The organism is Actinoplanes derwentensis (genome assembly GCF_900104725.1).
In the GTDB taxonomy this organism is placed as follows: Bacteria; Actinomycetota; Actinomycetes; order Mycobacteriales; family Micromonosporaceae; genus Actinoplanes; species Actinoplanes derwentensis.
The window spans coordinates 7,968,831-8,881,040 of the sequence record NZ_LT629758.1; the positions used below are offsets into that span (position 1 = coordinate 7,968,831).

The following is a 912,210-nucleotide window of genomic DNA, read 5'->3' on the forward strand; positions in this document are numbered from 1 at the left end:
GAACATCGGCGACACCCCGATGGCCTTCTACAACTGCGTGGACGTCAACATCGGCGGCTCCGGCTCCGGCGGCTCGACCCCGACCACGCCGACCACCGCCCCCACGACCACCCCGCCGTCGACCGGTGCGCCCACCACGCCGCCGGCCACCACGCCCACCACGGCGCCGACGAAGACCGCCGCCCCCACCGCCACGTCCGGCGGCAGCGGGTCGGCTTGGGCGCCGGGCGTCACCTACAAGACCGGCGACAAGGTGACTTACGAGGGCGTCACCTACCAGTGCCGTCAGGGCCACAGCGCGATCCGAAGCTGGGAGCCCGGCATCTGGACGCTCGCCCTGTGGCTGCCGCTGTGAAGCGCCGGCTGATCTTTGCCGCCGCGGCTTTCCCGCTCCTGCTCGGAGCCTGCGGCACCGACGTAACCCCTGCCCCGACCCCGGCCGTCAGCGTCACGAACGTCTCCGAGATCACCGCAGGCGCAACGTACAACGACACCGACGTGATGTTCCTGCAGATGCTGATCGACAACCAGGAGCAGGGCCAGCAGATGGCCCGGATCGCGGCCGAGCGCGCCACCCGCCCCGAGATCGTCGCCTTGGCCGAGGCTGTGCAGGTCACCCAGGCCGACGAGCTCAAACTGATGAAGAGCTGGCTCGACGAGTGGAACCGCCCGACCGTCCTCGACAAACGGGTCAGCCTGCACGCCGACCACGGCGGCATGCCCAGCACCGGCGACGAGGAGATCGCCTCCTTGAAGACGATCAAAAAGGCCCAGTTCGAAACAGCCTTCCTGAACCTGTTCCTGGCCCACCAGCACAACGCGGTCGAATTCGCCCAGCTGGAGCTGGACAAGGGCACCAACACCCTGTCCAAGTCCTTCGCCGAACGGGTAAAGCAGTCCCGAACCGACCAGGTCCAGCAGATGCTCAAACTCCTCGCCGGCTGAAGTCCCTCCACGTGGAACAGGGCGGTCCATCACGGACCGCCCTGTTCTCGCCGTTCCCGTTCGACCTGCACTAGCGGATCTCCGGGAGCCTCCCGGCGGACATCGGCGTGGCCTTCATCCCGGCGAGCGCCTCCTCGCCCCGGCCCCGTTCCGGGCCGCCGGCGAGGACCAGCGTGCGGGCCCACTGATAGCGGCAGCCGGCCGCTCGCATCCGCTCCGCGACGGCGAGCATCCCGTCACGGTCGTTGTCGGCGAACGCGGCCGAGCGCTCGACGATGGCCCGGGCGATCGGATTGCCCGCGGTCGACCGCCGCGCCCGGTTCAGCCGTCCGACGGCCTCGGGGTGTCCGGCGAGCACGGCCGACTCGGCCCACAGCGCCGCGTACCAAGGCCGCCAGAGCGCGTTGTACCAGGAGCGGAGATCGTCCGGCGGGCTGGCGAACAGCGCCGCCGCCTCGCCGGGATGCCCACGGTGCAGTAACAGCAGCGCGTCGAAGAACTCGTCGTGGTGGACGTCGCACGGGGAGAGCGAATTCAGCGAGTGGCTCATCCCCAGCCAGGTGGCGCGGCTGGCGTCGTCGCCTCGCAGTCCGTGCACGGTGGCCGCGGCGTACGTGCCCCGGCTGAGGTTGCCCGCCCGTGGCCGTCCGGCCCGTTCCCAGTCGTCCCGGAACCGTCCGGCGAGCTCGAGGGTCTCGTCCCAGGCCCCGGCGAGGGCGGTGACGACCATCAGCCGGGAGTTGGCCAGATGGCGCTCCTCCCGGTGGAGAGGCAGGTCCCGGAGCCGCTCGGCGAGCCGGCGGGCTGACGTGAGGTCACCGGCGGCGATCGCGGTGTCGGTTGCCATGATGTACGCGTCCAGCACCTCGTAGGCGCCGGTGTCCGCCCGCACCGGCCGCGTCGCGAGAAGCTCGATGCGGTGCAGCGCCCAGTCCGCCGCCGTGCCGAGCTGATGGTTCGCCAGTTCCACGGACGTGAGCTGGTCGAGCGCGGAGCTCTCGCTCAGCGGGTCGCCGGCCTCGCGAGCACGGGCCAGGGCGCGATCGATCAGGTCAGTGTTCCCGGGGTCGAACGGCGACCCGGCGTGCGCCCGGGCGGCCAGCACCCGTGCGGTCGCGACCGGGTCGTCGTCGGCCAGCGTGGTGGCCTCGGCGATCAGCCGCTCGGCCTCGTCCGGCGGCGTCGGACCGCTGAGCAGCCCGGTGTTGCGATGAAGCATCTCGGCGATCAGGGCCAGGTCGTACGCGGCGCGCGGCCGGTCACCGGCGCGCCGGGCGGCGTCGGCGGCTGCCCGGTGCAGCCGGATCGCTTCGTTGCCGACGTGCGCGACCTTGGCCGCCTCGGCCGCGCTGCGCAGCGCGACCGCCGCCTGCTGATCGCCTGTTGCGAGGTGTGCGGCCTGTTCGTACCGTCGCTGGGCCTCGCCCGGCAGGCCGCGGGCGAAACACAGCTCGGCCAGGCGAACCGCCAGCCGGTACCCCGCGTCGCTGGGCTCCGCGCCGGCGATGGCCTGCGACAGCGCCGCGCGAAGTTCATCGGCGACCCGGTCGAACCGGGCCTCCCAGCTGGCGGTGTCCGGCAACTCGCCGAACGTGTCGGCCAGGACCAGGCACCACCGCAGGTGCCGGGCGTGCGCCTCGGCCAGTTCGCCCGCCTCGGTCAGGCGGTCGCCGCCGTACTGGCGAATCGTCTCTAGCGCCCGGTACCGGGTCTCGGTTGGATCGGGCGTGACCGTCAGCAGGCTCTGCTCGGTGAGTGTGGCCAGCGCCGCGGCGATCCCGTCCGGTTCGGCAGGTGGCCAGCCGGCCAGCAGCCCCGCGGCGTCCGGCGCGGTGAACGGCGTGGCGAAGACCGACACACGGCGCAACACCACCCGCTGAGCCTCGGACAGCAGGGCGTGGCTCCAGTCCACGGCCGAGGCCAGCGACCGGTGTCGGTGCTCGGCCGGCCGGCCGCCGGCCAGCAGCCGCATCCGGTCGGCCAGCCCGCCCTCGAGCCCGTCCAGCCCCAGCGCGGGAAGCCGCGCCGCCGCCAGCTCGATCGCCAGCGGCATCCCGTCGAGTCGGCGGCAGATCGCGGTGACCCGCTGCGCATCGGTGACCAGGCCGGCCCCGCCGCTGGCCTCGGCCCGGGCGCGGAAGAGTTCGGCCGCGTCGCCGTCCGACATCCCGGACACCGGGAAGACCCGTTCGTACGGGGTCAGCAGGCGGGCCCGGCCGACGGTCAGCACGCGCACCCGTGGGCAGCGCGTCAGTAACTGCTCGACCAGCGCCACTACGCCCTCGGTCAGATGCTCGCAGTTGTCCAGGACGAGCAGCGCCGCCCGCCCGCCCAGCCGTGCCACGACGGTGTCCGCAGCCGAGCGGCCAGCGTGCCCGCGTCCACCCAGTGCTTCTGCCACGGCCGCCGCGACCATCTCGGTGTCGGTAACCGGTACCAGATCGACGTACGTGACGCCGTCGGCGAGCCGGCCGGCCAGCTCAGCCGTGGCGGCCAGCGCCAGCCGGGTCTTGCCGATGCCGCCCGGCCCGACCGCGGTGACCTGACGATGCTCGTCGAGCGCGGCGATCAGCGCCGCCCGCTCGGCGGCCCGGCCGATCAGCGGGGTCAGCGCCAGCGGCAGCGCGTTGGCCAGTGGCGGCGGCGGGATGCCGGCACCGGCCAGGCCGGCCAGTGCGCGCCGGTCGATGGCGTCGGCCTTGCGTAGCAGCGAGGAGACGTGGCTCTCTACGGTGCGGATCGAGATGCCCAGGCGGGCGGCGATCTCCGCGTTGGTCAGGTGTGCGCCGACGCCGGCCAGGACCTCCGACTCTCGGGCGGAAACGCCCGCAATCCCCGTCACACCGTCGATTGTGCTCTATCTATCGACTAGGCGCGTGCGCGACGGGCCGGGCCGTGGCCGAAGCCAGGACCCGACCCTTCACCCGCCGATCAATAGAGGATCGTGCAGGTCGCGCAGTTGATGTTGACGGCTGGGCTGGTTCCCGACTGCATCGAGACGCCGGTGTCACGGCCGACGTTGCCGGCGTCGACGGTCCACAGGTCATTGGTGACGGCCGCGTTGAACGCGATCCCGAAGGTGCCGTCGGTCAGGCCGGTGACGACCGGGCTGGTGTTCGGGGCCACGCCGAGACCGGCAGCGACGTACCGGGAGTCGTACCCCGGATCCATCCGCCAGAGCATGCTGTCGCTGTTCCGCTTGTAGACGATCACGTAGCGCGAGCCGCCGGACTTGGCCGCGATACTCGGGCTGGTCCCCGGCGCCATCTTGATCCCGGTGTCGTGGCCGATGTCGTTCTCGTCGACGTACCAGAGGTTGCCGGTGCCGTAGGCCTGGAACGCGATCTCGAACTTGCCGCCGCCATCCGGCGAGGCCGCGACCAGCGGGCTGGTGCCGGGTGCCACGCCCAGACCGTTGGCCACGTAGGTCGGCGTGGAGCCCAGCCTCAGGCGATAGAGCGCGTTGTCCGAGCCCGTGTAGACGATCTGGATTCCATTCGACGTCGTGACGATCGACGGACTGGAGCCCGCGGCCATCTTGATCCCGGTGTCGTGGCCGGTGCTCTGGTTGCTGTACACGTACCAGAGGTTCCCGGTGCCGTAGGCCTGGAACGCGGTGACGACGTAGACGCCGTCGAGGGCCACGGCCGGGCGGGTGCCGACGGCCATGCCCAGTCCGTTGCCGAGCAACTTCGGCCCGGCCTCGGTGTTCCACTCCCACAGCGCGCCGTCGGTGTCCCGCTTGAACACGACGGTGCTGCCGTGGGAGACCTGCACACTCGCCGGGCTGCTGCCAGCCGCGACGGTCATGCCGGTGTCGTAGGGCACCTTGTCCGGCCCGAGGCGCCACAGGCGGTGCGTCGCGTTCTGGACGTAGTAGGAGTCGAAGACCGCGTCCGAGGCCGCGTGCGCCGGGCCCGTCACGACGGGGGCTAGGAGGACCCCCGCGCCGACCGCTCCGGCCATCGCGAGGCGTGCGAATGCTTTTCTCATGAGCGAAGCCTCGGACAGGCGGGCCCACCGGCACATCCGTGCCCGCTACGGGAACCCTCGGAGTCAGTGGTGACTACGGAGGCATCACCGCCGTTGACAGTGAGCCATAGCGACCGAGGCGCGGGGGTCGTCGCGGCACGGGTCCTCACGACCCGGATGAACGCAAAAGAAGACGGGATCCAAGCGAGATCATCGCGGTTCCCGCCGCCATCCCGACCAGAACAAGGATCATGCCGACGACCCACAGCCCCGAAGTGTCAGTCGAGGCAGCCGTGACGCTCCAGGCCGAGGTGAACGCCACAGTCATCGCAGCCGCCGCGGCAAGAGGCCGAGCACCCAGCCGAATCGCGAGGGCCAGGATCACGATCAGCGAAGCCCCACACCCGGCGACCTGCCAGGCCTCATAGGGTCCACTGCCGTCAGCCTGATATTCGTTATCCCAGCCCATCCAGCCGAACCAGCTCAAAGCCGAGAGAACCGCAACCGACAGCACACTCCTCATGCCTGGAGCGTACGACCCGGTCGCTCTCGCCCTCTTCCTGTTCTTCTCGCGCCGTCTGCGTTACGAGATGGCCGCAGCGAACTGTGCGTAGAGATCGCCTGACAGCGGAGTCTGCAGCCGCCAAGTCACTGCCATGGGCCGTTCGCCCTCGTGGCTGACGTAACTAGCCGGGCCGACAAACCAGAACGCGCGGTCTGTGGATCGAGCACGGACAAAGAGCAGGATCGACCGATTCATGGTGATGTGGTTCTGGTAGCGCCGTCCGGTTGGGCTGTTTTCTGTAGTGCCCGACTGGCTTTCCCAGTGGAACAGGTCTCGGCTGATCGCATAGTCGCGGTAGCGCGTTGTGGGCGAGAAGTCGCCGCTCGTCTTGTCCAGAGTGATGGCGAGGATGTCAGCCCCGATCTCCTTGGCGTCGTAGATTCCCTCTCGCCAAGGAGGCGTCTTCGCGTATGGCCCACCACCGATTGCCGCCATGATCTCAATTCGGGTGTATCGAGCGTGGATCTGCAACGAGATCCCGGGCAGCGCCTCTTGCTGAAGGTGGTCGGGGGCATCCCGAAGAACGTGTAGAAGCTCACCGAGCTCGGAACGGACCTGCGGGTGGGACCAGATCAGGCCCACGGCGGCTTCCTGGCTGTCCTCCTTCCCTAGGAGTTGAGAACCCAGCGACGCCGTGAGCATCCGAAGAAGCCGCCGGTTAGTACTGCTACGGCGGCTCGTAGCTTCCGAGCGTGCTGAGTCGTTTGCGGTAGTGGGCAGTTCGGGCGCGGTGGTTGCAACGTCGTCGGAAGTTCGACCAGGCCAAGGCATGCTTGGTGGTGTTCTTCGCGGTCAGGATCAGGACGGCGAGTAGGTGTCTGATCTCTTTGACGGTCAGTGGGATCAGGCCGTCCTGGCCGTGGTCGCCGGTGGTGCCCCCTTTTCGGCTTCGCGGGCGCGGGTGATGGTCAGGAACGCGGCGGCGGCCATGGACAGGGTGATGTGGGCGTACCAGGCGTCGTAGCGGCGGAACTGGTACTGGTCCATGCCGGCCTCGTTCTTCGCGATCTGGAACGATTCCTCGACCGCCCACCTCGCGCCCGCCGTGGCCACCAGCCTGCGCAGCCGGGTGCCGCGCGGGCCGAAGCACACGTAGTACGCCAGTTCGCCGCTGCTGATGCTGCGCCGGGCCAGCACCCAGCCACGCCGGCCATGCTCGAACTCGGTGCGGATCGGGACACTCGTCCAGTCGTAGACACGCGGGCCGTGGGCGCCGTCACCGCAGGACATCCGCCGCCAGGCCCCGGCCCGGACCTTGCCGATCAACGCGTCGACGCGGGTGGTGGTGTGCAGCCCGGACGCGACCTCATGATCCTTACGGGTGGCCAGCACATAGTGAATGTCCTGCTGTTCACACCATTCGCGCAGTGCCCGGTTCTGGCCGTACGCCTCGTCGCCGGTGAACCAGGCGAACGGCACCTTCGCGTCGACCGCACGTTCCAGCATGGACCTGGCCTGCTCGGGTTTGGTGGCGAACGGGACGTCGTCGCCGATGTGCGCACGCCGGCACCGGTCCCGGTCGTCGGTCCAGGACTTCGGCAGGTACAACTCCCGGTCGACGTGTGCCCGCCCATGCCGGGTGTGGTAGGTCAGGAACACCCCGAGCTGGCAGTTGTCGATCTTCCCGGTCGTTCCGGTGTACTGCCTTTGAACACCGGCCGATGATCTTCCCTTCTTGATGAAGCCGGTCTCGTCAGCGACCAGCACCCCGGCCTCATCGCCGATCGCCGCCACCAGCGCGGACCGCACCTCATCACGCAGCTTGTCCCGGTCCAGACACCGGCTGACCAGCAAACCCTGCATCTTGTCCGGCGTCGCGTCACCGGCATGCTCGGCCAGACTCCAGCCACTACGCCGCTCGATCGGCGCCATCAACCCCCGCAGATACTTCCACGCCTGCCACCGGACATCCGCCCGGCTGAACCAATGCGAAAACCCCAGGAAGAAATCCCAGAGGTCATCGTCCCAGCCGCCTACCTGTTCAGCCGTCACCACGCCCAGCAAACGATTCAGAACCACACGAAGTGGCGACCCGCCGTTGCAGTATTAGTTCCGGACAGCGCCTTCGGGTCTGGCTTCGCCTCAAGGAACTCGCGATACGAGTCAAGACGCTGGCGGTCGTCGAGGTGCTGGAGACGGCCAAGGGCTCGACGTAGCTCCCGCTCCTGGCTGCCGCTCTCGGCGACTGTCAGTCCAGCAGCCTTCCGAAGGTCAGACCAACACCGATTGTTGGCGTAGATGTCCCCAAGTTCCAGTCCTGTCTCGACGAGGTAGTCGGACAACGAAACGCTCGTACGAACCTGGCTAAGCGCTTCCAACTCTCGGACCCGCTCGGACCAGTAGCCGGGTACCGCGTCTCTGATGTTGCGCAGCACGATCTCGCGAGCCGTCTTCGTCAGTTCCATATGACAGCCGGCTGGCAGGAAGGGGAAGTCGCATTCAATCGCCCTCACTACCTCGGAACGGGTCCCACCGAGTAGGGCTCGATAGCGTTGATCGAAGCGAAACTCGCGGCGGTGGGTGCCGACAAAGTCGAGGACCGTGCAGACGGTTTTGCCCTTCTGTAGCCGAAGGCCGCGCCCTAGTTGCTGGAGGAACAGCGTGGGACTGTCGGTCGGTCGTAGGAAGAGCAACGTGTCGACGGCCGGCACGTCGACGCCCTCGTTGAAGAGGTCAACCGAGAAGACGACGTTGATATCGCCCTTGGCTAGCTGCTGAAGTGCGCTTTTGCGTTCGTTTTCGGGCGTGTCTCCCCAAACGGCTACCGCTTTGACGCCCAACTGTTGGAACTGCTCAGCCATGTACTGGGCATGTCCGATACTGACGCAGAAGCCAAGGCAGCGGATTTCGGAAATCTCGTCGACGTGCTGGACGAGCTGGTCGAGGACGAGTCGCATCCACCGTTCGTTACCGACATATGCCTCGGTCAGGCCAGCAGAGTCGTAGCCCTGCCCTCGGCGCCACGGGACCTCAGTCAGGTCGATCCCGTCGTGGATGCCGTAGTAGACGAAGGGTGCGAGTCGGTGCTGTTCGATGGCGTCCCAGAGCCGGAGCTCTGCAGCGATACGTCCATCGAACCACTCCAGGACGGAGAGCCCGTCAGCACGTTCTGGCGTTGCGGTCAGTCCAAGAAGCTCTTGAGGCTTCAATCGGTCCAGAATGGCCTGGTAGGAAGCGGCGCTAGCGTGGTGGAACTCATCGATGATGACTACGTCAAAATGATCCTCTGGCAGGTTCTTGGCGCCGTAGCTGTTGAGCGCTTGCACCGACGCGAAGACGTGTTCGTAGTCGGCGGGCCGCTTGCCGCCTACCCAAAACTCACCGAAGGACGGATCCCGGACGGCTTGCCTAAACGTTTCCATGCTCTGATCCAGGATTTCCCGGCGGTGAGCGATGAAGAGCAGACGTGCCCGAGGTAGTCGTTGCCGCAGGCGGGTGTAGTCGACCGCAGCCATGACGGTCTTGCCGGTGCCTGTTGCTGAAACGAGAAGGTTGTGGTGCCGGCCGTTCTGACGCGCGACCTCGATCAGTTCCAGGAGCCGCTCTTGAAACGGCTCGAGCCGGATCTCGAGGGGACTCAGCGTCGATCGGGTTCGCCCATCACGGTTGTTCGCCCTCGCGAGTTCCTCGCGGAACTCGTCCTCGAGGTAGGGGACAAAGTCGCCGCTCTGCCAGTACGACTCGAAAACAGCCGAAATTTTCACCATGACGTCCGGGTTGCGGGCCGCGGCAACCCGGACGTTCCACTCCATGCCGTCGATTTGTGCCGAATGTGTCAGGTTGGAGGACCCGACATAAGCCGTATTCAATCCTGATCTGCGATGAAACAGCCACGCTTTGGCATGCAGCCGAGCTGTCGTCACGTCATAGGAGACGCGTACATCCGCCCCTATCTCGGCAAGAAGATTAAGAGCTTCAGCCTCGGTCGAACCGGTGTAGGTCGTAGTCAGAACGCGAAGTGATTTTCCCGCGCCGCAGTGCTTCCGAAGTGCTGGCAGGAGACGGCGAAGGCCGCTGCGTCGGATGAATGCCATGACCACGTCGATCGAATCAGCTGAGTCGATCTCGCTGGGAATCTGGTGCCCGATCCGAGGTTCGCCGGGCGCGTTGCTCAAGAGGGTGGTGTCGATCAGCGGAGTCAGCGGCTGCTGCGGAAACCGGGCCGTACCACCCAGGTCGAAAGAGCCGATCGCCGCGAGCGCCCGCCCTGGCTCGGCGGGCTTCTCGACAGTGGAACCAGTGCCCGGTATGTGTTCGTGCAGGGTGTCGAGGAGTGCGTGAGCCACTCGAACGCCGACGTCTACCCGAAGCTTTTCCGGAACCGAGTCGAGAGCTCGCTCGATCTGGCGAGCCAGCAGCCGAGCAATTCGATCGGAGGCATCAGCCGGTCGTAGCTCCTGGATCTTGACAAGCTCAGGGTCAATCTCCAAGGTTCGAGCCGAGAGGGCTTCGGTCAAGATGTGGTCGTACAACCCAGCGATCAACTCATCAGACACCAAGTCAGTCTGCCTGTTCAGGGGGCGGGACCTGGCCGAGACGACCGCCCGCTGCTCTTTTGTTCAGCAGGGCGATCGGTGCCTGCCGGCTCTACAGGGCGTGGTGCGCTCGGTGGTAAGCCAGTTGAGCAGCATCGACAGGATGTCTCGGATGGCGACGAAGCTCGCCGACCGCTTGCCTATTCACGCTGGTACGCACGGTCCAGTCGGCGTCGATATAGATCGTGCCGGTGTCAAACATGACGTGGTGGTTGGGGCACAGGCAGAGGACATTGCTCATCACGTCGGGCCCATCGTGCGGCCTACCCAGGGCCCGGATGTGAGCCGCTTCGGCGTAAAGGCCGCCCGGGGTGTCGATGCGGAGGCCGCACGCCTGGCATTCGTAGTCGTGCAGTTTCTTGACCTGACGTGCAACAGCGGTACTTCGAACAAGTCGCTGGATAGTTGTCGACATACGATCTACGGCTGTCTGAGGGAGTTCGGCTTCGTCGTCTGAGGGGACGCTGGATTCGCCATGAGCGGTCAGATGAAAGCGCCACACACGAAAGCCGTCGCGGCCCGTGTCGTGCCAGAAATTCGTAACCCGAAAGAGGCCGTCGTAGCGTAGGCCATGAGCCGGTGAGTGCTGTCGATCGCCGCCCGATCCCCGGACAACTCGGACAAGATAGCCTTCCATCTGACTACGAGCCAGCCCGGCATTGCCGAGAGTGAGTTCCTGATGGGCAATCTGTTTGCCGGTATTAGGGTCTCGTCCGCCCTGTCCGGTGTAGATCAACTCGTCGCCGTCATCCTCGTCGTCGACATATCCGCCTGAGACGACGATAGATTCTGCGCCGTCCTGCCCACCGCAGATGCCAGCCTGTCGCGGTCGGTGAACCCCGGACTCGGCGAGGTCGACACGGTTAACAAATGTTGATCCGGATGGGTAGCCGACGATCTCTCCGTACGTGCGTTCAGGCATGGAAGGATCGAACCCGAAAGGGCTATAGTCTTATGCCTAGTCCTATCTGGAGTCGGCAATTGATGTAGGAAGCATTAGGAGATTGGCTAGGTGGAGAGGTGTTCGGTGGGGAAGCGTTCCGGAGATCTGGAAGCCTTGAGTGAATTGCTGCGCATCATCCGCCGGCGTGTCCCGGACGTGGTTGCAGCAACGTTTGAGACGAGCGATCAGGACTATGTCGGATTCGTCCTCACGGGGGTAGAGCTTCGAACCCAGGATGATGCGGTGCAGTTCGATCCCGAGGGCTTGGATGCGCTGGCCGAGGAGACATGGCCGTTGACCTCGGCGATCGGGTGGGACGGTGTCATGGGCGAAGACAAGTACGGCCACGCCAGGGTCAGTCTTGCGTCCGGCGAAGGCTCCTGGACGTAGTGCGACTCGCGGTTCGATAGCGTGAAAGAGCACGCTGCCTGCCACCATCGAGGGGAACACGTGGAGCTTCTGCACTCCGGCAAGGTTCGGGACGTCTATGCCGATGGGGATGACCTTGTGCTGGTCACCTCTGACCGGATCTCGATCTATGACGTCATCCTGCCTACGCCGATCCCGGACAAAGGGAAGATCCTCACCCAGCTGTCGCTCTGGTGGTTTGAGCAGCTCAGTGACGTCATCCCCAACCACGTCATCTCCGCCACCGACGTGCCGGACGAGTTCTCCGGGCGGGCCATCCGGTGTGAGCGGCTCGACATGGTCATGGTCGAGTGCATTGCCCGGGGCTACCTGGCCGGGTCGGGGCTCAAGGACTACGGGCGGGACGGGGCCGTCTCCGGGAATCCGCTGCCGCCGGGGCTGATCGAGGCCTCGCAGCTTCCGGAGCCGATCTTTACGCCCAGCACCAAGGAGCCTGTTGGCGGTGGGCATGATGAGCCGATCGACTTCGCGCAGACCGTCGAGCGGGTCGGCCCGGAGCTGGCTGAGGAGTTGCGGCGGGTGACGCTGGAGGTCTACCGGCGGGGGTCGGAGATCGCGGCTGCCAAGGGCATCATCATCGCCGACACCAAGATCGAGGTGGGGCACTCCAAGGACGGCACCCTCAAGCTGGGCGACGAGGTGCTCACCCCGGACTCGTCACGCTTCTGGGGGGCCGACGAGTGGAAGCCGGGCAGTGTTCCCCGCTACCTGGACAAGCAGTTCCTGCGGGACTGGTCGGGGCAGCTCGCCGACTGGGATCGGACTGACCCGGGGCCGGAGATTCCGGACGAGGTCGTCGAGGCGACCCGGAACCGGTACGTCGAGGTTTACGAGCGGCTCACCGGAGAGCGCTGGCGCTGACCGCGGAGCCGGCGGCCGGGTCAAAAACGGCAGGACGGCCAGAGGCGGCGGTACGGGTGGGAGCAGCAGTGGTGCGCGAAGTCATCCACTGCTGCCTCTTGCGGAGCAGGTGGCTGCCGTAGCCGCCGACCAGGACCGCCCCGATCAAGCCGGGCCAGCCGCCGAAGACTACGAGGATCGGTGCGATTGTCCACAGTGCTACCGCGACGATCGCCCAGCGCGGTGCGGGAGTGCTGAAGAGGCGCATGACGAGCGCGTACCCCGATCCGTACGGCAGAAAACAGCCCGGCGGGAATCCGCCGGGCTGTTTCATGAATGGTTCAGGCCCACTGGACGGTGGTCTTCGGGGACAGGCGGGGGAGGCGGTCGCGCCAGGCGGTTTCGCCGGGGTGGCCCAGGTTGACCACGGCAAGCGACTGGTACCGGCCGTCAGCGAAGAACTCGGCGTCCACCGCGGCCTTGTCGAAACCGGTCATCGGGCCGGCGACCAGGCCGACGGCTCGGGCCGCGATGATGAAATAGCCCATCTGCAGTGCGGCGCTGAACGTGCCGTTCGTGAGGCGCAGCGGCTCGTTCGACTCGTAGAAGTCCTTCAAGCCGGGGTTGTGCGGGAAGACCTCGGGTGCGAACTCGTGGAACTCCGTGTCGAGGGCCAGAACGGCGACCGCCGGCGCGCTCGCTGACTTGGCGCGGTTGCCTTCGGCCAGGTGCGGGATCAGGCGCTGCTTGCCTTCGGCGGTGCGGACGTAGAGGACTCGCAGCGGCTGGGTGTTCGCCGCGGTCGGCGGCCACTTGGCGAGGTTCCAGATTTCGGCGAGTTCCTCGTCGGTGACCGGCGTCGGGGCGAATGAGGAAGCGGTCCGGGCCTCGGTGAACAGCAGCGCACGGCCGGCAACAGACAGGCCCGCTTCAGAAAGAGTATCCACTTCTAAAAAGCTAGCGGCTCGCCGCCGGAAAGCCGAAGCCTTGGGCGGTGAAGTCGATCACCGGCCAGGAGGGAGGAGCGGAGGCGGCCAGAGGAGGCGCGGAGACGGTCGGAGATCAGCGAGGCGCGGTAAGCAGGAGGCGAGGAGGCGGCCGATGCCCAGCGCGGTGCGCCACAGGCGCGAGGTAAGGCGGGGAGATAATGAGAGGGCGCGAGGGGGCGGGGCTAGGCGGAGAGATGGTCCTCGGCCCACACGGCGATCTGGTCCAAGGCCGGCATCAAGGCCCGCCCCGCAGGCGCTAGCGCATAAGAGACCGAAACCGGCGGCCCATCCTCGACCGTGCGGACGATCAGCTCGGCTGCTACCAGGGAGGACAGGCGGTTCGACAGGACCGAGTCGCTGATGCCGTCGATGGCGCGGGAGAGATCGCGGAAACCGCTCGGCCCGTGATGGAGCTTGCCGAGGATTGCGGCGTTCCACCGGCGGCCGAGGAATTCGAAAGCCTTGGACAGGGCGGCGTCACGACGTGCGCACGAGTGGCTGTCCAGCACGGTCATGCAGTCGAATCTACCCGCACGTGGTCGATCAGCGGCTGACAGGCGGCGCAGCGCATGTGCTCGCCGCAGGTGGCGCACCAGTCGCTGGTGCGCCGTAGCCACCAACCCAAGCCGACACCGGCGACGAGACTGAGCATGCCGATGATGGCTGAGAAGGTGACCGCGCCGGTCATCGCCGTGGCATCCGGCGCATCAGTTTGACGGCGCGGTCGTCGAGAGCGTCGCTGTCGGCCCGTGACGTCACATAGGGGGCGGTGAAGGTGTCCACGCCCGTCCCCGAGTGCTGCACCTGCCGGTAAGTGACGGTGACCGCCCGGGGGGAGGAGGCCTCGATGACCCCGGCGCGCCAGCCGTCTCGGTAGACCCACACCGGGTCCGACGGCCGGTAGCTCTCCGCCGGTGCGACGTCGGCCGGATCGCGATGCGGCGGGGTCACGGTCGGCGTCGAAGCCATCAGATTCAGCATGGACAAGCTCCCAAGGTCTTGCGGACTTTGGCTAACGATCTATGGGCAACGAGCACAACCGGCTGAGCGGCCGAAGATTTCGGCACGCTGTGTTAGCGGTTGGTACGTGTCTGTCAGCTATCATGCTCGTCATCAAGTGCGTTCGCAAGGCCGGATGCACGTGCATCCGCAACGAACGGGCAGATTCGGAAGCGAGCGCCGCCGGATCGGAAGTGGCCGGCGGGCAGATCGACGGCTGGTTTCGCGGTTGACGATCTCCGCCTTAGGATGCGTAAGGCTGCGCCGAGCAGTCACACAGCGGCGACAAGGAGTCAGGTGAGCGCGGGTTCGCAGGAGGAGGCGCCGGGCGGCGGCCCCACCGTGCTGCGCATTCTGCTCGGCTCTCAGCTTCGTAAGCTGCGGGAGTCGAAAGGGATCACTCGGGAGGCGGCCGGTTACGAGATCCGCGCCTCCGGATCCAAGATCAGCCGGATCGAGCTCGGCCGCGTCAGCTTCAAGGAGCGCGACGTCACCGACCTCCTGACGATGTATGGAGTGAGCGACTCCGCCGAGCGCGACGCCTTGATCGGCCTCGCCCGTCAGGCCAACAGCCCGGGCTGGTGGCAGCACTTCGGCGACGTCCTTCCCAACTGGTTCCAGGCGTACCTGGGTCTCGAGGCGGCCGCCTCGCTGATCCGGACCTACGAGATCCAGTTCGTCCCGGGTCTGCTGCAGACCCCGGACTACGCACGCGCTGTCGTCATGCTCGGCCACGCCGGGGCCAGCTCGGACGAGATCACCCGCCGGGTCGACGTGCGCCTGCAACGCCAGCAGATCCTCACCCGCGCGGGCGGCCCGCAACTGTGGGCGGTCATCGACGAGGCGGTGCTGCGCCGGCCGATCGGCGGGGTGGACGTCATGCGGGCCCAGATCGAGGCGCTCATCGAGGCGTCCAAGCTGCCCAGCGTGCGCCTGCAGATCATCCCGTTCCAGACGGGCGGGCACGCCGCAGCCGGCGGGCCGTTCGCGATCCTGCGCTTTCCGGAGCCGGAGCTACCCGACGTCGTCTATGTCGAGCAGCTCACCAGTGCCATCTACCTGGACAAGCGCGAGGACGTCGACCATTACGCGATGGCGATGGAGCGCGTCTGCATCGACGCCGAGGCGCCGAACGACACCCACGAGATCCTCGGCAAGCTGCTCAACGAGGTCGGGAACCCGGGCTGATCAGGCCGGACCGGCCAGTCCAGCGCGAGAGATTCCCCAAACAAGCTTGCTGGGGTACGAGGAACAAGAGCTAGCTGCGGTACGCCGGAAAGCACTCGAGTGACCGGCCTTACCGTAACGCCCTCGACTGTCCACAACCCTCGGAGATTGTGGACAGTCGGCCACTGTGGAGAAACGGCCACCCGAACAGTGGCGCCTGATATGTGAGTGGTCCGGCCGTAGGGTCGGTACCCGGGCTTCGCGTGCCACGGGGTTGTTCCCCGTACCGCCGCCGAAGTCGCGTCGGGACGGGGTGACCGTGAGTGAAAGGCCGCACGGCCGGACCGGTTGTGCCTGAAAGTCAGGCGATGAGGTTGTCGAAGTCTCCGTCGCGGACGCCACCGAGGAACGCCTCGATCTCGGCCCGGTTGTAGATCAGTGCCGCACCCTCGGGATCCCGGGAGTTACGCACGGCGACGTCGCCGTTGGGCAGGACGGCGCATTCGACGCAGTTGCCGCTCGGGTTGCTCCGGCGGCTCTTCTGCCAGGTCACTCCCGGCAGTTCGCCGGCAGGCATGCCGTTGACCACGTAGGCCATTCCAAGCTCCCTAGATTTGCCCCGGATCGCCCATCGGTCCGGGATTGGTGGTGATCTCCGCGTGCCTAATCGGGCGGGGATGCAAATGCACGTGCATCTGGCCTTGCGTAGTCACGGGATTCTGAGCATGATAACGCACGTACTACTCACTTTGGGGGTCACTGAGGGTGACATCTTTAGGTGATGGGTCGGTCGCGGAGCGACAGTCTGCGGCCTCGACGCGAGGCTCCCTGGCGGGGGCGTCCTTAGCGAGAGGTGACGAGTATGTCGGTCCCGAACTTCGGCCCCGAGCGCCCCGAAACGGGTGGCCCCAACGCGGTCGAGAGTCCACGTTGGGGTAACTCACTGGTCTATCGTGACGAGCCCGACGAGGTGTTCGCGGCTTCCACCCGGGCCACCATGGTGAGTCACCGGTTCGGCGGAGTCAGGTATGCGTTGAGCCGGCCCGGCGGGACGACCGCCCGGAAGCCGCCTGCCGAGGAGGATGAGTCCGACGCGCGTGACTGAGGTCGTCCGTTGTCACAGCCGGCAGCGGCATGCCGCATTTCCCCAGCCCAGGGCCCCGCACTTGCGCGACAGTCGTCTGCGGCAGAGCGGTCCGGCCTGGCCGGTGTGCGAGTTCGACGAAGCGGACTACTGCTACGGCGTCGGCCCGATCCGCTTCCGTCTGGAGCGCGTCAACTGGTCGCAGCCCATCCCGCACGAGGGTGACACGTGGCTCGGCGTGCGCGGCGTGGTCGTCGACGGTTCCGGTCGAGAGGGCGCCGTCCGCGAGATGCTGGTCCGCGCGTCTCGGATCCCGGTCCCGCCCGCCATCCGGCGCCCCCGCATGAGGGTGTTGCGAAGCACCCCCGTCTGACACCGGGTGGGCGGCGCGGTCCCCCGTGCTGAGCCGCCCACCCGGCCCCCCAACGCTGCCAAGCCGCAGTAAGCCCCGCACCCTAAAGTTGGCACGCCAGGTCGACGGGACCGACGTGTGGTGAGTTGCGGTGCGCTCCGCGCCTCAAGTTGGCACGGTAAGGCCGTGGGACCGACGTGTGGTGAGTTGCGGTGCGCTCCGCGCCTCAAGTTGGCACGGTAAGGCCGTGGGACCGACGTGTGGTGAGCTGCGGTGCGCTCCGCGCCTTAGGTTGGCACGCCATGTCGGCGAGACCGACGTGTGGTGGTCTGCGGCGGGGGCGGGGCTAAGGCTTTCGGGCTACGCCGGACCAGTAGTAGGCCGCCTCTGGGTCTTCGACCTTGGTGTCCGGGCGCCACGCGGAGACCGGGGTGATGCCGGGTTCCAGGAGTTCCCAGTCGCCGAAGAAGCGGGTCACCGCCTCCCGGGTGCGGGCGACCAGTGTCATCCCGGCTCCGGTGGCGGCCTCGACGGCCGCGCCGACCTCGGTGGGGTTGAAATCCGCGGTCGGGTGGGTGATGGCCAGGCAACTGCCGGACGGTAGGGCGTCGCGCAGCTCGTCGACCAGCGACCACGGGTCGTCGGCGTCGGCGATCAGCATGAGGATGGCGATCAGGGTGAGCCCGACCGGCCGCTGGAGATCGAGGGTCTCGCGCAGTGCCGGGTGGGTCAGGATGCTGCGGGGGTTGCGGAGGTCGGCGGCGATGTACTCACTACGGCCGGCCGGGTTGCTGATCATCAGTGCGCGGGCGTGGACCAGCACGATCGGGTCGTTGTCCACATAGACCACACGGGCCGACGGCTCGTGCTGCTGGGCGATCTCGTGCAGGTTGGGCCGGGTGGGGATGCCGGTGCCGATGTCCAGGAACTGGTGGATCTTCTCTTTCTGCACCAGGTCGCGGGCGACGCGGTGGACGAACTTCCGGTTCTCCCCGGCCATGTAACGCATCCCGGGGATGGCCTGGATCATGGCTTCGCCGACGGCCCGGTCGACGGCGAAGTTGTCCTTGCCGCCGAGCCAGTAATCGTAGATGCGGGCGGAGTGTGGCACGTTGATGTTGACTCCGGGCGGTGCGACTTCAGTGGGTGTGGAAAAACCCTCTGCCACGACCGTCTCCTCGCGTTCGACCACACAGCCAACGACCCGGTCCAGATTAGCCGCAATGATTGACCGGCTTCACCCCCGGAGTGCGTTTTTCGGGCGGACGACTGTCACGCTGCCGAGGCGTAACCCCTGGAGGCGGCCGAGACGACACGATCGCGTCCGGCGTGCTTGGCGGCGTAAAGGTAACTGTCCGCAATGGACAGCAGGGTCGGCTGAGTGGCGCCGGAGACGTCGGAGCGTGCGGCGATACCGATACTCACGGTGACGGGTAGGCCGCGGGTGAGGTCGCGCCAGTCGTAGTCACGCACGCTGCGGCGGATGCCGTCGAGCAGCGCGGTGGCCCGGCCCGGTGTGGTGCCGGGGAGCACGATCAGGAACTCCTCCCCACCCATCCGGGCGGCGAAGCCGGCGGGGCAGGCGGTGGCCGCCCCCTCGGTGAGGAGACCGGCGACCCGGATCAGCACCTGGTCGCCGACGCTGTGCGAGAGCCGGTCGTTGACCTGTTTGAAGTGGTCCAGGTCGACGAGGGCGATGGTCAGCGCCGGGTCGGTCTCGATCAGGCCGGGCAGGATCTCGTCGACGAACCGGCGGTTGTGCAGGCCGGTGAGCGGGTCGCGGCGGGCCTGCTCGCGGAACCGCTCGGCCTCCTGCCGGGCCTCGACCGTCTCGAACATCGCCTGCCGGGTCCGGGTCCGCGCTTCGCGCTGGAGCGAATGCAGGTTCTGGTACGCCGTGAAGAAGGTCTTGTGCATGGCGAACGCCTCGGCGAACTCGCCCCGGGCGGCGTGCAGCTCGGACTGCTCCTGGTGCAGGCGGACCAGCATGTCCAGCAGGTGCCGGTCGACGCAGAGGTCCCGGCACTCGTCGAGGTTCTGCTGGGCCAGGTCGTGGGCTCCGCGCCCGCGCTGGGCCTGGGCGAGGGTGATCAGGTAGCCCGCCAGTGCATCGGCCCGATCGTGCTGGCCCTCGCTGTGCCGCTCGATGCAGAGCCGCATGGTGGCCTCGGCCTCGGCGTAGTTGCCGTTACCGACCTGGATGGAGCCGATGGTGTCCAGATAATCCGGTTCGAGGAGCACGTTCCACTCGGCGGCGAGGCGCTGGAGCCGGCCGGCCACCTCTTCGGCGCGCTCGGTCTCACCGGAGTCGAACTCGGCGAACGCCTGGTTGTTGAGCATGCAGAGCAGGGCCAGCGAATCGGACCCGACGGCCAGTTCCTCGGCCTGGGCGTAACGGATCCGGGCCGCGTCCATCGAGCCGGCTGCCCAGAAGGCGTCGGCGAGTTTGGTGCGGTGCCAGATGTGCATGTGATCGGTCGCGTCGTCGTCGAGCAGCTCGACCGAGAGCAGCGCATGCTCCAGGCCCTGCTCGGCGTCGCCGAGGTGCTGGTGGATGTAGGACCAGAGGACGTGCATCCGGGCCAGCAGGACCCGGGCGTCATTGGCCACCGCCCACTCGTGGACCTGCCAGATCTGCTCGGTGGCGGCGGCGATGTCACCGTCGCGCATCCGCATGTTGGCTTGGCAGAGCCGTGCTCGTGCGATCAGCAGCGGATCGCCCAGAGCCTGAGCGGCCTGCTCCAGCAGGATCGCCCGGGCCAGTTCGGCACGGGCGTCCCAGGAGCGCTGATCCTCGATGTCGAGCAGGGCAGCCGAGAGCGTGTCGGCGTCGATCGGCAACTCCATCAACCGCCTCCCTCTCCGAGTGCGTGCTTTCCCTCAGTGAGTCATCGGCACTCGGGTACCGATGTTGAGGGAAACTCACTCGGACTCCCGAGGTTAGCGCTGAGTGAGCGCTCAACCCCAGGGAGTGCGGAGTGACGTCCGACCTAGTCGACCGCGACCTTCGCCACTGAAGGATCGGAGGCCGGCGGCGTGAGGTCGACGGTCGACCGCAACTGCGTCGGCTTCATCGCGACCGCCGCGATCACACCGATCACCGCGACACCGGCCGAGATGAGGAAGATGTGCCCGGTGGCGTCGCCGTACGCGATCCGGACCACGTGCTGGATCGCCTCCGGCAGGGCGCTCAGGTTGAGGCTGCCGCTGCTGGAGGCGGCACTGGCCGGCACCCCCATCGCGGTGAGCTGCTCGGTCATTGAGGTGGCGACGCGCCGGGCGAGGACCGCGCCGAGCACCGAGACGCCGATCGTGCCGCCGAGCGACCGGAAGAACGCGATCGTGGCGCTGGCCGCGCCGATGTCCCGGAGCGAGACGGTGTTCTGCACGGCGAGGACCAGGTTCTGCATCGACATGCCGACGCCGACGCCGACGACGGCCATGCTCACGCCGATGTACCAGAGCGAGGTGTCGTGGTCGAGGAAGGAGAGCCCGGCGAACCCGGCGACCAGCAGGATCGTGCCGGCCACCACGTACGGCTTGATCTTTCCGCTCTTGGTGATCGCCCGGCCGGCCAGGGTCGAGGAGACCAGTACGCCGCCCATCATCGGGATCATCAGCAGGCCGGCCTGGGTCGGGCTGTAACCGCGGCCGATCTGGAAGTACTGCCCGAGGAAGACCGAGCCGCCGAACATCGCCATGCCGACCGCGAGGCTGCCGAGGATCGCGAGGGCGGTGGTGCGCTGCCGGACGATCGGCAGCGGGACGACCGGCTCGGCGACCCGCGACTCGACCCAGACGGCGAGGGCGAGCAGCACCAGGCCGCTGCCGACCATGGCGAACGTCTGCCAGGAGAGCCAGGTGAATGCGTCGTCCACGAAGGAGACCCAGATCAGGATGACGCTGACGCCGGCCGCGATCAGTGACGCGCCCAGGTAGTCGATCTTCACGTTGTCACGGCGCAGGACCGGCAGGTGCAGGGTCTTCTGCAGCACGAACAGGGCGATCACCGCGAACGGGGCGCCGATGAAGAAGCACCAGCGCCAGCCGAGCGCGTCGGTGTCGACGATGAGACCGCCGAGCAGCGGGCCGCCGACCGTGGCGAGAGCCATCACGCCACCTAGGTAACCGTTGTAGCGGCCGCGCTCCCGGGGCGGGATCATCGCGGCGATGGCGACCTGCACCAGCGCCTGCACACCACCCATGCCGAGGCCCTGGAAGGCGCGGGCGGCGATGAGCTGCTCGGTGTTCTGGGTGAAGCCGGCGATCAGCGAACCCAGGATGAAGATGATGATCGAGGCCTGGACCAGGATCTTCTTGCTGTAGAGGTCGGCCAGCTTGCCCCAGATCGGGGTGGACGCGGTGGCGGTCAGCAGGGTGGCGGTGACCACCCAGGTGTACTGAGTCTGGGTGCCGTCCAGGTCGCCGATGATCTTCGGCAGGGCGGTGGAGACGATCGTGGAGCTGGCCATCGCCACGAAGAGCACCAGCAGGAGGCCGGAGAGCGCCTCCATGATCTGGCGATGGGTCATCGGGCTGTCGTCAGCCCGATCGAGTACGGGTGCGCTCATCGGGCGACCTCTTCCTGAGTGATCACGTCGTGGGCCATGCGGCTCAGCGAGGTGGTGAGGGCGTCGATCTCCTCGGGTGTCCAGTCGCGCAGTGCCGCCGCGATCCGGGCCTCGTAGAAGGTCTGTGTCTGGTTGAGGAGGGCGTGACCGGATTCGGTCACGTGCAGGGTGCTGGCGCGGCCGTCGAACGGGTCGGCGGTGCGCTCGACGAGACCGTCCCGGACCAGGGCGGAGACTGCCCGGCTGATCGTCGACGGGTCGAGTGCGTGCTCGCTGGCCAGCTCTTTCATGTGACAGCCGGTCGACTCGCGGCGGCGGATCGCGACCAGGACGCCGATCGGCGCCGCCACCGGATGCCGTTGTTTGAGCAGGCGGACCGCTCGGATGGCGTCGTGCATCGCCTCCATCAGGCTCATGACCGCCTCCCTCGTAATGCTTGCTGCATACAACTATCTTCCTGAACTTGCCTGTTGTGCAAGTTTGCTCATTGGGAACTCAGTCACACGCCGGTAGGCTCAACTCATGAGTGCGGCGACCGAGCAGGGCCTTCGCGAGCGGAAAAAGGCGGCGACCCGTCAGGCCCTGCACGAGGCGGCGCTGCGCCTGGCCCTCGAGAACGGCCCGGACCAGGTCACCGTCGAGGCCGTGGCCGACGAGGCGGGCGTCTCCCGGCGGACCTTCTCCAACTACTTCGCCAATAAGGAGGAGGCGTTCTTCTACGGCGACCGGCGGCGGATGAGGCTCCTCGCCGACCTGGTGCGGGACCGTCCGGCCGACGAGCCGCCGTGGACGGCGCTGACCGAGGCGGCCCGGGAGTTCTACGCCCAGCGCGGTGACCTCGATCCGGAGTGGGTCGCCCGAGGCCGGCTGATGCGCCGCCACCCGGCACTGGCCGCGGCGCATGTGCAGACCTTCACCGCGACCGAGCACGAGCTGAGCGCCGAGGTCGCGGCCCGCCTCAAAGATCAAGACCGATTCGGCGTACGGGCGAAGCTGCTCGCCGCCACCTTCCTGGCCGTGCTCCGGACGTCACTGACGGTCTGGCTGGAGCATCCGTCCGAGATCCGGTTCTGGGATCTGGCCAGCTCAGCTCTGGCCGAAGCGGGGCAGGGCCTGAGCGGGCTGAGGTGAGAACGCGCGGCTTCCGTCGTACCCAAGCGGGGGTTAGAAGGTTTTTGTCCCTAGACCGCCGATGACGAGAGCCAGCTGGCGGCGCCAGGCCTGGGGGTCATTGGAGTGCTGGGCCACGCCGGCGTTCGCCATCATCAGCAGGGTGATGTCGTGGCGGGTGAAGTCGGGGCGTAGCCGGCCGGCCCGCTGGGCGCGGGTGCAGACGTCCAGGGCCCGCTGCCGGGCGGCACCACGCAGGGCGGCGATCCGTTCGTCGTCGTCGAAGGCCGAGGTGACGAGCAGTTCGGCGAGGCCGCGGTCGGTGGCCTGGAGTTCGCAGACCCGGGTGAGGTAGCCGACAAAACCGGCCCACGGATCGGAGTGTTCCAGGGCCTGGTCGGCGAGGTGCACGGCGGCGGTCAGATGACCGGCGAACACCGCGGCGATCAGATGCCGGCGGCTGGGGAAGCGGCGGTAGAGAGTGGCGTTGCCGACACCGGCCCGGCGGGCGATCTCGTCCAGGGAGGCGTCCAGACCCTGCTCGGCGAAGACCTCGCGTGCCGCGGTGAGCAGGGCCGCACGATTGCGGAGGGCGTCCGCACGCAGCCGGGTGGCCATGCGCCACAGGATACGACGTTCCAGCGGAATCACAGAGATCGAATGCTACGGTCCGCTGGATCGTCGCCAAACCGTGCAGGAGATGCGTTAATGCCGCAATACGAGATCGAGGTGCCAGCCGCGGACGGGGTGGCGGAGGCCTTCTTCGTCACGCCGGAGGGTCCGGGGCCGTTTCCGTCGGTGCTGATGTTCATGGATGCGTTCGGTCTGCGGCCCCGGCTCCGGGAGATGGCGGCACGGATCGCCGGTCACGGGTTCGCCGTCCTGGTGCCGAACCTGTTCTACCGCAGTGTCACCGGCCTGCTCGTCACGCCGGACGACCTGGCCGACGAGGAGAAGCGGGGCGCCGCGTTCGGCCGGATCATGCCGATGATGCAGGAGCTGACCGCGGACCGGATCACCGCGGACGCCGCCGCCTACCTGGACTTCCTGGCCGGGCGAGACGAGGTCACCGGCTCACCGGCCGGGATCGTGGGCTACTGCATGGGTGGCCGGAACGCGTTGATCGTGGCGTCGGCGCTGCCGAACCGGTTCGCGGCACTCGCGAGTTTCCACGCCGGGCAGGTGGTCACCGACGGACCGGACAGCCCGCACCTGGGCGCGCCGGCGATCACCGCCGAGGTCTATTTCGGACACGCCGACAACGATCCGTCGATGACGCCGGAGCAGATCGCCGCGCTGGAGGTGACTCTCGCGGAGTCCGGGGTCCAGTACACGTCCGAGCTCTACGAGGATGCCCCGCACGGCTTCACGATGACCGACACGGCGATGTACCACGAAGCCGGTGAGAAACGGCACTGGGAGGTGCTGATCCCGTTCTTCACCCGGACCCTCGGCTGAGGCCGGACCCTCAGCTGACGCAGAACTCGTTGCCCTCGGGGTCGGCCATGGTGAACCACGCCTGTGGCCCCTGACGGCCCTCCCAGAGGAAGGTGGCGCCGCGCGCGGTCAGCTTGTCGCGCTCGGCGCCCCGGTTCGCTTCGCCGGCCCGGATGTCGACGTGCACCCGGTTCTTCACCGTCTTGGCGGCCTCGTCGAACTGGAACAGCATCCGCCGGCCGTTGTCCGGGTGCACGATCGCGGCGCCGGTCCGCCACACCAGCTTCCCCCGATGGTGGGCGGTCTGGTCGTCGGTGGCGAAACCCTTGGCGACCATCTCCTTGATGAACGCCTCGTCCTGCGGTTCCACGTCCCAGCCCAGGGTCTCCGCCCACCAGTCGGCGAGCACGTGCGGGTCGGTGCAGTCCACGGTGACCTGGAAGTCGTATGCCATGAACCGCACGCTACCCACGATTGCGGACAGCAACCGGCCTAATTGGCGTACAGGCCTGGGAAGTAGCGGTCGACCGCTGTCACGTCGTACACATGCCGCACTTCGTTGATCCGATGGTTCTCGACCCCGAGGAACTCGACCAGGCGGGCCGTGCCGAACGGGCCCACCAGGTCGTAGATCAGCGCGGAACCGTCCACCGCGTCGGTCCGGGACACCACCGTGACGGTGTCGGTGAACGCGGCGATCCGGTGCAGGACCTGCAGCAACTCCTCGTCGTCGACCGGCGCGTCGAAGTTCCACTCGATCTCCACGTCCGGCGTGAGCAGCCGGCGCGCCCCGGTCAGGTCGTCGCTGGTCCACGACCTGACCCAGAACCCGACCACGTCCATCGGGTCGCTCATCAGCCGTTCAGCATCGATTCGGCGCTCACGAACGAGTAGCCGGCTTTGACGATGCCCGCGACCAGTTCCTTGAGGTAGTCGGTGCCCAGGTAGTGGTGGTAGAAGCAGCTGGCCACACCGTCGCGGACGACCAGGTTGCGCTCGGCGCTGGCGATCACGTCGGACGGCAGCCGTACCGGGTGCGTGTTGTAGGCCGTCGGCTCCACGTTGCCGATGTTCTCCGGGATCACTGCCGAACCGTAGACGTCGCGGACCGCGTACGGGAAGAACTGCCCGAACTGGCGGGTGTAGTCGTACTTGCCGCCGGTCAGCACACCCGGGAAGTAGAGGCCCCGGTCGTACCGCTTGCCGAAGAGGTTGTGCACCGCCTGGTAGTCGGCCGGGCTGGCTGCGTAGTGCGGGAACTCGAAGATTTTCGGCGAACCCAGCCCGGTGGCCAGGAACAGCGCGCCGGAGGTGATCATCCGGGAGGTGGCCCAGGCAATCGAGTCCTCCTTCACCGGGCCGTCGTAGATCACCCGATCGGCGTCGTCGACGTGCGCGGTGAAGAACTCGAAGTCGTTGCCGCTGGTGCCGTCGTACGGGTTGTTCACCGCGCCGTACTGGTGGGTGTAGCCATGCATCAGCAGCGTGCCGCCCTTGGCCTGCATGTACTTCAGCGCGGCCACCACCAGCGGCTTCTTCGCCAGCGTGTAGTCCTCGGCCACCCCGCTGTTGTTGACACCCTTCGGGTCCCGGTAACGGGGGTAGACGGCAACGCTGAACGGCACCTTCACCGACGACAGGTAGTCGGCGATCGCCCGCAGGTCGTCCGGGTCGGCGTCCGGGCCGACGTCCTCGATCCGGATCAGGGCCCGGTGCCGCTCGGCCGTGTTCGGGCCCAGCGCGTCGAAGAGCAGGTCCGCGAAGATCAGGTAACGGTCGTCGTGGGTGACGTAGGAGAACGGGATCTCGCTGACGTAGGTCAGGTTCCCGGACCGGACCGCCCAGGGCAGCGTGGTGCCGTCGGCCCGGGTCGCGACCGCCAGCGTGCTGACCTTCGCCGGGTCGGTGACCGACAGGTTCATCAGGCCGGACTTGTTGTCGTCGCTGCGGGTCAGGCCGCGGCCCTTGTAGGTGACCCCGGCGACGTCGGCGAAATCGTAGAGGCCGCTGGTGAAGCCGTACTTCGCGGCGAAGCCATCCACCTTGGAGAGCTGCCAGACGTTGTCCCGGACCCAGATCACCGGCTTGGTGGAGGCGATCACGTCGGCCAGGAAGGCGGCCGGCAGCGGCTCGTCGTAGGTCGAGCCCAGGTAGATCACGGCGGTGTAGTTCTTCAGGTCGCCGGACTTGTACCCGGCCACCGGCGCTGCCGTCCACGAGCCGAAGTGCGAGCTGAGGTTCGCGGTCTGGGTGGCGTAGACCTCGCCCAGCCAGCCGTAGTCGCCGGTGGTGTCGTAGAGGACGAGAGCTTTCGCCGTACCGCCACCGGGGGCTGCCTTGCCGGTCTTGGCCGTGGCGACCGCGACCGCGGCGTCCGCCTCCATCGCGTTGAAACCGACCGCGGCGACCGCGGCGGCGGCCGCACCTGCGGCGAGGACACTACGACGGGAGATGATCGAGGTACGCATCAGGCAACGGCTCCGGTGATGGCGGCGGACGGGGCGACGGGCATGGCCTCGGGGGGTGAGGCGAGACCCAGGAGGGCGGCGGTGGCCTGGGCGGTGCGCTGGGCGGCGAGACCATCGCCGTACGGGTTGCCGCCGGCCGTCATCGAGTCACGGAGCTCCCGGCTGTCGAGCAGCACTGACGCCTCCGCGACGATCAGCGCGGTGTCCGAGCCGACCAGCTTGGCGCAGCCCGCGTGCAACGACTCGACCCGCTCGGTCACGTCCCGCAGCACCAGCGCCGGCACCCCGAACGACGGTGCCTCCTCCTGGATGCCGCCCGAGTCGGTGAGCACCAGGTAGGCCTCGGAGAGCAGCCGGGACAGGTCCGGGTAGGGCAGCGGGTCGGTGACCGTCACCCGCTCGACCCCGGCCAGCGCGGCCTCCACCTGCTCGCGGACCGCCGGGTTCGGGTGGCTCGGCAGGATCACGTCGATGTCGTCGTACCGGGCGATCAGCTCCCGGACCGCGGTCAGGATCCGGTCCAGCGGCTCGCCCCACGACTCGCGGCGGTGCGCGGTGACCAGGACCAGGCGGTTCGTGCCGGCTGCCCGGGCGGCGGCCACGGCCGGGTTCTCGAACGGCAGCTTCCGGCCGGCCACCATCACCGTCGCGTCGACCACGGTGTTGCCGGTGATCAGCACGTCGCTCGCCGGGATCCGCTCGTCCAGCAGGTTCATCGCGGCCAGCGGCGTCGGCGCCAGGTGCAGGGCGGCGACCTGGGCGACCAGGCGGCGGTTGCCCTCTTCCGGGAACGGCGACTCCAGGTCGCCGGAGCGCAGACCGGCCTCCAGGTGCACGACCGGGATCCGGCGCCAGAACGCGGCCAGGGCCCCGGCCAGGCTGGTGGTGGTGTCACCCTGCACGATCACGGCGGCCGGGGTACGCACCGACCACAGCTCGTCCAGCTCCCGGATCATCGCGGTGAGCAGCTCGGCCTGGCCGCCGTCGGTCCGTTCGACCTGCAGGGTGATGTCCGGTACGAGACCGAACGCGGCGAGCGCCTGGGTGACCATCGTGGGGTGCTGGCCGCTGGCGAGCATGATCGGCTCCAGCAGCCCGGCCTCCCGCATGGCGAGGACGACGGGGGCGAGCTTGACGGCCTCGGGACGGGTACCGCCGACCAGGTGGACTTCACGACGAGACATGGGGGGAGCCTTTTCTCGAAAGGGGATTTCAGGCGGCGAGAGCGAGGGGTTCTTCGACGAGGCGCTCGGTCTTGGCCCAGGACTGGCGTCCGCTGGCCTGCCGGCCCAGAGCGCGGTAGGTGGCGGCGAGACCGAGGATCAGGAACGCCGGGTACGCCAGGGCGGCCATCAGCATTCGCGTCATGCCCTCGTCGCCGTGTTTACGCTGGTGGACCGCTGCCCAGAGCAGGCCGGGGAAGGTGGTGACCCCGAGCCACAGGCCGAAACTCACGGCCATCGCCTCCCAGGTCGGGATGAAGACCAGTGGGTGGCCGATCAGCAGGCCGCCGAAGCCGGCGATTCCGGTGCCGATCAGCAGCACCGTGACCATCGCGTTGGCCCACGGGGAGAGCAGGTAGTGCAGCATCTCGGCCAGAGCGATCCGGGCGACCCGCGGCGACGAGAAGAGCCGGCCGACGTACCGGGCGCACTGCATGTTGCCCTGCGCCCAGCGGGTGCGCTGCCGGGTGAGCCGGCGGATGTCGACGACGGCCTGCTGGGTCACCGAGGCCCGGGAGGTGTAGCGGATGCCGACCCCGTTCAGGTGCATGCGCAATCCCAGCTCCATGTCCTCGACCAGGCAGCTGGACCAGGGCGCGGCGCCCAGTGCCTGGAGAGTGGAGAGCCGGCTGAACTGGCCGTTGCCACCGAGGCCGACGGTGTCCAGAGCGTCACGCATGTTCTGGCAGGCGTCGACGATCGCGCCGAACTCCAGGTCCTGCACGGCACCGAGGAGACGGTTGCGGTTGCGGATGCGGACCTGCACCTGGGCCGCGCCGATGCGTTCGTCACGCATCAGACGGGAGATCTCGACCAGGATGTTCTCGCTGCCCTGGCCGTCGCCGTCGATGATGCCGGCGACCACCTTCTCCGGGGCCATGCCGGCCTGCTCGGTCAGCATCGAGATGTGCCGGTAGGCGGCGTTCAGCGCCTCACCCTTGCCCTGCCGGGCGGCCGGCAGTTCGCGGCGCAGGATGTGCAGACGGGGGTGGTCGATCGCGGCGAGCACCTCGGGGGTGCGGTCGTCCGAGCCGTCGTCGACGACCAGGACCCGGGACAGTGTTCCGGCCGGGCCGCGCAGCTTCAGTGCCGCGCCGACGGTGTTGGCGACGACGGCCTCTTCGTTCAGGGCCGGGACGATGATCCAGAAGTGCTCGGGGCGGCCGTTGCCACCGGCCACCGACCGGTTGACGGTCTTGGCGCGGTGCGTGCCGTGGTAGCGCAGTGCGAACCAGACCAGGACCACCGTGGTGATCGGCCAGGCGAGCAGCACCGCATAGCCGGCGACGGCGATCTGCCAGCTCTCCGACGCGCCCATCGGTACCTCCCCGTTTCACTCACTGTCCGTGTAATCCGTGGCTTTTCTCCCGGACGTATTAGGACATTAGGTAGCTACCGAGCGTGACTCAATAGCGGTGAGCGGAACGGAGACGGACTCCGGCCAAAAGGTCTAACCCAGACATCTCAGACGGGATATCAACAGGCGAAACGGGGCGCGTTCATGGGCAATTCCGGCAAAGCGGCGCCGTACCGCAATGGAGTCGACTGACCACTTAGAGTGACTTACGCGGGCGGCCAGTAACACTTACGGAGAGTGATCAGATGCTTACTAGGGGCCGTCGAGCAGGGTCGGGTCGCTGCGCAGCATCGCCGCCAGGCGACGGGCCGCCTGCTCGGTCTCCTCCGGGCGCTCCACCTTCAGCGGGATCGGCTCCTTCAGCGGCTCCAACAGCGGCGGCTCCGGATCGGGCTGCTGCTGGGTCTGCTGGGAGTACTCCGCGTATTCCGCGTACGGATGCGGGGGCTGTTGTGCCGCCGCGTACGGATGCGGGGAAGCCTGGGTCTGGGGTGGGACCTGCGGGGGCGGCGTCGGAGCGAACGGGTGCGGAGTGATGTTGCCGCGCTCGGCATAACCGGCGGCCTCATACCCGAACGGGGTCTCGTGCGCCCGCTGCTGCACATACGGCTGCTCGGCCGTCGTGGGCTCGGCGTAGTCGTAGTCGGTCGGGCCGAACCGGTCCTGATCGTCGTGACTGGCCCGGGGCATCTCCGCCGCGGGCGCCGGCTCCTCGGCCGGTTCCTCGACGTCGATCTCGAAGTCGGCGTGCCGCGAACCCTCAGCGGCCCGGGACGCGACCGTGTTGTCGGCGGTCACCTGCACCACGCCGTCGGCCATGGCGAAATGGAGCAGCACCGGATCACCGGTGCCCTCGACGCCGACCGTGACGCTCATCTGGGGATTGCGGGACACCACACCGGCGATCGCCTCGACCAGCTCCGTCACCGCCGGCGGAGTGCCACCACTCTCGCCGGTCGCGCGACGGCGCAGCTCATCCCGTCGGGCGAGCTTGTCGAGTGCGTCGTCCAATCCGCCTCGCACGTCACTGTCCTCTTTCCTGCACGGTCGCCCGGTATCCCAACTCTGCCCCTCCGCGGGCCGGTTTGGGAACCGCCCTGTTCCGCCTCCGGTGGGAAACCTTCACCGGGCGACCGGTCCAAACCCTACGACTTCGTGCGGATCGCCTTGTCGAGAGCCTGGTCCAGAACGACGAGCAGAGCGTCCCGCACCGAAGAACGGAATCGTGCATCGAAGGATATGACCGGGATGTCTTCGCGTACCGCGAGGGCCCACCGCACCTCCTCGACGCTGTAACTCATCTGGCCGTTGAACGTGTTGATGCCGACCACAAAAGGGAGACCGGCCCGCTCGAAGTAGTCGACCGCCGGATAACAGTCGTCTATTCGGTTGGTATCTACCACAACCAGGGCACCGAGTGCACCCCTGACGAGGTCGTCCCACATGAAGGCGAACCGGGTCTGGCCCGGCGTGCCGAAGATGTAGAGCTTGAGCGTCTGGTCGATGGTCAGGACGCCGAAGTCCATCGCCACGGTCGTACCGGTCTTCAGGGTTGCTTGACCGGGGTTGTCGATACCGACGGACTCCGAGGTCATCTCGGCCTCGGTGGTCAGCGGTGAGATCTCGGAGATGGCGCCGACGGTGGTCGTTTTGCCCACCCCGAAGCCACCGGCCACGATGATCTTTACCGGGACGGGTGCCTTCTTCGGCACAGCGCCGCCTGGTATGCGCGCGGTGCCGACGACACGGTTAGCTGATGGATCGAAGTCCACGGATCACTCGCATGATGGTCTCGGGGTCTGGTGTGTCGTTCTCCAGCACATGAACGTCGAGCTGACCGGAGGCCCGAAGGTCGCCGACCAGGATTCGCGTCACGCCCAGGTGCAGGCGGAGGCGTGCGGAGATCTCGGCTACCGAGATCGGGCTGTCCTCACAGATAGCCACGATCGCCCTGGTCTCCGGTGTGAGCCGGGACGCCGGCGCACCTGGCACCAGCGTCACCTGAGTCTCCATACCGATGTCGGGGTCTCCTCCATCGGTTCGCCCGGCCGTGATGACGAACGGGCGCAGCGTGTTGGTCGAGGCGTTGACCGGCGGCTGTTCCCCGGTGGGGGTGTAGCCGCCGGTCGGCTGCTGAGGACCGGATTGCAGGAACGGCCGGACTCCTGGGCGCGCCGGAGTTACCGGGTCGTCGGAGGCCGGGTAGGTCATTGCTGAACGGCGTTCTTCAGCTCGGCGATCAGGCGCGGGCTCAGCGCACCCCCGGCGCGGGAGGCGAAGAGCGTCATCTCGTACGCCAAGGTGCCGAGGTTCGCCGAGCGGTCCGCGATGACACCGAGGACGGAACCGGCGCTGATCGCGGTGACCAGCAGGTACCCGTCGGCCATGTCGATGATGACCCGGTTCAGGGCACCCAGCCGGTACCAGCTCGCCGCACCACCGGAGAGGCTGGTCAGGCCGGACACCACGGCCGCGAGGCGCTCGGCGTTGGGCCGGTCCTTGATCGCTGACATGGCCATCAGCAGACCGTCCGAGGAGACGGCGATGGCTTCGATCACTCCCGCGGTACCGGAGGTGAACGAGTCCAGCAGCCAGTTGAAGGTTTTGGCTTCAGCGCTGAGCTGGCTAGGTGCGGCGGAGTAAGGGGATGTCATCGCGGTTGTCCCTCGTGTTGTGGCTGACTTTCATTCAGCGCGAGTGCGACTCCGTACTCGAACTGATCCATGAGAGCTCGTACGGCCTCGGGATCCAGCGTCGTCGGGGCCGGCGGCTGGATCGGGGGGTGCTCGTCACGCGGAAGACTCGCTCCCGGCACACGACGGGTCAGCTGCGCCGAGCCGTTGGAGGCCGGAGGGGCCGGCGGTGCCGCCGGGACCGGAGCGGGCGTCTCGTTCCACGGCGCCGGTGCCGGCGTCTCGTTCCAGGAGGACGGTGCCGGGGTGCTGTTCCAGGACGACGGAGCCGGCGTGCTGTTCCACGACGACTGGCTGAGATCCGGGGCCGGCATCGAGACGCTGGTGTCGTTGGCGTCCCACTGCGCCTTGGTGACACCGGCCTCGAAGGCGTCGAACGCGGCACGCGCGGCCAGGGCGTCGTCCTGCGACTGCGGGGCGGCGAGCTGGTGCGGTCCGCTTTCGACCGGGAGCTGGTCGCCGGGAACCCGGCGCCGCAGCGGGTTGGGACTGCCGTTGCGCTCCGGCTCCGGTGCTGCCGGGGCCGCCGGGGCCGGGATGACCGGTACCACCGGGGACGGCAGCGCGGGCGCGGTGGCCTGCGACGGGATGTTCCAGGTCGGCTGAGCCGGGGGAAGCGCCGGAAGCGCGGCCGGGACCCGGCCGGCGATCGGGGTGCCCATGTCGACCTGCTGCGCCGGGTCCGGGTAACCACCGGCCGACGGGTAGGACGGCTCCTGGTAGGCCCGTCCCGGCGAGTACACCGGCTCGGCGTCGTAGATCGGCTGGCCCGCGTACGGGTCACCCGGGCCACTGCTCAGCGCGGGTGCGGCACCCGGTCCGAAGGCGTTCCAGGAGTTGCCGGACTCGACGATCTGGGTGGCCCGGCTCAGCACCACCGGGTCGAACGGCTGCTGGCTGCCCGGCACCGACCGGACCCCGGCACTGGTGATCGCGACCTCGGTGGTGTTGCTGCGCAGTGCGCCGGAGTACGCCGGGACCTGCTCGGGGGCCTGGATCTGCGGCACCGAGGGCGGCGCCGGGATCGTCGGCGCGCTGTTGGCCGGGAAGGTGGCCGGCGCCAGCGGGCTGAGGTTCTCGATCCGGGCGACCATGTGCGACGGGTTCAGGTCGATCCAGGCGGTCAGACCGCCGTCGGGCGTGTCGGTCAGGGTCACCTCGATGCCGTGCCGGCGAGCGAGCCGGCCGACCACGAAGAGACCGAGCACCTCGGTGGGCGCCAGGTCGAGGCGCTCACGACGGGTGAGCCGGGCGTTCTCCTCGGCCAGACGCTCCGGGGCCAGGCCCAGACCGCGGTCGATGATCGCCAGGCGGGCGCCGCCCCGCAGTTCGTCGGCGCTGACCGTGACGTTGGTGTGCGGCGGGGAGAACACCGTGGCGTTCTCCAGCAGCTCGGCCAGGAGCAGCGTCAGGTCGGCCAGGATGGCCGGGACCACGATGATGTCCTCGGGGATGTCCACCTCGACACGGGTGTAATCCTCGATCTCACCCAGGGCGAGACGAACCACGTCGGAGAGGGCCAGCGGGGCCATGTGCTCGTTCGCACCGGCACCACCGGAGAGCACGACCAGCGCGGACGCGTTCCGGCGCAGACGGCTGGACATGTGGTCCAGTCGGTACAGCTCGCGGAGGCGGTCGCTGTCGGTCTCGCGGCGTTCCAGCGAGTCGATCAGCGACAGCTGACGGCCGACCAGGTTCTGGGTACGCCGGCCGACGTGGCCGAACATCTGGGCGACGTTACGGCGGCCGAGCACCTGACGTTCCACCAGCCGGGCGGCGGTGGTCTGCACCCGGTCGAAGGCTCGGGCCAGGTCACCGATCTCGTCCTGGGCCTCGACGTCGACCGGGTCCAGTCGGATCGGGCGGACCTGGGCCTCGGCCTCGTCGTCGGCCACCCGCTCGAGTTCGGACTCGGCGGCGCGGGCGATGCGGTCGGCGGAGATCGTCAGGCGCCGCAGCGGCCGGGCGACCGCGCGGGCCATGAAGATCGACAGCGTGATCACCAGGATGAGCAGCAGGACCGCGCCGCCACCGAGGAGGACGGACTGCCGGATGGCGCTCTCCCGGTTGCTCGTCACCGTGGTACCCACGTCCTGGGCCACGCGCTTCTCGACGAAGCTACCGAGGACGGTCACTGACTGGAGCGACGGGAACAGTGTCTTGATCTGCAGGTCCCGCAGCGCCTGTGCCGGGTTCGTCTCCAGGGTCTGGCTGAACTTGGTGCCGACCCGGAAGTTGAACGCCTGCTGGGTGCTGATGTAGAGCTTGTACTGGGCGTCCGTGAAGTACACCCGGGACGTGGTGATCAGTGCCTCGATCTGGGCGAAGTCCGAGGTGAACTCGCTCAGCATCTGGTTGGCCAGCAGCGTGTTCCGCGGCCGGGTGACCACCGCTGCGGCCAGCCAGCAGGAGGCCTGGCTGATCAGGTCGTCGGAGCGCATGGCGCGTTCCAGCGCGTACACCTGCCGGCCGACGCCGGTGGTCAGGTCAGCGCCGACGGCCAGGCCGAGACCGGCGATCAGCGGGTCGATGGCACCGGTGAAGTCCTCGATCACGTCCTGCGCCTCGACGGCGTTGTTCAGCACGTTCTGCCGGGTGCTTTCGAGGCGGGCGGCGCCGGCGATGGCGCGGCGCAGATCCACCGGGGCGCTCTTGTCCTCGGCGAGGTGCGCCACCACGTCGGCGGCCTCCGCGCTCTGTGCCACCAGGGCCGGGCGCTCGACCAGGCCGAGCAGGTAGCCCACCGAGAGCAGCCGCTCCTCCTGGAGCTCGATCAGCGCCGAACTGACCTGGGTGGCCCGCTGGACGGTGTCCGAGATGGCTCCGGCGGTACGGGCCGCGTCGACACGCTCATAGATGACCGGGATGCTCAGACCGACAACACCGAGCAGGGGGACCAGGATAAGCAGGGCCAGTTTGCCCAGAATGCGGAACTTACCGAAGAGCACCGGAACGCTCCCGCCCAGCCGACCCGCTGCCGTAGTTGGAGGCGTCGCCGTAGCCGGGGACCTGGTCGTACGGGTTACCCGAGCCGCCGTACGTACCCGGGCTGGCCGGGCCGGACTGGCCGGGCTGGCCGTCGTGGTGCACCGAGATGTCACGGCCGCTGTCGCCGGCGCCGGACGAGCGACCGGCCGAAGCCGCGCCGCTGCGCGCCCAGAACGTGGCGAGCAGGATCAGGATGACGGTGACACCGAACAGCACCCAGGCCTCGGCCCGGCGGTAGGTCAGGCCGTCCGTCCGCTCGTCGAGCAGGGTCTGCATCTCGTTGAGCAGGACCGTGGTCAGCGCGCTCAGTGCGGTGCTCAGGGTGCTCTGCGCGGTCACCAGGGTGGACACGTCCGGCTCGCCACCGAAGTTGGCACCACGGTTGGCGGCCTCGACACCGCGACGGAACGAGTCGAGGTTGTTGACCGTGTTACCGGCGAGAGTGGCGCTGTCGGTCTCCTCGGCGGCGGCCTGCAGGTTGTCGGTCAGCTTGGCGACACCGGTCTGAACCGAGTCGACCTCGATGCCGAGCCGGACCTGAAGCGCGGGCTTCTGGGCCCGGGCGGCACCGGCGACCATGTTCGCCAGGTCGCTCATCCGGCTCACCGCGGTGACCGTCTCGGGCATGTTCACCGCGATGGTCTCCTGCAGGAACCAGATGTCGTTCTGCTGGTCCATGTTGAGCTTCGAGTTCTCGCGGACCTCGTTGTAGAGCCCCAGCGCGAGGTCGCCGACCTCGACGTGGGCCTCGAAGACCTGCTGCGAGTTGCCCGTGATGCCGGGTAGCTTGCCGATCTTGTCCTTGACACCGGCCCAGCGGTTCGTGGTGCCGAGCGCCCCGCCCAGGTCGGTGTCCGCTTTCTGCACACGGTCGACGGCCGAGGTGAGAGAGGCCGGCTCGGCCTTGACACCCTGCAGCGCCTGCGACTGCGAGTCGGCGAGCGCGCTGATCAGGGGGGCCAGTGCGACGAGGTACTGAACGCCCTGCTGCTTGAGCTCGGTGTCCTCACGCTGAGTCGAAACGTCCTCCAGGACACGCAGGAACAGGGCTGCGGTCGGCAGCACGACGAGAACCGTCAGCACTGCCGCGAGGGCGGAGCGTAAACGGGTTCGCCGGCTGTTCACCGAGACTGACATTGCTTTAGTCCTCCGCCATGCACACGCGATGGGCCAATGGGGGGCTACAGATAGTAGCCATGCGGGCGCACCGATCCGGGTCAATCTATCCGAGAAATCCTCAGAAAACCCCTTTCCAAGGGTCAGAGTTCGCTCGGCTGATCGGGGGATGCGCGACGCTGCGGACCTGACGGTTCGAATGCCCCTGGCTGGGGCTCCGGGCCTGAGGGGAACCAAGTGAGAGCGCCGCGAGAGATCGTATCCGTACCGTCCCGGAGACGTGAATATGAGTTCTACTTCGGATTTGTTACGTCTTGGCTGCGCCGTTTTTACGGAAAGTGCTCGATCGCTCGCGATGCGGTCAATTACCACTCCGAGTAATCGACCTATCACGCAAAAACGGGTCTCTCCGTCCCGATTTCGGTAAGGAGAGACCCGAATGACTCAAATCCTGGCCAGTGCCTTGCGCAGCGGGTCGAGACCCAGCGACCCCAGGTTCAAAGCGTCCCGGTGAAAGCTCTTGAGGTCGAAATCACTTCCTTTACGAAGCTTCGCCTCATCCCTGGCCTGCAGCCAGATCCGCTCGCCCACCTTGTACGACGGCGCCTGCCCCGGCCACCCGAGATAACGCTTCCACTCGAACCGGAGCACGTCCTCCTGAACCCGGGTGTGCGCTCGCAGGAACTCCCAGCCCAGCTCAGGCGTCCACCGCTCGCCGGGATGGAAGCCGAACGGATTGTCCCGCGGGATCTCCAGCTCCAGGTGCATCCCGATGTCGACGATGACCCGGGACGCCCGCAGCGCCTGGCTGTCCAGCATGCCGAGCCGGTCACCCGGGTCGGACAGGTAGCCGAGTTCCTCCATCAGGCGTTCGGCGTACAGCGCCCAGCCCTCGCCGTGCCCGGAGCACCAGCAGAGCAGCCGCTGCCAGCGGTTGAGCGTGTCGGCCCGCAGCAGCGCCTGGCTGACCTGGAGATGATGGCCGGGGACACCCTCGTGGTAGACGGTCGTCACCTCCCGCCAGGTGGAGAACATCTTCTGCTCCGCGGGCACCGCCCACCACATCCGCCCCGGCCGGGAGAAGTCCTCACTCGGCCCGGTGTAGTAGATGCCGCCGTCGCTGGTCGGCGTCAGACAGCACTCCAGTTTGCGGGCCGGCTCCTCGATGTCGAAGTGGGTGCCGTTCAGCTCGGTGATCGCCCGGTCGGACAGCTCCTGCATCCAGTCCCGGAAGGCCTCCTTGCCGCGGATGTTGCGGGCCGGATCGGCGTCGAGCAGGGTGACCGCCTGCTCCACCGAGGCCCCGGTGCCGGCGATCTCCGCGGACACCGCGCGCATCTCCCGCTCCAGGCGGTCCAACTCGGCGAAACCCCACTGGTACGTCTCGAGCTGGTCGATCTTGGCACCGAGGAAGTACTGGGAACAGAGTTCGTACCGCTCCTCGCCGGCTGCCTCCTTCGCCCGCCCGCGCGGGGCCAGCTCGTCGCGCAGGAAGGCGCCGAAGGCGGCGGTCGCCTCGGTCGCCGCCGCCGCGCCCCGCTCCAGCTCGGTGGCGAGCGCGCCGGACGCGCTGAGCCGGCGGGTGAGACCGTGGAAGAAGTCGTCCCGGGCCGGGTCGGTCCACGCGTCGCACTGCTCGGCCACCGCGATGAGCTGCGCCCGGGCACTGACCCGATCGCTGTCGGCACCCTCCAGCAGCGTGCGCCGGTACTGCTTCAGCGCGTCCGGGAAAGCCTGCAGCCGGGTAGCGATGTTGGCGACCGCCTCCTCACCCTCGACCGGCATCACGTCGAAGACCATGCGCATCTCGTGCAGACCACTGGTGATCACGTTGACGTCGGTGGCCGCGTAACCCGCGTCCTGCTGCGCCAGCTGGAGGCCCAGGCGCTCCAGCATCGCGTCCTTGGCGACGTCCTCCGACTCGTGCTCCGGGTCGGTCACGTCCAGTTCGTTGATGGTCCGCCGGGTCAGTTCGGACCTTGCCTGATAGCCCTCCGGAGAGAGGTCGTCCAGTCTGTCGTCGTAGCCGGTGATGCCGACAGCGGTCGCGCCCGTTGGGTTGAGCACGGCCCACTCGTCGACGTATCGGTTGGCAATTTCGTCGATTCGTCCCACTGTGCCGACCCTACGGAACTCGCCCGTGCGACGCAGTCCACTTAAGGAGGTGCTCCGCCGTCCAGGTGTTGATCACCCGCTCGGTGGGCACGCCGCACAGCGCGGCCCGCTCACAGCCGAAGCCGAGCCAGTCGAGCTGACCGGGGGCGTGCGCGTCGGTGTCGATACTGAACAGACAGCCGGCCTCGACCGCGACGGTCAGCATCCGCTTCGGCGGGTCCAGCCGGTCCGGGCGCGAATTGATCTCCACCGCCTTGTCGTGCTCCAGGCAGGCGGCGAGCACCTTCGCCAGATCGAAGTCACTGGGCGGCCGGGTCCGCGTCTTGGAGTGCGCGGCGTCCCCGGCCCCGGCCGCGGCCACCTTGCGTCCGGTCAGGTGACCGAGAACGTCCAGGTGCGGGTTCGCGATCGCGGTCACCATCCGCCGGGTCATCCGGGCCGAGTCGTCCCGCAGTCTGCTGTGCACCGAGCCGACCACCAGATCCAGCCGGGCCAGCAGCTCGTCCTCCTGATCGAGGCTGCCGTCGTCCAGGATGTCCACCTCGATACCGGTGAGAACGCGGAAACCGTCCGGTAGTGCCTCGTTGAGCCGGGCCACGTGGTCGAGCTGCCGGCGCAGCCGGTCGGCGGTCAGACCGCGGGCCACCGTGAGTCTCGGCGAGTGATCGGTCAGCACGAACCACTCGTGCCCCAGGTCCGCCGCGGCCAGCGCCATCTCCTCGATCGGCGAGCCACCGTCGGACCAGTCGGAGTGCACGTGACAGTCACCCCGCAGCGCCGCCCGTAGAGCGGCGGCCGCGGCCGGCAGGTCGGTGCCCTCGGTGCCGGTCAGTCGGCGCAGGTAGACCGGCTCCTCCCCGGCCAGTGACTCGGTCACACACCGGGCCGTCACCTCGCCCACCCCGGACAGTTTCGCCAGCGTGCCGGCCTCGGCGCGGGCGGTCAGCTCGTCGTGCGGCGTCTTCGCGACCACGGCGGCGGCCGACCGGAACGCGCGCACCCGATAGGTCGCCTCGTTCGCCCGCTCCAGCAGGAAGGCGATCCGCCGCAGGTCCGCCACCGGATCACGCGATGTCATACGGCCAGCGTAGGACCTCTGAAGAATCTTGCCCGGCGGATATCGAGATCGGTATCTTCCGACGGCTACATCCACGGGGGAGGAACCATGTCCACAGCGCTGCGCGCCGCCGTATCGGTGGCGATGCTCGTCGGCTTCTACGTACTCGGCCTGCTCCAACTGGCCGTCGTCGGCTTTCTGCTCTACGAGATCTGGACCCACCTGAGCGGCCTCGGCGCCGCCAAACTGAGCTGGGTGCTGCTCGTCGCGGTCGGTGCGGTGGTCACCGGCCTCTGGCGGGCGATCCGCTCCCGGCCGAGCGAGCCCGAGGGCCTGCTGATCAGCCCCGAGCAGGCGCCCGTCCTGTGGCAGACGGTCCGGGAGATGGCCACCGAGGCCGGCACCCGCGCGCCCGACGAGATCCGGCTCGTGCCCGAGGTGAACGCCGCGGTCAGCGAGGACACCACACTGCTCGGCCTGATCGGCGGCACCCGGCGGCTCTACCTGGGCATGCCGCTGCTGCAGACCTTCACCGTCGACCAGCTCCGCTCGGTCCTCGCCCACGAACTCGGCCACTACTCCGGCTCGCACACCCGGCTCTCCGCGGTCGCCTACCGGGGCCGGGCGGCCATGCACGAGACGCTCAGCCGGGTCGGCAAGTGGAACGTCTTCGGCTGGGTGTTCAAAGGCTACGGCCGTCTCTACCTGCTGGTCAGCAACGCCGTGACTCGACAGCAGGAATTCGAGGCCGACCAGGTCTCGGTACGGGTCGCCGGTCTCGACGCGGCGGTCAGCACGATGCGGGAACTGCCCGTCATCGACGCCGCCTGGGACTTCTACTTCGGACGGTACGTGGCCTACGGCTGGGAACACGGCTACGCGCCCGACGACATCTTCGGTGGCTTCGGACAGCTCTACGCCGCCCGTACCGAGGAATTGGCTCGTTTGCGTGACCAGGAGCCGGACACCGAGACCTCGCGCTGGGACACCCACCCGGCGATCGGCGAGCGCATCGCGGCGATGCGGGCGCTGCCTGCCGTCCAGCACGCGCCCGACCGCCGTCCCGCCGCGGCCCTGCTGCCCCAGCTCGACGGCACCGGCCTCGCCCTCCAGGCCGCGGTGGTGAACTTCGGTGACCGCGAGGTCCTGCCCTGGGCCGAGTTCACCGCCGCGTCGATCACCGCGGTCCAGCAGCGTCGCGCCGACCGGATCTTCCGTTCGGCCGGGCGGCGGCTCGGTGTCCAGGAAGCCGGCCTCGCCGAGATCTTCGACCTGGTCACCACCGGCAAACTGGGCGAACTGGCCGCCGAGTTCTTCCCGAACGCCACCCGCAAGGAGGCGGCCGTGGCCTTCGCCGACCCGATGGACGACCTGATCACCCTGGCCGCGGTGCGGTCCGGCGTGGCCACCTTCCAGCACTCCTGGTCGGCTCCGGCCCGGCTGGTCGACGCCGCCGGGGAACCTGTCGACTACGCCGAGATCGCCAAACTGGCGGTCGACCCGCAGACCGTCGAGGAGGCCCGGGAACGGCTCGCCGCGATCGGCGTCCACGTCGACGCGGCCCGGGTCGTCGAGTCCAAGGCCACCGCGAGCGGCGCCGACGTGCTCGGTGCGATGGCCAGTCTCAAGGTCGACGACCAGGACTCCGACCTCATCCTGCTGAACCGCGGCTTCGTCTTCGTGCCCGCCCCGAAGGGCAGCGGCGAGGGTGAGAAACGGCTCAAGGAGATGCTGTCCAACAACGACCCGGCGGTGCTGGCCGGCCTGTACCGGTTCGTGCCGTACGAGGAGGTCACCGACGCCAAGATCCTCAAGGCGGTGCCGATCAGCTTCGAGCTGACCCTGCACGACGGCACCAGCATCGCGGTCAAGGCCCGGTGGACCGGTGAGGAACTCGGCGACAGCCGGGACACTGTCGAGGCGGTACTGAAACGGATCAGCGAGCGGGCGGAGTAACGACAGTGCGGACGATCGACTGGGTCAACGAGGCCGTCGAGATCATCGACCAGACGGCCCTGCCGGGTGAGGAACGAGTGCTGCGGCTGCACACCGTGGGCGAGCTGATCGCGGCGATCCAGTCGCTCGCGGTCCGCGGAGCACCGGCGCTGGGTGTGGCCGGGGCCTTCGGAGTGGCCCTGGCCGCCCGGATCCACCTCGACGATCCGGCGGCCCTCAACCTCGCCGTCCAGCGGATCGAGACGGCCCGGCCGACCGCGGTCAACCTGGCCCGCGGCGCCCGCCGGGCCGCCGCGCTGCTCCCGCACGGGCCGGCGGCCGTGCTGGCCGAGGCCTGCGCCGTCCGGGACGAGGAGATCGCCGCCTCGGAGTCGATGGCCCGGCTCGGTGCCGACCTGGTCGCCGAACTGTGCGGGGCCCGGCCCCGGCTGCTCACCCACTGCAACACCGGCGCGCTGGCCGCGGTCACCGTCGGCACCGCCCTCGGCGTGGTCGGCGAACTGCACCGGCGCGGCCGGCTCGCCGCGGTGATCGCCAGCGAGACCCGGCCGCTGCTGCAGGGCGCCCGGCTCACCTCGTGGGAGCTGACCCGCTGGGGCATCGAGCACCGGGTCGCGGTCGACTCGGCCGGGCCGTTCCTGATGGCCCGTGGCGAGGTGGACGCGGTGATCCTCGGCGCCGACCGGATCTGCGCCAACGGCGACGTGATCAACAAGATCGGCACCTACTCGCACGCGCTCGGCGCGCGGCGGGCCGGAATCCCGTTCCTGGTGGTCGCGCCGGAGTCGACGGTCGACACGCACACCGCCACCGGCGCGGACGTGGAGATCGAGGACCGCGGTTCGGCCGAGGTCACCGCGTGGAGCGAGGCGGTGAACCCGGCCTTCGACGTCACCCCGTTCGACCTGGTCACCGCGATCGTCACGGACCGCCGGGTGATCCGCGTCGACCGGGGAGAGAAGCCTTAAGCCTTCTTCCAGGGCTTCATCCAGTCGGTCTCGGGCCAGCCCTCGGCGGCGGCCATCAGCGGGTACGCGGTGGCCCCGTCGACGGTCTCCCGGATCACGTCCGCGTGCCCGGTGTGCCGCGCCGTCTCCTGGATCAGGTGCAGCAGCACCCACCGCAGCGTCCAGAAGTCCTGGTCCTTCGGATTCCACGGCACCGAGTGGTCGATCGGCACCGGATGATCCAGATCGGCCAGCTCGCGGACGGTCTTCTCGGTGGCCGCGGCGACCCGGTCGTACATTACGAGGATGTCGTCCAGGGACTCGTCGTCGGCCATCCGGAAGTTGCGCTCGTACGCCCCGTAGTCGACCGGCTGCCGCTCACCCCGGACGGTCGTCAGCCAGCCCTCCTCGGTGGTGGCGCAGTGCTTGATCAGACCGGCGACGCTGAGTGGGCTGGCGCTCGGCGTCGCCCGCAACTGCTCCGGGGTGAGCCCGAACGCGGTCAGCTTGAGCACGTAACGCATCTGGGCGAGGTACGCGAGCAGACCGTCCTGCTCGTCGGTGACGGGGCGAACCTGACCGGGCATCTCTCGGCTCCTAACGTCGTGGTGTCGTCACCTGACGTTAGGAGCCATTGCGGTCATTTTCCGGCCGCATCGTGACAACCTCCCGATCGCGCACGGATGTCACCCATCCGCCGGCCCGGCCCAGTTCCAACAGAGCCCAGATCTCCGACATCTCGGTTTTGGGGCTGCCGGTCGTCGCGGGCCAGGCCCTTCGTGCCACCTCGCCGATCTTGAGCTGGGGCGTCAACGCCCGGATCGGATCGTCCGACTCCAGCGCCTCGGCCATCAGCTCCAGGTCACCGATGAGCCGCCGCAGCTCCCGGTGCACCGAACTCCAGTTGCCGCCGCACATCGCCGCGGTCAGCTCGGCACGGGTCGCGGCCACCCGGGTGCCGTCCCGGAACGATCCAGCCGCCAGCGCCCCGGCCAGCGGGTTCTCCTGGAGCTGCCCGGCCAGGACCGCCGCGAACAGGTGCGGCACGTGACTGATCTGGGCGACGGCGGCATCGTGCTCGGTCGCGGTCACCGGCACCACCCGCGCGCCCATCCCGGTGAACAACCGGGCCAGCAGCAGCCAGTCGTCCAAGGCGCTCTCGTGCGGCTCCAGGCACAACACCCAGGCGCAGCCGTCGAAGAGGGTCGCCTCGGACGCCGCGAACCCGGACGTCTCCCGGCCCGCCATCGGATGCCCGCCGACAAACCGGCGCCCCTCGAGAAGGTCCCGCACCGGACCCTTCACCGACGTCACATCGGTCACCAGGCCGTCATATCCGTCCAGGTCGGCGGCCACTTGCGGCAAGACCGGCAGCGGTACGGCCAGAACGGTCACGTCGCACCCCGCAGCCGCCTCCCGCACCGAATCGGCGATCGAGAACCCGGCCTCCCGAGCCGCCGACCGGGTGAGCGGGTCGGCGTCGTAGCCCACCACCTCGTGCCCGGCGGCAGCGAGCGCCCGCAGCAGCGAACCGCCGATCAGTCCCAGCCCGATGACCGCAATGTGCATGCGCCGAGACTAGGCCTTGCAGTCGCTTTTCTTCTCCCACGACTCGACGGCGGCGACCGGGCTCTTCTGGCCACCCTTACGCCAGGACGCGAGATAGCTGTACGGCCAGACGACTCCGCGCCGCACCTTCCAGTCGCCGGTCTCGGCGCACGGCGGGGAGATGCCGTAGTGCACGTGACAGACGTTGCTCGCGTTGCCGGTCCTACCGGTCAGGCCGAGCAGCTGACCGGCTTTCACCTTGGTCCCCGGCGTGATGCCGGACTGCACCTTGCTCAGGTGCGAGCCGTAGTAGCGCACCCCGTCGTCACCCCGGATCGCCACCGAGAGGCCGCCGTTGAACGGGCCGTCCGGATTGCCCTTGACGTAACGGTCCCGGAGGCTGACCTCCAGCACGGTCCCGCTGGTGGTGGCCACGAAACGCGACCCGCAGTCGACGAAGACATCGGTGCCCGGGTACTTCGAGTGGGTGTTGTGCCAGTCCACGTTCGAAGCGTCGACGGGGAAGACATATTTCACCTTCACCGCAGCCGGCTCACTCGGCTCGGGTTTCGCCGACGCCGGCACCGACGGGGCGGCGGGCGCGCTCGTGGCCGGGGCCGACGCCGTCTCGGGAGTCGCCGACTGCGCCGCCACCGGCTGCTCGGCCGGGTCCACGAACTGCGGTGTGGTGGCCGGCGAAGCCGACCCACCGGTCACTGACCCGCAGCCGGCCAGACAGACCGCCACAAGCGTCAAACCAGAGAGGGTACGGAGTAGAGGCACCGCGCCATCCTGGCAGAAGACCGGAAATAGTGCCGACCGGCGAGGGCTACGCTGTGGACAGGTGTGACGGAGGGAACCGAGGATGACCGACCGGCAAGTCTCCTGGCCGGTGGCTGAGCCACCGCCCCCGGGCTACCTTCCGCCGCGAGGGCTGCCGCACTCGCCGATGATGTTCAGCGGGCTCCCGCCCCGGCCGGTCTACCGGGAAGTGCACCCGGTCTCGGCCGGTCCCGTGGTGGCCGGGATCGCGGCCACCACGGCCTGGTTCGTGCTCTTCGGCAGCCTCGGCAACGACCTCGGGTCGTACGCCTGGTGGACGATCGGTGCCGCGATGGCCGCCTGGGCCGTCGCCGCGGTGCTGGCGGTGCTCGGCGACCGGGGAACGGCCGCCGGAGTGGCGGTGGCGAGCGGGTTCGGCCTGTCGCTGGCGCTGGCGCTGGTGGCCTACCGATGGACGGCGACACTCGACTGGCCGCTCTGGTGACCGCTCTCCAGCGGCCACTCGACGTACACCTGCGGTAGCCCTGAGCAGTGATTCTGCCGATGTGGCCATCGACTCTTGACGAACGTCTCGCGCTGTCGCACTCTCGGCTCCATGGCCCCCTCGCCACCACGGCTCGACCCCGATCGCAGCCGTCGCCGACTCGAGTTGCTGGCGGCACTCGCACAGGCGAAATCGACACGCGAATCGATGTTGTCGCCGCGGGTGCGGGGGCTTCGGCTCCGAGAGCTGATCGCTATACGCCGTCGCCCGGTCAACTGATTCAGGGCGTGGCTCCCTGCGCCCGCCGTCGCACCCGCTACCGTCAGGCGCTGAGTGTTTAGGATCGTGTTGGGGGAATCGTGTCGATTTTCGCTGCCGCCGTGGCCCGGGGCAAAAACGGCTGGACGGCGTCGGAGCTGGACCTTTCCGGCCTGGCTGACATCGACGAGGTGGTTGACTCGCTGAGAGATGCCGAGCCGGACGCCGAATTGTCGCTCCTGTTCGTCGAGAGCGACGACGAATACCTGGCGATCCTGCGGCTGGACGACGGTGAGGACCCGCGGGTCTTCGCCTCGGACTCGGCCTTCGCCGAGGAGTCGCGGGTCGGATCGGTACTGCTCGGCGAGGTGGAGACCCCGGCCCTGGAGCTGGACGACCTGGCCGAACAGGACGACTCGTCCGCGTCCGGGGCGGAGGACGAGGACGACACCCCGCCCGAGCCGGACGCCGACCCGATCGGGGACGCCGACCTGCTCGGTGACCTGGGGATCACCGCTAAACGGCTGCTCGCCCTCTGTGGCATGGAGGGGATGATGCCGGCCGACGTCACCGCGGAGATCTGTTCCAAGATCGGCTGCGGTGACGAGATGGAGGAGCTGCGCGAGGCGTGAGCCGGCGTCGGCAGCAGGAGGAGTGGATGCGGCGGGCTATCGCCGTCGCCTCCACCTCGTCCGAGGACGTTCCGGTCGGGGCGATCATTCTCGGTCCCGACGGCTCTGAACTGGCCGCCGCCGGCAACGAGCGGGAACTCACCGGCGACCCGACCGGACACGCTGAGGTATTGGCGATCCGGCGGGCCGCCGCGCGGGTGGGCGAGTGGCGGCTGGCGGGCTGCACCCTGGTGGTCACCCTGGAGCCGTGCACGATGTGCGCCGGGGCGCTGGTGCTGGCCCGTGTCTCGACGCTGGTCTTCGGCGCCTGGGAGCCCAAGACGGGCGCGGTCGGCTCCCTCTGGGACGTCGTCCGCGACTCGCGGCTCAACCACCGACCCGAGGTGTACGGCGGCATCCTCGAATCCGAGTGCGCTGCCCTGCTCCGCGACTTCTTCCGCTAGCCGCCGGCGTTCAGCGTGGTGAGTTGGGGCGCGATTCGCACCTCAAGTCACCACGCTGAACGCCGGGGTGAACCGCGGGTCGTCGCGCGGGTGGCTGCTACGGGTTGTGTGGTGACCTGGGGTGTGGAGCGAACCCCAAGTCACCACGCTGGTCGCCGCCTCCGGACCGGGGGCCGCCGCATTCGGCCCGGCGGTCGCCTCGTCGGCCGGGACCCGGCGCCTTCCTCGCGCGGTGGCCACGGGAGGTGTGGTGCGGCGAAGGGCCCCGGTGGCGTACCGGAACAGTGGTGTTGATCTGGCTCTTAGGCGATTGCCGTGTCGAGACCGATCTTGACCATGTTGGTGAAGCCCTTTTCGCGCTGGGCGGAGTCCATCGCCTCGCCGCGCTTGATGTGGTCGCTGACCGTCAGGATGGTCAGGGCCTTGGCGCCGTAGCGGGCGGCGATCGTGTAGATCGCGGCGGACTCCATCTCGACCGCGAGCACCCCGTAGTCGGCGAGCGAGTCGTAGAGGTCGGGGCGGTCGGTGTAGAAGCCGTCGGCGGCCAGCACCGAGCCGACCCGGATCGGGGTGCCCTGCGCCTCTGCCAGCTCGACCGCCTTGCGCAGCAGGCTGAAGTCGGCGACCGGTGCGTAGTCGACCAGGCCGTCGAAGCGGGTCCGGTTCATGTTGGAGTCGGTGGCCGAGCCGATCGCGGCGATCACGTCACCCAGGTTCAGGTCCAGGGCCAGAGCGCCGCAGGAACCGATTCTGATCACTGACTTGACGCCGTATTCGTTGATCAGTTCGTGGGTGTAGATGGAGGCCGACGGCATGCCCATGCCGGAGCCCTGCACCGAGACCCGCTGGCCCTTCCAGGTGCCGGTGAACCCGAGCATCCCGCGGACCTCGGTGTAACAGACCGCGTCCTCCAGGAACGTCTCTGCGATCCACTTCGCCCGCATCGGGTCACCGGGCAGCAGCACCCGTTCGGCGATGTCGCCCGGCTTGCCGCCGATGTGCACGCTCATCTCAATCCTCCGCATTCGTTGCTAGAGCGTCGATCTTGCCAGGTCAGCGGGCTGGCGCACGGTTATGGGTGACCCGACTTCGGAGCCGGTGAGGCGTCCGGTAACGTACGTACCGGTGGCGTGTCCGAGCGGCCTAAGGAGCACGCCTCGAAAGCGTGTGAGGGTTAACGCCCTCCGAGGGTTCAAATCCCTCCGCCACCGCCAAAAGAGAGCCCAGTCCTTGTGACTGGGCTCTCTGCTTTGTACTGCTTCTGTGATGCTTTTGCGCGCCGGGGACTTGTTACGCTCCGTCGCCAACAACGGGGTCGGCCGACCGTCTACATGGCGGCTCATCCGTTCGGGCGTTCTCCATGATCAGGTGCATGATGTGTAACGGTGGTGTTTCGTCGCACGTCAGGGCCGGGAAATACGCTCTGTAGTCGAGTGCGAACCGCCCAAATACATAGGGTGTCGCGCAAGTCACGCAGCCCAAAACTACCGGATCAGACAATGTGGTTCCGACCGGGCGGCGAGTAAGTTTCGCAGAATCGCCCTACGCAGGTTCGTCGATGTCTGTCCTAGATTTGTCATGTGAGAGTTGAGCATCACTGGTGGAATGGCGACGTCCGGCTCGCGCGCCGGGACGTCTACGTCCGCACCGACGGCGCGCAATGGGAGGTCGAGGCCCAGATGGGCGGCCCCGAAGGCAAGTCGAAGGTGCAGCAGTGTCCCGGCAAGGCATCAGCGATGATCCTGGCCGACGCGTGGCGTGGACCACGCTGGCGGTGGCGCGAGCTGTAAAGCCGCGCCAGGAGCCCCCCACTGGCTGCGTCCGCACATGCTTGACCGGTTTCAGCCAGCCTTCGAAACGGGTCGGACCTCAGGGGTCCGACCCGTTTTCTGACGCACGTGGTGTCCGATGTGTCGTGATGATTGCGATCTAGGCTGAATATCCAGCCAGTACGGGGGTAGGGAAGCCGATCATCATGCAAGCAGCAGTCACCGACCATCGTGCCGACGTGGCGGTCCTCCACCTCCAGGGTGAGCTGGACGCCGACACCGCAGGTCAGTTGCATGCCGTGCTCGCCGACCTGCTGGAGCGCCCGGTCCCCAGAATCGTGGTCGACCTGTCCAGCCTGAAATTCTGTGACTCGGTCGGCCTGAGCGCCTTCATCACCAGCAAAGAGGTGATCTCGGCCCGCGGCGGCTGGCTGAGCTTCGCCGGCGCCAACCAGTTCCTCGCCCAGCTGATGGAGAACGTCGGCCTGGGTCGATACTTCGCCATCTTCCCGGAAGTCGACGACGCGATAGCGGCCGCCCAGATTTGATGCCAAGATCCACGGGTGCTGAGACGCTGGGGGAGCGCCCTGCTGGGTGGCCTACTGATATTGACCCTGTTCCCGGGAGCGGCCCGAGCCGCTGACGACGACACCACGGCCTGTGTGGACATCTCCGATCAGGGGATCTCCGCCGGGCCACACCACGGCTCGATCGCGGCCGAAGGCGAACCGGACTGTCTTCGGCTGCCCAGCCCGGAAGGCGCCCGGATCCGGGTGCTCGTCTCCTACCCGAGCGCGCTGACCCCCGAGGTGACGTGGCAGGTCCACAACGCCGACGGAAGGATCGCCTGCGCGGCGTCCGGATGCACGCTCACCGGCCCCGGGCCGTACCGGGTACTCGTCGGTGGGGACCGGGCCGTCGCCGACTACGCGATCGCCGTGCAGCGGCTGGACCAGAACCCCACATGCGACACCCTGCCGCAGGGCCGGTTCGGTGACGTCGAGGGAGTGACCTTCGGACTCTCCGCCGACACCTTCGTCAGATGCTGGACAGTCCCGGCCGGCGCGCACGCCACCCGGGAGACACTCAGCTTCACCCGGCTCGGAACGGCCTGGGCCGGTGGAATCGCCCTCGCCGTGCACGACGCGGCCGGCGCACTCGTCTGCGGCAACACCGAGACCAGACTGAACTACCGCTACCAGGACGACATCTTCCACTGCCGGTTCACCGCCGGTGCGGCGTACACCGTGATCGCGGTGAGCAACCGGACCGACGGGCAGTACCGGATCAACCGGCGGGACGCCACCGGCGCCGGCTGCCAGGCCCCGGCCACCACCGGATTCGGCGGGCGCGCCTCGGCCGGAACCGTCGCCGCCACCGACGACATCCACTGCTACCGGTTCAGCGCCGCCGCCGGCGACCACTACTGGATCAACGTGCGCGGCGGACACGGCTGGGTCACCGACAGCACCGGCGCGATCGAGTGCAGCAGCCTGCCCTGCCGGGTCACCGGCCGGACCGGCTACCAGGTGCTGGCGACCGCTACCGCCGGCGCCACCCCGATCCGGGTCGACACCTGGAACCTCGGCACCGGATCCGGCGTCCCCGCCTCATGCGCCCGCCAGCTGAGCAGCGCCCCCGGCTTCGGTCCGATCGACGGCGAACTGACCGCCGACCGGACCGCGGTCTGCGTGGCACTGCCGAGCAGCTCCTACAGTTCGTTCCACGTGCGGCTCAGCGGCGACCCGGACGTCTTCCACCTGGCCGTCGCCGACTCCGGCACCGGCGTCGGCGAATGCATCGACTACACCACCGTCCGCGAATGCGGTCGCTGGGCCGACGACGCCGCCGAAACACTGCTGATCTTCACCCCCGCGACCGCCACCGACCGGCTCACCTTCCGGGCCGAGACCACGTGCAGCAGCGAACCGTGCTTCCCGGACCCGTACACCCTCAGCAGCCTGCTGTCCGCGGACGCCTCCAACCACGCCCCCGGGCCGATGTGGATCGTCGGCAAGTCACTCGACGTCACCGACCAGATCTCCCTCACCCGGGCCGGGCACACCACGGTTCCCGCCGTCGTCCGGCACCTGACCGCCGACCGCACCCAGCTCACCGTCGACGTCGACTTCACCCGCCTGGCCGCCGGAACCTGGAACGTCACCGGCACCTCCACCTTCCGGCCCGGACAGAGCACCCTCACCGGGGCGCTCACCGTCCACGGCCCCGCACCGACCGCCGGCACCCCGTCGATCAGCGGAACCGTGCGGGTGGGAGCCGTGGTGAAAGCGGCGACCGGCAAATGGGACCCGGTTCCCAGCTTCACCTACCAGTGGACCGCGAACGGGACAGCGATCAAGGGCGCGACCGGGGCTTCCTACTCCATCCCGGCGTCACTCCGCGGCAAACGGCTCGCCGTGCGAGTCACCGGGAAACACCCGCACTACGTCCAGGTCACCACGGCCTCAGTGACGGTCGGCTACGGCGTGGCCCCCAGAGCGACCACCCGGCCGAAGATCAAAGGCACGGCGCGAGCCGGGAAGACGGTAAAGGTCACGGCCGGCGTCTGGTCACCCAAGGCGACCAGCTATCGGTACGAGTGGCGAGTCGCGGGCAAACTGGTCGCCACCACGGCCTCGCTGAAGCTCAAGAAGACCTGGACCGGCAAGAAGCTGACCCTGACCGTGATCGCCAAGCGCACCGGCCATCTCGACGGCCGAGCCGCCGCCACCACGGTGAAGATCCGCAAGTGAAAAGGCGAGGGCCGGCCCCGATCGGGAGCCGGCCCTCGCCCGCACTGTTTTCAAACCAGACAATAGACCCGGCCGATCGACCACCGTCGCCCGGGACGTGCATAGCAAGAAGGCCGGACCCGCTGGGTCCGGCCTCACCTGTTCGTGCTGGCGGAGGATACGAGATTCGAACTCGTGAGGGGTTTCCCCCAACACGCTTTCCAAGCGTGCGCCCTAGGCCACTAGGCGAATCCTCCGAGAGCCAGAGTACAGACACCTTGAGCCGACTCGCCCGCGGGGAGGGGGTCCGCGTGTGGCCTGGCGTCATTAGGTAGTCTCTCACGTAGCCCCTCGTGTGGCGTCATCCTGTGAACCTCCCCAGGGCCGGAAGGCAGCAAGGATAAGCGGGCTCTGGCGGGTGCACGAGGGGTCCTTACTTTGTCCTCCGGACACGCACTGTCGGGGCACGTCGTTTGTTCTTGTCAGACCCTCGACGGAGAATGGCGCGGTCGTTCAGGAGGTGGCAGGAGTGGCACTCGCCCTCTATCGCAAGTACCGGCCGCGCACCTTCGCCGAGATCATCGGCCAAGAGCACGTGACCGAGCCGCTGTCGCAGGCGCTGCGCAGCGGGCGGCTCAACCATGCGTACCTGTTCTCCGGCCCACGTGGCTGCGGCAAGACCTCCAGCGCACGCATCCTGGCCCGCTCGCTCAACTGTGAGCAGGGCCCCACCCCCGATCCGTGCGGCGAGTGTCTGTCCTGTAAGTCGCTGGCCAACGACGGTGCCGGCTCGATCGACGTCATCGAGATCGACGCGGCCAGCCACGGTGGTGTCGACGATGCTCGTGAGTTGCGGGAGAAAGCGTTCTTCGCGCCCGCCAACAGCCGTTACAAGATCTATGTCATCGACGAGGCGCACATGGTCTCGTCGGCCGGTTTCAACGCGCTGCTCAAGCTCGTCGAGGAGCCGCCGGACTATGTGAAGTTCATCTTCGCCACCACCGAACCGGACAAGGTCCTCGGCACCATCCGGTCCCGCACCCATCACTACCCGTTCCGGCTCATCCCGCCGGCGGTTCTCCGGCCCTACCTGCAGAAACTCACTGAGGCCGAGGGCGTCACCGTCGAGCCGTCGGTCTTGCCGCTGGTCGTGCGGGCCGGTGGCGGCAGCGCCCGGGACTCGCTGTCGATCCTCGACCAGTTGATCGCCGGTTCCGGGCCGGCCGGAGTCACCTACTCGGGTGCGGTCGCCCTGCTCGGGGTCACCGACTCCGCCCTGATCGACGAGATGTGCGAGGCGATCGCCGCCGGCCAGGGCGCGGCTGCCTACGCCACCATCGACCGGGTCGCCGACGCCGGGCACGAGCCCCGCCGCTTCGCCTCCGACCTGCTCGAACGCTTCCGCGACTTGATCATCCTGCAGCAGGTTCCGGACGCCGTCGCCAAGGGCCTCATCGACGGCCCCGCCGACCAGCTCGAGGCGATGGCCGTGCAGGCCGCCTCGCTGGGCGCCGCCACCCTGTCCCGTTGCGCGGACATCCTGCACAACGGCCTGATCGAGATGCGTGGCACCACCGCCCCCCGCCTGCTGCTGGAACTGGTCACCGCCCGCATGCTGCTGCCCGGCGCGGACGCTTCGACATCGGCGCTGCTGCAGCGGTTGGAGCGTTTAGAGCAAGGCGTTGTCGTACGGGGGGAGCTCCCCGCCTCCACCCCCGCCCCGATCGACGCGCCCGGTGGTGCCGCACAGCCGCCGTTCGCCGGTGCTCCGTCCGGTGACCAGGCCGCCGCGTCCGACGGCGCCGCCCGTGGCGGGAAAGCGGCCGCGATGGCTGCCGCCCGTGCCGCACTGAGCCGACAGTCCGCTGGTCCGGCCCGCCCGGTCTCCCCGGCCCCCGCCGCTCCGGCCTCCCCGGCACCTGTCGCTGCGGCTCCCGCTGTCCCGGCTTCCGGTTCCGCCGGTCCGGCTTCCGGTTCTGGTGCGGGCTCGGCTGGACAGGCTTCCGGGTCGGCCAGGCACACGGACTCGGGAGCCACCGGTGCCGAGCCTGACTGGAACCAGGTCGCCGCCGGCCGGGAGTCGGCTCCGGCCGACGCCGGGTATGACGACGAACCACCCCCGTGGGACGAGGAACCGCCGGAGCCGGACGAGCCGATCCGCCGCGCCCCCGCGGGAGCGCGCCCTCCGGCCCGATCCAACGCCGCCGAGTCTGAATCATCGGCCAGCGACGCTCGACGGCCTGCCAGCAATGCCCCGCAGTCCGGGGGCGAGGCTCCCCAGCCTGCAGATGACGCAATGCGGCCGGACGACGACGCAACCCAGCCCGTGGGCGACGCGCCTGACTCTGAGGGCATCGCTTCGGCGGTTCGGACGGACGGTCGGCTGGAGCAGGTTCGGGCCGCCTGGCAGGCGCTCGGGCAGCACCAGTCCAAGGTCAAGGCGATGCAGGACTACGGCATCGGGGTCCGCGAGGTGGACGGCGAACTGATCGTGTTCGCCGCTCCGACTCAGGCCCTGGTGGACCGCTTCCTGAACTGGAAGGACGCCATCGCCGCCGAGTTCCGCAAATCCCCTGGTGGGAACTGGCGGATCCGTTGCGAGGTCGGCGGCATCGACGTGCCCTCGGCTCGTTCCGGCACGAGTTCCCGCACCGGCTCCGGCCAGGGGCAAGGCGGTGCCCACCCGGCGGCAGGCGGTGCTCACCAGGGGACAGCGGGTCCGCCCGGCCGGGCTGCTCCCGAGCGGAATGCCGCGGCCTCCTCCGCGGCTCCCGAGCGGAACACCGGTCGCACCGAATCCCGTCCGTCCCGGCCCGAGCCGGCCCCGGCCGCCGACGCCGACGACGAGTGGCCGGCACCATCCGGCGCCGCGGCACCAACCAGAAATGACGCCGGGACATCGACTCCGGCCGCAGGTCAGTCTGGCTCTGCGGGGTTGTCTGGCGCTGACGGTTCCGGGCGGTCGAATTCGGACGTGAGCCGGCCCGCATCTGCTCGCACTGGTGATTCCGGGCGGGTGGAAGCGCCTTCGGGTGACTCCGGGTGGCCTGAACCGGCCCGGCCTGGTGGATCGGGATCGGGTGCTGACGATTCGGCGGATAACGAGTGGCCGGAACCGGTCAAACCGGGCAGCGGTCTGGCCTCGGCGGGGGCGTCCGTCTCTGATGAGGATTCCGCGTGGCCGGAGCCTGTGCGGCCCGGTGGTGGGCTGTCCGGCGGATCGGCTTCCGGGAATGCCGAGCCACATGACGCTGGCGAGGGCAAACTGAGTGCTGGTTCCGGACCCGGCGATGCCTTAGGTAACGGCGATTCAGATGAAGCTGGAGTGGCTGGCGCGGCCGCGAGTGGTGCCGAACGTGGCGTGGACGCTGGTGTGGGTCACGGCGATGCGGCCGGTCATGCCGGTGCCGGGTTGGCTTCGGGCGGTGCGGGCGGCGGGGCGGCGTCTGGTGGCGTGAGTGGTGGGGCGGCGTCCGGTGGGGTCGCTGTTTCGGCTGCTCCTCGGGACGTGGTGGCTGCTGTGCCGCCGAGTGGTGGGAAGCCCGTTGCGGCTCGGTCGGCTGCGATGGAGGCGGCTCGGGCTGCTGCGCGGATGGGAACGGGGGCGGTCGGCCGTACCGCCGAAAGGGATGTCTCCAACGGCGCAGCCGTGGGGTCGGCCCCGGCCGGTGCTCGTGGTGGTGCTGCGGGCAAACCTGGTGGTGGGGCTGCTTTTGCTCAGGCTCGGGCGGCTGCGGCCGGTGGGGCTTCGACGTGGGCGGACGGGTCGCCGATCGGGGAGGCGCCCTACGACCCGGAGTATGACGGGCCACCGTCCGGCGAGGCGGCTCTGGAGGGTTTCGACCCGGGTGACGAGCCGTCGGACGAGGTCATCGACGAGAAGACCGCGCGGGCGAGCAGCGAAGAGCAGGTGATGCAGCTCCTCCGCGAGGCCTTCGGCGCGGAGAAGATCGGCGAGCTGTGACCGCCCGGCAGACGCACCGGGCGGCAGAGGCACCGCCCGGCAGAGGCGCAAGGCGGTGAAGACGCCGGGCAGAGTAGGGCGCCGGGCAGTAAGTCGGGCGCCGGGGGCGGAGACGTCGGCGGTGAGAGCTTTGCCATGCGGGGTGGGTGGAATTCGGGTGCTGGCGGGGTGTCCGGTGGCGTCTCGGCGGGCATGAAGTACGTGACGGTTACGCTGGCGGCGGTAACTTCGAACGCCGCCTCGTATCGAGGGTGGACAGCGAAATCCGATTAGTTGAGGAGCGGTGCCATGCGCCCCGGTGGACAGCCGAACATGCAGCAGATCATGAAGCAGGCGCAGAAGATGCAGCAGCAGGTCGCGCAGGCGCAGGCCGAGCTGGCTGAGGCCGAGTTGACGGGGACCGCCGGCAACGGCCTGGTGACCGCGGTGATCACCGGGCTGGGTGAGTTCAAGTCGGTGAAGATCGACCCGAAGGTGGTCGACCCGGAGGACCTGGAGACGCTGGAGGATCTGGTGCTCGCGGCGATCCACAATGCGGCTGAGGCGCAGCGGGAGCTGGCCGAGCAGAAGATGGGCCCGGCGACCGGCGGCTTCAACCTGCCGGGGTTCTGACCCCGTGTACGAAGGTGCCATCCAGGATTTGATCGATGAGCTGGGCCGTCTTCCGGGTGTGGGCCCGAAGTCGGCTCAGCGCATCGCTTTCCATGTGCTCTCCGCGGATCCGGCGGATGTGAACCGGCTGGCGGGCGCGCTGCGCAAGGTCAAGGAACTGGTGCGGTTCTGCACGACCTGTTTCAACGTGGCCGAGTCGGAGCAGTGCCGGATCTGCCGGGACACCCGCCGCACCAACGAGGTGTTGTGTGTGGTGGAGGAACCGAAGGACATCGTGGCGATCGAGCGCACCGGCGAGTTCCGGGGGCGCTATCACGTGCTCGGTGGTGCGATCAATCCGCTCGAGGGCATCGGCCCGGACAATCTGAAGATCCGTGAGTTGCTGCACCGGGTGGGGACGGGTGAGGTCCGGGAGCTGATTCTCGCCACCGATCCGAACACCGAGGGTGAGGCCACCGCGACGTATCTGGCACTGCTCATCAAGCCGATGGGTCTGACGGTGAGCCGTCTGGCCAGCGGCCTGCCGGTCGGCGGGGATCTGGAGTACGCGGACGAGATCACGCTGGGCCGGGCGTTCGAGGGACGGCGCGCCGTCTGACCGCTGGGGTGGTTGCGCTGCGAAGCAACCTCGTAACAACACGATTGGATTTCAACGGCTGCCCGGAAACTTCCAGGGCCGTTAATGTCCGTCGCATCGGTGGCACACTCCACCGCGTTGACCACCCCACAAGGCAGAGGTGAAGCATGCGTCCATCGAGGCGGAGAGCCGCTATCGCGGTTGCCGCAGTCGCGGTTCTGGCAGCCGCCGGCTGTGCCGAGAGCGAGCGTGGCGATTCTGGCGGCACGACCGTCAAGGACACGCTGGTTTTCGGTGTAGCCGGTGACCCGAAGGTGCTCGACCCGAGCTTCGCCAGTGACGGCGAGTCGCTGCGTGTCGCGCGTCAGATCTTCGAGACGCTGGTGCGACCGGAGGAGGGCGGCACCAAGGCGTCGCCCGGTCTCGCGGAGAGCTGGACCCCGGACGCGACCGGTACTACGTGGACGTTCAAGCTTCGGACCGGTGTGAAGTTCCACGACGGCACCGACTTCAACGCCGAGGCTGTCTGTGTCAACTTCAACCGGTGGTACAACTCGACCGGTCTGATGCAGAGCCCGGACGTCACGCCGTACTGGCAGGACGTGATGGGTGGTTTCGCGAAGAACGAGAGCGCCGAGCTGCCGGAGAGCCTCTTCAAGTCCTGCACCGCGAAGGACGCCGCCACTGTCGACCTGGCGTTCACCCGGGTCTCCAGCAAGGTGCCGTCGGCGCTGATGCTGCCGTCGTTCTCGATCCACAGCCCGGCTGCGCTCAAGCAGTACGACGCGTCGAACGTGAGCGGTTCCGCGGACGACATCAAGTACCCGGAGTACGCGACGGCGCACCCGGTCGGCACCGGCCCGTTCAAGTTCAAGAGCTGGGACCTGCCGAACAAGTCGCTGACGATCGAGCGCAACGACGACTACTACGGCGACAAGGCCAAGCTGAAGACGGTCATCTTCCGGACGATCTCCGACGAGAACGCCCGTAAGCAGGCGCTGCGCTCCGGCGACATCCAGGGTTACGACCTGGTCGGCCCGGCCGACGTGGAGCCGCTGAAGGGTGAGGGCTTCAACGTCCTGACCCGTCCGGCGTTCAACATCCTGTACCTGGCGATCAACCAGAAGGGCAACCCGGCGCTGGCCAAGCCCGAGGTGCGTCAGGCGATCTCGATGGCGATCAACAAGCAGGCGCTTGTCGACTCGAAGCTGCCGCCGGGCGCCAAGGCCGCGATCGAGTTCCTGCCGGACACGGTCGAGGGTTACAACCCGGACGTCAAGAAGTACGACTACAACGTCGAGGAAGCCAAGAAGCTGCTGGCCTCGGCCGGCGCCAGCAACCTGAAGCTGCGCTTCCACTACCCGACCGAGGTCACCCGGCCGTACATGCCGAACCCGAAGGACCTGTTCGAGCTGATCGCGGCCGATCTGAAGGCGGTGGGTATCGAGATCGAGGCCATTCCGCTGAAGTGGAGCCCGGACTACCTGAACGCGACCACCTCGGGTAGCGCGCACGACCTGCACTTCCTGGGCTGGACCGGCGACTACGGTGACGCGTACAACTTCATCGGCACCATGTTCGACCGGCAGAAGGACGAGTGGGGCTTCAACAACCCGGAGCTCTTCGCCCAGTTCAAGGACGCCGACAGCACCGCCGACCAGGCGGCGCGGGTGGAGAAGTACAAGGCTCTGAACGCCAAGATCGCGGAGTTCGCTCCCGGTGTGCCGATCTCGCACTCGCCGCCGGCGATCGTGTTCGGCAAGGGCCTGACCGGTATCACCCCGAGCCCGCTGACTGATGAGCGGTTTGTCGGGGCGACCTTCCAGTAAGCCGTAATCCGGCACCTTTCCTATTGCTCCACCAGCGGGCGGGCGTCATATCCTGACGCCCGCCCGCTGTCGACCTCTCACCTCACGAGGCGGCCTTGATTCGGTTCATCGTGCGACGACTGCTACAGCTGATACCGACGCTGTTCGGTTTGTCGATCCTTCTCTTCATCTGGCTGCGCCGCCTGCCCGGCGGCCCTGAGACCGCGATCCTCGGGGAGCGCGGCACCCCGGCGATGCGTGCACAGATCCGGGCGAACCTGGGCCTGGACGAGCCGATCCTGGTGCAGTACGGCCGGTTCATGCAGCGCATGCTCAAGCTCGACCTGGGCACCTCGATCTCGACGAAGCGCGAGGTCACGACGGAGTTCCTGGAGCGTTTCCCGGGCACTGTCGAGCTCACCATCACCGCGATGATCATCGCGATCGGTGTCGGTATCCCGCTGGGTTACCTGGCCGCCCGTAAGCGCGGCAGTCTGCTGGACAGCCTGTCGGTGGGTGGCTCGCTGATCGGCATCTGTGTGCCGGTCTTCTTCCTGGCGTACGTGCTGAAGTCGATCTTCTCGGAGAACCTGCACCTGTTCCCGTCCAGTGGACGGCAGGATCCGACGCTCGGCGCCACCCGCATCACGAACTTCTTCGTCCTGGACGGCTTGATGACCCGGGAATGGGATGCCGCGCTGGACGCCTTCTGGCATCTGATCCTGCCGGGCCTCGCACTGGCCAGCATTCCGCTGGCGATCATCGTCCGGATCACCCGGGCGAGTGTGCTGGAGGTCCTCAGCGAGGACTACGTTCGGACCGCTCAGTCGAAGGGCCTGACCGAGCGGACGATCCGCAGCCGGCATGTCCTGCGCAACGCGATGCTGCCGATCGTCACGGTGATCGGCCTGCTCACCGGTGGTCTGCTCTCCGGTGCGGTGCTGACCGAGACGGTGTTCGCGTTCAGCGGTATCGGTGCGTTCCTCTACGAGGCCATCGCCAACCGTGACTATCCGGTCCTGATGGGCTTCATCATGATCATTGCTGTCTTCTACGTCCTGGTGAATCTGCTGGTCGACCTCTCGTACAGCCTGATCGACCCGAGGGTGAGGGTCCGATGAGCACCAAGATCGACAAGATCGACCGCCTGGGCGAGCTGTCCGCGGCGAAACAGGACGAGCACGGCGTCAGCCTGTGGACCGAGGCGTTCCGGCGGGTGCGCCGCAGCCCGAGCGCGCTGGTCGGCGTCGGGATCCTCGTCGTCTTCGTCGTGGTGGCGATCGTCGGGCCGTGGCTGGTCCCGTACTCGCCGTCCGAGATGATGGGCCTCAACCAGGTCCGGCCCGGCTCGATCCCGGGCCCGTCGGCCGAACACTGGCTCGGCTACGACCACAACGGCCGCGACCAGTTCAGCCGGCTGGTGGTCGGTGCCCGTCAGACGCTGCTGGTCGGCATCATCTCCACGCTGATCGGTCTCACCGTGGGTGCGCTGATCGGCGGCATCGCCGGTGCCTCCGCCGGTCTCGGCGGCCGGATCGGCCGGGCTGTCGACTCGGTGCTGATGCGCATCGTCGACATGCTGCTCGCCCTGCCCAGCCTGCTGCTGGCGGTCAGCATCGCGGCGCTGCTCGGCGCGGGACTGACCACCGTGATGATCGCGGTCGGCGTGGTCTCGGTGCCGATCTTCGCCCGGCTGCTGCGCAGTGCGATGGTCGCGCAGGCCGGTAGCGACTACGTCCTCGCGGCCACCTCGCTGGGTGTCAAGCGCACCAAGATCGCGATCGCGCACATCCTGCCGAACTCGCTGGCCCCGGTGATCGTGCAGGCGACGTTGACCCTGGCCACCGCGATCATCGAGGCCGCGGCGCTGTCGTTCCTCGGTCTGGGCAACCCGGACTCGTCGACCCCGGAGTGGGGCATGATGCTCTCCGAAGCTCAGCAGTACCTGGACGTCCGGCCCGGCCTGGCGATCTTCCCGGCGCTGGGCATCATCATCACCGCGCTCGGTTTCACCCTTCTCGGTGAGGCGATGCGCGAGGCCCTCGACCCGAAACTGCGGAAGTGAGGCCGCGATGCCACTGCTAGACGTCAAGGATCTGTCCGTCACCTTCTCCCGGCGCGGTCAGCGCACCGTGCGGGCGGTCGACGGGGTGTCGTTCTCGGTCGAGGCCGGTGAGGTCGTCGGCCTGGTCGGCGAGTCCGGCTGCGGCAAGAGTGTCACCTCGCTGGCCCTGATGGGGCTGCTGCCGAAGCAACGCGGCGTGACCATCGGCGGTTCGGCGATGTTCGGCGACACCGACCTGCTCAAGACCGACGAGCGGTCGATGCGGGACATCCGGGGCCGGGACGTCGCGATGATCTTCCAGGATCCGCTGTCCTCGCTGAACCCGGTCGTGCCGATCGGTGTCCAGGTGACCGAGGTGCTCACCCGGCACCGCGGGCTGACCGGGGACAAGGCCCGCAACGAGGCCACCGACCTGCTGAACCGGGTCGGTATCCCGGACCCGACGCGGCGGCTCAAGGAGTACCCGCACCAGCTCTCCGGCGGCATGCGGCAGCGGGCGCTGATCGCGATGGCGGTCGCCTGCCAGCCGAAACTGCTGATCGCCGACGAGCCGACCACCGCGCTCGACGTGACGATCCAGGCGCAGATCCTGGAGCTGCTGCGCGGCCTGGTCCGTGATTCGGGAACCGCGCTCGTCATGATCACGCACGACCTCGGTGTGGTGGCCGGCATGTGCGACAAGGTCAACGTGCTCTACGCCGGCCGGGTCGTCGAGTCGGCCCGGCGCAAGCCGCTGTTCGCCGATCCGCGGCACCCGTACACCACGGGCCTGCTCGGCTCGGTTCCCCGCCTCGACTCCGGCAAGGGCGAGCGGTTGCACGCGATCCGCGGTTCGGTGCGCGACGTCCTGCCCTGGCCGGACGGGTGTGCCTTCGCGCCGCGCTGTGATCAGCGTATCGACGCCTGTGTCGGGGAGCCTCCGGCGCTGGTCGAGGACATGCACCGGCACGCGTACCGCTGTGTCAACCCCGAGTCGCGGACCGTGGAGGTGCCGTCGTGACCGAAACGCTGGTCGAGGTCGACGACCTCAAAGTGCATTTCCCGATCAAACGCGGGGTGTTCCTGGACCGGGTGGTCGGGCACGTCAAGGCGGTCGACGGGGTCGATCTCCGGATCTCCAAGGGCCAGACGTACGGCCTGGTCGGTGAATCGGGTTGTGGCAAGTCGACTCTGGGCCGGGCGTTGTTGCAGCTCACCCCGCCGACTGGTGGCCAGGTGCGCTTCGACGGCACCGAACTGACCACGCTGCCCGCCAACCAGCTGCGGTCGATGCGCCGTCGTATGCAGATGATCTTCCAGGACCCGATGTCCAGTCTCGACCCGCGTCAGAACGTCGAGTCGATCCTCACCGAGGGCCTGCAGGCGCACGGGCTGGGCGGCAACCGGACCGAACGCCGGAAGATCATCGCGAAGTCCCTGGACGCGGTCGGTCTGCCGCAGTGGGCGCTGTCCCGCTATCCGCACGAGTTCTCCGGCGGTCAGCGGCAGCGCATCGGCATCGCCCGGGCCGTGGTGCTCAACCCGGACCTGATCGTCGCCGACGAGCCGGTCTCCGCCCTGGACGTCTCCATCCAGGCGCAGGTCATCAACCTGCTGGAGGATCTGCAGAAGGAACTGGGCCTGACCTATCTGGTGATCGCCCACGACCTGGCGGTGGTCCGGCACATCTCCGACACGGTCGGCGTGATGTACCTGGGCGCGCTGGTCGAGGAGGCCCCCAGTGACGATCTGTATCGGACACCGCTGCACCCGTACACGCGGGCGCTGATGTCTGCGGTGCCGGTGCCCGACCCCGAGGTCGAGGACCGGCGCGAGCGCATCCTGCTCGCCGGGGACCTGCCGTCGCCGGCGAACCCGCCGACCGGCTGCCGGTTCCACACCCGCTGCCCGTGGGCGCAGCCGACCCGCTGCGGCACTGATCGTCCCGAACTGCGGATCATCGGGACCGGCAAGCACCGGGTGGCCTGCCACTTCGTCGAACAGATCGAGTCCGGGGAACTCCGGCCGCACGCGGTGAAGGCCGAGGTCATCGCGGACGGCGCCGGGGCGAAGGACGCACACGGTGCTCTGGAGACCGCTCTGGAGACGCCCGGCGGCGGTCCGGGGATCTAGCAGATCAAAAACGAGAGGCCGCTTTCCCGTACGAGGAAAGCGGCCTCTCGTGATCAGAAGTAGATGTTCTCGTCGAAGGCGGGCAGGGTGAACTGCTGGGAGTACTCGCTGTTCAACACGGTGTCCTGAGGGTCGGTGCCGGCCAGCGCGTTGTCGTTCCCGGCGCCGCCGTCCAGCAGGTCGACGCTCGCGTCGCTGCTCAGAGTCGGGTGCCCACTGGCCAGCGCGTCGTCGCCGGCCTCGCCGTAGATCCGGTCCGCCCCGTAGTTGCCGACCAGGACGTCGTTGCCGCCACCACCGCGGATGGCGTCGTCACCGGACCAGCCTTCGATCTGGTTGGCGCTGCCGTTGCCGGTGAGCACGTCGGCGAAGTCGGTGCCGATGATGTTCTCGATGTCCGCGCCGACGGTGTCCTTCTCGCCGCGCATCCCGTCGTCACCCTTGGCGCCGTCCAGGTCCACGGTGATCGCGCCCTTGTGACCGGAGTAGCTGACCGTGTCCACGCCGCTGCCGCCGAGGATGACATCGGCGCCGATGCCGCCTTCCATCCGGTCGTTGCCGGTGCCACCGTGGAGCCGGTCGTCGCCGGTGCTGTAGTCACGCAGCCAGTCGTCGCCGCCGTTGCCGACCAGCAGGTCGTCGCCGTTGAAGCCGACCAGCAGGTTGGGCCCGTCGTCACCGTAGATCTTGTCGTTGCCGTCGGTGCCGTAGAAGCTCTCGAGGCCGAGCAGGGTGTCGTGTTCGCCCTTGCGGCCGTCGTCGCGCTTGCCACGGTCGGAGTCGGCGGTGATGCCCCGCTTGCCGCCGTACTCGACGGTGTCGAATCCGGAGCCGCCGGACACCACGTCGGCGTCCGTGGCCTTACCCCGGTCGGCTTGGCCGAATCGGTCGCGGCCGGAGCCGCCGTACTCCTTGTCGTCGCCCTTGCCACCCTCCAGCCAGTCGCCGTCGGCGCCGCCGGAGAGCGAGTCGTTGCCGTCGCCGCCGTACAGCGCGTCGATGCCGCCGAGACCCCAGATCTTGTCCCGGCCGGTGCCGCCGTACAGCTTGTCGCGACCGGAACCGCCCCGGATCGTGTCGTTGCCACTGCCACCGAGCGCGGTCAGCGGGACGGCGGTCCTATTGGTGACCGAGTCGTTCCCGGAACCGAGTTCCACCCGGACCCGGGCGATCGGCTTCGGGTCGGTGCAGGTCACCTTGGTCTTGTCGCCCTTGACAGCGGTGCAGCCTTCGCCGGCCTTGACGGTGACCCGGTCGTCGATGGTGACCTTGTTGCCGGATTTGGTGATCACGATCTTGTTGGTCTTGCCGGATCCGGCTTCGACAACGATCACCGGGCCGAAGATGCCGAAGGTGATGGACGCCCGGCCGGTGGACGCGGCCTGGGCCGGCGCGGCGAGGGCCCCGGCCGCGGCGGTGCCGCTGAGCAGAACCACTCCGGCCCTGGTCAGCCATGTGGTGCGGGACAGTCGGCTCACAGGGTGATCTCGCAGTTCGTCACGCTGTCCTCGGCGTCGAAACCGCACTTGTCGCCTTTGACGTGGGCGCCGCCGTCGAGGACGTCGACCTCCTCGTCGGAGATACCGGCCGCCTGATTGTCACTGAGCAGCGTGTCGTCGCCACCGAGGCCGCGGAGGATGTCAGCACCCTCGCCGCCACCGTTGAGGACGTTGTTCGCGGCGTTGCCGGTGATCGTGTCGCGGCCGTAGCCACCGACGACGTTCTCCACGTCGGCGCCGACGGTGTCGTGCTCGCCCTTGACGCCGTCGTCGCCCTTCGAACCGTCCAGGTCGACGGTGACCGGCTCGTGGTAGCTCCCGTAGTAGGCGGTGTCGACGCCCGAGCCGCCGAGCAGCACGTCAGCGAAGAGGGTCTCGGTGTCGTGGTTGACACCCGGGTCGCCGACCAGCCGGTCGTTGCCCGCGCCGCCGATCAGGGAGTCGTTGCCGCCCTCGCCGTACAGCGTGTCGTTGCCGGCGAGACCGTAGAGCTTGTCGTTACCCGGGCCGCCCTGCAGGACGTTGGCGCCCTTGGTGCCGGTGAGCTTGTCGTTGCCGGAGCCACCGTAGAGGTTCTCGATGTCGGTGGCGATGGTGTCCTTCTCGCCGGCCTGGCCGTCGTCGGCTTTCCCGTCGGCGTCGGCGGTGACCGCCTTCTTGCGCTGGCCGTAGTCGACGGTGTCGATGCCGGCGCCGCCGTAGTAGCGGTCGGCGTAGACGTATCGCCCGGCCAGGAACCTGTCGTTGCCGGCTCCGCCGTGGATGACGTCCTTGCCGAGACCGTCCCAGAGGAAGTCGTCCCCGGCCCCGCCGTAGACCCGGTCCACGCCGGCGCCGTCGTAGAGCATGTCGCTGTCGGCGTTGCCGTAGAGCACGTCCTTGCCGCTGTCACCGGTCAGAGTGTCGCCGCCGGCTCCGCCGTAGAGCTTGTCGTTGCCCGCGCCGCCGGACAGGTAGTCACGGCCGGGGCCGCCGGTCAGGGTGTCGTTGCCGTTCACCCCGGCGACGTTGGAGGTGAGGGCGGTGCGGTTGACGAACACGTCGTCGCGGTCGCCCAGGTTGATGTGGAGCTGGGCCACCCCGGTGCAGGTGACCTTGGTCTTGTCGCCCTTGACCGGCGCGCAGCCGGCGCCGGCCTTCACCGCGACCCGGTCGTCGAAGACGACTTTGCCGCCGGACTGGCTGATCGAGACCCGGTTCACCTTGCCCTTGGCGGCCTTGAAGATCAGGCTTTCGCCGAGCACCGAGACGGTGGCGTCCGAGGCGGCCTGGGCGGGCGCGGCGAACATGCCGACCGCGGTGGTGGTGCCGAGCAGAGTCACGCCGACTCTGGTCAGCCAGGTTCTAGAAGTCATGGCAAACCCCCGTATGGATGAACTTCATGGGCTGTTCCGCGATCCTAGGTGGACAGCGCAACGTTTCGGTCCCGTCCTGTCGTACATAATTTTCAGGACCAGCGGATCTGGGGTGATCGATAGAATCGGACTCCGGCACGTGACCAGCGCGGGCCGTAAGCGCCCAGCCGCTCCCGGAACGACTCCCAGTCGTGCGTCTCGCGCGGCGACCAGCCCAGTTCGGCGATCGCCACCACGCGCGGAAACGCCAGGAACTCCAGGTCGGCGAGGTCACGCAGGGTCTCCGACCAGAGCGGGGCCTCAACCCCCAACACCCTTTCCGCCGGTACGTCGGTGAGCAGCCCCGCCGGGTCCCAGTCATACGAGTCCCGCACCTCGATGGCCCCGGCCCAATCCAGTCCGCCCGGAGTGAGCGGGTCGTACTCCATGTCCAGATAGGTCCGGTTGGCGGGGGAGAGCACCACCTTCGCGCCGGAAGCGGCCACCGCCGGGCTGTTGCGTTCACGGCCCCAGAACTGGATCACCGCCCCGTTCGCGGCGGCTGCCGGGGACTGGGCGATCTCGTGCCAGCCGAACGGGATCTTGCCGTGTCTGCGCACCAGCGGCAGCATCCGGCGCTGGAACGTCAGGTACGCGCCGTGCGGTGTCGACATCGCCTCGTCGCCACCGATGTGCAGGTAGGGCCCGGGTGTCATCTCGGCCAGTTCCCGGATCACGTCCTCGGCGAACCGGTAGGTGACGTCGGAGTCCGCACAGAGCGAGCTGTATCCGACCCGCATGTCGGTCCGGGGCCGCGGGGCGATCCCGTCGCAGGTGAGTTCGGGATAGGCGACCTGGGCCGCGTTCACGTGACCGGGCATGTCGATCTCGGGGACGATCGTGACGAACCGGTCGGCGGCGTACCGCACCAGCTCGCGGTACTCGTCCTTGGTCAGGAACCCGCCACCGGCGCCGCTGACCCCGGTGCCGGGCGCGCCACCGACCTCGGTCAGCCGCGGCCACGAGTCGATCTGGATACGCCAGCCTTGATCGTCACTCAGGTGCAGGTGCAAATAGTTGATCTTGAAGTGGCTGATCTGGTCGATGTAGGCGCGCACCTCGGCCGGCTCGTGGAAGTGCCGGGCCAGGTCCAGCATCGCGCCTCGGTAGGCGTACCGGGGAAAGTCGTTGATCTGCCCGCCCGGAAGAACCCACCGCGGGCCCTCCACCGGCAGCAGCTGACGCAGGGTCTGCACCCCGGCGAACAGTCCGGCCGGTCCGGTGGCGGCCAGTTCGACCCGCTCGGCGCCGATGTCCAGCCGGTAGCCCTCGTCCGGATGCCCCGGCTCCAGGACCAGGGCGATCGCCTGCTCGCCGGTCCCGGTCACCGGAAGGTCGAAGCCGGTGACCGGTCGCAGGACCTCGGCCAGTCGCCCGGCCACGGTGAGCGCCGCACCGGACGCGGTGATCACCGTGTCGGCGCCGATCCGGAAGTTCTCACCCGGCGCCGGAGTGGCGTCGGCGACGGCCGGAAGGACATCGGACAGCGCGATCGCGGTACGCCGGTGCGACGGCCCCGCCGAGGCCGTCGCGGTGACCAGTGGCAGTGCCACCACCAGCGCGACGGCCAGGCGGGCGAGTCGTCGCATCAGCGCTCGCAGTTCACCGCGAGATCCAGCGGGAACACTCGGCAGACGTCTCCGGTCGCGGTGTACTGGGAGCCGCCGTCCAGCAGGTCCGACTGGTCACCGGCGGTGTCCTGCCCGCTCAGGTCGTCGTCGCCGTCCTCACCGTAGAGGAGATCGGCGCCACCCAGACCGGCGATCACGTCGTCGCCGGCGCCGCCCCAGATCTGGTTGACCGAGTCGTTGCCGGTCAGCCGGTCGGCCTGGATGGTGCCGACGATGTTCTCCACGTCGGCGCCGACGGTGTCACCCTCGCCGGCCCGGCCGTCGTCACCGACCTCGCCGTCCAGGTCGACGGTCACCGGGGTGCGAACCCGGTTGGTGTAGACGACGGTGTCCACGCCGGGGCCGCCGCGCACCACGTCGGCCGCGATCGGATCGATCACCGTCGGGCCGTCGTCACCCGACTCGCTCTCGCCGATGTCGGGGTTCAGCAGGTCGTCGCCGCTACCACCGTCGAGCAGGTCCGTGCCGCCGTGACCCCGGAGTTCGTCGTCGCCACCGCCGCCGAAGAGGTGGTCCGCGCCGGAGTCGCCGGTGAGGAAGTTCGCCCGGCCGTCGCCGGTCAGGATGTCGTCGCCCAAGCCGCCGTGCAGGCCCTCCACGGTGGTGGTGATGGTGTCGCGCTCACCCTTCTCGCCGTCGTCGGCCTTGCCGTCCAGATCAGCGACGATCGGCTTCCGGCGCTCCCAGTAGACGACGGTGTCCCTGGTGCCCGACCCGCCGTCGATCAGGTCGCTGCCGGTGCCGCCGTCCATCCAGTCGTCGCCGCCGTTGCCGTAGAGCCGGTCCGCGGCGGAACCACCGTTGAGGGTGTCGTTGCCGGAACCGCCGTACAGCACGTCCCGGCCGGTGGCGCCGCCGTACAGATTGTCCACCCCGGTACCGCCGGACAGCACGTCGTTGCCGCTGTCGCCGATAAGGCTGTCGTTGCCGCCGTTACCCCAGATCCGGTCGTTGCCGGAACCGCCCCACAGCTCGTCCGTGCTGCTGCCACCGGCGATCGCGTCGTTGCCGGAACCGCCGTACACCCGGGTCCTCAGGGCGGTGCGGTTGGTGAAGGAGTCGTTGCCGTCGTACAGGTACACCTCGACCATCGAGTTCAGGTCGACGTGGGAGCAGCGGACCTTGGTGCTGTCGCCCTTGACCGCCTTGCAGCCTTTGCCGGCCTTCAGCCGGACCCGGTCGTCGAAGGTGACCGTGCTACCGGACCGGGTGACGACCAGCTTGTTCTTGGTCTTCGCCGCGGCGGTGAACCGGAGTGTGCCGATGCCGTTCGGTGCGCTCACCACACCGGTTGCGGCGGCCTGGGCCGGCGCGGTGATGACACCCGCGCCGAGCACACCGGTGAGCAGGATCAATCCGGAGCGAACCGCTCGGGACGTTGGTCTCATGTAGAGCCTCCCCGTGAACGGCGGATGAATTCCCGCCGACGCGGATACTAGACCGTCTCGACGTCCCGCGCGGTCCCGGTGATCAACCCTCCGGTCGATGGAGCAGCCCGACCGCGAGCGTGTGCACCGCGTCGAGGTCGGTGGGGTCGGCCAGTTTCACCCGGCCACCGGTCACCACGTACCACTCCTCGGCCTCTTTGTACTGCACCCGCACCACCGCCTCGCCGTCGGCGAACTCGGTGCGCAGGGTCAGTTCGCCGGTGACGACGCCGACCTCGTCGGTCATCACGCCACCCGGGCCGGGCACGATGTCGGTGGTCCGGCCCGGCACCTCGGCCGCCGGGGCGGTCTCGGGCGGCGGAGTGGTCTCGGGCGGCTGCTCCACATCTGTCATCAGCAGGTCCTCAGCATCTCCTCGAGCGCGGACTTCTCCTTCTCGGTGACCGTGAGTTTCCAGTAGCTCTTCACCTCAATCCAGTCCCCGGCGTATACGCACCAGGCGGACTGCGCCGGCGGCTTCCAGGTCGAGGGGTCCTGGTCACCCTTGGAACGGTTCGAGGCGGCCGAGACGGCGAAGAGCTGCGGTCGGTCCAGGTCGTTGGCGAAGTCGCCACGCTTGTCGTCATCCCACTTGGCGGCACCGGAACGCCAGGCGGCGGCCAGCGGCACCATGTGATCGATGTCGACCTTCGTCGGGGCGTCGATCACTTTCTCATCGTAGAAGCTGTTCCAGGTGCCCGCGACGACATTGCATCCGGAGAACTTGACCTGCTCTCCGTCGCGCTTCAGCACGGTGTCACGCACGTCGCAGTTCGACCCGGCGCTGCGCCAGTGCGGGAACTTCTCCCGGCTGTAGCCGGTCATCTTGCCCTCGGCGGCGATGGTCAGGGCGTCGAGCTTCGCCTGGGCGGCATCGGAATCGGTGCCGGAACCGGGCTTGCCGGTCGAGGTGCTCTCCGGCTGGAGGCCGGGCTCGGAGGAGGTGACCTCGCAACCGGCGGAGGTGATGAGTGTCAGCAGGGCGGTGGCGATGAGAACTGAGCTACGTGGGGGCACATAGCCCAGTCTCATACCGGATCTTGAGGAGCGCCAATCAGGCGGCGCGGTTGATCGCGCTAGTCACCGCTTTGATGGACGCGCTGACGATGTTCGCGTCGATACCGACACCCCAGAGCACCGCGTCGCCGACCTCGACCTCGACGTACGCCGCGGCCTGCGCGTCACCGCCGGAGGTCAGCGCGTGCTCGGTGTAGTCCAGCACCCGGGCCTTGATCCCCAGCGGAGCAACGGCCTGCGTGAACGCGTCGATCGGGCCGTTGCCGACACCGGTCAGCGAACGCCGCTCGGGGCCGAGCGCCACCTGCGCGTCGATCTCCACCTTGCCGTCCACAGTGGCCGTGCTGTAACCCGTCACCCGGATCGTCGGGTCGGCCTGGTGGTCGACCAGGTACTCGGCCGCGAAGTAGTCCCACATCTGCTGCGGGGAGACCTCGCCACCGTCGGTGTCGGTGTGCTGCTGCACCACACCGGAAAACTCGATCTGCAGCCGCCGCGGCAGGTCCAGCTTGTGCTCTTCCTTCATGATGTACGCCACGCCGCCCTTGCCCGACTGCGAGTTGACCCGGATGACCGCCTCGTAGGTGCGGCCCACATCCTTCGGGTCGATCGGCAGGTAGGGCACACCCCAGGTGAAGTCGTCGATCGCGGTGCCCGCGGCGTCGGCGTCGGCCTGCAGCGCCACGAAACCCTTCTTGATCGCGTCCTGGTGCGAGCCGGAGAACGCGGTGTAGACCAGGTCGCCCGCGTACGGGTGCCGCTCGTGCACCGGCAGCTGGTTGCAGTACTCGACGGTGCGCTTGACCTCGTCGACGTTCGAGAAGTCCACCTGCGGGTCGATGCCCTGGGAGAACAGGTTCAGCCCCAGCGTCACCAGGTCCACGTTGCCGGTGCGCTCGCCGTTGCCGAACAGGCAGCCCTCGATCCGGTCGGCTCCGGCCAGCAGGCCCAGCTCGGCGGCCGCGACCGCGGTGCCCCGGTCGTTGTGCGGGTGCAGGCTCAGGATGACGCTGTCCCGGCGGGGCAGGTTGCGGTGCATCCATTCGATCGAGTCGGCGTAGACGTTCGGCGTCGCCATCTCCACGGTGGCCGGCAGGTTGATGATCAGCGGGCGGTCCGGCGTCGGGTCGATCACGTCGATCACCGCCGTGCAGATCTCCAGCGCGTACTCCAGCTCGGTGCCGGTGTAGGACTCCGGCGAGTACTCGTAGAAGATCTCGGTGTCCGGGGTGTGGATCTCCGCATACTTCTGGCAGAGCCGCGCGCCGGTCGTCGCGATGTCGGTGATGCCGTCCTTGTCCAGGCCGAACACCACCCGCCGCTGCAGCGTCGAGGTCGAGTTGTAGAAGTGCACGATCGCGCGCTTGGCGCCACGGATCGACTCGAACGTCCGGTCGATCAGGTGCTCCCGGCACTGCACCAGCACCTGGATCGTGACGTCGTCCGGGATCAGGTCCTGCTCGATCAGCTGCCGGACGAAGTCGAAGTCGGTCTGGCTCGCCGCCGGGAAACCGACCTCGATCTCCTTGTAACCCATCTTCACCAGCAGCAGGAACATCCGCCGCTTGCGTTCGGGCGACATCGGGTCGATCAGGGCCTGATTACCGTCGCGCAGGTCGACCGCGCACCAGCGGGGAGCCGTCTCGGTCACCCGGGCGGGCCACTGCCGATCGGTCAGGTCGACGGCGAAGTGCTTCTGGAACGACTCGTACCGCTGGAAGGGCATGCCGCTGGCGCGCTGAGTGTCAAAAGATGAAGTGGACATGTGACTGCTCCAGTCAGGAGAAAGACGAGCAGGCGGCGTGCATCAACTCCGCGACGAGGTGCCGACCTGGAATGGGGCCTCGTCGCGGCAGCGAAGGAGAAGGTTCACGTGCCACATGTCGCCAGTCACGTTACGTCAAGCTTTTGTGATCGGCGAACAGATCGCCCGGATCGTGGGACACCGAACGGTCACGCGGACGGGACCACCCCGGTCGGCTGGGCCGTCATGCCCATCGGCTGGCCGGCCACTTCCGGGCCGGGCAGCTGCAGGGTCGCCGGGCCCTCGACCTGCCGGACCAGGGTCAGCGTGCCGAAGTCGACCCGGGCCGCGGTCAGCAGGCCGTCCGGGGCGTAGCAGTAGATGCCCACGTCGATCGGCGCGTCCAGCGAGGCGGTCACCGAGTCGACCGAGTAACAGGTGCCCTGGGCACCCTCCAGCGGCTGGACCGCGGAGACCGCGAGCGGCTGTTTCTGATCGGTGAGGACCTTCAGCCACTGCCGGAACAGGCGCTGGACCCGGGGGTCGTACTTGCGGGGCACCCGGTCGCCCTTCTCGGCCACCCGGACACACGTCGAGCTGACCGGCTGGGCCGGAGTGGAGAGTGTGCACTGGTAGACGCCGGCCGCCACCCGGATGACCGTGACACCGGCCGTGCCGCCGAGCGCGCCGCCCGGGATGTCGACCCGCCAGGTGCCGTCCGCGGCGACCGCGGCCACCACCTCGCGGGCCGGGCCGCTGCCGTCGGTGAGTGAGTAGAGGGCCGCGTACCGGCGGTCCATGGCGAGGGCGGCCAGGCCGGCCAGTTCGTCACGGGCGCCCGGTTCGGGGCCGGTGACCGGGGCGGGGGCGGACGAGGCGGGGGCGGCGTCCGGCGTGTCGCCGTCGCCACAGCCGGTCAGGCCGACCGCGAGCAGCACGACGGTCAGCGCGGAGGGAATGCGCATCGCGACATTCTCACCCCATATCCTGCCCAGCCCTCGGTACGGCGCATCGGCGACTGTCGGCGTGTCGCGCCGCCGTGGCCGGAATCTGGGATCACATGTCGAGGCCAGGGCCGGGCGAAGCTAGTGTGGTTCCGGTTGCCGAGTTCGGAGGAATGATTCGTCGTGGCACTTGTGGTGCAGAAGTACGGTGGCTCGTCCGTCGCGAACGCCGAGCGCATCAAGCGGGTGGCGGAGCGCATCGTGGCCGCCCGTAAGGCCGGTGACGACGTCGTGGTCGTCGTCTCGGCGATGGGGGACACCACCGACGAGCTGATGGACCTCGCCAATCAGGTCAGCCCGCTGCCGCCCGGCCGGGAGCTGGACATGCTGCTCACCTCGGGCGAGCGGATCTCGATGGCGCTGCTGGCCATGGCGATCCACAACCTGGGCTACGAGGCGCGGTCCTACACCGGTTCGCAGGCCGGCGTGCTGACCACTTCGGCGCACGGCAAGGCCCGCATCATCGACGTGACTCCCGGCCGCCTGCGGACCGCGCTGGACGAGGGCGCCATCGCCATCGTCGCCGGTTTTCAGGGCGTCTCGCAGGACACCAAGGACATCACCACGCTCGGCCGCGGTGGTTCGGACACCACGGCTGTCGCTCTGGCCGCGGCCCTGCACGCGGACGTCTGCGAGATCTACACCGACGTGGACGGCGTCTTCACCGCGGACCCGCGGATCGTGCCGGACGCCAAGCACATCAAGAAGATCACGTACGAGGAGATGCTCGACCTCGCGGCCGGCGGGGCGAAGGTGCTGATGTTGCGATGCGTGGAGTACGCGCGCCGTTTCAACGTGCCGATCCACGTACGCTCTTCGTACTCGAACAAAGAAGGCACGCTGGTTACCGGTTCGATGGAGGACCCTGACGTGGAGAACGCACTGATCACCGGGGTCGCGCACGAGCGCAGCGATGCCAAGATCACGATCGTCGGCGTGCCCGACGAGCCCGGCTCGGCCGGCCGCATCTTCGAGACGGTCGCCAAGGCCGAGATCAACATCGACATGATCGTGCAGAACGTGTCGACCGAGGGCACCGGCCGCACCGACATCTCGTTCACGCTGCCGAAGGCCGACGGCACGACCGCGATGACCGCGCTCGACAAGATCAAGGACCAGATCAAGTTCAAGGGCCTGCTCTTCGACGACCACATCGGCAAGGTCTCGCTGATCGGCGCCGGCATGCGCTCGCACCCGGGTGTCGCCGCGTCCTTCTTCGCCTGCATCGGTGAGGCCGGCGTGAACATCGAGATGATCTCCACCTCGGAGATCCGGGTCTCGGTCGTCTGCCGGGACACCGACCTCGACACCGCGGTCCGCGCGGTGCACGCCCAGTTCGAACTGGGTGGCTCCGAGGAGGCCGTCGTCTACGGCGGTACCGGCCGGTAATCCGCCCGATGGCGCAGCCCACGCTCGCCGTCGTCGGAGCGACCGGCTCCGTCGGTTCCGTCATGCTCGAACTGCTCTCGGCCCGGCGCAACCACTGGGGCGAGATCCGGCTCCTCGCCTCGGCCCGGTCCGTGGGCAAGTCGCTGACCTGTCGCGGTGAGCGTCTCGACGTGGCCGAGTTGACCGCTGAGGCGTTCGACGGCGTCGACGTCGCGATGTTCAACGTGCCGGACGCGGTCGCCGAGCACTGGGCACCGATCGCGGTCTCCCGTGGGGTGACCGTGGTGGACAACTCGGCGGCGTTCCGGATGCGCCCGGAAGTGCCGCTGGTCGTGCCCGAGGTCAACCGGGAGGCGGTCCGGTCCCGGCCGATCGGCATCGTCTCCAGCGCCAACTCCGCCACCGCGTCGATGATCGTCGCGGTGGCGCCGCTGCACGACGAGTTCGGGCTCCGTGAGCTGGTCCTGGCCTCCTACCAGTCGGCCTCCGGTGCCGGTCAGCTCGGTGTGGACACACTGCACGACCAGCTCACCAAGGTCGCCGGTGACCGTCTGCTCGGCTCTCGCACCGGCAACGTGCGCCAGGCCGTCGGCGACGATCTGGGCCCCTTCCCGGCCCCGCTGGCCCTCAACGTGGTGCCCTGGGCCGGAGATCTGGCGGACCTCGGCTGGTCCTCGGAGGAGATCGAGCTCCGCAACGAGTCGCGCAAGATCCTGGGCCTGCCGGCCCTGAAGGTCTCCGCCACCTGTGTACGGGTACCGGTGGTCACCGGCCACTCCATCGCCGTGCACGCGGTCTTCGCCTCCGAAGTGACCGCCGACGGCGCCCGTCAGGTGCTGCGCAACGCCCCGGGCGTGATCCTGGTCGACGATCCGGAGTCGGGCGAGTTCCCGATGCCGATCGACGCGGTCGGCACCGACCCGTCCTGGGTGGGCCGCATCCGCCGGGCGATGGACGATCCGCGGGCGCTGTCGCTCTTCATCACCGGCGACAACATGCGCAAGGGCGCGGCTCTCAACACGGTCCAGATCGCCGAGCTGATCGCCGCCGAGATCGCGAAACGCGCCTAGGCCGGACCGGACCGCGCTGGAGAGCACGGCCCGGCCGGTTCATCGAAAGGTCAGGCCGCGGCGTCGAGCTCGGCCCGGGTCAGCAGGGCGCGCAGGGTGATGCCCTCGGCGGCGAGCGCCTGGGAGCCGCCCTCCTGCCGGTCGATGACACAGAGCGCGTGGTCCACATGGGCACCCAGCTTGCGCAGGTCGTTGGTGGAGAGCACCACCTGGCCGCCGGAGGTGACCACGTCCTCCACGATCAGGACCCGGCGGCCGGCCACTTCGGCACCTTCGGCGAGGCGGGCGGTGCCGTACTGCTTGGCCTGCTTACGGACGAACGCGGTGGGCAGTTTCGCGTGCCGGGCCAGGGCGGTCACCACGGCGATGCCGCCCATCTCCAGGCCGGCGAGCACTTCGGTGCCCTCCGGGATGAGGACGGCGAGGCGCTCGGCGAGCTGGTCGAGCAGTACCGGGTCGGCCTCGAACTGGTATTTGTCGAAGTACTCGGTGGCGGTCCGGCCGGAGCGGAGGGTGAACTCGCCGGTGAGGCGGCTTACGCTGCGGACCTGGCGGGCGAGGTCGATGGAGTCAGTCACAAGGTCCCAGTTTGTCAGGCCGGAGAACGGGCCGCCGCTCACGGTCACCCGATGGCGTACTTGATCTCCTCCCCGAGGCAACGTATGCCTTTTTAGGGTAATTTTCGCCTAATTAGTGGCTTGCGCCCGGAAGGATAGATCTGTGACGCCCTTCGCGATGCTCTTCCTGCTCGCCCTCGCCGGCTCCTCCTGCTTCGCCCTCGGCCGGGCGATGGGCCGTGGCGACCGCTACGAACGCGGCTACCGCGAGGGCTTCCGCGACGGTGAGACCGGTTCCCTGGCCCGCGCCACCCGGCTCATGCAACTGTCGGAGCGGCCGTCCATCGCCCCCGCTGTCGAGTCGATGCTGGGCCCGTACGCGGTCCCGCAGCAGGTGGCACCCCGCACGGTCGGCCCCACGGTGAGCGGCGTCCCGGGATCCGTGCAGTTGGCCCTCTGAGCCGAGAAGTCCTCGGCCGGCCGGCTGGGGAGAAAGCTCTCCCGATCATCTTCGGGAGAGCTGCGCTGTAATCAGGCCCGAGAAACGCTGTAGCCAGACTCGAGAAACGCTGTAACAGGCCCGAGAAACAGATCAGGGCCGAATCCCCGTTTCCGGAGACCGGCCCTACTCTGCTGCAATGGTCGGGGTGGCGGGATTTGAACCCACGGCCTCTACGTCCCGAACGTAGCGCGCTACCAAACTGCGCCACACCCCGTCGCTGCGAGATAAATACTAGCGGGTCCCCCGCCACCCTCCACAACCGGTATCCCTAAAGAGTAAAACCGCAGGTCAACGCGGAATCAGGGTCAGCAGCGAGGCCTCCGGACGACAGGCGAAACGGATCGGGGCGGTGGGATGAGTGCCCAGTCCGGCGGAGACGTGCAGCCAGGCGTCCGAACCGGGCCAGCGGTGCAGACCCTTGGCCATCGAGGTGGGCAGGTCGCAGTTGGTGGTGAGCGCCCCGTAGAGCGGTACGCACACCTGGCCGCCATGGGTGTGACCGGCCAGCATCAGGGCGAACCCGTCGTCGGCCATCGGGCCGAGCACCCGGGAGGCGGGCGTGTGGGTGACACCGATGTGCAGGTCGGCACCGGCGCTGACCGGACCGGCCACGGACGGGTAGTCGTCGCGCTCGATGTGCGGGTCGTCGACACCGGCCAGCTCGATCGAGCGGCCCCCGGCCTTGATGGTGACGCGGGCGTTGTTCAGGTCGGCCCAGCCGGCGTCGGTGAAGGCCTCCCGTAGTTCCTCGGCGGGCAGGTCGACACCCTGCACGTACTCCCGGTCGGGCAGTAGGTATTGCAGTGGGTTCTTCCAGACCGGGCCGCGGTAGTCGTTGGAACCGAAGACGAACGCGCCGGGCACTGCCAGCAGCGGGTCGAGGGCACGCAGCACACCGGGCACCGCATCCGGGTCGGCCATGTTGTCGCCGGTCACCACGACCAGGTCGGGGTCGGCGCCGATGAGCGCGGCCACCCAGTCCTGCTTGCGCCGCTGGCCGGGCATCATGTGCAGGTCGCTCAGGTGCAGGATGCGCAGGGGCTCCGCGTCCGGTTCGAGGACCGGGACGTCGAAGCGCCGGAGGGTGAACATGTTGCGCTCGAGAAGGGCGGAATAGGCGAGCGTGGCGCCGCCGACAGCGGTCAGAGCGGCGGCGGCCGTAATAAAGGAGCGCTTACGCATGCCCGCAAGGGTAGTTTCTCCCACCATGGGAACGTTGAAAGACCGCCTGAACGATGACCTGCACACCGCGATGAAGTCCCGGGACGACCTGATCACCTCGACGCTGCGGATGGTGCTGTCCGCGGTGCGGACCGCCGAGGTCGCCGGCAAGCAGGCTCGGGAGCTCTCCGACGCGGAGGTGCTGGCGGTGTTGGCCAAGGAGACGAAGAAGCGCCGGGAGGCCGCGACCGCCTTCGCCGACGCGGGCCGGGCCGAGCAGGCGGCGAAGGAGACGGCCGAGGGCGAGATCCTCGACCGTTACCTGCCGAAGCAGCTCACCGACGCGGAGATCGCCGACGTGGTGACGCAGGCGCTGGCCGCCGGCGGCTTCAGTGGCAAGGGGCAGATGGGCCCGGCGATGAAGGCGGCCCAGGCCGCGGCGGCGGGCCGTGCGGACGGCGGCCGGGTCGCCGCCGAGGTGCGGCGTCAGCTGGCCTGAGAGCACCCCTGAACGACGAAACGGCCGGGAGAGTGACTCTCTCTCCCGGCCGTTTCGGTGTCCCGCGACTAGTTACGTCGTGGTGGGGTGCTGTTGTCCGGGCCGGGGCCGCCCGGCTCCTCGTCCTTCTTGCCGCTGCTGATCTCCAGAACGACCACGCCGTTCTTGATCGTGCGGCCGGACGGGTTGGTGCCGGCGACCGTTCCGACGGGGCAGTCGGAGGCGATCTCGGAGCCACGCGAGACCGAGAAGCCGGCGTCCTCCAGGCGGTTCGTGGCCGAGGAGACCGAGTCGCACGTCACGTCGGGGATCGAGCGCTGCTCGCCGTACGCGATCTTGGTGCTGCTCGGCTTCTTGAACTGGACCCGGTCCTTGCCCTCCATGTAGTTGGCGACCGTGTACTGCACCGCGGGGTTGATGACGTCGTGGTCCATCTGGTCCCGGTGCTCCGGGTAGTCCGGGTTGGCCATGTAACCGGCGACGACGATCTTCGTGGTGCCGACGATCAGCGAGGCGGTCTTGGACCCGTCGGTGGTGCCGGACTTGCCGAAGACCGGGTGCTTGACGATGCCCTTGGTCGGGCCGGCCGTGGCGCCGTTGCAGCTGCCCAGCTGGGCCGAGTCGCCGACCGGGCACCGGGCCGCGTCCAGGGCGGCGCGGGCCACGTCCTTGGTGGTGGCCTGGATGCAGTGCGGCTTGCCGATGTCGATCTTCTCGCCCTCCTGCGTGGTGATCTGCTCCACCGGGGTGGGCACGCAGTACTTGCCGTCGCCGGCCAGGGTCGCGTAAGCGTTCGCCATGTCCAGCGGGGTCGAGGCGGTGACGCCGAGGGAGAACGCGCCCCACTCCTTGACGCCGCCTTCCACGGTGGTCATCTCGGCGTCCTTCGGCTGGCGGAACTGGACGCCGAAGCGCTTGGCCACCGCGACGACCTTGTCCGTCCCGACCCTCTCCTGGAGCGGGATGAAGTACGTGTTGATCGACTTCGCGAAGGCCGACCACATCGTGTAGAGGCCCTCACCACCGCCGCCGGAGTTCTTCGGGCAGTAGTAACCACCACCGCAGGCCGCCGGTGAACTCGGTGAGATCCGATACCCGGACTTGTACTGCTTCTGCGCGGCGATCGGATAGGCGAGTGGGTACCCGGCTTCCAGTGCGGCGATGATCGGGAAGATCTTGAACACGGAGCCGGCCTGGTAACCGGTGATGTCGCCGCCACCGGTGAGCAGTGGGTTGGTCGTGTAGGGGTGGGTGCCCCGGATCTTCTTGGCGGCCTTCTTCGGGTCCGACGAGATCTCGTTCTTCGGGTTGTCCGGGTCGTCCAGCTTGTACTTGCGGTTCGTGGCGAGCAGCCGGACCTTGCCGGTGCCGGGCTCGATGCCGGCCAGCAGCAGCGCGTTCTGGCTGGAGTCGGACTGGCGGTCGGTGATCTGCTTGCGTGCACCGGACTGGCCCTTGATGTCCAGCGTGGTGACGATCCGGTAGCCACCGCTCTTCAGGCGGCGCTCCCGGTCGTACGTCGTCGCGCCGAACGCCTCCTGGCTCTTCCACCAGCGGTCGAAGTAGTCGCAGAAGAAGCCCCAGTGGTTCCGGGCGACCCAGGCGCAGCCCCGGCCGATCTGCTTGACCTTGGTCGGGATCTTTTCCTTCTTGGCCTTCTCGGCCTGATCCGCAGTGATCACGCCCATCGAGAGCATGGCCGGGATGATGTAGTTGTCGCGACGGTCGGTGATCTGCTCCAGACCACTCGGCACCGTCGGGTTGAAGCTGCTCGGAGCCTTCACCATGCCGGCCAGCATCGAGGCCTCGCCGATGGTCAGGTCCTTGGGCTTCTTGTTGAAGTAGACCTGGCTGGCCGCGAAGACGCCGTACGCCTGGTTGCCGAAGGGCGCGATGTTGAGGTAGCGCTCGAGAATCTGATCCTTGCCGATCTGCTTCTCGATCTGGAGCGCGTACTTCATCTCGTTGATCTTGCGCTTCGGGCTGTCCTCGGTCGCGGCGATGACCTCCTGCGGGTTCGTGGCCGAGTAGGCCAGCGACATCCGCACGTACTGCATGGTCAGCGTCGAGGCGCCCTGCTGTGCACCGCCCTGGTTGTTGCTGACGAACGCGCGGGCGACACCCTTGAGGTCGACACCGTTGTGTTCGCGGAACTTGCGGTCCTCGGCGGCCAGGATCGCGTTCTGCATGTGCGGCGAGATGTCTTTCAGCGGGACGTCACTACGGAACTCGTCGTAGAACACCGCGATCTGCGTCTTGCCGTCGGACGCATAGGCCCGTGTGATCTGTGGGGAACTGAACTCCTTGAGCTCACTGGGCAGATTCGCGAACGTCTTACCGCCCGCCTTGGCTGCCAGTCCGGTCATGGCTGCGGCTGGGAAGGCGGCGGCCGCCACGACGACGCCCGCCAGCAGGCCACAAACCAGTAGCGAGGTGGCGTTCGTGAAGATGTTGTGGTCGCGTCTGCGAAACCAGGAGGTCACCCGAGCAGGGTACGCGACGCGCGCACACGTATGCCCGCCGAGAAGGGCTCTCTCGCCCGTTGTGAGTGTGGCCTGTCACCCCTGATGGCGGAGCGATTTTCGGCTTCTGCACCAAAGATACCCCCGTTCGGCCGGTGTTCCTCGGGCGCTATGCCCGGAACTACCGGCCTATACGTATTTGAGGGACAACGTTGCGTAATCACCCAACTACAGAGCATGATGGTCCCGCGAGACACGGACGCCGGGACAGGCCTGGGGGAACAGGAAAGCCGCCGGCGTCAGGGGGTGACAGCAAGGGGGGACGTTTACCGTGGGGATGATCAGCGACTGGCCCAGTATGGCGGCGTGTCAGAGTGGCGACCCTGACGCGTTGTTCGTGCAGGGCGCCGAGCAGAACGTGGCAAAGAGGATCTGCCGCAGCTGCCCGGTCCGCTACGAGTGCCTCGCCGACGCCCTGGACAACCGCATCGAGTTCGGCGTCTGGGGAGGCATGACGGAACGGGAGAGGCGCGCACTTCTGCGCCGTCACCCGCATGTGGCGAGCTGGCGGAAGATGTTCGAGGCCGCACTGCGGGAGAAGGGCGCCGACAAGGTGCTCGTCTCCACCCGCTGATCAGGCACCGCCCGCCCATCAGGCGAGCAGTGCTCCGATCGTTCGCAGCCCGTCGACGTCATGGACGTCGGCGGGCTGTGCCGCGATCGAGGCGGCCGGCACCGCCGGGAAGGCTTCGGTGAAACCGGCCGCGACCGCGGTCTCCCGCTCGCCCAGCCGCAGCAGCGCCGCGTGGATCCGCAGCACCTCCGCGGTGACCTGCTGGTCACCCTCCTGCTCCAGCCGGTCCGCCGCCGCCTCGGCGTCCGCCGCGGACAACCCGGCCGACTCGGTGCTGTGCATCCGGTTGAGCACCAGCCCGCCGAGCGGCATTCGTTCGGCCACCAGCCGCTCCGCGAAATAGGCGGCCTCCCGGATCGCGTCCCGCTCGGGCGCGGCGACCAGCAGGAACGCGGTCTGCGGGTCCTGCAGGATCTGGTACGTCAGATCGGCGCGCTGCCGGAAGCCGCCGAACATCGAGTCCAGCGCCGCCACGAAGCCGGACAGATCGGTGAGCAACTGGGCGCCCAGCACCTTCTGCACGGTTTTCGAGAACAGCCCGAACGACGCGGTCACCAGGCTGAACACGCTCCGGCCGCCGGTCCGCGCGGGAGCCAGGAACATCCGCAGCATCCGGCCGTCGAGGAACCTGGACAGCCGGGCCGGCGCGTCCAGGAAGTCGAGCGCGGACCGGGACGGCGGAGTGTCGACCACGATCAGGTCCCACTCGCCGCCGGCCCGGAGCTGGCCCAGCTTCTCCATCGCCATGTACTCCTGCGTGCCCGAGAAGGTCGAGCTCATGGCCTGGTAGAACGGGTTGGCGAAGATCTCGGCGGCACGTTTCGGGGTGGTGTGCTGCTCGACCACCTCGTCGAAGGTGCGCTTCATGTCCAGCATCATGGCGTGCAACTCGCCGCCGCTGGCCTCCACGTCGATGCCTTTGACCTGGCGAGGAGTGTTGTCCAGCTCGGTCAGGCCCATCGACTGGGCCAGCCGCCGGGCCGGGTCGATGGTGAGCACGACCGTGCGACGCCCGTGCACCTCGGCGGCCCGCAGCCCGAGAGCCGCGGCCGTGGTCGTCTTGCCGACCCCACCCGCTCCGCAGCAGACCACGATGCGGATGGCCGGGTCGGCCAGGAGAGCGTCGATGTCGAGCCGGGGAGCTGTCACGTCAGCCACCATTTCAGGGTAGTGCGTCTTGATCGGACATTCCCTTCGATCAAGCTTGCATCAGCCGGACGGCGAGGTCACCGAGGCTCTCTCGGTCGACGCCGTCCGGCAACAGCGGCAGCTCGATCAGGGGGCGGCCCAGTTCGGCCAGTTCCACTCGCAGTGACTCCTCCAGCTCACGCCGGGTCAGATGCGCCTGCGCCTCGGCGGTCAGCTGGTTCACCGTCGCGGTGCCGGCGGGCAGCCCGGCGGCGGTCAGCCCCCGCTTGATCTCGGCCTTGGTGACCCGCCCACCGGCCAGCAATGGGGGCCGGGCGCCGTTCACCACGACTCGGCCGACCGGGATGTTCAGCCCGGACAGCTCGGTGATCGCGTCAAGCGTCTCCTGGACCGGCATCTCCTCCAGCAGCGTCACCACGTGCACGGCCGTCATCGGCGAGCGCAGCAGGGACGCCACCCCCTCGCTCTGCGTCTTGATCGGCCCGACCTTGACCAGCTTGCGGGTTTCCTCGGTGACGTTGAGGAACCGGCCCACCCGGCCGGTCGGCGGCGCGTCCAGCACCACCGCGTCGTAGACCCGGCGGCCGTCCTTCGAGCGGGTGGTGGCCTCTTTCACCTTGCCGGTGAGCAGCACGTCGCGCAGTCCCGGGGCGATCGTGGTGGCGAAGTCGATGGCCCCGACCTTGCGCAGCGCCCGCCCGGCCACGCCGAGCTTGTAGAACATGTCCAGGTACTCGAGGAGAGCCTCCTCGGGATCCACCGCCAGCGCGCGGACCTCACCGCCGCCGGTGGTGGTCACGACTCTCCGCTCGGCGTAGGGCAGTGGCTCCAGGCCGAACAACTGGGCGATGCCCTGCCGGCCCTCCACCTCGACGAGCAGGGTGCGCCGGCCCCCGGCCGCGAGACCGAGCGCCAAGGCGGCTGCCACGGTGCTCTTGCCGGTGCCGCCCTTGCCGGTCACCACGTGCAGCCGCTCCGGCCAGTTGCGGTGTTCGCCCATACGTTCCACGTTACGGGCACGCGTCAGCCGGAGACCTCGCACACCAGCCAGCCGGTCTTTCGGACGACCGTGAAACGTAGGTCCTGAGCGGCGGTTTTCTCGTCCGCGGTCGACATGATGACGCGTACATCGACTCGGGCGCGTTCTTCGTCACTGTCGGCCAGAGCCGGGTCGTCCCAGCGGAAGACCGGATCCTCATACCCGTCCGCGTACGCGGAGATCTGCTTCACCCGGGTGGCAAGTTTTCCCTCGTCCCGGGATTTGCTGCAGACCAGATCACGGGCGGCGGTGGCGTCCTGCTGGGTGTAGACCGCCGTCAGGAACCGGTTGACGGCGGTCGCCGGATCCGGTGAGCCAGGGCTGTCGGCGTCCCGGAGCAGGAAATATGCCGAGACGGCCCCGCCGCCGCAGAGCGCCAGGGTGGCGACCAGGGCCATCGACAGGAAGATCGTCGAGCGCCGCCGCGGCTCACCGGTCACCGGGGCCGGACCGCTGGACGGCGGCCCCATCCAGATCGGGTCCCCGGCCGGCGGGGCCTGCTGATAGGTCTCCGCGCGCCACGGCACGGCCGGTATCTGCTGGGTGGCCGACATCACCTCCGGCGGCACCACCGGATGCTCGGCGGTGTCGAAGTCGGCCGGCTGGCCACCGGCGGCCGGCGGCTGCATCTTCATGCGCAGCGCCTGGACATGCGGCGGTTCCGGCAGCCCGTCCGGGCCGTTCCATCCGTGGTGTGTCATGCCATCCTCCACTCAGTCGCCCTAAGTGTTGGTATGTGTGCGCTAAGTACACATTTCCCGCTCAGCCTAACCAACCTGCCACTCGTCCGGGTCCTAAGCTGTTGCGCGTATCCGACGTGAGGAGATCGTCAGCCATGCAGAAGTGGGAGTACGTGACCGTGCCCCTGCTGGTCCACGCGACCAAGCAGATCCTCGACAACTGGGGCGACGACGGCTGGGAGCTCGTCCAGGTCGTCCCGGGACCGAACGGCCCCGAGCAGCTTGTCGCCTACCTGAAGCGGCCGAAGGCGTGACAGCGCCCGCCGAGAAGCTCGCCGAGCTGGGCATCACCCTGCCCGCCGTGGTACCGCCGGTGGCGTCCTACCTGCCCGCCGTGCAGTCCGGCAACTACGTCTACGTCTCCGGTCAGCTGCCGTTCGTGGACGGCAAGCTGCCGCAGACCGGCAAGGTCGGCGCCGAGGTCACCGCCGAGGACGCGGCCGCTCAGGCCCGGACCTGCGCGATCAACGCGCTGGCCGCGATCGACGCCCTGGTCGGCCTCGACCGGGTCGTGAAGATCGTGAAGGTGACCGGGTTCGTCGCCTCGGCGCCCGGGTTCACCGGCCAGCCCGCGGTGATCAACGGCGCGTCCGATCTGTTCGCCGCGGTGCTGGGTGAGCAGGGACGGCACGCCCGCAGTGCGGTCGGTGTCGCTGAGCTGCCGCTGGGTGCTCCGGTCGAGGTCGAGGTCATCGCCGAAGTAGCGTGATCTTGCGGTGGTTCGGCAGTATTTGCTCACCGATGGTGACCGGATCGGACATCGTGTCTCGGTCAACGGTGCCGGCCCGACGTACGATTCGGGTCATGGGGGGTGCTGAGCCCGAGTCGGCTGAGGTCGACCGGCTACCGGGTTGGGTGACGTTGCTACTGGCGCCCAACCCGGGGCCGATGACGCTGGATGGCACCAACACGTGGCTGTTGCGGGCGCCCGGCTCGCCGCGGGCGACCGTGATCGACCCGGGGCCACTGGACGAGGGCCATCTGCGCCGGATCGCCGGCCACGATGGGATCGAGCGTATTTTGATCACCCACGGTCATCATGATCACGTCGAGGGTGCCGCCCGGCTGTCCGAGTTGCTCGGCGGCGTTCCGGTGCGGGCCGGCTCGCCGGTGCACTGCCTCGGGGATGAGCCGTTCGTTCCGGGGGAGTCCCTGGATGGGAACGGGTTGGAAATACGCGTGCTGGAGACTCCTGGTCACACCAGCGACTCGGTGTCCTTCGTCGTCGAGTGCGGAAACGAACGAGCCATGTTCACCGGTGACACCATGCTCGGCCGCGGGACCACGGTGGTGGCCCCGCCGGACGGCGATCTCGGGGACTACCTCCGCAGTCTGGAGTTGCTCAGCGCGTACCCGCAGATCGTGATGTTGCCCGGTCACGGACCGGCCCGCAGCGACACCGCCGAGCGTGCCCGGTTCTATCTGGGGCATCGCCGGCAACGGCTGGCGCAGGTGGCCACCGCGATGGCAGCCGGTGCCGAGACGCCCGCGGCGGTCGTCGACCTGGTCTACCCGGACCTCGACCCGGCGTTGCGGTTCGCCGCCGAATGGTCCGCGGCGGCCCAGATCGAATACCTGCGTCCGGAGAACAACCAGGAGAAGAAGCCGTGACCTGCCCGGTCTGCGGGACCGTCCCGGTCCCCGGCGCCCGTTTCTGCCACCACTGCGGTGCCGCCCTGCCGTCCGCGGCCCTGCTCCCGGCCGCCGAGCGGCGCATCGTCACAGTGCTCTTCGGTGACCTCTCCGACTTCACCTCGTTCTCCGAGGACCTCGACCCGGAACGGGTCGGCGCGGTCACCGACCGGGTGCTGGCGTCCCTGGCCGGAGCGGTGAAGACGTTCGGCGGGCACGTCGACAAACTGACCGGCGACGGCATCATGGCGGTCTTCGGCGCGCCGGTGGCCCACGAGGACGACGCCGAGCGAGCCGTCCGAGCCGCGCTGAGCATGCAGCGCGCGGTCCGCCGGGTGCTCGACGACGAGCGCGGCGGCGGCGCCCCGCTCGGGCTGCGGGTCGGGTTGAACACCGGCGAGGTGATCGCCGGTATGCAGGCCGGCATCGAATACACCGTCATCGGCGACACCGTGAACACCGCGGCCCGGCTGGCCGACGCCGCTGCCGTCGGGACGGTCTACGCCGGCGAGCGGACCAGCGGCGGCACCCGGCACGTGGCCTCCTGGCGGCAACTGCGCCCGCTGCGGCTCAAGGGCAAACGCGAGCCGGTGCCCGCCTACGAACTGCTCGGCCTGCACGATGCCCCCGGCACCCGCTCCGGCCTGGGCGACGAAGCGCCGTACGTGGGCCGGGAATCCGAACTGGGCCGGTTCTCCGGCCGGCTGGCCGAGGCGATCGACACCGGCACCCCGAAGATCCTGGTGATGACCGCGGAGGCGGGCATCGGCAAGTCCCGGTTCGCCGGCGAGGTCAAGCGCCTGGCCGCCGACTACTCCGGGCACGGCGCCCGGGTGCTGCGGGTGCGCTGCCGGGCCTTCGGCGAGCGCCGCCGTTACGCCCCGCTCGCCGACATCGTCCGCAAGGCCGCCGCCCTGCCCAAGGACGTCACCGTCTCGGTCGCCCGCACCGTCGTCGAGGAGCGCCTCCGCAAACTCGCCGGCCGGCTGAACGCCACCTTCGACAGCGACCGCCTCCTGGCCCTGCTCGGTTACAGCGACGCCCCGGACCGCGCGGTCGGCCCGGCCGCCCCCGCCGACCGGCCCGGCAGTGGCCGGCGCATCGACGCCGAAGCCATCGCCGAAGCCGTCGCCCAGCTGCTCAACGCGCTCGCCGCCGAGGAACCGCTGGTGGTGATCGTGGACGACCTGCACGACGCCACCGACACCACGCTCGACGCCATCGGGCGCACCCTCAGCCTGCTGGAGGGCCCGGTCGTCGCGCTGCTGCTCGGCCGGCCGGAACTGGTGCGCTCCGGGGCGATGAGCCGGCTCGCCGACGCCGAGGTGCACGCCCTGCCGCCGCTGCGCGGTGCCGACGCCTCCCGGCTGCTCACCTCGTACCTGCACGGCGGAAAACTGCCCCCGGCCGACAGCGACCGGCTGCTCGCCAACGCCCAGGGCAACCCGTTCTACCTGGCCGAGATGGTCACCCTGCTGCTGGAGCGGGGTGCGCTCACCCCGGCGGTCGGCGCCCACGCGGTCGGCCGGTGGCAGCTCGCCGCCGGTTCCCTCGGCAGCCGCCTGCTCTCCCGCGACCTGGCCGCCGTTCTGGCCGCCCGCATCGACGCGCTGTCGCCCGAGCCCCGCTCGGTGCTGCGGGACGCCTCAGTGGCCGGGACGACCGTGCCCAGCGGGGTGCTGGAGGCGCTTCAGGAACGCCGGGCGGCCGCCGACACCCGGGCCGGTGTGGTCGTCGTGGTCGAACTGGACCGCGCCGTCGACGAACTGCTGCAACGCCGGATGCTGCACCGCTCCCGGGGCGGTTTCCGGTTCACCACCCCGCTGATGCGGGAGGCCGCCTACGCCGGGATCGGCAAGGGCGACCTGGCCGAACGGCACGCCTACCTGGCCGGGTGGGCCGCGCCGGAGACGGTCGACCGGCCCGGGCACGACGGCGCGGTCCGGCTCAACCTGACCGACGGCGAGCGGGACGTGTTCGTCGCCATGCACGCCGAGACCGCGATCGAGCTGGCCGACGCGGTCCGCCTGCGACCGGACGCGGTGGCCCGCGAGGTGGCCCCGCTCGGCGTCTCGGCACTCGGCCGGATGGCCCGGCGCGCCCTGGCCGACATCGAGCCGGCCGCCGCCATCGAGTACGCCGACCGCGCTACCGCCCTGGCCAAGGGTGATCTGCCGCTGCCCGACCAACTCGTGCTGGCCCGCGCCCAGTTGCGTCTCGGCCGGGCCGACGAGGCGCTGGCCCTGGGCGAGAAGATCTCGGCCGGTTCCGCCGACGAGCCGGTGTGCCGGGCCGAGGCGCTGATCGTGGTGGGCCGGGCCCACGAGGCTCTCGGTGACTCCGGGCGGGCCGTCGCGGCCTGGCAGGAGGCCCTGGAGGTGGCCACCGAGGCGCAGTTGCTGCCGGAGCGGGCGAACGCGATGCGCCGCCTCGGCATGGCTGACTTCCTCAACGGCCGACTGAGCCAGGCGAGCAGCCGGTTCGCTGCTGCCTACCAGGTCACGCTCGCCGCCGGGGACCGGCACGGGCAGGCCTGGGCGCTGCAGAACCTGGCCTGGGTGACCACCACGCGCGGCGACTTCGCCGGTACCGACGCGGTGCTGGGCCGGGCCGCGCGGCTCTTCGCCGAGCTGGGCGATCCGGTCGGGCGGGCCTGGCTGCGCGGCACCACGGCGTTCGCCCGGCTGCTGGCCGGCCGGCTTCAGGAGGCGCGGCGGCTGGCCCGGCTCTTCCTGCCGTTCGGGGACCGGGTCGGTGAGGGCTGGGCGGTCGGCACGCTGCGGGTCGTCGAGGCCTACGCCGCCGCTGAGATGGGCGACCTCGGTGCGGCCGACGGGCAGGCGCGCCGGGCGTACGGCGAGTTCCTGAACGTCAACGACGACTGGGGCTGCGGCCTGGCCATGGTGGTGCGGGGTGCCACCGCCCGCGGGCTGAACGAGCCGGACCACGCGTACGACCTGCTCACCGACGCGCTGGCCTACGCCGATCGCACCGGGCATCCGCTGCTGCTCGGGATGGCCGGGACGCTGCGCGGGTTCGTCGCCCTGCAGCGCGGCGACCTGGAGACCGCGGAGGCTGACGCCCGCCGGGTGATGACCTCGGTCGAACCGCACAACCCGATGGCGCCGGCTCAGGTCGGCCCGCGGGTGCTGCTGGCCGAGGCCCGGATCCGGGCCGGTGACGCGGCGACCGCGATCGGGTTGCTCGCACCGATCGCCACCGAGAACGCGACGCCGTCGCTGCTGTTCTCGCGTCGGCACGTGCTGGCGTCGTACGCGTCGGCTCTTCTCGCCGACGGCCGGGTCGAGTCAGCGGTCGCGTGGATCGACCGGGCCGGTGCGGCACCGGCCGAGGACGTCCGCAGCAGCGTGATCTCGGCAATGGTCCGGGCCCGGGTGCTGGCCGCCGCGGACCGTTGCGAGGAGGCCTACGCGTCGGCTGAGGAAGCGATCCGACTGGCCTATTCGACCGAGCAGGCCAGCGAGCGAGCGTCCGCCGAAGAGCTGCGGGAGACCCTCTCGGCGACCGTCGTCGACGAAACTGTCGCGTACGCGTCTGACGTGCCCGGATGATCTTTCAAGCGGCTGGCGTATTTTCTATCTCGTGACGGAGACCCCGCCTGGTGCCCTGCCCGTTCCATACGTGCCGGGCATGTCCGGTTTGTCCGTTATGGCGCGTGGTGGTTATGCCACCGTGTATCGAGCGACGCAGGATTCGGTCGGCCGTGAGGTCGCCATCAAGGTCGAGAACCGCACCCTCGACAACGCCCGCGATCAAGCCCGGTTCCTGCGCGAGGCCCGCGCCGCCGGCCGCATGTCGTCGCACCCGCACGTCGTCGACCTGTTCGACGTCGGCGTGACGGTCGACCAGCATCCGTACCTGATCATGGAACTGTGTGACGGGTCATACCTGGACCGGATGCGCGTCTCCCCGCTCACCCCGGTCGAAGCCCGCGATGTCGGCATCAAGATCGCGGACGCGCTGGTGCACTCACACGCCAACGGCGTCCTGCACCGCGACGTCAAACCGGCCAACATCCTCTACTCCGAATTCAACGCCGCCGTCCTCGCCGACTTCGGCCTGGCCGTCCTCGGCGAGATGCGCGACTCCTCGGTCACCCTCGAAGTGCTGACCCCGGCCTACGCCCCGCCGGAGATGTTCCGCCACGACAGCCCGTCCGGCGCCGCCGACGTCTACGCCCTCTGCGCCAGCCTCTACGCGGTGATGAGCGGCCGCCCGCCCCGCTGGGACAGCAACCGCAGCCCCAGCATCCTGACCCTGATGGACCTGTTCAACCACCCGATCGCGGAACTCCCCGGTGTCCCCCGAGGTCTGACCGATGTGCTGCGCTACGGCATGAACAACGACCCCGGCGCCCGCCCCACCGCCGAACAACTCCGTGACCTGCTCAACAACCTGCACCTGGACCCGTCGACCCCGCAGCCCCCGCCGACGGTCTACCGCACCGTCCGCCCCAACCACGTGCCCCCACCACGACCACGCCCGATCCCGCCGAGCACGCCGACCCTGGACGAAACCCCCACAGTCCACAACAACCCGGACCGCAAGGGCTTCTTCCAGAAGTGGTTCCTGGGAAACTGACGATCAACACCCTTTTCTGGTACGGATCGTCGCCCTTCACTGAACGTGGCGGTCGCCGCGAGAGGGCGGCCCCTCACGACCGACGGCGCGGCCGCCGGGCGTGAGCGATCCCTTCCGATCGATCACTTCACCTTGATGGTGACCGTGGTGCTGTTCGCGGTGCCGTTGTAGGCGCCATCGGCCCGGTAGGCGGTGGTTGACCACCGGCTTCACCGTGGGCCGCCACACGCCCTTGGCGTCGGTCTTGACCGTGGCGACGCCGTACAGCCATTGTCGAATCCCCGGTCAGTCATCGATGACGGTGAGACGATAGCGGATCGACGTGAACGGCCCTATCGATGTTCCGAGGTCATTCCGGGTCGAGCACGGCCAATAGTTCCCCAGTGTCCACTTCGGCGCCCGGCTGGACCGGCACGGACGACACGACACCGGCCGCGGGGGCGTGGACCGGGTGTTCCAGCTTCATCGCCTCCAGGGTGAGCAGCAGTTCGCCGGCCCGGACCCGCTGGCCGGGGACCACCAGGACGCGGCGGACGGCCCCGGGCAACGGAGCGATCAGCGACGATTCGACGGCTTCGGGGGCCGGCAGCGGGAACCGGGAGATCTCGCGAAGGGTGACCGAACCTTCCGGACTGTCGACGTAGGAGACCTCGCCGACCCGGTGGACGTGGACGGCCAGGCGGATGCCCTGCACGTTGAGGACCACCCGGTCACTGTCGGCCTGGACCACGACCACGGGCGGGTGCTCGTCGTTCACCGGGGCGTGCCCGAGTCCGGCCAGGTCCAGTTCCTCGGGGTCGACGGCCCGGACCCACCAGCCGGCGAGTTCGCCGTGGCGGTTCATCCGGTAGCCGACCTCGACCGGGCCGGTCGGGCCGTCGTAGACCGCGTTCTGGGAGCCGGACGGCACGTTGCGCCAGCCGGACGGCAACGAGCTGAGCACGGGGGCGGCGGCGCGTCGGGCGGCGGCTCCGGCGAGAGCCGCGGCCAGGCAGGAGAGACGGACGGCGTCCACCGACGAGAGCAGCGGGGCGAAGACTTCGGGATGCCGATCGAGGAAACCGGTGTCGACCTCGCCGGCCCGGAAGGCATGGTGCCGCAGCACCCGGACCAGCAGGTCCCGGTTGGAGACGACACCGTGCAGGTGGGTACGGGCCAGCGCGGAGGCCAGCATCCGGGCGGCTTCCTGGCGGCTCGGTGCCCAGGCGACCAGTTTCGCCAGCATCGGGTCGTGGTGCATGCCGATCACCGAGCCGTCGGTGACTCCGGCGTCCAGGCGCAGACCGGGCTGAGGCAGCGGGCGGAACTGGCCGGCGATGTCGGGTACCGCGAACTTGTGCAGGGTTCCGGTGGCCGGCAGCCAGGCGTAGGCCGGGTCCTCGGCGCAGACCCGCACCTCGATGGCGTGACCGCGGATCGGCGGCGGGCCCGGCATCGGCACGCTGCCACCTTCGGCGACCAGCAGTTGGAGACGGACCAGGTCGTAGCCGGAGACACATTCGGTGACCGCGTGGTCGGCCTGCAGGGTCGGGGTCAGCTCCAGGAACCAGAAGTCGCCGTTCGGGTCGAGCAGGAACTCGACCGCACCGGCGCCGACGTAACCGAGGGCCCGGACCGCGACGATCGCCGCCCGGCACAGGTCCTCGCGCAGCGCCGGGTCGACCGCCGGTGACGGGGTCTCCTCGACGATCTTCTGGTAGCGGCGCTGCACCGAGCATTCCCGCTCCCCGAACGGCACCACCGCGCCCTGGGCGTCGGCCAGGATCGGGACTTCGATGTGCCGGACGTTGCCGACGTACGGTTCGCAGAAGACGTCCCCGCCGACCTCGCGCCGGGTGGAGGCGACTGCTTCGGCGAGTGTCCCGGCGTCCCGGACCACCCGGATGCCGTGGCCGCCGCTGCCGGTCGCCGGTTTGATCAGCACCGGGAAAGAGGGCACCAGATCCGGATCGGTCCAGGTCGGCAGGACCGGCACCTGCGCCTCGGCGACCAGCCGCTTCGTCTCGATCTTGGCGACCAGGGTACGCAGCGTGGCCGGCGGCGGGCCGACCCAGATCATCCCGGCGTCCACGACCGCCTGGGCGAACCCGGGGTCCTCGGCGAGCATCCCGGTGCCCGGGTGCACGGCGTTGGCTCCGGCCCGCTGGGCGGCCGCGATCAGCGCCCCGGTCTGCAGGTAGGTCGCCGACTGGGTGTTGCCGGGCAGATGAACCGCGTAGTCGGCCTCGATCACGTGCGGCGCGTCGGTGTCGACGTCGGAGTAGACGGCGACCGTCTCGATGCCGACCAGCCTGCATGTGGCGAAGACCCGGCGCGCGACCTCACCGCGGTCGGCCACCAGAAGTCGTCGGATCACTGGTCTACCTTTCAAGGTCGGAACACACCGACGTGGCCGGCGCCTTCCACGGCCGCGCTGTGCACGGCGGAGAGGCAGAGGCCGAGGACCGTACGGGTGTCGCGGGGATCGATGACACCGTCGTCGGCCGGCGTGGCACCGACAGCGGGCCAACTGAATCGGAAACGGGGCTCGTCGGTGCGTTCGCCGGTGGCGTCGCCGACCGTGAGAGCCAGGTGCGGCACGGTGGACCGGGCGATGGCATGTGCCATCGGGGCGTCATGCACGTCGTCCGCCGTACCGTTCAACGGCGCCCCCGTGTGGCGGAGGAAGAGCAGCGGCGTCGCCGTGGCGTTCGCCACGTGCAGAAAATGCACCACTTTCTGAGCTTCGACCACCGAACAGGAGCGGATCGGGGCGGCGAGCACGCCGATCGGATATCCGTGCAATTCGCCCCACCCGGCCACCAGTGCGGTGCCGTGGCCGGGCTTGAACTCGTCGAAGTCGCTGTCGTCGAGGATCCGGGCGAACACCTCGCGGGCGTCGAACCCGGCCGGATCGGTGGCGGCCAGGGTGAGCAGGCCCTCCGGGGTGTGCCGGGGTGGCCGGGGCCGGATGGTCCGGGGTGGCGGGCCGTGTTTGCGCCAGTTGAGCCGGCGCACACTTTGCCGGGCCAGCCGCAGACCGTCCCGCTCGTCTTCGGCCAGTTGATCGGCGGGCCCGTCCGGACCGGCCGGCACGACCGGGGTGGCCCGCACGTCGACGCTGGTGTGACCGTTTATCGGCTGCGGGTGGATCGTCAGCACCTTGGCATGACCACGGACCCGGATCGTGTAGTCGCAGAGCGCCGGCAGATAGGCCGCGTCCCCGGTGGCGGCCCCGAAGACCACGCAGATCGAGGGCACCCGCTCCGGAGGGAAGAGACCACCGGCCGCGCCCGGGTCACCCGCCGACTCGACCAGGCCGACCATCGGCAGCCGGTTCACCGAGGCGATCGTGGTGGCCCGCCGGATCTTCTCCACCGTGTACGGGTTGACCGCACCCTCGTTCACGGTCGGATCGTTCGCCACCACCACACATTCGACGCCTTCGACCACGCCGATGCCGGTGACCACACTCGCCCCGACCGGGTACTCCGAGCCGCGGGCCGCGACCGGGCACAGTTCCAGGAACGGGCTGTCCTGGTCGAGCAGCATCTCGATGCGCTCGCGGGGCAGCAGTTTGCCGCGCGCGTGATGCCGGGTCACGTTCTTCTCGCCGCCACCGGCCCGCGCCTCGTCGAGGGCGGACTCCAGATCGGCCAGGAGCTCCAGAGTCGTACTGCGCCCCTGAAGGTAGGCGGGGTCACGCGGGTCCAGCGTGGTGTCGAGCACGGTCATCTCGCCACACCCCTGCCTGCCTTCAATGCCGCGCCCTTCCCGTTCCTGCCGATGCCTCTCGGCCACCTCCGTAACGAGTGGCTAAGGGGATGCGACACGGACCGGTGTAACGGCACGACTCAGGGGCTGTCCGAAAGGACAGCCCCTGGAAAGCAGTGGTCAGACGCGGGCGCGGCGGGCCAGGCGCTCCGGGTCCAGGATGATCACGCTCTTGCCGTCGAGGCGCAGCCAGGCGCGTGAGGCGAAGTCGGCGAGCGCCTTGTTGACCGTCTCGCGGGAGGCGCCGACGAGCTGCGCCAGCTCCTCCTGAGTGAGGTCGTGCGTCACCCGAAGGACACCGCCGTCCCGGGTGCCGAACCGGCCCGCCATCTGCAGCAGGTTCTTCGCGACGCGACCGGGCACGTCGGTGAAGATCAGGTCGGCGAGTGCGTCGTTGGTGCGGCGCAGCCGGCGGGCGAGCACGCGGAGCAACTGCTCGGCGATCTCCGGCCGGTTGTTCAGCCACGGGCGCAGCGACGACTTCTTCAATCGGGCCAGCCGGCTGTCGGTCACCGCGGTCGCGGTGGCCGTGCGCGGACCCGGGTCGAACAGGGACAGCTCACCGAGCATGTCCGACGGCCCCATGATGGAGACGAGGTTCTGCCGACCGTCAGCGGCCCGGCGTCCGAGCTTGATCTTGCCGGACAGAACGATATACAGGCTGTCGCCGGCCTCGCCCTCGTTGAAGACCACGTCGCCCTTACGGACTTCGATCGTGTCCATCTCCTTGGCGAGCGCCTCTGCGGCTTCCGGGTCTACTCCCTGGAAGATTCCGCTGCGAGCCAGTACCTCATCCATCGCCGCACCTCCGAAAACGCGCAACGTCTGCGCTCGATCAGTCTAGGCGCACGCGGGCGGGAAACGGGCGGCCACCCCTTGATCCAGATACTGGACGGTAACAGGTTCGCCATGACAGCCGGTGACAATTCAGCGGTCCGGGCATATCAGGACGGGCCTTTCGTCTGTCGATTCCGCTTGCGTTCCGACGGTATCGTCCGCGTCGATGAATTCGCACCCCCCAGCCCATCGTACGAAACGTTCAGCACTCGGCGTCACGATTGCCGTTGCTGTCCTTATTGGCGCCGGTTTGGGGGGATGTTCCCTGGTTAGCCCGGGCGATGAGGCGCCGGTTTGGAACGCGCCGTCCGGATCGTCCCCCTCCGCCGCCGACGGCTCCGCGCCGACCGAGGAGTCCGCCGAGGTCGAATCGATCAGCCTCTCCGCCACCGGCGACATCATCATGGGCGACGCCCCGAACCGGTTGCCCGCCCGCGACGGCGACGGGTTCTTCGACTCGGTGGCGTCCAGCCTCACGGCCGATCTGGTGATGGGCAACCTCGAACAGCCGCTCACCGGCGACACCGGCACCTCCAAGTGCGGAACGCCGAAACGGCCAAACTGCTTCGCCTTCCGGTCGCCGCCGGCCTATGCCGGGCACCTGAAGGAGGCCGGGTTCCAGTTGCTCAACACGGCCAACAACCACTCCAAGGACTACGGCCCTCAGGGCTACGAGAACACCGTGACCGCTCTGGAGGGCGCCGGGCTCGAACACACCGGGGCCGAGGACCAGATCACCGTCGTGGACGTCAAGGGTGTCAAGGTGGCGGTGGTGGGCTTCTCGCCGTACGCCGGTGCCAACAACCTGAACGACCTGTCCGCCGCGGCCACCGTGATCAAGAAGGCCGCCGAACAGGCCGATCTCGTCGTGGTCCAGGTGCACATGGGTGCCGAGGGCTCGGACAAGACCCACGTGAAGGCCGGCAACGAGCTGTACTTCGGGGAGAACCGGGGCAACCCGATCAAGTTCAGCCGGACCGTCATCGACGCCGGTGCCGACCTGGTCGTCGGGCACGGGCCGCACGTGCTCCGGGGCATGGAGTTCTACCAGGGCAAACTGATCGCTTACAGCCTCGGCAACTTCGCCGGTGGCGGGCGCACCCTCTCTCGCGACGGTGTCCTGAAGTACTCCGGGGTACTGCACGTGTCGCTCACCAAGGACGGCTCGTTCACCGGCGGGAAGTTCGTCTCCACGTACCTCAACGATCTCGGTGTCCCCACCCTGGACAAGACGAATGAGCGCGGCCGGAAGATGGTCGCCGACCTGTCCGAGGCCGACTTCGACGCCACCGGTGCGGTGATCGGGGCGGACGGGAGCATCAAGGCCCCGGCGTGACCGACGTACTCTTTACCGGTGACCCGACCGAGCGCAGCGACTCTCGCACCGAAGCGCTTCGCGGGAGAGACGGTGCTGGGGCGCAAGCGCCGGGCCCGCAAGATGGCCCGCGAGCTCGCTGAGACACACCCCGACGCGCACTGCGAGCTGGATTTCACCGATCCGCTCGAGCTGGCCGTCGCGACGATCCTCTCGGCGCAGACCACCGACGTGCGGGTCAACCAGGTGACTCCGGAGCTGTTCCGGCGCTACCGGACCGCGGCCGACTACGCCGGTGCGGACCGGGCCGAGATGGAGACGATCCTCCGGCCGACCGGATTCTTCCGGGCCAAGACCAACTCGCTGATCGGGCTCGGTCAGGCCCTGCTGGAGCGGCACGACGGGCAGATCCCGCGCAAGCTCGACCAGTTGGTGAAACTGCCCGGCATCGGCCGGAAGACCGCGAACGTGGTGCTGGGCAACGCCTTCGGGGTTCCGGGCATCACCGTGGACACCCACTTCCGGCGGCTCACCAACCGGTTCGGGTGGGTCGACGAGCAGGACGAAGTGAAGATCGAGTTCCTGATCGCGGCCATGATCGAGAAACGCGACTGGACCATGCTGTCGCACCGGGTGATCTTCCATGGGCGTCGGGTCTGCCACTCGCGGACCCCCGCCTGCGGGGCTTGCACGCTGGCTGCCATGTGCCCGTCGTACGGGACCGGGCCCACCGAGGCTGCGCCTGCGGCGAAACTGCTCAAGGGTCCGCGGGCACGCGAGCTGGCGGTGGCCGCCGGGGTCGACCCCGATCTGGTCCCGGTCGCCGCGCTCTCGCTTCCGTCGTCCGACGTCGACCCGTCGTCCGGCGCTGGTTCGCTGTCCGGCGCCGAATTGTCTTCGTCTGGCGTCGCTGGCTCCTCTCCGGCTGATGATGCCGACCCGGCTCCGGAGCTGCTGTGATTCGACGGCTTGCGGCGCTGGCCGTGCTTGCGGCGCTGGCCGGCTGCACGGCCGCGGTCGAACCGGAGACACCGTCGCCGTTCGCCGCGTGTGACGGCCTGACCGGCGGCACCACCAAGTCCGAGATTCCGGATATTTCGCTGAGCTGCTTCACCGGCGGCGCCGAGGTGCGGCTGCGTGACCTCCCCACCCCCGCTGTGATCAACATCTGGGGTTCCTGGTGCGGCCCCTGTCGCGAGGAGCTTCCGGTCTTCCAAGGACTCGCCGACCGAGCCGACGGCCGGTTCACCGTGATCGGCGTCGACACCAAGGACAGCCGTACGGCCGGGGCCGAATTCGCCGCCGACAAGAGTGTCAGTTTTCCGACTCTCTTCGATCCGGAGATGACGTTCGCCAACAAGCTCGGGGCGACGATGCTGCCCGCCACCGTCTTCATCGATGCCGACGGGGGAATGTACGTGCATCGCGCGTCCATGGACGTCGATCAGTTGATCGAACAGGTGCGGAAACACATCGGCGTTACGGTGACCCGATGAGCCGGGGTGAGGTTCTACGGCGTCCCGACGACCTGCCTGACTGGTTCGAGCCGCTGCTCACCAGGGTCGGCGAGTGCCGGTCCGAGGACTTCACCGCCCTGCGCAAACCGGTCGGCTCCGGTGGCCGGGCCAGCGCGGTCCTGGTGCTGCTCGGCGAGGACTCCACCGGGCAGCCGGAGCTGCTGATCCTGCAGCGGGCCGCGACCATGCGAAACCACGCCGGCCAGGTGGCCTTCCCCGGCGGTGCCACCGACCCGGAGGACGCCGACGCCTCAGCCACCGCGCTGCGCGAGGCCAGCGAGGAAGTCGGGCTCGACCCGTCGTCGGCCGAGGTGCTGGCACTCCTGCCGGACATGTGGATCCCGGTCAGCGGCTTCGTCGTCACTCCGGTTCTGGCCTGGTGGCGCAAGCCGCACACGGTTTCCCCGTTGCAGGCGACCGAAGTCGCGCATGTCGACAGACTGCCGATCAGTGAACTGGCCGACCCGCAGAACCGTATCCGGGTGCGACATCTGAGCGGTTGGATCGGACCCGCGTTCCAGGTCCGGGGACTGCTCGTCTGGGGTTTCACGGCAGGGGTGATCGCGGCATTGCTGGACATGGCGGGTTGGTCGATCCCCTGGGACGCGGGCCGTGTCGTCGATCTGCCCGACGCCACCGCGCCCGTACCAGCCGCTCGTGGCGGTGCACCCGACGAGGTGGTGCCGTGAGCTGGCCCCCGACTTCTACGCTGAGTGAGTGCCCGTGGTCGATGTACTCCTGATCCTGCTCATGGTGCTGTTCGCGATCAGCGGATATCGCCAGGGCTTCGTCATCGGCGCGCTGTCGCTCGGTGGGTTCTTCAGCGGTGTGCTGATCGGCCTCCAGCTCGGCCCGCTGCTCGCCCGCCAGTTCGAGAACGGCACGGTACGGCTCGTCGTCGCGCTCGGTGTCATCCTCGTGCTCGCGGTGCTCGGGCAGACCCTGGCCGGGTGGCTCGGCACCAACCTGCGGCAGGTCATCGAGAGCCGGCCCCTGCAATACCTGGACGACGCCGGTGGCGCGCTCGTCTCGGTGATCGCCGTGCTGTTCGCGTCCTGGCTGGTGGCGGTGCCGTTCGGGTCGACGCCGTTCCCCGCGATCAACGCCGCGGTCCGGGACAGCGCCATCCTCGGTGGCGTCACCGAGCTGATCCCCGACGAGGTGCGCGCCCTCTCGTCCGGTCTGCGCGACACCATCGACACCAACGGTTTCCCCGACGTCTTCGGCGGTCTGGCCCGCACCCAGGCCCGCGAGGTCGCCGCCCCCGACCCGGCACTTGCCGGTTCGAAGGTGGTCAAGGACTCACGCAGCTCGGTCCTGAAGATCCTCGGCTCCGCCCCCAGCTGCTCCCGCCGTATCGAGGGCACCGGTTTCGTCTACGCCCGCGAGCGCGTGATGACCAACGCGCACGTGGTCGCCGGAACCCGCGAGGTGGTGGTGGAGAGCGGCGACCGTCAGCTGGAGGCCCGCGTCGTCGTCTACGACCCGAAGCGCGACCTGGCCGTCCTCTACGTGCCCGGCCTGCGCGCCCCGGTCATGGAGTTCGTCGCGAAACAGGCCGCGAGCGGCGCCAACGCGATCGTCCTCGGCTACCCGCAGGACGGCCCCTACGACGCCCAGTCCGCCCGCATCCGCGACATGAGCCGCATCACCGGCCCGGACATCTACGAGTCCGGTGACGTGACCCGCGAGATCTACACGATCAAGTCCCTGGTCCGCAGCGGCAACTCCGGCGGCCCCCTGATCGACCCGTCCGGCAACGTGATCGGCGTGATCTTCGCGGCCGCCGCCGACGACAAATACGTCGGCTTCGCCCTGACCGCCGACGAGGCCTCCGGAGTAGCCGCCACCGGCCGAGCCAACACCCGAACCGTCCGAACCGGCGAGTGCGCCTAACCCACCAGACCCAGGGCGTCCGAGCAAACTTCAAGACCGTTTCTGGTACGCACCACGGCCTCACAACCACAAGCCACCCCGCCCGTGGCACCACGAGAGGTCCGCGCGGCGCAGGGGCCGACGCCCGACCGCCGGGCGGAGGCGCCCCGCACCGGCTACCCCTCGCTCGGCGGCGCCAGCCCCGACCCGGCCTCGCCTGGTGAGTTCCCCGGCCCAGACGTGTGGTGACTTGGGGTGCGAATCGAACCCGAAGGCACCACACCGAAAAGGCACTCGCACCTCGACCCCGAAAGCTCCCGAACGCTCGCTCGTCAGCGCCGGCCCGACTGCGGTCCGGCAACGCCGCGCGTCGGCTACCCGTCGCCTTGGTAGCGCCAGGCTGCCCTCGTCTGGTCGCGCCGGCCGAGGAGACCCGGGGCGGGGTGGGCGGGGATCGGGGTGAGGGTCAGTTCGTGGTGGCGGCGAAACGGCGGATGGTGACCGCGGCTGCTATCGCGGACAGGGCCAGCAGCAGGATCGCGATCCAGCGGGCCACCGGCACACCGGATTCCGTGGTCGGCTGTTTGTCCGGTGCGGCCCAGCCGCCGACGTTGCCGCCGGGGACCTTCTCGGTGTCGTTCTCCGGCTTGACGGTCTCGTCCGGCGCGGCGGCCTGACCGGAGGCGGGCGCACTACCGAACCGGGCCACCCCGGCCGGCGGAGTGTTGTCGAGCGGATTGGCCGCGCTGTAGGGCACGTCGGCGGTGAGTGCCCCCACCGGATCGATCATGCCGAAACCGAACTCGGCGTCCCGGCCGGGCGCACCCCGGTCCTGAGCGGTTTTGATGATGCGGTTGACGACCTCACCGGCGGGCATGTCGGGCCAGCGGGACCTGATCAGGGCCGCGGTCGCCGACACCATCGGTGCGGCGAAGCTGGTGCCCTGGACCCGCCAGTACCCACCGGGGCGGGCACCGACCAGTTCGGTCGCCGGCGCGGTCACCACGGTCTCCTTGCCGCGGATCGAGCCGGTCCAGAGTTCCTCACCGTCGCGTTGCAGGCCACCGACCGCGATCACCCCGGGTTCGCGAGCCGGGTACCACACCCCGACCTTCGTGGTCTGCGTGGTGGACGTGCCGGTCGAGTTGCCGGTGCAGGCGACGACCACGACGTCCCGGGCGAACGCGTAGTCGATGGCGGCGGCCAGCGCGGGGCTGGAACCGCTGCCACCGAGGGACAGGTTCACCACCTTGGCACCGTTGTCGACCGCCCAGCGCACGCCCCTGGCGACGATCAGGGCGTCGTCGTAGCGGTTCTCCTCGTCGAGGACCCGCACCGGCAGGATCTTGGCTTTCGGGGCGATCCCGACGACACCGAGCGTGTCGTCGGCCCGGCCCGCGATGATCGCCGAGACCGAGGTGCCGTGGCCGACCGGGTCGCTCGTGCCGTTACCGCCCTTGTCGACCAGGTCGGTGCCGGGCAGCACCTGGCCCTCCAGATCGACGTGGTGGGCGTCCACACCCGAGTCGATGACCGCGACCGTGACACCGGTGCCGTCCGCGTAGCCCCACGCCCCGGGCAGGTTGAGCGCCCCCAACTGCCACTGGTCGTTGCGGACCGAGTCACCGGTGAGGCTGATCGGCGCGGTCAACGGCTGGGCGGACGCGGCCGAGGCCGGCACCCCGAAGGCGATCAGGCAGGTCAGGGTGGCCACCCCGAGCCGCTGCCCGGGCCGGGTCAGACCGCTGCCCGGAACACGGCTCGAACCGCTGCCCGGAACACGGCTCGAACCGCTGCCGGGAACACGGCTCGGAACACGGTGACTCAGCACCGGACACCGCCGACAGGCGCCGCCCATCGCGGCCTGCCCGGCCGAGCTTCGTTGCTCACACTGCTCACGGTCGGCGTCGCCCATTCTGAGTCGGTCGGTCGATCTGAGCCAGCCGGTCGATCTGAGACGAGTCAGTCGAGTCACATCGGCCAGTCACGTCAAATCGGTCAGTCGAGTCGGTCAGTCGATGGAGGGAGATTACTCCCCAACACCGGCGTGTCGCTGCGATCCTTCACGCCCAATCGCACCGGGTGTCTGTTCATTTTCCGGAATCCTGAAACGGTGGCTGATGGGCCAGCTGGATCAGGCGGGTGCCTTCACGCCGCGTGATCAGGCGGCCACGACCCGGTGGTAGCGGTATCGGTTTGATGTTTCCGATGAGCGCACCCTCCTCCGGTGAACCGGACATCACCAGACCGGGCATGGACAGCTCCCGCAGTTTCTGGATGACCGGCTCGAAGAGGGCCCGGCTCGCGCCACCGGACCGGCGGGTCAACACCAGGTGCAACCCGATGTCCCGGGCCTGGGCCAGGTAGTTGACCAGCGGCGTGAGCGGGTTCGTCGGCCCGGAGACGACCAGGTCGTAGTCGTCGACCAGCACGAACAGTTCCGGGCCGGTCCACCACGAGCGGTCCCGCAGTTGCCGGGCGGTGACGTCGGGCCCGGGCAGACGGCGCTCCATGTAGGCGGCCGCCGACTGGATCAGCTGAAGTGCGGGCTCGGCCTGCATGCCGTACCCGATCCGGTGTTCGGTCTGTGGAATGTCGATCAGACTGCGCCGGTAGTCGACCAGGATGATCCGGCACTCCTCCGGCTGGAACCGGTTGGTCAGCGTGGTGGCCACCGAGCGCAGGAACGACGACTTGCCGGACTCGGCGTCCCCGAAGAGCAGGAAGTGCGGGTCGCTGGCGAAGTCGATCTCGACCGGCTGCAGGTTCGCCTCGGCGATACCGATCGGGATACGCAGCCCACTGCCGCGCTCCGCGTTGAGCGCGGTGTAGGGCACCGACGGCGGCAGCAGCCGGACTCGCGGGGCCGGCTGGCCCTCCCACGCCGCGGCGATCGCCTTGACCAGGCCCGCGGTGTCGCCGAGCGAGCTGATCTCGGGCCGGACCGTGAGCAGGTGCAGACCCTTGGCCCGGTTGGTGGGATGCACGATCATGCCGCGGCCCGGTGCGTTCTCGGGCACGTCCTTCGCCGCCCGGTGGTTGATGACCGAGTCGGTCGGGTCGCCCAGCCGCAGCTCCAGCCGGGAGCCGAAGAGGTCCCGGACACCGGACCGGAAGTCCATCCAGCGGGAGGAGGCGGCCACCAGATGGATGCCGTACGACAGACCCCGGGTGGCCAGGTCGGTCAGGACCGGCTCCAGCTCGTCGAACTCCTTCCGGATCGTGCTCCACCCGTCGATCACCAGGAACACGTCACCGAACGGATCGTTGCCACCCGCGCGCCGGCTCCGGTACGACGCCATCGAGTCCACCCCGAGCTCGGCGAACCGGGCCTCCCGCTCGGCCAGCAGGGTGATCATCTCGCCGGCTGTCCGACGGATGCCCTCGGTATCCAGCCGGGAGAACACCCCGCCCACGTGCGGCAGGTCGCGCAGCGTGCCGAGCGATCCACCACCGAAGTCCATGCAGTAGATCTGCACCTCGGCCGGGGTGTGGGTGAGCGCCAGACCACAGATCAGCGTCCGCAGCGCCGTCGACTTGCCGCTCAGCGTGCCGCCGACCACCGCCACGTGCCCGGCCGCACCGGCCAGGTGCAGCCACATCACGTCCCGCAACTGCTCACGGGGCTTGTCGACGATCGCGATCGGCACCTGGAGCCGGTTGTGCACCGACGGGTTGGTGAAGGTCAGCCCTCGGCCCGCCATCACACCGACCGGGCCGAGCAACTCGTCCAGCGCGGACGAATCCTCCAGCGGCGGCAGCCACACCTGGTGAGCCGGCGGCCCCTGCCCGACGATCCGGTCCACCATCACGTCGGCGAGCTTCGGACCGTCCTCCTGTTTGGCCACCGGCTGCGGCTCGGGCGCGGCGGCCTGCACCGGCACATGCTGAGTGGACCAGGGCAGCACCCGAGGGCCGTGGTGCTGCACCCGCGTGCCGGACGGCCCGGACCGGCGGATCGACCCGCTCACGTACGCCGCCTTGAACCGGGTCAGCGGCTCGGTGCCGAACTTCAGATAGCCGTTACCGGGGGCCTTGGGCAGCTCGTACGCGTCCGGCACACCGAGGACCGCCCGCGATTCCAGGGCCGAGAACGTGCGCAGACCGATCCGGTACGACAGGTGGGTGTCCAGCCCGCGCAGCCGGCCGTCCTCCAGCCGCTGGCTGGCCAGCAGCAGGTGCACCCCGAGTGACCGCCCCAGCCGGCCGATCTGCAGGAAGATCTCGATGAAGTCCTGCTTCTCCTTCAGCATCTCGGTGAACTCGTCACAGACGATGAACAGCGTCGGCAGCGGCGCCAGTGGGGCACCACCGGCACGGGCGCGCTCGTAGTCGTACAAGCTGGCGTAGTTGCCCGCCTTGGAGAGCACCTCCTGGCGGCGGGCCATCTCGCCCTCCAGCGCGTCGGCCATCCGGTCCACCAGCGGCAGCGCGTGCTCCAGGTTGGTGACCACCGCGGCGGTGTGCGGCAACCGGTCCATCGCGGCGAAGGCCGCGCCACCCTTGAAGTCGATCAGGATGAAGTTCAGCACCTCGGACGAGTGCGTCGCCGCGAGCGCCAGCACCAGCGTCTTGAGCAGCTCCGACTTACCCGAACCGGTGGCGCCGATGAGCAGGCCGTGCGGGCCCATGCCGTCCTGCGCAGACTCCTTGATGTCCAGCTCGACCGGCATCCCGTCGCCGCTGACCCCGATCGGCACCCGCAGCATGTCCCGGGCCGGGCGGGCCGGCCAGCCGTTGGCGACGCTGAAACTCTCCGCGTCGGCGATGCCGATCAGCTCGGGCAGACCGGTCTCGGTCGCCGTCGACGAGCCGCCCGGATCGGCCGCGACCGCCAGCCGCAGCGGTGCCAGCCGCCGGGCCACCGCCTCGGCCCCGGCGACGGTCAGCCCGTCGGCCCGGCCCACCTCGCTGTCGTGATCCATCGTCCAGGTGCCGAGCACCCCGTCGGTGCGCACCTCCAGCACCAGCGCCGACCGGTCCAGCAGCCGAGGAGGCGCGGTGTCCAGGTCGAGCACGGTAAGACCGTCCAGCGCGTCGTCCAGCCGCGTGTTGGCCGGTTCCGCCCCGTCGATCACCACCAGCACGTGCGGGGTGCTGCCGGCGCTCTCACCGGGATGGAACCGGGGCCGGTTGCCCAGCACGTCCTCGAGCATCTCGGCCAGTTCCGGCTCGGCCCCCGCGACCAGCCGGACCGCGCCGAGCGCGTCGTTGCGTCCCGGGTGCCCGGCATGGGGCAGCCACTTGACCCACTCCCAGTGTGATCGGGCGTCCTGACCGGCACAGACCGCGATCACCAGATCGTCCGGCGCGTGGAAGACGGCGAGCTGCGTCAGCACCGCCCGGACCAGCGCCCGCGGGCCCTCCGCGCCCGGCGCGTCACCGCGCACATAGATCCGGGAGAAACCGCGCAGCGACATCGCCACCGGCAGATCCGGCACCACCGAATAGGCGTCCAGGAACCGGCGCAGCGCACCCGCGGTCATCGGCTCCAGCTCGTCCAGCGGACGGGTCACCGGCGGCATCAGCGGGGTGGCCAGCGTCTGCGGCCCGACACCCACCCGCACCACACCGAAGTCCGGGTCGCCGGCCCGGCGCTCCCAGACCCGGTGGCTGCCGACCGTCGACCAGAGCCGCTCCGGATCGGGATGGCGGTAGAGCAGCCCGACCCGCTGCAGCCGGGCCGTCTCCCGGACCCGTTTGCGCAGCGAGGCTAGATGCCGCAGGTACTCCCGGCGGGCGGACATCATCTCGGCCTTACGCGGCGCCCCCGAGGCACCGAACGAGGTCATCATCATGGCCAGCGAGGAGACCCCGAAAAGACCACCGATGACGTACGAATACGCGCCGCCCCGGCCCTGGCCCATCATCATCGCCATGGCCAGCGTGCCGCCCAGCATCGGCAGCGCCATCAGCCACTGCTTCCAGCCGCCGGCCACCTCCTCCGGGATCTCCGGCGGCGGCTCGACCACCAACTGCTCGGCCGGGATCTCGGGTGCCGGCCTGCGGGCCGCCCGCTTGACCACCACGGTGCCCATTCCGCCCCCTACGCTGTCCAGCTCAGCGACCCCGGCATTCTCGGGCCCGCACGACCGGGCTCATGCTAGGTAAAGTGCTGTCGATCCCGCAGCCTCGGGGCCCGCTGATGTGGATAAACCCGCGTTCGCAGGCTGTGGACAACCGGAAGGACTACCAGGTGAGCGTCGGTCTGGCCCGCGTCACGATCAGCGCGCCGCAACGTCGCGTCGACGTGGCCCTTCCCGAGCAGGTTCCGCTGGCCGAGTTGCTGCCGGAGGTGCTCCGCTACGCCGGTGAGGGACTCGCCGACGAAGGCGAGCGACACGGCGGCTGGGTGCTGCGGCGCGGCGACGGTGTGGTTCTCGCCACCGGCCAGGGCCTGCACCCACAGGGCGTGCGCGACGGCGAGGTCCTTCACCTGGTCCCGGCCGGCGAATCCTGGCCGGAGCTGGAGTACGACGACGTGGTCGAGGCCATCGCCGAGGGCGCGCGCCGCCGCGGCGGAGTCTGGACCCCTGCCTCCAGCCGCACCGCCTCACTGGCCGCCGCCGCCGTACCACTCGGCCTAGGTCTGCCAGCCCTGCTCGCGAGCAGCGCCAAAGGCAACTGGCCGGGCATCGCCGGGCTCGCCGTGGCGGTTCTGCTCGCCCTGATCGGGACGGTCGCGTCCCGGGCGTTCGGAGACGGCCGGGCCGGGGTGGCCCTCGGTGGTTATGCGCTGCCGTACGCGTTCGCCGGTGGAGCGACCCTGGTCACGTCGTACGACAAGGGTGGTGTGCTGTCTCCGGTGCCCTGGCTCGGTGGCCCGGAACTGCTCGCCGGCTCGGTCGCGATCCTCTTGATCTCCGCACTGGCCGGGGCGGGCGTGGCGGCCGGGGCCCGGTTCTTCACGGCCGGCGCGACGGTCGGCCTGCTGGGTGCGCTCACCGCCGCCACCGGGCTGTTCACCGACGCGGCCGGTGGTGCCGCCGTGCTGATCTCGGTGCTGATCTGCGGGATCGGGGTGCTGCCGCTGCTCGCGGTCCGGTTCGGGCGGACCCCGCTGCCGCCGGTCAGCCTGCCGCCCGGCACCGACGCGCCGTCGACCGTCGAGGATCCGTTCCGGCAGAGCACCGGTGACTCGGTGCGCCGTCTCCCGCAGCGGGCGGCGGTGTTCGCCGCGGTCACCCGTACCGATGAGCTTCTCGCCGGAATGCTCCTGGGACACGCCGTTCTAGCGGTCGGGGCCTTCGCGGTGCTCGCCACCGACGGTTCCTGGGCCTCCCGGGCCCTGCTCGGCGTCGGCGCGGCCTCGCTGCTGCTGCGCTCGCGTCTCTTCGTCTCCCGGCGGCATCGGGTTCCGGTGCTCACCGCCGGTCTGGCCGGCGGTGCCGCCCTCGGACTCGACCTTCTCACCGACGCCGGCAGCGCCCTTCCCGCGGTGATCGCCGGAGCGGTCGCGGTCGCTTTGATCACCGTCGCGGCCGGAGCGCAGTACGCCGACAAGCCCCCGTCGCCCTATCTCGGCCGGGCCGCCGACGTCGTGGACGCCCTGGTGGTCGTCTCGGTCATCCCGGTCGCCTGTGCCGTGATCGGCCTCTATGGAGCCGTCTCCGGCATCGGCTGACGGCTGCGTCTTCCACCGGCTGGTCCGACGGTGTTCGCCCGCCCGCCGGCTGGCCCGGTCGCGGTTCCTTGCCGGCTGCCGGTCGTCTTTGCCCGCTGACTGGCCCGGTCGTCTTTACCGGTCGGCTCGTCCGGTTGTGAAAAATGTCTCGCCTAATGCGAGCGACCGCACCCGTCGGGCCTTACGAGGCCCGCGGGTGCGGTCGTCAGCGGTCTTGCGGGAGCGAGCGGTCAGTGCTCTCCCTCGGCCTCGGCGGCCTCAGCGCGCTTGAAGGAGGCGCGGATCTCGGCTTCCGCCTCGATCCGGCCGACCCAGGTAGCGCCCTCGACCGACTTGCCCGGCTCCAGGTCCTTGTAGACCGTGAAGAAGTGCTGGATCTCCATCCGGTCGAACTCGCCCAGGTGGTGAATGTCGCGCAGGTGCTCCTGACGCGGGTCCTCGAACGGCACGCAGAGGACCTTGTCGTCGCGGCCCTTCTCGTCGCTCATCCGGAACATGCCGATCGCGCGGGCGCGGACCAGGCAACCAGGGAACGTCGGCTCCTGGATCAGCACCAGAGCGTCCAGCGGGTCGCCGTCCTGCCCCAGGGTGCCCTCGATGAAGCCGTAGTCCGCGGGATACTGTGTCGCGGTGAAGAGGGTCCGGTCCAGCCGGATACGTCCGGTCTTGTGGTCCACCTCGTACTTGTTGCGCTGCCCCTTGGGGATCTCAACCAAGACGTCGAAATCCATTATGCGCTCCCCTTTTGCTTGCCCGCTTGAGTAGTCCGGTTCGCTGGGCGGGAGCGAGGCGTGGAAGCAGGCCCGCAGGATCCGCGCGCAACGGTGTGCCGGATGTCGCTAGTCTCCCCTAAGTCTGACGCCACGGGCGAGGAGGGGCGTGTGACGAGGCAAGATTCACATGACGGTCCGGAAGAACACGGCGTGTCGGGTTCGCAACCCGGCCCTGTGGAGGGTAAGTGGGCGCCTGACCCACCGGCCTCACCTCCGGCATACCCTCATATTCCGGACAATAGCGAGCCGCCACCGTCTGACGCCGGGCCATCGGCCGGTCGTGCCACGGTTTCCCCACCAACGGGTGAGGAACGTCGCCCGTTCCCCTGGCAGCAGCCGGACCCTCGGTCAGCCGCCCCACCACCCGGCGCCCCGCAGCCATCCGCCGCTGCTCCCACGTCGCCCGGGAGTGCGAACGTCCCACCGGGCGCGAACCCGCAGGCCTCGGCGCCCGGGCAGTCGGCCGTGCCGCCCGGCCTGGCGCAGTCCTTGTCCGCCACGCCGGGCCAGGCCGCCGTTCCGTCCGCTGCGGCACGCTCGCTGGCATCCGCGACCGGCCAACCGACATCCCAGACGCCACCGAAACCCCAGAGGCCACAGACTGCAGCGGCATCACAGGCGTCATCGGAGTCTGGACCAGCGGCGTCGCCAGCTCTGACGGCGCGATCTGGGCAGCCTGGGCCGTTTGGGCAGCCCGCAGTGTCCGGGCAGGCCGGGTCGTCCGGGCGGCCTGCGGCGTCCGGACCGACGGCGTCATCCGGGCAGGCCGGATCATCCGCCGTGCCGTTGTCGCCGCAACCGGCACCGGCCGCGCCACCCAGCGACGCGCCGGTGAACGCTCCGCATCCCGGATCCTTGGGCCAGCAGCCCGGCCGGGCTGGAGCCTTCTCCGCTGGCGGTCAGCAGGCCGCTAGCGCTGATCTTCCGGCTGCGGGGCCCTCGTTCTCCGCGCCGAGCCGCCCGGCCACCGTGCAGTTCACCGGCGCTCAGCCCGGAGCGGGTCCGACTTCGGGTCCCACGCCACAGGATCTTGGGCGGGTGGGTTCGCCTGGGTCGGTTCCACGGGCGGGTTCGCCGGGGCCGGATTCACGGGCGGGTTCGCCTGGGTCGGATCCATGGAAGGGTTCGCCTGGTTCGGGTTCACGGGCTGGTTCGGATTCACCGGCGGCGTCTGCTGGAAACCCTGGCCAGGTCGCTGCTTCGCCGACTCCCGGAACGGGGTGGAACTCCGCTTCGTCGTCCGCCGGGCCGGAGACCTCACCGGCACCGGACTTCTCCGAGCCGACCTCTGCGCCTCAGGCCTCAGCGTTCGGGGCGGGGGCGGCGAATGCCTCGGGGCAGGTCATGCCGCAAGGCCCTGGTGCGTCGGCGGAGCAGCCCTCCCGGCCAGGGACGGATCAGGGCTTCGTGCCGTCGGCCGGTCAGGGTTCCACGTCCGCACCTGGTCAAGGTTCGGTATCCACACCTGGTCAGGGTTCTCCGCCTGCGGCTGGTCAGGGCTTCGTGCCTTTGGCTGGTCAAAGTGGTGTACCGGTGGTCGGGCAGGGGGCCGGGCGTGCTGCGGCGCGGGTTCCTGGGCAGGTTGCCGGTGGGCAAGGGGCTGGACGGGCCACGGGGGTGCAAGCTCCTGGGCCGGTGCCGAGAGGGCCGGTTTCAGTGCCTGGTCAGGTGTCCTTCCAGCCGGTTCCCGGGTTCGGGCAGGCAGAAGCTCAGGCTGTCTCGGGTGCTGGGCCTGGGCCTCGCGCTGGCACCGGGCCCGAGCTTGGCGCTGGCACTGGGACGGACGGGCAAGGGGCAGCGGTTCCGGAGCAGAAGGGGCCGCAGGCGTCTAATCAGGAACAGCCGGTGGGCGCACAACCGTTGCTAGCAGGGGCGAATGCTTCTGTGGAGGCTCATAACGCCCCAGCTAGCACCCAGTATTCTTCCCAGGCTCAGCAGCCTTCTGGGGCTCAGTCGGCTTCCCGGACGCAGGCTTCTGAGGGGCCGGCCTCTGGAACTCAGAACGTTTCCGGTGGGACGCAGAACGTGCCGTTCGGTGGTCAGCAACCCGGGCGGGCGAGTGGGTCGCAAAGCCCGGGGACGTCTGGCCGCGCGGTGATCCCGCCTGCGGAGACGCCGTGGTCCGGGTTTGGCCTGTCGGGGTCTGCCGTGCCGAACACCTCTCCATCGAACCCCTCCCAGCTGAGCCCTGCTGGGCCGAGCGCCGGAGGTCCGAGCGCTGGTGGGTCGGGTGCTGGCGGGCCGAGGGCTGGTGGGCCTGGTTCTGGAGGGGCGTCTGGTTCGGCCAGTCCGTTCGGTCTTGGTGGGCGTGCGAGTGATGGGTCGGGGGAAGGGTCTGCCGGAGGTTCGGGGCCGAACTATCCGCCGAGTGGGCCTGGGCCGGTAGCGGACTGGCCGGGCAATCAACCAGGTCAGGCCACCGTTCGGGGGGCTTGGGCGGCAGGGCCGCCTGATGTGACCGTGGTTGGTTCTGGCGTGGATCCGGGGCAGACCGCGAAGTTCGGGCACGTGGCCGACTCTGGGCAGACCGCGAAGTTCGGGCACGTTGCTGACTCGGGGCGGACCGCCAACTACGGGCAGGTTCCTGGTCCCGGGCAGGCCGCCGACTCGGGGCGGACCACGAACCTCGGGCAGGTTGCTGATCCGGGGCAGACCGCGATCCTTGGGATGGATCCGGACCGTACGGCCAACCTCGGCGCGGGCGGTTCTGGTGGTTCTGGTTCCGGTGGGAGCGGTTCTGGGGGACCTGGTACTGGTACCGGGTCTGGTGGCTCTGGTAGCGGTGGCGGGATCGGCTCGGCCAAGGTGGCCGGAAGCGCTGGGTCGGCGAATGTCGCCGGGATTTCCGAGGCGGCTAAGGCGGCCGGGAGCGCCGGTGTCGCCAAGGCAGCGGGGAGCGCCGGTGTCGCCAAGGCGGCCGGGAGCGCTGGGGCTGCTGGGGCGGTCGGGAGTTCGGGGGCGGCCAGGGTTTCGGGGGCCGGGTCGAGGGTTGGCGGGAAGACCGGAAGTGATCAGGGGCCGGCGGGCGGCACCTATGGCCGGGCCTCAGTGCCGTTGAGTACTGCTCGGGCGGCGGTTCCGGCTGCGTCTCCACCGCATACGCCCGGCGGGGGCGGGTCGGCCGGGACCAACGACGGCGCCGGGCCGGTGGGGGCGGGACCGCGGCGAAAACCCCGTACGAAATTGATTCTCTCGGTCTTGATGTTGTCGGCCTTGTTGGTCACCGGTCTTGTGGTGCGGCCGGGACCGGTCGGCGGATGGCTCGACGCGCTGGGTGGGGAGCCGGCCGTGACGCCGGCGCCGACCGTGACCACGCCGGAGCCTTCGCCGACGCCGGTTCTGGTGGCCGCCGCGGGGGAGGGCTCCGCGCCTGACCCGGCGACCGTCAAGGAGGTGCTGGATCCTCTGGTCGACGCGGGTGCGCTCGGGTCGACCGTGAACATCCAGGTGGTCGATGTGGCGACGGACACGCTTCTCTACGAGCGGAATTCGGACCAGAAGACCACCCCGGCCTCGACGACGAAGGTGCTGACCGCGGCGACCGTGCTGGCCGCGCGGGGGGCGGCGTATCGGCTGGAGACGCGGGTCGTCGCCGGTGCCGCGCCGGGTGAGGTGGTGATCATCGGTGGTGGTGACGCGACGATGGCTGTGGAGAAGGACGACAAGGACCTGTTCCCGGGGGCGGCTCGTCTGGACACGCTGGCCGCGCAGGTGAAGAAGGCGCTCGGTGGTACGAAACCGACGAAGGTGACGGTGGACACGTCGCTGTTCGAAGGGGCGGAGACGGCGCCCGGATGGGGGTCGTCGGATGTCTCGCCCGGTGGGCAGGTGGCCCGGATCCAGTCGCTGATGACAAACGCGGGGCGGATCCAGCCGGTGCACAACGAGTTCGGTGGTGACCCGCGGTACTCGGATCCGGCCCTGTCGGTGGGCCGGCTGTTCGCCGAGATGATCGGCGCCCCGGAGTCGTCGGTGAGGCGAGGGACGGCACCGGCCGACGTCGAGGTGTCCGCGTCGGCTTCCGCCAGTGCCGGTCCGTCGCTGGCGCCGGGTACCGAGTTGGGCAAGGTGCTGTCGCCGCCGCTGGTGCAGATCGTCGACTGGATGCTCGAGCACAGTGACAACGTGCTGGCCGAGGTGCTCGGGCGGCAGGTGGCGCTGGCCGCCGGGGAGGAGGCCAGTTTCGAGGGCGCCGCGAAGGCGATGGGCGACAAACTGACCGAGTTGGGTCTGCCGGCCGATCAGGCCAGCCTGAGCGACGCCAGCGGGCTCTCCAACCGCAACGGCATCACCCCGGACCTGCTGGTCCAGACGTTGAAGCTGGCTGCCGGGGGCACCCGCCCCGAGTTGGGCAACATCTTCAACGGGCTGCCGGTGGCCGGGTGGTCGGGGACGCTGGAGACGCGGTTCGCGACGCCGAGCGACAACGAGAGCGCGCAGGGCATCGTCCGGGCCAAGACCGGGTCGCTGAGCGGGGTGAACACGCTGGCGGGAGTGCTGGTCACCAAGGAACGGCAGATCCTCGCCTTCGCGATCATGGCGAAGGGCGGGGCGAACTCCGTCACCGCCCGGCAGGCGCTTGACAAGATCGCTGCCCGGTTGGTGGCCTGCGGCTGCTGAGGGGGTCTCCGGGGTTTCACCTGAGTGCGGTCTGGAACCGCGCGGGTACGGTGGGCTGCATGGCGCAGTTCGTTGACTGGGATCTGGCCGCCGCAACCGCGGGCGCGCTGGCCAAGACCGGGCCCGCGGTCTCCTATGAAGAGGCCACTCAGGTGGTGTCCGAGCTTCGGGCACTGACCGATGAGGCGGCCGGGCACGTCGCGGCTTATACGGGGTTGTCCTCGCGAGTCGAGGTGCCACCGGTGCGGGTGGTCGACCGGCGGGACTGGGCGAAGGTCAACCTCGCCGGTCTTCAGCGGGTCATCGGCCCGCTGGTGGCCCGGTTGTCCGAGGGTAAGGAGCCGGGGCCGCTGGCCGACGCGATCGGCTCCCGAGTGACCGGAGTGCAGGCGGGGACGGTCCTGGCGTATCTGTCGGGGCGTGTTCTCGGGCAGTACGAGGTGTTCTCCGGCGAGCCGGGTCAGCTGCTGCTGAACGCTCCGAACATCGTCGAGACCGAGCGCAAGATCGACGCTGATCCCCGTGATTTCCGTCTCTGGGTGTGCCTGCACGAGGTCACTCACCGCACCCAGTTCACCGCGGTCCCGTGGATGCGGGGCTACTTCCTCGGCGAGGTGCAGGCGTTCGTCGACGCCTCGCAGGGTGGTGAGCACATGCTGGAGCGGATGCGCCGGGGCGTGGCGACGCTCTCCGACGCGCTGAGCAACCCGGACAGCCGGGTCTCGGTGCTCGACGTCGTGCAGACCCCGGGGCAGAAAGCCGTGCTGGACCGCCTCACCGCCCTGATGACGCTGCTGGAGGGGCATGCCGAGTTCGTGATGGACGGCGTGGGGCCGGAGGTGATCCCTTCGGTCGAGTCGATCCGGGCCAAGTTCAACCGCCGCCGCGAGGGCGGCAACCCGCTGGAGAAGGCGATGCGCCGGGTGCTCGGCATCGAGGTCAAGATGCGGCAGTACGCGGAGGGCCGCAAGTTCGTCCACGGCGTGCACGAGCGAGTCGGCATGGACGGCTTCAACAAGATCTTCGAGTCGCCGTTGACTCTGCCTCGGATCGAGGAGCTGGGTGACCCGGACGCCTGGGTGACGCGGGTGCATCACTAACCATGGCCAGGATCCCGCCGCCGGTGGCGGCAGTGCGCATGGCGGTGCGCCGGGGTCTGGCCGATCTTCCCGAGGATGCCCTGGTTCTGGTGGCGTGTTCGGGTGGAGCCGATTCTCTGGCACTCGCCTCAGCGGCCCGGTTCGCCGGCCGCCGGACCGGCCTGGTCACCGTGGACCACGGCCTGCAGGAGGGCTCCGACCGGCGGGCCCGGTCGGTGGCCGCGTGGGCGCGGGACGCCGGGTTCGACCCGGTCCGCATCGAGACCGTCTCGGTCGCCGGGCTCTCCGGTGGCCCGGAGGCGGCGGCCCGCACCGCGCGATACGACGCTCTGACCGCGGCCGCCGCTGAGCTGGGCGCGGCTGCCGTGCTGCTCGGGCACACCCGCGACGACCAGGCCGAGACGGTGCTGCTGGCGCTGGCTCGCGGGGCCGGCCCGCGGGGCCTGTCCGGGATGCCGAGCCGGCGTGGGATCTTCCGCCGGCCGATGCTCGACGTGGCCCGCGCGGACACCCGCAAGGCCTGCGCCGCGCTGGGCCTGGCCCCGTGGGAGGACCCGCACAACACCGATCCGGCGTACGCCCGGTCCAGGGTCCGGGCCTCCGTCCTGCCCGTGCTGGTCGACGCGCTGGGAGCGGGTGTGCTGGGCAACCTGGCCCGGACCGCGGCCCTGGTGGCGGCGGACAACGCGGCGCTGGACGAGTTGTCCGCGGCGGCTCTGGTGTCGGCGCGTTCCGAAGAGGGCCTGTCGGTTCCGGTGCTGGCCGGGATGTCACCGGCGATCCGGGGCCGGGTGCTGCATCGGTGGGCGCGGGAGCTGGGGGCGGCGGGTGGGGCACTGGCCTACGGTCACGTGACCGCCCTGGACGCCCTGGTGACCGATTGGCACGGTCAGGGTGCGGTGCATCTGCCCGCCGGAATCGCTGTGGAACGCCGTTCGGATGACCTCGTTCGAGTGGTTCCGGGTCATATCAGTTGAGGTCTCCGGTTCGGAATCCGGCCCCGTTCGCCGATCGGTAACCTCCATGCGGCAGGCTAGGCCCATGGCTGATGGCACTTGGTATGACGCTGACATCGACCACGTGATCATCTCGGAGCAACAGATCCGGGACAAGATCGACGAGCTCGCTAAGCAGGTGTCCGCGGACCACACCGATGCCGAGGGCGGCATCCTGCTCGTCTGCGTGTTGAAGGGCGCGGTCATGTTCATGGCCGATTTCGCCCGCTCGCTGGCGGGTCAGGGCCCGTCGACCGAGATGGAGTTCATGGCCGTCTCGTCGTACGGGCAGGGCACCACCTCGTCGGGTGTGGTGCGCATCCTGAAGGACCTGGACCGCGACATCGCCGGCCGGCACGTGCTCGTGGTCGAGGACATCGTGGATTCCGGTCTGACCCTCTCGTGGCTGATGAAGTACCTCCAGTCGCGGCAGCCGGCCAGCATCGAGGTGGTGGCCCTGTTCCGTAAACCGGACGCGGTCAAGGTGCAGGTCCCGGTGAAGTACGTGGGCTTCGACATCCCGAACGAGTTCGTCGTCGGCTACGGCCTGGACTTCGCGGAGCGTTACCGAGAGCTGCCGTTCGTCGGTGTTCTCAAGCCCGAGGTGTACGCCCGTAGCTGAACCGCTTTCCCAGCGTGTTCACAGTAATGGTTCATTATGGGCGTTTTTGCACCTAAACCGCCCTGATTTCACGAGCCGTACACGTAGTTCGCCCTGCGGGCTCACGGGTTCGTAAACGGCACCCACGGTGTACCGTCGAGTGACCGATGGCGTGGTGTTACGAGCGCTGGAGGGGCTAGAGACCGGCAGCCGCCGGTCCTCGGCGGCCGCCGGTGGGCGGCTACGTTGAGGTGACCAGGACGCCGATCAGGAGGGTCCGGGCGCTTGGCGCCCGACAACAGTATGGAACGTACGCGTTTCTTCCGCCGCCCGGTGGTCTGGATCATTCTGGTGATCATCGGCGTAGTGGCGTTGAGCTCTGTCTTCACCAGTGGTCCGAGCTACCAGCGGGTGGACACGTCGGTCGCACTCGACCGTCTGAATCAGCCGGGCATCAAGAAGGTCGTCCAGAAGGACAAGGAACAGACGCTCGAGATCGATCTCGAGAAGTCTGAGGAGTTCGCCGGCAAACAGACCGACAAGATCGAGACCCAGTATCCGTACGAGCTGACCGACGAGGTCTGGGCTCAGGTGCTGCAGGCCAAGGCGCAGAACCGGATCTCCGGGAACGTCAACGCCACGGTCTCCGGCGACAACATCCTCGTCAGCATCTTGATCAACCTGCTACCGATCGCGATCCTCGTGATCCTGCTGCTGCTGTTCATGTCGCAGATGCAGGGTGGCGGCTCGCGGGTGCTCAACTTCGGCAAATCCAAAGCGAAGATGATCACCAAGGACACGCCGAAGACCACGTTCGCCGATGTGGCGGGCGCGGACGAGGCGGTCCAGGAGCTGCACGAGATCAAGGACTTCCTGCAGAACCCGGCGAAGTACCAGGCACTCGGCGCCAAGATCCCGAAGGGTGTGCTGCTCTTCGGCTCCCCCGGTACGGGTAAGACGCTGCTCGCCCGGGCCGTCGCCGGAGAAGCCGGAGTGCCGTTCTACTCGATCTCCGGCTCCGACTTCGTCGAGATGTTCGTCGGTGTCGGCGCCAGCCGGGTCCGCGACCTCTTCGAGCAGGCCAAGTCGAACGCCCCGGCGATCGTCTTCGTCGACGAGATCGACGCGGTCGGCCGGCACCGTGGTGCCGGCATGGGTGGCGGTCACGACGAGCGCGAGCAGACGCTCAACCAGCTGCTCGTCGAGATGGACGGCTTCGACACCAAGGGTGGCGTGATCCTGATCGCGGCCACCAACCGGCCGGACATCCTCGACCCGGCGTTGCTGCGCCCGGGCCGGTTCGACCGGCAGATCCCGGTGGACAACCCGGACATGGAGGGCCGCAAGGCGATCCTGCGGGTGCACGCCAAGGGCAAGCCGTTCACGCCGGACGTCGACCTCGACTCGGTGGCCCGCCGCACGCCCGGTTTCTCCGGTGCCGACCTGGCCAACGTGATCAACGAGTCCGCTCTGCTGACCGCTCGTAACGAGAAGCGGGCGATCTCCAACGAGTTCCTCGAAGAGGCGATCGACCGGGTCATCGCCGGACCCGAGCGCCGCACCCGGGCGATGAGCGACAAGGAAAAGAAGATCACCGCGTACCACGAGGGTGGACACGCGCTGGTCGCCTACGCTCTGCCGCACTCCGCCCCGGTGCACAAGGTGACGATCCTGCCGCGTGGCCGCTCGCTCGGTCACACGCTGGTCCTGCCGACCGAGGACAAGTACACCCAGACCCGCGCCGAGATGATCGACACCCTGGCGTACGCGCTGGGTGGCCGGGCCGCCGAGGAGCTCGTCTTCCACGAGCCCACCACCGGCGCCGGCAACGACATCGAGAAGGCCACCAACCTGGCCAAGGCGATGGTCACCCAGTACGGCATGAGCTCCAAGCTGGGCGCCGTGAAGTACGGCACCACCGGTGACGAGCCGTTCATGGGCCGCAGCATGGGTCATGAGAAGGCGTACTCGGACTCGGTCGCCGCCGACATCGACGGCGAGGTCCGGGCACTGATCGAGCTGGCGCACGACGAGGCCTGGGAGATCCTGGTCGAGTACCGCGACGTGCTCGACAGCATGGTCCTCGAGCTGATGGAGAAGGAGACCATCACTCAGGACGACATGAACCGGATCTGTGCCCGGGTGGCGAAGCGCCCGCCGATGTCGCCGTTCAACGGCTTCGGCAAGCGCCTCCCGTCCGAGGCCCCGCCGGTGCTCACCCCCGCTGAGCGCGACAAGCTCAAGGCTCAGGCCGAGGCGGACGGGCAGATCGCCGTCGGGAACAGCAGCTCCGAGAACAGCAACTGATCAACTTGCAGGACGAATTGGATTACCTCGCCGCCCGTCTGGTCGACGGCAAGCTCACCGGAACCCCGGTCGAGCAGGCCGTCGACCTCGGGCGGATCGAGAAAGCGGTCCGGGAGATCCTCATCGCCGTCGGTGAGGATCCGGACCGTGACGGGCTCCAGCGGACCCCGGCGCGGGTGGCCCGGGCCTACGCGGAACTCTTCGCCGGGCTGCGTGTCGACCCGGCGAGCGTGCTCACCACCACCTTCGAAGCGGACCACGAGGAACTCGTCCTGGTCCGCGACATCGAACTGCACAGCATGTGCGAGCACCACCTGCTGCCGTTCAAGGGCGTGGCGCACATCGGCTACATCCCCGGCACCGACGGGCGCATCACCGGCCTGTCGAAACTCGCCCGACTCGTCGAGGTCTTCGCTCGTCGCCCCCAGGTGCAGGAGCGGCTCACCTCGCAGATAGCCGATCTGCTGATGCAGCAGCTCGGGGCCCGGGGCGCCATCGTCGTCCTGGAGTGCGAGCACCTCTGCATGGAGATGCGCGGTATCCGCAAAGCCGGCGCCCGCACGGTCACCTCCGCGGTGCGCGGCGGATTCAAGACCGACGGCAAGGTCCGCGCCGAAGTGATGGCACTGATCAACGCCCGCTAGGTTCTGTCCGCGGTCGCGGACAGAACCTCAGATCATGCTGCGGAACTGGTTGGCCGAGTCCACGGCCGCGTGAGTGAGCTGAACCGCCTCGTCCAACCGGGTCCGCGCCTGCTCCAGATGCGCGATCGCGGCAGCCGCCGCCGGATGGAACGACCCCACCGCCGCCAGCCGCAGCCGGGTCAGCGCCTCGTCCAACTGGTCCGACACGGCTTGCGCCCCGGCCACGGCACGCTGGGCACCGTCCACCGACGCCGCGACACTCAGTTTGACCTCTTCGACGTTGGCCACTCGTACCCCCGTTAGTTGAAAAGTGCCTGCAGTCCGGTCCCCGCGCAGGTCAACAGCACCGGGGTGAGACACGCGACAACACCGAGCACCGGAGTCCGGTCCACCGGCACCCCGTCACCGCCGTAGACGAAACCGATCGTCGCCCAGCCCAGCCCGAACGCCAGCAACGGCATGCTCAGTCCGCACAACAGCATGTAGGTCGACGGCGAACCCGGCGGCGCCACCAGGAACAACAGCACCTGGACCAGCAGCACCACGGCGGCGAAGGGTCCGTACACCACCAGATTGCGCACCCATGGCCGGCCCGCACCGGACGGTCCCGGCCCGACGAACGCGTTGTCCGCGGCGTCCGCGGTGGCCCGAGCCTCCCGCAGCGCCGCCAGCACGGCCGGCGGCCCACCGGCCACCCGCTCCATCGCGGTGGCCTGCTCCGACGGTTGCGGCGAAAGATCATTTTCCGGTACGCGGAAATCACGCGCCAGCCTCGCCCGCTGCGGAGACAGCCGAGCCCGGACCGAAGTCAACTCCTGACGGGCGGCCTCGACGGTCGCCGCGTGCTCACCCGCCACCACACTCGCCGCCCGGCGGATCGCGTCCAGCTCCCCGGCCGCGGCGAGATAGTCCTCCCACGGGCTCGGCTCCGGTGGTCCCGGCTGCACCGGGACCAGCCCATGCTGTTCGGCCTGCTCGGTCACGACTCGTCACTCTCCGCCGGGTCTACGAAGGGGACCACGGTCACCGTGCGGTCGGCGTGGCGGTCGTGCAGCAGCGCCCGGTTGGCCCGGGGTTGCCAGTCCACCGGACGGCCCAGCATCAGCGACACGTCGGACTGCGGCACGTTCAGGAACAGCAGACCGGCCACGTCCTCCCGGCCCATGCTGCCGCCGGTCTCCTCACTGAACCGGCGCATCCCCCGCCACCAGGACAGCAGATGCGAACCACGGCTCGGCCCCTCCCGCAGAAGGTGCCGCAGCCCGCTCAGACTGCCCGGAGGCGCCGCGTCCATGCCGAACACCACCCGATAGCCGGGACGCTCCGGATCGAGCTCAGCGGCCAGCTCGGCAGCGCCGATCACCGCCACGTCCTGCCGCTGACCGATCTCGGCGGCCAGCGCGGCCGCCGGAGCGTCGCCCTCGGCCACCAGCGAGACGATGACGAACCGGGCCGACCGCGGCGGATGACAGGCCGCCAGACTCCGGGCCGCCGCGTCCAGCGCGCCCGCACCCGCCGTCTGCGAACCCAGGATCGCCAGATGCCGGCCCGGCGACGAATCCATCGGGAACGCCGCCGTGGACAGCGCCACATCGATCACCCGGCCCAGCATCGCCGCCGGACGCGCCACCCGGCCCGCCAGCGCCGCACGGAACGTCGGGTCGTCGGCCAGGTGCTGCTCGGCGTAACCGGCGAACACCTTCGGCGGCTGCGACTCCGGATCGCGGGCACCCCACAGCCGGTGCCGCAGGTCGCTCAACAGCCGCTTGTCGGTGTGCGGATCGGGGAACCGCACCACCCGCTCGTGCGCCCGGGTCGCACCCCGAGGCCCGCCCAGGCCACCGGCGGTGTTGATGACCGCGCTGCCCATCGGCAGGCCGGCCGCCGAGTCGTTCGTCGGCTCCAGCACGTCACCGCCGCCCGGCAGTGCGATCCGCACCGGGAACTGGCCGAAGATCGAATCGCGTTTCGCGTAGAGCGCCTCGACACCGAGCACTGTCTGACTCGCCAGGACCAGATGGATCCCGTACGACCGGCCCTTACGTGCCAGCGACTCCAGCAGCGCCACCGCCTCGGCCGCCATCGGGTCGTTCCCCGCCAGCAGCACCTGGAACTCGTCGATCACGCAGAGGACGCGGGGCATCGGACGCCCTCGGCCCTCCTCCGCGGCGACCGCCCGCAGATCGGCGAAACGCGAGACCCCAGCCCTTTTGTACGCCAGCGAACGGCGGCTCATCTCGGCGTCCAACTCACGCAGGACGGCCAAGCCGTACTCCCGGTCGGACTCGACACCGACGGCCCGCGCGTGCGGCAGCCACGTCCGGTCCCGCTGCGTCGGGACGAACTCGGCGAACGACACGCCCTCCTTGAAATCCAGCAGGTAGAGCGCCAGCTCGTCGGGGCTGTACCGCGCGCCCAGCCCGTAGAGCACGTTGATCAGGAACGCGGTCTTACCACCACCGGACCGGCCACCGACCATCCAATGCGGAGTCAAGTCGTTGAACCGCAGCACCAGCGGCACATCGCCGTGCTGCCCCACCACCGTCTCCACGCCGGCCGCCGCGTCCTGCGACCACAGCGCCTCGGACGGCTCCGGCAGCAGATCGGTAAGCGTCACCCGGGACGCCTCGACCGAATCGGCCGCCAGCTCCCGGCAGACCGCGTCGATCAGCCGGGCCGGCGGATCCTCGTCCAGGAACACCGGCGCGTTCAGCCACGACGTCGCAGGGCTCGAACCGAACGTGCCGCCCGGCGGGTCGCCGACGATCGCATAAGGGTTACGCACCGACACCGCCGTGGTCCGGGGCAGCGGCGCCTGTGTCGCCTCGGACGTCAGCGGAGGCGGCGGCCAGCCCGCGACGATCAGATGCAACCCGGAATCCGGCCCCTGCTGGGCCAGCGCGGCGATCCGCCGCAGCTCCTCGCCCTCGGTCATCTCCGGCAGGCCGGCGATCACCACGAGCAGGCTGCGGTCCCGCCGGGCCCGCCGGTTCGCCGGTGCGCCCGCCCGCACCGGGCGCAGCCATTTCTCCGCCTCGGTGAGCACGTCCCGCAGACCCTGTCGATCGGTTGCCGTCGGCGCCAACAGACCCGCGTCGGCCAGCTCCTCGAACGGGGCGAACACCGCACCACCGCCGATGCCGTCGACCGGTCGCACCAGCAGCGAACCCGGCGGCGAAGCAGCCATCAGCCGCAGCAACAGCGACCGCAACAGCCCGAACACCCGTGGATCGGAGGCCGCCGCGTCGATCGTCAGATGCCCGGTGCCGAGCAACGGCACCACAGCCGGGAACCGCACGTCGTCAAGCGGCTGCGCCAGCCCCACCCGGACGAACTGCGGCACCACCGCACCGCCCAGCGGCGCGACCGGGGACAACGCGTCCAGCGTCGAACCCAGCCAGCCCGGAACCAGTCGAGCCGCCGCCACCCGCAACCGGTCGGCGAGGCGATGCTGCTCGCGAGGGTCGGCAGCGGCTGGGGCGAACGCCTCCAGCGCGACAGCGGCAGCATCCGCCGTCGCCACCGCCTGCCGGTGCAGAGCAGCGGCCTGCCGGACCCGCAGAGTCGAATCCGCCACTGCCGTCACCCCCTTGTCCGCGCCTAAAACCTATCCCAGACCCGTCCGGTAGCCGCGTTGTGTCCCCGGTGCGACTTTCGTGCCGGACCCGGCCGCATCCGTCCAATCTCGACTCCGGCGAAAACAGAACGTGTTGATTTGAACTCGGAGCGTGTAACGGCGGTATTCGCAGACAAGCAACCGCGCGAGAGGAGACCGAGATGGGCGTCACCCGGGAGACGGACAGCGTCGACTGCATCGCCGCCACAGGTGAAGGCGCCGACGGGCTCGTCCGGATCGAACTCGACGGCGCGGGACAGCTCTGGGACGTCGTCCTCGACCCGCAGATCACCGAACTGTCCGTCGCCGAACTCCGCACCGCCCTCTTCGACGCGATCACCGAGGCCTCCGCGAACTTCGCGGCCTCCTCGTTTGCGGAGGAGTCCTCCTCCTTTGCGGAGGCGGTCGCGGACGCCACCGGTACGGCGGAACGGCGGTTCGCGGAGATCTCCGAGGCGCTGCACGGCATATCCCGGAGGCGGCGATGAACGTACGGCTGAAACTCGATCCGGAATCCGTCGCCGACTCCGGGCGCGCACTGGCCGGGGTGGCCCAGCGGATGGCCGACGACATCGCCGTCCTCGAAACGACCGTGCACGGCTCCGGCAACCCCTGGGGCTCGGACGAGAGCGGTGGCCTGTTCGCGGTGGCCTACCAGGAGATCCTCGGGCACGCACTCCAGGCACTCGGATCGTACGTCCAGGAAATGGGTGAAGCCGCACTCACGCTCACCGAGACCGCCCGGGCCGTCGCCGCCACCGACAACACCGCGGCATCCACCCTCGGGGGCCTTTCATGACCATCGAGCTGCCCTCGATTCTCACCGAACCCCTCGAATGGATCGGATTCGACTGGCCGCAAGCCGACGAGGACCGGCTCCTCGCCGACGGCCAGGCCTGGATCGAACACGGCACCCGCCTGCGCCGGCACGCAGCCGAAGCCGACGCCGCTGCCCGCCGCGTCTGGCAGGAGAACGAAGGCGCCAGCGTCGAAGCCTTCGAACGCTGGTGGAACGGCGACGACGGCCCCGGCCGCCACCTCGACGACGCCGCCACCGCAGTCGAACTGATCGGCGCCGGCCTGATCGCCATGGCCGGCGTGACCGTGGCCCTCAAGACGGCTTACATCGCCCAGCTGACCCTGCTCGCCTTCCAGGTCGGCCAGGCCCTCGCCACCGCCGTCCCCACCAGCGGCGCCACCCTGGCCGAAATCCCGATCTTCATCGGCGCCAGCCGCGTCGCCTGCCGCCAGATCCTGCACCGCGCCCTGCAGACCGTCGAAGGCGAGATCGCCCAGATCTTCAAACAGGCTGCCGAACTCCTCCGCACCGCCGGCACCAGAGCCGCCGCCCAGCACGCCGGCGACCTGGCCCGCCACTTCGGCCAGAACTCCGAATTCCACCGCCTGATGCGCGAAGTGGAGAAGGTCGACGTCCGAAGCCCCTTCGACGGCGCCAACTTCTACTCCGGTAAAGACGCCGCCGGAACGCCGATGCGCGTCTACGCCGAAAAGCACGCCGACGGCGTCACCCAGGTGACCCTGGAACAGACACCCGGCGGCTCCCGGTTCGACGACATGCTGCTCTTCGAGAACGGATCGGCGGTTCGCCGCGGGCAGGCGGTGGACATCTGGGCACGGCTCTCCGAACGGTATGCCGGGGACGCTCAAGGGGCGGTGACCGCGTGGTCACACAATCCGCGCGCCGACGGGATCTGGAACACGGTGGAGAAGCCGGCCTTGGAGCGGAACCCGTCAGTGACGAAGATAGATGTGATCGACCCCGCGGTGTGATGTCGGATGGAGACCGGAATGGGCGTTCACGAACTGGGCAGCCAGTCGGCGCGGACCGACACCGGGGCGGTGGTGCGCAGCGCCGGCCGGGAGACCCTGCGCATCGACTATCGCGGGCGCACCATGCCCGTCCCTGTTGACCAGGGGCTCGGAAGCCTCGGCGTCTACCTGCCTCGGGCGCCGCGCTGGGAGGACGGAGAACCGGTCGCTGTGGACGATCTTGCCGTGGTCCGGGAGGCGGTGGTCGAGGTCCTGCGGTTCTGGGGGTTCGACACCGAGTTCCTCGAACTGGACGGGTGAAGGCGTGGGTTTACTGTCGTACACATGCGACCCAGTGAGTCTGCCGCAGGGCATGAGGGTGAGCCCGTGACGACGCCCGAGCCGAGCGGCCCGGCGCCTCGCCGTGGACGTCTCCAGAATCGCCGTGTCCGTCTGGTTTTGGCCCTGGGCGGAGGCGTTCTGGCTCTGCTGTGTCTGGGCGGTGTCGGCTTGTTCGTATCGCTCTACGACAAGGCCACCGAGATCAAGCGCACCGAACCCGACGCTGTAGTCGACAGTTTTATCCGCGCCTATCTGGTCGACCGGGACGAGAACCAGGTGGCGCTGTACGCCTGCGAGCGTGGGGCCGACTTCACCGAGATCGCCGCGTTCCGTACCGACCTGATCGAACGAGAGGCCAAGTACTCCGTCACCATCAAGGTGACCTCTGGGCGGCTCTCGGTCTCGACCGCGGGCGACCAGGGAGCAGTTCAAGTGGACCTGACTCGGTCTATCGACGACAGTGAGCACCTTACCGACAGTTGGACTTTCCGTGTCGTCGATCAGGATGGCTGGCGAGTCTGCGGCGCGACCAAGAGCTAGACGAGTAAGTCCTAACCTGGGTCAGTGGTCGTAGGCGGTCAATGACCTGGTCACGGGTTGTCCGGTGGTGCGGTTGTGCCATATGGCGGCGGTCATGGCGAGCAGACGTTGGGCGACGCGGGCACCGACGCCTTCGATGCTGCGGCCGCCGTGCAGTTCGAGGTCGAGCTGGCCTTTCAAGGTGTCGTTGACCGACTCGATCAGCTGGCGTACGGGTTTGAGTAGGTGCTCGCCGGGTCGCGGGGTGCGGTTGCGGTAGGACGGCCGTAGCAACCGGGCGCCGCGTTCGGCGAGCCAGTGGTCGAGTTCGGCGGAGACGTATCCCTTATCCGCGATGATCAGCTGACCGGGCCGGGCGGCGAGCAGTTCGGGATCTTGTTCCAGGGCAGCGGCCAGGACCTGCCGTTCGTCTGCTTTCGCGTCGGCCAGTGACCAGGCGATCGGCAGGCCAGAGGGCGTGCAGATCAGGTGGAGCCGCAGGCCCCAGAAGAAGCGTGAGTGTGACGAGCAGTAGCCGTAGACGGCCCAGCCGGCCAGGTCGGAACGTTTCACGGTCGGCCGGGACCGGCCGCATTCGACAGGGGTGGAGTCGGTGACCCAGACGTCGTCGAACCACAGGTCGGTGTCCGCGGCGACCAGCCTGATCGCCTTCTTCAGCAGCGGCAACGCCGCCCGCAGCCGCTTGTTGTAGCCGGACTGGCCGGGCAGGTAGGGAAACGCGCCGGGGAGGTGCTGGGGAAGAAACCGCAGCCAGCGAGCTTCGGACCGGATCCCGAGCAGGGCTTGGGCGACGGCCATGGTGATCAGTGCGGCGTCGGACAGCTTCGGCGGCCGACCGGTCCGGCGGGGCTTGCCGAGCCAGTCGTCGATCTTCACGTAGAGTGCGGTGAGAAGGGCGTGGATGTCTGTCGTCACAAACAGATCATCGACACCCTTCACCTTTACCCCGGCCAACTACCGGACACGGCAGTTGACGCGCGTACAGCCTTTGCCCAGCTCATCCAATCGACGAGTTAGGACTTACTCGTCTAGACCTACTCGACCCAGATGAGGTGTGCTGGGACTTCGAGGGTTCTAGGGAGCTTGCCCGACCATCCCCATCGGTACCAGTCGAGCTCTTGGGCGACTCGCACGGTGACGGCGCCGTCGTCGCTGACGTAAGACTCGGTGACGGCTCGCAGATCACGGAGTTCCTCGCCATCGTTCAGGGCCTGCGTGACCCGGCGTCCGGTCAGTGAATCGGCGTCCACAGCCGACACAGGTGGCCGACGGGGCGGTTCATCGAGTGAGACCAACTGATTGACCTTCGCCCCGGGCACGCTGGTGCCAGCGAACCCGAGTTCCTCGACCCAGACCCGTTCGACCGGGACCAGTGCGGCGAACACCTCGGTCCGCTCCGCTTCGGCCCGGTACCACTCGCCCTCCGGCATCACTGGGATGTAGGTTCGGCTGCCCTGGATCACCTTCTCGTCGGCCCGGAGATCACCACGCCATCCGTATCCCGGAAGGCCGACGAGCACCCGGCGACCCCGCAGATCGCCGGCCATCATGGCGGGCGTGGGCACGATCGGGCGTGGTGATTCCAGCGCGCCCTCACGGCCGCTGCCGAACGGGTCCGGCATCATTCTTCGTTGCCCAACGGTGCGCCCTGTTGCTGCATGAACCGCACCGGATCGATCGCGCCGGAGCTGGATCGGTTGTTGTTCAGATGCACCTCGAAGTGCAGGTGCGGCCCGGAGGAGTTGCCGCTGCTGCCGATTCGGCCGAGGACGTCACCCGCGGCGACCTGCTGGTTCTCTCGCACGAAGGGCCGTTGCACCATGTGACAGTAACGCGTCATCACATCGCCCGCGTGGATGATCTCGACCATCCACCCGCAGCCCCCCTTGCCTGGGTAGCCATCCACATTGCATGTCTTTCGCCCGCGGAAGTCCTCATCGCACTTCACCAGCGACACCACACCACTGGCTACCGCGATGATCGGCCGGTACTTCTCCACGATCAGGTCCACGCCCTGGTGGGTAGGCCGTTCCGGGCTCCGGAACCCGGAGCCGACAGGTGCTTTCACCGGGTTCGTCCAGCCGGAGGCCGCGATTTGCCCGGCGCCGGCGCACTCCAAGCTGGCCGAGTCACCGACAGCCTGGGCCGCTCCGTCAGCCAGCGTGTTCACGATCTCGGTGGCCAGCGGCTCGTGCTTCGCGTAGGCGTCCGGGAACGCGCTGACCTGGACCTTCTGTGCGGCCCGGGTCAGCGACATGTTCTCCCAGCCCTCGATCGTCTTCAGTTTGTTGTAGAACTTCGTGCTCGCGTAGACCGGGTCCTGTACCTGCTTCGGAGTTCCCCAGCCGGTGCTGGGTCGCTGCTGGAAGAGACCGAGCGAGTCGTGGTCGTTTCGGGTACCGAGGTGTCCGAGATTGCTGAGCGCGGACTCCTGCATCGCGGTAGCCACGGCGATCACCCAGGCTCGCGGCGGCAACTCCAGGTCTGCGCCGACATTGATGATGGTCGCCGCGTTGCGGATCTGCTCCGCACCGTAGGGCCGGATCCGGGGCAGGTCGGAGTCCGGATCGACAACTCCGCCCTTGCCGCAGCCGAGCGAGGCGTTGAGGAGCCGGTTGTCGTCGTTGTTGAGCCCGTTGAGCAGGAGGACGGTGAGGCTGCCGCCGCAACACAGCAGCGCCAGTGTGACGACGAGAGCGACCAAGAGGACGACTTTGCGCGGCCGCCGCAGTGTCATGCCGGCTCCCAGTCGATGCCGTCGACCAGCCAGGCCCCGTCCGGAGCGACCAGGCGGAGGCCGAGCTTGCCGGTGTCCATCGTCACGGTCGCGTTCACCATCGTCTCGGTGACCGCGATCAGGGTGGGCCGGCCGATCACCCGCTCAGCCGGGACTCCGGCTGGGTCGACGTCACGTAGCTGTTCCGCAAGATTCCTGGTCGCGTTCGGATGGAGACGGGTGAGCCACTTCTTTGCGGTGACGTCCTCGTGTGCGGCCCAGGCCGATGCGAACGCATAGGCGACTGCCTCCGGTTGCGCCCGGCCCGGGCTGGTCCGCGGGGAAGGCGGGGGTTCGGGCGATACCACGCTGTCGTTGTCCGAGGGGTCGATGCTGATCACCGGGGCCGGGCTGTTGTTGCCCAGTGAAGTGGGTGCCGATCCGTCGGAGAAGAGCCGCCCGACCCCCACGATCGCCAGCACGATGACGGTGAGAACTATGGCGACACCCCATCGGGACCGGAAGATCCCGGTGAGGCCGCTCTCGATCAGTCGGGGCATTCGTCACCTCGTCTCGGAACGTGCCCGCGGGGTAGCCGGTTCCTCGCTCGTCGCCCGGGTCTCCGGGCGATAGATCGAATACGAGGTGGGCTTTTCCGTGACGTCGGGTTCAGACCAGTCCGAGTCTGCTCGCGCTCGGCGAGGAGTGCGCCTCGCTGGCGGCTTCTTGGAAGAAGGCGGCGGCGGGCTGTCGTCCCGGGTGACGGTCTCCTTGCCGTCGGGGCGTTTCGTCGTTCCGGTCGTGACGACCTCGGTGCGGTCGCCTCGCGAGGCAACCCCGTGTGACGGATCCTCCAGCCTTGCCTCAGGCCGAAGGTTGCGCTGCTCGAAGCTGTGGTTGCCCTTGCCGATGCCGTCTTTGCCGTTACGCCCGTCCCTGCCGTCGTTGCCCTCGGCCGAGTCCAGCTTGGCCGCCTCGCGGACGTCCCGGAAGAAGCCGCGGCGCCACGATCCGCCGGTCGCGATGTCCCTCGCCCCGTCCTTGCCGCCGAGTTGGGTGATGCGGCGGTACGGCCGGAGAAGCATCCAGCCCGCGACACCGCACAGCCCAACCAGAACCACTTGGAGCCAACCGGGCAAGCCGGAGGTATTCATGATCAGGTCGACGGCGAACAGGTAGATCGCGGCCCCGGTGCCGAAGATGGCGATGTTGAAGACGGCGGCGACCACAGCGTTACCGAGACGGCGGATGCCACCGCTGGCTGGCCGCAGGAGACCTATCGTTCCCAGAAGCGGAGCTGCGATTACGGCCCAACGGAAGATCAGGAACCCGAGCAGCACGAGGATCGAGGCGGTGATGTCGAACAACGCGTACATGAACGCGGCCAGCACGGCGATGAATCCGGAACCGATGCGATCCATGCCGTTTATGCCTTGGAGGTACTGGTAGGCCTCAAGGTCCTCGGTCTTGATCTGCGAGGCTACCCGGTGCCACTGGTCGTTCTTCGCTTTGAGGACGGCGTCGCGGGTTCCAGGGTTGGCGCGAAGCTTCTCGACTTCGTCCCATTGCAAAGAACGGGCGTCGTACAACGCTCGGCCATACTTCTGGGCCGTTTCGCTCTCTGCGGATCCGAGGAGCCCGCGAAGCCAGTTCCGGTACAGCATTGTGTCGGTGGCGGTATCACTTGCCCGAACGGCTGGAGGTCGCTGGTCTTTACAGGCATCGGCTCCGCCGAGCCGACACTCGTTCGGGTTCTGGTCTTGTGGGCGTGGCCCGACCGCGCTGTGCACAGCACTGAGGCCGGTGATCAAAGTCTGATCAGCGATGTTCGCCGATTTAACCGGCCAAGCCGCGATCGCAGTGACAGCGACCATCACAAGGAGCGCCCAGCCGACCGTTGTGGTGGCTGCCCCCATCTCGGCCTGACGAGACCGCCAGATCAGGTACACCCCGATCACCGCGAGTGTGATCGTGCCGAAGACAGTGAAGACCTTCTGGTAAACAGCATCCGTCGTCTGCTCGACGAGAGAATCGGCCCAGCCCCACAGACTCTGTGGTTCCCAGGCGCGTTCCCGGAGAGCGTTCGAGGCTCCGACGATCGCGGTAGCGATCATGAACTCGCCGTTGGCGACAGTCGTCTCGATCTTGAAGTCAGGGTCGATCAGAGTTGAAGCACAACCACTGTCCAGGTCATATGTCGTGTAGCTGTATCCGGCATAGCCGTATTTGCTGTAGATGCCCTTCGGCCCGTTTTGTGTGGAGGATTCGGGGCGTTCGGCGAACCATCCGGCAAGGCCGGAATCAGGTGCGCTCGGAGTCGGTGCGGTCAAACACTTGGTGGCCGAATCGAGGACCTCTGGTAACGCTTTGATACACCCAGCCATGTCCTGGCCCCACTCTTCCACGGAGCAGAGCTGACCGGGATCCGGCGCCGCGGAGGCTGGGGACGGTGTTGCGACGGCCCAGGCTATCGATGCGACGACCAGGACGAACAACGTTGTTAGGAACGCCAACCCCCGCCGCACCATCTCAGACCTCCAGGTCGGACGGCAGCGGCACCACCTGCTGTGGTGCCACGCCCGGTGTCGTATCCAGGTGTTCGAGCAAGCCTTCGACGTAGGACACGTCGACGCGTACTTTCTGGACCCGGCCGTCCACGTCTCGCATCACGAACTCGCGGAAGCCGAGTCGGTGCTGGGAGGCCGAGTCGACCTGGGAGAGGGACGCCAGCGTCGCCTCATACCCGTCGTGGACCGGGACCCGCAGCAGCCGTAGCGCTTCGGAGGCGATCTCCTGGTCTTCGGCGATGCGGCCGACGAAGACGGTGGAGACCAGGTTCTGCACGTCGAGGCCGAGGATGTCGCGTGGGTTCTGAGAGGCGACCAGGGCGGCCAGGTTCCATTTGCGGGAGTCGCGGGCCAGACGGACCAGGAAGGAACGGCCGGAGCGCCAGCCTTCCATGAAGTGGGCCTCGTCCAGGCCGACCATCTTGCGGGAGGACATCGAACCGCCGTAGCAGCGGCGGACCGCGAGCCGGTGGGCGGTGTGCAGCATCGGCAGGGCGAGGGATTCCTCGGCCGACCAGTACTCCCGTTCGATCTTGAGGTCGGGCAGTCGCAGCCCGGCCATGGTGATCACGGTGAGGGCCGAGTCGGCGCCGAGCAGGTGGGCCGGGGAGCGGCCGAAGAAGAGCATTGCCAGCGGCATCTCGGCGGTGTCGAGGAGCAGGTTGGCCAGCTCTTTGCCGTTGTCGTCGAGGCCCTGCAGGGTACGGACCACGTCGTCGAGCGTCGACGTCTCCTCCGCGGGCACCTGCCGGACGGCGTGCCGCAGCAGGGTCGCGGTGGACGCCTCCTTGGCGACCTGCGGTGGCACCAGCATCGAGCAGATGTCCTGCACGAGCATGCGGCGTTCGGCCCGTGCGTTGGAGATGGCGATCTCGTACTCCCGGTCGCCGGCGGGACCGGTCGGGAATTCGGAGCGCACCGGGGTCGGGATCAGCGAGTACGGCGCGAGTGTGCCCTGTTCCGAACCGGTCAGGTTGAGCACCCGCGAGTAGGGCCGCAGCTCGGGCATCTGGCACAGCCGGGCCAGTGGCCCGGACGGGTCGAGCAGGGTCACCTGGACGCCGCGGCGGGCGTTCAGATAGCCGAGCGCGCCCATCAGCGTCGACTTGCCACCGCCGGGCTCGGCCACGAACACGCCGAGTCCGGAGCGTTCCCGGACTTCCATCGGGAAGTGCAGGTCGAGGAAGACCGGGCGACGGCAGGTCCCGGCGGTCCGCCCGATCAGGTCGCCGCGCTTGTCGCCCACGTTGGACGCCGCCTGTGGCAGGGCCGCGGCGAGCAGCTTCACCGGCATCCGTCGTACGTAGCCGGTGTTGGCGATCGGCTCACCGGGGATGAACTCGCGGGCCAGCTGATCCTGGTTCTTCGGGTGCTGCAGCGAGATCCGCAGTTCGCGGGAGTAGAGCTGGATGAGCCGCCGGGCCCGTTCCAGACATTCCTCGCGGGTGGCGCCGCTGACCGCGAGCCGGTGCCAGCCGTGTGCCCGGGCCGAGTCGGTGGGCATGCCGGTGGTCATCTCGTCGCCGATCACCAGCGCGCGCTTGGCGAGGCGTTCCAGCTCGGGCGGGGCGTCGATGCCGTGCTCGGCGTAGTCGAGCTGCTGCGACCGGATCATTCGCAACCGGTGTTCGAGGTTCTTGAACGAGCCGTTGGCGCCGAGGATGTCGATCCGGGAGGAGAGTTCCATCGGCCAGGGGAGCCGCTCGTGGAAGTGCATCCACGGCTCGTGTTTCTCCGGGATCTCCAGTGGTTCCATCCGGCCGACGGAGAGGACGGCGACGTGCCGTTCCTCGCCGGTCATCCGGTTCACCAGCTTCACGGTCGAGCCGTACGGCGTGCGGTACCGCTCGACCGCCTCGGTGAGCGCGAGCAGGTCACCGGTCTCCCAGTGCCCGTTGGAGACGGGGGAGAGCAGTCCGGGCGGGGCCATGCCGAGCGCCACCGACCGGTAGAGCAGCCATTCCAGCTCCTGCGGGGTGACCCGCCGGCCGCGCATGCCGAACGCGTTGAGCACCTCGTCGAACTGCTCGACGGTCCGGCCCAGCTTGCGTCGCTCACCGTCGGAGGTGCCCTTGCCGAAGGTTCGCAGGATGCGCTCGGAGAGGGTGTCGCCGAGCGAGCGCCGGGCGAAGGTGACGCCCAGGAACGTCTGCCCCTCGGCGTGGTTGACCGACAGCAGGTGCCGCTGGGCCGCGACCAGATGGTCCGACCAGGAAGTGGATCCCTGCACGTCGGGCAGGGGCTTGGCGGTGAACGAGTCGACCGTTCGAGCCCACTCGTCGGCCGGGAACGGGCGAGTGGTCCGGCGCAGGTGCAGCCGGAACCCGGCGAGCCCGGCATACTGCTCGGAGATGGCGCTGAGCAGTGCCTCACGCTCCGCGTCGGGGCGGAACGCCCAGCGCACCTCGGGCAGGTAGTACCAGGCCGTCACGGTGCTCTGGGTGAACGTCAGGTGCCCGGCGATCTCGCTGATCGCCAGCTCGACGCTGGGGTCGCGGTCGTTGAACTTGAGCTTCTGCGGGCGCAGCGGAGCAGCCTTCTGCTCCTTCTGCTCCGCGCGCCGGGCCGGGGCCTTTTCCTTACGCCGGGCCGGGGCCTTCTCCGGTACGGGCACCGGCAGGGGCGCGAGGGCGGGCGCGGCGGCGAGCGGCGCGGGCGTGGCGTCCCACAGTGGGGCCGAGGCGGTCCGCCCGGCCTGTGGTGGCCAATCCTCGAAGTCGGTCCACTCGTCGTCGGGTGGTGGTGGCTCGCCCTCCAGCGGCAGGGTGTGCCCGTTCTCCTGGAAGTAGTCGGGTTCCGGACCGACCGGTGCCCGGGTGAAGGACGGGCGCTCCCAATCCCGGGCGAGGTCTGGCGCAGCCGGGACCGGAGCCGGAACCACGGCCGGAGGCGCGGGGTCCGGAGCCGGGAGAACACGGGAGACCGGTGCCGGGAGAGCAGCGGGAGCCGGTGCCGGGAGAGCAGCGGGATCCGGTGCCGGGGGAGCGGTCGGGAAAGGATCACTCGTCCGGGGTGGCGGCGCTCCACCGAAGAGATCAAGGAAGGGCGAGTCGATGTCCAGATCGCTGTCCATGCCGGAGGGGCGCGGGCGCACCGGCTGCGGCGCCTGGAACACACCGACTCCACCGTGGCTGGGCGCGGCGACGAGTTCTTCGGCCTCATCGAGCGAACCGGGCGGGGAGTAGTTGTCCGAACGCACACCGTTACTCTGCCTGTCCCGGTGCGAGGAGTCCGCCCGGGGATGCCCGTGCGGATAGGGTCCGGTCATGCGTGGACCTCGAACGCGCGGACGACCTGGTAACTGGTCATACCAACTCCTCCCGGACCCGGATGCGAGTGGCGACAAGTCTCGGATCGCGTTGCTCCACGGCGGGCTCGCGGGTGCGGCGCCAGTCGGTGAGCGCGGTGCGGATGACGACGCGGGCCGGGCGGTCCGGGTCGACATGGCGGAACACATACGACGTGGAGACCATGGCCAGGGAGATCTCCCAGGCCGGGAACGGGTCCACCTCGAGCGTCAGCAGGTAGTGGAAGAACATGAAGAGCGGCACCAGGACCACGAACATCCCGTACTGCGCGTACGGCAGATGGACGGGCAGGGTGTAGCCGGGCGGGCCGAGATAGACCAGGCGGGCCCGGTAGATGTCGTCGTCGGTCCGGAGCCGCATCTCAGTTGAAGATCAGGTCGATGATGTTTTCGCCGACGAAGAAGAGCGTGGCCGCGCCGGCGATGAACGCCAGGCCCACGATCGCGATCGCCGAACTGGTCAGCACCTTCGAGACCTCGCCGCGGCTGGCACGGCCGATGAAGATCACGCCGAGAACCGCGAGCAGGATCGGTGCGACGTTGGTGGCGAAGAACCCGACGATTCCGTCGGTGTTGATGGTGCCTGCTGGCTCCGCCGCCAGGATGACGAGCTCGGTGGCGATCATCGGTAAACCTCCCCGTGTCCGGTAAGGGGGTTACGGACACGCTGCAGTTGTGAAGCCGTACGGCAACGCCCATATGGTGCTACCTCTGACCCACCGCGTCGAGTGAGTCGTTCGGGCACTGCCATGCTCGTCTCTGCTCTCTTCGGTCACTTCATGATGCCCAGTTCCGAAGAGTACGGCTCGTACTTGCGAGCAACAAGCGCCCGTTTCGTTACCCAAGGTGAAGGAGTGCGTGAATCTCGGTCACGTGGCATCGTACACGTGTTCGAATCACCGCAGCCCCTACTCTTCACCTGTGTCCACTTCGCCGACAGAGTCGCAGCTCACAGGGGCTGAGCTGCTCCGCTCGGATCACCCGGTCGTGATGGGTGTCCTCAACGTCACGCCGGACTCCTTCTCTGACGGTGGTAGATACACCGACCTCGAAGCCGCGGTTCAGCATGGCGTCGCACTTTTTTCCGAAGGCGCGCACGTCATCGACGTCGGTGGTGAGTCCACCAGGCCCGGTTCCGGCCGGGTGGACGCCGAGACCGAGATCGCCCGCGTGGTTCCGGTGATCGAGCGCTTGTTCGCCCAGGGCGTACCGGTCAGCGTCGACACCACCCGGGCCGTGGTCGCGGAGGCGGCCCTCGCCGCCGGAGCCGCGGTGATCAACGATGTCTCCGGAGGCCTCGCCGACCCGGCCATGGCGTCGGTCGCGGCCGCCGCCGGCTGCCCCTGGATCCTGATGCACTGGCGCGGTCACTCCCGCGACATGCAGAAGCTCGCCACCTATCAGGACGTGGTCGCCGAAGTCCGGGACGAACTGCGGGCCCGCGCCGACGAGGCGATCGCGGCCGGCGTCGACCCGGCCATGATCGTCCTCGACCCGGGTCTCGGCTTCGCCAAGCTGCCCGAGCACAACTGGGCCCTCAGCGCCCACCTGGGTGCTCTCACCGGCCTCGGTTTCCCGGTGCTCTTCGCGGCCAGCCGCAAGACCTACCTGGGCCGGCTGCTCGCGGATTCCGGCGGTTCGCCGCGCCCGGTGGACGGCCGGGAGGCGGCCACCCTGGCCACATCCTTACTGGCAGTCGCCTCCGGCGCCTGGGGCGTCCGGGTCCACGACGTGCGAGCGACCGCCGACGCCCTCGCGGTCTGGCGAGCCACCGGCTCACCCCGATTGGCGGGTACGCCGTGACAGCCGCCCAGAAGCAGGACGACACCGGCCGAACAAAGCGGCACGGCAAAGCCGGACAGAAGCAGGACGAGGCCGGCCGGTGGCAGCGGGGCCCGGTCCGGCTGAACAGAGCAGCGCAGGCCGGCCGGGCTGAACAGCAGCAGCGGGGCCCGGTCCGGCTGACCAGCAGCAGCGACGGGGAGAAACGATGACCGGGCGGATCACGCTGAGCGGGCTGCGGGCCCGGGGTAACCACGGCGTCTACGACTTCGAGCGTGAGCAGGGCCAGGACTTCGTCGTCGACGTGACTCTGGAACTGGACCTGGGCCCGGCCGCCGCCAGTGACGACGTGGCCGACACCGTGCACTACGGCGAACTGGCCACCGCACTGGTCGGCGTACTGACCGGCGAGCCGGTGAACCTGCTGGAGCGTCTCGCCGACCGGCTGCTCGACGTCTGCCTGGCCGATCCGCGGGTGACGGCCGCCGAGGTGACCGTGCACAAGCCGCAGGCACCGATCCCGCACGAGTTCGCCGACGTGGCGGTCACCGTGCGCCGGAACGCCGGGGCCAAGGCGTGACCCGGGCGGTTCTCTCGCTCGGCGGCAACCTCGGTGACCGGCTGGCCAATCTGCGAGCCGCGGTGCGGGAACTGGGCCCGGGTGTCGTACAGGTCTCCGGGGTCTATGAGACGCCGCCCTGGGGAGACAGCGCCCAACCCGCGTACCTCAACGCCGTGGTCTTGATGGACGATCCCACCGCGACCGCGCGGGACTGGCTGACCCGCGCCCGAGCTTGCGAGACGGCCGGCGGGCGCGTCCGTGACCCGGAGCGCCGCTTCGGGCCGCGCACCCTGGACGTGGACGTCATAGCGGTCTGGGCGGACGGTGTACCGGTGATCGACGACGATCCGGAGCTGACGCTGCCGCACCCGCGCGCGCACCTGCGGGCGTTCGTGTTGTCGCCGTGGCACGCGATGTGCCCGGACGCCGAGTTGCCCGGTCACGGCCCGGTCGCGGCGCTGCTGGACACGCCCGGGGTGGCGGCCGACGTCGCCGGGGTGAGTCTTCGGCCGGAGCTGTCGTTAGAGTCGATGGAGTGAGCGTCAACCCCGAGCGCCAGACCGACCCCTCGCTGCGACCGACCAGTGCGTCGACGCTGGTGGTGGTCGCACTGGCAGCCGCCGCGACCGCCTGGCTGTTGATCTCCATGAGCGACCTCTTCTACCGGATCTCACCGTTGCCGTGGACCGGGGCGGGGGTGCTGGCGGTGCTCGCCATCGCCGAGGCCTATCTCGCGCAGAACACCAGCGCCCGGATTGCGCGCAAGCCCGGCTCGCTGCCAGTGCACGCGCTGTCGATCGCCCGGTTCGCCGCCCTGGCCAAGGCGTCCTCTCTGGTCGGTGCGCTCTCCGCGGGTTTCTCCGCCGGGCTGCTGCTGTGGCTGGCGCTGGAGCCGACCGACGAGGCCGCGTCCAGCGTGCCGGTCGCCGCCACGACTCTGGTCGCCGCGGTCGCGCTGATCGCCGCAGCGCTCTGGCTGGAGCGGTCCTGCCGGGTTCCGGACCGCCCCGACGACGAGAGCCCCGAAACGGGCCGGCGGTGAATCTGCATCTGTCGACGGTTGTCGAAGAGTCTTAGGCTCTGAACTGAGCACCTCTCGGATCCGTATGCTCTGCGGCGGGCGGCCAGAGCGCTCGTGGAGGCGTTAGGAGGCGCGGACCATGGCGTACGACGACACCACCTACCGCCGGTCCGGTAGCGAGCAGGCTGACACCGACCCTGCTGCCTATCGGCGCCGCGTGCAGTACGACGACACCACCGCTTCCACGCTCGACCAATCGCTGCGTGCCCCGGTCGGCCCGGCCGTCGAGGCGGACGGGCGCGACCGGCTCGGCATCCACCTCGGCTGGGAGGTCATGCTCCTGGTCGTCGCCGGTGTCATCGGCTTCCTGCTGTGGCGTGAGGACTCCGCCGCTCTGCAACGCCCGGCGCTCGACGCCCTGCTCGTCACCGGCGCCGCCATCGGATCGCTGACTCTCGCCGCCGGCCTGACCCTGCGAACCGGCGTGCCCAACCTGGCCATCGGCCCGATCGCGCTGGCCTCGGCGTTGCAGTACGCCGAGAACGGCGACAAGGGTGTGCTCCAGGCGCTCGTCCCGGCGCTGATCATCGCCGCGGCCGGTGGCCTGATCGTCGCCCTCGTGGTGGTCGTCCTGCACGTCCCCAGCTGGGCCGCGACGCTGGCCGCCGCGCTCGGCGTGATCGTCTACGTCCAGTTGCGCCCCGGCCCGGTCGCGGTGCAGGCCGACTGGGACCCGACCTCTCAGGCGTTCGTGTTGTTCGGCGCGTTCGCACTGCTCGCGGTACTGGGCGCGGCGATCGGCGCGCTCGGCCCAGTGCGCCGATTCGTCGGCCGGATGCGGCCGGTCGCCGACCCGGCCCGTCGCCGGGGTGCCGCCGCCGCGGTTCCGGCAGTGCTCGCGCTGGTTCTCTCGTCGCTCTTCGCCACCGGGGCCGGGGTGCTGATCGCCGCCCAGTCGCCCGGTCCGATCCAGCCGGCGACCGGCCTGGAGTGGACCGGGGTCGGCTTCGGCCTCGCCCTGCTCGCCGGCACCAGCGCCTACGGGCGGCGTGGCGGCATCTTCGGCACGCTCTTCGCGGTCACCGCGCTGACCCTCTTCTTGCGGTACGAGGAACTTCGCGACTTCGACATCGCCCTGTTCGCCATCGCGGCGAGCGTCTTCACCGCCGGTCTGGTGGTGACCCGGTTCGTCGAGTCGTACGGCGCCCCGTACACCCCCGGCACCGGCGAGGAGTGGAACGCCGCCCAGTCCGGTGGCACCGCCTGGTCACCGACCCTGCCGGAGACCTGGGACACGCCCGCCACCCCGGCACCCCGGAGCGAGCGCTGGGACGACGGCCCGTGGGGCACCGCCCGCTGATCTATGCTTTTCGCATGACTTCGCCCAGCTTCGCCGAACTGGACGCCCTTTCCACCGACGCGCTGCGCGAGCAGGCCTTCACCAAGGCCCGGGAGAAACGGGACGTCGCCTTCTTCTGGTCGGTGGTCAAGCACCTGCCGGACGCCGCCGACGCCGCCTCCCTGGACGGCGCGCTGAACTCGATCGGCCCGACCGTGGACGAGGCCGTCGCCCTGTGGCGTGAGTTCGAGGGCCACGATCTGGGCGAGCAGGAGCCGCTGCTCCGGGCCGCGTTCATCGATTATCTGAGCAGGTAGTGAGGATCATCGTTTGAAATTCGTACCCGGCTGGGAATTTGCTGGGTATGGCTCTCGGTAACCGATACAAGTCCGCACCGGGTGCGGGCACGCTTGCCGCACTGATACTCGTCCTGGTCTTCGGCAGTCCGTGGTACGCCGAATGGGCTCAGGAGAACACGAACCCCAACACGGCCGGTGGATGGTGGCTACGGCTGCTGTCCTGGCCGCGCTGGAGTTTCAACACCAACGAGTCGCTGCGTGACGTCGTCGTCGGCGACCTCAAAGCGATCCTGCTGGTCGTCCTGACCGCGCTCTTCCTCTATCTGCTGCCCGGCTCGCAACTGGCCCGAGCCCGCGGCACGATCAGCCAGTTCCTCGCCGGCTGGGCCGCATACATCTTCGCGGGCGCGTTCGCCGCCCTGCTGGCCACGCTCTTCTTCACCAATCCCTCGCTGCTCGGCGCTTTCAACGCGGCCGGATCCGGGGCCCAGTACGGCTTCTTCGTCGGCTGGATCGTCGGACTGGCCACCCTCGGCGGGTGGCGCGGCACCCGATAAGTGCTCCGCGGCACCCGATGGAGCGCCGCAACACCCCCCGATGAGGCACTACAGCGCCCCCCGTTGAGACGAAGGCCGGCCCGCTCCCCTGGGTCGGCCTTCGTCTTTACCAGGCACGAATGCGTTGTACCGCGATCGACTGTTTTGCCGGAGACATACTCTCGGTAACATCTGCGCCCATGCCGGAACGGGACACCCAAGCGGGACACAGCGCGCGGCTGTTGCGTGGCCTCGTGTGGGCGGGCGTAGTGCTCGCTCCCATCGCGGCCGCGATCGTGCTGATCGGCGGGAACTCGACCTCGGTCCGGTTCGCGGTCCTGCTGATAGCCGTGAGCGTGGTGCTGATCGGGGCCTCCGTGTTGATCCGTGCCGATCCGGTGCTGCTCCGGATGGACGTGGAGGACCGCGTCGCCGAAGAGGTCGAGTTGCTGCGCCGCGAGTTGCGGGCCGAATTCGCCAGTGCCGTGCCCGAGCCGGAGACGCCCCGGCCGCCGCTGCCGATGCGCAATCCGGGCCGGGCCCAGGTCGGCCCGCCGCCGCAACAACAGGTCTACGGCGGCGATCCGGGTTTCGCCGGGCAGCCGGACTTCCCGTCGCAGGGGATTCCGCAGCCGGACTTCCCCTCGCAGGGGATTCCGCAGCCGGACTTCCCGTCGCAGGGGATTCCGCAGCAGGAGTTCCCGCAGCAGCCCAACACGAGGTTCGTGACCCAGCCGCCGCCCCCGCCGCCGGCGGTCTACGGGGCGCAGCAGCCGGAGTTCGCCGAGGCCCAGGGCTACGACAACGCCCAGGGGTACGACGACAACCAGGGTTACGACAACGGCCAGGGTTATGACGACGGCCAGGGCTACGAGGACGCCGCGACCGGATACGGCTACGACGAATCCGGCTACGGCTACCAGGACCAGACCGGCGGGTACGACGAGCAGTCCGGTGGCTACGACGACGGCTACCAGGACGACGGCTACCAGCAGCAGATGCCGCAGCAGCCCAGCGGCGGACGGGCTTCGGTCCCGAGCATGTCCCAGCAGATCCCCCCGGTGCACGGAGCGGTCCACGGAACGGCCCCACGGCCGCCGCAGGGCCCGCCGGGACGTGCCGGCGCCCCGATCCCGATCCCGGCGGCAGCCGGACCGGCCGGCGTGGCCCGGGCTTCCGCCGGCGCCGTGATCCCGCCCGGCCCGGTGCCCCGCCCCACCGGCCCGGTGCCCCGCCCCCGAGCCGCCGCCTCAGTGCCGGGAGCCGTACCGCCGATGCCCGGCCCGAACGGCCCGAACGGCGGTCCTGGACCGACCGGTATGCCCGGACCCATTGGCGTCCCGGGACTGAACGGTATGGCGGGACCGAACGGCGTACCCGGTCCGATGGGAAGGCCCGGCCCCGGCGGACCCGGACCTCAGGGACGGCCCGTACCCAGCGGTGTTCCCGGCCCTCAGGGACGGCCCGGCCCGAACGGGATGATGGCGCCGAGGCCCGTCCATCCCGGACCCCAGTACGGCCGGCCAGAGGTCCCGGACGGCGATTTCGGGGCGGCCGACGGTTACGCCGGTGCGAACGAGCCGGACCAGAGCGGCTACACCGGCAACGACTACGGCGCGAACGAGTACCCGGCCGACGACTACGGCCCGAACGACTACGGCCCGAACGAGTACCAGGCCGACGAGTACAGCGCGGACGACTACAGCGCCGGCGACTACGACAAGCAGCCGAGCGAGAGCACCGCCCAGTACAAGGCCCGCCGGCACCGCCCGTCCGCGAACGACACCAATGTCGGTTCGCTTGCCGACTTCGCGAACATGCCCGGTTACGACAACGGCCAGAACAACTGGTGACCGGTTACTTGTCGATGTCTCCGACGACGAAGAACATCGACCCGAGGATGGCGATCAGGTCCGGAACCAGGCAGCCCGGGATCAGCGTGGCGAGTGCCTGCACGTTGGCGTACGACGCGGTCCGCATCTTGAGTCGCCACGGCGTCTTCTCGCCCCGGGAGACCAGGTAGTAGCCGTTGACCCCGAGCGGGTTCTCGGTCCAGGCGTAGGTGTGCCCCTCCGGCGCCTTGACCACCTTCGGTAGCCGCACGTTGACCGGCCCGCCGATGCGTTCCACCTGGTCGAGGCACTGGTCGACCAGGTCGAGGGAGACGGTGACCTGTTCCAGCAGCACCGAGAAACGGGCGTGGCAGTCGCCGGTGGTGCGGGTGACCACGGGCAGGTCGAGCTGGTCGTAGAAGAGGTAGGGCTCGTCCCGGCGTACGTCGAAGTCGAGTCCGCTGGCCCGGGCCACCGGTCCGGAGGCACCGTAACCGGCGGCGGCCTCGGCGCTCAGCACGCCGACGCCGACGGTCCGCGCCATGAAGATGTCGTTGCGGTGGATGATCGCGTCGATGTCCGGCATCCGTTTGCGGACCGCCGCGACCGCCTGCCGGGCCCGCCGGGTCCAGCCGGCCGGGATCTCCTCCTTCAGCCCGCCGACCCGGTTGAACATGTAGTGGATCCGGCCGCCGGAGACCTCCTCCATCACCGCCTGCAGCGTCTCGCGTTCGCGGAACGCGTAGAACATCGGCGTGATCGCACCGATCTCCAGCGGGTAGGAGCCGAGGAACATCAGGTGGTTGAGCACCCGGTTCAGCTCGGCCAGGGCCATCCGCAGCCAGGTGGCGCGCTCCGGCACCTCGATGCCCATCAGCCGTTCGACGGCCAGGACCACACCCAGCTCGTTGGAGAACGCCGACAGCCAGTCGTGCCGGTTCGCCAGCATGATGATCTGCCGGTAGTCGCGCACTTCGAACAGTTTCTCGGCGCCCCGGTGCATGTAACCGACGATCGGTTCGCACTCGACGACGCGTTCGCCGTCCAGTTTGAGCTTGAGTCGGAGCACCCCGTGCGTGGACGGGTGCTGCGGCCCGATGTTGAGCACCATGTCGGCCGTTTCCAGACCGGCGCCGGTGCCGACTGTCATCTCACGCAGGGCGTCCGTCACTCCAGCATCGTGCCACGTTCGCCGAGATCGACGTCGTGCCAGAGCCACCAGTGTCCGCCGAGTCCGGCCGGGTCGGTGAGTTCGGCGGCGGCCCCGGCCCTGGAGAGCCGGCGCAGGTAGCCGGCCGGGTCGGTGCGGGCGAGTCCCAGCGGCGGCCGGGCACCGTCCACACCGAGCGATCGCAGCGCCGCCCGCTGTCGGATCATCCGATGCGGAACGCCGGTCGCGGCCGCCGCCGAGTCCATCGCCACGTGCGCGGTTACGTCGCAGCTCCCGTCCGGCACCGGCCGCACCTGCCGCCCGGCCCGGAATCCGGTGAGCGTCCCGAACGCCGGCCGCTCCGCTTTCACGTGCCCGTAGTCGACGCAGAGCGCGACCCCACGCCGCACCGACGCGACCGCGTCCGCCCAGGCCCGATCCCGCGACGCCCCGACCTCGATCCGTCCCGACCCCGGCCACCACCGGCTCGTCCAGAACAGATCAGCCGGGTCGGCGAGCGCCCCGAGCGTCTCGGCACCTGTTGACCGGTCCACCAGCACTTTCCGCAGATGCCCGTGCTCATCGGTCTCCACCACGTCGAGCGGCACGTTGTCCAGCCATTCGGTGGCCACCAGCAGCCCGGTGACCTGGGCCGGGAGGTCCGGCCGCCAGCGCACCGCCGGATCCAGCCCGGCCGGCCGGGGCGCCACCTCGACCGCTGTCGCCCGAACCCGCTCGGCCAGCCCGGCCGGCAACTGGACCAGCAGCGCGGTGAGCAACTCGCCCCGCCCCGCCCCGACATCCACCAGGTCGAACACCGCCGGCTGCCCGAGCGCCCCGTCCACCCGCTCGACGAACCGCGCCAACGCCCCGGCGAACAACGGCGACGCGAGCACACTGGTCCGGAAATGATCAGCTGGCCGATCGCGCGTGAAAAACCCGTCATCGCCGTACAGCGCCGCCTGCATGGCCGACCGCCAACCTGAACCCATGATCCCCATTCTGGTACGCCACACGGCCGCACAGGCGCATCAGAAGCGCCCCGTGGTCGCCGCGCGAGGCGGGCGGGACACCGGGCCGACTCGCGGCCGCCGGGCCGAATGCGGTGGTGCGGTACTTCACACGCTGTTGTCACCGGCGTGTTAACGCGGCGCATACTGACGCTCGACCGGTACCCCACCACGAGGACTGGATCCACGTCATGAACTCTCTGACCGTCGGCGTCATCGGCGCCGGCCGGGTCGGTGCCGTGCTGGGCGCGGCACTGGACGCGGCCGGGCACCGGGTGACCGCCGTGGCCGCGGTCTCCACCGCCTCCCGCGAGCGCGCGGCCCGGCTGCTGCCCCACGCCGCCGTGCTCCCCGCGCACGAGGTGGCCCGCGCGGCCACCGACCTGCTCCTGCTCGCCGTGCCGGACGACCATCTGGCGACCGTGGTCGCGGGCCTGGACCGGACCGGGGCACTGCGACCCGGCCAGGTGGTGGCCCACACCTCGGGGGCTCACGGACTGGCCGTGCTGGGCGATGTGAACGGCATGGCCCTGCATCCCGCGATGACCTTCACCGGCGCGGACTCCGACCTGGCCCGGCTGCCCGGCATCGCCTGGGGCGTGACCGCACCGGACCGGGCCTTCGCCACCCGGCTCGTCGCCGACCTGGGCGGGGTACCGGAGTGGATCGCCGAGGAGTCCCGGCCGGTCTACCACGCGGCCCTGGCGCACGGCGCGAACCACCTGGTCACCCTGGTCAACGAGGCTGCCGACGTGCTGCGCGCGGCAGGTGTCGGCGAACCCGGCCGGGTGCTGGCCCCGCTGCTGACCGCGGCCCTCGACAACGCGCTGCGCCTCGGTGACGCCGCGCTGACCGGCCCGGTCTCCCGGGGCGACGCCGGCACCGTCGGCAAACACCTGGACCGGATGCCCGCCGAGGCGGTGCCGGCCTACCTGGCGATGGCCCGGCGTACCGCGGACCGGGCGATCGCGTCCGGCCGCCTGCGCCCGCAGGAAGCCACCGCCCTGCTGGACGTGCTGGCCGCCCGAGCCGAGACGAGGACCACCATATGACCGCTCTGGTGCACACCCGCGAGGATCTGGCCTCCGTGCTGGACGAGGCGGCCGGTGAGATCGCCGTCGTGATGACCATGGGTGCCCTGCACGAGGGGCACCGGCAGCTGATGCGGACCGCTCGGGAACGATCCGCGTTCGTGGTCGTGACGATCTTCGTGAACCCGCTGCAGTTCGGGCCGAACGAGGACTACGAGAAGTACCCGCGCACCCTCGACGACGATCTGGAGGCCTGCCGGGCCGAAGGGGTTCCGCTGGTGTTCGCGCCAGGCCGGGACGACGTCTACCCGCACGGGGCGCCGTCGATCACGATGAACCCGGGCCCGCTCGGCGAGATCCTGGAGGGCGCGGTCCGGCCCGGCCACTTCTCCGGGATGCTCACGGTGGTGGAGAAGCTGCTCCTGCTCACCCAGGCCGACGTGGCGTACTTCGGCGAGAAGGACTACCAGCAGTTGGCCCTGATCCAGCGGATGGCCCGTGATCTGGAGTTGCCGGTGGAGATCCGGGGCGTGCCGACCGTACGGGAACCGGATGGTCTTGCCCTGTCCAGCCGCAACCGTTTCCTCTCGCCGGACCAGCGACAGTCCGCGCTGGCGCTGTCCCGCGCTCTGCGTGAGGGCGCCGCGCACGGTGATCCCGAGTCGGTAGTGGCCGCGGCCCACAAGATCCTGGCGGACGAGCCGGGGGTACAGGTCGACTATCTGGCGCTGACCGGCACCGACCTGGGCCCGGCCCCGGAGCAGGGCCCGGCACGCCTGCTGGTGGCCGCGAAGGCCGGCACCACCCGTCTCATCGACAACATCGCGCTGACACTGCACAAGGAGGCCTGATGCTGCGAACCATGCTCAAGTCGAAGATCCACCGGGCCACCGTGACCCAGGCCGACCTGCACTACGTCGGCTCGGTCACGGTCGACCTGGACCTGCTGGACGCGGCCGATCTGATTCCCGGCGAGCTGGTGGCGATCGTCGACGTGACGAACGGCGCGCGCCTGGAGACCTACGTGATCCCGGGCGAGCGGGGCAGCGGCGTGATCGGCATCAACGGCGCGGCCGCGCATCTGGTGCACCCGGGCGACCTGGTGATCCTGATCTCCTACGGGCAGATGGCCGACGCCGAGGCCCGGTCCTACCAGCCGCGGATCGTGCACGTGGACGCGGCGAACCGGGTGATCGAACTCGGCGCCGATCCGGCCGCCGCGGTTGATGGAACGGCCGGCGATCCGGTCCGCGCCGCGCACGCCGTCTAGCTTTCCCGAATCGGGCTCCTGAACGGCTCTTATACCCATACAGTGGGCAAATCGGAAAGGGCTGCCAGGTGCTCGGGAGGCACGGTTCATGCGTTTGCGCCTGCGTGCCCGATGGGGGATCGCGATGGCCACCGCCGCGCTGCTGGCCGTTGCCGGCTGCGGCAACGGCAACGACGTGGACGGCGATCTGACCAACGACTGGACCGCGATGGCGCCCGCGACCGGTTTCGTGCCGGCCGCCGCCACCTGTCACCTCTCCAACTTCGCCGTCTTCGGCCCGCGCGCCACCTACGAAGAGGTGGACTGCGCCATCGCGCACCGCACCGAGACGGTCTTCGTCGGCGAGTACCCGGCACCGGTTTCGGAGGCCGTCGACCCGCCGACCGGGTCCTCCGCCGGGGCCCGCGCCGCCTACCAGATCTGCGACGACCGGACCACCCAGTACCTCGGTGGACTGTGGCGCAACGCCCGCCTCTGGATCGGTGTCACGCACCCGTCCCCGGCCGCGTGGGGCGGCGGCGCGCGCTGGTTCCGGTGCGAGGTGGTGGAGCTGGACTCGATCGAGGACGACGGGGCTCTGATCCAGCGGGCCGGCAGCCTCCGTGGCGTGCTCACCACCGCCGCGAGCACCCTCGCGCTGACCTGTTACGCCGTCCAGTTGGACACCGCCGGGGCGATCGCCGCGATGCCGCCCGCGGACTGCGCCACCAAACACAACGGCGAGTTCGTCGGGGTGTGGACCGCGCCCGCCAAGGCCGCCTACCCGAAGGGTGACACGGCCTGGGAGGAGTTCCACTCCGGATGCCGCAAGCTCACCGCGGAGTACGTCGGAGTCCCCGACGACGCCGACCTCCAGTACCGCACCGGGGTCGTCTCGCTCCCCGGCAACGCCGACGTCTGGGCCCAGGGCGACCACGGGGTGCGCTGTTATCTGTGGCTGGACAAGGCCGAGCTGATCGGCTCGCTCCGGGGCAAGGGGATCAAGGCCCTTCCGGTCCAGTACAAGTAACGATGACCACTGATAACGCCCCCGCCGTGACGTGTTCGTAGGGGCGGAGTGTACTGAAACACATGTCACCTCTCGCGGATCTCCCGGCGCTGCCCCGCCGGCTCGCCGCCGCCGAGCCAGGCTGGACCGAGACCACCGACGTCGTCGTGGTCGGTTCCGGCATCGCCGGCCTGACCGCGGCTCTCTACCTGCGCGAACAAGGCCTGCACGTCACCGTTGTCACCAAGGTCAACATCGACGACGGCTCGACCCGTTGGGCCCAGGGTGGCATCGCGGGAGTGCTCGACCCGCTGGACAGCCCGCAGGCCCACGCGTACGACACCGAGATCGCCGGAGTCGGCCTCTGCGACCCGGCCGCGGTGCGGGTCCTGGTCGAGGAGGGCCCGGCCCGGATCCGCGAGCTGATCCGCCGGGGCGCCGAGTTCGACCGCAACCCGGACGGCTCGCTGATGCTGACCCGTGAGGGGGGCCACCGCGCCGACCGGATCGTGCACGCCGGTGGCGACGCGACCGGCGCCGAGGTGCAGCGCGCCCTGCACGAGGCGGTCCGCCGCGACCCGTGGATCCGCCTGGTCGAGCACGCGCTCGTGCTGGACCTGCTACGCGCCGCCGACGGCCGGGCCTGCGGTATCACCCTGCACGTGCTCGGCGAGGGCTCCGAGGACGGGGTGGGCGCCGTGCTGGCCCGGGCCGTGGTGCTGGCCACCGGCGGGATGGGTCAGATCTTCTCGTCCACCACGAACCCGTCGGTCTCCACCGGCGACGGGGTGGCGCTCGCGCTGCGGGCCGGCGCCGAGGTGACCGACGTCGAGTTCGTCCAGTTCCACCCGACGTCGTTCGTCACCTCCAAGACCGACCGAGGCAGCACGGGAGTGGTCTTCTCCCGTTCTGGCTCGGGTTCTTCCTTGGTGGACCCCGTTCAGCGGCCGCTGATCTCCGAAGCGCTCCGCGGCGAGGGCGCCCACCTGGTCGACGAGGCCGGGGCCCGGTTCATGGTCGGGCAGCACGAGCTGGCCGAGCTGGCACCCCGCGACGTGGTCGCCAAGGGCATCTACCGGGTGCTGCGCTCCACCGGGGCCGACCACGTCTACCTGGACGCGCGGCACCTCGGCAAGGAGTTCCTGGAGGGCCGCTTCCCGACGATCATGGCGTCCACCCGGTCGGCCGGCGTCGACCCGGCCACCGACCTGATCCCGGTCGCGCCGGCCGCCCACTACGCCTCCGGCGGCGTCCGCACCGACCTGCACGGCCGGACCAGCATCGACGGTCTGTACGCCTGCGGTGAGGTCGCCTGCACCGGCGTGCACGGCGCCAACCGCCTGGCCAGCAACTCGCTGCTGGAAGGCCTGGTCTTCGCCCGCCGGATCGCCGACGACATCGCCCGCGAACTGCCCCCGCAGGCCGAACCGGCCCGGACCGCGGCGGCCCCGGCCTGGGTCGTCGACCCGGAGATCCGTGCCGAGCTGCAGCGCGTCATGACCCGGGGTGCCGGAGTGCTGCGGTCGGCCGACTCGCTCGCCACCGCGGCCAAGGAGCTGACCCGGCTGGCCGAGCAGCGCTCCCGCCCGAACAACGCGGCCTGGGAGGTCACCAACCTGCTCACCGTCGCGACCACGCTGGTGGCCTCGGCGCGCAGCCGCCGGGAGACACGGGGCTGCCATTGGCGGGAGGATCACCCGACGGCGGCCGACGAGTGGCGCGGCCACCTGCTGAACGCGATCGCCCCCAACGGTGCGCACACCCAGGACTTCCAGGAGATGACGTGAGCCTCACCCCCGGCGAACCCCAGCCCGGCTCCTCCGCCCCCGGCTCCTCCGCCCCCGGCGAATCACTGCCCGGCCTCGACGCCGGCACTTTCGCTCCCGGTGAGCCGCTGCCCGAGCCGGACGCCGAGGTGGCCGACATCGGGCTGGACCTCGGCGAGGTCCAGCGGATCGTGCTCACCGCGCTCGCCGAGGACCTGGGCGACCCGGCGCGCGACGTGACCAGCGAGGCCACCATCCCGGCGGAACAGACCGACACCGCCGAACTGGTGGCCCGCGCCGACGGTGTGGTGGCCGGCCTGCTGGTGGCGGCTCAGGTCTTCGCCGCGACGAGCGCCGGGGCGGCCTCGTTCGAGGCGGTGGCCGCCGACGGCGACCGGGTGCGCCGCGGTGACGTGCTCGCGGTGATCACCGGCTCGACCCGGGCCCTGCTCACCGCCGAGCGCACCGCGCTCAACCTGCTCTGCCGGATGTCCGGCGTCGCCACTCACACCCGCAAGTGGGCGGACCAGTTGGACGGCACCGGCGCCACCGTTCTGGACACCCGCAAGACCACACCCGGGCTGCGGGTGCTGGAGAAGTACGCGGTGCGGGCCGGTGGTGGCACCAACAAGCGGATGGGCCTCTACGACGTGGCCATGATCAAGGACAACCACAAGCTGGCCGCGGGCAGCATCACCGCGGCGTACGAGCTGGTCCGCTCGACCTTCCCGGAGGTGACCGTGCAGGTCGAGGTGACCACTCTCGCCGAGGCTCAGGAGGCGGTCAGGGCCGGTGCCGACTTCCTGCTCTGCGACAACATGACGCCGGAGCTGCTGACCGAAGTGGTGCGGGCGGTCGGCGGCCGGGTCGAACTGGAGGCGACCGGCAACCTCACCCTGGAGACGGCTGCCGCCTATGCCGCCACCGGTGTGGACTATCTGTCGGTCGGCGGGCTGACCCACTCGTCGCCGATCCTGGACATCGCGATGGACCTGCGTCCTCGATGAGCCTCGCCCCCACGTACACAATGAGGGTCTTGATTTCCGTCTTTTAGGGGCCTGGCGTGCTGCTCTGTATCGACATCGGTAACACCAACACCGTGCTGGCGACCTTCGACGGCGACAAGCTGGTGCACAACTGGCGGATCAAGACCGATGCCGCGTCGACCGCCGACGAGCTGGGCCTGAAGATCCGGGGCCTGCTCGCCGGCGACGCCGTGGAGATCACCGGGGTGGCCGCCTGCTCGACAGTCCCGGCCGCGCTGCGCAACCTGCGGACCATGCTGAAGCGCTACTACGACGCCGTGCCGAGCGTGATCGTCGAGCCGGGTGTGAAGACCGGTGTCCAGCTTGCCATCGACAACCCCAAGGAGGTGGGTGCCGACCGGGTGGTCAACACGCTTGCCGCGCACGCCCTCTACGGCGGGCCGTCGATCGTTGTCGACTTCGGCACCACCACCAACTTCGACCTGATCAGTGCGAAGGGTGAGTTCCTCGGCGGGGCGTTCGCGCCGGGCATCGAGATCTCCTTCGACGCGCTCGCCGCCCGCGCCGCCCAGCTGCGCAAGGTGGAGCCGACCAAGCCGCGTTCGGTGATCGGCAAGAACACCGTGGAGTGTCTGCAGGCCGGGCTCTACTTCGGTTTCGCCGGGCAGGTCGACCGGATCGTCGAGCGGATGGTCGAGGAGATCGGCCCGGTTCGCGCGGTGATCGCCACCGGCGGTCTGTCCTGGCTGGTGAAGGACGAATGCCGGACCCTGACCGCGCACGAGCCGATGATCACGCTGATCGGCCTGCGGATGGTATATGAGCGGAACGTCTGAGCCCGGCTGAGTAGGCTTTCCAGGTCCCAGCACCGAGAAGGAAGTCTTGCCGTGACCGAGCAGAACACGCCAGCGATCGACCCCGCCGAGGACCTTCCCGAGCAGATGCGGGTCCGCCGGTCGAAGCGGGACCGGTTGCTCGCCGAGGGTTTGCCGCCCTACCCGGTCGAGGTCCCGCGGACCGACGGGATCGCCGAGATCCGCGAGCGTTACGCGGACCTGCCCACCGACACCGGCTCCGGCGACAAGGTGTCGATCACCGGTCGGGTGATCTTCGTCCGCAATGGTGGCAAGCTCTGCTTCGCCACCCTGCGGTCCGGTGACGGCAGTGAGATCCAGGCGATGTTCTCGCTCGACAAGGTCGGGGAGAAGTCCCTGTCCGAGTGGAAGACCCTGACCGACCTCGGCGATCTGGTCTCGGTCACCGGCGAGGTGATTACCAGCCGCCGTGGCGAGCTCTCCGTTCTCGCCGATTCCTGGGCGATGAGCGCCAAGGCTCTGCGGCCCCTTCCGGTCGCGCACAAGCCGCTTTCCGAGGAGACCCGGGTCCGGCAGCGTTATGTCGATCTGATCGTCCGCCCGCAGGCCCGCGACGTCGTTCGGACCCGGGCGACCGTGGTGCGCAGCCTGCGTGAGTCGCTGTTCCGCCGGAATTATCTCGAGGTGGAAACGCCGATGCTGCAGTTGCTGCACGGCGGTGCCGCGGCCCGGCCGTTTGTGACGCACAGCAACGCACTGGATATGGATCTTTATCTGCGGATCGCGCCGGAACTGTTTTTGAAGCGAGCCGTGGTCGGAGGCATCGAGCGGGTCTTCGAGATCAACCGAAACTTCAGGAATGAGGGCATGGACTCCACGCACTCTCCGGAGTTCGCCATGCTCGAGGCGTATCAGGCGTATGCCGACTACAACGTGATGCAGGCCCAGGTGCGGGAGTGGATTCAGGAGGCCGCGTTCGCGGTCGCCGGATCGCATGTGGTCACCCACCAGGACGGCACCGAGCTCGATCTGGGCGGCGAGTGGGCCGAGATCACGCTCTTCGGGGCGATCTCCGACGCGCTCGGTGAAGAAGTGACCATCGACACCGATCTCGCCCAGCTGCAGGCGTACGCTGAGAAGGTCCAGCTCTCGGTCGACCCGAAGTGGAGTGCCGGCAAGCTGGCCGAGGAACTCTTCGAGCATCTGGTGACCGGCGATCTCCAGCAGCCGACCTTCGTCCGGGACTTCCCGGAGGAGACCGCGCCGCTCACCGCGTCGCACCGGAACACGCCCGGGCTCACCGAGAAGTGGGACCTCTACGTCGGCGGATTCGAACTCGCCACCGCCTATTCCGAGTTGGTCGATCCGGTGATCCAGCGCGAGCGTTTCCACGCTCAGTCGCTGCTCGCAGCGGGTGGCGACGCCGAGGCGATGCAGCTCGACGAGGATTTTCTGCGGGCCATGGAGTACGGAATGCCGCCCTCCGGTGGCATGGGAATGGGAATCGACCGGCTGTTGATGGCGCTCACCGGCCTGGGCATTCGGGAAACGATACTCTTCCCCTTGGTCCGCCCGGAGTAACGTCTGCCGAGAGTAACGGCTCTGCAATTATCTACCCCCGCCATTGACGGGTGATGCGCCCCTGGCGTTATTGTCTTCCCATTGCTGGGGAGAGAACCTGTGTTCGGGAGGATAACGGCGCGTGGCCAAGCAGATCATTCACAAGCTGGTCGATGACATCGATGGTGTCGACGCCGACGAGACCGTGAAGTTTGCGCTCGACGGCATTCAGTACGAGATCGACCTCTCGGAGAAGAACGCCGCTAAATTGCGGGAGGTCTTCGAGCCCTACCAGAAGGCCGGCACGAAGGTCGCCCGGGGCGGTGTCGTCGTCGGTGGTCGTGCGGCGCGCGGTCGCGGCGGCGCGACTGCCGACCGGGAGCAGAACAAGGCGATCCGGGAGTGGGCCAAGAAGGCCGGTAAGGACATCTCCGACCGGGGTCGTATCCCGCAGGAGATCGTGGACGAGTTCCACTCGAAGGGCCCCGGCCGGGGCTGACAACCCGGCACGACTCCACGGAGAGGGCGTGCCGACCGAGTCGGCTGCGAACAGCAGCCGTCCTGGTCGGTGCGCCCTCTCCGCGTTTGGCCACCCGGTCCGGCCTGTTCTCACTACGGTTATCCACAGGAGCGGACAGCGTTGTCCACAGGCTGTGGATCGGCAGGATTTCGCTGTACGCGTACACGTTCGGGTGGGGGAACAGCCGCTGAGCGTGCGAAGTTGGCTAAATCAACGTTGCGGATCGTTTCGAGGGGCAGCGAGGGCCCAGCGGAGAGCTTCAGCGGCGATAGAGTTACAGCACGGGCATCACCGATGCCCGTGCGCTGGCCCCGCCAGTTCAGTTGGCGCACGGCACGTGAGGAGCACGAGGGCATGTTCGAGCGGTTCACCGACCGAGCGCGACGGGTTGTCGTCCTGGCCCAAGAAGAGGCCCGGATGCTCAACCACAACTACATCGGGACAGAGCACATCCTGCTCGGCCTGATCCATGAGGGCGAGGGTGTCGCCGCCAAGGCTCTGGAGAGCCTGGGCATCTCCCTCGAGGGTGTCCGCCAGCAGGTCGAGGAGATCATCGGCCAGGGGCAGCAGGCACCGAGCGGGCACATCCCGTTCACGCCACGCGCCAAGAAGGTGCTGGAGCTGTCCCTGCGGGAGGCGCTTCAGCTCGGCCACAACTACATCGGCACCGAGCACATCCTGCTCGGCCTGATCCGCGAGGGCGAGGGCGTCGCCGCCCAGGTGCTGGTCAAGCTCGGCGCCGACCTCAACCGGGTCCGCCAGCAGGTCATCCAGCTGCTCTCCGGCTACCAGGGCAAGGAGCCGGCCGCCGCCGGCACCGCGACCGGCGAGGCCGCACCGTCCACGTCGCTCGTGCTGGACCAGTTCGGCCGCAACCTGACCCAGGCCGCCCGCGAGGGCAAGCTCGACCCGGTCATCGGCCGGGAGAAGGAAATCGAGCGGGTCATGCAGGTGCTGTCCCGGCGCACCAAGAACAACCCGGTGCTGATCGGCGAGCCCGGTGTCGGCAAGACCGCCGTGGTGGAGGGGCTGGCGCAGTCCATCATCAAGGGCGAGGTGCCCGAGACGCTGAAGGACAAGCAGCTCTACACCCTCGACCTGGGTGCTCTGGTCGCCGGTTCGCGTTACCGCGGTGACTTCGAGGAGCGCCTGAAGAAGGTGCTCAAGGAGATCCGCACCCGCGGCGACATCATCCTGTTCATCGACGAGATCCACACGCTCGTCGGTGCGGGTGCCGCCGAGGGCGCGATCGACGCCGCCTCGATCCTGAAGCCCATGCTCGCGCGTGGTGAGCTCCAGACCATCGGCGCGACCACTCTGGACGAGTACCGCAAGCACCTCGAGAAGGACGCCGCCCTCGAGCGCCGCTTCCAGCCGATCCAGGTCGGCGAGCCGTCCCTCGCGCACACCATCGAGATCCTCAAGGGCCTCCGCGACCGTTACGAGGCGCACCACCGGATCAGCATCACCGACGCCGCGCTGGTGGCGGCGGCGACGCTGGCCGACCGATACATCTCGGACCGCTTCCTGCCGGACAAGGCGATCGACCTGATCGACGAGGCCGGGGCACGGATGCGCATCCGCCGGATGACCGCGCCGCCGGACCTCCGTGACTTCGACGAGCGCATCGCGCAGGTGCGCCGCGACAAGGAGTCCGCGATCGACGCGCAGGACTTCGAGCGCGCCGCTCAGCTCCGTGACAAGGAGAAGACCCTGCTGGGCCAGAAGGCGCAGCGGGAGAAGGAGTGGAAGGCCGGCGACCTGGACGTGGTGTCCGAGGTCGACGACGAGCAGATCGCCGAGGTCCTGGGCAACTGGACCGGCATCCCGGTCTACAAGCTGACCGAGGAGGAGACCTCCCGCCTGCTGCGCATGGAGGACGAGCTGCACAAGCGCGTCATCGGCCAGGAGGACGCGGTCCAGGCCGTCTCCAAGGCGATCCGGCGGACCCGGGCCGGTCTGAAGGACCCGAAGCGCCCCAGCGGCTCGTTCATCTTCGCCGGCCCGTCCGGTGTCGGTAAGACCGAGCTGTCCAAGGCCCTCGCGGAGTTCCTGTTCGGTTCCGAGGACGCGCTGATCCAGCTCGACATGTCCGAGTTCCACGACCGCTACACGGTGTCCCGCCTGGTCGGTGCTCCTCCCGGTTACGTCGGTTACGACGAGGGTGGCCAGCTGACCGAGAAGGTCCGCCGCAAGCCGTTCTCCGTGGTCCTGTTCGACGAGATCGAGAAGGCCCACCCGGACGTCTTCAACACGCTGCTGCAGATCCTGGAAGACGGTCGCCTGACCGACGGCCAGGGCCGGATCGTGGACTTCAAGAACACGGTCATCATCCTCACGACCAACCTCGGCACACGTGACGTGGCCAAGGCCGTGTCGCTGGGCTTCCAGGCCTCCGAGGCCGAGGAGTCGTCGTACGAGCGGATGAAGATCAAGGTCAACGATGAGCTGAAGCAGCACTTCCGCCCCGAGTTCCTGAACCGTATCGACGACACGATCGTCTTCCACCAGCTGCGTGAGAAGGAGATCCTCCAGATCGTCGACATCTTCACCGCCCGCATCGAGGGGCAGCTGAAGAACAAGGACATGGGCCTGGAGCTGACCGACAACGCGAAGCGGTACCTGGCGGCCAAGGGCTTCGACCCGGTCCTCGGCGCCCGTCCGCTGCGCCGGACCATCCAGCGTGAGCTGGAGGACACCCTGTCCGAGCAGATCCTCTTCAACGAGCTGCGCCCCGGCCAGATCGTCGTCGTCGACTGCGAGGGCGACCCGGCGAAGTTCGAGAAGTCCAAGCTGGTCTTCAACGGCTCCGAAAAGGGCGCCGAGGTGCCCGACGCGGTGCCAGCCGACCTCGCGGTGCCGACCACCGAGGAGTAGGCAAGACCCTGACGAACAGCCCGGCCGCGTCTCGCGACCGGGCTGTTCGCATGGGGACTACCTTCCCGCCCCTCCACCCTCGGCTGTCACCCGCGCCCCGCGCCCGCCACACCCGCACGCCCGCCGCGCCCGCACCCTTGCGCCCGCCCACCACCTCCTTGCGTCTACGGCCCTGTGCCTAGTGCTCGCCGTCCTTGCACCCACCGCCTTGCGCTCGTGACCCTTGCGCCTCGCGATGCCGCGCCTGGCACCGCGCTCCGCGTCTCGTGCCGCTTGACTTTCCCTGCCCTGCTCGCCCTTCCCCCGGCCCTTACTCGTCACTCCCATTCGGCGGGGTCGTGGAAATGCGGTCGCGGGCAGCGGTCGGCAGGACTGATCATGTGGGCCATGCAGAGGCAGATCAGGGCCGTTTTCGATGACGAGACCGTCACCGTTTATCAGGCCTATTCGCCGGCCATTGCGGTGCCGGCGGCTCGGGCGGGGCGGTTCGTGCCGCCGTTCAAGCAGGACCGGATGACGTGGATCAAGCCGTCGTTCTTGTGGATGATGTACCGCTGCGGGTGGGCTACCAAAGAAGGCCAGGAGCACGTGCTCGCGGTGTCGATCACCCGGGTGGGGTTCGAGTGGGCGCTGGGCAATGCGGTTCTCAGCCACTACGAGCGTGGGGTTCACCCGGATCGGGTCACCTGGCAGCGGCAGCTCAAAAGGGCACCGGCTCGGGTGCAGTGGGATCCGGAGCGGGACCTGCGGCTGCGGGAGTTGCCCTACCGGTCGCTGCAGTTGGGGCTGGGCGGGGCGGCGGTGCCCCGCTACGTCGACGAGTGGATCACCGGGATCACCGACGTGACCGGACTGGTCCGGGAGATCCGCGGGCTTCTGGACGCAGATGACGAGGACGCCGCGAGCGCCCTGCTGCCGGTCGAGCGCCCCTATCCGCTGCCGGCGGAGATCGCCGCCCACCTCAGGGCCACCAGCGACTGACTCCGGGCCGCCGCAGGGCGACTTCCGAGCCACTTGCGGGGCCTGCCCGCATCAGAGAGCCGTGCGGAGTTAGAGCTGGGCCCGCCTCAGGGCCGTGTGACATTAGGGCCCTGAGGCGGCCCGGCCCGGCTTGCCCGGCCTGCTCTGCCCGGCTTGCCCGGCCTGCTCTGCCCGGCCTGCCCGGCCCGGCGGCAACGCGTGTTGTCGGGGCCGAGCGGGGCCGACCCGCGTCAGGGCTGTGTGGTGAGTTCGGGTGCGAATCGAACCCGAACTCACCACGCAGAAGGGCGTGCGCTGTGGGGGCGGGACCGCGGGCGGTGAGTGGCGCATTCGGCCCGGCGGGCGCGGGTCGGTCTTGGCCGTCGCCTGCCTTGCGGGGTGGGGGCGGGACCGTTGGGTGGGGCGTACTAGAAAAGGGTTTGGATCTCGCCCTTCGGCGCGTCGCCGGCCAGCACGAAATCGTCGGCGCCCAGGGTTTCGATCAGGCCGTCCTCGACCATGCCGGCTAGCGCGCGGGTCCGCTGTACCTCGTCCTGCCAGACCATGTCGAGGCGTTGGCGGGGGACCGGGCCGGTGGTGTGCCGCAGTACCTCCAGGAGCAGGCCGCGGACCTGCCGGTCGGTGCCCGCGTAGCGCTGCGGTTTGCGACTGGGGCCCTCGGGCAGCGGCTGGCCGGTGAGTCGCCACGCGCACACCTGGTGGAACGGGCAGTCGACGCATCGGGGGGAGCGGGCGGTGCAGACGATGGCGCCGAGTTCCATGAAGGCGATGCTGGCGCGGGCCGCGGTGGGCGCGTCCGGTGGCAGCAGGGCTTCCATGGCGACCAGGTCGGCGGTGGTGGTCGCCGGTCCCGCGTCGGGTTTGCCTTCGACGGCGCGGCAGACGACCCGCCGCACGTTGGTGTCGACGACCGGGTGCCGCTGGCCGTAGGCGAACGTCGCCACCGCCCGCCCGGTGTACGTCCCGACGCCCGGCAGCGCGAGCAGCTCGTCCAGGTCGGAGGGGACCCGGCCGCCGTGGCGTTCGACGATCGCGACCGCGCAGGCGTGCAGGCGCATCGCCCGGCGCGGGTATCCGAGCCGTCCCCACATCCGGATCGCCTCCGACGGCGGATCGTCGGCGAGCGCGGCCGGGACGGGCCAGCGGGTCATCCAGGAGCGCCAGGCGGGTTCGACGCGCACGACCGGGGTCTGTTGCAGCATCACCTCGCTGACCAGTACTCCCCAGGGGGTGGTGTCCGGCTGCCGCCAGGGCAGATCGCGGGCGTTTGCGGCGTACCACGTGATGGCTTCGTCGGCGAGAGTCATAGCCCGTTCACTGTAGGCGGGTGCGCGGATCCACTGACTAACGACCGGTGCGTGAGTTGGTGTCGCATAACCGGCGTGCCGTGCACATAGCGATGGGCATGCGGGTCTAACGTAAGCGCCATCATGCGTGCGACGGTTGGTCCCCTCCCTTCCGCTGTCTACTGGCGGCGGCGTCTGGTCGTGCTGGGCGCGGTGCTGCTCGGCGTCATCGTGCTGTTCGTCTCCTGTTCTGGCGGGGACGAATCGGAGCCGAAGAAGACGGCCGGTTACCCGACTCCGGCTGCCGGAAATCCGTCGGCGACGCCTTCCCTGGAGGAGAGCGCGCCCGGTGTCGGCCCCGCGTTGCCGGACCCGGCCGACATCAAGTCGGAGAAGCCCGACGAGGACGACGTGCTGCCCGGGCCCGCGTCTCCGGCCGTCACCTTCCCGGCCGACAACGGCACCGGTACTGGCACTGGCACCGGTACTGGCACCACGTGCGCGGACGCTGAGCTTCAGCTCACACCCGTGCCGGCTGACACGTCGCCGCTGCGGGGCGCTCCGACCGACATCCAGATCAGGATCAAGAACGTCGGCGGCCGCACCTGCACCCGGGACCTGGGTTCCAGCGCGCAGGAGCTCTACATCGAGCAGGGTGCGCAGAAGTTCTGGTCCTCCGACCAGTGCACCACCAACTCGGAGAACGAGGTCGTCAGCCTGGCTGCCGGGGCCGAGAAGTTCTTCAAGATCACTTGGAACGGCCGCTCGTCCACCCAGTGTGCCGACAACGCGCCGTCCGGGCCATCGTTGTCGACCGGGCCGTACGCACTGCGCGCCCGCCTGGACACCAAGGTCAGCGACCCGGTCGTGCTGACCGTCGTCGACTGAGTTGGTCGCGGCACTCGAGCTCCACCTGGACGTCGACACGACACGCCGGATCCGAACCCTCTGGCGTGCCCTCGACGCCGAAGGCATCCCGTCCCTCGGCTCCCTGCACCAGAAACACCGCCCGCACCTCTCGCTGGCCGCCGCCCACCGCATCGACCCGGAAGCGGTCGCCGCCGCCCTGGCCGGTTTCCCGGTCGGCCGAGGCCTGAGCGTGAGCTTCGACTTCGTCGGCCAGTTCGTCGGCCGGGTCCTGTGGCTGGGCGTGACGATGACCCCGGAGTTGCTCGATCACCACCGCGAGGTCCACGACCGCCTGGCCGCGGGCGGCGTCGAGATCTGGGAGCACTACCGCCCCGGCCGCTGGGTACCTCACTGCACGATCTCGCTACGCGTGCCCAACCCGGTGATGGCTCCCGCGATCCGCCGCTGCCTGGAGTACCTCCCGATCCGCGCCACGATCACCGGAGCCGCGGTCGCCGACCACGTCAACGACATAGATCAACCCCTCTGAATTCTGTACGCCCGTCAACAGCCCCGCCCCCACCCCGCAAGGCAGGCGCCCTTCCGGGCCGACCCGCGACCGCCGGGCCGAATGCGGTGGTGCCGGAAAAATCCCCCGCGGCCCGGCCGCCTGCCCCGCCCGGCCGCCGACGGCCCGCCCCGCCGCTCCTTCTCACCTCCGCCTCGAATGCGGTGGTGGCGGAAGTCAGAGGTGAGCCCGTTCGCCCTGCGGCCCGAACAGGGTGAGCAATTCCGCCGGCTGACTGTCCGCGCTGCCGATCCAGTGCGGCAGCCGGGTGTCGAACTCGGCGGCCTCACCCGGCCCCAACTCGAACTCCTGGTCCGCGAGCACAAAACGAACCCGCCCGTTGAGCACGTAGAACCACTCGTACCCCTCATGGGTCTGCGGCGCCAGAGCGGATGCCTGCCCCACCGGCGGATAGATCACCTTGTAGGCCTGCACACCACCGGGCCGACGGGTCAGCGGCACCACGGTCATCCCGGCCCGCCGAACCGGCCGCAGGTGAATGCGGGGGTCACCGGTCGGCGGCGCGGCCACCAGATCGTCGAGCGGCACCTCATGCGCCCGGGCCAGCGGCAGAAGCTGCTCCAGAGTCGGGCGCAGCTTCCCGTTCTCCAGCCGTGACAGGGTGCTCGCCGTCAGATTGGTCTCAGCCGCCAGTTCCGCCAGGGTGATGCCCCGAGCTTGCCGGAGCGCCCGTAGCCGAGACCCGACCCCGGCGAGAACATCCTCTTCCACACTGCCCATCAACTCATCATGCGGATCCGCAACTTTTCTTGCAAGACGGCGACGAGCGGGTTGATGCTGGCGCCATGGTCACCGAAGCCGAACAGTTCTGGGACGACCACTACCGCTCCCGCCGCACCTGGGGCGGCCGTCCCAATCCATTGCTGGCCGAGGTCGCCGCCCCGCTGACCCCCGGTTCCGCCCTGGACCTGGGCTGCGGCCCCGGCGGCGACACCATCTGGTTGGCCCAGCAAGGCTGGCAGGTAACCGCTGTAGACATTTCCAGAACCGCCATCGAGGGCATCCGTTCGCACGCCACTTCCCTCGGCCTCGGCGGCCGGGTGACGGCCGACCCGCACGACCTCGGCGAGAGCTTCCCGGCCGGGACGTTCGATCTGATCTCCGCGCAATACCTGCACACCCCGATCGACCTGGACCGCGGACGGCTGCTGCGGCAGGCCGCCCGATCGTTGCGTCCCGGCGGCCTGCTGCTGATCGTGGACCACGGTTCCATCGCTCCCTGGTCCTGGAACCAGGACCCGGACACCCACTTCCCGACCCCCACCGAGGTAGCCGCCGAGATCGCCCTGGACCCCACCGAATGGCCCGCACTTCGCGCCGACATGCCCCGCCGCCAGGCCACCGGCCCCGGCGGCCAGTCCGCCCTGGTCACCGACAACGTGCTGCTTATCCAACGCGCAGGCGCCCAGCCCTCAGCCCGCCGGGTAGCTGAGACCCAGTTGCCGGGTCGCCTGCATGGGGAGGCGCAGTCGTCGGGTCGACTGAACGAGGAGACGCAGCCCTCAGCCCGTCATCGGGGGATCGTGTGACTGCCGCCGCGCCGAATCGTCGTCGCCGAGCCAGGGACCTCGGCCCACCGTGGACCGGGGCTGGGGAGAAGTCCACCCTGCTGGGGGTACTCGACTATCTCCGTGGCTCGATCGCCGGCAAGGTCGCCGACGTGCCGGAACCACAGGTTCGCGCCAGCGGGGTGCCGTCCGGGACGAACCTGCTGGGACTGATCAAGCACCTGACATTTGTCGAACGGTTCTACTTCCTCGGTGAGCCGATCGAGAACCTGACCCGCACCATGAAACCCGGCCCGAACGAGTCCGTCGACGGCTTGCTCGACGCCTACCGGCAGACGAACGCAGCGGTCAACGAGGTCATCGAAGCGTGCGAGGACCTGACGGAACCCGCACCCCGAGTACCCGGCCGTGGACTGGGGCCGACGATGCGCTGGGCGCTGGTTCACATGATCGAGGAAACCGGCCGACATGCCGGCCACGCCGACATCCTGCGCGAACAGATCGACGGCTCAACCGGCCGCTGACCGCCGATCCCCTTCCCGGCCGGACCAAGGGGCCACACCAAGGCCGGACCACGGCACACCAAGGTCCGGACCGGACCGGGCCAAGTGGTCAGACCGCCCGGGACCAGACCGCACCGTCCCGATCCGAGACCACCAACTGGCCGGATCAGAACGGTCAAACCCGGTCAGGGTCGGGGCGGGCCTGGTCGGAAGAGCCGGGTGCGGGCGGGGCTCAGACGTACCGTTCCAGGATGGAGGCCTCGGCCAACCGGGACAGGCCCTCGCGGACTCCGCGGGCTCGGGCGTCGCCGACGCCCTCGACGGCCTGCAGGTCTTCGACGGTGGCGCCCAGCAGGCGCTGCAGGCTGCCGAAGTGGTCGACCAAGCGGTCGACGATCTGGGCCGGGAGCCGCGGGACCTTGGCGAGCAGCCGGAAGCCGCGTGGTGAGACGGCCGAGTCCAGCGAATCGGAGGCGCCGGGGTAGCCGATGGCCTTGGCGACCGCGACCAGGTCGATCATCTCGGTGGCGGTGAGCAGGTCGAGTTCGACCAGCGCCTCGTCGAGGGTGCGAGCCTTGCGGCCGGTCGGCAGGTAGTCGCGGATGACCAGGGTGCGGTCGGCGTCGACACCGGCCATCAGCTCGTCGAGCTGGAGGGCGAGCAAGCGGCCGTCGGTGCCGAGCTCCACCACGTAGCCGGAGATCTCGTCGGCGATCCGGCGCACCATCTCCAGTCGCTGGACCACGGCGACGGCGTCACGGACCGTAACCAGGTCTTCGATCTCCAAGGCGGAGAGGGTGCCGGACACTTCGTCGAGGCGGAGTTTGTAGCGCTCCAGGGTGGCGAGCGCCTGGTTGGCCCGGGACAGGATGGCGGCCGAGTCGTCGAGGACGTGCCGCTGCCCGTTCACATAGAGCCCGATGATGTGCATCGACTGGCTCACCGAGATCACCGGGAAGCCGGACTGTTTCGCCACCCGCTCGGCGGTGCGGTGCCGGGTACCGGACTCCTCGGACGGGATCGACGGGTCCGGCATCAGGTGCACGGCGGCCCGCACTATTCGGGTGCCGTCGCTGGACATGACCACCGCGCCGTCCATCTTGCACAGCTCACGCAGCCGGGTCGCGGAGAACTCCACATCGAGCGGGAACCCGCCGGTGCAGATGGTCTCCACGATCGGGTCGTAACCGAGCACGATCAGCGCGCCGGTGCGGCCGCGCAGGATGCGCTCCAGACCGTCGCGCAGCGCGGTGCCGGGGGCCATCAGAGCCAGATTGGCCCGGAGCGGTTCGTTCGCACCGCCTGTCAGGGCCGGTGTCATCGCGCGATGCCCCGCTCCGTTGACGCCGGGACGTGGCGGTGAACTGGTGGCGGGCTTGGAGGCATCGCGGTCGAGCGGCACCCGGACATTCTACGGACTGTCATCCACGCCAACGAGGTATGGCTCAATGAATGCTCCGTAGCGTGATGAATCGTGACTCAGCGTCGATCAACGTGAGCTGTGCTCGGCCGCGGCGCGGGCCGCACTCTGCAATGCCGACTGCAGGTTGCCGACCTCGACGACCTGCATGCCCTTGGGCGTGCCGTCCGAACCGTCCGGCCCACACCCGGTGGGCACCAGTGCGACCTTGAAACCGAGCCGTGCCGCTTCGGCGAGCCGCCGCCCGACCGCACCCACCCGGCGGATCTCCCCGGTCAGGCCGACCTCGCCGATCGCTACCAGATGCGGTGCCATCGCCAGGTCGAGGCCACCGGACGCGACCGCCAGAGCCATCGCCAGGTCGGCCGACGGCTCGGTCAGCCGGATGCCGCCCACAGTAGCCGCGAACACCTCACGGTTGTAGAGCTTGAGCTGTTTGGTACGCCGCTCCAGCACCGCCAGCACCATGGCGAGCCGCGCGTGGTCGAGCCCGGAGACGGTGCGCCGGGGTGATCCCTGCACCTCGGCCCCGATCAGCGCCTGCACCTCGGTGACCAGCGCCCGCCGGCCCTCCATCGCCACCGTGACGCAGGTGCCCGGCACCGGCTCCTGATAGCGGGTGAGGAACAACCCGGACGGGTCGGGCAGGCTGGTGATGCCGCCCTCGTGCATCTCGAAACAGCCCACCTCGTCGGCGGCGCCGAACCGGTTCTTCACCCCACGGACCAGGCGCAACGACGAATGCTTGTCACCCTCGAAGTGGAGCACCACGTCGACCAGGTGCTCCAGCACCCGGGGCCCGGCCACCTGACCGTCCTTGGTGACGTGGCCGACCAGCACGATGGCGATGCCCCGCTCCTTGGCGATCGCGACCAGGGCGGCGGTGACCGCGCGGACCTGGGTGACACCGCCGGGAACGCCCTCGGTGCCGGGCGCGGAGACGGTCTGCACCGAGTCGAGCACCAGCAGACCGGGCCGGACCGCGTCCAGGTGACCGATCACCGTCCCCAGATCGTTCTCCGAGGCCAGGAAGAGTTTCTCGTGCAGGGCGTCGAGTCGCTCGGCGCGCAGCCGCACCTGGCTGACCGACTCCTCACCACTGACCACCAGAGAGGGGGTGCCGGCGCCGACGGCCCACTGCTGGGCCACGTCGAGCAGCAGCGTGGACTTGCCCACACCGGGCTCACCGGCGAGCAGCACCACCGCGCCGGGCACCAGGCCGCCGCCGAGAACCCGGTCGAGCTCGCTGACACCGGTCGGGATGGCCCGGGCCGGGGCCACGCTGATCTGTGCGATCGGGCGGGCCGGCTCGGCCGGCATCCGGGAGCTGACCACCCGGCCGGAGACCGGAACGGTCACCGTGGACTCGATGATCGAGCCCCACTCGCCACAGTCCGGACAGCGCCCCAGCCACTTGGGCGGCTGATGGCCACAGGCGTCACAGACGTACGAGGCCCGGGGTGCCTTGGCGGTGGAACGGGAGGTGGTCACCCCGACAAGCTAGCTCGCGGGTACGACATACCCGTTCAGTGGCCGCCCTCGGCCTCTTCGATCTCGGCCGAGCCGCGCGGCGCGGGGGTCAGCGGGGAGGCGACCGGCGCCTCCACGTTCAGCTTGGCGTCGCCGTTGCTGAACTCGAAGACCAGGGCGACGGCCATGCCCGGCTTCAGTTCCTCCTGGAGACCGAGGATCTGGAGCTGGCTGGCGTCGGTCGGCCGGAACACCGCCGAACCCTGCGGACCGATCTTGATCTGGGCGGGCTGCACCGAGGTCGCCGGCTCCGCGGGCGGAGTGCTGGCCTCGGGCTCGGCGGACGCACCCGAGGAGGGCTCGCCCGATGCCGGGGTGCCGACCTGACCGGGTGTCGTGACGGTCGCGGTGCTCACGAAGCCGACCCGGGTGCCGGTGACGACCTGGGGCCGCTCCACCGGCTGCGGGCTGATCGTGACGGTGACCGCCTCGTTGCTCTGGTTGTAGAGGTTGACCTCGAGCGGAGCATCCTCCTGCGCGTGGTAGCCCTCGACCCCGTTGTACTCCACCTGCAGGTTGCGGATGAGCACGCTGCCGTTCTCGGACTGGGCGTTGACGCCGGCGATCGGCGTGTCCAGGATGGCGGTTTCGGCGACCTGACCGGCCGAGCATCCGCCCAGAGCAAGGGCAGCGACCGTGGCGGCACCCGCGACCAGTGTGGCGCGACGGGTTCCCAGCGAGCGCATCACGATCCTCCAAATAGAGACACCAAGGTGTTAGATCAGCGTAGTGGGCGCCGATCGGCCGCGTGCGGGGACCCATCCATCAGGCCTCGGAGATCACGTCACCCGGCCGCTGACGACCAGCAGGACCACGTCGATCAGGGCGACCACGATGACCGCCCGGAAGAGCGCGACCGGCCGGCCGGCGGTGCGCCGGGCGGCGTACCAGCCCACTGGAAGGACCAAGGCGGCGGCCGCGCCCGCCGCCAGACCCGGCCAGGACGGCGGCCCGGGCGGCCCGAGGACCAGGGTGACCGTCGCGCCCAGCAGGAGCACCGCCGCGGCCAGTTGGGATCCGGCGGAGCCGATCCGGTGTGGCAGCCCGCGCACCCCGGTGGCCGCGTCGTCGGCCAGGTCCGGCAGCACGTTGGCGAAGTGGGCGCCACCGCCGAGCAGTGCCCCGGCCAGAACCAGCCACACCGGTGGCGCCGGCCGACCGGGTAGCGCGAGCACTACGAAGGCGGGCAGGAGACCGAAACTGATCAGGTATGGCACGATCGAGAACGCGGTGTTCTTCAGCGGCCAGTCGTAGAGCAGTGCGGATCCGAGCGCCACCGAGATCGCCAGCGTGGCCGGGAGCCCCAGCGGCAGCGCGAACAGTGGCACGGCCAGCGCCGCGACCACCCCGGCCACCCCGACCGCCCGCGCCGAGATCGCGCCCGTAGTGATCGGCTTGTCCCGGCGGCCACTGGCCCGGTCCCGGTCGGCGTCCAGCCGGTCGTTGACCCAGCCGACCGCGAGCTGACTGGCCGCCACCGCCGCCGCGATCGCCGCGAGCCGCCATCCGCGATGGCCCACTCCCAGCGCGAGCAGGGTGATGGCGAGGGTGACGCCGCCGCCGGGTTCCGGATGTGACGATCTGAGCAGTGCGAGCACACGGGACATGTCTCGTAAGTGTGGCCGCCGCGGCGTTCCCGTGCCAGTCTCGATCGCATGCGATCGATGCCGCGCAACGATCCACGCCAATATGACGACCTCGCCGCCGAGTGGTGGCACCCGGCCGGGCGTTTTGCTCTTCTGCACTGGCTGGCCGCCGCCCGGGCCGCCCTGATCCCACCGGCCGGGGCACCCGGCCGGGTCCTGGTCGACGCCGGTTGCGGTGGCGGCCTGCTCGCCCCGCACGTGCGGGACAAGGGTTACCGGCACATCGGTGTCGATCTGCGCCGGTCCGGTCTGCGGCAGGCCGCACCACGGGGCGTGACCGCGGTGAACGGTGACGTGACCGCGTTGCCGCTGGCCGCCCGCAGTGCCGACGTGGTGGTGGCCGGCGAGATCCTGGAGCACGTCACCGACCTGCCCGCGACGGTGGCCGAACTGTGCCGGGTGCTGCGGCCCGGCGGTCTGGTGGTGCTCGACACGGTCAACGACACCGGGCTCAGCCGCCTGATCACGGTGACTCTGGCCGAGCGGTTCGGGATCGCCCCGCGGGGCCTGCACGATCCGGCGCTGTTCGTGTCACCGGTCCGCCTGGTCGCCGAGTTCGCCCGGTGCGGGGTGACGCTGACCGTGCGCGGGGTGCGCCCCAGTCTGCGCGGGCTGTTCCGCTGGCTGGTGCTGCGGCAGGCGGTGGACGGGCCACGGATCCGGCCGACCTTCTCCACCGCGGTGCTCTACCAGGGGACGGGCCGTCATGCTGGCTGAAGCGCGGCGGTTGGCTCCCCGTTTCGCGGCCCGGGCGGCGGCCTCCGACCGGGATGGCTGTTTCCCGGTGGACGACTTCGCCGAACTCGGGTCCGCCGGGTTCTTCGGCCTGCTGGTTCCGGCCAAGCTGGGTGGGGCGGGCGCGGGCTTCGCGGAGTACGCCGAGGTCGCCTACGAACTGGCCCGTGGCAACGGCGCCACCGCCCTGGTCTTCAACATGCACGCCTCGGTGACCGGTGCTCTCGGCGGGATCAGTGACGAGCTGGCCGAGGCGCTCGGACTGCCGCCGGGGGCGCTGACCGCCCGGGACGAGTTCCTGAAAGCGGCGGCGGGCGGCTCCTGGTACGCGGTGGCGATGAGCGAACGCGGGGCCGGCTCCCGGCTGTCCCGGATGAGCACCACCTACCAGCCGGTCGACGGCGGCTACCGGATCACCGGGGCCAAGACGTTCTGCTCGGGAGCGGGCCACGCCGACGCCTATCTGATCGCCGCTCGCAGTGCCGATGATCCGGCCCGGGTCTCCCAGTTCCTGGTGCCGGCCGGTGACGGGCTGCGGGTCGAACCCACCTGGGACGCGCTCGGCATGCGTGCCACCGGCTCACACGACCTGCACGTCGACGTCACGGTGCCGGCCTCGGCGCTGCTCGGCGGTATGGAGGGGCTGGCGCTGGTGGCGGCCCAGCTCGCGCCGCACTGGATGGTGGCCAGCTACGCCGCCGTCTACGTGGGAGTGGCCCGGGCCGCCGTCGACGCCGCGATCGACCACGTCAACGCCCGTGGTCTGGCCGGGCTCCCGGCGGTGCGGTCCCGGATCGGCCGGGCCGACGCCGCGGTGTCCGCCGCGCACCTGACCGTCCGGGAGGCGGCCCGCCGGGTCGACGAGGCACCCGGTGAGGCCGAGACGAACCGCTGGGTGTGGCGGGCCAAACTGCTCGCCGGAACCACCGCGGCCGAGGTCGCCGCGTCGATGCTGGAGGCGGCCGGCACGTCCGCGATGCGCCGCGGCCACCCGCTGGAACGCCTCTACCGGGATGCCCGCGCCGGCTCGCTGCAACCGGCTACCAGCGACGTCTGCGCCGACTGGCTCGGCGTGGACGCGCTCGGCGGCGACCCGGACGCCGACGGTGTGGCGCCCCGGTGGTGACCGGCCCGGTGATCGCCGGCATCGGGGTGGCCCTGCCGCCGTCGGCCCGCCAGGACGACCTCTGGGACGGCTACTTCAGTCGGCACTACGCCGGCCCGCGGGCGGCCCTGGCACGCCGGATCTTCGCCAACTCCGGGGTGCGGACCCGGCAGTCCGTGGTGAGCCCGCTGCTGGAGGACGTCTCCGGCTGGTCCACCGAGCGCCGGATGCGCCGGTACCAGGCCGAGGCGATACCGCTGGGCAAGGCCGCGGTGAGCCGGGCACTGGAGAGTGCCGGGCTCACCGCAAGTGATCTGGGTCTTTTCGCGGTCTGCTCGTGCACCGGCTATGCCACTCCCGGACTCGACATCCTGCTGGCCCGGGATCTCGGCATGTCACCGAGCGTGCAACGGCTCTTCATCGGCCACATGGGGTGTTACGCCGCGTTACCGGGGATCGGGGTGGTCAGTGACTTCGTGACCGCACGCGGCCGGCCGGGGCTGCTGCTCTGCGCCGAGCTCACCAGCCTGCACCTGCAGCCGCCCGCTGCGCGGACGGACATTCAGCAGATCGTCTCCCACGCGTTGTTCGCGGATGCCGCGGCCGCCGTCGTGGTCACTCCCCAATCCGAGGCCGGGTACGTCGTACGAGAGGTCGCCGCGATCACCGACACCTCCACGGCCGACCATATGACCTGGGAGATCACTGATCTGGGGTTTCGGATGGGGCTGTCGCCGAAGGTGCCGTCGGTGCTCGCCACCCACGTCCGTGGACTGGTCCTGGAGGTGCTCGGCCGGCACGGTCTGGGTATCGCCGACGTCGACGGGTGGGCCGTGCACCCGGGCGGCCCGAAGATCCTCGACGTGGTTCAGGAGAAGCTGGGACTCGCCGGTTCCGCGCTCGCCGAGTCCCGAGGGGTACTCGCCGCGTACGGGAACTCCTCCTCACCCACCGTGTTACTGGTGCTCGACGAACTGCTCCGCCGCCCGGTCCCACCGAGATCGATCATCATGCTCGCCTTCGGTCCCGGCCTCACCCTCTATGTCACTCTTCTGGAGGGCTCTACTCTCGCAGCGTGAGCGGTGAACGGGGACGCGGTGTGGTGCTGTACGCGCTGACCGCAGTGAGCATGGTGATCGGCCTGATGTGGTGGTGGCGTGCCGCACCCCGTCAGGCCGTCGACGACCGCCTGACCAGGTGGCGGTTCACCGCTGAACAGCTGCTGCCCGACGGCGGTGATCACGAGCGGGCCAGCACCATCCCGTTGGACGCCGGGACCCAGCACGAGGAGGCCGTCGCCGTCGACCGTGGCAACTTCCAGGTCTCGGTGGTGTGCGCCGGTGACAACGGCAGCCGGGTCCGGGTCAGCCTCGGCATCGGCGACTCCGGCCGGGGCCTGCGCTGCTCCGGCTCCCGGACGCCGGAAGTCTTCAGCGTCGGCCTGGCGCACGAACTCCATCTGACCGTCACCGTCGAGTCCACCACCCCGATCGTCTTTCGTTACACCCTGCAGCGCGCCAACGGGTGATCCCGGGAGGGTTACGTCTCGGCCGTCGCCTCCGCCCGGCGGTCGTGGGGTGACCTTGCGTCGCGCGGACGTCGCGTGGGGCTGCGGGACCCGTGATTTCGGCGGGACATGCTGGTCCGTACCAGAAAGGGGTTTTGGTCTTTATAGGCGCGCGAGGTCGGGGCGGATCGTTTCGATCGAGGCGGTCCGGGGGTGGATCCGGACTATCTCGCCGGTCTTGTCGACCAGGATCGCCGCGGCGGTGCCGTCGGGGTCGGAGAGGTCCAGTTGGTGGCGGAGCGTGTCGGTGCGGTCCTGCAGGAACGTGACGGTCTTGCCGCCGGCGTGTGCGGTGGGGAGTGTGGGCAGGACGCCCGCGGAGACCGGTGGGCTCGCGGAGAGGCTGCTAGTGGTGGTCGACGGGCTCGCCGAGAGGCCTCTCGTGGTGATCACCAGGACCGTGACGCCGGGGGCGGCGGCGGCCACCGTGTCGTCGAGCAGCCGCGCGCAGTCGCAACCGTCGGTGAGCAGCAGGACCGCGGGGAGGCTGCCCAGGATCGAGGCGCTCTGGCCGTCGGCGCCGATCAGGTCGAGCGCGGGCAGTCGGCCGACCCGGCTCTCGGTGGTGCCGGAGGTGCGCTGGGTGGCCGGCTGCCGGGCCGGGCCGGGCCAGGCCGAGGCGAAGAGGCTCGCGATGGTGACCAGGACCGCCACCGAGACGATCAGGGCGGGTGTGCGCATCAGGAGGGAACCGAATCGGCGGGTCCGGCGGATCGCGGGCCGGCGCACGAACAGCTGCCAGCGGGTGAGTGGCGGGCCGGTGCGCAGTTCGGCGCGAACCGCCTCGACCTCGTCGGCCAGCTCCGAGAGGTCGTCGGGAATGACGATGACCCCCCACTCCTCGGGAAGGTCCGGGAGGTCGTCGGGGGACTCGCCCCCGGGCGGCCTGCCGTCGTTGTCGCTCGCGCCAGCCATGACTCAACCTCCCCCCTGGCCGACCAGATCTTGCTTCGGTCGGGGAACTTCCGTCCAGCCTCCCGCACGTGAGGCCACATCGCCAGTGCTGCACCGATGCGGACCTTAGCGATAAGCTTGATCTGACAAAGCCATCAAGTCGGGAATTCCCGACTTGGTGTGCACCGGTTGGCCGGTAAAGCCCGTCACTGTCCTGTCACTTTGAGTTACTTAGGCAGCTTCTCGCGTTGCTGTCAAGCGGTAGAAAGCCCCGTCACAGGGCCTCTGAGCTGCACTAACAGTGACCGTCAGGGCGAGACAGGGGCGCCTGAGCGTGTTACCCTAGACACAGCGAAAGGGGTTTCGAACCTATGGTTTTCAGTGTCGGCGAGACCGTTGTTTACCCCCACCACGGGGCCGCACTCATCGAGGCAATCGAGACTAGGGTCATCAAGGGCGTCGAAAGGAAGTACCTCGTTCTGCGTGTCGCCCAGGGCGATCTGACTGTTCGAGTGCCCGCTGAGAACGCCGAAGAAGTCGGCGTGCGTGAAGTGGTCGGCGAGGAAGGCCTAGGCAAGGTCTTCGACGTCCTCCGTGCCCCGCACACCGAAGAGCCGACCAACTGGTCGCGGCGCTACAAGGCAAACCTGGAGAAGCTCGCTTCCGGGAACCCGCTCAAGGTCGCGGAAGTTGTTCGTGACCTTTGGCGTCGTGAGCGCGAGCGTGGCTTGTCGGCGGGCGAGAAGCGGATGCTTGCCAAGGCCCGTGACATTCTGGTCGGCGAGGTCGCCCTCGCGGAGAAGAGCACCAAGGATGAGGCCGAGGTCCTGCTCGACAAGGTCCTCACCGAGGCCTGATCCACCGACGCCATCCTTCTTTACTATGTCTGACTCACCTCGTGTGTCCGGCGACAACGACAGCGACGTGACCGCGCAGCTCAATGCTCGCGGTGACGTCGCTGTCGTCGTTCCCGCCGCTGGTGCCGGAGTGCGACTCGGGCCCGGCGCCCCGAAAGCCCTACGCCTGCTCGACGGCGAGCCGCTGCTGGTGCACGCGGTCCGGCGAGCGGCCGCCGCCCCGTCGGTCCGCATGATCGTCGTGGCCGCCCCGCCGTCCGAGGTCGAGGCCGTGCACGCCCTGCTCGCCCCGGTCGCCCCGGTGACCGTGGTCGCCGGCGGTGCCGAGCGGCAGGACTCGGTCGCCGCCGCCCTCGCCGCGGTTCCCGGCGACATCGGCATCGTCCTGGTCCACGACGCTGCCCGCTGTCTCGCGCCCGCCGACCTTTTTGAGCGAGTCGCCGCTACGGTGCGTGACGGTGCCGGGGCGGTCATCCCGGCGTTGCCGGTGGTCGACACAATCAAAGAGGTCGATGCCAGCGGCCGGGTGCTCGGCACGGTCGACCGTTCGGTCCTTCGCGCCGTGCAGACCCCGCAGGGTTTCAGTGCTCCGCTGCTGCGAGCCGCGCACGCCGCGGCTGCCGACTCGCACACCGACGACGCGGGCGCGGTCGAGAAGCTCGGCCACCACGTCGTCTGCGTGCCCGGGTCGGACTTCGCGCTGAAGATCACCAGGCCGATCGACCTGGCCGTCGCCACCCATCTGCTGACCCTGCCGCCGCCGTCGGCTCAGCAGTGAAATTAGGGTGGTCGGCGTGATCATTCCGCGGGTGGGTACCGGCACCGACGTTCATGCCTTCGACCCGGAACGGCCCTGCTGGGTCGCCGGGCTGCACTGGCCCGGCGAGCCGGGGCTGGCCGGGCACTCGGACGCCGACGTCGCCGCGCACGCCGCCTGTGACGCGCTGCTCTCCGCCGCCGGGCTCGGTGACCTGGGCAGCAACTACGGCACCAGCCGGCCCGAGTGGGCCGGAGCGTCCGGCGTCACCCTGCTCACCGAGACGGCGCGCCGAGTCCGGGCCGCCGGTTTCGAGATCGGCAACGTGTCGATCCAGGTCATCGGCAACCGCCCGAAGATCGGCAAACGTCGCGCCGAAGCCGAGAAGACCCTCTCCGAGTCGGTCGGAGCCCCGGTGACCGTGGCCGGCACCACCACCGACGGGCTCGGCCTCACCGGCCGCGGTGAGGGCCTGGCCGGGACGGCGGTCGCCCTGGTGTACGCCACTCAAACACCGTCCAGCTAGACCGCCTACGCTCGGCATCGTGCCCGCCCCCTTGGAGCCCGACACCACCCCGGAAGAACACCGGCAACGCGCCCTGCTCTTCGCTGACCTCGGCCGCTACGACGAGGCCGCCGACGAGATCGCGGCCGGACTGACCACCGCACCGCAGGAGACGGCCCTGCTCTCCACCCTGGCCCGGATCCACCTCGCCGCCGAGCAGCCGGCCGAGGCGCTGGCCGCCGCCGAGCGCGCCGCCACCGCCGACCCGCGGGCTCTTCCCGCCCTCGTGGTGCACGCGATGGCGCTGATCGACAGCCGGCGTTATGTGGACGCCGCCCGGATCGCCGCCGAGATCCTGCGGACCTGGCCCGAGGACGGCTACGCGCAGCGCACCGGCGCCGCCCTGCTCAGCGAGTCACGCAACGGGCAGGAGGCGCTGAACGCCGCCTGGAACGGCGTCCGGGTCGCGCCCACCGACGCCGAGGCGCACCTGGTGCTGGCGGTGGTCGCCGCCCGGTTGCGGTTGTTCGACCTGGCCCAGCGGGCGTACGGGGAGGCGCTCGAACTCGACGCGGCGATCGGTGACGCCAGCCGGGAGGCCGGGATCGTCCGGTTCGAGCGCCGTCGCTGGGCGCGGGCCCTCGAAGACCTGGCCGAGGAGGCCTCACTCGGCACCGTCACCCCGGCGGCCGCCCCGGAGGAACCGGTCAGCCTGCCGGCCCGCCCGGTGCTGGACGTCTCCGACGAGTCGGTGACGGCGGTCCGGGAGAGTGCCCAGTACGGGGCCGGCGGCACCATGGTCGCCGCGGTGCTGGCCGCCGCGATGACCGGGATCAGCCCCGGCATCTCCCGGGTCTGGGCCGGACTGATCGCCGTGCTGATCTTCGGTGCGGTGGTGTTCTGGTTCCGCAGCCGGCTGCCCGAACCGGTCGCTGTCGTCCTGCCCCGGTTGCGGGCCACCGATCGCAGACTCGCGGCAGCCGTTTATCTGACATTCGCGGCGCCGCTGTTCCTGCTGGCGTACGCCGTGGTGGGTGGCCCGGTCCCGTTGGTCGCCGGAATGGTCGTCGCGGCGGTCGCGGAACTGCTGGTCCTGCTGTCCCGGCGCGCCTGACCGGCGTTTCAGCCGGGCCGCTCCGGGTCCTTCGCGCGGGCTTTTCCGGTGACTTCTCAACGGCCGTCCGGTAGTCATCAGGGGGGAAAGCGACATCTCGGACGTGGTTGTCCGTTTCTCGGGGCGTCCATTAGGTTCGGAACGTGTCAACGCTGGTGCCTCCGCTCTACGCCGGGCTGGTCGATGACGCCTCCCTGCTCCCGCCCAGTCCGGTCGGTCTGTCCGACGCCGTCGCGAAACACCACGAACACACCACGTCGTGGTACCGGGGCCTGATCGGCTCGCTGCTCGTGCCCGCATCGCTCGTCGGCACCGCATCGGTGCCCCGACACTCCGCCGGCCTGATCGGCGACGTGCCGGTCGCCTCCCTGCCCGCGACCGTGGACAAACTGCGGGCGTCGGGCGTCGTCGTCCAGCACGTCGAAGCGGCGGTCGCCCGCCGCGGCGAAGACCCCCAACCCGGTCTGGCCTCGCTGCGCTCGTTCGCCGCGACCCAGGCGGGACTGCCGTTGTACGCCGAGATCCCCCTCAGCTGGGGCCTGCTCGCCGCCCTCGACAGCGTCGCCGAGGCCCGTGCCGGCGGACTGTCGATCGCCCCCAAGTTCCGGGTCGGCGGCCTCGCCGCGGAACTCTTCCCCACCCCCGTCGAATTGGCCGCGGTGATCTGCGCCTGCCGCGACCGCGAGTTGCCGTTCAAGCTGGCCGCGGGCCTGCGCCACGCCACCCGCCACACCGACCCGGAGACCGGCTTCACCCATCACGGGTTCCTGAACATCCTGGTCGCAACGGTGACCGCGGCCGGCGGCGGCGAGGTGGCCGAGGTCGCCGAGGCGCTGGCCGCCACCCACCCGGTCCCCTTGATCGAGCCGGCCCGCCTGCACCGCGACAGCCCACGCCCACTGTTCGTCGGCTTCGGCGCCGCCAACGTCGTCGAGCCCTTGACCGAACTGGTCCGCCTGGGCCTGGTCAACGGCGGCTACGAGTAGTGGCGTTCCCAGCGGGCGCGCGGGTAGCCCTGCTCCCGGCGGGCGCGTTCTGGAGCGCTGGGAACGCCTGAGGTGGGGTGACCGCGGGCGTGTTTTGTGGCACGGGTCGGCCCGGGGCCGGGGTGGCGCGCACTGATTTGGAATACTTCAAACCATGACCCGGGTGCTGCTGCGAATCCTGGCGGCCGCACTACTGCTGGTGGTGAGTGGCCTGATCGGCTGGCGTGTCCTCGCGCCCACCGAGCTTTCGGCGACGGCGGTCGAGCCCTACCCGTCGGCGCCCGCACCGGCGCAAGGCGTCACCAGCCGCCTCAACGTGGCCCCACTGATCGTTGACGGCCGCGTTCGTGTCTATGCCGCGAAGAACCAGGTGCGCGCCGACGGACCGGTCACGGCGGAGCAGGTCTACACGGCGCTCTGGTCGTTCCGGCGCTGGCCCGAGCAGCTCAGTGCCCTTGTCGCGAGTGGCACGACGGTCGTCAGCCGGTGGTCCGATGGCAAGATCGTGGCCCTGGACGGCCGGACCGGCGCGGTCGTCTGGCGTGCCGACGGCCCGGCCGCGTCCGGATATGCCGGGCACCGGACCGGCGCCGCCACGGTCTGGGACCCGCCCGGTCTGCGTCTCGCCGCCGGCACCGTCGTGGTCACCCAGGATCAAGACCTGGCTGGGTACGACCTCAGCACCGGCTCAGCGCTCTGGAAGACCTCCGTGCCGGCCGGGTGCACGGACGGTTTCACCACCACGGGTGGTGCGTATGTGTGTGCGACCGGCGCCTACGACGTGTTGTCGGGCACTCCGATCAGTGGCTGGCCGACCGGTCCTCTCCGTCCAGCCGGGTGTCTGACCTCTGGCTGTGCGGGTTTCCGGGACGGCGCCGGCCAGGGCTGGCTCGCCACCGCCGCGCAGCCCCGCCGGGCGCCAGCCCTGGACGATCCGGGCGCCACCGTCGCCGCGGGTGTGATCATCACGGGTTCCTCCTCCGCCTCCGCTTCCGGCGTGAGCTCCTCTTCGGAGTCGGTTGCCGGGCGGTCTGTGGACGGCGCGACATTGTGGATGACTCCGGGACCGGCCCGGGTTCTGGGAGAATCCTCGGGAACGGTGTTGCTGCTGAGCCCGGAGAACCAGCTGACCGGGGTGGACGCGCGGACGGGTGCGGTGCGGTTCGCGTTTCCGCTGGCGATGAAGAAGGACAGCACCGACTGGAAAGCCGGGCTGTTCCACGTGACTGATGGCTACCTGGCGATCGAGCGGCTCAACGAGACCGGGCCGGACGATCCGGAGTCGCCGCTGTACTACTACACGATCGACACGGTTCTGATCGCCGCGCTACCTGCCTGACCTGCTGTCATGTGAGGCGGGGGAGTAGGGCTGCCCAGGCTTGTTCAGCGGCACCGGTGATGGGGCCCTCGTCGTCGGGGAGGCTGGCGGGGAGGACCGGCGGTGGGACTTCCCGGTGAATGGTCATGAGGCCGTCCAGGTAAGCGGTGGTGATCGCCTCGGGGACCGCGGTCAACAGGTCGGGGCCGAGTCCGCCCAGCGTGACGAGGTCCGGGTCGAGGGCGTTGACCAGGCCGGCTATCCCGCGGCCCAGGGCGGTTCCGACGGTTTCCACGGCCCGGCGGGCGGCCTCGGGGTCGATGGCGGGGCCGCTCTCACCGGAGCTGTAGGAGCTGGCGGCGGGGCTGGGCGGGCGGAGGCCGGCCGGGGCCCGGGTGGCGGTGGCTATCACGTGGCGGGCGTAGGTGACTGGGTCTCGGGGCGGGGGATCGCCCAGTAGGCGGGCCATGGCGGTGCCGTCGATGGTCGTACCCCAGCAGCCGTGGGCGCCGCAGGCGCATGTGATCTCGGGGTCTCCGAAGGGCATGTGGCCGAACTCGCCGGCGGTGTTGCGGGCGCCGATGGCCGGGCGGCCGTCTTCGACCAAGGCGCCGCCCAGACCCGATTCGATGCGCAGATGCAGGGCCACCGAGGCTCCGGCGGCGGCGCCTCGTAGGTGTTCGGCGGTGGCGGCGAGGGTGGCGTCGTTGCCGGCGACCAGCAGTTCGGCTCCGGGCCACAGTTCGGTGAGGTCGATGCCGCGCCAGTCGGAGTTGATCGCGTCCAGGCGCGGGCCGCGGGTGACGGGGCCGGGGACGGAGATGCCGATGGCGCGCAGCCGGGGACCGTACCGGGCGTGGAACTGTTTGACAGCGGCCGCGACAGCGCCGCGGACCTGGGCCCACGGCGCGTTCTCGTGGCGTTCGGAGAGCGCGGCCGCGGTGGTGCCGCCGAGTTCGACCACGTCGAGGCGCCAGGCCTCGTGGGTGATCGCCAGGGCCAGGACCAGCGGGCCGCCGGGGTGGGGCAGCAGGACCGTGGTCGGGCGGCCACGGGTGCCGCTCGGTGCGGCGGGCGCCTGGGTGAGCAGGGCGGCCTGGCTGAGCCGGGTGACGAGTTCGGTGGCCGCGCCGGTGCCGATGCCGAGGAGCCGGGCGGCGTCGGCTCGGGTGATGCCGGGATTACGGTGTACGGCCCGGAGAAGCTCGGTCGAGCGCGTCGTCACAGTGAAACTCCTTTTTATGCTCTACCTAAGAGCTTATTGTGCGAGGGGTGAGACTCAACCGCCCGGCGCTTGTCGTCCTCGGCACCTCCACCTTCTGTTACGTCACCGCGGAGACCCTGCCCGTCGGTCTTCTCCCGCAGATCTCAGCCGGCCTGAACGTCACCGAGGCGCAGGTCGGGCTGCTGCTCACCAGCTATGCCGTGGTCGCCGGGCTGAGCACCATCCCGCTCACCGCGCTCACCATGCGACTGCCCCGGCACAAGCTGCTCGCCGCCACCGTAGCGATCTTCGTCGTCTCACAGGTGGCCGCCGCTCTCGCGCCCACGTTCCTGATCCTGGTGCTGTCCCGGCTGATCTGCGCGCTCGCGCACGGCGTCTTCTGGTCGGTGATCGGGCCGATCACCGCCCGCCTGGCACCGCCGGGGCAGGTCGGCCGGGCCACCTCACTGGTCTTCGTCGGGAACTCGCTGGCCATCGTGCTCGGCGTGCCGCTCGGCACCGCGCTCGGACAGTGGCTGGGCTGGCGGCTGTCGATCGGCCTGATGGCGGTCGCCGGGGCGATCTGCCTGGTCGCGCTGATCGCCCTGCTGCCACCGATGCAGCCGCTGCCCCGGGACCGGGCGGCGTCGCTCGGCCGGCAGCTGCGGGACGCGGTGCTGATCCTGCGCAACAGCCGGGTCACCGGGCTCTGCGTGATCACCGTGCTGCTGGTGGTGGGGCATTTCGCGGCGTACACCTACATCGCGCCGCTGGTCCGCCGGGACGCCGGGCTGGACGGGGCGGCGCTGAGCGCGCTGCTGCTCGGGTACGGCGCGGTCGGCCTGGTCGGCAACTATGTGGTGGGCCGATTCGTGGACCGGCGCCCGGGACCGTTCGTGGTCGGGCTGACCGCGGTCACGGCGGTGTCGATGGCACTGCTGGCGCCGGTGCTCGGGCCGGTCGGGACGATCGCGGCGGTCCTGATCTGGGGCGGTGCGTTCAACGCCATCCCGGTGTTCCTCGGGTCGGCGGCGCTGCGGGTGGCGCCGGCCTCACGCGACGCCGCGTCGGCGGTCTACGTGGTCGCCTTCCAGATCGGCATCGGCAGCGGGTCGTTTGCCGGTGAGCGGTTCGTCAGCGCCGGCCATCTCGGCTCGCTGCCGGTGCTGGGCGCCGTGTTCGTGCTGGTGGCCTGCCTGCTGGTGGTGCTGTGGCGGGGCGTCTTCCCGAACCGGATCAGCGCCGACGACCACCGCGAGACCGAGGCGGCGGCCGCCGCGCACTGAGCCGCGACCCGGCTCGGTGCCGGGTCGCGGTTCTGAGCCGGGACCCGGCACGTCAGGAGCTGCCGAGGGCCGCCTCAGCGGCCGCCAGGAAGAGGTCGTTCTCCTCCGGGGTGCCGATCGTCACGCGGACGCCCTCGGGGTGGAAGGCCCGGACGATGACGCCGTGCTTCTCGCAGGTGGCGGCGAAGGCGGCGGTCCGGTCGCCGAGCGGCAACCAGACGAAGTTGGCCTGGCTGTCCGGCACGTCGAGGGCGAGTTTGCGCAGCGCCTCGGTGACCCGGTCCCGTTCGGCGACGATCAGGGCGCACCGGCGGCGGACCTCGTCCTCGGCGTCGAGGGCGGCCAGCGCCGCGGCCTGCGCGACCAGGTTGGTGGAGAACGGGGTGACGACCTTGCGGATGGCGCTCGCGATGCCGGGCTGGGCGACCAGGTAACCCATCCGCAGCCCGGCCAGGCCCCAGGCCTTGCTCATCGTGCGCAGCACGACCACGTTGGCCCGGTCGCCGTAGACGTCGACGCCGTCGGGCACGCCGGGGTCGGTGACGAACTCCCGGTACGCCTCGTCCAGCACCACCAGCACGTCGGAGGGCACGCCGGCGAGGAACCGGTCGAGTTCGTCCTTGCGCAGGAACGTGCCGGTCGGGTTGTTCGGGTTGCAGATGAAGATCAGCCGGGTCCGGTCGGTGACGGCCGCGGAGATGGCGGCCAGGTCGTGCCCGTGCTCCGCGGTGTTCGGGACCCGGACGCTGGTGGCTCCGACTCCGGCGGCGATGATCGGGTACGCCTCGAAGGACCGCCACGAGTAGATCACCTCGTCGCCGGGCAGGCAGGTCGCCTTGACCAGGATCTCGGCGAGCGCCACCGACCCGCAGCCGGTCACCACCCGGTCCGGGTCGACGCCGAGCCAGCCGCCGATCCGGTCCCGCAGTGCGGCCACGCCCATGTCCGGGTACCGGTGTGAGGTCCGGGCCGACTCGGTGACCGCCTCGACGACGCCGGGGAGAGGCCCGTACGGCACCTCGTTGCTGGCCAGTTTCACGGCCCCGGCGACGGTGCGGCCGGGCACGTAGGCGGGCAGCGCGTCCAGATCGGCGCGGGTCAGCCGGGTCATCATTGTCCTCCGGGTTGGTCGCCGCGGGTGGCGGCGTCGACGGTCGGGAAAGCACCGGCCGGTACGGCCACCACGACGGTGCCCGCAGCCTTGTCGTGCCAGGCCTGCCGCAGACGGGGATCGAAGAGGGGCGAGAGCGCGAACAGCAACTGGACCAACATGCCGATGCCGCACCACCAGAAGAGCGTCCACATGCCGAGACGCGCCCAACGGGTGAACGCCCGGGCGAATCCGATCTGCCCGGGTTTCTCGATTCCGACGACCTTGATCCGCATCAGCCGTTTGCCGAGGGTCTGCCCGCTACCGCTGATCGCCGGCGCCTCGTAGAGCAGCCAGAGCAGCGTCGCGATCATGACGATGGCCACCGACAGCGTCGACATCCGCGGGGTGGCCTGCTGGATGACCGGGTTGGTCTCGCCGGCCATCACCTTGTCGTAGTAGTCGCGGAAGATCGGCGTGAAGTCCTGCAGGTAGAGATACACGAAGTAGCCGTTGACCACGACGTTGAGCAGCAGCACGGCGAGGATGTCGATGATCCGCGCGACGAGCCGCTGACCGAGTCCGGCCAGGGCCATCCCGTGCGGCCGGACCTCCGGCACCGGATAGCCGTAGGCGTGCATCGGATAGGCGCCGGGGTGCGGCTGCCAGCCGGGCGGCGGCTGCGAGCCCGGCTGCTGCCAGCCGGGGGGCGGCTGCATGCCCGGTGGGGGCTGCCAGCCGGGCGGAGGCGGTGGCTGCGGTGCCCAGCCCGGCGGCGGGCCGGGCGGCAGGGCGGGTTGACCCGGTTGCTGGTACGCGGGGGCAGCCGCCGTCTCCGGGACGGCCGGCGTCGGTTCGACGACGGGTTCCGGCTCCTCCGGCGGCGGCGGGCCGTCCGGTGGAACGGCGTCGGCCGGGATGGCCTTACCCACCCAGCCATCACCGTCCCAGTAACGCTGGGTGCTGGGATCGGCCGGGTCCTTGTACCAACCCGCGGGAACGGAACTCATGCGCAAACCTTTACCACGACAGCCTGACACTTCCCTGCGGCCCGGTAGCCCGGCCGTCAGGGTGTGATCACAGTGTCACAGGGCCGCCGGTTGGGGGTGACAGTGGCGTACCCCATCGGGTTGGGCAACCCTCGGTGACGAGGATGGTCATCCTGCGCAATCGGTGCGATAGGTTCGGCCCATGGGTGAGCAGACTGTCCAGCTCGATCCGCTCGACGCGCGGCTGATCTCGATGCTGGCGGCCGAGCCGCGGATCGGTGTGCTGGAGCTCTCCCGGCGGCTCGCGGTGGCGCGCGGCACCGTGCAGGCGCGACTGGACAAGCTGATCGCGCGGGGTGCGATCAAGGGTTTCGGGCCGGAGGTGGCGCCGGCCGCGATCGGTTTCGGGGTGACGAGTTTCGTGACCCTGGAGATCAGCCAGCGGTTCGGGCACGACGCCGTGGCGGGTCATCTGGCGGAGATTCCCGAGGTCCTGGAGGCGCACACGATCACCGGCAGCGGCGACATCCTGTGCCGGATCGTGGCCCGGTCGAACGCCGATCTGCAGCGGGTGATCGACCAGATCGTGGGATACGAGGGGATCCGGCGAGCCCACACGATCATCGCGCTGGCCGAGTTGATCCCGTACCGGACCGTGCCGCTGGTGAGATCAGCAACCCGCGCATAACCCCACGACACGGACTTTCCACGCTGGATGCTTCCTGCTTCGAAGGTCATTACCCTGCCCGAATGGCCTCCGGCGGCACCTCCTGGAAAGGACTCTCGGTGGTCGCCGCCGCCACGGTCGTGATCACCGTGCTGGCCGCGACCAACGTGTGGAACCCGTTTCCGCAACTGTGGTCGTGGATCACCACGAGCGGGCCGATCGCGGCCGGAACCCGCTGGCAGCAGACGCTGGGCGGCACACCGCAGAGCGTGGCGGTGGCCGGTGACGCGGTGATCGTCGAGTACCGGACCTCGCTCGAGGCGTACGGGCTGACCGCCGCGGTGAAGCTCTGGTCGTCGGATGCCGACTGGGCCGAGATCGCCGGCAAGGGCGCGAACGCGGTGGTCGTCACCGGCCGTCTGCTGACCAAGGGCTATCAGGTCCTGGACCCGTCCACCGGCACGGTCCGGCGCGCCGACACCACCGCGTCGGCGGTCTGGGCCTATCAGGACGCGATCGTGGACCTGAGCTGTTCCGGCGGCGACGACTGTCGGCTCACTGCCTGGGATCCGCGCACGAACAAGCAGCTCTGGACGGTCGGCGCCGGCAGCATCGGCTTCGTCCTGGACGCGGCCAACCCCGACCTGCCGGACACCCGGCGCCTGATCTCCGGTGATGTGGACGACGACGTACCGGGCCCGCCTGCCCTGCCCGGTCTGCTCGGTCTGCCGCACGACAACGAGGTCCGGGTGATCGACACGGCGAACGGGCGGCTGGTGCAGACCGCTGCGCCGTCCCGGGAGCAGCGGATCGCCGTGGTCGGCGGCCGGGTCCTCACCGTCACCGGGACGGCCCGCGACGGCACCTGCTACTACGGCGTGGTCGCGTCCAGCCCGCAGGCCGGCAAGGTGGTGTGGCAGCGCGACGGGCTCAACCTGCGGACCGCCGACAACGGTTCGAGCTGTGCCCAGGATCGCGATCCGGCCGGTGGCTACAACGTGGTGCTGGGCGTGGACCCGTACGGCCGCGAGGTTTTGATCAACGGCTATGACGGGCGCAACCTCTGGTACGGCGACAAGGAGTCGAAGGTGCTGACCGTCAACGACGCCTACGCGGTGATCCGCAAGGGTGACGCGGTGCGGGGCTTCTCGTTCACCAAGGACAAGGTGGTGTGGCGGCTGGACGGCCGGGGTGAGGACGTGGGCGCCGCGCTCACCCCGCACGCCGTGATCGTGACGTCCGACGGCCGGGTGACCGCTCTGACGCTGTCGGGCGGGTCGGTCCGGGCCGACGTCCGTACCGACGCGAAGGTCTTCGCCACCGACCGGAACGGCATGATCATCGTTTCCGGGCGGGAGATGGCGTACGTCCCGTTCGCCTGACGGCCGGGGACGGGTTCGCATCCCGCCGCCCCGCTGGCATAGGCTGAGCGTTCATGAGCAGAGGCGCCGATTTCAGCTACTCGCCCCTCCTCCCCACCGGCGCGGACCAGACTGAGTATCGCCTGGTCACGGACGAGGGCGTGGATGTCGTCGAGGGACCGGGCGGGCGACGATTCCTGACCGTCGAGCCGGCCGCGCTCACTCAGCTGACCGCTGAGGCGATGCACGACATCGCGCATTTCCTGCGGCCCGCGCACCTGGCGCAGCTGCGCAGCATCATCGACGACCCGAAGGCGTCGCCGAACGATCGGTTCGTCGCGATGGACCTGCTGCGCAACGCGAACATCGCGGCCGGCGGCGTGCTACCGATGTGCCAGGACACCGGCACCGCGATCGTGATGGGCAAACGCGGCCGGCACGTGCTGACCGACGGACTCGACGAACAAGCCATCGCGCTCGGCGTGTACCAGGCGTACACCCGGCTCAACCTGCGCTACTCGCAGCTCGCGCCGCTGACCATGTGGGACGAGAAGAACACCGGCTCGAACCTGCCGGCCCAGATCGAGCTGTACGCCGAGGACCCGAACGGGCACCCGGACGCGTACAAGTTGCTGTTCATGGCCAAGGGCGGCGGCTCGGCCAACAAGTCGTACCTCTACCAGGAGACGAAGGCGCTGCTCAACCCGCAGCGGATGATGCAGTTCCTGGACGAGAAACTGCGCCTGATCGGTACGTCGGCCTGCCCGCCGTACCACTTGGCCGTGGTGATCGGCGGCACCAGCGGCGAGCACGCGCTCAAGACGGCGAAACTGGCAAGCGCGAAGTACCTGGACAACCTGCCCACCGCGGGTTCGATGCTGGCGCACGGCTTCCGGGACCTGGAGTTGGAGGCCGCGGTGCTGGAACTGACCCGGGACTTCGGGATCGGCGCCCAGTTCGGCGGCCGGTACTTCTGCCACGACGTGCGGGTCGTCCGGCTGCCCCGGCACGGCGCGTCCTGCCCGGTCGCGATCGCCGTCTCCTGCTCGGCGGACCGGCAGGCGGTTGCCAAGATCACCCCGTCGGGTGTCTGGCTGGAGCGGCTGGAGACCGATCCGGCCCGCTACCTGCCCGAGGCCGACCTGGACGCGTCGCCCGTCGTCAACATCGACCTGAACCGGCCGATGGCCGAGATCCGGGCCGAGTTGAGCCGTTACCCGGTGAAGACCCGGCTGTCGCTGACCGGCCCGCTCGTGGTGGCCCGGGACATCGCCCACGCCAAGATCGCCGAACGGCTCGACGCCGGCCAGCCGATGCCGCAGTACATGCGCGACCACGCGGTCTACTACGCCGGCCCGGCCAAGACCCCCGAGGGGTACGCGTCCGGCTCCTTCGGCCCGACCACGGCCGGCCGAATGGACTCGTACGTGGAGAGGTTCCAGGCCGAGGGTGGCTCGATGGTGATGCTGGCCAAGGGCAACCGGTCCAAGCAGGTCACCGACTCGTGCCAGACCCACGGCGGGTTCTACCTCGGCTCGATCGGCGGCCCGGCGGCCCGGCTGGCCCAGGACTGCATCCGGCACGTCGAGGTGCTCGAGTTCCCGGAACTCGGCATGGAGGCGGTCTGGAAGATCGAGGTCGAGGACTTCCCCGCCTTCATCGTGGTCGACGACAAGGGCGAGGACTTCTTCGCGGACGTGACCAAACCGAACCCGGTGTTCGCGATCGGCCGGCGTTAAGAAGAGGCGCTGGGCGAGGCGCTTTCTGACGGCAGTGGGCCGGCCGCGCAATAACCGGAGACCGGGTCGAGCCATTCGGCGATCTGGTCCTTGAGCGAGACGTCCAGATCCTTGGTCGACTTGAGCTTCTCGATGTAGTCCCGGTTCTTCGCGGCGGCCTCGATCTTCGCCGCCGAGGTCTCGCCGGCCTCGGTGAGCTCGGGGTCCTCCGCGGCCGCGGTCTCCTTGCGGATCTGAGTGCCGATCGCCTTCAACTCGGCGGCGGCCGTCGTCTCGGCCTTCTCGGCCGCGGCGGTCTCCTTCGCCTGCCGGTTGGCGATCATCCGGCCGAGTTCGGCGCCGAACTCCCCGAATGCGGCGTTCACGATGCCGGTGACCCGCCCGCACACTTTGCTGGTGTCGGCCGTGTAGTCGGGCCCGAGGGAGATCGAGGGGGACGGCGCGGCGGCCGACGAGGGGACGACCGGGTCGGTGAACTCGGGCGTCCTCGCATCGCTGTCGCAGGCGGCGCCGGTCAGCAGTGTGCCGCCGGCGATCACGGCCAGGATGGCGCGTCGCATCAGAGGTTCCTCTTCATCGGGGGTCCGAACCTCGCCGACGTTATACGAACAGCGCTCCGATCCGCTTTCTGTGAGGCAATCGACTGGGGACTCCCGGTTCACCGAGAGAGGATGGCCCGGTGACTGGTTTCCGGATCGAACGCGACACGATGGGCGAGGTCCAGGTCCCCGCCGACGCGCTGTGGCGCGCCCAGACCCAGCGAGCGGTGGAGAATTTCCCGATCTCCGGCCGCGGGCTGGAGCCGTCCCACATCCGGGCCCTGGCCCGGATCAAGGGTGCCGCCGCGCGGGCCAACGCCGAGCTGGGTGTGCTGGAGCCGGATCTGGCCGCCGCGATCGCCACCGCCGCGGCCCGGGTGGCCGACGGTGATCATGACGACCAGTTCCCGGTCGACGTGTTCCAGACCGGATCCGGCACCTCGTCCAACATGAACGCGAACGAGGTCATCGCCACCCTGGCCAGCCGCGAGCTGGGCCGCCCGGTGCACCCGAACGACCATGTCAACGCCTCCCAGTCGTCCAACGACGTCTTCCCCTCGTCGATCCATCTGGCCGCGACCGAGGCGGTCAGCCAGGAGCTGATCCCGGCGCTGGAGCACCTGGCCGGCGCGTTGCGGGCCAAAGCCTCGCTCTGGGAGAAGACGGTCAAGAGCGGCCGCACCCACCTGATGGACGCCACGCCGGTCACCCTGGGCCAGGAGTTCTCCGGCTACACCCGGCAGGTCACCAACGGGGTCGAGCGCCTGACCGCCACGCTGCCCCGGCTGGGTGAACTGCCGCTCGGCGGCACCGCGGTCGGCACCGGGGTGAACACTCCGCCCGGGTTCGCGCCGGCGGTGATCCGGCTGCTGGCCGAGGAGACCGGTCTGCCGCTGACCGAGGCCCGGGACCACTTCGAGGCGCAGGGCGCCCGGGACGCGCTGGTGGAGGTGTCCGGCCAGCTCCGGGTGGTCGCCGCCGGCCTCTACAAGATCGCCAACGACATCCGCTGGATGGGTTCGGGTCCCCGGGCCGGTCTGCGTGAGCTGCGCCTGCCCGACCTGCAGCCCGGTTCGTCGATCATGCCGGGCAAGGTGAACCCGGTCGTCCCCGAGGCGGTCCGCCAGGTCGCCGCCCAGGTCATCGGCAACGACGCGACGGTGGCCTTCGCCGGCACCCAGGGCGATTTCGAGTTGAACGTGATGCTCCCGGTGATGGCCCGCAACGTGCTGGAGTCGATCCGGCTGCTGGCCGCGGTGTCCCGCCTGTTCGCCGACCGGTGCGTGGCCGGGCTGGAAGCCGACGAGGAGGTCACCCGGGGGTATGCCGAGGGATCACCGTCGATCGTCACCCCGCTCAACCGTCATCTGGGCTACGACGAGGCCGCCGCGATCGCCAAACAGGCGCTGGCCACCGGCCGGTCCATCCGGGAGGTGGTGATCGAGCGCGGGCACGTCGCGAACGGCACGCTCACCGAGGCCGTACTGGACGAGGCATTGGACGTGCTCCGGATGACGCGTCCCTGACGGACGGCCGGTACCCTTTAACGGTGACTCTGCGCTTGTATGACACCGCGACCCGATCGGTCCGGGACTTCGTCCCGATGACTCCCGGTCTGGCGGGGATCTACCTGTGTGGTGTCACCGTCCAGTCCTCGCCACATATCGGTCACCTCCGCTCCGCCGTGAACTACGACGTGCTGCGCCGCTGGCTGCTGCACGAGGGGCTGGAGGTGACGTTCGTCCGCAACGTCACCGACGTGGACGACAAGATCCTGGAAAAGGCGGTCAAGGAGGGGAAACCCTACTGGGCGATCGCCTACACCAACCGCCTCCTGCTGGAGCGGAACTACTCGGCGCTCAACGTGCTGCCGCCGACCTACGAGCCGCTGGCCACCGGGCACATCACCGAGATGCACGAGCTGATCCAGGAGCTGATCGACCGCGGCCACGCCTATCCGGCCGCCAGTGACTGTGGCGACGTGTATTTCGACGTGCGCTCGTTCCGCGAGTACGGCGCGCTGTCCGGCCAGCGCCCCGACGACATGCGCGACGCCGGTGACGCCCCGGTGCGCAACAAACGTGACCACCGCGACTTCGCCCTGTGGAAGGGCGTGAAAGCCGACGAGCCCCGGGACGCGTACTGGCCGTCGCCGTGGGGCAAGGGCCGCCCGGGCTGGCACATCGAGTGCTCGGCGATGGCCCGTCGCTACCTCGGCGACGAGTTCGACATCCACGGTGGCGGGCTGGACCTGACGTTCCCGCACCACGAGAACGAGGTGGCCCAGTCGAAGGCGGCCGGTCTCGGCTTCGCCCGGTTCTGGGTGCACCACGCGCTGCTGAACCTCGGCGAGTCCAAGATGAGCAAGTCGCTGGGCAACGTGATCGACCTGGACTCGGTGGTCGAGGCCGGTGTCCGCCCGGTCGAGCTGCGCTACTACCTGGGCAGCGCGCACTACCGCTCGCGCATCGACTACACCGACGAGGCTCTGAAAGAGGCAGCGGTCGCCTACCGCCGGATCGAGGGCTTCGTGCATCGCGCGGCCGAGGTGGTCGGCAACGGACGGCCCAAGGCGGTGCCCCCGGCGTTCGCCGAGGCGATGAACGACGATTTGAACACCTCGGCGGCGCTGGCTATCGTCCACGACACCGTGCGGGAGGGCAATTCCGCTCTGACCGCCGGTGACGAGCCCGCCATCCGTGGCGCGCTGACCGCGGTCCGGGCCATGCTCGGGGTGCTCGGCATCGATCCGCTCGACGCTGCCTGGGACGGCGGCGAGGGCGGCAACGACCTGAAGCCGGTGGTCGACTCACTCGTCGCACTGGCATTGGAACAGCGGGCTTCGGCCCGCGCACGTAAAGACTGGGCGGCCGCGGATTCGGTGCGGGACCAGCTCAAGAACGCGGGTATTCAGGTGGAGGACACTCCGACCGGGCCGCGCTGGACGGTAGGAGAGCAGCACTGATGGCCGGTAACTCGTTCAACGCGAGTAAGCGCACGACTTCGAAGAAGGGCGCCGCGGGCGGATCGGGCGGGAAGAACCGCGCGAGCCTCAAGGGGCGCGGCAAGACCCTGCCCGCCGACGAGCGTCCCTGGCACAAGGGTTACTCGGGCACCGAGAAACTGCCCGAGAAGACCGCTCGTAAGCAGAACAAGGAGCGCCAGGCCGCCGCCGCTGAGGGCCGCGCGCCCAAGATCGGCCAGCCGGGTACCAAGGACACCACCTGGGGGCGCGGCGGGGGCCGTGCTCCCGGCATCACCAAGACTCAGACCACCCGGGGTGGCGTCCGGGGCGGCGGCCCGCGGGGCCCGCGGATCGCTCCGGGCCGCCGGTCCAACCCCACCAAGGAAGGTCCCGAGCTGCTGCTCGGCCGTAACCCGGTGAACGAGGCGCTGCGGGCGCTGGTGCCGGCCACCGCGCTCTACGTGGCGCAGGGCATCGAGATCGACGACCGGGTGACCGAGATCGTCCGGACCGCCGGTGACCGGGGCATCCCGATCCTGGAGATCAGCCGGAACGAGCTGGACCGGATGACCGGTGGCGTGCTGCACCAGGGCATCGGGCTGCAGGTGCCGCCGTTCGCGTACCAGGACTTCGACGACCTGATCGCCGCCGCGCTGGAGCAGACCGCTCCGCTGCTGGTCGCGCTCGACGGCATCACCGACCCGCGGAACGTCGGTGCGGTGATCCGGTCGGTGGCCGCGTTCGGTGGGCACGGCGTCTTCATGACCGAGCGCCGGGCCGCCGGGATCACCGCGACCGCCTGGCGCACCAGCGCCGGCGCGGCCGCCCGTGTCCCGGTGTCGCAGGTGGTCAACCTGACCCGGGCGATCAAGGCCGCGCAGAAGGCCGGTTTCACCGCGATCGGCCTGGACGCCGACGGTGAGGTCGGGCTCTACGACCTGGACGTCGCGACCGGCCCGCTGATCGTGGTGGTCGGTTCCGAGGGCCGCGGTCTGTCCCGGCTGGTCGGCGAGACCTGTGACCTGCGGGTCGGCATCCCGATGTCCTCCGACGTGGAGTCGCTGAACGCGAGTGTCGCGGCAGCGGTCACGCTGGCCGAGGTGAGCCGCCGCCGCGTCCGGAGCTGAGCGGTTTCAGAAGTAGGCGCGCAGGCGGCTGCCATCCGTGAGGAGAAGGCGGCCGCCTGCCACCGTCGGTGGGTGGCTGTCGCTGCTCGGCATGCCACCGCCTCGCACTCTGCCGGTCACCGCGTCGACGATCGACAGTGCCGCGCCCAGTCCGGATGGGCTGTAGAGCAGTTCACCGGCCCGGACCGGCTGGCCCGCGCCGTCCGGCAGGTGCATCGCCCAGAGCCGTCGCCCGGTCTTCGCGTCCAGGCAGATGACGGTGCGCTGCCGCGGGACGTAGACCCGGTCCCGGTCGGCGGTGACCGAGGGTGTCGGCCAGTCGGATTCCCATACCCGGTTGCCGGTCGCCGCGTCGATCGCGGTCAGCCCGCGTTTCCCGCCGCCGACGTAGAACCGGCTGCCCGCCGGGTCGCTGCCGACCGCGTACCAGTCCTCCCGGGTAGTCCAGATCGTCGCACCGGTGACGATCGAGACGGCCCGAGACCCGTCACCCTGGGTACGCACCAGTAGGCGCCCGCCAGCCGAGAGCAGCCCGTGCCCACGAGTCCCGAACAGCTTCCACAGCCGAGCCCCGGTAGCCAGCCGATGAGCCACGGTAGAAGTCTCGTAGTCGGGCCGAGTATCCACCACAACCACGCCGTCATCGACGATCATGTCCTGAGACGGCGCGCTGAGCTGCACCTCCCAGACCAGCACCCCACTGCCGGCCCGAAACGCGTTCAAATACGCACGCTGTCCGTCACACGCATAGCTGAGCGTGACCAGAAACCCTTGAGACAGCGCCATCCGTGTAACCCCACGCCGTTTCAGTTCCGCATGCCACCGCCGCACCCCCGTAGCCGGGTCATAGGCCCCCACACCCCCGGATCACTGGTGTAGACGTTGCCGCCCCCCACCAGCGGCTCCCGCCCGACCTCACACTCCGGCCCCCCATGCGTAGAAATCTCCCAGCGCTGCCGGACTGCTCCCACGGTCGCCCCGGTCAGCGAACGCTCGTCCGGGTTGTAGAAGGTAAGGCCCGCCCCATACCCGTTCTGGGTCCATTCCGACGCGGCGGGCACAGGGGCAGGCAAACCAAGGACCGCGACAACCACAGCAGTCAGGAGAGAGTTCACGCAAGATCAACGAACGAAAACCAGGATAAGACTTCACCTACGCAAAGCCGACCCAAACAGCCGCCTGCCCAGGTGAACCCACCACAGGACCCGTTCCACCACAGGACCCGTTCCACCACCGGAACCGACCCACCCACCGACCGGAACCGACCCACCCACCGACCCGACCGGAACCGACCCACCCACCGACCGGAACCGACCCACCCACCGACCGGAACCGACCCACCCACGCCGATCACCGTCACGCGGGGTCTGGGGGCTCGGCCCCCAGGGGAAATGCGAGGAACCCCGGTCCGCGCTTTTTGCGGACAGGGGTTCCCGTGAGGAGCCCCCGGTCGGGATCGAACCGACGACCTCCCGTTTACAAGACGGGTGCTCTAGCCATCTGAGCTACAGGGGCGAACGGGCCCAGCATAACGTCCCGTATTCCGATCGCCATCTTGGCAGGTCAGGGAAAAAGAAATACGGTGGCGGGGCTGTTCCTTCTACTCGGATCGTCCGGCACGTTCCTGCCGGTGGAAAGGAAGTCGTTTCACCATGGCTACCGTCACTTATGACAAGGCATCCCGCATCTACGCGGGTACCGAGCGTCCCGCGGTCAACGAGCTCGAGCTCGAGATCGGCGACGGCGAGTTCCTCGTTCTGGTCGGCCCTTCCGGTTGTGGCAAGTCCACCAGCCTGCGGATGCTCGCCGGCCTGGAGGATGTGGACCGCGGTCGCATCCTGATCAACGAGAAGGACGTCACGAACCTTCCGCCGAAGTCCCGTGACATCGCGATGGTGTTCCAGAACTACGCGCTGTACCCGCACATGACGGTGTACGAGAACATGGCGTTCGCTCTGAAGCTGCGCAAGACCCCGAAGGCCGAGATCGACAAGGCCGTGAAGGAGGCCGCCGGCCTGCTTCAGCTGGAGGAGTACCTGTCCCGCAAGCCGAAGGCGCTCTCCGGCGGTCAGCGTCAGCGTGTCGCCATGGGCCGCGCGATCGTGCGTAAGCCGCAGGTGTTCCTCATGGACGAGCCGCTGTCGAACCTCGACGCCAAGCTCCGTGTCCAGACCCGTTCGCAGATCGCCTCGCTGCAGGCGAAGCTCGGTGTCACCACCGTTTACGTGACCCACGACCAGGTCGAGGCCATGACCATGGGTCACCGGGTCGCGGTCATGCTGGACGGTGTGCTCCAGCAGGTGGACACCCCGCGGGCGCTCTACGACACCCCCGGCAACGTCTTCGTCGCCGGTTTCATGGGCTCCCCGGCCATGAACATCAAGACCGTGCCGCTGAACGAGGCGGGTGCCTACTTCGGTTCGCTGACGATTCCGCTCACCCGTGAGCAGATCGCCGCCGCGTCCGAGGGTGGCGACGGCAAGGTGACCGTCGGTTTCCGTCCGGAGTCGGCCGAGGTCGTCAGCGAGTCCGCCGACGCGCTGCCGATCGTCGTCGACCTGGTCGAGGACCTCGGTTCGGACGCCAACGTCTACGGTCACGCCGACCTGCCGGGCGGCTCGGAGCGGTTCACAGTCCGGACCGAGCGTCGCAGCATGCCGAGCATGGGCGAGACGGTCTACATCAAGCCGCAGGTCAACGCGCTGCACGTCTTCAACGCGGGTAGCGGTTTCCGCATCTGACGTGACTGACTGAGAGAGCGGGCCTCCACTGGAGGCCCGCTCTTTTTCATCCCGCGAACGAGTAGATGACGACGTCTTCGGCGGCGACGCAGGCGATCACTTCGGTGTTCCACGAGCAGTTCTCCGACCGTACGTCCCGGATCTCGCCCATCTCCGCGATCTCGCCGGCTTTGTCGCCCACGTGAAAGCCGGACAATGCCCGATTCCCCACCGAGCTGCTGAGATCTTCGGAGAAGCGCAGCACGTTCCCGGCGTCGAGGCGGGCCGCGACACCGCCGTCGATGGTCCAGACCACTTTCTGGTCCACGATCAGTGTGGTGCTCTCGTCGCCGATCGCCAGTAGCCCGCTCGCCCCGACCGGGACGAGGGTCTTCACCTTCGGCACGGCCAGACTCCAGCCGGTGGCGACGACCTCGCTGGTGGCCTTGTCGAAGTCCTTGGTCCGGATGAAACAGAGCTGGTCACCGCAGGGCGTGAGCCCGTCGACCTCTTCCGACGTCCCCACCGTGTACTTGGCCTCGGGTTCGGCGATGAGGTTCGCCAGGTCGTACTGGAAGATCCGTTTCGGGGTGCCCGTCTCCAGCACGTACAACCGGCCGTCGTGGACGGCCACGTCGTCGCCGCCGGCGGACACGTTCTCCCTGGTCTGTAGAACCTTGCCGGTGGCCAGTTCCCGGACGGTCGCGGTCTTGTCGGCGTCGAACTGGACGAACTGGTCGCCGATGTCCGTCCCGAACGCCCGTCCACTGATGTCGGCCGGTCCGGTCAGGTCGTCCGGCCCCGGCATCGCGTGGATCTTGGTGGCGTCCTCGTCGGCCACCGCCCACTTCTCGCTGCCCTCGATCAGGTCCAGCCCGACGAGCCGTTTGCGCTCACGGTCGGTCCAGAGCACGGTCTGCGCACCGAGGTGGATCTCGTCGTAGTAGCCGACACTCTGTTCCCAGAGCCGGCTGCCGTTCTCGGCGTCCAGCACGACCATCCGGCTGGTGCTGGTCGCCGACTCGACCCCGGAGAACAGCACCACGACCGACGGTGTCGCCCGCATCGCCGTCCACGTGGTGGACCGCCCGGCGGCCGTGCTCTCCCACAGCGCCTTGTCACCGGCACCGGTGTCGGCCGCGAGTACCCGCAAGGTGCCGCCGCTGTCGACGCCGGCGAAGTAGGCCCGGTCACCGACCACTTCCGCACTGGTGAAGGCCGACGTGAACGCGGCCGCCGGAGCGACCCGCTTGATCTCCTCCGCCCGGTGATAGTCGAGCGCCGGAAAAGACGGCCAGAGCAGCACCGTGGCGGCGACCACCCCCGCGGCCACGACGGTCGCGGCACCGCCGATGAGTAGGCCCTTGATCTTCGTCTTCTGAACGGCGGCCTCGGTTTCGCCCAGCATCGTCCACGTGCCGCCCTGGTTCGGCGCCGGAGCCTCGTAACTGGGCTTGCCGCCGGCGGCGATCGAGGCGGCTTCGGCGGCGGCCCACGGGTCCACCGGATCCGCGTACTCCATCGCCGTCTGCGTCGGCTCACCGGCTCTCGCCACCGGTTGCTGCGGCACCGTCGCCGCCGTCGGTTCCGGTTTCGCCGCCTCGGAGACGCCCCTCGCGAACTCCGGCTGTGCCTCGTCCTTGCCTTGACCAGCCATGTCCCCGCCTTTCACCGCCGCCACGGCCCGCCATGCTACCGACCGATCATCGATGCTCCAGTCGGGCGACCGCCCCATGGCCACCTGGCTATCGTGGCGTCATGCGTATCGAACGGGTGACCGACGCGGCCGATGTCCATCGCGCGGCGGACCTGTTCGACTCCCCACCACAGGAATCCGCCACCCGGCGTTTCCTCGACGACCCCACGCACCACCTGCTGCTGGCCTACGACGACGCCGCGCGCCCGGTCGGCATGATCAGCGGCGTCGAGACCACCCACCCCGACAAGGGCACTGAGATGCTGGTCTACGAGCTGGGGGTGGCTCCGGTCGCCCGGCTCCAAGGCATCGGGACGGCGCTGGTCGACGCGCTGGCCGTGATAGCCCGCCAGAACGGCTGCTACGGCATGTGGGTCTCGACCGAAAGTGACAACAAGGCGGCCCTGGCCACTTACCGACGGGCAGGCGCGATGGAGGAGATGACGTTCACGCTGCTGTCCTGGGATCTGACCGAAGACCAAACCACCATGTGAGTACGCCACACCACTTCACAAAAGCACCATCCGCCCCTGTCCGGTCCCCGCGACGCAGGCGCCCCTCAAGGCCACCCCGCGCCCGCCGGGCCGAATGCGGTGGCAACCCCCACCCCGCCCTGCCAGTTCCCGCGTGGTGATCTGTGGTGCGATTCGAGCCGTAACTCACCACGCTTGTCGTCGCCCGGCCCGCCCTGTCCCGCTCTGTCCGGCGTGGGGCGGGAGTTGCGCGCGAGAGCGCGCGCCGCGTGGACGTCGTCGGCGCGCGCTCTCGCTGGGAGTGACGGCTACTTCCGCCCGCGGCTCGGTCGTTCTCCACGGGTTACCGCTGCTGACGGTTCACGACTCGTCGGCGGGCTTGCCCGACTCGTCGTCAGCGGGTCTGTTCGACCCGCCAGCGGGTTTGTTCGACCCGTCGGCAGGCCTTCTCTACTCGTCGGCGGCCGGCTCCTCGTCGAGGCGCGGGTCCTCGGTGACCTGGTTGCCGGTGGTCGCCGGGGTCGTCGACGACTGGGCGGCCGGGGCCGAGCTGGTAGCCGGAGCCGGGTCGATGACAGCCGAGTCGCCGGCGACCGGCGGGACGGCCGCTGACGTGGAGGCCGTCGGCTCGACCGAGGCGGAGGCCAGGGGGTCACCGGAGACGGCAGCCGCCGGTGAGCCGGAGACCACTGCGGCCGGGTCGCCGGACGCGGAGCCAGCCGGCTCACCGGACGACGAGATCGCCGGCTCACCGGACGCGGCGGCAGCCGGGTCGCCGGACGTGGAGACCGCCGGTTCGGCGGAAGCCGAGGTGGAGGCCGAGATTGCCGGCTCGGCGGACTTCGTGATCAGGGCCGGGTCGGTCGTGCCGTCGTCCGGGGAGACCTGGGTGGCCTGGGACAGTGGGACGGGGGTGCCGCCGGCCGGCATGCCGGCGAACTCGGACCGGACGTCGGCGAACTGGCGGGCGAGTGCTGGGGAAACCCCGGCCGGCAGGCCCGCGGGGGTCAGCCAGCTGAGGGCGGGTGTTTCGGGGGCGGTTTCGTTCGCCGGGCCGGCCCAGGCGGGTGCTGTTCCGAGGAGGAACATTCCACTGAGGACGGCTCCGGCACACCACAACTTGCGCATTGATCTACTCCTGGCCACATCGGACGATGGGGTTCGGTCGATTCCCATCAAGTCGGACAAAAGGTGTCGGAAGGGGCAACGAGTGCCCCCACGAGCAGGTTCCGGCTGACTACGATTCGTGAACGTGAGTGTCACCCCCGCGGAAAAGATCCACACCCGTTCCGAGTCCGATGAGGACACCCGGCCTCACCTGGTGTTGTGCGGGGCCGATGCGCTGGTCTTCACACTGGCCGAGGAACTCGCCAACTCCCGGCATCGAATCCGCGTCACCGTGATCACCCCGTACCGGATCCGGTCTGATGTTCCTGATATCGCGTCTCTGGCCGATCGGGGTGTGGTGTGGCGCAAATCCGACCGCCTCGACGAGCGGACCTTCCGGGAGGCGGGCCTCGACGGCGCCACCGCGCTCGCCCTGGTCATGCCGGACGACGTGGTCAACCTGCACGCCGCCCTGTGCGCCCGGGAGGTCGAGGAGGACCTGCGGGTGGTGGTGCGGATGTTCAATACCGGTCTCGGCAAGAGCGTGGCCCGGCTCTTCCCGGACTGCGCGGTGCTGTCGGACGCGGAGATGGCGGCGCCGGCCTTCGTGGCGGCGGCTCTGGGTGAGGTCGCGCCCACACATTTCCGCCGCTCCGGACGTACGCTCTATGTCGCCCACCGGGAGGACGTGCCACCGCGACTGGTGGTGCTCACCCTGACCACCTCCGACGCGAACGGTGAGGTGGCTGTCCTTCCGGCCGAACCGGAGCGCCGGTCCGCGCAGCCAGCCGACCTGGTGCTGGCCGAGGCGGTGGGCCGCCCGCCCGGTGAGGACGTGACCCGGCGCCTGCTCAGCCGGGCCCGCCGCCGGCGTCGCCCGTTCCGCGCGATCGGCCGTGCCGTGCGGGCCGCGCTGAGCCGCAAACTCGGCATCGCGGTGCTGATCACGCTGGGCACCACGCTGGTGGCCGGGCTGGTGCTGGCCAAGTACGACGGGGAGGGCCACGGCCTCTGGGAGTCGTTCTACATGACGTTGCTGACCGCGGTCGGCTCGTCCGATGTGGAGGTCGATCGCGATCCGGTGGGGCAGGCCGCCCAGTTGGTGCTGACCATCGCCGGACTGGCGATCATTCCGTTGATCACCGCCGCGGTGGTGGACGGCATGGTGAACGCGCGGATCGCTCTCAGCCAGGGCCGGATCGCTGGCGCGCTGAACGACCACATCGTGCTGGTCGGGCTCGGTAACGTCGGCACGCAGGTGCTGCGCCAGCTCACCGACCTGGGACTGCGGGTGGTCGCGATCGACCGGACCGCTGACGCCCGCGGGGTGAAGACCGCCCAGCGCCGGGGCGTGCCGGTGATCATCGGGGACGCCTCCGCGCAGGAGGTTCTGCAGGCCGCCTCGATCGACACCTGCCGGGCCCTGGTCGTGCTCTCCACCGACGACCGGGTGAATCTGCAGGCGGCCCTGCAGTCCCGGGCCACCCACGACAACCTGCGGGTGGTGCTGAGACTCTTCGACGACGACTTCGCTCAGCGGGTCGAGACGGCCTTCCAGATCGACACGTCCCGCAGCGTCTCCCGGATCTGCGCGCCGATCTTCGCCGCCGCCCTGCTGGAACGTGACGTGCACGCCACCATCCCGGTCGACCGGCACTCGCTGCTGGTGGCCACGGTGACCGTATCGGCGCTGTCCCCGCTGGACGGCGCCCCGCTGGAGCATGTCGACCATCCGGGCGAGGCGCGCGTGATCGGCCTCTCGGTGGCCGGCGAGGAGTGGGTCGACTGGGGACCGGACCAGCGGCGGGTGCTGGCCGAGGGCGACCGGGTCATCGTGGTCGCCCGCCGCCGTGGTCTGCGGGTGCTGGCCGAGCTGGCCAGCCCGCCGTTACTGGCTGAGTGACTCGGCCTCGACGCCCAGGACCGCCTGCTCGTCCGGCTTGTTGACCAGCACGTCGGTGAGGTAACCGTGCACCGCCGGGGCCATGCCGACGTCCCGGCCGGCCTTCTCGGAGAGCAGCCATTTGTGCTGGATGATCTGCGAGAAGATCTCCTGCGGTTCCAGTTTGCGCCGCAGGTGTGCCGGAACCGCGCGCACCACCGGCTCGAACACTTCGGTGAGCCAACGGTGGGCGGCCTGCTGCTCGTCGGTGAGGTGACTCTCGGCCCGGTAGGCGTCCAAGTCGTTGAGCAGCTGCCGAGCCTGGTTCTCCTCGGCGTCCAGGCCGGTCAGCCGCATCAGACGGCGAGTGTGATAGCCGGCGTCGACGACCTTGGGGCGCACCAGATAGCCGCCGTCGTGTGACGTGGACATCGACACTTCGGCGATGTCGAAGCCCATCTCGTTGAGCCGCCGGATCCGCCGGTCGATGTGGTGCCGGGAGTCCCGTGCCACTTCCTGCTCATAGGTGACCTCGTGCCACAGCCGCTCGTACCGCGTCACGATGTCGTCGACCACCGACTCCGGGTCGATCGACTCGTGCAGCAACTCGGCGGCTTGCAGGTCCAGGCACTCGCCGAAGATGTTCAGCCGCAGGATCTCGATGTCCTCGCTGCGCTGCCCCTCGGACAGTTTCGGGTAGAGGTTGCCGGTCTCGGCGTCCACCAGATAGGCGGCGAAAGCGCCCGCGTCCCGCCGGAACAGGGTGTTCGACAGCGAGCAGTCGCCCCAGGAGAAGCCGGTCAGGTGCATCCGCACGATCAGTGCGGCCAGCGCGTCCAGCAGCCGGTTCATCGTGTCCGGCCGCAACACCCGGGAGAACAGCGCCCGGTACGGCAGGGAGAACTGGAGGTGCCGGGTCACCAGCACGGTCTCCAGCGGCTCGCCCTCCTTCGTCTGCCGGTCGGTGGCGATGGCGATGGCCTGCACCGCCGGGAAGTCGATCCGCTCCAGGGCGCGGAGCAGGTCGTACTCCTTCTCCGCGATCCGTTCCCGGGTCTCCTTCATCGCGTAGACCACGTCGTTGAGCTTCACGAACCGGACGATGTGCCGGGAGATGCCCTGTGGCAGCGCGACCAGATGATCGGCCGGCCAGTCCTCCAGCGGAATGTGCCAAGGCAGATCCAGGAGCGCCGGGTCGATGAGGGCGGAGGTGATGCGCACGTTCCCAGTGTGCCGGTTTCCGCGGCGCGTCGTGCCCGCACGTGGCTCGTTACACAGGTGCGAAACGGCCCACGACGTACGGGAGTGGCATGCGACGCAAGGCAGGCATCGTCATCGGAGCGTGCGCCGCCCTGGTGCTGGCCGGTTCGGCCGGTGCGCTGGTGGCCCGGACCAGCGAGAACCCGGCCGGAACTTGGAACGAAGCCGCGGCGGCGGTGCCCCGGACAGTGGATACGCCGGTCGCCGAGAACACCACCACACCGGCCACACCAGTCACTTCGGCCACACCCGCCACCGTCATCCCCTCGCATGTCACGTCGACCACAGTGGCCCCGCCGGCCCCGCCGGCCCCGCCGGCCTCTCGGGCGCCGAAGAAGAAGACGAAGTCCGAATCGGCGCGCCGTCCTCTGGAGTCGGCGACCGTTCCACCGGCCGGGCGCCAGCGGATCGGCTCACTGCAGCGGGTCGACGAACTGCTCGGCTACCTGGCCGGCCCGAAACGCCAGGAGTTCGCCTATCCCGGTGCCTCGTACGTGAAAGTGCACTTCGAACGGCTCGACATGTTGCCCGGCGACTACGTGACCGTGTCTAATCCGGCCGGTACCGAGTCGTACCGCTACGAGAACGACGCCGACGGCCGCTGGGCCATGTCGGTCACCGGGGACACCGCGATCGTCGAGGTGCACCGCGAGTCCGGCGCCACCGGCACCCTCAGTAGCCTCGGTGTCGACATCGACCAGGTGGCGCGCGGTGACCGGCTGGAGCACCGGCGCGAGGAATCGGTCAAGGTCGGCCCGGCGGGACCTGGGCGCGAGGAATCCGTCTGCGGCACCGACACCTCGTCCGACGCGGTCTGTTACGAGTCGAAGGACCCGATCGCCTACACCAAGTCGAAGGCGATCGCCCGGCTGCTGATCAACGGTACCGAGCTGTGCACCGGCTGGCGGGTCGGCGCCAAGAACCGCATGATCACCAACAATCACTGCCTCACCAACTCGAACGAGGCGTACGACACCGAAGTGTGGTTCAACTACCAGTGCGCCAAGTGCGGTGGCTCCGACGTCTTCAAACCGACGAAAGTCTGGGGCGACAAGGTGCTGGCCACCGACAAGACGTACGACTTCACACTCTTCAGCGTCGACGGCTTCGACAAGATCCAGAAGTTCGGCTATCTCACCCTCGACACGGCCCGGCCCAAACGCGGCCAGGAGTTGTACGTCCCGCAGCACCCGGCCGGTGAACCCGCCAAGATCGCCGGCAGCAAGGGTGAGGCGGCCAGCAACTGCGCCGTCGACAATCCCGACTACACCGGTTACGCGGCCCACTCCGACGTCTCGTACTTCTGCGACACCGCCGGCGGCTCGTCCGGTTCACCGGTGATCTCCCGCGCCACCAACCGGGTGGTAGCGCTGCACCACTTCGGCGGCTGCCCCAACTCCGGCGTCCGCGGCGACTTGCTGGCCGGCCGGTTGCGCGCGTACCTCTAGTTTTGTAGAGGTGAACGACAAGATCAGCCGCTCCTGGTGGCCCGACCTGCTGGCCCTGGCCGCCTTCGCCGCGCTGACCGTGGCCCTGGCGAACGGTCACCTGCTGTCAGTGGACCAGCGGGTCGCCGACTGGGCCCTGGCCGGCCAGTCCAGCCCGTTCTACTGGACCGCCCGAGTCTTCAACTACCTGGGCCAGGGCGCGCAGGTGCTGATGCCGGTGGCGGTGATCCTGACGTTCCTGCTGTGGCGCCGGACCCGCTCGATCCGCGCGGTGCTGCCGTTCGCGGCAGCCTTCTTGTTGACCATGTTCACGATCGGCCCGGCGAAGATCTTCTTCGACCGGGCGGCCCCGCGATTCGACGGGCCCGACAAGGCGATCCTGTTCAACCCGGCTGCTTTCGGCGATGAGGCGATGAGCTACCCGTCAGGCCACGTCGCCAACTCGTTCGTCTGGTACGCCGTGATCGCGATGCTTCTGGCCGCAGTCCTGAACCGCTCCCTTTCCCGTAGGGAGAACCTGCTGGTCCGGGCCCTTCCTGTGATGATCGTCTTCGTCACCACGGTCTACACCGGCTTCCACTGGCTCACCGACTCGATCGCCGCCCTCTTCCTCGGCTTCGTCCTGGCCCGCCTCCTGCAGCGCGTTCCGTTCGACGCCATCCCCCTGCCGCGGGCACTGGGGCGCTGGACCCAGCCCGCCGGATTGCAGTGATCCGGTTCAGCTGATCCGGGTGCCGGATCGGAGGACCGACTTCAGGGTCAGGTCGGGGGTCAGGATCACCAGGTCGGCTCGGAGGCCGGGGGTCAGGGCGCCGAGGGTCTTGGTGAGGCCGAGCAGCCGGGCCGGGGTGGTCGAGGCCATCCGGGCCGCGTCGATCAAGGGCAGGCCGGCGGTGACCGCGTTGCGCAGGGCCACGTCCATGGTCAGGGTGCTGCCAGCGATCGAGCCGTTCACAGCAAGGCGGGCCACCCGGTCGGCGACGATCACTTCCTGGCCGCCCAGTTCGTACCGGCCGTCGGGCATGCCGGTGGCGTCCATCGCGTCGGTGATCAGGATGGCGCGGTCCGGGCCGGCGTCGCGGGCGGCGAACGCCAGCATCCCGGGGTGCAGGTGGATGTTGTCGGCGATCAGTTCGACGGTGGCGGTGGAGGAGAGCAGGCCGACGACCGGGCCGGGTTCGCGGTGGTGCAGTGGGCGCATGCCGTTGAACAGGTGGGTGGCGACGGTCGCTCCGGCCGCCACTCCGGCGTGGGTCTGGTCGTACGTCGCGTCGGTGTGCCCGATCGCCGCCAGCACATCGTGGTCCCGCAGGTAGGTGATGGCTTCCAGGGCACCGGGCAGCTCCGGGGCGATGGTCATCATCCGAACCACCCCGGAGCCTTCCGAAACCAGTTCGGTGATCTCGGCCATCGACGGGTCCCGTAGAAACGCCGGGTTCTGCGCCCCGCACCGGATCCCGGAGAGGTACGGCCCCTCGAAGTGGATCCCGGCGAGTGTCCCGTCGTCGACCAGCGGCCGGTAGTCGTCCACCGCCGAGCGCATCAGGGCGAAGGGCGAACTGACCAGGCTGGCCATGATCGTCGTGGTCCCGTGCCGCAGGTGGAAGGCGGCCGCCTCGCGGGCCGCCGGGGCCGAGCCGGTGGTGAACGTGTGCCCGCCGCCGCCGTGGCAGTGCAGGTCGACGAAGCCGGGCACGATCACGTCGTCGCCCGCGGTTTCGTCCGGCACGATCGCCGCGATCAGGTCGTCGTCGAGGTCCAGATGCCCGGTGACGACGGCGTCGGGGGTGACGATCCGGCCGGAGACGCGGGTCACGAGGCCTCCTTCAGGGAGTCGAGCGCGAGTAGGGCGGAGCCCAGGCAGCCGGCGGCGTCGCCCAGTTCGGCCCGGACGATCTCGGGGGTGCGGTGGAAGGTGACCCGCTTGGCGAATGCTTCCCGGACCGGGAGCAGCAGGTCGTCGCGGGCTTCGGCGAGTCCGCCGCCGAGCACGATCACGCCGGCGTCGTAGAGCGTCTGCGCGATCAGCAGCCCGTCGGCGAGGGCGTCGACGGCGTCCTGCCAGACCCGGCGGGCCAGTTCGTCGCCGCGCGCGGCCCGGGTGGCCACGTCGAACGCGGTGGCACCGGGTTCACCGGACAGTTCCGCGTACCGCCGCCCGACGGATTTGGCCGACGCCTCCGACTCCAGGCATCCGCGCTGGCCGCAGCCACACAGCGCGCCGCCGGGGCGGATCACGATGTGGCCCAGTTCGCCGGCCGCGCCGTGCGCCCCGGGGTAGCCGGTGCCGTCGACGATGAGCCCGCCGGCGATTCCGGTGCCGATGGCCACGAACAGCACGTGCCGTCGTCCCCGGCCGGCACCCAGGCGGGCTTCGGCCAGGGCCCCGACACGCACGTCGTGGCCGAGGGCGGTGGGCAGCCCGAGGCGGCGCACGGCGAGATCCCGCAGCGGTACGTCGCGGAAGCCGATGTTCGACGACCACACCGCGACGCCGTTCAACTCGTCGACGACACCCGGCACGGCGATCCCGGCCGCGACCGGGGTGAACCCTTGCGCGCGAGCCCGGTCCGCCAGTGCCGAAGCCACCGACAGGATCGTCTCGGTGACCGCCTCCGGGCCGCGTTCGGCCCGGGTCGGGTGGCGTTCCTCGTGGTGGACCGTGCCGTCCGGGCGAACCAGTGCGCACTTCATACCCGTGCCGCCCACGTCGAGGGCGACGACCATCTCAAGGCTCACGTGAGGACGACGGAACGGCTGAGATTGCGGGGGTGGTCGGGGTCGACGCCCTGAGTGGTGGCCAAGGCCAGGGCGACCCGCTGGGCCAGGATCAGGTCGGCCATCGGGTCCAGCGGCGCGCGGCCGGTGGTCCAGCGGCCGATCGCGCCGTAACCGCCGTGATGCCGGCTGTGCACGAAGGCGGCACCGGTGTGCTCCACCTCTTCGGCGAGCCCGGCCGGGACGTCACCGAACGACCAGACCACGCGGCGCGGCCCGGCGATCGCGATGGGCCCGTGCCGGTAGTCCATGGCCGGGTACGACTCGGTCCAGAATCCGGCGGTCTCGCGGCACTTCAGCGCGGCCTCCTCGGCGAGCCCGACGGTCCAGCCCTGGCCGATGAAGGTGATCTGGTCGACCAGTGACGGGTGCACCGGCAGGGGCAGGCGGATCGCCACTTCGGCGTCGGCCGCGGCGGCCTCGATGTCGTGGCCGAGGTGGGCGCGCAGGGTGGCGAGCACGCTGGTGGCGAACCGGGTCTGCACGACCGACTTCTCGTCGGCGAAGTCGAGCACGACGGCGTCACCGGCGATCTGGGCAGCCGGTTCGGAGCGGTCGGCGGTGAGGACGGTGACCGGGGTGTTCGCGTTGACGGTGCGCATCACGCCGAGGGTCTCGGTGGTGGTGCCCGATCGGGTGATCGCGACGAGCCGGTCGTAGCGCCGCCCGAAGGGGAAGTCGGAGGCCTGGAACGCGTCGGTCTCGCCGTGCCCGGTCTGTTCGCGGAGCGCCGCGTACGCCTTGGCCATGAACCAGGAGGTCCCGCAACCGACGACGGCGACCCGTTCGCCGCGGGCGGGAAGCCCCGGTGACCCGGCTAGTTTCGCCGCTTGCCGCCAGCACTCGGGTTGTGTGGCGATCTCCGTTTTGACATGGCTCATGGCTGTTCCTCACCGGTAGGTGCTGCGCATTAGCGCTCGGTTCCCGGGTATTTCGCGCGTTATTGTGCTCACGAGGCCCATGCCGGGGCAAGGACCAAAGGGCCTACGCGCAGCAGGAGGCTTTGCTTCCGGGTCTTTCGCGCACTAATGTGCACACACTTATCATGAAACGTGCATCGCGGAGGCTTGGGTGGACCGGTACGCGCGGTGGAATGCCCTGCTCGAGCTACTCACCGAGAGCGGCCGGGTGACGGTCGAAGAGGCTTCGGAACGTCTCGAGGTGTCGCAAGCCACCATCCGCCGCGACTTCGATCAGCTCGCGCAGCAACAGATGATCACTCGGACCCGGGGCGGTGCGGTCGCCAACGGCGTGTCCTACGACCTGCCGCTGCGGTACAAGAGCGCCAAGCACTCGGCCGAGAAGCAGCGCATCGGTGAGGCCGCCGCACGTCTCGTCACCCCCGGCACGGTTGTCGGGCTGAACGGCGGCACCACCATCACCGAGGTCGCCCGGGCCCTCGCGGTCCGCCCCGACCTCAACGCCGGTGGCGAGGGTTCCCAGCTCACGGTCGTCACCAACGCCCTGAACATCGCCAACGAGCTGCTGCTCCGCTCCCGGATGAAGATCGTGGTAGCCGGTGGGGTGGTCCGCCCGCAGTCGTTCGAGGTGGTCGGCCCGCTGGGTGGGGCGCTCCTCAAGGAGGTCACCCTCGACATCGTGCTGCTCGGCGTCGACGCCCTGGACGTGGAGCTGGGCGCGGCCTCGCACCACGAGGGCGAGGCGTCGATGAACAGCCTGATGGTGGCCCGGGCCAAGCGGGTCGTGGTGATCGCCGACTCGTCCAAGCTGGGCGGTCACGCCTTCGCCCGGATCTGCCCGATCGCCAAGGTGGAGACCCTGGTCACCGACTCGGGTGCCCCGGCCGCGACGATCGCCGCCTTCCGGGAGGCCGGTGTGGACGTCATCACGGCATAATCAGGACATTCTGTAGCGATGCGGTGACCTGGTGTAGCCTCCTATGCTGAGGGAATCCGTGATCACTGATGCCGTGCGAGGGAGTTTCATGCAGCCCGCCGCCGACCCGACCGGAGAAGAGCAGCAGCTGATCCCCGCCCCGCGAGAGGCGGAGCCGGCTGAGCCGTCGGAGCCGAGCCTGACCGAGCGTGAGCTGGAGATCCTCGTTTTCGAGGGCCGTTGGTGGAAACACGCCGGCGCCAAGGAACAGGCCATCCGGGACACCTTCGGCCTGTCCTCGACGCGTTACTACCAACTGCTCAACGGCCTGCTCGACAACCCGGCCGCGCTGGCGAAGGACCCGGTTCTGGTCGGCCGACTGCGCCGCCTCCGATCCACCCGGGCCCGTACCAGACGCCGTTAGGGTTGGTGGGTCTCGGCGTAATTCGCCAGCCAGGCCACCTGCTCCGGGTCGAGAGACGCCCGGACCCGTTTCCGGGCGGTCGCCACGTTGGCGGCGGTGACCGTGGTGGCCTCCAGCGAGTCGCGCATCGCGGACAGCGCCGACTCCCGGATCAGCGCCGCACAGTCCGCCGCCGAGAAGCCCTCCAGGTCCGCCCCGAGCGCGACCAGGTCGACAGCCGGATCCAGCGGCACCGCCTTGGACGACGCCCGCAGGATCGCGGTCCGTGCCTCGGCGTCCGGCGGCGGCACGAAGACCAGGCGTTCCAGCCGGCCGGGCCGTAACATCGCCGGATCGATCAGGTCGGGCCGGTTGGTGGCCCCGATCACCACCACGTTGCGCAGGTCCTCGACGCCGTCCAGTTCGGTCAGCAGCGCCGCCACCACCCGGTCGGTGACCCCGCCGTCGGAGCCCTGGCCCCGGGCCGGGGCCAGCGCGTCGATCTCGTCGAGGAAGACCAGGGTCGGGGCCGCCTCCCGGGCCCGCCGGAACAGTTCCCGCACCGCCCGCTCGCTGTCACCGACCCACTTGCTGAGCAGTTCGGCGCCCTTCACCGACAGCACGTTGGCCTTACCCGTACCGGCGATGGCCTTGACCAGGTAGGTCTTGCCGCAACCGGGCGGGCCGTAGAGCAGCACCCCGCGCGGCGGCGACACTCCGAGACGGGCGAACGTGTCCGGATAGGTCAACGGCCACAGCACCGACTCGGTGAGCATCTGCTTGACCTCGACCATGTCGCCGACGTCGTCCAGGGTGACGGCCGCGACCTCCAGGGTGGACTCGGCCATCGAGGTCGGCCGGACCACTTCCAGGGCGGCCTCGAAATCGGCCATCGTGACGATCGGTGAGGCGTCCTCGCCGACCGCGACGACGCGGAGTGCCGCCCGGACCCCCGCTTCGCGGGCCAGAGCGCCCAGGTCGGCGGCGACGAACCCGGGAGTACGCCCGGCGACGTCGTCCAGCCGCACGTCCTCGGCCAGCGGCATCCCCCTGGTCAGGACGCTGAGCTGCTCCCGGCGCATCGCGGCGTCCGGCAGCGCCACGGTCAACTGCACGGCCAGCAGTTCGGGGGCGCGCAGCACCGGGTCGACCGACTCCGGTTTGCTGGTGGTGCAGACGACTGCTGTCCCCTCGGCGAGAGTCGCGGCCAGCACCTGCCGGAACACCGTGGAGATCGGCCCCGGTTCCTCACGCGGGGCCAGCGCCTCCACGTCCGAGATGAGCAGCACGGCCGGCTGCTCGCCCCGGACCTCGGCGGCCAGCTCGCGCAACCGCGCGGCCGCCGCACTGTTGGTGAGGGCCGCCAGCTCGGGCGCCCAGACCGGCCGGACCTTCGCACCGACCGCCGCGCCCACCGCGCGGACCAGCGCGGACTTCCCGGACCCGGACGGGCCGGAGATCAGCACCCCGAGAGTCACCCGGGTGCCCAGCCGGGCCAGCACCTCCCGGTGGTGGAAACCGAGGTCGAGCAGTTCCTCCAGCTCCTTGGCCTGGGACCGGAGACCGGGCAGGTCGTCGAGGCTGGGCGGCGGCACTTCGGGATCGGTCGAAGCGGGCGCCCCGGCCGCGGCGGCCGGTGTGGTCGCCGGAGTGCTCGCGACCGGGCCGTCCTGCCAGGCCACCACGGTGTCCATGGTCACCAGTGCGGCCGGATGAGACACCTCGGTCACCGACAGCAGGGTGCTGGTCCAGGCGTACCCCACTCGATTGGCCAGGCTCTTGCGGGCCGCCTCGACCAGCTGGCGGTTCCCGGCGGCCGGTAACACGTCCTGCGGAAGCAGTGACACGTCGTCACCGGTGCTGACCACCTTGCCGAGCAGAGCCAGCCGCAGCATCTCCGGGGAGACCACCGCGACCACCTCGGCCGAACCGGTGAGCGTCACCCGCTGGGCCGCCACCACCGGGATCGGCGTGACCGTGACCTGGCCGCCGTCCCGCATCCCGAGGTTGCCCAGGGTGAGGTCGTCGGCGTAGAGCAGACCCCGCCCGGCGGTTGCCTCGGCCCGCGCCACGATGCCGGCGGTGACCCGGTTCCCGGCCAGCCGCACCGGATCACCCGGGCGCAGGGCGAGCGCCGCCATCACCTCCGGATGCAGCCGTACGATCCCGCGTCGCGCGTCCAGCGCAGCGGGTCGCAGGGTGACGGTCAGCGTGAGATCATCAGCCACCGTGCATGCCTCCGATGTGTTCGTCTGGGGCTTGGCTCGTCAACGCTAACCGCCCGGGGGTAATCCGTTCATGAGGCTCCATCAGCTTGTCGTCCCGTCGATCGCACTGGCACTGCTCGCCGGGTGCACCGACGACCCACCGGCCACACCGGTCGCGGGCGCGAGCGCACCAGGGATCGCGCCGTCCGAGGTCGTGGTCGCGCCGGACGTGTCCCTGGACGTGCCGGCGGGTGACCCGGCCTCGCTCCCGCCCCGCCCCGAGCCCGGTGACGAGGGCGGCCGGAACCAGCCGAGCGCGACCGGCCTCGGCCCGTACCAGATCGGCGAATCGCAGGCCGAGATGGTCGCCGACGAGATCGTCACCGGCACGGTGGCGGCGAACGGCTGCATCGCCGGCAGTGTCTTCTACGGCTCGCCGAAGATCCGGTTCGTCGGCGGAACCCTGGCCGAGGTCCGGACCACCTCCGTCAACGCGAGCACCGCGGCGGGCGTGACGATCGGCGCGGACCAGGCGAAGGTGCAGGCTGCCTACCCGTCCGGCAAGGCGGTGACCGGCGCCGCCGGCGTCACCGGCTGGGAGATCGTCGACGGCACGAACGCTCTGCTGGTGGAGATCACCGCCGGAAAGGTGACGGCCATCACCGGTGGTGTGGCCACCACGGTCGAGCAGAACTTCACCAGCGGCCAGGCCTGCTGAGAGCATTCACAGGCACCGCTCAGCCGCTTCCGGCTAGCGTGTGCGCCATGTCTGCCCTGTTCGCCGGTTCACGCCGTGCGTCACCCTGGCTCAATCGGCGCCGGGTCGTTCCCGCGGCGGCCGCCCTCGCGGTTCTGGCCGCCGCGGCGGTCTGGGCCGTCCGCCCGTCATCCGAGCCGTGGACCAGTGAGGATCTGCGGCTCGCCGGTGACGCGGTGGAGTTGGACGCCCGCTTCTACCTGCCCGCCGACCGGGACTCAAAGGTGCCCGCGGTCCTGCTGGCGCACGGTTTCGGCGGCACCAAGGACTCGGTCCGTTCGGACGCCGAGTCGCTGGCCGAGCAGGGTTACGCGGTCCTGACCTACACTGCCCGCGGTTTCGGCCGCAGCACCGGGCAGATCCACCTGGACAGCCCGGATCACGAGGTCAAGGACGCACAGCTGCTGCTCGACTGGCTGGCGACCCGTCCCGAGGTGGTCACCGACGCCGCGAACGACCCGAAGGTCGCCGTGGTCGGCGGCTCCTACGGCGGTGCCCTGGCCCTGCTGCTCGCCGGCCAGGACCAGCGGGTCGACGCGATCGTCCCGCAGATCACCTGGAACGACCTGAGCGAGTCCCTGGTCCCGGGCGGCGTCTTCAAGAAGAGCTGGGCCGGTTACTTCTTCGGCAACGGTGCCGCGACCCTGACGCTGGGCGGCGGCCGTGGCCAGGAGCAGGGCGATCCCGCCTGTGGCCGGTTCGCCGAGGACGTCTGCAAGGCCTACCTGCAGATGGCCACCACCGGTATCCCGGACGAGACCACTACCGCGCTGCTGCGCGAGTCCAGCCCGGCCACCGTGCTCGACAAGATCAAGGCGCCGACGCTGCTGATCCAGGGCGCGGTCGACAGCCTCTTCCCGCTCTCCGAGGCGGACGCCAACGCCAAGGGCATCGCCGCGACCGGCACCCCGGTCAAGGTCGCCTGGTTCACCGGCGGCCACGACGGCGGCGAGGGCCCCGGCACCGACTCGGACCGGGTGAAATACCTCACGCTCCAGTGGCTGGAGCACTACCTCAAGGGCGACGGCGACACGCCGAGTGACGCCTTCACCTGGTCGCGGGTGGCCGGGTTCAGCGCGATGGACCGGGATCTGGTCACCAACGGTTACTCCGCGGACGCGTACCCGGGAATCGCCGGAACCGGCACCGCCGACGTCGCGCTCACCGGGGCGGCGCAGCCGATCGCCAACCCGCCGAACGGCAACCCCGGCGCCATCTCCTCGTTGCCCGGTATCGGCGGCCGGCTGACCTCGCTGCTCAGCGGCGGTGTCGCGATGGACATCCCCGGACAGCACGCCAACTGGGAGTCCGCCCCGCTGACCGGCTCGATCGACGTGGCCGGTGCGCCGACGGTGAAACTGCGGGCCGCGTCACCGACCGGCGAGGCGACCCTCTTCGTCAAGCTCTACGACGTAGACCCGAACGGCACGTCCACGCTCAGTGCCGGTCTGGTGGCGCCGATCCGGCTCACCGGCCTGCCAGCCGACGTCGGCCAGGCCCAGCCGGTCACCGTCACGCTGCCGGCGATCGTCCGGCAGATCGAGGCGGGTCACACGATCCGGATCACCGTCGCCACCTCCGACCAGGCCTTCCTCAGCCCGGCCACGCCGGCCGTCTACACCGTGGCGGTGGAGTCCACGCTCACGCTGCCCACTCTGGTCGGCACCCCGATCGCCGATCCCGGCAGCATCTGGTGGTACGCCCTGGCCGGTGTCCTCGGCGTGATCGTTCTCGGTCTGCTGGTGCTGCTGCTGATCCGCCGGGCGCTGCACCGCCGCCGGGACGTGACGATCGTCGCCGAACACGCCGACACCCCGCTCGTGGTGAACGGGCTGCGCAAGGCGTACGGCGACGGTTTCGTGGCGGTCCAGGAGATCAGTTTCACGGTCCAGCGCGGCCAGGTCGTCGGCCTGCTCGGCCCGAACGGTGCCGGCAAGACCACCACCCTGCGGGTGCTGATGGGCCTGACCCAGCCGACCGCCGGCGAGATCTTCGTCTTCGGGCACCGGCTGGTCTCCGGCGCCCCGATCCTGTCCCGGGTCGGCGCGCTGGTCGAAGGCCCCGGTTTCCTGCCGCACCTGAGCGGTTACGAGAACCTGAAGGCGTACTGGCAGGCCACCGGCCGCCCGTGGGCGGACGCCCGGTTCGACGAGGCCCTGGAGATCGCCGGCCTGGGCGACTCGGTGCACCGCAAGACCCGCAAGTACAGCCACGGCATGCGCCAGCGTCTGGCCATCGCTCAGGCCATGCTCGGCCTGCCCGAACTGCTGGTCCTCGACGAGCCGACGGACGGTCTCGACCCGCCGCAGATCGCCGAGATGCGCCGGGTCCTGCAGCGGTACGCCACCGACGGCCGCGCGGTGCTGGTCTCCAGCCACCTGCTCGCCGAGGTGGAACAGACCTGCACCCACGCGGTGGTGGTCAACAAGGGCCGGATCGTGGCGTCCGGCCCGGTCGACGACATCGTCGGCGACTCGCCGTCGGTGCAGCTCGACGTCTCCGACGTGCCGGCCGCGACCCGGGTCCTGGAGGAGCTGGGCGTGCTCTCGGTCAAGACCGAAGGCACCAGCCTGATCGTCGAGATGAACGGCACCGCCCGCTCCGAGGTGGTCGCGTCCCTGGTCGGAGCCGGTGTCGGCGTCGACCGCCTGGTGCCGCGCCGGCGCCTGGAAGACGCGTTCCTGTCCCTGGTCGGCGACAACTCCCGAGGAAGTGGGGACCGATGACCACCGTCGAAGCGGCCGCGGGCTACAAGGCCTCGCGCACGTTGCCGATCTGGGCGGAGGTGCGCCGCCAGGCGTCCCGCCGCCGTACCCAGCTCAGCCTCGGTTTCATGGTGCTGCTGCCGGTGATCGTGCTGCTCGCCTTCGAGTTCGGCGGCGGCCGGCGCGACGACGACGGGGACGGCGGTGGTGGCGGCGCGTTCAGCAGCATGGCCGACCTGGCCACCTCCGGCGGATTGAACTTCGCCCTCTTCGGCCTGGCCGTCTCGGCGAGTTTCCTGCTGGTCGTGGTGGTGGCGCTGTTCTTCGGCGACACGGTGGCCAGCGAGGCGAGCTGGGGCAGCCTGCGCTACCTGCTGGCGATCCCGGTGCCCCGCGCCCGGTTGCTCGGCGCCAAGCTGATCGTGGCCGGCGGTTACTCGCTGCTGGCTCTGCTCCTGCTTACCGGCACCGGCCTGCTGATCGGCACGCTGCGTTACGGCTGGTCCCCACTCGGCAGCACCATCGCCGCCGAGATCTCCCCGGCCGAGGGTGTGCTGCGACTGCTCGGCATCACCGCGTACCTGGCCACCACGATGCTGGTGGTGGCCGGTCTGGCCTTCCTGCTGTCGGTCCTGACCGACGCGGCGCTGGGCGCGGTCGGCGGTGCCGTCCTGCTCTGGATCATGTCGACCATCCTCGACCAGATCGATGCACTGGGTGACATCCGCAACGCCCTCCCCACCCACTACACCGACGCGTGGATGGGCCTGCTCTCCACACCGGTGCAGACCGAGGACATGGCAAAGGGCGCGATCTCCGCGATCATCTACGCGACCATCTTCTGGGGGGCGGCCTTCTACCGGTTCACCCGCAAGGACGTCACTTCTTGATTTTGTACGAATAGGAAAAGCCCAGTGATCAGCGGCGGCAGATGCGGGCGGTCCTCCAGACCGCCCCCTGCCGCCGGGTCATGCATAGGGATATCGATTGACGGCACCGCCGCCAGCCGGTGACATGACCGTCGTGACAACCTTCCGGATCCGCCCCGCCCGCCCCGACGACGCTGAGGCGGTGGTCGCACTCCGCGCGCTCGTCTACCCGTACCTGGTGCGGAGCGAGGAGTCCACCCGCCGTCAGATCGCCGTGCCGTCGCCCGGTGAGGACCGGGCCGGCCTTGTCGCCGAGACGGCCGGTGAGGTGGTCGGCTGGGTCGCCGCGCTGCGGGATCCCCGTTCCGAGGACCGGGAGTTCGGGCGGATCTCGCAGTGCCACGTGAACCCGGCGTATCGCGGTCGCGGCATCGGCACGGCTCTGCTCGCCGAGGCCGCCGCCCATCTGCGCACGATCGGAGTGCGCCGGGCCGGGTCCCTGATCACGCCGGACGCGATCGGGTTCGCTGAGCGCCGGGGATTCCAGGCGTCGTCGCGGGTGATGCGCTTCTCGGCTCGTGAGCTGCGGAATCCGCCGTGTGTTCCGCCGCGCCAGGACGGGATCGAGCTGTGCTCGGTGCGGGACGTGGCGGAGGCGGCGCTGTACCGGGCCGAACTGGAGGCGACCGGTGACGTGCCCGAGGAGGTGCCGTCCGGGCCGTCGTCGTACGACACCTGGCGTCACGAGATCTGGGATGAGCCGGGACTGGACCGGGACTCCAGCACGGTGGCGCTGGCCGGGGCCCAGGTGGTGGCGTTCACGTTGCTCATGCGAGACGGCGAGCGGGTGTGGTCGGACATGACGGCCACCGTTGGAGACCATCGGGGGCGAGGGCTCGCGCTCATGGTCAAGGTGGCGGCTCTGCGCCGGGCGGCGGCCGGCGGGGTGACGGTCGCCTATGCCAGCAACGCCGGGGAGAACGCGCCGATGCTGGCCGTCAACACGCGCCTGGGATATCAGCCGATCGCGACCAAGGCCTTCTGCTCGACCGTGCTCTAGACGTACGAAATCAAAGGGTTTAGAGGTTTTCGGGGGAGCCCGAGGGGTAGGAAACGGCAGGATCGAAAGGAGGTCGCTCACACCTCGGGAAGACCGTATGGCGTTGGCGGAATCTCGTCGTAAGGTGTGGGAAACAACTGAATACCTCATCCAGAGGGGCAGAGGGATACGGCCCGATGAAGCCCCGGCAACCACCGCGCAGCAGTTCTCGATGACGAGAAGCGACGTGGCAGGTGCTAATTCCGTCCCCGTTCCGGCAGGTCGCCGCGGGGAAAGATGAGAGGAAACTCTGATGACGTCTGTCGTTGACGCACCCTCCAGCACCTTCACGTCGCCCGCTCGCGGCCTGATCTGTCGCGCCTGCAGCGCTGAGTACCCGCTCGCCGCACAGCACGCCTGTTACGAGTGTTTCGGCCCGCTCGAGGTCGCCTACGACGAGGCGGCGCTCGCGCGGGTGACCCGGGCCCAGATCGAGGCGGGCCCGCAGAACATCTGGCGCTATGCGGCTCTGCTGCCGGCCGGCCAGGACCCAGCCACCCGGGTGACGCTGAACCCCGGCATGACTCCGCTGGTGCCGGCTCCGGCCCTGGCCGCGGCGCTCGGCATCCAGGCGCCGCTGTTCATCAAGGACGACTCGCAGAACCCGACCCACTCGTTCAAGGACCGGGTCGTCTCGGTGGCCCTGACCGCGGCCAAGGAGCTGGGCTTCAACCGGTTCTCCTGCGCCTCCACCGGCAACCTGGCCAACTCGGTCGCCGCCCACGCGGCCCGTGCCGGGGTGCCGAGCATCGTCTTCATCCCCGCCGACCTGGAGCAAGGAAAGATCATCACGACCGCGGTGTACGGCGGTGAACTGGTCGCCATCGAGGGCTCCTACGACGACGTGAACCGCCTGTGCAGCGAGCTGGTGGAGACCGACGAGTTCGAGGACACCGCGTTCGTCAACGTGAACGTGCGGCCGTTCTACGCCGAGGGCTCCAAGACGCTCGGCTACGAGGTGGCCGAGCAGCTCGGCTGGCGGATCCCGGCCCAGGTGGTCATCCCGATGGCCTCCGGCGAGCTGCTCACCAAGGTGGACAAGGCGTTCTCCGAACTGGTCGAGATCGGACTGGTCGAGGCCCCCGAGGGTGGCTGGACCGTCTTCGGCGCCCAGTCCGAGGGCTGCAACCCGATCGCGGTCGCGCTGCACGCCGACACCGACGTGATCACCCCGGTCAAGCCGACCGGCATCGCCAAGTCGCTGAACATCGGCGACCCGGCCGCCGGGCCGTACGCGATCGAGGCCGTCCGCCGCACCGGCGGCTGGATGGACTACGCGAACGACGACGAGATCCGCGACGGCATCCGGCTGCTGGCGGAGACGACCGGTGTATTCGCCGAGACCGCGGGCGGCACCACCGTCGCGGTGCTGAAGAAACTGGTGGCGAGCGGCAAGCTCGACCCCACCAAGGAGACCGTCGTCTACAACACCGGTGAGGGCCTGAAGACCCTCGACGCGGTGGCCGGCCAGGTTGGACCGACTCACACGATCAAGCCGTCCCTGAAAGGCGCTCGCGAGGCTGGCCTGCTCGGATAGCAGAAAGTAACCGGCGAGAAGCCGGTTGTCGAAGATTCCCTCCTCCGAGGACTTGCACTCCGATCTCCGGATCGGCAGGATGCTCTCTGCGGGAGGATGCGACGCCGTACGAGGCCCCTCACCTGGACATTGGCGACAATCTCCGAGGGACCCAACGACCCAGCGCTGACCCATTGGGCTACGTGCCCGGAGGCGCTGTGCGTCCTTCCTCCCGACCAACTTCCCCGCTCGGCGGTGTCATCGGCTTCCTTCGGCGGCTGATGACCCGCTGCAGCGAGGGCCGCAACGGCAGCTCTTCCGGGTAGGCCCCGTCGGCCAGCCCCGCGTTCTTCTCGAACCAGTTGCGCACTCCGTAAGACCTGGTCAGCGCGATCGACCAGCCACACGCCAGCCAGTAAGCGGGCCAGAACAGCGGGCCGAGGAACGCGTACTGGCTCGCGTGCCGGCATTCGTGAGTGAACAGCCGGACCCGCCGCTCGTCCCGCTCGTCGAGCAGCCACTCCGCGGTCCGCTTCGTGATGATCACCGAGCCGACCGTGAAACAGGTCCCGGCCGGAAAACGGAACCGGTAGTTCTCGGCGATCAGCACCCCGTGCCGCCCACGCCGGATCCGGGTGCCGGTGAGACCCGCGACCAGCAGCCCGGCCAGGGTGGTCCCGTTCACCGCGGTCAGGGTGGTCCGCGCCCGGTGCCAGCCCCGCCCGGCCATCTCAGACCCGCCGGCGCATCTGCAGCTCACTCATGACCGGCACGGTCGGATGCGGCAGGCGGACACCGGTGTCGATGAAACCCAGTTTCTGGTACGCCCGGACCGCCCGATCGTTGCCACAGACCACTTCGAGCATCAGCTCGTCGCGCCCCGCCGCAGCGGACCAGTCGGCGACCGCCTCGATCAGCTGCCCCAGTACCTTGCCGCCCCGGTGAGCCGGTGTCAGGTAGACCGCGTAGATGATCGTGCAGCCCGGCTCCTCGGGCAGCGTGGTCCCGCCGGCGTGCCCGATCAGCGGCCCGCCCGGGTCCGCGACGAACTGGGCCGTCCCGAACCCCTGCGACGACTCCCGGATCCGCTGGCGGTAGCTCTCGTGCGGCCGGGCCGCCGCCTGCGCCAGCGTCTCCAGGAAGGCCAGGGGACTGTCCGCCAGCATCTCCAGCCGCAGAGCGCGCATCCGCCCGGCGTCCTGGGGTCGCACCCGGTGCACGGTCCAGTTCTCCATGGCTAATCCCTACCGCCGGGACACGCACTCGGCAACCGGGTTGCCGCAGAGCGAGTGGCCTGATCGGGTCATGATTCGATGATGAACGATGAAGGTCTCCGGCTCCTCCGCGCCCGCCCGTGGGCCGGCGGGTACGACGATCCGTGGGTGCTGGCGCTCGCCTCCGTCGCCGTCGCGGTGTTCTCCGTCGTGCGGGGATGGTTGTCGGAGCCCGGCCCGGATCCGGTACCCCTCGGGTGGAACCTGGCGTACACGGTCATCATCGTCGGCTGGTCGATTGCGGTGCTCGTCACTGCGCGGCCGGCCACCGTCGAGCCGGCCGTACAGGCCGCTGACCAGGCCCGTCAAGATCCTTAGCCGAAACGGCGGCCCCTGATGGGGTTTCGCGGGAAGATGGGGTTTCTTGCACTCGCCATCGGAGAGTGCTAAACAAGTGATTGGCACTCGCAGCTTGTGAGTGCCAGCAGGTCGGGACGGTGGGGTTCCGGTCGCGGTGCTGCCATCGGCACTGGGGCACGGAGCCGGTCGTCGCGGGCTATCCGGCTCGGCCTGAGGACGTCACATCGCCAGGTGGTGACGTCCGCAGACTTTCCTCAACATGCGGAGAGCGGGGCCGACGAGGCCCGGCGCCGCGGATGTCCGGGAGGACAACGCCGTATGGCCAAGATCATCGCATTTGACGAGGAAGCCCGTCGCGGCCTCGAGAGCGGCATGAACCAGCTCGCCGACGCCGTCAAGGTGACCCTCGGTCCCAAGGGCCGCAATGTCGTCCTTGAGAAGAAGTGGGGCGCTCCCACGATCACCAACGATGGTGTATCCATCGCCAAGGAGATCGAGCTCGAGGGCACCTTCGAGAAGATCGGCGCCGAGCTGGTCAAGGAGGTCGCCAAGAAGACGGACGACGTCGCCGGTGACGGCACGACGACCGCGACCGTCCTGGCCCAGGCTCTGGTTCGCGAGGGCCTGCGCAACGTGGCCGCCGGTGCCAACCCGCTCGGCCTGAAGCGGGGCATCGAGGCTGCCGTCGCGAGCGTCTCCGAGGCGCTCTCGCAGCTCGCCAAGGATGTGGAGACCAAGGAGCAGATCGCCTCCACCGCCTCCATCTCCGCCGGTGACTCCACGGTCGGCGAGATCATCGCCGAGGCCATGGACAAGGTCGGCAAGGAAGGTGTCATCACCGTCGAGGAGAGCAACACCTTCGGTCTCGAGCTCGAGCTCACCGAGGGCATGCGCTTCGACAAGGGCTACATCTCGGCTTACTTCATGACCGACGCGGAGCGGATGGAGGCCGTCTTCGACGACCCGTACATCCTCATCGCGAACAGCAAGATCTCCGCGGTCAAGGACCTGCTCCCGGTCCTCGAGAAGGTCATGCAGTCCGGCAAGCCGCTGGTCATCATCGCCGAGGACGTCGAGGGCGAGGCCCTGGCCACCCTGGTCGTCAACAAGGTCCGTGGCACCTTCAAGTCGGTCGCCGTCAAGGCCCCCGGCTTCGGTGACCGCCGCAAGGCCATGCTGGAGGACATCGCCATCCTGACCGGTGGCGCCGTCATCAGCGAAGAGGTCGGCCTCAAGCTCGACGCCGCCGACATCTCCCTGCTGGGCTCGGCCCGCAAGATCGTCATCACCAAGGACGAGACCACCGTCGTCGACGGTGCGGGCAACAGCGACCAGATCCAGGGCCGGGTCAACCAGATCCGCGCCGAGATCGAGCGCTCGGACTCCGACTACGACCGTGAGAAGCTGCAGGAGCGTCTGGCCAAGCTGGCCGGCGGCGTTGCGGTCATCAAGGTCGGCGCGGCCACCGAGGTCGAGCTCAAGGAGCGCAAGCACCGCATCGAGGACGCCGTTCGCAACGCGAAGGCGGCCGTCGAGGAGGGCATCGTCCCCGGTGGTGGCGTCGCGCTGGTTCAGGCCGGCAAGACCGCGTTCGACAAGCTGGACCTGGTCGGCGACGAGGCCACTGGCGCGAACATCGTCAAGGTCGCGCTCGACGCCCCGCTGCGTCAGATCGCCGTGAACGCCGGCCTCGAGGGTGGTGTCGTCGTGGAGAAGGTGCGTAACCTCCCCGCGGGTCACGGCCTGAACGCCGCGACCGGTGAGTACGTCGACCTGCTGGCCGCGGGCATCATCGACCCGGCCAAGGTCACCCGTTCGGCGCTGCAGAACGCCGCGTCGATCGCCGCGCTGTTCCTCACCACCGAGGCCGTCGTGGCCGACAAGCCCGAGAAGAACCCGGCTCCGGCCGGCGCCCCGGGCGGCGGTGACATGGACTTCTGAGTCCAGTCGTAAAAAAGGCGGGCCGCGAAAGCGGCCCGCCTTTTTGCATGCCCGCAAACACCCCGAACCCGAACTCACCACGCTGCGGGTTGCCCGTTCGTACTGTGCCGAGTCGGGGTGCGATAACTCACCACGCGGTGGGCAACTGCTTGCAGTGTGCCGAGTTGGGGTGCGAATCGAGCCCGGACTCATCACGCAACGGGTGTCTGCTCGCAGTGGGCTTGGCCGGGGTTCGGATCGGATGTCGCGGGGATGCAGAGGGGCCCGGCCGATCGGCCGGGCCCCTCTGCATACGCCGTCAGCTTCGGTGGCGGCCCGGGCGGTGGCGTCCGGGGCGGGTCACCTGCGTGAGGATCAGCAGGAAACCGCCGATCACCATGGCCAGCATGCCGACGGTGAAGACCGGGGCGATGCTCGAACCGGTGGTGGGCAGGTCGGCGTCTCCGGAGGCGGTCACCCGGATGGTGATCGTCGCCCGGGCGGTGCCGCCGCGTTCGTCCTGGATCGTGTACGACATGGTGTCGGTGCCGGTGTATCCGGCGGCGGCCGCGTAGGTGACCGTGTTGCCGGCGAGGGTCGCCGTACCGTGCTTGGGCTTGCCGATCTTGAGGATGCTGAGCGTCTCGCCGTACGGATCGGTGTCGTTCTTCAGCGGCTTGAACGAGACCGTGCCGCCCTTCTTCACCGTGTAGCGGTCCTTCACCGCGACCGGCGGCTGGCTCGCACCGGCCACGGCGACGGTGATGGTGCCGGTGGTCAGGTTCCCGTCGGCGTCTTCTGCCAGGTAGGTGAAGGTGTCCGTACCGGCGAAGCCCTTGGCGGCGGTGTAGGTGACGCTGCCGTCGGCGTTGAGCTTGGCGGTGCCGTGTTTCGGCGTACCCACCGACCTGATCGTGATCGCGATGCCGTTCTTGTCGACGGTCGGCAGCGGGATGCTGATGGCCTTGCCGGGTTCGGCTTCCACGTCCTTGTTCGGGGCGACCGGCGCCAGGGCGACGGTGACCTTCACGGTGGAGCCGGTGCTCTGCCCGGTGTCGTCCTTCGCGGTGTAGGTGAAGGTGGCGACGCCGGAGAAGCCGCTCGGCGGGGTGTAGACGACCGCGTCACCGGAGACCTTGGCGGTGCCGTGGTCCGGAGTGCCGACCGTGTCGAGGGCCAGCGAGCCGTTCGGGTCGAGGTCGTTCTCCAGCACCTGGATGGTGATCGCCTTCTGGTAGGCGGTCCTCCGCTCGTCCGCCACCGCGACCGGCTTCCCGTCGTCGCTGGTGACCGTGACGGTGACGGTGCCCTCGGCGGTGCCGCCTTCGCCGTCGCTCACCTCGTACGAGAAGGTGTCGGTGCCGGTGAAGTCGTCCGCCGGGGTGTACCGGATCTTGCCGTCGACGATCTCGGCGGTGCCGTTCTCGGGCGTGCCGACCCCGCTGATCTCCAGCGTCTGGTCGGTGTTGGGGTCGGTGTCGTTGGCGAGGACATCGATGTCCACGGGTGTGCCGGTCTGCACCGCTGCGGTGTCGGCGGCGGCGACCGGTGGGGCGTTGCCCACGTTGACGGTGACCGTCGCGGTCTTGGTGGTCCCGGCAGTGTCCCGGACTGTGTAGGTGAACGTGTCGGTGCCGTAGTAGCCGGGCGTCGGGGTGTAGCGGACCTTGTTCCCGGCGGCCAGGACGGCGGTGCCGTGTGCCGGGTCGGTGACGCTCACCAGGGTGAGGGGGTCGCCGTCCGGGTCGGTGTCGTTGGCGGTCACGTCGATGTCGAGGGCGGTGCCGGACGGGGTGGAGACGGTGTCCGGGTTGACGTCCGGGTCGCCGGAGATCGTGATGGTGACGGTGGCCTCGTCGGTGGCGCCGAGGTCGTCGGTGAGCGTGTAGGTGAACGTGTCGGTGCCGGTGGCGCCGGTGTTCGGGGTGTAGATCACCTTGCCGCCGGTGAGGGCGACGGTGCCCTTGGTGGCGGTGCCGACCTGGAGCACGGTCAGGACCTGCCCGGTGTTCGGGTCGGTGTCATTGGCGAGCACGTCCAGTTCGGTGGCGGTGCCCGGCTTCACGGTGAACTTGTCGTCGATCGCGTTCGGTGCCACGTTGTCGACGGTGATGGTGATCTGCCCGGTGTCGGAGTTGCCACCCGGGTCGAAGCACGTGTAGGTGAACGTGTCGATGCCGTAGTAGCCGTCGTCCGGTGTGTAGGTGACGGCGCCGGCCTGGGTGAAGGTGACCGTTCCGTGGGCCGGGGCGGTGACCGCGGCCAGGGTCAGCGTGTCACCGTTCGGGTCGGTGTCGTTGGTGAGCACGTTCAGCGTGACGGGCTCGTTGGTGCTGGTGCTCGTCGCGTCCGGGTTGGCCTCCGGCGGACCGTCGACGACGGTCACCGTGACGGTCGCGCCGGCGGTGCCGCCCTTGCCGTCGGAGATCGTGTAGTGGAACGTGTCGGTGCCGTGGTAGCCGTTCGCCGCCTGGTAGACGACCTTGCCGTTGACGACCTGGGCGGTGCCGTGACCCGGCGGGGTGTCGATGGTGATGGTGAGGGTGTCGCCGTTCGAGTCGGCGTCGTTGGCGAGCACGTCGAGGGTGTTCGGCGCGTTGGACGCCACCGTGTAGGTGTCGTTACCTGCGGTGGGCGGGGCGTTGCCGATCGTGATGGTGACGGTTCCGGTGTCGGTGTCGGTGCCGTCGGTGATCGTGTAGGTGAAGGTGTCCGTCCCGGTGAAGCCGGGGTTCGGCGTGTACGTGAGAGTGCCGTCGTTGTTGCGGACCACGGTGCCGTGCCCCGGAGTGGTGGTGCTGGTGACGGTCAGGGTGTCACCGTTCGGGTCGGTGGAGTCCAGGGCCGGGTTCAGCGTGACCGGGGTTTCGTACCCGGTGGTCGGTGTCAGGTCTTTGGCGACCGGGGCGGCGTTGCCGACGGTGACGGTGACCGTGGCGGTCGACGTCGGGTTCCCGAGGTTGTCCTTGATGCTGTAGGTGAACGTCGCGGTCCCGGAGAACCCGTCCGGCGCCGTGTACTCGATCTGGTTGCCGACGATCCGGATGGTGCCGTGGTTCGGAGTGGTCGTCGAGACGATGCCGAACGGGTCGCCGTTCGGGTCGGCGTCGTTGGCGAGCACGTTCAGGAGCACGGTGCCCTTGTAGACGACGGTGCCGGTGTCGTTGACCGCGACCGGGGCACCGTCGGAGACCGTCACGGTCACGGTGCCGGTGGCGGTGTTGTTCTGGGCCTGGCCGTCCGAGATGACGTAGGTGAAGGTCGCGGTGCCCTTGAACGACGCGGCGGGCGTGTAGACGACCTTGCCGGCGCTCATGCTGGTGGTCCCGGCGCCGGACTGCGGCGGGTCGACCGAGGTGAGGGTCAGGGTGTCGTTGTTCGGGTCGGTGTCGTTGAGGACCACGTCGATCGTGATCGGGACCCCGGACCCGGTGGTGCGGGCGTCGGCGACCGCGGTCGGGCTGGCGTTGGTGGTGGTGATCGTGGCGGTCCTGGTGTCCGATCCGCCGTACGGGTCGTAGCACGTGAAGACGAACGGCTCAGTGCCCCGCCAGTCGTCGTCCGGCGTGTAGGTGATCGACTGGTCCGCGTTCACGATGGTCGTGCCGTGTACAGGGGCCGTGGTGACCTGGGTGGTGAAGGGCCCGCTCGGGTTGTCGGAGTCGGTGATGTCGGCGACCACGTCGATGGTGACCGGGGTCTTGTGGGTGGTCGAGCGGGTGTAGGACTTCGCGACCGGCGAGTTGTTCAGCTTCACGTCGGCGCTGGCGGTGTTGTTCGACGGGCTGCCCTCGTTGCCGGAGCCGGTGACCGTGAGGGTCGCGGTGGCGGTGTCCGCCGCTGAGTTGTTCACCGAAGCGGGGAAGGTCACCGTGCCGGAACTGTTCTTGGCGACGGCACTGAGGTCACAGGTGACCCGCTGATTGGCGTTGCCGGCCGCGCAGGTGTTGGGCAGGGTGCCGGGCGTGATGCCGGTCGGCAGGTCGACGACCGCGATCGGGTGCGGTTCGAGGTCCTGACCGGCGTTGTCGACCTTGACGGTGTAGTTGACGGTGTTCGGCGACGAGGACCGGTTGACCATGGCCGGGGAGACGGTCAGGGTCGCGGTCAGGTTGACCTGTGGCTGCTGCACGGTCAGGGTCGAGGTGTCGCCGGGGCCTTTGATCTCCGCCGAGCTGGAGGAACTGCCGTAGTACGACAGGTTCGGCACGTTGACGATCGAACTGCCCGGCGCGGTGGAGCTGTTCACACTGGCCCGGTAGGTGACGGTGGTGCTGCTGTTGCGGGCCAGAGTGCTGATGGAGTACGCGAGCGGTGGCCCGGTGTCGGCGACCGTGTTGCCGGCCACGGTCATCGTGCCGGGGATGTAGGTGAGGCCGGTCGGGATCGCGTCGGTCAGGACGATGTCCCGCGCGGTGTCGAAACCGTTGTTGGTGACGACGATCGAGTATTCGATGACGTCGCCGGGCAACAGGTCGCCGCCGTCCACGTCGGTCGGGGTGGTGACCGTGGTCAGGCTGGGGGCGGCCAGTGCGGTGGTGAAGGTGACCACACCCGGGTAGATCGTCTCGCCGCTGGTGGCCAGGTTCAGGGTGGCCTGTGTGGCGTTGTGCGCGATCTTGCCGGTCGCGTCGAACTGGTCCATGTCGACGCCCATCAGGTTCGACCAGGCGGGGGTGCGGCTGGTGAGGCCGGTGCCGCCCTCACTGACGGTGCTGTTGAAGAAGTTGTTGCTGGGGTTGGCCGAGTCCATCATCGCTGCGCCGTCGAGCTGCAGCGTGTCGCCGACCTTGCCCAGGTCACCCTCGTAGACGACCGCGCCGATGCTGGCCTCCACCGGTGTCGAGGTGTCCGTCGGGGTCTGGAAACCGGACACCGTGATGTCCACCGAGGTGCTGTTGGTGTCGACCACGCCGAAGCCGTCGTAGACGCGCAGGCTCTGCAGGGGCTTGGCGGCGTTCTGGTACGCGATCACGAGCGACCATCCGGCGTACCGGTCCACGCCCGTGCCGGCCTGGATGTCGGCGACCGTGTACGTGCCGTTGCCGGCCCCGGAGACCTGCTGGGTCACGTCCGCGAAGCCCTGGTAGGCCGACGTGACACCGGTCGGCGCGAACATCTGCGTGGCGGTGACGACACTCAGCCCGCTGGCGTTCGGCACCCCGAAGCGCACCTGGTTGTTGCTGGCCGGAGTGGGCGCGGCCACGCCGTTGCCACCGGCGCTGATGTCAGCGCCCCAGTACAGCCCGGCGAACAGCACCGTGCTGTTGGCCGGCATGTCGACCGTCGCGGTGCTGTCGTTGAACGTCGTGGCGTCACCGTCGGGGTTGGTGAACTCCATGTTGTAGCCGTTGTTGTTCAGCGTCTCGCCACCGTTGCCGGTCCCGCCCTGGGCGGCGGTGCAGTTGGTGGCGGCCGCGGGGCACTGCATGTTGGTGTTGCCGCGGATCAGGATCGCGCCGTTCGCGTTCACGCTGTAACGCGAGGCGAACGCGTTGGTGATCGCAGCGTCCGCCTCCGGTGGGGAGACGGCGACACCGGCCATGACGGTCAGCGTCATGATGACGAAGGCGGAGATCACCCGGTACGGGGTTGTCCGCATTACGGCTCGATGCATGGTCTTCCCTCGGCCTGGGCGGACCCTGACGGTCCGGGTGTGCAAAGCACGCTCAGAATGGCCGAGGGCAGAACGTGCGCATTGGAGAACTCGATGGGTATATGCGCCCACAAGCGGAAAGTCAGACGTCAGACCATGGACGGCGAAGATTCCCCCGCCTGGGTGAACCACTGAAGCGCTAACGTGGGACGGGTGCGTGATCCCTCCGTCTCCCGCTTCTCAGCCGGCCGGCTCTCCCCGATTCGTCGGACCGCCGATCTACGGCGACTGCGTGACGAGCAGTTCGATGTCCTGGTCATCGGTGGCGGTGTCACCGGTGCCGGTGCCGCCGTCGACGCCGCCTCCCGTGGTCTCAAGGTGGCCCTGGTCGAGGCCCGGGACTTCGCCTCCGGCACCTCCAGCCGCTCCAGCAAGCTGATCCACGGCGGTCTGCGCTATCTGGAACAGTTGGAGCTCAACCTGGTGCACGAGGCGCTGACCGAGCGGGGGCTGCTCGCCACCCGTCTCGCTCCGCACCTGGTCCGCCCGGTTCCGATCATGGTCCCGCTGCCCAGCGCCAGCCTGCCCAAACGGGCGTGGCAGCGCGGCTACTACGGGCTGGGCGTGGCCGCGTACGACGCTTTCGCCGGTGTCTTCGGCGGTGGCCGCGGCATGCCGCTGCACCGGCACCTGACCCGCGCCGGCGCCCGGCATCTGTTCCCGAGCCTGCGGGCCGACCAGTTGTCCGGCGCGATCCGCTACTTCGACGGGCAGGTCGACGACGCCCGGCTGGTGATCAACCTGGCCCGGACCGCGGCCAGTCTGGGCGCGGCCGTGGTGACCAGCACGCGCGTGGTCGGTTTCGTGCGCGAGGCCCGGCAGGTGGTCGGCGTGACGGTGCGTGACCTGGAGGCTCCGGACGAGGAGCCGTTCGAGGTCCGGGCCCGGACGGTGGTCGCCGCGACCGGGGTGTGGAGCGACGACATGTCGCAGATGCTCAGCGATGTCGGGGTACGCCCGGGCCTGCGGGTCCGAGCCTCCAAGGGGGTGCACCTGGTGGTGCCCCGCTCGGCGATCACCGGGGAGGCCGGCCTGATCCTGCGGACCGCCACGTCGGTGCTCTTCGTCATCCCCTGGGGAGGCCACTGGATCATCGGCACCACCGACACCGACTGGCAGCTCGACCGGGCCCATCCGGCGGCGTCCGCCCGCGACATCCACTACCTGCTGGACCAGGTCAACGCGGTGCTGGAACGGCCGCTCACCACCGACGACATCGAGGGTGTCTACGCCGGCCTGCGCCCGCTGCTCTCCGGCGAGGCCGACTCCACCTCGAAACTCTCGCGGGAACACGCGGTGGTCGAGCCGATGCTGGGCCTGCTGCTGGTGGCCGGTGGGAAGTACACGACGTACCGGGTGATGGCCGCCGACGTCATCGATCAGGCGGTGCGCCGGCTGGGCGGTGCGGCCCGGCCGTCCCGGACCGCCGAGTTGCCGCTGCTCGGTGCGGACGGTTACGCCGCCGCCTGGCGGGACCGGCAGGACATCGCCCGCCGGCACGGCGTCACCGCGGGGGTGATCGAGCACCTGCTGGAGCGGTACGGCACGCTCACCGTCCACCTGCTCGCGATGATGGCCGCCGATCCCGGGCTGGCCGTCCCGCTGACCGGAGCCCCGGAATACCTCGCGGCCGAGGTGGCGTACGCGGCACTCGCCGAAGGCGCCCTGCACGTGGACGACGTGCTGACCCGGCGCACCCGGATCTCGTTCGAGACCGCGCACCGCGGTGCGGAGTCGGCTGAGCACGCTGCCGAGATCATGGGCGCGGCCCTCGGCTGGGACGCCACGATCCGGCAGAAAGAGGTCGAGCACTACCTGGCCCGGGTCACCGCCGAACGGCAGTCGCAGACCATGCCGGACGACGCGACCGCCGACGCCGCCCGGATCGGGGCCCCTGACGTGCGCGGGCTGGCCGCCGACCGCCGGGAGCCGCTGCTCGAGATCGACCTTTGATCCTCGTCGACGAACCTCGCTGGCCGGGTCGCGGCCGACTCTGGTCGCACCTGGTCAGCGATGTGTCCTACGACGAGTTGCATGCTTTCGCCGAGATGCTGGGTGTGCCCCGGCGTGCCTTCGACCGAGACCATTACGACATCCCTGAGGTACGTTTCCGTAGCGCACTGTGGCTGGGCGCCACCCTGCTGACGTCTCGGGAGATCACGGTCCGGCTCCGGGCGGCGGGTCTGCGCCGCCCGAAACACCTGGCTAGGCAAGCTCCTCCAGTTCAGCGCTGAGGTTGGCGCGGGCGCGGTCCTCCCACTGGTCGCGGATCTCGGCGTGCCGGTAGATCGACGGGAGTCTCAGCAGTTCCGTGAGGACCTGGGAGCGGGCGCCGCGGAAGGCACCGTCGGGAACGTGCGCGTACTCCCGGCGGATCGCCGAGGTGTAATCGATGTACCGCTGTTTCTCGGCGGCCAGGATCGACAGGTCGGCGTCGCAGAGCAGTTCACCGTCCGGGTCGTCGTCCTCGGTCGCGTGCCCGGCGGTCAGCCCGACCAGCCGGGCCACCTCGGCCGCCACCTCCTCCGGCGTGCCCAGGCTCTGCAGCAGGCCGTCCGCGAACTCGGCGCTGTCGCGTTCGTTGGCGTCGCCTAGGGCCCTCGGGTCGTAGACCGCGTCGTGCAGCCAGGCCGCCAGACGTACCCGATCGGGGTCGGGGGCCAGGTGAGCGAAGCGATCGACGACGTCGAGCACCGCCGAGAGGTGGGTCACGTCGTGATAGTGGCGTTGCGGTTCGGTCCAGCGTCCGAGCAGGTACTGCGCGGCCGCGTCCAGGTCGGCGTCGTCCGCGGTGGCGCCGGCGCCACGAGCCGCGGACCGGAAAGCCTCGGTCAGAGATGTCACCCGAGCATCCTGGCACGTAGGTTGAGGTCATGATCGGCGCTGACCGGCTCGCCACCACGCTGACCCGGGCCCGTGCCGGGTTGATGCTCGCCCTGCAGTCCGGTCTCGCCGCTGGTCTCGCCTGGTGGGTGGCGCACGACCTGTTCGACCGGCCGGTGCCGTTCTTCGCCCCGATCGCCGCGGTGATCACGCTCGGCTCATCGGTGGGACAGCGGCTGCGGCGCACCTCCGAACTGGTCGTCGGGGTCGCCGCCGGCATCGGCATCGGGGACGGGATCATCCTGCTGATCGGGGCCGGCCCGCTGCAGATCGGCCTGATCGTGCTGCTCGCGGTGCTGCTGGCCACCGCAGTCGGCGGCGGCGCCCCGCTGATCGTGCAGTCGGCGTCCTCGGCCGTGCTGGTCGCCACCCTGACGGCGAGCACCGGCCAGCCCTGGACCCGGTTCCTGGACGCCCTGGTCGGCGGCGGGATCGCCCTGATCGTGATGACCGTGCTGCTGCCGCTCAACCCGCTGACCGTGGTCCGGCGGGCCGCCGACCCGGCGTTACGGGCGTTCACCGGTGGCCTGCACGACGCCGCCCGTGGTCTGGCCGCCGCCGACACCGACACGTTGCAGGCCGCGCTGGAGCGACTGCGGGCGGCCGAGGTCAGCTTCGCGGCGTTCCGGACCGCGATCGAAGCGGCCCGGGAGAACGTGGCCTTCGCCCCGGCGCGCTGGCGGGCCCGCGGTGCCCTGGCCCAGTACGTCGACGGCGCCCCGCAGATCACCTACGCGCTGCGCAACGTCCGGGTGCTGCTGCGCCGGGCGCTCGTCGCGCTGCAGGACCGGGAGCCGGTCCCGGAGACGCTGCCCGAGTCGATCAGGCTTCTCGGTGACGCCGTCGAACTGCTCCGGCACGAGTGGGACCGGGGAGTCGAACCGGTCGCCGCCCGGGAACGCGCGCTGCGGGCGGTGGCCGAGTCGGGACGGGCGTACCAGGAGGGAGTCGGCTATTCCGGGGGTGTGGTGGTGGCGCAGACCCGGACCGCGGTCAGTGATCTGCTGCGGGCGACCGGGGTGGAGCACTCCGAGGCGACCCGGCAGGTCCGGGCGGCGATCGGCTGGAGTGGGCGACCGCACAAGCCCCGCCGCCGGTCCGGCCGGTCCGGGACCGCTTGATCGATGTCGGGCATGTCGGGGGCGCGACCGGTGACTACGCTGGCGGACATGGCCGTCGACCCCCTAGCTCCTCCGCCGTCCCCGGCCCCGGTTCCGCCGTACCCCGCGATGGCCGCCGCGGCCGGCGATCCGGTCCCGGGCCGCCTCAGCGGGTGGCGGCGCTGGCTGCCGGTCGCCGGGGTGATCAGCCTGATCGCGGCCGCCGCCATCGGCATGTTGATCTTCCTGGGCTACAACATCGGCGTGGCCGGCCTGGCCATCGGCCTGACTGCGGCGATCCTGCCGGTGCCGTTGCTGGCCAGCAGTTTCGTCTGGCTGGACCGGTACGAGCCGGAGCCGACGAAATACCTGGTCTACTGCTTCGCCTGGGGTGCCGCCGTGGCGACCGCGGTGGCCCTGGTGGTCAACAGCAGTTCAGCCTGGCTGTTCGATCAGATCGGTCTGCCGGACGCGCTGGTGGCCGTGCTGGTCGCTCCCTTCATCGAGGAGTCGATGAAGTTGCTCGGGCCGTTGCTGCTCTTCTGGCGCCGCCGCGGCGAGTGGTCCGGCATCACCGACGGCATCGTCTACTGCGGGCTCTCCGCGCTCGGGTTCGCGATGGTGGAGAACGTGCTCTACCTCGGCGGCCACGGTTACGCGGCGGGCGCCGACGAGTACGGCCCGGCCACCGGCTTGCAGAACGTCTTCCTGATCTTCATCGTGCGGATCCTCTTCACCGGCTTCGCGCACCCGCTCTTCACCTCGATGGCGGGCATCGGGCTCGGCATCGCGGCCCGCTCCAGCGACCGCACGGTCCGCCGCCTCGCCCCGATCGCCGGTCTGCTGCTGGCGATGATGCTGCACGGCATCTTCAACCTGCTGCCCACACTGGCCGGGGCCACCCAGGAAACCCTGATCATGTTGTACGGGTACCTCGGCTTCATGGTCCCGTTCTTCTTCGCGGTCGTCGGCTTCGCCATCGCCTGGCGCAGCTGGGAGGGCCGGCTCGCCGAGCGGGTGCTGTACCCGTACGCGGAGGCCGGCTGGCTCGCGCCGTCCGAGGTGGCCGCACTCGGCACCCTGGGCCGTCGGCACGCCGCCCGCGAGTGGGCCCGGCGGGTGGCCGGTCAGCCCGGTCACCGGGCGATGCGGGACTTCCAGTTCGCCGCGACCCGGCTCGCCCTGATCCGCGACGGACTGGTCCGGGGCCTGTCCCGCACCCCGGCTGACCTGCAGCGGGCCGTTGAGGAGGAGCGCGATCTGTTGATCGCGATCACCAACTACCGGTCGGCCTTCGCCGGGCGTGACCCGCAGACACCACCGTCGTGGTGGGACGGCCGGAACTACCGGATCACCTTCCCGGACGGGGTGGTCCGGACCGTGGCGCCGCCCGCGGAACCGGTGATGCCGCTACCGATCGTCCTACCCCCGCCGATGCCGATGCCGGCGTACGGCGGCCCTTATGGCCCGCCGCCCTTCCCGCAGCCACCTCAGAGGTAGAGGCCGGTGCCGTCCGGTTCGACCCGGTCGGCCGCGACCGCGTGCACGTCCCGCTCGCGCAGCAGGACGTAACCCTTGCCGTGCAGTTCGACCTCGGACCGGTCGTCCGGATCGAAGAGGACCCGGTCGCCCACCACGATGGACCGCACGTTGGGGCCGACTCCGACCGCGGTCGCCCAGGACAGGCGGCGTCCCATCGAGGCGGTGGCCGGGATGACGATCCCGGCGGTGGAGCGGCGCTCGCCCTCGCTACCGTCCTGCCGGACGAGGACGCGGTCGTGCAGCATCCGGATCGGTAGGCCGGTCTCGGTACGGGTGTCGGCACTCACGTCTGCAGACGGTACGCCGCCGTTGCGGCCCCTGAACGGCGGGGAAGGTCCTCTGAACGGCGAGGAAGGGGAGAAACAGCCGGAAAGAGCGTCGACGCGGTGTCCCCGGGGTAAGGCGATCGCGGCCCCTGGGTACTAGCGTGACTAGGGCGCATTCGACAGGCTGAGGGGGTCATGCGGGTGAACCGCTTCATGCGGATCCGGGAGAACTTGAAGAGGGCCTACGATTCGGGTCGGGAGTCGGTCCGGCAAGCGCGGGCCGAGCGTCCAGCGCCCGAGACGGAGCGCTACGACAACGAGTTCTACCTGCCACCGGCCGACCCGGAGATCGTGCATCATTCGATCTCCAGCCGGGACGACGCGGATGTGCCCCAGCCGTTGCGGATCGCCGCCGCCTGGAGCTGGCGGCTGATCGTGGTCGGGGTGATCGGCTGGGCGCTGCTCCAGTTCATCGGCCTGGTCAGCATCGTGGTGGTGCCGTTGGCCATCGCCCTGCTGCTGTCGGCGTTGTTCGGCCCGGCGGTCGGCTGGCTGCTGCGGGCGAGGTTGCCGCGGTCGCTGGCCACCTTCCTGGTGCTGATCGGCGGGATCGCCGCGGTGGCGGGCACGTTGACCCTGGTGGTGAACCAGTTCGTCCAGGGTGTGCCGAAACTGACCGAGAACGCGAGTGCCGGTGTCCGGCAGATCCAGGAGTGGGCCCGGACCGGCCCGCTGCACCTGTCCGACGCTCAGTTGGATCAGGCGATCGACGCCGGCCAGGAGTGGATCAACTCGAACACCACGGCGCTGACGTCGACCGGTATCGCCACCGTCGCGACCATCGCCGAGCTGGCCACCGGCCTGCTCCTGGCGATCTTCGCGACGTTCTTCTTCCTGCGGGACGGCCGGGCGATCTGGCGGTTCATCGTGCGGCTGTTCCCGGTGAACGCGCGTTGGTCGCTTGCCGACGCCGGGGACGCGGCCTGGGCCACGCTGGGTGCCTACGTGCGGGCCACCGTGCTGGTGGCGTTCATTGACGCGGTCGGTATCGGCCTGGCGCTGGTGGTGCTGGAGGTGGAGTTCGCGTTCCCGCTGGCCGCGCTGGTGTTCCTGGGTGCGTTCGTGCCGATCGTCGGTGCCAGCATCTCGGGGGCGGTGGCCGTGCTGGTGGCGCTGGTCGACGAGGGTTGGGTGATCGCGCTGATCACGCTCGGCGCGGTGATCCTGGTGCAGCAGATCGAGGGCCACGTGCTCCAGCCGCTGATCATGGGCCGGGCGGTGGCGGTGCACCCGCTCGCGGTGATCATCGGGATCGCCTGTGGCATGGTGCTGGCCGGCATCATCGGCGCGCTGGTGGCGGTGCCGCTGATCGCGGTGCTCAACACCGCCGTACGCAGGCTGTCTCGTCGTCGCCCGGAGGTGCCGCCCCATGCGGAAGTGGTGACCACCGGCGGAGCATGAGAAAAGGGGGACCCCGGAGGGTCCCCCTTTTTTCGTTCTACAGAGCGTGGGTCAGGCGGTGGCCACGGTCAGCGCGATCTCGTTGACACCACGGTCGGCGTCCACCGAGAGCTCGCCGTTGCCGTGCCGGCTGAGGGCCCGCACGGTCCAGGAGCCGGGAGCGGCGAAGAAGCGGAACACACCGTCGGGCGACGACACGACCTCGGCGGTGAACTCACCGGAGGAGTCGAGCAGCCGCACGTACGCGCCGCCCACGACCTCGCTGTCGGCGTTGCGCACGATGCCGGTGATGACGGTTTCCTTGGCCAGGTCCACGCTGCTGGGGAGGGGCGCGGACTGGTCCGGGGCGGCACAGCCGGCCGCTGAGGTGGCGGCGATGTTCGTTGCGGGACTAGTCATGATCAGGCCTTTCCGGGTTCGTCGCCGAGGGCGATCGGAACACCGATGAGCGAGCCGTACTCGGTCCACGAACCGTCGTAGTTCTTCACGTTCTCGTGGCCGAGCAGCTCCTTGAGCACGAACCAGCTGTGCGAGGAGCGCTCGCCGATCCGGCAGTACGCGATGGTGTCCTTGCTGCCGTCGAGGCCGGCCTCACCGTAGATCTTGGCGAGTTCCTCGTCGGACTTGAAGGTGCCGTCCTCGTTGGCGGCCTTGCTCCACGGCACGCTGAGCGCGGTCGGGATGTGACCGGCCCGCTGCGACTGCTCCTGCGGCAGGTGCGCCGGTGCGAGCAGGCGGCCGGCGAACTCGTCGGGGCTGCGGACGTCGACCAGGTTCTTCACGCCGATCGCCTCGACGACCTCGTCCCGGAACGCGCGGATCTCCAGGTTCGGAGCCTTGGCGGTGTAGCTGGTCTTCGCGCGGACCGGCACGTCCTTGGTGTAGACGCGGGCGTCCAGTTCCCACTTCTTGCGGCCGCCGTCGATCAGCCTGACCTGCTCGTGGCCGTACAGCTTGAAGTACCAGTACGCGTACGCCGCGAACCAGTTGTTGTTACCGCCGTACAGGATCACGGTGTCGTCGTTGCTGATGCCCTTCTCGGACAGCAGAGCGGCGAACTGCTCCTGGTTGACGAAGTCACGCCGAACCGGGTCCTGCAGGTCGGTCTTCCAGTCGATCTTGACGGCGCCGGGGATGTGGCCGCCGTCGTAGGCGGTGGTGTCCTCGTCGACCTCGACGAACACGAGGCCGGCGGTGTCCAGGTTCTGCTCGGCCCACTCGGCCGAGACGAGTGCGGTGTCGCGACTCATCGGTTCACTCCCTTTGGAAGGTGGGTGGAGGGAGAGTCAGCGCACGAAGTGTTTCTCAGTCGCACTCCGCGCGGACCCAGTTAGATTGGGATCACGGGCTGTTGTGCGACGGCGCCACTGCCGGGCTTAGAGAATGCCCCTGGCTAGGTTGAGCTCGAGAAGGTGCTCAGCACTGAATGGCCCCGTCAGCTGACAGGGCAACACAGGCACGCGGCCACGCGGCACAGGTCGACCGCGCGCCTTTTCGTGAGCAAGGGGCTCATGTGGCCGACCCTACCAGCGTGCTCACGCTACGGAACAGGGCCGACCACGATCCGGGATGACGTGAGGTCAGACACCCGCTGCGGCGAGGGTGACATCGGTGGCCCCGAAGGTCACCTTCAGGCCCTCGGGGAGCGGCTGCAACTCGCGGATGACCAGGTTCATCGGCAACTCCGGCACGGCCAGCTCGAAGGCCATCTGCTTGACGAAGTTGTTCACCTGCCCCTGGATGAGCGGGTTGTTCGGCAGGTCCTTCGCCGTCACATCGGAGAAACGAACCTGAACCTTGCCGTCGGCCACCTTCAGATCGGCGACCCCTTCGAGTTCGATCTTCTGGGTGCGGGTGATCGACAGCACCGCCGAGCCCACCACCTTGCCGTCCTTCTCGGTCAGCGTCATGCCCTCCTGGCCGGTGGCGTCGGCGAGGAGCGAGTAGTCGATCGTGCCGACCCCGGTGACCGCACCGGCCACCACCTCGCCCTGGCCGCTGCGCAGCGCGTTCAGCGGGGCCTTGACGTCCGTGGCGCTGATGTCCAGCAGATCCATCCGGACGGTCTCCCCGGTCCCGGTCGGCGCCGCGAAGTCCGGCAGCTTGATCTTGATCTCCTGGTACTCGCCGGCGAGGACCTGAGTCAGGAACGGGACACCGGCGATGGTCACTTCGGGCCGGCTGCTGGTGGCGTTCTGTTTCGCCACCTCCGCGGCCACCTTGTCGGCGATGACGTCCTCGGCGTACGAGTTGCTGAAGCGGTCCAGCAGCGCCACACCGACACCTAGCAGGACAAGCAGAACCACTACCACGACCAGCGCGGTACGTCCCCGGCGACGACGGGGGCGCTCCGTTCCGTGCACCTCAGCCACTTTTCCTCCCGATTGACCCATAACCCTGAGGAACGTACATGCCCGGGTCGAGGGTTCGATGAAACCGACGAGTCAGGTGAGGTACCAGTGCAGGAGGAAGTACGTGAGGAAGGCGGTGAGCGCGAATCCTCCGAGCGGCCCCTGCATGTGCCGGGCCAGCCAGAACGTCGGCGCGTCCCCGGCCAGCCGACGGCCCGCCTCGCCGAAGTTGACGGCCAGATCGATCAGGTGCGCGGCGACCGCGGCGATCAGCCCGAGCACCGCGCCCTTGGTCGGGGTGAACGGATAGACCAGATAACTGCCGAGCACCGACGCCGCGAGGGTGCCCAGCATGGCGCCGAGCACGATGCCGGTCGCGCCCCGCGGCACCTGGAGGGCGATCCGCGGTTTCGGCAGGACCGCGTCGGTGAGCCGGGCGATCATCAGGGCCGTCCCGGCGCCGACACAGCACACCAGGATCGCCTGCGAGCCGAGCGGCTCCCGGGTGAGCGTGATCAGCATGGCGTAGGCCGCCACTCCGCCCACGATGAGCAGGGTGGTGCGCCACGTGTCCTTGGCGCGCTGCCGGTCCTCGGCCCGGATCACCTGGGCGACCATCGCCGCGACGAAGCCGGCGACCGCGGTCAGGAACAGTGGCAGCAGGTCGCCCGGCTCACCGGTCGCCGCCAGGTAGTCGGCGGCCAGCGCGGTCACCGCGACGACTCCGGCGGTGGCGCCGGCGGCCGGCGGCTGAAGAGCCATGGTCCACGCCAGCAGACCGAGCAACTGCACACCGAAGAGCACGATCACGTACGACGTACGCGCGCCCGGGCCGGTCACCAGACTGCCCACGATCAGTGCCGTCGCCAGCAGCCCGGCGAACCCGCCGATCGCGGCCGACAGTTTCGCCCGGACCGGGACGACCTCGATCTCCTCGAACTCGTCGTCCTCGGGCTCGATCTCGTCGGGTTTGGCCGCCTCCTCGTCCGGGACAGCGCTGTAGACCCCGGCCTTCTGGCGGCCCGGGGTCATGCGCGCGACCTGCTGGGAGGCTTCCGCATCCCAGGGGTCCTCGTTCGGCATCGAGGGAAACACGACTGCGATGGTGCCAGACCGGTGACCCAGGTCCCAATCGCCACAGGTGTCGGAGCTCAGGTAAAAGGCTGGTTACGGTTCGGCCGTTCGGTCACGTGAGAGGCGTTCGCTACATCACTTGCGCGTTTGACCGGGGTATCAGGGGTGATGCATCGGTTAAGGTAAGCGCAACCCACCCGTCGGTGACGCCGGGCCCAATCTCCGGTGGCGAAGCGTTTTCCGCTGCGCAGACCGGGTCACCCGAGCGGCCGTTCGAGGCCGCGAGGACGGAGGTGAGTGTGGAGATCCTTCTGCTGGTCACGGCACGTGCCGGTGAACCTTCTGCCGTACTGCCCGCCCTGGACCTTCTGCCCCACTCGGTTCGTACCGCTCCGCGTGACGTTCGCACCCTGGTGTCCGGGCCCAGCCCCGACGCCGTTCTGGTCGACGCCCGCTCCGAGCTCTCGGAAGCGCGTGCCACCTGCCGCATGCTGCACGCGACCGGTATCGGCGTCCCGCTCGTCGCGGTCGTCACCGAGGCCGGCCTGATCGCTCTCAATGCTGACTGGGGTGTCGACGACGTCATCCTGGCCAGTGCCGGACCCGCTGAGGTCGAGGCGCGTCTGCGGATGGCTGTCGGCCGTCTGAACAACGCGACCGCCGGAGCCGGCGGCTCCATCCGGGCCGGCGAGCTGAACATCGACCCCGACACCTACGCGGCGAAGCTCAAGGGCCGTCCGCTCGACCTCACCTACAAGGAGTTCGAGCTGCTCAAGTTTCTCGCCCAGCACCCGGGCCGGGTCTTCACCCGTGACCAGCTGCTGCGTGAGGTCTGGGGCTACGACTACTTCGGTGGCACCCGCACGGTCGACGTGCACGTGCGGCGTCTCCGCGCCAAACTGGGCTCGGAGTACGAGTCGATGATCGGCACCGTCCGCCAGGTCGGTTACAAGTTCGTGACGCCTCCGTCCGGCCGCCAGCTGCCGGACAACGAGCCCGTCTCCCTCCCGGTCTGATCCGGGGTCTCCATCATGACGAGTCGACAGCCGGTCCGTGCCGCGGACCGGCTGTCGTCGTCTGAGGCGGCTGACGTCCTCGCCCTGGCCGACGCGGCCGGGTCAGTCGACGGCGTCCACCCGCTCTCCGAGGACGTGGTGCTCCGGGTTCGCGGCGACGTGCCGTCCTCGGGTGTGCACCTGCTCTCCTACGACGACGCCCGTCTCGCCGGTTACGCCTTCCTGGAGGGCGGCTCGGGTGAACTGATCGTCCATCCGGACTTCCGCCGAACCGGGGTCGGCACCGGGCTGCTCACCGCGGCCGGAGCGGGCCCGATGCGGTTCTGGGCGCACGGCGACGATCCGGGCGCGGCTGCTTTCGCCGAGCGCAACGGCTTCGAGCGGGCCCGGGTCCTCTGGCAGATGCGCCGTTCCCTGCTCGACCCGCTGCCCGACATCCCGCTGCCCGACGGTGTGACCCTGCGTGGTTTCCGGCCCGGCAGTGACGAGCAGGCCTGGCTCGGTGTCAACGCGCGGGCCTTCGCGCACCACCCGGAGCAGGGCCGCTGGGTCCTCGGTGACCTTCTGGGCCGCGAGGCGGAGCCGTGGTTCGACCCGGCCGGTTTCCTGCTGGCCGTCGACGTCGCCGACACGCTCGTCGGGTTCCACTGGACCAAGGTGCATCCGGCGACCGGTGGCGAGCCGGCGATCGGTGAGATCTACGTGCTCGGGGTCGACCCGGCCGGGCACCGGCGCGGCCTGGGCGCGGCGCTGAGTGTGGCGGGTCTGCGTCATCTCGCCGGGTCCGGCCTGACCGTGGCCACCCTTTACGTCGACGAGTCGAACGAAGCCGCTGTGAAGCTTTACCGGCGGCTGGGGTTCGAGATTTTCAAGACGGACGTCAACTACCGCCGATAACGGCGAGGATAAGGAAACATCTCGGCCCGGTCACGAGTGACCGGATATACCCGACATATCGGGTAGCTGGAGCGCAGTTCACTTAACGGACAACTCTTCTCCGGGGAATGGCTACCTCTTGGGGCGGACGTGTTCACTCCTAGTTCATTTGCCACCCCGGAGCCAGTCACTTCGCCTTCCTAGCTTTTGTGGTGTCAGCCGGTGAGTGACCGGTTGCAAACCTGAGGGGAATATTCGTGAAGCTCCAGCGGTCCGGTTTCGTGGCCGGCATTGCTTTGACTGCGTCGATCGCGCTCACCGCTTGCGGCTCGGACAACGTGTCGACGCCGGAAGCCGGCTCGTCCGCCGCCTCCGGCAACTGCGTGAGCGGCAGCCTGACGGCTCAGGGCTCCACCGCCCAGAAGAACGCCATGGATGAGTGGATCAAGGCCTACCAGGGCCAGTGTGCCGACTCGAAGGTCGACTACCAGGGCACCGGCTCGGGCGCGGGCATCGAGGCGTTCATCGCCGGCACCGCCGACTTCGCCGGTTCCGACTCGGCCCTGAAGGAGGACGAGCAGCCGCTCGCCGACGCCAAGTGTGTCGGTGGCAAGGCGCTCAACCTCCCGATGGTCATCGGCCCGATCGCCGTGGTCTACAACGTGGACGGCGTCGACGGCCTGCAGCTGTCCTCCTCGACCATCGCCAAGATCTTCTCCGGCAAGATCACCAAGTGGAACGACGCCGCCATCGCGGCCGAGAACTCCGGTGCGAAGCTGCCGGACGCCAACATCGAGACGGTCCACCGGGCGGACGAGTCGGGCACCACCGACAACTTCACCAAGTACCTCACCAAGACCGCCGAGGCCGACTGGAGCTTCAGCAACGGCAAGGCGTGGAAGGCCCCGGGCGGCACCGGCGCCAGCAAGTCGGACGGTGTGGCCACCAAGGTCAAGAGCACCCCGAACACCATCTCGTACGTCGAGCTGTCCTTCGCCGAGAACAGCGACCTGCAGACCGCGAAGATCAAGAACGGCGCCGGTGAGTACGCCGAGCTGTCCGGTGAGAGCGCCGGCAAGACCTTCGAGAACGCTGAGGTCAAGGGCACCGATGGTGACCTGGCCCTGTCCCTCGACTACGCCACCACCACCCCGGGCGCGTACCCGATCGTGCTGGTGACCTACGAGATCGCCTGCAGCAAGGGCAGCACCAAGGCCAAAGAGGTCCAGGCCTTCCTGAAGTACACCGCGAGCACCGACGGCCAGAAGGCGCTCGCCGAGCTGGGCTACGCCCCGCTGCCGGAGACGCTGCGTACCAAGGTCGAGCAGTCCATCGCCTCGATCGCCTGATCGTCCGCTACATCCCTCCGAAACGACAGCGAGCGCGCAGATGGGTGACAACCCTTCCCGCTCGGTGAACGCCACCGCCGGCGACCTGGCCGCGACTTCGAGTCGCGGTCAGGGAGCCGGCTACGGCACTTCTCCGAGCAGTTACGACGAGCCCCCGCTCGGTGGCGGTGGCGCCCTGCCCAAGAAGTCCCGATTCTCGATCGAGACGGGCTTCCGGGCCCTGTCCACGGCTTCCGGTGCGATGGTGCTGGTCATCATCATCGCGATCGCCGTCTTCCTGATCTCCAAAGCAGCACCTGCGCTCTCCGCGAACGACGCGAACTTCTTCACCGAGCTGAAGTGGTTCCCGAACGAGGCGGACCCGTCCTTCGGTATCGCGGCGCTCGCCTTCGGTACCGTGCTCAGCTCGATCATCGCGCTGGTCGTCGCGGTGCCGATCGCTCTGAGCATCGCGCTGTTCCTCTCGCACTATGCGCCCCGTCGCCTGGCCACCCCGCTGGGCTTCGTGATCGACCTGCTCGCCGCCGTACCCAGCGTGGTCTTCGGTCTCTGGGGCCGCGACGTCTTCCAGCAGCCGGTCCGCGACTTCTCGATCTGGCTCAACGAGTACTTCAGCTGGATCCCGCTCTTCGGCGGGGACGGCCCGTTCGGGCAGTCGATCATGCTCGGTGGCCTGGTACTGGCGATCATGGTGCTGCCGATCGTGACCTCCCTCTCCCGCGAGGTCTTCCAGCAGACGCCCGGCATGAACGAGGAGGCCGCACTGGCCCTCGGTGCCACCCGCTGGGAGATGATCAGGACCGCGGTCATGCCGTACGGCAAGCCCGGTGTCATCGCCGCGGTCATGCTCGGCCTCGGCCGCGCACTGGGCGAGACCATCGCCCTGGCCCTGACGCTCAGCATCGCCTTCGACATCTCGTTCAACCTGATCGAGAACGGCGGCAACTCCATCGCCGCCAACATCGCGAACTCCTTCGGCGAGGCCAACGCGACGGGCCGTGGCGCCCTGATCGCCTCCGGCCTGGTGCTCTTCGCGATCACGCTGGTGGTCAACATGACGGCGCGGGCGATCATCTACCGCCGTCGCGAGTTCCGGGACAGTGCCGCATGAGTCTTGTCGAGAAGCAGGCGCCCGGCGTCGTCATGACGCCGGACAACATCCGGAGCAAGAAGCTCCCGGTGCTGACGAACGTGCTCGTCGCTGTGGTCGCGTTCGCGGTCGCTGCCGCGATCGTGTTCGGTTTCGGCATCGGCAACTGGGTGCTCGTGATCGTGATCGGCGCGGTGTTCTACCTGGTCGGCCTGAACGTCGTGGCCGGCCGGATCGAAGGCCCGCGCGCCGCGAAGAACCGCACCATGAAGTCGCTGATCTACGCCGCCTGCCTGCTGGCGATCCTGCCGCTCGCCTCGGTCGTGTGGACGCTCGTCTCCAAGGGCGTCAACCGCCTCGACGGCGACTTCTTCGGCACCTCGATGAACAACATCGGAGCCCGGGATCCGCTCGGTGGCGCCTACCACGCCATCATCGGCACCCTGGAGCAGGTCGGCCTTGCCACCCTGATGGCGGTTCCGCTCGGTGTGCTCGGAGCGATCTACCTCGTCGAGTACGGCCGCGGCAAATTCGCCGGCACCGTCCGCTTCTTCGTCGACGTGATGACCGGTATCCCGTCGATCGTGGCCGGCCTGTTCATCCTGTCGTTCTGGGTGCTCATCGTCAGCCCGTGGTTCAACAACGGACAACCCCGGTTCTCCGGCTTCGCCGCCTCACTGGCCCTGGCGGTGCTGATGCTGCCCACCGTGGTCCGGTCCACCGAGGAGATGCTGCGTCTCGTCCCCGGCCCGTTGCGGGAAGGCTCGTACGCGCTGGGCGTACCCCAGTGGAAGACCATCGTCAAGGTCGTCCTGCCGACCGCGCTGCCCGGCATCGTCACCGGCGTGATGCTCGCCGTGGCCCGCGCCGCCGGCGAGACCGCCCCGGTGCTGCTGGTGGCCGGCGGTGCCGCGGCGATCAACTTCGACCCGTTCGCCGGCAACCAGCAGTCGCTGTCGCTCTTCGTCTACCAGCAGGCCGGAGACGCCTCGAAGTACGCGCCGGACCGCGCCTGGACCGCCGCGCTCACCCTGGTCGCTCTGGTCCTGGTCCTGACCATCGCGGCCAAGCTGCTCGCCCGTCGCAACCAGCTGTCCCGGTAAAGAAGGTGTCTTCCATGGCCAAGCGCATCGAGGCGACGAACGTCTCCTCCTACTACGGCAACTTCAAGGCGATCGACAGCGTCTCGATGACCGTCGAGCCGAAGACGATCACGGCTCTGATCGGCCCCTCGGGTTGCGGCAAGTCGACCTTCCTGCGGTCCATCAACCGCATGCACGAGGTACTGCCGAACGCCCGCATCGAGGGCAGCCTCACGATCGACGACCAGAACATCTACGACCCGGACGTCGACGTCACCGCCGTCCGCCGCATGATCGGCATGGTCTTCCAGCGCCCCAACCCGTTCCCGACGATGTCGATCTACGAGAACGCGGTAGCCGGCCTGAAACTGAACGGCGTCCGCAAGAAGTCCCTGCTCGACGAGGCCGCCGAGAAGTCGCTGCGCTCCGCGAACCTGTGGGACGAGGTCAAGGACCGCCTGGACCGCCCCGGAGCCGGCCTCTCCGGCGGCCAGCAGCAGCGCCTGTGCATCGCCCGCACGATCGCCGTCCAGCCCCAGGTGGTCCTGATGGACGAGCCCTGCTCGGCCCTGGACCCGATCTCCACGCTGGCGATCGAAGACCTGATGTTCAAACTGAAAGACCAGTTCACGATCATCATCGTCACGCACAACATGCAGCAGGCCGCACGGGTGAGCGACAAGACCGGCTTCTTCTCCATCGAGAAGACCGGCGACCCCGGCCGCCTCATCGAGTACGACGACACCCAGAAGATCTTCAGCAACCCCACCCAGAAGAAGACCGAGGACTACATCACCGGCCGCTTCGGCTGACCCACCCGCGCACCGCCAAAGGCCCATCCGGCCACCCCAACCGCGCGACGTGCGCCCAGCTACAGGCTTCTAACGCCGGTCCGACGCCAAGTCGGACCGGCGTTCCTTTTCTGGTACGCCCCACACCTCCCGCAAACCCACCCGCCCTGCCCCAACCCCGCAAGGCAGGCGCCACACAAGGCCACCCCGCGACCGCCGGGCCGAATGCGATGGTCACCGGCTACCCGCCCGGCGCGCACAGATCCCACGCGCTTGAGCGGCACTATTGTCGCGTGTGCGGCGGGATCCATTCAGCCACTTCGGCGTGGCGGAATGTGCGGCCCGCTCGCAAACCTGTCTTTTTCGTAAGAGCCGGCCTGCCGGTGACTCCGCGTCTATCTAAGTGGGTGTCCCGCCTTCGGGATATGGTCGTTTGAATCTACTTTCCGCTGAAATCGCGTCGTCAGGTCGGTTCTCCGGTTGGCGGGTTTAGCTATTTTGGCATGATCGTCTTCTTACAGTTCTCTGTGGAGGTGCGGGAGAATTTCTGTATGAGTCAGCCAGCGTTGTTCAGCGTCGCAGGAATGCGTGACCGGACCAAGTCGAAGAACTATTGCCCGGACCGAGACGAGTTCCGTCGTGATCACGAGTGGCGTCGCGCATGGGGGCTTCAGCGCCGCCACGCCGAGAAGCTCCGCCGTATCCGCGCCCGCGACTCCATGCCCCTATCCCACGAAGACCAAGAGTGGCTGGCCTCTCTCGCACCACAGACTCCGTCAGCAACAGCAACAGCAACAGCAACAGCAACAGCAACAGCAACAGCAACAGCAACGGCAACGGCAACGGCAACGGCAACGGCAACGGCAACGGCAACGGCAACGGCAACGGCAACGGCAACGGCAACGGCAACGGCAACGGCAACGGCAACGGCAACGGCAACAGCAACAGCACCAGCAGAAATGCCGGTACCCGCACTGGCAGTAGCTTCGCCGAATCCTGTGCCGGCGCTTCCGGTCTGCGGTGCGGTAGCTGCTCAGGCAACGCCCCAGACTCTGCCCGCTCCGCCTTCGCCTCCTCGACCGGAACCGGTGTCTCCGGTCTGCGATGCGGCAGCTACTCAGCCGACGACTGCGAGACGGGACTCGGCGCCCCGGTCCGAGACTGCCACTCGGCTCTTGGCGGATACGGACAGGTGGGCGCGGAACATTCTTGCGCTTATCAGATTTCAGTCGGGAACGTCGCTGCCTCGATCGGGCCGGGGTAGTTTTATATTGAATGATTATGGTGCCGGCCGGGCGTCGGTCACGGTGACACTCGACCTATTTTCGAATGACCGTGCCCGTGTTGGTCACCGTGCGATGGTCGAGGAACAACCACACAGGCCGCCGGATCATCAGCGCTCGTCGCAGGGAATTCCGAGAATGGTGTGGCCAAAAGTATTCGGACATCGTGGTAGTCAACACGAGGTGACTCGTGTCTGGATAGTCGCCCGTCGCCCGTCGCCCGTCGCCCGCTGCCGCCCGTCGCCTACTGCCGCCCGTCGCCTACTGCCGCCCGTCGTCGCCCGCTGCCGCCCGCTGCCGCCCGCCGTCGCCGCCCGCCGCCCGCCGCCGTCGCTGGCCGGGCCGAGCTGCTCCGGGCCGGACCGAGCCGAGCGGCTCCGAGCCGGGTCGAGCCAGGCCAGATTGTCCTGTTCCGGGCTGTCCGAGCTGTGCAGGACTGTCCGGGCCAAGTCAGACCGGGCCGTTCCGGGCCGTCCGAGCTGGGCGGGGCACGGCCGGGATTTGCCTCCAGACATCGGGGGCAGACTAATCATCGTCATGACGGCCGGGCGTGGGGGGCTTCCTCTGGTACGCCCCGCCATCGGGCAGCTGAGAAACGACGCCACCGCCGCTTTCCGAATCTCAGATGTCGGCATCCGCCTCGAACCCGTTGATATCACTTGTAGCCAGGCCAACAGATATGAGCTCGTGGCGACCTGGGCGACGGGGCGACCTGGGCGACGGGGCGACCTGGGCGACGGGGCGACCTGGGCGACGGGGCGATCGGGCGAGAGGGTGCGGGTGAGCTGGCGGGTGGGTCGTCGGTGACCATCGCATTCGGCCCGGCGGTCGCGGGGCGGCCTTGAGCGGCGCCTGCCTTGCGGGGACGGGGCGGGGCTTTGGGCGGGCGTACCGGATCAGGCAGTTGAAATTGCACCTCTCCGTTGGGGGCTATGGCTATTCGTGGGGTCAGGGGGGTTGCGGCGTCTCGGTGGGTGGAGGCGGCTACTACCTCGGGGATGGTTTTGTGGGTGGCTATTTCGGCGAGGGTTCGGCGGGTGGGTGGGAGCATCGGCAGGGAAGTGTCGGACGGGGGGATCCAGGCTGTGGTGGAGGCTTCGCCGGAGACGTCTCGGGTGGACTGGGCCTCGGGTAGCAGGGCGGCGAAGAACCAGGTGTCGTAGCGGCGGGGCTCGAACTCCGGGGTGATCCAGCGGGACCAGGGCAGCAGCAGGTCGTCGCGGAGAAGTAGGTCGCGGCTGGCCAGCAAGTCGGTCATCGACAGGGTGCGGGACGCCACGGCTGCGCGGTCGGACTCCCAGTCGTCGGTGTCTGTTGTTGTCACCGTGCGGTCGGGCTCGGAGCGGGGGCTGGCCAGTAGGACGCCGGTCTCTTCGAAGAGTTCGCGGGCGGCGGCGCCGACGACGGCGTGTGCTTCGGCGGTGGGGAGGCCTAGGCGGGCGGGCCAGTCGGTGCGGATCGTCGCTGGGCGGTCGGACGGGTCGACGACCCCGCCGGGGAAGGCGTAGAGGCCGCCGAAGGTCATCGTGGCGGCTCGGCGCAGCACGTAGACCTGGAAGGTGTCACCGTGGGGCTGGAGCAGCACGACGGTGGCGGCGGGGCGGGCCGGGACGGGTGGCCCGGTGAACTCTCGTGCACGTTGCGACATGGCGGGCGGTAGCGACATCGAGTCGGTCACCGGTCCGATCCTGCCACCGTCGGTGTGTGCGGCGATACGTTATCCACATCGGCTTGTCCGGGCGGATGGTCCCTGTGGACAACCGGACGGGCCGACCGGGCCGCGGTGCGAGGATTGGTCCGCATCCGACGGTGGGGAGATACGGTAATGATCATGACCGGACAGAAGGTGCGCTGGGGGATTCTCGGCCCCGGCGGGATCGCCAGTTCATTCGCCGCCGACCTGAGACTGGTGGAGGGCGCTGAGCTCGCCGCAGTCGGCTCGCGCAGTGCCGCCAGCGCGGAGGAGTTCGCGCGGAAGTTCGGGTTCGCCCGGTCGCACGGGTCCTACGCGGACCTGGCCGCCGACGCCGACGTCGACGTGGTCTATGTGGCGACGCCGCATGCCTTCCACCTGGACGCGGCGATGATGTGCATCGAGGCCGGCAAGGCGGTGCTCGTCGAGAAACCGGTCACGCTGGACCTGCCGTCGGCCGCGCTGCTGCTGGAGGCGGCCCGGTCGCGTGGGGTGTTCCTGATGGAGGCCATGTGGATGCGCCTCAACCCGGCCATCCGCAAGATCGCCGAGCTGGTGTCGAGCGGCGCGATCGGTGAGGCCAGAGCGATCCACGCCGACTTCGGGTTGCAGGGGCCGTTCGAGGCGGAGCACCGGCTGCGTGACCCGAAACTGGGCGGTGGCGCGCTGTTGGACCTGGGCGTCTACCCGATTCACCTGGCACACCTGATCCTCGGGGTGCCGGCGTCGGCACAGGCCTGGTCACATCTCACCCCGGAGCGGGTGGACGAGACCACGGGTGTGCTCCTGGGTTATGAGGCCGGCGCGGTGGCCGCGTTGACGTGCAGCATCAACGGCCCGAGCCGTAACGCCGCCTCGATCACCGGTACGACCGGCCGGATCGATCTGCCCGAGGGCTTCTTCGTGCCGCGTTCGTTCGTGCTGAACCAGCAGGGTAAGGAACCGGAGACGTTCGAGTTCCCGTTCGAGGGCAGCGGTTACCAGTTCGAGGCGGCCGAGGTGCAGCGCTGCCTGCTCGCCGGGGAGCTGGAGAGCCCACTGGTGCCGCACTCGACGACGCTCGAGGTGATGGCCCTGCTGGACGCTTTGCGCGATCAGGTCGGGGTCAACTACTGAAACCGGCCTTGGCCGAGGCTCAGGTGAACAGCGGCCGGACGATGAAGTAGATCACGCAGGAGAAGAAGGCGGCGGCGGGGAATGTCGTGATCCAGGCCATCACGATGTTGCCCGCCACGTTCCAGCGGACCGCACTGAGTCGTTTGGTCGCGCCCACCCCCATGATCGCCGAGGTGATGGTGTGGGTGGTGGAGATCGGTGCGTGCAGGACCAGGGCGTTGAAGTAGAGCACCGAGCTGGCCACGGTCTCGGCGGCGAAGCCCTCGGCCGGGCCCAAGTCGATGATCTTGCGGCCGAGGGTGCGGATGATCCGCCACCCGCCCGCGTAGGTGCCCGCCGCCAGCACCGTGGCCGACGACCAGTAGACCCATTCCGGGATGTCCGTCGACGACGACTGGATGCCGCCGGTGTAAAGGGCCAGGACCACGATGCCCATGGTCTTCGCAGCGTCCTGCATGCCATGGCCGATCGACATCGCCGCGGCCGAGACGGTCTGTGCCCAGCGGAAACCGCGGTTGAGACGGCCAGGGTGCCCGCGCCGGAAGATCCACATGATCGCGATCATCATGACGAAACCGAGGGCCAGCCCGACCAGCGGCGACACCACCATCGGGATCAGCACCTTGTTGATGATGTTGTCCCACTGGACGCTGCCCACGGTGGCGAAGAGCGTGGCGCCGACCAGGCCGCCGAAGAGCGCGTGCGACGAGCTGGAGGGCAGCCCGAAATACCAGGTGATCAGGTTCCAGGTGATCGCGCCGAGCACACCGGCGAAGACGACGCCCAGGCTGGGGATGCCGGTCGGCAGGTCGACGAGACCGTCACCGACCGTCTTGGCGACCTCGGTGCCCAGGTGCGCGCCGATGAAGTTGCCGACCGCGGCCATGCCGAGGGCGACTCGGGGAGTGAGGGCACGGGTGCTGACGCTCGTCGCGATGGCGTTCGCCGCGTCGTGGAAACCGTTCGTGTAATCGAACGCCATCGCGGCGAGAATCACCGCGATGACGGCGACCAAGGAGGGATCCACGGTCTAGGACTCCTTGACCGCGATGGTCTCGATGGTGTTCGCCACGTGCTCGAAGGCGTCGCAGGCGGCCTCCAGCTCGTCGACGACCTCCTTCATCTTGAGCACGGTCAGCGCGTCGTACTCGCCGGAGAAGAGCCGGACCAGCAGCATCCGGTAGGCGCGGTCGCCGTCGTTCTCCAGGCGGTTGATCTCGATCCAGTACTCCTCGAGGTTCTTCATCGAGCGCAGCCGCGGCATCGCCTCGGCGGTGATCTTCGCCTGCTGGTCCAGCACGGTGACCAGCTCGTGCATCTCCCGCGGCAGCGAGGGCAGGGCGGTCAGACCGTAGAGGTAGAGCAGGTTCCCGGCCGCTTCCAGGTGATCCATCACGTCGTCCAGCTGGGAGCCGAGCGAGTAGATGTCCTCCCGGTCGAACGGGGTGATGAAGGTGGAGTTGATCTTCTTGTAGAGCTCGTGGGTGATCGAGTCGCTGTCGTGTTCCACATCGGTCAGCCGATCGGCGACAGACTGGACGTCCACACCGGGCAGGGCCAGCTCGTTCAGTAGCTCGGTGCCTTTGACCAGGTTGTACGCGGCCCTGGTGAAGAGTTCGTAGAAGGCACCCTCGACGGGGCGGAATGAGAACTTCACGGCGGGGACCTCGATCGACGGGCGCTATATGAATGGATCTCCGAACGCATGCTATCGGTCCGGAGGGGTTCACCCTTCGCGACGGCCCTTAAACCGGCTCGTGACGATTCTCCGGACGTGGCGCGTTCGGCCGCGGGGTGGAACGGACGACTGCCCTGGTCGGAGCGGGTGCGCGCGGTGGGTCGCTGATCGGGTGACGGCGCAGATGCCGGGCCAGCCCGACCAGATCGGTGTCGGCGATCACGTCCACCCCGGCGGCGCCCAGTTCGGTCCAGATCGCCGCGCGGTCCTTGCGGGCGCCGTCCGGCAGTCCGGAGAACCGCACGGTTCGGCCCTCCTCGTGAGCGGCCCGGACCAGGGCGTGCAACTGGTGCCGTTCCTCGGCGGTGATCGAGTCGCGGCCGTCCCAGCCGAACCGGCGGCCCCACGATTCGCTGACCATCGGCACCAGTTCCGGCGGGGCCGAGCGGGAGCCGAGGTCGTCGAAGTCACCGTCGGCGAACGCGTACCGCACGGGTTCGGCGGCCAGCAACTCCCGGACGTCGACGGCGCCGGTCACCGTCACGGTCACCGATCGCGGCTTGAGCACCTCGTGCCGGCAACTGCTCAGCAGGCCGGCGTGGTCCTGGAGTTGCCGGTCCAGCATCCGGTAGGCACGCAGCAGCGCCTCCGGGTCCCGGTTCCCGCCGCCGAACTCGATGACCAGCCGGAACGGGGCCCGCTGGTCCGGCCACAGGCGGCCGCCGTTCGCTCCGGCGCGGGTGAAGAGCGGGGCCAGCACCAGCCGGCGCAGGGTCCGGCCGGGCTGCGGGGCGCCGGGGCCGAGGTAGAGCTCACCGCGCGGTCCCGGAGTCACCACGACCGTCATCCCGGACAGTCCGAGTCTGATCACCCCGGGCAGCGGGTCGATCGTCTCCGCGCTGGTCAGCGCGTGTCCGGCGGTCAACCAGGGGTGCTGTCGGCGGATCAGGGCGACCGCGACCGCGCCACCGGCTCCGGCGAGCCCGGCCAGTCCGCCCGCGATTGTCGCCATCTCCTGCACCAGACACCATCCGATTCGTACAATATGGGTGTTTAATACTGTGGCACAGCCGATAGGCGAGAACGAGCAATGTCGCGCAGAATTCGTGTCATGCCGTCGTCGTCCGTGGCCGATTTCGAGGCCCACCGTTCCTACCTGACGGCCGTCGCCTACCGGATGCTCGGCAGCCGTGCCGAGGCCGAGGACGCGGTTCAGGAAACCTGGCTGCGCTACGCGCGGCAGACGGCCGAGGAGATCCGGGACGTCCGGGGGTGGCTGACGACGGTCACCGCACGGATCTGCCTGGACCATCTCAATTCCGCGCGGGTACGCCGGGACACGTACCCCGGTGAGTGGCTGCCCGCCTTCGTCGTGGAACCCGACGCCGACCCGGCCGACCACGCCGAACTCTCCGATCAGGTCAGCATCGCCCTGCTGGTGGTGCTGGAGAAGCTCACCCCCGAGCAGCGGGTGGCGTTCGTCCTGCACGACGCGTTCGCGGTGCCGTTCGACGAGGTGGCGGCGGTGCTGGACAGCACACCGGCGGCGGCCCGGCAGCACGCCTCCCGGGGCCGGAAAGCGGTCGCCGACGGTCAGGTCCGGCACACTGCCGGGCTGCCCGAGCAGCGGCGGGTGCTGAACGCGTTCCTCGCGGCCGCACGGGACGGCGACATGCGTACTCTCGCTGCGGTTCTGGCACCTGATGTGGTCGCCATCGGCGACGGCGGCGGAGTCGTCCGTGCCGCGCTGCGTCCCGTTCTCGGCGCCGACCGGGTGGCCCGGTTCTTCACCGGCCTGCTCGCCCACCGGCTGCCCGGAGTCACCGACCTCACGATCGAGCCGGTGCTGGTCAACGGGTCGGCCGCGCTCATGCTCAGCGGCCGGAACCCGGACGGAAGCCGACTGCTCGTGGTCGTCGCGGTCACCGTCGACGAGGGCCGGATCACCGGCGTCTTCAACCAGCAGAACCCGGAGAAGCTAGTTCTTTCTTGCACTCGGCCGATTTCAAGAAAGAACTAGTCCTGGGTCACTTCGAGTAGGTGTTTGCGGTAGTGGGTGGCGAACGGTTCGGTGCCGTCGCCGAGCGCCCCGATCAGGTACCGGGAGGCGGCCTCGGCGTGCTCCACCAGATCACTCGGGTAACCGAACGCCTCCCGGTGCTCGGCGAACTCGTCCTCGTCCCGCAGCTCGACCAGGCCCGACTCGCGGCGCCGGACCGCGTCCAGATCCAGGTCCACGATGTGCACCGTGTCACCCTCCCAGCGCGCCGGGGTGGTGATGTCGCAGTAGACCTCACTGGTCCGCGGCGGTGGGTTGAACATGCCCGTCCACCACGCGTAATGCGGGATGAGCAGCACGAACGGGATCTGCTCCACCGACGGGCGGCCGTGGTAGACCGAGGCGGTGCCCCGCGTCACGCCGACCCAGATGCCGAGGTCGTCCTCCGCCAGACGGCGGGCCGGGTAGTCACGATGTGCCGAACCGTCGTACTTCGTGTAGATGACCCGGACCATCTCGCTCGGCATGGGTGCACCCTAACGTTGACCCGGTTATGTCGGTGGTGCCGGGTACGGTTCCTGCGTGCCCGCAGTCACTAAGAAAAAGGCAACCGCCGAGCAGGTCCTCGCCGCCGCCGTCGGGGCGGTTCCCGGTGGTTCCGCCCGTCCCGGACAGCAGGCGATGGTCGAGGCCATCGACAAGGCCGTCAAGAACAAGGAGCACCTGCTAGTTCAGGCCGGCACGGGCACCGGCAAGAGTCTTGGCTATCTCACTCCCGCCCTGCTCGTCGAGGGTCCGGTCGTGGTCTCCACCGCCACCCTGGCGCTGCAGAACCAGCTGATCGCGCACGACCTGCCCCGGCTCGCCGAGGCGGTGCAGCCGGTGCTCGGGCGCAAGCCCACGTTCGCCGTGCTCAAGGGCCGCCACCACTACCTGTGCGCGGCGAAACTCGAACACGCCGACGAGCAGGAGCCCAACGACACGCTCTTCGACTCGGCCGCGCCCGCGCCCAAGGCCGTTCAGTGGCTCGGTGAGGCCGGCAAGATCGGCAAGCAGATCCTGCGGATCCGCAAATGGGCGGAGAAGACCGAGACCGGCGACCGTGACGAGCTCGACCCCGGTGTCGACGAGGTCGTCTGGCGGCAGGTGTCGATGCCGGCCCGGGACTGCGTCGGGGCGGGCCGGTGTCCGTACGGGGCGGAGTGTTTCGCCGAGGCCTCCCGGGTCCGCGCCCGTGAGGCCGACATCGTCGTCACCAATCACAGCCTGCTCGCCGTCGACATGATCGCCGAGCGGCAGATCGTCCCACCGCACAAGCTGCTGATCGTCGACGAGGCCCACGAGCTGGCCGACCGGGTCTCCTCCGCGGCGCAGGCCGAGATCACCCCCGAGTCCGTCGAGCGGGCCGGCCGCCGCGCCCGCACGATGATCACCCCGGCCGCCGCCGAGCAGCTGGCTCAGGCCGCCGACGAGCTCACCGTCTGCCTCACCGACCTGCCCGCCGAGCGCCTCACCAGCGGGTTGCCCGAGCGCTTGCGCCTGGCCGTCGCCACCCTGGAGTCGGCCACCCGGTCCGGGCTCTCCTCGATCGGCGAGATCAAGGCCGACGACTCCGACCCGGTCGGCAAACAGCAGGCCAAAGCGGTCCTCGACGAACTCTCCACCACCGCGCAGCGGCTGCTCGAAGAGAACAAGTTCGACGTGGCCTGGATCGAGAAGTCCGATTTCGGCAGCGGCCGCCGGGCCCTGGTGGTCGCCCCGCTGTCGGTCGCCGGCACCCTCTCCGAGAGCCTCTACACCGACCGGACCGTGGTGGTGACGTCCGCCACGCTGACCCTGGGCGGCAAGTTCGACACCGTGGCCCGGTCCCTCGGTCTGCCCGTCGACGGCAAGGCGACCTCCGGTGACGGCTGGACCTCGCTCGACGTGGGTTCGCCCTTCGACTATCCGAAACAGGGCATTCTGTACGTGGCGGCGCACCTGCCCCGGCCCGCGATGTCCGGGCTGCCCGACGCCGCCGGAGCCGAGCTGTTGCGGCTGGTCGAGGCGCTCGGCGGGCGCACCCTCGGGCTCTTCTCGTCCCGCAAGGCCGCCACCCAGGCTGCCGAGCTGCTGCGTGCCAAAACGGACCTGCCGATCCTGCTCCAGGGCGAGGAGACACTGCCGATTCTGGTACGGAAATTCAAAGAGGACCAGGCGAGCTGTCTCTTCGGCGTGATGTCGCTCTGGCAGGGCGTCGACGTGCCCGGTGACGCCTGCCAGTTGGTCGTCATCGACCGTCTGCCGTTCCCCCGCCCCGACGAGCCCCTGGCCGCCGCCCGGGCCGCCGCGGTCGACGCCTCCGGCGGTTCCGGCTTCACCGCGGTCAGCGTCCCGATCGCCGCCGTTCGCCTGGCGCAGGGCGTCGGCCGCCTGATCCGCTCCACCGGGGACAAGGGCGTGGTCGCGGTCCTGGACTCCCGTTTGGAGACGGCCCGCGGTTATGGAGCCTTCCTCCGGGGCTCACTCCCGCCGTTCTGGTACACGACCCGCCCCGAGGTCGCCGAGGGAGCACTCCGCCGCCTCGGCAACAGCTGAGAGGACCGCCCGTTGATCCACGTCGCCTGCACACTCCTGGTCGACCGCACCGGCGCGCTGTTGTTGCAGCTGCGCGACGACAAGGCGCCCTACTTCCCGAACGTCTGGGGCCTTCCCGGCGGCGCTATCGAGGAGGGCGAGACGCCGGAGGAGGGCGCGATCCGCGAGTTGTGGGAGGAGACCGGGTTGCGCCCGGACGGGCCGCTGCGTCTCTTCGTCCGGCAGGAATTACCCGACCAGGATCGGACGAAGAACTACTTCTACGCGGCGACCTCAGCGGGGCAGGAGGACGTGGTTCTGGGTGAGGGCGCCGCGATGCTCTTCATCCCGGTGGACGAGGTTCTCGACCGGTCTTTCACCCCGGGAAGTGCGGAGATGATCGAGCGTTTCCTGGCCTCGCCGGAGTATGCCGCGATCAGGCGACGTTGAGCCGGATGTCCCCGATGCGAGCTACGACCTCGACGTGGCCACCCAGGCCGGTCACATAGACGCGCAGGACGTCGATGGTCATCGAGTCGCCGTTCTCGATCTGGCTGATTCGGGCTTGACTCAGGCCGGTGGCCTCAGCGAGTTGAACCTGAGTCAGGCCGAGATCCTTGCGAATCTGGGCAAGCCGGGCGCCACTGACCGCAGCAATCATCTGCTCGCGCATCTGGTCTCGGCGCGAGACGCGATCGGGGCTGTCCCAGTCCGGGTCGGCGGCGCGGGCCTTCGCCTTGACGTCGCGCCAGTTCGTGGCCTCGGTCATCGCGCACCCCCTGGATCTCCCACACCGGTCGATTATAAGAAAATATTATATCCAGCCGTAGTCGCGAATTCGGGTGAACCTGGTGGACGTGTCACCATGGCTGCCGTGACGGGGCCGGGGAATGGGTACCCGCCGCCGGCTCCGAAGGGGCGGCGGTGGTGGACCTGGGCGGTGGTGGGTGCCTGGGGGGTTCTGTTGACCGGGGCGGTGTTCTGGTCGGTTCGTAATGATCCGCCGACCGTGCCGGAGCAGCGGGACATCGGGCAGGCTCTGTCGTCGATGCGGACCGCTACCGGGGCGCTCGTCGAGGTCGTTCAGGATGAGCGGTGGGTGCTGCGGATCGGGGATCTGCGGGTCACCGAGTGTGCGATCACCCCGGTTCGGGACGGGCTCGAAGCCGAACGGACCGTGACGCTCTACGTGGCCGACGGCGAGGCTCGTGAGGCTCTCAGTGGGCTTGCCGAAGGGCTGCCGGAGTCCTATGACGCCGGAGTGGTGGCGACCCGTGGGGGCACCCGGTTGTCGTTCTTCGCCGACGCGGGGGACTACATCGGGGTCGAGGCCGAGGCGCATTCGTCGGATCAGGTGCTGACGGTGTCGGTCTTCACCGGGTGCCGGCCGTCGACCGGCGGTCTCGATCGGGGCGATCCGGCTGCGGGGGCGGTACCGGAGATGCTGCGGGAGATCGGTGGCACGGTTCGCGGGGCGGTGGTCTGCCCTGGTGGCGGGACCGCTGCGACGTTCCAGGCCGACGGGGGTGTGGCTGATCCGGACGGCGAGCCGCGTGGGGTGCCCGCGGGGGCTGAGCCGGTGTGGAGTGAGCCGGGTGGGTGGGCGTACCGCGCCGGGTCTGAATCGGTCGTGACCACCGCTGACGGTGGGCGGCTCCGGATCTCGGTGACCACCGGCTGCCGGACGGTCTGAAAGCTAGTAGACCAGCGCCTGCGCGCCGTCGGACATGATCTCTTCGACGAAGGCGGCGGCGCCGGCGATGCGGATGCCGGGGATCACGTCGCCGGGGCCGATGTCGCGGCGGGCGGCGCACTGGGTGCAGGCGGTGATCCGGCCGGTTTCGAGGAGCAGGTCGATCAGGTCGGGCAGTGGAGCGGCGTGTGGGAGCACGAAGGTGGCGGCCCGGCCGGGCCGGGCGAACCAGGTGGATTCGCCGGTCAGCCAGAACGACACGTCGACTCCGGCGGTCGCGGCGGTCGCGGCCACGTTGAACGCCTGGTTGCAGCGTTCCGGGGCATCGGCGCCGGCGGTGGCCTTGACGACGAGCAGGCGTGCCATAGCGGCCAGCATAGAGCCCGGAGCGGCCAGCATAAGATGGGCCGGTCATGGTTACGGAAATCGGGTTCGTGAGTCTGCTGGTGGCCGCTCTGGGCGGTCTGGCCGGCGGCTTCGGCTATCTGGCAATGCGCATTTCGAGGGGACGCTGGTGAGCAACGAGACGGAAAACCCGCTGGGACCGCCGCCGTGGCTCAACGCTCCGCCGGTCGAGCGCTATCCCTATGAGGACACTCACGACCTGCGGTCCGGTCCGGATCTGCACCCGGCGCTGCTGGGGCTGCTGCCGTTCGTCGGGTTGTGGCGGGGCCGTGGGCAGGGCGGGTTCCCGCAGGAGAAGGACTACGACTTCGCCCAGGAGATCCGGATCAGCCACGACGGCCGGGATTTCCTGCGGTTCGAGTCGCGCGCCTGGGTGCTCGACGATGACTCGAAACCAGCCGGGCAGGCGCTGAACGAGTCCGGGTTCTGGCGTCCGGTGCTGGTCGACGGCCGGCCGGGTGACGAGATGGAAGCCACCATGATCCGCCCGGACGGGGTGGCCGAGCTCTATCTGGGCAAGGCGGCCACGACCCGGCTGGAGATGACCGCCGACGCGGTGGCGTACACGCCGTCCGGTCTGCCCGTGACGGGCGGTCACCGGCTGTTCGGTGTCGTCGAGGGCGCGCTGTTGTACGCCCACGAGATCGCGGTCGGCGACAGTGGCTTGAGGCCGCACATGTCGGCCCGGCTGCTACGCATCGGTGGCTGAGTAACCCAGCAGTTCCAGGAGGCGGGGAGTCCAGGGCGATCGGGTCCGGGACGCCCCGTCCAGGCTGGTCACCTCGGCCAGCCCGCGCAGTGACGACGCCAGCCAGATCGTGTCGGCGGCGGCCAGTTCGCCGAGCGTGATCATCCGCTCGGCCGGGCGCAGGCCCACCGACGGCGCCCGGGACAGCAGGTGGGCCGCGGTGATACCGGGCAGGATGCCGGCCTCGACCGGCGGGACCGTGCACAGTTCGTCACCGGTCAGCCAGACCACCGACGCGGTCGGCGCTTCCAGGACGTACCCCTCGGTGGAAAGCCCGATGAGGTCGTCGGCACCGTGCCGTGCCGCCCATCGCCGGGCCGCGAAGTTCTCCGCGTAGGACAGCGACTTGGCCGCCGCGATGGACCATGGCGGACGCCTCCGTACCGAGATGCCGGAGTCGGCGGCGAGCGCCCGGACCCCGTCACGCCGCTCGCGCAGCACCGAAGCCGGAATCGGCGAGACCGAAATGTCCAGTATCTGACGCGTGTAGATGATCCGCAGGGCACCCGAGTCCGGAAGATCACCCGGCAGTCGCACCGACGGCGAAGGCATGTCGAGGATCGCCGCCGAGCGGGCCAGCCGGGCCAGGTGCTCGTCGAGCAGCCACGGCCCGGACGGTCGCAGATGCAGCGTCTCGAAGACACCGTCGCCGAGCAGGTCGGTGGGCGGGACGAGGATTCGTTCGATCACCCGAACTATGCTCGTCATGTGTCCGCCACATCGCTAGCCGCCATGCTCCGCGAGAGGGGCCTGCGACTCACCCCACAGCGCCAGTTGATCCTCGAAGCGGTGCACGAACTCGGTCATGCGACTCCCGAGTCGGTGCACAACGCGGTCCGTGAGCGGGCCGCCGGGGTCAACATCACCACCGTCTACCGGACCCTTGAGCTGCTCGAAGAGCTGGGCCTGGTGAACCACACGCACCTGTCGCACGGTTCGCCGACCTATTCCTCGGCCAAGGAGCACCAGCATGTCCACCTGGTGTGCCGGTCGTGCGGGTCGATCTCCGAGATCGACCCGGGGGTGATGGTCCCGGTCACCGAGCAGCTGCTGCGGGAGCGGGCGTTCCGCGTCGATGTGGGGCACGTCTCGCTCTTCGGAGTGTGCGGCGATTGCAAGGAGGCCGAGTGACCACCGTCATGGTTGAGGATCTGGACCCGGCTTCGGCCGACGCCGGGGTGCCCGCGCACTTCGGCGACCCGATGCGCGAACAGCGCCTGCTGGAGACCGCGGTGGGCCTGGTCGATCGGTCGAACCGTGCGGTGATCGCGGTTCCCGGTGTGGAGCGGGCGAGCTGGCTGCACACGATCACCACCCAGCACCTGTCTGCGCTGAAAGCCGACGAGGGCACCGAGCTGCTGGTTCTCTCCCCGAACGGGCACATCGAGCAACATGCCCTCGTCGCCGAGGACGGGACGACGGCGTGGCTGGACACCGAGCCCGGCGCGGGTGAGGGTCTCCTGAAGTACCTGGAGATGATGCGCTTCTTCACCCGGGTCGAGCCGCGCGACGCGACCGCGGAGATCGCCGTGCTGTCGCTGGTCGGGCCGGGCGCGGCCGCGCTGTTCCCGGACCTCGCGGACCCTCGGGTGGGCGCGGTGCCGGATGCCCGATTCGCCGCCGGGTCCGTTCCGGCCGGGGCGACGAGCCACTATTCGGTACGTGCGTTCGAAGGCGGACTGGCCCGGCGGGTCCCTCTCGGGGTCGACCTGCTGGTGCCGCGCGCGCGCAAGGACGAGATCATCGAGAAGCTGAACGTGCCCCGGGCCGGGCTCTGGGCGTACGAGGCGGTGCGGGTCGCCCACCGGATCCCCCGGCTGGGCTGGGAGACCGACCACCGGACGATCCCCGCCGAGATCGGCCTGATGGCCACCAGCGTGCACATGGAAAAGGGCTGCTACCGAGGCCAGGAGACGGTCGCCCGGGTCCACAACCTGGGCCGCCCGCCCCGCCGCCAGGTCCTGCTGCACCTCGACGGCGTCGCCAGTGACCATCCGCCGGCCAGGAACACGCCGGTCGAGCTGGCCGGCCGGGCCGTCGGTTTCATCGGCACCGCGGTCCGGCATCACGAGCTGGGCATGGTCGCGCTCGCCGTGGTGAAACGAAACGTCCCGGACGACGCCGATCTGTCGGTGGGGGAGTCGGCGGCCGCCATCGACGCCGGGTGACCCATGGCAGTATGCGAGGCATGACCGGGACCTTGATCACCGTCGCCCCGACCGGCGCGGATCGCGGTAAGGCGGAAGTACCAGCTCTGCCGGTGACCCTGGCCGAGTTGGTGACGACCGCCAAGGAGTGTGAGGCGCTGGGCGCTGCCGTCGTCCACGTGCGCACTCGGGACCCACAGGACCGGGACGGGCTGCGGGCTGTGGTGGCGGCGCTGCGCGAATCCACCGGTCTGATCGTGCAGCTCGCCACTACCGGTGCTGAGGACCGGCTGACCGTGGTCGACGCCGGCCCGGACATGGTCTCCATCCCGATGGAATCGCCGGGGACCACCATCAACCTACACACTCGCGCGCAAGAGCGCGGTGTCGTGCCGGAGTACCGGATCCTCGGCCTGGACCAGCTCAGCCTCCTGGAGCGAGTGCTCACCCGGTACGGTCTCCCGGCCGGTGGCCACATCCATCTCGGCCTGCGACTGGGCGCGCCCGACGGAGCGCCCGGAACGGCGGCCACCCTCGTCGCGTGTGAGCAGGCGATCCGTGACCTGCCGGCGGGCACCACGTTCTCGGCCACCGGCATCGGCCGTAGCACCCTGCCGGTGATGCTGGCGTCTCTCGCGACCGGCGGTCATCTCCGGGTCGGCATGCAGGACACCCTGTCGTACGCCGAGAATCGCCCCGTCGACTCGAACATGCAGCTGGTCGCCCGGGCGGTCGGGTTCGCCCAGCTCGCCCAGCGCCCGCCGCTGACCCCTGCTCAAGCCCGTGACCTGCTGGGAGTTCCACCCCGATGATCGTTGCTGAAGTCGTCCGTTCCGGTTTTGTGGAGAGCACCCACCACGGTGTCGTCGCCGTGCTCGGTGGTGAATCCCTCGGGGATGTCGCGAGTCCGTTCTTCCCCCGCTCGTCCAACAAGCCGTTGCAGACCGTCGGCTTGTTGACGTCCGGTCTCGTTCCCCGCGAGGAGGCCGACCTCGCTCTGATGAGCGGCAGTCACGACGCCGAGCCGTTCCACGTGGAACGAGTGCGGGCGATGCTCGCCGCGGCCGGGCTCGGCCCGGAGGCGCTGCGCTGCCCGGCCGACCTGCCGCTGAACACGGACGCGCGGGACGCCTGGCTGCGTGGCGGGGGTGCGGCCGAGCCGATCCTGATGAACTGCTCCGGCAAACACGCCGGCATGCTCGCCACCTGTGTGGTCAACGGGTGGCCGCTGGAGTCGTACCTCGACGTCGACCACCCGTTGCAGAAGGCGCTCGGAGACGCGGTCAGCCGTCTCGCCGGTGAGCCGATCGCGGCGCTCGGGGTGGACGGCTGCGGCGCGCCGATCTTCGCAATCTCCCCGCTCGGGCTGGCGCGGGCCTTCCAGCAGCTGGTCGAGGCCGGACCGGGCACCCCGGAGCGCCGGGTGGCCGATGCGATGCGGGCGAACCCGACGCTGGTGGCGGGCACCGGGACCGATGATTCCGTGCTGATGGCGGCGGTTCCCGGGCTGCTCGTGAAGAAGGGCGCTGATGGGGTGGCCGCGGCGGCCATGCCCGGTTTCGGAGCGGTCGCCCTCAAGATCTCCGACGGTGCCGCCCGGGCCCGGGGGCCGGTGCTGATCGCGGCTCTGCGCCGCCTCGGCCTGGAGATCGGCGACTTCCCCGAGGTGGTTCTCGGTGGTGGCCTGCCGGTCGGCGAGGTCCGCGCGACCATCTGAGCGGGCCCTGAGGGGCGAAAAATCAGGGGTGACTCGGTTCACGCTAGCTAGAGTTAGCATTTTGCTTGCAACAGCTAGCACTGCAGGCTAACTTCGAGATATGGCCGCACCCAAGGATCTGCCTGAGGACATCGGGACCTTCATCCGAGACCTGAGGCAGACCGCGAAGATCTCGCTCCGGCAGCTCGCCGACAAGGCCGGGGTGAGCAACCCCTACCTGAGTCAGATCGAGCGCGGCCTGCGTAAACCGAGCGCCGAGGTGCTGGCCCAGATCGCCAGTGCCTTGCGAGTGTCGACGCCCGCGATGTACTTGCGGGCCGGACTGCTCGATGGCGAAGGCCAGCAGGGTGTGCTGGCCGCCATCGCGGTCGACCCGGAGCTCACGATCGCGCAGAAGCAGTCCCTGACGCAGATCTACGAGACGTTCCGCAACGAGAACGTGCGAAACAGCGCGCAGCCGTCCGAGCCAGCCGACGCCGCGCCCCGGACCACCCCGATCGCCGAGGAGAAGCCATGACCGAGCAGACCAAGACCAAGATCCCTGCCCCGCTGTACGCCGCCGCCGGCGCGGGTGACCTCGCCTACGAGCAGCTCCGCAAGCTGCCCGCCGTGGTGACCGAGCTCAGTGACAAGGCCGCCGCCTCGCTGAAGACCTACAACGAGCAGGCCGGCACCAAGGCCGCCGAGCTGCGTGGCAAGGCCGAGACCACCGACTTCAACGGTCTGCGCGAGAACGCGGCGAGCGCTGCCGCCAGCTTCGCCCAGATCGCCTCGGAGCGCGCGATCGCCGTTTACAACGAGCTGGTCGCCCGTGGCGAGCGCGTCGTCGGCACCGGTGTCGTCGAGGCCGCCGAGGTGGTCAACGCCGACATCGAGGCCACCGAGCAGCCGAAGGCTGTCGAAGCCGCGGTCGAGGAGGCCAAGGCTGTCGAGGCCGTGCCGACCCCGAAGCCCCGCAAGCGGGTCAAGCCGGCCGCCCCCGCAGAGTGATCAACCTCTGACGACATGCTCAGCGGGCTCCGGCAGCACCGGGGCCCGCGGCATAGACTCTTCCTCATGGCCACAGCAGCGCCCATCTTCTTCCTCGCCGCCCGTGATTACATAAACCTCGCCGTCCTGCTCGTCTCCTTGGCGGTGCAGGCAGTGGCGCTGATCCACTGCCTGACGCAACGTGGTGCGGGTTTCCAGGCGCTCGGCACTCTGCCGAAGGGCGCGTGGGCCGCCATCATCGGCGTCTGCCTGGCGATCACCCTGCTCCTCCGGGGCAGTCTGCTGATCGTCACGATGATCGGTGTCGCCGCCGCCTTGGTCTACATGCTCGACGTCCGTCCCGGCCTGAAAGACCTGTCGGACGGCAAGGGCTTCTGGTGATCCGGTTCGGCCCGCCTCCTCCGGACGGCGGCCCGCGGCTGCAGCGCATGGACCGGACCGGGCCACGCACGGGCCGGCCGACGCTGCCGGGTCCGGCGACCGAGGTGGTCACCCTTCCTTCTTCTGGGGTACGGGTCGAGCAGCTCACCACCGGCACCGGTGATCCGGTCACCGTGTTCGCGCACGGTCTCGCCGGCGACATCACCGGCACCCGCCCGCTCGGCAGCGCCGTCATCGGCCGCCGGGTGTTCTTCCACTCCCGCGGGCACGGCCGGTCCGACGTGCCGCCCGGGCCGTGGAGCTTCGCCGACCTGTCCGCCGACCTGCGAGCCGTCGCCGACCTGACCGGCGCCACCCGGGCCGTCGGCGTCAGCATGGGTGCGGCCGCGCTCTGCCGGCTGATCGCCGAGACTCCCGACCGGTTCGAGCGGGTTGTCCTCTACCTGCCGGCTCCGCTGGACGGCACCCGCGCTCCCGCCTCCGTCCAGCGGCTGGACCGCCTGATCGCCTCGGTCGAGTCCGGTGAGGCCGCGATGATCGCTGCCGCGGTCGAACTGGAGATTCCCGCCTCGGTCCGCAACACCCCGGCCGGCTGGAGTTTCCTGCGCCAGCGGGTCGAGCAACTTCAGCGTGACGGCCTGGCCCCCGAGATCGAGTCGGTGTGGTCGGAGCCCGCGGTGCCCGACGAGGCGGCACTGAAATCGTTCACCGGCCGGGCCCTGATCCTGGGCTGCCGTGGCGACGAGACCCATCCGGCTGCCTGGTCCGAGCGGATCGCCGCTCTCCTGAACGCCGACCTGGAGATCTACGACCGCCCCAGCATCATCTGGACCAGCCGAAACGCTCTCCGAGACCGGATCTCGACGTTCCTGAACAGCTAGGGTTCGCCGTCTCGCCTCGCCCGGGAGCCGTAACCTTTTGCGCTGTTTGAACGGTACGTTGTACGTGCGCTTGTCCCCTAAATCAGTCTTCTTCGCTCTGGTGGTTGCCGGGCTGCCGTTCGCCGGGGTGGCCGGCTGGGCCCTGGGGGCTCCCGCCGGTCAGCCGGCAGCGCTCGGTGCTCACGCGGGTCTCGGCGACTCCGGCGGTGAGGGCGGTATCGGTTCCGCGCCGGTCGGGACCACCCCGGACCGGGGTGCCGGTTACACCGCCCACCCACCGCGGGCCACGCCCGATCCCGGTTCCTCGGCGGACACCCCGCTCGGCGGCCCGACCGTGGTCGTGACGACCGTGACGGTCATCCGTTCCGCAGCGCCGGAGACCACCCGGACCACCGAACCACCGCACCTGACCGAACCACCGGTCCCGACCCCGACGCAGGTCACCGACCCGCCGGACCCTTCGGACACACCGCCGGTGCCGACGTCCACCACCAGCACCGTCATCCCGGAGCCGTCCGGTTTCGTCGATGAACAGACCCGGTACTACAACAACTACCGGGGTCCCGCCTGGTGGCGCTTCCGCTGAAGGCGGTGCCCCCGTCCTGCGAATCTGGCATCCGGGCTCTAAGCTCCCGAAACGTGAGTGGTGATCTGAGCCGGCCGGTGTCGGTGTTCCGCGAGTTCGCCCTGGGTGCCGGGTTGCTCGGCCGTGGGCTCGGCCTGGTGCTGCGCAGCCCCCGGCTGCTCCTCATCGGACTGGTGCCCGCGCTGCTCTCCGGGATTCTCTACACGGTCGCGCTGTTCCTGCTGATCCGTTTCCTGCCGGACCTGGCCGCGCTTGTCACGTGGTTCGCCGACGACTGGGCCGAGTGGCTGCGCCGGACCATGCGGGTGCTCGGCGGTCTCACCGTTCTCGGATCCGGCATCCTGCTGTCGGTCCTCACCTTCGCCGCGGTGACGCTGCTGATCGGCGACCCGTTCTACGAGAAGATCTCCGAGCTGGTCGAGGACCGCTTCGGCGGCGTTCCGGACGCGGTCGCCGCCGGGTTCTGGCAGTCACTGCGGCGTAGCCTCGCCGACTCCCTCAAGCTCATCGGCGTCTCGATCCTGGTCGGCATCCCGCTGTTCCTGCTCGGCCTGATCCCGGTCATCGGGCAGACCGTGATCCCGGTGCTGGCCGCCGCGATCGGTGGCTGGCTGCTCGCCCTGGAGTTGACCGGAGTCCCGTTCCAGCGCCGTGGCCAGCGACTACGGCACCGCCGGGTGGTTCTGGCGAAACGCAAGCCGCTGACGCTGGGCTTCGGAGTCGCGGTCTTCCTGACGTTCCTGATCCCGCTGGGCGCGGTCTTCCTGATGCCGGCCGCGATCGCCGGCGCGACCCTGCTGTCCCGCCGGACCCTGAACCGCCCCATCGAAATCACCACAACCGCCTCCCTATAGCGCGGTCTCCAGGCCCGTGTGGAAAGTTGCGGTGCGATTCGCGCCTCAGTTCTCCACGCGGATGGGGCGTCCGCTTTGTGTGGTGAGTTGCGGTGCGATTCGCGCCTCAACTCTCCACGCGGATGGGGTCGTCCGCTTGGGCTCGTGGGCGTGTTGCGGGTCGCGTCGAGCGCCTCTTGTGAGAGTGCGGCGACGGTTCCTGCAGCTTGGAATGGTTGATCGTCAGGGGGCGCTGTGGACGTTGAGCTGGTCGAAGGCGACATCACTGTTCAGCTGGTCGACGTGATCGTCAACGCGGCCAATTCGTCGCTGCTCGGTGGCGGTGGGGTGGACGGGGCGATCCACCGCAAGGGCGGTCCGGCGATTCTGGAGGAGACCCGGAAACTGCGGGCTTCGCGGTACGGGCGGGGCCTCCCGATCGGACAGGCGGTCGCGACTACGGCGGGCCGGCTTCCGGCGCGCTGGGTGGTGCACACGGTCGGGCCGGTGTTCAGCGCGGACGAGGACCGATCCGAGTCGTTGCGTTCCTGCTATGTGAACTCGCTGCGGGTCGCCGACGAGCTTGGCGCCGAGACGATCGCGTTCCCACTGATCTCGGCCGGGATCTACCGGTGGCCGGTGGAGGACGCCGTGCGGCAGGCCCTCGGTGTGATCCGCACGGCTGACCCGGTGAATCTCCGAACGGCGACCCTGATCCTGTTCGGCGCCGAGACCGCGGCCATCGCCCGCACGGTCGCCGACTCCTGAAACCACGGCCCGGAGTGTGGTGACTTGGGGTGCGAATCGCACCCCAAGTCACCACACGGAACCGGACCGGGGCCAGGCTGGCCGTGAGTGAAGCCGGTTCAAAGGGCTGCCGTGCGGTTACGGACCGCTCACGCCCGGCGCACGCGGGGCGGTCCGGGCGGGCCGCCTGCCTCGCGGGGTGGAAGCGGTGGCGTTCGGTAGGCGTACCGAAAAGGTCCGGGTCTTAGGGGTTCGGGGTCACGCTGAGGCGCGGATGATCAGTTCGGTGGGCAGGATGATCGCGGGTTCGACGTCGGGGTCGCCGGCGATCAGGCGCAGCATCTGGCGGGCCATCGTGCGGCCGGCTTCGCCGATGGGCTGGCGGACGGTGGTGAGCGGCGGGTCGCTGTAGCGGCTGATGTCGAAGTCGTCGAAGCCGATAACGGCGACGTCGTCGGGGACGCTGCGGCCGGCGGCCCGGAGTGCCTGGAGTGCGCCGTGGGCCATCAGGTCGGAGGCGGCGAAGACGGCGTCCAGCGCGGGATCCCGGTCGAGCAGGGCGCGCATCGCGGTGATCCCGGAGTCGCGGGTGAAGTCGCCGGCGGCCACCAGCGGGGGAAGCCCGGCGTCACGCAGCGTGTCGGTGTAGCCGGTGAGGCGGGCCAGGCCGGCGACCATGTCCTGAGGGCCGGCGATGGTGGCGATGCGGCTGCGACCGGATTCGATCAGGTGTTGGATGGCGGCTGCGACTCCACCGGCGTGATCGACGTCGATGTAGGGCACCGGCGGTGTGGCGGTCATCGGGCGACCGGAACAGATCACCGGGATGCCGCGCCGGGCCAGCAGGCCGGGCAGCGGGTCGGCGCCGTGGATGGAGGCGAACATGACACCGTCGACGTGGCCGGCCACGGCGTAGCGTTCGACCCGCTGGTAGCCGGCCGCGGAGCCGGCCATCATCAGGACCAGCTGTTTGTCGGCGGCTTCCAGTTCGGAGCCGACGCCGCGGATGATCGCCGGGAAGAACAGGTCGTCGGAGAAGACCCGGTTCGCGGTCTCCGGCAGGATCAGCGCGATCGAGTCGGTCTGCCGGGTGACCAGGCTCCGGGCCGCCTGGTTCGGCACATAGCCGAGTTCCTCGACGGCCCGGTTGACCGCCTCACGGATGGTGGCGGCGACGGTGGTGGAACCGTTGACGACGCGGGACACCGTGGCCCGGGACACCCCGGCCCGCTGGGCAACCGCTTCCAAGGTCGGCCGTTCCCGCGTCGTCAACACCCGCTCCTAGTGACTAAGAAAGCCCGTTGCGCCGGATCACCTCGCGGTACCACTTCGCACTGTCCTTGAGCACACGTTCTTGCGTCGTGTAGTCGACGTGCACCATACCGAAGCGCTTCGCGTATCCCTCGGCCCATTCGAAGTTGTCCATCAATGACCAGGCGAAGTATCCGCGGAGGTCGACACCGGACGCCATGGCGTCGAGGCAGGCGCGCAGGTGACCGTCGACGTATTCGATGCGGTCGGCGTCGTGCACACCCTCGGGGTAGGCCGCCCCGTTCTCGGTGATCATCAGCGGGGTGCCGGGGTAGTCCCGGTGCATGCGGGTGAGCAGGCGGGTCAGTGAGGCCGGCTCGATCTGCCAGCCGATGTCGGTGACCGGGCCGACCGGCTTGCGGAAGGCGATGCCCTCGCTGCCGGGGTAGTCGAGGGCACCGGGCTGGCCGGGCTTCGCGGAGACGTACGACGGGGTGTAGAAGTTGATGCCCAGCACGTCGAGCGGCTGGTGGATGATCTCGGTGTCGCCGTCCTTGATGAAGGACAGATCGGTGATCCGGGAGATGTGCTCCAGGACGTCCGCCGGGTATTCACCGCGCAGCAGCGGGTCGAAGAAGATCCGGTTGGCGACGCCGTCGATGATCCGGGCGGCCTCGACGTCGGCGGAGTTGGCCGGGTCGAGCGGGGAGACCTCGCACGGGTTCAGCGTGATGCTGATGTTGCGGGCGCCGGCCGCGCGCAGGGCCCGGGCGGCCAGGCCGTGTGCCAGGTTCAGGTGGTGCACGGCAGCCAGCGAACCGGCCGGGTCCTGCTTGCCGGGGGCGTGCACGCCGTTGCCGTAACCGAGGTAGGCGCTGCACCACGGCTCGTTCAGGGTGGTCCAGGTGGCGACCCGGTCACCGAGCCGGCGATGGACGACCTCGGCGTAGTCGGCGAACGCCTCGGCGGTCTCCCGCGAGGTCCAGCCGCCGCGGTCCTCGAGCGTCTGCGGCAGGTCCCAGTGGTAGAGCGTGACGACCGGGTCGATGCCCTTGCTGAGCAGCTCGTCGGTGAGCCGGTCGTAGAAGTCCAGGCCGCGGACGTTCACCGGGCCGGTGCCGTCGGGACGGATCCGCGGCCAGGAGACGGAGAAGCGGTACGCGGCCAGGCCGAGGTCGGCCATCAGCGCGACGTCCTCGACGTACCGGTGGTAGTGGTCGCACGCGACGTCGCCGGTGTGCCCGCCGAAGACCTTGCCGGGGGTCCGGCTGAACGTGTCCCAGATGGACGGGCCACGGCCGTCCTCTCGAGCGGCGCCCTCGATCTGGTACGAGGCCGTGGCCGCACCCCAGACGAAGCCTTCGGGGAAACCGGTCCCCGCGGCTGCCGGCTGCGCCGACGTGGACGTGACGGTTGCCGTCATGTCTTCTCCGCTCCTGATGATCCGCATTACTTAACCGGTTCATCTTACGGCTTGACGAGCGTGTGACAACGGCACTCGGTGTGAACTGTCAGCCTGTTCGCAGGGCCAGGAAGAGCCGGGGGTCACCGGTGAGCGCCAACTGGTCCGGCGATTTACGGCCCATCAGCGCCAGTTGGAGGTCACTGACGCTGCCGGTGACCTTCGCCCGGGGGTGATGATCGTCGCTGTCCAGGATGGTGCCGGTGTCCAGCAGCGCGATCCCGGCGCCGCGCAGCCGGATGAACCACTCCTGCCCGGCGTCCGTGCCGACCAGGTGCACCACTCCGTGCAGGTCGGTCGGGCCGGTCCGGCGCCCGGCCGGCAGCCAGGTGTCCAGGATCTCGCCGACCCCGTCGGTGGCGAGCTTGGTCTCGATCGGAGTGGGCCGCCCGGCGGCCGACTCGGCGTCCCACCGGTGCACCGACAGCTCGTGGGCGATCCGGCGGTCCCAGAAGTTCGCCCGTTTCGGCTGGGGTGCCCAGTTCCACGCCGGGAAGTCCGGGTCGAGGGCCTCCAGCGTCTCGATCGTGCCGGTCAGCTCCCGGCGCAGGTGGTCCAGAGTCTCCGGCCAGCCGTCCCGCGGCAGGTCGGGCAGGGGCTCGGGCCGCTCGGTGACACCACGGGCGACGTTGGTCCGCACCGTGTACAGAACCGTGGTGACGTGGTGGGCGAGGTCGGCGACGGTCCAGCCCTCGCAGGACGGGACCGCTGGGTCCGGCCCCGTCTCGGCGACGGCGTCCCAGAGCGCCGGGCCGTCGGCGCGCAACGCCGCGAGCCAGAAATCCTTCGTCGCGTGCAACCTCATCGCAGTCGTCTCCCCGCTCAGCCGGACCGCCGGTGAACCCCTCGTCCCGTAGACCTTAGGGTTGTGTGGTGACTGATACCCCTTCGGCCCCGGAGAGATTCCTGGCGTCGTATACGACGCTACGCCTTGGTGGGCCCGCGGGCACAGTGACCACGGCGGTCCATACGGATGAGGCGGTCGAGACGGTGCGTGCGGCCACCGCGGCTGGGCGTCCGTTGTTGATCCTCGCCGGTGGCAGCAACGTGGTCGTCGGCGACGAGGGCTTCGCGGGCGAGGTCCTGGTGCTGCGCAACCGTGGGATCGAGACGGTCGGCGAAGATCAAGACAGCTTGCTGGTACGGGTGGCGGCAGGCGAGCCCTGGGACGATTTCGTCGCCACCGCGGTGCACAACGGCTGGTCCGGGGTCGAGTGCCTGTCCGGGATCCCGGGTGCGGCCGGTTCCACTCCGATCCAGAACGTGGGGGCGTACGGGCAGGAGGTCGCGCACACCATCGAGGCGGTGCACGCCTACGACCGGCTGGCCGCACAGATGCTGGTGATGACCCCCGAGCAGTGTGGTTTCGGCTATCGGTCCAGCGTCTTCAAGCACAACGACCGCTATCTGGTGACCGCTGTCGACTTCCGGCTGGCGCGTTCCGGAGACTCGGCCCCGATCCGGTACGCGGAGCTGGCCCGCACGCTCGGTGCCGAAGCCGGGGACCGGGTGCCGGTGACGCAGGCCCGGGACACCGTGCTGAAACTGCGGGCCGGCAAGGGCATGGTGCTCGACCCGGAGGACCGGGACACCTGGTCGGTCGGCTCGTTCTTCACCAACCCGGTGGTGCCGGCATCGGTTTTCGCGACGCTCGTCTCCTCGGGCGAGATGCCGCACTGGCCGGGCGCCGACGGCACCGTCAAGATCCCGGCAGCCTGGTTGATCGAGCATGCCGGGTTCCCCAAAGGCTTCGCCGGTGACCGGGTGGCGATCTCCGGCAAACACACGCTCGCGCTGACCAACCGGGGTGGTGGGACCACGACCGCGCTGCTGGACCTGGCCCGGGTCATCCGGGACGGGGTGCGCGCGCGGTTCGGTGTCGAGTTGCACCCGGAGCCGGTGCTGATCAACTGCACTCTCTGAGGCGGGGTCGCTCCAGGCCTCATTCCAGGCCTCATTCCCGGCTTCATTCCCAGCCGAAGACCTGCGTGTAATAAGGGGTGCCGTCGGCGGCGAAGGCCACGCCGGCACCCATCGCCCGGGCCTCGCAGTTCAGGATGTTCTTCCGGTGCCCGATGCTGGCCATCCAGGCCCGCACCACGTCGGGCGCGGTCCGGTACCCCCACGCGATGTTCTCCCCGGCCGGCTTCTCATAACCGGCTTCCTCGCTGCGGTCGGCGAAGGTCGAGCCGTTGCGCCACACGTGACTGAACAGCCGGGTCCGGGCCATGTAGTTGCTCTGCCGCAGTGAGGCGGTGACCAGCTGGCCGTCGACGGTCAGCGCCGGACAGCCGGCTCGGGTGCGTTCCGTGTTGGTCAGCTGGACGACCTGTGTCATCACCGCGCGGGCCCGTTCCTGGACCGGTGTCAGCGGCGGGGTCTCCCGGGCCACTGCCGGGGCGGAGAGAACGAGCAGGGTGGGCGCCGCCGCTAGTGCGGCGACATGTCTTACCAGCACGGAGCCTCCCGAATGGCGAAACCGGGCACGGATCGGCCCGTCCCGGTTATCGCACCCCGTTGTACGCGGCGTGTCACATCTTTCTCGAAACGGGCTAAACGTCGTAACGGAGATGTCAGTCTGAAGGGCTGTCCGGAAGGTTGCCCGAGACGGCCTTGATCGAGCTGTTCGGGCGGATCCTCGCGGACCGGCTCGTACATCCCCGCCCGACGCTAAGCTTTCACTGTCCGTATATAGGCAGTCACATCACGCTATGGTGTGTTCTCGCCCGGACTATTTTTCCGCCCACCGTCGCGTGGGTGGTGCCATCCGCGTGCCCGGAGGACTGCCATGTCCGCTAGGGGCGCGAGCGCGGGTTGGGGCAGGGGGAGCTGAGAATGAGTCGCCTACTCGTGGTCGAGGACGATCCGGATATCGCACTCGCTTTGCGGTTGCTGTTCAGCCGGGCCGGTTATGAGGTGGCACATGCCGCCGACGGCCGGTCCGGGTTGAAGGAGGCCTATGCCGAGCATCCCGATCTGGTGGTGCTCGACGTCGGATTGCCGGAGATGGACGGCTGGCAAGTGCTGGAACGGCTGCGTGACGTCTCGGACGTCCCGGTGCTCGTCCTCACCGCACACGGTCAGGAGGCGGAGAAGGTACGCGGCCTGCGGGGCGGTGCCGACGACTACCTGACCAAACCGTTCGCCAACAATGAACTGCTGGCCCGGGTGGAGGCGTTGTTGCGGCGGTCCTCCAACGGGCAGAACAGCTGGGCCAGTCAGGTCTACGACGACGGCCTCGTGCATCTCGACCCGACCAAGCGCCGGGTCTACGTCAGGAGTGAGGAGAAGCGTCTCACTCCCACCGAGTTCCGCCTGCTCAACGCCTTGGTGCGGCATGCCGGCGCGGTTCTCTCGCCGAACCAGTTGCTGACGCAGGCCTGGGACGACCCGACCGGCATCGGCCAGGAACGGGTCAAGTTCGCGGTCCTGCGACTGCGACGCAAGCTCGGCTGGTCCGATCCGGACGAATCCCCGATCGAGTCGGTTCGCGGGTTCGGCTATCGCTACCGCCGCCCCGGCGGGGAGTCCTGAAACCGGGCGAGTCTTCTCAGTTGGCGCCCCCAGGGGCCGATGAGGGCAGTGAAGCCGAGCAGGAGGTAGTAAGACGTGGAAGACCTTGGCGAGATTGTCGGCGAATTCCTTCTGGAGAGCCACGAGAACCTGGACCAGATCGACCGGGACCTCGTAAGCCTCGAACAGGAGCCGGACTCTCGCGACCTGATCTCCCGCATCTTCCGGGCGATCCATACGATTAAGGGCACCAGCGGATTCCTCGCGTTCTCGCGGTTGGAGAAGCTGGCGCACGCCGGTGAGTCTCTCCTCTCCCGCCTCCGCGACGGCGTTCAGCCGGTCACCCCGGAGACCATCACCGTCCTGCTGCTCTGCATCGACGGCGTCCGGTCCATCCTCTCCTCCATCGAGGAGAACGGCTCCGAGGCCGAAGTCGACATCGAGACCATGATCGTCAAGATCCAGGCTCAGATGAACGCGCCCTCGGACGGCGCTCCCACCGCGGCCCCCGTCGCAGCCGCTCCGGCTGCCGAGGGCGAGGGCGAAGTCCCGGTCAGCGTCGAGCAGGAGGGCGGCGCGGCGATCCGGCCGGCTCCCGAGCCGGTCGAGGACCAGCGCCAGCCGATCGGCCAGATGCTCGTCGAGGCGGGCGCGGTGCACACCACCGACGTCACCTCGGCCCTGCAACAGCAGATCGAAGGTGACGAGCGCAAGCTCGGCACGATCCTGCTGGAAGAGGGCAAGACTCAGCCGGCCGCGGTCAACGAGGCTCTGCAGTCGCAGCAGGCACCGAAGCGGAGCATCGCCGACAGCGCGATCCGTGTCGACGTCGACCTGCTGGACACCCTGCTGAACATGGTCGGCGAGCTGGTCCTGGCCCGTAACCAGCTGGTCCGCGGCGTGATGGAGGTCGGTGACTCCGGCCTGGTCCGCAGCGCCCAGCGGCTCGGCATGATCACCAGTGAGCTGCAGGCGGGCATCATGAAGACCCGCATGCAGCCCATCGAGCACATCTGGTCCAAACTGCCCCGAGTCGTCCGGGACCTGAGCAACTCGCTCGGCAAACAGGTCCAGCTGGTGATGCAGGGCAAGGACACCGAACTCGACCGCAGCCTGCTGGAAGCGGTCAAGGACCCACTGACTCACCTGGTGCGCAACGCGGTCGACCACGGCATCGAGGATCCGGAGCGCCGAACCGCCGCGGGCAAGGGCACCGAGGGCACCCTGACACTGCGGGCGTACCACGAGGGCGGCCACGTCGCGGTCGAGGTCGCGGACGACGGCGCCGGTCTGGACGTCGACCGGATCGCGCAGAAGGCTGTGGAGAAGGGCCTGCTCCGAGCGGATCAGGTGCCGAACATGGACCGGCGCGACATCATGGCGATGGTCTTCCAGCCCGGCTTCTCCACCGCCGCGAAGGTCACCAACGTCTCCGGCCGTGGTGTCGGCATGGACGTGGTGAAGACCAACATCGAGAACATCGGTGGCGCGGTGAGCGTCGACTCCACACCCGGTGAGGGCACGGTGTGGCGGCTCACGATTCCGCTGACACTCGCCATCATCCAGGCGCTCACCGTCGACTGCGGCGAGCATCGTTACGTCGTACCGCAGGTCGCGGTCCTGGAATTGGTCTTCATCGACGGCAACACCACGAAGATCGAGTACGCCTCCGGTGCGCCGGTCTACCGGCTGCGCGGCAAGCTGCTTCCCCTCGTGCGCCTGGACCGGGCCCTCGGTCTGGAGGTCGGCGGCGACCACGGGGTCTACATCATGGTGCTGCAGGCCGACGGCCGGCGGTTCGGCATGGTCGTGGACCGGGTGCTGAACACCGAAGAAGTCGTGGTCAAGGCCCTCAACACCAGATTCAAGGACATCGGGTTGTACGCCGGGGCCACCATCCTCGGGGACGGCAAGGTCGGGCTGATCCTGGACGTCTCGTCACTGGCCCGGCGTTCCCATCTGGCCGTCGACTCGGAGCGTGAGAGCGTCGTCGACAAGCGCGGCAACACGTCGGGCAACACCGAACGCCTGTTGGTCACCGCGGTCGGCGAGCGCCGGGTGGCGATCCCGCTGGACACGGTCACGCGTCTGGAGGAGTTCCCCCGCGACCGGATCGAGCACGCCGGCTCCCGCGAGGTGGTCCAGTACCGCGGGCAGATTCTGCCTCTGGTGCGGCTGTCGCACCTTCTCGGGGCGTACGGCGAGGAACCCGAGGGCGACACCGTGTCGGTGGTCGTCTACAGCGAGGGCGGAAGGAGCGTGGCCCTGGTGGTCGACCGGATCGTGGACATCGCCGAGAACTCGACGACCGCACGACGCGATGCGGAGGAGGACGGCCTGGTCGGCACCGCGGTGATCCAGCAACGGGTCACCGAGCTGCTCGACGTGCGCCGGGCCATCCTCGCCGCCGACCCGAACTTCTACAGCGATTCCATGGACGACATGCTGGTGGAGGCCTGATCATGGCGAGTCGTCAGTTCGCCACATTCGAGGTGGACGGCCAGCTCTTCGGCGTCGAGGTGGACACGGTGCAGGAGGTGCTCTCGTACAACGAGTACACCCCGGTGCCGCTCGCCCCGCCCGCGGTCGGTGGCTTGTTCAACCTGCGCGGTCAGGTGATCGCCGCGGTGGACCTGCGGGTGCAGCTCGGGCTGGCCCGGCAGTCCCTGGACGGTCCGGTCATGAACGTCATCCTGCGCGGTGACGGCGAACCGGTCTCCCTGCTCGTCGACAAGATCGGCGAGGTGGTCGATCTCGAGGACGAGCGGTTCGAGCCACCGCCGGACACGCTGAGCGGGCCCACCCGGGAGTTGGTGGTGGGCACGTTCAAGCTGGACGGACGGTTGATGCTGGCTCTCGACGTCAATCAGGCCGTCGACACATACCGCGCCACCAACTGATGTACAGCCTGGTCAGCGCACCCGTACTGGGCTTCGACCTGACCCGCCTGGAGGGCGGGCCGGCCGCTGCCGAGGTGCTGCTGCGTGCTCTGCGCCTGCAGAGCGCGGACCTGCCGATCCTCGCCGGGCGGCTGCCCGACGAGGACGTCCGGGGGCCGTTGTGGGTCGAGGTGGAGAGCGCCGCTCGCCGGATGCCCACTCTCAAGGGCATGGCGAAGGACGACCCGGCCGGAAACCTCGCATTGGTCGAGCGTGCGCCGATCGGTTCGGTCGACTCGCTGCTCACCTGCCTGCGTTACGACGTGATGTCGTGGACCTGGACCGGAGCCGGCCGGGACGCCCGGCAGAGCGAGGACGCGGCCGCAGCGACCGCCCTGCTCTGTGACGCCGCGGTCGCCAGCTACCTGCGGGAGGTGCTGGACGAGGACGTCCGGCGCCGGCTCGGTGCCGGGTGGGTGTCGGCGGTGCGGAAACTGCCGGCCGGCGCCCCGATCGACCTGGGACCGCACCACTACACGGTGTCGGCCCTGCTGGATCGGCTCAGAACGCTGCGGACCGAGGACCGGGAACGGGTCTCGACCGCGGCCGACGACGCCCGGCGGAACACCGCCGGCTGGTCGCCCGCCGTGCACTCGGCGTCGTGGGCGGCGTACCTCTCGGATCGGGTCCGGACCGCCGCCGCCGCGCAGATGCTGCTCGTGCAGGCGGTGGACACGGCCGGGATTCCACTGGCAGACCGTGCCGGAGGGGTCTGGAACATGCTCAGCGGTGCCGTACAGGCATTGGTGGTGCGCGACTTGCTGGACACTGCCACGGCTCATCGGCTGCTCGCGCCGGTGGTCGCGGCGCTCGGCCCAGCCTGGCTCGGTTGAAGGGATTGGTCGCATGATCTCGGTACTCGTCGTCGATGATTCCGTGGTGGTTCGCCGGCTGATCGTCGATGCTCTCGGCGAGGCGCCCGGCATCCAGGTCGTCGGCACCGCTTCGAACGGGCTGCTCGCCCAAGCGAAGATCGATCAGCTCAAACCTGACGTCATCACGATGGATATCGAGATGCCGGAGATGGACGGCATTCAAGCCGTTCGTGAGCTGCGTAAACGTCACAGCACTCCGGTGATCATGTTCAGTACCCTCTCCGCGGCGGGCGCCACGTCCACCCTGGAGGCTCTCTCCGCCGGTGCCACCGATTACGTGACCAAGCCCAGCAACGTCGGGTCGATCAAGGAGTCCATCGCGGCGGTACGGGAGCAACTCGTACCCAAGATCCAAGCACTCGGTGGGCGGCGCCGTCCGCCGGCCGGACCGCCCAGCCGCGGCCCCGCGCCCGCCGGTGGTCTTCGTCCCGGCGCCGCGCCGCTGCGGCCCGGTGGCCCACCGGCCGCACCGGGACGCCCGTCGGCTGCCGGTCCCAGTCCGGCCCGACCCACCGCGGTCCGGCGCAGTCCCGGCGGCCGAATCGACCTGCTGGCGATCGGCTCCTCCACCGGCGGTCCGGACGCGCTCACCAAGGTGCTGCTCGGGCTGCCGGCCGACCTGCCGGTGCCGATCGTCATCACGCAGCACATGCCGCCGGTCTTCACCAAGATGTTCGCCGAGCGGCTGGACCGCAGCATCCCGCTGAAGGTGGTGGAAGCCGGTGAGGGCATGGAACTCACCGCGGGCACCGTCTACATCGCTCCGGGCGACCGGCATCTGGTCTTCCAACGGCGCGGGACCGCGACGATGACGCAGCTCACCAGTGCTCCACCAGAGAACTCGTGCCGCCCGGCCGTGGACGTGATGTTCCGGTCGGTGGCGGCTCTGTACGGCGGATCGGCCTTCGCGGCCATCCTTACCGGAATGGGACAAGATGGGAGGAACGGGGCGAAAGTGATGCGGGACGCGGGTTCCGAAGTGCTGGCCCAGGACGAGGCGACCTCGGTGGTCTGGGGTATGCCCGGCGCCGTGGTCGGTGCCGGCCTGGCCGACGAGATCGTGCCGCTCGACAAGATCGCGGGTGCCCTGCTCAACCGGGTCCGGGTCGGCCGCTCACCGGCGGTGGCCCGATGACCCTTTCGCAAGCGGAGTTCACCTACGTCTCCAACCTGGTGCGCAAGGAGGCGTCGATCGTTCTCGCCCCAGGCAAGGAATACCTGGTCGAGGCCCGGCTCATCCCGGTCGCCCGGGTGGTCGGCGCGGCCAATGTCAACGAGTTCATCTCCGACCTGCAGAAGCGTCCCAACCCGGCGCATCAGCGGAAGATCATCGACGCTCTCACCACGAATGAGACGTCCTTCTTCCGGGACCGCGAGCCGTTCGCCGCGCTCACCGACGTGGTCCTGCCCGAGTTGATCAAATCCCGGGCGGCCCAGCGCAAGCTGCGGTTCTGGTCAGCGGCCAGCTCCAGCGGACAGGAGGCGTACAGCCTGGCCATCACGCTGCAGGAGACGCTGCCCGCCGGGTGGACGTTCGAGATCCAGGGCACCGACATCTCCACCACGATGGTCGAACGCGCGCAGAAGGCCGAGTACAGCCAGGTCGAGGTCAACCGCGGACTGGCGGCGACCCAGCTGGTGCAGTACTTCGAGCGGGCCGGCGCGCACTGGCGGATCATCCCGGCACTGCGCAAGAACGTGTCGTTCAAGCACATGAGCCTGACCGCGCCGTTCCCGCCGATGCAGCCGTTCGACGTGATCTTCCTGCGCAATGTCCTCATCTACTTCGACGTGGCCACCAAGCGCCAGGTCCTGCAGAACGCCGCCAAAATCCTCCGACCGGACGGATGGCTCTTTCTCGGGGCGGCCGAGACCACGATCGGGATCGACGACAACTACGAACGGGTGTCAGCCGGCCGTACCAGTGCATACCGGACTCGTACCGCGGCGCCCGCCGGCGCCGCGAGAAGGGGATGACGCCGATGCGCGCCATGGTGATCGACGACTCGCGCGCGATGCGCATGATCCTGAAGCGCATCGTCACGAAGGTCAACTTCGAGGCGGTGGAGGCCGGTGACGGCAAGGAGGCGATGGACCTCCTGGCAGACATGACCGAGGTGCCGGAGCTGGCCCTCATCGACTGGAACATGCCCAACATGAACGGGCTCGAGTTCGTGACCAAGGTCCGTGCCGATCCACGGCTGCGGGAGATGACGCTAGTCATGGTCACCACCGAGAGCGAACAGAGCCAGATCGTCCGGGCGCTCGCAGCGGGCGCTCATGAATATGTGATCAAGCCCTTCACCGAAGGCGCGATGATCGAAAAGCTGGCCCTGCTGGGCCTCGTCCCGACCGGAGCGAACTCATGAGTGTCGAAGTCGAGGTCGACGAGAGCGACCTCGCCGAGATGGTGGAACAGGTATGGGAGTCGTACCTGGATCCGGAGGGCATCAGCCCACTGATCCAGACGTACGACGAGAACCAGCCGTCCGAGGTGCACTCCTCGGTCTCGATCACCGGGTCCTGGACCGGGTACGTCGTCTACGCGTCCTCCCGAGCCGCCGCCCAGCGCGCCGCGGCCGCCTTCCTTGCCATGGGGCTCGAGGAAGTCAGCGAGGAGGACATGTCCGACACGCTCGGGGAACTGGCGAACATCGTCGGTGGCAACGTCAAGGCGATGTTGCCACCGGGGGCGCAGTTGTCGCTCCCGCAAGTGGTATTAGCGCCGGAAGCTTCGGCGAGGTACCCGAACACCCAGCGGATCAGCGGTGTGTACGGGTTGTGGGAAGGCGAACCGGTGTCCATATCGATGTGGCACAGCAGCAGCGACAACAAGGAGGAGGGTGCATGAAGATCCTCATCGCCGATGACAGCCGGGTGATGCGGCAGATCGTCGTCCGGACCCTGCGACAGGCCGGGTTCGGTGACCACGACCTGATCGAGGCCGCGGACGGCAAGGAGGCTCTCGACAAAGCCGTCGAGGAGAAGCCGGGTCTGGTCATCTCGGACTGGAACATGCCGCACCTGACCGGCATCGAGGTGCTGCGTCAGCTTCGTGCCGCCGGCAACAACGTCAAGTTCGGCTTCGTGACCTCGGAGTCGACTCCGGAGATGAAGACGGCCGCCGAGGGCGCCGGAGCGGCGTTCTTCATCGTCAAGCCCTTCACCGCTGAGCGATTCGATGAAGTGTTCGCTCCTATTTTGGGATGATTAAGACATGTCAGACGTCTCGGTTCTTCCCGGCTCTCTAGCCGTACGCAACCTGTTCGAGGACCTTCTCGGACGAGAGGTGATCGTCAGTCCCGGCGACCCGATCACCGCTCCTGAGGTGCCCACGTCGACCGTCGCGATCTTCACCGACCCTGGTCAGAAGATCTACGCGGTGATGGGCATGAACCTCGCTCTCGCCGCCAACGCGGGCGCCGCTCTCGGCCTGCTCCCGGCGGGTGCAGCCGAGGACAGTATCGACGAGAAACAGCTGTTCCCCAACCTGGCGGAGAACGTCTTCGAGCTGTGCAACGTGTTCACCAGCCTCCTCAACAAGGAGGGTTCACCGCACCTCAAGCTCTACCAGGTGATCTACCCGAACCAGGAGCTGCCGGGCGACGCCCGCGCGGTCCTGCTCGCGCTCGGCCGGCGGCTCGACCTGGCGGTCGAGGTCAACCGGTACGGCAAGGGGAAGCTCAGCCTGTCGCTCGCGCCCTGACCTCGCGCACACAACTGAACATCTCTGTTTTGCGGGCCCACTCCTTCTCGTCGAAGGGGTGGGCCCGCAAATTTGTGCCTAAGCAAATCCGGGGGCGGGCCGAAGCTTAGATTGAGCCTGCTACGGGACTGGAGAAGGCAATGACCTCACCGATGTCCGGACCCACCGGCGCCGAACCTTCGAAGGCAGTGGCCGCGGCCAAAGCCAGCGAAGGCAAGAGCAAGTCGCTGGCCGACAAGGACACCTTCATGAAGCTCCTCGTCGCGCAGCTGAAGTATCAGGACCCCACCAAACCCGCCGACTCGACCGCGTTCATGGCGCAGACCGCCCAGTTCACGCAGGTCGAGAAGCTGGAAGACATGGTCGACATGCTGAAGTCACAGCGGATGATCAGCGCCAGCTCGCTCGTCGGCAAATCGGTCACGTACATGGACGAAACCGGTGTCACACAATCCGGCGTGATCACAGCGGCAAAGCTGAACGGAGACAGCGAACCGACGCTCAAAGTCGGGAACACGGATGTGCAGCTGTCCAAGGTCACCGAGATCAACACCGATCCGAAGACCGCCTGACTCTGTCTCTCCACACGCTAAGGATCGCTAATGCTGCGTTCTCTCTACTCGGGTATCAGTGGCCTCAACGCACATCAGAAGATGATCGACGTCACCGGTAACAACATCGCGAACGTCAACACATCCGGCTTCAAGACCTCCGCGGTCCAGTTCAACGACACGCTCAGCCAGACGATGGGTACGGGTGGCTCCCCCCAGGACGGCATGGCCGGTACCAACCCGGCCCAGGTCGGTCTCGGTGTCCGGGTCGGCGGCATCACCCAGAACTTCAGCCAGGGCTCGGCGCAGACCACCGGCAAGGCCGGCGACATGATGATCCAGGGCGACGGCTTCTTCGTCACCCGCAGCGGTGGTGAGAACCTCTACACCCGGGCCGGCTCGTTCTTCTTCGACGCGAACGGGACCCTGGCCACCGCGACCGGTGAGCCGGTGCAGGGCTGGACCGCCACTCCGGACGGCAAAGTCAACTCGGCGGCCAAGCCGAGCGACATCCGGATGCCACTGGGCGTGACCATTCCGCCGCAGGTCACCACGACGGCCACCCTCAAGGGCAACCTGAGCAGTGACATCACGCCGGACATGAACAACCCGACCAACACTGACGTCGCCTACAAGACCACCATCCCGATCAAGGTGTACGACTCGCAGGGCGGAACCCACACCGTCACGGCGGAGTTCAGCCGCACCGCCTTCGACAACACCAGCGGTGCGACCAGCTCCACCTGGGGTGTCCGGCTGCTCGCGGAGGACGGGACCACCGAGATCACCCCGGCCGGCACGCTCACCTTCGAGAACGGCAAGGCCGCCGCGGCACTGGTCGACCCGGTGACCAAGAAGGCCACCATCCCGCTCGGCCCCTACACCGTCGACGTCACCGACATCACCTCGTACTCGGGCAACACCGACGCCCGGGTGTTCGACACCGACGGGCGGACCTCCGGGGCGCTGACCTCGCTGTCGTACACCGTCTCGGACAGCGGCGAGATCGTCGGTGTCTTCTCCAACGGTCTGAAGCAGACGCTGGGCCAGGTCGCGGTGGCCACCTTCAAGAACGTGAACGGCCTGGAGAAGGTCGGCAACTCGGCGTACCGGACGACTGTCAACTCCGGTTACGCCCAGGTCGGCGAGCCGGGAAGCGCCGGCATGGGTTCGGTCATCTCCGGCGCGCTGGAGATGTCGAACGTCGACCTGGCCCAGGAGTTCACCAACCTGGTCGTCGCGCAGCGTGGTTTTCAGGCGAACTCCCGCATCATCACCACCTCTGACGAGATCCTTCAGGAACTCGTCAGCATGAAGCGTTGATCCCGTAGTCCAACCGCGGCGGCCGGGGCCGGGCACTGAGGTGCCCGACCCGGCCGTTGCCGTATGTCGAAAATTTCCGGTACTTCGCACCCGGTTGGCGACCGCTTCGATCTCATCAGCAACCGGCAGTCGGCCGAAGTATCAAGTGACGGGCCACGGAGGGCCCCACCAGTCAAAAGACGCACCAAGGACGGATGTCGTGATCCTCGTAACCCGCATCAACGGTGCCGTGTTCGCTCTGAACCCGGATCTGGTCGAGCGTGTCGAATGCACGCCTGACACGGTCGTCACTCTGGTGGACGGCACCAAGTACATCATCGCCGAGTCGGTACCCGAATTCATCGACTCGGTTCGTCACTACCGCGCCTCACTCATCGCTCAGGCCAGCCGCCTGGAGCCGGACCCCGCGGTCAAATCCTCGCACTCCTCGGAAGACGAGCTCGACGCCAAGGTGCTCCAACTGCACCGGAAGGAACGCTGATATGGACCTCGCGAGCATTATCGGTGTCGTTGTCGGCCTGGTGATCGTCTTCACCGTCCAGATCCTCGAAGGTGGTTCACCCGCCTCCATCATCCTGATCCCTTCGATGCTCCTGGTCTTCGGCGGTGCCTTCGCGGCAGCCATGGCCGGTGGCGTCATGAAGGACACCAAGGGATTCGTCGGCCAGGTCAAGAAGGCCTTCACCAGCAAGGTCACCCCGCCTACCGAGCTGGTCGACAACGTCGTGAAGCTGGCCGAGCGGGCCCGCCGCGAAGGCCTGCTGGCGCTCGAGGACGCGGTCAAGACGGTCGAGCACCCCTTCCTCAAGCGGGGCCTGCAGTTGGCCATCGACGGCACCGACCCGGACGAATTGCACGACATCCTGCACGCCGAGGTCGCCGCCAAGAAGAAGGCCGACAAGGCCGGCACGAAGTTCTTCGAGAACATGGGTGGTTACGCGCCGACGATCGGCATCATCGGCACGGTCATGGGTCTGGTCCACGTTCTCGAGAACCTGGACCAGCCGGAGACGCTCGGTCACTCGATCGCCGCGGCCTTCGTCGCGACCCTCTGGGGTGTGCTCAGCGCGAACATCATCTGGCTCCCGATGGCGGCCCGGCTCACCCGGCTCAGCGCCATCGAGGCCGAGGAGATGGAACTGGTCATCGATGGTGTCCTGGCCATCCAAGCCGGCTCGAACCCGCGCCTGGTCGCCCAGAAGCTGCGCAGCCTGCTTCCCCCGGACGAGATGAAGAAGGCCGAGTCGGCCACGGCTACCAAGAAAGCGGCTTGATCTAGATGAGTGCTGGCGGGGGCAAGCGTAAGCAGAAGCACGAGGAGCACGAGGAGCACGTCAACCACGAGCGCTGGCTCGTGTCGTATGCGGACATGCTGACCCTGCTGTTTGTTCTGTTCGTGGTGCTCTTCTCGATGAGCGACGTGAACCAGAAGAAGTTCGCGCAACTGGCCCAGGGTCTGTCCCAGGGTTTCGGTGCGCAGAGTGCGGCCTTCACCGGCAACTATGCCCCGCTGGACGGCGCCTCGAACATGGCCCAGGTGGTGCAGATCGACCCGGGCGCCAACCCCGGTGACGGCACCTCGGGCACCGAGGGTTTGAACAAGTCCCAGCAGGAGGCGGTCGACCGGGCCGTCAAGGCCGAGGGCCGCAAGCAGGCTTCCGCCAACGCCGAGAAGGCGGCGAAGGAGGCCGAGAACCTGAAGGCCATCGAGCGGAAGATCGCCGACGCTCTGGCCGCGCAGAAACTGCTCGGCAGCGCGAAGTTCACCATCGACCAGCGGGGTCTGATCGTCACCGTGGTGACCAACGAGGTGGTCTTCGCCGGCAACCGGGCAGACCTGCGGACCGGTGGCAAGAAGATCCTGAACGCGATCGCACCGACCCTGGCGAAGCTGCCGAACAACATCGAGGTCGACGGTCACACCAACCAGCTCAACTCGAAGACCACGTTCTATCCGAGTGGCTGGGAGCTCTCCTCGGCCCGCGCCTCGACCACGGTCCGGTTCTTCAGCGAACACGGACTGCCGAAGAAGCGGCTCAGCGCGGTCGGTTTCTCCGACACCAAGCCGCTGATCGACCCGAAGGACCCGCGCTCGATCACGATGAACCGCCGCGTGGACGTCGTCATCCTCACGATGCTGACGGCTGAGCAGGCAGCGCTGCTGCCCTCCGCGGCCGGCTCGGACGGCAAGCTGCACACCGGTCAGACCACGGCCGAGTACGAGGCCGGGAAAAAGACCGCCGAGACCAAATCCAGCACCAGCACCACCGACCACGACTGACTGGGGGAATTCAAATGGCTGACGAGAAGGACACCACGGCTGTCGAGGCGCCGAAGAAGTCGAAGAAGATGCTGATGATCATCGTCGCGGCGGTGCTGGTCGTACTGGGTGGTGGTGGGGCCGGGGCGTTCTTCCTGCTTCGTGACAGCACCGCCGAGGCGGCGGCTCCGAAGAAGGGCATCATCACCGCCGCCGAGAGCACCATCACGGTGAACCTGGCCGACGCGCACTACCTGAAGCTGGGCTTCGCGCTCCAGCAGACCGAGGACTCCGGTGAGGAGGCGGTCGACCTGAGCGAGGCCTACCAGCTCGCCATCGACGAGTACACCGGCCGCACGGTCACCGAGCTCGCCACCGCAGAGGGCCGCGCCAAGATCAAGGAAGAGCTGCTGGCCAAGCTGATCAAGGCTTACACCGAGGACGACGTCGAGATGGTCATGGACATCTACTACACCTCCTTCGTCACCCAGTAAGACCTTCGATGGGCGGGTCTCCTCAGGAGACCCGCCCATAAGCATTAAAAAGGATGAAAATACCGCCACGGCTCAGCGGTTCGGTAAGTGAGCCGATGAGGACGACGTGACCACCGCTTCACGTACCCCCGGCAAGATTGCACGTCGCGGCGGCAGCGGCCCGACCGCGTACGACTTTCGGCGTCCCATCAAGCTCTCCCGTGAACACGTCCGCACGCTGCAGATCGCGTTCGAGACATACGCACGGAGCTGTGGAACCCTGCTGACCACCCGGCTCCGGGCGGTCAGCAACGTCAGTCTGATCTCCATCGAGCAGCTTAACTACGACGAGTACGTCGCCGCGCTCGCGAACCCGACGATCATCGCGGTGGTCAACCTCGACCCGCTGCCCGGCACGGTGCTGCTGGAGATCGCCCAGTCCGCGGTGATGACCGCGATCGACCACATGCTCGGTGGGCCCGGCGGTACCCAGCCGGAACGGCCGCTGACCGATGTGGAGATGCCGCTGCTGCGCGGACTGATCGAACGGATGCTCGGCGAACTGCGCTACGGCTTCGAGAGCATGGTGGACCTCACGCCGAAGCTCAAGGAGATCGAGTACAACGCCCAGTTCCTCCGGGCCCATGCGCCGGGCGACGCCGTGGTGGTGGCGTCGCTCGAGACCAAGATCGGCGCGGAGGAGTGCATCGCCACGATCTGCCTGCCGTTCAACACCATCCTGCCGGTGCTGTCCAAGACCGAGACGGTGGTGCTGACCGCGGCCGAACGACAGGAGCGGGACACCTCCCTGCGGAACCTGACCATCGGACTTTCCGCCGCTCCGATCGACGTAGCAGTGCGATTCCACCCCATTCGGATGCGTACCGATGACATCGTGGATCTACGCCCCGGCGACGTCGTCCCGCTCGGACATCCGACCAGCCGGCCGCTCGACGTGACAGTCAACGAGACCGTTTTCGCTCATGCAGTCCCCGGTAACCAAGGCGCCCGGCTCGCCTGTCTCGTCGTGCCGTCGCCCCAGGAGAGCTCGCCCAAGGAGTCTGGCCGCCCATGACCGCGCCCACCATGACCGCGCCCCAGCTCGCGCTCGCCCGCAACGCCGCCGACGCCGCTCTGGCCGTCCTGCCCACCAGCCGTGCCCTGGTGGCCGCCGATCCGGTCGTGCCGGACGCGGGGACGGTGATCGAGGGCCAGGCGATCACGGCGCGGTTCACCGGAGCCGCCTCCGGCGAGGTCGTGGTGGTGGTCAGCCAGGATCTCGCGGACGCCCTCCGGGAGAGCCCGCTCGGTGAACTCGACCTGACCGCGGCGGTCCGGCCGGCCCTGGAAGCGGCCGCACGGGTCTTCGGCCCGGTGATCCTCGACCCCGGCCAGCTGATGGAGCCCGCGGTCGCACTCAGCGCACTCGCCGCGAAAGAGGGCGCCGTTGCGGTGCCGCTGCGCGACGAGACGGAGGTACGCGCGGTCCTTGGCCTGGCCCTGAGCCAGTGGCCGAGCGAGGATCCGGGCGCGGTGGACATCGCCCCGCGGATGGCGCCGACCCGGGCGGGCGGTCTCAACCGGAGCGGACTGGACATGCTGCACGACGTCGAGATGGAGGTCTCGGCCGAACTGGGCCGCACCCGGATGAGCGTGCGAGAACTGCTCAATCTCATCCCCGGTGCGATCGTCGAACTGGACCGGGCCGCGGGCAGCCCGGCGGACCTGCTGGTCAACGGCCGGCTGATCGCCCGCGGCGAGGTCGTCGTGGTGGACGAGAACTTCGGCATCCGGATCACCGAGATCGTCAACCCGGGCGCGGAGTAACCGTCTTGATCCCGCTCACCTTCCGCGTACTTCTGGCTCTCTTCATCGTCCTGGTGTTGATGTGGCTGCTGGCCAGGCTGGTGCGCCGGCCGTACACGGCCCGTGCCAACGGGCCGCTGGCGGTGCTCGACCGCCAGCAGCTCAGCCGGGGCTCGGCGGTGGCGGTGATCCGGGTGGCCGACAAGGCGCTGGTCGTCGGGATCACCGAGGAGCAGGTCAGCCTGCTCGGTGAGGCCGACCTGGTGGCGTTCGTGACGGACGAGGAGACGGAGCAGCATCTCGAGATGGAGGTGGAGGAGGACGGGCTGCACGCCCATCTGAAGCTGCCGGACCGTCATCCCGGGACCCTCGCCGGACGGCTGAACGGATCGGTGCTCTCGCCGCGGACCTGGACCACGGCACTCGAGACGATCCGCGAGCGGACGTCGAGGCGATGGCCATGAGACGCGCGATCCCACTGCTGATGCTGGCGGCCACGGTGATCCTTCTCCCGGCCGCCGCCGACGCGGCTCCCGCGCCGACACCGCCCGCCATCAACATCGAACTGAACGGTACGAACCCGGACGGCAGCCGCCCCGCCGCGTCCCTGGTGATCGTCCTGGGCCTGACCCTGCTCTCGGTGGCACCGGCCCTGCTGCTGCTCTGCACGTGTTTCACCAAGGTCTTCATGGTGCTCGGCATCACCCGCAACGCGCTCGGCCTGACCAGCATGCCGCCGAACCAGGTGCTCGCCGGCCTGGCCCTGTTCCTGAGCATGTTCATCATGGGCCCGACCGTGACCGGCATCAACGAACAGGGCGTCCAGCCCTACCTCAAGGGCGACAAGAACCAGTCCGAGGCGTTCAAGGACGGAATCCAGCCGCTGCGCGAGTTCATGTCCGGAGTCACCCGCCCGGACGAGGTCGCCCTGCTGGTCAAGGTGTCCGGGGCGAAGAAGCCGGCGAACATGGACGCGGTCCCGCTGACCACGCTGATCCCGGCATTCGTCCTCTCCGAGCTGCGGGCCGCGTTCATCATCGGGTTCGTCATCTTCATCCCGTTCCTGATCATCGACCTCGTGGTGTCGGCGTCCCTGATGTCCCTGGGCATGATGATGCTGCCCCCGGTCACCGTGGCACTGCCGTTCAAACTGCTGCTGTTCGTGCTGGTGGACGGCTGGGCTCTGATCATCACCGCGCTGGTGGGGTCGTACTAGGGCGATGAATCTCGAAATCGCCACCGCTGAGTTCCTGACGATCATGCTGGGGGCGGTACGAACCGGCGCGTGGATGATGCTCTGCCCACCGTTCAACTCCCGCCTCATCCCGGCCCAGGTGAAAGCGCTGCTCTCGGTCGGGCTGACGCTGCCGATGGCGCCCTATCTGAAGAGCACCACGCCGTCCTTCGAGACCAAGGACCTGATCTTCAACGTCCTGATGCAGGCCTTCGTCGGCGCCTCACTGGGCTTTCTGACCCTGCTGCTCTTCGCCTCGGTGCAAGCCGCCGGTGACCTGCTCGACCTGTTCGGTGGCTTCTCGCTGGCCGCGACCTACGACCCGTTCTCGCAGAGCAGCGCCTCGATCTTCGGCCGGTTCTACAACCTGGTGGCGTTGACCCTGCTCTTCGCCACCGACGGCCACCAGCTGATCCTGCGCGGCTTCCTGCAGAGTTTCCGCACCCTGCCGCTGGACGCCAGCTTCGACATGGAGACGCTGAGCCGGCTGCTGCTGCGCGGGGTCGGCGAGTTCTTCATGTCCGCGGTCCAGATCGCCGGGCCGCTGATCGCGGTGCTGTTCCTGGCCGACGTGGCGCTCGGTCTGCTGAACCGGGTGGCTCCGGCGCTGAACGCCTTCCAGCTCGGCTTCCCGATCAAGATCTTTCTGCTCGTCACGCTCGCCGGTATCGCCATCGGACTGCTGCCGTCAGTGGTGAGCTCGATCGTCGACAAGGCGGTCACTGTGGTGATCCGGCTCAGCGGCGGCTGAGTCCCGGCTGCGAGGGGGTGTGCCGTGTCCGGTGAGAAGACCGAGGAACCGACAGCTCAAAAGCTCAAGAAGGCCAAGCAGGAAGGCCAGATCGGCAAGACCCAGGATCTCGGTGCCTGGGTGGGGATGCTGGCCGCGAGCGTGATGCTGCCGCGCACCCTGGAAGCGGCGATGGACCACGCGATGGAGTTGATGGAGAAGATCCCGGACACCATCGTCAACCCGGACCCGGGCAAGTGCCTCGCCGTCTTCCGGGACGCGCTGATGAGCGCGGCCTGGGCGGTGCTGCCGCTGGCCCTGACCATGATGGCGGTCGGTGTCGTCGCGGCCGGTGCCCAGGGCGGTATCCGGATCGCCACCAAACTCTTCATCCCCAAGTTCAACCGGCTCAACCCGTTCGCCGGCATCAAGAAGATGTTCGGCATGCAGTCGCTCTGGGAGGGCGTCAAGGCGCTGGTCAAGACGACCGTGCTGGGCACCGTCCTCTACCTGACGATGAAGGACATCGTCCCGGTGCTGTTGAGCGCCGGGCGGCTGCCGATGGCCACCCTGCTCGCCACCATCAGCGACGCCGCGATCCAGCTCATCCGGGCGGCGGCGGCGGCCGGCATCGTGATGGCCGCGGCCGACTACTTCGTGGTGCGGCGGCGCACCAAGAAGCAGCTGCGGATGAGTAAGGAGGAGGTCAAGCAGGAGTACAAGAACACCGAGGGCGACCCGCACATCAAGGCCCAGATCCGGGCCAAGCAGATGGCGATGGCCCGGAACCGGCAGATGGCCGACGTGCCCACCGCGGACGTGGTGGTGGTCAACCCGGTGCACATCGCGATCGCCCTGCGGTACGAGCCGGAGAAGGGCGCGCCCCGGGTGGTCGCCAAGGGCAAGGGCCCGCTCGCCCAGAAGATCCGGGACATCGCCACCGAGAACCGGGTCCCGATGGTCCAGGACATCCCGCTGGCCCGGGCGATGAACAAGGACTGCGAGATCGGCCAGGAGATTCCCGCCGAGTTCTTCGGCGCGGTGGCCAAGGTACTGGCGTTCGTGATGAGTCTGAAGGCACGTGGTGCGGCGGCCGGTTTGCACCGCAACCCGAATCCGACCCCAGCTACGTCATAACCACCGATTCCGGAGATTTCCTCACATCGCGCCGCGGGAGCAGGGAAGATCAGTCCGTGGCTCAGCGACGGTGACTCAACGCCGAACAGAACGAAGCCAGGAAGGCGTCGGCAGGGCTCGGATGGCCATCGGACTGCCCATGTTCGGAAGGTGCCCTGAAGATGCAGAAGGTGAGCAGGTTCGCCGTACCCGTCGGGGTCGTCGGCATCATCCTCATGATGGTCGTTCCCCTCCCGACCTTCCTGCTCGACCTCTTCATCGCCGTGAACATCACGGCCGCCCTACTCGTACTGCTGATCTCCATGTTCGTCCAGAAACCGCTCGACTTCGCCGTTTTCCCGGCGCTTCTCCTGGTCATGACACTCTTCCGGCTGGCGCTCAACATCAGCGCCACCCGTCTGGTGCTGCGGGACGGCGACGCCGGCAAGGTGATCCACGCGTTCGGCAGCTTCGTCGTCGGCGGCAACCTGGTGATCGGCCTGGTGATCTTCTCGATCCTGGTGATCGTCCAGATGATCGTGGTCACCAAGGGTGCCGAGCGGGTCGCCGAGGTCGGCGCCCGATTCACCCTCGACGCGATGCCCGGCAAGCAGATGGCGATCGACGCCGACCTCAACGCCGGCCTGATCGACGACACCGAGGCGAAGAAGCGCCGCGCCGAAGTGGCCTCCGAAGCCGACTTCTACGGCGCCATGGACGGTGGTTCCAAGTTCGTCAAGGGCGACGCCATCGCGGCCATCATCATCACGGTGATCAACCTGGTCGGTGGTTTCGCGATCGGCATCCTGCAGGCCGACATGGCCCCGGTCGACGCGATGAACCACTACAGCATGCTGAGCATCGGCGACGGCCTGGTCTCGCAGATCCCGGCGCTGCTGCTGTCGGTCGCCACCGGTCTGATCGTGACCCGCTCGGCCACCTCCGGCGACATGGGCACGACCGTCACCACCCAGCTCAGCCAGAACAAACTCGCGCTGCGCATCGGCGGCGGCGCGGCGCTCTCCCTCTGCATCATCCCCGGTCTGCCGAAGATCCCCTTCCTGCTGGTCGGCACGGCGGTCCTGATGATCGCCCACCGGGTGAAGGAACCGGAGGAGGCCACCGCCGACGCCGGTGGACCCAAAGCCGCCGCGGACGCCCCGGACCTGCCCGCCCCGGACTCGCCGGAACAACTGCTCGGCGAGATGCGGATCGATCCGCTCGAACTGGCCCTTGCCCCCGACCTGGTCGACCTGGTCGACCCCGGTAGTGGCGACCTCCTCGACCGGGTCCGCGCCCTGCGCCGCAAGATGGCCATGGAACTCGGCGTGATCATGCCGCCGGTGCGTACCCGCGACGACCTGGACCTGCCGCTCTCCTCATACGCCATCCGGATCTCCGGGGTCGACGCCGGCACCGGCCAGGCGCCGCCCGGCACCGTCCTGGCCATCGGTGAGGGACTGCACGCGCTCCCCGGCCGGGCCGGGGTCGAACCGGTCTTCGGCCTGGCCGGCAAGTGGGTCCCCGCCGAGCTGCACTATCAGGCCGAGATCTCCGGCGCGACGGTGGTGGACCGGGCGTCGGTGATCATCACGCACCTCGCCGAGATCGTCCGCACCAACGCCAGCCGCCTGCTCGGCCGCGAGGACGTCCGGGCGCTCGCCGACATGGTCAAGCGCACCCACCCGGTCGTCGTCGAGGAGCTGACCCCGGCGCTGCTGAGCCTCGGCCAGATCCAGAAGGTGCTCCAGGCGCTGCTGGACGAGGGTGTGCCGATCCGCGACCTGGTCCGGATCTTCGAGTCGCTCTCGTTGCGGGCCAAGGTCACGGTCGACCACGACTCACTCGTCGAGGCGGCGCGCGGCGCCCTCGGCCCGGCCATCGCCGCCCAGTACGCGACCGCCGGCCGGCTCACCGTGATCACGCTCGACCCGATGCTCGAGCAGAGCCTGCTCGAATCGCTGCGGCCCAGCGACACCGGCGCTTTCATGGCGATCGACGGCATGCGGGCCGAGGCGATCGTCAGCGAGTCCGGCCGACTCGCCGAGGCCGCGGAGCAGCAGGGACTCAACCCGGTCCTGGCCTGCTCGCCACAGCTGCGGCTGCCACTGATGCGACTGCTGCGAGCCGGTTCCCGCCGGATCCAGGTGCTGTCGTACAGCGAAATCTCTGGTTCCACCGCACAGATCGAGACGATAGGGGTGGTGAACGGTGCCTACGCGGGTGCTGCTTGAGGGACCGGCCATCGAGCCGCTGCTGGCTCAGGTCCGCGATGAGTACGGCTCCAGCGTCCGGATCATCTCCGCCGACAAGGTACGAAGTGGTGGCATCGGGGGCTTCTTCGCGAAGCAGCACTTCGAGCTTTCCGTCGAGGTACCGGATTCAACCGAGGACAGTGATGACATGGCCCAACAGACCGTTGCCGGTAACGGCGCACAGAACTTCGAGAGTCTGCTCGAGCAGGCGGAATCCCGGGACCGGGTGACCACCGAACGCGGGCCCACCACCGCCGAGCTACGGTCCCGGCAGGACGGCCGCAACGCCGCACTCGGTGACACCGGGGCCGCGTTCGCCGAGCTGATGGCCGGTCTGGACGTCGCCGGTCACCTCGGCGAGGGCCGCCCGCCGGCCCGCCACCGCCCGCCCGAGGAGAAGGAGGACACCCCGACGGTGCGCCCGTTCCGCCCGGCGGCGGCCGGTGGTTCCGCGGTCAACTCCGGTCAGCAGCGGCCGTTGCCCGCCGCGTTGCCGACGGTGCCGGCCTTCCCGGAGCGCCCGGCGGCCCGGGAACGGGAACGGGAGGCCCTGGAGACCCGCGAGCCTCGCGAGACCATGACGCCGATCCGTGCGGCGACCGCGTCGCGGGCGGTCACCCCGGCTACCCCGGTCACCCCGTTTCGCACCGCGGAGCCCGCCGCCGCTCCCATCCGGCCGGGCCGGTCGGCTGCCGAGGTGTACGACGCGGTTCCGGTCTCCCCGGCGCCCGCCGCCGCTCCGGCCCCGGCCCCGGCCGTCTCGACGAGCCGCGCCGGCGAGCTGGACTCGGTGCAGCGCAACCTGATCACGGTCGGGATGCCGGAGTCGATGGCCCGCAAGATCACCGGTGGGGACACGTACGCCGGGGTGCTCAGCGTGCTCGCCGCCCGCCCGGCCGCACCCGGCATCCCGGACGGCCCCGGCGAGATCCTGGTGGTAGCCGGTGAGGTGCACACCGCCGTGTCCATCGGCAAGCACATCCTGGAACAGCTGCACGTGGACCAGACCCACCTGCTCCTGGCCGGGCCGTCCACCGCCGGAACCGGGCTGCACTCGTCCCGGCTCATCTCCAGCCGCGGCTCGGCCGAGTCCCGGGCGGAGAAGCTGCAGAGCTCCGACCACCCGTGGGTGGTGGTGATCGACGCGCCGGTCGGCGGCACCGATCCGTTCTGGGTCAACGACATGTGCGACGCGCTCGGCGCCACCGCGCTCTGGGCCGTCGTCGACGCCACCCGCAAGACCGCCGACACCGCCCGCCACCTGCGCAACCTCGGCGACGTCGAGGCGCTCGTGGTGCACAGCGTGGAACTCACCGCCGACCCGGCCTCGGTACTCGGCCTGGACGTGCCGATCTTCTCGCTGGACGGCAAACCGGCCACCCCGCACGCCTGGGCGGCGATGCTCTGCGCGCGGATCGCGGCCGAGGTGATGCCGCTGGCGGTCATGCCTCGCCGGGTGACCCGCTCCGGCCGTCGCTGACCACGGTGCCAGCTGATGATCAAGCCGTCGGTTCTGCTGTTCGCGCTGCTGATCAGCGCGCCGGCCTGGTACCGCCTGCTCCTGGACGAGGTCGACCTGGTCCAGGTGCTGATCCGGTTCCTGATCGCCGTGCCGATCGCCGCGGTGCTACTGGGCGGGGTCCGGTTCATCCTCGCCGGATATCGCAAGGCCGATGAGGAACCGGGATCCGCGGTGACGCCCGAGCCCTACGAGGGCAAGACACCCTGAACGTCCGTGTGATCCAGAAACTGCGTGGTGAGTCGGGGTTCGAATCGAATCCCGACTCACCACGCTGCTGTTTCAGGCCTCGACGTCGACCCGGCCGGTGGACGGGTCGATCCGCCGGGTGGTGACCGGAGCCGGTTCGGGACCGATGTCCGGGCCCTCCCCGCCGCCGCGACCGCCCCGGCGGCCCAGTGCGTCGGCGAACTGCTGCCGGGTCTGCTCCTGCTGGGCGTTGCCCTGCCGCAGGTCGAGTGTGCAGTTGCCGAAACCGGAGTCCTCCAGCTCGCGGCGCAGCTCGTCGAGAGCCGAGCGCAGCGCGTCGGTGCCGGCCTCGGTACCGCCGGTGAGCTGCACCGTGATGTCGCCGTTGCGGATCTCCGCCACCACCTGCACCGGGCCCAGGTCGGCCGGATGCAGGTTCACGGTCAGCCGGTGCACCCCGTCGGCGTCCAGCTTGAGCGGGATGAGCCGGGTGGCGAGCTGATGGGCGGTGGGAGCCGGGGTGGACGGCGCCGCCGGCGGGGTGGCCTGGACGTCGGCGACCGTCGCGGTGGGCGCGGTGGCTTGCGGACCGGTCACTCCGGGCAGGCCGGCGGCCGGTGCGGCTGTCGTAGCGCCGGCCTCGGTGGGCCCGGCGTCCTGGGGGAGGCCGGTGGGGAACGCGCCGTCCCGCGTACCGGCCGGGGTGTCGCCGCTCTGGCCGCTGCTCGATCTGGCCTGGTCACCCTGCCCGCCCGCACCGGTTGAACCCGCCTCCGGCCCGCTGCCCGGCGCCACGTCACCCGCCGGTGCCGCCTCCGCGGTGGGTTCGGCGGCCGGAGCGGTCTGCTCCCGGGCCGCTGGTTCGGTGGTCTCCGCGGTGCTGCGCAGACTCTCCGGGCGGACTGTGGCGGCGGCCTCCTGCGCGGCGGACAGAGCCGGGGCCGGCGCGGTGTCCGAGGTGCCGGTGGGAGCCGTGGCCGGTGACGCGCCGGCGGCGGAACCCGGCGCGGTGGCCGGACCGGGAGCCGAGGCGGTCGCGGTGCCGCCGAGGGTCTGGCCGGTGGGTTCGGCGCCGGGTGCGGGGCCGGCCGGGGCCGGCGTGGTGCCGGACCGGTCCGCCGGAGCCGGACCAGCGGCCGGAGCCTGGCCGGTGGCGGCCTGGCTCGCGGCGGCCTGGCCGGTGACGGTGGTGACGGCGGTGGTGGCCGGTGCGGTCGCCTGGTCGGTGGTCGTCGGCGCCACGTCAGCCGCTGCCTGCGGTTCCGCCGTCGCGGCAACCGGGGCCGAACCGGTCTCCTGGACCGCGGTCGTCTCGCTGGTCTCGACGGGTACCGGGGCGACCGGCAGAGCGGCAGTCATCGCGGTGACGGTGGCGGTGTTCTCCGGCTTCGGTTCGGTCTCCACACCATCCTCGGCGACCTGTTGGCCCTCAGCGGTGGCCTTCGTGTCGTCCTTGGCGGCGGCGCTGTACCGGGCCTCGTCGGTGCGCGGGCCGGTGTGGGTGGGACCGGCCTGCTTCGTGTCACGTCCGGCGTCCGGCCGTCGATCAGCAGCGCGTTGCTCGCCGGTCCGTTCGGTCGCGGTCCGTGCGGCGGCCCGGTCGGTTCCGGCCCGGTCGGTTCCGGTTCGGGAGGGCTCAGATCGGGAGGAGTCGGGCCGTGAAGCATCAGGCCGGGAGATGGCGGCCCGTGCGCCGGCGGCCCGCGAGAGAGCAGCCCGATCAGCACCAGCCCGTTCATTCCTGGCGCGTGAGGCATCGGCCCGAGAAGCATCAGCGCGGGAGGCATCGGCCCGTGCGGTATCAGCGCGGGAGGCATCGACCCGTGAGACCGCGGCCCGGGCGACAGCGGCCCGGGAAAGCGCGGCCCGGGAAAGCGCGGCACGCGACAGCGCCGCCCGAGAGTCAGCGGCCCGCTCGGCGGCGGCGTCCCGCGCGGCGGACTCCGCCCCGTGCGCGGCGGCCCGACCAGCTGCTGACCGATCGCCCGGCTCCCGTCCGGAGCCCGGCGAAGAAGCTTTCGGGGAGGACTTGTCGGAGCCGATCTCGGCCGAGAGCGCCGAACCGAAGTCCGCCGACCCGTCCTCACGCCGCCCACCCGGTTTGCGGGCCGGTTCGGCACCCGGCCGGCGGTCGGGACCCGTCACTGAACTCGACATGCGGTCTCCTCTGCAACTGGAGTCAGAAAGGTTCAGCCGCCGAGCGCGGCCAGGGCCTTCTGCACCTTCGGGACGTAGGCCTGGGTCTCGGCGCTGGGCGGGATGCCGTTGTGCCGGTGTACCGCGCCACCGCCGGCGTTGTAGGCGGCCAGGGCGAGCGGCACCGTCTTGAACTCGCGCAAGTGCGAGGCGAGCAGTTTGGCCGCGCCGTTGATCGCCTGCGACGGGTCGAAGGCGTCGTCCACGCCGAGGCCCCGGGCGGTGGCCGGCATCAGCTGCATCAGGCCTTGTGCGCCGACTTTGCTGACGGCTCGCGGGTCGTAGCCGGATTCGACCTTGGCGACCGCGGCGAGCAGTTTGGGGGAGACCCCGTGTCTGGCGCCGGCTTGTTCGAACAGGTCGGCGTAGGGCACACCGGTCAGTCCGGACGTGGAGACGGCGCGCAGTCCGGCCGGGCGCAGTGCCGACATGTCCTGGACGGCGGCGGCCGGAACGGTGTCGATCACCCGTCGAATGGCGCTGGGTTTCTCGTACACACTCTGGATCTTGACTTGGTCGCCGGGTTTGGGGGCCGCGATCATCTTGTTGTCGCCCAGATAGATCGCCACATGGTCGACCGGCGAGTTGAAGGCGAGGATGTCGCCGGGTTTCGCGTCGTCGAGACTGGCGACCGGGCGGCCGGTTTTGGCCTGTTGCCAGGAGTTGCGGGGCAGGTCGATGCCGAGATCCTTGTAGGCGCGCTGGACCAGGCCGGAGCAGTCGAGTCCTCTGCCGGGGTCGGTGCCGCCGAAGACGTACGGCGTACCCAGGTATTTCTTGGCCGCCGCGACGACGTCTCCGCCGCTGGTCCCGGCGGCGCCCGCGGTGCCGGTACCCGGTCCGGCGACGCTGGCCAGTGCGGAGGCGAACGTGGTACCCGAGGTACCACCGGCCGCCGATGTCGAGGCCGGGGCCGGATTGAGCCCGAGCCTCTCCTGCAGTTCGGAGATGCGGGACATGACTCCGGTGACGCCCATGCTCATGCCTCACCCCGGCTTCCGGCGGCGTTGCGCGCCTTGGCGGAGATCGCCAGTTCATCCAGGTTCGACTGGTCGGTGCTCAGGTCGTGGGCCTTGACGGTGGCGGCGTGCCGTTCGGCCATGAGTTCCACGGCACGCCGTCGTTTCGCTGCGTCGGAGAGGACGGCCATACGTTCCCGCTCGACCTCTTCTGCTTCGGTCACCATGCGTTGCGCGCCGAAGACGCCGGCCGCGATGGACTGGCGGGCGGCGATGGCGGCGACCATCGCCCGGGCGGTGCCCTCGGTCGGCGCCTCAGCGCCCATCAGGGACAGTTTGCGGCGTTTCAGCAGGGCTTCGGCTTCCCGGATCTCGGCTCGGGACTGGATCACGGCGCCCTTGGCGGCGTCCTCCTGTGCCTTGCGTGCGCGCAGGACGGGCGCCAGTCGGAAGAAGCGGTTCACGTCGGCCTCCTAGGCGGGTCCGAAGGGCCCTCACTGACCTCGTCGGTTCGACCACCGATCCGCTGAGAGACTGCACCCGCTTCGCTCCCGAGCCACAAGCCTCAACATCAAGAGCTTGTTGTCGTACGAACACCGAAGTCGCCGACCGCAAGAAGCGGGTCCCGTGACGTCCGCGCGAGCAGGGAGCGGGGCCGGGGTCGCCCCGCGACCGCCGGGCGGAAGCGAGGGGTCACCGGTCAGGTGGTGGCGATCAGGGCACGCAGACTTTCCCAGGCGCCTTCGGCCGTGGTGCGGTCTTCGAGGTCCTGCCGCAGGAACGCGCTGATCCGGTCCCAGGAACCGTTGGCCCGGTCCGCGTCGGGGTTGGTGCCGGGCACGTAGGCACCGATCTCGACCAGCTCACGAACCTCACGGTGGGCGGCCATCAGACGGCGCAGCTCGATGGCGTCGGACCGCTGCTCCCGTGTGGTGATCTTGTTGGCGACCCGGGAGATCGAGTCGAGCGCCTGGACCGCCGGGAAGTGCCCGGCGGTGGCCAGTTTCCGGTCCAGCACGATGTGCCCGTCCAGGATCGACCGGGCCGCGTCGGCGATCGGCTCGTTGTGGTCGTCCCCCTCGACCAGCACCGTGTACAGCCCGGTGATGCTGCCTTTGGCGCCCGGCCCGGCGCGTTCCAGCAGCGAGGCGAGCATGGCGAAGACCGACGGCGGGTACCCGCGGGTGGCCGGCGGCTCCCCGACCGAGAGTCCGACCTCGCGCTGGGCCATCGCCGCACGGGTCACGCTGTCCATCATCAGCAGCACGTCGGCGCCCTCGTCCCGGTAGTACTCGGCGATCCGGGTGGCCACCGCACCGGCCCGGAGCCGGACCAGCGGCGGGGTGTCCGAGGTGGCGATCACCAGCACCGAGCGGGCCAGGCCCTCCGGCCCGAGGTCGTGTTCGATGAACTCGCGCACCTCCCGGCCACGTTCGCCGACCAGGGCGACCACGTTCAGTTCGGCGGCGGTGCCCCGGGTGATCTGGCTCATCAGGGTCGACTTGCCGACGCCGGAACCGGCGAAGATGCCGATGCGCTGGCCTTTGCCGCACGGGATGAGCGTGTCCAGGACCCGGACCCCCAGCGACATCTGCGCCCCGACGAGCTGCCGTTCCATCGCCGACGGCGGTGACGCGTCGATCGGCACGAGCTGGCCGCGCAGTGGCGGCCCGCCGTCCATCGGGCGGCCCAGGCCGTCCAGGATGCGCCCGCGCAGGTCCGGGCCGACCGCGACGCGCAGTGGCCCGCCGGTGGTGTAGGCCGGGGTGCCGGTGCCGAGGCCGGCGATCGGGCCGAGCGGCATGCAGGAGAGCCGTTCCCCGTCGAGGGCGGCCACCTCGGCCAGCACGACGTTCGCACCGGTGCCGATCCGCAGCAGGTCACCGACGTTGGCCTGCAGACCGCTCACCGTGACCCGCAGCCCCACCGCACCGGTGACCCGGCCGCTGACCAGGGGCCGGGCCGCCTCGATCGCGGTGTGCAGGCGGTGCTGGAAGAGGTCGGTCATGGTTGTTCCCCACTCGGGAGTCAGAGGCGCAGTGCTTCGCGGGCCCGGCTCACCGCTGAGGCGATGGTGGCGTCCACGGTCGCGGTGCCGGTTTCGGCGACCGCGTCCCCGGGCTGGAGACCGGGGTCGGGGCGCAGCCTGATCCGCCGGCCCTCGAAGTCGAAGTCCTCGCCGGAGCCCTCGCCGACCAGGTTGCGGTAGTCGTCCGGGTGCAGGTTGACGACCATCGCGCCGTGTTCGGGGGTGGCCGCCATGGCCCGGCGGAGCCCGTCGGCGCCGCGGTCGGGGTCGTCGCGCAGGTGCCGGCCGATGATCGCCTCGGCCAGGTCCCAGGCGCTGGCGAGCACGACCTCCTGCAGTTCGGTGAAGGTGGGCATGAGCTGGTTCTCCAGCTCGGTGACGGCCCGGCCGAGAGCGTTGACGGCGCTGTTCAGGGCAGCGCTCCGGTGCCGCTCGTGCGCCTCGGCGGTGGCGACGGCCCGGGCCGCGGCGGCTTCGGAGGCATCGGCGGCGTCCCGTTTGCCTTGGGCCCAGCCTTCGGCGTAACCAGTGGTCCGGGCATCCTGCCGGGCTTTCGCGGTGGCTTTGGTGTCGATCGGGGTGTCGTGCCGCAGGTCGACGGCGAACTGCGCGGCGGCGGCGTTATCGGCCGCCACCCCACGCAGCACCCGGTCAGGCGATGAGCTCATCGACGTCCCCGCCACGCTGGATCTCGATCTGTCCGGAGTCCTCGAGCGTGCGGATGACCCCGACGATCTTGGCCTGGGCCTCCTCGACCATCTTGACCTTGACCGGGCCGAGCAGGTCCATCTCTTCGAGCAGGTTCTCCCGGCCGCGTTCGGAGAGGTTCCGGGTGACCTTGTCGCGCACGCCCTCGGGTACACCCTTGAGCGCGCAGGCCAGGTCGGCCGGCTCCACCTGGCGCAGGATGAGCTGCACCGCGCGGTCTTCCAGGTTGATGATGTCCTCGAACATGAACATCCGGCGCCGGATCTCCTCGGCGAGTTCCGGGGAACGCGCGTCGAGCGCCTCCAGGATGAGGCGCTCGGTGGTGCGGTCGGCCCGGTTGATGATTTCGACGAGTGGTGCCAGACCACCGACCGTGGAGAGTTCGTCCGGCTGCAGGACGCTGGACAGCTTGCGCTGCAGGGCCGTCTCGACCTGGCGGATGATGTCCGGCGAGGTGCGGTCCATGATCGCGATCCGGTGCGCGACCTCGGTCTGCACCTCGATCGGGAGACCGGCCAGGATCGAAGATGCCAGCGCTGAGGGGATGTGCGCCAGGACCAGGGCGATCGTCTGCGGGTGTTCGTACTGTACGTAGGAGAGCAGTTGCCGCGGGTCCGCGTGGCTGAGGAAGTTGAACGGGATGTCGTTCATCGACGCTTCGAGCCGGTCGAGGATCAGCGCCGCCCGCTCCTTGCCGAGCGACGCCTCCAGCAGTTCCCGCGCGTAGTCCATGCCACCCGACCCGGCGTATCGGGTGGTGGCCATGGCATAGAACTCGTCCATCACGTCATCGACCTGGATGTGGTCGAGTTTGCCCAGCCGAGCCACTTCGGCGGAGAGCAGCTCCACCTCTTTCTCGGTCATGTTCGCCATGACCTCGGCGGCCTGTTCCTTGCCGAACTGCACCAGCATGATCGCGGCCTTGCGGATACCGGTCATGGAGGTCGTGCTGAGCGCCGGTGTTGTCAACTGATGCTCCTGTGAATCAGCGGTTGGCCGCGTCGGCGGAGATCCAGCTGCGGATCAGGGTCGCGGTCTCTTCGGGCTTCTCCCGGACCAGGTCCTCGATCTCGCGGTGTCTCTCCTCTCGCGCCTCGTCAGACCTATCGGCAAGTTCCGGCATTTCCAGCGCGTGAGCGTGAATCACGTCCACCTCGGCCGCCCGCTGGGCCTCCAGGGCCGCCTGCATCTCCTCCAGGTGACGCCGTTCCTCGTCGGTCAGCTGCTGCTGGCGCTTCTTGGAGCGGCGGTTCGCCCGCCAAGCCAGGTAGATCAACATCAGGACCACGAACAACAGGGCGCCGGTCTGGATCAGCTTGGTCTGTTTGGCCGACGCGTCGGCCTTGGTCGCCGCTTCCAGCTCCGCCTTGGCCGCCTGAGCCTGGGTGTTGTCGAACGGCATCGCGGCGACCGCGATGGTGTCGCCCCGGGTCGGGTCGATCCCGGCGGCGGCGGCGATCAACTGCTGCACCTGGTTCGGGTCGACCGAGCCGGCCACCGTGCTGTCCAGCAGGACCGACACGTTGAGCCGTTTGATACCGCCGGGTGCGGCCCGCCGGACCTCCTGCGTCTCGTTGAAGAGGCGGGTCCGGGTCTCGTTCTTCTGCTGATACTGCCCGTTACCGGTGCCGTTGGGCACCTGGACGTTGTCCGGTCCGAGCACGCCACCCGACCCCGGGCCGCCGGTGCCGTTGTACGTCTCGCTCTGGATGTTCTCCTGCGCGGCCGGCATCGCCGGGTCGGCGGCGTACGTCTTCTTGGTGGTCTCGGTCTGGTCGAAGTCCAGGGTCGGGGTGGTGGTGACCACCGCGTGTCCCGGTCCGACCAGGTTGTCGAGCATCCGCTGCAGCGAGGAGTTCAGCCGGCTCTGGAACGTCGCGGTCTGCTGGTCGTTGCCGCCGTCCACGCTGCCCGAACCGACCGAGTTGCCGCCACCGGTGGAGAGCATCCGGCCGTCCGACCCGGCGACCGTGACCTGAGTGGGATCGAGCCCTTCGACGCTCGACGCGACCAGGTGCACGATCGACTGCACCTGCTGCTGGTCGAGCGGATTGGTGGACTTCGAGGCGACCAGTACCGACGCGGTCGGTTTCGACGCGTCGTCGGAGAAGACGTCCTCCTTGGGCATCACCAAGTGCACGGTCGCGGCCTCGACACCGTCGATCGCCTTGATCGTGTTGGACAGCTCGCCCTCCAGCGCCCGCTGGTAGTTGGCGTGCTGCATGAAGTCACTGGTGGTGATGCCCTGCTGGTCCAGCAGCGAATAGCCGGTGTCCTCGTCGTTGGGCAGGCCCTCGCCGGAGAGCTGGAGCCGGAGCTGGTTCACGTCATCGCGCGGCACCAGGATGGTCGCGCCCTCGTTGGCCAGCTCGTACGAGGTGCCGGCCTTCTGCAACGACTCGACGATGGCGCTGGCGTCCTTGGTGGACAGATTGTTGAAGAGGATCTGGTAGGACGGCTTGGCCGCCCAGACGGCGAAGAAATAACCGCCGACGGAGAGCGCGAGAACCGCGAACACGGTGACAGCCTTCTGGCCCGGTGTGAAGGACCTGAAGGTGTCCGTGACGCGGCGTACCGGAGCGGGAAGGCGATCGGTCATGTTATGCCTGCATCCTCATGATCTCCTGGAAGGCCTCGACGGCCTTGTTCCGGACGGCCATGGTGAGCTGGAGTCCGAGGGACGCCTCGGTGGCGGCCATCGTGTACTGCGCCGGGTCGACCAGCCGGCCGTCGGCCACCTGCACAGCCAGGTCACCGGCCTTGGCCTGGGAGGCCTGGACGTTCTCGATGCCCTTGGCGAGCATCCCGGCGAAGTCGTTGTTCGGGCCCTGCGTGGGCGCGCTCTCCGAGCCGCCGAGCATGCCGCCGAGGCCGTTGAGCCCGCCGAGGCCGACGCCGCGTTCGCTGATTCCGCCGACGGCGGAGAAGCCGCCGATTGGTCCGATCGGTGAGGTCATGGTGATCACTTCCCGAGGTTGATCGCGGCGGTGTACGACTCTTTCGCCCGGTCGACGACCGAGAGGTTGGCCTGGTAGGCGCGCTGGGCCATCATCAGCTGGGCCATCTGGCTGCCCATGTCGATGTCGGGGCGGCGGACGTAGCCCTCGGAGTCGGCGAGCGGGTTGTCCGGCTCGTAGGCGAGGATGCCCTCGGCGCTGCCGAACTGGACTCCGGCGACCTCGGCCCCGTTGCCGTCCTGGGCGGCGCGCGCCTGGACGTACCGGGCCTGGAAGGCGTTCTCGTTGGTCCGGGTGGTGGTGTTGAGGTTCGAGAGGTTGTCGGACACCGCGTCCAGCCACTTGCGATAGACCGTGACACCGCTGCCGGCGACCCCGATGGCGTTGAAGGTGCTCATGATCAGGCTCCCTTGATGGCTTCGCGCAGGGAGCTGTACTTGCCGTCCAGCGCCCGGATGGCGAGGCTGTACCGCATCGACGTGTCGATGTGCTGCAGCGTCTCTTCATCGAGGTTGACGTTGTTTCCGTTGAGCCGCGTGGGCTCGAGCGACGTCAGCACGCTCGGGGTCACCCCGGCAGGGGACTGGCCCTGGGTGACGGCGCTCTGCAGCGCCTCCTCGAATTTGACCTTACGGGCCCGGTAACCGGGGGTCTCGATGTTGGCGATGTTGTTGGCGATGGCCTGCTGGCGGGCGGCGAGCCCGGCGACGGCGACGCGGAGTGACTGTGACGCGCGGTCCTCGAACAAGGTGTGCCCCCTGAGTCGGTAGCCGTTCAGGTCGCCGTTCCGTGGCAATTCGGTGAGCGATCCGTGCTCGTACCCTGCACTTCGGCGTGCTCGTCGATCCGCTGAGTCCCAACCGGTTGCCGAGAGGTTGCACACACAAAAAGGCCCCGCGGTCGCGGGGCCTTCTCGGGGAACCTGATCTACATCGCGCAATCCAGATAAACGGGTCGTTTGACCGCTTCGCCGGTCTCGATCCGGGACGTCACCGCGATCTGCTGGCGGTTCGCGGTCAGCCGCCGGGCGATCTCCTCGGCGGCGGCGAGCTGACGGGTCAGGATCTCGTCGGCGCGCGGCTTGAGTTCCAGCGGCAGGGCGCCCAGCTCGGTCGGTGGCCGCCACTGGTTCGCCGGCGGGGTCTCGGCGAGGCGGCGTTCGTCGGCGAGCATCGACTCGACCGCGAAGACGTCCATCTCCAGGTCGTCCAGCGCGGACGTCCAGGCCGCCCGCCAGTCGAGGGTGTTTGCCGTCGCGGTGCTCATGTCGAGGCCGAGGCTGCTTCGCGCCACGCGTCGCGCAGCGGTTCGAGCAGGTCACGGCAGCCCGCCACCCGGTCCGCGTCCTGCCGGATGTTCGCCCCGATCAGCTCGGTCAGTACGAATCCGTACAGGCTGGCCAGCCCGGGCGCGCCGTCCCAGGCGTTCACGTCCAGGGTCACCCGCAACTCCAGCACGATCTCCTGAGCATGGGTGAGCTTGTCGTTCGCCACACTCCGGTCCTTGCCACGGATCGCCTCCTCGCCCTGCATCAGGTCGAGGATCAGACGGTCATAGAGCATGATCAGCAGCTTGGCGGGTGACGCCGTGCTGATCGAGTCCTGCAGGTAGCGGTCGCGGAGGTTGGGTGCGCTCATGGGTGTCCCTCGCTGGAGTCGGATGGTCGTCGTCAACCTCGTCAGAGGCCGGCGAGCTGTCCGGAGAGCCAGCTCGACTGGTTCTTCAAAGTGCCGAGGGAGGTCTCCAGGGCCGCGTACTGCCGCTGGAGTGCCTCCTTCCGGAGGGACAGCCGGACATCCCAGTTGTCGATCTGCTCGTTGAGCGAGTCGATCTCATTCTTCCGGCCGGTGATCACGTTGGTGACGGTGATCGACTGTTTGTCGCTGAGTGCCCGGACCTGACTGCCGAACGCCATGCCGGCTTCCTGGATCTTCCCCGGGTCGTCGGCGTACGCCTTGGCGAACGCGGTCGAGTCGAAGGACAGCTGCCCGTCCCGGCTGAGGGAGATGCCGAGCTGGTTGAGCGAGCCGAAGTTGACCGTCTCGGTGGTCGGCGTGTTGTTGGCGGTCACCGACTTGTCGTAGGACAGACCACCGCTGATCAGGCTCAGCACGGCCTGGTTCATCTGCCGGACGGTGAAGTCACCGGTCAGTGGCGAACCGGTCCGGGTGTCCGGGTCGTACGCGGTCTGGGTCTTGATCTCGGAGAGTGCCGCGTTGGCCGCGTCGACGAGCGCCTGCACCTTGTCGGAGATGGCCTTGGAGTCCGAGGCGGCGTCGATCGTGACACCGGTCTCCTGCTTGCTGACCGAGATCGTCACACCGGGCATCAGGGCGCTGAACGTGTTGGTGGCACTGGTGACCTTGTACTCGGCCGCGGTGCCCGGGTTCATCGTCAGCACCGCGTCCTTGGCGGAGGTGGACTCCGGCCCGGTCCCTCCGGTGCCGCTGTTCTCCAGGCCGGCGATCTGGAAACCGTTGGCGGAGCCGGACTTCATACCGGCGAACTGGACGACACCCTCGCTGCCCGAGGTGGTGACCGTGTAGGCGCGGATGCCGAGGCTCACGCCGTTCGCGTCGGTCGCCGAGTTCATCGCGGAGGTGAGACTGTCCGCCTTCCGCGGCTCCGGGATCGTGACTTCCACCGGGTCACCGACTGCGGTGAACTGCTCGACGCCGTTCCCGTCGGTGCTCCAGCTGCCCGGCTGGACCATGATGCTCGTCGGGAATGTCCCCTCGGCGGTGGTGTCGGCGACCTTGAGAACCGTGGTCTGGGACCGGGCCACCGAGCTGACGTCGAACTTGACGCTGCCGGTCATCCCGGCGAGCCCACCGGCTGCGGTGGCGGTGACACTCGACGAGCTGGAGGTCGTCTTGAGCGCCCGCCACGAACCCAGCGAACCCAGCGAGTCGGCCGCCGACTTGGTGGCCTTGAGCTTGGCGTTGACCGTCTGATACGAGGTGATGACGTTCTGAGCGGTCTCGACCTTGGTCTTGAGTTTGGTCTGCGGTGCCGCCTCCACCTGCATCATCTGGGTGATCATCGAGGTGGTGTTGAGGCCACTGGAGAGGCCGTCCACGGAGCTGCCCACGAGAACCCACTTTCGTGCCGAGGGCGGAAATCGGAGCGGGGGCAGTCGGCTGGGTTAGCCGGCTACCCCCACCTGTTCGGTCGTTCGCGCTAGATATTCAGTTGCCGACGGTAGCCATCGGGTTGCGTCAGCGGAGCAGCGACAGCACGTTCTGCGAGGCCTGGTTGGCCTGCGACAGCATGGACGTACCGGCCTGGGTCAGGATCTGGTTGCGGGTGAACTGCACCATCTCCTGGGCCATGTCGGTGTCCCGGATACGCGACTCCGAAGCGGACAGGTTCTCGACCGACACGTTCAGGTTGTTGATCGTGTGCTCGAACCGGTTCTGGCTGGCACCGAGCTTGGCGCGGTCGTCGGACACCTGCTGGATCGCGGTGTCCAGGACCTCCATGGCCTCGGTCGCGCCGGATTTGCCGCCGGTCGTGGTGGCCAGCTTGGTCAAGTCGAGGCTGTTGAGGCCCAGCGTCGTCGAGTTGACGGCCCGGATGCCGACGGCCAGGGTCTCCCCCGAGTTGGCGCCGATCTGGAAGTTGCCCGCGACGGCCTTGGAGTTCGCCGTCGACGCGCCGCTGATGCCGAGGTCACTGGCGGTGAATTCGAAGCCGGTCGTGCCGGAGGCGCTGAACGTGAGGTCGCCGGTGGCCTTGTCGACCGATGCGGACACCTCGAGGGTGACGTCACCGTTGCCGGAGTCGCGCAGGGCGGCGGCGATCGCGTCGTTGACCTTCGCTGCGGCGGCCTGCGGAGCGAGCGTGTCGCCCTTGGAGTCGGTCAGGGTGACGTCGGCGATGTTGATGCTGACGGCCTTGCCGCCGAGGCTGGTGATCGTCATACCGCTGGACGAGACCGGCGAGTTGCTGGTCGGGTAAGGCTCGTTCGGCGGGTTGGCGGGGGTACCGGCGATGGTCGTGCCGGTGCTGGACGCCGCCATGCCGAAGTTGCCGTCGAGCAGCTTCGACTTGCCGAACGCGGTGGTGTCACTGACCCGGTCGATCTCGGCGGCCAGCTGGGTGAACTCGGCGTTCGCGGCTTTCTTCGCGCTGTCGTCGAGGGAGGCGTTGTTGGCCTGGACCGCGAGGTCGCGCATGCGCTGGAGCATCGAGGTGGTCTCGTTGAGCGCGCCTTCAGCGGTCTGCACGACGCTGATCGCGTCCTGCGCGTTGCGAACGGCGACCTTCAGACCACCGGTCTGCGACCGCAGGCCCTCGGAGATCGACAGGCCGGCCGCGTCGTCGGACGCCCGGTTGATGCGGAAACCGCTGGAGAGTTTCTCGAGCGACTTCGACATCTGCCCGTCCGTGACGGACAGGTTCCGGTAGGCGTTCTGCGCGGCGATGTTCTGGTTGATACGAAGACCCATTAGATGTTTCCTCCTTGACTGGGGTCTTGACCGGCCCATCCGTGAGCCGTGGTCCTACTCCAGATCCCTTCGGCGGATCACCGAGAGGCCATGAGGATTTTCTGAGACTTTCTCGGTCTTTTACCGCAAACCGGCGAAGTGCCGACCGGAGAAACGCTCAGTGGCACGGCGGATGTGCCGACCTGTCCGAATGAGCGGGTCTACCGAAGGGGTAAGGCCCGAAAAGCTGTACGACGGAGGACCGGTGAGCCTGATCGACCTGGCCAGTGTCCTCTGGCGCTCACGCGAGCTGCTGGAGATGCTGCTGTTCAAGCTTGAGGAGGAGCAGTTGCTCCTCGCGTCCAACCGGTCCCGCTGGCTCAGTCACGCCACCCGCGAGGTGGAGGTGGTCCTGGATCAGATCCGGCAGACCGAGGTGATCCGTGCCGCCTACTCACAGGAGGTGGCGCTGGAACTCGGGCTCTCGCCGGAGGCATCACTCGGCGAACTCGCCGACGCCGCACCAGACCCCTGGTCGGATCTCCTGCACCAACACCGCAAAGCGTTTCTGATGTTGACGTCGGAGATCCGGGCCCTGGCCGACGTCAACCGGGAACTGCTCACCGCCGGCCAGCGCGCGGCTCGCGAAACCATGCTCGCGTTCGCGGAGACTGTGGAAACGTACGGACCGCAGGGCCAGACCGTCAGCGGCGCCATCAGGCGCCCCACCCTGGTTGATGAGGCGATCTGATGGGCAGCACATTCGGCGGACTCAATACGGCGCTCACTTCGCTCTACGCGCAGCGCCGGGGCCTGGACGTCACGGGCCAGAACATCGCGAACGCCAACACCGAGGGGTACACCCGGCAACGGGTGGTGATGCAGGCGCAGAACGCCAACAACAACCCCGGCATCTACGCCACCCAGGACGGGGTCGGCAACGGCGTCGCCGTCCAGTCGGTCGAGCGGATGAACAACTCGGCCCTCGATCAGCGCAGTTTCACTGAGCACGCGAACTCGGCCTACCACAACACGCGAGCCAGCGGGTACACCCTGATGGAGGACGTCTTCGGCGAACCCAGCGACACCGCCCTGCAGGCTCGGATGCAGGACATGTGGGAGGGCTGGAACTCGGTGTCGTCCAATTTCGACAAGGCGGCACCCAAGTCGGCGATGCTGGAGCAGGCGGTCACCGTCGCGACGTCGCTGAACGACGCGTCGATGTCGCTGGGCAACCAGTACAAGTCGACCCGCGCCGGGCTGGACACCTACGTCGGCGAGGTGAACAAGGCAGCCGACTCGATCGCCAAGCTCAACAAGGAGATCGTGCTGGCCACCCAGGCCGGGCTCACCGCCAACGAACTTCAGGACCAGCGCAGTACGCAGATCCTCAAGCTCGCCGAGCTGGCCGGCGCCACCGCGACCGAACTGCCGAACGGTGCCACCAGCGTCTTCATCGGCAGCGCGCCGCTGGTGAGTGAGTTCAACGCCCGTGAGATCTGGGTCACTCCCGGTAGTGCGCAGCGGATGGAGGACCTGGCCACCACCGAGGTCAACGTCCAGTGGAAGGACGTCGGCACCGCGGTCGGTCCCGGCGGCAGCATGGGCGCCAACATGGAGATGCTCGCTCGCGGCGGCACCCTGCAGAGCATGTCGAACCGGCTGGACAAGGTCGCCACCACTCTCGCGGCCGACGTCAACGCCGTCCACAGCGCCGGGTACAGCTCCACCGGGGTCACCGGGCTCGACTTCTTCGTGCAGGGTGACGACGATCCGCTCTCCGCGGCGAACATCGTGGTCAACCGGGACCTGCTGTCCGATGTGAACAAGGTCGCGGTCTCCTCCGGCGATCCGACCGGGGTCGGCACCGCCACCCGGATCCTGAACGGCAACGTCGCCGACACCCTCGCCGAACTGGCCGACTCGAAGAGCGGTGCCGACTCCGAGTACCAGTCGATGATCGGCGACCTCGGGGTGGCAGCGCAGTCCTCGATCCGCCGGCGGGACATCCAGAACTCGGTGACCGAGCAGGTCGACGCCGCCCGGAGCGCCGAGTCCGGGGTCAACCTGGACGAGGAGATGACCAACCTGCTCACGTACCAGCGCGGGTATGAGGCTGCGTCCCGCGTGCTCACCACCATCGACTCGATGCTCGACCAGCTGATCAACCGGACCGGCCTGGTCGGTAGGTAGGGGGAGAACCGATGACCAGCCCGCGGGTGACCGAGAGCAGTGTCCGTACCCGGACCATGCAGGGTCTGCAACGCAGCCTGGGCAAGACGCAGGCCGCGCAGGACCAGATCTCCAGTGGCAAGCAACTGCACCGTCCGTCGGACTCGCCGACCGGAACGGTCTCCGCACTCCAGTTGCGGGGCGAGGTGCGCGCCAACAAGAAGTACTCGGCCAACGCCGACGACGCGATGGGCCGGCTCGGCACTGTTCAGGACACCCTGAAGAGCGTCTACGAGCAGGTGCAGCGAACCCGCACGCTGACCCTGGAGGCGGCGAGCGCCGGCGGGGGCAGTACCCCGCAGGCGAACATCGCCCGTGCCGAGGAGATCGACGAGATCAAGAGTCTCGTCGTCCAGTTCGCGAACGCGAAGTACCTGAACCGTCCGGTGTTCGGCGGGTCCACTCCGGACTCGGCCGCCTACGGGACGGGTGGCAGTTACACCGGCGAGGTCGACGGCGAGACGATGCGGACGATCGGCCCCAACGCGCGGGTCCGGGTCGACGTCCGTGGCCCGGAGGTGTTCGGCGCGGAGTTGCAGGCCGACGGGACGACGCCGAACGAGCAGCAGTTGTTCCGGGTTCTCGACTCGCTCTCCACGGCGATGCGGACCGGTGATGCGGACGGCATTCAGACCGGCCTGCAGAATCTTGATAAAGCCACTGAAACGCTGAATTCCACTCTTTCGGACGTAGGTGCCCGATATAATCGGGTTACACAGATGAAGCAGTCCGCAGAGGATCGCTTGATGTCCGTGTCGTCGCAGCTGTCCGATATCGAGGATGTCGACCTGCCCAAGGCGATCATGGAATTGCAAATGCAGCAGACCTCGTATCAGGCCGCCCTGGCCGCCACGGCCAAGGTGATCCAGCCCTCGCTCATCGATTTCCTGAGGTGACCATGACTACTCGCACCGCGTCCCGACCGATTGAGGCCACGATGATCGACCCGTCGCTGGGGCTGCCGACCATTACGATGGCCGTCCCCATGCCGGGTTTCCCGTCCCATCGGGAGTTCGTATTGGTGCGCCTCAACGACGACGGTCTTCTCTACGCGTTGACGTCCGTGGAGGACCCGGAGCTCCGGTTCCTGGTGGCCCCGCCGGAGCCGTTCTTCCCGGATTACGCGCCGGAGATCGAGAATCAGGTGTTCGCAGCCCTGAACAGCAAGGACCCGGACCGGTTGCTGCTGCTCACGGTGATCACCGCGAGCGAGCACGAGACGACCGCGAACCTGCTGGCCCCGATCGTCGTCGACCGCGACAGCATGCGGGCCATGCAGGTGGTCCTCACCGGCACGGACTATCCGGTCCGGGCGATCCTCAATCGGAACTTCTGATCCTCGCGTACTCAAGGCGCGGTCGCGTTCGCTCGCGACCGCGCCTTCGCCATGTGGTCCGGTCCGCGAGCGTTTGTCATGTGGTCCGGTCCACGGGCCTTCGCTATGCGGTCCGGTCCACGGATGGAGGAGGGCACCGATGCTTGTGCTGACCCGGCGGGCGGGGGAGAGCGTGATGATCGGCGACGACGTCGTCATCACGGTCCTGGAAGCTCGCGGTGACGTCATCCGGCTGGGCATCCAGGCCCCCCGGGAGGTGCAGGTGCATCGCGAGGAGGTCTACCGCGAACTGCAGGAGGCCAACCGGTCGGCCGCCTCGCCGACCGCCGACGCCGTTCACGCGCTCACCCGGATGCTGGACCACCCCGAGAAGGACGCCGAGTAGGACCGATCGGGAGAACGCCCGCCGCGTGGTCGCGGCGGGCGTTCACTCGTTCCGGTACGCACCTGTCCTGCACCGGCGGCTGACCCCGGAGACAACGTGCGGCGGGCATCCTCGTGATCGAGCGGGAGAATCCCGCCTCATTCAGCCGGGGAGTCGACGTGAGCGCAGAGCGCGAATCAGTCATCGGTGGCGGTGCGGTCGGTACGGCCTGCGCGCTCGACCTTGCGGTGGACGCCCACGTGCACACCGGCTTCTCGGCGGGCCGGGACGCCGTCGGCGTGGTGGTGTCGGCCGCCGATCAGATCGGCCTCCGCGCGCTCACCTTCGCCGACCAGGCCGGCCCGGAGACCACCTGGCTCCCGGCGTACGCCGACGCGGTGCGCCGTGCCCGGCACCGCACCGAGATGACCCTGCGGGTGGCCGTCGAGGTCGAGGTGGTCCGCGCGGACGGCTGGCTGGCGCTGCCACCCGATCTGGCTCCACTGGACGCCCTGTCGGTGGCGGTCTCCGCCCTGCCGGCCGGCGGCGAACTGCTCAGCCCACGCGAGGTCCGGTCCCGCCTGGACACCGGCCTGCTGGTCCCCGGTCAGGTGGCGGAGCTTCTGGTGGCGGCCACGATCAAGGGCCTGGAACGAGCCTCCCGGTACGCCCCCGCGCAGTTGGCCCGCCCGCTGGTGCTGTTGACCCAGGTCGGGATCGACGACTCGGTGATCACCCCGGACCTGGTCACCGACCTGGCCGCGGCCTGCCGGATCACCGGTTCGCTGGTGGAGGTCAGTGAGTCCTGGCGCAGCCCGTCGCCGCGGGTGGTGGAGATGCTGCTGGACGCCGCCGTGACGGTGGTACCGGCGAGTGACGCCCGGTATGCCGCGGAGGTGGGCCGCTGGCACTACCTGCGAAGGGTCTGAGAAGAACGGCGAAACCGAACACGTTCCGCATCGCTCTACGTACTCTCTGTGATGCCAGCACTTCAGTATGGGAGAGTTGCGATGAGCATGGTTCAGCAGGCTATCGAAGTCAGTGCACCCGTCCACACGGTGTACGAGCAGCTCGCGGCGTTCGAGAACTACCCCCGCTTCATGACCGGTGTGCGGCAGGTGACGGCGGTCGGCGCCGACCAGACCCACTGGATCATGGATGTCGACGGTAAACGCCGCGAGTTCGACGCCCAGATCATCGAGCGATCGCTGGACGAGCGCGTCTCCTGGTCGACCATGGAGGGCCCGCTGCTCGCCGAGACGATCACACTGCGCCCGATGGGGGACGCCAAGACCCAGATCGTCGCCCAACTCGAGGCCGACATCGCGTTCCTCATGCCCAGCGACCGGCACGGACAGGAGTCGCTGAACCGCCGGCTCAAGGCCGATCTCACCACCTTCAAAGGGCTGGTGGAGAGCGGTGTGCTCGGTGGCCGCCCGATTCCGCACGGCGGCGCCAGCAGCAAACAGGTGGCCGGCCGGTCGCACACCCTGCTGCCCGGCCTCAGCATGGAGGCCCCGTCCCCGGCCACGGTGGCCGCGCGCATCCGGAACCGGACCGGCCCCGCACCGCACCCGGGCGCAGGCTGGGACAACGGTGGCGCCGCGGCCGGATCGGCCCCGATGGGCGGCCGCAACACCGGCTCCGACATGTGGGGCAACGGCATGATCAACGAGGAAGAACGCGGCTGACGCGGACCTTCTCAAGAGGCCTGGAACGCTGCGGCGTTCCGGGCCTTTCGCGTCAGCGGAGACGGTCAGTTGGGGGCGGTCTCCAGCGTCACCAGCAGGCACGCGCCCTGTGGCGAGGCGTGCTCGTAGTGCACTGCCCCACCGTTCGCCTCGACCAGGTGCCGCACGATGAACAGCCCGAGCCCGGCGCCCCGGATGAACCGCCCGAACAGGTTCGGCAGCACGTCCTGAGGAATCCCGTTGCCGCTGTCCTGCACCACCAGCCGGACCGTTTCGCCCGGCTGCCGCTCGCCCCGGATCCGGACCGGCGGCGCCCCGTGGGTCAGCGCGTTCCTCAGTAGGTTCTCCACCACCAGGGTCAGGTGCCCGCGGTCGGCCAGCGCGACGAGGTCGTCGTCGATGTCGATCGTCACCTCGGCGGCGCCGGTGGCGGACGCGCGGACCGCCTCCACCGTCTCCAGCAGCGGCACCGGCACCCGTCGCGCGGTGACCGTGCCGGTGTCCAGCCGGAAGAGCAGCTGAAGGTCGTTCATCATCTTGATCAGCCGACGGGTGTTCTTGTCTATCTTGGTGGCGAGTTCTAGCCGAATGTCGTCCGGCAGGTCCACCCAGTCGGCGCAGAGTAGTTCGGCGAGACTGGCGATCGAGCTGATCGGCTGCGCCACGTCGTGGGTCAGCATCGAGGTCAGGTCGTTCTTGAAGGCCAGGGCCGCGGCCAGGTCGGCGTTGCCTTGTTCCAGCTCCGCCGCGTGCGCGGTGAGCGCCACCTCGGCCTGCTTGCGCTCGGCGATGTCGACGTAGGTCGCGACGTACCCCCGCGGAGCGCCGGCCGCGTCCGGGATGGCCGCCATGGTGGCGAGCACCGGTACGTCGGTGCCGTCGGCCCGGGGCAGAAGCCAATCGCCGCCGGTGCCCGGTGGGGGCAGCGGCGGCGATTCGGCGGGCAGGCCCTCGTGTCCGGTGAGTTCCCGCCAGCGGCGGTTCACATCGATCACCTGATAGTTCGCGTCGAGGACCATGACGGCCTCGTTCATCGACTGGAGCAGGGTCTCCGCGAAGTCCTGCCGGTCCTTGAGCTCCGCCACCAGATGACGTTGCCGCCGGTCGGCGTCGCTGAGGCTGCGGACCAGGTAGGCGAGGACGGCCAGCAGCGCCAGTGCGGCGAGGATCACGCCGGTGCTCACCGCGGCCACCGGGCGGCTCGCGCCGGATCGCGCGGCGAAGGCGCTGACCAGGGCGGCGACCACCGGGGTGGCGATCAGGGCGGGAGCGAGTCGGCGGACGGCCACTCGGGGCCCGGACTGGTCCATGGTGTGCAGCGGCCCGGTCTCGGGGCGGGCCAGGATGGTGCCGATGGTGAGCGCCAGCAGGGGCGCGGCCAGGTACACCGGCATCACGCTGTCCGGTCCACGGCCGGGCGGGAAGGCCGGCTCGAAGAGGCGCGGCACCAGGGCGACCAGCGCGATGATCGCGGCGCCCAGCAGCAGCGGGTCGGCGACCCGATAGGTGACACCCGCACGGGTGGGCATCCGCAGGTCCAGGCAGGCGAGCGCCAGCCCGGTCAGGACGGTGGCGACCGCGGCCGCCGGATGGCTGACCAGGGTGGCAGCGCCCACACCAGCGGCGGCCAGCGCGAAGACTGCGGACGCGCCGATCCGGAGCCGGGTGTTTCCGGCCGCGACCGGCATCACCTGGAGGACCAGGGCGATCCCGGCCGGGATCAAGGCGACCGCGGGGGTACGGCTGAGGTCCGCCGCCGTGAGCTCGGCGATGGACGTGTGCAGTGCTCCGAAGACGGCGACGGTGGCTCCGGCGCACCCGGCGATCAGCCGGGACAGCCTGCCCACGTCATGCGCCGCGATATGCACAAATACCCCCAAGACGTGAGGGAGCGAGCATATCGCGGGCTATCCCGTCGAGCGGTTACTTGCCGGCCCAGTCGAAACCGTCCTCGATGCGGATCTTGCTGGCGATCTTCGCGATGTCGGCACGGTGCCGATTCGCGTGATGGCCGCAGAAGGCCAGGTCTCCGCCGCTGGTCAGGACGACTTCCAGCTTGGCGGCCGCCCCGCAACGATCGCAGCGGTCGGTCAGCTCGCCGACGGTGTCGATCTCGGGCGACAGCAGTGCGGTCATATCGCTCTCCTTGTTGCTCGGGTGGCGGTGCTCAGTGGCGGTACAGCGGTCCTGACAGCGAGATGTTCGGCCCACCGCACGGTCGGCTTAGAGGTTCCAGGTGTGACGAAACCCCGCCTCGCACCGCGATTCGTGCTACCGGGTGGAAACCCGGTGGAACCCGGGGACGCTCTCGGCCCCGGTCAACCCTTTCCCACAGCCGCCCTCGGCATACCCCCGGGCCGCGCATGTCACGTCGGCCTCGCGGGAGCTGTCCTGCGAGTGCGGCGGTGTGGTCGACGGTAATTATCCCGCCACGGTACGCGGTTTCCACCTGAACGCCACCTCTGCTCAAGCCCACCACCCGACTGCCGCCCCCGGATTCCGCGTGCTGTTTCGTCGGCCAACCGCCTCCGCCGGAGCCCGGTGACGGATAGCGTGAGAGCGACCCCAGCCACGAGGAGGACCGAGATGTCCGAGGCGCCGGGCGCCGAGAGGCCGACAGTCCTGATCGTGGACGACGAAGAGGATCTGCGCGACATCATGCGCCGGATGCTGGAGCGGCGTGGTGGGTACGCGACGCTTGCGGCCGGAGACGAGGACGAGGCGCTCACCATCGCCCGGGACCATCCCGCCGCGATCGACGCGTTGATCGCCGACCTGACCCTGCCCGGGGCCTCCGGCGGTGACCTGGCCAAACGGATCCGCGAACTGCGACCCGGCATCGCCGTCGTCTTCGTGTCCGGTCTGCCCAAGGACATCGCGGTCAGCAAGGGCCAGATCGAGGACGAGGACGTGCTGGTGAAGAAGCCGTTCACCGCCGATGCTCTGATTGAGGCCCTGCGCGACGCGCTGGACCAGAAGAAGGCCGAGGTGGACGAGGGTTAAGCCGGCCAGGGCACGGTCAGCTCCCCGAGACGCCAGCGGGCCGGGCCGCCGAGCACCGGCAGGCCCTCGTCCCGCAGCCGCCGCACCGTGGCCGGCCAGCGCTGCCGCGGTCCGAACGGGGTGGCCTCGGTCTCCCACGCGCGACTCAGCGCCCGCAGCAGCTCGTGCACCGGATGGCCGGGCACGTTGTGGTGGATCAGCGCCTTCGGCAGCCGTTCGGCGAAGACCGCCGGGTGCTCCAGCGACGGCAGCCGGGCGGAGAGCGTCAGGGTCTCCGGCACACCCTTCGTGACCACCGCCCAGGTGGCGATCCGGCCCAGTTCGTCACAGGTCCCCTCGACCAGCAGGGCACCGGTCGCGGTCATCGCCCGCCAGGCCGCCGCCACCTCCGCCTCGGAGTACTGCCGCAGCACGTTGAACGCGCGCACTACCACTGGCGACAGCCCCGCCAGCTCGAAACCGCCGCGCCGGAACTCCAGCCACGGCGGATCCGCGAACGGAAGCGCGTCGCTCACCCGTACCGGATCGATCTCCAGACCGGCCACCGCGACGTCCGCGCGGACCGCGACCGCCAGCCGGCCCCGCAACTCCACCGCCGTCACCGGAGTGGCCCCATAACCCAGGTCGACGACCAGCGGCTGCGCCGCCCCGATCAAGAGCGGACCGCAGCGGTACGCGATGAAGTTGTCGACCCTGCGCAGCCGGTTGGGGTTCGTCGTTCCCCGGGTGATCGCGCCGACGGGCTTCACCCCTACTGCTCCCGGTGCACCTTGTGCTGGGCCGCCTGGGCGATCGGCCGCACCACCAGGCGATCCACGTTGACGTGCTGGGGGCGGGTGGCGGTCCACGCGATGCAGTCCGCGATGTCGTCGGCGACCAGCGGCTCCTTGACCCCGGCGTACACCGCATCGGTCTTGGTCTGGTCGCCGCCGAGCCGGTTGAGCGTGAACTCGTCGGTCTGCACCATGCCCGGGTCGATCTCGATCACCCGCACCGGCTTGCCGGACAGCTCCAGCCGCAGCGTCCCGACCAGAGCGGTCACGCCGTGCTTGGCCGCCACGTAACCGCCACCGCCCTCGTAGGGGGTGAACGCCGCGGTGGACCCGACCGTCACGACCGTCCCGGCACCACTGGCCTCCAGCGCCGGGAGCAGCGCCTTGGTGACCCGCAGGACGCCGAGGACGTTCACGTCGAACATCCACTGCCAGTCCTCGACCGACGCCTCGGCGACCGGGTCCACCCCCCGGGCCCCGCCCGCGTTGTTGACCAGCAGCGTCACCGGTGCGCCCAGTCCGGTCACGGTCTCGGCCAGCCCGGCCACCGACTCGTCCGAGGTGACATCGCACTCGACCGCGGTGGCGCTCGCGCCGATCTCCTCGACCAGCGCCTTCAGCCGGTCCGCCCGGCGGGCCGCGACCACGACGTGGAAGCCCTCCCGGGCCAGACGGCGGGCGGTGGCCGCGCCGATCCCACTGGATGCCCCGGTGACCACTGCGATGTTCTGCATGCGCCGATTCTTTCGCACCCGCCGGTCCCCGGCGCCGGGTCCATGACCTGGATCACCCCGGGTCGTCCGAGTAGTGGCAAGGCGTACGCCGATGGGGAAGATGAAGCTTCGCGTAACAAGTTTTCATGTACGACATCCGGGAGGAGCCCGAGTGCCTGAGCAACGGTCTGGTGGCCGGTGGCCGACTCCCCGCCGGATAGCCACACTCTCCGTGCACACCTCGCCCCTGGAGCAACCGGGCACCGGTGACGCCGGCGGCATGAACGTGTACATCGTCGAGATCGCGAAGCGGCTGGCCGAGCGCAACGTCGAGGTGGAGATCTTCACCCGCGCCACCGCCAGCGGTCTGCCGCCGGTCGTCGAGATGGCCCCCGGCGTGCACGTCCGGCACGTGACCGCGGGCCCGTTCGAGGGCCTGGCCAAGGAGGAGCTGCCCGCCCAGCTGTGCGCGTTCACCAACGGCGTGCTGCGAGCCGAGGCGGCACACCCGCCGGGTTACTACGACCTGATCCACTCGCACTACTGGCTCTCCGGCCAGATCGGCTGGCTGGCCCGGGAGCGCTGGGGCGTGCCGCACGTGCACACCGCGCACACTCTGGCCAAGGTGAAGAACCGGTTCATCGCCGCCGGTGACCGTCCCGAGCCGAAAGCCCGGGTGATCGGTGAGGAGCAGGTCGTCGCCGCTTCCGATCGGCTGGTGGCGAACACCGACTTCGAGGCGCAGGACCTGATCACCCACTACGGCGCCGACCCCGCGCTGGTGAGTGTCGTACCGCCGGGTGTCGATCTGCGCCGGTTCCGTCCCGGTGCGGCCGACCGGGCCCGGTTCGGTCTGCCCGAGCACGGCCGGATCGTGGCCTTCGTCGGCCGGATCCAGCCGCTCAAGGCCCCCGACGTGCTGATCGCCGCGCTCGCCGAGATGCGGGCCGCAGGTTCCGAGGCCACCCTGGTGATCTGTGGCGGGCCCAGCGGCAGCGGCCTGGACCGGCCGTCGTCGCTGATCGAGCTGGCCGCCACGCTCGGGGTCACCGACTCGGTGGTGTTCCTGCCCCCGCAGACCGGCGACGACCTGGCCGCCCTGTACCGAGCCGCCGACCTGGTGGCGGTGCCCTCCTACAACGAGTCTTTCGGGCTGGTCGCGCTGGAGGCGCAGGCCTGTGGCACGCCCGTGGTCGCCGCCGCCGTCGGTGGTCTGGTCACCGCGGTCCGGGACGGCGTCAGCGGCGTGCTGATCGACGGGCACGACCCGGCGACCTGGGCGAAGGTGCTGGAGCGGCTGCTCGACGCGCCCGGTCAGCGGCACCGGCTGGCCGCCGGGGCGGTCGCGCACGCCTCGCAGTTCTCCTGGGACCGCACTGCCGAGACGCTGCTGCGGGTCTACCGTGACGCGGTGAGCGAGCATCGGGCACTGATCGCGGCGAGGGTCGAGGGAGTGACGTGCGGATGGTGACCGAGCTGATCGAGCAGGCACTGACCGGCAACGGGCTGGAGTGGGAAGCCACCGGTGACGGCTCGTACGTGGTCACCCTGCCGGGCACGCACAAGCTGAAGACCGCCTGCAATCTGATCGTCGGCGAGCACGCGCTGCGGATCGAGGCGTTTGTGATGCGCCGGCCGGACGAGCGCCACGAGGAGCTCTGGGCCTGGCTACTGCGCCGCAACGCCCGGATGTACGGCGTCGCCTTCTCGATCGACGCGGCCGGTGACGTCTACCTGACCGGAAGGGTCTCGCTGAAGGCTCTGGACGCCGACGAACTGGACCGGATCCTCGGTTCGGTGCTGACCTACGCGGACGAGTCCTTCGACACGATGCTGGAGATAGGTTTCGGTTCGTCGATCCGCCGTGAGTGGGAGTGGCGGGTCAAACGCGGTGAATCGACGGCGAACCTCCAGGCCTTCACGCACCTGTTCGACCCATCCTGATCGATGTGATCATCAAGTCGGACTATCCGTGCCGGCCGGCCCAATGTCGACATGATTCGTCTCGCTCATGAGTTTGTTGCCTATCGATGTATGGGCTGTTGCGATCCTGGGTACTGGCGGCCGCCTGGGGATTCGCTGACAGTCTGCTCAGCGCCGCTATTTTCCGCGCCGTTGTTACCAGGCGGTATGAGTCGTGATTTCTTCCGCCACACAAACCCATACGACATCCCCACAAACCCATACGAGTGATTGGCGGATCATCCGATCGGTTGGTTGTTCGGCAATGTGACGGTTGAGACAGATGTCGACACGAAATCGGGTTGTGAGGCTTGACTGCCCCAACTAGCGTGGTCGATGGACGCCGAGCCGTTAGTTCGGGGAACGGGTCGATCAGCAATGATCGCCACGGTTCGGCGTTTGGGGACGGGTGGCATCAGCCGTTGGGGGACGGCGCGACCCGAGACCGGCGGTTAGTGCGGGCGGCGCCTATGGGGATGGGTGTCGTCCGCCGCCGCCGGTGCTTCACTTCACCGCGATGTCCGACATCGTCGCCTCGTGCTCCCGCATCTGAGTCGCCCGCCGTGACCGTGCCGGCCCGGCGATCACCTGACCGGCCGCCACCAGCGCACAGATGACGAAGCAGGTCACCCACAGCGCGGTATCCCCGGCGTTCTGCAGCATCAGGCCGCCGAAGATCGGGGCCAGCGCCGACCCGGCCTGCCAGGACAGCGAGTTGAGTCCCTGATAGCGCCCTCGCAGGGCGCTCGGAGCGAGCGCGGCGATGGTGGCCGCGTTGCTCGGCGACTGGAGCATCTCGCCGAGCGTCCAGATCACCACGGTGCCGGCGAGCGCCAGAGCCGACCCGGCGACGCCGACCAGACCGAATCCGGCACCGACCAGCAGGGCGCCCGCCGCGAGCACCCGGGCGCTGTCCCGGCCCTGGATGAGCCGTGGGACGAAGAGTTGGCCGCACACGATCAGCACGCCGTTCACCGCGATGATCGTGCCGTAGTCGGTGGCCGAGAATCCGTCGGCGATCATCGAGAGCGACAGCGTCGACCCATGCTGGAAGATCACCAGCACGGTGAGGAAGTTGAGCCCGACGAAGGTCAGGAAGACCCGGTCCCGCCATGCGCTGCCGAGCCCGCCGCCGGTGGGCGCCACCGCGGCGATCTCCGCCGACGGGCGGGCCGGGCGGGTCTCGGCCAGGAAGATCAGGCTGATCACCGCGGTGATCAGGGTGGTGGTGGAGTCGACGACGAAGAGGATCAGGTAGTCCACCTGGGCGGCGAGACCGGCGCACACCGCGGCGAGCGCGAATCCCAGGTTGATGGCCCAGTAGTTCAGCGAGAAGGCCCGGACCCGGTCGGCCTCCGGCACGATGTCGATCATCATGGCGCCGAACGCGGGCCGAGCACCTTCGGCGAACAGGCCGAGCACGAAGGCCGCGGCGAGGATCTGCGGGTACGTCTGGGCGAAGCCGAGTGCGAGCATCAGCGCCGACGCGCCGAACTGGGCGATCAGCAGGGTCGGCCGGCGGCCCCAGCGATCGGACAGCACGCCGCCGGTCATCGTGCCGATCGCGCCGCCGACCCCGTAGATCCCGAGGACCAGACCGGCCTGGCTCTGCGAGAAGCCCCGGTCACTGGTCAGGTAGATGCTCAGGAAGAGGACGACGAACGAACCGATCCGGTTGATCAGAGTCCCGGTCCAGAGGAACCAGAACTGTCGCGGCAGCCCTCCCGCGGTCTGTCGTAACCAGCCTCGCACCGGAACCTCCCCGTAAGTGTTGATCGAGACTTATTCCCTTACATGACGGGGTTCGGCGCAAGCGAGTTTCGCTGTGGTGGCGGACACGTGACGGGTGGCCCTACGCGCCATCCGACCACGGGGGAAGATGGGTTCATGACTGGAACCCTGGTGCTGCTGCGGCACGGCAACAGCGAGTGGAACGCCAAGAACCTCTTCACCGGCTGGGTCGACGTCGACCTGGACGCCAAGGGTGAGACCGAGGCCCGGCGCGGCGGCGAGCTCCTCAAAGAGCAGGGGGTGCTGCCCGACGTGGTGCACACCAGCCTTCTGCGCCGCGCGATCCGCACCAGCGAGATCGCACTGCACATCACCGACCGGCACTGGATCGAAGTGAAGCGCCACTGGCGACTCAACGAGCGCCACTACGGTGCCCTGCAGGGCAAGGACAAGAAGCAGACCCTGGAGACGTACGGCCAGGAGCAGTTCATGCTGTGGCGCCGTTCGTTCGACGTCCCGCCGCCCCCGATCGAGGACGACTCAGAGTTCTCCCAGGCCGGCGACCCGCGGTATGCGAGTCTCGCCCCGGAGATCCTGCCGAAGGCGGAGTGCCTGAAGGACGTGCTGGAGCGGGCGCTGCCCTACTGGTACGACGCGATCGTCCCCGACCTGCGGGCCGGTAAGACGGTGCTGGTGGCGGCGCACGGCAACTCGCTGCGGGCCATCGTCAAGCACCTCGACGACATCTCCGACGACGCGATCGCCGGGCTGAACATCCCGACCGGCATCCCGCTGCGTTACGACCTGGACGAGAACCTGCGCCCGACCAACAAGGGCGGCACGTACCTCGACCCGGTCGCCGCGAAGGAGGCCGCCGAGGCGGTCGCCAACCAGGGCAAGAAGTAACAAGAAGGCCGGGCCACCCCCGTGGCGGCCCGGCCTTCTCTTTTACCTGTCAGTCTTCTCTACCTGTCAGTCCTCGGTCTGGGTGCTTTCGGCCTGAGCGCTCGCGGTCTCACCGGTGATCAGGTAGATCAGGTGCTCGCCGATGTTGACGGCGTGGTCGGCGTAACGCTCGTAGAAGCGGCCCAGCAGGGCTCCGTCGATCGCGGTCTCCGCGCCGTACGGCCAGTCCTCGGCCAGCATGATCTTGAACAGCTCGCGTTCGAGGTCGTCGATCGCGTCGTCGTCCCTCTCCAACTCGGCCGCGAGCTCGGCGTTCGGCTTGGCGAGCAGGTTGGTGATCTTCTCGGCCATCTTGTCGGCGACCTCGGCCATGCCCTTGAAAGCCGGTCGCAGCTCAGCCGGCACGGCCGGAGACGGGTGCCGGCGGGCCGCGGTCTTCGCCACGTGCTCGGCCAGGTCGCCCATCCGCTCCAGGTCGGCGCCGATGTGCAGGGCGGTGATGACCCGCCGCAGGTCGGAGGCGACCGGCGCCTGCCGGGCGATGGTGTCCGCCACCTTGATCTCGACCTGCTCGTAGATGGCGTCGACGTCGGCGTCCCGCTCGATCACCGACTGGGCGGCCTTCAGGTCGGCGGTCAGCAGGGCCGAGGTCGCCTTGCGCAGTGCCGCGCGGACCGACTCCGCCATGGTCACCAGCAGACGGCTCACCTCGACCAGATCGGCCTGGTACTCCTCGCGCATTTCCAAATCCTCTTTCAGTGGCGAACGGCCGGGTGTCTGCAGCTCACGCTATGGGGGTGGTGCGGCCTGAACGTGAACACCGGTGAACGACGCCAAGCCTGGCGGTGAACATTGTTCGACGCGCGACCGATTTGCCGTAATGGCCCTGGGGTTCAGGTAAACAATGACCCTACGATCGCAGCGTGGAGTGGGAATACGCCATCGGCATGGTTGCTGCCGCGCTTGCCGTCGGCGTGGGAGCGGGACTCGCCCTTGCCCGGATTCGCCGACCGGGCGGACCGGCTCGGACCGGGGAACCGGAGGGGAGCGCTGCTATCGAACCGGACGACGATCGCCCGGGAGGCAAACACGGCCTCAAGGGGCTCGGACGGAAGAGCCTCGATTCGTTACGGGTGGGAGTCGTCGTCCTGGACGCCGACGATCATCCGGTTCTGGTCAATCCGGCGGCGCGGGCGATGGGCCTGCTCCGCTCCGGAGGAGCACCCGGCACCATCGCGGCTCATCCGATCCTGCGGACACTGGCCGGCCAGGTGCGCCGGACCGGGGTTCGCCGGGAGGTCGAGCTCGATCTGCCGCGCGGCCGGGCCGGTGGCGGGCACGCCCCGCTCGGCCTGCACCTGCGGGCCGTCGCGCTGAACTCGACACACGTCGCGGTCGAGGCCGCCGACGTGACCGAGTCGCATCGCCTGGCCCGGGTCCGCCGTGACTTCGTGGCCAACGTGAGCCATGAGCTGAAGACCCCGATCGGGGCCCTTCAGCTGCTGGCCGAGGCGCTGCTCGACGCGACCCAGCTGCCCGAGGCGGCCCTGGTGGACCAGTCCGAGGATCTGCTGGCCGCGCGTCGTTTCGCCGAGCGGATCCATCACGAGTCCGCCCGGATGGGCCGGCTCGTCAACGAACTGCTCGAACTCACCAGATTGCAGGGTGCCGAACCGCTGCCCAACCCGGAGCCGGTCTCGCTGGACTGGGTGATCGCCGAGGTGATCGACCGGACCCGCACGACCTCGTCGGCCAAGAACATCGAGATCTCGTACGAGGGCCCGAAAGGCTCGATGGTGTCCGGCAGTGACAGCCAAATCGCCACCGCGGTCACCAACCTGGTGGAGAACGCGATCGCGTACTCGGGCGAGGACACCAAAGTCTCGCTCACCATGCGGCACACCGACGACTGGATCGAGATCGACGTCACCGACCAGGGCATCGGTATCGCCCCGCATGACGTCGAACGAGTCTTCGAACGGTTCTACCGTGCCGATCAGGCCCGGTCCCGGTCCACCGGCGGCACCGGCCTCGGCCTGGCCATCGTGAAGCACATCGCCACCAACCACGGCGGTCGCGTCGACGTGACCAGTTCACTCGGCGACGGTTCTACGTTCACCTTGCGCCTACCGGCGCGTCCCCCTGAGTCCCCCTCGTCGTCACCGACGGCGATTGAGATCGAGTCCGGTGTGGCCGGGCGTTAGCCCGTCCGCCGACGACGGAAGGAACTGCATTGGCCCGCGTGCTAGTGGTCGAGGACGAGGAGTCGTTCTCCGACGCCCTGTCATACATGCTGCGTAAGGAGGGGTTCGAGGTCTCGGTCGCCGCGACCGGCACTTCCGCTCTGACGCAGTTCGACCGGACCGGTGCCGACATCGTGCTGCTCGACCTGATGCTGCCGGAGATGTCCGGCACCGAGGTCTGCCGTCAGCTGCGGCAGCGTTCGGCGGTTCCGATCATCATGGTCACCGCCCGGGACAGCGAGATCGACAAGGTGGTCGGCCTGGAGATCGGAGCGGACGACTACGTCACCAAGCCGTACTCCCCTCGGGAACTCGTCGCCCGGATCCGCGCCGTGCTGCGCCGGCAGGGCACTGAGGCCGCCGAGGTCACCACGCCGACCCTGGCCGCCGGCCCGGTCCGGATGGACGTGGAGCGGCATGTGGTGACCGTCGACGGTTCCGGCGTGCAGCTGCCGCTCAAGGAGTTCGAGCTGCTCGAACTGCTGCTGCGCAACGCCGGCCGGGTGCTCACCCGGGGGCAGCTGATCGACCGGGTCTGGGGCGCCGATTACGTCGGTGACACCAAGACGCTTGACGTGCACGTGAAGCGGCTGCGCTCCAAGGTGGAGCCGGAGCCGTCCGCGCCGCGCTACATCGTCACGGTCCGGGGGCTCGGCTACAAGTTCGAGCCATGATCTTTACTTGATACGAGACTACCCTGCATGAGACTATGGTGATGCCGGGATGACCCGCCCGTGATCGGGTCATCCCGGTGTTTTCCCTGCCGTCCTGTCACTACTGTCTTGCCGGTATCCACCGCACTTCTCGTCTCCACTGCCTTGCCGTTCCACCGCTCCGTTGCTTTACCGCTTTGCTTTACCTCTACCGCAAGGCGTCGGGGTGTCCTGCCGCGGTGAGGGCCGCGGTCAGCGCGGCGATGGCCTGGTCGGTGATCAGCCCGCGGTCCCCGGCCGGATAGCCCCGCTCCGCCCAGCACTGGCAGGCGGCGTCGAGGAAGCTCAGATAGCCGTAGATCGCATAGTCCAGCCGTGGGTCGTCCGGCAGTTTCAGCAGCTCACGCAGCAGATCGGCGTAGGTGTCGCGGACCTCGCGGCGCAGCCCGACCGCCGCGGCCGGCTCACCACTGGGTGACTGCACCGGGTTGAGCCAGCCGGTCGACCACTCCGCGACCACGTCGAGATAGATGCCCACCGTGGTGGCCAGCCGATCCCGTGAACCGCCCGGAGTGGCCTCGATCGCGTCACGCTGCCGATCGAGCAACTGACCGACGCCGGCCTCGATGACCGCGATGTAGAGCCCGCTCTTGCCCGCGAAATAGCGATGCACCAACGCCTCGGAAGCGCCCGCCGTCTCGGCCACCCGCGCGACCGAGACCCGGTCGTAAGGCTGCGCCCCGAACGCCTCGCCGGCCACCCGGAGAATCTCCAGTCGGCGAGTCTCGGCGTCGAGTCGTTGGCGGGGGCGGCGGTCCGTGCGTGGCATGAGTCGACCTTACCGGTTTTAGTGAGCTAAGCTCAGTTGGTTACTGAGTGATGCTCACTAAGGAGAGTGCTCATGAACGGCTGGATCGACCACGCTGTCTGGTGGCACATCTACCCACTCGGCTTCACCGGTGCACTCGACGCCGACGCCGGCGCCGCTGGCCCTGGCCTTGGCCTTGGCCCTGGGCATCGGCTCACCCGGCTGGTCGACTGGCTGGACTACGCCGTTGAGCTGGGTGCTTCCGGGCTTCAGCTCGGGCCGATCTTCGCCTCGGAGACCCACGGTTACGACACGGTGGACCATTTCCGCGTCGACCCGCGTCTCGGGGACGACGCCGATTTCGACAAGCTCGTCGGCGCGGCCCGGGAGCGGGGCCTGCACCTGCTGCTCGACGGGGTGTTCAACCATGTGGGGCGGAGCTTCCCGGCGCCCGATCACTGGTTCCGGCGCACCGAGTCCGGCGATCTGGCGGTGTTCGAGGGCCACCACGGCCTGGTCGCTCTCGATCACGACGAGCCCGAGGTCCTCGACCACGTGGTGCGGGTGATGGATCACTGGCTGACCCGGGGCGCGTCCGGGTGGCGGCTCGACGCGGCCTACGCGGTGTCGCCCCGCTTCTGGGCCGCGGCGCTCGACCGGGTGCGGCCACGGCATCCCGGCGCGTGGTTCACCGGCGAGGTGATCCACGGTGACTACGCCGCCTATCTCCAGGAGAGCGGCCTCGACTCGATCAGTCAGTACGAGTTGTGGAAAGCGATCTGGAGCAGCCTCAACGACCGCAATCTCTTCGAACTGGCGTGGGCGCTCGACCGGCACGGCACCGTGCTCGACGCCGGTCTGCCGCTCACTTTCACCGGCAACCACGACGTCACTCGCCTGGCCAGCCGCCTCACCGACGAGCGGCACCTAGGACACGCGCTCGCAGTGCTGTTCACGGTCGGCGGCGTGCCGAGTGTCTACTACGGCGACGAGCAGGCGTTCCGCGGCGTCAAGGAGGAGCGGCCCGGCGGCGACGACGAGATCCGGCCGCCGTTCCCGGCCGGTCCCGGAGAGCTTGCCCCGTTCGGCTGGCCGACCTACCGCCTGCACCAGCGACTGATCGGCGTCCGCCGCCGCAACCCGTGGCTCAGCCACGCCCGCACCAGCCATGCCCACCTGGCCAACGAGACGGCTGCCCTGGTCTCCACCGCGCCCGGCGACCCCACCCGCCGAATCGTCACGCTGCTCAACGTCGGCGACGCACCGTTCACTTTCCCGATCGACCACACGGGCCTGACCCTCTTGGAGTCAGACACCCCCGGCGACGGCCGGCCCTCGGCAACCGTCCCACCCCACGGCTGGTCGATCCTGGGCTGACACCCCAACCGGGTCCGTAACTGCGTCCGGCACAGGGCGGTCCCAGGACTTTGCGGCTGGCGGCCGGCTCGTCTCAGGACTTGCGGCCGGCGGCCGGCCCGGCGGTGGCGTTGGCCGCTTTCCTGGCGGCGGTGGTGGCCGGGTGGACGGCGATAAGGCCGGACTTGAGGCGGGCGTCGCAGAGTTCGGCGAGCTTGGCGTAAGCCGCCTCGCCGAGCAGCTCGGTCAGTTCGGGGGCGTAGGTGACGTACATCGCGTCGGTCCCGACATGGGCGTCCGGTGACGATGTGCACCACCAGGCCAGATCATGACCGCCCGGCCCCCAGCCGCGTCGGTCGAATTCCGTCACCGTGGACTGCAGCAGCTTCACGCCGTCCGGCCGGGTGATCCAGTCCTGCTCGCGGCGCACCGGCAGCTGCCAGCAGACGTCCGGTTTGTAAGCGAGTGGATGTTTGCCGTCCCGCAGCGCCTGAGCGTGCAGCGCGCAGCCGCCACCGCCGGCGAAGTCGTCCTCGTTGTGGAAGACGCACGGCCCGTCGGCGGAGCGGGTGGCTGTCCGCCGCGCGGGTTTGGTCCCGTCGACGGTGTCCACCTCGGTCCAGTTCTTGAAACCGCGCCGGTGGTGCTGCCAGGTCAGCGGGGTGAGTTTGAGGACCGCGGCCTTGACCCGGTTCTCGTCGTCGGTATCGGTGAAGAAGGCCCCGTGCGAGCAGCAGCCGTCCTCGGCCCGGCCCGGCAGGATGCCCCGGCAGGCGGAGCCGAAGACGCACGTCCATCGGGAGAGCAGCCAGGTCAGATCGGCCCGGACCACGTGCTGCTCGTCAGCAGGATCAAGGAACTCGATCCACTCGCGAGGGAAGTCGAGCGATACTTCCCGAGGTGGCGTCTTGCGGCTCATCCGGGTCAGCGTACGCCCATCAGGGCATCGTGACCGTTTACAGCTGATATATCCGGGCCTGTTGCGCGCGGCTACGCTGGAGGGCGTGACTTCCCGCGTACCCGTGCTTCTCTCCAGCTCCTCGGTGTTCCCGGAGCCGACCGCGGCTGCGTTCGAGATGGCGGCCACGGTCGGCTACGACGGTCTCGAGATCATGGTGTGGACCGATGCCGTCAGTCAGGACGCCGGCGCTCTCAAAGGCCTGGCCGAGCACTACGGCGTGCCGGTCCTGTCGGTCCATGCCCCCTGCCTGCTGGTGACCCAGCGGGTGTGGAGCTCCGACCCGTGGGAGCGTCTGTCCCGCGCCGCGCAGCTCGCCGAGTCACTCGGCGCCCCGACGGTGGTGGTGCATCCACCGTTCCGATGGCAGGGCGATTACGCGCGCAACTTCGCCGAGGGCCTAGCCAAGGTCCAGACCCGGCATCCCGGCCTGACCTTCGCGGTGGAGAACATGTTCCCGGTGAAGATGGCCGGCCGCTGGGTGGTGCCGTACAACCCGGGCTGGGATCCGACCGAGACCGGTTTCGACGCCTACACGCTTGACCTGTCGCACTGCGCGGCCTCGCGCATCGATGCGCTGGAGATGGCCGCCAAGATGGGTGCCGGCCTGAAACACGTGCACCTCGGCGACGGCACCGGCGAGGGCCGCGACGAGCACCTGGTGCCGGGCCGCGGCAACCAGCCGTGCGCGGAGCTGCTGCGTTCCCTGGCCGGCCGTGGGTTCACCGGTTCGGTAGCGCTGGAGATCAACACGCGCAAGGCGGCGAGCCGTCCGGCCCGCGAGGCGGACCTGCGGGAGGCGCTGGAGTTCGCCCGCAAGCACCTGGAGCAGGCGCCTGCCGTCACGCCGGGGTGAGTGACCCGGCGGCGCGTTTGCGGGCCCGGTGCGCGGCGACGTGCGACCGGGTCGCGCAGCGTTCCGAGCAGAAGCGACGGCAGTTGTTGGACGAGGTGTCCAGGTAAACGTTGCCGCATCGCTCGTCGGCGCAGATGCCGAAGCGGGCGCTGCCGTACTCGCAGAGCCAGACGGAGAGTCCCCAGGCGGCGCCTGCCAGGTACTCGGCGCTCACCGACGACCCGCGGCTGGTCACGTGCATGTGCCAGTCTCCGGCGTCGTGGCCGGAGATGCGTGGCTGCACCGGGTACATCTCGAGAAGTGCGTTCAGTTCCTGCACGGCGTCGGCGTCCTGTCCGGAGGTACCGTGCTCGAAGACCTGGCGCAGGCGGCGCTGCGCACGCCGGAAGACGGCCAGGTCCTTCTCAGCGACCTGATCGCGCATCCAGGCTTGATCGCCGGAGAACAGAGCCCGCAACCCGGCGAGATCGTCCAGGCCGGCGTTGACGAGGTCGATCGCCGTCCGGGCGTACGCATCGAAGTTCACCCGACAACGGTAGCCGCACCTGACCCCATGGGGCACGTATGTGATACCCGGTCGAGTCGGGCACATGGGAATCGACGCCGCTCCCGAGGATCCGCGCCGGACCCGGAGGTTACGCTCGGCGCATGCTCCGTTCCCTGTTTCTCGCCGCGGCCGGGTCCGCCCGGCTCGAGCGACTGGCCGAGTCCGCCCCTGTCAGCAGGGGGATCGTGCAGCGTTTCGTGGCCGGTCGTGGTGCCGACGACGTGCTGCGCGTCAGCCGCGATCTAGCGGACGACGGTCTGGCCGTCAGTCTCGACCATCTGGGTGGGGACACCCGGACGATCGAACAGGCGGTGACCACCCGGGACGAGTACCTCGCGGTGCTCGGCCGCCTCCGCGACCTCGCCCTGACCCCGGCTGTCGAGGTGAGCCTCAAACTCTCGGCTCTGGGTCAGCGGATCGACGAGAAATTGGCGTACGAGCACGCTCGCGCCGTCTGTGCCGCGGCCGCCGAGGCGGGCACCACGGTGACTCTGGACGCCGAGGACCACAGCACCACGGACGCCACTCTGGAGACGCTGGCCGAGTTGCGGAAGGACTTCCCTTCGACGGGGGCGGCCCTCCAGGCGCACCTGCGGCGGACCGAGGGCGACTGTCGCGAGCTGGCCACGTCCGGTTCGCGGGTGCGGCTCTGCAAGGGGGCGTACTCGGAGCCCGAGTCGGTGGCCTTCCAGTCGGCTCTGGACGTGGACAAGTCGTTCGTGCGCTGCCTGAACATCCTGATGTCAGGGGAGGGCTACCCGATGGTGGCCACTCACGATCCGAGGCTGATCTCGATCGCCGAGGACCGGGCCCGCTGGTTCGACCGTTCCACCCGGGAGTACGAGTTCCAGCTCCTGTTCGGGGTCCGTCCCGAGGAACAGGCCCGGCTGGCCGCGAGCGGGCACACCGTCCGCGTCTACCTGCCGTACGGGGAACAGTGGTACGGCTACCTGATGCGCCGCCTCGCCGAACGCCCGGCGAACGTAGGCGTTCTGGCCCGTGCCGTCACCTCAAAGAAGTAAAAGGGTCTAAATCGCCACAGATCCGGCGTGTCTTCCTTGACTTTTTGTGGGCATTTCACGGAACGTATCGCGTTGGTCACAGCAGTATCGATACCGTTCTGATGACACGCACGTCGTCCCCGCGGCGTCCGGGAGCCCCCGGCCGCGGCGGATCGTGCCAGCGAAAGGATCGGTGCGACGCGATGACGGGTCCAGCACAGACCGAGGAACGACTCTCTGAGGTTCGGTTTCTGACGGTGGCCGAGGTTGCCTCGCTGATGCGGGTCTCCAAGATGACCGTCTACCGGCTCGTGCACGGCGGTGACCTCACCGCGGTCCGGGTCGGTCGCTCGTTCCGTGTGCCGGAGCACGCGGTGCACGAGTACCTGCGCGGAGCATTCTCGCAAAGCGCCTGACGGACGGGGCCGTGTTGGCCCGACTGGAGCATGCCGGTACGCTGGACCGGTTGGTTCCCGGGTCCGTCGCTGCTCCGGGCGCCCTTCAGTCAGGTTTCCGGTGATCCCCTCGGGGTATGAGCCGGATCCCCATCCACAGGTTCGAGAGGCAGTTCGTATGGGCTCCGTGGTCAAGAAGCGCCGCAAGCGTATGGCGAAGAAGAAGCACCGCAAGCTGCTGCGCAAGACCCGCGTCCAGCGTCGCCGTCTCGGCAAGTGATCGAAGGCCGGGCTGATGCCCGGCCTGAGGATCTCAACGTGACAGCACCGCCTAGCGTTGTCGTGGTCACCGGGGTCAGCCGATTTCTCGGCGCCCAGGTCGCTGCACGTCTTGCCGCAGATCCCCGGATCGATCGTGTCGTCGGTCTGGATCCGCACGACCCTCCGGCGGGCCTCCTCGGCCTGCTCGAGGGAGTGGAGCGAATCCGGGCCGACGCGCGTGCGGCCACCGAAGCCATCGCCGATCTCGGCGCCGAGGCCGTCGTGCATCTCGCCATCACGAGCGTGCCCGACGCCAAACACGGGCGCGCCGCGATGAAGGAACAGAACGTCATCGGCACCATGCAGGTGTTGGCCGCCGCTCAAGGGGCGCGCAGGCTGCGCAAGCTGGTGGTGCGTTCCTCCACGGCCGCTTACGGTGCCTCCTTCCGTGATCCCGCGGTCTTCACCGAGGACACCGAGCCCCGCGCGGTTCCGCGTGGCGCGTTCGCCCGCGACATCCTCGACATCGAGGGTTATGTCCGCGGATTCCGCCGTCGCCGGCCCGAGGTCGCGGCGACCGTTCTCCGGTTCGCCCCGATGATCAGCTCGTCCGCCGAGACGTCGCTGACCCGCTATTTCGCCCAGCCGGTGGTTCCCACGGTGATCGGCCGGGACGCCCGGCTCCAGTTCGTCCACGCCGAAGATGCCCTCGAAGTCCTGCACCGTTCGGTGATCGAGGACCATCCGGGCACCTTCAACGTGGCCGGCTCCGGGGTGCTCATGCTCTCCCAGGCTGTCCGCCGGGCCGGCCGGGTCTCGCTGCCGGTGCCCGAGACGGCTCTCTCCAGTGGTGCCGCCATGCTCCGCCAGTTCGGTGTCGAGCAGATCGGGCTGGACCAGATCGACCTCTTCGTACACGGCCGGGTGGTCGACACGACCCGGCTGATCAACGAGTTCGGCTTCACGCCACGGACCACCGCGGCCGCCTTCGAGGAGTTCATCCAGGCGCACGCCGAGGGCTCCACGATCACCGCGGACCGGCTGGCCGTGGCGGAGGCCGCCATCCTGGACGGCATCCGCCGGGCTCGCGCGGCCGCGGCGGAGGTTAAGCCATGAGCCAGGACGAGTTCCGTAGCGACATGCTGCCTGGGCACACCGACTTCCAGCTGCCTGAACCGCCGCCGGTGCAGCGGGTCAACGGGCGCCGCCCGATCCCCGAGAAAGCCGCGCACCCCGAGAAAGCCGCGCCGGTACCGGAGGAGACGGTCCCGGAGGCGGATGTCTGGGATCAGCGAATCGCTGACGGTCTGGCCTTCTTACGGCGGCGACTGGCCGGAGCGTACGAGGTCGATGAGTTCGGTTTCGACCAGGAACTCTCCGAGGCCGTCTTCCATCCGATGATGAAACTGCTCTACCGGGACTGGTTCCGGACCGAGGTCTTCGGTATCGAGAACGTGCCGGCCGAGGGCAGTGGCCTGGTGGTCGGCAACCATTCCGGCACGATCGCGCTGGACGCCCTGATGTTGACCGTCGCGCTGCGGGACAGGCACCCGCTCAATCGGCACCTGCGCCTGCTCGGCGCCGATCTGGTCTTCCGGATGCCGGTGATGAGTGAGCTGGCCCGGGCGGCCGGTGCCACCGTCGCCTGCAACCCGGATGCCGAGCGTCTGATGACTTCCGGTCAGCTGGTCGGTGTCTTCCCGGAGGGTTTCAAGGGCATCGGGAAGCGGTTTGCCGACCGTTACAAGCTGCAGCGGTTCGGCCGGGGCGGATTCGTCTCGGCAGCGCTGCGGACCGGCACGCCGATCGTCCCGGTGGCGATCGTCGGCGCCGAGGAGATCTATCCGATCCTGGCCGACCTGAAGCCGGTGGCCCGGCTGCTCGGTGTCCCCTATTTTCCGGTCACGCCGACTTTCCCCTGGCTGGGACCATTGGGCATGGTGCCGCTGCCCAGCAAGTGGCTGATCGAGTTCTGCCCGCCGATCCCGACCACGCATCTGACCGATTTCGCGGACGACCCGCTTGTCGTCTACAACCTCGCCGATCAGGTCCGCGAGACCGTCCAGGCGGCGGTGCACGAGCTGCTGGAAAGACGCCCGGACCCGTTCGGGCCGTAAGAGCCGGGTAGAAGAGTAAGAGCGGGGTGAAAGTCGGGCCAGGTGAGAGCCGATAAGTGCCATTCTCCTGGAGTGGAACCGATCGTCCGTCCTATAGTGACGGTTGAGGGGCGGCCCCGGAGTTTTCTCCGGCACCGCCCCTCGCCATCTGTTCGGAACTGATCAGAAGAGGTCGCTGAGCAGTCCGCCCAGCACCCCGTCCTCTTCTGTACCGGGAATGTCCGTGGTGCTCATCGTGTCGGTCGGTGTCGGCGAGACGCCGGTGGTGCCGACCGGCGTGTCGCTCGTCTCGGCAGCCGACTTACTGGTCCGTGGTTCTGCGGACCCGGTCGTCTCCGGATCGGTGGTGGCCTTGGTCCGGTTCTGCCGTGGCGTGCTGCTCTGATCGGCCTGCTTGGTGCCGGGCCGGCCGGAGTCGCTGTGTTGCTGTTGCTGCTGCGTCGGCGAGGTGCCCTGCGGTGAACCGTTCTGGTCCTCGGCGGGGGTGGTGCAGTCGCGCAGTTTCGGCCCGAGCGCGTCGGACCCGGCCGGTGTGACCTCGTCGCAGGCCAGCCCGGTGCGTAGTGATTCGGTGCGCTTGACCACGTCCTGGAGCAGGCCGAGGGATACGGCCGCCCGTTCCCGGTTGGCGGTGGAGAGTTTTTCCAGCGCCGGGTGCAGGACCTTGCGCTGATCGATGGCGAAGCCGTCCAGCGTGGCCAACGGTGCGGTGTCCTGCTGGGCCGCGGCCGACGTGGTGAGCAGCCGGACGCCCTTGCGGGTGTCGGCATCCATGTCGTCCAGGACCAGGGCGAACTCGCGTTCGCCGCCCTTCATGGCGACGGCTTCGGAGAGCCGGGTCCGGGCGAAGTCCAGGGACAGCTGGCCCCGGGTCACATCGGAACCGGCGATCGCCAGCTGGGCGCGTTCGGTCTGGCGTTTGACGGTGTAGAAGACGTCACCCGGGAAGGCGCTCTCGCTGGCCGCGGAGATTCCGGAGACGGCCATCGCACCGGCGGCGACGCCGATGATGATCGCCCCACGGGCCCGTATCCGGCGGCCTAATCTCGGGCGCCGGGCCGCGGCTTCGATGATCGGATCGGGTTCGGTCTCGGCGGCGGTCCGCCCGATGCCGTCCCGTTCGGCCGTGGCGACCAGCATGGCGCGCAGGCCGACGCGGAACTCGGAGTCGACCGGTGTCGCGATGCGGGCCGCCGAAAGCCGGTTACCGATGGCGACCAGCCGGTTCAGCTCTTCGTCGGTCTGCCCACGGCTGTGGTGCCGGCGCGTGCCACCGGAGTCGGCGATCGATTCCGCGAAGCGCTCGGCACTCCGGGAGTTCGGGAATGCGAACTTCACCGTGGGCACCTCCCCTCGCTCGTGACTGTCTCGCCGGCCTGGCGGACGGCGTCGGCGACCGAACCGCGAGACACGGTCCCGGGTCGCACCCGGACAAACGCGCGACACGCGGCCCCGGTTACGGGTGACTGACGGTTCCATCGGGTATCAGAGATCAACAACTGGGATCCCCCGATCAAGATTGGAATCCGTCCGGCAGGAGCCGGTTGAGTGCTCTGACCGCGCGATATTGCAGAGCTTTGATGGCTCCCTCGTTCTTGCCCATGGTCTGTGCGGTCTCGGCGACCGAGAAGCCCTGGAGGAAGCGGAGCACGATGCACTCCTGCTGTTCCGGGTTGAGCTGCTTGACCGCGGTGAGCAGGGCGACGTTGGTGATGTGGTCGACCACCGCCGACTCCGGGCTGCCTTCCGGCCCGCGGTCCTCACGATCGGCGTCGAGCACGTCGCCGGTGGTCACCTCAAGGCGGTAGCGACCGGACTTGAAGTGGTCGGCGACCAGGTTCCGGGCGATCGTCACGAGCCAGGCGCCCAGGTCACGGCCCTGCCAGGTGAAGCTGCCAATCCGCTTGAGGGCACGCAGGAAGGTGTCCGACGTCAGGTCCTCGGCGAGCTGGCGGTTACCGACCCGGAAGTAGACGAAGCGGAACACGGTGTCCACGTACCGGTCGTAGATCAGGCCGAAGGCCTCGGCCTCGCCGGCTTGGGCCCGTTCGACGAGCGCCCACACCTCGGCGGCGGGATCGCCCCGATCGGGGCGGGCCGGGTGCTTGGGTGGTTCGGTCTCGGTGGGCGGGCCGGTCTTGCTCTGGGTCGGCAGGACCACGGTGTGTTCACCGGGGGCCGTCTCGTTCTCGCCGATCGTGGAGCGCTGGCCGGGTGTGGGCTGGGACGGGGGCCGCGGCGAGGCGGGCCGCCCGCCGCCGAATCTGCCGTTGCCGTTGTGCGGCGAGGCGACTGCGGGGGGACTGTTCGGCGTACGACGGCTGCCGGTCTGTTTGGGGCTGTCGCCCCGGATCGCGTTCACGATCACGCCGTCAACGGACTCTCGCAGTGTGTTCAACCCCTCGGTGAGTACGTGCCGGGCCGCGAGGACCTCGCGTTGGTACGGGTCCTCGGCGTACACATGAGTCACTGCGCCTCCTTCACCCGGCGGGCCTTCGACGACAGTGAATCCGTCCCGCCAGACGTAGATTCACTTCGATTCCGTGCTTTGTAGGGCACAGCGGCCTCCTCGGGATGAGGGTGGTCACTCACAAACAAAAGCTCCACTAACATCAGCAAAAGCTTCACTAACCGACAAAAGCCGTCACTGACAAGAAAATGGGCGGGACGACCGCGAAAAACCGGCCAGTCTCACCCGTTGGTGTGTATTCCGTTACACAGTGCGGAAGTATTGCCGACTTCGGACACGCGGAGTCGCACACCATGTGCGCTGAGCGCAAAGCCGTGAATCCCGCTTAAAGCGGCAAGCCTCGTCAAGGTCACTTTCGCCTAACAATGCGCGAAAGGGACGGACCGGTTGTCCGCTCGGCCTCAGAGCGCCTGGCGCGGGTGCCCGGACGGAAGTGGAAGGATGGGCGAGTGAGACTCACCCTGATCAGTCGCGGCGGCTGCCATCTGTGCGAGGTGGCCGAAAAGACACTGGACCGGATCGCGCCGGGCCAATGGGCGAAAGTCGACGTGGACTCGTCGATCGAGCTGGAGCGCGACTACGGCGACCGGGTGCCGGTGCTGCTGCTGGATGGCCGTGAGCACGGTTACTGGCGCATCGAGGAGGAGCGCCTGCTGCGGGATTTAGCTCGACAACCGGGTGAACCCCGCCTGTAGGTTCTCCGGGTGACAGCAAAGCATTTGGTTTGGGACTGGAACGGAACCCTTCTCGACGACCTTCACCTGGTCGTGTCGTCGACGAACACCGCCTTCGCCGCGGTCGGCGGCCGCGACGTCGACTCCGACGAGCATCGGCGGGCCTTCCGCCGGCCGGTCGCCGACTTCTACGCCGAGATGCTCGGCCGGGCCGTCGAGCAGGAGGAGTTCGGGCGGCTGGACCGGATCTTCCACGACGCGTACCGCCTCGGGCTGACCGACGTCTCGCTGGCCGCCGACGCGCAGGCCGCGATCAAGACCTGGAGCGGCAGCCAGTCGCTGCTCTCCATGTGGTTCCACCACGAGCTGGTCCCGGCGGTCGAGGGGTACGGCCTGGCCGGTCTCTTCACCCGGATCGACGGGCTGAAGGCCGAGCTGGGCGGCGGTTTCAAAGCCGGGCACCTGGCGCTGCACCTGTCCGAGCTCGGGGTGGCCGGCGCGGACGCGGTCCTGATCGGTGACTCGATCGACGACGCCGAGGCCGCCGAGTCGGTAGGCGCGTCCGTGGTGCTCTACACCGGTGGTTTCACCGACCCCGCACGGTTGCGTGAATCCGGCCGTCCGGTGGCCGACACGCTGGTGGATGCGGTGAAGATGGCCATGTCACTTTGAGCAGGGTGGCCCTGGTGGCGTTCCACCGGTAATACTCGACAGGTCGGCCCGAGTAACACAGCCGGGTCGACCTTGTCCAATTGTCCCGTCAAGATCGCGATTTGTGCACGCCTTCACAAGCGCCTACTCTGTGACTCCGACGAGCCCCGCACTACCACAGCTACCCCACGAGGGTTCCACCGGTACCGCACAGACAGGGCTCACCGCAGGTCCGCCTCGTCGGCACGGAGTCAGATGAGTCAGCAACGTCACGGAAGCACGCCCGGTGAAACCGATGGCGTCCCGGCCTTCCCGGATCTCCCGGAGGCGACCATCGCACGACTGCCGGAGTACCTGCGCGCCCTTCACCACCTCGCCGAGACCGGCGCGGAGACGGTGTCGAGCGAGGGTCTCGCAGCAGCCGCCGGGGTCAACTCGGCCAAGCTCCGCAAGGATCTCTCCCACCTAGGCTCCTACGGCACGCGCGGCGTCGGCTATGACGTGGCCCTGCTCGTCTACCAGATCGAGTACATCCTGGGCCTCGACAAGAACCGCGCGGTCTGTCTCGTCGGCGTCGGTAACCTCGGGCACGCCCTGGCCGGTTACGCCGGTTTCGCCAGCCGTGGCTTCCGGGTGGTCGCGCTCTTCGACGCCGACGAGCGCAAGGTCGGCGAGGAGATCAACGGGCTGATCGTGCAGCACATCGATGATCTCCAGCGGATCGCGGCGGAGGAGTCCATCGCGATCGGTGTCATCGCCACCCCGCCCGGCACCGCGCAGCTGGTCGCCGACGCATTGATCGCCGCGGGCGTGACGAGCATTCTCAACTTCGCCCCGGGGGTTCTTTCGGTGCCGTCAAACGTCGACGTCCGCAAAGTGGATCTCGCTATCGAGCTGCAGATCCTTTCGTTCCACGAGCACCGCAAGGCGTCTCTGACCGCGCTTCCCGGCGGCCGGTCCGCCCCGGCGGAAAGCGGCAATCAGGAGGCGGTCGGTTCGTGAACCTACTCAGCATCGGCGCCTCGTACCGCACCGCAGACCTCGCGGTCCTCGAGCGCCTCACCATCCCCGAGTCGTCCGTTCCCGAGCTGCTCCAGCACCTGATCGCCCAGCCGTACGTGGGTGAGGCCGTCGTGGTCTCCACCTGCAACCGGGTCGAGGTGTTCGCAGCGGTCAGCGGGTTCCACGGCGGCCTCGGCGACATCTGCAACGTGCTGTCCGAGCACTCCGGCATCCCCGCCACCGAGCTGGCCAGCCATCTGTACGTGCACTACGGCGAAGCCGCGGTCCGGCACTCCTTCCGGTTGTCGTCCGGCCTCGACTCGATGGTCATCGGCGAGGCGCAGATCCTCGGCCAGCTGCGGGACGCCTACCACACCGCGACCGAGGTCGACTCGGCCGGCCGTCTGCTGCACGAACTGATGCAGCAGACGCTCCGTGTCGGCAAACGGGCGCACTCCGAGACCGGCATCGACAAGGCCGGGCAGAGCGTCGTCACGGCCGCCCTGGACGTGGCCGCCGAGCATCTCGGTGGTGACCTCACCGGCAAGTCCGCGCTGGTCATCGGCGCCGGGGCGATGGGTTCACTGTCAGTGGCCACGCTCACCCGCAGCGGTGTCGGGCCCCTGCGGATCACCAACCGCAGCCAGCAGCGCGCCGACCGGCTGGCCGAGCTGTACGGCGCCACTTCGGTCCCGTTCGACGACCTGGACGCCGTGCTCCGCGAGGTCGACATCGTGGTGTGCGCGACCGCCTCCACCGAGCCGGTCCTGACCCGGGCCCGCCTGGAGAAACTGACCAACAGCCTGGTCGTTCTCGACCTGGCGGTTCCGCGGGACGTCGCCCCTGACGCCATCGGCCTGCCCGGCCTGGTCGTCATCGACATCGACACCCTTGCCAACAGTCGCCGGACCGGCCCGGCGGCGGCCGAGACCGCGGCCGTAGAGCAGATCGTCACCGGCGAGGTGGACAGCTTCCTCGGGTGGATGCGCGGGGCCGAGGTCGCGCCCACGGTGGCCGCGCTGCGCACCCGGGCCGACGAGGTGGTGTCCGCGGAGTTGCGCAAGCTGATGTCCCGGCGGCCGGAATTCACCGAGGAGCAGCGAGGCGACGTTTCCCGTACCCTGCACCGGGTCGTCCAGCAGTTGCTGCACTCGCCTACCGTGCGGGTCCGTCAACTGGCCGCCGAGCCCGGCGGTGATCAGTACGCCGCTCTGCTGCGCGAACTGTTCGACCTCGACGTCCCGCTGGCCACCCAGGCGAACGCCGTACCGCAGATCGGAGGCAAACCGTGACCGACCCGCTGCGTCTCGGCACCCGGGGGAGCACTCTCGCGCTCACCCAGTCGAAGTTGGTCGCCGACGCTCTCACCGCCGCCACCGGCCGACCGGTCGAGCTGGTCCGGATCGTCACCCCCGGTGACCAATCGGCCGCCCCGATCGCGGAGCTGGGCGTCGGTGTCTTCGTGTCGGCGCTGCGTGACGCCCTGCTGGCCGGCGAGATCGACTTCGCCGTGCACTCCTACAAGGACCTGCCCACCGCCGGTCACCAGCGACTGCACATCGCCGCGGTGCCGGTCCGGGAAGACCCCCGGGACGCACTGATCGCCCGGGACGGCCTGACCCTGGCGGAGCTGCCGCCCGGCTCGCGGATCGGTACCGGAGCGGTGCGCCGTGTCGCGCAACTGCTGGCTTTGGGCCTAGAGTTGCAGGTCACGCCGATTCGAGGGAACGTCGACTCACGCATTGCCCGGGTTCTCGGACCCGACGCGGACCTCGATGCCGTTGTTCTCGCCCGAGCCGGTGTGGCACGTCTCGGCCGGTCGACGGAGATCACCGAGACGCTCGACCCGATGCTCATGCTGCCCGCCCCGGCTCAGGGCGCGCTGGCGGTGGAGTGCCGGGCCGACGACACCGACCTGATCGAGTTGCTGTCCGTTCTCGATCACGCACCGACCCGCGCTGCCGTCACGGCGGAGCGGTCGATGCTTGCCACGCTCGAGGCCGGATGCTCCGCCCCGGTCGCGGCACACGCCGAGATCGCCGAGGGCGACGACGGTGACGAGATCTACCTGCGCGGTGCGGTGATCAGCTTGGATGGTGTCCGAGCCGTCCGACTGTCGCGCACCGGAACGCCCGCCGGCGCTGCGGAGATCGGCAAGGCACTTGCCATCGATCTCCTCGACGCCGGAGCCGATACCCTGATGGGGAGCACAGAATGACCACCCGCACCGCCCGTAAGCCAGCCGGACGCATCGCGTTCATCGGCGCCGGACCCGGCGACCCGGAGCTGCTGACCCGCCGCGCGTACGCGGCGTTGACCGATGCCGACCAGGTGGTCTACGACCGCGGGGTGCCCGACTCCCTGCTCAGCGCGATCCGCTCCGACGCCAAGGAGGACGCGCAGTTCAGCCCGGCCGAAGGCGCCCCCGGCGACGTCGCCAAGGTGCTGCTCTCCGCTGCGAAGTCCGGCCTCTCCGCCGTCCACCTGGTAGCCGGTGACCCGTTCGGCCACGAGTCGGTGGTCAAGGAGGTGCAGGCGGTCGCTCGGACCGCGGTGCACTTCGAGGTCATCCCCGGCATCGGCCAGGCCGAGGGCGTCGCCGCCTACGCCGGTGTGCCGCTGCCCGGTGTGCGCATCTCCGCTGACGTCGACGACGTCACCAACCTGGACTTCGACGCGCTCGCCGGAGCTGCCCAGAAGGGCTCCTTCGCGGTGGCCGTGGACGCCGGCGACCTCGCCGCCGTCCGGGACGGGCTGCTCGCGGCGGGTGTCGAGCCGGGTGTCCCGGTCGCGGTGACCGGCGACGGCACCGGCGAGACGCAGTACACCACCACCTCGACCGTGGACAGTTTCGTCGCGGCGGCGCTCGGCTTCACCGGCCGGGTCGTGCTCACCGTCGGCACCGAGGTCGCCGAGCGCGACAGCCTGAGCTGGTGGGAGAACCGCCCGCTGTACGGCTGGAAGGTCCTCGTCCCGCGTACCAAGGAGCAGGCCGGCGCGATGAGTGCCAGGCTCCGTGCCTACGGCGCGATCCCGTGTGAGGTGCCGACCATCGCGGTCGAGCCGCCCCGCACCCCGGCTCAGATGGAGCGGGCCGTCAAGGGCCTGGTCGACGGCCGGTACGCCTGGGTCATCTTCACCTCGGTCAACGCGGTCCGCGCGGTCTGGGAGAAGTTCGGCGAGCACGGTCTGGACGCCCGCCACTTCGGTGGCGTCAAGATCGCCTGCATCGGTGAGGCCACCGCCGACGCGGTCCGCGCGTTCGGCATCCAGCCGGAGCTGATCCCGGCCGGTGAGCAGTCCAGCGACGGTCTGCTGGCCGAGTTCTCGCCGCACGACGAGATCCTCGACCCGGTCGGCCGGGTTCTACTGCCGCGCGCTGACATCGCGACCGAGACCCTCGCGGCCGGTCTGATCGAGCGTGGTTGGGAGGTCGACGACGTGACCGCGTACCGGACGGTCCGCGCCGCCCCGCCGCCGGCCGAGATCCGCGACGCGATCAAGTCGGGCGGGTTCGACGCGGTGCTCTTCACCTCGTCCTCGACGGTCCGCAACCTGGTCGGCATCGCCGGCAAGCCGCACGCCCGCACGGTCGTCGCGGTGATCGGCCCGAAGACCGCCGAGACGGCTGTCGAGTTCGGTCTGCGGGTCGACACCCAGCCGCAGAACGCGTCGGTGCCGGACCTGGTCGAGGCGCTCGCCGAGTACGCCCTCGAACTCCGCGAGAAGCTGGCCGCCATGCCGGCCAAGCAGCGCCGCGGTTCCAAGGTGCAGGGCCCGACGGCTCTCCGTTTCCGCTGATCCTCATCGAGAACGCGCCGGCCTTCGTGGTCGGCGCGTTCGCCGTTTCCGCAACAGCCGGATCTTGAAAACCCTTTTGGGAGCGTCCGATGTCCTTCCCTGACATCCGCCCGCGCCGCCTGCGGCGCACACCCGCCATCCGTCGTCTGGTCGAGGAGAACCGCCTCGCCCCGTCCGAGCTGGTCCTGCCCCTCTTCTTGAAGGAGGGCCTGACCGAGCCGAAACCGATCACCTCGATGCCCGGCGTTCTCCAGCACACCCGGGAGTCGCTGCGTAAAGCGGCGGCCGAGGCGGTCGCCGCGGGTGTCGGCGGTCTGATGCTGTTCGGCGTGCCGGACGACGCCAACAAGGACGCGACCGGTTCGGCCGGCCTCGACCCCGACGGCATCCTCAACGTCGGCCTCCGCGACCTCCGGGCCGAACTGGGCGACTCCACGGTCATCATGAGCGACCTGTGCCTGGACGAGTTCACCTCGCACGGGCACTGCGGTGTGCTCGCCGCCGACGGTTCCGTCGACAACGACGCGACCCTGGCGATCTACGCGGACATGGCGATCGCGCAGGTCGAAGCGGGCGCCCACATGGTCGGCCCGTCCGGCATGATGGACGGCCAGATCGGCGTGGTCCGCAAGGCCCTCGACGGCGCCGGTCACCAGGACATCTCGATCCTGGCCTACTCGGCGAAGTACGCCAGCGCCTTCTTCGGCCCGTTCCGGGAGGCCGTCGAGTCGTCCCTGGACGGCGACCGCCGTCAGTACCAGCAGGACCCGGCCAACGCCCGGGAGGCTCTGCGCGAGGTCGAACTGGACATCGCCGAGGGCGCCGACATCGTCATGGTCAAGCCCGGCCTGCCCTACCTGGACATCATCGCCGCCATCCGCGACCACGTGACCGTGCCGGTGGCCGCCTACCAGGTCTCCGGCGAATACGCGATGGTCGAGGCCGCCGCCGCCAACGGCTGGATCGACCGCGAACGAGCCATCCTCGAATCCCTGACCGCGATCAAGCGCGCCGGCGCCCAGATCGCCCTGACCTACTGGGCCACCGAGGCCGCAAACCTGCTCCGCGAGCGTTACTGACGCTCCGCCGCGGTGTCGCACTTCAAAACCGACCCCGCTGCGATACGAGTAGGGCGCCCTTCGCCGAACCACACCTCCCGTAGCGTCCACGCGAGGCCGGCGAGGGGCGCGGTATCCCCGCGCCCGCCGGGCCGAATGCGCCGGTCACCGTGCTCCACGCCCGTCCTCAGGCACGACCGCCCCTTCGCCCGCTGGCGCGTCGCGCCCTCTTGTGTGGCTACTTAGGGTGCGAATCGCACCCTAAGTAGCCACGCTCAGCTCAGCTCGAAGCGCTGGACCAGCTGGGTCACATCGGCGATGTACTCGAACCAGTCCCGATCGGACTGGTAGCCCAACTCGGCGTTCACCTTCAGCATCGACTCGTTGTGCTGGGCGTTCCACGTCTGCACCTGACGCAACGTCGGCTCGGCGGCCCGCAACTCGAACAGCATCCGAGCCTTGATCGCCCGGTCGATGCCATAACCACGGTGCTCCCGGACGACGATCGTGTCGTACTGATCGGCGCGCTCCGGATGCTGCGCCGGTACCACCACCTCGGTCAGGCCGGCCACCGCACCGGTCGCCTCGTGGATGGCGAGCACGATGTACGGACTCAGTCCGCGTCGGTGCAAAGTCTCCAGCGACTCCCGCAACCGTTGCGGATCCGAGGACCGCGGTGCCAGGTCCAGGTCGTCGTCATCCCGTTGCGCCTCGGCTTTCGCCTGCGCGTAGGCGTCCAGCAGATGATCCGGCGGACCGCCCGGGTGATACTCCACTCGGTAGCCGGAACTGATTCCACTGGCCATGCCACCGAGGGTCAGCCAGTCGACCGAGTCCAGGTTGAGGACGCTGCGAGTCTCCACATACTCCCGCTCGAAGCCCAGCGACTCGTAGAACGGGATCGCCGGAGTGCCCCCGATCGCCTCCACGCCGATCGAGGAGAAACCCTCCAGATAGGCACGGCGAACCGCCATCGCGACCAGCTGCCGGCCCAGGCCACGGCGCCGCAACTCGGGCCGCACCACCACTTCCAGCACCCCGATGTCGCCGAGCAGCAGGATGTTGACGTGCGCGAAGATCTTGCCGGCGCCCTCGGGAAGCCGGTCGTCCTCGGCCACCCAAGTGATCCGCCGTTCGCCCGGCATGGTTTCGGCCAGATACTCCCTGACCTGCACGTCCCGCCAGGGTGGATCCTCCGGGAGATCGGCCGCCAGGACCGCGTTCACCGTCTCCACGAGCGAGTCGACCTCGGCCGCGGACGCTGAGCGGGGATCCCATTCACGCACCCTCACTAGTACATCGTGCCGTTTGTACGACCCGGAGGGAAGTCCTGACCACGCAAAAGTACAGAGCCCATCACACAGCGTCGTAAAGATCGCCGATCTCTCATCGCACCGTGATCACGACTGGCTACGACGCCCGTATTCGTCGGCCGTGGTGAAGACCTTCTGCGCGTGCGGCTGAACCGCGTTGTACGACAGGATCGCCTCCCACCAGGAATCGGCCCGCGACATGTCCCGCCCGCCCTTGCACAGGTAGACCGCGGCGGTCAGCGCCGCGTCGTCGATGTCATTGGGGTTCGCCACCCCGTCCCGGTCCGCGTCGATCGCGTTCTCCTGCCAGGTAGCCGGAAGGAACTGCATCGGCCCGATCGCCCGGTCGAACGTGGTGTCCCCGTCCAGGGCCCCCCGATCAGTGTCGGCGATCAGCCGCCGCCCACCTTTCCCGTCCATCGGCAGCCCGTAGATCGTCGGCTCCGCCACCCCGTCAGCCCGCAGTACCGCCCCGTTGTAGCTGCCGTGCGACGACTCGACCTTCCCGATCGCGGCCAGCGTGGTCCAACTCAACCGGCAGGTAGGCGTGGTCTGCGTGGCAACAAGCTCGGCATACCCGTAGGCCTGCACCGCGACCACCGGAACGCCCACTTTGGTCCCGACCTGCTCAGCCCAGCCCGCCAGAGCGTCAGCCGGCCGAACAGCCGCCACCGTGGGTTGCGTATACCCCGGCAGTCCCGACACACCCACCCCAGGTAGTCCCACCCCCGGCAGTCCCGTGCCAGGCAGCCCCGTGCCGAGCCCCGGAACCGGATAGCTGGGCGGCAGACCACCCGCCCCCGGCAGCCCGCCCGCCGACTCCAACACCGGCGGCACCGCCCCTTGCCCACTCTCACCGAACCGTGGAGTCACACTGGGCGCCGGCGCCGCCTCCAGCGCTTTCGGCACCAGATAGGCCCCCGAAGCCACAGCCGTGACAACCAGCGCCGCCACCAGAACCCCCGGAATGACGACCCGCCCACTGGGCCCCCGCCCCCACGACACAACCCCACGCCCCGCCGACCCGACCCCACGCCCAACCCACCCAAGCGCACGAACCGGCCGCCCCCACCCCGTCCGCCCAGTCGCCGTTCCAGCCGCCGCCGTCCCAGCCGTCTCGGCCGCCGCCGTTCCGGTCGCTGTTCCCGCCGCCGCTGTCGTCCCAGCCGCTGTCGTGCCTGCAGCCGCTGCTGATCCAACCGCCGCTGCTGCTCCATCAGCCACTGTCGGCCCCGCCGCCGTTCCAGCGGTCCCCTTGCCAGCGGCTGCCGCGCCAGAACTCATATCCGGCACGTCCCCGCCAGGCTTCGTGCCGGAACCCGCCGACTCACCTGTCGAGGCCGTCGCGGCACTCCCTTTCGGCTTGGCACTGTCACCGTCGGGCGCAGCGGCCCGAAGCAGCCCGGTCTCAGCAGGCTTCCCGATCGCACCGGATTGCCCAGTCGCAGTGGCCTTCTCGGCCGCGCTGGGTTTCTGAGCAGCGGATGGTTTCTCGATCCCGCTGGGCTCTTGGGCCGTGCCGGGCTTCCCAGTTGCGGCGGGTTTCTCGGTCCCGCTGGGTTCCCGGGTCGTGCCGTGCCCCTCGGCCGCTGCGGGCCTTTCGGTCGTGCCGGGCTTTTCAGCAGGGGCATGCTCTTCGGTCATGGCTGGCTCTTCGGTCGCGCTTCCCGAACTGGCGGCCAGGTCCGGGAACGGCTTACCGGCGGGGAACGGCTTGGCCTCAGGGAGAGGAGTAACCGCAGGGAATCCCCCCGTGGACTGCGCGATCGGCTCGGCCGGCCGTGAGGTGGAAGACGGCCCCGCGGTAGAGAACGGCCCCGCGGTGGAGGATGGATCGGCCGGGGCCGCGCCGGAACTCCCCAGGGGCCCGCCCTGATGCGGTGCCGGGGCTGGCTGCTCTTCTGGGTCTTTCCGTGCCTCCGCCACGCGTCGACCCTACCCGCCGGAAACCACTATCGGGGATGCCGTGAAGGCCCTGTGGACAACTCCCTGAGCGTGCTTCGAGGCAGGGGTTCTACGCTGGTCGGATGCCGCGTTACGAGTTCCGCTGTCGCGCCTGTGGCGCCGATTTCGAAGTCAGTCGCCCGATGAGTGAGGCCAGCCAGCCGGCGGCCTGTCCGGAGGGCCACGGCGACACTGTGAAGCTGCTGTCCACAGTCGCCGTCATGGGCCGCGGAGGCCCGGCCCGACCTGCCCCGGCAGCTGGAGGCGGTGGAGGCGGCGGTTGTTGCGGTGGCGGCGGCTGCTGCTGACCGCCCCGGGCCGCATGGTCGTGTCCCGCCCGCCCGTGCGGCCCGGAAGAGCGCAGAGCCCACGCCGACGAAGCGGCCGACGAAGAACGCACGGCGAAGCGCGCCCAACCAAGAAGCGAAGAACGGCGAAGCGCACACGCGGGGTGCGAACCCCAGATCACCAACCCGAGAATTCGCCTGCGAAACGCCCGCCCCTCAGCGACCATGGTGATCACTGTCGACTTCGTCCGGTGACGCCGTCCTCGCTCCGGGTGCCGATCCGATGCCTCTTACGGGTAGACCCGAACGCCCTGGCGGTTTTGCTCCCGCACGGCGTTTCCGCGTTCGATCTCTTTCGTTACGAGACGCGTAGTCCCGTATGCCTCCGGTCGATGCACGACCACGATGTCCTCCGTAAGGGGTCGGCCGCGACGGGCTAGTGATCACCGTCCGTTTCTACGATGGGCGGTAACGCAGAGATACGGCACCATGAGTCGCGACTTCCCAGAAAGGGGCGGAGGTTCCACCGTGTCGGGACGGATCGAGCTACCCAGTGGCCTGGTGACCTTTATGTTCACCGACATCGAGGGCTCGACGCGGCTTGCCCGGATGCTCGGTGCGGCCTACCGGAGCGTTCTCAATGCGCATCGAACAGTGCTACGCGCTGTGTTCAAAGACTTCGATGGTGTCGAACTCCTAACCGAGGGTGACTCCTTTTTCGTGGCGTTCTCGAACGCTGACGCGGCGCTCGCGGCGTGTGTGGAGGCGCAGCGGCGACTGTCTGCTCACGACTGGCCGCGGCACGACGCGGTGCCGCTGGTCCGGATGGGACTGCACACCGGGCGGGCGAATCCGGTCGGCCAGGAGTACGCGAGTGCCGAGGTGCACCGGGCGGCGCGGGTGTCGGCGGCGGCGCACGGCGGTCAGGTGCTGTGTTCGGAGGCGACGGCCGTGGCGGTGACCGCCACCTATGCGACGGCGACCGCGACGGCGGGTACCGCGGCCGCCGCGACTCTGGCCACGGTGGATCTGGTCGACCTGGGTGCGTTCCGGCTGCGGGGGTTCGACGACGACGAGCGGCTGTTCCAGGTGATCGCTCCCGGTCTGGAGCGGGAGTTCCCGCACCCGCGGACCGGGCAGGCGCCCCGGCACAATCTGCCGGCCGAGCACAGCCCGTTTGTGGGGCGCCGGGCTGAGATCGCCGAACTGTCCGAGCTGATCAGCCGGAACCGCCTGGTCACAGTGGTGGGCCCGGGCGGTTCCGGTAAGACGCGGCTGGCGAGTGCGGTGGGCGAGCAGCTTCTCCCGGCGTACCCGGGCGGGGTTTGGACGATCGATGCCGCAAACGCCGCGCAAGGACTGCCGGCCGCTCTCGCCGCCGCTCTGGGCCTGCGCCCGGAACCGGGCCGGCCGATGATCGACACGGTGGTGGAACAGTGCGCCGAACGCCGGATGCTCGTCATCGTGCAGACCTGTGACGCCGCCCCGGCGCTGACCGCGACGCTGGCGCACCGGCTGCTCAGCCGCTGCCGGCGGCTCGATGTGGTGGCTACCGGCCGGTCGCCGCTGGCGCTGCCGGGGGAGACCGTGTGGCGGATCCCGCCGCTTGTTCCGGCGGACGCGTTCGCGCTGCTCCGGGACCGTGCGGCGGCAGCGCAGGGCGGACGCCCCGGTGATGGTGACTCGCAGTTGGCGCGGCTGGCGGCCCGGTTGGAGGGTTCGCCTCTGGCTATTCAGCTCGCCGCCGCCCGGCTGCGGTTGCTGCCCGCCGAACAGTTGGCCCGCCGTCTCGACGATCCGCTCGGCGCGCTCGACAACGATGCCGCCGGCGACGGCCGGCACGCCAGCCTGACCAACAATCTGGCCTGGTCGTACCGCACGCTGGGCAACCGGGCCGCCGGTCTGCTGCGGCGGCTCGCGGTCTTCGCCGGGCCGGTCGATCTGACGACTGTGGAGTGGTGTGATCCGGGTGCGCTCGGCGCGCTCTCCGAACTCGCCGACAAGTCCCTGGTGGAGGTGGCGCCCGGCCCCAGTTATCGGATGTCCGACCAGGTGCGGGCGTACGCTCTGCGCCAACTCGCGGCCACCGGTGAGGAGGCTGCCGTCCGGGCGAGTCATCTGACCTGGGCGTTGCACGCGCTGGATCGGGCCGCCGTGGACAGCGACGATCAGATCCGGACAGTGTCACTGACCGAGCTGGGCCCACTCGTACCGGAATGGCAGTCGGCGTTGCGCTGGGCCTCGGCCACCGGTGACGTACCGGCCGGTCTGCGCCTTGCCGCCGCCCTGGAACCCTGGTGGCGCGAACACGACGACGCCCGCCGGGAGGGCCGTGAGCTGCTGGCCGCCTTGTACCGGCATCTGCCGGCCGCCGTGGGCCGGGTGACCGCCGCCGACCTGGCGCGAACCTATCTGGTGCACGCGGGGCTCGCCGACGAGCGGGCCGAGCGGGAGCGGTTCCTGGCACGGGCCGAGGCGGAGGCCGGGAGCTCCGGCGACGAGGCGCTGCAGGTCCGGGTCCGGGCGGTCCGCCTGACGCTGTCCGGCGACGATCCGGCAGCCGCCGAGAGCGACTGTCGCGAGGTGATAGCCGAGGCGGAACGTTCCGGGGTGCCGAACGCGGCCTTCCCCGCCGTCCTGACCCTGGCCGAACTGCTCTGGCGGCGTGAGGCCGTCACCGAGGCCGCCGATCTGCTGGGCGCGGCCCGCCAGCTGGAGGCGGCGCGTCCCGAGGACCGCGGCCGGCGGGCGGTGGACTGGCTGCTCGGCATGGTGGCGCTCCGCCGTGGTGACCTGGTCGCCGCCCACGATCACCTGGTGGTGGCGTTGCGGTCCCGGTTGCGGCACGGCTTCCGGGGTGCGGCCGCTGACGCGGTGGCCGCGATCGCGGTGCGCTGCGCGTTCGGCGGCGATCCGGCGACTGCCACAGTGCTGTTCGGCGGTGCCGAAGCGGCATGCGGCGCCCGGCGTACCGAATCGTTCGGCGCTTTCTGGTCGGCCCGTCAGGCGTCGCTGCGGGAGCTGCTCGGCGACGCGGCCTTCGACGAGGCCTACGCGGACGGCGCGAGCCTGGGCTTCGATCGGATAGTCGCGATGGCCTTGGCCGTGGAACACCCCGACCTGGAGAACGGAGCTGTCCGCTTCGCCCAGATAGTGCGATAAAACACTTCTTCTGGTACGCCACCCGGCCCGACAACCGCAGCTACCGGTCCTGCCTCGTCCCCGCGAGGCGGGCCGCCGGTCCCGGCCGACCCGCGACCGCCGGGCCGAATGCGGTGGCTCAGACGGAGACCCCGTTGGAGACGGACTCGTCATCGCGGATGTAGACCAGCAGGTCGCCGGTCTCGATCGTGACGGCCTGCTCGCCGCCCAGCGGCAGCACCTTGCCCCGGCGGATCAGGGCCACCACCAGCGTCACCAGCTGCCGGGGGTTACGGCCCACCTCGGCCCGCTCGGCCGAGCGCATCGCCAGCGCCATGCCCTGACCCGGTGTCAACAGGTCCTCCACCACGTCGATCAGCGGCGGCGCGGTGGTGGTCAGACCGAGCAGGCGGCCGGCCGTCGACGACGACACGATCACGTGGTGGGCGCCGCTCTGTTTGAGCAGCGCCGCGTTCTCCTGCTCACGGACCGCGGCGATGATCCGGACCTGACCGGCGGTCAGCTGGCGGACGGTCAGCGTGATCAGCACCGAGGCCTCGTCGCGGTCGGTGGCGATGATGACCGACTTGGCGTTCTTCACATCCGCCTCGTTCAGCACCGACGACCGGGTGGCATCACCCTCGATCACCACGAAACCGCTGGCCTGAGCCTGCCGGACGCCACCTTCACGGTTCTCGACGATGACGATGCGGTTCTTGTCGTAACCGGTCTCCAGCAGTGCGGCGACCGCGGCCCGGCCCTTGGTGCCGTAACCGCAGATGATCACGTGGTCCTTCAACTTGCTCCTCCACCGGGCGACACGCAGACCCTTGCGGTACTGGTCGGTCAGCACCTCCAGTGTGGTGCCGACCAGGATGATCAGGAAGAGGACCCGGGCGGGCGTGATGAACAGGACGTTCACCAGGCGGGCGCTCTGAGTCGCCGGGGTGATGTCGCCGTAGCCGGTGGTGGAGAGCGAGACGACCGCATAGTAGAAGCAGTCGAGCAGGGTCAGCCCGTCCTCGTTGACGTCCCGATAACCGTCCCGGTCGGAGTAGATGACCGCGACCGAGACCAGAATCAGGGAACACGCCATCAACAGCCGCAGCCCGAGGGCCCGCAACGGCCCTTGACGGACCCTAGGTAGATGAATCATGGAACCGCCTGCACGCGATCACCTTAACCGTCAAGCTTGAGCTCTCATCGGTAGGAGATCACATCAGCCCACCGGCCGCGTGCTGGAGGTCCCACATGCCCCGACTCGTGGCCATAGCGGCCCTCACCGCCACGCTGCTCCCTGCCGTTCCGGCGTCCGCGGCCACACTGCCGCCTGCAACTCCGGTGACCAGCGATCGAGCCGAGATCCTGGCCGCCTGGACCCAGCCGACCGCGGAGAGCACCGCCGCCTGGAAGGCAGCCCGGTCCCACCGAAAACGCTGGGCCGCCTACCACTTCGACTGGTCCACCGACCTCTGCACCCGGGCGCCCGAGACACCGCTCGGCTTCGACTTCTCCGACGCCTGCCGCCACCACGACTTCGGCTACCGCAACTACCGGACCACTTTCGCCCAGCACAAGAAACGCATCGACGAGGTCTTCCGAGCCGATCTGCGCCGAATCTGCGACGCCCGCCGCCTGGCCGCCCAGCCGTTCTGCAACGCGACCGCCTTCACCTACTTCGAAGCGGTGCGCCTACTCCCCAGAACCCAGCCCCCGACACCCGCGATCTGACGGCCTACGGCGCGCTCAGCGAGCCCGTCAGAGGATCGTCCAGGTGTCGCCGGTGTTGAGGAGCTGGTCGAGCATCTCTTCGGGGGTGCCGGTGGCCTGGGCCTTCGCGTCGTGGACCTGTTTGCGGACGATCTCGTCGTAGGACGGGCGCCGCACGTCGCGGAACACGCCGATCGGGGTGGTGCCCAGGTCGGAGCCGGAGAGCCGGCTGAGGGCGAAGGCGTACGCCGGGTCCTCGACGGTCGCGTCGTGGACGATCGGGGTGCCGCCTTCCTGGACTTTCAGGCCGAAGCTGCCTTCCGGGTGGACGACGTTCAGATTCCCGAAGGTGATCGGTGAACCCTGTTCGAGGCGGATCAGGTGTTCGTCGCGGGTGGACGCGTCCTTGATCAGGTCGAAGGCGCCATCGTTGAAGATGTTGCAGTTCTGATAGATCTCGACGAACGCCGAGCCCTCGTGGGCGGCGGCGGCCCGCAGCACCGACTGGAGGTGTTTACGGTCGGAGTCGATGGTCCGGGCCACGAAGGTCGCCTCCGCGCCGAGGGCCAGTGACAGCGGGTTGAACGGGGAGTCCGCCGATCCGACCGGCGTCGACTTGGTGATCTTGCCGAGTTCCGAGGTGGGCGAGTACTGACCCTTGGTCAGACCGTAGATCCGGTTGTTGAAGAGCAGGATCTTCAGGTTCACGTTGCGCCGCAGGGCGTGGATCAGGTGGTTGCCGCCGATCGACAGGGCGTCGCCGTCCCCGGTCACCACCCAGACGCTCAGGTCGGGGCGGGATGTGGACAGCCCGGTCGCGATGGCCGGGGCCCGCCCGTGGATCGAGTGCATCCCGTAGGTGTTCATGTAGTACGGGAACCGGGACGAGCAGCCGATCCCGGAGACGAAGACGATGTTCTCCCGGGGGATGCCCAGTTCCGGCATGAACTGCTGCACCGCGGCGAGGATCGCGTAGTCCCCGCAGCCGGGGCACCAGCGCACTTCCTGGTCGGATTTGAAGTCTTTGGCGGTCAGTTTCACCGCGACCGTCTCAGCCATTCTTGACCACGTCCTCGAGCATGCTCTCCAGCGTTGCGGCGGTGAACGGAAGTCCGCTGACTTGGTTGAACGGAACCGCGTCGACGAGATACCGGGCTCGGATCACCGCGGCGAGCTGACCGAGGTTCATCTCCGGGACGACGACTCTGTCGTAACCCGCGAGCACCTCGCCGAGGTTGGCCGGCAGCGGCGACAGATGCCGCAGATGCGCCTGGGCGATCGAGAGGCCCCGCTGGCGCAGCGTGCGGCAGGCGGCACCGATCGGGCCGTAGGTGGAGCCCCAGCCGAGGACCAGCACGGTCGCGTCCTCGGACGGGTCCTCCACGTCCACGTCCGGCACGCTGATCGCCTCGATGCGGGCCTGCCGGGTGCGGACCATGAATTCGTGGTTGGCCGGGTCGTACGAGATGTCGCCGGTCTTGTCGGCCTTTTCCAGACCGCCGATGCGGTGCTCCAGGCCGGGCGTGCCGGGCACGGCCCACGGCCGGGCCATCGTTTCAGGATCGCGCAGGTACGGCAGGAAGCGCCCGTCGTCGGTGTTCGGCGCGGTGGCGAACGCGACCCGCAGGTCGGGCAGTTCGCCGACGGACGGCAGTAGCCACGGTTCGGATCCGTTGGCCACGTAGTTGTCGGACAGCAGAATGACCGGGGTGCGATAGGTCAGCGCGATCCGGGCCGCCTCCAGTGCCGCGTGGAAGCAGTCCGACGGCGACTTGGGGGCGATCACCGCGAGCGGGGCCTCACCGTGCCGCCCGAACAGCGCCATGTTGAGGTCGGCCTGCTCGGTCTTGGTCGGCATGCCGGTGGACGGGCCGGCCCGCTGCACGTCCACGATCACCAGCGGCAGCTCCAGCGCGACGGCCAGCGAGATCGTCTCGCCCTTGAGTGCCACACCCGGCCCGGAGGTGGTGGTGACCCCGAGGGCGCCGCCATACGCCGCGCCCAGCGCCGCTCCGATCGCCGCGATCTCGTCCTCGGCCTGCATCGTGGTGACGCCGAACCGTTTGTGCTTGGACAGCTCGTGCAGGATGTCCGAGGCCGGGGTGATCGGGTAGGCGCCGAGGAAGAGCGGCAGCCCGGACCGCACCGCGGCGGCCACCAGCCCGAGCGCGAGCGCCTGGTTGCCGGTGATGTTGCGATAGGTGCCGGGGCTCATCTTGGCCGGTTTGATCTCGTAGCGCACCGAGAACAACTCGGTGGTCTCGCCGTAGTTCCAGCCGGCCTGGAACGCGGCCTTGTTCGCGGCGACCAGGTCCGGGCGCTTGGCGAACTTGCGCTCCAGGAAGCGCAGTGTCGACTCGAACGGCCGCGAGTACATCCAGCTCAGCAGGCCGAGGGCGAACATGTTCTTGGCGCGTTCGCCGTCCTTCTTGGCGACGCCGAGGTCGGTCAGGGCGCCGACGGTCAGCGAGGTCAGCGCGACCGGGTGCACGGCGAACGCGGCGAGCGAGCCGTCCTCCAGCGGGCTGGCCGAATAGCCGACCTTGGCCAGGTTACGGCGGGTGAACTCGTCGGTGTTGACGATGATGTCGGCACCGGGCGGCAGGTCGGCCACGTTGGCCTTGAGCGCGGCCGGGTTCATCGCCACCAGGACGTCGGGCGCGTCGCCGGGCGTCAGGATGTCGTAGTCGGCGAAGTGCACCTGGAAACTGGAGACCCCGGGCAGGGTCCCGGCCGGTGCGCGGATCTCCGCCGGGAAGTTCGGCAACGTCGAGATGTCGTTGCCGAGCTGGGCGGTCTCGGATGTGAAGCGGTCACCGGTGAGCTGCATACCGTCGCCGGAGTCGCCGGCGAATCGGATGATCACCCGGTCCAGCTGCTCGACTCGCTTCGCGGAAGCGGCCACGGTTCAACCTCCCAAAGGCGCGGACGTCCGTCGATGCCCAGGTCCGCAAATCGTCACTTCCACATTACGTCGCCACTCCTTACGAAGTGGTCCCGGACCGTTGCCCACAGTAGCCACGTGGTGCCGCAGCGAGCTAGTGGTCTTCGGTAGGCTGCACGATCGTGGCGGGATATCTGGGTTCGTACGCCCTCCTCGGCTTGTTGCTGGCGGCCGGGGTGCTGCTGTTCGTGGCCGCGTTCGGGGCGAACCGCCTGCTCCGGCCCGCGAACCCGGCCGAACCCCCGGGCAAGCGGATCTCGTACGAGAGCGGCATCGATCCGGTCGGCGGCGACTGGGCGCAGGCGCAGATCCGGTACTACGTGTACGCGTACCTTTATGTGCTTTTCGCAGTTGAAGCGGTATTTCTCTTTCCCTGGGCACTGATCTTCGACCGGCCGGGTTTCGGCGGGCTCGCGATCGCGGAGATGGGCATCTTCGTGGCCGTGCTGGCCCTGGGCATCCTCTACGCGTGGCGGAAGCGGATCCTGCACTGGACCTGACGCTGGGGGTGGCGGGCTCGCCACCGGAAAGCGGACATGTCAACATCGTGCGCATGGGTCAGCTTCTCCTCTTCATCGTCGTGGCTCTCGTCGTCGCGACGATCGTCTTCGGCGTGACCGTCCTGTTGAGTGGGGGCGACCCCGGGCTGACCCCGGTCGAGCCCGACGGCCGTGCGATCCCGCTGCCCGGCGACCGTCCGCTCGGTGAGGACGACATCTCCCGGACCAGGTTCGACACCGTGCTGCGGGGTTACCGGATGGCACAGGTCGATCAGGCCCTGCAGCGGGCCGCCTACGACATCGGCTACAAGGGCGAGCTGATCGGCGTGCTCGAGGCCGAGGTCACCGCCCTGCGCGAGGGCCGTCTGGAGGAAGCCGACGCGCTTCGCCGGGCCCGTGAGGCGGCGCTCGCCCCGTCCACGGCCCCGCAGTCGGACGCGCTCGTCCCGGTCCCGCCGGCTCCCGACGCGCCGGTCATCGAGATCGAGCCGGAACCCGTGGAGAAACGATGAGCAACGACGCGGAGGCCGGCCCAGGTCTGGGTGACCCGGCCAGTCCCGGTTCCGGCGAGTTCACCGCCACGGTGATCGTCAACGCGCCGGCCGCCAAGGTGTTCGCCGCGTTCATGAACTGGGAGGGTCAGTCCGAGTGGATCCCGTTCACCCGGGTCCGGGTGGTCGAGGGCGACGGCGGCGAGGGCAGCCTGGTCGAGGCGATCACCGCGATCGGCCCGGCGGTGCTCCGGGACGAGCTTCAGGTGGTCAAGGTCAACGCGCCGTACGAACTGCGGGTCGTGCACTGCGGCACGGTGCTGCGGGGACCGGGTGCGATGCGGTGCACGGCGATGTCCGGGGACCGTACCCAGATCGTCTTGCATGAATGGTTTCACCTGCCGGCCGGCGCGGTTGGCAAGATCGCCTGGCCGGTGCTCTGGCCGGGGTCGAAACTCGGGTTCACCGGCGCCCTGAAACGCTTCGCCCGCCTGGTCGAGCAGGGCCGGTTGCCGTGACTGACGTCGTGGTCGGCGCCGACGGCCGGGCCCGCTGCTCCTGGGGTGGCAGCACGCCCGACTACGCGGCCTACCACGACGACGAGTGGGGCAAGGCGGTCCGCGGCGACGACGCGCTCTTCGAACGGCTCACCCTGGAGGCCTTCCAGTCCGGCCTGTCCTGGATCACGATCCTGCGCAAGCGGCCGGCGTTCCGGGCCGCGTTCGCCGGGTTCTCGATCGCGAAGGTGGCGGAGTTCACCGAGGCCGACGCGGTCCGGCTGATGGCCGACACGGGCATCGTCCGGAACCGGATGAAGGTCGACGCGGCCCTGCACAACGCCCGGGTCGCGGCCGAGCTGGACCTGACCGGGCTGCTCTGGTCGTTCGCGCCGGCGAAACGGGACCGGCCACTCACCCGCGCCGATGTCCCGGCGGTCACACCGGAGTCCACGGCCCTGGCCAAGGCGCTCAAGAAGACCGGGTTCAAGTTCGTCGGACCCACCACCGCGTACGCGTTGATGCAGGCCACCGGCATGGTCGACGACCACCTCACGGACTGCTGGGTGCCCGTGATGAGATGACACCATGGCTCAGTTCGTGGTGATCATTCCGGAAGGGCAGTGGGCGACCGAGCGGTTGTTCCAGCACGACGCGGTGACGGTGCCGGCCGTCTTCGCCGCCGAGGTCGGTGACGAGGTGCTGCTGGTCGCCGAGGAACAGGTCGTGGCCCTGGCCCGGGTGGAGAAGGCAGACGGCGGCGAACTGGCTCTGTGGTACCTGCGGCGGGCCTTCGACGCGCCGGTCCCGGCCGTGGGCCTGGCGAACGGCCTGGTCGACGAGGCGACGTTCCAGCGGTTCTCCCGGGCGCTCGGCGGTCTGGCCGACAAGAAGGAATGGCTGGTCAGCGTTGCGCTGCCGATCGAGGCGGTGAACCCGGCGGAGGCGGTGCGCCAGTTCTGGTCGCACGTGCTGGAGCTGGGCCCGGCCGAGCTGCCGACCTATGTCTGGCCGTCCGGTGACGAGCTGGCGATGCAGGCCTTCGTCCTCGGGGCCGAGAAGAACCAGGACCCCGAGGAAGAAGACGAAGAAGACGACTAGCGGCCCTGGTACGCGGGCTTCTGCTTGTTCAGGAAGGCGCCGACCGCGGCCTGGTGGTCCGCGGTCGCGCCGCAGATCGCCTGGGCCTGGGCCTCGGCCGCCAGGGCGTCGGAGAGCGTGCCGGCGGTGGCGATCGACAGCTCCCGCTTGATCGCGCCGTAGGCCACCGTCGGGCCGGCCGCCAGCCGCGCGGCCAGCTCCTGGGCCCGTGGCAGGACCTGCTCGTCGTCCTCCAGGAGCTCGGTCAGCATGCCGATCCGGTCGGCCTCGGCGGCTTTCACCGGCCGGGCGAGCAGCAGCAGTTCGACCGCCTTGGCGTGCCCCACGATCCGCGGCAGCGACCAGGAGATGCCACTGTCACCGGCCAGGCCCACGTTGGCGAACGCCATCAGGAAACTGGTCTTCGGGCCGCCGATCCGGAAGTCGGCGAGCATCGCCAGCGAGGCGCCCGCTCCCGCGGCCATCCCGCGCACCGCCGCGATCACCGGCTTCGGCATGTTCGCCAGACGCTGCGCGATCGGGTTGTAGTGCAGCTGGACCGTGTTGAGGTCGGTGGACCCGGCCTGGAGCAGGGTGGCGTGCTCTTTCAGGTCCTGACCGCCGCAGAAGGCGCCGCCCGCCCCGGTCAGCACGATGGCCCGGCACGTCCGGTCGCTCTCCAGCGAGGCGAGGGTGTCCCGCAGCGCCTCCTTGAGGTCGACGGTGAAGCTGTTCATCGCCTCGGGACGGTTCAGGGTCAGCGTGACGACGGCGTCGGTGCGGTCGACAAGTAGGGAATCCGCCTTCAGTCCGTTCATGGGCGGCGGGTGGGGCGGTTGGATGGCGGTCATGTCTCTGAGAATCCCACACGAACTCCACGAGCGGCATCGTGCAAGCAGCGCTCTACGTGCCGGTCAGCGGCCGGGCGTAGACGTACGGCGTGCTTGTCGAAGAATCCGGCGGCCTTGATCCCGGGCCAGCCCGGAGGCAGCAGCGCGGCCGGCAGTTGCGGGTCGGCGAAGAGGACCGCGCGCCACGCCTGGACCAGCCGGAACCTCGCCGCGTACGCCTCCTCGTCGGTACTACGTGGAGTGATCGCTTTGACGACGGGGTGCAATGACGCGGTGAACTCCTCGTACGACTGCCCGATTCGCCGGAGATCCCAGGCCCGGTCGATGATTCCCGGCCCGGCCGTGTGCGCGGCACTGAACCGGTCGAAGCCCACGCCGGCCTCCCGCAAAGCCGGTTCCACCTCGTCGGACGGTCGTGGTGCCACCCATACCTGATCGCTGAGTGATCCGTAGCCCAGATAGGTGAGGCGGGTCACTTCCGGCCGCGGGACCGGCTCGTGCAGCAGGATCATGTCGAAGCGGCCGTCCCAGCCGCCACGACCGATCCGGTACACCCTGGCGGCCGCCTCATCGAGTCGTCGCGCGGCTTTCGGGGTGAGAACGTACCCCGGTCCGGAGGCGAGGCGCAGCGGATGCAGCCATCCCTGCCGCACCATTCGGGACACGGCGGTGCGCACCGCCGGCGCCGCGATGTCGAGCGGTGCGAGCAGCCTGACCAGGGCGGAGACGGGGGCTCGGGACCCACGAGCGCGCAGATAGTCACCGTACAGGTCGAAGAGTGCGGACCGCGCCTGCATGACCGCACATTGTGACAGCAGGAAAGGCGATATGCTAGACGCTGTCACATCCGCCCGGGCTGGGTTTGGGTTCGCCGGTGTTCATCAGGGAAAATGTTTGATCGGCACGGTGGGCTGCGACGCGTGAAGACGTGAAACGGCCTGAGCGGGCCGCCGATCGGAAACGAGCACCGCGTCGCGTGGGGCTGAGCACGTGACGTGGCTGCTGGCATTCCAGGAGCAAGTGGCTGTGGGGCAACCCACCGACCCTGACGTAGGTCTGAGGGGAGACAAGATGGCGGCGATGAAGCCGCGGACGGGCGATGGTCCGCTGGAGGTCACCAAGGAGGGTCGTGGCATCGTGATGCGCGTCCCGCTGGAGGGTGGTGGCCGTCTCGTCGTGGAGATGACCCCGGACGAGGCCAACGCGCTGGGTGACGCGTTGAAGTCGATCGCCGGCTGACGTTTCACGCGAGCCCGCCGGTACGGTACCGCCCGTACCGGCGGGCTTTCCACGTCTTATGGAAAGGTCATCCTCCCGTGTTCGACATCCGATTGACCGACGTTCCCGACGAGACCTCCACCTGGATCGTCCCGGTCGGTTCCACCGTCCCCGGCGAGGTCGGTGCCGAGGCCACCGCGCTGGCGCCGGACGCCGAAGCGGGCCGGATCACGGTGCTGCCGCGGCCGCTGCGACAGCCGTCCCGGGTGCTGCTGACCGGCACCGGTGCCGGTGACGAGACCGGCTGGCGGGCCGCCGGTGCCGCCGCTGTCCGTGAGGCCGCCGACGGCGAAGTGCTCCAGGTGCTGGTGCCGGCGGGTCTGGACCCGGCCGCGCTGCGCGCTCTGGCCGAGGGCCTGTGGCTGGGCGGTTACCGCTATCGCGACGGAGCGAAGCCGGTCCGGTCCGGCGAGGTGCGCCTGCAGACCGAAGAGCCGAGGCGGTACGCCGAAAGCCTCACCCTGGCCCGGATCACCGCCCGTGCGGTGTGGCTGGCCCGGGACCTGACCAACACGCCGTCCTCGCTGAAGAACCCGGAGTGGTTCGCCGCCCAGGTCGTCGCCGAGGCGCAGAGCCGTCCGGGCCTGACCGTGACCGTGCGCGCCGGTGCCGAGCTGGACCGTTTCGGAGGCCTGCGGGCCGTCGGCGGCGGCTCGGTGTCACCGCCCCGCTTCGTCGAGATCTCCTGGCAGCCAGCCGGTGCGACCACCCACGTGGTCCTGGTCGGCAAGGGCATCACCTTCGACACCGGCGGCATCTCGATCAAGCCGCGTGACGGCATGAAGCTGATGAAGAAGGACATGGGCGGTGCGGCCGCGGTCACCGCCGCGACGCTGGGCGCCGCCGACCTGAACCTTCCGGTACGGGTGACCGCGCTGCTGCCTCTCGCCGAGAACGCGATCGGGGCAGCCGCTTTCCGCCCCGGCGACGTGATCACCCACTACGACGGCTCGACCAGTGAGAACACGAACTCCGACGCGGAGGGCCGGCTGGTCCTGGCCGATGCGCTCGCCTACTCGGCGGACCGGCTGCACCCGGACCTGACGATCACCGTGGCCACCCTGACCGGGGCGAACGCGGTGGCCCTGGGCAAGCGCACCGCCGCCCTGCTGAGCCCCGACGACGAGCTCGCCACGGCCCTGGCCGAGGCCGGCGCGGCGGCCGGGGAGCAGATCTGGCGGTTGCCGCTCTCCGACGACTACGTCGAGCTGATGCGCAGCGACATCGCGGACCGGGTCAACGCCTCACCCGGCCCGGGGGTGGTGATGGCCGCGCTGTTCCTGCGCGACTTCTTCGGCGACACCCGCTGGGCGCACTTCGACATGTCCGCCCCGAGCTGGGCCGAGGCGGACGACCGGGAACTGACCAAGGGCGCCACCGGCTGGGGTGCCCGGACGCTGCTCCGGTACCTGTCAGCGCTTGACAGCGGTCAGCAGGCCGGCACCTGACGAGATCACCGCGGGGATCCACTCCTCGGACTCGCGGATCGCCGTCACCGTCGCCCGGACGGTGAGGGTGTCCATGTCCCGGGCGGACGGGTCAGTGATCCGGCCGCCCGCGTGCGCGCCGTTGACGATCAGCACCCCGCCGGTCCGGAGCAGGCGCAGAGCGGCCTCGGTGCAGGCGGCGAACTCGGTGGTGTCGGCGTCCACGAAGATCAGGTCGTAGGCGCCGTCAGAGAGCCGGGGGAGCACGTCCAGGGCCCGGCCGCTGATGATCCGGGTGCGGCCGGACGCGTATCCGGCCTCCTGGAAGATCCGCCGGGCGATCCGCTGGTGCTCGCGTTCGACGTCGATGGTGGTGAGGACCCCGTCCGGGCGCATCCCGCCGAGCAGCCAGATGCCGCTCACGCCGGTGCCGGTGCCGATCTCGACGACGGCTTTGGCACTGCCCGCGGCGGCCAGCAGGCGCAGCACGGAGCCGGCCCCGGGCGAGACACAGGGCAGGCCGAGCTCGTGCGCCAGGGCACGCGCGGTCTGCAGGACCGGGTCCTCGGTGGCGTAGGTCTCGGCGAACGGTATTGAGTGAGTCGCCGGCTGACCGAATGAACGAGCAGGACCGATGATGACGACCTCCGTACGGCTGGGTTGATGCCTCGCGGCGGAAACCACGCACATCGGATAAGAGAGTAGAGCGATGTTCTCCGGTGATGCACCGGGCCGTCGATGCATAAACAGTCCGTTCGGCACGGGAGCGGACCCGTGGCAAGGTGTGAACCGGTGAATCCGTGTCATCCTGGATGCGCGGAGCCGGGCGAGCGAGATGGAGGCACCGACGTGACCGACGGCTGGAACTGGCGCCGGCCACCGGCCCCCCATGCCTCTGGTGAGCCCCAGCAGCCGTCCTACGGGCAGCAGCCGGAGTCCCCGTGGTGGTCGGGTGGGCCTTCCGATCCATGGCGTGATCCGTACGCTGCGTCCGCTGTCGTCCTCCAGCCTCCACCGCCTCCCGAGGGTCCCCCGCTGGACGCGGCGCCCAACCCGGACCAGCCCCGACGCGGGCTCTTCCCGGTTTTGATGATTTCCCTGGTCACAGCCCTGCTCGCGGGCGCTGTCGGCGGCACGCTGGGGTTCGTCTTTGCGGTCCGCGGCGGCTATGTCGAGGGCGGCGGCACCCAGCTCGGAGCATCCGGGCAGAACGTTCCGGAGAGCACCCAGCGTGACCCCGACTCGCTCGCCGGCGTGGCCGAGCGGGTGCTGCCGAGTGTCGTCACGGTCCGGGTCAGCGGAGCGATCGGCTCCGGGTTCGTGGTCTCCACCGACGGCTACGTGATCACCAACGACCACGTGGTGGAAGGTGCCGACGACAGCATGTCGGTGTCGTTCTCGGACGGCTCGACGGCCAGCGCGAAGCTCGTCGGGCGCGATCCGGAGTCCGATGTCGCAGTGATCAAAGTCGCAAAGGACGGGCTCACCCCGGTTTCGCTCGGCAACTCGGACGAGATCGCGGTCGGTGACTCGGTGCTCGCTTTCGGTTCACCGCTCGCGCTGGTCAATACGGTGACCTACGGCATCGTCAGCGCCGTCGACCGGACCATCCAGGCCGGCGAGGACGGCGGCACCACCCGGTACTACGCGGCCATCCAGACCGACGCCGCGGTCAACCAGGGCAACTCCGGAGGTCCACTGGTCACCGCGAGCGGCCAGGTCATCGGGGTCAACTCGGTGATCCGCTCGGTCGGCAGCAGCGACACCGAGGCCGGCAACATCGGTCTCGCCTTCGCCATCCCGATCAACCAGGCCAAGCGGGTCGCCGAGGACATCATCGACACCGGTAAGGCCCGGCGGACGGTGATCGGCGCCGAGGTGATGACCGGGGAGACCGCCGGTGGTGCTCGGCTGCGCAAAGTCGAGTCAGCCGGTCCGGCCGCCACCGCGGGCCTGCGCTCCGGCGACGTGATCACCAGGCTGGACGGGCACCCGCTGGAGGACGGCACGGACCTGATCGCTCTGGTCCGTAAACACGCCCCGGGCTCGGTGGTGGCGGTGGAGTACCGCCGCGGCACCAAGACCGCCTCCGCCTCGGTGACGCTCGCGGCTGACACCAACTGAACAGCGGGCGGGCTGTGCTCGCACAGCATGCGTGCGTAGTCTTGCCGCGGGAAAGGCTGGGAGGCCGGACGTGTTCGAGAATCTGAACTGGTGGGAGATCGGCGCGCTGCTCATGCTGGCGCTGCTGATCTTCGGGGAGAAACTTCCCAAGGTGATCGGTGACGGCCTGCGCATGCTGCGCGGCCTGCGCACCATGGCCCAGGGCGCGACCGCCGACCTGAGCCGTGAGCTCGGCACCGATATTCAGCTCGAAGACCTGCATCCGAAGGCGTTCATCCGCAAGCACCTGCTCAGCGAAGAGGACGAGCAGGCGCTCCGCAAGCCGATCCAGACCCTCTTCGACGACGTGAAATCAGACCTCAACGGGGTCAAGTCCGAGCTGAACGACGTGGCTGAGGCTGTCGACATCCGCAAAAGCAGCACGCCGGCCGAGAAGACCCCTGAGGTCTCCCGGCCGGCGCAGCGTTTCGATCTGGACGCGACCTAGGGTTTCCGGGCGTTGACCAGCAGGCCCAGCGGCTTGCCGACCAGGGACTCCCGGCGGACCGCGAGCTTGTCGGCCACCGCGTCCAGCGCGATCGCCGCCGGGGACTCCGGCTCGGCCAGCACGATCGGGGTGCCACTGTCGCCGGCCTCCCGCACCCGGGTGTCCAGCGGGATCTGACCCAGCAACGGCACCCGGGCGCCGATGGTCGTGGAGAGCGAGTCGGCCACCGTCTGACCGCCGCCGGCGCCGAAGACCTCCATCCGGGAGCCGTCCGGCAGTTCCAGCCACGACATGTTCTCCACCACGCCGACCAGACGCTGATGGGTCTGCAGGGCGATCGCGCCGGCCCGCTCGGCCACCTCGGCGGCGGCCATCTGCGGGGTGGTGACGACCAGGATCTCCGCGTTCGGCAGCAGCTGGGCCAGCGAGATGGCCACGTCACCGGTGCCTGGCGGCAGGTCGAGCAGCAGCACGTCCAGGTCGCCCCAGTAGACGTCGGCCAGGAACTGCTGCAGCGCGCGGTGCAGCATCGGGCCACGCCAGACCACCGCGGCGTTCCCGGCGGTGAACATGCCGATCGAGATCACCTTCACGCCGTGCGCCTGCGGCGGCATGATCATTTCCTCGACGCGGGTGGGCCGGCCCTCGACACCGAGCATCCGCGGCACCGAATGGCCGTAGATGTCCGCGTCGACCACACCGACCGACAGGCCCCGCTTGGCGAGCGCCGCGGCCAGGTTCACCGTGACACTCGACTTGCCGACGCCACCCTTGCCGCTGGCCACCGCGTACACCCTGGTCCGGGAGCCGGGCTGGGCGAACGGGATGACCGGCTCGGCGGAATCGCCACCACCGCGCAGGGTGGTCTGCAGCGCCTTGCGCTGGTCGTCGTTCATCACCCCGAAGTTGATCTCGACGCGGTCGATGCCGGGGAGTTTCGTCAGGGCGGCGGTGATGTCGTTGGTCAGCTTGTCCCGCAGCGGACAGCCGGCGACGGTGAGCAGCAGATCGACCTTGACCAGGTCGCTGCTCACGGTGAAGCCCGAGACCATGCCGAGGTCGGTGATCGGGCGGCGGATCTCGGGGTCGTCCACGGTCGCCAGAGCGGCCTGGATGGCGTCCTCGAGCGTGGAAACAGGAGCGGACATGCAGCCCATGCTACGTCGGCGTCAGGTGTGCTCTTCGTCCCGCTCCATACGCAGCCGCTTCTCCCGCCGGTGGGCGGCCTCGTCCAGCTCATCGGCCAGACGCGACAGTTCGGAGCGCAGGAAATCCCTGGTCGCGACCTCGCCCAGGGCGATCCGCAACGCGGCGATCTCACGAGCCAGGAACTCGGTGTCCGCCTTCTGCATCGCCGCCCGGCGCCGGTCCTCCTCCATGATCAGGCGGTCCCGGTCCGCCTGCCGGTTCTGCGCCAGCAGGATCAACGGCGCGGCGTACGACGCCTGCAACGACAGGGCCAGGGTCAGGAACATGAACGGGTACGGGTCGAACTGCATGTCCGTCGGCGCGATGCTGTTCCACAGGAACCAGGCGGCGATCACCACCGTCATGTAGACGATGAACTTCGCCGTGCCCATGTACCTGGCGATCCCCTCCGACCAGCGGCCGAACGCCTCCGGGTCGAACTTCGGCAGCTTCACCCGGCCGGGATCACGCGGCTGATCCAGCCGATCCCGCCGGCTGTCGGTCACGAGGGGACCTGCTCGTCGCCGTGCGCGTCCCGGTCACGCCAGTCCCGCGGCAGCGAATGGTCCAGCACGTCGTCCACCGTCACCGCACCCAGCAGCCGGTTCGTCGAATCCACCACCGGCATCGCCACCAGGTCGTACGTCGCCATCCGCCGAGTGATCTCCGGCAGCCCCGTCTCGGTCCGCAACGGATCGATGCCGCTGTCCACCAGGCCACCCACGATCGAGGCCGGAGGTTCCCGCAGCAGCCGCTGAAAATGCACCATGCCCAGGTACCTGCCGGTCGGGGTGGCACTCGGCGCCCGCGCCACGAACACCTGAGCGGCGACCACCGACGACAGCTCCGGGTTCCGGATCCGGGCCAACGCCTCCGCGACTGTGGCGTCCGGGGTGAGGATCACCGGTTCCGAGGTCATCACACTGCCCGCGGTCCCCGGCCGGTAGCTCATCAGCTGCCGCACCGGCGCCGCCTCCTCCGGTTCCATCAGGTCCAGCAGTACCGCCTGCTCGCTCTGCGGCAACTCGGCCAGCAGGTCGGCGGCATCGTCCGGATCCATCCGCTCCAGCACGTCGGCGGCCCGCTCCCGCTCCAGCGCGATCAGGATCTCCACCTGGTCGTGCTCGGGAAGCTCCTCCAGCACGTCGGCCAGCCGCCGGTTGTCCATGGCCGCGGCCACCTCGTTACGGCGGCCGTCCGGCATGTCCTGAAGCGCGTTCGCCACGTCGGCCGGGCGCATCTGGTCGAGCAGCGCGATCATGTTCGCGGTGCCCTGCGCGTCGGTCGGGCCGACCAGGTCCCGAACCCGGTTGTACTCCGCCTGATAAACGTGTCCCCGGCGGGCCAGCCGGCCGGTGTGCTCCCGGACCGCCACCCGCGTAATGATCCACTCGGTGTTCCGGTTCAGCTCCATACCGATGTCCAGCACGGTCGCCACATGCTCCGCGCCGTCCCCCTGCTCCGGCGCCACCGTCACCCGCCGGTCCAGCAGATCCTCCAGCACCAGCAGCTCGTTCGGCCGTTTCTCGAACCGGCGCAGGTTCAACGAACCGGTCCCGAGCACCACGGACTCCGCATCCATACTGGTCACGCGCCCGATCGGCAGAAAAATCCGGCGTCGCAGAGCCATCTCACCGACCAGCCCGACGATCTGCGGCGGCCGGTTCGTGGTGCGCAGCCGCACCACTGCGTCCCGCACCCGCCCGACACGGTCGCCGACCGGGTCGAAAACCGGCAGACCGGCGAGGCGAGCCAGATAAACCCTCGTCCCCATGGTCACGACCCCAGACTAGGTTAGGGTCCGGACATGTCCACCGTGGCGTACGAGATCGTCGACGTGTTCACGGATCGGCCGTTCGCCGGCAATCCACTCGCGGTCGTGTTCGGTGCCGAAGACCTGGCCACCAGCCAGATGCAGGCACTGGCCCGCGAATTCAACCTGTCCGAGACGGTCTTCCTGCTCCCCGTCACCACGAGCCGGGCCACCTACCGAGTGCGGATCTTCACACCGGAGACCGAACTCCCGTTCGCCGGCCACCCCAGCGTCGGCGCGGCCGTCACCGCCATGCGCCGAGGCGCCTTCACCGCTGGTGACGTGATCCAGGAATGCGGCGCGGGCCTGCTCCCGGTCACCGTCACGGCCTCCGGCACCGCGACGCTGACCGGCGCGTCCCCGACCCTGGGCGCCCCGATGGACCCCACCCCGTTGCTGGCCGCCACCGGCCTGACAGCCGCCGACTATGCGGGCGACGAGGCAGCCGTCCCTCGCACGGCGAGCTGCGGCTTGGCCTGGACCTATTTGCCGGTACGGCCGGAAGCCCTGCCCAGAATCCAGATCGACCAGCGAGCCATGGCCGCCCTGAACCTGACCGACATCAGCATCTTCACCTGGTCCCCACCCACCCCAGCAGCCTTCCCGCTCCCCGGTTCTCCCGCCGCTTCCCCGGCCTCTGGTTCCCCCGGTGCTGCCCCTGTTCCCGTCTCATCCGCCGATCTCGGGTCTCCCGTCGGCCACGCCAGCCTCGGGAAGCCCACCCGCTTCACCGCTGCGGACGGAGAGGCCCACGCTCGCGTCTTCATCGCCGGAGGTTCCGTCCCCGAAGACCCGGCGACCGGTTCGGCCGCCCTGGGCTTGGGCGTCTGGCTGGTCTCCGCGGGCTGGCTCCCGGCGGACGGCACCTCGTCCTACCGAATCCACCAGGGCGTAGCGATGAAACGCCCGTCCCGCCTCAACTGCACGGTGACCGCAGCCGCCGGAAAGGCCGTCTCGGCCACCGTCACCGGCCAGGTCTGGCCGGTAGCCGAAGGTCGCATCACCGTCCCCCCTTTCATCGGCTGACCCGCTTCCGCAGCGGACCGCCGCTTTTCCGTGTCAGGCCCGCCGACCGCTACGCCGGGGCGTCGGTTCCGGGATCGGCCCGCTGAACCCTGCGCCGGGTTGTCGGGTTCCGGGATGGGCCCGCCGAACTCCGCGTCGGGTTGTCGCTCCTCGCGTCAGATCGCCGAATTCCGCGTCGGAACGTCGCTCTCTGGCCGGGCCCGCTGAGCGCTACGCAGTCCGCGCCGATTCGCCCACCCGGGCCACACCGTCGAGCAGGCTCATCAGCGGATGGAACCGGCCCGCCTGCAGACCGGTGAACGCGACCAGGGTGCCGATGGTCATCCGTGCCCCCGTATGCCTGCCAGTCCTCCCCACGTCGTGCCGGAGGAACGGATGCAGGAGAGCGCCAGCGGGTCAGGGACGTGAGTTCGCTGGCGGTGGCGTTAGGGGGCCTTGTGGTCAGCCGGACTTGCGGACGTGGTGGAGGCGGAAGGGGCGGCGGGTCTCGACGCGGGCCGGGGTTTCCCGGGGCGGGGCGGCGTGGGACTCGGCCGGGACGTCGGAGGTTCCGACGGCGGTCTCCGCGGCCGGGGTCAGGCGGACCAGAGCGCAGCCGTCGGTGGCCCAGCGGTTCACCACCTCTTCGACGCTGCCGGAGGAGTTGAGTCGTTTGCCGGCCAGCTGCGGGGCGATCTGGTCCCACTCGTCGGAACCGGGCACCAAGCGGGTGACCGTCGCCTCGGCCAGCACGATCAGCCCACCGTGGTCGCCGCGCAGCCGGACCGTGACCTGCTGGGCGTCGGCCAGCCCTGGAGCGAACTGTTCCCCGGGCCCGCTCACCACCGCCAGCGACGTCTCCACCGGCATGCACCAGAGCGCGTAGGCCGGCCCGTCAGCCACGGAGATCCAGGCGATGGCCGCCTTCTTGATCGCCTCTTCCAGCACCCCAGAACTCACCGCGCCATCCTCCCACGTCCCAGCCTTCCCACACCGATTCCGCCTGCGCTCGGGGCGGCCCAGGTTCACTCTCCGCCGGGCGCCGGGCGCCGGGCGCCGGGCGCCGCAAGCCGCAAGCCGCAAGCCGCAAGCCGCAAGCCGCAAGCGGGAAGCAGGAAGCGGGAAGCAGGAAGCGGGCCCCGGAGGCAGAAGCCGGGCCAACGACCGTCACGACGCCGGCCCCGACCGACGAGCCGAGCGCCCGGATGCCACTTTCCGTGTCGCGGCTCTCTGGCCCGCGCTCTCCGCCCGGCGGTCGCGGGGTGACCTTGGCCCGGCGGTTGCCTCGCGGCGTAGTCCGGGACTGGTGATTGCGGTTGTTCGGACCCTCGGGCGTACCAGAAAAGGGTGTCGGGAAAGGGCGCCGCGAACGGTGAGAAATTCGGGAGGTCATGGCTTCCGCTGAAAGCGGCATGCAGGAAATGGGGGTGCTCGCTGGGAACGGTGTGGGGTGCGCACGCGGTGCGATCGCCCACCGGAAATGGTGCGCGAAACGCGGGAAGTGGGGCGGTAGCCGCGAATTGTGGGAGTGGCGGGTGGCCGCCGGGAACGGGAGCGGAGCGGGGTCGAGGTTTCGGCCAGGTCCGGGACGCGGGGTGGGGGTCGGGGTTCAGGCCAGGGCCGGGAGGCGCGAGGGCGGGGTCAGACCAGGGCGGGGACCGGGTCGAGGAGGGTCAGGACGTCGGTCAGGGAGCGGACGGTGCGGCCCGCGAAGTTGGTGTCGGCGTCGAAGACCAGGTGGTTGGCGAGATCGGGAGCGGTCAAGCGGACCGGGGTCATGCCGACGGCCGCGGCGCCGGTGAGTTCGTGGCTGCCGCCGTCGCCGACGTAGAGGCAGTCGGTGGGGGCTACCCCGAGGCGGTCGCAGGCGGCCAGGTAGATCTCCGGGTCGGGTTTGCATACGCCCAGTTCGACCGAGAAGATCTGGGCGTCCAGCAGTGGGGCCACGGGGAGACTGGGCAGGAAGGCGGGGAGTTCGTGCGTGCAGTCGCTGATGACGGCGGTGCGCACGCCGCGGCTTCGGATGGCGGTGAGGGCGCTGATCGCTTCCGGTCGGAGTTGGGTGTCGGCTCGGAGGGCGTCGACGCGGGCCGGCATGGCAGCACGGATGGCTCCGGGGTGTGGGCGGCCGCCGGCCTGTTCGATGACCCAGCGGAGGGTGGCTTCGGCGGAGCCGTAACTGCCACAGGCCCGGGCCCGGAAGGTGCGGTTCAGGACGCCGACGACGGCGTCCGGGTCGGCGCCGAGGGAGCGGGCGATGGCGGCGTGTTGTGGACCACGCTGGACAGACCGGGTCAAAGTGCCGAAGAAATCAAACACGACCGCGCGGTACGAAGACATGAAATTCGGCTTCCGAGGCATCGAGGGATGGAAACGGACAGTGAGCCGTCGGTGACTGTATCGACTCCGTCACTGTCCGCCAATAGAGGGTCGCAAACTGTGGTGTACGACTGCGCAAGAAGCGACGGCCGGGGATGAATATGCGCTCACCAGCACCTACCGTCGCCGCGTTGGTCGTCGCGGTTCTGGCGGTCAGCTCCTCGGGGCCACTGATCGCTTTCGCGGCCGCACCGGCTCTGGCCATTGCTTTCTGGCGTAACGCGATAGCGTCGGCGGCCCTCACCCCGTTCGCGATCGGGCCCCGGCGGACCGAGGTGCGCCGGGCGGTCCGCAGCGGAGCCGGTGTCTTCTCGGTGCTGGCCGGTCTGGCGCTGGCCGCACATTTCGCCACCTGGATGCCGAGCGTGCAACTCGGCTCGGTGGCCACCGCGACCGCGCTGGTCGCCACGCAGCCGGTGTGGCAGGGACTGATCGCGGCAGCGCAGGGCCGGCGCCCGTCGGCGGCCGGCTGGGTGGGCATCGGGCTGGCGGTGGCCGGCGCTGCCTGGGCCACCGGCGCGGACCTCGGCGTCTCCCGCCAGGCTGTCCTCGCTGACGTGCTGGCACTGCTCGGCGGGATCTTCGCGGCCGTCTACACCGCGCTCGGCGAACGGGCCCGGACCGAGCTGAGCACCACCGTCTACACCTGGATCTGTTACGGCACGTGCGCGGTGGTGTTGCTGGCGGTCTGCCTGATCTTCGGGGTGAACCTGGGCGGCTACGACGGTCACACCTGGGCGGCGATCCTGGCGATCGTGGTCGGCGCCCAGCTGCTCGGGCACTCGATGTTCAATTACGCCCTCCAGCACACCTCGGCGACCACGGTCAGCGTGCTGATCCTGTTGGAGGTGCCGGGCGCCGCACTGATCGCCTGGTGGTGGCTTGATCAGGTGCCACGGGCGAGCACGTTACCCGGTCTGGTCCTGCTGCTCGCCGGAGTCGCCGTGGTGATCCTCCATCAGGCCTCTTTCAAGGTAATTCGGCGCTGATCGCACCCTGACGCCCCGGTGATGCCGTTGTTTGGTCTGGCGGGCTTACCGGGGTATTGAAGGGGGATGCGATGCATCGCGATCGAGTGGTCCGGCTCCTCCTCGCCGGAGCGCTCGTCATGACCGCCCCGGCGTGCGGCGAGGGCGAGGGTGTCCCGGCCGACCAGACCGGGCCTACCGGTGGCTGGCGCACGGTCGGCTGCGAGTTCAGCCGCCCCGCGCAGTTCATGACGGCCGGCGGCCGACGGATGCCGACCACACCGTCGAGGCTGGCCGCCGCGATGGAGCGGATCGACCGGGGCGGGCGGGAGCGGTTCGCCGACAGTTTCGCGGGTCTCGAGGTCGATCAGGCCAAGGTGCAGGCGGTCGTCTACCGGGTTCCCTCCGGCGACTTCGACGACTTCATCCGGGCGAGCGCCGACGACGCGTGTGTGGTGGTGCGGGACGCCGCCCATCCGGTGTCCGAGCTAACCGTCTGGCACGACCGGGTGGTGGCCGACCTGCCTTACTGGACGGCTCAGGGCTTGCGGATCACCACGGTGGGCGGCCGGCACGACGGCTCGGGGGTGGCGGTCGGCACCAGTGATCTCGAGCGGACCCGGCAGGAGCTGCTGGCCCGTTACGGTGAGCACGCGCCGCTCATCTTCGTCGCGGAGGGCCCGGTCCGCCCGCTGACTCCCTAGAACGCCGTCCACCAGGTCTTTTGGCCTGTCGGAAACCCGTCATCGCAGGCCCGCCGGCTACGTTCCGGGGGCAGATGACTGATACGCCACAGTGACACGATGTTTGCCCCGGCCTTCCCGAGCAGGCAGGATCGCCGCATGGTCTTCGACGCCCGTTCCACCGGGGGCAGTCCGTCCCGGCGCGACACCACCCGCCCCGCCGCCGGTCGACCACCGCGCTCCGGCGCCCCCGATAACCCGGCCGACTCCGGCGCTGCCGCCGACCTTGATCCGCTGGCCGCCGACCTTGATCCGCCGGCTACCGACCTGGATTCGCCGGCCACCGACATGCAGGAGCTTGTCGAGGCGGAGATCGAAGCGGCCTCAGGCGGCCCGGTGACGCTCCGCCTGGACGGGAAGGTCGCCCTGGTCACCGGGGCCGGCAGCCCCGACGGCATCGGTTACGCGATCGCCCGGCGCCTGCGTGATCTCGGCGCCCGGGTGGCCATCGTGTCCACCACCCGCCGCATCCACGAGCGCGCCTCCGAGCTGGGTGTGACCGGCTTCGTGGCCGACCTCACCGATGAGTCCGAGGTCGGCGCCCTCGCTGACGCGATCACCGACCAGCTCGGTGACGTGGAGGTGCTGGTCAACAACGCCGGTCTGGCGAGCCGGGCCAGCCCCGAGGTGTTGCGCCCGGTGGCCCAGCTCACCTATGACGAGTGGAAGGCGGAGATCGACCGGAACCTGAGCACCGCGTTCCTGTGCAGCCGAGCGTTCTGCGGCAGCATGTCGGAGCGGGGCTGGGGCCGGATCGTGAACCTGTCCGCCACCGCCGGGCCGGTGAACGCGCTGCCCACCGAGGCGGCCTACGCGGCGGCCAAGGCGGGCGTGGTGGGTCTCACCCGGGCGCTCGCGATGGAGCTGGTCGCCGACGGGATCAACGTCAACTGCGTGGCCCCGGGGACGATCTACACCGCCGCTTCGACCGTCACCGAGATCAAACAGGGCTTGGGTACGCCGATCGGCCGCCCCGGAACACCGGATGAGGTCGCCGCAGCCGTGGCATTCCTCTGCTCGCCGGCGGCGTCCTACATCACCGGCCAGATGCTGGTGGTCGACGGTGGCAACAGTGTCCGTGAGGCGCAGTTCCGCTGATGATTTCGTCGTGCCGGCCGGCACCCCCGTCGGCCGGCATGACCTTGGTCCCTCAGTACGTGCTGACACCCGAGTTGGCGCTGAATGCGATCGCCGCGATGACGACGGCGCAGTAGGCCACCATGATGCCGGTGAAGATGTAACCCAGGATCAAGCCCGCCGTGGCCAGGCCACTGCCCTGTTCACCGGACTGCGCGATTTGCTTCTTGGCGATGTGGCCGAGAACGATCGCGACCGGCGCGAAGATGAACGCGAAGACGAGCGCCAGGATCGCCATGGTGTTCGTCGGCATGATCTGGGGGCCGTACGGCGAACCATAGGCGGGCTGGCCGAACTGGGCCGGGCCACCGAACGGGTTCTTGTCGCCCACCGGCGGGCCGTAACCGGGCGGCGGCGGGTAGCCGGGCTGCGGGCCGTAACCGCCGCCACTGGTCGGCTGGCCGTATCCCGGGGTGCCGGGCGGCGGCGGGTAACCGGCACCACTTGTCGGCTGGCCGTAACCGGGCGGCGGGTAACCCGAGTCGGATGCCGGCGGGCCGTAACCGGGGCCACTGGTCGGCGGGCCATAGCCCGGGCCGCTCGTCGGGGCAGGGCTGACCGGCGGGGTGTAGGGCGGCGGGTACTGCAGCGTCGGGTCCGCGGGCGGCGGTGGTGGCGGCGACTGGTAAGGGTCCTGCGCGCCGTCAGCCGGCGGCGGCGGGGGATAGCTCATCAACGTCCTCCTAGAAGTCCTCGCACCGTACAGCAGGCTCCCATCTTCGCCGGTCCTGCCAACTCTCACCCGCTCGTCAGGCCGCTGGAGTGATGCGGCCGACAGCGCGCTCGACAGCCAGGCAGCGGTCCTCGACGTAGTCGATGCCGGCCTCCTCGGCGATCTGCCGCGCCTCGGCCGAGACGATGCCGCTCTGCAGCCACACCGCAGGAGCCTTGACGGCCACCGCCTGCCGCACCACCTCGACGGCGTCGCGGGCCGGGCGGAACACGTTCACCAGATCGACCGGCTCGTCGAGGTCGGCCAGCGAGGCGATCGCCGGGACACCGAAGACCTCGGTCACGAACGGGTTGACCGGGATGATCCGCCAGCCGTGCCGGAGCATCTGCAACGGCACGGTGTGTGCCGGTTTGAAGGGGTCCCGGGAAGCGCCGACCACCGCGATGACCTTCGCCGCCGCCAGGATCTGTTGAGGGCTCCTCATCTTCCGACTCTATCCATCCGAGGGCGCCGAACGGATCGTCAGAGCGGCGTCAACTGATCGGCCCGGGAAGCCGGGGTGCCCTCGGCCGACCAGCGGGCCGCGGCCGCTGTAGGCGGCGCGGGCCCGGGCTCGGCGGCTCACGGCGGATCGGCTCACCCGCGTTGACCTTGACCACGATCCGGGTGTCGACGTCGTGGCCGGAATCGAGGTCCGGCGAGGTGTGGACGTTGCGGACGAGACCGGGGTGGCTGACGAGGCCGTCGGCGATGAAGTCGCCGGTGCCGGTCGCGATGTCGTAGAGCGGGAGGGTGAGACCGAGGTCCTCGATGTCGACGACGGTGAGCCGCCGCTCCCGGCGAACCCCGGCCCCGGAGGCGTCGAGCGGCGGCAGGGCGGCCCCGGTCAGGTGCCGGAACCGCAGGGCGGCGTCGAGGTGGCGCTCGGTCTCCACCCGGCCGACGGCATCGGGGCGGACCAGGCCCGGACCGCGGGCGACCAGGCCGAGATGGGCCAGCGCCTCGGCGATCCGGTGCAGGAAGGCCGGGTCGCCGCACTCGAAGAGGACGGCCAGCCGGTCGGTGCGGCCCACCGCTCCGAAGGCCCCGGCTAGGAAGCCCCGGAACCAGTCACCGGTCGGCGCCTGGGGCCACCGGACCGCTTCGGTGAGGGAGACGTCGTCGAGATAGCCGTCGGCCCGGATCCAGGCGTCGCCCTCGACGGCGCCGCCACCGGCCGCGTCCCCGCGGACCAGGCCGCAGACGAAACCGGCCTGATAGTCGGGTGACTCCTTGGGCGGCTCGGCGAACCGGCCGACCCCGAACATCAGGTCGCCGACCGCGAGCGCGGGCAGGTGCGGCTCGGCTGGGCTGACGTGCCGCCAGCCGCGGTCGGTCAGGAACCGGTGGTCGCCGCTGGAGACCAGGCGGGTGCCGTCGGCAAGTGTGACCCGGAAACAGGGTCCGCTCGACGCCCCGTGGTCGAGGACCGTGGTCGGCACATAGCGGCGGTGGGCCCCGGCGCCCATCGTGCCCATCACGGCGTCGCCGGGGCGGATCTGGGCCAGTGGCCGGGTGGAGCCGTCGGCGAGCAGGATCGGCGTGTCACCGGCCAGGCAGTAGGCGCCCGCGGGGGAACAGCCGCGATCGGGCCGGGGCGGCAGGTTGGACCATCGCATGGCAAATATTCGAACACACGTTCTATGGCGTGTCCATGACCTTTCTCGAACGAGCGTACGACGAATCCGGGCACGAAAAAGCCCGCGGACCGAACCGGTCCACGGGCTTGTCGTTGTCGCGGGTCAGCCTCGCGCGGTGGCCGGCTCGTCCGCGGCCGGAGCCTTGGACGGCGCGGGCTGGGACTGTGCGGCGATCTGCTCGCGCACCTCGTCCATGTTGAGCTGCTCGACCTTCTCGATCAGGCTCTCCAGGGCCGACTCGGGAAGCGCGCCGGGCTGGGAGAAGACCACGATGCCGTCGCGGACGGCCATGATCGTCGGGATCGAGCGGATGTCGAACTTGGCGGCCAGGATCTGCTCTGCCTCGGTGTCGACCTTGCCGAAGGTGATCTCCGGGTGCTTCTCCGAGGAGCGCTCGTAGGTCGGCGCGAAGCGGACGCAGGGCCCGCACCAACTGGCCCAGAAGTCAACGAGGACGACGCCGTCCTTGCTGGTGACCTCGTCGAAGTTCGCTGCTGTCAGCGCAACCGTCGCCATGATGCCTCCGTCTGCGGGAATCGCTTTCGTCGGGTGAAACTCCGGACACCCACTCGTCATTCCCGTTCCCGGGGCCGTGACACGTGGCGTACGGCACCCTCGTGGGTTCGACCCGTTAAACGACCAGGGGCAACTGATCGTAACTGAAAGTAGGCGCACGGTGTCCGGTTGCCGACACGATCGGGTTGAGGGTTCCGTACCAGATCTTTAGAACTGGGGTATTTGCCCTGCCTGTGGAGTGGCTGTGGGAGCGATCCCGCAAGCTGTCAGAAACAGTAAAGTAACCTTAATGTGAGCTGGCTCACATTTGAAAGTCCTTCACATGGATACGGACGGTAAGGCAAAATCTTCTCCAACAGAGCGTGGGCGGCGGGTGCCGGGGAGGGCCCCGCCGCTCATTGCGTCTCCTGAAAGTTTGCCGATCCCTTGATCACCTGACGGGTGACCCGGGTCGAATCGGTAGCCTAACGCCCCATGACAGCGGGCGACGGCCAATCCGGCGAGGATCGATTCATCGAGGTCGGCGTGGGCCCGTGGGTGGGCGACCGGCCGGTCGGCGACCACTGGGACCCGGAGTTGCTGGAGCAGGGCGACCGGCGCAACGTGGTGGACCGGTACCGGTACTGGACCCGGGAGGCCGTGGTCGCCGATCTGGACACCCGCCGGCACGGCTTCCATGTCGCGATCGAGAACTGGCAGCACGACTTCAACATCGGCACCGTGGTCCGCAACGCCAACGCCTTCCTCGCCGCCGAGGTCCACGTCGTCGGCAACCGCCGTTGGAACCGTCGCGGCGCCATGGTCACCGACCGGTACCAGCACGTGCGCCACCACCCCACCATCGAGGAGTTCGTGGAGTGGGCGGCCGGGGCGGATCTCGCGGTCGTCGGCATCGACAACCTGCCGGGTTCCCGCCCGATGGAGACGACCACCCTGCCGCGCCGGTGTGTGCTGCTCTTCGGCCAGGAGGGCCCCGGTCTGTCCGATCCGGCCCGAGCCGCCTGCACCGACCTCTTCTCGATCGCGCAGTACGGCTCGACCCGCTCGATCAACGCCGGGGTCGCCAGCGGGATCGCCATGCACGCGTGGATCCGGGCGCACGCCGGACCACCGCCGGAGTGAGCCCGGATCGGCCCGTCTTCGGCTGATTCGCTTGACGGCGGCCCCCGCGACCACCACGGTATGAAGTGTGAGCGTCACCGTGAGTTGTCCTAGATGCGCTGCTCAGGTCCGGAGGCCGGACCTGATGCACAGCACCTGGCGGTGTGACAACTGCGGCGACGTTCCGCCGTTCCACGTCGCCGAGCACATCAGCGCGGAGATAGTCGGAGCGGTGCTTCGGGAGTCGGCGTCGAGCGCGGAGCGGATACCGCTCTGGTGTCCCTGGCCGCTGCCCTCCGGGTGGATGGTCACCGGGGCGGGCTGGTCCGGGGACGAGCGTTTCGGGGTCCGGGCCACGGCCCTGGCGTGCAGTGGCCCCGAGCCGCTCGGCGGTGGGCCCGCGGACCTGGTCCTGATCGCCGAGCAGCCGGGCGTCGGCCTGGGCACCCGGTTCGCCGGAATCTCCGGGATCGACCCCGGTCACCTGCTCTCCGAAGCGCTCGCGGACCGGGGTCCACACGCCGGTCCGCACGCGAAGATCAAGGCGGCGGGGCACCCGACTCCACTGTGGTGTGTCAAATCACCCGAGGATCGAAGTGCGTACGTGAGTGAGGCGAAGGGAATGTGGCTCTATGCGGTAGCGTGGCCCGCGAGCGCGGGCTATCTTCTCGCGGAACATGTCGTCCTGCACGACCTGTCCGAGGGTGTGCCGTCCGAGCTCGTGTTCGGAGCGCCGTCGCCCTATCTGCACGGTCGCGTCTAGACACTTAGGCGTGACCAGTTGTTGAGGCAATCGACTTTCTGGCCACTTTGTTCACACGAAGCGACGAAGCTGATACCGTCAGTGTTGCCGCGGCGCTGAACAGTAACCCGCACCGGAGGAGAAGGCCCCCATGGTCAAGAAGGTCCTCACCTGGCTTGGTATTGCATTCTTGATCTTCTTTATCGCCTTCAACCCGAGCTCCGCCGCGGCGGTGTTCGAGTCACTCGGCGGTACGATCGCCGACATTGCACGGGGCTTCGGCGCCTTCTTCACCGACCTCGTCGCATAGCATCTCTACATGGATCCTGGAGCGCCGCGCGACCCGCGAGGCGAGGGTGCACGTCACCCTCGGGACGACGATGAGAGCTATGGGTACAGAGACCCCGCCTTCGACGATCCTGATTTCTCGGACGCCGACTTCGAAGGCGACCCGGCGTACCAGCGGCGTCGCCGGTCACCCGACGACACCTTCGACGACACGGACGACTACCAGGCGCCGAGCTTCACCGCCGAGGAGTTGGAAGGTCTCGATCGCGGGGGCGGCCCACGCCGGTTCCTGCCGCTCGAGGACGAGCCGACCACTCTGGTCGCGCGCTACCTGTTCCCCACCGAACGGTACCGCGGCGAGTGGAAACGGCACTGGATCCATCTCTCCAGACCGCTCGCGATCGGGGCCGGGGCCACATTGGTCCTCGGCTACCTCGCCGGCTTCCTGACCCGTCAGGAGATCAACGGCCTAGTCACCGTCGCCGTGCTGATCTGGCTCGGCGTCATCGGCTGGGTGGCGTGGGAGGTCTTCGACTGGTACTTCGACCGGTTCATCCTCACCAACAAGCGCGTGATGGTGGTGAACGGCATCGTCACCCGAAAGGTGGCCATGATGCCGCTCGCCCGGGTGACCGACATGAAGTACGAGCAGTCCGCCCTCGGCCGGATGCTCAGCTACGGCACGTTCGTGCTCGAGTCAGCCGGCCAGGATCAGGCGTTGCGCGAGGTCAAGCACCTGCCGAACCCCAACGAGCTCTACCTCCGAGTGGTCGAGGAGATGTACGAGCCGCAGGCGGTCGAGGCACGGCTGGGCAAGGAAGAAGAGGGCGACGACGCCTGAGGAGTCGACGCCCGGCGGTAGCGTGGCAGTGATGACCGATATAGATCTTCACTGCCATTCGACCGCCAGCGACGGCACACTGACCCCGGCCGAGTTGGTCCGGGCGGGTGCCGCCGCCGGTCTCGCCGTCATGGCGATCACCGACCACGACACCACCGGAGGCTGGGCTGCCGCCGCCGCGGCCCGCCCTGAAGGGCTTCGGCTGGTCCGCGGTGCCGAGCTGTCCTGCCGCTGGCACGGTGCCGAGCCGTCGATCCCGCTGCACCTGCTCGCCTACCTCTTCGACCCGGCCGAGCCGGTGCTCGCCGCGGAACTGCTCCGGCTGCGCGCCGACCGGGAACAGCGCGGCGAGAAGATCGTGGAGAAGCTACGGGCCGACGGGGTGCCGATCACCTGGGACGAGGTTCGGGGCTACGCGGCCGGCGGTTCGGTGGGCCGGCCGCACATCGCCCAGGCTCTGATCCGGGCGGGACTGGTCGCGACGACCACTGAGGCCTTCGCCTCGGCCTGGCTCGGGGCGCGATATTTCGTACCGAAATCGGACCTTGATGTTTTTGACGCCGTGCGAGTGGTGCGGGCGGCCGGCGGCGTGGCGGTCTTCGCACACCCCCGGGCGACCAAACGGGGCCGGGTGGTGCCCGACGAGCTGATCGCCGAACTCGCCGACGCCGGGCTCTTCGGTCTGGAAGCCGACCACGAGGACCACGCGCCCACCGAGCGGGCCCAGATCAGGGCGCTGGCGGAACGGCTCGGGCTGGTCGTCACCGGGTCCTCCGATTTCCACGGTACGCACAAGACGGTCCAGCTCGGTGCGTTCAAGACCGACCCGGCGGCGTACGAGAAGATCGTCTCCGCCGCGACCGGAGTGCCGGTGCTCGGGTGACGCTCGCCGCACCCGCCTGCGCCGGAGGGTGACGGACCCTAACCTGCTCGGGTGAACCTCAAGCTGTTCGGCGAGTTCTTCGTGACTCTGCTGGTGATCGTCGATCCGCCCGGCATGGTCCCGGTCTTCCTGGCCCTCACCGGATCCCTGCCCGCGAAAGCCCGCAACCGGGCCGCGACCCAGGCCGTCCTGCTCGCCCTCGGTGTCATCATCGGCTTCGCCGTGGCTGGTCAGACCCTCCTGGACTATCTGCACGTCCAGCTCCCGGCCCTGCAGGCGGCCGGTGGTCTGCTCCTCGTGCTGGTGGCTCTGCAACTGCTCACCGGCAAGACCGACGAGCCTTCCGACCAGGGCGGCGGTACGACCAACGTGGCCCTCGTCCCGATCGGCACCCCACTTCTGGCCGGACCGGGCGCCATCGTCGCCACCATGCTGTTCGTGCAGCGGGCGAAGAGCCCCGACGAATACCTGATCCTGGCCGCCGCGATCCTCGCCGTGATGGCCACCGTCTGGCTGGTGCTGCGCTTCTCCGGCGTCATCGTCCGGCTGCTCAAACCGGCCGGCATCGAAGTGCTCACCCGGATCGCCGGTCTGCTCCTGGCCGCCATCGCGGTACAGCTCATGGCCGACGCCATCTGGGCCTTCGTGCAGCTTTACACCGGCCAGGGCTGACGATTGATGTCGGGGGGTGCTGGCAGGATTGGTTCCGTGCCCCCCACCCGATCCCGTGCCACCAAATCCGCGGTCCCCGAGCAACTCGGCTTCGCTGGCATGCCCGAGCGGCTCTTCGTCTGCACGCCGAGCAAACTCGGCGCCTACACCGACTGCCCCCGGCGATACCGATATTCGTATGTCGACCGCCCCAGCCAGCCCAAAGGCCCGCCGTGGGCGCACAACTCGCTCGGCGCGAGCGTGCACACGGCCCTGAAGAACTGGTACGGGCTGCCCACCGAGCGGCGTGAGCGTGACTCGCTGCCGGCCCTCCTCAAAGCCACCTGGGTGCGGGAGGGTTATCGCGACGTCGAGCAGGAGCGGATCGTCTACCGTCGTGCGCTCGGCTGGCTGGACACTTACGTGGCGACCCTCGACCCCGAGGACGAGCCGCTCGGTGTGGAGCGGGTCGTCGCCGCCAAGACCGGCATCCTGGCCCTCAACGGGCGGGCCGACCGCATCGACGAGCGCGTCGGGCCGGACGGTTCCGAAGCGGTCATCGTCGACTACAAGACCGGCCGGTCCGGGCTCTCCGACGACGACGCGAGAGGATCCCAGGCCCTGGCGCTGTACGCGTTCGCCGCCCAGCGAGTTTTCCGGCGACCATCCCGCCGCGTCGAGCTGCACCACCTGCCGACCGGGACGATCTCGGTCCACGAGCACACCGAGGAATCCCTGGCCCGGCAGCTGCGCAGGGCCGAGGAGACGGCGATCGACATCATGGCCGCGGAGAAGGCGGTGGCTGCCGGAGCCTCAGCGGACGACGAGTTTCCGGTCAACCCCGGGTCGCTCTGTGGGTGGTGCGATTTCCGCAAGGTGTGCCCCGCCGGCGCGGAGGCCACGGCGAAGGACCCGTGGACCGCAGTGGAGCATCTGACCACCTGACCCCGGGTTTCACCGGCGGTGTGGGCCGCCGGCCACGGTTTCCGGTTCCACGGCTCCATGCCGTGTGTCGCCTGGCGGCCCGGTCTCATGCAGCGTTTTCCGCGTGGCGGCGTCACGTCGCGTCTTTCGCGGGGCGGCCTTGCCTCGCGTCCTCCGTGGGCGGCCCTACGTCGCGTATTTCGCGGGGTGGCCATGTGCCGTGTCGCCTGTCGGGACGGTTTCGGCGTCTCGGCGGGACCGGCAGGCTGGGCAGAGGCCCCAGAAGGTGATCTCGGCTTCGTCCAGTTCGAAGCCGTGCGCCTCGGCCGGCATCAGGCACGGGCGGCGGCCCACGACGCAGTCCACGTCGGTGATCTCGCCGCAGCCGCGACACACGATGTGATGATGATTGTCGCCGGCCCGGGCCTCGAACCGGGCCGGACTGCCGGCTGGCTCGATCCGCCGTGCCAGACCCGCCCGGGACAGGGCGCCCAGCACGTCATAGACCGCCTGTGTCGACACCGAGTCCAGGCGCTCACGCACCCGCCGCGCGATCTCGTCGACCTCGAGATGCCCGCCGCCGGTCAGCACGTCGAGCACGGCGAGGCGCGGACGGGTCACTCGCAACCCGTGCGTACGCAGCAGTTCCTCACCGGTCGACACCGATCCATGACAGCACGCCGAAACGGATTCACCAACCGGGATGCCTGTCACATGCGGGCGGGGCGACCTGGGTAAGGGCTACGGCGCGGTTCGATCACGACTTGGCCCTCCGGGGATGTTTGCGCAGTCAATGACTTCTAAGCTGCCATCAGCCGGGTCGTCGACGAGATTGAAGATCGAATCGCCGCCGACTGTCCGCCCGGACTGCCCTGATCGAGGAGGAATAGTGTTAGACCAGATCAACGGGTTACCGGTACACATTCTTGTCCTGCACGCCGCCGTCATCTTCGTGCCGTTACTCGGCCTGGGCGCGATCGTCTACGGCTTCGCCACCGCCTGGCGCCCGAAGATCGGCTGGGCCGTCGCGCTGCTGGCCGTCACCGCCCCGGTGGCCGCCGTGATCACCAAGCTCTCCGGCACCGAGTTCTACAACCGGCTCCTCAGCGAGGAAAGCGTCTCCCCAGCCGGCAAGGTGATCCTCGACGGCCACATGCAGAACGGCACCACCACGATGCTGCTCACCATCGCCCTCGGCGTGGTCAGCCTGGTCCTGGTGGCCCTGACCGCCCGCAACCCCCGAGCCCTGCCGAAGATCGCCGACCTGGGCCTCGCCCTCGTCCTGGTGGTGCTGGCCGCCCTGAGCGCCTATTACCTCTTCGAGACCGGCGATTCAGGCGCAACCGCAGTCTGGGGAACCTACTGACCCCACCCCGAACAGCCCCGCCTCGGCCGTCCCCCGCGCCGCCCCGCGCCCGCCCCGTGCTCCCGCTGCCGCGCTCGCCCCGGGCCGCCCCGCGCCCCGCCCGCGCTGAGCTGCTCCCGCGCTGAGCTGCCCCCGCGCTTAGCTGCCCGCGCTCCCCGCGCCGGGTTGAGCTGCCCTGCTCACCGGAACGAGAGAAGCTCGGGCTGGAGCGACGGCAGGCGGGCCGGAGCGCCGGGTAAAGGCGTAGGGCGGGTGGGCGCGGAGTAGGTCCGAGCGGGCGAGCGTAGGTCCGAGCGGGCGCGGCGTAGGGCTGAGTGGGCGGGCGTAGGGCCCGGTAGCGGTGCGGGCCGGGTCAGAAGAACAGGCGGGAGCAGAGCAGGCAGATGATCACCAGGGCGATGGCGCCGGCTACCAGGCCGACGCCGTAGGTGACGGTGCGGGCCGAGCCCTCGGCCTGGTCCAGGGCCTCGTCGTCCTGTGCGGGGAGGCGACGTGGCGGTGGCGGGTGCGCGACCGTCGGTGGGCGCCAGTCAGCGGGCGGCGGAGTAGCGCGGGGTGGGCCCGAATAGCCGATCGGTTCGGCCTTCGGGGCGGGCTCAGGACGACCGAGTGACTCGGCTGCCGGGTCGGGCCGCTGCCAGAAGGCGTCGTCGCCCGGAAGGTTGGGGGAACTCACGTTCACCGACGGTACAACCGGAGGGGGACGACGGCTGCGGTGCTGTCCGCTTACCCTCTTAGATGTGGACATCCTGGACCAGCCCGAGCGGGACAACGACGCCGAGCGCGTAGTCGACTTCGAGTCCGAAGAGGCCCCGGTGCTGCCTGAGCAGACTCGCGACGACACCGAACGAGGTTGGGGCGAGAGCTCCTACTCCAATGACGATCGCCTGCTCGAAGACCGCCCGCCGCACTGGGGTTGACCGGCCCCGACGAGGGTTGACCGGCCCGGGCTGGGGTTGAGCCGGTCTCCAGCGAGGGTTGACCGGTTCCCGGCCGCCACGCCTACCGCGACCGGCTCCGATGATTTCGATTCGTCTCGTGGCTGGCTTCTTGGTCCGGCTTGTGGTGGTTTTGGTTTGCCTCGCGGCGGGTTTCCTGGTTCGTGAAGCGGGCTGGTCCGAGGCAGTGCGACCGCTGAGGGCTGTCAGCCCGGGCGGATCACGATGGCGAAGCCCCGGCCTGAGGCGGCTATCGCTCGTTTCGCCTCGTCTGGAGCCAAGGCCAGCAGGAGACCGCCGGTCACCGGGTCGTCGGTGCCGGTCACCTCCAGGACCAGGGCGGCGCTGGCGACCGGTGTGGTCCGGTCCCGGTCGGCGTCCAGCCGTAGCAGGTCCACCCGGTTGCCGGGGCGGACCACGGTCAGGGCTGTCGGGTCGGCCAGCCGGACCGGGACGCCGACACTGCCCGGTGGGATCGGTCGGGCGCCCGGTCCTGAGACGGATGCCTGGGCTGACGGGCTTCGTGCGCCTGATGCGGACGGTATGGCGGTGGTCGAGAGCGGAGTGCAGGTGGCCGGTTTGAGCCAGAGGACTGCGGCTGCTGTGACCAACAGCACTGCTACCGAGATCAGGCGGAGCATGGTGCCTCGGGTCGGCCGGTGCCATCGCACCGGGTCGAGGCGTTCGTTGCGTGCCGCTGGGACTGCTCGGGGCATCTGACCTCCAGAACCTGACGCTGCGGGTAGCGAGCGCTGGGAAGGCCGAAGGTAGGCGGCTAGCGAGGACGACGGGGACAGCCCTGTGGATAGCCGGGCGCTGTGGAGAACCGCGGATCTCTCAGCAGATCTTGGTAGCCGACGAGCGGCGGCCTCAGCAGGTGGAGCCAGCGCTGGATCGGATCCTGGCAGCCTCGGCGTCAGGTGAGCCGGTGGCTGGGCCGGAACGGGCCGTGCGGTGGCGAATCCTCATCGGGCGCTGTTGGGAGCTGCCCGGTTCAGGAAGGGGCGCCGAGGAGTTGGCGGCCTGCTTCTCAGGCTGAGCTGGGCGGCCAGACCTTCAGGGAGCCGGAGGCCGGGTGGAAACGGCCGGGTGGAGACGACTGGGTGGGAACGACTGCGCGCCGGGCCGGAAGACCGGCTCGGCGCGCAGTGGGGGTCGGGTCAGGAAGTGGCTGCGGTCTTTGTGCCGCTGCTGCCTGAGGACGACGAGGACGACGAGGACGACGATGAAGAAGAGGACGTCGACGACGAGGTCGTACTGGAGGACGACGAAGACGACGTGGACGGGGTCGTCGACGGTGTGGCGTCGGACTTCTTGGCGGGGGTGTCGCTCGTCGGGGTCGCGGGCTTCTCGGCGCTTACCGCGCCGGCGCGGGAGTCGTTGCGGTAGAAGCCGGAACCCTTGAAGACGATGCCGACCGAGTTGAACACCTTGCGGAGTTTGCCCTGGCAGTTCGGGCACTCGGTGAGTGCGGGGTCGGAGAAGGACTGCACGGCTTCGAGCTGCTCACCGCACTCGGTGCAGGCGTACTGGTAGGTAGGCACGGCCCCTCCGGATCGATCGGCTGCTGGCACTCGCCAACTCCGAGTGCCAATGTTGCGGCATCGGAGGTCAATTCGTCCACTCCACGCCCGGCCTGAGCGCTAAGCCGTGGGTGGCTGTTGTCACAGCACGGCGGGACAAAAGGGCTGGACCGGGCCGTGAGCGTAACGGATGCCAGACCCGGCGAGGGCTGTGCGGTGCGCGCCGGCCGCTCATACGGGACGGCGGGAGAAGCCCTCGGTTGGGGTCACGACGGCCTGGACGGCCCGGTCATGCGGGTCGGCGGGCACGGACGACAGGGTCTCGCCGTCATGGAGCAGCGCCACCGTCAGCGGGCCGGGCGAGGAGTGTGCCGAAGGGCCGGGCGAGGAGGGAGCCGACGGGCGGGGTGAGGGGAGGCGGGACAGGGCTCGGTCGTAGGAGCCGCCGCCGCGGCCCATGCGGGTGCCGTCGTCGGCTACCGCCAGGGCGGGAACCAGCAGCAGGTCCACTGTTCGGATCGCGGTCACGCCCAGACGCGGGCCGGTGGGCTCCAGAAGGCCCCGGGACGCCTGGACGAGGGTGCCGGTGAAGACCGCCCAGTCCAGGTCGTTGTCGGGGAGCAGGATCGGCAGGAGCAGGCGGCCGCCAGGTGGCAGGGCTTCGGCCAAGCGGTTCGGTAGGTCGGGGCCGCCGGGTTCGGAGCCGATGGGGACGTAGGCGGCGATGTCACGGGCGCCTGTCCGACGTACCAGCGCAAGGGTTTGATCCTGGATCTTGGTGGCGGCGGCGAGCGTGACCGAGTCCGGAAGTGATCTGCGGAACGTGAGCAGGCGTGTGCGCAGCGCGTTTTTGATTTGGCGTGATTTTTCGCCATCAGCGGTTAAATCCGACATGCAACACCCCCTTCTGGAAACCGGCAAACGCCGCACACTATGTCAGCATCGCTGAGAACGCCAGGGCCACTCCGGGAGGATGTGTGACACTTCGTGGCCGGCTGACCAGCGCATTTCTGGTGGTCGTGCTCGGTCCCGTTCTGCTCGGATCCGTCTTCGTCGCACTGACCGTCGGTGCGGTGAGCCGGGAACGAGTCACCGAACGCCTCGACCACGCCGAGACCACCGTGGGCGCTGCCGTGAGCGCGATCTGCCGGCAACTCCAGGCCGCTGCCGACGCGGTCGCCGTGGTCCCGTCCGAGAACCGTGCCGCGGTCGCCGCTCAACTGGTCACCAGAGGACTCGCCTCCGCGATCAACGTGTCCGATCCAGGTCAGCCGATCACCGGCCGGGTCGCGAGTAGCGAACAGGGAAAAGACACGGTCGGCTGGAAGAGCTGTATGAATCCACCGAAGGCGAGCCCGGTGAGCGAGCCCGCCACCGCGATCTCCGCCACCGCGTACGCCCAAGAGGTCACCGTGACCGCCGCCCAGCGCATCGATGCCGCCCTTCTGGACCGCCTGAGTGAGGCATCAGGAGCGACCGCCGCGATGAGCGGCCCGAAAGACGATCGCGCCGCCAACCGGGACATGCCCGCCGAACCGGGCCAACCACTCACCCTGACCCTCAGCGTCCGCACTGGCGAATCGCCTTTCCGGCACGCCGTCCTGCCACTGATCGTGTTGGTCACCGCCGGTCTGGCGGTGCTGGCGGCCCGTTGGCTGGCGCATTCCACCACCCGCCCGCTCGGTGACCTGGCCTGGGCGGCCGACCGGGTGGCCAACGGCGACCTGGACACCCGCGTGCCGATCCCGCGGCCGGACGAACTGGGCCGCCTGGCCGGCACCTTCAACCGGATGACCCGGGAGTTGCAGTCCTATGTGCAGGCGCTGACCGCGAGCCGGGACCAGCTGCGCCGCCACCTGGCGATCCTCGGCGACACCCTGTCCAGCACCCATGATCTGGACCGGATCCTCCCGGTGATCCTGCGAACCGCGATGACCGCGACCGGCGCGCGGGCCGGCCTGATCCTGCTGATCGAACCGTCCGACGGCCGGTTGGCCGCGCGGTCCGGTTCGGGTCTCACCGGCGACTGGGATCTGCCCGTCGCGGAGCTGCTGCAACGCCGGCTGGCGCCGGGGCGCGGGATCCTCGGGACGGTCGCGGCCACCGGTTCACCCTTACGGGGTACTAACCGGGGGGTGACCCGCGATACGAACGGAGCCGACCCGGACGAACCGGCGTGTGAGTCGTATCTCGCGGTGCCGATCTGCGCTCCGCCGGCCGAGGACGCCGACCCGGGTCCGGGTGTTCTCGGGGTGCTCGCCCTCTACGACCGGCTCGGTGGTCCCGGGTTCGAGGACAACGATCTGCGCATCGTGCGGACCTTCGCCGGTCAGGCCGGGGTGGCGGTGCACAACGTCCGGGTCCATGAGGAGGCCCAGCGCCTCTCTTTGACCGATCCGCTGACCGGACTCTGGAACTACCGTTATCTGCGTGAGGTGCTGCGCCGTGAGGTGGAGCGGGCGAGCCGGTTCGGCCGGATGCTCACCGTGCTGGTCCTCGACCTCGATCACTTCAAGGAGGTGAACGACACGTATGGCCACACCGCCGGTGACCAGGTGCTGGGCGAGTTCGCCCGGCGGATCCGGATCGGGCTGCGGGAGGTCGACGTGGCGTTCCGTCAGGGCGGTGAGGAGTTCGTGGTGCTGCTGCCGGAGACGGACGCGTACGGCGGGGTGATCGTCGCCGAGCGGCTGGGCGCCGCGGTGCGGGAGTGGCCGATTCCGGTCGACCCGCGCCGGCCGGGCCTCGGCGACCGGGTCTCGATCAGTGTCTCGATCGGCATCGCCGTCTTCCCCGAGCACGGTGCGACGGCGCAGCAGGTGCTCGACGCGGCCGACGAGGCGTTGTACGCGGCCAAGCACGCCGGCCGTGACACGTACCGCTTGGCCGAAAGGGTTTCCGGTATCGGACCGGAAGGGCAACTGGATGCCGCGAGACAGGCCCCTGGCCGCTAGTCTCGGCGGCATGCTTGAGGCCGAACAGCCGGGCACAACAGCGCCGTACCAGCCGGGCACGACAGCGAAGGTGAAGTGACTTCAATGACGACGAAACGCGCCGTCAAGGCAGTGATCCCAGCGGCGGGGTTGGCAACCCGCTTCCTGCCGGCCACCAAGGCGGTCCCCAAGGAACTCCTGCCGGTGGTGGACCGGCCGGTGCTGCAGTACATCGTCGAGGAGGCCGCCGCCGCGGGCCTCAGCGACGTCCTGCTGGTCACCGGGCGTGGCAAGACCGCGATGGTGGACCACTTCGACCGCCGTCCCGACGTGGAGGCCCGGCTGGAGGAGAAGGGCGACAAGACCAGGCTGGCGGCGGTACGCCGGACCAGTGAACTGGCCGACATCTACACCGTCCGCCAGGGTGAACCCCTCGGGCTCGGCCACGCCGTCGGTTGCGCCGCCTCGCACGTCGGCGACAACGCGTTCGCGGTGCTGCTCGGTGACGAGTTCGTCGAAGAGGACAAGCCGCTGCTCCCGCAGATGCTCGACCTGCAGGCGGAGACCGGCGGCATCGTCCTGGCGTTCATGGAGGTCGCGCCGCACGAGACGTCCCGTTACGGCATCGCCTCGGTGCGCGAGACCGGGAACCCGGACGTCGTCGAGGTCACCGGCCTGGTCGAGAAGCCGTCGCCGGAGGAGGCCCCGAGCAACCTGGCGGTGCTCGGCCGGTACATCCTGCCCGCCAAGATCTTCGAGGTCATCGCGGACACCAAGCCCGGTAACGGCGGCGAGATCCAGCTCACCGACGCGATGGCGACGATGCTCGCCGACGGTGTCCCGGTGCACGGCATCATCTACCGCGGCCATCGCTACGACACCGGCATGCCGCTCGGTTACCTCCAGGCCGTCGTCCAGCTCGCGGTCAAGCGGGATGACCTGGGCGAGGAGTTCCGGGCCTGGCTCACTGACTTCATCGGCGGCCGGAAGGGATGACCGCCACGGCCGATCGCGAGGCGGCCGCTTCCAACGAGCTGATGCCTCTCGCCGAGTACCTGGGCAGTGTGCTGCGCAGGCTCCGCGCGCTGCCTCCGCTCGACCTCGACCTCACCGAGGCGCACGGGAACGTGCTCGCGGCCGACGTGATCGCCCCGCACCCGTTCCCGGCGTTCGACCAGGCCGCGATCGACGGGTACGCGGCCCGATGGGAAGACCTGGCCGGCGCCGGGCGCATCGGGTCGCACCCGTCGTTCGGGCAGTTCGAGAGCACCGCCCGGAGCATCCGGCTGAACGTGGTCGGCGACATGGGCGCGGCCCACTGGCGGCCGGTCCGGATCACCCCGGGCACCTGCTTCTCGGTGGCCGCCGGAGCGCCGCTGCCGATCGGCGCCGACGTGGTCGTGCCGATTCATTGGACCGATCAGGGCATGGCCGCGGTGGAGATCCTGCACGCCCCGAAACGGGGCTCCGGGGTGCGGCGGGCCGGTGAGGAGGTCGCTGTCGGGCAGGTCCTCGCGGTCGCCGGCTCCTACGTCACCCCGCCGACCGTGGCCCTCTTCGCCGCCTCCGGCATCGGGCACGTGCTGGTCCGGCCCAGCCCGCGGGTGGTGGTCGTGGCCACCGGCGACGAACTCGTCGACGTGGGCCGGCCCAGCCAGCCCGGCCAGGTGGTCGACGCGAACTCGCACGCGCTCACCGCGGCCGCCGTCGAAGCGGGCGCGATGGGTTTCCGGATCGGCATCTGCGACGACGACCCGGAAGGTCTGCGCGGCCTGCTGGAGGACCAGACACTGCGCGCCGACCTGATCATCACGACCGGCGGCACCGGCACCGGGCCGGGCGACATGCTGCGCCGGGTCCTGTCCCGTCCGGGGCCGGGCCGGGGCACGGTCGAGTTCATCGACGTGGCGCTCTCGCCCGGCACCTCCCTCGGGTTCGGCACGGTCGGCGGCGAGGAGGTGCCGGTGGTCTGCCTGCCCGGTGAACCCGGCGCCGCCCTGATCGGCTTCGAAGTGCTGGCCAGGCCGGTGATCCGGTTGCTCGCCGGGGCCGAACCGGTGTTCCGGCCCGGGATCAAGGCGCACCTGCTGGAGACGGTCTCGTCACCCGGTGGGCTGCGTGAGTTCCGGCCCGCCCACGTCGCGGAACGGCGTGGTGGCGGCTACACGGTGCAGCCACTCGCCGGTGGGCCTTACACTCTCTCCGGTTTGGCCGAGGCGAACGGCCTGCTGGTGCTCGGCGAACGGGTCACCACAGCGGCCGCCGGCTCGACCGTCGACGTTCTGCTGATCGACCGGAGGCGATAGATGCTCGGGGCCACCACCCCCGGATGGCCCGCTGTGCTGGCGGACGGGGCTGTGCTGCTCCGGCCGTACAAGCGCGGTGATGCCCGGGCCTGGTCCGAGGTGCGGATCGCCAACCAGGCGTGGCTGACGGCCTGGGAGTCGGCACCGCCGGGACCGTGGGCGGAGATGAACTCGACCCGCGCGTACGGCTACGTCTATCGCGACATGAAACGGGCCGCCCGCAACGGCGACAGCATGCCGTTCGCGGTCTGCCTGCTTGAGAACGGCCGGGAACGGCTGGTCGGGCACGTCAACCTGGGCAACATCGTGCGGCGGGCGTTCGCGTCGGCCTATGCGGGCTACTGGGTGGACCATCGGGTGGCCGGCCGGGGTGTCATTCCGACGGCTCTCGCGCTCGCCGTCGACCATGCCTTCGGGCCGGGCGGGCTGCACCGCATCGAGGTGAACATCCGGCCGGAGAACGGGCCGAGCCGCCGGGTGGTGGAGAAGCTGGGGTTCCGCGAGGAGGCGTACCACCAGCGCTACATGCACATCGACGGCGGCTGGCGGGACCATCTCGGCTACGCGATGACGAGTGAGGAGATCGCCGGCGAGGGGGGCCTGCTCGCACGCTGGCGCCGCGTCCGTACCGCTAAATGATCTTGAACGTCGCGTCGCTACCGGCGCGGCGCGCGAAATAATGTCGCTACCGCCCGTAACCTCGCATTCGTCGTGTCATTTTTCCGTGGCGGAACGGAGGGGTGAGGGTGCCGACCTCGGTGCTCCTCGCCGTCCTGGCCGCGGCTGGGCTGCTCGCCCTCGCCCCGGCGCTAGTGCGCCGGTACGACGCCACCGAGCGCCTCGCTGCGGAACGGGCGTCGTCGACGGCGCGGGTGCTGCAGCGCCAACGCCGTCGCCGCACCGTGCCCGGACGCCGACCGATAAACCCCGCCCGCCAGGTCACGGTTACGGTACCCGCCCCAACGGGTGATCCCGCCGCACCACCGGAACGACGCCTGCGCCTGGTCACCGGCCGCCGTTCGCAGCGGGTCGACAAACGCCGAGGCACCCCCGCAGTGGTCCGCCGCCGCCGCGTCTTCGCCGCCCTGATCCTGCTCAACACCATCGAACTCATCGGTGTGGTCGCCGTCGGCCCCGGCTTCTGGATCGGCTTCGCCGTCACCGGCAGCCTCCTCGGCCTCTACCTCGTCCACCTGCGCAACCGCGCCATCATCGACCGCCGCCGCCGGCGCGTCCAAGCCCGCGAGGCCGCCTGGCTCGCCGCCCGCCAAGCCGAAGTCCGCCGCGAACAGGCCCGCCGAGCCGCCGCCCGCCGCGAAGCCCAGCGCCGCCTGGCCGCCCAGCGCGAAGCCGTCCGGCGCGCCGCGATGGGCCTCGACCGCGAACCCACCGACCTCCCCGCCGCCGCCAACGGAGGGTCGGTCTCCTACCGGCGTCGCGGAGGTCTGCGCGGCCGCGCCTACGAGGCCGGAGGCAGACACCACAATGCATCCTGATCTTGTACGGGGTCAGCGTGGCCCCGTAGATCGACACCCGGCCGTCCGATCCCGGCGACGTGGCTGCCTGGTCCCGGCGGCCAGGGCCGCCATCCGGGCGGGTTGCCCTACCGCAGGGCTACCCGTGCTCGGGTAGATGACGGAGGGGCGGTTCGCGGGGTGCCCGGCCGACCTGTTAGCCTTTCATCGGTCCCAAGATGACGCAGTCATCCGGGACTGGGGGGCTGTGGCGCAGTCTGGTAGCGCACCTCGTTCGCATCGAGGGGGTCTGGGGTTCAAATCCCCACAGCTCCACCAAAGGCTAAAGGCGACTCGTGTCCGCGGAAAGCGCGGACCGGAGTCGCCTTTGCTATATCTACTCCGAGGGCCGAGCCCCCGGAAACCCCGCATCACGGTGGGCGCGGTCAGCGTGACTGTTGCGGTGGCGAGCGCGGTTCGCAGTGAGAGTCATCCGGTCGTGCAGATCCGGCCCGCCGTCCTGATCCGCGTCCGTCCACGCTTGCCGTCGCTCGGCCTCGACCACCGTGGTCTCCCCATCGCTGGCAGACCACAACACCACCGATCCGCTCTCCAGGCGGGTCATCGCCGTTGCCCCTTCCGCGCCCGGCTTCCAGCACCATGCACCCGCCAAGCAGGCGAGGACTCGTTCACCTCGGATGACGCCATCAGCTCCCGGCCTTCTACGAGTCGCGTCCTCACAGAAACCTATCGGCCGGTCTGGTACAGGAAGGCTTAGGGCGGGCGAGCCTGGCTAAGGTGCGCTGGCCGGTGCTTCGTTGAGCTTGAGGGTCAGTGCGCATCGACAGCCGATCCGGATGGTCTGCTCGGTCGGCTCGCCCCGACAGGCGGAACGGGCGCGATCAACTCGCTGGATTTCGGTACGCGGTACGTATCTCCGACCGTCGGGAAGGACAGCAGTGCCAGAAGACGCCGAGGCAATCGCCGCATTCGGGTACGAGCTCGGGCTGCTCAAGCGCGTGCGCCGCACTGGTTGGTGGCACGCCGGAGTCCGTGACCCGGAATCGGTTGCCGAGCACACCATGCGTACCGCTCAGTTGGCCGCCCACGATCCGCAGGCAGGCAAGCCTCGACGCTCCTGCGGTTGTTGTCGTAGATGCGTTGACGGCCCTCAACTAGCTACCCGTAAAGGGCTTATTCTGGCATAACGTACTCCCGGTCCGGCTGGACCGTACCGAAAGTGGTACGGTTGCGCCAAGGGGGTTGGGATGACGTACAGGCAGCAGCTCCGCGAACTGGCGTTCGGTACGCATGGCGTAATCACGACCACTCAGGCGGAGCGGGAGGGTGTTCCCGCAGTCGAACTGCGGAAGCTCGCTGCACGTGGCGCGCTGACTCAGCTTGGTCGCGGGGTGTATCGGATGAACGAGGCCCCGGCGGGTCCGTTGGATGAGTTTGCGCAGGCTGTCGCATTAGTGGGCGGAGAGGCTGTGCTGGCTGACGAGGCGGTGCTTGCTGCCCTGGATCTTGCGCAGGTGAACCTGCGGCGGGTCCGCGTAGCTACGTCTCGTCGGGTGCGTGCAAAGCTTCCGAAGACCGTCGAGGTCGTCCAGCAGACTGTGCCGGCCGGTGACCGCGATTTCATCGACGGAGTTCCGGCCATGACGTTGGAAAAGGCGCTGCTCGGTGCCCATGGACGCGTGATGACCGAGCGCCTGGTTGACGCGGCGCACCGAGCCGTCCAGCGCGGCTTGCTGGCGAAAGACGCTGAGACTCGTGTCGTCGCCGCGTTGCAGGATATGGGCTCTCGCGAACGATGACAGAGCCTACAAAGAAGGTGCCACGCGATCCGGGAAGCGTCACCATGCTGCAGCGTCGTTTGAGCCAAGCGGCATCGGCTCGGGGGTCGACGGCCAAAAGGCTGCAATCGCTGGTGGGCAACGTCGTGTTGTGTCAGATGTTGCCCGCGTCCGCGGTCAAGGGTGGTACCGGACTCAAGCTGCGCCTCGGTGACAGCCGCACCCGAGCCACCCCAGACCTCGATACCGCATTCCGCGGTGATCATGACGAGTTCGAACGCGAGCTGAGAAGCAATCTCATAAATGGATGGGGAAACTTCACCGGATCCGTCATTCGCGGGCCGAAGCGGCCGCCTGTCGGGGTACCAGACTCATACGTAATGCAACCGCTTATCGTCAAGCTGCAATTCCATGGCAAATCCTTCATCACCATTGACGCCGAGGTTGGCTACGACGAACTAGAGGCTACTAACGAGCCGCCCGAGTTGGAACTCTCGCCGGAAGTTTCCGGCTTGTTTGTGGAACTCGGTCTACCGGCTCCGGTGCCAGTTCCGGTTTTGCCCTTGCACCACCAGATCTCACAAAAAATTCATGCGTGTACCGAACCAGGCAACGAACGAGCACACGATCTGGTTGATCTGCAAATCATCACACCGTTGGCGGATACGAAGCTGGCGGCCGCGACGGTTGAGCGGATATTCCAGTTTCGTGCACAGCATGAATGGCCGGCTCGGGTGACGCCTACCCAGAACTGGTCATCCCTGTACGCGAATGCTGCCGACGGTCTGGACGTACTCGCCACGGTGGAAGAGGCGCTGAGTTGGGTCAACGATGAGTACATCCCTAGCCTGATCTCGGCTACGGAATAATGTCCATTAGGTCCCGCCGGCTGGGCTGGATCCCTGTCTATCACCAGAATTGAGTGCGCTCGCGCGGCGCTGCTCGCCCTGTGGCACGACACGCAGGAGATCCGCACCGGCGACCTGCCGCTCGCCGCCACCCGATACTTGGCCAAGCCGGATCCACGCCAGATCGCGGCAGACCAGACCGGCCAGCTTTCCGACCACTCACGCGACGCGGTCCGTGCAGCCGTCGACGGCTGGATCGGCTCCGCCCGCAAAGACCTAAAACCGAGATGAGCCGTTTAAATGCCGACGAGATGGCGTCAGGGCGTGAATTGCTCCCGTAGGTCGACGATCAAACCTTCGCGAATGGTCATGATCAGAATGGTTTCGGAGTCCTTGAAGCGTCGGTCGAGTGTTTGGAGGCTGGCGGGGATTTGAGGGATTGGGCTGGCTGCGGAGTGGTAATCCACGACAGTGATCGTGGCTGAGTTCGCGATGCTCACGGTCCGCTGAAAGTCGTTACGGTTGCGGTAGTAGAAGTCGTTGCACCAGGCTGCGGGAGGAATGCTGACCTTGTCAGCCCTGCACGCCGTAGTCGCCGTTTCCCCGAAGAACCAGTCGATCTTATCGAACGTGACGGTCCGTTGCCTGGCGTCGGCACGGGTGCCCAGCGCGTATACCTTGCCGACCAGGTTGGTTGTTCGCGCACTCACGCTTCCTAGTCCTACTCCGCATTCGTCCGGGTGACGGCATGGGAGCGTCTGGTTCACATCGCGAACCTGCGCGGAGGTGAGCGGGCTTTCGGTTCGTTTCGTGCTGGTCAGAACCCCCGGTATGTCGATACCGGCGTGGAGGGCTTTACCAGCCGATAATCCTGTATCTCCGGGCGAGGCGCATCCGGCTGTTCCCGCGATCAGAAGAGCAGCTGTTGCGATGACCAGGTGTCGGCTGATGAGCATCGGCTGACCTTAGGTGAGGCGGTGCATAAGCCGCTGCATTAACACGAGCAATAATCTCCTAGCCGCGCTTATCGGTCAGATTTCAGACATCATGTGGCGTCGTTGAAATCTGCCTCCACGGAGAATGCAAAAGCACGTCTACATTTAACGGATTGCGAAAGGCTCTGCCCAGTACGCGCGGGCAATCTGTACGCCGCCCTAGCCCTGGCGCGGGCAAGCGCCGACGCGGTGGCGAGCCGTCGGCCGCTGAAGTGACCCAACGGCCGACGTGTGGTCAACCCCGAGGGAGAGTAGATCGAGGTCGCTCCCCGTGTGGTCGTTTGCTTGATGTGCAGTTGCCGCGGTACGGATGGCGGCGGTCCGGGATAGCCTTGCCGTAATGGCTACCTATCGCAGCGCCTCAGTGCTCCTCTCCTCGGACGGCACCCGGACCAACGGCACCGCCGCCCTCTTCGCCGAGCCGGCTCGCAAGGGCGGGCTTCCGCCATGGGCCGGTGACTTCCGGCCCGCCAACGATGCCGGCAGCGGCCCCAAGAACGCGGTCGGGAAGACCTTCACGTTGGAGTTGCCCGACGGCAGCACCGGTAAGGTCGTGGTTCAGAGCCTCAAGAGCGGCAAGGGCGGCGTCGTCCTGGCGCTGATGGGCGAAGGCGCGCCTCCCTTCTGACCAGACCCACCGAACGGATCGCCGCCGGCCTGAGACGGCCGGTTTGCGATCTCTGACGATGACAATGCGTTCGGACAGCTGCCGAGCGCATTGCCTCACCCGGTGGCGATGGACGACGCCTGGCTCGATGCCGAGTCCCCTGATCGGACGACGAGACCTTCTCCGCGCTTCATCTGCTCGACGCTCTCCGCGAGATCGACGCGTTCGGCGAGTGCCTGTTCACTGAGGCGGTACCACGCGGCTTCGAGCAGGGTGCGATCTCGGCCCTTCGCCTGCAGGTCTCGCACGAGCTGTAGCACCTCGTACAGGCGTTCCGCGTCCAGCAGGAGGTCGCCGGATGCGGGTGCCAGGAGTCCTTCCCCGGCCCAGGCTTCCACGGTCTTGCGGCTCACCTTCAGCAGCCGAGCCGCGGTGGCGACGCTGACCGGTTCGCACTCCTGGACGGCTCCATGAGCCACTTCCAGAATCTCGGCGATGTTCTCCTCGCCGGCTACCGCTTCCAGGCGTTCGACCCTCTGGAACAGGCGGATCACGCGAGTCTCTTCGGCCGCAGCTGTCATGGCGACATCTTCGGCCATCCGACGTCCGCTTACGCACTGCTTTTCGGGAAGCCGGTGAGGTCGCGGACTGCGACGATCTGGCCCTCGCTCTCCTCGCCGGTCAGGTGGAAACCCAGGGCTCGGTAGAACGGGGCGGGGCCGCCGGCTCGGGGCTCCCACGTCACGTAGGCGTGGGTTTCGCCGCGGGCGCGCAGTTCGGCGCAGACCGCCTCGACCGCGTACGTGCCGTAGCCCTTGCCCTGGTGGGCCTGGTCGATGTTCAGGCGCCACAGGCCGGAGCGCAGGTCGACGCCGGGTTCGTCGTTCCACGGGATGCGGATGAAGGCCATCACGAAACCGACCGGCTGGTCGCCGTCGACGATCAGGCGGGGCCAGGCGTGCGCGGGGTGGACGTACGCCTCGGCCAGGGATTTGACCACTGATGCGACGAGGTCCTGCTGGTCGGGGCGGACCGTGATGGCCAGGGCCGAGTCCAGGTTCGCCGGGTCGATCTTCCGTAGTTCCACCGAACGAAGGTTACCGATGCAGATGGAAGGAGGCGATCTCCTCGACGCGGGCGCGGGTGATTCCGGCTAGTTGTTCCACCGCCAGCGGGTGGCCGGTCGGTTCCAGTTCGATGTACGGCAACTGCCCGACGGCCCGGGTGTGTACGTTGGTCCGCAGGTTGAGCGTGGACGGCTCGTACCCGGCGATGATGTTGGAAAGCCACCCGAAGTAGGGCGGTTCGGCTTCTCGCCCGGGTTGTTCCCACACGTCGACGGCCCGGGTGAAGTTGGGCCGGCTCAGTGACACCCACATGCTGTATGTGAACACGTCCCCGGTGTCCCACACCGGCAGTTCGATCAGGCCCCGGACGAAGAACTGTTCTCCGCTGATCACGCACAGGTCCGCATCCAGGAGGCAACCTTCCTGGCTGGCCATCTCCGGCCGCCAGAAATCCGGGGCCGGTGCCGCGAAGCTGAGCGGCGGGCCGTCGTGCGTCTCTCCGCACGTGCCGCAGGAGAACTGCTCGGTGCTCATGGCCGGGAAGCATACGGCCGTGACCGCGTGTGATCAGCGGTGCGTTCAGCCGGTCGGGCGGATCTGGGCGAAAAACGAATGATGCTACTTATGGGTGGTATCTCTGAGTCGAGCCTCGGAGGTGACGTTCCATGAAAGCACCGCTGCCCGACAACGAGATCGAGCGGTTGGCCGCTCTGTACTCGCTCGACATCCTCGACAGCCCGCAGGAGAAGGACTTCGACGACATCGTGGCGCTGGCCGCCAGTGTCTGTGAGGCCCCGATGGCCATGGTCAGCCTGGTCGACGCGGACCGGCAATGGGCCAAGGCCCGAACCGGGACGGAGTTGATGGAGACCTCGCGGGATGTGTCCTTCTGCGCCCACGCCATCCTTGAACGCGACCTGTTGCTGGTCCCGGACGCCCAAGCGGATCTGCGGTTCGCCGACAATCCGCTGGTCACGGCCGAGAACGGGGTCCGGTTCTACGCCGGTGCGCCGCTGATCACCACTGACGGGTTCGCGCTCGGCACCCTCTGTGTGGCGGACACCGTGCCCCGTCAGCTCGACGTGGAGCAGCAGCAGGCCCTGCGTGCGCTGGCCCGGCAGGTCACTGCCCAACTGGAACTGCGTCGGTACGCCGTGGCGCTGGCCAACACCACGGCCCGGCTCCAGGCGCTGGAACGGCGCAAGGACGACCTGGCCGGGCTGGTCAGCGGGGAGCTGCGGGCGTCGTTGCGGCTGATGTCGGCGTACCTGGACCGGCTCGGTGACACCGGCTATCACGACGCCGAGATGGCCGAACTGGTCGGCCGGGCCACCGCGGCGCACGTGCGGGGTTTCCGGGAGCTGATCGACCACCTCACCACCATGGCCGACGCCGGGCTGGGCGTGGAGAGCCTGCACATGCGGCAGTGCGATCTGACCCGGGTCACCCAGCGGGCGGTCGAGGCGGTCCGCCCGATCGCGGCCAGCAAACACATCTGGATCCTGAACCAGGCCGGCGGCCCGGCGCTGCCGATCATCGCCGATCCGGTGCGTCTCGAGCAGGTGCTGACCCACCTGCTCTTCGCCGCGGTCAAATACACCCCGGAGGGCGGCCGGGTACGGGTGGGCACCGAGATGGAATCCGGGCCGACCGTGCGCCTGGACGACATGGACCTGCCCGACGGGATGCGCCCCGACCTGTTCCCGCACCTCTACTACGGGGCGATCGCGAACCCGGGGGACATGCCCGGACCCGACCGGGGGCTGGCCGTGGCGAAACGGATCCTGGACGCTCACCATGCCACGGTGGCCCTCTCCGACCGGCCCGGCGACGGGACCTCCTTGCACGTGGTCTTCCCGTACGCGGAGTCGATCCCCAGCGAACTGATCAAGGACCTGGCGGCGGCGTGAGGGGACCACGCGACGGCGTGATAGGTGTGACCGGAACCCGCCCTCGATCGGCTGCAGTTCGATCGAGGGCGGGCGACCGTGGTGCCAGTCCGGCCCGGTTGAGTTTGTGCCAGCGCAGCCGACCGCCGGTCAGGGCGGTGGTGGCCGACTGGAGCAGGACCAGGTACATCAACTGCCGGTAGGCGAACTGCTGCAACGGCAGTCTCAGCAGCGGCCGGTACGACTCCCGGTCTAAACGGAACGCCACCGCCGCAGTGAACAGTTGCAGGGCCAGCATGCCGAACCAGGCCGCGACGGTCTCGCCCAGCTCCCAGAAGACCAGGCCGTAGACGAGCATGATGTCGACGACCGGCGCGAGCATCGGTAGCGCCAACCCGAACAGCGCCAGGAACGGCAGCCCGACCCGCCCGAATCGTCCGGACGGCCCGGAGTCGAGCAGCGCCCCACGGTGTTTCCACATCGCCTGCATGGTGCCGTAGCTCCACCGGTACCGCTGCCGGTACAACTGCTCCATGGTGGTCGGCGCCTCGGTCCAGGCGCGCGCCTTCTCCTCGTAGACGACCCGCCACCCGGCCCGGCACATCGCCATCGTGACGTCGGTGTCCTCGGCCAGGGTCTCGTCGCTGACCCCGCCGACCTGGGCGAGTGCCGTCCGCCGGAACGCGCCGATTGCCCCCGGCACGGTCGGCATGCAGTTCATCACCTCGTACAGCCGCCGGTCCAGGTTGAAACCGATCACGTACTCGATGTGCTGCCAGAGCGCGACGGTGGTCTCCCGGTTGCCGACCTTCACGTTGCCGGCCACCGCGCCCACCGTCGGGTCGGCGAACGGCTGGACCAACAGGCGCAGTGAGTCGGGTTCGAAGACGGTGTCGCCGTCGACCATCACGATCAGGTCGTGCCGGGCCAGGGCCACCCCGGTGTTGAGGGCGTTCGGTTTGCCGCCGTTGGGCACCCGGACCACCCGGACGTTCGGCAGCCGCATCCGGTCGACGAGATCGGCGGTGCCGTCGGTGGAGCCGTCGTCGACGACCACCACCTCGATCCGGGTGTGATCGCCGCCGGCCAGGGACCGGACCGCGGCCTCGATGCCCTCCTTCTCGTTGTAGGCGGGCACGATCACCGAGACCGGTTCGGTGACCGGTGGCCCCCACGTCCAGGCCGGGCTGCGGCGCTGCCGGGCGTTGCGGGTGGCGAGGACCAGCAGCAGGAGGGTACGGCCGACGGTCAGCGTCCCCACCACCAGGAACAGCCCGGCGATCAGGGCGACCAGGCCGTCGGCGAGGTTGACGGTCCAGATCAGCGCGGTGCCCCGCCACTTGTCGGATCCGGGCGCGGCCGGGTTGAGCGGCAGCGGCGAGTGTGTCTTCGCGGCCTGACCGGCAATGGTCAGGTTGAGGCCCTCGGTGACGGTGGTGAACCGGTAGCCGCGAGCCTTCATCCGCGGGATGAACTCGTCGAGTGCCGCGACGGTCTGCGAACGGTCCCCGCCCGCGTCGTGGAAGAGCATCACCGCCGACCGGTCGCCGGCCGGGGTGGCGTTCTGGATGATCTTCTCGACGCCGGGCCGTTTCCAGTCCTCGCTGTCGGTGTCGTTGACGACGACCAGGTACCCGAGTGCCCCGGCCTCCTGGACCAGTCTCCAGTTCACCTCGTCGATCGCCGCGTTCTTCGACGAGTAGGGGAACCGGGCCAGGTGGGTGCGCGCCCCGGTCGCCTTCGCGATCGCCATCTGGGTCTGCGACAGCTCCAGCTCCCGCCGCCACGGGGCGAGCCGCTGCATGTTGGGGTGGGTGAAGGTGTGCAGACCGAGTTCGTTCCCCCCGGTCACGATCTCTTTCGCGATCGTCGGGTGCCGGGCCACCTGGGAGCCGACCACGAAGAACGTGGCGTGCGCGTCATGTCTGCGCAGCACGTCCAGGATCTTCGGTGTCCACGCCGGGTCGGGGCCGTCGTCGAAGGTGAGCGCGATGGTGCGGTCCGGCAGGCGGCTGGTGCTCTCCTGCCCGCCGGTGGTGTTGATGATCGGCCCGCCGTCGAGGATCGCGGGCGGCACCGCGGCCTGGTCGCCGACCTCGCTCTCCACGTGGTCGCCGGTGAATTCGGCGTTGATGTAGGCCTGCACGACCAGCACCGACAGGAACGATGCGGCCAGCAGCACGCCCAGGAGCACCCGGGGGCGGGGCAGGACCCGGCGGCGGGCGATCACGGGGCCGCCCCGGTGGCGGTGGGTTCCGGTGCCGCTGAGCTGTGGCTCGGCTCCGGTGACCGGCTCACGCTGGCGGACTCGAGCGGTTTGGTGACGGCCGGGCTCGGCGACCGGGAGGCCGACGGTTTCGGTCTGGGTGTCTTCGACGGGGTGACCGAAGCTTTGCGCGACGTCGGGACGGTGGCCGGCCGGCGCTGGGCGGGGGTGCGCGTCGCTGATTCGACGGTTCTGGTGGCCGTCGCAGTGACGCTCGGCTTCGGGGCCGGTTTCGGCGTGGACTCGGGCTCCGGGTCGTCGTCCTCCAGCCCGGGCAGCGGCAGGATGGCGCTCGAACTGATCGGTCCACCGGCCAGGCTGACGCTGATCAGACCGGCGTATCCGATGAGGACGACGCCGAAGGCCAGGGCGAGGCGCCTGAGGATCCGGCTGCGCCGGCCGGTGGAGTCCACGAACACCGGTGCGGGCTCCGGAACAGCGATCACTTCTGTATCCGGGGCATGGGAGTCGATGTTGTGCGAAGTCACTCGGCGAAGCTTATGAACATTTATTGCGATCTTGGCACACATCACTCACAAGGGTGACTGCCGACCGATTGTAAGAAATGGGACGAAATGGCGACGTGGGGAGTTTGTCCCGGTGGGGGGCGTCTGCCGTGATTCGGCTGAGCTGCGTGACGCTAGCGGGTCGGAAAGGTTACGCCCGTACCCCCCGCAATTTTCTGTCGTGTTCCCGACTCTATTGCTGAGCGATTTTCGTGAATTAGTTAAAGCGATAAGAGCGTTAAGTGGCTGATGTCCGAAGCCCTGAGGCCGCAGCGGTGACCCGACAATCTTGCCCGGCTACCCGTTGTGCACACCATCTCACCTCGTTAAGCTGCTGGTGCGCGCCCCAATCGCCCGCTTCCCCCGTGGCAGGCGATCGGGGCGCGCCCTATTTCCCGGGCCCTGGTTTCGCGGGCCTAGATCCAGCGCCCGCCCAGCCACATGCGCACCGACCAGTCGTCGTAAGGCATGAGCGTCCCCACGAACACCGGGTAGAAGTAGGCGAAGCAGAGCGCGACCAGTGCGACGAAGGTCGACGCCACCACGGTCCCGACGATCTGCCGGTCCGATCGTTGAGCTCCGGCCACCATCCCGGCCGGTGGCGTCATGATCGCCCCGAGGGCGTAGACCACCGCCAGGATCAGGAACGGCAACGCCGGCATCGCGTAGAACGCGAACATCGTCCGGCCGTCCTTGACCGCGAAGTAGAACCACGGCAGCAGCCCGGCCACCACGCCGGTGATCATGGCGTAGGCCCGCCAGTCCCGCCGGGTGATGCCGAACCAGGCCACGATGCCCAGCGCCGGCAGGAACGACCACCACAGGATCGGCGTGCCCAGCAGCAGGATCTCGGCCGCGCAGCTGGTCGCGCCGCAGGTGCCGGTGGAACTCCAGTAGAACGCCACCGGCCGCCCGAGCAGCAGCCACTGCCACGGCCAGGACTGGTAGGTGTGTTTCTGGGTCAGTCCGGTATGGAAGTTGAACGCCTCGGAGTGGTAGTGGGCCAGGTTGAGCAGCGCGCCGACGATCGGCGGCTCACTCCACCCGTTGTCCGCCCGGTAGTGCCGGAAGTAGCCGTCGTCGGTCACGAACCAGCCGGTCCAGCAGGCGAAGTAGACCAGGATCGCGATGCCGAAGCTGAGGATCAGCCAGCCGAAGTCGCCGAGGATGCCCGCGATGATCGGACCGCGCACTCCGGCGGACCGCCGCGCCTGCGCCCGCCAGACGATCACCAACGCGGCCAGGAACGGCGCGAAGAAGAGCGCGCTCCACTTGACGCCGCACGCCATGCCGAAGGTGACCCCGGCGACCAGCAGCCACCACGGCACGAACCGTGGCAGGTGCGGTGTGGTGTCCGGGTCGTAGCCCCGCTCCAGGGCCCGCTGCCAGCCGCGCCGGTAATGATCCCGGTCGAGCAGCATCGCGGCGAACGTCATCAGGATGAACAGTGCGATGAAGATGTCCAGCAGCGAGGTGCGGGACAACACCATCTGGAAGCCGTCCAGGGTCATCAGCAGACCGGCGGTCGCGGCCAGCACGATGGACTGGAACATCCGATAGGCGATCCGGATCAGGACCAGCACCATCAGAGTCCCGGCCACCGCGGTGGAGAACCGCCAGCCGAACTCGGTGTTACCGAAGAAATACTCGCCCACCGCGATGAGCCATTTGCCGAGCGGTGGGTGCACCACGTACGCCGCGCTGTTGCTCTTCTCGTCCCATTCGACGCCGTGCTGGAGCATGTCCCAGGCGTCGGTCGGGTAATACACCTCGTCGAAGATGTAACCCTTGGGCCGGTCGAGACCGGAGAACCGCAGAATCCCGGCGACCACCGTGATGAGCACGGTGACCAGCCACGAATACGGGTCGAAGCGCTGGTCCAGCGTCGACAGGCGACGCCGGACGATGTCGGGGATGACACGCACGCCCGGCGACTCCGCCCCGGCGGGGGAGTCCGCGGTAGGGGTGTCTGTTTCAGCTGTCGCCGCCGTCGTCACCCCGCGATCGTAGGACCTGCCGCTGAGAACGGATGCCCGCCATCGGCGCGTCCTGGCATGTGATGGACTTTTCCGATGTCGGATACACGAGAAACCGGTGGCCGGGTCGTTCTGGCGGGCGCTCCGCTGGGCAACACCGGGGACGCCTCCGCCCGGTTGCGCGAAGTCCTGGCCTCGGCGGATGTCGTCGCGGCGGAGGACACCCGCCGCCTGAGCCGGCTCGCCAAGGACCTCGGTGTCACGGTGAGTGGGCGCGTCGTCTCGTACTTCGAGGGCAACGACGAACGCCGGACCCCCGAACTCGTCGAGGCCCTGCGCGCCGGCTCCGTCGTGGTGGTGGTGACCGACGGCGGCATGCCGAGCGTTTCCGACCCCGGTTACCGGCTGGTCCGGGCCGCGCTCGACGCCGGGTTCCCGGTCACCTCGGCACCCGGCCCCAGCGCCGTGACCACCGCGCTCGCCCTCTCCGGACTGCCCAGCGACCGGTTCGTCTTCGAGGGCTTCCTGCCCCGGACCGGCTCCAACCGCCGCTCCCGCCTGCGGGAACTCGCCGCCGAACAGCGCACGCTCGTCTTCTTCGAGGCGCCGCACCGGATCACCGGCGCGCTGGAGGACCTGGCGTCGATCTTCGGCGCCGACCGGCCCGCCGCCCTCTGCCGCGAGCTGACCAAGACCTATGAGGAGATCCGGCGGGACACTCTGGGCGCGCTCGCCGCGGGTGCCGCCGAGGACCCGCCGCGCGGCGAGATCACCCTGGTGGTGGCGGGTGTGCCTGCCGGTCCGCCGACCCCGCCGGACGACGGCGAACTGCGGGCGGCGGTGGCCGAGCGGGAGGCCGCCGGCCAGACCCGGCGCGACGCGATCCAGACGGTGGCCGACGCTTACGGTCTGCGCAAACGCGAGGTCTACGCCCTGGTTCACGAGAAACCCTGATTCTGGTACGCCTACCGAACGGTCCCGTGGCGGTCCGCGCGGGGCCCGGCGCGGGGCCCGGGCCGGGCCGCGACCGCCGGGCGTGAGCGTCGGGTCACCGGCATCCCGCCGACGTCCGGACCCCCGCCCCGGCCCGGCCCGGCTCAGTAGGCGGCGATCAGGAATCCGCCGAGCAGCAGGACCGGGCCGAGGAAGCTGGCGATCACCGCACCGCGCCGGGCCGGGCGTGACGGCATCCGCCGGGCCCCGGTCGCCACCGTGATGCCGTACCCGCAGATCAGCACGAGCAGGAAGCCGATCCCCCAGCGCAGATGCGTGAGCGCCCCGGTCGTCGCGGTGTAGACCTGGTCACTGCTGGGGCTCACCATCCGGGCCGGCGCGATCGCCCCCGGCTGCCGTCCGTCGCCGGAGATCCCGAGCAGGGTCACTCCAGCGACGATGAGACTGCCGTCCGTGGTGGCGAACCGCCCGGTGCACTGCTGGGTGAGGCCGTCCCCGTCGCATCGGGTGGTCGTCGCGTACCCGGCGTCGCCGTGTCCGACGGCCAGCCAGAACGGTTCCGCGCTGACCCACCCGAAGAAGGCCGCCAGCAGGCTCAGCAGCACCAGTGCGCCCAGGGCGGTCACCGGGTTGCGGGCCGGCGGCCGGTGCCTGCTCCGGGGTGGCTCGTAGTCGGTCCGCTGCTCGGCGGCCCGGCGTTCCTCCTCACTGAGCCAGAACGGCGAGTTCTCCATCCGCTCCAGCCGGGCCGTCACCTCGGGCGACCCGGAGACCTCGGGCAGGGGCGTCACCCCGGGCCGTGGACTCTCCACGGACTCGACCGGCGGTAGTGGTGTGGGTGCCTCGCCGGGTCGTGGCTCGATGATCATCAGCTCGCCGGCGGTGGTGAGCGGCGGGTTCTTCGGTGCGGGACGCTCCAGGGGCAGACTCAGCGATTCGGTGACATAGGTCCACGGGTCACCCGGACTGGCAGGTGTTTCCCCTGGTTGAGGCGGGTTTCCGGTCACCAGCTCATTGAACGCCCGCGAACTGCGGTGAGCACGTCACTGATCGGGCGTGTCGGGACAAATCGACATGCCAGCGCGGTAGGGGGTTATCCGTTCGCGGATCGCACCGGGGGGTCACTACGCTTGGTTTCCATGAGTCACGTTCTCGCCGCGGTCGCCTGGCCCTACGCCAACGGCCCGCGCCACATCGGTCATGTCTCCGGCTTCGGGGTGCCCTCCGACGTTTTCAGCCGGTTCATGCGGATGTCCGGCCACGACGTGCTCATGGTGTCCGGCACCGACGAGCACGGCACCCCGATCCAGGTGCAGGCCGACGCCGACGGAGTCACCCCGCGTGAGCTCGCCGACCGCTACAACCGGGTGATCGTCGAGGACCTGCACGGTCTCGGCCTCTCCTACGACCTGTTCACCCGCACGACGACCCGTAACCACTACGCGATCGTCCAGGAGCTGTTCGAGGGGCTGCACCGCAACGGCTACATCGTCGCCCGCACCACCCTGGGCGCGATCTCCCCGTCCACCGGCCGCACCCTGCCGGACCGTTACATCGAGGGCACCTGCCCGATCTGTGGCTACGACGGCGCCCGCGGCGACCAGTGCGACAACTGTGGCAACCAGCTCGACCCGGAGCAGCTGGTCAACCCGCGGTCCCGGATCAACGGGGAGACCCCGAAGTTCGTCGAGACCGAGCACTTCTTCCTCGACCTGCCGGCGTTCGCCGAGGCGATCGGCGGCTGGCTGGACCACCGGGAGAACTGGCGGCCCAACGTCCTGAAGTTCTCCCGCAACCTGCTCGACGACCTCCAGCCCCGGGCCATCACCCGCGACCTGGAGTGGGGCGTGCCGATCCCGCTGGACGGCTGGCGGGACCGCAACGACAAGCGGATCTACGTCTGGTTCGACGCGGTCATCGGTTACCTGTCGGCGTCGATCGAGTGGGCCCGCCGCTCCGGCGACCCGGAGGCCTGGCGGCAGTGGTGGTCGGCCGACTCGCAGGGCAAGGACGCGCTCGGTTACTACTTCATGGGCAAGGACAACATCGTCTTCCACTCGGTGATCTGGCCGGCGCTGCTGCTCGGCTACTCCGGTGCGGGCGACAAGGGCGGTCAGGCCGGTGAGTTCGGCAAGCTGAACCTGCCGACCGAGGTGGTCTCCAGTGAGTACCTGACGATGGAGGGCAAGAAGTTCTCCTCGTCCCGCCGGGTGGTCATCTACGTGCGTGACTTCCTGGAGCGCTACGACGCGGACGCCCTGCGCTACTTCATCGCGGCGGCCGGTCCGGAGTCCAACGACACCGACTTCACCTGGGCCGAGTTCGTCCGGCGCAACAACGACGAGCTGGTGGCGGGCTGGGGCAACCTGGTCAACCGTTCGGTCTCGATGGCGGCGAAGAACTTCGGCGTGATCCCCGCGGCCGGCGAGTTCACGCCGGAGGACCTCGCCGTGCTGGAAGCGGCGAAGACCGGGTTCACCACGGTCGGCGAGCTGATCGGCAAGCACCGGCAGAAGGCGGCGATCGGCGAGGCGATGCGGGTGGTCGCCGAGGCGAACAAATACCTGTCCGAGCAGGCCCCGTGGAAGCTGAAGTCCGATGAGGACAAGCCGCGGCAGGCGACCGTCCTGCACGTGGCGCTACAGGTGATCAGCGACGCCAACACGCTGCTGACCCCGTTCCTGCCGCACTCCGCGCAGAAGGTCTTCGAGCTGCTCGGCGGTGAGGGCGTGCACGCCCCGATGCCGCGGATCGAGGAGGTCGAGGATCTGGACGGCGGCCCCGGTTACCCGGTGCTCACCGGTGACTACACAGTGGGTGCTCGTTGGGAGTCGGTGCCGCTGGTGGCCGGGACTCCGCTGGCGACGCCGACGCCGATCTTCCGCAAGCTCGATCCGTCGGTAGTGGAGGAAGAGCTGGCCCGGCTGGGCGGCGACGAGTCCTGACCTGTTGTTTCGTTCCACCGATGCCCGTCGGCGCGTACTGCGCCGGCGGGCATCGTCGTCGATGTGGCGGCGATCACTTCCGGTGATCGTTTAAGGGATTGATGGTCGTGTGTGGATCGGGTATCGTCACTGCGCCACGGGGGAACGGGGGCGTTTCATCGGTACCGGTTCGTAACGGCGCTGGTTCTTCGTGTGGCTCCCACTGTTCGAAGGAGTCTCCTTGAAATCACGTCTCATCCGGCCGGCGCTGGCTGCACTGGTCGGTGGCGCGATCGTCGCCGGCGGCGCGGTCTACGGCTCGCCGGCCCTTGCTGAGGACCCGTCCCCGGCCGTTTCCGAGTCCGAGTCGGCCTCCCCGTCGCCCAGCGAGTCCGAGTCCGAGTCGTCGTCCCCCTCGCCGTCGGTGAGTGAGTCCGAGTCGGAGTCCGCCTCCCCGTCGCCGTCGCCGAGCGAGTCGTCCGCCGCGCCGTCGCCGAGTGTGAGCATCAGCCCGAGTTCGAGCCCGAGTCCGGACAAGGACACCAAGGGCCCGACCAAGGCCAACTTCAAGCTGAACTACACGGCGGTCTGGCTCGGCCAGGTCGTCACGTTCACGCAGACGGCTGCCGACCTGGCCGACCCGACCGACGCGACCGCGAAGCTCTCCCGGGTGGTGAACTGGGGTGACGGCACGACGACCCCGCTCGCGGCGAGCACCACGACCGTTCGGAAGACGTACTCCCGCAAGGGGTCTTTCAAGGTCGTCGTCACCGTCACCGACCCGGCGGGCAACCGCCTCGTCACCCCGGCCAAGACCGTCGCGGTGACCACCGCGACCGGCACGGTGACCCTGAGCAAGAAGACCGTCTACCACGGTCAGCCGTTCACCATCACGACCAAGAAGATTCCGGCGGGGGCGACCTACTTCCGGATCGACTGGAGTGACGGCTGGGCCTCGCTGCACAAGGCCAAGAACGGTGCCGCCATCACCGGCCGGGTGCTCTACCAGTGGAAGTGGGACGCGGCCCAGGGCGAGTACGTCCGTGTCGGTGGCAAGATCGCCGGTAAGCGGGCCATCAAGATCTCCTGGTACAACGCCAAGGGTTACAGCGTCAACCAGGGCGTCGGCACCCTCAACGTGCTGAAGGACTCCTCGCGGCCGGCGCTGACGATCACGAAGCCGTCAGCGGCGAACAAGGCCAGCTCCTGGAAGACCATCAAGGGAACTGCCTCGGACAAGGGCTCCGGCGTCTCCTACGTCTACATGACCGTGCAGCGGGCGACTTCGACCGGCAAGTACTACTGCCTGACGAAGGCCAAGAAGTGGAAGCGTGTCTACTCCGACACCGACGTCTGGAACTACTGCTACAGCGCGGGCGTCCCGGCCAAGATCGTCAAGGGTAAGTGGTCGGTGACCATCCCCGCCGGCATCACCAAGAACCAGATGATCCTCGTCGACGCGTGGGTGTACGACAACGCGGACCTCTACCGCGACAAGTCCCGCGAGGCCACGATCACCAGGAACTGAACCGCGGACCTAGGTCCTTCGTTCGATGCCCGCCGAGCCCGATGGCTCGGCGGGCATCGCCGTCCGCAGGATTGATCATGCCGCTGACCTCGGGTACCTTCGCCGAAACCGCGGGGAGACGTGGGTGTTTCGTCGTGTGATCCACCCGCGAAGGAGCCCCGTTGAAACCACGCCTCGCCGCACTGATGGCTGCCGCGCTCAGTGGTGTGGTGGTGGCCGCCGGCGTCGTGTCCACCACCCCGGCCGCTGCGGTCTCCACGCACATGAATCTCCGCGCCGACGAGTCCGGCGAACCGAGCGACTCCGCCGAGCCGAGCGAGTCGGGCGACACGTCGACCGCGCCGGACCCTGAGCAGACCGAGCCGAGTGCGAGCCCGTCGAGCAGCGCGCCGAGTCCCGAGCCCAGCAACGGACCCAGCAGCGGATCACCCGGGTCGTCGAGCGGCTCGCCGAGTGCCGTCCCCGGCGACGTCACACCGCCGACCGGCACTTTCCGGCTCAACGCCACCGGACTCTGGCTGGGGCAGCAGGTCCGCTTCGAACAGCGCGCCGGTGAGTTCAGTACGGACACCGTCAGCCGGGTGATCAACTGGGGCGACGGCAGCACCACGCCGCTGCCGGCTGGGACCACTGCGGCCACCAAGCAGTACGGCCGGGTCGGCTCCTATCCGGTCACCGTGGTTCTCACCGACCGGGCCGGCAACCGGTCGAGCATCACCGCCAAGACGGTGCGGGTGACCACTCCGGCCGGTAAGTGGGCGCTCAGCCGTACCAAGGTCTATCAGGGTGTGCCGTTCTCGGTGAACGTGCCGGCGGTGCCGTCCGGGGCCACCCGGATCCTGATCGACTGGAGCAACGGCAAGACCGTGCAGTACACCGCCCGCAAGGGCGCGTTCACCAACGACATCCTCTACAAGCCGGGCACCAGCACCCGGATCAGCGGCACCCAGACGGTGCGGATCTCGTTCGGCAATGCCAACGGCTGGAGTGCCTACCAGGGCGTCGGGCGGATCAACGTCCTCGCCGACCGGACCCGGCCCAGCCTGACGATCACCAAGCCGTCGGCACCGAGCCGGATCGCGTCGTGGAAGACGGTCCGGGGAACCGTCGCCGACAAGGGCTCCGGTGCGCCGTACGTCTGGCTGACCGTCGCCCGTTCCACCAGCGCCGGTAGGTTCTACTGCCTCACCCCGGCTCGCAAATGGAAGCGCTACACCACCGACGCCCAGTTCTGGGACTACTGCGCGAAGGATGGCGTCCGGGTCACGGCGAGCAAGGGCAAGTGGTCGATGAAGGTGCCCGCCGGAGCCACCAAGGGACAGTTCCTGGTGTACGCCTGGACCTACGACTGGGCCGACAACCTCACTCAGAAGTCCCGCCAGGCCGCCCTGACCCGAAGTTAGATCTGGTAACCGATGTCGGCGATGTGGTGGTCGGACAGTTCGTCGACCGCCGCCCACGACTCGTAGATGCCCCGCTCGTAACACCGGGCGCCGGTCGCGCTGATCGTGTCGGCGTCCGGGTGGAGCAGCCGCAGCCGGGCCCACGTCTCGTCACGCTGCAGCACCCAGCAGTCGGCACCTCGCCAGCGGGCCTGCTCGGCCCGGCGGCTCAGGGTCTGCACCGGATAGCGGGCGGCCCGGGTCAGCGCCCGCACCCGGAACTCGCCGGGCGGATCGGCGACCGCCTCGTACTCGTTGTCGTCGATCCGGCCGACCAGCCGGGCCGTGCCGGAGGCGGTGCACGGGACGTACTCCCGATCCGGGCTGCCACCGGGGATCTCGCCGAGCAGACTCCGCCAGCGCGGTCCGGCCAGCCGCAGCCAGCCGTGCTGTTCCGGCTGGTACGTGTAGAGGACGACCTCGTCGCCGCCCGGCACGGACGCCAGGATCTGTGCGTTCGCCGTCAGCGGCAGATCCGCGAAGCCGGCCGTCACGTACTCCGGGATCAGATCGTCGGCACTCGGGGTGAAACCGGTGCCGAGCACCATCGCGCCGACCCGGGAATGCCCCGGCAGCGCGGCCAGCCCCGGATGGGCCGGAGCCGCCGGGATCTCGTAGTCCAGCGGATCGACAGCCCGCCAGCGCAGCGCGAACGACACCTGACCGTCGGTCGCGCCGTCGGTGCGCAACAGGGCCAGATCCTGAGGTTCGCGCAGGTGGGCGATGTCGCAGGAGCGGTAGCAGAATCCGTACGGCAGCCAGCCGCCGAGATGCCCGGCGACCTGGGCCGGGGAGAGGATCTTGGTCATCCGGGTGCCCCGGCGGATCGCCGCGGTGGCCCGGATCGCGTGTAGCACCGGATCCTCCCGGTACCCCGCCGACTGACTCATCGACTGCACCTGATGCCAGTTCAGGTCACGGCGCAGCGGGGCCGTCAGCGGTGGGTCGAGCGGGTCGGCACCTATCTCACTGTCCTCGCCGGTCACGGTCACGCGGCGCAACCTAAACGACCGTGGTGGACCCCGGGTGAACACGCGGTTACCGAAAAACACGCCGTGCACAATGTCTCACATGTCTACCCCATCGGCGTCGCGCCGCACGAAGGACTCCCGTCGATCCGGGGAGTTCCCGCCGGCGCCCGAGCCGCTAGCGGTCCCGGTCTTCGACAGCCACACCCACCTCGACCTGACGGTTCAGGAGGCGGGCGTGCCTGGCGACGGCGCCGGTGACCCGGTCGAGGCGCTCATCGCCGCCGCAGCCAAGAGCGGCGTGGACCGGCTCGTCCAGGTGGGAGTGGACGTCACCTCCTCGGTCTGGGGCGCCGACCTGGCCGAGCGGCACGGCTCGGTGCTGGCCGCGGTGGCCCTGCACCCCAACGAGGCGCCGCGGCTCGACGACCTGGACGAGGCGCTGCGGGTGATCGAGGCGCAGGCGGCCCGGCCCCGAGTGCGGGGCATCGGGGAGACCGGGCTGGACACCTTCCGGACCGGCGAGGACGGCCGGGCCGCGCAGGAGCAGAGTTTCCGGGCCCACATCGCCATCGCCAAGCGGTACTCCAAGGCGCTGATCATCCACGACCGCCAGGCGCACGCCGATGTGCTGCGGGTGCTCGACGAGGAGGGCGCGCCGGACCGGGTGGTGCTGCACTGCTTCTCCGGTGATGCCGAGTTCGCCGCCGAGTGTGTGCGCCGTGGCTATTTCCTGAGCTTCGCCGGCACGGTGACCTTCGCCAGCGCGGTCAACCTGCGCGAGGCGGCCGCGATCACCCCGCCCGCGCAGATGATGGTGGAGACCGACGCGCCCTACCTGACGCCCACGCCGTACCGGGGCCGGCCCAACGCGTCCTACCTGGTGCCGCTGACCATGCGGGCACTGGCCACCGCCTCCGGCACCGACCTGGACACGCTCTGCGCCACGATCTCCGCCAACGGCGACGCGGTCTTCGGTAGCTGGGCGTAGCCCAGCCATCCCTTACCGAACAGGTGTCGGCGTGTCACCGTAGGCTCTCGGCATGGCGGATGTGCTGAACCATTTTCAACCGGGTGACGAGCCCGTCGACGACGGGCCGGTCCGGCCCCGTCCCGGTGAAAAGGGTTCGCTGCTCGGCCCGGCGGAGATCCGGGAACTGGCCGCCCGTCTCGGCGTCACGCCGACCAAGAAGCTCGGCCAGAACTTCCTGCACGACCCGAACACCATCCGGCGCATCGTCACCGCGGCCGGCCTGCGCCCGGACGACGTGGCCCTGGAGGTCGGGCCGGGTCTCGGTTCGCTGACGCTGGGCCTGGCCGGGGCGGTGCGTCACGTGCACGCCGTGGAGATCGACCCGACGCTGGCGAAGGCCCTGCCGGAGACGGTCGCCGTCCCGCACCTGACCGTGCACCTGGCCGACGCGCTGCGGGTGACCGCCGAGCTGTTCGATCCGGCGCCGACGATGCTGGTGGCGAACTTGCCGTACAACGTCGCGGTCCCGGTGGTCCTGAACCTGCTGGCCGGGCTGCCCTCGCTGCGCGGCGGCCTGGTGATGGTGCAGAAGGAGGTCGCCGACCGGCTCATCGCCGGGCCCGGTTCGAAGGTGTACGGCGTGCCCTCGGTCAAACTGGCCTGGTACGCCCAGGCGCGCTCGGCCGGGAAGGTGCCGCCCGCGGTGTTCTGGCCGGTGCCCAACGTGGATTCCGGCCTGGTCGCGTTCACCCGGCGGGAAGCACCGGCCGGTGCCGCCCGCGCCGACGTGTTCGCAGTGGTGGACGCGGCGTTCGCCCAGCGGCGCAAGACGTTGCGGGCCGCGCTGGCCGGCTGGGCCGGTGGCCCGGACAAAGCGGAGTCGGTGCTGCGTGCGGCCGGGGTGAGCCCGCAGGCGAGAGGCGAGGCGCTCACCGTCGGCGAGTTCGTCGCGATCGCCGCGGCAGCGAGACAACTGGGGTACGGCGGTAAGCTCACCCGGTCCGACGTGCAGCCCGAGGAGATGAGTTCATGACCGCGCCGTTCGAGATCGAGCTGCCGATCCGGGACATCACTCCGTGACGGAGGCTTGGGGACCGGGCGACGACGAGCCCCGCCCGCACCGTGGCCCGGTCAAGGTGCGCGTCCCGGCGAAGATCAACCTGCACCTCGGGGTGGGCCCGCTGCGGCCGGACGGCTTTCACGAGCTGAACACCGTCTACCACGCGATCAGCCTCTTCGACGAGCTCACCGCCCGGCGCGGGGACACCCTTGCGCTGACCATGGAGGGTGAGGGCACCGGCGAGCTGGCGCTCGACGAGTCGAACCTGATCATCCGGGCCGCCCGGGCGCTGGCCACCCGCGGCCGGGTGCCCGCCTACGCCCGGCTGCACCTGCGCAAGAGCATCCCGCTGGCCGGTGGCCTGGCCGGCGGCAGTGCCGACGCGGCAGCCACCCTGATCGCCTGTGACCTGCTGTGGGGTCTCGGCATGTCCCGTGACGACCTGGCCGAGGTGGGCGCCGACCTGGGTTCGGACATCCCGTTCCTGCTGCACGGCGGCACTGCTCTGGGCACCGGCCACGGCGAGACGGTCAGCCCGATCCTGGCCCGGCCGACCACCTGGCACTGGGTGGTGGCGATCGCCGATGAGGGCCTGTCCACCCCGGCGGTCTATCGCGAGCTGGACCGGCTGCGCGACGACTCCTGGCCACCTGCCCCGCTGGACGGCCCGGACCGGCTGATGACCGCGCTGCGCCAGCGTGACCCGGAGGTGCTCGGTGCCGCGCTCGGCAACGACCTCCAGCCGGCCGCGCTCTCGCTGCGCCCGCAGCTGGCCGACGTGCTGAAAGCGGGTCACGAGGCGGGTGCGATCACCGGTCTGGTCTCCGGTTCCGGCCCGACGGTCGTCTTCCTGACGGCCGACGCGGCGCACGCGCAAGAGGTGGCGGCCGGCCTGACCGCGGCGCAGGTGTGCCGGACCGTGGTCACCGCCCGGGGACCGCAGCCGGGCGCGCGGGTAATCTAGAACCCATCGTGGCCAACATCATCAACCTGGACCGGGTCAGCAAGGGTTATGGAGCTGCCGGTCAGCTGCTCACCGACGTTTCTCTCGGGCTGGACGACGACGCCCGCATCGGGATCGTGGGTCTCAACGGCGCAGGTAAATCGACCCTTCTCCGCATGCTCGCCAAGACTGAGGAACCCGACTCCGGCCGGGTCACGCATCGTCGTGACCTGCGCGTCGCGTCGCTGCCACAGTCCCTGACACTGGCCGGTGAGGCGACCGTCCGGGACGTCGTGCTCGGCACCGCCTGGCTGCCGCAGGGCATGGGCGCCGAGCACGAGTGGGCCGGTGACTCCGGGGTGCGCACCATTCTCGACGGTCTCGGCATGGGCTATCTCGGGCTGGAGACGCCGGTCGGGCCGATGTCCGGTGGTGAGCGCCGCCGGGTCGCCCTGGCCGCTCTGCTGGTCCGGGAGAGCGACCTGCTGATCCTCGACGAGCCCACCAACCATCTGGACGTCGCCGGTGTCGACTGGCTGGCCAAGCACCTGGTGACCCGGCGCGGCGCGCTGCTCGTGGTCACTCACGACCGCTGGTTCCTGGACGAGGTCTGCACCTCGACCTGGGAGGTCGTGGACGAGGAGGTGCACAGCTACGACGGTGGTTACGCCGCCTGGATCCTGGCTCGTGCCGAGCGCCAGCGGGTCGCCGCCTCGATCGAGGCCCGCCGGCAGAACCTGCTGCGGAAAGAGATCGCCTGGCTGCGCCGGGGCCCGCCGGCCCGGACGTCGAAGCCGAAGTTCCGGATCGACGCGGCGAACGAGCTGATCGCCGACGTCCCGCCGGTGCGTGACCAGGTCAGCCTGCAACGGCTGGCCACCACCCGGCTCGGCAAGCAGGTCTACGACCTGGAGCGGATCGACCTGAAAGCCGGTCCGAAACCGATCTTCCAGGATCTGACGTGGCAGGTCGGCCCGGGTGACCGGATCGCGATCCTGGGTGCCAACGGCGCCGGCAAGACCACGCTGCTGCGCCTGCTGGCCGGGGTCACCACCCCGGACGGCGGCCGGCTGGTCACCGGTTCGACGGTCAAGGCGGCGTTCCTCTCCCAGGAGCTGAAGGAGCTGCCCGGCCACCTGCGCCTGCTGGAGGCGGTGGAGGAGGTCGCCAAGCGGGTCAAGCTCGGCGACCGGGAGCTCTCGGCCGGTCAGCTCGCCGAGGTGTTCGGTTTCACCGACAAGCGGATCTGGACCCCGGTCAGTGACCTGTCCGGCGGTGAGCGCCGGCGGCTGCAGATGCTGCGGCTGCTCGCCACCGAGCCCAACGTGCTGCTGCTCGACGAGCCCACCAACGACCTGGACACCGACACCCTGGCCTCGCTGGAGGACCTGCTGGACTCGTGGCCGGGCACGATGGTGGTGGCCAGTCACGACCGATACCTGGTGGAGCGGGTCACCGACAAGGTGTTCGGCATGTTCGGTGACGGCCGGATGGTGCACCTTCCCGGTGGCATCGACGAATATCTGGCTCGGGTGACCACGCCGGGTGCCCCGGTCGTACCAGCCAGGGGTGGCTCGGAAGCGGCGCCGGCCGCGCCCGGTCTGTCCTCCGGTGAGTTCCGCCAGGCCAAGAAGGATCTGGCGAAGCTGGAACGGCAGATGACCAAGCTGACCGAGAAGGAAGCCAAGATCAACGAGAGCTTGGCGGCACACGGCAGCGACTACGGCAAGATCGTCGAGCTGGAGGCTCAGCTCAAGGCGGTCAAGCAGGAGATATCCGACACCGAGGAATCCTGGCTGCTGCTCGCGGAACAGGTGTCCGAAAGCTGATCCGGGGGGTGTGCCTGCGCCGCTTGTCGGGGATACGCGAGAATCTGCACGAAGACACCTGACCTTGGAGACGGAACCATGGCGCACACCCCGGTCAATCACCCGCTTCGGCCGATCTACCGGATCGTCGGATTCGTCACCGGCGCCTACCTGGTGGCGTTCGGGCTCATCGGGTTCATCGCGACGTCCGGTGAGCCTTTCAGCGGGCCCGGCGGACAGGCGCTCGGCCAGGGCAGCAATCTGCTGTGGTCGATCATCGTGCTGGCGGTCGGTGGCATCGTCCTGCTCGGCACCGCGATCGGCCGCAACCTGGACGTCCGCATCGATCAGTTCCTGGGCTGGGGCCTGCTGGTCCTCGGCTCCTTCTCGCTGTGCGTGCTGCGCACCGACGAGGTGAACTTCTTCGGTTTCACGATGTCCACGGTGATCGCCACCTACCTGGCCGGCCTGCTGCTGATCACGGTCAGCCTGTACAGCAAGTCCGCCCCCCAGTCGAAGGCCGGCGCGCCGCGCCAGGTCCGCGAGGGCCGGACCGCCTGAGACCGCCGATCGCCGGGTCCGTTCAGCGGACCCGGCGGGTCTGCAGCCCCGGCTTCGGTTCCAGGTGGGACAGTCCGTTCCAGGCCAGGTTGACGAGCTGGGCGGCGACCATCTCCTTCTTCGGTGGTTTGCGCGCCTCCCGCCACCATTGCCCGACCAGTGCCACCATCCCGACCAGCGCCTGTGAGTAGAGCTCGGCGAACTTCGGGTCCAGCCCTCGGCTCTTGAACTCGGCGCCGAGGATGTGTTCCACCTGGTGCGCCACGTCGTTCATGACACTGGAGAAGCTGCCCGACGCGGACAGCAGCGGCGAGTTGCGGGTCAGCACCTGGAAGCCGTGCGGCTCCTCGTCGATGTAGTCCAGCAGCGCCAGCGCCGCCTGTTCCAGCAACTCCCGCGGGTGGCCCGCGGTCAGCGCGGTGGTTATCCGGTCCAGCAGGGCCCGCACCTCACGGTCGATGACCACTGCGTAGAGGCCTTCCTTGCCGCCGAAGTGCTCGTAGACCACCGGTTTGGACACTTTCGCCCGGGCCGCGACCTCCTCGACACTGGTGGCGTCGAACCCCCGTTCGGCGAAGAGCTGGCGGCCGACTGTGATCAGCTGCTCGCGGCGCTGAGCAGCCGGCATCCGGACCCGCGGCGCGGCCGTCCGCCATTGCTTTTCGCTGCTGTCGCCCTTCTCCGTCACCCGGCCATCCTGCCATCGGGGGGTGTCGTCATCCGACAGACATCAACCGCTTATCGCGATCGGGCACCGGGGCGCTAGTCTGTCTCCAGCAACATTCGGCCGTGGTGTAATTGGCAACACCTCTGGTTTTGGTCCAGATATTCCGGGTTCGAGTCCTGGCGGCCGAGCAATTCTTGTGGTGAGCCCCGATGGCTGTGGGTGGAGATGACACCACCCACGCATGATGCCAATGCGATCGATGGAGATACCGCGTGAGCCAGGCCCCCAGCCGTACCGTCGTCGTTCTTGCCGCCGGAGAGGGCAAGCGGATGAAATCCGCGACGCCCAAGATGTTGCAGCCGCTCCTCGGCCGCACTCTTCTGGGGCACGTGCTGGCCGTCGCGCCGGCGATCGGCGCCGACCGCACCGTGGTCGTGGTCGGGCACAAGGCCGACGAGATCGGCGCGTTCGTCGCCGAGGTCGCGCCCGGCGCCACTCCGGTGCTGCAGGCCGAGCAGAACGGGACCGGGCACGCGGTGCGCATCGCGCTGGACGCCACTCCCGATCTGACCGGCACCGTGGTGGTCCTCAGCGGTGACGTGCCGCTGCTGCGCGCGGAGACGGTGGAGGCGCTGCTCGCCACGCACGAGAAGGCCGGTGCCGCCGCGACCGTGCTGAGTGCCGAGGTGGACGTGCCCGGCGGGCTGGGCCGGATCATCCGGGGCGCTGACGGCAACCTGGAGCGGATCGTCGAGGCCAAGGACGCCAGCGACGAGCAGCGGCGGATCCGGGAGATCAACTCGGGGATCTACGTGTTCGACGCGGCGCTGCTGCGCGAGGCGCTGGGCAAGCTCTCCACCGACAACGCGCAGGGCGAGGAGTACCTCACCGACGTCTTCGGGATCTTGGCCTCCCAGGGGCACCCGGTGGCGATCGAGGTGGCCGAGTTCGCCTACGAGACGCTGGGCTGCAACGACCGGGCCGAGCTGGCGAAGCTGCGGGTGCTGATGCGCGACCGGGTGAACGAGGCCTGGATGCGCGCCGGGGTGCTGCTGCTGGACCCGGCGACCACCTGGATCGACGTGACCGCCACGCTGGAGCCGGACGCGGTCGTCGACCAGAATTCGCAGATCCTCGGCACCAGCTCGGTGGCGACCGGTGCGGTGATCGGGCCGGACACCACGCTGATCGACACCGCGGTGGCCGAGGGCGCCACCGTGCTCCGGACCCACTCGATCGGTGCGCTGGTCGGGCCGCAGGCGACCGTGGGCCCGTTCTCGTACCTCCGTCCCGGCACCAAGCTGGGCCGCAAGTCGAAGATCGGCGGCTTCGTCGAGGCGAAGAACGCCGAACTGGGTGACGGCGCCAAGGTCCCGCACCTGACCTATGTGGGTGACGCCACGATCGGGGCGAAGGCCAACATCGGCGCCGGCACGATCTTCGCCAACTACGACGGAGTGAAGAAGCACCACACGACCGTGGGCGAGGCGGCGTTCGTCGGCTCGGACTCGGTGCTGATCGCGCCGGTCGAGATCGGCCCCGGGGCGTACGTCGCGGCCGGTAGCGCGGTGCAGAAGAACGTCGGCGCGGGTGAGCTCGGAGTGAGCCGGGCGCAGCAGCGCAACATCGAGGGCTGGGTCGCCCGCAAGCGTCCCGGAACGGCTTCTGCGGAAGCCGCGTCGAAAGCCGCAAATATCACCCCTGAGCAGGAGTGATCCAGTGGGGGTGAGGCATCCCACCCGGGAGCCTCGAAACGTGGCGGTTACGTTCCCGCAAGGGATACTTCACTGCGAACCCACCCCCTGAGCAACGGGAGCAGCGAGCCGATGGGCAGCATCGTCGCCGAGAACCGTAAGAGTCTGATGCTTTTCTCCGGCCGGGGTTTCCCCGAGCTGGCGGAGGAGATCGGTCAGGTGCTCGGCGTGGCACCGACGCCGTCGGACTCCTACGAGTTCGCCAACGGGGAGATATTCGTCCGGTTCAAAGACTCGGTGCGAGGCTCGGACGCGTTCGTCGTCCAGTCGATCACCGAGGGCGTGAACCGGTGGGTCATGGAGACCCTGATCATGGTCGACGCACTGAAGCGGGGGTCGGCCAAGCGGATCACCGTGGTGCTGCCGTTCTATCCGTACTCGCGGCAGGACAAGAAGCACCGCGGCCGGGAGCCGATCTCCGCGCGTCTGGTAGCCGACCTGCTGAAGACGGCCGGTGCCAACCGGATCCTCACGGTCGACCTGCACACCGCGCAGATCCAGGGCTTCTTCGACGGCCCGGTGGATCACCTGTTCGCGATGGACATCCTCGCCGACTACGTGCAGAAGAAGTACGCGGGCCGGCCGATGACCGTGGTGGCCCCCGACTCGGGCCGGGTGCGGGTGGCCGAGCGCTGGACCGACCGGCTGGGTGGCTGCCCGCTGGCCTTCATCCACAAGACCCGCGACCCGATGAAGCCGAACCAGGTGGTGGCGAACCGGGTGGTCGGTGAGGTCGAGGGCCGGGTCTGCCTGATCGTCGACGACATGATCGACACGGGTGGCACGATCGCCAAGGCCGCCGACATCCTGTACCAGGAGGGTGCGGCCGACGTGATCGTGGCCTCCACCCACGCGCTGCTCTCCGACCCGGCCACCGAGCGCCTTAAGAACAGCCGGATCAGTGAGCTGGTGGTGACGAACACGCTGCCGCTCGCCCCGGAGAAGCAGCTCGACAAGATCACTGTGCTTTCGATCGCCCCGCTGCTGGCTCGGGCGATCCGTGAGGTGTTCGACGACGGCTCGGTGACCACCCTGTTCGGTGGTCTGAGCTGACCCGCGACCTCTGGTAACACCCACCCCACTGGTGCAACTTGCATCAGTGGGGTGGTTTTTTCGCAGGCGTCGCGAGCCGGGCGGACCCGCTGACCAATGCACGATCGTGGCAGGTAAGCTAGTACGGTTGCCACGGCGAGGGTGCTTCGTGGGCTGTTGAGGTTCGCAGTCCGCTCGAGGCGCCGTCATCGACGCGGTGCTCCGGGCCTGTGCCCAGCGCGCCCTCTTGCCCGGCAGCGCCCGATTCACCGTCGCCTACGAAGGCAGAAGCGCCGTCGAAGGTGACCACCGCAGCACTGCCGGATACCGCAGCCGCAGACTTAGCCGCAGCCCGCATCGAAGAGTTTCAGGAGTTTCCCCGTGTCCGAGGTAAAGATCAGCGCAGAGCCCCGCACCGAGTTCGGCAAGGGTGGTGCTCGCCGCACGCGCCGGGCCGGCCTCGTGCCTGCCGTGCTGTACGGCCACGGCGAGGCGCCGCAGCACATCGCCCTTCCCGCGCGTGAGTTCGCTGCCGCCATCCGCCACGGCGGCATCAACCAGATTTTCACCATCGACATCGCCGGCAACTCGGCCGCCACTCTGGCCCTGCCGAAGGCGATCCAGCGTGACCCGGTCAAGGACACGTTCGAGCACATCGACCTGCTGATCGTGAAGCGCGGCGAGAAGATCCAGGTCGACATCACGGTCACCCTGACCGGTGAGGCCGCCAAGAACACCCTGATCGTGCACGAGTCGAACACGGTCGCCGTGGTCGCCGACGCGCTGCGCCTCCCGTCCGAGCTGGAGGCTTCGATCGAGGGCCTCGAGGCGGGCTCGCACGTCACCGCCGGTGACGTCAAGCTCCCCGAGGGTGTCGAGCTCGCCGTCGACGCCGAGACGGTGCTCGCGGTCATCAACGCCGCCCAGTCGAACGAGGCTCCGGTCGAGGACGAGGCTGCGGCCGACGCCGCTCCCGCGGAGTAATTTAGTCACGCAGCAGCGGTAAGCCAGATATCAGGGAAAGTGCCGTCCGGCACTTTCCCTGATGTGCATGTGGAGGCGAAAAGGTGAGCGACGAGGCGCCGTGGCTGATCGTCGGCCTGGGCAACCCGGGCAAGGAGTACGCCGGTAACCGGCACAACGTGGGGTTCATGGTGGCCGAGCTGCTGGCCTCCCGGACCGGCGGGAAGTTCGGCCGGGCGAAGCGGGCGGCCACCGAGGTCGCCGAGGGCCGACTGGGTTTCGGCGGCCCGAAGCTGATCCTGTTGAAGCCACTGACCTACATGAACCTGTCCGGTGCCCCCGTGGTGGCGCTGGCGCAGTTCTTCAAAGTCCCGGTGGCCAATGTGATCGCGGTGCATGATGAGCTTGATGTGCCGTTCGGTGAGGTTCGTGCCAAACGGGGCGGTGGCGAGGGCGGGCACAACGGGCTCCGTTCGATGTCCAAGTCGCTGGCGAGTAAGGAGTACGCGCGGGTTCGGTTCGGGATCGGCCGTCCGCCGGGGCGGCAGGAACCGGCCGACTACGTGCTCTCGGACTTCGCCGCGGCGGAGCGTAAAGAGCTGGACTTCCTGATCGACCGGGCGGCCGACGTGACGGAGGCAATCGTTGCGCACGGCGTCGAATGGGCGCAGAACCGCTATCACGGGGTCTGATCCGTCCCTCGGCGTGACGCGTCCGCCGTCCGTCCGTTGGTCACTCGGACGCACGAAATCGGTGCGACGGCTGACGTGACGGGAGGTTCGAGGATGTCGCAAGACGTGTCCGAGGACCGGGCGGACGCGTCTACCGACCCGACGGTGGTCCTGCCGGTGGTCCGTCCGGACCGGACCGAGCCGCCACCCGGGTACGGCGCTGCGAACCATCCGCCCGGCAACCGGGGGCCACAGCAGCCGACTGTCCGGCGCAGTGGCCGTAACAGCCGGGTCCCGGTGCCGGCCGCCGGGGTGGAGAACATCCCGCCGCAGACGGTGCTCGGCGAGTTCGATCCGGCCCGTAATCAGGCCACCGGGCGGCTCTCCGGGACTCAGCGCAACCGGTCGTCGGCGGCCCGCCCGGCGAACCGGCCGTTCGTCCGGACCCGGGGCCGGCACGCGGCGATGTCCCGGCGACAGGATTGGGAGCGCCGCTATGTGCGGGCGCTCGTCCTCGCCGATCTGATGGCCGGGTCGGTGGCCGGCGCGGGTACTTTCATCACCCGATTCGGCGACACGGTCACCGAGTACAACCGCACATATCTGGTCTGCTCGGCGCTGCTGCCGGCGGTTCTGCTGTTGGTGCTGGTGGCCTGCCGGGCGTACGAGCGCCGCTATCTCTTCGTCGGCTCGGACGAGTACCAGCGTGTGCTCCGGGGCGGTGCGGGCCTGATCGGCGGGGCCGCGGTCGTGTCGTACGCCCTGAATCTGGATCTGGCCCGGTCGTATGTCCTGGTGTCGTTCCCGTTGGCGATCGGCGCGATCGTGGTGTTGCGGTTCGCGCTGCGCAAGCGCCTGCACTGGGCGCGGGCCCGCGGCGAGAGCCTGCGCCGGGTGATCGTCGTCGGCCATGAGCTTTCGGTGATCGGGATCGCCCGCCAACTGCGCCGGGAGCGTTACCACGGCTTGGAGGTGGTGGGCGCCTGCCTGCCGCCGCAGGCCGACGGGGTCGGGCTCACCGACCTACCGGTGTACGGCACCTTCGACGACGTGGCGAGCGCGGTCGAACAGGCCGAGGCCGACACGGTGGTCGTGTTGAGCTGCCCGGAGCTGGACGGTGCGGCGGTGCGGCGGCTGGCCTGGCGGCTGGAGCGCGACGAGGTGGACCTGGTGGTGGCCAGCGCACTGGTCGACGTCGCCGGGGCGCGCACCACGATCCGCCCGTTCGACGGCCTGCCGATGCTGCATGTCGAGCATCCCCGGCTACACGGTGGATCACGCCTGGTGAAAGAGCTGGTCGACCGGGTCGGCGCACTTCTCCTTCTGATCCTTTTCGGTCCGGTGCTCCTGACCGTGGCGCTCTGCGTGGGCCTGACATCGCGTGGCCCGGTACTCTTTCGCCAAACACGTGTGGGACGCGATGGCCGTTTGTTCCGGATCTTCAAATTCCGCAGTATGTACATCGACGCCGAGGCGCGGCTGGCCGAGCTGAGGCATCTCAACGAGCACGACGGTGTGCTCTTCAAAATCCGCGACGACCCGCGTGTCACCCCGGTCGGGCGCTGGTTGCGCCGGTTCTCCCTGGATGAGCTGCCGCAGCTGCTCAACGTCCTGTCGGGGCGGATGTCGCTGGTCGGCCCCAGACCGCCGCTACCCACCGAGGCGGCCGCGTACGTCGACGACGTGCGTCGCCGGCTGGCGGTCAAACCGGGGATGACCGGGCTCTGGCAGGTGTCGGGGCGGTCGGACCTCTCCTGGGAGGAGGCGGTCCGGCTGGACCTGCGCTATGTGGAGAACTGGTCGCTGAGCCTGGATCTGGTGATCCTGCTCAGGACGGTGACCGCGGTGGTGCGGTCGTCGGGGGCGTACTAGAGGACGTCACGAGCGAAGGAGCGAGACGATGGGCGAGCAGACGAAGACGTCGGCACGCATGGCGGGACCATCGGGCCGTCCCGGCCCGGAGGAACTCGCGGGCGGCACCCCGCCGGTCAACGACTCCGCTTTCGCCCGCTGGCTCGCGGACCGCGCCGGGCAGGTGCTCCTCCAGGTGCGTGCCGAGACCGGGCACGACGACGGCAAGGCTCTCAAGGCCGCCGGGGACCAGGCCGCTCACGAACTCCTGCGAGCCGAGCTGGCCCGGTGGCGCCCGGCCGACGCGGTGCTCTCCGAGGAGGACGAGCAGTCCCGGGTCGCCTGGACAGAGGAGAACCGGACCGAGGGTGGTAGCCGTTCGGACCGGCTCGGCGCCAACCGGGTGTGGATCGTCGACCCGCTGGACGGGACCCGCGAGTTCTCCGAAGAGGGCCGGGACGACTGGGCCGTGCACGTGGCGCTCTGGACCGCCGACTCGTCGGCACCGGCCCGGCTGACCGCCGGTGCGGTGGCGATGCCGGCCCGGCACTGCACGCTCGCCACCGACCACGCCCCGGCGTACCCCCCGATGCCGCTGGAGTCGGCGACCGGCGGGGCGATCCGGATCGCCGCCAGCCGGACCCGGCCGCCGGCCTTCGTCACCGCGCTCGCCGCCGAGATCGGTGCCGAGCTGGTTCCGATGGGCTCGGCCGGAGTCAAGATCGCCGCGGTGATCAACGGCGAGGCGGACGCTTACGTGCACGCGGGCGGGCAGTACGAGTGGGACTCCGCCGCCCCGGTCGCGGTGGCGCTGGCCACCGGGCTGCACGCGAGCCGGATCGACGGTACTCCGCTGGTCTACAACCGGGCCGATCCGAAGTTACCCGACCTGGTCGTTTGTCGTAAAGATCTCGCTCCTCGGTTGCTTGCTGCACTACAGAGGCACCTTCCGTCACAATGACGTCTGCCCTGCCCGGCCGACACCGGAGAAAGGTCTGGGGACCGAATCCATGAGCCAGACGAAGCCCTATCGCGTAACGCATCTGGATGCCCTCGAAGCGGAGAGCATCTTCGTCATGCGTGAGGTCATGGCCGAGTTCGAGCGCCCTGTGCTGCTCTTCTCCGGCGGCAAGGACTCGATCGTGATGCTGCGCCTCGCGGAGAAGGCGTTCGCGCCGGCGCGCATCCCGTTCCCGGTCATGCACATCGACACCGGCCACAACTTCGGCGAGGTGCTGGAATACCGGGACAGCCGGGTCGCGTCCCTCGGCCTGAACCTGGTGATCGCCAGCGTGCAGGAGGCGATCGACGCCGGTTCGGTGCGCGAGCTGCCGGACGGCACCCGCAACCGGATCCAGACCCCAGTGCTGCTCGCCGCGGTCGAGAAGTACCGGTTCGATGCCCTCTTCGGCGGCGCCCGCCGGGACGAGGAGAAGGCCCGCGCCAAGGAGCGGATGTTCAGCTTCCGCGACGACTTCGGCCAGTGGGACCCGAAGAACCAGCGGCCCGAGCTGTGGTCGCTCTACAACGGACGGCACCACCCCGGCGAGTCGATCCGGGTCTTCCCGCTCTCCAACTGGACCGAGCTGGACGTCTGGCACTACATCGCCAAAGAGGACATCCCGCTGCCGAGCATCTACTACGCCCACGACCGTGAGGTCGTCGAGCGCAACGGGATGTTCTACGCGGTGAACGAGTTCATCAAGCTGCGGGACGGTGAGACCTCCGAGGTCCGCCGGGTGCGGTACCGGACGGTCGGCGACGCGTCGCAGACCGCGGCCGTGCTCTCCGAGGCGGACACGGTGCAGAAGGTGATCGACGAGGTCGCCGCCACCCGGATCACCGAGCGTGGTGCGACCCGTGGGGACGACAGGGTCAGCGAGGCCGCGATGGAAGACCGTAAGCGAGAGGGTTACTTCTGATGAGCCAGGCAGTTCTCGAGCCTGACGCCGCTTCCTCCCGCGGCATGGACCTGTTGCGGTTCGCCACCGCCGGCAGCGTCGACGACGGCAAGTCCACGCTCATCGGCCGGCTGCTGTTCGACACCAAGACGATCTTCGAGGACCAGCTGGAGGCCGTCGAGGCGGCCAGCGCGTCCCGGGGTGACGAGTACACCAACCTCGCTCTGCTCACCGACGGCCTGCGTGCCGAGCGGGAGCAGGGCATCACCATCGACGTGGCGTACCGCTACTTCGCGACGCCGCGGCGCAAGTTCATCATCGCCGACACCCCGGGTCACATCCAGTACACCCGGAACATGGTGACCGGCGCATCCACCGCGGATCTGGCGCTGATCCTGGTCGACGCCCGTAAGGGCCTGGTCGAGCAGTCCCGGCGGCACGCCTTCCTGACCAGTCTGCTGCGGGTGCCGCACCTGGTGCTCTGCGTGAACAAGATGGATCTGGTCGACTGGGACCAGCAGGTCTTCGAGCGGATCGCCGACGAGTTCACCTCGTTCGCGGCCAAGCTCGACGCGCCCGACCTGACGATCATCCCGATCTCCGCGCTCAACGGCGACAACATCGCCAGCCGGTCGGAGAACACCCCGTGGTACGAGGGGCCGTCCCTGCTGCACCACCTGGAGCACGTGCACATCGCCAGCGACCGGAACCTGGTCGACGTGCGCTTCCCGGTGCAGTACGTGATCCGCCCCCAGTCCACCACGGTCACCGACTACCGGGGTTACGCCGGTCAGGTGGCCTCCGGCATCCTCAAGCCCGGCGACGACGTGATGGTCCTGCCCTCCGGCCTGACCAGCACGATCGCGGCGATCGAGACGGCGGACGGCCCGGTCGCCGAGGCGTTCCCGCCGATGTCGGTGACGGTCCGGCTGAACGACGAGATCGACATCTCGCGCGGTGACCTGATCTGCCGGCCGAACAACGCGCCGGCCGTCGCCCAGGACATCGAGGCGATGATCTGCTGGATGGACGAGACGGCCCCGCTGCGGGTCGGCGGCAAGTACGCGATCAAGCACACCACCCGGACCGCCCGGACCGTGGTGCGCGGGCTGCAGTACCGCCTCGACGTGAACACGCTGCACCGCGACGACTCGGCCGGCGAGCTGAAGCTCAACGAGATCGGCCGGGTCAAGCTGCGCACCACGGTGCCGTTGCTGGCCGACGAGTACCGCCGGAACCGCACGACCGGCGGGTTCATCCTGATCGACGAGAGCACCAACCGTACGGTCGGCGCTGGAATGATCATCGAGGCCCGCTAGGGCCTGATCGTCGCCCACACCACCTTGCCGGTCTCGGCCGGCACGGCACCCCACAGGGTGGCGGCCTCCTGAACCGTCCGCAGCCCGCGGCCCCGCTCGTCGAGCGGCAGGTCCGGGCGCGGACGGGACGGCCGCATCACCCGGGGCAGCCGCGGATTGCCGTCGGCGACCGTCAGGTGCAGGCCGGACCCGCGCCGGCTCACCACCACCCGGATCTCGGTGCCGGCGTGCTCGACAGCGTTGGTCACCAACTCGGAGACCACCGCCCGGCTCCGGTGCAGCAGATGGACCAGCCCCCAGGCCAGGCAGGCGTCGCTGACCAGGTTGCGGGCCGCGCACGGCGCCTCGGTCTCCGGCCGCAGGGTCGCGCTCAGCCGCTCGTCACCGGGGATCCGGCCGGCCAGCGCCACCCGGGCCTGCCGCACCTTGGCGTAGACCGGCAGGTACCGCCCGGCGCACAGCCGTTGCATGCGATCGGCGAGGGGCAGATCGGGTGGTACGCAGATGGCCAGGTGCACCGGCGGCTCCAGCCCGGCCGCGAGCTGCCGGGCGGTCATCCAGGTGGGAGTGCTCTCGCTGTGCGGGTCGGTCAGGCCGGTCAGGTCCACGATCAGGCCGTCGGGGTGCTCGGTGAGGCATCGTCGCAGCGTGGTGGCCACACTGAGGCGCAGTTGCTCGTCCCACGGCCCGCGGACCGTGAGAAGCGAGACCGCGGCGTTGTCGTCGGCATCGACGCTGACGATGACACCTCGGTCGGTGTCATCGTGAAGATACGGTGGGCTTACCCCCATGGGGCCACGATATCCGCCGCCCGTCCGGTGAGCCTCGCCCCTCGCTCGTGTGGGTGATCAGGTGAAAGGCTGACGGCCACCCCCGGTTGAGGGTGGCCGGCCACTCGTCAGAGCCGGGTCGCGCCCGGTCCGGCGGTCGCCACCCAGCTGGTGGGGGCGGAGAATTCCTTCTTTCGGTACGCGTCGGCCACGGCGGCCGCGGTCGCCTCGGCCCGATCGGCGTCGATCAGGGCCAGCACACAGCCACCGAACCCACCGCCGGTCATCCGGGCCCCGTGGGCACCGGCGTCCAGCGCGGCCTGCACGGCCGTGTCCACCTGGTCCACGGTGATCTCGAAGTCGTCGCGCATCGAGGCGTGCGAGGCGGTCAGCAGCGGGCCGATCTCCCGGACCCGGCCCGCACGCAGCAGTTCGACGGTGTCCAGCACCCGCTGGTTCTCGGTGATGATGTGCCGGGCCCGGCGGCGCAGCACGTCGTCGCCGAGTTTCTCCAGGGCGCCGGCCAGGTCGGCGGTGGCGACGTCGCGCAGCGCCTTCACACCCAGCGCCTCGGCGGCGGCCTCACAGCTCTTGCGGCGTGCGCCGTACTCGCCGTCGACGTGCTGGTGCGGGGCGTTGCTGTTGATCACCAGGATGGCCAGGCCCTGCCCGTCCAGGTCGAACGGGATCTGCTCGATCTGGTAGCTGCGGCAGTCCAGGAACAGCGCCCGGCCCTCCTGACAGCGGATCGAGGCGGATTGGTCGAGGATGCCGGTGGGCGCTCCGACGTAGACGTTCTCGGCCCGCTGCGCGATGGCCGGCCGCCGTTCCAGGGGCACGTCCAGCCCGCCCAGGTCGATCAGGGCGGTGAGTACCGCCGACTCCAGGGCGGCCGAGGAGGACAGCCCGGAGCCGAGCGGCACGTCGGAGGCGAGCGCGATGCGGACCGGCGGAACCTCGAAGCCGGCGTCCTGCAGCGCCCAGACGATCCCGGCGACGTAGGCCCCCCAGCCGGTCACCGCACCCGGCTCGGTGACACCGAACGTGACCGGATCGGGTGCCAGCGTCGAACAGACCGACCACTGGCCGTCCGGAGCGGGGCCGACGGCCGCGATGGTGCGCTGCGGCAGGGCGAAGGGCAGCACGAACCCGTCGTTGTAGTCGGTGTGCTCACCGATCAGGTTGACCCGCCCGGGAGCCGCCCAGAGCCCGGCCGGCTCGGTCCCGTAGGCCTCGGTGAATGCCGCCTGAGCGGCTGAAATGATGCTCATGCTGTGCCTTTCTGGGCATGAACTCCCGGCCCTTGCTTCGCTGCGGTGCAGTCGCTCATGCCACATGCTTCCGGTAGAAGGTCCAGGCGTCACCGATCATGTCCTGCAAGGTGTTCTTGGCCGGAACCCAGCCCAGGTCCTCGCGGGCCCGGTCGGACGAGGCGACCAGGGTAGCCGGGTCGCCGTCGCGCCGGGCGGCGATCTCCACCGGGATCTCGGCGCCGGTGACCTCGCGGGCCGCCTCGACGACCTGTTTGTTGGAGAACCCGTTGCCGTTGCCCAGGTTGTAGACCCGGTGCTCGCCGGCGACGGTCGCGCCCAGCGCCAGCAGGTGGGCCCGCGCCAGGTCCTCGACGTGGATGTAGTCGCGCACGCAGGTGCCGTCGACGGTGGGGTAGTCGTCGCCGAAGAGCTGCAGTTTCTCCCGCTTGCCCGCGGCCACCTGCAGGGTGATCGGGATCAGGTGGGTCTCCGGGTCGTGCCGCTCACCGATCTCGTGATCACCGGCGATGTAGGCACCGGCCACGTTGAAGTAGCGCAGCGACACCGCAGCGAGCCCGTGGGCGAACGCCTCGGAGGTCAGGGCCAGGTCGAAGGTCAGCTTGGTGGACCCGTACGTGCTGGTCGGGGCCTTGATCGCGGACTCGGTGATGGGCAGCTCGACGGGGTTGCCGTAGACCGCCGCAGTGGACGAGAAGATCACCCGGGGCACCTCGGCGGCGCGGATCGCGTCGAGCAGGGCCAGCGACTTCACCACGTTCTCGTGCCAGTAGAGCTCGGGTCTGGCCATCGACTCACCGGCCGCGATCAGCCCGGCGAAGTGCAGGACGGCGTCGAAGCCGGCGTCCGGGGTCAGCACCCGGTCGGCGTCGGCGATGTCGCCCTCGACGAAGGTGGCGTCCGGAGCGATGGCCTCCCGGAATCCGGTGCGCAGATTGTCCAGCACGACCACTTCGTGGCCCGCGTCCAGCAACAGCCTGCTGGTCACGCTGCCGATATAGCCGGCACCGCCGGTGACGAGCAATTTCACGGCTCAGGCCCTTCTCTCTGGTCCCAGAGATCCTAGAATTCCCCAGAAACGCTCATAGGTCAACAGGTTCGAACATTAGCGCGACCGGGTAGGGGATTCGCGGATCACGGACCGGGGCTGACACAATGGCGGCCATGTCCGACGTTGCCCGCCGCCCGCGTGTGCTTTCCGGCATCCAGCCGACCGCCGACTCCTTCCACCTCGGCAACTACCTGGGTGCCGTGCGCAACTGGGTGTCGCTGCAGGACACGCATGACGCGTTCTACTGCGTGGTCGACCTGCACGCGATCACCATGGGTCATGATCCGGCAGTTCTGCGCACCCGGAGCCGGATTTCCGCCGCTCAGTTGCTGGCCGCCGGCCTCGACCCGGAGCGCTGCACTCTCTTCGTGCAGTCGCACGTGCCCGAGCACGCGCAGCTCGGCTGGGTGCTGAGCTGCATCACCGGGTTCGGCGAGGCCAGCCGGATGGTGCAGTTCAAGGACAAGTCGGCCAAGGCCGGGCAGGACAGCACCTCGGTCGGGCTGTTCACCTACCCGATCCTGCAGGCCGCCGACATCCTGCTCTACCAGGCCGATCAGGTCCCGGTCGGCGAGGACCAGCGGCAGCACCTGGAGCTGACCCGCGACCTGGCGCAGCGGTTCAACACCCGGTTCGGCAAGACCTTCACCGTCCCTTCGGCGTACATCGTGAAGGACACCGGGAAGATCCTCGACCTGCAGGACCCGGCGATCAAGATGTCGAAATCGGCCTCCTCGCCGAACGGCATCATCGAGCTGCTGGAGACCCCGGCCCGCTCGGCCAAGAAGATCAAGTCGGCGGTCACCGACACCGGGCGCGAGGTCCTCTACGACGAGGAGAACAAGCCGGGTGTCAGCAACCTGCTGAGCATCTACGCGGCGCTCACCGACCGGACCCTCGACGACCTGGTCGAGGCGTACGACGGTCGTGGTTACGGCGACCTGAAGAAGGACCTGGCCGAGGTGCTTGTCGAGTTCGTCAAGCCGATCCAGGAGCGCACCAAGCTCTACCTGGACGACCCGGCTCAACTCGACAAGGTGCTGGCGATCGGGGCTGAGAAGGCCCGGGCGGTCTCCGCGGCCACTCTCGCCGAGGCGTACCGGAACGTGGGTTTCCTCAGCCCCGCCCGCGGAGCCTGAGCGCGATGTCCCACCCGGACGTCACCCGCATCGGCCTGGCCATCGACATCCCCGAACCCTGGGGCTCGGTGCTCACCCGTCGTCGTGCCGACGCCGGTGATCCACAGGCCGCCTACACGCCGGCGCACGTCACCCTCCTCGGGCCCACCGAGGTGGCGGCCGACGCGCTGCCGGCCATCGAGAAACATCTCGAGGCGCTCGCGTCGGCCCAGCAGCCGTTCACCATCCACCTGCGGGGGACCGGCACGTTCCGGCCGATCACCGAGGTGGTGTTCGTGACCCTGGCGCAGGGGATCAGCGAGTGTGAGCTGCTGGCCGAGGCGATCACCCGGTCCGAGGACATCCACCGGGACACCCGCTTCCCGTACCATCCGCACGTGACGATCGCGCAGGACGTGCCGGCCACCGCGCTGGACGCGGCCTTCGAGGATCTGGCCGGTTTCTCGGCCCGGTTCGAGGTCTCCTCCTTCACCCTGTTCTCGCACGGTGGTGAAGGACCGTGGCGACCGCGCCGGGACTTCCCACTGGGGACCTGACGTGTCCGATACGGTCGGCCGGTGAATCCGATCGATCGGGCGCTCGTCGCGACCGAAGCCAAGATCATGGCCGTGCGGTACCGGTCGCCGTACTTCGATCACTTCTGCCGGGCGATCCTGCGGTACGAGGATGTCCAAGGTGGCCGGCTCGCCGCGGCGATCGCCTACTACGGATTCTTCGCCGTCTTCGCGCTGCTGCTGATCGGTTACTCGATCTTCGGCTGGCTGCTGACCAACAACGTCGAACTGCTCGACCTGGTCCGGGACTTCCTGCGCCAGAACCTGCCGTTCCTCGACGTGCAGGCGATCATGGAGAGCAAGGGCAGCGTCGGCCTGGTGGGCCTGGCCGGCCTGACCTTCACCGGGATCGGCTGGGTCGAGGCGATCCGCTCCTCGCAGCGGCTCATCTGGCGGCTGAACGAGCAGCCCGGCTACATCGGCGTCCGTCAGGCCGTCGACCTGATGGTGCTGATCGGCCTGCTGCTCCTGCTGGTTCTCTCCCAGCTCGCCGTCTACGGCCTGGAGCGCCTGCTGCACTGGCTGGCCGGTGGCGGCTTCACGGTCGTCCTGTCGATCGTCAGCTGGGTGCTCACCTTCGGCGTCAACCTGGTGCTGGCGACCGCGCTGCTGGCCGCGGTCCCCCGGCTGAAGATGACCGCCCGGCGGATGTTGCCGCCGGTGCTCCAGGTCGGGATCGGCCTGCTGCTGCTCAACACGGTGGGCAAGTCGTTCGTCGGGCTGGTCGAGCGGAACCCGGCGTACGGCCTGGTCGGTTCGGCCGTCGGCGCCCTGGTCTACCTCTACGTCTTCAACCAGCTGCTGCTCTTCGGGGCGGCCTGGGCGGCGACCAGCCCACACGGCCGGGTGGTCGATCTGTCGGCTGATGACAAGACCGCCCCGGTGGGGCAAAACACCTGGATTCGCCACTCCCGCCCGACATGATGAGCCGGTGGGCACACTCGTGACGTTGCACCTGCCGCCGGGCTCGCCGCTCGCCGGGCAGCCGTGGGTGATCACCATCGCCTCACCGGGCGATCCGGAGGACTGGGAGCCGGTCGTCTGCGGGCCGTACGAGCGCGACCACGCGCTCGCCCTGGCCCGCGCGGTGGTGGCCGACGACGACCTGACGGCCGTGGTCGAGCCGCTGCTGCCGCTGGACGGGGTGGCGGCGATCAACCGGGCGATCGAGGCGGCCCGTACGCCGGCCGAGGAGGACTTCCCGCCGCAGGTGGTTCAGAAGCATCCTGGTGCCCCGCCGGAGCCCGCGGAGGTCCGGGCCGGCTGGCGGCGGATCGCTGCTGGGATACTGGGCGTGTGATGATCAACAAGCGGTGGTCGGCGTTCCTGATCGCGGTCGGCCTGTGGACCTGGCTGATCTGGCCCCGTTTCGGGCTGGCCATCTGGAACGACGACCGGTCCTTCGCGGCCGGGTCGCCGACCGCGTTCCTGTGGGTTCACGCGCTGTTGATCGGTGCGTCACTGGCGATCGGGACCACGGTGGGTGTCCTCGGGATCACGGCCTGGCGGCGGGCACCGCGAGCGGAAGATTAACTGCCTGTTTCCGGCCCCGGGCGCAATTCCCTCCTGAACCAGCCGAAAGCGGCGTCCCCAACGCTGAGTGATTGCGGTGGTATAACGGTGCGCCAACAGTCCGTACCGATGTCCTGACGGGCCTACGGGCCGGGGATACGCTCCCGACCTGAGATTCACCCGGGTACTCGAGCCTCGGTGTCAGCGGAAGGAGGGCGTCTTGCGCCCAGTACGTGGGAAGCGGATCGTGGCGATTCTCGCGGCAGGTGGGCTGACGCTCGCTGCCGCCGCCTGTGGTGAGGCCCCGGCTGAGACTCCGGCGGCGAGTGGCAGCAGTGCCGCGGCCGCCGCTTACAAGGCCTGCATGGTCACCGACCTCGGAGGCATCGACGACAAGTCGTTCAACGCCTCCGCCTGGGCCGGCCTCCAGGCCGCTCAGAAAGAGGTCAGCAACGTCGACCCGAAGTACGTGGCGTCCTCCTCCGAGGCCGACTACGAGCCGGGTCTGCGCAGCTACGTCTCGCAGAGCTGCAACTTCATCCTGGCCGTCGGTGGCCTGATGGGTGAGGTGACCACCAAGGTCGCCAAGGAGAGCGCCACCTCGCAGTTCGCGATCGTGGACAGCAACAGCGGCAACAGCAACGTCTTCCCGATGCAGTTCGCCACCCACCAGGCCTCGTTCCTGGCCGGCTACCTCGCCGCGGGTTACTCGAAGTCCGGCAAGGTCGGCACCTACGGCGGTCTGAAGATCGCCCCGGTGACCATCTTCATGGACGGTTTCGCCGACGGCGTCGCGCACTACAACGAGGTCAAGGGCAAGAAGGTCGAGGTTCTGGGCTGGAACAAGGCCTCCCAGAACGGCACCTTCGCCGAGAGCTTCATCGACCAGGCCAAGGGCAAGTCGGTCACCGAGACCCTGGTCTCGCAGGGCGCCGACGTGATCATGCCGGTCGCCGGTGGCACCGGCCTCGGCACCGCTCAGGTCGCCAAGGACTCGGCCGGCAAGGTCTCGGTCATCTGGGTCGACCAGGACGGCTGCACCAGCGCCGCGCAGTACTGTGACGTGTTCCTGAGCACCGTGGTCAAGAACATCGAAGAGGCCGTCAAGGAAGCCGTCGTCAAGGGCGCCAAGGGTGAGAGCCTGTCGGCGACGACGGGCTACGTCGGTGACCTGTCGAACGACGGTGTCTCGCTCGCCGAGTTCCACAGCTTCGACAGCAAGGTCGACGCCGCGCTCAAGACCGAGCTGGAGACCCTCAAAGCCGACGTGATCTCCGGCAAGGTGAAGGTCGAGTCGGCCTCCGCGCCTAAGTGACCCTCGGGTAGGTAACATCTGGCCGCCGCGAGGCCGCGGGTTTCACGACCCGTGGCTGAGCGGCGGCTCGCATTCCACCATCCACCAGGCTCAGTCACTGAACGTCGGGAGATTCCGCTGAAACTGGAATTGCGCGGCATCACCAAGCGCTTCGGCGACCTGGTGGCCAACGATCACATCGACATCACGGTCGAGCCGGGCGAGGTTCACGCCCTGCTCGGCGAGAACGGCGCCGGTAAGTCGACGCTGATGAACCAGCTCTACGGCCTGCTCCAGCCGGACGAGGGCCAGATCTTCGTCAACGACGAGCCGGTCGTCTTCAAGAGCCCCCGGGACGCCATCTCGGCCGGCATCGGCATGGTGCATCAGCACTTCATGCTGGTGCCCGTCTTCACCGTGGCGGAGAACATCGCGCTCGGTGCCGAGGAGGTGCGTGGTGGCCCGCTCGGCTGGCTGGACCGCCGCCGGTCGCGCCGCGACGTGATCGACACCTCGAAGAAGTACGGCCTGCCCGTTGACCCGGACGCCCTGATCGAGGACCTGCCGGTCGGCGCCCAGCAGCGCGTCGAGATCGTCAAGGCCCTGACCCGCGAGGTCGACCTGCTGATCCTGGACGAGCCGACCGCGGTCCTGACCCCTCAGGAGACCGAGGAACTGCTCGCCGTCATGCGGTCGCTGACCGAGATGGGCAAGTCGATCGTCTTCATCACCCACAAGCTCAAAGAGGTCAAGGCGATCGCCGACCGGATCACCGTGGTCCGTCGCGGCAAGATCGTCGGTACCGCCAGCCCGGACACCAGCGAGGACGAGCTGGCCGCCCTGATGGTCGGCCGGGCCGTCAGCCTCGAAGTGCAGAAGGGCCCGGCCGAGCCCGGCGCCGCCGTCCTGAAGATCGACGGCCTGGTGGTCGACGACGACCGTGGTGTGCGCGCCGTCGACGGCGTCGACCTGGAGGTCCGGGCCGGCGAGGTGCTCGGCATCGCGGGTGTCCAGGGCAACGGTCAGACCGAGCTGGTCGAGGCCGTGATGGGCCTGCGGACGACCCGGGCCGGCGCGGTCCGCCTGGACGGCGGCGACCTGGTCGGACTGAGCACCAAGAAGATCCTCGGATCCGGTGTCGGTTACGTCCCCGAGGACCGCAGCCACGACGGCGTGGTCAAGGAGTTCTCGGTCGCCGAGAACCTGGTCCTCGACATGTACGACCGGGCCCCGTTCGGCAATGCGTTCCGCGTCGACGGCGGCAAGGTGGGTGGCAACGCCAAGGAGCGGATCGAGCAGTTCGACATCCGGTGCCAGTCGCCGGACACCGCGGTCGGCACGCTCTCCGGCGGCAACCAGCAGAAGGTCGTGGTGGCCCGGGAGATGTCCCGTCCGCTGCGCCTGCTCATCGCGTCGCAGCCCACCCGCGGGGTGGACGTCGGCTCGATCGAGTTCATCCACAGCCGGATCATTCACGAGCGGGACCAGGGCACCGCGGTGCTCGTGGTCTCCAGCGAGCTGGACGAGGTGGTCGGCCTCGCGGACCGGATCGCGGTGATGTACCGCGGCCGGATCCTGGCCATCGTCTCGCCCGACACGCCACGCGAGGAGCTGGGTCTGCTCATGGCCGGCATCACCAGCTCGACGGCTGAGGGGGAGAAGTGACCGCCGAGACCACCACCGAGGCGCCGAGGAAGCCGGAGCCGGCCGGTGACGACTCGTTCATGAACGTGTTCGTGCGCAATCTCTGGTCGGCGAACAACGTCCTGCTCACGGCGTTGTCGATCCTGCTGGCCGTGCTGATCGGCGCGGTCCTGATCGTCGTCTCCGACGCCGAGGTGCTGGCCAAGTTCGGCTACTTCACCGCCCGGCCCGGTGACGCGCTGGATGCCAGCTGGGACCTGATCAGTCTGGCCTACGCCGAGCTGCTGATGGGCGCGTTCGGCGACCCGGCCGTGTTCCAGGCCTGGTTCGCCGGGACGGCCACCTGGCAGCAGGCGTTCACACCGCTCTCCGAGACCCTGACGTACGCCGCTCCGCTGGTGTTCACCGGTCTCTCGGTGGCGCTGGCCTTCCGCGGCGGCCTGTTCAACATCGGCGCCCAGGGCCAGGCGGTGCTCGGCTGCATCGTGGCCGGTGTCGCGGGTTTCTCGTTCGGCCTGCCGATTGTGCTCAACCTGGCGGTCGCGCTGGTAGCGGGCGTCGTCGGCGGCGCGTTGTGGGGCTTCATCCCGGGTCTGCTCAAGGCGCGGACCGGAGCACACGAGGTGATCACCACGATCATGCTCAACTACACCTCGGCGCTCTTCCTGTCCTGGCTGGTCATCCAGCAGGGCGTCCAGGCACCCGGCCGCACCGACGCGATCAGCAAGTCGGTCGCCGAGTCCGCGCAGCTCCCGTCGCCCGGCGGAGTCCTCCGGGTGCACCTCGGCATCATCATTGCGGTGTTCGTGACGGCCGGGGTGGCCTGGCTGCTGAAGCGGTCCGCCTTCGGCTTCGAGATCCGCGCGGTGGGCGCCAACCCGCACGCGGCGAAGACCGCCGGCATCAGCGTCGCCCGGACGTACGTGCTGCTGATGGCCGTGGCCGGTGGCCTGGCCGGTCTCGGTGGTGCCACTCAGGTGCTGGGCACCGCCCACTCCCTGACCCCGGCGGTGGCCGGCAACATCGGCTTCGACGGCCTGCTGGTCGCCCTGCTGGGCCGCAACCGGCCGTGGGGCACCTTCTTCGCCGCGCTGCTGTTCGGCGCGCTGCGGGCCGGTGGCAACCGGGTCCAGTCGTTCGCCGGCATCTCGCTGGAGCTGGTCACCGTGCTCCAGGCGCTCATCGTCATCTTCATCGCCGCCCCCGCACTGGTGAAGGCGATCTTCCGACTGCGTGCCGCCCGGTCCACCGGTCTCGGCGCCTCTCTGGCGAAGGGCTGAGGACATGTCGACCGCGACTGTGGAGGACCTGACCGAGGTCGCCGCGCCGGAGCCGTTCTGGTCCCGGCCGCGCCGGCTCGGCACGGCCCTGATCCTGCTCGGTGTGGTGGCCGCCGGCGTGTTCGGCGCGCTGGCGCCGAGCGAGGACGCCCGGTTCACCCTGAGTGAGAACTCCGAGGGCGCCGCGCTCGCCATCAACGGACAGTTCGGGGCGGTGCTCTTCGGGGTGCTGACCTTCATCGCCGGTGCGGTGATGGTCGGCGGGCTGCTCAAGCGCCGCTCCAACCTGCTGCTGGTGCTCGGCATCCTGACCTTCGTGGTGTCGTTCCTGTGCTGGCAGGTGGCGGGCCACTTCATGCCGCTGGTGGACACCACCGAGGGCACGCTCCAGCTGGCGCTCCCGCTGATCCTCGGCGCGCTGGCCGGGGTCCTCGGCGAGCGGTCCGGTGTGGTGAACGTGGCGATCGAGGGCCAGTTCCTGATGGGAGCCTTCGCCGGTGCCCTGGTCGGCACGATGGCCACCAGCGTCTGGGCCGGGCTGATCAGCGCGGCCGTCGGCGGTGTGCTGATCGCCGGCATCCTGGCCGTGCTGTCGATCCGCTACCTGGTCGACCAGACGGTGGTCGGCATGGTGCTGAACCTGTTCGCGCTCGGCATCACCGGCTTCCTCTACGAGCGGCTGATGCAGCCCGACTCGCAGTCCTACAACCAGCCGCCGCAGCTGCCCGAGTGGCGGATCCCGGCGCTGGCCGACATCCCGGTCGTCGGCCCGGTGCTCTTCGAGGCGAATCTGCTGGTCTGGCTCGCGATCGGCTTGGTGCTGGCGATCCACTTCGGGTTGACCCGGACCAGGTGGGGCCTGCGGACCCGCGCGGTCGGCGAGCACCCGACCGCGGCCGACACGGTGGGCATCCGGGTGCGGGGCCTGCGCTACCTGAACGTGCTGCTCGGCGGGGTGGTGGCCGGTATCGGCGGGGCCTACTTCACGCTGGTGGCGACCGGCAGCTTCACCAAGAACATGACCGCGGGCGCCGGGTTCATCGCTCTGGCCGCGCTGATCTTCGGCCGGTTCACCCCGTTCGGGGCGTTCGGGGCGGCGCTGTTCTTCGGGTTCGCCCAGAAGCTGGCGTTCTTCCTGAGCGCGATCGAGAGCCCGCTGCCCAGCCAGTTCCTCAACATGCTGCCCTATCTGGCGACCCTGGTCGCGGTGGCCGGGCTGGTCGGCCGGGTGCGTGGCCCGGCGGCCTCGGGTCAGCCGTACATCAAGTCCTGAACCGGTGTGGTGAGTTCGGGTGCGGATCGCACCCGAACTCACCACACTGAAAGAATCGGCGGCATGGAGATCGACTGGGCGGCGTTGCGGGCTGCCGCCATCGAAACGATGCGGCGGGCGTACACGCCGATATCCGACTTTCCGGTCGGGGTGGCCGGGCTGGTCGACGACGGCCGGATGATCGTCGGCTGCAACGTGGAGAACGCCTCCATCGGGATGACCCTGTGCGCCGAGTGCGGCCTGGTCAGCTCGCTGCACGCGACCGGCGGCGGCCGACTGGTGGCGATCTCCTGCGTGGACGCCACCGGGGCTCCGCTGATGCCGTGCGGCCGCTGCCGTCAGCTGCTCTGGGAGCACGGTGGCCCGGACCTGCTGGTCGAAGCGTTGCCTCGGCCGCTGCGGATGACCGAGTTGCTGCCGCACGCGTTCGGCTACGAGGACATGGAACGGGTCACCGGCCCGGTCGGTGCCGCCGACGTACCGCCCGAACTGGCCAAGTGGCGTGGCCGGGGGACGATCTTCGTCCACCCCGACATCGCCGGCGGGGAGACCATCTGGACCGGCTACTGGGAGCGGTCCTCGGGCAAGCCCGGCTCAGCCGAGGAGAAGGGGATCCTGGAAGAGGGACCGAACCTGCCCACCACGGCCGCCGCGGTGGCCTGGGGACTGGTCCGGACGCCGCGGATCGTGGTGGTGGACGTCGAGGGCAACCTGTCCTGGGCGGGCGAGGGTGAAGCCCCCGAGGGCATCCCGCAGCGTTGGGAAGAAGGAAAATCGTGAGTGCTTTCGCCGCCGTGGACGTGATCCGCGCCAAACGCGACGGGCATGTCCTGTCCGACGCCCAGATCGACTGGGTGGTCGACGCATACACCAAGGGTGTCGTCGCCGACGAGCAGATGTCGGCGCTGGCCATGGCGATCCTGCTGCGCGGCATGACGCCCGCCGAGATCGCCCGCTGGACGGCCGCGATGATCGCCAGCGGCGAGCGGCTGGACCTCTCCTCGGTGTCCCGGCCGACCGCCGACAAGCACTCCACCGGCGGTGTCGGCGACAAGATCACCCTGCCGCTGACCCCGCTGGTCGCCGCGTGCGGGGTGGCCGTGCCGCAGCTCTCCGGCCGCGGCCTGGGCCACACCGGCGGCACCCTGGACAAGCTGGAGTCGATCGCGGGCTGGCAGGCGCAGATCTCCAACGACCAGTTCAAGCGCCAGCTCCAGGAGATCGGCGCGGTCATCTGCGCGGCGGGCGAGGGCCTGGCCCCGGCCGACCGCAAGCTTTACGCACTGCGCGACGTCACCGGTACGGTCGAGGCGATCCCGCTGATCGCCAGCTCGATCATGAGCAAGAAGATCGCCGAGGGCACCGGAGCTCTGGTGCTGGACGTGAAGGTCGGCACCGGCGCGTTCATGAAGGACCTCGCCACCGCGCAGGAATTGGCCCGGACCATGGTCCAGCTGGGTAAGGACAGCGGGGTCACCACGGTCGCGCTGCTGACCGACATGAGTACCCCGCTCGGTCTCGCGGTCGGCAACGCCAACGAGGTGGCCGAGTCGGTGGAGGTCCTGGCCGGCGGCGGACCGTCCGATGTGGTGGAACTCACGCTGGCTCTGGCCCGCGAGATGCTGGCCGCTGCCGGAGTGGACGCCGACCCGGAGAAAGTGCTGGCCAGCGGCCAGGCGATGGACTCCTGGCGGGCCATGATCCAGGCCCAGGGCGGCGACCCGGACGCGCCGCTGCCGACCGCCACGCACACCGAGGTCCTCCGGGCCACCGAGGACGGCGTGGTGACCTCGGTCGACGCGTACGGCATCGGGATCGCCGCCTGGCGCCTCGGCGCCGGTCGCGCCCGCAAGGAGGACCCGGTCAGCTTCGGCGCCGGAGTGCAGCTCAAAGTCCGCCCCGGCGACCGGGTCAAGGCCGGTGACGTGCTGCTCGAACTGCGCGCCGACGATGAGTCCCGGATCCCGGTGGCCCGGGCCGACGCGGCCGGGGCGATCGTCCTCGGAGCGACGGCGACCACCCCTGTCCCGCTCCTGCTCGACCGCATAGCCTGAACCGCCATGATTAAGGCCGCCCCCGATCCCCGCGCGGTCCGCGAGGCAAGTCTCGACGAACTGGCCCGGCTCGGCCTGCCCCTGCCCCCACTGGCGTTCCCGCTGGTCTGGGAGCAGGGCGACACGGTCGAGCTGCGCCCGGTCGCCGAGCTGGAAGCCCGGGCCGCAGTGCTGCACGTCGTCGTCGCCAGGTGTTTCGGCATGCCCACCGAGGCGGCGATGAGCTGGCTGCTCGGCTCCCACCTGGTCGAACTGGTCACCCCACCGGAGTGGCAGTTCGTGATCGGCGCGAAAGGCGACCACCGCTCCTTCGTGCTGCACCACGACGCCGTCTTCGCGCTGGCCTGGCTGCTCGGCCTGAGCCGGCACCTGGACCCGACGGTCCCGCCGGACGACCGGATGATGAGCCAGATGCCGGACCTGCCCGCCGGGGAGAGTTTCACCAGCTGGCGGTCCCGGTCCCTGATGGCGATCCGGGATCCGGCCGAGGCGGCGGTGCTGCTCGATCTCTACTACTGCCTGGACTGGGCCTTCCAGGAGGCCGAGCAGAACGGGCGGTCATTGCCCGGCGAGGTGGACGCCAACGCGATCGGGCAGCGCCGGTGGGCTCTGGAGTGGGCGGTCATCTTCTCCGGGCCGTACCACGACGCGCCTCCGGAATGGGAAGAGGTCGACCTCTCCGTCTGAACCGCCCGTCAGCGGCGCTGATAGGCCGTCACGTCCACCGCGGCGGTCACCGCGACATCCACTGTGGGCAGAGCCTCCGGTGCCACGTGGCGGGCGCTGGGGGTCATTCCGATCAGGGTGCGCGCCTCGGCCGCGGTCAGCTTCAGCTCCCGGCGGTGCCGGGTAGTGCCGACCGGGGTGAAGTGCGCACCGAGGCTGCCGCTGACCCGGGCCGCCTTCTCCGGGTCGACCTGGATCATCCCGTGCGCGGTGACCAGCTCGGACAGGTGATCGGCGGACGGCGTGACCACCAGCAGCACGCCGTCCGGCCGCAGGATCCGGTGGAACTCCGGCCCGTTGCGGGGCGCGAAGACGTTAAGGATCACCGAGGCCGTGGTGTCCGCGACCGGAAGTGGACGCCACAGGTCGGCCAGTGCCGCCGCGGCCCGGGGATGCGCGCGGGCGGCCCGCCGCAGAGCCGGCTTGGAGACGTCGAGTCCGAGACCGATCGCCTCCGGAGAGCCGTCCAGGAACCGGGCCAGATAGTCACCGGTCCCGGTTCCGGCATCCAGGACCAGGCCGTTCGTACGATGTTCGGCAAGTGCCGCGGCGATGAAGCCGTAGTGTCCCGCGGCCAGGAAACCGGCCCGGTCGGCGACCATTTCGGCACTGTCCCCGAGGTGCGGCAGCCGCCCGCCGCTGAGATCGGCGTAGCCCTGTCTCGCCATGTCGAAGCTGTGCCGGGCCGGGCAACGCAGTGTCCGGTCCTGCCTGGTCAATGCGCCGTGGCACACCGGGCACCGCAGAAACGGAATTGCACCGTCGATCATCCAGCGCTTCCCTCTAGGCTCTTCTGATGGCTGGCATCACACACTCCGACATCATCAAGGCTCCGAAGGTCCTGCTGCACGACCACCTGGACGGCGGACTGCGGCCGGCCACCATCGTCGAGATGGCCGAGGTGGTCGGACACGAACTGCCCTTCACCGATCCGGAACAGCTCGGCGAGTGGTTCGTCGCGGCCGCCGACTCCGGCTCGCTGGAACGGTACCTGGAGACCTTCGCCCACACCGTGGCGGTCATGCAGACCGTCGAGGGCCTGCACCGGGTCGCCAAGGAGTGCGCGCTCGATCTGGCCGCCGACGGTGTCGTCTACGCCGAGGTCCGCTATGCGCCCGAGCAGCACCTGGAGCGCGGTCTCACCCTGGATGAGGTGGTCGAGGCGGTGCACGCCGGGTTCCAGGAGGGCTGTGCCGAAGCGGCGGCTAAGGGCACGCCCATCCGGATCGGCACCCTGATGACCGCGATGCGGCACGCCGCCCGGTCCCAGGAGATCGCCGAGCTGGCGGTCCGGTTCCGGGACAGCGGCGTGGTCGGCTTCGACATCGCCGGCGCGGAGGCCGGGTTCCCGCCCACCCGGCACCTGGACGCCTTCGAGTACCTGCAGCGGGAGAACTTCCACTTCACCATCCACGCCGGTGAGGCGTTCGGGCTGCCGTCGATCTGGCAGGCGATCCAGTGGTGCGGCGCGGACCGGCTCGGGCACGGCGTGCGGCTGATCGACGACATCACGGTCGGAGCCGACGGGACACCGCCGGAGCTGGGCCGCCTCGCGGCGTACGTGCGGGACAAGCGGATCCCCCTCGAGCTGTGCCCGTCGTCGAACGTGCAGACCGGGGCCGCGCCGTCGGTCGCCGAGCACCCGATCAAGCTGCTGCACGATCTCCGCTTCCGGGTCACGGTCAACACCGACAACCGACTGATGAGCGGTACGTCCATGTCGCGCGAGATGACGCTGCTCATGGAAGCGTTCGGCTGGGGATGGGCGGAGATGCAGTGGTTGACGATCAATGCGATGAAATCGGCGTTCATCCCGTACGACGAACGTCTCGTTCTGATCAATGAAGTGATCAAGCCGGCGTACGCCAAACTGCTGACCTGAAATCCGTCATGTCTGGTTATAGCCGGATCTGAACGAACGTACGTCAAAAGAAATCACCTGTCAGTCTCTGGTGCCCCGCCGTTCGGCTAGACTGCCGCCTGCAAACTCGGCATACTCTGGCGTCTCGCCTTGCCGATCGCGGGGAACCGAGTCATCGTCACTTCTATCGCGATCGACTACGATCGGGACCCGGTCGGCCTGCATCCACCCCCCAACGCTGCGCCGACCTACGAAGTGACCTTGAGATATGTGCAGCTCCACAGGTAGTGATATTGAGACCGGCGATGTCCAACTGCGAGGTTGCAACATCGCGGCACACAACCGGTCCGTGTCCGCCTGCTCTTTCTCTTTGACACTTGTCGTGATGGAATCTCGGGGGCCCGACGTCGGCGAGTCGGCCGTGTGCGGTGTCCGGTGAGCCGAAAGCCGGGCCCGAATCAGGAGGACGGTGACGTGAGCAAGCGCCCCAGTAGCGCGAACGGCGTCATGTCGCGTCTGCGCCGACCCGCGGGTCGGCTGCGAGACCTACCGATCTGGTCCAAGCTTGGCCTGATCATGTTGGTGCCGACAGTGGCGACCATCATCGTCGGTGTCAACGGACTTGTTGACCACATCGACGAAGCCAGTAACGCGGAGCGTGCACGCACCCTCTCGGTGCTCTCCGAAGCCTCCGGTGGTCTGGTCGACCACCTACAGGCGGAGCGCACCTTTGGCGTAATCATCACGAAGACCGCGACGGACAATGCGGCGGCCTTCAAGACAGCGGTCGACCGGTACAGCAAGGAACACGGCGAGGTCGACGACGCCAAGGCGCCGTACGTCCAGCAGAAGGCCGCCCTAGAGGACGTGCCGGACAACGTGGGCGATCTGCTGCTGCGTCTGGACCGCAACCTGGAGGACCTACCCACCTTCCGCAGCCGGGTCGCCAAGGGCGATGAGGACCAGAACAACGTCCTGACCACCTACGACCAGCTGATCAACGACCTTCTCCAGGTTCGCGACATCTCGGCGCAGCTCGCCAACGACCAGACCCTGAGCGACCGGCTCCGGGTCGTGGCCGCGGTGGCCCGTGCCAAGAACTACGTCGCCGAGCAGCGCTACATCGGCCAGGACGTGGTCGCCTCCGGGCAGCTCACTAACGGCCTGCGCAAGAACTTCCTGGAGACGCAGACCGGCTACCAGCTGGCCGAGGACACCCTCGGGGCAGTCGGTAACGCCGAGGAGACGGACTACTTCAACAACACCGTCGCCGGCCCGAAGCGCCAGGCCGCGGAAAACTGGATCACCCCGCTGATGTCGCTGCAGGGCAGCAACAACTCCGCGATCCCGTTCTCCTCAGCCGAGTGGGAGCAGGACCTGTCCGGTTACAACGACCTGTTCCGGCAGGTCGAGGTCGAGTTCGACCGGAAGATCGTGGCCCAGGCCACCGAGCTGCGGAACGGCACGAACCAGGCGGTCTTCCTGGAGACGAGCCTGCTGCTCGGCATGCTGCTGCTGGCCATCCTGTTCGCCTGGTTGGTCGCCCGGTCGATGGCGCGCTCACTGCGTGAACTGCGCCAGGGTGCTCTCGCTGTCGCCCAGTTCGGCCTGCCGCACGCGGTGAGCCGGCTACGTGATCCGGCGCTCTCCGCGTCGCTCACACCGGCACAGGTCGCCGACCAGATCGCCGAACCCCTACCGGTGCGAAGCCGGGACGAGTTCGGGCAGGTGACCGAGGCGTTCAACGCGGTCCACCTCGAGGCGGTTCGTACCGCCGCCGAGCAGGCCGCACTACGTGCCTCCGTCGCGACGATGTTCGTCAACCTGGCCCGCCGTTCGCAGATCCTGGTCGACCGGCTCATCGGTCACCTGGACCGGCTGGAGCGTGGCGAGGAGGACCCGGACCGCCTGGCCGAGCTCTTCCAGCTCGACCACCTGGCCACCCGAATGCGTCGTAACGACGAGAACCTCCTGGTTCTCGCGGGCGCCGACTCGACCCGTGTGCAGCGGGAGCCGGCCGCTCTGATCGACGTGCTCCGCGCCGCGCAGTCCGAGGTCGAGCACTACACCCGCATCGAGTTCGGCATGATCGACCGGGACATCGAGGTCGCGGCACACGCCGTTAACGACATGGTCCACCTGGTCGCCGAGCTCTTCGACAACGCGACAGCGTTCTCGCCGCCGAACTCCAACGTCATGGTCGAGGCCCGCCGCATCGGTGACAACGCCGTGCTGACGGTCGAGGACCACGGCATCGGCATCAGCCGCGAGCAGCTCCGCGACCTCAACGAGCGGCTCGCCAATCCGCCGACGGTGGACGTCGCCGTCTCCCGGATGATGGGCCTGGTCGTGGTCGCACGGCTGGCCAGCCGGCACGCGGTCCGGGTCGAGCTTCGGCCCGCCGACCGCGAGCGCGGCACCGTCGCCGAGGTGGGCCTGCCCATCACGGTGCTGGCCGCCTCCGCCAACGCCCAGGTCCAGGGACTTCCGGGCCGGAACGCCTTCGACGGCGGACCCGGCTCCGGGATGCCCGGCTTCGGCGAGCCTCTCGCTCTGGAGAGCGGCGGCTACCACGGTTCGAACGGCAACAACGGTTCGAACGGCGGTAACGGTGGTTCGAACGGTTCGGTCCCGGCGTGGTCCGACCTCACCGGTGCGGCACCGTCCGGTTTCGGCGGCTACAACGCCGGTACCAACGGTTTCGGCGGATCGTCCAACGGCTTCGGTGGAGGTTCCACCAACGGCTTCGGTGGATCGCCGAACGGGTTCCATGGCCCGCGCAGCAACGAGGTGATCCCGCCGTTGCCGTCCGGTCCGCAGGGCTTCGCAGGCGGCCTGGACGATCTGGCCCAGCGTCGCAACGGTGGCGACTTCCGCCCCGAAGGCGACGGCAACGGGTTCGGACCGACCATCCCGCGTCAGCTCCCGGCCAACCCGAGTTCGTTCATGCCGCCGGTCTCGGCGCCCCCGGTTCCGCCGGTCTCGGCGCCTCCGGCCCGGCCTGTGTCGGCAGCGCCCTACTCCGCTCCGCCGGCCGAACCGGTGTCGGCTCAGCCGTACTCGCCGGCCGACCGGAACCCGTTCGCCTCGGCACCGCCGGCTTGGCCGCCGGTCGCCGCGGACCGGGACTCCACCCCGCACGTGCCGGAGAACCTGGCCGCCGCGCTCGACATGACTGCCGAGATCCCGCGGTTCCGCCCGGAGAACTACGAAGCTCAGCCGCAGGTGGCTCCGCCGATCAACCCGCAGACCATCCCGGTTCTGCCGAGTTCGGCTCTGTCGGCTGACATGCTCGACCCGGCGGAGGCTCAGGCCACTGCCGCCGCGCAGATGGCGTCGGCCCGTGAGGGCGCGGCTCCGTTCGCGGACGAGACGATGGAACTGCCGATCTTCCGGGAGCTGGAGTCGGCGTGGTTCGTCACGACGGCCGAGCCGGCCCGGCCCAAGGTGTCCGGTGTGGGCGAGGAATCAGTCGTCTCGCAGCGGATCCCGACCGGCGAGCCGATGCGGAGCGCTCCTGTTCCGCAACCGCAGCCGGTGGTGGTGCCGGAGGTTCGTGACTTCGATACCGCTAGTGTTGGTGCGCCGATGGCCGCTCCGGCTGCTCCGGCGGCCTACGGCAACGGGGACGCCCCTGCGGCGAACCCTTGGCGGACCGCGGCTGACGATGGCTGGCAGGCTGCCCGCCTGGCTGCTGAGACACCGATCGAGACCACCACCACTGCGGGTCTGCCGAAGCGCAAGCCGATGGCTCAGCTCGTCCCCGGCGGTGTGGAACGGGGCGGTAACTCCGTCCAGCGTCGTACGCCTGAGGGGGTTCGCGGTCTACTTTCCGCTTACCACCGTGGTGTGGCACGCGGTCGCACCAAGGAACAATCGACCAACCTGGAGGACACTCCGGGAGGGCAGCAGCCCTCGCAGGCTGGCAAGGAGCATGAGGCATGACATCTACGCAGGATCTGGGTTGGCTTCTGGCCAACTTCGCCGATCGCGTTCCCGGGGTCGCGCATGCGATCGCGGTCTCCGCCGACGGGCTGCTCCTGGCGTCGTCGCGAGACCTCCCGCGTGACCGCGCCGACCAGTTGGCGGCCATCGCGTCCGGCCTGGTAAGCCTGACGCAGGGCGCCGCGCGTTGCTTCGAGGGTGGCGCCGTCCTTCAGACGGTCGTCGAGATGGACAATGGTTTCCTGTTCCTGATGTCCATCTCCGACGGTTCCTCCTTCGCGGTCCTGGCCGCTCGGAGCTGCGATGTCGGTCAGGTCGGCTACGAGATGGCCCTCCTGGTCGACCGTGTCGGCGAAGCTTTGACCCCCGCGCCGCGCTCGGCGGCCGGGGTACTGGGCTGAACCGGTAGTGGGCCGGCACCATCCAGGGGTTTGTCAGGGGTTTTACGACCCCGGTAGGCTCAGCCGGCTACTGGTAGAAACTTTGATAACCAATACACTTCGAGGGGCCGAGGGAGGGGTTGACGGTGACGATGCCTGAACGCGATGAGCCGACTGGTGCGCTGGTCAGGCCGTACGCCATGACCCGCGGTCGGACCCGGCCGAAGCTTGAGATAGCGCTGGAAGCGCTGGTCGAGACAACCGTGCGCGGCCGTTCCGGAATGGGGCGCGGGCAGGGTGGAAGCGAGCATCAGTACATCGCGGCGATGTGCGACAACGGCCGGGTTCAGTCTCTGGCCGAAATCGCTGCACGCATGCAACTGCCGCTCGGTGTGGCACGTGTGATCGTTGCGGACATGGCCTCTGACGGCCTGGTCGCTGTGTACGAGCCCACCTCGCTCGAAGACGAGACTGACGCGGTAGGCACGGATCTGCTGGAAAGGGTGCTGAGTGGACTTCGCAGGCTCTGACATGTCGCACCGTCCCGCTGCGGGACGCGTGACATCGGCGAAGATTGTCATCGCCGGTGGCTTCGGCGTCGGTAAGACGACGCTGGTGGGGTCGGTCTCGGAGATCACCCCACTGACCACTGAGGCGATCATGACCTCGGCCGGTGTGGGTGTCGACGACAACCGGCAGGTGCCGGGCAAGACGACCACTACCGTGGCCATGGACTTCGGCCGTATCAGCATCGACCGGGACCTGATCCTGTACCTCTTCGGTACTCCGGGTCAGACACGTTTCTGGTTCATGTGGGACGAGCTGGTCCGGGGCGCCATCGGTGCGGTCGTCATGGTGGATACGCGTCGGCTCGCCGACTGCTTCGCCGCCATCGACTTCTTCGAGCACCGGAGGCTGCCGTACCTGGTGGCCATAAACTGCTTCGACGGGATGCAGTACCACAACGCGCAGGACGTTCGGGACGCTCTGGCGATCTCGAGCGACGTGCCCGTGGTGAGCTGTGACGCGCGTAACCGCGAGTCGACGAAGAACGTCCTCATCTCGCTTGTCGAGTATGTGCTGACGATGCGTCGCACTCGCGCTACCGCGCCTGCCTGAGCAGACTCCGCGACACTCGAGGTCGGGCCCGCACCCGCCTGACCTAGAGCCCCGCTTCGACGGCCTGGTTAACCCCACCGGCCGAAGCGGGGCTTTTGCGCGCTTTCCGGCCATTCGTCATCGTATACGAGTGATCACCCGTTGTCATCGCGAGGTCCGGGAAGCCGGATCAATCCGTATTGCCGGCGCAGTCGCTGAGAGCTCCCAGGCGGAGATTTCGACTCCCGGGGATGTGGGATTAGCGATGGCCTCCGGTCGGGGCGTGTGGAGCCGCTCAGCCCCCGCGCGGCCGATGAAAAGCGGGAGCCGCTCAGCGACCGCATGACGGAAGGCGATCAAGCATCATTCAGCGGCCGTGCGGCGGGTGGCGATCGGGCCCCTACCTCAACGCCCGCGTGCCGGATGGCGATCGCATGCCAGCAACAAAGAAGACCGCGCCCCACACGGGTCGCGGTCTCCTTGTCGGTCGGGTCGGTCAGCGGTTGCCGGCGTTGTTGCTGCGGAACTCGTCGGCGGGCTGGCCGTCGCGGCTGAAGTCCCAGCCGCCGGCGGCCTCCCGGCCCGGGCGCCCGCCCATGGCGAAGCCGCCGATCTCCTGCCCACGCCGCCAGCCACGGAAGTAGCCGGTGGTGTGCGCCGCGATGGAGGCGGCGTCGCGGACTATCCGCACCGGCCGTTCCTCGGTGCGGGACGAGCCGGGGACCAGGTTGGCCTGGGGCACACGTTTCGGCAGACCGGCGTTCGTCTCCGCGGCGACGGCCGGGGTAGCGGCCTTCTGCGCGGCACGCCAGGCGGAGTCGTTCGGGTTGGACCAGTTGACGTCGGTGTCCTCGGTGGTGCCGGTGAACCACGCGGAGCGGGCGGCGGCGAAGATCAGCAGGTCACCGTCGTTGCCGTCGGCCGAGACCGGCGGGGCGCTGCTCCGGTCCAGTGCGGTGATCCGGGTCGAGCGCTCGTCGTCCCGGCGGGCCGGCGGGGAGCCGCCGAGCTGGTCGAGCCCGGGAAGCCGGGCCCGGCCGCCGTTGCTGCGGGGCTGGTCGGCGAGACGGCGCTCCAGCGGCGAGGGCTCCTGCGGCATGTCCTGCCACGGCGGCTTGATCCGGCTGTCCGGAGCGGGGCTGACCGATGCCGCCGGAGACTGCCGGGACGGCAGATCGGAGCCGGACTTCAGACCCGACCGGGTGGGCAGCGACGGCGCCGAGGACCGGGTGGGCAGCGACGGCGTCGAGGATCGGGACGGCAGCGGTGGTGCCGTGGCTCCCCGGGTGGGCAGCGACGGTGCCGACGGGCGGGACGGCAGATCGGGCCGGGCGGCCTCGTCCTTGTCGCCGTTGAGTAGCGGCCAGTTGGCCCGCGACCCGGGCTCCGGGGACTCCAGCGGCGTCCGCGGAGACTCCAGCGGCGTCCGCGGGGTCTGCAACGGGAGGCTGAAGTCGGTGGCGCCGTTGGTGGCTGCCGCGGGCGGCCGGGCGCTCGTCGGTGGGCGCGGCGGGATGACCGTGCGCCGCTCGGACCGGGCCCGGTTGAGCTCGGCGTTGGTCAGGGTCGGGCGGAACGGCTCGCCGGCGTCGGCCGGGCTGCTCACACCGGGCGGCGGCACCGAAGTCGGGGTGGAGGGGTTGCGGGTCGCCGGGGCCGGGCGGGTGCCGGGCGTGATCGGCGTCATGCCGGGCGGGGGCGGCGGCACCGACACCGGCCGGTTCAACGGTCCGGTGGCGCGGCCGGGCAGCCCGTTAGCGGCGGCCGGGGCGACCGGCGGGGCCATCAGCGGGTCCGGAGCGGACGGCATGGTGGTCATCGCCTGCGGCATGGCCGGGCCGCTGCCGGTGGAGACCGGCTCGGGACGGTTGCGGCGGCCGAACCGGGCGACGTCGCCGGTGCCACTGCTCGGCACCGGCTGGAGCGCGGGCGGCTCGGAGACACGGCGTGCGCTGCGACGGCCGACGTTCGGCCCACCGATGCCGGGCGGGGTGGCCCGGGCGGCGAGAGTGCCGATCAGGGCGGAACAGGCGGCGTCGCAGGCGCGGACCGCGGAGATGGCCTTGCGGACCGCCTCGGCGGCGGCCGGTGACAGGGACTTGTTGACCCCGCCCCGGCGCGGCGACTCGCTGACCGCGACCTGCAGAGCGGTGATCGCGCTGGTCAGCTCGCTCTCGCTGCCGGAACCGGCGCGGACCAGATCGGCGGCGATCTCGCGGGCCGCCGGGGCAGGACCGGCGAGACGGCCCGGCTCGGGCATCGCGTCGAGAACGGCGAGGGCGGTCGGGTGGGACGGGTCCGGGAACGCCCGGAGCGCCGCCGGATAGAGCTCGCGCAGGACCTCGCGCAGGGCGACGGAAGCGGCGTTCCGGCCGACCAGCATGGCCACGTGGGCCGCCAGGACCGGCTTGTAACTGACCAGCTCGCGCGGTGCCGGCAAGGTCACCGCCGCGATCGCGCCGGCCTGCAGCGCCCGGGCCAGGCCCACGGCCCGCCGGGCGGCTGCCGGCGCGGAGATCTCCTCGGGGGAGTCGTCGTCGGAGAAGCGCTCGGCGTAGTCGTCGGCCGCGTCGTCGTCGACTACCACCAGTGGCCGGCCGGCCGCGGTGAGCAGTGACGTGACGACGTGGTCGTCGCTGTCCGCGGCGACCGCCGCGTCGCTGAAACCGGTCGTCCGCTCCACGAGCAGCGTCCCCAGCTGGGCGTAGCCAGTCGGTTCGTCGCTGATCTCGTGGACACCGAGCAGCCGGCCTGCGTCATCCACCACGGCGACGGTCAGCGGAGCGGCCGAGGCCGAACGCACCGAATCATCAGCCGACGCCAGACCGCAGTACACGCGCACGAGCGCCACGTCGTCGTCTCCTCCCCGCCAAGTGCTTCTCTTCTACGACCAGGGATTGATGTTCCCTGGTAATCGGTCAGTCACGCCAGTCCACAGCGGCGGAGATCTTTCCGATCACCGAACGCCAGCCGAGACTCGCCTGCTGTGCGCCGATCTTCTTCAACCGGCGGCGGCCGAAGAATCCACCCATCCCGCCCTTCTCGGCGGTCCGGAGGGAGTCGTCGAGGTCGTCCAGCGGCGAACCGGGCGACAGTGCCAGGATCACCGGCTTGATGCGGAGTCCGAAACCGAGGTCGCGGGCCACTTCACCGGCGTTGATGAGCAGCGGCAGGTCCCACGTGTCATGACCGCCACGCAGGTTTTCCACCACGAGGTCGAGCTCGTAGCGGTCCTCCGGCAGGGGGTCGATGTCGCTCGACTGTACCCGCTCCACCAGGTCGGCCCAGGTGTCCAATTGTGCGAGATCGTGCGGAGCACCCGAACGAAGGAAGGAGACCAGTGCCTCTGAGCTCTTGAAAGCGATCAGTCGGCCCTTGTGACTGAGGAACATGGGTACTTCCTCGTCATCCGCCTGGGCGGCGGGCTCATCCTCGAAGTCGGCCGAGTCAGGCTCCTCGGTGGAACCCTCCTTGCCGTCCACGGGCTCGCCGTCGGCGATGAGAGCCTCGTACTCCTCGTCGACGATGACCTCTTCCTCCTCGGCGCGCTTGCGGCGGGCCTCGAAGGGGTCGTCCTCGTCGACCACGACCTCGGTCGGGGTGAGCTCGGATGCCTTCCGGTACGCCCGGAGGGTCAGACCCACCCCGCCCGGCAGGGCGATCTCGACCGGCTCGACTCGGGCTTGCTCCCAGAGCTCCCGCCCGGAAGACCCCTCGGGCGAGGACTTCTCCGCCACCGGCGCGGACGCCTCGGGCTCGTCGGACTGGCTGGTCACGGTGACCTCCGGGTGATCTGGGGGTGGTGGGACGGGTGACTCTGGGCACACACCCTAGTCGGCAACGCTGTGTGACAGCCGCCCCGGTAGCCCCTCAGTAGCCCTTCGGATGCCACACGGTCTTCGTCTCCAGCAGTGCCGTCATCGGGCGCAGCCCGGGATCCGCGGTGAAATCGGTGGCCCCCGACGGCCGGATCACCCTCTTCAGCGTCCCTGCGGCGGCCCTTTCCAGCTCGGCCGCCAGCTCCGGGTGCTCGACTCCGGTGAGATCGATCGCGTTGACGTCGGCGTGTGAGGCGAGCCACGGTGCGGTCTCGGCGTGCCGGCCGGTGAGCAGGTTCACCACACCGCCCGGAACGTCCGAAGTGGCCAGCACCTCGGCCAGCGTGACCGCGATCTTGGGTCCGCCGGCGAGCACGACCACCGTGTTTCCGGTCACGATCGCCGGGGCGATGACACTGACCAGGCCCAGCAACGAGGCCGGCGCGACCACCGCGACGACTCCGGTCGGTTCCGGGGCGGAGACGTTGAAGAACGGCCCGGCCACCGGGTTGGCACCGCCGGCCACCTGGGCGATCTTGTCGGACCAGCCCGCGTACCAGACCCAGCGGTCGATCGCGGCGCTCACTTCCGCGCCGGGCACGCCCAGCGCGGCGAACTCGGTCCGGCGGGACTCGATCATCTCGGCGATCCGGTAGAGCACCTGACCGCGGTTGTACGCCGTGGCGCCGGCCCATTTCGGCTGGGCGGCGCGGGCCGCGACCACGGCGTCCCGGGCGTCCTTGCGCGAGGCGAGGGCCACGTTGTCGCCGTCCACCACGAAGGTCCGTCCTGACTCGCTACGGGGGAACTTGCCACCGATATAGAGCTTGTAGGTCTTGCGCACGGAGAGCCGGACCGGCTCGGTCACCGGCGGCTTGGTTGACTTAGGCAAGGTAAGCCTCCAGGCCGTGACGGCCACCTTCGCGGCCGTAGCCGGATTCCTTGTAGCCGCCGAACGGCGACGCCGGGTCGAACTTGTTGAACGTGTTGGCCCAGACGACCCCGGCCCGGAGCTGGTCGGCCACGGCCAGGATCCGCGAGCCCTTCTCGGTCCAGATGCCGGCGGACAGCCCGTACGGCGTGTTGTTGGCCTTGGCGACCGCTTCGTCCGGGGTCCGGAAGGTGAGCACCGACAGCACCGGCCCGAAGATCTCCTCGCGGGCGATCCGGTGGGCTTGGGTGACTCCCGTGAAGATCGTCGGCGCGAACCAGAAGCCCCGGTCCGGCAGCGAACACTCCGGCGACCAGCGCTCCGCGCCTTCTTGCGACCCTATTTCCGACAATTCGGTAATGCGGGCCAACTGGGCGGCCGAGTTGATCGCCCCGATGTCGGTGTTCTTGTCGAGCGGGTCACCGACGCGCAGGGTGGCCATCCGGCGTTTCAGAGACGCCATCACCTCATCGAAAGCGGACTCCTGCACCAGCAACCGCGACCCGGCGCAACAGACATGTCCCTGGTTGAAGAAGATCCCGTTGACGATGCCCTCGACCGCCTGATCGATCGGCGCGTCGTCGAACACGATGTTCGCCGCCTTGCCGCCCAGTTCCAGCGTGAGCCGCTTGCCGGTGCCGGCCACCGACCGGGCGATCTCCCGGCCCACCTCGGTCGACCCGGTGAACGCCACCTTGTTCACGTCGGGGTGCTGCACCAGGTGGGCCCCGGTGTCACCGGCCCCGGTGACGATGTTGACCACGCCGGCCGGCAGTTCGGCCTGTCGGCAGACGTCGGCGAAGAAGAGCGCGGACAGCGGGGTGGTCTCGGCCGGCTTGAGCACCACGGTGTTGCCGGTCGCCAGTGCGGGCGCGATCTTCCAGGCCAGCATGAGCAGCGGGAAGTTCCACGGGATGACCTGCGCGGCCACGCCGAGTGGTCTCGGGTCGGGACCGAACCCGGCGTACCCCAGTTTGTCGGCCCAGCCCGCGTAGTAGAAGAAGTGCGCCGCCACCAGGGGCAGGTCGACGTCGCGCGACTCCTTGATCGGCTTGCCGTTGTCCAGCGACTCCAGCACGGCCAGTTCGCGGGACCGCTCCTGGATGATCCGGGCGATGCGGAACAGGTATTTCGCACGCTCGCTGCCGGGCAGCGCCGACCAGTTGCCGAAGGCGCGCCGGGCGGCGGCCACCGCGCGGTCCACGTCCTCCGGGCCGGCCGCGGAGACCTCGGCCAGCACCTCCTCGGTGGCCGGGTTGACCGTCTTGAAGACGTTGCCGTCCTTGCCGTCGTCGAACGAGCCGTCGATGAACAGGCCGTAGGACGAGGCGATCTCTACTACGGAACGGGATTCCGGAGCCGGTGCGTACTCGAACATGGGCCTCAGTCCAGGGTGAAGTAGTCGGGGCCCGCGTAGTGGCCGGTGGTCAGCTTGGTGCGTTGCATGAGCAGGTCGTTGAGCAGCGAGGAGGCGCCGAACCGGAACCGGTCGGGGTGCAGCCACTCGTCGCCCACGGTCTCGTTGATCAGCACCAGGTACTTGATGGCGTCCTTGGTGGTCTTGATGCCGCCGGCCGGTTTGACCCCGATGATCCGGCCGTGCCGATCCCGGAAGTCACGGACCGCCTCCAGCATGACCAGCGTGATCGGCAGGGTGGCGTTGACGCTCACCTTGCCGGTCGAGGTCTTGATGAAGTCGGCACCGGCCAGCATCGCCAGCCAGGAGGCGCGCCGGATGTTGTCGTACGTCCCCAGCTCACCCGTCTCCAGGATCACCTTGAGGTGAGCGTCGCCGCACGCCTGTTTGACCGCGGTGATCTCGTCGAAGACGTGCGTGTAGTCGCCGGCCAGGAACCGGCCCCGGCTGATCACCATGTCGATCTCGTCGGCACCGGCGGCCACCGCGTCCCGGGTGTCGGCCAGCTTGACCTCCAGCGGCGCCTGACCGGACGGGAAGGCGGTCGCCACGCTGGCCAGGTGGACTCCCGAACCGGCCAGGGCGGCGGCCGCGACGGGTGCCATCGCCGGGTAGACGCAGATCGCCGCGACCGACGGGCAGGCCGGATCGGCGGGGTCGGGCCGGATCGCCTTCGCGCAGAGCGCGCGCACCTTGCCGGGGGTGTCGGCGCCTTCGAGCGTGGTCAGGTCGACCATCCGGATGGCGAGGTCGATCGCCGCCGCCTTGGAGCCCGCCTTGACCGAGCGGGTGGCGAGCGCCGCGGCCCGCGCCTCGACGCCCACCTTGTCGACCCCGGGCAGGCCGTGCAGGAACGAGCGGAGATCGGACGGTTCAGCGGGCGCTGTCACAGTCATGAAAGGGATTCTACGCAACCCTGTGACAGTTGATCTTGATTGAACGATAGGTTGTCAGCCGTGGACGTCCTTGTAGTAGATCACCCGCTGGCCCAGACGCGACTCACCGCGATGCGCCGCACCGACACCGACTCCGGTGTCTTCCGCTCCTCGCTGCACGAGCTGACCACCATGGTGGTCTACGAGGCCGCCCGGCTCTTCGCCGTCGAGAAATACCCCATCGAGACCCCGGTCGCGGCCACCGAGGGCACCCGGCTGGCCACCCCGCCGCTGATCGTCCCGGTGCTCCGGGCCGGTCTGGGTATGGCCGACGCCGCCCTCGGGCTGCTTCCCGAGTCGTCGATGGGCTTCGTCGGCCTGGCCCGCGACGAACAGACCCACGAGCCGCGCGCCTACATGGAGTCGCTCCCGGTCGACCTGGCGAACCAGCCGGTCCTGGTCCTCGACCCGATGCTCGCCACCGGCGGTTCGCTGCTGCACTGCTGCAACCTGCTCGCCGACCGCGGCTGCACCGACATCATCATCTGCTGCGTGCTGGCCGCCCCCGAGGGCATCGAGCGCCTGGCGAACTCCGGCCTGCCGCTGCGCCTGATCACGGCGTCGATCGACGAGGGCCTGAACGAGAAGGCCTACATCGTCCCCGGCCTCGGCGACGCCGGTGACCGCCAGTTCGGCGGCATGCGCCGCTTCTGAAAACCGGGTCAACCGCGTTTCTGATACGCCACTGAGGCACCACAACCGCACCACCCCGCCCTGCCGCGTCCCCGCTAGGTCCGGCGACGGCCGGGGCCGCCCAGCGCCCGCCGGGCCGAATGCGGTTCCCCCGGTGTGGTGACTTATGGTGCGCTCCGCGCCCCAAGTCACCACACGAACTGCGGTGGGCACTTGTGTGGTGACGTGTGGTGCGTTCCGCGCCCTAACTCGGCACGCAGCGCGCGTGGGCGGGTGCCAGGGCGCGGCTGGCTTTTGTGTGGTGGGTTGCGGTGCGGAACGCACCGCAACCCACCACACGGAACCACCGCATTCGGCCCGGAAGTCGCTGGGTGGCCTCGGCCGTCGCCGGACCTCGCGGGGACGCGACAGGGCGGGCCGGTGCGGTGGTGGGGCCGAGCGGCGTATCCGGCCAGGGTTTAGAGGGTGTTGAAGTTCCAGCTCGTCGCGCGGCCGTCGGTGAACGGCATGACGCCGTGGAACGCCTCGGGCTTCTCGGCGAAGACGAGTGGCAGGAAATGGCGGTCGGACTCCCACATCGGGAGTTTTCCGGCCAGTATGTCGGCGATCTCGACCCAGTGCAGGCTGCCCTCGTCGTTGCCGTCCAGCGGCGTGCCGGTCCAGGCGGTGATCCGGAACAGGAAGCCGAACCAGTTGGCGCCGTCGCGACCGAACCCGGGCCAGGAGACCGTGCCGGCCAGTTCGAGCGCGGTGCAGTCGATGCCGGCTTCCTCGTGGATCTCCCGGCGCATCCCGGCGACGACGTCCTCGCCGGGCTCCAGCTTGCCGCCCAGGCCGTTGTAGTAGCCGTAGTGGATGTCGTCGGCCCGGGTGTCCCGCCGGATCATCAGAACACGCTGACGATCCGGCGAGAAAATGTAACCGAGGGTAGCGAGGATGGCGTGCATTCCGGGAACCTTAACGGTCCAGGAGTGTGAACAGCGCCTCCCAGCGGTCCATGATGCTGTCCGGGGTGTAGCGCTGCACCGTCTCGCGTCCGGCGGCACCGAGCCGGACCCGCAGATCGTGGTCCTCGATCAGCCGGCTGAGGGCGTCCGCGAAACCGGGCACGTTACCCGAAGTGATCACCAGGCCGCCGCTGACGTCGTCGTCGATCAGTTCCCGGATGCCGGGGGCGCAGTCGAACGACACGACCGGCAGCCCGTAGGCCAGAGCTTCCATCAGTGCGATCGGGAAGCCCTCCTGACGGGACGGCAGCACGTAGATCGACGACGACGCGAGGACGCTGTCGATGACGTTGGTCTTGCCCCGGAACAGGGTGGTGTCGTCGAGGTTCAGTTCCCGGGCGAGTGTCCGCAGCGCCTGCTCGTTCGGGCCGGCGCCGTAGATCTCCAGTTGCCAGTCCGGGTGCCGCGGCCCGACCTGTGCCCACGCCTCGAGCAGCATGTCGAGGCCCTTCTCGTGCGAGAGCCGGCCGAGTGTCACGACCCGCTTCTCGTTGAGAGTGGGCAGCGTCTTCGGGGTGACCATCAGCGGGTTCGGCATGGCACCGACGTTGGACATGCCGGCCCGGGCCCAGGCGTCGGCGTCCGCGTCGGTCAGGGACAGGTGCATGTCCATGCCGGTGTAGAACTTCTTCACCCGGGCGAACCGGCTGCTGGCGCGGCAGGCCTCGTACGACTCGTGGGACATGCCGATGACCTGCATGCCGGTGGTGTCCGCGGCGGCCACCCACTCGCCGGCCCAGACCTGGGCGGCGATCACGACGGCGCCGGTGCCGCCGGTGCGCAGGATCTCGTTGAGCCGGCGGACGCCGCCCTCGAAGATCTGCTGCCGTTTGCGCTCCTGCAGTCCCCGGCCGGGGTTCAGCGCCGCGATCCCGGTCGCCTTCTCGCGCCGGGGCAACCGGTCGGCGTGCAGGATCATCGTCTGGTACGGCGGTTCGGCGCCGAAGTCCCGCTCGTTGACCGCCGGTTCCACGCCGATCAGCCGGACCCGGTGCCCGCGGGCGGTGAACAGCCGGGCGACGTCGTGCGCCCACTGGTTCAGGCCGCCGAGCTCGTTCACGGTGTTGCAGACGATGAAGATGTCACGATGTTCAGCCACGGCGGGTCCCCGTCCCGAAGAAGCGGTCGACGACGGCCTTGGCGGCGTCTCCGGTGTCGTATTCCCCGAACTCGGCGACGAACTGCCGCCGCTTCTCGGTGAACGTGGTCGTGTTGCCGTCCAGGTCGGCCAGCGCGGCGAACAGGTCTTCCGAGGTGCGGGTCAGCGGTCCCGGTGCGGTTTCGGCGAGGTCGAAGTACGACCCGCGGGTGGAGCCGACGTAATGGTCGTAGTCCGGCACGTGGAAGATCATCGGCCGGTTCAGCAGCGCGTAGTCGAACATCACCGACGAGTAGTCGGTGATCAGCGCGTCCGAGATCTGCAGCAGCGGCGTGATGTCGTGCACGCCCGCGACGTTACGAACCGAGTGACCGTAGGCCGGCGGAAGCGCGAAGGACACCAGGTAGTGCGGGCGGACCAGCAGGACCATGTCATCACCGAACCGGTGGGTGAACTCGCTCAGGTCGAACGGCAGGCGCAGGCCCGAGCGGCGGTTCACCTCCTCCGGGCGGAAGGTCGGCGCGTACAGCACCACCTTCCGGTCGTCGGTGAGACCGATCTGCTTGCGCAGCTTCGCGATCTCCTCGTCGTTGCCGCCCTTGACCAGGACGTCGTTACGCGGGTAGCCGACCCGGAGCAGTTCCGCGCCGACCTGCAGGCCACGGGCGAGGGTCCGCTCGTCGTGCCCGGAACGGACCATGAAGTAGTCGAACCGGTCGATCGCCCGGTTCATCCGGGCCTGCTGGGCCTCGGACTGCCGTTTGACGTCGGCCTGGTCGAAACCCATCCGCTTGAACGCCGAACCGTGCCACGTCTGGATGTAGCTGGTCTCCGGCCGTTTGCGCAGGTCGTGCGGGAAGCCCTGGTTGTCGATCCAGAACTCGGCCTGGGCGAGTGCCTGCAGGTACGCCCACGAGTTGCGCTTGACCAGCTTGACGTCGGAGGGGAAACCGGTCGGCTGCGAGGCGTACACCCAGATCGGGTTGAACTTGACGCCCCGGCGCTTCATCTCCTCGTAGATGGCGCGCGGGCTGTCCGAGAACTGCTTGCCCATGTGGCTCTCGAAGACCACGGAGCCCTTTTTGATCGGCATCTTGAGGAAGACGTTCTCGTACCAGGAGAGCTTGGTGGCCCGGGTGTTGCGGCTCTGGCGGATCGACTTCTGGAAGGCGGCGGCCCGGGCCCACGCGCGGGCACCGAAGTGCGTGTTGCGCACGCCGGTGATCGCCGCGGTGCCCAGTTTGGCGGCGCCGCCGTCGGCGTCCAGGCGCAGCGCCAGGTTGCCGCTGTCGGTGCGGTACCCCTGGAGCAGGTCGGCGGTGAGGCGGCTCAGCCGGGGACGGGTCGGTATCCGGATCGTGTCGAGCACGTCGTCGTCGGCGAAGAGGGCCAGGCTGGCGCTCTCGGCCCCGACCGTGATGTGCAGGCGCACCGAGTACAACGGGTCGATCAGGCCGACCGGGCGCAGGTCCTTCTCCGGCTCGAAGACGGCGTTCCAGACGATCCGCTGCTCGTCGACGGAGAGCTGCGCCTTCACCTTGAAGATCCGCTGCTTGCTGCGCCGGTCGGCGATGACCAGCTGAGCTTTCGGCGCGGACTCGACGGTGATCCGGCCGAGCGGGTTGGCGAACGAACCGGTGATGGTGACCAGGTCACCGTCGCGGTGCAGGCTCTCGACCGCGCCACCGAGGCGCAGCTTGCTGAGCTGGCGGTCCTGGAAGCCCATCTCCGTGACGTCCAGCACCTCGCGGCCCAGCGGATCGTCCAGGTGCCGGTCGCCCCAGTAGACCCGGCCGTCCTGGATCACCAGTTCGGCGGTCAGGTGTGGCTGGTACGGCTTGTAGACCATGTAGTCGTGCAGCGCGGCCACACCGTGGTAGTCGCCCTGCCGGACCAGGTAGGCGGCCATCGCGGGCAGCGGCTTGGCCTCCCGGAACGCGGCGTCGGGGAGGGTCTGCACGTACGGCCGGGCGACCTCGATCATGGCCCGCTGGTTCTCCTCGGACTGCCGGCTCAGCCGGGCGAGGTGGACGCGCAGGTCGTTCTCGATGAACCGGATGTCCTTCTGCAGGCGCAGGTCACCGGCGTCGTACTTGTCCAGCAGCTCGTCGATCTTGCGGGAGATGGCCATCCGGTCGGTGATGTTGCGGATCTCGGCGGCCCGGCGGGTGATCGAGAGATTCACCGCTTTGCGCTCGATGTTCCACGTGTAGATGCGCTGCGGGATGATCGCGATCTTCTTGGCCGCGAGGTACGAGTGCGCCGCGAACAGGTTGTCCTCGTAGAGCCGGTCCTCCACGAAGAGCAGGTTCTCCCGGATCAGGAAGTCGTGCCGGTAGAGCTTGTTCGTCGACAGCACGTCGTAGAGCAGCTCGGGCTGCTCGTGCAGCGACTCGTAGACCACCTTGCGGCTCACCAGCCACGGCATCCACGAGGACTCCTTGCCGGTGATCACGTCGTGCCGGACGCACCGGCCGATGACCATGTCGGCTTCGGTCTGCTCGGCCTCGGCCACCAGGTTGCGGCAGGCGTGCTGATCGAGGGTGTCGTCGCTGTCGAGGAACATGATGAAACGGCCGCGGGCCGCGGCGATCCCGGTGTTACGAGGCTTCCCCGCGTGCCCGGAGTTGGCGGGCAGGCGGATGAAACGCACCGCGTCCGGGTGCTCGGCCACCAGTTTCTCGACCACCGCATCGGTGCCGTCGGTGCTGTGGTCGTCGACCACGATCACCTCGTGATCGCGCAACGACTGGTCCAGGACCGAGCGCACCGCGTTCGCGACCCGGCCGGCGTCGTTGTAGGAGATGACCACAACTGTGACAGCAGGAGTCCTGGACTGGGACGAGGTCACGGTTGACGTGCTCCTTATCTACAAGCTTCGGGGTTCACGCTTCCATGGGGGGAGAAACCGTGACGAGGCCGGAATGGGCGCGGGGGATGAGCTCGAGGCCGTGCCCGTGGCGGTCAGCATCATAGATTACCGCCGGGTGCCAACCGCCCGGCGCGTGATCAAGGTGCCGGTGAATATTCAGATCCGGCGTTTTCGGAGCCGGTCGCCGGGCGGACCGGGCCGTCCCGGCGAGGGTGGGCTAGCCTCGTGGCGAAATCGGAACGGGTGAGGGGTGTTCGTGAAGGTTCTGGTCGCGGGTGGCGCGGGGTTCATCGGCAGCACGATCTCATCCTGTCTCCTGGACGCTGGTCATCAACCGGTCATCCTCGACAATCTGGTCACCGGCCGCCGGGAGTTCTGCGAGGGCCGCCCGTTCTACGAGGGTGACATCGCTGACACCGCCGTGCTCGACCGGATCTTCGCGGACCATCCGGACATCACCGCCGTGGTGCACTGCGCTGCCCTGATCGTGGTCCCCGAATCGGTGGAGCACCCGATCCACTACTACCGCGAGAACGTTGCGAAAACCCTGGAGTTCGTCGATCACCTGATCGCCAAGGGTGTGACCCGGCTGCTGTTCAGCTCCTCGGCGTCGATCTACGAGCCCGGCGCGGACTTCACCGTCGACGAGAGCTCGAACCTGACCGCCCTCAGCCCGTACGCCCGGACCAAGCTGATCGTCGAGCAGATGCTCGCCGACATCACCGCGGCCACCCCGCTGCGGGTGCTGTCGCTGCGCTACTTCAACCCGATCGGCTCCGACCCGAAGATGCGGACCGGCCTGCAACTGCGTTCGCCGAGCCACGCCCTGGGCAAGCTGATCGAGGTCTACCGGGCGGGGCAGCCGTTCCCGGTGACCGGCGTCGACTACTCGACCCGGGACGGCTCCGGCATCCGCGACTACGTGCACGTCTGGGACCTGGCCGGCGCCCACCTGCGCGCGCTGGAGGAGTTCGACGCACTGCCGTTCGAGAGCGGCTCGCTGGCGATCAACCTGGGCACCGGTACCGGCACCACCGTGCTGGAGTTCGTCGAGGCGTTCAACCAGGTCGCCGATCGTCCGGTGGCGATCGAGACGGCGCCGCGGCGTCCCGGCGACTCGGCCGGCGCCTACACCCGCAGCACCCGCGCGGCCGATCTGCTGGGCTGGCGTGCCGAACACTCGGTCGCCGACGGCATCCGGGACTCGCTGGCCTGGTTCGCGCAGCGGGACAGGATCCTGCCGGATCTCGCCCGTTAGTTCCTCAACCCGGGGTAACGGCCAGCCGGCCCGGATCGTAGGACCGTCCAGGATCTGACCGACCTGGGGATCGGACCGGATGACCCGGGCCACTATCGTTGCGTTACATGACCCCCATCCCGCTCGCGGAGGAACTGCTCCTCCTCGCGTACGACGACCAGACCGGAAAGGCCTCGGGATCCCGCATCGGGCTTGACCTGGGCATGGCCGCCGCGGTGTTGATCGATCTCGCTCTGGCCAACCGGATCGCCTACGCCGCCGACGGTCACCTCGTGGTCACCGACGCCACTCCGCTGGGCGACCCGGTCGCTGACGGGGTGCTGGGAAAGGTGGCCACCGAGGAGCCGCACACCCCCGCCCAGTGGCTCCAGCGCCTCCGGCACCGGCTGCGCATCCGGGTCCTGGAGGACCTGTGCGCCCGAGGCGTCGTCCGCGACGTCGACGAGACCCAGCTCGGCGTGATCCACGTGCACCGCTACCCGACGTCGGACCCGGCGTACGAAGCCGAGATCCGTGGCCGGCTGGCCGCCGCGCTGATCGGCAACACGCTGCCCGACGAGCGGACCGCCGCGCTTGCCACCCTGCTCGTCGCGGCGCGGATGGAACCGGCCCTGAAACTGCCGCAGGACGAGGTCGACCGGGCCCACGAGCGTCTCGCGGAGATCGCCAGCAACGCCGGCTTCGTCGGTGACGTGACCCTGGAGGACTCCATCGTGCGGCCCAGCGTCGCGCTGGTGGTGGCCACCCTGGGCAAGGCGATCCAGGCCGCTCTGGGCACGCCCAGGCCGATCTAGCCGCCGCCCCGGGGGAGTTCACGTCCCCCGGGGACACTGGTCCCTCTAGACGCCGAGCGTTGCCGCGATCTCGGCGCGGAGGGCCTCGAGGTCGGTCGCCGCCCGGGTCCGGGTGGTCGCCGGGTCGCCGTGCACGACCACTTCGAGGTACGCCTTCAACTTCGGTTCGGTGCCCGACGGCCGGATCACCACACGTGTCGTCGCCGTGCGGAACGTCAGCACGTCGTTCTCCGGCAGCAGGTCCACCACCGAGGTCACCTCGGCACCGAGCAGGGTCGCCGGCGGGTTGTGCCGGGCCCGGGTCATCGCCCGGCCGATGTCGGCCAGGTCGTCGAAGCGCGCCGACAGCTGATCGGTGGCGTGCAGCCCGAACTCGGCCGCCAGCTCGTCCAGCCGCCCGTCCAGCGACTTCCCCTCGGCCTTGAGGCCGGCCGCCAGCTCGGCCACGGTCAGCGCGGCAGTGATGCCGTCCTTGTCACGGACCATCGCCGGGGCCACGCAGTAGCCGAGTGCCTCCTCGTACCCGAACGCCAGGTCCTCCGCCGCGCGCACGATCCACTTGAAGCCGGTCAGTGTCTCCGCGTACGGCACGCCCCGGGCAGCACAGAGCCGGCCCAGCAGCGACGACGAGACGATCGTGGTGGCGTACAAGCCGGGAGTACCACGGCGGATCAGATGGTCGGCCAGGAGCACCCCCAGCTCGTCGCCGCGCAACGGCCGCCAGCCGTCCGGGCCGGGGATCGCCACCGCACAGCGGTCGGCGTCCGGGTCGTTGGCGATCGCCAGGTCGGCGTGCTCCGCCCCGGCCAGGGCCAGCAGATGGTCCATCGCACCCGGCTCCTCCGGGTTCGGGAAGGCCACAGTCGGGAACTCCGGGTCCGGTTCGGCCTGCACGGCCACCACCGCGGGAGCCGGGAACCCGGCCGCGTCGAACGCCCCGACCAGGGTCGAGCCACCCACCCCGTGCATCGGGGTGTACGCGACGACCAGGTCACGCGGGCCGTCGGCGCTGAGGACGGCGGCCGCGCTCCGGACGTACCCGGCAAGGATCTCGTCGCCGAGAACCGTGCCCGGACCGCCCAGCGGAACCGACGTCACGTTCGGCACCGCCCGGATGGCCGCCTCGATCCCGGCGTCGGCCGGCGGGACGATCTGCGCCCCGGAACCGGCCGGACCGCCCAGAGCCGCACCCAGGTAGACCTTGTAACCATTGTCCTGCGGCGGGTTGTGACTCGCCGTGACCATCACCCCGGCGACCGCACCCAGTTCCCGCACCGCGTAGGCCAGCACCGGCGTCGGTAGCGTCCCCGGCAGCAGCAGCGCCTCCCGCCCGGCCCCGGTCGCGACCCGGGCGGTGCGCTCGGCGAACTCTTTCGAACCGTGCCGGGCGTCGTACCCGATGACCAGCGGACCGTCGCCGCCCTGCGCGCCCAGCCAGCCGACCAGACCGGCCGCCGCCCGGGTGACCACCGCGAGGTTCATGCCGTTCGGGCCGGCCCGCAGCCGGCCGCGCAGCCCGGCCGTGCCGAAGGTGAGCGGCCCGGAGAACCGGTCGCTCAACTCGGCCGCGGTCGTCGGCAGGGCATCGATCACCGCGCGCAACTCGTCCCGGCTCACCGGATCGGGATCGTCGGAGAGCCAGGCCTCGGCCCGGTCGATCAGGTCAACATAAACTTGTGGTGCCATCAGGGATTGATAGCACAGGCCGGTCAGAGGTCGAGCTGGAACGTCTCGGTCATGGTGTCGTAGTACTTCTTGTAGTCCGGGAACTTCGCGTCGGTCGTGGTCAGGAAGAAGGAATACATCTTGCCGCCGACCGTGGTCATCCGCCAGATGCCGTGACGCATCGCGTCGCCCTCACCGCACGTGTACTCCAGCTCGGCTCCCGCGTTGCCGGAGATGGTCACCTCGGTCGTGGCGACCTCGGTGAACGGCGCCGGGCAGGACTTGCCCTTCCTCAGCCCGGCCGGGGCGGTCTGGGAGACGAACTTGTTCGGTGCCACCTTGCCCGTCTCCACCAGGATGCGGACCTTGGTGGTCTTGTCGTCGGGCTCGATGTACTCGACGTAGACACCACCGGCCGACCGGGTCCAACCGGCCGGGACCTGCACGCTGACCGCGGCGTTGCCCTTGTACGCCTGGGTCTCGAAATCGGCGGCCGCGGCGTTGCTCGGCTGCGGGGCGGCCTCGGTCGGCGCGGTCTTCTCGTCAGTACCGCTCAAGGCGAAGACCAGCACCAGGATCAGCACCACCGCGGCGGCCGCGCCACCGGAGATCAGCTGCTTGTTGCGCGGCCACGACTGGAACGTGGCGACCGCCTTCTCGGTGGTCTCCCGGGCGGTGCCGACCACCTTGTCGACAGTGGCCCGACGCTTCGCCGACGGGCTCATCACCACAGTGCCCGGCCGGGGCGTGCCACCGGGCGGCTGCTGACCCCACGGGCTCTGCGGCGGGATGACACTCGTGGTGTCGCCACCGGCGCTGCCCCGGCCGCGGTCGGGAAGCTTGAAGGAGGGCATCTGACCGGTCGGGATGCTCACGTTCCCGGCCGGGACCGCGGTCGGCGGCTCCGGCGCACGGCGGCGGCCGCCGCCGTTCTGCTGCTCCAGCTTGGCCAGATGGTCGGTGAGCGACTCGGCCGGCGACAGCATCGCGCGCCCGCCGATCTGACCGCTGGGCTGCGGCGGGATCGGCTGGGTCTCGGCGGCCGGCGGCGGGCTGGTCGGACGGGACGAGGGGACGACCGAGTACGGGTCGGTCATCATGTGCGGCGGGCTCTTGCTGGCCAGCGGCCCGGCGAGCTGCTGCCGCAGGATGGTCCGGGCGGTCTGCACGTCCATCCGCTGGGCCGGGTTCTTCTCCAGCAGGCCCATCAGGACCGGGGTCAGCGAGCCGGCCCGCACCACCGGGGCGGGCGGGTCCTCGACCACCGAGTGCATTGTCTCGATCGGGTCGCCCTTGTCGAACGGCGGCCGGCCCTCGATCGCGGTGAAGAGCGTGACACCGAGCGAGAACAGGTCGCTGGGCGGGCCGAAGTCGTGGCCCATGGCCCGCTCCGGCGAGATGAAGTGCGGTGAGCCGAGCACCATGCCCGGCGTGGTCAGCTGGACGTCGGTGGGCATCCGGGCCACACCGAAGTCGGTCAGCACACACCGGCCGTCCCCACAGATCAGGACGTTCGCCGGTTTGACGTCACGGTGCAGGACACCGTGCGCGTGCGCCACCTCGAGCGCGCCGAGCAGGGCGATGCCGATCTTCGCGACCACCCGTTGGGGGACCGGGCCGTCCTCGATCACCATGTCGGCGAGGCTGCGGGCGTCCAGCAGCTCCATCACGATCCACGGGCGGCCGTTCTCGTGCACCACGTCGTAGACCTGCACCACCGCCGGGTGCTGGAGCGCGGCCGCGGCCCGGGCCTCACGCATGGTCCGCTCGTACATCGCGTCACGGTCACTGGGGGCCAGACCGGGGGGGAGTATCACCTCTTTGATCGCCACGTCGCGGCGCAGCAGAGTGTCCGCCGCGCGCCACACCGTGCCCATGCCGCCGTGTCCCACCGCGGCGCGAAGCGTGTACCGCCCGCCGATGAGCGTGCCCGGGGCTGCGCGTCCGCTGGTTGGAGACGAGTTCCCACCGCTCCACGTCGGAATTTGAGTCACTGAGGATGCCACCGAGGGGGTATAGGGGGCTGTCGGCCAACCACGCTATCTTGCCCGCAGGGTGCCCCCTAACGAAAGCCACTAGGTCACTGTTAACCACACTTCGACCCTGTGTAGTGATCGGGTTGCCCATTGTCGACTGGCGACCGACGGAGGGTGGCAAATTCCTCACAGTCGGACGCCTGGTCCGGGGGAAGCTCGTCGTCGGCGGCGGGAACGTCCTACCGTTGACGCAAAAGAGGTGTTGCGGCTCCGGGCGATCGCGGGGAAGGTGTGTCACACCCTCTGCGGGGTATGAGCCGATCGACGGACCAGTAGTGTGTCGCGTCACCTATGCGATCCACTACCCGTTGAAAGGGCTGGTGGGCCGGGACGATCTCCCGAGTGCCCGCCGACCTCGGCCGGGGTGTTTACACCTCTTTACGCGACCGTTACACAGCGTTACCTGGTTCCGGACTAGGCTGTCGCGCGTTGCGAAATCCGACGAAGTACGAGAGTGATACGGAATCCGACGTGACTACTGCTCTGGAGGCGCCGGAGGGCGCCGATACGTCGTGGCCCGGGCAACTGCCCGGCACCGACCCGCTCCCCGGCCGGCTCGACCGCTGGCTCGCTTCCAGGGGCGCCGAGCTGGTAGCGATTCGCCGGCACATCCACGCTCACCCCGAGGCGTCACACTCCGAGTTCGAGACTGCGGCCCTGATCGCCCGGGAGCTGACCGTCGCCGGGCTGAGCCCGCGACTGCTGCCCCGCGGCAACGGCGTCATCTGTGACATCGGCGAGGGCCCGCGCACCATCGCCTTCCGCGCCGACATCGACTCGCTGCCGCTGCACGACCTCAAAGAGGTGCCGTACCGCAGCACCGTCGACGGACAGGCGCACGCCTGCGGCCACGACGTGCACACCACGATCCTGCTCGGCCTCGGCATGGCGCTCGCGCAGCTGAACGACCAGGGCCTGCTGCCCGGCCGGGTGCGGCTGATCTTCCAGCCGGCCGAGGAGGCGATGCCGTCCGGCGCGCCCGAGGTGATCGCGGCCGGCGCCCTCAAGGACGTCGACGCCATCTACGCGCTGCACTGCTACCCGCAGCTGCCGGCCGGCCTGGTCGGCGTGCGCTCCGGGCCGTTCACTGCGGCCGCCGACGCGGTCGAGATCAACCTCACCGGCCCCGGCGGGCACACCGCACGGCCACACCTGACCGCCGACCTGGTGTACGCCCTGGGCCGGGTCATCGTGGAGGTCCCCGCACTGCTCAGCCGACGGGTCGACCCGCGTTCCGGGCTCTCCCTGGTGTGGGGCGCGGTGCACGCGGGTCAGGCGTTCAACGCGATCCCCGGCGCGGGTGTGCTGCGCGGCACGATCCGGGTGCTCAGCCGGGAAGCCTGGCGTGAGGCCCCGGAGCTGATCACCCGGCTGATCCGTGAGGTGGTCGCGCCGACCGGCGCCGAAGCCGACGTCAACTACACCCGCGGTGTCCCGCCGGTGATCAACGACCGGATGGCCTCGGCCGTCATCGCGAGTGCCGCCGGCGCCGCGCTCGGCCCCGACCGGGTGGTGGAGGCCGAGCTCAGCATGGGCGGCGAGGACTTCTCGTTCTACCTGGAACACGTGCCCGGCGCGATGATCCGGCTCGGCACCGGGCGACCCGGTGCCGACGTACGCCACGACCTGCACCGGGGCGACTTCGACGTGGACGAGAGCTGCATCGCGTACGGGGTGCGGGTGATGGCGCACACCGCGCTCGCCGCGCTCGCCACCGGAGCGTTCTAAGGAGCGGTCGGGGCCGGGGTGCTGCGGCGGCGGTAACGCCGCACACCCTGGATCACCGCCCACACCGGGACACCGATCGCGACGGCCCACGGCAACAACGCGCCGAGCACCGTGAGCAGCACGCCCATCGAGATCAGCAGCGCCTGCCAGCCGCCGGACAGCCCGGCCAGGAAGCCCACCGGCTCGTCGTCCGAGTCGTCCCGCACGGCCTCCGGGTCCAGCAGCACCACCGTGATCGTGGAGAGCGCGGTGAGGTCGTCCAGCCGGCGCTTCTTCGCCTCGAGCGAGGCCAGATCCGACTCCCGGGTCGCCACCTCGCGCTCCAGCATCACCAAGTCGTTCAGGGACTTCGCCTCGGCCAGCAGGCGCTTGCCGCTCTCCACCCGGGCCTTCTGCACCGAGATCCGGGCGTCCAGGTCGACCACCTGCTCGGTGACGTCCTCGGTGTTGATCCCGCGGCTCTCCTCCTTGCCCAGTTTGCCGAGCTGGTCGACCACCGAACTGAACTTGGCGGCCGGGATGCGCAACTGGATGTTCGCGGTGGCCGAGCCGGTCCCACTGTGCCGTTCGTCACCACTGACGAACCCGCCCGAGCCGGTCGCGATCCCGGTGACCTGAGCCGAGGCCGCGGTCACGTCGTCCACCCGGATCGTGATCGAGCCGGTGTAGATGATCGAACGCTGATCGACCTGCAGGTTCGGCGCTTGGGCGGGAGTGTCCTGCCCGGCCGCCTGCTCCGGCGCCGCCTTGTTCTCCGCCGCCCCGCCCGCGGTGTCCTGCTGTCCCACCGCTGGTTCGGCCTGGCTGCTCATGCCCGAGTCGCTGTTGTCCGCGCCGCAACCCGCCAGCATCAGACACGCCAGCAGCGCGGCCGTGATTCCCCGTTTATCCATCTGGCAGCTCCGATTCTCAAGTCTTCACTGACCGTGGGACGTACGGCAGGTACATCCCGGTTCCGGCAGACTGCGAGATGAGCGGTCACGAATCAGTAGCGGAGGGGTCCCGTGCGCGTCACGAAGTTCACGCATTCCTGCTTACGCCTCGAAAGCGGGGGCGTACTCGTCGTAGATCCTGGCGAATTCTCCGAAGCGTCCGCATTGGCCGGAGCGGACGCCGTGCTCATCACCCACGAACACTTCGACCACCTCGACGTCGCGGCGGTGACGACGGCCGTGGACCGGAACCCGGCCCTGCGGATCTACGCGCACGAGGCGGTGCTGCCGGTACTCGGCGACGCGGCGCGGGCGGCGGTCGCGGTCGCGGTGGGCGACGATTTCGAGGCGGCCGGTTTTCAGATCCGGGCGTACGGCGGACAACACGCGATCATCCACCCGTACGTGCCGGTCTTCGCCAACCTCGGCTACCTGATCTCGGACGGGGCGGAGAACCTCTACCACCCGGGTGACTCCTTCGTGGCACCCGGCGAACCGGTGGAGACCCTGTTCGTGCCGATGAACGCGCCGTGGGCCACCATCGCCGAGTCCCTGGAGTTCGTCCGCGGGATCGAACCCGGCCGGGCCTTCGCCCTGCACGACGGGCTGCTCAACGAACGGGGCGCGGCCGTCTACGGCAAACACCTGGAGAGTTTCGCCGAGACCTCCTTCCGTCAGGTGGCACCCGGCAGCGTGCTGTGAACGACGGCGGCGACATCGTCCGGCGGCTGTACGAGTCACCACCGGACGGATTCGTCGCGGCCCGGACCGCCGCCGTCGCCGAGGCACGCCGGGCCGGTGACGTGGCGGCCGCCCGACACCTCGCCGCCCTCAAGAAGCCGACCGTGGCGGCCTGGATCGTCAACCTGGTGGCACTGCAGCGGCCCGAACTGCTCGACGAGCTGGCCGGTATCGCCGACGCTCTGCGCGCCGCTCAGCGTGACCTGCAGGGCGATCAGATGCGGGAACTCTCCCTGCACCGGCGGCGGTTCGTCACCTCCCTGGTCGAGGCGGCCCGGCGGCTGGCCGTCGAAGCCGGTACGCCGGGGGCCAAACTGCCGCTCGCCGAGGTGGAGGCGACGTTCACCGCGGCGCTGGCCGAACCGGAGATCGCCGGGCAGATCCGGAGCGGGCGGCTGATCCGGGCGGTCAGTTACGCCGGTTTCGGTGAGGTGCCCCGCCCTCGCCTGCGCCTGCTGACCGGCCTTTCACCGGCCCCGGCACTCCCTCCGGCTCCGTCCCTTGTTCGGGATGAGACAGCCCAGCGCCGCCGGGAACTGGAACGGGAGATGACCGCCGCGGAGGACGCCGAGAAGCGGGCGGATCTCCGGGTGACACGTGCCGAACAGGCCGAGCGGGACGCCGAACATCTGGTCGAGGACCTGGAGGCGGAACTCGCCGAGCTGGACCGGCGCCGGGCCGAGGCGGTGGCCGACGTGGCCCGGCGCAGACTGGGCCGCCGGACCGCTGAACGCGAGGCCGCCACCGCCCGGCGCGCGGTCGGTGAGGCACAGGCGGCCCTCGATGATCTATCCGGACACCAGTGAGTTTCCTTACCGGCCAGCAATGATTTTCTTTAGACGGTCAAGGGGAGCAGAATCGGGCAGGTGACCCCGGAACAGGCTGCCGCCAACGCCCGCGTGGGACTCGCCGCCATCGTCCGCGCCTTCTCGGAATCACCGCGCACCCTCCAGGGCGCCCGGCTGCTCGGCCTCTCCGGCTGGGCGTACCACGTGTCCGCCCGCGCCGGAGCGCTCGGCGACGTCAAACCGGAGACCGTGGCGGCCGTACTCGCCTTCATCGCCCCCGAGGCGGTGACCGACGGCTGGGAGGCGGCCGTGAAATCGTCGGCCCCGGCCACCGTGGCCGCCTGGCATCTCGGTGAGCTGTGCAACTGGGGTGCCGAGCACCTCGGCGGTTTCCCCCGCCTGACCCGGTTGCACGATCTCGCCCAGCGGGTCGTCGACCGGGTCGACACCGCCGGCCTCCCGCTCTTCGCGGCCTGGCGGGCGATGGTCGCGCCGAACACCGAGCCCGGCGCCCGCGCCGCGGTGCTGCTGCACCTGCTGCACGAGCACCGGCAGGGGGTGCACGTGATCGCGGTGCGGGCCAGTGGTCTCACCCCGCTGGAGGCGATCATCGCAGGCCCCGATGGCGAGACCGACGCGGTCGCGCTCGGCTGGCAGGCGCCCTACCCGCCGGCCGGCCCGCTGATCCGCCGCCTGCTGTGGGCCGACGCGGTGACCGACGCGCTGGCCGGTCAGGCGTACGCCGCCTTGGATCAGCCGGAGCGCATCGAGCTCGCGGGCCTGCTGGAGTCGCTGGGCCACCGCCTAACCCGCTGAGAAGCGGCCGTTCGAAACTCGGTTGAGATCCGCCACCGGGGCGTGTTGCGATGCCGGTATGACGGAACTCCCGCACGGCTGGACCACTCGCCGGCCGACCCTCGACGACGTGCCCGCGATCCTCGAACTGGTGCACGCCAGCGACGTCGCCGCGGTGGGGGAGCCCGACTACACCGCCGACGATGTCCGCGACGACCTGACCACGCCGCACACGGACCTCGACCGGGACTGCTGGCTCGCCCTCGACGACTCCGGCAAGATCGTCGGCTGGGCCTTCCCCGGCAACTCCACCGGCGGCGCCCGGGACATGGCCAACGTCTACTTCTGGCCCGGCGACGGCCGGTCCGCCCTGAAACCGCTGCTCGCGCTCCTGATGGACCGGATGCGGGAGAGGGCCGCCGAGTTGGGGCACTCCACCTATGAGGTCCGGGCCGGTGCGATCCCCGGGGAGACCGAGCTGATCGAGGCGCTGACCGGTGCCGGGTTCGTCTTCCTCAAGCAGTTCGCCCGGATGCAGATGTCCCTCGACGGGGTTTCCCCGGTCGCTCCCGAGCCGCCGGCCGGTGTCACGGTGCGTCCGGTCCGGTCCGGTGACGAGGCCGAGCTGCGGGCCTTCCACGCGGTGATCGAGGAGTCGTTCACCGACTCCGACCATCGGGCGATGCCGTTCGAAGGCTGGCAGGCCAAGATCAACCGGCCTGGTACGCCGTTCGGCGAGTGGTTCGTCGCCGAGGTGGACGGGCGTGTCGTCGGGGCACTGCAGAGCTCCGACGGTGGCGAGGACTCCAGAGAGGGCTGGGTGAAGGGTTTGGCCGTGCTCCGGACGTACCGGAAAAGGGGTGTGGGTGAGGCTCTGCTGCGCCGGGCCTTCGCGACCTATGCCGGAAACGGGCGGCCGAAAGCGGGCCTCGGCGTCGATCTGGCGAACCCGACCGACGCCGCGAGCCTCTACTTCAAGGTCGGCATGACCCCGTTGTACCGGGCGAACATCTACCGCACCGAGGTTTAGACCTCGGGAGCCGCGGTTCCGGTCGGCCGGCTGCGCAGATCGGCGACGTAGTCGTCCGGTGCACCGGCTTTCTCGGCTGCGTTCGCGATCTCCGACAGGTACCACTCGGTGGGCAGGCCGCCCTCGTAACCAGCGAAGACGTACACCCATGCCGGTACTTCACCGTCAAGTGTCGATATACGCACGGTTACTTTCTGGTACGCCCCAGCGGTGACGCCCTCGACTTCGTCGAGTTGTGACGCGTCCCACTGATGGACGTCGTAGAGCGAGACGAAGACGCGGTCTCCGGGCGACTCGACAATCGTCGTGACCGCCCCCTCCCAGCCCATTTCTCCCTCACCGGCAAAGGTGAGGCGCCAGCCTTCGATCCACCCCACGCCAACCATCGGCGAGTGCGGACAGTAGGCCCGCATGCGGGCGGGATCCATGTTCGAGCCATACGCGGCGTAGTGACGCACGGCGACGACGATAGTCGTAGCAAGCGGTGGTGAGAATATGAGGAGTGCGTGTCGGCACAACTGTTCGGCATCAGTTGCCGCTTTTGGAGGTTTTGAGTCGTGAGTCGGATCGTGATCATCGGTGGCGGACCGGGAGGGTACGAGGCGGCACTGGTCGCGGCTCAGCTCGGCGCGGAGGTCACCCTCGTCGAAGCGGACGGGCCCGGTGGCGCCTGTGTGCTGACCGACTGCGTCCCCTCCAAGACGTTCATCGCCAGTTCGGAGGTGGTGACCGGACTCCGCTACGACGAGCGGTTCGGGATCCGCTCGCCCGGCCTGGACGGGGTGACCGTCGACGCGAAAGCCGTCAACGAGCGGGTGAAGAAGCTGGCCCTGGCCCAGTCGGGTGACATCCAGACCAAGCTGATCAAAGCCGGGGTGGACGTGGTCCGCGGCCGGGCCCGGCTCGGTGAGGACCGGCTCGGCCACACCCACCAGGTGCTGATCACCCCGGAGGGTGGCGAGACCTACGCAGTCGAAGCCGGCACGGTGCTGCTGGCCACCGGGGCCACCCCGCGGGTGCTCGCCACGGCCCGGCCGGACGGCGACCGCATCCTCGACTGGCGGCAGGTGTGGGACCTGGAGGAACTGCCCAGCCACCTGATCGTGATCGGCTCCGGCGTGACCGGTGCCGAGTTCGCCAGCGCCTACCTGGCGATGGGCGTGAAGGTGACGCTGATCTCCAGCCGGGAGCGGGTCATGCCGCACGAGGACGCCGACGCCGCCATGGCGATCGAGCGGGTCTTCCGCGAGCGGGGCATGACCATCCTGAGCCAGTCCCGTGGCGACGCGGTGGAGAACACCGGCGACGGCGTACGGGTGACACTCTCCGACGGCCGGACCGTCGAGGGCTCACACGTCCTGATGGCGGTCGGTGCCATCCCCAACACGGGCGACCTGGGCCTCCCGGAGTACGGCGTGGACGTCTCCGACGGCGGTTACGTGACCGTCGACCGGGTGTCCCGTACCAACGTGCCCGGCATCTACGCCGCCGGCGACTGCACCGGGGTCCTGCCGCTCGCCAGCGTCGCGGCCATGCAGGGCCGGATCGCGATCTGGCACGCCATGGGCGAGGCGGTGGCCCCGCTGCGGCTGCGGACCGTCTCGGCGAACGTCTTCACCGACCCCGAACTCGCCAACGTCGGGGTGTCGCAGAACGAGGTGGACTCCGGCCGGTTCCCGGCCCGCCAGGTGATGCTGCCGCTGACCGGCAACGCCCGCGCCAAGATGGCCGGGCTCCAGGACGGCTTCGTGAAACTCTTCTGCCGGCCCGGCACCGGGCAGATCGTCGGAGGTGTCGTGGTGTCACCGAAGGCGAGTGAGCTGATCCTGCCGATCACCATGGCGGTCGAGAACAACCTGACGGTCGATCAGCTGGCGCACACCATCACGATCTATCCGTCGCTGTCCGGGTCTATCGCTGAGGCTGCCCGTCAGCTGATGCAGCACGAGGTTCAGTGACGGGTCCTTTTCCGCCTTCGGCTTCGTCCTTGCCTCCGAACAGGGCGAGGACCCAGCCGGCGGTGCCGAAGACCAGGGCGGCCGCGGCGGCGACGGCGAACAACCGCCAGGCGGACTGGGTGATCGCGGTGCCCCCGAGGTGCCCGACCAGTCCGCCGTAACTGGCCCAGCCCAGCGCCGCCAAGCCGTCGTAGAGGACGAACAGGCGGATCGGGTAACCGGTGCGGCCGGCGTGGTAACCCGACGCCATCCGGCCGCCGGGGACAAAACGGCAGAGCAGGATCACCAACGGGCCGGGGCGGCGCAGGCCGCGGGTGAACCGCTCGGCCGCCCGCCGGGTCCGGGAGTCGTGCTCCTCGTTATGCGGCGCGAACCGGGCCCGCAGCGCGCTCAACTGGGCCCCGGTGGACCGGCCCAGCACGAAGGCGATGGTGTCGCCGGTGAACATGCCGACCGCCCCGATGATGATCACCGCGGCGAGATCGAGATCGCCGTACACCGTCAGGGCGCCGGACGTGATCATGACGGCCTGGATCGGGACTACCGGGACCAGAGCGTCGACCGCCAGCAACGCGAACAGGGCGAGGTACGCCCACGCCGGTGTCATCACCATCGTCAGCAGTTCGGTCATCGGTGCGGCCACCTCGCGGCTTCAGGACTCCCGGCATTCTGCGACAGACCGGCTGAGAGAGCGCTGTGCTCACAGCATGCGCCCCGTCGTGTGCGTTCTGCGGTGATGCGGGACACGCTACGGCCAGGACTTTCGCCTCACTCCCGGTTCGCCGCTGCCGAGTGTGCCGGTTCTCGCCGCCCGCCGATGCTGGGCGCGCCGGTTCACGCTGAGCACGGACGTTGGGCGCGCCGGTTCTCGCCGGGCGCGGGTGCCGGGCGTACCGTTGTGACGCCCGCGTCGCATGGTCGGCGCGCAGCCGCGGGCCGTCGGTAGGTCCCGTATCGGCGGCCCGCTCCTTGACCCCGCCGGTTACTCCGCGTTGATCTCGCAGATCACGGTGCCGGCCGTGACCGTGGCACCCGCCTCGACGGCGAGACCCGCCACCATGCCGGCCCGATGTGCCTGCAACGGCTGCTCCATCTTCATCGCCTCGATCACCACGATCGTGTCGCCCTCGGCCACCACGTCGCCGTTCTGCACCGCCACCTTCACGATCGTGCCCTGCATCGGGGCGGTCAGACCACCGGTGGCCGCCTTGCTCGACGCACCCCGGCCCACCCGGGTCGCGGCACGGCGCGGGGCCTTGTCACCCGTACCGCCGCTGGTCAAGGTTTTGGGAAGTCGCACCTCGATGCGCCGCCCGCCGACCTCGACCACGACGGTCTCGCGCTCCTCCGGCTCGCCGCCGATCGCGGGTGTCGTGAACGGCGGCACCTCGTTGGCCCATTCGGTCTCGATCCAGCTGGTGTGCACAGTGAACGGCTCGTTGGTGAACGCCGAGTCGCGGATCACCGCCCGGTGGAACGGCAACACCGTGGCGATGCCCTCGATCACCGTCTCGTCCAGGACCCGCCGTGACCGCTCCAGCGCCTCCGCCCGGGTCGCCCCGGTCACGATGATCTTCGCGAGCATCGAGTCGAAGTTGCCGCCGACGACCCCGCCCTTCTCCACGCCGGAATCGACCCGCACCCCCGGCCCGGCCGGCCAGACCAACTCGGTGACCGTGCCCGGCGCCGGCAGGAAACCGCGCCCGGCGTCCTCGCCGTTGATCCGGAACTCGATCGAGTGCCCACGCGGCACCGGATCCGTCGTCCACGGCAGCTCCCCGCCCGACGCGATTCGGAACTGCTCCCGCACCAGATCGATACCGGTCGTCTCCTCACTGACCGGATGCTCCACCTGCAGGCGCGTGTTGACCTCCAGGAACGAGATCGTCCCGTCCCGGCCGACCAGGTACTCCACCGTGCCCGCGCCGTGATAGCCGGCCTCCCGGCAGATCGCCTTCGCGCTGTCGTGGATGCTCTGCCGCTGCTCCGCACTCAGGAACGGTGCCGGAGCCTCCTCCACCAGCTTCTGATGGCGGCGCTGCAACGAGCAGTCCCGCGTGCCGACCACCACCACGTTGCCGTGGGTGTCCGCCAGAACCTGCGCCTCCACATGGCGGGGCCGGTCCAGATAACGCTCGACGAAACACTCGCCGCGCCCGAACGCGGCCACCGCCTCCCGGGTCGCGCTCTCGAACAGCGCCGGGATCTCCTCGACCGTGCGGGCCACTTTCAGCCCCCGGCCGCCGCCGCCGAACGCCGCCTTGATCGCCACCGGCAGCCCGTGCTCCCCGGCGAACGCCACGATCTCCGCCGCGTCCACCACCGGCTCCGGCGTGCCCGGCACCAGCGGCGCGCCCGCACGCTGCGCGATGTGCCGCGCGGTGACCTTGTCCCCCAGGTCGCGGATCGCCTGCGGGGAAGGGCCGATCCAGATCAATTGCGCGTCTTGTACGGCCTGGGCGAACTCGGCGTTCTCCGAGAGAAACCCATAACCCGGGTGTACGGCGTCAGCCCCGCTGCGTTCCGCGATCACCAGCAGCTTGTCGACACGCAGATAGGTGTCGGCGGCGGTCTCACCGTCCAGTGCGTAAGCCTCGTCGGCCAGGCGCGCGTGCGGCGCGTCCCGGTCGCTGTCGGCGTAGACGGCGACGCTGGTGAGGCCGGCGTCCTTGCAGGCCCGGATGACCCGGACGGCGATCTCGCCCCGATTGGCGATCAGAATCTTCCGCACCGCCCGAGCCTAACGGTTCTTCAGGCCGTTTCGTCCCCGCATCTGCGCCGCGGTTCTCCGGTCCGGCTTCGATACGTAGTTAGGCCGGATTCGCGTCAGTGACGCCACAGGGCGGTGATCGGGATGCCCATGTCGGCGAGCAGCTTCCGCAGCAACGGCAGCGACAGCCCGATCACGTTGCCCGGGTCACCCTCGATCCGGTCCACGAACGCGCCACCCCGCCCGTCCAGCGTGAACGCACCGGCCACCTGCAGCGGCTCACCGGACGCCACGTACGCCTCGATCTCGGCGTCGGTGACATCGGCGAAATGCACAGTGGTCCGGCCCACCGCCTCCGCCTGCAGCCCGCTGACCAGCCCCGTCAGGTGATGCCCGGTGTGCAGCACACCCGATTTGCCGCGCATCCGCGACCAGCGTTTGGCGGCCTCCTCGGCGTCGGCGGGCTTACCGAACACCTCGTTCTCGAACGCCAGCACCGAATCACAACCGAGAACCAGAGCAGCCGGGTCAGCCGGAAGCTGAGCCGCCACCGTGCGGGCCTTCATCCGGGCCAGCGCGAGACTGGTCGTGTAGGCGTCCTCATGCTCGACGACGCTCTCGTCCACCCCGCTGACGATGACCTCGGCATCGATGCCGGCCCCGGTGAGCAGAGCCCGTCGGGCAGGGCTGGCGGAGGCGAGGATCAGGCGATATGCGATGTCGGTCTGCACGAAAAACGAGCCTACAAGCCCCAGCCACGCTTTCGGGTGGACAAGCACCGTGTCTCGGCCACGATCTGCGACAAATCTCCGGCAGTCCCGTGCGGGCCGCGGCCTTCATCAGCCGCGGCCCCACCGTCTCATCGGTTCGAGCGGTGCCGTCATCTCATCGGTCGAGTCGTGCCGCCGTCTCATCGGTTCGAGCGGTGCCGTCATCTCATCGGTCGAGTCGTGCCGCCGTCTCATCGGCTCGAGTGGCGCCGGCGGATGCGAGCCACGCGGAACGCGGCCACCACCGCGAAGCCGAGCACCAGCGCTCCGATTCCGGCGACGGACGCCAGAGTGGAAGTCGCCGGCCTCGATCGGGACGCCGCCTCCGCATCCGGCTTCTTTTCCGGGGCTGTGCTGGTTGCCGTGTTCGGGGCCGCGCTCGTGTCCGGGGCAGTGCTGGATCCCGTGCTCGTCGCTCCGACCGGCAGCGGCGGCACCTCGGCGGTCAGCGCTTTGACGACGTTGAGAACGCCGTACCCGCACTGGTCGTCCTTACCGGGCGTCCCGAAGTCGTCAGCCGTGGCGGTGAGCCGGTGCACGACCTCCGGAGCCGACAGTTCCGGAAACTTGGCCCGGACCAGGGCTGCGGCCCCCGACACCACCGCGGTGGCCGCGGATGTGCCGTTGTTCAGGAGATACTTGCCGTTCAACCCGGTGGAAGCCACATCCACGCCGGGAGCGCAGATCCCCACCTTCTCCCCGGTCCGGGAGAAACTGGCGAGCTTGCCGTTCTGGTCGATCGCGCCCACCGCGAGAACGTCGGGCATGGCAGCCGGATAAGCGAACAGGAGCACATCAGCCTTGTTCCCCGCCGCCGCGACGACCACGGCATCCGCCTTGACAGACCGGGCGATCGCCTCGTTGAGATCCCGGGACTGGATTCCGGCTCCCGAGACGTTGATGACATCTGCGCCCGCTTTGGCAGCCCAGGCGATCCCCGCCGGGAGCCCGTCTCTGTTGTCCTCGTCGCTCAACACCTTGACCGGCAACAGATCGGCCTCGGGCGCGATTCCGAGAACACCGTCGTTCGCGCCCCGACCGTGCCCGGCGATGATGCCGGCCATCGAGGTTCCGTGGCCGCTGGTGTCCTTCTGGCCGATGCCGTCTCCGCCGGAGAGGATGTCGGTCCCCTTCTTCAGGTTTCCCTTGAGATCCGGATGAGGGGAGATCCCACTGTCGACGACCGCGACCGTTACACCAGCGCCCTTGGTGATCCGCTGGGCGGTCGGAAGGTCGAGGAACTTGATGTGCCATTCCGCGTTCCGCACCCGGTCGGCGTACGCCGGAACCCCGGGCCACAGAACGACGGAGGCCACCGCGGTGACGGCGGCGAGAGCCGCCGCCTTTCTGCTCGTCCCCACTCAGCGGCCTCCGATGGAGGGGCCGGGATCGATACGCTGCTCCTGCGCGGGAAGTAGAACCGGATCGACGCCGTCGTCGGTCTCCCACGGGTTGTCCGGATCCCAGCGCCGGTTCTGCGGGTCCTCGTCGTTGCGCCCGTTCCCGCGGCGTCCCGGCGGTCCGCCCATACCGCTCTGGCCCGCGCCGTTCGCACCACGACCGTTCGCGGTCTGCCCACCGATCATGCCACCGGCCGGATTGACCCGCTGACCACCACGGGCCCCAGAACCCGCCTGGCCGCCGCGGCCGCCGGCACCCCCGGGCATTCCGCCGGGCGTGCCACTGGACATCCCACCTCGGCCACCCGCCGCCGGGCTCCCGCCGATGACCCCGTTGTTCGGGAACGATCCACCCCGGGTGGCCCCGGTACCGGTCGGGATCCCGCCGGAAGTCGCCGGGGTGAACCGCCCGCCACCAACGCCCGGCGAGGTCACGTTCGTGGACGGCGTGAACGGGAACGGCCCAGCCGGAGAGCCGGTGTTCGGCGGCAACGTGGTGGTGTTGGTCGGTGTCGTGGGGTTGAAGGGGTTCGTGACGTTCGGGTTCGTGGTCGGATTCGTCTCCACCAGGGTCGGCCCTTGCGACGGCGGCTGGTTGCCCGGCCCCGACGTGTCGACGCTGGTGTCCGGAACGGTCGTCCGGTCGCTCGTCGTGGGCGTGGTGACATTCGACGAACCGGTCGGGGTGGAGCCCCGCGGGGTGAACCCCGGGGTCAGGCCCGAGGCGCTGCCGCCACCGACGCCGCCACCATTGGACAGACCCTCGGTACCGCTCTGATCCACGAACGGCTCGTATGGGCGGGGAGCGACGAAGGACGTCTGAGCTGTCGCCAGCTCGGCACTCAGCGACTGCATGATGCCGGCTGCCTGCTGCTGGAGCTGAACCTGCCGTCCCGGCACGACCGGCGGGGTCTGCGGTGACGGCGATGGAGTCGGAGTCGGGGTCGGAGTGCTCCCCGACGTGGTCGACGGAGTCGGGTTCTGCGCGTTGTACTCGGCGAGAAGACCCGCGTTGGCGGTGTGCTCCTGCTGGATCTTGTCCAACTCGCGGCGTGCTTCCTCGACCGCCAGGGTCGCGGTGGAAAGCGCCGTGTGGTTGGAGATCGCCGCGTCGTACGTCTCCTGGAGGTTCTCGATCAGCCCGTTGAGTTCCTGCACGTACGCGGCCGCGGCCTTGCTCTTGTGCGGTGGCCAAGCGGTAGCCAGGTTGTCCCGGTACTGCGTCACCTGGCTGATGTGGGTGAGGAGCAGTTCGTACGACTTCTGCCAGGCACCGACCATCTTCCAGTGCGGCGCACCGTCGTAGTCCTTCAGCGCGGCCCACATCGTCGGAACGGGCGTGCCGGCCCAGCCGCTGGCGAAGGTTCCCCCGCCGTCATGGACAGCCATCAGCCCTCCCCGGAGTTGTTGAAGTCGGTGGCTGTCGGAGTGCCGTCCAGCGGAAGCTCGATATTGGGCAGGGTGGTGTTGGTGTTACCCGAGCCGCCGGTGCTGGTGCCGGTGCCGGTGCTGGTGGTGGTGGCACCAGCACCCAGGTACTGCTGGACGTCGGTGACCTTGGCTCGCGAGAACGCGTCCGAGTCGCTGTACTTGTCACCGATCTGATCGGCGGCACTGGCGAACCGGTACGTGTTGTCGATGTATCCGAACACGTTCTTCTGCGTCGCCAACTGGACCTGGTCGTGGGCGTACAGGAAGAGGTGCAGCTCGTAGAAGTTCGGCGCCTCCGGCAGCGGAGTCATCATCGTGTCGCTGACCGTCTGGGCATGCGGGGCATAACTGCCCTCGATGTTCAACGTCAGCTTCGCCGCGAACTCCTTCATCGCCTGAATGTCCGCCTCGATACCGCCGAAGTCGGAGTAGTCGTAGTCCCGTAGCCAAGCCGGACCAAGGTCCTCCTCAGGAATCCCCACCGGAGCCCCCTCCCCATCGATCCCTCACTGAACAGCACCTGAGAGGTTAACCTGCTACGGCACGCCCCCTGAACTCTGTTTACCGGCTGTCCCGCCAGCCTCGCTGTCCGCTCATCACCGGGCGTCCTGTCGTCCGCTCATCGGTGCGGCCGTCCGGCGTTCCGAATGATCACGAACGCCAGCAGCCCCGCCAGGACGGCCACCAAGGTCCCGATGCCGACGACCGCAGCCGAACTGGAACCCTCAGCCTCCGGTGCAGCCTCGACCTGTGACGGCTTGGGCGCCGCGGCCGCCGGCCCGGTGGGTGCCACCGATGTGGCGGTGGATGCGGCGGGTGTCAACGGCGCCACCTCGGCGGTCAGCGCTTTGACGACGTTGAGAACGCCGTACCCGCACTGGTCGTCCTTTCCGGCCGGACCGTTGTCGTCAGCTGTGGCGGTGATCCGATGAACGACCTCCTCAGCCGACAGTTCCGGAAAATTCGCCCGAACCAGAGCCACTGCCCCCGAGACGACCGCCGCCGCCTCCGAGGTGCCGTTTCCCCGGTAGTACTTGTTGTTCCGATCGGTGGAGACGATGTCGACCCCGGGCGCACAGATGTCGATCTGGTCTCCGGTCACGGAGAAATCGGCCAAAGCCCCCGTTCCGGTCCACCGCGCCGACCGCGAGTACCTCAGGAATAGCCGCGGGATAGGCGAACAGCAGGTCCTTGGCCTTGTTGCCGGAACTAGCCACGACGACCGTGTCAGCATCGACCGCTCCGGCGACAGCGGTGATGAGACCGCGAGACAGAACTGCCGAAGCCGAGACGTTGATGACTCCCACACCGGCTTCGGTCGCCCATTTGATCCCGGCCACGAGCCCCGCACCGTTGTCCCGGCCACCGATCACCTTGACCGGAACCACCTTCGCCTCGGGGGCGATCCCGATGACACCGTCGCCGGAACCATGCCCATGCCCGGCGATGATCCCGGCCATCTGAGTGCCATGCCCCTGACTGTCCACCCGGCCGGACCCGTCTCCGCCGGCGACGGTGTCGGTGCCCTTCTGAAGGTTCCTCTTCAGATCGGTGTGCGCAGACGTTCCGGAGTCGAGAACGGCGACCTTCACCCCGGAGCCGTTGGTGATCTGGTGAGCCTCGGCGATCTTCAGATAACGGAGATGTCACTGAGAATCCCGAATCTGATCAGCGCTGGCCGGGCTCGCCGGATAGAGAGATGCGCCGAGTGTTACGAGGACAGCACCGGCCGAGGCGACCTTCTTATGCGTTTTCACCTGGTTACCTCTGTGGCTCGGATGCTCACTTCGCCGCTGCCGAAACCGGTGCGGAGGAGGCCCCGCCGGCATGCGGGACCATCGTGTCCCTCAGTGCCACCGGAGCCGTCTCCCCATCGATCTAGTCGCTGAACAGCATCTGGGAGGTTAACCTGCCGCGGACACCTTCAGGCCGCCCCGAAAGACCTCGTCACACTGCATCCCGCGATCCGCGCGCCTGCTCATTCACCGAGTTCGCACGCCGTTTCCGGGCTGTCGCTCTCCGCTGAACAGGCCACGGTTGCCTGTCCCTGAAGAGATCGCTGTGCCCCGGGCCGAGAGGTACTTTCTCGCCCCGGGGCGAGAAATACTGCTCCGCCCCGAAAGAGACTGCTGCGCCCGGAAGGGCTGCCGTGTCGGGAAAGAACAACTGTTCCGGGAAAGGGCTGCTGTTCCGGGGAGGGGCTGCCGACTTACGACGACACCCGCCGCCTCCGCATGGCCACGAACGCCAGCAGACCCACTAGGACGGCAACCGCACCCCCGATCCCGGCAACGGCCGCCACCCCGATCCCGGATGACTCCGGTCCAGGCGCGGCCGATCCAGCGGAAGCAGGGGCTCCACCGGCCGGAGCAGAGCCGCTCCCAGACGGAACCGACGCGGAGCCCGATCCACTGGGCGTGAGCGGAGGAGCATCAGCGGTCAACGCTTTAACGATGTTCAAAACCCCATACCCACACTCATCATCTTTCCCAGGCGGCCCGTTGTCATCAGCCGTAGCGGTAAGCCGATGAACAACCTCAGGAGCCGAAAGCCCCGGAAACTTAGCCCGCACTAGAGCCGCAGCCCCCGAAACAATAGCCGCGGCCTGCGACGTTCCTTGGCTTTTGGAGTACTTGTTGTTGAGGTCGGTGGTAACCATGTCAACGCCGGGAGCGCATATGCCGACCTTGGGATCCGTGACCGAGAATTTTGCTACTTTCCCGTTTCGGTCTATAGCTCCTACTGCCAGAACCTCAGGTAGTGCGGCTGGGTGAGCGATGCTCAGGTCATCCGAGGTGTTGCCACTTGCCGCGACAACCACGGAATCTTCTTTGACTGCTGCGGTGATAGCTGCACTCAGGTCTCGTGAGCGCCCAACATCGGCTGAGACGTTGATTACCCCGGCACCCGATTTAGCCGCCCATTCGATGCTTGCTGGAAAATATGGACCATTTCCAATTTTTCCTGAAGCTTTTACCGGAACAATGCTTGCCCTCGGAGCAATCCCTATTACGCCGTTTCCTGAGCCGTGTCCGTGTCCAGCGATCAGGCCAGCCATCCGAGTGCCGTGGCCCACGCTGTCAACTTGCCCGGTTCCGTCGCCGTCCGGCCCGAAGTCTGTTCCTTTTTTTAAATTCCTAGTGAGGTCCCTGTGGGCGGAAACCCCGGTGTCAACGACGGCGATAGAAACTCCGGCACCCTGGCTGATCTTATGCGCCTCTTCAAGCTTCAGGTAGGAGACAAACCATTGACTGTCCCTTACCTGATCGGCCTTCGCTGGAAGGGCTGGCGCGATAACGGTGACAATGATGGCAGCGGTGCTGGCCAAAATTGCTGCCTTGTTATGTGATCTCACCTATCGGCCACCGATGGAAGGGCCGGGATCAATTCGCTGCTCCTGCGCTGGAAGCAAAATTGGGTCCACCCCATTTTCGGTCTCCCATGGATTGTCCGGATCCCAGCGGAGCCGGTCGGCTTCTTCATTATCGCGGGCGGAGCGACGTTGTCCGGGGCGAGAAGCTCCGTCTTGGCCGATCATGCCGCCTACGGGGTTCGCCTTTTGTGTGCCTCGAGCTGAGGGCCCAGGTTGCCCGCCGCGGCCTGAGTTTGGACCGCCGAGGGCAGGACTTCCTCCGATGACATTTCCATGCGCGCCAGCAGTCCCGCGTGCGCCTGCAGGTCCCGGGGAAAGCGGTAATCCGCCGGTGGGAGTGCCATTGGTCGCCGGGTAGCGAGGGAGTGTGGTTGATGATGGTCCAGTTGACGGCGGAAAGTTGTACGGCCCAGGCGTGCTGGTGCTTGGCGGGATCGTTCCCGTTGGATTAGTAGGCGTTCCTGGAAGCCCAGGACTAGGCGAGCTCGGATTAGGTTTTGCTCCACCAAGGATCGGGCCGTGCGAGGGATTGTTGATCGTTGCCGGTTGCCCTGTTTTAGTGCGATCTGGAGTTGTTATTCCTCTTTGGTTATCTGGATGAGGGACAACTGAATTTGAAGGTCGCGTCCGGCTTGTCGTCCGACCGGAGGAAGCGGACGGTGTTGGCGTAGGGATGGCCATTCCGGAAATGCCTGGACTGACCGAGTCGACTTGATCGTCGCGCACGTGATTCGGAGAGTAGGGCCTCGGGTGAACGAGGGAAGTCTGGGCGGCGGCCAGTTCGGCGCTCAAGGACGTCATGATGACGGCTGCCTCTTGGCGCAGCTGTTCCTGGCGGCCGTTGGCTACCGGAGACTTTGGGGGCGTGTACTTGGTCGGCAGGTGTTGTAGGTCTTCCTCGTGCTTAGCGAGCAGCGTCGTGTTCGACGCGAACTCCTCCTGGAGGGGCTTCATGTTGCTTTTCGCGGAAGCCACTGCGGAGATCGCCGAGGAGAACGTCGTGTAGTTGGCGACCGAAGCCTCGTAGGTTTCGTTTAGGCTTTCGATCAACTGGTCGAGGCGCTCAACGTAGGCACGTGCGGCCTTGTTGCGCTCCGGCGGCCAGGCCTGGATCAGCTTGTCCTTGTAGGCCTCAACCCGAGTTCGGTGTATCAGGACGAGTTCGTATGACCGGCGCCAGCCGTCGACCGCAGGCTGGTAGGGGCCGCTCTCGTGACCGCTCACCATCTCCCACATGTAGGGAAGATCGCTGGACGACCAGTTGATGTCGCCGGCGAGTCCACTGTCGTCGTACCGGGCCATCAGACCTCCCCGGGATGGTAGGTCGTGTCAGCAGCGACACCGGGGTCTTTGAATGCGGCCTCGACGTCAGAGACCTTGGCGCGTGAGAAGGCATCTGATCCGCGATATTGCGCGCTGATCGCCTCGGCCGACGTAGCGAACCGGTATGTGCCGTCGATGTAGCCGTCGACGTTCTGTTGGGTTGCGTCCTGGGCCTGTTGGTGTGCGTACAGGAACAGGTGCAGGTTGTAGAACCCGCCGCCGGACGGCAGTGTGGCGAACATGGCTTCAACCGCGGCGTCCGCGTGTGGCATGTAGTTGTCGACCAGGTCTGCTTTTAGGCCGGCGGCGAACTCCTCCATGGCTGCGATGTCCGCTTCAATCCCATTGATGCTACTGAGATCGTAATTGTCGACTGAACTCCGATATGCGGGCCCGTCCACCGGCATCGGCGCTACCTCCATCGACACTCAACGAATGACCCTGAAAGGTTAGCGAATCGCGGCCTCGGCTTCTGCCCCCTGTGGATGACGCGATGGTGCCGCTGTGGATGGCTCCTCAGCGGGGGAGGCTTGAGGTTCGCCAGCTGCTCGGGGTGGTTGTTGGGAGGGCGGAACGCATCCATTCTGAGGCGGGTTGCGGTGGTGTGGGGTGATTGACCGAAGTAGATCGAGATGCCAGGATGGCGGCCAGTGCGGCCAACTCATGATCGTCTAGGCTTCCGCGTACGACGCTGACCAGCGGTTCCGCTTTCATCAGCCGAGCGTACGACGCACCGCCGGAGATCCGGTGACACGTGTCCCACACTCGGCTGATCAATTCGCGGCCGCTCGACAGAACCAGGTATTTTCTGCGTGATGTCTTCTTCTCCCCCTCCCGTGGTCGCTGATCGGTACCGGCTCGTTGCGCCGCTCGGTCAAGGCGGGATGGGTCGTGTCTGGCGAGCGACCGATGTCGTCCTGCACCGGGAAGTGGCGATCAAGGAGCTCGTGCCGCCGCCGGGGCTGACGCCCAGTGAGCGGCAGGAGATGCGCGAGCGCTCTCTCCGTGAAGCGCGCGCCATCGCCCGGCTCAACAACGTCAACGTGGTGCGCGTCTTCGACGTGCTCAGCACGGACGCCGATCCCTGGATCGTGATGGAGTACGTTCCGTCGCGCTCGCTTCAGGACGTTCTGGCGCAGGACGGGCCGTTCAACGCGCTGCGTACCGCCGAGATCGGCCTTGGTGTGCTGAACGCGCTGCGTGCGGCACACCGCAACGGTGTCGTCCACCGGGACGTCAAGCCGGGCAACGTGCTGATGGGCGCCGACGGTCGTGTGGTCCTCACCGACTTCGGCCTGGCCACGGTGCCGGGCGACCCCAACGTGACCCGGACGGGCCTGGTGCTGGGCTCGCCCGCCTACATCGCTCCGGAGCGCGCCCGGGACGGCACGGCCGGTCCGGCCGCCGACCTGTGGTCGCTGGGCGCCACGCTGTACGCCGCGGTCGAGGGCCAGTCGCCGTTCGCGCGCCCATCGGCGATCGCGACGCTGGCCGCTCTGGCTACTGAGAACGTGCCGGTCGCCCGGAACGGCGGCCCGCTCAAACCGGTGCTCAACGGCCTGTTGCGCAAGGACCCGGCGCACCGGATCAACGCTGAGGAAGCCGACCGGCTGCTGTCGCGCGCGGCCGGCCGACGATCCAAGATTACGTTCCCGATGAGCCCGACGATGCGCCGTCCGGGTGCTGGCCGGGAGCGTCCGTCGCTACCGAGCGGCCCCGGTGGCCCGCCGGTTCTGCCCGGTGCCGGTTGGGCGACGGCCACCGGTTCCGCCCCGGTCGTGCCGAACCCCCGCCCGCCTGTCGCGCAGCCGCCCGCCGCCGACGGCCGCCCGCCGCACTTCGCGCAGGGCAAGGCCCAGGTGGCACCGGAGGCGCCGCGGCGCCCGGTGAAGCCCCTCGACGCGACGCGGCTCGACACCCCGCCGGTCAAAGACGAGGTCAAACCCGTTTCCGGTGGTACGGGTAACGCCCCCGCCCGCCACCCCGGCCAACTGCCTCGTCCTGTCTCCGGCCCGGGTCAGCAGTCTCGTCCCGCCCCCGGTCAACTTCCCCCGGCCCAGGGGCAGTTCCCGCCCGGCCAGGGTCATTTTCCGCCGGCCCCGGAGCGGCGCGCCACCGGCCGTTCGACGGTGAGCCGCTCGCCCCTCGACCGTCCGTCTGCAGGTCAGCCGTCTGCAGGTCAGTCGCCGATTGACCGGCCGGTCGGCGGCCAGCCGCCAGCTGACCGTCCGTTCGCGGGTCAGTCACCAGCTGCTGGTCAGTCGCCGTTGGACCGGCCGTTCGCGGGTCAGTCGCCGGTGGATCGGCCGTCCGCCGGTCGGCCTTCGCTACCGATGCCGTCCGCGGGTGGGAAACCGGTGGAGGTACCGCAGAGCGCGGGGGGCAGCGCGGCTCCCACCAATGCGTTGCGTACCGGTTTCACCGCTGCCGACGTGGTCGCCAACCGGAAGAAGCAGGCGGCTCCCGAGCACGAGCGTTCGCTGGCGCAGGCTACTTCAGGTTTCCCGATAGTCACGCCACGTAATGCTCCGGCTGCCGAACCGTCCGCTGAGGACGCAAAGGCGCCAGGCGAGACGAAGAACACACCGCTGGATTCTGAGCCGAGCGCGACGGCCGCACCGCAGGTTGCGCCTGAGGCGAAAACGGAACCCGCGACGACGCCTGAGCTCGCCGCGTCGCCGGAGCCCACCACGTCGCCGAAGTCCGCATCGCCGAAGTCCGTGGCCGCCGAGGACAAGGCCGAGGACAAGGCCGAGGACAAGGCCGAGGACAAGGCCGAGGACAAGGGCACGCCGACCGTCGAGGAGCAGGCGCGGAAGGCCGCTGAAGCATTTGCGGAAGTAGCTGCGGAGACTTCGGCGGCGAAGGCCGCCGAAGCCGCGAAGCCGGAGGGCGAGTCCGACGGCAAGGCCTCGGTCACGACTTCCCCGACGAAGCCAGCCGAGGCGCCGGAGCTGACCGAGGCGCCGGAGTTGACCGAGACGTCGAAGGCGGCCGAGGCGCCGGAGCTGACCGAGACATCGAAGTCGGCTGAGATGCCGAAGGTGGCAGAGGCGTCGCAAGCGACCGAGGTGCCGGAGGTGGCAGAGGCTTCGCAATCAACGGAGACGCCGCAACCGGCCGAGTCGGCGAAGACCGCCGAGCCTGTCGGTTCACCCGAGCCGGTCACGTCGCTGGCCGCCGTCGCGGCGCAGACTGGCGTCGCATCGTCGGCGCAGGTCGAGCCCTCGAAATCGGCTGAGCCGGCCGAGGCGCCGAAACCTGCCGATCCGGTGGAGCCGCCTCTGGCGGAGGAGAAGACTTCCCTGCTGGCGCCAATGGCGACAGCTGAGGAGAAGACGTCGATGCTCGCTCCGACGGCAAGGGCCGAAGAGCGCGCGGCGATGCAGTCGGCAGCTGACGACCGAAGGACGGCGCAGTCGTCGGCCGAGGATCGGACGACGATGCTGTCGGCTGCTGACGACCGGACGGTGATGCAGCCGGCTGCTGACGACCGGACGACGATGCTGTCGCCGGCCGAAGGCCGAAGGGCTACGCAATCGGCGGCTGAAGATCGAACGACGATGCTGTCGCCTCCGGAGGATCGGACGACGATGTTGTCCCGGCCTCCGGTGGATGACGACCGCACGTCGGTGGTCAGCATGCCTCCGCGTCGCCGGATCGTGACGAGCAACCCGGAGCCGCAGCCCGCCGGTGGCGGAGCCGGTGGATTCAACCGGCCGAACCGTCCGGCGTGGACGCCGATGCAGTTGCGCCCGGCGGCCCGCCGCGGTGGCGTGACCATCTTCGGCACCACCCTGACCCGTCGGCAGGCGGTGATCGGCCTGGGCATCGTGCTGACGTTCGTGCTGCTCGTCGGCATCATCCTGGTGCAGGCGTTCGGCAACGAGGAGTCCGGCGGCGACACGCCGGTCGCGCAGGGCGGCGCCGCCTCGGCAGCCCCGGCCCAGTCCGGCGGCGGCAAGGCGCCCTCGGGCACGTCGTCGAGTAAGCCCTCGGCGTCCAGTTCGCCAGCCGCCGCAGCGGTTCCGGACGGCTGGCGCACCCAGAGGTTCTCCGGTTTGAGCTTTCCGGTCCCGGACAGCGCGTCGAGTTCCGGCGGCGGCAACAACACGACCCTCAGCTGGGGGAAGGGCCGCCAGTTCCGTATCGACGTGGTGCCCGGCAAGATCGATCCGATCGAGTACCTGAACAGTGACGGCAACACCGGCAGCAACAAGGTCGGTCCCACTTCGGTCGACTTCAACGGCAAGAAGGCCGCCGACCTGGAGTACGACCGGGGCAGCGGCTACCGGCAGCACGTGGTGCGGCGGGTCGTCAACAACGGCGGCAACACGTATGTGCTGACGTGGTACACCGAGTCGAAGGACTGGGACGCCGGGCAGTCGGACATCGAAGTGATCTGGGCGAACTTCACATTCAAGTAAGTGATCACCTCCATGCGTGAGTTCCTGATGACTGGGGTAGCTATCCAGAGTCACGGATGGAGGTACGACATGAACTACCGACGGTACGACGTGAAGCCCAAGATCGCCCTGTGGATGCTGGTTGCGGTCGCTGACGTCGCGATCATCGTGGCGTCTGCTGGACTACTCACCGTGGTGCTGATCCTGACTGCTCTCGCGGTGATCGCCGCGGGTGGTGTGCTCGCCGCCCGGACGTTCGCCGGCCGTGAGCCGGAGCCCGCCAAGGTCGTGCTGCGCAGACGCGCGTAGCGAAAGCAGACGCGCATAGCGGAATCGGCTACAGTCCCCGGCGTGTCGATCGAAGGTGTGACTGACCTGTGGGACCAGTTGTTCGGTGCTCAGCCCGACCCTCCGGGGATGCTGGTTCTGCTCACGGCGCTTGCCGGTTTTCTGGCGGTGGCGATCCGCCCGGTGTGGCGGGTGGCCCGTAACGCGGTCACGATCGCCCACGAGGGCGGCCACGCGCTGATCGCGCTGTTGACCGGGCGAAAGCTGAAAGGCATCCGCCTCGAGTTCGACACGTCCGGCTTGACGCTCTCGTCCGGCCGCCCGACCGGGCTCGGCATGATCCTCACGCTGCTCTTCGGCTACATCGCGCCGTCGCTGGTGGGTGTGCTGGGTGCGTGGCTGCTCGGCGGCAACCGGATCACGCTGCTGTTGTGGCTCGCGGTGGTGCTCCTGCTGCTCATGCTGATCAACATCCGGAACCTGTTCGGTGTGGTGTCGCTGCTGATCACCGGCGCGATCGTGTTCGCCGTGTCCTGGTTCGCCGAGCCTCAGACGCAGGCTGCTTTCGCGTACGCGGGCGTCTGGTTCCTGCTCTTCGGTGGTGTCCGCCCGGTCTTCGAGCTGCAGAGTCTGCGCAGCCGGGGCCGGATGCGCGATTCGGACGCCGACCAGTTGGCGCGGCTGACTCACCTGCCGGCGCTGTTCTGGGTCGGCGTCTTCCTCGTCATCAACCTGTTCGCCGTGGTGACCGGCGCCTTCCTGCTGGCCGGCCAGTGGCTGTCCGAGGCGTTGGCGATCCTTTAGAGCGGGATGTTGCCGTGCTTCTTCGGCGGCAGGGTCTCCCGTTTGGTGCGGAGCATGCGCAGTGCTTTCGTCACCTGGACCCGGGTCTGTGATGGTTGGATGACCGCGTCGACGTAACCGCGTTCGGCAGCGATGTACGGGTTGGCGAGGGTGTCCTCGTACTCCCGGATCAGTTCGGTCCGGCGTTCGGCGGGATCGTCGGCGGAGGCGAGTTCGGCCCGGTAGAGGATGTTGACGGCGCCCTGGGCGCCCATCACGGCGATCTGTGCGGTGGGCCAGGCGAAGTTGACGTCGGCGCCGAGGTGCTTGGAGCCCATCACGTCGTACGCCCCGCCGTAGGCCTTCCGCGTGATCACGGTCACTTTCGGGACCGTGGCTTCGGCGTACGCATAAATCAGTTTTGCGCCCCTCCTGATGATGCCGTCCCACTCCTGTCCGGTTCCGGGCAGGAAGCCGGGAACGTCCACGAAGGTCAGCACCGGGATGTTGAAGGCGTCGCAGGTGCGCACGAACCGGGCCGCCTTCTCCGACGCCGCGATGTCGAGGGTCCCGGCCATGCTCATCGGCTGGTTGGCGACGACGCCGACCGGCCGGCCCTCGACCCGCCCGAACCCGACCACGATGTTCTGCGCGTAGAGCTGCTGGACTTCCAGGAACTCGTCGACGACCGTCTCGACGACCTTCTTGATGTCGTACGGCTGGTTCGGTGAATCGGGGATCAGCGTGTCCAACTCGAGGTCATCCGCGCTGTCCCCGGAAGAGTCGAAGAAGACCGGTTCGTCCAGGTTGTTGCTCGGCAGGTAGGAGAGCAGCGCCCGGACGTACTCGATCGCGTCCTCTTCGTCGTCGGCCAGGTAGTGCGCGTTGCCACTGCGGGTGTTGTGGGTGCGCGCCCCGCCCAGTTCCTCCATGCCGACCTCTTCACCGGTGACCGTCTTGATCACGTCTGGTCCGGTGATGAACATGTGCGACGTCTGGTCGACCATGACGGTGAAGTCGGTGATCGCGGGGGAGTAGACGGCGCCACCCGCGCACGGCCCCATGATCAGCGAGATCTGTGGGATGACACCGCTGGCCCGGACGTTGCGGAAGAAGATGTCGGCGTAGAGCCCGAGCGCGACCACACCCTCCTGGATGCGGGCGCCGCCGGAGTCGTTGATGCCGATGATCGGGCAGCCGATCTTCATGGCCAGGTCGAGCACTTTGACGATCTTCTCGCCGAAGACCTCGCCGAGGGAGCCGCCGAAGACCGTGAAGTCCTGGGAGAAGACGCAGACCTGCCGGCCGTCGACGGTGCCGTACCCGGTCACCACGCCATCGCCGTACGGCCGGTTCCGCTCCAGGCCGAAGGCGGTGGACCGGTGCCGGGCCAGCTCGTCCAGCTCGACGAACGAGTCCTTGTCGAGGAGTAGCTCGATGCGTTCGCGAGCGGTCTTCTTGCCGCGGGCGTGCTGCTTCTCGATGGCGCGGGCGGAGCCGGAGTGCACCGCTTCATCGGTCCGGCGGGCGTGATCAGCGAGCTTGCCAGCAGTGGTGTGGATGTCGGGCTGCGTTGTCACGGTGATCTCCACGCTCTGAAAGCGGCCAAGTGTTCGTTCAGGCTAGCGAATTCGATATCGCACAGGGCGGGCGTCGCTACGTGCGCGTTTCATACCTAATGCCCCATTCGTTACAACCGTCGTGACAAACTGGATGACCGCGGCCGGGCTCGCCTTCATCGCAGGCGGCCTCGCCACGCTGATCAGCTTCCGCGCCGTGCTCTTCGGTGGCGGGGCTCGCCGGTCGGACCGGGCCGGCTCATCCGCTCGCCGCCGGCGCTCGGAGACCGTGCGGTCCGCTCCCGAACCTCGCGCGATGGTGCAGGTCGAGACCGCGGAGTCCCCGGCCGTGCCACGACGCCGGTTGGTGGCCGCTCTCAGCGAGCGGGAGCCCGACGCCCTCAGCGGTCAAGAAGGCGGTCAAGAAGGCGAGCGGGAAAGCGCGCGGCAGCCCGTCGCGGAGACGGCGAGTGCGGCCAGTGGCCTGGCCTCGATAGGGCTGGCCGATGACGAGGACGACGCGGGAGACGACGAGGACGTGGAGCGCGACGATGAGCCGGACTCTTCCTGGCCTCCGCGCCGGCTGCGGCGGGAACCGGAACCGGACAGCCGGGCCTGGGCCCGGCGGGACGCCGAGATCCCCAGCGGGTACGCCGGGCGCTTCGGTGACCTCGAGGACAAACCGGCCTCGGACTGGGACCGCCACTCCGGCGCCGACGATCGCCCGCCGGCCGGCGACTACTGGACTCCGGTGCCGGACGACCTCTACGCGGCGTCCGCCATGGAGCCGTTGCCGCCGGTCCCCGATTACGAGCCGGCGACCGGTTTTGATCTGCCACCGATCCCGGCGACCGGCCCGATGCCGGAGTGGCCGCCCCGGAAACGCCGGGTCCAGTTGCCGCGGGCATGGGCCGAGCGGGACGATCCCGAGAAGCGCCCCAGCCCGCGCCCCTATGTCAGCCGTCACTCGGTGGAGGGGCACTAAGCTGCCCTGATGGGCTATACCGAGCTTGACCGGCCGCCGCTGTCCGAACGGGCGCTGACCCGGGCCCTGGTCACCCCGGGCGGCTTCTGGTCGCGGATCGAGGTGCGCGAGGAGACCGGCTCGACAAACGCCGACGTGTCGGCGGCGGCTGCTCAAGGCGTACCGGAAGGCCTGGTGGTGGTGGCCGAGAGCCAAGTCGCCGGGCGTGGCCGCCGGGACCGGCAGTGGATGTCCCCGCCACGGGCCGGGCTCACCGTGAGTGTCCTGCTGCGGCCCGGGCCGACGGTGCCCACCTCGGCGTTCGGCTGGCTGCCGCTGCTGGCCGGGGTGGCCCTGGCCGAGGCGGTGAACCGGGTGTCCGACGTGGACGCGACCCTGAAATGGCCGAACGACCTGATCGTCCACGACCGCAAGTGCGCCGGGATCCTGGCCGAAGTGGCCGGCGATGCGGTGGTGGTCGGGATCGGCCTGAACGTGAGCACCCGTGCCGAGGAGCTGCCCGAGACGACCGGGGTGCCGGCCACGTCGCTGCGGCTGGCCGGTGCCGAGAACATCGACCGGGACCCGCTGCTGCGGGCGCTGCTGCGCGGTGTGGACAGGTGGTACGGGGGCTGGCGGGACGCGGCCGGGGACGCCGAGATGTGCGGGCTGCTCGCCACCTACCAGCGGAGCTGCGCGACGATCGGCCGGGACGTGCGGGTGCTGCTGCCGGCCGGCGGGGAGAAGGCCGGCGAGGCGATCGCGGTCGACCGGGACGGGCAGTTGGTGATCCGTACGGTGGAAGGCAGTGAATTTCGGGTCTCGGCAGGGGATGTCCTGCACGTACGCTGACCGCGTGTCGTTCCCGGAGGAACTGCTCGCCGACGAGGAGGAGATCGTCCTCCACTTGCGCGGGCACTGGAAGGCGGCGGTCGTCCCGGCCGTCGTGCTGCTGCTGGCCGTGACCGGTCTCGTGATGGCCTGGGTGCTGCTCCCGCCGACCGAGGGCGGCCGGATCGGCCTGCTGATGGTGTTCGCCATCATGCTCTACTACGGATCCCGGTACGGCCTGCTGCCATTGTTCGGCTGGTGGACCACCGAGTTCGTGCTGACCAGCGAGCGCCTGCTGATCCAGCGGGGTGTGCTCGTGCGGGAGCGGCGCGACCTGCCGCTGAACCGGGTCAACGACCATGCGCTGACGCAGACCCTGCTGGACCGGATGTTCGGCAGTGGGACGCTCGTCATCGACTCGATCGGGGATCAGAGCGCCGTGCTGGCCGGGATTCCCGCCGCCCAGCTCGTGCAGAGCACCCTGTACGAGCTGATCGAGCTGGCCCCGGAACCGGAGCCGGTCAGCGAGGATCCAGCTCCGGCCGCAGATCGAGGTTAGCCGCGCTGCCCGGCTCGTCGACCGCGCTGAGTTCGGCGAACCCGGCGGTCGCGTCCATGTCGGCGATGGCGCCCTCGTTCCCGTCGACCGGCGGCTTCAGGAAGACGAACGTGCGATACGACCAGAACCGGAAGATCGTGGCGATCCCGATGCCCAGTGTCGTCATGGCGAGCAGGCGCAGCTTGTCGTCGTGTTCGGAGAGACCGAACCCGTACTTGCCGAGCGCCGTCATGCCGGACTGGATCAGCATGCCGAGCAGATTGAAGCCGAAGAACAGGGTGTACTCCCGGCGCAGGGCGGTCCGGGTGTGGTGCCGGTACGTCCAGTACCGGTTCGCCAGGTAGGCCAGGGTGGTCGTGATGACCGTGGCCAGGACGCTCGACTTCACCGGCCCGATCGGCATCGCCACGTAGTAGATAGCCAGGTACAGCAGCGTGTTACCGGCCCCGATGACGCCGAAGGCGATCGCCTCGGGGGCAAGGTGACGGACTCGTTCCGTCAACGTGCTGACTGATGGCATTGGGCAACCTTACGGGAGCGGGGGCGATTACAGCGGGTCACTGTGAGGCTGGCGACTGTGCCGCGGGGGCGACGTTGACCCGGAAGACGTAACGGCGGTAGGACCAGAATCGGAACAGGGTGCCCAGCGCGGTCCCGACACCCAGACCGGCGATGTTGTCGGCGAGTCTGCTCCGCGCGGGCGCCCAGACCGAGCCCAGTCCGTAGTGGCTGATCGCGAGACAAGCCAGGGCGATGCCGAGTCCGATCAGGTTGAGCACGAAGAACGTGGTGTACTGCCGGGTCATGCTGACGTGATCGCCGTCGTCGCGCCAGGTCCAGAATCGGTTGCCGAAGAACGCGATCGTGGTGGCGACAGTGGTGGAGACGGTCTTGGCGATCAGCGTTTCGATGCCCTGCTGCAGCAGCAGGTTGTAGAGCACCAGGTCGACGGTGAAGGCGAAGCCGCCGACGGCGCCGAACTTGCCCAGTTCGCTGACGAGTCCCCGGAGCCGGGAGCGCAGGTCGGGGTTCGGGGGCACGGAACCGAGGGTACCGGTGCCGGTCACGTACGGCAGTCCTCGTTGCCGAGCCTTAACCGGGCGTCTCTGCATGGTGACGCTGCCGATACGGAGCGTTACGAAAACTGTCCACTTCGCGGATCTCAGCGAGGCGGTCGCGGCACTCGGAGCACCAGGTGAGGTGGGCGCCCATCCGATGCGCGTCCCGGGGGGCGAGCCGTCCGCGCACCTGCCCACCGAGGCGTTCGCCGGCCCACCGGCACTCCGGATGGTCGCCGGTTGCGACGTGCTGCTGCAGGTAGAGGCTGCGCAGGCCCTCGCGGGCGCGGTGAGCGAGGACGGCCACCGCGTTCGGGGTCAGGCCCATCCGGGGTGCCAGTTCGGCCGGGGTGCTGCCCTCGATCTCGGTCTGCCACAGGACGTCCCGCCAGCGTTCGGGTAGCTGCCGGAACGCGGCGGCCGCGAAGGTGCGCTCCAGCCGGTCCAGGGCCGGATCGGTGAACGGCTCGCCCGGGTCGTACCGGGACAGGTCGTCGGTGAACTCCAGTCGCCGGTCCAGTCGCGCCCGCTGGTAACAGAGGTGCCGCATGGTCGTGTGCAGGTAGGCGCGGAACGCCACGAGGGGGCCACGCCCGGCTCGCAGCGTGGCGAACACCTTGACGAACGTCTCGGCCACCAGGTCGTCGACGTCGGCGGGGCGGTTGACCAGACCGAAGGCGAACCTGCGGGCTGCCGTGCGGTGTCGCTCGTAGAGCGTCCCGTAAGCGGCGGTGTCGCCGGCCCGGACCGCGGCGAGCAGGCCGGTGTCCGAGTCCGCGTCGTTGCCCGGGATCGTCATTCCGCCTCCTGTGGCCGGAACTGCGAAGAAAGCCCGATTACGCGAAAGTCTAAGGCGTTAAGTCCCTTTTGTGAAAGTTGTCAGGAGTGCCGGTGTGGCTCGCCCTGATTCGGCGCCCGTGCGCACTGCTGCACGTTGCGGCGAAGAATCGATCGTTAACGAGCATGTACGCCAAAGATTGTGCGGTTGTCCACAGATTCAGCCGATGAACTCAACGTGTTGTCGGGCTTACGCTGACGTGACTCCCGTGACGAGGCCGGTTTGCCCGGCCCTGTCAGTCATAGGTCAGTGCCGACCGAAGGAGCTTCATCTTGTCTCAGCCCCCTACCTCGCATCCCCGCCTGCTGGCGTGGATCGACGAGGTCGCCGCCCTGACCACACCCGACCGCATCGTCTGGTGTGACGGTTCCGAGGCCGAGTGGACCCGTCTCACCGACGAACTGGTCGACTCCGGCGCCCTGGTCCGCCTCGACCAGAAGAAGAAACCGAACTCGTTCTGGGCGCGCACCGACCCGTCCGATGTGGCCCGGGTCGAGGAACGCACCTACATCTGTTCCGACGACGAGGCCGACGCCGGGCCCACCAACAACTGGATGGCCCCGGCCGAGATGAAGCAGCTGATGACCGGGCTGTACCGGGGCTGCATGACCGGCCGGACGATGTATGTCGTCCCGTTCTGCATGGGCCCGCTGGACGCCGCCGATCCGATGTTCGGTGTGGAGCTGACCGACAGCCCCTACGTCGTGGCCAGCATGCGGATCATGACGCGGATGGGCTCAGACGTGCTTTCCTCGATGGGAGCGGACGCGGACTTCGTTCCGGCCCTGCACTCGGTCGGCGCACCGCTCTCCAAAGATCAAACAGACGCCGCCTGGCCGTGCAACGAGACCAAGTACATCTCGCACTTCCCGGAGACCCGGGAGATCTGGTCGTTCGGCTCCGGATACGGCGGCAACTCGCTGCTCGGCAAGAAGTGCTTCGCGCTGCGGATCGCCAGCGTGGCCGCGCGGGACGAGGGCTGGCTCGCCGAACACATGCTGATCATGAAGCTGACCTCGCCGGAGGGTGTCGTCCGCTACATCGCCGGGGCGTTCCCGTCGGCGTGCGGCAAGACCAACCTGGCGATGCTGGACCCGACTCTCGACGGGTGGAAGGTCGAGACCGTCGGCGACGACATCGCCTGGATGCGGTTCGGTGAGGACGGCCGGCTCTGGGCCACCAACCCCGAGTTCGGGCTGTTCGGGGTCGCGCCCGGCACCGACTTCCACACCAACCCGAACGCCATGCGAACCCTGGCCGAGGGCAACTCGGTCTTCACCAACGTGGCCCTCACCGACGACGGCGACGTCTGGTGGGAGGGCATGGGTGAACCGCCCGCACACCTCACCGACTGGAAGGGCAAGGACTGGACACCCGCGTCGGACGCGCCGTCGAGCCACCCGAACAGCCGGTTCTGCACCCCGATCGAACAGTGCCCGATCCTCGCCGACGAATACCACGACCCGCGCGGCGTCCCGATCGACGCGATCCTCTTCGGTGGCCGCCGCAAGACCACCATTCCGCTGGTCAGTGAGGCTCGCGACTGGGTGCACGGGGTCTACCTCGGGGCCACCCTGTCGTCCGAGACCACCGCGGCCGCGGTCGGCCAGGTCGGAGTGGTCCGCCGTGATCCGATGGCGATGCTGCCGTTCATCGGCTACCACGCCGGCGACTACTTCCAGCACTGGATCGACATGGCCAAGGGCGCGTCCGGCGACGCCGCCAAACTGCCGAAGGTGTTCTACGTCAACTGGTTCCGGCGCGGCGACGACGGCCGGTTCCTGTGGCCCGGATTCGGCGAGAACAGCCGCGTCCTCAAATGGGTCGCCGAACGACTCGACGGCAAAGCCGACGCGATCGAGACGCCGATCGGGCACGTACCCACGCCGGAAGCCCTCGACCTGACCGGCCTCGACATCGACCCGGCCGACCTGGCGGCGGTGCTCCGGGTCGACCCGGCCGAATGGCAGGCCGAGATTCCGCAGGTCACCGAGTGGTTCAACCGGTTCGGCGACAAACTGCCGGCGGTCCTCTGGTCGGAGCTGGACGCGCTCAAGGCCCGGTTGGCCGACGCCTAGACCCCCGGCTGGTCCCATCGCGGCAACGGCGCCGCAGTGGGACCAGCCGGTTGGCGGATGCGCGTGATCGCATGATCGGGCGCATCCGCGTAGCAGATGGTGCCGCCCCGCTTGAGCCTCTGGCGGGGGTGGTTACGCTTCAGGGTGATGAGTCTGCGTTCTCTGGTCTACACCTTTTATGAGCGGCGGCTGGCGGGGAAGCTGGCCGGTAAGCCCGTGCCCAAACACATCGGCGTGATGTGCGACGGAAACCGCCGGTGGGCTCGGGAGATGGGGTTCGTCGACCCGAACGACGGCCACCGCGTCGGCGCCATCCGCGTCAAGGATCTGCTGACCTGGTGCGACCAGTCCGGCATCGAGCACGTCACGCTCTACCTGCTGGCCACCGACAACCTGCAGCGAGCGGCCGTCGAGCTGGACCCGCTAGTGAAGATCATCGAGGACCTGGCCACCGAACTCGCCGAAGAGGGCAACCCCTGGCGGCTGCGCATGGTCGGCGCCCTCGACGTGCTGCCGGCCGCCACCGCCGCCCACTTGAAAGCCGTCCAGGAGAAGACCCGCGACCGCTGCGAGGGCGTCGAGGTCAACCTGGCCGTCGGCTACGGCGGCCGCCGCGAGATCACCGACGCGGTTCGCTCCCTGCTCTACGAACACGCGGCCACCGGCGGCACCATCGAGGAACTCGCCGAGATCCTCGACGTCGAACACATCGCCGAACACCTCTACACCCGCGGCCAGCCCGACCCCGACCTGGTCATCCGAACCTCCGGCGAACAGCGCCTGTCCGGCTTCCTGCTGTGGCAGTCAGCACACTCGGAGTTCTACTTCCATGACGCCAACTGGCCCGACTTCCGCCGCATCGACTTCCTCCGGGCCCTACGCTCCTACGCCACCCGCCAGCGCCGCTACGGAGCCTGACCCCACGCCCGCAGGCCACCGGCGAAACTCCAGGCCACCGGTCCCCGCCGACTTACCGCAATTCAAAACCGGCATCTCGTACGGGCCACACCTCCCGCCGAACCCGGAAGTCCCGTACCTACGACGCGAGACAGACGGCCCCTCAGGGCCACCCCGCGCCCGCCGGGCCGAATGCGTCCCTCAAGACCACCCCGCCCACCCACTTCACAGCCACCGCGTTCCCCCGTGGTGAGTTGGGGTGCGGTGCGAGCCGCAGGTCACCACGCCGAGCGTCGTGCGTCGCTGTGTGGTGAGTTGGGGTGCGATTCGAACCGCAGGTCACCACGCTGGGCGCTGTGCCGCGCTGTGCCGCGCTGTGCCGCGCTGTGCCGCGCTGTGCCGCGCTGGCCGCTGTGCCGTGCCGCGCTGCGGCGCGTGGTGAATTGGGGTGCGGGGTGAACCGGAATTTGCCACGTCCGCTGGCCGGTAGCGGTGTGTGGTGGGTTGGGGTTTCCGGGAGCACCGCATTCGGCCCGGCGGTCGCCGGGCGGTCTGGGGTGTCGCGGACGTCGCGTGGTAGCTACGGGACGTCCCGATTCGGCGGGACGTCCCGACTCGTACCAGAGCAAAGGTTTTAGAAACGCCCCAGGCCCTCGGCGAGGAAAGCGGCGACCGCGTGCGGGGATTCCAGGGTCAGGTCGGCGGCTGCCGAGACTTCGGCGCCGGTTTCCGTGTTGGCGACCGCGACGGCCATGCCGAAGAACGTCGGGTCGACTGCCTCGCGGGCCCGCAGAGCATCGAAAGCCTTGATGTCGGACATGTCGTCACCGAAGTACCAGGCGCAGCCGGCATTGCGGACGCTCTCCGTGATGACCATGCCCTTGTCCTGGTCGACCGGGGGTTTCAGCTCGACGACCATGCGGCCGCGCTGGGTCCGCAGGCCCAGGCGCTCGGCCTGCTCGTGCGCCCAGCGCTCGACGGCCGCCGCGTGCTCGGGGGCGGTGCGGTAGTGCAGGGCCACGGAGAGCCGTTTGTATTCGACCAGGATCTCGCCGGGCAGCTCGGTGCGCGCGGCCTCGGACAGGTCGGCCATCGCGGGCACGAACTCGAGGGCGGCCGGGTTGGTGACGATCTCGCCGTCGTGCCAGACCTCCAGGCCGTAGAGGCCGTGCAGATCGACGTTGTCCAGCGTCCCGAACCGGGACCGGAGAAAACTGACCGGACGGGCTGAGACGATCGCCACACGGGCGACCGACTCGGCCAGGCGTGCGAGCACCCCGGGGACGGACGGCACCGGCTGGGAGACATCCGGATCGTCGGTGACCGGCGAGAGAACACCGTCGAAATCGAAGAAGAAAGTCGTGGACGAAGCGCGTGAAGCGGTGAACGCCCACGCGTCGTCAGTGGTCAGCGGGTGGGTAGGACGTTCGCTTTCTGCCACGCAAGCCACAGTACCCGCGGATCACCAGGTTTTATGCCTGACGATTTCGCGTGGGTCGAGCGTCACCCTGGGGTGCCCGATTTTGCGCACTACCGCGGGACGTAGTTGACCGCTAGCGTTTGAGTCATGGCACGGGGTCATCCCGGGCCAGCCGGTCGGCCCGGACCAGCGACGACGTGCGCCACGGAGACTGCGATCCGACTCCGTGCAAGGGCCGGCGACCGGAGGTGGCGGACCGCGGGCGGACCGGGTTGCACGCCCGCTGGAGCAGGCCTGTGACATCTCGCCGTACCGATGCCGGGGTCGACCAGAACCCGGCCGAAAAAGTCTCCAGCAGCACTGCCGCGCCGGGCCGCCGTAGGGCCCGTGACCGGCACGCCGACGCGGAACCCGCCACTGCCGGCAGGGTCTTCGTCCTGGACACTTCGGTCCTGCTTTCCGATCCGGCGGCGTTCCGCCGGTTCACCGACCACGAGGTGGTCGTGCCTCTCGTGGTCATCTCCGAGTTGGAGGGCAAACGTCACCACCCCGAGCTGGGCTGGTTCGCCCGACAGTCGTTGCGGACGCTGGACGAGCTGCGGATCAAGTTCGGCCGCCTGGACCAGCCGGTGCTCTGCAACGACGAGGGCGGCACGCTGCGGGTGGAGCTGAACCACGCTGATCAGAGCGTGCTCCCGCAGGGTTTCCGCAACGACTCGAACGACACCCGCATCCTGTCCGTGGCGCTGGGCCTCGCTGCCGAGGGCCGGGACGTCACGCTGGTCAGCAAGGACATGCCACTGCGGGTCAAGGCGGCCGCGGTCGGCATCACCGCCGACGAGTACCGGCACGGTCAAGCCAGCGACCCCACCTGGACCGGCATGGCCGACCTGGAGCTGTCCGAGGAGCAGGTGGTCTCGCTCTACTCCGGTGACGAGCTGGAGTTGGAGGCGGCGGAGAACCTGCCCTGCCACACCGGCCTGGTGATCCACTCGCCGCGTGGTTCGGCGCTGGCCCGGGTCAACCCGGACAAGTCGATCAAACTGGTCCGTGGTGATCGGGACGCGTTCGGGCTCCGGGGCCGGTCGGCCGAGCAGCGGGTGGCGCTCGACATCCTGCTCGACGAGCAGATCGGCATCGTCTCGCTGGGCGGCCGGGCGGGCACCGGCAAGTCCGCGCTGGCCCTCTGCGCCGGTTTGGAGGCGACGATGGAGCGCAACCGCCACAAGAAGGTGGTGGTGTTCCGTCCCCTCTACGCGGTCGGTGGCCAGGAGCTGGGCTATCTGCCCGGCAGCGAGTCGGAGAAGATGTCGCCCTGGGCGCAGGCGGTCTTCGACACCCTCGGTTCAGTGGCGCACGCCAACGTGATCGAGGAGGTGATGGCCCGCGGCCTGCTCGAGGTGCTGCCGTTGACCCACATCCGTGGCCGGAGCCTGCACGACTCGTTCGTGATCGTCGACGAGGCGCAGTCGCTGGAACGCAACGTGCTGCTCACCGTGCTGTCCCGGATCGGGCAGAACTCGCGGGTCGTGCTCACTCACGACGTCGCCCAGCGCGACAACCTGCGGGTCGGCCGGCATGACGGTGTCACCGCGGTGATCGAGGCGCTCAAGGGGCACCCGATCTTCGCCCACGTGACCCTGACGCGGTCGGAGCGGTCGCCGATCGCCGAGGTGGTGACCGACCTCCTGGAGGAGATTCCGCTGTAAGTCTTCAGTGGGACGCCAGCGTGGCAGCTATGTGCCAGATTTTACTAGAAAGTCTGGTGACTAAAGTCACATCTCCACGCTGGCGTTTCACATCCTCTTCACGTTGGGCCATCGTGTTCGGCGGGCACCTTCCGGCGATCTGATGGGTCGCGGTGCCGGCGGCGAAGGTCCGACCCCGGTCGGGGACCTGCCGCTCATTGCCCCCGACGAAGGGAATCTTCGTGAAGCGGCTCTGGAGCCGGCTCGGAGTGCGTGCAGCGTCCGTTGGAGTTCTCGCGGCGGGTCTGACCGGTGGTGTCTACCTCGGCCAGGACCGTGACGTTCCGCAGCAACAGCAGCAGGTCGCGTCGTCGCAGGCCCTCGCCCAGGCGAGCCAGGACGAGTTGCGGCTGCAGCAGCAGTTGCTGAAGGTGCGCGAGGCCAACCACGCGGCGGACCGGGCTCATCGGTCGGCCGCCGAAGAGGTCGCCGCCGCCAAGGCCGCCAGCAAGGTGAAGGCTGCCGCGTCCAAGGCGTGGACGGCGGAGACCAAGGCCATCGAGGCCAAGAAGGCCGAAGAGGCCAAAAAGAAGGCCGAGGAGGCCGCCGGTCCGGTCGGCTACACCGGTGACATCCCCGAGTCCTGCAACGAGTACAGCGGGAGCCGCGAGATCGGCTGCGCCCTGATGCTCGACGCCGGTTTCGATCTTGACCAGTTCCCCTGCCTGGACAAGCTGTGGAAGAAGGAGAGTGGCTGGAACTACAAGGCCACGAACCAGAGTTCCGGGGCGTACGGCATTCCGCAGTCCCTGCCCGGCAGCAAGATGGCCTCGGCCGGCAGTGACTGGAAGACCAACCCGGCCACCCAGATCGAGTGGGGTCTCGGCTACATCGAGGGTCGTTACGACACCCCGTGTGGTGCGTGGAGCCACTCGCAGAGTGTGGGCTGGTACTAGGTCGTTCAAGCGATGAACGGGGTTGCGCGGCGTTTCGCGTGGCCCCGTTTTTGCTGTGATCCAATGTCCGTATGGTCCGAAAAGCGGCTCTGGCTCTCTTCGTTCTCACGCTGCCGCTGAGCGGCCTGCCAGCGCGGGCCGACGGGGGCCGGGCCCCGGCTCGTGACGTCGTCGGTGGCGATCTTGCCGGAAACGGCAGATTCCCCTGGGCGGTGCGGCTCTCGATGGGCTGTGGCGGTGCTCTGACCGCGCCCCGGGTGGTCCTGACCGCTGGGCACTGCGTCGGGCCGAGTGGACCCAACGACCGGATCACCGTCACCGCGGGCGCCACCGACCTCAAATCCCGGACCGCGATCACCGTCAAGTCCGTCGAGGTCTACCGGTCACCGGACTTCGTCACCGAGACCGCCGGCGACGACTGGGCGGTCGTCCGGCTGGAACGCGATCTCGCGCTGCCGACCCTGCCGATCACCAGCGAGAACGTCGACAAGGGCGAGTTCACCGTGATGGGCTGGGGCCAGACCCGGGAGACTTCCCTGCTGCAGGAGCGGCGTCTGCACTACGCCACCGTGCCGACGATTCCGGACGACGAGTGCGCAGCCGCGTACCGCAAAGCCGGAGTCGAACTGGTCCAAGACGAATCGATCTGCGCCGGCCGGCACGGCGTCGACACCTGTCAGGGCGATTCCGGCGGCCCGATGGTGGCCCGGGACAATACCGGTCGCTGGACCCAGATCGGCATCGTCAGCTGGGGACTGGGCTGCGCCCGCGACGGATATTTCGGCGTCTATACCCAGATCGCCAAGTTTCGCACCGAGATCGCCGAGGCAACCCACCGCCTTTCCTGAGTGGCCGCTTTCAGCTACGCCTGGGACCATCGATACATGGGGTACGGCGGTTGGGCAGCAGACGCACGAGCGGACGAGTCGACAAGATTCGGGACCGACGCTTTCTACGCATCACTGGGCCGCGCGTTCGTGACGATGTGCGCCATCGTCCCGTTCCTGTTCCTGATCGAGGCGATCGACGTCGCCCTGGGCCCCGGCACCCTGGACCTGGCCGGCGGCATCATCCCGCGCTCCACCGAGGGCATCGACGGCATCTTCTTCAGCCCGTTCCTGCACGACGGCTGGGAGCATCTCTACAGCAACTCGATCCCCCTCATCCTGCTGGGCACGTTCGCTCTGGCCGGCGGCGTCCGCCGCTTCATCTGGTCGACAGTCCTGATCATCGCGGTCTCCGGAGTGGGCGTCTGGTTCATCGGCGACCCCCAGACCGTCGTGGTCGGCGCCAGCGGCGTGATCTTCGGCTATCTGGGCCTGATCTTCGCCCGCGGCCTGGTCGAACGTAGCTGGTGGCACTTCGCGGTGGCCGGCTTCATCGGCCTCCTGTACTGGTACCAGCTCTTCAACGTCCTCCCCACCGACCAGCGAATCTCCTGGCAGGGCCACTTGCTGGGCCTGGTAGGCGGCGTCGTGGCGGCAGTCGTCTTCCGCCGAAAATCCTGACCCCTCCTCCGGTACGCTCCACGGCCCCACAACCACACCGGCCAGCCCCGCCCCGTCCCCGCAAGGCAGCCGCGGCTCAAGGCCACCCCGCGCCAACCGGGCCGAATGCGATACTTCCGGCACCCCCAACCCCAGTCCCGCCGCTCCAGCTCCGGCATCTCCGGATCCCAGTCCGCCGCTCCAGCGCTGGCGTCTTCGGATCCCAGTCCGCCGCTCCAGCGCTGGCGTCTTCGGATCCCAGTCCGCCGCTCCAGCGCTGGCGTCTTCGGGTTTCAGTTCCTACGCATCCCCAGCCCTCGCATCCCCCGGTCCGGCATTCCCAGCCCCCGGTATCCCCTGTCCGGCACCTCCAACCCGGCAGGCCCAACTGGCCGCCTGCAGGCCGACGAGTTTCGCCCATGCGTGACAAGCCGCAGCTGGCCACACCGCGGCGAGTTCAGTCAGTCGTAGCATTTGATCTTGATGGGTCGGTGGGACAGGATGCCCGCCGTGCGCAACATGTTGACCCTGGTCGATCGTGAAGAGATCTCCCGTGGCTTGGCCGAGGGCCTGGAATTCAAGGAGATTGCCCGGCTGATCAGCCGGAACCCGTCGGTGGTCTCACGGGACGTGGCCCGCCACGGCGGCCGGGCGGAGTACCGGGCCGTGACTGCGGACCAGTCGGCGCTGACCGGTCGGTTGCGGCCGAAGGCGTACGCGGTCGACCGGTCACCACGGCTGCGGACGGTGGTCACGCAGCTGCTCAAGGGCGGCTGGTCGCCGGCGTCGATCGCGGGCCGGTTGCCGCGCGACTACCGCGACGATCAGGCTGTACGGGTGTCACACGAAGCGATCTACCAGTGGGTCTACGCCCAGCCGGTGTCCGCCCTGGCTCGGGAACTGCTGAAGCTGCGCACCGGCCGGACCGCCCGCCGTTCGGGCCCCCGCCCGGCCCCGGCCCCGCGGATCCGTGAGCCCCGCTACCTCGACGAACGCCCCGCCGAGGTCGAGGACCGGCAGGTGCCCGGCCACTGGGAAGGCGACCTCGTGATCGGCAAGGCCGGCAGGTCCGCAGTCGCGACCCTGGTCGAGCGGACCTCCCGGATGCTGGTCCTGGTCCCGTTGACCGGACGCGACGCGCTGACCGTCGGCGACGCGGTGATCGCCGCCGCCGGAACGCTGCCGCCACAGATCGCCCGCTCGCTGACCTGGGACTGCGGCTCCGAGATGGCCGGACACGCACGGATCACCGCCGCCGGGCTGCCGGTCTACTTCGCCCGCCCGCACTCACCATGGCAGCGCGGCAGCAACGAGAACGCGAACCGCATCCTGCGCGAGTACTTCCCGAAAGGCGTCCCGATCACATCAGATCCGAAATACCTGGCAATGGTGGCTTCCGAAATCAATGACCGACCCCGTAAGATCCACAATTGGAAGAAGCCCTCCGAGATATTCGCCGAACTCGTAGAGGCAAATGCTTCGACTGCCTGAATCTGCCCGCAGCTGGCCACGGGAGCCATGTTGATTTGCGGTTCGATCCGCCAAGACCGCGAAATCAAGAGCTTTTGTCTGACAGCAACACCAGCACGGGTGGTTGATTTCCCCCGAGGTCCGCTGCGCTGCGGAGCGGCGGAGTGGTCGAGGCCAGCGGCTGTCGACATTCGAACTTTCAAGAAGCGTCAATGGAACGTTTCTCGGCGGCTAGGTGGAGACGTGCCGAAGATTCTTCTCAAAGCGGCTGCCTAATTTTTCTGAACAGGGCGGCGAGGGGAATATCTGCGGCCAATTCAGGGGCGGTGGCGACACCGATTCCCCGAACACGAACCACCTCATGCCGGCTACCGCGATGTCTGGCTTCCTTCAGTCATACCACTCTCAGAACTCTCCGCACGAAGCACAAATGATCCGACGAAGACCTGAATGGTTGTTCGCCGGCCATCGCGCAATGACCACCACGGACACGGTCGCCCGGAAACACGCCGAGTGTCACCGTGACCGAAACCCGACCGGCACCATACTCATTCAATAAAGACCCACCCCGGCCCGATCGAACCAGCGACGTTCCCAACCGAGGACCGACCGGCGCAAGAACGAACCGCGCCCGTCCACCAGTGCCTGCCGCCCGTCGAGCGGAAGCCCCGAACCGCAGCCCCGAGACCGAAGTCGCAGTCGCTACCTGAGCAACTACCGAATCGCAGACCGGAGGCCCCAGCTCCGGCTCCGGCCCTACCTCGGCCTCTAGCTCCGACTCAGATTCCAAGTGCGACTTGGATTCCAGCTCCAGCTCGGGTTCCGGCTCAGGCCCCAGCTTTGGTTCCGGGTCCTGCTCGGGTTCCGGCCCTGGCTCGGGTCCCAGTTCCGGGGCCGCTTTTAGCTCCGGCGGCGGTGTGGAGAGAGTCTGCGGAGTCGGCTGAACAGGCTGAGCAACTGCCACATCGCAGGTCGGGGGCTCCATCGCCATCGCCATCGCTGGTTTCATCGCCATTGCTGGTTTCATCGCCATTGCTGGTTTCATCGCCATTGCTGGTTCCATCGCCATTGCCGGCTTCAGCTCCGATGGTGGTGCGGGCGGAGTCGGCGGAGCGAGAGAAGCCAGCCACTCGCGATCCTCGTTGGAGAGGGACATGAATTCGCTTGCACGGATGCGGCGAAGTTTCTCGGCGTGGCGGAGTTGAAGCCCCCAAGCGCGACGCCTCTCGTGATCGCGACGAAACTCGTCGCGATCAGGACAATAGTTCTTCGACTTGGTCCGATCGCGCATTCCCGCAACGCTGAACAGTGCTGATTGGCTCATACATAAATTCTCCCGAAGTCCCGTAGGAAACTGTAAGAGGAGGATCGTGCCAAACTGTCGAACTTTCCAATCGGGAAGCGGTCGCATTCCTGGACGTAGGATGCCGTTGAGGTAGCTGCGGAGCTACCGTTATGTCGGTTTTTGTGAATGAGGAAGATTTGGGCGAGAGCCCGACGCAATCGCATATCCAGTCATGCTCGACGTGACTGAACAGACTCGCCGAATCCGCGGCGGTGATGTCTATTCCGCGTAGGTATCGACCGCTCAAAGGGTGTGGCCGGTCAGGGGGAATCCTTGAATACGCGAAGTCGTTCGATCCGCAGCTCAACTGGCCGCAAGCCGCAAGCCGCAAGCCGCAAGCCGCAAGCCGCACGCAAGCAGGAGCCGCAAGCCGCACGCAAGCAGGAGCCGCAAGCCGGGAGCCGGGAGCCGGGAGCCGAGGGGCGGTGGAGAGGAGCGCGGGGTGGCGCGGCGCGGTGCGGGGTGGCCTTGGGGTCGCATTCGGCCCGGCGGGCGCGGGGTGGCCCTGACCGGCGCCTGCCTCGCGCGGACGAGGCAGGGCGGGCCGGTGTGGTTGTGGGGCCGTCTGGCGTACCGGCGCGTGGTGGTCCGGACCTGCGACAGCCCGGACCGGATCGCACGCGTCGGAAGATGGGAACGTCTGCGTCAGGAGACAGGATCCCCTGCGTCAGGAGAAGGGATCCCCTGCGTTGGAAGATCTGCTCCGCTGTGGTCGATCGCTGTGGTGGATCGGACCGGATGGAGGGCTGGGGCTGGGTTAGAGGATCGGCTCGCCCATCGGGACCGTCGGGAGGTGGCCGTCGAAGTCGACCGCTGAGTAAAGGGCCAGTTTCTCCAAGCGGTGGTAGGAGTCGATGACCCGGATCGTGCCGCTCTTGGAGCGCATCACGATGGACTGGGTGTGGGCGCCGCCGGCGCGGTAGCGGACGCCTTTGAGTAGGTCGCCGCTGGTTACGCCGGTGGCTACGAAGAAGCAGTTGTCGCCGGTGACCAGGTCGTCGGTGCTCAGGACTCGGTCCAGGTCGTGGCCGCCGGCGATGGCCTTCTCGCGTTCGGCGTCGTCTAGGGGCCACAGTTTGGCCTGGATCGTGCCGCCTAGACACTTCAGGGCGCATGCTGCGGTGATGCCCTCGGGGGTGCCGCCGACGCCCATCAGCACGTCGACGTCAGTCTCCAGGCTGGCTGCGGCGATGGCGCCGGCGATGTCGCCGTCCGAGATGAACTTGATGTTGGCTCCTGCGTGCCGGACCTCTTCGACCAGTTTCGAGTGGCGTGGCCGGTCCAAGATGCACACCGTGACGTCGGAGACGCTGGAGCGTTTGGCTTTCGCGATGCGCCGTAGGTTCTCCTTGACGCCGGCGTTGATGTCGACGACGTCGGCGCAGTCGGGGCCGACCGCGATCTTGTCCATGTAGAAGACGGCGCTCGGGTCGAACATGGCGCCCCGCTCGGCGACCGCGAGCACCGCGATCGAACCGGGCATGCCCTTGCTCATCAGTGTGGTGCCGTCGACCGGGTCGACCGCGACGTCCACCTCGGGGCCGGTGCCGTCGCCGACTCGTTCGCCGTTGAAGAGCATTGGCGCTTCGTCTTTCTCGCCTTCGCCGATGACGACGACGCCCTGCATCTGGATCGAGTTGATGAGCTTGCGCATGGCGTCGACGGCGGCACCGTCACCGCCGTTCTTGTCACCGCGGCCGACCCAGCGGCCGGCGGCCATCGCCGCGGCTTCGGTCACACGGACCAGGTCGAGGGCGATGTTGCGGTCCAGATCCTGAGGGACTCGGGCTGGCACGGGCGGCCTCCTCGCGACGTTGCGGGGCTAGGTGCCGACTGGCCGGTCACCCGAGGTGATCAGCGAGCCGGAGCCTAGATTCGTCTTCCGATCCTGGCATCCGAGGACGTGCCAAGTCTCGGTTCAGCGACATGGTTAACAATGGGCTTCGTGGAACCAGCCTCTTCCCCAGCTCCGGCCCAGGACGAAACCACGACCCAGGCGGCGGGCGCGGCCGTGGACCCGGTCTGGGCGGGCGCTGCCCCAGCCGACGCGGCCGTGGACCCGGTCCCGGCTGGCGAAGGCGCGAACCCGGCCCCGGCCGTGGAGGCCGAGGAACAGGACCCGGTGCCGCGTCTCGCCCCCAAGGAAGGCCGCCGCCCGCGCGACATGATCATCTCGCTGCTGGTGCTGCTGGTTCCGATCGCGCTGGTGATGGGTTTCTACCGGGTGGTGCTGGAGGGCGACCGGCCGGTCTCGATCGACCCGGCCTCGTCGATCGACCTGGCGTCGCGCCAGTTCCCGGTGACCGTGCCGGTGGGGCTGACCGAGGACCAGGACTGGCACGTCACGTCGGCGAACTTCCGCCGGGAGAACGACGGGGCCACTCTGCGACTCGGTTACGTCCCGCCGAGCGACAAGGCGATCCTGATGATCCAGAGCAGCGTGGACCCGAGCATCCTGGTCCCGGCCGAGGTCGGCAAACAGGGTCAGCGGACCGGAACCTTCCGCACCGACCAGCGGACCTGGCTGCAGTACTCCGGGCGGACCGGCGAGACCGCTCTGATCGCGACCGAGCCGGACCGGACCATCGTGCTCATCGGCGCCAGCGGCGACACCGAGAACCTGGAGAAGCTGGCCACCGCACTGCCCTGACCGGGTCATTCGTCGGCTCGGGCCGCGCGGGCGGTCTCGATGCGCGCCCGTGCGCCGTCGAGCCGCTGCCGGCAGATGTCGGCCAGTTTCTCGCCGCGCTCCCACAGGGCCAGCGACTCCTCCAGGCTGCCGCCGCCCCGTTCCAGCCGCTCGACCACCTCGGCCAGCTCGGTCCGGGCCTGCTCGTAGGTCATCTTGTCGTCGCTCATGAACTCTCCTGTGCCGCTGCGTGCAGCTCGCCCTCGGCGAGCCGGATCCGAAGAATGTCGCCGGCGGCCACCTCGTCCGCGGCGCGGACCACGTGACCGTCGGAACGTTGCACGATCGCGTAACCCCGCTCCAGCGTCTTCGCCGGGGACAGAGCCCGCAGCCGGGCGACGGTGTGTTCCAGCGCGTCGTCGGCGCGGCTGAGCCGGTGCTCCAGGCTGCGGGCGGCCCGGTCGCGCAGGGTCGTCGCCTCGGCGGCCCGCTGGTCGAGCAGTGCCTCCGGCCGGGCCAGCACCGGCCGGGACCGCCAGGACTCGATCCGCTGCCGCTCCCGGTCGATCAGGTGGGTGATCGCCCGGTCGAGCCGCGCTTTCGCGTGCGAGATCAGCCGCTGCTCCTCGGCCAGGTCGGGCACGATCCGCTCGGCCGCGTTGGTCGGGGTGGAGGCGCGCACGTCGGCGACGTGGTCGAGCAGCGGACTGTCGGTCTCGTGGCCGATGGCGCTGACCACCGGTGTGCGGGCGGCGAACACCGCCCGGCACAGTGCCTCGTCGGAGAAGGGCAGCAGGTCCTCGACGCTGCCGCCGCCGCGGGCGATCACGATCACGTCGATGGTGTCGTCACCGTCGAGGACCTTGAGCGCGTCGATGATCTGCGGCACCGCAGTCGGGCCCTGGACCGGCACGTTCATCACCCGGAAGTCGACGGACGGCCAGCGGCGCTGTGCGTTGACCAGCACGTCGCGCTCGGCGGCGCTGGCCCGGCCGGTGATCAGGCCGACTCGGCGGGGGAGGAACGGCAGCCGTCGTTTGCGCTCGCGGGCGAACAAGCCCTCTGCGGCGAGGTGCTTCTTCAACATCTCCAGCCGGGCCAGCAGCTCGCCGAGCCCGACCTGGCGGATCTCGTCGGCCCGCAGGCTGAGCGTGCCGCGGGCCGGATAGAACTCGGGTTTGGCGTGCAGTACCACCCGGGCGCCCTCGGACAGCTGAGGCGCCCCGGCGTGGATGACGTCGTTGCTGGTGGTGACGGTCAGGCTGAGGTCGGTCGCCGGGTCCCGAAGGGTCAGGAAGACCATGCTGGAACCGGGACGGCGGCTGATCTGTGCGACCTGCCCGTCGACCCAGACCCAACCCAGCTTGCCGATCCAGGCCGTGATCTTCTGGCTGACGACGCGAACCGGCCACGGCTCGTCGGCGGTGCTGGGGTTGTTCACCGGGCCAGATTACGGAAGCCCACCGACATTTTCGGTGGCGCGCGGTTCGGCGTGGCCGGGGTAGTGGCTCAGATCCACCGGGGTGCGCCGTTCCGGCAGCAGTCGCTCGGCCAGCGCCAGCGCGACGGTCAGCAGCAGTCCGGCACAGCTCCAGAAGATCAGGTCAGCGGCCGTGTGGAACCAGTCGATCAGCGGGAACGGGTAGCCGTACAGCAGTCCGGTCAGGCCGGGGATCGGCACGAGGATCAGGGCGGCGAAACTCGGCATCGGCCGGCGCCGGACCAGCAGCAGGATGCCGCCGACGCAGAGCCCGATATGAAAGACCAGGTAGGTGACGGTGAGTCCGCCGTCCAGTTCGACGGCGAGGTCGAGAAGGCCGATACCGAGCAGGAGCCAGCCGGCCATCACCCGGAGCACAGCCGGGATCGATGCCCACATAAGTCAATTATGTCCTTATTCGCCCATTATTCGGTGCGAAACAGGCCGGGCCTGTGGCGGATATCGCAGAGAGGCGGGGCAGGGGATGGTGCACGTACCATGGCCGGGTGACTGAAGCTCGTAAGCGTGTGTTGCTCGCCAAGCCGCGTGGCTACTGCGCCGGCGTCGACCGCGCCGTGCAGACCGTCGAGGAGGCGCTGAAGCTCTACGGCGCCCCGGTCTACGTGCGCAAGCAGATCGTGCACAACAAGCATGTGGTCAACACCCTGGAGGCCAGCGGCGCGATCTTCGTGGAGGAGAACTACGAGGTCCCCGAGGGCTCAACCGTGGTCTTCTCGGCGCACGGCGTGGCCCCCGAGGTGCACGAGCAGGCCCGCGAGCGCAACCTCAAGGCGATCGACGCGACTTGCCCGCTGGTGACGAAGGTGCACCACGAGGCGAAACGGTTCGCCGCCGAGGACTACGACATCCTCCTCATCGGCCACGAAGGTCACGAGGAGGTCGTCGGCACCGCCGGTGAGGCTCCGAGACACATCCAGCTCGTCGACGGCCCCGACAGCGTGGACAACATCGTGATCCGTGACCCGTCGAAAGTCGTCTGGCTGTCGCAGACCACCCTCTCGGTCGACGAGACGATGGAGACGGTGGCCCGGCTCAAGACGAGACTGCCGCTGCTCCAGTCGCCGCCGAGCGACGACATCTGCTATGCCACGTCCAACCGCCAGCACGTGATCAAAGAGATCGCGCCGGAGTGCGACGTGGTGATCGTGGTCGGCTCGACCAACTCGTCCAACTCGGTGCGCCTGGTCGAGGTCGCCCTCGGCGCCGGCGCGCGGGCCGGGCACCTGGTCGACTACGCCTCCGAGATCCAGGACGAATGGCTGGAGGGCGCCACCACGGTCGGTGTGTCGTCCGGCGCGAGCGTCCCTGACGAACTGGTCATGGAGGTGCTCGGCCACCTCGCCACCCGTGGCTTCGGCGAGGTCACCGAGTTCACCACCGCCGAGGAGCGGCTCACCTTCTCCCTCCCGCAGGAGCTGCGCCGCGACATGAAGAAAGCCGCGGCGGCCAAAGCTAGCTGAACTCGGGAGCCTGTGGCTGACGAGGGGCGACCTCCACCTGGACGGGTGGGGGCAGCTCCTCGTCCGAGACGCCCATCTCGGCCATCTTGCGGGCGCTGACCAGCACCCGTGACTCCAGCGAGCCGACCGCCCGGTTGTATGCGGTGACCGCCCCGGACAGCGATGTCCCCAGCTTGTCCACATGGTCACCGAGCGTCGACAGCCGGCCGTAGAGTTCCCGGGCCAGCCCGTGCACAGCGGCCGCGTTGCGGGTCAGTGCCTCCTGCCGCCAGGAGTAGGCGACCGTCCGCAGCATCGCGATCAGGGTCGCCGGGGTGGCCAGCACGATGCCCCGGCGGAAAGCGTGCTCCATCAGCGTCGGGTCCCGTTGCAGTGCCGCATCCAGGAACGGGTCGGCCGGCACGAAGAGCACCACGAAGTCCGGTGAGGACTCGAACGCCGTCCAGTACCGTTTTCCGGCGAGTGCGTCGATGTGCCCGCGCAGGTGCCGGGCGTGCTGGTCCAGATGCCCGTCCCGGGTGTGTTCGTCGCGAGCCTCCATCGCGGACAGATAACCCTCCAAGGGCGCTTTCGCGTCAACGACCACGGTCCGGCCACCGTGCAACTGAACGACCAGGTCCGGCCGTACGCCATGGTCGTCGGTCGACGCGGTGACCTGCTCGGCGAAGTCGCAATGCTCCAGCAGACCGGCCGCCTCGACGATCCGCTTCAGCTGATGCTCACCCCAGCGCCCGCGCACCTGCGGAGCACGCAACGCCGCGACCAGCTGGCGGGTCTCGGTGCGCAGCTCGCCGGAGACCGCACCCATCGACCGCACCTGTTCCCGCAGCTCAGCGTAGGCGTCCACCCGGTCGTGCTCCAGCTGGGCGACCCGGTCCTCGTAGCGGCGCAGCGTGTCGTGCAGCGGCGCCACCGCACGGGCCACCGCCTCCTGGGACTGGACGGTCGCCTCATAGGACAGTGCCCGCAACGACTGTTCCAGACGATCCTCCCCGTCGCGGGCGGCCTCCAGGGTCGCTTCCAGACGGGCGATGTCGGTCGCTGCGCGGCCCCGGGCCGCCAGCCAGCCCACCGCCCCACCGGCGGCCAGGCAGGCGAGGACCACGGCGAGTGTTGAGAACGTCACCACCGAAGATTGCCAGACAGAAAGCACACAGTTTGCGCGGGTACCTTGGAGAACATGAAGGGCGTGTTGTTGATCCTGGCCATCGTCGCGGTGATCGCCCTGGTCATCGCCGCGACTCAACGAGGCGGGCAGGCCCGCCAGCAGACGAGTCTCGCCGACGCGAGAGCCGAAGCCCAGAGGTGGTATGAGCGTCTCGGCGGCCAGGTGATGAACCTGAGTTCCGAGGAGCCCGCCGCGCGGCAGGCGCTGGCCGACGCGAGCGAGCGCTACAACGCCGCCGGTGGTCAGATGCAGACCGCCGATTCGGTACGACAATTCGAGCTGGCCCGAGAGTCCGCTCTCGAAGGCTTGCAGTATGTGCGTGCTGCTCGCCTGGCGATGGGCCTCGACCCCGGCCCGGACCTGCCGCCGCTGAGTTCCGCCCAGGGCGCGGGCCAGATCACCCAGGCCCGTGAGGTCAACGTGCAGGGCCACTCCTACCGGGCGGCGCCTCAGCCCGGTTCGGACACCCCGTACTACTACCCGGGCGGCTGGGTGCAGGGTCGCCCGGTGCCCGCCGGGTGGTATTCGACCCCGGTCTGGAAGACGGCGCTCGGCGCGGGCGCCGGTGTCCTCGGCGGGATGTTGATCTTCGACGCCCTGTTCTCACCGGGCTTCGGTGACTTCGGTGGCGGCGATCTCGGTGGTGGCGGCGACTTCGCCGGGCCGGACTTCGGTGGCGGAGATGTCGGTGGCGGCGATTTCGGCGGCTTCGACTTCTAACGGGGCAGGTGCCGGTCCAGCGCCCGGCGCAATGCCCGCGGGCCCGGCCAGATCTGGGTGAGGTCGGCGAGGAAAGCCGGCCCCCGCGGCGTGTCGGTCAGCACCGGCCCGCCCGCCGCGCCCGCCTGGACCGGGTGGACGCTGTCCAGATCAGCCGGAATCACCTCCAGCACGGTCCGCAGACCTTCCCGGCGGATCACCGCGGCCGAGACGTCCGCCCAGTCCAGCAGGATCGGATCGGATTCCTGGCTGGCCAGCTCCAGCCCGCCGGACGAGATCCGCACCCAGGTCCGCAGCGCGGCCCGGGCCGAGACCGTGTAGGCCCCGGCCACCACCGCCCCGACCAGCATCGCCTGCGCCACGATCGCCCACCACGGATCGCCGGTGTCACCGGCGATCCAGCCGACCACCGGCGACACCGCCAGGTAAGCGACCATCAGCACGGCGAACATCATCACGAAGGTCCGGCCTGGGGACGCCCGGAACAGCACCGCATCCCGGGCCGGGGCCCGGACCTCCTCGGGGGCGATCGACATGCCTCCCATGGTGATAGGCGCGCTCAGAAAGCGCAGGCGATCACCAGTTCCGAGGTGCGGTCGCGAAGCAGGTCCAGCTTGCCGATCCGGGCCGCCGCACGGAAGTCGCCGTCGATCAGCGCCAGCCGTTCCAGCAGCTCGGCCGGACCGAACGCCTCAGCGACCGGCACCTCGGTCCGCATCGACACTTTCCGGTCCGATTTAGCCCGGCGGACCTGCCGCAGCGCCTCACCCGCCAGATCCAGCAGCGACGAGTCGGACTCCGGCAGCTCATCCCGGTCCGGCCACCGGGCCGTGTGCACCGAACCGTCCCGCCACCAGGACCAGACCTCCTCGGTGACGAACGGCAGGAACGGTGCGAACAGCCGCAACAGCACCGACAGGCCGGTGGCCAGCGCGGCCCGGGCCGAGTCGGCGCCCGGGCCCACCCCGTACGCCCGGTCCTTGACCAGCTCGATGTAGTCGTCGCAGAACGTCCAGAAGAACGTCTCCGTCGCCTGCAGCGCGTCGGTGTGCTGGTACTCCTCGAACGCTGTGGTCGCGGTCGCGACCACCTCGCGCAACCGGCCCAGCATCGCCAGGTCCAGCGGTTCGGTGACCGGCGCGCTCGCCGGATCGCCGAAACCGAGTGCGAACCTCGACGCGTTCAGCAGCTTCATCGCCAGCCGCCGGCCGACCTTCAGCTGGGCCGGCTCGAACGCCAGATCCGCACCGGGACGGCCGCCCGCCGCCCAGTAACGGACCGCGTCCGAACCGAACCGGTCGAGCAGATCGATCGGGGTCTCCACCGCGTTGCCCAGCGACTTCGAGATCTTCTTGTGGTCCGGGTCGAGGATCCAGCCGTTGATCATCGCCCGCTTCCACGGAAGGCGGCCGGCTCCCGGCAGCTGGGCTGCTCGCAGGACCGACGTGAACAGCCAGGTCCGGATGATCTCCTGACCCTGCGGGCGCAGGTCCATCGGATACGTCCGGGCGTGCAGGTCCGGGTCGGTGCTCCAACCGGTGACGATCTGCGGAGTCAACGACGACGTCGCCCACGTGTCCATCACGTCCGGGTCGGCGGTGAAACCACCCGGGACGTCCCGCTGCGCCTCGGTGAATCCCGGCGGGCACTCCGACGACGGGTCGACCGGCAGCGCTTCATCGTCCGGCAGGAGCAGCCGGTCGTAGTCGGGCTCTCCGGAGGCGTCCAAGCCGTACCAGACCGGGATCGGGACACCGAAGAACCGTTGACGACTGATCAGCCAGTCACCGGTCAGGCCGTTGACCCAGTGCTCGTACCGATGCCGCATGTTCTCCGGGGCCCACCGCAGCTCCCGGCCCCGGGCCAGCATCGACTCCCGCAACTCCGGGTCACGGCCGCCGTTGCGGATGAACCACTGACGGCTCGTGACGATCTCCAGCGGCCGGTCACCGCGCTCGTAGAACTTGACCGGATGCGTCACCGGCCGCGGCTCACCGATCAGATCGCCGGTCTCCCGCAGGATCCGGACCATCTCGGTGCGCGCGGCGTTGACCGTCAGACCCGCCAGCCCTTGATAACCCGCGACCGGGACACCGGCCGGAGCGTCCGGCAGGAACCGGCCGTCCCGGCCCAGGACCACCCGGGTCCCCAGATCCAGGTCACGCCACCACACGACATCGGTCAGGTCACCGAACGTGCAGACCATCGCGATACCGGTGCCCTTGTCGGCAGAGGCCAGCGGATGCGCCCGGACCGGGACCTCGACGTCGAAGAACGGCGTCCGGACCGACGTCAGCCCCGCGAACCGCGGATCGTCCGGGTGATGGACCAGCGCGACACACGCCGGCAGCAACTCCGGGCGCGTCGTGTCGATCTCGACCGGCCCGTCCGGGCCGTGAAAACGCAACTTGTGGTACGCGCCGGGCCGCTCGCGATCCTCCAACTCGGCCTGCGCGACAGCCGTGCGGAAGCCGATGTCCCACAGTGTCGGCGCCTCCGACGAGTACGCCTGACCAGCGGCCAGGTTCGCCAGGAACGCCCGCTGCGAGACGGCCCGTGACTTGGCGCCGATCGTCGTATACGTCAAATTCCAGTCGACGGACAGGCCCAGCCGCCGCCACAGCGCCTCGAACCCCTTCTCGTCCTCGACCGTCAGCCTGTTGCACAGCTCGACGAAGTTACGCCGGGAGATCGCCTGCTGCTGCTTCGGCGCCTTCGCGGGCGGCTGCCACTCCGGGTCGTACGGCAGCGACGGGTCGCAGCGGACCCCGAACAGGTTCTGCACACGCCGCTCGGTCGGCAACCCGTTGTCGTCGAACCCCATCGGATAGAAGACGGTCTTGCCGCGCATCCGCTGGAATCGCGCGACCGCGTCGGTGTGCGTGTAGGCGAAGACGTGCCCGATGTGCAACGAGCCGGATACGGTCGGCGGAGGGGTGTCGATCGCATACACGCCGGCCCGCTCCTGGGAACGGTCGAACGCGTATGTCTCCTCCTCCTGCCAGTGCGGCGCCCACTTCTCCTCGAGCCCGTCCAGCGACGGTTTCTCGGGGAGACCGGGACGCCCGGTTCCCGTATCAGTCATGCGCGCAAGCGTAGAACCGTCCCGAACACTCGGCCACGTGTTTTATCCCGCCCGCCAGCTTGTTCATTGCCGCTGTCCGCCATCGGCCGTGTCGTCGTCAGCCGGTCCCGGCCCTGGTCCCGGCTCTGATCCCGGCTCTGATCCCGGCCATACCGCGATCGCCGTCCGATCGTCAGTGAACGTCTCCCGGTAGAACCCCAGATGCTGCGCGAACGCCAGCAGATCCGGTGGAGTCCGCCACCGGTCGGCGAGGAACCGGCTGACCGGACCCTGTGCCGTCTCCAGCGGATCCCCCAGCCCGTCCGTCATCATGATCAACGGTGCGCCGGGCCGCAGATAGAACGACCGTGCGTCCACTTCGGCCGCGCCCGGCAACGATTTCACCGGACTCGAGAAGATCGCTTCGTCTTCGGCTTTGCTCCGGGTCAGCGGAATCCACTGCTCGTCCTGAAGCGTGAACGCCGCCGAGTCACCGGCGATGTCGGCCAGTATCGCCCGGTGGACACCGGACGGCGACGCTCTGGTCGCGACCACGAACGCCAGCGCCGTACCCGACATGATCTCCCGAGCCTGGGCGTGCGACACCGGCTCAGCCGGATCCAGCCGGGTGCCCTGCTGCTGAGCGGCACTACTGACGTACGGCCAGGCCAGCTCGCAGACGGCGTCGTTGGCGGCCCGCACCATCCGATCCCACGGAACCGCACCGGCCTCCTCCTCCCAGCGCTCCGGATCGTCCGAAGGCGGCGAGTCCAGCAGATGCTCGACGAGCGCCCGGCTGATCCGGTCACAGATCGCGGCGGCTGCCTCATGCGACCGGGCCGCCGAGGAGACCCCGTCCGAGATACAGCCGACCAGCCACTCATGGTCCTGAGTGAACTGCACCGTGTACGCGTCCTGTCGTGGTTCCCCACGCTCCTGATGACTGATACCCCGCACCGACGCGGCCCGGTACGCGACCTCGCCGACCTCGGCCCCGTCGATGGTGGTGTCCGGCGGCGGATTCCGGAACCGGTGCGGAACCCGAGGCCGCACCGCCGCCTGATCCCCCACTTCCCCGACGACCCACCGCTCGTTCGGATGCCGTTCCCACTCCGCCCGAACCGCGACTTCCGGATCCGCCGTGACTTCCGGCAGGGTCGCGACCTCTGGATCCGCCGTGACTCCCGGGTATGCCGTGACCTCCTGATAGGCCGAAACGTCCGGGTGGACCGTGACTTCCGGCTCCACCGGGATCTCCGGCTCGACCGGGATCGCCAGGTAGGTCGTGACCTCTGAGTCGGGCGCGGCCTCCTGAACAGCCGTGACGTCCGCGTCAGCCTGGTCGGTGCGGTTCACCTCACTGGGCGACGTGCTCCCGCCGGAGCCGTCACCGGCTAGCCGGAGGACCGTCGTCTCCGGTTCCCGATCAGTCTGGTCCGGCGCCGAACCGGACTGCTGCCCGTTCTCAGGCCGACCGCTTTCAGGCCGGACAGGCGCCCGCACGAACTGCAGGGTCTGCTCCTCCGGCAGCTCCGCTCCCAGGCCGTACCGCGTGGTCTGGTCCTGGTCCTGGTCCTGGTCCTGGGGCGGGGCGGCGTCGTGGCGGTATTGAACTGTCAGATCCTGCTGCGGGTCCGCCCCCAGCCTGAGCTGAACGGTGTGGTCCTGGTTCTGGTCGACCTCCGCCGTGTCCCGAACGGTTCGGTCCTCGTGCGAGCCGACCTCCCGCACGAACTGCACAGTCTGGTCTTCTCGTACGTACCGCACGGTCTGATCCTCGTGCTGGCCGACCGGGCGCAGGTGGAGCACGGTCTGGTCCTCGTACTGGTCATCAGTGTTCCCGTGGGGCTCCGTGCGTGGGCCGGACGCGCTCCCGGTCATCTGCTCCAGCCGGAAGACGGTCGTCGGCTCGTCGTCGTCGCCAGGCAGGTCGTCCTGATGACGACGGGACATGTACACCCCGGAGTTGCCCGGCGACAGTTGCACCGGTTCGGTGACGGCGCCTCCGTCCAGCCGCACCGGCCTCGTCTGCTCGTCCCAGGGTTCCGGCCGGTTACTGGGATCCCAGCCGCCCCAGGTAGTCGTGTCCGATTCGGCATCGTCCGGAGCGCGCTGTTCCGGTTCCGGTGCCTTCTTCGGTTCACGGCGTAGCCAGCCGCCCACCATGTCGACACCTCACCCCAGTCGGTTCACGTTCGTCAGCCTCATCATCGTCCAGCGATGCGACTCCCGACCACCCTGTCGGGGCCTTCCGCCTGGCACAAGCGAACGGCCACGACTGTCGCCCCAGGTGCGGATCCTCAGGTGCGGGCCCACAGGCACAGACTTACTGATGGGGACACTCAGGTGCCGGACTCGAATTTCAGCAGCCACTCCTTGACGTCCAGGCCCCACCGGTATCCGCCGAGTGAGCCATCGGTGCGTAGGACCCGGTGACACGGTGTGAACAGCGCGACCGGGTTGCGGGCACAGGCGGCAGCGGCCGCCCGGACCGCCGGCGGCCGGCCGGACAGAACGGCGAATCCGGTGTACGTCACCGGCGCGCCCGGTTTGATCCCGCGCATCACCTGCCATGCGTGCCGCATGAACTCGCCGGCCGTGTGCTGCTCGACCGGGATCGCGTCGATGGCGGTCAGATCGCCCGCCAGATAGGCCCGGACAGCTTCACCCACCTCGCCCGGATCGCCGGCCTGAACCGGCTCGCGCAGCGCCGGATGAACCAGGCTCATCAGCTCCGGCACGTCGGTGGTGAAGCCCGCCGCACGCACCGCGCCGATCTTGCTGACCACGACGGTGAACGGGCCGACAGGGGTGTCCAGAGTCGAATGAATAAGCATCGTTGTCTCCTCGCTGGGGGTGGTAAGCGTGGCGCGTTCTCCCGGCCGGCGTGCGGAAATCCGGTCCGCCTGTGGATAACCGCGACGGCCGGAACGGCACTGTGGACAACGCCGAAACAGGTCCGCGCGGCGGGTAGTTTCGACGCGAGCGGGACGCCGGTTCAGGCGGCTCGCCAGAGACGGATCAACGCGTAAGAGCGCCAGGGCCGCCAGTGTTCGGCATGGATGGCCAGCGCTTTCGCGGTGCTGGGCAGACCCAGGGCCTCGGCGCCGCGGCGGGCGGCCAGATCGGTGGCCAGGAAGGTGTCGGGGTCACCGATCGCACGCATGGCGACGTAGCCGGCGGTCCACGGGCCGACGCCGGGTAGTTCGATGAGCCGGGCGACGGTTTCGGCACGGTCGGCGCCGGGATCGAGATCGATTCTGCCGTCCGCCACCGCTTCGGCGAGGGCACGGATGGTGGCTCGCCGCGCGGCCGGCATGCCGAACGCGGAGTCAGGCAGCGCTGCGACGACCTCGGCGGACGGAAAGCCGGCAAGCCCGGAACCAGCGGTGGCCGCAGCGGTGGTGGCGAGTGTGACGCCGGGGGCGGTTCCCGGCGGGCCGATGCTGGTGTCGAGAGGAGGACCGATGAGGTGTTCGGTGTCGCTCTGGTCGGGGGCGGGAGTGTTCGGGCCGTTGGCGGCCGCTGTCAGGATCCGGCCGAGCGTGGTCCGGGCCCCGGCCACACTGACCTGTTGTCCCACGATCGCCCGGATCGCCATCTCGAAACCGTCCACGGCCCGGGGGACCCGCACGCCCGGCTCGGCTTCGACCGCCGTGGTCAGGGCCGGATCCGCACCGAGCAGGGCGTCGACCGCGACCGGGTCGGAGTCCAGATCGAACAGCCGGCGGCACCGGGCGACCGCGGGTGCCAGATCCCGCACGTCACTGAGCCGCAGCGTCGCATGGATCCAGCGGTCGCCGGGGCTGAGCGCGACGTCAGCGGTGCCGTGCGGCAGGTTCAACCCGCGGCGGTACGTGCCGTTCGCCACCGCGTCCACCCCGGGCAGGGTTCGGGCCGCGAAGAAACCGAGCAGCGAACTCGCATGCAGCGGCGGCCGATATGCGAGCCGCAGGTTCACCACTCCGGCCTCGCTCTGCCCGGTCGGCCGCTTTTCGCGCATCTGGCTCGGTGATCGCGCGTACACCTCGAGCATCGTGTCGTTGAACTGCCGCACGCTGCCGAACCCGGCCGCGAACGCGATCTCCGACAGCCCCAGTTCAGTGGTCTCGACGAGGATGCGCGCGGTCTGGGCCCGCTGCGCCCGGGCCAGCGCGAGCGGGCCGGCCCCGAGTTCGGCGGTGAGGATCCGGCCGAGGTGGCGTTCGGTGTACCCGAGCCGGGCCGCGAGTCCGGGCACGCCTTCCCGGTCGACGACGCCGTCCCCGATCAGGCGCATCGCGCGGCCGACCGTGTCCGCGCGGGTGTCCCACTCCGGCGAGCCGGGTGCCGCGTCCGGGCGGCAGCGACGGCAGGCCCGGAATCCACCCCGTTGCGCGGCCGCGGCGCTCACGTAGAACGTGACGTTCGCCCGTTTCGGGGTGACCGCCGGGCAGGACGGGCGGCAGTAGATCCCGGTGGTTCGCACCGCGGTGTAGAAGCACCCGTCGAACCGCGGGTCGCGGCTGTCGACGGCCCGGTAGCAGTGTTCGAAGTCCAGCTCCATGACGTCGAGTCTGCTCCGGCGGGCAGGCGATGGCTGGCGGGTTTCGGACACGGGCGTGCTGTCAACTACGGTTGACGATTACCCGCTTTGTCAACTACGGTTGACGACATGATGGCTCAAGCGGCGAGGACGGACATCCAGTGGCGATCCTTCGGTGGTGGTCCCAAGGTCGTGCTCCTGCACGGCGGCATGCAGACGTCGGCGAACTTCACGAGACTGGCCCGGTCGTTGGCGGCGGGCTTCACCGTCTACGTGCCGGATCGTCGCGGCCGTGGGCGCAGCGGTCCGGCTGCGCCGGGGCACGGGCTGCGAGCCGAGATCGACGATCTGGCGACGGTGCTCGACGAGACCGGGGCGCGCAACGTGTTCGGCCTCAGCTCGGGGGCGGTCATCGCGCTGCGTGCGGCGATGGAGTTGCCGATCGAGCGGCTGGCGCTCTACGAGCCGCCCCTCAAGCACGGCGATCACGATCCGGTGGCCTGGCTGCCCCGGTTCGAGAAGGAGCTGGCTCGCGGTCGGCGGGCGGCGGCGTTCGCGACGGTCACCAAAGGCACGGGCGAGTTGCGGTACGTGCCACGAGCGGCCCTGATCCCGATGGCCGGCCTGCTGATGTGGGCGGGAGAAGCGGGCCCGGGGGAGGGGGTGAGCCTCGGGGAGCTGGTCCCGACGATGCGTCTGGACGCGGCGGTCGTCGAGGAGGCGGCTGGGCCGTTGAGCACGTACGCGACGGTCGCTTCGGACACGTTGCTGCTAGGTGGCGAGCGTTCCCCGGCGTACCTGAAAGGGGTCTTGAACGGCCTGGAGCCGGTCCTGCCGCGAGTGCGCCGGGTGACCTTGGGCGGCGTCGGTCATCTCGCCGCCGACGACAGCGGCAAGCCCGAACTCGTCGCCGCGCAACTGCGCACCTTCTTCCGCTGAAAGCGGGCGCGGGCGAACCCGTAGACTGGCGTTCCGTGAGCCTCAGCATCGGAATCGTCGGCCTGCCCAACGTTGGCAAGAGCACCCTCTTCAACGCCCTGACCAAGAACGACGTGCTCGCCGCGAACTACCCGTTCGCGACGATCGAGCCCAACGTCGGCGTGGTCGGGCTGCCGGACGAGCGGCTGGGGACCCTCGCCGAGTTGTTCGGCAGCGAGAAGATCCTCCCGGCCCCGGTGAGTTTCGTCGACATCGCCGGTCTGGTCCGTGGCGCCTCCAAGGGCCAGGGCCGGGGTAACGCGTTCCTCGCGAACATCCGCGACGCGTCGGCGATCTGCCAGGTCGTGCGGGCCTTCTCCGACCCGAACGTGCTGCACGTCGACGGCAAGGTCTCGCCGTCCGACGACATCGAGACGATCAACACCGAGCTGATCCTGGCCGACCTCCAGACCGTCGAGAAGGCGCTGCCCCGGCTGCAGAAGGAGGCCAAGCTCAAGAAGGAGAAGGCTGCCACGGTGGCCGCCGCTGAAGCCGCGTTCAAGCTGCTCAACGACGGTGTCACCCTCTACCAGGGCGCCAAGGCGGCCGGTGTCGAGCTGGAACTGCTCGCCGAACTTCACCTGCTTACCACCAAGCCGTTCCTGTACGTCTTCAACGTCGACGAGGCCGAGCTGGGCAACGCGACGTTCCTCGACGAGCTGCGCGCGCTGGTCGCCCCGGCCGAGGCCGTCTTCATGGACGCGAAGATCGAGTCCGAGCTGATCGAGCTGGACGACGAGGAGGCGCTGGAACTGCTCCAGTCCACCGGCCAGAGCGAGCCCGGCCTGAACCGCCTGATCCGGGTCGGCTTCGAGACGCTTGGCCTGCAGACCTACCTGACCGCCGGCCCGAAGGAGGCCCGCGCCTGGACCGTTCCGGTCGGCGCGACCGCCCCCGAGGCTGCCGGTGTCATCCACTCCGACTTCCAGCGCGGCTTCATCAAGGCCGAGATCGTCAGCTTCGACGACCTGGTCGCGGCGGGTTCGATGTCCGCGGCCAAGTCCGCCGGCAAGGTCCGCATGGAGGGCAAGGACTACATCATGAAGGACGGCGACGTGGTGGAGTTCCGCTTCAACGTCTGACGCGGCACGAAAAACCTGACGGCACAGGTGAAGACCTGACGGCACATGTGAACGCCTGACGGGACTTGAAACGCCTGATGCGTGCGACGGGGCGGCGATGACGACCGCCCCGTCGGTCAGACCTTGACCACCATGACGGCGGGTCCGCAGAGCAGGCTGATGTCCTCGGGGTCGGACGTGAGAACCGTCGCTGGGGCGGGGACCGTGCGGGCCACCGCGGCGAAGGCCGCATCGATGGCGTATTTGTGTCCGTGCAGCCGGTGGTCCCGAAGCAGAGCGCCGGCCTGATCGGCGACCGTCCTGGTGATGTCATGCACGTCGATCCGGGACAGGACCCATTTGACCCGGGCCGGATGGATCTTCTCGTAGTCGGCTTCCAGAAGGGTCATGGTCGTCGTGACGACGCGAATCCCCTCCTCGTGTGCGGCACGGACCAGGGTGACGACGGTCCGGTCCTCCCGGTAGAGCTTGGCTAGGCCTTCGCTGTCGAGTAACAGGGTGCCGGACATCAGGCGGCTGCCGCCCCTGTCTTGCGGTGATCGTGGCGCAGTATGGCCCGGGCGGCTTCGACCTCGTCGCGGGTGAGGGCGTCGTGCCGGGTCTCGTAGTCGTCGGCGATCTCGCGGAGCTTTTCCATCGCGACTCGGTGCTCCAGGGCCTCCGCCACATAGGCGGAGAATCCGCCCTGACCGACCTGGGCCCGCACGGACTCGGCCAGATCTTCCGGCAGGCTGATCGAATACTTCCTGCTACCACTCATGCCCCCGATCCTACCGGCGGTAATACCGTGATCGGAATTGGTTTGGCCGTCGAGTTCCGGACCGGCTGCGAGGGCTTAGGCTCTGTCGTCGTGGAGTGGGCTTTTGATGGCGAGGTCATCGAGTGGCGGGGGCCGGCGCCGTATTTTTTCGTGGCGATGCCTGAGGCGGACAGTGCTGAGCTCAAGGAAGAGGCTCGGTCGCTGATCTACTGGGGGCAGATACCGGTTCTCGTCATCATCGGCGGCACCGAGTTTCGGACGGCGTTGTTTCCTCGGGGCGGGCGCTATCTGGTGCCGCTCAAGGACGCGGTTCGGCATGCGGAGAGCATCGGCGAGGGAGACACCGTGGCGGTGGTGTTGCGTCCCGCCCCGAAAGGGTCCTGACGGCAGGTCAGCGGAGCAGTGGGAAGACGGTTCCGGCGATCAGGGCTCCGACCAGGGTTCCGACCACCACCTGGGCGGGGGTGTGGGCGGTCAGGCGGACCCGGGCCCAGCAGCCGAGCAGGACCAGTGGGGCGCCGAGTAGCGCGGGGTAGCCGTAGACGGCGGTCAGGGCGGCCACCGTGCCGGCTGCCACGCCGGCGTGGATGGACATCTTCCACCAGTGGGTGACCAGGGCGAACGCGGCCAGGCCGACTCCGCCGGCGGTCAGTAGGGCGAGGATTTCGCGCGGGGCGCCGAGGGCCAGCATCAGGAGCAGGCCGGCGATCAGGGACGCGGTGCCGAAGAGCAGGGGGATGCGGCGGGCGGCGCGTTCCGGGATGTGGTGGTTGGTGAGACGGCCGTTGCGGACGCCGTGCAGCACGTAGCCGAGGGGGATCACCGCGGCGAACAGGGCTCCGGGCAGGCCCCACCAGCGGGAGACACCGGGGGTGTCGCCGGCGTGCCAGCCGACGATCAGGAGCAGGGCGGCGACCAGGACGGCGGGTGCCAGCACTTCGGAGACCACCGTCGCGAGCCGGTCCAGGGCGCCCGGCGGGGTGGTGGTGGGCCGGGGGGCTTCGTCGGTGACAGCGTTCAGCACGCCTCCATCATCGCAACCAGATCATCCGCTGCGGGTGGCGAGAAGCGTGACATAGACCGTGCGGGGCACCAGAAGATGGGCGACAGAAAGCGGGAAAGTCACGTGTCGGTGGTCATGGCGGTGAACGCGGCCGCCAGACTGCGCAGGTCCAGACCGTCGAGGTGGTCGAAGATGTGGCGGCGGACGCTGGCCAGGTGGGTGGGCCAGGCCTGTTGGAGCCGGGCCAAGCCCGCGTCGGTGAGGACGGCGTTGGCTCCGCGCGCGTCTTCCGGACAGCGGTCACGGCGCAGATAGCCGAGGGATTCGAGCTTGGTGGCGAGCCGTGTCATGCCGCTCAGTGACATATCACACGCCGTAGCGAGGTCGCTCATCCGTAGGAGGCGGCCGGGGGTTTCGGAGAGGTGGCGCAGGACCGAGTACTCGCTGGCGGACATGCGCTGTTCCCGTTCCAGGTCGGCGTCGAGCGCACGTGGCATGACCAGCAGGAATCGACCGAGCGCGCGCATCACCGCCTCTTCGTCGGGGGTGAGTGGGGCGGGGGGTTCGGCCATGGCTGCGATGGTAAGCCGGGGGTGCCGGTCTACTTTTCACCTCGCCGTGGCAACGGATGGGGTCGGGTTCGGGGCGTGGCAGTCAGCCTTTCGAGTGTCGGGAGGACATTTGCCTGCGCGTCGTGGGCAGTAACAATGCTTTGGTGCAAAACCAGACAACTAGTGACTCTTGGCAGGATTTGCTCGAAACACCACGAAAGTCTTGGTGGGCCCGTCTTCCGTTCGGTGCCCGGATGGCCGCCGGCGCGGCTGCGATGTTCGTGGTCGTCGGTGGTTCGGCGGCCGGTGTCGCCACGATTTTCGCTCCTGACCCGGAGAACGTGACGGCCGCCGCGGCCGAGCCCGACCTCGGTGCTCCGTTCCTGGAGGACAGCCCGGAAGTGGTGAGCCGGGCGGCGGCCGCCGCACAGCCGCTGCCGCAACGCCCGGGAGCGACGACGCCGCCCAAACCGAAGGTGCCGCCGCCGGCTATGGCACGAGTCCCCGCGAAGGCGGCCCCGGTGCGGGCCCCCGCGAAAGTGGTCACGGCGAACGATCGGCTCAGCCGGGAACGGGTGGCCGACGATCGGGCCGACCGGACCGGACCGCGTCCCGCACGTACCACCGCTGTGGTCTCCGGCGGCGAAGCCCGCAGTGAACCGATCGCCCAGGGTCCGGTCGTGACCACCCGAACCGATATCGAGACCAGGGCCGTCCCGTTCGACACTGAAGTGATCAAGGACGCGACGATGCTGCGCGGTACCCGCCGGGTCGAGTCCGACGGGGAGCCCGGCGAGGAGACGCTGCGTTACCTGGTGACGCTGACCGACGGCCGGCAGACCGCGCGCCGCCTGCTCAGCAGCTCGATCACCCTGGAACCGCAGAACCGGGTGGTGACCGTCGGCTCCCGCAGGCAGAGTGTCGTCGACCCGTTCTGCGATCACGTGCTGGGAATCTGCCTGCCGTTCGGGAGAAGCGCGGAGTGAGGGCTGAAACGCGGAGTGAACGGGCTGAAGCGCGGAGCGACGGCCTGAAACGGTCCTGAGTGAGGATTGGCGGCATGGCACTGACCGAAACGGATCTCACCGAACTCGCTCACCGGCTGGTCGGCGTCCCCGGTGTCGTCGCCGTGGTGCTCGGTGGGAGCCGAGCCCGTGGCACCCACACCGAGGAGTCCGACTACGACCTGGGTCTCTACTACCGGGGGCCGCTCGACACCGCCCGGCTCGGTGAACTGGCCGCGGAGGTGGCCGGCCCGGGTTCCGGGGTCACAGCGACCGGCGAGTGGGGCCCGTGGGTGGACGGCGGCGGCTGGCTGCGGATCGACGGGAACGCGGTCGACTGGCTCTACCGCGACGTCGAGCGGGTGCGCCGATGCTGGTCGGAGGCGGAACAGGGCACGTATCAGTTCCACGTCCAGGGCGGTCATCCACTCGGAGTGCCGGATTTCTCGTACCCGGGCGAATTGGCTCTGGCCCGGATCCTCGCCGACCCGACCGGTGACCTGGCCGACCTGCAGAGCCGTGTCCGGATTTTCCCCCGCCCGCTCGCGGAAGCCCTGGTGGCGGGGCTGTGGGAGGCGGACTTCCTGGTCGGGATCGCGCGCAAGGCGGTGTCTCGGGGGGACAGTGCCTACGTCGCCGGGTGCCTGTTCCGGGCGGTGGGGGTGCTCACGCACGCGCTGCACGGCGCCGCCGGTCGCTGGCTGATCAACGAGAAGGGCGCGGTGGCCGCGGCCTCGGTGCTGCCGGGCGCGCCGTCGGGGTTCCGGGCCCGGGTGGACACGGTCTTCGCCACGATCGAGCCGGACCCGTTGCGCCTGGCCGAGGCGATCGATCTCACCGCGGACATCGTGCTGGAGACGGTCGACGCGTGCGCGATGATGCTGCGATGACGGCAGACGTTCCCACCATCCTCGCCACCAGCGCCTTCTTCCGCCGCAGCCAGGTCAGCCCGCTGGCGATGCGCCCGGGCGCGATCCACCATCTGGCCGCGGAGCTGGCGAACAACACGAAAGCCCCGAAGATCTGTGTGCTGGCCCAGGCCACCGGCGACCCGGAGGCCAGGATCGGCTACCACTACGCCGCGTTCGCCGGGACCGAGTTCACCATGTCCCACCTGCAGCTCTTCCCGATGCCGAACGTCGACGACATCCGGGCGCACCTGCTCGCTCAGGACGTCATCTGGGTGGACGGCGGCAGTGTCGCGAACCTCTGCGCGGTCTGGCGGGTGCACGGCCTCGACGAGATCCTGCACGAGGCGTGGCAGAAGGGTGTCGTGCTGAGCGGCGTCTCGGCCGGTTCGATCTGCTGGCATCAGGGCGGCAGCACCGACAGCTACGGGCACGAGTTGCGCGGGTTCACCGACGGGCTGGGGTTCCTGCCGTACAGCAACGGGGTGCACTACGACAGCGAGGCGCGGCGCCGGCCGACGATGCACCGGCTGGTCGGGGACGGCACGCTGGGCGACGGCTACGCCACTGACGACGGCGCGGGGCTGATCTATCGCGGCACGTCACTGTCCGAGGCGGTCGCGGACCGCGAGGGCCCCTTGGGGTACGAGTTGAAGCGCGCCGCCGACGGCACAGTGACCGAGACTGTTCTGCCGACCCGCGTCCTGACCTAGGCGGACGCGGGCACCCCGGCGGGTCTCAGGAAGCGTGACCCAGGATCACGTTGTGCACGTGGTGAGCCTTGTCCGACCCACGGAACTCCACCTCGTATGTCTGGGTGCCGACCGCGATGGCGATGGTGCCCGAGGAGAAGAACTGGCCGGCCCAGCTCTTGTTGCTGACCACGCTGACGCTGCTCACCCGGGAATAGGGGATGCTGGTGATCGCGAACCGCTTGCCCATGTAGGACTGGTCCTGCACGATGATGCGCCGGTTAGTCAGGCCGATGAATCCGGTCCCGGCGCCGATCGCGTCGTAGACGGCGATGATCTGCTCGCCCTCCAGCAGGCCGTCCTGGATCTGCTCGAGCTGACCCTTGTTGTCGTACACCACGTCAGTCATGGGCCGCAGCGTAGTCTTCTTGATCTACGTCGTCGCGACCACGGTGCGGTAGAAATCCTCGATCCGGGCGGCCAGGGTGACCTCACCGTCGGTGATGGCGGCGCCGTCCTGTTGGCCGAGACAGATCTGTGTGTGACCGTCCGAGCGCCGAATCGTCGGACGGATATGGAGCGTGTCCGCGGCCACTTTGATGCGCTCGGTCAGCTCGGCGTGCTGACTGTCGTCGCACGCCAGATCGCGGTGCAACTGGACCCCGTCACGGGTCCAACCGCTCAACAGAGCGAGAGCATCACTGAGGTAATCCGAGTCGGTGTTGCGGCGTTTTCTGGCCCGCACTGCCACCCCCCTAAGCGTCGTGGCCGGCTTGTGGCCGAACTGTCGCCGAGTCGTCATGGTCGGTGCCCCACAGTTTCGTCCGTCCGGCCACCGCTGTCCACGCCCACATATCCGTGTTTGGGTGACGATCAGGGCGCTGTCGGGCAACCTGAACGGTGAACTTTCGTGAGATCTTTGACCGTATGCGGCCCGAACAATACGTCAAGCCCTCGACATCACCCAGGGTGATCGTTGCGGCGGTGATCATCACCGCCGGGCGGGTGCTCGCCTGCGAGCGCAGCGCACCGCCCGAGGCAGCGGGCCGCTGGGAGTTCCCGGGCGGCAAGGTCGAGGCGGGCGAGACCGAGCAGGCCGCACTGGCCCGAGAGTGTGCCGAGGAACTAGGCGTCCGGGTCGCCGTCGGCGATCGGGTCGGCCCCGACGTGCCCCTGGCCCACGGCCGGGCCGTGCTCCGGGTGTACGCCGTCGAGTTGCTCAACGGAGACGTCCCGGAGGCGCTGGAACACCGCTCCATGCGCTGGCTGGCCGTGGACCAGTTGGACAGCGTGCCGTGGCTGCCCGCCGACGTGCCGATCGTGGCGGAGCTGCCCGCACTGTTGAAAGACTAGGAGTACTGCTTGCGCAGCTCCCGCTTCAGCACCTTCATGCTCGGCCCGAGCGGCAGCGACTCGCTGAAGCGGATCTGACGCGGGTACTTGTGCTTGCCCAGGTGCTCCTTCGACCAGTCGATCAGCTCCTGCTCGGTGAGGCCCTCGTCCTCGAGCACCACGACCGCGCAGATCTCCTCACCGAGGGTCGCGTCGGCCACCCCGATCACCGCGACCTGCTGGATCGACGGATGCCGGGCCAGCACCTCCTCCACCTCACGCGGGTAGACGTTGAACCCGCCCCGGATGATCAGGTCCTTGGTCCGGTCGACGATGCTGATGAAGCCCTGTTCGTCACGGATCCCGAGGTCACCGGTCCGGAACCAGCCGTCGACGAGCGCCTCGGCAGTCGCCTCCGGCCGGTTCAGGTAACCGGCGAACACGTTGTGCCCGCGGATCACGATCTCCCCCAGCTCGCCGTCGGGCAGGAACTCGATGCGCTCCGGTACCTCCGGGCGGGCGATCTCCACCTCGACACCCCAGATCGGGTGGCCGACCGTGCCGGGCTTCGCTCCGAACGACGGCTGGTTGGTGGTGGCCGTGGGAGACGTCTCGCTCAGCCCGTACCCCTCCCAGATGGTCGAACCGAACGTCGCCGCGAACTTCTCCAGCACCGCCACCGGCAGTGAGGCCCCGCCGGAGACGCACAGCTTGAGCTGCGGCAGGCGCTCCGCCTTCGCGGCCGCCTCCAGCAGGCCGATGTACATCGTCGGCACGCCGTGGAAGATCGTCACCTTCTGCTGGATCATCAACTCGATCGCTGCCTCGCCGGTGAACCGGGGCAGCAGCACGAGCGTTCCGCCCAGCCGGAACGTCGCGTTCATCCCGACCGTCTGACCGAACGTGTGGAACAGCGGCAGACAGCCCATCACCACGTCGTCGCCGGTCAGCGGATGCACGTCGAAGACGTTCACCGCCGCGTTCATCACCAGGTTGAGGTGGGTGAGCAGGGCGCCCTTCGGTTTGCCGGTGGTGCCACTGGTGTAGAGGATCACCGCGACGTCCTCGGCCTCCCGGGACACGTACGTCCGCAGGGGTTGTCTGCCGGCCGAGATCTCCTCCAGCCTCGGTGGGAACTGCGGCAGATCCGCCGGGAGCGGCCCGACGTTCACCAGTTTCGTCCCGGTGGCCGCCGCCGCGGCCGCGCCGACCTGGAGCATCGCGGAGTGCGTGACCAGCAGGTTCGCGCCGCTGTCGGCGAGGACGTAACCGACCTCCTCGGCGTTGAGAAGCAGCGACACCGGCACGATCCGGGCGCCCACGGCGAGTGCCGCGAAGTAGACACGCGGGAAGTCGGCCACGTTCGGGATCATCACGGCCACCGTGTCGCCGGGGCCGACCCCCAATTCCGACAACCCGGCGGCGTACGACCGGGTCTGCGCCCAGAGATCGCGATAGCTGATGCGGCCGCCCGCTTCATCGACGATCGCTACCTTCTCGGGGTGCAGGCGCGCGGCCTCGGCGAGGATGGTGGCGAGGGATAGCGTCGTCATCCTGGACTCCTTCTTAGTGATGTACGTCGCAGCTGTGCTTAAACTAGCGGCGTAAGTTTTTACACGTCCAGTGTTGACATCGGTTTTCTCAGGGAGTTCCCATGGCCCGGCCGCGGCAGGCGCTGCTCACCAGGGAGCGCATCGTCGAAGCGGCCGCGGCATTGATCGACGCTGAGGGGATCGACGCGTGCTCGATGCGGCGCCTCGCCACCGAGCTGGGGGTGCAGGGGCCGTCGCTCTACAACCACTTCGGCACCAAGGCGGAGATCGTCGACGCGGTCGCCGAGGCGGTGGTCGCACAGGTCGACATCTCCGGTTTCCACGGCACCGACTGGCGTGACGGGCTGCGGCTGTGGGCGAAGTCGTACCACGCGGTGCTCTCCGCACACCCGAACATCGTGCCGGTGCTGGCCACCGGACCCGGTCGCCGCCCGGCCGGTCTCGCCATGGCCGAAGCGGTCTACGGCGCGCTGATCGACGCCGGTTGGTCACGGGCCCGGGCCACCCACATCGGCGCGCTGATGCGCTACCTGATCACCGGCTCCGCGCTCGGCTCGTTCGCGCTCGGTTTCGAGAACGACCCGGGTCTCTACGACCGGTTCCCGCACCTGCACCGCGCCCACGAACTCGCCGCACATCGTGCCGCCGTCGACGAGGGCGCCTTCGAACTCGGGCTGGACCTGTTGATCGACAGCCTGTCCGACCGCTACGACCAGGGGGTACGCCGATGACGTCGGTCTTCCGTGACCAGCACTGGATCGGGGGCGCCTTCGTGCCGCCCGACGGATCCGACCGGATCGAGGTGGAGAACCCGTACACCGAGCAGGTGTTCGGGCACGTGCCGGCCGGCACCGCCGAGGACGTGAACCGCGCCGTCTCCGCAGCCCGCGACGCCTTCGACGGCTGGGCGGCCACCTCGCCGGCCGAACGCGGCGCCGCCCTCGGCCGCCTGCACCGGTCGCTCACCGCCCGTGCGGACGAGATCGCCCGGATCGTCGGCCTGGAACTCGGCACCCCACTCAAGATCGCCAAGGCGGTCCAGGCCGGGCTGCCTCTCACGGTGCTCGCCGGGTACGCCGAACTCGCCGCCCACCCACCCGTCGACGAGGTCATCGGCAACTCGCTCGTCGTGCACGAACCGGTCGGCGTGGTCGGTGCGATCACCCCGTGGAACTACCCGCTGCACCAGGTCGTCGCCAAGGTCGGCGCGGCGCTGGCGGCCGGCAATACGGTCGTGCTCAAGCCCAGCGAACTGACGCCGCTCACCGCGTACCTGCTGGCCGACGCGTTCGCCGAAGCCGAACTGCCGCCGGGCGTGTTCAACCTGGTCACCGGTGTCGGATCGGTGGTCGGCTCAGCAATCGCCGGGCATCCCGGCATCGACATGGTCTCCTTCACCGGCTCGACCGCGACCGGCCGGGCCATCAGCCACGCCGCCGCCGACCGGATCGCCAAGGTGTCGCTGGAGCTGGGCGGCAAGTCCGCCAACGTGATCCTGGAAGACGCCGACCTGGTCAAGGCGGTCAAGGTGGGCATCGGCAACGCCTTCCTCAACTCCGGCCAGACCTGCACGGCGTGGACCCGGATGCTGGTGCACCGGTCGCACTACGACGAGGCCGTCGAACTGGCCGCCAAGACCGCCGCCGGATACACCGTCGGTGACCCGTTCGACCCGGCCACCCGGGTCGGCCCGCTCGCCTCGGCCGGCCAGAAGGACCGGGTCCGCGGCTTCATCGAGCGCGCCACCGCCCGCCTGGTCGCCGGTGGCCTGGACGCCCCGATGCCCGGCACCGGCCACTTCGTCGCGCCGACCGTCTTCGCCGACGTCGACCCGGACAGCGAGCTGGCGCAGGAGGAGATCTTCGGCCCGGTGCTGTCGATCATCGCGTTCGATGACGACGACGAGGCGGTGGCCATCGCCAACAACTCGAAGTACGGGCTGGCCGGCGCGGTCTGGGGCTCCGGCGAGCGGGCCCTGTCGGTGGCCCGGCGGCTGCGCACCGGGGCCGTCGACGTCAACGGCGGCTCGTTCAACCCGTTCGCCCCGTTCGGTGGCTACAAGCAGTCCGGTATCGGCCGTGAGCTGGGCGCCTACGGGCTCGCCGAGTTCCAGCAGGTGAAAGCGATCCAGCGATGATCTTTCAGGGCGCGGAGGTGGGCCGATGAGCCGCTACACGACCGGGCTGGTGGTCCGGGATCCCAGCGTCCCCGCTGAGCTGGTCGAACTCGGGCTGCCCGAGATCGGGCCCGGGCAGGTGCGGGTCGAGGTCCGCGCGGCAGGTGTCTGCCACTCCGACCTCTCCATGATCAACGGGACGTTGCGCCCACCGCACCCGCTCGTCCTCGGCCACGAGGCGGCCGGCGTGGTGGTCGAAACCGGCGACCGCGTCAGCCGGGTCCAGGTCGGCGACCACGTGGTGCTCAACTGGCAGCCGGCCTGCCGATCCTGCTGGTTCTGCGAACACGCTCAGCCGTGGCTTTGCAGCACCTCCTCCGGGGTCGCCGCCCTGGAGAACGGCATGACCCTCGACGGTGCCCCGGTCCACGTGACACTCGGCCTCGGGGCGTTCGCCGAACAGGTGGTGGCGCCGGAACGTGCGGTGATCCCCGTACCGCCGCAACTAGGTTTTGATCTTGCCGCTCTGCTCGGATGCTCGGTCCTGACCGGCAGCGGTGCCGTCCGCAACACCGCCCGGGTCCAGCCCGGCGAAACCGTTCTGGTCATCGGCCTCGGCGGCGTCGGCCTGTCCGCGGTCGCCGCCGCCCGAGCCGCTGGCGCCGGCAAGGTGATCGCCGTCGACGTCACCGAAGCCAAGAAGGGCCTGGCCGAAGCGGCCGGCGCCACCGACTTCCTGGTCTCCTCCGACAACCTGTCCAAAGAGGTCCGGGGCCTGACCTCCCGGCTCGGCGCCGACCACGCCATCGAATGCGTCGGCCGGGCGTCGACCATCCGCGCAGCCTGGCGCGCCACCCGCCGAGGCGGCCAGGTCACGGTGGTCGGTATGGGCGCCGCCGACGACATGGTCCAACTGGGTGCCCTGGACATCTTCAGCTCGGCGCGCACCTTGAAGGCGTCGGTCTACGGCCAGGCCGACACTGACCTGGAGGTCCCGGCCCTGGCCAGGGAAGTCCTGGACGGCACCCTGAACCTCGACCACCTGATCACCGACCGCATCACCCTGGCCGAGATCCCCGCCGCTTTCGACCGCATGTCCCGTGGTGAGGGCGCCCGCTCGGTAGCCATCCTCTGACACGTGTGGGCCGGCCCCACTTGAGGCCGGCCCACACGCCACGCTCAGGCAGCCAAGGATTTGGATTCGGGCTTGGCCTCGGGTTTCGGGTTGGCTTCGGGATCGGCGCTGCGCAAGATGTGCACGTCATCCCCGAAGACTGCGGAGATCTGGAGATATCCGCCGAGGGCCTCCACATAGCGGGCCAAGACCTCGACGGTAGAGACGTCACCCCGCTCAATCTGCGAGACCCGGCCTTTGGTGACACCCATTCGCTCAGCGACATCCATTTGGGTCAGGCCGACCTGTTTCCGCCGCTCGGCAAGCCGATAGCCGTCGAGGTAGGCCTGATCGCGTGCGCGGGATGCCGCAACGGCCCTTTCGCCGCCAGCCCGTTCGACGAGATCCGGCCGAATGTCCTTCCACCTGGGGAACTCAGTCATGAGTGTTGCTCCTCGGTTTCCGCCTCTTCCTGGCGTTCCTTCAGATACTGCTGGTAAAGCTCTTCAGCCCGCGGGATGGCTTGCCGGTCCCAGCCAGACCAGTTGCCTGATTTGTCTCCACCGATCAGTAGGATCGCTGATCGCCACGGGTCGAACACGAACATGATCCGAATTTCGCTTCGACCGGAAGAGCCTGGTCGCAACTCCTTCATGTTGTGTACCTGTGAGCCCTCGACCCGGTCGACGAAGGGCCTTCCCAGCCCGGGCCCTACCTCCGCCAGTCGGTCAATGGCGGAAACGATCTGGTCATATGAGTCCCCGTCAAGAGTGTCAACCCATCTCAGAAACTCGTGCGTAACTCGGATCTCCCACTCCTCCACGCCCGTGAAGATAGTTAATCCTAAACCTGCAAGGCCGGACAAGGAGTCTGACTTACCGGTGGAACCGTTTGTCCGATCAGCAAGATCTGTGTCGGCGCAGGCGAAGCAGATGGGGTAGAAAGTCCTGATGCCTCCCTAAACAGGGCAGGTACTGCATTTCTCCGAGGACCCGTCGATCACCAGATTCGTTCCGCACGTCGCGGCTACCGCACAACAGGCCGAGGCCTACGTGTGGGCCGTCGACCATGATCGGGCGCCCGACTACTGGTTCCCGCGGCAGTGCCCGCGCGCCCTGGCCTGAGTCGTTCCCGGAGTCACCACTGACACGGACCGGGACCGGATCGTCGGGGCGGGGTGCGGCGACCGGGTCCACGTGATCGAGTTCGCCTGGTGGCAGGCGATGCGAACCACGAGTCTGTACGCGTACCGGCTCCCCGCTGCGCGATTCCGCCCGTTCGGTGACCCGGTGCACGCTCACGTCGCCGTCGAACCGGTGGAACCGCTCGGCCCGCCGGAACCGGTCGGTGACCTGATCGACTGTCACGCCGCCGCCGGTATCCAGCTACGCCTGGTCAGCAACCTCTGGCCGTTCTGGGACCAGGTTCTCACCAGCACAGCCGGTTTCAGTGGCATCCGCGTCCGCAACGCGCACCCACGCCCGCTGGTCGCCGGAGAGTGAGCCTCGCGAAGGCGGTTGCCGGGATGAACCCCGCCCGATCAGTTTCCGGCCGGCGTGCTTTCGATCAGCATCGACGTGACCACACGCGTCAGCGCCGCCTGTGCCGATTCGACAGGTAGGTCCATGGCATCGCGCCACGTCGCCCACGTCGGCCAGAGACAGGCCGCGGTCAGGGCGTTCAGCAACTCCTCGTCGCTGCCGATCTCCGCGGCGAAGGTGGCGGTCAGTTCGTCCCGCACCCGCGAGACGTGCAGTTTGCGATAGCGCTGCAGGCCCGCCGAGAACGGCTCCTTCAACGATGATGCCCTGGCAGCCGGGCCGATCTCCTCCAGCAGGCGGGCCCGCTGGTGGCAGAACGCGTCGATCCGCTCGGCCAGCGGCAGGTCCGCCGGGACCGGCTGGTAGGACGCGTCGCGCCGTTCCAGAACCCGCTGCCCACTGGCCGCCATCAGCGCCTCCATGTCGGCGAAGTGGCTCCACAGAGCGCGCAGTGACACCCCGGCCAGCTTGGCCACCCGGTCGGCGGTGGGGCGCATGTCGCCTTCGCCGATCAGCCGGAGGTGCGCGTCGATGATCGCGTTGCGGGTCCGTTCGGACCGTGCGGTGCGACCATCGACGCGGGTTGGTGGTGGGTTGGTCACGAACTACTCCGATATCGCTTGAGTTCGCGGTGCGCCAGCGACCGCTTGTGCACCTCGTCGGGACCGTCGGCGAGCCGCAGCATCCGCGCGCTGGCCCAGATCCCGGCGAGCGGGGTGTCCTGGCTGAGCCCGGCCGCTCCGTGTGTCTGGATCGCCTTGTCCAGAATCCACTCCACCGCGGACGGCACCGCGATCTTGATGGCCTGGATCTCGGTGTGCGCGCCCTTGTTGCCGACCGTGTCCATCAGCCAGGCGGCCTTGAGCACCAGCAGCCGAGCCTGTTCGATCCGTACCCGGGACTCGGCGATCCAGTCCTGGACAACGCCCTGCTCGGCGAGCGTCTTGCCGAACGTGGTGCGGGCCAGCGCCCGGGTACACATCATCTCGAGTGCCCGTTCGGCCATGCCGATGAGCCGCATGCAGTGGTGGATCCGGCCCGGCCCGAGTCGCGCCTGGGAGATCGCGAAGCCGCCGCCCTCGACACCGATCAGGTTGGTGGCCGGGACCCGGACATTCTCGAAGATCAGCTCGGCGTGGCCACCGTGGTCGCCGTCGCGGTAGCCCATCACCGTCATGCCGCGCTTGACCGTCAGCCCAGGAGTGTCCCGGGGTACCAGGATCTGGCTCTGCTGCACGTGCCGGGCGGCGTCCGGGTCGGTCTTGCCCATCACGATGAAGATCTTGCAGTTCGGGTTCATCGCGCCGGTGATGTAGAACTTCCGCCCGTTGATGATGTAGTCGTCACCGTCCCGTTCGATCCGGGTGGCGATGTTCGTGGCATCGGAGGAGGCCACCTGCGGCTCGGTCATCGCGAACGCCGACCGGATCTCGCCGGACAGCAGCGGCGTGAGCCACATCTGCTGCTGCTCGGCCGTGCCGAACTCGGCCAGGACCTCCATGTTGCCGGTGTCCGGGGCGGCACAGTTGAGCGCGGGCGGGGCCACCGCCGGGCTGCGGCCGGTGATCTCGGCCAGTGGGGCGTACTGCAGGTTGGTCAGTCCGGCACCGTGCTCACCGGGCAGGAAGAGGTTCCACAGGCCGGCCTCTTTCGCCGCCGCCTTCAACGGGGTCAGCGCGGCCGGCGGCTCCCAGCTGTCGCCGTCGGTGTGAAAGCCGGATTCCGCCGGATAGACGTATTCGTCCATGAAGGCGAGCAGCCGCTTGCGGTAGTCCTCGGTCTTCGCGTCGTACTCGAAGTCCATCAGTGTCCCTCCAGTGCTCGATGACCCTGCTCGACCAGCGCGGGAACCATCGCGCCCATGGTGTCGAAACCAGGGCCGACCGTCTGGCCCTTGGTGTAGCGGAAGTGCACGCCTTCGAGGATGACGGCGAGTTTGAACGCGGCGAACGCCACGTACCAGTGCAGATCGCTGACGTCGCGCTTACTGCGCTCGGCATAGCGGGCGGCGATCTCATCGAGTGAGGGGTGCCCGGGAATGTCGATCGGGGCGACCGGCACACCGTCGAGTTCCAGCAGCGGCCGCCCGGCGTACACCTGCATCAGCGCGAGATCGCTGAGCGGATCACCCAGTGTGGACATCTCCCAGTCCAACACGGCGTTGACCGTCAGATCATCACTGACCAGCACATTGTCCAGCCGGAAGTCGCCGTGCACGACCGCGCCCGGCCCGCCGTCCGGGATGTCCGTGGCGAGGCGGGCGTGCAGCTCCTCGATCCCGGACAGCTCCCGGCTGCGGGACGCGTCGAGTTGCTGCTTCCACCGGCGCACCTGACGGACGTTGAAACCGGCCGGCTTGCCGAAGTCGCCCAGCCCGATCGCCTGCGGGTCCAGCGCGTGCAGGTCGGCGAGCGTGTCGACCAGGGTGAGGTTGAGTTCGCGGAACGCCTGCGCGCCGAGCCCGCCGGCATCCCGGTGGATCGTGCCGTCGACGTGCTCCATCAGGTAGAACGGCGCCCCGATCACCGCGGTGTCGGTGCACAGCCGCACCGGCCTGGGCACCGGGTAACCGGCCTTGGACAGGGCGTCGAGAACCTTGTGCTCGCGGGCCATGTCGTGGGCGGTGGGCAGCACGTGCCCCAGCGGCGGGCGGCGCAGCACCCAGCGGTCGGCGCCGTCGGTCACCGCATAGGTGAGGTTCGACTTGCCGCCCGCGAACATCGTCGCACTCAGCGGCGGACTGTCCAGATAGGCCTGGAGTCTCTCCAGGTCGAGGCCCTTCATTTCGACTCGAAACCGCGCTGGAGTTTGTTCATGCCTCCCAGCCAACGGTCCGGATCGCTCGCGCGCAAGCGGTAGTACTCCTCGACTTCCGGATGCGGGAGGATCAGGAAACCGGTGCCGTCCAGCGACTCGGCGACCAGGTCGGCCACCGCCGAGGGCGCCAGCGCACCGTCGGCCAGCAGCGAGGCCGCCCCACTGCCACGGTCGTTGCCGCGGGTCAGCATGTCGGTGCGGACACCCTGCGGGCAGAGAGCCTGCACGATCAAACCCCGATGGGCGTACGTCGCTCGAAGCCACTCGGCATAGGCCAGCGCCGCGTGTTTCGTCACCGAGTAGGTCGCACTGCCCAGCAGTGTCAGCAGCCCGGCCGCACTGACCGTCAGGAGCAGCCGTTTCGGTTCGCTACTGTCCAGCCAGCGGGGCAGCAGCGCCCGGCTCACGTAGACGTGCGACATCACGTTGACACCGAAGTCCCGCTGCCACTGGTCGTCCGGGGTCGTCTCGTTCCCGGCCGACAGCACTCCGGCGTTGGAGCAGAACAGGTCGATGCCGCCCAGTTCGGCCCAGGCGGTGTCGACCAGATGCCGGACGTCGTCCTCACTTGCCGCGTCGCCGGGCACCGCTATCCCGCCGATCTCGCCGGCCACGGCATGGGCCGCCTCCGCGTTCAGGTCGTTGACCACGACCCGGGCGCCGTCAGCGGCGAACCGCCGGGCCAGCGCCGCCCCGATCCCGCCACCCGCACCGGTGACGACGACCCGCTCGGGCGCGCCCGGGCTCACTGGACGGCCCCGGTCAGGGTCAGACCGCCGTCGATCACGATGGTCTGCCCGGTGATCCAGGCGGCGTCGGGGGAACAGAGGAACGCCACGGTCCCGGCCACATCGCTGGTGTCGCCGAGCCGCTGGAGCGGGTAGGTGGCCGCCACCTCCGCTTCCCGCCCCTCGTACAGCGCCGAGGCGAACCGGGTCTTCACGACCGCGGGCGCGACCGCGTTGACCCGGATCTTCGGAGCCAGCTCGACCGCCAGTTCCTCGGTGAGGTGGATCAGCGCCGCCTTGGTGGTGCCGTAGAACGCGATCCCCGGTGCCGGCCGGACCCCGGAGACCGACGAGATGTTGACGATCGAGCCACCGGTCTCGGCCAGGCCGCCGCGCAGTGCCTCCTGGATCCAGCCGAGCGTGCCGATCAGGTTGACCTCGGCCATCTTGCGGGCGGCGTTGAGGTCGAGGGTGGCCAGCGGGCCGTACGCCGGGTTGATCCCGATGTTGTTGATCAGTGTGGTGACCGGCCCGAACTTCTCCCGCACCGCGTCGATCACGGCGGTTCGGTGGGCGGGATCGTCACCCTTGCCGGCCACGCCGAGGGCCACCTCGGGGCCGCCGAGCTCCTTCACCGCGGCCTCGAGGGCCTCGGCGTCACGGCCGGTGACGGCGACTCTGGCTCCCTGAGCGATGAAGCGTTGCGCGATGGCGAACCCGATTCCCCGGCTTGCTCCGGTCACGATTGCTACCTGGTCAGCCATCGCCCAACCTCCTGGAGTCGTCTTTTTGCAGTCTGAGTGCAGATATTACGCGGCCGGTACGCCGTTCGGTGGCGGCGTCACGGCCTGACCCTGGTACGGAGCGACCGGGCCGTCATTGTCGTCGGTGGTGTACGGAGTCCCGAAGTAGACGGCCTTGCCCTTCTCGACCCTGGTGAGCTGCTGGCCGCCGTACCCCGAGTGATCCTGCGCGGAGAACCGCAGCGGCACCAGCCCCGGACCCTGGAAACCGTTCTTCTGTACCGCTTCGATGATCTTGTCGCGGGTCAGGTCCTTGCCCGCGGCCTGCAGCGCCTGCACGAACAGGTAGCCGACCGACATGCCGTAGACGACGTTGTTGTCGAACTCGGCATTGCCGTTGTGTTCCGTGTTGACCTTCTTGAACAGCTGGATCCACGGGTTGGCCTCGTCGGTGTTCAGCGGCAGGTAGTTGGCCGCCACCAGGCCCTCCATCAACGGCGCGGCAGCACCCAGGGTCTTGGCGACGGTGGTCGGGTCGGCTCCGACGTTACTGACGACGAACTGCGGTTTGAAGGCGATCTTCGCAGCGGTGCCGATCGACAGGGCGGTGAAACCGGGCACAGTGGCCAGGAGCACGACCTCGCAGCCGGCCGCCTTCAGCGCACCCATCTGCGGGCCGACGTTCGGATTGCTGGTCACGTAGCTCTCCTTGGCCGTGACCGCCCCGATGACCTTCTCGATCCCGGCCAGGCTGTCCCGGCCGAAGTCGTCGTCCTGGCCGAGGAAACAGGCCTTCTTACCGGCCAGGTTCTCCTTCACGTACGTCCCCAGGATCTTGCCCTCGACGGTGTAGTCCGGGTTGAACCCGAACGTCCCCGGATACTTGTCCGGTTGGTTCCAGCTGCGGCTGCCGCTGGCCACGAAGAGGTCGGGCACCCGGTTGGTCTTCAGGAAGTCGAGCACGCCGGTGTGCGTCGGCGTGCCGAGGCCGTTGAGGATCGCGAAGACCTTGTCCTGCAGTACCAGCTCGCGCACCACGGTCTGGGTGTTCGCGGGGTTGTAGCCGTCATCCTTGATCTTGTATTCGATGGTGCGGCCGTGCACACCGCCGTTCTTGTTGACGAAGTCGAAGTAGGCCTTGGTGGCCGGTGCGATCTTCGAGTAGCCGCCGGCAGCCGGGCCGGTCAGCGGCATGTGGGTGCCGACCGTGATCGTCTTGTCGGTCACGCCCGGCACATCGGCACCGCTCGTCCCGCCGCCACCCTCACTGGTGCAGCCCGCGGTGGCGAGCAGCATGGCGGCCAGAGCCGCTGTCGCTGTGCGTTTCATCGGTTCCTCCTGATCAGGCGTGAAATGCGAGATGGAATTGACGCGAGGCCGCCCGGGGCGGCGAGCATGACGACGACGAGCACCACACCGAAGACGACCAGCGCGAGGTTGCCCTCGAGCCGCTGGGACCCGGTCGACTCGCCGACCGCCTGAGAAAGGGCCGGTAGGAGCACCAGCAGGACCGCGCCCCACAACGCCCCGAACAGGCTGCCCAGGCCACCGATCACGATGGCCATCAGCAGGAAGAGCGAGAGAGTCAGCGGGAACGCGCCGGGCGACACACTCTGCGCGAGCACGGCGAACAGCGCGCCGGCGATTCCGGCGCAGGCGGCGCTCACCACGAAGGCCAGCACCTGGGTACGCGCCACGTCGACGCCGGCCAGCTTCGCCGCGGTCTCGTCGTCCCGGACCGCACGCAGGTCCCGCCCGAACCGGCCGCGCACCAGCAACGCCAGCAGCAGCACCACGATCAGGGCCGCGCTCCAGCACAGCCAGACCTGCCACTGCTCCATCGGCACCGTCTCCGGCGGCGGGTCCAGCGCCACCGACAGCCCTTGATCGCTGTTGAACGTCTCGTCGAACGTGCTGGTCACCGACGGCACCACGGTCGCCACGGCGAGCGTCAGCCCGGCCAGGTAGGGACCGCGCAGCCGGGCCGCGGCCAGACCGATCACCGCCCCCGCCACGGTCGTGGTCAGGACGGCGACGGCGAAACTGAGCGGCAGGTTCAGGAACTTGTTCTGGGTCAGCGCGAGCGTGTACGCGCCGGTCGCCATCAGGGCGCCGTGCCCGAGCGAGAGCTGACCGTTGAGTCCGGTCAGGACGGTCAGCCCGGCGGTCACGCACAGGTAGGCACCGACCGTGGCCAGCTGATAGTTCCGGAACGGTGGCAACACGAACGTCAGAGCGACCACCAGGAGCGCGCCGAGGGTGATCACCACGGCGGGGTGCGGCCGCACCTTGCGGACGATTTCGATGGTTGTCATGCCACCCTCGCCTTCGAGCTGGAGAACAGTCCGCCCGGCCGGCCGAGCAACACCACCACGAGCAGGGTGAGGACGGCCATCGGGGCGACCGTGACGTCGACGTATCCGCTGACGTACGACAGCAGCAGCCCCACCACGAGCCCGCCGACCACGGCTCCGATCGGACTGTCCAGTCCACCCACGACGGCCGCCGTGAACGCCGACACGAACACCACGTCCATGGCCGTCGGATGCACTCCCAGCTCGGTGGGGACGACCAGCATCCCGGCCAGCGAGCCGACCGCGGCGGCGAGGGCCCAGCCCAGCGTCAACATGCCGCCGACCGAGACCCCGAGCAGCCGGGACACGTCCGGTGCGAAGGCCGCCGCCCGCATCCGCAGGCCCACGGCGGTCCGGGTGAACAGCAGCGTGAGTGCCACGACCACCGCGCCCACCGCGCCGACGACGAACAGGTCGTAACGCGACAGCAGTGCCACCCCGCCGACCTCGAACGCGTCCCGGCTGAACGGCGTCCGCATCGGCTGGAACTCGTTGCCGTAGACGATGCCCAGCGCGCCCTGCAGGATCAGGACCAGGCCGAGCGCCACCACCACCCCGTTGAGCGGCGACGAATGGTCCACGAACCGCATCACCACCCGCTCGACGGTGACGCCCAGCAACAGCCCGGCCAGCAGTGCCGCCACGAACCCGAGCCAGTACGACCCGGTCGCGTTCGTCACCGACCAGGCGACGTAGACGGCGGCGACGGCCATCGCGCCCTGTGCGAAATTGACGATCCGGGCCGCCCGCCAGATCAGCACGAGAGCCAGCGCGAACGCGGCGTAGACCAGCCCACGGCTCAGCCCGTCGAAGGTCAGATAGATGAATTCGCCCATCAGAACCCCAGGTAGGCGTGTCGGAGATCGGTGTCGTCGCGGAGCACCGAGGCCTTGTTGCGGGTGACCACCCGGCCCAGCGACAGCACCACCCCCTCGTCGGCGATGGAGAGCGCGCTGCGCACGTTCTGCTCGACCAGCAGCACCGCGAGGCCGGTGCGATCCCGCAGGTCACGCAGCAGGGCCATGATCTGGCCGGTCACTTTCGGCGCCAACCCCAGCGACGGCTCGTCGAGCAGCAGCAGTCTCGGCCGTCCGACCAGGGCGCGGCCCAGGGCGAGCATCTGCCGCTCGCCACCGGAGAGCTGGTGACCGGCGGAGGATCGGCGCTGCGCCAGCGGCGGGAACAACTCGTAGACCTCGTCGAGCGCCACGCGGGCGTCGGCCCGGTCGCGCCGCCACAGGCCGCCGAGCCGTAGGTTCTCGTCGACGGTCAGTTCGGTGACCACGCCACGGCCCTCGGGGACGTGGGCGATCCCGCGCCGCACCAGATGCTCCACTCTGGTGCCGGCCAGCTCGGCGCCGTCGAGAGCGACCCGGCCCCGGGACGTCCTGATCAGCCCGGACAGGGCGCGCAGCAGAGTGGTCTTGCCGGCGCCGTTCGCGCCGAGGACGGCGACGATCTCTCCCGGCCGGACGGTGAGATCCACATCGTGCAGGACCGGGGCCGCGCCGTACCCGGCGGTCAGGCCCTCGACCTCCAGCAACGTGCCGCTCATCGGGAGTTTCCCAGTGCGACCGGGGTACGGGTGATCATCGGCGCTCCTCCTTCGGGGCCGTTCTCCGGGTATGCCGCTGAAAGCCGTGTCATGACCGGCTTTTCGGGTATGCGAATAGAAAGAACGCGAGTGAGACGGGTGGGTCAGGCCGCGACGCCGAGATAGGCCTCGGTGACCTTGGGGTTCGCACTGATCTCACCCGGGGTGCCGAGCGCGATCGGCTTGCCGAAGTCCAGCACCAGGATCTCGTCGCAGACCGACATCACCAGGTCCATGTGGTGCTCGACCAGCAGAACGGTGGTGCCGATCTCGGTGATCAGGGTGCCCAGCCAGCGGATCTCGTCGGCGTCCAGGCCGCCCGCCGGCTCGTCGAGCATCAGGATGCGTGGCTTCGCGACCAGGGCGCGAGCCAGCTCGACGCGTTTGCGGATCGCGTACGGCAAAGCTGCTGGATATGCCTCCGCAAACCCCGCGACGCCGCATCGCTCCAAAGCGGCCAGTGCCTCGGTCTCGGCCCGCCGGTGTCTTGCGCCGACCATCACGTTCTCCAGGACGGTCATGCCGGCGAACTGGCCGACACCTTGAAGAGTCCGGGAGATCCCGAGCCGGTTGAGGTGGTGCGGGCGTGGCCGCCACGGCTTGCCGTCGAGCGTGAGCGACCCGGAGGTCGGCTGCACGAAACCGCTGATGACGTTGAAGAGAGTGGTCTTGCCGGCGCCGTTCGGCCCGATGACGCCCACGATCCGGCCCGGGGCCACGCGCAGGGAGACGGTGTCGAGAGCGGTCAGGCCGCCGAAGCGGACGGTGATGTCGTGGAGTGCCAACTCTTTAAGGGGAGGGTCTGTTGACATGGCTGCCTCGCCGGACCGGTGGAAGTCCTGTGTGGGAGATGGAGCCTCAACTATTTACACTTGGAGTGTAACTTTCTCGGCGGACTCGTCAACCACTTGCGATGTCCCTGTTACGGGCTTGTTTTCTCAGGCCACTCCGACGGGCCGGAACTGCACGCTGACCCGCGGCCCGACCGGCTTCGCGGTCTTCGGCACGGCGTGCTCCCAGGTGCGCTGACAGGAGCCGCCCATCACGATCAGATCGCCGTGCCCGAGTGGGAACCGCAGAGTGTCGTGCCCGCCGGCCCGTGGTCGCAACAGCAGGTTGCGTGGCGAACCGAACGAGACGATCGCGACCAGGGTGTCCTCGGTGGCGGACCGGCCGAGGGTGTCGCCGTGCCAGGCCACGCTGTCGCGCCCGTCGCGGTAGAGACACATGCCCGCGGTCACGAACTCCTCGCCCAGCTCCTCGGCGTAGTGCCGGTTCAGCTCGGCTTTCGCCGCGGTCAAGGCGGGATGTGGCAGCGGCTCCCGTGGGCCGAACCACCGCAGGAGCCGGGGGACGTCGACGACGTCGTCGAACATCTTCCGCCGCTCGGCACGCCAGTCGATGCCGAGCAGGGTCTCGAAGACGGCGTCGGAGCCGTGCAGCCACCCGGGAAGCACGTCGACCCAGGCGCCTGCGGTGAGCCGATGCCGGGCCGGCCGGCCGGTCAGTGGTGCGACCGTCTCGGCCGGCCCGGAGATCAGGTCGAAGAACGAAGGCTGGTAGGCGCTGGTCATGCCGCCATGTTAGTACTGACGTTCGATTCCGGCGGGCGCCGATTCCGAATCTGTGGACAACTCGTTGGGCGCATCCGCCTCTGTGGACAACGGATCGGCCGCCTCCGGATCCGTGCCAGGCTTCGGACGCAGCACCGCGGCGGCCAGGATCGCCGCCGCGACCCCACCCACCACGCCTACCAGGGAGGTGACCGCGATGGCGTCCACGAAAGCATCCCGGGCCGCGTCCGCGAGCCCCGGATCGCCGGCCCGCAAGGCGTCACCGAGCGACTCCCGGGCGGGTCCGGAGACACCGTCCGGCAAAGCCGCGCGGTATGCGGTGGTCAGCACGCTTCCCAGTACGGCGACGCTGAGTGCCGTCCCCACCTGCTGCACCGTGTCGTTGACAGCGGACCCGACACCGGCCCGCTCGGGCGGCAGCGCGCCGAGCAGCGTCCCGACCGCGGCCGGCGCCGCGACACCACTGCCCATGCCGATGACTACGAGTGCGGTCGCCAGTTTCAGATAGCCGTCCTGGGGATCGAGCGAGGCGAGGATCGCGAACCCGCCCGCCACCAGCAGCAACCCGGCCGACAGCGCCACCCGTGCACCGAATCGCTTGTCGACCACCACGCCGACGCCGTTGAAGACCATCGTCGTCACGATCATCGGGATGAAGGCGGTGCCCGCCTGGATCGGCTCATAACCGAGAACGAACTGGAGGTACTGCGTGATCGCCAGCATCACGCCACCGGCAGAGAAGGACAGCAGCACCAGTGCCAGGCTGGCTCCTCGGAAATTGCGGTTCCGGAAGAGTTCCAGTGGCAGCATCGGCTCGGCGACCCGGCGCTCCCAGAGGATGAAGCCGGTCAGGGCGACCAGGGCGACGACGAATCCGCCAGAGGTTCGCAGTGACTCCCAGCCGTGCTCCGGAGCCGAGATGACGCCCCAGATCAGGGCGGTCATGCCGATCGTGGAGAGCAGTGCGCCCACCGTGTCGGGCCGCGACGCCGGGCCTTTCGACTCGGGGATGAAGGCCAGCGCGGCCAGCAGGCCCAGAGCGGCGATCGGAATGTTGAGCAGGAAGACCGAGCCCCACCAGAAGTGCTCCAGAAGCAGGCCGCCCAGGGTCGGGCCGCCGAGAGCACCGAGCATGAGCACCGAGCTCCAGATGGCGATCGCCTTCTTGCGCTCGTCCTCGTCGAAGACCGTGGTGAGGATGGCGAGCGTGCCCGGCATGAGGAAGGCGGCGCCCAGGCCCATCAGGCCACGGATCGCGATCAGCTGTCCGGGGCTCTCGCAGACGGTGGCCAGCGCGGAGGCGCCACCGAAAATGATCAGGCCGATGACCAGGCCGAGGCGGCGGCCGTGCCGGTCGGCGAGGCTGCCCGCCGTGAGCAGCACGCCGGCGAAGACCAGGATGTAGGCGTCGATGATCCACTGAATGTCGGCGGTGCTCGCGCCCAGGTCGCGGATCAGTGCCGGGATAGCGATGTTCAGCACCATGTTGTCCACGACGACAACGAGCAGGGTCAGGCAGAGCACACCCAGGATCAGCCAGCGCCGCGGATTGCGTTCGACCATCGAGATTCCTCTCTCGTACGGTGTTCGGGAAGCTCGAACACCGTACCAGTGGACTCGAACAGTGTGTGATCCCCTTTAAGATGACGTCATGCCCGACTTCACCGACTCGGTGTGGACCCGACCAGCCCGCACCCGCACCGGTCAGCCGACCCTCAGCCGGGAGCAGATCGTCCGCTCCGCGATCGAACTCCTCGACACCGAGGGCCCGGCCGGACTGAGCATGCGTCGCCTCGGTGCCCGGCTCGGTTCCGGTGCCACCTCGCTCTACTGGCACGTCGCCACCAAGGACGACCTGCTCGAACTGGCCGTCGACGAGGTGATGGGCGAGATCTACGTGCCCGAAGCAGGCGACGCGCCCTGGCGGGTCGGCGTCTCGGTGATGGCCAACGGAACCCGGGCCATGCTGCTGCGCCACCCCTGGGTGATCGGGCTGCTCGGCACCCGGCCCACCATCGGGCCGAACGTGTTGCGGATGAGCGACCGCATCGTCGCCCTGTTCTCCGCTGCGGGGTTCCGCGGCCCCGACCTGTCACACGCGTATTCGCTGGTGAACGCACATGTCATCGGCGCTGCGACCACCGAGGCGGCCGTCGCGGCGGCGGTCCGGCGATCCGGGCAGCCGGCGGCCGAGCTGCGGGAGAGCCTGCAGCCCTACATGGAGAAGGTCGCCCGGGAACACGATGCCTACGAGCGTTGGCGACAGGAGGACGGCGTCGCCGAGATGAACCCGGAGGCCGCGTTCGCGCAGAGCTTCGCCTTCGGCCTGGACCGCATCCTCGACGGTCTCGAACTATGGCTGAACAGCCGGGACGACAAGGTTTGAGGCCGGACGGGCGTGCAGATGCATGCCGCGCCAGCTGTCGGGGGTGCTCGCCGGCGCGGCCGTCGTCAACTAGACGACCCTCCACGACGCCAAAGGGCGCGGCCGTCGTCAACTGGAGGGCACCCCACGACACCAAAGGCGGAAGGGGGTCAGTGGTCCTTGGGTTTGTCCGGTTCGGGGTGGTGGTAGGTGACCTGCTCCGGCGGGAGAGGAAAGCTGATGTCGTCGCCGAAGGGGGAGAGGCCGCCCTGCAGCGGCGCCGCCATCTCGGCGATGTCCATGTGACCGTCGGGGCCGACCGGCGGGCCTTCAGGCAGGCGGGCGCTGGACATCGACGGATTGACTGTGGAGACGGAGGCCGGGGCGGAGGTGGATTCGAGCTGGTCGCGGCGGAAGATCTTGCGGCCCAGCCAGACGAGCGGGTCGTAACGGCGGTCCACCACACGCTCCTTCATCGGGATGATCGCGTTGTCGGTGATCTTGATGTGTTCGGGGCAGACCTCACTGCAGCACTTGGTGATGTTGCAGTAGCCGAGACCCTGGCTGGCCTGCGCGTACTCCTTACGGTCGGTGCGGGCGTCGAGTGGGTGCATGTCCAGCTCGGCGGCCCGGATGAAGGATCGAGGACCGGAGAAGGCGGGCTTGTTCTCGTCGTGGTCGCGGATGACGTGGCAGGTGTTCTGGCAGAGGAAACACTCGATGCACTTGCGGAACTCCTGGCTGCGTTCCACGTCGACCTGCTGCATCCGGTACTCGCCGGTCGCGACTCCGGGCGGCGGCGCGAACGCGGGCGTCTCCCGGGCCTTCTCGTAGTTGAAGGACACATCGGTGACCAGATCGCGGATCACCGGGAAGGTCCGGATCGGCGTGATGGTGATGGTCTCGTCCGCGGTGAACGTCGACATCCGGGTCATGCACCCGAGCCGCGGCTTTCCGTTGATCTCCATCGAGCAGGAGCCGCATTTGCCGGCTTTGCAGTTCCAGCGGCAGGCCAGATCGGGCACCTCGGTGGCCTGCAGCCGGTGGATGATGTCGAGGACGACCTCGCCCTCGTTCACCTCGACGTCGAAGTCCCGCAGGTCGCCGCCGGCCGCGTCGCCGCGCCAGACACGAAAGTGGCGTTTCACTCTGCCTCCACCTCGGCCAGTTCCTCATCGGTCAGGTATTTCGCCAGTTCACTGCGCTCGAACAGGGCGATCAGCTCGGCCCGCATCGACGGCACCGGCTTGCGTTCCAAATGCACCCCACCGGAGCCGTCCAGCGAGCAGACCAGGTTGATCCGCCGCCATGCCGGGTTCATCGCCGGGAAGTCCTCGCGGGTGTGCCCGCCGCGGGACTCCTCCCGCTCCAGCGCGGCGCGTGCGGTGCACTCCGAGACGACCAGCATGTTGCGCAGGTCGAGAGCCAGATGCCAGCCGGGGTTGTAACGCCGACCGCCCTCGGCGCCCACGTCGGCGACGCGGGCGCGCAGCTCGTGGAGACGCTTGAGCGCGTCGGTCAGCTCACCCTCACGCCGGATGATGCCGACCAGGTCACCCATCACCACTTGAAGATCCTGCTGGAGGGTGTACGGGTTCTCCCCACCCGTACGAGCAAGGGGTGCGAGAGCGACCTCGACCGCCGCGGCGACATCGACCTTCGCGGGTTTCGGCCGCACCCGCAGCGTGTCCACATAGGCGGACGCGTGCTCCCCGGCGCGTTTGCCGAAGACGAGCAGGTCGGAGAGCGAGTTTCCGCCGAGCCGGTTGGAGCCGTGCATGCCGCCGGACACCTCGCCGGCCGCGAACAGCCCCTGAACCGTGCCGAGCGCCGCCCCGGTGTCGGGTTCGACTTCGACGCCGCCCATCACGTAGTGGCAGGTCGGCCCGACCTCCATCGGTTCCTTGGTGATGTCGACGTCGGCCAGTTCCTTGAACTGGTGATGCATCGACGGCAGTCGCCGGATGATCTGCTCGGCCGGCATCCGGCTGGCGATGTCCAGGAACACCCCGCCGGCCGGACTGCCCCGGCCCGCCTTGACCTCGCTGTTGATGGCCCGGGCCACCTCGTCGCGGGGCAGCAGTTCGGGCGGGCGCCGGTTGTTGTCGGGATCGGAGTACCAGCGGTCGCCCTCCTCCTCGGTCTCCGCGTACTGCTTGCGGAAGACGTCGGGGACGTAGTCGAACATGAATCGCTTGTTGTCGGAGTTGCGCAGCACCCCGCCGTCACCCCGGACCGACTCGGTGACCAGGATGCCCTTCACACTGGGCGGCCAGACCATGCCGGTCGGGTGGAACTGCAGGAACTCCATGTTGATCAGGGTCGCCCCGGCGCGCAGGGCCAGCGCGTGGCCGTCGCCGGTGTACTCCCAGGAGTTCGAGGTGACCTTGTAACTGCGGCCGACCCCGCCGGTGGCCAGCACCACCGCCGGCGCTTCGAGGAGCAGGAACTCGCCGGATTCCCGGTAGTAGCCGAACGCCCCGGCCACCCGGTCGCCGTCGAGCATCAGCTCGGTGATCGTGGTCTCCTGGAAGACCCGGATCCGCGAGTCGTACGAGCCGGTCTCGGCGTAATCCTCCTGCTGCAGCGAGACGATCTTCTGCTGCAGGGTCCGGATCAGTTCGAGGCCGGTCCGGTCGCCGACGTGCGCCAGCCGTGGATATTCATGGCCGCCGAAGTTCCGTTGAGAGATCTTTCCGTCTTTCGTACGATCGAAAAGAGCCCCGTAGGTCTCCAGTTCCCAGATCCGTTCCGGCGCTTCCTTGGCGTGCAGTTCGGCCATCCGGAAGTTGTTCAGGAACTTGCCGCCCCGCATGGTGTCCCGGAAGTGGACCATCCAGCTGTCGCGCGAGTTCACGTTGCCCATCGCAGCCGCCGCGCCGCCCTCGGCCATCACCGTGTGCGCCTTGCCGAGCAGCGACTTCGAGATGATCGCGGTGCGTTTCCCGGCGAGCCGTGCCTCGATCGCCGCACGCAGACCGGCGCCACCGGCCCCGATGACGACGACGTCGTAGAGGTGCCGTTCGATCGTGGTGCTCATATCGCCGCCCTTCTCAGTTGATGACGCGCAGGTCGGTGAACCAGCCGGCGGCGAGACCCATGATGTAGAAATCGGTCAGCGCCAGAGTGCCGAGCGTGATCCAGGCCAGCTGCATGTGGCGGGCGTTGAGCTTGGACACGAACGTCCAGAGGCGGTAGCGCACCGGATGCCGGGAGAAGTGCTTCATCCGGCCGCCGATGATGTGCCGGCAGGAGTGGCAGGAGGCGGTGTACGCCCAGAGCATGATCACGTTGATCCAGAGGATCACGTTGCCCAGGCCGAGCCCGGTCGTCTGCGCGTGGATCGCGTCCCACGTGTTGATCACCGAGATGAGCACGGCGGCGTAGAACGCGTACCGATGGGCGTTCTGGAAGATCAGCGGGAAGCGGGTCTCGCCGGAGTACGTCTTGTGCCCGTCCGGCACCGCGCACGCCGGCGGCGACAGCCAGAAGGCCCGGTAGTACGCCTTCCGGTAGTAGTAGCAGGTCAACCGGAAGAGCAGCAGGAACGGCAGAGTGAACGCCGCTTCCGGGATGAGGAAGAAGCTCGGGAGCGGGGTGCCGAACTCCGCCGCCCGGCCGCACACATCAGTGAGGCAGGGCGAGTAGAACGGTGTCAGATAGAGGTATTCCTCCACAAAGAACCACTGATGCATGAAGACTCGGACGGTCGCGTAGGTGACCCACGCACCCAGTCCGATAAAGGTCACCAGCGGCGCGAGCCACCACCGGTCGGTGCGCAGCGTCCGCGCGGTGATCGCCGCCCGCGGTTTACCGCCGCCGCCCGGCCTCGTTGCCGTCGTCGTCATTCCATCTCTCCCTGACAGTGCCGTGTACAGGGTCGGGACGCGACGGGATCGGGACACAGTGATGCCCCACTCGCCGTCGCGTCACGACAGTGATGTGGGGCACACGTTACGCCGAAGGTCTGACGGTTCGCGCGGTGCGGGTCACAAAAAGGCCATCCCGCGTGTCAAAGATGATCACCAATGCGATATGGCTTCATCCGGAGGCGTTCCCGGTGAGGTTCCACTCGGCCAGATGCAGCGCGGGAGCGGCGTACCGGGCCCGCCCCCACGACTCCGGCAGCAACACCGTCTCGGCGCCGATCCCGAGCACCCGCCCCGGCCCGAGCGCCTGCGGATAGGACTGGGTGAACCGCATGTTGCTCACCGCCGAGACGACCTCGCCGTCCTCCACCAGCCAGACCCCGTTCCGGGTCAGGCCCGTGATCACCAGGGTCTTCGGGTCGAGCACCCGGGTGTACCAGAGGTCCGAGATCAGCAGCCCCCGCCGCATCCCGGCGACCAGCGGACGAGCCGACTCGACGATCGCCTCGGCGCCGCCGGTGCCCGGAGCGGCGCCCTGCACCGGTGCCGCCTCCAGTCGCAGGTGGGAGGCGTGCGGACCCCAGGATCGGGACACGGCTGAGCCGTGCCCGGTCGACGTGGTGCCCGCCTGCCCCGCCGACGTGCGGTCATGCGTCACCGCCTGGGTCACCCCGTCCCGGACCAGCACCAGCGGCCGCCGGGGGGTGCCCTCCTCGTCGAAGGCCAGGTCACCGGCCGGTTCGTCACGGCTGCCCAGCGGGTCGTCCACGATGGTCACCGACGGGTCGAACTGCTCCCGGCCCGGCTCGGCGAAACTCTGTTGCTGGTGGTGAGCCCGGCCGTCGAAGCCGAAGTACGCGAAGTTCTGCAGGATGTCGGAGACCGCGTCCGGCTCCAGCACCACCTCGTAACGCCCCGGTGGCAGCTCGACCGGCTCGCGAGCGGCAAGCGCCTTCGCCGCCGCCCGGGCGCCGAGCACCGCGCCGTCCAGATCACCCAGCCGGGCCGCGGCCAGCCGGGCCACCCCGTCGGCGCCACCGGACCGGGCGATGCCGTCCATCGCGGCCTCCGTGGTCCGGCCCTCCACTGCCTGACCGGCACTGTTGGCGAACGCCGCGGAGACGTAGACGGTCCGGCAGTAACCGGCCGTCTCCAGCCCATCGGCCGCCCGCACGAAATCCCGGACCCGTTCGGCGCGCTCGGCCGGTTCGGCGCGGGCGGTCGCCTCGTCGAACCCGAACGCCAGCCCCGACCGCTCACCCGAACCCGGATGCCCGGCGGACAGCCGCAGCGGTGCCGGTGGCGCCAGCCCCGGCCACGACCGGTCGGCCGGGCTCACCCGCGTCGCCGCCAGAGTCCGCTCGACCAGGGCGCGCAGCCCGTCCACATCGGTGATCGTGCTGGAACCGCCGACGGTCCGGCCGTCCACGTGCAGCCGCAGCCGCACGGCGGTGGTCGAGTCCGCCACGTTCTGATGGATCGCCGAGTTCGCGAACCGGGTCAGCGCCAGCTCCTCGTGCCGCACGTTGACCTCGGCCTCGGCCGACCGCCCGGCCAGCCCTCGCACCAGCTCGATGACCTTGGCCGCCAACTCCAGCTCAGCCCCGGCGCGCCCACTCATGCCGCCACCTCCGCCGCACTGTCGAAAGCGACGCCGTCGAAAGCGACGCCGTTGATCGCCCCGTTCATGCCCGCACCCCCACCCGCACGTTCGCGAACCGGGCCGGCGCCGCCGGATGCCCGGTGTGCCCGATCTGACCGGGCTGTCCCTTCCCGCAGTTCGGCGTGCCCCACGCGACCGTCTCACTGGACAACATGTCCATCGACTGCCAGAAGCGAGGGCCGATCCCGGTGTACGTCGGGTTGCGCAGCATCCGGCCCAGCTTCCCGTTCTTGATCTCGTAGCCGATCTCGCACCCGAACTGGAAGTTCAGCCGCCGGTCGTCGATCGACCAGGACCGGTTGATGTCCATGAAGACACCGTCGTCGGTCGCCGCGATGATCTCGTCGAGCGTGTGCGGTCCCGGTTCCAGACCGACATTGGTCATCCGGACCATCGGCAGCCGGGACCAGCCGTCGGAGCGGACACTTCCCGCGTAGTCCAGCCCGGCGACCGCCGCCGAGTCCCGCCCGGCCAGCACCCCGACCCAGATCCCGTCCCGGACCGCGAACCGTTTCGCCGCGGGGGTGCCCTCGTCGTCGAAGCCGAAGCTGCCCAGCGCACCCGGGAACGTCGGATCGATCGAGATGTTCATCAGGTCCGACCCGTACCGCAAGGATCCGAGCCTGCTGAGATCCAGCCAACTCGTGCCGGCGAAGGCCGCCTCCCAGCCGAGGATCCGGTCCAGCTCGATCGCGTGCCCCACCGACTCGTGGATCTGCAGGGCCAGTTGCTCCCCACCGAGCACCAGGTTCGTCTCGCCGGACGGGCAGAGCGGAGCGGTCAGCAGCGCCCGCGCCTCGTCGGCCATCCGTGGCGCGTTGCCCACCAGGTCGATCTCGTCGATCAGCTCCCAGCCGCGGGTGCCGAACTGCCCCCGATGCGACGGCCAGGACCGCCGCTGGATCTCGCCGTCGCCGATCGCGATCGCCGTGACCCCGGCGCCGCACTCCCGGATGTGCTGGTCGACGCGGTGGCCCTCGCTGGAGACGAACCATTTGCGGGTGTCCCACGCCTCGTAGTTGGCCTGGGCCACGTCGGCGCCTGCCGCCTTCGCCGCGGCGGTCGCCCGGACCAGCAGGTCACCCTTGTCGGACAGTGGCACTCCGAGCGGATCGATCACGCAGTCGGAGGCCCAGCTCGCTGTCACGGCCGGTGACGGCACCAGCTCATGGGAAGGGCCGGGGACCGCGGCACTGGCGGCGGCGATCTGAGCGGCGCGCCTCCCGGCGGCCTTGGCGGCCGGTCCGGACAGTTCCGGTACGGCGTAGAAGCCCCAGCTCGAACCGACCAGCGCCCGCACGCCCAAGCCGGCGCTCTCGTCGAACCCCAGGTCCTCGACGTCCCCGTCCCGTGCCGAGATGCTCTCGCTGCGCCGCAGCATCACCCGGGCGTCGGCATATCTCGCGCCCGCATCGAGCGCGGCCTGAACCGCCGCCCCCGCCTCATCGAAGTGGGTCATGCCCCGACCCTATGCGGCAGGTGCGACGTTTTCAGCGAGGCGGCAACAGATCCGCCGGGTCGATCGTCACGGCCACCGGTTCCGTGATTTCCAGTAGTTCACCGGGCGCCGCACTCGCGTGTTCCAGGTACTTGTCACCTTCGAGGCGGTATAGGCGGAAGATCTCGGTCCGCGGATCGATCAACAGGTACCAGGGAATCCCTGCCTCCGCGTAGAACCGCATCTTGAGCACCATGTCGGTGGCTGCGCTCGACGGTGAGATGACTTCGCAGGCCAGCTTCACCACGTCAGCGTCATGCACCGAGTCCTTGAAGTTGATCTCTGTGGTGATGAGAAAATCTGGGATTCGAATATGACCTGGACTGAGCCGGATTTCCAGATTGCCAGGAAAGGCGTAGAGCCCGACGTCTCGGGCCAAGGCATACAGGTTGCCCTGAAGGCTTCCGACCACCTGTTGGTGGTCTCCTGCTGGGGTGGGGGTCACTACCAGGCTCCCGTTGAAAAGCTCGATGTGTTCGGGCGTTTCGCCGATAGCCAGGTACTTCGACTCGGTCCAGGTGTCTTCGCCGAGGTGAAGGGTCAATGTCATGGCGTCATCTCCCGTGTTGTCGTGAGAGGACGGTCGCATATCATCTGGTCTCATATCAACCCCTCGCGAGACTACTCACCCATTCAGGAAGGTTAACTCCTCCTCGCAGGTGACGGCACGGCGTGACGGGAAACCGGCCAGTTCGGCACCCACCAGGAGGACGTCGGTGGACACCCCCGCCTCGGCCAGCCCGTGATGCGCGTAGACGTCCGGCGAGTCGGCCCGGTCCCCCAGATGGCGCTCGGCCACCGTCGCCGGCACGTCCGCCCAGTCCACCACCGGCTGATGCGCCACGGCCCGATGAAAAACCTCCGGACGCTTGAGTACGGCCATCGCCGCCAGCCACCCGCCGAGGCCCTGCCCCCGTACCGAGACCCGGCTCAGGTCCAGGTCGGGGTGCTTGCCGTGCAACGCGTGCAGGGCATCGGCCTGGTCGGCGAGCACCACGTCGGCCAGTCGCCGGTGCACCGCCTTCTCGAAACTGGGCGACACTCCCGGCGTACCGCGCGAATCGATGCTGACGACGGCGAAGCCGGAGTCGGCCCACCACCGCCGCGAAGCCCACGCCGAAGGGTCCGCCAGAACCTGCTGCCGCCCCGGCCCGTCGCCCATCGTGACCAGCACCGGCAGCCGTGTCCCGACGACATGCCCGGCCGGGTAGAGCACGCCTGCCGGAAGCCGCCGGTCGGTGACCCGCTCCAGGATCGCCTCATTCCCGGAAGGCGGGGGCGAGGCTGGCGCCCGCAGCGTCAACTCCCGTTCGCCGTGCCACACCCGGGTCCCGGCGACGAGCACGTCCCCGCCCACCGTCACCTGATCAGAACCGGTCAGCGTGGCGATCCGCTGGATTTCCGGCCCGCCCCCGCTGAGTGCGGTGCGCACCCGGAACACCTCCCGCACCGCGGGTTCGCCCAGGCTGCCCTCGACGATCAGGTCGGGTGATCCGGCCGGCCCGCCCGCGCGCGGCAGCGTCCCGGTGACCCGCCGCACGTAGAGCCCGGGCGGCGTGAGCAGTGACCCGTCGGCGAAGAGGCAGCGCGCGTCGAAACCGTCGTGGGCGAGTTCGCCACCGACCAGCACCCGCCCGTCCGGCAGGTGCCGCGGCGTGCCGGGGATCGGTTCCACCCAGCGGGCGTCGGCGAGTTCGGCGTGCACCTGGGTCTCGCCGGTGCGCGGGTCGATGGAGAGGATCAGCCCGTGCTGCTGCATCCGGCGCAGCACGGTGATCAGCGGGCCGCCGCCGGACCACCGGACCTGGGCCAGGTGCGGATAGGTCTCCCGGTCCCAGTGCACGTCGACCCAGCCCTCGTCGAGGTCGAGCAGGTGCAGGCTGATCGAGCGGGCGCTGCGGACCGCGAGGATCTGCCGGCCGTCCGGGGACCACCACCATCCGCGGGTACGCCCGAACTCGCTCGCCCCGGCCCCCGGGATCCCCCAGGCGATCGTGTCGCCGTGTTCGCGCCACGCGTTGCCCGGTTCGCCGGCCAGCAGGCGGTCGCCGTCCGGCCCGGCGACCCGCAGGGACGCGGCTTCACCGGGATCGGTGAGATAGCCGATCGCCAGGCCCTGCGGGTCGGGCCGCGCGTCGTGGGCCGGCCCGGACGTCGCGACCCGGCCGAGGGTGCCGTCGATCAGGTCGGCCCGGAACAGTTCGCCGTCGCGGATCAGTGCCACGACCCGGGCGTCCCGGTCGGTGGCGTACGAGTCGACCCCGTCGGCGACCCGGCGCTCCACCCCGCCGGCGAGGTCGAGCAGCCAGAGCTCCGACGAGCGGAGGAACACGGCACGGGCGCTGTCGGCGCCGACGGTCACGTCGTTTGGGTACTCCACGCTTCCAGCATCACCGATCAGGGGCGACTCGCGCCGGGCAAACCGCGGGCTGGTGAAGCGAGTTCGTCGGTGGTCGCGCGTACAGTAGCGGCCGTGACTGAGAAGCTCCCCGCCCGCCGCCTGCTGCTGGTTCACGCACACCCCGACGACGAGGTCATCGGCACCGGGGCGACGATGGCGCACTATGTCTCCGACGGCGCCCACGTGACCCTGGTCACCTGCACTCTGGGTGAAGAGGGCGAGATCCACGTTCCCGAGCTGGAGCAGCTCGGCGCGGCCCACTCCGACCAGCTCGGCGGCTACCGCCTGGTCGAGTGGGAGCGGGCGTGCACCGCTCTCGGTGTCTCCGACCACCGGATGCTCGGCGGGGTCGGCCGCTACCGGGACTCCGGCATGATGGGCCTGCCGACCAACGAGCACCCGCGCGCGTTCTGGGGCGCCGACCTGGACGAGGCCGCCGCCCACCTGGTCGAGATCATCCGGGAGCTCCGTCCGCAGGTGATGATCACGTATGACGAGAACGGCTTCTACGGCCACCCCGACCACATCCAGGCGCACCGGGTCGCGATGCGGGCCGCCGAGCTGGCCGGCGCGGACGGCCCGGAGAAGATCTACTGGACGGCGATGCCGCTGAGCGTGCTCCGCGACGGCATGGAGGCCTTCCGCGAGTCGGGTGACAATCCGTTCGCTGACGTGGAGAAGGTCGAGGACCTGCCGTTCGGCACCCCCGACGAGGAGATCGCCGCGCGGATGGACGGCACCGACCACTCCGCGAGGAAAACCGCGGCGATGCGCGCACACGCCACCCAGATCCCGGACAATTCCTGGCTGTACGGGATCGCCGGCGACTTCGGCAGTGAGTTCATGGGCGTGGAGTACTTCACGCTCGTCAAGGGTGAGCGCGGGCCGGGTTCGGGGCCGTTCGGCTGGGAGTCCGACCTGTTCAGCGGCTTGGATGTGGCAGGGAGATGACTGATCTGGAGACCGCTCCGGCAGAGGAGGTCACGCGGCCGGAGCCCTGGGCCGGCTGGGGGACCGTCATCTCGGTCGCCGGGGTCATCCTGTCGATCATCGCCACGGTGCTCACCGCCTTCCTCGAGCTGGCGCTGAGTTCGCTGCGGACCGGCGCGTTCGGGGCGGTGCTGAAAGGGGACTCGTGGGTCGAGGGGACCGGTTCGGCCCTGCCGCTGGCGGCCCTGGTGGCGATCGGGGCGAACCTGGCGATCGGCTGGTTCGCGGTGACCGCGACCGGACGGCGCGGGGCGATCGGCCTGCCGTGGGCGCTGTGGACGCTGATCATGCTGATGGCTGCCGGGAGCCGGACCGTCGAGGGCGACTACCTGCTCACGGAGACCAACTGGGTGTCGGTGGTGACGATTCTGGCCGGGAGCCTGACGTTCGCCGTACACGCTTATAAGTTGATCTTGAGGCCCCCGGCCGATGCTCTGCAGCCTCGGCCGTCAACTGACAGCGGACTCCCAGGCAGCCTCCAGTAATCCCACACGCACCATCCGCGAAGATGAGCGGCGGATCGAGCGCCGCCGGTGTTGTGGGCGCTACGATCCCGCCCACGAGATTCACGGCGCCCACTTACTGGAGGACGAGATGAGGCAGCAGCGCTGGTTCCGGATCGCGGCGCTGGCGGTCGCCCTGTTCGTGATCAACGTGATCGCCCGGCTGGTGATCCGTTTCAGTTCCGACAGTGCGGACGACAGCGCTTCCGGGTTCGCCTCGATCGCCATGTTCACGGTGATCGCGCTGGTCCTGGCGGTCCTGACGTTCATCCGCTCGCAGCGGGTCAAGCCAGGCGACTGGCTGCCCGACGTCGGGTTCGGCGCGCTCGCCGGGTTGGCCCTGACCGTCCTGGTGGGACCGTTCGTCAGCGGCGAGAGCCCGTTCGAGGGCGGTGCCGACAACTTCTTCGCCCAGGTCTGGCTCTTCGCGGCGTGCGGGATCGCGGGCACGCTGATCGGCTACTGGGTGGCCGTGATGCTGGGCCGTGACCACCGCTCCCGCGCACTGAAGGCGTTCACCCAGGCCCGGACCGAGCGCCCGCGCCGCGTGGTGGGCCGCCGCTAAGCCGGTGCTTGTCTGGTCAGATAGGTGTGGTGGGTGCTGAACCCGATCCGGCCGTACAACGTCACGGCCGGCGTGTTCCGCTCCTCCACCTGGAGATAGGCGCGGGTGGCACCGTGCTGTGCCGCCCACTGCGCCAGCGCCCGCACCACGTGCTGCCCGAGCCCGCGGCGGCGGGCGGCCGGTGCGGTCTGCAGCAGGGACACGCCGAGCCAGCGATCCGGACCGGTCACCGCACCCCGGGCCACCGCGAGCAGGTCACCGTCCGCGTCGCGGACATGGGCGAAGACCTTCTCCGGTACGCCGTTCAGAACGCTCAGCGCCGCGGCCGGCAGCGGGCCCTTGTGCTCGGCGACCATCGCGTACCAGTCGTCACCGGGGGAGTCGGCCAGCCCGACCGGCGGCAGATCGGTGCGCGCCGGGGTGGCCAGCATCGGGGCCAGCACGGCGGTCTGCATCAGCGTCAGCGGCCGGCTGGTCCAGCCCCGCTCGTCGAGCGCCGCGTTGACCGGGGCGGCGAGTGGCATCGGTGCGTTGATCAGCGGCTGCTGGCCACGCTCGTGGTACCACTTGACGACCGCGTCGATGGCCGCCTCCAGCGGGCGGTCCGGGTCACCGACGGCGAGTGCCGAGTTGGCCCGGCCGGTCCAGTTGTCCGCGGCCCGCAGAATCCACCCGCCGAGCCGGGCTCGAACCGGGGCGGGCCAGGCCTCGTCGGCGGCGTGCTCCAGGGCGATCACCGTGGCGGCATGCGGCCGGCGTGCGGCCGGTACCCGTTTGGCGCGGTGGACCTCACGCAGCGGCACCCGTACGGTGCCTTTGGCGGTTGCGATGGTGAGTTCGGTCTCGGTGAGGTCGACTAGCTCACCGAGGGCGTCCGTGAAGAGCGTGCGGTCCCCGGTTACGCCTACAATTCGCCGTACCACCACCCGGTGTCCCACATCCTGCTGTCGGAGCACGTAATACCTCCCTAGGCGGGAATACTAGGCTCTGCAATTTGTCGTCGGCGGTTCCCGCGGCGTGGCTTTGAAGGGAAAGACCCGTGACCTACATCATCGCTGAGCCCTGCCTCGATGTACTCGACAAGGCGTGCATCGAGGAGTGCCCGGTCGACTGCATCTACGAGGGCAACCGGATGCTCTACATCCACCCCGATGAGTGTGTCGACTGCGGGGCCTGTGAGCCGGTCTGCCCGGTGGAGGCGATCTTCTACGAGGACGACGTCCCGGAGCAGTGGAAGGACTACACCAACGCGAACTACGAGTTCTTCGAGGACCTCGGTTCGCCCGGTGGTGCGTCCAAGGTCGGCAAGATCGACAAGGACGCGACGTTCATCATCGCCCAGCCGCCGCGCGGGGACGCACACTGAGCGCCCTGTCGTCGGCCCTGCCCGACTTCCCCTGGGACCTGCTGGAGCCGGCCAAGGCGATCGCCCGGTCACACCCGGACGGCATCGTGGACCTGTCGGTCGGCACCCCCGTCGACCCGGTTCCGGCTGTCGTCCAGCGGGCTCTCGCCGACGCCTCGGACTCGCCGGGCTATCCGCTGACCGCCGGCACGCCGCAGTTGCGTGCCGCCATCGCCGGCTGGCTGGCCCGGGAGTGCGGCGCCTCCGGTGAGCTGGGGGTGCTGCCCACGATCGGCTCGAAGGAGCTGGTCGCCTGGCTGCCCACCCTGCTCGGGGTCAAGCCCGGTGACGTGGTCGTCATCCCGCAGGTCTGCTACCCGACCTACGAGGTCGGCGCGAAACTGGCCGGTGCCGAGGTGATCCGGAGCGACTCGCTCACCGCGATCGGCCCGGACCGCCGGGTCAAGCTGATCTGGATCAACTCGCCGTCCAACCCGACCGGCAAGGTGCTGCCCGCCGAGCACCTGCGCAAGGTGGTCGACTGGGCCCGCGAGCGCGGCGTCACGGTGGTCAGCGACGAGTGTTACGTGTCGCTCGGCTGGGACGCCACGCCCGTCTCGGTGCTGTCCGACGAGGTCACCGGCGGCGACTACGCCGGTGTGCTGGCTGTGCACTCGCTCTCCAAGCGTTCCAACCTGGCCGGTTACCGCGCCGGGTTCGTCGGCGGCGACCCGGCCCTGGTCGGCGAGCTACTGGCGGTGCGCAAACACGCCGGCATGATCGTCCCGGCTCCGGTGCAGGCGGCCATGGTCGCGGCGCTGACCGGCGAGGAGCATGTCGCCCAGCAGCGTGCCCGCTACGCCGCCCGCCGCGAGACGCTGCGGTCCGCGCTGGTCAAGGCCGGTTTCGAGATCAGCCACTCGGAAGCCGGTCTCTACCTGTGGGCGACCCGCGACGAGGACTGCTGGACCACCGTGGACCGGCTCGCTCAGCACGGCATCCTCGCCGCGCCGGGCGCGTTCTACGGTCCGGCGGCCGCGAAACACGTGCGGATCGCCATGACCGCGACCGACGAGCGGGTGGCGGCAGCCGCCGACCGGCTCGCCGCCTTCCACTAAGAGGAGTGCCCGCCGTGGACAAGACGATCGTGACCGTTCACGGCGACGCGCGCCGCGAGGTGCCGCCTGAACAGGCGGTCTTCTCGGTGACGGTGACCGCCGCGGACAAGGACAAGACAGCGGTGGTCACCCGCCTCACCCGCCGCGCGGCCGAGGTCAACCAGACCCTCGACCGTTTCGGTACGGCTGTCGAGCGCCGTGAGACCACCGGCGTCCAGGTCCACCCCGAGTTCAAACGCCGTGGCGAGAAGCCGGTGTCCTATTCAGGATCGGTCACCACCACGGTCACCGTCACCGACTTCGACCCGCTCGGTGAACTGCTCGCCCAACTCGCCGCCGGTGACCTGACCTCGGTCTCCGGCCCGTGGTGGCAGCTCCGGCCGGGCAGCCGGGCGGGAGCCGACGTGCGGCGCGAGGCCGTCGCCGACGCCCTCGACCGGGCCCGTGAGTACGCCGCGGCGGTCGGCTCCGAGGTGGACCGGATCGTCGAGATCGCCGACGCCGACACCGGTGGCGGGCACCGCCCGATGATGCGGGCCGCCGCGTTCGGCATCGCCGAGTCCGCGGACGCCGCCGCACCCGCCTTCGACCTCCATCCCCAGGAACAGAGCGTCGAAGCCCGGGTGCTGCTGCGCGTCACGATCACCGAGCCGACAGTCCTGCATTCCTGATTCGACAGGGTTCGCCGGAGTTCGACGGGGCCGGTTGACCGGCCCCGTCCTCAGGAGTTGACCGCCCGCGCCCGGACCGGCACGGTGAACGTCGCCCCCTTGCACGACGCCGGACCACTGGCCCGCATCGTCAGAGCCTTGGGCAGGATGAAAGCACCGATGGTGTTCCGCGGCACCTCCCACGACACCGGGAACTCCTTACGGGTCAGCTCGACCCGTGGATTGGTGCACCCGGCGTCCCGCCGTGCCTCGTCGGCGACGATCCGCCCGCCAGCCGGCAGGATCGAGGTGATCCGCACCGGATTCGAATGCTGGTTCGTCACCGTCACGGTCAGGTTGCCCACGTCGCCCGGCGTCAGCGCCCGGCTCGGATCCGAGGTGGCGGTCAGCGTGATCTCCACATCGGCTGCCGCGGCCACCGGGAGGTTCCGGTCCGGCCCGTTGAAATGCCAGTAGGCCCAGGCCGCCCCCGCGTTGGCGAGCAGTGCGGCCACCGCCGCCACCGTGAGGATCATGCGGGCCCGCCGGTCGAACCGGCGCCGCGGCCGGGGTTGTCGCAACTCCCACGTCGGTTCCTCGTGGTCGGCGGGATCGAGCTCGATGTGCTCGCTTGCGGGAAAGCTGGGTAGGACGTCGCGCCGATTCACGAAATAACCTCGGTAGCGGCAGCCGCGCGGGTCTCGCTCAGTAAGGGCATGCGGCTCGCTCCTCCTCGAAGGCCGGTGAGAATGATGCCGGGTTCGGCGCTCATACAACGTTCCCCGATAGAGATGTCCGATGTGATCGGTTTTCCGTACGCCCTTCCAGCGCATAAATCGGACAGGTCTGCCCATACGGATTACCCCAGCGGGGTGACCGAATCGACCATCCGGCCCACCGTCCTCAGCGGATCAGCCCCCGCCGCCACCCAGATCGCTGAAGCTCAACCGGCGCTCGGCTCCACGGCCGTCACTGTCGGAGAGGGAGCCACCGACGTCGGTACGGCACTCGGTGTGGGCGTCGCTGACGGACTGGCCACGGGCTCGCTCTCCTCTTTGGAATCACTCCTGGTGTCATCCGGGCCTGTGCTGGGGTCAGCGGTGCCGGTCTCTTCAGCGCCCTCGGTCTCGACCGCACCCGGCTTCTTCACCGCGAGGCCGGCAGTCGGCTCCTGGGGAACGACCACCGAACGACTGATCGGGCTCGCCGCCCCCGTCCACCGGTCCCCGGCTGTCGCCCGGACCGTGTAAGCCACCGTGCTCCCGGCTTTCACCGCCGCGTCGGTGCAGTTCAGTACGGTCGCAGACGTCCGGCAGACTTCGGCCCGGGTCCCCCCGGTGTGCCGGAACACGACGTACCCACGGAGCGCCGCCCCCGAAGGGAACTCGACGGCTTTCCAGCCCACCTCGGGCACGTCTCCCCGAAGGACGGCCTTCGGCTTCGTCACCGTGGGCAGGGTGTCCGCGGTCACGGTTGCCAGTCCGGTGGTGCTTCCCACCGACCAGCCGGCCCATGCGCTGAGACCGCTGCCGACCGCGATCGCCACCAGCACCCCGGCCGTGACGATCAATGCCGCGCTGCGCCGCTTCACCGCTCGACCTTGCTGGCCTTGGCGGTGAACACCAGGCGGAACGTGGCCTTCTGGCATGCGTCACCGACCGTGTCCGGCATCGTCACCTCGAACTCTCCGGCGGTCGTCCGTTCCCGGGCCGGCACGACCAGTGGCAGGACGCCCCGGTAGGGGCCGATCACCAGATTGGTCCGGCCCGGCCGGCAGCGGCGACTCGACGTCGATGCCACCCGGGCTTCGAGGGACCGGATCCGGATCGAGAAGGAGTACGGATTCCGCACGGTGACCCGGGTGCGCTTGACGGCACCCGGATAGAGGCTGTCCATATCGGTCCCGGAGATGTCGAAGGTGTAGGCGCCCTGGCTGGCGTTCTCCGGTTCTGGATCCTTCGGTTGCTGGCCGGCTGCGGCCCAGAGGCAGACGACGGCGGCCAGTCCGGCGCCGAGTGGCAGGCGGAGGTCAGTGCGCATCGCTGCGACCGATCACCGCGAGGGGAGCCCGGAACGTGGCGTCCTGGCAGGCGGAGTCGGAGTCCTCGGTCATCCGGATCGACTCCGGGAGCAGGAACGTGGCCTCGGACCGGGCCGGAACCGCCCAGGAGACGTTGAAGAACTGCTCGGTCAAGGCGACGCCGGACGTGTGGCAGCCCGCACTGCGGTGCTTCTCGTCGATGGAGATCCGGCCGGATCCGGGGCGCACGGTCGTGACCCGGACCGGGAATCCGTTGTCGTTGGCGACCGTGATGAGAAGGCCGGTGATCGCCCCGGGATAGAGGGCCGTGTCGGGCTGTGCGTGACCGGCCGTCCTCAGTTCGACGACTGAACCGGCCGTCGCCGTGGAATTGCCGGATCCGGCAAGTCGCCAGGAAGCCCAGGCGATGCTGCCGATGCTCAGGCTGGCGGTGACCAGCCCCGCCGCGATGATCTGGGCTCGCCTCGGAATTCCGAGCACGCTGCCGCTCCTGTCTGATTCATGAAGTGGAGTCGGGGCTGGGGCCGGAGGGAGGCAGCCCTCCGGCCCGGGGATCACTCGGCGGCGGTGTCCGCCGGGTCCTGGACCACCTTCGGCGGGTTGTGAGTCGGCGGCTGGTCCTGCTGGGGCGCCGTCGTGCTCTTGCCGCCGACCGTGGTCTTGAACCCGAAGTCGGCTTCCTGGCAGGCGTCGTCGGGGTCGGCGATCATGCGGACCGAGTCCTTGTAGTCGAGAACCTTTGTCGACTGCGGCGCTACGTAGAGGTCGGTGGGAAGCGGAGCGTTGGGAACCGCCTCGACCGTGTTGTTCGGGCAGTTCCTCGTGGTCTTGCTGACGACGGCGAAGCCGGTGAAGTTGATCGAGGTGATCAGAACGGGGAACTTGTTCTCGTTGGTCACCGTGACCTTCACGTCGCTGCGACTGCCGGGCACGAGCGCGGAGATGCTGGACCCGGAGACCTTCAGCGAGATCACCTTGCCTGCCTTGGCGCTGGCCTCGCCGGAACCGCTGATGGTCCAGAACGCCCAGGCCGCGCCCCCGCTGGCCGCCACGACTCCGGCGGTGGCAAGGGCGGCGACACGCTTCGTGTACTTACGCATGGGAATGTTCCTCCAGGAACAGGTATACGAGTGCGACACCCGGATGAGCCGGTAGCGACCGAATCGGGGTGCACGTCGTTAATCGGGTGTGTCCGGGGCCAGCGAGGCCACCCGGCGCTGCGACAAAGATGGCGGAGTCTGTGAACGGCGGCGATCGGCTGACCCGTCGACCTGTGGAGGGCGAGACGGTGCGGGAGACGGGCCGTCCCGGCTAATCCGCAGGAGTGATGAGGGCCGATGAGGCGATCATCGATGGCCTCGGCGAAGATCGATGAGATGTGGACCGGCCTGGGGTGACGGCGGGTCTGCATCAATCGGGTCGCCGGGCAAGCCCGAGGGAGTCGAAGATCCTGGTGGGGGCGTCGGATTCCGCTCAAATCAGGGGTGGAACGTGAACTGGCGACACCATTTCCGGGTAACTTGCGGAATTATTTCCGGGTACCGGACCCGAAAGGGGCAGTGCCGTTCCCCTGAAAGAGGCTTCTGGATTACGCCTCTGTCGGCCGCTCGGCCTGCACAAGGAATCGGTGGGCGCGCACGGTGAATTCGCCCCGGGCCCGGATCACGGCGGTCAGCCGGGCCAGCTCACGTTCGTACCGCAGCGGGGTGAAGTCTCTGATCTGCCATGGCACTGTCCGCAAATGATGGACGACCGCCGTGATGTCGCGGAAGGTCAGGAGCGGATGCTCCTCCCGCACGTCGGTGACCCGCAGCCCGGCCGCCTGCAGCGCGCTGACCGCGACCTCGGCGTCCCACCGGCGCGGGTGCGGAGGTGGGGCGCCGAGCGCGGTGTTGAGTTCGGCCAGGTCGTCGCTGCCGACCTGCTGGGTGAGCAGCGCGCCACCCGGCTTGAGCAGGCGGGCGATGTCAGCGGCGGGAAGCCGGCCGTGCCGGCTGAGGACGAGGTCGAACTCGTTCTCTTCGGACGGCATCTCGGTCAGCACCGGAACTCCGAAGGGAGCGAGGCGTTCCCGGGCGGCCGGCGTGTTGCGGGCCCACGTCTCGACCGCGACGGTGTGCGGGGGGAGCGGGGCCAGCTCGGCGAGGAGTTCGCCGCCACCGGTGTCGAGGTCGAGCACACTGAACGACCGGCTCACCACGACGCGAGCCAGCTCCAGGTACGACCACGACGGCTCGGACGCCACGGCCAGGCCGTCCAGCCAGGCGAATTCCCACCCGGTCATGGAGGCGCCGGTAGCCGCGGCGTTGAGCTCTTCCCCCTGCCGGTTGCTGCGCACCGACCGAACGTAGCGGGCCGGGGTCGTCAGCAGCGACTCGATCCCACGGCCGTTCCAGGTCCGGTGCCGGACTGTGGCTGAACGGTTACCAGAGTCAGTGGCGGACCGGCATGAGTAGCGAGAAATGGGACTCCACGCCGACCGGCCGGATCATCAGGGGCAGAACGGGCCCGTCGAGTTCCAGCACCAGCTGACCGTCGCCGCCCGCGTCCAGGGCCTGGAGCAGGAACTCCCGGTTCAGCGCGATGTGCCGCTCGCTGTCGGCGGCCCACTCGTCGGGGCCGACGGCCCGCAACCCGGCGGCCGGATCGAGGCTGAGAACCGACACCGGGAACTCCCGCTCGATCGCCGGAGCGGCGGCGATCAACTCCCGCAACTCTTCGGCGCCGACCGTGATCCGCCGCGCCGACGGCCCGGCGCTGATCAGGCGCTGATAGTCGGGAAACTCCATGTTGATCGGCTCGTCCTCGACTGTCGTGTCGCCGGCCTGCGCGGTGACCAGGCCGGGGTCCAGATCGATGGTGATCGGCCCGGACCGGAACGCGCGCAGCCGCTCGGCGAAGGCGAGCGGCAGGAACAGCCGCGCGGCCGTGCCCTCCACGACGGCGGGGGAGGTGGCGACCGCCATCCGGTAGCGGTCGGTGGCGACGAGCGTGATGACGCCGTCGCCGGTCTCGAAGAGCACTCCGGCCGGAATCGGATCGGCGGCACTCGCCCCTGCGAAGATCACCGCGGCCAGGGCGGCGGACAGATCGGCGGCGCTCAGCGTGACACGGGTCATCAGTTTCTCCTCCAGATCGAGCAGGGTGTGCAGGCGGAGAAGCTCACGCTTGGCGTCGGCGAGACCGGACTCCAGGCGGATCAGGTGGGCGTCCAGACGGACCCGTACCGCAACCGGGGTGGGAAGGTCTTTGACCACCGCCGCGATCTCGGCGACCGGCATCCCCACCCGCCGCAGCCCGGCGATCAGCCGGGCCGCTTTGATCTGCTCGGCGGTGTAGCGGCGGTAACCGGTCGACGGGTCGACGACGGCTGGGACCAGCACGCCTGCCCCGTCGTAGAACCGCAGCGCACTGACGCTCAGTCCGCTGGCCCGGGCCACCTCGCCGATGCCTCGCATGTCGTTCTCCACGTCAACGAATCCTGGTGTCTCGACCTGATCGAGGGTCAAGCTTGCACGATCAGAGCCACCCCGAGCACAGTCATCACCACCGCTATCGACGCGTCCAGCACCCGCCAGGCGGACGGCCGGGCCAGTAGCGGGGCCAGCCATCGCGCGCCCAGCCCGAGCGAGAAGAACCAGCTCAGGCTTGCGAAAGCCGCGCCCAGACCGAACGCCCAGCGGTCCTGGTGCTGTTGCGCGACCGAGCCGAGCAGCAGCACCGTGTCGAGATAGACGTGCGGGTTGAGGTACGTCAGCGCGAGGCAGGTGAGCAGGGTCGCACGCAGTGTGGTGGGAGCCTTGGCGGTGGCTTCCAACGACGACGGCCGCAGTGCTCGGCGGGCCGCCAGGATCGCGTAGCCGAGCAGGAACACGGCGCCCGCCCAGCGGATCGCGGTGATCAGGCCGGGGTGCGTGTTGAGGACCGCACCGAACCCGGCGATGCCCGCGGAGATCAGGGCCAGGTCGGAGAGGGCACAGGTCAACACCACCGGGAGTACGTGTTCCCGGCGCAAGCCTTGACGCAGGACGAACGCGTTCTGGGCACCGATCGCGATGATCAGCACGGCCGAAGCGACAAATCCGGCTATAGCGGAGGAGAACATGCCCCGACGCTACGGCTGGTTTCCATGAAGCGAAAACTAATCATTCTGACGATGGATTAGTTTCCCTAACGTGGATCAGACCCAGTTGGCGACTTTCCAGGCCGTGATCGAGCAGGGTAGCTTCGAGGCGGCCGCTCGAGTGCTGCACGTCACGCCGTCCGCGGTCAGTCAGCGGATCAAAGCGCTGGAGCAGACCGTCGGCCAGGTGCTGGTGCGCCGCGCCAAACCGTGCACCGCGACGACGGCGGGCGAGGCACTGGTCCGTTTCGCCAACCAGGTCGACCTGCTGGAGCGGGAGGTCCTGGGCGCTGACACCACCCGTCTCTCGGTGGTCGTCAACGCCGACTCGCTGGACAGCTGGTTTCTGCCGGTGCTCGCCCAGGTTCCCGGGGTGTTCTTCGAACTGCACACCGATGATCAGGAACACACCACCGACCTGCTCCGGACCGGCACCGTGATGGCCGCGGTCACCTCCGAACACGTCCCGGTGCAGGGCTGCCGGGTGGAGAGACTGGGGGTGATGCGCTATCTCGCGGTGGCCGCGCCCGACTTCGACGCCACCGATCTGCACACCGCGCCGGTGCTCGTCTACAACCGCAAGGACCGGCTGCAACACCGGTTCATGACCGCCCGGTACGACCCGCCGGTCCACTACATCCCGGCGACCGCGCCGTTCAACCAGGCGATCCGGTTGGGGCTGGGGTGGGGGATGCTCTACGAGAAGGAGGCGGCAGATGACCTTAGGTCAGGAAAAATCGTGCAAATCAGACAGGGTCATCTTGACGTCCCGCTCTACTGGCAGTGCTGGCGGATCCAGTCGACAGTGCTGGAGACACTGACGGCCGCCGTTCGCACGGCGGCCGCCCAGGCATTACGAAACAACTAGTCGTTGGCGTGCAGCGCGCTGTTCAACTCGATGCCGGTGCCCTTGCGCGGCTTCGCCTCCAGCGCGCCGGACAGCGAGTTGCGCCAGAACAGGAGATTGTTCACACCGGACAGCTCGATGGCCTTCACCACACGGCCGTCGGGCAGCGCGATCTTCGAAGCGGCGGTGATGTAGACACCCGCCTCGACCACACAGTCGTCACCGAGCGAGATGCCGACACCCGCGTTCGCGCCGAGCAGGCTGCGCTCGCCGATGCGGACCTTGGCCTTGCCGCCGCCGGAGAGCGTGCCCATGATCGACGAACCGCCGCCGATGTCGGAGCCGTCGCCGACCACCACACCCTGCACGATCCGGCCCTCGACCATCGAGGTGCCGAGCGTGCCGGCGTTGAAGTTGACGAATCCCTCCTGCATGACCGTGGTGCCGGAGGCCAGGTAGGCGCCCAGGCGAACCCGGTCGGCGTCGGCGATCCGCACCCCGGACGGCACCACGTAGTCGGTCATCCGCGGGAACTTGTCCACCCCGAAGACGGTGAGCTGACGGCCCGCGGCGCGCTCCAGGAAGCGCAGCTCGTCGACCCGCTCCGGCGGCACCGGGCCGGCCGAGGTCCAGGCCACGTTGGCCAGCTTGCCGAAGACGCCGTCCAGGTTGAGCTCGTTCGGCCGGACCAGGCGGTGGGACAGCAGGTGCAGGCGCAGGTAGGCCTCGGACGCGTCGGTGATCGGGTCGGCCAGCGACTTGATCACGGTGCGGACCTCGACCGTGCTCAATCCGGGCAGAAGCTTCGGGCCGGTCAGCCCGGCCGGCAGCACCGGCACGTCAGCCGGCTCCGCACCCAGTCCCAGGTGACCGGAGGGGAACCAGGTGTCCAGCACCTGACCCTCGGCGGTGACGGTGGCGAGGCCGATGCCCCAGGCGGGCGAGGTCGAGATCGCGGTTTCCACGACCCGAACCCTACCGGAGGCCCGATGACGCCTCAGGGGTGTCGAGACACCCCGGTATGGTGCGGACATGGCCAACCCGCTTACCCCGGACGTGCTGCTCGACCCGGTCGTGCTGACCCGCACCCTGGTCGATGTCGAGTCCGTGTCCCGCGACGAGAAGGTGATCGCCGATCACGTCGAGGACGTCCTCCGCGAGGTCAGCCACCTGAGCGTCCGCCGCCTCGGCAACACGGTGATGGCACGCACCAAACTGGGCCGTGACCAGCGGGTGATCCTGGCCGGGCACCTCGACACCGTCCCGATCAGCGGCAACCTGCCGTCCACCGTCGTCGACGACCTGATCTTCGGGTGCGGCACCTCCGACATGAAGGGCGGCGTCGCACTCGCCCTGCACCTGGCGGTCACCCTGCCCGACCCGATCTACGACGTCACCTATCTCTTCTACGAGGCCGAGGAGATCGCTTCCGAGTTCAACGGCCTCAACCTGGTCGCCACCGAGCACCCCAAATGGCTACGGGGCGACTTTGCGGTGCTGCTCGAACCGACGTACGGCGCGGTCGAAGCCGGCTGCCAGGGCACCATGCAGGTCGAGATCCGCACCAAGGGCCGCCGGGCGCACACCGCTCGATCGTGGCGCGGCGTCAACGCCATCCACGCCGCCGGTGAGGTGCTGCGCCGGTTGGAGGGCTACCGCCCACGGACCGTCACCATCGACGGCTGCACCTACCGGGAGGGCTTGAGTGCGGTCGGCATCTCCGGTGGGGTGGCCGGCAACGTCGTGCCCGACGAGTGCGTCGTCAAGGTCAACCTGCGGTTCGCCCCGGACCGTTCGGAGAAGCAGGCCCTGGAGCACCTGCACGAGGTCTTCGAGGGTTACGAACTGGTGGTCACCGACTCGGCCCCCGGCGCCCTGCCCGGTCTGAACGCGGCACCGGCCCGCGAGTTCCTGGCCGCCGTCGGCATCGAACCGTCCGGCAAACTGGGCTGGACCGACGTGTCCCGGTTCGCCGCCCTCGGCATCCCGGCCCTCAACTACGGCCCCGGCGACCCGTCGCTGGCGCACGCACCCGACGAGCACGTCGAGATCGGGAAGATCCGGGACGGGGCCGCCACCCTGTACCGATGGCTGGCGCCCTAGTAACGAACCGTGACTCTACCCACCGCGCGCTGCGGTGGCGGGATCTCCATCGTCACCTCCAGGTCAACGGCGGGTTCGGCGTCGCGGGCCGCGAAGGCCGCGCGCCGTTCTTCCAGAACCAGCCGTATCCGGTGCTGCATCCGGAGGCGCTGGTGTCGATTCGTCACGATGGTCGCTCCTTCTTGGGGAGCCGATGTGTTGCTTCAATCTGGCAAAAAGGTCTACTGCTCGCAATCCTCTTACCGAAACGGACCCGGTTATTCACCGGGTACCGGGCATCCGCACTACCTTTGTGGCATGACGGAGAGCACCAACGGGCGACCCCGGGAGCGTCACCGCGGGGCGGTCACCCTGCGTCGCGACTCGATTCCGCCGAGCACGGCCGATCAGAAACTGCTCGATTCGCAGAACCGTGAGGAGTGGAAGACCAAGGACGCCTGGCGCGCCCTGCGGATACTGTCCGAGTTCGTCGAGGGCTTCGACACCCTCGCCGATCTGCCACCCGCGGTCAGCGTCTTCGGCTCGGCCCGCAGCGCCCCCGACAGCTTCGAGTGCGAGCTGGCCGAGAGCCTCGGTGCCGCCCTCGCCGAACACGGCTACGCGGTGATCACCGGCGGCGGCCCCGGCGTGATGGAAGCGGCCAACCGGGGTGCCACCGAGGCCGGTGGCCTGTCGGTGGGCCTCGGCATCGAGCTGCCCTTCGAACAGGGCCTCAACCGCTGGGTCGACGTCGGCATCGACTTCCGCTACTTCTTCGTCCGCAAGACCATGTTCCTGAAATACGCCCAGGCCTTCGTGGTCCTTCCCGGCGGCTTCGGCACCCTCGACGAGCTGTTCGAGGCGATCACCCTGGTCCAGACGAAGAAGGTCACCCGCTTCCCGGTGATCCTGATGGGCACCGAGTACTGGGGCGGTCTCCTCGACTGGATCAAGACCCGGATGCTCGACGACGGCAAGATCAGTGCCGCGGACCTCGACCTCATCCAGGTCACCGACGACGTCGCCGAAGCCGTCCGCATCATCATGGACGCCGACCAGTCCCACGGCGAGGAGTGACATGGCCGCGATCTGCGTCTTCTGCGCCTCCTCCACCACCCTCGAACAGCGCTGGCTCGACCTCGCCGCACAAACCGGCCGGCACCTGGCCGAACGCGGCCACACCCTGGTCTCCGGCGGCGGCCGGGTCGGCATGATGGGCACCGTCACCGAAGGCGCCCGAGCCGCCGGCGGCCACACCCTCGGCATCATCCCGCAGTACCTGGTCGACCTGGAGGTAGCCGACGAGGCCTCCGACGAACTGATCGTCACCGGCGACATGGCCGACCGCAAAAACGTGATGATCGACCGCTCGGACGCCTTCATCACCCTCCCCGGCGGCCTCGGCACCCTCGACGAACTGTTCGAGGTCTGGACCACGGCCACCCTCGACGTCCACCGCAAACCACTGATCCTTCTCGATCCCGACGGCTTCTACGACGGCCTGCTGCACTGGCTCGGCACCCTCACCGACCAGAAGTTCGTCCGCCCCGCCGCGATGGACCTGTTGCTGGTGGCCCGCACCGTCCCGGAAGCCGTGGACCTGATCGAGAAGACCCTGGCCGCGGGGCCGCGTCCCCCTTCCGGCGCGGCGTCGGGAACGGCAAGCCCAGCAGAGCAATAGCCTCTGGTACGGACGTCACCTCCCTCGCCGAACCACACCTCCCGTGGCATCACGCGAGACAGGCGAAACTCCAGGCCGCCCCACGACCGCCGGGCCGAATGCGCCACTCCAGGCCACCCACCAACCCCCACCACGCCGACCGGTCACCCATTTGCGGTGCCAGCCGGCGACCGTGGTCGGTCACCCGCCGCCTCACCGGCTTCGCCCTTCGCGTCCCGGTCGCCGTCCGCGTTCTTCCCCGGGTGGTCACTCGTGGTGCGATCCGCACCACAAGTGACCGCGCAGCGGGCTGCTCGGGTGTGAATCCGGGACCGAGGCGGCCGCTGGCCGGAAACAACGTCATACCGGCGTGCTCTCATTGATGCCGTGAGCACGCCGGTCCCTCCTCCTCCGGTGCGCCGGCCGGCGAACTACCGCCTGGTCCGCCGCCCCCGCCCGGTCCTGCCCGAACTACCGGCCGACCCGGTCCAGCGCCGCGTCATCGGCCACACCGCGGGCCCGCTGCTGGTGCTCGGCGGTCCCGGCACCGGCAAGACCTCGATGCTTGTCGAGTCGGTCGCCGCCCGCATCACCGAGGGCGTCGACCCGGAGCGCGTCCTGGTCCTCACCTTCGGCCGCCGCAGTGCTGCCGCACTCCGCGACCGCATCGAGGCCAGGATCGCCGGAGACCCCGGCCGAATCGTCCACGAGCCCCTGGTGCGGACCTTCCACGCCTACGCGTTCGGCCTTCTCCGCCGGGCCGCCGCCGAGCGCGGCGAGCCGTCCCCGCGCCTGCTCACCGGCCCCGAGCAGGACCTGATCATCCGAGAGCTGCTGTCCGCCGTCGGCGACCCCGAGGCCCCCGACACGATCGGCTGGCCCGACGCACTCCGCCCCGCACTGCCCACCCGGGCGTTCGCCCAGCAACTGCGCGACCTGATGCAGCGCGCCGCCGAGCGCGGCGTCGGCCCGGTCGAACTGGCCCGCCTCGGCGAGCGCCTGGGCCGCGACGACTGGCCGGCCGCAGCCCGTTTCCTCCGGGAGTACGTCGCGGTCCTGACCCTCCGCGACGTCACCACCCGAGGTTCGACCGCCTACGACCCCGCCGAGCTGGTCCGAGCCGCCTCCGGCCTGCTGGCCGACGACCCGATCCTGCTGGAGTCCGAGCGCCGCCGCCTGGACCACGTCTACGTCGACGAGCTGGCCGAGACCGACCCAGCCCAGATCGAACTCCTGACCCTGGTCATCGGCGGCGGCAAGCCTCTGGTGGCTTTCGCCGACCCCGACTCCTCCATCTACGGCTTCCGAGGCGCCGACCCCACCGCCGTGACCACGTTCCCGACAACGTTCCGCACCCCGTCCGGTGCCCCCGCCCCAACCGTCGTCCTGCACACCAACTACCGAGCGGCCCCACCCCTTCTGACCGCCACCACCCGAGTGGCCCGCCGCATGCGAGGCCCCATCACCCACCGATCCATGCACCCACCCAAGCCACCCACCCCGCCCGCCCCCGGCTTGCCCGCCCCCGGCTCACCCGCCTCGGGACCACCCACTCCCGGTTCGTCCGTCCCTGGCTCACCTGAGCTGCCTGGCATCGATGCACCTGCGTCCGAGATGCCTGGAGCGCCCTCCACCGCTGCTCTCCGACCGTCAGGCGAGCCCGTGGCCGCGGTCGATGGTTCGGCTGATGATGATCGACAGGCGCTGGCAGGTATCGGGCGAGCCTTGCCTGCGGCTTCTGAAACGGCAGTCCCAGCGGTGGTCAGTGATTTCGCGATGGCCGCCGAGCCAGTCGATCGTGAAGGCCGTGCGGCGACTGTTGGTGAGGCGTCGGCCGCGAGTAGGGCACCGGCCGTGAGTGAGACGTCAGCCGAGGGCGAGGCGCTGGGCGGAGATCAGACGTCGGCCGGAGATCAGGCGCCGGCCGTGGGTGAAGTGACGGCCATGAGTGGGGTGACGGCTGGCGGTGAGGCCGATGGGGCGCCGGGGCGGACCGAGTTCGGGCTGGTGCCGGATGCGGTGGTGCGGACGTTCCGGTCGACGGCTGCGGAGGCCGCCTACATCGCGCATGTGCTGCGTGAAGCACACCTGCTGTATGGGGTGCCCTGGTCCCGGATGGCGGTTCTGATGCGGTCCGCCTCGTTGCAGCAGCCTTCGGTGTTGCGGGCTCTGGCCGCGACCGGGGTGCCGACCGTGATCCATTCCGAGGATCTGCCGTTGCACCTGCAACCGGCGGTGGCGCCGTTCCTGCTGTTGTTGCGGTGTGCGGTCGACCCGGCGGTGCTGACCGAGGAATCGGCGGTGGCCCTGCTGCATTCACCGCTCGGTGGTGCCGACCCGCTGGCCGAACGGCGACTTCGGCAGGGGCTGCGGGCGCTCGCGGTCTCGGCCGGTGACCGGCGGTCGTCCGGTGATCTGCTGGTCGACGCGGTTCGGGACCCGGTCGGCCTGGACCTGGTCGAACGCCGGTGGGCCCGGCCCGCCCAGATGATCGCGCGGTTGATCACGGTGGCCCGGGAGGCGGCCGCGCTGCCGGGTGCCTCCGCCGAGCAGGTGCTGTGGACGGTCTGGCAGGAGAGCGGACTGCACGACCGCTGGTTCGCGATGAGTACCGGCAATGTCCCGATGCCGGACCAGCGTGACTCCGGCCGAGCCCGGGAGTGGCGTTCCGAGGCCGCCGACCGCGACCTGGATGCCATGGTGGTGCTGTTCGACGCGGCGGCCCGGTTCACCGACCGGCTTCCGGGCGCGGGTGTCGGGGTGTTCCTCGATCATGTCCTGGGCCAGGAGTTGCCCGCCGACTCGATAGCTCCGAGCGCCGACCGTGGCGAGGCGGTCCGCCTGCTCACCGCCCACGCGGCGAAGGGCTTGGAATGGGACGTCGTCATCCTGGCCGGAGTCCAGGAGGGACTCTGGCCCGACCTGCGCCTTCGCGGCAGTCTCCTCGGTTCGGAACGCCTGGTCGACGTCCTGGCGGGCCGCCCCGCCTCCGGTCCGGAGGCGGTCATCGCGGAGACTTCGGCCCTGCTGGACGAGGAGCGCCGTCTCTTCTACGTGGCGGTGACCCGAGCCCGCCACCGCCTGGTAGCGACCGCCGTCTCCTCATCCGGCGTCGGCGGCCAACTGGGCGAGGAACAGCCCAGCCGCTTCCTGACCGAACTGGCCACCCCGATCCGCCGCCCCGGCGACGGCCCCGGCGGTCTCCCCCCTGGTTCTGACCCGTGGGACACCGGCCCACCCGACCCGAACCGCCCACCACCCGCCGGCCCGTCCACCCCGAACCACCCTGACGGCGGCGGATCCACTGACCCGAACCACCCTGCTCACGACGTCCCGAAGCATTCACGTGCTGACGGCCCCGGAGCCGCGCCGAACACGGACTTCCGTGAGTCCGGCGTGTCCGGTGTCCTTCCCGATCCGATCCGTCCGACAGCCGGAGAGGCACCCGTCGGCAGCGATGCCGAACCCGAGCCGGACGAGGCCGGCCGGCCGGATGCATCCGACTCGGACGGCTCTGAAGGGGCGCTTCCGGTGGGCCGTCCACCGCGGGCTCTGACGTTGGCGTCGCTGGTGGCTGAGCTGCGTACCGTCGTGATCGGAAGTGTGGAGACGCCGGGCCGGCGGCGGGCCGCGGCGGCTGAGTTGGCGCGGCTGGCCGCGGCGGGGGTGCCGGGGGCGCATCCGGACGAGTGGTGGGGTCTGCGGCCGCTCTCCGACGACCGGCCGCTGATCGACGAGGGCCGGCCGGTCAAGGTGACGCCGTCGTCGATGGAGAGTGCGTTGCGCTGCAGTCTGCGCTGGTTGTTGGAGCGGCACGGTGGCGCGGCTCCGGCCGGTCCGGCGCAGGGGATCGGCAACCTGGTGCATGCGGCGGCGATGTTGGCGGAGGACGCGAACGCGGACCGGGAGAAGCTGGTGGAGTACGTGTCGGCCCGGTTCGATTCGATCGAGTTGGCCGCGCAGTGGCTGGCCGGCCCGGAGCAGGAGCGTGCCCAGGCCATGGTGGACAAGTTGTTGCGCTGGCTGGCGGTGAATCCGCGGCGGCTGCTGGCGATCGAGCACGAGTTCACGGTGATGCTGGAGGACGAGCGGAATCCGATTCAGTTGACCGGCCGGGTGGATCGGCTGGAGGTGGATGAGGAGGGCCGGCTCGTCGTCATCGACTTGAAGACGGGTAAGACGACAGCTGTCTCGGCCGCTGATGTGGCGGAGAACGCGCAGCTCGGTGGCTATCAGGCGGCGGTCGACGCGGGCGCGTTCGACGATTGGGGCCGGGAGACCGGCGGTGCGGCGCTGGTGCAGTTGGGGCCGGGGAAGGACGCTCGGGAGCAGATGCAGTTGCCGTTGACGGAGGCGACCGATCCGCAGTGGGCGGACGGGATGGTGCGCCGGACGGCGGCCGCGATGGCGGCGTCCACGTTCTCCGCGGTGGCGAACAGCCGTTGCCGGGTGTGCCCGGTCCGGACTAGTTGCCCGATCTCCGGCAAGGGCCGGCAGGTGGTGGAACCGTCATGACGACAACTGCCAGGTCCGGTCCCAGGTTCACGCCACGCGAGCTGGCCCGTCTTCTGCGGTTGCCGGAGCCGACCGCTGAGCAGGAGGCGATCATCGCGGCGCCGGTGCAGCCGCTGCTGGTGGTGGCGGGTGCCGGTTCGGGCAAGACGGAGACGATGGCGTCGCGGGTGGTGTGGCTGGTCGCGAACGGGTACGCCCATCCCGGCGAGATCCTCGGCCTGACGTTCACCCGGAAGGCCGCCGGCGAGTTGTCGCACCGGGTCCGGACCCGGTTGAGTCAGCTGGCCTCCCGGTTGGGCCGGGACGACGCGCTGGCGGGTGAGGCGACGGTGTCGACCTATCACGCTTACGCCGCCCGGGTCGTCACCGAGCACGGACTGCGGGCGGGGTTCGAGCCGTCGGCGCGACTGTTGACCGAGGCGGCCCGCTGGCAGATCGTGGATTCGCTGGTCCGGACGTACACCGGCGAGATGACCGGTCTGAATCGCGCGCCGGGCACGGTCACCGACGATGTGCTGGCGCTCTCCGGTGAACTGGCGGAGCATCTGGTCGGCGCGGACCAGTTGGCGGCTTGGACCGGCCGGTTCTTCGCGGACGTGCAGGAGTTTCCGGGCCGCGTCTACAAGGACGTCACCGAGGTGCTGCGCCGGCAGCAGGGTCGGCTCACCCTGCTGCCTCTGGTCCGGCTCTATGAGAAGCGCAAACTCGATCTGGAGGCGATGGATTTCGGCGACCAGATGGCCCGTGCGGCGTTGGTGGCGCGGGATCATCCGCAGGTCGGTGCGATCGAGCGTGGCCGGTTCCGGATCGTGCTGCTCGACGAATATCAGGACACCAGCCACGCCCAGGTGACGATGTTGAACAACCTGTTCGGCGGCGGCCATCCGGTGACCGCGGTGGGTGACCCGTGCCAGTCGATCTACGGCTGGCGGGGTGCGTCGGCGGCTACCCTGGAACGGTTCCCCGAGGAGTTCCGGGACAGCGAAGGGCATCCGGCGTGGGTACGGACGTTGAGCCGGAGCTGGCGCAACCGCCCGGAGATCCTGCGGGTGGCGAACACGATCTCGGCCCCGTTGCGGGCCCGCGCCCAGGTGATCGAGTTGGAGGCGTCGTCGCGACCGGCCGCCGCGGTGGGCGGGCGGACGGTGACGTGTGCGTTGCTCCCGACGTACGCCGAAGAGGCCGGCTGGATCGCCGACACCATGCTGACCGCCTGGCGTCTGGTCGCCGGGATGCCGTCGGCGCAGCCGGGCGAGATTCCGCTGGAGAACCGTCCGACCAGCGCGGTCCTGGTCCGGGTACGCAGTCAGATCCCGGCGATCGAGGAGGCGCTGCGGGCTCGGGGCCTGCCGGTCGAGGTGGTCGGTCTGGGTGGTCTGCTGGACACCCCGGAAGTGCGGGACGTGATCTGTACGTTGCGGGTGCTCGCCGATCCGACCGACGGGGCGTCGTTGTTGCGGCTGCTGACCGGGGCCCGCTGGCGGATCGGCCCGCGTGATCTGGTGGCCCTGCACCGGCGGGCGCGGCAGATCGCGGCGGCGCGAGTGGCCCGGCCGGCTGACGAACCGGAGGCGGTGACCACGGACCGGCTGGACGACGCGACCCTGGTCGAGGCGATGGCCGACCTGGGTCCGCCCGGTCTGTACTCACCGGACGGTCATCCTCGTCTGCTGGCGTTCGGCCGGGAGCTGGCCGCCCTGCGCCGCCGCCTGGACCAGCAGTTGCCGGACCTGCTCGCCGACATCGAACGGACCATCGGACTGGACGTCGAGGTGGCGGTACGTGGCTGGGCGGCCGGTGACGCCGGCCTGGCCCGGGGCCATCTGGACGCGCTCGGTGAGGCCGCGACCCGGTACATCACCGAGAACGAGACCGGCACGGTCGCCGGGTTCCTGGCCTTCCTGGCCGCTGCCGAAGAGGAGGAGCGCGGACTGGAACCGGGCCAGGTCGACGTGGTCGAGGGTGCCGTGCAGATCCTGACCGCGCACGCCGCGAAGGGCCTGGAATGGGACGTCGTCTCGGCCGCCGGACTGTGCCGGGGAGTCTGGCCGGGGCAGGCCCGGTCCTCCGACCATTTCCTCGGCGGGATCGGGGTTCTGCCGTTCCCGTTGCGGGGCGACGCGGACGGGCTGCCGGTGCTGGACCTGTCGGACGCGATGGAGCAGAAGGACGTGGCGGGGGCGGTGGCCGCTTTCACCCGTTCCTGGCGGGAGCACGACGAGCGGGAGGAACGGCGGCTGGCCTATGTCGCGGTGACCCGCCCGCGACGGCTGCTGCTCTGTTCCGGCTACTGGTGGGGGGACGGGGTGAAACGTCCGCGCGGCCCGTCGGTCTTCCTCGACGAGATCCGGGCGGTGTGCGCGGACGGTGCCGGGGTGGTCGCCGCCTGGACCCCGGAACCGGCGCCGGGCGACACGAATCCGAGCGATCAGGTGGTGGCGACCGCCGAGTGGCCGTCCGATCCGCTGGGTCTGCGCCGCCCGGCGATGGCGGCGGCTGCCGACCTGATCCGCCGCATGATCGAGAACCCGGACGTGTCCGCGGCGGAGGCCTTCGCCGATCTCGCGGCGTCCGATCCGGAGGTGGCGGCCCGCGCGGGCTTGGCCGCCGACCTGGTCGGCCTGGCCGATCCCGACGAGCCCGAGGTGGATCGCGTGGATCGCGTGGTGAGTTCGGGTGCGGATCGAACCCCACCTCACCATGCGACAAATCCGGCGGAGCTGGAGGCGAGGGCGGAGTTGCTGGCTGAGGTTGAGGCGGCGGATCGGGTTGCCGCGGCTGAGGATCCGGATATCGCTCGCTGGCGGCGGGAGGCGAAGCTGCTGTTGGCCGAGCGGGCGGAACGGTCCCGGCGGGACGGGCCGATCGAAGTGGTGGTGCCCGGGCACCTGTCGGTGTCGCAGCTCGTGGTGTTGCGGCGGGACCCGCAGGCGCTGGCCCGGTCGTTGCGTCGCCCGTTGCCGCAGCGTCCGGCACCGCAGGCTCGCCGTGGTACGGCCTTTCACGCCTGGCTGGAGCAGCGGTTCGGTGCGGTCCGGTTGATCGATGTCGACGAGCTTCCGGGTGCGGCCGATGACGACGCGGCCGAGGACGAGGAGCTGTCGGCACTTCAGGAGGCATTCCTGACCGGGGAGTGGGCGGATCGGGCCCCGGTGGAGGTGGAGGTCCCGTTCGCGACGACGGTGGCCGGCGTGGTGGTCCGGGGGCGGATGGACGCGGTCTACGCCGATCCGGACGGCCGGTTCGACGTGATCGACTGGAAGACCGGCCGCCGGCCGACGGGTGCGGAGGCGGAGGCGGCTGCGGTGCAGTTGTCGGCGTACCGGATCGCCTGGGCCTCGCTGGCCGGAGTGCCGGTGCGCAAGGTCCGGGCCGGTTTCCACTACGTGCGGGAACAGGTCACGGTCCGTCCGGCGGACCTGATGGACGCGGCCGGGCTGGCGGCACTGATCGAGGAGATCCCCGCGGAGTCCCGATGACCCGAGCAGCCGAGACCGTGCCATAGACCCTCGCACCTGAGAAGGCGGCACCCGGGGCTGTCGCTGCGGGGGACAGGGTTAGGCCACTGCGCCGAGGAGGTGGAGGAGGGCCGCGGCGTAAGCCTCGTCGGCGTCCGGGGCGGTGAACACGTGTTCGTGATCGAGCAGCTCCGTCCGTACCGAATAGGTGTCTTTGGTTTTGTGCATCGACCGGAACGTGCCGCCCAGTAGTGCCCGCAACTGGTCTTCGCGGGGCAGCCACAGGGCCTCGTCGAGGTCCACATCGTCGAGGGCCCATTCAGTGGTTCCGTTGAAGCCGATGATTAGCCCCTCCGGGCGATCGTGCACCTGGATCGTCATGTCGCTGAGTACGAAGGACTCGTCGTCCAGGTCCCGATCCGGGATGGCGAAACGGTCTCCGACCTGTGGTTTCCAGGCTAATCCGGCGGCTTTGAGCTGCTGCGCCACGTGCTGTCCGAGCACTTCCGGGCCTCCTTTCGCGTGCTAGGCTTTCCGCGTTGTCAGTTTGGTTCCCAAGTACTCAGGAGCGCCTGTGGGGAAGTCTGCCCCAGGCGCTCTTTGTCGTAACCCGGGCTTGTCCGGTGCGGGCGATCAGTACGACAGCACGAGACCCACAGAACGCGGGTCTTACTACCTCGTTCCCGTCCATAGTGGTCGGGGGCGATCGATCGTCGAGGAGACGAGCATGGTTACCGGTGTTGTGAAGTGGTTCAACGCTGACAAGGGCTTCGGTTTCATCACCCCGGACGACGGCGGCGCCGACGTCTTCGCCCACTTCTCCGCGATCCAGATGTCCGGCTACCGGGCTCTGGAGGAGAACCAGCGTGTCGAGTTCGAGGTGACCCAGGGCCAGAAGGGCCCGCAGGCCGCGAACATCCAGGTCATCTGATTCGCGTCTGATCTTCGGCCGTCGCGCACGGCCGGCAGCGTGTGAGAGCTCGGCGCCGCTCCCGTTGAGGGTGCGGCGCCGCAGCAGTTCCCGGAACACGAAAGCCCCCGAGACGCGAGAGCGCCGGGGGCTTCGGCGACCGGTGGTCAGACCGCGAAGGCGATCGGTGGTCAGACCGCGGGAGTGATCGGTGACGGTCAGACCGCACTGGCGGAGTTGGGCGGCAGCGGCGCCGAGCCACCGAGGTGTGCGGGCAGCCACCAGGTGTCGTCGGGCCCGGCGGGCTTGTCCGGGTATTCCTGCTGGACCTCGTCGAGCAGAACGGTCAGCCGTTGTTTCAATGTCGCGGTGAGCGCCTCGGGTGTGGCGCCGGCGGCCACCGGGATCGGCTCGCCGATCTTGATGATGACCGGGATGTGCCGCTTGGTCAGCTCCTTCTTGCGGCCCTTGGTCCAGAGCCGGTGCGGGCCCCAGACCGCCATCGGGATCAGCGGCACCCCGGCTTCGACAGCCATCCGGGCGGCACCTGATTTCAGCGCCTTGATGGTGAAGGACTCGCTGATCGTCGCCTCCGGGAAGACCCCGACGATCTCACCGGAACGCAGCGCGTCGATGGCGTGGTTGAAGGCGGCGGCGCCGGCTTTGCGGTCGACCGGGATGTGCCGCATGCCGCGCATCAGCGGACCACTGATCTTGTGGTCGAAGACCTGCTTCTTCGCCATGAAACGCACCAGCCGTTTGGCGGGCTGGGCACCGAAACCGCAGTAGATGAAGTCGAGGTAACTCGAGTGGTTGCTGGCCAGCACCGCCCCGCCGCTTGAGGGGATGTGCTCGGCGCCTTCGACGACGATGCCGTTGTCGAGCACGCGGAACATCGTCTTGGCCAAGGCGACGACCGGGGGATACACCAGTTCCATGGCAGCACGGTAACCGAAGTTCCTGGGAACCGGGCAGGCCGTGAGGGGTGGGTCGCCCGGAGACGGGCACGACAGCGGTGACGGCGCTCGTGGTGTTCACTAGGTGGCATGTCCGCACCGAACCCGTACCCCTCGTCCTGGCAGCGGCCGGGCGGGAACTGGTCGTCGGGAACGGTCACGTCGTACGGCGTACCCCAGCAATCGCCGCAACCACCCGTTGTTCCGGAACCGCCCTCGCCGGACCGGCCACCGCATCGCCGGCGGCAGTTGATGATCTTCGGTGGGGTGGCCGGTGCGATCGTCGCGATCGGGCTGACCGTGCTGCTGGTCGTGATCCTCGGTGGGGACGGCGATCCGTTCGGCGAGCGGGCGGCGGGCCCGGCCGATCTGCGGCCTCCGCTGGCACAGGCCTGCCCGGCACCGAGCGTCGCACCCGGCAGTACGGCGCCGAGCACGCAGGCACCGGTCTCCGGGGCACGGACGGTGGACGAGGCCGCCGGTATCTCCTACAAGGAGTACAGCGCACCCTGGACACCCTGGACCGAGACGTGGAACGCGGGCACGCTCCAGGTGCCCTACCGGGTCGGCCAGCATTTCGTCACCGAGGTCTACGCCGGTGGCAGCTACCACGCGTCGATCCTGTCCGCGGCGGTCCCGGCGGCTGACAACGACGCCTTCACCCTGGACCTGGAGTGTGTCGGTCAGCAGGTGTCGGCGGACGTACGCGCCGAGTACTACCCGCAGCCGAACCGGCTGGAGCCGATCCGGGACGAGCTGACCACGCTGGGCGGCCGGCCGGCCTGGGTGAGCGAGTTCCGGCTGCACTTCCGGGAACCAGGGCTGACCGCCACCTCGGAATATTCCGCAGTGGCGGTCATCGACGTCGGAAAACCCACAGCGGCGGTGTTGTACGTCTCCGTCCCGAGCACCCACCGCCAGTTCGACTACGTGGTGAACGAGGTCCTGAAGTCGGTCCGCCCGATCTGATCTAACTGCCGGTCAGGCCCCAGCGCTTGCGCAGGGCGCGGTCGGCGGTGTTGAAGAACTGGTCGACCAGGATGCCGATGACCAGCACCACGATGATGTAGGCGAGCACCGACACCGCGTCGTTCAGGTCCCGGGCGGTCTGCATCCGGACGCCGATCGACACCGTGCCCGGCACGATGACCAGCAGCTCACCGGCCATCAGACTGCGCCAGGAGAAGGCCCAGCCCTGCTTCAGCCCGGAGACGAAGGACGGCAGCGACGCCGGCAGAATCAGGTGCCGGTACTTCGCGAGGCCTTTCATGCCCATCACCTGGCCGACCCGCAGCCAGGTGCGCGGCACGTAGTCGATGCCACTGATCAGGCCGTTCGCCACCGACGGCGCGGCACCGATGACTACCACGAAGAGGATCGCCTCCTCGCCGAGCTGGAAGAGCAGGATGGCCAGCGGGAACCACATGATCGACGGCATGGTCTGCAGGCCGGTGATCAGCGAGCCGATCGCGGCGCGCAGTGGGGTGAACCGGGAGACCGCCGCACCGATCAGCGTGCCGATCGCCACGGCCAGCGCGAAACCGGTGATGGCCCGGGTCATGGTCAGGCGTACGCCGTCCCAGAATTTCGGCTCGGTGACCAGCTCGCCCAGTTCGGTGAAGACGTCGAGCGGTGCCGGGAAGACGTAGGCCGGCCGCCATTCGGACAGGTAGACGAGCTGCCAGATCCCGATGACGATCGCGATGGCGAGCAGTTTCGGCCAGGTGGCGCTCCAGGCGCGCCTGCCGAAAGCGCCCTTGTCCTTCTTGGGACCGAGCTCGAGGGCGTCGAGGCCGCTGATCCGGTCGGCGGCGTCGAGGTCCGGGTCCTTCGGTTTCTCCGGCATCGGGAAGGCGTCCGGCTGGAGGGCGCCTTCCAGGCCGGCCCGCGCGCTGGGGAATTCAGTGGGCATGGCGGGCGACCTCCGCGCGGAGCCGGTCGGTGATCTCGGCGGCCTGGCCGGAGACCTCGGGGGAGTCGATGCGCCGGGGGCGCGGGTGATCGATCTTGAAGTCCTCGATGACCCGGCCGGGGCGGCTGCTCAGCAGGACCACCCGGTCGCCGAGGCGGACCGCTTCGCGGACGTTGTGGGTGACGAAGAGAACAGTCAGTTCCTGCTCGCGCCAGATCCGCTCCAGCTCGTCGTGCAGGATGTCGCGGGTCATCGCGTCGAGCGCACCGAACGGCTCGTCCATCAGCAGCACGTCGGCGTTCTGGGCCAGACCCCGGGCCAGTGCGACCCGCTGCCGCATGCCACCGGACAGCTCGTGCGGTCGCTTGTCGCCGAAACCGGTCAGCCTGACGATCTCCAGCAGTTCCAGGGCCCGTTTCCTGCGCTCGGCGCGGCCCACACCCTGAAGTTTCAGCGGCAGCTCGACGTTGCCGGCCACCGAGAGCCAGGGGAAGAGAGCGGCCTCCTGGAACATCAGCGCGACGTGCCGCCCGCCGATGTCCAGAGTGCCGCTGGTGATCTTGTCGAGGCCGGCGACCAGGGAGAGCAGTGTGCTCTTGCCGCAGCCGGAGGCGCCCAGGAGACAGACGAACTCCCCTTTGCCGACCTCCAGCGAGACGTGGTCGAGGGCGAGCAGAGCATTGCTCCCCGAACCGTACTGCTTGGTGACGTCATCGATCCGGACAACCGTACTCATGCTCGCCTCCGTCCTTCGCTGTTGGATTTAAGCCGCGCCGTCGCTGACCTCGGGCTGGCCGGCAGCCTTCAGCAGCTCGTTCAGCGGGCCCAGGTCGTAGATGCCCTTGAGGTCCACCGGGTCGAGCAGGCCGACACTCTCGGCGTTCTTCGCGCTGGTGAAGAGCGAGGACGCGATCGGGTCGTAGGTGAACTTCAGGTTCGCGAACGCGGCGGTGAGGATCTCGTCCTTCAGCGGCTTGCTGGTGAGGGTCTCGATCTGGGCGTTCGCGGCCTTCTGCGCGTCGGCGTTGTTGTCCTTGATGTAGGACACCGCGGCGATGTGGCCTTCGAGCAGCTTCTTGACGGTGCCCGGGTACTCCTTGAGGAACTTCTGGCTGACGATCAGGTGGGTGGTGACGAACTCCTGGTTCGGCCACAGCGTCTTCTCGTCGACCAGCGCCTTGGCCTTCGACTCGAGAATCAGCTTGCTGTAGTTCGGCTCCGGCACCCAGGCGCCGTCGATGGTGCCCTGCGCGAAGGCCTGCACGGCGGTCGCGTTGTCCTGCGGCAGGACCGAGACGTCGCCGCCGCCACTGGTGTCGACGTTCAGGCCGTTCGACTTCAGCCAGGCGCGCAGTGCGACGTCCTGGGTGTTGCCCAGCTGCGGGGTGGCGATCTTCTTGCCATTGAGGTCCGCCGCGGAGTTGATGCCCTCCCGGACGACCAGGCCGGCGCCGCCCGAGGTGCTGCCCGCGATGATCTTCAGCGCCTCGCCCTTGGACTTGGACCAGCCGTTGATCGCCGGGTTCGGGCCGATGTAGGTGGCGTCGATCGCGCCGGAGAGCAGTGCCTCGATCGCCGCCGGGCCGGCGTTGAAGGTGGTCGCCTCGAGCTTGGTGGTGCCCAGCTTCTCGGCGAAGAGGCCCTTGTTCACACCGACCAGCGCGGGGGCGTGAGTGATGTTGGGGAAGTATCCCAGCTTGATGGTGGACGCCTCGCCGGAACCGGAGCCCGCGGCGGCGGTCGTCTCGTCGTCGGAACCGCAGGCGGCCAGGGCGGTAGTGGCCACCACGGCGGCCGAGGCAAGGGCGAGCGCACGGAGGGTGCGGGAGCTCATGCTCACTCCTAGATCAATTTCTTCTAATGGAGGTTCTGGAGAGTTCGGCCAGGGTTCGGTGGTCGACTACACCCTCGATGGCCGCCTCGACGGCGATCCACACGTCGTGCAGCGCCGTCGCTGCACCGTGATAGATCGCCGTGGACGTGGGCAGCCCGCGGACGGTGGTGAGGGCGCCCCCGACAGCACGGACGACGTCGCCGACGGTGATCTCCTCAGCCGAACGGGCCAGGGCGTACCCACCGTCCACACCGCGATGGCTGTGCAGCAGCCCGGCGCGGCGCAGATCGAGCAGGATCCCCTGCAGAAAGCTCAGCGGGATCTCCTGGGCGGCCGCCAGCCCGGCGGCTTTGACCAGACGAGGATGCTCCGCGGTGACCGCGAGCATCGCGCGGACGGCGTAGTCCGTGCGAGCCGAGACATACACGTCGCACCGCCCCTTCCCCGGATACTTCGCTTTACCTATCTGTTGGATGGGAATACTGGATCATATGGGTTTGGTGCGTCAACCCCGGTTCGCGATATGGAATCCGGCATCGGGTCGTCTTTCGGGATGTTTCGAACAGCGGATCAACCGTTGGAGTGACGGGGATGACACTCGCGCCGGATATCGATGTTTTTACTCGGCGTCGTCGCTCGACTACGCAGATCAGTCGGCTAGATTCGTATCGTGGCGCCCAAAATCAAGATCCCCGCGACGAAATACCCGGTCGAGCGGCTGACTCTCGGCAATGGTCTGCGCGTGGTCCTGTCCCCGGATCGCAGCGCCCCGGTCGTCGGAGTGGCCGTCGTCTACGACGTCGGCATCCGCAGCGAACCAGAAGGCCGGACCGGCTTCGCTCATCTCTTCGAGCACCTGATGTTCCAGGGCTCGGAGAACCTCGAGAAACTCGCGCACTTCCGCCATGTGCAGGGCGCCGGAGGCAGCTTCAACGGTTCCACCCACCTGGACTACACCGACTACTTCGAGGTCCTGCCCACCGGTGGCCTCGAACGCGCGCTGTTCCTCGAGGCCGACCGCATGCGCGGCCCACGTCTGACCGAGGAGAACCTGCGCAACCAGATCGACGTGGTCAAGGAGGAGATCCGGGTCAACGTGCTGAACCGGCCGTACGGCGGGTTCCCGTGGCTCAAGCTGCCGCCGGTGCTGTTCGAGACGTTCGCCAACGCACACGACGGCTACGGCTCCTTCACCGACCTGGAGAGCGCCACCGTCCGGGACGCGCAGGAGTTCTTCGACCGCTACTACGCCTGCGGCAACGCCGTCCTCTCGGTCACCGGTGACTTCGAGGTGGCCGAGGCGATCACGATGATCGAGCGCCACTTCGGCGATGTCCCGGCCCGTCCCGCCCCGGAGTTGCCCGACTTCGACGAGCCGGGCCCGACCGCCGAGCGCCGGGAGTCGTACACGGACCGCATCGCCCCGCTGCCCGCGGTGGCCGCGGCCTGGCGCGTCCCGGACCCGATCGGCTCCTTCGACGCCTACCTGCCGTTCGCCGTCCTGGCCGAGGTGCTCACCGACGGCGACGCCTCCCGGCTGGTGGAACGCCTGGTCCAGCGGGACCGTTCGGCCACCAACCTGGGCGGCTACCTCGGTTTCATGGGTGACGAGTACCAGGTGCGCAACCCGACGGCACTGCTGCTCCAGGCCCACCTGCCGCCCGGCGGCGACGTGGACAAGGTGCTCCGCACCGTCGACGAGGAACTCGACCGGCTGGCAACCGGCGGCCTCAAGCCCGGTGAACTGGACCGCACCCAGGCCCGAATGGCGACCAACCTGCTGCACGAGACCGACGGGGTGCTCGGCCGGGCCCAGCCGATGGCCGTCCTCGAGCTTCAGCGTGGCCGTCCCGGCCTGCTCAACGACCTGCCGAGACTGATCAGTGAGGTCACCGCGGAGCAGGTCGCCACCGCCGCGGCCAGCCTGCGGCCCGAGAACCGTGCCAGTGTCGAAGTGATCCCGGGAGCCAGCGCATGACGAGTAAGACCCTGCCGGACCTGGTGCCGGACGCCGAGCTGAACCTGCCGCGCGAGCGCGAGCGCACCCTCTCCAACGGCCTCACCGTGATCGCGATCCGCCGGTCCGCGGTGCCGCTGGTCGAGGTGCGGCTGCGGATCCCGTTCGGACGGGCCCCGCTCGCCCCGGCCACCCTGCTGTCCCACGCGCTCTTCACCGGCACCAGCGGCCTGTCGAGCATCGACATCGCCGCCGAACTGCAGGCCGTCGGTGGCAGCCTGGCCGCCGGGGTCGACCCGGACCGTCTGCTGATCACCGGCAACGCGCTCGCCGACGGCTTGGACCGGACGCTCGAACTGCTCGCCTCGGTGCTCACCGACGCGACCTTCCCGGCCGACGAGGTGTCGGTCGAGCGGGACCGCCTGACCGACCACATCCAGGTCGCCCTGAGTCAGCCGTCCCACCTGGCCCGGGTGGCCCTGCTCAAGCGGATGTACGGCACCCACCCGTACGCCGTGCAGACCCCCGCACCCGACCAGGTCCGCGGCGTCGAGCAGGAGGCGCTGCGCGAGCTGCACGCCGCCCGGATCCGGCCCGCCGGCGCGGTCTTGGTGCTGGTCGGCGACATCGACCCGGACCAGGCCATCGACACCGCGGAGAAGGTGCTCGGCGGCTGGACCGGTAGCGCCCCGGACGGCAGTATCCCGCCCACCCCGGTGCTGGAGACCGGCCCGCTGCTGCTGGTCGACCGGCCCGGTTCGGTCCAGTCGTCGCTGCGGCTCGCGCTGCCCGCGCTGGTCCGCACCGATCCCGACTACGCCGCGTTCAGTCTGGCGAACCTGGTCTTCGGCGGCTACTTCTCGTCCCGCTGGACGGAGAACATCCGCGAGGACAAGGGGTACACGTACGGTTCGTACTCGTCGGTCGACCACTACGTCGCCGGTTCCGCCCTGGTCGCCGCCACCGAGGTGGCCACCGAGGTGACCGGCCCGTCGCTGCTGGAGACGCAGTACGAACTGGGCCGCATCGCGAGCCTCCCGCCCGGTGCGGAGGAACTGGAGCAGGCCCGCCGGTACGCCCTCGGCACCCTCCGGCTCGGCATGTCCACCCAAAGCGGGTTGGCCGGTCTGGCCAGCATGTACGCCGGTTTCGGCCTCCGCCTCGAGTTCCTCCGGGACCACTCGGCCGCTCTCGCCGCGGCCACCCGCGAGGAGGTCGCCGCGGCGGCCGCGAAATATCTGGCCCCGTCTCGCGCGGTGACCGTGGTCCTCGGCGACGCCGAGAAGATCGAGGCACAGCTCTCCGCCCTGACCGTCGTGGAGCGCAGCGCAGCGTGACTAGTTCCGACCAGCCGAGCGCCCCACCGCTCGCCCGCACCACCCTCGACCGCGCGGCCGAACACCGCAAGGACGAGTTCTGGCTCGCCGCCGCCTGGGATCGCGGTCAGGTCCTGATCGTGGACCTGGCCAAGGGCGGGCGGGCCCTGATCGCCGATCGCCCGGACGGCGGTGCCGCACTCGTCCTGGTGGCGCCGCCGCAGGCACCGGACGGTGATCGCTGGTTCCTCGGCGTCGACCCGGCCGGCACCCCGATCTGGGCCGTCGACGCCCCGCTCGACGGCGGGCGGGCGCTGCGGGAGGTCGGGCACCTGCTCGACGCCCGCGACACCGGCGTGCTGACCACTGCGGTGGCCTTGGGCAACTGGCACCGGTCGCATCGGTTCTCACCACGGACCGGGAAACCGACGCGGCCGGTGGAGGCGGGCTGGGCGCGGGTCGACGAGGACGGCGCCATGATGTGGCCCCGGACCGACCCGGCGATGATCATTCTGGTGCACGACGGGGTCTCCGGTCCGGGCGGGCGCTGCCTGCTCGGGCACAACGCCGCCTGGCCGGCCAGCCCCGACGGCAGCCGTCGGTTCTCCTGCCTGGCCGGGTTCGTCGAGGCCGGTGAATCGGCCGAGGCCGCGGTCGCCCGGGAGGTCCACGAGGAGGTCGGTGTCCACCTCTCCGAGGTCCGCTACGAGGGCAGTCAGGCATGGCCGTACCCGGGATCTCTGATGTTGGGTTTCTTCGGTGTCGCCGACCCGGAGCAGCCGCTGCGCCTGGAACCGGAGGAGATCGACGAGGCGCACTGGTTCTCCCGGGAGACCGTCGCGAAGATGATCGCCGGTGACGATCCGAGGACCCTGCCGATGGGTTCCTCGATCGCCTCGTACCTGATCCAGAAGTGGCTCCTGGAAGATCAAGAAAGTTTTTCCGATTAGGGAGCAACCGATTCGGGGGTCCGTCGCGTCTTCACTTCAAAGACGAGAGGGGACCTGATGACTCAGGTGGAGGCGCCGGCGTGGACGCCCATGTCCGCGGACGAGCGGGAGGCGTTCGACCGCGACGGTTACATCGTCGTGCCGTCGGTGCTGAGTGAGAGCGAGATCGAGGTCGGCCGGACCGCGATTCTCGGGGCGTACGAGAAGGGCAAGCGAGACGGGACGCTCGGGCCTACGGGGGCTCTGCACCAACTCTCCCCCATCGCTGGGGTTCCTGAGCTGGCGTTCCTGCTGGATCACCCGAAGGCGTTCAAGTACATCTGGTCACTTCTCGGGTGGAACATCCACGTCTACCACTCCCACATCGACGTGCACCCGAAGATCAACGAGAAGCCGAAGGACTGGTGGCACTGGCACCAGGACGGCGGCCGGCAGAACCGGGAGATCGAGACCGACCCGCGGCCGATGCTCTCCGTCAAGCTGGCGTACTGGTTCTCCGACGTGAGCGAGACCGGGCGCGGTAACTTCACCGTTCTCCCGGGCAGCCACAAGTCCAACTGGCTGCCCGGCCCGCCGAGTCGTGGCGTCCCGTGGCCGCAGCCGGAGGGCGCGACCCAGATCACCGCGAACCCCGGTGACCTGGTGGTCTTCGACCGCCGTATCTGGCACGCGCGGTCGGACAACTTCTCCGACATCACTCGGGTCGGCGCCTTCTTCGGCTACACCCCGCGCTGGATCAACATCCGCGACGAGGTCGCCGACCTGCCGACCCGTCCCGAGTGGGCGGGCCTGAACGACGTGCAGAAGCAGCTGCTCGGCGCGTTCGGCAACGGTGACGGCGACCACCAGTGGGGTCACTTCCCTGAGAAGGTGCCGCTCTACGGCGCGCTCAAGGAGCGGGGCCTGCTCGACTCGAGCATCCCGGCGCTGATTCCGTAAGGACTCATGAAAAAGGCCGGCCCGATGGGTCGGCCTTTTTCACATGATCAGGCCGCGATGGCGGCGAGGTGCTGCTTGACCTGGACGATCGACGGGTTCGTCAGCGCCGAGCCGTCCTCGAACTTCAGAGTCGGCACGGTCTGATTACCGCCGTTGACGCTGCGCACGAACTCGGCCGAGACCTCGTCCTGCTCGATGTCGACCACGTCATAGGCGATGCCCTCGCGGTCGAGCTGCGACTTGAGCCGGTGGCAGTACCCACACCAGGACGTCGAGTACATGGTCAGCATCGGTCAGAACTCCTTCGATACAGGTCACACGGTGGTGCGGCTGACAAGCACAACACCCCACGAGGGTGTCATGATTCCCTACCGTGCGGACTGAAGGGGTACTGGCCGGACTGGATCCGGACCAGCGGACGGCGGTCACCGCTCCGGCCGGCCCGGTCTGCATCCTGGCCGGTGCGGGGACGGGCAAGACGCGGGCGGTCACACACCGGATCGCGTACCGGACGCTGTCCGGCGAGATCAGCCCCCGGCACGTGCTCGCGGTGACCTTCACCGCACGAGCCGCCGCCGAGATGCGGGCCCGGCTCACCGGGCTCGGCACCGGCGCGGTGCAGGCCCGCACGTTCCACGCCGCAGCCCTGCGGCAGGTGCGCTACTTCGCGCCGCGACTGCTCGAAGGCCGGCAGATGCCGGAACTGATGGAGAGCAAGATCCGGGTGGTCGGCCTGGCGGCGGCCCGAGCCGGGGTCCGCGCCGACCGCGCGGCTGCCCGGGACCTCGCCGGTGAGATCGAGTGGGCCAAATCGTCCCTGGTCGAGCCGGGGGAGTACGTGGTGGCCGCGGCCAAGGCGCTGCGTGAACCGCCGTACGAACCGGCCCGGGTCGCCGAGGTGTTCGCCGCCTACGAGTCACTCAAACGCCGGCAGGGCGTGATCGACTTCGAGGATCTGCTGCGTGCCGCGGTCTGGGGCATCGAGGAGCACCCCGACGTCGCCGACCAGATCCGCGCCCAGTACCGGCACTTCGTCGTCGACGAGTACCAGGACGTCAACCCGCTCCAGCAGCGGCTCCTGGACGCCTGGCTGGGTGGCCGCGACGACATCACCGTGGTCGGCGACGCGAGCCAGACGATCTACTCGTTCACCGGTGCCACTTCGTCGTACCTGATCGATTTCCCGCGCCAGCGGCGTGGCGCGGTGGTGGTCCGCCTGGTCCGGGACTACCGCTCGACGCCGCAGGTGGTCGGGCTCGCCAACGCGGTCATCCAGCAGGCCCGCGGCACCGAGGCCAAGCTGCGCCTGGAGCTGATCGGCCAGCGGAAACCCGGGCCCGAGCCGGAACTCAAGATCTTCCCGGACGAGCAGGGCGAGGCGGCGGCGGTGGCCCGCCGGTGCCGGGAGCTGATCGCGACCGGCACACCGGCCAACGAGATCGCGGTGCTCTTCCGGACCAACGCGCAGTCCGAGTCGTATGAGAAGGCACTCGCCGAGGCCGAGGTCCCCTATCTGGTCCGAGGGGCGGAGAGATTCTTCGAGCGATCTGAGGTACGCGGGGCGATGGTCGCGCTCCGGGCCGCCGTCCGCTCCATCCCCGGCGAGACTCCACTGGTCGAGGCGGTCGTGGAAGCCCTGGCCGCGCGCAGCTGGAACCGGGACCAGCCCCCACCCGGTGGAGCCGCCCGCGAGCAGTGGGAGGCACTCGCCGCTCTGGTCACGCTAGCCGAGGAATACGCCGCCGTCCCCGAGATCCTGCCGATCGGCGAAGCCGGCCACGTCCAGCGGGAGATCACCCTCGCCGCCTTCAACGACGAGTTGGCCCGTCGTGCCGAGCAGCAGCACGCGCCGACGGTGGCCGGAGTCACCCTGGCGTCGCTGCACTCGGCCAAGGGCCTGGAATGGGACGCGGTCTTCCTGGTCGGTCTCGCCGACGGCACGCTCCCGACGACCTACGCCAAGACGGCCGAGCAGTTGGAGGAGGAACGCCGCCTGCTCTATGTCGGAGTGACAAGAGCACGTCAACTGCTCTGGCTTTCGTACGGGCAATCCCGCTCCTCGGGAGGCCGCACCCGCCGGCCGTGCCGTTTTCTGCCACAGCTCCAGCGCACCACCGGTTCCTCCGCGGCGGCCACCTCCGAAACACCTGCCGCCGACCGAAGTCGGAAACCCGACCGCCGGCGCCCGCAGGTGTCGTCCTGCCGGATCTGCGGTGCCACCCTGCTCGCCGGAACCGATCGCAAACTGGGCCGCTGCGCCACCTGCCCGTCGGACCTCGACGAGGACCTGCACGAGCGTCTCCAGGTGTGGCGGGCCAGCACCGCGGCGGGCCTCAAAGTTCCTGCATACGTCGTCTTCACCGACGCGAGCCTGGTGGCCATGGCCGAGCGCCGCCCGAGTGACCCCGCGCAACTGCTCGCGATCGCCGGGATCGGCCCCCGCAAGCTGGGTCAGTACGGCGACGCGGTCTTCGCTCTGGTGGCCGGAGCTGACCCTGCCGACCTGGACCAGAAAAACTTTGAAAACTAGTCCGTTAATTCGTTTGCCCTCCCCTGTAGGGCAGGCATAGCCTCAGAACACACCTGGCGAGCAGTAAGTTCGCGGGGGAAAACTACGAGTGCAAGGTTACGGAGGAGGTGGCAGAGATGGAGATCAACGTGATGACAACGCGACCGTCGATGTTGCTGACTTCTGCCTGGCCTCTGTCTGCCTCGCTACCCGCAGCCGCCGCACCCGTGGCGCTGCTGGTTGCTGAGCGGGCGCCGGTTTCCCAGGAGCACCAGGTCCAGGCCGAGCTGGGCAAAGCGGTCCTGATGGCGATCGATGAAAACAAGGGCACCACTGGGTTCAAGAGCAACGCCTCCATCGCGAGCAAGCGCTACACGGATGGTGGTCGCGGAACCCCGCCTCGAGGAAGACCGGTCTGACAAACAGACCTACCGGCTCACCTCGAGGCCGCGGAACCCGTAAAGGGATCCGCGGCCTCAAATGTTTTTCCGGCTAATCCGCCGGTGTAAACCCGAAATTGCGATCCAGAAGATCGAGAAGAAGAGAGAGGTGACCGGGCTTTATGAGTCTGGCGCTGGCCCCGATCGACATGACCGTCGACATCGAGGCAAACCTGCCCTGTCGGAAGTTCGACCCGGACCTTTGGTTCTCCGACTCCCCGGCCCAGCTGGAGCTGGCCAAGTCGCTCTGCGGGGACTGCCCGCTGCGCGCCGAGTGCCTGGCCGGTGCGGTCGACCGCGCGGAGCCCTGGGGTGTCTGGGGAGGCGAGATCTTCGAGCGCGGCGCTGTGGTTCCGCGTAAGCGGCCCCGTGGCCGGCCGCGTAAGGCCGACGTCGCCCGCGACGCCGAACTGGCCGTCGAAGTCGAGGAGCGGCTCGCCGCGAACGGCGTCGACACCCGCAACTCGGTCCGTCTGGCGGCCTGAGATGCAAACCCTCCCCGTAGCCCAGATCGAAGTAAGAAAGCCGAGCATCGAAATGACCCCGAACGGAGCCCCCAAGGTGAGACTCATCCAAGAGGCGTTGTCCAGAGCCCGAATGCGTCGGCCTCAGAGTGACCGTGCACCTGAGGCTTTCCGCTCCGCCCGCCGTATCAGCATGGACGCCCGCAACCGGACGTCCCGTGACCTCGGCGCCGGGCTCTAACCCCCGACCCCTACTCCCGACCCCATGAAGAACGGCCCGTCCACGGTGGACGGGCCGTTCTTCAGTTTTTCGGGTACGTCGAAGACGCCGGACGGGTCCAGCATGGTGATGCTGAGATCGTCCGGCGTCAATCAGTGTTCTAAAAGAGGGAGGGCGACGGTCAGGGGACCGGGGCGAAGCCCGGGAGCCATTTCTCCAGGATCTCACGGTAGGCGGCTTCGGCCTCCAGCTGGGACAGGACTCCGATCGAGCCCAGCGTCACCCGGTGGATCAGCAGGTAGGACGGGGGGAGGTTGAGTTTGCGGCTCAGTTGGTAGCCGGGGCCTCGGGGGTTGGCCAGGCGGGTGGCCTCGCCGCGGATCCAGTCGCGGGTGAAGCGGAACCGGTCCGCGGCCACCGGCTCGATCATCGGCAGCAGGAATTCCAGCAGGGCGTCGGGGTCGAGATCGTCGGTGGCTTTGACGAAACCCTCCTCGCGCAGGCCGTCGACGACCGCTGCGGCTTCGCCGGCCAGGGCCAGCCGGACCAGGCGGCCGATCGGTTCGGGGTGGCCGTCGGGCAGGCGGGCGACCGCGCCGAAGTCGATCACGCCGAGCCGGCCGTCGGGGAGGATCCGGAAGTTGCCGGGGTGCGGGTCGGCGTGCAGCAGTCCGGCCCGGGACGGCGCGGAGAAGTGCAGGATCGCCATCAGACGGCCGGCCTCGTCGCGTTCCTCCCGGGTGCCGTCGCTGATCACCTTGGCCAGTGGTGTGCCATCGACCCATTCGGTGACCAGGATCTGTGGGGCGGAGGCGACGACCCTAGGGACGAAGATCTCCGGATCGTCCTGGTACGCGGCGGCGAAGGTCCGCTGGGTCTCCGCCTCCATCTCGTAGTCGAGTTCTTCGACGACCCGGTCCCGAAGCTCGGCGATCAGCGGTTTGACGTCGATGCCGGGCTGAATGATCTTGAACATGCCGGCCAGCCGGGACAGTTGTTTCAAGTCGGAGACCAGTGCCTCACCGGCACCCGGGTACTGCACCTTGACGGCCACCGGTAGCAGTTTCGGCTTGGCGTTACGGCGAGCCGGTGGCAGTTTCCACACGGCTCGATGCACCTGCCCGATGCTGGCCGCGGCGGCGGGACTGTCGTCGAACTCGGCGAACCGGTCACGCCAGTCCGGGCCGAGTTGCTCGGCCAGCGCCTTGTGTACGTTCGCCACCGGCATCGGCGGCGCGGCCTCCTGGAGTTTCGTCAGGGCCTGCCGGTAGGGACCGGCCATCTCCTCAGGCATGGCGGCCTCGAAGACCGACAGCGCCTGACCGAATTTCATCGCCCCGCCCTTGAGCTGGCCGAGCACGCTGAACAGTTGCTCGGCGGTGCGCTGCTGGATGTCGGCGGAGATGACGTCGGAGGCGATCCCGACAGCGCGTTTGCCGAGGCCCAGCGCAGCACGCCCGGCAAAACCAAGCGGAAGCGCGGCGAGCTTTGCCGTCCGGGAAGCGGCACGGCGCGGTATGTCCGTCACCAGATCATTGTGACCGACATCCGGCCGGCACTCGGCCCGTCACGAGGTGGTTTGGTAGTTATGCGGTGAAGGTCCGGTGAAGGTTGGCCCGTGTCGACGCCTTCGGCAAGCGCAGTCCGGATGCGCCGGCCAGGTCCGCCGCCGGAACCGGCCGGGCGCGGAGATCTCCACCGCGGCCCCCAGGGTCTCCGGGGTGGTGCCGTCCAGAAACGCCAGGGCCTGGGCCGTGGCGTAGGCGGTGGCGGCGAGCAGGGTGGTGACCGCTCCGGGCTCGGCAGCGTCGGTCATCAGCCCCACCGCGCCCGCCCAGCCCTCGTCTCGCGCCCTGCGATGCAGATCCAGGCAGTTCAGGCAGGGTGCGCCGGTCGCGGGCACCAGAGGGCCGACCACGGCCACCCCGTCCCGGAGAACGGCGGCGAGATGGGGCTGCCGGCGCGAGGCGTGCCCGGCGGCGACGAGGGCGGGCGGCTCGTCGTGAGTGAGCTGAATCACCAGGGATGCCGGGCTCTGGCGCACCGGGTGGACCGCGGTGCCGGGGGCCACCCGCAGGACGGCCGCCTCCACGGCGGTCCGCCGGGGTGACCCGACGTCGCCGGGGCCGAACGGCGAGCCGGTGATCTCCGCGGCTCCGACAGCGCCGGACAGGTCGGGATGCACGTGGCCGACGCCGGCCTCGGCCAGGGCCACCGCGATCGGGGCGCCGAGCCGGCCGCGGCCGGTCACCACCACCCGGGCCGACCGGCGGCGCCGTAGGACGTGGGCGGGCGACGGGTCCGCGGGGCCGGCCGAGCCCAGGGCCAGAGCGGCCGCCTCGCAGGTGAGCCGTTGCCGGGTGTCGGCCGGCATGGCGGGTGGGAGCAGGGCGGCCGCGGGCATCACCAGCCCGGCCCGGCGCAGCAGGTCGATCAGGGCGAGCGCCTCGTCGGGCGGGATGCCTCGCTGGGCGGCGCGGGTCAGGATCAGTCGCTCGGGGCTGCGCCCGTCGAGCAGGTCGAGGACTCCGGCCGCTCGGGGGTCGGGCAGCTGGAGGAGCACAGCGTGCCCGGGGCCGAGCCCCAGTTGTAACTCCCCGGGGTCGCGCCAGACGCGGGCCAGCCCGGGGATCAGGGTGGGCCTGGGTAGTGGTGTCCGGTTCATGTTCGACAGGGTGTCACCGCGAAGGTGCGCAGCGATGATGTTATCCACAGGCCGAACTCGCCCTGCCGTGCGTTGTCCACAGCTTTGGGCGAGTTATCCACAGGCCCGGAGTGACCCCAGTTGACTCAACGTGTCTGAGTGGGCACGGTTACGGCTTGAGCCTCCGGGGAGAGCGGGCCGATGACCCACCCTCCCCGGGACGTGGTCACGCCTTGGCCTTGCCCAGGATTCGGTTCATCGTCGTCCCGCAGACCGGGCACTTGCCCTTGGCCATGTTCATGCCGGTCTTGGAAACGGCGACCTCGCCCTGAAAGTCGCGTTTCTCCTTGCACTTGACGCAATAGCCGTTGTATGTGGTGTCGGCCACGGTTCCTCCTCGTCGTTTTCGTCGGCCGCCCGTGCCCACTGCCAAAGTCGTCGGCGGCGAGCGCGGACCTGCCACGCGGATGTGGCCACCCGTCCGGGGCGGTCACTTACCCAGGTCAGGCCGGTTCCATGTCAGCGCAGCGTCGGCGGTGTCGCCAACGACGTGAGTGTGCCGGTCCGAAGTTCCCTTTATGGCCAGTTTTGCCGGGACACGCCGACGATTCCCATCGTAAAGGCATAAAACGGACATTCGAGGTGGCTGACGAGTTGAGTCGATGATGGTCTAGGTTGACGGATGTCGCCGATGTTGCCGCTGAGGAAATTTTTTCGGGTATATGTGGGCGAAGCGCTCATATTCCGCGACCGTCATTGTCCGTACTCTTGCGGTAACCGGGGTCCGGCGGATTAGCGTCTCAACGTGAACCCGAATCTGGGCCGCGCGAGCCGGTAATGGCCCGCGCGCGCAAGCCTGTCGTGGAAGTGCGGCGCAGCCAGCGCCGGCGACGGACGGTGTCCGCCTATCGCGACGGCGAACGAGTCGTGGTGCTCATCCCGGACCGCTTCTCCCGTGCGGAGGAGACGGAGTGGGTGGAGCGCATGCTCGCCCGCCTGGAAGCTCGCGAGGAACGGCTGCGGTGCACCGACGCCGAGTTGCTGGCCCGTGCCCGGCGCCTGACGACCCGGTACCTGGCCGACCACGCCGACGCGGTGGCTCCGGCGAGTGTGCGATGGGTCACCAACCAGAACGGCCGCTGGGGGTCCTGCACCCCCGACGACGCGACGATCCGGATCTCCCACCGGATCCAGGAGATGCCCGACTGGGTGATCGACTACGTACTCCTGCACGAACTCGCCCACCTGGTGGTTCCGAGCCACAACAACCGCTTCTGGGACCTGGTGAACCGGTTCCCCAAGGCCGAGCGGGCCCGGGGCTACCTGGAGGGCGTCTCCGCGTCCGGCAGCCTGGTGATGGCCGAATAAGATCATGCCCGTGCACCCGGTCCGCGCAACCGGTCACCGACGGTCCGGCGCCTCCGGCGGGGGCGGCGGTACGCGGGGAGTGCGCTGAGTAGGGTGGCGTCGTGACCCGGCGTGTAGTGGTGGTGATGCTGGTCCCGGTGCCCTGGAGTCCGCCCGGGGTCGACCTGCGGGCCTGGCGCGCCGCCATGGCCGAGGACGTGGTCGATCTGCTCGCCAAACTGGCCACGGCGGAGGCCGCGATCGCGGCGACCGCGGACGACCTGGCGCTCGCCGAGGAGATCGCCTGGCCGGGCACCCGGATCTACCAGGTGCCCACTCCGACGGTGCTGCCGGTGCTGGCAGCGGCCGCGAAGGATGGTTTCGACGAGGCGGCCGTGATCGCTGGTGACGCGCCGGACGTACCGGGCATGACGCTCGGAAAGCTCTTGCGTCCTTTGGACGGCAAAGCGGTGGCCGTGGCCCCGGCTGGACCGCCCGGTGGGCTCTTCGGGGTGGCCGCTCGGCTGCCCGCGCCGGACTGGCTGGCCGATCACGACCTGGACAGCGCTTCAGCGGCACTGCTGCGCAGGACGGCGCCGTCACCGGGTGAGGTCACCTCGACCCCGCAGTGGCGACGGCTGCGCGGCCCGGCCGACCTGGCAGGGCTGGACATCGCCTTGGAGGGCTGGGACAACACCCGGACCCTCCTGGGCGGTTAGGTCCGGCTCGTGAGAGAGGGCGAGGCGCGAGCGGTTAGGTCCCCCTCGCGGATCGCGAGGGGAGCGAGGCGCGGCGAGCGGTTGAGTCCCGGCTCGCGGATCGCTGAGGAAGCGAGGCGCGAGCCGGAACCCTGGCTTTAGTCCTCCTTGGGACCCTCGCCCAGGTTGTCCAGCTCGCTGATGTCCCAGTCGGAACGCCCGCGGGCGAAGGCAGCCGGATCGGCGAAGTCCTCGTCGGTCGGGAGCAGGTCGGGGTGGTCCCAGAGAGCGTCGCGACCGGCGACGCCACGCTGCTCGGTGACCGCGGTCCACAGCACTCCGGCCTCGCGCAGCCGCCGCGGCCGCAACTCCAGCCCGACCAGGGCGGCGAACGTCTGCTCGGCGGGCCCGCCCGCGGCCCGGCGACGGCGGAACGCCTCACCGAGCGCGGCGACCGACGGCAGCCGGTCCCCAGCGGCGTCGTCCACCACGTGACCCACCCAGCCCTCGACCAGCGCGAGCGCCGTCTCCAACCGGGCCAGGCCGGCTTTCTGCTGCGGGGTGTCCTCCGGCGTGAAGATGCCCTCCAGCGCCATGGCCTGCATCGACTCCGGATCGGTCGGGTCGACGCGGCTCATCGCCTCCTCGATCGCCTCCCGGTTCACGGTGATGCCGTTGGCGTAGGCCTCGACGGCGCTCAGCACGTGCGCCCGGAGCCACGGGACGTGCCCGAACAACCGCTGATGGGCGGCCTCGCGCAGAGCCACGTACAGCCGGACCTGGTCCTCGGGGAGTTCCAGGCCGGAGCCGTAGGCCTTGATGTTGGACGGGACCAGCGCGGCGGTGCCGGCCGGGCCGAGCGGAAGGCCGATGTCACCGGCCGAGAGCACCTCGGCGGCGAGCTGGCCGAAGGCCTGGCCGAGCTGACCGCCGAACAGCGCGCCACCGAGCGTGGCGACCATCGACTGCATCGGGCCCAGCTGAGCGCGGGCCTCCTCGGGAACCAGGTCGCCCATCGCGCCGACCATCCGGCCGGCGATCGGCTCGCACAGCTTCTTCCACACGTCCAGCGTGTTGTAGATCCACTCGTTGCGGTTCCACGCGACGGACTTGCGGATGCCGCTCGGAAGCGAGCACACGGGATCGAGCCAGAGGTCGGCGAGGCTCAGAGCCTCCTCGACCTGGTGGCGCTCAAGGATGTTCACCGCGGGGTCACCGGTCGCCGACAACTGGCTCGCGGCCACCTGCCGGGCCAGGTCCCAGTTGACCGGGCCACTGCCGGGTGTGGCGAACATCTGCTGCAGCTGAGCCATGAACTGCTGCATCTGCTGCGGGTCGGAGGGGTCGGGCGGCTGAGCGCCCGGCAGGGAGAAGCCGAACGGGATATCAGGCACGTCCCCACGGTACGCGCGAAAAGCCCGTAGCGGACGGAGGGAGGTATCAGCTCAGAGAGAACTCAGACAGGGTGGGTACTCTCACGCGCATGAGACGTCGCGGAGTCACTGTCATCCTCGGCGCCCTGATCACCGCCCTGCTGGCTGCCGGTGTCATGGTCGCACCGATGCCCTACGTGGTGCTCAAGCCCGGTCCCACCGTCGATACCCTCGGGTCCTCCAACGGGACCGAGGTCATCAAGGTGACCAAGGGCGAGACCTCGTCATCCGCCGGCCAGCTGCGCCTCACCACGGTGAACGTGCAGTCACAGGTGGAGTTGGTGTGGGCGATCCGTGGCTGGCTGAGCGACTCCGACGCGGTGGTGCCGCGCGAGCTGATCTACCCGCCGGACCAGAGCGAGAAGCAGGTCCAGGCGCAGAACGCGCAGGAGTGGAAGGAATCGCAGACCAGCGCCGAGACGGTCGCCCTGCGCGAGCTGGGCTATCCGGTGCAGGTTTACGTGCGTAACGTCACGGCGGGCGGCGCGGCTGACGGTTCGCTGAAAGCGGACGACGTCATCACCGCAGTCGACGGGACCGCGATCACCAAGGCGGGCCAGGTCACCGAGCTGGTCCGGGCCAAACCCGCCGGGACCGAGCTGACCATCTCGTACGACCGGGCCGGCACCGCGGGCACCACGCGGATCGCCGCCAAGGCCGACCCGAAGGACGGCACGCCCCGGATCGGCATCGAGATCGACACCAAGCAGCCCCACCCGTTCGACATCAACATCGACCTCGACAAGATCGGCGGGCCGAGCGCCGGCCTGATGTTCAGCCTGGGGATCATCGACAAGTTGCGGCCGGCCGACCTGACCGGCGGCAAGGTGATCGCGGGCACCGGCACCATCGACGACGACGGCAACGTCGGCCCGATCGGCGGCATTCCGCAGAAGCTGAACGGTGCCAAGCGGGACGGCGCCACGCTCTTCCTGGTTCCCAAGGACAACTGCGCGGAGGCGCTGCGCAATCCCGTCCCCGGCCTGACCATGGCCGAGGTGGCCACGGTGGACGACGCGCTCACCGCACTCGAGACCTACGTCGCCGGCGGCGCACCCCAGCCGTGCACGGCGTCGTGATGCCCACGCCGGTAGTGACGAGACAGTTCTGCCGCGTATAGCAGTCGGATGCGACACCCTGAGGTGAAACACCGGCCAGACGAAGTGTGGAGCCAACGTTGGTCATGCGTAACAGTCCTCTACCGAGGATGAGCCGGCGCGGTCGCGTCACCGTCGGCGTCCTGGTCGGGGTCTTCATACTATTCACGCTCCTCGGGTGGGGTATCGACGCCTACACCGACTACCTGTGGTTCGACGAGGTCAAGAAGACGAATGTCTTCTCCGGCGTGCTGCTCACCCAGCTCGTCCTGTTCCTGGTCGTCGGTGCGGCGATGACGCTTGTCGTCGCCGGCAACCTCTACCTGGCTTACCGTCTGCGGCCGCTGCTGCGCCCGCACTCGGCCGAGCAGGCCACCCTGGAGCGTTACCGAATGATCCTGGCGCCCCGCCTGGGCACCTGGATCACCGTGACCGGTCTGGTCATCGGCTTCTTCGCGGGTCTCTCCGCGATGGGCCGGTGGAGCGACTGGATGCTGTTCCGTAACGGTGGGGACTTCGGGACCAAGGATCCCGAGTTCAACATCGACCACTCCTTCTACGTCTTCGACTACCCGATCTACCGGTACCTGCTCGGCCTCGGTTTCACCGCGATCGTGCTGTCGGTCCTCGGGTCGCTCGCGGTGCACTACATCTTCGGCGGTGTGCGCCTGCAGGGTGTCGGCGACCGGATGACCACCGCGGCCAGGGCTCACCTGACCTCGCTGGTGGCAGTCTTCGTGCTGCTCAAGGCGGTCGCTTACATCCTGGACCGGCAGGCGCTGCTGCTGGAACAGCACGTGTCCCCGGGGCTCTACGGCGCCGGTTACACCGACGTCAACGCGCTGCTGCCGGCCAAGGAGATCCTGGCGTACATCTCGGTGGTCGTCGCCATCGCGATCATCGTCTTCTCCAACGCCGTCATGCGGAACCTGGTCTGGCCCGGCGTCTCGCTGGCCCTGCTGGCGATCTCGGCCGTCGCGATCGGCGGCATCTACCCGCTGGCCGTGCAGAACTTCCAGGTGAAGCCGAGCCTCGCCGACAAGGAACGGCCATACATCCTCCGATCGATCGATGCGACCCGGGACGCCTTCGGCCTGGAGAACACCGAGGTCTCGAAGTACCAGGCCAAGAACGAACGGCCGGTCGCGTCGCTGCCGACCGACGCCAGCGCGCAGAACGTGCGGATCATCGACCCGCAGCTCGTCTCGCAGGCGTTCACCCAGTCGCAGCAGTCCCGCGGCTTCTACGACTTCGGTGAGAAACTCGACGTCGACCGCTACACGATCGACGGCAAGACCCAGGACTACGTGGTCGGCGCGCGAGAGATCGACGACGACAAGCTGACCGCCCAGCAGCGCAACTGGATCAACCGGCACACCGTCTACACCCACGGCTACGGCCTGGTGGCGGCGCCGGCCAACAAGGTCTGCGGGACCGGCCTGCCGTACTTCGCCTCCGGCCTCATCGGCAGCGACAACTCCAACGCCGGTGCCTGCATCACCCCGACCGCGGCCCTCGAAGCCGAGCAGCCGCGGATCTACTACGGCGAGCAGTCCACCGAGTACGCGATCGTCGGTCAGGCCGAAGAGAGCAAGAACGTCGAGTTCGACCGCCCGCAGGACGCCAGCAGCAACAGCGGCGAGGTGCTCTACACGTACTCCGGTGCTGGTGGTGTCGAGATCGGGTCGTTCTTCCGGCGTCTCGTCTTCGCGATCCACAACACCGAGAGCAACTTCCTGCTCTCCGACGCGGTCAACAACAGCTCCAAGGTGATGTACACCCGTGAGCCGCGCGAGCGGGTCGCCAAGGTCGCGCCGTTCCTCACCATCGACGGCGACCCGTACCCGGCTGTCGTCAACGGCCGGATCACCTGGATCCTCGACGGTTACACGACGGCGAAGACCTACCCGTACGCCCAGAAGATCAACCTGGCCACCGAGACACGCGACGAACTGACCGGCACGGGCTCCTTCGCCCTGGCCCGTGACGACGTCAACTACATGCGCAACTCGGTCAAGGCGACGGTCGACGCGTACGACGGGACCGTCACGCTCTACGAATTCGACGACCAGGACCCGGTCCTCAAGGCGTGGAACAAGGCGTTCGGTGGCGACCTCATCGTCCCGAAGGACCAGATCCCGACCGCGCTCGCCGACCACTTCCGCTACCCGGCCGACCTGTTCAAGGTGCAGCGCAACCTGCTCACCAAGTTCCACGTCACCGACCCGCGGACGTTCTTCTCCGGCGACGACTTCTGGCAGGTCCCGAACGCGCCCGACTCGCCGTCGGACGGGTACCAGCCGCCGTACTACCTCAACGTCAAGCTGCCCGAGCAGGACGAGACCCGCTTCCAGCTCACCGCCGGCGTGACACCACTCAACCGGGAGAACATGGCGGCCCTGATCTCCGCCTCCTACGTCAGCGGGCAACCACGGCTCGAGATCCTCGAACTACCCGACGACACGGTCGTGCCCGGTCCCGTCCAGGTACACCAGCGGATGGTCAACAACTACGGCGTCTCCCAACAGTTGGCCCTGCTGACCCGTGGCGGCCAGGCCACCGTGCTCTACGGCAACCTGATCTCACTGCCGCTGGCCGACGACATCCTGTACGTCGAGCCCGTCTACGTACGGAGCAGCCAGGCCGGTGCCGCACCACTGCTGCAGAAGGTCCTGATGTCGTACGGCGACGGCGGCACGTACGTCGTCCTCGAGGACAACCTGGAGGAAGGCCTCAAGGCCCTCGCCGAACTCGGTAAGACCGGTGCACCCACCACCCCCACCACTCCGGGGACCGAGACACCCGGCACCACCACACCCACCACTCCGCCGAGCAACGCGCCGCCCGGCGACGTCAGCGCCGAACTCGCCTCCGCGGCGGCCGCCATGGACAAGGCCATCGCCGACCTGCGGGCCGCCAAGCAGTCCGGCGACCTCGTCAAGGAGGGCCAGGCCCTGACCGCGCTGGGTGAAGCCATCAAGCGCTTCCAGACCGCCCAGCAGGCCGCCGGGGCGACCCCGGCTGCCTCCACTCCCGCCAGCCCGACACCCACTCCGAGCGGGTGATGCGCGTCTCCGGGGACCGTTTTGCGGTCCCCGGAGCCCGTGCGCTAGGCTTTACCCATACCGACGCGGGGTGGAGCAGCTCGGTAGCTCGCTGGGCTCATAACCCAGAGGTCGCAGGTTCAAATCCTGTCCCCGCTACAAATGAGAACGCGGTTCGCCTCAACGGCGGACCGCGTTTTTCGTTTGCATCGACTCGGCGGCGCAGGCCGGTTCGAGGCCCGGCCGGTGCGCGCCAGTCGTGGCACCGGCTGTCGATGGTCCCCGGCTATCGTCGGCGGGTCATGGTGGCCAGACAGGGTGGGGTGCGGTTCGTGGATGCTGGCGAGGAGATCGGGTCGGCGCGGCAGGCGGCCGATGACGCCCTGGTGGTGACGTTCGGCCGGCTGCTGGGCGTGGCGAACCGGCTTGAACATCTGGTGGGCCGGGCACTCGAGCAGGAGTGCGGGATAAGCCACCTGATGTACGAGGTGCTGCTCATTCTGGGGCGGGCCGACGCTCCGGGGCTGGCGATGTCGGCCATCGGCCGGGCGCAGGTGCTGACCACTGGTGGGGTGACCCGGCTGATCGACCGGATGGAGGCGGCGGATCTGGTGCAGCGGGCCGACGACCCGGGCGATCGCCGCGGGCGGCTGGTCCGGTTGACGCCGCGGGGTGAGGAGACCGTCGTCCGTGCCACTCGGTTGCACCGGGAGAACCTGCAGCGACTCCTCGCGAGCCAGCTTCCCGCCGAGCGCTGGGACGCCTTCACCGAGGACCTGCGGATGCTGAGCCGTGGCGTGGGCGAGCAGGTGCCGCGCTTGCGGTGAGTGGCAGGCGGCACATACCTTCACATATACCTGACGCGTCAGTTACTGTTTCGTCAGGTAAGTTGCTGAAGAGTGCCGTTCACACCGAGGAGACATCCCATGAGCACGCTCGACTTCCAGGTCTTCGATCTCGACTTCCCCGTCGGCAGCAAGAACAAGACCGCCACCCTGGTCACCGGTGAGACCGACGCCCTGCTGGTCGACGCCGGTTTCACCCGCGCCGACGGGCACCGCCTGGCCGCGGCGATTCTCGACTCCGGCAAACGGCTCACCACGATCGTGATCAGCCACGGTGATCCGGACTTCTATTTCGGCGCCGAGGTGGTCGCCGACGCTTTCCCGGACGCGACGATCGTGGCGACGGTGCCGGTCATTGCACACATCCAGCGGTCGTACGAGAAGAAGTTGACGGCCTGGGCAGCGGCCGGAGTGAACCTGCCCACCCGCCTCGTGGAGATCGTGCCGTTGACCGGTGACCTCGTTCTGGAGGGCAACCGGTTCGAACTCAAGGGTGGTGCGGCCGACCTCCCGGACCGCCACTACCTGTGGCAGCCTGAGCACCGCGCCGTCCTCGGTGGAGTCCTGGTGTTCCAGCAGGAGCACGTCTGGACCGCCGACACCGCCCGTCCCGAGCAGCGCACGGCCTGGATCGCAGCGCTCGACGAGATCGCCGCCCTCCAGCCTGAGCTGGTCGTACCCGGACACCGGTTGCCAGGCACCGCCGCGGACCTGAGCGCCGTCACCGGCACCCGTGACTACCTGGTCGCCTTCGAGGAGGAACTGGCCAAGGCCGCCGACGGCCCGGCTCTCATCGAGGCGCTGACTAGCCGTTACCCGAAACACGGCATGCTGATCGCCGCCCAGATCGGCGCCAAGGTCGCCAAGGGCGAGATGAGCTGGGGCTGATCATGACCGACTTCACCACCTCGACCGCGCCCGCCGACGTGGTCCGCCGTCAGTACCTCGCCTCGGCGAACCGTGATCTGGAGGCCCTGCGGGCCACGCTGGCCCCGGACGTCGAGTGGACCGAGATGGCCGGATTTCCCCTGGCCGGCACCTACCGCACACCCGACGGTGTGATGGAGAGGCTCGGCGCTGACTGGGCGGACTGGACAGCCCATGATGACGTCTACGTCGCCGACGGCGAGAACGTCGTCGTCCTGGCCCGGTACACCGCCGTCAACAAGGCGACCGGCCGGCCGATCGACGTCCGCGTCGCCCACCACTTCATCGTCCGCGCGGGACAGATCGTTCGTTTTGAACAGTTCGTCGACACGGCGAAGGTTCGCGACGCCATGCTCGCCTGACCGGCGACGGCAGCGATCCGGCAAGGCGCTGTGGTGATCGGCCCGAGCCGATCACCACAGCCTTTTCAGAACCCGGGGAAGACGGCTCGCAGTTCGTCGAGTGAGATGTTTCCGGTCACGCCTACGCCGGCAGGCGTGTGCTGTGGGGCCAGCCGGCCGTAGAGCAGTCGCGCGGCCGCCTCCAGCGGTCCGTCGAACGTCGCGGTCGACGGTAGGGCCTCGGTGGTGAGCAGCGCCTTGTCGTCCAGGACGATGCGGTACGGGGTGTCGCTGATCTCGATGACAGCGTGCTCGTGGGCTTCGGCGGGTTTGCCGATGAAGCCGAGCAGGAAACCGAGACTGTCGCTGAGGTGTTCGGCCAACAGCACGGCGGCCGAATCGGTGAGGCCCGCCGACGGGTCGACACCTACCCGGACATCCCAGACATGCGGGGCGACCTCGCTCAGCCGCAGGGCGGCGAACGAGGAGAACGGCAGCGGGTCGGGCAGGAAGCTGCGGACCTTGATCTCGTCGTGTCGCTCTTCCGGCACCGCTTCGAAGGCCGTGACCAGTGCGGTGTCGGACTTCACCCAGCCGGCGGCCTGATCCTGCGGGCTCAGCGCGTTCCACCGGTCCCAGACACTCTGATTGAAGTCCGGACCGGGTGCCTCGGCCTCACCCAGGGCGGCACGGAAGCCGGCGAGCGTGATCTCCGCTCCGCTGCCCAGGTGCGACAGTACGTCGGCAATGGTCCACTCGGCGGCACCGGACGGGCCGGTGAGCTGCTCGGCGGAGAGTCCGGAGACCACGCCCGCGAGGGTGTCGTGCTCGCTGCGCAGGGCCGCGATCGTGCGACTGGCAAGGGTCGTCATATTCGATGAGCCTACCGACGCCCCAGCCGCTTCACGTGGCAGGCGAGCGGGTTGCCGAGCACCACGAGCCGAGTCAGAACAGCCCGGCATCCACCAGCCGCGCGCCGGGCAGGGCGCCCAACAGACGTAACGCCAGAGGTCTGTCCTGCTCGCGTGCTTGGGCGAGGACGCGCTCGTCGTCCTCGAGATCGGCAAGAAACCTGAAGTGGGTTCGCAGCGCCTCGGACAATTCTCCGGCCGTGGGGACGGGAACGGCGAGAGCGCCGATGTCCTCCTCGTCGAATTCGCCGGCACTGCGGTCGCGGAGCCACCGTTCCGGAATGAAGGCGGGACCTTCGTGGCCGGGCGCCGTGCAAGTGCCGGAGCAGCAGATCCTGGGCGATGTCGACGATTGCGGCATCGCGGCCTTGAGCGCCGGCTCCGTGCGGGGTATGCCGTGCGATATGGCCGAGGGTGAGCGCGATGCCACTCATCAGGTCGCCGCCAAGGCTCGTGGGTCGAACGGGAGGATCGTGTCGGCGACCTGCCAAGCGTTGTCGTGGTGGAGCAGTGGCCCGCGCGCGCCGAACCATGTCTTGCCGCGTAGCGGGCCCAGGCCGTGGATCGCGGTGGCCAGGTCGGGACGTAGTCCTTGAATTAGATAACCGAGGCGGGCGATGGTGGCCGTCGGACGTCCGGCTAGTTCAAGCGAGAGCCGATCCCAGGAGGTCTCCGCGGCAAGGTTCGGAAGCCATTCGAGAGCGCTTGCCCAGGACCGCACCGCACGAGGGCTCGTCGCCATGTGGGTGAGGACGCTTTCCCGGGTGAGCACCGGCACCCCGCGCAGTTCCTGAGGATCAAGGTAGGGAGCGAACACCGAGGCGGTGGTGGTGGCGGGTAACTGCTTGGCGAGGTCGGCAGTTGCGGCGGCGATCTCGATGCGGTTCGGGACCCGGTCGGCCGCCCCGTGTGCCCAGGCCGCGGTCTGCAGCGTCAGCGCACAACGAGCGCTGGGTCTCTGGGCGAGAAACGCCCTCAGAGGCATGACGGGCTCATTGCGGGAGTACGGGCCTGCCACGGCAGCGGGAGCGAACTCCCAGACCCCACGTTGCCCCGTGGCCAGTAGCCATCCACGCTCCCGGAGTCGTGCGGCGACGACTCGGACAGGCGAACGCACCCCATGGCGCTCAGCAAGCTCCGAGAGCTGGCCACTGGTGACGAGCACCGGTTGCTCCAGCTCGAGATCTTCAAGAATGCCCCCGAGCGACGGAGGTATCGTCCGTGTCATGAGCGATGTCCTTGAATCAGATTCAGGTACTTGGCTACCGCTTCTGACACTAGCGTGCTCCGGTGTCTCGGCCCGCCCGGTGGCGGTGACACCGATGGCGTTGTCCGTGTACGTGACGTTCCTGGTGAAGAGCCGGGCCGGCCGGTGGGGGTCGGAACCGTTCCAGGCGGCCGCCCACGCGGAAGCCACGGCCGGCGCCTGCTGATGGGCGTCGCTGCTCGTGTGCTTGGCGACCGTCGTTCCGGCCACCGAGGCGGTGCCCGCGTAGGTGCCGTCCCCCAGCGTGGCGGTCAAGACGACACCGGCGACGGCGATCCGGCGGGAAATGCGAGGAACGGAGATGGCTGACTCTCCTTGTACTGCGATGTCGGGCTGCGCAGCATCGGTCCGTTTGACTCGATCAGCATTCTCGGCCCGTAGCGTTCTTCGCGTAGGCAGAAACCACCTATTCGCGGCACCGAGGCGGAGTCATGCCGATACGCCCGGCAACCGCCGACAACACCTAGGCGACCGCGAGGCAGACCCTGACCGTGAGGAGCGCCCGCGAGAGAGCAGCGATTCGCGCCCACCGGGACGTGGGGTCCGGGGCTCGGCCCCGGTAGAAATGCGAAGAGGGCCCCGGTTCGCGCATTCCGCGAACAAGGACCCTCTGCACTCGTAGCGGGGACAGGATTTGAACCTGCGACCTCTGGGTTATGAGCCCAGCGAGCTACCGAGCTGCTCCACCCCGCGTCGGTATGGGTAAAGCTTAGCGCAAGGTTCCCGGCCTTCGCACAGGGGGTCGAATTCGTGGATAACCGCAGGTCCGGTCCGGGATGAACGAAGGCCCCGGCGAGTCACCGTCGGGGCCTTCGCCAGTCAGCAGGTGGTGTAGCCCTTGCCGGGCTTGGTCCACTTGCAGGTGTCGATCTGCTTGTTCTTGTCGGTGCTCAGGTAAGCGGTGTCGCCGCTGTTGTTCCACACGTGGATGGCCTTGCCCCAGTAGCGGGTGGCCGTGGTGTTGGTGCCCTTGCCGGTGCGGACGGCGACGCTCTTACCGGCGGTGAGGGTGTAGTTCGTGGTGAACCGGTAGAGGTTGCCGGCGGCGTCCTTGACGGTCCAGCTCTTCAGGTTGATGGACTTCTTCGTCTTGTTGGTCAGCCGGAAGTACTCACCGTTGATGCTCTTGTTGGTCTTCTTGTCCACGCCGGGAGCGTTGTACTGGATCCGGGTGAACTGGACCGAACCCACCGCGGGAGTGGCGGGCGTGGGGGTCGTGGGCTTCGAGGGGGACGGCGAGGCGGTGGGGCCCTGCGAAGGCGAGCTGGACGGGCTGGTCGGCGTGGTCGGCGTGGTCGAGTTGTCCGGGTCGGTGATCGTCGGGTTGAAGACCGGGTTGGAACCGCTCGGCGCGGGGGTCGCCCCGGTGCTCCCGCCGGTGACCGTCACCTGCCGATTCACCGAGTAGCTGGAGATGAGCAGGTTGTCGGGGTCGGCGATGCCGGTGTCCGGGTTACCGACCAGGGTCCGGTACGTGGGTGTGCCGGTGGGCTGGTTGGCCACCACGGCACTGAAGCCGGTGGCGCTGCTGTAACCGCCGGCGATCTCGGTCCATCCGCTGGCGGTGTAGCGCTGGAACGACACGGGAAGGCCGGGCTGGCCGGGGTTGACACCGACCGTGAGGGTGACCGAACCGTTGCTGGCGGGAACGGCGGTGAACACCTGCTGGACCCGGACGGCCACGTAACGGCGGTTCGAGTAGTCGGTGCCGACGCCGACCATCAGGATGTGACCCGAGTCCATCGGCCGGCTGATGGACCAGCGGCCGGAGCTGTTGGCGACCGCGGTGACCGGGCCCTCGTTGTTCTTGTAGTCCTTGGCCGGAGTCAGGGCGAGCTGCTGCTTGGAATATCCGGAGGCCCAGTTGTACGCGTCCTCGTAGAGCTGGACCGTCGCGCCGGGATCCGCGGTGCCGGTGAAGACCGCCGGGTCGGCTTCGTTGTAACCATTCGCCACCGGAGCCTTGTCGAACGTCGGCGTGGTGGCCGCCGACGCGGTATTCGCTAGCGCGACGCTGGCTCCGGCAAGGAGAACGCCGACAGCGGCACTCACGCCGAATATGGTTTTCGGTCGTCGTTGCATGTGGTTCAGATCCTCCGTAGTGAGGCAGCACACGGAGCGCCCGCCCCGGCATTGACGTCGACGCTATCGAGAATCGACGAGCAAGGTCATCGTCTTCCCGTCTGGGCACCCTAACCCGCAGGTGCCACCCCATGTGGTCTCTCTCGGTGGGCCGTGAGAAAAATTGCACGGGATGGTGTCGGTAAAGTTACCAACGGCATCTGCCGGGCAGGTATCGGCGATTTCGGTCACCAGTCCGATTTCGGGGAAAAGCGAAACCGGCAGCGTGTCATACCGAACCGGGCTGTTATACGAAAGCGGATAAATGACCGAACTGGCTGCCGATTGTGCTCGGTGTGCTGCTCTCTGTTGTGTGGCACCCGCTTTCGCGAAGTCGTCCGATTTCGCCGTCGACAAACCGGCCGGACGGCCCTGCCGGAACCTGGGCGACGATTTCCGCTGCACCGTTCACGAGGAACTGGTACCGCTGGGATTCCCCGGCTGTGTGGTCTTCGACTGTTTCGGTGCGGGGCAGCGGATCACTCAGGAGACGTTCGGGGGCCGGGACTGGCGGTCCGCTCCGGAGCTGTCCGGTGACATGTTCGCGGTGCTTCCGGTGGTGCGGCAGTTGCACGAGCTGATGTGGTACCTGACCGAGGCGCTGAAGCTGGACGAGACGCGCCGGCTGCATCCGAAGTTGCGGGCCGTCCTGGACGAGACCGACGCACTGGCCGCGAGCCCGCCGGGGGAACTCCGGGGTCTGGATGTCGATGCGTACCGGATGACGGTCGTGCCTCTGCTGCGCCGTGCGAGCGAATCGGCCCGCAGCCGGCACCGCGGCCCGGACCACAGCGGGGCGCGGTTGATCGGCCGCCGGATGCGCGGTGCCGATCTGCGCGGGGCGAGCTTCCGGGGTGCGCTGCTGATCGGCGCGGACCTGGGCGAGGCGGATCTGCGCCGGGCCGATTTCACCGGGGCGGACATGCGGGGTACGGATCTGCGGGGCGCGAATCTGAACGGGGTTCTGTTCCTGACTCCGTCACAGTTGCGGGCCGCCGTGACCGACGGCGATCAGCCCTAGGATGTACCGATGCAGCCCGTGTCCGGTCTGGTGTGGCTACTGACCATCCTGGCGATCATCTCCCTTCTGCTGTTCGACTTCTACTTCCATGTCCGGCGGGCGCACATCCCGACGCTGCGCGAGGCGGCGCTGTGGTCGACGATCTACATCGCGATCGCGATCCTCTTCGGCGCCGGTGTGTGGGCCTTCGGTGGGTCCACGATGGGCGCCGAGTACTTCGCGGGTTACGTCACCGAGAAGGCCCTCTCGGTCGACAACCTGTTCGTCTTCCTGCTGTTGATGAGCAGTTTCAAGGTGCCGCGCGCCGACCAGCAGAAGGTGCTGCTCGTCGGCATCGTCTTCTCGCTGCTGGCCCGGACCGGGTTCATCCTGGTCGGTGCCGCTCTGATCAACCGGTTCGCCTGGGTGTTCTACCTGTTCGGGCTGATCCTGCTGGTGACCGCGGGCAACCTGTTGAAGGGCAAGGCCGAAGAGGACGACGACACGTCGGACAACTTCGTGGTCCGGCTGGCCCGCCGGTTCCTGCGCACCTCGGACACCTATGACGGGGACAAGCTCTTCACCCACCAGGACGGCAAGCGGGTGCTGACCCCGATGCTGCTGGTGATGGTCGCGATCGGGGGCACCGACATCCTGTTCGCGCTCGACTCGATCCCGGCGATCTACGGGCTCACGCAGAACGTGTTCCTGGTCTTCACCGCGACCGCGTTCTCGCTGCTCGGGCTCCGGCAGCTGTACTTCCTGATCGACGGCCTGCTGGACCGGCTGGTGTTCCTCTCCTACGGGCTGGCCGCGATCCTGGCGCTGATCGGCGTGAAGCTGATCCTGCACGCCCTGCACGAGAACAACGTGCCGTTCATCAACGACGGCGAGCACATCAACGTCACCGAGATCCCGACCGTGGCGTCACTCGGCTTCATCGTCGGCGTGCTGATCATCACGGTGATCGCCTCGCTGCTCAGCCCGAAGGGCCGCGCCACGACGGCGATGGCCGCCGCTCGCCGGCACGCCAACGAGTTCCTCGACGTCGAGATCGATCCGGCCTACTGCGACGAGATCTACCACCGGCTTCAGATCGAGGAGAAGAACATCGCCGAGCTGCCGGAGAAATACAAGCGGCGGGTACGTCAGCAGGCCGAGCTGATGGAACTGCTGGACCGCGCGCACCGGTTGCATGACGAGCGGGTCGCCGCCGGGCACTGTTTCGTGCCCGCGACGACCTGAAGGTCTGATCTAGCGGTCGAGGAACTGGGAGAGGTTGGCACCCCGTCCGGTGTCGGGCTCCTGGGAGACCAGGTTCGCGACCCGGGCGGCCAGCGTCGCCGCACGCGACGCCAGGTCCGGCTCGTCGTGCAGGGCCTGCTCGGCACGCAGAGCCTGCTCGGCACGGAGCGCGTCGGCCTCCACCCCTGGCCGGTCGGTGTAGGCGCGGGAGCTGGACACCGGAGCGGCGGACTCGTCGTAGGCCGGTTCGTCGAAGGCCGGGCCGGGCACCGGCACCGCGCCGAGCAGCGACACGGTCTGGCCCTGGCCACCCTGGTAGTTGCTGAACTCCGGGCCGATCACCAGCCGGGACAGCATCCGGGCCTGCGGCGCGGGCACCCCGATGAGGTCGGCGTTCTCCACCCGGAACCGGGCGATCGCCTGCCGCAGCGTGTTGGCCAGGCGGTCGGCGTCGCTGACCTTGCTCAGGTTGCCCCCGGCGACGACGAGTGCCGGAAAGCTGCCGTCCGGCCCGTTGCACACGAGCTGGATCTGGGTGACCGTGGCGTTGCGCCCGGTCTCCCGGTTCCCGGGTTGCACCCGCAGATGCTGTGGCCAGAGCCAGAACAGCTCGCCACTACTCTGCGTCTCCCCACTGTCGTACGTGTAGCGGACACGACGGTCCGTGACGACGACGTCGGTCTCCTCCGGCAGGGTCCAGCGCGGCAGCGAGGACGCCTCGTCGAACGCGTACTCGGCCACGGCGCAGCGGCCCTGCCAGAGGACTCGCTCACCGCCGTCGAGCGGTCCGAGGTCCGTGCCCGCGGGGGACAGGAAGTGCTGGTGGAACATGGATGCCTTCCCCGTGCTCGCCACGAACGGAAACTCGCGGCCGCCTTGATTACAACCTGCTACCGGGCGTGTCGCTAGTGACCGGGCGTGGATCACACCTCGACTCGGGAAAACGACACAGGACGGTAACCAAGGTTGCACCTTCGGCCGACTCAGTAGTTACTTTCGGTTACTGAAGAGACCGTCGGGTGGTAGTGGAGAGGGTACCGCCGCGGCGTCCGGCACGGGGGCCACCCCACCGGTGAAGCGATCCAGGTCCGTCTCCACCCGGCCCGGGAACCAGTCGCCGGCGGCTCGCCGGGATAGCTCGGCCACGGGCGGCGGAATCCGGCCGGCCACCACCACCAGATTGCCGAACCGGCGCCCGCGCAGCACTCCCGCGTCGGCCACCAGACAGGCCTCCGGCAGCGCCGCCCGGATCGTGGCGACCTGGGCGCGGGCGTACCGCAGCGGCGGGCCGTCGGCCACGTTCGCGATCAGCCAGCCTTGCGGGGCCAGCACCCGGGCCACGTGCTGGGCGAACTCGGCCGAGGCCAGGTGGGCGGGGGTGCGGGAGCCGGCGAAGACGTCCAGGATCACCACGTCGTACCCGGCGTCGCGCATTCCCTCGACCGCCTCCCGCGCGTCGGCGACCCGGACCCGGATGCCGGACCGGTCGGGCAGCGGCAGTTCCCGGCGGACCAGCTCGACCAGCGGACCGTCGATCTCGACCACCCGCTGCGCCGAGCCGGGGCGGGTGGCCGCGACGTACCGCGGCAGCGTGAGAGCGCCTCCGCCGAGATGCAGCACCCGCAGCGGGCGGCCAGCCGGAGCCGCCAGATCGATCGCCGCGGCCATCCGCCGGACGTACTCGAACTCCAGGTGGGTGGGGTCGGCCAGATCGACGTGTGACTGTGGGGCGCCGTCCAGCAGCAGCGTCCACGCGGTGTCCCGATCGGGATCGGGCACCAGTTCGGCCGTCCCGGAGGCGACCGTCTCCACCGTCCGTCGTGCCGACCTGCGCTGCGCCATCCGGCCAGTATCCCGGTAGCGATCCGGTTGCCTCGGGCCGGGAACCCACAAGTCACAGCCGAAACAGCCGACGTTTGCCGCCGTGAAGACGATGACGCGCCGGACCGTGGTGGGTGGGATCGCCGCCGTGGGTGCGGCTGCCGCCCTGACCACCGGGACGCCCGCCGCCGCCGCGGAACCGTCGGCGGCGACGTTCCTGCCCGCCGACCCGCTGCTGCACCTGCTGCGCCGGGCCACCTTCGGGCCGAGCCCGTCGTCGATCGCGGAGATCCGGAAGCTGGGGGCCAAGGCCTGGCTGGAGCGTCAGCTCAAGCCGTCGTCGATCAGTGACAAGGTGGCCGACGGTCTGGTCGCCCGGCTGCCCCTGGCCCGGTTGTCGACCGCCCAGGTCCGGGCCCGGGTGTCCGCCGGGTCGCTCAAGCGGTACTCGTGGGATCCGATGTGGCAGCTCGGGTTCGCGGCGGTGGCCCGATCGATCTGGAGCGAGCGGCAGCTGTTCGAGGTGATGGCCGACTTCTGGAGCAATCACCTCAACGTGACCTGCCCGCAGGGTGACGTCTGGGACAGCCGGATCGACTACGACACCACGATTCGCCGGTACGCCCTGGGAAAGTTCTCCGATCTGCTGAAGGCGTCGGCCCGGCACCCGGCGATGCTCACCTACCTGGACAACCGGTTCTCCAGCAAGGCCGCCCCGAACGAGAACTACGGCCGTGAGCTGCTGGAACTGCACACGGTCGGGCTGGCGTACACCGAAGCCGACGTGAAGAACGCCGCGGTGTTGCTCACCGGGCTGACCGTCGACGACAAGACCGGCAATTTCCGGTACGACGGGACGCGGCACGCCACCGGTGCGGTCCGGGTGCTCTCCTTCCAGCACGCCAACCCGACCGCGGCCGGTGGTGAGGCGGCCGCCGTGGCGCTGCTCGACTACCTGGCCCTGCACCCGCTCACGGCCCGCCGGATCGTCACCAAGCTGTGTGTGCGGTTCGTCTCCGACACCCCACCGGCTTCGCTGATCACCGCCCTGATGAAGGTCTACCTGGACAACGGGTCGGCGATCGTGCCGGTGCTGCGGGCACTGTTCACCTCCGCCGAGTTCGCCGCGTCGGTCGGGGCCAAGGCCCGGACCCCGCTGGAGGATCTGGCAGCGACCGTCCGGACCCTCGGCTACGGCCCGGCCGCCAGCGGCGTCAAGTTCCTGGAGAGCCTCTACTGGATGGCCCGGGACGCCGGGCAGGCGCCGCTGGGCTGGGCGCCACCGAACGGCTATCCGGACGTCGCGGAGGCCTGGGGATCACCGTCCGGGCTGCTGGTCCGGTGGAACTTCCACCTCTCCATCGCGGCCGGCTGGTGGCCGGACACGCTCGTCAAACCGGCGAACCTGGCCACCGGGATGGTCGGGGCGCTGCCGGCCACCTACGGCGCGCTGATCGAGCGGACCGCCACCCGGCTGACCGGGATCGCTCCTACCGCGAAGCAGATCGACGCGCTTGCCGATTTCTACGGCAAGACCCCTGCGTCACCGTTGAAAGCCGGCGATCCGGCGGCCGGCTGGATGTACCCGTACCTGATGGGGATGCTCTTGAACTCCCCGTCCTTCGCCTTGAGGTGAACATGACTCCGGTTTGTGGATGTGAGGAGAACCAGCAGGCCGCGGTCTCCCGCCGGCGGCTGCTGGCGGCGGGCGCGGCCGGGCTGGCCGGTGCGTCGCTGGACACGAGTCTTGCGTTCGCGGCCGCCCCGGGGTACTCCGGCGACGTGCTCGTGCTGCTGTCGCTACGGGGCGGATTCGACGGGCTCTCCGCCGTGGTTCCGGCCGGTGATGCGGGCTATTACACGGCACGGCCGTCGATCGGCGTACCGCAACCGCAGTTGATCGGGGGTGACGGTTTTTTCGGGTTGAACCCGGCGCTGTCGCCGCTGCTGCCGCTGTGGACCGGCGGGCAGCTCGCCGCGATCCAGGCGGTCGGGCAACCGGCCCCGAACCGGTCGCACTTCTCGGCCATGGAGGATCTGGAACGGGCCGCGCCGGGTACGTCGATCCGGACCGGCTGGCTGAACCGGATGGTCGGGCTGCACGGTGAGCCTGAGGTGTTCCAGGCGGTCGCGATGGGCACCGCGATGCCCGCACGGGTGATCGGTGGCCTCAGCGTCACCTCGATCGACAGGACGGTGCTCACCGGCGAGCAGCCGGGCCGGTCGATCGCGGCGACGATGAACAGGCTGTACGAGTCGGCTCCAGCGGCCCTGAAACGACCGGCCGGGCAGCTCACCGGGGCGCTGGAGTACGCCGCCGAACTGCGCGCCGCGGGCTATCAGCCGGCCAACGGCGCGGTCTATCCCACCACCGAGCTGGGTGCGGCCCTGCGCGACGTGGCCCGGCTGATCAAGTCCCGGGCCGGGTTGCGCGCCGTGACGGTGGACTCCGGCGACTGGGACATGCACGAGAACCTCGGCGCCGCGGTCGCCGGGCGGCGGATGTTCGACCAGCTCAAGGCACTCGCCACCGGGCTCGCCGCGTTCGCCGCCGACCTGGGGGAGGACACGCTGCGCCGGGTCACCCTGATCACCGTCAGCGAGTTCGGCCGCCGGGTGGCGCAGAACGGGTCGGGTGGTCTGGATCACGGCTATGGCAACGCGATGTTCGTGCTGGGTGGCAACGTCAAGGGCGGCAAGGTGTACGGGCGCTGGCCCGGCCTGGCCGACGCCCAGCTGCGCGATGGGGATCTGGCGGTCACCACCGATTACCGCGCGGTGATCGGGGAGATCCTGCGGGCCCGCTGCGGGGTGTCCGCCACGGCGTCGGTGTTCCCGGGAGTGGACCCGGCCACTCTGGGGATCGTCACCGCTCGCTGAAACCGGCGATATTCCGCAAAACGCCTATACACCCTGAACCGGGGCGTTACACACTTGAGGCATGTCGAGCAACCTGCTTGCCGAACTCATCGACGCGCGGCGACGGCCACCCGTGCCGGTCCTCCCGGCCGCGCGTCCGCCACTGCTGATCCGCCGGCACCTGTCCGACGAGGGCGCGCCGTTCTGGCGGTGGGACTGCACCGGCTGCGGCGAGTACGGCGGCGGGCGGCACCACGAGGACGCGGTGACCCGGGCGCTGCGGCACTGCCACGAGCACCCGGTCCACCGTTCCTCACTGCTGCCGCCGGCCCACTGCCGGCAGCCGCACACCTACCTACCGCTGCACCCGATGCTCTACGCGCTCGACGACGACCCGCCGCCGGAGCCGCTGCGGCTCTGAAGGATCCCGGCCACCTTGCGGAACAACGGGTCGGACACCACCTCGGTCAGATCCCGGTCCAGCGGGATACGCCAGTTCGGGTATTCCTCGAAGGTGCCGGGCAGGTTCGGCTGCCGCAGCTCCAGCAGCACGTCGTGCAGCGAGGCGGTGACCAGCCGGCACGGTGTCCGGGCCAGGAACTCGTGCATCGCCACCACCACGTCCTCCGGATCGTCCGCACCGTCGGCCAGCAGCCCTTCGGCCCGCAACCGGCCGAGAAGCAGCTCCCGGTCCAGCGCCCAGGACGCCCGCTCCTGCTCCACCGGCCGGGCCAGCTGACCCAGCTCGGCCCGGACCTCGACCTGCTCCCCGGCCAGGAAACCGGCAGCCGTCGGCAGATCGTGGGTGGAGACGCTGGCCAGCGCGTTCCGCGGATAACCGGCCGAGGGACGGTAACCGCCGTCGTCGTCCCGGGTGAACCAGAGCACCGCCGAACCGAGCATGTTGGTCCGCTGCAGCCCCTCTGTCACCACCGGCAGGACCGTGCCCAGGTCCTCACCGATCACCACGGCCCCGGCCCGGGACGCCTCCAGCGCCAGGATGCCCAACATGGCCTCCGGGTCGTAGTGCACGTACGTGCCGTTCGCGGGCCCGAGACCGGCCGGTACCCACCACAGCCGCCACAGTCCGGCCACATGGTCGACCCGCAGGCCCCGGGCGTACTTGAAGATCCGCCGGAGCATGTCCCGGTAGGCGGCATAGCCGGTCTCGACCAGCCGGTCCGGTCGCCACGCCACGCCACCCCACTCCTGGCCGAGCTGGTTGAACGCGTCCGGCGGAGCCCCGACCCGAGCCTCCATCGCCAGCACGTCCTGAAGCAGCCAGCCGTCGGCACCGGCCGGTTCGACGGCCACCGCCAGGTCGTACACGATCCCGACCGGCATGTCCCGCGCCTCGTCGAAGACACCGCGGAACTGTGCCTCCAACAGGTCCTGCACCCAGACGTGGAAGGCGACCCGGTCGCCGCGCAGCTCCCGCACCGCGGGGGCGTCCGGGCGGCGCACCTCGTCCGGCCAGCGACGCCAGTCCGGCCCGTGCTCCTCGGCGAGCGCACAGAACCGGGCGAAGTCCGTCAGTCCCGGATCCCGCTCCAGGTCGACCGGCTCGGCCAGCGGCCAGAGCAGCTCCAGCGCGGCCATCTTGGCGGCGAACACCGCGTTGTAGTCGATCTTCGGCGTCGACGGCGGCCGCAGCGCGTCCACCCGGTCCCGCACCGGGGCGCCGGCCCGCTGGTACTCGGCGGTGTCGGTCACCCGCAGGTAGAGCAGGTTGGCGAACCGGCGGCTGGACGGCGAATACGGCGACGCCGGCACTGGCGCCACCGGAGTGATCGCGTGCAGCGGGTTCAGCACCACCAGCCCGGCGCCCGCCGACCCGGTCACGAAATCGCGCAGGTCACCGAGGTCACCCAGGCCCCACGAACCGGCCGAGTGCAGCGTGTAGAGCTGCAGCATCCAGCCCCAGGTGTCCGGCGGCTCGGGAAGCTCGGCCGGGACCACCACCAGGGTGACCTCCTGATCGCGGCAGCGCAGCCGGTGCCAGCCCAGCGGCAGATCCCCGGTCAGCCGGTCCACCCGGCGGGTGACGCCGTCCTCCAGTGTCACCTCGGCGGTGGCGGGCAGGTCCCGGCCGGTCCCGGCGCGCAGCACGATCGTGGCGGGCAGCCGGTCGTCGTCCGCCCGGTCCCGGGCCGCGGCCAGCGACAGCCGTACCGCTGCCGGGGTGCTCGCGTCGACACCCAGCATGCCGAGCACACCGATCACCGACTCGTCGGCGACCTCGGTGTCCTGGCGCTGCCAGTTCTCGTACCGGGTGGCCACCCCGTGCGCCTCGGCCAGGGCCACCAGATCCGCGTTCATCCGAACCCCTTTCCTGGAGTATCGCGTTGCGTACATCGGCCAGCATGGGGCACATGAGGGAAATGATGGGAAAGCTGAAGAACTGGTTCGCCGTGGCGCTGGCCGTAGTCACTCTGAACGTGCTCGTACCGGCGCAGGCCTGGGCGTCCGAGCCGGTACTGGAAGCCGCGCGCCGGTCCAGCCGGGGCGGCGGCTTCGGGTTCGTGCTGATGTTCTGCTGCGCGGCAGTGGTGATCGGCGCCGTGGTGATCGTCGTCCTGATCACGCGCAGGCGTAAGCGCTAGAACTTCTTGAAGAGTTCCGGGACCAGGGTCGGCTGCCAGCCGGGGAGTGAGGTGTGCCGCTCGCGCACCTGGTAGATCACGTCGTCGTACTCGACGAACTGCCCGGGTGTGTACGCGGTGAACGCCCGCCACGCCGGAGCCGAGTCCGGGGCGACCGTCACCCGGACGGTGACCGTCACCCGGTCCACGAGCATGCCCGACGAACGGCGGTCGCCCGTTCCCAGGCCCAGCGCCACGGAGTACGGCACCTTCGCCGCCGGAGTGAAACGCTGCACCGGGCGGCCGTCGATCATCCAGGTGATCGTCGTCGGGTTCCAGTCGATCGTGTACGTGTGGAAGTCGCCGCCACCGACCGGTGACGCGTCCAGCACGTCGACCGTCCCGGCCAGGCTCCGCCCGTCGCCGTCGACCATCCCGATCGCACGCCAGGGCTCGCCCGCCCGGTTCATCAGAACCCTGGCCTCGACCCGGCCGTACGCCTGGCCGAAGGTCTTCCGGGTGCGCAGCATCGACCCCAGCACCAGCCGGCCGGAGCCGTCCTGCCAGGCCTTCGCCTCGGACCAGACAGCAGTGGCCGGTGCGGTGCCCCGCTCGCCGGCGAAGTCGTCGTCGAGCACGACCCGGTCGACCGTCGTGGCCGACGCGGCGGCACCGCACGTCACCGTCACCGCCAGTGTGGTGGTGACGATCGCCGCGACAGCCCGACCCCAGTTCATCAGGGCACTCTGCGCAACCAAGAACACTGTCGGCAAGCCCCTGTGTCCGGATCTTTAAGTTCGGTCCACGGAGAGTGGCCGGTCCGGAACTCAGTCGAAGTCCGGTGCGCGGGTCTCGTGCATCGCCAGTTCCTCGGCGCTGGCGCCGCCACCGGCCGCCCCCGCGTCCCAGGCGACACTCTCCGCCTCGTCGTCGAACCCGGAGCCGCCGTCCGGCGCGACCAACCGGCCGACCTGCCGCGGCGAGTCCTCGTCGAGCTGACCGTCGTCGTAGAGCGAGATCGGCGAGTCCGGGTCGGAGGTGGGACTGGGGCTCCACACGTCCCGGTCGAACTCGCGCTGCTCGGAGCTGCCCACCGTCTCCTCGTCCGGTTCCGGCGTCTCGGCGCCGAAGTCCGGCTCCTCCTGCCGCAGCCGGCGGTCCAGGGACTCGCCCTGCAGCGCCTCCTCGGGCGTGTCACCGAACCGGCCGGAGCCGCCAGGTCCCGTCCCGGCGAGCGCGGCCGGGTCCGGCCCGTCCGCCCATCGCGAGCTGTTCACCTCGTCATATGCCGTCGAGTCGTCGTCCGCGGTGTCCGGCAGACCGGACGCCTCCGGGTCGGTGACCTCGGCCGGGTAGTCGTTGTCTCGCATGCCGGCAAACTACCCACGAACCGGGTCGATCATGCGACAGATGTCAGCCCCGGCGGGCCAGTGCGGTCAGCACACTCTCGTGCAGCAGGCCGTTCGTACCGATCACCGAGCTCTTGTCCGCGGTCGGCCGGCCGTCCAGATCGGTGATCTTCCCGCCCGCCTCGGTCACGATCGGGATCAGCGCCGCCATGTCCCACAGCGACAGCTCCGGCTCGGCCATCGCGTCCAGGGCGCCCTCGGCGAGCAGCATGTAGCCGTAGAAGTCGCCGTAGGCCCGGCTGCGCCACACCCCCAGCAGGATGTCCATCATCGCGTCGAGACGGCCGTTGTCGGCCCAGCCGTTCAGGCTCGCGTAACAGAAGCTGGCGTCGGTCATCTTGCGCACCGACGACACGCTGATCCGGGTCGCCGAGTGCTGGTTACGGCCGGCGTAGGCGCCCAGTCCGCGCCCGGCCCACCAGCGACGGCCCAGCGCCGGAGCGGAGACCAGCCCGGCGACCGGGGTGTCCCCCTCCATCAGCGCGATCAGGGTGGCCCAGATCGGCACGCCCCGGACGAAGTTCTTGGTGCCGTCGATCGGGTCGATCACCCAGTACCGGTTACCCGGACCGGCGGTCGCCTCGGTCCGGCCGAACTCCTCACCGAGCACCCCGTCGCGCGGCCGGGCCCGGGCCAGCGTCGCGCGGATCGCCTTCTCCACCGCGGTGTCCGCGTCGGACACCGGCGTCAGGTCGGGTTTCGACTCGACCTTCAGGTCCAGCGCCCGGAACCGGGCCATCGAGATGGCGTCGGCGGCATCGGCGAGAACGTGGGCAAGCGCAAGATCATCGGCATATCCGGCCATGCCGGAAAGTTAGCCCATGAGCCGTTCCCCGGTCCCGCCGAGTTCGTCTTTTGAGATCGCCTTTCAGGCGCTGGGCATGTCGTCCACCGGCTGATCCCGCGGGTCGCCCTCACCGGCACGAGAGGCGAGAAGCCTGCGGTACGAGGCCAGCCGCCGTCCGTCCGCCTTGCCTTGCGCCACCCACGCGTCCAAGAAGCAGCCCGCGTCCGAGGTGGTGTGCCCGCAGTTCGGCTGATCCTCCACGGTGCCCTCGACCAGATCGGGGAACCCGTGCAGCAGACTCTCCGCGCTCACGTGCGCCAGCCCGAAACTCCGGATCCCGGGAGTGTCGATGATCCAGCCCGGGTCCTTGCGTGACTTGCCGACCGCCGGCAGCCGCAGCGCCACCGCACTCGTCGACGTGTGCCGGCCCTTACCGATCGCGCTGACCACACCGACCGCCCGCAGCGCGTCCGGCACCAGACGGTTGACCAGTGTCGACTTGCCCACGCCGGAGTGGCCGACCATGACCGAGATCCGGCCGGCCAGCCGGTCCCGCAACTCGTCGAGGTCACTGCCCGGGCGGACCAGCACGTGCGGCAGGTCCAGTTCGGCGTAGTAGCCGAGCACCTGCTCCGGCCCGGCCAGGTCGGCCTTGGTCAGGCAGAGGAGCGGTTCGACATCGGCGTCGTACGCCGCCACCAGGCACCGGTCGATGAAACCGGTCCGGGGCGGCGGGTCGGACAGGGCGCTCACGATGACGAGCTGATCGGCGTTCGCGACGACCACCCGCTCCAGCCGGCCCTCGGGCGTGGTGTCGTCGTCGTCCGCGGTCCGGCGCAGCACCGAGGTCCGCTCCCGGATCCGTACGATCCGGGCCAGCGTGCCCGCGTCACCGGAGGAGTCCCCGACGAGCGCCACCCGGTCGCCCACCACCACCGACTTGCGGCCCAGCTCCCGGGCCCGCATCGCGGTGATCACGTCGAGGCCGCCGACGTCCTCGCGGACACACCCGTACCGCCCTCGGTCCACCGCTATGACCAGGGCGTCGACGGCATCGTCGTGTTTCGGCCGGGTCCGGGTCCGGGGCCGGGACGACTTCCCCGGCCGGATCCGTACGTCGTCCTCGTCGTACTCCCGCTTCCGCGCTGGCAGATCGAGCTCCCGTCCCTTGCGCGGAAAAGGGCGGTCAGCCCTTCGCCACGAGTCCCGCCCAGAGTTCCGGGAACTCGGGCAACGTCTTCGACGTACAACCTACGTCGGTGAGTTCGACGCCCGGCACGGAGAGTCCGATCACGGCGGCCGCGTGCGCCATCCGGTGATCGGCGTAGGTCTCGAAACCGGCGCCGTGCAACGGCCGCGGCTCGATCCGCAGCCCGTCCCGGAACTCGGTGATCCCGGCGCCCACCTTGCCCAACTCGGCGGCGAGCGCGGCGATCCGGTCGGTCTCGTGACCCCGGATGTGCTCCACCCCGCGCAGCTCCGACGGCCCCTCGGCGAGCACGGCCAGCGCCGACAGCACCGGAGTCAGCTCGCTGACCTCGGACAGGTCGGCGGTGATGCCGCGTAGTGTGCCGGTGCCCCGCACGGTCAGGCCCTCGGCGGTCTGCGTGACCTCGGCACCCAACCGGGTGAAGATCTCGGCGACCCGGCCGACCGGCTGCCAGCTGTCGGCCGGCCAGCCCGCCAGGGTGACCGTGCCGCCGGTGACCGCGGCCGCCGCGAAGAACGGCACCGCACCGGACAGGTCCGGCTCGATCGTCCAGGTCCGCCCGCGCAGCGTGCCGGGCTCGACCGTCCACACGTCGGGCACACTCTCGTCGACCACGGCGCCGGCCGCGCGCAGCATGTGCGTGGTCATCCGCAGGTGCGGGGCACTGGGCACCGGCGGGCCCTCGTGCCGCAGTGTCAGGCCCTTGGCGAAACACGGGGCGGAGAGCAGCAGCCCGGAGACGAACTGGCTGGACCCGGACGCGTCGATCACCACCTCGCCGCCCTCGACCAGACCGGAGCCGTGCACGGTGAGCGGCAGGCCGCCGGTCGGGGAGGACTCGATCGCCACCCCGAGACCGCGCAGCGCCTCGACGATCGGGCCCATCGGCCGGTTGCGGGCGTGCGGGTCGCCGTCGAACTCGACGACGCCCTCGGCCAGCGCGGCGGCCGGCGGCAGGAACCGCATGATCGTGCCGGCCAGGCCGACGTCGACCCGGGCCGGACCGCGGAACGGCCCCGGGGTCACCACCCAGCGATCGGGGTCGGTGGTGTCCACCTCGACACCGATCGCGCGCAGGCCGGCGGCCATCAGCTCGGTGTCCCGCGCCCGTAGCGGCGCCTCGATCACCGACGGGCCGTCGGCGAGGGCGGCGAGGATCAGGGCGCGCGCGGTCATCGACTTCGAGCCGGGCAGTCGCACGGTTGCCGTGACCGGGCCGGTGGCGGGCGGAGCGGACCAGGGGCGGGGTTCAGCAGTAGTCACGGGGCCATTCTGCCGCCGGGCGGTGCCGAGGCCGGGCCGCATTCCCGCTGCGCGGGACATTTCCGGCGGACGACCGCCCGACCGTGTGACTCCGTGCGTCCCGTCGGCGGCACGCCGGGCCGCACGGGGCGGACGGGTGTTCGCGGACGGCGTAACCTCCTGCTCATGTGCGGGCGATACGCGACGACCAGGAGCAACACCGACCTCAGCAAGCTGTTCGAGGCCGTCGATGTGGCCGAGCCACTGCGTGCCAGCTGGAACGTCGCGCCCACCAATGCCGTCCCGCTGGTCCGGATGTCCAAGGAGCACGACGGCCGGGTGCTGGACACCGCGCTCTGGGGCCTGGTCCCGCACTGGGCCAAGGATCTGAAAGGCGGCGCTCGCATGATCAACGCGCGGGCCGAGACGGTTGCCGAGTTGCGGTCGTTCGCGCCGTCGTTCGCCAAGCGCCGCTGCCTGCTCCCGGCCGACGGCTGGTTCGAGTGGGTCCGCGACGGCAAGCAGAAGCAGGCGTTCTACATGACTCCGGCGGACGGGTCACCGCTGGTCTTCGCGGGGATCTGGTCGGTCTGGGGCCCGGAGTCGGTCCGCACGTGCAGCGTGCTCACCACGGCCGCGCTGGGCGGGTTGCGGAAGGTGCACGAGCGGATGCCGCTGATCCTGCCGGCCGGCCGGTGGGCGGACTGGCTGGCCGGTGGTGGTGACGCGGTGGAGTTGCTGCGCCCGCTCGACGAGCGTGACCTGGAAGCGATCGAGGTGCGCCCGGTCGGTCCGGAGGTCGGCAATGTGCGCAACAACGGGTCCGAGCTGATCGAGGCTACGACCAAAGTTACGCTTTTTTGAACTCTCAAAGATCAACGAGAATCTTTGTCGTGATATGTGGTCATTCTAAATGGGAAACTTTGTTTCAAGATAGATAACCCCCTTGTTCTGATCTTGTAGCCTGCGGTACAAACCAGCGCCGGAGTGGTGCTGGACCGTAAGGTGCGGCCCGGCCGCCACATGCAGTTCCGGTCCCACGGGGGAGGTGGGCTGATGACACGAGCACGCATGCCGCGTCCGCACGAGGTGGCCATCGCGCGACGCGACCCGCGGCTGCTCGAGGCGATCGCGCAACGCAGCACCGACGAGGCCTGGCGCACGCGGGGCGCCTGCCGGAGCGTGGATCCGGAGACGTTCTTTCCCGCACCCAACGAGCCATCCGGGGGTGCGGTCGCCCTCTGCGGCTCTTGTGACGTGCAGGGCCCCTGTCTTGCCTGGGCCTTGCAGGTCGGTGACTGTCACGGGGTCTGGGGCGGCACCACGCCACGCGAGCGGCGCGCCATGCTGGTCGCCTGGCGCGAGCGGATCCAGTCCAACGGCGACGAGATCGACGGCACGCCGGACGACGAGGACCGCCGGTTGCTGACACTCATTCCGGTCAGTCGTTAGCGGACAACCGGCGCCCGGCCGTGCTTCTTAGCCGGGCGCCGGTTCGCTGATAGAACGGACCGTGTGTTCAGCACCGATCTCACTGTCGAGACCCCACGCGGCCCCGCCACCGTGACCGTCACCGAGCCCGCCGGGCCGGTGCGTTCCCTGCTCGTCCTCGGCCATGGTGCCGGGGGTGGCGTCGACGCTCCGGACCTGGTGGCGGTGCACGCCGCGGCGGTGGTGGCCGGGGTGCGGGTGGCCCTGGTGACCCAGCCGTACCGGGTCGCGGGCCGGCGGGCGCCCGCTCCGGCCGGGCATCTCGACGAGGCGTGGACGACGGTGGTGAGTGCTCTACGCGTACCGCCGCTGCCGTTGATCGTCGGTGGCCGGTCCAGCGGAGCACGCGTCGCGTGCCGGACCGCGGCCACGCTGGGCGCCGCGGGGGTTCTCGCGCTGGCCTTCCCCCTGCACCCGCCGGGCAAGCCGGAGAAGAGCCGTGCCGGTGAGCTGCCCGGGGACGTGCCGACGCTGGTCGTGAACGGGGACCGTGATCCGTTCGGGGTGCCGTCGGCCGGTGGTGTGGTCGAGGTGGCGGTCCGCCCGGGCGCGGTGCACGATCTGCGGAAGGGCCTGCCCGGCACCGTGGAAGTGGTGACGGAGTGGCTCCGGCGATATTCCTGGGCGCTGTGAATCCGCTGAAAGATCACAAGGGAATGTCCGGCCCCGCCGCTGGCGTTGTCCGTGCTGGAAACATGTCGGCGGGAAGGGGTTCTCAAGTGCGTACCGGTACCGAATACGCTGCGCGCGGCGGCCGGGAGGCGGAGCGGGTGCGGAGCCTGTTGGAGTCGCCCGTGTGGCCCGCGGCCGAGACACGGCCCGCCGCCCGGCCGGTGAGCGTGAGCACACCGGCGGTTTTCGAAGGCGTTACACGGGTGATACCCGTATCCTCGGCGGGGCGGTCGAGGGGAGAGTCCAGGGTGGCGCAGAAGGAACGAACGGACGAGCGCCGGGCGCGCTTCGAGCGTGAGGCGTTGCCGTTCGTCGACCAGTTGTATGCCGCCGGACTGCGGATGACCCGCAACCCGGCTGACGCTGAGGATCTGGTGCAGGAGACGTTCCTCAAGGCGTTCTCCGCATTCCACCAGTTCGAGCAGGGCACGAACCTGAAGGCCTGGCTCTACCGGATCCTGACGAACACGTACATCAACTCGTACCGGCGCAAGCAGCGGCAGCCCGTGCAGGCGCCGACCGAGGAGATCACCGACTGGCAGCTCGCGTCGAGCGAGTCGCACACGTCGCAGGGCCTGCGGTCGGCCGAGACCGAGGCGCTGGACCGGCTGCCGGACAGCGACATCAAGGAAGCGCTCCAGTCCCTGCCGGAGGACTTCCGGCTCGCCGTCTACCTCGCCGATGTCGAGGGTTTCTCGTACAAGGAGATCGCCGACATCATGGGTACGCCGATCGGCACGGTCATGTCCCGGCTGCACCGCGGCCGGCGCAACCTGCGCAAACTGCTCGAGCGGTACGCGGTGGATCGCGGCATCACCCGCACCGCCACCTCCGAGTCGCAGGGGGCGTGACGTCATGGAGCATGAGGAGAAAGCCGACTGCACCGCCGTCCTCGGCGAGGTCTACCTCTACCTGGACCTGGAGTGCTCGGAGGAACGCCGCACCCTGATCCAGAAGCACCTGGCCGAGTGCTCGAAGTGCGTGCGCGAGTTCGGCATCGAGAACGAGGTGAAGGCTCTGGTCGGCCGCTGCTGCGGCGAGGAGCGGGCGCCGTCGGAGCTGCGCGAGCGGCTCCGGCTGAAACTGGGTCAGATCGAGACCCCGCACTGACGACCTGATGCGAAAAGGCCCGGCGACTGCCGGGCCTTTTGCCTGTTCAGCTGTTGGGGCGCTTGCCGTGGTTCGCGGCGCTCTTCTTACGGGCCTTCTTCTTACGGGCCTTCTTCGCCATCTCGGCACTCCTGTCCCTGGTACGTGATACTCCCCGCCGATCGTAGTAGGCGCGCCACGCCGGGCCGGACCTACCCGCGCCGGATCCGTGATTTGATGACGGCACCGGAACCTGATGAGGGAGGTGGTTGGACCCATGGCGGACGAGATCCGAGCCGAGATGGTGGCCAACGTGTGGAAAGTCGTGACGGCGCCCGGCGCCACCGTCGCCGAGGGGGACACGCTTGTCATCCTCGAGTCGATGAAGATGGAGATCCCGGTGCTGGCCGAGCATGACGGCACAGTCGCCGAACTCAAGGTGCACGAGGGCGACGTGGTTCAAGAAGGCGATCTGATCGCCGTGATCAGTTAATCCCGGCGCCAACGCAGCAGTGAGCGGCCTCGTCCGCGCTGGCGGGGGACGGTGGGGACCCGGATGGTGGCCGCGGCCAGCTCCCGGGTCGGCCGGTCCAGGCCGGGCGCGGCGAGAGCCAGCTCGGCGACCGCCCGGGCGTTCGCCCCGGAGGCGGTCTCGGTGAGCCGGGCGGCCACCACGGCGGCCACGTCCGCCCGTGCCTCCGGATCCACCCACGCGTAAGCGACCAGGGCGAAGAGCGCGCCCTGCGTCACCCGGTCGACGTCGCCGTCGAGCAGCCCGAGCAGCAGGCGCCGGCGGCTGGACTCCAGCCACGGTTCGTCGGCGCCGTGGTGCAGCAGCCCGAGGCAGGCCCACACCTCCAGAGCGGTCTGCTGGTCGGCCCGTGCCGTCTCCGGGTGCGCCAGCAGGGCCAGCAGCTCCCACGGTTCGACCAGCACCAGGCCGAGCGCCCGGTCGTAGGCGCCCGGCGGGTGCGGCCACGACGGGCCGGCCACCCGCTGGAGCCGGTGCAGGGCGTCGGCGGAGGGCTGCGCGTTGACCGGGGCCCGGCCGGCCGGCAGCGGCGCTCCGGCCGGCAGGCCGCTGAGCCACGGTGTGCTGCGGCAGCACTCCTCCAGGTCGGTGTGCTCGTGCGCGTCGTCCGGGTGGTCGCGGATGAAGTCGGCCAGCCCGACCAGGTGCGCGACGTCGCCGTCGGCCCGGTGGCGCAGCCGGTGTGCGGTGTGCACGACGCAGTCGAAGGTGGGGTCGCGCTCCAGGGCCAGTTCGGTCCAGCGCAGTGCCTCGTCGAGCCGTCCCAGGTCGGCCAGGGTGGCCGCCACGTCGGCGTAGACGGAGAGGTCGTCGGGGTCGTAGGCGACGGCCCGGCGCAGTGCGGCCAGGGCTTCCGGCATCCGGCCCGCGCTGCGGTAGGCGTACCCCAGCCAGATCTCGCCCAGCTTGGACGGCTGAGCGCGAGCGCCCCGCCCGGCCCATTCCACCGCCAGCCGGACGTCGCCGAGCCGGCGCGCCAGCGCCGAGCCGGCCCCGAGCAGCATCGCGTGCTCACCGTGTGCGGCGACGGCGTGCCGGACCACGGTCAGGAAGGGGCGCAGGGACGTCACCGTGGTGGCGGGTGCGGGATCGCCGACCGCGGTGCAGAGCCGCATCACGGTCCGGGCGAGCAGTCCCGGGTCGATCCGGGGGCCGAGGGCGGGGTCGGCCACCCACGGCACACCGGCCCAGTTGTGCGCGGGGGAGGACCCACTGGCCGCGGCGAGCAGAGGCAGCCCCTCCTCGGGCCGGCCGGCGGCGGCGAGCAGGTGGGCGCGGGCGGCGAGGCGGCCGGCGGTGGCGTGCGGCTCCACCGGGAAGAGGTCCAGCCCGCCACCGGCTCGGGCCGCCAGGCGACCGAGCAGTTCGTGGATCTCGGGCAGGGCGGGTGCGTGGGCCAGAGCGGCGGCGAGGTGGGTGGCCGCTGGCACGGTTTCGCCGCGGTCGAGGGCTTCGCGAGCGCGCGCGACATCACGACGGGCCGAGGGGGAATCCACGACTGATGACCCTAGGGGAACAGCGGTCGATTGTCAGTCCTCACGTTTGCGCATTCGTGCACGAAACCTTGACTCTATGAGCGTCTTCTTGCAAGACTGAGCATCAAACGAGCAAAAGGAGGATTCCCGTGACACAGCGAGGCGTGGGGATGTCGACGGACATCGCCGAACAACCCGCCGGTTTCGCACGGCTGCTGGAGCCCGGCTCGGCCGGCGCGATCGCCGCGGTGGCCGCCGAGGTCGCCCGCCGGGCACCGCGCAGCATCGTCTTCGTCGGCCGCGGCACCTCCGACCACGCCGCGCTCTACGGCGCCTACCTGGCCGAGATCCGGCTCGGCCTGCCGGTGGCCAGCGCCTCCCCGAGCGCGATCACCCTCTACGGCGCCCGCCCCGACCTCACCGGCACGCTGGTGGTCGGCGTCAGCCAGAGCGGTGGCTCCCCCGACCTCGCCGGAGTGCTCAACGTGGCCCGGGAGACCGGCGCCCTCACCCTGGCCGTCACCAACGACCCCTCGTCGCCGCTGGCACGGGCCGCCGAGCTGTCGATCGACGTGGCCGCCGGGCACGAGCGGGCGGTCGCCGCCACCAAGACCTACACCGCCGAGCTGCTCGCGCTGCTGATGCTGATCGAGGGCGTCCGGGCCGGCGACGGGCACCTGCCGGCCGAGGAGCGGGCCGCCCTCGAAGAGCTGCCGCGACTGGCCGAACAGACGCTCGCCGACACCTCGGCCACCGAGCTGGCGCAGCGCTACCGGTTCGCGTCGAGCCTGGTCACCACCGGCCGGGGGTATGCCTACCCGACCGCCCGGGAGACCGCGCTCAAACTCATGGAGACGTCGTACCTTCCGGCGCTCAGCTTCTCCGGCGCCGATCTGCTGCACGGCCCGCTCGCCATGGCCGACCCGGACGTGCCGGTGCTCGCGGTCGTCGGTGAGGGCCCCGGCGGCCGGTCGATGCGGGACGTGGTGACCCGGCTCAGCGACCGCCGGGCCGACGTGGTGACCATCGGTGCGGCCGACGTGCCCGGCGCCTCGGCCCGGCTCGCCGTTCCGGCCGTCGACGAGCGCTACTCCCCGCTGCTCGACATCCTGCCGTTGCAGCAGCTCGCGCTCGCGCTCTCACTGGCACGTGGCGAAGATCCCGATGCTCCTCGCGGTCTGAAGAAGGTAACCACCACTCTTTAGAAATAAGCTGGGCTCGTGTCCACGCTGCGTGATCTCGTCGAGGAGCACACCACCCTCAACGCCGGCGACATCGACCACCTGCACCGGCTCGCCGGCGACTGGCTGTTGTTGTCCGATCTGTCCTTCGCCGACCTACTGCTCTGGGTCCCGATCAAGGGGGAGCCGCGGAAACCCCGCGAGTTCCTCTGTGTGGCCCAGGTGCGGCCGGTCACCGCGCCCACGGCCTACCAGGACGACCAGGTCGGCAAGATAGTCGGCGGGCCGGAGGTGGCACATCTCGAGGTGGCCATCACCCAGGAGCGGATCTGGCGGGAGGGCGATCCGGTTTGGTATGGGGACACCCCCGCCCGCCACGAGGCCATCCCGGTGCGCCGCCGCGACGAGACCGACGTGGAGGAGGGCTTCAGCGAGGTGATCGCGGTGATCGGCCGGGATACCAACCTGAGCACCGCGCGCACGCCGAGCCAGCTGGAGCTCAACTATCTGACCACCGCCGACGACCTGGCGCAGATGGTCGCCGACGGCACGTTCCCGCCGCCGCGGCACCCGGGGGAGATCACTTCGGCGCCCCGGGTCGGCGACGGTCTGATCCGTCTCGACGCGTCGGGCAAGGTCACCTACGCCAGCCCCAACGCCCAATCGGCGTACCGGCGTCTCGGGTTCAACGCCCACCTGGTCGGCGAGGAACTGGCGAAACTGTCCAGCCGCCTGTCCGGCGACCCGTTGGAGGGCAACGACGCCGCCGAGCGGATCCTCTCCTCGCTGCGCGGCGAGTTCCCAGCCCGGATGGAGGTCGAGGCACGCGGCGCGACGGTGCTCAGCCGGGCGCTGCCGCTGCTGCCGGCCGGTGTGCCGATCGGCGCCCTGGTGCTGGTCCGGGACGTGACCGAGGTGCGCCGCCGGGAGCGCGCGCTGATGACCAAGGACGCCACCATCCGGGAGATCCACCACCGGGTGAAGAACAATCTGCAGACCGTCGCGGCGCTGCTGCGCCTGCAGGCCCGCCGGGTGGACGCCCCGGAGGCGCGGATGGCGCTGGAGGAGTCGGTGCGCCGGGTCGCGTCGATAGCCCTCGTCCACGAGACCTTGTCGATGTCCAGTGACGAGGCGGTCGAGTTCGACGGCATCGTGGACCGGGTCGCCACCGCCGCCACCGAGGTCGCCGCCACCAGCTATCCGGTGCGGATGCGCCGCGAGGGCACCTTCGGCGTGCTGCCGGCCGAGATCGCGACATCCCTGGTGATGGTGCTCAACGAGCTGTTGATCAACGCGGTGGAGCACGGTTTCCCGGCGCCCGACGACGACGACGAGCCGGTGGTGCCGGACAGCCCCGGCGAGGTGGTGGTCTCCGCGCACCGGTTCCGCAAGCAGTTGCACGTCACCGTCGCCGACAACGGCCGGGGCCTGCCGGAGGGCTTCAAAGCCGAGGGTGGCAAGCGTCTCGGTCTGCAGATCGTGCGGGCGCTGGCGACCGGGGAGCTGCGCGGCAGCATCGAACTGCGCAACCGGGCCGGCGGCGGCACCGAGGCGGTCCTGGTGGTGCCGCTCGGCGCGCGGTGACGGTGGAGCTTAGGGGTCAACTGTTACAACACGTTGGCTTTGTGTAACACGGCACACTCCCGAAATCTGGACCGCGCTGGCCCAGAATCGCCGGGCGTGAGAGGCTTGCCGACATGACCGCTGCAGTTGACCGCCGCCTCGTGGCACGCCGCCACGTGGACTACGGCCGTGTCCGCAGCGCCATGTGTCCGGCTTCCTGACGACGCCCGAAATCCATTTCGGGTGCTCGACCGCCGGGCCCAACTCCTGACACAGATGTCACGAGCCTCCCAGGGGCCGTGAGCGATCCGGGTGCCCACGAAGACCCGGAGGATCGCCGACATGGCGCCCAGCAACACTCCCGCTGCAAGGCCCGCCGCCCGCCCTCGCAAGGCGCGCGGCGAGGGTCAGTGGGCGCTCGGACACCGCGAGCCGCTCAACCCCAACGAGCGCAGCAAGAAGGACGACAACCCGCTCAACGTCCGGGCCCGGATCGAGAACATCTACGCCCACGGTGGTTTCTCCTCGATCGACCCCGCCGACCTGCGTGGCCGGTTCCGCTGGTGGGGGCTCTACACCCAGCGCAAAGCCGGGATCGACGGCGGCCGGACCGCGGTGCTGGAGCCGGAGGAGCTCGAAGACGAGTTCTTCATGCTCCGGGTCCGCTGCGACGCCGGCTCGCTGAACCTGGCACAGCTGCGCGTCATCGCCGAGATCTCCACCGAGTTCGGCCGGGACAGCGCCGACATCACCGACCGGCAGAACATCCAGCTCCACTGGATCCGGGTCGAGGACGTGCCGGAGATCTGGCGGCGCCTCGAAGCGGTCGGCCTGCAGACCACCGAGGCCTGCGGTGACTGCCCCCGGGTCGTGCTGGGCAGCCCGGTCGCCGGGGTTTCGGTCGACGAGGTCATCGACGCGACACCGGCCATCGACGAGATCGTCAAACGTTATGTGGGTGACCCCCAGTACTCGAACCTGCCCCGCAAGTTCAAGTCGGTCATCTCCTGGCTGCCGGACGGTCCCTACCAGGCCAACGACATCTCCCTGGTCGGCGTCGTGCATCCCGACCACGGTCCCGGTTTCGACCTCTGGGTCGGCGGCGGCCTCTCCACCAACCCGCGCCTGGCCGAACGCCTCGGCGTCTGGGTGCCGCTCGACGAGATCCCGGACGTCTGGGAGGGCGTCGTCGGCATCTTCCGCGACTACGGATACCGCCGGCTGCGGCACCGCGCCCGCCTGAAGTTCCTGCTCGCCGACTGGGGAGTGGCGAAGTTCCGGGAGATCCTGGAGAAGGAATACCTCGGCCGCGCCCTGCTCGACGGTCCCGCACCGGAGCTTCCGGAGAAGCCGCTCGACCACATCGGCGTGCACAAACAGCGGGACGGCCGCAACTACATCGGCGCCGCTCCGGTCGTCGGCCGCACTTCCGGGACTCAGCTCACCAAGCTCGCCGATCTGGTCGAGTCGCACGGGTCGGAGCGGGTGCGTCTCACCGCGTACCAGAAGCTCCTGGTCTTGGACATCGCCGACGACCAGGTGGAACCGTTCATCACCGGCCTCCGGGCCATCGGGCTGGAAGCCCGGCCGTCGGCCTTCCGCCGCGGCACGATGGCCTGCACCGGCATCGAGTACTGCAAACTCGCCATCGTCGAGACCAAGGCGCGCGGCGAGGCGCTGGTGGCCCGGCTCGAGGACCGGCTCAAGGACTTCGACGCCGACCTCTCCATCCACATCAACGGCTGCCCCAACGCGTGTGCCCGCACCCAGGTCGCCGACATCGGCCTCAAGGGCCAGCTCGTCATGAACAAGCAGGGCGAGCAGGTCGAAGGCTTCCAGATCCACCTCGGTGGCGCCCTCGGCATGGCCAAGGGCGAGACGGCCGGCTTCGGGCGCAAGCTTCGCGGCCTCAAAGCCACCGCCGACGAGCTTCCCGAGTACGTGGAACGCGTGGCCCGGAACTACCTCGACGGCCGCTCCACTGACGAGACCTTCTCGAACTGGGTGCTCCGGGCCGATGAGGAGCTCCTGAAATGAGCGAACGACAGGCCCCGATGTACTGCCCGTACTGCGGCGACGAGGACCTGCGTCCCAACGAGGCATCACACGGCGCGTGGGAGTGCCACTCCTGCGCCCGCGTCTTCTCGATCAAGTTCGTCGGTCTTCTGTCCAAGGGAGTTACCAAATGAGTCTCCTCAACGCCTCCGGCCTGAGCCTGGTCAACCTCGGTGAACCCACGGATTCCTCGCGCCGGAAGCCCGCCGAGTTGAAGGAACTCGCCGACGCCGCCGCCGTGGCTCTGGAGGGCGCGCCCGCCGAGGAGATCGCCAAGTGGGCGACCGACACCTTCGGCTCCCGGTTCTGCGTCACCAGTTCGATGGCCGACGCCGTCGTCGCCCACCTGTTCTCCCGGGTCTCACCCGGCGTCGACGTCGTCTTCCTCGACACCGGCCTGCACTTCCCGGAAACCCTCAAAGTCAAAGACATCGTCATCCGTACGATGAACGTCAACGTCCGCTCGGTCCGGCCCCGGCTCACCGTCGGCCAGCAGGACGGCGAACACGGCCCCCGCCTCTTCGCCCGCGCCCCCGACGAGTGCTGCTTCCTGCGCAAGGTCGAGCCGCTGGAACGCGCTCTCGCCGAATACGACTCCTGGGCCACCGGCCTGCGCCGCGACGAATCCCCGACCCGCGCCAACACGCCGGTCGTCGCGTTCGACGCGAAAAAGGGCAAGGTGAAGGTCAACCCGATCGCCGCCTGGACCGAGGACGACGTCAACGCCTACATCAGCCGGTGGAACGTGCCGGTCAACGAACTGTTCAAGAAGGGGTACGGGTCGATCGGCTGCTGGCCGTGCACCCGCCGTACCAAGGCCGGCGAAGACCCGCGCGCCGGCCGCTGGGCGATGTTCGAGAAGACCGAATGCGGTCTGCACGTCTGACCCCCGATCACCGCCGGCCGTGGTCCTGATGACCCCCGATCACCGGCCGGCCGTGGTCCTGGTGGCCCACGGCAGCCGGGACCCGCGGGCCGCGGCGTCCACCGCACTGCTGGCCCGGGCCGTTCAGCGGGCCCGGCCCGAGTGGCGGGTGCGGGCGTCCTACCTGGACCATGACGGGCCCCGGCCGTTCGACGTGCTGGCCGCGGTGCCCGGCCCCCGCGCCGTACTCGTGCCACTCCTGCTGACCGCCGCCTACCACGGCCGCGTCGACCTGCCCGCGGTCATCCGCGACGCCGCCACGCTGCCCCTCACGGTGACCGCCACCGACGTACTCGGCCCGGCCTCCCCGCTGCTGCTGGCCGCCCTCAACCGCCGCCTGACCACAGCCCTCCCCACCTACCGTCCCTCCGGGCCCGCCCTCGATTCGCCGGAGGCTTCTCCCGGCCACCGGTCGTCCGTGGTCGATCCTGACTCGCTGCTGTTCGGCACTGAGCCAGGGCATCGGTTGTCCGTGCCCGGGGATCGGTTGTCCGTGGCCGATCAGGGCTGCCGGCTGTTCGCGGGTGGGCTCGACGCCGCCGCTTCTGACTGCCGGCCGCCCTTGGCCGGGCTGGACGCCGTCGTGCTCGCCGCTGCCGGTACCCGGGATGATGCCGCTCGCGGGACCGTCGCCGACGCGGCCGTCGCTCTGGGGCGGCTTCTGGGGCTACCGTCAGCGGTCTCCTACGCGTCCGGGCCCGGAGCCCGGGCCGACGAGGCAGTCACCCGTCTGCGTGAAGCCGGAGCCCGGCGAATCGGGGTAGCCGCCTACTTCCTGGCACCGGGTCTGCTCTACGACGCGGCGATTGCCGCCGCCATTTCCGCCGGTGCGGTCGCGGTCGCCGAACCTCTCGGCGACGCCCCAGAGCTGGTACGCCTGGTGGTCTCACGCGCCGAACCGGTCCTGAGCCGCCCCCTAGCCGTTGCGGCCTGACCCCACCGCCCCGCGCTCGCCGCCTCGCGGTAGCCCCGTTCTCCTGCGGTAGGTCCGCCGCTGGGCCGCTCAGCCCAGCAAGGTGAGCCATGTCGGGCTGCAGATCGAACCGCAACTCACCATGCCTGTTTTCACTTGCCCGTTGGCCGCCCCGGCCGGCCGGGGCCGACTTGGCGTGTCGAGTGGGGGTGCGGATCGACCACAGCGCGGCACCCTGTCCTGCCGCGCCCGGCGGTGAGTAGGGGGCGGATCAAACCGCAACTTGGCACGCCCGTCTGGCACGCCTGTCTGGCACCTCTGGCCATGCCGGGACTGGTGTGATGGGCCGAGGACTGGGGCTGGGGCTGGGACAGGCCGTGGGACCGCAGGGGCTTTGCCTCAGGTCGGCGTTTGGGCCCTGGAGATCCACTGTGTGCGGTTGGCGGGCACTGGGGCCACCCTGGTGTGGGGTGGCGGCCTCGGCGGGCTCAGTGGGCCGTAGAGGCCGGCTTGCTGAGAGATGGCTGCCAATGTCGGTAGAGGTTGCTGAGAGGTCGGCGCCGCCGTCACTCTGGGTGTTGATCACTCTGCTTTGTGCGACGAATCGGCAATGCGAGAGAGTGAATCGTGATCGTCCAATGCGGAGTGTGCCGGAGTGGCGACGCAAAGCGGCTTGATCAGAATTTCGAGATCATTTCGGCGATCCGGTTAAACGTACCGTGATCGTATTAGCGCACTGTGGAATGAGAACGCAGGGTGAGTGACCGCAAACAGCAAGACGCCCCGTGCCGACCGGCCCGGGGCGCAAATGCTGTGTGGGGGATTGATTTCAGGCGGTGGGAGCGCCGACTCGAAGGCCACCGCGACGCTTGACCGCGCGGCGTTCATCTTCGCTCATCCCGCCCCATACGCCGGCGTCCTGCCCGGAATCGAGTGCCCACGAAAGGCATCCCTCGGTCACCGGGCACCGCCGGCACACGGCCTTGGCCTGCTCGACCTGCAGGAGCGCCGGCCCACTCGTCCCGATCGGGAAGAACAGCTCGGGGTCCTCGTCGCGGCAGATCGCATCGTGACGCCAGTCCATGGCGGCAAACTCCTTGTTTCGGATGGGGTAATGAAAACAGTGCTGTTTACCTATATGCGAGCGCAGTCGTTGGCGACGGCTTGTACCCGTACGATCACCGATGCGTCAGCAAGCTTTTGTGTTTGGTGGCTCTTCCGCGCTTCTGTATTAGGAACGCGCACAAGCAGCAACCGGTTACTTCTTATCGCTTGTGAATGCTTTCACGAACTCACGCGATGTCAAGGGTAGCGCCGGAAGTTTCTCCCGGTGGGTGAGCTGGCTCACGCACCCATATGTCCGGTTCTGCCGCTCCCGGCGGAGCCGGTTGACGAACGCTCCCATCAATGTAGTACGGTCTCGCCCACTTCGCCGACCTTTTACCCGGGTTTCTGTAACGGATCGTGAGCGCCTGTCCGGTACACCTACCCCGAAGTCAGCAGACCACACGTAAGGCTGAGGGGACGGACACAAAGTGCACCTTCTGCCGTTCCCCTAGGTAGTCGCCGTCCAGCTGGAAGGGCTGGGGCCGGGAGGCCACCACCGTGAACTCCGCGACGTCATGCCGGCGCAACACCTGTTTACCTCGCGGATCACCGGCCTGCCACGCGAGTTCTGTCACGGTCCGCGCACTGCGCGGAATGGTCAGCCTCCGAAGTGCGGTGACATCCAGCCCGAGATCGAACGAGGCGTCCGGATTCAAATGGACAGGGCGGTCGCCCAGGTACGTCCAGGGCGCGGTGTTCTGCACGATCACGGTGCTGAGCCCGGTGTCCGGAGTCTCACCCGGGCGCTCCAGCGTGAGCGGCGGATTCTTCCGGCCGGCGCCGGTGAGGAACTGTCCGGACATCGCCCGCAGGTAGAGAGCCGGTGTCGAGGTGCGGCCCCGTCGCCGGGCCTGTTCGACCCGGCGGATCGTCGCGGCGTCCCAGCCGAGCCCGGCGGTGAAGGTGAACCAGCGGTCGTCGGCGCGACCGAGACCGATCACCCGGTGGCGGCCGTCGCGCAGCCGGTCCAGGATCACGCCGGTCCCGTCCGTCGCATCGCGAGGCAGGCCGAGAGCGCGGGCGAAGACGTTGGTGGAGCCGCCGGGCACCACGGCCAGGGCCGGCAGTCGACCGGCGAGCGGACCGGGCCGGTCACTGACCGCGGACGATGCGGTGAGCAGGCCGTTGACCGCCTCGTTGACGGTGCCGTCACCACCGAGCGTAACGACCACATCGACACCGCTCTCCGCCGCGTCGCGAGCCAACGTCGTAGCGTGACCGCGTCGTTCGGTGTGCCGCACCGTCAGATCCACCGTGCCGCTCAACGCCCGTACCAGAACGTCCCGGCTGTGCTCACTGGTCGCCGTCGCCCGGGGATTGACCACCAGCAACGCTCGCATGCGCGGCACTGTATCCGGAGGGGTGTGCTCAGGGTATGGGTAAGGTGCAGCAGTGACCGGTGAGAAGTCCATGACCATCAGTGCCGCGCCCCTCGACTGGGGGGTCCGGCTCCTCTACCTGCAGGGCGCCGGGCTCGCTGTGCTCACCGCGTACCTGATCGTCCTTGATCTGACCCGCGACGACGTGGTCATCGCGATCGCCGCCTCGCTCACCGTGATGTCCGCCCTCGCTGCGGCTTCGGTCCTGCTGGTCGCGCGCGCCCTCGGCCGCCGTTCCGTCCGGGCGCGCGGGCCGGCCGTGGTCGTTCAGCTGTTCGTGCTGGCCACCGGCGGTTTCCTGGTGCAGTACGGCACGCTCTGGGCCGGGGTCGGGCTGCTGATCCTGGGCGCGGTGACGGCGGCTCTGGTGCTGGTTCCGCCGAGTAGTCGAGCGTTGGGCGTCGATTAGCGGGTCCTGGCTAGCGGATCAGGGCCTAACCTGAACGGGTGACCGGCTCAACGGTGCGCCCACCCGCATATCAACAGCTCGCTGACGAGTTGCGTGCGGAGATCACGTCAGGGCGACTGCAACCTGGCGAGCGTCTCCCACCCGAACCTGAACTGTGCGTCAAGATCGGCGTCAGCCGGAGCACGGTGCGTGAGGCTCTTCGCCTGCTCGCCAGCCAGCACCTCATCGTCACGACGAGAGGTGTCACCGGCGGTAGTTTCGTCGCCCACCCGGACGCCACACAGTTGGCGGACAGTCTCTCGACGGGCTTCGCCCTACTCACCCACTCGGCCGCTGTCGGGTTTGCCGACCTGCTCGAACTGCGCCGAGCGCTGGAGGTGCCGGCCGCCGGGCTGGCCGCGCTCCGCCGGGACGACTCGCATCTGCTCGAACTGCGCAGCGCGCTCTTCGATCCGGCGATCGACGACTTCGACACGATGATGGCCGCGCATTCGGCCTTCCATCGCGCGATGGCGAAAGCGACCGGGAACCCGCTTTTCGAACTGGTGGGGCGGCCGCTCTACCAGGTCAGTTACGGCGAAGAGGTGATCGGGGACCTACCCGAGGGTTACTGGGTGCGCATCGACGCGGATCATCGGGCGATCCTCGCCTGCCTCACCGACGGCGACGCTGAGGGCGCACGGCGTGCGGCGGCGGCCCACCTCGATTACATCGCCGAGACGGTGCGCTGAAACTTCAGGAACTAAAAGTCGGTACGCCGGGTGAGCAGGCGGATCGTCGCATAGCGACCGTTTGCCTGAGCCTCGGCGGATGTCGTGAGAGCCGTCAGCACTTTCCACGCGAACGACGACTCGGACGGTAGTTTCGCCCCGCGGACCGTGGCGACCGTCACCTCGACGGTGAGCGCGTCCTCGGTCACCGCGAACCGGCACTCCAGCTCCGCGTTGCGGGTGGCGATCGCCAGCAGCATGGCGCACGCCTCGTCGACGGCGATGCGCAGATCCTCGATCTCGTCGAGGGCAAAGTGCAGACGGGCAGCCAAGCCCGCCGTGGCCGTCCGGAGGACGCCCAAGTATCCGCCGTCGGCCGGCACCGTCAGCAGTACGACGTCGTCTCCGACGTCCGGCTCGGTATCCGTCACCTGTGTCACCCGGTCCCCCTCCTCCCGATGGAGAGACTGTAGCGGCTGAAGGACGCTACGGGACCACCCGGTCACCGCCTGTTTTCCACAAACCGGAGAAAACGCGACAGCCGACCACCATAGGGCGGCCGGCCGTCGAGTGAATCCGCGAGGCTCAGGCCTGCTTGGTCTCCCAGAAGATCTTGGAGATCTCCTCGATCTTGCCAAGGAGCTGGTCGGCGACCGCCGGGTCGACCTGGCCCTTGGCTCCGGCGGCGCCGGCGAGTTTGGTGGCCTCGTTGAAGAGCTGGTGCAGGTGCGGGTACTTCTCGAAGTGCGGGGCCTTGAAGTAGTCGGTCCAGAGCACCCAGAGGTGGTGCTTGACCAGTTCGGCGCGCTGCTCCTTGATGAGGATGGCGCGGGTACGGAACTCGGGGTCGGTGTTCCCCTGGTACTTCTCGGCGATCGCCTTGACCGACTCGGCCTCGATCCGGGCCTGGGCCGGGTCGTAGACGCCGCACGGCAGGTCGCAGTGGGCACTGACCACGGTGCGCGGGGTGAGGAAACGCGGAAGTCGCATCAGGACTCCTCCAAAGAGTTTGCGATGATCCGAGAAAGACCCTACCCCTTACATCCCGGACGTAACGCGATGGAGGCTTGATGCCGTGAGATGGCAATTGCCACTGTTCACCGCACTCGTACACGGTCCCTCGATGGTTCCCGCACTGCGAGCCGGTGACGCGTTGATCGTGCGTCACGGCGGACCGGTAAGGAGCGGGGACATCGTGGTCGCGGAATTCCGGAGCCGCCCCGGTCTGCTGGTCGTCAAGCGTGCGGTCGAGCGACGTGACGGCGGGTGGTGGCTGGTCGGTGACAACGAGTTCGTGACGGACGATTCCCGTGCTCACGGCGTTGCCGACGTCATCGGGCGTGTGATATTTCGCTACTACCCGAGACCGTTCCGGGTACGTTAGGGTCCTCTGATCCCCAGCGCACACCCGCGCTGGTGGTGGTTGTACCGGGTGATCCCCGCATCGCACCGTGGTTCTGGCGCATACTCGCGACCGGGATTTCAGCAGGTGCCACGTATCAATGTCGATGCAGTGTGGAGTTTCACCGTGTCTTTCTTCAGTTTCGAACTCGACCCCGCCCTCGCCGCCGACCCCGTCTTCGACCTGCATCGCCGGGGCAAGATGACGATGAGCGCGACCGTTCCGCTGGCCAGCAAGGACGATCTCTCCCTGGCCTACACGCCGGGCGTGGCGCGGGTCTGTGAGGCCATCGCCGAGGACGAGTCGCTCTACCCCGACTACACCTGGACCGCCAACACGGTCGCCGTGATCACCGACGGCTCGGCCGTTCTCGGGCTCGGCAACATCGGGCCCAGGGCCGCGATGCCGGTGATGGAGGGCAAGTCGGTCCTGTTCAAGCAGTTCGGCGGGGTCGACTCGATCCCGATCGTGCTGGACACTCAGGACGTCGAGGCCATCATCGCCACGGTCAAGGCGATGGCGCCGTCGTTCGGCGGGATCAACCTGGAGGACATCAGCGCGCCGCGCTGCTTCGAGATCGAGCGCCGTCTCGACGCCGAACTCGACATCCCGGTCTTCCACGACGACCAGCACGGCACCGCCGTGGTCACGCTCGCCGCCCTGCGGAACGCCGCCAGACTGCTCGGCCGCGACTTCGGTGCCCTGCGGGTGGTCGTCAGCGGTGCCGGTGCGGCCGGGGTGGCGATCACCCGGACCCTGATCGCGGCGGGTGTCGAGGGCGCCAACATGATCGTCGTCGACTCGCGCGGCATCATCCACGCCGAGCGCGGTGACCTGAGCGGGATGAAGGCGCAGATCGGGGCGACCACGAACCTCTCCGGTCGTACCGGCGGCATCGCCGAGGCCCTGATCGGCGCCGACGTGCTCATCGGTGTCTCCGGCGGCAGCATCCCGGAGGAGGCGGTGGCCGGCATGGCACCGGGCGCGATCATCTTCGCGCTGGCCAACCCGACCCCCGAGGTCCACCCGACGGTCGCCCACAAGTACGCCGCGATCGTCGCCACCGGACGCAGTGACTTCCCCAACCAGATCAACAACGTGCTGGCGTTCCCCGGCATCTTCCGCGGGACACTCGACGTCCGGGCCGGCACGATCACCGACCGGATGAAGGTGGCCGCCGCCGACGCGATCGCCGCGATCGTCGCCGACGACCTCCGGCCGGACGCGATCGTGCCGTCGCCGCTGGACCCGCGGGTCGCCCCGGCGGTCGCCGCCGCGGTGGCCGCCGCCGCCATCGAGGACGGCGTCGCCCGGCTCGCCGCCGCCCCGGCCCACACCACGGCCGTTCCAGCGGTGGCCGCGGCACCAGCTGCCTGAGGCCGTCGCCGCGCCGCACTAGGGCGAAGGCCGGCGAGGGCTGAGCGGGCCACGCAGCGAGGGCAGGCGGAGGCGAGCGGGCGAGGGCGAAAGCAAGGGCGCGTGATGCGTTAACGGTCGCTAAGGTCGGGTGATGCGTGCCGCCTATGCTTCCGCCCTCGATCCGGACGAGCCGCTCACCGGCCTGACCCTGGGGGAGTTGCCGCTCGTCGTCCCGGACGGATGGGTGCCCGTCGACGTGCGGGCGGCCTCCCTCAACCACCACGACATCTGGTCACTGCGCGGCGTCGGTCTGCCCGCCGACCGTCTGCCGATGATCCTGGGCTGTGACGCCGCCGGGGTGGACCCGGACGGTAACGAGGTCGTCGTCTACCCGGTGGTGGAGGACAAGGCCGACCCGCGGGGCTTCTCGCTCTTCTCCGAGCGGTATCCGGGCACTCTGGCCGAGCGGCTGGCGGCACCCCGGAGCAATCTGATCCGCAAACCGGCCGGAGTGTCCTTCGCCGAGGCGGCCTGCCTGCCGACGGCCTGGCTCACCGCGTACCACATGCTGGTGACCCGCGGCCGGCTCGCGGAGGCCTCATCGGTACTGGTCCAGGGCGCGGGCGGCGGTGTCGCGACGGCGGCGGTCGCGCTCGCGGTCTCGTTGGGCAAGCGGGTGTACGCCACCAGCCGCGACCCCGGGAAACGCGAGCGGATCGCCGAGCTGGGTGCCACCGCCGTGGAACCGGGCGCCCGGCTGCCCGAGCGCGTCGACATCGTGATCGAGTCGGTCGGGGCGCCCACCTTCGACCATTCGATGAAGTGTTCGGCCCCCGGCGCCCGGATCGTGGTCTGCGGCGCGACCGCCGGGCATCGGGCCGAGGTGGACCTGCGCCGGGTCTTCGCCATGCAGCTGGAGATCCTGGGCAGCAGCATGGGTACGCCGGACGAGCTGGCCGCCCTGCTCGACCTGATCGCCGCCGGAACTGTGCGCCCGGTGATCGACTCGACGTTCGCCTTCGACGGGATCACCGACGCTTTCGCCCGGCTGGCCGCCGGCGACGTCTTCGGCAAGATCGTTATCGAGTTCTAGAGAGACCCCGGGACTCTGGAAAGACCCCGGAGTTCTAGAAAGTACTGGTCAACTGCGCGGCGTTGGTCGCTGACGCGTCGGCGGGCATCCGGCCCTTGGCGGCATCGTCGTTGTTGAAGACCCAGCGCCAGAAGTCGGTGGTGGTCTCGGCCACCACCTGTGGCTGGTCCCGGTACGGCAAGTGGGTGCCCTGCGGGATCTCCAGGAAGCCCTTGGGCCAGGTGACCTCGTTGTACGTCCCGTACGCCTGCTCGTAAGTGACCGTCTCGTCCAGTTTGCCCTGCACGAACAGCAGCGGCGCCGCGGTCCCGGAGAACGGTGCCGGCTGGGGCATCTGCCGACCGGAGATCAGCACCCCGGCTTTGAGCCGCTCGTCCCGGCTGCCGCTGAACAGCCCGACCGTGGTGATCGCCCCGGCCGAGTGCCCGGCCGCGGCGATCCGCTGCGGGTCGATCGTGCCGGACAGTGCGGTCAGCAGCTCGGTGATCACGAACTGGGCGTCGGCGGGCTGGTTCACCACGTCGTCGGCGTCGTACTTCGGTGCCTGGTTCCAGGTGTGCGGGTATTTCGGGCCGGCCACCACGAACCCGGCTGAGGCCCAGAAGCTCAGCAGCTCGGCGTAGTCGTCGGGCTGTGAAGTGAGCCCGTGACTGAAATAGATCAGTGGAAACGGGCCGGTGCCGGAGGGCAGCCACACCTTTGTCGGCAGTGCGCGATCCCCGCCGCGGTTGAACTCCAACTCCCGGGTCTGCACGCTGCTGGACTGCTCCGGGACAGGTGCGGCGGAGCTGGGCGGCGGCGTGATCTCGGTGGTGGAGCAGGCGGCGAGGCCCGCGAGAGCGGCCAGGGAGAGGAACGAACGACGACGTAACACGCGGTCATTGTGCCCGCTGAAGATCAGAGTTACCTGTCAGCGACGGGTAGCCGATATCACACCCGGTTCCGCCGAACAGGTGCAGCTCATCGCCATCCTTGACGTGTTTGGCTAGGGTCTCACCCATGTCTGACAACCACGTCGACCCCAGTGGCAACACCGAGGCGTTCCGGGCCTTCACCCGGACGGCGCCCGACTCCGCGGCGCCGTCCAAGGTTCCGTTCTTCGTGATCGGTGGTGTCGCAGCGCTCGCGGTGATCGCCCTGCTGGCCTGGTTAGCTCTCTGACGCCCCGATCGCTTTCCGGGCCTCCGACGCGATCTCCAGTTCCTCCTCGGTCGGCACCACACACACGGTGATCGGGGAGCCCTCCGGCGAGATGGTCGTCTCGTTGCGCGCGTTGCGCTCCGGGTCGATCGCGATCCCGAGAGCCTCCAGACCGTCGAGTGCCGTCGCCCGGATCAGCCGGGATTTCTCCCCGGCCCCGCCGGTGAAGGTGATCGCGTCCACCCGGCCGAGCACGGCCAGGTAGGACCCGGTGTACTCACGGATCCGGCGACAGTAGATCTCGAACGCGAGTGTCGCCTCCGGCTCGCCGGCCTCGAACCGGTCCTGCACCGACCGCAGATCGTTGTCCCCGGCCAGTCCCAGCAGCCCGGAGCGACGAGTGAGCAGGTCCTCGATCTCGTCGAGGGGCATCCCGGCCACCCGGTGCAGGTGGAAGATCAGGCTCGGGTCGACGTCACCCGATCGGGTGCCCATGACCAGACCCGGCAGCGGGGTCAGGCCCATCGAGGTGGCCACGCTCCGGCCCCCCTGCACAGCGGCCGCGCTGGCCCCGTTGCCCAGGTGCAGCGTGATCACATTGGTCTCGGTCACCGGCTTGCCCAGGATCCGGGCGGTCTCCCGCGAGACGTACGCGTGTGAGGTCCCGTGGAACCCGTAGCGCCGGAGCCCCCACTTGGCGGCCACCTGCCGGTCGATCGCCCAGAGCGCACCCTCCGGCGGGATGGTCGCGTGGAACGAGGTGTCGAAGACCGCCACTTGCGGTACGTCGGGCAGCAGCTCGCGAGCCACCCGCAACCCGGTGACCGCGGCCGGGTTGTGCAACGGCGCGAGCGGGATCAGCTCCTCGATCGCGGACAGCACGCCGTCGTCGACGATGGTGGCGGAGGTGAACCGCTCGCCGCCGTGCACGACCCGGTGCCCGACCGCGGCCAGCCCGGTCAGGTCCAGTTCGTCCATCAGCCGCCGCAATGCCGCACCGTGGTCGGCCGCGTCACCGCCGGACTCGCCGATCCGCTGGACCAGGCCCTTGGCTCGGACTTCGGCCCCGTCGAAAAGGCGATACCGCAAGGACGAAGAACCACTGTTCAGTACGAGTACCCGAGTCATTGCGCTCCCGCCTGGATCGCCGTGATGGCGACCGTGTTCACGATGTCCTTCACCGTCGCGCCGCGGGACAGGTCGTTGACCGGCCGCCGGAGACCCTGCATCACCGGGCCGACCGCGACCGCGTTCGCCGACCGCTGGACCGCTTTGTAGGTGTTGTTGCCCGTGTTCAGGTCCGGGAACACGAAGACGGTGGCTTTTCCGGCGACCTCGCTGCCGGGCAGTTTCGCGGCGGCCACGGCCGGGTCGATCGCCGCGTCGTACTGGATCGGGCCCTCGACCGGCAGGTCCGGCCGCCGCTCACGGACCAGGGCGGTGGCCGCGGCGACCTTGTCCACATCGGCGCCGGAACCGGAACTGCCGGTGGAGTAGGAGAGCATCGCGACGCGCGGCTCGATGCCGAACGCGGCGGCGGTCTGCGCCGACGAGAGTGCGATGTCGGCGAGCTGGGCGGCGTCCGGGTCCGGATTGACCGCGCAGTCGCCGTAGACCAGCACCCGGTCGGCGAGCAGCATGAAGAACACACTGGACGCGACGGTCAGACCGGGCACCGTCTTGATGATCTCGAAGGCCGGGCGGATCGTCGCGGCAGTGGTGTGGGTGGCCCCGGAGACCATGCCGTCGGCGAGACCCTCGGAGACCATCAGGGTGCCGAAGTAGTTCACGTCACTCACCACGTCGTACGCCAGATCGAGTGTCACTCCGCGGTGCTTGCGGATCTCCGCATAGCGGGCCGCGAACCGTTCCCGCAGCTCGCTGCGGTACGGGTCGACCAGACGGGCACCGCTGATCTCCACCCCGATCTCCCGCGCCCGGCGGTTGATCTCGTCCGGGTCGCCGAGCAGGGTCAGGTCGGCCACACCCCGCCGCAGCAGTGTCTCGGTGGCCCGCAGGATGCGCTCCTCGCTGCCCTCCGGCAGCACCAGATGACGGCGGTCGGCGCGGGCCCGGTCGATCAGGTCGTTCTCGAACATCAGCGGCGTCACCCGGCTGGACCGGGACACGTCGAGCAGCCGCGACAACTCGGCGGAGTCGACGTTCTCCTCGAAGACGCCGAGCGCCGCCTCGATCTTGCGCGGGGTGCTGAGCTGCGCCTCGATCCGGTCGGCGGCCGAGATCGTGTGATAGCTGTCCGACTTGGTGACCAGCATGGCCAGGCCGGTGTTGAGGCGCTCGATGACGCGGACCGCGCGCGCGTCGGCCGGTTCGCCGAGGGTGAGCACCAGGCCGGCCAGCGTGACGTTGCCGGCGGCGTGCGCCGCGCTGGCGGCCACCAGCAGATCGGCCCGGTCCCCCGCGGTGATCAGCAGCGCCCCGTCGGTCAGGGCGCCCAGCACGGTCGGCACGTGCCCGGCGCCGACCACGTAGTCGAGCACGTCCCGGTCCAGCGCACCGGCCGCCCCGGAGACCACCGTGGCGTCCAGCGCGGTGGCCACCTCGCCGACCGTGGGTGCGGCGATCGCCGGCACCTCCGGAACAGCCCAGAACGGCACCGGCAGCCCGTCGGGCGCGCATGTCATCGCCGGTCCTGGGACCCGGTTGGCGATCACCGCGACGACCGTCGCGTTCAGGTCGGCCAGCGAGTGGTACGCACTGCGCGCCGTCGCCGCCAGCGACTCGCCGGTCCGTCCCTCGCCGCTGATCACCGGGATCACGACACTGCCGAACTCGGTCGCGAGCCGGGCGTTGAAGGCCAGCTCCCGGGGCAGCTCGTCGTGCCCCTCGCCGGGTTTGTCGCTGAAGTCGCTGCCGATCACCACCACCGCGCTGCTGCGGCGCTCGACAGCGCGGTAACGCTCCACGATCCGGCCGATCAGCTCCTCGCGGCGGCCGTCGGCGACCAAGGCCCCGGCCTCGGCGAGGGTCGTGCCGAAGGACTCCTCGGCTTCGACCGGTCCGGGGTATCGCTCGCGGAGGACGGCGAGTAAGTGGTCCTTCCCGTTGCCTGAGACCAGGGGCCGGAAGACGGCCACCTTGGCTACCTGACGGGAGAGGAGCTCGACGATGCCGAGAGCCACTGTCCCCTTACCGACGGACGGGCCCAAGCCCGCTACGTAGACGCTGCGTGCCACGGGATTCAACCTACCGGCCGACAACCCGGGAAACCGGGTCGAAAGTCCCGACTACCGGATGACCAGCATCACGGGGCTATTCGTCGTCCTCGTCGTCGCGGGCCAGCCAGGTGGCGAGACGCTCGATCGGGGTCTCGAACTCCGGGTGCATGTCGACGAAGGTACGCAACTGCTCGCCGAGCCACTCCAGCGTGACGGTCTCCTCGCCACGGCGCTGAACCAGTTCCTCGATACCACGATCGGTGAAGTACATGCCTGGATGGTAAGAGGGGCCGCTCCGAGTTTCCGGAGCGGCCCCTCTTGATCAGCGTGTCACGGGCGCGGCAGCGAGGCCTCGATCAGTGCGGCCTGCTCGGCGTCGTGCATCTTGGCCGAGCCGACCGCCGGAGCGGCCGCGGCCGGGCGGGAGATCCGCCGCAGGCGGACACCCTCCAGGTGCTCCAGCAGGTTGAGCGCCACGAACGACCAGGCACCCTGGTTGGCCGGTTCCTCCTGGACCCAGGCGAAGTCCTCGGCGTTCGGGTACTGCGCCAGGATCGCCTTCAGCTCCTCGACGGGCTGCGGGTAGATCTGCTCCATCCGGATGATCGCGGTGTCGGTGATGCCGCGCTCGGCCCGGGCCTGGAACAGGTCGTAGTAGACCTTGCCGGAGCAGAGCAGCACCCGCTTCACCGAACCGGCGTCCAGCGGCTGGCCGTTGACCCCGGCGTCGCCGATCACCGGCTGGAACGCGCCCTGGGTGAAGTCGTTCACCTGGGACACCGCCAGCTTGTGGCGCAGCAGCGACTTCGGCGAGAAGACCACCAGCGGCTTGCGCTTGCTGGACAGGGCCTGACGGCGCAGCAGGTGGAAGTAGTTCGCCGGAGTGGTCGGGTTCGCCACCCGCATGTTGTCCTGCGCGCAGAGCTGCAGGAACCGCTCCGGGCGGCCCGACGAGTGGTCCGGCCCCTGGCCCTCCATACCGTGCGGGAGCAGCAGCACCAGCGACGACTGCTGGCCCCACTTCGCCTCGCCGGAGGAGATGAACTCGTCGACGACGGTCTGGGCGCCGTTGACGAAGTCGCCGAACTGGGCCTCCCAGAGGACCAGCGCGTCCGGGTTCTCCACCGAGTAGCCGTACTCGAAGCCCATCGCGGCGTACTCACTGAGCAGCGAGTCGTGCACGAAGAACCGGGCACTGCCGGTGGCCAGCGTGGAGACCGGCAGGAAGTCCTTGCCGGTCTTGGAGTCCACGATCGAGGCGTGCCGGGAGACGAACGTGCCACGCCGTGAGTCCTGGCCGGCCAGCCGGACCGTGACACCCTGGGCGAGCAGCGAGCCGAAGGCGATCAGCTCACCGAAGCCCCAGTCGATGCCGCCGTCGGTGGACATCTTGGCCCGCCGGTCGAGCAGCTGCTGGACCCGCTTGTGCGGGGTGAAGCCCTCGGGCAGTTCGACGTGCGACTGGCCGACGGCCCGGACCACGCTCGGGTCGATCGCCGATTCGACCTCGGGCTCCGGCTCCTCGGCGATGATGTGCGGCCGGGGCGGGGCGCCGGTGGTGTGCCGGGTGGCCTTGAAGACCTCTTCGAGGCGGCCCTGGTAGTCGCGCAGCTGCTCCTCGGCCTCCTGCACGGTGATGTCACCGCGGCCGATCAGCTCCTCGGTGTAGAGCTTGCGCACGCTGCGCTTGGTGTCGATGATCTGGTACATCCGCGGGTTGGTCATCGACGGGTCGTCGCCCTCGTTGTGACCACGGCGGCGGTAGCAGATCATGTCGATCACGACGTCCTTGTTGAACGCCTGGCGGTACTCGAACGCGAGCCTCGCCACCCGTACGACCGCTTCGGGGTCGTCGCCGTTGACGTGGAAGATCGGCGCCTGGATCATCCGGGCGACGTCGGTGGAGTACATCGAGGACCGGCTGTACTCCGGGGCGGTGGTGAAGCCGACCTGGTTGTTCACGATCACGTGGATCGTGCCGCCGGTGCGGTAACCGCGCAGCTGCGACAGGTTCAGCGTCTCGGCGACCACACCCTGACCGGCGAACGCGGCGTCGCCGTGCACCAGCACCGGCAGCACCGTGTAACCGTGCAGGCCCAGGTCCAGTCGGTCCTGCTTGGCCCGGACGATGCCCTCCAGGACCGGGTCGACGGCCTCCAGGTGGGACGGGTTGGCGACGACGCTGACGGTGGTGGAGAACTCGCCGTCCGGCGTGGTGTATTTCCCGCTCTGGCCGAGGTGGTACTTGACGTCACCGGAGCCGTGGGCCGACTTCGGGTCCATCTGACCCTCGAACTCGTTGAAGATCTTCTCGTACGGCTTGCCGACGATGTTGGTGAGCACGTTCAGCCGGCCGCGGTGGGCCATGCCGATCACCATCTCGTCCAGGCCCGCCTCGGCGGAGTCCTGCAGGACCGCGTCGAGCAGCGGGATCAGCGACTCGCCACCCTCCAGCGAGAACCGCTTCTGCCCGACGAACTTGGTCTGCAGGAAGGTCTCGAAGGCCTCACCCGCGTTCAGCCGGTGCAGGATGTGCTTCTGCTCGTCGGCGTCCGGCTTGGTGTACTTGACCTCGATGCGCTCCTGGACCCAGCGGCGCTCCTCGGGGTCCTGGATGTGCATGTACTCGATGCCGATGCGGCGGCAGTAGCTGTCCCGCAGCACACCGAGCACGTCGCGCAGCTTCATCTTCTGCTTGTTGCCGAAGCCGCCGACCGGGAAGGTCCGGTCCAGGTCCCACAGGGTCAGGCCGTGCTGGAGGACGTCCAGGTCGGGGTGCTTGCGGATGGTGAACTCGAGCGGGTCGGTGTCGGCCATCAGGTGACCGCGGACCCGGTACGCGTGGATCAGCTCGACGACCCGGGCGGCCTTGTCGATCTGCCCCTCGGAGGTGCGGGCCACGTCACGGACCCAGCGGACCGGCTCGTACGGGATCCGCAGTGACGTGAAGATCTCGTCGTAGAAGCCGTGGTTGCCGAGCAGCAGCTCGTGCATCACCTTGAGGAACTCGCCGGACTGGGCGCCCTGGATGACCCGGTGGTCGTAGGTGCTGGTCAGTGTGGTGACCTTGCTCACACCGTGGTCGGCGAGGGTCTCGTCGCTCATCCCGGCGTAGGGAGCCGGGTACTCCATGGCACCGACGCCGATGATGGCGCTCTGCCCGTTCATCAGGCGCGGGATGGAGTGCACCGTGCCGATGCCGCCGGGGTTGGTCAGCGAGATCGTGGTCCCGGAGTAGTCGTCCATGGTCAGCTCGTTGCGGCGAGCGCGCCGGACGATGTCCTCATACGCCTGCCAGAAGCCGCGGAAGTCGAGCGTCTCGCAGTTCTTGACCGACGGCACCACCAGCGTGCGGGACCCGTCCTTCTTGACCAGGTCGATCGCGATGCCGAGGTTGACGTGCTCCGGCTGCACCAGGGTGGGCTTGCCGTCGATCTCGGCGTAGGTGTTGTTCATCTCCGGGTGTGCGACGACCGCGCGCACCAGGGCCCAGCCGATCAGGTGAGTGAAGCTGACCTTGCCGCCCCGCCCCCGGGAGAGGTGGTTGTTGATGACGATGCGGTTGTCGACCATCAGTTTCGCCGGGACCGAGCGCACCGACGTGGCGGTCGGAACCTGGAGGGAGGCCTCCATGTTCTGCACGATCTTGCCGGCCACACCGCGCAGGACCACGGTCTTGGCACCGGCCGGGGCCTGGCCCGACGCCGCGGGCTTGGCGGCTGCGGGCTTGGCGGCCGCGGCCGGCGCCGGCGGTTTCGCGGCGGGCGGGGTCACCGGTTTCGGTGGGGCGACCGTCGCGGCGGCCGGTGCGTCCGTGCCCGCCTTGGCGGCGGTCGCGGTGGCGTTGGCCGCGGTGGCCTCGTCCGGGGTCGCGATCGAGCCCTGCGCAGCCGCCGGTTTGTAATCGGCGAAGAAGTCGTGCCACGCGGGATCGACACTGGTCGGGTCGGCCAGGTAGCGCTGGTACATCTCATCGACGATCCACTCGTTGGGACCGAAGTCCGCGAGTGGATTGTCCTGCGAAGTCTGCTGCGTCGACACTGCCGCGTTCGCCTCTTTCACCGTTTTTGTCATCACGTGACCGCTTCGTCGCGCGGGACGGGTAGGATTCGGTGTCCAGGCTACGCCGTGCATGGGCGCTGTCGGAGCGGACGTCCCACGCCCCGTGGACAACGGGGGCCGAGGGGTCCACGAGTTGGCTGGCCGCGCCGCGAGGGTGAGAGATTACTAACTAATCACTCACCGCGAGCCAGGTGGCCCGTGCCGTCGCGAGCCGGTGACCGTCCGGCCCGTACACGGTGGAGCCGACCACGGCCTTTCGGCCACTCGTCCCGGACAGTGCGCCGACCACCACGCACTCGGCGCCCGGCTCCGGCAGCGCGGTCACCTCGGCGGCGATCCGGCCGAGCACGAAGGCCCGCCCGGACGAGCCGATCGCCGACCAGCCACCCGGGCAGTCCAGCGCCGCCCACATCGTCTCCACCGAGACGTCGGCCGGGACCGTCCACGGAGCCGCGGTCCGGTCACCCGGCAGCGGCCCAGGGAAGATCCGCAGGCCGTCACCGGGCTCCCGCTGCGGGCCGCAGACGAAACACGTCGGGAAGGGGTGCCGGCTGAACCCGGGATAACCACGGGACGCGGCGACCGCCTCGGCGAACGGGACCGGTGGCACGTCCACGGCGGCCTCCGGGGCCTCGGTGACCTCGGCGACCAGGGTCTCGGCGGCGAAGACCGAGCCGTTCCGCCACTGCAGCGGGGTCTCCAGCGGAGGGGGCACCCGCAGCGTCACCTGAACGGCCGGACCGCCGGTCCGGGCACCCGCTGCGAGAGCGAAGGCCCCCGCGCACCAACCGCCGTTACCGGTGCCGGGCGGGCCGTTGAAACGAGCCGGAATGCGCATTCTCCGACCTTCGCACACGTCGTTCATCAATCGGTCACGCATCGCCACCTGTCGCGACACGCCATCGGCAGAAATCAGCCTTACACAGATCACATGGCAGTTCTGATGACCGCCGCCGCACCCACCGGGACCAGCGGCTACACCCTGATCCTCGCCGACGACCCCAAGCTGGTCGAGGCTGCGCAGCGCCTGCGCCACGACGTCTTCGCCGGTGAACTCGGCGCCCGTCTCCCGGGCCCCGCCGAGGGAATCGACGCCGACGAGTTCGACGCCTTCTGCGACCACCTGATCGTTCGCGACGACGCGACCGGCGAAGTGGTCGGCACCTACCGGATGCTGCCGCCGCGCGCCGCCGATCTGGCCGGCCGCCGGTACGCCGACGCGGAGTTCGACCTGAGCGCGCTGCGCCCACTGCGGGACCACCTGGTCGAGACCGGCCGCTCCTGCGTCCACCCGGACCACCGCTCCGGCGCCGTGGTCAACCTGATGTGGGCCGGCATCGCCCGGTACATGCACCTCAACAACCTGCGCTGGCTCGGTGGCTGCGCCTCGGTGCCGCTCGGCGACGGCGGGGCCCTCGCGGCCGGCGTGCGCGCCCGGGTCAACGGGAAGCACCTGTCCCCGCCCGCGCTGCGGGTCAAGCCGCGCAAGCCGTGGGTGCCCGCCGACGGCCTGGTGGCCGACCCGAAGGTGGCGGTGCCCGCACTGCTCAAGGGCTACCTGCGGCTGGGTAGCTGGGTGTGCGGCGAGCCGGCCTACGACGCCGACTTCGACTGCGCCGACTTCTACGTGCTGTTCTCGATGGATCGGCTGGACCCGCGGTACCGGCGGCATTTCCTGGGCGCGTCGCGATGACCGGCGGACCGATCGGGCGGGGCACGCTGTGGCACCCCGCCTCGGAGTGCGACGACCGGTGCCGCCCGGAGAGCCACCGCGAGGTGTCCCCGGTTCGGGCGCTGCTGCGGGTGGTGGGCCTGGTGGGCGTACTGCTGGTGGGTCTGCCCCTGGCGGTGCTGCTGCGTGGCGCCGCGCCGCGGACCCTGGCCCGCGGCATCCTCGCGGCCCTCGGGATCCGGCTGCGGTGGCGCGGTGCCGTGCCGCGCCCCGGCAGCCTGCTGGTGGCGAACCACATCTCCTGGCTGGACGCGGTGGCGCTGGCCGCGGCGCTGCCGGTGCGGGTGGTGGCCAAGCACGACGTCCGGGACTGGCCCGGTATCGGGAGCGCGGCGGCCCGGATCGGGTCGATCTTCATCGACCGTTCCCGGCCGCGGTCCCTGCCGGAGACGGTGGTGGAGGTCGCCGGTTCGCTGCGGGCCGGGCGTTCGGTCGCGGTCTTTCCGGAGGGTACGACCTACTGCGGTCCGGAGAGCGGCCGGTTTCGTCCCGCTCTGTTCCAATCAGCGATCGACGCGAGCGCTCCGGTCGTCCCGATTTCGATCGGCTACGACTCGGCCGAGGCGTCCTTCCTCGCCGAGGAGACCCTCTGGGAGTCGGTCCGGCGGGTCGCCCGGGTCCGCGACCTGACCCTGACCCTGGCTGCGGCCCCCGCGCTGCGTCCCGACCCGGGCGCCGACCGCCGGGTGCTGGCCCGGGCCGCCCAGTCCAGCCTGGTGGGCGGGGGATATCACCTGGCCGCGTGAACTACCGAGCAGGCTCACAGAAAATTTTCAGCGAGTGCGCAGGCAAGCCGCAGCGGCTGGGGAAAGAATGGGCGACATGGTGACCCAGACCCAGCCCAAGCAGAGCGAGGCCAAGCTCCTCGTCGTCGAGGACGACGCGAACATCCTCGAGCTGCTCTCCGCCAGCCTGCGTTTCGCCGGGTTCGAGGTGACCACCGCGACCAGCGGCAGCGCCGCCGTCAGTGCCGCCCGCAACGCGACCCCCGACCTGGTCGTCCTCGACGTGATGCTGCCCGATCTGGACGGCTTCGAGGTGATCCGGCTGATGCGCGAGAGCGGGACGCGGACGCCGGTGGTCTTCCTGACCGCCCGCGACGGCACCGACGACAAGATCCGCGGCCTGACCCTGGGCGGCGACGACTACGTGACGAAACCGTTCAGCCTGGAGGAGCTCACCGCCCGCATCCGGGCCGTGCTGCGCCGCACCAACGCCGGTGACGAGCAGCCGTCCCGGCTGGTCTTCGCCGATCTGGAGCTCGACGAGGAGACGCACGAGGTCTACCGGGCCGGCAGCCGGGTGCAGCTCTCGCCGACCGAGTTCAAGCTGCTGCGCTATCTGATGCTCAACGCCAACCGGGTCCTGTCCAAGGCGCAGATCCTGGACCACGTGTGGAAGTACGACTTCCGCGGCGACGACAACATCGTCGAGTCCTACATCTCGTACCTGCGCCGCAAGGTCGACAACGTGCAGCCCCGGCTGATCCACACGCTCCGCGGTGTGGGTTACGTGCTGCGCAAGCCCGCCGTCTAGGCCGGGGCATGAGCATCGCCGAGCGGGTGCGCACAGCGCTTCCCCGCCAGCCCAACCTGCGCAAGATCTCGTTACGGACCAAACTGGTCGCCTCGGTGCTGGCGCTGGTCTTCGCGGCCCTCGCCCTGATCAGCGCGTCGAGCACCTATGCGCTGAACCAGTTCATGCTCGACCGGATGGACGCGCAGCTCAAGTCGTTCGCCCAGGACGCGCTGCGGCTGAGCAACGAGCAGGCCCGTGTCAAGATCTTCCTGCCACCGGACTACTACGTGGCCCGGACCGCGGTGTCCGGAGTCGGCACCCATTCGTACGACACCAAGGTCCTGACCCCGGACGAGCTTCCGGAGCTGGACATCGGTATCGACGAGATCAGCGCGCACATCCAGGACCCGTACACGGTCCGCTCCGAGGACGGGCACTACGTCTGGCGGATGGTGGTCGCCCGGCTGGACAACGGCGACGTGCTGTACGTCGCCCAGATGATGACCGGTGTCGACGCGGCGATCGCCCGGCTGATCTGGGTCGACTTCCTGGTCGGGGTGGGTGTGCTGATCGCGCTGGCCACGGTCGGTGCCGCCCTGGTGCGGCAGACCCTGGTACCGCTGGTGCAGATCGAACGCACCGCGGCCCGGATCGCGGCCGGCGACCTCAGCCAGCGGGTGCCCGACCCGGAGGAGCAGGGCGAGCCCACCACCGAGCTGGGCCGGCTCTCCAGCGCGCTGAACGCGATGCTCGCCCAGATCGAGTCGGCCTTCATCGCCCGCGCGCTGTCCGAGCAGGCCGCGCGGGCCGCCGAGCAGGTCTCTCGGGACAACGCCGACGCGGCTCTGCGCTCCGAGGCGCGGGCCCTGGAGTCCGAGCAGAAGATGCGGCAGTTCGTCGCGGACGCCTCGCACGAACTGCGGACCCCGCTGACCACCATCCGCGGGTTCGCCGAGCTCTACCGGCAGGGTGCCGTCTCCGATCCGGAGCAGGTGGCCCGGCTGGTCCGCCGGATCGAGGACGAGGCCTCCCGGATGGGCCTGCTCGTCGAGGACCTGCTACTGCTGGCCCGGCTGGACCGGGAGCGGCCGCTCACCCTGGCCCCGGTCGAGTTGCCGGTGCTCGCGATGGACGCGGTGCAGGCGGCCCAGGCGACCGCGCCGGATCGGGCGGTGGAGCTGGAGATCCGCGACGAGCCGGAGCGTCTGGTGGCGTTCGGGGACGACGCCCGTCTCCGGCAGGTGATCGGCAACCTGGTCACCAACGCCCTGGTGCACACCCCGCCGGAGGCCTCGGTGACGGTGCGGCTCTTCGCCGGGTCGGGGGACAGCGCTGTGGTCGAGGTATCGGACACCGGTCCTGGGCTGAGTCCGGAGCAGTCCGAGCGGGTCTTCGAGCGGTTCTATCGGGCCGACGAGGCGCGCACTCGCAAGACCGACCGGGAGGCCACCGGGACCGGTCTGGGGCTGGCGATCGTGGCGGCCATCGTGCGGGCGCACCAAGGTTCCGTGGAGGTTGTGTCCGAAACGGGCCGTGGAGCCACGTTCCGCGTGACTTTGCCGACCATAAATCAGGATAAAAGCTTCACAGAAAACGTCCAGGGGTAACACAGTTCGGTACGAGTAGGACGGGGCAGAGTTAGCCGTATGAACGACAACGAGACCAACCCGCGGCCCGCGGACGCCGCCGCTGACAACAGCGCGGCGCGGGTCGAGTCTGAGCAGCCGACGATGGCGCAGCCGACGGTTGCCCCGCAGTCCGCTTCTCCCCAGTCCGCGGCACCCCCGGCGCCGCTGCCCCCGCAGCCGGCTCCCTGGGCGCAGCCCTCACCCTGGCAGCAGCCCCAACAGTCCCACCAGCCCGCAGCCACCCACCCGGTGTCGGCTCAGCCCGCCTCGGCGCAGCCGATGATCGGTCAGCCGGTCTCCGGCCCGGCCCTCAGCGGCCAGCCGTCCACCGCCCTGCCGGTCACCGCCCAGCCCGACGGTGGCCCCTACGGACCCCCGCAGTACGCCTACCAGGCCCCGCAGGGCTACGGGCAGCCCGGTTACGACTATGCGCAGCAGCAGCCCCAGTCGGCGTACCACGCCTGGCACGCCGCCGCGACGCAGTCCGCCGCCGGTGCCGGCGGCACCGTGCCGCCGTGGACCCCGGTCCCGGGCGCCGGTGACCAGCCCCCGTCCGGTCGCGGTCGCAAGATCCTCCTGGCCGGAGCGGCGGCCGTGCTGATCGCGCTGCTCTCGGGCGGGGTCGGTGCCGCCGCCGTGTTGGCTTTCGGATCCGACGGTTCCACCACCGGTGTGCAGACCGGCAACACCTCGGTCACCCGCGTGGTGGACCGCTCGTCGCTGGCCCAGATCGCCGCCGCGGTGCAGGACAGCGTCGTGTCGATCACCACCGGCTCGGGCGAGGGCTCCGGCGTGGTGCTCACCGCCGACGGTTACATCGTCACCAACAACCACGTGGTCTCGACCGCGCAGGGCTCCACCGTCACGGTGATCTTCGCCGACGGCACGAAGACGTCGGCCACCGTGGTCGGCACCGACGAGCGCACCGACCTCGCCGTCATCAAGGCCACCGGGGTCACCGACCTCAAGGCCGCCACCTTCGGCGACAGCTCGCAGAGCCAGGTCGGTGACACCGTGCTCGCGCTGGGCAGCCCGCTCGGCCTGGAGGGCTCGGTGACCGCCGGCATCATCAGCGCCAAGGACCGGACCATCCAGTCCAGCGGCGAGCAGGAGCAGGAGCAGCCGCAGAGCCCGTTCGGCAGCGGCGAGCAGCAGCAACAGCAGCAGTCGTCGAGCACCACGATGACCGGTCTGCTGCAGACCGACGCCCCGATCAACCCGGGCAACTCCGGCGGAGCGCTGGTCAACACCAACGGTGAGGTCGTCGGCATCAACTCGGCGATCGCCACCTCCGGATCGAGCACCGGCAACATCGGCCTCGGCTTCGCCATCCCGAGCAACAAGGCCAAGCAGGTGGCCGAGTCCCTGATGCAGGGTAAGAAGGTCAGCCACCCGGCTCTCGGCGTGAGCGTCGCCAACGCGGAGAACGGCGGCGCCCTGATCAGCAGCGTGACCGGGGACAGCGCGGCGGCCAAGGCCGAACTCCAGCAGGGCGACGTGGTCACCGAGGTCGACAGCAAGGCCATCGACGACTCGGACGACCTGGTCGCGGCGGTTCAGGCCGGCACCGTCGGCCAGCAGATGACGCTGACCTTCACCCGCAACGGGGAGAAGAAGTCGGTGACTGTCACTCTGCAAGAGGCCAAGTAAGCAGATTCGACTTCTCCCGCTACGGCGGGTGACGTGCCCGGGGGTGGGCACGTCACCCGCCGTATTCCCGTCTATGCCGGGATTCTGGACCTTTCACGAACAAGAGGACGCTTTTGCCGCTGGGGACTCGCGTTTGCACAGGGGAGCGCCTAATCTGCGTTCGCCACTGGCGCAACCCTCATCCGCCGGTGCGGACACGTGGTCCTCGCTACGGCGGAGTGAAAGGCCCCCTCAGTTGACGTACGTCGAAACCCGGACCAATGTTTGGGAAGCCCTGGCCGGACGGGCGCCGGGGGTGCCGTCGGGACCGGCCGACACCGGTCTGTGGCACACCGTGGCGGACCGCCTCGACCCGGGCAGCGCCCGCCCGGTGCTGCGCCCCGGCATCGAGGTCCGGCACCGGACCGCGGTCCGTGGCGGCCGCTACGTGATGCTGCGCTCGCCGGAGGACGGCGGTCGTTCCTCGTACCTCCGGCTCACCCCAGAGGAGTACCAGCTCGCGCTGATGATGGACGGCGACAGCACGGTGGCCAGGCTGGTCGCCGAGTTCGCCCGGATCGCCGGCCGGCTCGCCCCCGATCAGGTCCGCCGGGTCGTCGCCGACCTGGCCGCCAACCGGATGCTCGAGGAACTCCCGGTGGACGCCTTCCGCCCGCTGCGGGAGATGCGCCGGGAGCCGCTGCCCCGCCGGGTGGGTGACTCGCTGGTCGCCGCCGCCCGCGGCCGGGTGGTGCTCTCCTTCGGAGTGGATTCGCTGATCGCGACGCTGTACCGGACGGCCGGGCGGTTCCTCTTCACCCGGTTCGCGGTCTGGACCGGTGCGCTGCTGGCGGTGGCCGGGGTGCTGCTCTTCGCGCTCACCTGGCAGCGCGGCAGCCGGTCCCTGTTCTTGCTGGGTGACTCGTACCTACTCGGTGCGGTCGTCCTGGTGTCACTGAACGTGTTCGTGCTGGCGATTCACGAGTTCGGGCACGCGCTCGCCGCGAAACGGGTCGGCCGGGAGGTGCCGGCCGCCGGGGTGATGCTCTACTTCGGCCTCCCGTCGGTCTTCGTCGACACCAGTGATGTGTGGATGGCCGGGCGCCGTGCTCGCCTCGCGGTCACCGCGGCCGGACCAGCCACCGCGCTGGGTCTGGCCGGGCTGGTCCAGGTCGCCGGATTTGCCGTGCCGTCGATCGCCGGGATCACCTTCAAACTGGCCTTCCTCTTCTACCTGCACACGTTCTTCAACCTCAGCCCGCTGCTGCCGCTGGACGGCAAGTACCTGCTGATGGACTGGCTGGAGATCCCGGACCTGCGGGCCCGCAGTCTCTCCTGGCTGGGTGGGCGCCTGCGCCGTCGCGGCCCGCGCTGGAGGGCCTTGGACCGGGAGGGCCGTCTCGTCGCCCTCTACGGCTTCCTGGCCCTGCTCTGGCTGGTCGGCGCGGTCGGTCTCGGCTACCGGTTGTGGACCGACCGGATCCACGGCCTCGCGGTCGGCCTCTGGTACGAGGGCCTCGTCTCCCGCGTACTGCTGGTGGTGATCGTCCTGGGTGTGGTGGCCCCACCGCTCTACTTCCTGCTCGGCCGGGTGGCCCGGACCCTCCGCCGGCTGCGCCAGCAGGCCGCCGAACGGGACCGGGAAGCCGACATGCCCCGCCGGGTGGCCGCCCTGCGCGCCTCCGAACTGGGCGGTCTGCCCGAACCGTCGCTGAACGCACTTGCTGTTCGGGCCCGCTGGGCCCGCCCGCCGACCGGCCGGCTGATCGTGCTCGCCGGGGACACCCAGAGCGCCGTCCACGTGGTGATCGAGGGCGCGATGCACGGCCGCCGTCCCGGTGACCCGGGCGGCACCATCCGGCACCACGTCGGACCCGGCGGCGTGGTCGGCCTGGCCACCGCCCTGACCGGCCGCAACGCCCAACTCGACTGGCACACCGCAGGCGTCACCCTGCTCTCGATGCCGGCGTCCACGGTGGCGACCGTGGTCGGGCCGATGCCCGGCCCGCCCCCGCAGGAACGGGCCGAGGCCGAGGCGCTCTTCCTCGACACCCCGGCGCTCGCCGCGCTGGAGGAGGACCAGCGGCTGGCCCTGATCGCGGCCGCCCACCCGGTCGACCTCGACCCCGGCGCGCCGGTGATGCTGCCCGGGCCCACCCACGCGGTGGTCGTCGAGTCCGGTGTGATCGCCATGCCGGACGGTGTCGAACTGCGCCGCGGCACCCTGGTCGGCCCGGTCGGTGACGGCAGCCCCGGCATGGTGGCGCAAGCCCGGACCCCGGTGCGGCTCTGGGTCATCCCGGACGCCTCCGACCTACCCCCACTGATCGGCTCGTACGGTCCCGGCGTCCCGATGCCGTCCCTGCGCCCGAGCACCCCGGCGGTGGCCCGTCCCGGTTCCGCGCATCCGCCTCTGGCGGTCCCGCCCGGCCCACCGGACGCCGACGAGCTGTACGACGTGGACCATCACTTCGAGCGCCGGATGTGGGGTTTCACCAGCCTGATGCTGGTGTTCGCCGTCGGCAGCCTGCTGCTGAACGTGTCCGCCGGTCCCGCCTGGGCGGAGATGCCGGCCGAGCGGGTGCTGCTCAGCGTGCAGCGGGGATCCGCGACCGCGCTCGCCGACCGGCAGTCCTCGGCACTGGTGCCGGGTGACCGGCGCTACCTGGCGTCCGGTGCCCAGGTGGAGGTGCCGGGCGGCGGTGTGGCTCTGCTGACCTTCCCCGGTGGTGCCGCGGTGGTGCTGTGCGGTGACTCGCGGGTCGAGGTCAGCGGAGTCGGCGTCGAGGACGGCCGGCAGTCCACCCCGTCCGGCCGGCTGAAACTGGAGAGCGGGCGGCTGCTGGCCGACACGAGCAGCCCGAGCGGGGCGTTCCAGCCGCTCGACCTGACCGTGCTGCGCACCAAGGGCGACGTGGCGAGCATCGGCCGGGCCTGGTACTCGGTCGACGCGGCGGCTGTCGCCGTCTCCACCGGGACGGTGACCGTCGGTGGTGCCGGCAGCCCGGCCAGTGGCGAGGCGCTGAACTGCGGCGACGGTGTCGAGGTCAAGAAGCCGACCGAGGCCGAACCGAGCGAGGCGCCGACCGAGGAGTCCGCACCGCCCGTCGAGCCCAGCGTCTCGACCACCCCGGAGCCGTCGATTTCGACTAGCGTTCCGGTGGACGGTGACGAGGAGGTGGACGCTCCCGACGACGACGTCACCACGTCCACCAGCGCGACTACCCGGCCGGCCACGACCCAGCCGACCATCACGGTGCCGACCAGCCGGCCGACCACTACCCGGACCAACAGCCCGAAGCCGTCACTCTCGACGACTACGCCGGCTCCCGACCCGACGACCACGACGCCATCACCCGACCCGACGACCACCACGCCCGCACCCGACCCGACGACCGCGGACCCGTCCGGCAGCTGACACGGGCGGCCGAGATGTGAGGAGTGGCCGCCCATGTTGTGCTGGTTCTGTGTCGAGGGCGCGCGAGCGACGTGCCGGTTCTGTGGCCGGGGCGTGTGTGCCGAGCACGCGCGCTTCGGGCCCTACCTGCTGGAGGTGACCCGGTCGCGAGTGCGCGACCGGGCCGAGGCCCTGGTGGTGGAGGACGCGGTGCAGTGCGGCACGTGCCATCCCCGCCCACAGCCGATCGTGATGCCCGAGCTGGACTGAGTCAGGATCAGGGCGTCATCTGGCATCTGATCTCCTGCAACTGGTCGCGCAGCCGGTCCCGGACCTCGGTGAGCTGATCGAGGTAACCGTCCACCTCGGCCAGCTTGCGGCGCAGCACGGCGGCCGAATCGGGGCAGACGTGGCCGGAGCTGTTGCCGGCCCGCAGGCACTCGACGAAGGGCCGGATGTCGCCGACACCGAAGCCGTCGGCGAGCAGGGCGCGGATCTCGTGCACCACGCGCAGTTCGCCGTCGTCGTACTGCCGGTAGCCGTTGGCGTCCCGGCGCGGGCGGATCAGTCCGTGCTCCTCGTAGTAGCGCAGCGTCCGCGGGCTGGTGCCGGCCCGCTCGGCCAGCTCTCCGATCAGCATGAGGCCATCCCTCCGATCAGCATGAACACCACGGTAGGCCCTCACACCGGCGTCAAGGCAAGGGCGTGCGCGGGGTGGCAGGATGGTCGGATGATCGACGGTCCGGTGGCGTTCGTACTCGGTGGCGGGGGTGTCCTCGGCGCGGTCGAGGTGGGGATGTTGCGGGCCCTGTTCCGGGCCGGCTTCCGGCCGGACTATGTGGTCGGCACCTCGATCGGCGCGGTCAACGGGGCCCTGGTCGCCTCCGATCCGTCCGAGGGGGTCACCGAGCGGCTGGTCCGGCTCTGGACGTCACCGGAAGCGGCGGCGGTCTACGGCGATTCGCTGGGCCGGCAGATGCGCCGGTTCGCGGCCCGCACCCACCTGCACTCGCCCCGCCCGCTGCGCCGCCTGCTGGAGGCCGAGCTGGGGGAGTCGGCCACCTTCGCCGATCTGAAAGTGCCGTTCCACTGCTGTGCGGCGAGCATCGAGCGGGCGGCCGAGCACTGGTTCGACAGCGGGCCGCTGGTCGAGGCGGTGCTGGCGTCGTCGGCGGTGCCCGGGTTGCTGCCGCCGATGGAGATCGGTGGCGAGCACTATGTGGACGGTGGCATCGTGAACTCGATCCCGATCGGTGAGGCGGTCCGGCTCGGGGCGAAAATGATCTTCGTGTTGCAGGTTGGCCGGGTGGAGCGTCAGCTCAGCGTGCCGAAACGGCCGTGGGAGGTGGCGCAGGTGGCGTTCGAGATCGCCCGCCGGCACCGGTTCGCGCGGGAGATGGCGGCGCTGCCGGACGATGTGCGGGTGCATGTGCTGCCCAGCGGTGGTGGGGAGCCGGAGAACCGGGACGACTCGCCGTGGGCGTACCGGGACATGGCTTCGGTCGGGCGCCGGATCAGCCGCGCCTACACCGCCTCCCGGCGATACCTGACCGCGAACGTGCATCCGCTCCCGTCGTTGCCGTCGCCGCCGGAGTCGTGATGGGACTTCCCCCGGTCTGGGTACGCCGTCTGGTCCTCGCCCCCACGGTGATCCTGTTGGCCGCGACGCTGGTGACCACGTTGCCGGTCTGGCTGCTGCTGGCGCTCGCGGTCTCCCCGCTGGTGCCCGGCCGGCTGCGGGTGCCACGGCTGGTGTTCCTGCTCGTCGTCTATCTGGTGTGGGACGCGGTGGCGCTGGTGGCGCTGGCCGTCCTGTGGGTGGCGTCGGGTTTCGGCTGGCGGATCCGGTCGCCCTGGTTCCAGCGGGCTCACTACGTACTCACCGGGTTCTTCTTGAAGACCTTGTTCTGGTTCGCCCGCTGGTCGCTGCACCTGGAGATCGAGGTGGTCGGCACCGACCCGGACACCGCCCAGCCGGGCCGCCCGGAGATCGTGGTGAGCCGGCACGCCGGGCCGGGTGACTCGGTCATGCTGATCCACGGCCTGGTCAACTGGTTCGCCCGGGAGCCGCGGATCGTGTTGAAAGCCGCGCTGCAGTGGGATCCGGCGGTGGACGTGCTGCTCAACCGTCTGCCGAACCGGTTCATCTCGCCGGGCCGGACCCGGACGGCGACCCTGGAGGAGCAGATCGGCGAACTGGCCACCGGCCTGGACGAGAACGACGCCTTCGTGATCTTCCCGGAGGGCGGCAACTTCACCCCGCGCCGCAAGGTCAACGCCATCGCCCGGCTGCGGGCCCGAGGGCTGCACGACATGGCCGGGCGGGCCGAGCGGATGCGCAATCTGCTGCCGCCGAAACCGGGCGGGCTGCTGGCCGCCATCGAGGCCGCCCCGGACGCCGGGGTCATCTTCGTGGCTCACACCGGGCTGGACCGGATGGTGACCGTCGCCGACGTCTGGCGCGAGCTGCCGATGGACAAGAAGCTGGTGATGCGGTTCTGGAGTGTGCCTCCGGAGGAGGTGCCGGCCGGCGAGCAGGAACGGATCGACTGGCTCTACGACTGGTGGGCCCGGATCGACGCCTGGATCGACGAGAACCGGCCGGCACCGCGACCGCTGTGGACGCCCCGGACTCAGGCGCCGCCGAGGGCCTGATAGACCTCCGCCGGGGCCTCGACCACCTGCGCGGCCGGCGGCTGCGCGGCGGTCACCGGGTCGCCGTAACCGGTGTAGAGAGCCTCGATCGGCACGATCGGCTTACCCTGCACCGCGGGCGGCTGGATGGTCAGCACCGAGAGGCGGCCCTGCTCGTCGAGACCGGCGGTGAACGGTACGTGCTGCGCTTCCGGCCCGTACCCGTCGATGGTCACCTTGTCGATCCCGGCCACCCCGGCGGCCTTGGTGAGGTCGAGGGTGCCGGCGTAGGAGCGTGAGCCGGTGGACCGCACGTCGGTGGTGGAACCGAGCAGGTCAGCCGTGTTCACCGGGTCGATCTGGCCGGGGCGCAGGCCCACGTTCGCACCCTCGGGGAGACGGGTGATGTCCAGGTGGGTCCAGGTGTTCTCCTTGGTCACGCCGGGGATCTGCGCGTAGAGGTCCTGACCCAGGAGCAGGGACTTGACAGTGAGCTGGGTGTTGGTGCCGGTGGCGGTCAGTTCCGCGCTGCCCTTGCTGCTCGGCGCGTCGATCGCCGCGACCAGGTTGAACCCGGTGCCGGCCGTCACGGTAGCGCGGAAGCTGGTGGTGCCGAGGGCCGCGGTGGCCTGGGCGAGAGCCGTGGTCGCCGCGGGGTCGGCCACCGAGGACGCCGAAGGTGCGGCGGTCGCGGGCGCGGAGGGGGTGGTGGGGGTCGTCGTCGACGTCCCACTCGGGTTGCTGCAGCCCGCCAGTGCGATGGCGGCGGCTACGGCCAGTACAGGTGCCCGCATGATCGTCCTTCCTGAAGATGCCGGTCGATCTGCCGTCTGTGCCCGATCGGTCGTGTCAGCAAACGGACATCGGTCGGCCCCGGTTTCAAAAACGATCATGGGCGGGGCATGATGGGTGGAAGGACCAGCACGAGCACGCACAGGGGGAGGTCTCGTGAGATTCGAGGTCAGCAAGGTCCTCGACGCCATCGAGACCCGGCTCACCACTGACCCGGCACTCGCCCGGGCCGTGGTCGATCTGGCCGAGGTCGTGCGTTATGCCGATCTCGACGGAGGCCGGCCGGCCAGCCTGGTCCGCCTCGGGCTCCTGGTCGACGCGCTTGGGCGCTACATGTCCGAGGAGAACGTCCCGGTTTTCGCCGTGGTGCCCCGGGCCCTGCTCTCCGACACCGATCTGACCTCCAATGAGCGCATGGTGGTGCGCCGCTGGGCCGATGACGGCAAGGTCGAGGTCGTCCCGTCGGTCGAGGACCGCCCGCTGGAGGTGGCCGAGATGCTCGGCCTGCCAGTCCTGACTCGGGACCGCGAGGACCACTTCCGTGGCAACCGCCCCTGGGTGACCGAGCCCGGCCGGCTGCTCGCGCTGGTGTCCGGCCAGGGCGGCCCGGCGCTGGTGGCCCGGGTCGGCCGCGGTGAGGTGGCGCCGCCGGTGTCGCGTTCCCCGCTCGGGGACCGGCTGCTCGCCCGGGTGTGGCGCTGCCCGTCGACCAGCTGCAACGCCTACGGCGACGGTGGCGACGCGGACAGCCCGTTCGCCGACATGCGCACCTACACCAGCCCGGTCTCGCAGCCGCCGCCGGCGCTGCGGTCCGGTGTGCCGACCTGCCCCCGGCACGGTGACCGGCTCCGTGACGTCGGGCCCCGCCCGGCGACCGAGGTCTTCTCGGTCCGCGTCGACGGCGTCATCCGGCAGCGGTTCGTGGTCTCCGAGGACCGTGCGGTGGTGATCGGCCGGGCACCGGAGGGTGGCTCCGGGGTGATGCTGGGCCAGTGGCTCACCGACGAAGCCCGCAAGTGGATCAGCCGCGGGCACGTCCAGCTGTCGCTGCGCAACGGCGAGATCACCGTCACCGACATCAGCATGAACGGTTCGGGCGTCCGGCCGAACGGCTCGATGGACGACGACATGCGGATCACGCTGCGCCGGGACGAGAGCCGCCCGGTCAACATCGACGACATCGTCGAGCTGTACGCCAACGTGCTGGTGGGCCGTTCGCGGCTCTGGTCCAGCGGCGGCCTGGTGCAGCCCGAGTCGGTGATGGGCGAAGCGCCGACGATGGCGTTCCGCCCAGTCGGCCGCTAGACCTTCACCACATCGGCCAGGTGCGCGAGCGCCTGGTCGATCTCCTCCTCGGTGACCACCAGCGGCGGCGCCAGCCGGATCGTCGAACCGTGGGTGTCCTTGGCCAGCACACCCCGCTCGGCGAGCCGCTCACACGCCTGCCGCCCGGTCATCAGCGCCGGATCGATGTCGACCCCGGCCCACAGCCCGCGCCCGCGGACCGCCACCACACCGTGCCCGATCAGTTCCGTCAGCCCGGCGTGCAAACGGGCGCCGAGCCGTTCCGAGCGCTCCTGGAACTCTCCACCGGCCAGCAGCGTGACCACCTCGGCCCCGACCGCGCAGGCCAGCGGGTTGCCGCCGAACGTGGAGCCGTGTTCACCGGGCTTGAGCACGCCGAGCACGTCCCGGTCGGCGGCGACCGCCGACACCGGCACGATCCCGCCGCCCAGGGCTTTGCCGAGCACGTACATGTCCGGGACCACACCCTCGTGCTCGATCGCGAAGGTCTTCCCGGTCCGGCCCAGCCCCGACTGGATCTCGTCGGCGATCAGCAGCACGTTGTCGGCGGTGCACAGTTCCCGCAGCCCGGCGAAGAACCCGGCCGGCGGCACCAGCACCCCGGCCTCGCCCTGGATCGGCTCCATCAGCACGGCGACCGTGTTGGGGGTGATCGCGGCGCGCACCGCGTCCAGATCGCCGTAGGGGACCACCACGAACCCCGGGGTGTACGGCCCGAAGTCGGCACGCGCGTCCGGGTCGGTGGAGAAACTGACGATCGTGGTGGTACGCCCGTGGAAGTTGTCCGCCGCCACGATGATCTCGGCCTGCCCGTCCGGGACACCCTTGACCCGGTAACCCCACTTGCGGGCCACCTTGATCGCGGTCTCGACGGCTTCGGCGCCGGTGTTCATCGGCAGCACCAGGTCCTTGCCGCACAGCCGCGCCAGGCCGCCGCAGAACTCGGCGAACCGGTCGTGCACGAAGGCCCGGCTGGTCAGGGTGACCTTGTCGAGCTGGGCGTGGGCGGCCGCGATCAGCCCCGGGTGCCGGTGCCCGAAGTTGAGCGCCGAATAGCCGGCCAGGAAGTCCAGGTAGCGCCGGCCGTCGACGTCGGTGACCCAGGAACCCTCGGCTTCGGCGACGACCACCGGCAGCGGGTGATAGTTGTGGGCGGTCCAGAGCTCGGCGTCCGCGAGGGCGTCGGGCGTACGGAATTCAACAGTCGTCATGAACGGACCTCCAGCGTGCAGCACTTGGGACCGCCGCCGGCTTTGCGCAGCTCGGAAAGGTCGACCCCGATGGTCTTGTAGCCGGCCCGGTTCAGATCCGCGGCCAGTCGGACGGCCTGCGACGGCAGGACCACGGTCTCGCCGTCGCTGACCGCGTTGAGGCCCAGCACGGCCGCGTCCTCCGGCGTTGCGATGATCGCATTCGGGAAGAGCTGCCGGAGCACGGACTGCGAACCCGGCGAGAAGGCCTGCGGCAGGTACGCGATGTTCTGCTCGTCCAGCACGCAGAGCGCGGTGTCGAGGTGGTAGTAGGCCGGATCGACCAGTTGCAGGGTGATCACCGGCCGCTGGAGGAACTCCTGGGTCTCGGCGTGTGACGCGTGCGCGGTCCGGAACCCGGTGCCGGCCAGCAGCACGTCACCGGCGAGCAGGATGTCGCCCTCGCCCTCGTTGGTCTGCTTGGGCTCACGCACCTCGAAGCCGTGCTCCCGGAACCAGCCGGCGTACGCCGGGGCCTCGTCGGCCCGCTCAGCGTCCCGGAACTGCACGCCCAGCACCCGCCCGTCGACCACGGTGCCACCGTTGGCGGCGAAGACCATGTCGGGCAGGCCCGGCAGCGGCTCGATCAGGTCGACCGTGTGGCCGAGCCCGAGGAAGATCTCTCGCAGGTTGTCCCACTGGCGAACGGCGAGTGCGTTGTCGTACGGCGCCGTCGGGTCCATCCACGGATTGATCCGGTACGTGACGGCGAAGTGGGTGGGCCGGCACATCAGGTAGCGGCGCGTGATGCTCATGAAGAAGAACGGTAGGCGGCCGGAGGTTCCAGCGGCCCTGGATCAATCTTGCGTGAGCCGGTCGATCGTTGCGTGATCATCAGCGGGCGCGGTGATTCATTGCAAAGGCCCCGGCGGGGAGGTGAACCACCACCCATGCCGGGGCCTTGGCGACTCCAGCGAACCGCCAGAGAGTGCCGGGGCGAGACGATCTGAGCCGTCCCGGTTCCGAGAGAGGCACCGGTTCTCACCGGCGCCGTTGATCTAGTGGGTACCCGTCAGATCCGGTTCTGAAACTGTGTGTCAAGCCACGTCCGGAACTCCGGAACCGTCTGGACGTCGGTGCCCAGCCACCAGAGCTGCCCGGCCAGCGCGAGCACACCGACCACCAGAGCGGCGATCGACACCAGGACACCGATCAGCGCGCTGCTCTTGCCCGCGACATGCCGCTTGCGGGTGCCGAAGACACCGGCCAGCGACAGCACCAGGGCGAGACCGGACACCCCGACGCCGTAGCCCAGCAGCGGGCCGGAGAGCACCAGCAGGGCTCCGGCGACCGCGAGGATCAGGCCGAGGGTGGCGGCGAAACTGGTGCGGGCCTTAGGGGCGGGCGCCGCGGGCACGGCGACCGGCTCCGCGATGGCCCGGGCCCGTTCGGCCTCGGTCGGAGCGGAAGTGGTACGGACCGGAGCGTTGGTGGGGCCGGCCGGAGCCGTTGTGGGGCGGACCGGAGCCGTCGTGGGACGGACCGGGGGAAGCGTCGAGGTGGTGGATGCGCTGTCGTCCCGGCGGGCAGTCACCGGCGTGCGCTCGGTGACCGCTTCATCGGCCGTGGACTGGCGAGGGAACGTAGGGATCCTCACGTCAGTACCTCCTAGGCGGTGTGACGTGTCTCCTTACCCCGACCGGCTACAAACGACACCAACGGCACGGGCGGGCCACCCGCAAGGGTGCACCCGCCCGGAGACGTGGTCGGAACAGACGTGGGTCAGACCAGCGGAGACGACGAGGGGACGTCGGCAGCCTTGGCGATCACGTGGTCGACCAGGCCATACTCCTTGGCCTGGATCGCGGTGAACCAGCGGTCGCGGTCGGAGTCGCGGTTGATCTCCTCTGGGGTGTGCCCGGAGTGGAAGGCGATCCGCTCGTTCATCACCTGCTTGATGTGCAGCATGCTCTCGGCCTGGATGGCGATGTCGGCTGCGGTGCCGCCGATGCCGCCGGAGAGCTGGTGCATCATCACCCGGGCGTGCGGCAGCGCGTAACGCTTGCCGGGGGTGCCGGCGCAGAGCAGGAACTGCCCCATCGAGGCCGCCATGCCCATCGCGATGGTGGCCACGTCGTTCTTGATGTACTGCATCGTGTCGTAGACGGCCATGCCGGCGCTGATCGAGCCGCCGGGCGAGTTGATGTAGAGCGCGATGTCGCGCTCGGAGTCCTCGGAGGCGAGCAGGAGCATCTGCGCACAGATGCGGTTGGTCACCTCGTCGTTGACCTCGCTGCCGAGGAAGATGATCCGTTCCCGGAGGAGCCTTTCGAACACCTGGTCGTCGAAGGTCGCACCGCCACCGCGCATAGTCGTCTCAATGCTCATGGACCCACTTTCTCGCAGTGTCCGACGGGATCCCAGCGATTCGCCTGAAGGGCGAATCAGCTCACGGCATAATGCCCGGCTACCTTTGTGCCGTGCCGGAGGGACATACCATTCACCGCCTCGCCGCCCGCCATCGTGAGCTCTTCGCGGGGCAGCCGGTGCGAGCGAGCAGCCCACAGGGACGTTTCGCGTCGGGTGCCGCGTCGATCGACGGGCGTGTGCTGCGCGACACCGAGGCGTTCGGGAAACATCTGTTCCACCACTACGAGGGCGATCGGATCCTGCACGTCCATCTGGGCCTGTACGGCAAGTTCGCCGACGGACAGTTGCCGGCCCCGGCGCCGGTGGGTCAGCTGCGCATGGTGCTGACCGGTTCTGATCACTGGCTGGAGCTGCGCGGCCCGACCGCGTGCGAGGTGCTCGACCCGGCCGCGGCGGACCTTCTGCGAGCCCGGCTCGGTGCCGACCCGCTGCGCGACGACGCCGAGCCCGCCACCGCGTACGCCCGGATCAGGTCCAGCACCAAACCGCTCTTCGCCCTGCTCCTGGACCAGTCGGTGGTCGCCGGATGCGGTCTGATCTACGCCAACGAGGTGCTCTTCCGGGCCGGTCTGGCCCCGGAGACGCCCGGCATCGCGATCGACCCGGCCCGCTGGACCGCGATCTGGGACGACCTGCGGGCGCTGATGAAGGAAGGCGTGCTGCACGGCCGGATCGACACCGTGCACACCCGGCACACCCCGGAGGCGATGCGGCGGGCGCCCCGGGTCGACCGGCACGGCGGTGAGGTGTACGTCTACCGCCGTCCCGGTCAGCCCTGTCTGGTCTGCGGAACCTCGATCACGATGGGTGCGATGGCCGGCCGGAACCTGTACCGGTGCCCGTCCTGCCAGCCGTCGCAGCCCGTCACGTGGTCGCGGAAGCGCTCGGGGTAGCCGACGGGGTGCCCGCTTCCTGCGGGGCCTCCGACGGGGCCGGGCTCGGGGTGGAGGCCGACGGGTCCGGTGCCGGCTCCTGACCGGGGACACCGATCTCGAAGTTGTCCACCAGCCACGGGAGCAGTTCCGCGTACGCCTTGGTGGTGTCCGGCTGGTTGAAGTCGTGCGACAGCACGATCGCGCCGTCCCGGGTCTCCTTCTTGACCTGCTTGACGATCCGGCTGATGTGCTGCTCGGAGGTCTCGCCCTCGGGGTGCTCCCAGTCGCGCGGGTCGACCTCCCAGTAGAGCGAGGTCATGCCGTCGCCGTAGGCGGTCTGCACGAGCCGGTCGGTGAAGTTGCCGCCGGGGGCCCGGAAGTACGGGATCTCGGCGTTCGGCACGGCGGCTCGGATCGCCGCGTTCGTCCGATCCAGATCAGCGCGGATCTGGTTCGGCTTCTTCTTGCCGATCTTCAGGTCGTGGCTCCACGTGTGGTTGCAGAGAACGTGCCCGGCGTCGGCGATCTGCCGGACCAGGTCCGGGTGCCGACGGGCCTGGGTGCCGACCAGGCAGAAGACCGCCTTGACGTCGTTCTGTGCCAGCAGCGCCAGCACCTTCGGCGTCTCGTTGGGGTCCGGCCCGTCGTCGAAGCTCAGCATCACCGTCTTGGAGCCGGTGGTGCGCAGCGAGTTGAACGGCCCGTCGCCGACCGGGACGATGGCCTGTTGCGCCTTCTCCTCGGTCTTCGCGACGCTGGGTGTGGCGGTCGGTGCCGTGGGGCCGGCCGGAGCCTTCCCGGTCGCCGCGGGCAGGGCCTCCACCGGGTCCGGCTCGGGGGCCTGCTGCTGTTGTGGCTTCTTCTTCTCGGTCCGGCTGATCACGCCGACCGCCTCGGCGGCGGCGGTCATCACGCTGGTGCTCTCCCCGCCCTGCGGGATCGGCACGGCGGTGAGCAGCAGCCCGGCCGCGACCAACCCGGCGAGCGCCAGCTGCGGGCGGCGGCGGGCCACCTGCAGCCAGCTCGTCCGTGAGGTCTCCGCAGGTGCGCGGTGGGCGCCTTGCGAGGTCTGGGCGCGGACCGTCAGGGTCCCGAAGCGCTCCACGGTGTGCCGTCCGGCACTGCCGCGGGGCCGGGGCGGGGTGGGACGGGAGGTTCCATAGGAGCCGTCCGAGCCGGCCCGGTGCCGCGGCATCGGGACTGTGGCGCCGGAGGCGTCCGTGAAAGCGGTGCGAAGGCCGGTGAGCCGGGCGACGATGGGCTGCGTGGCGGTTTCTCCGGCCGTTTTGTCCGGCACTCGATGCCGTCCACGGGCCACGATGTCGTCGCGAGACGTCGGCGCTGATGAAAGCGGGGCGTTCGGCGGCATTCGTCATGAGTACACGTGTTGCACGATCAAGCGCGATACCAAATAGGTAACCTCGTCGATACCTTGAGTGATATTCACAGCTCATCTCATGTGGCTACGCTGTGCAACATTCGTCAGGACGACGCCGATTCGTCCTCTCCGCGCTCCGGTTCAGCTAAAACCCTGTGCTTATGATCACGAGGGGTTATCTCCGCTGCGAGTGGCGTGGGCCAGCCAGTCGACCACCTCACTGACGGATCCACCCTTGGCGAGCAGCGCCCGCTGGCGGGCCGCACCGGTGCCGTGCTCCCGCAGTCGTCCCCATAGGGCGGTGACCGTCTCCAGGTCGCCGTGCCGCTCCAGTTCCGGGCGGACATAGTCGACGAGCTGGCGCAGCAGGCGCCCGGTCGGGCGGGGCTGCCGGGTGGCCATGTCGATGTTCAGGCCCTCCAGGCCGTCGTGCGCGGCCCGCCAGTGCGCCGCCACCAGGAGCGGATGGGCCACGTCCGGGGCCGGGGTACCGGCGCGGACCTCACGCACCAGGGTCGCGACCAGGGCCCGGGCCAGGCCGGCCAGCAGCACCGCGTCGTCGGCGGTGGGCATCACGTCGCCCATCCGGATCTCGACGGTCGGATAGCTGGCGGAGAGGCGGGCGTACCAATAGAGCATTCCCTCGTCGAGCATCGCGCCGCTCGCCTCCAGGTCGGCGACCAGCGTCAAGTAGTGCTCGTGGGACCGCAGGTAGGGCGCCGGGCCGACGGTGGGCCAGCGCTCCCACATCATCGAACGCCAGCTGGAGTACCCGGTGTCGCGACCGCCGAACAGCGGCGAGTTGGCGGTGGCCGCCTGCAGGATCGGCAGCCACGGGCGCAGGTGGTTGAGCACCTGCACGCCGGTCTCCGGGTCGGGGATGCTGACGTGCACGTGGGTGCCGCACATGCCCGGACCGGGGGAGAGATCGCCGAAGCGCTCGCGCATCAGGTGATAGCGATCGTTGTCGACGATCCGGGCGTTGGGGCCGGCGGCGGGCCCGGTGCCGACCGCGACGAGCCGGGCTCCGGCCCGTTCGGCGGCGGCGCCCACTTCGGCGCGCAGCCCCCGCAGTGAGGCGGCGAGCGCGCCCAGGTCGAGTTGCGGCGGGCTGGCCACCTCGATCTGGCTGCGGTAGAACTCGTGCTGCACCACGGCCCGCAGTTCGGCGGGCAGTTGGGCGAAGACCTCGTCGACCACCTCGGCCGCCCGCGGTTCCACCGCGTCGACGAGGAGGTACTCCTCCTCGACGCCGAGAGTGTGCAGGTCGTCTTGTTCGGCCTGGGCGGCGAGCTCCGGAGAGATCTCGTTGCTCTCGGTGGCGGTCTCCATGAGCAGCGGGATACCCGGTGGGATCTCTCCGAAAACGATCGAGATTCTTCCATATTGACAAGCTTTGGAAACGAGCGCGAAACTTCTGAGAGCGCTCTCACAATCCCCGGAAAGGCGCATTCCCCATGCGTATCCCCCGAAGAATCCTGGCCGTGGCGAGCGCGTTGCTCGTCGCCGGCGCATCCGCCACGTTCGCCGCCCGGGCCGAGGCCGCCGTGCCGCCCGCGCCCACCGGCATGACCCTGACCTTCAGCGACGACTTCACCGGCACGGCCGGCACCGGGCTCAACCGCTCCAACTGGCTCTACTCGACCGGCACCGGATATCCCGGCGGTGCCGCCAACTGGGGCACCGGCGAGATCGAGACGATGACCGACTCGACCGCGAACGTCTACCAGGACGGCGGCGGCAACCTGGTGATCAAGCCGATCCGGGACGCGGCCGGCAACTGGACCTCCGGCCGGGTGGAGACCCAGCGCACCGACTTCGCCGCCCCGGCCGGCGGCAAGATGCGTATCGAGAGCCGGATCCAGCAGCCCAACGTGACCGGGGCGGCCGCCGCCGGGTATTGGCCGGCGTTCTGGGCGCTCGGTGACGCGGCCCGCCCGGTCGGCGCCACCAACTGGCCCAGCATCGGCGAGCTGGACATCCTGGAGAACGTCAACGGCCGGTCCAGCGTCTTCGCCGCCCTGCACTGCGGCACCAACCCGGGCGGCCCGTGCAACGAGACCACCGGCCTGACCAGCGGCGAACGGGCCTGCAGCGGCTGCCTCGGCAGCTTCCACACCTATGCGATCGAGTACGACCGGAGCGTCTCGCCCGAGCAACTGCGGTGGTACCTGGACGGCGTCAACTACTTCACCCTCAGCTCCACCGCGGTCGACGCCACCACCTGGAACAACGCCACCCACCACGGGTTCTTCGTGATCCTCAACGTGGCGATGGGCGGTGGGTTCCCGGCGGCGTTCGGCGGCGGCCCGACCGCGGCCACCCAGTCCGGTGTGCCGATGCTCGTCGACTACGTGGCGGTCTACCAGTCCGCCACGGGCACCGGCACCACGCGCAGCGCTTACGACCGGATCGAGGCCGAGTCGTACAACAGCTCGGCCGGGATCCAGGTGGAGACCTGCTCCGAAGGTGGTCAGAACGTCTCGTACGTGGCGAACGGCGACTGGCTTCAGTTCAACGACGTCGACTTCGGCACCGGTGGGGTCAAGGATTTCGTGGGCCGGGTGGCGTCGGGTGCCACGACCGGGATCAGTGGCCTGGTCGAGGTGCGCCTGGACAGCCGGAGCAACGCACCGATCGGGGCGTTCGCGCTGGCCGGTACCGGCGGCTGGCAGACCTGGCAGTCGATTCCGGCCAACGTCACCGCGGTGACCGGCAAGCACACCGTGTATCTCACCTTCACCAGCGGCCAGTCCGCCGACTTCGTGAATGTGAACTGGATCCAGTTCCGCAGGTAGCGGTATCGCGGGCCCGGGCTCACTGCGTCGAGTTCTCTGACGAGAGGAGCCCTCCGTGAAGCTGAGCTGGAAGCTCGCGATCGCGGCGGTCGCACTGACCGCCGCGATCATCCCGGTCGCGATCTCCGAGGCCGGGACGACCGACGCCGCCACGACCGGTGCCGCTACCGTGAGTGAGAGCACGAGCATGCCCGCCGCGCCCTACCTCTATCCGGGCTGGGGTGACGCGCCCGACCCCGCCGAGGTGGTCGCGGCGACCGGTGTCCAGGCGTTCACCCTGGCCTTCGTCGTCGCCGGGGACGGCTGCGAACCGGTGTGGACCGGCGAGACCGGACTGACCGGCGGGGTGCACGACGAGGCCATCCAGGCGATCGAGGCGGCCGGTGCCGAGGTGATCCCGTCGATCGGCGGCTGGAGCGGTGACAAGCTGGGGCCGGCCTGCTCGACGGCGCAGGAGCTGGCCGGGGCGTACCAGAAGGTGATCGACGCCACCGGCACGACCACCATCGACGTCGACATCGAGAACGCCGACGAGTTCCAGGACCACGACGTGCAGGACCGCATCCTGGAAGCGCTCAAGCTCGTCAAGGAGGACAACCCAGGCCTGCGGACGATCCTCACCTTCAGCACGTCGACGACCGGCCCGAACGCCGACGGTCAGCGACTGATCGCCCGGGCCGCCGAACTGGACGCCGACATCGACGTCTTCACCCAGATGCCGTTCAACTTCGCCGAGGGCACCGACATCCTGACCGCCACCGAGGCGGCCACCGAAGGCCTCAAAGAGCTGCTGATGTCGACGTTCGGCTGGACCGAGGCCGAGGCGTACGCCCATGTCGGCATCTCGGCGATGAACGGCCTCTCCGACCGCGGCGAGGTGACCACCCTGGACACCTTCACCCAGATCCGCGAGTACGCCACCGAGCACGGCCTGGCCCGGCTCTCGGTGTGGTCGGTCAACCGGGACCGCGGCTGCACCACCGAGGAGGCGACCTCGGATTGCTCCGGCATCACCCAGGATGACTGGGCGTTCACCACGGAGGCCGCGAAGTTCTGATCAAGGCGTGCGGGCGGCGGCGCGCTGCCGCCGCTTGCGCACCTTCTTCACCACCCACGACCCGATGGCGATCGCGAAGAACGCCCAGATCGCGTAGTCGAACCAGTGCGCGTACCGCTCGGCGTCCTGCCAGCGGGACCCGAGGGCGTAACCGGCACCGATGAACAGCGCGTTCCACACCCCGCTGCCGATCGCGGTGAACAGCATGAACTGCCCCATCGGCATGTGGTTGGCGCCGGCCGGGATGGAGACCAGACTGCGTACCACCGGTGCGCACCGGCCGAAGAGCACCGCGGCCCGTTCGTGCTTCTCGAACCAGCGGTCCGCCTTGTTCAGGTCCTCCGGGTCGACCAGCGGGATCCGGTCCAGCCAGTGTTTGAGCCGCTCCTCGCCGAGACCCCGGCCGAGCCAGTAGAGCGCCACCGCACCGGCCAGCGCGCCGATCGTCGCGGTGCACCAGACCAGAACCAGGTTGACCCGGCCCTCGCTGGCCAGGTAACCGGCCATCGACAGGACGATCTCACTGGGAATCGGCGGGATCAGGTTCTCCAGCGCCACCAGCAGGCCGACACCGACCTCACCCATCGATTCGATCACCGAAGCGACCCAGCCGGTGAGTCCGCCGAGATTGCCGTCGGCCATGTGTGTGCCCTCCTCGATTCCGTCCGCTTCGTTTACCCGCCGTTCATTCAGCGAATCGCTTCCCGTATATACCCTTCATCGGTATATTCCTTCAGCATGAGCCATGCCCCGATGCGGGAGCCGACATTCCTCGTGCTCACCGCCCTGGCCGAGGAACCCCGGCACGGTTACGCCGTGATCGAGGACGTGGCCGCCATGACCGGCGGGCGGGTGCGACTGCGGGCCGGCACCCTCTACGCGGCCCTCGATCGGCTACGGGCCGAGGGCCTGATCGAGGTCGACCGGGAGGAGATCGTGCAGTCCCGGCTGCGGCGCTACTACCGGCTCACGGGGGCCGGCGAGCAGAGCCTGGCCACCGAGACCGCCCGCCTGCGCAGTCAGGCGACCATCGCCGAGGGCCGGCTCCGGGCCCGCCGCCCCGAGTTGGGAGGTGCCCCCGCATGACCGATCTGGAGGCGCGTTACCGCAGTTTGCTGCGGATCTATCCGGCCGGGCACCGGGCCGCCTACGAGGAGGAGATGGTCGGCGTCCTGATGGCCGGCGCCGAGCCGGACCGCCGCTTCCCTTCCCCGGCCGATGCGATGGACCTGGTCCGCGCGGGCCTCACGGTTCGTCTGGGCAGTGCTTTCCACACCCAGCGCGGTACGGGGTGGCGAAGCGCCGCCGCGGTGGTCGGTCTGTTCGCCGCCCTGGTGCTGGCCGGGGTGGGAGTCAGCCGGCTGTCGATCGGCCTGGCGGAGTGGTCCTACGGCGATCCGAAGCGGCTGCACGGCATCGGCGGACTTCTCCTGCTCGACCCGGTGGCACGGACTCTGGTCTGGACCCTGGTCGCCGGTGCCGCCGTGCTGGGCCTGCGCCGGGCGACGGTCCGGCTGGCCGCTGCCGGAGTGCTGGTGCAGGCCGGGGCGATCTGCCTGTGGGCGGGGCCGGGGCCGTGGCAGGCCCTGCGGATGGCCTGGGGGCTCGCCCTCGCGCTGGTCGCCCTGGCCCTGTTCGCGGTCGCTGCCTCCGGTCGGCCGGTCCGTGCCGTGCTGGGTGGCCGGGGTCTGGTCCTGGTCGCTGCGGGGGTGGGTTTCGCGGCACTGATGGAGGCGCTCGGATGGAATCGGGCCTGGTTCCGATTCTGGTACTCCGAGGCCGGGCCCAGCCCGCTCTTCCCGATCGTGCACTACTGGGTGCCGGGCCTGTTCCTGGTCCTCGCCGTGGCCGGGATCATCGGGGCACGGAGGCGGATCGCGGTGCTGTCCGCCGTGGTCGTCGCGATTCCGGTCGCCTTCCAGGAACTGGAGCAGGTCGCGCACTGGTCGCTCTACTTCGACCTGACCCCGGCGATCGTCATGACCGGAGTCGTGGTGCTGGTGCTGACCCCGATCACGGTCTTCGGCGCCGGTGTCGCAGTGCTGTGGGCCGGAGCGAGTTTGGCCGCCCGGAGGCACGGTCATGTAAGGGCGCATGAGTGACCGCTGGTATTCCAAGGCCGTCGTCTATTGCCTCGACATCGACACGTTCGCCGATTCCGACGGTGACGGCTGCGGTGACATCCGCGGTCTGATCGGCCGGCTCGACTACCTCTCCCGGCTCGGGATCAACTGCCTGTGGCTGAACCCGATCCACCCGTCGCCGGGCAAGGACGACGGCTACGACGTCTCCGACTTCTACAACGTGGACCCCCGGTTCGGCACCCTCGGTGACTTCGCCGAACTGCTGCACCAGGCCGCCAACCGGGGCATCAAGGTGATCATCGATCTGGTGGTCAACCACACGTCGGATCAGCACCCGTGGTTCCAGTCCGCCCGATCGTCACCGGATTCCCCGTACCGCGACTGGTTCGTCTGGAGCGAGACCGAACCGGCGGACCGTAACCAGGGCATGGTCTTTCCCGGCGAACAGGACGAGACCTGGAGTTACGACCGGACCGCGAAACTCTGGTACTACCACCGGTTCTACAAGTTCCAGCCGGACCTGAACATCAACAATCCCGAGGTGCGCGAGGAGATCAAGAAGATCTGCGCGTTCTGGCTGCAACTCGGGGTGGCCGGGTTCCGGATGGACGCGGTGCCGTTCATCATCGAGCAGACCGAGCCGGGCAACCCGTCGTCGCCGATGGACTTCGACTTCCTCAGCGAGCTGCGCCAGCACGTGCAGTGGCGCAAGGGCGACGCGGTCCTGCTGGCCGAGGCGAACGTCGAACCCGACTCGCTGCCCCGCTTCTTCGGCGACGAGGGCGGCTCCGGCAACCGGATCCACATGCTGTTCGACTTCATGCTCAACGCCAAGCTGGTGCTCGCGCTGGCCCGGGAGGACGCCGAGTCGGTCATCGACGCGCTGCGCGACACCCCGAAGCTGCCGGACGGCGGCCAGTGGGCCACCTTCCTGCGTAACCACGACGAGATCGACCTGTCCCGTCTGACCGCCGAGCAGCGCAAGGACGTCGTCGGGAAATTCGGACCGGAAGATCACATGCAGTTGTACGGCCGGGGCATCCGCCGTCGTCTGGCCCCGATGCTCGGCAACGACCGCCGGCACCTGGAGCTGGCCTACGCGCTCCAGTTCAGCCTGCGTGGCACTCCGGTGCTGCGGTACGGCGAGGAGATCGGGATGGGGGAGGACCTGTCCCAGGACGGGCGCTACGCCATCCGTACCCCGATGCAGTGGAACAACCTGCCGAACGGCGGCTTCTCCACCGCCGACCCGAAGGACGTGATCCGCCCGGTGATCTCGGGTGGCGACTTCGGCTACGAGACGCTCAACGCGACTCTCCAACGGCACGATCCGAAGTCGCTGTGGTCGTGGTTCGAGCGGATGATCCGTACCCTCCGGGAAGCTCCGGAGGTCGGCAGCGGCAGCTGCACCCACGTCGATGTCCCCGCGCCGCGTGGCATCCTGGTGCACCGCGCAGACGCCGAGACCGGAACCATGCTCTTCGTGCACAATCTGGGCACCGAGGCCGGCGAGGTGGATCTCAGTAGCCTGGCCGGTGAGGCCGACTTCCCGAACGACGTGCTGGCCGACCAGGAGTACCCGGAACTGGGCGAATTCGACAAGGTTCGGGTCGAGGGACACGGCTATCGCTGGATCCGGATGCGCAGAACCGCCTGACGACGATTAGCATCGGCCTCCAGACAGCCTGATCACTGCTGGAGGCCCGCTAATGTCGCAGTCCGCACCTCGTGTCGCTGTCGTCACCGGAGCCGCACGCGGCATCGGCGCGGCGATCGCCCGTAAACTCGCTTCCGACGGCCTGGCGATCGCGGTCGTCGACCTGGACGAGAAGTCCGGTGCCGAGACGGTCGACGCGATCGTGGCGGCGGGTGGCCGGGCGATCGCGATCGGCGCCGACGTGGCCGACTCCGGTCAGGTGGCGGCGGCCATCGAGCGGACCGTGTCCGAGCTGGGCCCGCCGGCGGTGCTGGTCAACAACGCCGGGGTGCTGCGCGACAACCTGCTCTTCAAGATGTCCGAGGACGACTGGGACACGGTCATGTCCGTGCACCTGCGCGGTGCCTTCCTGTTCAGCAAGGCTGTGCAGAAACACATGGTCGACGCGGGTTACGGGCGGATCGTCAGCCTCTCCAGCACCTCCGCCCTCGGTAACCGCGGCCAGGCCAACTACGCCGCCGCGAAGGCCGGTCTGCAGGGCTTCACCAAGACGCTCGCGATCGAGCTGGGCAAGTTCGGCATCACCGCGAACGCGGTCGCGCCAGGCTTCATCGTGACCGATATGACGAGGGCGACGGCGGCCCGGATCGGCGTAGACTTCGCCGACTTCGAGAAGGCGACCGTGAGCCAGATTCCCGTCGGGCGAGCGGGCCGTCCCGAAGACGTGGCGAACACGGTGTCCTTCCTGGCCAGTGAAGGTGCCGGGTTTGTCACCGGGCAGGTGGTTTATGTCGCCGGTGGCCCACAGGACTGACCGGTCAAGGTTGCTGGCAACTTGCTGAGAAGAGTTACAAAGAAATCATGAACCGACGCATGAGTTCCCGAACCATTTCGCTGACCAGCACCTTCCTCCTGCTGGCCGCGGGTGGTACGGCGGCGTGCGACAACGACGAGTACACGGACGAGGGTTTCTACTGCGCCGACTCCAACGGCGTGATCGTCGACGAGGACTACTGCGACGATGACAACGGTGGTGGCGGGGGCGGCGGCTTCTTCATCTGGCACTCCTCGGGTTACCGGTCGGGTTATCCGGTCGGGTCGAAGCTGCCGGCCGGTGGCAGTAAGTTCGCCTACAACGACTCCGCTTCCCGGTCCAAGTTCGGTTTGCCCTCCAGTGGCAGGATCAGCAACGGCACGGTCAAGACCAGCGTCGTCGGCAAAGGCGGCAGCGGCTACAGCGGCAGCAAGTCCGGTTCGTAAGGGGTTTCAACGGGATGCGGCGGATTCCTCACGGGCCGGTTCGCGACGGGTGGCGGCTGACCAACTACAGCCTCGGCCTGACGTACAACGACGATGTCCTGCCGGACGGGACCACGTACTCGTACTGGCATGAAGGTCCGTACTACGACTTCACCGCGGCCGAGATCGAAGAGCTGGAAGCAGCCACGACGACGCTGTACACGATGTGCATGGAAGCCGGCGACTGGATGGTCCAACAGTGCCCGCGCCGCACCGTGGAAGGCCGTAAGCAGGGGTTCTTCGCGTCGGTCTGCAACGCCGAGAGCTGCTTCCTGAGCCGGATCGGCATCCCGGAGTACGCGCACGAGCAGATCATCCGGACCTGGTTCGACGGCGACGCCGAGACGTGGACGCACTACGACAAAGACCCGGACATGCGCCTGCCCATGCAGACCCCGGACTTCTCGCCGACCGTCTACGGGCGCTTCGACCTCTGGTACAACGGGGCCGGCAGTGTGCCCCGGCTGCTGGAGTTCAACGCGCAGACGCCCACCTCACTGATCGAGGCGGCGGTCATCCAGTGGCACTGGATGGATCAGACCGGGGTCACCCAGCACGAGTGGCGGCAGTGGAACTCGATCCACGAACGCCTGGTCGGCTGGGAGGCCACCCCCGGCGAGCCCGGCGACCCGGGTGCCTGGCGGCGCAACATCGACAAACTGCGCGAGTCCCGAACCTGGCTGCCGGAGAAACCCAAGATCTTCTTTGCGTACGAGACGTCCGAGACCTCAGGCGAGGACCGGATGAACGTCGCCTACCTGATGGCCACCGCGGAGGAAGCCGGCTACCCGGTGGAGTTGATCGCGATGAGCCAGATCGGCTGGGACGTCGCCGGCGACCGGGTCCTGTTCGTGCCCGCGCCCGGACAGGAACACAAGTCCGAGCCCATCGACGTGATCTTCATGCTCTACCCGTGGGAATGGTTCTGGCACGAGGAGGGCGGCAAAGCCTTCTTCCGGAACATGGCCGACCCGGAGAAACGCGGAACCGTCTGGATCGAGCCGCCCTACAAAGCGGCACTCCTCGGCAACAAGGCGCTGCTCCCGGTCCTGTGGAAGCTTTTCGGCACCGACCCGGAACGCTCCAAGTACCTGCTGCCCGCCTATTTCGCGGAATCCTCCAAGGCGGCCACCCTCACGTCGTACGCCAAGAAGCCCGTCTGGGGCCGCGAGGGCGGCTCGGTGACCCTGGTCCGCGACGGCGTGACGATCACGTCATCGCCGTCGGAGTACGGCTCCGACGGCCGCTACGTCGTCCAGGAACTGTGCGAACTGCCGGCTTTCGAGGGCTTGGAGGGCACGGTCCACCCGGTGATCGGCGCCTGGCTCATCGACGGCGAACCAGCAGGCATGGGCATCCGCGAGGGCTTGGGAACCGCCGGCCTGGTAACCAACAACGCCTGCAACTTCGTCCCCCACGCCATCGAGAGCAACGGCTGACGTCCCGAACCTCTTGCCTATCGCGCGGCTGGTTTGTGGCGGTAGATCCACCAGAGGCCGATGAAAGGCAGGATCAGCGGCACGTAGCCGTAACCGCTGCCGAAGTTGGACCAGACGGTGGCGTCGGGGAAGTCGACGCTGTCGATGACGGTCAGGGTGCCGATCGCCAGGACGCCCAGCAGCTCGATCGTGCAGCTCACCAGGGCGATCATCCGGCCTCGGGGGCCGCCCCGGGCCAAGCCCACCGTGGCGGCTATGTAGACCAGCCCGGCGAAAGCGGACAGCAGGTAAGCCAGGGGGGCCTCGGTGAAGTGTGTGGTTATCTGCACCAGGGCCCGGGCGCTCGCCGACAGGGCGAAGACGCCGTAGACCAGGAGTAGGACCCGGCCCAGGCCGGAACCCAGGGCGGCGTCCCGGGGTCGGGTCTTGGCCTCGGCGGGGGTTCTGTCAGGCACCGGTCACCGACGCTATCTGCTGCAGGCGCAGCACTAGGACTGGCAGGACTAGGCAGCCGATTCCTAGGATCAGGCTGCCCCAGCGGGTGGGCTCCATCTTCGCCAGGTACACCGAGGTGGGGACGAAGGCGATCGTGGTGATCAGGTAGCCGGCGAACGTGGTCGGGTCCGCGGGGCGGGGATCGGTGAAGAGGCCGATCACGGCCACCACGACGAGGATCACCACCAGGGCGCTCAGGGCGAGGGCGGCGATCAGGTCGGGATCGCTCGGCGCGCGGTCGAGAGCCGCGCGCAGCAGATACCACACCGCCAGGACCAACGCGGCGATGATCGTCGCCGACGACAGGGGACCGTTCACTCGGTCAGGTTACTGAGGCCGGTCCGGCCTGGTAACTTCCGGCCTAGTGATCATCAACGAATAGGGTGGGCGATCCGGTGCGCTTCGGACTTTTCGGTACGGGACCTTGGGCACACCTCGTGCATGCGCCCGCTCTGGCGGCTCATTCCGGGGTGGAGTTCACCGGAGTCTGGGGCCGTGATCCGGCCCGGACGGCCGAGTTGGCGGGGCAGTACGGCGTACCCGCGTACTCCGAGGTCGATGCCCTGATCGCCGATGTGGACGCGGTCGCGGTCGCGCTTCCGCCGGACGTGCAGGCCCCGCTCGCGCTGCGGGCCGCCGCGGCCGGACGGCACCTGCTGCTCGACAAACCGGTCGCCACCCGGGTCGAGGAGGCCCGGGCCCTCGCCGCCGTCGAGGTCGCCTCAGTGGTCTTCTTCACTCGCCGGTTCACTCCGGAGATGGACGCGTTCCTGGCCGAGGCGGTCGCCACCGGCGGCTGGAACGAGGCTCGCGTCGACCACCTCGGCGCGATCTTCACGCCGGACAATCCGTTCGGGGCGTCGCCGTGGCGACGGGAGCGCGGTGGGCTGTGGGACGTCGGCCCGCACGCGCTGGCCCTGGTGCTTCCGGTGCTGGGCCCGGTCGCCGAGGTGACCACCGTAGCCGGTGACCGGGATCTGACGTACCTGCTGCTCAAGCACGCCGGAGGTGCGGTGAGCCGGTTGACCCTCGCGGTGGACGCGCCGCCCGCCGCGGCCCGCGAGGAGGCGGTCTTCTCCGGCGAGGCGGGAGTGCTGGAGGTGCCGAGCGCCGAGTGGGCTCCGGGCGAGGCGATGAGCCGTGCCCTGGACCAGTTGCTGGCCGCGGCCGCCGGTGGCCCCGCGTCCGCTCTCGACGCCCGGTTCGGTGCCGGGGTGACCGAGATCCTGGCCGCCGCCGAGCGATCCATCGCCGACCGGGCCACGATCCGCCTCTGATTCCGCGGCGCCGTTTCACGTTTCGGCGCGACGGCCGAATGGCAGAAACGAGACGATGAAAGCGGTTCGGTGTGTCGGCTAAAACCCCGCGAAATGCGATTAACAGCGGACACCCGATTCGATACGCCTACGCGGGGTAGTCGTGATCGGCAACGCAGACTGGCCGATCTGAGCGCTAACTGGACAGAAGCTGCGCGTTACGGATGGACGCAAAGTAGCGAGCCGAATACATTTTCGGCTTGTCACGCGCGCCGGGCCGGACCGTCCGGGGTGTGGTCGACGCGGGCCCGCGGCGACCGGCCAGGCGTGTGTCGGGGTGAGGGGATGCACTGCATGACCGACCGCACAGCCTTGTACGAGTTTCCGGCCGCGCCCGGGGGAGCCCGCGAGTGACCGGTCTGTGGGATGCCGAGCGGGACGCCTCCGAGGCGGTGCGGGTGCTGGCCGGGCTGGCGGAACTGCTCCGGGAGGACGGGACGGTGGACCGCCGGGTGCTGCTGACGCTGACCGAGAACGGCGGGGCGGCGGTGGAGCGGGTCGTCGCGTACCTCCGGCAGCAGTGCCGGGCGGGAGACGGTGAGATGGCCGACGTGCCACCCCGGTTGTCCGCTTGGCGCGACTGGATGCCCCCGAGGGGTGACCTCTTCGGCACGTCGGGGGTGACTCGCCGCGCGGACGGAGTACCGCAGCCGAGGCGTTCCGACCCGGGCGAGTGACACCCGTTCAGGTGGCGTTCCGTAGCGTCTCAGACGGTGACTCTCCGAAACGATGGCGGTAAGCGGACGCGAACCGGCCGAGGTGCGCGAACCCCCACCGGTGGGCGACGTCCGCGACCGTGATCTGCGCCGGATCGCCGTGGCGCAGCGTTTCGTGAGCTCGGCTGAGCCGGACCTCCTGGAGGTATGCCATCGGCGCGCTGCCGAGGTGCCGGCGGAATCCGGACTGGAGTGACCGGACACTCATCCCGGCGATCGCCGCCAGCTCACCGACCGTGAACGCGTGTTCGGGCTCGTCACTGATCGCCTCCACCACTCGGCGGATCGGCCGGGTGATCACCGCGGCCGGCGGTGCCACCAGCTCCTCGTGATAGCGGTGCGGGACGCTCAACAGAAGCCCGCTGAGTACGCTGCCGCAGAACTGTTCGGCGATCACCGGCTCGCGGATCAGGCTGGTCTCGTGCTCCAGTTCGTCGCGGAGCAGCCGGACGAGCCGGCTCCAACTGTGCGCCGGTCCGGTGGTGAGGTCGAAGGCGGGCGGCAGATCGATCGGCCCGCGCACCGGATGCCCGAGGAGCCCGGCCAGTTCCGCTTCCAGCGCCCAGCTCTCGATGCGTACGCCGAGTTCTGTGGTGTTCGGCTCGTGCCGTAACCGGATCCGGTCGCCGGGCTGGAAGGCGAGCGCGGTCGCCGGCGTCGCGGCCAACTCGTGCCCGTCACGCAGCGCCAGCACGCGTCCCGCAGTCGGCAGCATCACGTGGTAGGCGTCGAGCGCGGGCACGTCCAGCGTCGCCGCGTGACCGGCGAAGGTGAGGTGGCCGACCGTGAGTGGTCCGAGTTGGATGACCTCGATGCCCAGCTCAAGGTCCTTGCCGCCGGCCACCGGGTGGTAAAAACGATTCAGGATGTCACGGGCCCGATCGCCGTCGACACTGTCGAGACAGACGCTGTCGAAGTAGACGGTGCCCGGCGCCGGCAGGGCGCTCGGCAGGGCGTCAACCATGCCGCCCGGAGCTCCAACACATACGGTGAGTATTCGGTTCAGGACGGTGGACAGTCAACGTGGTCGCCGCGCAGTGACCGTTCCAGCACATTCCGGCCATATGAACTACTCTGGCGTTCCGCGCCTACGTGGCGTAACTTGCAGACCAGCGGATTGTTGTAGGAACGCGGGTTCCAGTCGGCGTCCCTCAACGAGCGCACGACCCCTCTTCACGGTCGGCGCGACCGTGTCCCGCGGAAGTCGGATCCAGCCCCGGCTGGACGCCAGGAAGAGGGCAGCTGTGTATCTGCCGATCACGATCCGCCAGCTTGCCGACGGCACTGTCGAGATCGCTCCGAGTGGAGAGATCGACCTCGACAACGCTCACGTCATGAGGGACGCGGTCAACGACGTCCTCACCACGATGACGCCGAGTCGGATCTGTCTGGACCTGCAACGGGTGATGCTGATCGACAGCATCGGCATCGGGATTCTGGTCGCCTGTTTCCACACCGCCGCGGCGAGTGGGGTGAAACTGGTAGTCAGCCACCCGAGCGCCACCGTCTACCGGCAGTTGTGGGTGTCCGGCCTGGTCGGCCTGCTCGGTTGTGCCGAGCCGCCGAACCCGCGCACCTCAGTCGGCCTCCGGCCGTCCTGATCACGTCGGCCTGCCCTGCCCGACCGTTTCCGCCCCCAGCCGCCGTCGGCGGTCACGACCGAGCGTGGTGAGTTAGGGCTCGATTCGAACCGCAACTCACCACAGCCGGTCGGGACGGGCCGAGCGTGGTGAGTTGGGGTGCGGATCGAACCGCAACTCACCACGATCAGTCCCGGAGCGCGGCGGCTTTCAGTGCGTCAGGGTCTGCTCCTGCGCCAGGCGTTCGTCGCCGGACAGGTTCGACAGCGGCTTCTCCTTGATGAAGACGACCGCGATCACCGCGAGGAACGCGATCGGGGCGCCGATCAGGAACAGGTCGGCGGTGGCCGTACCGTAGATCTCCTTGATCACCGCGAGCACCTCCGGCGGCAGTGTCTGCAGGTCGGGGACCTCGCCGCCGCCGGCGGCCGCCGGGCCGAACCTCTCGGTGAACAGCGCGGTGACCCGGTGGGTCAGGACGGCACCGAGCGCGCTCACCCCGATCGAACCGCCCATGCTGCGGAAGAACGTCAGCGCCGAGGTGGTGGCCCCCAACTCGGCGGCGGGCACCTCGTTCTGTGCGGCCAGCACCAGGTTCTGCATCAGCAGGCCGACACCGACGCCGAGCACCGCCATGAAGACCGAGATCACCGGCACGCTGGTGTGCGCGTCGATCGTGCTGAGCAGGAACATCCCGATCGTCATCACGATCGAGCCGCTGACCAGGAAGATTTTCCACTTGCCGAACTTGGTGATCAGCGCGCCGGCCACCGTGGAGGAGATCAGCAGGCCGAAGACCATCGGCAGGCCCATCAGGCCGGCGGCCGTCGGGGTCTTGCCGAGGGAGGTCTGGAAGTACTGGGACAGGAAGACCGTGCCGCCGAACATCGCCACACCGACCAGCACGCTGGCGATGATGGCGAGGGTGACGGTGCGGTGCCGGAAGATGCCGAGCGGGATGATCGGCTCCTTGGCCTTCGACTCGGCCCACACCGCCAGCCCGAGGATCACCACTCCGCCGATCACCATCGCGGCGGTCTGCCAGGACGCCCAGTCGAACTTGTCACCGGCCAGGGTGGACCAGATCAGCAGGGTGCTGACGCCGCCGGTGATCAGCAGCGCGCCGAGCCAGTCGATGCTGACCTGCTTGCGGGTGGTCGGCAGGTGCAGGGTGCGCTGAAGCAGGGCGATCGCGATCAGCGAGAACGGCACCCCGATCAGGAAGCACCAGCGCCAGCCGAGCCACGAGGTGTCGACGAGGACGCCGCCGATCAGCGGTCCGGCGATGGTGGCGACACCGAAGACGGCGCCGAACATGCCGGAGTACCGGCCCAGTTCGCGTGGCGGGATCATCGCGGCCATCACGATCAGCGCGAGCGCGGTCATGCCACCCGCGCCGACACCCTGGATGACCCGGCTGACCAGCAGGATCTCGACGTTCGGGGTGAAGCCGGCGACCAGTGAGCCGACCACGAAGAGGCCGAGGGAGAGCTGAATCAGCAGCTTCTTGCTGTAAAGGTCGGCCATCTTGCCCCAGAGCGGGACGGTGGCCGTCATGGCGAGCAGTTCGGTCGTGACGATCCAGGTGTAGACGGACTGGCTGCCGTTCAGGTCGGCGATGATCCGGGGCAGTGCGTTGGCGACCACGGTGGAGGCCAGGATGCTGACGAACATGCCGAGCATCAGACCGGAGAGGGCCTGGATGACCTCCCGGTGCGACATCCTTCCGGATGATGCGGCGGTTTCGGGTTCTACGGTCTTCATCGCACTTCTTTCAGATACTGGCAAGGATGGCGAAGGCTTCACGGACGTGTTCGATCAGTGGCCGGCTGTCGCGGTCGTCGGCCCAGCGGCACACCGCGACCCGGACCGCCGCGTTGGCGACCGCCGCGGCGACCGGCGGGAACGGGTGGTCCGGGGGCAGGCCGTCGCGTTCGGTGATGGCTGCGGCGAGCCGCTGCTCAGCGGAGGCGGCCGCGGCGATGAGCAGCGGCAGCAGGTGCGGGTTGGCGCCGATCACGCGCATCCGGAGCAGCCAGAGGTCCCGGTCGTGCTGGATCTGCGCGAAGGTCGGCGCGAGTGCCGCCAGCAGGGCGTCCGGCAGCGGGCCGTCCGGCAGCCGGGGCTCGTCGAGGCCCTCCATGGGGTCGCCGACCAGGGCGTCCTCTTTGGTGGCGAAATAGTTGAAGAACGTGCGTGGCGACACTTCGGCCGCCGCGCTGATCTCCTCGGTGGTCACCCGGTCGGCGCCCCGCTCGTCGGCGAGACGGAGCGCGGCGGTGATCAACGCGAGGCGGGTCTGCCTGCGCTTGGTCTCCCGTCGGCCGGGCATGGCTGTGGAATCCGCGTGCACGCGGTGACTTTAGAGCCAAACTTGCAGTTTCTGCAAAAAAGCTAGTCGTTGAGTTGTGCCCGTTCGATCTCCGCGAGGGCGGCGGTCCACCACGGCGCGATCGGGCGGCCGGCCAGCAGGTCGGCGAGGAGCACCGCCGCGTGCCGGGCCAGATCGTCCGGCTTCGGAGCCGGGCTGCCGTCCTCCTCCAGCACGCCGAGGGCCCCGGCCAGCAGCCAGAGGACCACCTGCGGATCGGCGTCCGGCCAGGAACGGACGGCGCTCGCCAGAGTGGTGCGCACGTCGTCGGCGGCCAGCCCGTCCGGGTGCCCGTCCTCCAGTAGCAGGCGGACGGTGGTGCCGAGGACCAGGCCGGTCCGCGCCGGGTCGAGTGCCGCCAGGTCGGCCGTCGCCTCGTCCAGGGCGCCGGTGTCCCCGGCCTGCACAGCGGCGACGGCAGCGGTGGCCGCGGCGGCGATCGGGCGGGCCGGTGCGGGCAGATGCCGCCAGGTATCCGTCATGAGCCGACCCTACGGCCGCCCGGCTGGCACTGTTAGGAAGGGCTGGCCGGGTGGAGATGGAGGGCGCCGGGGATGACGAGTCTGGACGCCGTGACGGCGTGGGTGGGGAAGTACCGCAAGGCCTGGGAGTCGAACGATCCGGAAGACATCCGGGACCTGTTCGCCGAGGACGCCGCCTACTTCACCGAGCCGTACGCGAAGCCCTGGGTCGGCCGGGAGGCGATCGTGACCGGCTGGACCGCGCGCCGGGACCGTCCGGGGACGACCACGTTCTCCTGGCATCCACTGATCGTCACCGAGGAGATGTCGATCATCGAGGCGGCCACCTCCTATCCGGAGCGCCGCTATCGCAACCTGTGGATCCTGCGACTGGATCACACCCTTCTGGCCCGCCAGTTCACCGAATGGTGGATGCGGGAGGCGTAGTGGCATTCGCGTGTGCGGATCGGCGATTCTTTCGGCAGACTGCGACGCGTGGCGGAGGATCGGAGACTCGGCGGCCGGTACCGGCTGATCAGTGAACTCGGCCGTGGTGGCATGGCTGTCGTCTGGCGCGCCCAGGACGAGGTGCTGGACCGTCCGGTGGCCGTGAAAGTCCTGGCCGGGCGCTTTGTCGGCGACCCCCGCTTCCGGGCCCGGATTCTGCACGAGGCGCGGGCCTCGGCGACTCTCTCACATCCGAACATCGCACAGATCTACGATTTCGGGGAATCCGGCGAGGTTCCCTACGTGGTGATGGAATTGATCAACGGGCCGACACTGGCGCAACGGGTGGCGCAGGGCCGGATTCCGCCGCGCACGATCTTCCGGATCTGTGGCGAGGTGGCCACTGCGCTTTCCGTCGCGCACGAGGACGGGCTCGTGCACCGCGACATCAAACTCGCCAACATCATGGTCACCGGCTCCGGCGCCAAGGTGGTGGACTTCGGTATCGCCGCGGTGGCCGGCCCGGCCTCGCCCGACGACGTGCTGTTCGGCACCCCCGCGTACCTCGCCCCGGAACGGCTCACCGGCGGCCCGGTCGAACCGGCCTCCGATGTCTACGCGCTCGGGGTGCTGCTCTACCGGCTGCTGGCCGGGGTCGCGCCGTGGAGTGCGGAGACCACCACCCAGATGCTCAAGGCGCACGTCTATCAGGAGCCGCGGCCGCTGCCCGAGCTGCCGGGCGTGCCGCCGGAGGTCGCCGGGCTGGTCGGCCGGTGTCTGGCCAAGGACCCGGCGAACAGGCCGGACGCGGCGGAGGTGGCGGGCCTGCTGGGTGACGCCGCAGAGGCCGCCGGTGCGATGCGGACCGCGGCGGTACGACCGGGCACGGCACTCGCGGACCATGTCGCCGACAGCCGGACGACGCGACCGTCACCCGTACCCACGCGGTGGAAGAAAGCCCGGCCGGCTGCCGCGGCCCTGACGCTGGCGCTGCTCACCGGCCTGCCTCTGCTCTTCTCCGGAAAGGCGGGTGGCCCGCCTGGATCACCGGGCGCCGTCGCACCGCCCGCGTTCTCACCCGAGGTGACCCGGACCGCACCGAAGAACCCGGCCCCGGACCGCCCGCGAGACAGCGCCGACCGTCCGGAGCGAACCGCGGCGACCAGCGACGGAACCGGCCTCCGATGGCCCAGCCTGCCGACCGAACCGGGCTCGTCATCGATCGGCCCGGAGGCCGTCCCGCCACCGTCCGTGTCGGTGTCCACGTCATCGTCGGCGACTCCTGAGCCCTCCGGGAGCCGCCTGGAGTCGCCCGGTGGGTCGGTGCTGGTCCGGTGTGTGTCGGCCGGTGCGGAGTTGCTGGCGTGGGATCCGGCGCCCGGCTTCACCGCGGAGCGCGTCGATCCCGGCCCCGGCCTGACCGCGGTGGCGGTGTTCGCCGGCGACCTGTCGCGGTACCGGATGACCGTGACCTGCGTGGCCGGTAGCCCGTCGGCGGTGGTCCTGCCGCTGTGAGCGCGATCCGCACGCTACGTCCGCTCGCTGCCCGAACGCTCCCGATGTCCGACTAAACTGCGGCGGCACGCTGCGAAGGGACATCTATGACGGCGACCGCACCCACCGACCAGAGCATGATCGCCCGACTCCGTGGCGCTCTCCGTCGTACCCCGCCGTCGCAGCCGGTCGCCGTCGCGGCCCCGCCGTCGCTGGTCAACCTGGTGCCGGACCCCGGTTTCCGGGGTGATCCGGATGGGTTCGCGGTGCCCGAGCGAGTCGCCGCGGAGCGTGCCGAGGTGCCCGGCCGGCCCGGGGTGCACGGTCTGCGGGTGAGCGCCCTGCGCGGCAACGACACGTCGATCGCGCCGGGTGGGATCGCGCTGCGGCCCGGCACCTACACGGCCGGAGTCTCGCTCTTCCTGGACGAACCGTTGCACAGCCCGCCACGGCTGACGGCGGAGTGGACGATCGGTGACGGCGAGGCCGCCGAGCCGGTGCGGTCGGTGCCGGCCCGCAACGAGTTCGGGCATCACCGGATCACCGTGACCTTCACCGTTCCGGCCGGGGTGCAGGACGCCGGGGTCTGGCTGACCGCCGGGAGCGGCGCGGTGACCTGGTACGACTACGCGATCACCGAGACCGCCGGGCCGGTCGCCCATTTCACCGGCGCGACCCCGGGTGACGCCGTCTACCGCTACGAGTGGACCGGCGAGCCGGACGCGTCCCCGTCACGCCGGACCTTGTTGCCCGGTGCCGTCCCGGTCACCCTGACCGCGGAGGAAGCCGATTTCCTGCGGGAGCAGCCGGACGGCGACCCGATGGCGGCGGCCCGGATCGCATTGGCCGAGGGCGACCGGGAAGCCGCGGTGATCCAGCTCCGGCGGGTGGTCAAAGCCGGTGACCCGGACGGCACGGCCGCCTGGGAGCTGGGCCGGATCGCGGTGTCCGAGCAGCGCTGGGCGGCGGCCGAGCAGTTGCTGCGCGGCGCGGTGGCCAAACGGCCGGAGGCCTTCGAGCGGGGGTACGCGCTGGCCCACGCCTACGACAAGCTCAAGCGCCGGGACGACAGCCGCCGGACCGCGGCGGCCGCCCTGGCACACGACACCAAGTTGCCGTTCGACGGCCCGGCCCTGCTGGACTCCGACGTCACCGCCTTCGGGGCCCGCCGGGAGCTCGGTGTCTTCCTCTCCGAGCACCTCGTCCAGATCCGGGTACAGGCCGAGCAGCGGCTGGCCCGGCCGGTGCGCAGCACGTTCGACCAGCCGATCTTCGTCTACTGGGCGCAGGGTTTCGCGACCGCGCCGCCGGTGGTGCGAGCCTGTCTCGCGGCGCTCCGGGCGACGAACCCGTCGGTGCACGAGCTGAGCCGGGACACCATCGGCGCCTACGTCGACGTGCCGCCGGACCTGGCCGCGGCGGTCGGCGACGATCATGCGCACTTCTCCGACCTGCTGCGGATGCTGCTGCTGGAGAAGTTCGGCGGGATCTGGGTGGACGCCACCGGTTTCGTCTCCGAGCCGCTGCGGCCGCACGTCGACCGGGCCCTGGCGAAGAGCAGTGTGTTCGCGTTCAACTACACCGGGCCGTACCTGTCGAACTGGTTCCTGGCGAGCCGCCCCGACAGCTACGTCATGCATCTGTGGCGGGCCGCGTCGTTCCTGTGGTGGGAGAAACGGGCCGAGTCCCTCGATCCGCTGCTGCATCACCATGTCTTCGAGATGCTGCACCGGCTCGACGACCGGTTCCGTGCCGAGTGGGACGCCGGGCTCCGGCTCAACGCGACCCCGCCGCACACGTTGCAGACGATCATGCTGCGGCCGTACGAGCCGGAGATGTTCCAGACGATCGTGGAGGGGGCGTTCGTGCACCGGCTGCGCCACCAGTTCCGGCCGGAGGAGATGGGCAGCGAGTCGTACCTGGCCCGGATCATCCGTGGCGATCATCAGGATGCGCTTCGCGAAATCAAAGAGAACTGCTAGCCGGAATTCCTAATGTTCGGCACATGATCCGTAACGCCGTCATGCCCGTGGAAACCGCCGGAACGCAGATATTCGTCGATTCCACCGGGCGCCGTAAACGTCTCCTCGCCGTCGCCGGCTTCCTGGTCGCCCTGGTCGCGGCCCTCTACATCGCCATGGTCGGTGCCAGTGTGGTGCGGGTTTCGGACGCTGCCCTGAACATTCGGGCGAGCGCCCTTCCGGCGACGTCGGTGAATGCGTCGAGTGCTGCCGTGAATTCGTAGTCCGCTCACGGCAGGTGTGGCAGGACCTCCGCGGCCAGCAGATCCAGGTGGTCCAGGTCACCGAGGTCGCGCAGGCGCACGTAGACGCGGGTGGCGCCGATCTCGGCGTACTTCGCGATCTGATCGACGACCTGCTCGGGGGTGCCGGTGATGGTGCCCTCCGGCGGCAGCGCGGACGACTCGTCCATCGCCTCCTGCCGGCGCTTCGCCTCGGCGCCGGTGCGGCCGCACGCCACCGCCAGCCCGACCGACAGCACCAGCGGCGGTTTGGTCCGGCCGTACTGCTCGCAGGCCTCGGCGACCCGGGCGTACTGGGCGGCACTCTGCCCGACCGGGGTGAACGGCAGGTTGAACTCGTCGGCGAAACGGGCCGCCAGCTGCGGTGTCCGCTTCTTTCCCCGGCCGCCGACGATCACCGGCGGGCCCGGCTGTTGTACCGGCTTGGGCAGGGCCGGAGCGTCGATGAGCTGATAGTGCCGGCCGCTGTAGGAGAACCGGGACGGCGCCGACCACAGCCCGGTGATCACCGCGAGTTGCTCCTCCAGCAGGTCGAAGCGCTGTTTCGGAGTGTGGAAGGGGATGCCGTACGCCTCGTGCTCCTTGCCGAACCAGCCGGCGCCGAGCCCGAAGTCGATCCGGCCGCCGCTCATCTGGTCGACCTGGGCGACGCTGATCGCGGTGACCGCCGGGTGCCGGAAGGTCGCGCAGGTGAGCAGGGTCCCGAGCCGGATGGTGCTGGTCTCTCGGGCCATCGCGCCCAGGGTGACCCACGAGTCGGTCGGCCCCGGGTACCCGTCCGAGTCGTGCATCGGCAGGTAGTGGTCGGCCCGGAAGAAGCCCTCGAATCCGGCCGCCTCGGCGTGCTGTGCCGCTCGTAGCAGCTCGTCGTAGGTGGCGCCCCGGTGTGGCTCGGTGAAGATGCTGACGCGCATGGCCGGAGAGATTACCCAACTCCTGTCCAATTTGGAGGCTCTCTCGTACTCTGTGCCCGCAAAGCCCGGATCATAGAGAGAGGCGTGGATCTGATGAGAACGTTCCGCGGAGTCGCGGCGGTACTGGCTGCCATGTCTGTGGTGGCGGTGGCCGGGTGCAGCGGCACCTCCTCGGAGGAGCCTGAGGCGGGGAAGACGAAGGTGAAGTACCTCACCGCCTTCAATGCCTTTGGGCGTGAGGCGTACGCCTTCGTGGCCGACGAGAAGGGCTACTTCGCCGAGCAGGGCCTGGACGTGGAGATCGCGATCGGCTCCGGGTCGGGGGAGAACATGGCCGCGCTCTCCTCCGGAGCCGCCGACTTCGCCCCGGTGGACTCGACCGGTTACATCCTGACCAAGGCCACCGGCAAGGTCAGCGGTGTCACCGCGATCAGCGCGATCCAGCAGAAGTCGATGGTCGGCATCATGACCCTCGAAGGCAACGGCATCACCACTCCGAAGGATCTGGAGGGCAAGGTGATGGGTGACCAGGAGGGCGCCACCACCACGATCCTCTTCCCGACCTACGCCAAGCTGGCGGGCATCGATCCGGCCAAGGTGAAGATCATCCCGGTGGCCGCGCCGGAGCTGGCCGGTGCGCTGGGTGCGAAGAAGGTCGACGTGATCGGCCAGTTCGTCGTCGGCAAGCCGCTGATCGAGAAGGCGGCCGGTGGCAAGGCCGCGGTGGCCCTGCCGTTCAGCGACGTCATCACCGACCTGTACGGCCACTTCCTGCTGACCTCCGACAAGATCGCCAACGACGATCCGGAGCTGGCCAAGAAGTTCACCACCGCCCTGCTCAAGGGTCTGGAGTACAGCATCGCCAACCCGGCCGAGGCCGCTCAGATCCTGAACCAGGCGCAGCCGGAGACGGACGCCGCGGTCGCCACCAAGGAGCTGGAGATCATGGCGCCGTACGTCAAGGGCGACGGCACCGAACTCGGCACGGTCGACGCCGCGCGGGTCACCCGGGTGATCGAAGTGCTCACCGGCGCCGGTTCGGTTCCCGCCGGTAAGAAGCCCGAGGAGTTCGTGAAGATCCTCAAGTAGCCCGGTCCATCAGCAGCCCGTGCAGCCGGGCCGAACAGCGTGCCAGCTCCTCGGTGTGCTCGTTCTGGCCCAGGCTGCGCGGGCGGGGCACGTCGATCGTCACGATCTCGGCGATCCGGCCCGGACGCGGGCTCAGTACCACCACCCGGTCGGCCAGCAGCACCGCCTCGTCGATCGAGTGCGTCACGAACAGCGTGGTGGTGCCCTGCTCCATGTGCAGCCGCTGCAACTCGACGGTCAGCTCCTCACGGGTCAGCGCGTCGAGCGCGGAGAACGGCTCGTCCATCAGCATCACCCGCGGCTTCTGGATCAGCGACCGGCACAGCGACACCCGCTGCTGCATGCCGCCGGAGAGTTCGTGCGGCATCGTCGACTCGAAGCCCGCCAGGCCGACCGTGGCCAGCAGTCCCCGGGCCCGATCGACGTGCGCCTTCCGCTTCCATCCGAAGATCTCCACCGGGAACAGGACGTTGTTCAGCACGTTGCGCCACGGCAGCAGAGCCGGCCGCTGGAACTGCATGGCGATCTCCCGCCGCCGTGCGGTGTCCACCGTCACCTTTCCACCGGTCGGTTCCAGCAGCCCCGCCACCAGGCGCAACAGGGTGGATTTGCCGCAGCCGGAACGGCCGACGATCGCCACGAACTCACCCTCGGCGACCTCCAGGTCGATACCGCGCAGCGCCTCCACCGTCCCCCGGCGCCCGGAGAACGTGCGCGAAACGTCATCGATCCGGACCATCGTCCCGTTTAGACTCACCCGCTCAGCATAAGGATGGATCCTTCGATGGTCAGACGAGCCACCGCCCTGGTACTCCCCGTGGTGACCCTGTTCGCCCTGGTCGCCGCCTGGTATGTGCTGGTCCGGGTCTACGACGTCCCGCCGCAGGTGGTGCCGTCGCCGGAAACCGTCGGCAGTGAGCTGTTCCGGCTCCCGGAATACCTGGCGACACAGTCCTGGTACACGTTCCGTGAGGTCTGGTTCGGCTTCGGCATCGCGGTGGTGGTCGGGGTCGCCCTGGCCCTGGCGATCTCCTCGTCCCACTTCGTCGACCAGGCAGTCTCGCCACTGCTGATCGGATTCAACGCCATCCCGAAGATCGCCATCGGCCCGATGCTGGTGATGTGGTTCGGCTTCGGCATGGAACCCAAGATCTTCGTAGTGGTCCTGCTCTGCTTCTTCCCGATCGTGCTGTCCACCGCCGCCGGCCTGCGCTCCGTCCCGGCCGAGATGATCGAGTTGACCCGGTCGCTGGAGGCCTCCAGGATCAAGACCTTCCTGAAGGTACGGGTACCGTGGGCGCTCCCACAGTTCTTCACCGGCCTGAAGCTGGCGATCTCGCTGGCGTTCGTCGGAGCCGTGGTGGGCGAGTTCATCGGCGGCGGCCGCGACGGCATCGGTTACGTCATCGTCTCCGCGAAGGCCCAGATCCAGACCGGTCTCGCCTTCGCCGGGATCTTCCTGCTCGCGTTGATGAGCATCTTCTCGTACTACCTGGTGATCGCCCTGGAACGCCTGCTCCTGCCCTGGGCCAGAGAGACCACGTCCTGATTACAGTGGCGGGATGTTGAGCGAGACCGAGCAGCGCGCCTACCGTCTGCTGGTGCGCCTCGGCCGCGCGGCGACCGCCGATCTCGTCGCACACGGCGCCGTGCTGCCGGAGGAGACCGAGGCGGTCCTGGAGTCGTTGCGGGCCAAGGGCCTGATCGGCCCGGGCCCGGTCCACCACCCGCTGCCGCCGGACGTCGCCCTCGGCGACGCGCTGCTGCGCCGCCAGCAGGATCTGCAGAACGCGCAGCAGATCGTGGCCGGACTGAGCGAGGAGTACCGCACCCACGCCCGACGCCGCGACGCCGAACACCTGGTCAGCCTGGTCGTCGGGGCCGGGCCGCTGCGGCAGCGGCTGCGGGAGATGCAGAACGACGCCCGTACCGAGATCCTCTGGTTCTGCCGGGCCAACCCGCTCGCGATGGCCGGCACCGACAACGCCGAGGAGGGATCGGCGCTGGCTCGCGGTGTCCGGTACCGGGCGATCTACGAGCGGGACCTGCTCGACCGGCCCGGTGAACTGGAGAGCATCCTGGAGTCGGTGGCCGCCGGCGAGGAGGCGCGGACTCTGCCCACCCTGCCGGTGCGGCTGGCGATCGCCGACCGGGAACTCGCGATCTGCCCGCTGGTCCCGGACGAGTCACGCGGCGTGGGGGAACCGACTGCCGCCCTGATCCGGTCGAGCGAACTGCTCGACGCGCTGGTGGCGCTCTTCGAGAGCTACTGGGAACGCGCGACGCCGCTCGGCGCCCAGGGCCCACCGGCCGTCGACACCTTGCTGTTGTCGCTGGTCGTCGCGGGCATGCCGGACAAGTCGATCGCCACGCACCTCGGCGTGAGCAAACGGACCGTACAACGCCGGATCGACCGTCTGATGGACCAGGCCGGTGTGGACTCCCGCACCGGCCTGGCCTATCAAGCGGCTCGCCGCGACTGGCTTCAGCCGCGGCCGTAAGCCCGGATCACCGTCTGCTTCAGCGTGTTGCCGGTGGTGTCGGTGGCGGTCACCCGCAGCGACACCGGGGACTTGCCGGGCCGGACGAGTGCGGTGCCGCCGGTCACCAGGGCGGGACGCCAGACCCGGCCGTCGTCGGTAGAGATCTCCACCTTGAGCGACTTGAGCTCGGCACTGGAGACGATCTTCACCCCGAGCGGCAGTACGCGGTAGTCGACCCGCAGCAGCGGCAGCGCGCCCGCCTCGGCCGAGGTGAACGTCCACTCGCTGTCGGTTGACGTGCCGTACACCCACTCCGCGCCGGACCGGCCGGTGGTGACCTTGAACTTGTACGACGCCTTGCCGGGAGTGCTCGTCACGTCGACGATCCCGCTGGTCCCGTCGTGGATCAGCGTCCCGTCCCGCCACAGCTTCGCGGTCACGCCGTCCTCGAAGTCGCCGGGCTGCCCGTGGCCGTCACCGTCCACGAACTCGACGACCCGCAGCCGCAGCACGTCACCGGCCCGGGTCGACCCGAGATCGGCCGGCCGGACCACCGCACCACCCCAGGTCTCCGCCCGGCGGCCCGCCCGGTAACTCACCGGCTTCTCGACGAACCCGCCCCGGAGCTGACCGAAACCGTTCCACGGGTACGCGCTGTGCACCATGTGCTGCCACACCGTGTCACCGGCGGACACCCACTCCTCCCGCACCGATGGCGTACGCACCGACCGGGACGAGTCGTTCCAGCTGTAGTCCTGCCACGGACGCCAGCCGAACCGCTGCTCACGCACCCACGGCTCACCACCGTTGTGGGCGTAGGCGGCGGTCACCCGCATGCTGTTGGCAGTGGTCACCCTGTGTTTGATCTGCGCCGGGATCTGCCCCTGAACAGCCTGGAACACGTCGTACAGATAAGGGTCGTCGGTGGTCAGGGTGAGTGTCAGGGTGCCCTTCTTCCGCAGTTTCGCCCCGTCGGCGTGCGGCACCTGCACAGTCGTGACCGGCAGCCGCTCGGTGAGCATCGGATTCCACGACGACCACGCGCTGCGGTCGGCCGGCTGGACCAGTACCACCACGCCCGCCCCACCGGCGGCGGCCAGCGCCACCTGATCGGCCACCGGCTCATCGGTCGCGTCGAGGACCACGGCCTTGCCCCGGACGTTCCGGGCATTCGGCTCGGCCACCGGGTAACGACGGGTGCCCGCGGACGCCGGGGAGTCGTAGATCATGTGCAGGTCCAGGCCGTCGGCTCGGGCGGCCGGCGCGGCCAGCTGCCACCGGGACGAGAACTCAAACGATCCTTTTCGGACCTTCGCCGTCGGTACGGTGTTCACCGCGCGCGTCCCGGCGAAGTGCATCACACCGTGCGAGATCGACCGGCCGCTCCCGGTCACCCGGTGTGCGTAGTAGCTGAGAACCGACCGCTGTTCGGCGGGCTTCGGCGTCTCGATCACGATCGGCTCACCCTTGCGGGCGTCCAGCAGGACCGCGGTGTTCCCGGTGATCTCCAGTTCCGGCAGGACCACGAAGGTGACCTCGTCACCGGGGCCGGGCAGTTCGATCAGGCCGGTCAGGATGTAGGTGCCGTCCTGCAGTGCGACGGTGGCGCCCTCGGAGTCCATCGAGCCCAGGATGTCGAACCGGCCGTCGTCACCGAAGATCGTCAGCGCCGGCACCCCGATCGGCTTCCCGTCCCGGTCCACCGCACGCACGGTGACCTCGCGAGCCGGCCCGTCGACGATCCCGCCGACCGCGGTGGTCACCCGGACGCCGGTGGCGGTGGCCGTGAGCCAGCCGCTGATCTGCGCGGGCTTCGCCTTGGTCAGGTCCAGGGTGACGGTCACCGCTGATCTGCCACCGGCCGGCACGGACACGGTCGCCGCACTCAGCGTCACCGCCGCCGGTGCCGTCAGAGCCAGAGTCACCGCGGTGGATCCGGCATTGCGATATTCGACGGTACGGGTGACCCGTCCGGCCGCCTCGCCGATCAGATGCCGCCCGAAGTCCGCCACCGGCGTGGCCGTGACCCGCTGCGTCGTCGCCCGCGTCAGGTCGACCCGGCCCGCCCCCTGGTCGTAAACGGTCGCGTTCGCACTGGTCACCGCGGTACTGACAAGCGTCTCCTTGATCCGGTCACCGGTCCAGTCCGGATGCTGCTGCGCCAGGATCGCGGCCGCGCCCGCCACATGCGGCGTGGCCATCGAAGTGCCGTCCGCGGCGGTGTAGTTCGCGTCCACCGGCTCGCCCATCGTCGTCCCCGCCGCACGCGCGGCCACGATGCCGACACCTGGGGCGGTGATCTCCGGCTTGAGTCCCAGGTCGCCGAGTCGCGGCCCGCGGCTGGAGAACGAGGCGATCCGGTTCTCCCGGTCCACCGCCCCGACGGTCAGCGCATGTCCGGCCGCACCCGGCGTGCCCACACTGGACGCCGCGCCCTCGTTGCCGGCCGCGACCACGAACAGCACGCCGCTCGACGCCGACAACTCGTCCAGCGCCAGGCTCATCGGGTCGAGCCCGTCGGTGGCGGACCCGCCGAGACTCATGTTCACCACCTTCGCGCCCGAGTCGACGGCCCACTGCATGCCCGCGATGATCTCGGACTCGTAGCCGTACCCGTCGTCGCCGAGAACCTTGCCGATCAGCAGCTGGGCACCGTACGCGACACCCTTGCGGGTCCCGCCGGACGCCGCGCCGCTGCCGGCGACGGTCGCCGCGACATGCGTGCCGTGCCCGAACCGGTCCACCACGTCGGTGCTGCTGCTGAAGTTGGCGGTACCGGCGATCCGGCCGGCCAGATCCGGATGCCCGGCGTCGACACCGGTGTCCAGCACCGCCACCTTCACCCCGCGCCCGTCCAGACCGGCCGCCCACGCGTCCGGGGCGCCGATCTGCGCGGCACTGCGGTCCAGCACCGGCTTGACCCGGCCGTCCAGGAAGATCCGCTGCTCCCCGGCCATCCGGGCCGTCGTCGTCTGCGTCTTCCAGAAGTCCGCCAGAGAGTCCTTGGCCGGGCGGACCGCGACGGCGCCGATGCTGGACAGCGCGTTTCCGGCAGCCCGCAGGCCGGCGCCGCCGGAAACGATCAGCGGCAGCGTGCCGTTCGCCGCGTCACCGTAACCCTCGGCGAGCAGCCGCTCGACGTCGAACAGTTCGGCGTCCACCCGCCCGGCCCGCACCAGCGGAATCGCGTCCGACGGCAGGACACGGAGGCCGCCGTCGCTCTCCAGCGTGTGGAAGGTGACACGCTCCCGGCCGGGCGCCGGGGTGACACTCGCGGTGTGCCGCCCGTCGGCGCTCCGGCCTATTCGTACGGTGTCGCCGGTGATCAGGGTGAGTGCCTGCTCCGGCGAGTTCTCAGCGGTCGACGGGGAAGCGGTCGACCCGGATGCAGTCGACGGGGATGTGGGCGAGGGCGGGGCGGCTGACGCCGGTGCCGGCATTGCGGCGACGCCCACCAGGACGCCGGCCAGCAGACGACCGAGCATGGGAACTCCTTAATGCGTTGTTCACTGCACGCATCATCGGGTCCCTCTATTGACACAGATGTTTCGTAGCGCTGACGGCCCCTGGCCATGGCGCGATGTGGACATCCCCTGACCACGTGGTGACTTCCGGTTCGCTGCGCGCCCGAAGTCACCACGCGTTGGCGGGTCGCCTTCGGTGTGGTGACTTCCGGTTCGCTGCGCGCCCGAAGTCACCACACCGAAGGCGGGACACCTCAATACCGCGACTCCGGATATCGGAGCGGATCCGCGGCTGCCCGCAGCCAGGCGATGACGGCTCACCCTGTCGTGTCGGTGAGTCTTCACGGCCCCCCGTTCGGCCTGCGGGAACAACCATCGGGATCAGCTTCCACCTTGGCAATCCTTCGGTCGGCCCACCAGAGACTTCACCGGTAACTCACCCGTACTATCTCGGGGTGACACCAGGATCGGCGTTCGGGCTCGCCGTGCGGGCCCACCGGCGGCGGCTCGGTCTGTCGCAGGAGGACCTCGCCGCGCGGATCGGCATCAGCATCAGCACGATCGGTAAGGTGGAAGCCGGCCGGATCAGCCAGCCCCGACCGGTCACGGTGCGCCTTCTCGCGGACGCTTTCGGATTGACCGGCGCCGAGCGGGACGAGTTCTGCCAGGGGGCCGACGGAGCGCCCACCACGGCGGCTCCTCGGGTCGCGTCCCAGCTGCCGCCGGACGTGCACCCCTTCACCGGCCGCGCCGAGGAACTGACCAGACTGGACACCCTGCTCGACGGCGCCGGCGGACGACCGGCCGTGGCCGTGATCTCGGCACTGTCCGGGATGGCCGGAGTCGGGAAGACGTCCCTCGCGGTGCACTGGGCTCATCGGGTCGCCGAGCAGTTCCCCGACGGTCAGCTCTACGTCAACCTGCGCGGATTCGACCCCTCCGGCCGGATCATGGATCCGGCCGACGCCATCCGCGGGTTCCTGGACGCCCTGGGTGTACCACCCGATCAGATCCCGGCCGGTCCCGACGCCCAGGCCGGCCGATACCGGAACCTGCTCGCCGGCCGGCGCTTCCTGGTAGTGCTCGACAACGCCCGCGACGCGGAGCAGGTCCGGCCCCTGCTGCCCGGCACCTCGTCCGCCCTGGTCCTGATCACCAGCCGCAACCAGCTCACCGGTTTGATCGCCACCGACGGCGCGCACCCGCTCCAGCTCGGGGTCCTGAGCCCCGAGGAGTCCCGCGACCTGCTGAACGAGCGGCTCGGCGACGAACGGGTCACCGCCGAACCCGGCGCTCTACCGGACATCGTCGAAGCTTGCGCGGGATTGCCGCTCGCGTTGAGTATCGCCGCGGCCCGGGCCCAGCAGTCCGGATTCCCGCTGGCCGCGCTCGCCGCCGACCTGAACGAGGCCGGCCACCGCCTCAACGTGCTGGACGCCGGCGATCCCCTCAGCGACGTACGGGCCATCTTCTCCTGGTCGTACGCCACTCTCACCCCACCGGCGGCCCGCCTGTTCCGGTTGCTGGGCGTGCAGCCCGGCGCCGACCTGTCCACCTTCGGGGCCGCGGCCCTGGCCGGTGCGCCGGTGGCCGAGACACGCCGGCTGCTGTCCCAGCTCACCCGGGCGAACCTCGCCACCGAACGCCTGCCCGGTCGCTACACCCAACACGACCTGCTGCGCACGTACGCCGCGGAACTGGTCTCGCCGGACGAAGCCGACGCCGCGGTCGTCCGCGTCCTGGCCCACTACGTGCACGCCGTCTGTACGGCCAACCGGCTCCTGCACCCCAACCTGAAACCCATGGCCGTGCCACTCGGGCAGCTGCCACCCGGTGTCACGCCCGAGCCGATCGCCGGCCAGCAGGCAGCCATGGCCTGGCTGGCCACCGAACACGCCAACCTGCTCGCGGCCGCGGCACACGCCGCCGCCGCGAACATGCACGCCTACACGTGGCAGCTCGCCTGGGGCCTGGACACCTTCCACTACCGGCAGTCACACCCGCAGGATCAGGTGACCACCTGGCGGGCTGCCGTCACCGCGGCCGAGCAGCTGGACATCCCCGGCGCGCCCGCCTACACGCACCGCCGGCTCGGCGAGGCCTACCGCCGCCTCGGCCGCCCCGACGAGGCGTTCGCCCACGCCCGGGAGGCTCTGCGCCGCTACCGGGACGCCGGCGAACTGGCCGGCGAGGGAGATGTGCACCTCGACCTGTCGATGCTCGCCGAACATCAGGGCGATCTGGAAGAGGCACTCGAACACGCCGAACACGCCCTCACCGCCTACCGGTCCGGCGAGACACTGCCGGAGGGGCGGAGCGACCGGGGGATAGCCCGATCCCTCAACACGGTCGGCTGGTTCCGCACGCTGCTGGGCGACCATGTCGCGGCGCTGGGCTTCTGCCAGGAGGCGCTCGCCATCAATGTCGCACTGGGCAGCCAGGAGAGCATCGCGTTCACCTTGGACAGTCTCGGCTACGCCTACCGGCAGCTCCGTCGACACGCGGAGGCCATCGACCACTATCGGCGCGCCGCCGACGGCTTCCGCCGGCTCGGCGACGCCCCTTTGACGGGCGCGGCCCTGGAACGTCTAGGCGACACCCACCAGGAGGCAGCCGACCCCGAAGCCGCCCGCGAAGCCTGGTCCCAGGCGTTGGCCGTATACACCGAACTCAACGACGAGGCGGCAGTCCACGCTCTGAAACAAAAGCTCCACGCCGGCCTTTGACCCGGTCCGCCCAACGCGAACTCAGCTGAGGCGTACGGCATCGATGGTGTGGCTCAGGGTCGGCTCGAAACGGGCTATCTCTGCCTGCGCGATCCCGTTGCGACGGGCAATCGAACCCCAGTTCGCGGCGGCGTCCGCCACGTCGCGGAGGATGGTGCGCGCCTGTTGATCCGTCAGGCCGAAATTCTCCGCGTACACGAGAAGTGCGCTGACCTCGTCCGCCGGACGGGTCGCTCCGCCGACGCTGGTCACCCGCTGTGCCGCAAGTTCCGGGTTGGGGTTGACGTCGAAAGCGGGAGCCAACCGCCAGCCGGAAGCGCGGCGCAGGAATCCGTGGTTACGAAGGTGGTCGTCGGTGTTGTGGATGGCTATGGAGAACGCGATCCGTCGCCACAGCTGGCGGAGATCTTCAACGGCTGAGGAACTGTTCTCGGGGAGAATCTCAGCGATCTCGGTGTAGTCGCGGGGTTGCCCGTCCTGTGCTTCCAGCAGCGTCATCGAGCTGATGTACCCGATACGGTTCGGGCCCTCCCGGTCGAACCGGTCGAGCAGCAGCACCGGGCTACCGTCGATGCCGACCAACTGCCTTCCCGGTACGGGGATCCCTGCGGCTTCCGCTAGGTCAAGAGCGGTCTTCTCCCACGCGATGACGCTCCATCCGTCGGAGTGGTGCGGAAACTTCGCGATCATGAGGCGTTTGTCGTCGCGTACCGAAGCCTTGGGGCGTGCTCCACCGAGTGAGCCTGTCCCGGCGTCCAAGAGCGTCTTGATGGCGTCCAGGTTGTCGGGCTCGTCGCGGGCCACAGCGTTGGCGGCATGGAGCAGCGTGGGCAGCGCGATCAGCTTCGGTACATCCGGCGAAGGGTGCTGGAACACGTCATCGGCGTCTGTCTTGAAGCGCAGCGCCCCCTGCCGAGTCTCATCACTGACGCCGAGCAGGTAGTCCCGGTCGTCCAGGGTCGGCATGGCCCGACCCTCTACTACCGCCTCGGCGCGAAGGCGTTTGGCGATCAGGTTTCGGCCCCAGCGGTCGGGGGCCGCGTCGCTGAAGGCTCCTGGGAGTCCTTGCGGCAGGGGCCAGGCTCCCGTTGCCAGGCCGAGGGCGGGATCGACGGCATAGGCGCCGGGCAGCGCGAGGTAGTCGCGCTCGTAGGAGAAGGTTGCCGTCAGCCGGCCCCTGCGAAAGTTGAAGTGGGCATCGCCGGCGGCCACGGTTCGTCCGGCGAGCTCGACGTAGGTGCGGAGCCGGCTCACTGACGCACCCGCTTCGGCAGCGTCTCGTCGGCGCGCGCGCGGCCGAGGTCGGTCTCATAGGGATCCGTCGCTTTCACGAGGGCATCCAGCACACCCAGGGCTCTGGCCACGCTCAGCAAAGCCTGCACCCCGACTCCGGTGTCCCCGGTCTCTACCCGGCGCAGGGTCGTCCGCGATATCCCAGCTCTCTCGGACACCTGCAGAGCAGTGAGTCCTTGCAGCTTCCGCCAGGCCACGAACTGCTCACCGATGCTCTTGGCGGCCGCGCTCACTCGTACGGAGGGCCGAGGCATGACCACACCTTCATCTTAAGGGTCAGTAACATAACCACTATACGACTTAATGGCCAGCATAGTGTCCTTAAGCAAGGTCTCCACGACCGGCCCGATGGAGCATCTCCGGCGTGGGGTCTGGGCTTGGGCCGACTCGGTCCGTGCCGGGCATGCGCTGGTCAGGCACGGCGCGGCCAGGGAGCCCGTCGGGTGATGTCCGACAGGTCTGGATCGGCGAGATCGCCGCGGTATCCGTTCGGCGGAACAGCTCACGGCTGATGACCTCAATAGACCCGTCATCGCGCAGCGGGTAGATCCATCGCTTCGGCGGCCCACCCTGACGCGCTCGCGAGTACGTGAGTGTGACGTGGAGTCCTCGAAGGGCGTCGCCGTCTGGAATCCTCCCCTTAAGGATGGGGGGGGAATCTACACACCTAGTACTGATCTGTAGCTACTTCTTCCCGCTTTAGGACGCGGGAAGGCCGCCGCGATTCGCGCCATGCCGGTCCCGCCAGACGTGGAGCAGCCGGGGCGGTGTGGAGGGTTCAGGCCGTACGGGAGCAGGTGAAGTAAGCCGAACCGAATCACCCACCGCAACCGCAACGATCGTGCGGGGTCCGGGGGCGCAGCCCCACGGCGTGGAGTCTGAGGCTCGGGCCTCAGGGGAGAAAAGCACGATGGGCACCGGTCCGCGCTTTCCGCGGACACAGGTGCCCAATCCCAATCGTGCCCCCGGCAGGATTCGAACCTGCGCTTTCGCCTCCGGAGGGCGACGCTCTATCCCCTGAGCTACGGGGGCTCAGTGGTTAGAACCCTAGCAGGTCTCTCCGAGGCCCCGCCAACGGGTTCGGCGGTGGGTCGCGAGCCCGGGGCGGGGCCTCGGGCGGCCGGTCCGGCGGGGGTGTTCAGCGGTCGTAACCTCAGTCACCTTGCATTGCTGCCACTAACTATATCGATGTTATATTTTGCCAGATTTCGGTAACATCTGTGAAAGAGGTATATGTCCGCGGGTGGGGTAGATCCGCGCCCGAGTCTTGTATTGCGCCGGGGGGCGATTCTTGACTGCAATGCACGAATACCTGTCATCGCACGACATCTCCGAGAATAATTCCGCAGTGGATGTTCCGGATTGTGGTGCCCTACGTTTGTTCCGCACCCGTTGTCAGTCCGGCGGCGTCATCAGCGCTGAAATGTCGGGTGAACAGATCGGTGAGGCCTCCTACAGCTTCTTCTGGCTGATCGAAGGGAGGGTGGAATTGATGCAGGGAATGGGTACCCGATCCCTCCTGCCGGCTGATATGGCCCTCTTCGACGACTCGCTTCCGCTCACCTGCCGAGTCGGTGCCGATGGGAGGATTCAAGCCGACTGGCTGACCGTGCAGATTCCACGGATTCTTCTGCCCGGTGGCCGGGCGGCGCACTTCTCCGGCCGTTCCGGCACCGGGCGGATTCTTCTGGACGTGTTGCGCGGATTTCTGGAGGAGTCGCCGAGAATCGACGGTTCAGCCCGGGTTCGGCTGTCCGGAGTCGTGCTGGATCTGGTGACTGCTGTTCTGACCGAGCAGGACGAGCAGCCGGCGGACGATGCGGAGCTGCAGCGTATCCAGCAGTTCGCCGAAACCAACCTGGCCGATGCCGAGCTGACGCCGACTTCGCTGGCGGAGGCCCACCATATTTCGGTTCGGCAGCTTCACAAACTGTTCCAGAAGAACGGGTTGACCGTGTCGAGCTGGATCCGGGAGCGCCGGCTGGAGGGGTGGCGCCGGGAGTTGCTGAACCCGCTGAGCAGGAACAAATCGGTCCAGGACGTCGCCCGGGACTGGGGTCTTCGTAGCTCCGCCCACGCGAACCGGCTGTTCCGTGGGGCGTACGGCATCACGCCGGCCGCCTATCGCCGCACGATTTCCGCCGAGTGACCGGCTGGTTGCCGAGTGTGCGCTGACAGTCAATCTCTGTGCCTAGATACGCAAAATCGAAGCAGCGACATATGCCTATGATCAATGGCAGCTGGAGCTACGGGGGCAAAAGCGTGATTTGTTACGGGGAGGCTTGACGATGAAGAAGAAGATCCTGAGCTACGTCGGTGCCGCGGTAATCGCTTCCACTGGAGTCGCGGTGGCCACGGCGTCACCCGCTTTCGCAGCCGGTGGTTGCAGTGCCGCGTCGAACCCCACCGTTCAGGTGTGTGTCAATCACGGTGACGACGGCAACTCGACCCGAGGCGACTTCTACATCAACCGGACGCCGGATTCGAGCGTCTACTACTACCGTTCGTCGTTCATCGTGAACAATGCCGAGCGTAACCTCGGCGGCTACGTCCGCATCACCAGCACCGGACGTAAGTGCTGCACCTACATCGGCCTGGCGACGCTGCCGATCTCCACCAAGACGGTGAAGACCCGGGTGCGGATCTACACGTCCACCAAGGCGCTGCACATGACCGTGGACAGCCCGGCGATCTCGGTGCGCAACTAAGTCGCAAAAGAATGGGGCTCCGGGAACCGATCGGTTCCCGGAGCCCCATTCTTTTGCAAACTCAAGAGGCCTGTGCTTGTTCCAGTAGGTCGGTCATCGCACTGATCTCGTATTGCTGCGTCTTCGCCATGGTCTGCGCGATCGCTGTCACGTCGTCGTTCTTCGACAGTTTCACGACCTCCTGCGCCATGTGGATTCCGCCCAGGTGGTGCTGGCGCATCAGGGTCAGGAAGAGAATGTCCACCTGTTTGCCCTGAGCCTGGCGCAACTCCTCCATCTGCTGTGGCGTGGCCATGCCGGGCATCAGGCCGTCCTGAAGTGACGCCGTGCCGCCGGGCATCCAGGCCATCAGCTGCTGGCTGCCGTTCGGGTCCAGGCCCCACTGCTTCAGCCAGGTCTGCATGATGTTGACCTGGCCGTGCTGGGTGAGCGCGATGTCCATCCCGAGGGTGCGGACGTCGGACAGGCTGGCCTTCGAGTACGCGATCAGGCCCATGTCGACGGCCTGCGCGTGGTGCAGGGACATGTCTCGGATGAAACCGGCCTCGGGTGAGGTGTCACCGGGGTAGTCGGGCTGCTGGGGGACCAGCAGCCCGATCCCGAAGCCCACCAGGAGGGTGACCGCGGCCAGGACGACGTGAGTCACCAGGCTGGGGATGCGCGGTTTCGGTGGTTCGGCGGCGGGGACGGTGCCGTCCGCGACGGCGGCGTCCGACTGGGTCGTGGGCATGGTCCAGAGATCCCTACTGTCAGCTGACCGGGACGGTCCCCGTCTGAGACACACCACCGGAGCAGGGGATGCCCGGCTCCATCGAGGCGTTCTGGCTCAGTGCCCGGATGAACTCGTCGATGCGGGGGTCCGTGGCCGAGTCCACCGCGAGCTGGTAGCCCCACGCCTGGAGCGAGATGTTGCTGGTCTGGTTCGGGTACGGGCTCAGCATGGTGAAGGACTTGGCCTTCACCTCGGTGGCTAGCGCTTCGACCTGGTCAGCGGCCAGGTCGGGCTTGTAGGTCACCCAGACCGCGCCGTGTTCCAGGCTGTGCACGGCGTGCTCGTTGGCGATCGGCGCGTCGTAGACGTCACCCATGCAGTTCTGCCACTTGGCGTTGTGCTCGCCACCGACCGGCGGGTTCATCTTGTACGTGATGACCCCGGCCTTGTGCTCCTGCGCGGTGAGCGTCTTGTCCGGGTTGTCGCGGTAGCCGACGATGCCCTGGATGGCTTTCGCCCGGTCCTCCCAGGGGGTGGCCGTCTGCTTGTCCGACTGGACGGAGGCGATGACACCCCAGCTGATGATGCCGACCGCGATGAGGACCACGACACCGGCGACGGCGATCGGGCCCCAGTTGCGCCCGCCCGCCACCTTGACCGGGGTGACCGGCTTGCGGCCCTTCTTGCCACCGCCGTTCTTTCCGCCGGGACGGTTCGGGCCACCTGGCCGTCCGCCAGCGGGCTTGGCCGCCGGGGGCTTACCCTGACCGGTGGTCTTGTCGACCTTGACGGTGGACGGGACCCGTTCAGGCCCCGGGGTGCTCATGCTCATCGTGCCTCGTCGATTCGTCAAAACGGGAAGGGGCGGGGCTCGGGTGGCCGCCGAACGCCGAAGTCTACCCCCGATAGCATGGCTGGGTGACTCCCGCCAACCTTGCTGACACCGTTCTCTCAGCCGCTCGTGCCGTTTTCGAGACGCGCGGGCTCGACGTCGCGCTGCTACCCGCCACGACGACGGTGGAGCGGCCGCGTAATCCCGAGCACGGCGACTACGCATCGAACCTGGCCATGCAGGTGGCCAAGAGGGCGGGTGTCGCGCCGCGTGAACTCGCCTCGGCTCTCGCCGATGAGCTGGGCCGACGGGACGAGATCGCGGCCGTGGAGATCGCCGGCCCGGGCTTCCTGAACATCCGGCTGGAGAACGCCGCGCTCGGCGCGTTCGCCGGTCTGGTGCTGGTGGCCGGTGCGGCGTACGGGCGGAACACCGCCCTGGCCGGGGAGCGGGTGAACCTGGAGTTCGTCTCGGCGAACCCGACCGGCCCGATCCACCTGGGACATACCCGCTGGGCCGCGGTCGGCGACTCGCTGCGCCGGGTGCTGAGCGCCGCCGGCGCCGAGGTGACCAGCGAGTACTACGTCAATGACGCGGGTGTCCAGATGGACAAGTTCGCCCGTTCGCTGTTCGCGGCGGCGAACGGTCAGCCGGCGCCGGAGGACGGCTACGGCGGCGCCTACATCTCCGACATTGCACAGCAGATTCTCAGCGTGGAGCCAGGTCTGGCGGGTCAGCCGGCCGAGGCGGCCCTCCCGGTCTTCATGGCCCGGGGGTACGAGCTGATGCTCACCGAGATCCGGGAGAGCCTGAACCGGTTCGGGGTGCACTTCGACGTCTGGTTCTCCGAGCAGACGCTGCACAACGGCGGCGCGGTCGAGCACGCCATCGAGGAGCTGCGCAAGCAGGGGCACATCTTCGAGGACGGTGGCGCGATCTGGCTGCGCACCACCGACTTCACCGATGACAAGGACCGGGTGCTGATCCGGTCGAACGGTGAGAAGACCTACTTCGCGGCCGACGCGGCGTACTACATCAACAAGCGGGAGCGCGGCTTCGACCGCTGCATCTACCTGCTCGGCGCCGACCACCACGGCTACATCGGCCGGCTCAAGGCGATCGCCGCGTGCGCCGGTGACGATCCGAAGAAGAACATCGAGATCCTGATCGGCCAGCTGGTCAACCTGGTCCGGGCCGGTCAGCCGGTGCGGCTGTCCAAGCGGGCCGGCAACATCATCACGCTGGACGAGCTGGTCGAGGCGGTCGGCGTGGACGCCGCTCGTTATTCGCTGGCCCGGTCCTCTACCGACTCGATGCTGACGCTGGACCTCGAGGAGATCACCAAGCACTCCAACGACAACCCGGTCCACTACGTGCAGTACGCGCACGCCCGGATCTGTTCGCTGCTGAAGAACGCCGAGGACAAGAAAGTCGAGCGCGGCGAGAGCTACGAGCCCGCGCTGCTCTCCCACGAGCGCGAGCGGAACCTGCTGAAGACGCTCGGCGACTTCCCGGCGGTGGTCGCCACCGCGGCTGAGCTGCGCGAGCCGCACCGGATCGCGGTGTACCTGGAGGAGCGGGTGGCGACCGACTACCACCGGTTCTACGACGCCTGTCAGGTGCTGCCGAAGGGCGACGAGCCGGTTTCCGAGTACGCGGCACCCCGCCTGTGGCTGATGGAGGCCACTCGTACGGTGCTGGCCAACGGTTTGGACCTCCTCGGGGTGTCCGCTCCGGAGAGGATGTAATCCATGCGCGCACACGAGGCCGGGGCCCTGCACGGTGACCTCGGTAATCGCGGGCCGACCTGGTTGCGTAGCCCTGAGGACGTGAACGCCCTCGTGCCGCAGCTGTGGCCGCGGACCGTGATCCGTTCGGCCGCCGGTGATCTGGAGATCGGCGGGGTCAGCGTCGCCGATCTGAAAGCCGACTACGGCACACCCGCCTACCTGCTCGACGAGGAGGATCTGCGGGCCCGCTGCCGGGACTTCGCGGCCGCGTTCGCCGAGGCCGACGTCTACTACGCCGGAAAGTCGTTCCTCTGCAAGGCCGTGGTCCGGGTGGTCGACGAGGAGGGGCTCTTCCTCGACGTCTGTTCCGGTGGCGAGCTGGCGGTGGCGCTGGCAGCCGGGTTCCCGCCCGAGCGGATCGGCTTCCACGGCAACAACAAGTCGGAGTCGGAGCTGCGCCGGGCGCTGGACGCCGGGGTCGGCCGCATCGTGGTGGACTCGTTCCACGAGATCGCTCGTCTGACCGAGTTGTCGAAGCAGTCGAACAAGCGCCCCGGCGTCCTGGTCCGGGTCACTGTGGGTGTCGAAGCGCACACCCACGAGTTCATCGCGACCGCCCACGAGGACCAGAAGTTCGGCTTCTCGCTGGCCGGCGGCGCGGCGTTCGCGGCCGCCGCGCAGATCATCGACGAGGACGTGCTCGACCTGCGTGGCCTGCACTCGCACATCGGCTCGCAGATCTTCGACACCAGCGGGTTCGAGGTGGCCGCCCGGCGGATCCTGGAGCTGCAGGCGCAGATCCGGGACGCGCGCGGGGTGGAGCTGCCGGAGCTGGACCTGGGCGGTGGGTTCGGGATCGCTTACACCACGCAGGACGACCCGTCGACGCCCGGCGATCTGGCCAAGCGGATCAACAAGATCGTCGAGTCGGAGTGCGAGCTGGCGTCGCTGCGCAAGCCGAAGCTCTCGATCGAGCCGGGCCGGGCGATCGTCGGGCCCTCGGTCTTCACCCTCTACGAGGTGGGGACGGTCAAGGACGTCGACGGGATCCGCACTTACGTGAGTGTGGACGGCGGGATGAGCGACAACATCCGGACCGCGTTGTACGACGCGTCCTACTCGGCCACGCTGGCCAGCCGGCAGAGCACCGCGGAGCCGATGCTCGCCCGAGTGGTGGGAAAACATTGTGAGTCCGGGGACATCGTCGTGAAGGATGAATTCCTGCCCGCCGACGTGCAGCCCGGAGATCTTATCGCGGTCCCCGGTACCGGTGCCTATTGCCGGAGCATGGCCAGCAACTACAACCACGTTCCTCGGCCGCCGGTGGTGGCGGTTCGCGACGGCGCCGCGCGCGTCATCGTGCGGCGGGAGACCGAGGACGACCTGCTTGCATTGGATGTGGGATGAGCCCCGTCAAGTCGATCCGCCTAGCTCTCCTCGGCTGCGGAGTCGTCGGTACCGAAGTGGTTCGGCTGCTCCACGAACAGGCCGACGATCTGACCGCCCGGATCGGTGCCCCGCTGGAACTCGTCGGCATCGCGGTGCGACGGCCCGGCCGTGAGCGCGGTGACCTGCCGGTCGACGCGTCGTTGTTCACCACCGACGCGCTCGGCCTGGTCAAGCGCGACGACGTGGACGTGGTCATCGAGGTCGTCGGCGGCATCGAGCCGGCCCGGACCTGGCTGGTCGAGGCCCTGCGCGCCGGCAAGAGCGTGATCACCGCGAACAAGGCGCTGCTGGCCGAGGACGGTGGCGCGCTGCACGACGCCGCCGCCGAGGGTGGCTCGGACCTCTACTACGAGGCTTCGGTGGCCGGCGCGATCCCGCTGTTGCGCCCGCTGCGTGAGTCGCTGCACGGCGACCGGGTGACCGCGGTCACCGGCATCGTGAACGGGACGACCAACTTCATCCTCTCCTCGATGGCGTCCACCGGCGCCGGCTTCAACGAGGCCCTCGAAGAGGCGACCGAGTTGGGGTACGCGGAGGCCGACCCCACCGCCGACGTGGAGGGCTTCGACGCCGCCGCCAAGGCCGCCATCCTCGCCTCGCTGGCCTTCCACACCCGGGTCACCGCCGCCGACGTGTTCCGTGAGGGCATGACCGGGGTGACCGCCGGCGACATGGCGAGCGCCCGGGAGATGGGTTGCACGATCAAGCTGTTGTGCATCGCGCAGCGCACCGCCGAGTCGGTCAGTGTGCGGGTGCACCCGGCGATGATCCCGTTGAGCCACCCGCTGGCCAGTGTGGGTGACGCCTTCAACGCGGTGTTCGTGGAGACCGAGGCGGCCGGCCCGCTGATGTTCTACGGCCGGGGCGCCGGTGGCCGTCCGACCGCCAGCGCGGTGCTCGGCGACATCGTCGCGGCGGCCCGTAATCGGCTGACCGGCACCCGGGCACCGAGCGAGAGCAACTACGCCTCGCTGACGGTCCGCCCGATCGGCGAGTCGATGACCAGGTACCACATCAGCCTCGACGTGGCCGAGAAGCCGGGCGTCCTGGCCACCGTCGCCGGGGTCTTCGCCCAGCACGAGGTCTCCATCGCCACCGTCCGCCAGTCGGGCCGTGCGGATGACGCGAAATTGGTCATCGTCACGCATAGTGCCCCGGACGCTGCTCTGGCTGCCACTGTCGAAGCCCTGTCGAAGCTGGACATCGTTCGATCCATCGCCAGTGTGCTGCGGGTTGAGGGAACGCCGTCCTGAATAATGGCCCGCGAATCCCGAAGAATGAACGAAGGAGTACGGCCATGTGGCGGGGCTTGATCGAGGCGTACCGGGACCGTCTGCCGGTCTCCGCCACCACCCCGGTGATCTCGTTGCACGAGGGGAACACCCCGCTGGTACCGGCGCCGGTGTTGTCCCAGCGCACGGGTGCCGACGTCTACCTGAAGGTGGAGGGGGCCAACCCGACCGGTTCGTTCAAGGACCGGGGCATGACGATGGCCGTCTCCAAGGCGGTCGAGGACGGCGCGAAGGCGATCATCTGCGCCTCCACCGGCAACACCAGTGCCTCCGCGGCGGCGTACGCGGCCCGCGCCGGCATCACCTGCGCGGTCCTCGTCCCACAGGGCAAGATCGCGCTGGGCAAGTTGGCGCAGGCGCTGGTGCACGGTGCCCGCCTGCTCCAGGTGGACGGCAACTTCGACGACTGCCTGGCGCTGGCCTCGAAGCTGTCCCAGGACTACCCGGTCTCGCTGGTCAACTCGGTGAACATCTTCCGCCTGCACGGGCAGAAGACGGCCGCCTTCGAGATCGTCGAGTCGCTCGGTGACGCCCCGGACATCCACTGCCTGCCGGTCGGCAACGCCGGCAACATCTCCGCCTACTGGATGGGTTACCAGGAGGACAAGGCGGCCGGGAACAGCACGCGGCTGCCGAAGATGTTCGGTTTCCAGGCCTCCGGCGCCGCCCCGATCGTGAGCGGCAAGGTGGTCGAGAACCCGTCGACGATCGCCACCGCGATCCGGATCGGCAACCCGGCGAGCTGGACCAAGGCGCTCGACGCGCGGGACGCCTCGGGTGGCCTGATCTCGGCGGTCACCGACCGGGACATTCTCAACGCCTACCGGCTGCTGGCTCGTGAAGTGGGTGTGTTCGTGGAACTGGGCAGCGCCGCCAGTGTGGCGGGTCTGCTCCAGCAGGCGGCGGCGGGGCAGATCCCGGCCGGTTCGCGGGTGGTCTGCACGGTGACCGGGCACGGTCTGAAGGACCCGGAGTGGGCGATCTCCACGGCCCCGTCGCCGACGGTCATCGCGAACGACGCCCTGCTCGCGGCGAAGGCCCTCGACCTGGCCTAGCTTTCCGGAGTTTCCGCTGAGGCCGCCGCCTGGTCTGCAAGACTGGCTGCGGCCTCTTCGGCTGCCTGGCACCCCGCTTCGCGGACCAGGAGTTCCATGGCCCGGGCCACGATCGCCAACTCGTCGGCTGAGAGCCGGCTGAGGATTTCGCGCTGTTTCGCCACCCCTGCCGTGATGATGCCCTCGATGACTTCGGTCCCAGCCTTGGTGAGCCCGATGCGGCGCACTCGCCGGTCGTTCATGTCCTCCGCGCGCGTGACCAGATCCTGCACGACCAGACGGTCCACCATGCCACTGAGCGCTGCGGCACCGACCCCGAGCATCCGGGCCAGTGCACCGCCTGCGAGAGTGCCGTGCCGGGACAGCAGCAGCATGATCTTGAGTTGCGCCATCGTCAGATGTGACGAGAAGAGCGGATCCGACCTGTCATCGGCGAACAAGTGCTCGAGCTGGATCGACGAACCCATGATGTCCGCGATGAGCTTCTCTACCTGGCTCAGCGCCCGCTCCTTCTGTTTCCAACCTGTGTCGGGACGTTACCAGGGGTCCTGGTGAAAAACCATTTGTTCGCGTCATGCAAACTATCAGTATCGACCGAACCTTTCTCGGGGGAGCGCCAATGTCAGCTCTGACACGGCTCAGCCTTGCCAACCGAGGTCTCGTCGCCCTGATCGCCCTGGTGATCAGCGGCTTCGGGATCTATGCGATCCCGTCCCTCAAACAACAGCTCTTCCCCTCGATCGAGCTGCCCGCCGCGTTCGTCAGCGCGGTGCTGCCCGGAGCCTCGCCGGAAGCCGTCGAGTCCCAGGTGACCAAGCCGATCGAGGACGCGGTCAAGGGCATCGACGGCATCGACAGCGTGACGTCGACGTCGCGGGAGAACGTCTCCAGCGTCGTGGTGCTCTTCGAGTTCGGTACGGACATCGAGTCCGCCGTCAACCAGGTCACCACCTCGGTCAACCGGATCCAGTCGCAGCTTCCGGAGGGCGTCGATCCGACGGTCTTCGCCGGCGGCACCGACGACATCCCGGCGATCGTGCTCGCCGCCTCCGGTGGCACCGACGAGGCCGACCTGCTCAACAAGCTCAACGAGACCGTGGTGCCGGAGCTCAACGGCATCGAGGGCGTACGCGACACCCTGGTCACCGGTGCCCGCGCCAAACAGGTCGTGATCACTCCCGACCTGGTCAAGATGGGTGCGGCCGGGGTCAGCCCGGCGTCGCTCACCCAGGTGCTGCAGGCCAACGGCGTCTCCATCCCGGCTGGTGCGGTCGTCGAGGGCGACAAGTCCCTGACCGTCCAGGTGGGCACCCCGATCACCTCGGTCGACCAGCTCAAGGGTGTCTACCTGACCGGGGCGCGCGGCTCGGTGCTGCTCGGTGACGTGGCCGCGGTGGAGAGCAAACTGCCGGCCGCCGAGTCGTACACCCGCACCGACGGCGTGGACAGCCTCGGCATCGCCGTCACGGCCCGCCCGGACGGCAACCCGGTCTCGATCTCGCACGAGGTGCGAGACATGCTCGCCCAGCTGGAGAAGGACTCCGGCGCCACGCTGACGGTGATCACCGACCAGGCGCCGTTCGTGGAGCGGTCGATCGAGAGCCTGACCACCGAGGGCCTGCTCGGCCTGCTGATGGCGGTCGTGGTCATCCTGATCTTCCTGCTCAGTGTCCGCTCGACCCTGGTCACCGCGGTCTCCATCCCGCTGTCGGTGCTGGTCGCGCTGATCGCCCTGTGGATCGGCGACTACACCCTGAACCTGCTCACCCTCGGCGCGCTGACCATCGCGGTGGGCCGGGTGGTGGACGACTCGATCGTCGTTCTGGAGAACATCAAACGACACTTGGAGTACGGCGAGGAGAAGGTCCCGGCAATCCTCGGCGCGGTTCGCGAGGTCACCGGCGCGGTGGTGGCGTCCACGCTCACCACGGTCGCGGTCTTCGCGCCGATCGCCCTGGTCGGCGGTCTGGTCGGGCAGATCTTCTCGTCGTTCGCGATCACCGTGACGGTGGCGCTGCTGGCCTCGCTCGTGGTCGCCCTGACCATCGTGCCGGTGCTGGCGTTCTGGTTCCTCAAGCCGCCGCCCGCGGGTGCCGACACCGAGGCGATCCGCAAGGCCGCCGAGGAGAAGGAACTGCGCAGTCCGCTCCAGCGCGCCTACCTCCCGGTGATCCGGTTCGCCACGGTCCGGCGCTGGACCACGATCGCGCTCGGCCTGCTGGTGCTGGGCGGCACGGTCCTGCTCGGGCGCGGCCTGGAGACCAACTTCCTCGACCAGTCGGGGCAGGACAGCATCACGATCAGCCAGGAGATGCCGGCCGGCTCCAACCTGGCGGCCACCGACGCGGCGGCCAAGAAGGTCGAGGGTGTCCTCAAGGCCCGCGCCGAGATCGCCACCTACCAGGTGACCGTCGGCGGCAGTTCGGCCAACCCGTTCGCCGGGGGCGGCGGTGCCGGTGTCGCCTCGTACAACGTGGCGCTCGCCGAGGACGCCGACGTCGAGAGGATCTCCGGCGAACTGCGCGAGCAGTTCGCTCAGCTGACCGACGCCGGTGAGATCAAGATCGGTCAGGAGAGCTCGGGGCTCGGCAGCAGCAGTCTGTCCGTGCAGGTGTCCGCCGCGGACACCGAGGTGCTGGCCGGCGCCACCGACCAGGTCCGCGCCGCGATGGCCGAGGTCGCCGGTGTCACCGACGTGGACACCAGCCTGAAGGAGAGCGTCCCGCGGCTCGACGTGGTGGTGGACCGCAAGGCCGCCGCGGCTGCCGGGCTCACCGAGGCCCAGATCGGCCAGAGCGTGGCGGGCCTGTTCCGCAGCGCCCCGGCCGGTCAGATCAGCGTCGACGGCACCAGCCAGGACGTGGTGATCTCCTTCGGTTCCGCGCCGGCCGACCCGGCCGCGCTCAAGGCCCTGCCGCTGTCCACCGCCAAGGGCTTCGTCCCGCTGGACCAGGTGGCCGACGTCAAGCAGGTCGACGGCCCGGTGACGGTCAACCGGGTGGATGGCAACCGCACCACCACGGTCACCGGTGCACTCGTCACCGGGGCCGACCTGACCCAGGTCAACAAGGACCTGACCGCGAAGCTGAACTCCCTGGACCTGCCGCCCGGCGCCGACTTCACCGTCGGCGGTGTCGGCGCCGACCAGCAGGAGGCGTTCAGCCAGCTGGGACTGGCCGTGCTGGCCGCCATCGCGATCGTCTTCATCATCATGGTCGCCACCTTCCGCAGCCTGCTGCAGCCGGTGATCCTGCTGGTGTCCGTCCCGTTCGCGGCGACCGGTGCGATCGTCCTGCTGAAGGTCACCGGGACCGCGCTGGGCGTACCCGCGCTGATCGGTGTCCTGATGCTCGTCGGCATCGTGGTCACCAACGCGATCGTGCTGATGGACCTGATCAACCACTACCGGGCCGAGGGCCTGGGCGTGCGGGAGGCGGTGATCGAGGGTGGCCGGCACCGGCTGCGGCCGATCCTGATGACCGCGATCGCGACCATCTTCGCGCTGATCCCGATGGCGCTCGGCCTCACCGGCGAGGGCGGCTTCATCTCGCAGCCGCTGGCCATCGTGGTGATCGGTGGTCTGCTCAGCTCGACGCTGCTGACCCTGGTGCTGGTCCCGACCCTCTACACCATGGTGGAGGAGTTCAAGGAGCGGTCCCGGGAGAAGCGCCGGGCCAAGCGGCTGGGCAAGGGCTCGCCGCGGCACGCCGCCGACGATGCGGACGAGGAATTGGTCTCGGCCACTCCGGCCGGCAAGGGCGGGGCGCACGAGGCTCGGTCCGAGGCGAAGGCGGAGACCGGCGTGAAGTCCGCGCTGCGGGGCTTCACCGACCAGTTCGAGGTGCTGAAGATGCCGCGTAAGCCGGCCGGACCGGCCGACTGACCCGGTACTGCGAACGAGGCCCGGCCCCGGAAGGGTGCCGGGCCTCGTTCTATATGGTCGGTACGTGTCGGCAGCCTTTTCGGTCCTTACTCGTAACCGTGATTTCCGTCGCTTGTTCGCGGCCGAGCTGGTGGTCTTCGGCGCCGACTGGTTCGTCATGGTCCCACTGCTGGCGTTCCTGCCGGAGCTGACCGGCGACGGCACGATGGGCGCGCTGGTGCTGGCGGTGGACACCGGGATCCTGGCGCTGCTGCTGCCGTTCACCGGCACGGTCGCCGACCGTTTCGACCGCCGCCGGATCCTGATCGTGGCGAACGCCGCCGCCTTCCTGTCGGTGCTGCTGCTGTTCGCGGTCCGGTCGGCGGCGACCGCTCCGCTGGCCCTGGTCGCGGTGGGTGCGCTCGCGGTGTCGAAGGCGTTCTACACCCCGGCCGCCTCCGCCGCGCTACCGAACGTGGTGGACCCGGCCGATCTGGCGGCGGCGAACACCGTCGCTGGCTCCGCCTGGGGCACCATGACCGTGGTCGGCGCGTCGCTGGGCGGTCTGGTCAGCCAGGTGTTCAGCCCGTACGTCTGTTTCGCCGTGACCGCGGTCCTCCTGCTCACCGGAAGTGTCCTGACCGTCCTGATCCGGCGGCCGATGCAGGCGCCGCGCAGCGCTGACGCCGCCCCGCCCCGGGCGCTGGCCGCGCTGATCGAGTCGCTGCTCTACATCGCCCGGCGGCCCCGGCTGCGGGCCCTGGTCACGGTCAAGTCGGCGGTCGGCCTCGGCAACGGGGTGCTGACCGTCTTCCCGTTGATCGCGGCGGCGCACGGGGTCGGCGCGTTCGGCATCGGCCTGCTCTTCGCACTGCGCGGGCTGGGCGCCCTGATCGGCCCGCTGGTGATGCGGCCGGTGCTGAACCGCCCGTCCTGGCTGCTGCCGGGCCTGGCCCTGTCGATGGGCCTGTACGGGCTCGGCTACCTCGGCGTCGCCTTCACCCCGTGGTTCCCACTGGTGGCGGTGCTGGTGTTCGTCGCGCATTTCGCCGGTGGCAGCAACTGGGTGCTGTCGAACTTCGCGCTGCAGGGCGCGGTGCCGGACGCACTGCGCGGCCGGGTCTTCGCCACCGACATGATGCTGGCGACGCTCGCCATCGCGATCAGCCAGCTCGGCGCCGGGGCGGTGATCGCCACCGTCGACCCGCGCTGGATCATCGCGAGCTGCGCGTCGATCACCCTGACCTACGCGGTCGTCTGGCGGATCGCCACCCGGCGGCTGGCCCCCTCCACCGAGCCGACATTCGGGATTACCGGCACCGGGGAGCCCTCACCGAGATGATCAAGCTCTAGCATGTGGCGATGGGTTTGTCCTTCGTCACCGAACCGGTCTCGGTCAGCACGCCGGCCACCAGCGCCAATCTCGGCCCCGGCTTCGATGCCCTGGGCCTGGCACTGACGCTGTACGACGACCTGACCGCTCGCGTGACCACCGGCGGCTTCACCGTGACAGTGGCCGGCGAGGGTGCCGGTGATCTGCCGGCCGGCGCCGACCACCTGGTGATCCGTTCGATGCTGGCGACTTTCGACGAGGCCGGTGCGCGCCCGCCGGGCATCGCGCTGGAGTGTGTGAACCGGATCCCGCAGGCGCGCGGCATGGGCAGTTCGTCGGCGGCGATCGTCGGTGGCGTGCAGCTGGCCCGCGGCCTGATCAGTAACGGTCTCGACCTGATCGACGACGAGGCCGCGCTGCGGATCGCCGCCCGGATCGAGGGCCATCCCGACAACGTCGCTCCCTGCCTGCTCGGGGGCTTCACCATCGCCTGGACCGAGGAAGGTGGCGCGCGGGCGGTCAAACTGGCGCCGGCCACCGGCGTACGGCCGACGGTTTTCATCCCGTCCGAGGTGGGGTACACCGCCACCGCACGTGCGGCGCTGCCGTCCGAGGTGCCGCACCGGGACGCGGCGTTCAACGCCGGGCGTGCGGCACTTCTCACTCACGCGCTGACGAACGATCCGTCCCTGTTGCTGCCGGCCACCGAAGATCGGCTGCACCAGGGGTACCGCGCTGCCGGGATGCCGGCGACGGCGGCTCTGGTGGCGGCTCTGCGGTCCGCCGGAGTGGCCGCCATGGTCAGTGGCGCCGGTCCCACCGTCCTGGCGTTGACGCAGGTCCCGGCCGATTTCGTGCCGGGTGCGCAGTGGCGCGGCGAAGTGCTGGGCGTGGATGACGCCGGTGCTTGTGTGAAAGGGGGTATGGTGGAACACGCCGAGCGGGGTCCTGTTGCCGCAGGTCGCACGAGTTGACTACGCTTATGAGCTAGTACAGCCTCAAGACCTAGCACAGCCGCAAAGCAAGCGATCTCTGCGGTTCGGCGCACCCCGAGATTTCTGGGCCAGCTGGTCTATCTCAACTCTCATCAAGGCAAACGCCGAGCAGCACTCCATGATCGCTGCACTCGCCGAGACCTACCCGTCAAGCCCTGACGGGCAGGGATACCGGTCGAGCTGCCGTGCTGCACGAACTCCCGCGCCGCTGTTGCGAAGCGGGTTCCGAGGGCACCCGGCCCAGGCTGCAGTTCCGGGTGATCTCGGGCTTTTTCCGACGGAAGGAATCCATTGAGCGACACCACCGACGTGACGTCGGGTGTTTCTGACGTCGCTGACGGCGCCGGCACCACCGCGACTGCCACGAAGCGCCGCCGTGGCGGCACCGGGCTGTCCGCGATGCTGCTGCCCGAGTTGCAGAGCCTCGCCGCATCCCTCGGTATCTCCGGCACTGCCCGGATGCGCAAGGGTGAGCTGATCGCCGCGATCACCGAGCGCCAGGACGGCGGCGCCCCCGCCGCCGAGTCGGCCCCGCGCCCGCGTACCAACAGCTCAGAGGCTGTCGTCACGGCTTCTGCCCCGGTCCAGGTCGCCCCGGTCGAGGCGCCGCAGACCGCAGCCGCTCCGGTGACCGCTCCCGCTGAGACGGCACCGGCCGAGCGTCCCGCGCGGAGCCGCCGTGAGCGGGCCACCCGCGAGCCTCGTGAGGCCCGCGAGACCGCACCGCGTCAGCAGCAGGAGCGTCAGCTGCCGGAGACGGTGGCCGTCGAGGCCGCCGCGCCTGTCGCCACGGCTCCCGTCGAGGCTCCCGCGCCGGCCGCCGTGCCGGTCGCCGAGGCGCCGGAACGTCCCGAGCGCAACGAACGGCCCGAGCGCGGCGAGCGCAACCGGGACCGGCAGCGCAACCCGCGCGATGGTCAGCGGGACAACCCGCGTGACGGTCAGCGGGACAACCCCCGCGATGGTCAGCGGGACAACCCGCGTGACGGTCAGCGGGACAACCCCCGCGATGGTCAGCGGGACAACCCGCGTGACGGTCGTCGTGACGAACTGCAGCGTGAGGACCGCGGCAACGACCGTGGCCCACGTGTCGAGCAGGGGCACGACGATGACGACGCCGACGGCGATGGTGGCCGCCGGAGCCGGCGCAGCCGTTTCCGGGACCGTCGTCGCGGCCGTGACCGGGACGACAGCCCGCGTGAGGAGCGCACCGGCCAGCGTGAGGTCCGGGAGCCGCACGTGGCCGAGGACGAGGTTCTCGTTCCGGTCGCCGGCATCCTGGACGTGCTGGACAACTACGCGTTCGTCCGCACCACCGGTTACCTCGCCGGCCCCAACGACGTCTACGTCTCGATGTCGCAGGTCAAGAAGTACGGCCTGCGCCGCGGTGACGCGGTCACCGGTGCGGTCCGGTCCGCCCCGCGTGAGGGTGGCGCCGACAGCCAGCGGCGGGACAAGTACAACCCGCTGGTCCGTCTGGACACCATCAACGGCATGGAGCCCGACGAGGCCCGGCGGCGTCCCGAGTTCTACAAGCTCACGCCGCTCTACCCGCAGGAGCGTCTGCGGCTGGAGACCGAGCCGCACATCCTCACCACCCGGATCATCGACCTGGTGATGCCGATCGGTAAGGGTCAGCGCGCGCTGATCGTCTCGCCGCCGAAGGCCGGTAAGACGATGGTGTTGCAGGCGATCGCCAACGCGATCACCCACAACAACCCCGAGTGCCACCTGATGGTCGTGCTGGTCGACGAGCGGCCCGAAGAGGTCACCGACATGCAGCGGTCGATCAAGGGCGAGGTCATCGCGGCCACGTTCGACCGGCCGCCGCAGGACCACACCACGGTCGCCGAGCTGGCGATCGAGCGGGCCAAGCGCCTGGTCGAGCTGGGCCACGACGTGGTCGTGCTGCTCGACTCGGTGACGCGGCTCGGCCGGTCGTACAACCTGGCGGCGCCGGCCTCCGGCCGCATCATGTCCGGTGGTATCGATTCGACCGCGCTCTACCCGCCGAAGCGTTTCCTCGGCGCGGCGCGCAACATCGAGAACGGTGGCTCGCTCACCATTCTCGCGACCGCGCTGGTCGAGACCGGGTCGATGATGGACACGGTGATCTTCGAGGAGTTCAAGGGCACGGGTAACGCCGAGCTCAAGCTGGACCGCAAGATCGCCGACAAGCGGGTCTTCCCGGCTGTGGACGTCTCCGCCTCCAGCACCCGTAAGGAAGAGATCCTGATGGGCAAGGAGGAGCTGGCGATCATCCACAAGCTCCGCAAGGTGCTGAGCTCACTGGAGTCCGCTGCTGCCTTGGACCTGCTGATGGACCGGCTCAAGCAGAGCCGTACCAACATCGAGTTCCTGATGCAGATCGCCAAGTCGACGCCTGGCGAATAACCACGCAAAACGCCGCGACTCATCCGTTAAGGGTGGGTCGCGGCGTTTTTGTCGCACAAGCTGTCTGATTCGGCCCATCCAGGGTCGTGCGAACCTCCGTATCCCTGTCCCTCGACAGTCCGGAGGCGCCCGATGATCGTGCCCGGTTACCGGGACTGCCCGGCCGAACCCTGGGACCCGGGTACACCGGTGGATCCCGGCGAAGCCGAGGACTTCCTGCGCCGGTGCTACACCGAGAACCCCCGGCTCGGGCCGGTCGAGCCGAGACTCGCCATCGTCCGCGCGCAGGTCGCCGCCACCGGCACCTACGTGCACACCACCGACGAACTCACGTACGGCGCGAAGATGGCCTGGCGCAACGCCAGCCGGTGCATCGGGCGGCTCTACTGGCGCAGCCTGATGGTGCTGGACCGGCGCCGGGCCCGGACCGCCGACGAGATCTACTCACTGCTCGTCCAGCACCTGCAGACCGCCGGGGACGGGCCGATCCGCCCGGTGATCAGCGTCTTCGCCGCGGCCCAGCCCGGTCGGCCGCACGCCCGGGTGTGGAACGAGCAACTCATCCGGTACGCCGGCTACCGGACCGAGAATGATCAGCCGGTGGGTGATCCGCGGCAGATCGGGTTCACCGAAGCCGTCCAGGGTTTCGGATGGCGCGGCAAGGGTGAGGCCTTCGACGTGCTGCCGCTGGTGATCGAGACACCCGGTGAGGGCGTCCGGGTCTACGAACTGCCTGAACGGGTCATCCGCGAGGTGCCGCTCAGCCATCCCGAGTTCGCCTGGTTCGCCGAGTTGGGCCTGCGCTGGCACGCGGTACCGGCCATCGCCAACATGCGCCTCACCATCGGTGGCGTGCACTACCCGCTGGCCCCGTTCAACGGCTGGTACATGGGTTCCGAGATCGGCTCCCGCAACCTCGCCGACCGGGACCGTTACGACCTGCTGCCGCTGGTAGCCGCTCGGATCGGCCTGGACACCAGCCGGGAGTCCACGCTGTGGCGGGACCGGGCGCTGGTCGAGCTGAACCGCGCGGTCCTGCACAGTTTCGAACGGGCCGGCGTCAAGATGAGCGACCACCACACCGAGTCACAGCGGTTCGTCACGCATCTGGCCAACGAGGAGAAGGCCGGCCGTCGGGTACCCGCGGACTGGACCTGGATCGTCCCGCCCCTCTCCGGCGGTCTCACGCCGGTCTTCCACCGCTACTACGACGAGTTCGACCAGCGGCCCGCCTTCTATCTGGACGACGAGGCGGCCGAACTGGCCAAGGGCTGCCCTGGTCCTAGGCGAACTCGTTGACCGCGAAGTCGTCGCGATGCCGCCAGGAGGCCTCGGTGCGGACGTGCTCGGCGCGCACCCACTTCAGCAGCTTGACCGGGAACTCGGACTGCGGGATACGGCCGGCGACCCGGACCACGTACCCCTCGGAATGATCCTCGTCACGCTGGGCGGACCAGGCGGCCCGCGCCTCGGAGAGGCTGCCGCCCCGATAGAGGACCGGGACCATCGGCAGTTCCAGACGGCGCGCCCAGTCGACGGTGTCGTCCCAGCCGAGCAGGGTGTTCGTCTCGTCCCAGATGCCGAAGACCAGGAACACCCCGGGCAGATCGGTGTACGAGACGCTGCGGCGAGCCCACATGGACTCGCCGCAGACCCGCCAGTCGTCCGGGATCCGGTACGACGTCATCGCCCACAGGGCCTTCGCCGGCCGATCCCACGGGTGGGTGCCGGAGTCGACCGAGCGGGCGAACATGCCGTCCCGGGTGAAGGTGAGGTTCCCGCCGTCCATTTTCTCGGTCACCACGAGTTCGCCGTCCAGCCAGGACAGATCGTGCTGAATCCGGTCGTCGGCGGATGCTCCCGGTGAGTCGGGCAGATGGAACGTCCGCGGGTACTTCACCCTAGAAATCTCCCTCCGCCACCTGAAAGACGGTCAGGCCGAGCTGCCGCCACATGCGTACCACCTGTTGACGGTCGTCGAACACCCCGACGATCCGCCAGCGATCCCGGACCTGCTGGTCGAAGATCTCCCGCTTGACGATCGAGTCCTTACGGCTGTCACCTTCCGGCCGCATGAACAGCGCCTCGTACGGCACCCCCACGAACAACTCCAGCCAGGCCTCGGTCTCCGGGCGGCACACCGCGTCGCGCCCCGAGCAGAAGACGATCGCGTAACCGGCCGCGTGCATCGCCCGGACCGCCGTGATCACCGCCGGGTTCGGCTCGTCCTCACCGACCCGGCCCCAGTCGTACGGGCTGCGGCGGCTCATCAGCGCGACCGTCCCGTCGATGTCGACCAGCACCGCGCCGGGCAACTCCGGGTCCGGCTGATAGGTCAGGCCCGGCCCGCCCGGATCGATGAACGGGATCGGCAGCGGCAGGTTCTTCCCGGCCAGGTAGCGGGCGTGCATGCGGCGGATCCCCTCCTCGCCGACCCGCTCGTCCTCGGGCCGGTCGACGTCGCGCCGCACACACTCGTCCACCGGCACGTCGGTGAAGTCGTGCACCTCGAACGACGCGCCGAACCGGGCCGCCATCTCGGCCCACTCCCGCACCGTCCGGGCGCGCAGGTTGGTGTCGTCGACGATGACGCTGCCCTTGGCCCGTAGCAGTGCCTCCACCGCCGCCCGCTGGGCCTGGGTGATCTGCGCCTCGGCGTGCTGGGTGAAGAGCGGGCGCCCGTGCAGCATGCGCCGCAGGTCGTCCCGGTTGACCCGGACCACACCCGGCTGGAGCTTGCGCGCGAACGTGGTCTTACCGGACGCCGGCAGGCCCCGGGTGATGAGAAGTCGTGTCACTTCGGTTCTACTTCCTTGACGGCCGGCCGCACGCGCTGCCACAGACCGGGACGGTAGTCCTTGTCGTCGAGGCGCAGGAACAGCTCCGCCCGGTACTCGGTGCGCAGCGCCTCAGCCGCGAACTCTTTACGGCCCCAGCCCTCGGGCAGCGCCGCGATGATGGTGCCGAACGTGGCCTCGACCAGGGTGGCCGCCTCCTCGACCTCGGCTATCAGGCCGGTGGCGATGCCGTCGACCCAGGCGTGGAACTCGTCCGGCAGCGGCTCGGTGAGGGCCTCCAGATCCCCACCGGCGGCGAGGATCTCCCAGACCGACCGCGGGGTGAGACCCGTGACGAGCCGGTGCAGGCGTACATAATCCGCGTATTTGATCTTCACTCGCTGGTCGGCCTCGGTGAAGTGCACGACCAGCCCCTCCCGGCCGTCCCGCGGTGCGGCGGCGAGCGCCTCGGCGAACGTCGCGAAACCGAACGTCTCCACCACCGGCCCCGGCCAGTCCGGCACCGCTGACGGCCCGTGACTGCGGCCGGTGGCGATCTCCACCGCACCGAGCAGGATCAGATCGTCCAGGCCCTGATAGTCGAGGACGATCCGGTTGCCCGGATAGACGATCTCCACGAGCACGGTCAAACCCGGCGGCGGTACGAATGACGAGTACCGCGCACGCAACAGTTCGGTCGCGTGCCGCGCCTGATCGGACGCGAACGAGCCACGGGTGGCGACCGCCCAGCCCGTGCCGTCGTGATAGATCACACCGAGGCTGCCGTCGGCCTTGTCGGTGACCTCCACCCGCGCGCCCGGGTCGAGTCGCGGAGCCTGAAGTTGATCATGGTTGAAGAATTTAGGGAACGGCCGCGCCGCGACCCGGCCCTCGGCGTCCACCACCAGACCCCGGCAGGCCAGCGTGACCGGCGTCCACGCGCCGCTGTACTGGCAGGCCTCGGTGTAGTTGTAGATCACGAACGGCAGGGTCGGATGGCGCTGGGTCCGGACGAGCCCGCTGTCGATCGCCGCAGCCAGAGCCGCCGGATCGAGGACGTCGTGCAGAAGCGTCATGGGTGCCTGCCAAGGGTGGGAATGTAGGAAGAGGCGCTCACGTTAACCAGCATGTATCCAGTTGCGCCTCCTGATTTCCGGCCGGTACGGGAGGCATGGCAGACTGGTACATCGGCCAGTAGGGGTTCCGGTTCACGCCTTTCCAGCAGGAGGGCGACCCGGCGGCCCGTTGCATCGAGAGGGACCGAGAAGACATGAAGAGCGGCATTCACCCCGAGTACACGACCACCGAGGTCATCTGCTCCTGCGGTAGCACCTTCACCACCCGCAGCACCGCCAAGAGCGCGGAGATCCGCGTCGAGACTTGCAGCGCCTGCCACCCGTTCTACACCGGCAAGCAGCGCGTCCTCGACACCGCGGGCCGGGTCGCGAAGTTCCAGGCGAAGTACGCCAAGGTCACTGCCGCGAAAAAGAAGTAACTGCTTCAACGGCGCCCGTCCCGGTTCTCGGGGCGGGCGCCGTTCGCGTGCGGTCCGCTTTTCACGCCGGCTTGGGAGAGTTCGATGAGTAACGACCGATTGAGCACGCTTCTTGCCGAGTACGTGGACCTGGAAAGGCTGATGGAGGACCCCTCCATCCACTCCGACCAGGCTCTGGTCCGACGGGTCGGCCGCCGGTTCGCCGAACTGGCGCCGATCTACGCGGCCAACCAGGAGTTGGAGGCGGCCCGCGCCGATCTGGCCGCTGCCAAGGAGCTGGCCGCCGAGGACTCGGGGTTCGCCTCCGAGGTCGAGGCGGTCGCGGCGGTGTTGCCCGCGCTCGAGGAGAAACTCGGCGAGATGCTCATGCCGCGCGACCCGAACGACGCCAAGGACGTGATCGTCGAGATCAAGGCGGGTGAGGGCGGCCAGGAGTCGGCGCTCTTCGCCAGCGATCTGCTGCGCATGTACACCCGCTACGCCGAGCGCCACGGCTGGGTGGTCGAGGTGATCGACTCGCAGGAGTCGGACCTCGGCGGTGTGAAGGACATCTCCGTCGCGGTGAAGACCAAGGGGATGCCCACCGGCGGTCACGGCGTCTGGTCCCGGCTGAAGTGGGAGGGTGGCGTGCACCGCGTGCAGCGGGTGCCCGTCACCGAGTCCCAGGGCCGTATCCACACCTCGGCGGCCGGCGTGCTGGTGCTGCCCGAGGCTGAGGACGTCGACATCGACATCCAGCCCGGTGACCTGCGGATCGACGTCTACCGCTCATCCGGTCCCGGTGGCCAGTCGGTCAACACCACCGACTCCGCGGTCCGGATCACGCACCTGCCCACCGGCACCGTGGTGAGCTGCCAGAACGAGAAGAGCCAGCTCCAGAACAAGGAGTCGGCGATGCGCATCCTGCGGTCCCGGCTGCTGGCTCAGGCCCAGGAGGCGGCCGACGCCGCGGCCGGTGACGCCCGTAAGGCCCAGGTGCGCACGGTCGACCGTTCCGAGCGGGTCCGCACCTACAACTACCCGCAGAACCGGATCACCGACCACCGCATCGGTTACACCGCTTACAACCTGGACCTGGTCCTCGGCGGCGAGCTGGACGGGGTGCTGGACGCGCTGGCCCAGTCGGACCGGGCGGCCCGCCTGGCCGGCGACTCCGACATGCCCCGCCGCTGATCAGCCGATCTCGTTGACGACCAGCCGGTCCGCGTTCTGACAGGCGAGGATCGTGCCGGTGCCGACGCACTGGCTGTTGCTGCCCAGATCGATCGTCCCGAGCAGGGTGGAGCGGCCGGTGGTCAGGTCGAACCGGCTCACCGCGGCCTGGGTCACGTCCTCGGCCAGGGGGTTGATCAGCACGGCGAAACCCGTGGTGGAACCCCGCGACGAGACCCAGCCGCGCCCGGGCTGACCGACGGGCCGGCCGGTGGCAGCCTCGGTGAGTACTGGCCGGGCCTCGGCGCCGCTCTCGGTGACGACGATCAACTCGTTGCCGGGGACCATCCCGATGAACGGATAGCCGGTGCCCTGCCAGCGCTCCCGGCCGGTGATCGGGTCGACTGCCCGGAACTGGTTCTCCCCGACGAGGCAGACCACCGGCCCGCACTCCTGGCCCCAGAGGTTCGGGGTGGTAGCGGTGACCGACCAGAGCCGTTCCAGCGTGTCGATGCGGTAGGCGGTGACCGCGCTGGTCGCGGCGGTGGTCCGGCTCTCCATGAGCAGACCGGGCGCGGTCGAGAACGAGCTGCTGTTGTTCGCATCGACCTCCTGGGCAGCCCGCGGTAGACGTCGGGACACCGTCGGGACGCCGTCGTCATAGTCGAGCACCGTGACCAGGCCGTCCGGGGTCGAGGTCACCACCCGGACCGGCCGGTCCTCGTCGAGCTGCACCGACAGCTCCGCCCCTTCGGGCAGCGGCCGTTCCCAGAGGGAGCCGCCGTCCCGGGTCCGGACCAGCCGGAGGGTCGACGGCGCACCGCGCCGGCCACGGCCGGCCAGCAGGACCGTGTCCGGCCCGGCTGTCAGGTGATAGCCGGCCGACTGGCGCCACAGCTCCGCGCCGGTGGCCGTGTCGACGGCCGTGATCGTGCCGCCGAAGGTCTCCACGTTCAGGCTGCCGTTCCCGAGGTCGGTCTCGATGACCTCCTGCTCGCCGAGCATCAGCAGCACCCCGCCCCGCACGAAGCTGTCCACCTGGGGCGCCTGGTCACCGAGGGGCCGGTTCCACCGGGCTCGCCCGGTCACCGCGTCGTATGCCGTCAGGGTCGGCGGTCCGTCGCTGTACGTCTGCACCAGGACCAGGCCGTCGGTCATCGTCATGATGTCGATCTCACTGAACGGTATCGACCACAGCGTGCGGATCAGCGGGGCCGTCGGCCGGGCCGAGCCGCCGAGCGCCACGGCGCACACCGCCGCGAGAGCGGCCAGCACCATCCGGCGCGCCGTGCCGTGCCGGAACTCGGGGGCCTGCTCGGCGCCGCCGGCCGGTTCGCCGCTGACGTCACCGAGCTCGATCATGGCCATGGTCATATGGTGGGCTTCCGACCGGCTGCCGCGGCGGCTAAGGCGGCACTGAGGCCACGGCCGTTCGAGCCGACCTCGGACCAGCCGGACGCCACCCCGATCGGCGTCCCCGGCACCAGGGCCTGCCAGTTCTCGGCGTTCGTGGCCGCGCCGATGCGCCGGGACACCTCGGCCGCCTGGTGCGGGCCGGCACCCGGCAACACCAGCACGAACTCGTCACCGGCGAACCGGGCCACGAAGTCACCACGGCGCATCACCCGGTGCAGCACACCCGCTATCCGCTGCAGGACCAGGTCGCCGCAGTGCCGGCCGTGCCGGATGTTGATCGTGGTGAAGCCGACCACGTCGCAGACGCCGACCGCGGCCCGCTCGCCGCGGGACAGCAGCGAATCGACATAGCGTTCGAGCTGGCGGCGGTTCGGCAGGCCGGTCAGCGGGTCGGTGAGGGTCTCGTCGCCGTAGCGGCCCGGGTCACGGTGTGTCTCCTGGGCGTCCAGCCGGGCGGCCACCCCGTCCAGATAGCCGTCCCGGAGCTGGTCGATGCGCAGCGCGGCGAGGCGGAACGCGTACCGGTCGGCGGCGTGCGCGGCCGCGTGATCACCGGCGCTGGAGTGGCAGATGCTGCGCAGCCGGGCCGCCTCGGGAGCGCCCAGGGTCTCGGCGGAGACCGGCACCGCCTCCAGCATGGCCAGCGCCTGCTGCGGGCGGCCGGCCGCGATGGCCAGGCACACCGACCCGAGATGCCGCAGGTCCCGGGTGCGGGCGCTGTCGCCGCCGCCGGTCAGCCAGCGGGTCGCGTCGGACGAGGTCGAGTCGCCCAGCGCGGCCCGGCGGGCGAGGGCGTAGCCGTACACCGCCCGGCTTCCGGGCCGGAGCTGATCGGTGGCGACGTAGCGGGACAACTCGGCGTCGATGTCGCGCAGCACCCGCAGGCAGCCGTCGGTGTCGCCCTGATGGTCCAGCGCCACGGCGTTGCGCAGCCGGATGCCCGGCGCCGCGAAGACCTCCTGTGCCAGGCCGGCCGCCGCACCGACCTCGCGGGCCTGCTCGATCGCGATCAGAGCCTGGCCGTGAAAACCGAGATAGCTGTACGCCATGGCGAGGTCGTGCCAGCCCCAGGCGGTGTCCGCGTCCCGTTCCGGCACGGCGGCCAGGGCCCGGGACGCCTGCACCAGGTGGGTGACGCCACGGTCCAGATTGCTCTGCAGGTGCGCGCCGAGGGCGGCGAAGGCGTGCAACTGGCCGCGCAGATAGGGGTCGGGCACTTCACGGACCGCTTCGGAGGCGACGGCCATCGCGGCCGCCAGCTCGGCCACCCGGCCCAGATTGATCAGGGCGCCGAAGCGCTGCACCAACGCGTACGCCCGGGTCGCCGGGTCGGCCGCGGAGACCAGCACACCGTCCAGGATCGGCAGCGCCACCGCCGACTGCCCGTTCTGCTGCAGGTGGTTGGCACGGCGAAGATCATCGACGTGTTCCGCGAGCTGGTCCAACCAACTCACCAGGCGCCTCCCACGGCCTTGGGCCCGTCTCGTGGATCCCGGCCCACGCATCCCACTCGCGCGTCCGCGGAACGGGCCTGAGCCCGCCGACGACTCCGGGTGCGCGAGGTCCCATGATTATGCCGTGACACCGCGACACGAACACCCCCGCGAGGACACGGATCGGACCCGCTTGGCGCCGGAGCTGGCAGCGGCGGCGGTCGATCTCGGTGTGGCCGGGGTGTCGTCACCTCGTGTCGACGCCGAACTATTGGCCGCTCACGTGCTGGATGTGCCCCGCGGGCGGCTCCTGCTGATCGACACGATCCGGGCCGGGGAGCTGACCCGGTTCCGGGATCTGGTCGCCCGCCGGGCCCGCCGGATCCCGTTGCAGCATCTGCTCGGGAGCGCCGCGTTCCGCTATGTGGAACTCGCGGTCGGCGACGGGGTCTTCGTACCCCGGCCGGAGACCGAGCTGCTCGCCGGCTGGGGTGTCGAGCGGACCGTTCCGGGGGCGGTGGTGGTCGACCTGTGCAGCGGCAGCGGTGCCATCGCGGTCGCGGTCGCCGACGAGACCCGGGCCGGGCGGGTGATCGCCGTCGAGCGGTCGCCGGCCGCCCTGCCCTGGCTGCGCCGCAACGTGGCCGGCTATCCGGTGGTCGAGGTGGTAGCAGGGGACGTGACCGATCCTGATCTGTTGTCCGAGCTGCACGAAGCGGTGGACGTGCTGCTGTGCAATCCGCCGTACGTTCCGGACGGCACCGAGGTCCCACCGGAGGTGTCCGGTCACGACCCGGCCGAGGCGGTCTTCGGCGGCGATGACGGCCTGACCGTGATCCGGCCGGTCGTCGAGTTGGCCGCCCGACTGCTCAAACCGGGCGGATCGCTCGGAATCGAACACGACGACGTGCACGGCGAGGCGGTTCCCGCGTTGCTGCGGGCCGACGGCCGGTTCACCGAGGTGACCGCCCACGACGACCTCACCGGCCGTCCGAGATATGCGACCGCCCGCCGCCGGTGAAACACCGTTCAGTCGCATGGCACACTGCAACACGTGATGCTCTACGACTGCGCCACCGTCGCGGACCGGGACCGTGGCATCGCCGCTGCTGTCGAAGCGGCCAAGAGCGGCGAGCTCGTGGTCTTCCCCACCGACACGGTCTACGGGGTGGGCGCCGACGCGTTCACCTCGCACGCCGTCACCCAGCTGCACCATGCCCGCGGTTCGGACCGCCGGGTGCCGCCGCCGGTGCTGGTCGGCTCCCGGCACACCCTGGACGGGCTGACCTATTCGCTGCCGCGTGCCGCCCGTGAGCTGGCCGACGCGTTCTGGCCCGGCGCACTGACCATCATCGTCGAGCACTCACCCAGCCTGACCTGGGATCTCGGTGACACCGGGGGAGCCGTCGCGGTGCGCATGCCGCTGCACCCGGTCGCCCTCGAGGTGCTGCGCGAGGTCGGCCCGATGGCCGTGACCACCGCCAACAAGCTCGGCTCGCCCCCGCCGCTCACCGCCGACGAGGCCCGCGACCAGCTGGAGTACGCGGTTCGCGTCTACCTGGAGGCCGGCCCCGCCCTGGACCCGGCGCCGAGCACGATCGTGGACGTCACCGGCGATGTGCCGCGAGTGCTGCGGGCCGGTGCGATCCCGCTCGAGAAACTTCGTGACGTGGTTCCGGACATTCTCGATGGGCAGGACTGACTTGGCTCCTTTCACCGTTCTGCACGTCTGCATGGGCAACATCTGCCGGTCCCCGATGGCCGAGCGCCTGCTGGCGCGCGCCGTCCGGGACCGTTCCGGTGAGCCCGACGGCGGTCACCTGCTGCGCAGTGTCAGCGCCGGCACCGGTGGCTGGCACGAGGGCGAGGAGATGAACCCGCCGGCGGCCCGGCTGGTCCGCGCCCGTCGTGGCACGGACGAGGGTTTCCTCGCCCGTAAGCTGCGCGGCGACTTCATCGACGAGGCCGACCTGATCCTCACGGCCACCGCCGATCAGTACGACTACGTGGTCGCGCTCCGCCCCGACGCAGCGTCCCGCACCTTCGTGCTCGGCGAGTTCGGCCGCCTGCTCAGTGCGGTGGATCAGGCCGCGTTGCCGTCGGCCGAGCCTAAACCGGACGCCCTGCACGCCCGGGGCGCCGCGATCGTCGAGGCGGTGGCCGCTCTGCGTGGCTCGGACGCCCCGCAGGCCGGTGACGACCTGGACGACCCGTGGGGCCGTGGTGACCAGACTTTCCACCGGGTGGCCGACGAGATCGAGGACACCACGATGCCGTTCGCCACGCTGCTGCTCCCGTGAGCGGTGTGATCTCCGGGAAGCCCACCGCCGAGACCGATGTCGACTGGCGGAGCCGGATCGTCGAGCCGGACGCCGAAGGGCTGCGCCGGGCGGCCGAGATCCTGCGTGCCGACTCGGTGGTGGCCTTCCCCACCGAGACCGTCTACGGCCTGGGTGCCAATGCCTTCTCGGCGAAGGCTGTCGGCGAGATCTACCGGCTGAAGAACCGGCCCACGTGGAACCCGCTGATCGTGCACGTCGCCGATGTGGACGCGGCGCGCGATCTGGCGTACAGCTGGCCGGATCCTGCCTTTGATCTGGCGAAGGCCTTCTGGCCCGGACCGCTCACCCTGGTCGTCCGGCGGGCCCCGCACCTGCCCGGTATCGGGGCGGCCAACGACACCGTGGCGGTCCGGGTGCCGGCCCATCCGGTCGCCCTCGACCTGCTCCGGGCCTGCGGCCTGCCGCTCGCCGCACCCAGCGCGAACCGTTCCGAGGGCATCTCGCCGACCACCGCCGAACACGTCGTGCGGAGCCTGCCGGACGTGCCTCTGGTGCTGGACGGCGGTGCCAGCTCGTGGGGTATCGAGTCGACGGTGCTCGACCTGACCGGCGCCGTCCCGCGGCTGCTGCGCCCGGGCGCGCTCGGCCTCCGGCTGCTGCGGGACGTGGTGGGGACGATCGCGCTGCCCGAGGCGGAGACCGAGGACGGCGCGGCCCGGCATTCACCCGGCATGAGCCGGCGGCACTACGCGCCGCGCGCCAAGGTCGTCCTCCGTGCGGACGTGCGGGACACCGAAGGGCTGGCGGCCCCGGTCGGCACCCTGACGTACGAGGGCAGCGACGGCACCGAGGTCCTCTCTGCCGACCCGCGGGAGTACGCCGCTGACCTGTACGCCGCCCTGCACCGCCTCGACGACGCCGGTCACGCCACCATCATCGTCCAGGAGCCACCCGGGACCGAGGACTGGCTGGCGGTGCGGGACCGGCTGTCACGGGCCGCCGCCTGACGTCTCGCCGGTGCGGATGACCTCGCTGGCCCCGCTCGCCTCCGCGGTGCGGGTGATGTTGCGGGCCATTCCGTTGAAGACGATGCCGTGGAACGGCAGCACCGACGCCCAGTAGAGGTGCCCGGCCAGCCCGCGCGGCAGGAAGACGGCCCGCTGGCGGTAGACGCTCCCGCCCTCCGGGGAGGTCTCCGCCCGCATCTCCAGCCAGGCCCGGCCCGGCACCCGCATCTCGGCGCGCAGCCTCAGCAGCTTGCCGGGTTCGATCTCCTCGACCCGCCACCAGTCCAGGGCCTCACCGACCCGAAGCCGGTCCCGGTCGCGCCGCCCACGCCGCAGCCCGACCCCGCCGGCCAGCCGGTCCAGCCAGCCGCGCACCGACCAGGCCAGCGGGAACGAGTACCAGCCGTTCTCCCCGCCGACCCCCTCGATGACCCGCCACAGCCGGTCCGGTGGCGCGCTCACCGGCCGGGACCGCTCGTCGACGTAGATGCTGCCGCCGGACCAGTCCGGATCGGTGGGCAGCGGTTCGGCGGAGACGTCCAGGCCGGAGGCGGTGGACCAGCGGGTCTCCACGTCCGCGTCGCGGATCTTGCCGCGGGCCAGGCGGACCGACTCGTCGAAACCCAGCGGTGCCGGGCCGGGGAGCAGTGCGGCGATGTCGTTCTCGTGCGCGATCGCCTCATGGATCAGGCTGGCGACCAGTGGCCGGGCGATGGCGTTCGGCACCGGGGTGATCAGGCCGACCCAGTGCGCGGACAGCCACGGGCTGAGCACCCGGACCGGGACGATGAGCCGGCGGGGGAGCCCGGCCACCCGGGCGTACCGCTGCATCATCTCCCGGTAGGTGAGCACGTCCGCGCCGCCGATGTCGAAACCGCGGTTGACCTCGGGCGGGAGGGTGGCCGCGCCGACCAGGTAACGCAGCACGTCGCGTACCGCGATGGGCTGGATCCGATTCTCCACCCACCGCGGCGTGACCATCGCCGGCAGGCGCTCGGTGAGGTAGCGCAGCATCTCGAAGGACGCCGATCCGGACCCGATGATCACCGGCGCCCGCAGCACCACCGTCGGCACCCCGCTGTCCAGCAGGATCCGGCCGACCTCGGCCCGGGAGCGCAGGTGGGCCGAGGGCTTCTCGTGTTCCGGCGGCTCCGGGCCGCCGAGATAGACGATCCGGTGCACACCCGCCGCACGCGCCGCCGCCGCGAAGTTCCGGGCGGCCTCCCGGTCGAGGCTCTCGAAGTCGGGACGGCCGAGTGAGTGCATCAGGAAGTACGCGACCTCGACGCCGTCGAAGGCCGGTTCCAGGGTCGCCGGGTCGGAGAGGTCGCCCTCGACCACGTCGACCCGGGCCGTCCACGGGGAGTCGCGCAGGCGGGCGGCGCTTCGGGCCAGGCACCGGACCTGATGGCCGGCGTCGAGCAGGCGGGGGACCAGCCGGCCACCGATGTAACCGGTGGCGCCGGTGACAAGACATCGCATAACCGCAGAGTGTGCCCACGAACCGGGGTCCGGAAGCCATATGCTCGAAACCGGAAGACTCCTCGGATCTCGGGAGGTCGGCGTGGGCACCTTCTGGGGGCCGGACTTCGCGGTGTTACGCCGTGAGGATCCGGAGATCGCTTCCGTGCTCGTCGACGAGGTTGCCCGCCAGCGGGACACCCTCCAGTTGATCGCGAGCGAGAGTTTCATGTCGCCCGCGGTTCTCGCGGCGCTGGGTTCCACGCTCGCCAACAAATACGCCGAGGGCTATCCGGGCGAGCGCTACTACGGCGGCTGTGATCAGGTGGACCGGGCCGAGCGGCTCGCGGTCGACCGAGCCAGGGAACTGTTCGTGGCGGAGCACGCCAACGTGCAGCCGCACTCCGGCGCAGCGGCGAACCTGGCCGCCTATGCGGCTCTGGCCGAGCCTGGTGACGTGGTGCTGGCCATGGGACTGCCGTACGGCGGCCATCTCACCCACGGCAGCAAGGCGAACTTCTCCGGCAAATGGTTCCACCCGGTCTCGTACCGGGTCGCCCGGGAGACCGAGGAGATCGACTACGACGAGGTGCGCGATCTGGCGCTGGCGCACCGTCCGAAGTTGATCATCTGTGGGGCCACCTCGTACCCACGGCTGATCGACTTCGCGCGGTTCCGGGAGATCGCCGACGAGGCCGGCGCCTACCTGCTGGTCGACGCGGCGCACTTCATCGGACTGGTGGCGGGCCGGGCCGTGCCGTCACCAGTCCCGTTCGCCGACGTCGTCACCGCGACCACCCACAAGGCGTTGCGTGGTCCGCGCGGCGGCATGATCCTCTGCCGGTCCGAACTGGCCCAGCGCATCGACAAGGCGGTCTTCCCGTTCGCGCAGGGCGGGCCGATGATGCACGCCATCGCCGCCAAGGCGGTCGCCTTCCGGGAAGCCGGCACGCCGGAGTTCCGGGGTTACGCGAACCAGACCGTCCGAAACGCGCGGGCGCTCGCTGCCGGGCTGGCCGCCGAGGGGATGCGGCCGGTCACCGGCGGCACCGACACCCACCTCGCGGTGTTCGACCTGCGCGAGGTGGGCGTGACCGGCCAGGAGGCCGAGGCGCGTTGCGCGCGGGCGGGCATCGCGCTCAACAAGAATCCGGTGCCGTACGACCCGGAGCGGCCCGCCGTATCGTCCGGCATCCGGATCGGCACCCCGAGCGTCACGTCCCAGGGCATGCGCGAGGACGAGATGCGGCGGATCGCGGCGCTCATCACGGCCGCGGTCCACGCCGATCCGGCTACCGAGGACGGGGTGCGGAGGTCGGGAGAGGTCGCCGCCGAGGTGGCGAACCTGGTGGCAGCCTTCCCGCCCTACCCCCGGGACGACGCCGGACCGGCATCGTCTCGCCCGGTTCACGAAGCGGTCGGCACCTGATCGCTGTTCTCCGGGTCCTTGGTGTTGCGGGCCTCGTCACGCCGGTTGGCGGCCAGACTGGTCAGGGTCACCGTGGTGAGGACGACGATGATCACGACTAGGGACAGGGGGGTGGGCACCATCGGCAGCCAGGTCCAGACGTCGTGCGCCCAGTGCAGGACCAGCTTGACGCCGATGAAGGCCAGGATGATCCCGAGTCCGTAGTCCAGGTGGCGGAGCTTGCCGAGCGCGTTGCGGAGTACGAAGTACAGGGCGCGCAGGCCGAGCAGGGCGAAGACGTTCGTCGCGAAGACGATGTAGGGATCGCTGGTGACGCCATACACCGCGGGCACCGAGTCGACCGCGAAGACGATGTCGGTCATGAAGACGGCGACGACGACCAGCGCCATCGGGGTGAGGGTGCGGCGGCCGGCCTCCCGTACGGTCAGCACGGCGCCGTGGTAGCGGTTGGTGACCGGCATCAGCTTGCGCATCAGCCGCACGCTGCGCATCTCGTCGATGTCGACGGTCTTCTCGCCGTCCCCGCCGGCTTCCCGTAGCACCTTGATCGCGGTCGCCAGCAGGACGGCCCCGAAGAGCAGGAAGGCCCAGGTGCCGGAACTGATCACGGCCGCTCCCGCCGCGATGAAGACGGCCCGGAGCACCAGGGCGCCGACGATCCCATACAACAGGACTCGTTGCGCCAGCTCTCGGGGGACCGCGAAGGCCGTCAGCAGCAGCATGAAGACGAAGAGGTTGTCGACCGACAGGGACTTCTCGACGACCCATCCGGTGAAGAACTCGACCGAGACCGTGCCTCCGTAGAGCGGCCAGAGGATCAGGCCGAACACCACGGGGAGCGCCATGTAGAAGACGGTCCATCCGACCGCTTCGCGCATCGGTACGTCATGAGGCCGCCGGGTGATGGCGAAATCCACTGCGAGCAGGCCGAGAAGCAGGGCGATCGTGACGGCCCACAGCAGCGGCGAGCCGATCGATTCGATCGGGGCGGCTAGGACGGTTTCCTGGGACACCGGCTTCTCCTCGAACATGTGTCATCGTTCGAGGTCTCCCTCACTCGCGGGCGCTGCGCACGAGTATCCGTCCGAGGTCCTGATATGCAGGTCCGTATTGACCGGAGCGAATTTTTGAGGTACTCCCCCCGCTTTAACCCTATGAGTTCTCCCTGAACGGTAGCTGTGAACAGCATAGGTTGACCGAGGTGTCGGGGCCGGAGGATTCTGGAACAGGGGAGCTTCTCCCCGGTTACGGTGCCGAAGGAGGTGCTGTCATGTTGGTCGAGGTCCTGCTCGCCGTTCTCCTGCTCGTAGCGCTCGTCATCAGCTCGCTCGCCCTGCTCTCGGGTGGGCGTCCCCACCACCGGCATCACCGCCACTGATTCCGGCTCCCGGGTATCTTCAGTGCCGCACCGCGCCGGTGGTGTGACGTGGTGAGGAGTCTGGAGAATGAGTGTGGCGACGGAAACCCGCCCGTTGGCCGATCGCCTGCGGCACCTTCGAGCGCCCCTGGCCGTCTCCGGGGTGCTGTTGTTCGTCACTCCCGCAGTCGGTTGGTGGGTGGACGGGCCGACCGGTGCTCTCGGAGCCGCGGTCGGCGTGCTGGTGGTGGCCGGTGGATACGCGCTTTCCAGCGTGACGGTCGCCTGGGCGGACTGGATCAACCCGAAGCTCGTGTTCAGCGTCGGTCTCGCCAGTTACCTGTTCAAGGTCTCGCTGCTCGGCATCGTGTTGATGAGTGTTCTGCGTGCGGACTGGCCGGGAACCCGGATGATGGCGATCGGCATGATCACCGCGATTCTGGCCTGGGTGTTCGCACAGACCTGGTGGACCGCCATGTACGGGCCCACACGCCCTGATCCCGCAGTGGAACGGCCCTGAGTCCCCTGTTCGGGTTGCTCATCAAGGGCAAAATAATGATCAGCTAGGCAGCTTTGCCGCAGCGGCGTATCTTAGGCATGATTCGGCTCCAGTCGAGTCACCACCTACACGGCGAGTCATCGTGCGGGGGGTGAATCCTGGCTGCCAACCGGTAGCTGATATCTTGCTCCCGTCATGACCGGTGACCAGAAACCTAATCCTCCGCAGCGCCCCGAGGGTGCGGATGCGGGGTGGTCAGCCGTCGGTTATCTGCTAGGCGGGATGATCGTTTGGGGCGGCATCGGGTGGACGGTGGATCACTGGCTTAATCTTCCCCACGTCGGACTGCTGGTCGGGTTGATCGGCGGTGGCGCTGCCGGGGTGTACCTGATTGTGAAGAGGCTGGGCGCCTGAATCGGCCCGAGCGACGGAGGATGCAAGTTGAGTAACTCGCCGCACGTGCTCGCTGCGGAGTTTCCGCCCGGCCTGGAGAGCTTCGAATTCGGCAGCCTGATCCCTGGGCTGAGCGGAGGCATGTGGGAGACCGCGGTAACCAAGGTCACCCTGCTCGTCTGGCTCAGCGTGGCGATCCTGATCGTGCTGTTCCTGACGGCCTACCGGAAGCCCCAGGTCGTGCCGACCAAGGGTCAGTGGATGGCCGAGAGCGTCTACAGCCTGGTCCGCGACAACATCGCCAGGGACATCATCGGGCCGCAGGGTGTGCGTTTCGCGCCGTACCTGACGACGTTGTTCGTTTTCATTCTGATGAACAACCTCTGGGGCATCGTCCCGTTCGCCCAGATTTCACCGAACTCGCACATCGCCTTCCCGATCGTTCTGGCAGTGTCCACCTACCTGCTTTACATCGCGGTGGGCGTGCAGCGTAAGGGTGTGGGGCGTTACATCAAGGACAGCATCTGGGTTCCCGGCGCCCCGCTCTGGGTGCAGCCGATCCTGGTGCCGATCGAGCTCTTCCAGGTAATCCTGCTGCGGCCGGCCACCCTGGCCATCCGTCTGTTCGCCAACATGTTCGCCGGCCACATGATCCTGCTGGTCTTCACGCTCGGTGGCGTGGCCCTGTGGGAGAGCGCGAGCATCGGCCTCAAGCTCACCGCGTTCGGCAGCTGGGGTATGGCGATCGTGATGACCCTGTTCGAGTTGTTCATCCTGATCCTGCAGGCGTACGTGTTCACGCTGCTGACCGCGACCTACCTGCAGAGCTCCGTTTCCGAGGAGCACTGAGACGAACCGGCTTCCCCGCCGGGCGAGCACCACCGTTCGACACAAATGAATACCTGTCTCACCAAACGTGCGCGTGACGATCACGCGTTCATTGCAGGAGGAACCAATGGAAGGCTCCCTGAACGTCATCGGCTACGGCATCGCCGCGCTAGGCCCCGGCATCGGTGTCGGCCTGGTGTTCGCCGCCTACATTCAGGCCACTGCCCGCCAGCCCGAGAGCGCGTCGCTGACCCGCGTCTACATGTTCATGGGCTTCGCCGTGATCGAGGCGCTCGCCCTGCTCGGCCTGGTGCTCGCGTTCGCACTCGCGTGACCAGCCGGATCGATCCGAGCACCGGCGAAGGGAATCAGGGATGTTGCAGGTAGCAGCGGAGGAGAGTGGCGGTAGCCACATCCTGTTGCCGCCGTTGGCGGAGATCATCGTCGGCACCATCGCATTCGGCGTGATCTTGTTCGTGCTCGCCAAGTTCGTCTTCCCCCGCATGGAGCAGATGTTCCAGGCACGGGTGGATGCGATCGAGGGTGGCATCAAGCGCGCCGAGGCCGCACAGGCCGAGGCGAACGAGCTGCTCGAGCAGTACAAGGCGCAGCTCGCCGAAGCCCGGACCGAGGCCGCTCGCATTCGCGACGAGGCTCGGGCCGACGCTGAGGGTATCCGGCAGGACGTACTGGCGAAGGCCCGCGAGGAGTCGGACCGCATCATCGCGGCCGGCAACGAGCAGCTCACCGCCCAGCGTGACGCCATTGTCCGGGAGCTTCGTTCCGAACTCGGCACGCTCGCGGTCGATCTGGCTAGCAAGATCGTCGGCGAGGCTCTCGCTGACGAGGCTCGTACCCGTGGCACCGTCGAGCGGTTCATCGCCGACCTCGACACGGCGGGACAGCGCTGATGACGTCGAGCGTAAGCCGCGAGGCCTACGGCGAGGCGTCCGCACGGCTGGCGGCCGAGACCGCGTCGGCCACGGCTCCGCAGCTGGTGACGGTCGCCGACGAGATTCTGTCGGTGGCCGGCCTGCTGCGGTCCGACCTGCGCCTGCGCCGGGCTCTGACCGACCCGTCCCGGCCCGGTTCCGACCGTGCCGAGCTGATCAAGTCGTTGCTGTCCGGCAAGCTCTCCAAGGCCACGGTCGACACGATCAGCACGCTGGTGTCCGGCCGGTTCGGCCGTCCGGGTCAGCTGCTGGACGCCACCGAGCGCCTGGGTGTCGACGCGCTTCTCGCTTCGGCGGATCGCGACGACAAACTGGCCGACGTCGAGGACGAACTGTTCCGGTTCGGCCAGATCGTCGCCGGTGACTCCGGCCTGGCCAGTGCATTGAGCGCTGCGAGTGTTCCGCTCGCTGTCCGGGTTAAGCTGGTTCAGGACTTGCTGACCGGCAAGGCGCACGTGGTCACCGGCCGCCTCGTCGAGGTGGCGCTGACCGGCTTCGGCGGGCGTGGGTTCGAGGCCTCGTTGTCCCGGCTGGTCGAGGCGACCGCCGCGAAGAGCGACCATGAGGTGGCGTACGTGACGGTGGCCAAGCCGCTCACCGAGGCCGAGGAGCAGTCCTTGGCCGCGAAGCTGTCCGCCCTGTACGGCCACGAGGTGACCCTGCACGTGGACGTCCAGCCCGCCGTTCTCGGTGGCGCCAGCGTCCGGGTCGGTTCCGACCTCTACGACGGCACGGTCCTGCGCAAGCTGAACGCAGCCAAGCAGGCGTTCGCCAAATAGCTTTTTCCCCTCGATTCCGATCGAGAAGCCCCTCGGTGGCGGTGACGTCCCGAGCTAGACAGAGAAGGCAGAGGATGGCCGAGCTGACCATCTCCTCGGATGAGATCCGGGGGGCGCTAGAGCGCTACGTCTCGTCCGCTACGACCGACCTCACCCGTGAAGAGGTGGGCGTCGTTTCCGACGCGGGCGACGGTATCGCGCACGTCGAGGGTCTCCCCTCGGTGATGGCGAACGAACTGCTCGAATTCGCCGACGGCACCCTGGGTGTCGCGTCGAACCTGGACGTCCGCGAGATCGGCGCCGTGATCCTGGGCGACTTCGCGAAGATCGAGGAGGGCCAGCCGGTCAAGCGCACCGGTCGCGTCCTCTCGGTCCCGGTGGGCGACGCCTTCCTGGGTCGCGTCGTCGACGCCCTGGGCAAGCCGATCGACGGTCTCGGTGAGATCGCGAACGAAGGCTTCCGTGAGCTGGAGCTGCAGGCGCCGAACGTGATGGCCCGGCAGCCGGTGAAGCAGCCGCTGCAGACCGGCATCAAGGCTATCGACGCCATGACGCCGATCGGCCGTGGACAGCGCCAGCTGATCATCGGTGACCGCAAGACCGGCAAGACCACGGTCGCGCTCGACACGATCATCAACCAGAAGGCCAACTGGGAGTCTGGCGACCCCCAGAAGCAGGTCCGCTGCATCTACGTGGCGATCGGCCAGAAGGCCTCCACCGTCGCCAGCATCCGGGGCACCCTGGAGGCGCAGGGCGCGCTGGAGTACACGACGATCGTCGCGTCCCCGGCTTCCGACCCGGCCGGCTTCAAGTACATCGCCCCGTACACCGGCTCGTCCATCGGACAGCACTGGATGTACAACGGCAAGCACGTCCTGATCGTCTTCGACGACCTGACGAAGCAGGCCGAGGCGTACCGCGCGGTGTCGCTGCTGCTGCGCCGCCCGCCGGGCCGTGAGGCCTACCCGGGCGACGTCTTCTACCTGCACTCCCGTCTGCTGGAGCGCTGCGCCAAGCTCTCCGACGAGCTGGGTGGCGGCTCGATGACCGGTCTGCCGATCATCGAGACGAAGGCCAACGACATCTCGGCCTTCATCCCGACCAACGTCATCTCGATCACCGACGGTCAGATCTTCCTCGAGACCGACCTGTTCGCCTCGGGTGTGCGCCCGGCCGTCAACGTCGGCACCTCGGTGTCCCGCGTGGGTGGTTCGGCGCAGGTCAAGGCGATGCGGACGGTCTCCGGCCGCCTCCGCCTCGACCTGGCCCAGTTCCGTGAGCTGGAGGCCTTCTCGGCCTTCGCCTCCGACCTGGACCGTGCGTCGCGTGCTCAGCTCGAGAAGGGCGTCCGCCTGGTCGAGCTGCTGAAGCAGCCGCAGTACTCGCCGTACTCGACGGTCGACCAGGTGATCGTGATCTGGGCCGGCACCACCGGTCAGCTCGACGACATCGCGGTCGGTGACGTGCGCCGCTTCGAGCAGGATTTCCTGCAGTGGTTCAAGCAGCACAACAGCGACACCTACACGGCGATCGAGTCGACGAACCTGCTGAGCGACGACAACGTGGACAGCCTGAAGGCCGGCGTGGTGGAGTTCAAGAAGACGTTCCAGGGCAGCACGACCGGCGAAAGCGGTAGCTAAGCATGGCTGCCGGTCAGGTACAGGCGCTGCGTCGGCGCATCCGCACCGTCAAGTCGACCAAGAAGATCACCAAGGCGCAGGAGCTGGTCGCCACCAGCCGGATCGCGAAGGCCCAGGAACGGGTCAACGCCTCCCGGCCGTACTCGCTGGCGATCACCAAGGTGCTGGGCGCGCTGGCGTCCAACGCCTCGGTCGACAACCCGCTGCTGGTCGCGCGTGAGCGTGTCCAGCGGGCGGGGGTCCTACTGATCACCAGTGACCGGGGCCTGGCCGGTGCCTACAACGCCAACGCCATCCGCACCGCCGAGCAGCTGATCGCTCGGCTGAAGTCGGAGGGTAAGGAAGTGGCGCTGTACGTGGTGGGCCGTAAGGGCGTCGGTTACTACGGGTTCCGCGGGCGGGACGTCGCCGCCAGCTGGACCGGGTTCTCCGAGCGTCCGTCGTTCGCGGACGCCAAGAGGATCGGCGACGCCCTGATCGAGGGCTTCTCGGCCGGTTCGGCTACCGAGGGCACCTTCGGTCCGGACGGCATCGCGGGCGTGGACGAGTTGCACCTCGTGAGCACCGAGTTCAAGTCCCTGATGACGCAGAGCGCCAATGCGAAACCGCTCGCGCCCGTGCAGGTCGACACGCAGCAGGAGGAGAAGTCCTCCGAGCCGCGTGCGTCGTACGAGTTCGAGCCGGACGCCGACGAACTGCTGAACGCACTGCTGCCGAAGTACCTCAACACGCGTATCTACGCGGCGTTGCTGGACTCGGCGGCCAGTGAGTCGGCATCCCGGCGGCGGGCGATGAAGAGCGCGTCGGACAACGCCGACGACCTCCTCAAGCGGTACACGCGCGAGATGAACTCCGCGCGGCAGGCTGCGATCACCCAGGAAATCAGTGAGATCGTCGGCGGCGCCAACGCGCTTGCCGCGGCGGGAAGTGATGTGTGATGACTGCTGTTGCTGAGCCCACCAAGGCGGAGACCGCTGTCGGCCGTGTCGTCCGGGTCATCGGCCCGGTCGTCGACGTCGAGTTTCCCCGTGACGGTATGCCCGCGATCTTCAACGCGCTACACGTTGAGGTCACCCTCTCCGAGGGTAAGAAGAAACTGACCATGGAGGTCGCCCAGCACCTGGGTGGCAACCTGCTCCGCGCCATCTCGATGCAGCCGACCGACGGCCTGGTCCGTGGGGCCCCGGTCTCCGACACCGGCGCGCCGATCTCGGTGCCCGTCGGTGACGTGACCAAGGGCCACGTGTTCAACGCCCTCGGTGAGGTGCTCAACGTCGACCCGTCGACGCTGAACATCACCGAGCGCTGGTCGATCCACCGCAAGCCCCCGGCGTTCGCGGACCTCGAGCCGAAGACCGAGATGCTGGAGACCGGCATCAAGGTGCTCGACCTGCTCGCGCCGTACGTGCGTGGTGGCAAGATCGGCCTGTTCGGTGGCGCGGGCGTGGGCAAGACGGTGCTCATCCAGGAGATGATCATCCGCGTTGCCCGTAACTTCGGCGGCACCTCGGTGTTCGCCGGCGTCGGCGAGCGCACCCGTGAGGGCAACGACCTCATCCTGGAAATGGCCGAGGGTGGCGTTCTGGACAAGACCGCGCTGGTCTTCGGCCAGATGGACGAGCCGCCGGGCACCCGTCTGCGGGTCGCCCTGACCGCTCTGACCATGGCGGAGTACTTCCGGGACGTCCAGAACCAGGAGGTGCTGCTCTTCATCGACAACATCTTCCGGTTCACCCAGGCCGGTTCCGAGGTCTCCACCCTGCTCGGCCGCATGCCGTCCGCCGTGGGTTACCAGCCCACCCTGGCGGACGAGATGGGTGAGCTGCAGGAGCGGATCACCTCGGTCCGTGGCAAGGCGATCACCTCGCTGCAGGCGATCTACGTGCCCGCCGACGACTACACCGACCCGGCGCCGGCCACCACTTTCGCCCACCTGGACGCGACCACGAACCTCGAGCGGTCGATCTCCGACAAGGGCATCTACCCCGCCGTGGACCCGCTGGCCTCCAGCTCGCGGATCCTGGCGCCGGAGTTCGTCGGTGCCGAGCACTACGCGGTGGCCCGTGAGGTCCAGCGGATCCTGCAGAAGTACAAGGATCTGCAGGACATCATCGCCATCCTCGGTATGGACGAGCTGTCCGAAGAGGACAAGGTCACGGTGCAGCGGGCTCGCCGCATCGAGCGGTTCCTCTCGCAGAACACCTACGCGGCGGAGCAGTTCACCGGCGTCGCGGGCTCGACGGTCCCCCTGAAGGAGACCATCGAGGCGTTCAAGAAGATCTCCGAGGGTGAGTACGACAACTACCCGGAGCAGGCCTTCTTCATGTGTGGCGGTCTCGAGGACCTCGAGAAGAACGCGCACGAGCTGATGAAGGGCTGACCTCGGGTCAGTAGTTTCGAAAGCCGCGCCGGTGTCACACCGGCGCGGCTTTCTTCTATCGGCATCCGTCACTGTGTGTGACGAAGTGGCAGCCCTTTGCTCGGATTTCGGGTATTCTTGGACGCGCATTCGTCCGGCAGTGGGGTAACCGAGTGACCGAGTCTCTGAAACGCCGTGCCCCCATGTGGGCCCGGCTCTGTGCCGGGCTCGGGTGTGCGCTCATGGTCGGCAGCGGCGGTGTGCTGGTCACCGGGCAGGCCCTGGTGGCGAAGTACACCGGAGCCATCGAGGCCGGCAGCGGGGCCCTGATCGGCAGCCCGTCGGACGGCTCGACCCGTGGCAGCGACATCACCGGCCCCCTGAACATCCTGATGGCCGGCATCGACCCGCGTGACGACACGCAGGCCCCGCGGTCCGACTCGATCATCGTGGCGCACGTGCCCGCCGGGATGGACCAGGTCTACCTCTTCTCCATCCCGCGCGACCTCTACGTGCCGATCCCGGCCTTCATGCAGACCGGCTTCACCGGTACCACGGCCAAGGTCAATTCCGCGATGTCGTACGGCAGCGACCGCGGTGACGGCACCCACGACGTGGAACAGGGCTTCCAGTTGCTCGCCAAGACGGTCAGCGGTGTCACCGGGATCCTGAAGTTCGACGCCGGCACCATCATCAACTTCGGCGGGTTCAAGAAGATCGTCGAAGCGATGGGCGGCGTCACCATGACGATCGACCAGGACGTCAAGTCCGAGCACCTCCAGCCGAACGGCAAGCCCCGGCCCCGGCGCCCGGAGTGCGCGTACGGGGGCTGTGACCACCCGTACACCGGCCCGCAGAAGGTCTACCGGGTGGGCACCTACCACCTGCGAGCCTGGGAGGCGCTGGACTACGTGCGGCAGCGCTACGGCCTGCCCGAGGGCGACTACGACCGGCAGCGGCACCAGCAGCAGTTCATCAAGGCCATGGCGCGGCAGGCGATGAGCCGGGAAGTGGCCACCGATCCCACCAAGCTGCTCGGGGTGCTCGACGCGGCCGGTGACTCGCTGACCTTCGACGGCGGCGGCAACAGCGTGATCGACTGGGGGCTGGCCCTCCAGGGGATCAACACCGAGGACATGACGCTCATCAGGCTGCCCGGCGGCGGACTCTACGACAACGGCCGATACCTGGGCGAACAGCTGGATCCCTCGACGGCCGAGTTCTTCCAGGCGGTACGGGAGGACCGGATCGCGGAGTTCCTGCTCGACCACCCGCATTACGTCGCCGCGCAGAGCTGAGTCGGCACCCCGTACCACGTCGGCGTTCGCCGCCGATTAGACTTCACCCATTCGGTTCGCAGCGTCAAAGGGAGACAGCGTGGCCAACCAGCTGCACGTCGAGGTCGTCGCCGTCGAGGAGAAGGTCTGGTCCGGAGAGGCCGAGATGCTCGTCGCGCGGACCACCGAGGGTGAGATCGGTGTCCTCCCCGGTCACGCCCCGCTGCTCGGCCTGCTGAAGGAGCCCTCCCAGGTGCGGGTCAAACTCGCCGGTGGTGACCAGCTCGCCTACGACGTGGCCGGCGGTTTCCTGTCGATCGACGCCAACGGCGTGACGGTCCTCGCCGAGAGCGCGACGCCCGCCACTCCCGAGTCTCACTGACGCCGGCGATGCGGGTTCTGGAGATCGCCGGAATCTGCATCTTCGCGCTGCTCGCGCTTCTCTTCGCGATCTTCTTCCGCCGCCGCCTGCTCCGGGTCGGCGGCGGAACCATTCGCTTGCAGGTGCGCATCAACACGATCGTGCTCGGCCGTGGCTGGTCGCCCGGCCTCGGCCAGTTCGTCGGCGACGAGCTGCGCTTCCACAAGATGTTCAGCCTGGCGATCCGGCCCAAACGGGTCCTCGACCGGCAGTCGCTCACCGTCGAGGAGAAACGCCTCCCCGCCGGTCCGGAGCGGCTCATCATGCCCGGCCACTGGATCGTGCTGCGCTGCCGGACCGGGTCCACCGACCTCGAGATCGCGATGGCCGAGACCACGGTGACCGGTTTCCTCTCCTGGCTGGAGGCGGGTCCGCCCCGCGACCCCGGCAGTCTCCGCGGCCGGCCGGTCTTCGGGCCCCGCCCCGCCGAGAGCTGACGCCGCCTCTTCCGGATTGGCCGTCGTGCCGCCGCCCCCGGACTCCGTAACGTCGGCGGCATGCGGATCAGAATCGTCGACGCCTTCACCGACCGGCCGTTCACCGGCGCGCCCGCCGGGGTGGTGGTCCTCGACGGGGACGGCTTTCCCCCGGACCAGTGGATGCAGCGGGTCGCGGCCGAGGTCAACCACGCCGAGACGGCCTTCCTGCACCGCCTTCCGGCCGGTTCAGCGGCCGACTGGGCGCTGCGATGGTTCACGCCGGCCGCCGAGGTCGCCCTCTGTGGGCACGCCACCCTCGCGACCAGTCACGTGCTGGACCGGGCCGGGCTGATCGGCGGATGGGTCGGCTACCAGACCCGCAGCGGCGTCCTGACCGCCTCAGCCGACAGCGACGGCCTGATCACGCTGGACTTCCCGACCGCGCCGCTCAGCCGGGTGGAGCCGGATCCGGAGCTGATCGCGGCACTCGGGGTGACGCCACTGACCGTGCTGCACACCGGCCCGTTCACCGACGACCTGCTGTTCGAGGTGGCCGATGAGAACACGGTCCGCGGGCTCGACCCCGACCTGCGCGCGGTGGCCCGGCTGACCCGGCGCGGAGTCATCGTCACGGCGCTCGCGGCGGAGCACGGATCCGGCTACGACTTCGTGTCCCGGTTCTTCGCTCCGGCCGTCGGGGTGGACGAGGACCCGGTGACCGGAAGCGCGCACACCGCCCTGACACCCTTCTGGGCGGCCCGGCTGGACCGCACCGAGCTGACCGGCTATCAGGCCTCCCGGCGTGGCGGTCACGTGCGGGTGGCCCTGCACGGTGACCGCACCCACCTCTCCGGCCACGCGGTCACCACCATCGACGGAGACCTCCTCGTCTAGGCCGCCAGTTCCACCTCGTAACCCCACGCGTCCTCCAGGTAGGCCGCGTAGGACTCCGGGCCGCCCGCGTGCGGGTAGCGGTCGGCGAACAGCGGCGCCCAGCCGTACTCCGGCGCGGTCTTGTTCAACCGGTCCACCTCGGCCGGCGTGCCGACGGTGAAGGCCAGATGGTTGAGGCCGGGCGCGAGGCGGTCGTGCGCCGGACCGGAGAGGGCCGGGGACTGCTCCAGGACCAGGTACGTCTCCCCGCGCCGCCACGAGCGGCCGGCCGGCCAGTCCTGGAACTCCGCCCAGCCCAGCTCGGTCAGGAGCCAGCCCCACGGGCGGATCGCGCCGGCCAGGTCGGGCACCCACAGTTCGACGTGATGCAGGCCGCCGCTCAACGCTTGTCACCGCCGGGGACCCATTTCACGTCGCCGCCCGGGTTGGCCGCGCGGGACAGGATGAACAGCAGGTCGGAGAGCCGGTTCAGGTATTTCAGGGGCAGCACGCTGGTCCGGTCGGGCTCCTGCTCGTACAGCGCCCAGGAGGTCCGCTCGGCACGCCGGGCGACGGTCCGGGCCACGTGCAGCAACGCCGCGCCCGGAGTGCCACCCGGCAGGATGAAGCTGTCCAGCGGGGTGAGGCGCTCGTTGTACTCGTCACACCACTTCTCCAGCCGGGTCACATAGGTCTCGGTGATCCGCAGCGGCGGGTAGGGCGGGTCGTCGGCCAGCGGGTTCCCCAGATCGGCGCCGAGGTCGAAGAGGTCGTTCTGGATGGTGGCGAGCACCGCCCGGACGTCCTCGGGCAGGTCGCCGAGCGCGAGCGCGACGCCCAGCGCCGCGTTGCACTCGTCGGTGTCGGCGTAGGCGGCGATCCGCGGCGAGGTCTTCGGCGCGACCTCGTTGTTGACCAGCCTCGTCTCGCCGGCGTCGCCGGTGCGGGTGTAGATGCGGGTGAGATGCACAGCCATGAGGCACACCCTACGAGGCGTGGGTGTGCTCCGGCCCCTACCATGGCCCGCGTGGATGTGATCAGGGTTAAGGGCGGGGCACGGCTCGCCGGTGACGTCATGGTGGGCGGCGCGAAGAACTCGGCGCTCAAGCTGATGGCGGTCGCGCTGCTGGCCGAGGGCCGCAGCGTGGTGGCGAACGTTCCCCGGATCACCGACATCGCGATCATGGCCGAGGTGCTGCGCCGGCTCGGTTGCGACGTCACGCTGGACGGCACCGAAGCGATCATCGACGTGCCGGCCGAGCCGGGCAGCGAGGCCGACTACGACCTGGTGCGGCGGCTGCGGGCGTCGATCTGTGTGCTGGGTCCGCTGCTGGCCCGTCGCGGTTACGTGCGGGTGGCTCTGCCCGGTGGCGACATGATCGGCTCCCGGGGCCTGGACATGCACGTGGCCGGCCTGGCCCGGATGGGTGCGGAGATCTCCGGCGAGCACGGGTTCGTGATCGCCAAGGCGCCGGCCGGTCTGCGCGGGGCGAAGATCTGGCTGGACTTCCCGAGTGTCGGCGCCACCGAGAACATCCTGATGGCCGCGGTCCTCGCCCGCGGTGTCACGGAGATCGACAACGCGGCCCGCGAGCCGGAGATCGTCGACATCTGCGAGATGCTCAACGCGATGGGCGCCAAGATCGAGGGCGCGGGTACGTCCACCCTGATCATCGAGGGGGTGGACGGGCCGTTGAAGCCGGTGCGGCATACCACGGTCGGCGACCGGATCGTCGGTGGCACCTGGGCGTTCGCGTCGGTGATGACCCGTGGGGACGTGACCGTGCACGGGGTGCGGCCGGAGTTCCTGGACGTCGCCCTGGACAAGCTGGTCACCGCGGGGGCGACGGTCGAACCGGGCGACAACCGGTTCCGGGTACGGATCGCCGACCGGCCGCGTGGTGTCGACATCGTGACGCTGCCCTATCCCGGGTTCGCGACCGACCTGCTGCCGATGGCGCTGGGCCTGGCCGCGGTCGCCGAGGGGTCGTCGCTGATCACCGAGAACATCTTCGACGGCCGGTTCATGTTCGTGAACGAGATGGTGCGACTGGGCGCCGACATCCGCACCGACGGGCATCACGCCGCGGTGAACGGGCGGGATCGGCTCTCCGGGGCTCCGGTGCGGGCGACCGACATCCGGGCCGGTGCCGGTCTGGTGATCGCCGGGCTCTGCGCCGACGGGGTGACCGAGGTGGGCGAGGTGCACCACATCGACCGCGGTTACCCGAACTTCGTCGCCGACCTGACCGCACTGGGTGTAGAGGTGGAGCGCACCGACGTTCCGGAGCCCACCTTCGACTTCTAGATCTTCAGAAGGAGGCGACCAGACGTCTGGCCTCCTCGACCTCTTCGGAGAAGACCAGCACGCTGATCCGGCCGTCGCGCCGGGGCGCCGTGGTGGCACGGATGCCCGCATCGAAGAGGTACCGCCGGATCTCGTCGGCGACCTCGGTCTCACCGGTGACGGCCGCCGGCCGGAGCAGTCCGTAGTCGTCCCACTCGCCGAAGATCGCCAAACCGTCCGGTGCCGTCTCGTCCCGGCGTGCACCGGGCGGGATGGTGGGTTGCAGGCCCATGCGCCAGAAGACGGCGCCGAGGAATCCGACCAGACCGACGGCGATCAACGGTCCGATGAGGTACCAGCCGTCGCTCGTGGGCATGCGCACAGTCTGGCACCGGCGGATGCCGATTTCTGACGGTTCACCCCGATCTCCGGACGAGCTGAACCTGCGTTAAGTAACGCCGGTAAACTGGTGGCTCAGCTGACGAAGGAGTGAAGAATGGCAGGTCGTCTCGCGGTCATCGGATCCGGTCTGATGGGCTCCGGCATCGCCCAGGTCTCGGCGCAGGCCGGATGGCAGGTCACCATGCGGGACGTCGACGACGCCTCGCTCAACCGCGGCATGACCGCGATCCGGGACTCACTGAGCCGGTTCGCGGCCAAGGGCCGGATCACCGAAGAGGACGTGGCGGCGACCCTCGCCCGGATCACCCCGACCACCGACCTCGACGCGGCCGCCGACGCCGACGTGGTGGTCGAGGCGATCTACGAGAAGGTCGAGGCCAAGCACGAGGTATTCAAGGCCCTCGACAAGATCTGCAAGGCCGGTGCGATCCTCGGCACCAACACCTCGGCCATCCCGATCACCCAGATCGCCACCGTCACGCAGCGCCCCGAGTCGGTCGTCGGCATCCACTTCTTCTCGCCGGTCCCGATGATGAAACTGGTCGAGCTGGTTCGGGGCTACCAGACCTCCGACGCCACCCTGGCCGCCGCCCGCGCCTACGCGGAGGGTGTCGGCAAGACCTGTGTCGTGGTCGAGCGGGACGTCGCCGGGTTCGTCTCCAACCGGCTCTTCTCCGCGATCCTGGTCGAGGCCATCCAGCTCGTCGAGTCGGGTGTGGTCTCCGCGGCCGACCTGGACACCGTGATGAAGCTGGGCTTCGGCCACGCGATGGGCCCGCTCGCCACCGTCGACCTCACCGGCCTCGACGTGATGCTCAACGCGGCGGGCAACATCTACCGGGACACCGCCGACGAGAAGTTCTTCCCGCCGGAGCTGCTGCAGCGCATGGTCCAGGCCGGTCACCTGGGCCGCAAGACCGGCAAGGGCTTCTATACGTACGAATAGTTACGTACGAATAGGAAGGCCTAGCGGGTCGCCGCGAAGGACAGCGAGAGCAACGTCGCCGCGACCATCCCGCCCAGCAGGGTGAGGCCTATCCCGCCGATCTCCATCCGGGCGTGCAGCCGGCTGTGGGTGAGGTAGGCGGCGACCGGGACCCCCGCGGACGGCGCGACGGCGAAGGTCAGCCAGCCGATGCCCCGGATGACCTGCCCACCCCACTCGGCGGTGTCACCGAAGGTGACGAGGCCGGCGGCTACCAGACTGGCCAGGGCGGCTCCGGCGGCACCGGCGAACGGCAGCAACAGAAGCGCCCAGCGGGGGAGCAGCCCGTGCCCGTGCGGGTGGATCGTGACGTCGATCCGGTCGGCGGCCCGGGAGAGCAGCACCCGTGGCGACTGCCGGCCGGGGGCGACCACGTCCTCGCCCGGTTCTGGCCGGCGTTGCAGGGCGACCCGCGGCATGGCCTCGACCGAGGCCGGTTCGGGCACCTCGCCGAGTGCCCGGATCCGCAGGCCGCGGGCCCGGCGAAGCTGATCCCAGAGCCGGGCGGCCTCACGGTCCACGTCGAGCACCTGGGCGGCGGCGGCACCGGCCCAGCGGTCGGCGGCCAGGGCGTCGCTCTCGGCGCGGGCCAGTTCACCGGCGGCCCGGGCGGCGCTGTCCTGATAGGCCAGCTCGGCGTCGTCGATGGCGGCGTCGCGGCGGCGGGTGACGTCGGCGAGCGCGCTCACCATCAACTGGTAGTCACGGCCGAGCGGTTGGCGATCACGTATGGTCACTGTTCACCTCGTACGGGATGATGACTTCCGGGGTGCGGTGCACCGGGCGATCGAAGAACAGGGCCCGGCGCGGCCGGGGATTCCAGAACGGTCCACCGGGCTGCGGGTGGAGCGGGGCCAGCTCGGATCCGTGCACACCGAGGGCCACCCAGGCGCCGATCGGGTCGAAACGCCCGGCCAGGTCGTCGCGGAGCCGGGCCACCGACCGCCACCAGCCGAGCACGTGGACGTGCCGTTGCGGGCCGTCGGTGAGCAGCGCGCGCAGTGCCGGACGGTGCCGCGCACCGGCCGCGTCGAGTCCGTAACCGATCACGTAACGGGGCACGTCCGAGTGTGGCGCCTCGAACCGGACGTCCGAGGCGTCGTACCAGTCGGCGGCCGGCAGTTCGGCCACCAGCCTGGCGGCCGAGCGTTCGGCGGCGGGTTCCAGGCAGACGATGCTGAAGTGGGCCGGGCCCTGTGCGGCCAGCGAGAGCGCGGCCGCCGCCAGCACGTCACAGGCCTCGTCGGCCCGGCTCCCGAGCACCGCCAGGTTGCGCCCCGGCGCCGGGTCCAGCAGCAACCGGGCGGGCTGTGCCGACACGTCGATCCGTTCACCGAGTACGGCGGCCGGTGGTGCGACGGCGGACACCCGCCCGGACGGCCGGTAGATCGACGGCAGCCGGGGCACCGCGGCCCCGTCGAAGACCCGTGGCTCCTCGCTGCCGGCCGGCCGGCAGCGCCACAACCGGCGCTGGGTGGCGCCCCAGGCGGTGCGGTCACCGGCGTCCGGGAGCCGGACGATCCGGTTGGCGCCGGCCAGCCCCGACTCGCCGTTCACCACCGTGTGGAAGCGGGGGATCAGCGAGGCGGCCAGGTTGTCGGTGGCCAGGATGCGGCGGGCCTTCGGCATGGCGATCCGGACCGTGAACCGGGCCAGCACGGCGGGGCGGCCGGTCAGCGCCCGGATCCCGTCCTGCGCGGACAGCATCAGGTGCAGGCCCTGTTCCGGGCCGCGCCGGACCAGTTCGGTCAGCAGGCTCTCGGCCTCGTCGGCGATCGCGTCCCGGCCGTCGAGCAGCGTCGGGAACTCGTCGATCACGACCACGGTCCGAGGGCGGCCCGGGGCGTCCAGCTCCTCGCTGAGGTGCCGCAGCACGGCCAGGCCGAACTCGCGGTCGTCGCGCAGGTTGATCCCGGCCAGCCGGACCTGGGGGAGCCAGCTCGGGTCGCGAGGCCCCGGAACGTACCTGGCGAACGACTCGCCCTCGGTGAAGTCGAGCAGGTAGAGCGCCAGTTCGGCGGGGCCGTACCGGGTGGCCAGCGAACCCAGCCAGGTGTAGATCAGGTTGGTCTTCCCGGAATCGGACGGACCGCCGACCAGGATGTGCGGGGCACGGTCGCCGAGCGGCAGCGCGACCAGTGCGCCGTCGGTGCTGTCACCGATCGGTGCGAGCAGACCGTCCCGTGCCGACTCGGCCCAGTGCCGGTCCGGTTCCAGGTCGGCCAGCCGGGCCGGTGGCGGGCCCTGCCGCAGCCGGTCGGCGGCCTCCCGGCAGAACGCCGCGATGCGCTGTGGCGGCGGCGCCGGGTCGAGCCGTACCTCCAGCCGGTCCAGCGAACTGCACGACGCGATCCGGTCCCGGACGGTGATCCGCTCGACCGACGGGTGCTCGGCCAGCTCCATGCCCCGGACCACCAGGTGCACCCCACGGCCCACCCCGGTACGCACGATCCGGTCCAGTTGGGCCCGCTGCGCCCGGGACATCTCCTCGACACCGGCCCGGTCCGCGAGCAGTACGACGATCTGCCAGCCGTCCCGGTCCTCGTCGCGGCACAACCGGTCGACCAGCTCGTCGAGCAGCGGCCCCAGCCCGCCCGGCCCGACGAACCGGGTGCCGAGCGGCGCGAAGACGGCGAGAGTCTCCCCGAGTCGTTCCGGGTCGTAGACGGTCAGTTCCACATGACCGGCCCGGGTACTGCCCAGGGCCCGCAGCAGGACCCCGGTGATCACCTCGTCGAGGGTGGACTGCGGCCCGCTCAGATGCAGGTGGGCCCGGTCGAGCAGCGGGATGAGACCGGGCAGTGCCTCGGTCTCGTCGAAGTCGATGGTGCCGATCCGCAGCAGTCCCGGCGCCCGGCCCGGCTCGGGGTCGCTCGGCGCCCACAGCCGCCACGGTGTCCCGGCCGCCCCGGAGGCGCTGGCCGAGGCCAGGCCGCGCAGGTGCCCGGCGAGACGGTCGGCCTCGCCGTGGAATCGCTGCCGGATGTCCTGGCGGGCGTCCTCACGGGCGGAGGCGAGCTGGCTCAGGCAGGTGGCGTAGGCGTCCCGCACCAGCCGTCGACGGTTCTGCGCCTCGCCACGGGCCGATTCGGCGGCGGCCAGGACCGCGCGGGCGGTGCCGCGGGCCTCGGCGAGCTCCTGCCGGATCGCGGCGACCAGCGCGTTGCGGTGGCTACCCACGCGATACCCCGGCGTCCATGGTCGGGGATATTAGCCACTAAATGACCTTTTATGGGGTTTTGGTGCTGCGTGTCGGAAGCTCGCTCGGTGAGAGCGCCCGAGGCCCGCCTGCCAGCTCCGTCCACAGTCGCTCGGCGACCACCATCGCGGCCTCCCGAAGCCACTGCTTCGTGACGTCCTCGGGCACGTAACGGCGGAACCAGTCGACCACCAGCCGGGCCTCCCGGCTCAGCCCATCGGTGCGCACCCGCCGGCTGTACGGATTCAACCCGAGCACACAGCAGAACTGGAGCACGTTGTAGTAGCGCCAGTCATCGGTCGTCCCGAGCGGCCCCGCCGGCCGTAGATCCGACACGCACTCCCGCAGCACCGCCCGCAGCGCCCCGGCCCGGGCCCGCGGCTGATCCTCCCGGTCCGCCAGCCGCCTCCCCACCACCGGCAGATCCGTCAGCGGACTGCGGGCCAACCGGTTCAGATCCCCGAAGTCGGTGAGCGCCCGCCGGGTCAGCCGCAGGAACTCCGGCTCACCGAGACTCTCCAGCCGCCGGGGCTCCCGCCGCCGCAGCAGCGCGTCCGCGTTCAGGAACAGCGCCGACCGGTCGGCCCGCAACCCGGCGTCCTCGGCCAGCGCCAGCCGGTCCATCGCCCGGCGCACATGATTGCCCAGCCCGGCCACCGTCGCGCCGGCCGCCACCACCGTGAACTGCAGTACGGTCACCACGTCGTGCCCGTCGATCAGCGACATCGTCACCCCGGCCGGTACTCCCAGCAGCAGCAGCGCCAGCAACCCGCCCGCCAGCGACCGGTGCAGGTCCGGGCGCAGGCGCTCACCCGACTCGGCCGCGTGCGCCACCGCCATCAGATAGCCGAACACCAGCAGGTCCACCCCGATCGCGGCGATCGCCGGGACCCGGCCACCGAACGGGAACAGCAGGAGCGCCAGCCCGGCGGTGTACAACACCGCCATCGACGTCAGCGCGAGCGGCAGCGAACCCAGCGACACCTGGCCGCTCATCCGCCACAACAGGACCAGTGCGCCCACCAGCGGCGCCAGCACCACCAGCCGGCCCACCTGCGGCAGGAAGATCACCATCAGCAGGAACAGGGCGCCCAGGGCCAGCGCCCCCCGATCGATCGGGCGGCGCTCCACCGGTGTCAACGGCAGCAACGACACCACCGCGCCCGCCCAGAACAGCGCCGGGATGCAGAGCAGGATCTCGGCGGCCGCCGAGCCCGGGGCCACCGTCCACGCGGCGACCCCCAGGGCGTACGAGAGCAGAGCCGCGGCCGGCCAACGGAGAGAGGCGCGCCGCGGATCCCGGCCGATCAGATAACAGGACAGCCACCACGTCAGAGCGAAGGCGGGTACGGCGATCGCGGGCACCGGTAGAGTCAACCAAACAGTTGACGGGTTTCGACACCCGCGTCACGCTCCTGCTTGCGCCGGTTGCGCCGCCGCACCACCCAGACGGCCGCCCACACCATCACCACCAGGCCGATCAGCACCAGCACCGGCAGCAGAATCGCCAGCACCGACATGATCACACTGCTGATGTCCTCCACCGTGCTCGCCACCGGCGCACCGAAACCGGCAGTCGTCGTGTTCACCACCGGCCGGGCCGCCGACTTCAGACCGTGCACGATCAGCGCGATCACCACACCCGCGACGATCGGCACCCACTGGTTCGAGGTGAAGAACGCCCCCGGATCGGCCACCGTCACCGTCTCCGACGCCGAACCGGTCCCGAACGCCAGGCCACCCGCCGTCGGCCGGATGAACGTCTGCACCACGTCGTTCACGTGATCGACGACCGGGATCTTGTCGGCCACCATCTCGATCGCGAGCAGCACCGCGAGAATCATCAGCGTCCAGCCGTTCGACAGCCAGGCTGAACCGGCCGGCAGATCGATGGCGTCGGTGTACCGGGCCAGCAGGCCCATGGTCAGCAGGGGGATGTAGGCGTTCAGCCCGGCCGAGGCGGCGAGACCGGTACCCGTCAATACTTCCAGCACGAACTCAGCATGGCACCGTCATGCACGTGGCGCCCGCCGGGCATCCGCCGACCGTCAGGTACCGTCGTGCGGTGCGCCTGGTCATCGCGAAATGCTCCGTGGACTATGTCGGCCGTCTTTCCGCCCATCTGCCTCCGGCGGTGCGGCTCCTGATGGTCAAAGCCGACGGGTCGGTGTCCATCCATGCCGACGATCGTGCTTATAAACCGCTCAACTGGATGAGCCCGCCCTGCAAGATGCAGGAAGCACCGGGCGTCTGGAAGGTGGTCAACAAAGCCGGTGAAGAACTGCGGATCACCCTGGAGGAAGTGTTCCAGGACTATTCCTATGAGCTCGGGATCGACCCCGGTCTCGTCAAGGACGGCGTCGAGGCGCACCTGCAGGAACTGCTCGCCAAACACCCGGAGACCTTCGGCGAGGGTCATACCCTGGTGCGCCGGGAATACATGACCGCGATCGGCCCGGTCGACCTGCTGCTGAAGGACGCCGAAGGCAAATCGGTGGCGGTCGAGGTGAAGCGCCGCGGCGAGATCGATGGAGTCGAGCAGCTCACCCGCTACCTCGAACTCATGAACCGCGATCCGCTCCTGGCTCCCGTCCAGGGTGTCTTCGCCGCCCAGGAGATCAAACCGCAGGCGCGCGTCCTGGCTACGGACCGCGGAATCCGCTGCGTCGTCGTCGATTACGACAAACTCCGCGGCATGAAAAAAGACGAACTCACTCTTTTCTGATACCGGTTCCGGTTCCTTCCGACCTTTTCTGGTACGAGTCCGTTCAGCGACCGTGGCTACCACGCCGGGTTCGCGGGGGTTCCGGTCTCCCCGCGTCCGCCGGGCCGAATGCGGTGGTCACCGCGAAAACGCCGGAATGCCGCGTCATCGGCGGCGGGCGGACAGTTCCAGACGGCCGGGATCGGTGGTCAGATTCAGGTAAGCCTGGGCACCGGCGATCGCTATCGCGGTCTGGACCAGAATCATGTCGAAGGCCGCCGGCAGCGACTGGGCCAGCTGAATCCCCGTGGGCAGCGCCAGGAGCAGCAGGTCGATGCCGATGAAGGCATGCAGCAGCGGCCCGGTCGCGAGCGAGCCCATCGGGGTGTCGATCGGGATCAGATCGTTGCGGACCATGCCGGAGCGGGCCGCCCGCAGCGCCGAGATCGCGCCGATCGGGCCCAGCGACAGGCCCAGCAGCCACCACTGGCCCGGCGGCAGCGCACCGGACAGTTGGAGCAGCGCCAGCGACACCGTCGCCCAGCTGGTCGCCAGAACCGCCGGTAACCAGAAGCGCTGCCGGACGGCCTGGCGGGAGTCCAGACCCAGCAGGCGCAGCAGAACCGGGTTGGCGGCGTCGATCTTCACCGTGGCCGTGGTGGCGCGGGCCGCCAGCGCCGAGCCGAGCACCAGTGTCAGCGCCAGCAGCCAGTTCGGGGCACCGGTCAGCAGCAGCGGCAGCGCGGTGGACGCGGCCGTCCACAACAAGCGCGGGGTGCGGCGCCGGGCCAGCAGCAGGTCCTGGGCGGTCAGCGGCGGCAGCCTACGGTGCAGAGTGGTGGACCGCAGTCGGCGGCGGGACCAGTAACGGCGCTCCAGCATGTCGGCCACGAACGACGGTTCCATGCCGTAGACCGAGTCGGCGAGAGTGCCGGTGGTCTTCGCGGACTCCAGGATCGCGGCGCTCGGCGTGCGCGCGATGTCCCGTACCGCCGAAAGGTAGGCGGCGGTGGCCAGAACCGCGAGGGCACCGGTCAGCGGGAGCACCACGGACGTCGCGGGGGTGCCACCGATCGTGGGCGGGGTCCAGCCGGTCGCCTCGGCGACCAGGGCGGCCAGACCCAGAGCGAGCGCGAGACGGGCCACCCCGTCGGCCGGCGCGGCGAGGTGCGGCCGGCGCTGGGCCGCCGAGGCCAGGAGCGTGAGGAGTACGCCGGCCAGCGCGCCCGTCACCACCAGCACCGCCGAGCCGGACGCCGCGGCGTGCCCGAGGACGGCGAAGGTGATCGCGGCGGCGGCCAGCGCGGTGCCGGTCGCCGTGGTGTGCAGTGCCGGAGCGAGCAGAAGCCTCCGGCTGACCGGGGCGGTGAGCAGGAAATACGCGGCCGGGCGGCTGACCGTGACCGGGCCCAGGCGGCGCAGTGCCAGAAAGAGCAGGGCAGCGCAGACCGTGGCGGCGGCCAGCGCGCCGACACCGCTGAGGTGCGGGACCAGCGGGGTGAAGACGGCTTCGAGCGGCTCGTGGAACATGGCGGCGGCGACCCCGACACAGAACACGATCGTGTAGGCGGTGCCCAGTGCCTCGCCACGCTCCCGGTGCGACGCCTGGGTGCGGCGGATCCAGCGGCGGACCGGGCGCAACTCGACCAGGGTGGTCACCGGTCCTCGCCGGTCAGCTGCTCCATCGTCACGATCTCGGCCCCGGAGGCCACCGAGAACTTGTCGTCATGGCTGGCCAGCAGCAGCGAACCGCCGGTCGACAGGTACTCGGCGAGCATCCCGGCGACCATGTCCCGGCCGTCCGGGTCCAGACGCTGCTCCGGCTCGTCCAGGATCAGCAGCGAACTGGGGCGTAGCAGCACCAGCGCCAGGGTGAGCCGCTGTTTCTGGCCGGACGACAGCGACGGCGGGATCGCGTCGGCGTGCCCGCCCAGCCCGAGACGCTCCAGGGCCTCGTCGATCCCGGCGTCGTCCGGGTCCTGGCCGTGCGCGCGGCAGATCAGTTCGGCGTGCTCGCGGACGGTCAGCCCGAGGTACCAGGTGGGCGGCTCGACCGTGGTGGCCACCGCCCGCCAGAACTCGGGGCTGTCCCCGGGCTCGGCGCCGAACACCCGGATGCTGCCCGCGTCGGCCTGCTGCAGACTGCTGACACAGCGCAGCAGGGTGGACTTGCCGACGCCGTTGTCACCTGTCACACAGACGCCGGTGCCGGCCGGGACGGTCAGCCCCACGTCCACCAGCACCGGCGTCGAGCCATAACTCACGTACAGACCATCGACTTCGACCGCGGGGTGCTCGACCACCCGTACAGCCTAAGGTCCTAGGGTTTGCGCCCGTAGAGCAGGCGCAGCGCCCGGACGATCTGCTTGACCTGAGCCGGGGTGCGCTCGAACGTCATCGCGGGCAGCAGCGACGGCCCGCGGCGCACCGTGATGGCCTTGGCCCGGGCGAACTCGCGCAGCCCGTCCTCGCCGTGGATGCGCCCGAAACCGGACTCGCCGACACCGCCGAACGGCAGGTTGCCCATGCCGACGAAGGTGAGCGTGCCGTTCACGGCGACCATGCCCGAGCGCAGCCGCCGAGCTATCCGGATGGCGTTCTTCTTACCGAAGACCGAGCCACCCAGGCCGTACGGCGAATCGTTGGCCTTTGCCACCGCCTCGTCCGCGTCCCGGACCTTGGTGATCGTCAGCGTCGGCCCGAACGTCTCCTCGCGCATCTCCGACGAGTCCTCCGGCACGTCCACCAGCACCGTCGGCGACACATAGGGCGCCTGCACCGCACCGGCACCACCGAGCACTGCCCGGCCGCCCTTGGCCAGCGCGTCCTCGATGTGATCGCGGATGATGTCGAGCTGCTTGGGCATGGTGATCGGGCCGATCTCCTCGCCGGTCCGCAGCTTGCCCGCCTTCTCCACCACCGCCGCGACGAAACGGTCATAGACCGGCTCGACCGCGTAGACCCGCTCGATACCGATACAGGTCTGTCCGGCGTTGGTCATCGAACCCCAGACCGCGGCCTCGGCGGCCAGGTTCACGTCGGCGTCCGCGTCGACGATCAGCGCGTCCTTGCCACCGGCCTCCAGCACCACCGGCACCAGGTTCTCCGCGCAGGCGGCCATCACCTTCTTGGCGGTCGCGGTGGAACCGGTGAACGCGACCTTGTCGATCCCGGCCCGGCACAGCGCCCCGCCGACGTCGCCCAGGCCGTGCACCGTCTGCAGCACCGGGAACTCCGGCACCACCTCGGCGAACGTGTCGGCCAGCCACTGGCCGACGACCGGGGTGTACTCACTCGGCTTGAGGATCACCGTGTTGCCGGCGGCGAGCGCGCCGCTGATCGGGCCGATCGGTGTCACGATCGGGTAGTTCCACGGGCCGATCACACCGACCACACCGTACGGCTGGTACTCCAGATGGCCGGAGTGCTCGGCGACCAGGATGCGGGTGCGGACCCGGCGCGGGCCGAGGACCCGCTTGGCGTTGTGGGCCGCCCAGTCCAGGTGCTCGACGGCGGCGGTCGCCTCGATCAGGCCGTCGGTGACCGGCTTGCCGGACTCCAGGTGGGTCAGCTCGGCCAGTTCCTCGATCCGCTGCACGATCAGGGAACGCCAGGTGAGCAGCCGTTTCTTGCGGCCGTCGAAGCCGAGGCCACGCCACCAGACGGCGGCCTGGTGGGCTCGCTCGACAGCCGCGATCACGGCCTTCTCGTCGGCGACCGGCACCCGGCCGGCTTCCTCGCCGGTGGCCGGATTCGTCGAGATCAGGTGCCCGTCCTCGATCACGGGCAGGCCGGGAACGTGAGTCGCCGTCATGTCCGCGAGTGTAGGGCGAATGTTACCGAGGAGTCACTACGTACCCTTGACCACGTGAGCCCGCGCCGTAACCGCCCCAAGTCCGCCAAACACGAGGACCGTTCCCCGGACCGGCCCGGCATCACCGAGGATCGTGTCCAGCAGTGGCAGGACGGCGAGTTCATGGTGCGCAACGTGTTCGGCGGGGCGGCCGTGAAGACCTACCGCTGTCCCGGCTGCATGCAGGACGTCCGTCCCGGCGTCGCGCACGTGGTGGCCTGGCCGGCCGACGGCCGCGGCGACATGACCGACCGCCGCCACTGGCACACAGGTTGCTGGCGAGCGAGGGACCGCAGAGGCCCAGGAGTGGAACGGTCCCGGAATGCTCCCCGCTATGGGTGAACTCTTCCGGCGGGCTGAGAGCATCTGAACATGAGCAACCAGATCCGTGCCAACTCGATTCTGCCCGCGCACCGCGAGGACATCGAGTTGCACACCGCGGATGGCGTCACCCTGGTCGGTGAACTGGCCCGTCCCCTCGACCGTGACCCGGTGGCCACCCTGGTCTGTCTGCACCCCCTGCCCACCCACGGCGGGATGATGGACAGTCACATCTACCGCAAGGCGGCCTGGCGACTGCCCGCCCTGGCCGGCATCGCGGTGCTCCGGTTCAACACCCGCGGCACCAGCAGCACTCGCGGCACCAGCGGCGGCACGTTCGGCAAGTCGGTGGACGAGCGTTTCGACGTGGCCGCCGCCATCGAGTTCGCCGAGTTCGCCGACCTGCCGAACATCTGGCTGGTCGGCTGGTCCTTCGGCACCGACCTGACCCTGATGTACGGCCTGGAACCGTCGGTCGCCGGTGCCGTCCTGCTCTCCCCGCCGCTACGTTTCTCCCAGCCCGAGCATCTGGCCGCCTGGGCAGAGGACGGCAAACCGCTGACCGCCCTGATCCCGGAGTTCGACGACTACCTGCGCCCCGCCGAGGCCGTCGAACGGTTCGCCGCGATCCCGCAGGCCGAAGTGGTCCCGATGCCCGGTGGCAAACACCTGTGGGTCGGTGACGCCGAGAAGGTCATCGACGAGATCGTCCGGCGGGTCGCCCCGGAGGTCGCCACGCCGCTGCCGTCGACCTGGGACGGTCCGATGGAGACCGGCGATGCGAGCGCTTACGCGAACCGTACCGTCGCGGCCTTCGACAAGATCTGATGCCGCCGGCCTGAGGGCTTCCTCGATCACCGGACTCCGGCGATCGAGGAAATCCTGGTCCCTATTCAGCGTCCGCTTTACTCGGCGTCTGCTTTACTCGGTGTCCGCTTTACTCAGCGTCCGCTTTACTCGGCGTCCGCGGAGACCCGGCTGGCCTGCGGGACCGTCACCTTCGCCGAACCGGTGACCTTGCCCGGCGCCGACAGCTCCGGGACCGGCGCCGAAGCCGGGACCGGCACCGGAGCGGACGCGATGGCCGTCACCGGCACGTCGGCCGCCCGGTCCGGATCGTCCGGGTCGGCGGCGGCCGCCATCACCGCGGCGGCGGCCAGCTCGGCCACCCGCTTCGCCTCACGCTGCACCTGACGGCGAACCTCGGCGGCGTGCCGCTCGGCGGCCTCCCCGGAACGCTTGGCCTCGGCGACCCGCTTCAGCTCCACTTCGAGCTGCTGCTGGGTCTCGGACACCAGCTGCCGGGTCCGCTCGGCCTCCTGCTCGCCGGCGTCGGCCTGCCCCCGCGCCGTCGCCAGCCGCTTCTCGGCCTCCGCCACCTCGGCGGTGGCGGCCTCCAGCTCCCGGCCGGCCTGCGCGATCTTCTCCTGCTGGGCGGCGATCTCCGTACGGACGGCGGTCGCCTGGTCGTCGGATCGCCGGAGGACCTCCTCGGCGTACTTGTCGGCCTCGCTGCGCAGGTCGGCACACTGTTTCTCGACGCCGGCCCGCATCTGGCCCAGCTCCTCGAGCACCGAGTGCCGCCGCATCGCCAGCTCCTGGTCGACCGAGGCCTTGAGTTCGGTCTGCTCCCGTTCGGCCTCGGTCCGGGTGGTGCTGATCTCCCGGGTGGTCGTCTCACGCAGTGTCTTGAGCTCCTGCTCGGCCTGCACCCGAGTGGACTGCACGTAGCCGTCCACTTCGGCGCGGGCCCGCTGAGCGTCCTGAGTGGCCTTCTCGATGATGTGCTTGCCCTCGTTGCGGGCCCGGGTCAGCGCCACCTCGGCCTCGTTGCGCATCTGGTCCGCCGACTGCCGGGTGGCGGTCAGGGCCGCAGCGGCAGCGGCGCGCTTGGCGGCGTCGGCCTTCTCCTCCTCGGCCCGGCGCGCGGCCAGCGCGATCTCGAAGTCCCGGATGCCGTTGTGGGCGTGCGCCTCGGCCTCGGCCCGGATCCGCTCGGCCTCGGCGAGACGGCTGGCGATGTCGTCGGTCGCGGAGGCCTTGATCGCCTCACCCTGCTCCTCGGCGAGGGCGAGGATCTGCTCGACCCGGGGGCCCAGGTGACGGAACGACACCTCGCCGCTCATCCCGGAGTTGCGGCGGGCCTGCGTCAGCTCCGCCTGCAGGCCCTTGATCTGCGCGGACATCGCCTGGATCTGCGAATACGCCTGCTCACGGTCGTTGAGGAGGGCGGCTATCTCGTTCTCCGCCCGGGTGACGTATCGCTCGACCTGCTTCCTCTCATAGCCCCGCAGGGCGGTCTCGAAGCTGGGCTCGGTGGACGCCTCCCCGCCGAGACCGAGAATTTCACCGCCGTGCGACATGCTTTCCATCCTCACATACGCATCGTCCCGTGGCATGTCGATACACACCGGGTTGAAAGAGACCATGCGGGTAGTTGCGATTAAACCCAGGCAAGCGCCCAAACGAGTCAGGCCGTACCGGAGAAACTCCGGTACGGCCTGAATTAGTCATCACCGGCCCGGGCACACCGGTCAACCGTCGCGTACTTGCGGCGGCTTCGCAACCGGAGAGGGCGGCTCGCTGAGGGTCAGGAGTTCTGAGCGGTGACCGGCTCGTCGCCGGCTTCCGCGTCCTGGGTGTCGGTGGCTGCCGGGGCAGCCTGCTCGGGTGCCCGCTGGGCCGGAGCCTCGACCGGTTTGGGGGCCGGAGCCGCCGCGGCCGGAGCCGGAGCGGTGCCCGGAACCAGGCCGGAGAGACCGGAGAGCATCTGACCGAGCTGGCTGGTGACCGCGTCCTTCTGGCGAGTGAGGTCCTCCACCTCGCGGCGCGCCGCCTGAGTGGTCATCTCCGACTCCTGGCGAGCCTCGCTGAGCAGGCGGTTCGCTTCCTGCCGGGCCTCGGTGACGGTCTTCTCGGCCAGCGACCGCGCCTTCTCGACGGTCTCCGCGGAGTGCCGCTCGGACTCGACGCGACGGCTTTCGGCGCGCTGCTCGGTCTCTTTCGCCCGCTCATCGGCGGCACGGGACCGCTGATCGGCCTCGGCCACCATCTTCTGAGTGGCCTGGACCTGCGCGGCGTGCCGCTGCGACTCCTCGGTCTCGGCCTTCTCCCGGCGCTCGGCGATCTCCATAGCCAGCGCCTGCAGGTCCTTGTCGCGCTTGTCGCGGGCGTCGGTGAGCAGCTTGGTGGCCTCGGCGCGCTTCTCCTCGGCCTCCCGGGCGGCCTTGGCCCGGGCCTGAGTGATCTCCCGCTCGGCGGTGGCGCGCAGTGACGCGACCTCGCGCTCCACGGTCGACTTGAGCTCGGCGACCTCGTGCGCGGTGACCGAGCGCAGCTGCTTGGTCTCGCGGTCGGCGTCCCCGCGCAGGGTGTCGGCCTCGCGCCGGGCCTGAACCCGAGCCTCGGCGGCCTCGCGCTCGGCGTGCGTGCGGACCTGGCCGGCCTCACGCTCGGCGGTCGCCTTCATCGCGGCGGCCTCGGCACGCGCCTTGTCGGTGATCTCCCGGGCCTCGAGGCGAGCCGCGGAGAGGATGCCCTCGGACTCCCGTTTCGCCTCGTTGCGGTGGTCGTTGGCCTGTTCCTCGGCGAGCCGCAGGATCTGCTCGACCCGGGTGCCCAGCCCGGAGAGCGTCGGCCGGTTGTTCTCTTCCAGCAGCTTGTTGCTGTCGGCCAGTTTCTGCTCGAGCGCGTTGAGCCGCTGCTCGGCCTGTCGCAGGCGACGCTGGGCGTCGTTCATCCGCTGTTCGGCCTCGCCGCGAGCCTGCTCGGACTGGTTCAGCGCGGCAAGCAGCCGGCCGATGTGTCCGTCGACCTGATGACGGTCGTATCCACGCAGGACGACGGTGAAGTCGTGCTGTGAATTCGCGGTCTCGAAGAAGGCCAGGTTCTGATCCTGCTGCTGGGGCATTGCGCCATCCTGGCGAGAAGGGGGCGGACATGCAAGAGCCGAGAGGCATCCGAACCGCATCGTAGATCAGCTTTGAGCTGGACCGTAGACCGCCCCCGGCCCGTTCGGGCGAGACTCACGCCGAAGTGGTCGGTCGGCCGTCGTCCCGCTGCCACCTGGACACTCGGGGCTTCGGGTGATCCCGGTCCCGTCGGCGGCCCCGTCGGCGCTGCTCAATGGCCCCGATCCTGCCAGGTGACCGGGGCCACGTCAGGGGGATTCACCCGGCCGGGGTACCCCCGGCAGCCGGCTCCACCAACTCCACCAGCACCCCGCCGGCGTCCTTGGGGTGCACGAAGTTGATCCGGGAGCCGGCCGTGCCACGTTTCGGGCTGTCGTACAGAAGGCGCAAGCCGCGGGCTCGCAGCGCGTCGGCGGCGGCCTCGACATCGGTCACGGTGTAGGCGAGTTGCTGGAGGCCGGGACCGTTGCGATCGATGAACCGGGCGATCGCCGAGTCCGGCCGGGCCGGGGCGAGCAGTTGGATCCGCGGGCCGTCGTCGTCCTCGCCGACCGCCAGCATCGCCTCGCGGACGCCCTGTTCCTCATTGATCTCCTGGTGCACGCAGCGCAGCCCGAAAGTGTCCTGATGGAAGCGGATCGCCTCGTCCAGGTCCGGCACTGCGATTCCGACATGGTCGATGCGTAACAGTCCGGGGAGTGTGACATTCTCGGCCGCGCCGGTATTCGGTGTGTCGTCAATCATGCCGATAGTGTCGAACCTGACCCATCGTTAAGGCCAGCCCCGGGCCCCCGCAGAATGGATCGTGACCGTGACCAGCTCCGTCATCGTCAGTGGCGCCCGGACCCCGATGGGGCGTCTGCTCGGCAACCTCAGACATCTGCCCGCCACCGCCCTCGGCGGGCACGCGATCTCCGCCGCGCTCAGCCGGGCCGGCGTCGCACCGGACCGCGTTCAGTACGTGATCATGGGCCAGGTGCTCCAGGCCGGCTGTGGTCAGATCCCGGCCCGGCAGGCGGCGGTCGCCGCGGGCATCCCGATGTCCACCCCGGCCCTGACCGTCAACAAGGTCTGTCTCTCCGGCCTCGACGCGATCGCCCTGGCCGACCAGCTGATCCGGGCCGGCGAGTTCGACATCGTGGTGGCCGGCGGCATGGAGTCGATGACCAACGCGCCGCATCTGCTGACCGACCAGCGCCAGGGCCGCAAGTTCGGTGACGTGCTGGTGCGCGACCACGCCGCGTTCGACGGCCTGATGGACCCGTGGGCCGGCATCTCGATGGGCGAGTCGACCGAGGCCAGCGGCGTCCGGCTGGGCATCAGCCGGGAACAGCAGGACGAGTTCGCCGCCCGGAGCCACCAGCGGGCCGCCACCGCGCAGCGCGAGGGGTGGTTCGCCGAGGAGATCGTCGCGGTCCCGGCCGCCGGCCGGGAGCCGGCACCGGTCGACGGCGACGAGGGCGTCCGGCCCGGTGCCACCGCGGAGTCCCTGGCCTCGCTGCGCCCGGCGTTCACCCCGGACGGCACGATCACCGCGGCGACCGCTTCACCGATCTCCGACGGCGCGGCCGCGGTCCTGGTGATGAGCCGGGCGAAAGCCGAGGAGCTGGGGCTGACCTGGCTGGCCGAGATCGTCGCGCACGGCAACGTGGCCGGCCCGGACAGTTCGCTGCAGTCCCAGCCGGCCAACGCGATCCGGCACGCGCTGGGCAAGGCCGGGCTGACCGCGGACGACCTCGACCTGGTCGAGATCAACGAGGCCTTCGCCCAGGTGGTCATCCAGTCCACCCGCGAGCTGAAGGTCGACGAGGCGATCGTCAACGTGAACGGCGGCGCCATCGCCCTGGGGCACCCGATCGGCATGTCCGGCGCCCGGCTCGTCCTCACTCTCGCCCTGGAGCTGCGGCGCCGTGGCGGCGGGATCGGCGCGGCCGGTCTCTGCGGCGGCGGCGGTCAGGGCGACGCGCTGATCATCAAGGTGCCGGCCGTCCGCTAGAACCCTTCAGAACTCCGCGAACCGCGCGGCCGTCTCCTCGATCATCGCGCGATCCCAGGTCAGGCTGCCGTCGTCGAGTTCGGCCACGGTCGCGCGCAGCCAGCCGATCTCGGCGCGGAGCATGGCCGCGCGGTACTCGTCCTCGATCAGGAAGAGCCGCGGCAGTCCGGGCGGCGCCTGCCCGTCGACCGCCGCGGCCCGCTCGGACAGTGCCTCGATCCGCCGTTGCAGCAGCTCCCGGGTCTCGGCCGGGCTGAGGGTGGGTAGAAAGGCGAGGGCCACCGGGAACTCCGGGAACTCGCGGGCCGGCTCCGGCAGCATCTCCAGCAGCCATCGGCGCAGGGTCGCCGCACCCTCCTCGGTCACCTCGTAGACGGTCCGTTCCGGCCGCCCGGCCTCCCGGCTGGTGCCGCCGGCGCGGGCCAGTCCGTCCCGGACGAGCCGGTCCAGGGTTTGGTAGACGCTGTTGCGCTGCGCCACGTTGACCAGCTGGTCCTGGCCGCGCTGCTTGATCACCTGCTGCATCCGGTACGGGTGCATCGGCGTCTCCACGAGCAGCGCCAGCAGAACCATCGCCAGGGGAGACCGCTTCATGTGGCTCAGCTTAGGTCTTGACGGTTCTTAGTCATCTCATCAATAGTCATTGTATGACTAAAAATGCCGCGGTGGTCGGTGGCGGAATCGCCGGCACGGCCACCGCCATCGCCCTCCAGCGCGTCGGGTGGTCCCCAGTGATCTACGAGGCCCAGGACCGGGGAGCCGACGAGCGGGGCGTCTTCGTGACCCTCGCGGTGAACGGGATCAACGCCCTGCGCGCCCTCGGCCTGGACCCGGCCGTCGTGCTGGCCCGCGGGTTCGCCACCCCGGTGCTCGCGCTGCACGGCGCCACCGGGCGGCTGCTGGCCGACCTGCCACTCGGCGGCCCACTGCCGGACGGGACGGTCACCACGACGATCAAGCGGGCGGATCTCTACGCGGCCCTGCGTGCACAGGCGCAGGGCAAGGGCATCGAGATCCGGTACGGGCATCGCCTCACCGCCGCCACGACCACTCCCGAGGGTGTCGTCGCCGAGTTCGGTGCCGCCGCCACGGTCGCCGCCGAACTGCTCGTCGGGGCGGACGGCCTGCATTCCCGTACCAGAAAGGTCCTTGATCCGCAGGCCCCCGCACCGCACCATCTGGGCCTGCTCAACGCCGGGGGCTTCACCGACGGCCCGGTCGATCGACGGCTCGCGCCGCCGCCGGGAGTGATGCGGATGTCGTTCGGGCGGCGGGCGTTCTTCGGGTGGGCCGCCGCGCCGGACGGATCGGTCTGGTGGTTCGCCAACCCGCCGCGCAAACGACCGGTGGAGCCCGGCGAGTTCACCCCGGAGACCTGGCGGGCCTACCTGCTCGGCCTGTTCGAGGGCGAGCAGGCCGCCGAGCTGATCCGGGCCACCGTCGAGATCCTCGGCCCGTGGAACACCCGCGACCTGCGGCGGGTCCCGATCTGGCACGGCGACCGGATCGTGCTGGCCGGTGACGCCGCACACGCCGTGTCGCCGTCGTCCGGTCAGGGCGCGTCGATGGCGCTGGAGGACGCCGTGGTCCTCGGGCACAGCCTCCGGGAGTCCACGGAGGTGCCGGAGGCGCTGGCGGCCTACACGGCGATCCGCCGGCCGCGCGTCGAGAAGGTCGTCGCCTACGGCCGCCGTTCCAGCAGCGGAAAGGTGGCCGGGCCGGCCGGTGCCCGGATCCGGGACGCTCTGATGCCGAGTGTCATGCGGATGCTGCACCGCAAGGGCGACCCGCAAGCCTGGATCTTCGACCACCGGCTGCCCGTCGGCTGAGGACGGGGGTGCCCCGGCAGCGTTGGCGGGCGCTACCGGGGCGGTGGGGAAGGATGCTTCTTTCTCAGACTTGTCTAGACAGGCTCCGGACGACAGTAGGGAAACCCCTTGTCGTCGTTCCACCGGGAGCCGTCCCGGTTCCGGCACCGGCTGTGACGTCCGATATCGGCGGCCTGGTGGCGACGCGAACAGACGTGACAGCGTGCGAGACTAGGTAACCATGAGCGACCCACGGACCACTCCGTCGATCTTCACCCGCGGCGCGGTCGATCTCAGCGCGCTGCGCCCCTCGACGCCGGCCAGAACAGCCGCGCCGAGCCGTCCCGCAGCGCCGGCCGGCGAGATTCCCGGCAGCGCCTCCGACCCGGTTCCCGGTGCCGTTCCCGGGATCCCCGGCGTCGCCCCGGAGACCATCATCGAGGTCACCGAGGCCGACTTTCAGTCCGTCCTGGAGCGGTCCGTCACCACTCCGATCCTGCTGGACTTCTGGGCCGACTGGTGCGAGCCCTGCAAGCAGCTCTCCCCGGTGCTGGAACGCCTGGCCGAGGAGTATGCCGGTGCCTGGATCCTCGGCAAGGTCAATGTGGACGAGAACCCGCGTCTCGCGCAGGTCTTCCGGGTCCAGGGCATCCCGCAGGTGACCGCGGTGATCGGCGGGCAGCCGGTGGAAGGCTTCAGCGGAGTCCTGCCCGAGACCCAGATCCGGCAGTACATCGACGCCGTCCTCAAAGCCGCCGGTGTCAGCGTGGCCGCCCCCGAGGACCCGCGCCTGGACGCGGCCGACGACGCCCTGATGACCGGTGACCTGGACGCGGCCGAGGCGGCGTATCGGAAGATCCTCGCCGAGGCGCCCGCCGACACGGCCGCCGAGTCCGGCCTGGCCCAGGTGGAGCTCTACCGCCGCATCGCCGGTGTCGACCCGTCCGCTGCCCTGGCCAAGGCGGCCGCCGACCCCGAGGACGTGGCGGCCCAGCAACTCGCCGCCGACATCGAGGTGCTCAGCGGACAGGCCGACCAGGCGTACTCCCGGCTGGTCGCCCTGATCAAGAAGACCTTCGGCGACGACCGGGACGCGGTGCGCAAGCACCTGCTGTCGCTGTTCAGCGTGGCCGGCCCCGACGACCCCGCGGTCGCCGGCGCGAGACGTGCATTGGCCAGCGCACTCTTCTAAGCACTGGTTTTCGAGGACAAGGGGGGCGTCGTGCGCCGCATCGCCGTTCTGGACGCACCGTCCAATCTCGGCCTGCGCCCGCCGACCGCGACGTCGGTGCCGGGCTGCGGCAAAGCGCCCGGCGCCCTCCGAGACCAGGGGCTGCTGGCCAAACTGGGTGCTCGCGACGCGGGCTGCCTGACCCCGCCGCGGTACGACCCGGGCGACTGGCGCCCCGGCGACGGTGTCGCCCACGCCACCGAGATCGCGGCCTACTCCCGGGCCCTGGCCGACCGGATCGGGACGATCCTCGACAACGGCGAGTTCCCGGTGGTGCTCGGCGGCGACTGCTCGATACTGATCGGCTCCGGCATCGCCATGCACCGCCTCGGCGACGCCGTCGGCGGCCGGATCGGCCTGGTCTTCGTCGACGGGCACTCCGACTTCCGGCACCCCGGCAACGCGTCCTACGTGGGTGCCGCCGCCGGTGAGGACCTCGCCCTGGCCACCGGCCGCGGCCAAGCCGACCTGGCCGACATCGAATCCCGCCGCCCGTACTTCCGCGACATCGACGTGATCGTCCTCGGCATCCGTGCCCAGGACGAGTACCGCCTCGACCTCCAAGCCGCCGGCATCGTCACCCGGCCGGTCCCCGCGCTGCGTGCCGAAGGTGCCGCCCGCAGCGCCCAATGGGCCCGCGACCAGCTTGTCGACTGCGCCGGCTACTGGGTCCACATCGACGTCGACGTTCTCGACCCGGCGGTCATGCCGGCCGTCGACGCCCCCGACCCCGGCGGGATCGCCTTCCCCGAACTGGAACTGCTCCTGTCCGGCCTGGTCGAATCCCCGCACTGCCTGGGCGTCGAGATCACCGTCTTCGACCCGGACTACGACCCCGACGGGCGGTACGCGGCCGAGATCACGTCGGCGGTCGTCAGCGGCCTGTCCCCGGTCCGCAGCATGGCGTCCCGCCCGGACCTGGTCGCCGCCCGCCTGGACCTGGACAACCAGCCCGCCGCGGTCGTCGCCATCGAGGCGGATGACGCTGAGACGCCCGGCGAGGCAGGCGCCGTGGGCGTGCCTGGCGGGGCGTGGGACATGGGCGTGCCTGGCGGGGCGCGGGTCGTGGGCGCGCCTGACGAGACGCCCACCGAGTCGGCGGCGGTCGGCCCAGCGGTGATCGACCCGGTGGCCGACCCAGCGGCGATCGAGCCGGCGGTGGCCGAGGCCGCGGCGGACCCAGCCGCCTCTGATCCGGTGGTGGCTGACCTTTCAGCGGCTGATTCGTTCGCGCCTGACCCCGGGATGACCGATCCGGCCACGGGTGAACCTGTCGTGATCGATCCGGCTGTGACCGAATCGCCTGCCACTGTGACCACTCTCGACTTGATAATTACTGCGGCGACCACCGGGCGGTCGGCGTCTTTGCTGGTCAGGACTCTTGGCGTCGACTCGGCCGAGGACTCCGGCCAGGGTCTGGGGGACGATCCGCAGCATGTCGACGGCCCGGTGAGTCCTGCCGGAGGTGACTCGGCCGAGGCTGTGGATCTTGCGGACGATGAGCGGTTGTCGTCGGCGGAGGCGTCTCCGGAGCAGATTTCGGACCAGGAGTACCAGGACTACCAGAATCCGGTGGATGGCGATGGCGGCAGCCTGTCCAGCGATGCCGGTTTCGTTCTGACCGCGGCACTCTCCTGGCCCGGCACCCGAAACGGTCTCCGGCCCGACGAGGACGCTGCTCCCCGGAACGGTGAGGCCGCTGGGTTCCGGCCCGATGAGGCTGTCGGCGACGAAGAGGCGGAGGACACCTCCTCGGAGCTGATCGACGCGGCCGGTGAGCGGGAAGCCGCTGCCGCTGCCTCGGACGAGGACGAGGACGAGGACGAGGAGATCGTGGCGGCCGAGGAGTCCACCGGGTCGGAGGAGTCCGCGGAATCCGTGGACGAACCCGGCATGGACGATCCGGAGGGCGCGGAGCACGAGCCGTCCACAGCGGCTGAGGAAGAGCCTGATCCTGCGGTTGATCAGAATTCCGGGCCGGTGGCCGAGGAAGAGGCCGGGCCTGAGGCTGAGGCCGGGCCTGAGGTTGAGGCTGGGCCTGAGGTTGAGGAGAAGCCGCAGCCTGAGGTTGAGGAACCGGTTCCGGTGAACAGCCGGGCGGAATCCGGCCGGAGCGGTAACGAGGTCCGGCTGCTGTCCCGGCCGCTCGGGTCGGCGCCGTTGCTCGATTCGGAGCCGCTACCCGCCACCCGTCCCGGAATGCTGCGCCCGCGCCGGCCGGTCGATCCGCCCGCGGCGGGCGGCTATCCCCCGTCGGCAGCGGGTACCGGACCGTTCGGCGGCTTCCCACCCGGCGCCGCGTGACGATCCCCGCTGAGGCCTGATCGGCACTGCGAGGTGTGACGCGCGGGCCTCGCGAGGTGTGACTCAGGTGCCTCGGGTGACGCCGGCGACCAGGTGCGAGAGCTCCTTGTGTGGTGAGTTCGGGTGCGAATCGAACCCGAACTCACCACACAATCGGGAGCCGGCTGGCGGTTACTTGTTCAGGGTCGTCAGGAAACGCTTGGCGATCGGGACGGCGGCCTCGGAACCGGCGCCGCCCTTCTGGACCAGCACCGCGAAGGCCACGTCGTCCTGGTAGCCGATGAACCAGGAATGGGTGTCCTCGGAACCGTTCTGGAACTCGGCGGTGCCGGTCTTGCCGTACACGGCTTTGCCGGGGACGTTGCGCAGCCCCGTTCCGGTGCCGGAGGTGACCACTTCACGCATCATCGAGCGGAGTCCGGTGAGCGCCTTCTGGTCGAGCTGCGGTCCGGCGGTGCCGGCGTCGGCCGGAGCCGGATCGATGACCAGTTTGGGCGGCTGGTACTGGCCTTTGGCGACGGACGCGGTGGCGACGGCCATGGCGAGCGGGCTGACGACGGTGCTGCCTTGGCCGAAGACGGCGGAGGCGAGTTCGGTCGAGGTGCCGCCGTCGGAGACCTGGCCGGCGCTGGATTCGAGGCCGAGGTTCCAGGTGGCGCCGATGCCGAGGGCGGTGGACGCCTCTTGGAGACCGGCGGCGGTGAGTTTGGGCGCGAGGCTGGCGAAGGCGGTGTTGCAGGATTTGGCGAAGTCCACGTGGAACGCGACTTTACCGAGAGCCTGGTCGTTGGAGTTCTTGAACTCACGACCGTCCACGTTGACTGTTTTCGGACAGTTGACGACGGTGTCGGCGGTAAGGGCACCGCGAGCGAGTAGCCCGTACGCGGAAATCATCTTGTAGGTGGATCCGGGTGGCACCTGGCCGCTGAGGGCGGTGTTGACCCCGCCCGCGTCGGGTCCGTTGGCGGCGGCGAGCACGGCTCCGTCGCTGACCCGGACGGCCACCAGTGAGCTGGGGTTCTTCTCGGCAGCGAGGGCTTTGTCGGCGGCGTTCTGGACGGCTGTGTCGATGGTCACCTTGATGGGTTTCCCGGCGACCGGTTGTGAGGTGAAGAGTTCGGCGTCCTCGGTGGTGCCGTCGGCGGCCTCGCGGGCGATCACCACGGAGAGGCCGGGGGTGCCGCGCAGCGTGGTCTCGTATTTCTGCTGGAGGCCGCCGTGCCCGGTGGTGTCGCCGATGGCCAGGGCGCCCTCCGAGTTGCCGATGTCCTCCTCGGTGGCGGCGTCGACCGTGCCGAGCAGGGCGCGGGCGAATTCGCGGGTGGGCGCGAGCTGCCGGGTCTCCTCACGGAAGACGGTGCCGGGCAGGGGGCGTACGTCCGCCCGGATCTTGTCGTAGGCGGTCCGCCGCAGGGTGAGGACGTCCAGGAAGGCGCCGGGATCGGCCTTGGCCACGCGGTCCTTGAGATCGCTCATGTCGAGGTCCACATCGACCTTGGCGAACGCCGCGGCCAGGTCGGTCTGGAGTTTCGCCACGTCTTTGATCTTCTCGGGGCTGACCCCGATGGTGACCACCTTCTGCGGGGAGACCAGCGGGGCGTCCGCGGCGTCGTTGATCACGGCGCGCGCGGCGGCGACCCGGCGCAGCCGCAGTTTCTCGCCGTCGGTCAGCTGGGGTTGGACCAGGGCGGGTTCCCAGACGACCTGCCAGCCGTCGGTGTTGGCCTTGGTGGAGCGCACGGTGCTGGGGTAGCTCCACTCGACGCCGCCGGGCAGCGTCCATTTCACGGTGATCGGAGTGGTGGCGTTGTCGCCGGTCTCCTTGGTGTCACCGGCGGTGCTGACGGCGAGGGGCCGCCCGCTGAGGTCGCCGTAGAGTGCCCGGATCTGGGTGGAGACGTCGGCGGCCGCGATCTTGCCGCCGGCCGCGGTGACGAAGCCGACCGCGTTCAGGTCGCCGCCGGTCGTCCAGCCTTTCAGGAAGGCCTCGACGGTGTCGCCCGGTGGTTCCGCGGAGCAGCCGGCCAATCCACCCGTGGTGAGTAGTAACAGGGCGGCCAGGCCGGCCGTGGTGCGGCGCATGCGGGTCCTTTCGGAACGACGACGGGTCGGCTAGGACGCACGGTAATGGGTACATGCCCGTCGTGGGTGGCCCGCACTGGGTGATACGGCCCGAACCGGCACTGGCACACCCTGGGTGTGAACGGTGGTGGGGTGATGGTTCTAGGCTGTGGGCGTCATGTTCGAGCCCACAATGTCGTGGGTGAGGGGAGCGCCGGACCATGGGTGTCGCCGATCAGGCAGCGACCGATTCTGATCAGGCCGCGTTACTGCGGCCAGAGGGACTCGTCGACGAGGGTGAGATCGACGACGAGGTGCCGAACGCCGAACGGCTGGTGGCTCAGGCCGTCGAGCGGGCGGGCGAGGATCACACGACCGCGTCGCTGGTGAGCCGCTTCTGGCGGTTCGCACCCGACGAGGAACTGGTCGGATATACGCCTGAGGAGATGTTCGCGGCCGCCGCGGAGCATCGCGAGCTGGCCGACGTCCGGCTGCCCGGTGAGCTGAAACTGGCCATCACCGAGCCCACCGGCCCGCAGGCGCACAGCGTGCTGCGGATCGTCACCGACGACATGCCGTTCCTGGTCGACTCGGTGATAGCGCTGTTGACCGCGCACAATCTCCAGGTCTATCTGATGGTGCACCCGCTGATCGTGGTGCGCCGGGAGCCGCTCGGGCAGCTCGCCCACCTCGAAGCCGAGGTGGAGGCGGACGACGCCATCGAGGGCGACCTGGTGGAGAGCTGGATCCGGATCGAGACCGACCCGGTGCGCCGCCCGGAGGCCCGTGAGCAGTTGCTCAACGAGGTGCGGCGAGTGCTCACCGACGTGCGCGACGCGGTCGAGGACTGGTCGAAGATGCGGCAGCGCGCCGTGGACATCGCCGAGGAGCTGGCCGGTCACCCGCTGCCGGTTCCGGACAAGGACGTCACCGACTCGATCGAGCTGCTCAAGTGGCTCGCCGAGGATCACTTCACGTTCCTCGGTTACCGCGAGTACCGCTTGGACGAACAAGGTCTGCTGACCGCGGCTCCGAGCACCGGGCTGGGGATACTACGCGGCGCCAGCAAACCGCGCCGGCTCGCCGCCGAGATGGCCCCCGAGGTGTACGAGCGGGCCATGGAGCAGCGGCTCCTCATGATCACCAAAGCGAACTCGCGGGCGACCGTGCACCGGTCGGCGTACCTCGACTACATCGGCGTGAAGATGTTCGACGACGCCGGCAACGTGGTTGGCGAGCGCCGCTTCCTGGGCCTGTTCTCCAGTTCGGCCTACCGCACCAGTGTGCGGGAGCTGCCGGTGGTCCGGCGCAAGGTGCAGGAGGTGATGGACCGTTCCGGTCTGTCGCCGCGCGGCCACTCCGGCAAGGATCTGCTGCAGATCCTGGAGACATACCCCCGCGACGAGCTCTTCCAGATCAAGACCGATGACCTGTACGAGGCGGTCATCGGTGTGCTGCGGATGGCCGGCCGTCGGCAGTTGCGCCTGTTCCTGCGCCGCGACGGGTACGGCCGTTTCATCAGCTGCCTGATCTACCTGCCCCGGGACCGGTTCACCACCGGCAACCGGCTGCGGATGCAGGAGATCCTGCTGCGTGAGCTGAACGGGGTCGGGGTCGACTACACCACCCGGGTCACCGAGCGGCTGCTGGCGCGGGTGCACTTCATCGTGCGCACCGACCCGGCGGCGCCGCCCGGGCAGCTGGACCCGAACGTGCTGGCCGAGTTGCTGGCCGACGCGACCCGGATGTGGGACGACGACTTCTCCCTGGTGCTGGAGCGCAAACTCGGCGACGAGCAGGCGCGGCGGTTGTTCCTGCGCTACTCGTCGGCTTTCCCGGAGAGCTACAAGAACACCCACACGCCGTACGAGGGTATGCAGGATCTGGCCAAGCTGGAGTTGCTGGAGGAGTCCGGGCAGCTCTCCATGCACTTGTTCCGGCGGCGCCGGCTGGGTCAGGACGGTTGTCCCGAGCCGGACGAACGTGACGTCCGGTTCAAGGTCTACCGCTACGGCGAGCCGATGATGCTCTCCGCCGTCCTGCCGGTGCTGCACTCGCTGGGTGTGCGGGTCACCGACGAGCGGCCGTACGAGATCCGCCGTGACGACGGGGTCATCTACCTCTACGACTTCGGTCTGCTGCCCCCGTCCGGCCACCGGGAGCTGGCCGAGGTGCGCCCGCAGGTGGAGAACGCCTTCGCGGCGGCGTGGCGGGGCGAGGCCGAGGTGGACGGCTTCAACGAGCTGGTCCTGCTCGCCGGCCTGACCTGGCGTCAGGTGGTGGTGCTCCGTGCCTACGCGAAGTATCTGCGCCAGGCCGGCAACGTCTTCTCCCAGCGTTACCTGGAGTCGACGTTCACCACGTACCCGGAGATCGCCGCCCTGCTGGTGCGCCTCTTCGAGACCCGGTTCTCGCCGGCTCTGGTGGTGGGCGAGACCGAGCGTTCCCGGCGGGCCGCCGAGATCCGGGACGAGATCACCGGCCTGCTCGACCAGGTGGACAGCCTGGACCAGGACCGGATCCTGCGTTCCTACCTGACCCTGATCGAGGCGACGCTGCGGACCAGCTTCTTCCAGCGGGGCCCGGAGGGGCGGCCGAAGTCGTACGTCGCCTTCAAACTGGACCCGCAGGCGATCCCGGACCTGCCGCAGCCCCGGCCCAAGTTCGAGATCTTCGTCTACTCGCCACGGTTCGAGGGTGTACACCTGCGCTTCGGCGCGGTCGCCCGTGGTGGTCTGCGCTGGTCGGACCGGCGCGAGGACTTCCGGACCGAGGTGCTCGGCCTGGTCAAGGCGCAGATGGTGAAGAACTCGGTGATCGTGCCGGTCGGCGCCAAGGGCGGCTTCGTGCTGAAGCAGAAACCGGGCGACCGGGACGAGGCGGTGGAGTGCTACAAGCGTTTCATCACCGCGCTGCTCGACGTCACCGACAACATCCAGAGCGGCAAGATCGTGCCGCCGCCCGAGGTGGTCCGGCACGACGGCGACGACCCCTACCTGGTGGTGGCCGCGGACAAGGGCACCGCCACGTTCAGTGACATCGCCAACGAGATCTCGGTCGGCAAAGAGTTCTGGATGGGCGACGCGTTCGCCAGCGGCGGCTCAGCCGGTTACGACCACAAGAAGATGGGCATCACCGCCCGCGGCGCGTGGGAATCGGTCAAGAAGCACTTCCGTGACCTGGGCGTGGACACCCAGAGCGAGGACTTCACGGTGGTCGGCGTCGGCGACATGTCCGGTGACGTCTTCGGCAACGGCATGCTGCTGTCGGAGCACATCCGGCTGGTCGCGGCCTTCGACCACCGCCACATCTTCCTCGACCCCAACCCCACTTCATCGATTTCGTACGAGGAACGCAAGCGCCTGTTCGACCTGCCCCGGTCCTCGTGGGACGACTACGACAAGGCCCTGATCAGCCAGGGCGGCGGTGTCTACCCGCGGTCCGCGAAGTCGATCCCGGTCAGCCCGCAGGTCCGGGAACTGCTGCAACTGGGCGAGGCCGCGGTCATCAGCCCCGGCGACCTGATGCGGGCGATCCTGCTGGCACCGGTCGACCTGTTCTTCAACGGCGGCATCGGCACTTACGTGAAAGCGGCCTCCGAGTCGCACGTTGAGGTCGGCGACAAGGGCAACGACGCGATCCGGGTCAACGGCGCCGACCTGAGGGTCAAGGTGGTCGGCGAAGGCGGCAACCTCGGCCTCACTCAGCGTGGCCGGATCGAGTTCGCCCGCGCGGGCGGCCGGGTGTTCACCGACTTCATCGACAACTCGGCCGGGGTGGACTGCTCCGACCACGAGGTCAACATCAAGATCCTGCTCGGTGGTGCGGTTGTCGACGGCGAGATGACCATGCCGGAACGCGACGAACTTCTCGCTGCGATGACCGACGAGGTCGGCGTGATGGTGCTGCGCGACAACTACGAGCAGGCCATGGCCCTCGGTAACGCCCGCGCGCAGGCGCACTCGCTGCTGCCTGTGCACCGGCGGATGCTCAAGGCCCTGGAGGAGCGCGGCGAACTCAACCGGGAACTCGAGGCGCTGCCCACCGACAAGGAACTCGCGGTCCGGTACGAGAACGGGGAAGGGCTCTCGGCCCCGGAGTTCGCCGTTCTGCTGGCGTACGTCAAGATCAGTTTGGAACGTGGGGTTCTCACCGACGTCCTGGTCGACGAACCGTGGACCGCCGGCGTCCTCACCCAGTATTTCCCCACGCCACTGCGCGAGCGCTTCGCCGGCCGGATGGCCGGGCACCGGTTGCGGCGGGAGATCATCTCCACGTCGCTGGTCAACGAGGTCGTCAACCGCGGTGGTACGTCGTTCGTGCACCGTGCCATGGAGGAGAGCGGGGCGTCGGCCGCCGACGTCATCCGCGCCTATGTGGTGATCCGGGACGTCTACGGGCTCGAAGAGGTCTGGGCCGCCGGCGAGGCACTCGACAATCAGGTGCCGACGGCCGCGCAGACCCTGGTCTTCCTGGAGACCCGGCGGCTGCTCGACCGGGCGGTCCGATGGCTGGTCAGCACCCGGCGCTCGCCCATCGACGTGGCCGGGGAGACCGCCCGGCTCCGGCCCGGCATCGCCGAACTGCTGCCCCGGCTACCCGAGGTGATGGTCGGCGCCGAACGGCGGGCCCTCTCCGAGCGGGCCGACGAACTCATCGATCAAGGCGTTCCGGAAGACCTGGCCGGAGTGATCAGCCGGGTTTTCTACGGGTTCGGCCTGCTCGACATCCTGGAGACGGCCACCGCCGCCGACCGGAACGTCGGCGAGGTGGCCCAGGTCTACTTCGTGTTGTCCGCGCGGTTCGGGGTGGACGTGCTCCTGTCGCACATCTCCCAGCTCCCGCGCGGAGACCGCTGGCAGACCCTGGCCCGGATGGCGCTGCGGTACGACCTGTACGCCGCACTGGCCGGGCTCACCGCCGAAGTCCTCCAGTCGACGCCACCGACGGCGACCCCCGAGGACCGGGTCTCCGAATGGGAACAGGTCAACGCGGCATCGATCGCCCGGGCGTCCAACGCGATGGGCAACGTCGAGGACTCACCCGCCGATCTCGCGGCGCTGTCCGTGCTACTCCGCCAGATCCGCACCCTGGTCAAGACCTCGGCAGCCGTCTGACCCGGTGACGAGAACCGCCCGGCGTCCACTCATCGTGGAGGCCGGGCGGTTTCGTCGTGAAGTGGTCAGCCGGTCCGGCACGCTGCTCCCGTAGTCGTGCCGGCCCGGCTCACCGTCTGCACCGCGGTTTCCCGACTGGTCCCGAGTCGATTCCGCGGCGTCCCCAGATCCACCTTCTGGCCATCACGCTAGGTGACCCAACCGGCTCCACGGAAGCGGAGCGTGCACGGATTGCCCATTCGGTTGGTCCGGTTCGTGCGTAAGGTCCACTTACTAATCCAACATTATAGACAAGAAGCAATGCATCCATCACTAATAGTGATGTCGATCGTATCCGGCGGGAATGGCGCTGGGAGTGTGCGAGCGGGGCCGGGTGTGCGAGCGGGTGGGCAGGTTGCGGGGACCGGGTAGAGCCGGGCCGGATCAGGTGAGGGCCAGGGCCTCGGCGGCGGCGCGGCTGTTGGCGAGGCTGGAACCGTGCGTGACGATGAAGGCCTCGGTGCCGGCCGGGCGCCACGACGACGGCCAACCCATCTCGACGACCCCGGCCGGGCGGTCCGCGGCCACCTTCTCTATCAGTTCGCGGGCCGCGGCGGAGTTGTGGATCCGGCGGCCGAGAAAGACGACCGGCCGTTGCCCGGCGCGCGCGAGGACCGACTCGGCGGTGGTGTCGGCGGCCACCACCTCGATCTCCTCGGCGGTGGCCAGGTGCGGCGTGAGCCCCCACGGCACCTTGCCCGCGGCGATCGACCATCCCGCGACGAACCGCACCACCAGCGGATCCCGCAGCGCTCCCACCGCCCCCTCCACGATCATCCCGCGGTGCGCGGCAGCCACGCCCAGCGCGAAGTCGGGCCGGTGGGAGGCCGCGAAGGGCTCGTCGGGCTCGCCCGGCGTCTCGGTGGTGCGAGTGGCGGCGTTTTCCTGGCGCGGCGTCTCGGCGGTGAGGGCTGTGGTGCGGGTGGCGGCGTCCTCCAGGCGGTGGAGTGGGAGGCGACCGTCGGTGGTGGCGAGGGCGATCTCGGCGACGACAGCTTCGACCAGGGCCAGGTCGACGACCGCGCCGATGCAGAGGAGGTCGGCGCCGGCGGCCAGGGCGGCGACCGCGGCCCGCGGAATGCCGCCGGCCGAGGCGGCCGCGCCGCGCATCTCCAGGGCATCGGTGACTATCGCGCCGCGGAAGCCGAGTTCGTTGCGGAGCAGGTCGGTAAGCGCGGCCCGGCTGAAGGTGGCCGGGCCGTCACCGGTCAGGGCCGGAACCCGGATGTGCGCGCTCATCACGGCCCGTACTCCGGCTTCGACGGCGGCGGCGAACGGTGGCAGGTCGCGGGCGCGCAGCAGGTCGAGCGGAACGTCGACGGTGGGTAGTTCCAGGTGCGAGTCGGTGACGGTGGCGCCGTGGCCGGGGAAGTGTTTGGCGCAGGCCGCGATCCCGGCGGACTGGAGGCCGTGGACGGCGGCCGCGGTGTGCCGAGCGACCAGTGCCGGGTCGGCGCCGAACGACCGGGTGCCGATGATCGGGTTGTCGGCCGCGGTGTTGACGTCGACGGTGGGGGCGAGGTCGAGGTTGATACCGGTGGCGGCCAGGTCGGCGCCGATCGCGGCGTACACCCGCCGGGTCAGGTCCGGGTCGCCGGCGGCGCCGAGGGCGGCGTTCCCGGGGTACGGGCTGCCGGTCCGGTGCCCGAGCCGGGTGACGTCGCCGCCCTCCTCGTCGATCGCGATCAGCGTGTCCGCCCGCGCCGACCGCAACTGGGCGGTCAGCCGGGTCACCTGGTCGGCGTCGGTGATGTTGCCACCGAACAGGGTGTGCCCGGCCAGTCCGTCGGCGAGCAGGTCACCGGCCCACTGCGGTGCGACGGTGCCGGGGAAGGCGGCGAGCAGGGTGCGCAGGGCCAGGCGGCGGAGGCCGGGATCGTTCGGCATGGTGTCCTTCCGGTGACGCGACTATGGCCGGGAACGGTGCAGAACTGCCATGATCGCTCGGAGTCGATAGGCACCTTCGGGCCTGGCACCATTGCCTACCGTTACGCTGCGGCTGCGTGTCGTGCGTCGACACAGTAACAGGAAAGAATCTTTAATATTAGGGGACTATGCTATGGCCGTGACTCGCCTCCCGGGCACGCCCCGGTTGCTGCGCGCTCTCAACGACCGCGCCGCGCTGGACCTGTTGCTCACCCGAGGTCCGCTGACCCGGGCTCAGCTCGGCGAGATGACCGGCCTCAGCAAGGTCACCGCGTCCCAGCTGGTGGAGCGCCTCGAGGAGCGCGGCCTGGTCCGCCGGGTGGGCGAGCAGGCCGGCGGTCGCGGGCCGAACGCGCAGCTCTACGCCGTGACCCCGAGCAGCGCCCACGTGATCGGTGTGGAGGTCGGCCCGGACGGTGTGGTCGCCGCCTGCGCGGACATCACCGGCACCGTGATCAGCCGGGTCGAGCAGAGCACCAAGGACACCGACGACCCGGTCGGTGTCGTGCACAAGGCCGTCATTCAGGCCGCGGGTGAGGCCGGCGCCGACATGTCGTCGGTGCGCCGGGTCGTCCTCGGCACCCCGGGCCTGGTGGACCCGCAGTCCGGTGAGATCTCCTTCGCCCACGACCTGCCCCGCTGGCACCGTGGCCTGCTCGCCGACCTGCGCCGCGACCTGAACATCCCGGTCTTCTTCGGCAACGACGTGAACATGGCCGCCGTCGCCGAGTCGAGCGGGGGCGCGGCCACCGGCGTCAGCGACTTCGCCCTGATCTGGATCGGCCGGGGCGTCGGACTGGCCATCGTCATCGCGGGTCGTCTGCACCAGGGCGCCACCGGTGCCGCCGGTGAGATCGGTTACCTGCCGGTGGCCGGTGCCGAGGTGCCGCACAACGCCTCCCGCCGCGGCGTCAAGGGCGCTTTCCAGGCCATCGCCGGTGCCGACGCGGTCAAGGCGATCGGCAAGCAGTTCGGGTTCCGGGGTGCCGAGGCCGCCGATGTCGTCCGGGCGGCGGTCGCGGCCGGTCCCGCCGGTGAGCCGGTCCTCGACGAGGTGGCCCGCCGGCTCGCCCTCGGCGTGGCAGCCACCTGCGCGGTGCTCGACCCGCCGCTGGTGGTGCTGGCCGGTGAGGTCAGCCGGGCCGGTGGTGACGCGCTGGCCGAGCGGGTGGAGCGCGAGGTGGCGGCGATCACCCTGGTCTCGCCCAAGGTCGTGGTCACTCAGGTGCCGACCGAGCCGGTGCTGCACGGAGCACTGCGCAGCGCCCTGGACGCGGTGCGTGACGAGGTCTTCGGGTCGACGACGGATTAGGTTCTCCGGGGCACCGGCACGCCGTCCGGACCGCGCACCCGGACATGATTGGATGGACGGGTGCTGGAGGCTGCCGTACCCAATCCGCCCGACGACGACACCGTGATCGCCTTCGACCATGTGAACGTGGTGCGCGGCGGGAATTTCCTGATCCGTGACCTGTCCTGGCAGGTCGAGCTGGACGAGCGGTGGGTGGTGCTGGGCCCCAACGGCGCCGGCAAGACCACCCTGCTCAACCTGGCGTCCGCCCGACTGCATCCGACCCGGGGCACCGCCTGGGTGCTGGGGGAGAAACTGGGCCGGACCGACGTCAACGAGCTGCGCACCCGGGTGGGCATCACCACCGGCCGGTTCGCCGAGCAGGTGCCGCCCACCGAGCGGGTGCTCGACGTCGTGGTCACCGCCGCGTGGTCGGTGGTCGGCCGCTGGCGGGAGTCCTACGACCCGCAGGACGAGGCTCGCGCCCGTGAGCTGTTGGAACAGCTGGGCATCGCGGCGTTCGCCGATCGTGAGTTCGGCACCCTGTCCGAGGGGGAGCGCAAGCGCACCCAGATCGCCCGGGCGTTGATGACCGACCCCGAGCTGATGCTGCTCGACGAGCCGACCGCGGGCCTGGACCTGGGTGGCCGGGAGACGCTGATCGGGCACCTGACCGAGCTGGCGCTGGACCCGGACGCCCCGGCGATGGTGCTGGTCACCCACCATGTCGAGGAGATCCCGCCGGGCTTCACCCACGCGCTGCTGCTGCGTGAGGGCACCACCGTCGCGGCCGGGCTGCTCGGCGAGGTGCTGACCGCGGAGAACCTGACGAAGACCTTCGGTCTGCCGCTGATCGTCGACCGGTTCGGTGACCGGTACACCGCGCGGGCCAGCTGATGACCAGAGTCGTCGTCGCGGGGAGCGCCAACATGGACCTGGTCGGGCTGGCGCCGAGCCTGCCCCGGCCCGGTGAGACGGTGCTCGGCGACGATTTCGTGATGATGCCCGGTGGCAAGGGCTCCAACCAGGCCATCGCCGCCGCCCTCGCGGGCGCCGCGACGACGTTCCTCGGTGCCATCGGATCCGATGCCTTCGGCGTGAATCTCAACGCGCGGTTGGCGGCCTCCGGCGTTTCCGTCGATCTGGTACGAACCAGCTACGGCTCGTCCGGCGTGGCCGTGATCATGGTGGACCGGGCCGGGGAGAACTCGATCCTGGTCAGCCCGGGCGCGAACCGCACGTTCACCGATCTGACCGGGCCGGAGACCGCCGCGATCGCCGCCGCCGACGTGCTGCTCTGCCAGCAGGAGATCCCGATGTCCACGGTGCTGGCCGCGCTGCGGGCCGGCCGGGCCGCCGGGACGCGGACCATCCTGAACGCCGCGCCCGTCCGCGACCTGCCGCCGGACCTGCTCGGCGAGGTGGACCTGCTGGTGGTCAACGAGACCGAGGCGCGCGGTATCACCGGCCGATCCGAACCGGACATGGCGTCCCTGTTGGAACTGGTGCCCCGGGTGGTGCTGACGCTCGGCGGCGGGGGTTCCCGGTTCGCGGACCGGGACGGCGCCGACGTGCACGTGCCCGCTTTCACGGTGGAGGTCGCCGACACCACCGCGGCCGGTGACGCCTTCACCGGGGCGCTGGCCGTGGCCTGGGGCGAGGGCCGGGCGCTGCCCGACGCCGTGCGCTGGGCCAACGCCGCCGGAGCCGCGTGCGTCCGGCGGGTCGGAGCCAGCAACGCCCTGCCCGAACGAGCCGCCATCGAGGCCCTCTACCAGGCGGCTTAGGCGCGGGCGGCGGTCAGGAAGCGCTGGACTTCGACGCGGAGCACCTCGGCCAGTTCGGACAATCCGGTGGTCTCGTGCACGGCGTCGCCGTCGACGGCGGCCGCGATGCCGTCGATCAGGCCGCTCATCTCCCGGATCCGGTCGGTGACCGCCTTCAGCACCCGGACCGCGTCCTCCGAGGCGAGCTGTACCGCGTCGACCTGGTCGATGATCTCGCCGCTGGATTCACCGGTCTCGTTGGCGAGGGTCTTGACCTCGTTGGCGACCACGCTGAACCCGCGCCCGGCGGCACCGGCCCGGGCCGCCTCGATGGAGGCGTTCAGGGACAGCAGTTGGGTCTGCATCGCCACCCGGTTGATCAGGTCGACGGCGTGCCGGATCTGGCCGGAGGAGCGGCGCAGTTCGGTCACCGTCTCCAGGCCGCGTTCAGCGTCACCGACTGCGGACCGGGCGAATCCGGCCAGCCCGTTCGCGGAGCGGCCCATCTCACCGGCGGCGGCGGCGATCCGCTCGGAGAGGGCGAGCACCGCCGTCTCCAACTGGTCGGCGAACGCGATCCGGGATTCGGCGGCGGCCGCGATCTGCTCGGCGTTGCGGCTCATCGCGTCACCGGACCGGCTGATCTCCTCAGCCGCCCGCCGGTACGCCCCACCCATGCCACCGACCAGGAACCGCCGGTAGAAGTGCCCGGCCGCCCCGGCTGCCGACGAGGCGCCGGCCTCACGCACGAACGCGTCGGTCCGGTCGAGCAGATCGTTGATGGCGGACCGCGCCTCGATCTCGGCCTTCGACTCGCCGAGCTGCGGGACCCGGGCTTCGAGGTTGCCCGCCGCGGCCTGCCGGCACACGTCCGCGATCAGGTACAGCGACTCATCGATATCAATCATGCTGTCAGCCCCACTTCGTTCTGGTGCCGTCCCGGAGATGACACGCTCCAGCTCGCTCATGTTCGTCACCTCGTACGCCCGTTGGTGGACAGGTCCCAGACCAGTTCGTCGTAGGTGCGCCCGCGTTCGGCCAGAACCCGCTGGAGGGCGGCGTGCCCGGCGGCGACGGCCTCGGCGGCCCGGTCGTGACGGCGTTCGGCGGCCCGCAGCACCCCGTACAACTCCTCGGCCGCGGCGATCGCCGACCGGGACGGCACCCGGCGGTTGGAGTGGTAGCCGACCACCCGCCCGTTGTCGTCGAAGGAGGGCGTGACGTGTGCGAAGACCCAGTAGTGCGCACCGTCGGCAGCCAGGTTGACCACGTACGCGAAGATCTCGCGCTTTTCCTTGAGGGTGTCCCAGAGGAGCTTGAAGACGGCCCGAGGCATGTCAGGGTGCCGGATGAGATTGTGTGGCTGCCCGATCGCCTCCTCCTCGTCGAGGGCGGAGATGCGCAGGAACACATCGTTGGCGTAGGTGAGGATGCCGCGAGTGTCGGTCTTGGTGACGATCAGCTCGCCGTCACTGAACTTGCGTTCCTGGCCTGTCGGGTGTACCTGAGTGGTCTTCATGATGGTTTGATTTTGGGGCTTGAACTAGCCCTGAGGTGGCGTTTCGTCGAGTCTCAGTGTGCGACTCGCAACGCCCACGCGATCAGCGGCGCCTGCAGCGGCAACCGTCCGAAAGCGACCGCGCGCTTCACCGCCGGGGAGTGCCGTGCGTCCACCGCCATCTTGACGTTCGCCGGGAAGACCGCGACGAACAGAGCCGCGGCGGCCAGCCCACCGGCCCGCCGGGTGCGTGGATGGGCGACCGCGGCCGCCACCGCCAGCTCGGCCACCCCGCTCAGATAGGTCCAGGTCCGAGGAGAGCCGGGCAGCGACCGCGGAACGATGCCGTCGAACGGACGGGGTGCCGCGAAGTGCAGCACCCCCATGCCGCCGAGCAGCGCGGCGAGCCCCGCCGCGTCCCGCCTCACCGGCGCACCGCCGGCTCCAGAGCACGCTCCAGTGCACGATAGACACGGCCGAATCGCTGCGCGTTGTTGGTGCGCATCAGCAGCACGTCGCCACTGCGGACCCGCCCCCAGATCTCCAGGGTGCGGCTGCCGTGGTCGTAGGACAGATCCATCCGCTCCAACAGCAGATCGGCCACCGGCACGACGGCCACCCCGATCAGGATGCCGCCGACCACCACGGCCGCCGCGGTCCCGAACGACAGGTCCAGCACCAGCGCCGTCAGCACGGCCAGCGCGCCGACCAGCAGTGGTAACAGGATGGTCAGGCCGAGAGCGCCTCGCCAGGCGATCACACCCCAGGAACGGGTGCCCTTGGTGTGCCACACCTGGATCAACTCGGGCAGCCGGAACTCCCGGCCGTTCATTCTCACCCCGGACGACGTGATCAGCACTTCCGGGTCCCGGTAGTACGTGGTCATTTCTTCCTCCCCAGGGGACCCACAGTAACGCGGAGTCGTCGTACGCTGACTGCCAATCGGCAGAGTGCGAGGAGGCCCGGGTGGCGGATTTCGTTCGGCTCGAAGTGACGGACGGCATCGGCACCATCCGGCTCGAGCGGCCACCGGTCAACGCGCTCAACACCCAGGTCCAGGAGGAGCTGCGGGCCGCCGCCCAGGCCGCTTCGGCGGACGAGTCGGTGCGGGCCGTGGTGGTGCACGGCGTGGGGAGACACTTCGCCGCGGGCGCCGACATCACCGAGTTCACCAGCGTGACCTATCCGGAGATGGTGGCCCGGGCGGGTGCCCTGTCCAGCGCCTTCGACTCGGTCGCCCGGATCCCCAAACCGGTCGTCGCCGCGATCACCGGTTACGCCCTCGGCGGCGGCTGTGAGCTGGCTCTCGCCTGCGACTGGCGGGTCATCGCCGACGACGCGAGACTCGGCCAGCCGGAGATCAAACTCGGCATCATCCCAGGCGCCGGCGGCACCCAGCGACTGGCCCGGCTGATCGGCCCGGCCAAGGCCAAAGACCTGATCTTCACGGGTCGGATGATCGACAGCGACGAGGCCTTGCGGATCGGGCTCGCCGATCGGGTGGTCCCGGCCGATGAGGTGTACGACACGGCCGTCGAGCTGGTCCGGCCGTTCACCACCGGTCCCGCCCTGGCGCTGCGGGCCGCGAAACAGGCGATCGACGGCGGCCTGAGCGTTGATCTAGCAGCCGGTTTGGCCCTGGAGTCGCATCTGTTCGCCGGGCTCTTCGCCACCGACGATCGGCGGGAAGGCACCACCGCGTTCGTCGAGAAGCGGAAACCCGGGTTCACCGGTAAGTGATTGTCGTCGTCGCGAATATGCCTGACGGGATGGATCGGTTGCGGGCGGTCATTGCCTAGACTGCGGTCATGTCCATCGACCAGGGTGGTCCGAAGCGGTACGCCCTCGGCGTCGACTTCGGCACCTCCAACACCGTCGCCGTGGCGCGATGGCCCGACGGTCGCGCCCGGCCGATCCTGGTCGACGGTTCCCCACTGCTGCCGTCCGCCGTCTTCGCCGACTCCGACGGCAACCTGCTCGTCGGCCGCGACGCCGTGCACAGCGCCCGCCTCGACCCGGCCCGGTTCGAGCCCAACCCGAAACGACGGGTCGACGACGGCCTGATCCTGCTCGGCGAGCGCGAGTTCGAGATCGTCGAAGTGATCTCCGCAGTGCTGGCCCGGGTCGCCGAGGAGTGGCACCGCGCGGTCGGCCCGTACCGCCCGGAGGTCACCCTCACCTGCCCCGCCGCTTGGGGCGCCTCCCGCCGGACCCTGCTGGCCGAGGCCGCCGCCCGCGCCGGGCTGGAAGGCGCCCGCCTGGTCGCCGAGCCGGTCGCCGCCGCCACCTACTTCGCCGAGGTTCTCGGCCGGGACGTGCCGATCGGCTCGGTCGTCGTGGTGCACGACTTCGGAGCCGGCACCTTCGACGCCAGCGTGGTCGCCCGGACGTCGACCGGTTTCGAGGTCCTCGCCGTCGACGGCCGCGACGACCTCGGTGGCCTCGACGTGGACGCCGCGATCGTCGAGCACCTGTGTACGGATGACTGGGCCCGCCTGATGGCCCCCGCCACCGTCGAGGAACGCCGCGCCCGCCGCCAGCTCTGGGACGACGTGCGGATCGCCAAGGAACGGCTGTCCCGCGCCCAGTCCGCCGATTTCGTGGTGCCGCTGCTCGACGTGGAGGCGCACCTCACCCGGGAAGAGCTGGAGTCGGTTGCCCGCCCGGTGCTGGAGCAGACCGTGCAGGTCACCCAGAACATCCTGCGATGGGCCGATCTGCCGGAGGGCCGCCTGGCCGGGGTCTTCCTGGTCGGCGGCGCCAGCCGGATCCCACTCGTGGCGACACTGCTGCACCGGGCGCTGGGCGACCCGCCGGTCGTCATCGAACAGCCCGAACTGGTGGTGGCCGAGGGCAGCATCCTGGCCGGGGCGGCTCTGCTGACCACCGAGCCGGCCGCGCCCGGTCCTACCGAGGAGATGCGGCTTCCGTCCAAATACCTGCCGGTCAGCGAGGCTGAGGCTCCCGCCCCGGCCGTCACCGCCGAACGGCCCACCGTCCTCGCATCCCGTCCGACGATGTCGACGGCCCAGGCGAACGCCGATGACCGGCCGACGATGCTGGCGGCTCAGGTCAATGCCGATGACCGGCCGACGATGCTGGCGGCTCAGGTCAACGCCGATGATCGGCCTACCATGCTGGCCGCCCAGGGCAACGTCGATGACCGGGCCACCGTTCTCGCGTCCCGCTCCCAGCTCGGCCTGGAGGATCGGCCTACCGCTATCGCGGGGCGGCCGGCCACCACACCGGTCCCGGCGGTCCCGTCCGAGCAGGGGCCGGAGGTCGAACGGTCATCCGGCGACCTGAGCGCCGCCAGCCGGCTGCCGGAGCGGGCAGCGGCCGGGCCCGCGGTTGATCCTCTGCCTAAACGGCAGCCGCGCCCCGAAAACCTGCCCCCAGCCGGTCCGCCGTCGGCGAGCCTGCCGTCAGCCGGTCTGTCGCCGGTCAGCCCGTCGTCGGCGGGTCTGTCACCGGCCGGTCCGCCGTCAGCCGGCCTGCCATCGGCCTCGGAGAACTCGCCGGCCAGGCAGAACCGGCCACCGCGGCAGGACCGTCCGAACCGGCCGCAACCCTCGGATCCGGACACCCCACCGCATCTGCGCCCGCCGGTCGACCCATGGCCGGACGCTGTCGACAACTGGCGTCCCGATCCGGACGCGACCGTCGCCACCAGCCCGTCGGAACACACGATCCTGCCGGAACACGAGCACCGGACTCCGGTACCGCCGATGCGGCAATCCGGGTCACTGCCCCGGCAGAAGCGGGCCACCCAACCAGTGGTCGCGCACGCCCGGCCGATGTCGCCCGCGATGGGTTCCGCCCGCCCGGTCTCCCCGCCGGCCCGAGCAGCCGTGTCACCGTCACACTCCGCGGCGCCGCATTCCGGCTCGTTGCATTCCACGCCGTCACATGGCGGGCAGTCACATGCCGGGTTGTCGCGTGGTGGGCAGTCACACGCCGGGCAGTCCCGTTCCGCGCCGGAATCGGCCCCGGCCCGGCGTCCCCGGCGCCGCGGCAGGCTGGTCCGGGTGATCCAGATCCTGTTCAGCATCGTGGTGATGATCACGGTGCCGATCGTGGCTCTGGTGCTGGCCTACGGCTACGGCAACGCGCAACCCATCCAGGACGACGCGATCAACGTCTTCCGCGACATCCTGAATCTGGTCGGACTGAACTGACCGCCCGTCGAGCCCGGCGAGTGCCGTTCCACCCGGCTAGCCGAGCCGGTGAGCCCGTAAGGCCGGCTAGGCGCGTTCGGCAAGGACTGGCTGACCGGACGCCGCGTATTCCGAAAAGCCCGTCCAGGCGCAGTCCGCAGGGCAATTCCGAAAGGCCTGTCCCGCAATACGCAGGGCCTCGCTGAGTACTGCCAGCGGGGCCCGGGCAGGCGCAGTCCGCAAGGTCCGGATGCGCAAGCCCGCATGATCCGTGAGACGGAGCCTAGGGGCGGTCCTGCTGTTCGTCGTGCGGCTCGTCGGCCCGCCATGTCTTCCGCTCCTCGCGAGGCTCGTCGCGAGGCTCGTCGCGAGGCTCCTCGCGGGGTTCGGCGGCCCGCGGTGTCGGCCGCTCGTCGTGCGGCTCCTCGGATCGCCCCATCTCGCGCTCCCACTGGGCGAGCAGCTCACGGTCGCGGCGGGACTGCTCGGAGTCCATCGAGCGCAGGAACTCCGGATCGTCGTCGGGTGAAGCCGGACGGCGGGCCTGGTGCTGTGCGGGGCTGACCGGCCGGCCGGTGAGGAACCAGGCGATCGGGCCGGCGATCGGGATCAGCAGGATCACCAGGATCCACGCGAACCGGGGCATGTTGCGGGCACGCTCGGCCGACAGGCTGCTGATGAGTGCCAGGATCAACAACACGAGGGCTATCGCGGCCGAGAAGATGAACAACCGGACCATGCCGCAATGATGCCCCCCGTGAGCCGGGACGGCGACGATCAGAGCATGACAACCCATCCGCCGAGGAACGCCATGAGTGCGATGACCAGCGCATAGGCCCGAATCGAACCCGGTGAGCTCTCAGGGAACCGTGACCTCAGCTCACGTCCGCGGTGGAAGGCGAGCGCCACCATCACCGCCCACCCGGCCATCGCTGCGGCCGCGATCAGAAACTCCGGCGGTCCGGCATCGGGCGCGAAGGCCGGTCGCGCGATCAGCAGACCCACCGCCGCCGCGGACAGGCCGGTGCGGCGCCAGGCCAGCCGGGTCCGCTCCGGCGAGGCGCCCGGATCCCGGACCAGCTGGGCGCAGGCTCCCGGATCACGGTGATGAGCGTCGCAAGGGCCGGTCATCAGAAGAGCTGGATCAGGACCGCGCCGATGATCGCCACGGCACCGACCGCCACCGCGATGGCGAGAACGGCCGGGAACCGGGAGCGGGGCAGGTCGACGCCGAGACGCATGGCCCGTTCGGTGCGCACCCAGTGGTCCACCGCGCGCAGCGCCACCAGTGCGCCGAGCACCAGGAGCAGGACCGCGATGATCTCCCGCAGGTGCGCGACCGGCAGCGGCGGCAGGAACTGGGCGCAGGCCAGGCCGCCGGCGATCAGGGCCAGCCCGGTGCGGATCCAGGCGAGGAAGGTGCGCTCGTTGGCCAGCGAGAACCGGTAATCCGGGGTGATGCCGGCACGCGACGGGTCGAACCACTCCCTCAATGCACCGGCCACGCTGCCGATTATTGACCTATCGGGTCAAGAAGGTCGTGCCAGAGACTGCGGACTTCGTCACTCACGCAGGCCTCACGCGGCCGTCCGCAGCGGCACCACGGGGAATCCGGTCCGGAACGACCATGGGACTGCGGGATCGGTTCGGCGAGGCGTGAGGGAATATGGGTCGTGGATGGGTGCATGCCCTCCACGAGCGAGACGTTCTGACCGGACATGTCTGACACCTCCTCATTGCCCACTGTAGCGATCGAGATCGTCACGCGGGTGAGGTGTGTCACTCTGGGTGGCCGGCAACAGTGAAGCTACTGGCGGGTAACCTGGCTGACATGTTCGCCGACCGGCATCGTTCCGGCCGAGGACACGGTCGACCGCAACGGTGCGTTCATACAGGAGGGTCGTAGTAGCACGATGAACATCGTCGTACTGGTCAAGCAGGTACCCGACTCCGGTGCCGAGCGCAGCCTGAGCGCTGACTACTCGGTCGACCGCGCGTCGGCGAGCAACGTCATCAACGAGATGGACGAGTACGCCATCGAGGAAGCGCTCAAGATCAAAGAGGCGCACGGCGGTGAGGTGACCGTCCTGACCGTCGGTCCCGGCGGCGCCACCGACTCGATCCGCAAGGCCCTCTCGATGGGTCCCGACAAGGCCGTCCACGTGCAGGACGACGCCCTGCACGGCTCCTGCGCGGTCGCCACCTCCAAGGTGCTGGCCGCCGCGCTGCGCACGCTGAACGCGGACCTGATCATCAGCGGCGCGGAGTCCACCGACGGCCGCGTCCAGGTCGTCCCGCACATGCTGGCCGAGCTGCTCGGCGTGGCCGCCCTCACCGGCGCCCGCAAGCTGACCGTCGACGGCTCGCAGCTGACCGTCGAGCGGCAGACCGACGAGGGCTACGAGATCGTCACCGCAGCCACCCCGGCGATCGTCAGCGTCTGGGACACCATCAACGAGCCGCGGTACCCGTCCTTCAAGGGCATCATGGCCGCCAAGAAGAAGCCGGTGCAGAGCCTCGCCCTCGGCGACCTCGGCATCGACGCCGGCGAGGTCGGTTTCGCCGGCGCCAGCAGCCAGGTGATCGAGTTCACCAAGCGCCCGGTCCGCAACGGCGGCGCCAAGGTCATCGACGAGGGCAACGGTGGCGAGCAGCTCGTCGCGTACCTCGCCACCGAGAAGTTCGTCTGAGTCCGAGGGGATAGGTAGTCATGGCTGAAGTACTGGTCGTCGTCGAGTCCGGCGTCAAGAAGGTCACCCTCGAGATGCTCACGATCGCCCGCGGGCTCGGGTCGGTCTCCGCGGTGGTCTTCGGCGACGCCGACACCGCCAAGCTCGGTGAGTTCGGTGCCGAGAAGATCTACGTCGCGTCCGGTGAGGACGTCGACGGCTACCTGGTCGCCCCCAAGGCCACCGTGGTCGCCGAGCTGGTCAAGCAGGTTCAGCCCGCGGCGGTGCTGCTCGCCTCCACCCAGGAGGGCAAGGAGATCGCCGGTCGTCTGGCGATCAAGCTGGACAACGGCCTGCTCACCGACGCGGTCGCGGTCGACGCCGACGGCACCGCCACCCAGGTGGTCTTCGCCGGCTCCACGATCGTCAAGTCCAAGGTCACCAAGGGTCTGCCGATCGTCACCGTCCGCCCCAACTCGGTCACCCCGTCGGCGTCGGCCGTCACTCCCGCGGTCGAGCAGCTGACCGTGGCGGTGTCCGACCAGGACAAACTGACCAAGGTCGTCGAGCGGGTCGCCGAGGCCAAGGGCTCACGCCCCGAGCTGTCCGAGGCCGGCGTCGTGGTCTCCGGCGGTCGCGGCGTCGGCAACGCCGACAACTTCAAACTGGTCGAAGAGCTGGCCGACCTGCTCGGCGGTGCCGTCGGCGCCTCCCGTGCGGCCGTCGACAGCGGCTACTACCCGCACCAGTTCCAGGTCGGCCAGACCGGCAAGACCGTGTCGCCGCAGCTCTACGTGGCCCTCGGCATCTCCGGCGCGATCCAGCACCGGGCCGGCATGCAGACCTCGAAGACGATCGTCGCCGTCAACAAGGACGCCGAAGCGCCCATCTTCGAACTCGCCGATTTCGGCGTGGTCGGCGACCTCTTCAAGGTGGTCCCGCAGGCCGCCGACGAGATCCGCAAGCGCAAGTAAACCCAGCGCACAGGTAACGGCCCGGCGGTCTTCCGCCGGGCCACTACTTTTTCCGGTACGCCCGTCACCCCCACCACCGCACCACCCCGCCCGCCCCGTCCCCGCGACGCGGGCGGCACCCAGGACCGCCCCGCGTCCGCCGGGCCGAATGCGGCCCCAAGGGCGCGTCCCGCACCACAACTCACCACGCAGTTCGCGTTCCGGGTGTGTGTGCCGACTTGGGGTGCGAGGCGTGCCCCGTCTCGGCACGCAGTTCGCGTTCCGGCAGGTGTGGTGCAGGGCGGACCGTGGTCGGCCACGGGTTCGCGTACACGTTGTGTGTGGTGATCTGTGGTGCGGAACGCACCACAGATCACCACACACAGGCACCGCATTCGGCCCGGCGGTCGCGGGGTGGCCTTGAGGGCGTCCTGCGTCGCGGGGACCAGGCAGGGCGGCGGGGTGCGGTGGTGGGGTGGCTGGCGTACCGGAGGGGGAAGGTTGTGGGTTTGAGTTTTTGGGGTGGGACGGTGGCGGGGTTTGGCGGGGGGACGGCATAAGCTGGGTGCGATGGCTTATCTCGATCATGCGGCGACCACGCCGATGCTGCCCGCCGCGCTCGACGCCTACGTCGCGGCGGCGCGTGAGCTTGGCAATCCGTCCTCGCTGCACGCGGCTGGCCGTGGGGCCCGGCGTCTGGTGGAGGAGTCGCGCGAGCGGATCGCCGCGGTGCTGGGGGCCCGGCCTTCGGAGGTCGTCTTCACCGGCGGCGGGACCGAAGCGGACAACCTTGCCGTAAAGGGCATCTTCTGGTCGCGACGTGATGACGTGCGGGTGCGGGTTGTGGCTTCCGCGGTGGAGCATCACGCTGTCCTGGACGCGGTGGAGTGGCTGGGGCGGCACGAAGGGGCCGAGGTCACACTGCAACCGGTGGACGGGGCCGGGCGGGTCGATCCGGCGGCGTTCGCGGAGCTGGTCCGGGCGCACGGCACGGAGATCGCCGTCGTCAGTGTGCAGTGGGCCAACAACGAGGTCGGCACGGTTCAGCCGGTCGCCGAGCTGGCGGCGGTCGCTGCCGCGGCGGGCGTTCCGTTCCACACCGACGCGGTGCAGGCCGTCGGGCAGGTTCCGGTGGATTTCGGGGCTTCGGGGGCTTCCGCGCTGACCCTGACGGGGCACAAGGTCGGCGGTCCGGTCGGGGTGGGAGCGCTGCTGCTGGGGCGAGATGTCGCTTGTACGCCGTTGTTGCACGGTGGCGGCCAGGAGCGGGATGTGCGTTCCGGCACTCTGGACACGCCGGGTGTGGTGGCGTTCGCGACAGCTGTGGAAGCGGCGGTGCGCGGCCGGGAGGAGAGCACGGCCCGAGTGTCGGCGCTGCGGGACGATCTGGTGGCGCGGGTGCGGGCGGCGATTCCGGACGCGATTCTCAACGGTGACCCGGTCGATCGGCTGCCGGGAAACGCGCATTTCTCTTTCCCGGGGTGTGAGGGGGACGCGTTGTTGCTGCTCCTGGACGCGCGGGGGATCTTCTGTTCGACCGGCTCGGCGTGTTCGGCGGGGGTGGCTCAGCCCAGCCACGTGCTGCTGGCGATGGGTGCCGACGATCCGCGGGCCCGGTCGTCGCTGCGGTTCAGCCTGGGGCACGACAGTTCCGTGGAGGACGTCGACACACTGCTGGCGGCGCTGCCGGGTGCGGTGGAGCGGGCCCGCCGGGCGGGAGCTTGGAAGACACCCAGATAGGCTGGGTGCATGCGTGTTCTTGCAGCCATGTCGGGCGGTGTCGATTCCGCGGTCGCCGCCGCGCGCGCCCGTGATGCGGGCCACGATGTCACCGGCGTGCACTTGGCGCTGGCTCGAAACCCTCAGACCTTCCGGACCGGCGCGCGCGGTTGCTGCACCCTGGAGGATTCCCGGGACGCACGCCGTGCCGCCGATGTGATCGGCATCCCGTTCTACGTGTGGGACATGGCGGAGGAGTTCCACGAGAGTGTCGTGGACGACTTCGTGAACGAGTATGCGGCCGGCCGCACCCCCAACCCGTGCCTGCGCTGCAACGAGAAGATCAAGTTCACCGCGGTGCTGGATCGGGCGGTGGCTCTGGGTTTCGACGCTGTCGTCACCGGTCACCACGCGCGTCTCGGCGCCGACGGTCTGCTGCGCCGCAGCGTCGACATCCCGAAGGACCAGTCGTATGTGCTGGCGGTCCTGACCCGTGCGCAGCTCGACCGGTCGATTTTCCCGCTCGGCGACTCGACGAAGGAGCGGGTCCGGGCGGAGGCCGCCGAGCGAGGGCTGGCGGTCGCTGACAAGCCGGACTCGCACGACATCTGCTTCATCGCCGACGGCGACACCCGGGGTTTCCTGGAGAGCCGGCTCGGGGCGGCGCCCGGCGACATCGTGGACGGGCGGACCGGCGACAAACTAGGGACCCACAACGGGGCGTACGGGTTCACCATCGGCCAGCGCAAGGGTCTCGACCTGCGGGTTCCGGCCGCTGACGGGCGCCCGCGCTACGTGCTGTCGATCACGCCGGTGAACAACACGGTGACCGTCGGCCCGCGCGAGGACCTGGAAGTCGACGTGGTCCGCGCGTCCCGCCCGATCTGGCACGATTTCTCGGATCTGTCGGACGTGCAGGTTCAGCTCCGGGCGCACGGTGAGGTGGTCGAGGCCGCCGTGTCGGTCGACGGGGACTTGGTGGTCGCCCGGTTGACGACGCCTGCCCGGGGTGTCGCCGCCGGCCAGGCGATCGTGGCCTACCGGCCGGATCCGGACGGGGACATCGTGCTCGGCTCGGCGACGATCACCTCCGGGGACCGAGCCCAGTCGCATGTCTGACTTTCCCTGGGCGGCCGGTGCCGCCACCGGGATCGGGTCGCTGCCCGGCGTCGACGTCGCCGAGGCGCAGCGGATCGTGCTGGGCGAGCTGCCCGCCCTGCCGCACCTGCCCGAGCTGCCGGAGCGCGGCCCGGGCGCGGACATCATCGGCCGGTCCGCCCGGTTCCTGGTGGATCTGCCGGTGCAGATCTACGTGGGGCGCTGGCAGATGGCCGCGCGGCCGGGCAAGGACATGCGGCTCGCCGCCGACCTGCTCGAACGTGACCTGGACCAGCTCACCGAGCAGGCCGACGGGTATTCCGGGCCACTCAAGATCCAGGCGGCCGGGCCGTGGACCCTGGCCGCGAGCCTGGACCTGCCGATCGGTGGCCGGATGCTGCGGGACCCGGGCGCGGTCCGGGACCTGACCGACTCGCTCGCCGAGGGCCTGCGCCAGCACGTGGAGAACGTGCGCAAGCGAGTGCCCGGCGCGACCGTGCTGCTGCAGTTGGACGAGCCGTCGCTGCCGACCGTGCTGGCCGGGCGGGTGCCGACGGAGAGTGGGCTGAGCGCGTACCGGGCGGTTGACGGCCCGGCCGCCGCCACCGGTCTGCGGACCGTGGTGGAAGCCGTCGGTGCTCCGGTGATCGTGCACTGCTGCGCGCCGGATCTGCCCTGGCAGGTGGTCCGGGACTCGCGGGCCACCGCCGTCGCCTTCGACCTGTCACTGCTCAAAGACCTGGACCCGCTGGGAGAGGCGATCGAGGCCGGGCTGGGGATCTTCGCCGGTGCCGCGCCGACCCGGCCACCGGCGGGCACCCGGCCGGAGTCGAAGCAGATCGCCGAGCGGGTGCGGACACTGTGGCGGCGCCTCGGGTTCCCGGCCGCCCGGCTGCCCGAGCAGGTGGTGATCACCCCGGCGTGCGGTCTGGCCGGTGCCCCTCGGCCGTACGTTCGCGCGCTGCTCAAGGCGTGTACCGAGGCAGGTCGCCGGATCGCCGAGGTCTGAGTCCCGGCACGGGTTGATCTTGGTCGACCCGCCGGGACGGGCTCTGACTCCGGTGCCCGGAAATGTCGGTGGGTGGGACTAACGTGCCAGTTGGATTCACTGACACGGAGGTTCCGGTGCCCGACAATTCCACAGCCGCATCCCCTGCTGCCGCGGCCGACGACCCGGCCGTGCGCGCCGCGGCCCGGCACGCCGAGCTGGCTGACGAGATTCGCGAGCATCAGCACCGCTATTACGACCAAGAAGCGCCGACCATCTCGGACGCCGAGTTCGACGTGCTGCTGCGTGAGCTGGAGACGCTGGAGACCGAGTTCCCCGAGCTGCGGACCTCCGAGTCGCCGACCCAGCTGGTGGGCGGCAACGTCACCGGCGACTTCCCCAAGGTCGACCATGCCGAGCGCATGATGTCGCTGGACAACGTGTTCAACCTCGACGAGCTGGCGGAGTGGACCGAGCGGGCGCAGCGCGACGCGGGCGGTCCGGTGCGGTTCCTCTGCGAGCTGAAGATCGACGGACTGGCGATCAACCTGACGTACGAGAAGGGGGTCCTGGTCCGGGCCGCGACCCGTGGCACCGGGCGCACCGGTGACGACGTCACCCCCAACGTGCGGACCATCCGTGACATCCCGGAGCGGCTCACCGGTGACGACGTGCCCGACCTGGTCGAGGTGCGCGGGGAGATCTACTTCCCGGCCGAGGCGTTCGCCGCGCTCAACGCGATGCTGGTGGAGCAGGCCAAACCGACGTATATGAACCCGCGTAACGCCGCCTCCGGCAGCCTGCGGCAGAAGGATCCGCGGGTCACCGAGTCCCGCGGGCTGGGCATGGTGGTGCACGGGCTCGGTGCCCGGGCGGGGTTCAGCCCGGCCTCACAGGCCGACGCCTATGCGGCGCTGAAAGCGTGGGGTCTGCCGGTCAGCGAGCGCTGGAGACTGGTCGACGACCTGGCCGGGGTGATCGAGTTCATCGACTACTACGGGAAGCACCGGCACGACGTCGAGCACGACATCGACGGTGTGGTGGTGAAGGTCGACGACGTCGCCATCCAGGGGCGACTGGGGTCGACCAGCCGGGCCCCGCGCTGGGCGATCGCCTTCAAGTACCCGCCGGAGGAGGTCACCACCAAGCTGCTGGACATCGCGGTGAACACCGGGCGCACCGGCCGGGTCACGCCGTACGCGGTGCTGGAGCCGGTGACGGTGGCCGGGTCCGAGGTCGAGTTCGCCACCCTGCACAACGCGCACGAGGTGGTTCGCAAGGGCATCCTCATCGGTGACACGGTGGTCCTGCGCAAGGCCGGTGACGTGATCCCGGAGATCCTCGGGCCGGTGCTGGATCTGCGGCCGGCCGACGCGCGGGCGTTCGTGATGCCGACCGAGTGCCCCGACTGCGGCACCCCACTCGCTCCGTCGAAAGAGGGCGACAAGGACATCCGCTGCCCCAACTCGCGGTCCTGTGTGGGGCAGCGGCGGGAGCGGCTCACCTACATCGGCCAGCGCAACGTTCTCGACGTCGGCGTGCTGGGGGAGAAGTCGGCGCGGGCGCTGATCGACTCCGGGGTGCTGTTCGACGAGGGTGACCTGTTCACGCTCACCGCCGATGACCTGCTGCGGGCCCCGTTCTTCGTGAAGAAGGACGGCACGCTCGGGGCCAACGCGGAGAAGATGCTGCAGAGCCTGGAGGAGGCGAAGAACCGGCCGCTGGCCCGGATTCTGCGGGCGTTGTCGATCCGGCACGTCGGGCCGACGGCGGCGGAGGCGCTGGCGCAGGAATACCTGACGATGGAGGCGGTCGAGGAGATCGTCGCCCGGACGGCGGCCGATCCATCGGTTACTTCGGAGATGTCGGGCGCGGAGATCGAGCAGGGTGCGCCGGGCGCGGAAGTCGAGCAGGCCGCAGACGCCGAGCAGGTTGAGCCGGTAGCAGACGCCGTGCCGGTCGCGGACGCTGTGGAGAAGCCGAAACGTAAGGCCAAGGTCGTCGATCCGCTCGCTGAGGTGGACGGGGTCGGGGCGATCATCGCGGAGAGCCTGCGCGAGTGGTTCGCCGTCGACTGGCACCAGGAGATCATCCGGAAATGGCGGGCGGCCGGGGTGCGGATGGCCGACGAGCGGGTGGAGACCGGCCCGCGCACGCTGGACGGCCTGACCGTGGTGGTGACCGGCACCCTGGCCGGGTTCACCCGGGACAAGGCGGCCGAGGAGATCACCTCCCGGGGCGGCAAGGTGAGCGGCTCGGTGTCGAAGAAGACCGGCTTCGTGGTGGTCGGTGACAACCCGGGCAGCAAGTTCGACAAGGCGATGGCGCTGAAGGTGCCGGTGCTCGACGAGGCCGGGTTCACCGTGCTGCTCGGCGAGGGCCCGGAAGCGGCTCGCGCGGTCGCGGTGAGCGCCACGGAAGAGTGAAACGTGACGTAACGTACGTCTAACGCTTAAAGAGCCATCAACAACGTTTAGGTGCTTTAGGGCAAAAAACCGCATATGGATCTATGGTGTATGCGATTGGTGATCGAGGCCATCGTGGAGGTCGCATGGATGCCGCTCGCCCTCGTACGGCCGGCTCACGCCACCGGCGCACGGTCATCGTCACCACTGTGCCCGCTGTTGTCACCGCCGTCGTCCTGTTCTGGTTGAGCGGCGAACTGCCGGTCTCCTTCTGGACGATGGCGCTGCTCGCGGTCCTGGTCGACGCCCGGCCCTGTCTGGTGCCCGGCCGCCGGGCCAGTGCGGTGATCCTGCCCTCGATCAGCTTCACCTTCGCGATCGCGCTGGCGTGGGGTGCCGCTCCGGCCATCGCGGTCCAACTGGTCGCGGTGGCCGTGGCGGGGGCCCGGATGCGGCACTCGCTGCGCCGTACCGTCCATCTCGCCCTCCAGCACACCGCGGCCCTGCTGGCCGCCGGGACCGTCGCGGGCCTGACGTCGTTGCGTCTGGACGACAGCCCCGGCTGGTGGGACGCCGCCCTGATCTGCGCCGCCGCGGTGACCTGGATCGTCGCCCGGCACGCGGTCGCCGGCCTGGTCCGCGGCCTCACCACCGACAGCCGTCCACCGGCCCGGCGCCGCCGGGGGCACGCCGACCTGCTGGCCACCTCGGCCCTGCTGCTGCTCGGCCCAGTGGTGCTGGTGGCCGCCGGAGTCAGCCCGGCCCTGCTGCCGCTGGCCCTGCTCGCGCTGCACGCCGTGCACCGGATGGTCCGCTGGGCCGGCGAGTCCGAGCGGGCCGCCCGGTTCGACGCGCTCACCGGCCTGCCCAACCGGCGGACTCTGCAGGCGGCGATGGCCGAGCGCGCCCCGGACCGGCGCCGGGCCCTGCTGCTGCTGGATCTGGACCGGTTCCGCGCGGTCAACGACGCCCTCGGCCACGGAGCCGGCGACCGGCTGCTGACCCGGGTCGCGGACCGGCTGACCGCGGTGGTGCCGGCCCACGACATGGTGGTCCGGCTCGGCGGCGACGAGTTCGCGGTGCTGGCCACCCGGGTCGAGGACCCGGCGTCGGCCCGGCGCATCGCCGAGCACCTGACCGAGGCGCTGAGCCGCCCGTTCCCGCTGGACGGCACCCCGGTCGAGTTGAGCGCCTCGATCGGGATAGCGCTCCAGTCCGGCCGCCGTGACGGCAGCACCCTGCTGCGTGAGGCCGAGTCGGCGATGTACGAGGCGAAACAGCGCGGCGACCAGGTGGCCGTGCACGGCCCGGGAGTCGCCGAGAACACCCCCGACCGGCTCACCCTCGTCGCCGACCTGCGGGACGCGCTGCGCCGCGACCCGCCCGACGACGGGATAGTCCTCTACTACCAGCCGCAGATCGCGATCGCGACCGGTGAGGTCGCCGGGGTGGAGGCGCTGCTGCGCTGGCGGCATCCACGGCGCGGCATGGTCGGCCCGGAGGAGTTGCTGCGGGCGGCCGAGCCGACCCCGGTCATGCGGCTGCTCACCGCCCGGGTGCTGGAGGAGGTGGTGGGGCAGCTGGCGATCTGGCGCGACGGCCCGTGGCCACTGCGGGCGGCGGTGAACGTGAGCGCCCGGGACCTGCACGCGGGCGACATCGCCGACCGTGTCGGTGAACTGCTGGAGCGGTACGACGTACCCGCCGAGCTGTTGCAGTTGGAGATCACCGAGAGTGCGCTGATGGCCGACCCGCACCGGGTCCTGGAGACCACCACGCGGCTGAACCGGATGGGGGTGGCGATCTCCCTCGACGACTTCGGCACCGGGTACTCGTCGTTGCAGCACCTGCGCCGGCTGCCGCTCACCGAAGTCAAGATCGACCGGTCGTTCGTGCTCGGGATGGCCACCGACGCCGGAGACGCCGCGATCGTACGATCGGTGGTCGGTCTCGCCGAATCCCTCGGCCTGCGGGCCGTCGCCGAGGGTGTGGAGGACGAGGTGACCTGGCGACTGCTGGCCGCCACCGGCTGCCACGCCGCGCAGGGCTGGTTCCACGCCCGCCCGATGCCGGCCGCGGATCTGGCCGACTGGCTGGCACGGTACCGCCCGGTCCGACCCGGGAAACGCGGCGAAATAGACTCTGTGGGCACAGTCAATCAGTCAAGTGATGAGGGGGCAGGATGGCCGCCATCTCCCGCGAAGAGGTAGCGCACCTGGCGCGCCTGTCGCGGCTCGCCGTGACCGACGAGGAGCTGGACCGGTTCGCGGGTCAGCTCGACGTGATCCTGCAGTCGGTCGCCCGGGTCGGCGAGGTGGCAGCGGACGACATTCCGCCGACCTCGCACTCGGTTCCGTTGACCAACGTCTACCGCGACGACGTCCCCACCGAGAGCCTGGTGCAGGACGCCGCGCTCTCCGGTGCGCCGGACGCGTACGAGGGCCGTTTCCGGGTGCCGCGCATCCTGGACGAGGAGGACTGATCGTGACCGACCTGACCAGGCTCTCCGCCGCTTCACTGGCGTCGCTCATCGCCAAGAAGGAGGTGTCCGCCGTCGAGGTGGCCACCGCCCACCTGGACCGGATCGACGCCGTCGACGAGCGTGTCCACGCGTTCCTGCACGTCGACCGTTCCGGTGCTCTGGAAGCCGCCGCCGCCGTCGACCGGGGTGAGATCACCGGCCCGCTGGCCGGTGTGCCGATCGCCGTCAAGGACGTGGTGACCACCAAGGGTGTCCCCACCACGGCCGCGTCGAAGATCCTCGAAGGCTGGAAGCCGCCGTACGACGCGACGATCGTCGAGCGGCTGAAGAAGGCCGGCATGCCGATCCTCGGCAAGACCAACATGGACGAGTTCGCGATGGGTTCCTCCACGGAATACAGCGCGTACGGCCCCACCCGGAACCCGTGGGACCTGGGGCGGATCCCCGGCGGTTCCGGCGGTGGTTCCTCGGCGGCACTCGCGGCCTACGAGGCCCCGCTCGCCATCGGCACCGACACCGGCGGCTCGATCCGCCAGCCCGGCGCGGTCACCGGCACCGTCGGCGCCAAGCCGACGTACGGCGGCACCTCCCGATACGGCCTGATCGCCTTCTCGTCCTCGCTGGACACGCCCGGCCCCTGCGGCCGGACCGTCGAGGACACCGCCCTGCTGCACGCGGTGATCGCCGGGCACGACCCGCGCGACTCCACCTCGATCAAGCAGCCGGTGCCGGACGTGGTCGCCGCCGCCCGCCTGGGCGCCACCGGTGACCTGACCGGCGTCAAGCTGGGCCTGGTCAAGGAGTTCGCCGGCGACGGTTCCGAGGTGGGCGTGACCGCCGCCTTCCGGGAGTCGCTGGAAGCACTGGTCAAGCTGGGTGCCGAGGTCGTCGAGGTGTCCTGCCCGAACTTCCAGTACGCGCTGCCCGCCTACTACCTGATCGCCCCGAGCGAGGCCTCGTCCAACCTGGCCCGCTTCGACGGCGTCCGGTACGGCCTGCGCACCGGCGACGACGGCAACCACTCGCTCGAAGAGGTCATGTCGCTGACCCGCGAGGCCGGTTTCGGCCCCGAGGTGAAGCGCCGGATCATCCTCGGCACGTACGCCCTGTCGTCGGGTTACTACGACGCCTACTACGGCCAGGCGCAGAAGGTCCGCACCCTGATCACCCGCGACTTCCAGTCCGCGTTCGAACAGGTCGACGTGCTGGTCTCACCGACCACGCCGTTCGTCGCGTTCCCGTTCGGCTCGCGCACCTCGGACCCGTACCAGATGTACCTCGCCGACCTGTTCACCATCCCGACGAACCTGTACGGCGGCCCGGCCATCTCGGTCCCGTGCGGTCTCTCCGAGGGCCTGCCGGTCGGCTTCCAGATCATGGCCCCCACGATGGCCGACGACCGCATGTACCGGGTCGCCGCCGCCCTGGAGTCCGCCGTCGGCACCTTCACCCCGCCCGCTCTCTGAGTGCCGGCTCGCCGACGGCCCTGTCACTTCGGGGTCGTCGGTGAGTCCAGCCAAGCGTTGATCATGGTGGTGTAGTCGCGGCCGGTCTCGGCGTTGACGAAGCTGACGAAGCCGGCCCGGTCCTGGCTCTTGTTGTGATTGTCGGCGGCCCATGCGGTGGCCAGGGCGAAGAACTTCTTGTCGCCCAGGTCCTCGTGGATTTCGCGGAGCATCGCGGCGGGGCACAGGTAGACGTTGCTCTCGGCGAAGGTGCCGGCTTTCGGCTTGCCGGGCGGCCCCACCGAGGCGCGCAGTTCGGCGTCCCGTTTGCGTAGGTACTGCTCCAGGTAGGCGTCGTCGAACCCGTACAGCTTCTGCTCGTAGAGGTTCTGCACATAGGTCGCCCAGCCTTCGTTGAGCCATAGGTCGGTCCACGTCGTCGGGGTGACGGCGTTGCCGAACCACTGGTGGGCGTACTCGTGGATCAGCACCGCTTCGAAGTAGCCGAGATCGCTGTCCCGGAACGCGCCGCGGCCCATGCTCAGCATCTGCTGCGTCTCCATGGCCGAGACCGAGTCGTTCATCAGAATCCCGGCACTGGGGTACGGGTACCGGCCCAGCCGTTCCTCCAGCCAGCTCAACAGTTCGGGAGTTCGTTTCAGTACGGGCAGATAGCGGTCGTCGTCCCCGGCCCGCACGAAGTTGGTGATCGGTAGTCCCCGCGGCCCGGCGACGGAGAGTCTCCGGTAGCGGTCCACCGACAGAGTGGTGACGTAGGCGGCCACCGGGTCGTCGCTGCGGTAGTGCCAGGTGTCGCCCTGGACCTCGCCGGGGGTGCCGCTGGCGGCGGCGGCCCAGCCGTCCGGCACGGTGACGGCCAGGTCGTAGAGGGCCTCGTCGGACGGGTGTTCGTTGACCGGGTACCAGGTGAGCGCGCCCCACGGCTCCTGCATGGTCCAGAGCACACCGCCCTTCCCGGCGCGCATGCCGATGCCCTCGTCGGCGTCACCGCGGTGGGACGGCATCGCTACCTGTTCGGGGGTGCCGTGGTACGCGACGGTCAGCGTGACCGGCCGGTCGGCGGTCACCGGGCTGGCGACGACCAGTTTGTCCGCCGATGCTGAGAACGACGCGGCAGCGCCGTCGACGGCGGCCCGGTCGACGGTGAGCCCGGTGAAGTCCAGCTTGATCTCGGCGGCGTCGGCGACCGGCCGGATCTGCAGGGTGGCCAGGCCGGTGAGCACTTCGGTGGTCGGCTGCCAGTCCAGTTCGAGTCCGTAGTGCAGCACGTCGAGGCCGGGGTTGCCCTTCTCCGGGTAGAGCGAGTCGGCGACCGGCGTGGACCGCCCGGCCGCCCAGGCGCTGTAGTCGACGGCGGGTGCCGACGGCGTGGGCGAGGGCGCGGGGGCGGTGCAACCGGCGGCCAGGAGCACCGCGGTGAGGGCGAGGGACCGGCGCATGTCATAGATCTTCGTCGGGGCGCGCAAACGGCGCGCGCAAACCCGGCGACGTGGCCTCAGACCGTACGACTAGGCTGGTGTTTGTCCGTATCGACGTCCCAAGCCGGAGCCGCACGCACATGACGACCATCGCGCTGCCGTCCTACGAAGACGCCACCAGCCGTTACGAGCCGGTCATCGGCCTGGAGACGCACGTCGAGCTGGGCACAAAGACCAAGATGTTCTGCGGCTGCAAGACCGATTTCGGTGCCGAGCCGAACACCCAGGTCTGCCCGGTGTGCCTGGCTCTGCCGGGCGCCCTGCCGGTGATGAACGGCGCCGCCATCGAGGCGACGATCCGGATCGGTCTCGCGCTGAACTGTGACATCGCCGAGTGGTGCCGGATGGCCCGGAAGAACTACTTCTACCCGGACATGCCGAAGAACTTCCAGACCTCGCAGTACGACGAGCCTCTCTGCGTGGACGGTTACGTCGACGTCACGGTGGACGGCAAGGAGTACCGGGTCGAGATCGAGCGGGTGCACATCGAGGAGGACACCGGCAAGACCCTGCACGTCGGCGGGGCCACCGGTCGCATCCACGGCGCCACCGAGTCGCTCGTCGACTACAACCGGGCCGGGATCCCGCTGGTCGAGATCGTCACCAAGCCGGTGCCCGGCCTCGGTGACCGGGCTCCGGAGATCGCCAAGGCCTACGTCGCTGAGCTGCGTGACATCATCCGCGCTCTCGACGTCTCCGACGTCCGCATGGAGCAGGGTTCGATGCGCTGCGACGTCAACACCTCGCTGAACCTACCGGGCGAGGAGTGGGGCACCCGCACCGAGACGAAGAACGTGAACTCGCTGCGTTCGGTCGAGCGCGCCGTCCGCTCGGAGATCATCCGCCAGGCCGGGCTGCTCGACGTGGGCACCCGGATCTTCCAGGAGACCCGGCACTTCCAGGAGACCACCGGCGACACCCGGCCGGGCCGCTCCAAGGAGACCGCGACCGACTACCGCTACTTCCCCGAGCCGGACCTGGTCCCGATCGCGCCGGACACCGCGTGGGTCGCCAAGCTCAAGACCGAGCTGCCGGAGAAGCCGAGCGTGAAGCGGGCCCGGCTGCGCGAGGACTGGGGCATCACCGAGGTCGAGATGCAGTCGGCGGCCAACGCCGGGGCGATCGAGCTGATCGAGGAGACCATCGCGGCCGGTGCGTCGCCCGCGGGCGCCCGCAAGTGGTGGCTGGGTGAGCTGGCCCGTCGTTCCAACGAGCTGGGTGTCGACCTGGTCGAGGTCGGCGCGACTCCGGCGCAGGTCGCGGCGCTGCAGAAACTGGTCGACGGCGGCAAGCTGAACGACAAGCTGGCCCGTCAGGTGCTGGAGGGTGTGGTGGCCGGCGAGGGTGAGCCCGCCGACGTCATGAAGGCGCGCGGCCTGGAGGTCGTGTCGGACACCGGCGCGCTGCAGAAGGCGGTCGACGAGGCCATCGAGGCAAACCCGGCGATCGCCGCGAAGATCCGGGACGGCAAGGTCGCCGCCGCGGGTGCGCTGGTGGGCGCGGTCATGAAGACCACGCGGGGCCAGGCGGACGCCAAGACCGTCCGCGATCTCATCCTTTCCCGGCTCGGGGCTTCCTGACCCCTCGCTGGTACGAGTAACGCCCGGTCCCGTGCAAACGGGTCCGGGCGTCGCTGTCTCCGCAGAAGCAGAAGCCAGCCGGGATCCTCAGGACGCGGACGGCAGCGCGGCGGACGGGATCGGTGTGGGTTCCGGATCGGGGTCCAGGCCGATCACCTTGCGCTGCATCTCGACGTTGGACTGGCCGGTGCCGCCGAGCCGGATGTCGTCGTACGCCTTCAGTTCCCGGTTCTCGTCGAAGTAGAGCACCGACAGGCTCAGCGGCGTCGGCTCGTCCTTCTCCAGGCCCCGCAGCCCGGCCCCGCCGGTGGAGCCCTCGATCATGATCCGGGTCGACATCGGGGTGGTCCCGGTCACCGCAGGGGACGGCAACAACGAGGCCGACGCCGACGGATCGGGCTCGGCCGGGGTGGGCGCGGGCAGCATCGACACCGAGCGGTTGTGCTGGTGACCGGCGAGGATCAGCGGCACCAGGCCGGACAGCGGCTGTGCCATCGCCGGGTCGTGCACCAGCGCGATGTCGACAGGTTTGCCGGAGTTCCGGATGGTCTGGGCGAGCCGTTCACCTGCCGCGGTGTGGATCTCCGGTCCGGCGGTGTCACCGGCCTCGTTGGTCTCGCTCTTGTCCGGGGTGAACGCCGGGTCGCCGATCCCGGCGATGGTCAGCCCGTCGACCTCGGTGAGGGTGTCGTCGAGGACGATCGCGTTGCTCTGCCGGGCGATGGCGGCCTGGATCGCGGTCGAGTCGTGGTTGCCGCGCACGAAGATGTACGGCACCTGGATCGTCGGGATCGAGGACACGTACGTCGTCTCGGCGCTGCTTCCCCAGTCCACGATGTCGCCGGTGTCGATCACCGCGTCGATCTCGAAGGTCTCCACCACGGTCCGGATCAGGCCCCACGACGCCGGGTTCAGGTGCAGATCGGAGACGTGCAGGATCCGGGTGGTGTTACCGGCCGGCTCGTAGACGGGCAACGCCGAGATGGTCGCGTAGACCCGGCTCACGTTGCCGAGGATGGCCTGCAACTGCTCGGTGTACTTCCCGTAGTTGTCGGCGATCCGGCGTGCGTCACCGACCACGGCGGGCGCGTTGACGAGCAGGCCCTCATACCGCGGTTCGCTGATCGAATCCGGTCGCAGCGTGCCGGCCGCCAGCCCCAGACTGCCGCCGGTGACGACCAGTGCGGTCACCCCGGCCGCCGCGGTGCGCCGCATGTCCCGGAACGCCAGCGCACCCAGCAGCAGCCCGCCGACGACGGCCAGCCCGAGCGCCCGCAGCGCGAGCCGCGACACCCCGGAGACCACTTCCTCGGCGGCGTTCTCGCCGGCCGAGCTGATCGCCGACGGGTTGTCGATCAGCGCCTCGGTGCGGCTCTGGTCCAGCGATCCGAGAGCGACCCGCAGGTGAACGGGCCCACGGTGACTGTCCAGGTGCAGGGAACCCAGTGGCGGGATGTTGATCTCGGTGCCGCCCTCGACGGACGGTGTCACCGACATCTCGGCGCTGAACGGGCCGACGTTGAGATCGGCCCGCGCGAACAGCAGAACCCCGATCATCGCGCCGGTGATCCCGGCCAGGCCGACCGCGACGGCCACCCGGAGACGGCGAGTCCAGCGGTGCCGGAACACCCGGCCGGCCAGGTCGCCCACGGAACGCAGACGGCGGAGCCACGAGGGCCGTTGTCGCATCATCGGGGCCTCATCTGCCCGGTCGGGCTCGGGACGAAACAGTCACGACCGTCAACTCCGGCCGGCGCCGCCGTCGGAGAAGACCAGCCGGATCACCCGGTCGTCCTCGGGGGTGGGCTCACCGGCGTCCTCCTGGTTGGAGGTGGACACCCAGAATGATCCGTCCGGGGCGTTGACCAGAGCGCGCAACCGGCCGAACTCGCCGGCCAGCAGCTCCTGCGGGCTGCCCAGGACAGTGCCGTTGGCGGTCACGTTCAGCAGCTGGATCTTCTCGCCGAGCAGGCACGCGGTGGCCACCAGGGTCTCCAGGACACCGACACCGGCGCAGGAGGAACTGTCCGACGGCCAGGAGGTCAGCGGGTTGGTCAGTCCGGTGCCGGCACCGGTGCCGTCGGCTTTCGGCCAGCCGTAGTTCTTACCCTTCGCGATCACGTTCAGCTCGGAGTAACGAGGCTGGCCGCGGTCGGTGGCATACAGCCGTTTCGACTTGTCCCAGGCCAGGCCCTGCACGTTGCGGTGGCCGGAGGACCAGACCGGTGAGGACTTGACCGGGTTGCCGGGAGCGGGTTTACCGGCCGTGGTGATCCGCAGGATCTTGCCGGCCAGACTCTTCGCACCGGGCGCCTGACCACCGGCGGGAGTGGCGTCACCGGTGCCGGCGTAGAGGAGACCGTCGGGCCCGAAGGCCAGCGCGCCGCCGTTGAACTCGGTCGAGCGCGGGATGCCGGTCAGGATCGGCTGGAGCGCGCCGTCTCCGGCCAGCTTGCCGATCCGGTTGTCGCGATCGGTGGAGTAATACACATACAGCGTCTTGTCGGTCTTGTAGGCCGGGGAGACCGCGACGCCGAGCAGACCGCCGTCGCCACCGGCCCGGACCTCGCTGAGCCGCCGCAACTCGGTGACCTTGAGCCCGCTGGCGGTCGACTCGGGACCGACCTTCAGGATCCGCGCGGTGTCGCGCTCGGTGACCACCGCTCCGCCGTCGGGCAGGAAGGAGATGCCCCACGGCACCTCGAGGTTCTTCGCCAGCACGGTGATCGCGACCTGGCGCTCGCCGTCGTCACCGCCCGCGGTCGGGGCGGCCGACGGGCGTGGCAGGTTGGGCGGTGAACCGGCCTGGTCGGGTCCGGGGGGCCCGAAGCTGCACCCCGCCGTCAGCGAGAGCACGGCCACGGCAAGCGTGGCGACGAACCGGCTCCTGCGGGAGAGCACGACCAGACCACCTCCTTCGGCTATGCCGACCAGGGTAGCCGTGCGCTCTGACAAGACCGGCTCAACGATCGGCGGCCGGCGCGACCGGCTGGCCGATCGCCCGCAGCACCAGCGGCAGGTTCTCCCGGGTGATCCCGGTGAGCCGGATGACGTTGCCGTTGTCGAGCAGCGCCGAGACACGGCCGCGCTCGTCCGGTGCCATCTCGGTGATCCGGCTGAACGGCACCCGGCTGCCGCCGATCAGGGCCCGCACGCGCAGCCCGTCGGGGTAGACGTCGGTGCCGGCCCGCCAGGACCAGGCCAGCACGGCGAGCGGGATCAGGAGCAACGGGCTGAGTGCCCAGGACTGACCGGCGAGCGGGACCGTGCCGACGAACGCGATCAACGCGGCGACCAGGACGGCGCCGGACTTGCGGACGCGGAGGACGGGACGACTGCTCACACCCCCATCCTCCCACTGCGTTCCAGCCCCGAGTTGACCGCCTTCCGGCGATGACACATGGTGGAGACGACACGCCGTGCCGTAACCCGATCCGGGGAGTGTCGTTGACCCGATGCAGTCACCTCCAGGTTCTCCCGAGAGCATGAGGACTCGTCGATGATCGCCATGCTGTTGCTGGCGGGTGCCTTGGGCGCTGTCCCCGCACCGGCCGCGCTGGCGTGGGCGATCGGAGCGGCCGGCCTGTGCGCGGGCGCCCTCCTGATCCGTGCCGCGCTGGCGATCCACCGGGCCGAGCAGACCTTCGCGGCGTGCCGGGGCACCGGATTCGTCGGGCTGGGCGCGCTGGCCACCGGCCTGACCGGCCTGGTTCCGTGGCTGCTGCCGGACCACCGGATCACCGGGCTCACCGTGGGGCTGGCGGTGATCGCGGTCTGCCAGGTGGTGGGCACGTCGTTGCTGCCCGGGGCGGCGCGCGGCTGGGCGGTCCGGCTGCGCCGGGCGTACGACGGTGTGGGTCTCGGGGTGAGTCTGGGTTTTGCCATCTATCTGGTCCCGGCGGCGGCGGACCGTCCGGACGTGGTGCCGGCGCTGCTGATCACCGCGGGCGGGGTGGCGATCGTGACGGTGATGGTGCTGCGGCAGCGACCCCGGCCGTACGCCGCGCTGTGGTGTGGTTCCGGGTCGGCGGTGATCCTGTTGTCGCTGACCGGGCTGGTGCTGGAACCGTCCGGTCCGCTGGCGATGCTGGCCGGCCTAGGGGTGGTGGCCGGCCTGACCGTCTCGGCCGCCGGTGGCTCGCGCCGGGATCTGGCGCCGCCGGTGCTGGAGCCGCGGCATCCGGATCAGTACCTGGCGAGCTATCCACTGCTGGCGGTGCCGGCCGCGGTCGGGGTGATCGCCGCGATCTGGCATCTGCTGACCGTCCGGGCCTTCGGCACCGAGGCGGTCCTGTTCGGCCTGCTGATGGTCAGTGTGCTGGTGACCAGGGAACTGCTGGTGGTCCGGGACATCCGCCGGTACGCGAGCCGGTTGCGGGTCGCCGAGGCGCATTTCCGGTCGCTGGTCGCGGGCGCCACCGATCTGACCCTGGTACTGGACGAGAGCCTCGTCGTGCGCTGGCAGTCGCCGGCCGCGGCCCGCCTGTTCGGGCTGCGGGACGAGCAGGTGCTGGGCCGGGAGTTCCGGGAGCTGATCCACCCGGAGGACGCCCCGGACGCTGCGGCGGTGATCGGTTCGGTGCTGGCCGGTGAGCCGGAGGGCGGGCCGCCGGTGCTGCTCAGCGCCCGGTTACGGGACGGCGCCCGGCTCTGGCGGGAGACCGAGTCGACAATCGCGGACCAGCGGTCGGTCCCCGAGGTGGCGGCACTCGTGGTGCACGTGCGCGACGTCGGGGAGCGGCGCCATTTGGAGCGCACTCTGCACAAACTCTCCTTCCTGGACCAGCTGACCGGGCTGGCGAACCGTCGGGCGCTGATGCGGGACCTGCTGGCCATGCGCCGGCGGGCCGGTCAGCGCGGAACGCTGCTGGTCATCGACCTGCAAGGGCTGGCCGAGATCAACGACAGCCGGGGCCGGGAGATCGGCGACGCGGTGCTGATCGAGGTGGCGCGCCGGCTGCGTGCGCTGGTCGGTGAGGGGGACATGGCGGGCCGGCTCGGCGGGGACGAGTTCGCGGTGCTGACCGGCGAGTCGGCGGTTCCGGCATACGCCCTGGCCAGCCGGATCGTGACCGCCCTGGGCGAGCCCTACGCACTGCCCGGCGCGACCGTCGACCTGCACACCAATGTGGGCCTGGCCGAACTGGCCGGTGCCGCCGACTCCGACGAGGTGCTGCGGTTCGCCGACCTGGCCCGGCAGCGGGCCCGTCAACTGGGCCGGGACCGGGTCGAGTGGTACGACCAGGACGTCGAGATCCAGCTGCACCGCCGGATGGAGCTGGAACAGCAACTGCTCGGCGCGGCCGACCGCGGCGAGCTGGACCTGGTCTTCCAGCCGGTGTCGGGGCTGGCCGACGCCCGGCCGGCCGGGGTCGAGGCGCTGCTGCGCTGGCGGCATCCGCAGCTCGGCACGATCATGCCGGCCGAGGTCCTGCCGATCGCGGCGGCGCTCGGGATCACCGCCGAACTCGACGAGTGGGTCCTCGACGAGGGCTGCCGCATCCTGACCGCCTGGGCCGGTGACGAGGTCTGGCTGTCGGTCAACATCGGCCCGCGGGAGCTGCTGACCGCCCGTTTCCCGGAGCGGGTCGCGGCCATCCTGGGCCGGCACGGGCTGGCCCCGGACCGGCTGATCGTCGAGGTGGCCGAGACCTGGATCGCCGAGGACGTGCCGGGCATCGTGGCGGCCCTGGCCGGGCTGCGGAATCTCGGGGTCCGGGCGGCGCTCGACGACTTCGGCGCGGGCCAGACCTCGCTGTCACATCTGCGGCGGCTGCCGGTGGACATGCTGAAGCTGAGCCCGTCGCTGGTGGGCAACACGTCAGTGGTCGAAGTGGTGGTCAGTCTCGGTCGCCGGCTCGGGATGGACATCGTTGCCAAGGGCCTGGAGACGGCTGGGCAGTCGGAGGCGGCGCTGAAGGCGGGCTGCCGGTTCGGCCAGGGTTTCGCGCTGGGACGTCCCGGTCCGGCCGAACGGGTCGAGGCCTACCTGGAGAGTCACAGGTCCTGACGGGGTGGCGCGGTGCTGCCGCGCGGGGTGAGATGCACCCGGCCGGCCTCCACGTTGCCCACTTTCTGCCCGTCGATGGCGGCCAGCAGCTCCCGCGCGGCCTGTGCGCCGTAGGCCGAGATGTCCCGGCTCAGCGCGGTGAGCGGCGGGTGCACGAGGCTGCACAGCGGGGAGTCGTCCCAGGCCACGATGGAGAGGTCACCCGGGACGGACAGGCCCATCTCCTGGGCCACGGCCAGGCCGGCGACCGCCATCACGTCGTTGTCGTAGATGATCGCGGTGGGCCGGTCGCCGCCGATCAGCAGGCGCCGGGTGGCCCGGCTGCCCTCCTCGCCGGTGTAGTCGGCCGGGATGGTGAGCGCGTGGTCCAGCCCGAGTGAGGCGCAGACCGCTTCGAAGGCCTTCGTCCGGTTCTGAGTGTGCAGCAGGTCGGCGTTGCCGCTGACCCGGGCGATCCGGTGATGACCGAGAGCGACCAGGTAACGGACCGCCTCGGTGATCGCGCCGGCGTCGTCGGACCAGATCTGCGCGATCGACCCGGTGTCGCCGGGGCCACCGATCACCACGGCCGGAAGCTGGAGCTGCTGGAGGACCGGGATGCGGACGTCGCCCTCCCGGATGTCGGTGACGATCACCCCGTCGATGCGGCGCTCGCCCCACCAGCGGCGGTAGACCTCGATCTCCTGCTCGGGAGTGGCCACCACCTGGAGGGTCAGCGCGTACGACCGGGCGCCCAGCTCGGCCTCGAAACCGCTGATCAGGCCCATGAACCAGGGCTCGATGCCGAGGATCCGGGCGGGCCGGCAGAGGGTCAGGCCGATGGCCTGGGCCCGGGCGCCGGACAGGGCACGGGCCGCGCTGTTGGCGCTGAACCCGATCTCCTGAGCGATCGACAGGATGCGTTTACGGGTCGCCTCGGAGACGCCGGGCTGGCCGTTTAGGGCGTATGACACGGCGCCCTTGGACACGCCCGCCCGCCGTGCGATGTCGGCGATCGTGGGCCGTTTCACTCATGTCTCCTCTGTCCCCACTGCCGCCGAGCTTATCGGGCGCTGGGTGCTGCCTGCCGGACTCCCCGGGTGCGGTATCACCGCTTGATCGGTTAAGTGTTACGGCACACATCGAAGCATGTAAACCCACTGTCCGAAAAATCCGGCTTGGGTAGGACTGGGAGCGCGCCCGTAACCTGCTATTGACACCGATGAAAGCCAGGCTTACGGTCTCCCCAACTTACCCGGTTCAGTGATGTGGATCTCCTTGCGGAGGAAATGACATGGAATTTTCCGGACGCCGCGCCCTGCGCGTGGGCGCCGCCGGCCTGGTTGCCGCCCTGGCGATCACCGGTTGTAGCGGTCAGGCCCTGGAGGGCAACAAGGACTCCGGTGGCACCGCCGCCGACGTCACCCTGAAGGTCAACTTCTGGGGCGACATGGGCCTGGACGCCCTCAAGACCAAGTACGAGGCCGCCAACCCCGGCGTCAAGATCGTCCTGAACTCGGGCGAGTACAACGCCCAGCACGAGGACCTGCAGAAGAAGCTGGTCGCGGGCTCCGGCGCGCCTGACATCTCGGCGGTCGACGAGGGCTTCATCGTTCAGTTCCGCAGTCAGGCCGACCAGTTCGTCAACCTGACCGAGAAGGGCGCCGGCTCGTACGAGGCCAAGTACCTGCCCTGGAAGTGGAAGGCGTCGCAGTCCGCCGACGGCAAGCAGATCGGCCTCGGCACCGACGTCGGCGGTCTGGCCATGTGCTACCGCACCGACCTGTTCAAGGCGGCCGGCCTGCCCACCGACCGGGAAGAGGTCTCCAAGCTCTGGTCGACGTGGGACCAGTTCATCGAGACCGGCAAGACCTACACGTCGAAGACCAAGAAGAAGTTCGTCGACTCCGCCACGAACCTCTTCAACCCGGTGCTCTCGCAGGCGCCGGTGGGCTTCTACAACGAGCAGGAACAGCTCCAGATGGACGGCGGCCCGAAGGCCGGCTTCGACATCGCGATGAAGGCGATCGACGCGGGCATCTCCGCCAACCTGGCCAGCTTCCAGCCGAACTGGGACCAGGGCTTCAAGAAGGACCAGTTCGCCGTCCTCGCCTGCCCGGCGTGGATGCTCGGCCACATCCAGACCACCGCCCCCGACCAGAAGGGCAAGTGGGACATCGCCACCATTCCCGGCGGCGGCGGTAACTGGGGCGGCTCCTGGTGGACCGTGCCGAAGCAGGGCAAGAACGTCGACGCCGCCTACAAGTTCGTCGAGTGGCTGGTCCAGCCGGAGCAGCAGATCGAGGTCTTCAAGACGGTCGGCAACCTGCCGTCGCAGCCGGAGCTCTACAAGGACCCGGCCGTCCTGGACTACAAGAAGGAATTCTTCACCAACGCCCCGACCGGCCAGATCTTCGCCTCCACCGCCGAGGGCCTGAAGCCGCAGTACCTGGGCAAGAAGAACGGCCCGACCCGGGTCGCCGTCGAGAACGTGATCAACCGTGTCGGCCAGGGCAAGCTGAAGTCCGCCGACGCCTGGGCCGAGGCTGTCAAGGAAGCCGAGAAGGCCGCGAGCTCCTGACCCATCCCGAAAAGAGCGGCGGGGCGGCGGTTGCCGTCCCGCCGTCCGGCCCTTAGGAGTACCCCCGTGGCCCTCACCGACGTACGCGTCGCGCGCACCGAGGAGCCGAAACACGCGCCGCCCAGCCGTGCGAAGTTCTGGCTCTACCGTTTCGACACCAAGACCGTGCCCTACCTGCTGATCGCGCCGTTCTTCGTGCTCTTCGCGATCTTCGGGCTGTTCCCGATCATCTTCAACGGCATCGTGGCCCTGCGCCACTGGCGGCTCGACGACCCGACACTGACCGGCTGGGCCGGGGCGGAGAACTTCACCAAGCTGCTGGGCGACTCCGATTTCTGGGACGCCCTGATCAACACGTTCGGCATCTTCCTCCTCTCCACCGTTCCGCAGCTGCTGATCGCCCTGATCATCGCCAACCTGCTGAACCGCAAACTGCGCGGCGCGACCTTCTGGCGGATCGGCATCCTGCTGCCGTACGTCACGCCGGTCGCCGCCTCGACACTTGTCTTCGCGATCTTCTTCAGCCGCGACTACGGCATGGCCAACTGGCTGCTGTCGCTCGTCGGATTCGGCCAGGAGCAGCCGCTCGACTGGCGCGCCTCGACCTGGAGCAGCTGGATCGCCATCGCCACCATGGTCAACTGGAAGTGGATCGGCTACAACGCGCTGCTCTACCTCTCCGCGATGCAGGCCATCCCGAAGGACGTCTACGAGGCGGCGGCCGTCGACGGCGCCGGCCCGTGGAAGCAGCTCTGGCGCATCACCGTGCCGATGATCCAGCCGGTCGTGCTGTTCACCGTCATCCTCTCCACCATCGGCGGCCTGCAACTGTTCAGCGAGCCGATGCTGTTCGACGAGAACCCGGCCCTGGCCAACGGCGGTTACGACCACCAGTACCGCACCATCGCGCAGCTCATCTACAAGGTCGGCTGGCGTGACCTCAACCTCGGATACGCGGCCGCCATGAGCTGGGCGCTGTTCCTGATCATCCTGGTCGTGGCCGCCGTCAACGCGCTCGCCACCCGGCGCCTGGGAGGCGGAAAATGAGCACCCGCCTGTTGAGCCGCGCGCCCCAGGACACCCCTGGCACCTGGAAGTCCTACCTCGGGCTGACCGCGATCCTGCTGGTGTCGGCGTTCCCGGTCTACTGGATGTTCGTCATCGCGACGAGCACCGACGAAGCAGTGATGAGCTCGCCGCCGTCGGTGATCCCCGGTTCCAACCTCATGACGAACCTGTCCGAGGTCTTCGGGATGCAGGACGTCTACTTCACCGCATCACTGATCAACAGCCTGATCGTGGCGGTCGCGGTGACCGTCTCGACGTTGTTCTTCTGCTCGCTGGCCGGCTTCGCCTTCGCGAAACTGCGTTTCAAGGGCAACAAGATCCTGATGTTCGTGGTGATCCTGACGCTGACCGTGCCCAACCAGCTCGGCGTCGTCGCGCTCTACATCCTGATGGGCAAGCTGGGCTGGAACGGACAGCTGCTAGCAGTCATCGCACCCGGCCTGGTCAGTGCGTTCGGCGTCTTCTACATGCGCCAGTTCATCGCGCACGCCATCCCCGACGAACTCGTCGAGGCCGCCCGCATCGACGGCGCCCTCACCCTGCGGATCTACTGGACCGTCATCGTCCCGGCGATCCGCCCCGCCCTCGCCGTTCTCGGCCTGCTCACCTTCGTCGCCACCTGGAACGACTTCCAGTGGCCGCTGATCACGCTGAACGGCACCGACTTCCCGACCTCGATGGTCGCCCTCTCCGACCTGGCCAGCGGCAACTACGTCGTCTACCGCCGGGTCCTGGCCGGCGCCTTCGTCGCTACCGTCCCGCTGGTGGTCCTGCTGCTCCTCGGCGGCCGCCAGCTGGTCCGCGGCATCATGGAGGGCGCCCTCAAGTAGGGATCGTCTTCGGTCAAGGCCCGTCCGCCACTTCCGGCAGGCGGGCCTTTTCCACCCCCTTGCCGGTACGTCCACCGCAGGCGATTCAGCTGAACCGGTTCCACACACCGCGCAGCGCCGGCCAGGAATCGTCGATCGACGCGCAGTCGGTTTCCAGGCGCAGATCGGTCAACGAGCCGGCGTGGGTCCAGAACAGGCCACAGGTCTGTCCGGTGACGTACTCGAAGTAGGTCCCGGTCTTGCCGGTGGTCGTCCCGGTCTTCTGCCGTGGCGTCTCGGCGCCGGGTACCAGTGTCCGGCTCTTGCGGCTGGCCTGTTCCCGATAGTCACGGGTCCAGCCGAACTCCTTCGCTGTCCGGAAGGTCTCGAAGTAGAGCTGGAGGTCGCCGATCCGGCAGTTGATCGCCTCGGTCCGGCCGTTCTCCAGTTTCGGCCCGCCGTTGTCCTTGTCACTGACGCAGTTGCTGATCTCGGGCAGCCACGGTTCGGCGAGCACCGCCGCCTCGGTCCCGGTGAACCTGGCCGACTGATCCACCGGTGTCACCGCCGAGGCGGCAGCGGTGGGTGCGGCGGCCGGGCCCGCGGAATCCGCCGCCGGGTTTTCGGCCGCCGGGCTGATGACCGCCGCCGAGGAGGTCGCCGACGCCGAGCGCACCCCGATGGCGTAACCGCCCACCAGACCCGCCACGAGCAGCGCGGTCCCGGCAGCGGCCAGAACCCAGGTGCGCGGACCGGGAGCCGGAGCCGGGTCGTGGTTCTCCGGCGACAGTAGGAACGGCGGCGGCGAAGTCATGCTCACGATCGAACCATTCCGGTATTACGACCGGCGTGCCGAGTGCGGCGCGGTGCCGAGCCGGAGTGGATCACACCCCGGCTCGGCACCGGGTCACTCGGGGACTCGGCGGTAAGCGCCGTCGGACGCGGCGGTGGCCATCGAGGCGTAGGCGCGCAAAGCGGCCGACACCGGGCGCTGGCGGTCGACGGGTGTGTACGGCTTGGGTCGCCGCTCCTGCTCGTGCCGGCGCCGGGCCAGTTCGTCGTCGTGCACGTTCAGGGTGATGCTGCGGCCGGGGATGTCGATGGTGATCTCGTCACCGGTCTCGACCAGGGCGATCAGCCCGCCGCCGGCCGCCTCGGGGGAGACATGGCCGATGGACAGGCCGGACGTCCCGCCGGAGAAGCGGCCGTCGGTGATCAGCGCGCACGCCTTGCCGAGTCCGCGCCCCTTCAGGAACGACGTCGGGTAGAGCATCTCCTGCATGCCGGGCCCACCGCGTGGCCCTTCGTACCGGATGATCACGACGTCGCCCTCGACGACCTGCTTGCCGAGGATGCCGGTGACCGCGTCGTCCTGCGACTCGTAGACCCGGGCCGGGCCGGTGAACTTCCAGATCGACTCGTCGACACCGGCGGTTTTGACGACGCAGCCGTCCGGAGCGAGGTTGCCGAACAGGATGGCCAGACCGCCGTCGACCGTGTACGCGTGCTCCACCGACCGGATGCAGCCGCCCTCGGCGTCGGTGTCGAGCGTGGCCCAGCGGTTCTGGGTGCTGAACGCCTGGGTGGTGCGCACCCCGCCGGGAGCGGCGTGGAACAGCTCCAGTGCCGCATCGGACGGCGCGTCGGCCCGGATGTCCCACTTGCCGAGCCAGGACGACAGGTCGGGTGCGTGGATGGCCCGGACGTTCTCCTTCAGCGCGCCACCACGCTGCAGCTCACCCATCAGGGCGGGGATGCCGCCGGCCCGGTGCACGTCCTCCATGTGGTACTTCGGGCTGTTCGGCGCGACCTTCGCCAGGCACGGCACCCGGCGCGAGATCTCGTCGATGTCGGAGACGCTGAAGTCCAGCTCGGCCTCGCGGGCCGCGGCCAGCAGGTGCAGGATCGTGTTGGTGGAGCCGCCCATCGCCACGTCCAGGGCGACCGCGTTCTCGAAGGCGTCCCGGTTGGCGATCGAGCGCGGCAGCACCGACTCGTCGTCCTTCTCGTAATAGTCCTTGGCGATCTCCACGATCAGCCGCCCGGCCTCCTCGAACAGGGCCTTGCGGGAGACGTGGGTGGCCAGTGTCGAGCCGTTGCCGGGCAGCGCCAGGCCGATCGCCTCGGTCAGGCAGTTCATCGAGTTGGCGGTGAACATGCCGGAGCAGGAGCCACACGTCGGGCAGGCGGACCGCTCGATGGTGTCCAGCTGCTGGTCGGTGACGTTGTCGTTGGCGGCGGCGCTCATCGCGTCGACCAGGTCGAGCTTCTCGTGGACGATGCCCTCGATGGCGACCGTCTTGCCGGCCTCCATCGGGCCGCCGGAGACGAACACGGTCGGGATGTTGAGCCGCAGCGCGGCGATCAGCATGCCGGGAGTGATCTTGTCGCAGTTCGAGATGCAGACCAGGGCGTCGGCGCAGTGGGCGTTGACCATGTATTCGACGGCGTCGGCGATCAGCTCCCGGCTGGGCAGGGAGTAGAGCATGCCACCGTGGCCCATGGCGATGCCGTCGTCGACGGCGATGGTGTTGAACTCGCGCCCGATCCCACCGGCCTCGAAGATCGAGTCGGCGACGAGGCCACCCATGTCCTTGAGGTGCACATGCCCGGGTACGAACTGGGTGTAACTGTTGGCGATGGCGACGATCGGCTTGCCGAAGTCGGAGTCGGTCATGCCGGTGGCGCGCCACAGGGCGCGCGCGCCGGCCATCGTCCGGCCGTGTGTTGAGGTCCGGGAGCGCAGCTCAGGCATGCCACCCATAGTGCCACTGCGCAGGCCCCACCCCGTGCTCGACGTCCACAGCTCGGGACACATGGGGTGTCGTAAATGCCGAAGATCCGGCACAGTGTGTCCGTGCACTCACCGTCCGGTATGGAACTGGCGGGCCTCGTGGGCCTGATCCTCGCCGTACCGGCCGTCGCCTATCTGGGGCAGTCCGGCCGCCGGCACACCGGTGCGGCCCGCCGGGCACATCTGCTCCTGGCGGCCGGTGGCGCGATCGTCACCGGCGCGGCGCTGGCCGGTCTGATCACCGCCCTGATCACCGTGCACGAGCACACCCCGGCACACAACCGTTCCCTGGCCACCGCGGTCGCCGTCGGCATGGGCCTCGGCACGGTGCTGCTGCTGGCCGGCACGGTGGTGCTGCCCGGCGCGGCCCGCAGCCCCGGCGCGGTGCTCCGGCACGTGCTGGACGGGCTGGTCATCGCGGCGGCGATCTGGTTCGTCGGCTGGGTGCTGGTCAGCCGGCCGACCCGGGTCCTCGGCGGCGCCACCCCCGAGCAGTGCCCGGCGATCCTGCTGCCGGCCGTGCTGCTGGTGCTCGGGCTGGGCCTGACCGCGGTGCTGGCGCTGCACGCCCACCGCCCGCGGCGGCACACCGTCCGGGTGGCGGCCGGGGTGACCGTGGTGGCCTGCGCGGCGAACCTGCTGGCCATCGGGATCTGCCGGTCCGCTGAGGGATTCATCCTGGTCGCGGGTCTGTTGCTGACCGCCGGGCTGGCCTGGGTGGCCGGTGCGGTGCGGGCCGCCGACCGGCCGGTCGAGGTCTCCGGGGACGTGCTGGAGCGAGGCGCGGCGTACGCGGTGGTCCCGATGCTCGCCATGATCGGCGGGCTCGGCTACCACCTGTTCCAGGGCGGCACCGTGGACGCCTTCGGTTACGCCGGCGCCGCGGTCGAGGGCCTGGCCGTGGTGGCCAGGCAGTACCTCGCGCTGGAGGACGTGCGGTGTTATACGACACGGCTGCGGCAGAGCGAGGCGCACTTCCGGGAACTGGCGCACACCGATCCGCTGACCGGGCTGGCCAACCGGCGGGGTCTGCAGCAGGCGCTCCGGGACGAGCCGGACGTGCGGAAAGCGCTGATCGGGATCGACCTGGACGGCTTCAAGAGTGTCAACGACCTGCGCGGTCACGACGTCGGCGACGCGGTGCTGGCCGAGGTGGGTGCCCGGCTGCACCGCAACCTGCTGACCGGCGACGTGGCGGCCCGGCTGGGCGGTGACGAGTTCGCGGTGCTGATGCGCGGCGACGCCGGCGAGGCGGTGCTGGCGGCGCACCGGCTGCTCGCGGTGCTGGGTGAACCGTACGAGGTCGATGGTGGTCAGATCTTCCTCTCCGCGAGTCTGGGCGTGGCCGCGACCGGTGAGCTGCTGCACGACGCCGACCTGGCGTTGCGGTACGCCAAGCAGCGCGGCAAGAACCGGGTCGAGGAATACCAGGCGGGGTACGACGAGTTGCTGCGCCGCCGCGGCACGCTGACCGGTGAGCTGCGGCACGCGATCGACCGCGGTCAGCTGCATCTGGTGTTCCAGCCGGTGGTGGCGCTGCCGTCGATGCGGCCGGTGGGTGCCGAGGCGCTGCTCCGCTGGACCCATCCGGAGCTGGGCAAGGTGGCGCCGGTCGAGTTCATCCCGGTGGCCGAGGAGTCCGGCCTGATCAACCGGATCGGGGCCTGGGTGCTGGAGGAGTCGGTCCGGCAGCTCGCCGAGTGGCGGTCGAAGGGCCACGACGTGTGGCTGTCGGTGAACCTGTCACCCAAGGAGCTGCACAACGCCGATTACGCCGGCCGGGTCGCCGATGTGCTGGCGGAGTACGGCGTACCGCCGCAGCGCCTGGTCCTTGAAGTGACCGAACACGCGGTGGCCACCGACATGGAGGAACTGGTCCGCCGGTTGGCCGAGGTGCGCGCGACGGGTGTGCGGATCGCGCTCGACGACTTCGGGGCCGGCTATTCGTCGCTGACCCAGTTGCGGACCCTGCCGGTCGACATCCTGAAGATCGATCACGCGCTGGTGGCGGAGCCGGAGTCGCGGACCGGGACGGCTGCCCCGCTGGTGGACGTGGTGGTCCGGCTGGGGCATCGGCTCGGCCTGGAGGTGCTGGCCGAGGGGATCGGCACGCAGGCCCAGTTGGAGGTGGTCGAGGAGGCGGGCTGCCGGCTCGGCCAGGGTTCGCTGTTCGGCTGGGGCGTCCCGGCCGAGCATCTGGAGTCCCGGTTGCGGGCCGAGCGACCGTCCCCGCGACCGGTTCCGGCACCGCGCTCCAATGAGCCGAACGGCGCACCGGCGCGAAGTCAGGTGGTTCGCCTCGGGCCGGGAATGCGGCAGGTCAGAGCGTTGCTGCCGGGTGATCCGGATTTCGCCGCGGCCACGCGTGATCAAAATGTGGGATCAGTTGACTCAGGCCGTGAGATGGGGCAAGGTTAGTCGCATGTGCTTCGCGTCCCGAGTACTTATCTGAGCGCACTCTCTAGCTAGAAGAGAGTGCGCTAGGTCCCGTGCATCCGCACGAGGGCCTTTTTTGTTGCTCAAGTACTGGGACCGACTACCGAAAAGGTCTGACTTGCCATGACGAGACCCACTCCTGAAACCCTCGCCCATCGAGCCACTCCGGCCACCGTCGCGGCGGCCGTGAACTCCGCTCCCACCGTCGTGGCGCCGGTGGCCATCAGCGGTGCCGGCGCGCTCGTCCGGTCACTCGAGGCGCTCGGGGTCGAGGTCGTCTTCGGCATTCCGGGCGGGACGATCCTTCCGGCGTACGACCCGCTGTTCGACTCGAAGGTCCGGCACATCCTGGTCCGGCACGAGCAGGGCGCGGGTCACGCGGCCACCGGTTACGCCCAGGCCACCGGCCGGGTCGGCGTCTGCATCGCGACAAGTGGTCCGGGCGCGACGAACCTGGTCACGGCGATCGCCGACGCGTACATGGACTCGGTGCCGATCGTGGCCATCACCGGTCAGGTGAGCCGGCCCTACATCGGCACGGACGCCTTCCAAGAGGCGGACATCCAGGGCATCACGCTGCCGATCACCAAGCACAACTTCCTGGTCCAGACCCCGGAGGAGCTGCCCCGGATCCTGGCCGAGGCGTTTCACCTGGCGGCCACCGGCCGGCCCGGCCCGGTCCTGGTCGACATCCCGAAGGACGTGCAGCAGGCGCAGACCATGTTCAGCTGGCCGCCGACCCTGGACCTGCCGGGTTACCGGCCGACCCTGCACCCGCACGGCAAGCAGATCCGGGAGGCGGCCCGGCTGATCGCCGCCGCCAAGCGCCCGGTCCTCTACGTGGGCGGCGGCGTGCACAAGGCCGGTGCCACCGACGGGCTGCGCAAGCTCGCCGAGCTGACCGGCATCCCGGTGGTCACCACGCTGATGGGTATCGGCGCGTTCCCCGACTCGCACCCGCAGCACCTGGGCATGCCCGGCATGCACGGCACGGTTCCGGCCGTCTACGCGATGCAGAAGTCCGACCTGCTGATCACCCTCGGCGCGCGCTTCGACGACCGGGTCACCGGTCAGCTGGACTCGTTCGCGCCGGGCGCCAAGGTCGTGCACGCCGACATCGACCCGGCGGAGATCGGCAAGAACCGGCACGCGGACGTCCCGATCGTCGGTGACGCCCGGCACGTGATCGACGAGCTGATCGCGGCGGTGTCGGCGAACGCCGGTGGCGTGGACCAGTACCCGGCCTGGTGGTCGACGCTCAACGACATCCGCGAGCGCTACCCGATCGGGTACGAGGAGCCGACCGACGGCACCCTGGCCCCGCAGTACGTGATCGAGCGGATCGGCGAGCTGGTCGGCCCGGACGCGATCTACTGCGCCGGTGTCGGTCAGCACCAGATGTGGGCGTCCCAGTTCATCAAGTACGAGAAGCCGGGCACCTGGCTCAACTCGGGCGGCGCCGGGACGATGGGATACGCGGTTCCGGCCGCGATGGGCGCCAAGGTCGGCCGGCCGGACACCCAGGTCTGGGCGATCGACGGCGACGGCTGCTTCCAGATGACCAACCAGGAGCTGGCCACCTGCGCGCTGGAGGGCATCCCGGTCAAGATCGCCATCATCAACAACGGCAACCTGGGCATGGTCCGGCAGTGGCAGACCCTGTTCTACGACGGCCGGTACTCGAACACCGAGCTGGGCACGCACAAGCACCGGATCCCGGACTTCGTGAAGCTGGCCGAGGCGCTCGGCTGCATCGGCCTGCGCTGTGAGTCGAAGGACGACGTCGACAAGATCATCAAGCAGGCCATGGAGATCAACGACGCCCCGGTGGTCATCGACTTCACGGTCGGCAAGGACGCCATGGTGTGGCCGATGGTCGCGGCCGGCACCAGCAACGACGAGATCATGTTCGCCCGGGACGTGCGCCCGACGTTCGAAGAGGACGACCTGTGACCAACAAACACACCCTGTCAGTGCTGGTCGAGAACAAGCCCGGGGTGCTCGCCCGGGTGAGCGGGCTGTTCTCCCGGCGCAGCTTCAACATCGAATCCCTTGCGGTCGGCGAGACGGAGAACCCGGACGTCAGCCGCATCACGATCGTGGTCAACGCGGACTCGTCCCCGTTGGAACAGGTCACCAAGCAGCTCAACAAGCTGGTCAACGTCCTGAAGATCGTGGAGCTGGACCCCTCGCAGTCGGTCCAGCGCGAGCTCCTGCTGGTCAAGGTGCGTGCCGATCGGGCGCAGCGCGGCCAGGTGCTCGAGACCGTCGAGCTGTTCCGGGCGCGAGTGATCGACGTCGCTCCGGACACCCTGACGATCGAGGCCACCGGTAATCCCGACAAACTGGATGCGCTGCTGCGCGACCTCGAGCCGTACGGCATCAAAGAGATGGTCCAGTCGGGTCTCGTGGCCATCGGCCGAGGCTCTCGTTCCATCACAACCGGCCCGGCGCTTCGCGCCGCCTGACCCAGAAGCAAGCCTTAGAAAGGTATGTAATGACCGCGGAAGTGTTCTACGACGGCGACGCCGACCTGTCGATCATCCAGGGCAAGAAGGTCGCCGTCATCGGCTACGGCAGCCAGGGCCACGCGCACTCGCTGTCGCTGCGTGACTCGGGTGTCGAGGTCGTGGTCGGCCTGCAGGAGGGCTCCAAGAGCCGCCCGAAGGCCGAGGAGCAGGGCCTGACCGTGAAGACCCCGGCCGAGGCCTCCGCCTGGGCCGACGTGATCATGGTGCTCGCGCCGGACACCGCGCAGCGCAAGATCTACACCGAGTCGATCGCCCCGAACCTGTCCGCCGGCAAGGCGCTCTTCTTCGGCCACGGCCTGAACATCCGCTTCGAGCTGATCAAGCCGCCGGCCGACGTCACCGTCGCGATGGTCGCCCCGAAGGGCCCCGGCCACCTGGTCCGCCGTCAGTACGTCGACGGCAAGGGCGTGCCCGCCCTGATCGCGGTCGAGCAGGACCCGACCGGCGACGGCCAGGCGCTCGCCCTGTCGTACGCGAAGGCGATCGGCGGCACCCGCGCCGGCGTCATCAAGACGACGTTCAAGGAGGAGACCGAGACCGACCTGTTCGGCGAGCAGGCCGTCCTCTGCGGCGGTACCGCGGCGCTGGTGCAGACCGGGTTCGAGGTGCTCACCGAGGCCGGTTACGCCCCGGAGATCGCCTACTTCGAGTGCCTGCACGAGCTGAAGCTGATCGTCGACCTGATGTACGAGGGTGGCATCTCCCGGATGCGGTACAGCATCTCGGACACCGCCGAGTTCGGTGACTACGTCTCCGGTCCCCGCGTGATCAACGCGGACACCAAGGAGGAGATGAAGAAGATCCTCGCCGACATCCAGTCCGGTGCCTTCACCAAGCACCTGATCGAAGACGACGAGAACGGCGGCCCCGAGCTCAAGAAGTACCGTGAGCAGGGTGCCGAGCACCCGATCGAGGTCACCGGCCGGAAGCTGCGCGACATGATGAGCTGGGTGGACCGGCCCATCACCGAAACCGCCTGATCATCGGATCGGCCTCTAACATCGAGGTCCATGAGTCCAGTAGTGCTCGTCACCGAGGAACTGGCAGCGGCCGCGCTCGATGCGTTGGCCGAGGATCTCAACGAGGTTAGACAGATCGACGGCACGGATCGGGCAGCGCTCCTGGGAGCGCTGCCCGATGCGCATGCGGTGATCATCCGGTCCGCGACGCGGATCGACGCCGAGGCGCTCGCCGTCGCGGACCGTCTCAAAGTGGTCGCCCGGGCCGGCGTCGGCCTGGACAACGTCGACGTCCCCGCCGCCACCGCCCGCGGCGTCCTGGTCGTCAACGCTCCCACCAGTAACATCGTCTCCGCGGCCGAGCAGGCGGTGGCTCTGCTGCTGGCGGTGGCCCGGCACACCGCGTCGGCCAGCGCCGCGCTCAAGGGCGGTGCCTGGCGGCGTTCCGCCTACACCGGCGTCGAAGTGCAGGGCAAGACCGTCGGCGTGGTCGGGCTGGGCCGGATCGGTGTGCTGTTCGCCCAGCGGATGGCCGCATTCGGGGTGCGCCTGATCGCGTACGACCCGTACGTCCAGCCCGCCCGCGCGGCTCAGTTGGGGGTGCAGCTCACCGGCCTGGATCAGCTTCTGCGCGAGAGTGACTTCATCTCGGTTCATCTCCCTCGTACGCCGGAGACTCTGGGTTTGATCGGGGAAAAAGAACTGTCACTGGTCAAACCGGGACTGCGGATCGTCAACGCGGCCCGTGGCGGGCTGATCGACGAGCAGGCGCTGGCCGACGCGCTGATCGAGGGCCGGGTGGCCGGCGCCGGACTGGACGTCTTCGCGACCGAACCGCTCACCGAGTCGCCACTGTTCGCCCTGGACAACGTGGTGGTCACCCCACACCTGGGCGCTTCGACGGCGGAGGCGCAGGACAAGGCGGGGCTGGCGGTGGCCCGCAGTGTCCGGCAGGCGCTGCGCGGCGAGTTCGTGCCGGAGGCGGTGAACGTGCGGGCCGGTGGGCCGCTGGACGAGGATGTCCGGCTCCTGCTTCCACTGGCCGAGAAGCTGGGCCGGGTCCTCACCGCGGTCGCCGGGCACCTGGCCGAGCGGGTGACCATCGAGGTGGCCGGCGACGACACCCGGATCCTCGAACTGGCCGTGTTGAAGGGGCTGTTCGCACCGGTGGTGAGCGAGCCGGTGACCTTCGTGAACGCGCCCCGCCTGGCCGCCGAGCGGGGAGTCACGGTGGAGACGATTCCCGGTGACGACACGCTGCGGATCCGCGGGGCGTTGCCGGACGGCCGGTCCGTGAGCGTGGCCGGCCGTCCGCCCAAACTCGTTGAGGTGGACGACTTCGACTTGGACCTGGCTCCGGACGGGGTGCTGCTGTTCCTGCGCTACACCGACCGCCCCGGCGTGGTCGGCCGGATCGGCACCACGCTGGGCCGGGCCGGGGTGAACATCGCCGCCATGCAGGTCGCCCGCCGGGCCGCCGGCGGTGAGGCGCTGATGGCACTGACCGTGGACTCGGCGGTCGAGCCGGACCTGCTGGCCCGGGTGGCCGCCGAGATCGGCTCGTCCCGTGCCGCCGTAGTGGATCTGCGAACCTAGGGATTTCTCAGAAGGCCCGGTAAACCGAACCGTCCTGCAGGTCGAGCAGGTCGAGATGGAACTGGGCGGCATATTTCTCGATGAGTTCGAGCACCACGTCGGCGCAGCTCTCGTCGAGTTTCATGTGGATATGGTCGGATTCGGCGTGCAGCGGAGCGCTGGCCCACGGTGAGCCAGGCTCCGCCACACGTGGTCCACGATCCGGGTAATGACTGGTCAGGGCGTCGTAGAAGGCGACAACGCGGGGGTCGGCGGGCTGCCGCGGATGCACACCGCTGGCGCAGCGCTCGTTGGCGGCCCGGACCGTCTCCGGTTCGGCCGATGGGGCCATGGCCCACACCACAAGGTCGAAACTCACCGGCGCATGGTGCCATCACCGCCAGGTGTACGCGACCAACTGGATGCACGACACGCGGGCGCGTGCCTTGCATGTGTCAAGTCCGCATCGCTAGCGTTGTCCTAGCCGCGTGTTCCGAACGGGCACGTCTTCGGGTGATGTCGTCCGTCCCCGGGGCGCGCGGTCGCATCCCGGCGGGACTTCTCGTCGCTTCAGCCCCCGTGACCGTTTGCCGCGGTCCGGGGGCTGTTCGCCGTTTCGGAGACGTTCATTTGCTGGGACGGCCGTTCCGTGGGTCGGGACAGGTGGGTAACCTGGACCGGGTTACCAGACGTAGGGGAGTTACATCGTGAGCGTGGCGCGGATCGCGGTTGTCGGCGGCGACGGCATCGGAACCGAAGTGACCGCTCAGGCTCGCAAGGTCATCGACGCCGTGCTCCCCGGAGTCGACTACCACGAGTACGACCTCGGCGCCCGCCTCTACAACCGCACCGGCGAGGTCCTGCCGCAGTCGGTCCAGGACGAGCTGGCCGGCCACGACGCCATCCTGCTGGGCGCCATCGGCGACCCGAGCGTCCCGCCGGGCATCCTGGAGCGCGGCCTGCTGCTGAAGCTCCGCTTCGACTTCGACCAGTATGTGAACCTGCGCCCCAGCAAGCTCTGGCCCGGCACCACCAGCCCCCTCGCCGGCGTCAAGCCCGGCGAGATCGACATGGTCGTGGTCCGTGAGGGCACCGAAGGCCTATACGTCGGCGCCGGCGGCGTCCTGCACCAGGACACCCCCGCCGAGATCGCCACCGAGGAGAGCCTCAACACCCGGTTCGGGGTCGAGCGGGTCGTCCGTGACGCGTTCGCCCGCGCCCAGCGCCGCGACCGCCAGCACGTCACCCTGGTCCACAAGACCAACGTGCTGACCAAGGCCGGCAGCCTGTGGGCGCGCACCTTCGCCGCGGTCGCCGCGGAGTTCCCCGGCATCACCACCGAATACCAGCACATCGACGCCGCCAGCATGTTCATGGTCAGCAACCCGCAGCGGTTCGACGTGGTGGTGACCGACAACCTCTTCGGTGACATCCTCACCGACATCGCCGCGGCCGTGACCGGCGGCATCGGCATGGCGGCCAGCGGTTCGGTCAACCCGGAGCGCGTCTACCCGTCGACCTTCGAGCCGGTGCACGGCTCCGCCCCCGACATCGCCGGCCAGGGCATCGCCGACCCGGCTGCCGCGATCCTCTCCGCGGCCCTGCTGCTGGAGCACCTGGGCCAGACCGACGCGGCCAGGCGAGTAACCGAGGCGGTCGCGGCCGAGGTCGCGTCCCGGGCTCCGGGCGCGCCGTTGCGTACCGCCGAAGTGGGCGACCGCGTCGCCTCCGCCGTCTGAGCGGGTACTCTCCTCCCGCCCTTCGGGGCTTCGTTACCCCTGCCGTTTCGGGGTAAATTCTTGGGGCGCTCCGGGTGCCCCCGCATACTTGAACTCTTTCTGCAGAAAGCAGGTCCACTTGTCATGAGTGGTGGTGACAACCTCGACTTCGAGATCCGTCCGAACCAGGCACCCGTCAGCGACGCGGACCGCGCCGCCCTGCTGGTCAACCCCGGTTTCGGCCGCATCTTCACCGACCACATGGTCACCGTGCGATACGCCGACGGCAAAGGCTGGTATGAGCCGCTCGTCGCCGCTCGCGCGCCGATCCCGATGGACCCGGCCAGCGCCGTGCTGCACTACGCCCAGGAGATCTTCGAAGGTCTGAAGGCGTACACACTGCCCGACGGCGGTGTGGCGATGTTCCGGCCCGACGCCAACGCGGCCCGTTTCAACCAGTCCGCCCAGCGGATGGCGATGCCGGCCCTGCCGGTCGAGACGTTCCTCCAGTCGCTGCACGAGATCATCTCGATCGACCGCACCTGGATCCCCGAGGACCCCGAGGGCAGCCTCTACCTTCGCCCGTTCGCGTACGCCAGCGAGGTCTTCCTCGGCGTCCGCCCCGCGACGGAATACCTGTACCTGGTCATCGCGTCACCGGTCGGCCCGTACTTCTCCGGCGGCATCAAGCCGGTGACCCTCTGGGCCTCCCCCGACTTCACCCGCGCGGCCCCCGGCGGCACCGGCGCGGCCAAGTGCGGCGGCAACTACGCGGCCGGCCTGTCAGCCCAGGCCGAAGCCGCCGAACACGGTTGTGACCAGGTCATCTACCTGGACGCTGTGGAACGGAAGTACATCGACGAGCTAGGCGGCATGAACGTCTTCCTGGTCCTCGACGACGGCACCCTCGTCACCCCGCCGCTGACCGGCACCATCCTGCCCGGCATCACCCGGGACTCGGTCATCAAACTGGCCCAGCGCGCCGGCCGCCGAGTCGAGGAACGCCCGATCAGCCTCGACGAGTGGCGCGAGGGCGCAACCTCCGGCCGAGTCCGCGAGGCCTTCGCCTGCGGCACCGCGGCGGTCATCACCCCGATCGGCGCGATCAAGAGCGAATCCGGCGACTTCACCGTCGCCGACGGCGGCTCCGGCGAGATCACCATGGCCATCCGCCAGGAGTTGGTCGACATCCAGCGAGGCCGAGCCGAAGACCCCTTCGGCTGGGTCCACCGGGTCCTCTGAAACTCTTTTTTCGGTACGGGTGGGACGCCAGACAAACGCACCACCCGTACCGCCACGTCCCGGCAAGCGATGCGGCCCGTCCGGGCCGCCCCGCGACCGCCGGGCGTGAGCGTCCCCTTCACAAGACACCCACGCCTGGCAACTGCTCTTCCTGTCCAGCATCACCGCCGGATAGGAGCGTTCTAGGCGCTGAGCGCTCCGCCCAGGTCCTCGACTTTTTCTGCGGTGACAGCCCGCCGGATCCACTCGAGGAGTTGATCGTGGTCGGTACAAGCGGAGATCACTGATCGGGCTTCGTCCGGGATCGCCACACCTTTGGCAGCGAGGAAGGTGAGCAGCGCCTCCGCCTCGGCTTCGGCCTTTCCTTCGGCCTTGCCGGTGGCGTACTGGCGCTGAGCCCATTCGCTCAGATACGGGGACTTGGTCGTCGTCATGAGTTCCTCCATCTGCTTTCGGGTTGTGGGCGACAACGCCGCGAGCACAAAGTCATGGTAGCCAGCGGCGCGGCTGGGTTCGAGGACATGAAATGCAGCGAACAGTGCCTCGAACAGTTGCTCAGAGGCTTGCCGGTCGGCATGGGCGAGGGCGGACAGCAGCATCAGCTCTGGGTGCTCCTGCGCATCATCGGTGTCGGTGATGACTGGAATCTGACCAGGCCCGACGGCCACCGGAGTCACCACGGATCCGGGCGGGCCCAGAGCGATGGGTTTCCGGGCCCAGTCGGCCACACGCTGGTTCGGGCAGATCACCAGTAGCGTGACCGGACATCCCAGGCGGTCGTACAGATTCGCGACATAGGTGGGCCAGGTCAGTAGTTTCCGGGTGTCGGCGCGGAGTTGCACCTCGACCACGACCGCCAGCACTTTGACGCCTTCTCGGGTCAGGGTGACGACCGCGTCGGCGCGGCGTTCAACGGGGGTGACGACGTTGAGTTCGGCCGAGTAGAGGCTGGCTTCGTCGAACTTGGGTAGGTCGCCGTGGAGTGGCCCGTCGAGCAAATCTGCAGCTAGACCGGGCCGCTCACGGAACAGCTCGATGAGGGTTTCGTGTTGTTGTGAGGGCACGGCGGGAAACGTACGGCAACTAGCTTCGTACTATCTAGTCTCGCGCTCTCTTGCTCCGTGCTTTTCACCGTATCGAGTGATCGAAATCCGTGTGTGGTCAGTCCTGGTCGGGGCGGCGGTTTCGCTTCGTCTGGCTGCGGCGTTTCTTGTCGGCGATGCGGCGTTCGACGGCGCCTCGGCTCGGGCGCGTGGCGCGGCGGGCCTTCGGGGGAAGCGCGACGGCACCGGCGATCAGGGCGGCCAGTCGGGCGGCGGCGGCCTCGCGGTTGCGCAGTTGGGAGCGGTGTTCGGCGGCGGTGATCGTGATGACGCCGTTGACCAGGCGGGCGCCGAGGCGTTCGGTGGCGCGCTCCTTCAGGAACGGGGGCAGCAGGTCGGAGCCGAGCGCGTCCCAGGACAGCTCGACTCGGGAATCGGTGGTGTTGACGCCCTGGCCGCCGGGGCCGCTCGCGCGGCTGAAACGCCACGAGAGTTCGGCCGCCGGGATGGTCAGGCGGTCGTTCACCCGTACGTCCTCAAGCATGTCGCCCAGGATTCCACTCGAACCGATCAAGCGCCACGCGGTTATCCACAGGCGCTGGCGCTGCCGCGCCGGAATCGTCCCGGACAGGGCATGATTGCTCGGGTGACGTCACCAACCGCACCGGTCGCCACGACCGGTTATCCGTGGCCCATCGAAACCGCCCAGCTGGCGAATGGTCTGCGCGTCGTCGTCAGCGAGGATCGCACGGCGCCCGTCGTCTGCGTCAACCTGTGGTACGACGTCGGCTCCCGCCACGAGCCCGAAGGTCAGACCGGGTTCGCGCATCTCTTCGAGCATCTGATGTTCGAGGGCTCGCAGCATGTGAAGAAGACCGAGCACATGAAACTGGTGCAGGGCAACGGCGGTTCGCTGAACGCGACGACCAATCCGGATCGGACGAACTACTTCGAGACCATGCCGTCCGAGCATCTGGAGCTGGCTCTCTGGCTGGAGGCGGACCGGATGGGCGGCCTGGTCCCGGCGCTCACCCAGGAGACGCTGGACAACCAGCGCGAGGTGGTGAAGAACGAGCGCCGCCAGCGCTACGAGAACGTGCCCTACGGTGACGCCTGGCTCCGCCTGCTGCCGCTGCTCTACCCGCCGGGCCACCCCTATCACCACTCCACGATCGGGTCGATGGAAGACCTGAACGCGGCCGATCTGGACACGTTCAAGGCGTTCCACCAGCAGTATTACGCACCGAACAACGCGGTGCTGACAGTCGTCGGCGACGTCCGTACGGCCGAGGTGTTCACGCTGGCCGAGAAGTACTTCGGTTCGATCGCCACGGTTCCGGACATCCCGCCGGCTCCGGACGGGACGCTGCCGATCCCGGCCGGCGTGGCGGTCCGGGAGACGGTCACCGCCAAGGTTCCGGCCCCGCGCATCTACCTGTCGTATCGGACGTACCCGTTCGGCACGGCCGGCTACGACGCTGTCACGGTGCTCGCCACGATCCTCGGCAACGGCCGCGGCAGCCGCCTCTACCAGCGTCTGGCCGACGGTTCGCGGATCGCGCAGCCCGACTACATCGGCTCGTACGGGGTGGACCTCGCGCACGCCCCGGCCCCGCTGATCATCACGGCCACCGCGAAGGACGGCGTCAGCATCGAGACGCTGGAGGCCGGTCTGGCCGAGGTGGTGCAGAGCCTGGTCGACGAGCCGGTGACCACCGAGGAACTGAACCGGGCCAAGGCCCTGCTGACCACCGCGTGGTGGCGGGGTGTCTCCACGGCCGGCGGCCGGGCTGACCTGCTGGGGCGGTATGCCACCCAGTTCGGTGACCCGTCCACCGCCGGCGACCGGCTGCCGCGCTGGCTGGCGGTCACCGCCGAGGAGGTCACCGAGGCGGCCCGGCAGGTGCTGAGCCCGGAGTCCAGGGTCACGCTGACCTATGTCCCCGGTGAGCCCGAGGCTTCCGCCGGTGAGCCCGAGGCTTCCGGCGAGTCGGGAGAGTCCGCGTGACGGGCCGTATCGCAGTGACGCAGAGGCCGGCCCCATACGCAGAAGGAGTTTCCGCATGACTCTGATCACCACCCGGCCGGAGCCCGGAGCGGCCCGGCCCTACGCGTTCCCCACGGTTCGCCGGGTCAGCGCGCACGGCGGCACGGTGATCGCCGCCCACCTGCCGGGGCAGATCCTGGCCAGCGCGGTCCTGTTGCTGGACGCGGGCGCCGCCCGGGAGACCGACGGCCGGGAGGGCACCGCCACGGTGCTCGCCAAGTCGCTGGAGGAGGGCACCCGCAAGCGGGATTCCGCGGCGTACGCACTGGCGCTCGAAGGACTCGGCGCGGAACTGTCCCCGTCGGTCGACTGGGACGCCTTCCGGGTCGGGGTGTCGGCGCCGGGCCCGCTGCTGGCCGACGCCGTCCGGCTGGCCGCCGAGGCGACCCGCACGCCGAGACTGAATCCGGACGACGTGACCCGGGTGCGCGACGACGAGGTGACCGCTCTGCGGATGGACTGGGCCCAGCCCGGTCCCCGCGCCGATGCCACGTTGCGGGCCGACCTGTTCGGCGGCGACGGACGGTACCGGCGGCCGCTGCACGGGGACCCGGCCTCGGTGGCCGCGGTCACCGTCGACGACGTGCTCGCCTTCCACGAGTCGTGGATGCTGCGCCCGGGTGTGCTGCTGGTCGCCGGTGACCTGGACGCGCTCGATCTGGCCGCGCTGGCCGACGCCGCGTTCGCCGGGACGGCCGGGGAGCCCCTGGAAGCGAGCGGCCCGCTCGGACTGGTGCTGCCACCGGCCCGCCGGACGATCCTGGTGGACCGCCCCGGCTCGGTGCAGTCGACGCTGCGGATCGGGCACCGGGCCCCGGAGCGGGCCACCCCGGACTACGTGTCGATGACGCTTGCCGCGACGGTGTTGGGCGGGGCGTTCACCTCCCGGCTCAACCACCTGATCCGCGAGGTGAAGGGGTATACGTACGGGATCCGCGGCTCTTATGCGATGTCGCGCCGGTCGGGTCGTTTCGAGGTGGCGGCCGGGGTACAGACCGCGGTCACCGGGCCGGCGATCCGGGACACGCTCGGCGAGATCGAGCGCACCCAGGCCGAGGGGGTCACCGAGGCGGAGCTGGAGGTGGCTCGGTCGTGGCGGGCCGGGCAGCTGTCGGTCGAGATGCAGACGCCGGGGGCGATCGCGGGCGCGCTGGCCACGCTGGTGGTGCACGGGCTGCCCGACGACTACTACGAGACGCTGCGCCGGGACTACCTGGAGGCGACCGTCGAGACGGTGTCCGCGGCGGCTGCCGAGCACCTGTCCGTGGAGAAGCTGACGCTGGTGGTCGAGGGTGACGGGTCGGTGATCCGGGCGGATCTCGCGGAGTTCGGCGAGCTGGTCGACGCCGACGTCTGACGGCGGACAGGGTGTGCGGCCCGGCCGCACACCCTGTCGCGAGACCAGCACACGCGAGTCAACTAGCGGTATGCTTGAGGTGCCGGCCCGCTCGGTGACCGTGGAATGCAGGTGCGCGGGCCGGGTGCGGTCTACCGAAAGGCCGCCGGCTCCGGACCGGGCGAGCTCAACGACGCGCTACCCGAGCCGGAGCCACCCCAGGCTTCGCCGTGATCGTCGAGGGCCCGGACTGCATCGGCGTTGGCGCGTCGGTGCGACGCGCGGGGTGCGACCTGCGGAGTGCGGGGTGCGACGCGCGAGCTGCGGCGTGCGACCTGCGGCGTGCGGCGTACGACCTGCGGCGTTCGACGCGTGGGGCGCGACGCCGTCGGGTGCAGGGCTCGGTCGGGTCGATTCAGCTGATGTGACGTGGGCCGCGTTCCGCGACGGTGGGTAGCGGCCGCCGGATAACGTCGCCGCCATGACCATCACCGAAGCGCCCGCGGTGGCTCGCCCGGTTCGCCGTCGGCGTCTGTTCTGGGCGGTTCTGCTCTGGCTGGCCCTTGTTCCGGCGGCGATCTGGCTGCTGGCCCGCACTTTCGGGTGGGAAGCGGGTCCGTGGGTCCAGTTGCTGGCGTTCACGCCGTACGTGGCGGCCTGGACCTTGATTCCGTTGCTGGTGGCGCTGGTCGCCCGGCGCTGGGCCGCGGCGGCGGTGGCCACGCTCATCGCTTTCGGGTTCGGGATGGCCGTGGTGCCGCGGTCGGTGGCGGATGCCGACCGGGGCCCGTCGGCCGGTGTCGAGTTGCGGGTGATGACGGCGAACCTGCTGTTCAGCTCGGCCGACCTGAACGAGGTGGTGCGCCTGGTGCGGGAGAACCGGGTGGACGTGCTGGCGGTGCAGGAGTTCACCCCGAACGGGCAGGCAGCGCTGAAAGTGGCGGGGCTGGACGAGCTTCTGCCGTTCAACCAGTTGGCCCCGGAGTACGGCGCGAGCGGTTCCGGCCTCTACTCCCGGTACCCGTTCGCGGAGCAGGCGGCGCGGCGCAACGACGGCGGTTTCCAGCAGGCGCACGCGACGGTGCAGGTGCCGGGCGCGGGCACGGTCTACATCGAGTCGGTGCACCCGTTGGCCCCGCACAGTCTGGACGTGGTCTCCGGCTGGTCGGCGGACCTGCGGGATCAGGTGCCGGCCGCGGGCGGCATTCCGAAGATCCTGATGGGTGACTTCAACGCGACGCTCGATCACAAGCGGCTGCGGGACGTCATCGCCACCGGTTACCGGGACGCCGCCGCCACGGTCGGCAAGGGCTGGCAGGGGACGTGGGGGCCGTACGACGGCGATCCGATTCCGCCTGTCACCATCGATCATGTGCTCATCGACGAACGCATCGGCGTCCAGGACTATCAGGTGCACGTTCTCCAGGACTCCGACCATCGTGTGGTGATCGCCCGGGTCACGGTGCCGGCCGCATGACCGGGATCCGGCTGATCAGCCCGGCGGACGCGGCCGAGATCGCCGCGCTCATCAGCGCGAACCGGGAGCATCTGGCGCCGTGGGATCCGGTGCGCGAGGAGAGCTACTACACCACCGAGGGCCAGTGGCAGTTGATCTCGGACGTGCTGCGGGCGGGTAACTCGTTGCCGCACGCGATCGTCGAGGACGGCCGGATCATCGGCCGGGTGAACCTGAACAACGTGGTGCACGGCGCGTTCCAGTCGGCGAGTGTCGGTTACTGGGTGTCGGCTGACGCGGCCGGTCGCGGGGTGGCCAGTGCGGCGGTCGCGGCGGTGGTGGAGGCCGCGTTCACCACGTACGGCCTGCACCGGGTGGAGGCGGGCACGGTCTTGTCCAACGTACGGTCGCAGCGGGTTCTGGAACGTAATGGTTTTGAGCGTTTCGGGATGGCACCGGGTTATCTGCGGATCGCCGGTGAGTGGCGTGATCACTACCTCTACCAGCTGCTGAGCGATAAATGGCTGGCCGGCCGGGAAGCGGCTGCTTAACATCGTGGGCATGATGCTGCGCTCTATGACGACCACGCCGGACAGACCCGGCGTTCTTCGGCATTGAGCTGACGGCCCCGGGCGACATGCCCGGGGCTTTGTCGTCCGGGGTCCCCTGAGAGAAGGAGACCCACGATGTCCGCAGATCACCGCCGGCTCGGCCGCGAGCTGGACCTCTTCGATTCCGATCCGCTGATCGGCGCCGGCCTGCCGTTCTGGCTGCCGGCCGGAGCCGCCGCCCGCCACGAGGTCGAGTCATATCTGTACGAACTGGAGCGCCGCGCCGGCTACCAGCACGTCTATTCGCCGGCGATGGGCAAACGTCGGATGTACGAGTTGTCCGGGCACTGGCGCAATTTCGCCGACGACATGTTCCCGCCGATGCGGATCGGTGAGGACGAACTGGTGCTGCGGCCCAGCCTCTGCCCACATCACGCGCTGATCTTCCGGTCGCGGGGCCGGTCGTACCGCGAACTGCCGTTGCGTCTCGCCGAACTGGGACCGATGTACCGGGCGGAGCGGTCCGGCGTGCTCGGCGGCCTGTCCCGGGTGCGGTCGATGCAGCTCAACGACGCGCACATCCTCTGTGCCGAGGACCAGGCGAGTGCCGAGGTGGCCGGGGTGCTGGACCTGATGCGCCAGGCGCACGCCGCACTGGCGATGGGCCCGGTCTCGTATCAGCTGTCCCTGCGTGGCCCCGGGAAGAAGTACGGCGGCGGCGACGAGTCCTGGGCCCGTGCGGAGGCGCTGTTGCGGGAGGCGCTTGGCGGAGAGGACTACGTCGAGGTCCCCGGCGAAGCCGCCTTCTACGGGCCGAAGATCGATGTCCAGGTGCAGGATCCGTCCGGCCGGGAGTGGACCCTCGCCACCGTCCAGATCGACTACCACCAGCCGGAGCAGTTCGAGCTGGAGTATGCGGAGGCGGGCGGCGGTAAAGCCAGACCGGTCATGGTGCACCGCAGTCTGGTCGGCTCGATGGAACGGCTCTTCGGTCATCTGATCGAGGTGCATCAGGGCGCGTTCCCGGTCTGGTACGCCCCGGTCCAGCTGGCGATCCTGCCGGTCGGCCCGGATCAGGACCAGGCGGCCCGGGAGTTCGCGTCGCAGGCGGCGGATCTACGGGTGGAGATCCACTACGAGGGCTCACTGAGTGCCCGTATCCGAAAAAACAGTAAATGTCCGTACATTGCGGTCGTCGGAGCGAGAGACGTCTCGCTCCGACGACGCGACGGCGATCAGCAGGTGATGTCCCCCGCGGAAGTGATCGAGTCGATCAGAGGGCTTTTGTGGAGGTGAGCGCCAGACCATAGGTCAGCGAATCCACCAGCGCTGTCCAACTGGCCTCGACGATGTTCTCGTGCACCCCGACCGTGGTCCAGTCCCGGCCGCGTTCGCCGGTCTCCAGCAGCACCCGGGTGACCGCGTTGGTGCCGTGGCTGCCCTCCAGGATCCGCACCTTGAAGTCGGTCAGCTCGAACGTCTTGAGCTGCGGGTAATGGTTCTGGAGGGCACTGCGCAACGCCTCGTCCAGGGCGTTGACCGGGCCGTTGCCCTCAGCCGTGGCGATCACCCGCTCGCCGCGGACGCGCACCTTGACGGTCGCCTCGGAGATGACCGTGCCGTCCTCCCGGTGCTCGACGAGCACCCGGTACGACTCCAGGTTGAACGGCCGGATCAGGTCGGCACCCGGCAGCTCACTACGGACGAGCAGTTCGAACGACGCGTCGGCGGCCTCGAACGACCACCCGGTCGCCTCCAGGTCCTTGACCTTGCGGGTGACGGTGGTGAGGGTGTCGGGGTGGCCGGCCAGATCCAGTCCGAGCTCACGGCTCTTGAGCTCGATGCTGGCCCGGCCGGCCATCTCGGTCACCAGGATCCGCATGTCGTTGCCGACAACCGACGGGTCGACGTGGTTGTACAGCAGCGGATCCACTTTGATCGCGCTCGCGTGCAGCCCCGCCTTGTGAGCGAATGCCGCGGCCCCGACATATGCCTGGTGGGTGTCGGGGGCGATGTTGGCGATCTCGGCGAGCGCGGACGAGATCCGCGTCGCCTTCTCCAGGCATCCGTCCGGTAGGACCTTCAGCCCGAGCTTGAGTTGCAGGTTGCTGACGACGGCGAACAGGTCGGCGTTGCCGGGGCGCTCGCCGTACCCGTTGGCGGTGCACTGGAAGTGCTCGACCCCGGCCTCGACCGCGGCGATGGTGTTCGCGACGGCGCAGGCCGTGTCGTTCTGGCAGTGGATGCCCAGCTTGTCGGCACTGATGCCGGTCTTCTGGGTGACTGAAGCGATCGCTTCCGTGATCATCGACGGGAGCATGCCGCCGTTGGTGTCACACATGACCACCCGCTCGGCACCGGCTTCGAAAGCCGCCTTGACGACGCTAGCGGTATACGAAGGGTCGTGCCGGAACCCGTCGAAGAAGTGCTCACAGTCGACGAAAGCCCGCTTTCCACTGGCGACCAGGTGCCGCACGGTGTCCCGGACCATGTTCAGGTTCTCGTCGCCGGTGGTGCGCAACGCCCGCTCCACATGCCGGATGTCGGACTTGGCTACTACGCAGACCACCGGCGTCCCGGCATCGATGAGCGCCTTTACCTGTGCGTCCGACGCGACGTCGACACCTGCCTTGCGAGTGGCACCGAAAGCGACGAGCACCGCGTTCTTGAGATCGAGTTCGGTCTTCGCCCGTTCGAAGAACTCGGTGTCCTTGGGCATGGCGCCCGGCCATCCACCCTCGATGAAACCCACGCCGAACTCGTCCAGCAGGCGCGCGACCGCGAGTTTGTCGGCGACCGTGTAGCTGATTCCCTCGCGCTGCCCGCCGTCACGCAGCGTCGTGTCGAACACCTGGTAGTTCATCGGGGAAGTCCTTTCGATCGGTCACCCACCACAACAAAAAGACCCCCCGCGGTTGCGGGAGGTCTGCGCGTCGGCGAAGAAAGTCAGCCGGCGCGCTAGGTGCGAATAATCAGCACGGAGTGGGTCACGCCCCGAAGCATGCCACGCAACCAACCAGCGGGAGCCGGAAATCCATCTGCTGAGACGGTAAGAGTGACGAATTCGACCGGTGAGGTGATCGTCCTGGCCGGTTAGGTTGGGACCGTGGTGGCCGAATCGTATTCACGCAATGTCCCCTTCACCAAGGCCTACAACTTCCGCGACGTCGGCGGTTACACCGGCCTCGACGGGCGCCTGGTGCGCTGGCGGCGGCTGTTCCGGGCCGACTCGCTGCACCGGATCCGTGAGCAGGACGCCGCAGCGTTCACCGCCCTCGGCATCCGCACCGTCATCGACCTGCGCCGCGAGACCGAGGTGGAGAAGTTCGGCCGGGTCGCCGAGGAATACGGCGCCGACTACCACAACCTGGTCGTCCGGCACATCGACTGGGAACAGGTCGAACACCCGGCGGACGTGGTGCACGAACGCTGGCTCGCCGACCGCTACCTCAACTTCGCCGAGGACGGGCGAAAGGGCATCGCCGACTCGTTGCGCCTGATCGCCGACCCGGTGGCCGCACCCGTGGTCGTGCACTGCATGGCCGGAAAGGATCGCACCGGCACGGTGTGCGCGCTGACCCTGTCACTGCTGGGTGTCTCCGACGACGACATCGCCGCCGACTACGCGCTGACCACCGCCGCGATGCGCCCGCTGACCGAATACCTGCTGCGCACCAGCCCCGAATCGATCCAGGGCAACGAGCACATGTTCGACTCACCCGCCGCGGCGATGCAGTTGTTCCTCACCGATCTGCGCGCCCTGCACGGTTCGGTCGAGGCCTACGCCAAGGACATCGGCATCACCGACGACGAGGTGGCCGCCTTGCGCTCCCACCTGCTGACCGAAAACCCGACCCCGTAAAGAACGACCCGCTCCGGTACGGGTGGGTGCCACCCGACCGCACTCACCCGCCCTGTCTCATCCCCGCCAAGGCAGGCGCGGGCCCAGACCGACCCGCGTCTGCCGGGCCGAATGCGCCACTCCGGCTTACCCCCACCCCAGCCCCGGTTCGAACCCCATGTCGGCACACGATGCGTTGTGCTGGCTTGTGTGCCGAGTTGAGGTGCGGATCGAACCGTAAGTCACCACGCTTCGGCGGGCGCGGGTGCGGCGGCGGCGGTGCTGCTGGGGTTGTCGGGAGGGGACGCTCACGCCCGGCGGTCGCGGGGCGGCCGTTAGGGGCCGCAGCGCTTGCGGGGACGGGGCGGGGGTGGCTGGTGCGGTTCGGGAGTGCTCACTCGTACCAGCGAAGGGGTTTGTGGGGTTGACCGGTTGTGGTCATGCTCCTCGGACCACAGGGTGGGGGAGCGGGACCGCCTGGGGTGTCTGTGGGGGCGCTGTCGTCAGCGCTGATTGAAAGGGGCGACCGCCTCGCGATTCTGCGCGGCGGCGTCTGGGCCGAGCAGCGCCTCGCAGACGCGGATCAGTCGGCTTCGGAGGCCGGCGGCCCGGCGGGCCAGTTCGCGTTGGCGGGCGACGTATTCCGCCTTGCCCTCCGGGGTTTCGATCTTGACGGGCGGGTGGCCGTAGGAGGCCAGGTCGTAGGGGCTGGCCTGCATGTCCAGGAGGCGGATCTCGCCGGCCAGGGCGAAACAGTCCAGCGCCAGGGCTCCGGGGACCGCGGGGCCGAGTTTCTGCGCCCACTTGTGCACGTCCATCGCGGCGTGCAGGCAGCCGGGCTGGTCCAGGTCGACCTGGGTGGCGCGGGTGGGCTGGAGACGGTTGAGACCGACTGCTTCGGGGGTGAAGAAGCGGAACGCGTCGAAGTGGGTGCAGCGGATGCTGTGCTGCTCGACGACCTTGTCGGTGCCGTCCTGGCCGAGGCGGAGCGGCAGCTCGTGGCGGTGCTCCGAGTCGCGGTAGACCATCGCCCACTCGTGCAGACCGAAACAGCCGGAGAAGACCGGGCGGGACGCGGTCGCGGTGAGCAGGCCGTGGATGTAGCGCACGCTCTCGGCCCGGGCGTGCATGAACGCGTCCTGGTCGAGGGTCACGATGCCGTCGGGGTGGCTCAGGTAGAACTTCCAGCCGGCGTGTTCGGCCAGGCCGTCGGGGGCCGGGGACAAGCCGGTGCCGACCCCGGGATGCCAGCGGCGCATCAGGGCCGGGCGGGTCCCGTAATAGTCGTAGAGGAAATCCTCGATGGCGTGCTTCTCGCCCGTCGAGCGACGGGCGCGGTGGCCCGCGGTCATCTCATCGGCACGCTCGGAGTGCGCCCGGACAAGGGGAATCCAGGTGACCGAGGGCAGCGTGGTGGTGAGTGCCCTCACCTGCTTGATCCCCATCGCACCAATGTATCTAGCCAAAGCGATCAACACGATCACCGTTTGGCGCGAATGAGTTCCGCCACCAGGGTTGGCATTAAAGACGTGTGCCGATGTGTAGTACATGTACTACGATATTGATAGTGTGCTGGACATGACGGGATCGGTTTTAGCCGCGGGTGCCGCGGCCGACACGCCGAGACGGACCATCTGAGGGAGTAATGGGCAGCGAGATCACCTACAACCGGATCGCGATGCTGCGTGCCGAGCGCGGCATCTCGCGGCGGCAGCTCGCCGACGCTCTCGGGGTGCACTACCAGACGGTGGGCTACCTGGAGCGCGGCGAGTTCAGCCCGAGCCTGCACCTGGCGTTGCGGATCAGCACCTACTTCGAGGTTCCGGTCGAGGTGGTGTTCGCTCTGGAGCCGTTCCCGCGGCTCGGCGCCCAGACCCGACCGGCGTAGATTCGTCAGCGAGTCAGCACCGCATATAGATGGGATTACCCGTGCGCTTCGCCCGTTTTGTCCACCCTGGTGGAGTCTCGTTCGGTGTCGTCGAAGGTGACGGTTCCTCCGGACTGACGGTGGCCGAGATCGACAGCATCCCCTTCAACGAGGTGCGGTTCACCGGCCAGCGCTGGGCCCTCGCCGACATCCGCCTGCTCGCGCCGATCTTCTCCAGCAAGGTGATCGGAGTCGGTCGCAACTACGCCGACCACGCCGCCGAGATGGGTAACGAGGTTCCCAAGGAGCCGCTGATCTTCATCAAGCCGTCCACCTCGGTGATCGGCCCGAACGACGCGATCCGCATCCCGAGCGTCACCCAGCGGGTCGACGAGGAGGCCGAGCTGGCCGTCGTGATCGGCGCCACCGGTGCCCGCCGCGTCGACCGGGCCGGTGCCCAGAAGGCGATCTTCGGCTACACCGTCGGAAACGACGTGACCGCCCGTGACCTGCAGAAGAAGGATCCGCAGTGGACCCGGGCCAAGGGTTTCGACTCGTTCTGCCCGATCGGGCCGTGGATCGAGACCGACCTGGACGTCAGCGACATCGAGGTGCGCTGTGAGGTCGGCCGCGACCCGAACGCGATGGAGGTGCGCCAGATCGGGCGTACGAAGGACATGGTCTTCGACGTCCCGACGCTGATCTCCTACGTGTCGCACGTCATGACGCTGCTGCCGGGCGACATCATCCTGACCGGGACGCCGGCCGGGGTGAGCCAGATCGTGCCCGGTGACACCGTGTCGGTCAGCATCCAGGGCATCGGCGAACTGCGGAACCCGGTCGTCTCACTCGACTGACCGTTCGATCCCGTTCAGGAGCAGGGCCAGGCCGTACGCGAAAGCGGTCTGGTCCTGGTCTTCGAACCCGCCGGCGTTCCACAGTGCCGTCATGGCCGGATGCTTCTCGACGTCGAACCACTTCTCCCAGAACTCGCCCCGCTCGTGCCACCACGACTCGGTGGACAGGCCGCTGGCCCTTTCCGCGCCCTTCTCCTCACCGGCTTCCCGGGCGAACGCGTAGACGTAGGCCGTCACCGACAGCGCCGCCCGGTTGATCTCCCCGACCGGCAGACCGATCTCGGACATCGTGGCGATCAGGAACTCCCGCTCGGCCATCGTGCCCGGCCCGAGCGGCGGCCGGACCAGTGACACCTCGGTCAGCCAGGGGTGGGTCAAGAACATTGCGCGGGTACGGTCGGCGAACAGTCCCACCCGCTCCCGCCAGGACAGTCCCGTGGCGGTCAGATCGCGGGCCAGCAGCACCTCGTCGACCATCAGCGCGGTCAGATCGGCGCGGGACGGCACGTAGGTGTACAGCGTCATCGTCGCCGCCCCGAGATCCGCCGCCACCCGTGCCATCGAGGCCGCTTCCAGGCCGTCCGCGTCGGCGATCCGGATCGCGGCGGCCACCACCGCGTCGACGCTGAGCCGGGGCGGCCGGCCGGTGGTTCTGCGCTTCGCCAGCGAACGCCGCCAGAGCAGTGGGTAGTTCTCCATGATTCCGTATACCCTACGGGAAACAGTTTCCGTAGGGGGTACGAGAATGAGGATCTTGGTTACCGGAGCCACCGGGAACGTCGGCCGCATGGTCGTCGACGAACTGCTCGCACTGGGTGCCGACGACGTGCGCGCGCTCACCGTCGACCCGGTTCGGGCCGCGTTGCCGCCCGGTGTGGACGTGGTGCGCGGCTCCTTCCGCCGGCCGGCCACCGTCGCGGCGGCCCTCGACGGCGTCGACAAGGTCTATCTCGCGCCCGACCCCGCCACTGCTGTCTCGGTGAGCCGGCTGATCGCCGAAGCCGGAGTGCGGCACATCGTCGACATGGCCGGGGCGAAAGGCGATCACTGGCAGGTGGTCGAGGACGCCGTCGAAGCGGTCGGTGTGCCGTTCACCCACCTGGAGCCGGGTGAGTTCATGGCCAACGCGACGCTGTGGGCGCCGCAGATCCAGGCCGGTGACGAGGTTCGGGACGCGTACCCCGGCGCCGTCAACGCGCCCGTCGCCCAGGAGGACATCGCCGCCGTCGCGGCCCGGGTGCTGCTCGGTGCCGGGCATGAGGGCCGGTCCTACGAACTGACCGGTCCGGAAGCGCTCAGCCGGCCCGCCAAGGTCGCCGCCCTCGGGGCCGGTCTCGGACGTGACCTCACCTACGTCGAAGTGGCCGGTGACGAGGCGGTCGCGTTGTTCGAGTCGTTGATGGGTGAGTACGGGCGGTGGTACCTCGACGGGCTCGCCCAACTCGTCGAGCATCCCCAGCAGGCCGTTTCCACCGTTGCTGACCTGGTGGGGCGCCCGGCGACGACCTACGCCGAGTGGGCTCGCAGTCGCGCTGATCTATTTGGGTGACCCGATTTGGCGGCTCGGGACGGCTCGGGTAATGTTCTCTTCGGCGCGGGAAGCCGGGCCAAATGGGGTATGGGGTAATTGGCAGCCCAACTGATTCTGGTTCAGTTAGTCTAGGTTCGAGTCCTGGTACCCCAGCGCAGCCCTCCTTCGGGAGGGCAGTGCTGGAAGCAAGTTTGACAGCACGTTCTGGTCCCGTCGTCTAGCGGCCTAGGACGCCGCCCTCTCAAGGCGGTAGCGAGGGTTCGAATCCCTTCGGGACTACCAGACTGATCGGCCCACACCGTTTCCGGTGTGGGCCGTTTCTGTTTCCCTGCCGCCTGCCGCCTGCCGCCTGCCGCCTGCCGCCTGCCGCCTGCCGCCTGCCGCCTGCCGATTGGTTTCCGGCATGACGTAGGTCATGGCTGCGTATAGCTGATGTCGGCCGTGGATGGGGTGCTGATAGAGTTTCGTCATCGCTTAGGCAGCGATGAGCAACAAAAAGTTCTGGTCCCGTCGTCTAGCGGCCTAGGACGCCGCCCTCTCAAGGCGGTAGCGAGGGTTCGAATCCCTTCGGGACTACCAGACTGATCGGCCCGCACCGTTACCTGGTGCGGGCCGATCTTTTTTCATCTCTCGGCGCGGGGCGCGGGGATTCTGCCCTGCGGAGATTGGGGCGGCTGTTGCTGTTGGGGGTAAGCAACTGCTGGCATCTCGGTCGTCATTAGTGCTCAATAGTCGGCTATAGTGGACATCGTGAACTTGAAGGAATGGGCAGCGGCCACGGGAGTCTCGTACGCGACGGCACGTCGGCGTTACGAGTCCGGGACGATGCCTGTTCCCGCGTACCGCCTCGGCCGCCTCATCATGGTCGGCGAGCCGGTCACCGCGACGGCGGCCGGGGCCGGGCAGACCGTGGTGTACGCCCGGGTGTCGTCGTCCGATCAGAAGGCGGACCTGGACCGGCAGGTGGCCCGGGTGACCATGTGGGCCACCGGGCGCAAGCTCGGCGTGGACCGGGTGGTGACCGAGGTCGGGTCGGCGCTCAACGGTCACCGTAAGAAGTTCCTTGCCTTGCTGCGTGATCCGGCCGTGTCGACGATCGTGGTCGAGCACCGCGACCGGTTCGCCCGCTTCGGTGCCGAGTACGTAGAGGCCGCGCTGACCGCACAGGGCCGACGCCTGATGGTGGTTGATCCGGCTGAGGTGGATGACGACCTGGTCCGCGACGTGACCGAGATCCTGACCTCGTTGTGCGCCCGCCTGTACGGCCGTCGTGCTGCCGCGAACCGCGCCCGCCGGGCTGTCGAGGCCGCGACCGGGGACCCCGTGTGAAGACGATCCAGGCGTACCGGTTCGCCCTTGATCTCACCCCGGTCCAGGAACGCGACGTGCTCGCGCATGCCGGAGCAGCCCGTGTCGCCCACAACTGGGCACTTGCCCGGGTCAAGGCCGTCATGGGTCAGCGCACCGCCGAACGCTCGTACGGTGTGCCGGACGAGCTGCTCACGCCGTCGCTGTCGTGGTCGCTGGCCGGGCTGCGTAAGGCGTGGAACGCCGCGAAGCCCGGGGTTGCGCCGTGGTGGGGCGAGGTGTCCAAGGAGGCGTTCAATACCGGCCTGGACGCTCTCTGCCGCGCGCTGAAGAACTGGGCCGACTCCCGCACGGGCAAACGCGCCGGCAGGCCGGTCGGGTTCCCCCGGTTCAAGTCCCGCCGCCGCACCACACCATCGGTGCGGTTCACGACCGGGGCGATCCGCATCGAGCCGGACCGGATGCATGTCGTGCTCCCGAGGCTGGGCCGCCTGAAGCTGCACGAGTCCGCCCGTAAGCTGGCCCGCCGCGTGGACGACGGCACGGCGCGGATCATGTCCGCCACGGTGCGCCGCGACGGCAGGCGGTGGCATGTCTCGTTCACCGCCGAGGTCGAACGCACCGAACGTACCCCCGCCCGGCCCGGCAGCGTGGTCGGTGTGGACGTCGGGATCAAGCACCTCGCCGTGCTGTCCACCGGGGAGCTGGTCGACAACCCCCGGCACCTGGCCGCCGCGCGGCAGCGGATGCGGGCACTCGGCCGGGCACTGTCACGCAAGACCGGCCCCGACCACCGCACCGGGCGACGGGCCTCGAAACGCTGGGAACGCACTGCCGCCCGGCTCGGCCGCACGCACGCCCGCGTGGCGAACCTTCGCCGGGACGGGCTGCACAAGCTGACCACCCGCCTGGCCACCACGTACGGCACGGTCGTGGTGGAAGACCTCAACGTCACCGGCATGCTGGCAAACCGCAGGCTCGCCCGGCACATCGCCGACGCCGGGTTCGCGGATATCCGCCGTCAGCTCGCTTACAAAACCTCATGGAACGGCGGCCGGCTGCTAGTGGCCGACCGCTGGTATCCGTCCTCGAAGACATGCTCAGACTGCGGCACGGTGAAAACCAAGCTGGCCCTGTCTGAACGCGAGTTCAACTGTGAAGCGTGCGGCCTGGTCATCGACCGCGACCGTAACGCCGCACTCAACCTGGCCGCTCTCGCGGCCGAGTTCGACACCGCCGGGAGTGGCCCGGTGGCAGCACGTGGAGCCAACCAGAAGACCCGCGGACGCGGGCAGGTGGCCGTGAAACGTGAATCCGGCACCACGCCCGTGGGTCAGACCGGGACCGTCCCGCCGCAAGGCAGGACTATCGATCGTGTGCTCACTAAAGCGCACTGAGAGGTAACGGTCGTGATACTTCGGGGATGACGGAGATCACGGTTCGGCGGGTGGATTTCGGATGGTTCGTGCGGCCGGCCGAGGAGACCGGGACGGGCGCTGCCCGGGTGGAGCCGACTTTCGGGTATCTCATCGATCATCCGGACGGCCGGATTCTGGTGGATACCGGGATGGGCGGGCATCCGGACGTCGACAAGCACTATCAACCACGGCGAGTCGAGCTGGACGCGGCGCTCGCGGCGGTCGGGGCCGGGATCGACGACATCGGGTACGTGGTCAACTGCCACCTGCACTTCGACCACTGCGGCGGTAATCCGAAGTTGCCGGGGCGGCCGGTCTTCGTCCAGCGGGCCGAACTCGACCTCGCCCGGAACGTGAAATGGCACACCTTGCCGGAGTTGGTGGATCATCCCGGCGCCCGGTACGAGGAGCTGGACGGTCCTGCCGAGATCCTGCCGGGCGTGCGGATCCTGCCGACTCCGGGGCACACCGCCGGGCATCAGTCGGTGGTGGTGACCGGCGCCGACGGGACGGTGATCGTGGCCGGGCAGAGCCACGACCACGCCACCGCGTTCACCTCGGACGCCCTGGCCCACCGTACCGGTGTCGTGCCGAGTCCGGATTGGATCGGCACGCTCCTGGCCCTCGACCCGAAGCGTGTCGTCTTCGCCCACGACAACGCCGTCTGGACACCACGTTCCGGGTCTGTGTGGTGACTTGGGGTGCGAATCGAACCCCAAGTCACCACACTGAACGGCGCCGCGGAACCGTGACCCGGGACGGCGTTGGGGTTTGAAACGGCCGGGGCGAGGGCCTAGACCGCCTGGGGTACGCCGGGAGTCAGCCAAGTGAGGACGTCCGGCGGGAAAGCCGCCTCTACCCCGGCGCGGCCCTCGTGGAAGTGGGACCAGCCCTCGTAGTGCACCGGCACCACCCGCCGTGGGCGCAGCGACGCGACCAGGCGGGCCCCGTCCCGGCCGGTCATCGTGTAGCGGAGTGGGCCGGTGAGACCGAACTGCACGCTGCCCAGGTGCAGGATCGCGGTGTCGACGGTGAACCGGGTCGCCACTTCGCGGACGCCGCCGTACAGAACGGTGTCGCCGGAGATCCAGACCACCGATGTGCTGCCGGGCGGCCGGAGCGCGAAACCGATGGCGTCGCCGACGAGTCCCCGGCTCAGCGGCGGGCCGTGCCGGGCGGGCGTGGCCGTCACGGTCAGGTCGCCGACGGCCGTCTCCTGCCACGGTGTCAGGCCGCGCGAGTTGCCGCCGAGGCGGCGGGCCCCACTGGCCGTGGTCAGTACCAGCGGGACGGACGGCAGTAGTGCCCGGCCCGCGTCGTCCAGGTTGTCGCTGTGGTGGTCGTGGGTGAGCAGGATCGCGTCGATGCGGCCGAGTGAGTCGGCCGGGACCGCGGGACCCGCCGTCTTCACCGAGGACGTGCCGAGGCCGAACGAGTAACGCCGGCCCGGCGCGTCGAAGGTCGGATCGGTCAGCAGCCGGAGCCCGGCGATCTCGATCAGGGTGGTCGGCCCGCCGATGTGGGTGATCGTGACGGTCATCGGGCGTGCCGCAAGGCCCAGTCCAGCACTTCGTCCGCGATCTGCTCCCATCCTTTCTGGGCCGGCAGCAGGTGGGCGTAACCCTCGTACTCGCGGATCTCGGTGATGGTGTTCGATTTGTAGTGTTTCAGGTTGGAGCGCTGCACCTCGGGCGGCATGATGTGGTCCTCGGAGCCGGAGACGAAGAGCAGCGGAGCCCGGTTGTCGTTGTGGTAGTCCACCCAGGTGTCCTGGTGTCCGGGCTGGAAGTTGGCGAGCACACTGCCCCAGAGGATGCCGCCGTTGGCCGGGATCGCGTACCGCTCGTACAGGGCGGCGGATTCTTCGGCGGTGAACGTGTTGGTGAAGGCGTAGGTCCACTGTTCCAGCGTCAGCGGCACCGCCTTGTGCCGGTTGGCGGGGCTCTTCAGTACCGGGAAGGTGGACTTGACCTGGGACAGCGGCACCACCCGGACGCCTTCGGTGGGTGCCGAGTTCATCGCGACGCCGGCCGCGCCGTACCCGTGGTCGAGCAGGATCTGGGTGAACGCCCCACCGGCCGAGTGGCCGATGATGATCGGCGGCTCGGGCAGTGCCCGGATCTGCTCCTCGATGTGCTCGATGATCTGCGGGACGGTGACGTTCACGATCGGTGCCGGGTCGGCGTTGAGTGCCTCCACCTCGACTTCGAAGCCGGGGTAGGAGGGCGCGATCACCTGGTGCCCCTTGGCCTCGAAGTGCGCGATCCAGTTCTCCCAGCTGCGCGGTGTCACCCAGAATCCGTGAACCAGAACGATCGGTCTCATGCGTCATACCCCCTGAGGAAGGCCAGCAGGTCCTGGCCGAGTTGTTCCTTGTGTGTGTCGGTGATGCCGTGCGGTGCTCCGGGATAGACCTTGAGCACCGCGTTCTCGATGCGGGCGGCGGACGACCGCCCGCCCACGGCGATCGGGACGATCTGATCGTCGTCGCCGTGGATGACCAGGGTGGGAACGTCGATCGCGTCGAGGTCGGGCCGGAAGTCGGTGGCCGAGAAGGCGGCGACGCACTCGTACGCGTTGTGATGGCCGGCCTGGAGTCCCTGGAACCAGAAGGCGTCCCGGACACCCGCCGACACGTCGGCGCCGGGCCGGTTGTTGCCGAAGAACGGGCCGTCGGCGAGGTCGCGGTAGAGCTGGGACCGGTCGGCCAGCGATCCGGCCCGGATGCTGTCGAACACGTCGGCCGGCAGACCGCCCGGGTTGTCCGGGGTGCGCAGCATCAGTGGCGGCACCGCGGAGACCAGCACCACCTGGGCGATCCGGCCGGTGCCGTGCCGTCCGATGTACCGGGCCACCTCGCCGCCGCCGGTGGAGAACCCGATCAGGGTGACCTGGCGCAGATCCAGCTCGGTCAACAGCAGTGCCAGATCGTCGGCGTAGGTGTCCATCTCGTTGCCGGCCCACGTCTGGGTGGACCGGCCGTGCCCACGGCGGTCGTGGGCGATCGCCCGGTAGCCGCCGGCCGCCAACAGGAGTTGCTGTGCCTCCCAACTGTCCGCGTTCAGTGGCCAGCCGTGGCTGAGCACGACCGGCCGGCCGGAACCCCAGTCCTTGTAGAAGATCTGTGCGCCGTCGCCGGCCGTGACGAAACCCATGGACCGATCCTGATGGGAACGTGCCCACGGCCGAATCCCGTGGAACGCGTAGTCAGTCCTGCAAGGTCACGCGTAGTTGCCGGCGGGAACTGACGCCGAGTTTCCGGAACACCTTGCGCAAGTGGTAATCGACGGTGCTGGGGCTGAGGAACAGATGCGCGGCGATCTCCGCGTTGGTGGCCCCGGTGCGGGCCAGCCGGGCGACCGCAGCCTCTTGCGGGGTCAGGGCGGATTCATCATTCTCTGGTACGGCTGTCCGGGCGATCTCACCGAGCGCGGCCAGCTCGGTGGCGGCCCGGCGGGCGAACGCGTGGGCCCCGACCCGTTCGAACATCTCGCAGGCGGTGGCCAGTTGCTCCCTCGCGTCCCGGCGCCGCCGTCTGCGCCGCAGCCATTCGCCGTAGAGCAGCCGGGCACGGGCCAGATCGCCGTGTGCCGGGGTGCCGTCCAGCTTCTCGATCGCCGCCCGGTAGTGGGCTTCGGCCCGGTCCGGTCCGGCGAGCAGGGCTCGTGATCGGTCCAGCAGGCCCAGTGCCCATGGTGTCCCGCTCGCCCGGGCGGTCGTCTCGAGGTCGTCGTAGGCGGCTTTCGCGGTCTGCCGGTCACCGGCCCGCAGTGCGGCCTCCACGAGTTCGGGCAGGGCCCACGCGTACCGGCGCGGGTGGCCCAGGTCGACGATGGTGAGCAGGAGTTCCCGGGCCGGTGCCCATCGGCTGTCGGCGATGTCCAGCAGGGCCAGGTGCAGCCGGGTGACCGCGTGCATGCCGCCGAGGTGCAGCATCGCGAAGACTTCGAGTGCCTGCCCGACCGACTCGCGGATGCCGTCCGGCGCCCGCCAGGTGATCAGTTCCGGGTGCCGCCAGACCAGTTCCTGTTCGGCGGTGGCGCCGATGGCCCGGCGCAGGCGCTGCCCGGCCGCGTCGTGCCGGTCGGCCTCGTCGAGCCGGCCCAGAGCCGCACAGGTCATCGTCGTGATGAAGTGGATCAGGTCGAGGCGGTGCAGGGCCCCGGTGCGCCGGGCGGCCTGTTCGGCACGGGCCAGGATGTCGGTCTTGTTCTCCTCGTCCCAGGTGAGGGTGCAGAAGTTCACCCCGATGGCGAACCGGGACAGCAGGATCTCGTCGGGCAGGCCCGGGTCGGCGATCGCGGCGACGGCCCGGCGCACCACCGGCACGCAGTCCGGGTAACCGGCCACGACGAACGCGGTGTACGCGGCTAGCAGCAGCCCGTCGATGTGGTCGTCCCCGGCCAGCGGCGCGGCCGCGGCGGCGACCTCGGGTTCGCTGGTGCCGCCCAGGTGCTCGGCCGACAGCACGTGCTCGATGCCCTGGACCAGCGCCTGCCGGGCCCGCCCGCGATCCGGGCCGAACGCCTCGGCCGCAGCCAGGCACAGGGCGACCGCGTCCCGCTGACCGGTCGGCACACCGGCGTTGATGATCGCGAACGCCCTGGTCAGCAGGGCTTCGCCGCGAGCCCGGCCGGTGAGCAGGGGCTCGTCCACATGGTCCAGCAGCAGTAGCGCGCGGGCCGGAGCGCCGGCAGCCATGGCCGCGCCGGCCGCCCGCACCTGCCGCACGGCCCGGGCCTCGGGTGCCGGGGTCAACTCGGCGGCCCGGGTCAGGAACCCGGCCCGGGCGGTGTGGCCGCCGCGGGCACCGGCCCGGTCGGCGCCGCGTTCCAGTTCGGCGGCGACCGACTCGTCCGGGGCCGCGGTGGCCGCGCCCAGGTGCCAGGCACGACGGTCAGCGTCAGCCGGGCCGGTGGTGGCCTCGGCGAGGGCCGCGTGCACGGCCCGGCGCTGGGCGGGGACGGCGTCGCCGTACACCGCGGACCGCACCAGCGGATGCCGGAAGTCGAGGGGTGGAAAGCCGGTGACCAGCCGATCCGATTCGGCGGGCGCGGCTTGTTCGGGGCCGGTGCCGAGCCGCCGAGCCGCCTCCAGTAACTGGTCGGTGCGGCCACCGGCGCCCGCCGCGGCCAGCACCAGCCAGGTCCGGGTGGCCGGCGGGTATCCGCGGACCCGGGCCGCGTAGTGGCTCTCCAGCCGGCTGCCGATCGGCACCGGATCGGGCAACGGGGAGGCGCCGCGCAGCTGGTCGGTGGTGAGTTCCCGGCCCAGGTCGGTGAGGGCGAGCGGGTTGCCGCCGGTGGACTCGGCGATCTGCTCGGCCAGGCTCAGGTCCAGTTCGCCGGGGACCACGTCGGAGAGCAGCGCCATCGCGGCGTCCCGGGGCAGGCCGGTGATCTCCAGCACGTCCAGCCCGGCGAACAGCCCCGGCTCGCCGGGGACGGCCCGCCGGCCGGAGAGCGGATCGTCGGGGGCGATCCGCTGGCCGAAGAGCAGGACGACACCCTCGGCGTGCAGGCGGCGGGCGACGAAGGCCAGTGCGCGAGCCGACTCCGGGTCGAGCCAGTGCACGTCGTCGACCACGCAGAGCCGGGGTGCCGCGGCGAGCAGCGTGAGGGCGGCGAGGCTGACCAGGAAGAGGTCGGCCGGTGGGCCGTCGGTGAGGCCGCAGGCGACCTCCAGAGCGGACCGCTGGGCGACCGGCAGGCGATCACGGTCCGGCAGCAGGGGGATCAGGAGACGATGCAGGCCCGCGTACGGGAATCCAGCCTCGGACTCGACCCCACTGATGGTCAGAACGGAACCGGGAGCCGGTGCGGACGGGGAGCCGGTCCGGGCGTACCGCAGCAGTGCGGTCTTGCCGACACCCGCCTCGCCGCGCAGGACCAGCGCCGCGCTGCGCCCGCCTCGCGCCTCCCGCAGGAGTCCGTCGAGCCGGGCGCACTCGCTGTCGCGTCCGAAGAGTCGATCATCCTGCCCGAAGAGCCGCACGGGCGGCAGACTATCGGACAGTTATTAACTGACTACAGTCCCGAGAGTCGCTGTCCGGCTCGGACGACGGCCATCGCGTGGCGTTCGCCGGGGCGGCGGCCCAGTCGCTCGATCGGACCGCTTATCGAGATGGACGCGATCACCCGGCCGGTCCGGTCGCGGATCGGCGCGGAGACGCTCGCCACACCCGGCTCGCGCTCGGCGACGCTCTGGGCCCAGCCGCGGCGGCGGACCTCGGCCAGGGTGCGGCCGGTGAACTTGCAGCGCGGCAGGAGCGGCATCACCGCTTCCGGGGGCTCCCACGCGAGCAGGATCTGGGCGGCTGAACCGGCCACCATCGGCAACACCGAGCCGACCGGAACGGTGTCGCGAAGACCACTGGCGCGCTCGGCCGCGGCGACACAGATCCGTTCATCCGCGCGACGCAGATAAAGCTGCGCACTCTCGCCGGTGGCGTCCCGCAGTGCGGACAGCAAAGGCTCCGCGGCGGTCAGTAGAACGTCCGGTGCGGCATTGGCCAACTCGCCCAATCTGGGTCCGGGACGCCATCTTCCTTGAGTGTCGCGCACCAGCATCCGATGGATCTCCAGGGCCTGGGCCAGGCGATGTGCGGTTGCGCGCGGCAACTTGGTGCGTTCGACCAATTCGGCAAGGCTGGCGCCGTCGACACAGGCGGCGAGGATGACAACCGCCTTGTCGAGAACGCCTACGCCGCTCATACTGTGTCCCACAAGCCGAAACATACATTCCAGAATTTAGGATGTCCAGATGGTGGGAGTCACTCCCCAGAGCGGGAAACCCAGGACCCTGGCCGAGAAGGTCTGGGATGACCACGTGGTCCGCACGGCCGAGGGCGAGCCCGACCTGCTCTACATCGACCTGCATCTCCTGCACGAGGTCACCAGCCCGCAGGCGTTCGACGGTCTGCGGGTGGCCGGTCGCCCGGTCCGCCGCACCGACCTCACGCTCGCGACGGAGGACCACAACACGCCGACCGGTTACGCCGACCCGGCTTTCAACACCAAGCGCGGCGAGCTGTTCACGATCGCTGACACCACCTCGCGGACGCAGATCGAGACCCTGCGCAAGAACTGCGCCGAGTTCGGTGTCGAGATCCGCCCGCTGGGTGACGTGAACCAGGGCATCGTGCACGTGATCGGCCCGCAGCTGGGTCTCACCCAGCCCGGCATGACCATCGTCTGTGGCGACTCGCACACCGCCACTCACGGTGCCTTCGGCGCGCTGGCCTTCGGTATCGGCACCAGTGAGGTCGAGCACGTGCTCGCCACCCAGACGCTGCCGCAGTCCAAGCCGAAGACGATGGCCGTCACGGTCGTCGGCGAGCTGGGCCCGGGCGTCTCCGCGAAGGACCTGATCCTCGCCCTGATCACGCAGACCGGCACCGGAGGCGGCAACGGCCACATCGTGGAGTACCGCGGCGAGGCCATCCGCAAGCTCTCCATGGAGGGCCGGATGACCATCTGCAACATGTCGATCGAGTGGGGCGCCAAGGCTGGCATGATCGCGCCGGACGAGACCACCTTCGAGTACCTGAAGGGCCGTAAGCACGCCGCTCAGGGCGCCGAGTGGGACGCCGCGGTCGAGTACTGGAAGACGCTGCCCACCGACGACGGTGCCGAGTACGACACCGAGATCGTCCTGGACGCCGCGACGATCAGCCCGTTCATCACCTGGGGCACCAACCCGGGGCAGGGCGCCGCGCTGAACAGCGTCGTGCCGAACCCCGAGGACTTCCTGGACGAGGTCGAGCGCGGTGCCGCCCAGCGCGCGCTGGACTACATGGCCCTCACCCCCGGCACCCCGTTCCGCGAGGTCCCGGTCGACGTGGTCTTCGTCGGCTCCTGCACCAACGGGCGCCTGGAGGACCTGCGCGCCGCCGCCGACGTCATCCGTGGCCACAAGGTCGCCGAGGGCGTCCGGATGATGATCGTGCCCGGCTCCTACCTGGTGCGCGAGCAGGCCGAGGCCGAGGGCCTGGACAAGGTCTTCACCGACGCGGGCGCCGAGTGGCGCTTCGCCGGCTGTTCGATGTGCCTGGGTATGAACCCGGACACACTCAGCCCCGGCCAGCGTGCCGCGTCCACCTCCAACCGCAACTTCGAGGGCCGGCAGGGCAAGGGCGGGCGCACCCACCTGGTCTCGCCGCAGGTCGCCGCCGCCACCGCAGTGGTCGGCCGGCTGGCCGCCCCCGCCGACCTCTGAGCTAGGGGAAAGTCATGGACAAGTTCGTCACCCACAGCGGCAAAGTCATGCCGCTGCGCCGCTCTGACGTGGACACCGACCAGATCATCCCGGCGGTCTACCTGAAGCGGGTCACCCGGACCGGCTTCGAGGACGGCCTCTTCAGCGCCTGGCGCGAGGACCCGGACTTCGTGGTGAACCGGCCGGCCCACGCGGGCGCCAGCATCCTGGTCGCCGGCCCGAACTTCGGCACCGGCTCGTCCCGGCAGCACGCCGTCTGGGCGCTGCGCGACTGGGGCTTCAAAGCCGTCATCGCCTCCCGCTTCGGCGACATCTTCCGCGGCAACTCCCTCAAGGAGGGCCTGCTGCCGATCCAGCTCGACCAGAAGATCGTGGAGAGCCTCTGGGACCTCGCCGACGGCGAGCCGGAGAAGGAGATCACCGTCGACCTGGAGGGCCGGGTGGTCCGCGTCGACGACGCCGCCTACGGGTTCCCGATCGACGATTTCAGTCGGTGGCGGCTCATGGAGGGCCTCGACGACATCGGACTGACACTGCGCCACGAGGAGACCATTACCGCGTACGAGAAGGAGCGACCGGCTTTCAAACCGGTCGTCGTCCTTTAGCTACCGGACGCGAATTCCGCCCCTGCCGGGTCACCCGGCAGGGGCGTATTCGTTGGGACACAACGGTTTTTTACCCCGAATGTTTCTGTAACCACATCACAGGGCATACCGTGCGCGCAGAATGGCCTTCGACGGGCCAGTTCTCACGTCACGTCCGGGAGGAAAACCGTGAACAAGGCCGAGCTCATCGAGGCGCTCGCCGAAAGGCTGGGAGACAAGAAGTCGGCGACCCTGGCTTTGGACGCGTTCATCAGTGAGGTGCAGAACGCCGTTGCCAAGGGTGACAAGGTCGCACTCACCGGATTCGGTTCCTGGGAGAAGCGGGTGCGTAATCCGCGTACCGCCAGGAATCCGCGCACCGGTGAACCAGTCAAGGTGAAGAAGACGTCGGTCGCGGTCTTCCGCGTCGGCAGCGCATTCCGGGATCTCGTTGCGAGCGGAAAGCCGGCGAAGTCGGCCACCGCCGCGAAGAAGACCACCGCCAAGACCACCGCCAAGACCACTCCGGCCAAGGCGGCCACCACGACGGCAGTCGCGAAGAAGACCGCGGCGACCAAGACCACGGCTGCTCCGGCGAAGACCGCCGCCACCAAGGCCACCAAGACCGCGGCCACTGCGACCAAGGCCACTGCGACCAAGGCCACTGCGACCAAGGCCACTGCGACGAAGACCGCTGCGACCAAGGCCACGGCGACCAAGACCGCGGCCGCCAAGACGGCTCCGGCCAAGACGGCGACCAAGGCCACCAAGACGGCCCCGGCCAAGACCGCTGCCAAAGCGGCCAAGACCACAGCCACCACGGCAGTCAAGAAGACCGCGGCCGCCAAGGCGGCCCCGGCCAAGCGGACCGCCCGCAAGACCGCGGCCCCGGAGGCGGCTCCGGCTCGCGCCCGGTCACCGCGGAAGGCCCGCTGAACAACTGAACCGCTCGACCGGAAGGCGTCCACCGTACGGTGGACGCCTTCCGGTGTTCCGGCGCGAACCACCACATGCGGCCTACCGTCCGGAAATGCAGCGAAGACCGTCCGGGCCACGGGGACTGACCACCCGGGCCGTTCTGGCCGCCGGACTGTTCGCGATCGCGATCGTGCCCGGATGGACCCTCGGTGACCTGGCCGAGACCGGCACCGGCTGGCCGATCCTGGACTGGCTGATCACCTGTGCGTGGTCCGGGCTGACCGTGGCATGGGGCGCGCCGTGGGGCTCCTACCGGCGGATGGACGGCTGGCTCGGGGCGGTGCCGATCTACGGCTGGTACCTGGCCGGGATCCTCGCCTGGCGGCTGGCGCTGCTGCCGTACCGGGACTGGGAACCACGCCGCGACGAGCTGTGGCAGACCCGCTGGCTCACCGGTGACCATGTCGGATACTGGCGGGCCGACGCTCCGGCCCGCCGCACCGTCACAGCCGGGACGCGCCCAGCAGCCGGTCGCCGGACCAGGTGAGCAGCCAGCCCTCACCCTTCGGCGTCTTGAACGCGTGATGATCGTCCACACCGTGCAGCGCCGCCAGCAGATGCGGCATCAGCTTGCCCTGACTGCACACCACGACCCGTTCCCGGGTCCGCAGCTCGGTCAGCCGGGCCAGCGCCACCGCCACCCGGTCCGGTACCAGGTCCGGGGAGTCCGGTTCGGCGAACGCGCCGTCACTGACGATCGACCGGTCACCGGTCGCGGCGGCCAACGGCTCCAGCGTCTGGGTGCAGCGCAGCGGGGTCGCCGCCACCAGCCGGCGCGGGCGCAACGGGGTGAGCAGGGCGGCGAACCGGTCCGCCTGCCGCACCCCGACCGGATCGATCGGCCGCAGCTGGTCCCGGCCGGCCCACTTCTTGCGGTCCCCGGCGCGGGCATGCCGGACCAGCGCGATCACCGCGGTGACCGGGGGCAGCGCCGCGACTTCCGCGAGGACGGCTTTCTCATCGTCGTACGTCAACCGGCCGGCCGCCTCGTCCAACGGCAACCACACCAGCTCGTCGACCTCGTCGGTGTCCTGCACCGGCCCGTCACCGGCGACCGCCATCAGCCAGTACGCCACGTTCTTCGGGCGCCCGCCCGGCAGCGTGTAGTCACAGTCGGCCAGCCGCAGCAGGGGGATCCCGGCCGTGCCGGTCTCCTCCTCGACCTCCCGAACCGCCGCCAGCAGCGGTTCCTCGCCGTCGGCGAGCCTGCCCTTGGGCAGGCTCCAGTCGTCGTACCGGGGCCGGTGCACCAGACACACCTCGACCCGCTCACCCGACCGGCGGAGCAGAACTCCACCGGCCGCACGTTCCACTCTCGTCATCAGATTTCTTCCGTGAATACTTCGTTCTTCAAGCCGGCGGGGATTCGAAACGCTCCTGTTGGTAGCGGTAGGACCAGCCGTCGCCGCGTTGCAGCAGCCGGACATGGCGGTGGTGGATTCCCTGGACGAGTCCCATTGCCGTACGGATGTTGAACCTGCCGGATGAGCGCACCGCGACGCGGCCCGCGTGTTCACCGTGCTGATAGCCGCGACCTTGCACCTGCGGATCGGCGAGCAGTTGAGTGTCGAATGCGACGTGTTCCACGTGCACCGCGGTGACCGGAGCCCACCTCCGGAGCCGGTTGATCCAGGACATGGTCGTCTCGATCCGGTGCCGCAACGACGGAGGCAGCCAACCTGCCGGTCGTCGGCGGTTGTCGAACCGCGGTGCCCGGTACCTGAGATTCCGCGTCCGGCGACCTCGGCGCAGCGCGGCCCGTGCGGTGAGTCTGTCGCGTATCTGACCGCCTCGATGCTGGACCCCGATGCTGTAGGCACCGGTGCGGACCACCACCGGCTCGGGCCCGGTCTCGTCGGATCGGCTGGTGAAGACGCTGATCCCGGTGTACCGCGATCCGGGATCGACTCCGGCCTCTACGCCCGGCACGACCGATTCGTCGCGGCCACGATCGCGCAGCCGGATGACGAAAGGGGTCCGGCGGTGCACGGCTGCCCGCCCAGCACGCAACAACTGGCGGGCGCGAGCCGGAGCGCATGGCTGGAGTGCCTTTCCGGCCTGGTCCAGTACAAAGACCCGCGACTCTTTCAACCTCTGTTGCTGGGCGTTACCGCCCGCTCCCGACACGGTTTCCACCGTGCCGGGGTGACGCCGCTGTGCCGGAACCGGAACAGCGGTCTCCCCTCGCCCATGTTGAACACCGGTTTGCCCCACCACAACGATGGGACGTCGCGATCCCGTTTCGTCCCGACCCGACGGGTTGTCTGCTGACCGCGATTCCAGAGGACCGGGCTGAGGAAGCACCCGGCCGTGGGCCGACTCACCTGTGTTCAACGTAGTTCACCTCATTCCAAGGCTCACTCGGGCTGGTCACACACGCTATGACCGACCGGGCTCTCCGGGGCGACCCCGACAAGCCCGTTCGTTCATAGCCGGGCTGGTTACTTCTTCCCGATGATTCGCCGGAGCATGGCCGCCTGCAGGTGGACCTGGGGGCGGCCGGGGTTGCCCTGGTTACGGTGCCAGATGCCGTCGCCGTCCAGGTCCCAGCCCTCGGTGTGTTCGCCCATCGAGAGTTCCAGGACGTGCCGCATCTCCTCGCGGGCCGACAGGAGGGTCACCTTGACCAGGGCCTCCACCCGGCGGTCCAGGTTGCGGTGCATCATGTCGGCGGAACCCATCCAGTACTCCGAGTCGGCGCCGGGGCCGAACCGGAACACCCGCGAGTGCTCCAGGAACCGGCCGACGATCGAGCGGACCCGGATGTTCTCGGACAGGCCCGGGATCCCGGGGCGCAGCGCGCACATCCCCCGGATGACCAGGTCCACCTTGACCCCGTCCTGCGAGGCACGGTAAAGCGCGTCGATCGTCTTCTCGTCGACCAGCGAGTTCACCTTGAACTGGACCAGCGCCTCGCCGCCCTCACGGGCGATCCGGGCCTGCTCCTCGACTCGTTCCAGCAGACCCTTGCGGACGCCGTGCGGGGCCACCAGCAGACGGCGGAACGTGGTCTGGCGGCTGTACCCGGTCAGCACGTTGAACAGGTCGGTGACGTCCGCGCCCACTTCGGGGTCGGCGGTCAGCATGCCGAAGTCCTCGTAGAGCCGAGCCGTCTTCGGGTGGTAGTTGCCGGTGCCGATGTGGCAGTAGCGCCGGATCTGGTGACCCTCCTGACGTACCACCAGGGAGGTCTTGCAGTGGGTCTTGAGACCGACCAGGCCGTAGACCACGTGGCAGCCGGCCCGCTCCAGGGTCCGCGCCCAGGCGATGTTGGCCACCTCGTCGAAGCGGGCCTTCACCTCGACCAGCACCACCACCTGCTTGCCCGCCGCGGCCGCGTCGACGAGCGCGTCGACGATCGGTGAGTCACCGGAGGTGCGGTAGAGCGTCTGCTTGATCGCCAGCACGTTGGGGTCGGCAGCGGCCTGCTCGATGAACCGCTGCACACTCGTGGAGAACGAGTGGTACGGGTGGTGGACCAGGATGTCCGACTCGCGCAGCCGGTTGAAGACACTGCGCGGGACTTCGCCGTCGGCCAGGTGCGGGTGGGTCGCCGGGACGAACGGGCGGTCCTTCAGGTCGTCGCGGTCACACTCGCCGAAGACCTGCCACAGGGACGACAGGTCCAGCAGGCCGGGCACCCGCAGCACCTCCTGACCGTCCATGTCGAGTTCGCGGACCAGCAGGTCGAGCACGTGATCGCTGATCGAGGCGGCGACCTCCAGGCGCACCGGCGGGCCGAACCGGCGCTGCGCCAGCTCCCGCTCCAGGGCCTGCAGCAGGTCCTCGTCGCGGTCCTCGTCGACTTCCAGTTCGGCGTTGCGGGTCACCCGGAACAGGTGCCACTCCAGGATCTGCATGCCGGGGAAGAGCTGGTTGAGGTGGACCGCGATCAGTTCCTCGACCGGCAGGAAACGCACGCCGCGACTGTCGTTCTGCACGGTCACGAAGCGGTGCACGTTGTTCGGCACCTTGACCCGGGCGAACAGTTCAGGGGAGTCGCCGTCCGGGTAGCGCAGGGCGACGGCCAGGTTCAAGGACTTGCTGGAGATGTACGGGAAGGGGTGCGCCGGGTCGACGGCCAGCGGCGTCAGCACCGGGAACACCTGCTCGCGGAAGAAGGTGCGCAACCGGCCCTGCTCGGCGGCGTTCAGCTCCTTCCACGACACCAGTTCGATGCTCTCCGCCGCCAGTTTCGGCCGCACCTCGTCGGCGAAACAGGCCGCGTGCCGGGTCACCAGGTCGACGGTGCGCGCGCTGATCATCTCGATCTGGTGGCGCAGCGGGGACCGGTCACCGCCGCGCATCGGCAGGCCGGCGCTCAACCGCCGTTTCAGGCCGGCCACCCGGACCATGTAGAACTCGTCCAGGTTGCTCGCGAAGATCGCCAGGAATTTCGCCCGCTCCAGCAGCGGGGACCCCGGGTCCTCGGCCAGGGCCAGCACTCGGGCGTTGAAGTCGAGCCAGGACAGCTCCCGGTTGAAGAACCGGTCCTCCGGCAGCAGATAGCCGGGCTCGCTGGCTGTCTCGTCGTCATCCTCGTCGTCGTCATCGACGAGACCGGCGACTATGTCACGCGCGGTGAACTCGGTGGCCTCGCGCTCCGCCTCGACGGGTGTGCTCACCGTCTCGGGATCGATCTCGGCCGGCAGATCTGCCCCGGCTTGCTGCTCCAACACTTCCTCCGCCTGATCCGAACTGACTTCCGGTAGCTCCGGCCTGGGTAGAAAGCGGCCGTTGGGGCCGCGCCGGCGGTTCTCGGGGGTCCGGGGCGGAGTCTGCATGGGTCCATCATCGCCGTTTCCGGAGAAACGTGAAACGAACTACCGGATGATCACTTCAAGCTACTCCGGGAATCAACACCCGACAAACCACCCCGGTCGCGTCCGATTCGACCGTGACGCGCTGACCGAGCCGGAGAAGCCGCAGGCCGGAGCGACCGAAGGCCTCCGCGCCGAACTCCAGTGGGGTGCCGTCGTCGAGCAGTAGCGAACCACTGCGGGTGTCCGGGTCGAAAGTCGCGATCGTGCCCTGCATGAAGCTCACGCTACCGGGGTTCGCGCGGTTACGCGGCCGGGGCGCATTCCGGGGTCAGCCCGAGGTCCCGCAGCAGGCCGCAGGTATGCCGGCCGGCACCCAGGGTGAGCACGGTGTCGAGGTCGGCGGCGGTGTCCACGTCCTGCCGCAGGCCGGGCCAGTCGCCGCGCAGCGCCACCGCGCCGGAACCGGCGTGTGCCGCCGCCGACGGCCCGCCGAACCGGGGGTCGAGCGGCTGCCGGGGCGGGGCCGCCAGCAGGACCGTGCCGATCCCGGCGGCGTCCGGCACGAAACTACGGCCGGCCACCCGGGACAGCACGTCGTCGAGTTGGTCCGGGCGCAGGGCCGGCAGATCACCAGCGAGCACCACCCGGTACGCCGCCAGACCGGCCGCCTCGTCCGCACCGAACCGCATCGCTGCGTTCAGCCCGCCACCCGGGTCGGGCGCCACCCGGGCACCGATTTCCCGCACCGCCGCGCCGACCTCGGGATCGTCGGTGACCACCAGCAGCCCGGCCACCGTGTCGGCGGCGAGAACCGCGGCCGCGGTGTCCCGCACCATGGCCAGGGCCAGTTCCGGATGGCGGTCGACGGGCACGGCGCCGCGCAGCCGTGTCTTCGCCGCCTCCAGCCGCTTCACCGGGATGATCGCCGTCCACATACGCACCGGACCATCCTGCCCCAGTGATCGGGCCGGGCGTGCCCTTCGGTTCCGTGATTCCGAAGACCCCTGCCTGGTACACCGGGAGTCGAGCGGGCATGATTTCGTCGCAGGTGGAGAAGGGGAGGCGGCGTGGCCCGGTTCAGGATCGGCTTCTGGCAGCGTGTCGTGGTGATGATGGTCGTCTCGATCACGACGCCTCTGACCCGTAAGACGTGGCTGCGGACCGACGACGTCCCGGCCACCGGCCCGGTGATCCTGGTCCCTAATCACGTGTCGCATTTCGATCCGCTGGTGGTCGCCCACTACGTCTACGGCACCGGTCGCTGGCCGCGGTTCCTCGGCAAGGCCAGTGTGTGGAAGGTCCCGATCATCGGGTTCCTGCTCGTCAAGGCCCGGCAGATCCCGGTCGAACGGGGCAGTGTGGATGCGGTGAAGTCCCTGGACACCCTGGTCGACGCGTTGCGGGAGGGCGGTGCCGTGGTGATCTACCCGGAGGGCACCACCACCCGGCACCCCGATCTGTGGCCGATGCGGGGCAAGACCGGTGCGGCCCGGCTCGCGCTGCTCACCGGGGCCCCGGTGGTGCCGATCGCGAACTGGGGCGCGCAGGCGATCTTCGATCCGCGTACCAACAGGCTGAAGTTGCGCAGGTCGCCCGTCACCGTGACGACCGGGCGACCGGTCGACCTCAGTCGCTGGGCCGGTCTCGAACCGACCCGGCAAGTGCTGGCGGAGATGACCGAGGCGATCATGTTGAATGTCCGGGACCTTCTGGGCGAGATCCGCGACGGCGAACCGCCGGCGCTCTACGACCGGCCCGTGAACAGGGCCATTACCTCGGAGGAAGCGCCATGAAGGCGTCCGTCATCGGTTCCGGAGCATGGGGCACCGCGTTTGCGAAGGTGCTCGGCGACGCCGGGTCGGACGTGACCATCTGGGCGCGGCGGGAGGCGGTCGCCACCGAGATCCGGGACCGGCACGGCAACGAGGGCTCCCTTCCGGGGGTACGCCTGGCGAAGAGCGTGACCGGCACCACCGATCTGGCCGAGGCCGTCGACGGGGCCGAGCTGATCGCGATCGCCGTCCCGTCGCAGACCCTGCGCGGCAACCTCGCCGACTGGGCCGGGCTGTTCCCCGCCGACTCGACGGTGGTGTCGCTGATGAAGGGCATCGAACTCGGCACCCTCAAGCGGATGAGCGAGGTGATCGTCGAGACCGCCGGTGTCGCCCCGGACCGGGTGGTCGTCGTCTCCGGCCCCAACCTGGCCCCGGAGATCGCCGCCGAGCAGCCCACCACCACGGTGGTGGCGTGTTCCGACGAGGCTCGGGCCAAGCAGGTCCAGCACGCGCTGGCGGCACCCTACTTCCGGCCGTACACGTCGGACGACGTGATCGGCTGCGAACTCGGCGGGGCCTGCAAGAACGTGATCGCCCTGGCGTACGGGATGGCGGTCGCACTGGGGCTCGGTGACAACACCCGGGCCTCGCTGATCACCCGTGGGCTGGCCGAGACCGCCCGTCTCGGGGTGGCGCTCGGTGCCGACCCGCTCACCTTCGCCGGCCTGGCCGGTCTCGGTGACCTGGTGGCCTCCTGCTCGTCGCCGCTCGCCCGGAACCGCACGTTCGGTGAGCACCTGGGCCGCGGCGAGACCCTGGAACAGGCGCAGATCGCCACCCGGCAGACCGCCGAGGGTGTCAAGAGCTGCCTGTCCATCCGCGACCTGGCCCGGGCGAACGGTGTCGAGATGCCGATCGTCGAGCAGGTCGAGCGCGTGTGCCACGAAGGGGTGGACCCGCGGGTCGCGGTCAAGCTGTTGATGACACGGGACATGAAGCCCGAGTAAGAGGTACGGATCATGAGTTATTCCGACGGCACCCGGTCGGTACACGCGGGCCTGCCCACCCCGGTGGTCGGCGAGCCGTTCCTGCCGGGGCCGGTGTTCGCCGCGCCCTACCACCTCGATCCGGTCACCGGGCCGGGGGAGAACGGCTACGCGCGCACCGAGAACCCGACCCGGGAAGGACTGGAATCGGCGATCGGGGCTCTGGAGGGCGGGCCGACGCTGGTCTTCTCCAGCGGGCAGGCGGCGATCACCGCGCTGCTGCTCGCGGTGCTGCGGACCGGCGACACGGTGGCGCTCCCCTCGGACGGGTACTTCACGGTCCGGGCCTTCGCCGAGGGCACTCTGCGGGACCTGGGTGTGAAGACGGTTCTGGTGCCGACGGCGGGGCCGTACCCGGATTTCACCGGCATGCGGCTGGTGCTGCTGGAGACGCCGGCCAACCCGGGGCTGGACGTCTGTGACGTGCGGGCGCTGTCCGCCGCCGCGCACGAGGCGGGGGCGCTGGTCGCGGTCGACAACACGGCGGCCACACCGCTCGGGCAGAACCCGCTCGCCCTCGGGGCGGATCTGGTGGTCGCGTCCGGGACCAAAGCGCTGACCGGGCATTCCGACGTTCTTCTGGGGTACGTGTCGGCCACCGATCCGGCGTTGCTGGCCAAGGTCGAGACGTGGCGCAAGCAGACCGGTGCGGTGCCGGGGGCGTTCGACGCGTGGCTGGCGCACCGGTCCATCGCGACTCTCGACCTGCGGCTCGCCCGGCAGACCCGGAACGCCGCGGCCGTCGCCGAACTGCTGCTGGCCCGGTCCGACGTGACCGGGGTCCGCTGGCCGGGGCTGCCCGGTGACCCGTCGTTCGCGATCGCGTCCGCTCAGATGCGCCGGATCCCGGGGATCGTGTCGTTCGACCTCGGTACCGCGGAACGGGTGGGCCGGTTCCTGACCGCGGCGCGGCTGGTGTTCGCGGCCACGTCGTTCGGGGGCGTGCACACCACCGCGGACCGGCGGGCCCAATGGGGGGACGACACGTCGCCGGGCTTCGTCCGGTTCTCCTGCGGCATCGAGGACAGTGTCGACCTGATCGCTGACATCACCGCGGCTCTGGACGCCTCCCGGGCATGACCGGCTGGAGCAGTTTCGACGGGGATCAGGTGGCGGCGCTCACCCAGGGCGCGAGCTTCTTCGCGGATCCGGGGGAGCGGGACTGCCCGGCGTGTGGACAGCGGCGGCTGCGGGCCTACTTCACGGCGCCGGAGAACGCCAAACGGCCCACCCTGGTCAGTTACGTGTGGTGCGGGGGTTGCGACAAGTTCGTGGGGACGCGGGCCCGGCATCCGGAGGGGCTGATCTTCTCCGACCCGCTGGCCGTGCTCGACGCCGCCGAGCGGCGCGAGCTGGAACGCAGCCTGACCGGGTTCCTCACTCACCTCGACGCGCTGTGGGACAGCGGGGCTCTGCCGCAGACGTTCACCGCCGGGCGGTGACCACCGCTCACCACCCGGCGGCGGCGGGTCGGCCCGGTGTGCCGCCCGCGTCGCCGGGCCGGGGCGGGGCGTCCTGGATGCGGCGGGACGTCCCAGCCCGTACGGCAACGTGCAATTGATCTTGGGTTAGCTGTTGGTGGCGACGAAGTCGTGCAGCCAGTCCGGGGCGATCTCGGAACCGGGTTCGGCGGTGCGGCGCAGGGCCTCGCCCGGCCGGATGCCGAGCAGGGCCAGCGTCATCGTGGCCAGCAGTGTGGACCGGCCGTTGTCGACGGCGGCCTGCGTGACCACGAAACGGCCGGCGCGGACGTCCCGGGCCAGCCGGATGGCGAGGGCCACCACCTGCTTCGCCTCCGGCGCCGGCTGTCCCGGCTGTTCTGACGCCGGGAAGGGGACCACCTCGATGCCGGCGGTGTCCGGCCCGGGTTCGGTGGTGGAGACCAGCACCTGGACTCCGGCTTTCGCCAAGGCGATCAATTCCGGTGGCGACCAGGGCTCGTCGGCCGGGTGAGCCATCGTCGCCAACTGCCCGGGACCCGGACCGGCGATCACGTGGAGTGCTGGTGCCATTGACGCCTTATTCTCCCTGCTTTGCACGCTTTCGAGGTCGCCGCCACGAAACCCCGTTTAGGTGTACGCAGAGTAGATTCACCCCCGGCATGACCGCTAGCTGGAAGGCACGAGAAGAGTGACGTCCCCGCGCAAGACCCGCGTCGCCATCGTGTTCGGCGGTCGCAGCTCTGAGCACGCGATCTCCTGTGTCAGCGCCGGTGCGATCCTGGGTGCTCTGGACCCGGATCAGTACGAGATCCTGCCGGTCGGAATCACCCGTGCGGGGCGCTGGGTGCTGGCTTCCGGGGACGCCTCGCGGCTCGCCATCAGGGAGCGCGCGCTGCCCGAGATCACCGCGGCGTCCGGCAGCGCGGTGGTGCTCGCGGTCGACCCGACGGCGACCGAGATGATCGTGCGCGACCCGGTCGAGGGTGTCTCCGAGCTGGCGGGTGCGGACGTGGTCTTCCCGGTGCTGCACGGCGCCTACGGGGAGGACGGCACGATCCAGGGGATGCTGGAGATGGCCGGGATTCCGTACGTCGGGGCCAACGTCTTCGCCTCGGCGGCGGCGATGGACAAGGAGTTCACCAAGAAGCTCGCGATCGCCGAGGGCATCCCGGTCGGGCCCTACGCGGTGCTGCGCGCCGGAGTGTCACTCTCCGGGGCCGACCGGGACCGACTGGGGCTGCCGGTCTTCGTGAAACCGTCGCGGGCCGGATCATCCACCGGCATCACCAAGGTCAGCGACTGGGCCGACCTGGACGCGGCCGTCGCGGCCGCCCGGGAGATCGACCCGAAGGTGCTGGTCGAGGCCGCGATCGTGGGCCGTGAGATCGAATGCGGTGTGCTGGAGGGGGAGACCGGCGGGGAGCCCGAGGCGTCACTGCTCGCCGAGATCCACATGGACGGCGCGGACTGGTACGACTTCGAGACGAAGTACCTGGCCGGCAGCCGGGCCACCATCCCCGCCGACCTGCCCGACGCCGTCACCCGGCAGGTCCGCCAGTACGCGCTGCGGACCTTCACCGCGCTGGACTGCGCCGGCCTGGCCCGGGTCGACTTCTTCGTGACCGCGTCCGGCGAGGTCCTGCTCAACGAGATCAACACGATGCCGGGGATGACGCCGACCTCGATGTTCCCGCAGATGTGGGCGGCCACCGGCCTGGAGTACCCGAAGGTCGTGGACCGGCTGGTGCGCACCGCGCTGAGCCGCGGCACCGGCCTGCACTAGCCCTTACTCACATCCGCTCGGCATGGTGCCGGCTTGTTTCGACTTGACCGTCTTGACGATCGTGTCGGAGAACTCGTTGGCCCACTGTGCCGGGTTCTCGTACGACTCGGGCACGGTCACCCGCACCGGGACCTCGCGGTCCATCGTGGTGATGGTGGCCCCGCCACTGCCGGGCGCCGCCCACCAGCAGACGTTGTTCATGATCAGCAGCTCGGTGTCCATCGGGACGCAGCCGGGCGTGGCGTCGTCCGGAACCTTGCACGTCTCCGGCTGGGGCACCCCGCAGGCGACCGTGACCGCGGGCTCGCCGAAAGCGGCGTTCTGCTCCGGCCCGGCGCTCACCGCACGGGCCGGCAGGTCGCGGATCTTCACCGGGAGCTGGGACGTGACCGCCAGACAGACCGTCGACGTGCGCTCGTCGAGCTGCGGCGCGTCCATGACGACCGGGGTGCTCGGAATCGCGACCGGTGTTCTTTCTGACTTCTCTGGATCGTCCGGCTTTATCGTGGCGAATGCGATGACACCCACGACCAGCGTCACCGGGACGGCCACCAGGGTCGCCCACAACGCGGCGATCCGTTTCGTCCGGTCGGGTGCCACTTCGGTTCTCGGGGTGTCGGTATCCACCATGTCAGAGGTTTACCACGGAGCATGTCAGCGTCCGCGTGATGCCCGGCACGAACTGGACCTTGCTCACAATCAGGCCGCCCAGCTCGTCCACGGTGCGTGCCTCGGTCAGCACGACCACGTCGTACGGCCCCGTCACCGCGTCGACCCGAACCACGCCCGGTATCTTCTCGATCGCGGCGGCCACGTCACGGGCCTTACCGACCTCCGTTTGAATGAGGATGTATGCCTGGACCACGATCGACTCCCATCCGCCACCGCCGGTGATCCCCGAAAAGTGAAACTACCGTACGAAACGGCCCGGCAGCGGGTTGCCATCATCGAAGGGCGTGGACGTGAGCATCGCAGAGGCCGGTGAATTCGGGCTGATCGGCCGAATCGTCTCCCGGCTCGGCTCGGGAGAGGCCACCCTGATCGGCCCCGGCGACGACGCCGCCGTGATCCGCGCCTCCGACGGGCGAGTGGTCGCCTCCACCGACGTGCTCGTCGAAGGCCGGCACTTCCGCCGCGACTGGTGTGGCCCCGAGGACGTCGGGCATCGGGCCGCCGCCGCCAACCTGGCCGACATCGCCGCGATGGGTGCCGTGCCCACCGCCCTGCTCGTCGCCCTCTGCATGCCCACCGGACTGGACATCGGCTGGGCCGAGGGTCTCGCCGACGGTCTCAGCGCCGAAGCCGGACTGGTCGGTGCCACCGTGGTCGGCGGCGACACCTCGTCGAGCCCCACCCTGACCATCGCCGTCACCGCCCTCGGTGACCTGCGCGGCGCCGACCCGGTCCGCCGGGACGGTGCCAAGCCCGGTGACGTCCTGGCCCTGTGCGGGCGGATCGGGTACGCGGCGGCCGGGCTCACCGTCCTGTCCCGCGGGTTCCGGACCCCCAAACTGCTGGTCGAGGCCTACCGCCGGCCCGTCGTCCCGTACGCGGCCGGACCCCAGGCGGCCCGGCTCGGCGCCACCTCGATGATCGACGTCTCCGACGGGCTGCTCCAGGACCTCGGCCACATCGCCACCGCCAGCTCGGTCGGGATCGACGTGCGGCGGGACGCCTTCGAACTGCCCGGCCAGATGCGTGACGCGGCCAGCGCGCTCGGCGTCGACCCCTACCTCTGGCTGCTCGCCGGCGGCGACGACCACCCGCTGGCGGCGACCTTCCCGCCCGGTGTCACGCTGCCGCCGGAGTGGCGGGTGGTCGGCTCGGTCCAGGACGGGAGCACGGTGACCGTCGACGGCAAGGCGTGGACCGGCGGCACCGGCTGGGATCACTTCCGCTGAGGTCGGCCACGGATCGACGCGATCCGAGAGTTAGCCTCACGTCGTGAGTGAGCTGGAGATACATCAGACGCGGTTCGATACACCCGAGGTGCAGAAGATCGTCGCCGACGCGATGGCGGAGCTGGCCCGCCGGTACGGCGGCAGTGGTGACGACACCCCGATCGCGCTGACTGATTTCGATCCGCCGCTCGGCCGGTTCTTCATCGCTGTTCAGGACGGCGAGCCGGTCGGCTGCGCGGGCTGGCGCCGGCACGGGGACGACGCCGAGCTGAAGCGGATGTTCACGGCGGAGGCGGCGCGTGGACGCGGGGTGGCCCGGCGGATCCTGGCCGTGATCGAGGAGTCGGCGCGTGAGGCCGGGCTCCAGCGGGTCATCCTGGAGACCGGGGACCAGCAGCCCGAGGCGATCGCGCTTTACGAGTCACGTGGGTATCAGCGGATCGAGGACTTCGGCCACTACCGGGGACACGCCGGGGTGCTGTCGTTCGCGCGGGCCCTCTGAAGCCGCGCAGCAGGGCACGAAAAAGGCCGCCGGGTGATCCCGGCGGCCTTTTCGAAGATCTCCGCGTCAGGCGCGGACAACCTTGCCGGCCTTGATGCACGAGGTGCAGACCTGCAGCTTCTTGGTGGTGCCACCACCTGCGGGGGTGCGAACCGACTGGATGTTCGGGTTCCACCGACGGTTCGTCTTCTTCTTCGACCACGGCACGTTGTGTCCGAAGCCGGGTCCCTTCGCACAGACGTCGCACACGCTTGCCACGGGATACTCCTGGGTTTGATACCGAAACTGGAGGTGCCCAGGGTAAACACGATCTCGCCCAGGCAACCCGGCAAGGTTACCCGATCCCTGGCCTATACAGCCAATCGCCCCCGGTCAGGGTGCGTGACCCGGCGTTTGTCAGGGGTGGTTAGTACGATTTTCGCGTGCTGGACACCCTCGACGCCGCCGCGGTACGCCGCTGGTGCGATGGCGGGCTCGCGGCGCTCCGGGCACATCAGCGTGAGATCGACGAGCTGAACGTCTATCCGGTGCCCGACGGCGACACCGGGACCAACCTGGTGCTGACCCTGACCGCGGCCCAGCAGGCGCTGACCTCCGGGCTGGAGGAGCCGGGTCCGGGCGGCCCGATGCGGCGGATGGCCCGTGGGGCGCTGCTGGGCGCCCGAGGCAACTCCGGCGTCATCGTCTCGCAGATCCTGCGCGGGATGGCCGACTCGTTCACCGCCGCGGTCGCGGTGCGCGGCGGTGAGCTGGCCCGGGCGTTGCGGACGGCGACGGACGCGGCCTACGCGGCGGTGGCCCGGCCGGTCGAGGGCACCGTGCTGTCGGTGGTGGCGGCGGCTGCCGAGGCCGCCGGGCGGATCAGCTCGGACAGCCTGCTCACGGTCGCGCGGGCGGCGGCGGGGGCGGCCACCGAGGCGTTGGCCCGGACCCCGCAGCAGCTGCCGGTGCTGGCCCGGGCCGGAGTGGTCGACGCCGGCGGCCGGGGCCTCTGCCTGCTGCTGGACGCCCTGGTGGCGGCCGTGGACACCGAAGCCGCGCCGGCCGGTGACAAAGACCTGGAAAACCCCGGCTGGGGTACGGATACCGCTCCCGTGATCGGCCCGGTCGGGCCACACGGCTACGAGGTGCAGTTCCTGCTGGACGCCACCGACTCGGCTGTGGAGCGGCTGCGCGTGACCCTGGCCGGGCTCGGTGACTCCCTGGTGGTCGTCGGTACCGGCGATGGCGATCCGCCGACCTGGAACGTCCACGTGCACGTGACCGAGATCGGCCCGGTGATCGAGGCCGGAGTCGGCGCCGGCCGCCCGTACCGGATCAGTGTCACCCCGCTGGAGGGGCATCGGCCGGGAGCGGACCGCCGGGGTGCCGTGGTCGTCGCCGACGGCGACGGGCTGACGGCGCTGTTCGAGGCGGAGGGCGCCGTGGTGGTGGACCGTAATCCGTCGACGGCGGAGATGCTGGCGGCGGTGACGGCGACCGGTGCGGGTTCGGTGGTGCTGCTGCCGAACGACGCGAACACACACGCGGTGGCGGTGTCGGCGGCCCGTGAGGCGGAGACCACCGGGGTTCGGGTCAGTGTCGTCCCGACCCGGTCGCCGGTGCAGGCGCTGGCGGCCCTGGCGGTCCGGGACGGGCAGCGCCCGTTCGCCGACGACGTGATCGCGATGGCGGAGGCGGCCGGGGCCTGCCGGTCCGGTGAGGTGTGCACCGCCCAGCGGGACGCCCTGACGGTGGCCGGCCCGTGCCACGCCGGTGAGCTGCTGGGCCTGGTCGACGGCGAGGTGCACGTGATCGGCGGTGATCTGGCCGAGGTGAGCCGCCGGCTGCTGGACCGGATGCTCGGCGGCGGCGGCGAGCTGGTGACACTGGTGCTGGGCGCTGACGCCCCGCCCGGTTTCGAGGAGGAGTTGCGCGGTCATGTGCATCGCACCTGGCCGTTCATCGAGCTGCAGTGCTACGCGGGAGGGCAGCCCCGTTACCACCTGTTGGCAGGAGTCGAATGACCACGACCGACACTCCGCTGGAGAAGGTGCTGGGCGCGAAGACCGCCAAAGCCCTGGACCAGCACCTGGAGTTGCGAACCGCGGGTGACCTGATCTATCACTTCCCCCGGCGGTACGACGAACGCGGCGAGCACACCGACCTGCGCAGTCTGGAGGTGGACGAGCAGGTCACCGTGCTGGCCCAGGTGCAGACGATGAATGTGAAACCGATGCGCCAGCGCCGTGGCAACATGCTCGAGATCACCATCGGTGACGGTTCCGGCGCCACCCTGAGCTGCACGTTCTTCAACCAGGCGTGGCGCGAGCGGGAGTTGCGCAAGGGAGTCTGGGGACTGTTCGCCGGCAAGGTGACCGAGTTCCGGGGCAAGCGCCAGCTGAACGGTCCCGCCTATCAGCTGCTCAGCGCGGACGCCACCAAGGACGACGCGGCCGCCGAGATCGAGGAGTTCGCCGGCGCCCTGATCCCGGTCTATCCGGCCGCGCAGGCGGTGCCGACGTGGGTGATCGCCAAGTGTGTGCGGACGCTGCTGGACACGTTCCAGCCGCCGGAGGACCCGATGCCGGCCGAGGTGCGGGCGAAACGGAACCTGGTGGGGATCAGCACCGCGCTGCGGGAGATCCACCGGCCGAGTTCGGAACCGGCGCTCTATGCGGCGAAACACCGGCTGAAGTGGGACGAGGCGTTCGCCGTACAACTGACCCTGGTCCGGCGCCGGGCGAAAGCCGCCGCGGCGCCCGGCACCGCCCGGCCCCGCGCCGACGACGGGTTGCTGACCCGGTTCGACGCCGGGTTGCCCTACGAGCTGACCGACGGCCAGCGGGAGGTGGGCGAGGAGATCGCCGCCGACCTGGCCCGGCCGCACCCGATGCACCGGCTGTTGCAGGGCGAGGTCGGTTCCGGGAAGACCCTGGTCTCGGTGCGCGCGATGCTCCAGGTGGTGGACGCCGGCGGGCAGGCGGCCCTGCTGGCGCCGACCGAGGTGCTGGCCACCCAGCACTTCCGGGGGATCAGCGCCCAGCTGGGCGCGCTGGGCCGGGCCGGTGAACTCGACGGCGATCCGCACGGCACCCAGTTGACCCTGGTCACCGGCTCGCTGGGTGCGGCGGCCCGGCGGGCGGCGGTGGCGAAAGCCGCGGACGGGACGGCCGGGATCGTGGTGGGCACCCATGCGCTGCTCTACGAGGGTGTCGACTTCAAGGACCTGGGCCTGGTGGTGGTCGACGAACAGCACCGGTTCGGGGTGGAGCAGCGGGACGCGCTGCGGGCGAAAGCGGCCCGGCCCCCGCACGTGCTGGTGATGACGGCGACACCGATCCCGCGGACGGTGGCGATGACCGTCTACGGCGACCTGGAGACGTCGATCCTGTCGCAGCTGCCGCGCGGCCGGTCGCCGATCGCCTCGCACGTGGTCCCGGCGCTGGACAAACCGGCCTACCTGGACCGTGCCTGGGTGCGGATCAAGGAGGAGGTCAAAGCCGGGCACCAGGCGTACGTGGTCTGCCCCCGGATCGGTGAGGACGAGGAGACGCCACCGAAGGACGGGGAACCGGAACGCCGCCCGCCGCTGGCCGTGACCGAGGTGCTGCCGCTGCTGCGTGACGACTACCTCAAAGGCCTGCGGATCGAGATGCTGCACGGCAAGATGCCGGCGGACGAGAAGGACGCGGTGATGCGCCGGTTCGCCGCCGGAGACGTGGACGTGCTGGTGGCGACCACGGTGATCGAGGTGGGCGTGGACGTGCCGAACTCGACGGTGATGCTGATCCTGGACGCCGACCGGTTCGGGGTGTCCCAGTTGCACCAGTTGCGCGGCCGGGTGGGCCGGGGTTCGGCGCCCGGCATCTGCCTGCTGCACACCGAGTCGCAGGAGGGTTCCGCGGCCCGCGAGCGGCTGGACGCGGTGGCCTCGACGACCGACGGTTTCAAACTGTCCGAGATCGACCTGGAGCAGCGCCGGGAAGGTGACGTGCTGGGCGCGTCGCAGTCCGGCAAACACTCGCATCTGCGGCTGTTGTCACTGCTCCGCGACGAGAAACTGATCAAGGAGGCTCGGGCCGAGGCGTCCGAGCTGATCGGCGACGACCCGGATCTCTCGCTCTACCCGGCGCTGGCGGCTTCGGTCGCGGCCCTGGTCGACGAGGACCGGGCTGAATATTTGGAGAAGGGTTGATCTTCCACATCTGCCCGCGCGACGCGTGGGTCAAGGCACAGGAGACCGGTTCGTACGCGGGGGACGCCCTCGCGACCGAGGGTTTCATCCACTGCTCGGCCGGCGACTGGGTGCACGTCCCGGCGACCCGGTTCTTCCGCGGCCGTACCGACCTGCTGCTCCTGGAGATCGACGAGACGCGGCTCGGAGTGCCGGTGACCTGGGAGGACGGTGTCCCGCCGGAGCCGGACGGGCGGCAGTTCCCGCACATCTACGGAGAGATGCCGACGGGCGCGGTGGTAGCCGTTTCCGACTATCCACCGCGCCCGGACGGTTCGTTCGCGCCTATCGACTAGGCGATCGATCTCATCAGGCGGTGAAGTTCACCTTGCGGCGACGGGCCACGATGAAGAGCACGGCACCGGCGACGAGCAGCAGGAACGCGCCCCCCGCGACACCGGCGGCGGCGGAACCGGTCAGCGGCAGCTGCGGCTCCTCCTCGTCGTTACCGGCGACCGGGGTGGTGCTGACCGACGCGCTCGGGCTCTCCGCCGGGGTGCTGGCGGACGGGGTGGGCTCGGCCGGGGTGCTGACCGACGGGCTCGGCGAGGCCGGGGTGCTGGGCTCCTCGCCGCCGCCACAGTTCTCCGGCGCGGTCCACTTGTGCGCGCCGTTCAGAGCGGGCACGTCACCGGTGACGGTGACGATGAGACCCTCGGTGCCCGGGAAGACGATGGACTTGGTCTCGCCGGGGGCGGCGGTGACGGTGCGGGCCTCGCCGGTGCCCGGGGTGAAGGTGACGCTGACGTCGGCGCCGTCCTGCGGGTTCTTCACGGTGAAGCTGATCCCGTCACAGGTGCTGGTGACGGTGCCCGCGGCGGGAACCTTGCAGTCCTCGGGCTTGGTCCACTCGCCCCGGTAGAGCTCCTTGCCACGGGACGTGACCACGATGTTCTTCGCGTTGGCGGCCGGGACGGTCACGGTGACCGGCACCTGGCTTACCGCAAGGGTCTCGGTCTTGGTGAAGCCACCGTCGGCGGTGATGGTGAACTTCTCGCTGGAGGTGCTGCGGTTGATCAGCTTCAGGTTGACGTTGCCCTCGCAGTCGGGCAGTGCCTCGACGGCCGGCTCGGCCTTGCAGGTGCCGGAGCCGCCGTTGTAGAAGGCTTCCTGCGGCTGACCGGGCAGCGCGGTGGACCGGCTACCCGGGGCGCCCTTGCTGCCGACCTTGCGGTCGTTGTAGCGGTCGCTGGTGTCGGTCAGCGGGTCGATGATCTGGTCACCGAAGACGAAGTCGACCTGGGTGAAGCACTGCGGGACCTCGACCGTGAAGTCCAGCTTGCCGCCCTGGCCCTTCTCGAACGTCCCGAACGCGGTATCCAGGACGAACTGTGGGGTGGCGAAGCGCGCCGACGGGGCGGTGTACGACACCAGCGCGAACTTCTGCTCCTCGCAGAGGACCTTGCCGTCCTTGACCTCGATCGACGCGGTGCCCTTGGGGCCGTTGAAAGTGTGCGTGTACCTGGCGTCGGCGGCCTTGACACAGTCGAAGTTGTAGTTGCCGGCGGTGGCGGAAGCCGGGGAACCGGCTGCGAAGAGGCCGGTCAGACCGACGAGGACACCGACCACCATGGCGGCGGCACGGGGGGTTCTACGCACGTTGCTGCTCCTGCGAGGGGTGGGGAACGGAAGGGGACGCACCGACCGAAGTCGACACGCCCCCCGGGTGCTACCGAAATCAGGTGGATCAGGCGGTGAACTTCACCTTGCGACGACGAGCCATGAAGAAGAGGCCACCACCGATGGCGAGCAGAGCGGCAGCGCCACCGGCGACACCACCCGCAGCCGCGCCGGTCAGCGGCAGGTCGCCACCGCCACCGCCGCCGGTGCAGTCCTCACCCTTTTCGAACGGGATGGTCGCGGACTCGGTGTAGGTCTCGCCCTCGTACTCGACAGTGAAGGTCACGTCGACGGTGAAGCCATCGGTGGCACTGAAGGTCTCGGAACCTTCCTTGCCGGGCTCGACGACCAGGGTGCGCTCTTCGCCCTTGCTGGTCTCGTACTCGATGGTGAACTTGCTGTCGTTGTTCGTGTTGTCGACACCGATCGTGATCGTGTCGCAGGTCTGCGAGAAGATCGGCTCGGCCGGCACCTCCTCCGGGATGCCCGCCGGCGGGGTGGTGCTGGTGCTGGGCACCGGGCTGCTGGGCGCGGGGCTGCTCGGAGCCGGGCTGCTGACGCTCGGGCTGGCAGACGGGCTGCTGGCGCTGGCGCTCGGGCTGGCAGACGGGCTGCTGGCGCTCGGGCTGGGGCTCGGCGACTCTTCGTCGGTGGGGGGAGGCGGCGTCTTGCCACACTCGCCGTCGAGCGGGACGGTGCCGGTGATCGGGTTCCGGTCCTCAACGCCGTTGTCCCACTTGGCCCGAACGGTCAGCGAGGCGCTCGACTCGCTGCCGGGGACCCGCTGCTTACCGGTGATGGTCCGGCCACTACTCAGGTTCTTGCCGGTGACAGCGATGTCGGCGTTGTCGATCGTGGTGCCGGCCGGCGTCAGGGACACCTGGGTCCACTGGAAGGGCTGGTCGACTCGGACGCCGATAGCCGTGACGCTCCAGTCCACGACCCATTCGCCGGTGACCTGGTCGCAGCTGGAAAGGCCCTTCACCACGCTGTGGTGGGCCAGGGCGGGGGAGGCGAACGCCACGGCGCCTGCCATGCCGATCAATGAGCCGGCAACCAGGGCGGTCGCCCGACGGAGCGGGGACTTGGACACGTTCACGCCATCTCCTGTGTAGAGGGGGATCAATAGGAGTGCGCGAGGAGGAAAGCAGTAGCCGCTGGTGGTTGTAGCGATGCCTGCGATGACGCCTCCCCGCGTCATCGGCGGGGACGATAGAACGCACCCGCAACGTCGTCCGACCATAGTGGTTGGCCGAGATCAAAGAAACGTCTCAGTGCCCGCTAATGGTCTTGTGACTGATTCGAGATGTTTGATGAACCCAGCGGAGTCGATCGATCGCCACGCGTGTCTTCGGGGAGGGAAATGTTCACGTAGGAGTGGGCTGGCGGAGGTGGTGAAGTAGCGTCGCCAGTGATGACCAGGATTATCGCGGGTGTGCACGGAGGGCGGCGCTTGTCCGCCCCGTCCGGCGCTCACACCAGGCCCACATCGGACCGTGTCCGGGAGGCCTTCTTCAGTGCACTGGAAACGATGACCGAACTGTCCGGAGCGCGAGTCGCCGACCTGTATGCCGGGTCCGGCGCCATCGGCCTGGAGTCGCTGTCGCGGGGCGCGAGTCACGCGCTGCTGGTCGAGGCGGACGCCAAGGCCGCGCGGGTGATCCGGGACAATGTCGTGCTGCTCAAGGTCGGCCCGGCCACCCGGCTGGTGACCGGCAAGGTCCTGCAGGTCCTCGGTGACCCGCCGGCGGGTGGGCCGTACGACGTGGTCTTCGCCGATCCGCCCTATGAGCTCGGTGACGACGAGATCGACACCGTGCAGCGGGAGCTGGTGGCCAACGGATGGCTGTCCGACGACGCGGTGGTGATCTTCGAACGATCCCGGCGCAGCGGCCCGATGAACTGGGTGGACGGTCTAGCAGGCGACCGTACCCGGCGTTACGGTGACACCACTCTTTGGTACGGTCGCCGATCATGAGACGAGCGGTCTGTCCAGGCTCCTTCGACCCGGTCACCAACGGGCATCTCGACATCGTCGGCCGGGCCAGCCGGCTCTTCGACGAGGTCATCATCGGAGTCCTCATCAACCAGTCCAAGACCGGGCTGTTCACCATCGAGGAACGCCTGGAGATGCTCCGGGAGGTGACCGCGGAGTACGGCAACGTCCGCGTCGCGTCGTTCCACGGCCTGCTGGTCGACTTCTGCCGGACCCAGGGTGCCGCGGTGGTGGTGAAGGGCCTGCGCGCGGTCAGTGACTTCGACTACGAGCTGCAGATGGCGCAGATGAACATCGGCCTCTCCGGTGTGGAGACACTGTTCATGCCGACCAATCCGCTTTACTCATTCCTGTCGTCCAGCCTGGTCAAGGATGTGGTGAAGTGGGGCGGCGACGCCTCGGCCTACCTGCCGGACAACGTGCTGGACCGGCTCGTGGGCCGGCTGAAGCAGAACTAGCCGGTTGAAGCAGAACCAGGGGCAGCCCCAGACGGGAGTGAGACACCGGTGGATCCGCTCGACCGTATCGACGAGCTCATCGAGCTGATTCAGGACTCGCGCTCGGTGCCGATGTCACGGACGAACTTCATGTTCGACCGCACCGAGATGATCGAGCGCCTGGAGGACCTCCGCGCCGAGTTGCCCTCCGAGTTGCGCAAGGCGGCCGCGGTCCTGGACGAGCGGGACCGGATCGTCGACGCCGGCCGCCGGGAGGCCGACCGGATCGTCCGGGAGAGTGAGGCTGAACACGCCCGTCTGGTCTCGGTCAACGAGATCACCGTGTCCGCCGAGCACGAGGGTTCCCGTATCATCGCGGAGGCCCGCAGCGAGGCACAACGCCTGCGTGAGGAGGTCGACGACTACGTCGACACCGCGCTGGCCAACTTCGAGCAGTTCCTGACCCGGGCGCTGGCGTCGATCGAACGCGGGCGTGACAAGATGCATGCCTTGCGCGAGATCGGAACCTTCCAGGGTGAGGATGCCGAGCGCCCCCTGCCCTTTTAGCGATACCCGATTCGACGACGTCCTCCAGCTCAGGTAATGTTTTCGGTCGGCCTACCCATGGCTGAGGAATCACGATGCCCAAGTCACCGCAGAGCCACCTGGACCCCAGGAAACCGCTGGTCGTCGACACGACGAAACTGCCGCGGCAGCCTGGTGCGACGCGTGCCCTGAACAGGGTGGTGCCGGCCCCGGCGGACCTCGGTGTGGAGATGATCTCGGTCCCGGTGGGGTCTGATCTCACGCTCGACATGAGCATGACGTCGGTCTCCGAAGGGGTCTACATCACAGGCGCCGTCCGCGGCTCGCTCACCGGCGAGTGCGGCCGTTGCCTCAACGAGATCGACAAGTCGTTCGCGGTGACCATCGCGGAGTTGTTCGCGTACGCGGACCTCCCCACGGAGGAGACCACCGAGGACGACGAGGTCGGGCGGATGTCGGGCGACCTGCTTGACTTGGAGCCGGCAGTCCGGGACGCGATCGTTCTGACGCTGCCGACCACTCCGCTCTGCCGCCCGGACTGCCCAGGGTTGTGCCCCGACTGCGGGGTGCACTTCGACGACCTTCCGGCTGATCACAGCCATGAGGAAGTCGATCCCCGCTGGGCCGCACTGCGCAACCTGTCAAACAACAAGGAGTAGGAACCGTGGCCGTCCCGAAGCGCAAGATGTCGCGCAGCAACACCCGCTCGCGGCGGGCGAACTGGAAGGCGACCGCGGTGGTTACCGCGGCCTGCTCCCAGTGCAAGTCGCCGAAGCTGCCGCACACCGCCTGTGGCGTCTGCGGCACCTACAACGGCCGTCAGGTCCTCGAGGTCTGACGTCGCCGCGTGACGCGCCCGATCTTCGGGCGGGTCGTGCCCGAGCGGTGGCGAACCACCGGTGCCACGGCTCCCGGACAGCGCACTGTCGGGGAGCCGGGCACCGCGCGGATCGCCGTCGACCTCCTCGGCGGGGACCAAGCTCCCGCCGTCGTGGTTGACGGCGCTCTGCGTGCTTGCCGAGCAGATCCGTCCCTTCACCTGACTCTCGTCGGCCCGGCCGAAGCCGCCGACGCGGTGCTCGCTGCCCTGAAACCGGGCGAGCGGCGCCGGATCACCACCGCGATCACCGCCACCGAGACCGTCAACGGCGCGGTGCGGGCGGTCGCCGAGGGCCGCGCCGACGCCCTCGTCTCCGCCGGGGACACCCGGGTCCTGGTGCTCTCCGCGGCCCGTGAACTGGGCCGCTGGCCCGGCATCCGCCGCCCCGCTCTCACCGCTGTGCTGCCGACCGCGGCCGGCCGCCTGGTCCTGCTCGACGTGGGCTCGTCCGTCGATCCCGACGCGGAGACCCTGGCTTGGCATGCCCGGCTCGGTGCCGCGTACGCCTCGGTCGTGCACCACGTGTCCGCGCCCCGAGTGGGCCTGCTCACCATCGGCACCGAACCCGGCAAGGGCGATCGCCTGCGCCGTGCCCTGCCCGCTCAGCTCTACGACCTGCCGTTGCCCGCCGGTGCCCGGTACGCCGGCCTGGTCGAGGGCGGCGACGTCGTGCTCGGCCGGGCCGCCGATGTCGTGGTGACCGACGGGTTCACCGGAAACGTACTGCTCAAGGGCCTGGAGACGGCGTACGCGCTGACCGGCCCGCCCTCCCCGGACGCCGAACCGCCACCCCGTGCCGCACTGCTGCTCGGGGTCTCCGGCACGGTCGTCGTCTGTCACGGTGCCGCTCGCGGCCCCGATCTGGCCGCGGGCATCGCGCTCGCGGCCGACCTGCACCGCCGCGGCTCCGTCGCGGCCATCGCCGATCTGCTGAGAGCCCAGCGAGGTATCGCCCATGATTGACAAGCGCCGCCGCCCGTCCACCGAGCCGCTCGAGGAGGCCTTCGGTGTGCCGTTCAAGCCGGAGCTGCTGGAACGCGCACTGACTCACCGCTCGTACGCCTACGAGAACGGCGGCCTGCCGACCAACGAGCGCCTGGAGTTCCTGGGCGACTCGGTGCTCGGTGTGGTGATCACCTCGGCCCTGTTCCACAACCACCCGGATCTGCCCGAGGGTCAGCTCGCCAAGCTGCGCGCGAGCGTGGTCAACATGCACGCGCTGGCCGACGTGGCGCGCGGTCTGGGCCCGGCCGGGCTCGGCCCGCATCTGCTGCTCGGTAAGGGTGAGGAGACCACCGGTGGCCGGGACAAGGCGAGCATCCTGGCGGACACGCTGGAGGCGCTGCTCGGTGCGATCTACCTGGAGCACGGGCTGGAGATCGCCGGCGAGGTGATCCACCGGTTGTTCGACCCGCTGATGGCCGAGTCGGCCGGCCGGGGCGCCGCGCTGGACTGGAAGACCAGTCTGCAGGAGCTGACGGCGGCGCTCGGGCTGGGTGTGCCGGACTACCTGATCGAGGACTCCGGTCCGGATCACGCGAAGACGTTCACCGCCTGGGTGGTCGTCGCGGGCGAGCGGTACGGCGGCTCCGAGGGCCGCAGCAAGAAGCAGGCTGAGCAGCGGGCTGCCGCGGCGGCCTGGCGGACGCTGACCGAGCAGAGCGAGTCGGAGGAGAGCGAGTCGGAGCCGGAGAAGTCGGAGCCGGAGAAGGCCGAGTCGTGACCCTGGTCACCGAAAAACCCACGAAAGATGATCTGTGGGAGAAATCGGGTGGCTGGTCGGGGGTCGGAGCCGCAGTCGGCATCCTCGCCCTGACCCGGATCGGCCAGCTCCTCATGATCGCCTGGATGGGCGGCGCCAACGCCGAGCCCAAGACGGTCTGGGACCGGCTGCTGATCTGGGACGCCGGCTGGTTCCTACGGGTCGCGATGGACGGTTACCCGGAGGGCTTCACCTACTCGGCCGACGGCCGTCTCGAAGGCAACGAACTGGCCTTCTTCCCGGTCTACCCGATGCTGATCCGAGCCGGGGCCGGGCTCGGCATCGACCCGGGTGTGGCCGCCCTGACCGTGGCCTGGGTGGCCTCGGTCGGCGCGGCGGTCGCCCTGCATCTGCTCGGCACCAGCCTCTACAGCAAACGGGCGGGCTGGGCGCTGGTGGCGATCTGCTGCTCGGCGCCCGCGTCGGTGGTGCTGTCCATGGCGTACTCGGAAAGCATCTATATCGCCCTGGTCGCCGGCATGTTCGTGGCCGCCCACCGCAAGGTGTGGTGGGCCGCCGGACTGCTCGGCCTGCTCACCGCACTGTCCAGGCCGACCGGCGCGGCTGCCGCGATCGGTCTCACGGTGGCCGCGCTGCTGGCCGTCCGGGCGAACCGCGAGCAGGCCTGGAAGCCCCTCACGGCGGCCGCCACGGCACTCGCCGGAGTGCCGCTCTACCTGGGCTGGGTCGCCTATCGGGTGGGTGACCTGACCGCCTGGTTCAAGATCCAGACAGCGGGCTGGGGCACCTCGTTCGACTACGGGAAGAGCACCGCCGAGTTCCTCTGGAGCACCCTGCGCTCCGGCGACGGCTGGATCCCGGTCAGCATGGCGTTCCTGCTGCTGGTGGCGCTGGCCGCGGCCGGGGTGGCGCTGGCACAGAAGCCGTGGCTGCCGTTGGCCGTCTACGGGATCGTGGCGATGATCCTGGTCTATGGTCAGGCCGGGTTCTACCACTCCAAACCACGGCTGCTGCTGCCCGTACTGTTGACGCTGCTGCCCGCCGTCGTGGCGGCGTCCAAGGCCCGCCCCCGGGTCGCGATCCTGTCCATCACCGCGTGGGCGCTGTTCGGTCTCTGGTACGGCGCCTACCTCGTCACCGTCTGGCCCTACACGCTGTAGAGGAACCCTTGAAGTGCCTGAGCTTCCCGAGGTCGAGACCGTCCGCATGGGCCTGGCGAAGTGGGTGACCGGCCGCACCATCGCCACCGCCGAGGTGCTGCATCCCCGCGCCATCCGCCGGCACGTGCCCGGCGACGCCCACTTCTCCGCGGTGCTGGCCGGCCGGACCGTGCTGGACGTCGCCCGCCGCGGCAAATACCTGTGGCTGGCGCTCGACTCCGGCGACGCCATCATCGGCCACCTGGGGATGAGCGGCCAGCTGCTGATGCAGCCGGCCGAGGCGGCGGACGAGAAACACCTGCGGGTCCGGTTCACCTTCACCGACGGCGGCCCGCAGCTGCGCTTCGTCGACCAGCGCACCTTCGGCGGCCTCTCGGTCTCCGACGGCGGCGCCGAACTGCCCACCGAGATCTCGCACATCGCCCGCGACCCGATGGACCCGCTCTTCGACGACGAGGCCTTCACTGCCCGGATGCGCGGCCGGCACACCGAGGTCAAACGCGCCATCCTGGACCAGACGCTGATCTCCGGAGTCGGCAACATCTACGCCGACGAGGCGCTGTGGCGGGCGAAGCTGCACGGCACCCGCCCCACCGACCAGCTGTCCGCCCCCGCGGTGAAACGCCTGCTGGCCGACATCCGCGACGTGCTGGGCGAGGCGATCAAGGCCGGCGGCACCAGCTTCGACGAGCTCTACGTGGACGTGAACGGCGAAAGCGGCTACTTCGACCGCTCCCTCAACGCGTACGGCCGCGAACACGAGCCCTGCCACCGCTGCGGCACCCCCATCCGCCGCGAACAGTTCATGAACCGCTCCTCGTTCAGCTGCCCCAAATGCCAACCCAGACTCCGGGCTTCGGTACGGGGTTGACCCACAGCCCCGTGTGATCCGCGCAAGGCCGGCGAAACTCCAGCCCACCCCGCGACCGCCGGGCCGAATGCGATGGCCGGGGCCACCCCGAAAAATCCCAGGTACCTGACCGCAACACAGTCACTTCGTCTCGTTTTCCGGTACGGGGCGGCCGGATCGGTCAAGCCGCGGCCTGGCCGGCTTGTTCGGTGTTCACCCTGGGGGACGCGTCGGTTGCCAGGCCGAAGCCGGCTCCGCGGCGGCCCATCAGACGGCGGGCGGCGGTCAGCAGCGGGGCGGGTACCCCGTACACGATGTGGCCGTCGCCCGGCCGCACGCCGTCGCCGTCCCAGCTCTGATAGGACGACCAGGGGCCCTCGAAGGTGCAGATCCGCACGCCGAGATCGCGGTAGAGCGGGTGCGTCGGCACGCCGGGGTTCAGGACCACCCGGTGCAGGCCGCGCCGGGCCGCCAGGCGCACGGTCAGCGCTACCGGGCCGACCCCGCCGGATCCGGCCGGAGCGCGGTCCAGGAAGAGGCCTTCGACGCCGTCGGCGCGCCACGCGTCCACGTCGGCCAGGACGTCGGCGAGTGAGCGGCCACCCCAGTCCAGATCGATGCGGCCGAGTGACTGGTGCAGGCTGCGGCGGTCGCCGGGCTGTTCCCGGACGATCCAGGTGTCGGAGTCCAGTTCCAGCTCGTGCGACGGGTGGGCGTACGGGGGGAACAGGGTCTTCACGGCGTCCTCCGGAGGTCGGCGGCGGTCAGGGCGACGATGAGCAGGCCGGCGAGGTGCGTGGCGGCGAGCACGGTGCAGGCGGCGGGCAGCAGTCCGGCCGGTGAGGCGAACAGGGCCAGCACCGTGGCGGCGGCCGGTGGGATGCCGGCCAGGGTCGCGGCGATTCCGTACCGGGACCGTGCAGCGAGCAGGAAGGTGACCGCGAACACCCCACTGAGCAGGGTTGCGGCGGCGAGCGCGAGTACCGCCTCGGCAGCGCCGGGCACGTTCGCGAACCCGTGCGGCAGCCGGTAGGCGGCGACCAGCAGGCCACATCCGGCGGCGAACGGCGGCACCAGCGCGGCCAGGGTGATCACGGTGACGTTGCGGGCGTGCCGGTCGAACTCCGGGGAGGTCTCGGCCGAGTCCAGCGCGGCGTCGAGCCGGGCGGTGTGCCAGCCGATCAGGCCTTCCATCAGCGGTACAGCCAGCAGCAGCGGCAGCGCGGCGGGCAACGGCATCATCGCCGGGCCGCCCCGCCACAGCAGCGTCACACAGATAGCCTGGGCCGCGCCGATGAACGCGTGCGCCACCCCGCGCTGGTGTTCAACCCGGGTCAGGCGCGGAATCCGGCCACTGCCGATGGCCGGAATCCGGCCACTACCGGCGGTGAGCACGGCGGGCCGGAAGGCGCGGACCGCGGTCGCCACGATCGCGGCCGGAAGCATCGTCTCGACCGGGATCAGGGCGGCCTCGGCGATCCCGGCGGCGTCGGCCATCGCGGCGGCGGCGAGCAGCCAGCACGGCATGAACCAGGCGGCCACCGAACTCTCCGCCCGGGTGACCAGGGCAGCGGTCACGGTGGCGAGCGTGAGCAGCCCGCAGGCGCCGATCGTCGCGGCTACCACGGGGTCCGCGCCCAGCAGTTCGGCCGGTGCCACCCACACCAGCGCGCACCAGAGCCCGATCATCGCGGCGAACCCGGCGGCCACCACCCGGGCCGCGGCGGACGGCCCACCCCGGGCGGCGACGCTCACTCCCACGCTGGTCAAGCCTTGAGCCGCGGTCCAGCCGAAGAACAGCATCAGCGCCGTCACCGGCCAGGCGACCCGGCTCAGCGAGCCCGCCGCGGCCACCGCGACGCACAACGGCCCCAGGTAGAGGCCGCAGCGGACCACCGCGGCCTTGAGATAGACGCTGTGTGTGCGCCGGGCGTGCGCCCACCGGCCGCGGTCCCGGAAGCCGCCCTCGGTGGTCTCCGGAGCGGCCGGATCCTCGTCGAGGCCGGGTAGCGGCTGCTCGTCGCCGGTCGTCCCGGCCCAGATCTCCCAGGCCCGCTCCCGTTCGCTGGTGTCGATCCAGCCTTTCGCCTGCTGCGGTTCCTCGGGTTCGGGTTCGCCCCGGAGAGCGGCCGGGCCTTCGCCCGGGCGAGCGGGCGGGCCTTCGCCCGAAAGGGCCGTAGCGCCGTCGCCCCGGAGAGCTGTCGCGCCGTCGCCCCGGCGTGCGGCCGGGTCGTCCGCACGCCGGATGACCGGGCTGTCGCCGCTGGGGAAGGCGAGGCCGTATTCGCCGCTACGGAAGGCCCGGTGCTCGCTGCTCGGGACGGCCGGGTCGTCGCCGTTCCGGAAAATGAGGTCGCCTTCGCTGCGGAAAGTCAGGTCGCCGTCGTTCCGGAAGGCCTGGTCGCCCTCGCTGCGGAAAGCCGGGCCGTCGAGCGGATCGGTGCGGCCGGGTGGTGGCAGCGCCTGACCGGGCCCGGTGGTCCACGGATCCCAGGCCGGTGCCGGGAACTCGACATCGGTGAGCCCGGCGGCGGCCACCGCCTCCGGTTCGTCGGCGGCGTGCCGGCCCCGGCGGCGTGCCGGCGCGGTCTCCACCTGATTGAGCGGTCCGGGCCGGCCGTCCTGGTTGAGCGGTCCGTGCCGGCCGTCGGCGGAGGCCGGGACCGGGACGGACGCTGAGGAGGAGGCGTTGAGACGCCGCCGGTTGCGGTTGCGGGCGGACCGGGTGACGGCGCCGCCCGTCTCGCGTGGGGGAGTGACGGTCATGAGGTCTCCCGGGTCAGCCAGCGCAGGGTCGCCGGTGTGGTGGTTCGGGGCGCGGGAACGGTCAGCGCCAGTGCGAAGGCCGGGGCCGGTGGCGGCGCGGCGAGGTCGGTGTAGAGAGCGCCGTACACCCGGGTGACCCGGTCGACGGTGAAGTGGTTGAGAGCCCGGCGGCGGGCCGCCTCGCCGAGTGCCCGGCGACGTTGTGGCGAGCGCAGCAGCCCGACGACGGCGATCGCCAGTTCGGACGGGTCCCCGGCGGGCACCAGGAGCCCGGTGTCGCCGAGTGTCTCGCCGGCCGGGCCGATGTCCACGCCGACCACGGCTCGGCCCGACATCATGGCCTCCACCAGCCGGTACGGCGGGTCAGCCGGTCCCGGCACGTGCGCCACGACCTGCCCGACGGTGTAGCGGTCGCGGGGGTCGGCGGGCAGCGGGTGCATCCGGACCGCCCGGCCGAGCCCGGTTCGTTCGATCTGGTCGGCGCAGTGCTCCTCGTGGGCGGCGGTGACCCCGACCAGGTGCAGCACCGCCCCCGGCAATGCTGCCGCGACCTCGGTGAACGCGTCCAGCACCAGGGTCAGCCCGCTGTCCGGTCCGCCGCTGCCGGCCCACACCACGGTCGGTGTCTCGGCCGGTTCGGCGGCTCCCGGGTATTCGCGCGGGTCGACTCCGGCGGGCACCTGGACGAGCCGGCCCGGCCGGGCGCCGTGTTCCAGGGCCCAGCCGTGGTGGTAGGTGCTCAGCGGCGCGATCAGTTCGGCTTCGGCGTACCCGGTGCGGGCCACCGATCGACGGAACCGACGCAGCACCGTGCGGACTCCCGCGGACAGCCGGTCCTCGGCGGGCCGCTGCCGGAGTACCGCCGCCCGCGCTTCGGTGAGCAGCAGGGGAGTGCCGGTGCGCCACCGTCCGGCCAGTGCCGCGAGCAGCGGAGTGGTCCCGCCCACGCAGTGCACCAGGTCCACTTCGGGCAGCGGTACGGTGACCGCGCGCAGGGCGTGCCGCAGCAGGGTCGCCGCGGTTCGGGCGTCGCGCACGCTGAGCCGGGGCAGCGGTTCCCGGCCGTCGACGGCACCGGCCTGCCGCCACGCTTCCAGCAGCGCCTCGGTGAGCGGGAGTGCGGCCAGCGGGCCGGCGTTGACCTGTTCGCCGTCCGGCGGGCAGAGTTCGGCGACCCGGCGCAGCCCGTCGGCGAACAGGTCGGTGACCGGCGTCTCGTCACCGAGCAGGCCCCGGCAGAGCAGGGCTGCGGCGTCGGCGGCGCCGTCCGGGGTGGTGCCGCGCCGGCGTTCGGCCCGGGACTGGTCGCGGCCCAGCGCGACGGCGCGCGCCGAGTCGACGTGGAGCGGGAGCGGGTACGCCGGCGCGGACGGCAGTTCACGGTCCGTGACGGTCAGCAACTCGAAGCGGAACCGGCGCAGCCCCTCCACGAGGGTCCGGCACCATCCACCGAGGGCGTCCCGCCGGTACGGGTACCCGCCGCCGGTGAGCAGACAGATGCGCTCGCGCGACGGGTTCGGATTCACGCTGGAGGCAACGACACAACCGGCCGAAGTTACCGGAGCATGTCGGCTAGGCGACACAACTAAGTACCTTTTCACCCTATTTGTTATCCACTTTTGCCCGTTTATGCCCGAAAGGCCGCGAGAAGCAGGTGGTCGGGGTGCCTCTCCAGACGCCGCGACCTCGCCGATCCGTTCCGTGATCACCCGGACGCGGTCCGGTGACGGCGTGCCGGACGGGAGCGGTCCGGTTGCCGAACGGGAGTGATGTGAAGCGGGCACCCATATCAGATCTTGCGAAAACGGGCCTCCCGACATGCCCGCCAAAGATGCATAACGCCTGCTGGGGTGCCCTGGTGGCGTGATTCACTGAGCTCGGGAGGCCAACCGGCACGGCCTCGGCTTGACGGAGGATGGGTATCAGCGGACTATGGAGTTGAAGCCAGTCGCGCCTACTCATGCCTTTGATTAATCGAGTCTCGGATCGGTCGGGCCTTGATGTGATCGGGGTCTGAGGTCCCGCACCAATCGGAGCCCCGCAGTTTCTCTGGCGGGTTTCTGCGCTCATGCGTGCCCTTGAGTGTTTTGGTGTGCCAGTTCGCACTTGAGTCAACACTGCGTACTGATCAATGCACTGGGCGCCACGTTGGCCGGCTTTTCCGGCAACGCATCACAAAATACGAGACGCAACGCGTCACAAGGAGTCACGATGGCGAAGGCCCTCTTCGGCCACGTAGGTGCGGCGCCCGACCGGCGCCTCCTCGACGAGGTCACCCGACTGCGCTCCCGGGTTCAGTCCCTGGAGTTCGATGTAACCCGCCTGCAGGCGGAGAACGACCGTCTCGCGGCAGCGGCCGCCGAGGCAGATGAGTTCGCCCGGCTCACCGAGCCCGCTCTGACCTGAGTCACCCGAATGCCGGAGGGTGTCGCGGGGTGACCAGTCGGCATTCACATCCCCTCGTACGACAGACGATCTGAAGACGCAGTGAAGAAAAAGCGCGCCTCCACTCACGTGGCGGCGCGCAGCTTTTTGACCACGTGATTCCGCTGCTGGGCAGCACCGGACGGGTAGCCTGCGTGCCAGCAGACGTACCCGGCCGACCCACTCGGAGATCCGTGCACCTCAAGAGCCTGACGGTCAAGGGCTTCAAGTCCTTCGCCTCCGCCACCACCTTGCGGCTGGAGCCCGGCATCACCTGCGTGGTGGGGCCGAACGGCTCCGGCAAGTCAAACGTCGTCGACGCGATCGCCTGGGTTCTCGGCGAGCAGGGCGCGAAGGCTCTGCGCGGCGGCAAGATGGAGGACGTCATCTTCGCCGGTACGTCCGGCCGGGCTCCCCTGGGCCGGGCCGAGGTGACGCTCACGATCGACAACAACGACGGTGCTCTGCCGATCGACTACACCGAGGTCTCGATCACCCGGCGGATGTTCCGGGACGGCGCCAGTGAGTACGAGATCAACGGCAACTCCTGCCGGCTGCTCGACATCCAGGAACTCCTGAGCGACTCCGGCATCGGCCGGGAGATGCACATCATCGTCGGGCAGGGCCGGCTCGACGCGATGCTGCACGCTAAGCCCGAGGACCGCCGCTCGTTCATCGAGGAGGCCGCGGGCGTACTCAAGCATCGCAAACGCAAGGAAAAGGCGATCCGCAAGTTGGACGCCATGCAGGTCAACCTGAATCGCCTGGGCGACCTCACCACCGAGCTGCGGCGCCAGCTCAAGCCGCTCGGCCGTCAGGCCGAGGTGGCCCGCCGGGCCGCCGGCATCCAGTCCGACCTGCGCGACGCCCGGCTCCGGCTGCTCGCCGACGACCTGCACACGCTGCGGACCACCCTGGACCGGGAGATCGCCGACGAGTCGGCGATGCGGGACCGGCGCGGTGTCGTCGAAGAGGAGAACCGCGAACTCCAGCGGATGCTCGCCGACCTGGAGTTCGCGCACGCCGAGGACGCGCCGCTGCTCCAGGCCGCCCAGGACGCCTGGTACAAGCTGTCCAGCCTGCAGGAACGGTTCCGGTCCACCGAGCAACTCGCCACCGAGCGGCTGCGGCACCTGGCGTCCACCCCCGACGACGAGCGGCCGGGCCGTGACCCGGAGATGCTCGAAGCCGAGGCCGAGCGGATCCGGGAGCAGGAGGAGGAGCTGCGCGAGGCCCTCACCGAGGACCAGATGCGACTGGCCGAGGCCGTCGAGCACCGGCAGGAACTGGAACGCCAGCTCGCCGGGGCGGAGAGCGAACTGCGGGCCGCGGCCAAGGCGATCGCCGACCGGCGCGAGGGCCTGGCCAAACTCACCGGCAACGTGAACGCCGCCCGGGCCCGCACCACCAGCGGGGCCGAGGAGATCGAGCGCCTGGCCGACGCGCACACCGACGCCCTGATGCGCTCCGAGGCCGCGCAGACCGAGGTCGACCTGGTCGCGGCCGAGTCCACCGAGGCCGACCGGGACAACGCCGACCTCGACGCCCGGCACGACGAGGCGGTGGCCGCGCACGACCGGGCCGCCGCCGTGGTCCGCGAGCTGAACGACTCCGAGCGGGCCGCCGAGAAGGACGCGGCCAGCTGGAAGGCCCGCGAGGAAGCCCTCGCCATGGGCCTCAAGCGCAAGGACGGCGCGGGCGCTCTGCTGGCCCGGGCCGGTCAGGTGCCCGGCCTGCTCGGCAGCCTCGCGTCGTTGCTGACCGTGCGGCCCGGTCACGAGGTCGCGCTCGCCGCGGCGCTCGGCGGGCTGGCCGACTCGGTCGCTCTGTCCGGCGTGGACGAGGCGATCGAGGCGATGCGTACCCTCAAGATCGCTGACGCCGGGCGTGCCGACCTGATCGTCGCCGGTTCGGCCGGGCCCGGCATGCAGGGGTCGCTCGCGAGTCTGCGCCCGCACCTGCCGGAGGGCGCGGTCTGGGCGCCCGAGGTGGTCGACTGCCCGGAACAGATCCGGCCTGCGCTCATCCGGGCACTGCGGGACGTGGTGCTGGTTCCCGACCTGGCCGCGGCCACCGCCCTGATCGCCGCGAACCACGAGCTGCGCGCGGTCACCCCCGAAGGTGACGTGCTCGGCGCCTGGTCGGCGGCCGGTGGTTCGGCGAAGGCGACCAGCTACATCGAGGTCCAGGCGGCCGTCGACGAGGCCAAGGCGAAACGGGCCGTGGCCGAGCAGACCATCGCCGAGGTCAAGGAACAGCTCGGTGCGGCCCGGGCCGAGGTGGCCGAACTGAAGCAGGCGGTCGGGGTGGCCGCCCAGGCCAAACGGGCCGCCGAGGGTGAGCGCAACGCGGCTGCCCGCCGGCTGGCCGAACTGGGGGCCGCCGCCCGGTCCGCCAAGGCGGAGAGCGAGCGGCTCGGTGCCTCCCGGCAGAAGGCCGAGGCGGCCCGGGAAGCCGATCTGATGCGGGTCGCCGAGCTGGAGGAACGGCTGCGGCTCGCCGAGGACACTCCGCTCGACGAGGAACCCTCCACCGAGGAACGGGACCGGCTCGCCGCCCTCGTACCGCAGGCCCGGCAGAACGAGATGGAGGTACGGCTCGCGGTCCGTACCGCCGAGGAACGGGTCTCCTCCATCGCCGGCCGTGCCGATTCGCTGCTGCGCCAGGCCAACCAGGAGCGGCAGGCCCGGGAACGGGCCGCCGCCAGACGGGCCGCCCGCGCCCGCGGCGCCGAGATCGCCCGCGCGGTCGCGTACGGTGCCACCGCCGCGCTGGAACACGTCGCGGTCGCGCTGGCCGGCGCGGTCGAGCGCCGCGACCAGATCGCCAGCGAGCGGACCAGCCGGGAAGCCGAGCTCCAGGAGGTGCGGGCTACCGCGAAGCGCCTGGTCACCGAGCTGGAACGGCTCACCAGCGAGGTGCACCGCGACGAGATGGCCCGCGCCGAGCAGCGGATGCGCATCGAACAGCTGGAGGCCAAGGCGGCCGAGGACTTCTCGCTTGACGTCGAGACGCTGATCAGCGAGTACGGTCCGGAACAGCTCGTCCCGCCGGCCCAGGCCGACGTGACGCAGGCCGAGAAGGACGGTAAACCGGTCCCCGAGCCGGCCCCGTTCCACCGGCCCACCCAGGAGAAACGGGCCAACCGAGCGGAACGCGACCTGACCCTGCTGGGCAAGGTCAACCCGCTCGCGCTGGAGGAGTTCGCGGCGCTGGAGGAGCGCTACAAGTTCCTCTCCGACCAGCTCGAGGACCTCCGGGCCACCCGCAAGGACCTCCTCACCGTGGTCAAGGACGTCGACGACCGGATCCTCGAGGTCTTCGCGTCGGCGTTCGAGGACACCGCGCGCGAGTTCCAGGTCGTCTTCCAGGTGCTCTTCCCCGGCGGTGAGGGCCGGCTCATCCTCACCGACCCGGACGACATGCTGACCACCGGCGTCGAGGTCGAGGCCCGGCCGCCGGGCAAGAAGATCAAACGGCTGTCGCTGCTGTCCGGTGGCGAGCGGTCGCTGACCGCGGTGGCCATGCTGTGTGCCATCTTCCGGGCCCGGCCGTCGCCCTTCTACATCATGGACGAGGTGGAGGCGGCCCTCGACGACGTGAACCTGGGCCGGTTGATTACGCTCTTCCGGCAGCTCCGTGAGAAGAGCCAACTGCTCATCATCACGCACCAGAAACGCACGATGGAGGTCGCGGACGCCCTGTACGGCGTCACGATGCGAGCCGGCGTCACCCAGGTGATCAGTCAGCGGCTCGTCCGCGATCCGGAGGAGTAGAGGAACAGATGCGCGACCGCGCCCAGGCACTGTTGATCGACCTGGACGGCGTGCTGCGCCGCTGGGACCCGGCCCCGATGATCGCTGTCGAGCTCGAGTACGGCCTCAAGCCCGCGTCACTGCTGGAGACGTCGATGTCGTGGGACATCTACCAGCCCGCGATGTCCGGCGAGATCACCGACGCCGAGTGGATGAAGCTGGTGGCCGACCGGCTGCCCCTGGAGGCCCCGGCGGCCACCGCGGCCGTCGCCGCCTGGCAGGAGTACCGCGGCGAGGTCGACCCGGACGCGCTCGCCCTGGTCCGGGCGGCCCGGGCCGGCGGTCGCACGGTCGCCATCGCCACCAATGCCACCGACCGGCTCCGCGCCGACCTGGACACGCTCGGCCTCACCAGCGAGGTCGACCTGGTCCTCAGCTCCTGGGAACTGAAGGTGCACAAGCCGGCCCCGGAGTTCTTCCAGCAGGCCTGCCTGGCCGTCCGGACCGTGCCGAAACGGGTGCTCTTCGTGGACGACGACGACCGGGTGATCCGTGGCGCCCGCGCGTCGGGTCTCGCCGGTTACCGCTGGGCCGGGCCGGAACACGTCCCCTACCTGCGCAAGGTCCTCGACCTGCCGGAATGAGTCACGTGGTGGGGCGGTAACTGACCGACGCCACGCTCTGCAGCGCTCCTTCCTTCGTGGTGCCCTCGATCTCTGCGGTGGCCAGCTGTCCGTCCAGCCGCAGGGTGCCGATCGCGTTGCCGAAGTACGGCTTGGCCAGCCGTTTCCAGTGCAGCGCGGGTTTGCGGACCGACAGGGTCCGGGCCAGTGCCCGGACCAGCTGCGCGGCCGGCCGGGTCCAGGCGATCTTCATCAGCGGCCGCATCGGCAACGGCACCTCGTTGTGGATCGGCGAGCAGGTGAGCTGGAAGACCGGGGTGGTCATGGCGTGCCCGAAGTCGGCCCGCGCCACGTAGGAGTGGTGCACGTCACCGGAGAGCACGCTGATCGAGGCCGGCGCGGCATAGGCGCCGCCGGCTCCGATCCGTTTGCCGTCACCCAGCTCGCCCTCGCCGAGACGCCGGAACAGTTCGCCCAGAGCCGCGAACGACTTACCGAACGCCGCCCAGTGCTCCAGGTCGAAGGCGCGCCGCACCTTCTCCCCGAACGCGGCCGCCCGGCGGTTCGGGGACTCGGCGAGCTGTTCGTTCCACGCCTCCAGATAGTGGATGGCCGGAGGCATCAGCCACGGTAGTGACGACCCGATGACCAGGTGGTCGTAGTCGCCGTGGGCCTGGTCGAGGAACCAGTTCCACTCGGCGGCCGGCAGCATCGACCGGGCGCCCGGGGTGAGCACCCGGTTGCAGCGGTTGTCGAGCACGACCAGCCGGGTGCGGCCCAGGTCCAGGGCATAACTCCACTGGTACGGCACGTCGGTGTTCTCCGCCGACTCCGGCTCGTCCACCTGGAGGCCGAAATCGTGCAGCAGGTCGGTGGCGTCGTCGACCGCCGTCACCTTCTGCAGCAGCGGATCGGCGGCCAGCTCGTCCGGGCTCATGTTGCCCAGGTGCTGATAGACCCAGTAGGAGGCGAGACCGGCCGAGATCCGCTCCCGCCACCACGGCTCCCGGGCCATGTCGGCACGCCACGACGCCGAGGTGTTCCAGTCGTCGATCACCTCGTGGTCGTCGAAGATCATCACGCTCGGCACGGTGGCGAACAGCCAGCGCACCTCCGGGTCGCGCCACGACTCCAGGTACAGCTTCGTGTACTCCTCGAAGGTGACCACCTGGTCCTCCGGGCCCTGGTGACCGGCCTTGCGGCGGCGCCGGATGAACTTGCGCACCTTGGCCGAGGTCTCGTCCGCGTACACCTGGTCACCGAGCAGCACCAGCAGGTCGGGACGGGCCTCCGGGTCGGCCATCAGCCGGCGTGAGTAGGCGTCCAGCGCGTCCGGGGGCAGGTGGCGCCGGCTCGACTCCGGGGTGGCCTCCCGGCAGGACCCGAAGAGCAGCGTCACCGGCTGCTCCCGGTCGTCGGCGGCCCGGGTGCGGATCACCGAGGGCGGGTACTCGGAGTCGGCCTCGGGCCAGACCTGCCGGTCATCGAGATAGAGGCGGTACGCGTTCGCCGAGTCGGGCGCCAGTCCGTCGACCGTGACGATCGAGTAGTGGTGGCCGTACGCCGAGAAGGTCCGCGCCGACCCGGCGCCCGCCTGGTCGACCTCGACCCGCACCGAAGCGGGTTCGCTGGTCTCCAGCCAGAGGGTCGCGCGGTCGCCGTCGACGCGCCGGAGCACCGGGCCGATTAGCAGTTGAGCGGTCACCGGACACTGCCGGGGGTGTGACGCATTGGGGGGTCCTCCACACCGGGTACAAGGGGCGCCCCATCCTCCGTCACCAGGGCCTGGAATCGCCAGTGCGCTACCTCCGCTACGGCCGGACGGCTCATCTGTCAGGATTCGGGCATGGAATACGTGGTCGCCGCAGTGATCCTGCTCGTCGTCCTGATCGTGGGCGCGGTCGGACTGGTGGTGCCGAAGATGCGCCGCCGCGATCTTCCGCCGCCGCCCACGGTGCCCACGGTGCCGGCTGAGCAGGAGATCCCGCCGCTCGTCGAGAAGCCGGCTCCGCCCGTCATCGTGGACGAACCGGTCGTGGAAGAGCCGGAGCCGGTCGTCGAGGCACCGGTCATCGAGACGCCGGAACCCTCCGCCGGCCGTCTGGTCCGGCTGCGCGCCCGGCTGGCCCGGTCACAGACCGCCCTCGGCCGCGGTCTGCTCAGCGTCCTCTCCCGGGACCACCTGGAAGAGGAGGACTGGGAGGAGATCGAGGAGAGCCTGATCACCGCGGACGTCGGGATCGAGGCCACTCAGGTGATCGTCGAGCGGCTGCGTGAGCGGGTCCGGGTCCTCGGTTCCCGGACCGTCGCCGAGGTCCGCGAGCAGCTCGTCGAGGAACTCGTCGCCGCTCTGGAACCCGACATGGACCGCAGCCTGAAGACCGCCCCGCACGACGGCCGCCCGGCGGTGGTCCTGGTCGTCGGGGTGAACGGCGCGGGCAAGACCACCACCTGCGGCAAGATCGGCCGGGTGCTGATCGGCGACGGCGGCACCGTGCTGTTCGGCGCGGCCGACACGTTCCGGGCCGCGGCCGCCGACCAGATCCAGACCTGGGGCGAGCGGGTCGGTGCCGAGACCGTGCGCGGGCCGGAGGGCGGCGACCCGGCCAGCGTGGCGTTCGACGCGGTGAAGCGGGGCATCGACTCCGGCGTGGACACCGTGCTGATCGACACCGCGGGCCGGCTGCAGAACAAGGTCGGCCTGATGGACGAGCTGGGCAAGGTCAAGCGGGTGGTGGAGAAGCACGGCGCGGTCGACGAGACCCTGCTGGTGCTGGACGCCACAACCGGTCAGAACGGTCTGGAGCAGGCCCGGGTCTTCACCGAGGTGGTGGACGTCACCGGGGTCGTGCTGACCAAGCTGGACGGCACGGCCAAGGGCGGCATCGTCATCGCGGTGCAGCGCAAGCTCGGCATCCCGGTGAAGCTCGTCGGCCTCGGTGAGGGACCCGACGATCTCGCCCCGTTCGAGCCCAAGGCCTTCGTGGAAGCTCTTATCGGTTCCGACGCGTAGGCTCTTGGGGAGTTGTGGGGCTGATTCATCTGGGAGGCCGTTGGTGACGCATGAGCCGGTGCGCGAGATTCCGCTGCACGGTGGCAACGTCAGTACGGTCTCCCGGATCGGTGACACGGTCCGGCGTAACGCGGGGCCGTGGACACCGGCCGTGCACGCACTGCTGATCCACCTGGAGCGGGTCGGTTTCACCGGCTCGCCGCATGCCCTCGGGATGGACGAGAAGAACCGCGAGGTCCTCTCCTACCTGGACGGCGAGTGCGGGGAGTACCCGTTGGCCCCGCACTGGGTGACCGAGGAAGCGCTGGTCACCGTCGCGACGATGCTGCGGATGTTCCACGACGCGCAGTACGGGTTCGTCCCCCCGCCCGGCTCGGTGTGGCGCTCGTTCGGGCCGCCCCCGCCGGACACCGAGGTGATCTGCCACCACGACGCGGCCCCGCACAACGTGGTCTGGCGCCCGGACGGCACCCTGGCGCTGATCGATTTCGACCTGGCTTCGCCGGGCTCACGGCTCTATGACGTGGCGTACGCCGCATGGACCTGGGTTCCCCTCTTCAGTGACCGGGACTCGTACACGCTCGGGTGGAAGCGCCCGAACCGGCCGCGCCGGCTGCGGCTGTTCGCCGACGCGTACGGGCTGATCCCCCGGGACCGGCACCGGCTCGTCCGGACCATAAGGAAACGGATCGTCGACCACGTCGAGGGCATCCGCCGGATGGCCGCGGCCGGTGACCCGGCGTTCGTCCGGATCGTGCACAAGGGCCACCTGCGCCGGCCGATGCGGGACCTGCGACTGCTCGACTACGAGCGTCACACGTTGGAGTACGCACTCCGCTGAGGTCGGTACACGGTCTGTGAGCTTTTCTTCACACGTCGGAAACACGCCGTCACTCGCCGGTAATCGCGTCAAGACCGTGCGCGAAACAGGGGGACGGAAAGCTTCCGCGCATCCGGCCAGGGGCGATGTAGCCACGCTGAGCCGCGAGGAGGGATTCCGACTTTAGGAGGCCGGCGTGCCTGAACCGACGATTGATACTGGCAACACCGCCTGGCTGCTTATCTCCAGTGCGATCGTGTTGCTTATGACCCCTGGCCTGGCGCTGTTCTATGGCGGCCTGAACCGGTCCAAGGGTGTTCTGAACATGATCATGATGAGCTTCAGTGCGATGGGGCTCATTTCCATTCTGTGGTTCTTCTACGGATTCTCTCTCGCCTTCGGCTCCGACACCGCGAGTGTGATCGGCAACGTCGGTGACTACCTGGGCACCAAGACCTTCCTCGCCGAGGGCGACCTGTGGGGCGCCACCGCTGAGAACCCGAGCGGTACCGGTATCCCGCTCTACGTCTTCATGGCGTTCCAGATGATGTTCGCCATCATCACCGTCGCCCTGATCAGCGGCGCGATCAGTGACCGCGCCAAGTTCGGCGGCTGGCTGGTCTTCGCCGGTGCCTGGGCCACCCTGGTCTACTTCCCGGTCGCCCACTGGGTCTGGGGCGGTGGCTTCATCGGCGCCGGTCTCGGCGCGCTGGACTTCGCCGGTGGTACCGCGGTGCACATCAACGCCGGTGCGGCCGCGCTGGCTCTGGTGCTGGTCCTGGGCAAGCGGGTCGGCTGGCCGCGTGAGGCGATGAAGCCGCACAACGTGCCGTTCGTCGCGCTCGGTGCCGGTCTGCTGTGGTTCGGCTGGTTCGGCTTCAACGCCGGCTCCGAACTGACCGCCGACGCCGTCACCGGTCTCGCCTTCATCAACACCCAGCTCGCGACCGCTGCCGCGGTTCTCGGCTGGCTGATCGTCGAGAAGATCCGCGACGGCAAGCCGACCCTGGTCGGTGCTTCCTCCGGTGCTATCGCCGGTCTGGTCGCCATCACCCCGGCCTGTGCCTTCGTGACTCCCTGGGCTGCGACTCTGCTGGGCCTGCTCGCCGGTGTCGTCTGTGCTCTGGCGATCTCGCTGAAGTACAAGTTCGGCTTCGACGACTCGCTCGACGTGGTCGGCGTGCACTTCGTCGGCGGCTGGATCGGCTGCCTTTGGATCGGCCTCTTCGGCACCAGCGACGTGAACGCGCTGGTCTCCAACGAGGGCCTGTTCTACGGTGGCGGCGTCAATCAGCTCGGCATTCAGGCGCTCAGCGCCCTGATCGTCACGGTCTACTCGTTCGTCGTCGCCTTCATCCTGGGCTTCGTGATCAACAAGACCATCGGCTTCCGTCTCGACAAGGACGCCGAGATCGACGGTATCGACCTGGCCGAGCACGCCGAGAGCGCCTACGACACCACCCCCTCCGGTGGTGGCAGCGGTGGCGGTGCCTTCGCGATGGCCGGCATCAAGCCGGGCGCCGCGACTTCGGCCGAGGATGACACCCCGGTCAGCGAGAAGATCTCCGGTTAAGTTCTGATGGCTGCACCGATGGAAGGACTGAGCATGAAGCTGGTGACCGCAGTCATCAAGCCCTACCAGCTCGACGCGGTGAAAGAGGCTCTGCACGCCCTGGGCGTCGCCGGCCTCACCGTGAGCGAGGTACAGGGATACGGCCGTCAGAAGGGCCACACCGAGGTGTACCGGGGTGCCGAGTACACCGTCGAGTTCCTCCCGAAGATCAAGGTCGAGGTGCTGACCGACGAGATCGACGTCGACAAGATCGTCGACGCGGTCGTCACCGCCTCCCGTACCGGCAAGATCGGTGACGGAAAGGTCTGGGTGACCGGAGTGGAAGAGGTCATCCGGGTCCGTACCGGCGAGCGCGGCCTCGACGCCCTCTGATCCGATGACGAACCCGTTGAGTGAGCCGCCGGCCCCGCCCGCACGTCCGGCAGCGGGCGGCTCACTCGGCGAACTGAAGGACCACATCGGTTCCGCCGCCCGCGACGAGCGGGCGGCGGCGCTCGATGTCTGGCTGAAAGCCCTCTTCCCGTCCCACCTGCCCGGCGTCAGCCTGATCGCGGTCGGTGGGCTCGGCCGGCGCGACTGCGCCCCCTACAGCGACCTCGACCTGGTGCTTCTGCACAACGGCACTGCCGGGATCGACCGGATCGCCTCCGCACTCTGGTACCCGATCTGGGACGCCCGCCTCGGGCTGGACCACTCGGTGCGTACCATCCCCGAAGCCCTGTCCGTCGCCCACGACGACGTGAAGGTCTCCCTGGGCCTGCTCGACGCCCGGCACGTCGCCGGTGACGCCGTACTCTCCGCCGAGCTGATCGCCGCGGTCGCCGACCAGTGGCGCCGGACCGCGGTCCGCTCGATGCCCCAGCTTCGCGAGATCACCACCAGCCGGTGGACCAGCCACGGCGAACTCGCCTTCCTGCTCGAAGGCGACCTCAAGGAAGCCTGCGGCGGCCTGCGCGACACCACCCTGCTGCGCGGCATCGGCCGGGCCGGCATCGCCGACACCATGCGCCCCGCGGTCCGCGCCGCCACCCTGCGCCTGCTCGACACCCGCGACGCCCTGCACCTGGCCGTCGGCCGCCGGGTGGACCGGCTGGTCGCCCAGGAGCGCAAGGCCGTCGCCGACCTGCTCGACATCGAGGACCCGGACACCCTGCTGCGCCGGGTGTCCGGAGACGCCCGGACGATCGCGCACGCCGTGGACGACGCCTGGCGGGCCGTCGACCGGCTGCGCAGTCGCCGCCGCGCCGGACCGGGCACCCCGTCCAGCCGCCGCCCGGTCGCCCGCGACGTCGTCGAACAGGACGGCGAACTGGTTCTTGCCCGGACCGCGATCGGCCCGGTCCCGGACCCCAGCCTGTCCCTGCGGGTGGCCGCCGCGGCCGCCATCGTCCGGCTGCCGATCGCCCGCGCCACCAGCGAATGGCTCGCCTCGTTCTGCCCGCCGCTGCCCACCCCGTGGCCGTCCGCCGCCCGGGCCGCGCTGGTCTCGCTGCTCGGCTCCGGCGCGGGCCTGCTGCCCACCTGGGAGACCTGCGACCGGTACGGGCTGATCGACGCGTGGCTCCCCGAGTGGGCCCGGATGCGCAGCCTTCCGCAGCACCACCCGATCCACCGCTACACCCTCGACCGCCACCTGGTGCAGGCCGCCTACGAGGCCACCTCCTACACCCGAGAGGTGGACCGGCCCGACCTGCTGCTGATCGGCGCCTTCCTGCACGACGTCGGCAAGGGCCTGCCCGGCGACCACAGCATCGTCGGCGCCCCGATCGCGGCCGCCATCGCCGCCCGGATCGGCCTGCCACCCGCCGACGTGGACACCGTGGAGAAGATGGTCCGGCTGCACCTGCTGCTGCCGGACGTGGCGACCCGCCGCGACCTGAGCGACCCGAAGACCATCACCGCCGTCGCCGACGCGGTCGGTGACACCCAGACCCTGCACCTGCTACACGCTCTGGCCCGCGCCGACTCGCACGCCACCGGCCCGGCCGCCTGGTCGGACTGGAAAGGCCGGCTGATGGCCGAACTGGTCGACCGGGTGCACACCCGGCTCGACACCGGCGCACTGCCGGAACCGCCCGAACCCGACCCGGAACTGCTCGACGGCGCGCTGCCGGCGGTGCACCTGGACGGCGACCGGGTGGCGGTGGCCGCCGCCGACCGGCGGGGACTGCTCGCCGGAGTGGCGGCCTGCCTGGCGATGCACCGGCTCGACGTGGTCGCCGCGAACACGATCACCGTGGACGAGCGGGCGATCGTCGAGTTCTACACCCAGCCACGCTACGGATCCCCGTACGATCCGGTCGCTCTCGCCGCCGACCTGCGCCGAGTAGGCGCCGGGGACGTCTCGGTGACTCAGCGGGTCCGCGCCCGCGCGATGAGCGCCCGCGGCGGGACCGCCTCGCCCCGGGTGGTCTGGCAGCGGGACATCGCCACCGACGCGGTCGTCCTCGAATTGCGTGCCGCCGACTCACCCGGCCTGCTCTACCGGGTCACCCACGCGCTCGACGAAGCCGGCGCGGAGATCCGGGCGGCCCGCATCTCCACTCTCGGCAGTGACGTGGTGGACGTGTTCTACCTGGTCGGCGCCTGGGCCTCGGAAGACGAGCGAGAGCGGGTACGGGCGGCGGTCCTGGCCGCCGTTTAGCGTCACTGTTGCGCCCGTCCCAGCGTTGATCCGAAAGGACATTGCCGGGTACGGACGGAGAGTTGATGGCTGAGGCTCAGCCGGTCGGATTGCTGGACGACCATGTCACCCTCGCCGGTGCCGGGGCGGAGGTGTCGCTGCCGAACACGGCGATGCGCACCCGCTCGGTGGCGGCCCGCCGGGTGCTGGCCCGCGCGGCCGGGATCGGCCTGGACGAGGTGCTGGTGGCCGCCCGCCGGGGTGACACCCGCCGCATTCGCCGGCCGGTGAAACCGGCCCTGCTGGCCGGGCTGGCGCAGACCATCGCGCTGCAGGAGGAACTACCGGAGGACCGGGCCGACGCGCTGGCGCTCTACGCGCTGATCCGAACCGGACGGGGCGCCGGTTCGCTGCCGCCCGCCCACCAGGCCCTGCACGTGCAGCTCGTCTACGCCTGGCAGGGGCCGGCCAACGCCCGCCAGTTGCTCGGTGCCTACCGGAACATCCCGGATCCGGCCCGGCGGACGCTGGAGATCGATCTGGCCAACCCGCACGCCGGTGGACTGGTGGCGGAGGAGGCCTGGCTGGCCCGGTTCGCCGAGCTCTTCCCGGAACCGGCACCGGTGCTGCTGGCCGCCCCCGAACGGGTGCCCTTCGACCGGCTCGCCGGGTCCCCCGGGCGGCCCGCCGAGACAGCCGGTGAACGGGTCTCGGTGGTCGTCACCGCGTACCGCCCGGGGGAGGGCCTGCTCACCGCGGTCCGCTCGATCGCCGCCCAGTCCTGGCCCGACCTGGAGATCATCCTGGTCGACGACGCCTCACCCGGCGAATTCGACGTGATCCTGGCCGCCGCCGCGGATCTGGACCCCCGGGTCCGGCTGATCCGGCTGGCCGAGAACGGCGGCACCTACGCGGCCCGCAACGCCGGGGTGGCTGCGGCCCGCGGCGACTTCGTCACGTTCCAGGACTCCGACGACTGGTCCCACCCGCGCCGGATCGAACTGCAGATGGCCCCGATGCTCACCGACCGGGCCCTGCTCGCCACCACCTCGGAGGGGATCAGCGTCTCGGACCAGCTGGTGATGACCCGGCCGGGCATCCGCCGGGGCCGGGTCAACGTCTCGTCGCTGCTGTTCCGCAAAGCCCCGGTGCTGCGCCGGATCGGCGGCTTCGACCAGGTGCGCAAGGCCGCCGACTCCGAGTACCTGGAACGGATCCAAGCGGCCTTCGGCCCGGGTTCGGTACGCCGGATCGCCACGCCCCTGGCCCTGATCCGGCTCTCCGAGGGGTCGCTGTCCCGGGCCGAGATCCGCGCCTACTGGATGCATCCGGCCCGGACCGCGTACATGTCGGCGTACCGCTGCTGGCACACCTCGGCCCGCCCGCCGCACCTGCCGGCCGGCCGGGACCGCCCGTTCACGGCCCCGGCCCACCTCAGCGGATCCGCCGGCCCGCGCCGCTACGACGTGGTGGTGGCCGCCGACTGGCGGTTCCTGACCGGCACCCAGCGTTCGGCGCTCGCCGAGATCCGGGCGCTGCGCGAGGCCGGGCTGTCGGTGGCGATCCTGCACCTGGAGGCGCTGCGGTCGATCCACAGACAGCGCCGCTCGCTCAGCGCCGACGTGCAACGACTGATCAACACCGGACAGTTGGACCAGGTGCTGGAGACCGACGACGTCGACACCCAGGTCCTGCTGGTCCGCCAGCCCGAAGTGCTCCAGTTCGCCCCTGAGGACGGCTGCCGGATCCGGCCCCGGCGGCTGCTGCTGGTCGCCGACCGGGCCCCGGCCCGCCGCGACGGCAGCGACCGCCGCTACACGGTGGAAGCGGTCGCCGAGGCGGCCCGGCGGCTGTTCGCGGCCGACCCGCTCTGGTGCCCGGCCGACCCCGGCGTGCGCCCGCTGCTGACCGGCGCCGACCTCACCGGCTTCGACCTGCCGCCGGTCGCCGAACCGCAGGACGTGGCCCGGCCGCTGCCCGCCCGGCGCGGCCCGGCGGTGGTCGGCACCGACCTGTGCGACGCCGGAGTCTGGCCCGGCGACCTGGACTCGGCACTGACCGTGCTGCGCCGGTGCCGGACCACCGACGTGCGCCTGCGGCTACCGGAGAGCCCACTGCGGCCGGCCGGTCTGCCCGCCTCCTGGCTGGTCTACGAGCCCGCCGACCTGGACTCCCGGACCTTCGCCGCCCAACTCGACTTCTACCTGCACTTCCCCCCGGAACACCTGGCCGAGCTGACGTCCCGGCCAGCCCTGGAGGCGGCCGCCACCGGCTGTGTCGTCCTCGTTCCGGAACACCTCGCCGAAGCCTTCGGCGAGACCGCCCTGCCCTGCGCGCCCGAGGACGCGCCGGCCCTGATCGAACGGCTCCGGACGGATCCCGTCCGGTACGCCGCACTGAGCGCCCTGGCCCGCGACGCGGTGGCCCGCGACCACCAGCCGGCCCGGTTCGCCGACCGGATCGCCGGGGTTGTGCGGGACGGAGTTCCGGCGCCCGCCCAACGCGGGCGTAACGGGCCCGCTCCCCGTCCCGTTACCCCGGAGGAAGTGCACCGATGAGGAGTCCCGCATGAGCAAGATGAGCCGAGTCCGCCGCCGTCTGCCGCGCCTGACCGGCCGGCAGGCCGCGGTACTGACGGTCACCGGTGTCCTGTGCACCGGCACGGCGGCCGCCGCCCTCCTCGGGCACCCCAGGATCGCCACCACCCTGCTCGCCCTGCTCGGCGGGGTCATCGTGGCCGGCGTCCTGTTGCTGTTCCGGCGCCTCGCCACCGTGCAGCGGGCCGGCGTGAGCGCCCAGCGCGACCTGCGGACCACCGTCGAGGAGATGCAGCGCCGTCTGGTCGCCGCGGTGGAACGGGAACGTCTCACCGCCGGTGACCGGCACCTGGAACTGGCCGAGGCGATCGCCCGGGTCAAGCAGGTCACCGATCGCAAGGCCGCGTCGTCGCAGCTGCTCGCCCTGCCGCGCGAGTTCGAGGCGACCGTGCAGCTCTTCCAGAGTTTCACCCCGCGGGCGCCGATGCCGTCGTCCGGCGACTTCGCGCTCAACCCGACCGACCTGCTGGAACTACTGCACCTGATCCGGACCCGCAAGCCGCGCCTGGTGCTGGAACTGGGCAGTGGAACCTCGTCGGTGTGGATCGCCTACGTGCTGGAACAGACCGGTGGCCGGCTGATCTCGCTGGACCACGACGCGGGTTACGCCGGCCGGACCCGGACGGCGCTAGCCGTCCACGGCCTGGACACGATCGCGGAGGTACGCGACGCCGCGCTCACCCCGGTCGGCATCGACGGGCGCGACTACCCGTGGTACGACCCGGAGGCCCTGGCCGACCTGCACGACATCGACTTCGTGCTGATCGACGGCCCGCCCGCCTCGACCGGGGCGGACGCCCGCTACCCGGCGCTGCACATGATCGAGAAGCGACTCGCGGACCGGGCCACCATCGTCTTCGACGACGCCGGGCGCCCCGACGAGCAGGCCGCCATGGCCGCTTGGACGGAACGGTTCGACGGGCTGACCCGCGAGGGCGAACTGCTCGGCCGGCACGCGGTGCTGGCGTTCGCCCGGCCGCCGGCACTGGCCGCCGCGTTCGCCTGATGACCGCCACGCTGACCCGGCGCCACACCGATCCAGCGCCGGGCGGCTCCCGGCACGCGTACCGGGGTGACATCGAGGGACTGCGTGCCGTCGCGGTGCTGCTCGTGGTCCTCGCCCACGTGGGAGTGCCGGGGGTGGCGGGCGGGTTCCTCGGGGTCGACGTCTTCTTCGTGGTCTCCGGCTTCCTGATCACCGGGCTGCTCCGGCGGGAGATCGCCACCACTGGGCGGCTCGGCCTGGCCCGGTTCTATGCGCGCCGGGTGGTCCGGCTGCTGCCGGTCGCCACCCTGGTGATCGTGGCGACGCTGGCCGGTGCCTGGTTCTGGGCGCCGCCGGTGCGGTTCGCGACGTTCGCGGCGGATGCTCTGGCCGCGGCCACCTGGACGATGAACCTGCGCCTCGACACGGCCGGCACCGATTACTTCGGAGACCCGGCGCCGTCACCGTTCCAGCACTTCTGGTCGCTCGCCGTGGAAGAGCAGTTCTACCTGCTCTGGCCCCTGCTGCTACTGGCCCGGAGCCGGGTGCTGCTGGTCGCCGTCACGATCGCCTCGTTCGCCTGGTCACTGCATGACATGTCCTACTTCGCGTCGCCGGGGCGGGCCTGGGAGTTGGGCGCCGGCGCGCTGATCTCGCTGGTGACGTGCCGGCGGCGGCCGTGGCTCGGCTGGGCCGGACTGGCGGCTGTCGTCACCGCCGCCCTCGTCTACGACGAGACGACGAGGTGGCCCGGTGTCGCGGCGCTCGTGCCGGTGCTCGGCACGGTCGCGATCATCGCCGCGGGTGGCAACCGGCTCCTGGAGACCGGGCCGATGCGCTGGCTCGGCCGGATGTCCTACGGCTGGTACCTGTGGCACTGGCCGCTGCTCGTGCTGGCCGCCCCGGAGAGCCTGCCCGACCGGGCCGGGGCCGCCGCCCTGGCGCTGGGGCTGGCCGTTCTCAGTCATCACCTGCTGGAGAACCCGGTACGGCGGCACCGTTGGTGGACCGTACGACCGCGCCGTGCTCTCGGTCTTGGTCTGTGTCTGGTCACCGTCACCGCGGTCCTCGCCGCTGCCGGCATGCTGCACCCGCCCGCGATCCCGGCCCGCGGCAGCGCCCCCGACACCGGCCGGGCCGTCGCGACCGCCGGCAACCCGGCCGCCCGGCTGCACCGGCTGCTCGTCGACGCGAACATCGCCACCGACCTGCCCCGCAACCTCACCCCCAGCTTCGACGGCGCGCTCCGGCAGCGACTCGCCCCGCAGCGCGACGGCTGCCACGTCGGCCTCACCGGCCCGTTCCGGCCCCGGAGCGACTGCTCCTACACCACCGGCCGCCGCACGGTCGTCCTCTTCGGTGACTCGCACGCCCTTCAGTGGTTCCCCACTCTGGACGCACTCGCCCGCAAGAACGGCTGGCGCCTCTACAACTTCACCCGCAGCTCGTGCAGCCCCGCCGGAATCGCCGTCGACGAACGCCGGGCCCGGAGCCGCTACCTGGAATGCGACAGGTGGCGGGCCGACGTGCTGGCCCGGATCGCCCGGCTGCGGCCGGCCCTGCTGGTCGTCTCGTCAAGCGTCAACTACCGGCAGGTGCTGACCGGTGCCCCCGCCGACCCGGACGCCGTCTGGCAGACCGGCTGGGTCCGCACGCTGGCCGTGCTGAAACGCGCCGCCGGTCAGGTGGTGCTGCTCGGCGACACCCCGTTCCTCAAGGTGGCTCCCGCCGACTGCCTCAGCAGCAACGCCACCAACGTGTCCGGCTGCGCCGACCCGCGGGCCGAGGTACTTCCCGAACCCCGCTGGCGGGAGATCCAGCGCGCCACGGCCGTCGCCGCGGGCGTCCCGGTCATCGACCCGGTGCCGTGGCTGTGCGCCGACCGATGCCCCCTCGTCGTCGGCGACACCATGGTCTACCGGGACAGCAATCACTTGACCGAGGCGTATGCCCGGCTGGTCGCCCCGGTCATGGAGCAGAACCTGGCGGCTTGGTTCTAGAGGTCGGATCGGGTTTAGGGTGCGAGCCCCCGCCAGAGGGGTGATGGCGGGGGCTCGCGTCGCGGTGCGGGGGCACAGCGACGAACCGGGCTCCCCTTACCTTTCGGCCGTCCCGCCGCCGACTCGAATGCCCACCGGTTGTCTTCCCGTCACCCTTCGGTTGCCGCGACCCGGAGGACTAGGTCAGCGTGACGATCTCGCCGGAGGGGAGGGCCAGCATGATCTCGCCGGTGATCACCTCGTCGCTGGAGGTGGGGGTGGGTTTCAGGAGGGCGGCCACCGCGTCGGCGTAGTGCCGGTGCTGATGGTGGTCCTCCAGGAAACGCAGGCCCCGCTCGGACTGGGTCAGCAGGACCGCCGCGCCGCGGTGCAGGCTCTCCACGGTGGCGGCGACGTCGGCCGGGTCGGCGTAGAGGGCGGCGGCGCCGAAGACCGGGGCGTGGCCGTGCGGGAGGACCGGGATGCAGCCGGCCGCCATCGCGGTCAGGATCTCCGGGCAGGTGGCGGTCGCCGGGTCGTCGGACGGCAGGTACAGGTAGAAGTCGAGCTGGTGCAGGAAGCCCCGGGTGTCGACGTCGGACGGGCGGTAGACGAGCCAGCCGTCCGGTGCGGGCCGGGCGGGCGGGGTGCGGGCCAGGACGCGGACGTCCACGCCGGTGCCGCCCAGTGTCTCGGTGAGGCGCTGCCAGTCGGCCGGGTCGCCGGTGTGGACGCGGCCGATCACGGGCCGGTCGGCGCGGGGGCCGGAACGGTGCAGGCGCCAGCGGCGCAGGTTGACGGTGCCGGGGACGTCAACGGTGGTGACCCTGGTCAGCACAGCGGACAGGGTTGCCCGGCCGGCCGGATCGGTGGGCGCCCAGTGTGGTTCGACGCTGAAGAGGCGGCGGGCCTCGGCGGCGCAGTGGGCGGCGGCCGGGAGCCACGCCGGATCGGCTTCGATCACCACTTTGGCGGCCCGGACGGCGGACGGGGTGCCGGGGGCGAACCCGAGGACGGCCGGGTCGTGGACCAGGACCAGCCGGGCGTGCACGTCGTCGGCGAGGACCACCTGGTCGACGATCCCGGTGTTGATCATCTGTTGGAGCGCGGGGTCCAGCCCCGGTGGCTTACCGGCGACGCCGCCCAGGGTGTCCAGGTGCAGGACGGCGACGGTGCGGCCGGGTTCGACCAGGGCGAGGACCCGTTCGGCGACCGGCCAGGCGGTGTCGCCGTGGGAGTGCCAGTCACCGGCGAGGATCACGTCGTAGCTGGAGCGGCGCAGTCCGGCGTCCCCGGCCAGGCCACGGGGTGCGGCGAAGGCCCGCATCCGGGGCAGGCGCGGGCGCACGGCCGGTTCGAGGCCGTCGGCGATCCGCCGGTGCCAGGCCTGGAAGGCGGACAGGTACGCGTGCCGGGCCGGGCTCATCCAGCCGGGCCCGATCTCGGCGCCGGACAGTGAACCGGCGCTGAGCCGGATCAGGGCGAGCGGGTCCCCGCCGAGGTGCCGCACGGCGGGGCGGCCGAAGACGGCTCGGGCCCGTTCCACGTACTCGGCGTCGGCGCCCTTGCGGACCGGATCCAGATAGCCGAGCCGGTCGAGGGCGGTCTCCCGGCGGATCATCAGGGACGAGAGGTTGTACGACCGGAACTCGGTGAAGCCGGGCCGGGTGATCACCAGGTCCTCGGTGACCCGGATGGCCGCCGACGTGGTCGCGATCAGGGCCGGGTCGTCGATCAGCGGGGCGACCTGCCGTTGCAGGCGCAGCGGGTGGGACCAGTCGTCGGAGTCCTGGAAGGTGACGAACTCACCGCTGGCGATGTCGAGCCCGGCGTTGCGGGCCCGGTAGGTGCCGCTGTTCGCCGGGATGCGGATGATCCGCACTCGCGGGTCGAGGTCGGCGGCCTGGGCCAGCACCGTCTCGTACCCGGTGCCGGAACCGTCGTCGACGACCAGGATCTCGTGGTTGGTCCAGCTCTGCGCGACCAGGGAGCGGACTGCGGTGATCAGTTCCGGTCCGGGCCGGTATGTGGTGACGATCGTGCTGATCCGGTGCGCCGAACCGTGCCGGGTCACCGGCCGGGAGCCGATCCGGTCGAAGCCGGTGGCCGCCTCGGCATCGAAACGGAGCCCGGGTTCCGGGAGCAGGGCACTGAACCGGTCCACCCAGTCCTCCTGAGTGGCCAGGTCGACACCGAGCGCAGTCCGGATCGGGGCTGGCACGTCCGGGTAGTCGGCGATCAGCCGGGCGGCCCGGACCAGGTCACCGGCGGCGAACGCGATCTGCGTGTGCAGCCCCTGATGTTCGGGGGCGACCCCGGCCGGGCCGAAGGTGCGCAACAGCGAGTCGAACAGGACCAGGCCCTCGGCCCGGTCGCCGGGGTGCAGATCCTGGAGGCAGATCACCCGGGCGAGTTCACCGAGCGCCCACGGGTCGGAGTCCGGGAACAGGCGGCCCTCGCGGGCGGCGGCGACCAGCTCGTCGGCCGGCCGGCGGGCCGCCGCCCAGGCCAGCAGCGCCCGGGTGGACGCCGAGCGGGTGTGCAGGGCCGCGGTGGCCGGGCCGCTGGGCGCCACGGCGGTCAGGTTCCGCCAGTGACGTTCCAGCAGCTCCGTGCCGTACGCGTCCGGTGTGCTGTGCTGCCTGCGCAAGGAACCCCCTCAACTGTCGTCCGGATCAACGCGCCGGGGGTGGGGTGCGTGACGCGGGGGGTTCGCGGTTCGTTGAGTGACCATGACCGCGACCGTGCACGACGTGGCGATCCTCTCGGACTTCCGCTATCCGGGTGGCACCTCCGCCAGCATCGCCGCGGAGGTCCGCGCGCAGGCCCGGGCCGGCCTCACGACCGTGCTCGTGCACGTGAGGTCACCGCATCTGAAGGCGAAACGCGCGTTCCATCCGCTGATCACCGAGCTGATCCGGGACGGTTCGGCGACTCTGGCGCCCGAGGGCGAGGAGGTGACCGCCCGGTTGCTGGTGGTCCGTCAGCCGCGGATCTTCACCGAGGACCCGGCCGTACCGCCGCGGGTCCGGTTCGGTCGTGCCGTGCTGGTGCTGAACCAGGCACCGGGCGATGCCGGGGATCCGGCCCGCTACTACGCGTTCGCCGAGGTACGGGAACGGGTCGAGGACCTGTTCGGCGCCGGGATCGAGTGGGCGCCGATCAGTCCGCAGGTGCGGGCCGAGGTGTTGCGCGCGGATCCGGAGGCGAGGCTCACCGCGGTCGACTGGCACGAGATCATCGACGGTGCCGAGTGGTGGCGGGCGCCCGCGTCCCGGACGAGCGACGTCCCGGTGATCGGGCGGCACGGGCGGCCGGACCCGGTGAAGTGGCCGCGGACCAAGCAGGAGCTGCTGCGGGCCTACCCGGACTCGCCGGACGTGCGGGTGCGTGTCCTCGGTGGCGGGGACCTGGCCGTGGAACGTCTCGGCCGGCAGCCGGCGAACTGGGAGATCCTCGAGTTCGGCACGGTCGAACCGGTCGAGTTCCTGCACGGCCTCGACTTCTTCGTCTATTTCCACGACCCGGACCTGATCGAGGCGTTCGGCCGGACGATCATGGAAGCGCTGGCCGCCGGAGTACCGGTGATCGTCGGCGAGCACTTCCGGCCGCTCTTCGGCGACGCCGCGCTCTACACCACCCCGGAGGGTGTGCTCCCGCTGGTCCGTGAGCTGTGGGCGGATCGCGAGCGGTACCGGCAGATCGTCCTGCACGGGCGGGAGTTCATCGAGTCGCGATACGGCTACCCGTCCCACCTGGCCCGGCTCGCCGACCGCGGGATCCGCCCGGGTGCCCCGCGACCGCCGGCTCTGTCCGCACCGCCGCCCACGCCGCCCCGCCCGGTGCTGCTGGTCAGTGACAACGGCGTCGGCCTCGGTCACCTGTCCCGGTTGATGGCGATCGGCCGGCGGCTGCCCGGGGACACCCCGGTGGTGGTGGCCACCCAGTCGCACGGCGCGATGGTCGCCCACCGGGAGGGTTTCCTCACCGAGTACATCCCGTCCCGCAGCGTCCTGGGCCTGCCCCGGCAGTCCTGGTCGGAACTGCTGCGCAGCCGTCTGGAGCACCTGATCGACCTGCACCGGCCGGTGGTGGTGGCGGTGGACAGCGTCCCGCACGACGGCATCGTGGCGGCCACCAGGGCACGCCCGGACGTGACCTGGGTGTGGGTGCGCCGGCCGATGTGGCGGCGAGACACCGGAGCCGAGTGGATCGAGCGCCGGTCCGCTTTCGATCACGTCCTGGAGCCGGGGGAGTTCGCCGAGCCGGCCGACGAGGGCGCGACCGTCGCCGATCGGGACGGGGTGCGCCTGGTCGGCCCGATCACCTATCTGGACCCGGCCGATCTGGTGGAGCCGGAACAGGCCCGGGCCGCCCTGGAGCTGGCTCCCGGCCGTCCGGCGGCCCTGCTGCAGCTCGGCGCCGGGAACATCAACGACATCGCCTCGCCGATCGCCCGGATCGCCCGGCACCTGCGGACCGCCGGGTTCCAGGTGGTGCTGGCCGAGTCGGCGATCGCCACCGAGCCGATGGCGCAACCGGCCGGCACGCACCTGGTCCGGGTCTACCCGATCAGCCGCTACCTGCGCGGTTTCGACCTGGTGGTGAGCGCGGCGGGTTACAACTCGTTCCACGAGCTGATCGCTTTCGGGATCCCGGCCGTCTTCGTGCCTAACCGGGAGACGGCCCTGGACGATCAGGTCTGCCGGGCCCGGTTCGCGGCGGCCGCCGGTGCGGCGCTGATCGTCGAGGACCCGGACGGCGAGGACCTGGACCGGGTGCTGTCCCGGGCGGTACGACAGGACGTCCGGGACGCCCTGAGCCGCCGCTGCGCGGAGGTGGCCCGCCGCAACGGGGCCGGGGACGCCGCGGACTGGCTGGCCGATCTCACTCTGGAGAAGGCGGGAAGCTGATGCCCGACGAGGACGACATGCAGTCGCTGGTGGTCCGGCTGCGCACCATCGAACAGGAGCGGGACGCCTGGCGGGCCCGCTGTGACGGGCTGACCGGGGAACGCGACGAGGAGCGGGCGACAGCCCGGCGGCTGCGGGGCAGTGGCTCGTACCGGCTGGGGCGTGGCCTGGTGACGCTGGCCCGGGATCCGATGTGGCTGATGCGCCGGGCCCGCCGGGCGGTGCCGCCGCGAAGGGCGACCGTGAAACGCCCGCTGCCGGCCCGCCTCTACGTGGCGATCGGGCTGGATCTGCCGACGTTGCGGGAGTTCGTCCAGACGGTCCGCCGCCTGGTGCTGGTGGTGCCGGACCACCGGGCCGTGGTGCTGACCGACAATCCGGAGTTCTCGCTGCTGCGCAAGGCCGGGCTGATCCTGGAGTACCTGCCGGACCGGCAGACCTGGGAACGGCATCGCCCCGATCATCCGTGGGACGTGGTGCTGTCCGAGCGGTTGTCCCGGCTCTACACCGAACACGGCGCGACCCGGGTGAGCTTCGTCGACCCGGAGAAACCGCCGACACTGCCGCAGATGCTGGACACAACCCCGCCGGTACGGGAGTCGTTGCAGCAGTCATGACGGCCCAAACAGCGATATTTCCGGACTTG

The 912,210-nt window shown here is 69.4% G+C and carries 851 protein-coding genes, 12 tRNA genes, 1 other RNA gene, 13 pseudogenes and 1 riboswitch (2 of these 878 running past the window's edge); of the genes and pseudogenes, 502 read left to right on the forward strand and 375 right to left on the reverse strand.

From position 1 onward, the window contains the following. A protein-coding gene (locus tag BLU81_RS35340; protein ID WP_092551367.1) for a lytic polysaccharide monooxygenase crosses the window boundary here: on the forward strand, positions 1 to 355 show its end. The gene continues 455 nt to the left of window position 1, outside the view; only the last 355 of its 810 coding nucleotides appear in the window; its start codon lies beyond the left edge, outside the window; its stop codon occupies positions 353 to 355. Further along, the gene (locus BLU81_RS35345) at positions 340 to 945 is read left to right on the forward strand and encodes a DUF305 domain-containing protein (protein ID WP_231953655.1); all 606 of its coding nucleotides are present in this window, start codon (positions 340 to 342) and stop codon (positions 943 to 945) included. The genes BLU81_RS35340 and BLU81_RS35345 overlap by 16 nt, the downstream gene beginning before the upstream one ends. A gap of 70 nt (positions 946 to 1,015) precedes the next feature. Here BLU81_RS35345 and BLU81_RS35350 read toward each other — a convergent pair whose 3' ends face one another. From BLU81_RS35350 to BLU81_RS35385, 7 genes are all read right to left on the reverse strand, one after another. Further along, positions 1,016 to 3,787: an ATP-binding protein gene (locus BLU81_RS35350; protein WP_231953656.1), complete on the reverse strand. Its 2,772-nt coding sequence runs from the start codon at positions 3,785 to 3,787 to the stop codon at positions 1,016 to 1,018. Between the two features lie 89 nt (positions 3,788 to 3,876). Next, positions 3,877 to 4,938, reverse strand: a complete 1,062-nt coding sequence (locus tag BLU81_RS35355; protein WP_157751949.1) for a hypothetical protein — start codon at positions 4,936 to 4,938, stop codon at positions 3,877 to 3,879. A 145-nt stretch (positions 4,939 to 5,083) separates the two neighbouring features. After that, positions 5,084 to 5,440: a hypothetical protein gene (locus BLU81_RS35360; RefSeq protein ID WP_092551373.1), complete on the reverse strand. Its 357-nt coding sequence runs from the start codon at positions 5,438 to 5,440 to the stop codon at positions 5,084 to 5,086. Positions 5,441 to 5,500: 60 nt separating this feature from the next. Continuing rightward, positions 5,501 to 6,064 carry a DUF3427 domain-containing protein gene (locus tag BLU81_RS35365; RefSeq protein WP_197686018.1) on the reverse strand — a complete coding sequence of 188 codons (564 nt, stop codon included), beginning with the start codon at positions 6,062 to 6,064 and terminating at the stop codon, positions 5,501 to 5,503. Positions 6,065 to 6,325: 261 nt separating this feature from the next. Then, positions 6,326 to 7,423: an IS701 family transposase gene (locus BLU81_RS35375; protein ID WP_092557431.1), complete on the reverse strand. Its 1,098-nt coding sequence runs from the start codon at positions 7,421 to 7,423 to the stop codon at positions 6,326 to 6,328. A 68-nt stretch (positions 7,424 to 7,491) separates the two neighbouring features. Next, a complete protein-coding gene (locus BLU81_RS35380; RefSeq protein ID WP_197686019.1) occupies positions 7,492 to 9,978 on the reverse strand; it encodes a DEAD/DEAH box helicase family protein in 2,487 nt (828 codons plus the stop codon). Between the two features lie 91 nt (positions 9,979 to 10,069). Beyond that, positions 10,070 to 10,939, reverse strand: a complete 870-nt coding sequence (locus tag BLU81_RS35385) for a YDG/SRA domain-containing protein (protein ID WP_092551379.1) — start codon at positions 10,937 to 10,939, stop codon at positions 10,070 to 10,072. A 105-nt stretch (positions 10,940 to 11,044) separates the two neighbouring features. On the opposite strand from BLU81_RS35385, the gene BLU81_RS35390 reads away from it, so the two are divergent. Continuing rightward, positions 11,045 to 11,350 carry a hypothetical protein gene (locus tag BLU81_RS35390; RefSeq protein ID WP_157751950.1) on the forward strand — a complete coding sequence of 102 codons (306 nt, stop codon included), beginning with the start codon at positions 11,045 to 11,047 and terminating at the stop codon, positions 11,348 to 11,350. Between the two features lie 60 nt (positions 11,351 to 11,410). Beyond that, positions 11,411 to 12,250: a phosphoribosylaminoimidazolesuccinocarboxamide synthase gene (locus BLU81_RS35395; protein WP_231953657.1), complete on the forward strand. Its 840-nt coding sequence runs from the start codon at positions 11,411 to 11,413 to the stop codon at positions 12,248 to 12,250. Here BLU81_RS35395 and BLU81_RS35400 read toward each other — a convergent pair. The 5 genes from BLU81_RS35400 to BLU81_RS35415 all read right to left on the reverse strand — a co-directional run bounded on the left by BLU81_RS35400 (position 12,228) and on the right by BLU81_RS35415 (position 14,187). Continuing rightward, positions 12,228 to 12,563, reverse strand: a complete 336-nt coding sequence (locus BLU81_RS35400; protein WP_092551388.1) for a hypothetical protein — start codon at positions 12,561 to 12,563, stop codon at positions 12,228 to 12,230. The two genes, BLU81_RS35395 and BLU81_RS35400, sit on opposite strands and share 23 nt — an antisense overlap. Before the next feature lie 7 nt (positions 12,564 to 12,570). Then, complete coding sequence (locus BLU81_RS35405; RefSeq protein ID WP_092551391.1) at positions 12,571 to 13,176, reverse strand: malonic semialdehyde reductase; 606 nt, start codon at positions 13,174 to 13,176, stop codon at positions 12,571 to 12,573. 224 nt (positions 13,177 to 13,400) lie between these two features. Next, positions 13,401 to 13,733, reverse strand: coding sequence for a winged helix-turn-helix transcriptional regulator (locus BLU81_RS35410; RefSeq protein WP_092551394.1), 333 nt, complete (start codon positions 13,731 to 13,733; stop codon positions 13,401 to 13,403). Continuing rightward, positions 13,730 to 13,906: a hypothetical protein gene (locus BLU81_RS49335; RefSeq protein WP_172890680.1), complete on the reverse strand. Its 177-nt coding sequence runs from the start codon at positions 13,904 to 13,906 to the stop codon at positions 13,730 to 13,732. The genes BLU81_RS35410 and BLU81_RS49335 overlap by 4 nt, the downstream gene beginning before the upstream one ends. After that, entirely contained in the window at positions 13,903 to 14,187 is a 285-nt protein-coding gene (locus BLU81_RS35415) for a hypothetical protein (RefSeq protein WP_231953658.1), read from the reverse strand. Before BLU81_RS35415 ends, BLU81_RS49335 begins: the two co-directional genes overlap by 4 nt. 327 nt (positions 14,188 to 14,514) lie before the next feature. On the opposite strand from BLU81_RS35415, the gene BLU81_RS35420 reads away from it, so the two are divergent. Next, positions 14,515 to 15,405 carry a helix-turn-helix domain-containing protein gene (locus BLU81_RS35420; RefSeq protein ID WP_092551400.1) on the forward strand — a complete coding sequence of 297 codons (891 nt, stop codon included), beginning with the start codon at positions 14,515 to 14,517 and terminating at the stop codon, positions 15,403 to 15,405. A gap of 340 nt (positions 15,406 to 15,745) precedes the next feature. Here the strand turns inward: BLU81_RS35420 and BLU81_RS35425 are convergent, their stop codons facing one another. After that, positions 15,746 to 15,982: a DUF397 domain-containing protein gene (locus BLU81_RS35425; protein WP_092551403.1), complete on the reverse strand. Its 237-nt coding sequence runs from the start codon at positions 15,980 to 15,982 to the stop codon at positions 15,746 to 15,748. 264 nt (positions 15,983 to 16,246) lie between these two features. On the opposite strand from BLU81_RS35425, the gene BLU81_RS35430 reads away from it, so the two are divergent. Continuing rightward, on the forward strand, positions 16,247 to 16,489 hold the full coding sequence (locus BLU81_RS35430) for a hypothetical protein (protein ID WP_092551406.1): 243 nt from the start codon (positions 16,247 to 16,249) through the stop codon (positions 16,487 to 16,489). A 61-nt stretch (positions 16,490 to 16,550) separates the two neighbouring features. After that, positions 16,551 to 16,841 carry a hypothetical protein gene (locus BLU81_RS35435; protein ID WP_231953659.1) on the forward strand — a complete coding sequence of 97 codons (291 nt, stop codon included), beginning with the start codon at positions 16,551 to 16,553 and terminating at the stop codon, positions 16,839 to 16,841. A gap of 325 nt (positions 16,842 to 17,166) precedes the next feature. Here BLU81_RS35435 and BLU81_RS35440 read toward each other — a convergent pair whose 3' ends face one another. The 4 genes from BLU81_RS35440 to BLU81_RS35455 all read right to left on the reverse strand — a co-directional run bounded on the left by BLU81_RS35440 (position 17,167) and on the right by BLU81_RS35455 (position 21,807). After that, complete coding sequence (locus BLU81_RS35440) at positions 17,167 to 17,988, reverse strand: SAM-dependent methyltransferase (protein WP_092558089.1); 822 nt, start codon at positions 17,986 to 17,988, stop codon at positions 17,167 to 17,169. Positions 17,989 to 18,092: 104 nt separating this feature from the next. Beyond that, a complete protein-coding gene (locus BLU81_RS35445) occupies positions 18,093 to 19,667 on the reverse strand; it encodes a tetratricopeptide repeat-containing diguanylate cyclase (RefSeq protein ID WP_092551409.1) in 1,575 nt (524 codons plus the stop codon). A 143-nt stretch (positions 19,668 to 19,810) separates the two neighbouring features. After that, positions 19,811 to 21,391 carry an MDR family MFS transporter gene (locus BLU81_RS35450; protein ID WP_092551412.1) on the reverse strand — a complete coding sequence of 527 codons (1,581 nt, stop codon included), beginning with the start codon at positions 21,389 to 21,391 and terminating at the stop codon, positions 19,811 to 19,813. Then, the gene (locus BLU81_RS35455) at positions 21,388 to 21,807 is read right to left on the reverse strand and encodes a MarR family winged helix-turn-helix transcriptional regulator (RefSeq protein ID WP_092551414.1); all 420 of its coding nucleotides are present in this window, start codon (positions 21,805 to 21,807) and stop codon (positions 21,388 to 21,390) included. The genes BLU81_RS35450 and BLU81_RS35455 overlap by 4 nt, the downstream gene beginning before the upstream one ends. A 106-nt stretch (positions 21,808 to 21,913) precedes the next feature. On the opposite strand from BLU81_RS35455, the gene BLU81_RS35460 reads away from it, so the two are divergent. Continuing rightward, positions 21,914 to 22,522, forward strand: a complete 609-nt coding sequence (locus BLU81_RS35460; RefSeq protein WP_092551417.1) for a TetR/AcrR family transcriptional regulator — start codon at positions 21,914 to 21,916, stop codon at positions 22,520 to 22,522. A gap of 33 nt (positions 22,523 to 22,555) precedes the next feature. Here BLU81_RS35460 and BLU81_RS35465 read toward each other — a convergent pair whose 3' ends face one another. Continuing rightward, entirely contained in the window at positions 22,556 to 23,119 is a 564-nt protein-coding gene (locus tag BLU81_RS35465) for a TetR/AcrR family transcriptional regulator (protein WP_092558091.1), read from the reverse strand. A gap of 90 nt (positions 23,120 to 23,209) precedes the next feature. On the opposite strand from BLU81_RS35465, the gene BLU81_RS35470 reads away from it, so the two are divergent. Continuing rightward, complete coding sequence (locus BLU81_RS35470) at positions 23,210 to 23,959, forward strand: dienelactone hydrolase family protein (RefSeq protein WP_092551420.1); 750 nt, start codon at positions 23,210 to 23,212, stop codon at positions 23,957 to 23,959. Between the two features lie 10 nt (positions 23,960 to 23,969). Here the strand turns inward: BLU81_RS35470 and BLU81_RS35475 are convergent, their stop codons facing one another. The 13 genes from BLU81_RS35475 to BLU81_RS35535 all read right to left on the reverse strand — a co-directional run bounded on the left by BLU81_RS35475 (position 23,970) and on the right by BLU81_RS35535 (position 38,976). After that, on the reverse strand, positions 23,970 to 24,392 hold the full coding sequence (locus tag BLU81_RS35475; RefSeq protein WP_092558093.1) for a VOC family protein: 423 nt from the start codon (positions 24,390 to 24,392) through the stop codon (positions 23,970 to 23,972). Between the two features lie 38 nt (positions 24,393 to 24,430). Beyond that, on the reverse strand, positions 24,431 to 24,793 hold the full coding sequence (locus BLU81_RS35480) for a hypothetical protein (protein ID WP_231953661.1): 363 nt from the start codon (positions 24,791 to 24,793) through the stop codon (positions 24,431 to 24,433). Next, on the reverse strand, positions 24,793 to 26,406 hold the full coding sequence (locus BLU81_RS35485; protein ID WP_092551423.1) for a DUF2334 domain-containing protein: 1,614 nt from the start codon (positions 26,404 to 26,406) through the stop codon (positions 24,793 to 24,795). The genes BLU81_RS35480 and BLU81_RS35485 overlap by 1 nt, the downstream gene beginning before the upstream one ends. After that, the gene (gene wecB / locus BLU81_RS35490; RefSeq protein WP_092551426.1) at positions 26,406 to 27,590 is read right to left on the reverse strand and encodes a non-hydrolyzing UDP-N-acetylglucosamine 2-epimerase; all 1,185 of its coding nucleotides are present in this window, start codon (positions 27,588 to 27,590) and stop codon (positions 26,406 to 26,408) included. The genes BLU81_RS35485 and wecB overlap by 1 nt, the downstream gene beginning before the upstream one ends. A gap of 28 nt (positions 27,591 to 27,618) precedes the next feature. Further along, the gene (locus tag BLU81_RS35495; RefSeq protein WP_092551429.1) at positions 27,619 to 28,947 is read right to left on the reverse strand and encodes a glycosyltransferase family 2 protein; all 1,329 of its coding nucleotides are present in this window, start codon (positions 28,945 to 28,947) and stop codon (positions 27,619 to 27,621) included. A 291-nt stretch (positions 28,948 to 29,238) separates the two neighbouring features. Then, positions 29,239 to 30,009 (reverse strand): hypothetical protein, encoded by a 771-nt coding sequence (locus tag BLU81_RS35500; protein WP_157751951.1) that lies wholly within the window; start codon positions 30,007 to 30,009, stop codon positions 29,239 to 29,241. Positions 30,010 to 30,131: 122 nt separating this feature from the next. After that, the gene (locus BLU81_RS35505; protein ID WP_092551434.1) at positions 30,132 to 30,758 is read right to left on the reverse strand and encodes a GTP-binding protein; all 627 of its coding nucleotides are present in this window, start codon (positions 30,756 to 30,758) and stop codon (positions 30,132 to 30,134) included. Beyond that, positions 30,736 to 31,197 carry a DUF742 domain-containing protein gene (locus BLU81_RS35510; protein WP_092551437.1) on the reverse strand — a complete coding sequence of 154 codons (462 nt, stop codon included), beginning with the start codon at positions 31,195 to 31,197 and terminating at the stop codon, positions 30,736 to 30,738. Before BLU81_RS35510 ends, BLU81_RS35505 begins: the two co-directional genes overlap by 23 nt. After that, positions 31,194 to 31,640, reverse strand: a complete 447-nt coding sequence (locus tag BLU81_RS35515) for a roadblock/LC7 domain-containing protein (RefSeq protein ID WP_092551440.1) — start codon at positions 31,638 to 31,640, stop codon at positions 31,194 to 31,196. Before BLU81_RS35515 ends, BLU81_RS35510 begins: the two co-directional genes overlap by 4 nt. Next, complete coding sequence (locus BLU81_RS35520; RefSeq protein ID WP_092551443.1) at positions 31,637 to 34,627, reverse strand: sensor histidine kinase; 2,991 nt, start codon at positions 34,625 to 34,627, stop codon at positions 31,637 to 31,639. Before BLU81_RS35520 ends, BLU81_RS35515 begins: the two co-directional genes overlap by 4 nt. After that, positions 34,614 to 35,750, reverse strand: coding sequence for a hypothetical protein (locus BLU81_RS35525; RefSeq protein ID WP_231953663.1), 1,137 nt, complete (start codon positions 35,748 to 35,750; stop codon positions 34,614 to 34,616). Before BLU81_RS35525 ends, BLU81_RS35520 begins: the two co-directional genes overlap by 14 nt. Positions 35,751 to 36,227: 477 nt before the next feature. After that, complete coding sequence (locus BLU81_RS35530; RefSeq protein WP_092551450.1) at positions 36,228 to 37,898, reverse strand: DUF885 domain-containing protein; 1,671 nt, start codon at positions 37,896 to 37,898, stop codon at positions 36,228 to 36,230. A gap of 10 nt (positions 37,899 to 37,908) precedes the next feature. Then, the gene (locus tag BLU81_RS35535; protein ID WP_092551453.1) at positions 37,909 to 38,976 is read right to left on the reverse strand and encodes a PHP domain-containing protein; all 1,068 of its coding nucleotides are present in this window, start codon (positions 38,974 to 38,976) and stop codon (positions 37,909 to 37,911) included. Between the two features lie 87 nt (positions 38,977 to 39,063). Between BLU81_RS35535 and BLU81_RS35540 the strand changes: the two genes are divergently transcribed. Together BLU81_RS35540 and mtnA are read left to right on the forward strand one after the other, a co-directional pair. Then, entirely contained in the window at positions 39,064 to 40,911 is a 1,848-nt protein-coding gene (locus BLU81_RS35540; RefSeq protein ID WP_092551455.1) for a M48 family metallopeptidase, read from the forward strand. Between the two features lie 5 nt (positions 40,912 to 40,916). Next, positions 40,917 to 41,879, forward strand: a complete 963-nt coding sequence (mtnA, locus tag BLU81_RS35545; RefSeq protein WP_092551458.1) for an S-methyl-5-thioribose-1-phosphate isomerase — start codon at positions 40,917 to 40,919, stop codon at positions 41,877 to 41,879. On the opposite strand, the gene BLU81_RS35550 is transcribed toward mtnA, so the two are convergent. Genes BLU81_RS35550 through BLU81_RS35560 form a run of 3 tightly spaced genes read right to left on the reverse strand, consistent with a single transcriptional unit; the run spans position 41,876 to position 44,162 of the window. After that, positions 41,876 to 42,445 (reverse strand): DinB family protein, encoded by a 570-nt coding sequence (locus BLU81_RS35550; RefSeq protein WP_092551460.1) that lies wholly within the window; start codon positions 42,443 to 42,445, stop codon positions 41,876 to 41,878. The genes mtnA and BLU81_RS35550 overlap by 4 nt on opposite strands. A gap of 37 nt (positions 42,446 to 42,482) precedes the next feature. Next, positions 42,483 to 43,427, reverse strand: coding sequence for a prephenate dehydrogenase (locus tag BLU81_RS35555; protein WP_092551463.1), 945 nt, complete (start codon positions 43,425 to 43,427; stop codon positions 42,483 to 42,485). Between the two features lie 9 nt (positions 43,428 to 43,436). Continuing rightward, positions 43,437 to 44,162 (reverse strand): M23 family metallopeptidase, encoded by a 726-nt coding sequence (locus BLU81_RS35560; protein ID WP_373873268.1) that lies wholly within the window; start codon positions 44,160 to 44,162, stop codon positions 43,437 to 43,439. 109 nt (positions 44,163 to 44,271) lie between these two features. Here BLU81_RS35560 and BLU81_RS35565 point away from each other — a divergent pair, with 109 nt between their 5' ends. The 3 genes from BLU81_RS35565 (at position 44,272) to BLU81_RS35575 (ending at position 46,006) form a co-directional block, all read left to right on the forward strand. Further along, positions 44,272 to 44,673 (forward strand): hypothetical protein, encoded by a 402-nt coding sequence (locus BLU81_RS35565; RefSeq protein WP_231953664.1) that lies wholly within the window; start codon positions 44,272 to 44,274, stop codon positions 44,671 to 44,673. A 359-nt stretch (positions 44,674 to 45,032) separates the two neighbouring features. Continuing rightward, the gene (locus BLU81_RS35570) at positions 45,033 to 45,563 is read left to right on the forward strand and encodes a tRNA adenosine deaminase-associated protein (protein ID WP_092551469.1); all 531 of its coding nucleotides are present in this window, start codon (positions 45,033 to 45,035) and stop codon (positions 45,561 to 45,563) included. Beyond that, complete coding sequence (locus BLU81_RS35575; protein WP_092551472.1) at positions 45,560 to 46,006, forward strand: nucleoside deaminase; 447 nt, start codon at positions 45,560 to 45,562, stop codon at positions 46,004 to 46,006. Before BLU81_RS35570 ends, BLU81_RS35575 begins: the two co-directional genes overlap by 4 nt. Before the next feature lie 302 nt (positions 46,007 to 46,308). Here the strand turns inward: BLU81_RS35575 and deoD are convergent, their stop codons facing one another. Continuing rightward, positions 46,309 to 47,016 carry a purine-nucleoside phosphorylase gene (gene deoD, locus BLU81_RS35580; RefSeq protein ID WP_092551475.1) on the reverse strand — a complete coding sequence of 236 codons (708 nt, stop codon included), beginning with the start codon at positions 47,014 to 47,016 and terminating at the stop codon, positions 46,309 to 46,311. 114 nt (positions 47,017 to 47,130) lie between these two features. On the opposite strand from deoD, the gene BLU81_RS35585 reads away from it, so the two are divergent. The 4 genes from BLU81_RS35585 (at position 47,131) to BLU81_RS35600 (ending at position 50,528) form a co-directional block, all read left to right on the forward strand. After that, positions 47,131 to 47,220: transfer RNA gene (locus BLU81_RS35585), tRNA-Ser, on the forward strand. 366 nt (positions 47,221 to 47,586) lie between these two features. Beyond that, positions 47,587 to 47,796, forward strand: coding sequence for a hypothetical protein (locus tag BLU81_RS35590; protein ID WP_092551478.1), 210 nt, complete (start codon positions 47,587 to 47,589; stop codon positions 47,794 to 47,796). 185 nt (positions 47,797 to 47,981) lie between these two features. Then, complete coding sequence (locus BLU81_RS35595; protein ID WP_092551481.1) at positions 47,982 to 48,323, forward strand: STAS domain-containing protein; 342 nt, start codon at positions 47,982 to 47,984, stop codon at positions 48,321 to 48,323. Positions 48,324 to 48,338: 15 nt separating this feature from the next. Further along, on the forward strand, positions 48,339 to 50,528 hold the full coding sequence (locus BLU81_RS35600) for a hypothetical protein (RefSeq protein ID WP_157751952.1): 2,190 nt from the start codon (positions 48,339 to 48,341) through the stop codon (positions 50,526 to 50,528). Positions 50,529 to 50,676: 148 nt separating this feature from the next. On the opposite strand, the gene BLU81_RS35605 is transcribed toward BLU81_RS35600, so the two are convergent. Next, positions 50,677 to 50,764 (reverse strand) — tRNA-Ser (locus BLU81_RS35605). Between the two features lie 85 nt (positions 50,765 to 50,849). Here BLU81_RS35605 and ffs point away from each other — a divergent pair. The 9 genes from ffs to BLU81_RS35650 all read left to right on the forward strand — a co-directional run bounded on the left by ffs (position 50,850) and on the right by BLU81_RS35650 (position 61,645). Beyond that, an RNA gene (gene ffs / locus BLU81_RS35610) (signal recognition particle sRNA small type) lies at positions 50,850 to 50,945 on the forward strand. Between the two features lie 91 nt (positions 50,946 to 51,036). Further along, the gene (locus BLU81_RS35615; RefSeq protein ID WP_092551487.1) at positions 51,037 to 54,471 is read left to right on the forward strand and encodes a DNA polymerase III subunit gamma and tau; all 3,435 of its coding nucleotides are present in this window, start codon (positions 51,037 to 51,039) and stop codon (positions 54,469 to 54,471) included. Positions 54,472 to 54,783: 312 nt separating this feature from the next. Continuing rightward, positions 54,784 to 55,083 (forward strand): YbaB/EbfC family nucleoid-associated protein, encoded by a 300-nt coding sequence (locus BLU81_RS35620; protein WP_231954864.1) that lies wholly within the window; start codon positions 54,784 to 54,786, stop codon positions 55,081 to 55,083. A 4-nt stretch (positions 55,084 to 55,087) separates the two neighbouring features. Continuing rightward, complete coding sequence (gene recR, locus BLU81_RS35625) at positions 55,088 to 55,681, forward strand: recombination mediator RecR (protein ID WP_092551493.1); 594 nt, start codon at positions 55,088 to 55,090, stop codon at positions 55,679 to 55,681. 146 nt (positions 55,682 to 55,827) lie between these two features. Beyond that, positions 55,828 to 57,489 (forward strand): ABC transporter substrate-binding protein, encoded by a 1,662-nt coding sequence (locus BLU81_RS35630; RefSeq protein ID WP_092551496.1) that lies wholly within the window; start codon positions 55,828 to 55,830, stop codon positions 57,487 to 57,489. 95 nt (positions 57,490 to 57,584) lie between these two features. Further along, positions 57,585 to 58,589, forward strand: coding sequence for an ABC transporter permease (locus BLU81_RS35635; protein WP_092551499.1), 1,005 nt, complete (start codon positions 57,585 to 57,587; stop codon positions 58,587 to 58,589). Continuing rightward, positions 58,586 to 59,533 (forward strand): ABC transporter permease, encoded by a 948-nt coding sequence (locus tag BLU81_RS35640; protein WP_092551502.1) that lies wholly within the window; start codon positions 58,586 to 58,588, stop codon positions 59,531 to 59,533. The genes BLU81_RS35635 and BLU81_RS35640 overlap by 4 nt, the downstream gene beginning before the upstream one ends. A 7-nt stretch (positions 59,534 to 59,540) precedes the next feature. Beyond that, positions 59,541 to 60,533, forward strand: coding sequence for an ABC transporter ATP-binding protein (locus tag BLU81_RS35645; protein ID WP_092551505.1), 993 nt, complete (start codon positions 59,541 to 59,543; stop codon positions 60,531 to 60,533). Further along, the gene (locus BLU81_RS35650) at positions 60,530 to 61,645 is read left to right on the forward strand and encodes an ABC transporter ATP-binding protein (RefSeq protein ID WP_092551508.1); all 1,116 of its coding nucleotides are present in this window, start codon (positions 60,530 to 60,532) and stop codon (positions 61,643 to 61,645) included. Before BLU81_RS35645 ends, BLU81_RS35650 begins: the two co-directional genes overlap by 4 nt. 53 nt (positions 61,646 to 61,698) lie before the next feature. Here BLU81_RS35650 and BLU81_RS35655 read toward each other — a convergent pair whose 3' ends face one another. From BLU81_RS35655 to BLU81_RS35690, 8 genes and pseudogenes are all read right to left on the reverse strand, one after another. Beyond that, positions 61,699 to 63,123: a calcium-binding protein gene (locus BLU81_RS35655; RefSeq protein WP_172890682.1), complete on the reverse strand. Its 1,425-nt coding sequence runs from the start codon at positions 63,121 to 63,123 to the stop codon at positions 61,699 to 61,701. Then, complete coding sequence (locus tag BLU81_RS35660) at positions 63,120 to 64,499, reverse strand: calcium-binding protein (protein WP_092551514.1); 1,380 nt, start codon at positions 64,497 to 64,499, stop codon at positions 63,120 to 63,122. The genes BLU81_RS35655 and BLU81_RS35660 overlap by 4 nt, the downstream gene beginning before the upstream one ends. Positions 64,500 to 64,591: 92 nt before the next feature. Beyond that, entirely contained in the window at positions 64,592 to 66,127 is a 1,536-nt protein-coding gene (locus BLU81_RS35665; RefSeq protein WP_092551517.1) for a beta-N-acetylhexosaminidase, read from the reverse strand. After that, positions 66,127 to 67,557: a calcium-binding protein gene (locus BLU81_RS35670; RefSeq protein WP_092551520.1), complete on the reverse strand. Its 1,431-nt coding sequence runs from the start codon at positions 67,555 to 67,557 to the stop codon at positions 66,127 to 66,129. The genes BLU81_RS35665 and BLU81_RS35670 overlap by 1 nt, the downstream gene beginning before the upstream one ends. An 82-nt stretch (positions 67,558 to 67,639) precedes the next feature. Beyond that, positions 67,640 to 67,906 (reverse strand): annotated as a pseudogene (locus BLU81_RS35675) (hypothetical protein); the annotation flags it as partial. A 44-nt stretch (positions 67,907 to 67,950) separates the two neighbouring features. Further along, on the reverse strand, positions 67,951 to 68,628 hold the full coding sequence (locus BLU81_RS35680) for an HNH endonuclease family protein (RefSeq protein WP_092551523.1): 678 nt from the start codon (positions 68,626 to 68,628) through the stop codon (positions 67,951 to 67,953). Positions 68,629 to 68,650: 22 nt separating this feature from the next. Beyond that, complete coding sequence (gene leuA / locus BLU81_RS35685) at positions 68,651 to 70,378, reverse strand: 2-isopropylmalate synthase (RefSeq protein ID WP_092551526.1); 1,728 nt, start codon at positions 70,376 to 70,378, stop codon at positions 68,651 to 68,653. Positions 70,379 to 70,566: 188 nt separating this feature from the next. Further along, the gene (locus tag BLU81_RS35690) at positions 70,567 to 71,322 is read right to left on the reverse strand and encodes a hypothetical protein (RefSeq protein ID WP_092551529.1); all 756 of its coding nucleotides are present in this window, start codon (positions 71,320 to 71,322) and stop codon (positions 70,567 to 70,569) included. A gap of 162 nt (positions 71,323 to 71,484) precedes the next feature. Here BLU81_RS35690 and BLU81_RS35695 point away from each other — a divergent pair, with 162 nt between their 5' ends. Further along, the gene (locus BLU81_RS35695) at positions 71,485 to 72,750 is read left to right on the forward strand and encodes an aspartate kinase (RefSeq protein ID WP_092551532.1); all 1,266 of its coding nucleotides are present in this window, start codon (positions 71,485 to 71,487) and stop codon (positions 72,748 to 72,750) included. An 8-nt stretch (positions 72,751 to 72,758) separates the two neighbouring features. Then, on the forward strand, positions 72,759 to 73,820 hold the full coding sequence (locus BLU81_RS35700) for an aspartate-semialdehyde dehydrogenase (RefSeq protein ID WP_092551535.1): 1,062 nt from the start codon (positions 72,759 to 72,761) through the stop codon (positions 73,818 to 73,820). A gap of 50 nt (positions 73,821 to 73,870) precedes the next feature. Here BLU81_RS35700 and pyrE read toward each other — a convergent pair whose 3' ends face one another. Next, complete coding sequence (gene pyrE / locus BLU81_RS35705; protein WP_092558101.1) at positions 73,871 to 74,398, reverse strand: orotate phosphoribosyltransferase; 528 nt, start codon at positions 74,396 to 74,398, stop codon at positions 73,871 to 73,873. 142 nt (positions 74,399 to 74,540) lie between these two features. Here pyrE and BLU81_RS35710 point away from each other — a divergent pair, with 142 nt between their 5' ends. Continuing rightward, entirely contained in the window at positions 74,541 to 74,837 is a 297-nt protein-coding gene (locus BLU81_RS35710; RefSeq protein ID WP_092551538.1) for a hypothetical protein, read from the forward strand. A 179-nt stretch (positions 74,838 to 75,016) separates the two neighbouring features. On the opposite strand, the gene BLU81_RS35715 is transcribed toward BLU81_RS35710, so the two are convergent. Both BLU81_RS35715 and BLU81_RS35720 read right to left on the reverse strand, forming a co-directional pair. Further along, positions 75,017 to 75,093 (reverse strand) — tRNA-Pro (locus tag BLU81_RS35715). A 74-nt stretch (positions 75,094 to 75,167) separates the two neighbouring features. Next, positions 75,168 to 76,061 carry a metallophosphoesterase gene (locus BLU81_RS35720; RefSeq protein ID WP_092551541.1) on the reverse strand — a complete coding sequence of 298 codons (894 nt, stop codon included), beginning with the start codon at positions 76,059 to 76,061 and terminating at the stop codon, positions 75,168 to 75,170. A gap of 25 nt (positions 76,062 to 76,086) precedes the next feature. Between BLU81_RS35720 and BLU81_RS35725 the strand changes: the two genes are divergently transcribed. Beyond that, complete coding sequence (locus tag BLU81_RS35725; RefSeq protein ID WP_092551544.1) at positions 76,087 to 76,539, forward strand: GatB/YqeY domain-containing protein; 453 nt, start codon at positions 76,087 to 76,089, stop codon at positions 76,537 to 76,539. 68 nt (positions 76,540 to 76,607) lie between these two features. On the opposite strand, the gene BLU81_RS35730 is transcribed toward BLU81_RS35725, so the two are convergent. Continuing rightward, positions 76,608 to 79,022, reverse strand: a complete 2,415-nt coding sequence (locus tag BLU81_RS35730) for a transglycosylase domain-containing protein (protein WP_092551547.1) — start codon at positions 79,020 to 79,022, stop codon at positions 76,608 to 76,610. Between the two features lie 310 nt (positions 79,023 to 79,332). Between BLU81_RS35730 and BLU81_RS35735 the strand changes: the two genes are divergently transcribed. After that, positions 79,333 to 79,635: a WhiB family transcriptional regulator gene (locus BLU81_RS35735; RefSeq protein ID WP_041832981.1), complete on the forward strand. Its 303-nt coding sequence runs from the start codon at positions 79,333 to 79,335 to the stop codon at positions 79,633 to 79,635. 18 nt (positions 79,636 to 79,653) lie between these two features. On the opposite strand, the gene BLU81_RS35740 is transcribed toward BLU81_RS35735, so the two are convergent. Genes BLU81_RS35740 through BLU81_RS35750 form a run of 3 tightly spaced genes read right to left on the reverse strand, consistent with a single transcriptional unit; the run spans position 79,654 to position 82,524 of the window. Then, the gene (locus tag BLU81_RS35740) at positions 79,654 to 80,796 is read right to left on the reverse strand and encodes an ArsA family ATPase (protein WP_092551550.1); all 1,143 of its coding nucleotides are present in this window, start codon (positions 80,794 to 80,796) and stop codon (positions 79,654 to 79,656) included. A gap of 37 nt (positions 80,797 to 80,833) precedes the next feature. Further along, complete coding sequence (locus BLU81_RS35745; RefSeq protein ID WP_092551552.1) at positions 80,834 to 81,784, reverse strand: ArsA-related P-loop ATPase; 951 nt, start codon at positions 81,782 to 81,784, stop codon at positions 80,834 to 80,836. A gap of 23 nt (positions 81,785 to 81,807) precedes the next feature. After that, positions 81,808 to 82,524 carry an Rv0361 family membrane protein gene (locus BLU81_RS35750; RefSeq protein WP_092551555.1) on the reverse strand — a complete coding sequence of 239 codons (717 nt, stop codon included), beginning with the start codon at positions 82,522 to 82,524 and terminating at the stop codon, positions 81,808 to 81,810. Positions 82,525 to 82,658: 134 nt separating this feature from the next. Between BLU81_RS35750 and BLU81_RS35755 the strand changes: the two genes are divergently transcribed. From BLU81_RS35755 to BLU81_RS35775, 5 genes are all read left to right on the forward strand, one after another. Next, positions 82,659 to 82,817, forward strand: coding sequence for a DUF4177 domain-containing protein (locus BLU81_RS35755; RefSeq protein WP_092551558.1), 159 nt, complete (start codon positions 82,659 to 82,661; stop codon positions 82,815 to 82,817). Then, positions 82,814 to 83,272 carry a RidA family protein gene (locus BLU81_RS35760; RefSeq protein ID WP_092551561.1) on the forward strand — a complete coding sequence of 153 codons (459 nt, stop codon included), beginning with the start codon at positions 82,814 to 82,816 and terminating at the stop codon, positions 83,270 to 83,272. The genes BLU81_RS35755 and BLU81_RS35760 overlap by 4 nt, the downstream gene beginning before the upstream one ends. A 95-nt stretch (positions 83,273 to 83,367) precedes the next feature. Further along, complete coding sequence (locus tag BLU81_RS35765) at positions 83,368 to 84,174, forward strand: MBL fold metallo-hydrolase (protein WP_092551564.1); 807 nt, start codon at positions 83,368 to 83,370, stop codon at positions 84,172 to 84,174. Then, positions 84,171 to 87,767, forward strand: a complete 3,597-nt coding sequence (locus BLU81_RS35770) for an adenylate/guanylate cyclase domain-containing protein (protein WP_092551567.1) — start codon at positions 84,171 to 84,173, stop codon at positions 87,765 to 87,767. The genes BLU81_RS35765 and BLU81_RS35770 overlap by 4 nt, the downstream gene beginning before the upstream one ends. Before the next feature lie 31 nt (positions 87,768 to 87,798). Next, the gene (locus BLU81_RS35775) at positions 87,799 to 88,797 is read left to right on the forward strand and encodes a serine/threonine-protein kinase (protein WP_092551570.1); all 999 of its coding nucleotides are present in this window, start codon (positions 87,799 to 87,801) and stop codon (positions 88,795 to 88,797) included. 349 nt (positions 88,798 to 89,146) lie between these two features. Here BLU81_RS35775 and BLU81_RS35780 read toward each other — a convergent pair whose 3' ends face one another. From BLU81_RS35780 to BLU81_RS35790, 3 genes are all read right to left on the reverse strand, one after another. Further along, positions 89,147 to 91,153 (reverse strand): ATP-binding protein, encoded by a 2,007-nt coding sequence (locus BLU81_RS35780; protein ID WP_092551573.1) that lies wholly within the window; start codon positions 91,151 to 91,153, stop codon positions 89,147 to 89,149. Positions 91,154 to 91,164: 11 nt separating this feature from the next. Then, positions 91,165 to 92,511 (reverse strand): carboxyl transferase domain-containing protein, encoded by a 1,347-nt coding sequence (locus BLU81_RS35785; protein ID WP_092551576.1) that lies wholly within the window; start codon positions 92,509 to 92,511, stop codon positions 91,165 to 91,167. A gap of 159 nt (positions 92,512 to 92,670) precedes the next feature. After that, on the reverse strand, positions 92,671 to 93,348 hold the full coding sequence (locus BLU81_RS35790; protein ID WP_014447921.1) for a Crp/Fnr family transcriptional regulator: 678 nt from the start codon (positions 93,346 to 93,348) through the stop codon (positions 92,671 to 92,673). Between the two features lie 205 nt (positions 93,349 to 93,553). Here BLU81_RS35790 and BLU81_RS35795 point away from each other — a divergent pair, with 205 nt between their 5' ends. The 5 genes and pseudogenes from BLU81_RS35795 to BLU81_RS35815 all read left to right on the forward strand — a co-directional run bounded on the left by BLU81_RS35795 (position 93,554) and on the right by BLU81_RS35815 (position 98,115). After that, positions 93,554 to 94,723 carry a CapA family protein gene (locus BLU81_RS35795; protein ID WP_092551578.1) on the forward strand — a complete coding sequence of 390 codons (1,170 nt, stop codon included), beginning with the start codon at positions 93,554 to 93,556 and terminating at the stop codon, positions 94,721 to 94,723. 18 nt (positions 94,724 to 94,741) lie between these two features. Continuing rightward, positions 94,742 to 95,524: pseudogene (gene nth, locus BLU81_RS35800) on the forward strand (endonuclease III); the annotation flags it as partial. 134 nt (positions 95,525 to 95,658) lie between these two features. Further along, complete coding sequence (locus BLU81_RS35805; protein WP_307833785.1) at positions 95,659 to 96,198, forward strand: TlpA family protein disulfide reductase; 540 nt, start codon at positions 95,659 to 95,661, stop codon at positions 96,196 to 96,198. Further along, complete coding sequence (locus BLU81_RS35810) at positions 96,195 to 96,908, forward strand: NUDIX hydrolase (RefSeq protein WP_092551581.1); 714 nt, start codon at positions 96,195 to 96,197, stop codon at positions 96,906 to 96,908. The genes BLU81_RS35805 and BLU81_RS35810 overlap by 4 nt, the downstream gene beginning before the upstream one ends. Before the next feature lie 28 nt (positions 96,909 to 96,936). Continuing rightward, positions 96,937 to 98,115: a MarP family serine protease gene (locus tag BLU81_RS35815; protein ID WP_092551584.1), complete on the forward strand. Its 1,179-nt coding sequence runs from the start codon at positions 96,937 to 96,939 to the stop codon at positions 98,113 to 98,115. Positions 98,116 to 98,560: 445 nt separating this feature from the next. Here the strand turns inward: BLU81_RS35815 and mycP (BLU81_RS35820) are convergent, their stop codons facing one another. Together mycP (BLU81_RS35820) and eccCa are read right to left on the reverse strand one after the other, a co-directional pair. Then, positions 98,561 to 99,925 (reverse strand): type VII secretion-associated serine protease mycosin, encoded by a 1,365-nt coding sequence (gene mycP, locus BLU81_RS35820; protein ID WP_373873269.1) that lies wholly within the window; start codon positions 99,923 to 99,925, stop codon positions 98,561 to 98,563. Positions 99,926 to 100,184: 259 nt separating this feature from the next. Beyond that, positions 100,185 to 104,132, reverse strand: coding sequence for a type VII secretion protein EccCa (gene eccCa, locus BLU81_RS35825; RefSeq protein ID WP_092551587.1), 3,948 nt, complete (start codon positions 104,130 to 104,132; stop codon positions 100,185 to 100,187). A 158-nt stretch (positions 104,133 to 104,290) separates the two neighbouring features. Here eccCa and eccD point away from each other — a divergent pair, with 158 nt between their 5' ends. Next, positions 104,291 to 105,718 carry a type VII secretion integral membrane protein EccD gene (eccD, locus tag BLU81_RS35830; protein WP_092558109.1) on the forward strand — a complete coding sequence of 476 codons (1,428 nt, stop codon included), beginning with the start codon at positions 104,291 to 104,293 and terminating at the stop codon, positions 105,716 to 105,718. Positions 105,719 to 105,948: 230 nt separating this feature from the next. Here the strand turns inward: eccD and BLU81_RS35835 are convergent, their stop codons facing one another. Then, positions 105,949 to 106,449 carry an inorganic diphosphatase gene (locus BLU81_RS35835; RefSeq protein WP_092551590.1) on the reverse strand — a complete coding sequence of 167 codons (501 nt, stop codon included), beginning with the start codon at positions 106,447 to 106,449 and terminating at the stop codon, positions 105,949 to 105,951. Positions 106,450 to 109,704: 3,255 nt separating this feature from the next. Here BLU81_RS35835 and dacB point away from each other — a divergent pair. The 6 genes from dacB (at position 109,705) to folE (ending at position 116,758) form a co-directional block, all read left to right on the forward strand. Continuing rightward, complete coding sequence (gene dacB / locus BLU81_RS35840) at positions 109,705 to 111,111, forward strand: D-alanyl-D-alanine carboxypeptidase/D-alanyl-D-alanine endopeptidase (RefSeq protein WP_231953674.1); 1,407 nt, start codon at positions 109,705 to 109,707, stop codon at positions 111,109 to 111,111. 59 nt (positions 111,112 to 111,170) lie between these two features. Beyond that, positions 111,171 to 112,211, forward strand: a complete 1,041-nt coding sequence (locus BLU81_RS35845) for a zinc-dependent metalloprotease (RefSeq protein WP_092551596.1) — start codon at positions 111,171 to 111,173, stop codon at positions 112,209 to 112,211. A 2-nt stretch (positions 112,212 to 112,213) separates the two neighbouring features. Beyond that, positions 112,214 to 113,188, forward strand: a complete 975-nt coding sequence (gene tilS / locus BLU81_RS35850) for a tRNA lysidine(34) synthetase TilS (RefSeq protein WP_092551599.1) — start codon at positions 112,214 to 112,216, stop codon at positions 113,186 to 113,188. Positions 113,189 to 113,252: 64 nt separating this feature from the next. After that, the gene (gene hpt / locus BLU81_RS35855; RefSeq protein WP_092551602.1) at positions 113,253 to 113,828 is read left to right on the forward strand and encodes a hypoxanthine phosphoribosyltransferase; all 576 of its coding nucleotides are present in this window, start codon (positions 113,253 to 113,255) and stop codon (positions 113,826 to 113,828) included. A gap of 282 nt (positions 113,829 to 114,110) precedes the next feature. After that, positions 114,111 to 116,114, forward strand: coding sequence for an ATP-dependent zinc metalloprotease FtsH (ftsH, locus tag BLU81_RS35860; protein WP_092558111.1), 2,004 nt, complete (start codon positions 114,111 to 114,113; stop codon positions 116,112 to 116,114). Positions 116,115 to 116,119: 5 nt separating this feature from the next. Continuing rightward, on the forward strand, positions 116,120 to 116,758 hold the full coding sequence (gene folE, locus BLU81_RS35865; protein ID WP_172890683.1) for a GTP cyclohydrolase I FolE: 639 nt from the start codon (positions 116,120 to 116,122) through the stop codon (positions 116,756 to 116,758). Between the two features lie 27 nt (positions 116,759 to 116,785). Here the strand turns inward: folE and BLU81_RS35870 are convergent, their stop codons facing one another. Genes BLU81_RS35870 through BLU81_RS35880 form a run of 3 tightly spaced genes read right to left on the reverse strand, consistent with a single transcriptional unit; the run spans position 116,786 to position 120,344 of the window. Further along, positions 116,786 to 117,046 carry a hypothetical protein gene (locus BLU81_RS35870; RefSeq protein WP_092551607.1) on the reverse strand — a complete coding sequence of 87 codons (261 nt, stop codon included), beginning with the start codon at positions 117,044 to 117,046 and terminating at the stop codon, positions 116,786 to 116,788. 11 nt (positions 117,047 to 117,057) lie between these two features. Beyond that, complete coding sequence (locus tag BLU81_RS35875) at positions 117,058 to 117,741, reverse strand: hypothetical protein (protein ID WP_092551610.1); 684 nt, start codon at positions 117,739 to 117,741, stop codon at positions 117,058 to 117,060. Continuing rightward, positions 117,738 to 120,344: an FtsK/SpoIIIE domain-containing protein gene (locus BLU81_RS35880; RefSeq protein WP_092551613.1), complete on the reverse strand. Its 2,607-nt coding sequence runs from the start codon at positions 120,342 to 120,344 to the stop codon at positions 117,738 to 117,740. Before BLU81_RS35880 ends, BLU81_RS35875 begins: the two co-directional genes overlap by 4 nt. Before the next feature lie 191 nt (positions 120,345 to 120,535). Between BLU81_RS35880 and BLU81_RS35885 the strand changes: the two genes are divergently transcribed. The 5 genes from BLU81_RS35885 (at position 120,536) to BLU81_RS35905 (ending at position 123,026) form a co-directional block, all read left to right on the forward strand. Continuing rightward, positions 120,536 to 120,862 (forward strand): hypothetical protein, encoded by a 327-nt coding sequence (locus tag BLU81_RS35885; protein WP_092551616.1) that lies wholly within the window; start codon positions 120,536 to 120,538, stop codon positions 120,860 to 120,862. Beyond that, complete coding sequence (locus BLU81_RS35890; RefSeq protein ID WP_092551619.1) at positions 120,859 to 121,173, forward strand: hypothetical protein; 315 nt, start codon at positions 120,859 to 120,861, stop codon at positions 121,171 to 121,173. Before BLU81_RS35885 ends, BLU81_RS35890 begins: the two co-directional genes overlap by 4 nt. Beyond that, positions 121,170 to 122,165 (forward strand): WXG100-like domain-containing protein, encoded by a 996-nt coding sequence (locus BLU81_RS35895; RefSeq protein WP_092551622.1) that lies wholly within the window; start codon positions 121,170 to 121,172, stop codon positions 122,163 to 122,165. Before BLU81_RS35890 ends, BLU81_RS35895 begins: the two co-directional genes overlap by 4 nt. 18 nt (positions 122,166 to 122,183) lie before the next feature. Next, entirely contained in the window at positions 122,184 to 122,465 is a 282-nt protein-coding gene (locus BLU81_RS35900) for a hypothetical protein (RefSeq protein ID WP_157751953.1), read from the forward strand. Positions 122,466 to 122,531: 66 nt separating this feature from the next. After that, a complete protein-coding gene (locus BLU81_RS35905; RefSeq protein WP_231953676.1) occupies positions 122,532 to 123,026 on the forward strand; it encodes a hypothetical protein in 495 nt (164 codons plus the stop codon). A gap of 21 nt (positions 123,027 to 123,047) precedes the next feature. On the opposite strand, the gene BLU81_RS35910 is transcribed toward BLU81_RS35905, so the two are convergent. The 8 genes from BLU81_RS35910 to BLU81_RS35945 form a co-directional block, all read right to left on the reverse strand. Beyond that, the gene (locus BLU81_RS35910) at positions 123,048 to 123,941 is read right to left on the reverse strand and encodes an IS982 family transposase (protein ID WP_092558115.1); all 894 of its coding nucleotides are present in this window, start codon (positions 123,939 to 123,941) and stop codon (positions 123,048 to 123,050) included. A gap of 119 nt (positions 123,942 to 124,060) precedes the next feature. Beyond that, the gene (locus BLU81_RS35915; protein ID WP_092551626.1) at positions 124,061 to 124,648 is read right to left on the reverse strand and encodes a hypothetical protein; all 588 of its coding nucleotides are present in this window, start codon (positions 124,646 to 124,648) and stop codon (positions 124,061 to 124,063) included. Then, positions 124,648 to 125,763: a M23 family metallopeptidase gene (locus BLU81_RS35920; protein WP_092551629.1), complete on the reverse strand. Its 1,116-nt coding sequence runs from the start codon at positions 125,761 to 125,763 to the stop codon at positions 124,648 to 124,650. Before BLU81_RS35920 ends, BLU81_RS35915 begins: the two co-directional genes overlap by 1 nt. Beyond that, the gene (locus BLU81_RS35925; RefSeq protein ID WP_092551632.1) at positions 125,760 to 126,302 is read right to left on the reverse strand and encodes a hypothetical protein; all 543 of its coding nucleotides are present in this window, start codon (positions 126,300 to 126,302) and stop codon (positions 125,760 to 125,762) included. Before BLU81_RS35925 ends, BLU81_RS35920 begins: the two co-directional genes overlap by 4 nt. Positions 126,303 to 126,305: 3 nt before the next feature. Continuing rightward, positions 126,306 to 128,270, reverse strand: a complete 1,965-nt coding sequence (locus tag BLU81_RS35930) for a hypothetical protein (RefSeq protein WP_092551635.1) — start codon at positions 128,268 to 128,270, stop codon at positions 126,306 to 126,308. 1 nt (position 128,271) lies between these two features. After that, a complete protein-coding gene (locus tag BLU81_RS35935) occupies positions 128,272 to 131,577 on the reverse strand; it encodes an ATP-binding protein (protein ID WP_092551638.1) in 3,306 nt (1,101 codons plus the stop codon). Positions 131,578 to 131,614: 37 nt separating this feature from the next. Then, positions 131,615 to 131,977, reverse strand: a complete 363-nt coding sequence (locus BLU81_RS35940; protein WP_092551641.1) for a hypothetical protein — start codon at positions 131,975 to 131,977, stop codon at positions 131,615 to 131,617. Between the two features lies 1 nt (position 131,978). Next, entirely contained in the window at positions 131,979 to 132,242 is a 264-nt protein-coding gene (locus BLU81_RS35945) for a hypothetical protein (RefSeq protein ID WP_092551644.1), read from the reverse strand. Positions 132,243 to 132,606: 364 nt separating this feature from the next. On the opposite strand from BLU81_RS35945, the gene folP reads away from it, so the two are divergent. From folP to BLU81_RS35990, 9 genes are all read left to right on the forward strand, one after another. After that, the gene (gene folP / locus BLU81_RS35950; RefSeq protein ID WP_092551646.1) at positions 132,607 to 133,419 is read left to right on the forward strand and encodes a dihydropteroate synthase; all 813 of its coding nucleotides are present in this window, start codon (positions 132,607 to 132,609) and stop codon (positions 133,417 to 133,419) included. Next, on the forward strand, positions 133,416 to 133,610 hold the full coding sequence (locus BLU81_RS35955; protein WP_092551649.1) for a hypothetical protein: 195 nt from the start codon (positions 133,416 to 133,418) through the stop codon (positions 133,608 to 133,610). The genes folP and BLU81_RS35955 overlap by 4 nt, the downstream gene beginning before the upstream one ends. Further along, on the forward strand, positions 133,607 to 133,978 hold the full coding sequence (gene folB / locus BLU81_RS35960; protein WP_092551652.1) for a dihydroneopterin aldolase: 372 nt from the start codon (positions 133,607 to 133,609) through the stop codon (positions 133,976 to 133,978). The genes BLU81_RS35955 and folB overlap by 4 nt, the downstream gene beginning before the upstream one ends. Then, a complete protein-coding gene (gene folK, locus BLU81_RS35965; protein WP_092551655.1) occupies positions 133,975 to 134,499 on the forward strand; it encodes a 2-amino-4-hydroxy-6-hydroxymethyldihydropteridine diphosphokinase in 525 nt (174 codons plus the stop codon). The genes folB and folK overlap by 4 nt, the downstream gene beginning before the upstream one ends. Positions 134,500 to 134,531: 32 nt before the next feature. Next, positions 134,532 to 135,002 (forward strand): DUF3180 domain-containing protein, encoded by a 471-nt coding sequence (locus tag BLU81_RS35970; RefSeq protein WP_092558117.1) that lies wholly within the window; start codon positions 134,532 to 134,534, stop codon positions 135,000 to 135,002. A gap of 118 nt (positions 135,003 to 135,120) precedes the next feature. Further along, entirely contained in the window at positions 135,121 to 136,341 is a 1,221-nt protein-coding gene (locus tag BLU81_RS35975; protein WP_092551658.1) for an ABC transporter permease, read from the forward strand. Between the two features lie 14 nt (positions 136,342 to 136,355). Next, the gene (locus tag BLU81_RS35980; protein WP_092551661.1) at positions 136,356 to 136,637 is read left to right on the forward strand and encodes a hypothetical protein; all 282 of its coding nucleotides are present in this window, start codon (positions 136,356 to 136,358) and stop codon (positions 136,635 to 136,637) included. A 47-nt stretch (positions 136,638 to 136,684) separates the two neighbouring features. Beyond that, the gene (locus tag BLU81_RS35985) at positions 136,685 to 137,176 is read left to right on the forward strand and encodes a hypothetical protein (RefSeq protein ID WP_092551664.1); all 492 of its coding nucleotides are present in this window, start codon (positions 136,685 to 136,687) and stop codon (positions 137,174 to 137,176) included. 179 nt (positions 137,177 to 137,355) lie between these two features. Next, on the forward strand, positions 137,356 to 139,008 hold the full coding sequence (locus BLU81_RS35990) for a hypothetical protein (protein WP_157751954.1): 1,653 nt from the start codon (positions 137,356 to 137,358) through the stop codon (positions 139,006 to 139,008). A 4-nt stretch (positions 139,009 to 139,012) separates the two neighbouring features. On the opposite strand, the gene BLU81_RS35995 is transcribed toward BLU81_RS35990, so the two are convergent. Together BLU81_RS35995 and BLU81_RS36000 are read right to left on the reverse strand one after the other, a co-directional pair. Beyond that, on the reverse strand, positions 139,013 to 140,137 hold the full coding sequence (locus tag BLU81_RS35995) for an NADH-quinone oxidoreductase subunit D (RefSeq protein ID WP_092558119.1): 1,125 nt from the start codon (positions 140,135 to 140,137) through the stop codon (positions 139,013 to 139,015). A gap of 17 nt (positions 140,138 to 140,154) precedes the next feature. Next, positions 140,155 to 141,129: an SAM-dependent methyltransferase gene (locus BLU81_RS36000; RefSeq protein ID WP_092558121.1), complete on the reverse strand. Its 975-nt coding sequence runs from the start codon at positions 141,127 to 141,129 to the stop codon at positions 140,155 to 140,157. 209 nt (positions 141,130 to 141,338) lie between these two features. Between BLU81_RS36000 and BLU81_RS36005 the strand changes: the two genes are divergently transcribed. The 11 genes from BLU81_RS36005 (at position 141,339) to BLU81_RS36055 (ending at position 153,941) form a co-directional block, all read left to right on the forward strand. Beyond that, a complete protein-coding gene (locus BLU81_RS36005) occupies positions 141,339 to 142,199 on the forward strand; it encodes a Rossmann-like and DUF2520 domain-containing protein (RefSeq protein ID WP_092551670.1) in 861 nt (286 codons plus the stop codon). Beyond that, entirely contained in the window at positions 142,196 to 143,029 is an 834-nt protein-coding gene (gene panC, locus BLU81_RS36010) for a pantoate--beta-alanine ligase (RefSeq protein ID WP_092551673.1), read from the forward strand. The genes BLU81_RS36005 and panC overlap by 4 nt, the downstream gene beginning before the upstream one ends. Then, complete coding sequence (gene panD / locus BLU81_RS36015) at positions 143,029 to 143,448, forward strand: aspartate 1-decarboxylase (RefSeq protein WP_092551676.1); 420 nt, start codon at positions 143,029 to 143,031, stop codon at positions 143,446 to 143,448. The genes panC and panD overlap by 1 nt, the downstream gene beginning before the upstream one ends. Before the next feature lie 88 nt (positions 143,449 to 143,536). After that, positions 143,537 to 144,457 (forward strand): septum formation family protein, encoded by a 921-nt coding sequence (locus BLU81_RS36020; RefSeq protein WP_092551679.1) that lies wholly within the window; start codon positions 143,537 to 143,539, stop codon positions 144,455 to 144,457. A gap of 62 nt (positions 144,458 to 144,519) precedes the next feature. Next, on the forward strand, positions 144,520 to 146,223 hold the full coding sequence (locus BLU81_RS36025) for an L-aspartate oxidase (protein ID WP_092551682.1): 1,704 nt from the start codon (positions 144,520 to 144,522) through the stop codon (positions 146,221 to 146,223). Positions 146,224 to 146,330: 107 nt separating this feature from the next. Then, a complete protein-coding gene (nadC, locus tag BLU81_RS36030; RefSeq protein WP_373873271.1) occupies positions 146,331 to 147,209 on the forward strand; it encodes a carboxylating nicotinate-nucleotide diphosphorylase in 879 nt (292 codons plus the stop codon). A gap of 56 nt (positions 147,210 to 147,265) precedes the next feature. Then, a complete protein-coding gene (locus BLU81_RS36035; protein WP_092551685.1) occupies positions 147,266 to 148,024 on the forward strand; it encodes a type III pantothenate kinase in 759 nt (252 codons plus the stop codon). A 51-nt stretch (positions 148,025 to 148,075) separates the two neighbouring features. Continuing rightward, complete coding sequence (gene lysS / locus BLU81_RS36040; protein ID WP_092551688.1) at positions 148,076 to 149,584, forward strand: lysine--tRNA ligase; 1,509 nt, start codon at positions 148,076 to 148,078, stop codon at positions 149,582 to 149,584. Between the two features lie 121 nt (positions 149,585 to 149,705). Continuing rightward, entirely contained in the window at positions 149,706 to 150,062 is a 357-nt protein-coding gene (locus BLU81_RS36045) for a histone-like nucleoid-structuring protein Lsr2 (protein WP_092551691.1), read from the forward strand. A gap of 375 nt (positions 150,063 to 150,437) precedes the next feature. Beyond that, entirely contained in the window at positions 150,438 to 152,960 is a 2,523-nt protein-coding gene (locus BLU81_RS36050) for an ATP-dependent Clp protease ATP-binding subunit (RefSeq protein ID WP_092558125.1), read from the forward strand. 378 nt (positions 152,961 to 153,338) lie between these two features. After that, positions 153,339 to 153,941, forward strand: a complete 603-nt coding sequence (locus BLU81_RS36055) for a DUF4291 domain-containing protein (RefSeq protein WP_092551694.1) — start codon at positions 153,339 to 153,341, stop codon at positions 153,939 to 153,941. A 407-nt stretch (positions 153,942 to 154,348) separates the two neighbouring features. On the opposite strand, the gene BLU81_RS36060 is transcribed toward BLU81_RS36055, so the two are convergent. Continuing rightward, positions 154,349 to 155,248, reverse strand: a complete 900-nt coding sequence (locus BLU81_RS36060) for an HhH-GPD family protein (protein ID WP_092551697.1) — start codon at positions 155,246 to 155,248, stop codon at positions 154,349 to 154,351. A gap of 123 nt (positions 155,249 to 155,371) precedes the next feature. On the opposite strand from BLU81_RS36060, the gene BLU81_RS36065 reads away from it, so the two are divergent. Both BLU81_RS36065 and BLU81_RS36070 read left to right on the forward strand, forming a co-directional pair. After that, a complete protein-coding gene (locus BLU81_RS36065; protein WP_092551700.1) occupies positions 155,372 to 156,115 on the forward strand; it encodes an adhesin in 744 nt (247 codons plus the stop codon). Position 156,116: 1 nt separating this feature from the next. Next, the gene (locus BLU81_RS36070; RefSeq protein WP_092551703.1) at positions 156,117 to 156,626 is read left to right on the forward strand and encodes a 2'-5' RNA ligase family protein; all 510 of its coding nucleotides are present in this window, start codon (positions 156,117 to 156,119) and stop codon (positions 156,624 to 156,626) included. A 195-nt stretch (positions 156,627 to 156,821) separates the two neighbouring features. Here the strand turns inward: BLU81_RS36070 and BLU81_RS36075 are convergent, their stop codons facing one another. Then, positions 156,822 to 157,385 (reverse strand): helix-turn-helix domain-containing protein, encoded by a 564-nt coding sequence (locus tag BLU81_RS36075; RefSeq protein WP_092551706.1) that lies wholly within the window; start codon positions 157,383 to 157,385, stop codon positions 156,822 to 156,824. 65 nt (positions 157,386 to 157,450) lie between these two features. On the opposite strand from BLU81_RS36075, the pseudogene BLU81_RS36080 reads away from it, so the two are divergent. Further along, a pseudogene (locus BLU81_RS36080) lies at positions 157,451 to 158,062 on the forward strand (class I SAM-dependent methyltransferase); the annotation flags it as partial. 128 nt (positions 158,063 to 158,190) lie between these two features. Further along, entirely contained in the window at positions 158,191 to 158,697 is a 507-nt protein-coding gene (locus BLU81_RS36085; protein ID WP_092551713.1) for a DinB family protein, read from the forward strand. Positions 158,698 to 158,908: 211 nt separating this feature from the next. On the opposite strand, the gene disA is transcribed toward BLU81_RS36085, so the two are convergent. The 4 genes from disA to BLU81_RS36105 all read right to left on the reverse strand — a co-directional run bounded on the left by disA (position 158,909) and on the right by BLU81_RS36105 (position 163,233). After that, positions 158,909 to 160,078: a DNA integrity scanning diadenylate cyclase DisA gene (disA, locus tag BLU81_RS36090; protein ID WP_092551716.1), complete on the reverse strand. Its 1,170-nt coding sequence runs from the start codon at positions 160,076 to 160,078 to the stop codon at positions 158,909 to 158,911. An 87-nt stretch (positions 160,079 to 160,165) separates the two neighbouring features. Further along, entirely contained in the window at positions 160,166 to 161,587 is a 1,422-nt protein-coding gene (gene radA / locus BLU81_RS36095; RefSeq protein ID WP_092551719.1) for a DNA repair protein RadA, read from the reverse strand. A gap of 35 nt (positions 161,588 to 161,622) precedes the next feature. Beyond that, entirely contained in the window at positions 161,623 to 162,312 is a 690-nt protein-coding gene (locus BLU81_RS36100) for a hypothetical protein (RefSeq protein ID WP_092551722.1), read from the reverse strand. 93 nt (positions 162,313 to 162,405) lie between these two features. Next, on the reverse strand, positions 162,406 to 163,233 hold the full coding sequence (locus BLU81_RS36105) for a UbiA family prenyltransferase (protein ID WP_092551725.1): 828 nt from the start codon (positions 163,231 to 163,233) through the stop codon (positions 162,406 to 162,408). Between the two features lie 48 nt (positions 163,234 to 163,281). Here BLU81_RS36105 and BLU81_RS36110 point away from each other — a divergent pair, with 48 nt between their 5' ends. The 4 genes from BLU81_RS36110 to BLU81_RS36125 are packed head-to-tail and all read left to right on the forward strand — an operon-like array spanning position 163,282 to position 166,640. After that, positions 163,282 to 163,989: a methyltransferase domain-containing protein gene (locus BLU81_RS36110; protein ID WP_092551728.1), complete on the forward strand. Its 708-nt coding sequence runs from the start codon at positions 163,282 to 163,284 to the stop codon at positions 163,987 to 163,989. Continuing rightward, positions 163,979 to 165,133, forward strand: a complete 1,155-nt coding sequence (locus tag BLU81_RS36115) for an acyl-CoA dehydrogenase family protein (protein ID WP_092551731.1) — start codon at positions 163,979 to 163,981, stop codon at positions 165,131 to 165,133. The genes BLU81_RS36110 and BLU81_RS36115 overlap by 11 nt, the downstream gene beginning before the upstream one ends. Then, a complete protein-coding gene (locus BLU81_RS36120; protein ID WP_092551734.1) occupies positions 165,127 to 166,191 on the forward strand; it encodes a type III polyketide synthase in 1,065 nt (354 codons plus the stop codon). Before BLU81_RS36115 ends, BLU81_RS36120 begins: the two co-directional genes overlap by 7 nt. Further along, positions 166,188 to 166,640: a DUF6023 family protein gene (locus BLU81_RS36125; RefSeq protein ID WP_092551737.1), complete on the forward strand. Its 453-nt coding sequence runs from the start codon at positions 166,188 to 166,190 to the stop codon at positions 166,638 to 166,640. Before BLU81_RS36120 ends, BLU81_RS36125 begins: the two co-directional genes overlap by 4 nt. A 141-nt stretch (positions 166,641 to 166,781) precedes the next feature. Here BLU81_RS36125 and BLU81_RS36130 read toward each other — a convergent pair whose 3' ends face one another. Beyond that, on the reverse strand, positions 166,782 to 167,594 hold the full coding sequence (locus BLU81_RS36130) for a hypothetical protein (protein ID WP_092551740.1): 813 nt from the start codon (positions 167,592 to 167,594) through the stop codon (positions 166,782 to 166,784). 350 nt (positions 167,595 to 167,944) lie between these two features. Between BLU81_RS36130 and BLU81_RS36135 the strand changes: the two genes are divergently transcribed. The 6 genes from BLU81_RS36135 to BLU81_RS36160 all read left to right on the forward strand — a co-directional run bounded on the left by BLU81_RS36135 (position 167,945) and on the right by BLU81_RS36160 (position 173,131). After that, positions 167,945 to 168,430: a CarD family transcriptional regulator gene (locus tag BLU81_RS36135; RefSeq protein WP_092551743.1), complete on the forward strand. Its 486-nt coding sequence runs from the start codon at positions 167,945 to 167,947 to the stop codon at positions 168,428 to 168,430. 67 nt (positions 168,431 to 168,497) lie between these two features. Continuing rightward, complete coding sequence (gene ispD / locus BLU81_RS36140) at positions 168,498 to 169,208, forward strand: 2-C-methyl-D-erythritol 4-phosphate cytidylyltransferase (protein ID WP_092558127.1); 711 nt, start codon at positions 168,498 to 168,500, stop codon at positions 169,206 to 169,208. Between the two features lie 16 nt (positions 169,209 to 169,224). Beyond that, positions 169,225 to 169,713: a 2-C-methyl-D-erythritol 2,4-cyclodiphosphate synthase gene (gene ispF, locus BLU81_RS36145; protein WP_092558129.1), complete on the forward strand. Its 489-nt coding sequence runs from the start codon at positions 169,225 to 169,227 to the stop codon at positions 169,711 to 169,713. Positions 169,714 to 169,732: 19 nt separating this feature from the next. Continuing rightward, positions 169,733 to 170,806: a tetratricopeptide repeat protein gene (locus tag BLU81_RS36150; RefSeq protein ID WP_092551746.1), complete on the forward strand. Its 1,074-nt coding sequence runs from the start codon at positions 169,733 to 169,735 to the stop codon at positions 170,804 to 170,806. Positions 170,807 to 170,949: 143 nt separating this feature from the next. Beyond that, positions 170,950 to 171,792 (forward strand): hypothetical protein, encoded by an 843-nt coding sequence (locus tag BLU81_RS36155; RefSeq protein WP_172890684.1) that lies wholly within the window; start codon positions 170,950 to 170,952, stop codon positions 171,790 to 171,792. A 154-nt stretch (positions 171,793 to 171,946) separates the two neighbouring features. Further along, the gene (locus tag BLU81_RS36160) at positions 171,947 to 173,131 is read left to right on the forward strand and encodes an outer membrane protein assembly factor BamB family protein (protein ID WP_092551752.1); all 1,185 of its coding nucleotides are present in this window, start codon (positions 171,947 to 171,949) and stop codon (positions 173,129 to 173,131) included. 7 nt (positions 173,132 to 173,138) lie between these two features. Here the strand turns inward: BLU81_RS36160 and BLU81_RS36165 are convergent, their stop codons facing one another. Continuing rightward, positions 173,139 to 174,335, reverse strand: a complete 1,197-nt coding sequence (locus BLU81_RS36165; RefSeq protein ID WP_092551754.1) for an ROK family transcriptional regulator — start codon at positions 174,333 to 174,335, stop codon at positions 173,139 to 173,141. A 47-nt stretch (positions 174,336 to 174,382) separates the two neighbouring features. On the opposite strand from BLU81_RS36165, the gene BLU81_RS36170 reads away from it, so the two are divergent. Then, positions 174,383 to 175,600 (forward strand): MFS transporter, encoded by a 1,218-nt coding sequence (locus BLU81_RS36170; RefSeq protein ID WP_092551757.1) that lies wholly within the window; start codon positions 174,383 to 174,385, stop codon positions 175,598 to 175,600. A gap of 52 nt (positions 175,601 to 175,652) precedes the next feature. On the opposite strand, the gene hisC is transcribed toward BLU81_RS36170, so the two are convergent. After that, positions 175,653 to 176,711 carry a histidinol-phosphate transaminase gene (gene hisC, locus BLU81_RS36175; protein ID WP_092558131.1) on the reverse strand — a complete coding sequence of 353 codons (1,059 nt, stop codon included), beginning with the start codon at positions 176,709 to 176,711 and terminating at the stop codon, positions 175,653 to 175,655. Beyond that, positions 176,711 to 177,700 (reverse strand): RDD family protein, encoded by a 990-nt coding sequence (locus BLU81_RS36180; protein ID WP_092551760.1) that lies wholly within the window; start codon positions 177,698 to 177,700, stop codon positions 176,711 to 176,713. Before BLU81_RS36180 ends, hisC begins: the two co-directional genes overlap by 1 nt. 181 nt (positions 177,701 to 177,881) lie before the next feature. On the opposite strand from BLU81_RS36180, the gene BLU81_RS36185 reads away from it, so the two are divergent. From BLU81_RS36185 to BLU81_RS36195, 3 genes are all read left to right on the forward strand, one after another. After that, entirely contained in the window at positions 177,882 to 178,367 is a 486-nt protein-coding gene (locus tag BLU81_RS36185; protein WP_092551763.1) for an Lrp/AsnC family transcriptional regulator, read from the forward strand. A 62-nt stretch (positions 178,368 to 178,429) separates the two neighbouring features. Further along, positions 178,430 to 179,728 carry an outer membrane protein assembly factor BamB family protein gene (locus BLU81_RS36190; protein ID WP_092551766.1) on the forward strand — a complete coding sequence of 433 codons (1,299 nt, stop codon included), beginning with the start codon at positions 178,430 to 178,432 and terminating at the stop codon, positions 179,726 to 179,728. Positions 179,729 to 179,781: 53 nt separating this feature from the next. Then, complete coding sequence (locus BLU81_RS36195) at positions 179,782 to 181,446, forward strand: fumarate hydratase (protein ID WP_092551769.1); 1,665 nt, start codon at positions 179,782 to 179,784, stop codon at positions 181,444 to 181,446. On the opposite strand, the gene BLU81_RS36200 is transcribed toward BLU81_RS36195, so the two are convergent. Further along, positions 181,443 to 182,006, reverse strand: a complete 564-nt coding sequence (locus tag BLU81_RS36200; protein WP_092551772.1) for a hypothetical protein — start codon at positions 182,004 to 182,006, stop codon at positions 181,443 to 181,445. The genes BLU81_RS36195 and BLU81_RS36200 overlap by 4 nt on opposite strands. A gap of 119 nt (positions 182,007 to 182,125) precedes the next feature. Between BLU81_RS36200 and BLU81_RS36205 the strand changes: the two genes are divergently transcribed. Genes BLU81_RS36205 through rlmB form a run of 3 tightly spaced genes read left to right on the forward strand, consistent with a single transcriptional unit; the run spans position 182,126 to position 186,077 of the window. Continuing rightward, positions 182,126 to 183,511 (forward strand): class II fumarate hydratase, encoded by a 1,386-nt coding sequence (locus tag BLU81_RS36205; protein ID WP_269460947.1) that lies wholly within the window; start codon positions 182,126 to 182,128, stop codon positions 183,509 to 183,511. A gap of 23 nt (positions 183,512 to 183,534) precedes the next feature. Beyond that, positions 183,535 to 184,950 (forward strand): cysteine--tRNA ligase, encoded by a 1,416-nt coding sequence (gene cysS, locus BLU81_RS36210; protein WP_092551775.1) that lies wholly within the window; start codon positions 183,535 to 183,537, stop codon positions 184,948 to 184,950. Beyond that, a complete protein-coding gene (gene rlmB / locus BLU81_RS36215; RefSeq protein ID WP_092551778.1) occupies positions 184,950 to 186,077 on the forward strand; it encodes a 23S rRNA (guanosine(2251)-2'-O)-methyltransferase RlmB in 1,128 nt (375 codons plus the stop codon). Before cysS ends, rlmB begins: the two co-directional genes overlap by 1 nt. A gap of 6 nt (positions 186,078 to 186,083) precedes the next feature. On the opposite strand, the gene BLU81_RS36220 is transcribed toward rlmB, so the two are convergent. Next, positions 186,084 to 186,935: an outer membrane protein assembly factor BamB family protein gene (locus tag BLU81_RS36220; protein ID WP_092551782.1), complete on the reverse strand. Its 852-nt coding sequence runs from the start codon at positions 186,933 to 186,935 to the stop codon at positions 186,084 to 186,086. A gap of 583 nt (positions 186,936 to 187,518) precedes the next feature. Further along, positions 187,519 to 187,592 (reverse strand) — tRNA-Thr (locus BLU81_RS36225). Positions 187,593 to 187,729: 137 nt separating this feature from the next. Between BLU81_RS36225 and BLU81_RS36230 the strand changes: the two genes are divergently transcribed. Continuing rightward, positions 187,730 to 188,818, forward strand: coding sequence for an ABC transporter ATP-binding protein (locus BLU81_RS36230; protein WP_092551785.1), 1,089 nt, complete (start codon positions 187,730 to 187,732; stop codon positions 188,816 to 188,818). Between the two features lie 46 nt (positions 188,819 to 188,864). Here the strand turns inward: BLU81_RS36230 and BLU81_RS36235 are convergent, their stop codons facing one another. Beyond that, on the reverse strand, positions 188,865 to 190,454 hold the full coding sequence (locus tag BLU81_RS36235; protein WP_157751956.1) for an outer membrane protein assembly factor BamB family protein: 1,590 nt from the start codon (positions 190,452 to 190,454) through the stop codon (positions 188,865 to 188,867). Positions 190,455 to 190,555: 101 nt separating this feature from the next. Between BLU81_RS36235 and BLU81_RS36240 the strand changes: the two genes are divergently transcribed. Continuing rightward, positions 190,556 to 190,987, forward strand: a complete 432-nt coding sequence (locus BLU81_RS36240; RefSeq protein WP_092551791.1) for a GNAT family N-acetyltransferase — start codon at positions 190,556 to 190,558, stop codon at positions 190,985 to 190,987. 429 nt (positions 190,988 to 191,416) lie between these two features. On the opposite strand, the gene BLU81_RS36245 is transcribed toward BLU81_RS36240, so the two are convergent. Then, positions 191,417 to 192,094, reverse strand: a complete 678-nt coding sequence (locus BLU81_RS36245) for a hypothetical protein (RefSeq protein ID WP_092551794.1) — start codon at positions 192,092 to 192,094, stop codon at positions 191,417 to 191,419. Between the two features lie 124 nt (positions 192,095 to 192,218). Between BLU81_RS36245 and BLU81_RS36250 the strand changes: the two genes are divergently transcribed. Further along, positions 192,219 to 193,976 carry an NAD-binding protein gene (locus BLU81_RS36250; RefSeq protein WP_231953683.1) on the forward strand — a complete coding sequence of 586 codons (1,758 nt, stop codon included), beginning with the start codon at positions 192,219 to 192,221 and terminating at the stop codon, positions 193,974 to 193,976. Here BLU81_RS36250 and BLU81_RS36255 read toward each other — a convergent pair. After that, positions 193,962 to 195,176, reverse strand: coding sequence for a DUF4032 domain-containing protein (locus BLU81_RS36255; protein ID WP_092551797.1), 1,215 nt, complete (start codon positions 195,174 to 195,176; stop codon positions 193,962 to 193,964). The genes BLU81_RS36250 and BLU81_RS36255 overlap by 15 nt on opposite strands. An 89-nt stretch (positions 195,177 to 195,265) precedes the next feature. Here BLU81_RS36255 and BLU81_RS36260 point away from each other — a divergent pair, with 89 nt between their 5' ends. Beyond that, positions 195,266 to 196,663, forward strand: a complete 1,398-nt coding sequence (locus BLU81_RS36260) for a trypsin-like serine peptidase (protein ID WP_092551800.1) — start codon at positions 195,266 to 195,268, stop codon at positions 196,661 to 196,663. Between the two features lie 10 nt (positions 196,664 to 196,673). After that, positions 196,674 to 197,375 (forward strand): phosphatase PAP2 family protein, encoded by a 702-nt coding sequence (locus tag BLU81_RS36265; protein ID WP_092551803.1) that lies wholly within the window; start codon positions 196,674 to 196,676, stop codon positions 197,373 to 197,375. Positions 197,376 to 197,381: 6 nt separating this feature from the next. On the opposite strand, the gene nagA is transcribed toward BLU81_RS36265, so the two are convergent. The 3 genes from nagA to BLU81_RS36280 are packed head-to-tail and all read right to left on the reverse strand — an operon-like array spanning position 197,382 to position 200,322. Next, on the reverse strand, positions 197,382 to 198,479 hold the full coding sequence (gene nagA / locus BLU81_RS36270) for an N-acetylglucosamine-6-phosphate deacetylase (RefSeq protein WP_092551806.1): 1,098 nt from the start codon (positions 198,477 to 198,479) through the stop codon (positions 197,382 to 197,384). Continuing rightward, on the reverse strand, positions 198,476 to 199,390 hold the full coding sequence (locus BLU81_RS36275; RefSeq protein ID WP_092551809.1) for an ROK family protein: 915 nt from the start codon (positions 199,388 to 199,390) through the stop codon (positions 198,476 to 198,478). The genes nagA and BLU81_RS36275 overlap by 4 nt, the downstream gene beginning before the upstream one ends. Before the next feature lie 8 nt (positions 199,391 to 199,398). Then, the gene (locus BLU81_RS36280; protein ID WP_092551812.1) at positions 199,399 to 200,322 is read right to left on the reverse strand and encodes an SIS domain-containing protein; all 924 of its coding nucleotides are present in this window, start codon (positions 200,320 to 200,322) and stop codon (positions 199,399 to 199,401) included. Positions 200,323 to 200,512: 190 nt separating this feature from the next. Between BLU81_RS36280 and BLU81_RS36285 the strand changes: the two genes are divergently transcribed. Together BLU81_RS36285 and BLU81_RS36290 are read left to right on the forward strand one after the other, a co-directional pair. Further along, positions 200,513 to 201,298 carry a DeoR/GlpR family DNA-binding transcription regulator gene (locus BLU81_RS36285; RefSeq protein ID WP_092551815.1) on the forward strand — a complete coding sequence of 262 codons (786 nt, stop codon included), beginning with the start codon at positions 200,513 to 200,515 and terminating at the stop codon, positions 201,296 to 201,298. 175 nt (positions 201,299 to 201,473) lie between these two features. Then, positions 201,474 to 201,701, forward strand: a pseudogene (locus tag BLU81_RS36290) (DUF3263 domain-containing protein); the annotation flags it as partial. Here BLU81_RS36290 and BLU81_RS36295 read toward each other — a convergent pair. Continuing rightward, positions 201,698 to 203,908 (reverse strand): AAA family ATPase, encoded by a 2,211-nt coding sequence (locus tag BLU81_RS36295; RefSeq protein ID WP_092551821.1) that lies wholly within the window; start codon positions 203,906 to 203,908, stop codon positions 201,698 to 201,700. The pseudogene BLU81_RS36290 and the gene BLU81_RS36295 sit on opposite strands and share 4 nt — an antisense overlap. Positions 203,909 to 203,978: 70 nt before the next feature. On the opposite strand from BLU81_RS36295, the gene BLU81_RS36300 reads away from it, so the two are divergent. From BLU81_RS36300 to thrC (BLU81_RS36320), 5 genes are all read left to right on the forward strand, one after another. Continuing rightward, on the forward strand, positions 203,979 to 204,605 hold the full coding sequence (locus tag BLU81_RS36300) for a hypothetical protein (protein WP_092551824.1): 627 nt from the start codon (positions 203,979 to 203,981) through the stop codon (positions 204,603 to 204,605). 47 nt (positions 204,606 to 204,652) lie between these two features. After that, complete coding sequence (locus tag BLU81_RS36305; protein ID WP_092551827.1) at positions 204,653 to 207,370, forward strand: alpha/beta fold hydrolase; 2,718 nt, start codon at positions 204,653 to 204,655, stop codon at positions 207,368 to 207,370. Further along, complete coding sequence (locus BLU81_RS36310; protein ID WP_092551830.1) at positions 207,367 to 208,239, forward strand: ABC transporter permease; 873 nt, start codon at positions 207,367 to 207,369, stop codon at positions 208,237 to 208,239. The genes BLU81_RS36305 and BLU81_RS36310 overlap by 4 nt, the downstream gene beginning before the upstream one ends. Before the next feature lie 124 nt (positions 208,240 to 208,363). Continuing rightward, complete coding sequence (locus BLU81_RS36315; protein ID WP_092551833.1) at positions 208,364 to 209,278, forward strand: GNAT family N-acetyltransferase; 915 nt, start codon at positions 208,364 to 208,366, stop codon at positions 209,276 to 209,278. Positions 209,279 to 209,421: 143 nt separating this feature from the next. Continuing rightward, positions 209,422 to 209,561, forward strand: a riboswitch (SAM riboswitch). 9 nt (positions 209,562 to 209,570) lie between these two features. After that, positions 209,571 to 210,854 carry a threonine synthase gene (gene thrC, locus BLU81_RS36320; protein ID WP_092551836.1) on the forward strand — a complete coding sequence of 428 codons (1,284 nt, stop codon included), beginning with the start codon at positions 209,571 to 209,573 and terminating at the stop codon, positions 210,852 to 210,854. Between the two features lie 178 nt (positions 210,855 to 211,032). Here thrC (BLU81_RS36320) and BLU81_RS36325 read toward each other — a convergent pair whose 3' ends face one another. Further along, a complete protein-coding gene (locus BLU81_RS36325; protein WP_197686020.1) occupies positions 211,033 to 211,518 on the reverse strand; it encodes a hypothetical protein in 486 nt (161 codons plus the stop codon). Positions 211,519 to 211,564: 46 nt separating this feature from the next. Beyond that, complete coding sequence (locus tag BLU81_RS36330) at positions 211,565 to 212,068, reverse strand: GNAT family N-acetyltransferase (RefSeq protein ID WP_092551839.1); 504 nt, start codon at positions 212,066 to 212,068, stop codon at positions 211,565 to 211,567. Positions 212,069 to 212,146: 78 nt separating this feature from the next. Between BLU81_RS36330 and BLU81_RS36335 the strand changes: the two genes are divergently transcribed. Both BLU81_RS36335 and groL read left to right on the forward strand, forming a co-directional pair. Then, positions 212,147 to 212,425 carry a hypothetical protein gene (locus BLU81_RS36335; RefSeq protein WP_157751957.1) on the forward strand — a complete coding sequence of 93 codons (279 nt, stop codon included), beginning with the start codon at positions 212,147 to 212,149 and terminating at the stop codon, positions 212,423 to 212,425. 300 nt (positions 212,426 to 212,725) lie between these two features. Continuing rightward, positions 212,726 to 214,348: a chaperonin GroEL gene (groL, locus tag BLU81_RS36340; RefSeq protein WP_092551845.1), complete on the forward strand. Its 1,623-nt coding sequence runs from the start codon at positions 212,726 to 212,728 to the stop codon at positions 214,346 to 214,348. A 298-nt stretch (positions 214,349 to 214,646) separates the two neighbouring features. Here groL and BLU81_RS36345 read toward each other — a convergent pair whose 3' ends face one another. Further along, positions 214,647 to 219,929 (reverse strand): beta strand repeat-containing protein, encoded by a 5,283-nt coding sequence (locus tag BLU81_RS36345; protein ID WP_157751958.1) that lies wholly within the window; start codon positions 219,927 to 219,929, stop codon positions 214,647 to 214,649. A gap of 207 nt (positions 219,930 to 220,136) precedes the next feature. Between BLU81_RS36345 and BLU81_RS36350 the strand changes: the two genes are divergently transcribed. Then, the gene (locus BLU81_RS36350; protein ID WP_092551851.1) at positions 220,137 to 221,936 is read left to right on the forward strand and encodes a glycerol-3-phosphate dehydrogenase/oxidase; all 1,800 of its coding nucleotides are present in this window, start codon (positions 220,137 to 220,139) and stop codon (positions 221,934 to 221,936) included. Next, on the forward strand, positions 221,933 to 222,217 hold the full coding sequence (locus BLU81_RS36355; protein WP_092551854.1) for a DUF4031 domain-containing protein: 285 nt from the start codon (positions 221,933 to 221,935) through the stop codon (positions 222,215 to 222,217). The genes BLU81_RS36350 and BLU81_RS36355 overlap by 4 nt, the downstream gene beginning before the upstream one ends. Here the strand turns inward: BLU81_RS36355 and BLU81_RS36360 are convergent. Beyond that, entirely contained in the window at positions 222,189 to 222,827 is a 639-nt protein-coding gene (locus tag BLU81_RS36360) for an HD domain-containing protein (RefSeq protein WP_092551857.1), read from the reverse strand. The genes BLU81_RS36355 and BLU81_RS36360 overlap by 29 nt on opposite strands. Positions 222,828 to 222,856: 29 nt before the next feature. Between BLU81_RS36360 and BLU81_RS36365 the strand changes: the two genes are divergently transcribed. Beyond that, entirely contained in the window at positions 222,857 to 223,987 is a 1,131-nt protein-coding gene (locus tag BLU81_RS36365) for an FUSC family protein (RefSeq protein WP_092551860.1), read from the forward strand. 48 nt (positions 223,988 to 224,035) lie between these two features. Beyond that, positions 224,036 to 225,466 (forward strand): PrsW family intramembrane metalloprotease, encoded by a 1,431-nt coding sequence (locus BLU81_RS36370; RefSeq protein WP_172890685.1) that lies wholly within the window; start codon positions 224,036 to 224,038, stop codon positions 225,464 to 225,466. Here the strand turns inward: BLU81_RS36370 and BLU81_RS36375 are convergent. Beyond that, positions 225,457 to 225,753 carry a GroES family chaperonin gene (locus BLU81_RS36375; protein WP_172890865.1) on the reverse strand — a complete coding sequence of 99 codons (297 nt, stop codon included), beginning with the start codon at positions 225,751 to 225,753 and terminating at the stop codon, positions 225,457 to 225,459. The genes BLU81_RS36370 and BLU81_RS36375 overlap by 10 nt on opposite strands. Positions 225,754 to 225,969: 216 nt before the next feature. Between BLU81_RS36375 and BLU81_RS36380 the strand changes: the two genes are divergently transcribed. Beyond that, complete coding sequence (locus tag BLU81_RS36380; protein ID WP_092551869.1) at positions 225,970 to 227,235, forward strand: AI-2E family transporter; 1,266 nt, start codon at positions 225,970 to 225,972, stop codon at positions 227,233 to 227,235. 51 nt (positions 227,236 to 227,286) lie between these two features. Here the strand turns inward: BLU81_RS36380 and BLU81_RS36385 are convergent, their stop codons facing one another. The 5 genes from BLU81_RS36385 to BLU81_RS36400 all read right to left on the reverse strand — a co-directional run bounded on the left by BLU81_RS36385 (position 227,287) and on the right by BLU81_RS36400 (position 230,681). Beyond that, on the reverse strand, positions 227,287 to 227,634 hold the full coding sequence (locus tag BLU81_RS36385) for a DUF1416 domain-containing protein (protein WP_092551872.1): 348 nt from the start codon (positions 227,632 to 227,634) through the stop codon (positions 227,287 to 227,289). Positions 227,635 to 227,636: 2 nt separating this feature from the next. Then, a complete protein-coding gene (locus tag BLU81_RS36390; protein WP_092551875.1) occupies positions 227,637 to 228,485 on the reverse strand; it encodes a sulfurtransferase in 849 nt (282 codons plus the stop codon). 185 nt (positions 228,486 to 228,670) lie between these two features. Then, positions 228,671 to 228,748: an Ms5788A family Cys-rich leader peptide gene (locus tag BLU81_RS51840; RefSeq protein WP_331717490.1), complete on the reverse strand. Its 78-nt coding sequence runs from the start codon at positions 228,746 to 228,748 to the stop codon at positions 228,671 to 228,673. A gap of 67 nt (positions 228,749 to 228,815) precedes the next feature. Further along, positions 228,816 to 229,607, reverse strand: coding sequence for an LmeA family phospholipid-binding protein (locus tag BLU81_RS36395; protein WP_231953687.1), 792 nt, complete (start codon positions 229,605 to 229,607; stop codon positions 228,816 to 228,818). A 72-nt stretch (positions 229,608 to 229,679) separates the two neighbouring features. Beyond that, positions 229,680 to 230,681: a hypothetical protein gene (locus BLU81_RS36400; RefSeq protein ID WP_231953689.1), complete on the reverse strand. Its 1,002-nt coding sequence runs from the start codon at positions 230,679 to 230,681 to the stop codon at positions 229,680 to 229,682. A 278-nt stretch (positions 230,682 to 230,959) separates the two neighbouring features. On the opposite strand from BLU81_RS36400, the gene BLU81_RS36405 reads away from it, so the two are divergent. The 7 genes from BLU81_RS36405 to BLU81_RS36435 all read left to right on the forward strand — a co-directional run bounded on the left by BLU81_RS36405 (position 230,960) and on the right by BLU81_RS36435 (position 238,128). After that, positions 230,960 to 231,676, forward strand: a complete 717-nt coding sequence (locus tag BLU81_RS36405) for a winged helix-turn-helix transcriptional regulator (RefSeq protein ID WP_092558138.1) — start codon at positions 230,960 to 230,962, stop codon at positions 231,674 to 231,676. Positions 231,677 to 231,691: 15 nt separating this feature from the next. Beyond that, complete coding sequence (gene mshD / locus BLU81_RS36410; RefSeq protein ID WP_092551884.1) at positions 231,692 to 232,573, forward strand: mycothiol synthase; 882 nt, start codon at positions 231,692 to 231,694, stop codon at positions 232,571 to 232,573. Positions 232,574 to 232,809: 236 nt separating this feature from the next. Then, positions 232,810 to 233,901, forward strand: coding sequence for a phosphate ABC transporter substrate-binding protein PstS (gene pstS, locus BLU81_RS36415; protein WP_092551887.1), 1,092 nt, complete (start codon positions 232,810 to 232,812; stop codon positions 233,899 to 233,901). Positions 233,902 to 233,941: 40 nt separating this feature from the next. After that, on the forward strand, positions 233,942 to 235,012 hold the full coding sequence (gene pstC / locus BLU81_RS36420) for a phosphate ABC transporter permease subunit PstC (RefSeq protein ID WP_092551890.1): 1,071 nt from the start codon (positions 233,942 to 233,944) through the stop codon (positions 235,010 to 235,012). Positions 235,013 to 235,044: 32 nt separating this feature from the next. Further along, the gene (pstA, locus tag BLU81_RS36425; protein ID WP_373873272.1) at positions 235,045 to 236,094 is read left to right on the forward strand and encodes a phosphate ABC transporter permease PstA; all 1,050 of its coding nucleotides are present in this window, start codon (positions 235,045 to 235,047) and stop codon (positions 236,092 to 236,094) included. Positions 236,095 to 236,108: 14 nt separating this feature from the next. Further along, on the forward strand, positions 236,109 to 236,885 hold the full coding sequence (gene pstB, locus BLU81_RS36430) for a phosphate ABC transporter ATP-binding protein PstB (RefSeq protein ID WP_092551896.1): 777 nt from the start codon (positions 236,109 to 236,111) through the stop codon (positions 236,883 to 236,885). A 724-nt stretch (positions 236,886 to 237,609) separates the two neighbouring features. Continuing rightward, positions 237,610 to 238,128, forward strand: coding sequence for a hypothetical protein (locus BLU81_RS36435; protein WP_092551899.1), 519 nt, complete (start codon positions 237,610 to 237,612; stop codon positions 238,126 to 238,128). Positions 238,129 to 238,802: 674 nt separating this feature from the next. On the opposite strand, the gene BLU81_RS36440 is transcribed toward BLU81_RS36435, so the two are convergent. Then, positions 238,803 to 239,825: an NUDIX hydrolase gene (locus BLU81_RS36440; RefSeq protein WP_231953691.1), complete on the reverse strand. Its 1,023-nt coding sequence runs from the start codon at positions 239,823 to 239,825 to the stop codon at positions 238,803 to 238,805. 153 nt (positions 239,826 to 239,978) lie between these two features. On the opposite strand from BLU81_RS36440, the gene BLU81_RS36445 reads away from it, so the two are divergent. Further along, the gene (locus BLU81_RS36445) at positions 239,979 to 240,956 is read left to right on the forward strand and encodes a Gfo/Idh/MocA family protein (RefSeq protein WP_092558142.1); all 978 of its coding nucleotides are present in this window, start codon (positions 239,979 to 239,981) and stop codon (positions 240,954 to 240,956) included. A gap of 19 nt (positions 240,957 to 240,975) precedes the next feature. Here BLU81_RS36445 and BLU81_RS36450 read toward each other — a convergent pair whose 3' ends face one another. The 3 genes from BLU81_RS36450 to BLU81_RS36460 form a co-directional block, all read right to left on the reverse strand. Then, entirely contained in the window at positions 240,976 to 241,983 is a 1,008-nt protein-coding gene (locus BLU81_RS36450; protein WP_092551902.1) for an inorganic phosphate transporter, read from the reverse strand. A 3-nt stretch (positions 241,984 to 241,986) separates the two neighbouring features. Beyond that, complete coding sequence (locus tag BLU81_RS36455; RefSeq protein ID WP_092551905.1) at positions 241,987 to 242,613, reverse strand: DUF47 domain-containing protein; 627 nt, start codon at positions 242,611 to 242,613, stop codon at positions 241,987 to 241,989. An 88-nt stretch (positions 242,614 to 242,701) separates the two neighbouring features. Further along, the gene (locus tag BLU81_RS36460) at positions 242,702 to 243,646 is read right to left on the reverse strand and encodes a PI-PLC domain-containing protein (RefSeq protein WP_092558144.1); all 945 of its coding nucleotides are present in this window, start codon (positions 243,644 to 243,646) and stop codon (positions 242,702 to 242,704) included. Positions 243,647 to 243,745: 99 nt separating this feature from the next. Between BLU81_RS36460 and sigJ the strand changes: the two genes are divergently transcribed. Further along, positions 243,746 to 244,654 (forward strand): RNA polymerase sigma factor SigJ, encoded by a 909-nt coding sequence (gene sigJ, locus BLU81_RS36465; RefSeq protein ID WP_092551908.1) that lies wholly within the window; start codon positions 243,746 to 243,748, stop codon positions 244,652 to 244,654. Here sigJ and BLU81_RS36470 read toward each other — a convergent pair. Continuing rightward, the gene (locus tag BLU81_RS36470) at positions 244,651 to 245,160 is read right to left on the reverse strand and encodes a DUF402 domain-containing protein (RefSeq protein WP_092551911.1); all 510 of its coding nucleotides are present in this window, start codon (positions 245,158 to 245,160) and stop codon (positions 244,651 to 244,653) included. The two genes, sigJ and BLU81_RS36470, sit on opposite strands and share 4 nt — an antisense overlap. A gap of 154 nt (positions 245,161 to 245,314) precedes the next feature. Here BLU81_RS36470 and BLU81_RS36475 point away from each other — a divergent pair, with 154 nt between their 5' ends. Further along, positions 245,315 to 247,210, forward strand: a complete 1,896-nt coding sequence (locus BLU81_RS36475; RefSeq protein WP_092558146.1) for an ATP-dependent DNA helicase — start codon at positions 245,315 to 245,317, stop codon at positions 247,208 to 247,210. A gap of 12 nt (positions 247,211 to 247,222) precedes the next feature. Next, a complete protein-coding gene (locus BLU81_RS36480; protein ID WP_092551914.1) occupies positions 247,223 to 247,639 on the forward strand; it encodes an NUDIX hydrolase in 417 nt (138 codons plus the stop codon). Here the strand turns inward: BLU81_RS36480 and BLU81_RS36485 are convergent. Next, positions 247,626 to 247,958 carry a helix-turn-helix domain-containing protein gene (locus BLU81_RS36485; protein ID WP_092551917.1) on the reverse strand — a complete coding sequence of 111 codons (333 nt, stop codon included), beginning with the start codon at positions 247,956 to 247,958 and terminating at the stop codon, positions 247,626 to 247,628. The two genes, BLU81_RS36480 and BLU81_RS36485, sit on opposite strands and share 14 nt — an antisense overlap. Positions 247,959 to 248,054: 96 nt before the next feature. Between BLU81_RS36485 and BLU81_RS36490 the strand changes: the two genes are divergently transcribed. Then, positions 248,055 to 248,882: a hypothetical protein gene (locus BLU81_RS36490; RefSeq protein WP_092551920.1), complete on the forward strand. Its 828-nt coding sequence runs from the start codon at positions 248,055 to 248,057 to the stop codon at positions 248,880 to 248,882. A 3-nt stretch (positions 248,883 to 248,885) separates the two neighbouring features. Here BLU81_RS36490 and BLU81_RS36495 read toward each other — a convergent pair whose 3' ends face one another. Continuing rightward, positions 248,886 to 249,260 (reverse strand): DsrE family protein, encoded by a 375-nt coding sequence (locus BLU81_RS36495; protein WP_092551923.1) that lies wholly within the window; start codon positions 249,258 to 249,260, stop codon positions 248,886 to 248,888. Between the two features lie 35 nt (positions 249,261 to 249,295). Between BLU81_RS36495 and mtfM the strand changes: the two genes are divergently transcribed. After that, the gene (mtfM, locus tag BLU81_RS51670) at positions 249,296 to 249,400 is read left to right on the forward strand and encodes a small membrane protein MtfM (RefSeq protein WP_043533180.1); all 105 of its coding nucleotides are present in this window, start codon (positions 249,296 to 249,298) and stop codon (positions 249,398 to 249,400) included. Continuing rightward, the gene (locus tag BLU81_RS36500) at positions 249,397 to 249,996 is read left to right on the forward strand and encodes an FABP family protein (RefSeq protein WP_092551926.1); all 600 of its coding nucleotides are present in this window, start codon (positions 249,397 to 249,399) and stop codon (positions 249,994 to 249,996) included. Before mtfM ends, BLU81_RS36500 begins: the two co-directional genes overlap by 4 nt. Here BLU81_RS36500 and BLU81_RS36505 read toward each other — a convergent pair. Beyond that, positions 249,979 to 250,725 carry an aminotransferase class IV gene (locus tag BLU81_RS36505; RefSeq protein ID WP_092551929.1) on the reverse strand — a complete coding sequence of 249 codons (747 nt, stop codon included), beginning with the start codon at positions 250,723 to 250,725 and terminating at the stop codon, positions 249,979 to 249,981. The genes BLU81_RS36500 and BLU81_RS36505 overlap by 18 nt on opposite strands. A gap of 42 nt (positions 250,726 to 250,767) precedes the next feature. Here BLU81_RS36505 and BLU81_RS36510 point away from each other — a divergent pair, with 42 nt between their 5' ends. From BLU81_RS36510 to BLU81_RS36560, 11 genes and pseudogenes are all read left to right on the forward strand, one after another. Continuing rightward, the gene (locus BLU81_RS36510) at positions 250,768 to 251,166 is read left to right on the forward strand and encodes a Fur family transcriptional regulator (protein WP_092558148.1); all 399 of its coding nucleotides are present in this window, start codon (positions 250,768 to 250,770) and stop codon (positions 251,164 to 251,166) included. Between the two features lie 8 nt (positions 251,167 to 251,174). Further along, positions 251,175 to 252,203: a CAF17-like 4Fe-4S cluster assembly/insertion protein YgfZ gene (gene ygfZ, locus BLU81_RS36515; protein ID WP_092558150.1), complete on the forward strand. Its 1,029-nt coding sequence runs from the start codon at positions 251,175 to 251,177 to the stop codon at positions 252,201 to 252,203. Positions 252,204 to 252,223: 20 nt separating this feature from the next. Beyond that, positions 252,224 to 252,994 (forward strand): BKACE family enzyme, encoded by a 771-nt coding sequence (locus tag BLU81_RS36520; protein WP_092551932.1) that lies wholly within the window; start codon positions 252,224 to 252,226, stop codon positions 252,992 to 252,994. Then, a complete protein-coding gene (locus tag BLU81_RS36525; RefSeq protein WP_092551935.1) occupies positions 252,991 to 253,899 on the forward strand; it encodes an asparaginase in 909 nt (302 codons plus the stop codon). The genes BLU81_RS36520 and BLU81_RS36525 overlap by 4 nt, the downstream gene beginning before the upstream one ends. A gap of 100 nt (positions 253,900 to 253,999) precedes the next feature. Then, positions 254,000 to 254,407 (forward strand): annotated as a pseudogene (locus BLU81_RS36530) (helix-turn-helix domain-containing protein); the annotation flags it as partial. A 5-nt stretch (positions 254,408 to 254,412) separates the two neighbouring features. After that, positions 254,413 to 254,889: a hypothetical protein gene (locus tag BLU81_RS36535; RefSeq protein ID WP_092551941.1), complete on the forward strand. Its 477-nt coding sequence runs from the start codon at positions 254,413 to 254,415 to the stop codon at positions 254,887 to 254,889. A gap of 66 nt (positions 254,890 to 254,955) precedes the next feature. Then, positions 254,956 to 255,270, forward strand: coding sequence for a DUF2516 family protein (locus BLU81_RS36540; protein WP_092551944.1), 315 nt, complete (start codon positions 254,956 to 254,958; stop codon positions 255,268 to 255,270). 47 nt (positions 255,271 to 255,317) lie between these two features. Continuing rightward, on the forward strand, positions 255,318 to 256,151 hold the full coding sequence (locus BLU81_RS36545; protein WP_092558152.1) for an alpha/beta fold hydrolase: 834 nt from the start codon (positions 255,318 to 255,320) through the stop codon (positions 256,149 to 256,151). A 70-nt stretch (positions 256,152 to 256,221) separates the two neighbouring features. After that, a complete protein-coding gene (locus BLU81_RS36550; RefSeq protein ID WP_157751959.1) occupies positions 256,222 to 256,737 on the forward strand; it encodes a hypothetical protein in 516 nt (171 codons plus the stop codon). 53 nt (positions 256,738 to 256,790) lie between these two features. Beyond that, a complete protein-coding gene (locus BLU81_RS36555; RefSeq protein ID WP_231953692.1) occupies positions 256,791 to 257,591 on the forward strand; it encodes an EI24 domain-containing protein in 801 nt (266 codons plus the stop codon). Between the two features lie 234 nt (positions 257,592 to 257,825). Then, entirely contained in the window at positions 257,826 to 258,338 is a 513-nt protein-coding gene (locus BLU81_RS36560; RefSeq protein ID WP_092551950.1) for an O-acetyl-ADP-ribose deacetylase, read from the forward strand. A 237-nt stretch (positions 258,339 to 258,575) separates the two neighbouring features. Here BLU81_RS36560 and BLU81_RS36565 read toward each other — a convergent pair whose 3' ends face one another. The 3 genes from BLU81_RS36565 to BLU81_RS36575 all read right to left on the reverse strand — a co-directional run bounded on the left by BLU81_RS36565 (position 258,576) and on the right by BLU81_RS36575 (position 261,835). Beyond that, the gene (locus BLU81_RS36565; RefSeq protein WP_092558156.1) at positions 258,576 to 259,589 is read right to left on the reverse strand and encodes a LacI family DNA-binding transcriptional regulator; all 1,014 of its coding nucleotides are present in this window, start codon (positions 259,587 to 259,589) and stop codon (positions 258,576 to 258,578) included. A 16-nt stretch (positions 259,590 to 259,605) separates the two neighbouring features. Next, entirely contained in the window at positions 259,606 to 260,991 is a 1,386-nt protein-coding gene (locus BLU81_RS36570; protein ID WP_092551953.1) for a GH1 family beta-glucosidase, read from the reverse strand. A gap of 88 nt (positions 260,992 to 261,079) precedes the next feature. Then, a complete protein-coding gene (locus BLU81_RS36575; RefSeq protein ID WP_092551956.1) occupies positions 261,080 to 261,835 on the reverse strand; it encodes a maleylpyruvate isomerase family mycothiol-dependent enzyme in 756 nt (251 codons plus the stop codon). Positions 261,836 to 261,903: 68 nt separating this feature from the next. Here BLU81_RS36575 and BLU81_RS36580 point away from each other — a divergent pair, with 68 nt between their 5' ends. Further along, entirely contained in the window at positions 261,904 to 262,953 is a 1,050-nt protein-coding gene (locus tag BLU81_RS36580) for a UDP-N-acetylmuramate dehydrogenase (RefSeq protein WP_373873330.1), read from the forward strand. Between the two features lie 43 nt (positions 262,954 to 262,996). Here the strand turns inward: BLU81_RS36580 and BLU81_RS36585 are convergent, their stop codons facing one another. Further along, positions 262,997 to 263,488: a CAP domain-containing protein gene (locus tag BLU81_RS36585; RefSeq protein WP_307833810.1), complete on the reverse strand. Its 492-nt coding sequence runs from the start codon at positions 263,486 to 263,488 to the stop codon at positions 262,997 to 262,999. 377 nt (positions 263,489 to 263,865) lie between these two features. Between BLU81_RS36585 and BLU81_RS36590 the strand changes: the two genes are divergently transcribed. The 25 genes from BLU81_RS36590 to BLU81_RS36710 all read left to right on the forward strand — a co-directional run bounded on the left by BLU81_RS36590 (position 263,866) and on the right by BLU81_RS36710 (position 285,540). Beyond that, complete coding sequence (locus BLU81_RS36590; RefSeq protein WP_092551962.1) at positions 263,866 to 264,564, forward strand: response regulator transcription factor; 699 nt, start codon at positions 263,866 to 263,868, stop codon at positions 264,562 to 264,564. Between the two features lie 75 nt (positions 264,565 to 264,639). Next, complete coding sequence (locus tag BLU81_RS36595) at positions 264,640 to 267,003, forward strand: chemotaxis protein CheA (RefSeq protein ID WP_092551965.1); 2,364 nt, start codon at positions 264,640 to 264,642, stop codon at positions 267,001 to 267,003. A 2-nt stretch (positions 267,004 to 267,005) separates the two neighbouring features. Then, positions 267,006 to 267,443: a chemotaxis protein CheW gene (locus tag BLU81_RS36600; protein WP_092551968.1), complete on the forward strand. Its 438-nt coding sequence runs from the start codon at positions 267,006 to 267,008 to the stop codon at positions 267,441 to 267,443. After that, positions 267,443 to 268,315 carry a hypothetical protein gene (locus BLU81_RS36605; protein WP_092551971.1) on the forward strand — a complete coding sequence of 291 codons (873 nt, stop codon included), beginning with the start codon at positions 267,443 to 267,445 and terminating at the stop codon, positions 268,313 to 268,315. Before BLU81_RS36600 ends, BLU81_RS36605 begins: the two co-directional genes overlap by 1 nt. A gap of 13 nt (positions 268,316 to 268,328) precedes the next feature. After that, positions 268,329 to 269,492 (forward strand): protein-glutamate methylesterase/protein-glutamine glutaminase, encoded by a 1,164-nt coding sequence (locus BLU81_RS36610; RefSeq protein ID WP_092551974.1) that lies wholly within the window; start codon positions 268,329 to 268,331, stop codon positions 269,490 to 269,492. Further along, on the forward strand, positions 269,489 to 270,334 hold the full coding sequence (locus tag BLU81_RS36615; protein WP_092551977.1) for a CheR family methyltransferase: 846 nt from the start codon (positions 269,489 to 269,491) through the stop codon (positions 270,332 to 270,334). The genes BLU81_RS36610 and BLU81_RS36615 overlap by 4 nt, the downstream gene beginning before the upstream one ends. A 5-nt stretch (positions 270,335 to 270,339) precedes the next feature. Further along, positions 270,340 to 270,726 (forward strand): response regulator, encoded by a 387-nt coding sequence (locus BLU81_RS36620; protein ID WP_172890687.1) that lies wholly within the window; start codon positions 270,340 to 270,342, stop codon positions 270,724 to 270,726. Then, on the forward strand, positions 270,723 to 271,208 hold the full coding sequence (locus BLU81_RS36625; RefSeq protein ID WP_092551983.1) for a chemotaxis protein CheX: 486 nt from the start codon (positions 270,723 to 270,725) through the stop codon (positions 271,206 to 271,208). Before BLU81_RS36620 ends, BLU81_RS36625 begins: the two co-directional genes overlap by 4 nt. Beyond that, positions 271,205 to 271,567 carry a response regulator gene (locus tag BLU81_RS36630; protein WP_092551986.1) on the forward strand — a complete coding sequence of 121 codons (363 nt, stop codon included), beginning with the start codon at positions 271,205 to 271,207 and terminating at the stop codon, positions 271,565 to 271,567. The genes BLU81_RS36625 and BLU81_RS36630 overlap by 4 nt, the downstream gene beginning before the upstream one ends. A 7-nt stretch (positions 271,568 to 271,574) precedes the next feature. Then, the gene (locus tag BLU81_RS36635) at positions 271,575 to 272,063 is read left to right on the forward strand and encodes a hypothetical protein (RefSeq protein WP_092551990.1); all 489 of its coding nucleotides are present in this window, start codon (positions 271,575 to 271,577) and stop codon (positions 272,061 to 272,063) included. A 140-nt stretch (positions 272,064 to 272,203) separates the two neighbouring features. After that, positions 272,204 to 272,635: a flagellar hook assembly protein FlgD gene (locus tag BLU81_RS36640; protein WP_092551993.1), complete on the forward strand. Its 432-nt coding sequence runs from the start codon at positions 272,204 to 272,206 to the stop codon at positions 272,633 to 272,635. A 30-nt stretch (positions 272,636 to 272,665) separates the two neighbouring features. Further along, positions 272,666 to 273,937, forward strand: a complete 1,272-nt coding sequence (locus tag BLU81_RS36645; RefSeq protein WP_092551996.1) for a flagellar hook protein FlgE — start codon at positions 272,666 to 272,668, stop codon at positions 273,935 to 273,937. Positions 273,938 to 274,136: 199 nt separating this feature from the next. Next, positions 274,137 to 274,418: a flagellar FlbD family protein gene (locus tag BLU81_RS36650; RefSeq protein ID WP_092551999.1), complete on the forward strand. Its 282-nt coding sequence runs from the start codon at positions 274,137 to 274,139 to the stop codon at positions 274,416 to 274,418. Position 274,419: 1 nt separating this feature from the next. Beyond that, positions 274,420 to 275,211, forward strand: coding sequence for a flagellar motor protein (locus tag BLU81_RS36655; RefSeq protein WP_092552002.1), 792 nt, complete (start codon positions 274,420 to 274,422; stop codon positions 275,209 to 275,211). Between the two features lie 5 nt (positions 275,212 to 275,216). Beyond that, positions 275,217 to 276,218: a flagellar motor protein MotB gene (locus tag BLU81_RS36660; RefSeq protein WP_092552005.1), complete on the forward strand. Its 1,002-nt coding sequence runs from the start codon at positions 275,217 to 275,219 to the stop codon at positions 276,216 to 276,218. Positions 276,219 to 276,232: 14 nt separating this feature from the next. Beyond that, the gene (locus BLU81_RS36665) at positions 276,233 to 276,691 is read left to right on the forward strand and encodes a flagellar basal body-associated FliL family protein (protein WP_092552008.1); all 459 of its coding nucleotides are present in this window, start codon (positions 276,233 to 276,235) and stop codon (positions 276,689 to 276,691) included. 106 nt (positions 276,692 to 276,797) lie between these two features. Then, a complete protein-coding gene (locus tag BLU81_RS36670; RefSeq protein ID WP_092552011.1) occupies positions 276,798 to 277,745 on the forward strand; it encodes a flagellar motor switch protein FliM in 948 nt (315 codons plus the stop codon). Next, a complete protein-coding gene (gene fliN, locus BLU81_RS36675) occupies positions 277,742 to 278,497 on the forward strand; it encodes a flagellar motor switch protein FliN (RefSeq protein WP_092552014.1) in 756 nt (251 codons plus the stop codon). The genes BLU81_RS36670 and fliN overlap by 4 nt, the downstream gene beginning before the upstream one ends. A 5-nt stretch (positions 278,498 to 278,502) precedes the next feature. Continuing rightward, positions 278,503 to 278,940 (forward strand): FliO/MopB family protein, encoded by a 438-nt coding sequence (locus BLU81_RS36680; protein WP_231953693.1) that lies wholly within the window; start codon positions 278,503 to 278,505, stop codon positions 278,938 to 278,940. Further along, positions 278,937 to 279,692 carry a flagellar type III secretion system pore protein FliP gene (gene fliP / locus BLU81_RS36685; RefSeq protein WP_092558161.1) on the forward strand — a complete coding sequence of 252 codons (756 nt, stop codon included), beginning with the start codon at positions 278,937 to 278,939 and terminating at the stop codon, positions 279,690 to 279,692. Before BLU81_RS36680 ends, fliP begins: the two co-directional genes overlap by 4 nt. 4 nt (positions 279,693 to 279,696) lie before the next feature. After that, positions 279,697 to 280,461, forward strand: coding sequence for a flagellar biosynthetic protein FliR (locus BLU81_RS36690; protein ID WP_092552017.1), 765 nt, complete (start codon positions 279,697 to 279,699; stop codon positions 280,459 to 280,461). Positions 280,462 to 280,485: 24 nt separating this feature from the next. Beyond that, a complete protein-coding gene (locus tag BLU81_RS36695; protein WP_092552020.1) occupies positions 280,486 to 281,577 on the forward strand; it encodes an EscU/YscU/HrcU family type III secretion system export apparatus switch protein in 1,092 nt (363 codons plus the stop codon). Positions 281,578 to 281,738: 161 nt separating this feature from the next. Beyond that, on the forward strand, positions 281,739 to 283,790 hold the full coding sequence (locus BLU81_RS36700; RefSeq protein WP_231953694.1) for a flagellar biosynthesis protein FlhA: 2,052 nt from the start codon (positions 281,739 to 281,741) through the stop codon (positions 283,788 to 283,790). Continuing rightward, entirely contained in the window at positions 283,780 to 285,291 is a 1,512-nt protein-coding gene (locus BLU81_RS36705; protein ID WP_092552026.1) for a dihydrolipoyllysine-residue succinyltransferase component of 2-oxoglutarate dehydrogenase complex, read from the forward strand. Before BLU81_RS36700 ends, BLU81_RS36705 begins: the two co-directional genes overlap by 11 nt. A gap of 15 nt (positions 285,292 to 285,306) precedes the next feature. Further along, positions 285,307 to 285,540, forward strand: coding sequence for a hypothetical protein (locus tag BLU81_RS36710; protein ID WP_092552029.1), 234 nt, complete (start codon positions 285,307 to 285,309; stop codon positions 285,538 to 285,540). 72 nt (positions 285,541 to 285,612) lie between these two features. On the opposite strand, the gene BLU81_RS36715 is transcribed toward BLU81_RS36710, so the two are convergent. The 14 genes from BLU81_RS36715 to BLU81_RS36780 form a co-directional block, all read right to left on the reverse strand. Continuing rightward, positions 285,613 to 287,676, reverse strand: a complete 2,064-nt coding sequence (locus BLU81_RS36715; protein WP_092552032.1) for a flagellar hook-length control protein FliK — start codon at positions 287,674 to 287,676, stop codon at positions 285,613 to 285,615. A 32-nt stretch (positions 287,677 to 287,708) separates the two neighbouring features. Further along, on the reverse strand, positions 287,709 to 288,698 hold the full coding sequence (locus BLU81_RS36720; RefSeq protein ID WP_092552035.1) for a transglycosylase SLT domain-containing protein: 990 nt from the start codon (positions 288,696 to 288,698) through the stop codon (positions 287,709 to 287,711). Beyond that, positions 288,695 to 289,138 (reverse strand): flagellar export protein FliJ, encoded by a 444-nt coding sequence (locus tag BLU81_RS36725; RefSeq protein ID WP_092552038.1) that lies wholly within the window; start codon positions 289,136 to 289,138, stop codon positions 288,695 to 288,697. The genes BLU81_RS36720 and BLU81_RS36725 overlap by 4 nt, the downstream gene beginning before the upstream one ends. Positions 289,139 to 289,374: 236 nt before the next feature. Continuing rightward, a complete protein-coding gene (locus BLU81_RS36730; protein WP_092552041.1) occupies positions 289,375 to 290,682 on the reverse strand; it encodes a FliI/YscN family ATPase in 1,308 nt (435 codons plus the stop codon). A gap of 20 nt (positions 290,683 to 290,702) precedes the next feature. After that, on the reverse strand, positions 290,703 to 291,371 hold the full coding sequence (locus BLU81_RS36735) for a FliH/SctL family protein (RefSeq protein WP_231953695.1): 669 nt from the start codon (positions 291,369 to 291,371) through the stop codon (positions 290,703 to 290,705). Continuing rightward, positions 291,355 to 292,380, reverse strand: coding sequence for a flagellar motor switch protein FliG (fliG, locus tag BLU81_RS36740; protein WP_092552047.1), 1,026 nt, complete (start codon positions 292,378 to 292,380; stop codon positions 291,355 to 291,357). The genes BLU81_RS36735 and fliG overlap by 17 nt, the downstream gene beginning before the upstream one ends. A 16-nt stretch (positions 292,381 to 292,396) precedes the next feature. Beyond that, complete coding sequence (fliF, locus tag BLU81_RS36745) at positions 292,397 to 294,010, reverse strand: flagellar basal-body MS-ring/collar protein FliF (protein WP_092552050.1); 1,614 nt, start codon at positions 294,008 to 294,010, stop codon at positions 292,397 to 292,399. Between the two features lies 1 nt (position 294,011). After that, a complete protein-coding gene (gene fliE, locus BLU81_RS36750; protein ID WP_092558163.1) occupies positions 294,012 to 294,368 on the reverse strand; it encodes a flagellar hook-basal body complex protein FliE in 357 nt (118 codons plus the stop codon). A gap of 5 nt (positions 294,369 to 294,373) precedes the next feature. Beyond that, positions 294,374 to 294,766, reverse strand: coding sequence for a flagellar basal body rod protein FlgC (locus tag BLU81_RS36755; protein ID WP_092552053.1), 393 nt, complete (start codon positions 294,764 to 294,766; stop codon positions 294,374 to 294,376). 2 nt (positions 294,767 to 294,768) lie between these two features. Further along, positions 294,769 to 295,116 carry a flagellar basal body rod protein FlgB gene (locus tag BLU81_RS36760; protein WP_092558165.1) on the reverse strand — a complete coding sequence of 116 codons (348 nt, stop codon included), beginning with the start codon at positions 295,114 to 295,116 and terminating at the stop codon, positions 294,769 to 294,771. A 179-nt stretch (positions 295,117 to 295,295) separates the two neighbouring features. Next, positions 295,296 to 295,634, reverse strand: coding sequence for a hypothetical protein (locus BLU81_RS36765; RefSeq protein ID WP_092552056.1), 339 nt, complete (start codon positions 295,632 to 295,634; stop codon positions 295,296 to 295,298). After that, on the reverse strand, positions 295,631 to 296,005 hold the full coding sequence (gene fliS, locus BLU81_RS36770) for a flagellar export chaperone FliS (RefSeq protein ID WP_092552059.1): 375 nt from the start codon (positions 296,003 to 296,005) through the stop codon (positions 295,631 to 295,633). Before fliS ends, BLU81_RS36765 begins: the two co-directional genes overlap by 4 nt. Before the next feature lie 41 nt (positions 296,006 to 296,046). Then, the gene (gene fliD, locus BLU81_RS36775; RefSeq protein WP_092552062.1) at positions 296,047 to 297,459 is read right to left on the reverse strand and encodes a flagellar filament capping protein FliD; all 1,413 of its coding nucleotides are present in this window, start codon (positions 297,457 to 297,459) and stop codon (positions 296,047 to 296,049) included. 127 nt (positions 297,460 to 297,586) lie between these two features. Next, positions 297,587 to 298,819 carry a flagellin N-terminal helical domain-containing protein gene (locus BLU81_RS36780; RefSeq protein WP_092552065.1) on the reverse strand — a complete coding sequence of 411 codons (1,233 nt, stop codon included), beginning with the start codon at positions 298,817 to 298,819 and terminating at the stop codon, positions 297,587 to 297,589. Positions 298,820 to 299,063: 244 nt separating this feature from the next. Between BLU81_RS36780 and BLU81_RS36785 the strand changes: the two genes are divergently transcribed. The 7 genes from BLU81_RS36785 (at position 299,064) to BLU81_RS36815 (ending at position 304,421) form a co-directional block, all read left to right on the forward strand. Beyond that, positions 299,064 to 299,549 (forward strand): flagellar protein FlgN, encoded by a 486-nt coding sequence (locus tag BLU81_RS36785; protein WP_092552068.1) that lies wholly within the window; start codon positions 299,064 to 299,066, stop codon positions 299,547 to 299,549. Further along, the gene (gene flgK / locus BLU81_RS36790) at positions 299,549 to 300,991 is read left to right on the forward strand and encodes a flagellar hook-associated protein FlgK (protein ID WP_092552071.1); all 1,443 of its coding nucleotides are present in this window, start codon (positions 299,549 to 299,551) and stop codon (positions 300,989 to 300,991) included. Before BLU81_RS36785 ends, flgK begins: the two co-directional genes overlap by 1 nt. 11 nt (positions 300,992 to 301,002) lie before the next feature. Then, entirely contained in the window at positions 301,003 to 301,926 is a 924-nt protein-coding gene (locus BLU81_RS36795) for a flagellin N-terminal helical domain-containing protein (RefSeq protein ID WP_092552074.1), read from the forward strand. A gap of 2 nt (positions 301,927 to 301,928) precedes the next feature. Continuing rightward, positions 301,929 to 302,366, forward strand: coding sequence for a flagellar assembly protein FliW (gene fliW / locus BLU81_RS36800; protein WP_092552077.1), 438 nt, complete (start codon positions 301,929 to 301,931; stop codon positions 302,364 to 302,366). A 139-nt stretch (positions 302,367 to 302,505) separates the two neighbouring features. Continuing rightward, positions 302,506 to 302,751, forward strand: coding sequence for a carbon storage regulator CsrA (csrA, locus tag BLU81_RS51675; protein WP_092552080.1), 246 nt, complete (start codon positions 302,506 to 302,508; stop codon positions 302,749 to 302,751). 158 nt (positions 302,752 to 302,909) lie between these two features. Continuing rightward, positions 302,910 to 303,659 carry a hydrolase gene (locus BLU81_RS36810; protein WP_092558167.1) on the forward strand — a complete coding sequence of 250 codons (750 nt, stop codon included), beginning with the start codon at positions 302,910 to 302,912 and terminating at the stop codon, positions 303,657 to 303,659. A gap of 81 nt (positions 303,660 to 303,740) precedes the next feature. After that, entirely contained in the window at positions 303,741 to 304,421 is a 681-nt protein-coding gene (locus tag BLU81_RS36815) for an SRPBCC family protein (protein WP_231953696.1), read from the forward strand. Between the two features lie 65 nt (positions 304,422 to 304,486). Here the strand turns inward: BLU81_RS36815 and BLU81_RS36820 are convergent, their stop codons facing one another. Further along, positions 304,487 to 306,268 (reverse strand): sensor histidine kinase, encoded by a 1,782-nt coding sequence (locus BLU81_RS36820; protein ID WP_231953697.1) that lies wholly within the window; start codon positions 306,266 to 306,268, stop codon positions 304,487 to 304,489. Between the two features lie 76 nt (positions 306,269 to 306,344). After that, a complete protein-coding gene (locus tag BLU81_RS36825; RefSeq protein ID WP_092552083.1) occupies positions 306,345 to 306,557 on the reverse strand; it encodes a DUF7455 domain-containing protein in 213 nt (70 codons plus the stop codon). Between the two features lie 450 nt (positions 306,558 to 307,007). Between BLU81_RS36825 and BLU81_RS36830 the strand changes: the two genes are divergently transcribed. Then, complete coding sequence (locus tag BLU81_RS36830; protein ID WP_092552086.1) at positions 307,008 to 307,424, forward strand: response regulator; 417 nt, start codon at positions 307,008 to 307,010, stop codon at positions 307,422 to 307,424. On the opposite strand, the gene BLU81_RS36835 is transcribed toward BLU81_RS36830, so the two are convergent. Then, entirely contained in the window at positions 307,421 to 308,173 is a 753-nt protein-coding gene (locus BLU81_RS36835) for an SAM-dependent methyltransferase (protein WP_092552089.1), read from the reverse strand. The two genes, BLU81_RS36830 and BLU81_RS36835, sit on opposite strands and share 4 nt — an antisense overlap. Positions 308,174 to 308,175: 2 nt before the next feature. Further along, positions 308,176 to 308,931: an SDR family oxidoreductase gene (locus BLU81_RS36840; protein WP_092552092.1), complete on the reverse strand. Its 756-nt coding sequence runs from the start codon at positions 308,929 to 308,931 to the stop codon at positions 308,176 to 308,178. 100 nt (positions 308,932 to 309,031) lie between these two features. Between BLU81_RS36840 and mshA the strand changes: the two genes are divergently transcribed. Beyond that, positions 309,032 to 310,381: a D-inositol-3-phosphate glycosyltransferase gene (mshA, locus tag BLU81_RS36845; RefSeq protein ID WP_092558173.1), complete on the forward strand. Its 1,350-nt coding sequence runs from the start codon at positions 309,032 to 309,034 to the stop codon at positions 310,379 to 310,381. Then, positions 310,375 to 310,854 (forward strand): type III secretion system chaperone family protein, encoded by a 480-nt coding sequence (locus tag BLU81_RS36850; RefSeq protein ID WP_092558175.1) that lies wholly within the window; start codon positions 310,375 to 310,377, stop codon positions 310,852 to 310,854. Before mshA ends, BLU81_RS36850 begins: the two co-directional genes overlap by 7 nt. Positions 310,855 to 311,376: 522 nt before the next feature. On the opposite strand, the gene BLU81_RS36855 is transcribed toward BLU81_RS36850, so the two are convergent. Further along, positions 311,377 to 312,624 carry an MDR family MFS transporter gene (locus tag BLU81_RS36855; RefSeq protein ID WP_092552095.1) on the reverse strand — a complete coding sequence of 416 codons (1,248 nt, stop codon included), beginning with the start codon at positions 312,622 to 312,624 and terminating at the stop codon, positions 311,377 to 311,379. A 135-nt stretch (positions 312,625 to 312,759) separates the two neighbouring features. Between BLU81_RS36855 and BLU81_RS36860 the strand changes: the two genes are divergently transcribed. Beyond that, on the forward strand, positions 312,760 to 313,509 hold the full coding sequence (locus BLU81_RS36860; protein WP_092552098.1) for a phosphoglyceromutase: 750 nt from the start codon (positions 312,760 to 312,762) through the stop codon (positions 313,507 to 313,509). A 66-nt stretch (positions 313,510 to 313,575) separates the two neighbouring features. Here BLU81_RS36860 and phoU read toward each other — a convergent pair whose 3' ends face one another. Further along, positions 313,576 to 314,250 (reverse strand): phosphate signaling complex protein PhoU, encoded by a 675-nt coding sequence (gene phoU / locus BLU81_RS36865; RefSeq protein WP_092552101.1) that lies wholly within the window; start codon positions 314,248 to 314,250, stop codon positions 313,576 to 313,578. 182 nt (positions 314,251 to 314,432) lie between these two features. On the opposite strand from phoU, the gene BLU81_RS36870 reads away from it, so the two are divergent. Both BLU81_RS36870 and BLU81_RS36875 read left to right on the forward strand, forming a co-directional pair. Next, the gene (locus BLU81_RS36870; RefSeq protein WP_373873331.1) at positions 314,433 to 315,713 is read left to right on the forward strand and encodes a sensor histidine kinase; all 1,281 of its coding nucleotides are present in this window, start codon (positions 314,433 to 314,435) and stop codon (positions 315,711 to 315,713) included. Between the two features lie 29 nt (positions 315,714 to 315,742). Next, positions 315,743 to 316,426, forward strand: a complete 684-nt coding sequence (locus tag BLU81_RS36875) for a response regulator transcription factor (protein ID WP_045740134.1) — start codon at positions 315,743 to 315,745, stop codon at positions 316,424 to 316,426. A 187-nt stretch (positions 316,427 to 316,613) separates the two neighbouring features. On the opposite strand, the gene BLU81_RS36880 is transcribed toward BLU81_RS36875, so the two are convergent. After that, positions 316,614 to 317,234: a TetR/AcrR family transcriptional regulator gene (locus tag BLU81_RS36880; protein WP_092552103.1), complete on the reverse strand. Its 621-nt coding sequence runs from the start codon at positions 317,232 to 317,234 to the stop codon at positions 316,614 to 316,616. 72 nt (positions 317,235 to 317,306) lie between these two features. Here BLU81_RS36880 and BLU81_RS36885 point away from each other — a divergent pair, with 72 nt between their 5' ends. Then, complete coding sequence (locus BLU81_RS36885; protein WP_092552106.1) at positions 317,307 to 318,590, forward strand: alpha-amylase family glycosyl hydrolase; 1,284 nt, start codon at positions 317,307 to 317,309, stop codon at positions 318,588 to 318,590. A 73-nt stretch (positions 318,591 to 318,663) separates the two neighbouring features. On the opposite strand, the gene BLU81_RS36890 is transcribed toward BLU81_RS36885, so the two are convergent. After that, a complete protein-coding gene (locus BLU81_RS36890; RefSeq protein WP_092552109.1) occupies positions 318,664 to 319,488 on the reverse strand; it encodes a hypothetical protein in 825 nt (274 codons plus the stop codon). A gap of 85 nt (positions 319,489 to 319,573) precedes the next feature. Between BLU81_RS36890 and BLU81_RS36895 the strand changes: the two genes are divergently transcribed. After that, positions 319,574 to 320,383 carry a sugar phosphate isomerase/epimerase family protein gene (locus BLU81_RS36895; protein WP_092552112.1) on the forward strand — a complete coding sequence of 270 codons (810 nt, stop codon included), beginning with the start codon at positions 319,574 to 319,576 and terminating at the stop codon, positions 320,381 to 320,383. Here the strand turns inward: BLU81_RS36895 and BLU81_RS36900 are convergent. Then, positions 320,370 to 320,909: a CGNR zinc finger domain-containing protein gene (locus BLU81_RS36900; RefSeq protein ID WP_092552115.1), complete on the reverse strand. Its 540-nt coding sequence runs from the start codon at positions 320,907 to 320,909 to the stop codon at positions 320,370 to 320,372. The two genes, BLU81_RS36895 and BLU81_RS36900, sit on opposite strands and share 14 nt — an antisense overlap. Before the next feature lie 122 nt (positions 320,910 to 321,031). Here BLU81_RS36900 and BLU81_RS36905 point away from each other — a divergent pair, with 122 nt between their 5' ends. The 5 genes from BLU81_RS36905 to BLU81_RS36925 all read left to right on the forward strand — a co-directional run bounded on the left by BLU81_RS36905 (position 321,032) and on the right by BLU81_RS36925 (position 324,704). Further along, the gene (locus BLU81_RS36905) at positions 321,032 to 321,952 is read left to right on the forward strand and encodes a proline dehydrogenase family protein (RefSeq protein WP_092552118.1); all 921 of its coding nucleotides are present in this window, start codon (positions 321,032 to 321,034) and stop codon (positions 321,950 to 321,952) included. Positions 321,953 to 322,134: 182 nt separating this feature from the next. Continuing rightward, positions 322,135 to 322,347: a helix-turn-helix domain-containing protein gene (locus BLU81_RS36910; protein ID WP_092552121.1), complete on the forward strand. Its 213-nt coding sequence runs from the start codon at positions 322,135 to 322,137 to the stop codon at positions 322,345 to 322,347. 157 nt (positions 322,348 to 322,504) lie between these two features. Next, positions 322,505 to 322,606 carry a 30S ribosomal protein bS22 gene (locus tag BLU81_RS36915; protein ID WP_007465623.1) on the forward strand — a complete coding sequence of 34 codons (102 nt, stop codon included), beginning with the start codon at positions 322,505 to 322,507 and terminating at the stop codon, positions 322,604 to 322,606. Between the two features lie 38 nt (positions 322,607 to 322,644). Beyond that, positions 322,645 to 323,703, forward strand: coding sequence for an NAD-dependent epimerase/dehydratase family protein (locus tag BLU81_RS36920; RefSeq protein WP_092558179.1), 1,059 nt, complete (start codon positions 322,645 to 322,647; stop codon positions 323,701 to 323,703). Continuing rightward, complete coding sequence (locus BLU81_RS36925) at positions 323,700 to 324,704, forward strand: lysophospholipid acyltransferase family protein (protein WP_092552124.1); 1,005 nt, start codon at positions 323,700 to 323,702, stop codon at positions 324,702 to 324,704. The genes BLU81_RS36920 and BLU81_RS36925 overlap by 4 nt, the downstream gene beginning before the upstream one ends. 162 nt (positions 324,705 to 324,866) lie before the next feature. On the opposite strand, the gene BLU81_RS36930 is transcribed toward BLU81_RS36925, so the two are convergent. After that, entirely contained in the window at positions 324,867 to 326,042 is a 1,176-nt protein-coding gene (locus BLU81_RS36930; RefSeq protein ID WP_092552127.1) for a DUF5667 domain-containing protein, read from the reverse strand. Between the two features lie 175 nt (positions 326,043 to 326,217). Further along, positions 326,218 to 327,072, reverse strand: a complete 855-nt coding sequence (locus BLU81_RS36935; RefSeq protein ID WP_373873332.1) for an ECF subfamily RNA polymerase sigma factor, BldN family — start codon at positions 327,070 to 327,072, stop codon at positions 326,218 to 326,220. Between the two features lie 551 nt (positions 327,073 to 327,623). Between BLU81_RS36935 and BLU81_RS36940 the strand changes: the two genes are divergently transcribed. The 7 genes from BLU81_RS36940 to hemB all read left to right on the forward strand — a co-directional run bounded on the left by BLU81_RS36940 (position 327,624) and on the right by hemB (position 334,381). Continuing rightward, on the forward strand, positions 327,624 to 327,869 hold the full coding sequence (locus BLU81_RS36940) for a glutaredoxin family protein (RefSeq protein ID WP_092552133.1): 246 nt from the start codon (positions 327,624 to 327,626) through the stop codon (positions 327,867 to 327,869). 9 nt (positions 327,870 to 327,878) lie between these two features. After that, positions 327,879 to 328,520 (forward strand): HAD family hydrolase, encoded by a 642-nt coding sequence (locus BLU81_RS36945; protein ID WP_092552136.1) that lies wholly within the window; start codon positions 327,879 to 327,881, stop codon positions 328,518 to 328,520. A 234-nt stretch (positions 328,521 to 328,754) separates the two neighbouring features. Beyond that, the gene (locus tag BLU81_RS36950; protein WP_092552139.1) at positions 328,755 to 329,501 is read left to right on the forward strand and encodes a redox-sensing transcriptional repressor Rex; all 747 of its coding nucleotides are present in this window, start codon (positions 328,755 to 328,757) and stop codon (positions 329,499 to 329,501) included. Continuing rightward, a complete protein-coding gene (locus tag BLU81_RS36955) occupies positions 329,498 to 330,793 on the forward strand; it encodes a glutamyl-tRNA reductase (protein ID WP_092552142.1) in 1,296 nt (431 codons plus the stop codon). Before BLU81_RS36950 ends, BLU81_RS36955 begins: the two co-directional genes overlap by 4 nt. Beyond that, a complete protein-coding gene (gene hemC, locus BLU81_RS36960) occupies positions 330,790 to 331,719 on the forward strand; it encodes a hydroxymethylbilane synthase (protein WP_092552145.1) in 930 nt (309 codons plus the stop codon). Before BLU81_RS36955 ends, hemC begins: the two co-directional genes overlap by 4 nt. After that, complete coding sequence (locus tag BLU81_RS36965; RefSeq protein WP_092552148.1) at positions 331,716 to 333,302, forward strand: bifunctional uroporphyrinogen-III C-methyltransferase/uroporphyrinogen-III synthase; 1,587 nt, start codon at positions 331,716 to 331,718, stop codon at positions 333,300 to 333,302. Before hemC ends, BLU81_RS36965 begins: the two co-directional genes overlap by 4 nt. Positions 333,303 to 333,391: 89 nt before the next feature. Beyond that, positions 333,392 to 334,381 (forward strand): porphobilinogen synthase, encoded by a 990-nt coding sequence (gene hemB, locus BLU81_RS36970; RefSeq protein WP_092552151.1) that lies wholly within the window; start codon positions 333,392 to 333,394, stop codon positions 334,379 to 334,381. Between the two features lie 254 nt (positions 334,382 to 334,635). On the opposite strand, the gene BLU81_RS36975 is transcribed toward hemB, so the two are convergent. Together BLU81_RS36975 and BLU81_RS51055 are read right to left on the reverse strand one after the other, a co-directional pair. After that, on the reverse strand, positions 334,636 to 335,652 hold the full coding sequence (locus tag BLU81_RS36975) for a GNAT family N-acetyltransferase (protein ID WP_092552154.1): 1,017 nt from the start codon (positions 335,650 to 335,652) through the stop codon (positions 334,636 to 334,638). A 108-nt stretch (positions 335,653 to 335,760) separates the two neighbouring features. After that, on the reverse strand, positions 335,761 to 336,627 hold the full coding sequence (locus tag BLU81_RS51055) for a lytic transglycosylase domain-containing protein (RefSeq protein ID WP_231953699.1): 867 nt from the start codon (positions 336,625 to 336,627) through the stop codon (positions 335,761 to 335,763). Between the two features lie 1,073 nt (positions 336,628 to 337,700). Here BLU81_RS51055 and BLU81_RS36985 point away from each other — a divergent pair. Continuing rightward, entirely contained in the window at positions 337,701 to 337,925 is a 225-nt protein-coding gene (locus BLU81_RS36985) for an FmdB family zinc ribbon protein (RefSeq protein WP_092552157.1), read from the forward strand. 507 nt (positions 337,926 to 338,432) lie between these two features. Beyond that, positions 338,433 to 341,066, forward strand: a complete 2,634-nt coding sequence (locus BLU81_RS36990) for an ATP-binding protein (protein ID WP_092552160.1) — start codon at positions 338,433 to 338,435, stop codon at positions 341,064 to 341,066. 118 nt (positions 341,067 to 341,184) lie between these two features. On the opposite strand, the gene BLU81_RS36995 is transcribed toward BLU81_RS36990, so the two are convergent. Then, on the reverse strand, positions 341,185 to 342,201 hold the full coding sequence (locus tag BLU81_RS36995) for a potassium channel family protein (RefSeq protein ID WP_092552163.1): 1,017 nt from the start codon (positions 342,199 to 342,201) through the stop codon (positions 341,185 to 341,187). Positions 342,202 to 342,296: 95 nt separating this feature from the next. Here BLU81_RS36995 and BLU81_RS37000 point away from each other — a divergent pair, with 95 nt between their 5' ends. After that, positions 342,297 to 342,776 (forward strand): phospholipase, encoded by a 480-nt coding sequence (locus BLU81_RS37000; RefSeq protein WP_092552166.1) that lies wholly within the window; start codon positions 342,297 to 342,299, stop codon positions 342,774 to 342,776. 27 nt (positions 342,777 to 342,803) lie between these two features. On the opposite strand, the gene BLU81_RS37005 is transcribed toward BLU81_RS37000, so the two are convergent. Then, positions 342,804 to 343,814, reverse strand: coding sequence for a 2-oxoacid:ferredoxin oxidoreductase subunit beta (locus BLU81_RS37005; RefSeq protein WP_092552169.1), 1,011 nt, complete (start codon positions 343,812 to 343,814; stop codon positions 342,804 to 342,806). Then, entirely contained in the window at positions 343,807 to 345,660 is a 1,854-nt protein-coding gene (locus BLU81_RS37010; protein WP_092552172.1) for a 2-oxoacid:acceptor oxidoreductase subunit alpha, read from the reverse strand. The genes BLU81_RS37005 and BLU81_RS37010 overlap by 8 nt, the downstream gene beginning before the upstream one ends. A 161-nt stretch (positions 345,661 to 345,821) precedes the next feature. Between BLU81_RS37010 and ndhC the strand changes: the two genes are divergently transcribed. Genes ndhC through BLU81_RS37035 form a run of 5 tightly spaced genes read left to right on the forward strand, consistent with a single transcriptional unit; the run spans position 345,822 to position 348,288 of the window. Then, positions 345,822 to 346,199 (forward strand): NADH-quinone oxidoreductase subunit A, encoded by a 378-nt coding sequence (gene ndhC / locus BLU81_RS37015; protein WP_092552175.1) that lies wholly within the window; start codon positions 345,822 to 345,824, stop codon positions 346,197 to 346,199. A gap of 53 nt (positions 346,200 to 346,252) precedes the next feature. Continuing rightward, a complete protein-coding gene (locus tag BLU81_RS37020; RefSeq protein ID WP_092552178.1) occupies positions 346,253 to 346,711 on the forward strand; it encodes a DivIVA domain-containing protein in 459 nt (152 codons plus the stop codon). Then, positions 346,708 to 347,208 (forward strand): SRPBCC family protein, encoded by a 501-nt coding sequence (locus BLU81_RS50010; protein WP_092552181.1) that lies wholly within the window; start codon positions 346,708 to 346,710, stop codon positions 347,206 to 347,208. Before BLU81_RS37020 ends, BLU81_RS50010 begins: the two co-directional genes overlap by 4 nt. Continuing rightward, positions 347,205 to 347,771, forward strand: a complete 567-nt coding sequence (locus BLU81_RS37030; RefSeq protein ID WP_197686021.1) for a DNA-3-methyladenine glycosylase I — start codon at positions 347,205 to 347,207, stop codon at positions 347,769 to 347,771. Before BLU81_RS50010 ends, BLU81_RS37030 begins: the two co-directional genes overlap by 4 nt. 4 nt (positions 347,772 to 347,775) lie before the next feature. Next, a complete protein-coding gene (locus tag BLU81_RS37035) occupies positions 347,776 to 348,288 on the forward strand; it encodes a hypothetical protein (RefSeq protein WP_092552184.1) in 513 nt (170 codons plus the stop codon). Here BLU81_RS37035 and BLU81_RS37040 read toward each other — a convergent pair. Both BLU81_RS37040 and BLU81_RS37045 read right to left on the reverse strand, forming a co-directional pair. Beyond that, on the reverse strand, positions 348,285 to 349,085 hold the full coding sequence (locus tag BLU81_RS37040) for an enoyl-CoA hydratase/isomerase family protein (RefSeq protein ID WP_092552187.1): 801 nt from the start codon (positions 349,083 to 349,085) through the stop codon (positions 348,285 to 348,287). The two genes, BLU81_RS37035 and BLU81_RS37040, sit on opposite strands and share 4 nt — an antisense overlap. A gap of 29 nt (positions 349,086 to 349,114) precedes the next feature. Further along, positions 349,115 to 349,915 (reverse strand): PaaX family transcriptional regulator, encoded by an 801-nt coding sequence (locus BLU81_RS37045; RefSeq protein ID WP_092552190.1) that lies wholly within the window; start codon positions 349,913 to 349,915, stop codon positions 349,115 to 349,117. 274 nt (positions 349,916 to 350,189) lie between these two features. Here BLU81_RS37045 and BLU81_RS37050 point away from each other — a divergent pair, with 274 nt between their 5' ends. Further along, positions 350,190 to 350,357 carry a DUF3117 domain-containing protein gene (locus tag BLU81_RS37050; protein WP_014447667.1) on the forward strand — a complete coding sequence of 56 codons (168 nt, stop codon included), beginning with the start codon at positions 350,190 to 350,192 and terminating at the stop codon, positions 350,355 to 350,357. Positions 350,358 to 350,434: 77 nt separating this feature from the next. Continuing rightward, positions 350,435 to 351,844: a leucyl aminopeptidase family protein gene (locus BLU81_RS37055; protein ID WP_092552193.1), complete on the forward strand. Its 1,410-nt coding sequence runs from the start codon at positions 350,435 to 350,437 to the stop codon at positions 351,842 to 351,844. On the opposite strand, the gene BLU81_RS37060 is transcribed toward BLU81_RS37055, so the two are convergent. Beyond that, positions 351,809 to 352,513, reverse strand: a complete 705-nt coding sequence (locus BLU81_RS37060) for an O-methyltransferase (RefSeq protein ID WP_092552196.1) — start codon at positions 352,511 to 352,513, stop codon at positions 351,809 to 351,811. The two genes, BLU81_RS37055 and BLU81_RS37060, sit on opposite strands and share 36 nt — an antisense overlap. A gap of 159 nt (positions 352,514 to 352,672) precedes the next feature. Between BLU81_RS37060 and BLU81_RS37065 the strand changes: the two genes are divergently transcribed. After that, on the forward strand, positions 352,673 to 353,947 hold the full coding sequence (locus BLU81_RS37065; RefSeq protein WP_092552199.1) for a S1C family serine protease: 1,275 nt from the start codon (positions 352,673 to 352,675) through the stop codon (positions 353,945 to 353,947). A gap of 70 nt (positions 353,948 to 354,017) precedes the next feature. Further along, a complete protein-coding gene (locus tag BLU81_RS37070; RefSeq protein ID WP_092552202.1) occupies positions 354,018 to 354,434 on the forward strand; it encodes a Sec-independent protein translocase family protein in 417 nt (138 codons plus the stop codon). On the opposite strand, the gene BLU81_RS37075 is transcribed toward BLU81_RS37070, so the two are convergent. The 3 genes from BLU81_RS37075 to BLU81_RS37085 are packed head-to-tail and all read right to left on the reverse strand — an operon-like array spanning position 354,431 to position 357,402. Beyond that, positions 354,431 to 355,582 carry an Mrp/NBP35 family ATP-binding protein gene (locus BLU81_RS37075; RefSeq protein WP_092552205.1) on the reverse strand — a complete coding sequence of 384 codons (1,152 nt, stop codon included), beginning with the start codon at positions 355,580 to 355,582 and terminating at the stop codon, positions 354,431 to 354,433. The genes BLU81_RS37070 and BLU81_RS37075 overlap by 4 nt on opposite strands. A gap of 21 nt (positions 355,583 to 355,603) precedes the next feature. Continuing rightward, on the reverse strand, positions 355,604 to 356,128 hold the full coding sequence (locus BLU81_RS37080; protein ID WP_092552208.1) for a DUF1003 domain-containing protein: 525 nt from the start codon (positions 356,126 to 356,128) through the stop codon (positions 355,604 to 355,606). Then, a complete protein-coding gene (locus BLU81_RS37085) occupies positions 356,125 to 357,402 on the reverse strand; it encodes a magnesium transporter MgtE N-terminal domain-containing protein (protein WP_092552210.1) in 1,278 nt (425 codons plus the stop codon). The genes BLU81_RS37080 and BLU81_RS37085 overlap by 4 nt, the downstream gene beginning before the upstream one ends. A gap of 27 nt (positions 357,403 to 357,429) precedes the next feature. Between BLU81_RS37085 and BLU81_RS51060 the strand changes: the two genes are divergently transcribed. Then, positions 357,430 to 358,461, forward strand: coding sequence for a PhzF family phenazine biosynthesis protein (locus BLU81_RS51060; protein WP_231953700.1), 1,032 nt, complete (start codon positions 357,430 to 357,432; stop codon positions 358,459 to 358,461). A 441-nt stretch (positions 358,462 to 358,902) separates the two neighbouring features. Here BLU81_RS51060 and BLU81_RS37095 read toward each other — a convergent pair whose 3' ends face one another. Both BLU81_RS37095 and BLU81_RS37100 read right to left on the reverse strand, forming a co-directional pair. Then, positions 358,903 to 359,400 carry a hypothetical protein gene (locus BLU81_RS37095; RefSeq protein ID WP_092552213.1) on the reverse strand — a complete coding sequence of 166 codons (498 nt, stop codon included), beginning with the start codon at positions 359,398 to 359,400 and terminating at the stop codon, positions 358,903 to 358,905. A 681-nt stretch (positions 359,401 to 360,081) separates the two neighbouring features. Continuing rightward, positions 360,082 to 360,780, reverse strand: a complete 699-nt coding sequence (locus BLU81_RS37100) for an HAD family hydrolase (RefSeq protein WP_092552215.1) — start codon at positions 360,778 to 360,780, stop codon at positions 360,082 to 360,084. Between the two features lie 140 nt (positions 360,781 to 360,920). Between BLU81_RS37100 and BLU81_RS37105 the strand changes: the two genes are divergently transcribed. From BLU81_RS37105 to BLU81_RS37115, 3 genes are all read left to right on the forward strand, one after another. Then, on the forward strand, positions 360,921 to 361,808 hold the full coding sequence (locus BLU81_RS37105; RefSeq protein ID WP_092552217.1) for a DMT family transporter: 888 nt from the start codon (positions 360,921 to 360,923) through the stop codon (positions 361,806 to 361,808). A gap of 71 nt (positions 361,809 to 361,879) precedes the next feature. Continuing rightward, positions 361,880 to 362,491 (forward strand): hypothetical protein, encoded by a 612-nt coding sequence (locus BLU81_RS37110; RefSeq protein ID WP_092552219.1) that lies wholly within the window; start codon positions 361,880 to 361,882, stop codon positions 362,489 to 362,491. A 327-nt stretch (positions 362,492 to 362,818) separates the two neighbouring features. Next, on the forward strand, positions 362,819 to 363,628 hold the full coding sequence (locus BLU81_RS37115) for an SDR family NAD(P)-dependent oxidoreductase (RefSeq protein WP_231954868.1): 810 nt from the start codon (positions 362,819 to 362,821) through the stop codon (positions 363,626 to 363,628). A gap of 52 nt (positions 363,629 to 363,680) precedes the next feature. Here BLU81_RS37115 and BLU81_RS51680 read toward each other — a convergent pair whose 3' ends face one another. The 4 genes from BLU81_RS51680 to trxA form a co-directional block, all read right to left on the reverse strand. Next, on the reverse strand, positions 363,681 to 364,340 hold the full coding sequence (locus BLU81_RS51680; RefSeq protein WP_092552223.1) for a DUF4190 domain-containing protein: 660 nt from the start codon (positions 364,338 to 364,340) through the stop codon (positions 363,681 to 363,683). A gap of 76 nt (positions 364,341 to 364,416) precedes the next feature. Next, positions 364,417 to 364,824, reverse strand: a complete 408-nt coding sequence (locus BLU81_RS37125; protein WP_092552226.1) for a CoA-binding protein — start codon at positions 364,822 to 364,824, stop codon at positions 364,417 to 364,419. Between the two features lie 49 nt (positions 364,825 to 364,873). Beyond that, a complete protein-coding gene (locus tag BLU81_RS37130) occupies positions 364,874 to 365,998 on the reverse strand; it encodes a hypothetical protein (RefSeq protein WP_231953701.1) in 1,125 nt (374 codons plus the stop codon). Positions 365,999 to 366,121: 123 nt separating this feature from the next. Next, on the reverse strand, positions 366,122 to 366,535 hold the full coding sequence (gene trxA, locus BLU81_RS37135) for a thioredoxin (RefSeq protein ID WP_172890689.1): 414 nt from the start codon (positions 366,533 to 366,535) through the stop codon (positions 366,122 to 366,124). 474 nt (positions 366,536 to 367,009) lie between these two features. Here trxA and BLU81_RS37140 point away from each other — a divergent pair, with 474 nt between their 5' ends. The 7 genes from BLU81_RS37140 to BLU81_RS37165 all read left to right on the forward strand — a co-directional run bounded on the left by BLU81_RS37140 (position 367,010) and on the right by BLU81_RS37165 (position 371,986). Beyond that, entirely contained in the window at positions 367,010 to 367,657 is a 648-nt protein-coding gene (locus BLU81_RS37140; protein WP_092552229.1) for a TrmH family RNA methyltransferase, read from the forward strand. Positions 367,658 to 367,736: 79 nt separating this feature from the next. Continuing rightward, complete coding sequence (locus BLU81_RS37145; RefSeq protein WP_331717491.1) at positions 367,737 to 368,399, forward strand: DUF6758 family protein; 663 nt, start codon at positions 367,737 to 367,739, stop codon at positions 368,397 to 368,399. 130 nt (positions 368,400 to 368,529) lie between these two features. Then, the gene (locus tag BLU81_RS49345; protein WP_172890690.1) at positions 368,530 to 368,688 is read left to right on the forward strand and encodes a hypothetical protein; all 159 of its coding nucleotides are present in this window, start codon (positions 368,530 to 368,532) and stop codon (positions 368,686 to 368,688) included. Between the two features lie 9 nt (positions 368,689 to 368,697). After that, the gene (locus BLU81_RS37150) at positions 368,698 to 369,507 is read left to right on the forward strand and encodes a PH domain-containing protein (protein WP_092552235.1); all 810 of its coding nucleotides are present in this window, start codon (positions 368,698 to 368,700) and stop codon (positions 369,505 to 369,507) included. 31 nt (positions 369,508 to 369,538) lie between these two features. Continuing rightward, positions 369,539 to 370,390: a PHP domain-containing protein gene (locus tag BLU81_RS37155; RefSeq protein ID WP_172890691.1), complete on the forward strand. Its 852-nt coding sequence runs from the start codon at positions 369,539 to 369,541 to the stop codon at positions 370,388 to 370,390. A gap of 51 nt (positions 370,391 to 370,441) precedes the next feature. Further along, the gene (locus tag BLU81_RS37160; RefSeq protein ID WP_092552241.1) at positions 370,442 to 371,062 is read left to right on the forward strand and encodes a MarC family protein; all 621 of its coding nucleotides are present in this window, start codon (positions 370,442 to 370,444) and stop codon (positions 371,060 to 371,062) included. A 6-nt stretch (positions 371,063 to 371,068) separates the two neighbouring features. Beyond that, a complete protein-coding gene (locus tag BLU81_RS37165; RefSeq protein WP_092552244.1) occupies positions 371,069 to 371,986 on the forward strand; it encodes a RecB family exonuclease in 918 nt (305 codons plus the stop codon). A 165-nt stretch (positions 371,987 to 372,151) separates the two neighbouring features. Here BLU81_RS37165 and BLU81_RS37170 read toward each other — a convergent pair whose 3' ends face one another. Continuing rightward, on the reverse strand, positions 372,152 to 372,628 hold the full coding sequence (locus BLU81_RS37170; RefSeq protein WP_092552246.1) for a Fur family transcriptional regulator: 477 nt from the start codon (positions 372,626 to 372,628) through the stop codon (positions 372,152 to 372,154). A 226-nt stretch (positions 372,629 to 372,854) separates the two neighbouring features. Between BLU81_RS37170 and BLU81_RS37175 the strand changes: the two genes are divergently transcribed. After that, entirely contained in the window at positions 372,855 to 373,331 is a 477-nt protein-coding gene (locus BLU81_RS37175; protein WP_172890692.1) for a DUF2231 domain-containing protein, read from the forward strand. A 352-nt stretch (positions 373,332 to 373,683) separates the two neighbouring features. Here the strand turns inward: BLU81_RS37175 and BLU81_RS37180 are convergent, their stop codons facing one another. Beyond that, the gene (locus BLU81_RS37180) at positions 373,684 to 374,007 is read right to left on the reverse strand and encodes a translation initiation factor 2 (protein ID WP_307833803.1); all 324 of its coding nucleotides are present in this window, start codon (positions 374,005 to 374,007) and stop codon (positions 373,684 to 373,686) included. 64 nt (positions 374,008 to 374,071) lie between these two features. Between BLU81_RS37180 and BLU81_RS37185 the strand changes: the two genes are divergently transcribed. Then, complete coding sequence (locus BLU81_RS37185; RefSeq protein ID WP_092552252.1) at positions 374,072 to 374,251, forward strand: hypothetical protein; 180 nt, start codon at positions 374,072 to 374,074, stop codon at positions 374,249 to 374,251. A gap of 224 nt (positions 374,252 to 374,475) precedes the next feature. Here BLU81_RS37185 and BLU81_RS37190 read toward each other — a convergent pair whose 3' ends face one another. After that, positions 374,476 to 374,985, reverse strand: coding sequence for a hypothetical protein (locus BLU81_RS37190; protein ID WP_092552256.1), 510 nt, complete (start codon positions 374,983 to 374,985; stop codon positions 374,476 to 374,478). A 373-nt stretch (positions 374,986 to 375,358) separates the two neighbouring features. Between BLU81_RS37190 and BLU81_RS51070 the strand changes: the two genes are divergently transcribed. Continuing rightward, positions 375,359 to 375,658, forward strand: a complete 300-nt coding sequence (locus BLU81_RS51070; protein WP_231954915.1) for a hypothetical protein — start codon at positions 375,359 to 375,361, stop codon at positions 375,656 to 375,658. A gap of 62 nt (positions 375,659 to 375,720) precedes the next feature. Here the strand turns inward: BLU81_RS51070 and BLU81_RS51685 are convergent. Together BLU81_RS51685 and BLU81_RS37200 are read right to left on the reverse strand one after the other, a co-directional pair. Further along, positions 375,721 to 375,843 (reverse strand): annotated as a pseudogene (locus BLU81_RS51685) (FmdB family zinc ribbon protein); the annotation flags it as partial. 180 nt (positions 375,844 to 376,023) lie between these two features. After that, positions 376,024 to 376,686: a 5-formyltetrahydrofolate cyclo-ligase gene (locus tag BLU81_RS37200; protein ID WP_092552262.1), complete on the reverse strand. Its 663-nt coding sequence runs from the start codon at positions 376,684 to 376,686 to the stop codon at positions 376,024 to 376,026. A gap of 83 nt (positions 376,687 to 376,769) precedes the next feature. Between BLU81_RS37200 and BLU81_RS37205 the strand changes: the two genes are divergently transcribed. The 8 genes from BLU81_RS37205 (at position 376,770) to BLU81_RS37250 (ending at position 385,153) form a co-directional block, all read left to right on the forward strand. Continuing rightward, positions 376,770 to 378,746: a GGDEF domain-containing protein gene (locus BLU81_RS37205; RefSeq protein WP_092552265.1), complete on the forward strand. Its 1,977-nt coding sequence runs from the start codon at positions 376,770 to 376,772 to the stop codon at positions 378,744 to 378,746. Between the two features lie 84 nt (positions 378,747 to 378,830). Continuing rightward, the gene (locus BLU81_RS37210; RefSeq protein WP_092552268.1) at positions 378,831 to 379,721 is read left to right on the forward strand and encodes a UTP--glucose-1-phosphate uridylyltransferase; all 891 of its coding nucleotides are present in this window, start codon (positions 378,831 to 378,833) and stop codon (positions 379,719 to 379,721) included. Continuing rightward, positions 379,718 to 381,031: a molybdopterin molybdotransferase MoeA gene (locus BLU81_RS37215; protein WP_092552271.1), complete on the forward strand. Its 1,314-nt coding sequence runs from the start codon at positions 379,718 to 379,720 to the stop codon at positions 381,029 to 381,031. Before BLU81_RS37210 ends, BLU81_RS37215 begins: the two co-directional genes overlap by 4 nt. Next, positions 381,032 to 381,670, forward strand: a complete 639-nt coding sequence (locus tag BLU81_RS37220; protein WP_092552274.1) for a GNAT family N-acetyltransferase — start codon at positions 381,032 to 381,034, stop codon at positions 381,668 to 381,670. Between the two features lie 107 nt (positions 381,671 to 381,777). Then, positions 381,778 to 382,527: a divisome protein SepX/GlpR gene (sepX, locus tag BLU81_RS37225; RefSeq protein WP_092552276.1), complete on the forward strand. Its 750-nt coding sequence runs from the start codon at positions 381,778 to 381,780 to the stop codon at positions 382,525 to 382,527. Positions 382,528 to 382,747: 220 nt separating this feature from the next. Next, positions 382,748 to 382,824 (forward strand) — tRNA-Ala (locus BLU81_RS37230). 929 nt (positions 382,825 to 383,753) lie between these two features. Next, a complete protein-coding gene (locus tag BLU81_RS37245; RefSeq protein WP_092552282.1) occupies positions 383,754 to 384,305 on the forward strand; it encodes a type IV toxin-antitoxin system AbiEi family antitoxin domain-containing protein in 552 nt (183 codons plus the stop codon). Positions 384,306 to 384,349: 44 nt separating this feature from the next. After that, entirely contained in the window at positions 384,350 to 385,153 is an 804-nt protein-coding gene (locus BLU81_RS37250; protein ID WP_157751961.1) for a nucleotidyl transferase AbiEii/AbiGii toxin family protein, read from the forward strand. A 296-nt stretch (positions 385,154 to 385,449) separates the two neighbouring features. Here the strand turns inward: BLU81_RS37250 and BLU81_RS48830 are convergent, their stop codons facing one another. After that, positions 385,450 to 386,088, reverse strand: a complete 639-nt coding sequence (locus tag BLU81_RS48830) for a hypothetical protein (RefSeq protein ID WP_157751962.1) — start codon at positions 386,086 to 386,088, stop codon at positions 385,450 to 385,452. 379 nt (positions 386,089 to 386,467) lie between these two features. On the opposite strand from BLU81_RS48830, the gene BLU81_RS37265 reads away from it, so the two are divergent. Beyond that, positions 386,468 to 386,755, forward strand: a complete 288-nt coding sequence (locus tag BLU81_RS37265) for a hypothetical protein (RefSeq protein ID WP_231953702.1) — start codon at positions 386,468 to 386,470, stop codon at positions 386,753 to 386,755. 95 nt (positions 386,756 to 386,850) lie between these two features. Here BLU81_RS37265 and BLU81_RS37270 read toward each other — a convergent pair whose 3' ends face one another. From BLU81_RS37270 to BLU81_RS37280, 3 genes are read right to left on the reverse strand one after another with little or no spacing between them, the layout of a single operon-like run. Next, positions 386,851 to 387,315, reverse strand: coding sequence for a hypothetical protein (locus BLU81_RS37270; RefSeq protein WP_157751963.1), 465 nt, complete (start codon positions 387,313 to 387,315; stop codon positions 386,851 to 386,853). Between the two features lie 29 nt (positions 387,316 to 387,344). After that, a complete protein-coding gene (locus BLU81_RS37275) occupies positions 387,345 to 387,821 on the reverse strand; it encodes a GNAT family N-acetyltransferase (protein WP_092552297.1) in 477 nt (158 codons plus the stop codon). A gap of 10 nt (positions 387,822 to 387,831) precedes the next feature. Next, on the reverse strand, positions 387,832 to 388,335 hold the full coding sequence (locus BLU81_RS37280; protein WP_092552300.1) for a DUF2199 domain-containing protein: 504 nt from the start codon (positions 388,333 to 388,335) through the stop codon (positions 387,832 to 387,834). Between the two features lie 131 nt (positions 388,336 to 388,466). On the opposite strand from BLU81_RS37280, the gene BLU81_RS37285 reads away from it, so the two are divergent. Next, a complete protein-coding gene (locus tag BLU81_RS37285; RefSeq protein ID WP_092552303.1) occupies positions 388,467 to 389,711 on the forward strand; it encodes a GAF domain-containing sensor histidine kinase in 1,245 nt (414 codons plus the stop codon). On the opposite strand, the gene BLU81_RS37290 is transcribed toward BLU81_RS37285, so the two are convergent. The 3 genes from BLU81_RS37290 to BLU81_RS37300 all read right to left on the reverse strand — a co-directional run bounded on the left by BLU81_RS37290 (position 389,689) and on the right by BLU81_RS37300 (position 394,459). Next, positions 389,689 to 391,920 carry a bifunctional polysaccharide deacetylase/glycosyltransferase family 2 protein gene (locus BLU81_RS37290; protein WP_092552307.1) on the reverse strand — a complete coding sequence of 744 codons (2,232 nt, stop codon included), beginning with the start codon at positions 391,918 to 391,920 and terminating at the stop codon, positions 389,689 to 389,691. The two genes, BLU81_RS37285 and BLU81_RS37290, sit on opposite strands and share 23 nt — an antisense overlap. Next, positions 391,917 to 392,444 carry a hypothetical protein gene (locus tag BLU81_RS37295; RefSeq protein WP_157751964.1) on the reverse strand — a complete coding sequence of 176 codons (528 nt, stop codon included), beginning with the start codon at positions 392,442 to 392,444 and terminating at the stop codon, positions 391,917 to 391,919. Before BLU81_RS37295 ends, BLU81_RS37290 begins: the two co-directional genes overlap by 4 nt. A 434-nt stretch (positions 392,445 to 392,878) precedes the next feature. Continuing rightward, on the reverse strand, positions 392,879 to 394,459 hold the full coding sequence (locus BLU81_RS37300) for a dolichyl-phosphate-mannose--protein mannosyltransferase (RefSeq protein WP_092552312.1): 1,581 nt from the start codon (positions 394,457 to 394,459) through the stop codon (positions 392,879 to 392,881). A 75-nt stretch (positions 394,460 to 394,534) separates the two neighbouring features. Here BLU81_RS37300 and rsmI point away from each other — a divergent pair, with 75 nt between their 5' ends. Next, positions 394,535 to 395,392 (forward strand): 16S rRNA (cytidine(1402)-2'-O)-methyltransferase, encoded by an 858-nt coding sequence (gene rsmI / locus BLU81_RS37305; RefSeq protein ID WP_092552315.1) that lies wholly within the window; start codon positions 394,535 to 394,537, stop codon positions 395,390 to 395,392. A gap of 143 nt (positions 395,393 to 395,535) precedes the next feature. On the opposite strand, the gene BLU81_RS37310 is transcribed toward rsmI, so the two are convergent. Beyond that, a complete protein-coding gene (locus BLU81_RS37310; protein WP_092552318.1) occupies positions 395,536 to 396,399 on the reverse strand; it encodes a hypothetical protein in 864 nt (287 codons plus the stop codon). Between the two features lie 132 nt (positions 396,400 to 396,531). Here BLU81_RS37310 and metG point away from each other — a divergent pair, with 132 nt between their 5' ends. From metG to BLU81_RS37330, 3 genes are all read left to right on the forward strand, one after another. Then, positions 396,532 to 398,337, forward strand: a complete 1,806-nt coding sequence (metG, locus tag BLU81_RS37315) for a methionine--tRNA ligase (RefSeq protein WP_092552321.1) — start codon at positions 396,532 to 396,534, stop codon at positions 398,335 to 398,337. 220 nt (positions 398,338 to 398,557) lie between these two features. Continuing rightward, positions 398,558 to 399,844 carry a PKD domain-containing protein gene (locus tag BLU81_RS37325; protein WP_157751965.1) on the forward strand — a complete coding sequence of 429 codons (1,287 nt, stop codon included), beginning with the start codon at positions 398,558 to 398,560 and terminating at the stop codon, positions 399,842 to 399,844. A 161-nt stretch (positions 399,845 to 400,005) separates the two neighbouring features. Beyond that, positions 400,006 to 401,247 (forward strand): PKD domain-containing protein, encoded by a 1,242-nt coding sequence (locus BLU81_RS37330; RefSeq protein WP_157751966.1) that lies wholly within the window; start codon positions 400,006 to 400,008, stop codon positions 401,245 to 401,247. Here BLU81_RS37330 and BLU81_RS37335 read toward each other — a convergent pair. Next, positions 401,244 to 402,278, reverse strand: coding sequence for a hypothetical protein (locus tag BLU81_RS37335; RefSeq protein WP_092552333.1), 1,035 nt, complete (start codon positions 402,276 to 402,278; stop codon positions 401,244 to 401,246). The two genes, BLU81_RS37330 and BLU81_RS37335, sit on opposite strands and share 4 nt — an antisense overlap. A gap of 70 nt (positions 402,279 to 402,348) precedes the next feature. Between BLU81_RS37335 and BLU81_RS37340 the strand changes: the two genes are divergently transcribed. The 5 genes from BLU81_RS37340 (at position 402,349) to BLU81_RS37360 (ending at position 407,599) form a co-directional block, all read left to right on the forward strand. Continuing rightward, entirely contained in the window at positions 402,349 to 403,245 is an 897-nt protein-coding gene (locus BLU81_RS37340; RefSeq protein WP_231953703.1) for a TatD family hydrolase, read from the forward strand. 52 nt (positions 403,246 to 403,297) lie between these two features. Then, a complete protein-coding gene (gene rsmA, locus BLU81_RS37345) occupies positions 403,298 to 404,260 on the forward strand; it encodes a 16S rRNA (adenine(1518)-N(6)/adenine(1519)-N(6))-dimethyltransferase RsmA (RefSeq protein ID WP_092552339.1) in 963 nt (320 codons plus the stop codon). 43 nt (positions 404,261 to 404,303) lie between these two features. After that, positions 404,304 to 405,251 carry a 4-(cytidine 5'-diphospho)-2-C-methyl-D-erythritol kinase gene (locus BLU81_RS37350; RefSeq protein ID WP_092552342.1) on the forward strand — a complete coding sequence of 316 codons (948 nt, stop codon included), beginning with the start codon at positions 404,304 to 404,306 and terminating at the stop codon, positions 405,249 to 405,251. Between the two features lie 8 nt (positions 405,252 to 405,259). Then, positions 405,260 to 407,059 carry an ABC-F family ATP-binding cassette domain-containing protein gene (locus BLU81_RS37355; RefSeq protein WP_092558187.1) on the forward strand — a complete coding sequence of 600 codons (1,800 nt, stop codon included), beginning with the start codon at positions 405,260 to 405,262 and terminating at the stop codon, positions 407,057 to 407,059. Between the two features lie 78 nt (positions 407,060 to 407,137). Further along, positions 407,138 to 407,599, forward strand: coding sequence for a DUF4383 domain-containing protein (locus tag BLU81_RS37360; protein ID WP_092552345.1), 462 nt, complete (start codon positions 407,138 to 407,140; stop codon positions 407,597 to 407,599). A 22-nt stretch (positions 407,600 to 407,621) separates the two neighbouring features. On the opposite strand, the gene BLU81_RS37365 is transcribed toward BLU81_RS37360, so the two are convergent. Continuing rightward, the gene (locus BLU81_RS37365; protein ID WP_092558189.1) at positions 407,622 to 408,227 is read right to left on the reverse strand and encodes a TetR/AcrR family transcriptional regulator; all 606 of its coding nucleotides are present in this window, start codon (positions 408,225 to 408,227) and stop codon (positions 407,622 to 407,624) included. A gap of 155 nt (positions 408,228 to 408,382) precedes the next feature. Here BLU81_RS37365 and BLU81_RS37370 point away from each other — a divergent pair. The 9 genes from BLU81_RS37370 (at position 408,383) to cysN (ending at position 417,757) form a co-directional block, all read left to right on the forward strand. Beyond that, positions 408,383 to 408,454: transfer RNA gene (locus BLU81_RS37370), tRNA-Gln, on the forward strand. Positions 408,455 to 408,538: 84 nt separating this feature from the next. Further along, complete coding sequence (gene glmU / locus BLU81_RS37375; protein WP_092552348.1) at positions 408,539 to 409,981, forward strand: bifunctional UDP-N-acetylglucosamine diphosphorylase/glucosamine-1-phosphate N-acetyltransferase GlmU; 1,443 nt, start codon at positions 408,539 to 408,541, stop codon at positions 409,979 to 409,981. Between the two features lie 111 nt (positions 409,982 to 410,092). Continuing rightward, positions 410,093 to 411,073: a ribose-phosphate diphosphokinase gene (locus tag BLU81_RS37380; RefSeq protein ID WP_092552351.1), complete on the forward strand. Its 981-nt coding sequence runs from the start codon at positions 410,093 to 410,095 to the stop codon at positions 411,071 to 411,073. A 360-nt stretch (positions 411,074 to 411,433) separates the two neighbouring features. Next, the gene (locus BLU81_RS37385; RefSeq protein WP_092552354.1) at positions 411,434 to 412,036 is read left to right on the forward strand and encodes a 50S ribosomal protein L25/general stress protein Ctc; all 603 of its coding nucleotides are present in this window, start codon (positions 411,434 to 411,436) and stop codon (positions 412,034 to 412,036) included. A gap of 83 nt (positions 412,037 to 412,119) precedes the next feature. Continuing rightward, positions 412,120 to 412,707 (forward strand): aminoacyl-tRNA hydrolase, encoded by a 588-nt coding sequence (gene pth / locus BLU81_RS37390; protein ID WP_092552357.1) that lies wholly within the window; start codon positions 412,120 to 412,122, stop codon positions 412,705 to 412,707. Between the two features lie 93 nt (positions 412,708 to 412,800). After that, positions 412,801 to 414,558, forward strand: coding sequence for a sugar transferase (locus BLU81_RS37395; protein WP_092552360.1), 1,758 nt, complete (start codon positions 412,801 to 412,803; stop codon positions 414,556 to 414,558). 58 nt (positions 414,559 to 414,616) lie between these two features. Then, entirely contained in the window at positions 414,617 to 415,498 is an 882-nt protein-coding gene (locus BLU81_RS37400) for a 3'(2'),5'-bisphosphate nucleotidase CysQ (RefSeq protein ID WP_231954870.1), read from the forward strand. A 49-nt stretch (positions 415,499 to 415,547) separates the two neighbouring features. Further along, positions 415,548 to 416,459 (forward strand): sulfate adenylyltransferase subunit CysD, encoded by a 912-nt coding sequence (gene cysD, locus BLU81_RS37405; RefSeq protein WP_092552366.1) that lies wholly within the window; start codon positions 415,548 to 415,550, stop codon positions 416,457 to 416,459. After that, positions 416,459 to 417,757, forward strand: a complete 1,299-nt coding sequence (gene cysN / locus BLU81_RS37410) for a sulfate adenylyltransferase subunit CysN (RefSeq protein ID WP_092552369.1) — start codon at positions 416,459 to 416,461, stop codon at positions 417,755 to 417,757. The genes cysD and cysN overlap by 1 nt, the downstream gene beginning before the upstream one ends. On the opposite strand, the gene BLU81_RS37415 is transcribed toward cysN, so the two are convergent. From BLU81_RS37415 to galE (BLU81_RS37425), 3 genes are all read right to left on the reverse strand, one after another. After that, the gene (locus BLU81_RS37415) at positions 417,754 to 418,548 is read right to left on the reverse strand and encodes an ATP-binding protein (protein WP_092552372.1); all 795 of its coding nucleotides are present in this window, start codon (positions 418,546 to 418,548) and stop codon (positions 417,754 to 417,756) included. The genes cysN and BLU81_RS37415 overlap by 4 nt on opposite strands. A 107-nt stretch (positions 418,549 to 418,655) precedes the next feature. Then, positions 418,656 to 419,798, reverse strand: a complete 1,143-nt coding sequence (gene galK, locus BLU81_RS37420; protein WP_092552375.1) for a galactokinase — start codon at positions 419,796 to 419,798, stop codon at positions 418,656 to 418,658. 55 nt (positions 419,799 to 419,853) lie between these two features. Next, the gene (gene galE / locus BLU81_RS37425; protein WP_092552377.1) at positions 419,854 to 420,828 is read right to left on the reverse strand and encodes a UDP-glucose 4-epimerase GalE; all 975 of its coding nucleotides are present in this window, start codon (positions 420,826 to 420,828) and stop codon (positions 419,854 to 419,856) included. A 134-nt stretch (positions 420,829 to 420,962) separates the two neighbouring features. On the opposite strand from galE (BLU81_RS37425), the gene trpS reads away from it, so the two are divergent. From trpS to BLU81_RS37485, 12 genes are all read left to right on the forward strand, one after another. After that, positions 420,963 to 421,988 (forward strand): tryptophan--tRNA ligase, encoded by a 1,026-nt coding sequence (gene trpS, locus BLU81_RS37430; protein WP_092552380.1) that lies wholly within the window; start codon positions 420,963 to 420,965, stop codon positions 421,986 to 421,988. Between the two features lie 5 nt (positions 421,989 to 421,993). Next, positions 421,994 to 422,524 carry a 2'-5' RNA ligase family protein gene (locus BLU81_RS37435; protein WP_092552383.1) on the forward strand — a complete coding sequence of 177 codons (531 nt, stop codon included), beginning with the start codon at positions 421,994 to 421,996 and terminating at the stop codon, positions 422,522 to 422,524. A 21-nt stretch (positions 422,525 to 422,545) separates the two neighbouring features. Then, complete coding sequence (locus tag BLU81_RS37440; protein ID WP_092552386.1) at positions 422,546 to 423,466, forward strand: YihY/virulence factor BrkB family protein; 921 nt, start codon at positions 422,546 to 422,548, stop codon at positions 423,464 to 423,466. 7 nt (positions 423,467 to 423,473) lie between these two features. After that, positions 423,474 to 423,842: a hypothetical protein gene (locus tag BLU81_RS37445; protein WP_092552390.1), complete on the forward strand. Its 369-nt coding sequence runs from the start codon at positions 423,474 to 423,476 to the stop codon at positions 423,840 to 423,842. Continuing rightward, entirely contained in the window at positions 423,842 to 424,075 is a 234-nt protein-coding gene (locus BLU81_RS37450) for an SCO4848 family membrane protein (protein ID WP_373873320.1), read from the forward strand. Before BLU81_RS37445 ends, BLU81_RS37450 begins: the two co-directional genes overlap by 1 nt. Positions 424,076 to 424,274: 199 nt before the next feature. Further along, positions 424,275 to 425,369 carry a BMP family lipoprotein gene (locus BLU81_RS37455; RefSeq protein ID WP_092552396.1) on the forward strand — a complete coding sequence of 365 codons (1,095 nt, stop codon included), beginning with the start codon at positions 424,275 to 424,277 and terminating at the stop codon, positions 425,367 to 425,369. A gap of 129 nt (positions 425,370 to 425,498) precedes the next feature. Next, the gene (locus BLU81_RS37460; protein WP_307833802.1) at positions 425,499 to 427,013 is read left to right on the forward strand and encodes an ABC transporter ATP-binding protein; all 1,515 of its coding nucleotides are present in this window, start codon (positions 425,499 to 425,501) and stop codon (positions 427,011 to 427,013) included. A 59-nt stretch (positions 427,014 to 427,072) separates the two neighbouring features. Further along, on the forward strand, positions 427,073 to 428,272 hold the full coding sequence (locus BLU81_RS37465; protein ID WP_092558191.1) for an ABC transporter permease: 1,200 nt from the start codon (positions 427,073 to 427,075) through the stop codon (positions 428,270 to 428,272). A gap of 4 nt (positions 428,273 to 428,276) precedes the next feature. Beyond that, positions 428,277 to 429,545, forward strand: a complete 1,269-nt coding sequence (locus BLU81_RS37470) for an ABC transporter permease (RefSeq protein ID WP_092552402.1) — start codon at positions 428,277 to 428,279, stop codon at positions 429,543 to 429,545. A 63-nt stretch (positions 429,546 to 429,608) separates the two neighbouring features. After that, the gene (locus tag BLU81_RS37475; protein ID WP_092552405.1) at positions 429,609 to 430,325 is read left to right on the forward strand and encodes a cytidine deaminase; all 717 of its coding nucleotides are present in this window, start codon (positions 429,609 to 429,611) and stop codon (positions 430,323 to 430,325) included. After that, on the forward strand, positions 430,322 to 431,599 hold the full coding sequence (locus BLU81_RS37480) for a thymidine phosphorylase (protein WP_092552408.1): 1,278 nt from the start codon (positions 430,322 to 430,324) through the stop codon (positions 431,597 to 431,599). Before BLU81_RS37475 ends, BLU81_RS37480 begins: the two co-directional genes overlap by 4 nt. Positions 431,600 to 431,605: 6 nt before the next feature. Then, a complete protein-coding gene (locus BLU81_RS37485) occupies positions 431,606 to 432,286 on the forward strand; it encodes a DUF4272 domain-containing protein (protein WP_092552411.1) in 681 nt (226 codons plus the stop codon). Between the two features lie 8 nt (positions 432,287 to 432,294). Here the strand turns inward: BLU81_RS37485 and BLU81_RS37490 are convergent, their stop codons facing one another. Next, entirely contained in the window at positions 432,295 to 433,095 is an 801-nt protein-coding gene (locus BLU81_RS37490) for a putative RNA methyltransferase (RefSeq protein ID WP_092552414.1), read from the reverse strand. 26 nt (positions 433,096 to 433,121) lie between these two features. Here BLU81_RS37490 and BLU81_RS37495 point away from each other — a divergent pair, with 26 nt between their 5' ends. The 5 genes from BLU81_RS37495 to BLU81_RS37515 all read left to right on the forward strand — a co-directional run bounded on the left by BLU81_RS37495 (position 433,122) and on the right by BLU81_RS37515 (position 439,630). Beyond that, a complete protein-coding gene (locus BLU81_RS37495; RefSeq protein ID WP_092552419.1) occupies positions 433,122 to 434,207 on the forward strand; it encodes an adenosine deaminase in 1,086 nt (361 codons plus the stop codon). Between the two features lie 453 nt (positions 434,208 to 434,660). Beyond that, a complete protein-coding gene (locus BLU81_RS37500; protein WP_092558193.1) occupies positions 434,661 to 438,131 on the forward strand; it encodes a sensor histidine kinase in 3,471 nt (1,156 codons plus the stop codon). Further along, complete coding sequence (locus BLU81_RS37505; protein ID WP_067706828.1) at positions 438,128 to 438,532, forward strand: roadblock/LC7 domain-containing protein; 405 nt, start codon at positions 438,128 to 438,130, stop codon at positions 438,530 to 438,532. The genes BLU81_RS37500 and BLU81_RS37505 overlap by 4 nt, the downstream gene beginning before the upstream one ends. Before the next feature lie 131 nt (positions 438,533 to 438,663). Continuing rightward, entirely contained in the window at positions 438,664 to 439,041 is a 378-nt protein-coding gene (locus BLU81_RS37510; RefSeq protein WP_092558195.1) for a DUF742 domain-containing protein, read from the forward strand. 1 nt (position 439,042) lies between these two features. Then, complete coding sequence (locus BLU81_RS37515; protein ID WP_092552422.1) at positions 439,043 to 439,630, forward strand: GTP-binding protein; 588 nt, start codon at positions 439,043 to 439,045, stop codon at positions 439,628 to 439,630. A gap of 475 nt (positions 439,631 to 440,105) precedes the next feature. Here the strand turns inward: BLU81_RS37515 and BLU81_RS37520 are convergent, their stop codons facing one another. From BLU81_RS37520 to deoC, 5 genes are all read right to left on the reverse strand, one after another. Next, on the reverse strand, positions 440,106 to 442,460 hold the full coding sequence (locus BLU81_RS37520; protein WP_092552425.1) for a transposase: 2,355 nt from the start codon (positions 442,458 to 442,460) through the stop codon (positions 440,106 to 440,108). 67 nt (positions 442,461 to 442,527) lie between these two features. Beyond that, positions 442,528 to 443,385: a DNA primase gene (locus tag BLU81_RS37525; RefSeq protein ID WP_092552428.1), complete on the reverse strand. Its 858-nt coding sequence runs from the start codon at positions 443,383 to 443,385 to the stop codon at positions 442,528 to 442,530. A gap of 94 nt (positions 443,386 to 443,479) precedes the next feature. Continuing rightward, positions 443,480 to 444,319, reverse strand: a complete 840-nt coding sequence (locus BLU81_RS37530; protein WP_373873319.1) for an aldehyde dehydrogenase family protein — start codon at positions 444,317 to 444,319, stop codon at positions 443,480 to 443,482. Then, entirely contained in the window at positions 444,312 to 445,736 is a 1,425-nt protein-coding gene (locus BLU81_RS37535; protein ID WP_092552434.1) for an aldehyde dehydrogenase family protein, read from the reverse strand. The genes BLU81_RS37530 and BLU81_RS37535 overlap by 8 nt, the downstream gene beginning before the upstream one ends. A gap of 5 nt (positions 445,737 to 445,741) precedes the next feature. After that, positions 445,742 to 446,671: a deoxyribose-phosphate aldolase gene (gene deoC / locus BLU81_RS37540; RefSeq protein ID WP_092552437.1), complete on the reverse strand. Its 930-nt coding sequence runs from the start codon at positions 446,669 to 446,671 to the stop codon at positions 445,742 to 445,744. Positions 446,672 to 446,731: 60 nt separating this feature from the next. Here deoC and upp point away from each other — a divergent pair, with 60 nt between their 5' ends. Beyond that, the gene (gene upp / locus BLU81_RS37545; protein ID WP_092552440.1) at positions 446,732 to 447,364 is read left to right on the forward strand and encodes a uracil phosphoribosyltransferase; all 633 of its coding nucleotides are present in this window, start codon (positions 446,732 to 446,734) and stop codon (positions 447,362 to 447,364) included. A gap of 437 nt (positions 447,365 to 447,801) precedes the next feature. Here upp and BLU81_RS37550 read toward each other — a convergent pair whose 3' ends face one another. Genes BLU81_RS37550 through BLU81_RS37560 form a run of 3 tightly spaced genes read right to left on the reverse strand, consistent with a single transcriptional unit; the run spans position 447,802 to position 452,300 of the window. Beyond that, entirely contained in the window at positions 447,802 to 448,290 is a 489-nt protein-coding gene (locus tag BLU81_RS37550; protein ID WP_092552443.1) for an NUDIX hydrolase, read from the reverse strand. Positions 448,291 to 448,300: 10 nt separating this feature from the next. After that, the gene (locus BLU81_RS37555; RefSeq protein WP_092552446.1) at positions 448,301 to 449,449 is read right to left on the reverse strand and encodes a glycosyltransferase; all 1,149 of its coding nucleotides are present in this window, start codon (positions 449,447 to 449,449) and stop codon (positions 448,301 to 448,303) included. After that, positions 449,442 to 452,300, reverse strand: a complete 2,859-nt coding sequence (locus BLU81_RS37560) for a bifunctional glycosyltransferase/CDP-glycerol:glycerophosphate glycerophosphotransferase (RefSeq protein WP_092552449.1) — start codon at positions 452,298 to 452,300, stop codon at positions 449,442 to 449,444. Before BLU81_RS37560 ends, BLU81_RS37555 begins: the two co-directional genes overlap by 8 nt. A 277-nt stretch (positions 452,301 to 452,577) precedes the next feature. Here BLU81_RS37560 and galE (BLU81_RS37565) point away from each other — a divergent pair, with 277 nt between their 5' ends. Both galE (BLU81_RS37565) and BLU81_RS37570 read left to right on the forward strand, forming a co-directional pair. Continuing rightward, the gene (gene galE / locus BLU81_RS37565; protein WP_092558197.1) at positions 452,578 to 453,579 is read left to right on the forward strand and encodes a UDP-glucose 4-epimerase GalE; all 1,002 of its coding nucleotides are present in this window, start codon (positions 452,578 to 452,580) and stop codon (positions 453,577 to 453,579) included. Between the two features lie 107 nt (positions 453,580 to 453,686). Then, positions 453,687 to 454,373: a GOLPH3/VPS74 family protein gene (locus BLU81_RS37570; protein ID WP_092552452.1), complete on the forward strand. Its 687-nt coding sequence runs from the start codon at positions 453,687 to 453,689 to the stop codon at positions 454,371 to 454,373. A 45-nt stretch (positions 454,374 to 454,418) separates the two neighbouring features. On the opposite strand, the gene BLU81_RS37575 is transcribed toward BLU81_RS37570, so the two are convergent. Beyond that, positions 454,419 to 456,059 (reverse strand): phospho-sugar mutase, encoded by a 1,641-nt coding sequence (locus BLU81_RS37575; protein ID WP_092552455.1) that lies wholly within the window; start codon positions 456,057 to 456,059, stop codon positions 454,419 to 454,421. Positions 456,060 to 456,082: 23 nt separating this feature from the next. Continuing rightward, positions 456,083 to 458,032, reverse strand: a complete 1,950-nt coding sequence (locus BLU81_RS37580) for a serine/threonine-protein kinase (RefSeq protein ID WP_092552457.1) — start codon at positions 458,030 to 458,032, stop codon at positions 456,083 to 456,085. Between the two features lie 513 nt (positions 458,033 to 458,545). Between BLU81_RS37580 and BLU81_RS37585 the strand changes: the two genes are divergently transcribed. After that, positions 458,546 to 459,802, forward strand: coding sequence for an amidohydrolase (locus BLU81_RS37585; protein WP_092552460.1), 1,257 nt, complete (start codon positions 458,546 to 458,548; stop codon positions 459,800 to 459,802). Here the strand turns inward: BLU81_RS37585 and BLU81_RS37590 are convergent. Further along, positions 459,799 to 460,695 (reverse strand): DUF4349 domain-containing protein, encoded by an 897-nt coding sequence (locus tag BLU81_RS37590; protein ID WP_092552463.1) that lies wholly within the window; start codon positions 460,693 to 460,695, stop codon positions 459,799 to 459,801. The genes BLU81_RS37585 and BLU81_RS37590 overlap by 4 nt on opposite strands. 111 nt (positions 460,696 to 460,806) lie before the next feature. Between BLU81_RS37590 and BLU81_RS37595 the strand changes: the two genes are divergently transcribed. The 4 genes from BLU81_RS37595 to BLU81_RS37610 are packed head-to-tail and all read left to right on the forward strand — an operon-like array spanning position 460,807 to position 464,088. Beyond that, complete coding sequence (locus BLU81_RS37595) at positions 460,807 to 461,436, forward strand: MBL fold metallo-hydrolase (RefSeq protein WP_092552466.1); 630 nt, start codon at positions 460,807 to 460,809, stop codon at positions 461,434 to 461,436. Next, positions 461,433 to 462,281 carry a coiled-coil domain-containing protein gene (locus BLU81_RS37600; protein WP_092552469.1) on the forward strand — a complete coding sequence of 283 codons (849 nt, stop codon included), beginning with the start codon at positions 461,433 to 461,435 and terminating at the stop codon, positions 462,279 to 462,281. The genes BLU81_RS37595 and BLU81_RS37600 overlap by 4 nt, the downstream gene beginning before the upstream one ends. A gap of 60 nt (positions 462,282 to 462,341) precedes the next feature. After that, positions 462,342 to 463,079 carry an SCO6745 family protein gene (locus BLU81_RS37605; protein ID WP_092552472.1) on the forward strand — a complete coding sequence of 246 codons (738 nt, stop codon included), beginning with the start codon at positions 462,342 to 462,344 and terminating at the stop codon, positions 463,077 to 463,079. Positions 463,080 to 463,137: 58 nt separating this feature from the next. Further along, complete coding sequence (locus BLU81_RS37610) at positions 463,138 to 464,088, forward strand: GNAT family N-acetyltransferase (RefSeq protein ID WP_092552475.1); 951 nt, start codon at positions 463,138 to 463,140, stop codon at positions 464,086 to 464,088. On the opposite strand, the gene BLU81_RS37615 is transcribed toward BLU81_RS37610, so the two are convergent. Further along, positions 464,085 to 464,546: a gamma-glutamylcyclotransferase gene (locus tag BLU81_RS37615; RefSeq protein ID WP_092552479.1), complete on the reverse strand. Its 462-nt coding sequence runs from the start codon at positions 464,544 to 464,546 to the stop codon at positions 464,085 to 464,087. The genes BLU81_RS37610 and BLU81_RS37615 overlap by 4 nt on opposite strands. Positions 464,547 to 464,645: 99 nt before the next feature. Between BLU81_RS37615 and BLU81_RS37620 the strand changes: the two genes are divergently transcribed. Beyond that, entirely contained in the window at positions 464,646 to 466,046 is a 1,401-nt protein-coding gene (locus BLU81_RS37620) for an NAD(P)H-quinone dehydrogenase (protein WP_092552482.1), read from the forward strand. Here the strand turns inward: BLU81_RS37620 and BLU81_RS37625 are convergent. The 11 genes and pseudogenes from BLU81_RS37625 to BLU81_RS37675 form a co-directional block, all read right to left on the reverse strand. Next, positions 466,000 to 466,677, reverse strand: coding sequence for a DedA family protein (locus tag BLU81_RS37625; RefSeq protein WP_092558199.1), 678 nt, complete (start codon positions 466,675 to 466,677; stop codon positions 466,000 to 466,002). The genes BLU81_RS37620 and BLU81_RS37625 overlap by 47 nt on opposite strands. Positions 466,678 to 467,028: 351 nt before the next feature. Continuing rightward, positions 467,029 to 468,777 (reverse strand): acetyl/propionyl/methylcrotonyl-CoA carboxylase subunit alpha, encoded by a 1,749-nt coding sequence (locus tag BLU81_RS37630; protein ID WP_092552485.1) that lies wholly within the window; start codon positions 468,775 to 468,777, stop codon positions 467,029 to 467,031. Positions 468,778 to 468,872: 95 nt separating this feature from the next. Further along, the gene (locus tag BLU81_RS37635; RefSeq protein WP_092552488.1) at positions 468,873 to 469,487 is read right to left on the reverse strand and encodes a Maf family protein; all 615 of its coding nucleotides are present in this window, start codon (positions 469,485 to 469,487) and stop codon (positions 468,873 to 468,875) included. A gap of 230 nt (positions 469,488 to 469,717) precedes the next feature. Further along, positions 469,718 to 470,887 carry a type VII secretion-associated serine protease mycosin gene (mycP, locus tag BLU81_RS37640; RefSeq protein ID WP_092552491.1) on the reverse strand — a complete coding sequence of 390 codons (1,170 nt, stop codon included), beginning with the start codon at positions 470,885 to 470,887 and terminating at the stop codon, positions 469,718 to 469,720. Continuing rightward, positions 470,888 to 472,315: a hypothetical protein gene (locus BLU81_RS51690; protein WP_092552494.1), complete on the reverse strand. Its 1,428-nt coding sequence runs from the start codon at positions 472,313 to 472,315 to the stop codon at positions 470,888 to 470,890. Further along, positions 472,315 to 472,839, reverse strand: a complete 525-nt coding sequence (locus BLU81_RS37650) for a hypothetical protein (protein WP_092552497.1) — start codon at positions 472,837 to 472,839, stop codon at positions 472,315 to 472,317. Before BLU81_RS37650 ends, BLU81_RS51690 begins: the two co-directional genes overlap by 1 nt. Before the next feature lie 137 nt (positions 472,840 to 472,976). After that, a complete protein-coding gene (locus tag BLU81_RS37655) occupies positions 472,977 to 473,591 on the reverse strand; it encodes a S8 family serine peptidase (RefSeq protein WP_092558201.1) in 615 nt (204 codons plus the stop codon). Next, positions 473,491 to 473,949 (reverse strand): annotated as a pseudogene (locus BLU81_RS52160) (S8 family serine peptidase); the annotation flags it as partial. The gene BLU81_RS37655 and the pseudogene BLU81_RS52160, both read right to left, overlap by 101 nt. 617 nt (positions 473,950 to 474,566) lie before the next feature. Then, entirely contained in the window at positions 474,567 to 475,712 is a 1,146-nt protein-coding gene (locus tag BLU81_RS37665) for a S8 family serine peptidase (protein WP_092552502.1), read from the reverse strand. 1,319 nt (positions 475,713 to 477,031) lie between these two features. Then, the gene (locus BLU81_RS37670; RefSeq protein WP_157751967.1) at positions 477,032 to 477,460 is read right to left on the reverse strand and encodes a nitroreductase family protein; all 429 of its coding nucleotides are present in this window, start codon (positions 477,458 to 477,460) and stop codon (positions 477,032 to 477,034) included. A 109-nt stretch (positions 477,461 to 477,569) separates the two neighbouring features. Further along, entirely contained in the window at positions 477,570 to 477,767 is a 198-nt protein-coding gene (locus BLU81_RS37675) for an acyl-CoA carboxylase epsilon subunit (RefSeq protein ID WP_092558203.1), read from the reverse strand. A 101-nt stretch (positions 477,768 to 477,868) separates the two neighbouring features. Between BLU81_RS37675 and BLU81_RS37680 the strand changes: the two are divergent. The 3 genes and pseudogenes from BLU81_RS37680 to BLU81_RS37690 all read left to right on the forward strand — a co-directional run. Then, positions 477,869 to 479,071, forward strand: a pseudogene (locus tag BLU81_RS37680) (serine/threonine-protein kinase); the annotation flags it as partial. Between the two features lie 2,478 nt (positions 479,072 to 481,549). Further along, the gene (locus tag BLU81_RS37685; RefSeq protein ID WP_092558205.1) at positions 481,550 to 481,768 is read left to right on the forward strand and encodes a hypothetical protein; all 219 of its coding nucleotides are present in this window, start codon (positions 481,550 to 481,552) and stop codon (positions 481,766 to 481,768) included. A 42-nt stretch (positions 481,769 to 481,810) separates the two neighbouring features. Then, complete coding sequence (locus BLU81_RS37690) at positions 481,811 to 482,551, forward strand: M50 family metallopeptidase (protein WP_092552508.1); 741 nt, start codon at positions 481,811 to 481,813, stop codon at positions 482,549 to 482,551. On the opposite strand, the gene BLU81_RS37695 is transcribed toward BLU81_RS37690, so the two are convergent. Next, positions 482,548 to 484,110, reverse strand: a complete 1,563-nt coding sequence (locus BLU81_RS37695; protein ID WP_172890693.1) for an acyl-CoA carboxylase subunit beta — start codon at positions 484,108 to 484,110, stop codon at positions 482,548 to 482,550. The two genes, BLU81_RS37690 and BLU81_RS37695, sit on opposite strands and share 4 nt — an antisense overlap. 121 nt (positions 484,111 to 484,231) lie before the next feature. On the opposite strand from BLU81_RS37695, the gene BLU81_RS37700 reads away from it, so the two are divergent. The 3 genes from BLU81_RS37700 to BLU81_RS37710 are packed head-to-tail and all read left to right on the forward strand — an operon-like array spanning position 484,232 to position 486,443. Continuing rightward, positions 484,232 to 485,074 (forward strand): hypothetical protein, encoded by an 843-nt coding sequence (locus BLU81_RS37700; RefSeq protein ID WP_157751968.1) that lies wholly within the window; start codon positions 484,232 to 484,234, stop codon positions 485,072 to 485,074. Between the two features lie 9 nt (positions 485,075 to 485,083). Then, positions 485,084 to 485,905 carry a biotin--[acetyl-CoA-carboxylase] ligase gene (locus tag BLU81_RS37705; RefSeq protein WP_092552514.1) on the forward strand — a complete coding sequence of 274 codons (822 nt, stop codon included), beginning with the start codon at positions 485,084 to 485,086 and terminating at the stop codon, positions 485,903 to 485,905. Positions 485,906 to 485,909: 4 nt separating this feature from the next. Then, positions 485,910 to 486,443: a PH domain-containing protein gene (locus tag BLU81_RS37710; RefSeq protein ID WP_092558209.1), complete on the forward strand. Its 534-nt coding sequence runs from the start codon at positions 485,910 to 485,912 to the stop codon at positions 486,441 to 486,443. Here BLU81_RS37710 and BLU81_RS37715 read toward each other — a convergent pair. Genes BLU81_RS37715 through BLU81_RS37725 form a run of 3 tightly spaced genes read right to left on the reverse strand, consistent with a single transcriptional unit; the run spans position 486,406 to position 488,300 of the window. Further along, positions 486,406 to 486,963, reverse strand: coding sequence for a GtrA family protein (locus BLU81_RS37715; protein WP_092552517.1), 558 nt, complete (start codon positions 486,961 to 486,963; stop codon positions 486,406 to 486,408). The genes BLU81_RS37710 and BLU81_RS37715 overlap by 38 nt on opposite strands. Before the next feature lie 37 nt (positions 486,964 to 487,000). Further along, positions 487,001 to 487,555, reverse strand: a complete 555-nt coding sequence (locus BLU81_RS37720) for a GtrA family protein (protein ID WP_092552520.1) — start codon at positions 487,553 to 487,555, stop codon at positions 487,001 to 487,003. Beyond that, positions 487,536 to 488,300 (reverse strand): sigma-70 family RNA polymerase sigma factor, encoded by a 765-nt coding sequence (locus tag BLU81_RS37725; protein ID WP_092552523.1) that lies wholly within the window; start codon positions 488,298 to 488,300, stop codon positions 487,536 to 487,538. The genes BLU81_RS37720 and BLU81_RS37725 overlap by 20 nt, the downstream gene beginning before the upstream one ends. Positions 488,301 to 488,611: 311 nt before the next feature. Here BLU81_RS37725 and BLU81_RS37730 point away from each other — a divergent pair, with 311 nt between their 5' ends. After that, positions 488,612 to 490,417 (forward strand): phosphoenolpyruvate carboxykinase (GTP), encoded by a 1,806-nt coding sequence (locus BLU81_RS37730; RefSeq protein ID WP_092552526.1) that lies wholly within the window; start codon positions 488,612 to 488,614, stop codon positions 490,415 to 490,417. Between the two features lie 147 nt (positions 490,418 to 490,564). Further along, the gene (locus BLU81_RS37735) at positions 490,565 to 491,335 is read left to right on the forward strand and encodes an isoprenyl transferase (RefSeq protein WP_092552529.1); all 771 of its coding nucleotides are present in this window, start codon (positions 490,565 to 490,567) and stop codon (positions 491,333 to 491,335) included. A gap of 613 nt (positions 491,336 to 491,948) precedes the next feature. On the opposite strand, the gene otsB is transcribed toward BLU81_RS37735, so the two are convergent. Beyond that, on the reverse strand, positions 491,949 to 492,755 hold the full coding sequence (gene otsB, locus BLU81_RS37740; RefSeq protein WP_092552532.1) for a trehalose-phosphatase: 807 nt from the start codon (positions 492,753 to 492,755) through the stop codon (positions 491,949 to 491,951). 275 nt (positions 492,756 to 493,030) lie between these two features. Here otsB and BLU81_RS37745 point away from each other — a divergent pair, with 275 nt between their 5' ends. From BLU81_RS37745 to BLU81_RS37765, 5 genes are all read left to right on the forward strand, one after another. Next, positions 493,031 to 494,443 carry a PhoH family protein gene (locus BLU81_RS37745; protein WP_092552535.1) on the forward strand — a complete coding sequence of 471 codons (1,413 nt, stop codon included), beginning with the start codon at positions 493,031 to 493,033 and terminating at the stop codon, positions 494,441 to 494,443. Between the two features lie 221 nt (positions 494,444 to 494,664). Next, positions 494,665 to 495,378: an aggregation-promoting factor C-terminal-like domain-containing protein gene (locus BLU81_RS37750; RefSeq protein WP_092552538.1), complete on the forward strand. Its 714-nt coding sequence runs from the start codon at positions 494,665 to 494,667 to the stop codon at positions 495,376 to 495,378. A 71-nt stretch (positions 495,379 to 495,449) separates the two neighbouring features. After that, a complete protein-coding gene (locus tag BLU81_RS37755; RefSeq protein WP_092552541.1) occupies positions 495,450 to 496,226 on the forward strand; it encodes a S1 family peptidase in 777 nt (258 codons plus the stop codon). 36 nt (positions 496,227 to 496,262) lie between these two features. After that, positions 496,263 to 496,886: a rhomboid family intramembrane serine protease gene (locus BLU81_RS37760; protein WP_092558210.1), complete on the forward strand. Its 624-nt coding sequence runs from the start codon at positions 496,263 to 496,265 to the stop codon at positions 496,884 to 496,886. A gap of 498 nt (positions 496,887 to 497,384) precedes the next feature. Continuing rightward, the gene (locus BLU81_RS37765) at positions 497,385 to 498,356 is read left to right on the forward strand and encodes an IS30 family transposase (RefSeq protein WP_231954769.1); all 972 of its coding nucleotides are present in this window, start codon (positions 497,385 to 497,387) and stop codon (positions 498,354 to 498,356) included. A 2,081-nt stretch (positions 498,357 to 500,437) separates the two neighbouring features. On the opposite strand, the gene glpX is transcribed toward BLU81_RS37765, so the two are convergent. Next, entirely contained in the window at positions 500,438 to 501,475 is a 1,038-nt protein-coding gene (gene glpX / locus BLU81_RS37775) for a class II fructose-bisphosphatase (protein WP_092552544.1), read from the reverse strand. Positions 501,476 to 501,625: 150 nt separating this feature from the next. Between glpX and BLU81_RS37780 the strand changes: the two genes are divergently transcribed. Beyond that, complete coding sequence (locus BLU81_RS37780; RefSeq protein ID WP_231953707.1) at positions 501,626 to 502,330, forward strand: DUF4245 domain-containing protein; 705 nt, start codon at positions 501,626 to 501,628, stop codon at positions 502,328 to 502,330. Between the two features lie 5 nt (positions 502,331 to 502,335). Here the strand turns inward: BLU81_RS37780 and BLU81_RS37785 are convergent, their stop codons facing one another. Genes BLU81_RS37785 through BLU81_RS37795 form a run of 3 tightly spaced genes read right to left on the reverse strand, consistent with a single transcriptional unit; the run spans position 502,336 to position 504,188 of the window. After that, positions 502,336 to 502,539, reverse strand: a complete 204-nt coding sequence (locus BLU81_RS37785; protein WP_092552547.1) for an exodeoxyribonuclease VII small subunit — start codon at positions 502,537 to 502,539, stop codon at positions 502,336 to 502,338. Further along, positions 502,536 to 503,750 (reverse strand): exodeoxyribonuclease VII large subunit, encoded by a 1,215-nt coding sequence (xseA, locus tag BLU81_RS37790; RefSeq protein WP_092552550.1) that lies wholly within the window; start codon positions 503,748 to 503,750, stop codon positions 502,536 to 502,538. Before xseA ends, BLU81_RS37785 begins: the two co-directional genes overlap by 4 nt. Before the next feature lie 9 nt (positions 503,751 to 503,759). Beyond that, positions 503,760 to 504,188 carry a hypothetical protein gene (locus BLU81_RS37795; protein ID WP_092552553.1) on the reverse strand — a complete coding sequence of 143 codons (429 nt, stop codon included), beginning with the start codon at positions 504,186 to 504,188 and terminating at the stop codon, positions 503,760 to 503,762. Positions 504,189 to 504,250: 62 nt separating this feature from the next. Between BLU81_RS37795 and BLU81_RS37800 the strand changes: the two genes are divergently transcribed. Continuing rightward, positions 504,251 to 505,270 carry a 4-hydroxy-3-methylbut-2-enyl diphosphate reductase gene (locus BLU81_RS37800; protein ID WP_092558214.1) on the forward strand — a complete coding sequence of 340 codons (1,020 nt, stop codon included), beginning with the start codon at positions 504,251 to 504,253 and terminating at the stop codon, positions 505,268 to 505,270. Here the strand turns inward: BLU81_RS37800 and rmuC are convergent. Further along, positions 505,263 to 506,396, reverse strand: coding sequence for a DNA recombination protein RmuC (gene rmuC, locus BLU81_RS37805; RefSeq protein ID WP_092552556.1), 1,134 nt, complete (start codon positions 506,394 to 506,396; stop codon positions 505,263 to 505,265). The two genes, BLU81_RS37800 and rmuC, sit on opposite strands and share 8 nt — an antisense overlap. A gap of 54 nt (positions 506,397 to 506,450) precedes the next feature. Between rmuC and BLU81_RS37810 the strand changes: the two genes are divergently transcribed. Next, complete coding sequence (locus BLU81_RS37810; protein WP_092552559.1) at positions 506,451 to 507,158, forward strand: hypothetical protein; 708 nt, start codon at positions 506,451 to 506,453, stop codon at positions 507,156 to 507,158. Here BLU81_RS37810 and BLU81_RS37815 read toward each other — a convergent pair. The 5 genes from BLU81_RS37815 to BLU81_RS37835 form a co-directional block, all read right to left on the reverse strand. Further along, positions 507,155 to 507,694, reverse strand: a complete 540-nt coding sequence (locus BLU81_RS37815; protein WP_092558216.1) for a hypothetical protein — start codon at positions 507,692 to 507,694, stop codon at positions 507,155 to 507,157. The genes BLU81_RS37810 and BLU81_RS37815 overlap by 4 nt on opposite strands. Before the next feature lie 23 nt (positions 507,695 to 507,717). Then, positions 507,718 to 510,243, reverse strand: coding sequence for a valine--tRNA ligase (gene valS, locus BLU81_RS37820; protein ID WP_092552562.1), 2,526 nt, complete (start codon positions 510,241 to 510,243; stop codon positions 507,718 to 507,720). A 63-nt stretch (positions 510,244 to 510,306) separates the two neighbouring features. Next, entirely contained in the window at positions 510,307 to 512,388 is a 2,082-nt protein-coding gene (locus BLU81_RS37825) for a protein phosphatase 2C domain-containing protein (protein WP_092552565.1), read from the reverse strand. Positions 512,389 to 512,564: 176 nt separating this feature from the next. Then, the gene (locus BLU81_RS37830; RefSeq protein ID WP_092552568.1) at positions 512,565 to 513,059 is read right to left on the reverse strand and encodes a methylated-DNA--[protein]-cysteine S-methyltransferase; all 495 of its coding nucleotides are present in this window, start codon (positions 513,057 to 513,059) and stop codon (positions 512,565 to 512,567) included. A 161-nt stretch (positions 513,060 to 513,220) separates the two neighbouring features. Continuing rightward, positions 513,221 to 514,768 carry a DNA-3-methyladenine glycosylase 2 family protein gene (locus tag BLU81_RS37835; protein ID WP_092552571.1) on the reverse strand — a complete coding sequence of 516 codons (1,548 nt, stop codon included), beginning with the start codon at positions 514,766 to 514,768 and terminating at the stop codon, positions 513,221 to 513,223. Positions 514,769 to 514,876: 108 nt separating this feature from the next. Here BLU81_RS37835 and BLU81_RS37840 point away from each other — a divergent pair, with 108 nt between their 5' ends. Together BLU81_RS37840 and ychF are read left to right on the forward strand one after the other, a co-directional pair. Next, positions 514,877 to 515,686, forward strand: coding sequence for an alpha/beta fold hydrolase (locus BLU81_RS37840; protein WP_092552574.1), 810 nt, complete (start codon positions 514,877 to 514,879; stop codon positions 515,684 to 515,686). A gap of 35 nt (positions 515,687 to 515,721) precedes the next feature. Next, on the forward strand, positions 515,722 to 516,807 hold the full coding sequence (gene ychF, locus BLU81_RS37845; RefSeq protein WP_092552577.1) for a redox-regulated ATPase YchF: 1,086 nt from the start codon (positions 515,722 to 515,724) through the stop codon (positions 516,805 to 516,807). A gap of 116 nt (positions 516,808 to 516,923) precedes the next feature. On the opposite strand, the gene BLU81_RS37850 is transcribed toward ychF, so the two are convergent. Both BLU81_RS37850 and BLU81_RS37855 read right to left on the reverse strand, forming a co-directional pair. Then, entirely contained in the window at positions 516,924 to 517,316 is a 393-nt protein-coding gene (locus BLU81_RS37850) for a DNA-binding protein (protein ID WP_092552580.1), read from the reverse strand. After that, entirely contained in the window at positions 517,316 to 517,567 is a 252-nt protein-coding gene (locus BLU81_RS37855) for a hypothetical protein (protein ID WP_092552583.1), read from the reverse strand. The genes BLU81_RS37850 and BLU81_RS37855 overlap by 1 nt, the downstream gene beginning before the upstream one ends. Before the next feature lie 27 nt (positions 517,568 to 517,594). Here BLU81_RS37855 and BLU81_RS37860 point away from each other — a divergent pair, with 27 nt between their 5' ends. Beyond that, on the forward strand, positions 517,595 to 517,951 hold the full coding sequence (locus tag BLU81_RS37860; RefSeq protein WP_231953708.1) for a DUF1905 domain-containing protein: 357 nt from the start codon (positions 517,595 to 517,597) through the stop codon (positions 517,949 to 517,951). 7 nt (positions 517,952 to 517,958) lie between these two features. On the opposite strand, the gene BLU81_RS37865 is transcribed toward BLU81_RS37860, so the two are convergent. After that, positions 517,959 to 518,591, reverse strand: a complete 633-nt coding sequence (locus tag BLU81_RS37865) for a phosphatase PAP2 family protein (RefSeq protein ID WP_307833811.1) — start codon at positions 518,589 to 518,591, stop codon at positions 517,959 to 517,961. Between the two features lie 98 nt (positions 518,592 to 518,689). Beyond that, positions 518,690 to 519,142: a MarR family winged helix-turn-helix transcriptional regulator gene (locus BLU81_RS37870; protein WP_231953709.1), complete on the reverse strand. Its 453-nt coding sequence runs from the start codon at positions 519,140 to 519,142 to the stop codon at positions 518,690 to 518,692. Between the two features lie 233 nt (positions 519,143 to 519,375). Here BLU81_RS37870 and BLU81_RS37875 point away from each other — a divergent pair, with 233 nt between their 5' ends. From BLU81_RS37875 to BLU81_RS37885, 3 genes are all read left to right on the forward strand, one after another. After that, positions 519,376 to 520,107, forward strand: coding sequence for a G5 domain-containing protein (locus tag BLU81_RS37875; protein ID WP_157751970.1), 732 nt, complete (start codon positions 519,376 to 519,378; stop codon positions 520,105 to 520,107). A 74-nt stretch (positions 520,108 to 520,181) separates the two neighbouring features. Beyond that, entirely contained in the window at positions 520,182 to 521,015 is an 834-nt protein-coding gene (locus BLU81_RS37880; RefSeq protein WP_092552589.1) for a nucleotidyltransferase domain-containing protein, read from the forward strand. Then, positions 521,012 to 521,746, forward strand: coding sequence for a Type 1 glutamine amidotransferase-like domain-containing protein (locus BLU81_RS37885; protein ID WP_092552592.1), 735 nt, complete (start codon positions 521,012 to 521,014; stop codon positions 521,744 to 521,746). Before BLU81_RS37880 ends, BLU81_RS37885 begins: the two co-directional genes overlap by 4 nt. Before the next feature lie 25 nt (positions 521,747 to 521,771). Here the strand turns inward: BLU81_RS37885 and BLU81_RS37890 are convergent, their stop codons facing one another. Next, on the reverse strand, positions 521,772 to 522,134 hold the full coding sequence (locus BLU81_RS37890) for a PH domain-containing protein (protein ID WP_092552595.1): 363 nt from the start codon (positions 522,132 to 522,134) through the stop codon (positions 521,772 to 521,774). Between the two features lie 24 nt (positions 522,135 to 522,158). Beyond that, positions 522,159 to 522,470 carry a 4a-hydroxytetrahydrobiopterin dehydratase gene (locus BLU81_RS37895; protein ID WP_092552598.1) on the reverse strand — a complete coding sequence of 104 codons (312 nt, stop codon included), beginning with the start codon at positions 522,468 to 522,470 and terminating at the stop codon, positions 522,159 to 522,161. 182 nt (positions 522,471 to 522,652) lie between these two features. Here BLU81_RS37895 and BLU81_RS37900 point away from each other — a divergent pair, with 182 nt between their 5' ends. Further along, a complete protein-coding gene (locus tag BLU81_RS37900) occupies positions 522,653 to 523,078 on the forward strand; it encodes a (deoxy)nucleoside triphosphate pyrophosphohydrolase (RefSeq protein ID WP_172890697.1) in 426 nt (141 codons plus the stop codon). Here BLU81_RS37900 and BLU81_RS37905 read toward each other — a convergent pair. Further along, positions 523,075 to 524,610, reverse strand: a complete 1,536-nt coding sequence (locus BLU81_RS37905; RefSeq protein ID WP_092552604.1) for a long-chain-fatty-acid--CoA ligase — start codon at positions 524,608 to 524,610, stop codon at positions 523,075 to 523,077. The two genes, BLU81_RS37900 and BLU81_RS37905, sit on opposite strands and share 4 nt — an antisense overlap. A gap of 101 nt (positions 524,611 to 524,711) precedes the next feature. Here BLU81_RS37905 and BLU81_RS37910 point away from each other — a divergent pair, with 101 nt between their 5' ends. From BLU81_RS37910 to BLU81_RS37920, 3 genes are read left to right on the forward strand one after another with little or no spacing between them, the layout of a single operon-like run. Further along, positions 524,712 to 525,341: a TetR/AcrR family transcriptional regulator gene (locus BLU81_RS37910; protein WP_092552607.1), complete on the forward strand. Its 630-nt coding sequence runs from the start codon at positions 524,712 to 524,714 to the stop codon at positions 525,339 to 525,341. Next, positions 525,338 to 526,747 (forward strand): aldehyde dehydrogenase family protein, encoded by a 1,410-nt coding sequence (locus BLU81_RS37915; protein ID WP_092552610.1) that lies wholly within the window; start codon positions 525,338 to 525,340, stop codon positions 526,745 to 526,747. Before BLU81_RS37910 ends, BLU81_RS37915 begins: the two co-directional genes overlap by 4 nt. Positions 526,748 to 526,772: 25 nt before the next feature. Continuing rightward, positions 526,773 to 527,861 carry an alcohol dehydrogenase catalytic domain-containing protein gene (locus BLU81_RS37920; protein WP_092552613.1) on the forward strand — a complete coding sequence of 363 codons (1,089 nt, stop codon included), beginning with the start codon at positions 526,773 to 526,775 and terminating at the stop codon, positions 527,859 to 527,861. Between the two features lie 116 nt (positions 527,862 to 527,977). On the opposite strand, the pseudogene BLU81_RS37925 reads toward BLU81_RS37920, so the two are convergent. Together BLU81_RS37925 and BLU81_RS37930 are read right to left on the reverse strand one after the other, a co-directional pair. After that, positions 527,978 to 528,283, reverse strand: a pseudogene (locus tag BLU81_RS37925) (helix-turn-helix domain-containing protein); the annotation flags it as partial. Continuing rightward, complete coding sequence (locus BLU81_RS37930; RefSeq protein ID WP_092552618.1) at positions 528,280 to 528,663, reverse strand: type II toxin-antitoxin system RelE/ParE family toxin; 384 nt, start codon at positions 528,661 to 528,663, stop codon at positions 528,280 to 528,282. The pseudogene BLU81_RS37925 and the gene BLU81_RS37930, both read right to left, overlap by 4 nt. A gap of 151 nt (positions 528,664 to 528,814) precedes the next feature. Between BLU81_RS37930 and BLU81_RS51845 the strand changes: the two are divergent. Beyond that, positions 528,815 to 529,342: pseudogene (locus BLU81_RS51845) on the forward strand (DUF6886 family protein). A 38-nt stretch (positions 529,343 to 529,380) separates the two neighbouring features. Here BLU81_RS51845 and BLU81_RS37940 read toward each other — a convergent pair. The 12 genes from BLU81_RS37940 to BLU81_RS37995 all read right to left on the reverse strand — a co-directional run bounded on the left by BLU81_RS37940 (position 529,381) and on the right by BLU81_RS37995 (position 540,754). Next, on the reverse strand, positions 529,381 to 529,983 hold the full coding sequence (locus BLU81_RS37940) for a TetR/AcrR family transcriptional regulator (RefSeq protein ID WP_092552621.1): 603 nt from the start codon (positions 529,981 to 529,983) through the stop codon (positions 529,381 to 529,383). Continuing rightward, a complete protein-coding gene (locus BLU81_RS37945; RefSeq protein WP_092552624.1) occupies positions 529,980 to 531,185 on the reverse strand; it encodes an acyl-CoA dehydrogenase family protein in 1,206 nt (401 codons plus the stop codon). The genes BLU81_RS37940 and BLU81_RS37945 overlap by 4 nt, the downstream gene beginning before the upstream one ends. Next, entirely contained in the window at positions 531,185 to 532,165 is a 981-nt protein-coding gene (locus BLU81_RS37950) for a phosphotransferase family protein (RefSeq protein ID WP_092552627.1), read from the reverse strand. The genes BLU81_RS37945 and BLU81_RS37950 overlap by 1 nt, the downstream gene beginning before the upstream one ends. After that, positions 532,162 to 532,947 (reverse strand): SDR family oxidoreductase, encoded by a 786-nt coding sequence (locus BLU81_RS37955; protein ID WP_092552630.1) that lies wholly within the window; start codon positions 532,945 to 532,947, stop codon positions 532,162 to 532,164. Before BLU81_RS37955 ends, BLU81_RS37950 begins: the two co-directional genes overlap by 4 nt. Continuing rightward, positions 532,944 to 533,690, reverse strand: coding sequence for an SDR family oxidoreductase (locus tag BLU81_RS37960; protein ID WP_092552633.1), 747 nt, complete (start codon positions 533,688 to 533,690; stop codon positions 532,944 to 532,946). The genes BLU81_RS37955 and BLU81_RS37960 overlap by 4 nt, the downstream gene beginning before the upstream one ends. A 45-nt stretch (positions 533,691 to 533,735) precedes the next feature. After that, a complete protein-coding gene (locus BLU81_RS37965; protein ID WP_092552636.1) occupies positions 533,736 to 534,998 on the reverse strand; it encodes an ABC transporter substrate-binding protein in 1,263 nt (420 codons plus the stop codon). Beyond that, on the reverse strand, positions 534,995 to 535,984 hold the full coding sequence (locus BLU81_RS37970) for a branched-chain amino acid ABC transporter permease (protein ID WP_092552639.1): 990 nt from the start codon (positions 535,982 to 535,984) through the stop codon (positions 534,995 to 534,997). Before BLU81_RS37970 ends, BLU81_RS37965 begins: the two co-directional genes overlap by 4 nt. Continuing rightward, positions 535,981 to 536,859 (reverse strand): branched-chain amino acid ABC transporter permease, encoded by an 879-nt coding sequence (locus tag BLU81_RS37975; protein ID WP_092552642.1) that lies wholly within the window; start codon positions 536,857 to 536,859, stop codon positions 535,981 to 535,983. Before BLU81_RS37975 ends, BLU81_RS37970 begins: the two co-directional genes overlap by 4 nt. Next, positions 536,859 to 537,578 carry an ABC transporter ATP-binding protein gene (locus BLU81_RS37980; protein WP_092552645.1) on the reverse strand — a complete coding sequence of 240 codons (720 nt, stop codon included), beginning with the start codon at positions 537,576 to 537,578 and terminating at the stop codon, positions 536,859 to 536,861. The genes BLU81_RS37975 and BLU81_RS37980 overlap by 1 nt, the downstream gene beginning before the upstream one ends. A gap of 143 nt (positions 537,579 to 537,721) precedes the next feature. Beyond that, entirely contained in the window at positions 537,722 to 538,429 is a 708-nt protein-coding gene (locus BLU81_RS37985) for an ABC transporter ATP-binding protein (RefSeq protein WP_092552648.1), read from the reverse strand. A gap of 126 nt (positions 538,430 to 538,555) precedes the next feature. Continuing rightward, positions 538,556 to 539,191, reverse strand: coding sequence for an alpha-ketoglutarate-dependent dioxygenase AlkB (locus tag BLU81_RS37990; protein ID WP_092552651.1), 636 nt, complete (start codon positions 539,189 to 539,191; stop codon positions 538,556 to 538,558). 9 nt (positions 539,192 to 539,200) lie between these two features. Beyond that, positions 539,201 to 540,754 (reverse strand): MFS transporter, encoded by a 1,554-nt coding sequence (locus tag BLU81_RS37995; RefSeq protein ID WP_092552654.1) that lies wholly within the window; start codon positions 540,752 to 540,754, stop codon positions 539,201 to 539,203. 88 nt (positions 540,755 to 540,842) lie between these two features. Here BLU81_RS37995 and BLU81_RS38000 point away from each other — a divergent pair, with 88 nt between their 5' ends. Further along, on the forward strand, positions 540,843 to 541,577 hold the full coding sequence (locus BLU81_RS38000) for a TetR/AcrR family transcriptional regulator (protein ID WP_092552657.1): 735 nt from the start codon (positions 540,843 to 540,845) through the stop codon (positions 541,575 to 541,577). A gap of 149 nt (positions 541,578 to 541,726) precedes the next feature. Here the strand turns inward: BLU81_RS38000 and BLU81_RS38005 are convergent, their stop codons facing one another. The 7 genes from BLU81_RS38005 to BLU81_RS38035 all read right to left on the reverse strand — a co-directional run bounded on the left by BLU81_RS38005 (position 541,727) and on the right by BLU81_RS38035 (position 550,987). Beyond that, entirely contained in the window at positions 541,727 to 542,704 is a 978-nt protein-coding gene (locus BLU81_RS38005; RefSeq protein ID WP_092552660.1) for a succinate dehydrogenase/fumarate reductase iron-sulfur subunit, read from the reverse strand. After that, entirely contained in the window at positions 542,701 to 544,596 is a 1,896-nt protein-coding gene (locus BLU81_RS38010) for a fumarate reductase/succinate dehydrogenase flavoprotein subunit (RefSeq protein WP_092552663.1), read from the reverse strand. The genes BLU81_RS38005 and BLU81_RS38010 overlap by 4 nt, the downstream gene beginning before the upstream one ends. A 13-nt stretch (positions 544,597 to 544,609) precedes the next feature. Further along, the gene (locus BLU81_RS38015) at positions 544,610 to 545,404 is read right to left on the reverse strand and encodes a hypothetical protein (protein WP_092552666.1); all 795 of its coding nucleotides are present in this window, start codon (positions 545,402 to 545,404) and stop codon (positions 544,610 to 544,612) included. A 193-nt stretch (positions 545,405 to 545,597) separates the two neighbouring features. Then, positions 545,598 to 547,046, reverse strand: a complete 1,449-nt coding sequence (locus BLU81_RS38020; protein WP_092552669.1) for a TldD/PmbA family protein — start codon at positions 547,044 to 547,046, stop codon at positions 545,598 to 545,600. Between the two features lie 64 nt (positions 547,047 to 547,110). Next, the gene (locus tag BLU81_RS38025) at positions 547,111 to 548,547 is read right to left on the reverse strand and encodes a TldD/PmbA family protein (protein ID WP_092552673.1); all 1,437 of its coding nucleotides are present in this window, start codon (positions 548,545 to 548,547) and stop codon (positions 547,111 to 547,113) included. Positions 548,548 to 548,578: 31 nt separating this feature from the next. After that, positions 548,579 to 549,136 carry a Uma2 family endonuclease gene (locus tag BLU81_RS38030; RefSeq protein ID WP_231953711.1) on the reverse strand — a complete coding sequence of 186 codons (558 nt, stop codon included), beginning with the start codon at positions 549,134 to 549,136 and terminating at the stop codon, positions 548,579 to 548,581. Positions 549,137 to 549,211: 75 nt separating this feature from the next. Continuing rightward, on the reverse strand, positions 549,212 to 550,987 hold the full coding sequence (locus BLU81_RS38035; protein ID WP_092558224.1) for a prolyl oligopeptidase family serine peptidase: 1,776 nt from the start codon (positions 550,985 to 550,987) through the stop codon (positions 549,212 to 549,214). 72 nt (positions 550,988 to 551,059) lie between these two features. Between BLU81_RS38035 and mshB the strand changes: the two genes are divergently transcribed. The 3 genes from mshB to BLU81_RS38050 all read left to right on the forward strand — a co-directional run bounded on the left by mshB (position 551,060) and on the right by BLU81_RS38050 (position 553,045). Beyond that, entirely contained in the window at positions 551,060 to 551,938 is an 879-nt protein-coding gene (gene mshB, locus BLU81_RS38040) for an N-acetyl-1-D-myo-inositol-2-amino-2-deoxy-alpha-D-glucopyranoside deacetylase (RefSeq protein ID WP_092552679.1), read from the forward strand. Further along, complete coding sequence (locus BLU81_RS38045; protein WP_092552682.1) at positions 551,935 to 552,462, forward strand: hypothetical protein; 528 nt, start codon at positions 551,935 to 551,937, stop codon at positions 552,460 to 552,462. Before mshB ends, BLU81_RS38045 begins: the two co-directional genes overlap by 4 nt. Before the next feature lie 109 nt (positions 552,463 to 552,571). Then, complete coding sequence (locus BLU81_RS38050; RefSeq protein WP_092552685.1) at positions 552,572 to 553,045, forward strand: hypothetical protein; 474 nt, start codon at positions 552,572 to 552,574, stop codon at positions 553,043 to 553,045. Here BLU81_RS38050 and BLU81_RS38055 read toward each other — a convergent pair. Next, on the reverse strand, positions 553,042 to 554,001 hold the full coding sequence (locus tag BLU81_RS38055; RefSeq protein WP_092552688.1) for a GNAT family N-acetyltransferase: 960 nt from the start codon (positions 553,999 to 554,001) through the stop codon (positions 553,042 to 553,044). The genes BLU81_RS38050 and BLU81_RS38055 overlap by 4 nt on opposite strands. Before the next feature lie 83 nt (positions 554,002 to 554,084). Here BLU81_RS38055 and fdxA point away from each other — a divergent pair, with 83 nt between their 5' ends. From fdxA to BLU81_RS38070, 3 genes are read left to right on the forward strand one after another with little or no spacing between them, the layout of a single operon-like run. Beyond that, positions 554,085 to 554,411, forward strand: coding sequence for a ferredoxin (fdxA, locus tag BLU81_RS51090; RefSeq protein WP_092552691.1), 327 nt, complete (start codon positions 554,085 to 554,087; stop codon positions 554,409 to 554,411). Beyond that, positions 554,408 to 555,508, forward strand: coding sequence for a succinyldiaminopimelate transaminase (dapC, locus tag BLU81_RS38065; protein WP_231954871.1), 1,101 nt, complete (start codon positions 554,408 to 554,410; stop codon positions 555,506 to 555,508). Before fdxA ends, dapC begins: the two co-directional genes overlap by 4 nt. 14 nt (positions 555,509 to 555,522) lie before the next feature. Beyond that, positions 555,523 to 556,179 (forward strand): SIMPL domain-containing protein, encoded by a 657-nt coding sequence (locus tag BLU81_RS38070; protein WP_092552698.1) that lies wholly within the window; start codon positions 555,523 to 555,525, stop codon positions 556,177 to 556,179. 50 nt (positions 556,180 to 556,229) lie between these two features. Here the strand turns inward: BLU81_RS38070 and BLU81_RS38075 are convergent, their stop codons facing one another. The 8 genes from BLU81_RS38075 to BLU81_RS38110 form a co-directional block, all read right to left on the reverse strand. Continuing rightward, positions 556,230 to 556,826, reverse strand: a complete 597-nt coding sequence (locus BLU81_RS38075; protein ID WP_092552701.1) for a hypothetical protein — start codon at positions 556,824 to 556,826, stop codon at positions 556,230 to 556,232. Positions 556,827 to 557,101: 275 nt separating this feature from the next. Next, a complete protein-coding gene (locus BLU81_RS38080; protein WP_092552704.1) occupies positions 557,102 to 557,749 on the reverse strand; it encodes a hypothetical protein in 648 nt (215 codons plus the stop codon). After that, complete coding sequence (locus BLU81_RS38085; protein ID WP_092552707.1) at positions 557,746 to 558,198, reverse strand: hypothetical protein; 453 nt, start codon at positions 558,196 to 558,198, stop codon at positions 557,746 to 557,748. The genes BLU81_RS38080 and BLU81_RS38085 overlap by 4 nt, the downstream gene beginning before the upstream one ends. Next, a complete protein-coding gene (locus BLU81_RS38090) occupies positions 558,188 to 558,679 on the reverse strand; it encodes a hypothetical protein (protein WP_092552710.1) in 492 nt (163 codons plus the stop codon). Before BLU81_RS38090 ends, BLU81_RS38085 begins: the two co-directional genes overlap by 11 nt. 74 nt (positions 558,680 to 558,753) lie before the next feature. After that, positions 558,754 to 559,299, reverse strand: a complete 546-nt coding sequence (locus BLU81_RS38095) for a hypothetical protein (protein WP_092552713.1) — start codon at positions 559,297 to 559,299, stop codon at positions 558,754 to 558,756. A gap of 488 nt (positions 559,300 to 559,787) precedes the next feature. Beyond that, entirely contained in the window at positions 559,788 to 560,537 is a 750-nt protein-coding gene (locus BLU81_RS38100; protein WP_092552716.1) for a class I SAM-dependent methyltransferase, read from the reverse strand. Positions 560,538 to 560,631: 94 nt separating this feature from the next. Continuing rightward, positions 560,632 to 561,657, reverse strand: a complete 1,026-nt coding sequence (locus BLU81_RS38105) for a DNA polymerase III subunit beta family protein (protein WP_092558226.1) — start codon at positions 561,655 to 561,657, stop codon at positions 560,632 to 560,634. Between the two features lie 47 nt (positions 561,658 to 561,704). Beyond that, entirely contained in the window at positions 561,705 to 562,304 is a 600-nt protein-coding gene (locus BLU81_RS38110; RefSeq protein ID WP_092552719.1) for a LysE/ArgO family amino acid transporter, read from the reverse strand. Positions 562,305 to 562,374: 70 nt separating this feature from the next. Between BLU81_RS38110 and BLU81_RS38115 the strand changes: the two genes are divergently transcribed. After that, entirely contained in the window at positions 562,375 to 563,190 is an 816-nt protein-coding gene (locus tag BLU81_RS38115; RefSeq protein ID WP_092552722.1) for a LysR family transcriptional regulator ArgP, read from the forward strand. On the opposite strand, the gene dapD is transcribed toward BLU81_RS38115, so the two are convergent. Continuing rightward, positions 563,187 to 564,134 carry a 2,3,4,5-tetrahydropyridine-2,6-dicarboxylate N-succinyltransferase gene (gene dapD / locus BLU81_RS38120; RefSeq protein WP_172890698.1) on the reverse strand — a complete coding sequence of 316 codons (948 nt, stop codon included), beginning with the start codon at positions 564,132 to 564,134 and terminating at the stop codon, positions 563,187 to 563,189. The genes BLU81_RS38115 and dapD overlap by 4 nt on opposite strands. Before the next feature lie 67 nt (positions 564,135 to 564,201). Here dapD and dapE point away from each other — a divergent pair, with 67 nt between their 5' ends. Beyond that, positions 564,202 to 565,272, forward strand: coding sequence for a succinyl-diaminopimelate desuccinylase (gene dapE / locus BLU81_RS38125; protein WP_092552725.1), 1,071 nt, complete (start codon positions 564,202 to 564,204; stop codon positions 565,270 to 565,272). Here dapE and BLU81_RS48835 read toward each other — a convergent pair. After that, the gene (locus BLU81_RS48835) at positions 565,269 to 565,439 is read right to left on the reverse strand and encodes a hypothetical protein (protein WP_157751972.1); all 171 of its coding nucleotides are present in this window, start codon (positions 565,437 to 565,439) and stop codon (positions 565,269 to 565,271) included. The genes dapE and BLU81_RS48835 overlap by 4 nt on opposite strands. 130 nt (positions 565,440 to 565,569) lie before the next feature. Between BLU81_RS48835 and BLU81_RS38130 the strand changes: the two genes are divergently transcribed. The 4 genes from BLU81_RS38130 to BLU81_RS38145 all read left to right on the forward strand — a co-directional run bounded on the left by BLU81_RS38130 (position 565,570) and on the right by BLU81_RS38145 (position 574,905). Next, a complete protein-coding gene (locus tag BLU81_RS38130) occupies positions 565,570 to 566,328 on the forward strand; it encodes an LOG family protein (RefSeq protein ID WP_092552728.1) in 759 nt (252 codons plus the stop codon). A 1-nt stretch (position 566,329) separates the two neighbouring features. After that, entirely contained in the window at positions 566,330 to 566,932 is a 603-nt protein-coding gene (locus BLU81_RS38135; RefSeq protein ID WP_092552731.1) for an LOG family protein, read from the forward strand. A gap of 366 nt (positions 566,933 to 567,298) precedes the next feature. After that, positions 567,299 to 571,426, forward strand: coding sequence for a PD-(D/E)XK nuclease family protein (locus BLU81_RS38140; RefSeq protein WP_092552734.1), 4,128 nt, complete (start codon positions 567,299 to 567,301; stop codon positions 571,424 to 571,426). Then, positions 571,423 to 574,905: an ATP-dependent helicase gene (locus BLU81_RS38145; protein WP_092552738.1), complete on the forward strand. Its 3,483-nt coding sequence runs from the start codon at positions 571,423 to 571,425 to the stop codon at positions 574,903 to 574,905. Before BLU81_RS38140 ends, BLU81_RS38145 begins: the two co-directional genes overlap by 4 nt. Before the next feature lie 78 nt (positions 574,906 to 574,983). Here the strand turns inward: BLU81_RS38145 and BLU81_RS38150 are convergent, their stop codons facing one another. Further along, on the reverse strand, positions 574,984 to 575,388 hold the full coding sequence (locus tag BLU81_RS38150) for a pilus assembly protein CpaE (protein ID WP_092552741.1): 405 nt from the start codon (positions 575,386 to 575,388) through the stop codon (positions 574,984 to 574,986). A 223-nt stretch (positions 575,389 to 575,611) separates the two neighbouring features. Between BLU81_RS38150 and cspE the strand changes: the two genes are divergently transcribed. Next, a complete protein-coding gene (cspE, locus tag BLU81_RS38155; protein ID WP_043533476.1) occupies positions 575,612 to 575,815 on the forward strand; it encodes a transcription antiterminator/RNA stability regulator CspE in 204 nt (67 codons plus the stop codon). Between the two features lie 197 nt (positions 575,816 to 576,012). Here the strand turns inward: cspE and BLU81_RS38160 are convergent, their stop codons facing one another. Beyond that, positions 576,013 to 576,732, reverse strand: coding sequence for a lysophospholipid acyltransferase family protein (locus BLU81_RS38160; protein WP_092552744.1), 720 nt, complete (start codon positions 576,730 to 576,732; stop codon positions 576,013 to 576,015). A gap of 108 nt (positions 576,733 to 576,840) precedes the next feature. Between BLU81_RS38160 and BLU81_RS38165 the strand changes: the two genes are divergently transcribed. Beyond that, positions 576,841 to 577,719 carry a hypothetical protein gene (locus BLU81_RS38165; RefSeq protein ID WP_092552747.1) on the forward strand — a complete coding sequence of 293 codons (879 nt, stop codon included), beginning with the start codon at positions 576,841 to 576,843 and terminating at the stop codon, positions 577,717 to 577,719. 1 nt (position 577,720) lies between these two features. Here the strand turns inward: BLU81_RS38165 and BLU81_RS38170 are convergent, their stop codons facing one another. From BLU81_RS38170 to BLU81_RS38185, 4 genes are read right to left on the reverse strand one after another with little or no spacing between them, the layout of a single operon-like run. Then, positions 577,721 to 578,662 (reverse strand): ABC transporter permease, encoded by a 942-nt coding sequence (locus BLU81_RS38170; protein WP_092552750.1) that lies wholly within the window; start codon positions 578,660 to 578,662, stop codon positions 577,721 to 577,723. Then, positions 578,652 to 579,398, reverse strand: coding sequence for an ABC transporter ATP-binding protein (locus BLU81_RS38175; protein ID WP_092552754.1), 747 nt, complete (start codon positions 579,396 to 579,398; stop codon positions 578,652 to 578,654). Before BLU81_RS38175 ends, BLU81_RS38170 begins: the two co-directional genes overlap by 11 nt. A 27-nt stretch (positions 579,399 to 579,425) precedes the next feature. Then, on the reverse strand, positions 579,426 to 580,496 hold the full coding sequence (locus BLU81_RS38180; RefSeq protein WP_092552757.1) for an ABC transporter substrate-binding protein: 1,071 nt from the start codon (positions 580,494 to 580,496) through the stop codon (positions 579,426 to 579,428). Positions 580,497 to 580,509: 13 nt separating this feature from the next. Then, entirely contained in the window at positions 580,510 to 580,923 is a 414-nt protein-coding gene (locus tag BLU81_RS38185; RefSeq protein ID WP_092552760.1) for an RrF2 family transcriptional regulator, read from the reverse strand. 243 nt (positions 580,924 to 581,166) lie between these two features. Between BLU81_RS38185 and BLU81_RS38190 the strand changes: the two genes are divergently transcribed. Genes BLU81_RS38190 through BLU81_RS38205 form a run of 4 tightly spaced genes read left to right on the forward strand, consistent with a single transcriptional unit; the run spans position 581,167 to position 585,658 of the window. Then, positions 581,167 to 582,474, forward strand: coding sequence for a M16 family metallopeptidase (locus BLU81_RS38190; RefSeq protein WP_092552763.1), 1,308 nt, complete (start codon positions 581,167 to 581,169; stop codon positions 582,472 to 582,474). Continuing rightward, positions 582,471 to 583,790 carry a M16 family metallopeptidase gene (locus BLU81_RS38195; protein ID WP_092552766.1) on the forward strand — a complete coding sequence of 440 codons (1,320 nt, stop codon included), beginning with the start codon at positions 582,471 to 582,473 and terminating at the stop codon, positions 583,788 to 583,790. The genes BLU81_RS38190 and BLU81_RS38195 overlap by 4 nt, the downstream gene beginning before the upstream one ends. Beyond that, positions 583,787 to 584,719 carry an NAD(+) diphosphatase gene (gene nudC, locus BLU81_RS38200; RefSeq protein ID WP_092552769.1) on the forward strand — a complete coding sequence of 311 codons (933 nt, stop codon included), beginning with the start codon at positions 583,787 to 583,789 and terminating at the stop codon, positions 584,717 to 584,719. The genes BLU81_RS38195 and nudC overlap by 4 nt, the downstream gene beginning before the upstream one ends. Before the next feature lie 57 nt (positions 584,720 to 584,776). Further along, positions 584,777 to 585,658, forward strand: coding sequence for a phytanoyl-CoA dioxygenase family protein (locus BLU81_RS38205; RefSeq protein WP_092552772.1), 882 nt, complete (start codon positions 584,777 to 584,779; stop codon positions 585,656 to 585,658). A 47-nt stretch (positions 585,659 to 585,705) separates the two neighbouring features. Here the strand turns inward: BLU81_RS38205 and BLU81_RS38210 are convergent, their stop codons facing one another. Then, complete coding sequence (locus BLU81_RS38210) at positions 585,706 to 585,948, reverse strand: mycoredoxin (protein ID WP_092552775.1); 243 nt, start codon at positions 585,946 to 585,948, stop codon at positions 585,706 to 585,708. Positions 585,949 to 586,031: 83 nt separating this feature from the next. Between BLU81_RS38210 and BLU81_RS38215 the strand changes: the two genes are divergently transcribed. The 3 genes from BLU81_RS38215 (at position 586,032) to BLU81_RS38220 (ending at position 589,092) form a co-directional block, all read left to right on the forward strand. Then, the gene (locus tag BLU81_RS38215) at positions 586,032 to 588,188 is read left to right on the forward strand and encodes an ATP-dependent DNA helicase UvrD2 (protein ID WP_092552778.1); all 2,157 of its coding nucleotides are present in this window, start codon (positions 586,032 to 586,034) and stop codon (positions 588,186 to 588,188) included. Positions 588,189 to 588,304: 116 nt separating this feature from the next. Beyond that, the gene (locus BLU81_RS48840; RefSeq protein WP_157751973.1) at positions 588,305 to 588,586 is read left to right on the forward strand and encodes a hypothetical protein; all 282 of its coding nucleotides are present in this window, start codon (positions 588,305 to 588,307) and stop codon (positions 588,584 to 588,586) included. Positions 588,587 to 588,729: 143 nt separating this feature from the next. Then, positions 588,730 to 589,092, forward strand: a complete 363-nt coding sequence (locus BLU81_RS38220) for a WhiB family transcriptional regulator (protein WP_092552780.1) — start codon at positions 588,730 to 588,732, stop codon at positions 589,090 to 589,092. 216 nt (positions 589,093 to 589,308) lie between these two features. Here the strand turns inward: BLU81_RS38220 and BLU81_RS51695 are convergent, their stop codons facing one another. The 4 genes from BLU81_RS51695 to BLU81_RS49350 form a co-directional block, all read right to left on the reverse strand. After that, complete coding sequence (locus BLU81_RS51695) at positions 589,309 to 589,443, reverse strand: hypothetical protein (protein WP_269460953.1); 135 nt, start codon at positions 589,441 to 589,443, stop codon at positions 589,309 to 589,311. A 29-nt stretch (positions 589,444 to 589,472) separates the two neighbouring features. Next, the gene (locus BLU81_RS38225) at positions 589,473 to 590,819 is read right to left on the reverse strand and encodes an ABC1 kinase family protein (RefSeq protein WP_092552783.1); all 1,347 of its coding nucleotides are present in this window, start codon (positions 590,817 to 590,819) and stop codon (positions 589,473 to 589,475) included. A 39-nt stretch (positions 590,820 to 590,858) separates the two neighbouring features. After that, positions 590,859 to 591,956 carry a hypothetical protein gene (locus BLU81_RS38230; RefSeq protein WP_092558230.1) on the reverse strand — a complete coding sequence of 366 codons (1,098 nt, stop codon included), beginning with the start codon at positions 591,954 to 591,956 and terminating at the stop codon, positions 590,859 to 590,861. Between the two features lie 205 nt (positions 591,957 to 592,161). Next, positions 592,162 to 592,323, reverse strand: a complete 162-nt coding sequence (locus BLU81_RS49350) for a DUF5679 domain-containing protein (RefSeq protein WP_172890699.1) — start codon at positions 592,321 to 592,323, stop codon at positions 592,162 to 592,164. Between the two features lie 449 nt (positions 592,324 to 592,772). Here BLU81_RS49350 and BLU81_RS38235 point away from each other — a divergent pair, with 449 nt between their 5' ends. Both BLU81_RS38235 and BLU81_RS38240 read left to right on the forward strand, forming a co-directional pair. Beyond that, positions 592,773 to 593,303 carry a M48 metallopeptidase family protein gene (locus tag BLU81_RS38235; protein ID WP_092552786.1) on the forward strand — a complete coding sequence of 177 codons (531 nt, stop codon included), beginning with the start codon at positions 592,773 to 592,775 and terminating at the stop codon, positions 593,301 to 593,303. Positions 593,304 to 593,428: 125 nt separating this feature from the next. Further along, entirely contained in the window at positions 593,429 to 594,001 is a 573-nt protein-coding gene (locus BLU81_RS38240; RefSeq protein WP_407923906.1) for a hypothetical protein, read from the forward strand. A gap of 137 nt (positions 594,002 to 594,138) precedes the next feature. On the opposite strand, the gene BLU81_RS38245 is transcribed toward BLU81_RS38240, so the two are convergent. Then, positions 594,139 to 595,374, reverse strand: coding sequence for a zinc-dependent metalloprotease (locus BLU81_RS38245; RefSeq protein ID WP_092552792.1), 1,236 nt, complete (start codon positions 595,372 to 595,374; stop codon positions 594,139 to 594,141). An 89-nt stretch (positions 595,375 to 595,463) separates the two neighbouring features. Here BLU81_RS38245 and BLU81_RS38250 point away from each other — a divergent pair, with 89 nt between their 5' ends. The 6 genes from BLU81_RS38250 to BLU81_RS38275 all read left to right on the forward strand — a co-directional run bounded on the left by BLU81_RS38250 (position 595,464) and on the right by BLU81_RS38275 (position 601,688). Beyond that, a complete protein-coding gene (locus BLU81_RS38250; RefSeq protein WP_092552795.1) occupies positions 595,464 to 596,492 on the forward strand; it encodes a YlbL family protein in 1,029 nt (342 codons plus the stop codon). Positions 596,493 to 596,620: 128 nt separating this feature from the next. After that, positions 596,621 to 599,575: a UPF0182 family membrane protein gene (locus BLU81_RS38255; protein WP_092552799.1), complete on the forward strand. Its 2,955-nt coding sequence runs from the start codon at positions 596,621 to 596,623 to the stop codon at positions 599,573 to 599,575. A gap of 64 nt (positions 599,576 to 599,639) precedes the next feature. Continuing rightward, a tRNA-Met gene (locus BLU81_RS38260) sits at positions 599,640 to 599,713 on the forward strand. A 143-nt stretch (positions 599,714 to 599,856) separates the two neighbouring features. Next, positions 599,857 to 600,381, forward strand: a complete 525-nt coding sequence (locus BLU81_RS38265; protein WP_092552802.1) for a MarR family winged helix-turn-helix transcriptional regulator — start codon at positions 599,857 to 599,859, stop codon at positions 600,379 to 600,381. Positions 600,382 to 600,480: 99 nt separating this feature from the next. Beyond that, the gene (locus BLU81_RS38270) at positions 600,481 to 601,287 is read left to right on the forward strand and encodes an MBL fold metallo-hydrolase (protein WP_092552805.1); all 807 of its coding nucleotides are present in this window, start codon (positions 600,481 to 600,483) and stop codon (positions 601,285 to 601,287) included. Between the two features lie 2 nt (positions 601,288 to 601,289). Then, positions 601,290 to 601,688, forward strand: a complete 399-nt coding sequence (locus BLU81_RS38275; protein WP_092552808.1) for a nuclear transport factor 2 family protein — start codon at positions 601,290 to 601,292, stop codon at positions 601,686 to 601,688. 65 nt (positions 601,689 to 601,753) lie between these two features. Here the strand turns inward: BLU81_RS38275 and BLU81_RS38280 are convergent, their stop codons facing one another. The 5 genes from BLU81_RS38280 to BLU81_RS38300 form a co-directional block, all read right to left on the reverse strand. Beyond that, positions 601,754 to 602,539 carry a maleylpyruvate isomerase family mycothiol-dependent enzyme gene (locus BLU81_RS38280; protein WP_092552811.1) on the reverse strand — a complete coding sequence of 262 codons (786 nt, stop codon included), beginning with the start codon at positions 602,537 to 602,539 and terminating at the stop codon, positions 601,754 to 601,756. 73 nt (positions 602,540 to 602,612) lie between these two features. Further along, positions 602,613 to 603,008, reverse strand: coding sequence for a hypothetical protein (locus tag BLU81_RS38285; protein WP_092552814.1), 396 nt, complete (start codon positions 603,006 to 603,008; stop codon positions 602,613 to 602,615). 3 nt (positions 603,009 to 603,011) lie between these two features. Continuing rightward, positions 603,012 to 604,100 (reverse strand): type IV toxin-antitoxin system AbiEi family antitoxin, encoded by a 1,089-nt coding sequence (locus tag BLU81_RS38290; RefSeq protein WP_157751974.1) that lies wholly within the window; start codon positions 604,098 to 604,100, stop codon positions 603,012 to 603,014. Between the two features lie 364 nt (positions 604,101 to 604,464). Continuing rightward, a tRNA-Met gene (locus tag BLU81_RS38295) sits at positions 604,465 to 604,538 on the reverse strand. A gap of 126 nt (positions 604,539 to 604,664) precedes the next feature. Further along, positions 604,665 to 605,897, reverse strand: a complete 1,233-nt coding sequence (locus BLU81_RS38300) for a lamin tail domain-containing protein (RefSeq protein WP_231953713.1) — start codon at positions 605,895 to 605,897, stop codon at positions 604,665 to 604,667. Between the two features lie 382 nt (positions 605,898 to 606,279). Between BLU81_RS38300 and BLU81_RS38305 the strand changes: the two genes are divergently transcribed. Further along, positions 606,280 to 606,987, forward strand: a complete 708-nt coding sequence (locus BLU81_RS38305) for a pentapeptide repeat-containing protein (RefSeq protein WP_231953714.1) — start codon at positions 606,280 to 606,282, stop codon at positions 606,985 to 606,987. 18 nt (positions 606,988 to 607,005) lie between these two features. Continuing rightward, positions 607,006 to 607,947, forward strand: a pseudogene (locus tag BLU81_RS38310) (TerC family protein); the annotation flags it as partial. A gap of 273 nt (positions 607,948 to 608,220) precedes the next feature. Here the strand turns inward: BLU81_RS38310 and BLU81_RS38315 are convergent. Then, a complete protein-coding gene (locus BLU81_RS38315) occupies positions 608,221 to 609,042 on the reverse strand; it encodes a translation initiation factor 2 (protein WP_092552826.1) in 822 nt (273 codons plus the stop codon). A gap of 159 nt (positions 609,043 to 609,201) precedes the next feature. Next, positions 609,202 to 610,053 (reverse strand): spermidine synthase, encoded by an 852-nt coding sequence (locus tag BLU81_RS38320; protein ID WP_092552830.1) that lies wholly within the window; start codon positions 610,051 to 610,053, stop codon positions 609,202 to 609,204. 91 nt (positions 610,054 to 610,144) lie between these two features. On the opposite strand from BLU81_RS38320, the gene BLU81_RS38325 reads away from it, so the two are divergent. The 3 genes from BLU81_RS38325 to BLU81_RS38335 all read left to right on the forward strand — a co-directional run bounded on the left by BLU81_RS38325 (position 610,145) and on the right by BLU81_RS38335 (position 613,312). Next, positions 610,145 to 611,668, forward strand: coding sequence for a DUF1800 domain-containing protein (locus tag BLU81_RS38325; protein ID WP_092558234.1), 1,524 nt, complete (start codon positions 610,145 to 610,147; stop codon positions 611,666 to 611,668). A gap of 2 nt (positions 611,669 to 611,670) precedes the next feature. Continuing rightward, entirely contained in the window at positions 611,671 to 612,912 is a 1,242-nt protein-coding gene (locus BLU81_RS38330; protein WP_092552833.1) for a DUF1501 domain-containing protein, read from the forward strand. Between the two features lie 61 nt (positions 612,913 to 612,973). Continuing rightward, positions 612,974 to 613,312: a hypothetical protein gene (locus BLU81_RS38335; RefSeq protein ID WP_092552836.1), complete on the forward strand. Its 339-nt coding sequence runs from the start codon at positions 612,974 to 612,976 to the stop codon at positions 613,310 to 613,312. On the opposite strand, the gene malQ is transcribed toward BLU81_RS38335, so the two are convergent. After that, positions 613,267 to 615,210: a 4-alpha-glucanotransferase gene (gene malQ, locus BLU81_RS38340; protein ID WP_092552840.1), complete on the reverse strand. Its 1,944-nt coding sequence runs from the start codon at positions 615,208 to 615,210 to the stop codon at positions 613,267 to 613,269. The two genes, BLU81_RS38335 and malQ, sit on opposite strands and share 46 nt — an antisense overlap. A 53-nt stretch (positions 615,211 to 615,263) precedes the next feature. Here malQ and BLU81_RS38345 point away from each other — a divergent pair, with 53 nt between their 5' ends. Beyond that, entirely contained in the window at positions 615,264 to 615,494 is a 231-nt protein-coding gene (locus BLU81_RS38345) for a hypothetical protein (RefSeq protein WP_373873367.1), read from the forward strand. Here BLU81_RS38345 and BLU81_RS38350 read toward each other — a convergent pair. The 5 genes from BLU81_RS38350 to aroA all read right to left on the reverse strand — a co-directional run bounded on the left by BLU81_RS38350 (position 615,491) and on the right by aroA (position 620,184). Continuing rightward, the gene (locus BLU81_RS38350) at positions 615,491 to 616,210 is read right to left on the reverse strand and encodes a family 16 glycosylhydrolase (RefSeq protein ID WP_157751976.1); all 720 of its coding nucleotides are present in this window, start codon (positions 616,208 to 616,210) and stop codon (positions 615,491 to 615,493) included. The two genes, BLU81_RS38345 and BLU81_RS38350, sit on opposite strands and share 4 nt — an antisense overlap. Positions 616,211 to 616,300: 90 nt before the next feature. Further along, positions 616,301 to 616,843: a DUF5709 domain-containing protein gene (locus BLU81_RS38355; protein WP_092552848.1), complete on the reverse strand. Its 543-nt coding sequence runs from the start codon at positions 616,841 to 616,843 to the stop codon at positions 616,301 to 616,303. A gap of 43 nt (positions 616,844 to 616,886) precedes the next feature. Then, positions 616,887 to 617,687, reverse strand: a complete 801-nt coding sequence (hisN, locus tag BLU81_RS38360) for a histidinol-phosphatase (RefSeq protein ID WP_092552851.1) — start codon at positions 617,685 to 617,687, stop codon at positions 616,887 to 616,889. A gap of 63 nt (positions 617,688 to 617,750) precedes the next feature. Further along, positions 617,751 to 618,821, reverse strand: coding sequence for a ribosome small subunit-dependent GTPase A (rsgA, locus tag BLU81_RS38365; RefSeq protein ID WP_092552854.1), 1,071 nt, complete (start codon positions 618,819 to 618,821; stop codon positions 617,751 to 617,753). A gap of 34 nt (positions 618,822 to 618,855) precedes the next feature. Next, the gene (gene aroA, locus BLU81_RS38370; RefSeq protein WP_092552857.1) at positions 618,856 to 620,184 is read right to left on the reverse strand and encodes a 3-phosphoshikimate 1-carboxyvinyltransferase; all 1,329 of its coding nucleotides are present in this window, start codon (positions 620,182 to 620,184) and stop codon (positions 618,856 to 618,858) included. A gap of 123 nt (positions 620,185 to 620,307) precedes the next feature. On the opposite strand from aroA, the gene BLU81_RS38375 reads away from it, so the two are divergent. From BLU81_RS38375 to rsrA, 5 genes are all read left to right on the forward strand, one after another. Further along, positions 620,308 to 620,985: an SOS response-associated peptidase gene (locus tag BLU81_RS38375; protein ID WP_092552860.1), complete on the forward strand. Its 678-nt coding sequence runs from the start codon at positions 620,308 to 620,310 to the stop codon at positions 620,983 to 620,985. A gap of 192 nt (positions 620,986 to 621,177) precedes the next feature. Further along, positions 621,178 to 621,573 (forward strand): WhiB family transcriptional regulator, encoded by a 396-nt coding sequence (locus BLU81_RS38380; protein WP_092558236.1) that lies wholly within the window; start codon positions 621,178 to 621,180, stop codon positions 621,571 to 621,573. A gap of 63 nt (positions 621,574 to 621,636) precedes the next feature. Continuing rightward, on the forward strand, positions 621,637 to 622,245 hold the full coding sequence (locus tag BLU81_RS38385) for an alpha/beta hydrolase family protein (RefSeq protein ID WP_092552863.1): 609 nt from the start codon (positions 621,637 to 621,639) through the stop codon (positions 622,243 to 622,245). A gap of 62 nt (positions 622,246 to 622,307) precedes the next feature. Beyond that, on the forward strand, positions 622,308 to 623,135 hold the full coding sequence (locus BLU81_RS38390) for a sigma-70 family RNA polymerase sigma factor (protein ID WP_231954873.1): 828 nt from the start codon (positions 622,308 to 622,310) through the stop codon (positions 623,133 to 623,135). A gap of 4 nt (positions 623,136 to 623,139) precedes the next feature. Then, entirely contained in the window at positions 623,140 to 623,394 is a 255-nt protein-coding gene (gene rsrA / locus BLU81_RS38395; protein WP_092552869.1) for a mycothiol system anti-sigma-R factor, read from the forward strand. Between the two features lie 46 nt (positions 623,395 to 623,440). On the opposite strand, the gene BLU81_RS52165 is transcribed toward rsrA, so the two are convergent. After that, positions 623,441 to 623,515, reverse strand: a complete 75-nt coding sequence (locus BLU81_RS52165) for a 50S ribosomal protein bL37 (protein WP_370461611.1) — start codon at positions 623,513 to 623,515, stop codon at positions 623,441 to 623,443. 135 nt (positions 623,516 to 623,650) lie between these two features. Between BLU81_RS52165 and BLU81_RS38400 the strand changes: the two genes are divergently transcribed. Then, entirely contained in the window at positions 623,651 to 623,866 is a 216-nt protein-coding gene (locus tag BLU81_RS38400) for a biotin/lipoyl-binding carrier protein (protein ID WP_092552872.1), read from the forward strand. Here the strand turns inward: BLU81_RS38400 and BLU81_RS38405 are convergent. Next, complete coding sequence (locus BLU81_RS38405; RefSeq protein WP_092552875.1) at positions 623,863 to 625,401, reverse strand: tetratricopeptide repeat protein; 1,539 nt, start codon at positions 625,399 to 625,401, stop codon at positions 623,863 to 623,865. The two genes, BLU81_RS38400 and BLU81_RS38405, sit on opposite strands and share 4 nt — an antisense overlap. Positions 625,402 to 625,550: 149 nt before the next feature. Between BLU81_RS38405 and BLU81_RS38410 the strand changes: the two genes are divergently transcribed. The 6 genes from BLU81_RS38410 (at position 625,551) to BLU81_RS38430 (ending at position 632,038) form a co-directional block, all read left to right on the forward strand. After that, positions 625,551 to 626,585, forward strand: a complete 1,035-nt coding sequence (locus BLU81_RS38410) for an SIS domain-containing protein (protein ID WP_092558238.1) — start codon at positions 625,551 to 625,553, stop codon at positions 626,583 to 626,585. A 15-nt stretch (positions 626,586 to 626,600) separates the two neighbouring features. Further along, positions 626,601 to 628,145, forward strand: a complete 1,545-nt coding sequence (locus BLU81_RS38415) for a sensor histidine kinase (protein ID WP_092552878.1) — start codon at positions 626,601 to 626,603, stop codon at positions 628,143 to 628,145. 321 nt (positions 628,146 to 628,466) lie between these two features. Next, entirely contained in the window at positions 628,467 to 630,161 is a 1,695-nt protein-coding gene (locus tag BLU81_RS38420) for a nitrite/sulfite reductase (protein ID WP_092558240.1), read from the forward strand. Beyond that, positions 630,158 to 630,313, forward strand: coding sequence for a hypothetical protein (locus tag BLU81_RS49355; protein ID WP_172890702.1), 156 nt, complete (start codon positions 630,158 to 630,160; stop codon positions 630,311 to 630,313). The genes BLU81_RS38420 and BLU81_RS49355 overlap by 4 nt, the downstream gene beginning before the upstream one ends. Beyond that, positions 630,310 to 631,065 (forward strand): phosphoadenylyl-sulfate reductase, encoded by a 756-nt coding sequence (locus tag BLU81_RS38425; RefSeq protein WP_092552880.1) that lies wholly within the window; start codon positions 630,310 to 630,312, stop codon positions 631,063 to 631,065. The genes BLU81_RS49355 and BLU81_RS38425 overlap by 4 nt, the downstream gene beginning before the upstream one ends. Before the next feature lie 28 nt (positions 631,066 to 631,093). Then, a complete protein-coding gene (locus BLU81_RS38430) occupies positions 631,094 to 632,038 on the forward strand; it encodes a sirohydrochlorin chelatase (RefSeq protein WP_092558242.1) in 945 nt (314 codons plus the stop codon). Positions 632,039 to 632,846: 808 nt separating this feature from the next. Here BLU81_RS38430 and BLU81_RS38435 read toward each other — a convergent pair. Together BLU81_RS38435 and BLU81_RS38440 are read right to left on the reverse strand one after the other, a co-directional pair. After that, a complete protein-coding gene (locus tag BLU81_RS38435; protein WP_092552883.1) occupies positions 632,847 to 633,101 on the reverse strand; it encodes a WhiB family transcriptional regulator in 255 nt (84 codons plus the stop codon). Positions 633,102 to 633,513: 412 nt separating this feature from the next. Then, entirely contained in the window at positions 633,514 to 634,464 is a 951-nt protein-coding gene (locus BLU81_RS38440) for a diacylglycerol/lipid kinase family protein (protein ID WP_092552886.1), read from the reverse strand. 52 nt (positions 634,465 to 634,516) lie between these two features. Here BLU81_RS38440 and BLU81_RS38445 point away from each other — a divergent pair, with 52 nt between their 5' ends. Both BLU81_RS38445 and BLU81_RS38450 read left to right on the forward strand, forming a co-directional pair. Continuing rightward, complete coding sequence (locus BLU81_RS38445; RefSeq protein ID WP_231953716.1) at positions 634,517 to 634,912, forward strand: hypothetical protein; 396 nt, start codon at positions 634,517 to 634,519, stop codon at positions 634,910 to 634,912. Between the two features lie 38 nt (positions 634,913 to 634,950). Further along, positions 634,951 to 635,643: a FadR/GntR family transcriptional regulator gene (locus BLU81_RS38450; RefSeq protein WP_092552889.1), complete on the forward strand. Its 693-nt coding sequence runs from the start codon at positions 634,951 to 634,953 to the stop codon at positions 635,641 to 635,643. Positions 635,644 to 635,654: 11 nt separating this feature from the next. On the opposite strand, the gene BLU81_RS38455 is transcribed toward BLU81_RS38450, so the two are convergent. Together BLU81_RS38455 and sodN are read right to left on the reverse strand one after the other, a co-directional pair. Further along, positions 635,655 to 636,053: an ATP-binding protein gene (locus tag BLU81_RS38455; RefSeq protein WP_373873368.1), complete on the reverse strand. Its 399-nt coding sequence runs from the start codon at positions 636,051 to 636,053 to the stop codon at positions 635,655 to 635,657. Positions 636,054 to 636,207: 154 nt separating this feature from the next. Next, on the reverse strand, positions 636,208 to 636,612 hold the full coding sequence (sodN, locus tag BLU81_RS38460) for a superoxide dismutase, Ni (protein ID WP_092552895.1): 405 nt from the start codon (positions 636,610 to 636,612) through the stop codon (positions 636,208 to 636,210). An 85-nt stretch (positions 636,613 to 636,697) separates the two neighbouring features. Between sodN and BLU81_RS38465 the strand changes: the two genes are divergently transcribed. The 3 genes from BLU81_RS38465 (at position 636,698) to BLU81_RS38475 (ending at position 639,476) form a co-directional block, all read left to right on the forward strand. Next, on the forward strand, positions 636,698 to 637,006 hold the full coding sequence (locus BLU81_RS38465; RefSeq protein WP_231953717.1) for a S26 family signal peptidase: 309 nt from the start codon (positions 636,698 to 636,700) through the stop codon (positions 637,004 to 637,006). Positions 637,007 to 637,150: 144 nt separating this feature from the next. Continuing rightward, the gene (locus BLU81_RS38470) at positions 637,151 to 638,401 is read left to right on the forward strand and encodes an NAD(P)-dependent malic enzyme (protein WP_092558248.1); all 1,251 of its coding nucleotides are present in this window, start codon (positions 637,151 to 637,153) and stop codon (positions 638,399 to 638,401) included. Between the two features lie 133 nt (positions 638,402 to 638,534). After that, entirely contained in the window at positions 638,535 to 639,476 is a 942-nt protein-coding gene (locus tag BLU81_RS38475) for a zinc-binding dehydrogenase (protein ID WP_092552898.1), read from the forward strand. Between the two features lie 34 nt (positions 639,477 to 639,510). Here the strand turns inward: BLU81_RS38475 and BLU81_RS38480 are convergent, their stop codons facing one another. After that, positions 639,511 to 640,350 (reverse strand): alpha/beta hydrolase family protein, encoded by an 840-nt coding sequence (locus tag BLU81_RS38480; RefSeq protein WP_157751977.1) that lies wholly within the window; start codon positions 640,348 to 640,350, stop codon positions 639,511 to 639,513. A gap of 125 nt (positions 640,351 to 640,475) precedes the next feature. Between BLU81_RS38480 and BLU81_RS49360 the strand changes: the two genes are divergently transcribed. Continuing rightward, on the forward strand, positions 640,476 to 640,637 hold the full coding sequence (locus tag BLU81_RS49360; RefSeq protein ID WP_172890703.1) for a hypothetical protein: 162 nt from the start codon (positions 640,476 to 640,478) through the stop codon (positions 640,635 to 640,637). Here the strand turns inward: BLU81_RS49360 and BLU81_RS38485 are convergent. From BLU81_RS38485 to BLU81_RS38505, 5 genes are all read right to left on the reverse strand, one after another. Then, positions 640,626 to 641,744 carry an acetate/propionate family kinase gene (locus tag BLU81_RS38485; protein ID WP_092552904.1) on the reverse strand — a complete coding sequence of 373 codons (1,119 nt, stop codon included), beginning with the start codon at positions 641,742 to 641,744 and terminating at the stop codon, positions 640,626 to 640,628. The two genes, BLU81_RS49360 and BLU81_RS38485, sit on opposite strands and share 12 nt — an antisense overlap. Further along, entirely contained in the window at positions 641,741 to 643,822 is a 2,082-nt protein-coding gene (gene pta, locus BLU81_RS38490; protein WP_172890704.1) for a phosphate acetyltransferase, read from the reverse strand. Before pta ends, BLU81_RS38485 begins: the two co-directional genes overlap by 4 nt. Before the next feature lie 67 nt (positions 643,823 to 643,889). Next, the gene (locus tag BLU81_RS49365; RefSeq protein ID WP_092552910.1) at positions 643,890 to 644,066 is read right to left on the reverse strand and encodes a DUF6104 family protein; all 177 of its coding nucleotides are present in this window, start codon (positions 644,064 to 644,066) and stop codon (positions 643,890 to 643,892) included. A gap of 59 nt (positions 644,067 to 644,125) precedes the next feature. Beyond that, positions 644,126 to 647,836 (reverse strand): multifunctional oxoglutarate decarboxylase/oxoglutarate dehydrogenase thiamine pyrophosphate-binding subunit/dihydrolipoyllysine-residue succinyltransferase subunit, encoded by a 3,711-nt coding sequence (locus tag BLU81_RS38500; RefSeq protein ID WP_092552913.1) that lies wholly within the window; start codon positions 647,834 to 647,836, stop codon positions 644,126 to 644,128. Positions 647,837 to 648,026: 190 nt separating this feature from the next. Beyond that, entirely contained in the window at positions 648,027 to 648,695 is a 669-nt protein-coding gene (locus tag BLU81_RS38505) for a hypothetical protein (RefSeq protein WP_092552916.1), read from the reverse strand. A gap of 93 nt (positions 648,696 to 648,788) precedes the next feature. Between BLU81_RS38505 and BLU81_RS38510 the strand changes: the two genes are divergently transcribed. From BLU81_RS38510 to BLU81_RS38540, 7 genes are all read left to right on the forward strand, one after another. After that, complete coding sequence (locus BLU81_RS38510; RefSeq protein WP_092552919.1) at positions 648,789 to 649,550, forward strand: GNAT family N-acetyltransferase; 762 nt, start codon at positions 648,789 to 648,791, stop codon at positions 649,548 to 649,550. Further along, complete coding sequence (locus tag BLU81_RS38515) at positions 649,547 to 650,335, forward strand: lysophospholipid acyltransferase family protein (protein WP_092552922.1); 789 nt, start codon at positions 649,547 to 649,549, stop codon at positions 650,333 to 650,335. Before BLU81_RS38510 ends, BLU81_RS38515 begins: the two co-directional genes overlap by 4 nt. Positions 650,336 to 650,411: 76 nt before the next feature. Then, the gene (locus BLU81_RS38520; RefSeq protein WP_092558250.1) at positions 650,412 to 651,125 is read left to right on the forward strand and encodes a response regulator transcription factor; all 714 of its coding nucleotides are present in this window, start codon (positions 650,412 to 650,414) and stop codon (positions 651,123 to 651,125) included. 8 nt (positions 651,126 to 651,133) lie between these two features. Next, a complete protein-coding gene (locus tag BLU81_RS38525) occupies positions 651,134 to 652,714 on the forward strand; it encodes a sensor histidine kinase (RefSeq protein WP_092552925.1) in 1,581 nt (526 codons plus the stop codon). A gap of 39 nt (positions 652,715 to 652,753) precedes the next feature. After that, a complete protein-coding gene (locus BLU81_RS38530) occupies positions 652,754 to 654,385 on the forward strand; it encodes a S1C family serine protease (RefSeq protein WP_092552928.1) in 1,632 nt (543 codons plus the stop codon). 235 nt (positions 654,386 to 654,620) lie between these two features. Next, positions 654,621 to 657,782, forward strand: coding sequence for a cyclic nucleotide-binding protein (locus BLU81_RS38535; protein WP_092552931.1), 3,162 nt, complete (start codon positions 654,621 to 654,623; stop codon positions 657,780 to 657,782). 33 nt (positions 657,783 to 657,815) lie between these two features. Beyond that, a complete protein-coding gene (locus tag BLU81_RS38540; protein WP_092552934.1) occupies positions 657,816 to 658,031 on the forward strand; it encodes a hypothetical protein in 216 nt (71 codons plus the stop codon). 7 nt (positions 658,032 to 658,038) lie between these two features. Here BLU81_RS38540 and BLU81_RS38545 read toward each other — a convergent pair whose 3' ends face one another. Next, positions 658,039 to 658,401, reverse strand: coding sequence for a MerR family transcriptional regulator (locus BLU81_RS38545; protein ID WP_092552937.1), 363 nt, complete (start codon positions 658,399 to 658,401; stop codon positions 658,039 to 658,041). A gap of 90 nt (positions 658,402 to 658,491) precedes the next feature. Here BLU81_RS38545 and BLU81_RS38550 point away from each other — a divergent pair, with 90 nt between their 5' ends. Further along, on the forward strand, positions 658,492 to 659,361 hold the full coding sequence (locus BLU81_RS38550) for a patatin-like phospholipase family protein (protein WP_092552940.1): 870 nt from the start codon (positions 658,492 to 658,494) through the stop codon (positions 659,359 to 659,361). After that, positions 659,361 to 660,416, forward strand: a complete 1,056-nt coding sequence (locus tag BLU81_RS38555; RefSeq protein WP_092552943.1) for a 1-acyl-sn-glycerol-3-phosphate acyltransferase — start codon at positions 659,361 to 659,363, stop codon at positions 660,414 to 660,416. Before BLU81_RS38550 ends, BLU81_RS38555 begins: the two co-directional genes overlap by 1 nt. Here BLU81_RS38555 and BLU81_RS38560 read toward each other — a convergent pair. Beyond that, entirely contained in the window at positions 660,395 to 661,189 is a 795-nt protein-coding gene (locus BLU81_RS38560) for a hypothetical protein (RefSeq protein ID WP_092552946.1), read from the reverse strand. The genes BLU81_RS38555 and BLU81_RS38560 overlap by 22 nt on opposite strands. A gap of 154 nt (positions 661,190 to 661,343) precedes the next feature. On the opposite strand from BLU81_RS38560, the gene BLU81_RS38565 reads away from it, so the two are divergent. Further along, complete coding sequence (locus BLU81_RS38565) at positions 661,344 to 662,492, forward strand: FHA domain-containing protein (protein ID WP_092552949.1); 1,149 nt, start codon at positions 661,344 to 661,346, stop codon at positions 662,490 to 662,492. Here BLU81_RS38565 and rocD read toward each other — a convergent pair. The 4 genes from rocD to BLU81_RS38585 all read right to left on the reverse strand — a co-directional run bounded on the left by rocD (position 662,489) and on the right by BLU81_RS38585 (position 666,070). Then, positions 662,489 to 663,703, reverse strand: coding sequence for an ornithine--oxo-acid transaminase (gene rocD, locus BLU81_RS38570; RefSeq protein WP_092552952.1), 1,215 nt, complete (start codon positions 663,701 to 663,703; stop codon positions 662,489 to 662,491). The genes BLU81_RS38565 and rocD overlap by 4 nt on opposite strands. Next, positions 663,700 to 664,497: a dimethylargininase gene (gene ddaH, locus BLU81_RS38575; protein WP_092552955.1), complete on the reverse strand. Its 798-nt coding sequence runs from the start codon at positions 664,495 to 664,497 to the stop codon at positions 663,700 to 663,702. The genes rocD and ddaH overlap by 4 nt, the downstream gene beginning before the upstream one ends. Before the next feature lie 257 nt (positions 664,498 to 664,754). Continuing rightward, on the reverse strand, positions 664,755 to 665,339 hold the full coding sequence (locus BLU81_RS38580; protein ID WP_157751978.1) for a hypothetical protein: 585 nt from the start codon (positions 665,337 to 665,339) through the stop codon (positions 664,755 to 664,757). 125 nt (positions 665,340 to 665,464) lie between these two features. Then, positions 665,465 to 666,070, reverse strand: a complete 606-nt coding sequence (locus BLU81_RS38585; RefSeq protein WP_092552961.1) for an ATP-dependent Clp protease proteolytic subunit — start codon at positions 666,068 to 666,070, stop codon at positions 665,465 to 665,467. A 92-nt stretch (positions 666,071 to 666,162) separates the two neighbouring features. Between BLU81_RS38585 and BLU81_RS38590 the strand changes: the two genes are divergently transcribed. After that, complete coding sequence (locus tag BLU81_RS38590) at positions 666,163 to 667,005, forward strand: Fpg/Nei family DNA glycosylase (protein ID WP_092552964.1); 843 nt, start codon at positions 666,163 to 666,165, stop codon at positions 667,003 to 667,005. Here BLU81_RS38590 and BLU81_RS51095 read toward each other — a convergent pair. Both BLU81_RS51095 and BLU81_RS38600 read right to left on the reverse strand, forming a co-directional pair. After that, positions 666,977 to 668,284, reverse strand: a complete 1,308-nt coding sequence (locus BLU81_RS51095) for a polysaccharide deacetylase family protein (RefSeq protein WP_231953718.1) — start codon at positions 668,282 to 668,284, stop codon at positions 666,977 to 666,979. The two genes, BLU81_RS38590 and BLU81_RS51095, sit on opposite strands and share 29 nt — an antisense overlap. Before the next feature lie 246 nt (positions 668,285 to 668,530). Beyond that, positions 668,531 to 669,697 carry a carboxylate-amine ligase gene (locus BLU81_RS38600; protein ID WP_092552967.1) on the reverse strand — a complete coding sequence of 389 codons (1,167 nt, stop codon included), beginning with the start codon at positions 669,695 to 669,697 and terminating at the stop codon, positions 668,531 to 668,533. Between the two features lie 125 nt (positions 669,698 to 669,822). On the opposite strand from BLU81_RS38600, the gene BLU81_RS38605 reads away from it, so the two are divergent. Beyond that, complete coding sequence (locus BLU81_RS38605) at positions 669,823 to 671,163, forward strand: carbohydrate-binding protein (protein WP_092552970.1); 1,341 nt, start codon at positions 669,823 to 669,825, stop codon at positions 671,161 to 671,163. Positions 671,164 to 671,218: 55 nt separating this feature from the next. Continuing rightward, positions 671,219 to 672,220, forward strand: a complete 1,002-nt coding sequence (locus tag BLU81_RS38610; protein ID WP_197686022.1) for a chitinase — start codon at positions 671,219 to 671,221, stop codon at positions 672,218 to 672,220. Here the strand turns inward: BLU81_RS38610 and BLU81_RS38615 are convergent, their stop codons facing one another. Further along, positions 672,221 to 672,862 (reverse strand): DedA family protein, encoded by a 642-nt coding sequence (locus BLU81_RS38615; RefSeq protein WP_092552973.1) that lies wholly within the window; start codon positions 672,860 to 672,862, stop codon positions 672,221 to 672,223. Between the two features lie 96 nt (positions 672,863 to 672,958). Between BLU81_RS38615 and BLU81_RS38620 the strand changes: the two genes are divergently transcribed. From BLU81_RS38620 to BLU81_RS38645, 6 genes are read left to right on the forward strand one after another with little or no spacing between them, the layout of a single operon-like run. Further along, a complete protein-coding gene (locus BLU81_RS38620) occupies positions 672,959 to 673,306 on the forward strand; it encodes a PadR family transcriptional regulator (protein WP_172890705.1) in 348 nt (115 codons plus the stop codon). Continuing rightward, a complete protein-coding gene (locus BLU81_RS38625; protein ID WP_092552979.1) occupies positions 673,303 to 674,322 on the forward strand; it encodes a hypothetical protein in 1,020 nt (339 codons plus the stop codon). Before BLU81_RS38620 ends, BLU81_RS38625 begins: the two co-directional genes overlap by 4 nt. Further along, positions 674,315 to 675,961: an alpha-amylase family protein gene (locus tag BLU81_RS38630; protein ID WP_092552982.1), complete on the forward strand. Its 1,647-nt coding sequence runs from the start codon at positions 674,315 to 674,317 to the stop codon at positions 675,959 to 675,961. Before BLU81_RS38625 ends, BLU81_RS38630 begins: the two co-directional genes overlap by 8 nt. 52 nt (positions 675,962 to 676,013) lie before the next feature. Further along, positions 676,014 to 676,775: a 3-oxoacyl-ACP reductase FabG gene (gene fabG, locus BLU81_RS38635; protein ID WP_092552985.1), complete on the forward strand. Its 762-nt coding sequence runs from the start codon at positions 676,014 to 676,016 to the stop codon at positions 676,773 to 676,775. Positions 676,776 to 676,822: 47 nt separating this feature from the next. Next, positions 676,823 to 677,221 carry a hypothetical protein gene (locus tag BLU81_RS38640; protein ID WP_092552988.1) on the forward strand — a complete coding sequence of 133 codons (399 nt, stop codon included), beginning with the start codon at positions 676,823 to 676,825 and terminating at the stop codon, positions 677,219 to 677,221. Positions 677,222 to 677,235: 14 nt separating this feature from the next. Beyond that, on the forward strand, positions 677,236 to 678,699 hold the full coding sequence (locus BLU81_RS38645) for a glutathionylspermidine synthase family protein (protein ID WP_092552991.1): 1,464 nt from the start codon (positions 677,236 to 677,238) through the stop codon (positions 678,697 to 678,699). A gap of 17 nt (positions 678,700 to 678,716) precedes the next feature. On the opposite strand, the gene BLU81_RS38650 is transcribed toward BLU81_RS38645, so the two are convergent. Both BLU81_RS38650 and BLU81_RS38655 read right to left on the reverse strand, forming a co-directional pair. Beyond that, on the reverse strand, positions 678,717 to 679,154 hold the full coding sequence (locus BLU81_RS38650) for a hypothetical protein (protein WP_197686023.1): 438 nt from the start codon (positions 679,152 to 679,154) through the stop codon (positions 678,717 to 678,719). Next, the gene (locus BLU81_RS38655) at positions 679,147 to 679,512 is read right to left on the reverse strand and encodes a hypothetical protein (RefSeq protein WP_092552994.1); all 366 of its coding nucleotides are present in this window, start codon (positions 679,510 to 679,512) and stop codon (positions 679,147 to 679,149) included. The genes BLU81_RS38650 and BLU81_RS38655 overlap by 8 nt, the downstream gene beginning before the upstream one ends. A 77-nt stretch (positions 679,513 to 679,589) precedes the next feature. Between BLU81_RS38655 and BLU81_RS38660 the strand changes: the two genes are divergently transcribed. Next, a complete protein-coding gene (locus BLU81_RS38660) occupies positions 679,590 to 680,471 on the forward strand; it encodes a Gfo/Idh/MocA family protein (RefSeq protein ID WP_092558258.1) in 882 nt (293 codons plus the stop codon). Positions 680,472 to 680,860: 389 nt separating this feature from the next. Then, positions 680,861 to 681,187, forward strand: coding sequence for a hypothetical protein (locus tag BLU81_RS38665; RefSeq protein WP_092552997.1), 327 nt, complete (start codon positions 680,861 to 680,863; stop codon positions 681,185 to 681,187). Positions 681,188 to 681,194: 7 nt separating this feature from the next. Here BLU81_RS38665 and BLU81_RS38670 read toward each other — a convergent pair whose 3' ends face one another. Then, a complete protein-coding gene (locus BLU81_RS38670; RefSeq protein WP_092553000.1) occupies positions 681,195 to 682,190 on the reverse strand; it encodes a helix-turn-helix transcriptional regulator in 996 nt (331 codons plus the stop codon). A gap of 280 nt (positions 682,191 to 682,470) precedes the next feature. On the opposite strand from BLU81_RS38670, the gene BLU81_RS38675 reads away from it, so the two are divergent. Continuing rightward, the gene (locus tag BLU81_RS38675) at positions 682,471 to 682,827 is read left to right on the forward strand and encodes an STAS domain-containing protein (RefSeq protein ID WP_092553003.1); all 357 of its coding nucleotides are present in this window, start codon (positions 682,471 to 682,473) and stop codon (positions 682,825 to 682,827) included. 189 nt (positions 682,828 to 683,016) lie between these two features. On the opposite strand, the gene BLU81_RS38680 is transcribed toward BLU81_RS38675, so the two are convergent. From BLU81_RS38680 to BLU81_RS38690, 3 genes are read right to left on the reverse strand one after another with little or no spacing between them, the layout of a single operon-like run. After that, positions 683,017 to 684,528 (reverse strand): MDR family MFS transporter, encoded by a 1,512-nt coding sequence (locus BLU81_RS38680; RefSeq protein WP_231953719.1) that lies wholly within the window; start codon positions 684,526 to 684,528, stop codon positions 683,017 to 683,019. Positions 684,529 to 684,580: 52 nt separating this feature from the next. Next, positions 684,581 to 685,159: a TetR/AcrR family transcriptional regulator gene (locus BLU81_RS38685; protein WP_197686024.1), complete on the reverse strand. Its 579-nt coding sequence runs from the start codon at positions 685,157 to 685,159 to the stop codon at positions 684,581 to 684,583. A gap of 41 nt (positions 685,160 to 685,200) precedes the next feature. After that, the gene (locus BLU81_RS38690; protein ID WP_092553009.1) at positions 685,201 to 685,659 is read right to left on the reverse strand and encodes a hypothetical protein; all 459 of its coding nucleotides are present in this window, start codon (positions 685,657 to 685,659) and stop codon (positions 685,201 to 685,203) included. A 72-nt stretch (positions 685,660 to 685,731) separates the two neighbouring features. Between BLU81_RS38690 and BLU81_RS38695 the strand changes: the two genes are divergently transcribed. The 4 genes from BLU81_RS38695 (at position 685,732) to BLU81_RS38710 (ending at position 689,824) form a co-directional block, all read left to right on the forward strand. After that, positions 685,732 to 686,085, forward strand: a complete 354-nt coding sequence (locus BLU81_RS38695; protein ID WP_092553012.1) for a nuclear transport factor 2 family protein — start codon at positions 685,732 to 685,734, stop codon at positions 686,083 to 686,085. Between the two features lie 48 nt (positions 686,086 to 686,133). Beyond that, on the forward strand, positions 686,134 to 687,600 hold the full coding sequence (locus BLU81_RS38700; protein WP_092558262.1) for a serine/threonine-protein kinase: 1,467 nt from the start codon (positions 686,134 to 686,136) through the stop codon (positions 687,598 to 687,600). A gap of 86 nt (positions 687,601 to 687,686) precedes the next feature. After that, positions 687,687 to 689,561 (forward strand): capsular polysaccharide synthesis protein, encoded by a 1,875-nt coding sequence (locus BLU81_RS38705; RefSeq protein WP_092553015.1) that lies wholly within the window; start codon positions 687,687 to 687,689, stop codon positions 689,559 to 689,561. A gap of 23 nt (positions 689,562 to 689,584) precedes the next feature. Further along, entirely contained in the window at positions 689,585 to 689,824 is a 240-nt protein-coding gene (locus tag BLU81_RS38710) for a hypothetical protein (RefSeq protein ID WP_092553018.1), read from the forward strand. A gap of 5 nt (positions 689,825 to 689,829) precedes the next feature. Here the strand turns inward: BLU81_RS38710 and BLU81_RS38715 are convergent, their stop codons facing one another. Next, the gene (locus BLU81_RS38715) at positions 689,830 to 690,756 is read right to left on the reverse strand and encodes an LLM class F420-dependent oxidoreductase (protein WP_092553021.1); all 927 of its coding nucleotides are present in this window, start codon (positions 690,754 to 690,756) and stop codon (positions 689,830 to 689,832) included. Positions 690,757 to 690,849: 93 nt separating this feature from the next. On the opposite strand from BLU81_RS38715, the gene BLU81_RS38720 reads away from it, so the two are divergent. Then, positions 690,850 to 691,845 carry an ABC transporter substrate-binding protein gene (locus BLU81_RS38720; RefSeq protein ID WP_231953720.1) on the forward strand — a complete coding sequence of 332 codons (996 nt, stop codon included), beginning with the start codon at positions 690,850 to 690,852 and terminating at the stop codon, positions 691,843 to 691,845. Here BLU81_RS38720 and BLU81_RS38725 read toward each other — a convergent pair. After that, positions 691,838 to 692,584 (reverse strand): ABC transporter ATP-binding protein, encoded by a 747-nt coding sequence (locus BLU81_RS38725; RefSeq protein ID WP_092553024.1) that lies wholly within the window; start codon positions 692,582 to 692,584, stop codon positions 691,838 to 691,840. The two genes, BLU81_RS38720 and BLU81_RS38725, sit on opposite strands and share 8 nt — an antisense overlap. 45 nt (positions 692,585 to 692,629) lie before the next feature. On the opposite strand from BLU81_RS38725, the gene BLU81_RS38730 reads away from it, so the two are divergent. After that, on the forward strand, positions 692,630 to 693,394 hold the full coding sequence (locus tag BLU81_RS38730) for an ABC transporter permease (protein WP_092558266.1): 765 nt from the start codon (positions 692,630 to 692,632) through the stop codon (positions 693,392 to 693,394). 13 nt (positions 693,395 to 693,407) lie between these two features. Continuing rightward, on the forward strand, positions 693,408 to 694,346 hold the full coding sequence (locus BLU81_RS38735; protein WP_092553026.1) for a helix-turn-helix domain-containing protein: 939 nt from the start codon (positions 693,408 to 693,410) through the stop codon (positions 694,344 to 694,346). On the opposite strand, the gene BLU81_RS38740 is transcribed toward BLU81_RS38735, so the two are convergent. Beyond that, positions 694,331 to 697,813, reverse strand: a complete 3,483-nt coding sequence (locus tag BLU81_RS38740) for a S8 family serine peptidase (protein WP_092553029.1) — start codon at positions 697,811 to 697,813, stop codon at positions 694,331 to 694,333. The genes BLU81_RS38735 and BLU81_RS38740 overlap by 16 nt on opposite strands. Before the next feature lie 434 nt (positions 697,814 to 698,247). Here BLU81_RS38740 and BLU81_RS38745 point away from each other — a divergent pair, with 434 nt between their 5' ends. Continuing rightward, positions 698,248 to 700,518 (forward strand): ATP-binding protein, encoded by a 2,271-nt coding sequence (locus BLU81_RS38745; RefSeq protein WP_172890706.1) that lies wholly within the window; start codon positions 698,248 to 698,250, stop codon positions 700,516 to 700,518. 21 nt (positions 700,519 to 700,539) lie between these two features. Here the strand turns inward: BLU81_RS38745 and BLU81_RS38750 are convergent, their stop codons facing one another. From BLU81_RS38750 to BLU81_RS38760, 3 genes are all read right to left on the reverse strand, one after another. Further along, positions 700,540 to 701,772 carry a type II toxin-antitoxin system HipA family toxin gene (locus BLU81_RS38750; protein ID WP_092553035.1) on the reverse strand — a complete coding sequence of 411 codons (1,233 nt, stop codon included), beginning with the start codon at positions 701,770 to 701,772 and terminating at the stop codon, positions 700,540 to 700,542. Continuing rightward, positions 701,769 to 702,065, reverse strand: coding sequence for a helix-turn-helix domain-containing protein (locus tag BLU81_RS38755; RefSeq protein WP_092558268.1), 297 nt, complete (start codon positions 702,063 to 702,065; stop codon positions 701,769 to 701,771). Before BLU81_RS38755 ends, BLU81_RS38750 begins: the two co-directional genes overlap by 4 nt. A gap of 706 nt (positions 702,066 to 702,771) precedes the next feature. After that, positions 702,772 to 702,843, reverse strand: a tRNA-Arg gene (locus BLU81_RS38760). Between the two features lie 268 nt (positions 702,844 to 703,111). Here BLU81_RS38760 and BLU81_RS38765 point away from each other — a divergent pair. Both BLU81_RS38765 and BLU81_RS38770 read left to right on the forward strand, forming a co-directional pair. Continuing rightward, positions 703,112 to 703,960 carry an AraC family transcriptional regulator gene (locus BLU81_RS38765; protein WP_092553038.1) on the forward strand — a complete coding sequence of 283 codons (849 nt, stop codon included), beginning with the start codon at positions 703,112 to 703,114 and terminating at the stop codon, positions 703,958 to 703,960. A gap of 139 nt (positions 703,961 to 704,099) precedes the next feature. Next, positions 704,100 to 704,519, forward strand: a complete 420-nt coding sequence (locus BLU81_RS38770) for a hypothetical protein (RefSeq protein ID WP_092553041.1) — start codon at positions 704,100 to 704,102, stop codon at positions 704,517 to 704,519. Between the two features lie 61 nt (positions 704,520 to 704,580). Here the strand turns inward: BLU81_RS38770 and BLU81_RS38775 are convergent, their stop codons facing one another. Next, a complete protein-coding gene (locus tag BLU81_RS38775) occupies positions 704,581 to 705,249 on the reverse strand; it encodes a DUF305 domain-containing protein (protein ID WP_092553044.1) in 669 nt (222 codons plus the stop codon). A gap of 19 nt (positions 705,250 to 705,268) precedes the next feature. Next, entirely contained in the window at positions 705,269 to 706,063 is a 795-nt protein-coding gene (locus BLU81_RS38780) for a DUF3105 domain-containing protein (RefSeq protein ID WP_092553047.1), read from the reverse strand. An 86-nt stretch (positions 706,064 to 706,149) separates the two neighbouring features. Between BLU81_RS38780 and argS the strand changes: the two genes are divergently transcribed. Genes argS through thrC (BLU81_RS38800) form a run of 4 tightly spaced genes read left to right on the forward strand, consistent with a single transcriptional unit; the run spans position 706,150 to position 711,589 of the window. After that, on the forward strand, positions 706,150 to 707,811 hold the full coding sequence (gene argS / locus BLU81_RS38785) for an arginine--tRNA ligase (RefSeq protein WP_092553050.1): 1,662 nt from the start codon (positions 706,150 to 706,152) through the stop codon (positions 707,809 to 707,811). 3 nt (positions 707,812 to 707,814) lie between these two features. Continuing rightward, a complete protein-coding gene (gene lysA, locus BLU81_RS38790) occupies positions 707,815 to 709,200 on the forward strand; it encodes a diaminopimelate decarboxylase (protein WP_092553053.1) in 1,386 nt (461 codons plus the stop codon). After that, a complete protein-coding gene (locus BLU81_RS38795; RefSeq protein ID WP_092553056.1) occupies positions 709,197 to 710,495 on the forward strand; it encodes a homoserine dehydrogenase in 1,299 nt (432 codons plus the stop codon). Before lysA ends, BLU81_RS38795 begins: the two co-directional genes overlap by 4 nt. A gap of 44 nt (positions 710,496 to 710,539) precedes the next feature. Continuing rightward, a complete protein-coding gene (thrC, locus tag BLU81_RS38800; RefSeq protein WP_092553059.1) occupies positions 710,540 to 711,589 on the forward strand; it encodes a threonine synthase in 1,050 nt (349 codons plus the stop codon). Here thrC (BLU81_RS38800) and BLU81_RS38805 read toward each other — a convergent pair. Continuing rightward, on the reverse strand, positions 711,586 to 712,056 hold the full coding sequence (locus tag BLU81_RS38805) for a MarR family winged helix-turn-helix transcriptional regulator (protein WP_092553062.1): 471 nt from the start codon (positions 712,054 to 712,056) through the stop codon (positions 711,586 to 711,588). The two genes, thrC (BLU81_RS38800) and BLU81_RS38805, sit on opposite strands and share 4 nt — an antisense overlap. A 152-nt stretch (positions 712,057 to 712,208) precedes the next feature. Here BLU81_RS38805 and BLU81_RS38810 point away from each other — a divergent pair, with 152 nt between their 5' ends. The 5 genes from BLU81_RS38810 to BLU81_RS38830 all read left to right on the forward strand — a co-directional run bounded on the left by BLU81_RS38810 (position 712,209) and on the right by BLU81_RS38830 (position 721,472). After that, positions 712,209 to 715,472: an efflux RND transporter permease subunit gene (locus tag BLU81_RS38810; RefSeq protein ID WP_092553065.1), complete on the forward strand. Its 3,264-nt coding sequence runs from the start codon at positions 712,209 to 712,211 to the stop codon at positions 715,470 to 715,472. A 64-nt stretch (positions 715,473 to 715,536) separates the two neighbouring features. After that, entirely contained in the window at positions 715,537 to 716,793 is a 1,257-nt protein-coding gene (locus tag BLU81_RS38815) for an MFS transporter (protein ID WP_092553068.1), read from the forward strand. Positions 716,794 to 716,813: 20 nt separating this feature from the next. Beyond that, positions 716,814 to 717,758 carry a homoserine kinase gene (gene thrB / locus BLU81_RS38820; RefSeq protein ID WP_092553071.1) on the forward strand — a complete coding sequence of 315 codons (945 nt, stop codon included), beginning with the start codon at positions 716,814 to 716,816 and terminating at the stop codon, positions 717,756 to 717,758. Positions 717,759 to 718,070: 312 nt separating this feature from the next. After that, the gene (rho, locus tag BLU81_RS38825; RefSeq protein WP_092553074.1) at positions 718,071 to 720,173 is read left to right on the forward strand and encodes a transcription termination factor Rho; all 2,103 of its coding nucleotides are present in this window, start codon (positions 718,071 to 718,073) and stop codon (positions 720,171 to 720,173) included. A gap of 132 nt (positions 720,174 to 720,305) precedes the next feature. Then, the gene (locus tag BLU81_RS38830; protein WP_092553077.1) at positions 720,306 to 721,472 is read left to right on the forward strand and encodes a nitric oxide synthase oxygenase; all 1,167 of its coding nucleotides are present in this window, start codon (positions 720,306 to 720,308) and stop codon (positions 721,470 to 721,472) included. Here BLU81_RS38830 and BLU81_RS38835 read toward each other — a convergent pair. From BLU81_RS38835 to BLU81_RS38845, 3 genes are read right to left on the reverse strand one after another with little or no spacing between them, the layout of a single operon-like run. Beyond that, positions 721,456 to 722,073 (reverse strand): RNA ligase family protein, encoded by a 618-nt coding sequence (locus tag BLU81_RS38835; RefSeq protein ID WP_092553080.1) that lies wholly within the window; start codon positions 722,071 to 722,073, stop codon positions 721,456 to 721,458. The genes BLU81_RS38830 and BLU81_RS38835 overlap by 17 nt on opposite strands. Position 722,074: 1 nt before the next feature. Next, a complete protein-coding gene (locus tag BLU81_RS38840) occupies positions 722,075 to 722,971 on the reverse strand; it encodes a phosphatase domain-containing protein (RefSeq protein ID WP_092553083.1) in 897 nt (298 codons plus the stop codon). After that, a complete protein-coding gene (locus BLU81_RS38845) occupies positions 722,968 to 724,026 on the reverse strand; it encodes an RNA ligase (protein WP_092553086.1) in 1,059 nt (352 codons plus the stop codon). The genes BLU81_RS38840 and BLU81_RS38845 overlap by 4 nt, the downstream gene beginning before the upstream one ends. A 194-nt stretch (positions 724,027 to 724,220) precedes the next feature. Between BLU81_RS38845 and rpmE the strand changes: the two genes are divergently transcribed. Next, positions 724,221 to 724,445 carry a 50S ribosomal protein L31 gene (gene rpmE / locus BLU81_RS38850; protein WP_092553089.1) on the forward strand — a complete coding sequence of 75 codons (225 nt, stop codon included), beginning with the start codon at positions 724,221 to 724,223 and terminating at the stop codon, positions 724,443 to 724,445. A gap of 84 nt (positions 724,446 to 724,529) precedes the next feature. Further along, positions 724,530 to 725,618 (forward strand): peptide chain release factor 1, encoded by a 1,089-nt coding sequence (gene prfA / locus BLU81_RS38855; RefSeq protein WP_092553092.1) that lies wholly within the window; start codon positions 724,530 to 724,532, stop codon positions 725,616 to 725,618. Here the strand turns inward: prfA and BLU81_RS38860 are convergent, their stop codons facing one another. Continuing rightward, the gene (locus tag BLU81_RS38860; protein WP_157751979.1) at positions 725,619 to 726,965 is read right to left on the reverse strand and encodes an outer membrane protein assembly factor BamB family protein; all 1,347 of its coding nucleotides are present in this window, start codon (positions 726,963 to 726,965) and stop codon (positions 725,619 to 725,621) included. It abuts the gene before it with no gap. 2 nt (positions 726,966 to 726,967) lie between these two features. After that, complete coding sequence (locus BLU81_RS38865; RefSeq protein ID WP_092553098.1) at positions 726,968 to 728,467, reverse strand: GGDEF domain-containing protein; 1,500 nt, start codon at positions 728,465 to 728,467, stop codon at positions 726,968 to 726,970. A gap of 124 nt (positions 728,468 to 728,591) precedes the next feature. Between BLU81_RS38865 and prmC the strand changes: the two genes are divergently transcribed. Genes prmC through BLU81_RS38885 form a run of 4 tightly spaced genes read left to right on the forward strand, consistent with a single transcriptional unit; the run spans position 728,592 to position 731,735 of the window. Beyond that, on the forward strand, positions 728,592 to 729,467 hold the full coding sequence (gene prmC, locus BLU81_RS38870; RefSeq protein WP_172890707.1) for a peptide chain release factor N(5)-glutamine methyltransferase: 876 nt from the start codon (positions 728,592 to 728,594) through the stop codon (positions 729,465 to 729,467). 36 nt (positions 729,468 to 729,503) lie between these two features. Then, positions 729,504 to 730,148, forward strand: a complete 645-nt coding sequence (locus tag BLU81_RS38875) for an L-threonylcarbamoyladenylate synthase (protein ID WP_092553101.1) — start codon at positions 729,504 to 729,506, stop codon at positions 730,146 to 730,148. A 1-nt stretch (position 730,149) separates the two neighbouring features. After that, positions 730,150 to 730,746 (forward strand): arsenate reductase/protein-tyrosine-phosphatase family protein, encoded by a 597-nt coding sequence (locus BLU81_RS38880; protein ID WP_092553104.1) that lies wholly within the window; start codon positions 730,150 to 730,152, stop codon positions 730,744 to 730,746. Then, complete coding sequence (locus BLU81_RS38885; protein WP_231953721.1) at positions 730,743 to 731,735, forward strand: L-threonylcarbamoyladenylate synthase; 993 nt, start codon at positions 730,743 to 730,745, stop codon at positions 731,733 to 731,735. The genes BLU81_RS38880 and BLU81_RS38885 overlap by 4 nt, the downstream gene beginning before the upstream one ends. Here BLU81_RS38885 and BLU81_RS38890 read toward each other — a convergent pair. Beyond that, entirely contained in the window at positions 731,718 to 733,217 is a 1,500-nt protein-coding gene (locus BLU81_RS38890) for an SDR family oxidoreductase (RefSeq protein WP_092553107.1), read from the reverse strand. The genes BLU81_RS38885 and BLU81_RS38890 overlap by 18 nt on opposite strands. A gap of 82 nt (positions 733,218 to 733,299) precedes the next feature. Here BLU81_RS38890 and BLU81_RS38895 point away from each other — a divergent pair, with 82 nt between their 5' ends. Beyond that, positions 733,300 to 734,625, forward strand: coding sequence for a serine hydroxymethyltransferase (locus tag BLU81_RS38895; protein WP_092553110.1), 1,326 nt, complete (start codon positions 733,300 to 733,302; stop codon positions 734,623 to 734,625). Here the strand turns inward: BLU81_RS38895 and BLU81_RS38900 are convergent. Then, entirely contained in the window at positions 734,604 to 735,656 is a 1,053-nt protein-coding gene (locus BLU81_RS38900; RefSeq protein WP_092553113.1) for a TerC/Alx family metal homeostasis membrane protein, read from the reverse strand. The genes BLU81_RS38895 and BLU81_RS38900 overlap by 22 nt on opposite strands. Positions 735,657 to 736,070: 414 nt before the next feature. On the opposite strand from BLU81_RS38900, the gene BLU81_RS38905 reads away from it, so the two are divergent. The 13 genes from BLU81_RS38905 to BLU81_RS38965 all read left to right on the forward strand — a co-directional run bounded on the left by BLU81_RS38905 (position 736,071) and on the right by BLU81_RS38965 (position 746,444). Further along, positions 736,071 to 736,502, forward strand: a complete 432-nt coding sequence (locus tag BLU81_RS38905) for a hypothetical protein (protein ID WP_092553117.1) — start codon at positions 736,071 to 736,073, stop codon at positions 736,500 to 736,502. 174 nt (positions 736,503 to 736,676) lie between these two features. After that, entirely contained in the window at positions 736,677 to 736,895 is a 219-nt protein-coding gene (locus BLU81_RS38910; RefSeq protein ID WP_092553120.1) for a hypothetical protein, read from the forward strand. Positions 736,896 to 736,922: 27 nt separating this feature from the next. After that, on the forward strand, positions 736,923 to 737,723 hold the full coding sequence (atpB, locus tag BLU81_RS38915; RefSeq protein WP_231953722.1) for a F0F1 ATP synthase subunit A: 801 nt from the start codon (positions 736,923 to 736,925) through the stop codon (positions 737,721 to 737,723). A gap of 106 nt (positions 737,724 to 737,829) precedes the next feature. Beyond that, complete coding sequence (gene atpE / locus BLU81_RS38920; protein ID WP_092553126.1) at positions 737,830 to 738,036, forward strand: ATP synthase F0 subunit C; 207 nt, start codon at positions 737,830 to 737,832, stop codon at positions 738,034 to 738,036. A gap of 40 nt (positions 738,037 to 738,076) precedes the next feature. Further along, entirely contained in the window at positions 738,077 to 738,613 is a 537-nt protein-coding gene (locus BLU81_RS38925; RefSeq protein ID WP_092553129.1) for a F0F1 ATP synthase subunit B, read from the forward strand. After that, positions 738,613 to 739,434 carry a F0F1 ATP synthase subunit delta gene (locus BLU81_RS38930; RefSeq protein WP_092553131.1) on the forward strand — a complete coding sequence of 274 codons (822 nt, stop codon included), beginning with the start codon at positions 738,613 to 738,615 and terminating at the stop codon, positions 739,432 to 739,434. The genes BLU81_RS38925 and BLU81_RS38930 overlap by 1 nt, the downstream gene beginning before the upstream one ends. Before the next feature lie 74 nt (positions 739,435 to 739,508). Continuing rightward, entirely contained in the window at positions 739,509 to 741,074 is a 1,566-nt protein-coding gene (atpA, locus tag BLU81_RS38935; protein WP_092553133.1) for a F0F1 ATP synthase subunit alpha, read from the forward strand. 2 nt (positions 741,075 to 741,076) lie between these two features. Beyond that, positions 741,077 to 742,012 (forward strand): F0F1 ATP synthase subunit gamma, encoded by a 936-nt coding sequence (locus BLU81_RS38940; protein ID WP_092553135.1) that lies wholly within the window; start codon positions 741,077 to 741,079, stop codon positions 742,010 to 742,012. Then, complete coding sequence (gene atpD, locus BLU81_RS38945) at positions 742,012 to 743,454, forward strand: F0F1 ATP synthase subunit beta (protein WP_092553137.1); 1,443 nt, start codon at positions 742,012 to 742,014, stop codon at positions 743,452 to 743,454. Before BLU81_RS38940 ends, atpD begins: the two co-directional genes overlap by 1 nt. A 182-nt stretch (positions 743,455 to 743,636) precedes the next feature. Then, on the forward strand, positions 743,637 to 744,731 hold the full coding sequence (locus BLU81_RS38950; protein WP_231954874.1) for an LCP family protein: 1,095 nt from the start codon (positions 743,637 to 743,639) through the stop codon (positions 744,729 to 744,731). Positions 744,732 to 744,810: 79 nt separating this feature from the next. Next, positions 744,811 to 745,092: a F0F1 ATP synthase subunit epsilon gene (locus tag BLU81_RS38955; RefSeq protein ID WP_092553139.1), complete on the forward strand. Its 282-nt coding sequence runs from the start codon at positions 744,811 to 744,813 to the stop codon at positions 745,090 to 745,092. 8 nt (positions 745,093 to 745,100) lie between these two features. Further along, positions 745,101 to 745,568: a DUF2550 domain-containing protein gene (locus BLU81_RS38960; protein ID WP_092553141.1), complete on the forward strand. Its 468-nt coding sequence runs from the start codon at positions 745,101 to 745,103 to the stop codon at positions 745,566 to 745,568. Between the two features lie 60 nt (positions 745,569 to 745,628). Further along, on the forward strand, positions 745,629 to 746,444 hold the full coding sequence (locus BLU81_RS38965) for a PhzF family phenazine biosynthesis protein (protein WP_092553143.1): 816 nt from the start codon (positions 745,629 to 745,631) through the stop codon (positions 746,442 to 746,444). On the opposite strand, the gene BLU81_RS38970 is transcribed toward BLU81_RS38965, so the two are convergent. Beyond that, on the reverse strand, positions 746,441 to 746,827 hold the full coding sequence (locus BLU81_RS38970; protein WP_092553145.1) for a VOC family protein: 387 nt from the start codon (positions 746,825 to 746,827) through the stop codon (positions 746,441 to 746,443). The genes BLU81_RS38965 and BLU81_RS38970 overlap by 4 nt on opposite strands. Then, the gene (locus BLU81_RS38975; RefSeq protein WP_092553147.1) at positions 746,824 to 747,399 is read right to left on the reverse strand and encodes a cob(I)yrinic acid a,c-diamide adenosyltransferase; all 576 of its coding nucleotides are present in this window, start codon (positions 747,397 to 747,399) and stop codon (positions 746,824 to 746,826) included. The genes BLU81_RS38970 and BLU81_RS38975 overlap by 4 nt, the downstream gene beginning before the upstream one ends. A gap of 42 nt (positions 747,400 to 747,441) precedes the next feature. Between BLU81_RS38975 and murA the strand changes: the two genes are divergently transcribed. Further along, positions 747,442 to 748,731 carry a UDP-N-acetylglucosamine 1-carboxyvinyltransferase gene (gene murA, locus BLU81_RS38980; protein ID WP_092553149.1) on the forward strand — a complete coding sequence of 430 codons (1,290 nt, stop codon included), beginning with the start codon at positions 747,442 to 747,444 and terminating at the stop codon, positions 748,729 to 748,731. 4 nt (positions 748,732 to 748,735) lie between these two features. On the opposite strand, the gene BLU81_RS38985 is transcribed toward murA, so the two are convergent. Further along, entirely contained in the window at positions 748,736 to 749,086 is a 351-nt protein-coding gene (locus BLU81_RS38985; RefSeq protein WP_092553151.1) for a hypothetical protein, read from the reverse strand. Between the two features lie 120 nt (positions 749,087 to 749,206). Here BLU81_RS38985 and BLU81_RS38990 point away from each other — a divergent pair, with 120 nt between their 5' ends. Then, a complete protein-coding gene (locus BLU81_RS38990) occupies positions 749,207 to 750,058 on the forward strand; it encodes a 3-hydroxyacyl-CoA dehydrogenase family protein (RefSeq protein WP_092553153.1) in 852 nt (283 codons plus the stop codon). Between the two features lie 20 nt (positions 750,059 to 750,078). On the opposite strand, the gene BLU81_RS38995 is transcribed toward BLU81_RS38990, so the two are convergent. Genes BLU81_RS38995 through BLU81_RS39010 form a run of 4 tightly spaced genes read right to left on the reverse strand, consistent with a single transcriptional unit; the run spans position 750,079 to position 755,290 of the window. Then, positions 750,079 to 750,834 carry a hypothetical protein gene (locus BLU81_RS38995; protein WP_092553155.1) on the reverse strand — a complete coding sequence of 252 codons (756 nt, stop codon included), beginning with the start codon at positions 750,832 to 750,834 and terminating at the stop codon, positions 750,079 to 750,081. Then, on the reverse strand, positions 750,821 to 753,277 hold the full coding sequence (locus BLU81_RS39000) for an FtsK/SpoIIIE domain-containing protein (RefSeq protein WP_092553157.1): 2,457 nt from the start codon (positions 753,275 to 753,277) through the stop codon (positions 750,821 to 750,823). Before BLU81_RS39000 ends, BLU81_RS38995 begins: the two co-directional genes overlap by 14 nt. Positions 753,278 to 753,326: 49 nt before the next feature. Continuing rightward, positions 753,327 to 754,673 (reverse strand): hypothetical protein, encoded by a 1,347-nt coding sequence (locus BLU81_RS39005; RefSeq protein WP_231953723.1) that lies wholly within the window; start codon positions 754,671 to 754,673, stop codon positions 753,327 to 753,329. Next, on the reverse strand, positions 754,670 to 755,290 hold the full coding sequence (locus BLU81_RS39010; RefSeq protein WP_092553161.1) for a DUF4126 domain-containing protein: 621 nt from the start codon (positions 755,288 to 755,290) through the stop codon (positions 754,670 to 754,672). The genes BLU81_RS39005 and BLU81_RS39010 overlap by 4 nt, the downstream gene beginning before the upstream one ends. A gap of 71 nt (positions 755,291 to 755,361) precedes the next feature. Here BLU81_RS39010 and nucS point away from each other — a divergent pair, with 71 nt between their 5' ends. After that, positions 755,362 to 756,021, forward strand: a complete 660-nt coding sequence (gene nucS, locus BLU81_RS39015; protein WP_092558276.1) for an endonuclease NucS — start codon at positions 755,362 to 755,364, stop codon at positions 756,019 to 756,021. Between the two features lie 144 nt (positions 756,022 to 756,165). Here nucS and BLU81_RS39020 read toward each other — a convergent pair whose 3' ends face one another. Genes BLU81_RS39020 through BLU81_RS39030 form a run of 3 tightly spaced genes read right to left on the reverse strand, consistent with a single transcriptional unit; the run spans position 756,166 to position 759,814 of the window. Then, positions 756,166 to 757,659: a DUF6297 family protein gene (locus tag BLU81_RS39020; RefSeq protein WP_092553163.1), complete on the reverse strand. Its 1,494-nt coding sequence runs from the start codon at positions 757,657 to 757,659 to the stop codon at positions 756,166 to 756,168. After that, entirely contained in the window at positions 757,656 to 758,303 is a 648-nt protein-coding gene (locus BLU81_RS39025; protein WP_092553165.1) for an ABC transporter ATP-binding protein, read from the reverse strand. The genes BLU81_RS39020 and BLU81_RS39025 overlap by 4 nt, the downstream gene beginning before the upstream one ends. A gap of 17 nt (positions 758,304 to 758,320) precedes the next feature. After that, positions 758,321 to 759,814 (reverse strand): aldehyde dehydrogenase family protein, encoded by a 1,494-nt coding sequence (locus tag BLU81_RS39030; protein WP_092553167.1) that lies wholly within the window; start codon positions 759,812 to 759,814, stop codon positions 758,321 to 758,323. Positions 759,815 to 759,868: 54 nt separating this feature from the next. Here BLU81_RS39030 and BLU81_RS39035 point away from each other — a divergent pair, with 54 nt between their 5' ends. After that, positions 759,869 to 760,195 (forward strand): hypothetical protein, encoded by a 327-nt coding sequence (locus BLU81_RS39035; protein ID WP_092553169.1) that lies wholly within the window; start codon positions 759,869 to 759,871, stop codon positions 760,193 to 760,195. 30 nt (positions 760,196 to 760,225) lie between these two features. Beyond that, the gene (locus BLU81_RS39040) at positions 760,226 to 761,002 is read left to right on the forward strand and encodes an alpha/beta hydrolase (RefSeq protein ID WP_092553171.1); all 777 of its coding nucleotides are present in this window, start codon (positions 760,226 to 760,228) and stop codon (positions 761,000 to 761,002) included. 125 nt (positions 761,003 to 761,127) lie between these two features. On the opposite strand, the gene BLU81_RS39045 is transcribed toward BLU81_RS39040, so the two are convergent. From BLU81_RS39045 to mce, 3 genes are all read right to left on the reverse strand, one after another. Next, a complete protein-coding gene (locus BLU81_RS39045; RefSeq protein WP_092558278.1) occupies positions 761,128 to 762,537 on the reverse strand; it encodes a Laminin subunit beta-1 in 1,410 nt (469 codons plus the stop codon). A gap of 227 nt (positions 762,538 to 762,764) precedes the next feature. Then, complete coding sequence (locus tag BLU81_RS39050; protein WP_092553173.1) at positions 762,765 to 764,084, reverse strand: coiled-coil domain-containing protein; 1,320 nt, start codon at positions 764,082 to 764,084, stop codon at positions 762,765 to 762,767. Positions 764,085 to 764,343: 259 nt separating this feature from the next. Continuing rightward, positions 764,344 to 764,829 carry a methylmalonyl-CoA epimerase gene (gene mce, locus BLU81_RS39055; RefSeq protein WP_092553175.1) on the reverse strand — a complete coding sequence of 162 codons (486 nt, stop codon included), beginning with the start codon at positions 764,827 to 764,829 and terminating at the stop codon, positions 764,344 to 764,346. Between the two features lie 67 nt (positions 764,830 to 764,896). On the opposite strand from mce, the gene BLU81_RS39060 reads away from it, so the two are divergent. Beyond that, positions 764,897 to 766,081 carry an acetyl-CoA C-acetyltransferase gene (locus tag BLU81_RS39060; protein ID WP_092558280.1) on the forward strand — a complete coding sequence of 395 codons (1,185 nt, stop codon included), beginning with the start codon at positions 764,897 to 764,899 and terminating at the stop codon, positions 766,079 to 766,081. Between the two features lie 6 nt (positions 766,082 to 766,087). Here the strand turns inward: BLU81_RS39060 and BLU81_RS39065 are convergent, their stop codons facing one another. After that, the gene (locus BLU81_RS39065; protein ID WP_092553177.1) at positions 766,088 to 766,675 is read right to left on the reverse strand and encodes a PadR family transcriptional regulator; all 588 of its coding nucleotides are present in this window, start codon (positions 766,673 to 766,675) and stop codon (positions 766,088 to 766,090) included. Positions 766,676 to 766,728: 53 nt separating this feature from the next. Here BLU81_RS39065 and BLU81_RS39070 point away from each other — a divergent pair, with 53 nt between their 5' ends. The 3 genes and pseudogenes from BLU81_RS39070 to BLU81_RS39080 all read left to right on the forward strand — a co-directional run. Further along, positions 766,729 to 767,910 carry an FAD-dependent oxidoreductase gene (locus BLU81_RS39070; protein ID WP_092553179.1) on the forward strand — a complete coding sequence of 394 codons (1,182 nt, stop codon included), beginning with the start codon at positions 766,729 to 766,731 and terminating at the stop codon, positions 767,908 to 767,910. 220 nt (positions 767,911 to 768,130) lie between these two features. Further along, positions 768,131 to 769,081, forward strand: a complete 951-nt coding sequence (locus BLU81_RS39075) for a tetratricopeptide repeat protein (RefSeq protein ID WP_092553181.1) — start codon at positions 768,131 to 768,133, stop codon at positions 769,079 to 769,081. 3 nt (positions 769,082 to 769,084) lie between these two features. Next, a pseudogene (locus BLU81_RS39080) lies at positions 769,085 to 770,203 on the forward strand (arginase family protein); the annotation flags it as partial. Positions 770,204 to 771,595: 1,392 nt separating this feature from the next. Here BLU81_RS39080 and BLU81_RS39085 read toward each other — a convergent pair. Beyond that, a complete protein-coding gene (locus BLU81_RS39085; RefSeq protein WP_092553183.1) occupies positions 771,596 to 773,506 on the reverse strand; it encodes a penicillin-binding transpeptidase domain-containing protein in 1,911 nt (636 codons plus the stop codon). Positions 773,507 to 773,706: 200 nt separating this feature from the next. On the opposite strand from BLU81_RS39085, the gene BLU81_RS39090 reads away from it, so the two are divergent. Next, complete coding sequence (locus tag BLU81_RS39090) at positions 773,707 to 778,602, forward strand: NAD-glutamate dehydrogenase (protein WP_092553185.1); 4,896 nt, start codon at positions 773,707 to 773,709, stop codon at positions 778,600 to 778,602. A gap of 423 nt (positions 778,603 to 779,025) precedes the next feature. Here BLU81_RS39090 and BLU81_RS39095 read toward each other — a convergent pair whose 3' ends face one another. Next, the gene (locus tag BLU81_RS39095) at positions 779,026 to 780,528 is read right to left on the reverse strand and encodes a glycoside hydrolase family 3 N-terminal domain-containing protein (RefSeq protein WP_092553187.1); all 1,503 of its coding nucleotides are present in this window, start codon (positions 780,526 to 780,528) and stop codon (positions 779,026 to 779,028) included. A gap of 172 nt (positions 780,529 to 780,700) precedes the next feature. Between BLU81_RS39095 and BLU81_RS39100 the strand changes: the two genes are divergently transcribed. Genes BLU81_RS39100 through BLU81_RS39110 form a run of 3 tightly spaced genes read left to right on the forward strand, consistent with a single transcriptional unit; the run spans position 780,701 to position 783,645 of the window. After that, on the forward strand, positions 780,701 to 781,879 hold the full coding sequence (locus BLU81_RS39100; RefSeq protein ID WP_092553189.1) for an ROK family transcriptional regulator: 1,179 nt from the start codon (positions 780,701 to 780,703) through the stop codon (positions 781,877 to 781,879). A 48-nt stretch (positions 781,880 to 781,927) separates the two neighbouring features. Further along, positions 781,928 to 782,755: an ABC transporter ATP-binding protein gene (locus BLU81_RS39105; RefSeq protein WP_092553191.1), complete on the forward strand. Its 828-nt coding sequence runs from the start codon at positions 781,928 to 781,930 to the stop codon at positions 782,753 to 782,755. Further along, a complete protein-coding gene (locus BLU81_RS39110; protein WP_092553193.1) occupies positions 782,755 to 783,645 on the forward strand; it encodes a ribokinase in 891 nt (296 codons plus the stop codon). The genes BLU81_RS39105 and BLU81_RS39110 overlap by 1 nt, the downstream gene beginning before the upstream one ends. Here the strand turns inward: BLU81_RS39110 and BLU81_RS39115 are convergent. The 4 genes from BLU81_RS39115 to BLU81_RS39130 form a co-directional block, all read right to left on the reverse strand. Further along, positions 783,642 to 784,532: a methyl-accepting chemotaxis protein gene (locus tag BLU81_RS39115; protein WP_092553195.1), complete on the reverse strand. Its 891-nt coding sequence runs from the start codon at positions 784,530 to 784,532 to the stop codon at positions 783,642 to 783,644. The two genes, BLU81_RS39110 and BLU81_RS39115, sit on opposite strands and share 4 nt — an antisense overlap. A 65-nt stretch (positions 784,533 to 784,597) precedes the next feature. Next, positions 784,598 to 785,143 carry a PAS domain-containing protein gene (locus BLU81_RS39120; RefSeq protein ID WP_092553197.1) on the reverse strand — a complete coding sequence of 182 codons (546 nt, stop codon included), beginning with the start codon at positions 785,141 to 785,143 and terminating at the stop codon, positions 784,598 to 784,600. A gap of 53 nt (positions 785,144 to 785,196) precedes the next feature. Beyond that, entirely contained in the window at positions 785,197 to 785,550 is a 354-nt protein-coding gene (locus BLU81_RS39125) for a DoxX family protein (protein WP_092553199.1), read from the reverse strand. Next, complete coding sequence (locus BLU81_RS39130) at positions 785,547 to 786,008, reverse strand: DUF6232 family protein (protein WP_092553201.1); 462 nt, start codon at positions 786,006 to 786,008, stop codon at positions 785,547 to 785,549. The genes BLU81_RS39125 and BLU81_RS39130 overlap by 4 nt, the downstream gene beginning before the upstream one ends. Before the next feature lie 80 nt (positions 786,009 to 786,088). On the opposite strand from BLU81_RS39130, the gene BLU81_RS39135 reads away from it, so the two are divergent. Both BLU81_RS39135 and BLU81_RS51100 read left to right on the forward strand, forming a co-directional pair. Then, a complete protein-coding gene (locus BLU81_RS39135; RefSeq protein WP_092553203.1) occupies positions 786,089 to 786,862 on the forward strand; it encodes an enoyl-CoA hydratase/isomerase family protein in 774 nt (257 codons plus the stop codon). Between the two features lie 68 nt (positions 786,863 to 786,930). Continuing rightward, positions 786,931 to 789,300: an Hsp70 family protein gene (locus BLU81_RS51100; protein WP_231953724.1), complete on the forward strand. Its 2,370-nt coding sequence runs from the start codon at positions 786,931 to 786,933 to the stop codon at positions 789,298 to 789,300. A gap of 262 nt (positions 789,301 to 789,562) precedes the next feature. Here BLU81_RS51100 and BLU81_RS39145 read toward each other — a convergent pair whose 3' ends face one another. From BLU81_RS39145 to BLU81_RS39155, 3 genes are read right to left on the reverse strand one after another with little or no spacing between them, the layout of a single operon-like run. Continuing rightward, the gene (locus BLU81_RS39145; RefSeq protein ID WP_092553205.1) at positions 789,563 to 790,018 is read right to left on the reverse strand and encodes a PLD nuclease N-terminal domain-containing protein; all 456 of its coding nucleotides are present in this window, start codon (positions 790,016 to 790,018) and stop codon (positions 789,563 to 789,565) included. Positions 790,019 to 790,056: 38 nt separating this feature from the next. After that, entirely contained in the window at positions 790,057 to 790,410 is a 354-nt protein-coding gene (locus tag BLU81_RS39150) for a DUF202 domain-containing protein (protein ID WP_092553207.1), read from the reverse strand. Next, positions 790,410 to 790,784 (reverse strand): YidH family protein, encoded by a 375-nt coding sequence (locus tag BLU81_RS39155; RefSeq protein ID WP_092553209.1) that lies wholly within the window; start codon positions 790,782 to 790,784, stop codon positions 790,410 to 790,412. Before BLU81_RS39155 ends, BLU81_RS39150 begins: the two co-directional genes overlap by 1 nt. A gap of 408 nt (positions 790,785 to 791,192) precedes the next feature. On the opposite strand from BLU81_RS39155, the gene BLU81_RS39160 reads away from it, so the two are divergent. From BLU81_RS39160 to gatA, 9 genes are all read left to right on the forward strand, one after another. After that, positions 791,193 to 791,969: an electron transfer flavoprotein subunit beta/FixA family protein gene (locus BLU81_RS39160; RefSeq protein ID WP_092553211.1), complete on the forward strand. Its 777-nt coding sequence runs from the start codon at positions 791,193 to 791,195 to the stop codon at positions 791,967 to 791,969. A gap of 20 nt (positions 791,970 to 791,989) precedes the next feature. After that, positions 791,990 to 792,922 (forward strand): electron transfer flavoprotein subunit alpha/FixB family protein, encoded by a 933-nt coding sequence (locus BLU81_RS39165; protein ID WP_092553213.1) that lies wholly within the window; start codon positions 791,990 to 791,992, stop codon positions 792,920 to 792,922. A 549-nt stretch (positions 792,923 to 793,471) separates the two neighbouring features. Then, the gene (locus tag BLU81_RS39170; RefSeq protein WP_092553214.1) at positions 793,472 to 794,641 is read left to right on the forward strand and encodes a cysteine desulfurase family protein; all 1,170 of its coding nucleotides are present in this window, start codon (positions 793,472 to 793,474) and stop codon (positions 794,639 to 794,641) included. A gap of 9 nt (positions 794,642 to 794,650) precedes the next feature. Continuing rightward, a complete protein-coding gene (mnmA, locus tag BLU81_RS39175; protein WP_092553216.1) occupies positions 794,651 to 795,739 on the forward strand; it encodes a tRNA 2-thiouridine(34) synthase MnmA in 1,089 nt (362 codons plus the stop codon). Beyond that, positions 795,732 to 796,727 (forward strand): methionine synthase, encoded by a 996-nt coding sequence (locus BLU81_RS39180; protein WP_092553218.1) that lies wholly within the window; start codon positions 795,732 to 795,734, stop codon positions 796,725 to 796,727. The genes mnmA and BLU81_RS39180 overlap by 8 nt, the downstream gene beginning before the upstream one ends. A gap of 62 nt (positions 796,728 to 796,789) precedes the next feature. Beyond that, a complete protein-coding gene (gene ligA / locus BLU81_RS39185) occupies positions 796,790 to 799,132 on the forward strand; it encodes an NAD-dependent DNA ligase LigA (protein WP_092553220.1) in 2,343 nt (780 codons plus the stop codon). 125 nt (positions 799,133 to 799,257) lie between these two features. Beyond that, positions 799,258 to 801,321 (forward strand): putative bifunctional diguanylate cyclase/phosphodiesterase, encoded by a 2,064-nt coding sequence (locus tag BLU81_RS39190; protein ID WP_092553223.1) that lies wholly within the window; start codon positions 799,258 to 799,260, stop codon positions 801,319 to 801,321. Then, positions 801,294 to 801,593, forward strand: coding sequence for an Asp-tRNA(Asn)/Glu-tRNA(Gln) amidotransferase subunit GatC (gene gatC / locus BLU81_RS39195; RefSeq protein WP_092553225.1), 300 nt, complete (start codon positions 801,294 to 801,296; stop codon positions 801,591 to 801,593). The genes BLU81_RS39190 and gatC overlap by 28 nt, the downstream gene beginning before the upstream one ends. A gap of 2 nt (positions 801,594 to 801,595) precedes the next feature. Then, positions 801,596 to 803,059: an Asp-tRNA(Asn)/Glu-tRNA(Gln) amidotransferase subunit GatA gene (gatA, locus tag BLU81_RS39200; RefSeq protein ID WP_092553228.1), complete on the forward strand. Its 1,464-nt coding sequence runs from the start codon at positions 801,596 to 801,598 to the stop codon at positions 803,057 to 803,059. Positions 803,060 to 803,082: 23 nt separating this feature from the next. Here gatA and BLU81_RS39205 read toward each other — a convergent pair whose 3' ends face one another. Next, on the reverse strand, positions 803,083 to 804,498 hold the full coding sequence (locus tag BLU81_RS39205; protein WP_092558282.1) for a M1 family metallopeptidase: 1,416 nt from the start codon (positions 804,496 to 804,498) through the stop codon (positions 803,083 to 803,085). A gap of 119 nt (positions 804,499 to 804,617) precedes the next feature. Here BLU81_RS39205 and gatB point away from each other — a divergent pair, with 119 nt between their 5' ends. Then, entirely contained in the window at positions 804,618 to 806,117 is a 1,500-nt protein-coding gene (gene gatB / locus BLU81_RS39210; protein ID WP_092553231.1) for an Asp-tRNA(Asn)/Glu-tRNA(Gln) amidotransferase subunit GatB, read from the forward strand. An 87-nt stretch (positions 806,118 to 806,204) separates the two neighbouring features. Here the strand turns inward: gatB and BLU81_RS39215 are convergent, their stop codons facing one another. The 3 genes from BLU81_RS39215 to BLU81_RS39225 are packed head-to-tail and all read right to left on the reverse strand — an operon-like array spanning position 806,205 to position 809,460. Beyond that, positions 806,205 to 807,809 carry a metallophosphoesterase family protein gene (locus BLU81_RS39215; protein ID WP_092553234.1) on the reverse strand — a complete coding sequence of 535 codons (1,605 nt, stop codon included), beginning with the start codon at positions 807,807 to 807,809 and terminating at the stop codon, positions 806,205 to 806,207. A gap of 48 nt (positions 807,810 to 807,857) precedes the next feature. Continuing rightward, positions 807,858 to 809,072: a PQQ-dependent sugar dehydrogenase gene (locus BLU81_RS39220; protein WP_373873321.1), complete on the reverse strand. Its 1,215-nt coding sequence runs from the start codon at positions 809,070 to 809,072 to the stop codon at positions 807,858 to 807,860. 7 nt (positions 809,073 to 809,079) lie between these two features. Next, a complete protein-coding gene (locus tag BLU81_RS39225; protein WP_092553240.1) occupies positions 809,080 to 809,460 on the reverse strand; it encodes a PH domain-containing protein in 381 nt (126 codons plus the stop codon). 156 nt (positions 809,461 to 809,616) lie between these two features. Between BLU81_RS39225 and BLU81_RS39230 the strand changes: the two genes are divergently transcribed. Then, positions 809,617 to 812,127, forward strand: coding sequence for a putative bifunctional diguanylate cyclase/phosphodiesterase (locus BLU81_RS39230; RefSeq protein WP_231953725.1), 2,511 nt, complete (start codon positions 809,617 to 809,619; stop codon positions 812,125 to 812,127). On the opposite strand, the gene BLU81_RS39235 is transcribed toward BLU81_RS39230, so the two are convergent. Next, positions 812,115 to 813,137 carry a LacI family DNA-binding transcriptional regulator gene (locus tag BLU81_RS39235; protein ID WP_092553246.1) on the reverse strand — a complete coding sequence of 341 codons (1,023 nt, stop codon included), beginning with the start codon at positions 813,135 to 813,137 and terminating at the stop codon, positions 812,115 to 812,117. The genes BLU81_RS39230 and BLU81_RS39235 overlap by 13 nt on opposite strands. Positions 813,138 to 813,400: 263 nt before the next feature. Here BLU81_RS39235 and BLU81_RS39240 point away from each other — a divergent pair, with 263 nt between their 5' ends. The 3 genes from BLU81_RS39240 (at position 813,401) to BLU81_RS39250 (ending at position 816,585) form a co-directional block, all read left to right on the forward strand. Next, entirely contained in the window at positions 813,401 to 814,687 is a 1,287-nt protein-coding gene (locus tag BLU81_RS39240) for an ABC transporter substrate-binding protein (RefSeq protein ID WP_092553249.1), read from the forward strand. A gap of 66 nt (positions 814,688 to 814,753) precedes the next feature. Further along, on the forward strand, positions 814,754 to 815,734 hold the full coding sequence (locus BLU81_RS39245) for a carbohydrate ABC transporter permease (protein ID WP_092553252.1): 981 nt from the start codon (positions 814,754 to 814,756) through the stop codon (positions 815,732 to 815,734). Then, complete coding sequence (locus BLU81_RS39250; RefSeq protein ID WP_092553255.1) at positions 815,731 to 816,585, forward strand: carbohydrate ABC transporter permease; 855 nt, start codon at positions 815,731 to 815,733, stop codon at positions 816,583 to 816,585. Before BLU81_RS39245 ends, BLU81_RS39250 begins: the two co-directional genes overlap by 4 nt. Before the next feature lie 85 nt (positions 816,586 to 816,670). On the opposite strand, the gene BLU81_RS39255 is transcribed toward BLU81_RS39250, so the two are convergent. Then, positions 816,671 to 817,384, reverse strand: coding sequence for a hypothetical protein (locus BLU81_RS39255; RefSeq protein ID WP_157751980.1), 714 nt, complete (start codon positions 817,382 to 817,384; stop codon positions 816,671 to 816,673). Positions 817,385 to 817,471: 87 nt separating this feature from the next. After that, on the reverse strand, positions 817,472 to 819,319 hold the full coding sequence (gene ilvD / locus BLU81_RS39260) for a dihydroxy-acid dehydratase (protein WP_092558284.1): 1,848 nt from the start codon (positions 819,317 to 819,319) through the stop codon (positions 817,472 to 817,474). 75 nt (positions 819,320 to 819,394) lie between these two features. On the opposite strand from ilvD, the gene BLU81_RS39265 reads away from it, so the two are divergent. The 5 genes from BLU81_RS39265 (at position 819,395) to serA (ending at position 826,880) form a co-directional block, all read left to right on the forward strand. Then, complete coding sequence (locus BLU81_RS39265) at positions 819,395 to 821,776, forward strand: putative bifunctional diguanylate cyclase/phosphodiesterase (RefSeq protein ID WP_231953726.1); 2,382 nt, start codon at positions 819,395 to 819,397, stop codon at positions 821,774 to 821,776. A gap of 141 nt (positions 821,777 to 821,917) precedes the next feature. Continuing rightward, positions 821,918 to 823,747: an acetolactate synthase large subunit gene (locus BLU81_RS39270; RefSeq protein ID WP_092553261.1), complete on the forward strand. Its 1,830-nt coding sequence runs from the start codon at positions 821,918 to 821,920 to the stop codon at positions 823,745 to 823,747. Then, a complete protein-coding gene (gene ilvN, locus BLU81_RS39275) occupies positions 823,744 to 824,262 on the forward strand; it encodes an acetolactate synthase small subunit (RefSeq protein WP_092553264.1) in 519 nt (172 codons plus the stop codon). Before BLU81_RS39270 ends, ilvN begins: the two co-directional genes overlap by 4 nt. 29 nt (positions 824,263 to 824,291) lie before the next feature. Beyond that, the gene (ilvC, locus tag BLU81_RS39280) at positions 824,292 to 825,305 is read left to right on the forward strand and encodes a ketol-acid reductoisomerase (RefSeq protein WP_092553267.1); all 1,014 of its coding nucleotides are present in this window, start codon (positions 824,292 to 824,294) and stop codon (positions 825,303 to 825,305) included. 30 nt (positions 825,306 to 825,335) lie between these two features. Next, a complete protein-coding gene (serA, locus tag BLU81_RS39285) occupies positions 825,336 to 826,880 on the forward strand; it encodes a phosphoglycerate dehydrogenase (protein ID WP_092553270.1) in 1,545 nt (514 codons plus the stop codon). 7 nt (positions 826,881 to 826,887) lie between these two features. Here the strand turns inward: serA and BLU81_RS39290 are convergent, their stop codons facing one another. Beyond that, complete coding sequence (locus BLU81_RS39290; protein WP_092553273.1) at positions 826,888 to 827,238, reverse strand: hypothetical protein; 351 nt, start codon at positions 827,236 to 827,238, stop codon at positions 826,888 to 826,890. Positions 827,239 to 827,566: 328 nt separating this feature from the next. On the opposite strand from BLU81_RS39290, the gene BLU81_RS39295 reads away from it, so the two are divergent. Together BLU81_RS39295 and BLU81_RS39300 are read left to right on the forward strand one after the other, a co-directional pair. Continuing rightward, the gene (locus BLU81_RS39295) at positions 827,567 to 828,598 is read left to right on the forward strand and encodes a 3-isopropylmalate dehydrogenase (RefSeq protein WP_092553276.1); all 1,032 of its coding nucleotides are present in this window, start codon (positions 827,567 to 827,569) and stop codon (positions 828,596 to 828,598) included. Between the two features lie 123 nt (positions 828,599 to 828,721). After that, positions 828,722 to 829,819, forward strand: coding sequence for a branched-chain amino acid aminotransferase (locus BLU81_RS39300; protein WP_092553279.1), 1,098 nt, complete (start codon positions 828,722 to 828,724; stop codon positions 829,817 to 829,819). A 182-nt stretch (positions 829,820 to 830,001) separates the two neighbouring features. On the opposite strand, the gene BLU81_RS39305 is transcribed toward BLU81_RS39300, so the two are convergent. Both BLU81_RS39305 and arfB read right to left on the reverse strand, forming a co-directional pair. Further along, on the reverse strand, positions 830,002 to 830,883 hold the full coding sequence (locus BLU81_RS39305; protein WP_157751981.1) for a hypothetical protein: 882 nt from the start codon (positions 830,881 to 830,883) through the stop codon (positions 830,002 to 830,004). Between the two features lie 97 nt (positions 830,884 to 830,980). Beyond that, on the reverse strand, positions 830,981 to 831,406 hold the full coding sequence (arfB, locus tag BLU81_RS39310) for an alternative ribosome rescue aminoacyl-tRNA hydrolase ArfB (RefSeq protein WP_092553285.1): 426 nt from the start codon (positions 831,404 to 831,406) through the stop codon (positions 830,981 to 830,983). Between the two features lie 90 nt (positions 831,407 to 831,496). On the opposite strand from arfB, the gene BLU81_RS39315 reads away from it, so the two are divergent. From BLU81_RS39315 to thrS, 5 genes are all read left to right on the forward strand, one after another. Next, on the forward strand, positions 831,497 to 832,870 hold the full coding sequence (locus tag BLU81_RS39315) for a M16 family metallopeptidase (RefSeq protein ID WP_092553288.1): 1,374 nt from the start codon (positions 831,497 to 831,499) through the stop codon (positions 832,868 to 832,870). 55 nt (positions 832,871 to 832,925) lie between these two features. Continuing rightward, entirely contained in the window at positions 832,926 to 834,266 is a 1,341-nt protein-coding gene (locus tag BLU81_RS39320; protein ID WP_092553291.1) for a M16 family metallopeptidase, read from the forward strand. Between the two features lie 460 nt (positions 834,267 to 834,726). Next, positions 834,727 to 835,722 carry an endonuclease/exonuclease/phosphatase family protein gene (locus BLU81_RS39325; protein ID WP_092553294.1) on the forward strand — a complete coding sequence of 332 codons (996 nt, stop codon included), beginning with the start codon at positions 834,727 to 834,729 and terminating at the stop codon, positions 835,720 to 835,722. Beyond that, positions 835,719 to 836,252, forward strand: a complete 534-nt coding sequence (locus BLU81_RS39330) for a GNAT family N-acetyltransferase (protein WP_092553297.1) — start codon at positions 835,719 to 835,721, stop codon at positions 836,250 to 836,252. Before BLU81_RS39325 ends, BLU81_RS39330 begins: the two co-directional genes overlap by 4 nt. A 135-nt stretch (positions 836,253 to 836,387) precedes the next feature. After that, positions 836,388 to 837,548, forward strand: coding sequence for a threonine--tRNA ligase (gene thrS / locus BLU81_RS39335; protein ID WP_092553300.1), 1,161 nt, complete (start codon positions 836,388 to 836,390; stop codon positions 837,546 to 837,548). Here thrS and cimA read toward each other — a convergent pair. Further along, positions 837,526 to 839,115, reverse strand: a complete 1,590-nt coding sequence (gene cimA, locus BLU81_RS39340) for a citramalate synthase (RefSeq protein WP_092553303.1) — start codon at positions 839,113 to 839,115, stop codon at positions 837,526 to 837,528. The genes thrS and cimA overlap by 23 nt on opposite strands. A gap of 243 nt (positions 839,116 to 839,358) precedes the next feature. On the opposite strand from cimA, the gene BLU81_RS39345 reads away from it, so the two are divergent. After that, a complete protein-coding gene (locus BLU81_RS39345) occupies positions 839,359 to 840,114 on the forward strand; it encodes a tyrosine-protein phosphatase (protein WP_092553306.1) in 756 nt (251 codons plus the stop codon). A 482-nt stretch (positions 840,115 to 840,596) separates the two neighbouring features. On the opposite strand, the gene BLU81_RS39350 is transcribed toward BLU81_RS39345, so the two are convergent. Further along, a complete protein-coding gene (locus tag BLU81_RS39350; protein WP_092553310.1) occupies positions 840,597 to 841,538 on the reverse strand; it encodes a 3-methyladenine DNA glycosylase in 942 nt (313 codons plus the stop codon). Positions 841,539 to 841,738: 200 nt separating this feature from the next. Between BLU81_RS39350 and BLU81_RS39355 the strand changes: the two genes are divergently transcribed. After that, positions 841,739 to 841,981: a helix-turn-helix transcriptional regulator gene (locus tag BLU81_RS39355; RefSeq protein WP_092553313.1), complete on the forward strand. Its 243-nt coding sequence runs from the start codon at positions 841,739 to 841,741 to the stop codon at positions 841,979 to 841,981. A gap of 41 nt (positions 841,982 to 842,022) precedes the next feature. Next, positions 842,023 to 842,817 (forward strand): fumarylacetoacetate hydrolase family protein, encoded by a 795-nt coding sequence (locus BLU81_RS39360; RefSeq protein WP_197686479.1) that lies wholly within the window; start codon positions 842,023 to 842,025, stop codon positions 842,815 to 842,817. Here BLU81_RS39360 and BLU81_RS39365 read toward each other — a convergent pair. Next, positions 842,806 to 843,516 (reverse strand): TetR/AcrR family transcriptional regulator, encoded by a 711-nt coding sequence (locus BLU81_RS39365; protein WP_092553319.1) that lies wholly within the window; start codon positions 843,514 to 843,516, stop codon positions 842,806 to 842,808. The genes BLU81_RS39360 and BLU81_RS39365 overlap by 12 nt on opposite strands. 46 nt (positions 843,517 to 843,562) lie before the next feature. Here BLU81_RS39365 and BLU81_RS39370 point away from each other — a divergent pair, with 46 nt between their 5' ends. The 7 genes from BLU81_RS39370 to BLU81_RS39405 all read left to right on the forward strand — a co-directional run bounded on the left by BLU81_RS39370 (position 843,563) and on the right by BLU81_RS39405 (position 847,769). Beyond that, entirely contained in the window at positions 843,563 to 844,366 is an 804-nt protein-coding gene (locus BLU81_RS39370; RefSeq protein ID WP_092553322.1) for an NAD(P)H-binding protein, read from the forward strand. Positions 844,367 to 844,429: 63 nt separating this feature from the next. Then, positions 844,430 to 844,501 (forward strand) — tRNA-Gln (locus tag BLU81_RS39375). 53 nt (positions 844,502 to 844,554) lie between these two features. Further along, a tRNA-Glu gene (locus BLU81_RS39380) sits at positions 844,555 to 844,630 on the forward strand. A 221-nt stretch (positions 844,631 to 844,851) separates the two neighbouring features. After that, a tRNA-Glu gene (locus tag BLU81_RS39390) sits at positions 844,852 to 844,927 on the forward strand. Between the two features lie 171 nt (positions 844,928 to 845,098). After that, the gene (locus tag BLU81_RS39395) at positions 845,099 to 845,677 is read left to right on the forward strand and encodes an IS607 family transposase (protein WP_092558288.1); all 579 of its coding nucleotides are present in this window, start codon (positions 845,099 to 845,101) and stop codon (positions 845,675 to 845,677) included. Then, a complete protein-coding gene (tnpB, locus tag BLU81_RS39400) occupies positions 845,674 to 847,053 on the forward strand; it encodes an IS607 family element RNA-guided endonuclease TnpB (RefSeq protein ID WP_092553324.1) in 1,380 nt (459 codons plus the stop codon). The genes BLU81_RS39395 and tnpB overlap by 4 nt, the downstream gene beginning before the upstream one ends. A 26-nt stretch (positions 847,054 to 847,079) precedes the next feature. Continuing rightward, entirely contained in the window at positions 847,080 to 847,769 is a 690-nt protein-coding gene (locus BLU81_RS39405; protein WP_092553327.1) for an N-acyl homoserine lactonase family protein, read from the forward strand. A 98-nt stretch (positions 847,770 to 847,867) separates the two neighbouring features. Here BLU81_RS39405 and BLU81_RS39410 read toward each other — a convergent pair whose 3' ends face one another. The 5 genes and pseudogenes from BLU81_RS39410 to BLU81_RS39430 form a co-directional block, all read right to left on the reverse strand. Next, positions 847,868 to 848,614 carry an MBL fold metallo-hydrolase gene (locus BLU81_RS39410; RefSeq protein ID WP_092553330.1) on the reverse strand — a complete coding sequence of 249 codons (747 nt, stop codon included), beginning with the start codon at positions 848,612 to 848,614 and terminating at the stop codon, positions 847,868 to 847,870. Then, positions 848,611 to 849,399: an alpha/beta hydrolase gene (locus tag BLU81_RS39415; RefSeq protein ID WP_092553333.1), complete on the reverse strand. Its 789-nt coding sequence runs from the start codon at positions 849,397 to 849,399 to the stop codon at positions 848,611 to 848,613. The genes BLU81_RS39410 and BLU81_RS39415 overlap by 4 nt, the downstream gene beginning before the upstream one ends. Further along, a pseudogene (locus BLU81_RS39420) lies at positions 849,396 to 850,253 on the reverse strand (alpha/beta fold hydrolase); the annotation flags it as partial. The pseudogene BLU81_RS39420 and the gene BLU81_RS39415, both read right to left, overlap by 4 nt. A 28-nt stretch (positions 850,254 to 850,281) precedes the next feature. After that, complete coding sequence (locus tag BLU81_RS39425) at positions 850,282 to 853,068, reverse strand: helix-turn-helix transcriptional regulator (RefSeq protein ID WP_092553339.1); 2,787 nt, start codon at positions 853,066 to 853,068, stop codon at positions 850,282 to 850,284. Between the two features lie 32 nt (positions 853,069 to 853,100). Further along, positions 853,101 to 853,787, reverse strand: coding sequence for an IclR family transcriptional regulator (locus BLU81_RS39430; RefSeq protein WP_014447202.1), 687 nt, complete (start codon positions 853,785 to 853,787; stop codon positions 853,101 to 853,103). Between the two features lie 49 nt (positions 853,788 to 853,836). Between BLU81_RS39430 and leuC the strand changes: the two genes are divergently transcribed. From leuC to BLU81_RS39450, 4 genes are all read left to right on the forward strand, one after another. Next, positions 853,837 to 855,291 (forward strand): 3-isopropylmalate dehydratase large subunit, encoded by a 1,455-nt coding sequence (leuC, locus tag BLU81_RS39435; RefSeq protein WP_092553342.1) that lies wholly within the window; start codon positions 853,837 to 853,839, stop codon positions 855,289 to 855,291. A gap of 14 nt (positions 855,292 to 855,305) precedes the next feature. After that, positions 855,306 to 855,896 carry a 3-isopropylmalate dehydratase small subunit gene (gene leuD / locus BLU81_RS39440; RefSeq protein ID WP_092553345.1) on the forward strand — a complete coding sequence of 197 codons (591 nt, stop codon included), beginning with the start codon at positions 855,306 to 855,308 and terminating at the stop codon, positions 855,894 to 855,896. A gap of 168 nt (positions 855,897 to 856,064) precedes the next feature. Continuing rightward, on the forward strand, positions 856,065 to 856,811 hold the full coding sequence (locus BLU81_RS39445) for an HU family DNA-binding protein (RefSeq protein ID WP_092553348.1): 747 nt from the start codon (positions 856,065 to 856,067) through the stop codon (positions 856,809 to 856,811). A 94-nt stretch (positions 856,812 to 856,905) separates the two neighbouring features. Next, positions 856,906 to 857,340, forward strand: coding sequence for a hypothetical protein (locus BLU81_RS39450; RefSeq protein ID WP_092553351.1), 435 nt, complete (start codon positions 856,906 to 856,908; stop codon positions 857,338 to 857,340). Here the strand turns inward: BLU81_RS39450 and BLU81_RS39455 are convergent. The 5 genes from BLU81_RS39455 to cofC form a co-directional block, all read right to left on the reverse strand. Continuing rightward, complete coding sequence (locus BLU81_RS39455; RefSeq protein ID WP_092553354.1) at positions 857,297 to 858,175, reverse strand: NUDIX hydrolase; 879 nt, start codon at positions 858,173 to 858,175, stop codon at positions 857,297 to 857,299. The two genes, BLU81_RS39450 and BLU81_RS39455, sit on opposite strands and share 44 nt — an antisense overlap. 28 nt (positions 858,176 to 858,203) lie before the next feature. Continuing rightward, entirely contained in the window at positions 858,204 to 859,157 is a 954-nt protein-coding gene (gene iscB / locus BLU81_RS39460) for an RNA-guided endonuclease IscB (protein WP_331717492.1), read from the reverse strand. Between the two features lie 137 nt (positions 859,158 to 859,294). After that, entirely contained in the window at positions 859,295 to 861,637 is a 2,343-nt protein-coding gene (locus tag BLU81_RS39465) for an RNA degradosome polyphosphate kinase (RefSeq protein ID WP_092553359.1), read from the reverse strand. A 55-nt stretch (positions 861,638 to 861,692) separates the two neighbouring features. Beyond that, positions 861,693 to 861,890, reverse strand: coding sequence for a cold-shock protein (locus BLU81_RS51105; RefSeq protein ID WP_231953727.1), 198 nt, complete (start codon positions 861,888 to 861,890; stop codon positions 861,693 to 861,695). Between the two features lie 28 nt (positions 861,891 to 861,918). Beyond that, positions 861,919 to 862,551, reverse strand: a complete 633-nt coding sequence (gene cofC / locus BLU81_RS39470; RefSeq protein ID WP_231954877.1) for a 2-phospho-L-lactate guanylyltransferase — start codon at positions 862,549 to 862,551, stop codon at positions 861,919 to 861,921. A 132-nt stretch (positions 862,552 to 862,683) separates the two neighbouring features. On the opposite strand from cofC, the gene BLU81_RS39475 reads away from it, so the two are divergent. From BLU81_RS39475 to BLU81_RS39490, 4 genes are read left to right on the forward strand one after another with little or no spacing between them, the layout of a single operon-like run. Next, positions 862,684 to 863,409, forward strand: a complete 726-nt coding sequence (locus BLU81_RS39475; protein WP_092553362.1) for a lysophospholipid acyltransferase family protein — start codon at positions 862,684 to 862,686, stop codon at positions 863,407 to 863,409. Continuing rightward, positions 863,406 to 864,398, forward strand: coding sequence for an NAD(P)H-dependent glycerol-3-phosphate dehydrogenase (locus BLU81_RS39480; RefSeq protein WP_092553365.1), 993 nt, complete (start codon positions 863,406 to 863,408; stop codon positions 864,396 to 864,398). The genes BLU81_RS39475 and BLU81_RS39480 overlap by 4 nt, the downstream gene beginning before the upstream one ends. A gap of 12 nt (positions 864,399 to 864,410) precedes the next feature. Further along, positions 864,411 to 865,517 carry a cystathionine gamma-lyase gene (locus BLU81_RS39485; RefSeq protein ID WP_092553368.1) on the forward strand — a complete coding sequence of 369 codons (1,107 nt, stop codon included), beginning with the start codon at positions 864,411 to 864,413 and terminating at the stop codon, positions 865,515 to 865,517. Next, a complete protein-coding gene (locus BLU81_RS39490; RefSeq protein ID WP_092553371.1) occupies positions 865,514 to 865,879 on the forward strand; it encodes a hypothetical protein in 366 nt (121 codons plus the stop codon). The genes BLU81_RS39485 and BLU81_RS39490 overlap by 4 nt, the downstream gene beginning before the upstream one ends. Before the next feature lie 126 nt (positions 865,880 to 866,005). On the opposite strand, the gene BLU81_RS39495 is transcribed toward BLU81_RS39490, so the two are convergent. Beyond that, positions 866,006 to 866,449, reverse strand: coding sequence for a hypothetical protein (locus BLU81_RS39495; protein WP_092553374.1), 444 nt, complete (start codon positions 866,447 to 866,449; stop codon positions 866,006 to 866,008). 118 nt (positions 866,450 to 866,567) lie between these two features. On the opposite strand from BLU81_RS39495, the gene BLU81_RS39500 reads away from it, so the two are divergent. Next, positions 866,568 to 867,662, forward strand: coding sequence for a D-alanine--D-alanine ligase family protein (locus BLU81_RS39500; RefSeq protein WP_092553377.1), 1,095 nt, complete (start codon positions 866,568 to 866,570; stop codon positions 867,660 to 867,662). A 3-nt stretch (positions 867,663 to 867,665) separates the two neighbouring features. Here the strand turns inward: BLU81_RS39500 and BLU81_RS39505 are convergent, their stop codons facing one another. Both BLU81_RS39505 and BLU81_RS39510 read right to left on the reverse strand, forming a co-directional pair. Continuing rightward, the gene (locus BLU81_RS39505; protein WP_092553379.1) at positions 867,666 to 868,292 is read right to left on the reverse strand and encodes a DUF3515 domain-containing protein; all 627 of its coding nucleotides are present in this window, start codon (positions 868,290 to 868,292) and stop codon (positions 867,666 to 867,668) included. A gap of 1 nt (position 868,293) precedes the next feature. Beyond that, on the reverse strand, positions 868,294 to 868,527 hold the full coding sequence (locus BLU81_RS39510) for an Lrp/AsnC family transcriptional regulator (RefSeq protein WP_092553382.1): 234 nt from the start codon (positions 868,525 to 868,527) through the stop codon (positions 868,294 to 868,296). A gap of 97 nt (positions 868,528 to 868,624) precedes the next feature. Here BLU81_RS39510 and BLU81_RS39515 point away from each other — a divergent pair, with 97 nt between their 5' ends. Next, complete coding sequence (locus BLU81_RS39515; protein WP_092558290.1) at positions 868,625 to 869,563, forward strand: thiamine-phosphate kinase; 939 nt, start codon at positions 868,625 to 868,627, stop codon at positions 869,561 to 869,563. Between the two features lie 43 nt (positions 869,564 to 869,606). Continuing rightward, entirely contained in the window at positions 869,607 to 870,065 is a 459-nt protein-coding gene (locus BLU81_RS39520; protein WP_092553385.1) for a GNAT family N-acetyltransferase, read from the forward strand. A 66-nt stretch (positions 870,066 to 870,131) separates the two neighbouring features. Here BLU81_RS39520 and rpmB read toward each other — a convergent pair whose 3' ends face one another. Beyond that, positions 870,132 to 870,323 (reverse strand): 50S ribosomal protein L28, encoded by a 192-nt coding sequence (rpmB, locus tag BLU81_RS39525; protein WP_092553388.1) that lies wholly within the window; start codon positions 870,321 to 870,323, stop codon positions 870,132 to 870,134. A gap of 164 nt (positions 870,324 to 870,487) precedes the next feature. Here rpmB and BLU81_RS39530 point away from each other — a divergent pair, with 164 nt between their 5' ends. The 3 genes from BLU81_RS39530 to BLU81_RS39540 are packed head-to-tail and all read left to right on the forward strand — an operon-like array spanning position 870,488 to position 874,577. Then, on the forward strand, positions 870,488 to 872,071 hold the full coding sequence (locus BLU81_RS39530; protein WP_092553391.1) for a DAK2 domain-containing protein: 1,584 nt from the start codon (positions 870,488 to 870,490) through the stop codon (positions 872,069 to 872,071). Beyond that, positions 872,068 to 874,242: an ATP-dependent DNA helicase RecG gene (recG, locus tag BLU81_RS39535; protein ID WP_092553394.1), complete on the forward strand. Its 2,175-nt coding sequence runs from the start codon at positions 872,068 to 872,070 to the stop codon at positions 874,240 to 874,242. Before BLU81_RS39530 ends, recG begins: the two co-directional genes overlap by 4 nt. Further along, positions 874,239 to 874,577, forward strand: a complete 339-nt coding sequence (locus BLU81_RS39540; RefSeq protein ID WP_092553397.1) for a DUF952 domain-containing protein — start codon at positions 874,239 to 874,241, stop codon at positions 874,575 to 874,577. Before recG ends, BLU81_RS39540 begins: the two co-directional genes overlap by 4 nt. 13 nt (positions 874,578 to 874,590) lie before the next feature. Here BLU81_RS39540 and BLU81_RS39545 read toward each other — a convergent pair whose 3' ends face one another. Further along, complete coding sequence (locus tag BLU81_RS39545) at positions 874,591 to 875,880, reverse strand: hypothetical protein (protein ID WP_157751982.1); 1,290 nt, start codon at positions 875,878 to 875,880, stop codon at positions 874,591 to 874,593. A gap of 88 nt (positions 875,881 to 875,968) precedes the next feature. Beyond that, positions 875,969 to 877,000: an LPXTG cell wall anchor domain-containing protein gene (locus BLU81_RS50015; protein ID WP_092553402.1), complete on the reverse strand. Its 1,032-nt coding sequence runs from the start codon at positions 876,998 to 877,000 to the stop codon at positions 875,969 to 875,971. Positions 877,001 to 877,315: 315 nt separating this feature from the next. On the opposite strand from BLU81_RS50015, the gene rsmD reads away from it, so the two are divergent. The 9 genes from rsmD to mutM all read left to right on the forward strand — a co-directional run bounded on the left by rsmD (position 877,316) and on the right by mutM (position 883,514). Further along, positions 877,316 to 877,879: a 16S rRNA (guanine(966)-N(2))-methyltransferase RsmD gene (gene rsmD / locus BLU81_RS39555; protein WP_092553405.1), complete on the forward strand. Its 564-nt coding sequence runs from the start codon at positions 877,316 to 877,318 to the stop codon at positions 877,877 to 877,879. Then, a complete protein-coding gene (gene coaD, locus BLU81_RS39560; RefSeq protein ID WP_092553407.1) occupies positions 877,876 to 878,355 on the forward strand; it encodes a pantetheine-phosphate adenylyltransferase in 480 nt (159 codons plus the stop codon). The genes rsmD and coaD overlap by 4 nt, the downstream gene beginning before the upstream one ends. 48 nt (positions 878,356 to 878,403) lie before the next feature. Then, complete coding sequence (locus BLU81_RS39565) at positions 878,404 to 878,901, forward strand: hypothetical protein (RefSeq protein WP_092553410.1); 498 nt, start codon at positions 878,404 to 878,406, stop codon at positions 878,899 to 878,901. A 74-nt stretch (positions 878,902 to 878,975) separates the two neighbouring features. Continuing rightward, entirely contained in the window at positions 878,976 to 879,539 is a 564-nt protein-coding gene (locus BLU81_RS39570; protein ID WP_092553413.1) for a YceD family protein, read from the forward strand. A gap of 5 nt (positions 879,540 to 879,544) precedes the next feature. Beyond that, on the forward strand, positions 879,545 to 879,718 hold the full coding sequence (gene rpmF / locus BLU81_RS39575; protein WP_092553416.1) for a 50S ribosomal protein L32: 174 nt from the start codon (positions 879,545 to 879,547) through the stop codon (positions 879,716 to 879,718). A gap of 36 nt (positions 879,719 to 879,754) precedes the next feature. Further along, on the forward strand, positions 879,755 to 880,723 hold the full coding sequence (locus BLU81_RS39580; RefSeq protein WP_231954878.1) for a phosphate acyltransferase PlsX: 969 nt from the start codon (positions 879,755 to 879,757) through the stop codon (positions 880,721 to 880,723). Next, positions 880,716 to 881,483, forward strand: a complete 768-nt coding sequence (rnc, locus tag BLU81_RS39585; protein ID WP_092553424.1) for a ribonuclease III — start codon at positions 880,716 to 880,718, stop codon at positions 881,481 to 881,483. Before BLU81_RS39580 ends, rnc begins: the two co-directional genes overlap by 8 nt. Next, complete coding sequence (locus BLU81_RS39590; RefSeq protein ID WP_092553427.1) at positions 881,480 to 882,643, forward strand: glycosyltransferase family protein; 1,164 nt, start codon at positions 881,480 to 881,482, stop codon at positions 882,641 to 882,643. The genes rnc and BLU81_RS39590 overlap by 4 nt, the downstream gene beginning before the upstream one ends. Positions 882,644 to 882,656: 13 nt before the next feature. Beyond that, a complete protein-coding gene (mutM, locus tag BLU81_RS39595) occupies positions 882,657 to 883,514 on the forward strand; it encodes a bifunctional DNA-formamidopyrimidine glycosylase/DNA-(apurinic or apyrimidinic site) lyase (RefSeq protein WP_092553430.1) in 858 nt (285 codons plus the stop codon). Positions 883,515 to 883,674: 160 nt separating this feature from the next. Here mutM and BLU81_RS39600 read toward each other — a convergent pair whose 3' ends face one another. Genes BLU81_RS39600 through BLU81_RS39610 form a run of 3 tightly spaced genes read right to left on the reverse strand, consistent with a single transcriptional unit; the run spans position 883,675 to position 887,785 of the window. Further along, complete coding sequence (locus BLU81_RS39600) at positions 883,675 to 884,232, reverse strand: spherulation-specific family 4 protein (RefSeq protein WP_092553433.1); 558 nt, start codon at positions 884,230 to 884,232, stop codon at positions 883,675 to 883,677. Then, on the reverse strand, positions 884,229 to 886,259 hold the full coding sequence (locus BLU81_RS51110; protein ID WP_231953728.1) for a hypothetical protein: 2,031 nt from the start codon (positions 886,257 to 886,259) through the stop codon (positions 884,229 to 884,231). Before BLU81_RS51110 ends, BLU81_RS39600 begins: the two co-directional genes overlap by 4 nt. After that, entirely contained in the window at positions 886,256 to 887,785 is a 1,530-nt protein-coding gene (locus BLU81_RS39610; RefSeq protein ID WP_092553436.1) for a DUF3492 domain-containing protein, read from the reverse strand. The genes BLU81_RS51110 and BLU81_RS39610 overlap by 4 nt, the downstream gene beginning before the upstream one ends. A gap of 685 nt (positions 887,786 to 888,470) precedes the next feature. Between BLU81_RS39610 and BLU81_RS39615 the strand changes: the two genes are divergently transcribed. From BLU81_RS39615 to BLU81_RS39625, 3 genes are all read left to right on the forward strand, one after another. After that, on the forward strand, positions 888,471 to 888,665 hold the full coding sequence (locus BLU81_RS39615; protein ID WP_092553439.1) for a hypothetical protein: 195 nt from the start codon (positions 888,471 to 888,473) through the stop codon (positions 888,663 to 888,665). A gap of 212 nt (positions 888,666 to 888,877) precedes the next feature. Then, positions 888,878 to 892,459 carry a chromosome segregation protein SMC gene (gene smc, locus BLU81_RS39620; protein WP_092553442.1) on the forward strand — a complete coding sequence of 1,194 codons (3,582 nt, stop codon included), beginning with the start codon at positions 888,878 to 888,880 and terminating at the stop codon, positions 892,457 to 892,459. An 8-nt stretch (positions 892,460 to 892,467) separates the two neighbouring features. Beyond that, positions 892,468 to 893,082: an HAD family hydrolase gene (locus tag BLU81_RS39625; RefSeq protein ID WP_092553445.1), complete on the forward strand. Its 615-nt coding sequence runs from the start codon at positions 892,468 to 892,470 to the stop codon at positions 893,080 to 893,082. Between the two features lies 1 nt (position 893,083). Here the strand turns inward: BLU81_RS39625 and BLU81_RS39630 are convergent, their stop codons facing one another. Then, entirely contained in the window at positions 893,084 to 894,766 is a 1,683-nt protein-coding gene (locus BLU81_RS39630; protein ID WP_092553448.1) for an alkaline phosphatase D family protein, read from the reverse strand. A gap of 141 nt (positions 894,767 to 894,907) precedes the next feature. Between BLU81_RS39630 and ftsY the strand changes: the two genes are divergently transcribed. The 8 genes from ftsY (at position 894,908) to BLU81_RS39670 (ending at position 906,672) form a co-directional block, all read left to right on the forward strand. Further along, positions 894,908 to 896,074: a signal recognition particle-docking protein FtsY gene (gene ftsY, locus BLU81_RS39635; RefSeq protein ID WP_092553451.1), complete on the forward strand. Its 1,167-nt coding sequence runs from the start codon at positions 894,908 to 894,910 to the stop codon at positions 896,072 to 896,074. A gap of 4 nt (positions 896,075 to 896,078) precedes the next feature. Next, positions 896,079 to 896,915, forward strand: a complete 837-nt coding sequence (locus BLU81_RS39640; RefSeq protein WP_231953729.1) for an aminoglycoside phosphotransferase family protein — start codon at positions 896,079 to 896,081, stop codon at positions 896,913 to 896,915. A 175-nt stretch (positions 896,916 to 897,090) separates the two neighbouring features. Next, positions 897,091 to 898,467, forward strand: coding sequence for an ammonium transporter (locus tag BLU81_RS39645; protein ID WP_092553454.1), 1,377 nt, complete (start codon positions 897,091 to 897,093; stop codon positions 898,465 to 898,467). 33 nt (positions 898,468 to 898,500) lie between these two features. Then, on the forward strand, positions 898,501 to 898,839 hold the full coding sequence (locus tag BLU81_RS39650; RefSeq protein WP_172890709.1) for a P-II family nitrogen regulator: 339 nt from the start codon (positions 898,501 to 898,503) through the stop codon (positions 898,837 to 898,839). Positions 898,840 to 898,843: 4 nt separating this feature from the next. Next, complete coding sequence (locus BLU81_RS39655) at positions 898,844 to 901,111, forward strand: [protein-PII] uridylyltransferase (RefSeq protein ID WP_092553460.1); 2,268 nt, start codon at positions 898,844 to 898,846, stop codon at positions 901,109 to 901,111. Positions 901,112 to 901,176: 65 nt separating this feature from the next. Continuing rightward, positions 901,177 to 903,648, forward strand: a complete 2,472-nt coding sequence (locus BLU81_RS39660) for a glycosyltransferase (RefSeq protein WP_092553463.1) — start codon at positions 901,177 to 901,179, stop codon at positions 903,646 to 903,648. Between the two features lie 10 nt (positions 903,649 to 903,658). Beyond that, positions 903,659 to 904,693, forward strand: coding sequence for an O-methyltransferase (locus BLU81_RS39665; RefSeq protein ID WP_092553466.1), 1,035 nt, complete (start codon positions 903,659 to 903,661; stop codon positions 904,691 to 904,693). Continuing rightward, positions 904,693 to 906,672 (forward strand): acyltransferase family protein, encoded by a 1,980-nt coding sequence (locus BLU81_RS39670; RefSeq protein ID WP_092553469.1) that lies wholly within the window; start codon positions 904,693 to 904,695, stop codon positions 906,670 to 906,672. Before BLU81_RS39665 ends, BLU81_RS39670 begins: the two co-directional genes overlap by 1 nt. Positions 906,673 to 906,850: 178 nt before the next feature. Here BLU81_RS39670 and BLU81_RS39675 read toward each other — a convergent pair whose 3' ends face one another. Further along, positions 906,851 to 909,301, reverse strand: a complete 2,451-nt coding sequence (locus BLU81_RS39675) for a glycosyltransferase family A protein (protein WP_092553473.1) — start codon at positions 909,299 to 909,301, stop codon at positions 906,851 to 906,853. Positions 909,302 to 909,383: 82 nt separating this feature from the next. Between BLU81_RS39675 and BLU81_RS39680 the strand changes: the two genes are divergently transcribed. The 3 genes in view from BLU81_RS39680 to BLU81_RS39690 are tightly spaced (at most 26 nt apart) and all read left to right on the forward strand, a layout consistent with a single transcriptional unit that may run on beyond the window. Continuing rightward, the gene (locus BLU81_RS39680) at positions 909,384 to 911,564 is read left to right on the forward strand and encodes a glycosyltransferase (protein WP_092558296.1); all 2,181 of its coding nucleotides are present in this window, start codon (positions 909,384 to 909,386) and stop codon (positions 911,562 to 911,564) included. Continuing rightward, complete coding sequence (locus BLU81_RS39685; RefSeq protein ID WP_092553476.1) at positions 911,564 to 912,181, forward strand: hypothetical protein; 618 nt, start codon at positions 911,564 to 911,566, stop codon at positions 912,179 to 912,181. The genes BLU81_RS39680 and BLU81_RS39685 overlap by 1 nt, the downstream gene beginning before the upstream one ends. Before the next feature lie 26 nt (positions 912,182 to 912,207). Further along, on the forward strand, positions 912,208 to 912,210 hold the start of the coding sequence (locus tag BLU81_RS39690) for a hypothetical protein (protein ID WP_157751983.1). 1,527 nt of this gene lie beyond the right edge of the window; 3 of the gene's 1,530 nt are visible here — the first part of the coding sequence; it begins with the start codon at positions 912,208 to 912,210; the stop codon falls past the right edge of the window.

Bases quoted from the DNA above. Each gene is read 5' to 3' on its own strand.
- BLU81_RS35355 (WP_157751949.1), bottom strand. From the start codon at position 4,938: ATGAGAAAAGCATTCGCACGCCTCGCGATGGCCGGAGCGGTCGGCGCG.
- BLU81_RS35360 (WP_092551373.1), bottom strand. From the start codon at position 5,440: ATGAGGAGTGTGCTGTCGGTTGCGGTTCTCTCGGCTTTGAGCTGGTTC.
- BLU81_RS35385 (WP_092551379.1), bottom strand. From the start codon at position 10,939: ATGCCTGAACGCACGTACGGAGAGATCGTCGGCTACCCATCCGGATCA.
- BLU81_RS35400 (WP_092551388.1), bottom strand. From the start codon at position 12,563: ATGAAACAGCCCGGCGGATTCCCGCCGGGCTGTTTTCTGCCGTACGGA.
- BLU81_RS35410 (WP_092551394.1), bottom strand. From the start codon at position 13,733: ATGACCGTGCTGGACAGCCACTCGTGCGCACGTCGTGACGCCGCCCTG.
- BLU81_RS49335 (WP_172890680.1), bottom strand. From the start codon at position 13,906: ATGACCGGCGCGGTCACCTTCTCAGCCATCATCGGCATGCTCAGTCTC.
- BLU81_RS35415 (WP_231953658.1), bottom strand. From the start codon at position 14,187: ATGGCTTCGACGCCGACCGTGACCCCGCCGCATCGCGATCCGGCCGAC.
- BLU81_RS35425 (WP_092551403.1), bottom strand. From the start codon at position 15,982: ATGGCCTACGTGGTCAACGGCATGCCTGCCGGCGAACTGCCGGGAGTG.
- BLU81_RS35430 (WP_092551406.1), top strand. From the start codon at position 16,247: ATGTCGGTCCCGAACTTCGGCCCCGAGCGCCCCGAAACGGGTGGCCCC.
- BLU81_RS35445 (WP_092551409.1), bottom strand. From the start codon at position 19,667: ATGGAGTTGCCGATCGACGCCGACACGCTCTCGGCTGCCCTGCTCGAC.
- BLU81_RS35450 (WP_092551412.1), bottom strand. From the start codon at position 21,391: ATGAGCGCACCCGTACTCGATCGGGCTGACGACAGCCCGATGACCCAT.
- BLU81_RS35455 (WP_092551414.1), bottom strand. From the start codon at position 21,807: ATGAGCCTGATGGAGGCGATGCACGACGCCATCCGAGCGGTCCGCCTG.
- BLU81_RS35460 (WP_092551417.1), top strand. From the start codon at position 21,914: ATGAGTGCGGCGACCGAGCAGGGCCTTCGCGAGCGGAAAAAGGCGGCG.
- BLU81_RS35465 (WP_092558091.1), bottom strand. From the start codon at position 23,119: ATGGCCACCCGGCTGCGTGCGGACGCCCTCCGCAATCGTGCGGCCCTG.
- BLU81_RS35470 (WP_092551420.1), top strand. From the start codon at position 23,210: ATGCCGCAATACGAGATCGAGGTGCCAGCCGCGGACGGGGTGGCGGAG.
- BLU81_RS35475 (WP_092558093.1), bottom strand. From the start codon at position 24,392: ATGGCATACGACTTCCAGGTCACCGTGGACTGCACCGACCCGCACGTG.
- BLU81_RS35480 (WP_231953661.1), bottom strand. From the start codon at position 24,793: ATGAGCGACCCGATGGACGTGGTCGGGTTCTGGGTCAGGTCGTGGACC.
- BLU81_RS35485 (WP_092551423.1), bottom strand. From the start codon at position 26,406: ATGCGTACCTCGATCATCTCCCGTCGTAGTGTCCTCGCCGCAGGTGCG.
- wecB (WP_092551426.1), bottom strand. From the start codon at position 27,590: ATGTCTCGTCGTGAAGTCCACCTGGTCGGCGGTACCCGTCCCGAGGCC.
- BLU81_RS35495 (WP_092551429.1), bottom strand. From the start codon at position 28,947: ATGGGCGCGTCGGAGAGCTGGCAGATCGCCGTCGCCGGCTATGCGGTG.
- BLU81_RS35510 (WP_092551437.1), bottom strand. From the start codon at position 31,197: ATGACCTACCCGGCCTCCGACGACCCGGTAACTCCGGCGCGCCCAGGA.
- BLU81_RS35515 (WP_092551440.1), bottom strand. From the start codon at position 31,640: ATGACATCCCCTTACTCCGCCGCACCTAGCCAGCTCAGCGCTGAAGCC.
- BLU81_RS35535 (WP_092551453.1), bottom strand. From the start codon at position 38,976: ATGACATCGCGTGATCCGGTGGCGGACCTGCGGCGGATCGCCTTCCTG.
- BLU81_RS35540 (WP_092551455.1), top strand. From the start codon at position 39,064: ATGTCCACAGCGCTGCGCGCCGCCGTATCGGTGGCGATGCTCGTCGGC.
- BLU81_RS35550 (WP_092551460.1), bottom strand. From the start codon at position 42,445: ATGCCCGGTCAGGTTCGCCCCGTCACCGACGAGCAGGACGGTCTGCTC.
- BLU81_RS35555 (WP_092551463.1), bottom strand. From the start codon at position 43,427: ATGCACATTGCGGTCATCGGGCTGGGACTGATCGGCGGTTCGCTGCTG.
- BLU81_RS35565 (WP_231953664.1), top strand. From the start codon at position 44,272: ATGACCGACCGGCAAGTCTCCTGGCCGGTGGCTGAGCCACCGCCCCCG.
- deoD (WP_092551475.1), bottom strand. From the start codon at position 47,016: ATGAGCGTGCACATCGGCGGCAAGCCGGGCGACATCGCCGAACGGGTG.
- BLU81_RS35595 (WP_092551481.1), top strand. From the start codon at position 47,982: ATGCAAGCAGCAGTCACCGACCATCGTGCCGACGTGGCGGTCCTCCAC.
- BLU81_RS35620 (WP_231954864.1), top strand. From the start codon at position 54,784: ATGCAGCAGATCATGAAGCAGGCGCAGAAGATGCAGCAGCAGGTCGCG.
- BLU81_RS35630 (WP_092551496.1), top strand. From the start codon at position 55,828: ATGCGTCCATCGAGGCGGAGAGCCGCTATCGCGGTTGCCGCAGTCGCG.
- BLU81_RS35640 (WP_092551502.1), top strand. From the start codon at position 58,586: ATGAGCACCAAGATCGACAAGATCGACCGCCTGGGCGAGCTGTCCGCG.
- BLU81_RS35645 (WP_092551505.1), top strand. From the start codon at position 59,541: ATGCCACTGCTAGACGTCAAGGATCTGTCCGTCACCTTCTCCCGGCGC.
- BLU81_RS35660 (WP_092551514.1), bottom strand. From the start codon at position 64,499: ATGACTTCTAGAACCTGGCTGACCAGAGTCGGCGTGACTCTGCTCGGC.
- BLU81_RS35665 (WP_092551517.1), bottom strand. From the start codon at position 66,127: ATGCGACGACTCGCCCGCCTGGCCGTCGCGCTGGTGGTGGCACTGCCA.
- BLU81_RS35670 (WP_092551520.1), bottom strand. From the start codon at position 67,557: ATGAGACCAACGTCCCGAGCGGTTCGCTCCGGATTGATCCTGCTCACC.
- BLU81_RS35680 (WP_092551523.1), bottom strand. From the start codon at position 68,628: ATGAGACTGGGCTATGTGCCCCCACGTAGCTCAGTTCTCATCGCCACC.
- leuA (WP_092551526.1), bottom strand. From the start codon at position 70,378: ATGTCCACTTCATCTTTTGACACTCAGCGCGCCAGCGGCATGCCCTTC.
- BLU81_RS35690 (WP_092551529.1), bottom strand. From the start codon at position 71,322: ATGCGCATTCCCTCCGCGCTGACCGTCGTGCTGCTCGCGGTCGGCCTG.
- BLU81_RS35700 (WP_092551535.1), top strand. From the start codon at position 72,759: ATGGCGCAGCCCACGCTCGCCGTCGTCGGAGCGACCGGCTCCGTCGGT.
- BLU81_RS35720 (WP_092551541.1), bottom strand. From the start codon at position 76,061: ATGCGTAAGCGCTCCTTTATTACGGCCGCCGCCGCTCTGACCGCTGTC.
- BLU81_RS35725 (WP_092551544.1), top strand. From the start codon at position 76,087: ATGGGAACGTTGAAAGACCGCCTGAACGATGACCTGCACACCGCGATG.
- BLU81_RS35740 (WP_092551550.1), bottom strand. From the start codon at position 80,796: ATGGTGGCTGACGTGACAGCTCCCCGGCTCGACATCGACGCTCTCCTG.
- BLU81_RS35745 (WP_092551552.1), bottom strand. From the start codon at position 81,784: ATGGGCGAACACCGCAACTGGCCGGAGCGGCTGCACGTGGTGACCGGC.
- BLU81_RS35750 (WP_092551555.1), bottom strand. From the start codon at position 82,524: ATGACACACCACGGATGGAACGGCCCGGACGGGCTGCCGGAACCGCCG.
- BLU81_RS35755 (WP_092551558.1), top strand. From the start codon at position 82,659: ATGCAGAAGTGGGAGTACGTGACCGTGCCCCTGCTGGTCCACGCGACC.
- BLU81_RS35765 (WP_092551564.1), top strand. From the start codon at position 83,368: ATGGGGGGTGCTGAGCCCGAGTCGGCTGAGGTCGACCGGCTACCGGGT.
- BLU81_RS35785 (WP_092551576.1), bottom strand. From the start codon at position 92,511: ATGACCGTGCTCGACACCACGCTGGACCCGCGTGACCCCGCCTACCTT.
- BLU81_RS35790 (WP_014447921.1), bottom strand. From the start codon at position 93,348: ATGGATGAGGTACTGGCTCGCAGCGGAATCTTCCAGGGAGTAGACCCG.
- BLU81_RS35795 (WP_092551578.1), top strand. From the start codon at position 93,554: ATGAATTCGCACCCCCCAGCCCATCGTACGAAACGTTCAGCACTCGGC.
- BLU81_RS35810 (WP_092551581.1), top strand. From the start codon at position 96,195: ATGAGCCGGGGTGAGGTTCTACGGCGTCCCGACGACCTGCCTGACTGG.
- eccCa (WP_092551587.1), bottom strand. From the start codon at position 104,132: ATGGGCACCGTGGTGGTCAAGCGGGCGGCCCGCAGGCCGGCACCCGAG.
- BLU81_RS35835 (WP_092551590.1), bottom strand. From the start codon at position 106,449: ATGGATTTCGACGTCTTGGTTGAGATCCCCAAGGGGCAGCGCAACAAG.
- BLU81_RS35845 (WP_092551596.1), top strand. From the start codon at position 111,171: ATGGCGCAGTTCGTTGACTGGGATCTGGCCGCCGCAACCGCGGGCGCG.
- tilS (WP_092551599.1), top strand. From the start codon at position 112,214: ATGGCCAGGATCCCGCCGCCGGTGGCGGCAGTGCGCATGGCGGTGCGC.
- hpt (WP_092551602.1), top strand. From the start codon at position 113,253: ATGGCTGATGGCACTTGGTATGACGCTGACATCGACCACGTGATCATC.
- ftsH (WP_092558111.1), top strand. From the start codon at position 114,111: ATGGAACGTACGCGTTTCTTCCGCCGCCCGGTGGTCTGGATCATTCTG.
- BLU81_RS35885 (WP_092551616.1), top strand. From the start codon at position 120,536: ATGGGCGTCACCCGGGAGACGGACAGCGTCGACTGCATCGCCGCCACA.
- BLU81_RS35890 (WP_092551619.1), top strand. From the start codon at position 120,859: ATGAACGTACGGCTGAAACTCGATCCGGAATCCGTCGCCGACTCCGGG.
- BLU81_RS35895 (WP_092551622.1), top strand. From the start codon at position 121,170: ATGACCATCGAGCTGCCCTCGATTCTCACCGAACCCCTCGAATGGATC.
- BLU81_RS35900 (WP_157751953.1), top strand. From the start codon at position 122,184: ATGGGCGTTCACGAACTGGGCAGCCAGTCGGCGCGGACCGACACCGGG.
- BLU81_RS35915 (WP_092551626.1), bottom strand. From the start codon at position 124,648: ATGCCGGACCCGTTCGGCAGCGGCCGTGAGGGCGCGCTGGAATCACCA.
- BLU81_RS35920 (WP_092551629.1), bottom strand. From the start codon at position 125,763: ATGACACTGCGGCGGCCGCGCAAAGTCGTCCTCTTGGTCGCTCTCGTC.
- BLU81_RS35925 (WP_092551632.1), bottom strand. From the start codon at position 126,302: ATGCCCCGACTGATCGAGAGCGGCCTCACCGGGATCTTCCGGTCCCGA.
- BLU81_RS35930 (WP_092551635.1), bottom strand. From the start codon at position 128,270: ATGGTGCGGCGGGGGTTGGCGTTCCTAACAACGTTGTTCGTCCTGGTC.
- BLU81_RS35935 (WP_092551638.1), bottom strand. From the start codon at position 131,577: ATGACCGGACCCTATCCGCACGGGCATCCCCGGGCGGACTCCTCGCAC.
- BLU81_RS35940 (WP_092551641.1), bottom strand. From the start codon at position 131,977: ATGCGGCTCCGGACCGACGACGACATCTACCGGGCCCGCCTGGTCTAT.
- BLU81_RS35945 (WP_092551644.1), bottom strand. From the start codon at position 132,242: ATGATCGCCACCGAGCTCGTCATCCTGGCGGCGGAGCCAGCAGGCACC.
- folP (WP_092551646.1), top strand. From the start codon at position 132,607: ATGGGTGTCCTCAACGTCACGCCGGACTCCTTCTCTGACGGTGGTAGA.
- folB (WP_092551652.1), top strand. From the start codon at position 133,607: ATGACCGGGCGGATCACGCTGAGCGGGCTGCGGGCCCGGGGTAACCAC.
- BLU81_RS35975 (WP_092551658.1), top strand. From the start codon at position 135,121: ATGGCGTACGACGACACCACCTACCGCCGGTCCGGTAGCGAGCAGGCT.
- BLU81_RS35980 (WP_092551661.1), top strand. From the start codon at position 136,356: ATGACTTCGCCCAGCTTCGCCGAACTGGACGCCCTTTCCACCGACGCG.
- BLU81_RS35985 (WP_092551664.1), top strand. From the start codon at position 136,685: ATGGCTCTCGGTAACCGATACAAGTCCGCACCGGGTGCGGGCACGCTT.
- BLU81_RS35990 (WP_157751954.1), top strand. From the start codon at position 137,356: ATGCCGGAACGGGACACCCAAGCGGGACACAGCGCGCGGCTGTTGCGT.
- BLU81_RS35995 (WP_092558119.1), bottom strand. From the start codon at position 140,137: ATGACAGTCGGCACCGGCGCCGGTCTGGAAACGGCCGACATGGTGCTC.
- BLU81_RS36000 (WP_092558121.1), bottom strand. From the start codon at position 141,129: ATGGGTTCAGGTTGGCGGTCGGCCATGCAGGCGGCGCTGTACGGCGAT.
- BLU81_RS36005 (WP_092551670.1), top strand. From the start codon at position 141,339: ATGAACTCTCTGACCGTCGGCGTCATCGGCGCCGGCCGGGTCGGTGCC.
- panC (WP_092551673.1), top strand. From the start codon at position 142,196: ATGACCGCTCTGGTGCACACCCGCGAGGATCTGGCCTCCGTGCTGGAC.
- panD (WP_092551676.1), top strand. From the start codon at position 143,029: ATGCTGCGAACCATGCTCAAGTCGAAGATCCACCGGGCCACCGTGACC.
- BLU81_RS36020 (WP_092551679.1), top strand. From the start codon at position 143,537: ATGCGTTTGCGCCTGCGTGCCCGATGGGGGATCGCGATGGCCACCGCC.
- BLU81_RS36025 (WP_092551682.1), top strand. From the start codon at position 144,520: ATGTCACCTCTCGCGGATCTCCCGGCGCTGCCCCGCCGGCTCGCCGCC.
- BLU81_RS36050 (WP_092558125.1), top strand. From the start codon at position 150,438: ATGTTCGAGCGGTTCACCGACCGAGCGCGACGGGTTGTCGTCCTGGCC.
- BLU81_RS36055 (WP_092551694.1), top strand. From the start codon at position 153,339: ATGTGGGCCATGCAGAGGCAGATCAGGGCCGTTTTCGATGACGAGACC.
- BLU81_RS36060 (WP_092551697.1), bottom strand. From the start codon at position 155,248: ATGACTCTCGCCGACGAAGCCATCACGTGGTACGCCGCAAACGCCCGC.
- BLU81_RS36065 (WP_092551700.1), top strand. From the start codon at position 155,372: ATGCGTGCGACGGTTGGTCCCCTCCCTTCCGCTGTCTACTGGCGGCGG.
- BLU81_RS36075 (WP_092551706.1), bottom strand. From the start codon at position 157,385: ATGGGCAGTGTGGAAGAGGATGTTCTCGCCGGGGTCGGGTCTCGGCTA.
- BLU81_RS36100 (WP_092551722.1), bottom strand. From the start codon at position 162,312: ATGCGCTCGCTGGGAACCCGTCGCGCCACACTGGTCGCGGGTGCCGCC.
- BLU81_RS36105 (WP_092551725.1), bottom strand. From the start codon at position 163,233: ATGTCCCGTGTGCTCGCACTGCTCAGATCGTCACATCCGGAACCCGGC.
- BLU81_RS36110 (WP_092551728.1), top strand. From the start codon at position 163,282: ATGCGATCGATGCCGCGCAACGATCCACGCCAATATGACGACCTCGCC.
- BLU81_RS36115 (WP_092551731.1), top strand. From the start codon at position 163,979: ATGCTGGCTGAAGCGCGGCGGTTGGCTCCCCGTTTCGCGGCCCGGGCG.
- BLU81_RS36130 (WP_092551740.1), bottom strand. From the start codon at position 167,594: ATGGCTGGCGCGAGCGACAACGACGGCAGGCCGCCCGGGGGCGAGTCC.
- BLU81_RS36135 (WP_092551743.1), top strand. From the start codon at position 167,945: ATGGTTTTCAGTGTCGGCGAGACCGTTGTTTACCCCCACCACGGGGCC.
- BLU81_RS36160 (WP_092551752.1), top strand. From the start codon at position 171,947: ATGACCCGGGTGCTGCTGCGAATCCTGGCGGCCGCACTACTGCTGGTG.
- hisC (WP_092558131.1), bottom strand. From the start codon at position 176,711: ATGACCCGGCTGACCCGCGCCGATCTGGACGCGCTGCCCGCCTACGTG.
- BLU81_RS36180 (WP_092551760.1), bottom strand. From the start codon at position 177,700: ATGAGTTCCGTTCCCGCGGGTTGGTACAAGGACCCGGCCGATCCCAGC.
- BLU81_RS36185 (WP_092551763.1), top strand. From the start codon at position 177,882: ATGGGTGAGCAGACTGTCCAGCTCGATCCGCTCGACGCGCGGCTGATC.
- BLU81_RS36190 (WP_092551766.1), top strand. From the start codon at position 178,430: ATGGCCTCCGGCGGCACCTCCTGGAAAGGACTCTCGGTGGTCGCCGCC.
- BLU81_RS36195 (WP_092551769.1), top strand. From the start codon at position 179,782: ATGAGCAGAGGCGCCGATTTCAGCTACTCGCCCCTCCTCCCCACCGGC.
- BLU81_RS36200 (WP_092551772.1), bottom strand. From the start codon at position 182,006: ATGCGACGCGCCATCCTGGCCGTGATCGCCGGCGGCACACTGCTGACC.
- rlmB (WP_092551778.1), top strand. From the start codon at position 184,950: ATGGCCGGTAACTCGTTCAACGCGAGTAAGCGCACGACTTCGAAGAAG.
- BLU81_RS36230 (WP_092551785.1), top strand. From the start codon at position 187,730: ATGGCTACCGTCACTTATGACAAGGCATCCCGCATCTACGCGGGTACC.
- BLU81_RS36235 (WP_157751956.1), bottom strand. From the start codon at position 190,454: ATGGCTGGTCAAGGCAAGGACGAGGCACAGCCGGAGTTCGCGAGGGGC.
- BLU81_RS36240 (WP_092551791.1), top strand. From the start codon at position 190,556: ATGCGTATCGAACGGGTGACCGACGCGGCCGATGTCCATCGCGCGGCG.
- BLU81_RS36245 (WP_092551794.1), bottom strand. From the start codon at position 192,094: ATGCGCAAGTTGTGGTGTGCCGGAGCCGTCCTCAGTGGAATGTTCCTC.
- BLU81_RS36260 (WP_092551800.1), top strand. From the start codon at position 195,266: ATGCGACGCAAGGCAGGCATCGTCATCGGAGCGTGCGCCGCCCTGGTG.
- BLU81_RS36275 (WP_092551809.1), bottom strand. From the start codon at position 199,390: ATGGTCGTCGCCCTCGACGTGGGCGGCACGGGTATGAAGTGCGCACTG.
- BLU81_RS36280 (WP_092551812.1), bottom strand. From the start codon at position 200,322: ATGAGCCATGTCAAAACGGAGATCGCCACACAACCCGAGTGCTGGCGG.
- BLU81_RS36300 (WP_092551824.1), top strand. From the start codon at position 203,979: ATGAGGCTCCATCAGCTTGTCGTCCCGTCGATCGCACTGGCACTGCTC.
- BLU81_RS36305 (WP_092551827.1), top strand. From the start codon at position 204,653: ATGTCTGCCCTGTTCGCCGGTTCACGCCGTGCGTCACCCTGGCTCAAT.
- BLU81_RS36310 (WP_092551830.1), top strand. From the start codon at position 207,367: ATGACCACCGTCGAAGCGGCCGCGGGCTACAAGGCCTCGCGCACGTTG.
- BLU81_RS36315 (WP_092551833.1), top strand. From the start codon at position 208,364: ATGACCGTCGTGACAACCTTCCGGATCCGCCCCGCCCGCCCCGACGAC.
- thrC (WP_092551836.1), top strand. From the start codon at position 209,571: ATGACGTCTGTCGTTGACGCACCCTCCAGCACCTTCACGTCGCCCGCT.
- BLU81_RS36330 (WP_092551839.1), bottom strand. From the start codon at position 212,068: ATGGAGAACTGGACCGTGCACCGGGTGCGACCCCAGGACGCCGGGCGG.
- BLU81_RS36335 (WP_157751957.1), top strand. From the start codon at position 212,147: ATGATGAACGATGAAGGTCTCCGGCTCCTCCGCGCCCGCCCGTGGGCC.
- groL (WP_092551845.1), top strand. From the start codon at position 212,726: ATGGCCAAGATCATCGCATTTGACGAGGAAGCCCGTCGCGGCCTCGAG.
- BLU81_RS36345 (WP_157751958.1), bottom strand. From the start codon at position 219,929: ATGCGGACAACCCCGTACCGGGTGATCTCCGCCTTCGTCATCATGACG.
- BLU81_RS36365 (WP_092551860.1), top strand. From the start codon at position 222,857: ATGATCGGCGCTGACCGGCTCGCCACCACGCTGACCCGGGCCCGTGCC.
- BLU81_RS36370 (WP_172890685.1), top strand. From the start codon at position 224,036: ATGGCCGTCGACCCCCTAGCTCCTCCGCCGTCCCCGGCCCCGGTTCCG.
- BLU81_RS36375 (WP_172890865.1), bottom strand. From the start codon at position 225,753: ATGCTGCACGACCGCGTCCTCGTCCGGCAGGACGGTAGCGAGGGCGAG.
- BLU81_RS36380 (WP_092551869.1), top strand. From the start codon at position 225,970: ATGCGGGTGAACCGCTTCATGCGGATCCGGGAGAACTTGAAGAGGGCC.
- BLU81_RS36385 (WP_092551872.1), bottom strand. From the start codon at position 227,634: ATGACTAGTCCCGCAACGAACATCGCCGCCACCTCAGCGGCCGGCTGT.
- BLU81_RS36390 (WP_092551875.1), bottom strand. From the start codon at position 228,485: ATGAGTCGCGACACCGCACTCGTCTCGGCCGAGTGGGCCGAGCAGAAC.
- BLU81_RS51840 (WP_331717490.1), bottom strand. From the start codon at position 228,748: ATGAGCCCCTTGCTCACGAAAAGGCGCGCGGTCGACCTGTGCCGCGTG.
- mshD (WP_092551884.1), top strand. From the start codon at position 231,692: ATGACGAGTCGACAGCCGGTCCGTGCCGCGGACCGGCTGTCGTCGTCT.
- pstC (WP_092551890.1), top strand. From the start codon at position 233,942: ATGGGTGACAACCCTTCCCGCTCGGTGAACGCCACCGCCGGCGACCTG.
- pstA (WP_373873272.1), top strand. From the start codon at position 235,045: ATGACGCCGGACAACATCCGGAGCAAGAAGCTCCCGGTGCTGACGAAC.
- pstB (WP_092551896.1), top strand. From the start codon at position 236,109: ATGGCCAAGCGCATCGAGGCGACGAACGTCTCCTCCTACTACGGCAAC.
- BLU81_RS36445 (WP_092558142.1), top strand. From the start codon at position 239,979: ATGACCGGACAGAAGGTGCGCTGGGGGATTCTCGGCCCCGGCGGGATC.
- BLU81_RS36460 (WP_092558144.1), bottom strand. From the start codon at position 243,646: ATGGCGACAATCGCGGGCGGACTGGCCGGGCTCGCCGGAGCCGGTGGC.
- sigJ (WP_092551908.1), top strand. From the start codon at position 243,746: ATGCCGTCGTCGTCCGTGGCCGATTTCGAGGCCCACCGTTCCTACCTG.
- BLU81_RS36470 (WP_092551911.1), bottom strand. From the start codon at position 245,160: ATGCCGAGCGAGATGGTCCGGGTCATCTACACGAAGTACGACGGTTCG.
- BLU81_RS36475 (WP_092558146.1), top strand. From the start codon at position 245,315: ATGGTCGAGGCCATCGACAAGGCCGTCAAGAACAAGGAGCACCTGCTA.
- BLU81_RS36485 (WP_092551917.1), bottom strand. From the start codon at position 247,958: ATGACCGAGGCCACGAACTGGCGCGACGTCAAGGCGAAGGCCCGCGCC.
- BLU81_RS36490 (WP_092551920.1), top strand. From the start codon at position 248,055: ATGGCTGCCGTGACGGGGCCGGGGAATGGGTACCCGCCGCCGGCTCCG.
- BLU81_RS36495 (WP_092551923.1), bottom strand. From the start codon at position 249,260: ATGCTGGCCGCTATGGCACGCCTGCTCGTCGTCAAGGCCACCGCCGGC.
- mtfM (WP_043533180.1), top strand. From the start codon at position 249,296: ATGGTTACGGAAATCGGGTTCGTGAGTCTGCTGGTGGCCGCTCTGGGC.
- BLU81_RS36510 (WP_092558148.1), top strand. From the start codon at position 250,768: ATGCTCCGCGAGAGGGGCCTGCGACTCACCCCACAGCGCCAGTTGATC.
- ygfZ (WP_092558150.1), top strand. From the start codon at position 251,175: ATGGTTGAGGATCTGGACCCGGCTTCGGCCGACGCCGGGGTGCCCGCG.
- BLU81_RS36520 (WP_092551932.1), top strand. From the start codon at position 252,224: ATGACCGGGACCTTGATCACCGTCGCCCCGACCGGCGCGGATCGCGGT.
- BLU81_RS36525 (WP_092551935.1), top strand. From the start codon at position 252,991: ATGATCGTTGCTGAAGTCGTCCGTTCCGGTTTTGTGGAGAGCACCCAC.
- BLU81_RS36535 (WP_092551941.1), top strand. From the start codon at position 254,413: ATGACCGAGCAGACCAAGACCAAGATCCCTGCCCCGCTGTACGCCGCC.
- BLU81_RS36540 (WP_092551944.1), top strand. From the start codon at position 254,956: ATGGCCACAGCAGCGCCCATCTTCTTCCTCGCCGCCCGTGATTACATA.
- BLU81_RS36545 (WP_092558152.1), top strand. From the start codon at position 255,318: ATGGACCGGACCGGGCCACGCACGGGCCGGCCGACGCTGCCGGGTCCG.
- BLU81_RS36570 (WP_092551953.1), bottom strand. From the start codon at position 260,991: ATGACGGCAACCGTCACGTCCACGTCGGCGCAGCCGGCAGCCGCGGGG.
- BLU81_RS36575 (WP_092551956.1), bottom strand. From the start codon at position 261,835: ATGAGGTTGCACGCGACGAAGGATTTCTGGCTCGCGGCGTTGCGCGCC.
- BLU81_RS36590 (WP_092551962.1), top strand. From the start codon at position 263,866: ATGAGTCGCCTACTCGTGGTCGAGGACGATCCGGATATCGCACTCGCT.
- BLU81_RS36600 (WP_092551968.1), top strand. From the start codon at position 267,006: ATGGCGAGTCGTCAGTTCGCCACATTCGAGGTGGACGGCCAGCTCTTC.
- BLU81_RS36605 (WP_092551971.1), top strand. From the start codon at position 267,443: ATGTACAGCCTGGTCAGCGCACCCGTACTGGGCTTCGACCTGACCCGC.
- BLU81_RS36610 (WP_092551974.1), top strand. From the start codon at position 268,329: ATGATCTCGGTACTCGTCGTCGATGATTCCGTGGTGGTTCGCCGGCTG.
- BLU81_RS36615 (WP_092551977.1), top strand. From the start codon at position 269,489: ATGACCCTTTCGCAAGCGGAGTTCACCTACGTCTCCAACCTGGTGCGC.
- BLU81_RS36620 (WP_172890687.1), top strand. From the start codon at position 270,340: ATGCGCGCCATGGTGATCGACGACTCGCGCGCGATGCGCATGATCCTG.
- BLU81_RS36625 (WP_092551983.1), top strand. From the start codon at position 270,723: ATGAGTGTCGAAGTCGAGGTCGACGAGAGCGACCTCGCCGAGATGGTG.
- BLU81_RS36630 (WP_092551986.1), top strand. From the start codon at position 271,205: ATGAAGATCCTCATCGCCGATGACAGCCGGGTGATGCGGCAGATCGTC.
- BLU81_RS36635 (WP_092551990.1), top strand. From the start codon at position 271,575: ATGTCAGACGTCTCGGTTCTTCCCGGCTCTCTAGCCGTACGCAACCTG.
- BLU81_RS36640 (WP_092551993.1), top strand. From the start codon at position 272,204: ATGACCTCACCGATGTCCGGACCCACCGGCGCCGAACCTTCGAAGGCA.
- BLU81_RS36645 (WP_092551996.1), top strand. From the start codon at position 272,666: ATGCTGCGTTCTCTCTACTCGGGTATCAGTGGCCTCAACGCACATCAG.
- BLU81_RS36655 (WP_092552002.1), top strand. From the start codon at position 274,420: ATGGACCTCGCGAGCATTATCGGTGTCGTTGTCGGCCTGGTGATCGTC.
- BLU81_RS36660 (WP_092552005.1), top strand. From the start codon at position 275,217: ATGAGTGCTGGCGGGGGCAAGCGTAAGCAGAAGCACGAGGAGCACGAG.
- BLU81_RS36665 (WP_092552008.1), top strand. From the start codon at position 276,233: ATGGCTGACGAGAAGGACACCACGGCTGTCGAGGCGCCGAAGAAGTCG.
- fliN (WP_092552014.1), top strand. From the start codon at position 277,742: ATGACCGCGCCCACCATGACCGCGCCCCAGCTCGCGCTCGCCCGCAAC.
- fliP (WP_092558161.1), top strand. From the start codon at position 278,937: ATGAGACGCGCGATCCCACTGCTGATGCTGGCGGCCACGGTGATCCTT.
- BLU81_RS36690 (WP_092552017.1), top strand. From the start codon at position 279,697: ATGAATCTCGAAATCGCCACCGCTGAGTTCCTGACGATCATGCTGGGG.
- BLU81_RS36700 (WP_231953694.1), top strand. From the start codon at position 281,739: ATGCAGAAGGTGAGCAGGTTCGCCGTACCCGTCGGGGTCGTCGGCATC.
- BLU81_RS36710 (WP_092552029.1), top strand. From the start codon at position 285,307: ATGATCAAGCCGTCGGTTCTGCTGTTCGCGCTGCTGATCAGCGCGCCG.
- BLU81_RS36715 (WP_092552032.1), bottom strand. From the start codon at position 287,676: ATGTCGAGTTCAGTGACGGGTCCCGACCGCCGGCCGGGTGCCGAACCG.
- BLU81_RS36720 (WP_092552035.1), bottom strand. From the start codon at position 288,698: ATGAGCATGGGCGTCACCGGAGTCATGTCCCGCATCTCCGAACTGCAG.
- BLU81_RS36730 (WP_092552041.1), bottom strand. From the start codon at position 290,682: ATGACCGACCTCTTCCAGCACCGCCTGCACACCGCGATCGAGGCGGCC.
- BLU81_RS36735 (WP_231953695.1), bottom strand. From the start codon at position 291,371: ATGAGCTCATCGCCTGACCGGGTGCTGCGTGGGGTGGCGGCCGATAAC.
- fliF (WP_092552050.1), bottom strand. From the start codon at position 294,010: ATGACCGATCGCCTTCCCGCTCCGGTACGCCGCGTCACGGACACCTTC.
- fliE (WP_092558163.1), bottom strand. From the start codon at position 294,368: ATGACCTCACCGATCGGACCAATCGGCGGCTTCTCCGCCGTCGGCGGA.
- BLU81_RS36755 (WP_092552053.1), bottom strand. From the start codon at position 294,766: ATGAGCACCTTCAACGCCATCGGGGTCGCCGGCAGCGGTGTCACGGTC.
- BLU81_RS36765 (WP_092552056.1), bottom strand. From the start codon at position 295,634: ATGAGCACCGCGACGGCAAACACCCTCGACTGGCGGGCGGCCTGGACG.
- fliS (WP_092552059.1), bottom strand. From the start codon at position 296,005: ATGAGCGCACCCAACCTCCGCGACCGCTACCTGCAGGACTCGATCAGC.
- BLU81_RS36780 (WP_092552065.1), bottom strand. From the start codon at position 298,819: ATGGGTCTTCGTATCAACCAGAACATCGCCGCGCAGAACGCCTACCGG.
- flgK (WP_092552071.1), top strand. From the start codon at position 299,549: ATGGGCAGCACATTCGGCGGACTCAATACGGCGCTCACTTCGCTCTAC.
- BLU81_RS36795 (WP_092552074.1), top strand. From the start codon at position 301,003: ATGACCAGCCCGCGGGTGACCGAGAGCAGTGTCCGTACCCGGACCATG.
- fliW (WP_092552077.1), top strand. From the start codon at position 301,929: ATGACTACTCGCACCGCGTCCCGACCGATTGAGGCCACGATGATCGAC.
- csrA (WP_092552080.1), top strand. From the start codon at position 302,506: ATGCTTGTGCTGACCCGGCGGGCGGGGGAGAGCGTGATGATCGGCGAC.
- BLU81_RS36815 (WP_231953696.1), top strand. From the start codon at position 303,741: ATGAGCATGGTTCAGCAGGCTATCGAAGTCAGTGCACCCGTCCACACG.
- BLU81_RS36825 (WP_092552083.1), bottom strand. From the start codon at position 306,557: ATGACCGCACTGCTGTCGCCCGAGATCGACACCGTCGGCGAGCTGACC.
- BLU81_RS36830 (WP_092552086.1), top strand. From the start codon at position 307,008: ATGTCCGAGGCGCCGGGCGCCGAGAGGCCGACAGTCCTGATCGTGGAC.
- BLU81_RS36840 (WP_092552092.1), bottom strand. From the start codon at position 308,931: ATGCAGAACATCGCAGTGGTCACCGGGGCATCCAGTGGGATCGGCGCG.
- mshA (WP_092558173.1), top strand. From the start codon at position 309,032: ATGAAGCTTCGCGTAACAAGTTTTCATGTACGACATCCGGGAGGAGCC.
- BLU81_RS36850 (WP_092558175.1), top strand. From the start codon at position 310,375: ATGGTGACCGAGCTGATCGAGCAGGCACTGACCGGCAACGGGCTGGAG.
- BLU81_RS36860 (WP_092552098.1), top strand. From the start codon at position 312,760: ATGACTGGAACCCTGGTGCTGCTGCGGCACGGCAACAGCGAGTGGAAC.
- phoU (WP_092552101.1), bottom strand. From the start codon at position 314,250: ATGCGCGAGGAGTACCAGGCCGATCTGGTCGAGGTGAGCCGTCTGCTG.
- BLU81_RS36880 (WP_092552103.1), bottom strand. From the start codon at position 317,234: ATGCCACGCACGGACCGCCGCCCCCGCCAACGACTCGACGCCGAGACT.
- BLU81_RS36885 (WP_092552106.1), top strand. From the start codon at position 317,307: ATGAACGGCTGGATCGACCACGCTGTCTGGTGGCACATCTACCCACTC.
- BLU81_RS36890 (WP_092552109.1), bottom strand. From the start codon at position 319,488: ATGAGCCGCAAGACGCCACCTCGGGAAGTATCGCTCGACTTCCCTCGC.
- BLU81_RS36905 (WP_092552118.1), top strand. From the start codon at position 321,032: ATGCTCCGTTCCCTGTTTCTCGCCGCGGCCGGGTCCGCCCGGCTCGAG.
- BLU81_RS36910 (WP_092552121.1), top strand. From the start codon at position 322,135: ATGACGGGTCCAGCACAGACCGAGGAACGACTCTCTGAGGTTCGGTTT.
- BLU81_RS36915 (WP_007465623.1), top strand. From the start codon at position 322,505: ATGGGCTCCGTGGTCAAGAAGCGCCGCAAGCGTATGGCGAAGAAGAAG.
- BLU81_RS36925 (WP_092552124.1), top strand. From the start codon at position 323,700: ATGAGCCAGGACGAGTTCCGTAGCGACATGCTGCCTGGGCACACCGAC.
- BLU81_RS36950 (WP_092552139.1), top strand. From the start codon at position 328,755: ATGAGTCAGCAACGTCACGGAAGCACGCCCGGTGAAACCGATGGCGTC.
- BLU81_RS36965 (WP_092552148.1), top strand. From the start codon at position 331,716: ATGACCACCCGCACCGCCCGTAAGCCAGCCGGACGCATCGCGTTCATC.
- hemB (WP_092552151.1), top strand. From the start codon at position 333,392: ATGTCCTTCCCTGACATCCGCCCGCGCCGCCTGCGGCGCACACCCGCC.
- BLU81_RS36985 (WP_092552157.1), top strand. From the start codon at position 337,701: ATGCCGCGTTACGAGTTCCGCTGTCGCGCCTGTGGCGCCGATTTCGAA.
- BLU81_RS36995 (WP_092552163.1), bottom strand. From the start codon at position 342,201: ATGATTCATCTACCTAGGGTCCGTCAAGGGCCGTTGCGGGCCCTCGGG.
- BLU81_RS37000 (WP_092552166.1), top strand. From the start codon at position 342,297: ATGCCCCGACTCGTGGCCATAGCGGCCCTCACCGCCACGCTGCTCCCT.
- BLU81_RS37005 (WP_092552169.1), bottom strand. From the start codon at position 343,814: ATGGCTGAGACGGTCGCGGTGAAACTGACCGCCAAAGACTTCAAATCC.
- BLU81_RS37020 (WP_092552178.1), top strand. From the start codon at position 346,253: ATGGGTCAGCTTCTCCTCTTCATCGTCGTGGCTCTCGTCGTCGCGACG.
- BLU81_RS50010 (WP_092552181.1), top strand. From the start codon at position 346,708: ATGAGCAACGACGCGGAGGCCGGCCCAGGTCTGGGTGACCCGGCCAGT.
- BLU81_RS37035 (WP_092552184.1), top strand. From the start codon at position 347,776: ATGGCTCAGTTCGTGGTGATCATTCCGGAAGGGCAGTGGGCGACCGAG.
- BLU81_RS37040 (WP_092552187.1), bottom strand. From the start codon at position 349,085: ATGAACGGACTGAAGGCGGATTCCCTACTTGTCGACCGCACCGACGCC.
- BLU81_RS37045 (WP_092552190.1), bottom strand. From the start codon at position 349,915: ATGCAGGCGCGGTCCGCACTCTTCGACCTGTACGGTGACTATCTGCGC.
- BLU81_RS37050 (WP_014447667.1), top strand. From the start codon at position 350,190: ATGGCGGCGATGAAGCCGCGGACGGGCGATGGTCCGCTGGAGGTCACC.
- BLU81_RS37060 (WP_092552196.1), bottom strand. From the start codon at position 352,513: ATGTGCGTGGTTTCCGCCGCGAGGCATCAACCCAGCCGTACGGAGGTC.
- BLU81_RS37075 (WP_092552205.1), bottom strand. From the start codon at position 355,582: ATGTCCGCTCCTGTTTCCACGCTCGAGGACGCCATCCAGGCCGCTCTG.
- BLU81_RS51060 (WP_231953700.1), top strand. From the start codon at position 357,430: ATGTCCACCGTGGCGTACGAGATCGTCGACGTGTTCACGGATCGGCCG.
- BLU81_RS37100 (WP_092552215.1), bottom strand. From the start codon at position 360,780: ATGTCTTCGTACCGCGCGGTCGTGTTTGATTTCTTCGGCACTTTGACC.
- BLU81_RS37105 (WP_092552217.1), top strand. From the start codon at position 360,921: ATGCGCTCACCAGCACCTACCGTCGCCGCGTTGGTCGTCGCGGTTCTG.
- BLU81_RS37110 (WP_092552219.1), top strand. From the start codon at position 361,880: ATGCATCGCGATCGAGTGGTCCGGCTCCTCCTCGCCGGAGCGCTCGTC.
- BLU81_RS37115 (WP_231954868.1), top strand. From the start codon at position 362,819: ATGCAGGAGCTTGTCGAGGCGGAGATCGAAGCGGCCTCAGGCGGCCCG.
- BLU81_RS51680 (WP_092552223.1), bottom strand. From the start codon at position 364,340: ATGAGCTATCCCCCGCCGCCGCCGGCTGACGGCGCGCAGGACCCTTAC.
- BLU81_RS37125 (WP_092552226.1), bottom strand. From the start codon at position 364,824: ATGAGGAGCCCTCAACAGATCCTGGCGGCGGCGAAGGTCATCGCGGTG.
- BLU81_RS37130 (WP_231953701.1), bottom strand. From the start codon at position 365,998: ATGCGATGGTCCAACCTGCCGCCCCGGCCCGATCGCGGCTGTTCCCCC.
- trxA (WP_172890689.1), bottom strand. From the start codon at position 366,535: ATGGCGACGGTTGCGCTGACAGCAGCGAACTTCGACGAGGTCACCAGC.
- BLU81_RS37140 (WP_092552229.1), top strand. From the start codon at position 367,010: ATGACAGCGGGCGACGGCCAATCCGGCGAGGATCGATTCATCGAGGTC.
- BLU81_RS49345 (WP_172890690.1), top strand. From the start codon at position 368,530: ATGGTCAAGAAGGTCCTCACCTGGCTTGGTATTGCATTCTTGATCTTC.
- BLU81_RS37150 (WP_092552235.1), top strand. From the start codon at position 368,698: ATGGATCCTGGAGCGCCGCGCGACCCGCGAGGCGAGGGTGCACGTCAC.
- BLU81_RS37155 (WP_172890691.1), top strand. From the start codon at position 369,539: ATGACCGATATAGATCTTCACTGCCATTCGACCGCCAGCGACGGCACA.
- BLU81_RS37165 (WP_092552244.1), top strand. From the start codon at position 371,069: ATGTCGGGGGGTGCTGGCAGGATTGGTTCCGTGCCCCCCACCCGATCC.
- BLU81_RS37190 (WP_092552256.1), bottom strand. From the start codon at position 374,985: ATGCCCCGAGCAGTCCCAGCGGCACGCAACGAACGCCTCGACCCGGTG.
- BLU81_RS37200 (WP_092552262.1), bottom strand. From the start codon at position 376,686: ATGTCGGATTTAACCGCTGATGGCGAAAAATCACGCCAAATCAAAAAC.
- BLU81_RS37210 (WP_092552268.1), top strand. From the start codon at position 378,831: ATGACGACGAAACGCGCCGTCAAGGCAGTGATCCCAGCGGCGGGGTTG.
- BLU81_RS37215 (WP_092552271.1), top strand. From the start codon at position 379,718: ATGACCGCCACGGCCGATCGCGAGGCGGCCGCTTCCAACGAGCTGATG.
- BLU81_RS37220 (WP_092552274.1), top strand. From the start codon at position 381,032: ATGCTCGGGGCCACCACCCCCGGATGGCCCGCTGTGCTGGCGGACGGG.
- BLU81_RS37245 (WP_092552282.1), top strand. From the start codon at position 383,754: ATGACGTACAGGCAGCAGCTCCGCGAACTGGCGTTCGGTACGCATGGC.
- BLU81_RS37250 (WP_157751961.1), top strand. From the start codon at position 384,350: ATGCTGCAGCGTCGTTTGAGCCAAGCGGCATCGGCTCGGGGGTCGACG.
- BLU81_RS48830 (WP_157751962.1), bottom strand. From the start codon at position 386,088: ATGCTCATCAGCCGACACCTGGTCATCGCAACAGCTGCTCTTCTGATC.
- BLU81_RS37265 (WP_231953702.1), top strand. From the start codon at position 386,468: ATGGCTACCTATCGCAGCGCCTCAGTGCTCCTCTCCTCGGACGGCACC.
- BLU81_RS37270 (WP_157751963.1), bottom strand. From the start codon at position 387,315: ATGACAGCTGCGGCCGAAGAGACTCGCGTGATCCGCCTGTTCCAGAGG.
- BLU81_RS37280 (WP_092552300.1), bottom strand. From the start codon at position 388,335: ATGAGCACCGAGCAGTTCTCCTGCGGCACGTGCGGAGAGACGCACGAC.
- BLU81_RS37285 (WP_092552303.1), top strand. From the start codon at position 388,467: ATGAAAGCACCGCTGCCCGACAACGAGATCGAGCGGTTGGCCGCTCTG.
- rsmI (WP_092552315.1), top strand. From the start codon at position 394,535: ATGTCGGATACACGAGAAACCGGTGGCCGGGTCGTTCTGGCGGGCGCT.
- metG (WP_092552321.1), top strand. From the start codon at position 396,532: ATGAGTCACGTTCTCGCCGCGGTCGCCTGGCCCTACGCCAACGGCCCG.
- BLU81_RS37340 (WP_231953703.1), top strand. From the start codon at position 402,349: ATGTCTCACATGTCTACCCCATCGGCGTCGCGCCGCACGAAGGACTCC.
- rsmA (WP_092552339.1), top strand. From the start codon at position 403,298: ATGGCGGATGTGCTGAACCATTTTCAACCGGGTGACGAGCCCGTCGAC.
- BLU81_RS37360 (WP_092552345.1), top strand. From the start codon at position 407,138: ATGGCGCACACCCCGGTCAATCACCCGCTTCGGCCGATCTACCGGATC.
- BLU81_RS37365 (WP_092558189.1), bottom strand. From the start codon at position 408,227: ATGCCGGCTGCTCAGCGCCGCGAGCAGCTGATCACAGTCGGCCGCCAG.
- BLU81_RS37380 (WP_092552351.1), top strand. From the start codon at position 410,093: ATGGGCAGCATCGTCGCCGAGAACCGTAAGAGTCTGATGCTTTTCTCC.
- BLU81_RS37395 (WP_092552360.1), top strand. From the start codon at position 412,801: ATGTCGCAAGACGTGTCCGAGGACCGGGCGGACGCGTCTACCGACCCG.
- BLU81_RS37400 (WP_231954870.1), top strand. From the start codon at position 414,617: ATGGCGGGACCATCGGGCCGTCCCGGCCCGGAGGAACTCGCGGGCGGC.
- cysD (WP_092552366.1), top strand. From the start codon at position 415,548: ATGAGCCAGACGAAGCCCTATCGCGTAACGCATCTGGATGCCCTCGAA.
- cysN (WP_092552369.1), top strand. From the start codon at position 416,459: ATGAGCCAGGCAGTTCTCGAGCCTGACGCCGCTTCCTCCCGCGGCATG.
- BLU81_RS37415 (WP_092552372.1), bottom strand. From the start codon at position 418,548: ATGGGGGTAAGCCCACCGTATCTTCACGATGACACCGACCGAGGTGTC.
- galK (WP_092552375.1), bottom strand. From the start codon at position 419,798: ATGAGCATCATTTCAGCCGCTCAGGCGGCATTCACCGAGGCCTACGGG.
- trpS (WP_092552380.1), top strand. From the start codon at position 420,963: ATGTCCGACGTTGCCCGCCGCCCGCGTGTGCTTTCCGGCATCCAGCCG.
- BLU81_RS37435 (WP_092552383.1), top strand. From the start codon at position 421,994: ATGTCCCACCCGGACGTCACCCGCATCGGCCTGGCCATCGACATCCCC.
- BLU81_RS37450 (WP_373873320.1), top strand. From the start codon at position 423,842: ATGATCAACAAGCGGTGGTCGGCGTTCCTGATCGCGGTCGGCCTGTGG.
- BLU81_RS37465 (WP_092558191.1), top strand. From the start codon at position 427,073: ATGAACGTGTTCGTGCGCAATCTCTGGTCGGCGAACAACGTCCTGCTC.
- BLU81_RS37470 (WP_092552402.1), top strand. From the start codon at position 428,277: ATGTCGACCGCGACTGTGGAGGACCTGACCGAGGTCGCCGCGCCGGAG.
- BLU81_RS37475 (WP_092552405.1), top strand. From the start codon at position 429,609: ATGGAGATCGACTGGGCGGCGTTGCGGGCTGCCGCCATCGAAACGATG.
- BLU81_RS37485 (WP_092552411.1), top strand. From the start codon at position 431,606: ATGATTAAGGCCGCCCCCGATCCCCGCGCGGTCCGCGAGGCAAGTCTC.
- BLU81_RS37490 (WP_092552414.1), bottom strand. From the start codon at position 433,095: ATGATCGACGGTGCAATTCCGTTTCTGCGGTGCCCGGTGTGCCACGGC.
- BLU81_RS37495 (WP_092552419.1), top strand. From the start codon at position 433,122: ATGGCTGGCATCACACACTCCGACATCATCAAGGCTCCGAAGGTCCTG.
- BLU81_RS37505 (WP_067706828.1), top strand. From the start codon at position 438,128: ATGACATCTACGCAGGATCTGGGTTGGCTTCTGGCCAACTTCGCCGAT.
- BLU81_RS37510 (WP_092558195.1), top strand. From the start codon at position 438,664: ATGCCTGAACGCGATGAGCCGACTGGTGCGCTGGTCAGGCCGTACGCC.
- BLU81_RS37515 (WP_092552422.1), top strand. From the start codon at position 439,043: ATGTCGCACCGTCCCGCTGCGGGACGCGTGACATCGGCGAAGATTGTC.
- BLU81_RS37535 (WP_092552434.1), bottom strand. From the start codon at position 445,736: ATGTTCGAGTACGCACCGGCTCCGGAATCCCGTTCCGTAGTAGAGATC.
- deoC (WP_092552437.1), bottom strand. From the start codon at position 446,671: ATGACTGTGACAGCGCCCGCTGAACCGTCCGATCTCCGCTCGTTCCTG.
- BLU81_RS37550 (WP_092552443.1), bottom strand. From the start codon at position 448,290: ATGCACGCCATCCTCGCTACCCTCGGTTACATTTTCTCGCCGGATCGT.
- BLU81_RS37570 (WP_092552452.1), top strand. From the start codon at position 453,687: ATGACCCCCATCCCGCTCGCGGAGGAACTGCTCCTCCTCGCGTACGAC.
- BLU81_RS37575 (WP_092552455.1), bottom strand. From the start codon at position 456,059: ATGGCACCACAAGTTTATGTTGACCTGATCGACCGGGCCGAGGCCTGG.
- BLU81_RS37590 (WP_092552463.1), bottom strand. From the start codon at position 460,695: ATGGATAAACGGGGAATCACGGCCGCGCTGCTGGCGTGTCTGATGCTG.
- BLU81_RS37610 (WP_092552475.1), top strand. From the start codon at position 463,138: ATGACGGAACTCCCGCACGGCTGGACCACTCGCCGGCCGACCCTCGAC.
- BLU81_RS37625 (WP_092558199.1), bottom strand. From the start codon at position 466,677: ATGACCGAACTGCTGACGATGGTGATGACACCGGCGTGGGCGTACCTC.
- BLU81_RS51690 (WP_092552494.1), bottom strand. From the start codon at position 472,315: ATGGCTGTCCATGACGGCGGGGGAACCTTCGCCAGCGGCTGGGCCGGC.
- BLU81_RS37655 (WP_092558201.1), bottom strand. From the start codon at position 473,591: ATGCTGACACGGTCGTCGTGGCTAGTTCCGGCAACAAGGCCAAGGACC.
- BLU81_RS37670 (WP_157751967.1), bottom strand. From the start codon at position 477,460: ATGCCGGTGGACGGGCCCGCATATCGGAGTTCAGTCGACAATTACGAT.
- BLU81_RS37675 (WP_092558203.1), bottom strand. From the start codon at position 477,767: ATGAAAGCGGAACCGCTGGTCAGCGTCGTACGCGGAAGCCTAGACGAT.
- BLU81_RS37685 (WP_092558205.1), top strand. From the start codon at position 481,550: ATGAACTACCGACGGTACGACGTGAAGCCCAAGATCGCCCTGTGGATG.
- BLU81_RS37705 (WP_092552514.1), top strand. From the start codon at position 485,084: ATGGGCTATACCGAGCTTGACCGGCCGCCGCTGTCCGAACGGGCGCTG.
- BLU81_RS37715 (WP_092552517.1), bottom strand. From the start codon at position 486,963: ATGCCATCAGTCAGCACGTTGACGGAACGAGTCCGTCACCTTGCCCCC.
- BLU81_RS37720 (WP_092552520.1), bottom strand. From the start codon at position 487,555: ATGCAGAGACGCCCGGTTAAGGCTCGGCAACGAGGACTGCCGTACGTG.
- BLU81_RS37725 (WP_092552523.1), bottom strand. From the start codon at position 488,300: ATGACGATCCCGGGCAACGACGCGGACTCGGACACCGGCCTGCTCGCC.
- BLU81_RS37735 (WP_092552529.1), top strand. From the start codon at position 490,565: ATGAGTCTGCGTTCTCTGGTCTACACCTTTTATGAGCGGCGGCTGGCG.
- BLU81_RS37755 (WP_092552541.1), top strand. From the start codon at position 495,450: ATGGTCCGAAAAGCGGCTCTGGCTCTCTTCGTTCTCACGCTGCCGCTG.
- BLU81_RS37760 (WP_092558210.1), top strand. From the start codon at position 496,263: ATGGGGTACGGCGGTTGGGCAGCAGACGCACGAGCGGACGAGTCGACA.
- BLU81_RS37765 (WP_231954769.1), top strand. From the start codon at position 497,385: ATGTTGACCCTGGTCGATCGTGAAGAGATCTCCCGTGGCTTGGCCGAG.
- BLU81_RS37785 (WP_092552547.1), bottom strand. From the start codon at position 502,539: ATGAGCGACGACAAGATGACCTACGAGCAGGCCCGGACCGAGCTGGCC.
- BLU81_RS37795 (WP_092552553.1), bottom strand. From the start codon at position 504,188: ATGTGGGCATCGATCCCGGCTGTGCTCCGGGTGATGGCCGGCTGGCTC.
- BLU81_RS37810 (WP_092552559.1), top strand. From the start codon at position 506,451: ATGAAGGGCGTGTTGTTGATCCTGGCCATCGTCGCGGTGATCGCCCTG.
- BLU81_RS37815 (WP_092558216.1), bottom strand. From the start codon at position 507,694: ATGTCGATCGCCCCCGAGGAGGTCCGGGCCCCGGCCCGGGATGCGGTG.
- valS (WP_092552562.1), bottom strand. From the start codon at position 510,243: ATGACTGATACGGGAACCGGGCGTCCCGGTCTCCCCGAGAAACCGTCG.
- BLU81_RS37825 (WP_092552565.1), bottom strand. From the start codon at position 512,388: ATGGTGGGCGGCTGGCTACGCCGTGAACCGAAGAAGGCACCGGAACCG.
- BLU81_RS37830 (WP_092552568.1), bottom strand. From the start codon at position 513,059: ATGCTTATTCATTCGACTCTGGACACCCCTGTCGGCCCGTTCACCGTC.
- BLU81_RS37835 (WP_092552571.1), bottom strand. From the start codon at position 514,768: ATGGAGCTGGACTTCGAACACTGCTACCGGGCCGTCGACAGCCGCGAC.
- BLU81_RS37840 (WP_092552574.1), top strand. From the start codon at position 514,877: ATGATGGCTCAAGCGGCGAGGACGGACATCCAGTGGCGATCCTTCGGT.
- BLU81_RS37850 (WP_092552580.1), bottom strand. From the start codon at position 517,316: ATGTCCGGCACCCTGTTACTCGACAGCGAAGGCCTAGCCAAGCTCTAC.
- BLU81_RS37855 (WP_092552583.1), bottom strand. From the start codon at position 517,567: ATGAGTGGTAGCAGGAAGTATTCGATCAGCCTGCCGGAAGATCTGGCC.
- BLU81_RS37870 (WP_231953709.1), bottom strand. From the start codon at position 519,142: ATGGCCGAACCCCCCGCCCCACTCACCCCCGACGAAGAGGCGGTGATG.
- BLU81_RS37875 (WP_157751970.1), top strand. From the start codon at position 519,376: ATGGCCGCCGGCGCGGCTGCGATGTTCGTGGTCGTCGGTGGTTCGGCG.
- BLU81_RS37880 (WP_092552589.1), top strand. From the start codon at position 520,182: ATGGCACTGACCGAAACGGATCTCACCGAACTCGCTCACCGGCTGGTC.
- BLU81_RS37885 (WP_092552592.1), top strand. From the start codon at position 521,012: ATGACGGCAGACGTTCCCACCATCCTCGCCACCAGCGCCTTCTTCCGC.
- BLU81_RS37890 (WP_092552595.1), bottom strand. From the start codon at position 522,134: ATGACTGACGTGGTGTACGACAACAAGGGTCAGCTCGAGCAGATCCAG.
- BLU81_RS37900 (WP_172890697.1), top strand. From the start codon at position 522,653: ATGCGGCCCGAACAATACGTCAAGCCCTCGACATCACCCAGGGTGATC.
- BLU81_RS37905 (WP_092552604.1), bottom strand. From the start codon at position 524,610: ATGACGACGCTATCCCTCGCCACCATCCTCGCCGAGGCCGCGCGCCTG.
- BLU81_RS37910 (WP_092552607.1), top strand. From the start codon at position 524,712: ATGGCCCGGCCGCGGCAGGCGCTGCTCACCAGGGAGCGCATCGTCGAA.
- BLU81_RS37915 (WP_092552610.1), top strand. From the start codon at position 525,338: ATGACGTCGGTCTTCCGTGACCAGCACTGGATCGGGGGCGCCTTCGTG.
- BLU81_RS37920 (WP_092552613.1), top strand. From the start codon at position 526,773: ATGAGCCGCTACACGACCGGGCTGGTGGTCCGGGATCCCAGCGTCCCC.
- BLU81_RS37945 (WP_092552624.1), bottom strand. From the start codon at position 531,185: ATGGACTTCGAGTACGACGCGAAGACCGAGGACTACCGCAAGCGGCTG.
- BLU81_RS37950 (WP_092552627.1), bottom strand. From the start codon at position 532,165: ATGAAGGGCCTCGACCTGGAGAGACTCCAGGCCTATCTGGACAGTCCG.
- BLU81_RS37960 (WP_092552633.1), bottom strand. From the start codon at position 533,690: ATGGCTGACCAGGTAGCAATCGTGACCGGAGCAAGCCGGGGAATCGGG.
- BLU81_RS37965 (WP_092552636.1), bottom strand. From the start codon at position 534,998: ATGAAACGCACAGCGACAGCGGCTCTGGCCGCCATGCTGCTCGCCACC.
- BLU81_RS37970 (WP_092552639.1), bottom strand. From the start codon at position 535,984: ATGACAACCATCGAAATCGTCCGCAAGGTGCGGCCGCACCCCGCCGTG.
- BLU81_RS37975 (WP_092552642.1), bottom strand. From the start codon at position 536,859: ATGGGCGAATTCATCTATCTGACCTTCGACGGGCTGAGCCGTGGGCTG.
- BLU81_RS37980 (WP_092552645.1), bottom strand. From the start codon at position 537,578: ATGAGCGGCACGTTGCTGGAGGTCGAGGGCCTGACCGCCGGGTACGGC.
- BLU81_RS37985 (WP_092552648.1), bottom strand. From the start codon at position 538,429: ATGTCAACAGACCCTCCCCTTAAAGAGTTGGCACTCCACGACATCACC.
- BLU81_RS37990 (WP_092552651.1), bottom strand. From the start codon at position 539,191: ATGACCAGCGCCTACCAGCCTTCGTTCTTCGACCTGATCTCCGGGCCG.
- BLU81_RS37995 (WP_092552654.1), bottom strand. From the start codon at position 540,754: ATGGTCGAACGCAATCCGCGGCGCTGGCTGATCCTGGGTGTGCTCTGC.
- BLU81_RS38000 (WP_092552657.1), top strand. From the start codon at position 540,843: ATGCCCGACTTCACCGACTCGGTGTGGACCCGACCAGCCCGCACCCGC.
- BLU81_RS38010 (WP_092552663.1), bottom strand. From the start codon at position 544,596: ATGAGCACCACGATCGAACGGCACCTCTACGACGTCGTCGTCATCGGG.
- BLU81_RS38015 (WP_092552666.1), bottom strand. From the start codon at position 545,404: ATGACGACGACGGCAACGAGGCCGGGCGGCGGCGGTAAACCGCGGGCG.
- BLU81_RS38020 (WP_092552669.1), bottom strand. From the start codon at position 547,046: ATGAGTGGGCGCGCCGGGGCTGAGCTGGAGTTGGCGGCCAAGGTCATC.
- BLU81_RS38025 (WP_092552673.1), bottom strand. From the start codon at position 548,547: ATGACCCACTTCGATGAGGCGGGGGCGGCGGTTCAGGCCGCGCTCGAT.
- BLU81_RS38030 (WP_231953711.1), bottom strand. From the start codon at position 549,136: ATGACATTGACCCTTCACCTCGGCGAAGACACCTGGACCGAGTCGAAG.
- BLU81_RS38045 (WP_092552682.1), top strand. From the start codon at position 551,935: ATGACTGATCTGGAGACCGCTCCGGCAGAGGAGGTCACGCGGCCGGAG.
- BLU81_RS38050 (WP_092552685.1), top strand. From the start codon at position 552,572: ATGAGGCAGCAGCGCTGGTTCCGGATCGCGGCGCTGGCGGTCGCCCTG.
- BLU81_RS38085 (WP_092552707.1), bottom strand. From the start codon at position 558,198: ATGCGCACTGACCTCCGCCTGCCACTCGGCGCCGGACTGGCCGCCGTC.
- BLU81_RS38095 (WP_092552713.1), bottom strand. From the start codon at position 559,299: ATGCGTAAGTACACGAAGCGTGTCGCCGCCCTTGCCACCGCCGGAGTC.
- BLU81_RS38105 (WP_092558226.1), bottom strand. From the start codon at position 561,657: ATGCGAGGCATCGGCGAGGTGGCCCGGGCCAGCGGACTGAGCGTCAGT.
- BLU81_RS38110 (WP_092552719.1), bottom strand. From the start codon at position 562,304: ATGTTCTCCTCCGCTATAGCCGGATTTGTCGCTTCGGCCGTGCTGATC.
- dapE (WP_092552725.1), top strand. From the start codon at position 564,202: ATGGCCAACCCGCTTACCCCGGACGTGCTGCTCGACCCGGTCGTGCTG.
- BLU81_RS38130 (WP_092552728.1), top strand. From the start codon at position 565,570: ATGACGGAGAGCACCAACGGGCGACCCCGGGAGCGTCACCGCGGGGCG.
- BLU81_RS38135 (WP_092552731.1), top strand. From the start codon at position 566,330: ATGGCCGCGATCTGCGTCTTCTGCGCCTCCTCCACCACCCTCGAACAG.
- BLU81_RS38145 (WP_092552738.1), top strand. From the start codon at position 571,423: ATGACGACAACTGCCAGGTCCGGTCCCAGGTTCACGCCACGCGAGCTG.
- cspE (WP_043533476.1), top strand. From the start codon at position 575,612: ATGGTTACCGGTGTTGTGAAGTGGTTCAACGCTGACAAGGGCTTCGGT.
- BLU81_RS38160 (WP_092552744.1), bottom strand. From the start codon at position 576,732: ATGGAACTGGTGTATCCCCCGGTCGTCGCCTTGGCCAAGACGATGTTC.
- BLU81_RS38165 (WP_092552747.1), top strand. From the start codon at position 576,841: ATGTCCGCACCGAACCCGTACCCCTCGTCCTGGCAGCGGCCGGGCGGG.
- BLU81_RS38170 (WP_092552750.1), bottom strand. From the start codon at position 578,662: ATGCCCACTGAATTCCCCAGCGCGCGGGCCGGCCTGGAAGGCGCCCTC.
- BLU81_RS38175 (WP_092552754.1), bottom strand. From the start codon at position 579,398: ATGAGTACGGTTGTCCGGATCGATGACGTCACCAAGCAGTACGGTTCG.
- BLU81_RS38180 (WP_092552757.1), bottom strand. From the start codon at position 580,496: ATGAGCTCCCGCACCCTCCGTGCGCTCGCCCTTGCCTCGGCCGCCGTG.
- BLU81_RS38195 (WP_092552766.1), top strand. From the start codon at position 582,471: ATGACGAGTAAGACCCTGCCGGACCTGGTGCCGGACGCCGAGCTGAAC.
- BLU81_RS38205 (WP_092552772.1), top strand. From the start codon at position 584,777: ATGACTCAGGTGGAGGCGCCGGCGTGGACGCCCATGTCCGCGGACGAG.
- BLU81_RS38210 (WP_092552775.1), bottom strand. From the start codon at position 585,948: ATGCTGACCATGTACTCGACGTCCTGGTGTGGGTACTGCCACCGGCTC.
- BLU81_RS48840 (WP_157751973.1), top strand. From the start codon at position 588,305: ATGGAGATCAACGTGATGACAACGCGACCGTCGATGTTGCTGACTTCT.
- BLU81_RS38220 (WP_092552780.1), top strand. From the start codon at position 588,730: ATGAGTCTGGCGCTGGCCCCGATCGACATGACCGTCGACATCGAGGCA.
- BLU81_RS38230 (WP_092558230.1), bottom strand. From the start codon at position 591,956: ATGAACCGGACACCACTACCCAGGCCCACCCTGATCCCCGGGCTGGCC.
- BLU81_RS38235 (WP_092552786.1), top strand. From the start codon at position 592,773: ATGGCCCGCGCGCGCAAGCCTGTCGTGGAAGTGCGGCGCAGCCAGCGC.
- BLU81_RS38240 (WP_407923906.1), top strand. From the start codon at position 593,429: ATGCTGGTCCCGGTGCCCTGGAGTCCGCCCGGGGTCGACCTGCGGGCC.
- BLU81_RS38250 (WP_092552795.1), top strand. From the start codon at position 595,464: ATGAGACGTCGCGGAGTCACTGTCATCCTCGGCGCCCTGATCACCGCC.
- BLU81_RS38255 (WP_092552799.1), top strand. From the start codon at position 596,621: ATGAGCCGGCGCGGTCGCGTCACCGTCGGCGTCCTGGTCGGGGTCTTC.
- BLU81_RS38265 (WP_092552802.1), top strand. From the start codon at position 599,857: ATGGTGGCCAGACAGGGTGGGGTGCGGTTCGTGGATGCTGGCGAGGAG.
- BLU81_RS38270 (WP_092552805.1), top strand. From the start codon at position 600,481: ATGAGCACGCTCGACTTCCAGGTCTTCGATCTCGACTTCCCCGTCGGC.
- BLU81_RS38275 (WP_092552808.1), top strand. From the start codon at position 601,290: ATGACCGACTTCACCACCTCGACCGCGCCCGCCGACGTGGTCCGCCGT.
- BLU81_RS38280 (WP_092552811.1), bottom strand. From the start codon at position 602,539: ATGACGACCCTTGCCAGTCGCACGATCGCGGCCCTGCGCAGCGAGCAC.
- BLU81_RS38315 (WP_092552826.1), bottom strand. From the start codon at position 609,042: ATGTTCCACCAGCACTTCCTGTCCCCCGCGGGCACGGACCTCGGACCG.
- BLU81_RS38320 (WP_092552830.1), bottom strand. From the start codon at position 610,053: ATGGCGCAGCGCAGGTCGGCACGACGGACGGTGGAGACGGTCGCCTCC.
- BLU81_RS38325 (WP_092558234.1), top strand. From the start codon at position 610,145: ATGACGCGCCGGACCGTGGTGGGTGGGATCGCCGCCGTGGGTGCGGCT.
- BLU81_RS38330 (WP_092552833.1), top strand. From the start codon at position 611,671: ATGACTCCGGTTTGTGGATGTGAGGAGAACCAGCAGGCCGCGGTCTCC.
- BLU81_RS38335 (WP_092552836.1), top strand. From the start codon at position 612,974: ATGTCGAGCAACCTGCTTGCCGAACTCATCGACGCGCGGCGACGGCCA.
- malQ (WP_092552840.1), bottom strand. From the start codon at position 615,210: ATGAACGCGGATCTGGTGGCCCTGGCCGAGGCGCACGGGGTGGCCACC.
- BLU81_RS38345 (WP_373873367.1), top strand. From the start codon at position 615,264: ATGAGGGAAATGATGGGAAAGCTGAAGAACTGGTTCGCCGTGGCGCTG.
- BLU81_RS38350 (WP_157751976.1), bottom strand. From the start codon at position 616,210: ATGAACTGGGGTCGGGCTGTCGCGGCGATCGTCACCACCACACTGGCG.
- BLU81_RS38355 (WP_092552848.1), bottom strand. From the start codon at position 616,843: ATGCGAGACAACGACTACCCGGCCGAGGTCACCGACCCGGAGGCGTCC.
- hisN (WP_092552851.1), bottom strand. From the start codon at position 617,687: ATGGCCGGATATGCCGATGATCTTGCGCTTGCCCACGTTCTCGCCGAT.
- aroA (WP_092552857.1), bottom strand. From the start codon at position 620,184: ATGCGGCCCGGCCTCGGCACCGCCCGGCGGCAGAATGGCCCCGTGACT.
- BLU81_RS38375 (WP_092552860.1), top strand. From the start codon at position 620,308: ATGTGCGGGCGATACGCGACGACCAGGAGCAACACCGACCTCAGCAAG.
- BLU81_RS38380 (WP_092558236.1), top strand. From the start codon at position 621,178: ATGACACGAGCACGCATGCCGCGTCCGCACGAGGTGGCCATCGCGCGA.
- BLU81_RS38390 (WP_231954873.1), top strand. From the start codon at position 622,308: ATGTCGGCGGGAAGGGGTTCTCAAGTGCGTACCGGTACCGAATACGCT.
- rsrA (WP_092552869.1), top strand. From the start codon at position 623,140: ATGGAGCATGAGGAGAAAGCCGACTGCACCGCCGTCCTCGGCGAGGTC.
- BLU81_RS38400 (WP_092552872.1), top strand. From the start codon at position 623,651: ATGGCGGACGAGATCCGAGCCGAGATGGTGGCCAACGTGTGGAAAGTC.
- BLU81_RS38410 (WP_092558238.1), top strand. From the start codon at position 625,551: ATGTCGACGGACATCGCCGAACAACCCGCCGGTTTCGCACGGCTGCTG.
- BLU81_RS38420 (WP_092558240.1), top strand. From the start codon at position 628,467: ATGGCGCCCAGCAACACTCCCGCTGCAAGGCCCGCCGCCCGCCCTCGC.
- BLU81_RS49355 (WP_172890702.1), top strand. From the start codon at position 630,158: ATGAGCGAACGACAGGCCCCGATGTACTGCCCGTACTGCGGCGACGAG.
- BLU81_RS38425 (WP_092552880.1), top strand. From the start codon at position 630,310: ATGAGTCTCCTCAACGCCTCCGGCCTGAGCCTGGTCAACCTCGGTGAA.
- BLU81_RS38430 (WP_092558242.1), top strand. From the start codon at position 631,094: ATGACCCCCGATCACCGGCCGGCCGTGGTCCTGGTGGCCCACGGCAGC.
- BLU81_RS38435 (WP_092552883.1), bottom strand. From the start codon at position 633,101: ATGGACTGGCGTCACGATGCGATCTGCCGCGACGAGGACCCCGAGCTG.
- BLU81_RS38440 (WP_092552886.1), bottom strand. From the start codon at position 634,464: ATGCGAGCGTTGCTGGTGGTCAATCCCCGGGCGACGGCGACCAGTGAG.
- sodN (WP_092552895.1), bottom strand. From the start codon at position 636,612: ATGCGACTTCCGCGTTTCCTCACCCCGCGCACCGTGGTCAGTGCCCAC.
- BLU81_RS38475 (WP_092552898.1), top strand. From the start codon at position 638,535: ATGCGTGCCGCCTATGCTTCCGCCCTCGATCCGGACGAGCCGCTCACC.
- BLU81_RS49360 (WP_172890703.1), top strand. From the start codon at position 640,476: ATGTCTGACAACCACGTCGACCCCAGTGGCAACACCGAGGCGTTCCGG.
- BLU81_RS38485 (WP_092552904.1), bottom strand. From the start codon at position 641,744: ATGACTCGGGTACTCGTACTGAACAGTGGTTCTTCGTCCTTGCGGTAT.
- BLU81_RS49365 (WP_092552910.1), bottom strand. From the start codon at position 644,066: ATGTACTTCACCGATCGTGGTATCGAGGAACTGGTTCAGCGCCGTGGC.
- BLU81_RS38505 (WP_092552916.1), bottom strand. From the start codon at position 648,695: ATGCGCATTCCGGCTCGTTTCAACGGCCCGCCCGGCACCGGTAACGGC.
- BLU81_RS38510 (WP_092552919.1), top strand. From the start codon at position 648,789: ATGGCAGTTCTGATGACCGCCGCCGCACCCACCGGGACCAGCGGCTAC.
- BLU81_RS38515 (WP_092552922.1), top strand. From the start codon at position 649,547: ATGACCGGCGGACCGATCGGGCGGGGCACGCTGTGGCACCCCGCCTCG.
- BLU81_RS38520 (WP_092558250.1), top strand. From the start codon at position 650,412: ATGGTGACCCAGACCCAGCCCAAGCAGAGCGAGGCCAAGCTCCTCGTC.
- BLU81_RS38525 (WP_092552925.1), top strand. From the start codon at position 651,134: ATGAGCATCGCCGAGCGGGTGCGCACAGCGCTTCCCCGCCAGCCCAAC.
- BLU81_RS38530 (WP_092552928.1), top strand. From the start codon at position 652,754: ATGAACGACAACGAGACCAACCCGCGGCCCGCGGACGCCGCCGCTGAC.
- BLU81_RS38540 (WP_092552934.1), top strand. From the start codon at position 657,816: ATGTTGTGCTGGTTCTGTGTCGAGGGCGCGCGAGCGACGTGCCGGTTC.
- BLU81_RS38545 (WP_092552937.1), bottom strand. From the start codon at position 658,401: ATGCTGATCGGAGAGCTGGCCGAGCGGGCCGGCACCAGCCCGCGGACG.
- BLU81_RS38550 (WP_092552940.1), top strand. From the start codon at position 658,492: ATGATCGACGGTCCGGTGGCGTTCGTACTCGGTGGCGGGGGTGTCCTC.
- BLU81_RS38555 (WP_092552943.1), top strand. From the start codon at position 659,361: ATGGGACTTCCCCCGGTCTGGGTACGCCGTCTGGTCCTCGCCCCCACG.
- BLU81_RS38560 (WP_092552946.1), bottom strand. From the start codon at position 661,189: ATGCGGGCACCTGTACTGGCCGTAGCCGCCGCCATCGCACTGGCGGGC.
- rocD (WP_092552952.1), bottom strand. From the start codon at position 663,703: ATGACGACTGTTGAATTCCGTACGCCCGACGCCCTCGCGGACGCCGAG.
- ddaH (WP_092552955.1), bottom strand. From the start codon at position 664,497: ATGAGCATCACGCGCCGCTACCTGATGTGCCGGCCCACCCACTTCGCC.
- BLU81_RS38585 (WP_092552961.1), bottom strand. From the start codon at position 666,070: ATGAGCATTGAGACGACTATGCGCGGTGGCGGTGCGACCTTCGACGAC.
- BLU81_RS38600 (WP_092552967.1), bottom strand. From the start codon at position 669,697: ATGGAGACCGCCACCGAGAGCAACGAGATCTCTCCGGAGCTCGCCGCC.
- BLU81_RS38605 (WP_092552970.1), top strand. From the start codon at position 669,823: ATGCGTATCCCCCGAAGAATCCTGGCCGTGGCGAGCGCGTTGCTCGTC.
- BLU81_RS38615 (WP_092552973.1), bottom strand. From the start codon at position 672,862: ATGGCCGACGGCAATCTCGGCGGACTCACCGGCTGGGTCGCTTCGGTG.
- BLU81_RS38620 (WP_172890705.1), top strand. From the start codon at position 672,959: ATGAGCCATGCCCCGATGCGGGAGCCGACATTCCTCGTGCTCACCGCC.
- BLU81_RS38625 (WP_092552979.1), top strand. From the start codon at position 673,303: ATGACCGATCTGGAGGCGCGTTACCGCAGTTTGCTGCGGATCTATCCG.
- BLU81_RS38630 (WP_092552982.1), top strand. From the start codon at position 674,315: ATGAGTGACCGCTGGTATTCCAAGGCCGTCGTCTATTGCCTCGACATC.
- fabG (WP_092552985.1), top strand. From the start codon at position 676,014: ATGTCGCAGTCCGCACCTCGTGTCGCTGTCGTCACCGGAGCCGCACGC.
- BLU81_RS38640 (WP_092552988.1), top strand. From the start codon at position 676,823: ATGAACCGACGCATGAGTTCCCGAACCATTTCGCTGACCAGCACCTTC.
- BLU81_RS38645 (WP_092552991.1), top strand. From the start codon at position 677,236: ATGCGGCGGATTCCTCACGGGCCGGTTCGCGACGGGTGGCGGCTGACC.
- BLU81_RS38670 (WP_092553000.1), bottom strand. From the start codon at position 682,190: ATGGTTGACGCCCTGCCGAGCGCCCTGCCGGCGCCGGGCACCGTCTAC.
- BLU81_RS38680 (WP_231953719.1), bottom strand. From the start codon at position 684,528: ATGTCGCACCGGGAGGTCATCCAGGCCCTCTCCGGTCTGATGCTCGGC.
- BLU81_RS38690 (WP_092553009.1), bottom strand. From the start codon at position 685,659: ATGACGGATACCTGGCGGCATCTGCCCGCACCGGCCCGCCCGATCGCC.
- BLU81_RS38695 (WP_092553012.1), top strand. From the start codon at position 685,732: ATGACGAGTCTGGACGCCGTGACGGCGTGGGTGGGGAAGTACCGCAAG.
- BLU81_RS38705 (WP_092553015.1), top strand. From the start codon at position 687,687: ATGACGGCGACCGCACCCACCGACCAGAGCATGATCGCCCGACTCCGT.
- BLU81_RS38710 (WP_092553018.1), top strand. From the start codon at position 689,585: ATGATCCGTAACGCCGTCATGCCCGTGGAAACCGCCGGAACGCAGATA.
- BLU81_RS38715 (WP_092553021.1), bottom strand. From the start codon at position 690,756: ATGCGCGTCAGCATCTTCACCGAGCCACACCGGGGCGCCACCTACGAC.
- BLU81_RS38720 (WP_231953720.1), top strand. From the start codon at position 690,850: ATGAGAACGTTCCGCGGAGTCGCGGCGGTACTGGCTGCCATGTCTGTG.
- BLU81_RS38725 (WP_092553024.1), bottom strand. From the start codon at position 692,584: ATGGTCCGGATCGATGACGTTTCGCGCACGTTCTCCGGGCGCCGGGGG.
- BLU81_RS38730 (WP_092558266.1), top strand. From the start codon at position 692,630: ATGGTCAGACGAGCCACCGCCCTGGTACTCCCCGTGGTGACCCTGTTC.
- BLU81_RS38735 (WP_092553026.1), top strand. From the start codon at position 693,408: ATGTTGAGCGAGACCGAGCAGCGCGCCTACCGTCTGCTGGTGCGCCTC.
- BLU81_RS38740 (WP_092553029.1), bottom strand. From the start codon at position 697,813: ATGCTCGGTCGTCTGCTGGCCGGCGTCCTGGTGGGCGTCGCCGCAATG.
- BLU81_RS38755 (WP_092558268.1), bottom strand. From the start codon at position 702,065: ATGCCTCGGCCCTCCGTACGAGTGAGCGCGGCCGCCAAGAGCATCGGT.
- BLU81_RS38765 (WP_092553038.1), top strand. From the start codon at position 703,112: ATGCACGAATACCTGTCATCGCACGACATCTCCGAGAATAATTCCGCA.
- BLU81_RS38770 (WP_092553041.1), top strand. From the start codon at position 704,100: ATGAAGAAGAAGATCCTGAGCTACGTCGGTGCCGCGGTAATCGCTTCC.
- BLU81_RS38775 (WP_092553044.1), bottom strand. From the start codon at position 705,249: ATGCCCACGACCCAGTCGGACGCCGCCGTCGCGGACGGCACCGTCCCC.
- BLU81_RS38780 (WP_092553047.1), bottom strand. From the start codon at position 706,063: ATGAGCATGAGCACCCCGGGGCCTGAACGGGTCCCGTCCACCGTCAAG.
- lysA (WP_092553053.1), top strand. From the start codon at position 707,815: ATGCGCGCACACGAGGCCGGGGCCCTGCACGGTGACCTCGGTAATCGC.
- BLU81_RS38795 (WP_092553056.1), top strand. From the start codon at position 709,197: ATGAGCCCCGTCAAGTCGATCCGCCTAGCTCTCCTCGGCTGCGGAGTC.
- thrC (WP_092553059.1), top strand. From the start codon at position 710,540: ATGTGGCGGGGCTTGATCGAGGCGTACCGGGACCGTCTGCCGGTCTCC.
- BLU81_RS38805 (WP_092553062.1), bottom strand. From the start codon at position 712,056: ATGGGTTCGTCGATCCAGCTCGAGCACTTGTTCGCCGATGACAGGTCG.
- BLU81_RS38810 (WP_092553065.1), top strand. From the start codon at position 712,209: ATGTCAGCTCTGACACGGCTCAGCCTTGCCAACCGAGGTCTCGTCGCC.
- thrB (WP_092553071.1), top strand. From the start codon at position 716,814: ATGGGTTTGTCCTTCGTCACCGAACCGGTCTCGGTCAGCACGCCGGCC.
- BLU81_RS38830 (WP_092553077.1), top strand. From the start codon at position 720,306: ATGATCGTGCCCGGTTACCGGGACTGCCCGGCCGAACCCTGGGACCCG.
- BLU81_RS38845 (WP_092553086.1), bottom strand. From the start codon at position 724,026: ATGACGCTTCTGCACGACGTCCTCGATCCGGCGGCTCTGGCTGCGGCG.
- rpmE (WP_092553089.1), top strand. From the start codon at position 724,221: ATGAAGAGCGGCATTCACCCCGAGTACACGACCACCGAGGTCATCTGC.
- prfA (WP_092553092.1), top strand. From the start codon at position 724,530: ATGAGTAACGACCGATTGAGCACGCTTCTTGCCGAGTACGTGGACCTG.
- BLU81_RS38860 (WP_157751979.1), bottom strand. From the start codon at position 726,965: ATGGCCATGATCGAGCTCGGTGACGTCAGCGGCGAACCGGCCGGCGGC.
- BLU81_RS38875 (WP_092553101.1), top strand. From the start codon at position 729,504: ATGCTCTACGACTGCGCCACCGTCGCGGACCGGGACCGTGGCATCGCC.
- BLU81_RS38890 (WP_092553107.1), bottom strand. From the start codon at position 733,217: ATGCGATGTCTTGTCACCGGCGCCACCGGTTACATCGGTGGCCGGCTG.
- BLU81_RS38900 (WP_092553113.1), bottom strand. From the start codon at position 735,656: ATGTTCGAGGAGAAGCCGGTGTCCCAGGAAACCGTCCTAGCCGCCCCG.
- BLU81_RS38905 (WP_092553117.1), top strand. From the start codon at position 736,071: ATGAGTGTGGCGACGGAAACCCGCCCGTTGGCCGATCGCCTGCGGCAC.
- BLU81_RS38910 (WP_092553120.1), top strand. From the start codon at position 736,677: ATGACCGGTGACCAGAAACCTAATCCTCCGCAGCGCCCCGAGGGTGCG.
- atpE (WP_092553126.1), top strand. From the start codon at position 737,830: ATGGAAGGCTCCCTGAACGTCATCGGCTACGGCATCGCCGCGCTAGGC.
- BLU81_RS38925 (WP_092553129.1), top strand. From the start codon at position 738,077: ATGTTGCAGGTAGCAGCGGAGGAGAGTGGCGGTAGCCACATCCTGTTG.
- BLU81_RS38930 (WP_092553131.1), top strand. From the start codon at position 738,613: ATGACGTCGAGCGTAAGCCGCGAGGCCTACGGCGAGGCGTCCGCACGG.
- atpA (WP_092553133.1), top strand. From the start codon at position 739,509: ATGGCCGAGCTGACCATCTCCTCGGATGAGATCCGGGGGGCGCTAGAG.
- BLU81_RS38940 (WP_092553135.1), top strand. From the start codon at position 741,077: ATGGCTGCCGGTCAGGTACAGGCGCTGCGTCGGCGCATCCGCACCGTC.
- atpD (WP_092553137.1), top strand. From the start codon at position 742,012: ATGACTGCTGTTGCTGAGCCCACCAAGGCGGAGACCGCTGTCGGCCGT.
- BLU81_RS38950 (WP_231954874.1), top strand. From the start codon at position 743,637: ATGTGGGCCCGGCTCTGTGCCGGGCTCGGGTGTGCGCTCATGGTCGGC.
- BLU81_RS38960 (WP_092553141.1), top strand. From the start codon at position 745,101: ATGCGGGTTCTGGAGATCGCCGGAATCTGCATCTTCGCGCTGCTCGCG.
- BLU81_RS38965 (WP_092553143.1), top strand. From the start codon at position 745,629: ATGCGGATCAGAATCGTCGACGCCTTCACCGACCGGCCGTTCACCGGC.
- BLU81_RS38975 (WP_092553147.1), bottom strand. From the start codon at position 747,399: ATGGCTGTGCATCTCACCCGCATCTACACCCGCACCGGCGACGCCGGC.
- murA (WP_092553149.1), top strand. From the start codon at position 747,442: ATGGCCCGCGTGGATGTGATCAGGGTTAAGGGCGGGGCACGGCTCGCC.
- BLU81_RS38985 (WP_092553151.1), bottom strand. From the start codon at position 749,086: ATGCCCACGAGCGACGGCTGGTACCTCATCGGACCGTTGATCGCCGTC.
- BLU81_RS38990 (WP_092553153.1), top strand. From the start codon at position 749,207: ATGGCAGGTCGTCTCGCGGTCATCGGATCCGGTCTGATGGGCTCCGGC.
- BLU81_RS39030 (WP_092553167.1), bottom strand. From the start codon at position 759,814: ATGACGGCGACTCACGTTCCCGGCCTGCCCGTGATCGAGGACGGGCAC.
- BLU81_RS39040 (WP_092553171.1), top strand. From the start codon at position 760,226: ATGAGCAACCAGATCCGTGCCAACTCGATTCTGCCCGCGCACCGCGAG.
- BLU81_RS39045 (WP_092558278.1), bottom strand. From the start codon at position 762,537: ATGTCGCACGGCGGTGAAATTCTCGGTCTCGGCGGGGAGGCGTCCACC.
- BLU81_RS39050 (WP_092553173.1), bottom strand. From the start codon at position 764,084: ATGCCCCAGCAGCAGGATCAGAACCTGGCCTTCTTCGAGACCGCGAAT.
- mce (WP_092553175.1), bottom strand. From the start codon at position 764,829: ATGATTGACGACACACCGAATACCGGCGCGGCCGAGAATGTCACACTC.
- BLU81_RS39065 (WP_092553177.1), bottom strand. From the start codon at position 766,675: ATGAAGCGGTCTCCCCTGGCGATGGTTCTGCTGGCGCTGCTCGTGGAG.
- BLU81_RS39070 (WP_092553179.1), top strand. From the start codon at position 766,729: ATGACTAAAAATGCCGCGGTGGTCGGTGGCGGAATCGCCGGCACGGCC.
- BLU81_RS39075 (WP_092553181.1), top strand. From the start codon at position 768,131: ATGAGCGACCCACGGACCACTCCGTCGATCTTCACCCGCGGCGCGGTC.
- BLU81_RS39085 (WP_092553183.1), bottom strand. From the start codon at position 773,506: ATGCGCCGCACCACGGCCGGCCTGGCCGCCCTGTTACTACTCACCACG.
- BLU81_RS39090 (WP_092553185.1), top strand. From the start codon at position 773,707: ATGGGTGTCGCCGATCAGGCAGCGACCGATTCTGATCAGGCCGCGTTA.
- BLU81_RS39095 (WP_092553187.1), bottom strand. From the start codon at position 780,528: ATGCCGAACGATCCCGGCCTCCGCCGCCTGGCCCTGCGCACCCTGCTC.
- BLU81_RS39100 (WP_092553189.1), top strand. From the start codon at position 780,701: ATGGCCGTGACTCGCCTCCCGGGCACGCCCCGGTTGCTGCGCGCTCTC.
- BLU81_RS39110 (WP_092553193.1), top strand. From the start codon at position 782,755: ATGACCAGAGTCGTCGTCGCGGGGAGCGCCAACATGGACCTGGTCGGG.
- BLU81_RS39115 (WP_092553195.1), bottom strand. From the start codon at position 784,532: ATGATTGATATCGATGAGTCGCTGTACCTGATCGCGGACGTGTGCCGG.
- BLU81_RS39120 (WP_092553197.1), bottom strand. From the start codon at position 785,143: ATGAAGACCACTCAGGTACACCCGACAGGCCAGGAACGCAAGTTCAGT.
- BLU81_RS39130 (WP_092553201.1), bottom strand. From the start codon at position 786,008: ATGACCACGTACTACCGGGACCCGGAAGTGCTGATCACGTCGTCCGGG.
- BLU81_RS51100 (WP_231953724.1), top strand. From the start codon at position 786,931: ATGTCCATCGACCAGGGTGGTCCGAAGCGGTACGCCCTCGGCGTCGAC.
- BLU81_RS39145 (WP_092553205.1), bottom strand. From the start codon at position 790,018: ATGGTCCGGTTGTTCATCTTCTCGGCCGCGATAGCCCTCGTGTTGTTG.
- BLU81_RS39150 (WP_092553207.1), bottom strand. From the start codon at position 790,410: ATGACCGGCCCTTGCGACGCTCATCACCGTGATCCGGGAGCCTGCGCC.
- BLU81_RS39160 (WP_092553211.1), top strand. From the start codon at position 791,193: ATGAACATCGTCGTACTGGTCAAGCAGGTACCCGACTCCGGTGCCGAG.
- BLU81_RS39165 (WP_092553213.1), top strand. From the start codon at position 791,990: ATGGCTGAAGTACTGGTCGTCGTCGAGTCCGGCGTCAAGAAGGTCACC.
- BLU81_RS39170 (WP_092553214.1), top strand. From the start codon at position 793,472: ATGGCTTATCTCGATCATGCGGCGACCACGCCGATGCTGCCCGCCGCG.
- mnmA (WP_092553216.1), top strand. From the start codon at position 794,651: ATGCGTGTTCTTGCAGCCATGTCGGGCGGTGTCGATTCCGCGGTCGCC.
- BLU81_RS39180 (WP_092553218.1), top strand. From the start codon at position 795,732: ATGTCTGACTTTCCCTGGGCGGCCGGTGCCGCCACCGGGATCGGGTCG.
- ligA (WP_092553220.1), top strand. From the start codon at position 796,790: ATGTCGGTGGGTGGGACTAACGTGCCAGTTGGATTCACTGACACGGAG.
- BLU81_RS39190 (WP_092553223.1), top strand. From the start codon at position 799,258: ATGGATGCCGCTCGCCCTCGTACGGCCGGCTCACGCCACCGGCGCACG.
- gatC (WP_092553225.1), top strand. From the start codon at position 801,294: ATGGCCGCCATCTCCCGCGAAGAGGTAGCGCACCTGGCGCGCCTGTCG.
- BLU81_RS39205 (WP_092558282.1), bottom strand. From the start codon at position 804,498: ATGCGCCGGTCCCTCGCCCTCACCGCGGTGCTCCTGGCCGCCGGTTGC.
- gatB (WP_092553231.1), top strand. From the start codon at position 804,618: ATGACGACCATCGCGCTGCCGTCCTACGAAGACGCCACCAGCCGTTAC.
- BLU81_RS39215 (WP_092553234.1), bottom strand. From the start codon at position 807,809: ATGATGCGACAACGGCCCTCGTGGCTCCGCCGTCTGCGTTCCGTGGGC.
- BLU81_RS39230 (WP_231953725.1), top strand. From the start codon at position 809,617: ATGATCGCCATGCTGTTGCTGGCGGGTGCCTTGGGCGCTGTCCCCGCA.
- BLU81_RS39240 (WP_092553249.1), top strand. From the start codon at position 813,401: ATGGAATTTTCCGGACGCCGCGCCCTGCGCGTGGGCGCCGCCGGCCTG.
- BLU81_RS39250 (WP_092553255.1), top strand. From the start codon at position 815,731: ATGAGCACCCGCCTGTTGAGCCGCGCGCCCCAGGACACCCCTGGCACC.
- ilvD (WP_092558284.1), bottom strand. From the start codon at position 819,319: ATGCCTGAGCTGCGCTCCCGGACCTCAACACACGGCCGGACGATGGCC.
- BLU81_RS39265 (WP_231953726.1), top strand. From the start codon at position 819,395: ATGCCGAAGATCCGGCACAGTGTGTCCGTGCACTCACCGTCCGGTATG.
- BLU81_RS39270 (WP_092553261.1), top strand. From the start codon at position 821,918: ATGACGAGACCCACTCCTGAAACCCTCGCCCATCGAGCCACTCCGGCC.
- ilvC (WP_092553267.1), top strand. From the start codon at position 824,292: ATGACCGCGGAAGTGTTCTACGACGGCGACGCCGACCTGTCGATCATC.
- serA (WP_092553270.1), top strand. From the start codon at position 825,336: ATGAGTCCAGTAGTGCTCGTCACCGAGGAACTGGCAGCGGCCGCGCTC.
- BLU81_RS39300 (WP_092553279.1), top strand. From the start codon at position 828,722: ATGAGTGGTGGTGACAACCTCGACTTCGAGATCCGTCCGAACCAGGCA.
- arfB (WP_092553285.1), bottom strand. From the start codon at position 831,406: ATGCTTGAGGACGTACGGGTGAACGACCGCCTGACCATCCCGGCGGCC.
- BLU81_RS39315 (WP_092553288.1), top strand. From the start codon at position 831,497: ATGATTGCTCGGGTGACGTCACCAACCGCACCGGTCGCCACGACCGGT.
- BLU81_RS39320 (WP_092553291.1), top strand. From the start codon at position 832,926: ATGACTCTGATCACCACCCGGCCGGAGCCCGGAGCGGCCCGGCCCTAC.
- BLU81_RS39325 (WP_092553294.1), top strand. From the start codon at position 834,727: ATGACCATCACCGAAGCGCCCGCGGTGGCTCGCCCGGTTCGCCGTCGG.
- BLU81_RS39330 (WP_092553297.1), top strand. From the start codon at position 835,719: ATGACCGGGATCCGGCTGATCAGCCCGGCGGACGCGGCCGAGATCGCC.
- thrS (WP_092553300.1), top strand. From the start codon at position 836,388: ATGTCCGCAGATCACCGCCGGCTCGGCCGCGAGCTGGACCTCTTCGAT.
- cimA (WP_092553303.1), bottom strand. From the start codon at position 839,115: ATGAACTACCAGGTGTTCGACACGACGCTGCGTGACGGCGGGCAGCGC.
- BLU81_RS39350 (WP_092553310.1), bottom strand. From the start codon at position 841,538: ATGGGGATCAAGCAGGTGAGGGCACTCACCACCACGCTGCCCTCGGTC.
- BLU81_RS39355 (WP_092553313.1), top strand. From the start codon at position 841,739: ATGGGCAGCGAGATCACCTACAACCGGATCGCGATGCTGCGTGCCGAG.
- BLU81_RS39365 (WP_092553319.1), bottom strand. From the start codon at position 843,516: ATGGAGAACTACCCACTGCTCTGGCGGCGTTCGCTGGCGAAGCGCAGA.
- BLU81_RS39370 (WP_092553322.1), top strand. From the start codon at position 843,563: ATGAGGATCTTGGTTACCGGAGCCACCGGGAACGTCGGCCGCATGGTC.
- BLU81_RS39405 (WP_092553327.1), top strand. From the start codon at position 847,080: ATGACGGAGATCACGGTTCGGCGGGTGGATTTCGGATGGTTCGTGCGG.
- BLU81_RS39410 (WP_092553330.1), bottom strand. From the start codon at position 848,614: ATGACCGTCACGATCACCCACATCGGCGGGCCGACCACCCTGATCGAG.
- BLU81_RS39415 (WP_092553333.1), bottom strand. From the start codon at position 849,399: ATGAGACCGATCGTTCTGGTTCACGGATTCTGGGTGACACCGCGCAGC.
- BLU81_RS39430 (WP_014447202.1), bottom strand. From the start codon at position 853,787: ATGAGCGGCGTAGGCGTTCTCGACAAGGCGGTTGTCATCCTCGCCGCC.
- leuC (WP_092553342.1), top strand. From the start codon at position 853,837: ATGGTGGGAGTCACTCCCCAGAGCGGGAAACCCAGGACCCTGGCCGAG.
- leuD (WP_092553345.1), top strand. From the start codon at position 855,306: ATGGACAAGTTCGTCACCCACAGCGGCAAAGTCATGCCGCTGCGCCGC.
- BLU81_RS39450 (WP_092553351.1), top strand. From the start codon at position 856,906: ATGCAGCGAAGACCGTCCGGGCCACGGGGACTGACCACCCGGGCCGTT.
- BLU81_RS39455 (WP_092553354.1), bottom strand. From the start codon at position 858,175: ATGACGAGAGTGGAACGTGCGGCCGGTGGAGTTCTGCTCCGCCGGTCG.
- BLU81_RS39465 (WP_092553359.1), bottom strand. From the start codon at position 861,637: ATGCAGACTCCGCCCCGGACCCCCGAGAACCGCCGGCGCGGCCCCAAC.
- BLU81_RS51105 (WP_231953727.1), bottom strand. From the start codon at position 861,890: ATGCAGGGCACGATCGCGACTTTCGACCCGGACACCCGCAGTGGTTCG.
- cofC (WP_231954877.1), bottom strand. From the start codon at position 862,551: ATGTGGACGGCGATCATCCCGGTGAAGCGGCTGGAGGCGGCGAAGACA.
- BLU81_RS39480 (WP_092553365.1), top strand. From the start codon at position 863,406: ATGAAGGCGTCCGTCATCGGTTCCGGAGCATGGGGCACCGCGTTTGCG.
- BLU81_RS39485 (WP_092553368.1), top strand. From the start codon at position 864,411: ATGAGTTATTCCGACGGCACCCGGTCGGTACACGCGGGCCTGCCCACC.
- BLU81_RS39490 (WP_092553371.1), top strand. From the start codon at position 865,514: ATGACCGGCTGGAGCAGTTTCGACGGGGATCAGGTGGCGGCGCTCACC.
- BLU81_RS39495 (WP_092553374.1), bottom strand. From the start codon at position 866,449: ATGGCACCAGCACTCCACGTGATCGCCGGTCCGGGTCCCGGGCAGTTG.
- BLU81_RS39505 (WP_092553379.1), bottom strand. From the start codon at position 868,292: ATGGTGGATACCGACACCCCGAGAACCGAAGTGGCACCCGACCGGACG.
- recG (WP_092553394.1), top strand. From the start codon at position 872,068: ATGACCACGACCGACACTCCGCTGGAGAAGGTGCTGGGCGCGAAGACC.
- rsmD (WP_092553405.1), top strand. From the start codon at position 877,316: ATGACCAGGATTATCGCGGGTGTGCACGGAGGGCGGCGCTTGTCCGCC.
- coaD (WP_092553407.1), top strand. From the start codon at position 877,876: ATGAGACGAGCGGTCTGTCCAGGCTCCTTCGACCCGGTCACCAACGGG.
- BLU81_RS39570 (WP_092553413.1), top strand. From the start codon at position 878,976: ATGCCCAAGTCACCGCAGAGCCACCTGGACCCCAGGAAACCGCTGGTC.
- rnc (WP_092553424.1), top strand. From the start codon at position 880,716: ATGATTGACAAGCGCCGCCGCCCGTCCACCGAGCCGCTCGAGGAGGCC.
- BLU81_RS51110 (WP_231953728.1), bottom strand. From the start codon at position 886,259: ATGACCGTCACTCCCCCACGCGAGACGGGCGGCGCCGTCACCCGGTCC.
- BLU81_RS39615 (WP_092553439.1), top strand. From the start codon at position 888,471: ATGGCGAAGGCCCTCTTCGGCCACGTAGGTGCGGCGCCCGACCGGCGC.
- BLU81_RS39625 (WP_092553445.1), top strand. From the start codon at position 892,468: ATGCGCGACCGCGCCCAGGCACTGTTGATCGACCTGGACGGCGTGCTG.
- ftsY (WP_092553451.1), top strand. From the start codon at position 894,908: ATGGAATACGTGGTCGCCGCAGTGATCCTGCTCGTCGTCCTGATCGTG.
- BLU81_RS39650 (WP_172890709.1), top strand. From the start codon at position 898,501: ATGAAGCTGGTGACCGCAGTCATCAAGCCCTACCAGCTCGACGCGGTG.
- BLU81_RS39655 (WP_092553460.1), top strand. From the start codon at position 898,844: ATGACGAACCCGTTGAGTGAGCCGCCGGCCCCGCCCGCACGTCCGGCA.
- BLU81_RS39660 (WP_092553463.1), top strand. From the start codon at position 901,177: ATGGCTGAGGCTCAGCCGGTCGGATTGCTGGACGACCATGTCACCCTC.
- BLU81_RS39665 (WP_092553466.1), top strand. From the start codon at position 903,659: ATGAGCAAGATGAGCCGAGTCCGCCGCCGTCTGCCGCGCCTGACCGGC.
- BLU81_RS39670 (WP_092553469.1), top strand. From the start codon at position 904,693: ATGACCGCCACGCTGACCCGGCGCCACACCGATCCAGCGCCGGGCGGC.
- BLU81_RS39680 (WP_092558296.1), top strand. From the start codon at position 909,384: ATGACCGCGACCGTGCACGACGTGGCGATCCTCTCGGACTTCCGCTAT.
- BLU81_RS39685 (WP_092553476.1), top strand. From the start codon at position 911,564: ATGCCCGACGAGGACGACATGCAGTCGCTGGTGGTCCGGCTGCGCACC.